The sequence below is a fragment of the Enterobacter cloacae complex sp. ECNIH7 genome (genome assembly GCF_002208095.1).
Lineage (GTDB): Bacteria > Pseudomonadota > Gammaproteobacteria > Enterobacterales > Enterobacteriaceae > Enterobacter > Enterobacter cloacae_M.
This window is the reverse complement of record NZ_CP017990.1, coordinates 2,809,068-3,731,813: the sequence shown is the minus strand read 5'-3', so window position 1 is coordinate 3,731,813 and position 922,746 is coordinate 2,809,068. Positions and strand designations below refer to the sequence as shown.

856 protein-coding genes, 15 tRNA genes, 17 pseudogenes, 1 riboswitch and 1 other annotated feature (2 of these 890 running past the window's edge) are annotated in these 922,746 nt (G+C 55.6%); of the genes and pseudogenes, 554 read left to right on the top strand and 334 right to left on the bottom strand.

The features are described from left to right. Positions 1 to 261: the start of an L-aspartate oxidase gene (nadB, locus tag WM95_RS18295; protein ID WP_047173867.1), read on the bottom strand. It extends 1,359 nt beyond the left edge of the window; the window shows 261 of its 1,620 coding nt (coding positions 1-261); the start codon lies at positions 259 to 261; the stop codon falls past the left edge of the window. Between the two features lie 344 nt (positions 262 to 605). Here nadB and rseD point away from each other — a divergent pair, with 344 nt between their 5' ends. The 12 genes from rseD to acpS all read left to right on the top strand — a co-directional run bounded on the left by rseD (position 606) and on the right by acpS (position 10,061). After that, entirely contained in the window at positions 606 to 689 is an 84-nt protein-coding gene (rseD, locus tag WM95_RS27905) for a rpoE leader peptide RseD (RefSeq protein WP_223605340.1), read from the top strand. Continuing rightward, positions 686 to 1,261, top strand: a complete 576-nt coding sequence (gene rpoE / locus WM95_RS18290) for an RNA polymerase sigma factor RpoE (protein WP_006176728.1) — start codon at positions 686 to 688, stop codon at positions 1,259 to 1,261. Before rseD ends, rpoE begins: the two co-directional genes overlap by 4 nt. Before the next feature lie 31 nt (positions 1,262 to 1,292). Beyond that, a complete protein-coding gene (gene rseA, locus WM95_RS18285) occupies positions 1,293 to 1,943 on the top strand; it encodes an anti-sigma-E factor RseA (protein WP_008502186.1) in 651 nt (216 codons plus the stop codon). Beyond that, positions 1,943 to 2,896 carry a sigma-E factor regulatory protein RseB gene (rseB, locus tag WM95_RS18280; RefSeq protein ID WP_023308851.1) on the top strand — a complete coding sequence of 318 codons (954 nt, stop codon included), beginning with the start codon at positions 1,943 to 1,945 and terminating at the stop codon, positions 2,894 to 2,896. Before rseA ends, rseB begins: the two co-directional genes overlap by 1 nt. Continuing rightward, positions 2,893 to 3,369 (top strand): SoxR-reducing system protein RseC, encoded by a 477-nt coding sequence (gene rseC, locus WM95_RS18275; protein WP_045399436.1) that lies wholly within the window; start codon positions 2,893 to 2,895, stop codon positions 3,367 to 3,369. The genes rseB and rseC overlap by 4 nt, the downstream gene beginning before the upstream one ends. Positions 3,370 to 3,554: 185 nt before the next feature. Beyond that, on the top strand, positions 3,555 to 5,354 hold the full coding sequence (gene lepA / locus WM95_RS18270) for a translation elongation factor 4 (RefSeq protein ID WP_023308849.1): 1,800 nt from the start codon (positions 3,555 to 3,557) through the stop codon (positions 5,352 to 5,354). Between the two features lie 15 nt (positions 5,355 to 5,369). Next, complete coding sequence (lepB, locus tag WM95_RS18265; protein ID WP_063408956.1) at positions 5,370 to 6,344, top strand: signal peptidase I; 975 nt, start codon at positions 5,370 to 5,372, stop codon at positions 6,342 to 6,344. Positions 6,345 to 6,566: 222 nt separating this feature from the next. Continuing rightward, positions 6,567 to 7,247 (top strand): ribonuclease III, encoded by a 681-nt coding sequence (gene rnc / locus WM95_RS18255; protein WP_003860711.1) that lies wholly within the window; start codon positions 6,567 to 6,569, stop codon positions 7,245 to 7,247. Then, positions 7,244 to 8,149 (top strand): GTPase Era, encoded by a 906-nt coding sequence (gene era, locus WM95_RS18250; RefSeq protein WP_023308847.1) that lies wholly within the window; start codon positions 7,244 to 7,246, stop codon positions 8,147 to 8,149. The genes rnc and era overlap by 4 nt, the downstream gene beginning before the upstream one ends. Before the next feature lie 17 nt (positions 8,150 to 8,166). After that, on the top strand, positions 8,167 to 8,874 hold the full coding sequence (recO, locus tag WM95_RS18245; RefSeq protein WP_023308846.1) for a DNA repair protein RecO: 708 nt from the start codon (positions 8,167 to 8,169) through the stop codon (positions 8,872 to 8,874). A gap of 75 nt (positions 8,875 to 8,949) precedes the next feature. Further along, positions 8,950 to 9,681 carry a pyridoxine 5'-phosphate synthase gene (pdxJ, locus tag WM95_RS18240; RefSeq protein ID WP_032659491.1) on the top strand — a complete coding sequence of 244 codons (732 nt, stop codon included), beginning with the start codon at positions 8,950 to 8,952 and terminating at the stop codon, positions 9,679 to 9,681. Beyond that, on the top strand, positions 9,681 to 10,061 hold the full coding sequence (acpS, locus tag WM95_RS18235) for a holo-ACP synthase (protein ID WP_023294331.1): 381 nt from the start codon (positions 9,681 to 9,683) through the stop codon (positions 10,059 to 10,061). The genes pdxJ and acpS overlap by 1 nt, the downstream gene beginning before the upstream one ends. Here the strand turns inward: acpS and WM95_RS18230 are convergent. Both WM95_RS18230 and WM95_RS18225 read right to left on the bottom strand, forming a co-directional pair. Continuing rightward, positions 10,058 to 10,318 carry a YfhL family 4Fe-4S dicluster ferredoxin gene (locus WM95_RS18230; RefSeq protein ID WP_008502177.1) on the bottom strand — a complete coding sequence of 87 codons (261 nt, stop codon included), beginning with the start codon at positions 10,316 to 10,318 and terminating at the stop codon, positions 10,058 to 10,060. The genes acpS and WM95_RS18230 overlap by 4 nt on opposite strands. 46 nt (positions 10,319 to 10,364) lie before the next feature. Next, positions 10,365 to 11,213 (bottom strand): MurR/RpiR family transcriptional regulator, encoded by an 849-nt coding sequence (locus WM95_RS18225; RefSeq protein WP_023308844.1) that lies wholly within the window; start codon positions 11,211 to 11,213, stop codon positions 10,365 to 10,367. Between the two features lie 117 nt (positions 11,214 to 11,330). Here WM95_RS18225 and murQ point away from each other — a divergent pair, with 117 nt between their 5' ends. Genes murQ through tadA form a run of 4 tightly spaced genes read left to right on the top strand, consistent with a single transcriptional unit; the run spans position 11,331 to position 14,799 of the window. Beyond that, a complete protein-coding gene (gene murQ, locus WM95_RS18220) occupies positions 11,331 to 12,224 on the top strand; it encodes an N-acetylmuramic acid 6-phosphate etherase (RefSeq protein ID WP_063408955.1) in 894 nt (297 codons plus the stop codon). A gap of 11 nt (positions 12,225 to 12,235) precedes the next feature. Further along, complete coding sequence (locus tag WM95_RS18215; protein ID WP_023308842.1) at positions 12,236 to 13,597, top strand: PTS transporter subunit EIIC; 1,362 nt, start codon at positions 12,236 to 12,238, stop codon at positions 13,595 to 13,597. 3 nt (positions 13,598 to 13,600) lie between these two features. Beyond that, positions 13,601 to 14,236, top strand: coding sequence for a phosphatidylglycerophosphatase C (gene yfhb / locus WM95_RS18210; RefSeq protein WP_023308841.1), 636 nt, complete (start codon positions 13,601 to 13,603; stop codon positions 14,234 to 14,236). A 56-nt stretch (positions 14,237 to 14,292) separates the two neighbouring features. Continuing rightward, entirely contained in the window at positions 14,293 to 14,799 is a 507-nt protein-coding gene (gene tadA / locus WM95_RS18205) for a tRNA adenosine(34) deaminase TadA (RefSeq protein WP_063408954.1), read from the top strand. Here tadA and mltF read toward each other — a convergent pair. Then, positions 14,687 to 16,237, bottom strand: coding sequence for a membrane-bound lytic murein transglycosylase MltF (mltF, locus tag WM95_RS18200; protein WP_063408953.1), 1,551 nt, complete (start codon positions 16,235 to 16,237; stop codon positions 14,687 to 14,689). The genes tadA and mltF overlap by 113 nt on opposite strands. Positions 16,238 to 16,504: 267 nt before the next feature. On the opposite strand from mltF, the gene purL reads away from it, so the two are divergent. The 5 genes from purL (at position 16,505) to glnB (ending at position 24,821) form a co-directional block, all read left to right on the top strand. Next, positions 16,505 to 20,392, top strand: coding sequence for a phosphoribosylformylglycinamidine synthase (gene purL / locus WM95_RS18190; RefSeq protein ID WP_063408952.1), 3,888 nt, complete (start codon positions 16,505 to 16,507; stop codon positions 20,390 to 20,392). A 534-nt stretch (positions 20,393 to 20,926) separates the two neighbouring features. Beyond that, a complete protein-coding gene (gene qseE, locus WM95_RS18185; RefSeq protein WP_045355302.1) occupies positions 20,927 to 22,354 on the top strand; it encodes a two component system sensor histidine kinase QseE/GlrK in 1,428 nt (475 codons plus the stop codon). A 1-nt stretch (position 22,355) separates the two neighbouring features. Then, on the top strand, positions 22,356 to 23,093 hold the full coding sequence (qseG, locus tag WM95_RS18180) for a two-component system QseEF-associated lipoprotein QseG (protein ID WP_023308836.1): 738 nt from the start codon (positions 22,356 to 22,358) through the stop codon (positions 23,091 to 23,093). Next, positions 23,080 to 24,417 carry a two-component system response regulator GlrR gene (gene glrR / locus WM95_RS18175; protein WP_023308835.1) on the top strand — a complete coding sequence of 446 codons (1,338 nt, stop codon included), beginning with the start codon at positions 23,080 to 23,082 and terminating at the stop codon, positions 24,415 to 24,417. Before qseG ends, glrR begins: the two co-directional genes overlap by 14 nt. 65 nt (positions 24,418 to 24,482) lie before the next feature. Further along, positions 24,483 to 24,821, top strand: coding sequence for a nitrogen regulatory protein P-II (gene glnB, locus WM95_RS18170; protein ID WP_088544914.1), 339 nt, complete (start codon positions 24,483 to 24,485; stop codon positions 24,819 to 24,821). An 80-nt stretch (positions 24,822 to 24,901) separates the two neighbouring features. On the opposite strand, the gene hmpA is transcribed toward glnB, so the two are convergent. Further along, on the bottom strand, positions 24,902 to 26,092 hold the full coding sequence (gene hmpA / locus WM95_RS18165; RefSeq protein WP_063408951.1) for an NO-inducible flavohemoprotein: 1,191 nt from the start codon (positions 26,090 to 26,092) through the stop codon (positions 24,902 to 24,904). Positions 26,093 to 26,396: 304 nt separating this feature from the next. Here hmpA and glyA point away from each other — a divergent pair, with 304 nt between their 5' ends. After that, complete coding sequence (gene glyA / locus WM95_RS18160) at positions 26,397 to 27,650, top strand: serine hydroxymethyltransferase (protein ID WP_063408950.1); 1,254 nt, start codon at positions 26,397 to 26,399, stop codon at positions 27,648 to 27,650. Between the two features lie 54 nt (positions 27,651 to 27,704). Here glyA and WM95_RS18155 read toward each other — a convergent pair whose 3' ends face one another. Continuing rightward, a complete protein-coding gene (locus tag WM95_RS18155; protein WP_032667909.1) occupies positions 27,705 to 28,127 on the bottom strand; it encodes a DoxX family protein in 423 nt (140 codons plus the stop codon). A 149-nt stretch (positions 28,128 to 28,276) separates the two neighbouring features. On the opposite strand from WM95_RS18155, the gene WM95_RS18150 reads away from it, so the two are divergent. Both WM95_RS18150 and WM95_RS18145 read left to right on the top strand, forming a co-directional pair. Next, positions 28,277 to 28,768: a DUF2569 domain-containing protein gene (locus WM95_RS18150; protein WP_045355304.1), complete on the top strand. Its 492-nt coding sequence runs from the start codon at positions 28,277 to 28,279 to the stop codon at positions 28,766 to 28,768. A 116-nt stretch (positions 28,769 to 28,884) separates the two neighbouring features. After that, positions 28,885 to 30,030 carry a 3-phenylpropionate MFS transporter gene (locus WM95_RS18145; protein WP_008502163.1) on the top strand — a complete coding sequence of 382 codons (1,146 nt, stop codon included), beginning with the start codon at positions 28,885 to 28,887 and terminating at the stop codon, positions 30,028 to 30,030. Here the strand turns inward: WM95_RS18145 and csiE are convergent. Next, positions 30,025 to 31,302 (bottom strand): stationary phase inducible protein CsiE, encoded by a 1,278-nt coding sequence (csiE, locus tag WM95_RS18140; RefSeq protein ID WP_063408949.1) that lies wholly within the window; start codon positions 31,300 to 31,302, stop codon positions 30,025 to 30,027. The genes WM95_RS18145 and csiE overlap by 6 nt on opposite strands. A 125-nt stretch (positions 31,303 to 31,427) precedes the next feature. On the opposite strand from csiE, the gene WM95_RS18135 reads away from it, so the two are divergent. Together WM95_RS18135 and WM95_RS18130 are read left to right on the top strand one after the other, a co-directional pair. Further along, a complete protein-coding gene (locus tag WM95_RS18135; RefSeq protein WP_045399603.1) occupies positions 31,428 to 32,066 on the top strand; it encodes a DUF1007 family protein in 639 nt (212 codons plus the stop codon). Further along, a complete protein-coding gene (locus tag WM95_RS18130) occupies positions 32,057 to 33,037 on the top strand; it encodes a nickel/cobalt transporter (RefSeq protein ID WP_059446148.1) in 981 nt (326 codons plus the stop codon). Before WM95_RS18135 ends, WM95_RS18130 begins: the two co-directional genes overlap by 10 nt. A gap of 59 nt (positions 33,038 to 33,096) precedes the next feature. Here WM95_RS18130 and suhB read toward each other — a convergent pair whose 3' ends face one another. Next, entirely contained in the window at positions 33,097 to 33,900 is an 804-nt protein-coding gene (suhB, locus tag WM95_RS18125; RefSeq protein WP_023308828.1) for an inositol-1-monophosphatase, read from the bottom strand. A gap of 131 nt (positions 33,901 to 34,031) precedes the next feature. Here suhB and trmJ point away from each other — a divergent pair, with 131 nt between their 5' ends. From trmJ to sseB, 11 genes are all read left to right on the top strand, one after another. Continuing rightward, positions 34,032 to 34,757, top strand: a complete 726-nt coding sequence (gene trmJ, locus WM95_RS18120) for a tRNA (cytosine(32)/uridine(32)-2'-O)-methyltransferase TrmJ (RefSeq protein ID WP_029741152.1) — start codon at positions 34,032 to 34,034, stop codon at positions 34,755 to 34,757. A 216-nt stretch (positions 34,758 to 34,973) separates the two neighbouring features. Next, positions 34,974 to 35,465, top strand: a complete 492-nt coding sequence (gene iscR, locus WM95_RS18115) for a Fe-S cluster assembly transcriptional regulator IscR (RefSeq protein ID WP_023308826.1) — start codon at positions 34,974 to 34,976, stop codon at positions 35,463 to 35,465. A 117-nt stretch (positions 35,466 to 35,582) separates the two neighbouring features. After that, a complete protein-coding gene (gene iscS / locus WM95_RS18110) occupies positions 35,583 to 36,797 on the top strand; it encodes a cysteine desulfurase (RefSeq protein ID WP_008502157.1) in 1,215 nt (404 codons plus the stop codon). A gap of 24 nt (positions 36,798 to 36,821) precedes the next feature. After that, positions 36,822 to 37,208, top strand: a complete 387-nt coding sequence (iscU, locus tag WM95_RS18105; protein ID WP_003860661.1) for a Fe-S cluster assembly scaffold IscU — start codon at positions 36,822 to 36,824, stop codon at positions 37,206 to 37,208. Between the two features lie 13 nt (positions 37,209 to 37,221). After that, on the top strand, positions 37,222 to 37,545 hold the full coding sequence (gene iscA, locus WM95_RS18100; protein WP_003860659.1) for an iron-sulfur cluster assembly protein IscA: 324 nt from the start codon (positions 37,222 to 37,224) through the stop codon (positions 37,543 to 37,545). A gap of 79 nt (positions 37,546 to 37,624) precedes the next feature. After that, positions 37,625 to 38,140 carry a co-chaperone HscB gene (hscB, locus tag WM95_RS18095; protein WP_023308825.1) on the top strand — a complete coding sequence of 172 codons (516 nt, stop codon included), beginning with the start codon at positions 37,625 to 37,627 and terminating at the stop codon, positions 38,138 to 38,140. Between the two features lie 14 nt (positions 38,141 to 38,154). Next, entirely contained in the window at positions 38,155 to 40,005 is a 1,851-nt protein-coding gene (gene hscA, locus WM95_RS18090) for a Fe-S protein assembly chaperone HscA (RefSeq protein WP_023333038.1), read from the top strand. Position 40,006: 1 nt separating this feature from the next. Further along, positions 40,007 to 40,342: an ISC system 2Fe-2S type ferredoxin gene (gene fdx, locus WM95_RS18085; protein ID WP_003860652.1), complete on the top strand. Its 336-nt coding sequence runs from the start codon at positions 40,007 to 40,009 to the stop codon at positions 40,340 to 40,342. Position 40,343: 1 nt separating this feature from the next. Next, the gene (gene iscX / locus WM95_RS18080; protein WP_003860650.1) at positions 40,344 to 40,544 is read left to right on the top strand and encodes a Fe-S cluster assembly protein IscX; all 201 of its coding nucleotides are present in this window, start codon (positions 40,344 to 40,346) and stop codon (positions 40,542 to 40,544) included. Between the two features lie 180 nt (positions 40,545 to 40,724). Continuing rightward, a complete protein-coding gene (gene pepB / locus WM95_RS18075; protein ID WP_023308823.1) occupies positions 40,725 to 42,011 on the top strand; it encodes an aminopeptidase PepB in 1,287 nt (428 codons plus the stop codon). 110 nt (positions 42,012 to 42,121) lie between these two features. Continuing rightward, complete coding sequence (gene sseB / locus WM95_RS18070; RefSeq protein ID WP_023308822.1) at positions 42,122 to 42,898, top strand: enhanced serine sensitivity protein SseB; 777 nt, start codon at positions 42,122 to 42,124, stop codon at positions 42,896 to 42,898. Between the two features lie 17 nt (positions 42,899 to 42,915). Here sseB and WM95_RS18065 read toward each other — a convergent pair whose 3' ends face one another. The 4 genes from WM95_RS18065 to WM95_RS18050 all read right to left on the bottom strand — a co-directional run bounded on the left by WM95_RS18065 (position 42,916) and on the right by WM95_RS18050 (position 47,549). Next, a complete protein-coding gene (locus WM95_RS18065; protein ID WP_045399628.1) occupies positions 42,916 to 43,686 on the bottom strand; it encodes a MurR/RpiR family transcriptional regulator in 771 nt (256 codons plus the stop codon). Further along, positions 43,686 to 44,534 carry a 3-mercaptopyruvate sulfurtransferase gene (gene sseA, locus WM95_RS18060; RefSeq protein ID WP_063408277.1) on the bottom strand — a complete coding sequence of 283 codons (849 nt, stop codon included), beginning with the start codon at positions 44,532 to 44,534 and terminating at the stop codon, positions 43,686 to 43,688. The genes WM95_RS18065 and sseA overlap by 1 nt, the downstream gene beginning before the upstream one ends. Positions 44,535 to 44,624: 90 nt before the next feature. After that, complete coding sequence (locus WM95_RS18055; protein WP_088544913.1) at positions 44,625 to 45,992, bottom strand: 6-phospho-alpha-glucosidase; 1,368 nt, start codon at positions 45,990 to 45,992, stop codon at positions 44,625 to 44,627. Between the two features lie 12 nt (positions 45,993 to 46,004). Beyond that, a complete protein-coding gene (locus WM95_RS18050) occupies positions 46,005 to 47,549 on the bottom strand; it encodes a PTS transporter subunit EIIC (protein ID WP_063408279.1) in 1,545 nt (514 codons plus the stop codon). 286 nt (positions 47,550 to 47,835) lie between these two features. On the opposite strand from WM95_RS18050, the gene WM95_RS18045 reads away from it, so the two are divergent. The 12 genes from WM95_RS18045 to WM95_RS17990 all read left to right on the top strand — a co-directional run bounded on the left by WM95_RS18045 (position 47,836) and on the right by WM95_RS17990 (position 66,375). Further along, on the top strand, positions 47,836 to 52,788 hold the full coding sequence (locus WM95_RS18045) for an alpha-2-macroglobulin family protein (RefSeq protein ID WP_088544912.1): 4,953 nt from the start codon (positions 47,836 to 47,838) through the stop codon (positions 52,786 to 52,788). A 1-nt stretch (position 52,789) separates the two neighbouring features. Then, positions 52,790 to 55,114 carry a peptidoglycan glycosyltransferase PbpC gene (gene pbpC / locus WM95_RS18040; protein WP_063408281.1) on the top strand — a complete coding sequence of 775 codons (2,325 nt, stop codon included), beginning with the start codon at positions 52,790 to 52,792 and terminating at the stop codon, positions 55,112 to 55,114. Between the two features lie 156 nt (positions 55,115 to 55,270). Further along, the gene (gene ndk / locus WM95_RS18035; RefSeq protein WP_003860625.1) at positions 55,271 to 55,702 is read left to right on the top strand and encodes a nucleoside-diphosphate kinase; all 432 of its coding nucleotides are present in this window, start codon (positions 55,271 to 55,273) and stop codon (positions 55,700 to 55,702) included. Positions 55,703 to 55,871: 169 nt separating this feature from the next. Beyond that, positions 55,872 to 57,038, top strand: a complete 1,167-nt coding sequence (locus WM95_RS18030) for a bifunctional tRNA (adenosine(37)-C2)-methyltransferase TrmG/ribosomal RNA large subunit methyltransferase RlmN (RefSeq protein ID WP_014171168.1) — start codon at positions 55,872 to 55,874, stop codon at positions 57,036 to 57,038. Between the two features lie 293 nt (positions 57,039 to 57,331). Beyond that, on the top strand, positions 57,332 to 58,345 hold the full coding sequence (rodZ, locus tag WM95_RS18025; RefSeq protein ID WP_063408282.1) for a cytoskeleton protein RodZ: 1,014 nt from the start codon (positions 57,332 to 57,334) through the stop codon (positions 58,343 to 58,345). A gap of 26 nt (positions 58,346 to 58,371) precedes the next feature. Continuing rightward, positions 58,372 to 59,490, top strand: coding sequence for a flavodoxin-dependent (E)-4-hydroxy-3-methylbut-2-enyl-diphosphate synthase (ispG, locus tag WM95_RS18020; protein ID WP_063408283.1), 1,119 nt, complete (start codon positions 58,372 to 58,374; stop codon positions 59,488 to 59,490). Positions 59,491 to 59,570: 80 nt separating this feature from the next. After that, entirely contained in the window at positions 59,571 to 60,845 is a 1,275-nt protein-coding gene (hisS, locus tag WM95_RS18015; protein WP_045355313.1) for a histidine--tRNA ligase, read from the top strand. A 13-nt stretch (positions 60,846 to 60,858) separates the two neighbouring features. Next, complete coding sequence (locus WM95_RS18010) at positions 60,859 to 61,479, top strand: YfgM family protein (RefSeq protein ID WP_023308812.1); 621 nt, start codon at positions 60,859 to 60,861, stop codon at positions 61,477 to 61,479. 10 nt (positions 61,480 to 61,489) lie between these two features. Next, complete coding sequence (gene bamB / locus WM95_RS18005) at positions 61,490 to 62,668, top strand: outer membrane protein assembly factor BamB (protein WP_008502135.1); 1,179 nt, start codon at positions 61,490 to 61,492, stop codon at positions 62,666 to 62,668. A 112-nt stretch (positions 62,669 to 62,780) separates the two neighbouring features. Next, a complete protein-coding gene (gene der / locus WM95_RS18000) occupies positions 62,781 to 64,253 on the top strand; it encodes a ribosome biogenesis GTPase Der (protein ID WP_023308811.1) in 1,473 nt (490 codons plus the stop codon). Positions 64,254 to 64,553: 300 nt separating this feature from the next. Beyond that, positions 64,554 to 66,095: a peptide MFS transporter gene (locus WM95_RS17995; protein WP_023308797.1), complete on the top strand. Its 1,542-nt coding sequence runs from the start codon at positions 64,554 to 64,556 to the stop codon at positions 66,093 to 66,095. A gap of 58 nt (positions 66,096 to 66,153) precedes the next feature. Next, on the top strand, positions 66,154 to 66,375 hold the full coding sequence (locus WM95_RS17990) for a zinc ribbon domain-containing protein (RefSeq protein ID WP_063408284.1): 222 nt from the start codon (positions 66,154 to 66,156) through the stop codon (positions 66,373 to 66,375). Here WM95_RS17990 and WM95_RS17985 read toward each other — a convergent pair. The 3 genes from WM95_RS17985 to xseA are packed head-to-tail and all read right to left on the bottom strand — an operon-like array spanning position 66,372 to position 69,174. Next, positions 66,372 to 66,722 (bottom strand): protealysin inhibitor emfourin, encoded by a 351-nt coding sequence (locus tag WM95_RS17985; protein WP_023308795.1) that lies wholly within the window; start codon positions 66,720 to 66,722, stop codon positions 66,372 to 66,374. The two genes, WM95_RS17990 and WM95_RS17985, sit on opposite strands and share 4 nt — an antisense overlap. Further along, a complete protein-coding gene (locus WM95_RS17980) occupies positions 66,723 to 67,742 on the bottom strand; it encodes a M4 family metallopeptidase (protein ID WP_063408285.1) in 1,020 nt (339 codons plus the stop codon). A gap of 58 nt (positions 67,743 to 67,800) precedes the next feature. After that, positions 67,801 to 69,174 (bottom strand): exodeoxyribonuclease VII large subunit, encoded by a 1,374-nt coding sequence (xseA, locus tag WM95_RS17975; protein WP_063408286.1) that lies wholly within the window; start codon positions 69,172 to 69,174, stop codon positions 67,801 to 67,803. A 158-nt stretch (positions 69,175 to 69,332) separates the two neighbouring features. Here xseA and guaB point away from each other — a divergent pair, with 158 nt between their 5' ends. After that, positions 69,333 to 70,799 (top strand): IMP dehydrogenase, encoded by a 1,467-nt coding sequence (gene guaB, locus WM95_RS17970; protein WP_023333022.1) that lies wholly within the window; start codon positions 69,333 to 69,335, stop codon positions 70,797 to 70,799. A gap of 67 nt (positions 70,800 to 70,866) precedes the next feature. Next, positions 70,867 to 72,444, top strand: a complete 1,578-nt coding sequence (gene guaA / locus WM95_RS17965) for a glutamine-hydrolyzing GMP synthase (protein ID WP_006811514.1) — start codon at positions 70,867 to 70,869, stop codon at positions 72,442 to 72,444. A gap of 56 nt (positions 72,445 to 72,500) precedes the next feature. Here guaA and WM95_RS17960 read toward each other — a convergent pair whose 3' ends face one another. Continuing rightward, complete coding sequence (locus WM95_RS17960; RefSeq protein WP_063408287.1) at positions 72,501 to 73,331, bottom strand: MurR/RpiR family transcriptional regulator; 831 nt, start codon at positions 73,329 to 73,331, stop codon at positions 72,501 to 72,503. Between the two features lie 291 nt (positions 73,332 to 73,622). Between WM95_RS17960 and WM95_RS17955 the strand changes: the two genes are divergently transcribed. From WM95_RS17955 to iolB, 10 genes are all read left to right on the top strand, one after another. Next, complete coding sequence (locus WM95_RS17955) at positions 73,623 to 75,128, top strand: CoA-acylating methylmalonate-semialdehyde dehydrogenase (RefSeq protein WP_063408288.1); 1,506 nt, start codon at positions 73,623 to 73,625, stop codon at positions 75,126 to 75,128. An 11-nt stretch (positions 75,129 to 75,139) separates the two neighbouring features. Beyond that, positions 75,140 to 77,065, top strand: a complete 1,926-nt coding sequence (gene iolD / locus WM95_RS17950; RefSeq protein WP_088544911.1) for a 3D-(3,5/4)-trihydroxycyclohexane-1,2-dione acylhydrolase (decyclizing) — start codon at positions 75,140 to 75,142, stop codon at positions 77,063 to 77,065. A gap of 301 nt (positions 77,066 to 77,366) precedes the next feature. After that, on the top strand, positions 77,367 to 78,353 hold the full coding sequence (gene iolG / locus WM95_RS17945) for an inositol 2-dehydrogenase (protein ID WP_063408290.1): 987 nt from the start codon (positions 77,367 to 77,369) through the stop codon (positions 78,351 to 78,353). Between the two features lie 31 nt (positions 78,354 to 78,384). Beyond that, complete coding sequence (locus WM95_RS17940) at positions 78,385 to 79,314, top strand: sugar ABC transporter substrate-binding protein (RefSeq protein ID WP_023308788.1); 930 nt, start codon at positions 78,385 to 78,387, stop codon at positions 79,312 to 79,314. Between the two features lie 54 nt (positions 79,315 to 79,368). Next, positions 79,369 to 80,916 (top strand): sugar ABC transporter ATP-binding protein, encoded by a 1,548-nt coding sequence (locus WM95_RS17935; RefSeq protein WP_088544910.1) that lies wholly within the window; start codon positions 79,369 to 79,371, stop codon positions 80,914 to 80,916. An 11-nt stretch (positions 80,917 to 80,927) separates the two neighbouring features. Then, positions 80,928 to 81,956, top strand: a complete 1,029-nt coding sequence (locus tag WM95_RS17930) for an ABC transporter permease (RefSeq protein ID WP_008502116.1) — start codon at positions 80,928 to 80,930, stop codon at positions 81,954 to 81,956. An 8-nt stretch (positions 81,957 to 81,964) separates the two neighbouring features. Beyond that, entirely contained in the window at positions 81,965 to 83,098 is a 1,134-nt protein-coding gene (locus WM95_RS17925; protein WP_063408292.1) for a Gfo/Idh/MocA family protein, read from the top strand. A 12-nt stretch (positions 83,099 to 83,110) separates the two neighbouring features. Continuing rightward, positions 83,111 to 85,015, top strand: coding sequence for a bifunctional 5-dehydro-2-deoxygluconokinase/5-dehydro-2-deoxyphosphogluconate aldolase (locus WM95_RS17920; RefSeq protein ID WP_063408293.1), 1,905 nt, complete (start codon positions 83,111 to 83,113; stop codon positions 85,013 to 85,015). Between the two features lie 11 nt (positions 85,016 to 85,026). After that, positions 85,027 to 85,917 carry a myo-inosose-2 dehydratase gene (iolE, locus tag WM95_RS17915; RefSeq protein WP_063408294.1) on the top strand — a complete coding sequence of 297 codons (891 nt, stop codon included), beginning with the start codon at positions 85,027 to 85,029 and terminating at the stop codon, positions 85,915 to 85,917. A 9-nt stretch (positions 85,918 to 85,926) separates the two neighbouring features. Beyond that, the gene (gene iolB / locus WM95_RS17910) at positions 85,927 to 86,751 is read left to right on the top strand and encodes a 5-deoxy-glucuronate isomerase (RefSeq protein ID WP_023308782.1); all 825 of its coding nucleotides are present in this window, start codon (positions 85,927 to 85,929) and stop codon (positions 86,749 to 86,751) included. Here the strand turns inward: iolB and WM95_RS17905 are convergent. Beyond that, positions 86,717 to 87,931 (bottom strand): MFS transporter, encoded by a 1,215-nt coding sequence (locus WM95_RS17905; protein WP_063408295.1) that lies wholly within the window; start codon positions 87,929 to 87,931, stop codon positions 86,717 to 86,719. The two genes, iolB and WM95_RS17905, sit on opposite strands and share 35 nt — an antisense overlap. 115 nt (positions 87,932 to 88,046) lie before the next feature. Here WM95_RS17905 and WM95_RS17900 point away from each other — a divergent pair, with 115 nt between their 5' ends. Then, on the top strand, positions 88,047 to 88,490 hold the full coding sequence (locus tag WM95_RS17900; RefSeq protein ID WP_023308780.1) for a winged helix-turn-helix transcriptional regulator: 444 nt from the start codon (positions 88,047 to 88,049) through the stop codon (positions 88,488 to 88,490). Positions 88,491 to 88,500: 10 nt separating this feature from the next. Here WM95_RS17900 and WM95_RS17895 read toward each other — a convergent pair whose 3' ends face one another. From WM95_RS17895 to WM95_RS17885, 3 genes are read right to left on the bottom strand one after another with little or no spacing between them, the layout of a single operon-like run. Beyond that, positions 88,501 to 89,244, bottom strand: coding sequence for an alpha/beta fold hydrolase (locus WM95_RS17895; protein ID WP_063408296.1), 744 nt, complete (start codon positions 89,242 to 89,244; stop codon positions 88,501 to 88,503). 11 nt (positions 89,245 to 89,255) lie between these two features. Then, positions 89,256 to 89,723 carry a DUF6130 family protein gene (locus tag WM95_RS17890; protein WP_023308778.1) on the bottom strand — a complete coding sequence of 156 codons (468 nt, stop codon included), beginning with the start codon at positions 89,721 to 89,723 and terminating at the stop codon, positions 89,256 to 89,258. Positions 89,724 to 89,773: 50 nt separating this feature from the next. Beyond that, positions 89,774 to 91,003, bottom strand: a complete 1,230-nt coding sequence (locus WM95_RS17885) for an MFS transporter (RefSeq protein WP_063408297.1) — start codon at positions 91,001 to 91,003, stop codon at positions 89,774 to 89,776. A gap of 97 nt (positions 91,004 to 91,100) precedes the next feature. On the opposite strand from WM95_RS17885, the gene WM95_RS17880 reads away from it, so the two are divergent. Next, positions 91,101 to 91,991, top strand: coding sequence for a LysR family transcriptional regulator (locus tag WM95_RS17880; protein WP_063408298.1), 891 nt, complete (start codon positions 91,101 to 91,103; stop codon positions 91,989 to 91,991). On the opposite strand, the gene WM95_RS17875 is transcribed toward WM95_RS17880, so the two are convergent. After that, entirely contained in the window at positions 91,988 to 92,176 is a 189-nt protein-coding gene (locus WM95_RS17875) for a YfgG family protein (RefSeq protein WP_063408299.1), read from the bottom strand. The genes WM95_RS17880 and WM95_RS17875 overlap by 4 nt on opposite strands. 352 nt (positions 92,177 to 92,528) lie before the next feature. Between WM95_RS17875 and WM95_RS17870 the strand changes: the two genes are divergently transcribed. Beyond that, positions 92,529 to 94,769 carry a sensor domain-containing phosphodiesterase gene (locus WM95_RS17870; protein WP_063408300.1) on the top strand — a complete coding sequence of 747 codons (2,241 nt, stop codon included), beginning with the start codon at positions 92,529 to 92,531 and terminating at the stop codon, positions 94,767 to 94,769. 4 nt (positions 94,770 to 94,773) lie between these two features. Here WM95_RS17870 and ppx read toward each other — a convergent pair whose 3' ends face one another. The 4 genes from ppx to purM form a co-directional block, all read right to left on the bottom strand. Further along, positions 94,774 to 96,312, bottom strand: coding sequence for an exopolyphosphatase (gene ppx, locus WM95_RS17865; RefSeq protein ID WP_023308773.1), 1,539 nt, complete (start codon positions 96,310 to 96,312; stop codon positions 94,774 to 94,776). A gap of 3 nt (positions 96,313 to 96,315) precedes the next feature. Further along, complete coding sequence (gene ppk1 / locus WM95_RS17860) at positions 96,316 to 98,376, bottom strand: polyphosphate kinase 1 (protein ID WP_032643595.1); 2,061 nt, start codon at positions 98,374 to 98,376, stop codon at positions 96,316 to 96,318. Between the two features lie 207 nt (positions 98,377 to 98,583). Further along, the gene (gene purN / locus WM95_RS17855; protein ID WP_023308771.1) at positions 98,584 to 99,225 is read right to left on the bottom strand and encodes a phosphoribosylglycinamide formyltransferase; all 642 of its coding nucleotides are present in this window, start codon (positions 99,223 to 99,225) and stop codon (positions 98,584 to 98,586) included. Further along, positions 99,222 to 100,259, bottom strand: a complete 1,038-nt coding sequence (gene purM / locus WM95_RS17850; protein ID WP_008501643.1) for a phosphoribosylformylglycinamidine cyclo-ligase — start codon at positions 100,257 to 100,259, stop codon at positions 99,222 to 99,224. The genes purN and purM overlap by 4 nt, the downstream gene beginning before the upstream one ends. Before the next feature lie 266 nt (positions 100,260 to 100,525). On the opposite strand from purM, the gene WM95_RS17845 reads away from it, so the two are divergent. The 4 genes from WM95_RS17845 (at position 100,526) to WM95_RS17830 (ending at position 104,979) form a co-directional block, all read left to right on the top strand. Then, positions 100,526 to 101,956: a 6-phospho-beta-glucosidase gene (locus tag WM95_RS17845; RefSeq protein WP_058841786.1), complete on the top strand. Its 1,431-nt coding sequence runs from the start codon at positions 100,526 to 100,528 to the stop codon at positions 101,954 to 101,956. Between the two features lie 226 nt (positions 101,957 to 102,182). Next, positions 102,183 to 102,809 carry a uracil phosphoribosyltransferase gene (gene upp / locus WM95_RS17840; protein ID WP_023308769.1) on the top strand — a complete coding sequence of 209 codons (627 nt, stop codon included), beginning with the start codon at positions 102,183 to 102,185 and terminating at the stop codon, positions 102,807 to 102,809. Positions 102,810 to 102,892: 83 nt separating this feature from the next. Further along, complete coding sequence (gene uraA / locus WM95_RS17835) at positions 102,893 to 104,182, top strand: uracil permease (RefSeq protein ID WP_059446276.1); 1,290 nt, start codon at positions 102,893 to 102,895, stop codon at positions 104,180 to 104,182. Positions 104,183 to 104,277: 95 nt separating this feature from the next. Then, complete coding sequence (locus WM95_RS17830; protein WP_211438414.1) at positions 104,278 to 104,979, top strand: DnaA inactivator Hda; 702 nt, start codon at positions 104,278 to 104,280, stop codon at positions 104,977 to 104,979. Positions 104,980 to 105,024: 45 nt separating this feature from the next. Here the strand turns inward: WM95_RS17830 and WM95_RS17825 are convergent, their stop codons facing one another. The 3 genes from WM95_RS17825 to celB are packed head-to-tail and all read right to left on the bottom strand — an operon-like array spanning position 105,025 to position 108,725. Next, positions 105,025 to 106,446 carry a leucyl aminopeptidase family protein gene (locus WM95_RS17825; RefSeq protein ID WP_063408301.1) on the bottom strand — a complete coding sequence of 474 codons (1,422 nt, stop codon included), beginning with the start codon at positions 106,444 to 106,446 and terminating at the stop codon, positions 105,025 to 105,027. Then, positions 106,446 to 107,402, bottom strand: coding sequence for a N(4)-(beta-N-acetylglucosaminyl)-L-asparaginase (locus WM95_RS17820; RefSeq protein WP_045355334.1), 957 nt, complete (start codon positions 107,400 to 107,402; stop codon positions 106,446 to 106,448). Before WM95_RS17820 ends, WM95_RS17825 begins: the two co-directional genes overlap by 1 nt. A gap of 3 nt (positions 107,403 to 107,405) precedes the next feature. Continuing rightward, positions 107,406 to 108,725 (bottom strand): PTS cellobiose transporter subunit IIC, encoded by a 1,320-nt coding sequence (celB, locus tag WM95_RS17815; protein ID WP_063408302.1) that lies wholly within the window; start codon positions 108,723 to 108,725, stop codon positions 107,406 to 107,408. Between the two features lie 146 nt (positions 108,726 to 108,871). Between celB and WM95_RS17810 the strand changes: the two genes are divergently transcribed. Continuing rightward, positions 108,872 to 109,696 carry a helix-turn-helix domain-containing protein gene (locus WM95_RS17810; protein ID WP_088544909.1) on the top strand — a complete coding sequence of 275 codons (825 nt, stop codon included), beginning with the start codon at positions 108,872 to 108,874 and terminating at the stop codon, positions 109,694 to 109,696. Here the strand turns inward: WM95_RS17810 and arsC are convergent. Continuing rightward, positions 109,693 to 110,049 (bottom strand): arsenate reductase (glutaredoxin), encoded by a 357-nt coding sequence (gene arsC, locus WM95_RS17805; RefSeq protein WP_023308762.1) that lies wholly within the window; start codon positions 110,047 to 110,049, stop codon positions 109,693 to 109,695. The genes WM95_RS17810 and arsC overlap by 4 nt on opposite strands. Positions 110,050 to 110,067: 18 nt before the next feature. Beyond that, the gene (gene bepA, locus WM95_RS17800) at positions 110,068 to 111,531 is read right to left on the bottom strand and encodes a beta-barrel assembly-enhancing protease (RefSeq protein WP_059446270.1); all 1,464 of its coding nucleotides are present in this window, start codon (positions 111,529 to 111,531) and stop codon (positions 110,068 to 110,070) included. Positions 111,532 to 111,752: 221 nt separating this feature from the next. Here bepA and WM95_RS17795 point away from each other — a divergent pair, with 221 nt between their 5' ends. Continuing rightward, positions 111,753 to 112,817 (top strand): AI-2E family transporter, encoded by a 1,065-nt coding sequence (locus tag WM95_RS17795; protein ID WP_033146172.1) that lies wholly within the window; start codon positions 111,753 to 111,755, stop codon positions 112,815 to 112,817. Positions 112,818 to 112,912: 95 nt separating this feature from the next. Here the strand turns inward: WM95_RS17795 and bcp are convergent, their stop codons facing one another. Next, positions 112,913 to 113,383 carry a thioredoxin-dependent thiol peroxidase gene (gene bcp / locus WM95_RS17790; protein ID WP_023308759.1) on the bottom strand — a complete coding sequence of 157 codons (471 nt, stop codon included), beginning with the start codon at positions 113,381 to 113,383 and terminating at the stop codon, positions 112,913 to 112,915. Then, complete coding sequence (locus tag WM95_RS17785; protein WP_023308758.1) at positions 113,383 to 113,952, bottom strand: glycine cleavage system transcriptional repressor; 570 nt, start codon at positions 113,950 to 113,952, stop codon at positions 113,383 to 113,385. Before WM95_RS17785 ends, bcp begins: the two co-directional genes overlap by 1 nt. 145 nt (positions 113,953 to 114,097) lie before the next feature. Between WM95_RS17785 and dapA the strand changes: the two genes are divergently transcribed. The 6 genes from dapA (at position 114,098) to ypfH (ending at position 120,555) form a co-directional block, all read left to right on the top strand. Next, a complete protein-coding gene (dapA, locus tag WM95_RS17780; RefSeq protein WP_023308757.1) occupies positions 114,098 to 114,976 on the top strand; it encodes a 4-hydroxy-tetrahydrodipicolinate synthase in 879 nt (292 codons plus the stop codon). Positions 114,977 to 114,992: 16 nt separating this feature from the next. Then, complete coding sequence (bamC, locus tag WM95_RS17775; protein ID WP_045399727.1) at positions 114,993 to 116,027, top strand: outer membrane protein assembly factor BamC; 1,035 nt, start codon at positions 114,993 to 114,995, stop codon at positions 116,025 to 116,027. A gap of 109 nt (positions 116,028 to 116,136) precedes the next feature. After that, on the top strand, positions 116,137 to 116,850 hold the full coding sequence (gene purC, locus WM95_RS17770) for a phosphoribosylaminoimidazolesuccinocarboxamide synthase (protein ID WP_032659350.1): 714 nt from the start codon (positions 116,137 to 116,139) through the stop codon (positions 116,848 to 116,850). A 120-nt stretch (positions 116,851 to 116,970) separates the two neighbouring features. Continuing rightward, entirely contained in the window at positions 116,971 to 117,840 is an 870-nt protein-coding gene (gene ypfJ / locus WM95_RS17765; RefSeq protein ID WP_023308754.1) for a KPN_02809 family neutral zinc metallopeptidase, read from the top strand. Beyond that, positions 117,840 to 119,786: a tRNA(Met) cytidine acetyltransferase TmcA gene (locus WM95_RS17760; RefSeq protein WP_088544908.1), complete on the top strand. Its 1,947-nt coding sequence runs from the start codon at positions 117,840 to 117,842 to the stop codon at positions 119,784 to 119,786. The genes ypfJ and WM95_RS17760 overlap by 1 nt, the downstream gene beginning before the upstream one ends. A gap of 73 nt (positions 119,787 to 119,859) precedes the next feature. Further along, positions 119,860 to 120,555: an esterase gene (ypfH, locus tag WM95_RS17755; protein WP_023308752.1), complete on the top strand. Its 696-nt coding sequence runs from the start codon at positions 119,860 to 119,862 to the stop codon at positions 120,553 to 120,555. Positions 120,556 to 120,593: 38 nt separating this feature from the next. Here ypfH and WM95_RS17750 read toward each other — a convergent pair whose 3' ends face one another. The 3 genes from WM95_RS17750 to WM95_RS17740 are packed head-to-tail and all read right to left on the bottom strand — an operon-like array spanning position 120,594 to position 122,304. Further along, positions 120,594 to 120,791, bottom strand: a complete 198-nt coding sequence (locus tag WM95_RS17750) for a hypothetical protein (protein WP_023308751.1) — start codon at positions 120,789 to 120,791, stop codon at positions 120,594 to 120,596. A 24-nt stretch (positions 120,792 to 120,815) separates the two neighbouring features. Continuing rightward, on the bottom strand, positions 120,816 to 121,943 hold the full coding sequence (dapE, locus tag WM95_RS17745) for a succinyl-diaminopimelate desuccinylase (protein ID WP_045355343.1): 1,128 nt from the start codon (positions 121,941 to 121,943) through the stop codon (positions 120,816 to 120,818). Between the two features lie 10 nt (positions 121,944 to 121,953). Next, positions 121,954 to 122,304, bottom strand: coding sequence for an ArsC family reductase (locus WM95_RS17740; protein ID WP_023308749.1), 351 nt, complete (start codon positions 122,302 to 122,304; stop codon positions 121,954 to 121,956). Between the two features lie 387 nt (positions 122,305 to 122,691). On the opposite strand from WM95_RS17740, the gene ypfM reads away from it, so the two are divergent. Beyond that, on the top strand, positions 122,692 to 122,751 hold the full coding sequence (ypfM, locus tag WM95_RS27240; RefSeq protein WP_015572204.1) for a protein YpfM: 60 nt from the start codon (positions 122,692 to 122,694) through the stop codon (positions 122,749 to 122,751). A gap of 109 nt (positions 122,752 to 122,860) precedes the next feature. Here the strand turns inward: ypfM and acrD are convergent, their stop codons facing one another. Both acrD and narQ read right to left on the bottom strand, forming a co-directional pair. Further along, positions 122,861 to 125,974 carry a multidrug efflux RND transporter permease AcrD gene (gene acrD / locus WM95_RS17735; protein ID WP_059446266.1) on the bottom strand — a complete coding sequence of 1,038 codons (3,114 nt, stop codon included), beginning with the start codon at positions 125,972 to 125,974 and terminating at the stop codon, positions 122,861 to 122,863. Positions 125,975 to 126,116: 142 nt separating this feature from the next. Continuing rightward, positions 126,117 to 127,811 (bottom strand): nitrate/nitrite two-component system sensor histidine kinase NarQ, encoded by a 1,695-nt coding sequence (gene narQ / locus WM95_RS17730; RefSeq protein WP_063408114.1) that lies wholly within the window; start codon positions 127,809 to 127,811, stop codon positions 126,117 to 126,119. 152 nt (positions 127,812 to 127,963) lie between these two features. Between narQ and aegA the strand changes: the two genes are divergently transcribed. The 3 genes from aegA to WM95_RS17710 all read left to right on the top strand — a co-directional run bounded on the left by aegA (position 127,964) and on the right by WM95_RS17710 (position 131,745). Beyond that, entirely contained in the window at positions 127,964 to 129,940 is a 1,977-nt protein-coding gene (gene aegA / locus WM95_RS17720; RefSeq protein WP_088544907.1) for a formate-dependent uric acid utilization protein AegA, read from the top strand. Positions 129,941 to 130,006: 66 nt separating this feature from the next. Then, a complete protein-coding gene (gene nudK, locus WM95_RS17715) occupies positions 130,007 to 130,600 on the top strand; it encodes a GDP-mannose pyrophosphatase NudK (protein WP_023308745.1) in 594 nt (197 codons plus the stop codon). A gap of 101 nt (positions 130,601 to 130,701) precedes the next feature. Beyond that, entirely contained in the window at positions 130,702 to 131,745 is a 1,044-nt protein-coding gene (locus tag WM95_RS17710) for a DUF1176 domain-containing protein (protein ID WP_023308744.1), read from the top strand. Between the two features lie 96 nt (positions 131,746 to 131,841). On the opposite strand, the gene tkt is transcribed toward WM95_RS17710, so the two are convergent. Both tkt and tal read right to left on the bottom strand, forming a co-directional pair. Continuing rightward, positions 131,842 to 133,830, bottom strand: a complete 1,989-nt coding sequence (gene tkt, locus WM95_RS17705) for a transketolase (protein WP_045399745.1) — start codon at positions 133,828 to 133,830, stop codon at positions 131,842 to 131,844. A gap of 19 nt (positions 133,831 to 133,849) precedes the next feature. Then, on the bottom strand, positions 133,850 to 134,800 hold the full coding sequence (gene tal / locus WM95_RS17700; RefSeq protein WP_063408678.1) for a transaldolase: 951 nt from the start codon (positions 134,798 to 134,800) through the stop codon (positions 133,850 to 133,852). A gap of 289 nt (positions 134,801 to 135,089) precedes the next feature. On the opposite strand from tal, the gene maeB reads away from it, so the two are divergent. Next, a complete protein-coding gene (gene maeB, locus WM95_RS17695; protein ID WP_023308741.1) occupies positions 135,090 to 137,369 on the top strand; it encodes an NADP-dependent oxaloacetate-decarboxylating malate dehydrogenase in 2,280 nt (759 codons plus the stop codon). Positions 137,370 to 137,416: 47 nt separating this feature from the next. On the opposite strand, the gene hemF is transcribed toward maeB, so the two are convergent. Both hemF and amiA read right to left on the bottom strand, forming a co-directional pair. After that, the gene (hemF, locus tag WM95_RS17690; RefSeq protein ID WP_023308740.1) at positions 137,417 to 138,316 is read right to left on the bottom strand and encodes an oxygen-dependent coproporphyrinogen oxidase; all 900 of its coding nucleotides are present in this window, start codon (positions 138,314 to 138,316) and stop codon (positions 137,417 to 137,419) included. Then, entirely contained in the window at positions 138,316 to 139,191 is an 876-nt protein-coding gene (gene amiA, locus WM95_RS17685; RefSeq protein ID WP_047652635.1) for an N-acetylmuramoyl-L-alanine amidase AmiA, read from the bottom strand. Before amiA ends, hemF begins: the two co-directional genes overlap by 1 nt. Positions 139,192 to 139,403: 212 nt before the next feature. Here amiA and WM95_RS17680 point away from each other — a divergent pair, with 212 nt between their 5' ends. The 10 genes from WM95_RS17680 (at position 139,404) to pdxK (ending at position 147,695) form a co-directional block, all read left to right on the top strand. Further along, complete coding sequence (locus WM95_RS17680; RefSeq protein ID WP_023308738.1) at positions 139,404 to 139,829, top strand: GNAT family acetyltransferase; 426 nt, start codon at positions 139,404 to 139,406, stop codon at positions 139,827 to 139,829. After that, complete coding sequence (locus WM95_RS17675; protein ID WP_023308737.1) at positions 139,816 to 140,265, top strand: DUF2919 domain-containing protein; 450 nt, start codon at positions 139,816 to 139,818, stop codon at positions 140,263 to 140,265. The genes WM95_RS17680 and WM95_RS17675 overlap by 14 nt, the downstream gene beginning before the upstream one ends. A gap of 63 nt (positions 140,266 to 140,328) precedes the next feature. Beyond that, positions 140,329 to 140,904 (top strand): RpoE-regulated lipoprotein, encoded by a 576-nt coding sequence (locus WM95_RS17670; RefSeq protein ID WP_023308736.1) that lies wholly within the window; start codon positions 140,329 to 140,331, stop codon positions 140,902 to 140,904. Positions 140,905 to 140,996: 92 nt separating this feature from the next. After that, on the top strand, positions 140,997 to 141,896 hold the full coding sequence (locus WM95_RS17665; protein ID WP_045355354.1) for a Dyp-type peroxidase: 900 nt from the start codon (positions 140,997 to 140,999) through the stop codon (positions 141,894 to 141,896). A gap of 172 nt (positions 141,897 to 142,068) precedes the next feature. After that, positions 142,069 to 143,082: a sulfate ABC transporter substrate-binding protein gene (locus WM95_RS17660; protein ID WP_023308734.1), complete on the top strand. Its 1,014-nt coding sequence runs from the start codon at positions 142,069 to 142,071 to the stop codon at positions 143,080 to 143,082. Further along, positions 143,082 to 143,915, top strand: coding sequence for a sulfate/thiosulfate ABC transporter permease CysT (cysT, locus tag WM95_RS17655; RefSeq protein ID WP_004123378.1), 834 nt, complete (start codon positions 143,082 to 143,084; stop codon positions 143,913 to 143,915). The genes WM95_RS17660 and cysT overlap by 1 nt, the downstream gene beginning before the upstream one ends. After that, positions 143,915 to 144,790: a sulfate/thiosulfate ABC transporter permease CysW gene (gene cysW / locus WM95_RS17650; RefSeq protein WP_063408677.1), complete on the top strand. Its 876-nt coding sequence runs from the start codon at positions 143,915 to 143,917 to the stop codon at positions 144,788 to 144,790. Before cysT ends, cysW begins: the two co-directional genes overlap by 1 nt. Beyond that, positions 144,780 to 145,874: a sulfate/thiosulfate ABC transporter ATP-binding protein CysA gene (gene cysA, locus WM95_RS17645; protein WP_023308732.1), complete on the top strand. Its 1,095-nt coding sequence runs from the start codon at positions 144,780 to 144,782 to the stop codon at positions 145,872 to 145,874. The genes cysW and cysA overlap by 11 nt, the downstream gene beginning before the upstream one ends. A 67-nt stretch (positions 145,875 to 145,941) precedes the next feature. Continuing rightward, complete coding sequence (gene cysM, locus WM95_RS17640; RefSeq protein ID WP_032643539.1) at positions 145,942 to 146,853, top strand: cysteine synthase CysM; 912 nt, start codon at positions 145,942 to 145,944, stop codon at positions 146,851 to 146,853. A gap of 5 nt (positions 146,854 to 146,858) precedes the next feature. After that, the gene (gene pdxK, locus WM95_RS17635) at positions 146,859 to 147,695 is read left to right on the top strand and encodes a pyridoxine/pyridoxal/pyridoxamine kinase (protein WP_063408676.1); all 837 of its coding nucleotides are present in this window, start codon (positions 146,859 to 146,861) and stop codon (positions 147,693 to 147,695) included. Between the two features lie 44 nt (positions 147,696 to 147,739). On the opposite strand, the gene crr is transcribed toward pdxK, so the two are convergent. The 5 genes from crr to cysZ all read right to left on the bottom strand — a co-directional run bounded on the left by crr (position 147,740) and on the right by cysZ (position 152,533). Beyond that, entirely contained in the window at positions 147,740 to 148,249 is a 510-nt protein-coding gene (gene crr, locus WM95_RS17630; protein WP_003861316.1) for a PTS glucose transporter subunit IIA, read from the bottom strand. A gap of 40 nt (positions 148,250 to 148,289) precedes the next feature. Continuing rightward, positions 148,290 to 150,017, bottom strand: a complete 1,728-nt coding sequence (gene ptsI / locus WM95_RS17625) for a phosphoenolpyruvate-protein phosphotransferase PtsI (RefSeq protein ID WP_023332954.1) — start codon at positions 150,015 to 150,017, stop codon at positions 148,290 to 148,292. Between the two features lie 44 nt (positions 150,018 to 150,061). Further along, positions 150,062 to 150,319 (bottom strand): phosphocarrier protein Hpr, encoded by a 258-nt coding sequence (gene ptsH, locus WM95_RS17620; protein ID WP_000487600.1) that lies wholly within the window; start codon positions 150,317 to 150,319, stop codon positions 150,062 to 150,064. 317 nt (positions 150,320 to 150,636) lie between these two features. Then, positions 150,637 to 151,608: a cysteine synthase A gene (gene cysK / locus WM95_RS17610; protein ID WP_014884739.1), complete on the bottom strand. Its 972-nt coding sequence runs from the start codon at positions 151,606 to 151,608 to the stop codon at positions 150,637 to 150,639. Between the two features lie 163 nt (positions 151,609 to 151,771). Further along, complete coding sequence (gene cysZ, locus WM95_RS17605; RefSeq protein ID WP_063408675.1) at positions 151,772 to 152,533, bottom strand: sulfate transporter CysZ; 762 nt, start codon at positions 152,531 to 152,533, stop codon at positions 151,772 to 151,774. A gap of 230 nt (positions 152,534 to 152,763) precedes the next feature. Here cysZ and zipA point away from each other — a divergent pair, with 230 nt between their 5' ends. The 3 genes from zipA (at position 152,764) to WM95_RS17590 (ending at position 156,049) form a co-directional block, all read left to right on the top strand. Next, on the top strand, positions 152,764 to 153,747 hold the full coding sequence (gene zipA / locus WM95_RS17600) for a cell division protein ZipA (protein ID WP_023308727.1): 984 nt from the start codon (positions 152,764 to 152,766) through the stop codon (positions 153,745 to 153,747). 69 nt (positions 153,748 to 153,816) lie between these two features. After that, positions 153,817 to 155,832, top strand: a complete 2,016-nt coding sequence (ligA, locus tag WM95_RS17595) for an NAD-dependent DNA ligase LigA (RefSeq protein ID WP_059446258.1) — start codon at positions 153,817 to 153,819, stop codon at positions 155,830 to 155,832. A gap of 1 nt (position 155,833) precedes the next feature. Then, on the top strand, positions 155,834 to 156,049 hold the full coding sequence (locus WM95_RS17590; protein ID WP_045894690.1) for a DUF3820 family protein: 216 nt from the start codon (positions 155,834 to 155,836) through the stop codon (positions 156,047 to 156,049). Here WM95_RS17590 and WM95_RS17585 read toward each other — a convergent pair. Then, positions 156,046 to 157,041, bottom strand: a complete 996-nt coding sequence (locus WM95_RS17585) for a bile acid:sodium symporter family protein (RefSeq protein ID WP_023308725.1) — start codon at positions 157,039 to 157,041, stop codon at positions 156,046 to 156,048. The genes WM95_RS17590 and WM95_RS17585 overlap by 4 nt on opposite strands. Before the next feature lie 89 nt (positions 157,042 to 157,130). Between WM95_RS17585 and WM95_RS17580 the strand changes: the two genes are divergently transcribed. Further along, positions 157,131 to 158,066, top strand: coding sequence for a LysR family transcriptional regulator (locus WM95_RS17580; protein ID WP_063408674.1), 936 nt, complete (start codon positions 157,131 to 157,133; stop codon positions 158,064 to 158,066). Here the strand turns inward: WM95_RS17580 and WM95_RS17575 are convergent. From WM95_RS17575 to WM95_RS17555, 5 genes are all read right to left on the bottom strand, one after another. Then, positions 158,063 to 158,404 carry a FlxA-like family protein gene (locus WM95_RS17575; protein ID WP_045355365.1) on the bottom strand — a complete coding sequence of 114 codons (342 nt, stop codon included), beginning with the start codon at positions 158,402 to 158,404 and terminating at the stop codon, positions 158,063 to 158,065. The two genes, WM95_RS17580 and WM95_RS17575, sit on opposite strands and share 4 nt — an antisense overlap. A 180-nt stretch (positions 158,405 to 158,584) precedes the next feature. Further along, positions 158,585 to 158,660: transfer RNA gene (locus tag WM95_RS17570), tRNA-Lys, on the bottom strand. A gap of 4 nt (positions 158,661 to 158,664) precedes the next feature. Then, positions 158,665 to 158,740 (bottom strand) — tRNA-Val (locus WM95_RS17565). 29 nt (positions 158,741 to 158,769) lie between these two features. Continuing rightward, a tRNA-Val gene (locus tag WM95_RS17560) sits at positions 158,770 to 158,845 on the bottom strand. A gap of 41 nt (positions 158,846 to 158,886) precedes the next feature. After that, a tRNA-Val gene (locus WM95_RS17555) sits at positions 158,887 to 158,962 on the bottom strand. A 258-nt stretch (positions 158,963 to 159,220) separates the two neighbouring features. Here WM95_RS17555 and gltX point away from each other — a divergent pair. Further along, positions 159,221 to 160,636: a glutamate--tRNA ligase gene (gltX, locus tag WM95_RS17550; RefSeq protein ID WP_047744140.1), complete on the top strand. Its 1,416-nt coding sequence runs from the start codon at positions 159,221 to 159,223 to the stop codon at positions 160,634 to 160,636. Between the two features lie 43 nt (positions 160,637 to 160,679). Here the strand turns inward: gltX and WM95_RS17545 are convergent, their stop codons facing one another. Together WM95_RS17545 and WM95_RS17540 are read right to left on the bottom strand one after the other, a co-directional pair. After that, on the bottom strand, positions 160,680 to 161,072 hold the full coding sequence (locus tag WM95_RS17545; protein ID WP_023308721.1) for a YfeC-like transcriptional regulator: 393 nt from the start codon (positions 161,070 to 161,072) through the stop codon (positions 160,680 to 160,682). Position 161,073: 1 nt separating this feature from the next. After that, entirely contained in the window at positions 161,074 to 161,436 is a 363-nt protein-coding gene (locus WM95_RS17540; protein ID WP_063408673.1) for a YfeC-like transcriptional regulator, read from the bottom strand. Between the two features lie 217 nt (positions 161,437 to 161,653). On the opposite strand from WM95_RS17540, the gene WM95_RS17535 reads away from it, so the two are divergent. The 3 genes from WM95_RS17535 to WM95_RS17525 all read left to right on the top strand — a co-directional run bounded on the left by WM95_RS17535 (position 161,654) and on the right by WM95_RS17525 (position 164,252). Next, positions 161,654 to 161,729 (top strand) — tRNA-Ala (locus WM95_RS17535). Between the two features lie 41 nt (positions 161,730 to 161,770). Next, a tRNA-Ala gene (locus tag WM95_RS17530) sits at positions 161,771 to 161,846 on the top strand. A 213-nt stretch (positions 161,847 to 162,059) separates the two neighbouring features. Beyond that, on the top strand, positions 162,060 to 164,252 hold the full coding sequence (locus tag WM95_RS17525) for a sensor domain-containing phosphodiesterase (protein ID WP_063408672.1): 2,193 nt from the start codon (positions 162,060 to 162,062) through the stop codon (positions 164,250 to 164,252). A gap of 44 nt (positions 164,253 to 164,296) precedes the next feature. Here the strand turns inward: WM95_RS17525 and WM95_RS17520 are convergent, their stop codons facing one another. Then, entirely contained in the window at positions 164,297 to 165,484 is a 1,188-nt protein-coding gene (locus WM95_RS17520; RefSeq protein ID WP_008501591.1) for a NupC/NupG family nucleoside CNT transporter, read from the bottom strand. Positions 165,485 to 165,832: 348 nt separating this feature from the next. Between WM95_RS17520 and WM95_RS17515 the strand changes: the two genes are divergently transcribed. After that, positions 165,833 to 167,071 carry an Nramp family divalent metal transporter gene (locus tag WM95_RS17515; protein ID WP_023308718.1) on the top strand — a complete coding sequence of 413 codons (1,239 nt, stop codon included), beginning with the start codon at positions 165,833 to 165,835 and terminating at the stop codon, positions 167,069 to 167,071. Positions 167,072 to 167,103: 32 nt separating this feature from the next. On the opposite strand, the gene WM95_RS17510 is transcribed toward WM95_RS17515, so the two are convergent. Next, positions 167,104 to 167,457 carry a DUF2502 domain-containing protein gene (locus WM95_RS17510; RefSeq protein ID WP_023308717.1) on the bottom strand — a complete coding sequence of 118 codons (354 nt, stop codon included), beginning with the start codon at positions 167,455 to 167,457 and terminating at the stop codon, positions 167,104 to 167,106. A gap of 127 nt (positions 167,458 to 167,584) precedes the next feature. Next, complete coding sequence (mgrA, locus tag WM95_RS17505; protein ID WP_045354374.1) at positions 167,585 to 168,583, bottom strand: L-glyceraldehyde 3-phosphate reductase; 999 nt, start codon at positions 168,581 to 168,583, stop codon at positions 167,585 to 167,587. 184 nt (positions 168,584 to 168,767) lie between these two features. Here mgrA and ipdC point away from each other — a divergent pair, with 184 nt between their 5' ends. Next, positions 168,768 to 170,426 carry an indolepyruvate decarboxylase gene (gene ipdC, locus WM95_RS17500; RefSeq protein WP_063408671.1) on the top strand — a complete coding sequence of 553 codons (1,659 nt, stop codon included), beginning with the start codon at positions 168,768 to 168,770 and terminating at the stop codon, positions 170,424 to 170,426. Here ipdC and WM95_RS17495 read toward each other — a convergent pair whose 3' ends face one another. Further along, complete coding sequence (locus tag WM95_RS17495; protein WP_063408670.1) at positions 170,427 to 171,662, bottom strand: ion channel protein; 1,236 nt, start codon at positions 171,660 to 171,662, stop codon at positions 170,427 to 170,429. A 205-nt stretch (positions 171,663 to 171,867) separates the two neighbouring features. Here WM95_RS17495 and glk point away from each other — a divergent pair, with 205 nt between their 5' ends. Then, complete coding sequence (glk, locus tag WM95_RS17490; protein WP_063408669.1) at positions 171,868 to 172,833, top strand: glucokinase; 966 nt, start codon at positions 171,868 to 171,870, stop codon at positions 172,831 to 172,833. Positions 172,834 to 172,868: 35 nt separating this feature from the next. Here the strand turns inward: glk and WM95_RS17485 are convergent, their stop codons facing one another. Then, entirely contained in the window at positions 172,869 to 173,594 is a 726-nt protein-coding gene (locus WM95_RS17485; RefSeq protein ID WP_023308712.1) for a LytR/AlgR family response regulator transcription factor, read from the bottom strand. Between the two features lie 3 nt (positions 173,595 to 173,597). Next, a complete protein-coding gene (locus WM95_RS17480) occupies positions 173,598 to 175,304 on the bottom strand; it encodes a sensor histidine kinase (RefSeq protein ID WP_088544906.1) in 1,707 nt (568 codons plus the stop codon). A gap of 119 nt (positions 175,305 to 175,423) precedes the next feature. On the opposite strand from WM95_RS17480, the gene WM95_RS27235 reads away from it, so the two are divergent. Together WM95_RS27235 and alaC are read left to right on the top strand one after the other, a co-directional pair. Further along, positions 175,424 to 175,672, top strand: coding sequence for a hypothetical protein (locus WM95_RS27235; RefSeq protein ID WP_103791512.1), 249 nt, complete (start codon positions 175,424 to 175,426; stop codon positions 175,670 to 175,672). Between the two features lie 18 nt (positions 175,673 to 175,690). Next, the gene (gene alaC, locus WM95_RS17475) at positions 175,691 to 176,929 is read left to right on the top strand and encodes an alanine transaminase (protein ID WP_063408667.1); all 1,239 of its coding nucleotides are present in this window, start codon (positions 175,691 to 175,693) and stop codon (positions 176,927 to 176,929) included. Between the two features lie 52 nt (positions 176,930 to 176,981). On the opposite strand, the gene ypdK is transcribed toward alaC, so the two are convergent. Together ypdK and lpxP are read right to left on the bottom strand one after the other, a co-directional pair. Beyond that, complete coding sequence (ypdK, locus tag WM95_RS17470; protein WP_099458937.1) at positions 176,982 to 177,053, bottom strand: membrane protein YpdK; 72 nt, start codon at positions 177,051 to 177,053, stop codon at positions 176,982 to 176,984. A gap of 356 nt (positions 177,054 to 177,409) precedes the next feature. Continuing rightward, positions 177,410 to 178,330 carry a kdo(2)-lipid IV(A) palmitoleoyltransferase gene (lpxP, locus tag WM95_RS17465; protein ID WP_024907634.1) on the bottom strand — a complete coding sequence of 307 codons (921 nt, stop codon included), beginning with the start codon at positions 178,328 to 178,330 and terminating at the stop codon, positions 177,410 to 177,412. 12 nt (positions 178,331 to 178,342) lie between these two features. Between lpxP and WM95_RS27435 the strand changes: the two genes are divergently transcribed. The 25 genes from WM95_RS27435 (at position 178,343) to WM95_RS17345 (ending at position 207,172) form a co-directional block, all read left to right on the top strand. Beyond that, on the top strand, positions 178,343 to 178,480 hold the full coding sequence (locus tag WM95_RS27435) for a hypothetical protein (protein ID WP_162184392.1): 138 nt from the start codon (positions 178,343 to 178,345) through the stop codon (positions 178,478 to 178,480). Between the two features lie 633 nt (positions 178,481 to 179,113). Continuing rightward, a complete protein-coding gene (tssB, locus tag WM95_RS17460) occupies positions 179,114 to 179,611 on the top strand; it encodes a type VI secretion system contractile sheath small subunit (protein WP_023308708.1) in 498 nt (165 codons plus the stop codon). A gap of 32 nt (positions 179,612 to 179,643) precedes the next feature. After that, the gene (tssC, locus tag WM95_RS17455; protein ID WP_032667902.1) at positions 179,644 to 181,188 is read left to right on the top strand and encodes a type VI secretion system contractile sheath large subunit; all 1,545 of its coding nucleotides are present in this window, start codon (positions 179,644 to 179,646) and stop codon (positions 181,186 to 181,188) included. Between the two features lie 18 nt (positions 181,189 to 181,206). Beyond that, positions 181,207 to 182,544 (top strand): type VI secretion system baseplate subunit TssK, encoded by a 1,338-nt coding sequence (gene tssK, locus WM95_RS17450; RefSeq protein WP_063408665.1) that lies wholly within the window; start codon positions 181,207 to 181,209, stop codon positions 182,542 to 182,544. After that, positions 182,541 to 183,194, top strand: coding sequence for a type VI secretion system protein TssL, short form (tssL, locus tag WM95_RS17445; RefSeq protein ID WP_063408664.1), 654 nt, complete (start codon positions 182,541 to 182,543; stop codon positions 183,192 to 183,194). Before tssK ends, tssL begins: the two co-directional genes overlap by 4 nt. Before the next feature lie 3 nt (positions 183,195 to 183,197). Continuing rightward, positions 183,198 to 184,919, top strand: coding sequence for an OmpA family protein (locus WM95_RS17440; protein ID WP_063408663.1), 1,722 nt, complete (start codon positions 183,198 to 183,200; stop codon positions 184,917 to 184,919). A 5-nt stretch (positions 184,920 to 184,924) separates the two neighbouring features. After that, the gene (hcp, locus tag WM95_RS17435) at positions 184,925 to 185,416 is read left to right on the top strand and encodes a type VI secretion system effector Hcp (RefSeq protein WP_001007319.1); all 492 of its coding nucleotides are present in this window, start codon (positions 184,925 to 184,927) and stop codon (positions 185,414 to 185,416) included. 169 nt (positions 185,417 to 185,585) lie between these two features. Beyond that, positions 185,586 to 188,234, top strand: a complete 2,649-nt coding sequence (gene tssH / locus WM95_RS17430) for a type VI secretion system ATPase TssH (RefSeq protein WP_063408662.1) — start codon at positions 185,586 to 185,588, stop codon at positions 188,232 to 188,234. Between the two features lie 14 nt (positions 188,235 to 188,248). Beyond that, on the top strand, positions 188,249 to 188,815 hold the full coding sequence (locus WM95_RS17425) for a hypothetical protein (protein WP_063408661.1): 567 nt from the start codon (positions 188,249 to 188,251) through the stop codon (positions 188,813 to 188,815). Further along, on the top strand, positions 188,809 to 189,276 hold the full coding sequence (locus WM95_RS17420; RefSeq protein ID WP_331245028.1) for a putative T6SS immunity periplasmic lipoprotein: 468 nt from the start codon (positions 188,809 to 188,811) through the stop codon (positions 189,274 to 189,276). The genes WM95_RS17425 and WM95_RS17420 overlap by 7 nt, the downstream gene beginning before the upstream one ends. A gap of 17 nt (positions 189,277 to 189,293) precedes the next feature. After that, positions 189,294 to 189,503, top strand: coding sequence for a hypothetical protein (locus WM95_RS17415; RefSeq protein WP_047174218.1), 210 nt, complete (start codon positions 189,294 to 189,296; stop codon positions 189,501 to 189,503). Positions 189,504 to 189,580: 77 nt separating this feature from the next. Further along, entirely contained in the window at positions 189,581 to 192,127 is a 2,547-nt protein-coding gene (locus tag WM95_RS17410; protein ID WP_088544905.1) for a type VI secretion system Vgr family protein, read from the top strand. Then, on the top strand, positions 192,124 to 193,692 hold the full coding sequence (locus WM95_RS17405; RefSeq protein ID WP_088544904.1) for a T6SS phospholipase effector Tle1-like catalytic domain-containing protein: 1,569 nt from the start codon (positions 192,124 to 192,126) through the stop codon (positions 193,690 to 193,692). The genes WM95_RS17410 and WM95_RS17405 overlap by 4 nt, the downstream gene beginning before the upstream one ends. Positions 193,693 to 193,727: 35 nt before the next feature. Continuing rightward, positions 193,728 to 194,336 (top strand): DUF2931 family protein, encoded by a 609-nt coding sequence (locus WM95_RS17400; protein ID WP_236901065.1) that lies wholly within the window; start codon positions 193,728 to 193,730, stop codon positions 194,334 to 194,336. A 66-nt stretch (positions 194,337 to 194,402) separates the two neighbouring features. Continuing rightward, a complete protein-coding gene (locus WM95_RS17395) occupies positions 194,403 to 194,969 on the top strand; it encodes a tetratricopeptide repeat protein (protein WP_088544902.1) in 567 nt (188 codons plus the stop codon). Positions 194,970 to 195,022: 53 nt separating this feature from the next. Continuing rightward, positions 195,023 to 195,289: a PAAR domain-containing protein gene (locus WM95_RS17390; protein WP_072263142.1), complete on the top strand. Its 267-nt coding sequence runs from the start codon at positions 195,023 to 195,025 to the stop codon at positions 195,287 to 195,289. Positions 195,290 to 195,292: 3 nt separating this feature from the next. Then, on the top strand, positions 195,293 to 196,447 hold the full coding sequence (locus WM95_RS17385; RefSeq protein ID WP_088544901.1) for a hypothetical protein: 1,155 nt from the start codon (positions 195,293 to 195,295) through the stop codon (positions 196,445 to 196,447). Next, positions 196,434 to 199,853, top strand: coding sequence for an ImcF-related family protein (locus WM95_RS17380; RefSeq protein ID WP_088544900.1), 3,420 nt, complete (start codon positions 196,434 to 196,436; stop codon positions 199,851 to 199,853). Before WM95_RS17385 ends, WM95_RS17380 begins: the two co-directional genes overlap by 14 nt. Further along, positions 199,853 to 201,448, top strand: coding sequence for a type VI secretion system protein TssA (gene tssA, locus WM95_RS17375; RefSeq protein WP_088544899.1), 1,596 nt, complete (start codon positions 199,853 to 199,855; stop codon positions 201,446 to 201,448). The genes WM95_RS17380 and tssA overlap by 1 nt, the downstream gene beginning before the upstream one ends. Positions 201,449 to 201,468: 20 nt before the next feature. Next, a complete protein-coding gene (gene tssF / locus WM95_RS17370; RefSeq protein ID WP_088544898.1) occupies positions 201,469 to 203,232 on the top strand; it encodes a type VI secretion system baseplate subunit TssF in 1,764 nt (587 codons plus the stop codon). Continuing rightward, positions 203,187 to 204,290 (top strand): type VI secretion system baseplate subunit TssG, encoded by a 1,104-nt coding sequence (gene tssG, locus WM95_RS17365; protein ID WP_088544897.1) that lies wholly within the window; start codon positions 203,187 to 203,189, stop codon positions 204,288 to 204,290. Before tssF ends, tssG begins: the two co-directional genes overlap by 46 nt. Continuing rightward, a complete protein-coding gene (tssJ, locus tag WM95_RS17360) occupies positions 204,271 to 204,807 on the top strand; it encodes a type VI secretion system lipoprotein TssJ (protein ID WP_176600592.1) in 537 nt (178 codons plus the stop codon). The genes tssG and tssJ overlap by 20 nt, the downstream gene beginning before the upstream one ends. Then, positions 204,800 to 205,252: a type VI secretion system baseplate subunit TssE gene (gene tssE, locus WM95_RS17355; protein ID WP_023308683.1), complete on the top strand. Its 453-nt coding sequence runs from the start codon at positions 204,800 to 204,802 to the stop codon at positions 205,250 to 205,252. The genes tssJ and tssE overlap by 8 nt, the downstream gene beginning before the upstream one ends. A gap of 14 nt (positions 205,253 to 205,266) precedes the next feature. After that, a complete protein-coding gene (locus WM95_RS17350) occupies positions 205,267 to 205,737 on the top strand; it encodes a hypothetical protein (RefSeq protein WP_023308682.1) in 471 nt (156 codons plus the stop codon). A gap of 103 nt (positions 205,738 to 205,840) precedes the next feature. Further along, positions 205,841 to 207,172, top strand: a complete 1,332-nt coding sequence (locus WM95_RS17345) for a VasL domain-containing protein (protein ID WP_088544895.1) — start codon at positions 205,841 to 205,843, stop codon at positions 207,170 to 207,172. Positions 207,173 to 207,220: 48 nt separating this feature from the next. Here WM95_RS17345 and WM95_RS17340 read toward each other — a convergent pair. Both WM95_RS17340 and WM95_RS17335 read right to left on the bottom strand, forming a co-directional pair. After that, a tRNA-Arg gene (locus WM95_RS17340) sits at positions 207,221 to 207,292 on the bottom strand. Between the two features lie 75 nt (positions 207,293 to 207,367). Then, a complete protein-coding gene (locus WM95_RS17335) occupies positions 207,368 to 208,297 on the bottom strand; it encodes a formate/nitrite transporter family protein (RefSeq protein ID WP_029740160.1) in 930 nt (309 codons plus the stop codon). 315 nt (positions 208,298 to 208,612) lie between these two features. On the opposite strand from WM95_RS17335, the gene mlaA reads away from it, so the two are divergent. Beyond that, positions 208,613 to 209,365, top strand: a complete 753-nt coding sequence (gene mlaA, locus WM95_RS17330; RefSeq protein ID WP_023312585.1) for a phospholipid-binding lipoprotein MlaA — start codon at positions 208,613 to 208,615, stop codon at positions 209,363 to 209,365. Positions 209,366 to 209,409: 44 nt separating this feature from the next. Here mlaA and fadL read toward each other — a convergent pair whose 3' ends face one another. Further along, positions 209,410 to 210,732 carry a long-chain fatty acid transporter FadL gene (gene fadL / locus WM95_RS17325; RefSeq protein WP_023312584.1) on the bottom strand — a complete coding sequence of 441 codons (1,323 nt, stop codon included), beginning with the start codon at positions 210,730 to 210,732 and terminating at the stop codon, positions 209,410 to 209,412. Positions 210,733 to 211,104: 372 nt separating this feature from the next. Here fadL and WM95_RS17320 point away from each other — a divergent pair, with 372 nt between their 5' ends. The 4 genes from WM95_RS17320 to sixA all read left to right on the top strand — a co-directional run bounded on the left by WM95_RS17320 (position 211,105) and on the right by sixA (position 215,778). Next, complete coding sequence (locus tag WM95_RS17320) at positions 211,105 to 211,389, top strand: YfcZ/YiiS family protein (protein WP_023312583.1); 285 nt, start codon at positions 211,105 to 211,107, stop codon at positions 211,387 to 211,389. Between the two features lie 236 nt (positions 211,390 to 211,625). Beyond that, a complete protein-coding gene (gene fadI / locus WM95_RS17315) occupies positions 211,626 to 212,936 on the top strand; it encodes an acetyl-CoA C-acyltransferase FadI (protein WP_032666638.1) in 1,311 nt (436 codons plus the stop codon). After that, positions 212,936 to 215,083, top strand: coding sequence for a fatty acid oxidation complex subunit alpha FadJ (gene fadJ / locus WM95_RS17310; RefSeq protein ID WP_063409166.1), 2,148 nt, complete (start codon positions 212,936 to 212,938; stop codon positions 215,081 to 215,083). Before fadI ends, fadJ begins: the two co-directional genes overlap by 1 nt. A gap of 209 nt (positions 215,084 to 215,292) precedes the next feature. Continuing rightward, positions 215,293 to 215,778 (top strand): phosphohistidine phosphatase SixA, encoded by a 486-nt coding sequence (gene sixA / locus WM95_RS17305; RefSeq protein ID WP_023312580.1) that lies wholly within the window; start codon positions 215,293 to 215,295, stop codon positions 215,776 to 215,778. A gap of 45 nt (positions 215,779 to 215,823) precedes the next feature. Here sixA and smrB read toward each other — a convergent pair whose 3' ends face one another. Next, positions 215,824 to 216,375 (bottom strand): endonuclease SmrB, encoded by a 552-nt coding sequence (gene smrB / locus WM95_RS17300; protein ID WP_023312579.1) that lies wholly within the window; start codon positions 216,373 to 216,375, stop codon positions 215,824 to 215,826. Between the two features lie 145 nt (positions 216,376 to 216,520). On the opposite strand from smrB, the gene prmB reads away from it, so the two are divergent. From prmB to WM95_RS17270, 6 genes are read left to right on the top strand one after another with little or no spacing between them, the layout of a single operon-like run. Further along, positions 216,521 to 217,453, top strand: a complete 933-nt coding sequence (prmB, locus tag WM95_RS17295) for a 50S ribosomal protein L3 N(5)-glutamine methyltransferase (RefSeq protein WP_023312578.1) — start codon at positions 216,521 to 216,523, stop codon at positions 217,451 to 217,453. 60 nt (positions 217,454 to 217,513) lie between these two features. Continuing rightward, complete coding sequence (gene aroC / locus WM95_RS17290) at positions 217,514 to 218,599, top strand: chorismate synthase (RefSeq protein WP_063409165.1); 1,086 nt, start codon at positions 217,514 to 217,516, stop codon at positions 218,597 to 218,599. 2 nt (positions 218,600 to 218,601) lie between these two features. After that, entirely contained in the window at positions 218,602 to 219,426 is an 825-nt protein-coding gene (gene mepA, locus WM95_RS17285; protein ID WP_063409164.1) for a penicillin-insensitive murein endopeptidase, read from the top strand. Further along, on the top strand, positions 219,426 to 220,235 hold the full coding sequence (locus tag WM95_RS17280; protein ID WP_023312575.1) for a sulfite exporter TauE/SafE family protein: 810 nt from the start codon (positions 219,426 to 219,428) through the stop codon (positions 220,233 to 220,235). The genes mepA and WM95_RS17280 overlap by 1 nt, the downstream gene beginning before the upstream one ends. Beyond that, positions 220,235 to 220,780, top strand: a complete 546-nt coding sequence (locus WM95_RS17275; protein WP_033146101.1) for an elongation factor P hydroxylase — start codon at positions 220,235 to 220,237, stop codon at positions 220,778 to 220,780. Before WM95_RS17280 ends, WM95_RS17275 begins: the two co-directional genes overlap by 1 nt. Positions 220,781 to 220,793: 13 nt before the next feature. After that, complete coding sequence (locus WM95_RS17270) at positions 220,794 to 221,072, top strand: YfcL family protein (protein WP_023312573.1); 279 nt, start codon at positions 220,794 to 220,796, stop codon at positions 221,070 to 221,072. A gap of 58 nt (positions 221,073 to 221,130) precedes the next feature. Here WM95_RS17270 and mnmC read toward each other — a convergent pair whose 3' ends face one another. Continuing rightward, positions 221,131 to 223,128, bottom strand: coding sequence for a bifunctional tRNA (5-methylaminomethyl-2-thiouridine)(34)-methyltransferase MnmD/FAD-dependent 5-carboxymethylaminomethyl-2-thiouridine(34) oxidoreductase MnmC (gene mnmC / locus WM95_RS17265; RefSeq protein WP_063409163.1), 1,998 nt, complete (start codon positions 223,126 to 223,128; stop codon positions 221,131 to 221,133). A gap of 158 nt (positions 223,129 to 223,286) precedes the next feature. On the opposite strand from mnmC, the gene fabB reads away from it, so the two are divergent. Together fabB and WM95_RS17255 are read left to right on the top strand one after the other, a co-directional pair. Next, a complete protein-coding gene (gene fabB / locus WM95_RS17260) occupies positions 223,287 to 224,504 on the top strand; it encodes a beta-ketoacyl-ACP synthase I (RefSeq protein WP_045402666.1) in 1,218 nt (405 codons plus the stop codon). Between the two features lie 207 nt (positions 224,505 to 224,711). After that, positions 224,712 to 225,890, top strand: coding sequence for an MFS transporter (locus WM95_RS17255; RefSeq protein WP_063409162.1), 1,179 nt, complete (start codon positions 224,712 to 224,714; stop codon positions 225,888 to 225,890). 90 nt (positions 225,891 to 225,980) lie between these two features. Here WM95_RS17255 and flk read toward each other — a convergent pair whose 3' ends face one another. Beyond that, positions 225,981 to 226,985: a flagella biosynthesis regulator Flk gene (gene flk / locus WM95_RS17250; RefSeq protein ID WP_063409161.1), complete on the bottom strand. Its 1,005-nt coding sequence runs from the start codon at positions 226,983 to 226,985 to the stop codon at positions 225,981 to 225,983. Positions 226,986 to 227,098: 113 nt separating this feature from the next. Here flk and pdxB point away from each other — a divergent pair, with 113 nt between their 5' ends. The 15 genes from pdxB (at position 227,099) to hisP (ending at position 241,203) form a co-directional block, all read left to right on the top strand. Next, entirely contained in the window at positions 227,099 to 228,235 is a 1,137-nt protein-coding gene (gene pdxB, locus WM95_RS17245) for a 4-phosphoerythronate dehydrogenase PdxB (RefSeq protein WP_047174237.1), read from the top strand. Between the two features lie 67 nt (positions 228,236 to 228,302). Beyond that, the gene (locus WM95_RS17240) at positions 228,303 to 229,316 is read left to right on the top strand and encodes an aspartate-semialdehyde dehydrogenase (RefSeq protein ID WP_039263237.1); all 1,014 of its coding nucleotides are present in this window, start codon (positions 228,303 to 228,305) and stop codon (positions 229,314 to 229,316) included. Further along, positions 229,316 to 230,128: a tRNA pseudouridine(38-40) synthase TruA gene (truA, locus tag WM95_RS17235; RefSeq protein ID WP_023312566.1), complete on the top strand. Its 813-nt coding sequence runs from the start codon at positions 229,316 to 229,318 to the stop codon at positions 230,126 to 230,128. Before WM95_RS17240 ends, truA begins: the two co-directional genes overlap by 1 nt. A gap of 28 nt (positions 230,129 to 230,156) precedes the next feature. Next, on the top strand, positions 230,157 to 230,816 hold the full coding sequence (locus WM95_RS17230; protein WP_023312565.1) for a DedA family protein: 660 nt from the start codon (positions 230,157 to 230,159) through the stop codon (positions 230,814 to 230,816). Positions 230,817 to 230,970: 154 nt separating this feature from the next. Continuing rightward, entirely contained in the window at positions 230,971 to 231,876 is a 906-nt protein-coding gene (accD, locus tag WM95_RS17225) for an acetyl-CoA carboxylase, carboxyltransferase subunit beta (RefSeq protein ID WP_023312564.1), read from the top strand. A 70-nt stretch (positions 231,877 to 231,946) separates the two neighbouring features. Beyond that, positions 231,947 to 233,215 carry a bifunctional tetrahydrofolate synthase/dihydrofolate synthase gene (folC, locus tag WM95_RS17220; RefSeq protein WP_063409615.1) on the top strand — a complete coding sequence of 423 codons (1,269 nt, stop codon included), beginning with the start codon at positions 231,947 to 231,949 and terminating at the stop codon, positions 233,213 to 233,215. Further along, positions 233,205 to 233,897: a cell division protein DedD gene (dedD, locus tag WM95_RS17215; protein ID WP_059446231.1), complete on the top strand. Its 693-nt coding sequence runs from the start codon at positions 233,205 to 233,207 to the stop codon at positions 233,895 to 233,897. The genes folC and dedD overlap by 11 nt, the downstream gene beginning before the upstream one ends. 254 nt (positions 233,898 to 234,151) lie before the next feature. Next, a complete protein-coding gene (gene cvpA, locus WM95_RS17210; protein WP_000262116.1) occupies positions 234,152 to 234,640 on the top strand; it encodes a colicin V production protein in 489 nt (162 codons plus the stop codon). A 33-nt stretch (positions 234,641 to 234,673) separates the two neighbouring features. Beyond that, entirely contained in the window at positions 234,674 to 236,191 is a 1,518-nt protein-coding gene (purF, locus tag WM95_RS17205) for an amidophosphoribosyltransferase (RefSeq protein WP_021241570.1), read from the top strand. 89 nt (positions 236,192 to 236,280) lie between these two features. Further along, a complete protein-coding gene (locus WM95_RS17200) occupies positions 236,281 to 236,850 on the top strand; it encodes a UbiX family flavin prenyltransferase (protein ID WP_045354327.1) in 570 nt (189 codons plus the stop codon). Between the two features lie 291 nt (positions 236,851 to 237,141). Next, positions 237,142 to 237,924 carry a lysine/arginine/ornithine ABC transporter substrate-binding protein ArgT gene (gene argT / locus WM95_RS17195; protein ID WP_032642008.1) on the top strand — a complete coding sequence of 261 codons (783 nt, stop codon included), beginning with the start codon at positions 237,142 to 237,144 and terminating at the stop codon, positions 237,922 to 237,924. Positions 237,925 to 238,150: 226 nt separating this feature from the next. Next, complete coding sequence (gene hisJ, locus WM95_RS17190) at positions 238,151 to 238,933, top strand: histidine ABC transporter substrate-binding protein HisJ (protein WP_023336423.1); 783 nt, start codon at positions 238,151 to 238,153, stop codon at positions 238,931 to 238,933. 88 nt (positions 238,934 to 239,021) lie between these two features. Continuing rightward, positions 239,022 to 239,708, top strand: coding sequence for a histidine ABC transporter permease HisQ (locus WM95_RS17185; RefSeq protein WP_063409616.1), 687 nt, complete (start codon positions 239,022 to 239,024; stop codon positions 239,706 to 239,708). Continuing rightward, entirely contained in the window at positions 239,705 to 240,421 is a 717-nt protein-coding gene (locus WM95_RS17180; protein ID WP_008502590.1) for an ABC transporter permease, read from the top strand. The genes WM95_RS17185 and WM95_RS17180 overlap by 4 nt, the downstream gene beginning before the upstream one ends. An 8-nt stretch (positions 240,422 to 240,429) precedes the next feature. Then, positions 240,430 to 241,203, top strand: a complete 774-nt coding sequence (gene hisP / locus WM95_RS17175) for a histidine ABC transporter ATP-binding protein HisP (protein WP_045354320.1) — start codon at positions 240,430 to 240,432, stop codon at positions 241,201 to 241,203. Between the two features lie 110 nt (positions 241,204 to 241,313). Here hisP and WM95_RS17170 read toward each other — a convergent pair whose 3' ends face one another. The 4 genes from WM95_RS17170 to yfcG form a co-directional block, all read right to left on the bottom strand. Then, the gene (locus tag WM95_RS17170) at positions 241,314 to 241,823 is read right to left on the bottom strand and encodes a GNAT family N-acetyltransferase (protein ID WP_023312557.1); all 510 of its coding nucleotides are present in this window, start codon (positions 241,821 to 241,823) and stop codon (positions 241,314 to 241,316) included. 44 nt (positions 241,824 to 241,867) lie between these two features. Next, on the bottom strand, positions 241,868 to 242,761 hold the full coding sequence (locus WM95_RS17165; protein ID WP_059446227.1) for a TIGR01777 family oxidoreductase: 894 nt from the start codon (positions 242,759 to 242,761) through the stop codon (positions 241,868 to 241,870). Positions 242,762 to 242,774: 13 nt separating this feature from the next. Then, positions 242,775 to 243,143 carry a dihydroneopterin triphosphate 2'-epimerase gene (folX, locus tag WM95_RS17160; RefSeq protein ID WP_063409617.1) on the bottom strand — a complete coding sequence of 123 codons (369 nt, stop codon included), beginning with the start codon at positions 243,141 to 243,143 and terminating at the stop codon, positions 242,775 to 242,777. 75 nt (positions 243,144 to 243,218) lie between these two features. Then, on the bottom strand, positions 243,219 to 243,848 hold the full coding sequence (gene yfcG, locus WM95_RS17155; protein WP_023312554.1) for a GSH-dependent disulfide bond oxidoreductase: 630 nt from the start codon (positions 243,846 to 243,848) through the stop codon (positions 243,219 to 243,221). A gap of 141 nt (positions 243,849 to 243,989) precedes the next feature. Between yfcG and yfcF the strand changes: the two genes are divergently transcribed. Genes yfcF through yfcD form a run of 3 tightly spaced genes read left to right on the top strand, consistent with a single transcriptional unit; the run spans position 243,990 to position 245,852 of the window. Next, on the top strand, positions 243,990 to 244,634 hold the full coding sequence (gene yfcF / locus WM95_RS17150; protein WP_023312553.1) for a glutathione transferase: 645 nt from the start codon (positions 243,990 to 243,992) through the stop codon (positions 244,632 to 244,634). Positions 244,635 to 244,690: 56 nt separating this feature from the next. After that, positions 244,691 to 245,242 carry a phosphodiesterase gene (gene yfcE / locus WM95_RS17145; RefSeq protein ID WP_045354313.1) on the top strand — a complete coding sequence of 184 codons (552 nt, stop codon included), beginning with the start codon at positions 244,691 to 244,693 and terminating at the stop codon, positions 245,240 to 245,242. Positions 245,243 to 245,297: 55 nt separating this feature from the next. Next, positions 245,298 to 245,852 carry an NUDIX hydrolase YfcD gene (gene yfcD / locus WM95_RS17140; RefSeq protein ID WP_023312551.1) on the top strand — a complete coding sequence of 185 codons (555 nt, stop codon included), beginning with the start codon at positions 245,298 to 245,300 and terminating at the stop codon, positions 245,850 to 245,852. A gap of 3 nt (positions 245,853 to 245,855) precedes the next feature. Here the strand turns inward: yfcD and WM95_RS17135 are convergent, their stop codons facing one another. Next, positions 245,856 to 246,875: a LacI family DNA-binding transcriptional regulator gene (locus WM95_RS17135; RefSeq protein WP_023312550.1), complete on the bottom strand. Its 1,020-nt coding sequence runs from the start codon at positions 246,873 to 246,875 to the stop codon at positions 245,856 to 245,858. Positions 246,876 to 247,109: 234 nt separating this feature from the next. Here WM95_RS17135 and WM95_RS17125 point away from each other — a divergent pair, with 234 nt between their 5' ends. From WM95_RS17125 to WM95_RS17105, 5 genes are all read left to right on the top strand, one after another. After that, positions 247,110 to 247,553, top strand: coding sequence for a PTS sugar transporter subunit IIA (locus WM95_RS17125; RefSeq protein WP_063409618.1), 444 nt, complete (start codon positions 247,110 to 247,112; stop codon positions 247,551 to 247,553). A gap of 80 nt (positions 247,554 to 247,633) precedes the next feature. Continuing rightward, on the top strand, positions 247,634 to 247,906 hold the full coding sequence (locus tag WM95_RS17120; protein ID WP_003861447.1) for a PTS sugar transporter subunit IIB: 273 nt from the start codon (positions 247,634 to 247,636) through the stop codon (positions 247,904 to 247,906). A gap of 21 nt (positions 247,907 to 247,927) precedes the next feature. After that, positions 247,928 to 249,319, top strand: coding sequence for a PTS ascorbate transporter subunit IIC (locus WM95_RS17115; protein WP_063409619.1), 1,392 nt, complete (start codon positions 247,928 to 247,930; stop codon positions 249,317 to 249,319). Then, the gene (locus WM95_RS17110; RefSeq protein ID WP_063409620.1) at positions 249,316 to 250,146 is read left to right on the top strand and encodes a transketolase; all 831 of its coding nucleotides are present in this window, start codon (positions 249,316 to 249,318) and stop codon (positions 250,144 to 250,146) included. The genes WM95_RS17115 and WM95_RS17110 overlap by 4 nt, the downstream gene beginning before the upstream one ends. Next, positions 250,139 to 251,092: a transketolase family protein gene (locus tag WM95_RS17105; protein WP_023312546.1), complete on the top strand. Its 954-nt coding sequence runs from the start codon at positions 250,139 to 250,141 to the stop codon at positions 251,090 to 251,092. The genes WM95_RS17110 and WM95_RS17105 overlap by 8 nt, the downstream gene beginning before the upstream one ends. A gap of 74 nt (positions 251,093 to 251,166) precedes the next feature. Here WM95_RS17105 and pta read toward each other — a convergent pair whose 3' ends face one another. Together pta and ackA are read right to left on the bottom strand one after the other, a co-directional pair. Further along, positions 251,167 to 253,308: a phosphate acetyltransferase gene (gene pta / locus WM95_RS17100; RefSeq protein WP_088544893.1), complete on the bottom strand. Its 2,142-nt coding sequence runs from the start codon at positions 253,306 to 253,308 to the stop codon at positions 251,167 to 251,169. Positions 253,309 to 253,384: 76 nt separating this feature from the next. Continuing rightward, complete coding sequence (gene ackA / locus WM95_RS17095) at positions 253,385 to 254,587, bottom strand: acetate kinase (protein ID WP_023312544.1); 1,203 nt, start codon at positions 254,585 to 254,587, stop codon at positions 253,385 to 253,387. Between the two features lie 337 nt (positions 254,588 to 254,924). Between ackA and yfbV the strand changes: the two genes are divergently transcribed. From yfbV to WM95_RS17075, 4 genes are all read left to right on the top strand, one after another. Beyond that, positions 254,925 to 255,380, top strand: coding sequence for a terminus macrodomain insulation protein YfbV (gene yfbV / locus WM95_RS17090; protein WP_023312543.1), 456 nt, complete (start codon positions 254,925 to 254,927; stop codon positions 255,378 to 255,380). 92 nt (positions 255,381 to 255,472) lie between these two features. After that, positions 255,473 to 255,967, top strand: coding sequence for a YfbU family protein (locus WM95_RS17085; protein WP_023312542.1), 495 nt, complete (start codon positions 255,473 to 255,475; stop codon positions 255,965 to 255,967). Between the two features lie 11 nt (positions 255,968 to 255,978). After that, positions 255,979 to 256,638, top strand: a complete 660-nt coding sequence (locus WM95_RS17080) for a sugar phosphatase (protein WP_045402709.1) — start codon at positions 255,979 to 255,981, stop codon at positions 256,636 to 256,638. Positions 256,639 to 256,713: 75 nt separating this feature from the next. Further along, the gene (locus WM95_RS17075; RefSeq protein WP_063409252.1) at positions 256,714 to 258,546 is read left to right on the top strand and encodes an SLC13 family permease; all 1,833 of its coding nucleotides are present in this window, start codon (positions 256,714 to 256,716) and stop codon (positions 258,544 to 258,546) included. 81 nt (positions 258,547 to 258,627) lie between these two features. Here the strand turns inward: WM95_RS17075 and yfbR are convergent, their stop codons facing one another. Further along, entirely contained in the window at positions 258,628 to 259,227 is a 600-nt protein-coding gene (gene yfbR / locus WM95_RS17070; protein ID WP_023312539.1) for a 5'-deoxynucleotidase, read from the bottom strand. Between the two features lie 94 nt (positions 259,228 to 259,321). Continuing rightward, complete coding sequence (alaA, locus tag WM95_RS17065; protein ID WP_008500204.1) at positions 259,322 to 260,536, bottom strand: alanine transaminase AlaA; 1,215 nt, start codon at positions 260,534 to 260,536, stop codon at positions 259,322 to 259,324. Positions 260,537 to 261,473: 937 nt separating this feature from the next. Here alaA and lrhA point away from each other — a divergent pair. From lrhA to nuoN, 14 genes are all read left to right on the top strand, one after another. Next, positions 261,474 to 262,412: a transcriptional regulator LrhA gene (gene lrhA / locus WM95_RS17060; protein ID WP_063409251.1), complete on the top strand. Its 939-nt coding sequence runs from the start codon at positions 261,474 to 261,476 to the stop codon at positions 262,410 to 262,412. A gap of 631 nt (positions 262,413 to 263,043) precedes the next feature. Beyond that, on the top strand, positions 263,044 to 263,484 hold the full coding sequence (gene nuoA / locus WM95_RS17055) for an NADH-quinone oxidoreductase subunit NuoA (protein ID WP_014171000.1): 441 nt from the start codon (positions 263,044 to 263,046) through the stop codon (positions 263,482 to 263,484). 15 nt (positions 263,485 to 263,499) lie between these two features. Beyond that, complete coding sequence (gene nuoB, locus WM95_RS17050; RefSeq protein ID WP_003861482.1) at positions 263,500 to 264,174, top strand: NADH-quinone oxidoreductase subunit NuoB; 675 nt, start codon at positions 263,500 to 263,502, stop codon at positions 264,172 to 264,174. Positions 264,175 to 264,263: 89 nt separating this feature from the next. Beyond that, the gene (gene nuoC, locus WM95_RS17045; RefSeq protein ID WP_023312537.1) at positions 264,264 to 266,066 is read left to right on the top strand and encodes an NADH-quinone oxidoreductase subunit C/D; all 1,803 of its coding nucleotides are present in this window, start codon (positions 264,264 to 264,266) and stop codon (positions 266,064 to 266,066) included. Between the two features lie 2 nt (positions 266,067 to 266,068). Then, positions 266,069 to 266,569, top strand: coding sequence for an NADH-quinone oxidoreductase subunit NuoE (nuoE, locus tag WM95_RS17040; RefSeq protein ID WP_006176513.1), 501 nt, complete (start codon positions 266,069 to 266,071; stop codon positions 266,567 to 266,569). Continuing rightward, entirely contained in the window at positions 266,566 to 267,903 is a 1,338-nt protein-coding gene (nuoF, locus tag WM95_RS17035) for an NADH-quinone oxidoreductase subunit NuoF (protein WP_023312536.1), read from the top strand. Before nuoE ends, nuoF begins: the two co-directional genes overlap by 4 nt. A 55-nt stretch (positions 267,904 to 267,958) precedes the next feature. Continuing rightward, positions 267,959 to 270,682 (top strand): NADH-quinone oxidoreductase subunit NuoG, encoded by a 2,724-nt coding sequence (nuoG, locus tag WM95_RS17030; RefSeq protein ID WP_023312535.1) that lies wholly within the window; start codon positions 267,959 to 267,961, stop codon positions 270,680 to 270,682. After that, a complete protein-coding gene (gene nuoH / locus WM95_RS17025) occupies positions 270,679 to 271,656 on the top strand; it encodes an NADH-quinone oxidoreductase subunit NuoH (RefSeq protein ID WP_063409250.1) in 978 nt (325 codons plus the stop codon). Before nuoG ends, nuoH begins: the two co-directional genes overlap by 4 nt. Before the next feature lie 13 nt (positions 271,657 to 271,669). Continuing rightward, positions 271,670 to 272,212, top strand: coding sequence for an NADH-quinone oxidoreductase subunit NuoI (nuoI, locus tag WM95_RS17020; RefSeq protein ID WP_003861491.1), 543 nt, complete (start codon positions 271,670 to 271,672; stop codon positions 272,210 to 272,212). Positions 272,213 to 272,222: 10 nt separating this feature from the next. Beyond that, on the top strand, positions 272,223 to 272,777 hold the full coding sequence (nuoJ, locus tag WM95_RS17015; RefSeq protein ID WP_023312534.1) for an NADH-quinone oxidoreductase subunit J: 555 nt from the start codon (positions 272,223 to 272,225) through the stop codon (positions 272,775 to 272,777). Further along, positions 272,774 to 273,076: an NADH-quinone oxidoreductase subunit NuoK gene (gene nuoK / locus WM95_RS17010; RefSeq protein ID WP_003861496.1), complete on the top strand. Its 303-nt coding sequence runs from the start codon at positions 272,774 to 272,776 to the stop codon at positions 273,074 to 273,076. Before nuoJ ends, nuoK begins: the two co-directional genes overlap by 4 nt. Continuing rightward, positions 273,073 to 274,914 (top strand): NADH-quinone oxidoreductase subunit L, encoded by a 1,842-nt coding sequence (gene nuoL, locus WM95_RS17005; RefSeq protein WP_088544891.1) that lies wholly within the window; start codon positions 273,073 to 273,075, stop codon positions 274,912 to 274,914. The genes nuoK and nuoL overlap by 4 nt, the downstream gene beginning before the upstream one ends. Positions 274,915 to 274,990: 76 nt before the next feature. Then, positions 274,991 to 276,520 carry an NADH-quinone oxidoreductase subunit M gene (nuoM, locus tag WM95_RS17000; protein ID WP_023312532.1) on the top strand — a complete coding sequence of 510 codons (1,530 nt, stop codon included), beginning with the start codon at positions 274,991 to 274,993 and terminating at the stop codon, positions 276,518 to 276,520. Positions 276,521 to 276,526: 6 nt separating this feature from the next. Continuing rightward, positions 276,527 to 277,984 carry an NADH-quinone oxidoreductase subunit NuoN gene (nuoN, locus tag WM95_RS16995; protein ID WP_023312531.1) on the top strand — a complete coding sequence of 486 codons (1,458 nt, stop codon included), beginning with the start codon at positions 276,527 to 276,529 and terminating at the stop codon, positions 277,982 to 277,984. Between the two features lie 92 nt (positions 277,985 to 278,076). Here nuoN and WM95_RS16990 read toward each other — a convergent pair whose 3' ends face one another. Both WM95_RS16990 and rbn read right to left on the bottom strand, forming a co-directional pair. Next, the gene (locus tag WM95_RS16990) at positions 278,077 to 279,081 is read right to left on the bottom strand and encodes a chemotaxis protein (protein ID WP_023312530.1); all 1,005 of its coding nucleotides are present in this window, start codon (positions 279,079 to 279,081) and stop codon (positions 278,077 to 278,079) included. Between the two features lie 64 nt (positions 279,082 to 279,145). After that, positions 279,146 to 280,063, bottom strand: a complete 918-nt coding sequence (gene rbn / locus WM95_RS16985; protein ID WP_063409248.1) for a ribonuclease BN — start codon at positions 280,061 to 280,063, stop codon at positions 279,146 to 279,148. A 71-nt stretch (positions 280,064 to 280,134) separates the two neighbouring features. Here rbn and WM95_RS16980 point away from each other — a divergent pair, with 71 nt between their 5' ends. From WM95_RS16980 to WM95_RS16935, 10 genes are all read left to right on the top strand, one after another. Then, positions 280,135 to 280,596, top strand: a complete 462-nt coding sequence (locus WM95_RS16980) for a GNAT family N-acetyltransferase (RefSeq protein ID WP_063409247.1) — start codon at positions 280,135 to 280,137, stop codon at positions 280,594 to 280,596. Positions 280,597 to 280,649: 53 nt separating this feature from the next. Next, positions 280,650 to 280,955, top strand: coding sequence for a stress response protein ElaB (gene elaB / locus WM95_RS16975; RefSeq protein WP_008500219.1), 306 nt, complete (start codon positions 280,650 to 280,652; stop codon positions 280,953 to 280,955). An 86-nt stretch (positions 280,956 to 281,041) separates the two neighbouring features. Beyond that, positions 281,042 to 282,337 carry an isochorismate synthase MenF gene (gene menF, locus WM95_RS16970; protein WP_063409246.1) on the top strand — a complete coding sequence of 432 codons (1,296 nt, stop codon included), beginning with the start codon at positions 281,042 to 281,044 and terminating at the stop codon, positions 282,335 to 282,337. Between the two features lie 88 nt (positions 282,338 to 282,425). Beyond that, positions 282,426 to 284,096: a 2-succinyl-5-enolpyruvyl-6-hydroxy-3-cyclohexene-1-carboxylic-acid synthase gene (gene menD, locus WM95_RS16965; RefSeq protein WP_063409245.1), complete on the top strand. Its 1,671-nt coding sequence runs from the start codon at positions 282,426 to 282,428 to the stop codon at positions 284,094 to 284,096. Continuing rightward, the gene (menH, locus tag WM95_RS16960) at positions 284,093 to 284,869 is read left to right on the top strand and encodes a 2-succinyl-6-hydroxy-2,4-cyclohexadiene-1-carboxylate synthase (RefSeq protein WP_063409244.1); all 777 of its coding nucleotides are present in this window, start codon (positions 284,093 to 284,095) and stop codon (positions 284,867 to 284,869) included. Before menD ends, menH begins: the two co-directional genes overlap by 4 nt. Next, a complete protein-coding gene (gene menB, locus WM95_RS16955) occupies positions 284,866 to 285,723 on the top strand; it encodes a 1,4-dihydroxy-2-naphthoyl-CoA synthase (protein ID WP_045402731.1) in 858 nt (285 codons plus the stop codon). The genes menH and menB overlap by 4 nt, the downstream gene beginning before the upstream one ends. After that, positions 285,723 to 286,688, top strand: coding sequence for an o-succinylbenzoate synthase (gene menC / locus WM95_RS16950; RefSeq protein ID WP_063409243.1), 966 nt, complete (start codon positions 285,723 to 285,725; stop codon positions 286,686 to 286,688). The genes menB and menC overlap by 1 nt, the downstream gene beginning before the upstream one ends. Beyond that, positions 286,685 to 288,046, top strand: coding sequence for an o-succinylbenzoate--CoA ligase (menE, locus tag WM95_RS16945; protein WP_063409242.1), 1,362 nt, complete (start codon positions 286,685 to 286,687; stop codon positions 288,044 to 288,046). Before menC ends, menE begins: the two co-directional genes overlap by 4 nt. Before the next feature lie 124 nt (positions 288,047 to 288,170). Then, on the top strand, positions 288,171 to 288,710 hold the full coding sequence (locus WM95_RS16940; protein ID WP_029740927.1) for a YfaZ family outer membrane protein: 540 nt from the start codon (positions 288,171 to 288,173) through the stop codon (positions 288,708 to 288,710). Between the two features lie 93 nt (positions 288,711 to 288,803). Next, on the top strand, positions 288,804 to 290,003 hold the full coding sequence (locus WM95_RS16935) for a nicotinamide mononucleotide deamidase-related protein YfaY (RefSeq protein ID WP_063409241.1): 1,200 nt from the start codon (positions 288,804 to 288,806) through the stop codon (positions 290,001 to 290,003). Between the two features lie 33 nt (positions 290,004 to 290,036). On the opposite strand, the gene glpC is transcribed toward WM95_RS16935, so the two are convergent. The 3 genes from glpC to glpA are packed head-to-tail and all read right to left on the bottom strand — an operon-like array spanning position 290,037 to position 294,059. Further along, positions 290,037 to 291,227 (bottom strand): anaerobic glycerol-3-phosphate dehydrogenase subunit GlpC, encoded by a 1,191-nt coding sequence (glpC, locus tag WM95_RS16930; protein WP_063409240.1) that lies wholly within the window; start codon positions 291,225 to 291,227, stop codon positions 290,037 to 290,039. Then, the gene (gene glpB / locus WM95_RS16925; RefSeq protein ID WP_088544890.1) at positions 291,224 to 292,441 is read right to left on the bottom strand and encodes a glycerol-3-phosphate dehydrogenase subunit GlpB; all 1,218 of its coding nucleotides are present in this window, start codon (positions 292,439 to 292,441) and stop codon (positions 291,224 to 291,226) included. The genes glpC and glpB overlap by 4 nt, the downstream gene beginning before the upstream one ends. Next, positions 292,431 to 294,059 (bottom strand): anaerobic glycerol-3-phosphate dehydrogenase subunit A, encoded by a 1,629-nt coding sequence (gene glpA / locus WM95_RS16920; protein ID WP_063409741.1) that lies wholly within the window; start codon positions 294,057 to 294,059, stop codon positions 292,431 to 292,433. The genes glpB and glpA overlap by 11 nt, the downstream gene beginning before the upstream one ends. A gap of 252 nt (positions 294,060 to 294,311) precedes the next feature. On the opposite strand from glpA, the gene glpT reads away from it, so the two are divergent. Continuing rightward, positions 294,312 to 295,664 (top strand): glycerol-3-phosphate transporter, encoded by a 1,353-nt coding sequence (glpT, locus tag WM95_RS16915; RefSeq protein ID WP_088544889.1) that lies wholly within the window; start codon positions 294,312 to 294,314, stop codon positions 295,662 to 295,664. A gap of 11 nt (positions 295,665 to 295,675) precedes the next feature. Beyond that, the gene (glpQ, locus tag WM95_RS16910) at positions 295,676 to 296,734 is read left to right on the top strand and encodes a glycerophosphodiester phosphodiesterase (protein ID WP_063409743.1); all 1,059 of its coding nucleotides are present in this window, start codon (positions 295,676 to 295,678) and stop codon (positions 296,732 to 296,734) included. 105 nt (positions 296,735 to 296,839) lie between these two features. Here glpQ and yfaE read toward each other — a convergent pair whose 3' ends face one another. The 4 genes from yfaE to ubiG form a co-directional block, all read right to left on the bottom strand. Beyond that, positions 296,840 to 297,094: a class I ribonucleotide reductase maintenance protein YfaE gene (yfaE, locus tag WM95_RS16905; protein ID WP_008500234.1), complete on the bottom strand. Its 255-nt coding sequence runs from the start codon at positions 297,092 to 297,094 to the stop codon at positions 296,840 to 296,842. Beyond that, the gene (gene nrdB, locus WM95_RS16900; protein ID WP_023312514.1) at positions 297,094 to 298,224 is read right to left on the bottom strand and encodes a class Ia ribonucleoside-diphosphate reductase subunit beta; all 1,131 of its coding nucleotides are present in this window, start codon (positions 298,222 to 298,224) and stop codon (positions 297,094 to 297,096) included. Before nrdB ends, yfaE begins: the two co-directional genes overlap by 1 nt. Positions 298,225 to 298,273: 49 nt before the next feature. After that, positions 298,274 to 300,559, bottom strand: a complete 2,286-nt coding sequence (gene nrdA / locus WM95_RS16895) for a class 1a ribonucleoside-diphosphate reductase subunit alpha (RefSeq protein ID WP_023312513.1) — start codon at positions 300,557 to 300,559, stop codon at positions 298,274 to 298,276. Positions 300,560 to 300,906: 347 nt separating this feature from the next. Next, positions 300,907 to 301,635, bottom strand: coding sequence for a bifunctional 2-polyprenyl-6-hydroxyphenol methylase/3-demethylubiquinol 3-O-methyltransferase UbiG (gene ubiG / locus WM95_RS16890; protein WP_023312512.1), 729 nt, complete (start codon positions 301,633 to 301,635; stop codon positions 300,907 to 300,909). Between the two features lie 146 nt (positions 301,636 to 301,781). Here ubiG and gyrA point away from each other — a divergent pair, with 146 nt between their 5' ends. After that, complete coding sequence (gyrA, locus tag WM95_RS16885) at positions 301,782 to 304,418, top strand: DNA topoisomerase (ATP-hydrolyzing) subunit A (RefSeq protein WP_088544888.1); 2,637 nt, start codon at positions 301,782 to 301,784, stop codon at positions 304,416 to 304,418. Positions 304,419 to 304,553: 135 nt separating this feature from the next. Continuing rightward, positions 304,554 to 307,400, top strand: coding sequence for a two-component system sensor histidine kinase RcsC (gene rcsC, locus WM95_RS16880; RefSeq protein WP_047174147.1), 2,847 nt, complete (start codon positions 304,554 to 304,556; stop codon positions 307,398 to 307,400). A 90-nt stretch (positions 307,401 to 307,490) separates the two neighbouring features. Here rcsC and rcsB read toward each other — a convergent pair whose 3' ends face one another. Together rcsB and rcsD are read right to left on the bottom strand one after the other, a co-directional pair. Next, positions 307,491 to 308,141, bottom strand: a complete 651-nt coding sequence (gene rcsB / locus WM95_RS16875) for a response regulator transcription factor RcsB (protein ID WP_006176468.1) — start codon at positions 308,139 to 308,141, stop codon at positions 307,491 to 307,493. A gap of 16 nt (positions 308,142 to 308,157) precedes the next feature. Then, positions 308,158 to 310,830, bottom strand: a complete 2,673-nt coding sequence (gene rcsD / locus WM95_RS16870; protein ID WP_023312509.1) for a phosphotransferase RcsD — start codon at positions 310,828 to 310,830, stop codon at positions 308,158 to 308,160. Positions 310,831 to 311,574: 744 nt separating this feature from the next. On the opposite strand from rcsD, the pseudogene WM95_RS27230 reads away from it, so the two are divergent. Next, positions 311,575 to 311,730, top strand: a pseudogene (locus tag WM95_RS27230) (porin OmpC); the annotation flags it as partial. Positions 311,731 to 311,758: 28 nt separating this feature from the next. Here the strand turns inward: WM95_RS27230 and WM95_RS16865 are convergent. Further along, positions 311,759 to 312,964 carry an IS256 family transposase gene (locus WM95_RS16865; RefSeq protein WP_088544805.1) on the bottom strand — a complete coding sequence of 402 codons (1,206 nt, stop codon included), beginning with the start codon at positions 312,962 to 312,964 and terminating at the stop codon, positions 311,759 to 311,761. 59 nt (positions 312,965 to 313,023) lie between these two features. On the opposite strand from WM95_RS16865, the pseudogene ompC (WM95_RS16860) reads away from it, so the two are divergent. The 6 genes and pseudogenes from ompC (WM95_RS16860) to mgtE all read left to right on the top strand — a co-directional run. Continuing rightward, positions 313,024 to 313,989, top strand: a pseudogene (gene ompC / locus WM95_RS16860) (porin OmpC); the annotation flags it as partial. Between the two features lie 114 nt (positions 313,990 to 314,103). Further along, positions 314,104 to 315,159 (top strand): FAD:protein FMN transferase ApbE, encoded by a 1,056-nt coding sequence (apbE, locus tag WM95_RS16855; RefSeq protein ID WP_023312507.1) that lies wholly within the window; start codon positions 314,104 to 314,106, stop codon positions 315,157 to 315,159. Positions 315,160 to 315,231: 72 nt separating this feature from the next. Continuing rightward, positions 315,232 to 316,290, top strand: a complete 1,059-nt coding sequence (gene ada / locus WM95_RS16850) for a bifunctional DNA-binding transcriptional regulator/O6-methylguanine-DNA methyltransferase Ada (protein WP_063409145.1) — start codon at positions 315,232 to 315,234, stop codon at positions 316,288 to 316,290. Beyond that, the gene (gene alkB, locus WM95_RS16845; RefSeq protein ID WP_023312505.1) at positions 316,290 to 316,946 is read left to right on the top strand and encodes a DNA oxidative demethylase AlkB; all 657 of its coding nucleotides are present in this window, start codon (positions 316,290 to 316,292) and stop codon (positions 316,944 to 316,946) included. Before ada ends, alkB begins: the two co-directional genes overlap by 1 nt. Before the next feature lie 69 nt (positions 316,947 to 317,015). After that, positions 317,016 to 318,659, top strand: coding sequence for a multidrug ABC transporter permease/ATP-binding protein (locus WM95_RS16840; protein WP_063409160.1), 1,644 nt, complete (start codon positions 317,016 to 317,018; stop codon positions 318,657 to 318,659). Between the two features lie 148 nt (positions 318,660 to 318,807). Further along, positions 318,808 to 320,244, top strand: coding sequence for a magnesium transporter (gene mgtE / locus WM95_RS16835; RefSeq protein ID WP_047647232.1), 1,437 nt, complete (start codon positions 318,808 to 318,810; stop codon positions 320,242 to 320,244). Here the strand turns inward: mgtE and WM95_RS16830 are convergent. Further along, entirely contained in the window at positions 320,207 to 321,496 is a 1,290-nt protein-coding gene (locus tag WM95_RS16830) for a SulP family inorganic anion transporter (protein ID WP_047744219.1), read from the bottom strand. The two genes, mgtE and WM95_RS16830, sit on opposite strands and share 38 nt — an antisense overlap. Positions 321,497 to 321,683: 187 nt before the next feature. On the opposite strand from WM95_RS16830, the gene mqo reads away from it, so the two are divergent. Further along, on the top strand, positions 321,684 to 323,333 hold the full coding sequence (gene mqo / locus WM95_RS16825; protein ID WP_063409147.1) for a malate dehydrogenase (quinone): 1,650 nt from the start codon (positions 321,684 to 321,686) through the stop codon (positions 323,331 to 323,333). 80 nt (positions 323,334 to 323,413) lie between these two features. Here the strand turns inward: mqo and eco are convergent, their stop codons facing one another. Continuing rightward, positions 323,414 to 323,917 carry a serine protease inhibitor ecotin gene (eco, locus tag WM95_RS16820; protein ID WP_028013891.1) on the bottom strand — a complete coding sequence of 168 codons (504 nt, stop codon included), beginning with the start codon at positions 323,915 to 323,917 and terminating at the stop codon, positions 323,414 to 323,416. A 209-nt stretch (positions 323,918 to 324,126) separates the two neighbouring features. On the opposite strand from eco, the gene WM95_RS16815 reads away from it, so the two are divergent. Beyond that, positions 324,127 to 324,387, top strand: a complete 261-nt coding sequence (locus tag WM95_RS16815) for a DUF2534 family protein (protein ID WP_008500962.1) — start codon at positions 324,127 to 324,129, stop codon at positions 324,385 to 324,387. Positions 324,388 to 324,524: 137 nt separating this feature from the next. Then, positions 324,525 to 325,712 carry an MFS transporter gene (locus tag WM95_RS16810; protein ID WP_063409148.1) on the top strand — a complete coding sequence of 396 codons (1,188 nt, stop codon included), beginning with the start codon at positions 324,525 to 324,527 and terminating at the stop codon, positions 325,710 to 325,712. Positions 325,713 to 325,929: 217 nt separating this feature from the next. Here WM95_RS16810 and WM95_RS16800 read toward each other — a convergent pair whose 3' ends face one another. The 15 genes and pseudogenes from WM95_RS16800 to WM95_RS16730 form a co-directional block, all read right to left on the bottom strand. Beyond that, a complete protein-coding gene (locus tag WM95_RS16800) occupies positions 325,930 to 327,117 on the bottom strand; it encodes a phage integrase Arm DNA-binding domain-containing protein (RefSeq protein ID WP_088544887.1) in 1,188 nt (395 codons plus the stop codon). A 2-nt stretch (positions 327,118 to 327,119) separates the two neighbouring features. Further along, positions 327,120 to 327,329 carry a hypothetical protein gene (locus tag WM95_RS16795; RefSeq protein WP_001515618.1) on the bottom strand — a complete coding sequence of 70 codons (210 nt, stop codon included), beginning with the start codon at positions 327,327 to 327,329 and terminating at the stop codon, positions 327,120 to 327,122. A 44-nt stretch (positions 327,330 to 327,373) separates the two neighbouring features. Then, positions 327,374 to 327,946: a 3'-5' exonuclease gene (locus tag WM95_RS16790; RefSeq protein WP_016240149.1), complete on the bottom strand. Its 573-nt coding sequence runs from the start codon at positions 327,944 to 327,946 to the stop codon at positions 327,374 to 327,376. Continuing rightward, positions 327,927 to 328,148: a hypothetical protein gene (locus WM95_RS16785; RefSeq protein WP_023294090.1), complete on the bottom strand. Its 222-nt coding sequence runs from the start codon at positions 328,146 to 328,148 to the stop codon at positions 327,927 to 327,929. The genes WM95_RS16790 and WM95_RS16785 overlap by 20 nt, the downstream gene beginning before the upstream one ends. Next, complete coding sequence (locus WM95_RS16780; protein ID WP_088544886.1) at positions 328,148 to 328,681, bottom strand: ead/Ea22-like family protein; 534 nt, start codon at positions 328,679 to 328,681, stop codon at positions 328,148 to 328,150. Before WM95_RS16780 ends, WM95_RS16785 begins: the two co-directional genes overlap by 1 nt. Further along, entirely contained in the window at positions 328,678 to 328,890 is a 213-nt protein-coding gene (locus tag WM95_RS16775) for a hypothetical protein (protein ID WP_088544885.1), read from the bottom strand. Before WM95_RS16775 ends, WM95_RS16780 begins: the two co-directional genes overlap by 4 nt. A 6-nt stretch (positions 328,891 to 328,896) precedes the next feature. Next, positions 328,897 to 329,118 (bottom strand): TraR/DksA family transcriptional regulator, encoded by a 222-nt coding sequence (locus WM95_RS16770; protein ID WP_016247402.1) that lies wholly within the window; start codon positions 329,116 to 329,118, stop codon positions 328,897 to 328,899. Further along, positions 329,115 to 329,618: a hypothetical protein gene (locus WM95_RS16765; RefSeq protein WP_088544884.1), complete on the bottom strand. Its 504-nt coding sequence runs from the start codon at positions 329,616 to 329,618 to the stop codon at positions 329,115 to 329,117. The genes WM95_RS16770 and WM95_RS16765 overlap by 4 nt, the downstream gene beginning before the upstream one ends. Next, entirely contained in the window at positions 329,615 to 329,812 is a 198-nt protein-coding gene (locus tag WM95_RS27630; protein ID WP_016247400.1) for a hypothetical protein, read from the bottom strand. Before WM95_RS27630 ends, WM95_RS16765 begins: the two co-directional genes overlap by 4 nt. Beyond that, positions 329,800 to 330,340: pseudogene (locus WM95_RS16755) on the bottom strand (HD family hydrolase). Before WM95_RS16755 ends, WM95_RS27630 begins: the two are co-directional and overlap by 13 nt. Positions 330,341 to 330,475: 135 nt before the next feature. Beyond that, positions 330,476 to 331,306 carry a YfdQ family protein gene (locus WM95_RS16750; RefSeq protein WP_088544883.1) on the bottom strand — a complete coding sequence of 277 codons (831 nt, stop codon included), beginning with the start codon at positions 331,304 to 331,306 and terminating at the stop codon, positions 330,476 to 330,478. A gap of 53 nt (positions 331,307 to 331,359) precedes the next feature. Further along, positions 331,360 to 331,731, bottom strand: a complete 372-nt coding sequence (locus WM95_RS16745) for a hypothetical protein (protein WP_016247397.1) — start codon at positions 331,729 to 331,731, stop codon at positions 331,360 to 331,362. Positions 331,732 to 332,767: 1,036 nt separating this feature from the next. Further along, complete coding sequence (locus WM95_RS16735) at positions 332,768 to 333,073, bottom strand: hypothetical protein (RefSeq protein ID WP_233154433.1); 306 nt, start codon at positions 333,071 to 333,073, stop codon at positions 332,768 to 332,770. Further along, positions 333,074 to 333,184: pseudogene (locus tag WM95_RS27900) on the bottom strand (ClpX C4-type zinc finger protein); the annotation flags it as partial. A 144-nt stretch (positions 333,185 to 333,328) separates the two neighbouring features. Continuing rightward, entirely contained in the window at positions 333,329 to 333,985 is a 657-nt protein-coding gene (locus WM95_RS16730; protein ID WP_074172948.1) for a LexA family protein, read from the bottom strand. Positions 333,986 to 334,084: 99 nt separating this feature from the next. On the opposite strand from WM95_RS16730, the gene WM95_RS16725 reads away from it, so the two are divergent. Beyond that, the gene (locus WM95_RS16725; protein WP_063927643.1) at positions 334,085 to 334,282 is read left to right on the top strand and encodes a Cro/CI family transcriptional regulator; all 198 of its coding nucleotides are present in this window, start codon (positions 334,085 to 334,087) and stop codon (positions 334,280 to 334,282) included. Between the two features lie 28 nt (positions 334,283 to 334,310). Continuing rightward, a complete protein-coding gene (locus WM95_RS16720; RefSeq protein ID WP_063927642.1) occupies positions 334,311 to 334,580 on the top strand; it encodes a hypothetical protein in 270 nt (89 codons plus the stop codon). Positions 334,581 to 334,584: 4 nt separating this feature from the next. Here the strand turns inward: WM95_RS16720 and WM95_RS16715 are convergent, their stop codons facing one another. Continuing rightward, positions 334,585 to 335,019 carry a hypothetical protein gene (locus tag WM95_RS16715; protein ID WP_088544882.1) on the bottom strand — a complete coding sequence of 145 codons (435 nt, stop codon included), beginning with the start codon at positions 335,017 to 335,019 and terminating at the stop codon, positions 334,585 to 334,587. 79 nt (positions 335,020 to 335,098) lie between these two features. Here WM95_RS16715 and WM95_RS16710 point away from each other — a divergent pair, with 79 nt between their 5' ends. From WM95_RS16710 to WM95_RS16515, 42 genes are all read left to right on the top strand, one after another. Then, positions 335,099 to 335,647 carry a YmfL family putative regulatory protein gene (locus WM95_RS16710; protein WP_088545048.1) on the top strand — a complete coding sequence of 183 codons (549 nt, stop codon included), beginning with the start codon at positions 335,099 to 335,101 and terminating at the stop codon, positions 335,645 to 335,647. 172 nt (positions 335,648 to 335,819) lie between these two features. After that, positions 335,820 to 335,999 carry a DUF4222 domain-containing protein gene (locus tag WM95_RS16705; RefSeq protein ID WP_088544881.1) on the top strand — a complete coding sequence of 60 codons (180 nt, stop codon included), beginning with the start codon at positions 335,820 to 335,822 and terminating at the stop codon, positions 335,997 to 335,999. After that, positions 335,989 to 336,846, top strand: a complete 858-nt coding sequence (locus WM95_RS16700; protein WP_088544880.1) for a conserved phage C-terminal domain-containing protein — start codon at positions 335,989 to 335,991, stop codon at positions 336,844 to 336,846. Before WM95_RS16705 ends, WM95_RS16700 begins: the two co-directional genes overlap by 11 nt. Further along, on the top strand, positions 336,843 to 338,177 hold the full coding sequence (locus tag WM95_RS16695; protein WP_088544879.1) for a phage N-6-adenine-methyltransferase: 1,335 nt from the start codon (positions 336,843 to 336,845) through the stop codon (positions 338,175 to 338,177). The genes WM95_RS16700 and WM95_RS16695 overlap by 4 nt, the downstream gene beginning before the upstream one ends. Further along, positions 338,170 to 340,107, top strand: coding sequence for a DNA cytosine methyltransferase (locus WM95_RS16690; RefSeq protein ID WP_088544878.1), 1,938 nt, complete (start codon positions 338,170 to 338,172; stop codon positions 340,105 to 340,107). The genes WM95_RS16695 and WM95_RS16690 overlap by 8 nt, the downstream gene beginning before the upstream one ends. A 14-nt stretch (positions 340,108 to 340,121) precedes the next feature. Further along, a complete protein-coding gene (locus WM95_RS16685; RefSeq protein WP_088544877.1) occupies positions 340,122 to 340,814 on the top strand; it encodes a phage antirepressor KilAC domain-containing protein in 693 nt (230 codons plus the stop codon). Then, on the top strand, positions 340,811 to 341,872 hold the full coding sequence (locus WM95_RS16680) for a DUF968 domain-containing protein (protein ID WP_088544876.1): 1,062 nt from the start codon (positions 340,811 to 340,813) through the stop codon (positions 341,870 to 341,872). The genes WM95_RS16685 and WM95_RS16680 overlap by 4 nt, the downstream gene beginning before the upstream one ends. Before the next feature lie 21 nt (positions 341,873 to 341,893). Next, the gene (locus tag WM95_RS16675; protein ID WP_063928731.1) at positions 341,894 to 342,586 is read left to right on the top strand and encodes a bacteriophage antitermination protein Q; all 693 of its coding nucleotides are present in this window, start codon (positions 341,894 to 341,896) and stop codon (positions 342,584 to 342,586) included. A gap of 428 nt (positions 342,587 to 343,014) precedes the next feature. Then, the gene (locus WM95_RS27225; RefSeq protein WP_001515597.1) at positions 343,015 to 343,224 is read left to right on the top strand and encodes a hypothetical protein; all 210 of its coding nucleotides are present in this window, start codon (positions 343,015 to 343,017) and stop codon (positions 343,222 to 343,224) included. A gap of 35 nt (positions 343,225 to 343,259) precedes the next feature. Further along, on the top strand, positions 343,260 to 344,138 hold the full coding sequence (locus WM95_RS16670; RefSeq protein ID WP_001515596.1) for an SDH family Clp fold serine proteinase: 879 nt from the start codon (positions 343,260 to 343,262) through the stop codon (positions 344,136 to 344,138). Positions 344,139 to 344,356: 218 nt separating this feature from the next. Next, positions 344,357 to 345,409 carry a DNA methyltransferase gene (locus tag WM95_RS16665; protein WP_088544875.1) on the top strand — a complete coding sequence of 351 codons (1,053 nt, stop codon included), beginning with the start codon at positions 344,357 to 344,359 and terminating at the stop codon, positions 345,407 to 345,409. A 68-nt stretch (positions 345,410 to 345,477) separates the two neighbouring features. Continuing rightward, a complete protein-coding gene (locus tag WM95_RS16660) occupies positions 345,478 to 345,819 on the top strand; it encodes a phage holin, lambda family (RefSeq protein ID WP_023311421.1) in 342 nt (113 codons plus the stop codon). Then, positions 345,803 to 346,246: a lysozyme gene (locus tag WM95_RS16655; protein WP_088545047.1), complete on the top strand. Its 444-nt coding sequence runs from the start codon at positions 345,803 to 345,805 to the stop codon at positions 346,244 to 346,246. The genes WM95_RS16660 and WM95_RS16655 overlap by 17 nt, the downstream gene beginning before the upstream one ends. Next, a complete protein-coding gene (locus WM95_RS16650; protein ID WP_016236999.1) occupies positions 346,243 to 346,713 on the top strand; it encodes a lysis protein in 471 nt (156 codons plus the stop codon). The genes WM95_RS16655 and WM95_RS16650 overlap by 4 nt, the downstream gene beginning before the upstream one ends. A 32-nt stretch (positions 346,714 to 346,745) precedes the next feature. Next, the gene (locus tag WM95_RS16645) at positions 346,746 to 347,150 is read left to right on the top strand and encodes a DUF2513 domain-containing protein (RefSeq protein WP_001165319.1); all 405 of its coding nucleotides are present in this window, start codon (positions 346,746 to 346,748) and stop codon (positions 347,148 to 347,150) included. A gap of 76 nt (positions 347,151 to 347,226) precedes the next feature. Continuing rightward, a complete protein-coding gene (locus WM95_RS16640) occupies positions 347,227 to 347,868 on the top strand; it encodes a hypothetical protein (RefSeq protein ID WP_088544874.1) in 642 nt (213 codons plus the stop codon). Between the two features lie 238 nt (positions 347,869 to 348,106). Further along, complete coding sequence (locus tag WM95_RS16635) at positions 348,107 to 348,676, top strand: hypothetical protein (protein ID WP_000210383.1); 570 nt, start codon at positions 348,107 to 348,109, stop codon at positions 348,674 to 348,676. Next, on the top strand, positions 348,618 to 350,741 hold the full coding sequence (locus WM95_RS16630; RefSeq protein WP_069598582.1) for a phage terminase large subunit family protein: 2,124 nt from the start codon (positions 348,618 to 348,620) through the stop codon (positions 350,739 to 350,741). The genes WM95_RS16635 and WM95_RS16630 overlap by 59 nt, the downstream gene beginning before the upstream one ends. Before the next feature lie 8 nt (positions 350,742 to 350,749). Further along, positions 350,750 to 351,013 (top strand): gpW family head-tail joining protein, encoded by a 264-nt coding sequence (gene gpW, locus WM95_RS16625; RefSeq protein ID WP_000483309.1) that lies wholly within the window; start codon positions 350,750 to 350,752, stop codon positions 351,011 to 351,013. Next, positions 351,013 to 352,650 (top strand): phage portal protein, encoded by a 1,638-nt coding sequence (locus WM95_RS16620; RefSeq protein ID WP_001045359.1) that lies wholly within the window; start codon positions 351,013 to 351,015, stop codon positions 352,648 to 352,650. Before gpW ends, WM95_RS16620 begins: the two co-directional genes overlap by 1 nt. Next, entirely contained in the window at positions 352,647 to 353,513 is an 867-nt protein-coding gene (locus WM95_RS16615) for a S49 family peptidase (RefSeq protein ID WP_001052909.1), read from the top strand. The genes WM95_RS16620 and WM95_RS16615 overlap by 4 nt, the downstream gene beginning before the upstream one ends. A gap of 1 nt (position 353,514) precedes the next feature. Further along, positions 353,515 to 354,105 (top strand): hypothetical protein, encoded by a 591-nt coding sequence (locus WM95_RS16610; protein ID WP_088544873.1) that lies wholly within the window; start codon positions 353,515 to 353,517, stop codon positions 354,103 to 354,105. Continuing rightward, positions 354,105 to 354,509 (top strand): head decoration protein, encoded by a 405-nt coding sequence (locus WM95_RS16605; RefSeq protein ID WP_023294067.1) that lies wholly within the window; start codon positions 354,105 to 354,107, stop codon positions 354,507 to 354,509. The genes WM95_RS16610 and WM95_RS16605 overlap by 1 nt, the downstream gene beginning before the upstream one ends. A 97-nt stretch (positions 354,510 to 354,606) precedes the next feature. Next, entirely contained in the window at positions 354,607 to 355,656 is a 1,050-nt protein-coding gene (locus WM95_RS16600; RefSeq protein WP_088544872.1) for a major capsid protein, read from the top strand. 1 nt (position 355,657) lies between these two features. Further along, positions 355,658 to 356,038, top strand: a complete 381-nt coding sequence (locus WM95_RS16595; protein WP_223825720.1) for a hypothetical protein — start codon at positions 355,658 to 355,660, stop codon at positions 356,036 to 356,038. A gap of 4 nt (positions 356,039 to 356,042) precedes the next feature. Further along, the gene (locus tag WM95_RS16590; protein WP_000537794.1) at positions 356,043 to 356,402 is read left to right on the top strand and encodes a head-tail joining protein; all 360 of its coding nucleotides are present in this window, start codon (positions 356,043 to 356,045) and stop codon (positions 356,400 to 356,402) included. Further along, positions 356,399 to 356,944 (top strand): ATP-binding protein, encoded by a 546-nt coding sequence (locus WM95_RS16585; RefSeq protein ID WP_088544871.1) that lies wholly within the window; start codon positions 356,399 to 356,401, stop codon positions 356,942 to 356,944. The genes WM95_RS16590 and WM95_RS16585 overlap by 4 nt, the downstream gene beginning before the upstream one ends. 3 nt (positions 356,945 to 356,947) lie before the next feature. Further along, complete coding sequence (locus WM95_RS16580) at positions 356,948 to 357,145, top strand: DUF2635 domain-containing protein (RefSeq protein ID WP_049015412.1); 198 nt, start codon at positions 356,948 to 356,950, stop codon at positions 357,143 to 357,145. Then, positions 357,142 to 358,644, top strand: a complete 1,503-nt coding sequence (locus WM95_RS16575) for a phage tail sheath subtilisin-like domain-containing protein (protein ID WP_088544870.1) — start codon at positions 357,142 to 357,144, stop codon at positions 358,642 to 358,644. Before WM95_RS16580 ends, WM95_RS16575 begins: the two co-directional genes overlap by 4 nt. 3 nt (positions 358,645 to 358,647) lie before the next feature. Further along, on the top strand, positions 358,648 to 359,019 hold the full coding sequence (locus tag WM95_RS16570; protein ID WP_000896638.1) for a phage tail tube protein: 372 nt from the start codon (positions 358,648 to 358,650) through the stop codon (positions 359,017 to 359,019). A gap of 1 nt (position 359,020) precedes the next feature. Beyond that, positions 359,021 to 359,299 (top strand): phage tail assembly protein, encoded by a 279-nt coding sequence (locus tag WM95_RS16565; protein WP_023294065.1) that lies wholly within the window; start codon positions 359,021 to 359,023, stop codon positions 359,297 to 359,299. 14 nt (positions 359,300 to 359,313) lie between these two features. Continuing rightward, positions 359,314 to 359,448 (top strand): hypothetical protein, encoded by a 135-nt coding sequence (locus tag WM95_RS27725; RefSeq protein WP_000718562.1) that lies wholly within the window; start codon positions 359,314 to 359,316, stop codon positions 359,446 to 359,448. Then, complete coding sequence (locus WM95_RS16560; protein ID WP_088544869.1) at positions 359,441 to 361,369, top strand: hypothetical protein; 1,929 nt, start codon at positions 359,441 to 359,443, stop codon at positions 361,367 to 361,369. The genes WM95_RS27725 and WM95_RS16560 overlap by 8 nt, the downstream gene beginning before the upstream one ends. 31 nt (positions 361,370 to 361,400) lie before the next feature. Then, on the top strand, positions 361,401 to 361,649 hold the full coding sequence (locus tag WM95_RS16555) for a hypothetical protein (RefSeq protein ID WP_088544868.1): 249 nt from the start codon (positions 361,401 to 361,403) through the stop codon (positions 361,647 to 361,649). Between the two features lie 63 nt (positions 361,650 to 361,712). Then, positions 361,713 to 363,116, top strand: a complete 1,404-nt coding sequence (locus tag WM95_RS16550; protein ID WP_088544867.1) for a DNA circularization protein — start codon at positions 361,713 to 361,715, stop codon at positions 363,114 to 363,116. Continuing rightward, positions 363,113 to 364,198 (top strand): phage baseplate assembly protein, encoded by a 1,086-nt coding sequence (locus WM95_RS16545; RefSeq protein ID WP_088544866.1) that lies wholly within the window; start codon positions 363,113 to 363,115, stop codon positions 364,196 to 364,198. The genes WM95_RS16550 and WM95_RS16545 overlap by 4 nt, the downstream gene beginning before the upstream one ends. Continuing rightward, positions 364,195 to 364,779, top strand: coding sequence for a phage baseplate assembly protein domain-containing protein (locus WM95_RS16540; RefSeq protein WP_023568807.1), 585 nt, complete (start codon positions 364,195 to 364,197; stop codon positions 364,777 to 364,779). Before WM95_RS16545 ends, WM95_RS16540 begins: the two co-directional genes overlap by 4 nt. Beyond that, positions 364,776 to 365,213, top strand: a complete 438-nt coding sequence (locus WM95_RS16535) for a phage GP46 family protein (protein ID WP_088544865.1) — start codon at positions 364,776 to 364,778, stop codon at positions 365,211 to 365,213. Before WM95_RS16540 ends, WM95_RS16535 begins: the two co-directional genes overlap by 4 nt. Before the next feature lies 1 nt (position 365,214). Then, positions 365,215 to 366,357 (top strand): baseplate J/gp47 family protein, encoded by a 1,143-nt coding sequence (locus WM95_RS16530; protein ID WP_001116110.1) that lies wholly within the window; start codon positions 365,215 to 365,217, stop codon positions 366,355 to 366,357. After that, positions 366,354 to 366,947 (top strand): YmfQ family protein, encoded by a 594-nt coding sequence (locus WM95_RS16525; RefSeq protein ID WP_000051911.1) that lies wholly within the window; start codon positions 366,354 to 366,356, stop codon positions 366,945 to 366,947. Before WM95_RS16530 ends, WM95_RS16525 begins: the two co-directional genes overlap by 4 nt. A gap of 51 nt (positions 366,948 to 366,998) precedes the next feature. Continuing rightward, positions 366,999 to 367,754 carry a phage tail protein gene (locus tag WM95_RS16520; protein ID WP_088544864.1) on the top strand — a complete coding sequence of 252 codons (756 nt, stop codon included), beginning with the start codon at positions 366,999 to 367,001 and terminating at the stop codon, positions 367,752 to 367,754. Further along, entirely contained in the window at positions 367,754 to 368,344 is a 591-nt protein-coding gene (locus WM95_RS16515) for a tail fiber assembly protein (protein ID WP_088544863.1), read from the top strand. The genes WM95_RS16520 and WM95_RS16515 overlap by 1 nt, the downstream gene beginning before the upstream one ends. Positions 368,345 to 368,471: 127 nt before the next feature. Here WM95_RS16515 and WM95_RS16510 read toward each other — a convergent pair whose 3' ends face one another. Continuing rightward, a complete protein-coding gene (locus WM95_RS16510; RefSeq protein WP_088544862.1) occupies positions 368,472 to 368,738 on the bottom strand; it encodes a DinI family protein in 267 nt (88 codons plus the stop codon). Positions 368,739 to 368,837: 99 nt separating this feature from the next. Between WM95_RS16510 and WM95_RS16505 the strand changes: the two genes are divergently transcribed. Both WM95_RS16505 and WM95_RS16500 read left to right on the top strand, forming a co-directional pair. Continuing rightward, on the top strand, positions 368,838 to 369,077 hold the full coding sequence (locus WM95_RS16505; RefSeq protein ID WP_023325685.1) for a hypothetical protein: 240 nt from the start codon (positions 368,838 to 368,840) through the stop codon (positions 369,075 to 369,077). Next, positions 369,077 to 369,397, top strand: coding sequence for a hypothetical protein (locus WM95_RS16500; protein WP_049015053.1), 321 nt, complete (start codon positions 369,077 to 369,079; stop codon positions 369,395 to 369,397). The genes WM95_RS16505 and WM95_RS16500 overlap by 1 nt, the downstream gene beginning before the upstream one ends. Before the next feature lie 105 nt (positions 369,398 to 369,502). Here the strand turns inward: WM95_RS16500 and WM95_RS16495 are convergent. From WM95_RS16495 to WM95_RS16485, 3 genes are all read right to left on the bottom strand, one after another. Next, positions 369,503 to 369,579: transfer RNA gene (locus tag WM95_RS16495), tRNA-Pro, on the bottom strand. 72 nt (positions 369,580 to 369,651) lie between these two features. After that, entirely contained in the window at positions 369,652 to 371,412 is a 1,761-nt protein-coding gene (gene yejM / locus WM95_RS16490) for an LPS biosynthesis-modulating metalloenzyme YejM (RefSeq protein ID WP_023312498.1), read from the bottom strand. A 19-nt stretch (positions 371,413 to 371,431) separates the two neighbouring features. Further along, complete coding sequence (locus WM95_RS16485; protein ID WP_008500958.1) at positions 371,432 to 371,659, bottom strand: YejL family protein; 228 nt, start codon at positions 371,657 to 371,659, stop codon at positions 371,432 to 371,434. Between the two features lie 134 nt (positions 371,660 to 371,793). Between WM95_RS16485 and yejK the strand changes: the two genes are divergently transcribed. Then, positions 371,794 to 372,801, top strand: coding sequence for a nucleoid-associated protein YejK (yejK, locus tag WM95_RS16480; protein WP_021241524.1), 1,008 nt, complete (start codon positions 371,794 to 371,796; stop codon positions 372,799 to 372,801). Between the two features lie 50 nt (positions 372,802 to 372,851). Here yejK and rplY read toward each other — a convergent pair whose 3' ends face one another. Together rplY and WM95_RS16470 are read right to left on the bottom strand one after the other, a co-directional pair. Further along, positions 372,852 to 373,136: a 50S ribosomal protein L25 gene (gene rplY / locus WM95_RS16475; protein WP_008500956.1), complete on the bottom strand. Its 285-nt coding sequence runs from the start codon at positions 373,134 to 373,136 to the stop codon at positions 372,852 to 372,854. Positions 373,137 to 373,261: 125 nt separating this feature from the next. Continuing rightward, on the bottom strand, positions 373,262 to 375,022 hold the full coding sequence (locus WM95_RS16470; protein ID WP_063409149.1) for a DEAD/DEAH box helicase: 1,761 nt from the start codon (positions 375,020 to 375,022) through the stop codon (positions 373,262 to 373,264). Positions 375,023 to 375,174: 152 nt separating this feature from the next. Here WM95_RS16470 and rsuA point away from each other — a divergent pair, with 152 nt between their 5' ends. The 3 genes from rsuA (at position 375,175) to WM95_RS16455 (ending at position 377,718) form a co-directional block, all read left to right on the top strand. After that, positions 375,175 to 375,882, top strand: coding sequence for a 16S rRNA pseudouridine(516) synthase RsuA (rsuA, locus tag WM95_RS16465; protein ID WP_045354252.1), 708 nt, complete (start codon positions 375,175 to 375,177; stop codon positions 375,880 to 375,882). A 15-nt stretch (positions 375,883 to 375,897) separates the two neighbouring features. Then, complete coding sequence (locus WM95_RS16460) at positions 375,898 to 377,094, top strand: Bcr/CflA family multidrug efflux MFS transporter (RefSeq protein WP_008500953.1); 1,197 nt, start codon at positions 375,898 to 375,900, stop codon at positions 377,092 to 377,094. Positions 377,095 to 377,373: 279 nt separating this feature from the next. After that, positions 377,374 to 377,718: a YejG family protein gene (locus WM95_RS16455; RefSeq protein WP_023312494.1), complete on the top strand. Its 345-nt coding sequence runs from the start codon at positions 377,374 to 377,376 to the stop codon at positions 377,716 to 377,718. Positions 377,719 to 377,721: 3 nt separating this feature from the next. Here the strand turns inward: WM95_RS16455 and yejF are convergent, their stop codons facing one another. The 9 genes from yejF to WM95_RS16410 all read right to left on the bottom strand — a co-directional run bounded on the left by yejF (position 377,722) and on the right by WM95_RS16410 (position 389,315). Beyond that, the gene (gene yejF, locus WM95_RS16450; protein WP_063409150.1) at positions 377,722 to 379,311 is read right to left on the bottom strand and encodes a microcin C ABC transporter ATP-binding protein YejF; all 1,590 of its coding nucleotides are present in this window, start codon (positions 379,309 to 379,311) and stop codon (positions 377,722 to 377,724) included. Position 379,312: 1 nt separating this feature from the next. Further along, a complete protein-coding gene (locus WM95_RS16445; protein WP_023312492.1) occupies positions 379,313 to 380,338 on the bottom strand; it encodes an ABC transporter permease in 1,026 nt (341 codons plus the stop codon). Then, the gene (locus WM95_RS16440) at positions 380,338 to 381,432 is read right to left on the bottom strand and encodes a microcin C ABC transporter permease YejB (RefSeq protein WP_063409151.1); all 1,095 of its coding nucleotides are present in this window, start codon (positions 381,430 to 381,432) and stop codon (positions 380,338 to 380,340) included. Before WM95_RS16440 ends, WM95_RS16445 begins: the two co-directional genes overlap by 1 nt. 9 nt (positions 381,433 to 381,441) lie before the next feature. Further along, positions 381,442 to 383,247, bottom strand: a complete 1,806-nt coding sequence (locus WM95_RS16435) for an extracellular solute-binding protein (RefSeq protein WP_063409152.1) — start codon at positions 383,245 to 383,247, stop codon at positions 381,442 to 381,444. Between the two features lie 74 nt (positions 383,248 to 383,321). Next, entirely contained in the window at positions 383,322 to 384,878 is a 1,557-nt protein-coding gene (locus tag WM95_RS16430) for a cyclic di-GMP phosphodiesterase (protein WP_045354243.1), read from the bottom strand. Between the two features lie 127 nt (positions 384,879 to 385,005). Continuing rightward, a complete protein-coding gene (mepS, locus tag WM95_RS16425) occupies positions 385,006 to 385,575 on the bottom strand; it encodes a bifunctional murein DD-endopeptidase/murein LD-carboxypeptidase (RefSeq protein WP_008500946.1) in 570 nt (189 codons plus the stop codon). 427 nt (positions 385,576 to 386,002) lie between these two features. Next, complete coding sequence (locus tag WM95_RS16420) at positions 386,003 to 386,704, bottom strand: phosphatase PAP2 family protein (protein ID WP_169815238.1); 702 nt, start codon at positions 386,702 to 386,704, stop codon at positions 386,003 to 386,005. A gap of 33 nt (positions 386,705 to 386,737) precedes the next feature. Next, positions 386,738 to 387,724, bottom strand: coding sequence for a CobW family GTP-binding protein (locus tag WM95_RS16415; RefSeq protein ID WP_063409154.1), 987 nt, complete (start codon positions 387,722 to 387,724; stop codon positions 386,738 to 386,740). 124 nt (positions 387,725 to 387,848) lie between these two features. Next, the gene (locus WM95_RS16410) at positions 387,849 to 389,315 is read right to left on the bottom strand and encodes a mannitol dehydrogenase family protein (protein WP_063409155.1); all 1,467 of its coding nucleotides are present in this window, start codon (positions 389,313 to 389,315) and stop codon (positions 387,849 to 387,851) included. Positions 389,316 to 389,520: 205 nt separating this feature from the next. Here WM95_RS16410 and uxuA point away from each other — a divergent pair, with 205 nt between their 5' ends. Beyond that, positions 389,521 to 390,711: a mannonate dehydratase gene (gene uxuA / locus WM95_RS16405; protein WP_063409156.1), complete on the top strand. Its 1,191-nt coding sequence runs from the start codon at positions 389,521 to 389,523 to the stop codon at positions 390,709 to 390,711. Positions 390,712 to 390,830: 119 nt separating this feature from the next. Here the strand turns inward: uxuA and yeiP are convergent, their stop codons facing one another. After that, positions 390,831 to 391,403, bottom strand: a complete 573-nt coding sequence (gene yeiP / locus WM95_RS16400; RefSeq protein ID WP_088544861.1) for an elongation factor P-like protein YeiP — start codon at positions 391,401 to 391,403, stop codon at positions 390,831 to 390,833. 164 nt (positions 391,404 to 391,567) lie between these two features. Between yeiP and WM95_RS16395 the strand changes: the two genes are divergently transcribed. Beyond that, positions 391,568 to 391,822, top strand: a complete 255-nt coding sequence (locus WM95_RS16395; protein ID WP_045908692.1) for a YkgJ family cysteine cluster protein — start codon at positions 391,568 to 391,570, stop codon at positions 391,820 to 391,822. Here the strand turns inward: WM95_RS16395 and setB are convergent. Further along, the gene (gene setB, locus WM95_RS16390; protein ID WP_063409157.1) at positions 391,819 to 393,000 is read right to left on the bottom strand and encodes a sugar efflux transporter SetB; all 1,182 of its coding nucleotides are present in this window, start codon (positions 392,998 to 393,000) and stop codon (positions 391,819 to 391,821) included. The genes WM95_RS16395 and setB overlap by 4 nt on opposite strands. 361 nt (positions 393,001 to 393,361) lie before the next feature. On the opposite strand from setB, the gene fruB reads away from it, so the two are divergent. From fruB to fruA, 3 genes are read left to right on the top strand one after another with little or no spacing between them, the layout of a single operon-like run. Next, entirely contained in the window at positions 393,362 to 394,492 is a 1,131-nt protein-coding gene (gene fruB / locus WM95_RS16385; protein WP_088544860.1) for a fused PTS fructose transporter subunit IIA/HPr protein, read from the top strand. Then, entirely contained in the window at positions 394,492 to 395,430 is a 939-nt protein-coding gene (gene fruK, locus WM95_RS16380) for a 1-phosphofructokinase (RefSeq protein WP_023312480.1), read from the top strand. Before fruB ends, fruK begins: the two co-directional genes overlap by 1 nt. A 16-nt stretch (positions 395,431 to 395,446) precedes the next feature. After that, the gene (gene fruA / locus WM95_RS16375) at positions 395,447 to 397,132 is read left to right on the top strand and encodes a PTS fructose transporter subunit IIBC (protein WP_063409158.1); all 1,686 of its coding nucleotides are present in this window, start codon (positions 395,447 to 395,449) and stop codon (positions 397,130 to 397,132) included. Positions 397,133 to 397,207: 75 nt separating this feature from the next. Here fruA and nfo read toward each other — a convergent pair whose 3' ends face one another. Then, positions 397,208 to 398,065, bottom strand: a complete 858-nt coding sequence (nfo, locus tag WM95_RS16370; RefSeq protein WP_063409159.1) for a deoxyribonuclease IV — start codon at positions 398,063 to 398,065, stop codon at positions 397,208 to 397,210. Between the two features lie 63 nt (positions 398,066 to 398,128). Beyond that, positions 398,129 to 399,175, bottom strand: coding sequence for a YeiH family protein (locus WM95_RS16365; RefSeq protein ID WP_088544859.1), 1,047 nt, complete (start codon positions 399,173 to 399,175; stop codon positions 398,129 to 398,131). Between the two features lie 97 nt (positions 399,176 to 399,272). On the opposite strand from WM95_RS16365, the gene yieE reads away from it, so the two are divergent. From yieE to cirA, 3 genes are all read left to right on the top strand, one after another. Continuing rightward, a complete protein-coding gene (gene yieE, locus WM95_RS16360; RefSeq protein WP_023312476.1) occupies positions 399,273 to 400,139 on the top strand; it encodes a DNA-binding transcriptional regulator YeiE in 867 nt (288 codons plus the stop codon). 180 nt (positions 400,140 to 400,319) lie between these two features. Continuing rightward, the gene (locus WM95_RS16350; RefSeq protein ID WP_023312475.1) at positions 400,320 to 401,789 is read left to right on the top strand and encodes an amino acid permease; all 1,470 of its coding nucleotides are present in this window, start codon (positions 400,320 to 400,322) and stop codon (positions 401,787 to 401,789) included. Between the two features lie 224 nt (positions 401,790 to 402,013). Next, positions 402,014 to 403,984 carry a catecholate siderophore receptor CirA gene (gene cirA, locus WM95_RS16340; RefSeq protein WP_047174134.1) on the top strand — a complete coding sequence of 657 codons (1,971 nt, stop codon included), beginning with the start codon at positions 402,014 to 402,016 and terminating at the stop codon, positions 403,982 to 403,984. 111 nt (positions 403,985 to 404,095) lie between these two features. Here cirA and fghA read toward each other — a convergent pair whose 3' ends face one another. After that, positions 404,096 to 404,923, bottom strand: coding sequence for an S-formylglutathione hydrolase (gene fghA, locus WM95_RS16335; RefSeq protein ID WP_063408475.1), 828 nt, complete (start codon positions 404,921 to 404,923; stop codon positions 404,096 to 404,098). A 138-nt stretch (positions 404,924 to 405,061) separates the two neighbouring features. Here fghA and WM95_RS16330 point away from each other — a divergent pair, with 138 nt between their 5' ends. The 7 genes from WM95_RS16330 (at position 405,062) to mglC (ending at position 413,254) form a co-directional block, all read left to right on the top strand. After that, positions 405,062 to 406,210 (top strand): YbfB/YjiJ family MFS transporter, encoded by a 1,149-nt coding sequence (locus tag WM95_RS16330; protein ID WP_039263162.1) that lies wholly within the window; start codon positions 405,062 to 405,064, stop codon positions 406,208 to 406,210. Positions 406,211 to 406,312: 102 nt separating this feature from the next. Next, the gene (folE, locus tag WM95_RS16325) at positions 406,313 to 406,981 is read left to right on the top strand and encodes a GTP cyclohydrolase I FolE (RefSeq protein WP_063408474.1); all 669 of its coding nucleotides are present in this window, start codon (positions 406,313 to 406,315) and stop codon (positions 406,979 to 406,981) included. A gap of 19 nt (positions 406,982 to 407,000) precedes the next feature. After that, entirely contained in the window at positions 407,001 to 408,158 is a 1,158-nt protein-coding gene (gene yeiB / locus WM95_RS16320) for a DUF418 domain-containing protein YeiB (protein WP_063408473.1), read from the top strand. 155 nt (positions 408,159 to 408,313) lie between these two features. Continuing rightward, positions 408,314 to 409,336 (top strand): HTH-type transcriptional regulator GalS, encoded by a 1,023-nt coding sequence (galS, locus tag WM95_RS16310; RefSeq protein WP_045402849.1) that lies wholly within the window; start codon positions 408,314 to 408,316, stop codon positions 409,334 to 409,336. 293 nt (positions 409,337 to 409,629) lie between these two features. Next, positions 409,630 to 410,628: a galactose/glucose ABC transporter substrate-binding protein MglB gene (mglB, locus tag WM95_RS16305; RefSeq protein WP_023312468.1), complete on the top strand. Its 999-nt coding sequence runs from the start codon at positions 409,630 to 409,632 to the stop codon at positions 410,626 to 410,628. 79 nt (positions 410,629 to 410,707) lie between these two features. Further along, a complete protein-coding gene (gene mglA, locus WM95_RS16300; RefSeq protein WP_023312467.1) occupies positions 410,708 to 412,228 on the top strand; it encodes a galactose/methyl galactoside ABC transporter ATP-binding protein MglA in 1,521 nt (506 codons plus the stop codon). Positions 412,229 to 412,243: 15 nt separating this feature from the next. Then, complete coding sequence (gene mglC / locus WM95_RS16295; RefSeq protein ID WP_008500921.1) at positions 412,244 to 413,254, top strand: galactose/methyl galactoside ABC transporter permease MglC; 1,011 nt, start codon at positions 412,244 to 412,246, stop codon at positions 413,252 to 413,254. A gap of 49 nt (positions 413,255 to 413,303) precedes the next feature. Here mglC and WM95_RS16290 read toward each other — a convergent pair whose 3' ends face one another. The 5 genes from WM95_RS16290 to WM95_RS16270 all read right to left on the bottom strand — a co-directional run bounded on the left by WM95_RS16290 (position 413,304) and on the right by WM95_RS16270 (position 417,761). After that, the gene (locus WM95_RS16290) at positions 413,304 to 414,692 is read right to left on the bottom strand and encodes a glutamine synthetase family protein (protein WP_063408478.1); all 1,389 of its coding nucleotides are present in this window, start codon (positions 414,690 to 414,692) and stop codon (positions 413,304 to 413,306) included. Positions 414,693 to 414,816: 124 nt separating this feature from the next. Beyond that, on the bottom strand, positions 414,817 to 415,533 hold the full coding sequence (gene sanA / locus WM95_RS16285) for an outer membrane permeability protein SanA (RefSeq protein ID WP_008500918.1): 717 nt from the start codon (positions 415,531 to 415,533) through the stop codon (positions 414,817 to 414,819). A gap of 126 nt (positions 415,534 to 415,659) precedes the next feature. Beyond that, a complete protein-coding gene (gene cdd / locus WM95_RS16280) occupies positions 415,660 to 416,544 on the bottom strand; it encodes a cytidine deaminase (RefSeq protein ID WP_063408472.1) in 885 nt (294 codons plus the stop codon). A gap of 129 nt (positions 416,545 to 416,673) precedes the next feature. Further along, positions 416,674 to 417,369: a CidB/LrgB family autolysis modulator gene (locus WM95_RS16275; protein WP_063408471.1), complete on the bottom strand. Its 696-nt coding sequence runs from the start codon at positions 417,367 to 417,369 to the stop codon at positions 416,674 to 416,676. Further along, positions 417,366 to 417,761, bottom strand: coding sequence for a CidA/LrgA family protein (locus WM95_RS16270; RefSeq protein WP_023312463.1), 396 nt, complete (start codon positions 417,759 to 417,761; stop codon positions 417,366 to 417,368). The genes WM95_RS16275 and WM95_RS16270 overlap by 4 nt, the downstream gene beginning before the upstream one ends. 167 nt (positions 417,762 to 417,928) lie before the next feature. Here WM95_RS16270 and dusC point away from each other — a divergent pair, with 167 nt between their 5' ends. The 5 genes and pseudogenes from dusC to WM95_RS16245 all read left to right on the top strand — a co-directional run bounded on the left by dusC (position 417,929) and on the right by WM95_RS16245 (position 424,897). After that, the gene (dusC, locus tag WM95_RS16265) at positions 417,929 to 418,861 is read left to right on the top strand and encodes a tRNA dihydrouridine(16) synthase DusC (RefSeq protein WP_045402866.1); all 933 of its coding nucleotides are present in this window, start codon (positions 417,929 to 417,931) and stop codon (positions 418,859 to 418,861) included. 302 nt (positions 418,862 to 419,163) lie between these two features. Next, positions 419,164 to 420,510 carry a carbohydrate porin gene (locus WM95_RS16260; protein ID WP_063408470.1) on the top strand — a complete coding sequence of 449 codons (1,347 nt, stop codon included), beginning with the start codon at positions 419,164 to 419,166 and terminating at the stop codon, positions 420,508 to 420,510. 155 nt (positions 420,511 to 420,665) lie between these two features. Then, positions 420,666 to 421,499: a BglG family transcription antiterminator LicT gene (gene licT / locus WM95_RS16255; RefSeq protein ID WP_032658940.1), complete on the top strand. Its 834-nt coding sequence runs from the start codon at positions 420,666 to 420,668 to the stop codon at positions 421,497 to 421,499. 24 nt (positions 421,500 to 421,523) lie between these two features. Further along, positions 421,524 to 423,490: pseudogene (gene bglF, locus WM95_RS16250) on the top strand (PTS beta-glucoside transporter subunit IIABC). A gap of 12 nt (positions 423,491 to 423,502) precedes the next feature. Then, the gene (locus WM95_RS16245) at positions 423,503 to 424,897 is read left to right on the top strand and encodes a glycoside hydrolase family 1 protein (RefSeq protein WP_023312458.1); all 1,395 of its coding nucleotides are present in this window, start codon (positions 423,503 to 423,505) and stop codon (positions 424,895 to 424,897) included. Between the two features lie 39 nt (positions 424,898 to 424,936). Here the strand turns inward: WM95_RS16245 and yohP are convergent, their stop codons facing one another. Then, complete coding sequence (yohP, locus tag WM95_RS27895) at positions 424,937 to 425,020, bottom strand: small membrane protein YohP (RefSeq protein ID WP_015572324.1); 84 nt, start codon at positions 425,018 to 425,020, stop codon at positions 424,937 to 424,939. 203 nt (positions 425,021 to 425,223) lie between these two features. Here yohP and mdtQ point away from each other — a divergent pair, with 203 nt between their 5' ends. After that, positions 425,224 to 426,642, top strand: coding sequence for a multidrug resistance outer membrane protein MdtQ (gene mdtQ, locus WM95_RS16235; protein WP_074166091.1), 1,419 nt, complete (start codon positions 425,224 to 425,226; stop codon positions 426,640 to 426,642). Positions 426,643 to 426,692: 50 nt separating this feature from the next. Continuing rightward, the gene (locus WM95_RS16230) at positions 426,693 to 427,457 is read left to right on the top strand and encodes an SDR family oxidoreductase (protein WP_023312456.1); all 765 of its coding nucleotides are present in this window, start codon (positions 426,693 to 426,695) and stop codon (positions 427,455 to 427,457) included. Between the two features lie 81 nt (positions 427,458 to 427,538). On the opposite strand, the gene WM95_RS16225 is transcribed toward WM95_RS16230, so the two are convergent. Further along, a complete protein-coding gene (locus tag WM95_RS16225; protein WP_023312455.1) occupies positions 427,539 to 428,111 on the bottom strand; it encodes a DedA family protein in 573 nt (190 codons plus the stop codon). A gap of 157 nt (positions 428,112 to 428,268) precedes the next feature. Here WM95_RS16225 and WM95_RS16220 point away from each other — a divergent pair, with 157 nt between their 5' ends. Next, positions 428,269 to 428,856: a Yip1 family protein gene (locus WM95_RS16220; RefSeq protein ID WP_023312454.1), complete on the top strand. Its 588-nt coding sequence runs from the start codon at positions 428,269 to 428,271 to the stop codon at positions 428,854 to 428,856. A 167-nt stretch (positions 428,857 to 429,023) separates the two neighbouring features. Further along, entirely contained in the window at positions 429,024 to 429,947 is a 924-nt protein-coding gene (gene pbpG, locus WM95_RS16215; protein ID WP_023312453.1) for a D-alanyl-D-alanine endopeptidase, read from the top strand. A 147-nt stretch (positions 429,948 to 430,094) separates the two neighbouring features. Here the strand turns inward: pbpG and WM95_RS16210 are convergent, their stop codons facing one another. After that, the gene (locus WM95_RS16210) at positions 430,095 to 430,649 is read right to left on the bottom strand and encodes a GNAT family N-acetyltransferase (protein WP_059444967.1); all 555 of its coding nucleotides are present in this window, start codon (positions 430,647 to 430,649) and stop codon (positions 430,095 to 430,097) included. A gap of 112 nt (positions 430,650 to 430,761) precedes the next feature. Next, the gene (gene dld / locus WM95_RS16205; RefSeq protein ID WP_063408467.1) at positions 430,762 to 432,510 is read right to left on the bottom strand and encodes a D-lactate dehydrogenase; all 1,749 of its coding nucleotides are present in this window, start codon (positions 432,508 to 432,510) and stop codon (positions 430,762 to 430,764) included. A 189-nt stretch (positions 432,511 to 432,699) separates the two neighbouring features. Between dld and bglX the strand changes: the two genes are divergently transcribed. From bglX to WM95_RS16180, 5 genes are all read left to right on the top strand, one after another. Beyond that, positions 432,700 to 434,997, top strand: a complete 2,298-nt coding sequence (bglX, locus tag WM95_RS16200; RefSeq protein WP_045355465.1) for a beta-glucosidase BglX — start codon at positions 432,700 to 432,702, stop codon at positions 434,995 to 434,997. 145 nt (positions 434,998 to 435,142) lie between these two features. Next, entirely contained in the window at positions 435,143 to 436,060 is a 918-nt protein-coding gene (gene osmF, locus WM95_RS16195; RefSeq protein ID WP_063408466.1) for a glycine betaine ABC transporter substrate-binding protein OsmF, read from the top strand. Positions 436,061 to 436,072: 12 nt separating this feature from the next. Next, positions 436,073 to 437,230, top strand: coding sequence for an ABC transporter permease (locus WM95_RS16190; RefSeq protein ID WP_063408465.1), 1,158 nt, complete (start codon positions 436,073 to 436,075; stop codon positions 437,228 to 437,230). Then, on the top strand, positions 437,223 to 438,173 hold the full coding sequence (locus tag WM95_RS16185; RefSeq protein ID WP_045355466.1) for an ABC transporter ATP-binding protein: 951 nt from the start codon (positions 437,223 to 437,225) through the stop codon (positions 438,171 to 438,173). Before WM95_RS16190 ends, WM95_RS16185 begins: the two co-directional genes overlap by 8 nt. Continuing rightward, positions 438,157 to 438,894: an ABC transporter permease gene (locus WM95_RS16180; protein WP_047741587.1), complete on the top strand. Its 738-nt coding sequence runs from the start codon at positions 438,157 to 438,159 to the stop codon at positions 438,892 to 438,894. The genes WM95_RS16185 and WM95_RS16180 overlap by 17 nt, the downstream gene beginning before the upstream one ends. Here WM95_RS16180 and WM95_RS16175 read toward each other — a convergent pair. Both WM95_RS16175 and mlrA read right to left on the bottom strand, forming a co-directional pair. Further along, positions 438,869 to 438,982 (bottom strand): protein YohO, encoded by a 114-nt coding sequence (locus tag WM95_RS16175; protein WP_008500895.1) that lies wholly within the window; start codon positions 438,980 to 438,982, stop codon positions 438,869 to 438,871. The genes WM95_RS16180 and WM95_RS16175 overlap by 26 nt on opposite strands. Before the next feature lie 69 nt (positions 438,983 to 439,051). After that, positions 439,052 to 439,792: an HTH-type transcriptional regulator MlrA gene (gene mlrA, locus WM95_RS16170; protein WP_045355468.1), complete on the bottom strand. Its 741-nt coding sequence runs from the start codon at positions 439,790 to 439,792 to the stop codon at positions 439,052 to 439,054. A gap of 217 nt (positions 439,793 to 440,009) precedes the next feature. On the opposite strand from mlrA, the gene WM95_RS16165 reads away from it, so the two are divergent. Genes WM95_RS16165 through WM95_RS16155 form a run of 3 tightly spaced genes read left to right on the top strand, consistent with a single transcriptional unit; the run spans position 440,010 to position 442,925 of the window. Next, positions 440,010 to 441,695, top strand: coding sequence for a sensor histidine kinase (locus tag WM95_RS16165; RefSeq protein ID WP_063408464.1), 1,686 nt, complete (start codon positions 440,010 to 440,012; stop codon positions 441,693 to 441,695). Continuing rightward, on the top strand, positions 441,689 to 442,408 hold the full coding sequence (btsR, locus tag WM95_RS16160; RefSeq protein ID WP_023312443.1) for a two-component system response regulator BtsR: 720 nt from the start codon (positions 441,689 to 441,691) through the stop codon (positions 442,406 to 442,408). The genes WM95_RS16165 and btsR overlap by 7 nt, the downstream gene beginning before the upstream one ends. A gap of 46 nt (positions 442,409 to 442,454) precedes the next feature. After that, positions 442,455 to 442,925 (top strand): DUF1456 family protein, encoded by a 471-nt coding sequence (locus WM95_RS16155; protein WP_063408463.1) that lies wholly within the window; start codon positions 442,455 to 442,457, stop codon positions 442,923 to 442,925. A 106-nt stretch (positions 442,926 to 443,031) separates the two neighbouring features. On the opposite strand, the gene metG is transcribed toward WM95_RS16155, so the two are convergent. Further along, positions 443,032 to 445,065, bottom strand: a complete 2,034-nt coding sequence (gene metG / locus WM95_RS16150) for a methionine--tRNA ligase (RefSeq protein WP_045355471.1) — start codon at positions 445,063 to 445,065, stop codon at positions 443,032 to 443,034. 166 nt (positions 445,066 to 445,231) lie between these two features. Between metG and apbC the strand changes: the two genes are divergently transcribed. Next, positions 445,232 to 446,341, top strand: a complete 1,110-nt coding sequence (gene apbC, locus WM95_RS16145; RefSeq protein ID WP_023312440.1) for an iron-sulfur cluster carrier protein ApbC — start codon at positions 445,232 to 445,234, stop codon at positions 446,339 to 446,341. A gap of 95 nt (positions 446,342 to 446,436) precedes the next feature. Here the strand turns inward: apbC and WM95_RS16140 are convergent, their stop codons facing one another. Continuing rightward, positions 446,437 to 446,892, bottom strand: coding sequence for a GNAT family N-acetyltransferase (locus WM95_RS16140; protein ID WP_223826010.1), 456 nt, complete (start codon positions 446,890 to 446,892; stop codon positions 446,437 to 446,439). After that, positions 446,867 to 447,199, bottom strand: a complete 333-nt coding sequence (locus tag WM95_RS16135; RefSeq protein ID WP_023336316.1) for an RcnB family protein — start codon at positions 447,197 to 447,199, stop codon at positions 446,867 to 446,869. The genes WM95_RS16140 and WM95_RS16135 overlap by 26 nt, the downstream gene beginning before the upstream one ends. A 488-nt stretch (positions 447,200 to 447,687) precedes the next feature. Between WM95_RS16135 and WM95_RS16130 the strand changes: the two genes are divergently transcribed. From WM95_RS16130 to WM95_RS16115, 4 genes and pseudogenes are all read left to right on the top strand, one after another. Continuing rightward, positions 447,688 to 448,827, top strand: coding sequence for a polysaccharide export protein (locus WM95_RS16130; protein WP_088544857.1), 1,140 nt, complete (start codon positions 447,688 to 447,690; stop codon positions 448,825 to 448,827). Then, positions 448,827 to 449,276 carry an arsenate reductase/protein-tyrosine-phosphatase family protein gene (locus tag WM95_RS16125; protein ID WP_023312436.1) on the top strand — a complete coding sequence of 150 codons (450 nt, stop codon included), beginning with the start codon at positions 448,827 to 448,829 and terminating at the stop codon, positions 449,274 to 449,276. The genes WM95_RS16130 and WM95_RS16125 overlap by 1 nt, the downstream gene beginning before the upstream one ends. Beyond that, positions 449,276 to 451,455, top strand: a pseudogene (locus WM95_RS16120) (polysaccharide biosynthesis tyrosine autokinase). Before WM95_RS16125 ends, WM95_RS16120 begins: the two are co-directional and overlap by 1 nt. A 76-nt stretch (positions 451,456 to 451,531) precedes the next feature. After that, positions 451,532 to 452,047, top strand: a complete 516-nt coding sequence (locus tag WM95_RS16115; RefSeq protein WP_063408460.1) for a protein disulfide oxidoreductase — start codon at positions 451,532 to 451,534, stop codon at positions 452,045 to 452,047. A 36-nt stretch (positions 452,048 to 452,083) separates the two neighbouring features. Here the strand turns inward: WM95_RS16115 and WM95_RS16110 are convergent, their stop codons facing one another. The 3 genes from WM95_RS16110 to WM95_RS16100 all read right to left on the bottom strand — a co-directional run bounded on the left by WM95_RS16110 (position 452,084) and on the right by WM95_RS16100 (position 456,285). Beyond that, on the bottom strand, positions 452,084 to 453,550 hold the full coding sequence (locus WM95_RS16110; protein WP_023312433.1) for a pyridoxal phosphate-dependent decarboxylase family protein: 1,467 nt from the start codon (positions 453,548 to 453,550) through the stop codon (positions 452,084 to 452,086). 18 nt (positions 453,551 to 453,568) lie between these two features. Then, positions 453,569 to 454,945, bottom strand: coding sequence for a diaminobutyrate--2-oxoglutarate transaminase (locus WM95_RS16105; protein ID WP_014884533.1), 1,377 nt, complete (start codon positions 454,943 to 454,945; stop codon positions 453,569 to 453,571). A gap of 332 nt (positions 454,946 to 455,277) precedes the next feature. Continuing rightward, positions 455,278 to 456,285 (bottom strand): LacI family DNA-binding transcriptional regulator, encoded by a 1,008-nt coding sequence (locus WM95_RS16100; RefSeq protein WP_063408459.1) that lies wholly within the window; start codon positions 456,283 to 456,285, stop codon positions 455,278 to 455,280. Between the two features lie 238 nt (positions 456,286 to 456,523). Between WM95_RS16100 and WM95_RS16095 the strand changes: the two genes are divergently transcribed. Together WM95_RS16095 and WM95_RS16090 are read left to right on the top strand one after the other, a co-directional pair. Then, positions 456,524 to 457,765 (top strand): MFS transporter, encoded by a 1,242-nt coding sequence (locus WM95_RS16095; protein ID WP_063408458.1) that lies wholly within the window; start codon positions 456,524 to 456,526, stop codon positions 457,763 to 457,765. Between the two features lie 17 nt (positions 457,766 to 457,782). Further along, positions 457,783 to 459,216, top strand: coding sequence for a glycoside hydrolase family 32 protein (locus tag WM95_RS16090; RefSeq protein WP_063408457.1), 1,434 nt, complete (start codon positions 457,783 to 457,785; stop codon positions 459,214 to 459,216). An 84-nt stretch (positions 459,217 to 459,300) separates the two neighbouring features. On the opposite strand, the gene WM95_RS16085 is transcribed toward WM95_RS16090, so the two are convergent. Together WM95_RS16085 and WM95_RS16080 are read right to left on the bottom strand one after the other, a co-directional pair. Continuing rightward, positions 459,301 to 459,762: a hypothetical protein gene (locus WM95_RS16085; RefSeq protein ID WP_063408456.1), complete on the bottom strand. Its 462-nt coding sequence runs from the start codon at positions 459,760 to 459,762 to the stop codon at positions 459,301 to 459,303. Positions 459,763 to 459,975: 213 nt separating this feature from the next. Next, positions 459,976 to 461,049 carry a YadA C-terminal domain-containing protein gene (locus tag WM95_RS16080; RefSeq protein WP_063408455.1) on the bottom strand — a complete coding sequence of 358 codons (1,074 nt, stop codon included), beginning with the start codon at positions 461,047 to 461,049 and terminating at the stop codon, positions 459,976 to 459,978. A gap of 614 nt (positions 461,050 to 461,663) precedes the next feature. After that, a riboswitch (TPP riboswitch) is annotated at positions 461,664 to 461,760 on the top strand. A gap of 35 nt (positions 461,761 to 461,795) precedes the next feature. On the opposite strand from WM95_RS16080, the gene thiM reads away from it, so the two are divergent. The 3 genes from thiM to WM95_RS16065 are packed head-to-tail and all read left to right on the top strand — an operon-like array spanning position 461,796 to position 464,152. Beyond that, on the top strand, positions 461,796 to 462,566 hold the full coding sequence (gene thiM, locus WM95_RS16075) for a hydroxyethylthiazole kinase (RefSeq protein ID WP_063408454.1): 771 nt from the start codon (positions 461,796 to 461,798) through the stop codon (positions 462,564 to 462,566). Further along, positions 462,563 to 463,363 carry a bifunctional hydroxymethylpyrimidine kinase/phosphomethylpyrimidine kinase gene (thiD, locus tag WM95_RS16070; RefSeq protein WP_063408453.1) on the top strand — a complete coding sequence of 267 codons (801 nt, stop codon included), beginning with the start codon at positions 462,563 to 462,565 and terminating at the stop codon, positions 463,361 to 463,363. The genes thiM and thiD overlap by 4 nt, the downstream gene beginning before the upstream one ends. A gap of 42 nt (positions 463,364 to 463,405) precedes the next feature. Further along, positions 463,406 to 464,152, top strand: a complete 747-nt coding sequence (locus WM95_RS16065; protein ID WP_023312428.1) for a GntR family transcriptional regulator — start codon at positions 463,406 to 463,408, stop codon at positions 464,150 to 464,152. Here WM95_RS16065 and WM95_RS16060 read toward each other — a convergent pair. From WM95_RS16060 to WM95_RS16050, 3 genes are read right to left on the bottom strand one after another with little or no spacing between them, the layout of a single operon-like run. Continuing rightward, positions 464,126 to 465,079: a PfkB family carbohydrate kinase gene (locus WM95_RS16060; protein ID WP_063408452.1), complete on the bottom strand. Its 954-nt coding sequence runs from the start codon at positions 465,077 to 465,079 to the stop codon at positions 464,126 to 464,128. The two genes, WM95_RS16065 and WM95_RS16060, sit on opposite strands and share 27 nt — an antisense overlap. After that, a complete protein-coding gene (locus WM95_RS16055) occupies positions 465,076 to 466,080 on the bottom strand; it encodes an ADP-ribosylglycohydrolase family protein (protein WP_023312426.1) in 1,005 nt (334 codons plus the stop codon). Before WM95_RS16055 ends, WM95_RS16060 begins: the two co-directional genes overlap by 4 nt. Beyond that, on the bottom strand, positions 466,077 to 467,354 hold the full coding sequence (locus WM95_RS16050; protein ID WP_063408451.1) for a nucleoside permease: 1,278 nt from the start codon (positions 467,352 to 467,354) through the stop codon (positions 466,077 to 466,079). Before WM95_RS16050 ends, WM95_RS16055 begins: the two co-directional genes overlap by 4 nt. 250 nt (positions 467,355 to 467,604) lie before the next feature. Between WM95_RS16050 and fbaB the strand changes: the two genes are divergently transcribed. Then, positions 467,605 to 468,657, top strand: coding sequence for a class I fructose-bisphosphate aldolase (gene fbaB, locus WM95_RS16045; RefSeq protein ID WP_023312424.1), 1,053 nt, complete (start codon positions 467,605 to 467,607; stop codon positions 468,655 to 468,657). A gap of 56 nt (positions 468,658 to 468,713) precedes the next feature. Here the strand turns inward: fbaB and yegS are convergent, their stop codons facing one another. The 11 genes from yegS to yegD all read right to left on the bottom strand — a co-directional run bounded on the left by yegS (position 468,714) and on the right by yegD (position 485,816). Continuing rightward, positions 468,714 to 469,613: a lipid kinase YegS gene (yegS, locus tag WM95_RS16040; RefSeq protein WP_063408450.1), complete on the bottom strand. Its 900-nt coding sequence runs from the start codon at positions 469,611 to 469,613 to the stop codon at positions 468,714 to 468,716. Positions 469,614 to 469,788: 175 nt separating this feature from the next. Beyond that, positions 469,789 to 470,394, bottom strand: a complete 606-nt coding sequence (locus tag WM95_RS16035; RefSeq protein WP_081247931.1) for a hypothetical protein — start codon at positions 470,392 to 470,394, stop codon at positions 469,789 to 469,791. A 7-nt stretch (positions 470,395 to 470,401) separates the two neighbouring features. Next, positions 470,402 to 471,367: a hypothetical protein gene (locus tag WM95_RS27430; RefSeq protein ID WP_063408449.1), complete on the bottom strand. Its 966-nt coding sequence runs from the start codon at positions 471,365 to 471,367 to the stop codon at positions 470,402 to 470,404. A gap of 416 nt (positions 471,368 to 471,783) precedes the next feature. Further along, entirely contained in the window at positions 471,784 to 473,145 is a 1,362-nt protein-coding gene (gene trhP / locus WM95_RS16025; RefSeq protein WP_088544856.1) for a prephenate-dependent tRNA uridine(34) hydroxylase TrhP, read from the bottom strand. Positions 473,146 to 473,313: 168 nt separating this feature from the next. Then, positions 473,314 to 474,036, bottom strand: coding sequence for a two-component system response regulator BaeR (gene baeR, locus WM95_RS16020; protein ID WP_032642850.1), 723 nt, complete (start codon positions 474,034 to 474,036; stop codon positions 473,314 to 473,316). Continuing rightward, positions 474,033 to 475,436, bottom strand: a complete 1,404-nt coding sequence (baeS, locus tag WM95_RS16015) for a two-component system sensor histidine kinase BaeS (RefSeq protein WP_023312417.1) — start codon at positions 475,434 to 475,436, stop codon at positions 474,033 to 474,035. The genes baeR and baeS overlap by 4 nt, the downstream gene beginning before the upstream one ends. Further along, a complete protein-coding gene (locus WM95_RS16010; protein ID WP_063408448.1) occupies positions 475,433 to 476,848 on the bottom strand; it encodes an MFS transporter in 1,416 nt (471 codons plus the stop codon). The genes baeS and WM95_RS16010 overlap by 4 nt, the downstream gene beginning before the upstream one ends. Continuing rightward, positions 476,849 to 479,926, bottom strand: coding sequence for a multidrug efflux RND transporter permease subunit MdtC (gene mdtC, locus WM95_RS16005; protein ID WP_063408447.1), 3,078 nt, complete (start codon positions 479,924 to 479,926; stop codon positions 476,849 to 476,851). Further along, positions 479,927 to 483,049, bottom strand: coding sequence for an MdtB/MuxB family multidrug efflux RND transporter permease subunit (locus WM95_RS16000; RefSeq protein ID WP_063408446.1), 3,123 nt, complete (start codon positions 483,047 to 483,049; stop codon positions 479,927 to 479,929). Next, positions 483,049 to 484,251 (bottom strand): MdtA/MuxA family multidrug efflux RND transporter periplasmic adaptor subunit, encoded by a 1,203-nt coding sequence (locus WM95_RS15995; RefSeq protein WP_023312413.1) that lies wholly within the window; start codon positions 484,249 to 484,251, stop codon positions 483,049 to 483,051. The genes WM95_RS16000 and WM95_RS15995 overlap by 1 nt, the downstream gene beginning before the upstream one ends. 212 nt (positions 484,252 to 484,463) lie before the next feature. After that, entirely contained in the window at positions 484,464 to 485,816 is a 1,353-nt protein-coding gene (yegD, locus tag WM95_RS15990) for a molecular chaperone (RefSeq protein WP_063408445.1), read from the bottom strand. 130 nt (positions 485,817 to 485,946) lie between these two features. Here yegD and alkA point away from each other — a divergent pair, with 130 nt between their 5' ends. Beyond that, on the top strand, positions 485,947 to 486,819 hold the full coding sequence (gene alkA, locus WM95_RS15985; protein WP_063408444.1) for a DNA-3-methyladenine glycosylase 2: 873 nt from the start codon (positions 485,947 to 485,949) through the stop codon (positions 486,817 to 486,819). On the opposite strand, the gene WM95_RS15980 is transcribed toward alkA, so the two are convergent. Beyond that, the gene (locus WM95_RS15980) at positions 486,784 to 490,113 is read right to left on the bottom strand and encodes a diguanylate cyclase (RefSeq protein WP_063408443.1); all 3,330 of its coding nucleotides are present in this window, start codon (positions 490,111 to 490,113) and stop codon (positions 486,784 to 486,786) included. The two genes, alkA and WM95_RS15980, sit on opposite strands and share 36 nt — an antisense overlap. 343 nt (positions 490,114 to 490,456) lie before the next feature. On the opposite strand from WM95_RS15980, the gene udk reads away from it, so the two are divergent. From udk to asmA, 3 genes are all read left to right on the top strand, one after another. Further along, positions 490,457 to 491,098 carry a uridine kinase gene (gene udk, locus WM95_RS15975; protein WP_008500855.1) on the top strand — a complete coding sequence of 214 codons (642 nt, stop codon included), beginning with the start codon at positions 490,457 to 490,459 and terminating at the stop codon, positions 491,096 to 491,098. A 90-nt stretch (positions 491,099 to 491,188) separates the two neighbouring features. Continuing rightward, positions 491,189 to 491,770 (top strand): dCTP deaminase, encoded by a 582-nt coding sequence (gene dcd, locus WM95_RS15970; RefSeq protein ID WP_023312408.1) that lies wholly within the window; start codon positions 491,189 to 491,191, stop codon positions 491,768 to 491,770. 22 nt (positions 491,771 to 491,792) lie between these two features. Next, a complete protein-coding gene (gene asmA / locus WM95_RS15965; RefSeq protein WP_063408442.1) occupies positions 491,793 to 493,643 on the top strand; it encodes an outer membrane assembly protein AsmA in 1,851 nt (616 codons plus the stop codon). 109 nt (positions 493,644 to 493,752) lie between these two features. Here asmA and WM95_RS15960 read toward each other — a convergent pair whose 3' ends face one another. After that, entirely contained in the window at positions 493,753 to 495,336 is a 1,584-nt protein-coding gene (locus WM95_RS15960) for a TerC family protein (RefSeq protein ID WP_063408441.1), read from the bottom strand. A gap of 692 nt (positions 495,337 to 496,028) precedes the next feature. On the opposite strand from WM95_RS15960, the gene WM95_RS15955 reads away from it, so the two are divergent. The 34 genes from WM95_RS15955 (at position 496,029) to gndA (ending at position 533,243) form a co-directional block, all read left to right on the top strand. Next, positions 496,029 to 497,168 carry a polysaccharide export protein gene (locus tag WM95_RS15955; protein WP_014170829.1) on the top strand — a complete coding sequence of 380 codons (1,140 nt, stop codon included), beginning with the start codon at positions 496,029 to 496,031 and terminating at the stop codon, positions 497,166 to 497,168. 6 nt (positions 497,169 to 497,174) lie between these two features. Further along, complete coding sequence (wzb, locus tag WM95_RS15950) at positions 497,175 to 497,618, top strand: low molecular weight protein-tyrosine-phosphatase Wzb (RefSeq protein WP_023312405.1); 444 nt, start codon at positions 497,175 to 497,177, stop codon at positions 497,616 to 497,618. 2 nt (positions 497,619 to 497,620) lie between these two features. Continuing rightward, positions 497,621 to 499,783, top strand: a complete 2,163-nt coding sequence (gene wzc / locus WM95_RS15945) for a tyrosine-protein kinase Wzc (protein WP_063408439.1) — start codon at positions 497,621 to 497,623, stop codon at positions 499,781 to 499,783. 150 nt (positions 499,784 to 499,933) lie between these two features. Beyond that, on the top strand, positions 499,934 to 500,776 hold the full coding sequence (gene wcaA / locus WM95_RS15940; protein ID WP_023312403.1) for a colanic acid biosynthesis glycosyltransferase WcaA: 843 nt from the start codon (positions 499,934 to 499,936) through the stop codon (positions 500,774 to 500,776). Next, the gene (gene wcaB / locus WM95_RS15935; protein ID WP_023312402.1) at positions 500,776 to 501,267 is read left to right on the top strand and encodes a colanic acid biosynthesis acetyltransferase WcaB; all 492 of its coding nucleotides are present in this window, start codon (positions 500,776 to 500,778) and stop codon (positions 501,265 to 501,267) included. Before wcaA ends, wcaB begins: the two co-directional genes overlap by 1 nt. Next, a complete protein-coding gene (wcaC, locus tag WM95_RS15930) occupies positions 501,264 to 502,481 on the top strand; it encodes a colanic acid biosynthesis glycosyltransferase WcaC (protein ID WP_032658829.1) in 1,218 nt (405 codons plus the stop codon). The genes wcaB and wcaC overlap by 4 nt, the downstream gene beginning before the upstream one ends. Beyond that, positions 502,456 to 503,676: a colanic acid polymerase WcaD gene (gene wcaD, locus WM95_RS15925; protein WP_088544855.1), complete on the top strand. Its 1,221-nt coding sequence runs from the start codon at positions 502,456 to 502,458 to the stop codon at positions 503,674 to 503,676. The genes wcaC and wcaD overlap by 26 nt, the downstream gene beginning before the upstream one ends. 16 nt (positions 503,677 to 503,692) lie before the next feature. Next, positions 503,693 to 504,439 (top strand): colanic acid biosynthesis glycosyltransferase WcaE, encoded by a 747-nt coding sequence (gene wcaE / locus WM95_RS15920; protein ID WP_023312400.1) that lies wholly within the window; start codon positions 503,693 to 503,695, stop codon positions 504,437 to 504,439. A 15-nt stretch (positions 504,440 to 504,454) separates the two neighbouring features. Further along, positions 504,455 to 505,003: a colanic acid biosynthesis acetyltransferase WcaF gene (gene wcaF / locus WM95_RS15915; protein ID WP_063408437.1), complete on the top strand. Its 549-nt coding sequence runs from the start codon at positions 504,455 to 504,457 to the stop codon at positions 505,001 to 505,003. A 24-nt stretch (positions 505,004 to 505,027) separates the two neighbouring features. Next, a complete protein-coding gene (gene gmd / locus WM95_RS15910) occupies positions 505,028 to 506,149 on the top strand; it encodes a GDP-mannose 4,6-dehydratase (protein ID WP_014884502.1) in 1,122 nt (373 codons plus the stop codon). Positions 506,150 to 506,151: 2 nt separating this feature from the next. Continuing rightward, complete coding sequence (gene fcl, locus WM95_RS15905; RefSeq protein ID WP_013097874.1) at positions 506,152 to 507,117, top strand: GDP-L-fucose synthase; 966 nt, start codon at positions 506,152 to 506,154, stop codon at positions 507,115 to 507,117. A 2-nt stretch (positions 507,118 to 507,119) separates the two neighbouring features. Beyond that, on the top strand, positions 507,120 to 507,599 hold the full coding sequence (locus tag WM95_RS15900) for a GDP-mannose mannosyl hydrolase (protein WP_029742031.1): 480 nt from the start codon (positions 507,120 to 507,122) through the stop codon (positions 507,597 to 507,599). Continuing rightward, a complete protein-coding gene (gene wcaI, locus WM95_RS15895) occupies positions 507,596 to 508,819 on the top strand; it encodes a colanic acid biosynthesis fucosyltransferase WcaI (protein WP_023312397.1) in 1,224 nt (407 codons plus the stop codon). The genes WM95_RS15900 and wcaI overlap by 4 nt, the downstream gene beginning before the upstream one ends. Before the next feature lie 3 nt (positions 508,820 to 508,822). Then, on the top strand, positions 508,823 to 510,259 hold the full coding sequence (gene cpsB, locus WM95_RS15890) for a mannose-1-phosphate guanyltransferase (protein WP_033145975.1): 1,437 nt from the start codon (positions 508,823 to 508,825) through the stop codon (positions 510,257 to 510,259). Between the two features lie 108 nt (positions 510,260 to 510,367). Continuing rightward, entirely contained in the window at positions 510,368 to 511,738 is a 1,371-nt protein-coding gene (gene cpsG, locus WM95_RS15885; protein WP_063408436.1) for a colanic acid biosynthesis phosphomannomutase CpsG, read from the top strand. A 46-nt stretch (positions 511,739 to 511,784) separates the two neighbouring features. Further along, entirely contained in the window at positions 511,785 to 513,179 is a 1,395-nt protein-coding gene (gene wcaJ / locus WM95_RS15880) for an undecaprenyl-phosphate glucose phosphotransferase (protein ID WP_063408435.1), read from the top strand. A gap of 1 nt (position 513,180) precedes the next feature. After that, positions 513,181 to 514,659, top strand: a complete 1,479-nt coding sequence (wzxC, locus tag WM95_RS15875) for a colanic acid undecaprenyl disphosphate flippase WzxC (protein ID WP_063408434.1) — start codon at positions 513,181 to 513,183, stop codon at positions 514,657 to 514,659. A 17-nt stretch (positions 514,660 to 514,676) separates the two neighbouring features. Further along, positions 514,677 to 515,957: a colanic acid biosynthesis pyruvyl transferase WcaK gene (gene wcaK / locus WM95_RS15870; RefSeq protein ID WP_063408433.1), complete on the top strand. Its 1,281-nt coding sequence runs from the start codon at positions 514,677 to 514,679 to the stop codon at positions 515,955 to 515,957. Next, positions 515,954 to 517,174: a colanic acid biosynthesis glycosyltransferase WcaL gene (wcaL, locus tag WM95_RS15865; protein WP_063408432.1), complete on the top strand. Its 1,221-nt coding sequence runs from the start codon at positions 515,954 to 515,956 to the stop codon at positions 517,172 to 517,174. Before wcaK ends, wcaL begins: the two co-directional genes overlap by 4 nt. A gap of 12 nt (positions 517,175 to 517,186) precedes the next feature. After that, positions 517,187 to 518,584: a colanic acid biosynthesis protein WcaM gene (gene wcaM, locus WM95_RS15860; protein ID WP_063408431.1), complete on the top strand. Its 1,398-nt coding sequence runs from the start codon at positions 517,187 to 517,189 to the stop codon at positions 518,582 to 518,584. Between the two features lie 180 nt (positions 518,585 to 518,764). Beyond that, positions 518,765 to 519,760 carry an NAD-dependent epimerase/dehydratase family protein gene (locus tag WM95_RS15855; protein ID WP_063408430.1) on the top strand — a complete coding sequence of 332 codons (996 nt, stop codon included), beginning with the start codon at positions 518,765 to 518,767 and terminating at the stop codon, positions 519,758 to 519,760. A gap of 215 nt (positions 519,761 to 519,975) precedes the next feature. After that, complete coding sequence (galF, locus tag WM95_RS15850) at positions 519,976 to 520,872, top strand: GalU regulator GalF (protein WP_063408429.1); 897 nt, start codon at positions 519,976 to 519,978, stop codon at positions 520,870 to 520,872. A gap of 350 nt (positions 520,873 to 521,222) precedes the next feature. Continuing rightward, positions 521,223 to 522,308 (top strand): dTDP-glucose 4,6-dehydratase, encoded by a 1,086-nt coding sequence (gene rfbB, locus WM95_RS15845; protein ID WP_063408428.1) that lies wholly within the window; start codon positions 521,223 to 521,225, stop codon positions 522,306 to 522,308. Then, positions 522,308 to 523,177, top strand: a complete 870-nt coding sequence (rfbA, locus tag WM95_RS15840; RefSeq protein ID WP_063408427.1) for a glucose-1-phosphate thymidylyltransferase RfbA — start codon at positions 522,308 to 522,310, stop codon at positions 523,175 to 523,177. Before rfbB ends, rfbA begins: the two co-directional genes overlap by 1 nt. Then, complete coding sequence (locus WM95_RS15835) at positions 523,174 to 523,581, top strand: sugar 3,4-ketoisomerase (protein WP_046092810.1); 408 nt, start codon at positions 523,174 to 523,176, stop codon at positions 523,579 to 523,581. Before rfbA ends, WM95_RS15835 begins: the two co-directional genes overlap by 4 nt. Positions 523,582 to 523,661: 80 nt before the next feature. Next, a complete protein-coding gene (locus WM95_RS15830; protein ID WP_088544854.1) occupies positions 523,662 to 524,765 on the top strand; it encodes a DegT/DnrJ/EryC1/StrS family aminotransferase in 1,104 nt (367 codons plus the stop codon). Continuing rightward, a complete protein-coding gene (locus WM95_RS15825) occupies positions 524,762 to 526,012 on the top strand; it encodes an O-antigen translocase (RefSeq protein ID WP_063408425.1) in 1,251 nt (416 codons plus the stop codon). Before WM95_RS15830 ends, WM95_RS15825 begins: the two co-directional genes overlap by 4 nt. A gap of 10 nt (positions 526,013 to 526,022) precedes the next feature. Next, the gene (locus WM95_RS15820; protein ID WP_161495985.1) at positions 526,023 to 526,562 is read left to right on the top strand and encodes an acyltransferase; all 540 of its coding nucleotides are present in this window, start codon (positions 526,023 to 526,025) and stop codon (positions 526,560 to 526,562) included. A 13-nt stretch (positions 526,563 to 526,575) separates the two neighbouring features. Further along, entirely contained in the window at positions 526,576 to 527,511 is a 936-nt protein-coding gene (locus WM95_RS15815) for a glycosyltransferase (RefSeq protein WP_063408424.1), read from the top strand. A gap of 10 nt (positions 527,512 to 527,521) precedes the next feature. Then, positions 527,522 to 528,814: a hypothetical protein gene (locus WM95_RS15810; RefSeq protein ID WP_063408423.1), complete on the top strand. Its 1,293-nt coding sequence runs from the start codon at positions 527,522 to 527,524 to the stop codon at positions 528,812 to 528,814. 44 nt (positions 528,815 to 528,858) lie between these two features. Beyond that, positions 528,859 to 529,938 (top strand): glycosyltransferase, encoded by a 1,080-nt coding sequence (locus WM95_RS15805; protein WP_088544852.1) that lies wholly within the window; start codon positions 528,859 to 528,861, stop codon positions 529,936 to 529,938. Further along, positions 529,935 to 530,852, top strand: coding sequence for an NAD-dependent epimerase/dehydratase family protein (locus WM95_RS15800; protein ID WP_074166088.1), 918 nt, complete (start codon positions 529,935 to 529,937; stop codon positions 530,850 to 530,852). Before WM95_RS15805 ends, WM95_RS15800 begins: the two co-directional genes overlap by 4 nt. A gap of 22 nt (positions 530,853 to 530,874) precedes the next feature. After that, complete coding sequence (locus WM95_RS15795; RefSeq protein ID WP_063408421.1) at positions 530,875 to 531,684, top strand: glycosyltransferase; 810 nt, start codon at positions 530,875 to 530,877, stop codon at positions 531,682 to 531,684. A gap of 152 nt (positions 531,685 to 531,836) precedes the next feature. After that, positions 531,837 to 533,243: an NADP-dependent phosphogluconate dehydrogenase gene (gndA, locus tag WM95_RS15790; RefSeq protein WP_063408420.1), complete on the top strand. Its 1,407-nt coding sequence runs from the start codon at positions 531,837 to 531,839 to the stop codon at positions 533,241 to 533,243. 345 nt (positions 533,244 to 533,588) lie between these two features. Here the strand turns inward: gndA and WM95_RS15785 are convergent, their stop codons facing one another. Further along, positions 533,589 to 534,053 carry an acyltransferase gene (locus WM95_RS15785; RefSeq protein WP_074166087.1) on the bottom strand — a complete coding sequence of 155 codons (465 nt, stop codon included), beginning with the start codon at positions 534,051 to 534,053 and terminating at the stop codon, positions 533,589 to 533,591. 424 nt (positions 534,054 to 534,477) lie between these two features. On the opposite strand from WM95_RS15785, the gene ugd reads away from it, so the two are divergent. Beyond that, positions 534,478 to 535,644, top strand: a complete 1,167-nt coding sequence (gene ugd / locus WM95_RS15780; protein ID WP_063409310.1) for a UDP-glucose 6-dehydrogenase — start codon at positions 534,478 to 534,480, stop codon at positions 535,642 to 535,644. Positions 535,645 to 535,693: 49 nt separating this feature from the next. Here ugd and WM95_RS15775 read toward each other — a convergent pair whose 3' ends face one another. After that, positions 535,694 to 536,698, bottom strand: coding sequence for an NAD-dependent epimerase (locus WM95_RS15775; RefSeq protein WP_063409311.1), 1,005 nt, complete (start codon positions 536,696 to 536,698; stop codon positions 535,694 to 535,696). Positions 536,699 to 536,892: 194 nt separating this feature from the next. On the opposite strand from WM95_RS15775, the gene wzzB reads away from it, so the two are divergent. Further along, the gene (wzzB, locus tag WM95_RS15770; RefSeq protein ID WP_063409312.1) at positions 536,893 to 537,873 is read left to right on the top strand and encodes an LPS O-antigen chain length determinant protein WzzB; all 981 of its coding nucleotides are present in this window, start codon (positions 536,893 to 536,895) and stop codon (positions 537,871 to 537,873) included. Between the two features lie 39 nt (positions 537,874 to 537,912). Here the strand turns inward: wzzB and hisIE are convergent, their stop codons facing one another. The 9 genes from hisIE to hisL all read right to left on the bottom strand — a co-directional run bounded on the left by hisIE (position 537,913) and on the right by hisL (position 545,129). Next, positions 537,913 to 538,524: a bifunctional phosphoribosyl-AMP cyclohydrolase/phosphoribosyl-ATP diphosphatase HisIE gene (hisIE, locus tag WM95_RS15765; RefSeq protein WP_063409313.1), complete on the bottom strand. Its 612-nt coding sequence runs from the start codon at positions 538,522 to 538,524 to the stop codon at positions 537,913 to 537,915. Continuing rightward, positions 538,518 to 539,294: an imidazole glycerol phosphate synthase subunit HisF gene (hisF, locus tag WM95_RS15760; RefSeq protein ID WP_063409314.1), complete on the bottom strand. Its 777-nt coding sequence runs from the start codon at positions 539,292 to 539,294 to the stop codon at positions 538,518 to 538,520. Before hisF ends, hisIE begins: the two co-directional genes overlap by 7 nt. Further along, complete coding sequence (gene hisA / locus WM95_RS15755; RefSeq protein WP_063409315.1) at positions 539,276 to 540,013, bottom strand: 1-(5-phosphoribosyl)-5-[(5-phosphoribosylamino)methylideneamino]imidazole-4-carboxamide isomerase; 738 nt, start codon at positions 540,011 to 540,013, stop codon at positions 539,276 to 539,278. The genes hisF and hisA overlap by 19 nt, the downstream gene beginning before the upstream one ends. Beyond that, positions 540,013 to 540,603, bottom strand: a complete 591-nt coding sequence (hisH, locus tag WM95_RS15750) for an imidazole glycerol phosphate synthase subunit HisH (protein WP_063409316.1) — start codon at positions 540,601 to 540,603, stop codon at positions 540,013 to 540,015. Before hisH ends, hisA begins: the two co-directional genes overlap by 1 nt. Continuing rightward, positions 540,603 to 541,670 carry a bifunctional histidinol-phosphatase/imidazoleglycerol-phosphate dehydratase HisB gene (gene hisB / locus WM95_RS15745; RefSeq protein ID WP_032636078.1) on the bottom strand — a complete coding sequence of 356 codons (1,068 nt, stop codon included), beginning with the start codon at positions 541,668 to 541,670 and terminating at the stop codon, positions 540,603 to 540,605. Before hisB ends, hisH begins: the two co-directional genes overlap by 1 nt. Further along, positions 541,667 to 542,728, bottom strand: a complete 1,062-nt coding sequence (hisC, locus tag WM95_RS15740) for a histidinol-phosphate transaminase (protein WP_063409317.1) — start codon at positions 542,726 to 542,728, stop codon at positions 541,667 to 541,669. Before hisC ends, hisB begins: the two co-directional genes overlap by 4 nt. Then, positions 542,725 to 544,029, bottom strand: a complete 1,305-nt coding sequence (hisD, locus tag WM95_RS15735; protein WP_063409326.1) for a histidinol dehydrogenase — start codon at positions 544,027 to 544,029, stop codon at positions 542,725 to 542,727. Before hisD ends, hisC begins: the two co-directional genes overlap by 4 nt. A gap of 5 nt (positions 544,030 to 544,034) precedes the next feature. Then, positions 544,035 to 544,934 (bottom strand): ATP phosphoribosyltransferase, encoded by a 900-nt coding sequence (gene hisG / locus WM95_RS15730; protein WP_063151869.1) that lies wholly within the window; start codon positions 544,932 to 544,934, stop codon positions 544,035 to 544,037. Between the two features lie 45 nt (positions 544,935 to 544,979). Then, positions 544,980 to 545,103: a sequence feature (His leader region), on the bottom strand. Continuing rightward, positions 545,079 to 545,129 carry a his operon leader peptide gene (gene hisL, locus WM95_RS27220; RefSeq protein ID WP_001364200.1) on the bottom strand — a complete coding sequence of 17 codons (51 nt, stop codon included), beginning with the start codon at positions 545,127 to 545,129 and terminating at the stop codon, positions 545,079 to 545,081. Its footprint overlaps the feature before it by 25 nt. A gap of 175 nt (positions 545,130 to 545,304) precedes the next feature. Between hisL and WM95_RS15725 the strand changes: the two genes are divergently transcribed. The 4 genes from WM95_RS15725 (at position 545,305) to plaP (ending at position 548,730) form a co-directional block, all read left to right on the top strand. Further along, positions 545,305 to 546,129, top strand: coding sequence for an SDR family oxidoreductase (locus WM95_RS15725; RefSeq protein WP_023312364.1), 825 nt, complete (start codon positions 545,305 to 545,307; stop codon positions 546,127 to 546,129). A 41-nt stretch (positions 546,130 to 546,170) separates the two neighbouring features. After that, entirely contained in the window at positions 546,171 to 547,100 is a 930-nt protein-coding gene (locus tag WM95_RS15720; RefSeq protein WP_063409318.1) for a LysR substrate-binding domain-containing protein, read from the top strand. A gap of 219 nt (positions 547,101 to 547,319) precedes the next feature. Further along, positions 547,320 to 547,382 (top strand): membrane protein YoeI, encoded by a 63-nt coding sequence (yoeI, locus tag WM95_RS27890; RefSeq protein WP_103791507.1) that lies wholly within the window; start codon positions 547,320 to 547,322, stop codon positions 547,380 to 547,382. After that, positions 547,372 to 548,730, top strand: coding sequence for a putrescine/proton symporter PlaP (gene plaP / locus WM95_RS15715; protein ID WP_023312362.1), 1,359 nt, complete (start codon positions 547,372 to 547,374; stop codon positions 548,728 to 548,730). Before yoeI ends, plaP begins: the two co-directional genes overlap by 11 nt. Positions 548,731 to 548,848: 118 nt before the next feature. Here the strand turns inward: plaP and sbcB are convergent, their stop codons facing one another. Further along, positions 548,849 to 550,285 carry an exodeoxyribonuclease I gene (gene sbcB / locus WM95_RS15710; RefSeq protein WP_369880866.1) on the bottom strand — a complete coding sequence of 479 codons (1,437 nt, stop codon included), beginning with the start codon at positions 550,283 to 550,285 and terminating at the stop codon, positions 548,849 to 548,851. A gap of 198 nt (positions 550,286 to 550,483) precedes the next feature. Here sbcB and dacD point away from each other — a divergent pair, with 198 nt between their 5' ends. The 4 genes from dacD to WM95_RS15690 all read left to right on the top strand — a co-directional run bounded on the left by dacD (position 550,484) and on the right by WM95_RS15690 (position 553,888). Beyond that, positions 550,484 to 551,650, top strand: coding sequence for a serine-type D-Ala-D-Ala carboxypeptidase DacD (gene dacD / locus WM95_RS15705; protein WP_063409320.1), 1,167 nt, complete (start codon positions 550,484 to 550,486; stop codon positions 551,648 to 551,650). A gap of 119 nt (positions 551,651 to 551,769) precedes the next feature. Then, on the top strand, positions 551,770 to 552,243 hold the full coding sequence (gene sbmC, locus WM95_RS15700; protein WP_023312359.1) for a DNA gyrase inhibitor SbmC: 474 nt from the start codon (positions 551,770 to 551,772) through the stop codon (positions 552,241 to 552,243). Between the two features lie 92 nt (positions 552,244 to 552,335). Further along, positions 552,336 to 553,394 carry an FUSC family protein gene (locus WM95_RS15695; protein ID WP_023312358.1) on the top strand — a complete coding sequence of 353 codons (1,059 nt, stop codon included), beginning with the start codon at positions 552,336 to 552,338 and terminating at the stop codon, positions 553,392 to 553,394. A gap of 158 nt (positions 553,395 to 553,552) precedes the next feature. Next, positions 553,553 to 553,888 (top strand): DUF496 family protein, encoded by a 336-nt coding sequence (locus tag WM95_RS15690; RefSeq protein WP_008499467.1) that lies wholly within the window; start codon positions 553,553 to 553,555, stop codon positions 553,886 to 553,888. A gap of 47 nt (positions 553,889 to 553,935) precedes the next feature. On the opposite strand, the gene WM95_RS15685 is transcribed toward WM95_RS15690, so the two are convergent. Then, positions 553,936 to 554,271 carry a gamma-glutamylcyclotransferase family protein gene (locus tag WM95_RS15685; RefSeq protein ID WP_063409321.1) on the bottom strand — a complete coding sequence of 112 codons (336 nt, stop codon included), beginning with the start codon at positions 554,269 to 554,271 and terminating at the stop codon, positions 553,936 to 553,938. 53 nt (positions 554,272 to 554,324) lie between these two features. Next, positions 554,325 to 554,400: transfer RNA gene (locus tag WM95_RS15680), tRNA-Asn, on the bottom strand. A 161-nt stretch (positions 554,401 to 554,561) separates the two neighbouring features. Here WM95_RS15680 and emmdR point away from each other — a divergent pair. Next, positions 554,562 to 556,015: pseudogene (gene emmdR, locus WM95_RS15675) on the top strand (multidrug efflux MATE transporter EmmdR). 103 nt (positions 556,016 to 556,118) lie between these two features. Further along, positions 556,119 to 556,194 (top strand) — tRNA-Asn (locus tag WM95_RS15670). A gap of 142 nt (positions 556,195 to 556,336) precedes the next feature. Here the strand turns inward: WM95_RS15670 and WM95_RS15665 are convergent. From WM95_RS15665 to shiA, 3 genes are all read right to left on the bottom strand, one after another. After that, positions 556,337 to 558,103 (bottom strand): aminopeptidase P family protein, encoded by a 1,767-nt coding sequence (locus tag WM95_RS15665; protein WP_063409322.1) that lies wholly within the window; start codon positions 558,101 to 558,103, stop codon positions 556,337 to 556,339. Positions 558,104 to 558,121: 18 nt separating this feature from the next. Further along, the gene (locus WM95_RS15660) at positions 558,122 to 559,576 is read right to left on the bottom strand and encodes an AMP nucleosidase (RefSeq protein ID WP_023312354.1); all 1,455 of its coding nucleotides are present in this window, start codon (positions 559,574 to 559,576) and stop codon (positions 558,122 to 558,124) included. Between the two features lie 73 nt (positions 559,577 to 559,649). After that, positions 559,650 to 560,966 carry a shikimate transporter gene (gene shiA, locus WM95_RS15655; protein WP_047741632.1) on the bottom strand — a complete coding sequence of 439 codons (1,317 nt, stop codon included), beginning with the start codon at positions 560,964 to 560,966 and terminating at the stop codon, positions 559,650 to 559,652. Positions 560,967 to 561,221: 255 nt separating this feature from the next. Between shiA and pagP the strand changes: the two genes are divergently transcribed. Then, on the top strand, positions 561,222 to 561,797 hold the full coding sequence (gene pagP, locus WM95_RS15650; protein WP_063409323.1) for a lipid IV(A) palmitoyltransferase PagP: 576 nt from the start codon (positions 561,222 to 561,224) through the stop codon (positions 561,795 to 561,797). Here pagP and WM95_RS15645 read toward each other — a convergent pair. The 3 genes from WM95_RS15645 to WM95_RS15635 are packed head-to-tail and all read right to left on the bottom strand — an operon-like array spanning position 561,794 to position 566,903. Then, complete coding sequence (locus WM95_RS15645) at positions 561,794 to 562,759, bottom strand: acyltransferase (RefSeq protein WP_059445024.1); 966 nt, start codon at positions 562,757 to 562,759, stop codon at positions 561,794 to 561,796. The two genes, pagP and WM95_RS15645, sit on opposite strands and share 4 nt — an antisense overlap. Continuing rightward, positions 562,756 to 565,818, bottom strand: coding sequence for an efflux RND transporter permease subunit (locus WM95_RS15640; RefSeq protein WP_063409324.1), 3,063 nt, complete (start codon positions 565,816 to 565,818; stop codon positions 562,756 to 562,758). The genes WM95_RS15645 and WM95_RS15640 overlap by 4 nt, the downstream gene beginning before the upstream one ends. Continuing rightward, positions 565,818 to 566,903 (bottom strand): efflux RND transporter periplasmic adaptor subunit, encoded by a 1,086-nt coding sequence (locus tag WM95_RS15635; protein WP_063409325.1) that lies wholly within the window; start codon positions 566,901 to 566,903, stop codon positions 565,818 to 565,820. The genes WM95_RS15640 and WM95_RS15635 overlap by 1 nt, the downstream gene beginning before the upstream one ends. Before the next feature lie 395 nt (positions 566,904 to 567,298). Between WM95_RS15635 and WM95_RS15630 the strand changes: the two genes are divergently transcribed. From WM95_RS15630 to ldtA, 3 genes are all read left to right on the top strand, one after another. Then, positions 567,299 to 567,730 carry a universal stress protein gene (locus WM95_RS15630; protein ID WP_023312348.1) on the top strand — a complete coding sequence of 144 codons (432 nt, stop codon included), beginning with the start codon at positions 567,299 to 567,301 and terminating at the stop codon, positions 567,728 to 567,730. Positions 567,731 to 567,777: 47 nt separating this feature from the next. After that, complete coding sequence (locus WM95_RS15625; protein WP_088544851.1) at positions 567,778 to 570,471, top strand: cation-transporting P-type ATPase; 2,694 nt, start codon at positions 567,778 to 567,780, stop codon at positions 570,469 to 570,471. A 61-nt stretch (positions 570,472 to 570,532) separates the two neighbouring features. Further along, entirely contained in the window at positions 570,533 to 571,429 is an 897-nt protein-coding gene (gene ldtA, locus WM95_RS15620; protein ID WP_023312346.1) for a L,D-transpeptidase, read from the top strand. Between the two features lie 156 nt (positions 571,430 to 571,585). Here the strand turns inward: ldtA and WM95_RS15615 are convergent. Then, positions 571,586 to 571,661: transfer RNA gene (locus tag WM95_RS15615), tRNA-Asn, on the bottom strand. A 320-nt stretch (positions 571,662 to 571,981) separates the two neighbouring features. On the opposite strand from WM95_RS15615, the gene nac reads away from it, so the two are divergent. Next, entirely contained in the window at positions 571,982 to 572,899 is a 918-nt protein-coding gene (gene nac, locus WM95_RS15610; protein ID WP_008499475.1) for a nitrogen assimilation transcriptional regulator NAC, read from the top strand. A gap of 96 nt (positions 572,900 to 572,995) precedes the next feature. Continuing rightward, positions 572,996 to 573,946: an HTH-type transcriptional regulator Cbl gene (cbl, locus tag WM95_RS15605; protein ID WP_010432106.1), complete on the top strand. Its 951-nt coding sequence runs from the start codon at positions 572,996 to 572,998 to the stop codon at positions 573,944 to 573,946. Positions 573,947 to 573,989: 43 nt separating this feature from the next. Here the strand turns inward: cbl and WM95_RS15600 are convergent, their stop codons facing one another. Next, positions 573,990 to 574,598, bottom strand: coding sequence for a glutathione S-transferase family protein (locus WM95_RS15600; RefSeq protein ID WP_081247954.1), 609 nt, complete (start codon positions 574,596 to 574,598; stop codon positions 573,990 to 573,992). Positions 574,599 to 574,768: 170 nt separating this feature from the next. Here WM95_RS15600 and WM95_RS15595 point away from each other — a divergent pair, with 170 nt between their 5' ends. The 3 genes and pseudogenes from WM95_RS15595 to WM95_RS15585 all read left to right on the top strand — a co-directional run bounded on the left by WM95_RS15595 (position 574,769) and on the right by WM95_RS15585 (position 576,490). Continuing rightward, positions 574,769 to 575,662: a LysR substrate-binding domain-containing protein gene (locus WM95_RS15595; protein WP_063409397.1), complete on the top strand. Its 894-nt coding sequence runs from the start codon at positions 574,769 to 574,771 to the stop codon at positions 575,660 to 575,662. 177 nt (positions 575,663 to 575,839) lie between these two features. Then, positions 575,840 to 576,183 (top strand): annotated as a pseudogene (locus WM95_RS15590) (type II toxin-antitoxin system RelE/ParE family toxin). Positions 576,184 to 576,187: 4 nt separating this feature from the next. Further along, the gene (locus WM95_RS15585) at positions 576,188 to 576,490 is read left to right on the top strand and encodes an XRE family transcriptional regulator (RefSeq protein WP_029741460.1); all 303 of its coding nucleotides are present in this window, start codon (positions 576,188 to 576,190) and stop codon (positions 576,488 to 576,490) included. 75 nt (positions 576,491 to 576,565) lie between these two features. On the opposite strand, the gene WM95_RS15580 is transcribed toward WM95_RS15585, so the two are convergent. Next, positions 576,566 to 577,486, bottom strand: coding sequence for a LysR family transcriptional regulator (locus tag WM95_RS15580; RefSeq protein WP_063409396.1), 921 nt, complete (start codon positions 577,484 to 577,486; stop codon positions 576,566 to 576,568). 141 nt (positions 577,487 to 577,627) lie between these two features. On the opposite strand from WM95_RS15580, the gene WM95_RS15575 reads away from it, so the two are divergent. Beyond that, on the top strand, positions 577,628 to 578,017 hold the full coding sequence (locus WM95_RS15575) for a RidA family protein (protein ID WP_059445031.1): 390 nt from the start codon (positions 577,628 to 577,630) through the stop codon (positions 578,015 to 578,017). A gap of 83 nt (positions 578,018 to 578,100) precedes the next feature. Here the strand turns inward: WM95_RS15575 and WM95_RS15570 are convergent. The 6 genes from WM95_RS15570 to WM95_RS15545 form a co-directional block, all read right to left on the bottom strand. Then, positions 578,101 to 578,176 (bottom strand) — tRNA-Asn (locus tag WM95_RS15570). A gap of 164 nt (positions 578,177 to 578,340) precedes the next feature. Further along, on the bottom strand, positions 578,341 to 580,530 hold the full coding sequence (locus WM95_RS15565; RefSeq protein ID WP_045356712.1) for a TonB-dependent siderophore receptor: 2,190 nt from the start codon (positions 580,528 to 580,530) through the stop codon (positions 578,341 to 578,343). A gap of 26 nt (positions 580,531 to 580,556) precedes the next feature. Further along, positions 580,557 to 581,882: a lysine N(6)-hydroxylase/L-ornithine N(5)-oxygenase family protein gene (locus tag WM95_RS15560; RefSeq protein ID WP_063409395.1), complete on the bottom strand. Its 1,326-nt coding sequence runs from the start codon at positions 581,880 to 581,882 to the stop codon at positions 580,557 to 580,559. Further along, a complete protein-coding gene (gene iucC, locus WM95_RS15555) occupies positions 581,879 to 583,621 on the bottom strand; it encodes an IucA/IucC family protein (protein ID WP_074166170.1) in 1,743 nt (580 codons plus the stop codon). The genes WM95_RS15560 and iucC overlap by 4 nt, the downstream gene beginning before the upstream one ends. Beyond that, on the bottom strand, positions 583,618 to 584,565 hold the full coding sequence (locus WM95_RS15550) for a GNAT family N-acetyltransferase (protein WP_063409394.1): 948 nt from the start codon (positions 584,563 to 584,565) through the stop codon (positions 583,618 to 583,620). Before WM95_RS15550 ends, iucC begins: the two co-directional genes overlap by 4 nt. Next, positions 584,565 to 586,307: an IucA/IucC family protein gene (locus WM95_RS15545; RefSeq protein ID WP_088544850.1), complete on the bottom strand. Its 1,743-nt coding sequence runs from the start codon at positions 586,305 to 586,307 to the stop codon at positions 584,565 to 584,567. The genes WM95_RS15550 and WM95_RS15545 overlap by 1 nt, the downstream gene beginning before the upstream one ends. A 138-nt stretch (positions 586,308 to 586,445) precedes the next feature. On the opposite strand from WM95_RS15545, the gene WM95_RS15540 reads away from it, so the two are divergent. After that, on the top strand, positions 586,446 to 587,657 hold the full coding sequence (locus WM95_RS15540) for an MFS transporter (protein WP_047741642.1): 1,212 nt from the start codon (positions 586,446 to 586,448) through the stop codon (positions 587,655 to 587,657). On the opposite strand, the gene mtfA is transcribed toward WM95_RS15540, so the two are convergent. Next, positions 587,654 to 588,451, bottom strand: coding sequence for a DgsA anti-repressor MtfA (mtfA, locus tag WM95_RS15535; protein WP_023312333.1), 798 nt, complete (start codon positions 588,449 to 588,451; stop codon positions 587,654 to 587,656). The two genes, WM95_RS15540 and mtfA, sit on opposite strands and share 4 nt — an antisense overlap. 215 nt (positions 588,452 to 588,666) lie before the next feature. On the opposite strand from mtfA, the gene WM95_RS15530 reads away from it, so the two are divergent. From WM95_RS15530 to WM95_RS15520, 3 genes are all read left to right on the top strand, one after another. Then, positions 588,667 to 588,813 carry a DUF2256 domain-containing protein gene (locus WM95_RS15530; protein ID WP_074166169.1) on the top strand — a complete coding sequence of 49 codons (147 nt, stop codon included), beginning with the start codon at positions 588,667 to 588,669 and terminating at the stop codon, positions 588,811 to 588,813. Continuing rightward, positions 588,810 to 590,339 carry a cryptochrome/photolyase family protein gene (locus WM95_RS15525; protein ID WP_088544849.1) on the top strand — a complete coding sequence of 510 codons (1,530 nt, stop codon included), beginning with the start codon at positions 588,810 to 588,812 and terminating at the stop codon, positions 590,337 to 590,339. The genes WM95_RS15530 and WM95_RS15525 overlap by 4 nt, the downstream gene beginning before the upstream one ends. 92 nt (positions 590,340 to 590,431) lie before the next feature. Beyond that, the gene (locus WM95_RS15520; protein WP_023312331.1) at positions 590,432 to 591,331 is read left to right on the top strand and encodes a LysR family transcriptional regulator; all 900 of its coding nucleotides are present in this window, start codon (positions 590,432 to 590,434) and stop codon (positions 591,329 to 591,331) included. On the opposite strand, the gene WM95_RS15515 is transcribed toward WM95_RS15520, so the two are convergent. The 4 genes from WM95_RS15515 to WM95_RS15500 all read right to left on the bottom strand — a co-directional run bounded on the left by WM95_RS15515 (position 591,306) and on the right by WM95_RS15500 (position 596,898). Then, positions 591,306 to 592,094 carry a substrate-binding domain-containing protein gene (locus tag WM95_RS15515; protein WP_063409391.1) on the bottom strand — a complete coding sequence of 263 codons (789 nt, stop codon included), beginning with the start codon at positions 592,092 to 592,094 and terminating at the stop codon, positions 591,306 to 591,308. The two genes, WM95_RS15520 and WM95_RS15515, sit on opposite strands and share 26 nt — an antisense overlap. Further along, the gene (locus WM95_RS15510; protein WP_045356692.1) at positions 592,091 to 593,404 is read right to left on the bottom strand and encodes an MFS transporter; all 1,314 of its coding nucleotides are present in this window, start codon (positions 593,402 to 593,404) and stop codon (positions 592,091 to 592,093) included. The genes WM95_RS15515 and WM95_RS15510 overlap by 4 nt, the downstream gene beginning before the upstream one ends. A 282-nt stretch (positions 593,405 to 593,686) precedes the next feature. Continuing rightward, positions 593,687 to 595,336 carry a class I fumarate hydratase FumA gene (gene fumA / locus WM95_RS15505; RefSeq protein WP_045356690.1) on the bottom strand — a complete coding sequence of 550 codons (1,650 nt, stop codon included), beginning with the start codon at positions 595,334 to 595,336 and terminating at the stop codon, positions 593,687 to 593,689. Between the two features lie 53 nt (positions 595,337 to 595,389). After that, a complete protein-coding gene (locus WM95_RS15500) occupies positions 595,390 to 596,898 on the bottom strand; it encodes an anion permease (RefSeq protein ID WP_219811192.1) in 1,509 nt (502 codons plus the stop codon). A 604-nt stretch (positions 596,899 to 597,502) separates the two neighbouring features. Between WM95_RS15500 and WM95_RS15495 the strand changes: the two genes are divergently transcribed. Together WM95_RS15495 and WM95_RS15490 are read left to right on the top strand one after the other, a co-directional pair. Further along, a complete protein-coding gene (locus WM95_RS15495; protein WP_045356684.1) occupies positions 597,503 to 600,283 on the top strand; it encodes a flavocytochrome c in 2,781 nt (926 codons plus the stop codon). Between the two features lie 94 nt (positions 600,284 to 600,377). Next, on the top strand, positions 600,378 to 601,340 hold the full coding sequence (locus tag WM95_RS15490; protein WP_063409390.1) for an FAD:protein FMN transferase: 963 nt from the start codon (positions 600,378 to 600,380) through the stop codon (positions 601,338 to 601,340). On the opposite strand, the gene dcuR is transcribed toward WM95_RS15490, so the two are convergent. Together dcuR and WM95_RS15480 are read right to left on the bottom strand one after the other, a co-directional pair. Then, positions 601,321 to 602,040, bottom strand: a complete 720-nt coding sequence (gene dcuR, locus WM95_RS15485) for a two-component system response regulator DcuR (protein ID WP_023312324.1) — start codon at positions 602,038 to 602,040, stop codon at positions 601,321 to 601,323. The genes WM95_RS15490 and dcuR overlap by 20 nt on opposite strands. Next, on the bottom strand, positions 602,037 to 603,653 hold the full coding sequence (locus WM95_RS15480; protein WP_045403177.1) for a sensor histidine kinase: 1,617 nt from the start codon (positions 603,651 to 603,653) through the stop codon (positions 602,037 to 602,039). The genes dcuR and WM95_RS15480 overlap by 4 nt, the downstream gene beginning before the upstream one ends. A 164-nt stretch (positions 603,654 to 603,817) precedes the next feature. Between WM95_RS15480 and WM95_RS15475 the strand changes: the two genes are divergently transcribed. Next, on the top strand, positions 603,818 to 604,681 hold the full coding sequence (locus tag WM95_RS15475) for an N-acetylmuramic acid 6-phosphate etherase (RefSeq protein ID WP_063409484.1): 864 nt from the start codon (positions 603,818 to 603,820) through the stop codon (positions 604,679 to 604,681). A 55-nt stretch (positions 604,682 to 604,736) separates the two neighbouring features. On the opposite strand, the gene ompC (WM95_RS15470) is transcribed toward WM95_RS15475, so the two are convergent. Next, positions 604,737 to 605,912: a porin OmpC gene (ompC, locus tag WM95_RS15470; protein ID WP_063409483.1), complete on the bottom strand. Its 1,176-nt coding sequence runs from the start codon at positions 605,910 to 605,912 to the stop codon at positions 604,737 to 604,739. A gap of 284 nt (positions 605,913 to 606,196) precedes the next feature. Between ompC (WM95_RS15470) and WM95_RS15465 the strand changes: the two genes are divergently transcribed. The 3 genes from WM95_RS15465 (at position 606,197) to WM95_RS15455 (ending at position 608,847) form a co-directional block, all read left to right on the top strand. After that, complete coding sequence (locus WM95_RS15465) at positions 606,197 to 606,898, top strand: phosphohydrolase (protein ID WP_063409482.1); 702 nt, start codon at positions 606,197 to 606,199, stop codon at positions 606,896 to 606,898. Between the two features lie 61 nt (positions 606,899 to 606,959). After that, on the top strand, positions 606,960 to 608,375 hold the full coding sequence (locus tag WM95_RS15460; RefSeq protein WP_059445043.1) for a DNA cytosine methyltransferase: 1,416 nt from the start codon (positions 606,960 to 606,962) through the stop codon (positions 608,373 to 608,375). Further along, positions 608,356 to 608,847: a very short patch repair endonuclease gene (locus WM95_RS15455; protein WP_063409481.1), complete on the top strand. Its 492-nt coding sequence runs from the start codon at positions 608,356 to 608,358 to the stop codon at positions 608,845 to 608,847. Before WM95_RS15460 ends, WM95_RS15455 begins: the two co-directional genes overlap by 20 nt. On the opposite strand, the gene yedA is transcribed toward WM95_RS15455, so the two are convergent. Next, positions 608,819 to 609,733: a drug/metabolite exporter YedA gene (yedA, locus tag WM95_RS15450; protein ID WP_023312317.1), complete on the bottom strand. Its 915-nt coding sequence runs from the start codon at positions 609,731 to 609,733 to the stop codon at positions 608,819 to 608,821. The two genes, WM95_RS15455 and yedA, sit on opposite strands and share 29 nt — an antisense overlap. Positions 609,734 to 609,911: 178 nt before the next feature. On the opposite strand from yedA, the gene WM95_RS15445 reads away from it, so the two are divergent. The 3 genes and pseudogenes from WM95_RS15445 to dgcQ (WM95_RS15435) form a co-directional block, all read left to right on the top strand. Further along, complete coding sequence (locus WM95_RS15445; RefSeq protein WP_063409480.1) at positions 609,912 to 610,823, top strand: DUF808 domain-containing protein; 912 nt, start codon at positions 609,912 to 609,914, stop codon at positions 610,821 to 610,823. Between the two features lie 78 nt (positions 610,824 to 610,901). Then, positions 610,902 to 611,084, top strand: a complete 183-nt coding sequence (locus WM95_RS15440; RefSeq protein WP_023312315.1) for a YodC family protein — start codon at positions 610,902 to 610,904, stop codon at positions 611,082 to 611,084. Between the two features lie 73 nt (positions 611,085 to 611,157). Beyond that, positions 611,158 to 611,991, top strand: a pseudogene (dgcQ, locus tag WM95_RS15435) (cellulose biosynthesis regulator diguanylate cyclase DgcQ); the annotation flags it as partial. A gap of 285 nt (positions 611,992 to 612,276) precedes the next feature. Here dgcQ (WM95_RS15435) and WM95_RS15430 read toward each other — a convergent pair. Continuing rightward, entirely contained in the window at positions 612,277 to 612,768 is a 492-nt protein-coding gene (locus WM95_RS15430) for a DNA-binding protein (RefSeq protein WP_088544847.1), read from the bottom strand. Between the two features lie 231 nt (positions 612,769 to 612,999). Here WM95_RS15430 and WM95_RS15425 point away from each other — a divergent pair, with 231 nt between their 5' ends. The 42 genes from WM95_RS15425 to WM95_RS15215 all read left to right on the top strand — a co-directional run bounded on the left by WM95_RS15425 (position 613,000) and on the right by WM95_RS15215 (position 642,600). Further along, positions 613,000 to 613,236, top strand: coding sequence for a helix-turn-helix domain-containing protein (locus WM95_RS15425; RefSeq protein WP_023277393.1), 237 nt, complete (start codon positions 613,000 to 613,002; stop codon positions 613,234 to 613,236). Further along, the gene (locus WM95_RS15420) at positions 613,233 to 615,218 is read left to right on the top strand and encodes a transposase domain-containing protein (protein ID WP_227009981.1); all 1,986 of its coding nucleotides are present in this window, start codon (positions 613,233 to 613,235) and stop codon (positions 615,216 to 615,218) included. Before WM95_RS15425 ends, WM95_RS15420 begins: the two co-directional genes overlap by 4 nt. A 94-nt stretch (positions 615,219 to 615,312) precedes the next feature. Further along, positions 615,313 to 616,251 (top strand): AAA family ATPase, encoded by a 939-nt coding sequence (locus WM95_RS15415; RefSeq protein ID WP_071445087.1) that lies wholly within the window; start codon positions 615,313 to 615,315, stop codon positions 616,249 to 616,251. 4 nt (positions 616,252 to 616,255) lie between these two features. After that, the gene (locus WM95_RS15410) at positions 616,256 to 616,495 is read left to right on the top strand and encodes a hypothetical protein (RefSeq protein ID WP_057063588.1); all 240 of its coding nucleotides are present in this window, start codon (positions 616,256 to 616,258) and stop codon (positions 616,493 to 616,495) included. 305 nt (positions 616,496 to 616,800) lie between these two features. Continuing rightward, on the top strand, positions 616,801 to 617,052 hold the full coding sequence (locus WM95_RS15400) for a hypothetical protein (RefSeq protein WP_061068288.1): 252 nt from the start codon (positions 616,801 to 616,803) through the stop codon (positions 617,050 to 617,052). 7 nt (positions 617,053 to 617,059) lie between these two features. Beyond that, entirely contained in the window at positions 617,060 to 617,587 is a 528-nt protein-coding gene (locus tag WM95_RS15395; RefSeq protein WP_023277387.1) for a host-nuclease inhibitor Gam family protein, read from the top strand. Between the two features lie 89 nt (positions 617,588 to 617,676). Beyond that, positions 617,677 to 618,333, top strand: coding sequence for a hypothetical protein (locus tag WM95_RS15390; protein WP_088545045.1), 657 nt, complete (start codon positions 617,677 to 617,679; stop codon positions 618,331 to 618,333). Further along, the gene (locus WM95_RS15385; protein WP_088544845.1) at positions 618,311 to 618,838 is read left to right on the top strand and encodes a gp16 family protein; all 528 of its coding nucleotides are present in this window, start codon (positions 618,311 to 618,313) and stop codon (positions 618,836 to 618,838) included. Before WM95_RS15390 ends, WM95_RS15385 begins: the two co-directional genes overlap by 23 nt. Continuing rightward, positions 618,835 to 619,242, top strand: a complete 408-nt coding sequence (locus WM95_RS15380) for a Mor transcription activator family protein (protein ID WP_071445098.1) — start codon at positions 618,835 to 618,837, stop codon at positions 619,240 to 619,242. Before WM95_RS15385 ends, WM95_RS15380 begins: the two co-directional genes overlap by 4 nt. 4 nt (positions 619,243 to 619,246) lie before the next feature. Beyond that, positions 619,247 to 619,570 (top strand): hypothetical protein, encoded by a 324-nt coding sequence (locus tag WM95_RS15375; RefSeq protein WP_071445100.1) that lies wholly within the window; start codon positions 619,247 to 619,249, stop codon positions 619,568 to 619,570. A 95-nt stretch (positions 619,571 to 619,665) separates the two neighbouring features. After that, entirely contained in the window at positions 619,666 to 620,256 is a 591-nt protein-coding gene (locus tag WM95_RS15370) for a glycoside hydrolase family 108 protein (protein WP_057063581.1), read from the top strand. 1 nt (position 620,257) lies between these two features. After that, entirely contained in the window at positions 620,258 to 620,476 is a 219-nt protein-coding gene (locus WM95_RS15365; protein ID WP_023277381.1) for a hypothetical protein, read from the top strand. Then, positions 620,469 to 620,876 (top strand): hypothetical protein, encoded by a 408-nt coding sequence (locus WM95_RS15360; RefSeq protein WP_061549878.1) that lies wholly within the window; start codon positions 620,469 to 620,471, stop codon positions 620,874 to 620,876. Before WM95_RS15365 ends, WM95_RS15360 begins: the two co-directional genes overlap by 8 nt. After that, positions 620,864 to 621,472 (top strand): hypothetical protein, encoded by a 609-nt coding sequence (locus tag WM95_RS15355; protein ID WP_023277379.1) that lies wholly within the window; start codon positions 620,864 to 620,866, stop codon positions 621,470 to 621,472. Before WM95_RS15360 ends, WM95_RS15355 begins: the two co-directional genes overlap by 13 nt. Continuing rightward, positions 621,469 to 621,675: a TraR/DksA C4-type zinc finger protein gene (locus WM95_RS15350; protein ID WP_061549877.1), complete on the top strand. Its 207-nt coding sequence runs from the start codon at positions 621,469 to 621,471 to the stop codon at positions 621,673 to 621,675. The genes WM95_RS15355 and WM95_RS15350 overlap by 4 nt, the downstream gene beginning before the upstream one ends. Then, complete coding sequence (locus WM95_RS15345) at positions 621,676 to 621,981, top strand: DUF2730 family protein (RefSeq protein ID WP_016239613.1); 306 nt, start codon at positions 621,676 to 621,678, stop codon at positions 621,979 to 621,981. A 12-nt stretch (positions 621,982 to 621,993) separates the two neighbouring features. Then, on the top strand, positions 621,994 to 622,281 hold the full coding sequence (locus WM95_RS15340; RefSeq protein WP_016239612.1) for a VpaChn25_0724 family phage protein: 288 nt from the start codon (positions 621,994 to 621,996) through the stop codon (positions 622,279 to 622,281). 2 nt (positions 622,282 to 622,283) lie between these two features. After that, a complete protein-coding gene (locus WM95_RS15335; RefSeq protein WP_088544844.1) occupies positions 622,284 to 622,658 on the top strand; it encodes a hypothetical protein in 375 nt (124 codons plus the stop codon). Then, positions 622,651 to 622,929 carry a hypothetical protein gene (locus WM95_RS15330; RefSeq protein ID WP_088544843.1) on the top strand — a complete coding sequence of 93 codons (279 nt, stop codon included), beginning with the start codon at positions 622,651 to 622,653 and terminating at the stop codon, positions 622,927 to 622,929. The genes WM95_RS15335 and WM95_RS15330 overlap by 8 nt, the downstream gene beginning before the upstream one ends. Continuing rightward, a complete protein-coding gene (locus tag WM95_RS15325; protein WP_023277375.1) occupies positions 622,919 to 623,497 on the top strand; it encodes a DUF3486 family protein in 579 nt (192 codons plus the stop codon). Before WM95_RS15330 ends, WM95_RS15325 begins: the two co-directional genes overlap by 11 nt. After that, the gene (locus tag WM95_RS15320; protein WP_088544842.1) at positions 623,494 to 625,077 is read left to right on the top strand and encodes a terminase large subunit domain-containing protein; all 1,584 of its coding nucleotides are present in this window, start codon (positions 623,494 to 623,496) and stop codon (positions 625,075 to 625,077) included. Before WM95_RS15325 ends, WM95_RS15320 begins: the two co-directional genes overlap by 4 nt. Continuing rightward, the gene (locus WM95_RS15315; RefSeq protein ID WP_088544841.1) at positions 625,077 to 626,645 is read left to right on the top strand and encodes a DUF935 domain-containing protein; all 1,569 of its coding nucleotides are present in this window, start codon (positions 625,077 to 625,079) and stop codon (positions 626,643 to 626,645) included. Before WM95_RS15320 ends, WM95_RS15315 begins: the two co-directional genes overlap by 1 nt. Then, positions 626,638 to 627,426: a phage head morphogenesis protein gene (locus WM95_RS15310; RefSeq protein ID WP_088544840.1), complete on the top strand. Its 789-nt coding sequence runs from the start codon at positions 626,638 to 626,640 to the stop codon at positions 627,424 to 627,426. Before WM95_RS15315 ends, WM95_RS15310 begins: the two co-directional genes overlap by 8 nt. A gap of 209 nt (positions 627,427 to 627,635) precedes the next feature. After that, positions 627,636 to 628,592, top strand: a complete 957-nt coding sequence (locus tag WM95_RS15305; protein ID WP_088544839.1) for a phage protease — start codon at positions 627,636 to 627,638, stop codon at positions 628,590 to 628,592. A gap of 3 nt (positions 628,593 to 628,595) precedes the next feature. Continuing rightward, positions 628,596 to 629,489 (top strand): Mu-like prophage major head subunit gpT family protein, encoded by an 894-nt coding sequence (locus WM95_RS15300; RefSeq protein ID WP_016239604.1) that lies wholly within the window; start codon positions 628,596 to 628,598, stop codon positions 629,487 to 629,489. Positions 629,490 to 629,572: 83 nt separating this feature from the next. Continuing rightward, positions 629,573 to 630,166, top strand: a complete 594-nt coding sequence (locus WM95_RS15295; protein WP_088544838.1) for a hypothetical protein — start codon at positions 629,573 to 629,575, stop codon at positions 630,164 to 630,166. Then, on the top strand, positions 630,166 to 630,606 hold the full coding sequence (locus WM95_RS15290; RefSeq protein WP_016239602.1) for a gp436 family protein: 441 nt from the start codon (positions 630,166 to 630,168) through the stop codon (positions 630,604 to 630,606). Before WM95_RS15295 ends, WM95_RS15290 begins: the two co-directional genes overlap by 1 nt. Further along, positions 630,606 to 631,148 (top strand): phage virion morphogenesis protein, encoded by a 543-nt coding sequence (locus tag WM95_RS15285; RefSeq protein WP_057063569.1) that lies wholly within the window; start codon positions 630,606 to 630,608, stop codon positions 631,146 to 631,148. Before WM95_RS15290 ends, WM95_RS15285 begins: the two co-directional genes overlap by 1 nt. Then, the gene (locus WM95_RS15280) at positions 631,145 to 631,768 is read left to right on the top strand and encodes a hypothetical protein (RefSeq protein ID WP_016239600.1); all 624 of its coding nucleotides are present in this window, start codon (positions 631,145 to 631,147) and stop codon (positions 631,766 to 631,768) included. Before WM95_RS15285 ends, WM95_RS15280 begins: the two co-directional genes overlap by 4 nt. Then, on the top strand, positions 631,749 to 631,937 hold the full coding sequence (locus tag WM95_RS15275; RefSeq protein WP_016239599.1) for a DUF2635 domain-containing protein: 189 nt from the start codon (positions 631,749 to 631,751) through the stop codon (positions 631,935 to 631,937). Before WM95_RS15280 ends, WM95_RS15275 begins: the two co-directional genes overlap by 20 nt. Beyond that, on the top strand, positions 631,937 to 633,415 hold the full coding sequence (locus WM95_RS15270; protein WP_088544837.1) for a phage tail sheath subtilisin-like domain-containing protein: 1,479 nt from the start codon (positions 631,937 to 631,939) through the stop codon (positions 633,413 to 633,415). Before WM95_RS15275 ends, WM95_RS15270 begins: the two co-directional genes overlap by 1 nt. 9 nt (positions 633,416 to 633,424) lie before the next feature. After that, entirely contained in the window at positions 633,425 to 633,781 is a 357-nt protein-coding gene (locus tag WM95_RS15265) for a phage tail tube protein (RefSeq protein ID WP_016239597.1), read from the top strand. Between the two features lie 3 nt (positions 633,782 to 633,784). Beyond that, positions 633,785 to 634,180, top strand: coding sequence for a phage tail assembly protein (locus tag WM95_RS15260; protein ID WP_088544836.1), 396 nt, complete (start codon positions 633,785 to 633,787; stop codon positions 634,178 to 634,180). An 86-nt stretch (positions 634,181 to 634,266) separates the two neighbouring features. Further along, a complete protein-coding gene (locus WM95_RS15255) occupies positions 634,267 to 636,198 on the top strand; it encodes a phage tail protein (protein WP_071445131.1) in 1,932 nt (643 codons plus the stop codon). Continuing rightward, positions 636,198 to 637,529 carry a DNA circularization protein gene (locus WM95_RS15250; RefSeq protein WP_088544835.1) on the top strand — a complete coding sequence of 444 codons (1,332 nt, stop codon included), beginning with the start codon at positions 636,198 to 636,200 and terminating at the stop codon, positions 637,527 to 637,529. The genes WM95_RS15255 and WM95_RS15250 overlap by 1 nt, the downstream gene beginning before the upstream one ends. Further along, on the top strand, positions 637,529 to 638,620 hold the full coding sequence (locus WM95_RS15245; protein ID WP_088544834.1) for a phage baseplate assembly protein: 1,092 nt from the start codon (positions 637,529 to 637,531) through the stop codon (positions 638,618 to 638,620). Before WM95_RS15250 ends, WM95_RS15245 begins: the two co-directional genes overlap by 1 nt. After that, positions 638,611 to 639,153 (top strand): phage baseplate assembly protein V, encoded by a 543-nt coding sequence (locus WM95_RS15240; protein WP_088544833.1) that lies wholly within the window; start codon positions 638,611 to 638,613, stop codon positions 639,151 to 639,153. The genes WM95_RS15245 and WM95_RS15240 overlap by 10 nt, the downstream gene beginning before the upstream one ends. After that, a complete protein-coding gene (locus WM95_RS15235; RefSeq protein WP_088544832.1) occupies positions 639,150 to 639,602 on the top strand; it encodes a phage GP46 family protein in 453 nt (150 codons plus the stop codon). The genes WM95_RS15240 and WM95_RS15235 overlap by 4 nt, the downstream gene beginning before the upstream one ends. Then, complete coding sequence (locus WM95_RS15230; protein WP_088544831.1) at positions 639,592 to 640,668, top strand: baseplate J/gp47 family protein; 1,077 nt, start codon at positions 639,592 to 639,594, stop codon at positions 640,666 to 640,668. Before WM95_RS15235 ends, WM95_RS15230 begins: the two co-directional genes overlap by 11 nt. After that, positions 640,653 to 641,243, top strand: coding sequence for a YmfQ family protein (locus WM95_RS15225; protein WP_088544830.1), 591 nt, complete (start codon positions 640,653 to 640,655; stop codon positions 641,241 to 641,243). The genes WM95_RS15230 and WM95_RS15225 overlap by 16 nt, the downstream gene beginning before the upstream one ends. Further along, positions 641,243 to 642,007: an integrase gene (locus WM95_RS15220; protein WP_236901064.1), complete on the top strand. Its 765-nt coding sequence runs from the start codon at positions 641,243 to 641,245 to the stop codon at positions 642,005 to 642,007. The genes WM95_RS15225 and WM95_RS15220 overlap by 1 nt, the downstream gene beginning before the upstream one ends. After that, positions 642,007 to 642,600, top strand: coding sequence for a tail fiber assembly protein (locus WM95_RS15215; RefSeq protein WP_086529774.1), 594 nt, complete (start codon positions 642,007 to 642,009; stop codon positions 642,598 to 642,600). Before WM95_RS15220 ends, WM95_RS15215 begins: the two co-directional genes overlap by 1 nt. On the opposite strand, the gene WM95_RS15210 is transcribed toward WM95_RS15215, so the two are convergent. Together WM95_RS15210 and WM95_RS15205 are read right to left on the bottom strand one after the other, a co-directional pair. After that, complete coding sequence (locus WM95_RS15210) at positions 642,572 to 642,997, bottom strand: tail fiber assembly protein (protein ID WP_086529775.1); 426 nt, start codon at positions 642,995 to 642,997, stop codon at positions 642,572 to 642,574. The two genes, WM95_RS15215 and WM95_RS15210, sit on opposite strands and share 29 nt — an antisense overlap. Before the next feature lies 1 nt (position 642,998). Next, complete coding sequence (locus WM95_RS15205) at positions 642,999 to 643,394, bottom strand: gp53-like domain-containing protein (protein WP_088544829.1); 396 nt, start codon at positions 643,392 to 643,394, stop codon at positions 642,999 to 643,001. 29 nt (positions 643,395 to 643,423) lie between these two features. On the opposite strand from WM95_RS15205, the gene WM95_RS15200 reads away from it, so the two are divergent. Together WM95_RS15200 and dgcQ (WM95_RS15195) are read left to right on the top strand one after the other, a co-directional pair. Then, positions 643,424 to 643,978, top strand: a complete 555-nt coding sequence (locus WM95_RS15200) for a recombinase family protein (protein WP_016239587.1) — start codon at positions 643,424 to 643,426, stop codon at positions 643,976 to 643,978. Between the two features lie 65 nt (positions 643,979 to 644,043). Then, a pseudogene (gene dgcQ, locus WM95_RS15195) lies at positions 644,044 to 644,907 on the top strand (cellulose biosynthesis regulator diguanylate cyclase DgcQ); the annotation flags it as partial. On the opposite strand, the gene WM95_RS15190 reads toward dgcQ (WM95_RS15195), so the two are convergent. Then, entirely contained in the window at positions 644,904 to 645,704 is an 801-nt protein-coding gene (locus WM95_RS15190; protein ID WP_023312313.1) for a mannosyl-3-phosphoglycerate phosphatase-related protein, read from the bottom strand. The pseudogene dgcQ (WM95_RS15195) and the gene WM95_RS15190 sit on opposite strands and share 4 nt — an antisense overlap. A gap of 301 nt (positions 645,705 to 646,005) precedes the next feature. Beyond that, complete coding sequence (yodD, locus tag WM95_RS15185) at positions 646,006 to 646,233, bottom strand: YodD family peroxide/acid resistance protein (protein WP_008500310.1); 228 nt, start codon at positions 646,231 to 646,233, stop codon at positions 646,006 to 646,008. Between the two features lie 129 nt (positions 646,234 to 646,362). On the opposite strand from yodD, the gene dsrB reads away from it, so the two are divergent. Next, on the top strand, positions 646,363 to 646,551 hold the full coding sequence (dsrB, locus tag WM95_RS27425) for a protein DsrB (RefSeq protein WP_063409478.1): 189 nt from the start codon (positions 646,363 to 646,365) through the stop codon (positions 646,549 to 646,551). 101 nt (positions 646,552 to 646,652) lie between these two features. Here dsrB and rcsA read toward each other — a convergent pair whose 3' ends face one another. From rcsA to fliF, 14 genes and pseudogenes are all read right to left on the bottom strand, one after another. Then, positions 646,653 to 647,276, bottom strand: a complete 624-nt coding sequence (gene rcsA, locus WM95_RS15175) for a transcriptional regulator RcsA (RefSeq protein ID WP_008500313.1) — start codon at positions 647,274 to 647,276, stop codon at positions 646,653 to 646,655. 287 nt (positions 647,277 to 647,563) lie between these two features. After that, positions 647,564 to 648,356 (bottom strand): annotated as a pseudogene (gene fliR, locus WM95_RS15170) (flagellar biosynthetic protein FliR); the annotation flags it as partial. A gap of 7 nt (positions 648,357 to 648,363) precedes the next feature. Beyond that, positions 648,364 to 648,633: a flagellar biosynthesis protein FliQ gene (gene fliQ / locus WM95_RS15165; protein ID WP_008500315.1), complete on the bottom strand. Its 270-nt coding sequence runs from the start codon at positions 648,631 to 648,633 to the stop codon at positions 648,364 to 648,366. Positions 648,634 to 648,642: 9 nt separating this feature from the next. Continuing rightward, on the bottom strand, positions 648,643 to 649,380 hold the full coding sequence (fliP, locus tag WM95_RS15160) for a flagellar type III secretion system pore protein FliP (RefSeq protein WP_008500316.1): 738 nt from the start codon (positions 649,378 to 649,380) through the stop codon (positions 648,643 to 648,645). Further along, a complete protein-coding gene (fliO, locus tag WM95_RS15155; protein WP_063409477.1) occupies positions 649,380 to 649,754 on the bottom strand; it encodes a flagellar biosynthetic protein FliO in 375 nt (124 codons plus the stop codon). Before fliO ends, fliP begins: the two co-directional genes overlap by 1 nt. Before the next feature lie 2 nt (positions 649,755 to 649,756). Beyond that, the gene (gene fliN, locus WM95_RS15150) at positions 649,757 to 650,170 is read right to left on the bottom strand and encodes a flagellar motor switch protein FliN (RefSeq protein WP_023312308.1); all 414 of its coding nucleotides are present in this window, start codon (positions 650,168 to 650,170) and stop codon (positions 649,757 to 649,759) included. Beyond that, entirely contained in the window at positions 650,167 to 651,171 is a 1,005-nt protein-coding gene (gene fliM / locus WM95_RS15145; protein ID WP_023312307.1) for a flagellar motor switch protein FliM, read from the bottom strand. The genes fliN and fliM overlap by 4 nt, the downstream gene beginning before the upstream one ends. A gap of 4 nt (positions 651,172 to 651,175) precedes the next feature. Next, the gene (gene fliL / locus WM95_RS15140; RefSeq protein WP_023312306.1) at positions 651,176 to 651,646 is read right to left on the bottom strand and encodes a flagellar basal body-associated protein FliL; all 471 of its coding nucleotides are present in this window, start codon (positions 651,644 to 651,646) and stop codon (positions 651,176 to 651,178) included. A gap of 106 nt (positions 651,647 to 651,752) precedes the next feature. Further along, positions 651,753 to 652,985: a flagellar hook length control protein FliK gene (gene fliK / locus WM95_RS15135; protein ID WP_063409476.1), complete on the bottom strand. Its 1,233-nt coding sequence runs from the start codon at positions 652,983 to 652,985 to the stop codon at positions 651,753 to 651,755. After that, a complete protein-coding gene (gene fliJ / locus WM95_RS15130) occupies positions 652,982 to 653,425 on the bottom strand; it encodes a flagellar export protein FliJ (protein ID WP_023312304.1) in 444 nt (147 codons plus the stop codon). The genes fliK and fliJ overlap by 4 nt, the downstream gene beginning before the upstream one ends. 21 nt (positions 653,426 to 653,446) lie before the next feature. Further along, positions 653,447 to 654,817 carry a flagellar protein export ATPase FliI gene (gene fliI, locus WM95_RS15125; protein WP_047749082.1) on the bottom strand — a complete coding sequence of 457 codons (1,371 nt, stop codon included), beginning with the start codon at positions 654,815 to 654,817 and terminating at the stop codon, positions 653,447 to 653,449. Then, complete coding sequence (gene fliH / locus WM95_RS15120; RefSeq protein ID WP_023312302.1) at positions 654,817 to 655,524, bottom strand: flagellar assembly protein FliH; 708 nt, start codon at positions 655,522 to 655,524, stop codon at positions 654,817 to 654,819. The genes fliI and fliH overlap by 1 nt, the downstream gene beginning before the upstream one ends. Next, entirely contained in the window at positions 655,517 to 656,515 is a 999-nt protein-coding gene (gene fliG / locus WM95_RS15115) for a flagellar motor switch protein FliG (protein ID WP_059346984.1), read from the bottom strand. Before fliG ends, fliH begins: the two co-directional genes overlap by 8 nt. Further along, a complete protein-coding gene (gene fliF / locus WM95_RS15110; RefSeq protein ID WP_063409475.1) occupies positions 656,508 to 658,187 on the bottom strand; it encodes a flagellar basal-body MS-ring/collar protein FliF in 1,680 nt (559 codons plus the stop codon). Before fliF ends, fliG begins: the two co-directional genes overlap by 8 nt. 228 nt (positions 658,188 to 658,415) lie before the next feature. Between fliF and fliE the strand changes: the two genes are divergently transcribed. Both fliE and yedD read left to right on the top strand, forming a co-directional pair. After that, positions 658,416 to 658,730, top strand: a complete 315-nt coding sequence (gene fliE, locus WM95_RS15105) for a flagellar hook-basal body complex protein FliE (RefSeq protein WP_008500329.1) — start codon at positions 658,416 to 658,418, stop codon at positions 658,728 to 658,730. Positions 658,731 to 658,804: 74 nt separating this feature from the next. Next, a complete protein-coding gene (gene yedD / locus WM95_RS15100) occupies positions 658,805 to 659,218 on the top strand; it encodes a lipoprotein YedD (protein WP_063409474.1) in 414 nt (137 codons plus the stop codon). Between the two features lie 102 nt (positions 659,219 to 659,320). Here the strand turns inward: yedD and amyA are convergent, their stop codons facing one another. The 4 genes from amyA to fliD are packed head-to-tail and all read right to left on the bottom strand — an operon-like array spanning position 659,321 to position 663,090. Further along, on the bottom strand, positions 659,321 to 660,808 hold the full coding sequence (gene amyA, locus WM95_RS15095) for an alpha-amylase (protein ID WP_063409485.1): 1,488 nt from the start codon (positions 660,806 to 660,808) through the stop codon (positions 659,321 to 659,323). A gap of 51 nt (positions 660,809 to 660,859) precedes the next feature. Beyond that, positions 660,860 to 661,234, bottom strand: a complete 375-nt coding sequence (gene fliT / locus WM95_RS15090) for a flagella biosynthesis regulatory protein FliT (RefSeq protein ID WP_033145899.1) — start codon at positions 661,232 to 661,234, stop codon at positions 660,860 to 660,862. 5 nt (positions 661,235 to 661,239) lie between these two features. Continuing rightward, positions 661,240 to 661,644 (bottom strand): flagellar export chaperone FliS, encoded by a 405-nt coding sequence (gene fliS, locus WM95_RS15085; protein ID WP_033145898.1) that lies wholly within the window; start codon positions 661,642 to 661,644, stop codon positions 661,240 to 661,242. Between the two features lie 21 nt (positions 661,645 to 661,665). Further along, on the bottom strand, positions 661,666 to 663,090 hold the full coding sequence (gene fliD, locus WM95_RS15080; RefSeq protein WP_063409473.1) for a flagellar filament capping protein FliD: 1,425 nt from the start codon (positions 663,088 to 663,090) through the stop codon (positions 661,666 to 661,668). Between the two features lie 401 nt (positions 663,091 to 663,491). On the opposite strand from fliD, the gene WM95_RS15075 reads away from it, so the two are divergent. The 9 genes from WM95_RS15075 to sdiA all read left to right on the top strand — a co-directional run bounded on the left by WM95_RS15075 (position 663,492) and on the right by sdiA (position 671,402). Further along, positions 663,492 to 664,316: a flagellin N-terminal helical domain-containing protein gene (locus tag WM95_RS15075; RefSeq protein ID WP_088544828.1), complete on the top strand. Its 825-nt coding sequence runs from the start codon at positions 663,492 to 663,494 to the stop codon at positions 664,314 to 664,316. A 62-nt stretch (positions 664,317 to 664,378) separates the two neighbouring features. Further along, positions 664,379 to 665,584 carry a flagellin lysine-N-methylase gene (gene fliB / locus WM95_RS15070; RefSeq protein ID WP_063408390.1) on the top strand — a complete coding sequence of 402 codons (1,206 nt, stop codon included), beginning with the start codon at positions 664,379 to 664,381 and terminating at the stop codon, positions 665,582 to 665,584. Positions 665,585 to 665,713: 129 nt separating this feature from the next. Continuing rightward, a complete protein-coding gene (locus WM95_RS15065) occupies positions 665,714 to 666,433 on the top strand; it encodes an RNA polymerase sigma factor FliA (protein ID WP_014170714.1) in 720 nt (239 codons plus the stop codon). Between the two features lie 54 nt (positions 666,434 to 666,487). Continuing rightward, on the top strand, positions 666,488 to 667,039 hold the full coding sequence (gene fliZ, locus WM95_RS15060) for a flagella biosynthesis regulatory protein FliZ (protein WP_008500339.1): 552 nt from the start codon (positions 666,488 to 666,490) through the stop codon (positions 667,037 to 667,039). Between the two features lie 86 nt (positions 667,040 to 667,125). Continuing rightward, positions 667,126 to 667,926: a cystine ABC transporter substrate-binding protein gene (gene tcyJ, locus WM95_RS15055; protein ID WP_023336163.1), complete on the top strand. Its 801-nt coding sequence runs from the start codon at positions 667,126 to 667,128 to the stop codon at positions 667,924 to 667,926. Positions 667,927 to 668,032: 106 nt separating this feature from the next. Beyond that, positions 668,033 to 669,019, top strand: a complete 987-nt coding sequence (gene dcyD, locus WM95_RS15050; RefSeq protein ID WP_063408389.1) for a D-cysteine desulfhydrase — start codon at positions 668,033 to 668,035, stop codon at positions 669,017 to 669,019. Positions 669,020 to 669,040: 21 nt separating this feature from the next. Beyond that, positions 669,041 to 669,709: a cystine ABC transporter permease gene (tcyL, locus tag WM95_RS15045; RefSeq protein WP_023312289.1), complete on the top strand. Its 669-nt coding sequence runs from the start codon at positions 669,041 to 669,043 to the stop codon at positions 669,707 to 669,709. Then, a complete protein-coding gene (gene tcyN / locus WM95_RS15040; RefSeq protein WP_063408388.1) occupies positions 669,706 to 670,458 on the top strand; it encodes an L-cystine ABC transporter ATP-binding protein TcyN in 753 nt (250 codons plus the stop codon). The genes tcyL and tcyN overlap by 4 nt, the downstream gene beginning before the upstream one ends. Positions 670,459 to 670,679: 221 nt before the next feature. Further along, complete coding sequence (gene sdiA, locus WM95_RS15035; protein WP_045356857.1) at positions 670,680 to 671,402, top strand: transcriptional regulator SdiA; 723 nt, start codon at positions 670,680 to 670,682, stop codon at positions 671,400 to 671,402. Positions 671,403 to 671,468: 66 nt separating this feature from the next. Here sdiA and WM95_RS15030 read toward each other — a convergent pair whose 3' ends face one another. Next, entirely contained in the window at positions 671,469 to 671,693 is a 225-nt protein-coding gene (locus tag WM95_RS15030; protein WP_008500345.1) for a DUF2594 family protein, read from the bottom strand. A gap of 25 nt (positions 671,694 to 671,718) precedes the next feature. After that, positions 671,719 to 671,787, bottom strand: a pseudogene (locus WM95_RS27885) (hypothetical protein); the annotation flags it as partial. Positions 671,788 to 672,159: 372 nt separating this feature from the next. Here WM95_RS27885 and uvrY point away from each other — a divergent pair. The 6 genes from uvrY to WM95_RS15000 all read left to right on the top strand — a co-directional run bounded on the left by uvrY (position 672,160) and on the right by WM95_RS15000 (position 675,697). Next, positions 672,160 to 672,816 carry a UvrY/SirA/GacA family response regulator transcription factor gene (gene uvrY / locus WM95_RS15025; RefSeq protein WP_013096026.1) on the top strand — a complete coding sequence of 219 codons (657 nt, stop codon included), beginning with the start codon at positions 672,160 to 672,162 and terminating at the stop codon, positions 672,814 to 672,816. Further along, a complete protein-coding gene (uvrC, locus tag WM95_RS15020) occupies positions 672,813 to 674,645 on the top strand; it encodes an excinuclease ABC subunit UvrC (RefSeq protein WP_063408387.1) in 1,833 nt (610 codons plus the stop codon). The genes uvrY and uvrC overlap by 4 nt, the downstream gene beginning before the upstream one ends. A gap of 56 nt (positions 674,646 to 674,701) precedes the next feature. Next, positions 674,702 to 675,250, top strand: a complete 549-nt coding sequence (pgsA, locus tag WM95_RS15015) for a CDP-diacylglycerol--glycerol-3-phosphate 3-phosphatidyltransferase (RefSeq protein WP_023312285.1) — start codon at positions 674,702 to 674,704, stop codon at positions 675,248 to 675,250. 152 nt (positions 675,251 to 675,402) lie between these two features. Further along, positions 675,403 to 675,478 (top strand) — tRNA-Gly (locus WM95_RS15010). A gap of 46 nt (positions 675,479 to 675,524) precedes the next feature. Next, positions 675,525 to 675,598: transfer RNA gene (locus WM95_RS15005), tRNA-Cys, on the top strand. A 12-nt stretch (positions 675,599 to 675,610) separates the two neighbouring features. Beyond that, a tRNA-Leu gene (locus WM95_RS15000) sits at positions 675,611 to 675,697 on the top strand. A gap of 513 nt (positions 675,698 to 676,210) precedes the next feature. Here the strand turns inward: WM95_RS15000 and WM95_RS14990 are convergent. Then, positions 676,211 to 676,852, bottom strand: coding sequence for a hypothetical protein (locus WM95_RS14990; protein WP_063408356.1), 642 nt, complete (start codon positions 676,850 to 676,852; stop codon positions 676,211 to 676,213). A 680-nt stretch (positions 676,853 to 677,532) separates the two neighbouring features. On the opposite strand from WM95_RS14990, the gene WM95_RS14985 reads away from it, so the two are divergent. Continuing rightward, positions 677,533 to 678,204, top strand: coding sequence for a DUF2076 domain-containing protein (locus WM95_RS14985; protein ID WP_023312282.1), 672 nt, complete (start codon positions 677,533 to 677,535; stop codon positions 678,202 to 678,204). Positions 678,205 to 678,482: 278 nt separating this feature from the next. Here the strand turns inward: WM95_RS14985 and WM95_RS14980 are convergent, their stop codons facing one another. From WM95_RS14980 to WM95_RS14960, 5 genes are all read right to left on the bottom strand, one after another. Next, the gene (locus WM95_RS14980; RefSeq protein WP_023312281.1) at positions 678,483 to 679,199 is read right to left on the bottom strand and encodes an ABC transporter ATP-binding protein; all 717 of its coding nucleotides are present in this window, start codon (positions 679,197 to 679,199) and stop codon (positions 678,483 to 678,485) included. Beyond that, a complete protein-coding gene (locus WM95_RS14975) occupies positions 679,196 to 680,071 on the bottom strand; it encodes an ATP-binding cassette domain-containing protein (RefSeq protein WP_059445060.1) in 876 nt (291 codons plus the stop codon). Before WM95_RS14975 ends, WM95_RS14980 begins: the two co-directional genes overlap by 4 nt. Further along, positions 680,068 to 681,342 (bottom strand): high-affinity branched-chain amino acid ABC transporter permease LivM, encoded by a 1,275-nt coding sequence (livM, locus tag WM95_RS14970; protein WP_063408355.1) that lies wholly within the window; start codon positions 681,340 to 681,342, stop codon positions 680,068 to 680,070. The genes WM95_RS14975 and livM overlap by 4 nt, the downstream gene beginning before the upstream one ends. A gap of 11 nt (positions 681,343 to 681,353) precedes the next feature. Then, a complete protein-coding gene (locus WM95_RS14965) occupies positions 681,354 to 682,268 on the bottom strand; it encodes an ABC transporter permease subunit (protein WP_023312278.1) in 915 nt (304 codons plus the stop codon). Between the two features lie 97 nt (positions 682,269 to 682,365). Then, positions 682,366 to 683,487 carry a branched-chain amino acid ABC transporter substrate-binding protein gene (locus WM95_RS14960; protein WP_059445062.1) on the bottom strand — a complete coding sequence of 374 codons (1,122 nt, stop codon included), beginning with the start codon at positions 683,485 to 683,487 and terminating at the stop codon, positions 682,366 to 682,368. Positions 683,488 to 683,908: 421 nt separating this feature from the next. Here WM95_RS14960 and WM95_RS14955 point away from each other — a divergent pair, with 421 nt between their 5' ends. Then, a complete protein-coding gene (locus WM95_RS14955; RefSeq protein WP_047741686.1) occupies positions 683,909 to 684,577 on the top strand; it encodes a YecA/YgfB family protein in 669 nt (222 codons plus the stop codon). A 34-nt stretch (positions 684,578 to 684,611) separates the two neighbouring features. Here the strand turns inward: WM95_RS14955 and tyrP are convergent, their stop codons facing one another. Next, positions 684,612 to 685,823 (bottom strand): tyrosine transporter TyrP, encoded by a 1,212-nt coding sequence (tyrP, locus tag WM95_RS14950; protein ID WP_063408354.1) that lies wholly within the window; start codon positions 685,821 to 685,823, stop codon positions 684,612 to 684,614. A 229-nt stretch (positions 685,824 to 686,052) separates the two neighbouring features. Between tyrP and WM95_RS14945 the strand changes: the two genes are divergently transcribed. Further along, entirely contained in the window at positions 686,053 to 686,394 is a 342-nt protein-coding gene (locus WM95_RS14945; protein ID WP_045404419.1) for a hypothetical protein, read from the top strand. Positions 686,395 to 686,430: 36 nt separating this feature from the next. Here WM95_RS14945 and ftnA read toward each other — a convergent pair whose 3' ends face one another. Beyond that, a complete protein-coding gene (gene ftnA, locus WM95_RS14940) occupies positions 686,431 to 686,928 on the bottom strand; it encodes a non-heme ferritin (protein ID WP_014884366.1) in 498 nt (165 codons plus the stop codon). Between the two features lie 204 nt (positions 686,929 to 687,132). Further along, positions 687,133 to 687,471 carry a YecR family lipoprotein gene (gene yecR, locus WM95_RS14935; protein WP_063408353.1) on the bottom strand — a complete coding sequence of 113 codons (339 nt, stop codon included), beginning with the start codon at positions 687,469 to 687,471 and terminating at the stop codon, positions 687,133 to 687,135. Between the two features lie 234 nt (positions 687,472 to 687,705). Between yecR and azuC the strand changes: the two genes are divergently transcribed. Further along, entirely contained in the window at positions 687,706 to 687,789 is an 84-nt protein-coding gene (azuC, locus tag WM95_RS14930; RefSeq protein WP_014884364.1) for a stress response protein AzuC, read from the top strand. Between the two features lie 107 nt (positions 687,790 to 687,896). After that, the gene (locus WM95_RS14925) at positions 687,897 to 688,148 is read left to right on the top strand and encodes a DUF2766 family protein (RefSeq protein WP_008500405.1); all 252 of its coding nucleotides are present in this window, start codon (positions 687,897 to 687,899) and stop codon (positions 688,146 to 688,148) included. 42 nt (positions 688,149 to 688,190) lie between these two features. Here WM95_RS14925 and WM95_RS14920 read toward each other — a convergent pair whose 3' ends face one another. Together WM95_RS14920 and WM95_RS14915 are read right to left on the bottom strand one after the other, a co-directional pair. After that, complete coding sequence (locus tag WM95_RS14920) at positions 688,191 to 689,534, bottom strand: anaerobic C4-dicarboxylate transporter (RefSeq protein ID WP_023312271.1); 1,344 nt, start codon at positions 689,532 to 689,534, stop codon at positions 688,191 to 688,193. Positions 689,535 to 689,691: 157 nt separating this feature from the next. Next, the gene (locus WM95_RS14915) at positions 689,692 to 690,195 is read right to left on the bottom strand and encodes a non-heme ferritin-like protein (RefSeq protein ID WP_088544827.1); all 504 of its coding nucleotides are present in this window, start codon (positions 690,193 to 690,195) and stop codon (positions 689,692 to 689,694) included. A 787-nt stretch (positions 690,196 to 690,982) separates the two neighbouring features. On the opposite strand from WM95_RS14915, the gene araF reads away from it, so the two are divergent. The 5 genes from araF (at position 690,983) to otsA (ending at position 696,938) form a co-directional block, all read left to right on the top strand. Continuing rightward, positions 690,983 to 691,972 carry an arabinose ABC transporter substrate-binding protein AraF gene (araF, locus tag WM95_RS14905; protein WP_003859687.1) on the top strand — a complete coding sequence of 330 codons (990 nt, stop codon included), beginning with the start codon at positions 690,983 to 690,985 and terminating at the stop codon, positions 691,970 to 691,972. Positions 691,973 to 692,043: 71 nt separating this feature from the next. Further along, positions 692,044 to 693,558 (top strand): L-arabinose ABC transporter ATP-binding protein AraG, encoded by a 1,515-nt coding sequence (araG, locus tag WM95_RS14900; protein ID WP_047173093.1) that lies wholly within the window; start codon positions 692,044 to 692,046, stop codon positions 693,556 to 693,558. A gap of 14 nt (positions 693,559 to 693,572) precedes the next feature. Then, positions 693,573 to 694,559 (top strand): L-arabinose ABC transporter permease AraH, encoded by a 987-nt coding sequence (gene araH / locus WM95_RS14895; protein ID WP_023312268.1) that lies wholly within the window; start codon positions 693,573 to 693,575, stop codon positions 694,557 to 694,559. A 176-nt stretch (positions 694,560 to 694,735) separates the two neighbouring features. Next, a complete protein-coding gene (gene otsB, locus WM95_RS14890) occupies positions 694,736 to 695,539 on the top strand; it encodes a trehalose-phosphatase (RefSeq protein ID WP_047173092.1) in 804 nt (267 codons plus the stop codon). Next, positions 695,514 to 696,938 carry an alpha,alpha-trehalose-phosphate synthase gene (gene otsA / locus WM95_RS14885; protein WP_088544826.1) on the top strand — a complete coding sequence of 475 codons (1,425 nt, stop codon included), beginning with the start codon at positions 695,514 to 695,516 and terminating at the stop codon, positions 696,936 to 696,938. The genes otsB and otsA overlap by 26 nt, the downstream gene beginning before the upstream one ends. Positions 696,939 to 696,953: 15 nt before the next feature. Here the strand turns inward: otsA and uspC are convergent, their stop codons facing one another. Beyond that, positions 696,954 to 697,382, bottom strand: a complete 429-nt coding sequence (gene uspC / locus WM95_RS14880; protein WP_063408351.1) for a universal stress protein UspC — start codon at positions 697,380 to 697,382, stop codon at positions 696,954 to 696,956. A 794-nt stretch (positions 697,383 to 698,176) separates the two neighbouring features. On the opposite strand from uspC, the gene flhD reads away from it, so the two are divergent. The 6 genes from flhD to cheW all read left to right on the top strand — a co-directional run bounded on the left by flhD (position 698,177) and on the right by cheW (position 703,615). Further along, entirely contained in the window at positions 698,177 to 698,527 is a 351-nt protein-coding gene (flhD, locus tag WM95_RS14875) for a flagellar transcriptional regulator FlhD (protein ID WP_023312264.1), read from the top strand. Between the two features lie 2 nt (positions 698,528 to 698,529). Next, positions 698,530 to 699,108 (top strand): flagellar transcriptional regulator FlhC, encoded by a 579-nt coding sequence (gene flhC / locus WM95_RS14870; protein ID WP_013096051.1) that lies wholly within the window; start codon positions 698,530 to 698,532, stop codon positions 699,106 to 699,108. Between the two features lie 123 nt (positions 699,109 to 699,231). Further along, complete coding sequence (gene motA / locus WM95_RS14865; RefSeq protein ID WP_008500417.1) at positions 699,232 to 700,119, top strand: flagellar motor stator protein MotA; 888 nt, start codon at positions 699,232 to 699,234, stop codon at positions 700,117 to 700,119. Beyond that, positions 700,116 to 701,045, top strand: a complete 930-nt coding sequence (gene motB, locus WM95_RS14860; RefSeq protein ID WP_008500418.1) for a flagellar motor protein MotB — start codon at positions 700,116 to 700,118, stop codon at positions 701,043 to 701,045. The genes motA and motB overlap by 4 nt, the downstream gene beginning before the upstream one ends. A 4-nt stretch (positions 701,046 to 701,049) precedes the next feature. Beyond that, entirely contained in the window at positions 701,050 to 703,092 is a 2,043-nt protein-coding gene (cheA, locus tag WM95_RS14855; RefSeq protein ID WP_088544825.1) for a chemotaxis protein CheA, read from the top strand. Positions 703,093 to 703,111: 19 nt separating this feature from the next. Further along, positions 703,112 to 703,615, top strand: coding sequence for a chemotaxis protein CheW (gene cheW / locus WM95_RS14850; RefSeq protein ID WP_023312262.1), 504 nt, complete (start codon positions 703,112 to 703,114; stop codon positions 703,613 to 703,615). Between the two features lie 104 nt (positions 703,616 to 703,719). Here the strand turns inward: cheW and WM95_RS14845 are convergent, their stop codons facing one another. After that, positions 703,720 to 704,979, bottom strand: a complete 1,260-nt coding sequence (locus WM95_RS14845) for a dicarboxylate/amino acid:cation symporter (RefSeq protein ID WP_023312261.1) — start codon at positions 704,977 to 704,979, stop codon at positions 703,720 to 703,722. 429 nt (positions 704,980 to 705,408) lie between these two features. Here WM95_RS14845 and WM95_RS14840 point away from each other — a divergent pair, with 429 nt between their 5' ends. The 16 genes from WM95_RS14840 to bglB all read left to right on the top strand — a co-directional run bounded on the left by WM95_RS14840 (position 705,409) and on the right by bglB (position 723,774). Further along, positions 705,409 to 705,981, top strand: a complete 573-nt coding sequence (locus tag WM95_RS14840; RefSeq protein WP_088544824.1) for a Csu type fimbrial protein — start codon at positions 705,409 to 705,411, stop codon at positions 705,979 to 705,981. Between the two features lie 12 nt (positions 705,982 to 705,993). Next, positions 705,994 to 706,542: a Csu type fimbrial protein gene (locus WM95_RS14835; protein WP_032668483.1), complete on the top strand. Its 549-nt coding sequence runs from the start codon at positions 705,994 to 705,996 to the stop codon at positions 706,540 to 706,542. 16 nt (positions 706,543 to 706,558) lie between these two features. Next, on the top strand, positions 706,559 to 707,314 hold the full coding sequence (locus WM95_RS14830) for a fimbrial biogenesis chaperone (protein ID WP_045356792.1): 756 nt from the start codon (positions 706,559 to 706,561) through the stop codon (positions 707,312 to 707,314). Beyond that, positions 707,290 to 709,674, top strand: coding sequence for a fimbria/pilus outer membrane usher protein (locus WM95_RS14825; protein WP_063409026.1), 2,385 nt, complete (start codon positions 707,290 to 707,292; stop codon positions 709,672 to 709,674). Before WM95_RS14830 ends, WM95_RS14825 begins: the two co-directional genes overlap by 25 nt. Next, complete coding sequence (locus tag WM95_RS14820; RefSeq protein WP_063409027.1) at positions 709,671 to 710,633, top strand: Csu type fimbrial protein; 963 nt, start codon at positions 709,671 to 709,673, stop codon at positions 710,631 to 710,633. Before WM95_RS14825 ends, WM95_RS14820 begins: the two co-directional genes overlap by 4 nt. Positions 710,634 to 710,718: 85 nt before the next feature. Further along, positions 710,719 to 712,386 (top strand): methyl-accepting chemotaxis protein II, encoded by a 1,668-nt coding sequence (gene tar / locus WM95_RS14815; RefSeq protein ID WP_063409028.1) that lies wholly within the window; start codon positions 710,719 to 710,721, stop codon positions 712,384 to 712,386. Positions 712,387 to 712,430: 44 nt separating this feature from the next. Beyond that, positions 712,431 to 714,032, top strand: a complete 1,602-nt coding sequence (gene tap, locus WM95_RS14810) for a methyl-accepting chemotaxis protein IV (protein ID WP_063409029.1) — start codon at positions 712,431 to 712,433, stop codon at positions 714,030 to 714,032. Between the two features lie 19 nt (positions 714,033 to 714,051). Then, positions 714,052 to 714,918 carry a protein-glutamate O-methyltransferase CheR gene (cheR, locus tag WM95_RS14805; protein WP_023312253.1) on the top strand — a complete coding sequence of 289 codons (867 nt, stop codon included), beginning with the start codon at positions 714,052 to 714,054 and terminating at the stop codon, positions 714,916 to 714,918. Further along, positions 714,915 to 715,964, top strand: a complete 1,050-nt coding sequence (locus WM95_RS14800; RefSeq protein ID WP_023312252.1) for a protein-glutamate methylesterase/protein-glutamine glutaminase — start codon at positions 714,915 to 714,917, stop codon at positions 715,962 to 715,964. Before cheR ends, WM95_RS14800 begins: the two co-directional genes overlap by 4 nt. 17 nt (positions 715,965 to 715,981) lie before the next feature. Next, positions 715,982 to 716,371 (top strand): chemotaxis response regulator CheY, encoded by a 390-nt coding sequence (gene cheY / locus WM95_RS14795; RefSeq protein ID WP_008500431.1) that lies wholly within the window; start codon positions 715,982 to 715,984, stop codon positions 716,369 to 716,371. A 10-nt stretch (positions 716,372 to 716,381) separates the two neighbouring features. Next, positions 716,382 to 717,026: a protein phosphatase CheZ gene (gene cheZ, locus WM95_RS14790; protein ID WP_023312251.1), complete on the top strand. Its 645-nt coding sequence runs from the start codon at positions 716,382 to 716,384 to the stop codon at positions 717,024 to 717,026. A 146-nt stretch (positions 717,027 to 717,172) separates the two neighbouring features. Beyond that, complete coding sequence (gene flhB / locus WM95_RS14785; RefSeq protein ID WP_045355960.1) at positions 717,173 to 718,321, top strand: flagellar biosynthesis protein FlhB; 1,149 nt, start codon at positions 717,173 to 717,175, stop codon at positions 718,319 to 718,321. Then, positions 718,314 to 720,392, top strand: coding sequence for a flagellar biosynthesis protein FlhA (flhA, locus tag WM95_RS14780; protein ID WP_023312249.1), 2,079 nt, complete (start codon positions 718,314 to 718,316; stop codon positions 720,390 to 720,392). The genes flhB and flhA overlap by 8 nt, the downstream gene beginning before the upstream one ends. Then, positions 720,392 to 720,784 carry a flagellar protein FlhE gene (gene flhE / locus WM95_RS14775; protein WP_063409030.1) on the top strand — a complete coding sequence of 131 codons (393 nt, stop codon included), beginning with the start codon at positions 720,392 to 720,394 and terminating at the stop codon, positions 720,782 to 720,784. Before flhA ends, flhE begins: the two co-directional genes overlap by 1 nt. 262 nt (positions 720,785 to 721,046) lie before the next feature. Beyond that, positions 721,047 to 722,630 (top strand): MFS transporter, encoded by a 1,584-nt coding sequence (locus tag WM95_RS14770; protein WP_063409031.1) that lies wholly within the window; start codon positions 721,047 to 721,049, stop codon positions 722,628 to 722,630. Between the two features lie 4 nt (positions 722,631 to 722,634). Beyond that, complete coding sequence (bglB, locus tag WM95_RS14765) at positions 722,635 to 723,774, top strand: beta-galactosidase BglB (RefSeq protein WP_063409044.1); 1,140 nt, start codon at positions 722,635 to 722,637, stop codon at positions 723,772 to 723,774. 35 nt (positions 723,775 to 723,809) lie between these two features. On the opposite strand, the gene argS is transcribed toward bglB, so the two are convergent. Beyond that, a complete protein-coding gene (gene argS / locus WM95_RS14760; protein WP_045404452.1) occupies positions 723,810 to 725,543 on the bottom strand; it encodes an arginine--tRNA ligase in 1,734 nt (577 codons plus the stop codon). Between the two features lie 239 nt (positions 725,544 to 725,782). Between argS and WM95_RS14755 the strand changes: the two genes are divergently transcribed. Both WM95_RS14755 and cutC read left to right on the top strand, forming a co-directional pair. Then, positions 725,783 to 726,343, top strand: coding sequence for a VOC family protein (locus tag WM95_RS14755; RefSeq protein ID WP_063409032.1), 561 nt, complete (start codon positions 725,783 to 725,785; stop codon positions 726,341 to 726,343). A gap of 78 nt (positions 726,344 to 726,421) precedes the next feature. Further along, the gene (gene cutC / locus WM95_RS14750) at positions 726,422 to 727,165 is read left to right on the top strand and encodes a copper homeostasis protein CutC (RefSeq protein WP_045355966.1); all 744 of its coding nucleotides are present in this window, start codon (positions 726,422 to 726,424) and stop codon (positions 727,163 to 727,165) included. Between the two features lie 262 nt (positions 727,166 to 727,427). On the opposite strand, the gene cmoB is transcribed toward cutC, so the two are convergent. From cmoB to WM95_RS14725, 5 genes are read right to left on the bottom strand one after another with little or no spacing between them, the layout of a single operon-like run. Beyond that, on the bottom strand, positions 727,428 to 728,399 hold the full coding sequence (gene cmoB / locus WM95_RS14745; protein ID WP_024909685.1) for a tRNA 5-methoxyuridine(34)/uridine 5-oxyacetic acid(34) synthase CmoB: 972 nt from the start codon (positions 728,397 to 728,399) through the stop codon (positions 727,428 to 727,430). After that, positions 728,396 to 729,139 (bottom strand): carboxy-S-adenosyl-L-methionine synthase CmoA, encoded by a 744-nt coding sequence (gene cmoA, locus WM95_RS14740; protein WP_063409033.1) that lies wholly within the window; start codon positions 729,137 to 729,139, stop codon positions 728,396 to 728,398. Before cmoA ends, cmoB begins: the two co-directional genes overlap by 4 nt. A 40-nt stretch (positions 729,140 to 729,179) precedes the next feature. Beyond that, a complete protein-coding gene (locus WM95_RS14735; RefSeq protein WP_021240443.1) occupies positions 729,180 to 729,575 on the bottom strand; it encodes an MAPEG family protein in 396 nt (131 codons plus the stop codon). Positions 729,576 to 729,626: 51 nt separating this feature from the next. Then, on the bottom strand, positions 729,627 to 730,445 hold the full coding sequence (locus tag WM95_RS14730; RefSeq protein WP_063409034.1) for a DUF72 domain-containing protein: 819 nt from the start codon (positions 730,443 to 730,445) through the stop codon (positions 729,627 to 729,629). Beyond that, positions 730,442 to 731,008: a hydrolase gene (locus tag WM95_RS14725; protein ID WP_063409035.1), complete on the bottom strand. Its 567-nt coding sequence runs from the start codon at positions 731,006 to 731,008 to the stop codon at positions 730,442 to 730,444. The genes WM95_RS14730 and WM95_RS14725 overlap by 4 nt, the downstream gene beginning before the upstream one ends. Before the next feature lie 263 nt (positions 731,009 to 731,271). Between WM95_RS14725 and aspS the strand changes: the two genes are divergently transcribed. The 6 genes from aspS (at position 731,272) to ruvB (ending at position 736,527) form a co-directional block, all read left to right on the top strand. Further along, positions 731,272 to 733,044, top strand: a complete 1,773-nt coding sequence (gene aspS, locus WM95_RS14715) for an aspartate--tRNA ligase (RefSeq protein ID WP_045355970.1) — start codon at positions 731,272 to 731,274, stop codon at positions 733,042 to 733,044. A 1-nt stretch (position 733,045) separates the two neighbouring features. Next, the gene (nudB, locus tag WM95_RS14710) at positions 733,046 to 733,489 is read left to right on the top strand and encodes a dihydroneopterin triphosphate diphosphatase (protein ID WP_008500446.1); all 444 of its coding nucleotides are present in this window, start codon (positions 733,046 to 733,048) and stop codon (positions 733,487 to 733,489) included. Positions 733,490 to 733,516: 27 nt separating this feature from the next. Then, on the top strand, positions 733,517 to 734,257 hold the full coding sequence (locus tag WM95_RS14705) for a YebC/PmpR family DNA-binding transcriptional regulator (RefSeq protein ID WP_008500447.1): 741 nt from the start codon (positions 733,517 to 733,519) through the stop codon (positions 734,255 to 734,257). Positions 734,258 to 734,291: 34 nt separating this feature from the next. After that, on the top strand, positions 734,292 to 734,813 hold the full coding sequence (gene ruvC, locus WM95_RS14700) for a crossover junction endodeoxyribonuclease RuvC (RefSeq protein ID WP_003859749.1): 522 nt from the start codon (positions 734,292 to 734,294) through the stop codon (positions 734,811 to 734,813). Between the two features lie 80 nt (positions 734,814 to 734,893). Beyond that, positions 734,894 to 735,508: a Holliday junction branch migration protein RuvA gene (gene ruvA, locus WM95_RS14695; protein WP_045355971.1), complete on the top strand. Its 615-nt coding sequence runs from the start codon at positions 734,894 to 734,896 to the stop codon at positions 735,506 to 735,508. Between the two features lie 8 nt (positions 735,509 to 735,516). Beyond that, a complete protein-coding gene (gene ruvB / locus WM95_RS14690) occupies positions 735,517 to 736,527 on the top strand; it encodes a Holliday junction branch migration DNA helicase RuvB (RefSeq protein WP_023312235.1) in 1,011 nt (336 codons plus the stop codon). Between the two features lie 52 nt (positions 736,528 to 736,579). On the opposite strand, the gene znuB is transcribed toward ruvB, so the two are convergent. Then, a complete protein-coding gene (gene znuB / locus WM95_RS14685) occupies positions 736,580 to 737,365 on the bottom strand; it encodes a zinc ABC transporter permease subunit ZnuB (protein ID WP_063409036.1) in 786 nt (261 codons plus the stop codon). Further along, positions 737,362 to 738,117, bottom strand: coding sequence for a zinc ABC transporter ATP-binding protein ZnuC (znuC, locus tag WM95_RS14680; protein ID WP_023312233.1), 756 nt, complete (start codon positions 738,115 to 738,117; stop codon positions 737,362 to 737,364). Before znuC ends, znuB begins: the two co-directional genes overlap by 4 nt. A 77-nt stretch (positions 738,118 to 738,194) precedes the next feature. On the opposite strand from znuC, the gene znuA reads away from it, so the two are divergent. The 3 genes from znuA (at position 738,195) to lpxM (ending at position 741,567) form a co-directional block, all read left to right on the top strand. After that, on the top strand, positions 738,195 to 739,139 hold the full coding sequence (gene znuA / locus WM95_RS14675) for a zinc ABC transporter substrate-binding protein ZnuA (protein WP_045404493.1): 945 nt from the start codon (positions 738,195 to 738,197) through the stop codon (positions 739,137 to 739,139). A 15-nt stretch (positions 739,140 to 739,154) separates the two neighbouring features. Beyond that, positions 739,155 to 740,474 carry a murein DD-endopeptidase MepM gene (gene mepM / locus WM95_RS14670; RefSeq protein WP_023312231.1) on the top strand — a complete coding sequence of 440 codons (1,320 nt, stop codon included), beginning with the start codon at positions 739,155 to 739,157 and terminating at the stop codon, positions 740,472 to 740,474. 121 nt (positions 740,475 to 740,595) lie between these two features. Then, complete coding sequence (gene lpxM / locus WM95_RS14665) at positions 740,596 to 741,567, top strand: lauroyl-Kdo(2)-lipid IV(A) myristoyltransferase (protein WP_063409037.1); 972 nt, start codon at positions 740,596 to 740,598, stop codon at positions 741,565 to 741,567. 45 nt (positions 741,568 to 741,612) lie between these two features. Here the strand turns inward: lpxM and pyk are convergent, their stop codons facing one another. Both pyk and WM95_RS14655 read right to left on the bottom strand, forming a co-directional pair. Beyond that, on the bottom strand, positions 741,613 to 743,055 hold the full coding sequence (gene pyk, locus WM95_RS14660; protein WP_008500455.1) for a pyruvate kinase: 1,443 nt from the start codon (positions 743,053 to 743,055) through the stop codon (positions 741,613 to 741,615). A gap of 140 nt (positions 743,056 to 743,195) precedes the next feature. Continuing rightward, complete coding sequence (locus WM95_RS14655) at positions 743,196 to 744,065, bottom strand: MurR/RpiR family transcriptional regulator (RefSeq protein WP_023312229.1); 870 nt, start codon at positions 744,063 to 744,065, stop codon at positions 743,196 to 743,198. A gap of 356 nt (positions 744,066 to 744,421) precedes the next feature. On the opposite strand from WM95_RS14655, the gene zwf reads away from it, so the two are divergent. The 3 genes from zwf to kdgA all read left to right on the top strand — a co-directional run bounded on the left by zwf (position 744,422) and on the right by kdgA (position 748,623). Continuing rightward, on the top strand, positions 744,422 to 745,897 hold the full coding sequence (gene zwf, locus WM95_RS14650; protein WP_023312228.1) for a glucose-6-phosphate dehydrogenase: 1,476 nt from the start codon (positions 744,422 to 744,424) through the stop codon (positions 745,895 to 745,897). Between the two features lie 233 nt (positions 745,898 to 746,130). Further along, the gene (gene edd / locus WM95_RS14645; protein WP_063409038.1) at positions 746,131 to 747,942 is read left to right on the top strand and encodes a phosphogluconate dehydratase; all 1,812 of its coding nucleotides are present in this window, start codon (positions 746,131 to 746,133) and stop codon (positions 747,940 to 747,942) included. A 39-nt stretch (positions 747,943 to 747,981) separates the two neighbouring features. Continuing rightward, entirely contained in the window at positions 747,982 to 748,623 is a 642-nt protein-coding gene (kdgA, locus tag WM95_RS14640; protein ID WP_063409039.1) for a bifunctional 4-hydroxy-2-oxoglutarate aldolase/2-dehydro-3-deoxy-phosphogluconate aldolase, read from the top strand. A gap of 41 nt (positions 748,624 to 748,664) precedes the next feature. Here kdgA and purT read toward each other — a convergent pair whose 3' ends face one another. Beyond that, a complete protein-coding gene (gene purT / locus WM95_RS14635) occupies positions 748,665 to 749,843 on the bottom strand; it encodes a formate-dependent phosphoribosylglycinamide formyltransferase (protein ID WP_063409040.1) in 1,179 nt (392 codons plus the stop codon). A gap of 170 nt (positions 749,844 to 750,013) precedes the next feature. Here purT and WM95_RS14630 point away from each other — a divergent pair, with 170 nt between their 5' ends. Further along, positions 750,014 to 750,661, top strand: coding sequence for a tellurite resistance TerB family protein (locus WM95_RS14630; RefSeq protein ID WP_063409041.1), 648 nt, complete (start codon positions 750,014 to 750,016; stop codon positions 750,659 to 750,661). A gap of 85 nt (positions 750,662 to 750,746) precedes the next feature. Beyond that, entirely contained in the window at positions 750,747 to 752,807 is a 2,061-nt protein-coding gene (gene ptrB, locus WM95_RS14625; protein ID WP_088544823.1) for an oligopeptidase B, read from the top strand. Here ptrB and exoX read toward each other — a convergent pair. The 3 genes from exoX to WM95_RS14610 form a co-directional block, all read right to left on the bottom strand. After that, positions 752,804 to 753,466 (bottom strand): exodeoxyribonuclease X, encoded by a 663-nt coding sequence (gene exoX / locus WM95_RS14620; RefSeq protein ID WP_010432611.1) that lies wholly within the window; start codon positions 753,464 to 753,466, stop codon positions 752,804 to 752,806. The two genes, ptrB and exoX, sit on opposite strands and share 4 nt — an antisense overlap. 24 nt (positions 753,467 to 753,490) lie before the next feature. Next, positions 753,491 to 754,141: a carbon-nitrogen hydrolase family protein gene (locus WM95_RS14615; RefSeq protein ID WP_088544822.1), complete on the bottom strand. Its 651-nt coding sequence runs from the start codon at positions 754,139 to 754,141 to the stop codon at positions 753,491 to 753,493. A gap of 110 nt (positions 754,142 to 754,251) precedes the next feature. Next, complete coding sequence (locus tag WM95_RS14610; protein ID WP_013096102.1) at positions 754,252 to 754,482, bottom strand: DNA polymerase III subunit theta; 231 nt, start codon at positions 754,480 to 754,482, stop codon at positions 754,252 to 754,254. Between the two features lie 136 nt (positions 754,483 to 754,618). On the opposite strand from WM95_RS14610, the gene yobA reads away from it, so the two are divergent. Genes yobA through WM95_RS14595 form a run of 3 tightly spaced genes read left to right on the top strand, consistent with a single transcriptional unit; the run spans position 754,619 to position 756,216 of the window. Next, positions 754,619 to 754,990, top strand: coding sequence for a CopC domain-containing protein YobA (yobA, locus tag WM95_RS14605; protein ID WP_063408160.1), 372 nt, complete (start codon positions 754,619 to 754,621; stop codon positions 754,988 to 754,990). 1 nt (position 754,991) lies between these two features. Then, entirely contained in the window at positions 754,992 to 755,861 is an 870-nt protein-coding gene (copD, locus tag WM95_RS14600; protein ID WP_088544821.1) for a copper homeostasis membrane protein CopD, read from the top strand. Between the two features lie 16 nt (positions 755,862 to 755,877). Continuing rightward, positions 755,878 to 756,216: a YebY family protein gene (locus WM95_RS14595; RefSeq protein ID WP_045355981.1), complete on the top strand. Its 339-nt coding sequence runs from the start codon at positions 755,878 to 755,880 to the stop codon at positions 756,214 to 756,216. Positions 756,217 to 756,623: 407 nt separating this feature from the next. On the opposite strand, the gene WM95_RS14590 is transcribed toward WM95_RS14595, so the two are convergent. After that, positions 756,624 to 757,565: a VirK/YbjX family protein gene (locus tag WM95_RS14590; RefSeq protein WP_045355982.1), complete on the bottom strand. Its 942-nt coding sequence runs from the start codon at positions 757,563 to 757,565 to the stop codon at positions 756,624 to 756,626. A 165-nt stretch (positions 757,566 to 757,730) separates the two neighbouring features. On the opposite strand from WM95_RS14590, the gene pphA reads away from it, so the two are divergent. Further along, positions 757,731 to 758,375, top strand: a complete 645-nt coding sequence (gene pphA, locus WM95_RS14585; protein WP_047173214.1) for a protein-serine/threonine phosphatase — start codon at positions 757,731 to 757,733, stop codon at positions 758,373 to 758,375. 34 nt (positions 758,376 to 758,409) lie between these two features. Here the strand turns inward: pphA and WM95_RS14580 are convergent, their stop codons facing one another. The 4 genes from WM95_RS14580 to yebS form a co-directional block, all read right to left on the bottom strand. Then, positions 758,410 to 758,649: a YebV family protein gene (locus WM95_RS14580; RefSeq protein ID WP_008500472.1), complete on the bottom strand. Its 240-nt coding sequence runs from the start codon at positions 758,647 to 758,649 to the stop codon at positions 758,410 to 758,412. 106 nt (positions 758,650 to 758,755) lie between these two features. After that, positions 758,756 to 760,198: a 16S rRNA (cytosine(1407)-C(5))-methyltransferase RsmF gene (gene rsmF, locus WM95_RS14575; protein ID WP_063408606.1), complete on the bottom strand. Its 1,443-nt coding sequence runs from the start codon at positions 760,196 to 760,198 to the stop codon at positions 758,756 to 758,758. A gap of 77 nt (positions 760,199 to 760,275) precedes the next feature. Continuing rightward, positions 760,276 to 762,909 (bottom strand): PqiB family protein, encoded by a 2,634-nt coding sequence (locus tag WM95_RS14570; protein WP_063408605.1) that lies wholly within the window; start codon positions 762,907 to 762,909, stop codon positions 760,276 to 760,278. Then, complete coding sequence (gene yebS / locus WM95_RS14565; protein WP_023312213.1) at positions 762,878 to 764,161, bottom strand: membrane integrity lipid transport subunit YebS; 1,284 nt, start codon at positions 764,159 to 764,161, stop codon at positions 762,878 to 762,880. The genes WM95_RS14570 and yebS overlap by 32 nt, the downstream gene beginning before the upstream one ends. Positions 764,162 to 764,293: 132 nt before the next feature. Here yebS and WM95_RS14560 point away from each other — a divergent pair, with 132 nt between their 5' ends. From WM95_RS14560 to htpX, 4 genes are all read left to right on the top strand, one after another. Further along, the gene (locus tag WM95_RS14560) at positions 764,294 to 764,791 is read left to right on the top strand and encodes a GAF domain-containing protein (RefSeq protein ID WP_008500476.1); all 498 of its coding nucleotides are present in this window, start codon (positions 764,294 to 764,296) and stop codon (positions 764,789 to 764,791) included. A 96-nt stretch (positions 764,792 to 764,887) separates the two neighbouring features. Then, on the top strand, positions 764,888 to 765,574 hold the full coding sequence (gene proQ, locus WM95_RS14555) for an RNA chaperone ProQ (protein WP_014884292.1): 687 nt from the start codon (positions 764,888 to 764,890) through the stop codon (positions 765,572 to 765,574). A 19-nt stretch (positions 765,575 to 765,593) separates the two neighbouring features. Beyond that, entirely contained in the window at positions 765,594 to 767,642 is a 2,049-nt protein-coding gene (gene prc / locus WM95_RS14550) for a carboxy terminal-processing peptidase (RefSeq protein ID WP_088544820.1), read from the top strand. A gap of 193 nt (positions 767,643 to 767,835) precedes the next feature. Further along, positions 767,836 to 768,717: a protease HtpX gene (gene htpX / locus WM95_RS14545; RefSeq protein ID WP_014884290.1), complete on the top strand. Its 882-nt coding sequence runs from the start codon at positions 767,836 to 767,838 to the stop codon at positions 768,715 to 768,717. 50 nt (positions 768,718 to 768,767) lie between these two features. Here the strand turns inward: htpX and WM95_RS14540 are convergent, their stop codons facing one another. Continuing rightward, on the bottom strand, positions 768,768 to 770,141 hold the full coding sequence (locus WM95_RS14540; RefSeq protein WP_063408604.1) for an MFS transporter: 1,374 nt from the start codon (positions 770,139 to 770,141) through the stop codon (positions 768,768 to 768,770). A 179-nt stretch (positions 770,142 to 770,320) separates the two neighbouring features. On the opposite strand from WM95_RS14540, the gene kdgR reads away from it, so the two are divergent. Beyond that, positions 770,321 to 771,112, top strand: coding sequence for a DNA-binding transcriptional regulator KdgR (gene kdgR / locus WM95_RS14535; protein ID WP_088544819.1), 792 nt, complete (start codon positions 770,321 to 770,323; stop codon positions 771,110 to 771,112). A 68-nt stretch (positions 771,113 to 771,180) separates the two neighbouring features. Here kdgR and WM95_RS14530 read toward each other — a convergent pair whose 3' ends face one another. Then, positions 771,181 to 771,420, bottom strand: coding sequence for a YobH family protein (locus WM95_RS14530; RefSeq protein WP_063408602.1), 240 nt, complete (start codon positions 771,418 to 771,420; stop codon positions 771,181 to 771,183). 161 nt (positions 771,421 to 771,581) lie between these two features. On the opposite strand from WM95_RS14530, the gene mgrB reads away from it, so the two are divergent. From mgrB to WM95_RS14510, 4 genes are all read left to right on the top strand, one after another. Beyond that, complete coding sequence (gene mgrB, locus WM95_RS14525; protein ID WP_006175995.1) at positions 771,582 to 771,725, top strand: PhoP/PhoQ regulator MgrB; 144 nt, start codon at positions 771,582 to 771,584, stop codon at positions 771,723 to 771,725. 74 nt (positions 771,726 to 771,799) lie between these two features. Continuing rightward, entirely contained in the window at positions 771,800 to 772,090 is a 291-nt protein-coding gene (locus tag WM95_RS14520) for a YebO family protein (RefSeq protein WP_023312206.1), read from the top strand. Positions 772,091 to 772,113: 23 nt separating this feature from the next. Next, the gene (locus tag WM95_RS14515; RefSeq protein ID WP_063408601.1) at positions 772,114 to 773,103 is read left to right on the top strand and encodes an MBL fold metallo-hydrolase; all 990 of its coding nucleotides are present in this window, start codon (positions 772,114 to 772,116) and stop codon (positions 773,101 to 773,103) included. A gap of 406 nt (positions 773,104 to 773,509) precedes the next feature. Beyond that, positions 773,510 to 774,142, top strand: a complete 633-nt coding sequence (locus WM95_RS14510; protein ID WP_001567369.1) for a DUF6904 family protein — start codon at positions 773,510 to 773,512, stop codon at positions 774,140 to 774,142. Positions 774,143 to 774,170: 28 nt separating this feature from the next. On the opposite strand, the gene WM95_RS14505 is transcribed toward WM95_RS14510, so the two are convergent. Next, complete coding sequence (locus WM95_RS14505) at positions 774,171 to 775,574, bottom strand: ISNCY-like element ISKpn21 family transposase (protein ID WP_001567368.1); 1,404 nt, start codon at positions 775,572 to 775,574, stop codon at positions 774,171 to 774,173. Positions 775,575 to 775,824: 250 nt separating this feature from the next. Further along, positions 775,825 to 776,925 (bottom strand): alpha/beta hydrolase, encoded by a 1,101-nt coding sequence (locus tag WM95_RS14500; protein ID WP_063409661.1) that lies wholly within the window; start codon positions 776,923 to 776,925, stop codon positions 775,825 to 775,827. Positions 776,926 to 777,076: 151 nt separating this feature from the next. On the opposite strand from WM95_RS14500, the pseudogene WM95_RS14495 reads away from it, so the two are divergent. The 3 genes and pseudogenes from WM95_RS14495 to WM95_RS14485 form a co-directional block, all read left to right on the top strand. Continuing rightward, positions 777,077 to 777,430, top strand: a pseudogene (locus WM95_RS14495) (helix-turn-helix domain-containing protein); the annotation flags it as partial. Between the two features lie 154 nt (positions 777,431 to 777,584). Beyond that, a pseudogene (locus tag WM95_RS14490) lies at positions 777,585 to 778,549 on the top strand (hypothetical protein). A gap of 15 nt (positions 778,550 to 778,564) precedes the next feature. Continuing rightward, positions 778,565 to 779,149 (top strand): hypothetical protein, encoded by a 585-nt coding sequence (locus tag WM95_RS14485; RefSeq protein WP_063409662.1) that lies wholly within the window; start codon positions 778,565 to 778,567, stop codon positions 779,147 to 779,149. Positions 779,150 to 779,191: 42 nt separating this feature from the next. Here the strand turns inward: WM95_RS14485 and silA are convergent, their stop codons facing one another. The 4 genes from silA to WM95_RS14465 are packed head-to-tail and all read right to left on the bottom strand — an operon-like array spanning position 779,192 to position 785,360. Then, positions 779,192 to 782,332 carry a Cu(+)/Ag(+) efflux RND transporter permease subunit SilA gene (gene silA, locus WM95_RS14480; RefSeq protein WP_063409663.1) on the bottom strand — a complete coding sequence of 1,047 codons (3,141 nt, stop codon included), beginning with the start codon at positions 782,330 to 782,332 and terminating at the stop codon, positions 779,192 to 779,194. Positions 782,333 to 782,342: 10 nt separating this feature from the next. Continuing rightward, the gene (locus WM95_RS14475) at positions 782,343 to 783,593 is read right to left on the bottom strand and encodes an efflux RND transporter periplasmic adaptor subunit (protein WP_063409664.1); all 1,251 of its coding nucleotides are present in this window, start codon (positions 783,591 to 783,593) and stop codon (positions 782,343 to 782,345) included. Positions 783,594 to 783,604: 11 nt separating this feature from the next. Then, positions 783,605 to 783,946, bottom strand: a complete 342-nt coding sequence (gene cusF / locus WM95_RS14470; RefSeq protein ID WP_045399352.1) for a cation efflux system protein CusF — start codon at positions 783,944 to 783,946, stop codon at positions 783,605 to 783,607. Positions 783,947 to 783,974: 28 nt separating this feature from the next. Beyond that, on the bottom strand, positions 783,975 to 785,360 hold the full coding sequence (locus tag WM95_RS14465; protein WP_063409665.1) for an efflux transporter outer membrane subunit: 1,386 nt from the start codon (positions 785,358 to 785,360) through the stop codon (positions 783,975 to 783,977). 162 nt (positions 785,361 to 785,522) lie between these two features. Between WM95_RS14465 and WM95_RS14460 the strand changes: the two genes are divergently transcribed. Continuing rightward, positions 785,523 to 786,206: a copper/silver response regulator transcription factor gene (locus WM95_RS14460; protein WP_023311824.1), complete on the top strand. Its 684-nt coding sequence runs from the start codon at positions 785,523 to 785,525 to the stop codon at positions 786,204 to 786,206. Then, on the top strand, positions 786,196 to 787,671 hold the full coding sequence (locus WM95_RS14455) for a Cu(+)/Ag(+) sensor histidine kinase (RefSeq protein ID WP_088544818.1): 1,476 nt from the start codon (positions 786,196 to 786,198) through the stop codon (positions 787,669 to 787,671). Before WM95_RS14460 ends, WM95_RS14455 begins: the two co-directional genes overlap by 11 nt. A 171-nt stretch (positions 787,672 to 787,842) precedes the next feature. Here the strand turns inward: WM95_RS14455 and WM95_RS14450 are convergent, their stop codons facing one another. From WM95_RS14450 to WM95_RS14405, 11 genes are all read right to left on the bottom strand, one after another. Continuing rightward, complete coding sequence (locus WM95_RS14450; protein WP_081247960.1) at positions 787,843 to 789,510, bottom strand: PglL family O-oligosaccharyltransferase; 1,668 nt, start codon at positions 789,508 to 789,510, stop codon at positions 787,843 to 787,845. A 69-nt stretch (positions 789,511 to 789,579) separates the two neighbouring features. After that, a complete protein-coding gene (locus WM95_RS14445; RefSeq protein WP_074166193.1) occupies positions 789,580 to 790,320 on the bottom strand; it encodes a fimbrial protein in 741 nt (246 codons plus the stop codon). Positions 790,321 to 790,500: 180 nt separating this feature from the next. Continuing rightward, the gene (locus WM95_RS14440) at positions 790,501 to 791,046 is read right to left on the bottom strand and encodes a fimbrial protein (protein WP_023311829.1); all 546 of its coding nucleotides are present in this window, start codon (positions 791,044 to 791,046) and stop codon (positions 790,501 to 790,503) included. Between the two features lie 9 nt (positions 791,047 to 791,055). Next, positions 791,056 to 791,556: a fimbrial protein gene (locus tag WM95_RS14435; protein ID WP_063409667.1), complete on the bottom strand. Its 501-nt coding sequence runs from the start codon at positions 791,554 to 791,556 to the stop codon at positions 791,056 to 791,058. A 10-nt stretch (positions 791,557 to 791,566) separates the two neighbouring features. Continuing rightward, positions 791,567 to 792,130 (bottom strand): fimbrial protein, encoded by a 564-nt coding sequence (locus WM95_RS14430; RefSeq protein WP_231106846.1) that lies wholly within the window; start codon positions 792,128 to 792,130, stop codon positions 791,567 to 791,569. Then, positions 792,123 to 792,725 carry a fimbrial protein gene (locus WM95_RS14425; protein WP_023311832.1) on the bottom strand — a complete coding sequence of 201 codons (603 nt, stop codon included), beginning with the start codon at positions 792,723 to 792,725 and terminating at the stop codon, positions 792,123 to 792,125. The genes WM95_RS14430 and WM95_RS14425 overlap by 8 nt, the downstream gene beginning before the upstream one ends. Before the next feature lie 12 nt (positions 792,726 to 792,737). After that, the gene (locus WM95_RS14420) at positions 792,738 to 793,487 is read right to left on the bottom strand and encodes a fimbria/pilus periplasmic chaperone (protein WP_047741876.1); all 750 of its coding nucleotides are present in this window, start codon (positions 793,485 to 793,487) and stop codon (positions 792,738 to 792,740) included. Between the two features lie 59 nt (positions 793,488 to 793,546). Next, positions 793,547 to 796,051, bottom strand: coding sequence for an outer membrane usher protein (locus WM95_RS14415; RefSeq protein ID WP_063409668.1), 2,505 nt, complete (start codon positions 796,049 to 796,051; stop codon positions 793,547 to 793,549). A 181-nt stretch (positions 796,052 to 796,232) separates the two neighbouring features. Then, a complete protein-coding gene (locus tag WM95_RS27205; protein ID WP_127851114.1) occupies positions 796,233 to 796,547 on the bottom strand; it encodes a fimbrial protein in 315 nt (104 codons plus the stop codon). Positions 796,548 to 796,711: 164 nt separating this feature from the next. Beyond that, on the bottom strand, positions 796,712 to 797,239 hold the full coding sequence (locus WM95_RS14410; protein ID WP_063409699.1) for a fimbrial protein: 528 nt from the start codon (positions 797,237 to 797,239) through the stop codon (positions 796,712 to 796,714). Between the two features lie 382 nt (positions 797,240 to 797,621). After that, the gene (locus tag WM95_RS14405; protein WP_063409669.1) at positions 797,622 to 798,527 is read right to left on the bottom strand and encodes a LysR family transcriptional regulator; all 906 of its coding nucleotides are present in this window, start codon (positions 798,525 to 798,527) and stop codon (positions 797,622 to 797,624) included. Between the two features lie 117 nt (positions 798,528 to 798,644). On the opposite strand from WM95_RS14405, the gene WM95_RS14400 reads away from it, so the two are divergent. Continuing rightward, positions 798,645 to 800,060: an MFS transporter gene (locus WM95_RS14400; protein ID WP_063409670.1), complete on the top strand. Its 1,416-nt coding sequence runs from the start codon at positions 798,645 to 798,647 to the stop codon at positions 800,058 to 800,060. Positions 800,061 to 800,090: 30 nt separating this feature from the next. On the opposite strand, the gene WM95_RS14395 is transcribed toward WM95_RS14400, so the two are convergent. From WM95_RS14395 to WM95_RS14385, 3 genes are read right to left on the bottom strand one after another with little or no spacing between them, the layout of a single operon-like run. Beyond that, positions 800,091 to 801,086, bottom strand: coding sequence for a DUF2891 domain-containing protein (locus tag WM95_RS14395; protein ID WP_063409671.1), 996 nt, complete (start codon positions 801,084 to 801,086; stop codon positions 800,091 to 800,093). Positions 801,087 to 801,095: 9 nt separating this feature from the next. Further along, positions 801,096 to 802,082 carry a DUF979 domain-containing protein gene (locus tag WM95_RS14390; protein WP_047653330.1) on the bottom strand — a complete coding sequence of 329 codons (987 nt, stop codon included), beginning with the start codon at positions 802,080 to 802,082 and terminating at the stop codon, positions 801,096 to 801,098. Beyond that, positions 802,079 to 802,801 (bottom strand): DUF969 domain-containing protein, encoded by a 723-nt coding sequence (locus WM95_RS14385; RefSeq protein ID WP_063409672.1) that lies wholly within the window; start codon positions 802,799 to 802,801, stop codon positions 802,079 to 802,081. Before WM95_RS14385 ends, WM95_RS14390 begins: the two co-directional genes overlap by 4 nt. A 200-nt stretch (positions 802,802 to 803,001) precedes the next feature. On the opposite strand from WM95_RS14385, the gene WM95_RS14380 reads away from it, so the two are divergent. Next, positions 803,002 to 803,547, top strand: coding sequence for a winged helix DNA-binding protein (locus WM95_RS14380; RefSeq protein ID WP_023311843.1), 546 nt, complete (start codon positions 803,002 to 803,004; stop codon positions 803,545 to 803,547). Between the two features lie 2 nt (positions 803,548 to 803,549). Here the strand turns inward: WM95_RS14380 and glgX are convergent, their stop codons facing one another. From glgX to treZ, 3 genes are read right to left on the bottom strand one after another with little or no spacing between them, the layout of a single operon-like run. Next, the gene (gene glgX / locus WM95_RS14375) at positions 803,550 to 805,625 is read right to left on the bottom strand and encodes a glycogen debranching protein GlgX (RefSeq protein WP_063409673.1); all 2,076 of its coding nucleotides are present in this window, start codon (positions 805,623 to 805,625) and stop codon (positions 803,550 to 803,552) included. A gap of 15 nt (positions 805,626 to 805,640) precedes the next feature. Further along, positions 805,641 to 808,109, bottom strand: a complete 2,469-nt coding sequence (gene treY, locus WM95_RS14370; protein ID WP_063409674.1) for a malto-oligosyltrehalose synthase — start codon at positions 808,107 to 808,109, stop codon at positions 805,641 to 805,643. Next, positions 808,106 to 809,893 carry a malto-oligosyltrehalose trehalohydrolase gene (gene treZ, locus WM95_RS14365; RefSeq protein ID WP_063409675.1) on the bottom strand — a complete coding sequence of 596 codons (1,788 nt, stop codon included), beginning with the start codon at positions 809,891 to 809,893 and terminating at the stop codon, positions 808,106 to 808,108. Before treZ ends, treY begins: the two co-directional genes overlap by 4 nt. Positions 809,894 to 810,025: 132 nt before the next feature. Between treZ and WM95_RS14360 the strand changes: the two genes are divergently transcribed. The 4 genes from WM95_RS14360 to WM95_RS14345 all read left to right on the top strand — a co-directional run bounded on the left by WM95_RS14360 (position 810,026) and on the right by WM95_RS14345 (position 813,436). Continuing rightward, entirely contained in the window at positions 810,026 to 810,553 is a 528-nt protein-coding gene (locus tag WM95_RS14360) for a GNAT family N-acetyltransferase (RefSeq protein ID WP_047741887.1), read from the top strand. 86 nt (positions 810,554 to 810,639) lie between these two features. Further along, the gene (locus WM95_RS14355; RefSeq protein WP_233101353.1) at positions 810,640 to 811,395 is read left to right on the top strand and encodes a 5'-nucleotidase, lipoprotein e(P4) family; all 756 of its coding nucleotides are present in this window, start codon (positions 810,640 to 810,642) and stop codon (positions 811,393 to 811,395) included. A gap of 141 nt (positions 811,396 to 811,536) precedes the next feature. Beyond that, positions 811,537 to 812,523, top strand: a complete 987-nt coding sequence (locus tag WM95_RS14350; RefSeq protein ID WP_063409677.1) for an MBL fold metallo-hydrolase — start codon at positions 811,537 to 811,539, stop codon at positions 812,521 to 812,523. 1 nt (position 812,524) lies between these two features. Next, positions 812,525 to 813,436: a LysR family transcriptional regulator gene (locus WM95_RS14345; protein ID WP_088544816.1), complete on the top strand. Its 912-nt coding sequence runs from the start codon at positions 812,525 to 812,527 to the stop codon at positions 813,434 to 813,436. Here the strand turns inward: WM95_RS14345 and WM95_RS14340 are convergent. Beyond that, positions 813,427 to 814,311: a LysR substrate-binding domain-containing protein gene (locus WM95_RS14340; protein ID WP_063409679.1), complete on the bottom strand. Its 885-nt coding sequence runs from the start codon at positions 814,309 to 814,311 to the stop codon at positions 813,427 to 813,429. The two genes, WM95_RS14345 and WM95_RS14340, sit on opposite strands and share 10 nt — an antisense overlap. A gap of 112 nt (positions 814,312 to 814,423) precedes the next feature. Between WM95_RS14340 and WM95_RS14335 the strand changes: the two genes are divergently transcribed. Beyond that, positions 814,424 to 815,911: a UbiD family decarboxylase gene (locus tag WM95_RS14335; protein WP_063409680.1), complete on the top strand. Its 1,488-nt coding sequence runs from the start codon at positions 814,424 to 814,426 to the stop codon at positions 815,909 to 815,911. Between the two features lie 62 nt (positions 815,912 to 815,973). Here WM95_RS14335 and WM95_RS14330 read toward each other — a convergent pair whose 3' ends face one another. Continuing rightward, entirely contained in the window at positions 815,974 to 817,395 is a 1,422-nt protein-coding gene (locus tag WM95_RS14330) for a hypothetical protein (protein ID WP_103791520.1), read from the bottom strand. A 221-nt stretch (positions 817,396 to 817,616) separates the two neighbouring features. Here WM95_RS14330 and WM95_RS14325 point away from each other — a divergent pair, with 221 nt between their 5' ends. Beyond that, positions 817,617 to 817,904, top strand: a complete 288-nt coding sequence (locus WM95_RS14325) for a VF530 family DNA-binding protein (RefSeq protein ID WP_045399853.1) — start codon at positions 817,617 to 817,619, stop codon at positions 817,902 to 817,904. Between the two features lie 7 nt (positions 817,905 to 817,911). Beyond that, complete coding sequence (locus tag WM95_RS14320; RefSeq protein WP_063409682.1) at positions 817,912 to 819,204, top strand: glycoside hydrolase family 10 protein; 1,293 nt, start codon at positions 817,912 to 817,914, stop codon at positions 819,202 to 819,204. Between the two features lie 41 nt (positions 819,205 to 819,245). Here the strand turns inward: WM95_RS14320 and dsbG are convergent, their stop codons facing one another. The 7 genes from dsbG to WM95_RS14285 all read right to left on the bottom strand — a co-directional run bounded on the left by dsbG (position 819,246) and on the right by WM95_RS14285 (position 824,574). Beyond that, on the bottom strand, positions 819,246 to 820,004 hold the full coding sequence (gene dsbG, locus WM95_RS14315) for a thiol:disulfide interchange protein DsbG (RefSeq protein WP_063409683.1): 759 nt from the start codon (positions 820,002 to 820,004) through the stop codon (positions 819,246 to 819,248). 41 nt (positions 820,005 to 820,045) lie between these two features. Beyond that, positions 820,046 to 820,657 carry a DsbA family protein gene (locus WM95_RS14310; protein ID WP_063409684.1) on the bottom strand — a complete coding sequence of 204 codons (612 nt, stop codon included), beginning with the start codon at positions 820,655 to 820,657 and terminating at the stop codon, positions 820,046 to 820,048. Between the two features lie 7 nt (positions 820,658 to 820,664). Next, positions 820,665 to 822,689 carry a protein-disulfide reductase DsbD family protein gene (locus WM95_RS14305; RefSeq protein WP_063409685.1) on the bottom strand — a complete coding sequence of 675 codons (2,025 nt, stop codon included), beginning with the start codon at positions 822,687 to 822,689 and terminating at the stop codon, positions 820,665 to 820,667. Between the two features lie 47 nt (positions 822,690 to 822,736). Next, entirely contained in the window at positions 822,737 to 823,105 is a 369-nt protein-coding gene (locus tag WM95_RS14300) for a hypothetical protein (protein ID WP_063409686.1), read from the bottom strand. Positions 823,106 to 823,192: 87 nt separating this feature from the next. After that, positions 823,193 to 823,753, bottom strand: coding sequence for an RNA polymerase sigma factor (locus WM95_RS14295; RefSeq protein WP_081247961.1), 561 nt, complete (start codon positions 823,751 to 823,753; stop codon positions 823,193 to 823,195). A 5-nt stretch (positions 823,754 to 823,758) separates the two neighbouring features. Next, the gene (locus WM95_RS14290; RefSeq protein ID WP_023311873.1) at positions 823,759 to 824,178 is read right to left on the bottom strand and encodes a hypothetical protein; all 420 of its coding nucleotides are present in this window, start codon (positions 824,176 to 824,178) and stop codon (positions 823,759 to 823,761) included. 156 nt (positions 824,179 to 824,334) lie between these two features. Then, positions 824,335 to 824,574: a hypothetical protein gene (locus WM95_RS14285; RefSeq protein ID WP_032668446.1), complete on the bottom strand. Its 240-nt coding sequence runs from the start codon at positions 824,572 to 824,574 to the stop codon at positions 824,335 to 824,337. A gap of 155 nt (positions 824,575 to 824,729) precedes the next feature. Here WM95_RS14285 and WM95_RS14280 point away from each other — a divergent pair, with 155 nt between their 5' ends. Beyond that, entirely contained in the window at positions 824,730 to 825,281 is a 552-nt protein-coding gene (locus WM95_RS14280) for a hypothetical protein (protein ID WP_088544815.1), read from the top strand. Positions 825,282 to 825,688: 407 nt separating this feature from the next. On the opposite strand, the gene WM95_RS14275 is transcribed toward WM95_RS14280, so the two are convergent. From WM95_RS14275 to WM95_RS14240, 8 genes are all read right to left on the bottom strand, one after another. Next, positions 825,689 to 827,239 (bottom strand): methyl-accepting chemotaxis protein, encoded by a 1,551-nt coding sequence (locus WM95_RS14275; protein ID WP_063409689.1) that lies wholly within the window; start codon positions 827,237 to 827,239, stop codon positions 825,689 to 825,691. An 89-nt stretch (positions 827,240 to 827,328) separates the two neighbouring features. After that, complete coding sequence (locus WM95_RS14270; protein ID WP_088544814.1) at positions 827,329 to 828,345, bottom strand: LacI family DNA-binding transcriptional regulator; 1,017 nt, start codon at positions 828,343 to 828,345, stop codon at positions 827,329 to 827,331. A 28-nt stretch (positions 828,346 to 828,373) separates the two neighbouring features. Then, positions 828,374 to 829,780 carry a sucrose-6-phosphate hydrolase gene (locus WM95_RS14265; protein WP_063409691.1) on the bottom strand — a complete coding sequence of 469 codons (1,407 nt, stop codon included), beginning with the start codon at positions 829,778 to 829,780 and terminating at the stop codon, positions 828,374 to 828,376. Further along, positions 829,780 to 831,150 carry a sucrose-specific PTS transporter subunit IIBC gene (locus WM95_RS14260; protein WP_032656958.1) on the bottom strand — a complete coding sequence of 457 codons (1,371 nt, stop codon included), beginning with the start codon at positions 831,148 to 831,150 and terminating at the stop codon, positions 829,780 to 829,782. The genes WM95_RS14265 and WM95_RS14260 overlap by 1 nt, the downstream gene beginning before the upstream one ends. A 66-nt stretch (positions 831,151 to 831,216) precedes the next feature. Continuing rightward, positions 831,217 to 832,734, bottom strand: a complete 1,518-nt coding sequence (locus WM95_RS14255) for a carbohydrate porin (RefSeq protein WP_063409692.1) — start codon at positions 832,732 to 832,734, stop codon at positions 831,217 to 831,219. A 173-nt stretch (positions 832,735 to 832,907) separates the two neighbouring features. Then, on the bottom strand, positions 832,908 to 833,798 hold the full coding sequence (locus WM95_RS14250; protein ID WP_063409693.1) for an aminoimidazole riboside kinase: 891 nt from the start codon (positions 833,796 to 833,798) through the stop codon (positions 832,908 to 832,910). An 88-nt stretch (positions 833,799 to 833,886) separates the two neighbouring features. Further along, positions 833,887 to 835,098: a diguanylate phosphodiesterase gene (locus WM95_RS14245; protein ID WP_047174375.1), complete on the bottom strand. Its 1,212-nt coding sequence runs from the start codon at positions 835,096 to 835,098 to the stop codon at positions 833,887 to 833,889. 95 nt (positions 835,099 to 835,193) lie between these two features. Then, complete coding sequence (locus WM95_RS14240) at positions 835,194 to 836,675, bottom strand: alpha/beta hydrolase (RefSeq protein ID WP_063409694.1); 1,482 nt, start codon at positions 836,673 to 836,675, stop codon at positions 835,194 to 835,196. A 266-nt stretch (positions 836,676 to 836,941) separates the two neighbouring features. Between WM95_RS14240 and WM95_RS14235 the strand changes: the two genes are divergently transcribed. Genes WM95_RS14235 through WM95_RS14205 form a run of 7 tightly spaced genes read left to right on the top strand, consistent with a single transcriptional unit; the run spans position 836,942 to position 843,776 of the window. Continuing rightward, a complete protein-coding gene (locus tag WM95_RS14235) occupies positions 836,942 to 837,796 on the top strand; it encodes a MurR/RpiR family transcriptional regulator (RefSeq protein WP_063409695.1) in 855 nt (284 codons plus the stop codon). 12 nt (positions 837,797 to 837,808) lie between these two features. Further along, complete coding sequence (ddpX, locus tag WM95_RS14230; protein ID WP_023311885.1) at positions 837,809 to 838,384, top strand: D-alanyl-D-alanine dipeptidase; 576 nt, start codon at positions 837,809 to 837,811, stop codon at positions 838,382 to 838,384. 15 nt (positions 838,385 to 838,399) lie between these two features. Further along, complete coding sequence (locus tag WM95_RS14225) at positions 838,400 to 839,932, top strand: ABC transporter substrate-binding protein (protein ID WP_088544813.1); 1,533 nt, start codon at positions 838,400 to 838,402, stop codon at positions 839,930 to 839,932. Positions 839,933 to 839,955: 23 nt separating this feature from the next. Further along, on the top strand, positions 839,956 to 840,978 hold the full coding sequence (locus WM95_RS14220; protein WP_033145620.1) for an ABC transporter permease: 1,023 nt from the start codon (positions 839,956 to 839,958) through the stop codon (positions 840,976 to 840,978). Then, entirely contained in the window at positions 840,975 to 841,868 is an 894-nt protein-coding gene (ddpC, locus tag WM95_RS14215; RefSeq protein ID WP_063409237.1) for a D,D-dipeptide ABC transporter permease, read from the top strand. Before WM95_RS14220 ends, ddpC begins: the two co-directional genes overlap by 4 nt. Then, on the top strand, positions 841,868 to 842,854 hold the full coding sequence (locus tag WM95_RS14210; RefSeq protein WP_063409236.1) for an ABC transporter ATP-binding protein: 987 nt from the start codon (positions 841,868 to 841,870) through the stop codon (positions 842,852 to 842,854). Before ddpC ends, WM95_RS14210 begins: the two co-directional genes overlap by 1 nt. Further along, complete coding sequence (locus WM95_RS14205; protein ID WP_088544812.1) at positions 842,847 to 843,776, top strand: oligopeptide/dipeptide ABC transporter ATP-binding protein; 930 nt, start codon at positions 842,847 to 842,849, stop codon at positions 843,774 to 843,776. The genes WM95_RS14210 and WM95_RS14205 overlap by 8 nt, the downstream gene beginning before the upstream one ends. On the opposite strand, the gene WM95_RS14200 is transcribed toward WM95_RS14205, so the two are convergent. Further along, positions 843,773 to 844,522, bottom strand: coding sequence for an SDR family NAD(P)-dependent oxidoreductase (locus WM95_RS14200; protein ID WP_023311891.1), 750 nt, complete (start codon positions 844,520 to 844,522; stop codon positions 843,773 to 843,775). The genes WM95_RS14205 and WM95_RS14200 overlap by 4 nt on opposite strands. Positions 844,523 to 844,655: 133 nt before the next feature. Between WM95_RS14200 and WM95_RS14195 the strand changes: the two genes are divergently transcribed. After that, positions 844,656 to 845,561: a LysR family transcriptional regulator gene (locus WM95_RS14195; RefSeq protein ID WP_063409234.1), complete on the top strand. Its 906-nt coding sequence runs from the start codon at positions 844,656 to 844,658 to the stop codon at positions 845,559 to 845,561. 23 nt (positions 845,562 to 845,584) lie between these two features. On the opposite strand, the gene WM95_RS14190 is transcribed toward WM95_RS14195, so the two are convergent. After that, the gene (locus tag WM95_RS14190; protein ID WP_023311893.1) at positions 845,585 to 846,013 is read right to left on the bottom strand and encodes an OsmC family protein; all 429 of its coding nucleotides are present in this window, start codon (positions 846,011 to 846,013) and stop codon (positions 845,585 to 845,587) included. 115 nt (positions 846,014 to 846,128) lie between these two features. Between WM95_RS14190 and WM95_RS14185 the strand changes: the two genes are divergently transcribed. Beyond that, positions 846,129 to 847,088 carry a hypothetical protein gene (locus WM95_RS14185; protein ID WP_063409233.1) on the top strand — a complete coding sequence of 320 codons (960 nt, stop codon included), beginning with the start codon at positions 846,129 to 846,131 and terminating at the stop codon, positions 847,086 to 847,088. 7 nt (positions 847,089 to 847,095) lie between these two features. Here WM95_RS14185 and WM95_RS14180 read toward each other — a convergent pair whose 3' ends face one another. After that, positions 847,096 to 847,971 carry a LysR family transcriptional regulator gene (locus tag WM95_RS14180; RefSeq protein WP_063409232.1) on the bottom strand — a complete coding sequence of 292 codons (876 nt, stop codon included), beginning with the start codon at positions 847,969 to 847,971 and terminating at the stop codon, positions 847,096 to 847,098. A 110-nt stretch (positions 847,972 to 848,081) separates the two neighbouring features. On the opposite strand from WM95_RS14180, the gene WM95_RS14175 reads away from it, so the two are divergent. From WM95_RS14175 to WM95_RS14115, 12 genes are all read left to right on the top strand, one after another. Then, on the top strand, positions 848,082 to 848,933 hold the full coding sequence (locus WM95_RS14175) for a Vmh family MBL fold metallo-hydrolase (RefSeq protein WP_063409231.1): 852 nt from the start codon (positions 848,082 to 848,084) through the stop codon (positions 848,931 to 848,933). Between the two features lie 232 nt (positions 848,934 to 849,165). After that, the gene (bdm, locus tag WM95_RS14170; protein ID WP_013096534.1) at positions 849,166 to 849,381 is read left to right on the top strand and encodes a biofilm-dependent modulation protein; all 216 of its coding nucleotides are present in this window, start codon (positions 849,166 to 849,168) and stop codon (positions 849,379 to 849,381) included. Between the two features lie 95 nt (positions 849,382 to 849,476). After that, positions 849,477 to 849,614, top strand: coding sequence for a stationary-phase-induced ribosome-associated protein (sra, locus tag WM95_RS14165; protein ID WP_008501714.1), 138 nt, complete (start codon positions 849,477 to 849,479; stop codon positions 849,612 to 849,614). Positions 849,615 to 849,790: 176 nt separating this feature from the next. After that, the gene (locus WM95_RS14160) at positions 849,791 to 851,488 is read left to right on the top strand and encodes an NAD-dependent malic enzyme (RefSeq protein ID WP_023311897.1); all 1,698 of its coding nucleotides are present in this window, start codon (positions 849,791 to 849,793) and stop codon (positions 851,486 to 851,488) included. A 707-nt stretch (positions 851,489 to 852,195) separates the two neighbouring features. Next, a complete protein-coding gene (locus tag WM95_RS14150) occupies positions 852,196 to 853,908 on the top strand; it encodes an ABC-F family ATP-binding cassette domain-containing protein (protein WP_063409230.1) in 1,713 nt (570 codons plus the stop codon). Between the two features lie 196 nt (positions 853,909 to 854,104). After that, positions 854,105 to 855,115, top strand: a complete 1,011-nt coding sequence (adhP, locus tag WM95_RS14145; protein WP_063409229.1) for an alcohol dehydrogenase AdhP — start codon at positions 854,105 to 854,107, stop codon at positions 855,113 to 855,115. Between the two features lie 149 nt (positions 855,116 to 855,264). Beyond that, a complete protein-coding gene (locus WM95_RS14140; RefSeq protein ID WP_063409228.1) occupies positions 855,265 to 856,884 on the top strand; it encodes a TIGR04028 family ABC transporter substrate-binding protein in 1,620 nt (539 codons plus the stop codon). Between the two features lie 10 nt (positions 856,885 to 856,894). Then, positions 856,895 to 857,839: an ABC transporter permease gene (locus tag WM95_RS14135; protein ID WP_063409227.1), complete on the top strand. Its 945-nt coding sequence runs from the start codon at positions 856,895 to 856,897 to the stop codon at positions 857,837 to 857,839. Further along, the gene (locus WM95_RS14130; RefSeq protein ID WP_063409226.1) at positions 857,836 to 858,684 is read left to right on the top strand and encodes an ABC transporter permease; all 849 of its coding nucleotides are present in this window, start codon (positions 857,836 to 857,838) and stop codon (positions 858,682 to 858,684) included. The genes WM95_RS14135 and WM95_RS14130 overlap by 4 nt, the downstream gene beginning before the upstream one ends. After that, the gene (locus WM95_RS14125; protein ID WP_063409225.1) at positions 858,684 to 860,291 is read left to right on the top strand and encodes a dipeptide ABC transporter ATP-binding protein; all 1,608 of its coding nucleotides are present in this window, start codon (positions 858,684 to 858,686) and stop codon (positions 860,289 to 860,291) included. The genes WM95_RS14130 and WM95_RS14125 overlap by 1 nt, the downstream gene beginning before the upstream one ends. Continuing rightward, positions 860,288 to 861,277 (top strand): putative FMN-dependent luciferase-like monooxygenase, encoded by a 990-nt coding sequence (locus tag WM95_RS14120; RefSeq protein ID WP_063409224.1) that lies wholly within the window; start codon positions 860,288 to 860,290, stop codon positions 861,275 to 861,277. Before WM95_RS14125 ends, WM95_RS14120 begins: the two co-directional genes overlap by 4 nt. A gap of 10 nt (positions 861,278 to 861,287) precedes the next feature. Further along, positions 861,288 to 862,379, top strand: a complete 1,092-nt coding sequence (locus WM95_RS14115) for an alkylhydroperoxidase domain protein (RefSeq protein WP_063409223.1) — start codon at positions 861,288 to 861,290, stop codon at positions 862,377 to 862,379. Positions 862,380 to 862,385: 6 nt separating this feature from the next. On the opposite strand, the gene araJ is transcribed toward WM95_RS14115, so the two are convergent. Continuing rightward, positions 862,386 to 863,561, bottom strand: coding sequence for an MFS transporter AraJ (gene araJ / locus WM95_RS14110; RefSeq protein WP_063409222.1), 1,176 nt, complete (start codon positions 863,559 to 863,561; stop codon positions 862,386 to 862,388). 165 nt (positions 863,562 to 863,726) lie between these two features. Here araJ and ppk2 point away from each other — a divergent pair, with 165 nt between their 5' ends. Next, positions 863,727 to 864,545: a polyphosphate kinase 2 gene (gene ppk2 / locus WM95_RS14105; protein ID WP_063409221.1), complete on the top strand. Its 819-nt coding sequence runs from the start codon at positions 863,727 to 863,729 to the stop codon at positions 864,543 to 864,545. Between the two features lie 58 nt (positions 864,546 to 864,603). Here the strand turns inward: ppk2 and fdnI are convergent, their stop codons facing one another. Genes fdnI through fdnG form a run of 3 tightly spaced genes read right to left on the bottom strand, consistent with a single transcriptional unit; the run spans position 864,604 to position 869,196 of the window. After that, positions 864,604 to 865,260 carry a formate dehydrogenase-N subunit gamma gene (gene fdnI, locus WM95_RS14100; RefSeq protein WP_023311936.1) on the bottom strand — a complete coding sequence of 219 codons (657 nt, stop codon included), beginning with the start codon at positions 865,258 to 865,260 and terminating at the stop codon, positions 864,604 to 864,606. Continuing rightward, positions 865,253 to 866,137, bottom strand: a complete 885-nt coding sequence (gene fdxH / locus WM95_RS14095) for a formate dehydrogenase subunit beta (RefSeq protein ID WP_063409220.1) — start codon at positions 866,135 to 866,137, stop codon at positions 865,253 to 865,255. The genes fdnI and fdxH overlap by 8 nt, the downstream gene beginning before the upstream one ends. Before the next feature lie 11 nt (positions 866,138 to 866,148). After that, a complete protein-coding gene (fdnG, locus tag WM95_RS14090; protein ID WP_127882353.1) occupies positions 866,149 to 869,196 on the bottom strand; it encodes a formate dehydrogenase-N subunit alpha in 3,048 nt (1,015 codons plus the stop codon). Between the two features lie 221 nt (positions 869,197 to 869,417). On the opposite strand from fdnG, the gene yddG reads away from it, so the two are divergent. Both yddG and WM95_RS14075 read left to right on the top strand, forming a co-directional pair. After that, the gene (gene yddG, locus WM95_RS14080) at positions 869,418 to 870,296 is read left to right on the top strand and encodes an aromatic amino acid DMT transporter YddG (protein WP_063409218.1); all 879 of its coding nucleotides are present in this window, start codon (positions 869,418 to 869,420) and stop codon (positions 870,294 to 870,296) included. Between the two features lie 620 nt (positions 870,297 to 870,916). Continuing rightward, a pseudogene (locus WM95_RS14075) lies at positions 870,917 to 871,264 on the top strand (porin); the annotation flags it as partial. 55 nt (positions 871,265 to 871,319) lie between these two features. On the opposite strand, the gene WM95_RS14070 reads toward WM95_RS14075, so the two are convergent. From WM95_RS14070 to WM95_RS14060, 3 genes are read right to left on the bottom strand one after another with little or no spacing between them, the layout of a single operon-like run. Then, on the bottom strand, positions 871,320 to 874,400 hold the full coding sequence (locus WM95_RS14070; RefSeq protein WP_011787830.1) for a Tn3 family transposase: 3,081 nt from the start codon (positions 874,398 to 874,400) through the stop codon (positions 871,320 to 871,322). A 23-nt stretch (positions 874,401 to 874,423) separates the two neighbouring features. Further along, positions 874,424 to 874,735, bottom strand: a complete 312-nt coding sequence (locus tag WM95_RS14065; RefSeq protein WP_011918375.1) for a type II toxin-antitoxin system RelE/ParE family toxin — start codon at positions 874,733 to 874,735, stop codon at positions 874,424 to 874,426. Then, positions 874,735 to 874,995, bottom strand: coding sequence for a type II toxin-antitoxin system Phd/YefM family antitoxin (locus tag WM95_RS14060; RefSeq protein ID WP_011787805.1), 261 nt, complete (start codon positions 874,993 to 874,995; stop codon positions 874,735 to 874,737). Before WM95_RS14060 ends, WM95_RS14065 begins: the two co-directional genes overlap by 1 nt. 169 nt (positions 874,996 to 875,164) lie before the next feature. Between WM95_RS14060 and WM95_RS14055 the strand changes: the two genes are divergently transcribed. Continuing rightward, entirely contained in the window at positions 875,165 to 875,785 is a 621-nt protein-coding gene (locus WM95_RS14055; protein ID WP_011787804.1) for a recombinase family protein, read from the top strand. A 117-nt stretch (positions 875,786 to 875,902) separates the two neighbouring features. Here the strand turns inward: WM95_RS14055 and WM95_RS14050 are convergent, their stop codons facing one another. From WM95_RS14050 to WM95_RS14040, 3 genes are all read right to left on the bottom strand, one after another. After that, on the bottom strand, positions 875,903 to 876,235 hold the full coding sequence (locus WM95_RS14050; RefSeq protein ID WP_011787803.1) for a TraR/DksA family transcriptional regulator: 333 nt from the start codon (positions 876,233 to 876,235) through the stop codon (positions 875,903 to 875,905). Positions 876,236 to 876,325: 90 nt separating this feature from the next. Continuing rightward, complete coding sequence (locus WM95_RS14045) at positions 876,326 to 877,180, bottom strand: universal stress protein (RefSeq protein ID WP_011787802.1); 855 nt, start codon at positions 877,178 to 877,180, stop codon at positions 876,326 to 876,328. A gap of 34 nt (positions 877,181 to 877,214) precedes the next feature. Continuing rightward, on the bottom strand, positions 877,215 to 878,705 hold the full coding sequence (locus WM95_RS14040) for a SulP family inorganic anion transporter (protein ID WP_011787801.1): 1,491 nt from the start codon (positions 878,703 to 878,705) through the stop codon (positions 877,215 to 877,217). A 497-nt stretch (positions 878,706 to 879,202) separates the two neighbouring features. Between WM95_RS14040 and WM95_RS14035 the strand changes: the two are divergent. After that, positions 879,203 to 879,940, top strand: a pseudogene (locus WM95_RS14035) (porin); the annotation flags it as partial. A 77-nt stretch (positions 879,941 to 880,017) separates the two neighbouring features. Next, positions 880,018 to 880,458 (top strand): GFA family protein, encoded by a 441-nt coding sequence (locus WM95_RS14030; protein ID WP_063409217.1) that lies wholly within the window; start codon positions 880,018 to 880,020, stop codon positions 880,456 to 880,458. Here the strand turns inward: WM95_RS14030 and WM95_RS14025 are convergent. Beyond that, positions 880,448 to 881,392: a LysR substrate-binding domain-containing protein gene (locus WM95_RS14025; protein WP_045399962.1), complete on the bottom strand. Its 945-nt coding sequence runs from the start codon at positions 881,390 to 881,392 to the stop codon at positions 880,448 to 880,450. The genes WM95_RS14030 and WM95_RS14025 overlap by 11 nt on opposite strands. Before the next feature lie 170 nt (positions 881,393 to 881,562). On the opposite strand from WM95_RS14025, the gene WM95_RS14020 reads away from it, so the two are divergent. From WM95_RS14020 to WM95_RS13990, 7 genes are read left to right on the top strand one after another with little or no spacing between them, the layout of a single operon-like run. Beyond that, positions 881,563 to 882,513: a branched-chain amino acid ABC transporter permease gene (locus WM95_RS14020; RefSeq protein ID WP_063409216.1), complete on the top strand. Its 951-nt coding sequence runs from the start codon at positions 881,563 to 881,565 to the stop codon at positions 882,511 to 882,513. Between the two features lie 8 nt (positions 882,514 to 882,521). Continuing rightward, positions 882,522 to 883,628 carry a branched-chain amino acid ABC transporter permease gene (locus tag WM95_RS14015; protein WP_063409215.1) on the top strand — a complete coding sequence of 369 codons (1,107 nt, stop codon included), beginning with the start codon at positions 882,522 to 882,524 and terminating at the stop codon, positions 883,626 to 883,628. Then, on the top strand, positions 883,625 to 884,392 hold the full coding sequence (locus WM95_RS14010) for an ABC transporter ATP-binding protein (protein ID WP_039262838.1): 768 nt from the start codon (positions 883,625 to 883,627) through the stop codon (positions 884,390 to 884,392). The genes WM95_RS14015 and WM95_RS14010 overlap by 4 nt, the downstream gene beginning before the upstream one ends. Next, positions 884,385 to 885,104, top strand: a complete 720-nt coding sequence (locus tag WM95_RS14005) for an ABC transporter ATP-binding protein (protein WP_063409214.1) — start codon at positions 884,385 to 884,387, stop codon at positions 885,102 to 885,104. The genes WM95_RS14010 and WM95_RS14005 overlap by 8 nt, the downstream gene beginning before the upstream one ends. A 28-nt stretch (positions 885,105 to 885,132) precedes the next feature. Further along, positions 885,133 to 886,290, top strand: coding sequence for a branched-chain amino acid ABC transporter substrate-binding protein (locus tag WM95_RS14000; RefSeq protein ID WP_088544810.1), 1,158 nt, complete (start codon positions 885,133 to 885,135; stop codon positions 886,288 to 886,290). 18 nt (positions 886,291 to 886,308) lie between these two features. Beyond that, the gene (locus tag WM95_RS13995; RefSeq protein WP_063409402.1) at positions 886,309 to 886,791 is read left to right on the top strand and encodes an L-2-amino-thiazoline-4-carboxylic acid hydrolase; all 483 of its coding nucleotides are present in this window, start codon (positions 886,309 to 886,311) and stop codon (positions 886,789 to 886,791) included. Continuing rightward, positions 886,788 to 888,014, top strand: a complete 1,227-nt coding sequence (locus WM95_RS13990) for a Zn-dependent hydrolase (protein ID WP_063409403.1) — start codon at positions 886,788 to 886,790, stop codon at positions 888,012 to 888,014. Before WM95_RS13995 ends, WM95_RS13990 begins: the two co-directional genes overlap by 4 nt. A 39-nt stretch (positions 888,015 to 888,053) precedes the next feature. Here the strand turns inward: WM95_RS13990 and WM95_RS13985 are convergent, their stop codons facing one another. Further along, on the bottom strand, positions 888,054 to 889,937 hold the full coding sequence (locus WM95_RS13985) for a potassium transporter Kup (protein WP_063409416.1): 1,884 nt from the start codon (positions 889,935 to 889,937) through the stop codon (positions 888,054 to 888,056). Positions 889,938 to 890,014: 77 nt separating this feature from the next. After that, a complete protein-coding gene (locus tag WM95_RS13980) occupies positions 890,015 to 891,502 on the bottom strand; it encodes an MFS transporter (protein ID WP_063409404.1) in 1,488 nt (495 codons plus the stop codon). Positions 891,503 to 891,618: 116 nt separating this feature from the next. Between WM95_RS13980 and WM95_RS13975 the strand changes: the two genes are divergently transcribed. After that, positions 891,619 to 892,212, top strand: a complete 594-nt coding sequence (locus WM95_RS13975) for a TetR family transcriptional regulator (protein WP_063409405.1) — start codon at positions 891,619 to 891,621, stop codon at positions 892,210 to 892,212. Positions 892,213 to 892,270: 58 nt separating this feature from the next. On the opposite strand, the gene nhoA is transcribed toward WM95_RS13975, so the two are convergent. Next, positions 892,271 to 893,116, bottom strand: a complete 846-nt coding sequence (nhoA, locus tag WM95_RS13970; RefSeq protein WP_088544809.1) for an N-hydroxyarylamine O-acetyltransferase — start codon at positions 893,114 to 893,116, stop codon at positions 892,271 to 892,273. A gap of 108 nt (positions 893,117 to 893,224) precedes the next feature. Here nhoA and WM95_RS13965 point away from each other — a divergent pair, with 108 nt between their 5' ends. Next, positions 893,225 to 893,797 carry a flavin reductase family protein gene (locus WM95_RS13965; RefSeq protein WP_047741939.1) on the top strand — a complete coding sequence of 191 codons (573 nt, stop codon included), beginning with the start codon at positions 893,225 to 893,227 and terminating at the stop codon, positions 893,795 to 893,797. Between the two features lie 35 nt (positions 893,798 to 893,832). Here the strand turns inward: WM95_RS13965 and fusA are convergent, their stop codons facing one another. Beyond that, positions 893,833 to 895,932 carry an elongation factor G gene (gene fusA, locus WM95_RS13960; RefSeq protein ID WP_023311955.1) on the bottom strand — a complete coding sequence of 700 codons (2,100 nt, stop codon included), beginning with the start codon at positions 895,930 to 895,932 and terminating at the stop codon, positions 893,833 to 893,835. A 160-nt stretch (positions 895,933 to 896,092) separates the two neighbouring features. On the opposite strand from fusA, the gene WM95_RS13955 reads away from it, so the two are divergent. Next, positions 896,093 to 896,395 (top strand): ArsR/SmtB family transcription factor, encoded by a 303-nt coding sequence (locus WM95_RS13955; RefSeq protein ID WP_045354132.1) that lies wholly within the window; start codon positions 896,093 to 896,095, stop codon positions 896,393 to 896,395. A 69-nt stretch (positions 896,396 to 896,464) separates the two neighbouring features. Here the strand turns inward: WM95_RS13955 and WM95_RS13950 are convergent, their stop codons facing one another. Beyond that, positions 896,465 to 896,920 (bottom strand): GNAT family N-acetyltransferase, encoded by a 456-nt coding sequence (locus tag WM95_RS13950; RefSeq protein ID WP_023311957.1) that lies wholly within the window; start codon positions 896,918 to 896,920, stop codon positions 896,465 to 896,467. 164 nt (positions 896,921 to 897,084) lie between these two features. Here WM95_RS13950 and pdxR point away from each other — a divergent pair, with 164 nt between their 5' ends. After that, complete coding sequence (pdxR, locus tag WM95_RS13945) at positions 897,085 to 898,563, top strand: MocR-like pyridoxine biosynthesis transcription factor PdxR (protein WP_063409407.1); 1,479 nt, start codon at positions 897,085 to 897,087, stop codon at positions 898,561 to 898,563. 27 nt (positions 898,564 to 898,590) lie between these two features. Here pdxR and WM95_RS13940 read toward each other — a convergent pair whose 3' ends face one another. Continuing rightward, a complete protein-coding gene (locus WM95_RS13940; protein ID WP_063409408.1) occupies positions 898,591 to 899,226 on the bottom strand; it encodes a helix-turn-helix domain-containing protein in 636 nt (211 codons plus the stop codon). A 121-nt stretch (positions 899,227 to 899,347) separates the two neighbouring features. Next, on the bottom strand, positions 899,348 to 900,679 hold the full coding sequence (locus WM95_RS13935; protein ID WP_033145663.1) for a 2-hydroxycarboxylate transporter family protein: 1,332 nt from the start codon (positions 900,677 to 900,679) through the stop codon (positions 899,348 to 899,350). Positions 900,680 to 901,083: 404 nt separating this feature from the next. On the opposite strand from WM95_RS13935, the gene WM95_RS13930 reads away from it, so the two are divergent. Together WM95_RS13930 and WM95_RS13925 are read left to right on the top strand one after the other, a co-directional pair. Further along, on the top strand, positions 901,084 to 902,031 hold the full coding sequence (locus WM95_RS13930; RefSeq protein WP_059446784.1) for an AEC family transporter: 948 nt from the start codon (positions 901,084 to 901,086) through the stop codon (positions 902,029 to 902,031). Positions 902,032 to 902,062: 31 nt separating this feature from the next. Then, positions 902,063 to 903,748: an NAD-dependent malic enzyme gene (locus WM95_RS13925; RefSeq protein ID WP_059446783.1), complete on the top strand. Its 1,686-nt coding sequence runs from the start codon at positions 902,063 to 902,065 to the stop codon at positions 903,746 to 903,748. Between the two features lie 44 nt (positions 903,749 to 903,792). Here the strand turns inward: WM95_RS13925 and WM95_RS13920 are convergent, their stop codons facing one another. The 11 genes and pseudogenes from WM95_RS13920 to WM95_RS13865 all read right to left on the bottom strand — a co-directional run bounded on the left by WM95_RS13920 (position 903,793) and on the right by WM95_RS13865 (position 914,196). Further along, positions 903,793 to 904,794, bottom strand: coding sequence for a Kdo(2)-lipid IV(A) acyltransferase (locus WM95_RS13920; protein ID WP_063409409.1), 1,002 nt, complete (start codon positions 904,792 to 904,794; stop codon positions 903,793 to 903,795). A 191-nt stretch (positions 904,795 to 904,985) separates the two neighbouring features. Next, positions 904,986 to 905,216, bottom strand: a complete 231-nt coding sequence (pptA, locus tag WM95_RS13915; RefSeq protein ID WP_023311964.1) for a tautomerase PptA — start codon at positions 905,214 to 905,216, stop codon at positions 904,986 to 904,988. A 37-nt stretch (positions 905,217 to 905,253) separates the two neighbouring features. Next, positions 905,254 to 905,871: a glutathione S-transferase family protein gene (locus WM95_RS13910; protein WP_023311965.1), complete on the bottom strand. Its 618-nt coding sequence runs from the start codon at positions 905,869 to 905,871 to the stop codon at positions 905,254 to 905,256. A 166-nt stretch (positions 905,872 to 906,037) separates the two neighbouring features. Further along, positions 906,038 to 906,925 (bottom strand): transporter substrate-binding domain-containing protein, encoded by an 888-nt coding sequence (locus WM95_RS13905; protein WP_063409410.1) that lies wholly within the window; start codon positions 906,923 to 906,925, stop codon positions 906,038 to 906,040. 9 nt (positions 906,926 to 906,934) lie between these two features. Continuing rightward, positions 906,935 to 907,708 carry an amino acid ABC transporter ATP-binding protein gene (locus WM95_RS13900; RefSeq protein ID WP_024909602.1) on the bottom strand — a complete coding sequence of 258 codons (774 nt, stop codon included), beginning with the start codon at positions 907,706 to 907,708 and terminating at the stop codon, positions 906,935 to 906,937. Continuing rightward, positions 907,692 to 908,618, bottom strand: a complete 927-nt coding sequence (locus WM95_RS13895; RefSeq protein ID WP_088544808.1) for an amino acid ABC transporter permease — start codon at positions 908,616 to 908,618, stop codon at positions 907,692 to 907,694. Before WM95_RS13895 ends, WM95_RS13900 begins: the two co-directional genes overlap by 17 nt. A gap of 9 nt (positions 908,619 to 908,627) precedes the next feature. Next, positions 908,628 to 909,137 (bottom strand): GNAT family N-acetyltransferase, encoded by a 510-nt coding sequence (locus WM95_RS13890; RefSeq protein WP_032656866.1) that lies wholly within the window; start codon positions 909,135 to 909,137, stop codon positions 908,628 to 908,630. Between the two features lie 9 nt (positions 909,138 to 909,146). Continuing rightward, a pseudogene (locus WM95_RS27625) lies at positions 909,147 to 911,410 on the bottom strand (NtaA/DmoA family FMN-dependent monooxygenase). Positions 911,411 to 911,426: 16 nt separating this feature from the next. After that, entirely contained in the window at positions 911,427 to 912,548 is a 1,122-nt protein-coding gene (locus tag WM95_RS13875) for an amidohydrolase (protein WP_063409412.1), read from the bottom strand. Next, positions 912,545 to 913,546 (bottom strand): LLM class flavin-dependent oxidoreductase, encoded by a 1,002-nt coding sequence (locus WM95_RS13870; protein ID WP_063409413.1) that lies wholly within the window; start codon positions 913,544 to 913,546, stop codon positions 912,545 to 912,547. Before WM95_RS13870 ends, WM95_RS13875 begins: the two co-directional genes overlap by 4 nt. A gap of 110 nt (positions 913,547 to 913,656) precedes the next feature. Beyond that, positions 913,657 to 914,196, bottom strand: a complete 540-nt coding sequence (locus tag WM95_RS13865; RefSeq protein ID WP_063409414.1) for an AAA family ATPase — start codon at positions 914,194 to 914,196, stop codon at positions 913,657 to 913,659. Positions 914,197 to 914,541: 345 nt separating this feature from the next. Here WM95_RS13865 and WM95_RS13860 point away from each other — a divergent pair, with 345 nt between their 5' ends. After that, positions 914,542 to 916,077 carry a methyl-accepting chemotaxis protein gene (locus WM95_RS13860; RefSeq protein WP_063409415.1) on the top strand — a complete coding sequence of 512 codons (1,536 nt, stop codon included), beginning with the start codon at positions 914,542 to 914,544 and terminating at the stop codon, positions 916,075 to 916,077. Positions 916,078 to 916,512: 435 nt separating this feature from the next. Then, on the top strand, positions 916,513 to 918,009 hold the full coding sequence (ansP, locus tag WM95_RS13855) for an L-asparagine permease (protein ID WP_023311978.1): 1,497 nt from the start codon (positions 916,513 to 916,515) through the stop codon (positions 918,007 to 918,009). A gap of 51 nt (positions 918,010 to 918,060) precedes the next feature. Here the strand turns inward: ansP and yncE are convergent, their stop codons facing one another. Further along, positions 918,061 to 919,122: a 7-bladed beta-propeller protein YncE gene (gene yncE / locus WM95_RS13850; RefSeq protein ID WP_063408835.1), complete on the bottom strand. Its 1,062-nt coding sequence runs from the start codon at positions 919,120 to 919,122 to the stop codon at positions 918,061 to 918,063. A gap of 242 nt (positions 919,123 to 919,364) precedes the next feature. Here yncE and pqqU point away from each other — a divergent pair, with 242 nt between their 5' ends. Next, the gene (gene pqqU, locus WM95_RS13845) at positions 919,365 to 921,479 is read left to right on the top strand and encodes a TonB-dependent receptor PqqU (protein WP_063408836.1); all 2,115 of its coding nucleotides are present in this window, start codon (positions 919,365 to 919,367) and stop codon (positions 921,477 to 921,479) included. 119 nt (positions 921,480 to 921,598) lie between these two features. Here pqqU and WM95_RS13840 read toward each other — a convergent pair whose 3' ends face one another. Both WM95_RS13840 and WM95_RS13835 read right to left on the bottom strand, forming a co-directional pair. Further along, positions 921,599 to 922,267: a GntR family transcriptional regulator gene (locus WM95_RS13840; RefSeq protein ID WP_023311981.1), complete on the bottom strand. Its 669-nt coding sequence runs from the start codon at positions 922,265 to 922,267 to the stop codon at positions 921,599 to 921,601. Positions 922,268 to 922,521: 254 nt separating this feature from the next. Then, on the bottom strand, positions 922,522 to 922,746 hold the 3' portion of the coding sequence (locus WM95_RS13835) for an NADP-dependent oxidoreductase (RefSeq protein WP_063408837.1). Its footprint extends 816 nt past the window's final position; the window shows 225 of its 1,041 coding nt (coding positions 817-1,041); the start codon falls outside the window, past its right edge; it ends in the stop codon at positions 922,522 to 922,524.

The following is a 922,746-nucleotide window of genomic DNA, read 5'->3' as shown; positions in this document are numbered from 1 at the left end:
GGCGACAAACTCTGCGGCGTGTGCATCCACGATCCCTGCTCCGGCAATGAGCGTATCTTCGACGTGAGACGCAATGCTGTCTGTCTCATCAAACACGGCGGCAATGCCACCCTGGGCATAAAACGTGGAACCTTCACTTATCGGTCCTTTACTCAGAACGATTACGTTTTGATGCTCGGCCAGGCGCAGCGCCAGAGAGAGACCGGCAGCACCGCTGCCGATGATCAGTACATCACAATGGAGTTCAGGTGTTGTGTTCATGATTGTTGTTTAATTTACTAAACAGTGTTGGGGCAGAATAGCACCTGAATGCGATATATCGCACGTATTTTTTTAGATTCTGTCGCAATGGCTAAACGCGTAAGCGGAGGTAAACGGAGGGTAAATGAGTGAAATTATTTTGCGAAGCAGATCGTTAGCGTCAGATTTTGTGGTGAAATAAAGCCTGTGTTGCGTTACTCTTCTGGCGGGAAAAAGATGTTTCTTGTCAGAAAGTGGTGCGTATCGTGAACAGACTTATAATGAGAGAAAATGAACGGTCTGCGGCGCGATGAACAAAAACAAAGGCGTTACGGAACTTATTGAAGATCAGACACTCTAATTCGGTGCTTGCTCAAAGTGCGGTATTTTTAGAGTGGCGTTTCGATAACGCGTGGAATTTAGGTTTGGGGAGACATTACCTCGGATGAGCGAGCAGTTAACGGACCAGGTCCTGGTTGAACGGGTCCAGAAGGGAGATCAGAAAGCCTTTAACCTACTGGTGGTGCGCTACCAGCATAAGGTGGCGAGCCTGGTTTCCCGCTATGTACCGTCAGGCGATGTGCCTGATGTGGTGCAAGAGTCTTTTATTAAGGCCTATCGCGCGCTGGATTCTTTCCGGGGAGATAGTGCTTTTTATACCTGGCTGTACCGTATTGCGGTCAATACGGCAAAGAATTATCTGGTCGCTCAGGGCCGTCGTCCGCCTTCAAGTGATGTGGACGCAATCGACGCCGAAAACTTCGAAAGTGGCGGCGCATTGAAAGAAATTTCGAACCCTGAGAACTTAATGTTGTCAGAAGAACTGAGACAAATCGTTTTTCGCACGATCGAGTCGCTCCCGGAAGATTTACGTATGGCAATTACGTTACGGGAGCTGGATGGTCTGAGCTATGAAGAGATAGCCGCTATCATGGATTGTCCGGTCGGCACGGTACGTTCACGAATTTTCCGTGCGCGAGAAGCTATTGATAATAAAGTTCAACCGCTTATCAGGCGTTGACGATAGCGGGATACTGGAAAAGGTATTAGGCATGCAGAAAGAAAAACTTTCCGCTTTAATGGATGGTGAAACGGTGGATAGTGAGCTGCTCAACGAGCTGTCTCATTCACCCGAAATGCAAGAGACCTGGGAGAGTTACCATCTCATCCGTGACACCCTTCGCGGTGACACCGGCGAGGTTCTCCATTTCGATATCTCAGCCCGCGTCATGGCGGCTATTGAGAATGAGCCTGTTCATCAGACCACCCCGCTGATTCCTGAAGCTCAACCCGCGCCTCACCAGTGGCAGAAAATGCCGTTCTGGCAAAAGGTGCGCCCGTGGGCCAGCCAGCTTACCCAAATGGGTGTGGCTGCATGCGTATCGCTTGCAGTTATTGTTGGCGTCCAGCACTATAATACTCAGTCTGAAACTAATCAGCAGCCAGAAGCGCCAGTGTTTAACACGCTGCCGATGATGGGCAAAGCCAGCCCGGTAAGCCTGGGCGTACCGGCTGATGCTTCCGCCAGCGGCGGCCAGCAACAGCAGGTTCAGGAGCAGCGCCGTCGCATTAATGCGATGTTGCAGGATTATGAGTTGCAGCGTCGCCTGCACTCTGAACAGCTTCAGTTTGAGCAGGCGCAGACACAGCAAGCTGCTGTGCAGGTGCCCGGAAACCAAACTTTAGGAACGCAATCGCAGTAATGAAGCAACTTTGGTTCGCCATGTCTCTGATGGCGGGTAGCCTGTTCTTCTCTGCCAACGCCTCGGCTGATGTATCATCCGGGGCGTTGTTGCAGCAAATGAATCTGGCCAGCCAGTCACTCAATTACGAGTTGGCATTTATCAGCATCAACAAGCAGGGCGTCGAGTCGTTACGCTATCGTCATGCCCGTCTTGATAACCAGCCGCTCGCCCAGCTTTTACAGATGGATGGCCCGCGTCGGGAAGTTGTCCAGCGTGGTAACGAAATCAGCTATTTTGAGCCAGGCCTGGAGCCTTTCACGCTGAATGGCGACTATATCGTTGATTCCCTGCCGTCACTCATTTACACCGACTTTAAACGGCTTGCCCCTTACTACGATTTTATTTCGGTAGGGCGTACCCGCATCGCGGACAGACTGTGCGAGGTAATTCGCGTTGTTGCCCGGGACGGAACGCGCTACAGCTATATCGTCTGGATTGATGCCGAAACCAAACTCCCCATGCGTGTTGACCTGCTCGATCGTGACGGTGAAACGCTGGAACAGTTCCGGGTTATCTCCTTCAGCGTGAACAATCAGGTTGGCAACAGCATGCAGAATCTGGCTAAGGCCAGCCTGCCGCCGCTGCTTTCTGTTCCTGCCGGGGATTCCGTTAATTTCAACTGGGTACCTGCCTGGATCCCGCAAGGGTTTAGCGAAGTGTCCAGCAGCCGACGTCAGCTGCCAACGATTGAAACGCCGGTAGAATCGCGCCTCTATTCGGATGGTTTGTTCAGCTTCTCGGTGAATATTAATCGCGCAACGGCAAATAGCGCTGAACAAATGCTGCGTACCGGGCGCCGTACGGTGAGTACAACGGTACGCGATAACGCAGAGATCACCATTGTGGGAGAACTCCCTCCGCAGACGGCGAAGCGCATCTCCGACAGCATTAAATTCAGGGCTGCACAATGATCAAAGAGTGGGCGACGGTTGTCTCATGGCAGAACGGCATTGCGCTGGTGAGCTGCGATGTTAAAGCCTCCTGTAATAGCTGCGCATCCCGCGCCGGCTGCGGCAGCCGCGTGCTGAATAAGCTCGGGCCGCAAACATCGCACACGATTTCTGTACCAAGCGAACAGCCGCTGATGGCGGGGCAGAAGGTGGAACTGGGCATCGCGGAAGGCAGCCTGCTCGGCTCCGCTATGCTTGTGTATCTCTCTCCGCTGGTCGGCCTGTTTATCATGGGCGGCCTGTTTCAGATGCTGTTTGGTACCGATGTGGCCGCTATGTGTGGTGCCGCATTGGGTGGCGTGGGGGGATTCTGGCTTGCCAAAGGGCTCTCACCGACGCTCGCCGCACGCGAAGAGTGGCAGCCTGTCATTCTCAGCGTTGGGCTGGCGCCAGACCAGCTTCGTGTTGAAACGCTCTCTTCTGAGGCCCGGTGATCCATCGGGCTTTATCTTTTTTTACACCCTAAAACAGAAAACGTCCTTTCTTCACGCTATACCAGTCTCTAAGTGCATTTCCAGGTAGCGAGGATGTAGTGTAGAATGCTGCGTTTTCGCACTGAAAAACGTCAGGCTAAGAACAGCGGCCTCCAGGAATTCGTAAGGCATAATTATTTAACTATATGAAGAACATACGTAATTTTTCGATCATTGCTCACATTGACCACGGTAAGTCGACGCTGTCTGACCGTATTATCCAGATTTGCGGTGGCCTGTCTGATCGTGAAATGGAAGCCCAGGTTCTGGACTCCATGGACCTGGAACGCGAACGCGGTATCACCATTAAAGCGCAGAGCGTTACGCTTGATTACAAAGCGGCTGATGGTGAAACCTATCAACTGAACTTTATCGACACCCCAGGCCACGTTGACTTCTCCTATGAAGTTTCACGCTCGCTCGCGGCCTGTGAAGGCGCGCTGCTGGTGGTGGATGCCGGGCAGGGCGTTGAAGCCCAGACCCTGGCAAACTGCTACACCGCGATGGAAATGGATCTCGAAGTTGTGCCGGTTCTGAACAAGATCGACCTGCCAGCCGCCGATCCTGAGCGCGTAGCGGAAGAGATTGAAGATATTGTCGGCATTGACGCGACCGATGCCGTGCGCTGCTCCGCGAAAACCGGTGTCGGCGTCACCGACGTGCTGGAACGTCTGGTTCGTGATATTCCGGCCCCGGAAGGCGATCCGGATGCCCCGCTGCAGGCGCTGATTATCGACTCCTGGTTCGATAACTATCTGGGCGTTGTCTCCCTGGTGCGTATTAAAAACGGCACCATGCGCAAAGGCGACAAAATCAAGGTAATGAGTACCGGACAGGTCTACAACGCCGACCGTCTGGGTATCTTCACGCCAAAACAGGTTGACCGCACCGAGCTGACATGCGGCGAGGTAGGCTGGCTGGTCTGCGCCATTAAAGACATCCTTGGCGCGCCGGTGGGCGATACCCTGACCGGCGCACGTAACCCGGCGGACAAAGCGCTGCCAGGCTTTAAAAAGGTGAAACCGCAGGTTTACGCGGGTCTGTTCCCGGTCAGCTCTGACGACTACGAAAACTTCCGTGACGCGCTCGGTAAACTGAGCCTGAACGATGCTTCACTGTTCTACGAGCCAGAAAGCTCAACGGCGCTGGGCTTCGGCTTCCGCTGCGGCTTCCTCGGCCTGCTGCACATGGAGATCATTCAGGAACGTCTGGAGCGTGAATACGATCTGGACCTCATCACCACCGCGCCGACCGTAGTCTATGAAGTTGAAACCACCTCGAAAGAAGTGATCTACGTCGATAGCCCGTCCAAGCTGCCGCCGCTGAACAATATTCACGAGCTGCGTGAGCCGATTGCCGAATGTCACATGCTGCTGCCGCAGGAGTTCCTGGGCAACGTCATTACGCTGTGTATTGAGAAGCGCGGCGTGCAGACCAACATGGTTTACCACGGTAACCAGGTGGCGCTGACCTACGAAATCCCGATGGCGGAAGTGGTACTCGACTTCTTCGACCGTCTGAAGTCGACCTCCCGTGGCTATGCGTCACTGGATTACAACTTCAAACGCTTCCAGGCTTCCAACATGGTGCGTGTGGACGTGCTGATCAACGGCGAGCGCGTGGATGCGCTGGCGCTGATCACCCACAACGACAATGCGCCATACCGTGGCCGCGAGCTGGTTGAGAAGATGAAAGATCTGATCCCGCGTCAGCAGTTCGATATCGCGATTCAGGCGGCAATTGGCAACCACATTATCGCGCGTTCAACCGTGAAACAGCTGCGTAAAAACGTTCTGGCGAAGTGCTATGGCGGTGACGTCAGCCGTAAGAAAAAGCTGCTGCAGAAGCAGAAAGAAGGTAAGAAGCGTATGAAGCAGGTCGGTAACGTCGAGCTGCCGCAGGAAGCATTCCTTGCCATCCTTCATGTTGGTAAAGACGGCAAATAACCCTAAGGAGTTGGCATGGCGAACATGTTTGCCCTGATCCTGGTCATTGCTACCCTGGTGACAGGTCTGCTGTGGTGTCTGGATAAGTTTATCTTCGCCCCAAAACGTCGTGAACGTCAGGCTGCCGCACAGGCAGCCACTGGAGATGGGATTGACGTGAAAACCCTGAAGAAAGTCGGCCCGAAACCGGGCTGGCTGGAAACGGGCGCCTCGGTATTTCCGGTGCTGGCAATTGTTCTGGTGGTACGTTCGTTTATTTATGAGCCGTTCCAAATCCCATCAGGTTCAATGATGCCAACGCTGCTGATTGGTGATTTTATTCTGGTAGAGAAGTTTGCCTACGGCATTAAAGATCCTATCTACCAGAAAACGCTGATCGAAACCGGTCATCCGAAACGTGGCGACATCGTGGTGTTTAAATATCCGGAAGATCCGCGCCTGGACTACATCAAGCGCGCGGTAGGTCTGCCGGGTGATAAAGTGACTTACGATCCGGTTGCGAAAGAAGTCACCGTTCAGCCGGGCTGCAGCTCCGGTACCGCATGTGAAAACGCGCTGCCAATCACCTACTCAAACGTTGAGCCAAGTGATTTTGTGCAGACCTTTGCCCGTCGTAACGGCGGCGAAGCGACCAGCGGATTCTTCCAGGTACCGAAAGGTGAAACAAAAGAGGACGGCATCCGTCTGGTTGAGCGCAAAGAGACGCTGGGCGATGTGACGCACCGAATCCTCACCGTGCCAATCGCGCAGGATCAGCTGGGTATGTACTATCGCCAGCCGGGCCAGCAGCTGGCGAGCTGGATTGTACCGCCGGGACATTACTTCATGATGGGTGACAACCGCGATAACTCTGCGGACAGCCGTTACTGGGGCTTTGTGCCGGAAGCGAATCTGGTCGGCAAAGCCACCGCCATCTGGATGAGTTTTGAGAAGCAGGAAGGCGAATGGCCGACCGGTGTACGCCTGAATCGTATCGGCGGAATCCATTAATTCTCAATAAATGAACGCGTAGCCGCTTTTATTAGCGGCTACGTGAATTATTTCCACGATAAATCTCTTCGAACTAACGACATCCCCTGTCGTTGTGTATAGAATATTCCCCCGAAGTTTAAGGTTGGCCCTGCAAGGGTGCCACGGCACACGAAACCGCGTTGGTTTTCTCAGGTCGGTTTCGTGTGCTGCATTTTTGACGCATTCATTTATTGGTATCGCATGAACCCCATCGTAATTAATCGGCTTCAACGGAAGCTGGGCTACACTTTTCATCATCAGGAGTTGTTGCAACAGGCATTAACCCACCGCAGTGCCAGCAGCAAACATAATGAGCGTCTCGAGTTTTTAGGCGACTCTATTTTAAGTTTCGTGATTGCGAATGCGCTTTATCATCGTTTCCCGCGTGTGGACGAGGGTGATATGAGCCGCATGCGTGCCACGCTGGTTCGGGGTAATACCCTTGCGGAAATCGCGCGCGAGTTTGAACTGGGCGAATGTCTGCGTCTTGGACCGGGTGAACTGAAAAGCGGCGGCTTCCGTCGTGAATCTATTCTTGCCGATACGGTCGAAGCATTAATTGGTGGTGTGTTCCTGGACAGCGATATCCAGACCGTAGAAAAGCTGATCCTGAACTGGTATCAGACCCGTCTGGACGAAATCAGCCCGGGCGATAAACAAAAAGATCCGAAAACGCGTCTGCAGGAATATTTGCAGGGTCGTCATCTGCCGCTGCCGTCTTATCTGGTGGTACAGGTGCGTGGCGAAGCGCACGATCAGGAATTTACCATCCATTGCCAGGTCAGTGGCCTGAGTGAACCGGTGGTGGGCACAGGTTCAAGCCGTCGTAAGGCTGAACAGGCTGCCGCCGAACAGGCGTTAAAAATGCTGGAGCTGGAATGAGCGAAGATAAAACCTATTGCGGATTTATTGCCATCGTCGGACGTCCGAACGTTGGCAAATCCACCCTGCTGAATAATCTGCTTGGGCAGAAGATTTCTATCACTTCGCGTAAGGCGCAGACCACGCGTCACCGCATCGTCGGCATCCATACTGAAGGCGCGTATCAGGCGATCTACGTCGATACCCCTGGCCTGCACATGGAAGAGAAGCGTGCCATCAACCGCCTGATGAACAAGGCGGCGAGCAGCTCGATCGGCGATGTAGAGCTGGTGATTTTCGTTGTGGAAGGCACCCGCTGGACGCCGGACGACGAGATGGTGCTGAACAAGCTGCGTGACGGCAAAACGCCTGTCATCCTCGCGGTCAACAAAGTTGATAACGTGCAGGAAAAGGCCGACCTGCTGCCGCATCTGCAGTGGCTCGGTAGCCAGATGAACTTTCTCGACATCGTTCCGCTGTCTGCTGAGACCGGCCTGAACGTTGATACCATCGCGGGCATCGTGCGTAAGCACCTTCCGGAAGCGATTCATCACTTCCCGGAAGACTACATCACCGATCGCTCTCAGCGCTTTATGGCGTCTGAAATCATCCGTGAAAAGCTGATGCGTTTCCTGGGTGCTGAACTGCCTTACTCCGTAACGGTGGAGATCGAGCGTTTCCAGACCAACGAGCGCGGTGGCTACGATATCAACGGCCTGATCCTCGTTGAGCGCGAAGGGCAGAAGAAGATGGTGATCGGCAACAAAGGGGCCAAGATCAAAACCATCGGCATTGAAGCCCGTAAGGACATGATGGAGATGTTCGAAGCGCCGGTTCACCTCGAACTGTGGGTGAAAGTGAAATCTGGCTGGGCCGATGATGAGCGTGCTCTGCGCAGCCTCGGTTACGGCGAAGACCAGTAACTTAAGACGACGAGCATATGGATGGATGGCAGCGCGCCTTTGTCCTGCATAGTCGTCCCTGGAGCGAAACCAGCCTTATGCTGGACGTCTTCACGGAAGAGTCGGGCCGCGTGCGCCTTGTTGCGAAAGGCGCACGTTCCAAACGTTCTAACCTGAAAGGTGCCCTACAGCCTTTCACGCCGCTGCTGGTACGCTTCGGTGGGCGAGGGGAAGTGAAAACCCTGCGCAGCGCTGAAGCCGTCTCCCTGGCGCTTCCTCTTTCCGGCATCACGCTCTATAGCGGTCTGTATGTCAACGAACTCATCTCACGCGTTCTTGAACATGAGACCCGCTTCTCTGAACTTTTCTTCGATTATCTGCACTGTATCCAGGCGCTGGCTGGCGGAACCGGCACGCCCGAACCCGCCTTGCGTCGTTTTGAACTGGCGCTGCTGGGCCACCTCGGATACGGCGTAGATTTTCTGCACTGCGCGGGCAGCGGTGACGAGATAGAAGACACCATGACCTACCGCTACCGCGAAGAAAAAGGCTTCATTGCCAGTATCGTGATAGACAACAGCACCTTTACCGGGCGCCAGCTCCGGGCGCTGTATGAGCGCGAGTTTCCCGATCTGGACACCCTGCGCGCAGCAAAACGCTTTACCCGGATTGCCCTCAAGCCTTATCTTGGCGGCAAGCCCTTAAAGAGCCGCGAATTATTCAGGCAGTTTGTGCCGAAACGTTAATGTTTTACCCCTCACCCCAGCCCTCTCCCGGAGGGAAGAGGGGAAGAGAAATGAACCAAAATACCGAGGATTGTCATGGCTGAATTACTGTTAGGCGTCAACATCGACCACATCGCCACGCTGCGTAATGCGCGCGGCACGGCGTATCCCGATCCGGTTCAGGCGGCGTTTATCGCTGAACAGGCTGGCGCTGACGGCATTACCGTTCACCTGCGTGAAGACCGTCGCCATATCACCGATCGCGACGTGCGCATTCTGCGTCAGACTCTGGACACCCGTATGAATCTGGAGATGGCGGTCACCGAAGAGATGCTGGCGATTGCCTGCGAGACCCAGCCGCATTTCTGCTGCCTGGTGCCGGAAAAACGCCAGGAAGTAACCACCGAAGGCGGTCTGGATGTGGCCGGTCAGCTCGACAAAATGCGCGATGCCTGCAAGCGCCTGGCGGATGCCGGTATCCTGGTTTCTCTGTTTATCGACGCCGATTTCGCCCAGATTAAAGCGGCGGCCGACGTGGGCGCACCGTATATCGAAATCCACACCGGCTGCTATGCCGATGCCAAAAACGACGCCGAGCAGGCCAAAGAGCTGGAGCGTATTGCCAAAGCGGCCACGTACGCCTCAAGCCTGGGCCTGAAGGTTAACGCCGGTCACGGCCTGACCTACCATAACGTGAAGGCCATTGCCGCGCTGCCGGAAATGCACGAGCTGAACATCGGCCACGCTATCATTGGCCGCGCGGTGATGAGCGGCCTGAAAGAGGCGGTTTCAGAAATGAAACGCCTGATGCAGGAAGCGCGTCAGTAATGGCCATTCTGGGCTTAGGCACCGATATCGTTGAAATAGCCCGTATTGAAGCGGTGATCGCCCGTAGCGGCGATCGCCTCGCAAGACGCGTTCTGAGCGATAACGAGTGGGCCATCTGGGAAGCGCATCAGCAGCCGGTGCGCTTTCTGGCAAAGCGATTTGCGGTAAAAGAGGCGGCGGCCAAAGCCTTCGGGACCGGCATTCGTAACGGCCTGGCGTTTAATCAGTTCGAAGTGTTTAACGATGAGCTGGGCAAACCGAGCCTGCGTCTGTGGGGAGAAGCGCAAAAGCTGGCGGAAAAGCTGGGGGTGAATCACATGCACGTGACGATCGCGGATGAACGCCACTATGCCAGCGCGACGGTGATCATCGAAAGTTAAAGTTTGTCCGCGTGGTGCATCAGGACAAACTTATCCCATAGCTGCTCTTCGCTCTCAACGTGGGCCGGATCCTTCAGGATGGTATTCGGGATCGGGCACACTTTCTGACAGGTCGGCGTTTCATAGTGGCCGATGCATTCCGTGCAGCGGTCGCTGTTAATCTCATAAATGCTGTCGCCCATCGAAATCGCCTGGTTCGGGCATTCGGGCTCGCACATATCGCAATTAATGCATTTTTTGGTAATTAACAGCGCCATCAGGAAATTCTCAGAAACAACACAAACCGGGCGGGCATTATAAGCGTCAAACCAGTTTCTTTACCAGTTCTTCGCTGTGACGAATGCGTTCGGGCGCGCGCTCCAGATCCTGCTGCACCAGCGCCATAAACAGCAGGTCCGTCAGCATCATTTGCGCGCTGGTGGACGAGATAGCCGCGCTGCGCGTGGCCTGCTCTTCGGCAATGGTATATAAACAGCGCGTGGCCCGCTGCTGCAGGGCATTCGGGGTAAAACCGGTGATCGCCAGAATTTTACCGCCGACGCGCAGCGCTTCATCGGTTGCCATGTTGATCTCTCGACGCTCGCCGGAGTAGGAGATAGCCAGCAGCAGATCGTCAGGATCCATCGCCTGTACGGTCGCCAGCAGGGCGTGCATATCCTGCTCGACGATGGCGTTAAGCCCAATTTTCGTCAGCTTCCAGCCAAAGTTACGCGCCACAAGTCCGGACGCCCCGATACCGGTCAGGATGATGCGCCGCGCGCCGCGCAGCATCGCTACGCTCTCCAGCAGCTTCTCTTCCGTATTCACGTCAAGCGTCGCGTGCATAGCCGCCACGTTCTCTTTGATCAGCTTTTCGCCAACCAGCCGCATCGGGTCATCGCCGCGGATCTGATTATGCACCGGCATTGACTGCGGGTTGGGGTTGCTCACCAGCGCTTCGCTGATCGCCAGCTTGAGGGCGGGGAACCCCTTAAAGCCAATCTTCTGGGCAAACTTCACCACGCTGGACTGGCTCACGCCGGCTTCACTCGCCAGCTGCTGCGAGCTGAGGTGGCGTGCATGATCGGGTTGAGAAAGCAGAAAATCCGCCAGCTTCTTGTCGCTTTGGGCAAAGCCTGCATAACGCTGGCGAATGCGAATTAAACAGTTCATAGGGTCTCCTGGCGAAAATGTGATTATCTGCGCAAATACGAATTTTGCTCGCCTGAATGAATTTTATATTCCATTATAGTGTGATTATTATGAATTAAAAATTCTTGAGGTACAAAAATGAATCTTGGCTCACTTGTTTCTGAAACGCGTAACCCACAAACCATGGATCTGGATGCGCTCTCCACCCTGGAGCTGGTTAACCGCTTTAATCAACAGGATACGCTGGTCGCGCAGGCAGTGAAAGAGACTTTACCCGAGGTGGCGAAAGCGGTCGATGCGGCGGCGGAAGCCCTCAAGGCCGGCGGTCGAATTATCTACATGGGGGCGGGCACCAGCGGGCGTCTTGGGGTTCTGGATGCGTCAGAATGTCCGCCCACCTTTGGGGTGCCGCACGGTCTGGTCGTTGGGCTGATTGCCGGTGGACCCGGCGCGCTGCTGAAAGCCGTTGAAGGAGCGGAAGACAATAAACAGCTGGGCGAGGATGACCTGAAGGATCTGAATCTGACCGCGAAGGATCTGGTGGTCGGGCTGGCGGCATCCGGGCGCACCCCGTACGTCATTGGCGGGCTGGAATACGCCAACCGGACGGGCTGCACGACGGTCGCCATCTCCTGTAATCCGGGTTCCCCGATTGCGCAGGTGGCCGCTATCGCTATCTCTCCGGTAGTCGGGCCGGAAGCGCTCACCGGCTCCACGCGTCTGAAATCCGGGACCGCGCAAAAGCTGGTGCTCAATATGATCTCCACCGGCGCGATGGTGAAGTTCGGCAAGGTTTATCAGAACCTGATGGTGGATATGCAGGCCACCAACGTCAAGCTGGTGGACAGAGCCTGCCGCATGGTGATGGAGGCGACAGGCGCAGGCCGTGAAGAGGCAGAGGCGGTGCTCAAGCAGACCGCTCACGATGTTAAACCGGCCATTCTGATGATCCTGAGCGGGCTGGATGCGGCGGCCGCGAGGGCCAAACTCGCTGCGCATAACGGCTTCTTACGGGCGGCATTAGAAAACTAACAGAGGCGTCTATGGACAAAACAGCAGCGCTCGCCAGCGATATCCTGCAGGGGATCGGTGGGGAAAAAAATATTCAGCGTCTCGAAAACTGCATGACGCGCGTGCGCGTCGAGGTACATAACGACGACCAGCTTGACGTGCCGCGCCTTAAGCAGCTGTCCGGCGTCAGCGGCTACGTGAAACAAGGGCAGCAGCATCAGCTGATCGTCGGGCCGGGGAAAGCGGCGCAGGTTGTCGATGCCATGCGCGCGCTGATGGGCGTTAGCGCGAGCGCGTCGATGGACGATGCGGAGCGCACCAGGGCGCAGGCAAAGGCCAAATACAAAGCCCCCATGAGCGATGCGCTGCGTCAGCTGGCAAACGTCTTTATTCCGCTAATCCCGGCGTTTATTGCCTCAGGCCTGATCACCGGGATCATCAACATCCTCAAGCGACCGGATATTGTGGGGGATTTCGCCACGCAGTATCCGAACCTGCTGGGGATTCTCGGGATCTTCGGCAGCGCTGTTTTCGCCATCATGAACATTCTGGTCGGGGTGAATACCGCGAAGGTGTTTGGCGGATCGCTGGCGATGGGCGGGGTGATGGCGGGCATCTTGTCCAGCCCGCAGCTGGCGCAGATCACGCTGTTTGGCGAGGCGCTCCAGCCGGGCCGCGGTGGGGTAATCGCCGTGCTGCTGGTTGTCATCCTGATGTGCTGGATCGAGAAAAGGCTGCGCGCGGTTCTGCCTGGCTCGATCGAGCTGATTCTCAACCCGCTGTTGACCACGCTGATTACCGGTAGCGTAGCGATTGTGGCCCTCCAGCCGCTAGGCGGATGGATCTCTGAAGCCATCGCTCACGGTGCGTCTCTGGCTATCGACCGAGGCGGGCTGCTGGTTGGCGCTGTGCTTTCCGGTACCTTCCTGCCGCTGGTGCTGACCGGCCTGCACCAGGGGCTGGTGCCGATCCACGTCGAGCTTGTACAGGCGCACGGCTATAACGCGCTGCTGCCTATCCTGTCGATGGCGGGGGTGGGGCAGGTCGGCGCGGCAATTGCCGTACTGATGAAAACCCGCAACGCGCGTCTGAAAAAAATGATTAAAGGCGCGCTCCCGGTCGGACTGCTCGGCATTGGCGAGCCGCTGATTTTCGGCGTTACGCTGCCGCTGGGTAAACCGTTCCTCGCCGCCTGTCTGGGGGGCGCGGTAGGCGGGGCGCTGATCAGCTACTGGAAAGTCGCTACCGTTATCACCTTTGGGCTTTCCGGTTTACCGCTGGCATTAACCATCGTGACCGGAAAAGTGATGCTCTATCTGTTAGGCTATTTAGTAGCGGTGATCGCCGGGTTCCTGTTTACCTGGCTGTTAGGTTTCAACGATCCAGAGGAGTAAGGTTTGGCAAATCACGCGCGTCGCGTTGTCTTTTTCGACCTGGATGGAACGCTGCATCAGCAGGATATGTTTGGTACGTTTATGCGTTACCTGCTGCGGCGTCAGCCTTTGAATGCGCTGCTCGTGCTGCCGCTCTTACCGGTTATCGGGATCGCGCTGCTGGTGAAAGGCCGTGCGGCGCGATGGCCGATGAGTTTGCTGCTGTGGGGATGTACCTTTGGGCACAGCGAAGCGCGGCTCAAGCAGCTCGAAAAGGATTTTGCGCACTGGTTTCGCGGCCACGTCGCCGCCTTTCCGGTGGTGCAGGCGCGCCTGACCAGCTACCTCGACGCTAACGATGCCGACATCTGGCTGATTACGGGCTCCCCGCAGACGCTGGTGGAGCAGGTCTATTTTGATACCCCCTGGCTTCCGCGCGTGAATCTTATCGCCACGCAAATTAGCCGCGGCTACGGCGGCTGGGTGCTGACCCTGCGCTGCCTGGGGCATGAAAAAGTGGTTCAGCTGGAAAAACGCATCGGTACACCGCTGCGCCTGTACAGCGGCTACAGCGACAGCAAGCAGGACAACCCGCTGCTCTATTTTTGCCAGCACCGCTGGCGCGTCACGCCATCAGGCGAACTTCAGCAACTCGAATAGTCTTCTCTAAAACTGGCGTGTATAATGCCGCCCGCTTTTCGACTGGAGTATCGCCTTTGTTCAACCCTGTACACAATCATGAATACTGGATGCGCCACGCGCTGACGCTGGCTCAACGCGCCTGGGACGAGGGCGAAGTGCCCGTGGGCGCGGTGCTGGTTCATAACAATCAGGTGATTGGCGAAGGGTGGAACCGTCCCATCGGCCGCCACGATCCTACTGCGCATGCCGAAATCATGGCGCTTCGCCAGGGCGGTCTGGTGCTGCAAAACTATCGTCTGCTTGATACCACGCTGTATGTGACGCTGGAGCCGTGCGTGATGTGCTCCGGCGCGATGGTGCACAGCCGGATCGGGACGTTGGTTTTCGGGGCGCGGGATGAAAAAACCGGTGCGGCCGGTTCGCTGATGGACGTGCTGGGTCACCCGGGCATGAACCACCAGGTGAAGACTATCGGTGGGGTGCTTGCACCAGAGTGTTCGGGGCTATTAAGCGATTTCTTTCGAATGCGCCGTCAGCAGAAAAAGCAGCAAAAGGCAGAATTGAAGCTGTCGGACGATTAAGCTCGTCCGGCGCCACGACCGGGTAGCTTTGAGCCAGCTGTTTGGCCTCCGTCGCCTCTTTCTCTTTCTCCAGCAGATACCCGACCAGGCTAATCTGATATTTACGGATATTTTCCACGTAGGCGTAGGCTTCATGCCCGCGCGCGTAGCCGTATGTCAGCTTGTTATACCATGGCTTTTGGCTCAGCAGCGGCAGGCGCTGCTTAACGTCTGACCAGCTGTCCGGGTTACCTTTCGTTTTGGCCGTCAACGCTCGCGCATCAAGCATATGCGCGTAGCCCATATTGTAGGCCGCCAGCGCAAACCAGATCCGCTCTTCTTCCGGCACCGTTTCCGGTACTTTGGCCATCATATCCTGCAGGTAGCGCGCGCCGCCGCTGATGCTCTGTTCGGCATCGGTACGGTCATTGACGCCCAGGCTCAGCGCGGTATTTTTGGTTAACATCATCAAACCGCGTACGCCCGTGGGCGACGTGGCCTGGGTGTCCCAGTGGGATTCCTGATACGAAATAGCCGCCAGCAGCTTCCAGTCAATCTCCTGGGCGTATTTTTCGAACAACGGCTGCAGGTCCGGCAGGACGCTGTCTACCGCGCGCAGGAAGCTGCGGGTATCAACGTAGTCAAAGTCATCGCCGTGCCCGAGGTACTTCTCCTCCAGACGCGCCAGGGTACCGTCTTCATTGATGGTGTTGAAGAAATCAAGCATCGCGGCAGAGAAGGTCTGATCGTCATCAAGCTGGCTAAACCAGGTCACGGGCTGCTCGTCGGTGACGTCCAGCGCCACGGCGATTTCAGGATGCACCCGCTGGAACAGGCTGATCGCGACCGAATCGGCGATGGTGTAGGGCACCTTCTGATCTTTTACCTGCTCCAGCAGCTCCGTCGTGCCGAGTTTCGGATCCACCGTCCAGCTCAGGTCGGGATATTTCTTCTCCTTGAGCTCCCGCAGATCGTCAATCACCACGTGGCCGGGCGCAATCGTCAGCTGCCGATCGTTAATTGAAGCCAGCGAGCGCGGGCGCAGGCTCCCGACGCGGTAAACCAGCTGCTGAGAAACGGAGTAGTAGGTCGGGCCTGGCTGGTAGTTCTTGCTGCGCTCGCTGTTATACACCAGCCCGGCGGCGAGCATATCGGCATCGTCGTTATCGAGGTCGTCAAACAGCTCGTTGATATTCTGGCGGACGGTGATTTTAAGCTTCACGCCAAGATAGTCGGCGAACTGTTGTGCAAGTTCATAATCCAGACCAATGATTTTGCCGTTGACGTCGCTGTAAATCAGCGGGGAGTTGAGGGTACTGACGCGCAATTCCCCCCGCTTCTGAATGGCGGCGATACGGTTTTCGGCTTTGCCGAACCAGGGGATGGAAGGCCAGAGGGCCACTGCCAGCAGCAACGTTACAATGCCGATGAGCAGATAATTAATCTTTAATTTTTTCAATTAGTTAATTCTCTGCGACGCCGGTTGCCTCAGTTTGCTGTAGCCATGTTAATCATAAGGTTTGCCATTGAATGAGCGGCATTTTGCGTAAACTTGCGCCACTTGGCAACCAATTAGAGAGACAGGTCACATCTATTGTTAAATCTCTGTGCAAATTTTATTTCGACGCAAACGGTTTCGTCGGCGCTCAGGATTCTCTATAATGACGCCCGTTTTCCCCCCTTGCGCACACTGTAAGCGCCCCGGCGCTTCGAAGACGAGAGACTTATGATGGAAATTCTGCGTGGTTCGCCTGCACTGTCTGCCTTCCGTATCACTAAACTGCTGGCACGTTTTCAGGCGGCCGACCTTCCGGTAAGCAATATTTACGCTGAGTATGTCCATTTTGCTGACCTGAATGCCCCCCTGAATGCAGAGGAGCGCGTACAGCTGGAACGCCTGCTCAAGTATGGTCCAAGCCTGAGCAGCCATACGCCAACCGGCAAACTGATCCTTGCGACGCCTCGTCCGGGCACCATCTCCCCCTGGTCTTCCAAAGCCACCGACATCGCCCACAACTGTGGCCTGAGCCAGATTAACCGTCTGGAACGCGGCGTGGCGTACTACGTGGAAGCCTCTACCCTGAGCGACGCGCAGTGGCAGGCGGTTGCGGCTGAACTGCACGATCGCATGATGGAGAGCGTATTTGCCTCTCTCGATGACGCGCAGAAGCTTTTCTCTCACCATCAGCCTGCGCCGGTACAGAGCGTAGACCTGCTGGGGCAGGGCCGTCAGGCGCTGATTGACGCCAACCTGCGTCTCGGCCTGGCGCTGGCTGAAGACGAAATTGATTACCTGCAGGATGCGTTTGTTAAGCTCAACCGTAACCCGAACGACATCGAACTCTACATGTTCGCGCAGGCTAACTCTGAGCACTGCCGCCACAAGATTTTCAACGCCGACTGGATTATTGACGGCGAACAGCAGCCGAAGTCGCTGTTCAAAATGATCAAAAACACCATGGAGCAAACCCCTGACCACGTGCTGTCTGCCTATAAGGACAACGCCGCGGTAATGGAAGGTTCCGAGGTGGGCCGCTTCTTCGCCGATCGCGAAGCAGGGCGCTATGACTTCCATCAGGAGCCCGCGCATATCCTGATGAAAGTGGAAACCCACAACCACCCGACGGCGATCTCCCCGTGGCCGGGCGCGGCGACCGGCTCCGGCGGTGAAATCCGTGATGAAGGTGCGACCGGTCGTGGCGCTAAACCCAAAGCGGGTCTGGTCGGTTTCTCCGTCTCTAACCTGCGTATCCCGGGCTTTGAACAGCCGTGGGAAGAAGATTTCGGCAAGCCAGAGCGTATCGTGACCGCTCTGGATATCATGACCGAAGGCCCGCTGGGCGGCGCGGCGTTTAACAACGAATTTGGTCGTCCGGCGCTGAACGGTTACTTCCGCACCTATGAAGAGAAAGTGGACAGCCACAACGGCGAAGAGCTGCGCGGCTACCACAAACCGATCATGCTGGCGGGCGGGATCGGCAACATCCGTGCCGATCACGTGCAGAAAGGCGAGATCGTCGTCGGCGCGAAGCTGATCGTACTGGGCGGCCCGGCGATGAACATCGGTCTGGGCGGCGGGGCGGCCTCTTCTATGGCCTCCGGCCAGTCTGATGCGGATCTCGACTTCGCCTCCGTGCAGCGCGACAACCCTGAGATGGAGCGCCGCTGCCAGGAAGTGATCGACCGCTGCTGGCAGCTGGGCGACGCTAACCCGATCCTCTTCATTCACGACGTGGGCGCGGGCGGTTTGTCCAACGCCATGCCGGAGCTGGTAAGCGACGGCGGCCGCGGCGGGCGTTTCAACCTGCGCGATATCCTGAGCGATGAGCCAGGCATGAGCCCGCTGGAAATCTGGTGTAACGAATCCCAGGAGCGCTACGTGCTGGCGGTTGCTGCCGACCAGCTGCCGCTGTTTGACGAGCTGTGCCGCCGCGAGCGCGCGCCGTATGCCGTCATCGGTGAAGCGACCGAAGAGCAGCACCTTTCCTTAAGCGACACCCACTTTGACAACCAGCCAATCGATCTGCCGCTCGACGTTCTGCTCGGTAAAACGCCGAAGATGACCCGCGACGTAACCACCCGTAAAGCGGCGGGCAAAGCGCTGGATCGCCAGGGCATCACCGTGGCAGAAGCGGTCAACCGCGTGCTGCACCTGCCTGCTGTGGCAGAGAAAACCTTCCTGGTGACCATCGGCGACCGCACCGTGACCGGTATGGTATCGCGCGATCAGATGGTCGGCCCGTGGCAGATCCCTGTCGCTAACTGCGCCGTGACCACCGCGAGCCTCGACAGCTACTACGGCGAAGCGATGGCTCTCGGCGAACGTACCCCGGTGGCGCTGCTGGACTTCGCTGCTTCTGCCCGTCTGGCGGTCGGTGAAGCGCTGACCAACATCGCCGCGACGCAGATTGGCGATATTAAACGTATCAAGCTCTCCGCCAACTGGATGGCCGCTGCCGGCCACCCTGGCGAAGATGCTGGCCTGTATGAAGCCGTGAAAGCGGTGGGCGAGGAGCTGTGTCCTGCCCTCGGCCTGACCATTCCGGTGGGCAAAGACTCCATGTCGATGAAAACCCGCTGGCAGGAAGGCAGCGAGCAGCGCGAGATGACCTCTCCGCTGTCGCTGGTGATCACCGCGTTTGCCCGCGTGGAAGACGTGCGTCACACCGTTACGCCGCAGCTTGCGACCGAAGACAACGCCCTGCTGCTGATTGACCTGGGTAAAGGCCACAACGCGCTGGGTGCTACCGCGCTGGCGCAGGTTTACCGCCAGCTCGGCGATAAGCCAGCCGACGTGCGTGACGTGGCCCAGCTGAAAGGCTTCTACGACGGGATTCAGGCGCTGGTGGCGCAGCGTAAGCTGCTGGCCTACCACGACCGTTCCGACGGCGGCCTGCTGGTGACCCTGGCAGAGATGGCCTTCACCGGCCACTGTGGCGTGGAAGCGAACATTGCGACGCTGGGCGAAGACCGTCTGGCGGCGCTGTTCAACGAAGAGCTGGGCGCCGTGATTCAGGTGCGCGCGGCGGATCGCGACGCGGTTGAAGCGATTCTGGCGAAGCACGGTCTGGCAGACTGCGTGCACTATCTGGGTAAAGCCGTTCAGGGCGACCGCTTCGTGATTGAAGCAGACGGTCACGCGGTGTTCAGCGAAAGCCGCACCACGCTGCGCATGTGGTGGGCGGAAACCACCTGGCAGATGCAGCGCCTGCGTGATAACCCGGAATGTGCCGATCAGGAGCATAACGCGAAAGCGAATGACCAGGATCCAGGGCTGAACGTGAAGCTCTCCTTCGACATTAACGAAGATATCGCTGCGCCGTACATTGCGACCGGCGCGCGTCCAAAAGTGGCTGTGCTGCGCGAGCAGGGCGTCAACTCCCACGTTGAGATGGCGGCTGCCTTCCACCGCGCGGGCTTTGACGCTATCGACGTCCACATGAGCGACCTGCTGGCCGGACGTACCGGTCTGCAAGATTTCCAGGCGCTGGTGGCGTGCGGCGGCTTCTCCTACGGCGACGTGCTGGGCGCGGGCGAAGGCTGGGCGAAGTCCATCCTGTTCAACAGCCGCGTGCGCGACGAGTTCGAAACCTTCTTCCACCGTCCGCAGACCCTGGCGCTGGGCGTGTGTAACGGCTGCCAGATGATGTCTAACCTGCGCGAGCTGATCCCGGGCAGCGAAGCCTGGCCGCGCTTTGTGCGCAACCAGTCTGACCGCTTCGAGGCGCGCTTCAGCCTGGTGGAAGTGAGCCAAAGCCCGTCTCTGCTGCTGCAGGGAATGGTCGGTTCTCAGATGCCAATCGCCGTTTCCCACGGTGAAGGTCAGGTAGAAGTACGTGATGCTGCGCATCTGGCTCAGCTGGAGAGCAAAGGCCTGGTGGCGCTGCGCTTTGTCGATAACTTCGGCAAGGTGACTGAAACTTACCCGGCTAACCCGAACGGCTCCGCCAACGGTATTACGGCGGTGACCAGCGAAAGCGGTCGGGCGACCATCATGATGCCGCACCCGGAACGCGTATTCCGTACCGTGAGCAATTCCTGGCACCCGGACAACTGGGGCGAGGACAGCCCGTGGATGCGTATCTTCCGCAACGCGCGTAAGCAGTTGGGTTAAGTTTTAGCCCCACACCCTTCCAGGCCCGGTAAGCGAAAGCTCCACCGGGCTTTTTTATTTGTGTCGCAATTACGCGACAGACCCGTAATCCAACTGTCTCCAAAAGGCGACATTTAACTCATTGATTTATATATGGCAGTAAAGGTTCCCGTTAAGGTGTTGCTTAATAGCGACACTTAGCCTGGAAATCATTCAACCGATAATTAACAGGCTAAACGAGTAAAACTCATATATTTCAAAATGTTAATATTTTGTTTTGCATTCTGGCACGGGTGTTGCATAATATTAAGCAGTGGCTCATTCACCTTCTTATGTCAGCCCCTTCGGGACGCGCTACATAAATTTCGAATGACGCACAAAAAGGTGCCTGCCGTCCAACTACTGATCATAGCGATGCTTTATCAGGCCAGGGCGAAACGTCGAGTTAGGCACCGCCTCATTCCATGACAAAGCCGGGTTTTTACCCGGCTTTGTTGTATCTGAAGGGCAGACTCAGTTACGCTCTGCGTAAATCCCCATTAAGAGAGTAATGCGTTGAAACGCTGGCCCGTTTTCCCCCGCTCCCTGCGGCAGCTCGTCATGATGGCCTTCTTGCTGATCCTGCTGCCGCTGCTGATCCTTGCCTGGCAGGCGTGGCAAAGCCTGAACGCGCTGAGCGCGCAGGCGGCTTTGACCAACCGCACGACGCTCATCGACGCCAGACGCAGTGAAGCAATGACCAACGCCGCGCTGGAGATGGAGCGTAGCTATCGTCAGTATTGCGTGCTTGACGATCGGACGCTGGAAAAGGTTTATCAGAGTCAGCGTAAACGCTACAGCGAAATGCTGGACGCTCACGCGGGGGTCTTGCCTGATGACAAGCTGTATCAGGCGTTACGTCAGGATTTGAACGATCTCGCGCAGCTGCAGTGCAGCAACAGCGGCCCGGATGCCGCCGCCGCCGCGCGCCTCGAAGCTTTTGCCAGCGCCAACACCGAGATGGTGCAGTCAACGCGCGCGGTGATTTTCTCTCGCGGCCAGCAGCTCCAGCAGGAGATTGCCGAGCGCGGCCAGTTCTTCGGCTGGCAGGCGCTAGTGCTGTTCCTGGTGAGCCTGGGGCTGGTTCTGCTTTTTACCCGCATGATCATCGGCCCGGTGAAGGGCATTCAGCGTATGATCAACCGTCTGGGGGAGGGGAAATCGCTCGGGGATACGGTCGCCTTTAAAGGTCCGCGCGAGCTGCGATCCGTAGGTCAGCGCATTATCTGGCTGTCCGAGCGCCTGGCGTGGCTCGAATCACAGCGCCATCAGTTCCTGCGCCATATCTCCCATGAGCTTAAAACGCCGCTGGCCAGCATGCGCGAAGGGACGGAGCTGCTGGCGGACGAAGTGGCCGGGCCCCTTACGCCAGAACAGAAAGAAATTGTCGAGATCCTGGATAACAGCAGCCGCAATCTGCAAAAGCTGATTGAGCAACTGCTGGATTACAACCGCAAGCTGGCTGACGGGGCGGTCGTACTGGAAAACGTTGAAATTGAGCCGCTGGTGGATATGGTGATCTCCGCCCACAGCTTGCCAGCAAGAGCTAAAATGATGCATACCGGCGTTGAGCTGAATGCGCCTGCGTGCCTGGCTGAACCCATGCTGCTGATGAGCGTTCTGGATAATCTTTACTCCAATGCGGTGCACTATGGTACTGAATCCGGTAACATTTATATCCGAAGTAATACGAATGGTTCACGGGTGTTTATTGACGTCGCAAACACCGGCACCCCGATCCCCGATGACGAAAAAACCATGATCTTCGAACCCTTTTTCCAGGGGAGTCATCAGCGGAAAGGCGCGGTTAAAGGAAGCGGGCTGGGCTTGAGCATCGCCCGGGACTGCATACGACGCATGCAGGGTGAGCTAAACATTGCCGCGGACGAACGTTCAGACGTTTGCTTCCGTATCGAACTGCCCGTGAGCCGGAAAAATCAATAAAATGAATCTATGTCTGGTGAGTATGTCACACGTCTTTTTCCGCGCCGTACGCGCGGTGTTTTCCTGCAACACGCTTCGCCTGAGCCTGCCCTGTTTGTTTCTGGCAGGGTGTGTTTCCCATGCGCCACAAAGTGCAATTAGCGATAAACAAGAAGATAAATGGCCCGATAACCAGCTGGCAGATTTCCTCTCAACCCGCTGCGACGACATCTGGAACCTGTCAGGACATGACGTTGAAAGCAACCCGCTGTTCTGGCTGCGAGGAATAGATTGCGCCCAGCGTCTTGCGCCGGTAGACGCCCGCTCGAAGGCGGCGATGCTGGATGACGACACCTGGCAGGACGCTTTCAAGCGCGGGATTTTACTCGCAGATGCGAAAATCACCCCCGTTGAACGCCGCGTCAATGTCACCCGGCTGGACACGTTTGTAGTCAATCTTCCTGTGCAGGTACGCCCGGTGTACCAGCTCTGGCGCGATGGGCAGACATTACAGCTTCAGCTGTCTGAAGAGCGCTCCCGCTACAGCAAGCTGCAGCAGTCAACCGACAGCGAGCTTGATACGCTGCGTCAACAGCAGCAACATTTACGTACGCAGCTGGATACCACGACGCGCAAACTGGAAAACCTGACGGATATCGAAAGGCAGCTCTCGTCGCGTAAATATCAGCCGGGGAGTTCATCCGCTGCACCGGACAGCGATACGCCGAAACAAGAGGATGTGAAGCATGACGAGCCGTAAACCTGCCCATCTTTTACTGGTGGATGACGATCCCGGCCTGTTAAAGCTGCTGGGGATGCGTCTGGTGAGTGAAGGCTACAGCGTCGTGACCGCTGAAAGCGGGCTGGAAGGACTGAAGATCCTCAGCCGCGAGAAAATCGATCTGGTGATAAGCGACCTGCGGATGGACGAAATGGATGGTCTGCAGCTGTTCGCGGAGATCCAGAAGCAGCAGCCGGGTATGCCCGTGATTATCCTGACGGCGCACGGGTCGATCCCGGATGCGGTTGCCGCGACGCAGCAGGGGGTCTTCAGCTTCCTGACCAAGCCGGTGGACAAAGACGCGCTTTATAAGGCTATCGACAGCGCGCTGGAACACGCCGCCCCGGCGGGGGATGAAGCGTGGCGGGAGTCCATCGTCACCCGCAGCCCCATTATGCTGCGTCTGCTTGAACAGGCCCGGATGGTGGCGCAGTCCGACGTCAGCGTGCTCATCAACGGCCAGAGCGGAACCGGGAAAGAGATCCTGGCGCAGGCGATCCATAACGCCAGCCCGCGCAGTAAAAACGCCTTTATCGCCATTAACTGCGGCGCGCTTCCAGAACAGCTGCTCGAATCTGAACTGTTTGGTCACGCCCGCGGCGCATTCACCGGCGCGGTGAGCAGCCGGGAAGGGCTGTTCCAGGCCGCGGAAGGGGGCACGCTGTTCCTGGACGAGATTGGCGACATGCCCGCGCCGCTGCAGGTCAAACTGCTGCGCGTATTGCAGGAGCGAAAAGTTCGCCCGCTGGGCAGCAATCGCGACATTGATATTAACGTACGCATTATTTCCGCTACCCACCGCGACTTGCCAAAAGTGATGGCCCGCAACGAGTTTCGCGAAGATCTCTACTACCGTCTGAACGTAGTGAATCTGAAGATCCCGGCGCTGGCGGAGCGTGCGGAAGACATTCCGCTGCTGGCGAACCATCTTTTGCGCCAGGCGGCCGATCGCCATAAACCATTCGTGCGCGCGTTTTCCACCGACGCGATGAAGCGGCTGATGGCCGCAGGCTGGCCGGGTAACGTGCGCCAGCTGGTGAACGTGATTGAGCAGTGCGTGGCGCTGACCTCCTCACCGGTGATCAGCGATGCGCTGGTGGAGCAGGCGCTGGAAGGGGAAAACACGGCCCTGCCGACGTTTGCGGAAGCGCGGAATCAGTTTGAGCTGAACTATCTGCGCAAGCTATTGCAGATCACCAAAGGCAACGTGACCCACGCGGCGCGCATGGCCGGACGCAACCGCACCGAGTTCTACAAGCTGCTGTCGCGCCACGAGCTGGAAGCAAACGATTTTAAAGAGTAATGCCGTATGGTACTGTGAGCAATCGATTACGAGGCAGCTTACAGGCAAGAGTTTAAGGACCCACCATGAAAAAGATTGATACGATTATTAAACCTTTCAAACTGGATGACGTGCGTGAAGCGCTGGCGGAAGTCGGCATCACCGGGATGACCGTGACGGAAGTGAAAGGTTTTGGTCGTCAGAAGGGCCACACCGAGCTTTACCGTGGCGCAGAGTACATGGTCGACTTTCTGCCGAAAGTAAAAATTGAAATCGTGGTCAGCGACGATATCGTCGATACCTGCGTGGATACCATTATCCGCACGGCGCAGACGGGCAAAATCGGCGACGGTAAAATCTTCGTCTTTGACGTGGCGCGCGTGATCCGTATCCGTACCGGCGAAGAAGACGACGCCGCGATTTAACAATGCCAACGGTTTTGTAGGCCGGGTAAGGTGCAACCACCCGGCGAAAAAAAAAGCCCCTCGAACGAGGGGCTTTTTCATTACAGCACCTTATGGGGCCCGAAACATTCATAATGAATGTTGTCTTTGTTCACACCCAGCTCCACCAGCTGCTTCGCGGCATACTGCATAAACGTCACCGGCCCGCAGACGTAGAACTGCATGTCCGGCGCGCTAAACGCCCCTTCCATCAGGCTTAAATCCATCAGACCTTCGCTGTCAAATCGTGCGACCGCGCGGTCTGCATCCGTCGGCAGGCGATACCAGGTGTGCGCGGTGAAGCGCGGCAGGGACGCCCCGAGCGTTTTCACTTCATCAGCAAAGGCGTGCACGTCACCGTTTTCCGCAGCGTGGAACCAGTTGACCTGCGCACCGTGGTTGGCTTTCGCCAGCGTATCAAGCATCGCCAGCATTGGCGTTTGGCCGACGCCCGCAGAGATCAGCGTAACCGGGGTATTCGCTTCAACGGCCATGAAGAAATCGCCCGCCGGCGCGGCCAGATGAACCACGTCGCCCACGTTAGCTTCGCTGTGAAGCCAGTTGGATACCTGACCGCCGTCCTCACGCTTCACCGCAATGCGGTAGCCTTTGCCGTTTGGCTTGCGGGTAAGAGAATACTGGCGGATCTCCTGATGCGGGAAACCTTCAGGCTTCAGCCACACGCCCAGATACTGGCCTGGCTGGTAATCGGCAACCGGCTGTCCGTCCACTGGCTCAAATTCAAAGCTGGTAATCAGCGCGCTGCGCGGCGTTTTCTCAATGATGCGGAAGGCGCGCGTGCCTTCCCAGCCGCCGTTCTTGCTGGCATTTTCGCTGTAGATCTGCGCTTCGCGGTTGATAAACACGTTTGCCAGCACGCCGTAGGCTTTTCTCCACGCGTGCAGCACCTCCTGGCCCGGGCTGAACATCTCGTCCAGCGTTGCCAGCAGGTGGCCACCCACAATGTTGTACTGCTCGGGCTGGATCTGGAAGCTGGAGTGCTTCTGCGCGATTTTTTCCACCGCGGGCAGCAGTGCCGCCAGGTTTTCAATATTGCTGGCGTAGGCCGCGATGGCGTTGAAAAGCGCTTCGCGCTGATCGCCGTTACGCTGGTTGCTCATGTTGAAAATTTCCTTGAGCTCCGGGTTGTGCGTGAACATGCGATCGTAGAAATGGGCGGTGAGTTTAGGGCCGGTTTCCACCAGCAGGGGAATGGTGGCTTTAACGGTAGCGATGGTTTGAGCGTCGAGCATGAGCGCATCCTTCTGATGTGACTTTAATGATGTATTTTAAATGCATCTTATAAAAAATACCCCTGCGTTGTAAATGGTTCTTTGCAAGATGAAAAATATGCATCACAAACCTGAAAAGAAATCCGCTGGAAAGAGCGAGAGCTTTATTCCTCAAACCCTTGCGTGGCGGGTAGGAAAACGTTTGCGTAAAATCGTTTGTCAAGACCTGTTATCACAGAACTAATCAGTTATACTGTTGCCCGTCGTCCAACAGGACTGCCTTTTCAGGCCAAAATTTACTTGTTAGCTGAGTCAGGAGATGCGGATGTTAAAGCGTGAAATGAACATTGCCGATTATGATGCCGAACTGTGGCAGGCTATGGAGCAGGAAAAAGTACGTCAGGAAGAGCACATCGAACTGATCGCCTCCGAAAACTACACCAGCCCGCGCGTTATGCAGGCGCAGGGTTCTCAGCTGACCAACAAATACGCTGAAGGTTACCCGGGCAAACGCTATTACGGCGGTTGCGAGTACGTTGATATCGTTGAGCAGCTGGCTATCGACCGTGCGAAAGAACTCTTTGGCGCTGACTACGCAAACGTGCAGCCGCACTCTGGCTCTCAGGCTAACTTCGCTGTCTACACCGCGCTGCTGCAGCCGGGCGATACCGTTCTGGGTATGAACCTGGCACAGGGCGGTCACCTGACTCACGGCTCCCCGGTTAACTTCTCCGGCAAACTGTACAACATCATCCCTTACGGTATTGATGAGTCCGGTAAAATTGACTACGAAGACATGGCGAAGCAGGCTAAAGAGCACAAACCGAAGATGATCATCGGTGGCTTCTCTGCTTACTCCGGTATCGTTGACTGGGCAAAAATGCGTGAAATCGCGGACAGCATCGGTGCATACCTGTTCGTCGACATGGCGCACGTTGCGGGCCTGATTGCCGCTGGCGTTTACCCGAACCCGGTTCCACACGCTCACGTTGTGACCACCACCACCCACAAAACCCTGGCGGGTCCACGCGGTGGCCTGATCCTGGCGAAAGGCGGTGACGAAGAGCTGTACAAAAAACTGAACTCCGCTGTATTCCCAAGCGCGCAGGGCGGCCCGCTGATGCACGTTATCGCGGCAAAAGCGGTCGCGCTGAAAGAAGCGATGGAGCCTGAGTTCAAGGTTTATCAGCAGCAGGTTGCTAAGAATGCCAAAGCGATGGTGGAAGTGTTCCTGAACCGTGGCTACAAAGTGGTATCCGGCGGTACTGAAAACCACCTGTTCCTGCTGGATCTGGTTGATAAGAAACTGACCGGTAAAGAAGCTGACGCAGCCCTGGGCCGCGCCAACATCACCGTGAACAAAAACAGCGTGCCAAACGATCCGAAGAGCCCGTTCGTGACCTCCGGTATCCGTATCGGTTCTCCGGCCGTAACTCGCCGCGGCTTTAAAGAAGCGGAAGTGAAAGAGTTGGCTGGCTGGATGTGTGACGTTCTGGACAACATCAATGACGAAGCGGTTATCGAGCGCGTCAAAGGTAAAGTTCTGGATATCTGCGCACGCTTCCCGGTTTACGCATAATTCCTCTGCCTGGCAGAAATAAAAAAGGCCGCGCTTGCGGCCTTTTTTTATGGCTTAACGCCGGTCGAGGGAAATGGCTCCAGGTCCGACAATCGCCAGCAAAATAAAGGCGCCAGCAATACTGACGTTCTTATAGAAGTTAATCATATTCGGCACGACCGCATCACCTGTCATATCCCAGTAGTGGTGCCCAATCACCGCGGTTCCGAGGGTATAGAATACGAACAGTACCGCGAGAGGACGGGTGAAAAAGCCCAGGACGATCAGGATAGCGGCAGGCACTTCCATTACCACCGCAATAATGGCCGCCAGCATGGGCATCGGCGCACCCAGCGAGGTCATATATTGTACGGTGCCGCTAAACCCCGTCAGTTTTGGATAACCAAAGATAATAAACAGCACGACAAGCGCGATGCGGCCAATCAGCAGCAGCAGGTGACGTGACTGACCGAAATCTAAATAACGTAGAGTGTTCATAGCTGGCTCATTTTTCAGGGGACCCAATCTAAAATTAATACACAAATCCATAGTCTTCCATTCAGCTTTTCTTCATAAATCAGGCGTTCGCGTGATGTTAAATTCAGACTTCGTGTAAAATTGTCTCTTTTCTTTGGCAAGGGAAATTTATGCAGTGCATATCATGTCAGCAAGAAGAGGCAAATAAAGAATCCGGGCTGTGCAATCAGTGTGAGCGTGCAGACGAAAAGAAAATTAACGGGCTGCTTTATCTCCCGGCGGCGGGCCTGGTGATTAACCTCATCATGACGCCTATTGGAGCATGGAATTACTTTGCGGCGATGTTCCACTTTTTCCAGTCAGGGGGAATTAACCTGTTTGGGGCCGTGGGTATCGCGGTAATGATAATTGATGTGGCACTGACCGCGGCCGCAGGCTGGTATTTCTTTAAAAGAAAGTCGGGTATCCGTAAGATCATCATTCCCTACTATTTAATGGGCGTTGTCTTTATGCTCTATTTTGTGGGCATACCTGCCTGGCTCTTCGACGCAAGGCTGGATACGGCTGATATTCGCAATGCGCTTTCCTCCATTGTTGGCGCATCGATCTGGATCCCCTACTTCCTGGTTTCCAAACGCATTAATCAGGTCTTTGTACGCTAGACGTTTCGCGGGGCCGCCATGGCCCTGTAAAATGTGCGTGTTATTCACTTGTTAATAGTTGCTTGCGCAGGCTTTGATTTAACGCCAGACTATGGCCTCGATTTCGGGAGGGATTCATGGTCTTGCATTCCACGCGCTGGCTGGCGCTCAGTTATTTCACCTATTTCTTTAGCTACGGTATTTTTCTGCCCTTCTGGAGCGTCTGGCTCAAGGGTATCGGCCTGACTCCTGAGACTATCGGTGTCCTGCTGGGGGCAGGGCTGGTAGCGCGTTTCCTCGGCAGCCTGCTAATTGCCCCGCGCGTCAGCGATCCCTCCTTGCTGATCAAGGCCGTGCGTATTCTTGCTCTGCTGACGCTGGTCTTTGTTGCCTGCTTCTGGGTCAGCCATCAGTTTGCCTGGCTGATGGTGGTGATGGTCGGCTTTAACCTGTTCTTCTCACCGCTGGTACCGCTAACGGATGCCCTGGCGAACACCTGGCAAAAGCAGATCACCATGGACTATGGCCGCGTGCGCCTGTGGGGGTCTATTGCCTTTGTGATAGGTTCCGCGCTGGTGGGCAAACTGGTCAGCCTTTACGATTACCGCGCCATTCTCGCCCTGCTGAGTATCGGTATTGCCTCAATGCTGCTGGGCATGCTGCTGCGTCCGTCGGTGATGCCGCAAGGGGAAAGCCGCCATCAGGAGAGCGCAGGCTGGCCCGCCTGGCGGAGCCTGGTGGCCCAGAGCTGGCGTTTTCTGGCGTGTGTCTGTCTGCTTCAGGGGGCGCATGCGGCGTACTATGGCTTCAGCGCCATCTACTGGCAGGGGGCGGGATACTCTGCTTCCGCAGTGGGCTATCTGTGGTCGCTGGGGGTAGTGGCCGAAGTCATTATCTTCGCCCTGAGTAAGAAGCTGTTCCGCCGCTTTGGCGCGCGAGACCTGCTGCTGCTTTCCGCCGTGTGCGGCGTGGCGCGCTGGGGGATTATGGGCTGGACGACCGATCTGCCATGGCTGATAGTGGCGCAAATCCTTCACTGCGGCACCTTTACCGTGTGCCATCTGGCGGCCATGCGCTATATCGCAGCGCGCGAGGGCGGAGACGTTATTCGCCTGCAGGCCGTCTATTCGGCGGTCGCGATGGGGGGCAGTATCGCGATCATGACGGTCTTTGCGGGGTTCCTCTACCAGCATCTGGGGCATGGGGTCTTCTGGGTGATGGCGCTGGTCGCCTTACCCGCCATCGTTGTTCGTCCTAAAGTGGCCGCTCGCGCCTCGCTATGATTCCAGCATGGCGCGAATATGTTCTTGCTGCTGCGCGTTCAATGTCTCAACGGCATGTATCAGCGGCGGCGAGAACAGCGGCAGGACGGTAGGGTAGGGGGTGATAACCAGCGCGGCTTCGCGCGGTGCCCCCTCTTTCTGGAAAGCCTGCAGCGTCAGATAGCGAATGTTGAGCGGCAGCAGCGTCAGCTCGCGAAGCTGCTGTTCAATCAGGTCCTCGGTGGCTTTATCGTCTCCCGTCAGCAGGATCACCTGTTTTTCGTGCAGATCGGTCTCCTGCATCAGCCAGGCACCGAAAATCACCGCGACAAGACTCATCTCTTCATCTGAAAAACGTAGCCCAAACTCCGACTCCAGCTCAAACAGCGCTTCCTTTGTGGTGCGTAACAGCCGGGGATAGAGGCGATGGATCTCCTCCGGCAGGCTATTGTCGATGCCGATCTCAAACAGCGAGCGGTCCAGCGCCTGAGCCAGATGGATATATAGCTGATCGGTCAGCCCTTGTTCATCGCTGAAGTTCATCCCGGTCTGCGAGCGAAAACGGGCGACCATGCGCACGATGGCCCGACGCAAGCGCTGATCCTGCTGGTGTTTATCGAGCACCGGATCGGGCGTGCGGAGCATCATAAACAGCAGCGCCAGAAATAGCTGTTCATCCCCGTGCGCACCCTGCGGCACGCGACGTCTCCAGTGACGCACGATCTCCTGGGCCGTAAAATACTCCCCTCTCGACTGGGTCCAGCTGCGCTGAACGTGAGAAAACTGCGGCGTATTCCCGAGCTGGTGCTGAATAAGACAGTATTGCAGATAGAGCTGTAAAAACTGGACGTCGCGGCATTCAAACTGGCGCTGCAGCTTGCGGGAGCAGAAGCCGATCAGCGCCCGCAGGTTCGCATCATCGTAAAGCGGCCGCGCAATGCCGTGTTGTTTAAGCGCGGTTTTTAATGCGGGGGTAAACTGGTGCGAGACAAACTGCGGACAAAGCCGCAGCGCCCGGCGCAGCCAGTGCAGCAGGCATAAACGCTGATTCAGGGCTGTGCCTTCAATCCGGTAGCTGCCGTCGTGGTGCGTGACGATGTCCAGCCGGTGATAGCGCTGGATTTCATCGCGCGTCTCGGCTATATCTTGCCGTGCCATCGCGTCGTCCACCCCGTTGGCAGCAATTATGCTCTGTGCGGTGACGGCAGCATCGGGCAGGTAAAGCATCAAAAGCACCTGGCAGCGGCGCTGCGAACTGGAAAGCACAGATGGAATTTCAAGCGTCGTCATCATCTGTCGGGTATCCAGTGTGAATGTTTGATAAGAATAGCTAAAGGATGAGCGCTGAAAAGCGCGCCGGCAGGCCTTTCACTCAGGATTGCTGGGGAACATCACAGAATTTTTGACGTGAGGAATTGATGCAAACAGTTAAACAAAGTGCGATGGCGTTATTTTTGGCGGTTATCAGCTTCACCGCCAGCGCACATCCTCACAGTTTTATTGACCTCCAGACCGAGCTGGTTACCGACGGCACGCAGCTGAGCGGCCTGAAGATGCGCTGGACGATGGATGAAATCACCTCGGCCGATCTGCTCTATGATGCGGGAAACGCTAAGCCTGGCGATGAAATCTGGAAAAAGCTGGCGGCGGAAGTGATGGCTAACGTGCTCGGCCAGCACTACTTCACGGAATTCTGGCACAACGGGCAGAAGGTCAAATTTCTGAACCGGCCAACGGAATACGGTATGACGCGTGACGGGCATCAGGCGGTGCTGACGTTTGTGCTTCCGCTGGCGCATCCGCAGCCGCTGGCGGGGCAAACGTACCGCTTTTCTACCTTTGATCCTACCTACTATGTCGACATGCGCTATGACAAAGACGGCGACGTACGGCTGCCGGACGCTCTGCAAAAAAACTGCAAAATTGGCGTGCACACCCCGAAACCCAGCGAAGAGACGCTGAACTTTGCGATCTCGCTTGATAAAGAAGATGCACCCCCTGAGGACATGGAGTTGGGTAAACAGTTCGCGCAGGAGGTGACGTTACAATGTCAGTGATCTCTTCTCCGGTTCGTAAACCGCGCCGCTGGCTGCACCTCTGGCCGCTGGCGCTCTTTCTCCTGCTAGCCGTTTGCGGTTCGCTCTGGCTATGGCAGGCCTGGCCGCAGGTCATGATGAAAAGCATCGTCTGGCAGCGTGAGGTCAACCAGCAGATGAGCGGCCTGCTGAAGGCGGTGGCGGAGAACCCGACCAAAGCGGGCGGATCCCTGCTGGCGTTCAGCTTTATCTATGGCGTTCTGCATGCGCTGGGGCCGGGGCACGGCAAAATCGTGATAACGACCTGGCTCGCCACCCATCCGTCGAAGCTGAAATCGAGCATCGGCCTGACGCTGGCCTCCTCGCTGCTTCAGGGCAGCGTGGCGATTGCGCTCGTCGTGGTCGTGCTTTCGCTGTTGCAGCTTCCCGCGCGCCAGCTGCACATGAGCAGTTTCTGGCTGGAGAAGGGGAGCTACGCGCTGGTGGGCGTGCTGGGGGTGATCATCTGCTGGCGGGCGCTGAAAAAGCTGCGCGCGCTGCTGCGAAAACCGAAATTCAAAACCTTTACGCCGCACCACGTTCATGATGAACACTGCGGCTGCGGGCATCAGCATTTGCCCACGCAGGAACAGTTGCAGAACGGCGACGACTGGCGCGCGCGGCTGATGATTGTTCTCTCGATGGGCATGCGCCCGTGCTCGGGGGCCATCATGGTGCTGCTGTTCAGTAAGGTGATTGGCGTGTTTGGCTGGGGAATGCTCTCTGCGCTGGCGATGGCGGCAGGAACGTCTCTCACCATTTCGTCTTTAGCGCTGCTGGTTCACAGCTTCCGTCAGCTGGCGGTCAAACTGAGCGGCAATAAAACGCCGGTGCTGTGGCGACAGGTAGGGTGGACAACGCTTGCGCTGGCGGGCGGAGTGATTCTGCTGGTGGCGGCAGTGACGATGTGGATGAGCGCGGTGCCGGTGGGAAGGGGATTGCGGCCTTTCTAGCGTACTGAGGGATTTTGTAGGCCCGGTAAGCGTAGCGCCACCGGGCTTAACTAACTGGATTAACGCTTCAGCGCATCGCTCAGTTCATCACGCATGTTTGCCAGCATGGCTTTAACAACGCGTGGATTACCCGCAACGACGTTACCGGTAGACATATAGTTATGGCCACCGGTGAAATCACACACGATGGCGCCTGCTTCACGTGCGATCAGCTCGCCCGCAGCAAAGTCCCACGGCTTCAGAGACAGCTCGAAGTAACCGTCAACGCGGCCGGTCGCCACGTAGGCCAGATCCAGCGCGGCAGAACCGGTGCGGCGGAAGTCAGCGCATTCGGTAAACAGTTTGCCCAGGATATTCATATAGGTGGTCGCGTGCTGTTTCGCCTTGAACGGGAAACCGGTCGCCAGGATGGTGCCGTCCAGATCGCGTGCGTTGCTGCAGCGCAGACGGTAGCCGTTCAGCTGTGCGCCCTGACCGCGGGTAGCGGTGAACAGTTCATTACGCATTGGATCGTAAACAACGGCGACTTCAGTACGGCCTTTAATGCGTACTGCGATAGACACAGAGAAGTGTGGCAGGCGTTTAACAAAGTTGGTGGTGCCATCCAGTGGATCGATAACCCATTGAACATCCTGATCGGTACCTTCATGTTCACCGCTTTCTTCGGTGATGATGGTGTGCTGCGGGTAAGATTTGCGGATCGTTTCGATAATAATCGCTTCTGCGGCTTTATCGACGTTAGTCACGAAATCATTGCTGCCTTTCTGGCTGGTTTCTACGGAGTCTGGCGTTTCGTAGTGTTTGGCAATTACATTACCCGCCTTGCGCGCTGCGCGCACGGCGATGGTCAGCATCGGATGCATCGGTCTCTCTCACTGGATGTTAAAGAACAGGAAAATCGGCGCAGAGTATAGCAGTGGGATCGGATTATGTCTCCCGTTTATGATAATATGCCGGAATATTCTTCAGACGCTGAATTCAGACATTAAAAATTATGCTGCAAAACATTCGAATCGTGCTGGTCGAAACATCGCACACCGGCAACATGGGCTCCGTTGCCCGCGCTATGAAAACCATGGGCTTAACGAACCTGTGGCTGGTTAATCCGCTGGTGAAACCTGACTCGCAGGCTATCGCCCTGGCGGCCGGTGCCAGCGACGTGATCGGCAACGCCCAGATCGTCGATACTCTTGACGAAGCGCTGGCCGGCTGCAGCCTCGTTGTCGGGACCAGCGCGCGTTCACGCACGCTGCCGTGGCCGATGCTGGATCCGCGCGAATGCGGCCTGAAAAGCGTCTCAGAAGCGGAGCAGGCACCGGTTGCGCTGGTGTTTGGCCGCGAGCGCGTTGGCCTGACCAACGACGAGCTGCAGAAGTGCCACTATCACGTCGCCATCGCGGCGAACCCGGAATACAGCTCGCTGAACCTGGCGATGGCGGTGCAGGTTATCGCCTATGAGGTGCGTATGGCGTGGCTGGCGACGCAGGAGAAACCGGTCGAACAGAAAGAAGAGACGGCCTACCCGCTGGTGGACGATCTTGAGCGCTTCTATGGTCATCTGGAGCAGACGCTGCTCTCAACCGGCTTTATTCGTGAAGGCCACCCGGGCCAGGTGATGAACAAGCTGCGCCGTATGTTTACCCGCGCTCGCCCGGAAAGCCAGGAGCTGAACATCCTGCGCGGGATTCTGGCGTCGATTGAGCAGAAGAATAAAGAGTAGTGTCGATTTTCCCCTCTCCCCATGGGAGAGGGCAGGGGTGAGGACATCAGGCCGCACCTGGGTTATGAAGGCACGGAACGTTAAATACCTGACTAAAACAGTCAAGTAAATAGTTGACCATTTTAGTCAGGAATGTCAGACTTGACCCTGCTATGCAATACCCCCATTTTACAATAAAAAACCCCGGGCAGGGGCGAGTTTGAGGTTAAGTAAGACATGAGACTGACATCTAAAGGGCGTTATGCCGTGACCGCGATGCTGGACGTTGCGCTCAACTCCGAAGCGGGCCCGGTTCCGTTGGCTGATATTTCTGAACGACAAGGGATCTCCCTCTCTTATCTGGAACAGCTGTTCTCCAGACTGCGTAAAAATGGACTGGTTTCCAGCGTTCGTGGCCCAGGCGGCGGTTATCTGCTGGGTAAAGACGCGGGCAGTATTGCAGTTGGTGAAGTGATTAGCGCAGTTGACGAATCCGTTGACGCGACCCGTTGCCAGGGTAAAGGCGGCTGCCAGGGCGGCGATAAATGCCTGACCCACGCGCTGTGGCGCGATCTGAGCGACCGTCTCACCGGCTTCCTGAACAACATCACCCTGGGTGAACTGGTCAACAACCAGGAAGTTCTGGATGTCTCTGGTCGTCAGCACGGTCAGGATTCCCAACGCAGCACCCGCGCGCAGGACGCTATCGACGTCAAACTGCGCGCGTAATAAAACGATAAAGATTTCAGAATCAGGCCGGGGCGGTCACGCCCCGCGTACTCGGTCGTACATCCAGCCGGTTGCCTGATTCCTTGCATTGAAGCGATGTACGGAGTTTAAAGAGCAATGAAATTACCGATTTATCTCGATTACTCCGCAACCACGCCGGTGGACCCGCGTGTTGCCGAGAAAATGATGCAGTGTCTGACCCTGGACGGAAACTTTGGTAACCCAGCTTCCCGTTCACACCGTTTTGGCTGGCATGCTGAAGAGGCGGTTGATATCGCCCGTAATCAGATTGCCGACCTGGTGGGTGCCGACCCGCGTGAGATTGTATTCACCTCCGGTGCGACCGAATCCGACAACCTGGCGATCAAAGGTGCAGCCAACTTTTATCAGAAAAAAGGCAAGCACATCATCACCAGCAAAACCGAACACAAAGCCGTGCTGGATACCTGCCGCCAGCTGGAGCGTGAAGGGTACGAAGTGACTTACCTGGCGCCACAGAGCAACGGGATCATCGACCTGAAAGAGCTCGAAGCGGCCATGCGTGATGACACCATTCTGGTTTCCATCATGCACGTTAACAACGAAATCGGCGTCGTTCAGGACATCGCAACCATCGGCGAAATGTGCCGCGCGCGCGGTATCATCTATCACGTTGACGCAACCCAGAGCGTGGGCAAACTGCCTATCGATCTGAGCCAGCTGAAAGTGGACCTGATGTCCTTCTCCGGCCACAAAATTTATGGCCCGAAAGGGATCGGCGCGCTGTACGTTCGTCGTAAACCGCGTATCCGCATCGAAGCACAGATGCACGGCGGCGGTCACGAGCGCGGCATGCGTTCCGGCACTCTGCCTGTTCACCAGATCGTGGGCATGGGCGAAGCGTACCGCATTGCAAAAGAAGAGATGGAAACCGAGATGGCGCGCCTGCGCACGCTGCGTAACCGTCTGTGGGACGGCGTGAAAGATATGGAAGAAGTGTATCTGAACGGCGATCTCGAGCAGGGCGCACCGAACATCCTCAACGTCAGCTTCAACTATGTTGAAGGCGAATCGCTGATCATGGCGCTGAAAGACCTGGCCGTTTCTTCCGGTTCCGCCTGTACGTCTGCAAGCCTGGAGCCATCCTACGTGCTGCGCGCGCTGGGCATGACCGACGAGCTGGCACACAGCTCTATCCGTTTCTCTTTAGGTCGTTTCACTACCGAAGAAGAGATTGACTACACCATCAAGCTGGTTCGCAACTCCATCGGCCGTCTGCGCGACCTTTCTCCACTGTGGGAAATGTTCAAGCAGGGCGTGGATCTGAACAGCATTGAATGGTCACATCACTAATCGGTACATAAGGAGAATTCAATCATGGCATACAGCGAAAAAGTCATCGATCATTACGAAAACCCGCGCAACGTTGGCTCTTTTGACAACAGCGACGAATCTGTCGGTAGCGGCATGGTTGGCGCACCGGCGTGTGGCGACGTGATGAAGTTGCAGATTAAAGTCAACAATGAAGGTATCATTGAAGACGCGCGCTTCAAGACCTACGGCTGCGGTTCTGCTATCGCGTCCAGCTCCCTGGTCACCGAATGGGTGAAGGGCAAGTCCCTGGACGAAGCACAGGCAATCAAGAACACCGATATTGCTGAAGAACTCGAACTGCCACCGGTGAAAATTCACTGTTCAATTCTGGCAGAAGACGCGATCAAAGCCGCCATTGCGGACTATAAAAGCAAACGTGAAGCAAAATAATTGAGGTTTGAGTATGTCGATTACCCTTAGCGACAGCGCTGCCGCGCGAGTAAGCTCTTTTCTGGCGAACCGTGGTAAAGGCTTTGGCCTGCGACTGGGCGTACGTACCTCCGGCTGTTCTGGTATGGCTTACGTACTGGAGTTTGTTGACGAGCCGGCGTCTGACGACACCGTGTTTGAAGACAAGGGCGTGAAGGTGGTGGTCGATGGCAAAAGCCTGCAATTCCTCAACGGCACTCAGCTGGACTTCGTTAAAGAAGGCCTGAACGAAGGGTTCAAATTCACGAACCCGAACGTCAAAGACGAGTGTGGTTGCGGCGAAAGCTTCCACGTTTAACCGCGCGTCATCCGAAACCCCACCGTGGCTTACCCGCTGCGCGTGGGGTTTGTTCTAACAGGCTACCCCTGAGATTGTTATGGATTATTTCACTCTCTTCGGACTACCCGTTCAATACCCGATTGATCTCCAGGCGCTGACGATCCGTTTTCAGGATCTTCAGCGTCAGTATCATCCGGATAAATTCGCCAGTGGTACTCAGGCAGAACAGCTGGCTGCGGTATCGCACTCTGCGACCATCAACCAGGCCTGGCAGACGCTGCGCCATCCGCTGGCGCGTGCAGAATATCTGCTCTCGCTCCACGGTTTCGATCTGGCGAGCGAACAGCATACCGTGCGCGACACCGCGTTTCTGATGGAACAGCTGGAGCTTCGCGAAGAGCTGGATGAGATTGAACAGGCCAAAGACGAAGCGCGTCTGGAAAGCTTCATCACGCGCGTGAAGGGCATGTTCGATACCCGCCATCAGCAGATGGTGGAGCAACTGAACAACGAGACCTGGGACGCGGCGGCAGACACTGTGCGCAAACTCCGTTTTCTCGATAAACTGCGAAGCAGTGCTGAACAACTCGAAGAAAAGCTGCTCGATTTTTAATTTCGGAAGCAATTATGGCCTTATTACAAATTAGTGAGCCTGGCTTAAGTGCCGCACCGCACCAGCGTCGTCTGGCGGTGGGTATCGATCTGGGCACCACCAATTCCCTCGTGGCGACCGTGCGCAGCGGCCAGGCGGAAACGCTGGCCGACGAGCAGGGCCGCCATCTGCTGCCTTCCGTGGTCCACTACCAGCAGCAGGGTCACGCGGTCGGCTATGACGCCCGCGCCAACGCCGCGCGCGATCCGGCCAACACCATCAGCTCCGTAAAGCGCATGATGGGCCGCTCGCTGGCCGATATTCAGACCCGCTATCCGCATCTGCCGTATCAGCTGCAGGCCAGTGAAAACGGCCTGCCGATGATTGCGACCGCGGCCGGTCTGCTGAACCCGATTCGCGTTTCCTCCGACATCCTCAAAGCGCTGGCCGCGCGCGCTACGGCGACGCTCGGCGGCGATCTGGACGGCGTAGTCATCACCGTTCCGGCCTATTTTGACGATGCACAGCGCCAGGGCACCAAAGACGCTGCGCGTCTGGCGGGCCTGCACGTGCTGCGCCTGCTGAACGAACCGACGGCGGCGGCGATTGCCTACGGCCTCGACTCCGGTCAGGAAGGGGTCATTGCGGTTTACGATCTCGGCGGCGGTACCTTTGATATCTCGATCCTGCGCTTAAGCCGCGGGGTATTTGAAGTGCTGGCGACCGGCGGGGATTCCGCACTGGGCGGCGATGACTTCGACCATCTGCTGGCGGATTACATTCGCGAGCAGGCAGGCATCAGCGATCGCAGCGATGCGCGCGTGCAGCGTGAACTGCTGGATGCGGCCATCGACGCTAAAATCGCCCTTAGCGATGCGCAGACGGTTACCGTAAATGTTGCGGGCTGGCAGGGAGAGATCGCCCGCGACCAGTTCAGCGATCTGATTGCCCCGCTGGTGAAACGCACCCTGCTGGCCTGCCGTCGCGCACTGAAAGATGCGGGCGTTGAGGCGAACGAGGTGCTGGAAGTGGTCATGGTGGGCGGTTCGACCCGCGTGCCGCTGGTGCGCGAGCGCGTGGGCGAATTCTTTGGCCGCACGCCGCTGACCTCCATCGATCCGGACAAAGTGGTTGCCGTGGGCGCCGCAATCCAGGCCGATATTCTGGTCGGCAACAAGCCGGACAGCGAAATGCTGCTGCTGGACGTCATCCCGCTGTCGCTCGGGTTAGAAACCATGGGCGGCCTGGTAGAGAAAGTGATCCCGCGTAACACCACTATTCCGGTGGCGCGCGCGCAGGAGTTCACGACCTTCAAAGACGGTCAGACCGCGATGTCCATCCACGTAATGCAGGGCGAGCGCGAGCTGGTGCAGGACTGCCGCTCTCTGGCGCGCTTTGCGCTGCGCGGCATCCCGGCGCTGCCTGCGGGCGGGGCGCATATTCGCGTTACCTTCCAGGTGGATGCCGACGGTCTGCTGAGCGTCACGGCGATGGAAAAATCCACCGGCGTGGAATCGTCCATCCAGGTGAAGCCGTCCTACGGCCTGACCGATGGCGAAATCGCCTCCATGATTCAGGACTCAATGAGCTACGCCGAGCAGGATGTGAAGGCGCGTATGCTGGCTGAACAGAAAGTTGAAGCCGCCCGCGTGCTGGAGAGCCTGAACGGCGCGCTCGCTGCCGATGCCGCGCTGTTAAGCGCCGCTGAGCGCCAGGTGATTGACGACGCTGCCGCGCGCTTAAGCGCAGTAGCAGAAGGCAATGACGCTGACGCAATAGAAGAAGCCATTAAAAACGTTGATAAACAAACCCAGGACTTTGCTGCTCGCCGCATGGACAAATCTGTCCGCGTCGCGCTGAAAGGCCAGTCCGTGGACGAGGTTTAATATGCCAAAGATTGTTATTTTGCCTCATGCGGACCTCTGTCCGGATGGCGCTGTTCTGGAAGCGAAGACCGGTGAAACCATTCTCGATGTTGCCCTGCGTGCAGGTATCGAAGTGGAACACGCCTGTGAAAAATCCTGTGCCTGCACCACCTGCCACTGCATCGTGCGTGAAGGTTTTGACTCTCTCGCCGAGAGCACCGAAGACGAAGACGACATGCTGGATAAAGCATGGGGTCTGGAGCCTGACAGCCGCCTGAGCTGCCAGGCCGCGGTGACCGATGAAGATCTGGTCGTGGAATTCCCACGCTACACCATCAACCACGCACGCGAGCATTGATATGGGACTTAAGTGGACAGACAGCCGTGAAATCGGCGAAGCGCTCTACGATGCGAACCCGGATCTCGATCCTAAGACCGTACGATTCACCGACATGCATCAGTGGATCTGCGATTTAGAGGATTTCGACGACGATCCAAACGCATCCAATGAAAAAATTCTGGAGGCGATTCTGTTAGTCTGGTTAGATGAAGCAGAATAATTTCCACGTCATGCTTCACGTTGCCGATGCGTTGGCTGCGCTTGTTCACCCCGGTCACAGAGTTATCTCTGCTCCCGGGGATTCACTCGCTTACCGCCTTCCTGCAACGCGAATCATTTAGTGGAAAGAGACTCTATGGGCTGCCTTCAGGCGGCCCGTTTGCTAATAAGGATAAATAAAATGACCGAAGCGATGAAGATTACGCTCTCTACGCAGCCAGCCGATGCGCGCTGGGGCGAGAAAGCCACCTACAGCATCAACAACGACGGCATTACCCTGCACCTGACGGGCAACGATGATTTGGGCCTGATCCAGCGCGCCGCGCGTAAAATTGACGGCCTGGGGATTAAGCATGTGTCCCTGGAAGGCGAAGGCTGGGACACCGACCGCAGCTGGGCATTCTGGGCTGGCTACAAAGGGCCGAAAGGCACCCGCAAAATTGAGTGGGCAAACCTTGACGCTGCCGGTCAAAAAGAGCTGGAAAGCCGCCTGCAAATCATCGACTGGGTGCGTGACACCATCAACGCCCCGGCGGAAGAGCTTGGTCCTGAGCAGCTGGCGCAGCGCGCGGTTGACCTGCTGTGCGGCGTGGCGGGCGACAAGATGTCCTACCGCATTACCAAAGGTGAAGATCTGCGCGAGCAGAATTACATGGGCATCCACACCGTGGGTCGTGGTTCTGAGCGTCCTCCGGTCCTGCTGGCGCTGGATTACAACCCAACCGGCGATAAAGCGGCGCCGGTCTTTGCCTGCCTGGTGGGTAAAGGTATCACCTTCGATACCGGCGGCTACAGCCTGAAGCAGAGCGCGTTCATGGACTCCATGAAGTCCGACATGGGCGGCGCGGCAACTATCACCGGCGCGCTGGCGTTCGCCATCACCCGCGGTCTGAACAAGCGCGTGAAGCTGTATCTGTGCTGCGCGGACAACATGGTGAGCGGTAACGCCTTCAAGCTGGGCGACATTATTCGCTATCGCAACGGCAAAAACGTCGAAGTGATGAACACCGACGCCGAAGGCCGCCTGGTGCTGGCCGATGGCCTGATCGACGCGTCTGCGCAGAAGCCAGAGCTGATTATTGACATGGCGACCCTGACCGGCGCGGCAAAAACCGCCCTGGGCAACGACTACCACGCGCTGTTCAGCTTTGACGACAAGCTGGCCGCTCGCCTGCTGGCAAGCGCCGCTGCCGAAAACGAACCGTTCTGGCGTCTGCCGCTGGCCGAGTTCCACCGCAGCCAGCTGCCGTCCAACTTTGCCGAGCTGAACAACACCGCGAGCGCGGCGTACCCTGCGGGTGCAAGCACGGCGGCAGGCTTCCTGTCCCACTTCGTTGAGAATTATCACGAAGGCTGGCTGCACATCGACTGCTCCGCAACCTACCGTAAAGCGGCGGTTGAGCAGTGGTCCGCTGGCGCGACCGGTCTGGGCGTGCGTACCGTGGCGAACCTGCTGACGGCTGAGTAATCTTTATTGCCCTCACCCTAACCCTCTCCCAAGGGGAGAGGGGATGGTTTGCTCACTATCCCTTGAGGAAGAGGGCCGGGGAGAGGGGAAATGCATCATCTGGAATTGTTATGTCCGAAACCAAAAACGAATTAGAAACCCTGCTGGAGCAGGCGGCGACCGAGCCCGCCCACCGTCCGGCATTTTTCCGCACGCTGCTGGAATCCACCGTCTGGGTGCCGGGAACCGCGGCGGAAGGTGAGCAGGTTGTAGAAGACAGCGCGCTGGATTTGCTGCACTGGGAGAAAGACGACGGCACGTCGGTGATCCCGTTCTTTACCTCGCTGGAAGCTCTGCAGGAAGCGGTAGAAGACGAACAGGCGTTCGTGGTGATGCCGGTGCGTACCCTGTTTGAAATGACGCTGGGCCAGACGCTGTTCCTTAACGCGAAGCTGCCGACCGGGAAAGAGTTTACGCCGCGTGAAATCAGCCATCTGATAGGCGAAGAGGGCAACCCGCTCAGCACCCAGGAAGTGCTGGAAGGGGGCGAAACGCTGCTGCTGTCTGAAGTGGCCGAGCCGCCCGCGCAGATGATTGATTCCCTGACGACGCTGTTCAAAACCCTGAAACCGGTTAGACGCGCGTTTCTCTGCTCCATTAAAGAGCGTGCGGACGAGCAGCCGGTGCTGCTGATTGGTATTGAGGCGGACGGCGATATCGACGACATCATTCAGGCGGCGGGAAGCGTGGCGACCGACACGCTGCCGGGCGACGAGCCGATTGATATCTGCCAGGTGAAGAACGGTGAAAAGGGCATCAGCCACTTTATTACCGAGCACATCACCCCGTTCTACGAGCGTCGCTGGGGCGGCTTCCTGCGCGATCTCAAAACCAACCGCATCATCTGATTACGGCGGGGTGAATATCACCCCGTTGCTTCCAGCAGCAGTAAATCCATCAGCAGCACCAGATTCGACTCAAACGACGTCACCCCCGCGGCTTCGGCGGCGAAGTGTACCGCTTCGTCATAGAGGGCAAAATGCACGTCCGCCATCCCCGCCAGCGTATTGGCCGAGGCGCGGGTAAACGCGACAATAGTCATACCGACGTTTTTGGCAATCCGCGCTTTATCCAGCACCTGCTCCGTTTCGCCGCTGCGCGAGACGGCAATAAACACCTGATAGCGTGAGGCGTTGCTGAGGAAAATATTCCGGCTGTCTCCCGGCCCGGAGATAAACGCCGTTTTGCCCAGCACCTGCAGCTTCTTGGTCAGGTACTCCGCAAACAGATAGGAAAAACCGGCCCCGTAGAGAAAGAAGCTCTCTTTCTGGCGCAGCAGGTCGGCAAATTGCTGGCGCTTCTCCTGCGTGACCCACTGGAAGGTGTGCTGATAGTTGGCGATAAACTGATTAAACAGCACCGGGAGTTCTGGAAGGGAGGGCGCCTGGGCGGCAATATGCGGCGTGTCGGAGAGCAATTGCTTGCAGTGCCAGATAAACTCGCTAAAGCCGCTAAACCCCAGCTTCTGACACAGCCGCATGATGGTGGCGGTGGAAACAAATGTCGCCTGCGCCAGCTCTCGCACCGTGATGTTGCCCACCAGCATCGGGTGCTCCGTGAGGTGGGCGAGGACGCGATACTCCGCGCGGGTCAGCGACGCACCGCGCGTTAACAGCGTGGCCAGGCGGTTATCCATTATTTCGCGGGTTCGACAGGAAGATCGTCCCGCGCACCCCATTCGCTCCAGGCACCGTCGTAAAGCGTGACGTCGTTTACGCCAAGCGTGGCGAGCGCCAGGATCACCACGCAGGCCGTTACGCCGGAGCCGCAGCTGGCAATAATCGGACGGTGTAAATCAACGCCGGCACGGTCAAAAATGGCGCGCAGCTCGTCGGTGGTTTTCAGCTCTCCCTCAAACACCAGATCGCCCCACTGCACGTTCAGCGCCCCCGGAATATGTCCGCGCTTCAGCCCCGGACGCGGTTCATCCGCTTCGGCATTGAAGCGCGGAGCAGGACGGGCATCGACGATTTGCGCCGTTTTTTCATGGCTCACGACCAGCACGTCGGTCAGGCGTTTTACCACGTGCGCGTCGAACGTGGCGTCGAACTCGCCTTCCGGAAGCGTCACGTCACCCTGCTGGAGCGGCAGCTCGTCGCGCTTCCAGCCCGCCAGCCCGCCCGCCAGAATAGAGACTTTTTCCACGCCGAAGTTCTTCAGCATCCACCACGCGCGCGGGGCGGAGAAGAGGTTACCTTCATCATAGACAACAAGGTGTTTGTCTTTGCTGACGCCCAGCTCGCGCATCGCCACGGAAAACGCTTCCGGGCGCGGCAGCATGTGCGGCAGGGGAGAGTTGCGATCGGAGAGGGCTTCGATATCAAAAAATACCGCGCCAGGAAGATGTCCGGCACGGTATTCCGCGACCATATCGCGAAGGTGTTCCTGCCCGGCCGGGGCCATACGCGCGTCAATAATCTGAACTTCCGGATCGTCACCGTGCTCAATCAGCCAGTCGGCGGCGACAAAATATGAGGTGGACATGGGTTGCCTCCATTCTTTTCCGTAAAAAAGGATTGTCGGTGTTTTTTCTGACACCGACAAGCAAACCACGTTCAACTCGCGAGCAAGCCCCTATTTTTTCACCGGTTCGCCATCCTGCCAGGCTTTTTGCAGCGCAGGCCAGTAGTCGCGGTTGGCCTCGATCATCTCATCCAGAATCGCCTTCGCGTGTTCCATGGTCGGCACGGTGCGGTTGAGGGTGAACGCCTGCAGGGCTTTCTCATAGCTTCCTTCGATTGTCGCCTCAACCAGCAGCTGTTCAGAGGCGAGCTGCTGTTGCAAAAGGGTCTGATGGAACAGCGGCACCTGACCGACGCGAATCGGTTCCGGGCCTTCGGAGGTGATATAAGCGGGCACTTCCACCACCGCATCGTAAGGCAGGTTGGTAATCGCCCCGCGGTTTTCCACCATCACCAGATGGCGGCTTCGCAGGTTAAAGGCCAGCGAGCAGGCGACATCGACGATAAACTCGCCGTGCACGCCCACGTGGAAGGCGTCCGGCAGGATCCCGGTGCGCTTATATTCTTCGGCTGCGGCGAATAGCTTTTTCTCGCGCCCGTCCATGACTTCATTGGCGCGGGTATAGTCCGGGTTCTGATGCTCCACAATCTGGTTCGGCATCAGGTAGTACTGCAGGTACGGGTTCGGCAGATACTCCGGGAAGTTGTCCATGATTGGCTTAATGTTGCGCCAGGTTTTTACCCACGAAGGATCCGAGTGCTGCGGGTCGGTTTTGGCCGCGTCTTCCGTCAGCAGGCCAAACTTCGCGATATGTTTACGCAGCTCGGGAAGCTTGTCTTCGCCGTCCACCAGCACGCGGGTAAACCAGCCGAAGTGGTTCAGGCCGAAGTAGTCCACCTCCAGCCTGCGGCGATCGACACCCAGAATCGCCCCCATATTGCGCATTGCAGCCACAGGCATATCGCAGATGTTAAGAACCCGCGCGTCCGGACGCAGCCGGCGCACGCCCTCCGCGACGATCGCCGCCGGGTTGGAGTAGTTCACGATCCAGGCTTTTTCGTGCGCGTAGCGATCGACCAGATCGATAAGCTCCACCATTGGCAGGATCGTGCGCAGCCCGTACGCCAGGCCGCCGGGCCCGCACGTTTCCTGCCCGACCACGCCGTGGCGCAGCGGGATCTTCTCATCCTGTTCGCGCATCTTGTACTGGCCGACGCGCATCTGGGCGAAGACGAAATGCGCGCCGCTGAACGCCACTTCCGGGTCACTGGTAACGGTGAACTTGATGCTCTGGCTGTGGTCGCGAATGACCTTTTCGACGACGGGCGCAATGGTGTTCTGGCGCGCCTCGTCGATGTCATAAAGGCGGATTTCAGCCAGCGGGAAATCCTGCAGGCGCACCATCAGGCTTTTCACAATGCCCGGCGTGTAGGTGCTACCGCCGCCGGCAATCGACAGAATGAATGGGGGTGTAAACATCTTTAGCTCCTTTCAGAGAAACGTCTCAACGGCTTCTCGCATTTTTTTGACGTGCAGCCCGTAGACCACCTGAACGTTGTTACCTTGTTTGATAATCCCTTTCGCGCCGGTCGCCTTGAGCCGCGGCTCGTCGATAATGGCGACGTCCTTCACCGTGACGCGTAAGCGGGTGTAGCAGTTGTCCACCACCTCAATGTTTTCCCTGCCGCCCAGACCCGTCACGATGGATTCGCCCAGCCCGTCGTTATTGCCCTTCGCCTGGTACTCCTGCTTGCTGTAGAGGCGCGTCTCCCGATCGTCATCCTCACGGCCCGGCGTTTTCATGTTGAAGCGCAGGATCAGGAAGCGGAACACCACGAAGTAGAGGGCAAACATGATCAGCCCGACCACGAGGTACATCGGCCAGTTGGACTTCTCCGTGCCGAGGGGCAGGTTATAGAGGATAAAGTCGATAATCCCGTTGGCGCCGATGGCGTGAACGCCCAGCAGCGAGAACAGCATCATGCCGATGCCGGTCAGCACCGCGTGCACCACGAACAGCAGCGGGGCGACGAACAGGAAGGAGAACTCAATCGGCTCGGTTACGCCGACCAGCAGCGAGGTCAGCGCCGCCGGGATCAGAATGGCTTTCGCAATGGCTTTACGCTCCGGCTTTGCGGTCATATACATCGCCAGGGCTGCGGCAGGCAGGCCGAACATCTTGCTGATGCCGCGGGCGTCCCACACCACGGTGCTGCTGAGCTGCTTCACGTCCGGGCAGGCCATCTCGGCGAAATAGATATTGCGCGCGCCCTGATAGCTTGCGCCGCACACCTCCTGCGTGCCGCCCAGCTCGGTATAGAGGAATGGGGTATAAACCAGACGGTGCAGGCCGGTGGGGACCAGAATACGTTCCAGGAAACCGTAGATTGCCACGCCAAACGGCCCGGAACCTTTGATGGCCAGCGCCAGGGCGCTAATGCCGTGCTGGGCAAAGGGCCATAGTTCACTCATCACCACGCCGAGCAGCATGGAGACCGGAAGCATGACGATGGCGACAAAACAGTGGCCGGAGTAAATCGCCATCGCGCCGTTAAACTGTACGCCGGAGTATTTGTTGTACAGATATCCGGAGAGCGCACCGGTCAGGATCCCGGCAAAAACGCCCATCTCCAGCACCTGCACGCCCAGCACCATGGTCTGTCCGGCCGCTTTCATCTGGGCCGCTGGCGCCAGCGCGCCCTGCAGCTGTAGCGTGACGTTCATGGCGTTGATGAACACGATAAAGGTGACCAGGCCAATCAGCGCGGCATAGCCTTTATCACGCGTCGCCAGACCAATCGGGATACCGACGGCAAACACCAGCGCGAGGTTGACCAGTACCGACACGGCAGATTTCGCGATAAGCTGACCAATATGCTGAATCAGCGGATGGCCCAGAAACGGCAGGTATTCAGCGAGACTACCGTTACCCAGCACGTTACCAAAGGCGATAAACAGACCGACGATCGGTAAGATAAGTACCGGTCCGTACAATGATTTTCCGAAATTTTGTAGGGCGTTCACGGCTCGTTTCATGGCTTTCTCTCTTTTTGAACCGCGCACTCGGGGTGCGTCATGGTCATAAAACTAGCAGCCTTCAGGCGAGCTTAGCCAGCTATCTTCTTGTTTTAAAAACAAATGACTTGAAAGGTAACATGTGACGTTATGTGCTGTGATCGCGGTTCCATCACGGCGTAGCGACGTGATGCCATTCTGCGAGACGTTTTCCAGTTTTTAAAATTGGCCTTTTTGAATTAATGAAACTTGCGGATAATACTTATCCGGACGACGACCAACAGGCTCCATGGGCCAGGGATAAAGGATGAAACCGTTTCGCTTAGCCGCGCTCTCTCTTGCGCTGCTTACCACGTTTACGCTTGTCGGCTGTGATAACAGCGACGATAAACCCCAGGCTGCGGCTCCCGCGGCATCCACCGCATCGACACCGAAAGCCGCGGAAAAGCCCAATGCTGACACGCTGGCTAAACTGGCTGCCCAGAGTCAGGGAAAAGCGCTGACGTTGCTGGATACCTCTGAAGTTCAGCTCGACGGTGCCGCCACGCTGGTGCTGACCTTTTCTGTTCCGCTAAATCCCGATCAGGATTTCACCAAAACGGTGCATGTCGTGGATAAGAAAAGCGGCAAGGTTGACGGGGCGTGGGAACTTGCGCCTAACCTGAAAGAGCTTCGCCTGCGCCATCTGGAGCCTAACCGTAACCTGGTCGTCACCGTTGAACGTGACCTGCAGGCGCTGAACAAGGCGACGTTTGGCATTGATTATGAAAAAGCCCTGACCACCCGGGACATTGAACCCACCGTTGGTTTTGCCAGCCGCGGCTCGCTGCTGCCGGGTAAGGTGGTGGAAGGTCTGCCGGTGATGGCGCTCAACGTCAACAATGTCGATGTCAACTTTTACCGCGTGAAGCCGGAATCGCTGGCCTCCCTTGTCAGCCAGTGGGAGTACCGTAACTCGCTGACCAACTGGGAATCCAATAACCTGCTGAAGATGGCGGAGCTGGTTTACACCGGTCGATTCGATCTTAATCCGGCACGCAATACGCGCGAAAAATTGCTGCTGCCCCTGAAGGATATTAAACCGCTCCAGCAGTCTGGCGTTTACATCGCGGTCATGAACCAGGCAGGGCACTACAACTACAGCAACGCCGCAACGCTCTTTACCTTAAGCGATATTGGTCTGTCCGCTCACCGTTACCATAACCGCCTGGATATTTTCACTCAGAGTCTGGAAAACGGTGCGGCGCAGTCCGGCGTGACCGTCACGCTGCTGAACGACAAAGGCCAGACTCTCGCTGAGGCGAAGAGCGACGCTGACGGTCATGCGAAGCTTGAAACGGACAAAGAAGCCGCGCTGATTCTGGCGAGCAAAGACGGCCAGACCACGCTGCTTGACCTCAAGCTTCCGGCGCTGGATCTGGCGGAGTTCGATATTGCCGGTAGCCCCGGCTACAGCAAGCAATTCTTCATGTTTGGCCCGCGCGATCTCTATCGTCCGGGTGAAACAGTGATCCTCAACGGCCTGCTGCGCGACAGTGACGGTAAGCCGCTTCCCGATCAGCCCGTGAAGCTTGACGTGCTGCGCCCGGATGGACAGGTCGCGCGTACGATTGTCGTCAAGCCAGAGAATGGGCTCTATCGCTTTAACTATCCGCTGGACAGCGGGGCGCAGACCGGTATGTGGCATATCCGCGCCAACACGGGCGATAACCTGCAGCGCCTGTGGGACTTCCACGTCGAAGACTTCATGCCCGAGCGTATGGCGCTGAACCTGAGCGGACAAAAATCGCCGGTTTCACCGCAGGATAACGTGGACTTTAACGTGGTGGGCTATTACCTGTATGGCGCACCGGCCAACGGTAATTCCCTGCAGGGCCAGCTTTTCCTGCGTCCGCTGCGTGACGCGGTGGCTGCGCTGCCGGGCTTCCAGTTTGGCGATATCGCCGAGGAGAACCTGAGCCGCAGCCTGGATGAAGTTCAGCTTACGCTTGATGAGCAGGGGCGTGGGCAGGTTTCTACCGAAAGCCAGTGGAAAGAGGTGCACTCTCCGCTGCAGCTGATCCTGCAGGCCAGCCTGCTGGAGTCGGGCGGTCGTCCGGTGACGCGTCGCACCGAGCAGGCCATCTGGCCAGCGGCTGAGCTGCCGGGTATTCGCCCTCAGTTCGCCAGTAAAGCCGTTTACGACTACCGCACCGATACCACCGTCAACCAGCCGATTGTTGACGAGAACGGTAACGCCAGCTTCGACATTGTTTACGCCGATGCCAGCGGAGCGAAAAAGGCCGTTTCCGGGTTACAGGTTCGCCTGATTCGCGAGCGTCGGGACTACTTCTGGAACTGGTCAGAGAGCGAAGGCTGGCAGTCTCAGTTCGATCAGAAAGATCTGGTTGAAGGCGAGCAGGAGCTGACGCTCAAGGCCGACGAGACGGGTAAAGTCACCTTCCCGGTGGAGTGGGGCTCTTATCGTCTGGAGGTGAAAGCGCCTGATGAGATGGTCAGCAGCGTACGCTTCTGGGCGGGATACAGCTGGCAGGATAACAGCGACGGCACAGGGGCTGCACGCCCTGACCGCGTGACGCTGAAGCTGGATAAGCCAGCCTATCAGCCAGGCGATACCATCAACCTGCACATTGCCGCGCCGGCAGCAGGTAAGGGCTATGCGATGATTGAGTCCAGCGAAGGGCCGCTGTGGTGGAAAGAGATCGACGTACCGGCAAACGGGCTTGATCTCGCTATCCCGGTCGACAAAGCCTGGAAACGTCACGATCTTTACCTCAGCACGCTGGTGGTACGTCCGGGTGATAAATCCAAATCCGCCACGCCGAAACGCGCGGTCGGCCTGCTGCATCTGCCGATGGGCGACGAAAATCGCCGTCTGAACATTGCGCTTGATAACCCACAGAAGATGCGTCCAAATCAGACGCTCTCGGTGAAGGTGAAAGCCAGCGTGAAAGAGGGTGCCGTGCCGCAGAAGGTTAACGTACTGGTCTCGGCGGTAGACAGCGGCGTGTTGAATATTACCGATTACGTCACGCCGGATCCGTGGCAGGCTTTCTTTGGTCAGAAGCGCTACGGCGCGGATATCTACGATATTTACGGCCAGGTCATCGAAGGGCAGGGCCGCCTTGCCGCGCTGCGCTTTGGTGGTGACGGTGATGAACTTAAGCGCGGCGGTAAACCGCCGGTGAACCACGTCACCATTATTGCCCAGCAGGCACAGCCGGTCACGCTGGATACCAACGGAGAAGGCACGGTTGCGCTGCCGATAGGAGACTTCAACGGTGAGCTGCGTCTGATGGCGCAGGCCTGGACGGAGGACGATTTCGGCAGCAGTGAAAGCAAGGTTGTGGTGGCCGCGCCGGTCATTGCCGAGCTTAATACGCCGCGATTCCTGGCAAGCGGGGATACCTCGCGGCTGACGCTGGATATCACTAACCTCACCGACCAGCCGCAAACGCTGAACGTCGCCCTGACCGCGACAGGAAAACTGTCGCTGGAAGGCGGGCAGCCGCAGCCGATTCAGCTGTCTCCTGGCGCACGCAACACCCTGTTTATTCCGGTGCGTGCGCTGGACGGTTATGGTGACGGTGAAGTGATCGCTCAGGTGACTGGCCTGCAGCTCCCGGGTGAGACCTTCGCCCCGCAGCAGAAGAGCTGGAAAATCGGCGTGCGTCCGGCATTCCCGGCGCAGACGGTGAATACCGGTGCCATGCTGAATCCCGGCGAGTCCTGGACCGCACCGGCGCAGCACAGTAACGGTTTCTCTCCTGCTACCCTGCAGGGACAGCTGCTGCTGAGCGGCAAACCACCGCTTAACCTGGCGCGCTATATTCGCGAACTGCAGGCGTATCCGTATGGCTGCCTGGAACAGACCACCAGTGGCCTGTTCCCGTCGCTCTACACCAACGCGGCGCAGCTGACTGCACTTGGCATCAAAGGCGACACCGATGATAAGCGCCGTGCGGCGATTGATATTGGCATCTCTCGCCTGCTGCAGATGCAGCGTGAGGACGGTGGTTTTGCGCTGTGGGATAAAAACGGCCCGGAAGAGTACTGGCTGACGGCCTACGTGACCGACTTCCTGGTGCGCGCGGGCGAGCAGGGTTACAGCGTACCTGCCGATGCGGTGAATAACGCCAATAACCGCCTGCTGCGCTACCTGCAGGATCCGGGAATGATGTCCATTCGCTACAGCGATGATACTCAGGCCAGCAAGTTCGCCGTGCAGGCCTATGCCGCGCTGGTGCTGGCACGTCAGCAAAAAGCGCCGCTGGGCGCGCTGCGTGAAATCTGGGATCGCCACGAGCAGGCGGCTTCCGGGTTGCCGCTGATGCAGCTGGGTATGGCGCTCAAACTGATGGGCGATGCACCGCGCAGCCAGCAGGCGCTGGACCTGGCACTCAAAACGCCGCGTAACGACAGCAAAACCTGGATGGCCGATTACGGCAGCCAGCTTCGTGATAACGCTCTGATGCTCTCCCTGCTGGAGGAGTACAAGCTGCTGCCGGATGCGCAGAATACGCTGCTGAATGCTCTGTCTGAACAGGCCTTCAGCCAGCGCTGGCTGTCAACGCAGGAGAGCAATGCGCTGTTCCTGGCCGGACGTTCGCTGCAAACCTTGTCCGGTACATGGCAGGCGAAAACCTCTCTGTCTGAGACCGCATCTGGCGGCGATAAGTCACTGGTACAAAACGTGAGCGGCGACCAGCTTGGCGCGCTGCAGGTGACCAATACTGGCACGACTCCGCTGTGGGTGCGTCTGGGCAGCACCGGCTATCCGGAATACGCGCCTCAGCCGAGCGCGAACGTGCTGCAGGTTGAACGTCATATCCTGGCAACCGACGGCAGCACTAAATCACTCTCTTCCCTGAAGAGCGGTGAGCTGGTGCTGGTGTGGCTGGAAGTTAAAGCCAGCCAGAACGTGCCGGATGCGCTGGTGGTGGATCTCCTCCCTGCGGGTCTGGAGCTGGAAAACCAGAACCTGGCAAGCAGCAGCGCCAGCCTGCAGGACAGCGGTAGCGAAGTACAGAACCTGCTCAGCCAGATGCAGCAGGCGGACATTCAGCATATGGAATTCCGCGACGACCGCTTTGTGGCCGCCGTGCCGGTAAATGAAGGTCAGCCAGTCACGCTGGTCTATCTGGCGCGCGCCGTGACGCCGGGAACCTATCAGGTGCCGGTCCCGATGGTGGAGTCTATGTACGTTCCGCAGTGGCGGGCAACGGGGGCGGCCAGCGGCCCGCTGATTGTTGTTCCGTAATATGCGAATGGCACGTCTGACACGCTCCCGCTGGCTATGGCTGGCGGGAGCGCTTCTCGTTTTATGGGGGCTGATTGTCGCCGCCGACCGCCTGTGGCCGTTGCCTCTGAAAGAGGTTAACCCCGCCCGGGTGGTGGTGGATGAGAAGGGCACGCCGCTCTGGCGTTTTGCCGATAGCGACGGTATCTGGCGCTACCCGGTTACCATTGAAGAGGTCTCTCCCCGCTACCTTGAGGCGCTGATCCAGTATGAAGATCGCTGGTTCTGGGATCACCCTGGCGTAAACCCGCTTTCTGTCCTGCGCGCTGCCTGGCAGGATCTCAGTTCTGGCAAAGTTGTCTCTGGCGGAAGCACGCTCACAATGCAGGTGGCACGCCTGCTGGACCCACATCCGCGCACCTTTGGCGGCAAAGTTCGTCAGCTCTGGCGGGCGATGCAGCTGGAGTGGCATCTTTCCAAGCGAGACATTCTCACGCTCTATCTCAACCGCGCTCCGTTTGGCGGCACGCTGCAGGGCGTCGGAGCGGCAAGCTGGACCTATCTCGGCAAACCGCCGTCGCAGCTCAGCTATTCCGAAGCGGCGCTGCTGGCGGTACTGCCGCAGGCACCCAGCCGCTTGCGTCCGGACCGATGGCCTGAACGGGCAGAAGCGGCGCGCAACAAAGTGCTCGACCGCATGGTCACGCAGGGCGTCTGGTCTGCGAAGCAGGTCAAAGAATCACGGGAGGAATCGGTATGGCTGGCGCCCCGGCAGATGCCGCAGCTGGCACCGCTCTTTGCGCGCATGATGCTAGGCAAAAGCCGCGACACTAAAATTGTCACCACGCTGGATGCCGGGCTACAGCGGCAGCTGGAAGAGCTGGCGATGAACTGGAAATCTCGCCTGCCGGCACGCAGCTCGCTGGCGATGATCGTCGTGGATCATACGGATATGAAAGTGCGCGGCTGGGTCGGCTCGGTGGATATTAACGATGACACGCGTTTCAGCCACGTGGATATGGTCAATGCGATCCGATCCCCGGGATCGGTGTTAAAGCCCTTTATTTACGGTATGGCGCTGGACGATGGCCTGATCCATCCCGCCTCGCTGCTCCAGGACGTTCCCAGAAAAACCGGTGATTATCGCCCCGGGAATTTTGACAGTGGGTTCCACGGACCGGTCAGCATGAGTGAAGCGCTGGTGCGCTCCCTCAACCTGCCCGCGGTACAGGTACTGGAAGCCTACGGGCCAAAACGTTTTGCCGGGATGCTGAACAACGCGGGATTGCCGCTGATCCTGCCCGCGGGGGCGCAGCCGAATCTGTCCCTGATCCTCGGCGGGGCAGGCGCCCGGCTGGCGGATATCACAGCGGCCTACAGCGCCTTTGCCCGACACGGTAAGGCGGGAAGGCTGCGATTACAGCCGGGCGATCCGCTCATTGACCGTCCGCTGCTGTCGCAAGGCTCGGCGTGGATTATTCGCCGTATTCTGGCGAACGAGGCGCAGCCGCTGCCGGATAATGCGCTACCGCAAATCGCGCCGCTGGCGTGGAAAACCGGCACCAGCTACGGCTACCGTGATGCCTGGGCGATTGGTCTTAATGCCCGCTACGTAATAGGCATCTGGACAGGACGACCGGACGGCACGCCCGTAGCGGGGCAGTTTGGTTTCGCCAGCGCGGTTCCGCTATTAAACCAGGTGAATAACCTGCTTCAGTCACGCTCATCGGTAGACGAGGCCCGCCTGCCGCGCGACCCGCGTCCGGAGAGCGTCGGGCGGGGCGTGATCTGCTGGCCGGGCGGCCAGTCGCTGCCGGAAGGGAGTGAAAACTGTCGGCGTCGCCTGTCGACCTGGTTGCTGGAAGGGAGTGAACCGCCCACGCTGCTATTGCCCGAACAGGAAGGGATACGCGGCATTCGTTTCCCGGTCTGGCTGGATACAACGGGTAAACGCGTGGCGGCAGATTGCCCTGATGCAACTGAAAAAGTCCTGGATGTCTGGCCGCTGCCGCTGGAGCCGTGGCTGCCGGCGACCGAGCGTCGCGCGGTACGGGTCCCTCCTTCATCAACCACCTGTCCTCCGCTGTCGCAGGACGCACCTGCGCCACTCATCCTGACAGGCGTGCGTGAAGGGGCCGTCATCAAACGTCTGCCGGGGGAATCCCGCGTTTCGCTGCCGCTTCAGGCGACCGGCAATAGCGGTGAGCGCTGGTGGTTTTTGAACGGTGAACCGCTGAATGTGAAGGGAAGAGTTTACACATTACAGCTTGATAAATCTGGCGATTATCAGTTATTCGTTATGGATGAGACCGGGCAGGTCGCGACGGTGAATTTTTCGCTGCAGTAATCTGAAAACAGCTTTCAGATGTGAGCTGTTGCTAAAACTCGTCTTATTTTAAAAAAATGTTACCTGAATCCATAGGCAATGGCGCTATTGCTCATTATAATCCGCGCCACACCATACTCAGGTATGAAAAACAACAGAACATTGACAGAGGTTATCATGGCTATTGAACGTACTTTTTCCATCATCAAACCAAACGCGGTGGCAAAAAACGTTATTGGCAGCATCTTCGCTCGCTTTGAATCTGCAGGTTTCAAAATTGTTGGCACCAAAATGCTGCACCTGACCGTTGAGCAGGCTCGCGGTTTCTACGCTGAGCACGAAGGTCGCCCATTCTTTGACGGCCTGGTTGAGTTCATGACCTCCGGTCCAATTGTGGTATCCGTGCTGGAAGGCGAAAACGCAGTACAGCGTCACCGTGACCTGCTGGGCGCAACCAACCCGGACAACGCGCTGGCGGGTACTCTGCGCGCTGACTATGCAGACAGCTTCACCGAGAACGGTACCCACGGTTCTGACTCTGTTGAATCTGCTGCACGCGAAATCGCTTTCTTCTTCGCTGAAGGCGAAGTGTGTCCACGCACCCGTTAATTTAACGGTTTCGTTTACACATTATTTTCGTAAATGCCGCGTCCAGACGTGGCATCCCTGCGCCAGACTTTGTACAATGCAACGCCCCGGATGAGCAGACTGCTTTCCGGGGCGTTTCTATTCAACCCTCCATGGGCCATAACGTGTAACAACGAGGCCGGAAAATATTATGTCTGAATTAGTGAATACCTCCGAAGTCGCCATTCCTGCGGTTCCCAATAAAAATGGAAAAATCAACCTGCTGGATCTGAACCGTCAGCAGATGCGCGAGTTCTTTAAAGAGATGGGCGAAAAGCCGTTTCGTGCCGATCAGGTCATGAAGTGGATGTATCATTACTGCAGCGACAATTTTGATGACATGACTGACATCAACAAGGTCCTGCGCAACAAGCTTAAGGAAGTGGCTGAAATCCGCGCACCGGAAGTGGTAGAAGAACAGCGCTCAGCGGATGGCACCATCAAATGGGCGATTGCGGTAGGCGATCAGCGCGTTGAGACCGTCTACATCCCGGAAGAAGACCGCGCCACGCTGTGTGTCTCCTCTCAGGTAGGCTGTGCGCTGGAGTGCAAATTCTGCTCTACCGCGCAGCAAGGCTTTAACCGTAACCTGCGGGTGTCAGAAATTATCGGCCAGGTCTGGCGTGCCGCGAAAATCGTCGGTGCGGCAAAAGTAACCGGTACGCGTCCTATCACCAACGTGGTGATGATGGGGATGGGGGAGCCGCTGCTGAACCTGACCAACGTCGTTCCGGCGATGGAAATCATGCTGGATGACTTCGGTTTTGGTCTGTCCAAGCGTCGCGTCACGCTGTCTACCTCTGGCGTTGTGCCTGCGCTGGACAAGCTGGGCGATATGATTGACGTTGCGCTGGCGATCTCCCTGCATGCACCAAACGACGAAATTCGTGACGAAATTGTGCCGATCAACAAAAAGTACAATATCGAAACCTTCCTCGCTGCGGTGCGTCGCTATCTGGAGAAATCCAACGCCAACCAGGGCCGCGTCACCATCGAGTACGTGATGCTTGACCACGTCAACGACGGTACCGAACATGCACATCAGCTGGCTGAACTGCTGAAAGATACGCCATGTAAAATCAACCTGATCCCATGGAACCCGTTCCCGGGCGCGCCATATGGCCGTAGCTCGAACAGCCGTATCGACCGCTTCTCCAAGGTGCTGATGGAGTATGGTTTCACCACCATCGTGCGTAAAACCCGTGGTGATGACATTGATGCAGCATGCGGACAGCTGGCTGGTGACGTTATTGACCGTACCAAACGTACCCTGCGTAAACGCATGCAGGGCGAGACGATCGCGGTTAAAGCTGTTTGATTATTATGCACTCACGGCGCATTATCTGCGCCGTGAAGCATACTCTTACTGAATAATCAGTCAGATTCGTGATGACTGAACAATAATTACGGTGCGTTTCATCCGACTTTCGGGCAGTATGTAACGACGTAACAACAGTTTAGCCGTACGGGCAGGGCTGTACTGTCATCTCCGGGCTGACAGTCTTATACTCTCTGTTCAAGGTTAACTGACCAGAAGTTTCGCGGTGCGGGTGGCATTGTGACTCACCGGCACCTGAACCCTTATTTTTCACGTACCAGTAGTTGTAGCGAATGAATACTGAAGCCACTCACGACCAACATGAAGCACTCTCCACTGGCGTTCGTCTTCGCAACGCCCGTGAACAACTCGGACTCAGCCAGCAAGCCGTTGCGGAACGCTTGTGCCTGAAGGTTTCCACGGTTCGCGATATTGAAGAAGATAAGGCACCTGCCGATCTGGCTTCAACGTTCTTGCGCGGTTATATCCGCTCTTACGCAAAACTGGTGCATATCCCCGAAAACGAATTACTGCCAATGATGGAGAAGCAGGCACCGGTCCGTGCAGCAAAAGTTGCGCCGATGCAGACTTTCTCCCTGGGGAAACGTCGTAAAAAACGCGATGGCTGGCTGATGAGCTTTACCTGGCTGGTGCTGTTTGTGGTGATCGGTCTGACCGGCGCATGGTGGTGGCAAAACCACAAGGCCCAGCAGGAAGAGATCACCACCATGGCCGATCAATCTTCCGCCGAACTCAACCAGGCCGGAAGTGAGAATGCCCAGAACGTGCCGCTGAATACCGACGGCGCAGCTTCCTCAAGCGAGCCACAGACCGCAGCGCCAGACGCGTCGGCGACCGATGCTGTACAGGCTCCGGCAGCAACGGCTAACACCGCTGCGCCGCAGGCTCAGGATCAAAACGCAGTGGTTTCCCCTTCTCAGGCAAATGTTGACACTGCGGCAAACGCGCCTGCGGCCACTCAGCCTGCGGACAATACCGCTGCGTCTCTGCCAACCAGCCCGGCGGGTACGGCCACAGCAGCCGATCCTAATGCGCTGGTAATGAACTTCAGCGCTGACTGCTGGCTGGAAGTGACTGATGCGACAGGTAAAAAACTGTTCAGCGGCCTGCAGCGTAAAGATGGCACGTTAAACCTAACCGGCCAGGCTCCCTATAAACTTAAAATCGGCGCTCCGGCAGCGGTACAGATCCAGTATCAAGGAAAACCTGTCGACCTGAGCCGCTTTATCAGAACTAACCAGGTTGCACGTCTTACCGTTAATGCCGAACAATCAGCAGCACAGTAACAGACGGGCAACGCGGGAGATTTTTCATGCATAACCAGGCTCCGATTCAACGTAGAAAATCGAAACGGATTTACGTTGGGAATGTGCCAATCGGCGATGGGGCACCTATCGCCGTTCAGTCGATGACCAACACGCGCACCACCGATGTGGAAGCGACGGTTAATCAAATCAAAGCATTAGAGCGTGTAGGCGCAGACATTGTTCGCGTCTCCGTCCCGACCATGGATGCAGCTGAGGCGTTCAAACTGATCAAACAGCAGGTCAGCGTTCCGCTGGTGGCTGATATTCACTTCGACTACCGCATCGCGCTGAAAGTGGCCGAATACGGCGTCGATTGCCTGCGCATTAACCCGGGCAACATCGGTAACGAAGAGCGTATCCGCATGGTCGTGGACTGCGCCCGCGATAAAAATATTCCTATCCGTATCGGCGTTAACGCCGGTTCCCTGGAAAAAGACCTGCAGGAAAAATACGGCGAGCCGACGCCACAGGCGCTGCTCGAATCCGCGATGCGTCATGTCGATCATCTCGATCGTCTTAACTTCGATCAGTTCAAAGTCAGCGTAAAAGCGTCGGACGTGTTCCTGGCGGTAGAGTCTTATCGTCTGCTGGCAAAACAGATCGACCAGCCTCTGCACCTCGGGATCACCGAAGCGGGCGGCCTGCGCAGCGGCTCTGTAAAATCTGCGATCGGTCTGGGGCTGCTGCTCTCCGAAGGGATCGGTGACACCCTGCGCGTCTCGCTGGCGGCCGATCCGGTCGAAGAGATCAAAGTCGGTTTCGATATCCTGAAGTCACTGCGCATTCGCGCGCGTGGGATCAACTTCATTGCCTGCCCAACCTGCTCACGTCAGGAGTTTGATGTGATCGGGACGGTGAATGCCCTGGAGCAGCGTCTGGAAGACATTATCACCCCGATGGACGTCTCCATCATCGGCTGTGTGGTAAACGGTCCGGGTGAAGCGCTGGTGTCAACTCTGGGCGTGACCGGCGGTAACAAGAAAAGTGGTCTCTATGAAGATGGCATTCGTAAAGATCGTCTGGATAATAGCGACATGATCGACCAGCTTGAAGCCCGCATCCGCGCCAAAGCCGCCATGATGGACGAAACACAGCGTATCAGCGTTCAGCAGGTTGAAAAATAACGTGATGGGAAGCGTGCCGCTTCCCATGTATGATTGAACCCATTCTTTGGGTTTTTTTTGTATATAGAAAGAGAATAAACGTGGCAAAAAACATTCAAGCCATCCGCGGCATGAACGATTATCTGCCTGGCGAAACCGCCATCTGGCAGCGCATTGAAGGCACACTGAAGCAGGTGCTCGGCAGCTACGGTTACAGCGAAATCCGTTTGCCGATTGTAGAGCAGACCCCGTTATTCAAACGCGCGATCGGTGAAGTCACCGACGTGGTTGAAAAAGAGATGTACACCTTTGAGGACCGCAACGGCGACAGCCTGACCCTGCGTCCGGAAGGTACGGCGGGCTGCGTACGCGCCGGCATCGAACATGGTCTTCTGTACAATCAGGAGCAGCGCCTGTGGTATATCGGCCCGATGTTCCGCCACGAACGTCCTCAGAAAGGTCGTTATCGTCAGTTCAATCAGCTGGGTGTGGAAGTCTTTGGCCTGCAGGGTCCGGACATTGACGCCGAACTGATTATGTTGACCGCCCGCTGGTGGCGCGCCCTCGGTATCGCCGATCACGTTTCCCTTGAGCTGAACTCTATCGGTTCTCTGGAAGCTCGCGCTAACTACCGCGATGCGCTGGTAGCGTTCCTGGAACAGCATAAAGAGAAGCTGGACGAAGACTGCAAACGTCGCATGTACAGCAACCCGCTGCGCGTACTGGATTCCAAAAACGCGGATGTTCAGGCACTGCTGAACGATGCGCCTGCTCTGGGTGACTACCTGGATGAAGAATCTCGCGAACACTTCGCGGGCCTGTGCAAACTGCTTGAGGCGGCAGGCATCGCCTATACCGTGAATCAGCGCCTGGTGCGCGGTCTGGACTACTACAACCGTACCGTGTTTGAGTGGGTGACCACCAGCCTCGGTTCTCAGGGTACCGTATGTGCGGGCGGCCGTTATGACGGTCTGGTTGAGCAACTTGGCGGTCGCGCAGCCCCTGCTGTTGGCTTCGCGATGGGCCTTGAGCGACTTGTTTTGCTGGTTCAGGCAGTTAATCCGGAATTTAAAGCAGATTCTGTTGTCGATATATACCTGGTGGCTTCAGGCGCGGAAACGCAGTCTGCGGCGATGCAGCTTGCCGAACGCGTGCGCGATGCGCTCCCGGACGTTAAGCTGATGACCAACCATGGCGGCGGCAACTTCAAAAAACAGTTTGCTCGTGCCGATAAGTGGGGCGCAAGTATTGCACTGGTGCTGGGCGAGTCCGAAGTGGCTAACGGCGAAGTGGTGGTGAAGGACCTGCGCTCTGGTGAGCAGACAACGGTAACGCAGGACGGCGTTGCGGCGCACTTGCGCACTCTATTGGGCTAAGGAGAAGGACTGCGTGGAAATTTACGAGAACGAACACGATCAGGTCGACGCGATTAAGCGCTTCTTTGTTGAAAACGGCAAAGCGCTGGTTGTTGGGGTTATTTTAGGTATCGGTGCGCTGGTGGGGTGGCGTTACTGGAACAATCATCAGGCAGATTCCGCGCGTGGCGCGTCGCTGTCCTATGAAAATACCGTGAGCGCAATTCGTGCCGATCAGCCGCAAACGCTGGCTGCGGCAGAAAAATTTGCGGCTGACAACAAAAACACCTACGGTGCACTGGCTGCGCTGGAAGTGGCTCAGCAGTACGTTGATAAGAACGAACTGGATAAAGCCGCTGCACAGCTCTCGCAGAGCCTTGCTGCGGCCAGCGATGAGAACCTGAAAGCGGTGATCAATCTGCGCCTGGCACGTATTCAGGTTCAGCAGAAAAAAGCTGACGATGCGCTGAAAACGCTCGATACCATCAAAGGCGAAGGTTTTGCTGCCATCGTTGCCGATCTGCGCGGTGAAGCACTGCTGAGCAAAGGTGACAAAGCGGGCGCGCGTAAAGCGTGGCAAGCTGGCGTAGAGAGCAATGCTTCACCTGCGCTGAGCGAAATGATGCAGATGAAAATAAATAATTTGTCCGTCTGAGAGGGACCCGATGCAATTGCGTAAATTACTTCTGCCAGGACTGCTTTCTGTTACGTTATTGAGTGGTTGTTCACTGTTCAGTGGCGAAGAAGACGTTGTGAAAATGTCCCCACTGCCGACGGTTGAAAACCAGTTTACTCCATCCACCGCGTGGGATGTCTCCGTGGGCAATGGGATTGGTGATTTCTATTCCAACCTTCATCCTGCGTATGCAGACAGCGTTGTCTATGCCGCTGACCGCAAAGGTACCGTGAAAGCGGTGAACGCCGATGACGGGAAAGAAGTATGGTCCGTTAACCTGGCGGAAAAAGACGGCTGGTTCTCCCGTAAACCTGCACTGCTGTCTGGCGGTCTGACCGTTGCCGGTGGTCATGTCTACGTGGGCAGCGAAAAAGCGCAGGTTTATGCGCTGAACAGCAGCGACGGCTCCATTGCCTGGCAAACAACCGTAGCGGGTGAATCCCTGTCTCGTCCGGTAGTAAGCGACGGTCTGGTGCTGATTCATACCAGCAACGGCCAGCTGCAGGCGCTGAACGAAGCGGATGGTCTGGTGAAATGGACCGTTAACCTGGATATGCCTGCGCTCTCTCTGCGCGGCGAATCCGCGCCGGCTACCGCATTTGGTGCTGCCATTGTGGGCGGTGACAACGGTCGCGTGAGCGCAGTGCTGATGCAGCAGGGCCAGATGATCTGGCAGCAGCGTATCTCTCAGGCTACTGGCTCAACGGAAATTGACCGTCTGAGCGACGTAGACACAACGCCAGTCATCGTTAACGGTGTGGTTTACGCGCTGGCCTATAACGGCAACCTGACCGCGCTGGATCTGCGCAGCGGCCAGATCATGTGGAAACGTGAGCTGGGCTCTGTGAACGATTTCATCGTTGAGGGCAACCGCATCTATATGGTCGATCAGAACGACCGTCTGCTGGCTCTGAGCACTGAAGGCGGCGTGACGCTGTGGACGCAAAGCGATCTGCTGCACCGTCTGCTGACTGCTCCGGCACTGTACAACGGTAGCCTGGTGGTTGGCGACAGCGAAGGGTATATGCACTGGATCGATCCGGATAACGGCCGCTTTGTTGCACAGCAAAAAGTCGACAGCTCTGGTTTCCTGACCGATCCGGTTGTGGCCGACGGCAAACTGCTGATTCAGGCAAAAGACGGCACGCTGTACGCGATCACGCGTTAATTACCCGGCGGTTGTAGTATACTAAACGGCTCCTGTTCACTCAGGAGCCGTTTTGACATTTTTAAAAACGCCGCAAAAGCGACGTTATTTTGAATTTTATGAGGCTTCAAACATGGTACCTGTGGTCGCGCTTGTCGGGCGCCCTAACGTTGGAAAATCCACTCTTTTTAACCGTTTAACACGCACCCGTGATGCGCTGGTTGCGGATTTCCCGGGGCTGACGCGTGACCGTAAGTACGGTCGTGCAGAGGTGGAAGGACGTGAGTTCATCTGTATTGATACCGGTGGTATTGACGGCACAGAAGACGGCGTTGAAACCCGCATGGCGGAACAGTCGCTGCTGGCGATTGAAGAAGCGGATGTGGTGCTGTTTATGGTGGATGCGCGCGCTGGCCTGATGCCGGCGGACTCCGCTATTGCCAAACACCTGCGTTCACGCGAAAAGCCGACCTTCCTGGTGGCGAACAAAACTGACGGCATCGATGCCGATCAGGCCGTCGCGGATTTCTGGTCTCTGGGCCTGGGTGAGATCTACCCGATTGCGGCATCGCATGGCCGTGGCGTCACCAGCCTGCTGGAAACCGTTCTGCTACCGTGGGTTGATGAAGTGAACCCGCCGGAAGAGGTGGACGAAGACGCTGAATACTGGGCGCAGTTCGAAGACGGAGAAGAGGGCGAAGAAGAGCCTGAAGACGACTTCAACCCGCAGGACCTGCCGATCAAGCTGGCCATCGTGGGTCGTCCAAACGTAGGTAAGTCTACGCTTACTAACCGTATTCTGGGTGAAGAGCGCGTGGTCGTTTACGACATGCCGGGCACCACCCGTGACAGTATCTACATTCCTATGCAGCGCGATGAGCGTGAGTATGTCCTCATCGACACCGCCGGGGTGCGTAAGCGCGGGAAAATCACCGATGTAGTGGAAAAATTCTCCGTTATCAAAACCCTGCAGGCGATCGAAGATGCTAACGTAGTGCTGCTGGTCATCGACGCACGCGAAGGTATCTCCGATCAGGACCTCTCTCTGCTCGGCTTTATCCTCAATAGTGGGCGCTCACTGGTTATCGTGGTCAACAAGTGGGATGGCCTGAGCAATGAAGTGCGCGAGCAGGTGAAAGAGACCCTCGACTTCCGTCTGGGCTTTATCGACTTTGCACGCGTGCACTTCATCTCTGCGCTGCACGGCAGCGGCGTGGGTAACCTGTTCGAATCCGTGCGTGAAGCGTACGACAGCTCCACCCGTCGTCAGAGCACCGCGATGCTGACCCGCATCATGAATATGGCTGCAGAAGACCATCAGCCGCCGCTGGTGCGCGGCCGTCGCGTGAAGCTGAAATATGCTCACGCCGGTGGTTACAACCCGCCAATCGTAGTAATTCACGGCAACCAGGTGAAAGACCTGCCGGATTCCTACAAGCGCTATCTGATGAACTATTTCCGTAAATCGCTGGACGTGATGGGCACGCCTATCCGTATCCAGTTCAAGGAAGGGGAAAACCCGTTTGCCAACAAGCGCAACACCCTGACGCCAAACCAGATGCGTAAGCGTAAGCGCTTGATTAAGCACATTAAGAAAAGCAAATAAGCTTTACGTGCTTCACGAAAGCCCGCGTTTATCGCGGGTTTTTTTTTGCCCAATCATACCGCCGGTTTTCTCTGTGTGAAGTCAATCACTATTCACTTTTAACCAAGTTTAAATCTAAGAAAGTAGACAATCGTCGAATTTTCATCTTAAAGTCCAGGGTCCGGTACTAGACAAAACTAGCGCCTGGTTATCAAATGGTTAACTAACTTTTCGCCGCATGTAAAAAATCGGCCAGATACGTAACTGGCCGGCGTACCTGCTGGTGTTTACAAGCACGACGACATACCTTTCGGGAGAATTATGCAATCCACTGTTAATCAAAAAGAGAGCCGAACGTTCTTCGGCCATCCGTATCCGCTCGGTTCCCTGTTCTTCACCGAGATGTGGGAGCGTTTCTCATTTTACGGCATTCGTCCGTTACTGATCCTGTTTATGGCCGCCACCGTCTATGACGGCGGGATGGGCCTGGCGCGTGAAAACGCCTCGGCGATTGTCGGTATCTTTGCCGGTACTATGTACCTGGCCGCGCTGCCGGGCGGCTGGCTGGCTGATAACTGGCTCGGTCAGCAGAGAGCTGTCTGGTACGGTTCGATCCTGATTGCGCTCGGCCACCTGTCGATCGCGCTCTCAGCGGTGATGGGGAACAACCTGTTCTTTATCGGCCTGATGTTCATCGTGCTTGGCTCCGGGCTGTTCAAAACCTGTATCTCGGTGATGGTCGGCACCCTGTATAAAAAAGGCGACGCGCGTCGTGACGGCGGTTTCTCGCTGTTCTATATGGGCATCAACATGGGCTCGTTCATCGCGCCGCTGATTTCCGGCTGGCTGATTAAAACCCACGGCTGGCACTGGGGCTTTGGTATTGGCGGCATCGGGATGCTGGTGGCGCTGATTATCTTCCGCGTGTTTGCCGTTCCGGCGATGAAACGCTATGACGGCGAAGTCGGCCTCGACTCCACCTGGAACAGCCCGGTGGTGAAGCGTAACGGCGTGGGCGTTTGGCTGCTGGCGCTGGCGGCAGGCGTGGCAACGATCGTGACGCTGATTGCGCAGGGCGTGATTGTGATTAACCCGGTCGCGGTAGCCAGCGTGCTGGTCTACGTGATTGCGGCATCCGTTGCCCTCTACTTTATTTATCTGTTTGTTTTTGCGGGCCTGAATCGTAAAGAGCGCGCCAGACTGTTGGTCTGCTTTATTCTGCTGATCTCCGCGGCGTTCTTCTGGTCCGCGTTTGAGCAGAAGCCAACTTCATTCAACCTGTTTGCCAACGACTACACTAACCGCATGATTGGTGATTTTGAAATCCCGGCGGTGTGGTTCCAGTCAATTAACGCCCTGTTCATCATTCTGCTGGCTCCGGTGTTTAGCTGGGCATGGCCGAAGCTCGCGAGCAAAAACATTCGTCCGAGCAGCATCACCAAGTTTGTTATTGGTATTCTGTGCGCGGCGGCGGGCTTTGGCCTGATGATGCTGGCGGCACAGAACGTGCTGAGCAGCGGTGGAGCGGGCGTGTCGCCGTTCTGGCTGGTGGGCAGCATCCTGATGCTGACGCTCGGCGAACTGTGCCTGAGTCCGATTGGCCTGGCGACCATGACGCTGCTTGCGCCGGAAAGAATGCGCGGCCAGATGATGGGGCTGTGGTTCTGCGCCAGCGCGCTCGGTAACCTGGCGGCGGGCCTGATTGGCGGCCACGTGAAGGCCGATCAGCTGGATATGCTGCCGGATCTCTTTGCTCGCTGCTCCATCGCGCTGCTGATCTGTGCCGCGGTACTGATCGTCCTTATTGTTCCGGTGCGCCGCATGCTGGAAAATGCGCAGACTAAACCGGCAGCTGAAGCCTGATAATGTTCAGCCTACCGGGGCAGTTATCCTGTCCCGGTAAAACCCAACAGGAGAGAATATGTCGATTACCTGCCCGGAATGCCAGGCACCGCTGGAGCCCCAGAACGGCGTAGCGCACTGCGACAGCTGCAATAAAGATATTGCGCTTGAAGCCCGCTGCCCGGAGTGCCATCAGCCGCTCCAGGTATTAAGAGCCTGCGGCGCGGTGGACTATTTCTGCCAGAACGGCCACGGCCTTATCTCTAAAAAACGCGTGGAGTTTGTTCGGGCCGAAGGTTAATCGCAGACGCAGCCTTCGCCTTTCTTCCAAAGCTCAACCAGCGACTCTGGCGCTTCCTGCTCCGGCACCAGCACGACGATATCGGCGTAGTGCGCCTGATTTTGCCCGGTCCAGATAATCTGGATGCGGAAATAGCGCTGGTCGCCGCTGCCGGGTGAAGAGGCTTGCCCCGGCGGCTGACCGCGCGGAAAAGCCTGCTCCAGGATGCTCACCAGGCGCTGGCGCTGGGCTTCATTGAGCGAGGAGAGCGCGATGGTGCGCTGTCCGCTCAGCCTGGGGATAAAAGCGACGCCGCCTTCCCGGGCCAGCTCAACCACGGCGTCATCCGTCAGTTCCGGAACCTGCATTTACAACACTCCCACCTGTTCCCAGGCTTGTTTAATGGCCGCTCCAACGTCGCCGCCGGAGCGTTTCTCTCCGTGCGCGATCGTCAGTTTTGCGAAGGCCTCAAAATCCGCATCCTGCGCCAGATTGCGATCGCAAACCGTGTCGTACCAGGCATAACCTGCTTTTTCCCAGGCGTAGCCGCCGATCGCCGTCGCGGCCAGATAAAATGCCCGGTTGGGGATGCCGGAGTTCAGATGCACGCCGCCGTTATCCTCGCGCGTTTTAATGAAATCTTTCATGTGCGCAGGCTGCGGATCTTTGCCGAGCAGGGGATCGTCATAGGCGGTGCCGGGTTCAGACATTGAGCGCAGCCCTTTGCCGTTAATCCCTTTCGCCAGCAGCCCTTCACCAATGAGCCAGTCTGCTTTATCGGCGGTTTGCTTCAGATGGTACTGTTTGACCAGCGAGCCAAACACGTCCGACAGAGACTCGTTCAGCGCGCCCGACTGCTCAAAATAGATAAGCCCGGCTTCGGTCTCGGTTACGCCGTGGCTCAACTCGTGCGCCACCACGTCGATGGCGATGGTAAAGCGGTTAAATATTTCCCCGTCGCCGTCGCCAAATACCATCTGCTGCCCGTTCCAGAAGGCGTTCTGATATTCCCGGCCGTAATGCACGGTGCCGGTCAAAATAAGCCCTTTATTATCGAGCGAATCGCGCTGATATTCTTTCCAGAAGAAGTCATGGGTAATACCTAAATAATTATAGGCTTCATCCACCGCCACATCGCCGTTCGACGGCTGACCTTCGTAACGCACCTGCGTACCCGGCAGCTCCTGGGTTTGCTTCGCGTCGTAAATATCGCGCTCCAGCTGCCCGGCTTTATTCACGTGCGGCGCGGCGGGTTTGCCCGGCATGTGGGCCATCAGCGTCTGGACATGGGTTAAGGTCTGACGGGCGCAGCGCTGCTGCGGCTCGGAACCGCTTTCGATAATACGACGAAGAATATAAGGGGGAATAACGCTATGAAGATGGGGCATGCTGCTCTCCTTATTAAAAAAGGGAATAGCAGCAGTATAGTAAGTAACCGGCGAAGAATTATCCGGTTTTACGCTGACGCGTCTTTTTCACCGGTTTAATTGATTTCACTTCGCTTTCTACCCAGCCGTCGGAAAGACGCGTCGTCAGGACATCACCGGCGTTCACCTGTTTGGTCTGCTTCAGCACTTTGCCGTCCGTCGCCGTCGTCACGCTATAGCCGCGCGCCAGCGTGGAGAGGGGGCTGACGGCTTCAAGGTGGGTCACCGCATTGCCAAAACGCTCGCGGGTGGTGCTCAGGCGCGCCCGGACGCTCTCCGCCAGACGATACTCCAGCTGCTGGATCCGCGTTTGCGCGCGATAGATTTTCGGCTGCGGGTTCTGCTGGTTCAGGCGCTGCGTCACGCGCTGCTGGCGCGATACTGCGCGCTTAAGCTGCGCGTCCACCGCAACGTTCATGCGCTGACGCAGACGATCCAGCACGGTCTGCTGGCGCGCCAGACGCAGCTGCGGATGCTGCTGCTGAAGACGATGATGAAGCTGGGTGAAGCGGCGGGTACGGTTGGCAAGGAAGTAGTCCATCGCCATCTCAAGACGCTGCTGTACGTTCTGAATCTGACGCAGCAGCTCCAGCTGGTTGCGGCTGACCACTTCCGCCGCCGCGGACGGCGTAGGCGCGCGCAGATCCGCGACGAAATCCGCAATTGTTACGTCCGTTTCGTGGCCGACGGCGCTTACCACGGGGATAAGGCTGGCAAAGATTGCCCGCGCCACGCGCTCGTCGTTAAAGCTCCACAAGTCTTCCAGCGAACCGCCGCCGCGCCCGACGATTAAGACGTCACACTCCTGACGCACGTTCGCCAGCTCAATGGCGCGAACTATCTGGCCCGGCGCATCGTCACCCTGAACGGCGGTCGGGTAGATGATGACGGGCAGGGAAGGGTCGCGACGCTTCAGCACGTGCAAAATATCGTGCAGTGCCGCACCGGTTTTCGAGGTGATGACCCCAACGCAGTGGGCGGGGGAGGGCAGCGTCTTTTTGTACTGCTGGTCGAACAGCCCCTCGGCAGAGAGCCGGGCTTTTAGCTGTTCATACTTCTGCTGCAGCAGGCCTTCGCCCGCGGGCTGCATGCTCTCGACGATAATCTGATAATCGCCGCGCGGCTCATACAGGGTGATATTGGCGCGAACCAGAACCTGCTGGCCGTGCTGAGGACGAAACGTCACGCGACGGTTGCTGTTGCGGAACATCGCACAGCGCACCTGGGCGGTGTCGTCTTTTAGGGTAAAGTACCAGTGACCGGAGGACGGCTGCGTGAAGTTAGAGATCTCACCGCTGATCCAGACCTGCCCCATTTCCTGCTCAAGCAGCAAACGCACCGTCTGATTCAGGCGGCTGACGGTATAAATTGAGGGGGATTGAGAGGATAACATGTGAGCGGGATCAAATTCTAAATCAGCAAGTTATTCAGTCGATAGTAACCTGCTGAGAGGCAATCGCAAGCTTTTTTATAAAAAAGTGTAGATGCAATCGGTTACGCTCTGTATAATGCCACGGCAATATTTAACCACCCAGGTCAGAGATATTGCCCATGCTACGTATCGCTAAAGAAGCACTGACGTTTGACGACGTCCTCCTCGTTCCCGCTCACTCCACTGTTCTGCCGAATACTGCCGATCTCAGCACGCAGTTGACTAAAACCATTCGCCTGAACATTCCTATGCTCTCTGCGGCAATGGACACCGTGACTGAAGCGCGCCTGGCTATCGCCCTGGCACAGGAAGGTGGCATTGGCTTTATTCACAAAAACATGTCTATCGAACGTCAGGCCGAAGAAGTTCGCCGCGTGAAGAAACATGAATCCGGCATCGTGTCTGACCCACAGACCGTTCTGCCAACCACCACGCTGCACGAAGTGAAGGCCCTGACCGAACGTAACGGTTTCGCCGGTTACCCGGTTGTGACCGAAGAGAACGAACTGGTTGGCATCATCACCGGTCGTGACGTGCGTTTCGTGACTGACCTGAACCAGCCTGTTAGCGTCTACATGACGCCAAAAGAGCGTCTGGTCACCGTTCGCGAAGGTGAAACCCGTGACGTGGTGCTGGCCAAAATGCACGAAAAACGCGTTGAAAAAGCGCTGGTTGTTGACAGCAGCTTCCACCTGCGCGGCATGATCACCGTTAAAGATTTCCAGAAAGCAGAACGTAAGCCTAACGCCTGTAAAGACGAGCATGGCCGTCTGCGCGTCGGCGCTGCGGTTGGCGCTGGCGCCGGTAACGAAGAGCGCGTTGACGCGCTGGTTGCTGCGGGCGTTGACGTCCTGCTGATTGACTCCTCTCACGGCCACTCCGAAGGCGTTCTGCAACGTATTCGCGATACCCGCGCCAAATACCCTGATCTGCAGATCATTGGCGGTAACGTGGCCACCGGCGCAGGCGCTCGCGCGCTGGCTGACGCTGGCTGCAGCGCGGTGAAAGTGGGTATCGGCCCTGGCTCCATCTGTACTACCCGTATCGTCACCGGCGTGGGCGTTCCGCAGATCACCGCGGTGTCTGACGCTGTTGAAGCGCTGGAAGGCACCGGTATTCCGGTTATCGCTGACGGCGGTATCCGCTTCTCTGGCGACATCGCCAAAGCGATCGCCGCGGGCGCAGCTGCCGTAATGGTAGGCTCAATGCTGGCCGGTACCGAAGAATCCCCGGGTGAAATCGAACTCTACCAGGGCCGTTCTTACAAATCTTACCGCGGTATGGGCTCCCTGGGCGCGATGTCCAAAGGCTCCTCTGACCGTTACTTCCAGACCGATAACGCCGCTGACAAACTGGTGCCGGAAGGTATCGAAGGTCGCGTTGCCTATAAAGGCCGTCTGAAAGAGATCATTCACCAGCAGATGGGCGGCCTGCGCTCCTGTATGGGTCTGACCGGCTGTGGTACCATTGACCTGCTGCGTACTAAAGCGGAATTCGTACGCATCAGCGGTGCGGGTATCCAGGAGAGCCACGTTCACGACGTGACGATCACCAAAGAGTCCCCGAACTATCGTCTGGGCTCCTGATAAGTTTCCGCGCCCGGCTTCTGCCGGGCGCTCTGTTTTTGTTTCACTTGCCTCGGAATTAGCGTCAATGACGGAAAACATTCATAAACATCGCATTCTCATCCTGGACTTCGGTTCTCAGTACACTCAGCTGGTGGCGCGTCGCGTACGTGAACTGGGCGTTTACTGTGAGCTGTGGGCGTGGGATGTCACGGAAGCACAGATTCGCGAATTCAATCCAAGCGGCATCATCCTGTCCGGCGGCCCGGAAAGCACCACCGAAGAGAACAGCCCGCGCGCGCCGCAGTACGTGTTTGAAGCTGGCGTGCCGGTATTCGGCGTTTGCTACGGCATGCAGACCATGGCAATGCAGCTGGGCGGCCACGTAGAAGGCTCTAACGAGCGCGAGTTTGGCTACGCGCAGGTAGAAGTCGTCACCGACAGCGCGCTGGTGCGCGGTATCGAAGACTCCCTGACCGCAGACGGCAAACCGCTGCTGGACGTGTGGATGAGCCACGGCGACAAAGTTACCGCCATCCCGTCTGACTTCGTGACCGTTGCCAGCACCGAAAGCTGTCCGTTCGCCATCATGGCGAACGAAGAAAAACGCTTCTACGGCGTGCAGTTCCACCCGGAAGTGACCCACACCCGTCAGGGTATGCGCATGCTGGAGCGCTTCGTGCGTGACATCTGCCAGTGTGAAGCCCTGTGGACCCCGGCAAAAATCATCGACGACGCCGTTGAGCGTATCCGCCAGCAGGTTGGCGATGACAAGGTAATTCTCGGCCTCTCAGGCGGCGTGGACTCCTCCGTGACCGCGATGCTGCTGCACCGCGCCATCGGCAAAAACCTGACCTGCGTATTCGTGGACAACGGTCTGCTGCGTCTGAACGAAGCCCAGCAGGTCATGGACATGTTCGGCGACCACTTCGGTCTGAACATCGTTCACGTGGAAGGCGAGCAGCGCTTCCTGGACGCGCTGAAAGGCGAGAACGATCCGGAAGCCAAACGTAAAATCATCGGCCGCGTGTTCGTGGAAGTGTTCGACGAAGAGGCGCTGAAGCTGGAAGACGTGAAGTGGCTGGCGCAGGGCACCATCTACCCTGACGTGATCGAATCCGCGGCCTCTGCAACCGGTAAAGCACACGTCATCAAATCTCACCACAACGTGGGTGGCCTGCCGAAAGAGATGAAGATGGGCCTGGTTGAACCGCTGCGCGAGCTGTTCAAAGACGAAGTGCGTAAGATCGGTCTGGAACTGGGTCTGCCGTACGATATGCTCTACCGTCACCCGTTCCCGGGTCCGGGTCTGGGCGTGCGCGTGCTGGGCGAAGTGAAGAAAGAGTACTGCGACCTGCTGCGTCGCGCGGACGCGATCTTCATCGAAGAGCTGCACAAAGCTGACCTGTACAACAAGGTAAGCCAGGCGTTCACCGTGTTCCTGCCGGTTCGCTCCGTTGGTGTGATGGGCGATGGCCGCAAGTACGACTGGGTGGTTTCCCTGCGTGCGGTGGAAACCATCGACTTCATGACCGCGCACTGGGCACATCTGCCTTATGACTTCTTAGGCCGCGTGTCTAACAGAATAATCAATGAAGTCAATGGGATATCGCGAGTCGTATATGACATCAGCGGTAAGCCACCGGCTACGATTGAATGGGAATAATTCCCCGCTGAATTAACAACCAAACCCTCTGCCTGTGCAGGGGGTTTTTTATTGCCTTACTTCCCCTCTCCCAGCCGATACGCCAGAGCCACCACCAGCGACTGCACCAGGCACAGCGTCGCCGACTGCGAGCGAAACGCATCCACCTGCGCCTCCTTCACCACAAAGCAGAGATCGCTGAACGTCGCCAGCGGGCTAATCTGGCTGTCCGTAATCACGATCTGCCGCGCGCCGACGCTGGCGGCGGTTTCGCTGACCATCACCGTCTCTTCCGCGTACGGCGAGAAGCTGATCGACACCACGATGTCGCGCGCCTTAATGCGGCTGATCTGCTCGCGCAGCATGCCGCCCATGCCGTCGAGCAGGATAGGGCGGCACTCGAGGTGGCTCAGGGCGTAGGTGAGGTAGGCCGCGACGCTGAAGGAGCGGCGCAGTCCGGCGATGTAGATGGTGTCGGCGTCGACCAATAGCTGCACCGCGCGCTCCAGCATTTCCGGTTCGGCGCGGGCGGCCAGCTGCTGCAGCGCCTGCGCGTTCGAGCGGGCGAACTCCTGCAGGATATCGAGCGGCGTTTCCGGCACGGCCTCGCTCTCCATCTCGCGGAACAGCCGGGCGCGGTCGCTGTAGCTGGCGGTCTCCTCCACCAGGTTCATGCGAAACAGCTGTTTCATTTCGTTGAAGCCGGTGAAGTCAAAGGCGTTGGCAAAGCGGATCAGCGTCGAGGGCGGCACGTCGGCACGCTCGGCAATGACGGCAACCGTATCAAAGGCCACGCTGTTGGTGTTATCCAGCACGTAGCGGGAGACCTGCTGCAGCCTCTTGCTCAGGCTATCGTAGCGATCGCGGATTTGCTGCTGCAGTTCGTTCAGGCTGGTTGCTGTCGTCATCTTATCCCCCAAATACAGTCTTATGATTCTAAACGCAAAACCGCGTCTTTTAAATGTCGGCCATCCATCTGGCAGCAAAAATGAAACAGAAACTTCAGTCATTTCCTCGCCCGAAATCCTTAATAGCGCACGCTGCACCAGTGTTGTTGGCTGTTAACATAAAAATCCATCCTTGATCACAATAATCATCATTTATTTTATTTCAACTTAAAATGGAATGTTTGTTTCATATATAGTGTTCAGTACACAGTGTTCAGGTAACAGTCACGTATCAACAGCGAGAGGTTAAGGATGGAGACGGTAGCGAATTTTATTCACGGCGAATGTGTCACCGGTTCAGGCCAGCGCGTTCAGGCGATCTTCAACCCGGCCACCGGCGAGCAGATCCGCCAGGTGGTGATGAGTACGGCGCAGGAAACGGAGCAGGCGATTGCCGCCGCGCAGCAGGCGTTTCCGGCGTGGGCGCGCCATGCTCCGCTGAAGCGCGCGCGCGTGATGTTTCGCTTCAAGGCGCTGCTGGAGGAGAACATGGAGCGCCTGGCCCGCATCATCAGCGAAGAGCACGGCAAGGTCTTCTCCGACGCGGTGGGCGAACTGACCCGCGGCCTGGAAGTGGTGGAGTTTGCCTGCGGCATCCCGCATCTGCAAAAGGGTGAACACTCTGCGAACGTCGGCACGGGCGTCGACAGCCACTCGCTGATGCAGCCGCTCGGCGTCTGCGCCGGGATCACCCCGTTTAACTTCCCGGCGATGGTGCCGATGTGGATGTTCCCGATTGCGCTGGCGACCGGCAACACCTTCGTGCTGAAGCCGTCGGAAAAAGACCCTTCGCTGGCGCTCGCGCTGGCGCAGCTGCTGAAAGAGGCCGGCCTGCCGGACGGCGTGTTCAACGTGGTGCAGGGCGATAAGGAGTCCGTTGACGTGCTCCTGACCGACCCGCGCGTGCAGGCGGTGAGCTTTGTCGGCTCCACGCCGATTGCTGAATACATTTACCAGACCGCGTCCGCCCATGGTAAGCGCTGTCAGGCGCTGGGCGGCGCGAAAAACCACTGCATTTTAATGCCGGATGCCGACATGGAGATGGCGACCAACGCCATCATGGGCGCGGCCTACGGCGCGGCGGGCGAGCGCTGCATGGCGCTCTCGGTAGTGCTGGCGGTGGGAGATAAAACCGCCGATGACCTCTGCGCCCGGCTCGAAAAACAGATTGCCGCGCTGCGCGTCGGGCCGGGCCTGGACCAGTCGCCGGAAAACGAAATGGGGCCGCTCATCTCCTCCGCGCACCGCAGCAAGGTGCTGGGCTACATTGACAGCGGGGAAGCGCAGGGGGCGAAGCTTCGCGTGGACGGTCGCGGCTTCAGCGTGAAGGGCCACGAGCAGGGCTACTTCGTCGGGCCGACGCTGTTCGATAGCGTCACCCCTGAGATGACCATCTATAAAGAAGAGATTTTTGGCCCGGTGCTTTCTGTGGTGCGCGTAGCAGATTACGCCAGCGCGGTGGATCTGATTAACCGCCATGAATATGGTAATGGTTCAGCGATCTTCACCCGCGACGGCGGCTGCGCGCGCCGCTTCTGCGAAGAGGTGCAGGCGGGCATGGTGGGCGTCAACGTGCCGATCCCGGTGCCGATGGCATTCCACAGCTTCGGCGGCTGGAAGCGTTCTATCTTTGGCGCGCTCAACGTTCACGGCAGCGACGGCGTGCGCTTCTACACCCGAATGAAAACCATCACCGCGCGCTGGCCGGAAATGCAGCAGGAGACAGGCGCTGCGTTCTCTATGCCAACGCTGGGCTGACAGGAGGTTTTATGCAAACCGAACGTATGACCATGGCCCAGGCGCTGGTCCGGTTCCTTAATCAACAGTACGTCAGCGTGGACGGCAACGAAACGCCCTTCGTAGAGGGCGTCGCCACCATCTTTGGTCACGGCAACGTGCTGGGTATCGGCCAGGCGCTGGAGCAGGACCCCGGTCATCTGCAGATCATGCAGGGCTGCAACGAGCAGGGCATTGCCCATATGGCGACGGGATTCGCCAAACAGCACCGCCGTCAGCGCATTTTTGCCGTCACCTCCTCCGTCGGGCCGGGCGCCGCCAATATGGTCACGGCGGCGGCCACCGCCACGGCGAACCGCATCCCGCTGCTGCTGCTGCCGGGCGATATCTACGCCAGTCGCCAGCCGGACCCAGTGCTGCAGCAGATCGAGCAGTATCACGATCTCAGCATCAGTACCAACGACTGCTTCCGTCCGGTCTCCCGCTACTGGGACCGGATTAACCGCCCTGAGCAGCTGATGAGCGCCATGCTAAGCGCGATGCGAACGCTTACTGACCCCGCCAATACCGGCGCGGTGACCATCTGCCTGCCGCAGGACGTGCAGGGGGAGGCCTGGGACTACCCGCTGAGCTTCTTCGCGCGGCGCGTGCATCACATCGAACGCCGTCCGCCCGATCCGCAGCGTCTGGCGCAGGCGCGGGCGCTGATCGCCCGCAAGCGTCGTCCGCTGGTGGTGTGTGGCGGCGGCGTGCGCTATTCCGGCGCGCATGAAGCGTTTCGCGAATTTGTCGAGACGCTGCGGCTGCCGTTTGCCGAAACCCAGGCCGGAAAGGGGGCGCTGGTAAGTGACCACCCACTTAACCTGGGCGGCGTAGGAGTGACGGGGGGAATGGCCGCCAACCAGCTCGCACCGCAGGCGGATTTAGTGATTGGCGTCGGCACGCGCCTGACCGACTTTACCACCGGCTCCAAGGCGCTCTTTTCCCACCCGGACGTCGAATTCCTGCTGCTGAACGTGGCCGAGTTTGACGCCCTGAAGCTGGACGCCACCGCGCTAGTTGCCGATGCCCAAACCGGGCTCCAGGCATTGACCCACGCGCTTGGGGATTACCGCAGCGGCTGGGGAGAGGCGATAGCCGAGGTGAAGTCCGCCTGGCGCGACGAGTGCCGCCGCCTGTGGGATCGCCAGTGGCGCCCTGACGACGCGCCCGAAGTGGCGGGGCATCTGGACGCGCAGCTGGCGGAATACGGCGAGACGCTCAACACCCGCCTGACCCAGACGCGGGTGCTGGGGCTGATCAACCAGCATATTGAAGATAGCGCCGTTGTGGTGGGCGCGGCCGGTTCGCTGCCGGGGGATTTACAGCGCCTCTGGCAGGTCAAAACGCCGGACAGCTATCACCTGGAGTACGGCTACTCCTGCATGGGCTACGAGATTGCGGCGCCCATCGGCGCGAAGCTCGCCAGACCCGAACTGCCGGTGTACGCCATGGTGGGGGATGGCTCCTACATGATGCTGCACTCCGAGCTGCAAACCGCCGTTCAGGAGGGCATTAAGATCACCGTTCTGCTGTTTGATAACGCCAGCTTCGGCTGCATTAACAACCTGCAGATGGGGCACGGCATGGGCAGCTTTGGCACGGAAAACCGCCATCGCAACCCGGAAACCGGGCGGCTTGACGGGCCGCTGGTGAAGGTCGACTTTGCGCAAAACGCGGAGAGCTACGGCTGCCGAGCGTGGCGGGTGAACGATGAGCAAAGCCTGCTGGCGGCGCTTGAGGCGTCGCGGGCGCATCCGGGCCCGACGCTGCTGGACATCAAGGTATTGCCGAAGACCATGACCCACGATTACGCCTCCTGGTGGCGAACCGGTGATGCGCAGGTGGCGGCGTCGTCTGCCGTGCGTGAAGCCGCCGAGCAAACGCAGGCCCAGGTGAAAAAAGCCCGTCAGTATTAAGTTATTCCGTCGTAACGAAATTTTCATTTCATTTTCCCCTCATCCTAACCCTCTCCCCAAAGGGGAGAGGGGATGGTGTGGTGCACTCTTTTCTCCCTCGCCCCTTTGGGGAGAGGGCCGGGGTGAGGGGAGCTGCTGTATGTCCTCCCATGTTGTGAGATTGATAACAAAATTTATCTCATTCATCTCAAAAGTGTTAACCTGCACTCAAAAATATAATTTTCACTACTTATAAAAATGAAATAAATGTTTTATTTATAGGGTCGTTAGTTCACAGCATTCACCAACACCGGGAGCCGTTATGTTTAACATTGCTTTACTGGGCGCTGGCCGAATTGGCCAGGTACATGCAGCTAACATCGCCAGCCACGGCGCGACCACGCTCTGGTCCGTAGTTGACCCGAATCAGGAATTTGCCACCCGCCTCGCCACGCACTATCAGGCCCGCCAGCAGAGCCTGGATGAGGCGATGACCGACCCTAACGTTCACGCCGTGCTGATCGCCTCCGCGACCGATACCCACGCGGACCTGATTGAAATGGCCGCCCGCCACGGCAAGGCCATCTTCTGTGAAAAGCCGGTCCACCTCGACCTCGCCCGCGTGCGCGACTGCCTGAAGGTGGTCAAAGAGTACGATGTGCCGCTGTTTATCGGCTTTAACCGCCGCTTTGACCCGCAGTTCCGCCGCGTGAAAACCGACGCGCAGGCCGGGCGCATCGGCAAGCCGGAATCGCTGCTGATCGTTTCCCGCGACCCGTCCCCGCCGCCTGCGGAGTACGTGCGCGTCTCCGGCGGCATGTTCCGCGATATGACCATTCACGATTTTGACATGGCCCGCTTCATCATGGGCGAAGAGCCGGTGTCGGTGTATGCCCAGGGCAGCAACCTGGTGGATCCGGCGATTGGCGAGGCAGGCGACATCGATACCGCGTTTATCGTCCTGAAATACGCTTCCGGCGCGATGGCGACCATCGTCAACAGCCGCCGCTCCTCGTATGGCTACGACCAGCGCCTGGAGCTGCACGGCTCCGAAGGGCTGCTGTGCGCGGGCAACATTCTGGAAAACCAGGTGCAGCACTACGGCAAACAGGGCTGCACCAGCGCGCTGCCGGAACACTTCTTCCTGCAGCGCTACAAATCCGCTTACGCCGCGGAATGGGAACACTTTGTCGCGGTCCTGCGCGGCGAAGCGGTGCCTGACTGCAGCGGCGATGATGGTGAACGTGCGCTGTACCTTGCGGATAAAGCGCTGGAGTCGCTGCGCAGCCAGCGCGAGATCGTCCTCTAAACACCACAACCCTACACAGAGAGACATAATAATGAAAAAACTGATCGTAGCCGCCCTCATCGCCATGACGTCCGGGGCCGCCCTCGCCGAAAACGAGCAAATTGTTTTCAGTACGCCAAACCTGGCCATGCCGTTTGAAGTTCACATGCAGCGCACGGCGGTGAAAGCCGCAAAAGAGATGGGCGTGAAGCTTCAGGTGCTGGACGGGCAGGGCAGCTCGCCGAAGCAGGTAGCTGACCTGGAAAACGCTATCACACGCGGGGCCCAGGGCTTTATCGTCTCCCCGAACGACGTCAACGCGGTCTCCAGCGCGGTGGATGAAATTCAGGATGCGAAGCTGCCGGTGGTCACCCTTGACCGATCCGTCGACAGCCAGAAAAAAGTGCCGCACTTTGGCGCCAACAACTACAAGGGCGGCCAGGCGATTGGCGACTTCGTTAAAACCAAATTCCCTAACGGCGCGGACATCATTCTCCTCACCGGCCAGCCGGGCTCCTCCTCCAACATCGAACGTACCAAAGGGATCCGCGACAGCCTGAAGGCGGGCGGGGATAAATACAAGATCGTCGCCGATCAGACCGGCAACTGGATGCGTTCTGAAGGGATGCGCATTGTTGAAAGCGTTCTGCCTTCGCTGCCGAAACGCCCGCAGGTGATCCTCTCCGCCAACGACGATATGGCGCTGGGCGCGATTGAAGCGCTGCAGAGCCAGGGCGTGAAGCCGGGCGAAATCCTCGTGACCGGGTTTGATGCGGTGCCGGAAGCGCTGGCCCGCGTGCGCGACGGCTGGCTGGCGGTGACGGCGGATCAGCGTCCGGGCTTTGCGGTGCAGACGGCAATGAGCCAGCTGGTGGCCAACGTGCGCGAGAAGAAAGCCATCACCGGGGCCGACTACCCGCCGACGCTGATCACCAAAGAGAACCTGCAGCAGGCTGAGCGTATCGGTGAGGCCGGTAACTGATTTATCCGCAGCCGCCGCTGGCGCGGCGGCTCACTCTAAAGGAGGAGCAGACCGATGTCGCAACCCTTACTGAAAGTGACCGACCTGGCAAAAAGCTTTTCCGGCGTCTGGGCGCTGAGCAGCGCTCAGCTAACCGTCGGCAGCGGCGAAATTCACGCTCTGCTGGGGGAAAACGGGGCGGGTAAATCCACGCTGCTGAAGGCGCTCGCGGGGGCGCAGCCGCAAACCCGCGGGGAGATCTGGTTCAACGGCGAAACGCTGCCGGTGGACGACTCCCCGGTGGAGCGCCAGAACAAGGGCATTATCACCATCTATCAGGAATTCAACCTGCTGCCCAACATGACCGTCGCGGAAAACATGTTTCTCGGGCGCGAGCCGCGTAAACGTAACCTGATCGTCGACGAAAAGGCGGTAAACCAGGAGGCGCAGGTCATTCTCGACTATCTGCAGCTGAACGTTGCGCCGACCACCGCGGTCGCCCGCCTGAGCGTGGCCCAGCAGCAGATGGTGGAGATCGCCCGGGCGCTGACCCTCAACGCCAGGCTCATCATTATGGACGAACCTTCCGCCGCGCTGAGCGACAGCGAGGTGGAAAGCCTGCACCGCGTGGTGCGCGAGCTTAAAAACCGCGGCGTGAGCATTATCTATGTCACCCACCGCCTGCACGAGGTTTTCCAGCTCTGCGACCGCTTCACCGTTTTCCAGGACGGCCGTTTCACCGGCACCGGCGCGGTGGCGGAGACCAACGTCGAACAGCTGATCCGCCTGATGGTCGGGCGCGACGTGGCCTTTAATCGCCGTCCCGCCAGCGAAACGCATCATGAGGACAAACCCGTCCGCCTGGCGGTGAAGGGGCTGAGCCGCGAAAAGCCGCCGCTGGATCCGCACGGCATCGCCCTGCACGACATCAGCTTCCACGTCCACGCCGGGGAGGTCTTAGGCATTGCCGGACTGGTAGGCGCCGGGCGCACCGAGGTGGCCCGCTGCCTCTTTGGCGCAGACGCGTTTACCTCGGGCAGCTTTGAGCTGGACGGCGTGCCCTACCAGCCGCGCGACCCGCTGTATGCCCTTGACCAGGGCGTGGCGCTGGTGCCGGAAGACCGCAAAAAAGAGGGGGCGGTGCTGGGGCTGTCCATTCGCGACAACCTGTCGCTCTCCTGCCTCTCCTCGCTGCTGCAGTGGCGCTGGTTCGTGAATACCCGCAAAGAGGACGATCTGATCGAGTCCTACCGCAAGGCGCTGCAGATCAAAATGGTCAACAGCGCGCAGGAGGTGCGCAAGCTCTCCGGTGGTAACCAGCAGAAGGTGATCCTCGCGCGCTGCATGGCGCTCAACCCGCGGGTGCTGATCGTTGATGAGCCGACGCGCGGCATCGACGTGGGGACCAAATCAGAAGTGCACCAGGTGCTGTTTGACATGGCGAAAAAGGGCGTGGCGGTGATCGTGATCTCCTCCGATCTGCCTGAAGTGATGGCGGTGTCAGACCGGATCATCACCCTGAGCGAAGGGCGGGTGACCGGCGAGATCCACGGTGACGACGCTAACGAAGAACGGCTGATGACGATGATGGCCATCAACCACAACGCCCTGAACGCGGCATAACGGAGTTTCTCATGACGCAGATGATTTCTAAAACGCAGGCCCCGGTCAAACGCGCCGGACGCATCGATCCCATCGCCTTCTTCGAGCGCTTCGGGGTGCTGATTTTCATGATCCTGCTGCTGATCTTCTTCCAGTCGCAGAACAGCAACTTTTTCTCTGAACGCAATATTTTCAACATCCTGACCGAAGTCTCCATCTACGGGATCATGGCCGTGGGGATGACCTTCGTCATCCTGACCGCCGGGATTGACCTCTCCGTGGGCTCCATTCTGGCGGTCTGCGCCATGACCGCGGCGTACGTGATCAAGGGCGACAACTTCACCACCGTCGATCCGAACGCCTGGGGCGGCATGAGCTGGCTGATTGGTCTGGGGATTTGTCTGGCCATGGGCACGGCGATCGGCTTCCTGCACGGCCTGGGCGTGACCCGTCTGCGCCTGCCTCCGTTCATCGTCACCCTCGGCGGGATGACCATCTGGCGCGGCCTGACGCTGGTGATCAACGACGGCGCGCCCATCGCCGGTTTCGATCAGGGCTACCGCTGGTGGGGTCGCGGGGAGCTGCTCGGCATCTCCATTCCGATCTGGATCTTCGCCATCGTCGCCCTCGGCGGCTATCTGGCGCTGCACAAAACCCGCTGGGGCCGCTTCGTCTACGCCATCGGCGGTAACCCAGAGGCGGCGCGCCTGGCGGGGGTGAACGTCAAGCGCGTGCTGGTCAGCGTCTACGTGCTGATTGGCTGTCTGGCGGGGCTGGCGGGCTTCATCCTGAGCGCGCGTCTGGGGAGCGCCGAGGCGGTGGCCGGGATCTCCTTTGAGCTGCGCGTCATCGCCTCGGTGGTGATCGGCGGCACCTCGCTGATGGGCGGCTACGGGCGCATCGGCGGCACCATTATCGGCTCCATCATCATGGGGATTCTGATTAACGGCCTGGTGCTGATGAACGTCTCGGCCTACTACCAGCAGATTATCACCGGATTAATTATCGTTCTGGCGGTGGCATTCGATACCTATGCCAAAAGCCGTCGCGGCGCACTGTGAGGATCACGATGAAAGAGGTTCGTATTGGATTAATTGGCACCGGGTATATCGGCAAGGCGCACGCTATCGCCTACGCCCAGGCCCCGACGGTGTTCAACCTGCGCGGCAGGCTGGTGCGCGAGATGGTGGCGGAAGTCACGCCGGAGCTGGCGGCAGAGCGCGCGCGGGCGTTTGGCTTCAACCGCTCCACCGGCGACTGGCGGGCGCTGGTGGCCGACCCTGCTATTGACGTGGTGGATATTTGTTCACCCAACCACCTGCATAAGGAGATGGCGCTGGAGGCGATCCGCCACGGCAAGCACGTCTACTCGGAGAAGCCGCTGGCGCTTAACGCCCACGACGCGCGGGAGATGGTCGACGCCGCGAAGCGGGCCGGGGTGAAAACGCTGGTGGGGTTCAACTACATGAAAAACCCGACGGCGCAGCTGGCGAAGGAGATTATCGCCCGCGGCGAGATTGGCGAGGTGATCCACTTCTACGGCACCCACAACGAAGACTATATGGCCGACCCGCTCTCGCCCATTCACTGGCACTGCTTTAAAGAGACCGCCGGGCTGGGCGCGCTGGGCGACCTCGCGGCGCATATCGTCAATATGGCCCAGTACCTAGTCGGGGAGATCGAGCAGGTCTGCGGCGACCTGAAGATCGTGGTTCCGGCGCGCCCGGCGAAGGCCGGATCGTCAGAGATGATTGCCGTCGAAAACGAGGATCAGGCCCACGCGATGGTGCGCTTTGCGGGCGGCGCGCAAGGGGTTATTGAAACCTCCCGCGTTGCCTGCGGCCGCAAGATGGGGCTGTCGTACGTCATCACCGGGACGAAAGGCGCCATCAGCTTCACCCAGGAGCGCATGGCCGAGCTGAAGCTCTATCTGCATGACGAGCCGGTGAATCGTCAGGGGTTCCGGACTCTTCTCGTCGGCCCGGCGCACCCGGACTACGCCGCGTTCTGCATGGGCGCGGGCCACGGGATTGGCTTTAACGATCAAAAAACGGTGGAGGTGCGCGACCTGGTGGACGGGATTGCCGCCGACGCGCCGATGTGGCCGGACTTCGAAGAGGGCTGGAAGGTGTCGCGCGTGCTGGACGCGATCGCGCTCTCTCACCAGGAAGGCCGCTGGCTGAACGTGAACGACATTGTCTGATGAGGTATCAACGTGGAAAAGCAGTTTGATGTGATATGCATGGGCCGCGTGGCGGTAGACCTCTACAGTCAGCAGATTGGTGCCCGCCTGGAGGACGCGTCGAGCTTCGCCAAATATCTCGGCGGGTCGTCGGGCAACGTGGCGTACGGCACCGCGCGCCAGGGTTTACGTTCGTCGATGCTGGCGCGCGTCGGCGATGAACATATGGGCCGCTTCCTGCGGGAAGAGCTCAACCAGGTGGGCTGCGATACCAGCCATCTGATTACCGATAAACAACGCCTCACGGCGCTGGTGCTGCTCGGCATTAAAGACCGGGACACCTTTCCACTGATTTTTTATCGCGATAACTGCGCGGATATGGCGATTACCGCCAGCGATGTGGACGAAAGCTACATTGCCTCCGCACGTTGTCTTGCCATCACCGGGACTCACCTTTCTCATCCGCAGACCCGCGAGGCGGTGCTGACGGCGCTGGGCTACGCCCGCCGTCACGGCGTGCGCACGGTGCTGGACATCGACTACCGTCCGGTGCTATGGGGGCTCACCGCCTTAGGCGACGGGGAAACGCGCTTTATCGCCGCCGATAAGGTCACCCGCGAGCTGCAGGAGGTGCTGCACCTCTTCGACGTCATTGTCGGCACCGAAGAGGAGTTTCACATTGCGGGCGGCAGCACGGATACCCTGCAGGCGCTGGAGCAGGTGCGCGCCGTCAGTGACGCTGCGCTGGTCTGCAAACGCGGCGCACTCGGCTGCTCGGTCTATACCGACGCCATTCCGTCCCGGCTGGACGACGGCCTGACGGTGACCGGCGTGCGCGTGGAGGTGCTGAACGTTCTTGGGGCGGGGGACGCGTTTATGTCCGGCCTGCTGCGCGGCTACCTGAACGACGAGGGCTGGGAGCAGGCGTGCCGCTACGCCAACGCCTGCGGCGCGCTGGTGGTCTCGCGTCACGGCTGCGCCCCGGCGATGCCGAGCAAAATCGAGCTGGATGACTATCTTTCACGCGCCGCGATGGTGCCGCGCCCGGATCTTGACCCGCGTCTTAACCATCTCCACCGGGTGACCACCCGACGCCGCGAGTGGCCGGAGCTGTGCGTGATGGCCTTCGACCACCGCAGCCAGCTTGAGGATATGGCGATGCAGTGCGGCGCGTCGCTTAAGCGCATTCCCGCGCTGAAGCAGCTGATCCTGCAGGCCAGCCGCGAGGCGGCGAGCCGCGCCGGGCTGGAGGGCAAAGCCGGTCTGCTGTGCGACGGCACCTTTGGTCAGGACGCGCTGAACGCGATCACCGGGGAAGGGTGGTGGATTGGGCGTCCCATCGAGCTGCCGGGCTCCCGGCCGCTGGAGATGGAGCACGGCAACATCGGCACCCAGCTTATCAGCTGGCCGCAGGAGCACGTGGTGAAGTGCCTGGTCTTCTTCCACCCGGAAGATGCCCACGGCCTGCGCCTGGAGCAGGAGCAGAAAATCGCCGAGGTGTACCACGCCTGCTGCCGGTCCGGGCACGAGCTGCTGCTGGAGGTGATCCTGCCCGCCAGCATGCCGCGCAGCGACGAGCTCTACCTGCGCGCCATCTCCCGCTTCTACAACCTGGGCATTTACCCGGACTGGTGGAAGCTGCCGCCGCTCTCGGCTGACGGCTGGACGGCGCTGAGCGAGATTATCGAACGCCGCGATCCGCACTGCCGCGGGGTGGTGATCCTCGGCCTGGACGCCCCGGCGGAACAGCTGCGCGCGGACTTCAAAGCCGCAGCGGGGCAGACGCTGGTAAAAGGCTTCGCCGTGGGGCGCACGCTGTTTGGCGATGCCTCCCGCGCGTGGCTGAAGCACGATATTGACGATGCGCAGCTGGTGACGCGCATCCGGGACAACTACTTGCAGCTTATCGCCTGGTGGCGCGAGCGCGGACACGCATAATGGAGACGACAATGAGTGTGCAATTAGGCATTAACCCGCTGACCTGGACGAACGACGATCTGCCTTCTCTCGGCGCGGAAACCTCGCTGGAGACCTGTCTGAGCGAAGGGAAAGAGGCCGGTTTTGCCGGCTTCGAGCTGGGCAATAAATTCCCGCGCGAAGCGCGGCTGCTTGGCCCCATCCTGCAGCGCCATGGCCTGCAGCTGGTCTCCGGCTGGTACTCCGGTCGCCTGCTGGAGCGCAGCGTGGAGGAGGAGATAGCCGCCGTGCAGTCCCACCTGACGCTGCTGCGCGAGCTGGGGGCGAAGGTGCTGGTGTTTGCGGAAGTGAGCGGCTGCATTCACGGCGAGCAGCAGACCCCGGTGCATCTGCGCCCGCGCTTCCCGCAGGAACGCTGGAAAGAATACGGTGAAAAGCTTACCGAATTTGCCCGCTATACGCAGCAGCAGGGCGTGCAGATTGCCTACCATCACCATATGGGCACGGTGATTGAGTCCGCCGAGGACGTGGACAACCTGATGATCCACACCGGGGAGGCGGTCGGACTGCTGCTGGATACCGGCCATCTCACCTTTGCCGGGGCCGATCCGCTGGCGGTGGCGCAGCGCTGGGCGTCGCGCATCAACCACGTTCACTGTAAAGACGTGCGCGCCGACGTGCTGGCGGACGTGAAAAACCGCAAAACCAGCTTCCTCGATGCGGTGCTGAGCGGCGTGTTTACCGTGCCGGGCGACGGCTGCGTCGATTACCCGCCGATTATGCGGCTGTTGAAGGCGCAGGATTATCACGGCTGGCTGGTGGTCGAGGCCGAGCAGGATCCGGCGATTGCCCATCCGCTGACCTACGCCCGTCTGGGGTATAACAACCTGAGCTGTCTGGCCCGCGACGCCGGACTGATTTAAGGAGGGAACATGTCACGTCTGTTATCACGCTGGCAGCAGCCGAACGCGGAGGGGCGCACCCAGTCTGTTACGCCGGAAAGCGCGGGGTGGGGCTACGTCGGCTTTGAGGCGTATGAGCTGCAGGAGGGGCAGACGCTGACGCTGCCCGCCGTCAGCGAAGAGCGCTGCCTGGTGCTGGTTGCCGGGCGGGCCTCCATCAGCACGCCTTCCGCGCAGTTTAACGATATCGGCGAGCGGATGAGCCCGTTCGAGCGCATCAAGCCCTGGGCGGTGTACGTCACCCCGCAGGAGACGGTGCAGGTGAAGGCGCTGACGACGCTGGAGCTGGCGGTCTGCGCCGCGCCGGGCAAGGGCACCTATCCGACGCGGCTGATTGCCCCGCAGGATATCGACGGTGAAGCGCGCGGCAAAGGCCACAACCAGCGCTACGTGCACAACATTTTGCCGGAAGACAGGCCCGCCGATAGCCTGCTGGTGGTGGAGGTGTGGACCAACGAGGGCTGCACCAGCTCGTACCCGAGCCACAAGCATGACACGGATAACCCGCCTCAGGAGACCTACCTGGAGGAGACCTACTATCATCGCCTTAACCCGGAGCAGGGGTTCTGCATGCAGCGCGTCTACACCGATGACAGAACGCTGGATGAGTGTATGGCGGTCTATAACCGTGACGTGGTGATGGTGCCGAAGGGCTACCACCCGGTGGCGACGATGGCCGGGTATGACAGCTACTATCTCAACGTGATGGCCGGCCCGGTGCGCAAATGGATGTTCACCTGGGAAGAGGACCACGCGTGGATTAATCGGGATTATCCCGCGGACAGCGGTGGCTAGCGCGGGTTAGCCACCAGAACACCAGCGCCAGCAGGCTGACCGAGGCGCCAAGCAGGCAGACGCCCGGCCAGCCGGCACAGGCATACGCCATCGTTGTGCCGAGCGCGCCGAGTCCGCTGCCGACGGCATAAAACAGCATGTAAAGCCCGACCAGCCGGCTGTGCGCCTCGGGACGGGTGCGGAAAATCATGCTCTGATTAGTGACGTGCAGCGCCTGACCGCCCAAATCGAGCAGTATGATGCCGATAAGCAAGATCCCGAGTGAACGGTCCATCAGCGACAAGGGCCACCAGGCTAACAGTAAGATACTCAGCGCCGCCGCGCTGGTGCGTTGGGCATATCCCCGATCGGCCCAGCGTCCTGCCCGGCCAGCCGCCAGCGCGCCCACCGCGCCAGCCAGCCCAAACGCGCCAATCGCTGTATGCGAAAAGTTAAACGGCGGTGCGCTCAGCGGCAGCACCAGCGCGCTCCAGAAAATGTTGAACGATGCAAACATCAGCAGCGCCAGCACGCCGCGTATCTGCAGCACTTTTTCCTGCCGCAGCAGCGTGAGCATTGAGCCAATCAGGCGCGGATAGCTCATCGTGGCAGTGACGGCTGGCAGGGCGGGGAGTCGCCACCACAGAGGTAACGCAATCATAAGCATCAGCGCGGCAGCACAAAGATAAACCCCGCGCCAGCCCGCGATATCGCTGATGCCACCGGCAAAGACGCGAGCGAGCAGCAAACCTGTGAACACGCCGCCCTGTGCCGCGCCGACAACGCGCCCCTGTTCATGGGGCGACGCGGCGCTGGCGGCGTAGGCGATCAGCCCCTGCGTCATGGCCGTGCCCAGCATACCGGTCGCAAGCATACCGATAAGCAGCGCTGAAGAGGACTGTGCCATGCTGACGGAAACCAGCGCCACCACCAGAGCAATCAGCTGTACTGCCATGAGTCGTCGACGATCCACTTTGTCACCCAGAGGAACGACAAGCAAAAGAGCCAGCGCGCAGCCAATTTGTGTCGCGGTCACCACGCCACCCACGGCCGCATGGCTGATGCCGAAATCGTTCGCCAGCGCGTCAAGCAAAGGCTGGGCGTAATAGACGTTTGCCACGCTTAGGCCGCTGGCGGTGGCGAACAGCCAGACCATGCTGCGCGGCATGTCGGCTGAAGGAAGGGCTGACGTCAGTGACATATTCAAAATCCTCGCCTGTGATAACCTGGTTTTAAAATGAAACTGGTTGAATGCTAGGCTAAGCAGTTTTAAAATGCAACTAGTTATAGGTTGGCCTTTGCGAGGAAAACAGGTGATGTCCCGAAATACGGTAAAAGAGGAATATTGTCCCGTTGCCCGCAGCGTTGACCTTCTCGGGGATCGCTGGTCGCTTCTTATTGTGCGTAATGCGTTTGACGGCATGACGCGCTTTGGGGATTTTCAGCGCAGCCTTGGGGTGGCGCGCAACATCCTTTCTGACCGGCTTCGCAAGCTGGTTGAGGCGGAAATCCTGACGTTACAGGGAGCATCGGACGGCACGGCTTATCAGGAATATGTTCTGACCGACAAAGGCGAACGTCTTTTCCCCGTGATCGTGGCGCTGCGTCAGTGGGGAGAGCAAAATCTGTTTGCGCAGGGCGAGCGTCACTCGCTGCTGGTCGACAGGCGGACGGGCAGGCCGGTTCCCTTTATGGCGCCAGCAGCGCATGACGGCACTGCGCTGCTGCCGGTGGATACGGAAGTGCAGAAGATCGAATGAGTCACTCCGGTTAATTACCGCCTATCGCCTGCTCAATCGTCCGGGCAACGATCTGCGGCTGGCTGACCATCGACACGTGGCTTGCCGCCACCTCGGCGGTTTTCGCATGGATCGTCTTCGCCATTGCCCGTTCAAGATCGGGGTTGATCATACGGTCATTCTTGCTGACCACATACCAGCTCGGTTTATCATGCCACGCCGCGTGGGCGACCTTTTCACCAAACGCCTCGGCCTTAATCGGCCCCTGCGTGGCTGCAATCGTATCTTGAATGGCTGGCTTCACGTCAGGCGCGAAGTCCTTTCTGACGGCTCCTGTCGGCAGGTATAAATAGCCGTCCGCCGATTTAGCAATGCCCGCGCTGCCCGGCGGTGCAGGGTAGCTTCCTGCCAGATCCGCCGTCGACTGGCCGGAATCCGGCGCGAACGCCGCCACGTACACCAGCGATTTTACCCGCGCATCGTTGCCCGCCTCGCTAATCACGGTACCTCCCCAGGAGTGGCCCACCAGCACCACGTCACCCTCGGCGCGGGCGATGGCCCGCCGCGTGGCCGCAACGTCATCCTTAAGCGACGTGAGCGGGAGCTGGACGGCAATGACCTCGGCGTGCTGTTTCTGCAGCAGGGTAATCACCTTATTCCAGCTGCTGCCGTCGGCAAACGCGCCGTGGACCAGCACCACGCTGGTTTTACTCTGTGCAAAGGCGCTGGCGGAAAGCGCCAGCAGGCCTGCCGTCACTACAGACAGTGCTTTCATCTTCAGACTCCTTAAAAATGGTGGACCGCCGCGTGGGGCGGGACGGTGAATTCAACGGTTTTGTGGTCGAGCGGCTTGTGCGTCGGGTCGGCCAGAATAATTGTCACCTTGTGTTTACCGGCGGGCAGCCCCACCAGGATCACCGGCTCTCCGCTGGCGTCAGCCCAGTGCCACGGCGCGTCATCCACCACCACGTGAATGTGCCCGATGCGCGGGGTAACCTTGAGCGCTTCGGGGCCGAATACCGGCTCGATGCGCAGGTTTTCGGCACGGTACTGAATAAAAACCGCGCCTTTGCTCAGCGGCCCGGCAAGCGGGGGATCGACTATCAGCTTTGCGGGCGGCTGCGGCTGCGCCAGCGGCGCAACGGCGGCGGGGCCGTTCACGTCCGCGGCGCTCAGGCTGTCCAGCGGTGTGGCCCGGGCATGGGCTACAGATGCCAGGACAAGCAGGGGGATAAGTGCATAACGACGAATCATGGGTTCTCTCCTCATCGGTTCTGAATGGCGACAGGGAAAGAAAACCATTTTTATGTATCGGAGATATTTGCCGGAGGCGGCGTTTTGTACCCGTTTGTCAGCGTGGCGCTCTGGATACAGTGCGATACAGTTTGCCTGCCTGGACGGCGCACAATCGCTATCGCCAGCCCGGCAATCACCAGCGTCAGCCCCGTTGAAACCCACATTGCACCCGCGATCCCCAGGGTTTTATTCAGCCACGCATAGGCAAACGGTGAGGCTGCCGCCATTAGCTGGCCTGGGATCAGCAGCATCCCCGTGCGGCGGGCATAGCTTTCGGTGCTAAACAGCTCCAGCGGCAGGGTGGCTTTTACGATGGTGACCAGCCCGTTGATGGCGCCGTAGCCCAGCACAAAACCGGCTGCACACCACGCAAACAGGGCGCTGCTCATCCCCAGAAGAAAGCAGAGCGGCATGGCGAGCGCGGTAAAAAGCGTCAGTTTGAAGGGGGTTAAGCGGGCACCCGCCAGCACTTCCAGCGAGCGGGCGCCCGTCTGGCCGATCCCCCACAGCATGCCGATGGCGACCGGCAGGCCAAAGTGGGCAATAAACTCCGGCAGATGGGTGGATGTGCCGTTAGAGACAAAGGTGATGAGGGCAATGAAGGCGGCATAAAGCCAGGCGTTATGCCGCTCGTTGTTCAGCGGCGGCGCAGTGACCTTTGTCGTCACCGTCAGCCTTTGCCGGGGAAGCGTTCGAATCAGCATCGCGCTCAGCAGGCCGAAAAGAGCATAGACGCGCAGCGCCTCCTGCCAGCTCATGACCTGAAGCAGGGCATCACCCAGCGGCCAGAAAACGGCGGAGGCCAGCCCGCCCGCCAGCGTGACGCGTGAGATCGTTCTTCGCGCCTGCTGCCCGTAGAGGTTTACCAGAGCGGCGAACAGCGCGTCGTACAGCGACAGGCGCATCCCTGTGCCGCCGATAAGCCAGGCGCAGTACCAGCCAAAAAGCGTCTGGGTATACGCCATCCCTGCGCAGCCTGCGGCGATCAGCAACGTGCCGCTCATCACCACTTTCTGACCGCCAAAGCGTGCCAGCAGGCGGGCGACAAACGGAGAAACCGCCGCCATCACCAGCATCGCCAGCGTCAGGCCGAGGTAAATCTGCGGTGATGACCATCCCCGGTCGGCTGAAATCGCCATTGCAAAGGTGCCGGGCATATAAAACGAGATCCCCCAGTTGATAAGCTGATTACATCCCGCCGTGAGGGCGAGGCGGCGTGGCAGGGCGGGTGTTTCCATTGTTTTTCATTCCGTTATGCAGTTGTCCTGAGCATAACTCGCGCGCTATTGTGCTGGCAGGGCAGCAACCTTATGCGCGGTATAAGAGAAACTTTGAATGACAACGCTTAATCTGGGCTATCTCGCCACGTTCCGTCTGGTGATCCAGCGCGGCAGCTTTTCAGCGGCAGCGGATGTGCTGGGTATTTCCCAGCCCGCCGTCAGCCTGCAAATACGCCAGCTGGAGCAATTTCTGCAAACGCGGCTGGTGGAGCGTACCGGGCGAGGGATTAAGGCTACGGCTGCCGGGGAAGCGTTGCTGGCGCATGGGGAGCGTATTCAGCAGGCGGTGGATGACGCCATTCGGTCCGTGAGCGCATTCAGCCACGATGTGAGCGGCACCATTACGCTTGGCACGGGGGCAACGGCCTGCATCCATCTTCTGCCGCCGCTGCTGGAGAAGCTGCGCCAGGACTATCCGCTCCTGAGCGTGGGGGTGACGACGGGCAACACCCTCGACATCGTCAGGGCCATCGAAGAGAACCGGCTCGATATGGGGCTGGTGACGCTGCCGGTGAGCGGCAGAGCGCTGGACGTCATGCCAGTGATGGACGAAGAGTTTGTCTTTATCGCGTCGCGGGAGCAGCAGGATGCTTTCAGGGACTTTACCCCGGAGGCGCTGCACGCTCAGCCGCTGATTGCCTTTGAATCAGGCAGCGGTACCCGGGCGCTGATCGATGGCTGGTTTGCGGCTAATGGATTAGCGATCGCACCGGTGATGCAGTTTGGCAGCATCGAGGCGATCAAACGCATGGTTCGCGCGGGGCTGGGCTACAGTATTGTGCCGCGAATGGCGGTCGAACAGGATGCCGATCGCGAGGGGCTATGCGTGATGTCGCTTACGCCCATGCTCCAGCGGCAGCTGGCGGTGGTAATGCGACAGGATAAAATCCTCAGCAAAGGGATCGCGGCCATTATTCGGCTCGTGCAACATCCTGCGGCTGTTTAGCGAGCGGTGGTGTCGACGGTCAGGCTGGATTGCTGCGACTGGGTTTTGTCCTGATGGTGGTACCAGGCGCCAATTGAAGAGTAAACGAAGCGGCCAAAGAAAAACAGGAAGCTGATGAGCAGTATGATGCGGGTCATTCGGGTATTAAATTGATGTCGTTTTCGCATACGCGTGACCTGACTCACTCTGTTTTTCCTGGATAAGCCCTTTTGGGCGACAAGGATATTAAGGCACAGCGGGAAGATGGGGTCAATTCTGAAGTGTGTAAATAACCGTCAATGTTTACATTGATTAATGTTATTGAAATTAATTAATGCATTTACCATATTGATAATATGAAGAAAATAATTTCAAAAAAATGCCGCAAAAAGTTATTGGCGTAAAGTAGTTTGATTTAAGTCAACGGCTTCCCGGCCCTGATATTTAAAATCCTTCCTCCATACTGTTCGCCCCGCACGCCGCCGGGCGGCGCGTACGTCAGGTTGGATGCCTGTCTTTATTTTCCCTCTGGAGCGAAAGGGGTTTAACCGGGCATCTATGAACATTCTGGCTTTCCTGAAAAAAAATGAAAACCGCTGGTGGGCATTACCGCTTATTTTGCCTGTGGTTTTACTTCCCGTGCTGAGCATCGCGAATACATTCACGCAGCTGGGCGACGGCATTGCGGCACTCTATTATTTACCCCTCTCATTTTTGCTTTCGCTGATGATGTTCTTTGGTTTGGAAGCGCTGCCCGGGATCGTATTGTCGCTGTTTATCCGCTATTACCCGTCGGTCGGGATGTTTGAAACCGTCGCGGGGATCCTCCATTTTGTCGTCCCTTTAGTGCTCAGCTGGGGTGGCTACCGGGTGTTTGCGCCCAGACGGAATATGACCGCGTACGGCGACGTGCGGCTGATGGCGCAGCGCATCTTCTGGCAGGCGTTCTGCCCCGCGACGCTATTTCTGGTGCTGTTTCAGTTTGCGGTGTATTTAGGCGTGTATGAGAGCCGTCAGAGCCTTGCGGGATTAAATCCCCTCAATATTCGCACGCTCATCAACTATCAGACGCTGCTGGTCAGCGGGCTAACGGGCGTGCCGCTGAGCTATCTGCTGATCCGCCTGCTTCGACATCCGCGCTATATCAAAAGCCTTCTCTCGCAGATCCGTTCCGAGATAGACAAAAAGGTGACGGTCGTTGAGTTGCTGGTGTGGGCTATCGCGCTTGGCGTGCTGCTTTCGCTGCTGCTGATTCCGATGAATGAGAACAGCTCCATTTTCACCACCAACTACACTCTTTCCCTGCTGATGCCGGTGATGCTCTGGGGCGCGATGCGTTTTGGCTATAAGCTGATTTCGCTTATCTGGACGCCGATACTGCTGGTGTCTATTCACTATTTTTATCGCTATATCCCGGTAAATCCGGGGTATGACATTCAGCTGGCGATCACCTCTTCCAGTTACCTGGTCTTCTCCTTCGTGGTGATTTATATGTCGATGCTGGCAACACGGCAGCGCGCGGCGAACAAACGCTCCCGCAGGCTGGCGCTGCTCGACCCGGTCGTCCATATGCCTAACCTGCGGGCGCTGTCGCGCGATCTGGCGAAAAACCCGTGGTCGGCGCTCTGCCTGCTGCGCATTCCGGAGCTGGAAATTCTGGGCCGAAATTACGGCGTGTTGCTGCGGATTCAGTACAAGCAGCAGCTGGCGCAGTGGGTGAATGGCATTCTCCAGCCCAATGAGCTGGTGTATCACCTGACCGGGTATGACCTGGCGGTACGGCTCAACGCGGAATCGCACCAGCAGCGGATTGAAGCCCTGGACGAGCATATCAAGCAGTTCCGCTTTGTCTGGGACGGCATGCCGCTGCAGCCGCAGGTGGGCGTGAGCTATTGCTATGTCCGGTCCCCGGTTAACCATCTTTATCTGGTGCTGGGCGAGCTGGGCGTGGTTGCCGACCTGTCGCTCTCCTCCAACCATCCGGAAAATCTTCAGCAGCGGGGTGCCGTCCATTTGCAGCGCAACCTGAAGGATAAGGTCGCGATGATGGGCCGCCTGCAACAGGCGCTTGATAACGACGAATTCACCCTGCTGGTTCAACCCGTTCGCGGCCTGCGTGGCGATTGCTATCACGAAGTCCTGCTCCGGATGCCGGATGTAAACGGGCTATTGATCTCCCCCGACCAGTTCCTGCCCGTCGCGCAGGAGTTTGGTCTGTCCTCGCGGGTAGATTTGTGGGTGCTGGAGCATACCTTACGCTTCCTGTCTGCGCATCGCGAAAGACTGCCCGGCCAGCGCTTTGCCATTAATCTGGCCCCGTCGACCGTGTGTCGGGTGCAGTTTCCGCTTGAGGTGAGCCGCCTGCTGGCGAAATACGCCATTGAGCCGTGGCAGCTAATCTTTGAAGTGACGGAGTGCAGCACCTTTTGCAATGCGGAGCAGGCGCAACACATCCTCCGGCAGCTGCAGAAAATGGGGGTACGTATTGCGATTGATGATTTTGGCACCGGCTATGCGAGCTATGCGCGGCTGAAAAGCGTGGATGCGGATATTCTCAAGATTGACGGCAGCTTTATTCGCAATATCGTCAATAACAGTCTGGATTATCAGATTGTGGCGTCTATCTGCCATCTGGCGCGCATGAAAAAGATGCTGGTGGTGGCGGAGTATGTTGAAAGCGAAGAGATACGTAGCGCGGTTCACGCGCTAGGCATCGATTATGTGCAGGGCTATCTGATTGGCAGACCGGTGCCGCTTGAGTCACTGCCGGAAGCAGAGGCGTCCTGCGCGGACGCCTGAACCGTTACGCGGCGACGTCAGCGCTCTCTTCTTCAATCTTAAGCAGCCAGCCGGTGACCGCTTCCCAGTACTGCTGCTCTTTTTCCAGATCCAGCAGGACCAGCGCGTTCTGGCTGAACCAGTCGTGCGGGAAGCTCAGCGTCCAGTGATGGTCGTCGGTTTTAAGCTTCAGCGTGGGCGGTGTGGTTGTCGCCTGACGCTGGTTATTGAGCAATACGCCAAGGCGCAGGAGCTGAATAAGCGGCAGGAACTGTTTTTTCTTGAACAGCGTAAAGCGCGGCAGGTCGTCGAGCTTGATGGCTTTGCGGTGATAACGCACCAGGGTCGCCATCATGGTTTGCTGCTCCTGGTTGAAGCCAGGCAGATCGCTGTTTTGCAGAATATAGGCCGAATGGCGGTGCATCCCGCTGTGGTTGATGTTCAGCCCCACCTCGTGCAGCATCGCGGCCCATTTCAACAGCGCGGCAAGCTGCGGGTGCGCCAGCTTAGGATTTTGCTCCTGCCACTGTTCATACATCTGTACCGTGGTGTCCAGCACGCGCTTCGCCTGTTCACGGTCGATGTTGTACTGGTTGGCCAGGCTTTGCGCGGTGCGGCTGCGAATATCCTGATGGCGGAAGCGGCCTTCCATCTCATACAGCACGCCTTCACGCAGCGCGCCGTCCGACAGACGCAGCTCTTTTATGGCGAGGGCATCAAACACGCCGCAGAGAATAGCCAGCCCCGGCACGAAGACCGCCTTGCGCTCGTCGGAAAGACCCGGCAGGCTTAAGGCGTCAAAACTTTTATGCTTCAGCACCTCTTCGGTCAGCAACGTCAGGCGTTCGGGCGTGATAAACCCGTCTTTTTCACCCATCGCCAGCAGCACTTCATGCGCCGCCTTGATGGTGCCCGACGCGCCCAGCGCCACGTTCCAGCCCTGAATACGGTACTGCCAGGCCAGGTTTTCCAGCTTCTGGACAGCCGCCATACGCGCGCGCTGGAAGTTCTCGCGGGTGATGGTGCCGCCCGGGAAATACATCTGCGCGAAGCTGACGCAGCCCATACGGCGGCTTTCCACCAGGCGCGGCTCAAAGTCTTCGCCGATCACCAGCTCCGTTGAGCCACCGCCGATATCGATAACCAGCTTGCGGCCTTTTTCCGGCTGGGTGTGCTCAACGCCCATGAAAATCAGACGCGCTTCCTCGTTGCCGGAGATGATCTCAATCGGGTAGGGGATCACTTTTTCTGCCCGCTTAAGGAACTCCGGGGCGTTCAGGGCCTGGCGCAGGGTATGAGTGCCCACGATGCACACGCTGGAGGGCGAGAAGCCCTGCAGGCGTTCAGCAAACAGCGACAGGCAGTTTAACCCGCGCTCCATCGCCTCTTCGCTGAGCATGCTGCGTTCATCAAGACCATCCGCCAGGTGTACGCGCTGCTTCAGACGACCGATGATCTGCAGCGCGCCATCCACCTCACGGGCGATGACCATGTGGAAACTGTTAGAGCCAAGATCGACCGCGGCGAATTCCTGCGGGCGTGGGGTCTTATCATTTATCGGCATAGGTTAATCGGGTTGCTCGAGTGATTTGATATAGTCGTAAATCGCCAGTTGCGACCGCACTTTACGGCGGTTGCCGCGCGGTACATAGCGGTTACTGAGTTCTTTGTCGATATAGCGTGCTTTCACGGTATCGCTGAACAGAATCTCGATGATGTCGAGGATCTGCTGCTTCAGACGCGGATCCAGCAGCGGTGCCGCGACTTCAATACGGTAGTCAATATTGCGCGTCATCCAGTCTGCCGAAGAGAGATAGACCTGTTTATCACCCGCATTATCAAAAATATAGATCCGATCGTGTTCCAGGTAACGGTCAACAATGCTGATCACACGAATATTGTCGCTGATGCCTTCCAGTTCCGGGATCAGCGAGCACATGCCGCGGATCAGCAGGTTAACCGGCACGCCTGAGCTGGACGCCGCGTACAGCCTGTCCACCAGCCCTTTGTCGACCAGGTTGTTAAGCTTCAGCGTGATGCCGGACGACAGCCCTTTCTGGGCATTGGCGATCTCTTTATCGATCATATCGTACAGCAGGCGGCGCGAGTTCTGCGGCGAGACCAGCAGATAGTCAAAGCTCACCGGACGGTACGGGTTTTCGATAAAGTTAAAGACCCGGCGCACTTCGTTAGTAATGCGGGCGTCGGCGGTTAAGAGCGAGTAGTCGGTATAAATTCGCGCCGTTTTCTCGTTAAAGTTCCCGGTACCGATGTGGGCATAGCGCACCACATCGTCACCCTCTTTACGGGAAATCAGGAACAGCTTGGCGTGAATTTTCAGCCCCGGCGCGGAGAAGATTACGTGCACACCGGCTTCCGTCAGACGGCGCGCCCAGTGAATGTTGGCCTCTTCGTCGAAGCGCGCCTGCAGCTCAACCACCACGGTGACTTTTTTGGCGTTGTGCGCCGCGTGGATCATCGCGTCGATGATGCGGGAATCTTTTGCCACGCGGTAGATGTTGATTTTGATCGCCAGCACGCTCGGATCGAACGAGGCCTGACGCAGCAGTTCGAGCACGTGCTCAAACGTGTGATACGGATAGTAAAGCAGCACGTCGCGTTCGCGAATGGCGTCGAATCCGTTGCGGAATTTATCGAACCACAGATGGCGCAGGCGCGGCAGCGGCTTGTTCACCAGATTGGCTTTGCCGACGTTCGGGAAGCCAATAAAGTCTTTAAAGTTGTGGTAACGACCGCCCGGCACGATGGAGTCATAGCGCGAAATGGTCAGTTTATCGCGCAGCATCTCCACCATGGCGTCCGGCATATCGCGCTGATAGACAAAGCGCACCGGCTCGGCCGTCAGGCGCTGTTTCAGGCTGGAGGACATCAGCTCCATCAGGCTGGCCTCCATCTCGTGTACCAGGTCATATTCGGCGTCACGGGTCATCTTCATCGAATAGGCGTTTAACGCATCGTAATCGAAGAAGCCTTTGAAGATGTCGTCCAGACAGTAGCGCAGGATGTTGTCCAGCAGGATCATCGGCTTGCGTCTGCGCGGGGTTTCCGGCGGCAGGTTCACAAAGCGCGGCACCTTGTCGGACGGGATCTCCAGCAGCGCGTAACGGATAGACTCACCGCGAATAATTTCCACCGCCAGGTAGGTGTAATCATCTTTCAGGAACTGAACCAGATCGGTTTCGCGGTTGATGAGAATCGGGGTAATGTGCTGGCGCAGGTAGTGTTTGAAGTAGTGGCGCAGCCAGTTTTGTTGGTTAACGGAAAGCTGGCGTTCGTTAATCAGGAAGATTTGATTGCGCGCCATCTCCAGCAGCAGTTCGTTATACAGGCCGTCAAATTCCTGATCGGCTTTCAGCACGCGGGACTGGATTTTGCCCAGCAGATGCCGCGAGTGCGAGTTTAAGCCCTGTTCTTCGCTGATGATGATGCGTCTTTTCAGCTCGGCAAAGCGAACCTTGTAGAACTCATCCAGGTTGTTGGAATAAATGCCCAAAAAACGCATGCGCTCGATAAGCGGGTTACTTTTGTCTGCCGCTTCCTGGAGTACACGTTCGTTGAATGCTAACCAGCTTAGCTCTTTCTCGATATATAACTTTTCCTGACCCATTACAGCTCACACTCCAGTTCAATCACAGGACGTGGTAAATCCGTCTCGTCCTTATTATGGCGAGCAATTCCACGATATGTCCAACAGTGCCAGAAAAGTATGACAGTTATTTTTTTTGTTGGGGATTTTAGAAGGTTGGAGAAGGGGATATCGGGTAATGCAATGTACAGGTCGGGTAAGCACAGCAGCGCCACCCGACATAACAAACTACTCTTCGGCCGCATAACCCTGCGGGGGTAACTTCACGCCGTCCAGCCAGGCTGCACCGTCGCGCATCTCGAGACGCCCGTCGACAAACCAGCTGACCACCAGCGGGTAAATGGCGTGTTCCTGGGTCTGCACACGTTCGGTCACGTCTTCTTCGCTGTCGCCGTCAAAGACCGGAACTTTCGCCTGCAGGATCACCGGACCGCCGTCCAGCTCGTCGGTAACGAAATGCACGGAGGTACCGTGCTCCTCATCGCCGTTTTCCAGAACCTGACGATGGGTATGCAGGCCGGGATATTTTGGCAGCAGGGAAGGGTGGATATTCAGCAGACGACCGGCGAAGTGTTCGACGAAGGCCGGGCTCAGAATACGCATATAGCCCGCCAGCACGACCACGTCCGGCGCGTAGGCATCAATCTCATGCACCAGCTCGCGGTCAAAGGCTTCACGCCCGGCGAACTGGCTGGCTTCCAGCGCGTGCGCGGGAATGTTCGCTTCCCGCGCGCGCTCAAGGCCGAACGCGTCGGCCTTGTTGCTGAAAACTGCCCGAATGGTGCCATTGATTTTCTTCTGCTTGCAGGCGTCTATGATGGCCTGCAAATTGCTTCCGTTGCCGGAAATGAGCACCACGATGTTTTTCATTCAATGACCACACGCTGTTCGGAATCGGAAGCTTTAATCGTACCGATTTTCCACGCGTTTTCACCTTTTTCAGTCAGCAGCTTAACCGCTTTATCCGCTTCGCTCGCGGGCAGGGCGATAACCATCCCCACGCCGCAGTTAAAGGTGCGGTACATTTCGTGAGAGCTCACGTTGCCCGCGGTCTGCAGCCAGTTAAACACGGCTGGCCACTGCCATGACGATTCGTCGATCACCGCCTGGGTGTTGTCCGGCAGGACGCGCGGGATGTTTTCCCAGAAGCCGCCGCCGGTCAGGTGAGCGATAGCGTGAACGTCGACGTTCTCGATAAGCTCAAGCACGTTTTTCACGTAGATGCGGGTCGGCGCCAGCAGATGGTCAGCCAGCGGTTTGCCGTCAAGCTCGGTCGTCAGCGGGTCACAGCCGCTCACTTCGAGGATTTTACGCACCAGGGAGTAGCCGTTGGAGTGCGGGCCGCTGGAGGCCAGCGCGATCAGCACATCGCCATCGGCCACTTTGCTGCCGTCGATAATTTCTGATTTTTCTACTACGCCGACGCAGAAGCCCGCGACGTCATAATCTTCGCCGTGATACATGCCCGGCATTTCCGCGGTTTCACCACCGACAAGCGCACAGCCGGACTGCAGACAGCCTTCGGCGATACCGTTAATCACGCTGGCAGCGGTATCCACGTCCAGTTTGCCGGTCGCGTAGTAATCGAGGAAGAACAGCGGCTCTGCGCCCTGTACCACCAGGTCATTCACGCACATCGCGACCAGATCGATACCGATCGTGTCGTGACGTTTTAAATCCATCGCCAGGCGCAGTTTGGTGCCTACACCGTCAGTACCCGAGACCAGAACAGGTTCACGATATTTTTGCGGCAGCGCGCACAGTGCGCCGAATCCACCCAGACCACCCATCACTTCCGGGCGGCGGGTTTTTTTCACCACACCTTTGATTCGGTCAACCAGCGCATTACCTGCGTCAATATCAACACCGGCATCTTTGTAGCTGAGAGAAGTTTTGTTGGTCACGGCTTAAATCCCCACGCGATTGCATAGCTAGTAAGAAAAATCGGCGCAATTCTAACAGTCCAGGCAAACGTTTGCGAGCCTATTCTGGAGGTGGGGATCTTTTTTTCTGTGTGCCTTATGAATGCAGCCAAACTTGACTCTGTTCACGAAAATGAAACCGGTTTCTGAGAACTGCTTGCAACAGCTATGCCCTTTGCACATCATCGAACTGAAACCGGTTTCTGTAATTGTTTTTGCAGAAAATAACGCAGAATGAGGGAAAGCGAATGTCAGGATTTAAAGCAGATTTTCTGTGGGGCGGGGCCGTTGCGGCGCACCAGCTGGAAGGCGGCTGGAAAGAGGGCGGCAAGGGCGTGAGCGTTGCCGATGTCATGACCGCGGGGGCGCACGGCGTGCCGCGTGAAATCACCAACGGCGTGCTGGAGGGGAAAAATTATCCTAACCATGAAGCCATCGATTTCTACCACCGCTATAAAGAAGACATCAGACTCTTTGCCGAGATGGGGTTCAAATGCTTCCGCACCTCTATTGCCTGGACGCGGATCTTCCCGAAAGGCGACGAGCTTGAGCCTAACGAGGCTGGCCTGAAATTCTATGACGATCTGTTCGACGAATGCCTGAAGTACGGCATCGAACCGGTTATCACCCTGTCTCACTTCGAGATGCCTTTCCATCTGGTCACCGAATACGGTGGCTGGCGCAACCGTAAGCTGATCGACTTCTTCGTTCGTTTTGCAAAAGTGGTGTTCCAGCGCTACCAGCATAAGGTGAAGTACTGGATGACCTTCAACGAGATCAACAACCAGGCTAACTTCCACGAAGACTTTGCGCCGTTTACGAACTCCGGGCTGAAGTACGCGCCGGGTGAAGACCGTGAACCGGTGATGTTCCAGGCGGCGCACTATGAGCTGGTGGCCAGCGCCCTGGCGGTGAAGGCGGGGCGCGAGATTAACCCGTCGCTGCAGATTGGCTGCATGATTGCCATGTGTCCTATCTACCCGCTGACCTGTGCGCCGGACGATATGATGATGGCGATGAACGCCATGCATCGCCGCTACTGGTTCACCGACGTGCACGTGCGCGGCAGGTACCCGCAGCACCTGCTCAACTACTTCGAACGTCGCGGCTTCGCGCTGGATATAACCGAAGAGGATAAAGCCGCGCTGAAGCAGGGCTGCGTCGATTACATCGGCTTCAGCTACTACATGTCCTTCGCCACCAAGGCGACGGCGGACAACCCGCAGCTGGATTACGACGAAAGCAAGAGCCTGGTCTCTAACCCGTACGTCCAGAAATCCGACTGGGGCTGGCAGATTGACCCGGTCGGGCTGCGCTACTCCCTGAACTGGTTCTGGGATCACTACCAGCTGCCGCTGTTTATCGTTGAGAACGGCTTTGGCGCGATCGACGTGCAGGAGAGCGACGGCACGGTGAACGACCAGTACCGTATTGATTATCTGGCCGCCCACATCCGCGAGATGAAAAAAGCGGTGGTGGAAGATGGCGTGGATCTGATGGGCTACACCCCCTGGGGCTGTATCGACCTGGTGTCTGCCGGCACGGGCGAAATGAAAAAGCGCTACGGCTTTATCTTTGTGGATAAAGATAATGAAGGGAACGGCACGCTGAACCGCAGTAAGAAAAAATCGTTCGACTGGTATAAGCAGGTTATTGCGAGCAACGGCGAGAACCTGTAATTGTCGGGTGGCGCTAACGCTTACCCGACCTACACTACACGTAGGCCCGCGTAAGCGCAGCGCCACCGGGCAGAACCCCGCCCCCAGGCCGGAGTCTCGCCTCCGGTTTTTTTGTCTCTAATCACTTTGCTTGATATACGTCAAGCAACATGGGTATGGCCTAATCCGAAAAAAGCGGTATAATCCCGCGATTTTTTTGCGGACGCCACCTCAGAGGAGAAAGAGAATGAAGATTGTGGAAGTGAAACACCCACTCGTTAAACACAAGTTGGGCCTGATGCGTGAGCATGACATCAGCACGAAGCGTTTTCGCGAACTGGCATCTGAAGTCGGCAGCCTGCTGACCTACGAAGCGACCTCTGATCTGGAAACAGAAAAAGTCACCATCGAAGGCTGGAACGGCCCGGTGCAGGTTGAGCAGATCAAAGGTAAGAAAATTACCGTGGTGCCAATCCTGCGTGCCGGTCTCGGCATGATGGAAGGCGTGCTGGAGCACGTGCCAAGCGCGCGTATCAGCGTGGTGGGTATCTACCGTAACGAAGAAACCCTTGAGCCTGTTCCTTACTTCCAGAAGCTGGTGTCTAACATCGACGAGCGTATGGCGCTGGTGGTTGACCCAATGCTCGCGACCGGTGGCTCTATGATCGCCACCATCGACCTGCTGAAAAACGCGGGCTGTAACAGCATTAAGGTGCTGGTATTGGTTGCTGCTCCGGAAGGGATCGCGGCGCTGGAAAAAGCGCACCCGGACGTTGAGCTGTATACCGCCTCTATCGACCAGGGGCTGAACGAGCACGGGTACATCATCCCGGGGCTCGGCGATGCCGGCGATAAGATCTTTGGTACGAAATAATCGAATAACGATAAATAAGCCGACTTTGATAGTCGGCTTTTTTTTGAATAAAACACCAACAATACTACACAGAGGAAAACACTATGACGCGCCGTGCTATCGGGGTGAGTGAAAGACCGCCGCTTTTACAGACTATCCCGCTTAGTTTGCAGCACCTGTTCGCCATGTTTGGCGCAACCGTGCTGGTGCCAATCCTGTTCCACATTAACCCAGCCACCGTGCTGCTGTTCAACGGCATTGGTACGCTGCTGTACCTCTTTATCTGTAAAGGCAAAATCCCGGCGTATCTCGGGTCGAGCTTCGCCTTTATCTCGCCGGTGTTGCTGCTGCTGCCGCTGGGTTATGAAGTCGCGCTGGGCGGCTTTATCATGTGTGGCGTCCTGTTCTGCGTGGTGTCCTTCATTGTGAAGAAAGCCGGTACCGGCTGGCTGGACGTGATGTTCCCCCCTGCGGCGATGGGCGCCATCGTTGCGGTCATCGGTCTTGAGCTGGCGGGCGTCGCGGCGAATATGGCCGGTCTGCTGCCTGCTGACGGTCAGTCACCGGATTCCAAAACCATTATCATCTCGCTGGTAACGCTGGGCGTAACGGTGTTTGGCTCCGTGCTGTTCCGCGGCTTCATGGCGATTATCCCGATCCTGATCGGCGTGCTGGCGGGCTATGCGCTCTCCTTCGCGATGGGCGTGGTGGATACCACCCCGATCGCTCAGGCCCACTGGTTCGCGCTGCCAACCTTCTATACGCCACGCTTTGAATGGTTTGCTATTTTCACCATTCTGCCTGCGGCGCTGGTGGTGATTGCGGAGCACGTCGGCCACCTGGTGGTGACGGCGAACATCGTTAAGCGCGATTTAATCCGCGACCCGGGTCTGCACCGCTCCATGTTTGCGAACGGTTTCTCCACCATCATCTCCGGTTTCTTCGGCTCGACGCCAAACACCACCTACGGTGAGAACATCGGCGTGATGGCGATTACCCGCGTCTACAGTACCTGGGTTATCGGCGGCGCGGCGATTATCGCCATTCTGCTCTCCTGCGTCGGTAAACTGGCGGCAGCGATTCAGATCATTCCGGTACCGGTAATGGGCGGCGTTTCTCTGCTGCTGTACGGCGTGATCGGCGCCTCCGGTATTCGCGTGCTGATTGAATCCAAAGTGGATTACAGCAAGGCGCAAAACCTGATCCTGACCTCCGTTATCCTGATTATCGGCGTGAGCGGCGCGAAGGTGCACATCGGCGCGGCTGAGCTGAAAGGCATGGCGCTGGCAACCATCGTCGGCGTGGGCCTGAGCCTGATTTTCAAGCTGATCTCCGTGATCCGTCCGGAAGAGGTGGTGCTGGACGCTGACGAAAGCGAAAAAGCGTCACACTGATCCTATAACCGGGCGGACGATCCGCCCGGTTCTCTCCTTGCAGGTTCCGTGTTAAACTCCATGCCGATTTTATGTCAGATCTGGTTGAGGTACTTCTGAACGGACCGGCACAGCTCTCTCTGCCACTCTATCTCCCTGACGACGAAACGTTTGCGAGTTTCTGGCCGGGTGATAACCCCTCTTTACTGGCTGCACTGCAAAACGTGCTGCGCCAGGATCACAGCGGATACATCTATATCTGGTCACGCGAAGGCGCGGGGCGCAGCCACCTGCTGCATGCCGCCTGCGCGGAGCTTTCCGCGCGCGGAGATGCGGTAGGCTACGTGCCGCTGGATAAACGCACCTGGTTCGTACCTGAGGTGCTGGAGGGAATGGAACATCTCTCGCTGGTCTGCATCGATAATATCGAATGCGTGGCGGGGGACGAGCCGTGGGAAATGGCGATCTTTAACCTCTACAACCGCATTCTGGAGTCGGGCAAAACCCGGCTGCTGATCACCGGCGATCGTCCGCCGAGACAGCTCAATCTGGGGCTGCCGGACCTGGCGTCTCGTCTGGACTGGGGGCAAATCTACAAGCTCCAGCCGCTGTCGGATGAAGATAAGCTTCAGGCGTTACAGCTGCGCGCAAAGCAGCGCGGGTTTGAGCTGCCGGAGGACGTGGGGCGCTTCCTGCTCAAGCGGCTGGATCGCGAAATGCGCACGCTGTTTGACACGCTCGATCAGCTCGATCGCGCCTCCATTACCGCCCAGCGCAAGCTGACCATTCCGTTTGTGAAAGATATTCTCAAGCTTTGAGTTTGTTCGCCCGGTGGCGGCTACGCCTTACCGGGCCTACGAAAATTAGACATCCCCCAGCAAGTGCTCAACCAAAAGCGGAATTGGTCTCCCCGACGCCACGCTCCGTCCGTTTTCGCGCCACAGCGCCGTACCGCTGATATCCAGATGCGCCCACGGGATCGTCGGCGGGCAAAAGTGGTGCAGCAGCCACGCCGCCGAGGCGCTGATCGCCGCATTGTTGGTCGGCGTGTTGCACAGATCGGCGATGGCGCTGTCGGTCTGTTTTTTCAGCCGCGCATCCAGCGGCAGGGACCACACTTCATCGCCGCTCTGCTTGCCCGCCAGCGTCAGCGCCGCGCGCAGCGGTTCATCCTGCGTCATTAATCCGCTCAATTCATACCCCAGCGCCTTCACGACCGCGCCGGTTAAGGTCGCCATATCAATAATATAGCGCGCCTGCGGATGGCGCTGGCTGGCCCAGGCGATGGCGTCCGCCAGCACCAGTCGGCCTTCGGCATCGGTGTTGTTGATTTCAACCGTGGTGCCGTTGCAGGCCGTCGCTACCGTGCCGGGCTGCATGGCGTCCGGGCCGATGGCGTTTTCCGCCAGCGCCAGCACGCCCATGATGCGCACGGGCAGCGCCAGCTCTGCGACGGTCAGCATCAGGCCCAGCACGTTAGCCGCACCGCACATGTCGTATTTCATGGTGTACATGCCCGCGCCTTCCTTCAGCCACAGGCCTCCGGTATCGAAGGTAATGCCTTTACCCACATAGCAGCGCACCGGGCCGTCGTTGACGCCGTCATAATGAATAGCCAGCAGGCGCGGCGGACAGGTCGCCCCTTTGCCAACGGCCTGCAGCAGCCCCAGACCCTGCTCAGCAATAGCCTTTTCGTTCAGCACTTCGCAGCGCAGGGCGGGGAAGGCGGCACAGTGCCTTTGCGCCTCTTCCACCACAAACTGCGGCGTGCATTGGTCCGACGGGATATCCGCCAGCCGTCGCGCCGCGATCATGCCCTGGGCGATGGCCTGCTGCTGGCGGAAGACCCCCTCCAGTTTTGCCTGCTGTTCCGGCAGGCAGAGGGCGGTGATGTGCGTAAGGCGCACCGTCGATTCATCCGTTTTCTTTAGCTTGAGGTCGCTCAGCCTGTGCGCCTGATTAAAGAGAAAGCGCAGCACCTGCGCCAGCACCACATCGTCGATAGCAGTAACGTCCAGTATCAGCTCGGGGCTGACGGGCGAGGCCAGCAGCGGGCGCAGCGCCGTCAGCAATCCTTCGGTCAGGCTATCCTGCCAGTGGGCATCCGGCAGCAGGGTGATCCGGGCAAACGGGGCGCAGCCAAAGCGGGTGTCAGCGATGCTGGCAGACTCGCGCATTTCCGCGACAAGCGCCGTTTCGGGTAAATGCGAACAGGAGGTGGACGCAATAAAATGGCTTTGCGGAGCCGCGTCAGAAAGCGCGTTGATAAACTGATATGTAATCATCATGATTCCTCAATCGGCGCGCGGATCCGCGCGGCATAGGCCTGCATCCACTCATCGTCTACGGCGTAATAATGCGTTTTCTCCCGCAGGCGTTCGGTACGAAAAACGGTGAGGGGCTGGCGAGCCGTCGCCACCACAAACGAGAACGTTTTGATGTTGGTGGCGGCCCCGAACTCGCCTCTCTTGTTCATGCACACCACGGAAAGATCGCCCGCACGGCCAAAGCGCGACATCAGCTTGTCCTCCAGCTCGAACACCACTGAATCCGCCGCCTGCTGCGGCGTCATACCCTGCGCCATTCGGCGGACAATTTCGTAGCTGGTGCAGCCTTTCATCAGATCTTCACCGACGCCCGTGGCGGTGGCGGCGCCGGTTTCACTGTCGCAGTAAAATCCGGAACCAATAATGGGCGAATCCCCGAGTCGACCACGTTTCTTCATGAACAGGCCGCTGGTGGAGGTGGCGACGCTCATTGACCCTTGTTTATCGAGTCCGATAATGCCGACGGTGTCATGCCCGTCGTAAGGGCTTAAGCCCTTATCCAGCGTCTCGCGGCAGCGTTTGCGGTAGTGCTGCATGGCGCGCTCGGTGAGCATGGTTTTGTCGGCGAAGCCCTGGCTCAGCGCCCATTCCCGCGCGCCCTGGCCGACAAGCAGGCTGTTGTAGCGCTGACGGCTTAACGCATGCGCCACGCGCACCGGGTTGGCGATATCCACCAGGTTGCCCACGGCGCCAAACGCCAGCGTATCGCCGTCCATGTAGGCGGCGTCCAGCTCCACTTCGCCATTTTCGGTGGGCAGCCCGCCGTAGCCGACGGATTTATAAAACGGAAAGTCTTCGACGGCGGCGACGGCATCCACCACCGCTGCAGAGACCGGTTTACCCGCAGCCAGCGCTGACGCAGATTCCGTAACGCCTTCAAGCGCCATTCTCCAGGTCGCGATAATTCCCCACATGCTTTACTCCTGTTTTGCAAGGGTGGTGTCGGTTTGCGTAACGGTGGCCATTTCCGCCGCGCGGTACTGTTTGTCCACGATACGCATAAAAGGCAGATACAGCATGGCGCCAATCAGCAGGTTGATAAGCTGCATGACGCTGCCGCTCAGGTGTCCGGTAACGATAAAACCGCTGATGACCGGCGGCAGCGTCCAGGGAATAAACACCCCGGTGGTGACGGCAACCGCGCCAATCTTCATCGCCGCATACTGCACGGTGACCAGCACCAGCGGCACCAGGTTGAACGGGATGAGCATGATCGGGTTCATGATCACCGGCAGGCCAAACAGGATCGGTTCGTTGATGTTAAACACCGATGCCCCGGCGCCGAGGCGCGCCACTTCACGCATGTTTTTGCTGCGGGCGAAAATCAGCATCGCAATCACCAGCGACAGCGTGGCCCCCGCGCCGCCCATCCAGATCATGTCAAAAAACTGTTCAGTAATAATGTGCGGCGGCGTCGCGCCTGCCTGAATCGCGGCGATGTTGTCGGTCTGGTTCTCCATCCACAGTGGGCGAATGATGCCGTTGATCATCGAGCCGGAGTTAATGCCCACTGACCACAGAATGGTGATGCTGAACACCGTCATCAGCGCGCCAAAGTAAGAGGTGCCGTAGTGGCGCACCGGCGTGGCAACCACTTCGTAAATAAACTGGTGGATGGTGTTGTAGTGGGTGTTTTCAAACACGATGCGGATACCCAGCACCAGAATCATTACCAGCAGGGCCGGGATCAGCGCGGCGAACGACTCCTGCACCGCCGGAGGCACGCCGTCCGGCATTTTGATCACCAGCTTTTTGCGCTTGAGCCAGCAGAACAGCTCCGTCCACAGCAGGGAACCGATCATCGCCACGAACAGCCCTTTGCTGCCAATCCACTCCACCGGAATGACGGTGATACCGCCGTTTTCCGCCACTTTGATAAAGGGTGTCAGGATGAGAAAGGCGACCAGCGCCAGGATGCCGCAGGAGATGCGATCCTCGTCATAGTGTTCCGCCAGGCGGAAGGCGACCAGGAAGCTGATGAACAGCGACATGGTGGAGAACACCGCGTTGAACGGGATTTCAATAATGGCGCTCCAGCTCTCACCAAAGGCCTGAGACATAAACTGCTGATAGGCTTGATTCGGGAACGAAGAGATCACCAGCAGAATAGAGCCGACGATGATAAACGGCATGAATGACACGTAGGCGCCGCGAATGGCCCCGAGATGGCGCTGCTGGGCCGTTTTGGCCGCCAGCGGCATCAGTTTTGCTTCAAGAAATCCCAGAACATTGTTCATTGTGAACTCCGTACAAGATTGAGGGGTGTTGTTTGTGTTATGTCTGGGGATTATCAGTGAAGCGTGGCGAGCGAAAGGTGAAATCGGTCACAAAGCAATCGCTGTTGTAGTATAAATCTCACAAGATTGGTTCTGAGGATCCTGCGATGGAAATTAAACTGCATGCTAATGCAACCACGACGCCGCGCATCCGTCGCTATCTTCAGCAGTCAGATAAAAGCGACAGAGAGCTTGCTACCGAGCTGGGTATTTCGGTCACTACCGTCAGGCGCTGGCGCAACCGCGAGCAGGTTTCGGATAACCATACGACGCCAAAAGTGATACACAAAGCATTGAGACAGGAGCAGGTTGCGCTGGTCAATGCCCTGCGGGATATCACTGGCGCCCCGCTGGACGAACTGCTGCAGATGGTCAATAGCGGACTCGGGATCGCCGTGTCCCGCGCGACCCTGAATCGCTATCTCAAACCGGCTTCGGTAAAGCAGAAGGGCGCGACGTTGCAGGGAAAAAAGGCGCTGAAGGCAGGCATCGTGCCGCAAAAACTCCTGTTACATCATCAGCCTCTGTCGCTGCATATGGACGATGGCGGGGAACAGCATCTGCTGTGGGCGCGTGAACCCGTGAGCGGCTGGTGCTACGCCCGGCTGTACGCGGGCATTTCTCCGCAGCTGCTGGCCCACTGGGCGAACGACGCGCTGGCAGCCTGTCCGGCTGATATCCAATCTGTTGAGACTTTTGGTTTTGAGGTGAAGCTTGAGGAGCGTAATACCACCGTGACAGCGCATCCGCAGCAGTACCGCGCCGTTCAGGTTGCTCTGCCGCTATGTGAAATCATCCCACGTCTGAACAGTGAACCGGCAGGCGAACTGTTGATCCAGCTGTGCGAATTTTACAACCGGGGAAAAGCGCAGAAAAAGCTGGGAGAGAGTACGCCGCAGGCCTTTCTGGAAGCGCTGCGGCATAAGAACTAGAGGATCTCGAGCACGTCTTCCGGCGGGCGTCCAATGCGCGCCTGGCCGTTCGCCACCACAATCGGGCGCTCAATCAGCTTTGGATTTTCAACCATCGCCTGGATCAGCTCAGCCTCGGTGAGGCGGCTGTCATCCAGGTTAAGCGACTTATACAGATCTTCTTTCTGGCGCATCAGCTCTCTTGCACTGCCCATTCCCAGCATGTGCAGCAGCTGGCGGAGGGTTTGCGCGTCAGGTGGGGTGTCGAGGTACAGCACCACTTCCGGCTCAACGCCGTTAGACTTCAGCAGGCTCAGGGTATCGCGGCTCTTGGAGCAGCGAGGGTTGTGATAAATTTTTACGGCGTCTGTCATGACGTGAATTCTCCTTTATTACATCTTCTCGTACGGCTTAAAGCGCTGCTGCAGGCCGCGCAGCTGATCGATACGCGCGTCGTAACGGGCCTGCTGGAGGCTGCCGAGCTTGACCTGCGAGCTGGCGCTGCTGAGCGCGGAAATCGCCTGATCGAGGCGGCCCACCAGGGCAAAACCTTCGGCACGCGCCGCCAGCTCCTGATCGCGGTTGCCGAGCTGGGCTTGCGCCTGAGCGAGCAAATCCCAGCCGTTTTGATCGTCTTTATTGTTAAAGGTATAGCGGTTCAGAATGGTCACCGCTTCGCCAGGCTGGCCGCCCTGTAAGTAAGCGTTCGCCAGGTTAAGCTGCAGCACCGGGTTGGTACGGACGTCTTTCGCCCCCTTCAGACGGTTAATCGCATCGGCCGTTTTCTTCTGGCCCAGATCGATATCCGTCGACAGATCGAGGTACCACGGGTTGTTCGGGTCGGCAGCCAGAAGCGGTTGCAGCGCTTTGCGCGCCTCGTCGTATTTGCTGGCTTCCATCGCCTGGAGCGCCTGACCATACTGCGCGGCGTTTTTCTCACGCACGTTGCCTTTCGCCAGGGTATCCAGCAGGTCGCTGGTGAGCTGGTTACGCCCGGAATTGTACATCCCAAGCGTTCTCACCTTCGCCATGTAGAAATCCTGCGAAGACTGGACCACGACCGGACGCATCTGGTTGGCACGGTTACGGGCGTCCGACAGGCGGCTTTCCGGCAGCGGGTGGGTCAACAGAATTTCCGGCGGACGGGAAGAGTAACGCGCCTGATCGAGCAGTTTTTCGAGGAAACTCGGCATGGCCTGCGGGTCAAAGCCCGAGCGCTGCAGCACCTGAATCCCGATGCGGTCAGCTTCCTGTTCGTTTTGCTGGGTAAAACTGATCATCCCCTGGCGCGTTCCCGCCAGCGTACCGGTCAGGGCCGCCATCCCGGCCTGCGGGCTGGCCATCGCCAGCAGAATAGAGCCCAGCGCGCCCACCCAGGTGAGGGGGGCGTTACGTTTCTGGTCTTCCATCGCACGCGCCAGGTGGCGCTGGGTGACGTGCGAAATTTCGTGCGCCATTACCGAGGCCAGCTGGCTTTCGTTGTCAGAGTAACGGAATAACGCCGAATGCAGCACCACGTTACCGCCAAAGAAGGCGAAGGCGTTGATTTCGTCATTATTGATTAAATAGAAGTGGAAGGGCGTTTTTACCGAGTCGGCGTGCGAAACCAGACGCATCCCCAGCCCGTTAATGTACTGTACCAGCAAAGGGTCGTTAATCAGCGGGGCGCTGCCGCGCAGCTGGCGAACATAGTAATCCCCCATTTGCATCTCTTGCCCAATAGAGAGCGTGCTTCCTGCTGTGGTGCCCATGTCCGGCAATGAATCGGACGAGTCAGCAAAAGCGGGCAACACCTGACCGACCGTCACCGCGGCAATCAGTGTTGCAACCAGTGTTTTTCTCAACTGCCTGAACATAACCACTGTCCTGTATGTTGGATGTGCTAATTTGACCGATGAACCGGCATAACGTTCATCTCTGCTGCTCTGCGAGTGTAGCCGTGTTACAGCATGAAGAAAATCCCATTCATCAGGCTTTTGCGGATTGCGATCGGGATACAAAAAGCGAAAGTCTTTTTTGTGACAGTTAGATACAATTCACCGTCTCACTCCCGCCATTCGATTCAGGGAAGGGTTGTATGCTCGAAATGTTAATGCAGTGGTACCGGCGTCGGTTCAGCGACCCGGAAGCCATTGCTTTGTTGGTTATTCTGGTTGCCGGGTTCGGTATTCTGTTCTTCTTCAGCGGCCTGCTCGCTCCCCTGCTGGTGGCGATTGTGCTGGCGTACCTGCTGGAGTGGCCCACGGCGCGCCTGGAACATATCGGCTGTTCCCGGCGCTGGGCGACCAGCATCGTGCTGGTGCTGTTTGTCGGCATCCTGCTGTTGATGGCCTTTGTGGTGATGCCGGTTGCCTGGCAGCAGGGAATTAACCTGATCCGCGACATGCCAGGTATGCTGAACAAGCTGTCTGATTTCGCCGCCACGCTGCCGCGCCGTTACCCGGCCCTGATGGATGCCGGGATTATCGACGCGATGGCTGAAAATATGCGCGCCCGCATCATGACGATGGGCGATTCGGTGGTGAAGTACTCTCTGGCCTCGCTGGTCGGTCTGCTCACGCTCGCGGTTTACCTTGTGCTCGTGCCGCTGATGGTCTTCTTCCTCGTGAAGGATAAAGATCAGATGCTCAATGCCGTACGCCGTATTCTGCCGCGTAACCGCGGGCTGGCAGGGCAGGTCTGGGAAGAGATGAACCAGCAGATCACCAACTACATTCGCGGCAAGGTGCTGGAGATGATTGTCGTGGGGGTAGCCACCTGGATTGGCTTCCTTATTTTCGGGCTGAACTACTCGCTGCTGCTGGCGGTGCTGGTGGGGCTGTCGGTCCTGATTCCGTACATCGGCGCGTTTGTGGTGACCATTCCGGTTGTTGGGGTCGCGCTGTTCCAGTTTGGGCTGGGGACAGAGTTCTGGAGCTGCTTTGCGGTGTACCTGATTATTCAGGGCCTGGACGGTAACCTGCTGGTGCCGGTGCTGTTCTCCGAAGCGGTGAACCTGCATCCGCTCGTGATTATCTTATCCGTGGTGATTTTCGGCGGGCTGTGGGGATTCTGGGGCGTGTTCTTTGCGATTCCGCTGGCGACGCTGATTAAAGCCGTGGTGCACGCGTGGCCGGATGTGCCGGCGGTGGAAGAGAAGTAGTTTTTGTGCGGCCCGATGCTCTCACTCCGACCCTCTCCTATGGAAGAGGGGGAAAACACTAAAAACGGCAACCTGGGTTGCCGTTTTGCTGTTTATCAGGCGTTCTCTTTCAGCCAGTTCAACACCACGTCGTGGTGGTTGCTGGTTTTAAAGTCGTCAAACACATGTTCAACTTTACCGTCGGCGTCAATCAGGAAGCTGATACGGTGAATGCCGTCGTAGGTTTTACCCATAAACGTCTTCTCGCCCCAGACGCCGAACTGCTCGCATACCTGATGGTCTTCATCAGAAAGCAGCGTGAAGTTCAGCAGCTCTTTTTCAGCAAATCGTGACAGCTTTTCTGGTTTATCCGTGCTGATACCCAGCACTTCCACGCCGACTTTTTTCAAGTCGTCCATGTTGTCGCGTAAGCCGCAGGCCTGTACGGTGCAGCCGGGGGTCATGGCTTTCGGGTAGAAATAGACCAGAACACGCTGTCCCTGGAAGTCGGTCAAATTTACTTGCTCGCCGTCTTGATCCGGTAAGCTAAATTTCGGTGCGATGTCACCGGCTTTCAGTGGGTTCATTACTCAACTCCATCCTGTTCGTGCTGCGAATAATTGACGACGCTTATACTGCCCTGCGCGTTTAATTCTGTACAGAGGGCTTTGAACGCTTGCTCGATATTTGACGCATCCTGTGAGGCAGGGCTGTGCGCGGTAATTTGAATAAACAGCACCGGAAGACCATGGTCATCGCTTGTCTGCGTACGGGATACCAGTTCGGCAATATTCATCTGATGGCTGTCAAAAAGCGCCGTGAAACGCTCAATCAGATGCGGAGAATCAGGCACTTCAACCTGTACCCAGACGGTAGAAGGCAGTGCCGGACGCGGACGCGCGGTGGTGCGCTTCATGACAATCAGCAAATCCAGTTCGGCCCCTTTCAGCGGCAGGGTCGATTCAATCAACGTAATGGCGTTCCATGTCCCGGAAAGCAACATAATAAATGTGAACTCTTCGCCAAGCATCGCCAGACGGCTGTCTTCGATATTACAGCCGCAGCTGCTTACGTGACGGGTGATGGTGTTCACGATACCCGGCCTGTCGGCACCCAGCGCAGTGATAACCAGGTAATGTTGTGATGAGGTTGTCAAACCTGTTCTTCCTTTGCATGGTTAAGTCTTCCTAAGGAAAGCATAAAAAAAACATGCATACAACCGCCTGAGAGCCTCAGGTCGCTTGCTTTTATTACAGTTCCAAACGTAACATTGAGGCTCTTGTTCGCACAGAGGATGGCTCATGTTCACGGGAAGTATTGTCGCGCTTGTTACACCGATGGATGAAAAAGGTAATGTCTGCCGGTCAAGCATGAAGAAGCTCATTGATTACCATGTCGCCAACGGAACCTCGGCGATCGTTTCGGTAGGGACTACCGGTGAATCCGCAACGCTGAGCCACGACGAGCACGGCGATGTGGTGATGCTGACCCTGGAACTGGCTGACGGACGTATTCCGGTCATCGCGGGCACAGGGGCTAATGCAACCGCAGAAGCTATCAGCCTGACCAAACGTTTTAACGACAGCGGCATCGTTGGCTGTCTGACGGTGACTCCTTACTACAACCGTCCTACTCAGGAAGGTTTGTTCCAGCACTTCAAAGCCATCGCTGAACATACTGACTTGCCACAAATTCTGTATAATGTGCCGTCCCGTACCGGTTGCGATATGCTGCCGGAAACCGTTGGTCGTCTCTCGGAAGTAAAAAATATTATCGGTATTAAAGAGGCGACAGGGAACTTAAGCCGCGTTCATCAGATCAAAGAGCTGGTTTCAGACGACTTTATCCTGTTGAGTGGTGATGATGCGACCGCGCTGGACTTTATGCAGCTCGGTGGTCATGGCGTGATCTCCGTAACGGCAAACGTTGCGGCGCGCGATATGGCAGAAATGTGCAAACTGGCCGCAGCCGGTCACTTTGATGAAGCGCGTGTCATTAATCAGCGTCTGATGCCGCTGCACAATAAATTATTTGTCGAACCCAATCCGATCCCAGTGAAATGGGCATGTAAGGAGTTGGGACTTGTAGCATCCGACACGCTGCGTCTGCCAATGACACCGATTACCGACCACGGTCGTGACATCGTCAGGGCGGCGCTGAAGCATGCCGGTTTGCTGTAGAGTTTAGGGAGATTTGATGGCTTATTCAGTACAGAAGTCGCGCCTGGCGAAGGTTGCGAGTGTTTCGCTTGTTATGCTGCTCGCTGCCTGTAGTTCAGATTCGCGCTACAAGCGCCAGGTGAGCGGTGATGAATCCTATCTGGATGCGACCCCGCTTGCTGAACTTCACGCACCGGCTGGTATGATCCTGCCGATTCAGAACGGCGATTATAATATTCCCGTGACCAACGGCAGCGGCCTGGTCGGTAAAGCGCTTGATATTCGTCCGCCAGCACAACCTCTGGCGCTGGTCAGCGGGGCGCGTACCCAGTTCACCGGTGATACGGCGTCTCTGATGGTTGAGAGCGCGCGCGGTAGCTCGCTGTGGCCGCAGGTTGTCAGCGTCATTCAGTCGAAGAACTACACTATCGATAAACGCGATGACGCCAGCCAGACGTTAACCACCGACTGGGTCGAATGGAACCGTCTGGATGAAGACCAGCAGTACCGCGGTCGCTATCAAGTCTCCGTAAAACCACAGGGTTACCAGCAGGCGGTTAACGTTAAGCTGTTGAACCTGGAGCAGGCGGGTAAACCGGTTGCGGATGCCGCGTCCCTGCAGCGTTACAGCACCGAAATGCTGAACGTGATTGCCGCGGGTCTGGATAAGACCGCTACCGATGCCGCCAACGCCGCGCAGAGCCGCAACGGCGCGACCTTCGATGTACAAAGCGGTGCGGATGATACCGGCCTGCCAATGCTGGTGGTGCGTGCACCGTTTAACCAGACCTGGCAGCGTCTGCCAGCGACGCTGGAAAAAGTGGGCATGAAAGTGACCGACAGCACGCGTTCAACCGGCAGCATGACGGCAACGTATAAGCCGCTCTCCGACAGCGCATGGCAGGAACTGGGCGCGAAAGATCCTCAGCTTGCCTCCGGTGACTACAAGATTCAGGTAGGCGACCTTGATAACCGCAGCAGTCTGCAGTTTATCGATCCAAAAGGTCACACGCTGACCCAGTCGCAGAACGATGCGCTGGTCGCTGTCTTCCAGGCAGCATTCAGCAAATAAATACGAGGGCTGGTGAATCCAGCCCTTTTTATTTTAGTGCTACGCAAACGTGTGCGTGGCATAATATCCCCAGTTTTGAACACAAATCATCACACCAGGAGTAATGAAGATGCAGAAGCAAGCTGAGTTGTATCGTGGCAAAGCGAAGACCGTATACAGCACGGAAAACCCGGATCTGTTGGTGCTCGAGTTCCGCAATGATACGTCAGCAGGGGATGGCGCACGCATTGAGCAGTTCGATCGTAAAGGCATGGTGAACAACAAGTTTAACCACTTCATTATGACCAAACTGGCCGAAGCGGGCATCCCGACCCAGATGGAAGCGTTGCTGTCCGATACGGAATGTCTGGTGAAAAAACTGGATATGGTTCCGGTTGAGTGCGTTATTCGTAACCGTGCGGCGGGCTCCCTGGTGAAGCGTCTCGGCATTGAAGAAGGTATCGAACTGAATCCACCGCTGTTCGACCTGTTCCTGAAAAACGATGCCATGCACGACCCGATGGTCAACGAATCCTACTGCGAAACCTTCGGCTGGGTGAATCAGGAGAACCTGGCACGCATGAAAGAGCTGACCTACAAAGCCAACGACGTGTTGAAAAAACTGTTTGATGACGCGGGCCTGATCCTCGTCGACTTCAAGCTGGAGTTTGGTCTGTTCAAAGGTGAAGTGGTGCTGGGCGATGAGTTCTCACCGGACGGTAGCCGCCTGTGGGATAAAGAAACCCTGGATAAAATGGACAAAGACCGTTTCCGTCAGAGCCTGGGTGGTCTGATTGAAGCGTACGAAGCGGTTGCTCACCGTTTAGGCGTTAAGCTCGACTAACTTCCTCACTTGCCAAAGGATGTTTGCATCCTTTGGCGTCTTACCTTTGTTTCCTATGGTAATCTTGCCGTTAACCGCCTACGATCATAGCTATTATAAATGGAATAGTTCGAGGTGGTTATGCGCTGGCAAGGGCGTCGTGAAAGTGACAATGTAGAAGACAGACGCAGTGATGGCGGCGGCGGTCCTTCAATGGGTGGGCCAGGCTTCCGGTTACCCAGCGGCAAGGGCGGGATAATCCTGCTGATTGTGGTTTTAGTCGCGGGGTACTACGGCGTCGATCTCACCGGTTTAATGACCGGTCAGCCGCTGCAACAGCAGCAGCATTCTCAGCGCTCCATCAGCCCGAATGAAGATGAAGCGGCCAAATTTACCTCCGTTATTCTCGCCACAACAGAAGACACCTGGAGTCAGCTGTTTGAGAAGATGGGGCGTACCTACCAGCAGCCGAAGCTGGTGATGTACCGGGGGGCAACCCGCACCGGATGCGGTACCGGGCAATCTGTGATGGGGCCGTTCTACTGCCCGGCAGACGGCACCGTCTATATCGATCTCTCTTTTTACGATGACATGAAACGCAAGCTTGGCGCCGACGGTGATTTTGCCCAGGGCTACGTGATCGCGCATGAAGTCGGTCATCACGTGCAAAAGCTGCTGGGGATTGAGCCAAAAGTGCGCCAGCTCCAGCAAAATGCGTCTCAGGCGGAAGTGAACCGCCTTTCCGTTAAAATGGAGCTGCAGGCGGACTGCTTCGCGGGCGTCTGGGGCCACAGCATGCAGCAGCAGGGCGTGCTGGAATCCGGCGATCTTGAAGAGGCGTTAAATGCCGCTCAGGCTATCGGTGACGACCGCCTTCAGCAGCAAAGCCAGGGGCGCGTCGTGCCGGACAGCTTCACTCACGGTACCTCACAGCAGCGCTATAGCTGGTTTAAACGCGGCTTCGACAGCGGCGATCCGGCGCAGTGTAATACCTTCGGCAAAGCGATGTAATGCTGCAGTTTGAACAGCTGATAAGCGAGCTTGAGCGCACCGGCCATCGTCGGCTGGTGGTGCTCAGCGGCGAGGCGCAGTGGACGTTAACCCAGGCGCTTGCCCTGCGTGACGCCTTGCCCGGAGACTGGGTAAGGCTTGACGAACATCCTTCAAAAGCCATCAGCGGTCTGCTGGGACGCGAGTTCCGGCATGCCGTTTTTGACGCCAGCGCCGGGTTTGATGTCGCCGCGTTTGCCGCCCTGAGCGGAACGCTAAGCGCCGGAAGCCTTCTGGTGCTGCGGGTTCCGCCGCTCGACGCGTGGTCCGGGTTGCCAGACAGCGATTCACTGCGCTGGAGCGACAGCGCAGAAGCGATAGCCACGCCGCATTTTGTCCACCATTTCTGCCGGACGATTGCCGTCGATCCCGACGCGATTGTCTGGCTTCAGGGCCGCGCGTTTTCCCTTCCGCCTTTACCCGACGCGCCAGACTGGCAGCCTGCCAGCGGCGCACCGCAGCGCGAGCAGGCTGAGATCCTGGACGTGCTGCAGGGGATGGCGGAGGGCATCGTGGCCGTTACCGCCGCGCGCGGGCGCGGAAAATCAGCCCTGGCAGGCATGTTGCTGAACCGCATTGCGGGCAGCGCCGTGGTTACCGCGCCGTCGAAAGGGGCGACGGATATCATCGCCCGCTTCGCCGGAGAGCGTTTTCATTTTATGGCCCCGGACGCGCTGCTTGCCTCTTCACGCGGGGCTGACTGGCTGATTGTTGATGAAGCCGCTGCTATCCCCGGACCTCTGCTGGAAAAGCTGGCTGTCCGTTTCCCTCGCGTGTTGTTGACCACCACGGTGCAGGGCTATGAAGGGACGGGCCGGGGATTCCTGCTTAAATTCTGCGGTCGGTTTACCGGGCTGCAGCGCTACAGCTTATCTACACCGGTACGCTGGGCGGCGAGCTGCCCGCTTGAGCGGGTTGTCGCCAGCGCGCTGCTGTTTGACGATACGCTGATCGACCGCCGCCCGGAGGGAGAGGTGCGTTTAACCTCCCTGACCCCGGAGGCCTGGGAACGCCGCCCGGCGCTTGCAGCGAGCGTATACGAACTCCTCTGCGCGGCGCATTATCGCACCTCGCCGCTCGATTTACGCCGCATGATGGACGCGCCCGGGCAGCGGTTTGCCGTTGCCGAAACGGACCCGGATATCGCCGGGGCGCTCTGGCTGGTGGAGGAGGGCGGGCTCTCCCCTGAGCTTAGCCGCGCCGTGTGGGCAGGATACCGGCGTCCGCGCGGTAACCTGGTGGCGCAGTCCCTGGCGGCGCACGGCGGCTCTCCGCTGGCGGCGACGCTCAGAGGACGACGGGTCACCCGCATTGCCGTACATCCTCACCGTCAGCGGGAAGGGATTGGCCAGGCGCTTGTTCGCAGCGCCAGCGGCGAAGATTATCTGTCGGTGAGCTTCGGCTATACCGATGAGCTTTGGCGTTTCTGGCAGCAGTGCGGCTTTGTGCTGGTGCGGATGGGCAGCCATCGTGAAGCCAGCAGCGGCTGCTACACCGCGATGGCGTTGCTGCCGCAGAGCGAGGCTGGGCGTCAGCTGTGCGAGCAGGCGCAGCGGCGTCTGAAGCGCGATGCGCGGGTGCTATCGGCCTGGAACGGTGAAAAGATCCCCGTGGAAGACGGCTGGGAAGCTACCCTTAATAATGACGACTGGCTGGAGCTGGCGGGGTTTGCTTTTGCGCATCGGGCGTTTTCAACCTCGGTTGCCGCACTGACGCGGCTGTTGTTAACCGTGGACATGCCGCTTCCGGCCCTGCGAGGGAAAATGGAAGGGAAAGTTGAAGACGTCGGGCGAAAAGCGTTGCTGGCAACGTTGCGGAGTGAAACTGCGCAAGCGATTGAAAGCCTTGACTATCCGCGCTGCCAGCAGTTGAAAGAAGACATTTTGCAATGGCAATTTTTTCAATGACTTCATCAGTAAAGTGGCATGGTCATTCACGTCGGGAGGCGTAGAATCCAGGTCATCTATTAAGGAGACCACCATGAAACACGACCATTTTGTTGTTCAAAGCCCTGACAAACCGGCTAAACAGTTACTGCTTCTGTTTCATGGCGTAGGCGATAATGCCGTCAATATGGGTCAGATTGGCAGCTGGTTTGCGCCCGTTTTTCCGGAGGCATTGATTGTCAGCATCGGTGGCGTAGAGCCATGCGGTCCGAACGGACGCCAGTGGTTCTCTGTTCAGGGCGTGACGGAAGAGAATCGTCAGGCTCGCATCGACGCCATCATGCCCACCTTTATCGACATCGTCCGCTACTGGCAGCAGCAGAGCGGCGTGGGTGCCGACGCGACCGCGCTGATTGGCTTCTCGCAGGGGTCAATCATGTCGCTGGAAAGCGTAAAAGCGAAGCCGGGTCTGGCGTCACGCGTCATTGCGTTTAACGGCCGCTTTGCGACGTTACCGACAAGCGCGACCACGCAGACCACGATCCACCTGATCCACGGTGGTGAAGACCGGGTGATTGAGCTCTCGCATGCGGTTGCCGCCCAGGAAGCGCTGATTCGCGAAGGTGGGGACGTGACGCTGGATATCGTGGACGATCTGGGCCACGCGATTGACGACCGTAGCATGCAGTTCGCGCTCGATCGTTTGCGCTATACCGTACCGAAGCACTACTTTGATGAAGCGCTCAGCGGCGGTAAGCCGGATAACGATGATATTGTAGAGTTTATGTGAGGTTTCCCCCTCTCCCGGGGAGAGGGGAAACTTAACGATTACTTCTTTTGGTCCTTGTTCGGCCAGTCGTCGTCATCGTCCCACTTGTCGTTAAAATCACGGTGCGGGGGAAGATCCGGTTTGTTGGCGAGAAATTTTTTATGGTCAACGCGCTTAAGATCTTTAATCACGTTCAGCAGTACGCCAACCAGAAAAACTAACACCAGAATCCACCAGTACTTTGAAAGCCAATCCATTCGCTATTCCTCTCAGAGCGTTCGTCAGGCGACGAGTTGCTCCATAATACGTTGATACATACGGGCCAGCAGTTGCAAATCTGCCGCATTGACACACTCATTGATTTTATGAATGGTTGCGTTCACTGGACCCAGTTCGACAACCTGGGCGCCCATACGGGCGATAAAGCGTCCGTCTGAGGTGCCACCCGTTGTCAGCAGCTGTGGCTTAATTTCATTATAGTGCTCGATGGCGTTCACCACCGCATCCACCAGTTTGCCACGCTGCGTCAGGAACGGCTGGCCGGAAAGCCACCACTCCACGGTGTAGCGCAGATGATATTTTTCCAGCAGGGCGACGACGCGCGCCTTGATCGTCTCATCGGTCAGTTCGGTGCTGAAGCGGAAGTTAAACTGGACGAAGTAATCACCCGGGATCACGTTGTTGCTGCCGGTCCCGGCCTTGACGTTCGCGATCTGCATGCTGGTCGGCGGGAAGAATTCGTTGCCTTTATCCCACTCGATGCCCACCAGCTCGCTCAGCATCGGCGCAGCGCGATGAACCGGGTTATCGGCCAGATGCGGATAAGCAACGTGCCCCTGAACGCCGTGAATGGTCAGGTTACAGGTCAGCGAGCCGCGGCGCCCGTTTTTGACGACATCGCCCACCACTTCGGTACTGGACGGCTCACCAACCAGACAGTAGTCGAGACGCTCGTTACGCGCCATCAGCGCTTCAACGACCTTCACGGTACCGTTATGGGCGCTGGCTTCTTCGTCGGAGGTGATTAAAAACGCCAGACGGTTTTTGTGGTTTGGATGCTGAGCCACAAAGCGTTCTGCCGCCACGACCATCGCCGCCAGCGAGCCTTTCATGTCTGCCGCGCCGCGACCAAACAGCATGCCGTCGCGGATAGTCGGCTCAAACGGCGGGTTGATCCAGCGATCCGCGTCACCGGCGGGAACGACGTCAGTATGCCCGGCAAAGGCCAGCGTTTCACCCTGGCCGCGCCACGCCCAGAAGTTCTGGGTATCGCCAAAATCCATGCGTTCAACGGTAAAACCGATGGCACGCAGGCGCTCAATCATAAGTGCCTGACAACCTGCGTCGTCCGGGCTAAGGGAAGGACGGCGAATAAGCTGCTGAGTCAGCTCAATGACCGGGCATGACATAAACTACACCTCAACGAAAAAAGTCGGAATAAAGGGTTTCACTGAAACCCAGCAGCATAGGCTGCCCTGGCGCGCAGAGCAATGGGCGTTTGATAATTGCCGGCATCTCGAGCATCAGTTTTGCCGCGCTGTCGGCGTCGTTGATGCTGGCGCGCAGAGATTCGTCCAGCTTACGCCAGGTGGTGCCGCGCGTGTTCAGCAGTGCTTCCCACCCCAGTTCGCCGATCGCGCTATGCAGAAATTCTGCATCAAGCCCGTCGGCACGGTAATCGTGGAAGCGATACTCCACGCCGTTTGCTTCCAGCCAGCGGCGGGCTTTTTTGATGGTGTCGCAATTTTTAATGCCGTACATCACAATCATGGTGAATCCTTTTGACCTAATGATGATTAAATGTTCAGTAAATTCGAAGATATATCCTTAAGTGGAATATAACACATTCAGGAATCGTCTGGATTTACACTTCTTATTAATTCAACTCACATCTGTACGCTGAATATTCTTTCATCATTTAAGCATAGATGTCCATAAAGTTTAAATTTCGAATAAACTCAGCGGGTAAAATAATACTCACCCGTTTGGAGGGTTATTTCAAAATATTGCCAGCCGTCACAAAAAATTGAGGCCTCTCCGTTCATATTTATCATAAATCCCCGCAGGACGTGGGGTACAATCACAGCAATTGGTTAAATAGTCTTCACAATGATGGTCCGTTTTTGTAGAATGCGCATAATAATAAGAGAGGTTGTTATGATTGAACGTGAACTGGGGAACTGGAAAGATTTTATCGAAGGCATGCTTCGTAAATGACATTCAGTAAGAATTGCAAGAGCACTAAAATAAGTAAAATAACCATAGTGTGAATTAATCACACAATAAAAAGGCGGCCGATAATGCCGCCTTTTTTTATTTCAATCACTTACTCAGCGCGTTCCTTTAGCGGGAAGCGACGACGCACCAGCACAAAGAACAACGGCACGAAGTAAATGGCCAGAATGGTGGCCGAAATCATGCCGCCCATCACCCCCGTCCCGACGGCATGCTGGCTGCTGGAGCCTGCGCCCGTACTGGTTGCCATCGGCAGTACGCCAAAGATGAACGCCAGCGACGTCATCAGGATCGGGCGTAAGCGCTGACGGCAGGCGTGCAGCGTGGCGGCCATCAGCTCGTGGCCTTTGGCATTCATCTCGTTGGCAAATTCAACGATCAGAATGGCGTTTTTCGCCGATAGCCCAATTACGGTGAGCAGACCCACCTGGAAATAAACGTCGTTCTCGAGGCCGCGCATCCAGGTCGCCAGCAGCGCACCGATAACCCCAAGCGGCACGACCAGCATGACGGAGAACGGGACTGACCAGCTCTCATACAGTGCGGCAAGGCAGAGGAAGACCACCAGCAGAGAGAGCGCGTAAAGTGCGGGAGCCTGTGCTCCGGAGAGACGCTCCTGGTAGGACATGGCCGTCCACTCCAGACCAAAACCGGCGGGCAGCTGCTGCACCAGTTTTTCCATGGTATCCATGGCGGTACCGGTACTGACGCCCGGCGCGGCTTCCCCGACGATTTCAACCGCAGAGTAGCCGTTATAGCGCTCCAGACGCGGCGAACCGCTCTCCCAGTGCGAGGTCGCAAAGGCAGAGAACGGCACCATGCCGCCAGCGTTATTCCTGACAAACCAGCGGTTAATATCGTCCGGCAGCATGCGGAACGGCGCGGCGGACTGGACATACACTTTTTTCACGCGGCCGCGATCCATAAAGTCATTCACATAGCTCGAGCCCCACGCCGTTTGCAGGGTGTCGTTGATATCGTTGATCGAGACGCCCAGCGCCTGCGCCTTACGCTGATCGATATCCACCTGCAGCTGCGGGCTGTCGTCAAGACCGTTGTGGCGAACGCGGGTCAGGTCAGGATCGTTGCCCGCCAGCGCTAACAGCTTATCGCGTGCCGCCATCAGCGCCGTGTGGCCCGCACCAGCGTGATCCTGCAGCTCCATATCAAACCCGGCAGAACTGCCCAGACCGCTTATCGCCGGCGGGCTGCTGGCGAAGACGCGCGCCTCTTTAATATGCGCAAAGGCTTTTGTCGCACGTTCAATGATGGCGAATGACGTTCCGGTTTTGGTATCGCGCTCGTCCCAGTCCTTCAGACGAACAAACATGCGGGCGACGTTCTGCCCGTTTCCGCCAGGGCCGGAACCGACGGTGGAGAAGACCGATACAACGTTATCCTTCTCTTTCGTGAAGAAATACTGCTCTACTTTCTGAACCACTTTCAGCGTCTGCTGTTGCGTTGCGCCGCTCGGAAGCTGCACCGAGGTGGTGAACATGCCCCGGTCTTCCATCGGCAGGAACGAGGTGGGGAGATGCATAAACAGCCAGACCATGCCGCCCAGCAGCACAACGTAAATCATCATCCAGCGCAGGCTGCGGTGAAGCACTCGCCCGACGGCAGATTCATATCGCGCGGCATTGCGGTTGAACATCCGGTTAAACCAGCCGAAGAACCCTTTTTGGCCGTGATGCTCCCCTTTGTGCAGCGGCTTCAGGATTGTGGCGCAGAGCGCGGGGGTGAGGATCAATGCGACCAGCACGGAGAGCACCATTGCCGAGACGATGGTTATCGAGAACTGGCGGTAGATCGCCCCGGTTGTGCCGCCAAAGAAGGCCATCGGGATAAAGACCGCCGACAGCACCATCGCAATACCGACTAACGCCCCCTGAATTTGTCCCATGGATTTGCGCGTCGCCTGGCGCGGCGAGAGTCCTTCTTCGCTCATGATGCGCTCGACGTTTTCAACCACCACGATGGCATCATCCACCAGAAGGCCAATCGCCAGCACCATCGCAAACATCGTCAGGGTGTTAATGCTGTACCCGAACGCGTAAAGCACCGCAAAAGTCCCCAGCAGCACCACGGGGACGGCAATGGTTGGGATCAGCGTCGCACGGAAATTTTGCAGGAACAGGTACATCACCAGGAACACCAGCGCGATGGCTTCCAGCAGGGTCTTCACCACGTCCTCGATCGACGCTTTAACGAAGGAGGTGGTTTCATAGGCGACTTTATACTCCAGCCCGTGCGGGAAATACTGTGAAAGCTCGTCCAGACGGTCCAGCACCAGTTTCGCCGTGGCCATTTCGTTCGCGCCGGAGGCAAGCTTTATCCCCAGACCGGAGGCCTGATTGCCGTTAAAGCGGCTCAGGTAGTCGTATTTCTCCGCACCCATTTCCACCGTGGCGACATCGCCCAGACGCACTTCCGATCCGTCCTGATTCACGCGCAGGGTGATGTTGCGGAACTGGTCCGGCGTCTGCAGCAGGGATTGCGAATTAATGGTGGCGTTCAGGGCCTGCTTATCGACGGAAGGCGTTCCCCCCAGTTGCCCCACGGCAATCTGGGCGTTCTGGGCCTTTATGGCATCCGTCACGTCGGTTGCCGTCATCTGGTAGCTGTTGAGCTTGTTGGGATCGAGCCAGATGCGCATGGAGTATTGTGAGCCGTAGGCGTCGATATCCCCGACGCCGTTAATCCGGCTGATGGGATCCTGAATATTACTGGCGACGTAGTCCGCGATGTCCTGTTTATCCATCGAGCCATCCGTCGAGACAAACGCGATGGTCAAAATGTTGGTATCGCCGGTTTTACGCACGGTCACGCCCTGATTCTGCACCGCCTGGGGTAGCTTGCGCATGGCCGACTGCAGCTGGTTTTGCACCTGCTGTACCGCTTCGTCCGGGTCGGTGCCCGCCTTAAAGCTCAGGGTCACCGTCGCCTGACCCGTGGCGCTACTTTGCGAGGACATGTACATCAGGTTATCCAGACCCGTCATGTTCTGCTCGATAACCTGCGTCACGGTGTTTTCCAGCGTTTGTGCGGAAGCGCCGGGGTAGTTTGCTGTTACGCGCACGTTAGGCGGTGCCAGATCGGGGTATTGCTCAACAGGAAGTGAAGTAATCGCCAGGACACCTGTAAGACACAACAGGATGGCAAGCACCCAGGCAAAAATGGGGCGATCGATGAAAAAATTCGCCATGAAAGAGTGACCTCGTTTTGCTGCACGTCATTATTGTTTATTGCCCGCATAACTTTAGCGGTAAGGCCCAGGTCAAACGTGGAGAAATAAAGGAGATAATGTAAATTATCATGCGCTTTTTCCTGCGCGTCCTCCTTTACCGTTATTTACCCGTTAACGGCGCGTGCGCCGGGAACGTCACGCTGACCAGCGTGCCGCCGTTTTGCGGCTGCGAGAAGTGCAGCATCCCGCCGAGCCGTTGCGCGCGTTCGCGCATAATGTTCAGCCCATAGTGTCCCGGCGGCTCGCTGGCTTCGCCAATCCCGATGCCGTTGTCACGAATGCTGACGCTGTGCGTACCGTCCATGGCGGTCACGCAGCTGACGGTGATCTCGCTGGCCTGCGCGTGCTTAATGGCGTTCAGCACGGCCTCACGCACGATCTGCAGCAAATGCACCTGCTTTTGCGCGTCCAGCGCCAGCGAGGAGAGACGGCAGTCGAGATGCAGCTTCGCCTGCGTCTGGCTCTTAAGGACGTCGAGAGACTCCTGCAGCGCCGCGGGTAAGTTCGCGTGGTTCAGCGTCAGGCGGAAGGTGGTGAGCAGCTCGCGAAGCTGCTGCCAGGCATTGTTCAGCTCGCGGGAGAAGTCGGTGATGATGGTCTGCGCCGGGATATTTTCCTCGGGCACTGCGCGTTTGAGCAGCGCAAGCTGAATGCGCAGATATGACAGGACCTGCGCCAGCGAATCGTGCAGCTCGCGGGCAATAGTGGCGCGCTCTTCCATCAGCAGCAGCTGCTGGTAATGTTTTTGCGCCTGGTTAAAGTACAGCCCGCGCCCGAGCATGGTCGCCACGCTTCTCATCAGCGGAAGGGGAACGCTGTCCGTCTCGCTTTGCCAGCGCAGCTCGCCATAAAGGGTGTCCTGCATCAGTACCGGCAGGTGCTGCAGAGGAATGCCATGTGACTCCGTCCCTTCAGACAGCCGCCAGTCGTCGCTGGTGCGCAGTTCGAGATAATTCATCTGCGTATAGTCATGGACAATCTGCAGGATATGCCGGAAGCAGTGGCTGTCTATCTGGCCGGTATTCAGCGCCTGAGAGCATTTGAACAGCATGTCGAGCTGCTGGTGGGCTTCATGCAAATGCCGCGTCTTTTCCGCGACCGAGGCTTCGAGCGAACGGTAGAGCGTAGCCAGTTCGGCGGACATGTGGTTGAAGGAGCGGGAGAGTTGGCCCAGCTCGTTCGGCAGGGCGGTATCCGGCGCCGGGGTTGTAAATTCGCCACGCTCAACCCGTTCGCTGGCCGCAACCAGATTGTTAAGCGGCAACACCACCTGGCGACGGATGCGTCGCAGGGTAAACAGCGTCAGCAGCAGGATCCCGAGAGCGCCCGCCAGCGAGAGCAGGGTCACCGTCTGAATTTTATGTTCGGTGTAGTGCTGAAGGGCGAGCACAAAGGCATCAATGCGGCCGACAAAATCCTCAATATGGGTTTGATACCACGCGCTGTCGCCGCGGGCGATGCGAGCATCCATTTCCAGCCACGCCACGTGCAGCTGCTGGTAGCGCGCTTTTACATCGTCCGGGACGTACCAGCGGTTCAGCTTCTGCAGGGCAGGCGCGTTCAGCGTCCGTTGCCAGCTGTCGCGATGCGCGGCAAGGGAAGGGCTGTTGCGCTGCATCTCGTAGCCCAGACGATAGCTCTGCATGCGCAGCGAACCCGCGATATTAATGGCTTCGGCGTCACGCTGGCTGCTGGCAAGCGTCAGCAGCGCGACGGTGCTGGTCAGCACGGATAAGGCAATTATCGAAAAGAAAGCCCAGGCAAGGCTTCCGGAAACGGGTCGTTTGACGGTCACAGAACGGCTCTCTGAATAAAATTGATCTGCTACAGGTTCACTGTAAATAATTCGGCATTCCGGGCATTTGAACATTGCCCGATCGCGCCGTGATGCGTAAATACCATATTCATATAAAGAATAAGGTTATTGAACCAAAAACAGGTGTGGTTATGAATCGTTTTATTATGGCTAACAGCCAGCAGTGCATCGGGTGTCGCGCCTGCGAAGTGGCCTGCGTGATGGCGCACAACGATGAGCAGCACGTCCTGAGCGAGCGCCATTTTCATCCCCGTATTACGGTCCTGCGAGCCGGCGAGAAGAGTAGCCCCGTCACCTGCCATCAATGTGAAAAGGCGCCCTGCGCGCAAAGCTGCCCGAACGGCGCCATCAGCAAATGCGATGACAGCGTACAGGTGAATCAACAAAAATGCATCGGCTGTAAAGCCTGCGCGGTGGCCTGCCCGTTTGGCACGATGGAGATTATCGTCACCCCGCTCGACAGCGGCGGCGTGAAGGCCTCGGCGAATAAATGCGATCTCTGTCTGACGCGGCCACGCGGCCCGGCCTGTATCGTAAATTGCCCTGCAGACGTTCTCTCCCTGGCGACGCCTGCTGTCCTTGATAATCTGGCAAAATCGCGCCGCCAGCGCACGGCCTGCCTGGAAGCGCAGCCCTGGCATGCGGAGGCCGTCAGAGAAGACGCTTCGCGCACCAAACTGCAGCAGATGCAAACAACCCCGCCACGCGGCGAGCCCGATAAACTCTCTGCCGCAGAGCGCGTGGGCCATTTTAACGAAATTTACCTGCCGTTTCGGGCCGAACAGGCCGCCCGCGAGGCGTCGCGCTGCCTGAAATGCGGCGAGCACAGCATTTGCGAATGGACCTGCCCGCTGCATAACCACATCCCGCAGTGGATCGAGCGCCTCAACGCGGGGGATATCGCCGGCGCGGTCGAGCTTTCTCATCAGACCAACTGTTTACCTGAAATTACCGGTCGCGTCTGTCCGCAGGACCGATTATGCGAGGGCGCTTGTACAATACGTGACGAGGCGGGGTCCGTGACCATCGGTAACATCGAGCGCTATATCTCCGATCGCGCGCTGGCGATGGGCTGGCGGCCGGATATGTCCGCCGTCACGCCGACAGGTAAACGTGTCGCGATCGTCGGCGCCGGGCCCGCCGGGCTGGCGTGCGCCGACGTGCTGGCGCGCCGCGGAGCGAGCGTGACGGTCTATGACCGGCATCCGGAAATTGGCGGATTGCTGACCTTTGGCATCCCGGCATTCAAGCTGGACAAATCGCTGCTCGCGAGGCGCAGAGAGATATTTACCGCGATGGGGATCCGCTTCGAGCTGAACTGCGAGGTGGGTCAGGACGTGTCGATGTCTCAGTTAAAGCAGGATTACGACGCCCTGTTTATTGGCGTGGGAACCTATCGCTCGATGAAGGCAGGTATCCCGCACGAGGACGCGCCTGGGGTCTATGACGCGCTGCCTTTCCTGGTGGGCAACACGCGACACGTTATGGGGCTGGAGGCGACGGCCAGCGAACCGTTCATCGACACCCATGGCTTAAACGTGGTGGTGCTTGGCGGCGGCGATACCGCGATGGACTGCGTCCGCACCGCGTTACGCCACGGCGCGGCGAAGGTAACCTGCGCCTATCGTCGGGATGAGGCCAACATGCCGGGCTCGAAGAAAGAGGTGAAGAACGCCCGAGAAGAGGGCGCGGCGTTTGAATTTAACGTTCAGCCGGTTGAGCTGACGCTGGATCCGAACGGTAAGGTCAACGGTATCCGGATGCTGCGTACCGAGCTCGGTGAACCGGACGCGCAGGGACGGCGTCGGCCCGTTCCGGTAGCGGGCAGCGAGTTCGTGATGGCGGCAGATGCGGTCATCATGGCGTTTGGTTTTAACCCGCACGCGATGCCGTGGCTGCAGGCGCAGGGTGTCGAAACGGATGACCGGGGGCGGATCGTTGCTTCGGTTGAGAGCCGCTACCGTTATCAGACGACTAACCCACAGATCTTCGCCGGAGGCGATGCGGTACGCGGTGCGGATCTTGTGGTGACCGCAATGGCGGAAGGACGTCATGCGGCGCAGGGGATACTCGACTGGCTTGGAGTTAACGCGCCAAAACATCATTAAACCGGCGGGCGACAAAGCGGGATTCACGGCGTAGTATAGGACGACTCATTGTGTTGTGGAGCCCGTATGACCCTGAAAATTGACGTTATCAAAGACAAAATTCTTTCTGAAAACTACTTTGTCCTGCGTAACATCACCTATGACCTTACGCGTAACAACGGTGAGGTGATCCGCCACAAACGCGAGGTCTACGACCGCGGCAACGGGGCAACCATTCTGCTCTATAACCGTGAAAAGCAGAGCGTGGTGCTGATCCGTCAGTTCAGGGTGGCGACATGGGTTAATGGCAACCCTGACGGACGTCTGATTGAAACCTGCGCGGGCCTCCTCGATGATGATGAGCCGGAAGTTTGTATCCGCAAAGAGGCCGTGGAAGAAACCGGCTTCGAAGTGGGCGAGGTCAAAAAGGTCTTCGAGCTGTTTATGTCGCCGGGCGGCGTAACGGAAATTGTGCATTTCTTCATCGCGGAATACAGCGACGCGCAGCGCACTCACCGCGGCGGTGGCGTGGAGGATGAAGATATCGAAGTGCTGGAGCTTCCTTTTGCCCGGGCGCTGGAGATGATGCGTTCAGGCGAAATCAGGGATGGTAAAGCGGTGATATTACTGCAGTATTTACAGACAACCGGGCTGATGAACACCACTTTCGAACGGATATAGCCTGTTTTTCGGGTATATCTGATAAATCCGATTGAGCAGCCCCGTCGGGAACACGAAGATACTGCCCAGTTAAGCGTTTTCGTTCCGGGATTGTGTCATTCATGCGCTACAGCGTCTTTTTGTTTTACCTGTTTTGTGTGCTCCTCGCGCCGCAGGTGCGGGCTGCACCTGCCCAGCAAGCCTTCTCCGACTGGCAGGTAACCTGCAATAACCAGAATTTTTGCCTCGCACGCAATACCGGTGAACACCGTGGTCTGGTCATGACGCTCACCCGTAGCGCCGGGGCGAAAACGGACGCCACGCTGCGTATCGATCTCGGCGGTCTTGATGCGCCCTCGGTCAAAGAGCCAGAGATTGCCCCCCGACTGCTGCTGGATAACGTTCCCCTGAAGCTGGACAAACAGCGCTGGCAGCTCACGCCCTGGCATCTGAAAACGGACGATGCGGCCACCATCACCGCCTTTCTGAAAAACATCCAGGAAGGGAAGGCCCTGACCCTGCGCGACGGTAAGCAGGTTATTTCACTGAGCGGTCTGAAAGCCGCGCTGCTGTTCATTGATGCGCAGCAAAAGCGCGTCGGTAGCGAAACCGCGTGGATCAAGAAAGGTGACGATCCGCCGTTAAGCGTTCCGCCTGCTCCCGCCCTTAAAAAGGTGGCGGTCGTCAACCCGACCCCGACGCCGCTCTCCCACGCCGAACTGAACGACCTGCTGGACTATGGCACCGGGCGGATGAACGCCAGCCAGTGCTCGCTGGATCCTAACCGTCGGGAAGTACGCGTCACCGCGTTAACCGATGACAAAGCGCTGCTGATCGTCAGCTGCGAGGCGGGGGCCTATAACACGGTCGATCTGGCGTGGCTGGTATCGCGTAAAAAACCGTTCACCGCACGCAGCGTCAGGCTGCGTCTGCCGTTTACGCCGTCAGGCGACGGGAGCGAAATGGAGTTGATGAACGCCAGCTTCGATGAAAAGACGCGCGAGCTGACAACGCTCGCGCTGGGGCGCGGTTTGGGCGATTGCGGGATCCAGACGCGCTGGCGTTTTGACGGCCAGCGTTTCCGCCTGGTGCGGTACGCCGAGGAGCCCAGCTGCGACAACTGGAACGGGCCAGATGCCTGGCCCACGCTATGGATCACGCGGTAGTTTTATGCCGGGTGGCGCTGTTGCTTACCCGGCCTACGGTTTGGCGGTTTTGTAGGCCGGGTAAGGCGTAGCCGCCACCCGGCAACGCACACCGCACTAAATCACGCTCAGCGCCTTCTCCACCACGTTCTCAACGGTAAAGCCGAAGTACGGGAACAGCTTATCGGCAGGGGCGGATTCACCGTAGCCCCGCATGCCGACAATCGCCCCTTTGAGCCCGACATACTTGTACCAGTAGTCGGCAATACCGGCTTCCACCGCTACGCGAGCCGCGACGCTGGACGGCAGGACCGATTCACGATACGCCTCGTCCTGGGCATCAAAAATATCCGTTGAGGGCAGGGACACCACGCGCACCGCGTGTCCTTCGGCAGTCAGTTTCTCCGCCGCTTTCACCGTAATTTCCACCTCGGAGCCGGTCGCAATCAGGATCACGTCCGGCTTGCCGCCGCTGTCCTTCAGGATGTAGCCGCCGCGGGCGATGTTCTTCACCTGCTCCGGGGTTCGCTCAATCTGCGCCAGGTTCTGGCGTGACAGAATCAGTGCCGTTGGGCCATTGTGGCGTTCTACCGCCAGCTTCCAGCCCACCGCCGCTTCGACCTGATCGCACGGACGCCAGGTGCTGAAGTTCGGCGTCAGACGCAGGCTTGCCAGCTGTTCAACCGCCTGGTGCGTAGGCCCGTCTTCCCCCAGCCCGATGGAGTCATGGGTGTAGACCATAATCTGCCGCGCCTTCATCAGTGCCGCCATGCGCGCCGCGTTGCGGGCGTACTCGACGAACATCAGGAAGGTGGCGGTATACGGCACAAACCCGCCGTGATGGGCGATGCCGTTGGCAATGGCGGTCATCCCGAACTCGCGCACGCCGTAGTGGATGTAGTTCCCGGCAATGTCCTCTTTAAGCGATTTTGAGCCCGACCAGATGGTCAGGTTACTCGGTGCCAGGTCCGCCGAGCCGCCGAGCAGTTCGGGCAGAAGAGGGCCGATTGCGTTGAGGGTATTTTGCGACGCCTTGCGGGTGGCGATTTTCGCCGGGTTGGACTGCAGGTTTTCAATCAGCGCCTGGGTTTTATCGTCCCAGTCCTCCGGCAGGCCGCCGCTCATGCGGCGGGAGAACTCGGCGGCGAGATCCGGGTGCGCTTTTTTGTAGGCGGCAAACTTCTCGTTCCAGGACTGCTGGGCCTTTTCACCCGCCTCACGGGCATCCCAGGCTCTGTAGATCTCTTTGGGGATCTCAAACGGCGGATATTTCCAGCCCAGCTTTTGCCGGGTCAGCGCGACTTCCTCCTCGCCCAGCGCCGCGCCGTGCGCCTCCTCTTTGCCCGCCTTGTTCGGCGAGCCGAAGCCGATGACCGTGCGGCAGATAATCAGGGACGGTTTGTCCTTCACGCTCTGCGCTTCCTGAATCGCTTTTTTCACCGCCTCAGGGTCGTGGCCATCGATCTCGTGCACCACGTGCCAGTGATAGGCTTCAAAGCGTTTTGCCGTGTCGTCGGTAAACCAGCCTTCGGTCTCCCCGTCGATGGAGATGCCGTTGTGATCGTAGAAGCCAATCAGCTTGCCGAGCCCCAGCGTGCCCGCCAGGGAGCAGACCTCATGGGAAATCCCCTCCATCAGGCAGCCGTCACCCATAAACACGTAGGTATAGTGGTCGACAATTTCGTGGTCCGGCTGGTTAAACTGCGCCGCCAGCGTGCGTTCGGCAATTGCCAGCCCAACCGCATTGGCCAGCCCCTGACCGAGCGGCCCGGTGGTGGTCTCCACCCCTGGCGTATAGCCAATCTCAGGGTGCCCCGGCGTTTTGGAGTGCAGCTGGCGGAAGTTTTTCAGCTCCTCAAGCGGCAGATCGTAGCCGGAAAGGTGCAGCAGGCTGTAGAGCAGCATTGAGGCGTGACCGTTGGAGAGAATAAAGCGGTCGCGATCGTACCAGGTCGGGTCATTGGGGTTGTGCTTCAGAAAGTCGTTCCACAGCACTTCGGCAATATCAGCCATGCCCATCGGCGCGCCGGGGTGGCCGGAATTGGCTTTTTGCACGGCATCCATGCTGAGGGCGCGAATGGCATTGGCTAGCTCTTTACGGGACATAGTTCACTCCGTGGCAAGGTTAAAGTTTGGCGGCGAGAAGATCTTCAAGTTTGCGCTGGTCGACGGCGAACTGGCGGATGCCGTCCGCCAGTTTTTCCACGGCCATGGCGTCCTGATTGTGCTCCCAGCGGAACTCCGCTTCGGTCATGGATTTTGGTTTTGGCAGAACGGTGGAGGTCGGCACCAGCTTGCGTATCACCGTTTCTTCTTTGTCCTGTAGCTCCTGAAGCAGGTTAGGGGAGATGGTCAGACGGTCGCAGCCTGCCAGGGCGAGGATCTGCTCGGTACGGCGGAAGCTGGCCCCCATCACGATGGTTTCGTAGCGGTGCTGTTTGTAGTAGTCGTAGATATTACGGACCGATTTCACGCCCGGATCCTCTTCCACCACGTATGGATCCATCGGCTGTTTCGCCTGATACCAGTCGTAGATGCGCCCGACAAACGGCGAGACGAGGAACACACCCGCCTCAGCGCAGGCGCGCGCCTGGGCAAACGAGAACAGCAGCGTCAGGTTGCAGTGGATGCCTTCTTTCTCCAGCACCTCTGCCGCGCGGATGCCTTCCCAGGTGGAGGCCAGCTTGATCAGAATGCGTGATTTATCGATCCCCTGCTCCTCGTACAGTTCCACCAGGCGGCGGGCTTTGTTAATGCTTTTTTCTTTATCAAACGAGAGGCGGGCGTCGACTTCGGTCGAGACGCGGCCCGGGATGCTTTTAAGAATTTCCGCACCAAAATTAACCGCCAGCTTGTCGCTGGCTTCGGCGACCTGCTGCTCCTGCGTTTTCCCGCGCTGTTTACCGTAGGCAATGGCGTCATCAATCAGATGGCTAAAATGGGCAAGCCCGGCCGCTTTGAGCAGTAGCGAAGGGTTGGTGGTCGCGTCCTCCGGCTGATAGTGGCGAATCGACTCGATATCGCCGCTGTCTGCAACCACGGTGGTGAATTTTTTGATGCCGTCTAGCTGGTTCATAAATGATTACTCCTTGGAAATAAAAGAGTTAGATGAGTGCGTTAGTTCACACTTCTGAAAAAATCATGATGGACTTAACAAAAAAGCATAGCAGACGGGGGAGGCATTGCTTTTGAGACGGGTAACATGGCTGTTATAAATTGATAACAATTTTTAATGTGTGATGGTGAGAGTTTGGCTGCCTTCAAAGTTTAGGAGGCGGCCTGAGGCGATACTAGGCGGCACACCAGGGTGTGCATCAGGATCGCTTACGTCACCCTTTTGACCGATACGTGAAAGGAAAAATAAGATGGATGAGCAGTTGAAACAGAGTGCCCTCGATTTTCACGAGTTTCCTGTCCCGGGGAAAATCCAGGTCTCCCCAACCAAGCCGCTGGCAACCCAGCGCGATCTGGCGCTGGCCTATTCGCCGGGCGTGGCTGCACCGTGTCTGGAAATCGAAAAAGACCCGCTGGCGGCCTACAAATACACCGCGCGTGGCAACCTTGTCGCCGTGATCTCTAACGGCACGGCGGTGCTGGGGCTGGGCAACATCGGCGCGCTGGCTGGTAAGCCGGTGATGGAAGGGAAGGGGGTACTGTTCAAGAAATTCGCCGGTATCGACGTGTTCGATATCGAGGTGGACGAACTCGATCCTGACAAATTCATCAACGTGGTGGCCGCGCTGGAGCCGACCTTCGGCGGGATCAACCTGGAAGACATCAAAGCGCCGGAATGTTTCTATATCGAGCAGAAGCTGCGCGAGCGTATGAACATTCCCGTGTTCCACGATGACCAGCACGGGACCGCGATTATCAGCACCGCCGCGATTCTGAATGGCCTGCGCGTGGTAGAGAAAAATCTCTCCGACGTGCGCATGGTGGTCTCTGGCGCAGGCGCCGCGGCCATCGCCTGTATGAACCTGCTGGTGGCGCTGGGTATGCAGAAACACAACATTGTGGTCTGCGACTCCAAAGGCGTTATCTATAAAGACCGCGAGCCGAACATGGCGGAAACCAAAGCGGCGTACGCGGTCGACGACGACGGTAAACGCACCCTGGACGACGTGATTGACGGCGCGGATATCTTCCTCGGCTGCTCCGGTCCGAAAGTACTGACCCAGGAGATGGTGAAGAAGATGGCGCGTGCGCCAATGATCCTGGCCCTGGCGAACCCTGAGCCGGAAATCCTGCCGCCGCTGGCGAAAGCGGTGCGTGAAGACGCCATCATTTGTACCGGCCGTTCGGACTACCCGAACCAGGTCAACAACGTGCTCTGCTTCCCGTTCATCTTCCGCGGTGCGCTGGACGTCGGCGCAACGGCGATCAACGAAGAGATGAAGCTCGCCGCCGTTCACGCAATCGCGGAGCTGGCGCACGCCGAGCAGAGCGAAGTGGTTGCCTCTGCCTACGGCGATCAGGATCTGAGCTTCGGCCCGGACTACATCATTCCAAAACCGTTCGACCCGCGTCTGATTGTTAAAATTGCGCCAGCCGTTGCCAAAGCGGCGATGGACTCCGGCGTGGCGACGCGTCCGATCCACGATTTCGACGCGTACGTCGATAAGCTCACCGAGTTCGTCTATAAAACGAACCTGTTCATGAAGCCGATCTTCTCCCAGGCGCGCGCCGACGCGAAGCGCGTGGTGCTGGCGGAAGGGGAAGAGGCGCGCGTGCTGCACGCCACCCAGGAGCTGATCACCTTAGGCCTGGCGAAGCCGATCCTGATTGGTCGTCCGAGCGTGATTGAAATGCGTATCCAGAAGCTGGGCCTGCAGATTAAGCCGGGCGTCGACTTCGAGATCGTGAACAACGAATCCGATCCGCGCTTCAAAGAGTACTGGAGCGAATACTACGCGATCATGAAGCGCCGGGGGATCACCCAGGAGCAGGCGCAGAAAGCGGTGATCAGCAACACGACGGTGATCGGCGCGATCATGGTGCATCGCGGCGAGGCGGACGCGCTGATCTGCGGCACAATCGGCGATTACCACGAGCACTTTAGCGTGGTGCAGGAGATCTTCGGCTATCGCGACGGCGTCCATACCGCCGGGGCGATGAACGCGCTGCTGCTGCCAAGCGGCAACACCTTTATTGCGGATACTTACGTTAACGACGATCCGACCCCGGACGAGCTGGCGGAAATCACGGTGATGGCCGCCGAGACCGTGCGTCGCTTTGGTATCGAGCCGAAGGTGGCGCTGCTGTCGCACTCTAACTTTGGTTCGTCTAAATCCGCGGCGGCCTGCAAAATGCGTCAGACGCTGGAGCTGGTGCGCGAGCGTGCGCCGGAGCTGATGATTGACGGGGAAATGCACGGCGATGCCGCGCTGGTGGAAAGCATCCGTAACGAACGTATGCCGGACAGCCCGCTGAAGGGATCGGCCAATATACTGATTATGCCGAACGTGGAAGCGGCGCGTATCAGCTATAACCTGCTGCGCGTCTCCAGCTCTGAAGGGGTGACCGTAGGACCGGTACTGATGGGCGTAGCGAAACCGGTGCATGTGTTAACGCCGATTGCCTCCGTGCGCCGTATCGTGAATATGGTGGCGCTGGCGGTGGTTGAGGCGCAGACGCAGCCGCTGTAATTTTTACCCTCACCCTAACCCTCCCCCAAAGGGAGAGGGGATAAGGGCTACACCCAATCCCGAACCTGAATAAACTCACGCAAGGCAGCCTCCGGGCTGCCTTCTTTTGGTTCGTAACAGTACTCCCAGCGCACCAGCGGCGGCATCGACATCAGAATCGACTCCGTGCGCCCGCCGGTCTGCAGGCCGAACAGCGTCCCGCGATCCCATACCAGGTTGAACTCCACGTAGCGCCCGCGGCGGTAAAGCTGGAACTCGCGCTCGCGCACGCCGTAATCGGTATTTTTACGACGCTCGACAATCGGCAGATAGGCGTCGGTGTAGCCTTCGCCTACCGCGCGCATAAAGCTGAACGCGGTATCAAAATCAGGCGCGTTGAGATCGTCAAAGAACAGCCCGCCGATGCCGCGCTGCTCGTCGCGGTGCTTCAGGTAAAAGTAGTCATCGCACCACTTTTTGAATTTCGGGTAGACGTCTTCGCCAAACGGCAGGCAAAGGTCCCGCGCGGTGGTGTGCCAGTGCACGGCATCCTCTTCGAAGCCGTAGTAGGGCGTTAAATCGAAACCGCCGCCGAACCACCAGACCGGGTCGGCGCCCGGTTTTTCCGCAATGAAAAAGCGCACGTTGGCATGGCTGGTGGGCACGAACGGGTTGTGCGGGTGCACTACGAGCGAGACGCCCATCGCCTCGAAGCTGCGGCCCGCGAGTTCAGGACGATGCGCCGTCGCAGACGCGGGCATGGCGTCGCCGTGAACGTGGGAAAAATTCACGCCCGCCTGTTCGAAGATGCCGCCGTTACGCAGCACCCGGCTGCGCCCGCCGCCACCGGCCTCGCGCTGCCAGGTATCTTCCTGAAATTCACCGCCGTCTGCGGCGGCCAGTTTCTGGCAGATTTCATCCTGCAGCTGAAGCAGGAAGGTTTTGACCAGTTGAGCATCGGGTTTCATCAACGTTTCCTGGAGTGCGCTTTTTGGTTATCGAACCAGTTGAAGTAACTGATAATGCCGGAGGCGATGGCGTTGGCGATCTTCTGACGAAACGCCGTGGTGCCGAGGAGCCGCTCTTCTTCCGGGTTGGTAATAAAGGACGTTTCCACCAGCACGGACGGGATGGACGGCGATTTCAGCACCACGAACGCCGCCTGCTCGGTGCTTTTGCTGTGCAGGCGGTGCACCGGCTTAATCCGCTTGAGGATATGCGAGCCGAGCGTCAGGCTGTTTTTAATCGTATCCGTCTGCACGAGGTCGAACAGCACCTGCTGTAGAAGATGATCTTTGTCAGTGGCTTTCTTCCCGGCGACTTCATCCGCCCGGTTTTCGCGGTCGGAGAGGTATTTTGCCATGGCGCTACTGGCGCCACGGTTGGAAAGCGCAAACACCGAGGCGCCGGCCGCGGAAGGGTTGGTAAAGCCGTCGGCGTGGATCGACATAAACAGATCCGCACCGTGCTGGTGGGCGATCTCAACGCGGTCATACAGCGGAATAAAGGTGTCGCCAGAGCGCGTCAGACGGGCGTCAATGCCGTTGCTGCGTAAAATTGCGCGCACGTTTTTTGCAATTGCCAGCACGACGTGTTTTTCTTTCGACCCGTTTTTGCCGATGGCGCCGGTATCAATACCGCCGTGGCCCGGGTCGAGCATCACCAGGCGCTTCGCGCCCGGCTTTTTGGTTTTCGGTTTGCTGTGTCCGTTACTGGTTTTGAGCGTGCTCTCGTCTTTTGCCTGAGCCTGCTTTGCGATGCCCGTTAACGTTAAGGCCGCCAGCCCCGCTTTGAGAACCTGACGACGCGATGTGAGTGCTTTTAATGGTTTGAATGTGCTCATGCGGCCTGAATACTAAAAAATGGGGTCCTGGTGTTATATCGTATCGTGTTTCCCGTTACGACAGTCCATATTGATAATTGTTTTACTTTTCATTTCAATACGTGACAAAGTGACATTATGCCAAATTTTGGCGAGATTTTCCCCGGTTATTGGCGAAAGGCAAGCTTCGCGCCATAATCACTGTTTTTAAACCCGAAAAGGCGGTTAATACCATGGAGATACGCGTTTTTCGCCAGGAAGATTTCGAAGAGGTGATCACCCTTTGGGAGCGCTGCGATCTGCTGCGTCCGTGGAACGATCCGGAAATGGATATCGAACGTAAGGTGAATCACGACGTCAGTCTGTTTTTGGTCGCGGAAGTCAACGGCGAGGTTGTGGGAACGGTCATGGGCGGTTATGACGGTCACCGCGGCTCGGCCTATTATCTGGGCGTCCACCCCGAATACCGTGGCCGCGGCATCGCCAATGCGCTGCTGAACCGGCTCGAGAAGAAGCTGATCGCCCGTGGCTGCCCGAAAATCCAGATCATGGTGCGGGAAGATAACGACGTGGTGCTGGGCATGTATGAGCGCCTGGGCTACGAGCACTCCGACGTGCTGAGTTTAGGAAAGCGTCTGATCGAAGATGAAGAGTACTGAGATCCACCCGGCAGACTATGACGCGCAGGGCCGCGTCAGGCTGCCCTTTTTATTCTGGTGCGTTCTGCTGCTCCAGGCCCGGACCTGGGTGCTGTTTGTGATGGCTGCCGCGTCGCGCGGGCAGGGCGACACGCTGCTGAATCTCTTTTATCCCGATCATGACGCCTTCTGGCTCGGCTTGCTGCCGGGCGTACCGGCGGTGGTCGCTTTTTTATGCAGCGGACGACGGCATGCGATCCCCCGTTTTTGGGGCGCGCTTCGCTGGCTGCTGGTCCTCGCCCAGGTTGCGCTGCTCTTCTGGCAGCCGGTACTCTGGTGGTACGGTGAACCGCTGACGGGCACCGGCGTTGCGCTGGTGGTTGCCGATATTGTGGCCCTGCTGTGGCTGCTGACCAACCCGCGTCTTCGCGCCTGTTTTGCGCATCAGGATGATTAATCCGGCACTTTTTGCCGATGTCGCACTCCAACAAGCGTTGATTTAACAAGAAAGGACGTTTCAATGAAATCGCTGCGTTTATTTTTATGCGCTCTCCCGCTGGCGTTGACCGGCTGTTCGACGCTCTCCTCCATTAACTGGTCCGCCGCGTATCCGTGGAACTGGTTTGGCTCATCAACGGAAGTGACCGAGCAGGGCGTGGGGAAAATTACCGCCGCGACGGCGCTGGATCAGGACGCTATTCAGGATGCGCTCAGCGGCGATTACCGCCTGCGCAGCGGCATGAAAACGGAGAATGGCAATATTGTTCGCTATTACGAAGCGCTGAAGGGTGACAAGCTTGCGCTGGTGATCAACGGTGACAAAGGCACCGTAAACCGTATCGCTGTGATGGATGAAGATATTCCGACGGCGAGCGGTGTAAAAGTGGGTACGCCGTTCAGCGAACTTTATAAGCAGGCTTTTGGCAACTGCACCAGCCTGCCGTCTGACGACAAAGTCGCGGTGGAATGTAAGGCTGAAGGCAGCCAGCACATCAGCTATGTCTTCACCGGAACCTGGAGCGGTCCGGAAGGACTGATGCCGTCTGACGACACGCTCAAGAGCTGGAAAGTGAGCAAAATACTCTGGAAGCAGTAATTTGCGCCTGAACAAACCGCCTCGCTGAAATCCGGGTATAATAGCCGCCATCAATGCCACGCTGACGTGGCATCTTTATTTCAGGAGGAGCGATGTCTCAGGTTCAGAGTGGCATTTTGCCAGAACATTGCCGCGCGGCGATTTGGATTGAAGCCAATGTTAAAGGGGACGTGGATGCCCTGCGTGCGGCCAGTAAAGCGTTTGTTGATAAGCTGGCAACCTTCCAGGCCAAATTCCCGGAAGCCCACCTCGGCGCCGTTGTTGCCTTTGGCAATAACGTCTGGCGTCAGCTGAGCGGTGGCGAAGGGGCGGAAGAGCTGAAAGACTTCATCCCTTACGGCAAAGGTCTGGCTCCGGCAACTCAGTACGACGTGCTGATCCATATTCTCTCCCTGCGTCACGACGTGAATTTCTCCGTTGCCCAGGCGGCAGTAGCGGCTTTTGGCGACAGCATTGAGGTGCAGGAAGAGGTTCACGGCTTCCGCTGGGTGGAAGAGCGCGATCTGAGCGGCTTCGTCGACGGCACCGAAAACCCGGCGGGTGAAGAGACGCGTCGCGACGTGGCGGTGATCAAAGACGGCGTGGACGCGGGCGGCAGCTACGTGTTCGTGCAGCGCTGGGAGCACAACCTCAAGCAGCTTAACCGCATGAGCGTGCACGATCAGGAGATGATGATTGGCCGCACTAAAGAAGCCAACGAAGAGATCGACGGCGACGACCGTCCAGTAACCTCTCACCTGACCCGCGTTGACCTCAAAGAAGACGGCAAAGGGCTGAAGATTGTCCGCCAGAGCCTGCCGTACGGCACGGCAAGCGGCACGCACGGCCTCTACTTCTGCGCCTACTGCGCGCGCCTGTATAACATCGAGCAGCAGCTGCTGAGCATGTTCGGCGATACCGACGGCAAGCGCGACGCCATGCTGCGCTTCACCAAACCGGTGACCGGCGGCTATTACTTTGCGCCGTCCGTTGAGCGTCTGCTGGCGCTGTAATGTCCTTTCTCCCTCTCCCTGCGGGAGAGGGCTGGGGTGAAGGCATCAGGCCTCACCCTTATTCCCTTTTCTGCTTCTAAATCACCAAACGGTATATAAAACCGTTACTCCTTTCATCCCCGTTATAAATATTATGACTATAAGATAGTCATCACATTTATAAGGGTGCGCAATGGCCGTTACTGTACTGAAAAAAGGAACTCTGGCGCTGGCAGGTTTACTGCTGGTGGCACAGGCGCAGGCGACTGAACTGTTAAACAGTTCGTATGACGTCTCCCGCGAGCTGTTTGCCGCCCTTAATCCCCCGTTTGAACAGCAGTGGGCGAAAGACAATAACGGCGACAAGCTTACCATCAAGCAGTCCCACGCCGGATCGTCCAAGCAGGCGCTGGCGATTTTGCAGGGCCTGAAAGCGGATGTGGTGACCTACAACCAGGTGACTGACGTGCAGATCCTGCATGACAAAGGCAAGCTCATCCCGGCGGACTGGCAGAGTCGTCTGCCGAACAACAGCTCCCCGTTCTATTCCACCATGGGCTTCCTGGTGCGTAAGGGCAACCCGAAGAATATCCACGACTGGAGCGACCTGGTGCGTTCCGACGTGAAGCTGATTTTCCCGAACCCAAAAACCTCCGGTAACGCTCGCTACACCTATTTAGCCGCGTGGGGCGCGGCCGACAAGGCTGACGGTAATGATAAAGCCAAAACCGAGCAGTTCATGACCCAGTTCCTGAAAAACGTCGAAGTGTTTGATACCGGCGGCCGCGGGGCGACCACGACCTTCGCGGAGCGTGGTCTCGGCGACGTGCTGATCAGCTTTGAATCGGAAGTGAATAACATCCGCAAACAGTACGAAGCGCAGGGCTTCGAGGTCGTTATCCCGAAAACCAACATCCTGGCCGAGTTCCCGGTGGCGTGGGTGGATAAAAACGTGCAGGCAAACGGTACCGAGAAAGCGGCAAAAGCCTATCTCAACTACCTGTACAGCCCGCAGGCGCAGACCATCATTACCGATTACTACTACCGCGTGAACAACCCGGACGTAATGAACAAGCTGAAAGATAAGTTCCCGCAGACCGATTTGTTCCGCGTGGAAGATCATTTCGGCTCCTGGCCTGATGTGATGAAAACGCATTTTGCCAGCGGCGGTGAGTTAGACAAACTGCTGGCGGCGGGGCATAAGTAATGTTTGCAGTTTCGACAAAACGCGTGCTGCCGGGCTTTACCTTGAGCCTCGGGACAAGCCTGCTGTTCGTCTGCCTGATCCTGCTGTTGCCGCTCAGCGCGCTGGTGATGCAGCTTGCTCAGATGAGCTGGGCGCAGTACTGGGACGTGGTCACCAACCCGCAGGTGGTGGCGGCCTACAAGGTGACGCTGCTGTCGGCGTTTGTTGCCTCCATTTTTAACGGCGTGTTTGGCCTGCTGATGGCGTGGATCTTAACCCGCTATCGCTTCCCGGGCCGCACGCTGCTTGACGCCCTGATGGATCTGCCGTTTGCGCTGCCGACGGCGGTGGCAGGCTTAACCCTCGCGTCGCTCTTCTCTGTGAACGGGCTGTACGGCGAGTGGCTGGCGAAATTTGATATCAAAGTGACCTACACCTGGCTCGGTATCGCGGTGGCGATGGCCTTTACCAGCATCCCGTTTGTGGTTCGTACCGTGCAGCCGGTGCTGGAAGAGTTGGGTCCGGAATACGAAGAAGCGGCGGAAACGCTGGGTGCCACGCGCTGGCAGAGCTTCCGCAAGGTGGTTCTGCCGGAACTCTCTCCGGCGCTGATGGCGGGCGTTGCGCTGTCGTTTACCCGCAGCCTCGGTGAGTTCGGCGCGGTGATTTTTATCGCCGGGAACATCGCCTGGAAAACGGAAGTCACCTCGCTGATGATTTTCATCCGTTTGCAGGAGTTTGATTATCCGGCGGCGAGCGCGATTGCCTCGGTGATCCTGGCGGCCTCGCTGCTGCTGCTGTACTCGATTAACACTCTGCAAAGTCGCTTTGGTCGACGTGTGGTAGGTCACTGATGGCGGAAGTTACGCAATTGAAGCGATACGATGCACCCCGCATCAACTGGGGCAAATGGTTTCTGATTGGCGTGGGCGTGCTGGTTTCCGCCCTCATTCTCGTCGTGCCGACGGTTTATATCTTCGTCCAGGCGTTCAGCAAAGGGCTGATGCCCGCGCTGGAAAATCTGGCGAACCCGGATATGCTGCATGCCATCTGGCTGACGGTGCTGATTGCGCTGATCACCGTGCCGGTGAACCTCGTGTTCGGGACCCTGCTGGCCTGGCTGGTAACCCGCTTTAACTTCCCGGGACGTCAGCTGCTGCTGACCCTGCTGGACATTCCTTTCGCCGTATCGCCGGTGGTGGCGGGTCTGGTGTACCTGCTCTTTTACGGCTCCAACGGTCCGTTGGGCGGCTGGCTGGACGAGCATAACCTGCAGATCATGTTCGCCTGGCCGGGCATGGTGCTGGTCACCATCTTCGTGACCTGTCCGTTTGTGGTGCGTGAGCTGGTGCCGGTGATGTTAAGCCAGGGGAGCAACGAAGACGAAGCGGCGGTGCTGCTGGGCGCTTCCGGCTGGCAGATGTTCCGCCGCGTGACGCTGCCGAACATTCGCTGGGCGCTGCTTTACGGCGTGGTGCTGACCAACGCCCGTGCGATCGGTGAGTTTGGTGCCGTGTCCGTCGTCTCCGGCTCCATCCGGGGTGAAACCCTGTCGCTGCCGCTCCAGATTGAGCTGCTGCAGCAGGACTACAACACCATCGGCTCGTTTACTGCCGCAGCGTTGCTGACGCTGATGGCCATTTTGACCCTGTTTTTGAAGAGTGTGGTGCAGTGGCGTTTAGAAAATCAGGAAAAACGTCAGCATCAGGAGGGAAATCATGAGCATTGAGATTGCCAATATTAAGAAGTCTTTTGGTCGCACCCAGGTGCTGAATGATATCTCGCTGGATATCCCTTCCGGACAAATGGTGGCGCTGCTGGGGCCGTCCGGCTCGGGCAAAACCACGCTGCTGCGTATTATCGCCGGGCTTGAGCATCAGACCAGCGGGCACATCCGCTTTCACGGCACCGACGTGAGCCGCCTGCACGCCCGCGATCGTAAAGTAGGATTTGTATTCCAGCATTACGCGCTGTTCCGCCACATGACCGTGTTCGACAACATCGCGTTTGGCCTGACCGTGCTGCCGCGTCGCGAACGTCCGGATACGGCAACCATTAAGGCCAAAGTGACCAAACTGCTGGAGATGGTGCAGCTGGCGCATCTGGCGGACCGTTTCCCGGCCCAGCTTTCCGGCGGGCAGAAACAGCGCGTGGCGCTGGCGCGCGCGCTGGCCGTTGAGCCGCAAATTCTGCTGCTGGATGAACCCTTCGGCGCGCTGGATGCGCAGGTGCGTAAAGAGCTGCGCCGCTGGCTGCGTCAGCTGCATGAAGAGCTGAAATTCACCAGCGTCTTCGTGACCCACGATCAGGAAGAGGCGATGGAAGTTGCGGATCGCGTGGTGGTCATGAGTCAGGGCAACATTGAGCAGGTTGACGAGCCAGAGCAGCTCTGGCGTGAACCGGCGACCCGCTTCGTGCTGGAGTTTATGGGCGAGGTAAACCGTCTTCAGGGTACTATTCGCGGTGGACAGTTCCACGTGGGCGCGCACCGCTGGCCGCTGGGCTATACCTCCGCGCATCAGGGGCCGGTCGATCTGTTCCTGCGTCCGTGGGAAGTGGACGTGAGCCGCCGAACCAGCCTGGATTCACCGCTGCCGGTGCAGGTGCTGGAAGCTAGCCCTAAAGGTCACTACACCCAATTGGTGGTACAGCCGCTGGGCTGGTATACCGAGCCGCTGACCGTGGTCATGCGCGACGACGTGCCGCCGCACCGTGGCGAGCGCCTGTTTGTCGGGCTGCAGCACGCCCGTATTTATCACGGGAAGGAGCGCATCGAGACGCGCGAGGATATTGCTCTGGCGGAGTCAGCCTGATAGGTTAATGCGTATGTTTTTCGCCCGGTGGCGTAATGCTTACCGGGCTTTTTATTGAGCAAAAATCGTGAATACACTCGAACACACCATCGGCAACACTCCTCTGGTCAAGCTTCAGCGCATGGGGCCAGACAACGGCAGTGAAATCTGGGTCAAACTCGAAGGCAATAACCCAGCGGGGTCGGTGAAAGACCGCGCGGCGCTGTCGATGATTGTCCAGGCCGAAAAACGCGGAGAAATTAAGCCTGGCGACGTGCTCATAGAGGCCACCAGCGGCAACACCGGTATCGCCCTGGCGATGATTGCGGCGCTGAAAGGCTACCGCATGAAGCTACTGATGCCGGACAATATGAGCCAGGAGCGCCGCGCCGCGATGCGTGCCTACGGGGCCGAGCTGATTCTGGTGACCAAAGAGCAGGGAATGGAAGGTGCGCGCGACCTGGCGTTAGAAATGGCCGAGCGCGGCGAAGGTAAACTGCTGGATCAGTTCAACAACCCGGACAACCCGTACGCGCACTACACCACCACCGGCCCGGAAATCTGGCAGCAAACCGACGGGCGTATCACCCATTTTGTCTCCAGCATGGGCACCACCGGCACCATTACCGGGGTATCACGTTTTCTGCGCGAGCAGGAAAAAGCCGTCACCATCGTTGGCCTCCAGCCGGAAGAGGGGAGCAGCATTCCGGGCATTCGCCGCTGGCCGGCGGAGTATATGCCCGGCATCTTTAATGCGCAGCTGGTGGATCAGGTGCTGGATCTTCACCAGCGCGAGGCGGAAAATACCATGCGTGAGCTGGCCGTGCGCGAAGGTATCTTCTGCGGCGTCAGCTCGGGCGGCGCGGTAGCGGGTGCGATTCGGGTAGCGCAGGCAAACCCGGGTGCCGTAGTGGTGGCGATTATTTGCGATCGCGGCGATCGCTATCTGTCTACCGGCGTCTTTGGTGAAGAGAGTTATTCGCAGGGGGCGGGGATTTAAGCGTCATGGAGATGATTCTATTCCGGGATAACACCCGGGCGCAGCAAACCGACATTGTCGCCGTGCAGTCGCAGGTGGTTTACGGCAGCGTGGGGAACAGCATTGCGGTACCGAATATTCGTACCCACAGGCTGAACGTTACCGCCGTGCCGACGGTACTGTTTAGCAACACGCCGCACTACGACACGTTTTATGGTGGGGTGATCCCCGACGAGTGGTTCAGCGGCTATCTTAAGGCACTGGAAGAGCGCGACATCCTGCGCGAGCTTAAAGCGGTCACCACCGGCTATATGGGCAGCGCCAGCCAGATCGTCCTGCTGGCTCAATGGCTGAAGGCGGTCAAAGCGCAGCATCCTGACCTGCTGGTGCTGGTCGACCCGGTTATCGGCGATATCGACAGCGGTATGTACGTGAAGCCTGAGATCCCGCAGGCGTATCGGGAACACCTGCTGCCGCTGGCGCAGGGGATCACGCCAAACGTCTATGAGCTGGAAGTGTTAAGCGGCAAACCGTGCCGTACGCCTGAGAGCGCCATCTCTGCGGCGCAGGGACTGCTCTCCGACAGCCTGAAATGGGTGGCGATCACCAGCGCGCCGGTGGCCGATGACCCGGAAAACATCCACGTAGTGCTGGTGACGAATGAAGGCGTGACCGTCAGCGCGCATCCGCGCGTAGAAACCGATCTGAAAGGGACGGGCGACCTGTTCTGTTCAGAGCTGGTGAGCGGAATTGTTGAGGGGAAAACCGTTGCCGACGCCATTCGCATGGCCGGCGATCGGGTGACTGATGTGATGCTCTATACCCAGTCGAAAGGCTACGACGAGCTTATCCTACCGGCATAAACAAAAATGGCGCCCGAAGGCGCCATTTTTCTGTGCGGCAAGAATTACTTCTTGATGCGGATAACCGGGGTTTCACCCACGGTGACGCTGCCAGACAGTTTGATCAGTTCTTTGATTTCGTCCATGTTGGAGATAACAACCGGCGTCAGGGTAGACTTGGCTTTTTCTTCCAGCAGTGGCAGATCGAATTCAATTACCGGGTCGCCAACTTTAACACGCTGGCCTTCTTCCGCGATACGTTTGAAGCCTTCGCCTTTCAGTTCAACGGTGTCGATACCGAAGTGAACGAACAGTTCGATACCGCTATCAGATTCGATAGAGAACGCATGGTTGGTTTCAAAAATTTTACCGATGGTGCCGTCAACTGGAGCAACCATTTTGTTGCCAGTTGGTTTGATAGCAATGCCATCACCAACGATTTTCTCAGCAAACACTACATCCGGCACGTCTTCGATGTTGACGATCTCGCCGGAGAGCGGAGCAACAATCTCAATAGTTCCGGAGTCTTTCTTATCATCAGAAACCAGAGATTTCAGTTTATCGAACAAACCCATGATCTTCTCCTAAGCAGTAATTTGGGCCGCATCTCGTGGATTAGCAGATTGTTTTTTCTTCAATGAACTTGTTAACCAGCGTCATTAACTCGTCCGTTGTCGGTTGAGCAAGAGCCTGCTCTGCTAACACCTTCGCATCTTCGAAGTTCGTGTTACGGATAATCTTCTTAATGCGCGGGATGGAAATGGCGCTCATAGAGAATTCGTCCAGACCCATACCCAGCAACAGAAGTGTAGCACGTTCGTCGCCTGCAAGCTCACCACACATGCCAGTCCATTTACCTTCTGCATGAGAAGCATCAATAACTTGCTTGATCAAGTTCAGTACGGACGGTGACATTGGCTGGTAGAGATGTGAAATCATATCATTACCACGGTCAACTGCCAGGGTGTACTGCGTTAAATCATTGGTGCCGATACTAAAGAAATCAACTTCTTTGGCTAAATGACGCGCAATGGTCGCCGCCGCAGGTGTTTCCACCATCACGCCGATCTCGATTGACTCGTCAAACGCTTTACCTTCGTCGCGCAGTTCCTGTTTGTAGATTTCGATCTCTTTCTTCAGTGCACGCACTTCTTCAACAGAGATGATCATCGGGAACATGATGCGCAGTTTACCGAAAGCAGACGCACGCAGGATCGCGCGAACCTGGTCACGCAGGATCTCTTTACGATCCATCGCGATACGGATTGCACGCCAGCCCAGGAACGGGTTCTCTTCTTTCGGGAAGTTCATGTACGGCAGCTCTTTGTCGCCACCGATGTCCATGGTACGGACGATAACCGCCTGAGAGCCGCAGGCTTCAGCCACGGCTTTGTAGGCAGCAAACTGCTCTTCTTCCGTTGGCAGCGCGTCGCGGTCCATGAACAGGAATTCTGTACGATAGAGACCGACGCCTTCCGCACCGTTGCGCTCAGCGCCATCAACGTCGCGGACGGTACCGATGTTTGCGCACACTTCTACCTGATGGCCGTCCAGGGTGATGGCTGGCAGGTCTTTCAGCTTAGCGAGTTCCGCTTTTTCAGTCGCAACCTGCTCCTGAACCGCGCGCAGTTTATCGATCTCTTCATTAGTTGGGTTGACGTAAACCAGATTGTTTACGGCATCCAGAATCAGATAGTCGCCGTTTTTCACCTGAGAGGTGACGCTACCGGTACCCACGATGGCAGGCAGTTCCAGAGAGCGCGCCATGATAGAGGTGTGGGAAGTACGGCCACCCGCGTCGGTGATGAAACCGAGGACCTTTTTCAGGTTCAGCTGTGCGGTTTCAGACGGAGTGAGGTCAGCGGCAACCAGGATGACTTCATCCTGAATCGCGCTCAGGTCGATGATGGCCAGACCCAGGATGTTGCGCAGCAGGCGCTTACCGATGTCACGTACGTCAGCCGCACGCTCTTTCAGGTATTCATCATCCAGTTCTTCCAGGGCAGTTGCCTGACCTTCGATAACTTCATGCGCAGCCGCGTCGGCCGTCATGCCTTTATCTTTAATCAGGGCTATGATTTCCTGCTCCAGCTCCTCATCTTCGAGCAGCATGATGTGCCCTTCGAAGATGGCTTCTTTTTCTTCACCGAAAGTTTCGCCAGCTTTAGTTTTGATTGCTTCCAGTTGCGCAGATGCCTTGGCACGACCGCTCAGAAAACGTTCAACTTCCTGATCAACCTTGTCGGCAGAAATTTTTTTCCGGTCGATGACGATCTCGTCTTCTTTCAGCAGCAGTGCTTTGCCGAAAGCGATACCCGGGGATGCTAAAATGCCTGAAATCATAACCCTACCTTACTTGTGACTGATATTTAAAAGAACCCGGAAACTTACTCGAGCTCAGCCATCAGTTTTACCAGATGCTCAACTGCTTTCTGCTCGTCTTCACCTTCTGCAGAGATGGTGACAACGGTGCCCTGAGTCAGGCCCAGAGTCTGCAGTTTGAACAGGCTTTTTGCGCTCGCGCTTTTGCCGTTGGAAGTCACAGTGATTTCAGAAGTGAAGCCTTTTGCTTCTTTAACAAACTGAGCAGCAGGGCGGGTGTGCAGACCGTTCGGAGCGGTAATGGTAACTTCTTGCTGGAACATTGTATTTCCCCAACTTATAGGTTTAGTGTTGTGGAACTAAAGTCTAGCCTGGCGACTGAACTTTAGCCTGTATTGTTAGCGCTGACGTTTCGATCGTCATTAAACATTATGCAGCGAAAGCAAGACTTGAACCAAATCATAAAATCGATTCAGCAAGGCTATTTCATTCACCGATTAATTTCACGCATCAAAATAATTGCTGGTTTAAATACCAGACCCAACGGGGTGAAGCAATGCCAGGAGGGGCAAAAGTTTGAAGCAGGCCACAAAAAAGCACCTGAAAAGGTGCTTTTTTACGCGTTATTAACATGCTGGCACTACTGTTGCAGTTCTTTTTCGGTAAATAGATCGGCAAACAGTGCGGTGCTCAGATAACGCTCGCCTGAAGAAGGAAGGATAACCACAATGTTCTTGTTGGTAAAGGCTTCATCTTCCTGAAGCTTGAGTGCTGCCGCAACGGCTGCACCGGAAGAGATACCCGCCAGAATGCCTTCTTCATCCATCAGGCGACGCGCGGTAGAAATGGCTTCTTCGTTAGTGATGGTCACCACTTTATCGATCAGCTTCAGATCCAGGTTGCCCGGAATGAAGCCTGCGCCAATACCCTGAATTTTATGCGGGCCTGGTTTAAGCTCTTCACCCGCCAGTGCCTGGGTGATAACCGGTGAGTCAGTTGGCTCAACGGCAACGGTGATCAGGTCTTTTTTACCCTTTGTGCCTTTAATATAGCGTGACACGCCGGTCAGCGTACCGCCGGTACCCACGCCGGAGATAAATACGTCAACCTGGCCGTCGGTATCTTCCCAGATTTCCGGACCGGTGGTCTTCTCGTGAATTTCCGGGTTAGCCGGGTTGCTGAACTGCTGCAGCAGCAGATATTTCGCCGGATCGCTGGCCACAATCTCTTCAGCTTTCTGAATGGCGCCCTTCATGCCCTTCGCGCCTTCGGTCAGCACCAGGTTCGCGCCCAGCGCTTTAAGCAGCTTACGACGCTCGATGCTCATGGTTTCTGGCATAGTCAGCGTCAGCTTGTAGCCGCGTGCGGCAGCCACATAGGCCAGAGCGATACCGGTGTTACCGCTTGTCGGTTCCACCAGCTCAACGCCAGGCTTCAGTACGCCACGTTTTTCAGCATCCCAAATCATGTTTGCACCGATACGGCATTTTACGCTGAAGCTCGGGTTACGTGATTCGACCTTCGCCAGAATGCGTCCATTACCGATACGGTTCAGTCGAACCAGGGGCGTATGACCGATAGTCAGCGAGTTGTCTTCATAAATCTTACTCATGGCCTGTCCTTAACTGTATGAAATTGGGATACCGACCCAGCATACCTGTTGAGCAGGTAGGGGGAAGTAAGGAATTCGCATATCTATATACTGCAAGGAAATAATGGGGATCAGTATGGAATAAGGGGCGGCATAAGCCACCCCTGCTTTACACATTTTTGCATTATTTCCATAACGCGTGCTTAGCACGGTAGCAGTCGACCCACATCGCCGTCGCGCCGCAGACGGCGACGGGCATGATGAACAGATTCAGGAAGGGAATCATGGTGAACAGGCTGGTCAGCGCGCCAAACTGCATATTGGCGACCTTCTGGCTGCGCAGGGCAGTGCGCATCTCTTTAAACGGCACCTTGTGGTTATCGAACGGATAGTCGCAGTACTGGATGGCCAGCATCCAGGCGCTGAACAGAAACCACAGCACCGGCGCCACCGTCTGGCCAATGCCTGGCACAAAGTAGAGGATAAGCAGCACAATCGCGCGGGGCAGGTACCAGGCAAACTTCTCCCACTCGCGCTTCATGATGCGTGGCAGGTCTTTCATGATCCCCAGTACGCCCGTGTCCGGCGGCGTCGCGCCGGTAAGCCGCGCTTCAAGCTGTTCCGCCAGCAGACCGTTAAACGGTGCGGCTATCCAGTTGGCAATCGTCGAAAAGAAGTACCCAAACACCAGCAGCACGGAAATTACCGCCACCGGCCAGAGCAGGTAGTTAAGCCACTGCAGCCAGTCCGGAACGTAACTCATCAGCGACGGGATCCAGCTCTCCAGCTTTGTGAACAGCCACCAGAACGCGCCGCCCATCAGAATAATGTTGATCAACAGCGGCAGAATCACGAAGCGTCGAATCCCCGGCAGGGAGACCAGTTTCCAGCCCTGAGAAAAATACCAGACGCCGCTGCGCGGGGGAGAAGAAGATGTTGAAACCATAGCCAGGCTGTACTCCTTTTTACACAACCAGTGGAATTGCCCGCCTATATTATCCACTTACGGAGCAATGACCAGTTCGGAAATGTTCGAAAAACCAGCAAAAAGCACGATTTCCTTCATCTTTATGCTGTGAATGCTCTGCACACACTTGCACTTGACGTAAACGGCAAATACTCTTAGTGAGTAAATGTTTGCCGTGGTGGCAAGGTGTTAGAACAACAGAGAATATAATGATGCAGGATTTGCGTCTGATATTAATCATTGTTGGCGCGATCGCCATAATCGCTTTACTGGTACATGGTTTCTGGACCAGCCGTAAAGAGCGTTCCTCGATGTTCCGCGATCGCCCACTGAAGCGCATGAAGTCCAGTCGTGACGACGATGACAGTGAAGATGACATCGACGGCAGCGATGACGACGGCGTGGGTGAAGTTCGTGTTCATCGGGTCAATACTGCGCCCGGCGCAGGCCATGGGGAGCATGAAGCGCCTCGTCCTTCGCAGCACCAGTATCAACCGCCGTATGCTTCTGCACAGCCGCGCCAGCCAGCGCCGCAGCCTGTGGAAGAACCGGTGCGCCAGCCGCCGCAACAGCCTGTTTATCAGCAGCCTGCTGCGCCACAGCCGGTTCAACAGCAGCCGGTGCAGCAGCCCGTGCAGCAACAGCCTGCTCAGCCGGTACAACAACCGCAGCAGCCTGTTCACGTACAGCCTGCGCCTCAGCCTGCTCCGGCCCCGCACGTTGAGCCTGAGCCCGTTGTAGAGCCAGAGCCGGTTGTTGAAAAACCACAGCGTAAAGAAGCGGTGATCATCATGAACGTGGCCGCGCATCACGGCAGCCATCTCAACGGTGACGTGCTGCTCAACAGTATTCAACAGGCAGGATTCAAGTTTGGCGATATGAACATTTTCCATCGCCATCTGAGCCCTGACGGTAGCGGTCCGGCGCTGTTCAGCCTGGCCAACATGGTTAACCCTGGTACCTTTGATCCGGAAATGACCGGTGATTTCGTGACCCCGGGCGTCACTATCTTTATGCAGGTGCCTTCTTACGGCGACGAACTGCAAAACTTTAAGCTGATGCTGCAGTCCGCTCAACACATCGCTGACGAAGTCGGTGGCGTGGTGCTTGACGATCAGCGTCGAATGATGACCCCGCAGAAGCTGCGCGAGTATCAGGACCGCATCCGCGAAGTTAAGGAAGCTAACGCGTAATCGTCGCGTTTACTTCAACTCCTCCTCAACCCCCGCCTGTCGGGGGTTTTTTCTCATTGATGGTGCGATATGGACTCAATCGAACAACAACTCACTGAACTGCGAACCACGCTTCGCCATCATGAATACCTCTATCATGTTATGGACGCGCCGGAAGTCCCGGATGCGGAATATGACCGCCTGATGCGCGAGCTGCGCGAGTTAGAGGCGCAGCATCCAGAGCTCATCACGCCGGATTCCCCCACCCAGCGCGTCGGCGCTGAGCCGCTCGGCGCTTTCAGCCAGGTGCGCCATGAGGTGCCGATGCTGTCGCTGGATAACGTATTTGATGAAGAGAGCTTCCTCGCGTTTAACAAACGCGTGCAGGATCGCCTTAAAAGCAGCGACTCCCTCACCTGGTGCTGCGAGCTCAAGCTGGATGGCCTGGCGGTCAGTCTTCTCTACGAAAACGGCGTGCTGGTGCGTGCCGCAACGCGTGGCGACGGTACGACGGGCGAAGACATCACCACCAACGTGCGTACCATCCGCGCGATCCCGCTGAAGCTGCAGGGTGACAACATTCCCGCACGTCTGGAAGTGCGCGGCGAGGTGTTCCTGCCCCAGGCGGGCTTCGAGAAAATTAACGAAGAGGCGCGTCGCACCGGCGGAAAGGTGTTTGCTAACCCGCGTAATGCGGCGGCAGGCTCTCTGCGCCAGCTTGATCCACGTATCACCGCGAAGCGACCGCTTACTTTCTTCTGCTACGGCGTCGGTATTCTGGAGGGCGGCGAGCTGCCGGATACGCACCTCGGACGTCTGCTGCAGTTTAAAGCGTGGGGTCTGCCGGTGAGCAACCGCGTTCAGCTCTGCGACTCGCCGGAAGCGGTGCTGGCGTTCTACCACAAGGTGGAAGAGGACCGCCCGACGCTCGGTTTTGATATTGATGGCGTCGTCATCAAGGTGAATTCACTGGCGCTGCAGGAGCAGCTGGGCTTTGTGGCGCGCGCGCCGCGCTGGGCGGTGGCGTTTAAATTCCCTGCTCAGGAGCAGATGACCTTCGTTCGCGACGTGGAGTTCCAGGTTGGCCGTACGGGGGCGATTACCCCGGTCGCACGTCTGGAGCCCGTACAGGTCGCGGGCGTGCTGGTGAGTAATGCCACGTTGCATAACGCCGATGAAATCGAACGCCTCGGCCTGCGCATTGGTGACAAAGTGGTGATTCGCCGCGCGGGCGACGTTATCCCACAGGTGGTTAACGTCGTCGAGTCAGAACGTCCTGCCGATACGCGCGAGATCGTCTTCCCGACCCACTGCCCGGTGTGCGGCTCCGACGTTGAGCGTGTGGAAGGCGAAGCGGTGGCCCGCTGTACGGGCGGCTTAATCTGTGGTGCGCAGCGTAAAGAGTCGCTGAAGCACTTCGTCTCCCGTCGGGCGATGGACGTCGACGGCATGGGCGACAAGATTATCGATCAGCTGGTCGAGAAAGAGTATGTCCACACGCCAGCGGACCTCTTCAGGTTGACCGCTGGTAAACTGACCGGTCTCGACCGCATGGGACCAAAGTCTGCCCAGAATGTGGTTAACGCGCTGGAAGCCGCAAAAGAAACGACCTTTGCCCGCTTCCTTTACGCGCTGGGCATTCGTGAAGTGGGTGAGGCGACGGCGGCGGGTCTGGCGGCGTACTTTGGTACGCTGGAGGCGCTGGAAAAGGCTAGCATCGACGAGCTGCAGAAAGTCCCTGACGTTGGCATTGTGGTCGCCACGCACGTCTTTAACTTCTTCGCCGAAGAGAGCAACCGTGAAGTTATCGGCAAGCTGCTGGAAGAGGGCATCAAGTGGCCCGCGCCGGTAGTGGTTAACGCCGAAGAGATCGACAGCCCGTTCGCCGGTAAAACGGTAGTCCTGACCGGCAGCCTGAGCCAGCTTTCACGCGACGATGCGAAAGCGCGCCTGGTGGCGCTGGGGGCCAAAGTGGCGGGCAGCGTGTCGAAGAAAACCGACCTGGTGATCGCCGGGGAAGCGGCAGGCTCGAAGCTGGCGAAAGCCCAGGAGCTCGGCATTGAGGTTATCGACGAAGCGGAAATGATGCGTCTGTTAGGAGAGTAACGTGGAGAAAGAACAGCTCGTTGAAATAGCCAATACGGAGATGCCGTTCGGTAAATACAAGGGCCGCAGGCTGATTGATTTGCCGGAGGAGTATCTGCTGTGGTTTGCCCGTAAGGATGAATTCCCGACAGGGCGACTGGGCGAGCTGATGGCTATCACGTTACTGATCAAAACCGAGGGGCTGACCCAGCTGGTTCAGCCCCTGAAACGTCCTTAAGCCTTCGCGGCGCGGGTCTCTTTCTGCGCCAGCTTTTCAGTCTGGCGCTTGTAGCGACGCGCCAGCACCGCGCAGACCATCAGCTGGATCTGGTGGAAAATCATCAGCGGCAGCACCATCATCCCAATCACCGAGGTCGGGAACAGAATATTGGCCATCGGGATACCGTTCGCCAGGCTCTTTTTGGAACCGCAGAAGACAATGGTGATTTCATCCGCTTTGCTGAAGCCGCACCTGCGTGCCACAAATACGTTTACCGCAATCACAATCGCCAGCAGAACGAGGCTGACCACCACGATAAACAGCAGCGAGCCTGCGCCCACCTTATGCCAGATCCCGTTAACCACCGCTTCGCTGAAGGCGGAATAGACCACCAGCAGAATCGACGACTGGTCGGTTTTTGAGATCCATTTCTTGTGCTTTGCCACGAACGCCCCGGTCCATGGACGGGATAAATGTCCCAGGACAAACGGCAGCAGCAGCTGCAGGCAAATTTTTCCAACCTGCTCGAGATTGCCTTCCGCGCCGTGCATGTTCATCAGCAGGCCCACCAGCAGCGGGGAAACGAAAATCCCAAGCAGGCTGGATGCTGAGGCCGAGCAGACCGCGGCCGCAACGTTCCCTCCGGCGAGAGAGGTAAAGGCAATGGCGGACTGCACGGTAGCCGGCAGAATACAGAGATACAGGAAACCGGTGTAGAGCGCCGGGTCGACGTTAACCGGCGCCCACCAGGCAAACAGCACTCCGAGGATTGGGAACAGAATGAACGTGCTGCACATCACCCAGAGATGCAGCCGCCAGTGGCTACCGCCGGCAATAATGGCTTCGCGGGAGAGTTTTGCACCGTGCATAAAGAACAGCAGCGCGATGGCGGCCGTCGTCAGCCCTTCAAAAAACGGGACGAAGCCCCCGCGGGCGGGGAAAAACGAGGCCAGTAAAACGGTAACCACCAGGGTAAGCGTGAACGGATCAAGAATACGAAATAGTTTCATAATGACTCCTGAAATCAGATGTCGCTATTGTGCTTTTTTCTATTTGAGAAATAAAATTGATTTATTGCATCCATTCATGAATGAAACAGATGAATTATTCCTTACGTCAGCTTCGTATTTTCGTCACCGTCGCTCACGCCCGCAGCTTTAGCCGGGCAGGCGAGAAGATTGGGCTGAGCCAGTCGGCGGTCAGCCACAGCGTGAAAGAGCTGGAGAATCAGACCGGGGTGAAGTTGCTTGACCGCACCACGCGCGAAGTGGTGCTGACCGAAGCGGGGCAGCAGCTGGCCCTGCGCCTCGAACGGCTGCTTGATGAGCTAAACAGCACGCTCAGAGACGTGGGGAGGCTGGGGCAGCAGCTTTCGGGGACCGTGCGCGTCGCGGCCAGTCAGACAATCTCTGCACACCTTATCCCGCAGTGTATTGCCGAGGGAAGCCACCGCTATCCGGATATTGATTTTGTCCTGCATGACAGGCCGCAGCAGTGGGTGCTGGAGAGCATCCGCCAGGGCGATGTGGATTTTGGTATTGTGATCGATCCCGGCCAGGCGAGCGATCTGGCGTGTGAAAGCGTACTTTCCGAGCCATTCTTGCTGCTCTGCCGTGACGACGACCCGCTGGCCACGTTGCCGGAAGTCAGCTGGCAGTGTCTGACGGACGCGAACCTGGTTTTACAGGATTATGCCTCGGGCAGTCGTCCGCTGATTGATTCCGCGCTGGTGAATCAGGGCGTAAAAGCAACGATCGTGCAGGAGATTGGTCACCCGGCGACGCTGTTTCCCATGGTGGAAGCCGGCATTGGCATCAGCGTGTTGCCCGCCCTGGCGCTTCCCCTGCCGCAGGGAAGCCGGCTGGCCGTCAGGCGATTAGCGCCCGTTGTTGAGCGAAAGCTGATGCTGGTGCGGCGAAAAAATCGCTCACTCTCGGGGGCGGCGCAGGCTATCTGGGAAGTGGTGCGTATCCAGGCACAACGATTAACCGAAGCCCGCATACGCGACCCACTGTTTAACGCATCAGAAGATTAGATGTAGATATCAATCTGATTATTGTCTGAAGGGTTATTCACACCTTCCACTTTGCCCAGCTTTTGATCCTGCTTCTTTTGGGCCTCTTCTGCCTGCTGGCGCTGCAGTGAGGCGAGCTGCGCCTGAAGCACTTTGATCTGGGTCTGAATAAGTTCCTGCTGCTTCTTCTTCTCATCAGCGCTGCCGGTGCTGTTCGCCAGCTCTTTTAACTGCTGAGTCAGCTTTTTGATCTTGTCAATAATACTGCTGATCTGGGAAGCGATGTCGTTACTGCCAGAAGCACCACTCCCACCGCTGCTGGTTTGAATCATCTGGGTTGAAGCCTGAATGGTCGTCATAGTCTTTCCTCGCGTTATAAAACAGAGGTATCGGCACCAACGGGATTAGCTTGAGCAAAACTGCCATATCTGGCGGGGAGTAACATCGATACGCAATCAGTATTAATGATGCGTTACTGGAGGTCGAAAGTAGACAAACTGCGGATAGCAAAAAAGCGCCTTTAGGGCGCTTTTTTACACTGGTGGGTCGTGCAGGATTCGAACCTGCGACCAATTGATTAAAAGTCAACTGCTCTACCAACTGAGCTAACGACCCGAAATGGTGGGCGATGACGGGCTCGAACCGCCGACCCCCTCCGTGTAAAGGAGATGCTCTACCAACTGAGCTAATCGCCCATTTCGGAACTACTGCGATAAGGTGAGAATGGTGGGCGATGACGGGCTCGAACCGCCGACCCCCTCCGTGTAAAGGAGATGCTCTACCAACTGAGCTAATCGCCCAATCTCAATTCTTATCTACACTGCGAGTCTACCGAAGTAGATGGTGGGTGATGACGGGCTCGAACCGCCGACCCCCTCCGTGTAAAGGAGATGCTCTACCAACTGAGCTAATCACCCCCGCTGTGTGGAGTCGCATTATAGGGAGAGTTGAAAATGAGTCAACGCATTTTCTAAAGTTTTTATTCGTTCGTCGTAAAATTAAACAAAACGATCGCGAAACGGGCAATGGCGCATGATTTCTAAACAAAAATCGCAAACTCGGTCACGATAAAGGGATCAACATTGAGGAATCCCCCCACAGTGATAGAATATTGCCCATCGTTTTTTCCCCAGGATTTGCCGATTGCCGGCATCTTTATAACGTAAGGCCATTTCATGAAAATCAAAACTCGCTTCGCGCCGAGCCCGACAGGCTATCTGCACGTCGGTGGTGCACGTACCGCTCTCTATTCCTGGCTTTTCGCACGCCACAACAAAGGTGAGTTCGTGCTGCGTATTGAAGACACCGATCTTGAGCGCTCCACGCCAGAAGCAATTGAAGCCATTATGGATGGGATGAACTGGCTGAATCTGGAATGGGATGAAGGTCCTTACTTCCAGACCAAACGCTTTGACCGCTATAACGCTGTCATTGATGAGATGCTGGTCGCGGGCACGGCGTATAAATGCTACTGCTCTAAAGAGCGTCTGGATGAACTGCGTGAAGCGCAGATGGCTAACGGTGAAAAGCCGCGTTATGACGGCCGCTGCCGCCACGACCATAGCGAGCATGCTGCTGACGAGCCTTGCGTGGTGCGTTTCGCTAACCCGCAAGAGGGCTCGGTGATCTTTGACGACCAGATCCGTGGCCCCATTGAATTCAGCAACCAGGAGCTGGACGATCTGATCATCCGTCGTACCGACGGTTCTCCAACCTACAACTTCTGCGTTGTGGTTGACGACTGGGATATGGAAATTACCCACGTTGTCCGCGGTGAAGACCATATCAACAATACGCCACGTCAGATCAACATCCTGAAAGCGCTGAACGCCCCTGTGCCTGTCTATGCGCACGTCTCCATGATCAACGGTGATGACGGGAAAAAACTGTCTAAACGTCACGGCGCGGTAAGCGTTATGCAGTATCGCGACGATGGCTATCTGCCGGAAGCGCTGCTGAACTATCTGGTGCGTCTGGGCTGGGCCCACGGTGACCAGGAGATCTTCAGCCGCGAAGAGATGATCGAACTGTTCTCTCTGAGCTCTGTAAGCAAATCAGCGAGCGCATTTAATACCGACAAGCTCCTGTGGCTGAACCATCACTATATCAATACCATGCAGCCTGAATATGTGGCGACTTACCTGCAGTGGCACATTGAGCAGGCAAATATTGATACCCGCACTGGCCCTGAGCTGGCTGACCTGGTGAAACTCCTCGGCGAGCGCTGCAAAACGCTGAAAGAGATTGCCGAAAGCTGCCGCTACTTCTATGAAGAGTTTGATGAGTTCGACGCGGACGCCGCGAAGAAGCACCTCCGTCCGGTTGCGCGTCAGCCGCTGGAAGTGGTGCGTGACAAGCTGGCGGCCATTACCGAATGGACCGCTGAAAATGTGCATCACGCCATTCAGGCGACGGCAGACGAGCTGGAAGTCGGTATGGGTAAAGTCGGCATGCCACTGCGCGTTGCGGTGACAGGTGCGGGTCAGTCTCCGGCACTGGATGTAACGGTTCATGCCATCGGCAAATCACGCAGCGTGGCGCGTATTAACAAGGCGCTGGACTTCATCGCTGAACGAGAAAATCAGCAGTAATAACGTCTCAGATAAAAAAACGGCAGGGGAACCTGCCGTTTTTTTATGCATCTTCTTCGGCAATGCCCAAACGCTTAAGAAATCCATGTATCCCTTCGCGCTTCAATAACGCATCCAGACGCTTCTGCTCTGGCTTAGTCATACTCTCCAGCGTCTCAATAATGCCCGGACACAGGTTTGAAGAGGGGGCAGTATAGGAAGACGTGGCCTCCGCGAGATGGTACACCGCCTGACGGTTGCGGATCGCCGGGAGGCTCATAATATGTTCTTTCACGCGCGCATCAACATGAATGAGCCTTGCGCGACCGCCTTTCACGCCGTTGAGTCCTTCGGTTTTCCACCTTTTCTGGCGTATCCAGCGATTAACCGTTTGCCTGGCAACACCCAAACTCTCTGCCAGCTCTTCCGTGGTCATTTTGCTCCGTAATTTTTTCATATCAGTCCCGATCGCGAATCCCTAAACGTTGCAACAAACCGGTAATCCCTTCCCGCAGTAGCAGCGATGTCATCTGCTTCTGCTCTTCCGGCGTCATTTCATTGGCCAGCGTCAGGAGCAGCGTGTGAAGCGAACTATCATGACTGCTGCCTCCAGGCAGTTCGGATGTTTCGCTTGCCCGACGTGCGCTGCGAATAAAGTCACGGACTTTGTCATTCACATATACCAGGCGAGCTTTCCCGCCCTGGACGCCTGGTTTTGGTGACGTAATCCAACCCTCTTTGCGTACCCATTTATTGATGGTCTGGCGGCTATAGCCAGTGAGAAGGGCTAACTCTTCTGGCGTCATTCGTTCCTTGATCATGCAATTTCCTGAATATCAGTAGGGTTAATTAACGGCTCATTTTATAGCACCGTTTTACGTGAAAACGTGACAGGCTTAACTCCTGGCTGCGAGCAGGCTCGCAAAGTGATTCATTTGCATGATTTTTCGGCGATTGAATGGCTGGAATTGATTTTGCCGTTGACACCCCGCGGCGGAATTCATATTATGCCGCCCGTCAACATGACAGCTTTACGATGGGGCTATAGCTCAGCTGGGAGAGCGCTTGCATGGCATGCAAGAGGTCAGCGGTTCGATCCCGCTTAGCTCCACCAAACTCTGAACCCAACAGAGTGCGGTCAGTAAAGTAACATGTGGGGCTATAGCTCAGCTGGGAGAGCGCTTGCATGGCATGCAAGAGGTCAGCGGTTCGATCCCGCTTAGCTCCACCAAAATTGTAAACCCTCGTCAAAAGACGAGGGTTTTTTTTATGTGTTTGTAACACACTCTCCCGCATTTTGTTATCAAAAAGAAGGTATTCCCATACCTCACCTCAATCGGCATCAATTAACCAGTCTAAAAATAGACTTGAACTTGATTCGCGCAATTAATAAACCTATTATCCATCCGGTCAATAATTCTCTCGGAAAATAACGCCCCGGTTAATGAATAGAAAAGCTTACAATAATGTAAAGATATTTATGATTGCTCTGGCTTTATGCCTGATTGCGGTGCCTGTCTCCCGTTATCTTTCTCCCCGCGCAATTGTTAATGGTCACGACGTTTATTTAGCATGGTTACCTTTAAGCGTGATGTTGGCGGTAATCCTGCTATTTGGGCGCAGGGCTATTCTTCCCATTTTGTTAGGTTTTACTGTCACTAATTTATTCTATGTAAATTTAGCACCGCTACAATATTTAGTATTACTGTTCTGTCAGACCTTTGCGTTGTTCGCGGCGTGCGGCCTTCTGCGTATCATGCTGGGTAAGCGTTGGCGTTACTGCATCCCTAACAAGCACATCGGATTACGGATATTCTGGCTCGGTTTTATGGTGCCAATAGGGATTAAGCTGTCAATGTATTTGGCAGGCTATTTGTTTGATTTTCCGGTGACAATTTCGACCTTTTTCGGCGAAGGAACGGTAATTTATAACGTTGTGGATATACAAAGCCTGATATGTGCGGCATTGATTTTTACCATGATGTTCTATTACCCGTTAAGAATGATAATTAATCCTCGTTATGCAATGAGTTTCTGGCGACGAAGCGTGAAGCCCGTGTTTTTTCACAAGAATTCATTATATATTTTTGTCTGGCTGGTACTTTTAAGTTTCATTCTCATCATTTTATGTGGTCCTTTTGAATCTCCCGTCATTGCGGGCTATTTGATGCCGCTGATTTTTATTCTTTTTACCTTAGCGATAAGCCGACTGACCTATGCGTTGATTTCTCTGCTCTGGGCTGTATCTGCGCTCCTGCTGTTGACCTACAACTACAACTTCCTTAACGGGGTGGAATCGGGCCATTCGCTCTCTTTTATTCTGTCCGTGCTTATCTCGTTCGCGATCTGCCTGCTCTATATGTCGCGTATTTACCAGCGTAGCGAGTGGCTTAAGCGGGGCTGGCAGGGGAGGGCGCTCACCGATCCGCTGACCGGATTGCCCAATATTCGTGCGCTGGAGGATTATCTTGAGATTCACCCGGATGCAAAAGTGAGCATTCTGCGTATGGATAACCTGGAATTTTTGAGTCGCCACTATGGGATCCTGATGCGGGTCCACTGCAAACGCACGATCGCCACGTCGCTGCAGCCTCTCCTGCAAAAAGATGAGACGCTCTTCCAGCTCCCCGGAAGCGAGCTTGTGCTGGTATTACTGGGCCCGGGAACCGCTGAGCGCTTACAGCATATGGTTGATCGGCTGAACAGCCGTAAGATTTTCTGGAACAACACCGGGCTGGATATTGAATTTGGCGCGTCCTGGGGAATGGTGGAAAACGGCGAAAAGTTGCACCACACCCTGGGGCAACTGAGCTGGCTGGCCGAGCAATCCTGCGGAACAACAAACAACGTGCTTGCGCTCACGAATAGCCTCGAGGCGGCATCAGGGCAAACGACAGAGCGAGTCCTGATGCTTGCGCGGATTAAGCATGCCCTGGAGGCGGGCCAGTTCCATTTGTACGCGCAACCGATCCAGAAGGCGGACGGGAGCGGCTACTACGAAATTCTGGCGCGTATGGAGAGCGAGGGAGAGATCTTCACTCCTGACCGCTTTATTCCGTTGATTGCCCAGTTCAACCTCAGCCACCGGTTTGATATGTGCGTCATGGAGAAATTACTGCTGTGGCTGCGCGATCACCCTTCAACGCAGGCTGGCGCCCGTTTCTCCGTTAATCTGATGCCGCTCACGCTGATGCAAAAAGAGGTGGCGACCGAGATTTGCGCGCTCTTTGAACGCTACGGCGTTGCGCCTCAGTCTGTCGTGATTGAGATTACCGAAGAGCAGGCCTTCTCAAATTCAGGCTGCAGCATCCACAATATTCAGCAGCTGCGGGATTACGGTTTCAGGATTGCCATTGATGATTTTGGTACCGGCTACGCCAACTACGAGCGCCTCAGGCGCCTGCAGGCGGACATCATTAAAATTGATGGCTGCTTTATTAAAGACATTTGTACTGATGATATGGATGCGATGATCGTGCAGTCGATGTGTAATCTGGCGAAGACGAAATCGCTGTGCGTCGTAGCGGAATACGTCGAAACACCGGCGCAGCGGGAGATGCTGCTTCGTTTCGGCGTGGATTATCTGCAGGGCTACCTGATAGGCAAACCCAAGCCGCTGGAAGAATTGCGGGCATAAAAAAACCGGGAGCCAGGCTCCCGGTTTTTGTTTAACGCTAAAGGTTAGAGCACCAGTGCCGCGATAGAAGCAGACAGGACGCTCACCAGCGTAGATCCGTAAACCAGCTTCAGGCCAAAGCGAGAAACCACGTTGCCCTGTTCTTCGTTCAGACCTTTAATCGCGCCCGCGATAATCCCGATGGACGAGAAGTTCGCGAAGGAGACCAGGAACACGGACAGAATGCCTTCCGCGCGCGGAGAAAGCGTGCTGGCAATTTTCTGCAGATCCATCATCGCAACGAATTCGTTAGAAACCAGTTTGGTTGCCATGATACTGCCCACCTGCAGCGCTTCGTGAGCTGGCACACCCATCACCCATGCAACCGGGTAGAAGATGTAGCCCAGAATACCCTGGAAGGAGATACCCAGCACCGCTGCGAACAGGGCGTTCAGCGCAGAAATCAGCGCAATGAAGCCGATCAGCATGGCGGCAACGATAATCGCCACTTTGAAGCCCGCCAGAATGTACTCACCCAGCATTTCGAAGAAGCTCTGGCCTTCGTGCAGGTTAGACATCTGGATGTTCTCTTCGCTGGCATCAACGCGGTACGGGTTGATCAGCGACAGAACGATAAAGGTGCTGAACATGTTCAGAACCAGCGCCGCAACAACATACTTTGGCTCCAGCATGGTCATATACGCGCCCACGATAGACATGGAAACGGTAGACATTGCGGTTGCCGCCATGGTGTACATGCGGTTGCGGGACATTTTGCCGAGAATATCTTTATACGCGATGAAGTTCTCAGACTGACCGAGGATCAGGGAACTGACGGCGTTGAAGGATTCCAGCTTGCCCATGCCGTTCACTTTGGACAACAGGAAACCAATTCCACGAATAACGAACGGCAGAACGCGGATGTGCTGCAGAATACCGATCAGCGCGGAGATGAAGACGATAGGACAGAGAACCTTCAGGAAGAAGAACGCCAGGCCTTCGTCGTTCATTTTACCGAAGACAAAGTTGGTCCCTTCATTGGCGAATCCGAGCAGTTTTTCAAACATTTCGGAGAAGCCTTTCACGAAGCCGAGGCCTACGTTGGAGTTCAGGAAGAACCACGCAAGTAAAACTTCAATGACCAGCAGCTGGACAACATAACGGATACGAATTTTTTTGCGGTCTGTGCTGACCAGCAATGCAAGTGCAGTAACGACAACAAGTGCCAGGACAAAATGAAGGACGCGGTCCATATTTGCTCCAAATATGAGGCAGGTTTAATTTTCGTGCACATTCTATGTAACAAGCGAAAAGAAAACGAGATCGAGGACACACTATAGTTACATCCTGTGACGAGTCTCAAAAATAGTGATCCACAATACATTTTTGTTATGTTAGGTAAATGAGTGAAAAGTTAAGTTTGTGTGCTAGTCTTCACAAAAGCGCGCGCGATTTCAGTTTCTGTTAGATCGCCCCACTTACCCGCCCGTCTATCGTTCAAAGCTATCAGAGAAATCACTGCAAACAGCATAAATGATCTTGATAATCATTCTCATTTTGATAGGATTAAACATAGCAAAGGCTATATTTCAGAGGCAGAAATGACAAACAGTCGCGTAGAGGGTAGCAGTGGCAGAGCCGCGCGCAAGTTGCGGTTCGCATTAATGGGACCTGCGTTCATCGCTGCCATTGGCTATATCGATCCAGGTAACTTTGCGACCAATATTCAGGCCGGGGCCAGCTTCGGCTATAAGCTGCTGTGGGTGGTCGTCTGGGCAAACCTGATGGCGATGCTGATTCAGATGCTCTCCGCAAAGCTGGGGATTGCCACAGGTAAAAACCTGGCAGAGCAAATTCGCGACCATTATCCGCGTCCGGCCGTCTGGCTCTATTGGGTTCAGGCGGAAATCATAGCCATGGCCACTGACCTCGCTGAATTTATTGGTGCAGCGATCGGGTTTAAACTGATTCTGGGCGTGTCGCTGTTGCAGGGGGCGGTACTGACCGGGATTGCCACTTTCCTGATCCTGATGCTGCAGCGTCGAGGTCAAAAGCCGCTGGAGAAGGTTATCGGCGGTCTGCTGCTGTTTGTCGCGGCGGCCTATATTGTGGAGCTGATTTTCTCACAGCCGAATTTGGTGCAGCTCGGTAAAGGTATGGCAATCCCAAGCCTGCCAACCTCGGAAGCGGTGTTCCTGGCTGCCGGGGTATTGGGGGCGACTATCATGCCGCATGTGATTTACCTGCACTCCTCGCTGACTCAGCATCTCCACGGTGGGACGCGCAAAGAGCGTTACTCCGCCACCAAATGGGACGTGGCGATTGCCATGACCATCGCGGGGTTTGTCAATCTGGCGATGATGGCTACCGCTGCCGCCGCTTTCCACTTTAACGGCCACACCGGTATTGCCGATCTCGACCAGGCTTATCTCACGCTGGAACCCTTACTGAGCCATGCTGCCGCCACGATATTTGGTCTCAGCTTGGTGGCTGCCGGTCTCTCTTCTACGGTGGTGGGCACGCTGGCAGGCCAGGTGGTGATGCAGGGGTTTGTCCGCTTCCATATTCCGCTGTGGGTTCGTCGCTCCGTCACCATGCTACCGTCATTTATCGTGATCCTGATGGGGCTCGATCCTACGCGAATTCTGGTCATGAGCCAGGTGCTGCTGAGTTTTGGTATCGCGCTGGCGCTGGTGCCGCTGCTGATCTTTACCAGCAACAAAAACCTGATGGGCGAACTGGTCAACTCGACCCTGGTGAAACGGACCGGGTGGGCCATCGTGGTGGTGGTAGTGGCGCTGAACCTGTGGCTGCTGGTTGGCACCGCGTTGGGTCTCTAAAAGAAAAAGGAGCCGGGAGGCTCCTTTTTGCATTAATGGTGACCGTGGCCATGACCGTGGCCGCGTCCTTTCCCGCCGCGATCCCAGCCGCCGCGACGGTCGTCACGATCGTTCCAGCCTTCGCGGTAGCCGCGCTCATACGCGTTGTCTTTATACCAGCCGCGGTGTCTGCCGTTATCATGTTTCCACCAGCGGTCTCCGCGCCACTCATAGTGACGGTTCCAGTAGTCACGGTCGCGCCAGTAGCCACCGTCCCAGTATCTGCCGTAGTCGTCACGATCGCCAATTTGTAATTTTACTGATGGCAACAGGGTGATTTCGCCCGCATTGGCGATCAGCGGGGCTGAAGCCAGTAATACCGCTGCAAGAATCAGTGACCTGAACATACTCTTTCTCCTTCACGATCGGGGCCCTTGTGGGGCCTGTTAACGCAATATTACGAGTTGGTAAAGCCTCGTTTCATCGCCTCAACTCCGAATTGCTGAATGAGAGCACTTTTTGCTAAAAGTGATTTTATTTTGAGCTGTTCAGGATTGTATCAATACGGACCAGTTCTTCAGCAGAGAAATGGCGGTTTTCCAGCATCCCCACGGCGTCATCAATCTGAGCCGTTTTACTTGCTCCAATCAGCACTGACGTCACGTTCTCATGGCGTAATACCCAGGCCAGAGCCATCTGGGACAACTTCTGACCGCGCTCTTCCGCCATGGCGTTCAGCTTTCTTACCTTCTCCAGCTTCTCTTCGGTGATCTGGTCAGGATTCAGGAACTGACTGCCGCTTGCCGCGCGTGAGTCTGCCGGAATGCCGTTCAGATAGCGGTTTGTCAATTGTCCACCGGCCAGCGGCGAGAAGGGAATGCAGCCGACCCCTTTTTCCTGCAACACGTTCAGCAGTTCCTCTTCCGGCGCACGTTCAAAAAGAGAGTATTTCGGCTGGTGGATCAGGCAGGGCGTACCGAGATCGTCAAGGATATCAATCGCCTTGCGGGCCAGTTCTGCAGGGTAGTTGGATAACCCGACATACAGGGCTTTTCCCTGGCGCACCGCATGGTCAAGCGCTTTCATGGTTTCCAGCAGCGGCGTTTGTGGGTCAGGACGGTGATGATAGAAGATATCCACATACTCCAGCCCCATGCGCTTCAGGCTTTGATCGAGGCTTGCCAGCAGATATTTGCGTGACCCCCAGTCGCCGTAAGGGCCATCCCACATGGTATAACCTGCTTTGGTAGAGACGATCAGCTCGTCTCGCCAGGGCAGGAAATCCTCCTGCAAAATACGGCCGAAATTACGTTCGGCCGATCCCGGCGGCGGGCCATAGTTGTTGGCAAGGTCGAAATGCGTAATGCCCAGATCGAACGCGCGCTGTAAAAGTTGACGGCTGTTTTCGATAAGCGTGGTGTCGCCAAAGTTATGCCACAGCCCAAGCGAGATGGCGGGCAACCTGAGTCCGCTTTGCCCGCAGCGGCGATATTCCATTGTCCGATAACGATTTTTGTCCGGCTGATAACCCATTCTCATGACCTCTGGCGCAGAAGAAAAAATCAGTGTATGCGTTTACATTAACGCGAAAAAAAGCAGCATAGCGCAGCCTTTTTTGTAAAGCATTCTTTCCATGCTCTTCTTATCGCCAATTCTGGACAGTCATCACGCTTATTTAATACTCAAGGTGAGGTCAACATTAGAAGGATACCTGTTCATGCGTACCCCATACTGCGTCGCCGATTACCTGCTGGACCGTCTTACAGATTGTGGAGCCGATCATCTGTTTGGCGTGCCGGGCGACTATAACCTGCAGTTTCTCGACCATGTGATAGACAGCCCGGATATCTGTTGGGTGGGCTGTGCCAACGAGTTAAACGCCTCTTATGCCGCGGACGGATACGCCCGATGTAAGGGTTTTGCCGCGCTGCTGACGACATTTGGTGTAGGAGAGTTAAGCGCCATGAACGGCATTGCGGGCAGCTACGCCGAGCACGTTCCGGTGCTGCATATTGTGGGCGCGCCGGGTACGGCGTCACAGCAAAGAGGAGAGTTGCTGCACCATACGCTGGGCGACGGTGAGTTTCGTCATTTTTACCATATGAGCGAACCGATCACCGTTGCACAGGCGATTCTGACCGAACAAAACGCCTGTTACGAGATTGACCGGGTATTGACTACCATGCTCCGGGAGCGTCGTCCCGGCTATCTGATGCTGCCTGCGGATGTGGCAAAAAAAGCCGCCACGCCTCCTGTAAACGCTCTCACTCTCAGGCACGCGCATGCCGATAGCGCCTGCCTGAAAGCGTTTCGGGATGCCGCTGAGAACAAGCTGGCCATGAGCAAGCGTACGGCGCTGCTGGCCGATTTCCTTGTCCTGCGCCACGGCCTGAAGCATGCCCTACAGAAATGGGTCAAGGACGTGCCGATGGCACACGCCACTATGCTGATGGGTAAAGGGATATTTGACGAGCGTCACGCTGGGTTTTACGGCACGTATAGCGGTTCGGCAAGCGCCGGGGCGGTAAAAGAGGCGATTGAAGGGGCAGACACGGTGCTGTGCATCGGGACGCGATTTACCGATACCCTGACCGCCGGCTTCACGCATCAGCTAACCCCGTCACAAACAATTGAAGTTCAGCCTCATGCATCACGCGTTGGTGACGTCTGGTTTACCGGCATCCCCATGCTTCAGGCAATCGAAACGCTGGTGGAGCTGTGTAAACAGCACGTGCACGATGCGCCGGCACCGTCGTCTCAAAGCGCTATGGCCTATCCGCAGCCGGATGGCTCGCTGACGCAGGACAATTTCTGGAAAACGTTGCAGACGTTTATCCGCCCGGGAGACATCATCCTTGCGGATCAGGGCACCTCGGCCTTCGGCGCGATCGACCTTCGTCTTCCGGCTGATGTGAATTTTATCGTCCAGCCGCTGTGGGGATCGATCGGCTACACCCTGGCCGCAGCGTTTGGCGCGCAAACCGCCTGCCCAAACCGGCGCGTGATTGTGCTGACGGGGGATGGTGCGGCGCAGCTCACCATACAGGAGCTTGGCTCGATGCTGCGGGATAAACAACACCCCATCATTCTGGTCCTTAACAACGAAGGGTACACGGTGGAAAGAGCGATCCACGGGCCGGAACAGCGGTATAACGATATTGCGCTATGGAACTGGACGCAAATCCCGCAGGCTCTGAGCCTTGATCCTCAGGCCCAGTGCTGGCGGGTCAGTGAAGCGGAGCAGCTGGCGGACGTCCTTGAAAAAGTGGCGCACCACGAGCGGCTCTCGTTGATTGAGGTGATGCTGCCGAAAGCGGATATCCCGCCGCTGTTGGGGGCGATCACCAAAGCGCTGGAAGCGCGCAATAGCGCCTGATTATTTGTCGTTTCGCCAGGCCATCATCATCGGTTTGCCCGCCAGCAGGAGCCAGGCGGGCAACATCACGATACAAAGCAGGGGGAAAAGCGTTGAATCGGGTACCACTACCGCCGCCATAAACAGGCTGAGCCACGCGTCGCGCGTAACCACCAGAACCAGCCCCAGAATAGAGCAGGAGACGGTAATGGCCGCAGGCACAGCATCGACGTGTTCGTGCAGCATCAGCCCCAGCGCGACGCCGACAAAGACCACCGGGAAGATGCGTCCACCGCGGAAACCGCAGGCTGCAGCCACCACCAGCGCGGCCAGCTTAATCACGGCAAACAGCAGATAGTCGGAGACGCTAAACACCTGGCTGAAGGCCAGCTGCTGCATCTCGTCCAGACCTTTAAACAGCGTCACCGGCCCGCCAATTACCCCTAAAATACCGAGAATCAAACCGCCGGACCCCAGAATCAACACCGGGTGTTTGAGCTTATGCATCAGCCTGTGCAGGCGAGGAAGACACCATACCGCCACCATTCCCAGCGCAATGGCGATGGCGACGACGATGGCGCCGCTGAAAATATCCGCTATCTGCATTTGGCCGTAGTGGGGGAGGGAGAGTGAGAAGTGGGGATGGAAAAACAGGCTGGTCGTGAGCGCCCCGGCGGCTGCGGCCATCAGCGGGGCAAACAGCTTATCCCACAGCGGGACGTCGTTATTGCTGCTGAGCGTCTGCGAAAAGATCAGTGCGGCAGCGACGGGCGTGCCGAAAAGCGCCCCGATGGTGCCTGCGGAGGCGAGGATGGTCCAGTCCAGCGCGCCGACGCGGGGCAAAATGCGTGAACCGAGGAAAACCGCCAGGCCAATATTCACCGCCATAATTGGATGCTCAGGCCCCAGGCTGACGCCGCCGGCCAGACCGATAATCAACGCAATGAGCAGCCCGGGCAGTGCCGAAGGGGGTACCGGGGCGCCAATCAGCGGTTCCTGCGCCGGATCGGGGCCGGCATGGCCAGGACTGAAGCGGATCGTCAGGCCTACCGCAATACCGGTCAACGTCAGCATCACAACGATCCAGGCTGGAGAATCAGCGCTGACGCCCAGTTTTGTCGGAAGCGCCGTCCATAACATGGCTTGCAGCACCGACGCGACTTTCATCACGACAATGAGCACCAGACTTGAGGCCACGCCAATAATTAGCGCCGGAATTGCCAGCAACAGCATGGTTCTGGCTCGCGGGTGGAGCATGATGATTTCCTTGTACAAAACGGCATTACGTTACTTTGCACATTAAGCTTTATGGCAATAGTGCAAAAGGTGCTGAAACGGTAAAGTTATTCTGTGACGAAGATCGATAATCCATGGGCATTCACCTTATGGCCGTTGTTGTTATCACGCCTTGAATTTACAGTGTCCCAAAGATTTATTCTGACTTTAGCGGAGCAGTAGAAGAATGACAAAGTATGCTTTGGTAGGTGATGTGGGCGGCACGAACGCGCGCCTCGCATTGTGCGATGTTAGTAGCGGTGAGATTTCCCGGGCGAAAACCTATTCCGGGCTGGATTATCCAAGCCTTGAAGCCGTTGTCCGCTTCTATCTGGAAGAGCATCAGGTTAGCGTTGAAGACGGCTGCATCGCGATAGCCTGCCCGATAACCGGCGACTGGGTCGCAATGACCAACCATACCTGGGCATTCTCCATCGCCGAGATGAAAAAAAACCTCGGGTTTTCACATCTTGAAATCATCAATGACTTCACCGCGGTGTCTATGGCGATCCCGATGCTGAAGCCAGAGCATCTGATCCAGTTTGGCGGCGCTGAACCGGTCGAGGGTAAGCCGATTGCGGTTTACGGAGCCGGTACCGGCCTCGGCGTGTCGCATCTTGTGCATGTTGCTCAGCGCTGGGTAAGCCTGCCGGGTGAAGGCGGCCACGTTGACTTTGCGCCTAACAGCGAAGAAGAGGGCATTATCCTCGAAGAGTTACGTGCTGAGATCGGCCACGTCTCCGCCGAGCGCGTTCTTTCAGGTCCGGGGCTGGTGAATCTGTACCGCGCGATTGTGAAATCAGACGGTCGTCTGCCGGAAAACCTGCAGCCAAAAGACGTCACTGAACGCGCGCTGGCGGACAGCTGCATTGACTGTCGTCGTGCCCTGTCGCTGTTTTGCGTGATCATGGGACGTTTCGGCGGCAACCTGGCGCTGACGCTGGGCACCTTCGGTGGGGTCTATATCGCGGGCGGGATCGTACCGCGCTTCCTCGACTTCTTTAAAGCCTCGGGCTTCCGCGGCGGGTTTGAAGATAAAGGGCGCTTCAGAAGCTACGTGCAGGACATTCCGGTTTATCTGATCGTGCATGATAACCCAGGCCTGCTGGGCTCGGGTGCTCACTTGCGTCAGGTTCTCGGTCAAATCCTCTGACGCAGAGCCCTCTCCCGCGGGAGAGGGCCTTTTCTTTACAGGTGCATCAGCTGACGAAACTCTTTCACCTTGCTGCGGCTTACCGGCACCTGAAAATCCAGATCTTTCAGACGCAAAATGTAGGTGTTGTTAAACCACGGTTCGATCTCGCGGATCTTATTTAAATTTACGCAAAACGACCGGTGGCAGCGGAAAAAGTGGGCAGCCGGGAGCTTGCTGCAGAATTCGGTAATGTTCATCGCCATCACGTACGATTCCCGCCGGGTATAGACAAACGTCATTTTTTCGTGCGCTTCGGCGTAGTAGATATCGTTGACCGGGGTCACGATGATGCGCTCGTCTTTGACCAGATTTATGGTGTCGTTTTCGCGTACCGTCGGGCTGGCGGGGGCGGTTTGCTGCTGCCAGGCGGCCTCCAGCTTTTGCAGCATGCTGACAATACGCGACTCCTGATAAGGCTTAAGAATATAGTCAAAAGCCTCCAGCTCGAAGGCCTCTACGGCGTGCTCTTTCCAGGCGGTAACGAAAACGATAAATGGCTTATGGGCAAACTGATTGATGTTTTGCGCCAGCAATACGCCATCCAGCGACGGGATATTGATATCCAGGAAAATGGCGTCTACCCGGTTATGCTGCAAAAATTTCAGCACGTCCAGACCATCATCAAACGTACCCACAATCTCCATCTGGCTGTGGGTTTTGATAAGCCAGGTGAGCTCCTGCTGAGCCAGGAATTCATCTTCTACAATGATAACTTTCATGGGTTACTCCACCTGGGGCAATAGTGATGTCGTCGTATGCGCGCGAGAGCGCTCATTCGGGACGTAAAAAGCAATTTCGGTGCCCTGCTCAAGACGTTGAATATGCAGCCCGTCGCCGTAAAGCAGCTTGACCCGATGGTGCACGTTCAGCAGACCGATTTTATTCCCCGGCATCTCGTTAGACTCCACCCGCTCAATGACTTTAGGATCAATTCCGTGGCCCGTATCGCGCACCGCAATACGCACCCGGTTGCCGCTTTCGGTAACGCTGATGGTGACGACGCCTTTGCCTTTACAGGGCTGAATACCGTGAACAATTGCGTTTTCGACCAGCGGCTGGATAAGCAGGCTTGGGATCACGCAGTTGACCTCTTCATCAATATCGTAAATGACCGTGAGCTTGTCGCCAAAGCGGGCCTGCTCGATCGCGATGTAGTCCTTGATCTGATAAAGCTCTTTTTTGATGTCGATCTGCTCGTCATCTTTCAGTTCGATGTTGTAGCGCAGATAGCGCGACAGGTTAAAAATCAGCTGGCGCGCGGTGTCCGGATTTAGGCGAATGGACGAGGAGATAGCGTTCAGCGCGTTAAACAGGAAATGGGGATTGATTTTACTCTGCAGCGCGCGCAGTTCTGCCTTATTTGCCATCTCGCGCAGCTGTTCCGCCCGCGAAACCTCAAGCTGGGTGGAGATAATCTGCGACAGGCCGATGGCCATCTCCTGCAGCGTTGAGGTGATCTGATGCGCGTGGCAGTAATAAATTTTCAGCGTGCCCGTCACGACGCCTTTCTCCCACAGCGGGATGACCAGCATCGAGTGAATTTCCGGCGTTCGGTGGGCTTCATCATTGTTTTTAATAATGATTTTACCGTAGTTAATCGCCTGTCTGGTGGTCGGGCTTATGGTGTCATCGTTGTCGCGATAGTTGTGCTCCCCGACGCCAACGTAGGCCAGCACGTGATCAATATTGGTGATGGCGACGGCGTCAGCGTGGATGTCGTGGCGGATAATTTCGCAGACCTGACGCAACGATTCCGCGTTCACGTGGCGGAAAAGCGGCAGCGTTTTGTTGGCGATATCCAGCGCCAGCTTGGCCTGACGGGCGGCACTGGCCTCTTTTTCCCCTTCAACGCTTTGCACTAGCAGCACGATAAAGCCGATGCACACGCTGCCCAGGATCATCGGAATACCGATTTTCGAAACGATATCCAGCCCCAGCTCGGTGGTGGGGGCCCAGACGACGACCAGGATCATGGTCAGCGTTTCGCACACCATGCCGGCGACGATCCCGGCGCGCCAGCGCTGTTTTTTCGGTATTTTGCGGCTGATCCAGCCGGAAAGCACCCCGGCGATAATGCTGGTGATAAAGCACGGCACCGCCGTTACGCCACCGATATCAATCAGATAGCGGTGCGTCCCGGCAATCAGGCCGGTGATGACGCCGACCCACGGACCAAACAAAATTCCGCCGGACATGACGGCGATAATGCGCACGTTTACCAGCGAACCCTCTACCGGCACGCCTGACCAGGTGCTGAACAGTGCGAACAGCGAAAAGATGGCGGTAACGGCCAGCAGCTCTTTTGGCGAGTGGGCCGATTTGTGCAACAGCTCGCGAAACAGGCGAATGCGAATCAGGAAGAACAGGCAAATCAGCATTAATGCCGCACGATCAAAAACCGCCAGCAGCATAGTGAATATTTCGTGCACGAGTAGACCTGGGAAAACGGTAAAGAACCATGATAAAAAACCTGACGCGTATTGACCAGCTATCCGTCAGGTTTATCAAATGAGGAAAAACCATAATTTACAAAGGGGATTATCTGGCGATGACCGAGGCGTCCTGTTTTTTTCTGAACGGCGCATTATCAGGTAACTGGTTTGATATCATCCTGTTAAATAACAGCTATCAAACAGCCGATCCCGAAACAGGGGCTTCCGCTTTTAGGCGCAGCCGGGTTCCGGTTTTTAGTCGAGCGCTTTTTTTTCATTTCCCTCTCGACAGCATGATTTTTTTCAGGTTATTTTCTAAACATGCCACATCGGTGGCGGCGTCGCTCGGACGGTCCGGGCGCTAACGTTAATCTGAGGAATCTATGGCTGAATTCAGTCCTGAACGCCGTTTTACGCGTATCGATCGTCTCCCCCCTTATGTTTTCAATATCACTGCTGAACTGAAAATGGCTGCGCGTCGGCGTGGCGAAGATATTATCGATTTCAGCATGGGTAACCCAGATGGCCCAACGCCACCGCATATCGTTGAAAAGCTCTGCACGGTTGCCCAGCGCCCGGATACGCACGGCTACTCGACCTCTCGCGGTATTCCCAGGTTACGTCGCGCGATCTCGCGCTGGTATCAGGATCGCTATCAGGTTGATATCGATCCGGAAAGTGAAGCGATTGTCACCATCGGCTCGAAAGAGGGGCTGGCGCACCTGATGCTGGCCACGCTGGATCATGGCGATACGGTTCTGGTACCTAATCCAAGCTACCCGATCCATATCTACGGCGCGGTGATTGCTGGTGCGCAGGTCCGTTCTGTGCCGCTGGTGGAAGGTGTCGATTTCTTTAACGAACTGGAACGTGCGATTCGTGAAAGCTATCCGAAACCCAAGATGATGATCCTCGGTTTCCCGTCGAACCCAACGGCGCAGTGCGTGGAACTCGATTTCTTCGAGAAAGTTGTTGCGCTGGCTAAGCGTTATGACGTGCTGGTGGTTCACGATTTAGCCTATGCAGATATCGTCTATGACGGCTGGAAAGCCCCGTCGATTATGCAGGTCCCGGGCGCGCGTGACGTGGCGGTAGAGTTCTTTACCCTGTCGAAAAGCTACAACATGGCGGGCTGGCGTATTGGCTTTATGGTGGGTAACAAAACGCTGGTGAGTGCCCTGGCGCGCATTAAGAGTTACCACGACTATGGTACCTTCACGCCGCTGCAGGTCGCGGCTATCGCTGCCCTGGAAGGCGACCAGCAGTGCGTTCACGAGATTGCCGCCCAGTATAAGCGCCGCCGCGACGTGCTGGTAATAGGGTTGCATGAAGCGGGCTGGATGGTGGAAATGCCGAAAGCGTCCATGTACGTCTGGGCGAAAATTCCGGAGCCGTATGCGGCGATGGGATCGCTGGAGTTTGCCAAAAAACTGCTGCAGGATGCGAAGGTGTGTGTGTCGCCGGGCATTGGCTTTGGTGATTATGGCGACACCCATGTGCGATTTGCCCTGATTGAAAACAGCGACCGTATTCGTCAGGCGGTGAGGGGCATCAAGAGCATGTTCCGGGCCGACGGTCTTCTCACCTCAAAGAGCGTCGCTGAACACCCCGCGTCGTCATGACATAAAAAAACAGGAGCCGATGGCTCCTGTTTTTTTGACAGCATGTTCTTCACTAGATCATCAGGGCAAAGGTTCCGGCCCAGACTAAAACAATCACCGAAATGCCCATAAAGAAATATTTCACGTTTCATCGCTCCGCGTATCTTGTGGTACGCATTTAAAAACAGAGTCCACCTGATTATAGAGAACTGAAATCCGGTTAAAACGGAAATGAGAATTTTCCCGTTACGCCGTTAACTCCAGCTCAGAATTCTGTGCTTTCCTGTTGCCAGACGGCGCTAATGTACGCTTAAAAATGAGAGGTGACAAGAGGGATTTTTTTAAATAATTTCCGTCACTTACGGGTGTCGTGGAACGGCGACAGTTTGATTTCACTTCGCAATAAATTCACTTTGGGCGACGCATTGAAAGACAGTTACTCAGCGGGAAGACAGGTCATTGAAAAGGTTAGTTTCTTAGCGAAACTAACCTGATGAAGGGCTAAATATAGAGCGAGGCTTCGCCAAGAGGGCGGGTTTTGAAACGACGGTGCATCCACAGATACTGCTCGGGCGCACGCATGATTTCAGTTTCGATAACTTTATTGATAAACGCCGCGGCTTCGCACTCATTTTCCGGATAGTTAGCCATTTCAGGAGAGATGTGCAGACGATAGCCTGACTTATCTGCTTTTCTCACCATCGTCACGGTCAGCATGGAGGCGCCCGATAAACGAGAAATGACAAAGGTGCCGTTAGTCGTCGCAACATCTTTCACCGCAAAGAAGGGGGCAAAGCTGCTGCCTTTACGTCCATAATCCTGATCGGGCGCAAACCAGACGGCCTCACCTTTCTTCAGGGCACCGACCATGCCGCGCAGGTTATTACGGCTGATCATCGCCTTATTGGAACGCATGCGGCCTCGCGTCTGCACCCACTCCATCAACGCACTGTTGTGCGGTCTGTAGGTCGCCATCATTGGCTGACAAAGCCCCATCACCCGGCCGCCCAGCTCCAGCGACATAAAGTGAACGCCGACGACCATCACGCCGCGTTTTTGCATCTGCGCGCGTTTAAGGTTATCCAGTCCTTCCACGTCAAACCATTTGCGGACACGCTCATCCGGCCAGAACCAGGCCATTCCGGTTTCAAGCAGCGCCATGCCGATAGACTTGAAGTTTTCCGCGATGAGTTTCTCGCGCTCTTCGGCATTGTACTGCGGAAAACAAAGCTCAATATTTTTACGCGCGATCGATTCGCGACGTTTCAGAAAAACGCGGGAAGCGCTGCCCAGTTTTGACCCCAGCAAGCGCAGGACAGGGTATGGAAGTTGAACCAGCAGCCAGAGCACGCCAAGACCAAACCATGTAAACCAGTAACGTGGGTGTAAAAACGCACGCTGAAATTTGGATTGAGACAAAATAGTAGAACCTATGTGAAGCCTGTAAAGGTAGCGCAGAGTTTGCGATACGACGTGCCGATAAGACCGTTCTTCAAGGTGATGGTTGCAGGCTTTACCGAACTTTACGGCGTTGCCTGGCCACTGCTGATTTGGGTGGGCGGCGTAATGTAGCACCGTTATACGATATGTGCTATTACTCGTTTTTGATTAAAAAAGCGGCGATTCTGGAGGTGTTTGATTTTACACTGTATAAGCTCAAGAAGTGAGAGCGATTTTCATGCCTGAGGGGAGAACTGAAGCCTTTGCGTAAGCAGGAGTGAGCCGAAAAAAGAGCAGCAGTGTTTATTTTCGGACCTTAATATACGTTTTATTTTCCCTTCGAATAATAGATAAGAATTTTCTTTGTGAAAATTCTTATCTATTATTCATGCCATAAATCAATTCGTCGCTTGTATTTATTCATTAACCTCTGTCTTTTATCTGCTCGCAATAACCTGTCGCTGTTCATTCATCTTTTTTTGATATCATGCCGTGATGTAAATCAAAACAAAATGGTTTTATTAGCATCTCTCTGTTTGTGATCCTTTTTACGATACAAATATTCGCTTTGCATGAAGAAGGCAGTGTCTTTTACTAAGGCTAAAGGATAATTCGCATTAATGTCTTAGTGGAAAATTCTTAAGAAATTTCTTATTGCGGGTAAATGATCTGTATATTTGATTTTACGTCGATCATTATTCTAATATTGCGCATCAAGAACGATACCGTGAAGTTGGCGTAGCAAAAACACAGAGGGATGATGAAATGGCTGACAGTTTTCAAAATGAGGTGCCTAAGGCACGTATAAACCTGAAGCTTGACCTGCATACGGGCGGGGCAAGTAAGAAAATGGAGTTACCGTTGAAATTACTGGTTGCGGGTGATTTCAGTAATGGTCAGGAGTCTGCTCAAATATCTGAGCGTGAGAAGGTTAACATCACGAAAAATAATTTCGACAGCGTTCTTTCTGAATATTCACCAAAACTTAATCTAACCGTTAAAAATACGCTGTCCGAGGATGGTGGTGAGGACTCTATTCAGCTGACTTTTCAGAGCATGAAAGATTTCACGCCAGAGCAGGTGGCTGCTCAGATACCGCAGCTGAAAGCAATGCTGGCGATGCGCAACTTGCTGCGCGACCTGAAGGCTAACTTGTTGGATAACCAGACCTTCCGAAAGGAGCTGGAAAAAATCGTTCTGGACCAGTCGCTTAGCGCTGAGTTGCGAAATGAACTATCCGCGCTGGCATCAAGAAAATCGTAACCATCACGCTGTTTTAACGGATTTATCAAGGAATGCTCATGTCTGTACAAAATAATACTGCCGGGAGTGAAAGCGTGGTGCTGGAACGTCCTGCTGCGGGTGGGGTTTACGCCTCCCTGTTTGAGAAAATCAATCTGAGTCCTGTCTCCGAGTTGAGCGCGTTAGACCTCTGGCAAGATGCGCAGGCGATGTCAGATGCGACCGCTGATGAGCGTCTGACTGCAGGTATGCAGGTCTTTCTGGAATGTCTGACCAAAGCAGGCGCGAAGGTCGAAAAACTGGATAAAAGCCTGATCGATCATCACATCGCGGAGCTCGATTACCAGATCAGCCGCCAGCTGGACGCGGTTATGCACCACGATGAGTTTCAGGCGGTCGAAAGCCTGTGGCGTGGGGTGAAATCGCTGGTTGATAAAACAGATTTTCGCCAGAACGTGAAAATTGAGCTTCTGAGTATGTCCAAAGAAGATCTGCGCCAGGACTTTGAAGACAGCCCGGAAATCATCCAGAGTGGTCTGTATAAACACACCTACATTGATGAATATGATACTCCAGGCGGCGAGCCGATTGCGGCACTGATTTCCGCTTACGAGTTTGATGCTTCAGCGCAGGATGTCGCTCTGCTTCGCAACATCTCCAAAGTATCCGCTGCTGCACATATGCCGTTTATCGGCTCTGCAGGCCCGAAATTCTTCCTTAAGGAGTCAATGGAAGACGTCGCGGCGATTAAAGATATTGGTAACTATTTTGACCGCGCAGAGTACATCAAGTGGAAATCGTTCCGCGATACTGACGACGCCCGCTACATCGGCCTGGTCATGCCGCGCGTATTGGGACGTTTACCGTATGGCCCTGACACCGTTCCGGTTCGCAGCTTCAACTATGTCGAAGAAGTCAAAGGTCCGGATCACGACAAATACCTGTGGACTAATGCATCATTTGCCTTCGCGTCAAACATGGTACGCAGCTTTATCAATAATGGCTGGTGTGTACAAATCCGCGGCCCGCAGGCTGGTGGTGCGGTTCAGGACCTGCCTATTCATCTGTACGATCTCGGTACCGGAAATCAGGTAAAAATCCCGAGCGAAGTGATGATTCCTGAAACCCGCGAATTCGAATTCGCGAATCTGGGCTTCATTCCTTTGTCCTACTATAAAAACCGCGACTACGCGTGCTTCTTCTCAGCCAACTCCACTCAGAAACCGGCGCTGTATGACACCGCTGATGCGACGGCGAATAGCCGCATCAACGCCCGTCTTCCGTACATCTTCCTGCTGTCGCGTATCGCCCACTACCTGAAGCTGATTCAGCGCGAGAACATTGGTACCACTAAGGATCGCCGACTGCTGGAACTGGAGCTGAACACGTGGGTCCGCAGTCTGGTTACCGAAATGACCGATCCGGGCGACGAGTTGCAGGCTTCTCACCCGCTGCGCGACGCGAAGGTGGTAGTGGAAGACATCGAAGACAATCCGGGCTTCTTCCGCGTGAAGCTTTACGCCGTGCCGCATTTCCAGGTGGAAGGCATGGACGTCAATCTGTCGCTGGTTTCCCAAATGCCGAAAGCCAAATCCTAAGGCGAGAGGAAATCAGGGATGAAAATTTACCGCCCGCTTTGGGAGGATGGGGCCGCTCTGGCCCCGCAACAGTTCCAGCAGCAGGTTCGCTGGAATGAGCACGTTGCCGACATGGTCGCCCGGATGGGTATTTCACATCCCTGGGGCGTGGTTGTGGCTGAATTTGATGATGCTGCGCTGGCGCTCTCTCGCCTGAATGCCATCCGTCTGGTGGTACGCTTTCAGGATGGAACTCTTGTGGATACCGACCTGGCAGATACGCTTCCTCCGGTCTGTGACTTGTCTGTTGCAGCCGGCAGTGAATCTGTTGATGTGGTTGTCGCACTACCGCTGCTGAGTGCCAGTGGTGGCAACCTCGATAACGGCCAGGACAGTGAGCGTCCGCGTCGCTGGAAAGCGGAGCGTGTGGTAGTGCAGGAACTGGCCGGGTATGAAAGCGGGGAGTTGGCCATTCTGCGTCATGCGTTGACCCTGCGTTTGTCCAGCCAGGAAAATACGGCATACCTGACCTGTCCAGTGGCCCGTCTGGTGCGTAATGCTCAGGGGCAATGGAGCCGGGACCCTGCATTCATTCCGACGATGCTTTCCCTTTCTGCAAGCCCGCTTCTGACCACCGAACTGGGTGACCTGCTGATTCGTTTACAGGCCCGCCGCCGTCGCCTGATGGCCATGCGCCGTGAAAGCAATGAGAGGATGGCCGACTTTGCAGTCGCGGATGTCTCCCTGTTCTGGCTACTCAATGCTCTGAACAGCGCCGAGCCGGTGCTGACGGAACTGCTGCAGACACCGGATCGGCACCCGGAGTTGCTGTACCGCGAACTAACACGTCTGGCTGGCAGCCTGTTGACCTTCTCGCTTGAGCACGACGCCGGGGACATTCCTGCTTATCAGCATGATGCACCGGAACGGGTATTCCCACCGCTGCTGACACTGCTCGATAAACTGCTGGAAGCGAGTCTGCCGTCGCGGGTGGTGAGTATCCACCTGGAGCATCAGGACCAGATCTGGAAAGGCGCCCTGCACGATGCTCGCCTGCGTGAAGGGGCGGATTTTTACCTTTCCGTACGTGCCTCCATGCCGAACCATGAACTTCAGACGAAATTCCCGCAGCTGTGTAAAGCGGGCAGCTTTGAAGATGTGTCGGATGTGGTGAATGTGGCTCTGAGCGGGATGGTTATCAAGCCGCTGACCCATGTGCCGGCCGCTATCCCGTTACGCCTTGAGAACCAGTATTTCTCGCTGGATCTGAGTAGTGAGGCAGCGCGGGCGATGCTGGAAGCGGGAAGCTGCACCTTCTACACCCCGCGCTCATTGGGAGATGTGAAACTTGAACTCTTTGCGGTGCTGCGCACATGAATAAATCCGATCTCACCCAGTTAGAAAGTATCTTCTACCCGGGCTGGCTGATGGTCAGTCAGCTGCGGGGCGGTCAGGAAGTTCGTGATGGTGAAGGGCTCTATCGCCGGGCCTGTCGTCTGGTGCAGGAGGCAAAAGGGGCGCTCACGGAGGCAGGTTACAGCGACATCAGTCGTGACCATATGGTGTATGCCCTGTGTGCACTGCTTGATGAAAGCGTGATGAACCGGGGAACCACCGATGATGGTTACCTGACCTGGCGGCGTGACCCGCTGCAGGCACACTTCTTTGGCACTCTCAATGCTGGTGAGGAGTTGTGGGAAAGAATCCGAGACCTGCTGAAAGAAACTGCCCCTGACGCCGCCGTCCTGACCTGTATGTACAGGACCTTGCAACTGGGATTCGTGGGTCAGTATCGCGCTCAGGATGACGAGCGTCGGGAAGACATTATTCGCGCTCTCGCAGAACGGGTGCCCGCTTTTTCGCTGGCCCAGGATGCCCCCATTGTTGCCCGAGTATCACGTCTGCGCAGCGGTTGTCGCTGGTACTGGCTGACCTGGGCTGTGGCTATTGTCGCCCTGGCAGCGCTCTGGTTCTTCCTTTCGTCTTCGCTTACCGAACTGGTAAGCCAGATCGTCAGGCCGGGGTAAGCGATGCGGGATGCGTACCGAAGTCTGTTAACTGCCCTGGGTGCCGTACTGGCGCTGTGGCTCATTCTGGGATTCTGGGCACTGTCGACGGGAAGCCGTGTAGTGCTCAGTCTGCTGGTTGTTGTGGTGTCCGGGCTGATGCTCTGGCGTCAACGCCAGGCTTCTCAGGCGCGGGCAACCGCTGTTCGTGAAATTGTGGATGAAAACCTGCCGCCGGAAGATTTTCAGGGGGCGGTGATCCTCGCCTGTGGCGACAACGCTCCGCTGTTTGCATCCGGCTTCCATCACCGGGAAACCCGGCAGGGCTGGTATCTGCGGGTGAAAGATGCGGAACAGCTTCCCCTCTTTGCGCAGCACATGAGTTTGATGCGTCCAGCCCTGGTGTCGCAAATCTCCGTAATGCTGGCGGTGGTGCCTGAACAGCACACCTCCCGTGATGATTTTACCCAGTCTCTGCGGGGCTGGCAGCGGGCTGTCGTCCAGTGCCGCGCGGCATTTGGCACTTTGCCACAGTTGTGGACCGTGACCTGGGTATCGCCCCCTGTGGCCTGCGCAGAGGAAGAGCCTGTCTGGTTTACCACGGTAAGTCAGCGGGGCGGTATTCATGTGTATCAGCCCGGTCAGGGCAGTATGTCACTGACGGAATGGACCCGAGATACTGGGGGAGAAGGGCGTCTTTCTCGTCTGAGTCAGGGCCTGTGGCTGGACAGTCTGCTTGCCTGGCAGAACAGCGCGTTGAATGACCTGTTGTCGGTACGGCGGGGAGAGTTGCCTGTGATGAAGCCCTGCGTACAGGGTATGTGCATAGTTCCGGTGAGCGGTATCGATGGCAATCTCTGGCAACAGCACATTACTTCCGTGACGGCGCTGCCACCGGATGCCGTTGTAACGACAGAGCCACTGCCGCTGCCTGAGTTGCTGCTGCCAGCTTTACGCCGACGTGGCGTCAGCCGCAGAATGGTGTTCTGGCGCTACGCCGGATTTCTGGGCGGGATTTTCCTCGCGCTTGCCATGCTGGCGTCCTGGATGAACAACCAGCGCCTCATACGGAATGTTGGCGATCATCTTGCGTTATATCACCAGCTGACGGGGCAGCCTGCTGCTCCGAAACTGCGTGCGCAGCAGCGACTGAGAGCAGATGGCGCATTGCTAGACGACTGGCAGCGCCGCGGGGAGCCACTGCGCTATCGCCTTGGGTTGTATCAGGGGCTGCGCCTGATTCCGGTCATTGAGGCTGCTCTCAGCGACTGGGCACCTCCGCCACCGCCTCCACCGGTCATTAAGAAAATCATTCAGGGTCCGAAAACACTTCGCCTCGACAGCATGTCGCTGTTCGATTCCGGCAAGTTCGAGCTGAAGGCGGGCTCCACCAAAATGCTGGTGAATTCACTGGTTGGCATCAAAGCGAAGCCCGGCTGGCTGATTGTCGTGTCCGGCCATACCGATAACACCGGCAATCCGCAACTAAACCAGACGTTGTCTCTGAAACGTGCCGAAGCGGTGCGCAGCTGGATGCGTGACACCGGCGACGTGCCCGAAAGCTGTTTTGCGGTGCAGGGCTATGGCGAAAGCCGCCCTGTCGCAACCAACGACACCCCGGAAGGGCGTGCGCTTAACCGCCGTGTCGAAATCAGTCTGGTACCGCAGGCAAGTGCCTGTCAGATACCCGGCAAACACCTGGCGCCATCGCAGGATGATGGCGTCTCAGAAAATAAAACGGAGTAATTAACATGGCAATTCCTGTTTATCTTTGGCTGAAGGACGACGGCGGCGCGGACATCAAAGGGTCTGTTGACGTTCAGGATCGTGAAGGCAGCATTGAAGTGGTGGCGCAGGAGCATAACCTGTACATCCCGACCGATAACAACACCGGCAAGCTGACCGGTACCCGTATCCACACCCCATTCCTGTTCACCAAGGAAATCGACTCCTCCAGCCCGTACCTCTACAAGGCTGTGACCACCGGTCAGACCCTGAAGTCTGCGGAATTTAAGTGGTACAAGATCAACGACGCGGGCCAGGAAGTTGAATACTTCAACACTAAACTGGAAAACGTAAAAGTGGTGAAAGTGAATCCGGTGATGCACGACATCAAGGATCCTTCTTTCGAGAAGCACAACCACCTCGAGCAGATCGAACTGCGTTACGAAAAAATCACCTGGACCTACAAAGACGGCAACATCATTCATTCCGATTCCTGGAACGAACGCGCCACCGCGTAAGTCACGAGCGGGCAGAGTTTCTCTGTCCGCTTTTTTTGTTTTGCTGAACGTCTGCCTGTACGGGCGTTGAGCAAAAAACATCACATTTCGGAAATCAGACCTTATGGGCCTCGGTAACGGCCAGGGGCGGTAGCGTGCCTGAACGGTCCTCAACAGTGAGCAAGCAAACATGGAAAACCCGGCAATTCTTCTTCGACGTCTGAACCCTTACTGCGCCCGCGCGATGGAAGGGGCGGCCTCTCTGTGTCAGACCCGCGCCCATGCGGAAATTCTGCCGGAGCACTGGCTGCTGAAACTGCTGGAGCAGGGAGAAGGTGACCTGACCGTGCTGGCCCGCCGTTACGAGTGGGACATGGACGCCATCTGGCAGGATTTGCTGGGCTGGCTGGACAAGCAGCCGCGCTCGGTACGCCACCGTCCGCAGTTGTCTGATGCCATTCAGACCCTGATGCAGGAAGCCTGGCTGATTGCCTCGCTGAACGGTGAAGAACACATCAGAAGCCAGCACCTGTTGATGGCCCTGGTGGAAAAACAGAACCTGGTGCGCAGCGATGGTCTGTGGCCGCTGCTGACGCTTGGTCAGAGCCAGCTGGAGCGCCTGCGTTCTTTGCTGGACGCACAGTCCGACGAACGCCCTGACGTGCAGCAGGAAGCAGAGCTGGCCCAGAGCCACGGCGGTGAAGTGGAATTTGTGGGCCGTCCGGTCGGTGCAGAGCTGAAAGAAGGCGAACTGAATCCGGCGCTGCAGAACGCACTGGATAAGTTCACCCTCGACGTCACCGTCAAAGCCAGAGAGGGCAAAATCGACCCGGTGTTTGGTCGCGACACGGAAATCCGCCAGATGGTGGATATTCTCTCCCGTCGTCGTAAAAACAACCCGATTCTGGTCGGTGAACCGGGTGTCGGTAAAACCGCGCTGGTCGAAGGCCTGGCGCTACGTATTGCCGAAGGCAACGTTCCTGAATCCCTCAAACCTGTCATCCTGCGTACTCTCGACCTCGGTCTGCTGCAGGCGGGCGCCGGTGTCAAAGGCGAATTTGAACAGCGCCTGAAAAACGTCATCGATGCGGTGCAGCAGTCCCCGGTGCCGATTTTGCTGTTTATCGACGAAGCGCACACCATCATCGGCGCAGGCAATCAGGCGGGGGGCGCGGATGCGGCCAACCTGCTGAAACCTGCCCTGGCACGTGGTGAGCTGCGTACAATTGCCGCCACGACCTGGTCCGAATACAAACAGTACTTCGAGCGCGATGCCGCACTCGAGCGTCGCTTCCAGATGGTGAAGGTGGACGAGCCGGATGACGACACGGCGTGTCTGATGCTCAGGGGCCTTAAATCCCGCTACGCGGAACACCATAACGTCCATATCACCGATGATGCGGTCCGTGCCGCAGTCACCCTGTCGCGTCGCTACCTGACTGGCCGCCAGCTGCCGGACAAGGCCGTGGACCTGCTGGACACCGCCGCCGCGCGCGTGCGCATGAGCATCGATACAGTGCCGGAACAAATTGTGCGTCTGAAAGCACAGCTGACCGCACTGGAACTGGAAGAGCAGGCGCTGCTAGAAGACATTGCCGCGGGTTGCACCGGACACAGCGATCGTCTGAGCGTCATTGAACAGCAGCGCAATACACTGGAAGCTATCCTGCAGCAGCAGGAAAGCCGTTTCAGCGCTGAAAAAGAGATTGCACAGCAACTGATGGCCAGCCGCCAGGATATCAGCCAGCAGGCTGAGATTTCCGACCTGCAGCAGCAGCTCGAACAGGCACAGCAGGGCGACGTGCTGGTTCAGGTGGATGTCGACACCCGCACGGTTGCCAACGTGATTGCCGACTGGACCGGCGTACCGCTCTCTTCCCTGATGAAAGACGAACAGACCGAACTGCTGACGCTGGAAAATGAAATCGGCAAACGCGTGGTCGGGCAGGATGTGGCACTCGTTGCCATCGCTCAGCGCCTGCGTGCCGCGAAGACCGGGCTGACATCAGAGAACGGCCCACAGGGCGTGTTCCTGCTGGTTGGCCCAAGCGGCGTGGGGAAAACCGAAACCGCGCTGGCGCTGGCCGATGTGATGTACGGCGGCGAAAAATCGCTGATCACCATCAACCTGTCCGAATACCAGGAGCCGCACACCGTGTCGCAGCTGAAAGGCTCGCCTCCGGGCTACGTCGGTTACGGCCAGGGCGGCATTCTCACCGAAGCCGTGCGCAAGCGTCCGTACAGCGTGGTGCTGCTGGATGAGGTGGAAAAAGCCCACCGCGACGTCATGAATCTGTTTTATCAGGTCTTTGACCGCGGCTTTATGCGCGACGGAGAAGGGCGTGAGATCGACTTCCGTAACACGGTCATCCTGATGACCTCGAACCTCGGCAGTGACCATCTGATGCAGCTACTGGATGAACAGCCGGAAGCAACCGAAGGCGACCTGCAGGAACTGCTGCGCCCGATTTTACGTGACCACTTCCAGCCCGCGCTGCTGGCACGCTTCCAGACCGTGATTTACCGCCCGCTGGCCGAGGCGGCCATGCGCACCATCGTGGAAATGAAGCTCGCACAGGTCAGTAAACGTCTGAACCGCCACTACGGCCTGACCACGCAGATTGACGAGAGCCTCTACGACGCGCTGACCACCGCCTGCCTGCTGCCGGATACCGGCGCGCGCAACGTTGACAGCCTGCTCAATCAACAAATTCTGCCGGTGCTGAGTCAGCAGCTGCTGACCCACATGGCCGCGAAACAGAAACCACACTCCCTGACGCTCGGCTGGAGCGATGAGGAAGGGATTGGGCTTGAATTTTCAGACGCGGCTGAACGCTAATCCGGAGGCAGGGAATGACCATTCATGATGCCGGGAAGAAGAAAAAGAAGGACGACAAGAAGCAGGACGATGATTCCGTCAGAAAACTGACTACCGGGGAAATCGCCTTAGCCAGAACGGTATTCGGCAACCGGATCGATTACGAGAAGGTGAAAATTCATCATGGCAGTTATCTGCCGTTTAATGCACAGGATGCCAATACGGCAATGACGCCAAATGGTGAAATATATTTCATTAATCAGTACCGGGATGATTTTTCACAGTCGACGTATTCGCTTCAACATATGTTTATTCACGAAATGAGTCATGTCTGGCAGCGTGAAAAGAATGTTATTGGAAGAGGGCTTGTGAGCTGGCTTGTCAGCTATCGCTATACGCTTGATGGCCGCCTGGTGAGTGACTATCCGATGGAGCAGCAGGCACAGATTATTGCCGATAATTTTGTTTTACAGACATTTGGCTATGAAATCTGGTGGCACCTTGAAAATAAAAAATATCCCGATATTACGCTTGATGGTGACACGTCTGAGGCAGTAATACGCGAAGGGTATAAAAATTCTCTGAGAGGTTTTCCATGGTAAGCGTGAGCCATTTTCGAAAAATTATCTTTATCGTTTCATTAGGCATGTCTTCGGTAGTCCTGACAGGGTGCCCGGGGCCTGGCGACAGAATGAGCCTGGATGAAACTGCGCAGGTGAGCAGGCAGGGTAATGACGTCTGCATGAGTATTAATGATGCGCGAGATTATCAGCCTGCAGACATGGGGATCAATCTTCGGGGAACGCTGCCTAAAGAGAAAAAATTCAACTTCTCGCCAGGACTTAAGATTGTTGATGGTGCATTGTGCATTCCTCCGTCTTACCACTGTTTCATGGATGGTAATAAATATATTGTTGAATTCGTGCTTCATTCAGCAAGTAACAAAGATGAACCCCGGAATTTTGTTGTTGGAATAGGTGTTAATAAAACCCAGGTATATAACTTTCCTTTGACCGATCGCGAAATATCAAGGCCTTATGGTTCAATTGAAATTTCTGAATAGTATCCCGGAATAACGTCATGAAGGTTTTTATCTTTTTAACTTTAATGATTGTGGGAATTCTGTTTCTTCCGGATACGTATTTTTACACATTTGTTAAGCGCTTTATTTCCATCAGCGGTGACGGTGAATACGGCATGAACAATTTTGAAATGACCGTATTGCTGGTTAAAACCCTTGCCTGCGCCCTTGGGGCAGGAGCTGCAATCACTCTTTTTCGTACTCGCTGAGTACCCCTGATTAAACCTGTTACTTGCCCGTCGGCAAGAAAGTCATGGACTGCAGGTTATCCCATGGAGTCAATATCATGAGTCTGACAGATACGCTGAAGAATACCCTGTCTGCGCTAACTGAAGGCGGGCTGAACCGCTACCGCCTGGATATTCCGTCCTGCACAGCTTCACTGGACGTGGAAGAGTTTAACGGTAAGGAGTTCATGAGTGAGCTCTACTACTACGAAGTTATCTTTACCAGCAGCGATCAGAATATCAGTTCGGCGCAACTGTTGACCAAACCTGCCACGCTGACAATGGGAACCGGGCCTCTGATGGGGTTGACCGGGCAGAAAGTGGTGCATGGTGTGGTGACGCATTTTAAGCGTATCAGTGGCTCACGTGACCAGGCGATGTACCAGATTATTATTGAGCCGTTCCTGTCTTTGCTGCGCAAGCAATTCCGTACCCACCGTTTTTTCGTCAATAAGTCGGTACCGGAAGTCGTCACTGAAGTATTGCAGGAGCATGGCCTGAAAGGCTGGGAGTATGAGTTCACTCTCAAAGCCGACTATCCAAAACGCGAGCAGATCAACCAGTACAAGGAAAGTGACCTCGCGTTCATTGAGCGTTTGCTGGCCGAAGTGGGGATTTTCTACTTCTTCACCCTGCAACCTGACACCCAGACTGAAGTGGTGCATTTCGCAGACAAGCAGAGCGCATGGACGTTCGGTAAGTCTCTGCCGCTCAGCAGCCCGTCAGGGATGAGTGATAATGCTGCTGACTCGGTCTGGGGGGTTAACGTCCGACAGAACGTGGTTGAGCGTAATGTTACCGCCAGTGATTACAATCACCGTGAAGCCCAGAATGTCCTGGCCTCTGTACCGGCGGATATGACCCGTGGAGAGGGTGACGGTGTTACCTACGGTGAGGTTTATCACTATCTGCCGCGTCATCTTGAACGTGGCGATAAAATCACACCTTCAGCAGAAACTGGCAACTTCTGGGCTCGTCTTGAACACGAGCGTTTTCTGTCAGGACAGACGACTATCAGCGGCTGCAGTAATGATGCCCTGCTTTCTCCGGCCCAGGTGCTGACCATCAGTGAACGTGTAGTGCCGCCGACACTGCCATCAGAAACGGACAACGGCATTATCGTTACCCGCACGGGCTATATAGCGAGTCGCAAAGATGCCTTGATCGTAATGTGGGAGGGGATGCCGTACTACGAGAACCGCTGCTGGCGTCCTTCCGCCAAAAAGCGCCCGGTGGTCAGCGGTACGCTGATGGCGCGTGTGACCAGTGCCAAAGATAACGACATTTACGCCTGGCAGGATGCATCCGGCATGTACCGGGTGAAGTTTGATGCCGACCGTGATGACAAAAAACAGGGCATGGAAAGCATGCCAGTGCGTTTTGCCAAACCTTATGGGGGTGACAAATACGGTTTTCACTTTCCGCTGATACAGGGTACTGAAGTCGCCATTGCCTTCCATGAAGGCGATCCGGATCGTCCGTATATTGCTCATGCACTCCACGACTCCCGCCACGTTGACCACGTCACTGAGGCCAACAGCACGCGTAACGTAGTCAGGACCGCGGGCCTGAACAAGCTGCGGATGGAGGACAAGCGCGGCGAAGAGCACGTCAAGATCAGCACGGAGTATGGCGGCAAAACCCAACTCAATTTAGGTCACAACGTGGATGCTTCCCGCGAACTACGCGGTGAAGGTGCGGAGTTGCGTACCGATCGGTATGTTTCCATTCGGGGCGGAGCCGGGGTGTTTATCACTGCAGATAAACAACCGTTTGCCGGGGACAAGATGCTATCCATGCAGGAGGCGATTGCCCAGCTTGAGAATGCCCTGAGTATTGCCCGAAGCATGTCAGATGCCGCTGAAACCGCACAGGCGCTACCCGCTGATATTCAGAGCCAGGTGAAGTTGACTGATGCCCTCAAAGATCTTGCGCAGCCAGGGATGGTGTTAAATGCACCTGAAGGGGTGAGCATCACCAGTCCACAGGCAGTGCGTATCGCCTCGGGAAGCGCCAGTGTCGGGATTATGTCACAACAAAACACTGACATCAGTGCACTTAAGCGTTTTACCGTGGCAGCGGGCGAAGCCGTGAGTATGCTGGCCCGTAAGGCTGGGATGAAACTCTTTGCGGCTAAGGGAAAGGTAGAAATTCAGGCTCAGGATGATGCGCTTGATGCGATAGCCAAAAAGGATGTGAACGTAACCAGCACCGATGGAGGGGTAGAAATCACGGCTGCGAAAGATGTCGTGCTGAAAAATCTGGATGGGTCGTTCATCCAGTTGCAGGGTAAGAATATTATTCTAGGCTGTGGAGGCAATATCCTGTTGAAATGTGCCAATGTGCAGAAAATGGGACCAGCAACTGTAAGTTCACCTCCACATGAATTCCCTAAAGGTTATGGCGGTGTTTATGCTCTCAATGATGAGAGTGGGAGCATTATTCCTAAGACCGAATACAAGGTTACTACAGCCGAGGGCAAGGTATTTTCAGGTATCTCGGATGAAAATGGCAAAACAATGCCTATCTACACTTCAATGCCGGGTAAGTTAAATATTGAAATACTAGGAACCGGTAACTCAACTGCAGGGAGCAAAAAATCATGACTAATTACCATGCATGGGAAGCCAGCGACTGTGAACACTTTACTAATGTAAACATTTCGGAAAAAACAATTGTTTGTAAACGAAAGCCTGTTCCAGGCATTACCATCACGATCGGGATGTTCTTTGATGGTACAGGGAACAATGTTTTCAATACAGATGAACGTTTGTTAAAAAGTTGCACTCACCTTGATGTTGGCCTCAAAAAAGAAGATCTTGAACTTTGTACCAAAAAACTGGGAATGAGTACTGATGGTTCCAACAGCTATATGGGGTACTATTCAAACATTCATTGGCTGAACACTCTTTATTCCATTGATGATGAAATCGTTGAAGATAAATATCAATTTCAGCGGGCAGTTTATGTTCAGGGTATTGGCACTCAAAAAGGGAAAGAAGACAGCCTGGTTGCGATGGGGACAGGGACTTTATCAGAAGGTGTAGTTGATAAAACCGATGAAGGTGTTTCTCAAATTACAAATGAAATTCGAACGCTGCTGGGTGAAGGAAATGGCATAACAAACGCAATAGAGAAAATCCAGTTCGATATATTCGGTTTCAGTCGGGGGGCAGCAGCAGCCCGTCATTTTGCAAATCGCATCAGAAATAATGATAAAGCGATACAGCAGGCAATCACTAAGGGGCTTGATGGCCGAAATCAGCATGGTAAGCCTGCTGGTGAAGTGAGGTTTATTGGTTTGTTTGACACCGTTTGTGCCGTTGGGCTTGACCCGCATGATGCCATAAACCCGGGAGTGGATCTGGATTTACCCCCCGATATTGCACAGAAGGTTTTCCAGATTGCAGCAATGCACGAGTGTCGATATAACTTTAGCCTGAATAGTATAAAAGAATCCTGGCCAGAGTTGACCCTCCCAGGAGTGCATTCCGATATTGGTGGTGGTTATAATCCCAAAGAGCAGGAATATTATTTTTTAACTAAGCCGAAAAATGAAACAGTCAGGGACAGTGTTCCTTCAGAAATTACGGACGTTTATCGACAAACTGCAGCTGAAACACCTGATTTGAGGACATTTCCTAACCTAAGCCCAGTAATGGCGAGTGGAGAAGTAAAAACTGAAACTTGGTATGACTATCTGGTTAACCATGAGAAGCGGCGCCAGGAGATCACAGAAAAGCGTGTCGGCGCGGCTGTAACGCTTAAACGAGTCGTTCCCAATGACTGGAGTAAGGTCAGCTTAAGGGTAATGCTTGATTCTGCTCTTGAGGCGGGGGTTGACATGAAAGAAATTGAACCGACAAATGAAAAACTCCGTTTGCCTCCAGAGCTCGAAGAATTGAGTCAAAAGGCAATAGATCAAGGAAAAGCTGTCAGAAGTGGCAGTGTTCCAGCATCTTATACTTCATCGGAAATTCAAGTTATTGGAAAATACATACACTGCTCAGCAAACTGGAATCCCGTTGAGTTTAAAACGGTATGGCTTGATGGCAAGCATGTTGAAAAAATATATGGAGCAGTAAAAGCGACAGAAGTGTTTGGCTTTATTAATCGACCAAACTTCGGTTGGACCCGTGCTGTATGGAATATGAAAGGAGAAAAAGCATGAGATAAATTACGATACTCTTATCATTTTCTTTTTTGGTGAGCTGCAATATCAGTTCGGCTAATGACCAGCAAGGGAAGATTAAAGCCCCTTTTGATGAGTGGTACTTTACCTTTTCGACACCTAAAGCACTACCTGCTCAGGTGACACTTGTAAAGCTTATTGATGTCAACGGGTATGGAAAGGTTTTTAGAACAATAGACCAGCCACAAGGGCAAAGTGTGGGGACATGGAGCCAGCATGCCGGAAAGGGAACTTCGCCTTTTAATAAAGCATCCTCCCCCCCGCAAGTTATACAATTTTGCTGGGATTCAATTATTGACAAAATGGTTTATGAAACCACATTAGTGTTCTCATCTGAAACTAAGAATAAAATGCTTACTACGGAACCCAGTAACTACAGTCCTCAGGAAACTTATTATTTTCAATATATGGTGATTGGTCTGGCACCTGAAGGAAAAGTCAGGGTTTGGTTAAAAAACAATGGTAGACCTAATCTTGAACAAACAGGTACAGAAATCACAACTGTTTCCGGTAATGAGCTGAGTATGTGCAAAGGCGTTACGGAAAGTGATTTTTCCTATGGATATAGCAATGCAACTAAAGAGTTTATAAAAGGCAAAGAATATCCCTATGGGAAGTGGTAATTTAATAACTGATGAATTTCAATATGAGTTATTGATTCTTTGAATTAAAAAATTGAAGGTTTTTGTATGAAACTAGCTTCCTACTTGTTGTTGTTTTTTATCTCCCTCCCATGTTTTTCTGAAACTGTCAATTTAGACCCAACATCATCGACTAAAGCAGACGATGCAAACTCAATGGCCAATATGTATCGTCTGGGCATGGGTGTTCCGAAGGATATGAAAAAAGCATTTGAACTCTATCAGATCGCTGCTGAACTCGGAAACACGGATGCTCAGGTCGATTTAGGTGATATGTATTATTCTGGCGAAGAAACTTCTCAGAGTTACGAAAAGGCCAATTATTGGTATGAGAAGGCTGCGAAGAACAACAGTGCTAAAGCTCAGATGTATTTAGGTTACGCATACCTTAGTGGTAAGGGCGTCGCTGTAGATTATGATAAAGCCAAAATTTTTCTTGAGCTTGCAGTTAAACAAGGCGATCCTTCAGCCATGAATCATTTGGGCACGATGTATTTTGATGGTAAAGGAGTAACCAAAAATAAAAATAAGGCTATCACGCTATTCCAAAAAAGCTGCTCGGAAGGTGATTCGAATGCGTGTGATAAGTTAAAAGAAATTAAAGCCGAGAAATAATGTTTTACCTGCATAAAAAATAAATATGCGGAAATCAAAAAATGGAGTTTCGGATGTCTAAAGGTTTTGTATTGATTGGTGATAAAACCACGCATGGCGGACAGGTTATTTCTGCCTCATCAACAATGGTAGTAAATGGCAAGAAGGTTGCCCTCGTAGGCGATAAAGTCAGCTGCCCAAAAGAGGGGCATGGCATTAATGCCATTATTGAAGGATCGCCTGAATGGACCTCTGACGGCAAAGCCGTGGTTGTGGATGGTTGCCACTGTGAGTGTGGTTGTCAGGTGATCTCCAGTGCACCGGATTGTGTAATAGGATAAGTAATGAGCTGGGAGCGTCAGAAATCAACAATATCGACTAGGCCTGAAGAACCTTCATTCCTCCTGTGGATGATGTTGGGGATTTTCGCGCTTGTCGGTTGTGTACTGCTGTTTGTCCTGCATGCCAATAAACTGGCAGGCCCATTTCAAACATTTAATCTTTGGGTTGTCACTGCGTGCCCTGCAGTTGTCTGGTTTTTCTTTCTGTGTCTGCGTGGCTGGCTCTATAACAATGCATTTGACAGACACGAATTTGAAACCAATGAGGCAGAGTATGCGCAACAACAGTGGATGGAGTGGTCTGGACGCAATATCGCAGTATTACATAGTGGTGTAATGCTGCCTGCAAATCTGACACCTCAAAATTTTATTGCAGCCCCGTCTACGCTTGAGCAGAGCACATCTCTGACCCAACGAATTTGTCTGCAAGATCATGAGACACATTTTTCAGTTCTGTTGGCCGGGTTAAGTCATGTACTGGCAAATTTGCCTTTAGATTTAGTACCAGCTGTCACGCTACTGACAGATTCTCACGATGACATACTGGTATTGCAGGATGCATTTGCTCAGGCCTGGCAGACAGCCATTCTGGATCGCCCTGTTCCACAGTTGACGATACTTACGTCAAAGACCTTCCTCTCACTGGATGCGCGAATTAAATCACCGACGCTGGATGTGGATTTGATCCTGATTCACCAGACACAGGGGCGGGATACGTACAGTGATGTGCTGGCAGCCCTGTTGCTGACCTCCGATGATGTCGCCACAAAATATAATCTCTCCTTTCACGCCCGTATTTTGCGTCCAATGGCACTTGACATGGCGATTTCAGAAAAGTCACTGGATACATTTTTCTCGACCCAGACTCAGGCTTGTGCCACCGCCAGTATTGTCGGCGACAGCGTGGAGTGGGGTGATGCATTTTCTGATTTACTTGCAGCGGCACAAGATTATGACGGTTACTGGAAACCTGAACAACTCCACTGGCTGGAAAAATATGCCGGGCTCAGCGGCCCCTTTTCTCCATGGATAATGGCCGCAGTCGCCAGCGATATCGTGAACATACAAAAAGCAGACTGTCTGATGCTTTCTACAGATGGTGAGCAGAAATTTATTAATACAGTGCAAACAGGGAACCGAAACGATGACCACGGATGATTCAGCATGGCGCGGAGGATGGGGAAAACTGGGGTTCTCCGCGCTTTTAGCGGGCGGGATTGCCTGGGGCATCTGGCACTATGGTGATCAGATGGGGCTGCATACCCCGTTACTTAAAGGGCTGGTCATTGCCGGAGCCCTGATTTTATTGATGCTGTTCCGCCACGGCAAAACCATTACGCTCGCCATTAAACAGGGCTGGCATCGTTTCCAGTCTAAGCGAAAGAATGTTCTGCCAGCCGATGAAGGCCGCGTTGAACAGACCGAGCCGCGTAATGTCACCGTCAATACCCTCCGTGAAGCCATGCGTAACCTCTACGGTCGTCGCTGGGGGCGTAAAACACGCATTCTGCTGATAACCGGTACCGCCGAAGAGGTGGAAAAACTGACCCCAGGGCTCACGACTCAGCTCTGGCAGGAAGACCGCGGCACGTTGTTACTGTGGGGCGGTGACCTCAATACCCTGGCAGACAGTGCCTGGCTGACCGCGCTGCGTAAGCTGCGTCGCCGTCCGGTGGATGGCCTGGTGTGGGTCACTTCGGCCTTTGACCAGCTCTCAGCACCAGGGCTGGAGCCGCCATTGCTGGTGCCGTCTGAAAGCACCATGGATGCCCTGTCTCACGCCATCAGTGTGCGTATGGAAACGCTTGGCTGGAAACTCCCGCTGTATGTCTGGTCCCTGCACCCGCGCGCCGGTCAGCCGGAGGGACGCATTACGCAGGCGACCGGCTGCCTGTTACCTGTCGGGTGTCGCACCGAAGGGCTGGCAGAACAACTCTCTGCCCTGACGCTGGATTTGATCTCGCAGGGTCTGCAGCAGACCTGCGGCGAGGTGAAACATAACTTCCTGCTGACGCTTGCCGACCAGCTTATTCGTGAGCCACAAAGCGTGACCGCACCACTGTCGGTGATGCTCAATCCCTACCGCCCGCTGCCGCTGGCCGGTGTGGTGTTCAGTCAGCCCTCTGCCGGTGCCGAACGTGCCGTGCCGCACCACTGGGGCATGGATAAGCGCTGGGATGTACTGCCGGACTCGATCCGGGCGCTCCCGGCGGCTCTGCGTCCGCGCAAGCCAGGCATCCCGTGGCGTAAAGCGATGACCTCTGTTGTCGCCCTGGCGATGGTGGGCTGGGCTGCGTGGATGAGCATTGCCTATGTCACCAACCGCAGCCAGATTGACGGCGCGAATGCCCAGGCAGCACTTGCCGCCCGACAGAACCAGCCGCTGGAGCAGCGCCTGCACACGCTGTCTGAACTCCAGAAAACGCTGGCCCGTCTGCAGTACCGTGCTGAGCACGGCGTGCCATGGTATGAGCAGGTCGGGCTGAGTCAGAATAATGCCCTGCTGACCGCACTTTGGCCATGTTACCGCGACAGCGCACTGCCATTGTTGCGGGATGCGGCCGCAGACCACCTGCAGAAGCAGATCAGTGCGTTTAACGCGCTGCCGCCGGGCAGCCCGCTGCGTGAGCAGATGGCTAAAGCTACCTATGACCAGCTCAAACTCTACCTGATGCTTACCCGTCCGGAACATATGGATGCGGCCTGGTTCAGCTCGGTGCTGCTGCACGACTGGCCAAAACGTGATGGTGTGAAAGACGGTGTCTGGCAGGGTGTGGCGCCTTCACTGCTGTCGTTCTATGGCGCACAGCTGGTTGCGCATCCAGAGTGGAAGCTCCGTGCTGATGAAAGCATGGTCAGCCAGGCGCGTTCCCTGTTGGTTCGTCTGATGGGCGTACGTAACAGTGAATCGACCCTGTACCAGAAGATGCTCTCCCAGGTGGCACATCTGTATGTGGATATGCGTCTGGAGGACATGACCGGGGATACCGATGCATCCCGTCTGTTCAGCACCACGGAAGTCGTGCCCGGCATGTTCACCCGCCAGGCCTGGGAGCAGGCCGTGCAACCTGCTATAGAAAAGGTGATGAAGGCACGCCGGGACGAGCTCGACTGGGTGCTGACTGACAGCAGGCGTCAGGTGAATAAACAGGACGAGACCTCGCCGGAAGCGCTGAAAAAACGCCTGACGGAACGCTACTTCGCTGACTTTGGCGGGGCCTGGCTGGAGTTTCTTAACAGCCTGCGGCTTCGCCGGGCCATGACGCTGTCGGATTCGATTGACCAACTGACCCTGATGGCCGACGTGCGCCAGTCACCTCTGGTGGCTCTGATGAACACCCTGAATGTGCAGGGCCGCACCGCTCAGACCGGGGAAGCGATTTCAGACTCGCTGGTGAAATCGGCCAAAAACCTGCTCGGGGGTGATAACAAAGATGCCATTGACCAGAGTGCCGGGGTTCATGGCCCGCTGGATGCGACCTTTGGTCCGGTGCTGGCGCTGATGGACAAGAACCGCACGGGTGCACAGGAGTTGAGTCTGCAGTCGTTCCTGACCCGCGTAACCCAGGTGCGTCTGCGCCTGCAGCAGGTGACCAATGCTGCTGACCCGCAGGCCATGACCCAGACCATTGCCCAGACCGTATTCCAGGGCAAGGCCGTTGATCTGACCGAAACCCGCGACTACGGCAGCCTGATTGCTGCAGGGCTCGGGCAGGAGTGGAGCGGCTTTGGGCGCACGGTGTTTGTGAATCCGATGGAGCAGGCCTGGCAGCAGGTGCTGACCCCGGCGGCCGACAGCCTTAATGCCCAGTGGCAGCAGGCGGTGGTCGCTGAGTGGAACAGTGCTTTTGGTGGCCGCTATCCTTTCAGTAATTCCAGCAGTGATGTCTCCCTGCCGCTGCTCGCCAAATACCTCAACGCAGATTCCGGGCGTATCGCCCAGTTCCTGCAGACCCGCCTCAAAGGCGTGCTGCACAAAGAGGGCAATCACTGGGTACCGGACAGCATCAACTCGCAGGGCCTGGTGTTTAATCCTGCCTTCCTCAATGCTATCAACACCCTGAGTTATATCTCGGATGTGGCCTTCACCGAAGGCAACGCCGGCATGAACTTCGAACTGCGTCCGGGCACTGCCGATGGCGTAATGCAGACCGACATGATTATCGACAGCCAGAAGCTGACCTATGTGAACCAGCTGCCGGCGTGGAAGCGCTTCACCTGGCCTGCAGATACTGAGGCTCCGGGTGCGAACCTGAGCTGGATTAGCACACAGGCCGGAACCCGTCAGTACACCGATATCCCAGGTGCCTGGGGCTGGATCCGCCTGCTCGATAAAGCCGCGGTCAGTGCTTACCCGGGTGTCAGCAGCAGCTTCAGCCTGAGCTGGAAGGCACAGGACGGTCGCACGCTTAATTACACCCTGCGAACCGAAGCAGGCGAAGGCCCGCTGGCTCTGCTGAAGCTGCGTAACTTCCGTCTCCCGGAAACCATCTTCAGCACCACCGGTATCGCACCCTCAGACCTAGCTACAGATACGGCCAGTGACAATGGGGAGGCGTACTGATGAGCACGCTCAATACCTTACTCAGCGCCTGCCAGACAGAGCAGGCGCCCTTGCTTGCCGCCACCCGTGAGCGTGTGGCGCAGTGGGACAGCTGGCTGCAGCCGCTGTCCGAGCAATCGTCCGCTGGCGAAGACCCGGGCTATGACGATGACTTCCAGCAGATTCGCGAGGAAATTAATAAGCTCTCTGGTGCTAACACCGAGCTTATTTGCCTGCATGCAGAAAAGATTTTAACCACCGTTGCGAAAGATATCCGTGTGGCCACCTGGTACTGCTGGGCGAAGCTACACCGGGAAGGCGAGCAGGGGCTGGCCGAAGGACTTGAACTACTGGCCGGTCTGCTGGAGCGCTTTGGGTCACAGTTGCACCCGCAACGTGACCGCAGCCGAAAGGCGGCGCTGGAATGGCTGGCAGGATCGCGCATGACCGACTCGCTTTCCCTGTACCCGGAAGTGGTCAGGATCGATGCGATGCGAACCACCGGTGCACTGCTGCTGATAGCACGGCTTATTGAGAATGAGCCGGATGAAACCCGTCCGGAACTCAATGCGCTTTACGGTGCGCTTGAAAGTCGCCTGCAGAAAGCGGGGGGCGTGGATGCGGTAGTACCGCAAAACGCCAGCACCAGTGAAACCCCGTCGTTTGCCAGTCACAGCGATGCCCCGGTCATCGGGCGGATTTCGTCCGGTCAGGATTTGCTGACCCAGGCCCGCACCCTTACCGAATACCTGCGCGAGCAGCCAGATGGCTGGCTGTCAGCACACCATCTGATGAAGAGCCTGCGTCATGACACCCTGCGGGCCATCCCGGCCCCGGATGCGCAGGGGCGTACACGCATCGAGCCGCCAAGGGCGGATCAGCGCGCGTTACTCAAACGTCTCTACCTGCAGCAGAGCTGGGCTGAAATGCTGGAAACGGCCGACAGCACCTTTTCCCGCGGAGCCAATCACCTGTGGCTGGATTTGCAGTGGTACATCCACCAGGCGTTGACGAAATCCGGTCAGGAGACGCTAGCCGACATTGTCTTGGCCGATCTGAAAGGGCTGCTGTCTCGCCTGTCCGGGCTGGAGACACTGGCGTTCAGTGACGGTACACCGTTTGCGGACGAAGTGACGCTGAACTGGATCCAGAATAGCGTGATTGATACCACTGGTGGGTGGGACAACGATACGCCATTAGCCCCGGCCACCGCCGGTAACGATGACATTCTGGCGCTGGAGCCGGAAGCCGTGGCGCTGGCCGACAGTGAAGGCCCGGATGCCGCGCTGGGCTGGTTGCAGACCCGGCCGGGCATGATCACCGATCGTCAGAAGTGGCTGTTGCGTCTGCTGATGGGGCGCATTGCTGAGCAGTACGGTAAAAATGACCTGGCGGTACACCTGTTTGCTGAGCTGGGTGAACGTGCAAGAGAAGTGACCCTCAGTAACTGGGAGCCTGAGCTGATGTTTGAGGTGCAGGCCCGCCATCTGAAACTCCTGCGTCTGAAAGCCGGTCGCAGCGAGGCTGAAAAGGCCCGCCTTACACCGGTAATGGACCAGTTACTTGCCGGACTGATCGCCGTCGATCCAGCCCGTGCCGCCGTGCTTTGCGGTTAAATCCACAGGAACAGAAATAAATGGAAGATTTGACCCTGCGTTATTACGACGCGGAAATGCGCTACCTGCGTGAAGCCGCGAAAGAGTTCGCGCAAACCCATCCCGATCGCGCAGCAATGCTCGACCTGGATAAGGCCGGCACACCCGATCCGTATGTTGAACGGCTGCTCGAAGGCTTTGCTTTCTCAATGGGACGGCTGCGGGAGAAGATCGACGACGACCTGCCGGAACTGACCGAAGGGCTGGTCAGTATGCTCTGGCCACACTACCTGCGAACCATTCCGTCACTCTCGGTGGTTGCGTTCACGCCTGCGCTTCAGACTGTTAAGATGGGGGAATTGATGCCCGCGGGTCTGGAAGTATACTCCCGCCCGGTGGGTCCGAAAAACACGGTCTGTCGCTACCGTACCACCCGTGATGTAATGCTCAACCCGCTGAATATCTCTGGGGTGACCATGACCACTGAGCCGGACGGGCGCTCGCTGCTGCGGATGCGTTTTGTCTGCAGCACGCAGGCGGACTGGTCCCATGCGGACCTCAGCCACCTGAGCCTCTATCTCGGCGCAGATGCGCCAGTCAGCAGCCAGCTACACCTGATGCTGACCAGGCGGCAAGCCGCCTTGTATATGCGTCTGCCCGGGCAGACTGACCGTATTCGCCTGGACGGGTACTTTTCGCCGGGAGGATTTGCGGAGGAAGATGGGCTGTGGCCGAAGGGGGATACTGCCTTCAGCGGCTACCAACTGCTACTGGAGTACTTTACTTTCCGCGACAAGTTTATGTTCGTCCACCTCAACGGTCTGGACGGGATTACGCCGCCTGCGGGAGCAGAGTACTTCGACATCGAAGTCGTGTTCAGTACGCTGTGGCCATCAGACCTACCGGTCACCAATGACGCGGTTCGTCTGCACTGTGTGCCGGTGATTAACCTGTTCACACTGGAGGCTGACCCCCTCACCATTACCGGGCTTGAGAGTGAGTACCTGCTGCGCCCCAAACGGCTGCAGGACGGACACACCGAGATTTATTCGGTGGATTCGGTGACAGGCTCAAACCGGACCAGTGACGCAGAGTATGTGCCGTTCAGCAGCTTCAGGCACAAGGGCGGGATGATGCGCCGTCATGCACCCCCCCGTTACTACCACACCCGCGTGAAGCGCAGCGTGACCGGGCTGCATGACACCTTGCTTATCCTTGGGGGGCACCAGTGGGAGGAGGACCGCCTGTTTGAGCGTGAAGCCGTATCGCTGCAAATCACCGGCACCAACGGCCAGCTGCCGCGCCGTGCACTACAGAGTACGCTGCTTGACCGCTGTGAGCAGGTGGTCAGTACACAACTTTCAGTGCGCAATCTCTGCAAACCGACGCTGCCAGTCTATCCGCCTTCCGAAGACCGTTTTCACTGGCGGGTTCTGAGCCATCTGGGATCCGGTTTCCTGAACATGATGAGCACCGCCGAAGTGCTGCGCGGCACGCTGGCACTCTATAACTGGCAGGAAGATGAATTGAACACCCGCCGTCTGGAGGCGATTCAGCATGTGGAGCACCACCGCCTGCAGCGTTTTGAGCAGGGTTACCTGCTGCGGGGGCTGGATATCGAAGTGACCCTCGACAGCAATGGCTTCACCGGTGAGGGCGATATTCACCTCTTTGGTGAAATGCTTAACCGGTTCTTTGCGCTGTATGCCGATATGAACCAGTTTAACCAGCTCACCCTCATTGTTCAGCCAGAAGGAAAATGCATCCGGTGGAAAGAGAATCACAGTCCGCGTCTGCCAGGCTGATAGCGCAACTGGGGGACCGGCTGCCATATATCAACTTTTACCGCTTCTGCCAGCTGCTGGAGCAGAGCCAGCCGGACAAACCGGTTACGGGCAGTATCTGGCAGGTACGTCATGAACCGGTACGTTTTCGGCCACACCCAGGAATGGGCTTTCCGGCATCTGAAGTCAAAGGGATTGAGCCGTCTGAGCATTCGCATCTGCCGCCGACGGTACGCATCACCTTTATGGGGCTCTACGGCGTGGAGTCCCCGCTGCCAACGCACTATATTGATGACATCACCCAGCGCCGGGAAGGGTATGAGGCCACCGCGGATTTCCTCGATATCTTCAACCACCGGCTGATTGCTCAGTACTACCGTATCTGGCGTAAATATTCATACCCGGCGACTTTCGAAGAAGGCGGTAAGGACAAAACCTCGCAGTACCTGCTGGGACTGGCCGGGCTCGGGATTAACGGCTGCACGGACTGTATCGCGACCCCGGCTTCGCGCTTTCTGGCACTGCTGCCGGTCATGTTACTGCCGGGGCGTACCGCAGAAGGCATGGCCTCGCTAGTGCGCCTGCTGGCACCCAACACGCAGGCGAAAATCTGGCACCATGACAAACGCCGCGTGCCTCTGAAGAAACCTTTGATCATGAGCGTCAGCCAGCCAGTCACCCTGACAAACCTTCCGGTGATGGGTAACTATGCCACCGACGTAAACAGCCAGGTACTGATGCGCCTGACAACCACTGACTCAACTGAAGTGCTGAGCTGGTTACCGGGCGGGGAGCTCCATACGGACCTGATGACGCTGCTGCATGTCTATCTTGGCTCCCGCCTCGATGTCCGCCTGCAGCTGTGTGTCGACCGTAGCCTGCTGCCGGACGCGACAATGAGAAGTAAACCCAACGCTGGCGCAGTGCAACTGGGCCGCACCGCAGTGATGCGGCCGCTGAATGCAGCGAACACCGTCACGCACTCCAAAACCATAACCATCAATCTTGGCCGCTATGAGCGGGTACAGGAAAATATTCACCGCAGGGAGACCGATGAAGATGGCGATTACCGCTGGTAAATTTCCTCTGGCTGCGCTGGCCGCTGGTATCACCTTGATGCTGGCTGGCTGTGGGCTGACTCAAAAAGTAACAGATGGCACCGTTGCTGTGACCAAATCGATTTTTTATAAGCAGATAAAGACCCTGCATCTGGATATTCGAGCCCGTGAGGCCGTTAACAGCAATGCTGGCGGCGTGGCACTGTCGACGGTGGTGCGCATCTACCAGCTTAAGAATCGCAAAACGTTCGACAGTACTGACTATCCGTCACTGTTTAAAGAGGACAGTCAGGTCATCAAAGCAGACCTGCTGGTGGAGAAAGATATCCTCCTGCAGCCGGGCGGGGCGGTCACGGTCGATATGCCAATGGAGGAAAATGCGCAGTACGTGGCGGTGGCCGGGATGTTTATGTCACCGGACCAGGAGAACAATACCTGGCGTGTAGTAATGAGTCGGGATGACCTTGAGCCGGATAAGGCACGCGTCATTGAGGCGGGGAACAACCAGCTGACCATGCAGGCACTGAAAGATGAATGAGACGCCCCGTTCCTCGCTGTACGAGACGCTATTTGGCAATTTTACCGGTGGGTTCGATCTGCATCAGGTCAGTGAAGAAAATCAGGTCATCCTTTCGGTTCTGGACAATATGCAGCGCGTTCTCAACTGTCGCGCCGGCACGCTGGCGCATCTGCCTGATTACGGGCTGCCCGACATGACGAAAATCCTGCAGGGCATGCCCGGAACGGCTCATGAGCTCATGGGCACATTGTCTGCCGTTCTGCTCAAATATGAGCCACGCCTGAAAAAAATAGACGTTGTTCTGCTGGATCAGAACATTCCCGGCGAGCTGCGCTATGCCATTGACGCTGAACTTAAAGGGATTGGCCTGGTGCGCTACGGGACTGAGTTTATGCCCGAAGGACGGGTCCTGTTGCGGCATCTCAGGCAACAGCAGTATCTCGACACAACACCCCGTATATAAGGTCAGATAACACCATGTCAGTAAAATCACAGTTCCTGAAGAAGCTGCAGGCGCGACAACCTTCACCTGTTCCCGCAGTTAGCAAGAGTCAGGCAGATATTGCAGCGTTTCGCCAGCGAATGGCTCAGCTTCAGGATCAAATGGACGCGTGGCTGACAGATACCGGACTGAATGCAGAGGCACTGGCGGTATATGTTCCGGACCTGCTGGTGGAGGGTGGGGCTTTTGATATTTCCGGTATCGTCCTGCGTTATGGTAACCGGGCGGTTAAGTTTATGCCGATATTCCTGTATGGACAGGGAGTTGCAGGCTGTGTCGAGGTGACTTTTTTTTCCGGGTACAGCTCGATTTCTCAAGGACGCCTGTTCATGCGGGTGGGGAGTGTATATGACTGGATCTTTACTCCCCCTGATACATCACCTCAGTCAGGACAACTATTTGATGAAGGTGTTTTTTTCGGTCTGATTTTAGCGCTGTTGCCCTAGCAATAACATTCATTCCTTTATTAGTCATTGCGTTTCTACACGCAAAATTGCTTTACACATCAACTGACGATATTAACCGACACGGATATGCAGGCCCTGCAGAATGACCAAACATATAACGTTAAAAACCGGCGGCGACCCGCGTACGCTGCCAGATTATGCCGCCCTTCGCGATGAACTCAGTAAGCTTACACATCCTGCTCGCCCTGATGTGAACTGGCAATATGTCCAAAGACTCTGTCTCTCAATGTTTGAACAGAACGGTGTGGAGTTGCAGACAGCAGCCCGGTACACCCTTGCCCGTACTCACCTGTCTGGATTAGCTGGCCTGAATGAAGGGCTGGCGATTCTGGATGCCCTGATTAGCCGCCAGTGGGAAACTTTATGGCCGAAGACACAACACGCTCGTATGGAAATCCTTAGCGGCCTGAGCCAGCGCCTGCAGCAGCGCATGCGTATGCATCCATTTAGCAGCAGCCATCTTAGTGAGCTTTATCGTGCTGAAGCGTTACTTACCAGCCTGAGCGCGGTGCTCCAGCGCCTTGAGCTTAAACACCTTAGCCAGCTCGATACGTTACGAACGTTGATACGTTCAAATGCTGAACGGCTGGAAAGCAGTAATGAGACGTCCGATTTGAATGTGAACATGAAGCCCGATAGCGAATCGCCTCTGGATAAAGCCGAACCGTTCGAAGAGGTGAAGTGGGTATATGTTGTGCATCAGGAAAATCAGCCGAATGGAGAGGATCGCACGACAGCCCCCGTGTCTGTCAGACAGTGGAAGCCCTTTTTTGCCGGGATGTGTTCCACGCTGGTGGTTTGTATCGCTGTGGCGTGGGGATGGGTTTCTTTGTCCAGACCCGACCCCCTAGTGACTCAGGCTTTTGCCTCTCTGGCTCCGTTACCTGAAGTGCTCACGCCTGTGCAGCAAAACGCGTTAACACTGCGTGGTAGTTTACCGTCCACGTTTATCACAGACACTCAGCAGCAGCTTGCCCGCCTGGATAAACTGCTTCCTGACTGGAATATTTCCTACAGCCTTCAGCTGTTAAAGCAGCTCCAGACATTATGGCCGGAGGAGGCGAAACCGCTCACAATGCAGTGGCAGCAAAAATTTAACGCGGCAGCGTTACCTGTCGACGCAATGAACAGCTGGTATCAGGGAATGATGACGCTTCAGCAACTGAGTTATCGGCTGAGTAGCCTGGAAGAGCAAAAAGGAAAATACATCACGGTAAGCGAGCTTAAATCCGTAGTTTTTTCGACTATACAGTCATTCAACCAGACGATACCGGCTGAAGAACAACTCAGGCGCCTGTCGCAGCACCCAGCAGGAGATGCGCTTCCTGAAGCTGAAAAGACTCAACTGGAGTTGCGTCTTAAGCAGCTGGCAACGCGTTACGCTCAAATAAAACAGGATTCTTCTGCTCAATGAATTCTGGCGGTGGACAAATGAATGTACTGGAAAAAGCGGGGGGTAAAGTGTCCCCTGCAGGAATCGAACCTGCAACTAGCCCTTAGGAGGGGCTCGTTATATCCATTTAACTAAGGGGACGAGGCGGCACGAGTATAGCCTTATTTACACTTTGCGTTAAGCGCATCGCCGCCTGACTGCTCAAAGAGTCACCATTCAGGTCGATTTTTTTGTCGATTTATCATCATTTTCCCGTGCCTTTAGCTCAGCTTTGCGTTTGTTCGACATGTCGTTACGAATTTGGGCATGGCTTAACAGCGCGAAGATAAACGTTCCGCCGCAAATGTTTCCCGCCAGCGTCGGAAGGGCAAACGGCCAGAAAAAATCGCTCCAGTGAAGCGTACCGTTAAAGACCAGATAGAGGATTTCAACGGTACCGACCACAATATGCGTGGTGTCCGCCAGCGCAATTAGCCAGGTCATCAATATGATCACCACAATTTTGGCGCTTCCCGCGGAAGGAAACATCCAGACCATCGTGGCGATAATCCAGCCAGAAATGATGGCGTTTGAGAACATCTCGACCGGCGTGTTTTTCATTACGTCCATGCCGATTTTCACAAACGCATCCCGGGTGGGTTCATCAAAGATCGGCATATATTCAAACGCCCATGCCGCGATGCCCGTGCCGATAATATTACCCAGCAGGACCACGCTCCAGAGCCGCATCAATAAGCCGAAATTACCGAGTGTGGGGTTTTGCATCACCGGCAGGACGGCGGTCACCGTGTTTTCGGTAAACAGCTGCTGGCGGGCCATGATGACAATAATAAAGCCGAAGGTATAGCCGAGGTTTTCCAGTAAAAATCCACCGGGCACGCCTTCCAGCTGCACATGAAATATCCCTTTCGCAAGAAGAGATGCGCCCATTGATAGCCCGGCAGCGATGGCTGACCAGAAGAGGGCCATCGCGTCGCGCTCCATCTCTTTTTCACCATCCTGGCGTATATGCTCGTGGATGGCCATTGCGCGGGAGGGGAGGCGATCTTCATCAATTTCTATCTTCTCGCCGCGCGCCTTCTCCTCGCTTTCAATTTCAAGCTCCTCAGTGCTCTCGCCAATTTTTTCTTCGCCTACATCTTTCATATCTGCTCCCGGAGGTTGATCTTTCTGTTAAGCGTAGCGGCTTTTGTCGGGATGCCTGTGGGGATGCTCTTAATTTGGCTGCAATGACAACAAAGGTGATACATCTCTTTCAAAGACATTATAAAATTGCCAGCGAAACGAATTCCAAAAGCCAGGCTATGCTGAGATCAGAGTCACGGTGGTTACTGCCCGTAATTGTGCTCATAGACATCGGTAAACGTGCTGTTACAATCACTTGCACGTTTACAGACGGAGCGTCAACGGCTCCGTTACGGATGGCAATCAACGATAGCCATACTGAACAGGGAGATATTTATGAAACTTCGGCTGTCGGCGCTTGCGCTTGGCGCGACGATGCTTGTGGGCTGCGCCAGCTCCGGTGAGCAAACGGGACGCTCCGATCCTCTCGAAGGATTTAACCGCTCAATGTATAGCTTCAACTACAACGTACTGGACCCGTATGTGGTTCGTCCGGTGGCAGTAGCATGGCGCGATTATGTTCCACAACCCGCGCGTAACGGGTTAAGTAACTTTACCAGCAACCTCGAAGAGCCTGCGGTCATGGTGAACTACTTCCTGCAGGGCGACCCGTATCAGGGGATGGTCCACTTTACCCGCTTCTTCCTGAACTCCATTCTGGGGATGGGTGGCTTTATTGATGTTGCAGGTATGGCTAACCAGAAGCTGCAGCGTGAACAGCCGCACCGTTTCGGCAGTACGATGGGACACTATGGCGTCGGGTATGGTCCGTACGTGCATTTACCGTTCTACGGTAGTTTCACCCTCCGTGATGATGGCGGCGATATGGTGGATACGCTGTATCCGGTCCTGTCGTGGCTGACCTGGCCGCTGTCGGTGGGTAAATGGACGGTAGAAGGGATTGAAACCCGCGCGCAACTGCTCGACTCTGATGGTCTGCTGCGCCAGTCTTCTGATCCGTACATTATGGTGCGCGAAGCGTACTTCCAGAATCATGACTTTATTGCCAACGGCGGCAAGCTGAAGCCGGAAGAGAATCCAAACGCGAAAGCGATCGAAAACGAACTAAAAGATATCGATTCGGAATAAATAAAAAAGGTGAGCAATGCTCACCTTTTTTGATTCCAGCGCGATTAGAACGCGTAGTTGAAGTTCATGCCGTACAGCCAGGCTTTACCTTCGGAAGAGAACTCATACGGACCTTCCTTGAAGTTAACTTTTTGACCGTGCATATAAGATATGCCCGCATCAATAGAAGCATCCTTGTTGAATGCATAGGTCGCACCAGCGCTCAGCCAGAAGCGGTCCTGATCCGGAATCGAGATAGAGCGTTTGTCTGCTGGTACCGGACTATCATCGAAGGCAATACCGGTGCGGAATGTCCAGTTGTCATCCATATAGTAGGTTGTCCCCAGCGCGATGCGGTAAGCATCACGGAAGCTCTCATCTTTATAGAAGAGCGTGTCGCCGTTGCTATTGGTCGCCTTCAGCTCCTGGAACTGGCTCCAGCTGGTGTAGGTCAGGCTATAGTGAACTGCCCACTGTGGCGCCACTTTGTTATAACCTGACAATTCCCACATTTCTGGTAAGTGCAGGCTCAGAGAGCCGCCAGTGGTTTGTCCATTGGTTCCCATCGGAAGACCGAAGTTGCCGAGGATCTGGTTATAAGCAGAAGGGAGGCTGCTTTTGTAATCTCCATCAAAGTCGATTTTTACTTCGGAACGGTAGGTTAAGCCGTAACGGTTGTTTTTATCGAGTTCATAAAGGATACCGGCGTTCCAGCCAAAGCCCCACTCATCGCCCTTCAGATAAGCGATCTGAGTGTCTGCTGGTATACCAGCCACTCGCTGTGCCAGGGCTGGAGGAAGTGCGCCTGAGCCAGCGACGACTTTACCCAGGTCGCCCGCGTAACGTTCGATCTTCGCTTTAGCATACACAGCGTCAAAGCCAACGCCGAAACTCCAGTGATTATCCAGACGGTAAGCACCGCTCAGGTTCAGGTTCAGGGTTTCGAGGTCGGTTTTACCGCCAAACGCCCCAGCTGCATAGTCGTTATTGAACTCGGTTGCTAAACCGTAGTTAGAGGTCACGGATGCGCCCCAGCCGAACTGGTCGTTAATCGGCGCCACGAAGTGCATGTTTGGAACCCATGCCGTTGGGGCAATGTTATCCGATTTCAGATCGGCACCTGTCGGAGAACGGCCCGAGATATCAACACCTGGATCGACAAAAATTGCTCCGGCAGAGAAGGTCGGACGATCGAACATCATGATCAACGCGGGGTTACGACTCGCGTTACCCGCATCATCAGCAATGGCGCCTTCCCCTGAATACGCGCGGCCAAGGCCAGAGGAAGAAAATTCGTTTAACTGAAAGCCCGCTGACCAGGCGGAAGTGGAGACGAGTGCCACTGCGACTGCCAGCGCAGTCTTGTTGAACAGGGTTTTCTGGCTCATGACCATAACCTCATTGAGTTATTTTTATTCAATAATTGTTACATACCGTAACAGGAGCGCGAAGTGTAGGGTCTGAGGTATGACAGACAAATCAGACCAGTGGCCAGAGTATAGGTCCGACCAGCCTGAATGTTGCAAGTTTGTTTATTAATATTTTCAAACATGTTTCGTGAAACGAGATCTGCTTGGCAAAATTGTGACCATCGCGACTCACCCAAAAGGGTGGTTTTTGTTTTAGATCATTTTTTAGTGTGATATTGGTCACTTAACCGGTTTTGCGCCATTAACGGCTGGAGAGAGCCCGCGCCGGGGCGTAAAATATCAGCATCGTGTTTATCTCGCGCTCTGCGCGAATACAGAGGAAATTGAGCTATGAGTAAATGCAGTGCTGATGAAACCCCGGTTTGCTGCTGTATGGATGTTGGGACCATCATGGACAACTCCGATTGCACCGCGTCTTACAGCCGCGTGTTCACTACCCGCGCTGAAGCGGAAGAGACCCTGACCGCGCTGAGCAAGCGTGCGCGTGACGTTGAATCCGATCCGTGTGAAATCAAGTCAACCTTTACCGAAGTGGAAGGCGGCGTGAAGCTGGACATCGACTTTGTTTTCGCCTGCGAAGCGGAAACGCTGATTTTCCAGCTGGGCCTGCGTTAATTTCTGCGGTCGGATCCCTCTCCCTAACACTCTGCCACGGGAGAGGGCTCAAACATTAAAAACGGTAACCTCAGGGTTACCGTTTTGCTTTTATCACGCCGGCATTTTCTTTTTCTTCTCTGTGTTTTAGCTCGCACTTTTTCGTTTCCCCGATTGGCTGAATGTAAAAAAATGGTTAAGACTATTATCAGGTCAGACCACTTTATGTTGGCGAAAATTTTTTACAGGGGAGTGTTATGAGTCAGGCATTACCGCTTATTACCCGTCAGGGCGATCGCATTGCCATAGTCAGTGGATTGCGCACGCCGTTTGCGCGGCAGGCAACGGCGTTTCATGGCATACCGGCCGTTGACCTGGGCAAAATGGTAGTGGGGGAGATGCTGGCTCGCAGCGAAATTCCGCCGGAGGTTATCGAACAGCTGGTCTTCGGCCAGGTCGTGCAGATGCCTGAAGCTCCCAACATTGCGCGTGAAATCGTCCTGGGTACCGGGATGAACGTCCATACCGATGCCTACAGCGTCAGTCGCGCCTGCGCGACCAGCTTCCAGGCCGTGGCAAACGTCGCTGAAAGCCTGATGGCGGGTACGATTCGCGCCGGGATTGCGGGTGGGGCGGATTCCTCTTCGGTGCTGCCGATTGGAGTCAGTAAAAAACTGGCGCGCATCCTGGTAGATGCCAATAAAGCCCGCACGACGGGTCAGAAACTCAAACTCTTCTCGCGTTTACGCCTGCGCGACCTCATGCCCGTGCCGCCTGCCGTAGCGGAATATTCTACTGGCCTGCGCATGGGCGATACCGCCGAGCAGATGGCAAAAACGTACGGCATTACCCGCGAGCAGCAGGATGCCCTGGCGCATCGCTCGCACCAGCTTGCGGCAAAAGCCTGGTCGGAAGGCAAGCTGACCGACGAGGTCATGACCGCCTATATCCCCCCTTACCGTGAACCGCTCGCGGAGGACAACAATATTCGCGGCACCTCAACGCTGGCGGATTACGCAAAACTCCGCCCGGCGTTTGACCGCAAACACGGTACGGTGACGGCGGCGAACAGCACGCCGCTGACGGATGGCGCCGCCGCCGTGATCCTGATGACCGAATCCCGCGCGAAGGAGCTGGGCATCACTCCCCTGGGCTATTTACGCAGCTATGCCTTCACCGCCATTGATGTCTGGCAGGACATGCTGTTAGGTCCGGCGTGGTCCACGCCGCTGGCGCTGGAGCGCGCGGGGCTGACGCTGGCTGATTTAACCCTGATTGATATGCACGAAGCGTTTGCCGCGCAAACCCTGGCAAACGTACAGCTGCTGGCAAGCGAGCGTTTCGCGCGCGATGTGCTGGGCCGCGCCCATGCCACGGGCGAAGTGGATCAGAGTAAATTCAACGTGCTGGGCGGCTCTATCGCCTACGGTCATCCGTTTGCCGCCACAGGGGCGAGGATGATCACGCAAACATTACATGAACTCCGTCGCCGCGGCGGCGGGTTTGGCCTCGTTACCGCCTGTGCGGCGGGTGGCCTTGGCGCAGCAATGGTTCTGGAGGCTGAATAATGGATCTGCCATCTGCATTTAATCTAACGGTTCGCCTCGATAACGTGGCCGTTATCACTATTGATGTGCCTGATGAAAAGATGAATACCCTGAAGGCCGAATTTGGTGTTCAGGTGCGCGCGATGCTAAAGCAGATCCGCGACAACAAAGCGATTCGTGGTCTGGTCTTTATCTCTGCCAAGCCGGATAACTTTATCGCCGGCGCGGATATCAACATGATCGCCCGGGCGCAAAGCGCTCTGGAAGCCGAAGAGCTGGCGCGTCAGGGCCAGCAGGTGATGGCGGAGATCGGCGGCCTGCCGATCCCGGTCATTGCCGCAATCCACGGCGCCTGTCTGGGCGGTGGGCTTGAGCTGGCGCTGGCCTGCCACAGCCGGATTTGCACCGACGATGCGAAAACGATTCTGGGCCTGCCGGAAGTGCAGCTGGGCCTGCTGCCTGGCTCCGGCGGAACGCAACGGTTGCCGCGTCTGGTGGGCGTTAGCACGGCACTGGAGATGATCTTAACCGGTAAACAGCTGCGTGCCCGTCAGGCGCTGAAAGCCGGTCTGGTCGATGACGTCGTGCCGCAGTCCATTTTGCTGGAGGCCGCCGTTGAGCTTGCGCTGAAAGGTCGTCAGGCAAAACGTCCTCTGCCGGTACGCGAGCGCGTGCTGGCCGGTCCGCTGGGAAGAACGCTCCTGTTCAACATGGTGGGCAAAAAGACCGAACAAAAAACCAAAGGCAATTACCCGGCGGCAAAGCGGATCCTGGAAGTGATCGAAACCGGGCTGTCGCAGGGCAGCAGCAGCGGCTATGCAGCGGAGGCCAAAGCCTTTGGCGAACTGGCGATGACGCCGCAGTCACAGGCGCTGCGCAGCATCTTCTTCGCCAGCACGGACGTGAAAAAAGATCCGGGCAGCGAGGCGCAGCCTGCGCCGCTGCGTGCCATTGGCGTACTGGGTGGGGGGCTCATGGGTGGCGGAATCTCTTTTGTTACCGCCAGCAAAGGCAAATTGCCTGTACGCATCAAAGATATTAATCCTAAGGGGATCAACCACGCGCTGCAGTACAGCTGGCAGAACCTTGATCAAAAGGTCAAGCGCCGCCATATCAAGGCAAGCGAGCGTGATAAAACCCTGGCGATGATCTCCGGTACGACGGATTACAGCGGTTTTGCGCACCGCGATCTGGTGATTGAAGCCGTGTTTGAAGATCTGGCGCTTAAGCAGCAGATGGTGGCAGACGTTGAGCAACATTGCGCCCCGCATACCATTTTTGCCTCCAATACGTCGTCATTGCCGATTGGCGATATCGCGGCGAAAGCCGCGCGTCCTGAGCAGGTGATTGGGCTGCACTTCTTTAGCCCGGTCGAAAAAATGCCGCTGGTGGAAGTTATTCCGCACGCGACTACCAGTCCGCAAACTGTTGCCACCGTGGTGAAGCTGGCGAAAAAACAGGGCAAAACCCCGATTGTGGTAGCGGACAAAGCTGGCTTCTACGTCAACCGCATTCTGGCTCCCTACATTAATGAAGCCATGCGGCTGCTGACGGAAGGGGAGAAGATTGAGCACGTCGACGAGGCGCTGGTAAAGTTTGGTTTCCCCGTTGGCCCAATCCAACTTTTGGATGAGGTGGGAATAGACACCGGCACTAAAATTATACCAGTGCTTGAAGCCGCATATGGCGATCGTTTTAGCCCACCTGCAAACATTGTTTCTGCGATTTTGAAGGACGATCGCAAAGGCAGAAAAAATGAACGCGGTTTCTATCTTTACGGCGCGAAAGGGCGTAAAAGCAGGAAACAGGTCGACCCTTCGGTATATGGACTCATTTCGACTACGGGTCAGGGAAAACTCTCTGCCGTTCAGTGCGCTGAGCGCTGCGTGATGATGATGCTCAATGAAGCGGCGCGCTGTTTTGATGAGCAGGTAATCAAGAGCGCGCGCGATGGCGACATTGGCGCGGTATTTGGCATTGGCTTCCCGCCGTTCCTTGGCGGCCCGTTCCGTTACATGGATACGCTCGGCGCGGGTGAAGTGGTTGCTATCCTGCAACGTCTGGCTTCGCAATATGGTCCACGGTTTACACCGTGTGACGAATTATTGCAGATGGCGGAACGCGGCCAGACATTTTGGCCTGCAAGGGAAACTGTCCTCGTAAGCTGAGGTCAAAGAAGGGTAAATCCTGAAGTGAATGACCCTGTTCTGGCGATTTTGTAAACAGAGATTGACTATACTTACGCCATTGAGGTAAAAAACAGCGTTTCATTCACCGAATGGATCAGGCACAATGCCCGGCCATCGGGTTTTCTACCTCTCAGCATTTATCGCGGGTAGTTAACGCCGGTGCTTCTGGTTAACAAAAGCGGTGCAATATGCAAGTTTTTATCATGCGTCACGGCGACGCGGCACTCGATGCCGCCAGTGACTCAGTACGTCCTTTGACCGTCTGCGGCTGCGACGAATCTCGTCTGATGGCGACCTGGCTTAACGGTCAAAAAGTGGACATTGAACGCGTTCTGGTGAGTCCGTTCCTGCGTGCAGAACAGACGCTGGAGGTGGTAGGGGAGTGTATGAACCTGCCGACCAGTGTGGATGTTCTGCCTGAACTCACCCCGTGTGGCGATGTAGGCCTTGTCAGCGCTTATCTTCAGGCGCTGTGCAATGAAGGTGTCGCTTCCGCGCTGGTCATTTCCCACCTGCCACTGGTTGGCTATCTGGTATCTGAGCTGTGCCCGGGCGAGACCCCGCCGATGTTCACGACATCCGCCATTGCCAATGTTTCTCTCGACGAAACGGGCAAAGGCGTCTTCAACTGGCAAATGAGTCCGTGCAACCTGAAGATGGCAAAAGCGATCTGACGTGACGTGCGATATGGCGGGGGCAATGTGCTTCCCGCCAGTCTGTCAGGGCAACTCTGGCGGCTGCCACTCTTCCACTTCAATCAACACCAGCAATGCGGCATCTCCGCCGTACTCTTTCGGTGCCTGATGAAACGCCATCACGTGTGGGTGCTGAGCCAGCCACAGTGGCGTCTGTTGCTTCAGAATATGTTTACCGTGGCCGTGCATCACGCAGGCGCAAAAAACGTGTTCGCGGCGACAGGCCGCGATCAACGCGCCCAGCTCCTGTTTCGCCTGCATCTGGGTTAAGCCGTGGAGATCGAGAAACAGCTCCGGCGAGTAATCTCCGCGGCGTAACTTTTTCAGCTCAAAATGGCTGACGTCTTCGCGCACGTACTTCACGGCCCCCTGCGTATTGAGCAGCGGCTGAAATTCATCTGAAAAATAGTGGCTGTTATCCGCCTGCTCCTGCAGAAGACGCTTGACCGGGACTTCGCTGATTTTTTTGCGCTGCGGGCGATGGACAATCGTGTCCTGCATGATTTTCCGCGTCCCGGTCATTAGCTGGCGGAAGAGCGCCTGATCCTCCTCGCTGAGCGATGTTTTCTTTTTCATTCGTCATTCTCATCTCGTATTTCCGATAGTGTACCCGACTAAACGCATTTTTTAACCTCAAGCGGTACGCGTCATTGCTGATTTATCGCCGTCTTCATGGCAAACTAGCCGCCGAAAATTATGCGAGCATGCCCTGGAGGAAAGAGTGGATAAAATATTTGTCGATGAAGCAGTAAACGAGCTGCATACCATACAGGACATGTTGCGCTGGTCGGTTAGCCGCTTCAGCGCCGCCAATATCTGGTACGGACACGGTACCGATAACCCGTGGGATGAGGCCGTGCAGCTGGTGCTGCCGTCTCTCTATCTGCCGCTGGATATTCCTGAAGACATGCGCACCGCGCGCCTGACCTCCAGCGAAAAACACCGCATCGTTGAGCGTGTGATCCGCCGCGTGAACGAACGCATTCCGGTCGCCTACTTGACCAACAAAGCCTGGTTCTGCGGTCACGAGTTCTATGTCGATGAGCGCGTGCTGGTGCCGCGCTCGCCGATTGGCGAGCTGATCAACAACCATTTCGAAGGTCTGATTAACCATCAGCCGCAGCATATTCTGGATATGTGTACCGGTAGCGGCTGTATCGCCATCGCCTGTGCTTACGCCTTCCCGGAAGCGGAAGTTGACGCCGTCGATATCTCCACCGACGCGCTGGCCGTGACCGAGCACAACATTGAAGAGCACGGCCTGATCCATCACGTTACGCCAATTCGCTCCGACCTGTTCCGCGATCTGCCGACGCTGCAGTACGATCTGATCGTGACCAACCCGCCGTACGTCGATGCGGAAGACATGTCCGATCTGCCGAACGAATACCGTCACGAGCCGGAGCTCGGTCTGGCGTCAGGCTCTGACGGCCTGAAGCTGACGCGCCGCATTCTGGCCTGCGCGCCGGATTACCTGACCGACGACGGCGTTCTGATTTGTGAAGTGGGCAACAGCATGGTACATCTGATAGAGCAGTACCCGGATGTGCCGTTCACCTGGCTTGAGTTCGACAACGGCGGTGACGGCGTCTTTATGCTGACCAAAGCGCAGCTGCTCGACGCGCGCGAACACTTCAGCATCTATAAAGATTAATCCAGCGGGCTTCGGCCCGTTTCACAACGCTCAAACACAAACAACAACATCGGAGCCGTGATGGCAGGAAACAGTATTGGACAGGTATTCCGCGTGACCACCTTTGGCGAGTCACACGGGCTGGCGCTGGGCTGTATCGTTGATGGCGTACCGCCAGGCATCGAACTGACCGAAGCCGATTTACAGCACGACCTCGACCGTCGTCGTCCGGGCACCTCTCGCTACACCACGCAGCGTCGCGAGCCGGACCAGGTCAAAATTCTCTCCGGCGTCTTTGAAGGCCGCACCACCGGCACCAGCATTGGTCTGCTGATTGAAAACACCGATCAGCGCTCCCAGGACTACGGCGCCATCAAAGACGTGTTCCGTCCGGGCCACGCCGACTATACCTACGAACAAAAGTACGGGTTCCGCGACTATCGCGGCGGCGGACGCTCTTCCGCCCGTGAAACCGCAATGCGCGTGGCGGCTGGCGCCATTGCCAAAAAATACCTGCAGCAGAAATTTGGCATCGTTATCCGCGGCTGTCTGACCCAGATGGGCGACATTCCGCTGGCGATCAAAGACTGGGATCTGGTCGAGCAAAACCCGTTCTTCTGTGCCGATGCCGACAAGCTGGACGCGCTGGACGAACTGATGCGCGGCCTGAAAAAAGAGGGCGACTCCATCGGGGCGAAAGTGACCGTGGTGGCCGATGGCGTCCCGCCAGGCTGGGGCGAGCCGGTATTTGACCGTCTCGACGCCGACATCGCCCACGCGCTGATGAGCATCAACGCGGTGAAGGGCGTTGAGATTGGCGACGGTTTTGACGTGGTATCCCTGCGCGGCAGCCAGAACCGCGACGAAATCACGAAAGCGGGCTTCCAGAGCAACCACGCGGGCGGCATCCTGGGTGGGATCAGCAGCGGGCAGCAGATTGTTGCCAACATCGCGCTGAAGCCAACCTCCAGCATTACCGTGCCGGGCCACACGATTAACCGCGATGGCGAAGAAGTTGAGATGATCACCAAAGGACGTCACGATCCGTGCGTGGGGATCCGCGCGGTGCCGATCGCAGAGGCGATGCTGGCGATCGTGCTGATGGATCACTTCCTGCGCCAGCGCGCGCAGAATGCGGATGTGACGACCACCATTCCACGCTGGTAAACATGAAAAAAACCGCAATTGCTCTGCTGGCGCTGCTGGCCAGTGGAGCCAGTCTGGCCGCCACACCGTGGCAAAAAATCACCCATCCGGTGGCGGGGAGCGCGCAGTCGATCGGCGCTTTTTCCAACGGCTGTATCGTGGGCGCGCAGGAACTTCCGCTGCAATCGGAGACCTATCAGGTGATGCGTACCGACCAGCGTCGTTACTTCGGCCACCCGGATCTGGTGCTGTTCATTCAGCGACTGGGAAACCAGGTTCATAACCTGGGGCTGGGCACGATGCTGATCGGCGATATGGGGATGCCTGCCGGCGGTCGTTTTAACGGTGGACACGCCAGTCACCAGACCGGACTGGATGTGGATATCTTCCTGCAGCTGCCGAAAGCCCGCTGGACCGCCGCCCAACTGCTGAAACCGCAGGCGCTGGATCTGGTGGCGAGCGACGGTAAGCGCGTTGTGCCGTCCCTGTGGACGCGGGATGTTTCCAGCATGATCAAGCTGGCGGCAGAAGATAACGACGTCACGCGGATTTTCGTTAATCCGGCCATCAAGCAGCAGCTCTGTCTGGATGCCGGAACCGATCGCGACTGGCTGCGCAAAGTGCGCCCGTGGTTCCAGCATCGTGCGCACATGCACGTTCGTCTGCGCTGCCCGGCGAACAGCCTGGAATGTGAGGATCAGCCGCTGCCACCGCCTGGCGATGGTTGTGGTTACGAACTGCAAAGCTGGTTTGAACCGGCAAAACCTGGAACCTCTAAGCCTGAGAAGAAGACACCGCCTCCGTTGCCGCCTTCCTGCCAGGCGCTACTGGATGAGCATGTACTTTAATGGATAATTTCGTCGATCTGTTTATGGTGTCACCGCTGCTGCTGGTGGTGCTGTTCTTTGTGGCCATGCTGGCCGGTTTTATCGACGCGCTCGCGGGCGGCGGCGGGCTGTTAACCGTGCCCGCGCTGCTGGCGGCGGGCATGAGCCCGGCGCAGGCGCTTGCCACCAACAAGCTGCAGGCCTGCGGCGGCTCGCTCTCGGCGTCGCTCTATTTTATCCGCCGTAAGGTGGTGAGCCTGGCCGATCAGAAGCTCAATATCCTGATGACCTTTATCGGCTCCACGTCGGGCGCGCTGCTGGTTCAACACGTGCAGTCGGATGTTTTGCGCCAGATCCTGCCGGTTCTGGTCATCTGCATCGGGCTTTACTTCCTGCTGATGCCAAAGCTCGGTGAAGAAGACCGCCAGCGTCGCCTGTACGGCCTGCCGTTTGCCCTGATTGCCGGGGGCTGCGTCGGTTTTTACGACGGTTTCTTCGGCCCGGGGGCAGGCTCGTTTTACGCGCTGGCGTTCGTGACGCTGGCCGGGTTTAACCTCGCCAAATCCACCGCCCATGCCAAAGTACTCAACGCCACCTCGAACGTCGGCGGCCTGCTGCTGTTTATCATTGGCGGCAAGGTTATCTGGGCAACCGGGTTTGTGATGATGGCAGGGCAGTTTCTGGGCGCGCGCGCGGGCTCGCGTCTGGTGTTAAGCAAAGGACAAAAGCTGATTCGCCCGATGATCGTCATCGTCTCGGCCGTAATGAGCGCCAAACTTCTTTATGACAGCCATGGACAGGAGATCCTCACCTGGTTGGGGATGCACTAATGAACAGTACGCATAAATACGAACAGCTGATTGAGATTTTCGACGGCTGTTTTGCTGACGATTTTAATACCCGTCTGATTAAAGGCGACGACGAACCGATCTATCTTCCTGCTGATGCAGAGGTTCCGTATAACCGCATCGTCTTTGCCCACGGCTTTTATGCCAGCGGCTTGCACGAGATTTCGCACTGGTGCATCGCGGGGAAAGCGCGGCGCGAGCTGGTGGACTTCGGTTACTGGTACTGCCCGGACGGACGTGATGCCGCAACGCAGGGCCAGTTTGAAGATGTGGAAGTGAAGCCGCAGGCGCTGGAATGGCTATTCTGCGTCGCGGCGGGTTTCCCGTTCAACGTCAGCTGCGACAACCTCGAAGGCGACTTCGAGCCAGACCGTATCGTCTTCCAGCGCCGCGTTCATGCGCAGGTGATGGAATATCTTGAGAAAGGCATCCCCGAACGTCCGGCACGCCTGATCGAGGCCTTACAGAATTATTACCACACGCCGGTTATCACGGCGGAATGCTTCCCTTGGCCGGAAGATCTTTAACAGAGGAAAGAAGATGATCGCAGAATTTGAATCACGCATTCTGGCGTTAATTGATGACATGGTGGAACACGCCAGTGATGATGAGCTGTTCGCCAGCGGTTATCTGCGTGGTCACCTGACGCTCGCGGTAGCCGAGCTGGAAGCGGGGGACGATCACTCTGCCGACGCCGTTCACGCCGAAGTGGCCCGCAGTCTGGAGAAAGCCATTCAGGCCGGAGAACTCTCGCCGCGCGATCAGTCTCTGGTGTTAGGCATGTGGGACACTTTGTTCCAGCAGGCGAAAGCGAAGTAAGTGTTTCACCTCCCTCTCCCTGTGGGAGAGGGACGGGGTGAGGGCACCAGACCGCACCCTACTTAACCTTCTTCCCCTTCAGCAGTTTCCGTACCCACAATCGATTCGGATTTAGCCCCGCAAGAGTAATCCTGTCCAGCGGAATCGGCTCGCCGCTCATTTGCGCGGCTAACACTTCTGCCAGCAGCGGTGCGGAACAGAGCCCGCGAGATCCTAATCCACCCAGCATAAACAGCTCCGGATACACCGGCGAGGCCGCCGCCGTTTCCTTGCGTTCAGCAAGATCCTGATAGGCCTCAAGCGTCGCATCATAGTCCGGCACATTTCCCGCCATCGGCAGATGATCGCGGGTGGCGCAGCGCACGCCGCAGCGCGCGTCACCCTCGCTGACGTCAACCTCTTTCGCCCACGCCGCATCCGGGAAACAGTCAATCAGGCGCTGGCGGTTCTGGGCCTGATCCGCTTCGCTGTAGCGCATATCCGTTTCGCCACGATGATAGCTGGCCCCGATGCAGTGGTGGCCGTTAGACGGATTTTGCGGCGTCAGATAGCCGTCATAGCACAGCACCTGACGCAGTTTGCTCAGTTCAGGCGCGGAAGGAATATGGCTTACCTGGCCGCCGACCGGATAAACCGGCAATGACTCTGTCTGGATAAACTGGCTGATGTTATGCCCGTTTGCCAGCACAACGCTGGCATGACTCGCCTCTTTGCCATCGGCAAAACGCAGATTCCAGCGTTCTGTCCGGCTCAACGATTCAACCTTGCGAGCATAATGCGCCGTCAGCCCGCGCGACTGCGCCAGGGCAATGGCTGCCGCGGTCAGTTCAGCCGGGCACAGCCAGCCGCCGAGCGGATACTGAATGCCTCCACACCCGGTTTCCACGCCAGCGGTCTCTGCCACCTCTTGCGCACTTACCGCACGGGCAATCTCGTCAGGCAGACCCAGCGACAGCATCTGCGTGATTTTTTGCTGGCTCTTTTCATCCCAGCCGAGCTGCGTCACGCCGCACCAGTCATGGTCAAACGCCACCGGCAGGGCATCGTACAGGCGACGAGCGAAGGTAAATGCCGCCGGGAAAAACCGGAACAGGGCCGGGTCGTGCGCGCTTAAAAGCGGATAGAGCGCCCCCTGGCGGTTGCCGGACGCGCCGCTTGCTGGCGCGTCGTCAGCACAGTAGAGCGTGACCTGCCAGCCGCGGTGGAGAAGCGCGAGAGACAGCAGGGCGCTGGCGATCCCCCCGCCGACTATCGCCACCTCACGGGATGCGCTGGCGCGGCGCGCAAACCAGGGTGCCTGTGCGGGAATATCCAGCGTCTGCTCCATTCTGCCGACCAGCATGTCGCGCTTGCGGCCAAAACCTTTGGTTTTCTGCATGGTAAAGCCCGCCTCCTGCAGTCCGCGGCGGACAAAGCCTGCCGAGGTGAAGGTGGCAAGCGTTGCGCCCGGGCGCGCCAGCCGCGCCATCGCGCTAAACAGATGCTGGCTCCACATGTCCGGGTTTTTGGCGGGGGCAAAGCCGTCAAGGAACCAGGCGTCCACCGTCTGATTCATCGAATCATCGAGCGTATCGGTCAGGTCATTGATGTCGCCAAGCCATAAATCCAGCGTCACGCGTCCGCTGTCCAGAATCAGACGGTGGCAGCCGCCGATGTGGGGCGGCCACTGCGCCTGAAGCTGCTCCGCCCAGGCTGCAAGCTCTGGCCAGCGCTGATGAGCGAGCCGCAGATCGTGCGCGGTGAGCGGGAATTTTTCGAAACTGATGAAATGTAATCTTTGTAGCGTAGCCTCAGGGTGGGCAGCGTGAAACTGGTCAAACGCCTGCCAGAGGGTCAGAAAATTGAGCCCGGTGCCGAATCCGCTTTCCGCGACCACAAACAGGCTCCGCGGATGCTCCGGGAAGCGGGTGCTGAGCTGGTTTCCGTCGAGGAAAACATAGCGAGTTTCTTCGAGTCCGTTATCATTAGAAAAATAGACGTCATCAAAATCTCGGGAAACAGGTGTACCCTCAGCGTTGAATTCGAGGTTGGCGGGTTGTATAGCGTTTTGTTTCACGTAAGTTACTCGTCTGACAGGCAGTGGCACGATCTTAACGATGTGAGTCCATCGGTGCAAATTTCCGCAGAAAATGTCTGATCGGACTTGTTCGGCGTACAAGTGTACGCTATTGTGCGACTCGAAACTTACTATAGTGCGACTTACAGAGGTATTGAATGAAACGTGCAGTGATTACTGGCCTGGGCATTGTTTCCAGCATCGGTAATAACCAGCAGGAAGTCCTGGCATCTCTGCGTGAAGGACGCTCCGGGATCACTTTCTCTGAAGAGTTTAAAGATTCAGGTATGCGTAGCCACGTATGGGGTAACGTCAAACTGGACACCACCGGTTTGATTGACCGCAAAGTGGTTCGTTTCATGAACGATGCCTCTATTTATGCTTATCTCTCCATGCAGGAAGCGATCAAAGATTCCGGCCTGAGCGAAGAGGTTTATCAGAACAACCCGCGCGTGGGTCTGATCGCCGGTTCCGGCGGCTCATCAAAAGCGCAGGTATTCGGCGCTGACGCAATGCGTAGCCCGCGTGGTCTGAAAGCAGTAGGTCCGTACGTGGTAACCAAAGCCATGGGCTCTGCGGTTTCCGCGTGCCTGGCGACCCCATTCAAAATCCACGGTGTGAACTACTCCATCAGCTCCGCGTGTGCGACCTCCGCGCACTGCATCGGTAATGCTGTTGAGCAGATCCAGCTGGGTAAACAGGACATCGTATTTGCTGGCGGCGGCGAAGAGCTGGGCTGGGAAATGGCCTGTGAATTCGACGCGATGGGCGCACTGTCCACCAGGTACAATGAAACCCCGGATAAAGCCTCCCGTACCTATGATGCGCACCGTGACGGTTTCGTTATCGCGGGCGGCGGCGGTATGGTTGTGGTTGAAGAGCTGGAGCATGCTCTGGCACGTGGCGCGCATATCTACGCTGAAATCGTGGGCTACGGTGCGACGTCTGACGGCGCCGACATGGTTGCGCCATCCGGCGAAGGCGCGGTGCGCTGCATGAAGATGGCGATGCACGGCGTTGACACCCCAATCGACTACCTGAACTCCCACGGTACCTCTACTCCGGTAGGCGACGTGAAAGAGCTGGGTGCGATCCGTGAAGTCTTCGGCGACAACAGCCCGGCAATCTCTGCGACCAAAGCCATGACCGGCCACTCGCTGGGTGCGGCTGGCGTGCAGGAAGCGATCTACTCTCTGCTGATGCTGGAAAACGGCTTTATCGCGCCAAGCATCAACATTGATGAGATGGACGAGCAGGCTGCTGGCCTGAACATCGTGACCAAACCAATGGACGCGACGCTGACCACCGTCATGTCAAACAGCTTCGGCTTTGGTGGCACCAACGCCACGCTGGTTATGCGTAAGCTGAAAGCATAAGTTTTACGTTTGAATCCGGAAGGGAGCCATAAGGCTCCCTTTTTTATGCATTGACAAGCGGCTGATCTCACAGGCAAACTTCACCCCTCAACATTATCCTCACGATAATGCGTAAGCGTTTAACGTCAACCAACGCACCTTAATCCTGATTATCAGGTAGAGGGGGCGTGGCATTTCCCCGCCTTACTCTTCATTTCGGAGTAAAGCATGACTGCAGTAACTCAAACAGAAACAACCTCTTCAGCGAACGTCTCGCTGTTCCGTATCGCTTTCGCGGTATTTCTGACCTATATGACCGTTGGCCTGCCGCTGCCGGTGATCCCGCTGTTCGTTCATCAGGAGCTGGGCTATGGCAACACCATGGTCGGCATTGCCGTTGGCATTCAGTTTTTAGCCACGGTATTGACCCGCGGCTACGCCGGACGGCTGGCGGATCAGCACGGTGCAAAACGCTCGGCGTTACAGGGAATGTTTGCCTGTGGGCTGGCGGGCGGCGCATGGCTGCTGGCTGCTCTCCTGCCGGTAGATGCCGCGTATAAGTTTGCGCTGCTGGTGCTGGGCCGTTTAATCCTTGGCTTTGGTGAAAGCCAGCTGCTGACCGGCACCCTGACCTGGGGAATGGGGCTGGTGGGTCCTGCACGCTCCGGCAAGGTGATGTCCTGGAACGGTATGGCCATCTATGGCGCGCTGGCCGCAGGAGCACCGCTTGGGTTGCTGATCAATAGCCAGTTTGGGTTTGCGGTGCTGGCTGCCACCACGATGGCTTTACCCCTGCTGGCGTGGGCGTTTAACGGTTCGGTGCGTAAGGTGCCCGCGCACAAAGGCGAGCGACCTTCCCTGTGGAGCGTGGTCGGCCAAATCTGGCAGCCGGGTCTTGGCCTGGCGCTGCAGGGCGTGGGTTTTGCGGTGATTGGTACCTTCGTCTCGCTCTATTTTATGAGCCGCGGCTGGGCGATGGCCGGTTTTACGCTTACCGCGTTTGGCGGCGCGTTTGTGCTGATGCGTGTCTTCTTCGGCTGGATGCCGGATCGCTTCGGCGGCGTGAAGGTGGCGGTGGCGTCGCTGGTGATTGAGACTATCGGTCTGCTGCTGCTGTGGAATGCTCCCGTGGCATCCGTTGCGCTGCTCGGCGCGGCGCTAACCGGCTGCGGCTGTTCACTGATCTTCCCGGCGCTGGGCGTTGAAGTGGTGAAGCGCGTGGCCCCGCAGGTGCGCGGTACGGCGCTGGGCGGCTATGCGGCGTTTCAGGATATCTCATACGGAGTAACCGGACCGCTGGCCGGGGTGTTAGCCACCTCGTTTGGTTATCCGTCCGTCTTTCTGGCCGGTGCGGTTTCTGCGGTGGTTGGGATCGTGGTCACGCTGGTGGCGTTTCGCAGGACTTAAGCCGCTGTTGCCGGGTAGCGGCTGTGCCTTACCCGGCCTACGGTTCGAGCCGTTGTAGGCCCGGTAAGCGCAGCGCCGCCGGGCAAAACCTCAGGCAACCAGCCAGAAAATCGCCAGCGCAATCAGTAGCGCAATAAACATCAACCCCGGACGCGCAGAGAGCGTTCTGAACGTCTCGACGACCGGCGCAAACAGCGGGCTGTAGATCGGCTGAATGTTTCTCACCTCCGGCACGCCGCCCTCGCGCTCGGCGCGGCGAACGAAGATTTTATTGAGCAGATCCTGCACCTGCGCGGTGGTCAGTACCGTTTGCGGCGTGGCTTGCCAGTTTTGCTGGGCGTAATCCCGGATGACTTCAAATTCGTGCGGCTCAAGCGGCTGCTTCAGTGCCGCCTGGACGGTATGCAGGGTAGGGGTATTCTGGGTGCTGAGCGTCTGGCGCGCCTGGAGCCAGGTCACCAGATGAGTAAACTGTCTGGCCGGGATTAACTCACCCGCCTTCACGCCGGACAGCTCCAGCATGGATTGCCAGATAAGCTTCGTCGGTTCGCCGGTGGCCGCAGCCAGCTTCGTCACCATCTGCTTGAGCGTGTTGTGCTCGGCTGGCAGCAGCGGACGCTCGGTTGCCGGGCGCACCTGAGGCTGCGGGATTGACAGCTCGTTGTTCTGCAGCAGGGTCAGCACGGTTTTGAGCTGGTCGGGCGTCAGCTGGCCCAGCGCGGTCTGACCATACTGCTGGCGAATAAAATCGCTCACCGCCTGGCGGTTATTACCCTGGCCCAGCAGCTCCGTCAGCTGAGCAACAATCTGGCGCGTGGTGTGGTTCTGCTGCGCGGTATTAATACGCTGGTTCAGGTTTTGCTCGGCCGCAGGGAAATGGCGCGACTGCAGAGGTGCGTCGTTCCTCACGCCTAAATCATGCTTTACCCCGGCCCAGACTTCCGCGTTTTGCTGTGAAGTCAGCGCAATCAGGCGCGTGATCAGTCGCTCCAGCACGGTGCGCTGTTGCGTGGATAGCGGTTGTTCACCGGCAACGTTTGGCGTGACAGGGCCTTCACCCGGAGGGCGTGGCGGCGTACCTGAAATGGGCTGCATCGTCAAAAATCCTTAAAGTCAAAACTCAGCGTAAACCAGGCATACATATATGCCTGGCGGCGAGATTATGGCACACTTGGCAGGTTTTCTTCCTCTCAAACAGGTACTCAGACGTGAAAATCCTCGTTGATGAAAATATGCCTTACGCCCGTGAGCTGTTTAGCCGCCTGGGTAACGTTAAGGCTGTCCCTGGTCGCCCGATCCCGGTCAACGAACTGGATGACGCAGACGCGCTGATGGTGCGCTCGGTGACTAAAGTAAATGAGGCGTTGCTCGCCGGTAAAGCGATTAAGTTTGTCGGAACCGCAACGGCAGGGACCGATCATGTGGATGATAAATGGCTGAAGCAGGCCGGAATCGGTTTTTCCGCAGCGCCGGGCTGTAACGCCATCGCCGTTGTGGAATACGTTTTCTCCTCCCTGCTGATGCTGGCCGAGCGCGACGGTTTTGCGCTGAAGGACCGCACGGTGGGGATTGTCGGCGTGGGTAACGTCGGCGGGCGCCTGCAAAAGCGCCTGGAAGCGTTAGGGATCCGCACGCTGCTGTGCGATCCGCCGCGTAAAGACAACGGCGATGACGGGGATTTCCGCTCGCTGGATGAGCTGGTTGAACAGTGTGACGTGCTGACTTTCCACACGCCGCTGTTTAAAGAGGGGCCGTATAAGTCGCTGCATCTTGCTGACGAGGCGCTGATCCGTCGTCTGAAGGCTGGCACTATTCTGATAAATGCCTGCCGTGGCCCGGTCGTAGATAACGCTGCGCTGCTGACATGCCTGAACGAAGGACAAGACCTCAGCGTGGTGCTGGACGTCTGGGAGCCGGAGCCGGATCTCAACGTTGAGCTGCTTAGCAAGGTGGACGTGGGCACGGCGCATATCGCCGGTTATACCCTGGAAGGCAAAGCACGCGGTACCACGCAGGTCTTCGAGGCCTACAGCGCTTTTATCGGCCATCCGCAGCAGGTGGCGCTGGATACCTTACTCCCCGCGCCTGAATTTGGCCGCATTACCCTGCACGGCCCGCTCGATCAGGCAACGCTGAAAAGGCTGGTGCATTTGGTGTATGATGTGCGCCGCGATGATGCGCTGCTGCGTAAAGTGGCGGGGATCCCGGGTGAGTTTGATAAGCTGCGCAAGAACTACGTTGAGCGCCGCGAGTGGTCTTCCCTGTATGTAATGTGCGACGACGCGTCGGCGGCGACGCTGCTGCATAAGCTGGGATTTAACGCCGTTCATCACCCGGCGCATTAATGTCTTCTTAATGCTCCCTGTCGGATACTCCGACAGGGACGCTTTTTTATTTCTGGAGTAAACCACCATGTCTGAAGGCTGGAACATTGCCATTTTAGGTGCCACGGGTGCCGTGGGCGAAGCCCTGCTCGAAACCCTTGCTGAGCGTCAGTTCCCGGTGGGCGATATCTATGCGCTGGCCCGTACCGACAGCGCAGGTGAGCATCTGCGTTTTAACGGTAAATCCGTCATGGTCCAGGATGCGGCCGCGTTCGACTGGACGCAGGCGCAGCTGGCGTTTTTCGCCGCGGGCGCTGAAGCAACTGCTGCGTACGTTGAAGAGGCGACCAACGCAGGCTGCCTGGTGATCGACCTGAGCGGCCTGTTCTCAATGGAGCCGGATGTGCCGCTGGTGGTGCCGGACGTGAACCCGTTTGTGCTGGCTGACTACCGCAACCGTAACGTTATTGCGGTTCCGAACAGCCTCACCAGCCAGCTGCTGACCGCGCTGAAACCGCTGATCGACGACGGCGGCCTGTCGCGCATTACCGTCACCAGCCTGCTGTCCGCTTCCGCGAACGGCAAAAAGGCCGTTGACGCGCTGGCCGGGCAGAGCGCGAAGCTGCTGAACGGTATCCCGATTGACGAAGATGATTTCTTTGGTCGCCAACTGGCGTTCAACATGCTGCCGCTGCTGCCGGACCGCGAGGGCTCCGTGCGCGAAGAGCGTCGTATCGTCGATGAAGTGCGTAAAATTCTGCAGGACGATGGCCTGATGATCTCCGCGAACGTCGTGCAGTCCCCGGTCTTCTACGGCCACGCGCAGATGGTCGGCTTTGAAGCCCTTCGTCCGCTGGCGGCAGAAGAGGCGCGCGACGCGTTTGGCCGCGGTGAAGACATCGTGCTCTCTGAAGAGAGCGAGTTCCCGACCCAGGTGGGTGATGCCACCGGCAGCGCGCATCTTTCCGTTGGCTGCGTGCGTAACGACTACGGCATGCCGGAGCAGGTTCAGTTCTGGTCCGTTGCCGATAACGTTCGCTTCGGCGGCGCGCTGATGGCGGTCAAAATCGCTGAAAAACTGGTGCAGGAGTACCTGTACTGATGTCAGACGTGGAACAAAAGCCGGTCCATAGAATTGCCCTCGGAATTGAGTACGATGGCAGTAAATATTATGGCTGGCAGCGTCAGAACGAGGTGCGCAGCGTCCAGGAGAAGCTGGAAAAAGCGCTCTCTCAGGTGGCAAACGAGCCGATCAACGTCCTGTGCGCGGGACGTACGGACGCGGGTGTTCACGGTACGGGGCAGGTGGTTCACTTTGAAACCACCGCCGTGCGTAAGGATGCCGCCTGGACGCTGGGTGTAAATGCGAATTTGCCTGGTGACATTGCGGTGCGTTGGGTAAAAGCTGTGCCGGATGATTTTCACGCGCGCTTCAGCGCCACGGCTCGTCGCTACCGTTATGTCATCTACAACCAGCGCCTGCGTCCGGCGGTGTTAAGCCAGGGCGTGACGCATTTTTATGAACCGCTTGATGCGGAACGTATGCATCGCGCGGCGCAGTGTCTGATTGGTGAAAATGACTTTACGTCGTTTCGTGCGGTGCAGTGTCAGTCCCGCACGCCGTGGCGCAACGTCATGCACATAAACGTCAGCCGTTTTGGCGCGTATGTGGTGGTGGATATCAAAGCCAATGCCTTTGTACATCATATGGTTAGGAATATTGTGGGCAGCCTGATGGAAGTGGGTGCCGGACACCAGCCGGAGAGCTGGATTGCAGACCTGCTGGCAGCGAAGGACAGAACGCTTGCGGCAGCCACGGCGAAAGCGGAAGGATTGTATCTGGTCTCAGTAGACTATCCGGATCGATTTGACCTGCCGAAACCGCCAATGGGCCCGCTGTTTTTAGCGGACTAAACAAAGGTGCAATTAGGGCTTAGACAATATGGACGTAATACGTTTTCTGATTGATTTCATCCTGCATATTGATGTTCACCTGGCGGAGCTGGTCGCGCAGTATGGCGTCTGGGTCTACGCCATTCTGTTCCTCATTCTGTTTTGTGAAACCGGACTGGTCGTTACCCCATTCCTGCCGGGGGATTCACTGCTGTTCGTTGCCGGGGCGCTCTCGGCGTTGCCCACTAACGATCTGAACGTGCATCTTATGGTTGTGCTGATGGTGATTGCCGCCATTATCGGTGATGCGGTCAACTATACGATTGGACGGGTATTCGGTGAGCGGCTGTTCAGCAATCCTGATTCGAAAATTTTCCGCCGCAGCTATTTAGACAAAACCCATGCGTTTTATGAACGCCATGGCGGGAAAACCATTATCCTTGCGCGTTTTGTGCCTATTGTGCGTACATTTGCACCGTTTGTGGCGGGAATGGGGCATATGTCCTATCGTCATTTTGCGGCATACAACGTGGTTGGCGCGCTGCTGTGGGTACTGCTGTTTACCTACGCAGGCTATCTGTTTGGCGATCTCCCGGTGGTGCAGGAAAACCTTAAGCTATTGATTGTAGCGATTATTGTGCTTTCCGTACTGCCGGGCGTTATCGAAATCATTCGTCACAAACGTGCGGCGGCAAAACAAGCGAAGTAAATGCACGCTGGCGGTTCGACCACTTTTTTATCCAAAGTTTCGGGCTGTTATGTTTTAATGTGCAACATTCATGGTCTGTTGGAGGCAAAAATGGCATTATTCGCCTCTTATAGCAAAACTGGCATACGACCAGGTTCAGGCAGAAAGGTTATCAATGAGCTGGATTGAACGAATTAAAAGCAACATTACCCCAACGCGCAAAGCGAGCATTCCTGAAGGGGTATGGACGAAGTGTGATAGCTGCGGTCAGGTTCTGTACCGCGCAGAGCTGGAGCGCAACCTTGAGGTGTGTCCGAAGTGTGACCACCATATGCGTATGTCGGCGCGCAACCGCCTGCATAGCCTGCTGGACGAAGGCTCTCTGGTAGAGCTGGGTAGCGAACTTGAGCCAAAAGATGTGCTGAAGTTCCGCGATTCCAAAAAATACAAAGATCGTCTGGCCTCGGCACAGAAAGAGACCGGCGAGAAAGATGCGCTGGTCGTTATGAAAGGCACCCTGCATGGGATGCCGGCTGTTGCCGCTGCGTTTGAGTTCTCCTTTATGGGCGGCTCGATGGGCTCCGTGGTCGGTGCGCGCTTCGTGCGTGCCGTTGAGCAGGCGCTGGAAGACAACTGTCCGCTGATCTGCTTCTCTGCCTCCGGCGGTGCGCGTATGCAGGAAGCGCTGATGTCGCTGATGCAGATGGCGAAAACCTCTGCTGCGCTGGCGAAGATGCAGGAGCGCGGTCTGCCGTACATCTCCGTGCTGACCGACCCAACCATGGGCGGCGTCTCCGCGAGCTTCGCGATGCTGGGCGATCTGAACATCGCTGAGCCAAAAGCGCTGATCGGCTTTGCCGGTCCTCGCGTTATCGAGCAAACCGTTCGCGAAAAGCTGCCGCCTGGCTTCCAGCGCAGTGAGTTCCTCATTGAGAAAGGCGCTATCGATATGATCGTCCGCCGTCCGGAAATGCGCCTGAAGCTGGCGAGCATCCTGGCGAAGCTGATGAATCTGCCAGCGCCGAACCCGGATGAGCCGCGCGAAGGCGTGGTGGTACCGGATCAGGAACCCGAGGCCTGATAACTGAAAAGGGCAGGGCCGGTTGGCGCTGCCCTTTTGCTTTCTAATCTGTTAATGACAACCGGGCATTATGGAAAATAAAAGCATTCCCCAAGCCACGTCGCCCCTGGCCGCGTGGCTTTCTTATCTGGAAAACCTGCACAGTAAAACCATCGATATGGGGCTTGAGCGCGTAAGCCAGGTCGCCGCGCGTCTTGATGTGCTCAAACCGGCACCTTTCGTGTTCACCGTCGCGGGTACCAACGGTAAAGGCACGACCTGCCGCACGCTGGAATCTGTCCTGATGGCCGCGGGTTACAAAGTTGGCGTGTACAGCTCTCCACACCTGGTCCGCTACACCGAGCGCGTTCGCGTGCAGAACAGCGAGCTGCCGGAATCGGCGCATACGGCGTCGTTCGCGGAAATTGAAGCCGCACGCGGTGAGATCTCATTAACCTATTTTGAATACGGCACCCTGTCGGCGCTGTGGCTGTTCAAACAGGCGCAGCTGGATGTCGTGATCCTTGAGGTCGGCCTCGGCGGACGTCTTGATGCGACCAATATGGTGGATGCGGACGTGGCGGTGGTCACCAGCATCGCGCTGGACCATATCGACTGGCTGGGACCGGATCGTGAAAGCATTGGCCGCGAGAAGGCAGGTATTTTCCGGGCGAATAAACCCGCCGTGGTCGGCGAGCCGGACATGCCGTACACCATTGCTGACGTGGCAAACGAGAAGGGCGCGCGTCTGCTGCGCCGCGGCGTTGACTGGCAGTATGAGGTTCAGGATAACGGCTGGCGTTTCAGCGATGCTCAGGGCGCGCTGGACAACCTGCCGCTGCCGCAGGTGCCGCAGCCGAACGCGGCAACCGCGCTGGCGGCACTGCGCGCCAGCGGCCTCGTGGTCAGCGAGCGGGCGATCCGCGACGGTATTCAGAGCGCAATTCTGCCCGGGCGTTTTCAGATTGTCAGCGAGTCACCGCGCCTGATTCTGGACGTGGCGCATAACCCGCATGCGGCGGCTTATCTCGCGGGACGTCTCAAATCGTTACCAAAAACCGGGCGCGTGCTGGCGGTTATCGGTATGCTTCATGATAAAGATATCGGCGGGACGCTGGCCTGCATGGAGAGTGTGGTCGATAGCTGGTATTGTGCTCCTCTGGAGGGGCCGCGCGGCGCGACGGCTGAGCAGCTGATGGAACATCTCGGCAAAGGCGCAATCTATAGTAGCGTGGCTCAGGCCTGGCATGCCGCGATGGCGGATGCTAAACCAGAAGATACCGTGCTGGTGTGTGGTTCATTCCACACGGTGGCACATGTCATGGAAGTGATGGACGCGGGGAGAACCGGTGGCGAGTAAGTTTCAGAACCGTTTAACAGGAACCATTGTGCTGGTCGCGCTCGGGGTGATTATTCTCCCGGGTCTGCTCGACGGGCAGAAAAAGCATTATCAGGATGAGTTTGCCGCTATTCCGCTGGTGCCGAAACCGGGTGACCGCGATGAGCCTGATATGCTGCCAGCGGCGACGCAGGCGCTGCCTGCTCAGCCTCCGGAAGGGGCGGCGGAAGAGGTGCGTGCAGGCGATGCCGCCGCACCGTCGCTCGATCCGTCACGCCTGGCGGCAGCGAGCAGCAGCGATATCGATCCGGTGCCGGTAGAGCAGCCTAAACCTGTTGAAAAACCGAAGCCGGTTGAGAAGCCGCAGCCGCAGTCGAAACCGCAGCGGGATAAAGCCGCAGAGCAGCTGGCTGCCGCGTCAGAAACCCCGCCGCCGGCAAAACAAGACGCGGCGCCGACCGGAAAAGCGTACGTTGTGCAGCTCGGCGCGCTGAAAAACGCCGATAAGGTCAACGAGGTCGTGAGCAAACTGCGCAGTGCGGGATATCGTGTTTACACTTCACCTTCCACGCCGGTGCAGGGTAAAATTACCCGTATCCTCGTGGGGCCAGAAGCGTCCAAAGATAAGCTTAAAGGTTCGCTCGGTGAGCTGAAGCAGATCTCCGGCCTGAGCGGTGTGGTGATGGGCTACAGCGCGAACTGATAAGATCTACCCCTCACCCTAACCCTCTCCCCAGAGGGGCGAGGGGATGGTTTGCTCCCTCTCCCTTGAGGGAGAGGGCTGGGGTGAGGGGGAATGGCAGACGTCCAAAGAGACGTAATGAGCCAACGGCGTTGAACATTTTTTCAGCGCCTTTTTTATTTACGCGCGGGAAGGAAATCCCTACGCAAACGTTTTCTTTTTCTGTTAGAATTCGCCCCGAACTGGATGACAGGGCGTTAAATCGTGGGACACATATGGTCTGGATTGATTACGCCATCATTGCGGTGATTGGTTTTTCCTGTCTGGTTAGCCTGATCCGTGGCTTTGTTCGTGAAGCGTTATCGCTGGTAACCTGGGGTTGTGCTTTCTTTGTTGCCAGTCATTACTACACTTACCTGTCTGTCTGGTTCACGGGCTTTGAAGATGAACTGGTCCGAAACGGAATTGCAATCGCGGTGCTGTTTATCGCAACGCTGATTGTCGGCGCTATCGTGAATTACGTGATAGGTCAGCTGGTCGAGAAAACCGGTCTGTCAGGAACGGACAGGGTGCTCGGGATCTGTTTCGGGGCGTTACGAGGCGTGCTGATTGTGGCCGCGATCCTGTTCTTCCTGGATACCTTCACCGGGTTCTCCAAAAGCGAAGACTGGCAGAAATCGCAGCTCATTCCAGAGTTCAGCTTCATCATCAGATGGTTCTTTGACTATCTGCAAAGCTCGTCGAGTTTTTTGCCCAGGGCATAAACCCTGAGATGTGGCTTAACGAGGAAAAGACGAATGTGCGGTATTGTCGGTATCGCCGGTTTCATGCCGGTAAACCAGTCGATTTATGACGCGTTAACGGTGCTTCAGCACCGTGGGCAGGATGCTGCGGGTATCATCACCATTGATGCAAACAACTGCTTCCGTTTACGCAAGGCCAATGGCCTGGTAAACGATGTGTTTGAAGCCCGCCATATGCAGCGTCTGCAAGGTAATATGGGGATCGGTCACGTTCGTTATCCTACTGCTGGCAGTTCCAGCGCCTCTGAGGCACAGCCTTTCTACGTCAACTCACCGTATGGCATCACCCTTGCTCATAACGGCAACCTGACCAACGCGCATGAGCTGCGTAAAAAGCTGTTCGAAGAGAAACGTCGCCACATTAACACCACCTCTGATTCTGAAATCCTGCTCAATGTGTTCGCCAGCGAGCTGGATAACTTCCGTCACTACCCGCTGGAAGCAGACAACATCTTTGCTGCCATTGCCGCGACCAACCGCCAGATCCGCGGCGCGTACGCCTGCGTGGCGATGATTATCGGTCACGGAATGGTAGCCTTCCGCGATCCAAACGGCATTCGTCCCCTGGTGCTCGGTAAGCGCGACCTTGGCGATGGCCGTACCGAATACATGGTTGCCTCTGAGAGCGTGGCGCTGGATACCCTGGGCTTCGAGTTCCTGCGTGACGTTGCGCCGGGCGAAGCGGTCTATATCACCGAGAAGGGCCAGCTGTTTACCCGCCAGTGTGCCGATAATCCGGTCAGCAACCCGTGCCTGTTTGAATACGTTTACTTCGCCCGCCCGGATTCCTTCATCGACAAGATTTCCGTCTACAGCGCGCGCGTCAACATGGGCACCAAGCTGGGCGAGAAAATTGCCCGCGAGTGGGACGATCTCGACATCGACGTGGTTATTCCTATCCCGGAAACCTCCTGCGATATCGCGCTGGAGATCGCCCGCATTCTGGATAAGCCATACCGTCAGGGCTTCGTGAAGAACCGCTACGTTGGCCGCACCTTTATCATGCCGGGCCAGCACCTGCGCCGTAAGTCCGTGCGCCGCAAGCTGAATGCCAACCGCGCGGAATTCCGCGACAAGAACGTTCTGCTGGTGGATGACTCCATCGTTCGCGGCACCACCTCTGAGCAGATTATCGAGATGGCGCGCGAAGCGGGTGCGAAGAAAGTCTACCTGGCCTCTGCCGCGCCGGAGATTCGCTTCCCGAACGTGTACGGCATCGATATGCCAACCGCCAACGAGCTGATCGCTCACGGCCGTGAAGTGGATGAAATTCGCCAGATCATCGGTGCCGACGGCCTGATTTTCCAGGATCTGAACGATCTCATCGACGCGGTGCGTGCCGAGAACCCGGAAATTCAGCAGTTTGAATGCTCCGTGTTCAACGGTATTTACGTGACCAAAGACGTTGACCAGCAGTACCTCGACTATCTTGATTCTCTGCGCAACGACGATGCGAAAGCCGTCCAGCTGCAGAACGATCTCGAAAGCTTAGAGATGCACAACGAAGGTTGATGCTCCGGCAGGTGAGGGTGAATGCCCTCACTTGCAACTCCCCGCAAAATCCTGCACAGTCTGCCCTGAAATCAGTAAGGGCGAAAATCATGAAACGACTCATTGTTGGGCTCAGCGGCGCCAGCGGCGCGATTTACGGCGTACGTTTGTTACAGGTTCTGCGTAGCGTGGCGGAAGTCGAGACCCATCTGGTGATGAGCCAGGCGGCGCGGCAGACCCTCTCTCTGGAAACCGATCTCTCCCTGCGCGATGTCCAGGCACTGGCGGACGTGGTTCACGATGCCCGTGATATCGCCGCCAGCATCTCCTCAGGCTCGTTTAAAACAGCCGGCATGGTTATCCTGCCCTGTTCAATTAAAACGCTCTCCGGCATTGTGAACAGCTATACCGACACCCTGGTGACGCGCGCGGCGGATGTGGTGCTGAAGGAGCGTCGTCCTCTTGTGCTCTGCGTGCGGGAAACGCCGCTGCATCTCGGTCATCTGCGTTTAATGACCCAGGCCGCCGAACTTGGGGCCATCATCATGCCGCCGGTTCCGGCGTTTTATCATCGCCCGACCTCGCTGGATGACGTGATTAATCAGACCGTTAACCGCGTGCTGGATCAGTTTGACATCGACCTGCCCGAAGATCTCTTCACCCGCTGGCAAGGGGCCTGATTCTGTGCACAAACAGAGTGCATGAAAAGAGACGTTGCCCTGTTTCAGGGCAATTATGCAACGGCGATCATATCCTCGACATTTAATTCGTTTTTTCCCTTTTTCTCTTTCCGGTTCGTTCGGCAGACCTGCTATCTTTCACCATTAAGGCAATATCGCAACGTTTTATTAACATATTTAACGTCGAAGTTTTGACCAGACGGCAATGTGGCATAAGACCTGCAAGATGAAGCCTGCAACACAACACACAACACAATACATAATAAAATCACGGTACTTGAGGGTAAATGTATGAAGAAGACGGTTCTGGCTCTGTCTTTGCTCGTGGGGTTAAGTGCGGCGGCAGGTAGCTACGCAGCGCTTCCACAGACGGTTCGTATCGGTACAGACGCAACCTACGCGCCATTCTCTTCCAAGGATGCGAAAGGCGATTTCGTGGGGTTTGATATCGATCTGGGAAATGAAATGTGCAAACGCATTGCGGTGAAATGCACATGGGTGGGCAGCGACTTTGACGCGTTAATCCCGTCGCTGAAAGCCAAGAAAATCGACGCCATTATCTCTTCTCTCTCCATCACCGAAAAACGCCAGCAGGAGATTGCCTTTTCTGACAAGCTCTACGCCGCGGATTCTCGCCTGATTGCGCCGAAAGGCTCCCCGATTAAGCCAACCATCGACTCGCTGAAAGGCAAGCATGTTGGCGTTCTTCAGGGATCGACGCAGGAAGGTTACGCTAACGCGAACTGGCGCGAGAAGGGCGTCGACGTGGTGGCTTATCAGAACCAGGATCTGATTTACTCTGACCTGGCCGCAGGCCGTCTGGATGCCGCATTCCAGGATGAAGTCGCCGCGAGCGAAGGCTTCCTGAAACAGCCTGCGGGTAAAGACTTTGCGTTTGCGGGCCCGTCGGTAAAAGACAAAAAATACTTTGGTGACGGCACCGGTATTGGCCTGCGCAAGGATGATACCGAGCTGAAAGCCGCCTTCGACAAAGCCTTTGCAGAGCTGCGTAAAGACGGGACTTACGACAAACTGGCGAAGAAATACTTCGACTTCAACGTATACGGTGAATAATACCTGACGCTAACGCACCGCAAAGGTGCGTTACGGGAGCGGTTGACCCAGTACGGTGCATGTGTTGCACCGTATTGGATCGCTTTGTGCATACTTACGCATTTATAATGCAAAAATTCCCGCCTGAAAGGCATTAATCTTTGCCTGACTGAGGGGATTAATGGCACATTAGCACCACCCCGTCGTCGTAAAAATCCCGTATGAAGACAGTTTGTTGAGGATAAATATGAAAAAACTCGTGTTGTCACTATCTCTGGTACTGGCCTTTTCCAGCGCCACCGCGGCATTCGCAGCCATTCCGCAGAAAATCCGAATTGGTACCGATCCAACCTATGCGCCGTTCGAATCGAAGAATTCAAAGGGTGAACTGGTCGGTTTTGACATCGATCTGGCCAATGAGCTGTGCAAACGCATCAAAGCACAGTGTACCTACGTTGAGAACCCGCTGGATGCGCTGATCCCATCCCTGAAAGCGAAAAAAATCGACGTGATCATGTCCTCGCTCTCCATCACCGAAAAACGCCAGCAGGAGATTGCCTTCACCGACAAACTCTACGCGGCCGATTCTCGTCTGGTGGTGGCTAAAGCTTCTGATATTCAGCCAACGCTGGAGTCGCTGAAAGGCAAACGCGTCGGCGTGCTGCAGGGCACCACGCAGGAAACCTACGGCAACGAACACTGGGCGCCGAAGGGGATTGAAATCGTCTCCTATCAGGGTCAGGAAAATATCTACGCTGACCTGACGGCAGGCCGTATTGATGCGGCCTTCCAGGATGAAGTTGCGGCAAGCGAAGGCTTCCTGAAAACGCCGGTGGGTAAAGATTACAAGTTTGGCGGCCCGTCTATTAAGGACGTGAAGTTGTTTGGTGTGGGCACCGGTATGGGCCTGCGCAAAGAAGACAACGAGCTGCGTGAGGCGCTGAACAAAGCGTTTGCTGAAATGCGCGCTGACGGCACCTACGACAAGCTGGCGAAAAAGTACTTTGATTTTAATGTTTACGGCGGCTAATCGCTCCGTCAAATAACGTGCGGCCCCTCCCGATGTGGGAGGGGAAAAGACACGGTTCCACCACTCACGATACGACAGGGCTCGCGGTATGCTGTACGGATTTTCTGGCGTTATTTTACAGGGCGCGCTTGTCACCCTTGAGCTGGCTATCAGCTCCGTGGTGCTGGCGGTGCTGATAGGTCTGGCGGGCGCAGGGGCGAAGCTTTCGGCTAACAAACCGCTGGCGCTCATATTTGAAGGCTACACCACGCTTATTCGCGGCGTTCCCGATCTGGTGCTGATGCTGCTTATCTTTTACGGTCTGCAGATTGCGCTTAACAGCGTAACGGACGCGATGGGCATGGGACAAATTGATATCGACCCGATGGTGGCCGGTATTATTACCCTCGGTTTTATCTACGGTGCCTACTTCACCGAAACCTTCCGTGGTGCCTACATGGCCGTGCCGAAAGGCCATATTGAGGCGGCAACCGCATTTGGTTTTACCTCTTCACAAACGTTTCGTCGGATTATGTTCCCGGCCATGATGCGTTATGCGCTCCCGGGCATCGGCAACAACTGGCAGGTTATCCTCAAAGCGACAGCGCTGGTCTCGCTGCTCGGTCTGGAAGACGTCGTGAAAGCGACTCAGCTGGCGGGCAAGAGCACCTGGGAGCCGTTCTACTTTGCGGTGGTCTGCGGCGTGATTTATCTGGTCTTTACGACCGTCTCCAATAGTGTGCTGCTTCTGCTCGAGCGTCGCTACTCCGTGGGTGTGAAGAGGGCTGACCTGTGATTGAGATTATTCAGGAATACTGGAAGTCGCTGCTGTGGACGGATGGCTACCGCTTTACCGGCGTGGCGATTACGCTCTGGCTGCTGATCTCCTCCGTGGTGATGGGCGGCATTCTGGCGGTGTTTCTTGCCATTGGCCGCGTATCGAACAATAAATTTATCCAGTTCCCGATCTGGCTGTTTACCTACGTGTTTCGCGGTACGCCGCTGTACGTGCAGCTGCTGGTGTTCTATTCGGGGATGTACACGCTTGAGATCGTAAAAGGCACTGAGATGCTGAATGCGTTCTTCCGCAGCGGCCTGAACTGTACGGTGCTGGCATTGACGCTCAACACCTGCGCCTACACCACCGAGATTTTCGCCGGAGCAATTCGCTCTGTCCCTTACGGTGAGATTGAAGCGGCGCGCGCGTACGGCTTTTCCTCAGTGAAGCTTTATCGCTGCATTATTCTGCCGTCGGCGCTGCGTATCGCACTACCGGCGTACAGTAACGAAGTGATTTTGATGCTGCACTCCACCGCGCTCGCCTTTACCGCGACGGTGCCGGATCTGCTTAAAATCGCGCGCGATATTAACTCCGCGACCTATCAGCCGTTTACCGCATTTGGCATTGCGGCGGTGCTCTATTTAATTATCTCTTATGTTCTGATTAGCCTGTTCCGTAAGGCTGAAAAACGCTGGTTGCAGCATATAAAACCTTCTTCGACGCACTGAGAAAGATGATGGCTGAGAACAAATTAAACGTTATTGATTTGCACAAACGCTACGGCGAACATGAAGTGCTGAAAGGGGTGTCGCTGCAGGCGAATGCGGGCGACGTGATCAGTATCATCGGCTCATCCGGCTCGGGTAAAAGCACCTTCCTGCGCTGCATTAACTTCCTCGAAAAGCCGAGCGAAGGCTCGATTGTGGTGAGCGGGCAGAATATCAATCTGGTACGTGATAAAGACGGCCAGCTGAAGGTTGCAGATAAGAACCAGCTGCGACTGCTGCGTACGCGTCTGACGATGGTGTTCCAGCACTTCAACCTCTGGAGCCACATGACGGTGCTGGAGAACGTGATGGAAGCGCCGATCCAGGTGCTGGGCCTGAGCAAGCAGGAAGCCCGCGAGCGCGCGGTGAAATACCTTGCGAAAGTGGGTATCGACGAGCGCCAGCAGATGAAATACCCGGTGCATCTCTCCGGCGGTCAGCAGCAGCGTGTCTCTATCGCGCGCGCGCTGGCGATGGAGCCCGAAGTGCTGCTGTTTGACGAACCGACCTCCGCGCTGGACCCTGAACTCGTTGGCGAAGTGCTGCGCATCATGCAGAAGCTGGCCGAAGAGGGCAAAACGATGGTGGTGGTGACGCACGAGATGGGCTTCGCCCGAAACGTCTCGAACCACGTCATCTTCCTGCATCAGGGGAAAATTGAAGAGCAGGGGCACCCGGACGAAGTGCTGGCGAACCCGCAAAGCCCGCGTTTGCAGCAGTTCCTCAAAGGATCTCTGAAGTAAAGAGGGCATCAGCCCGCAGTGCAGCCCAATCGCCCGGTGGCGCTTCGCTTACCGAGCCTGCGGGCTGGATGTTCTCCCTCTCCCTGTGGGAGAGGGCTGGGGTGAGGGTATCAGACCGCACCGCACTCCAGCCGATACACCCAGTCGTCATAGCGCACGCCGTCAATTTCATACGCCTTTTCCAGCACCTGCGTACGCACAAACCCTGCTTTCTCCAGCACCCGAACCGACCCGCCGTTGTCCGCCAGGACGTACGCGTTAATCGCCTTTACGCCGGTCTGGTTGAACGCATAATCACACACCGCGCGCAGCGCCTCGCTGGCAATCCCTTTTCCCTGCGCGGCAGGCACAACCGTATAGCCGATATCGGCCTCCTCACTATTCTCAGGGCTGATTTGCAGGCCAATATCGCCCAGCGGCGTATCGTCCTCGAGAGAGCGGATCACGAAGACATGCTCCGCCATCAGCCGCGCGGCAAACACGCGGCGGGTCTCTTTTTCCGGCGCGATGGCGGCCATGTAGCGCATGATGCTGCGATCTTCACGCAGCGAGCGGAAGAAAGCCCAGTCAGTGGGTTCGAAAGGAGTGAGGTGAAGCCGGGGTGTGGTGATCGTTGCCATTGTTACGCCATATCTTCGGAACATGGCCCGTCACTGTAACATATTCACCGCACAACATCCCCCAGCGCCTCTTCTAATTCATACCAGCGGAACGCAAACCCGGCCGCTTCCAGCCGTTTTGGCAGCGCCCGCTGCCCGCCTAATACCAGCACAGACGCTTCACCCATCATCAGGCGAATGACCGTGGCAGGCACACGCAATATCGCCGGGCGGTGCAGGGCATGCCCTAGCGCGTGGGCAAACTGTTCGTTACGTACCGGATACGGCGCAACCATGTTAAACGGCCCGCGCAGATCGTTATCCAGCAGCCAGAGAATCCCGTTGACCATATCGTCGATATGGATCCACGCCAGGTACTGACGGCCATTGCCGATGGGGCCGCCGAGCCCGAGTCTGAAAGGGGGAAGCATCTTCGCCAGAATGCCGCCTTTCGGCGCAAGCACGACGCCGGTCCGCAGCAGGCAGACGCGGGTGCGATCGCTCTGCGCCGCGCAGGCGATACGCTCCCACTGGGCGCAAAGCTTGTGGGTAAACTCGTTATGCGGCGGCTCTTCCTCGGTCACCACCACCTCACCAAGATCGCCGTAATAGCCTACCGCTGAACCTGAAATCAGCACCTGAGGCGGCGTGTGGCTATTGCGGATCAGCTCGACCAGCTTTTCGGTAATGTTCCACCGGCTGCTGCATAACAGCTGTTTTTGCTCTTCCGTCCAGCGCTTATCGGCGATGGGTTCACCCGCGAGGTTAATGACGGCGTCGAAGCCGTCCAGATTTTGCTGCTCGGCCAGATTTTTCCAGATATCTATACCCGCCCCCAGCACCTGACGCGCTTTCTCAGGGCTGCGCGTGACCACGGTAATGTCGTGATGCAAGGCCTGCAGACGCGCAATGAGATGACGACCAATCAGGCCCGTGCCGCCGGTCAGCAAAATCTTCATACAACCTCCAGGGTTACGCCTGGCGTCGCCAGCTTAGCGTCATGGAGACGGAATCGGCGTAGCGCAGGGCGTGAAGTTTATCAATCTCAACTTCAGCATAAGTGACCCAGTGATGTTCGCGTGCGATATCGAGCACATCCTGAGTTAATTTTTCCAGCAGAGAGAAGCGGTTAGTCTCCACGTACTGAATGATGTTTTTGGTAATTGTGCGGTAGTTCAGCGCGTCGTTGATGTCTTCGCTGGCCCGCGCTTTGTCTGCGGGATAGTGAATTACCACGTTAATGACAATATCCTGACGGTTGGCGATCTCTTCCTCTTTGATACCAATGAAGGTGCGCAAGCGTAAATTTTTTATGCGAATAATAGCGTCTGGCTGTGACATTGCAGGTCTTCTCCGTGTCAGTATTTCACGCTCATCATACATGAGAGGCTCGCGGGCACCCAGCCTCATAGAGGGTTAAATCTGCTGGATTTTTTGCATCGCCCGCTCGGTGGCCGGGCGGGTCCGAATGCGCTCAAACCAGTTATTCACCGCCGGGTAAGCGGCCAGGTCAATTCGGTGTTTTTCATGCGTATTCACCCACGGCCAGCAGGCGATATCGGCAATACTGTAATGATCGCCCCCGAGCCACGGCGTTTTCTTCAGCCGACGGTTCAGAACGTCATACAGCCGTTGAGTCTCAACCTGATAGCGTTCGATCGCGTAGGGAATGGGCTGCGGGGCGTAAGCGGTAAAATGATGATTTTGCCCCAGCATGGGCCCCAGCCCGCTCGCCTGCCAGAAGAGCCATTGCAGGGTATGATGACGCTCGCGCAGTTCGCCGCTCAGCAGTTTGCCGGTTTTCTCCGCCAGGTAGAGCAAAATTTCACCGGATTCAAACAGGCTCAGCGGCCTGCCCCCGTCCGCCGGCTGGTTATCAATAATGGCCGGGATTTTATTATTCGGCGAGATAGCCAGAAAGAGAGGGCTGAACTGTTCGCCTTTGCTGATATCCACGCGAATGATCCTGTAATCCAGCTCGGCTTCTTCAAGAAAGAGGGTGATCTTATGGCCGTTTGGGGTAGGGGCGTAATAAAGGTCGATCATTCTCAACTCCTGTCCATGCGAATAGTGGTGCCATGACAAATGAGTATAGGTGGTTGTTGTAAATCGTGAGTTTTCATCAAGTGACAGCGAGGCAAAGAGATTATATGTTGAGTAAAAACCCGATCAGCCGATGAGGATGTTATGAACCAGCCCGTAATCACGTTGTGGTCCGATGCGAATTTCTTTTCTCCCTATGTTATGAGCGTATACGTTGCGCTGGCCGAAAAAGGACTCACTTTTACGCTGAAGACCGTTGATCTCGACGGCGGTGAGCATCTCAAGCCACAGTGGCAGGGTTACGACCTGACCCGACGCGTGCCGGTGCTGGAGATTGACGGTTTTGCCCTGAGCGAATCGTCGGCGATTGATGAATATCTGGAAGATCGGTTCGCGCCGCCCGAGTGGGAGCGCATCTATCCTCACGACCTGCAAAAACGCGCGCGGGCGCGGCAGATCCAGGCGTGGCTGCGAAGCGATCTGGTGCCAATTCGCGTGGAACGCTCAACGGACGTCGTGTTCGCCGGGGTGAAAAAGCCAGCGCTCAGCGCTGAAGGTCGTGAAAGCGCGCAAAAACTCATTGAAACCGCCACCTCGCTCCTCGCACACGGCAACCCGAACCTGTTCGGCGAGTGGTGCATTGCCGACGCCGATCTTGCGTTGATGCTAAACCGCCTGATCCTCAACGGCGATGAGGTGCCGCAGCTGCTGGTGGATTATGCCGCGTTTCAGTGGCAGCGTGCCTCCGTGCAGCGCTATGTGGCACTATCTGCCAGGCGCGCGGGCTGATAAGCCCGGACGCTTCAGGTATGATGGGGGCAGTCTGTTTTCCCGAGGAGTGACTGATGAAACTGATGTTTGCGTCGGATATCCATGGATCGCTGCCCGCTACCGAGCGTGTCCTTTCCCTGTTTGCACAAAGCGGCGCGCAGTGGCTGATTATTCTGGGGGATGTGCTCAACCACGGCCCGCGCAACGCGCTGCCGGAGGGCTACGCTCCGGCGCAGGTCGCGGAAAAGCTCAACCCGTACGCCTCACGAATCATCGCCGTTCGCGGCAACTGCGACAGCGAAGTGGACCAGATGCTGCTGCATTTTCCCCTTACCGCGCCATGGCAGCAGGTGCTGCTGGAACAAAGCCGCCTGTTCCTGACGCACGGGCATCTTTTTAGCCCGGATAATCTCCCGGCGCTCGCGGCTGGCGATGTCCTGGTTTACGGTCATACTCATATTCCGGTTGCTGAAAAGCGCGGTGAGATTTATCACTTCAACCCGGGATCGGTCAGCATACCGAAAGGCGGTTATCCAGCGAGCTATGGCATGCTGGATGGAAATACCCTGCGCGTTATCGCACTTAATGATCAGCAAGTTATTGCGCAGGTAGCGATTAATCCGTAAGTTACACCTCAACTGCAAACGCGCCGAAAGAGCGCTTAGAAGAGAAGGTTTCCCGATGGTGGAGCAGAGTCATTTGGCAAGTACAGAGTGGGTTGACATTGTCAGCGAAGAGAATGAAGTGATCGCGCAGGCCAGCCGCGAACAAATGCGTGCGGAGCGTCTGCGCCACCGCGCAACGTACATCGTTGTGCATGACGGTATGGGCAAAATTCTGGTCCAGCGCCGCACGGACACCAAAGATTTTCTCCCGGGTATGCTGGATGCCACCGCAGGCGGTGTTGTCCAGGCAGATGAAGTGCTGCTGGATTCCGCGCGTCGAGAAGCAGAAGAAGAGTTAGGTATCGCCGGCGTGCCGTTTGCCGAGCACGGCCAGTTCTATTTCGAAGACGAAAACTGCCGCGTCTGGGGCGGGCTGTTTAGCTGCGTCTCCCACGGGCCGTTCGCTCTGCAGGAAGAAGAGGTGAGTGAAGTCAGCTGGATGACGCCGGAAGAGATCACCGCGCGCTGCGACGAGTTCACGCCGGATTCGTTAAAAGCGCTGGCGCTGTGGATGACCCGCAACGCCAAAAACGAATCGACCAAATCAGAGAAAGAGGAAGAGGCTGAGTAATATTCAGCAACTCTCTCTCAGACACAGACTGGACGCGATGGGCTTTTGATCGCGCCAGTCACCGTCATTCAGACGCTCCAGCAACGCTTTCCCGGCTTCAATTCCAATCTTACGATGCGGCACCGCCATCGTCGTGAGCGGCGGCTGACAGACGCGGCTCACGTCGCTATCGCCAAAACCTACCACCGCCAGGTCGTCCGGCACCTTGATTCGCCTGCGCTGGCACTCGTACAGCGCCCCGCAGGCCAGCTCGTCTGAGACGCATACCAGCGCATCCAGCTCCGGCCACGCCAGCAGGAATTCAGGCAGCTGTGCCGCGCCTGTCGAGAAGCTTGGCGGCATCGCCGCGTTAATCACCCGGGTCGGCGACATATGGTGGCGAAGCATGGCTTTGTACCAGCCCTGCAAATGCTGCTGGAAAATCCACTGCTCCTGGTTGGCGCACAGCAGGCCAATATTTTGGTAGCCGCGCTTAATCACCATTTCCGTGAGTTCATACATGGCCGCTACGTTATCAATCCCGATATTCATATCAATCGGGTCGGCGCGCATGGCGCCCATCTCCATCACCGGAATGGAGGCGTTTTTCAGCCAGTGGCGAACGGTATCGGTATGTTCAACGCTGAGCAGGATAGCGGCGGCAATATTCGACGCCAGCAGCGTCTCCAGCAACTTCTCCTCCTGCTCAAGACGATGCTGGGACTCTGCCAGCATGATCTGATACCCGGCAGGCTGTAGCACCTGCTGTAGCCCGGCGAACATCTCCGAGCAGCCGGCTTCGGAGAGGTTAGGCACCACCATGGCTATCGTCCACGACGACGCCGAGGCAAGCGCGCTGGCGGCAAGATTCGGCATATAACCCAGCTCCTGCACGGCAGCTTCAATTTTTTCTCGTAGTTTATCGGAAACCTGTTCGGGCGTGCGGAGTGCACGGGACACGGTCATCGTGCCCACACCGGCAAGCTGTGCGACATCGGCGAGTGTCACTTTACCAGTACTGCGCCGTTTTCGGGTTAGAGACATACACCTTCCTGCTGACCAGACGCGTTCTTCATTTCCTTCGCTTCACGTGACAGGCAGTATACGCCTTAAATCCCTTTTTTTGCTGTGATTTAGCGCCGTGATTGCAATTTGATAGCGCTATCACATTTCTGCATGTTAAGTATTGGTAGCGCTATCTTTGTGATCGCGATCGCAGTCATCCAGCGATGTGTTGAATAAAGTTTGCTCATCTTTAGCGTGTAGCGGGAGTGAAAAGTGCTCAAAAAATGGATATATGATACAACCATCACGCTGCAGGATAGCGTGGAAAACTGGCCGCAGGCGCTGGAGCTGTGCGCGAAGCCGCTTCTGGATTTGCAGGTGATTGAGCCTGAATACGTCACGGCCATCATCCAGCAGCACCACGCGTTAGGACCCTATTATGTGCTGGCACCAGGGCTGGCGATGCCGCATGCGCGGCCGGAGGAAGGCACCAAAGGACTGGGGTTGTCTTTATTAAAACTAAAACAGGGCGTCTCGTTTGGTGCCGGTGAGTTTGACCCTGTCGATGTGATTATTATGCTCGCGGCACCGGATAAACATAGCCATATCGAAATGATATCCGCACTCGCAGAATTATTTTCCAGCGACGAGGATATGGAGAAACTGCATCAGGCGAATACCCTGGAGGAAATTAAAACGATTATTGACCGCTTCTGATTTAATTCTTTAATCCGATTATTCACAACATTACGCGACAGCGTGATGGGGCGTGCTCTACTCAAAATAAGGGGACAACAATGAAAATCATGGCTATTTGCGGCTCCGGCCTGGGCAGCAGTTTTATGGTCGAAATGAATATTAAAAAGGTGCTTAAAAAACTGGAGATTGAGGCTGAGGTTGAACATTCCGATCTCTCCTCGGCCACACCGGGCGCGGCCGATCTGTTCGTGATGGCAAAAGACATTGCGGCCAGCGCCAGCGTGCCGGAAAGCCAGCTGGTGGTGATTAACAACATCATCGACATCAACGAACTTGAAGCGCAGCTGCGCGCCTGGTTCGAAAGACAATAACCCTGATAAGGCGAGGTGGATATGTTTATCCTTGAAACGCTGAATTTCGTTGTTGATATTTTAAAAGTCCCTTCGGTGCTGGTCGGCTTAATTGCGCTTATTGGTCTGGTTGCGCAGAAAAAAGCGTTTTCGGACGTGGTGAAAGGGACGATTAAAACCATTCTCGGCTTTATTGTGCTGGGCGGCGGCGCTACGGTGCTGGTGGGGTCATTAAATCCTTTGGGCGGTATGTTTGAGCACGCCTTTACGATTCAGGGCATTATTCCAAACAATGAAGCGATTGTGTCAATTGCGCTGGAGAAATACGGTGCAGCGACCGCGCTGATTATGGCCTTCGGCATGGTGGCGAATATTATCGTCGCGCGCTTTACCCGCCTGAAGTACATCTTCCTGACCGGACACCACACGTTTTACATGGCGTGCATGATTGGCGTGATCCTGACGGTAGCGGGCTTTGAAGGCGTAGGGCTGGTCTTTACCGGCTCGCTGATCCTTGGTCTGGTAATGGCCTTCTTCCCGGCCATCGCGCAGCGTTGTATGAAGCGTATCACCGGTAACGACGATATCGCCTTTGGTCACTTCGGCACGCTGGGCTATGTACTTTCCGGCTGGATTGGCAGCAAGGTTGGCAAAGGCTCCCGCTCAACCGAAGAGATGAACCTGCCGAAGAACCTGAGCTTCCTTCGCGACAGTTCTATCTCCATCTCGCTGACCATGATGATTATCTACCTGATCATGGCGGTGAGCGCCGGACGTGAATACGTGGAGGCCACCTTCAGCGGCGGTCAGAACTACCTGGTCTACGCCATCATCATGGCGATCACCTTCGCGGCGGGCGTGTTCATCATCCTGCAGGGCGTACGCCTGATTCTGGCGGAGATCGTTCCGGCCTTTACCGGCTTCTCGGAGAAACTGGTGCCGAACGCGCGTCCTGCGCTGGACTGCCCGGTGGTGTATCCGTATGCGCCAAACGCGGTGCTGATTGGCTTCCTGTTCAGCTTCCTCGGCGGGATTGTAGGGTTGTTCATCTGCGGTCAGTTTAGCTGGGTGCTGATCCTCCCGGGCGTCGTGCCGCACTTCTTCACCGGCGCAACGGCGGGCGTGTTCGGTAACGCCACCGGCGGACGCCGCGGGGCAATGATTGGCGCCTTTGCTAACGGCCTGTTGATCACCTTCCTGCCGGTCCTGCTGCTGCCGGTGCTGGGCGCCATTGGCTTTGCCAACACCACCTTCTCGGACGCCGACTTCGGCGCGGTCGGGATTGTCCTCGGCAACCTGGCGCGCTTCCTGTCGCCGCTTGCCATCACCGGACTGGTTGTGGCGTTGTTCGCGCTGCTGGTGGCGTACAACGTCTTAGCGAAAAACAAACCTGCGGGCGGTAACGCGCAGGAAAACACCGGAGCCAAATCATGAATGAGAAAGAGATAACCGAACTCGCGCGTCAGATCCGTCTTGAGACGCTGAAATCCCTGACGCAGCTGGGCTTTGGGCACTATGGCGGCTGCATGTCGGTGGTCGAAACCCTGGCCGTGCTGTACGGCGCGGTGATGAAAATCGACCCGGCGGATCCGGACTGGCCGGAGCGAGACTATTTTGTCCTGTCGAAAGGCCATGCGGGACCGGCGCTCTACAGCACGCTGGCGATCAAGGGCTACTTCCCGGTGGAAGAGCTGAGCACCCTGAACCAGAACGGCACGCGCCTGCCAAGCCACCCGGACCGTCTGAAAACGCGCGGCGTGGACGCCACCACCGGTTCGCTGGGGCAGGGGATCTCCATTGCCGGCGGTATGGCGCTTTCGCACAGGCTGGCGGGGCGACCGAACCGCGTCTTCTGCATCGTCGGTGACGGCGAGCTGAACGAGGGGCAGTGCTGGGAAGCCTTCCAGTTTATTGCCCACCATCGCCTGAACAACCTGACGGTGTTCGTGGACTGGAACAAACAGCAGCTCGACGGCGAGCTGGACGAGATCATCAGCGCGTTCGACCTGGAGGGGAAATTCCGCGCCTTTGGCTTTGACGTGGCGACGGTGAAGGGCGACGACATCCCGGGCCTGCTGGCGGTGACGTCGCGGGTCCCGGCTGCCGACGCGCGTCCGTTAGTCGTCATCCTCGACAGCATCAAAGGGCAGGGGGTGCCGTACCTGGAACAGCTCAGCAACTCGCACCACCTGCGGTTGACCACGGAGAGCAAAGCGGCCCTCAACGAGACGATTCGCCAACTGGAGGCTTCACATGATTAAGGTTGCACCGGCAGGAGAGAAAGACGCCGTTGAGATGCGTAAGGTCTACGCGGGCTTTGTGGCAAAGCAGATTGAGGCGGGAAGCGAGATTATCGCCCTGGAAGCGGATCTGATGAGCTCGATGGCGATGGACGGCGTGGCGCGCGATTATCCGCAGCACGTGATTAACTGCGGCATTATGGAGGCCAACGTCATCGGCACGGCGGCGGGGCTGTCGCTTACCGGGCGTAAACCGTTCGTTCATACCTTCACCGCGTTTGCCAGCCGTCGCTGCTTCGACCAGCTGTTTATGTCCCTGGACTATCAGCGCAACAACGTGAAGGTGATTGCCTCGGATGCGGGCGTGACGGCCTGCCATAACGGCGGAACACATATGTCGTTTGAGGATATGGGCATCGTACGCGGTCTGGCGCATTCGGTGGTGCTGGAGGTGACCGACGCGGTGATGTTTGAGGACGTGCTGCGCCAGCTTATCGACCTCGAAGGCTTTTACTGGGTACGCACCATCCGCAAGCAGGCGCCGAGCGTGTACGCCCCGGGCTCAACCTTCACCATCGGCAAAGGTAACGTGCTGCGCGAAGGAACCGATATTACCCTGATTGCCAACGGCATCATGGTGGCGGAAGCGCTGGAGGCGGCGCGCCAGCTTGAGCAGGAGGGGGTAAGCGCGGCGGTCATCGACATGTTTACCCTGAAGCCCATCGACCGGATGCTGGTGAAAAACTACGCCGAGAAAACCGGGCGCATCGTCACCTGTGAAAACCACAGTATTCACAACGGGCTGGGATCGGCGGTGGCGGAAGTCCTGGTGGAAACCTGCCCGGTACCGATGCGGCGGGTGGGCGTCAAGGAGCGTTACGGACAGGTGGGGACGCAGGATTTCCTGCAGAAGGAGTATGGCCTGACGGCACATGACATTGTATCGGCGGCGCGAGAGCTGCTGTAAATAAAAAAGGCGACCCGTTAAGTGGTCGCCTTTTTGTTGCCCGGTAAGCGCTAGCGCCACCGGGCTTTTTAACATTACTGCTGCTGCGAAGACTGGATCGCGGTCAGAGCGATGGTATAGACGATATCGTCTACCAGCGCGCCACGAGACAGGTCGTTCACAGGTTTGCGCATGCCCTGCAGCATTGGCCCGATGGAGATCAGGTCTGCTGAACGCTGCACCGCTTTATAGGTGGTGTTACCGGTGTTCAGATCCGGGAAGATGAACACGGTAGCGCGACCTGCAACCGGCGAGTTCGGCGCTTTGGATTTCGCAACGTCGGCCATCACGGCGGCGTCGTACTGCAGCGGACCGTCGATCATCAGGTCAGGGCGTTTTTCCTGCGCCAGACGGGTCGCTTCACGCACTTTCTCTACGTCGCTACCAGCACCAGAGGTACCGGTGGAGTAGGAGAGCATCGCTACGCGCGGTTCGATACCGAAGGCAATCGCGGAGTCCGCGGACTGGATAGCGATTTCTGCCAGCTGCTCTGCGGTTGGATCCGGGTTGATCGCGCAGTCACCATAAACGTAAACCTGTTCAGGCAGCAGCATGAAGAACACGGAAGAAACCAGAGAGCTGCCCGGTGCAGTTTTGATCAGCTGCAGCGGTGGGCGGATGGTGTTCGCCGTGGTGTGAACCGCACCGGAAACCAGACCGTCAACTTCGTCCTGCTCCAGCATCAGCGTGCCCAGCACCACGTTGTCTTCCAGCTGTTCGCGCGCAACGGCTTCGGTCATGCCCTTGCTCTTACGCAGCTCAACCAGACGGGCAACGTAGCTTTCGCGAACCACTTCCGGGTCAACGATTTCGATGCCAGCGCCCAGCTCAACGCCCTGAGAGGCCGCTACGCGGGTGATCTCATCCGGGTTACCCAGCAGAACGCAGGTCGCGATGCCGCGCTCTGCACAGATAGCAGCTGCTTTAACGGTACGTGGTTCGTCGCCTTCTGGCAGAACAACGCGTTTGCCCGCTTTACGCGCCAGCTCGGTCAGCTGATAACGGAATGCTGGAGGAGACAGGCGGCGGCTGCGCTCGGAGGTTGCAGTCAGGGATTCGATCCAGTCTGCGTTGATGTAGCCCGCAACGTATTCCTGAACTTTCTCGATACGCTCGTGGTCATCAACCGGCACTTCCAGGTTGAAGCTCTGCAGGCTCAGGGAGGTCTGCCAGGTGTTGGTGTTCACCATGAAGACCGGCAGGCCGGTAGCGAACGCGCGTTCGCACAGCTTGCTGACGCGTGGGTCCATCTCGTAGGCACCGGTCAGCAGGATCGCACCGATTTCCACGCCGTTCATCGCTGCCAGGCAGGCGGCAACCAGCACGTCAGGACGATCTGCGGAGGTCACCAGCAGGGAACCAGCGCGGAAGTGTTCCAGCATGTGCGGAATGCTGCGCGCACAGAAGGTTACGGACTTCACGCGGCGGGTGTTGATGTCGCCTTCGTTAACGATAGTGGCGTTCAGGTGACGCGCCATATCGATTGCACGAGTGGCAATCAGATCGAAGCTCCATGGCACCGCGCCCAGAACCGGAAGCGGGCTGGATTCCTGCAGCTTAGCCGGGTCAACTTTGATGACTTTCGCTTTGGAAGAGTCATCGAAGATCTCGGACAGGTCAGGGCGAGTACGGCCCTGCTCATCCACCGGTGCGTTCAGCTTGTTCACGATCACGCCGGTGATGTTAGTGTTTTTCGCGCCGCCGAAGCTGCTGCGCGTCAGTTCGATACGCTCGTTCAGCTGCTCTGGGGTGTCGGTGCCCTGAGACATCACGAAAACGATCTCTGCGTTCAGGGTTTTCGCGATTTCAAAGTTCAGAGACTGGGCAAACTGGTGTTTGCGCGTCGGGACCAGACCTTCAACCATCACCACTTCCGCGTCTTGCGCGTTAGCATGGTAGTTGGCGATGATCTCTTCCATCAGCACGTCTTTCTGGTTGCTGGACAGCAGAGATTCAACGTGGCTCATCTTCAGCGGTTCAGCCGCTGGCAGATTGGAGTTCTTGCGAACGATGGTGGTGGTCTGGTCTGGCGCATCGCCACCGGCACGTGGCTGGGCAATTGGCTTAAAGACGCTCAGACGAACGCCTTTGCGTTCCATAGCACGGATAACGCCAAGGCTGACGCTGGTCAGGCCGACGCTGGTTCCGGTAGGGATCAGCATAATAGTACGGGACACGGTTTATCCTCTTTCGTTACCGCCGCAATTGGGCGGGTTACAAAACAGCACCGCCAGCATTGCTGGCGGTGTGGAATCAGGCAGTCAGGCGGTGCGCGTCTTGCGCAATGACCAGTTCTTCGTTAGTTGGGATAACGAGAGCAGGGCGGGTGCCTTCTTTGTTGATGAAGCCAGACTTGCCGAAGCGGGCAGCCAGGTTACGCTCGTGATCAACGTCGAAGCCCAGAACGCCCAGTTTGCCCAGGGACAGTTCACGAACCATTGCCGCGTTCTCACCGATACCACCGGTGAAGATAACCGCGTCCAGACGGCCTTCCATCAGCGCAGTGTAAGAGCCGATGTACTTCGCCAGACGGTGGCAGTAAACGTCCATTGCACGTTTAGCGTCTTCTTTCTCTGCGTAGTTGTCTTCAACGTAACGGCAGTCGCTGGTGACTTCGGTCAGACCCAGCAGGCCAGACTCTTTAGTCAGCATTTTGTTGATCTGGTCAACGCTCATGCCCAGGGTGTCGTGCAGGTGGAAGATGATCGCCGGGTCGATGTCACCGGAACGAGTACCCATCACCAGACCTTCCAGCGGGGTCAGACCCATGGAAGTATCAACACATTTACCGTTGCGGATAGCGGAAACAGAACCACCGTTGCCCAGGTGGCAGGTGATGATGTTCAGTTCTTCAACCGGCTTGTTCAGAACTTTTGCGGCTTCCTGAGTCACATAGAAGTGGCTGGTGCCGTGCGCGCCGTAGCGACGTACGCCGTGTTCTTTGTACAGGCTGTATGGCAGGGCATAGAGGTAAGACTCTTCCGGCATGGTCTGATGGAACGCGGTGTCGAATACGGCCACGTTTTTGTCTTTCAGATTCGGGAAGGATTTCAGCGCTTCAGCGATACCGATCAGGTGAGCCGGGTTGTGCAGCGGTGCGAAGGACGCAGAGTCCTTGATGCCCTGGATCACAGATTCGTCGATGACGACGGAGCTGGTGTATTTTTCGCCGCCGTGGACGATACGGTGACCAATCGCAGTCAGCTGAGCAGACAGTTCTGGTTTTTGTGCCAGAATAGTGTTAACGATAAAGTTCAGCGCTTCACTGTGAGCGGCGCCTGCACCTAAAGCCGCTTCTTGTTTGCTGCCGTCCATCTTCCACTTGATACGTGCTTCAGGCAGATGGAAACATTCGGCCAAACCAGAGAGGTATTCGTCACCGTTGAGCGCATCGATGATGGCGAATTTCAGTGAGGAGCTACCGCAGTTCAGAACCAGTACTAACTTACTCGACATGGAAGTACCTATTATTGATACGTGGCTAAAAAAACGTCAGTGAGTCTAACAGCGTAACGCATGATGACTCAGACATTTATGATTAACATCATGCCAAACGAACATTGTGGCATGATGGAAGAAATAACTATGATTTTATGCCATTTTGCACAATTTTCAGCCAATGGCATAATGTGCAATAATTTGACGAGTTAATGATTCTCGTCTAAGGCCCTATCAGGCTGGCACAGGATACCCGATACGGGGTAGAGATGACAAAATATTTTGAACGTTGTCATAGCTTGTTGTGGTTTTGCACGAAAATTTTAATTTTTATATGTGAAGTTGAGGTACAGCCATGTCGACACCAGAGAACCCGTCCGTAAATTTCTTTAGTCTGTTTCGTCGGGGACAGCATTACGCAAAGACGTGGCCGATGGAAAAGCGCCTTGCGCCGATGTTCATTGAGAATCGCACCATTCGCGCCACGCGCTATGCGATTCGCTTTATGCCGCCAGTCGCTGTCTTTACGCTGTGCTGGCAGATTGCGTTGGGCGGCCAGCTTGGCCCTGCCGTCGCGACGGCGCTCTTCGCATTAAGCCTGCCGATGCAGGGCCTGTGGTGGTTAGGTAAACGCTCCATCACGCCACTTCCCCCATCTATTTTACACTGGTTTTATGAAGTGCGCGGAAAACTGGAGGAGGCCGGGCAGGCGCTCGCCCCGGTTGAAGGCAAGCCGGACTACCAGGCGCTGGCGGACACCTTAAAGCGCGCTTTTAAGCAACTGGATAAAACATTCCTCGATGACTTGTGATTGATCATCGAAACGACGACGAAAAGAAGGCACAGTAACAATCAGTTACCGTGTCTTTTTTTTAAAGTGCAATGCGCTACAGGAGTCGAAAGATGGAAATGACCCATGCTCAACGTCTGATTTTGTCTAACCAGTACAAGATGATGACTATGCTTGATCCCGATAACGCTGCGCGCTACAGCCGCCTGCAAACCATCGTCGAACGCGGTTTTGGTTTGCAAATGCGCGAACTGGACCGCGAGTTTGGCGAGCTGAAAGAAGAAACCTGTCGCATCGTGATCGACATTATGGAGATGTATCACGCTCTGCACGTCTCCTGGACGAATCTCAAAGATCAGCAGTCCATTGACGAGCGCCGCGTGACTTTCTTAGGCTTTGATGCCGCAACGGAAGCGCGTTATCTGAGCTATGTTCGCTTTATGGTGAATACAGAAGGGCGTTATACCCACTTTGACGCGGGCACCCACGGCTTCAACGCGCAGACCCCAATGTGGGAAAAATATCAGCGTATGCTAAGCGCGTGGCACGCCTGCCCGCGTCAGTACCATTTAAGCAGCAACGAAATTCAACAAATCATTAACGCCTGACGGAGGTGCGTGTGCAGTGTAGAGGTTTTCTGTTTGATCTGGACGGTACGCTGGTGGATTCGCTGCCGGTTGTGGAGCGTTCGTGGTGCCATTGGGCTGACCGACATGGCATCGACCATCAGGACGTGCTGAATTTTATCCATGGCAAACAGGCCATCACCTCGCTACGGCACTTCCTGGCCGGACGCTCTGAGGACGAAATTCAGGCGGAGTTCAAATACCTGGAACACATTGAAGCCACGGATACGGACGGCATCACAGCCTTACCGGGCGCGCGCGAATTGCTTGAGCATCTGAACGAGGCGCAGATCCCGTGGGCTATCGTCACCTCTGGCTCCATTCCCGTCGCCCACGCCCGTCATAAGGCGGCAGGTTTACCGAAGCCGGAAGTGTTTATCACTGCGGAGCGCGTAAAGCGCGGTAAACCGGAGCCCGACGCGTTTTTACTGGGCGCTGAACTGCTGGGCCTAGCGCCCGCAGAGTGCGTGGTGGTGGAAGATGCGGCCGCTGGCGTACTGGCCGGGCTGAACGCCGGAAGCCACGTTATCGCCGTTAACGTTCCGGCGGGATCTCCCCGCCTGGAGGAGGCAGACTTTGTGCTGGATTCACTGACGGCGCTGGCTGTTTCGAAAGCCTCTGACGGGGTTGTAACCGTCTCGCTAAAAATGTAATCACATGATATAGCCCCACATTGCTGGGGCTTTTTTATGGCAAAATTCCTCATCTCCCACTGACAAGGACATGTTGTGAACGGTGAACTGATTTGGGTCCTGAGCCTGCTTTTAATCGCCATCCTTCTTTTTGCAACGGGCAAGGCACGCATGGACGCCGTCGCCTTGTTTGTCATCGTCGCGTTTGTGCTGAGCGGTACGCTCACGCTGCCGGAAGCCTTCTCCGGGTTTAGCGATCCCAACGTTATCCTGATTGCCGCCCTGTTTATTATCGGTGATGGGCTGGTGCGTACCGGCGTGGCAACCATCATGGGGTCGTGGCTGGTCAAGGTGGCGGGCAGCAGCGAAACCAAAATGCTGATCTACCTTATGGTGACAGTCGCCGGGCTGGGGGCGTTTATGAGCTCAACGGGCGTGGTCGCCATCTTTATCCCGGTGGTGCTGAGCGTCTCCATGCGGATGCAGATCTCGCCGTCGCGTCTGATGATGCCCCTGAGTTTTGCCGGTTTGATCAGCGGCATGATGACGCTGGTGGCAACGCCGCCGAACCTGGTCGTCAACAGCGAGCTTATCCGGGAAGGATTCCAGGGCTTCAGTTTTTTCAGCGTCACCCCGCTCGGGCTGGTCATTCTGGTGTTGGGCGTGGTCTACATGCTGCTGACCCGGTTTGCCCTGAAAGGTGAAAAACAGGACAAAAATAAAGAAGGGTGGAAGCGACGCACCTTCCGCGATCTGATTAAAGAGTATCGTCTCACCGGGCGCGCGCGCCGTCTGGCTATTCGCCCCGGCTCGCCGATGGTGGGACAGCGTCTTGACGACCTGAAGCTGCGTGAGCGCTATGGCGCGAACGTGATCGGCGTAGAGCGCTGGCGTCGTTTTCGCCGGGTGATTGTCAACGTTAACGGGGTGTCGGAATTCCGCGCGCGGGACGTCCTGCTGATTGATATGTCGACCGCTGACGTGGATCTGCGCGAGTTTTGCAGCGAACAGCTGCTGGAACCGATGGTGCTGCGCGGGGAGTATTTCTCCGATCAGGCGCTGGATGTCGGCATGGCCGAAGTATCGCTGATCCCGGAGTCGGAACTGCTGGGCAAAACCGTGCGGGAAATGGGATTCCGAACCCGCTATGGCCTGAATGTCGTGGGGCTGAAGCGCGATGGCGTGGCGATGGAAGGGGCTGTGGTGGATGAGCCGATCCTGCTGGGCGATATCTTCCTGGTTGTCGGTAACTGGAAGCTGATAAGCCAGCTCGGGCAAAAAGGGCGCGATTTTGTGGTGCTCAACATGCCTGTCGAGGAGAGCGACGCCTCCCCGGCGCACAGCCAGGCGCCCCACGCGATTTTTTGTCTGGTGCTGATGGTGGCGCTGATGCTGACCGATGAAATTCCCAATCCGGTCGCGGCAATTATCGCCTGCCTGTTGATGGGGAAATTCCGCTGCATTGACGCCGAAAGCGCGTATAAAGCTATTCACTGGCCGAGCATTATCCTCATTGTCGGGATGATGCCTTTTGCCCTGGCGCTGCAAAAAACCGGCGGGGTGGATCTGATCGTTAGAGGCTTAATGGATGTTGGGGGCGGGTATGGGCCGTACATGATGCTGGTCTGTCTGTTTATCATGTGCGCCACCATCGGTCTGTTTATCTCCAACACCGCGACGGCGGTGCTGATGGCGCCGATTGCGCTGGCGATGGCCAAATCCATGGGCGTGTCGCCGTATCCCTTTGCGATGATGGTCGCAATGGCGGCCTCCGCGGCGTTTATGACGCCAGTTTCTTCACCGGTGAATACGCTGGTGCTGGGGCCCGGGAATTATAGGTTCAGTGATTTCGTGAAGCTGGGCGTGCCGTTCACCGTGCTGGTGATGGTGGTGTGCGTGGTATTGATACCGGTTCTGTTCCCGTTCTGATAATTTTGCCGGGCGGCGGCTGCGCCTTACCCGGCCAACAACCCGTAGGCCCTGCAAGCGCAGCGCTGCGGGGCAAACAGATTACAACGGTGAATCCTGGCTGATCTCATCCAGAGACAGATGGAAGCTCGGCACAAACACCTGCATAAAATAGTCCATCTCTTCGCTGCGGCGGGATTCCAGCGTTTTTTCCAGACGCGTTTTCGCCAGTAAAAATTCGTTATTCCCTGCAGACAGCTCTTCCAGGCACTTCAGGTAGGCGCAGAGCGCGTCGGCCTGTTTGACCAGCGACTTTTCATCTTCCGTGTACTGATGCTCATCGATGAGTGGCTCAAAGATGTCGCGCAACTCGTCCGGCACCATGTCAATCAGCTTCTGCTGGGCAATCTTTTCGATGGCCTTGTATTCCTGCGCAATCTGCGAGTTGAAATATTTCACCGGCGTAGGCAGGTCGCCGGTCAGCACTTCTGACGCATCGTGGTACATCGCCAGCAGGGCAATGCGCTCTGGATTGACCTGACCGTTGAATTTGCGGTTTTTAATGGCGGCCAGCGCGTGAGCGACCATCGCAACCTGCAGACTGTGCTCTGAGACATTTTCCGTGCGGACATTGCGCATCAGCGGCCAGCGGTTGATGAGTTTCAGGCGGGAGAGGTGGGCAAAGAAATGACTCTGACTCATAGGTTACCTTTTGTCTTCACTGCGACAGGCGTTCATTGTGCGGGGAGGGGAGGGAAGATGCAAATCAGGCTACCGAAGTAGCCTGATTTTAAGATTACTGATGGTATCCGGAGAGGAAGCGCCCGAAGCGGCTGATGGCCATTTCGAGATCGTCTTCGCGCGGCAGCGTCACGATGCGCACGTGATCAGGCCACGGCCAGTTAAACGCCGTACCCTGAACCAGCAGCACTTTTTCCTGCAGCAGGAAATCGAGCACCATTTTCTGGTCGTCGTGAATATTAAAGCGCTTCGCGTCAATTTTCGGGAACATATAGAGCGCGCCATTCGGCTTCACGCAGGAGACGCCCGGGATATCGTTGATCAGCTCCCACGCGCGGTTGCGCTGTTCATACAGGCGACCACCGGGAACGATGAACTCGCTAATGCTCTGATAGCCGCCGAGCGCCGTCTGGATCGCGTGCTGCGCCGGAACGTTGGCACATAAACGCATGGAAGCCAGCATCTCCAGCCCTTCAATATAGCCTTTGGCGTGCTTTTTCGGACCGTTCAGTACCATCCAGCCCTGGCGGAAACCGGCCACGCGGTAGGTTTTAGACAGGCCGTTAAAGGTGACGGTCAGCAGGTCCGGAGCCAGCGCAGCGATTGAGTGGTGCTGTGCCGCGTCGTACAGGATCTTGTCGTAGATTTCGTCGGCAAAGATGATCAGGTTGTGCTGGCGGGCGAGCTCGACGATCTCCATCAGCAGCTCTTTTGAGTACACTGCGCCCGTTGGGTTGTTCGGGTTAATGATCACGATGCCGCGCGTGCGGGGCGTAATTTTCGCGCGAATATCATCGAGGTCCGGGAACCAGTCGGAGGACTCGTCGCACAGATAGTGCACGGCTTTACCGCTCGACAGTGATACGGCAGCCGTCCACAGCGGATAGTCCGGCGCGGGCACCAGCATTTCGTCCCCGCTGTTCAGCAGCGCCTGCATCGCCTGCACGATCAGTTCGGAAACGCCGTTGCCGATATAGATATCTTCAACGGTAACATCACGCATACCGCGTGCCTGGTAATGCTGCATGATGGCTTTACGTGCGGAGTAAAGTCCTTTTGAATCGCAATAGCCTTGTGCAGTAGGAAGGTTGCGGATCACATCAACCAGAATTTCATCCGGCGCTTCAAAACCAAATGGCGCAGGGTTACCAATGTTGAGTTTCAGAACCTTGTTGCCTTCCTCTTCAAGGCGTTTTGCCTCTTTCAGAACCGGGCCGCGGATGTCATAACAGACGTTATCTAGCTTGCTGGATTTTTCGATAGGGGACATGAACCTTTAACCTTTTCGCTATTATTGCCGCTCCCTGCCGTGGAAGTCAGCACGGAATAATGTACTCCCCCCTCGCTTCGTTTTGAAGGGTGTGCAGTAGAAGATTTTGTGCCGGAAGCAAAATTTTGATAAATCTTTTTCGCTGTGCGTTAGCTTTTTTACTGTCTTAAAGTTGTGCGCATAGCACGATGACAGGTTAAACGTGCTATTCATTTGTCAAAATTCTGTATATTGTGCTGGGAAAAATAAGTGGTGAACCTGACAAGGGTAGCAATCACCCTGCGTGACTTTTCGTAAAACCTGAATGCTTGATACATGTTCCTGTAAAAGCATAATGTGGCTAAAAGTTACTCATGTGAAATTAATGTTAAGTGCCATTAATGAATGGTCTTAATCTAAATTAAAATTTATTTATTATTAACCTATAAAATGCAACTTTAGTTAATTTTAATAAAATTAGTTTAGAAGCTTAACATTCTTCTTTAATCCTCAATATTGCAATAAGACTTATAAATAAAGTGGATTTGGGTTAAGATGTCTTTCAGGAAAGCAGAGGACAGATGCAAGAATTTTGTATATCTGGCACTGACTTTTCGAATTAATTGATTGTTATTGTTGGAGTTATCTCTGGCTGGAATGTGTCGCACATCTCCTGCTACGTTGACAGCGCTGCGATAAAGATGGCAGAAAAGGTGTTATACCTTTAATGTAATTTACATAAACCTGCGAACATCTAAATATCCTGAACGTTTAAGAGAATAAAAATAACGTCATGAAACGTGCTTTCTGACTGTTGATATAAAGCAGCACAATAACTATCTGTCAGGCAGTCTGCCGGGCCGGGATGCGAGGGAAAACCTTCAGAGGGAATTGCTTAACTGTTACACACAGCTTCAACCCGGGCAGCTCCGCACGAGCAACCTGAAAGTGAATAGATATGATAAATGCAAATCGTCCGATAATGAATCTCGACCTCGATCTGCTGAGAACGTTTGTTGCGGTCGCCGATCTCAACACTTTTGCAGCAGCTGCTGCCGCCGTTTGCCGAACTCAGTCCGCCGTTAGCCAGCAAATGCAGCGGCTGGAGCAGCTGGTCGGTAAAGAGCTTTTTGCACGTCACGGACGTAATAAGCTCTTAACGGAACACGGTATTCAGCTACTGGGTTATGCCAGGAAAATTCTTCGCTTTAATGATGAAGCATGTATGTCATTAATGTTTAGCAACCTTCAAGGAGTGCTAACGTTAGGCGCATCTGATGAGTCAGCGGATACTATATTGCCGTTTCTTCTCAATCGTATTAGTTCGGTTTATCCGAAGCTTGCGCTTGACGTTAGCGTAAAACGTAACGCCTTTATGATTGAGATGTTAAATGAGCATAAAGTCGACCTGGTGGTGACGACGCATCGTCCCGGGCAGTTTGATTGCCTGACGCTGCGCACATCGCCTACGCACTGGTATTGTGCAGCCGAGTATGTGCTGCAAAAAGGGGAGCCGGTTCCGCTGGTCTTGCTTGATGACCCGAGCCCGTTCCGCGATATGGTGCTCACGGCGCTGAATGAGGCCAACATTCCGTGGCGTCTGGCGTATGTGGCTTCCACGCTGCCAGCGGTTCGTGCCGCCGTGAAGGCCGGTCTGGGCGTAACGGCCCGTCCGGTAGAGATGATGAGCCCCGATCTGCGCGTCCTGGGGAAATCCGATGGTCTTCCTGCGCTGCCGGATACGGAGTATCTGCTCTGCCACAATTCGTCCAGCCATAATGAGTTGGCCAAAGTGGTGTTCGAGGCGATGGAAAATTACCATAACCCGTGGCAGTTCGAGCGCGTTACCTCCGAAGGGGGGGATGACTCCCTGATCGTCGAAGGGGATTTTGAGTGATCGATAGCTCAATATTCTGGTAACAAAATGTAAGTGTAAAAAACAGCCACTCGTGTGATTTTCACATGCAGTGGCTTTTTTTACGCAATAATACCCGCTTATGGCGCAAGGGTTTTCAGGGGACTCTCTTATTTATCAATAAGCTGAATGCTTTTGCTTAAAACTTGTCCGTTTTCCGTTCTAACTTCGCCCATATCCCTCTCATGTTAAAAAAACAGGAAATATGTTGCCGTTTTCTATGTTGAATTAACAAAAGCGTGTCGCAGATCAAGAAAATACTCCTATTTGGGGGGAGGAATCGTTGGCAAATCCTGTCAAAATAGGAGGGTTATTTTTTTTACTTCCGAAACGGACACGATTCAACAACATACATTTGACGGAAAGTCATGCACCCACCAGGGTTAAAGGGCACCAAATGTTAATGAGAATCGCTCGATGTAATTTAATGTGAAGAAACCTTTGTTAAAGTTGACAATAGGTTATAGAAAGGAGTAAAAAACCCCATCATTTTGCTGTCTACGTCTCATTTCTGACAGTTAGTGTAAGGTTATTTGTTCCTCCCCATGAATCGATGTGATGCCCATCTGCCAGCAAGAGCAGTGTCGTTGGTATCACTTTTGATGAGTAAGCAATGAGTATGTCAACATCCACAGAAGTCATCGCTCATCACTGGGCATTCGCAATCTTTCTTATTGTAGCCATTGGCCTGTGCTGCCTGATGTTAGTCGGCGGCTGGTTCCTGGGCGGTCGCGCCCGTGCAAGGCACAAAAACACACCTTTCGAATCAGGTATTGATTCAGTAGGTTCCGCTCGCTTACGCCTGTCTGCCAAGTTCTATCTGGTAGCCATGTTCTTCGTCATCTTCGACGTGGAAGCGCTTTACCTTTTCGCATGGTCAACGTCCATCCGCGAAAGTGGTTGGGTGGGCTTTGTCGAGGCCGCAATTTTCATTTTAGTGCTACTGGCCGGTCTGGTTTATCTGGTGCGTATTGGCGCGCTTGACTGGACGCCTGCGCGTTCACGTCGTGAACACATCAACCCGGAAAACAGTATCTCTAATCGTCAGCAGTAACAGCGAGGCAATAAGATGGATTATACGCTCACCCGCATAGATCCTAACGGTGAGAATGACCGTTACCCCCTGCAAAAACAGGAGATCGTAACCGACCCCCTGGAGCAAGAAGTCAATAAAAGCGTGTACATGGGCAAGCTCGAACATGCCATGCACGATATGGTCAACTGGGGTCGTAAGAACTCCATCTGGCCTTACAACTTTGGCCTTTCTTGCTGCTACGTTGAAATGGTGACGTCATTCACTGCGGTGCATGACGTTGCGCGTTTTGGGGCCGAGGTACTCCGTGCTTCCCCGCGTCAGGCTGACCTGATGGTGGTAGCCGGTACGTGCTTTACCAAGATGGCACCTGTTATTCAGCGTCTTTATGACCAGATGCTGGAGCCAAAATGGGTTATCTCCATGGGCGCATGTGCAAACTCTGGCGGTATGTACGACATTTATTCCGTCGTGCAGGGCGTAGATAAATTTATCCCAGTGGATGTGTACATCCCGGGTTGTCCGCCACGTCCGGAAGCTTACATGCAGGCGCTGATGCTGCTGCAGGAATCTATCGGTAAAGAACGTCGCCCACTGTCGTGGGTTGTTGGCGATCAGGGTGTGTATCGCGCGAACATGCAGTCTGAGCGCGAGCGTAAACGTGGTGAACGTATTGCCGTCACCAACCTGCGTACGCCTGACGAAATTTAATTTGCGCCTGTAGGCCTGGAGAACACCTTCGCATATCACTACTCAAATAGCGCGAAGCCAGGCTCAACAGTCACCACGGACCATTTGCAATGGTGAACAATATGACCGACTTAACCGCGCAAGAAGCCGCCTGGCAGACCCGGGATCATCTGGATGACCCAGTCATTGGCGAACTGCGCAACCGTTTTGGGCCGGATGCCTTTACTGTTCAGGCTACCCGCACCGGGGTACCCGTTGTTTGGGTGAAGCGTGAGCAATTGCTGGAAGTTGTCGATTTCCTCAAGAAATTGCCAAAACCGTACGTCATGCTGTTTGACTTACACGGCATGGATGAACGTCTGCGTACCCACCGCCAGGGTCTCCCTGCTGCGGATTTTTCCGTTTTCTACCACCTGATCTCAATAGACCGTAATACGGATATCATGCTCAAGGTGGCATTGTCTGAAAACGACATGCATCTGCCGACAATCACCAAACTTTTCCCGAACGCGAACTGGTATGAGCGTGAAACCTGGGAAATGTTCGGCATGACCTTCGACGGCCACCCGCATCTGACGCGCATCATGATGCCGCAGACCTGGACCGGCCACCCGCTGCGTAAAGACTACCCGGCACGTGCAACCGAATTCGATCCGTTTGAGCTGACCAAAGCCAAACAGGATCTGGAAATGGAAGCGCTGACCTTCAAACCGGAAGACTGGGGCATGAAGCGCGGTACCGACAACGAGGACTTCATGTTCCTCAACCTCGGTCCAAACCACCCGTCTGCGCACGGTGCATTCCGTATTATTCTTCAGCTTGATGGCGAAGAGATTGTCGACTGCGTTCCGGACATCGGCTACCACCACCGTGGTGCTGAGAAGATGGGCGAGCGTCAGTCCTGGCACAGCTACATTCCGTATACCGACCGTATCGAGTACCTCGGCGGCTGCGTCAACGAAATGCCATACGTGCTGGCCGTTGAGAAACTGGCGGGTATCGTTACGCCGGATCGCGTTAACGTGATTCGCGTTATGCTGTCAGAACTGTTCCGTATCAACAGCCACCTGCTGTACATCTCCACGTTCATTCAGGACGTCGGCGCGATGACCCCGGTCTTCTTCGCCTTTACCGACCGTCAGAAAATCTACGATCTGGTGGAAGCGATTACCGGTTTCCGTATGCACCCGGCCTGGTTCCGTATCGGCGGTGTGGCACACGATCTGCCGCGCGGCTGGGACCGTCTGCTGCGTGAGTTCCTCGACTGGATGCCAAAACGTCTGGCCTCTTACGAGAAAGCCGCGCTGCGTAACACCATCCTGAAAGGCCGTTCCCAGGGCGTTGCTGCCTACGGCGCGAAAGAAGCGCTGGAGTGGGGTACGACAGGTGCAGGTCTGCGTGCGACCGGTATTGATTTCGACGTGCGTAAAGCGCGCCCTTACTCTGGCTACGAGAACTTCGACTTTGAAGTCCCGGTGGGCGGCGGTGTTTCCGACTGCTACACCCGCGTGATGCTGAAAGTGGAAGAGCTGCGCCAGAGTCTGCGCATCCTTGAGCAGTGCCTCAACAACATGCCGGAAGGCCCGTTCAAGGCGGATCACCCGCTGACGACGCCGCCACCGAAAGAGCGCACGCTGCAACATATCGAAACCCTGATCACCCACTTCCTGCAGGTTTCATGGGGTCCGGTCATGCCGGCGCAAGAATCCTTCCAGATGATTGAAGCGACCAAGGGTATTAACAGTTACTACCTGACCAGTGACGGCAGCACCATGAGCTACCGTACCCGCGTACGTACGCCGAGCTTTGCGCACCTGCAGCAGATCCCGTCCGCCATCCGCGGCAGTCTGGTCTCCGACCTGATTGTGTATCTGGGTAGTATCGATTTTGTTATGTCAGATGTGGACCGCTAATTATGCACGAGAATCAACAACCACAAACCGAGGCTTTTGAGCTGAGTGAAGCAGAACGTGCCGCTATTGAGCACGAGATGCACCACTACGAAGACCCGCGTGCGGCGTCCATTGAAGCGCTGAAAATCGTACAGAAACAGCGTGGTTGGGTGCCGGATGGGGCGATCTATGAGATCGCGAAAGTGCTGGGTATTCCGGCAAGTGACGTAGAGGGCGTAGCCACGTTCTACAGCCAGATCTTCCGTCAGCCGGTAGGCCGCCATGTGATCCGCTACTGTGACAGCGTTGTCTGCCACATCACCGGTTATCAGGGCATTCAGGCTGCGATTGAGAAAAAACTCAATATCAAGCCGGGCCAGACCACGTTCGATGGACGCTTTACCCTGCTGCCAACCTGCTGCCTGGGTAACTGCGACAAGGGGCCGACCATGATGATTGATGAGGACACTCACAGCCATCTGACGCCGGAAGCGATTCCTGACCTGCTGGAGCAGTACAAATGAAAACTGTAATTCGTACTGCTGAGACGCATCCGCTGACCTGGCGTCTGCGCGATGACAAACAGCCGGTATGGCTCGATGAATACCAGAGCAAAAACGGCTATGCCGGCGCGCGTAAAGCCCTTGGCGGCATGGCGCCGGACGACATCGTTAACGCGGTGAAAGACTCCGGCCTGAAAGGGCGCGGCGGTGCGGGCTTCTCCACCGGTCTGAAGTGGAGCCTGATGCCGAAAGACGAATCCATGAACATCCGTTACCTGCTGTGTAACGCCGATGAAATGGAGCCGGGCACCTATAAAGACCGCCTGCTGATGGAACAGCTGCCGCACCTGCTGGTGGAAGGCATGCTGATCTCCGCGTTTGCGCTGAAAGCCTACCGTGGCTACATCTTCCTGCGCGGTGAGTACATCGAAGCGGCGGAAAACCTGCGTCGCGCGATTGCCGAAGCCACCGAAGCGGGCCTGCTGGGTAAAAACATTCTGGGTACCGGCTTTGACTTTGAACTGTTCGTGCACACCGGCGCAGGACGTTATATCTGCGGTGAAGAAACCGCGCTGATTAACTCCCTGGAAGGCCGCCGCGCGAACCCGCGTTCCAAGCCACCGTTCCCGGCAAGCTCCGGCGTATGGGGTAAACCGACCTGCGTAAACAACGTTGAAACCCTGTGTAACGTTCCGGCTATCCTCGCCAACGGCGTGGAGTGGTATCAGGGCATCTCCTCAAGCAAAGATGCTGGTACCAAGCTGATGGGCTTCTCTGGTCGCGTTAAAAATCCTGGCGTCTGGGAACTGCCGTTCGGTACCACCGCACGTGAAATTCTTGAGGACTACGCTGGCGGCATGCGCGATGGCCTGAAATTCAAAGCCTGGCAGCCGGGTGGGGCAGGGACAGACTTCCTGACCGAAGCCCACCTTGATCTGCCAATGGAATTCGAAAGCATTGGTAAAGCAGGCAGCCGTCTGGGTACGGCGCTGGCGATGGCCGTCGACCACGAGATCGGCATGGTCTCGCTGGTGCGTAACCTGGAAGAGTTCTTCGCCCGCGAGTCCTGCGGCTGGTGTACACCGTGCCGTGATGGTCTGCCGTGGAGCGTGAAGATCCTGCGTGCAATCGAACGTGGCGAAGGCCAGCCTGGGGATATCGAGACGCTTGAGCAACTGTGTCGATTCTTAGGCCCGGGTAAAACCTTCTGTGCCCACGCACCGGGTGCCGTCGAACCTCTGCAGAGCGCGATCAAATATTTCCGCGACGAGTTCGAAGCAGGTATCAAGCAGCCGTTCAGTAATACCCATGCGATTAATGGGATTCAGCCGAACCTGCTTAAAGCGCGCTGGTAACGACAAGAATTTTGATTAACGCTCGGTTTCGACCGAGCCAACTGGAAGCATGCTAATGGCTACGATTCATGTAGACGGCAAAGAATACGAAGTCAACGGGGCGGACAACCTGCTGGAAGCTTGTCTGTCTCTTGGCCTCGATATTCCGTACTTTTGCTGGCATCCGGCGCTGGGCAGCGTCGGTGCTTGCCGCCAGTGTGCGGTGAAGCAATATCAAAACGCGGAAGACACGCGTGGTCGCCTGGTGATGTCCTGTATGACGCCAGCCACCGAAGGCACTTTTATTTCGATTGATGACGAAGAAGCCAAACAGTTCCGCGAAAGCGTTGTGGAATGGTTGATGACCAACCACCCGCACGACTGTCCGGTCTGTGAAGAGGGCGGTAACTGCCACCTTCAGGATATGACCGTGATGACCGGCCACAGCTTCCGTCGCTATCGCTTTACCAAGCGTACCCACCGTAACCAGGACCTGGGGCCGTTCATCTCTCACGAAATGAACCGCTGCATCGCCTGCTACCGCTGCGTGCGTTACTACAAAGACTACGCAGACGGTCAGGATCTGGGCGTATATGGCGCGCACGATAACGTCTACTTCGGTCGTCCGGAAGACGGTACGCTGGAAAGCGAATTCTCTGGTAACCTGGTAGAAATCTGCCCGACAGGCGTATTCACGGATAAAACTCACTCCGAGCGTTACAACCGTAAATGGGACATGCAGTTTGCGCCAAGCATCTGCCAGCAGTGTTCCCTCGGCTGTAACACCAGCCCGGGTGAGCGTTACGGCGAGCTGCGTCGTATCGAAAACCGTTACAACGGCACCGTTAACCACTACTTCCTGTGCGACCGCGGTCGTTTCGGCTATGGCTATGTGAACCTGAAAGACCGTCCGCGTCAGCCGGTTCAGCGCCGTGGCGACGACTTCATTACCCTGAACGCTGAGCAGGCGATGCAGGGCGCGGCAGATATTCTGCGTCAGTCGAAGAAAGTGATCGGTATCGGCTCCCCGCGCGCCAGCATCGAAAGCAACTTCGCGCTGCGCGAGCTGGTTGGAGCGGAAAACTTCTATACCGGTATCGCTCAGGGCGAGCAGGAACGTCTGCAGCTGGTACTGAAAGTGCTGCGTGAAGGCGGTATTCATACCCCTGCGCTGCGCGAAATCGAATCTTATGATGCGGTCCTGGTGCTGGGTGAAGACCTGACGCAGACGGGCGCACGCGCGGCTCTGGCGGTTCGTCAGGCGGTGAAGGGTAAAGCACGTGAAATGGCAGCGGCGCAGAAAGTGGCTGACTGGCAGATTGCGGCGATCCTGAACATCGGCCAGCGCGCGAAGCATCCTCTGTTTGTGACCAACGTCGATAACACCCGTCTGGACGATATCGCTGCGTGGACCTACTGCGCGCCGGTTGAAGATCAGGCTCGTCTTGGCTTTGCGATTGCCCACGCGCTGGATAGCAGCTCGCCGGCCGTTGAGCTGGATCGCGACCTGCAGAACAAGGTCGACGTGATTGTTCAGGCACTGGCGGGTGCGAAAAAACCGCTGATTATTTCCGGTACCAACGCCGGTAGCGCCGAGATCATTCAGGCGGCAGCCAACGTTGCCAAAGCCCTGAAAGGCCGCGGTGCGGACGTCGGTGTGACCATGATTGCCCGTGCGGTGAACAGCATTGGTCTGGGCATGATCGGCGGCGGCTCGCTGGAAGAAGCGTTAAGCGAACTGGAATCCGGTGCCGCTGACGCCGTTGTGGTGCTCGAAAACGACCTGCATCGCCACGCCTCTGCCGCTCGCGTTGACGCCGCGCTCTCCAAAGCGCCGCTGGTGATGGTCATTGACCATCAGCGAACCGCGATCATGGACAAAGCGCACCTGGTGCTTTCTGCGGCAAGCTTCGCAGAAAGCGACGGTACCGTTATCAACAACGAAGGTCGCGCGCAGCGTTTCTTCCAGGTTTACGACCCGGCGTACTACGACAGCAACACCGTGATGCTGGAAAGCTGGCGCTGGCTGCACTCCCTGCACAGCACCGTGCAGAGCCGTGAAGTGGACTGGACGCAGCTCGACCATGTTATCGACGCGGTAGTGGAAAAACTGCCTCAGCTGGCAGGCATTAAAGATGCCGCACCTGAAGCAAGCTTCCGCATTCGCGGCCAGAAACTGGCGCGTGAACCGCACCGCTACAGCGGCCGTACCGCGATGCGCGCCAACATCAGCGTGCACGAACCGCGCCAGCCGCAGGATAAAGACACCATGTTCGCCTTCTCCATGGAAGGGAACAACCAGCCGTCTGCGCCGCGTTCGCAAATCCCGTTCGCATGGGCGCCAGGCTGGAACTCCCCGCAGGCATGGAACAAGTTCCAGGCTGAAGTGGGTGGCTCCCTGCGCCACGGCGATCCGGGCGTGCGTCTGATTGAAGCCTCCGAAACCGGTCTGGACTTCTTCACCACCGTGCCAGCGAGCTTCCAGGCGCAGGATGGCAGCTGGCGTATCGCGCCGTACTACCATCTGTTCGGTAGCGACGAGCTGTCCCAGCGTTCACCTGTCTTCCAGACTCGTATGCCGCAGCCGTACATCAAGCTCAACCCGGCGGATGCCGCGAAGCTTGGCGTTAACGCGGGCGCAAACATTGCCTTTAGCTATGACGGCCAGACAATCAGCCTGCCGCTGATTATCTCCGAAGGTCTGACAGCAGGGCAGGTGGGTCTGCCGATGGGTATGCCTGGCATCGCGCCGGTTCTGGCGGGTGCGCGTCTTGATAATCTGCAGGAGGCAAAAGCATGAGTTGGTTAACGCCGGATCTTATCGACATCCTGCTGAGCATTCTGAAAGCAATTGTTATTCTGCTGGTGGTGGTCACCTGCGGCGCGTTCATGAGCTTTGGTGAACGTCGTCTGCTCGGTCTGTTCCAGAACCGTTACGGACCGAACCGCGTGGGCTGGGGTGGTTCACTCCAGCTGGTCGCGGACATGATCAAGATGTTCTTTAAAGAGGACTGGATCCCGCGCTTCTCTGACCGCGTGATCTTTACTCTGGCACCGATGATCGCCTTCACCTCGCTGCTGCTGGCGTTTGCTATCGTTCCGGTCAGCCCGACCTGGGTGGTCGCTGACCTGAACATCGGCATTCTGTTCTTCCTGATGATGGCAGGCCTCGCGGTTTACGCGGTGCTGTTCGCAGGCTGGTCCAGTAACAACAAATACTCGCTGCTGGGTGCGATGCGTGCTTCCGCGCAGACGCTGAGCTACGAAGTGTTCCTGGGTCTCTCCCTGATGGGCGTGGTGGCGCAGGCCGGTTCATTCAACATGACCGACATCGTCAACAACCAGGCCGGCATCTGGAACGTTATCCCGCAGTTCTTTGGGTTTATTACCTTTGCTATCGCGGGCGTGGCGGTGTGTCACCGTCACCCGTTTGACCAGCCAGAAGCCGAACAGGAACTGGCGGACGGTTACCACATCGAATATTCCGGTATGAAATTCGGTCTGTTCTTCGTGGGCGAGTACATCGGTATCGTCACCATTTCCGCGTTGATGGTAACGCTGTTCTTCGGTGGCTGGCATGGCCCGTTCTTACCGCCGTTCATCTGGTTCGCGCTGAAAACCGCGTTCTTCATGATGATGTTCATTTTGATTCGCGCAGCGTTACCGCGTCCGCGTTACGACCAGGTAATGTCCTTCGGCTGGAAAGTGTGCCTGCCGCTGACGCTCGTCAACTTGTTGGTAACGGCCGCTGTCATTCTCTGGCAGCAGCCATAAGGGGCTATAGACCATGACCTTAAAAGAATTACTGGTAGGCTTCGGTACCCAGGTACGCAGTATCTGGATGATCGGCCTGCACGCGTTTGCCAAACGCGAAACCCGGATGTACCCGGAAGAGCCGGTATATCTGCCGCCGCGCTACCGTGGCCGTATCGTGCTGACGCGCGACCCGGACGGTTCCGAGCGCTGCGTTGCCTGTAACCTGTGTGCGGTAGCGTGTCCGGTAGGCTGTATCTCTCTGCAGAAAGCAGAGACGGTAGACGGCCGCTGGTACCCTGAGTTCTTCCGCATCAACTTCTCACGCTGCATCTTCTGCGGTCTGTGTGAAGAAGCGTGCCCAACCACGGCGATTCAGCTGACTCCAGACTTCGAGCTGGGTGAGTACAAGCGTCAGGACCTGGTGTACGAGAAAGAGGATCTGCTGATTTCCGGTCCGGGCAAATACCCGGAATATAACTTCTACCGGATGGCGGGTATGGCAATCGACGGCAAAGATAAGGGCGAAGCAGAGAACGAAGCTAAGCCTATCGACGTCAAGAGCCTGTTACCGTAAGGAGAGGGCAATGGAATTCGCTTTTTATATCTGTGGCCTTATCGCCATCCTGGCTACGCTGCGAGTGATTACGCACACCAATCCGGTGCATGCGCTGCTGTACTTAATCATCTCGCTGCTGGCCATTTCCGGGGTGTTCTTTGCGCTGGGCGCGCACTTCGCCGGTGCGCTGGAAATCATCGTCTACGCCGGGGCCATCATGGTGCTGTTCGTGTTCGTGGTGATGATGCTGAACCTGGGCGGCTCTGAAATAGAGCAGGAACGTCAGTGGTTAAAACCGCAGGTGTGGATTGGTCCGGCAATTTTGTCGGCCATCATGCTGGCGGTGATTGTTTACGCCATTCTGGGCGTCAACGATCAGGGCATCGACGGCACGCCGATTGGCGCTAAAGAGGTCGGTATCACGCTCTTTGGCCCATACGTTCTGGCGGTTGAACTGGCCTCAATGCTGCTGCTGGCAGGTCTGGTTGTTGCTTTCCACGTTGGCCGCGAAGAGCGTGCTGGTGAGGTGCTGAGCAACCGCACTGACGACCGCGCGAAAAGAAAAACGGAGGAGCGCGCATGATCCCCTTAACACATGGACTGATCCTCGCTGCGATTTTATTCGTTCTGGGTTTGACCGGTCTGGTTATCCGCCGCAATCTGCTGTTTATGCTGATCGGTCTGGAAATCATGATTAACGCCTCCGCGCTGGCCTTCGTGGTCGCCGGAAGCTACTGGGGCCAGACCGATGGTCAGGTGATGTACATTCTCGCCATCAGCCTTGCGGCTGCCGAAGCGAGTATTGGCCTGGCGCTGTTGCTGCAGCTCCATCGTCGCCGCCAGAACCTGAACATCGATTCAGTAAGTGAGTTGCGTGGATGAACATGCTTGCCTTAACCATTATTTTTCCGCTGATTGGCTTCGTGCTGCTGGCGTTTTCTCGCGGCCGCTGGTCTGAGAATCTGTCTGCGACCGTGGGCATTGGCTCCATCGGTCTGGCTGCGCTGGTGACGGCGTATGCGGGTATCGATTTCTTTAACAACGGGCGTCAGCCTTTCAGCGTGCCGCTGTGGACCTGGATGTCGGTCGGTGATTTCAACATCGGCTTCAACCTGGTGCTGGATGGCCTCTCGCTGACCATGCTTTCCGTGGTCACCGGCGTTGGCTTCCTGATCCACATGTTTGCCTCCTGGTATATGCGCGGTGAAGAGGGTTACTCCCGCTTCTTCGCCTACACCAACCTGTTTATCGCCAGCATGGTGGTTCTGGTGCTGGCCGATAACCTGCTGCTGATGTATCTGGGCTGGGAAGGCGTAGGTCTGTGTTCTTACCTGCTGATCGGTTTCTACTACACCGATCCGAAGAATGGCGCAGCGGCCATGAAAGCGTTCGTCGTGACCCGCGTGGGTGACGTCTTCCTCGCTTTCGCGCTGTTCATTCTTTACAACGAACTGGGCACGCTGAACTTCCGCGAAATGGTGGAACTGGCGCCGGCGCACTTCGCTGCAGGCAACAACATGCTGTGGTGGGCAACGCTGATGCTGCTGGGTGGCGCCGTGGGTAAATCCGCGCAGCTGCCGTTGCAGACATGGCTGGCCGACGCGATGGCGGGTCCAACCCCTGTCTCCGCGCTGATCCACGCCGCGACCATGGTAACCGCCGGTGTCTACCTGATTGCGCGTACCCATGGCCTGTTCCTGATGACCCCGGAAATTCTGCATCTGGTGGGTATCGTCGGTGCGGTCACGCTGGTGCTGGCAGGCTTTGCCGCGCTGGTGCAGACCGACATCAAACGCGTTCTCGCGTATTCCACCATGAGCCAGATCGGTTACATGTTCCTGGCGCTGGGTGTTCAGGCGTGGGACGCAGCCATTTTCCACCTGATGACGCACGCGTTCTTTAAAGCGCTGCTGTTCCTGTCATCTGGTTCCGTGATCCTGGCCTGCCACCACGAGCAGAACATCTTCAAGATGGGCGGACTGCGTAAGTCTATTCCACTGGTTTATGTCTGCTTCCTGGTAGGCGGCGCGGCGCTGGCGGCACTGCCGCTGATCACCGCGGGCTTCTTCAGTAAGGACGAAATCCTTGCGGGTGCCATGGCGAATGGTCATATCAATCTGATGGTTGCGGGTCTGGTCGGTGCGTTCATGACCTCCCTGTATACCTTCCGTATGATTTTCATCGTATTCCACGGTAAAGAACAAATTCACGCTCACGCAGGGAAGGGGATTACCCACCACCTGCCGCTGATTGTGCTGCTGGTACTGTCCACCTTCGTTGGCGCGATGATTGTGCCACCGCTGCAGGGCGTACTGCCAGACACCACCGAGCTTGAGCACGGTCGCGTTCTGACGCTTGAAATCACCTCCGGTGTGGTCGCTATCGCGGGCATCCTGATCGCTGCATGGCTGTGGCTGGGCAAACGTACGCTGGTGACTGCCGTTGCCAACAGTGCGCCGGGCCGCCTGCTGGGCACCTGGTGGTACAACGCGTGGGGCTTCGACTGGCTGTACGACATGATCTTCGTTAAGCCGTTCCTGGGCATTGCGTGGCTGCTGAAGCGCGACCAGCTGAACAGCCTGATGAATATCCCGGCGATCCTTTCCCGCTTTGCAGGTAAAGGCCTGCTGTACAGCGAGAACGGTTACCTGCGCTGGTATGTGGCGTCCATGAGCATCGGTGCGGTTGTCGTGCTGGCGCTGCTGATGGTGTTGCGTTGATCGTTAAGTGAATTTTATTCGAATTCGTTGAAAATCAGGCCCCTGCTGGGGGCCTTAAAAAGGAATGTAAATCGCCATGTTACTACCCTGGCTAATATTAATTCCCTTCATCGGCGGCTTCCTGTGCTGGCAGACTGAACGCTTTGGCGTGAAGATGCCGCGCTGGATCGCGCTGATCACCATGGGATTGACGCTCGCGCTTGGCCTGCAACTGTGGTTGCAGGGCGGTTACTCACTGACCCAGTCTGCGGGCATTCCGCAGTGGCAGTCTGAGTTCATCCTGCCGTGGATCCCGCGTTTCGGCATTACGATCCACCTGGCGATTGACGGTCTGTCGCTGCTGATGGTGGTGCTGACTGGTCTGCTCGGCGTTCTGGCGGTACTTTGCTCCTGGCGAGAAATCGAAAAATACCAGGGCTTCTTCCACCTGAACCTGATGTGGATCCTGGGCGGCGTGATCGGCGTGTTCCTTGCCATCGACATGTTCCTGTTCTTCTTCTTCTGGGAGATGATGCTGGTGCCGATGTACTTCCTGATCGCGCTGTGGGGCCACAAGGCGTCCGACGGTAAAACGCGTATCACGGCGGCAACCAAGTTCTTCATCTATACCCAGGCGAGTGGTCTGGTGATGCTGATTGCTATTCTGGCGCTGGTGTTTGTTCACCACAACGCGACCGGTACCTGGACCTTCAACTACGAAGATCTGCTGAAGACGCCAATGTCCCACGGCGTTGAATACCTGCTGATGCTGGGCTTCTTCATCGCGTTCGCGGTGAAAATGCCGGTCGTTCCGCTGCACGGCTGGCTGCCAGACGCGCACTCTCAGGCACCAACGGCGGGTTCCGTTGACCTGGCGGGCATCTTGCTGAAAACGGCCGCCTATGGTCTGCTGCGTTTCGCACTGCCGCTGTTCCCGAATGCCTCCGCAGAGTTCGCACCGATTGCCATGTGGCTGGGTGTGATCGGTATCTTCTACGGTGCCTGGATGGCCTTCACGCAGTACGACATCAAGCGTTTGATTGCCTACACCTCCGTTTCCCACATGGGCTTCGTGCTGATTGCTATCTACACCGGCAGCCAGCTGGCGTACCAGGGCGCAGTGATCCAGATGATTGCGCACGGTCTGTCCGCAGCCGGCCTCTTCATCCTGTGCGGTCAGCTGTACGAGCGTCTGCATACCCGCGACATGCGCATGATGGGCGGCCTGTGGAGCAAAATTAAATGGCTGCCAGCGCTGTCCATGTTCTTCGCGGTGGCTACCCTGGGGATGCCGGGTACCGGTAACTTCGTCGGCGAATTTATGATTCTGTTCGGCAGCTTCAAAGTGGTACCGGTGATTACCGTGATCTCCACCTTTGGTCTGGTGTTCGCTTCCGTGTACTCGCTGGCGATGCTGCACCGCGCCTACTTCGGTAAAGCGAAGAGCGAAATTGCTGCACAAGAACTGCCGGGGATGTCGCTGCGTGAGCTGTTCATCATCCTGCTGCTGGTCGTACTGCTGGTGCTGCTGGGCTTCTTCCCGCAGCCGATTCTGGATACCTCGCATAGCGCGATGGGCAACATCCAGCAGTGGTTTGTTAATTCTGCTTCTACTACAAGGCCGTAATTCGCCATGACAATAACTCCACAACAACTGATCGCGCTGCTACCGCTGCTGATCGTCGGATTGACGGTGGTGGTTGTGATGCTCTCCATTGCGTGGCGACGCAATCACTTCCTGAATGCCACGCTGTCGGTCATCGGCCTGAACGCCGCGTTAGTCTCTCTCTGGTTTGTTGGCCAGGGTGGGGCGATGGACGTCACCCCGCTGATGCGCGTTGACGGTTACGCCATGCTGTATACCGGTCTGGTGCTGCTGGCGAGCCTGGCAACCTGTACCTTTGCGTACCCGTGGCTCGAAGGCTACAACGACAACAAAGAAGAGTTTTACCTGCTGGTTCTGATTGCCGCGCTGGGCGGCATTCTGCTGGCGAATGCGAACCACCTGGCCGCGCTGTTCCTCGGTATTGAGCTGATCTCTCTGCCGCTGTTCGGCCTGATTGGTTACGCCTTCCGTCAGAAGCGCTCCCTGGAAGCAAGCATCAAGTACACCATTCTGTCTGCTGCTGCGTCCTCGTTCCTGCTGTTTGGTATTGCGCTGCTGTACGCACAGTCCGGTAACCTCTCCTTTATGGCGCTCGGCAAGAGCCTCGGTGACGGCATGCTGCATGAGCCGCTGCTGCTGGCAGGTCTGGGTATGATGATTGTTGGCCTCGGCTTCAAACTCTCTCTGGTGCCGTTCCACCTGTGGACGCCAGACGTATACCAGGGCGCCCCGGCTCCGGTGTCGACCTTCCTGGCGACGGCGAGCAAGATCGCTATCTTCGGTGTGGTCATGCGTCTGTTCCTGTACGCGCCTGTGGGTGACAGCGAAGCGGTTCGCGTGGTGCTGGGCATTATCGCGTTCGTCTCCATCATCTTCGGTAACCTGATGGCGCTGAGCCAGACCAACATCAAGCGTCTGCTGGGCTACTCGTCTATCTCTCATCTGGGCTACCTCATGGTGGCGCTGATTGCGCTGCAGAGCGGCGAGATGTCGATGGAAACCGTAGGCGTGTATCTGGCCGGTTACCTGTTCAGCAGTCTCGGCGCCTTCGGCGTGGTGAGCCTGATGTCCAGCCCGTACCGTGGCCCGGATGCCGATTCACTGTTCTCCTACCGTGGTCTGTTCTGGCACCGTCCGATCCTGTCCGCGGTAATGACCGTGATGATGCTCTCTCTGGCAGGTATCCCGATGACGCTCGGCTTCATCGGTAAGTTCTACGTGCTGGCTGTGGGTGTGCAGGCGCACCTGTGGTGGCTGACCGCGGGCGTGGTTATCGGCTCCGCGATTGGTCTCTACTACTACCTGCGCGTGGCCGTGAGCCTGTACCTGAGCGCGCCTCAGCAGCTCAACCGTGATGCCCCAACCAACTGGCAGTACAGCGCCGGTGGTATCGTCGTGCTTATCTCCGCACTGCTGGTGCTGATCTTCGGTATCTATCCGCAGCCGCTGATTGATATCGTGCAGCGAGCGATGCCGCTGATGTAAAAACAAAAAACCCGCCTCGGCGGGTTTTTTTATGGTTTTCTCCCTCTCCCCATGGGAGAGGGCCGGGGTGAGGGCATCAGCCCGCACCATGCTTAAGCCAGCTGCTTGCGGCTAATCAACGGCCCGTCAATCTTCTTCATCGAGCGGTCCAGCACTTCCTCAATCACCGACGACAGCTCGTTCAGCTCAAACTTCGCGACGTACCCGTCGGCCTTCACCTTGCGAATATGGTCTTCGTTGGCGTTGCCGGAAAGGGAAGAGTGGATCACTACCGGAATGTCCTTCAATACCGGGTCGGTTTTGATTTTGCGCGTGAGCGTAAAACCGTCCATCTCAGGCATTTCGAGGTCGGTCAGCACCAGAGCGATCTTATCGGTGATGGGAACTCCTTCAGCCTGCGCCTGTGCGGCCAGCACGCCAATTTTCTCCCACGCGTCTTTGCCGGTGATATGCAGCTGCGCGGGGATCTCCATCGCCTGCAGACCTTTCTCCAGCATCGAGCGCGCCACCTTAGAATCTTCTGCAACGATAGCGACAGCGCCTGGCTTGATATGGAATTTGGTGGTCTTTAGATTCGTGGCGTGCAGATCGTGATTGGCCGGGGTGATGTCATACAGGATCTGCTCAACGTCCAGCACCATCGCCAGATCGTTGGTATCGGTCTTCTCGTCAAGACACGCGATGCTGGTGATGTAGCGACCGCTGACGGCGGTTTCCGCCGCATGCACCTGCTTCCAGTCCAGACGCATGATGTTCTCAACCGATTCCACGGCAAACGCCTGCACGCTGCGCGCATATTCGGTGATCAGCAGGATGTTCAGCCCGGTGGTGGGCTTGCAGCCCGCCACGGCGGCCAGGTCAATCACCGGGATCACCTGATCGCGAATATTCACCATTCCCATCAGCGGCGATTTCATCCCGGCGGGTTTCGTGAACTCCGGCATCGGAACAATTTCACGCAGCTTAAAGACGTTAATGCCAAACAGCTCAGATTTATTTTCGTTCAGAGAGGTGCCAAGACGGAACAGCAACAGTTCAAAACGGTTCGACAGGGTCAGATTCGCCCTGTCATCAATATCTTTCTGGAAATTATCCATTCTACCCTCGAGAGAAATGCTGACCTTTTAATCGTTATCGGCATCCTGAGGGAAAAATGAAGGACTAAACGCTAACCTGAGCGAAATCTTCGGCCAGCTCACATTCCGGGAACAGCGCGCGGCACTCTGCCAGCAGCTTTTCGCAGCCCCGCGCGTCGTAGCGCGAGCTGACATGAGTGACGATGAGCCGCCCGACGCCCGCGTCACGGGCAAGCTGTGCCGCCTGTCGCGTGGAGCTATGGCCCCGGCCGTTGGCTTTCTCTTCCATCGCCGTTTCAAGCGTCGCTTCATGCACCATCACGTCCACGCCCTGAGCCAGCGTGAGCGCTGCCGGGCATGGGGCCGTATCGCCAAAAATCGCCAGTTTTTTGCCGGGCTGCGGTGCGGCGAGATAATCCTGGCCGTTAATGACGCGTCCGTCCTCCAGCGTGACGGTCTCTCCGTGCTTAAGACGCTGGAACAGCGGCCCGGGTTTTACGCCGCCGGCCATCAGCGCGGCGGCATCCAGCGCGCCGGGTTTATCATGCGCATCAATACGGTAGCCATAGCACTCCACAGGATGATTGAGCGGTTGAGCAGTAACCCGATAATCCTCGTCATCGAATACCAGCCCTTCGGCAATCTCAACGACCTCCAGCGGATAATCGGTCCATGACCCGCTCAGGCGTAGCGTAGTTGCAACAAATTCACGAATACCCGCTGGCCCGTAAATCGTCAGCGGGTTGGCGTTACCGGCCATCGAGCGGCTGCACAGAAGGCCGGGAAGGCCAAACAGGTGGTCGCCATGCAGATGGGTGATAAAAATTTTATCCAGCTTGCCGGGGTGGTAAGCGGTGTGTAACAGCTGATGCTGCGTCCCTTCACCGCAGTCAAACAGCCACAGCCCGCCGCGGGTGGGATGCTTAAGATCCAGCAGGATCGCCGTCACGTTTCGTGAGCGGGTTGGCACGCCAGCGGACGTACCCAGAAAAATCAGTTCCATAACGCAATCAGCCCTTTGCCGAACGGGGAGGGGTTTAGTATAACGTGATGAACCCCAGGAAGGAGACTGACATGATCCAGTGGCAAGATTTACATCATAGCGAACTCACCGTTCATTCACTTTATGCCCTGCTGAAGCTGCGCTGTGAAGTGTTTGTTGTGGAACAGACCTGCCCGTATCAGGACATCGACGGCGATGACCTCGTTGGTGAGAACCGCCATATCCTCGGCTGGCGGGATAACGAGCTGGTGGCGTATGCGAGGATTCTGAAAAGCGAAGACGATTTTGAGCCTGTCGTCATTGGCCGCGTCATCATCAGCGGCAAGGCACGCGGTGAAAAGCTGGGCTATCAGCTGATGGAAAAAACGCTGGAGGCGTGCCGGAAACAGTGGCCGGACAAGGCGTTATACCTGGGCGCGCAGGCGCACCTGCAGTCGTTCTATGCCCACTTTGGCTTCACGCCGGTAACGGAAGTGTATGACGAAGATGGTATTCCGCATATCGGCATGGCGCGGGAAACGAAGCAGGCGTAATGGCGAGTCGTTGGCTATAGTTAGCGGACTGGTGTACTAACATGGAGAAAAATATGTCATTTCAATCCTGGGATACCCGTATCGACGACGACCTGGCCTTGCTGAGCGAAACGCTGGAAGAGGTGTTACGTTCCTCGGGCGACCCTGCCGATCAGAAATATATTGAGCTAAAAGCCCGCGCCGAGCAGGCGCTGCATGAAGTGAAAAACCGCGTCAGCCATGCGTCAGATACTTACTACTACCGTGCCAAAAAAGCGGTATATCGTGCCGATGATTACGTGCATGAAAAACCGTGGCAGGGTATTGGGGTGGGTGCTGCCGTGGGGCTGGTGCTGGGGCTGCTGTTAGCCCGTCGTTAAGCCGCTTAACCACTCCCTATACGTGGGTACTGCTATTTATGGCCAGTACCCCGTATAATATGACGTTTTAACAGGGAGAGGTTCGCGTGAATTCGATTTTCCTCGCGCTGGAGCAGCTGCGTTCCCAGCTGTCGCAAGCGTTACCCGCAGCACCCGGCATACGTCATTTCGACGTCTCTTTCCCGTTAAACGACGCCTTCGATCCCCTCGCCTGGCTGGGCGAGCAGCAGTGTTATCCGCAGTTTTACTGGCAGCAGCGTAACGGCGATGAAGAGCTGGCCGCGCTGGGGGCGGTCACCCAATTTTCCTCTCTGGCATTAGCCTCGCAGTTTTTGCGCGCGCAAAACGCGGCAGGTGATACCCGCATCTGCGGCCTGAACGCCTTTAATCCCGAACAGGGCAGCCTCTTTTTACCGCGACTGCTCTGGCGACGCACCGCCGGCACCGCTACGCTGCGACTGCAGCTGTGGAGCGACCGCTCGCTTGTCGAGGATGCCCGCGTCGCGCAGGATTTTTTACAGCAGCTCCGTCCTGCGAGATCTATCCGTCCGCTCTCCGTGCAGGTTGAGCACGAAACCCATCAGCCGCAGCAGGCCGAATGGCTGAAGCTTATACGCAGGGCGACGGAGACCATCGCGCGCGGTGATTTTGAAAAAGTGGTGCTCGCCCGGGCAACCGATCTGCAGTTCACGCAGCGCGTTAACCCTGTCGCGCTGATGGCCGCCAGCCGCGCCCTCAATTTACATTGCTATCATTTCTGCATGGTATTCGACGCCAGCAACGCTTTTCTCGGCTCGACCCCCGAGCGTCTCTGGCGGCGGCGCGGCAAGCTGCTGCGCACGGAAGCGCTCGCGGGAACCGTCGCCAGCCATACCGATGATAGCCAGGCGCAGCGTCTCGGCGAGTGGCTGCTGAACGATGATAAAAACCAGCGCGAAAATATGCTGGTGGTGGAAGATATCTGCCAGCGTCTTCAGCACTCTACGCAGACGCTTGAGGTACTGCCCCCCCAGGTGGTACGCCTGCGTAAAGTGCAGCATTTGCGCCGCTGTATCTGGACCGAGCTCAAACAGGCCGACGACGAGCAGTGTCTGCTCATGTTACAGCCGACCGCGGCCGTTGCCGGATTACCCCGACAGCCCGCGCGCGAGTTTATCCAGAAGGTTGAACCCTTTAACCGCGAGTGGTACGCCGGTTCGGCCGGGTATTTATCCCCCGAACAGAGTGAGTTCTGCGTGGCGCTGCGCTCCGCGCGCGTTCAGGAGGACTCCCTGCGGCTCTACGCCGGCGCCGGTATTGTCAGCGGATCTGACCCGGAGCAGGAGTGGCAGGAGATCGAAAACAAAGCCGCCGGATTGCGCTCTCTGCTCCTAAGGGATTAATACAGATTCGCGCAATCCCGATTCATATCAAAATTCCAATTTTTTCTATTATTTATACTGTGTCGCATTCTTGATACCGGACAATCTCATGTCAGTAAGTTCTTTTAACCGACGCTGGGCGGCGGTGATCCTTGAAGCCCTGACGCGCCATGGCGTCAGGCACGTGTGTATTGCACCGGGTTCGCGCTCAACGCCGCTGACGCTGGCGGCTGCCGAAAACCGGGCGTTAATTCACCACACCCACTTTGATGAACGCGGCCTCGGGCATCTTGCGCTGGGTCTGGCGAAAGTCAGCAAAGAACCTGTGGCGGTGATCGTCACCTCCGGTACCGCCGTGGCGAACCTCTATCCGGCCCTGATTGAAGCCGGGTTAACGGGTGAAAGACTGATCTTACTGACGGCCGATCGTCCCCCTGAGCTTATCGACTGCGGCGCCAATCAGGCCATTCGCCAGCCGGGACTCTTTTCTTCGCATCCTTCGCAGACGATTTCGTTACCGCGTCCCACCCAGGATATTCCGGCAAGCTGGCTGGTCTCCACCGTCGATCACGCCATGGAGACGATGCGCAGCGGGGCGTTGCATATCAACTGCCCGTTTGCCGAGCCGCTGTACGGCGAGCTGGACGACACGGGTCTTGACTGGCAGCAGTCCCTCGGCGACTGGTGGCAGAGTGAAAAACCGTGGCTGCGCGAGCAGATGCATCTTGAGAGCGCGAAACAGCGCGACTGGTTCTTCTGGCGGCAGAAGCGCGGCGTGGTGATTGCCGGGCGCATGAGCGCCGCTGAAGGCAAACTGGTTGCCGAATGGGCGCAAACCCTTGGCTGGCCGCTGATTGGCGACGTGCTTTCGCAGACCGGTCAGCCGCTGCCGTGCGCCGATCTCTGGCTGGGTAACGCGAAAGCGGTCACCGAGCTTGCGCAGGCGCAGATTGTGGTCCAGCTTGGATCGAGTTTAACCGGCAAACGGTTACTGCAGTGGCAGGCCACCTGCACGCCGGAAGAGTACTGGCTGGTGGATTCGCTGGAAGGACGGCTTGACCCGGCGCACCACCGCGGCCGTCGTCTGGTCAGCAGCATCGACGCCTGGCTGACGCTTCATCCGGCTGAAAAACGCAAGCCCTGGGCGGTGGCTATACCGGACCTTTCGCGCCAGGCGTGGGAACTGACCAAAGCGCACTGCGACGCGTTTAGCGAGGCCGGGCTGGCGCACCGCATTCGTCAGTACCTGCCTGAACAGGGGCAGCTGTTTGTCGGCAATAGCCTGGTGGTGCGCCTGATTGACGCTTTTTCGAAGCTGCCCGCGGGCTACTCGGTGTACAGTAACCGCGGCGCCAGCGGCATCGACGGGCTGATCTCGACGGCGGCGGGCGTGCAGCGCGCCAGCGCGAAATCGACGCTGGCGATCGTGGGCGATCTCTCCGCGCTCTACGATCTCAACGCGCTGGCGCTGCTGCGTCAGGCGTCAGCCCCGTTTGTGCTGATTGTGGTCAACAACAACGGCGGGCAGATTTTCTCCCTGTTGCCAACGCCCCAGAGCGAGCGCGAGCGCTTCTATCTGATGCCGCAGAATGTGCAGTTCGAACACGCCGCGGCGATGTTTAGCCTGAAATACCATCGCCCGGAAAGCTGGGAACAGCTGGAGGCGGCGTTAAGCAGCGCCTGGAAACAGCCGGGCGCGACGCTGATTGAGCTGGTGGTGAACGAGGCTGACGGTGCGCAGGCCCTGCAAAGCCTGCTGGCGCAGGTGAGCCAGCTGTGATCCTCTCTGGCGTGCGGCAGGCTGGCAAACCCGGCTATCCCTGGCTGATCTTTTTGCACGGTTTTTCTGGAGATTGCCGCGAGTGGCAGAGGGTCGGTGAAGGGCTCGACGATTATCCCCGGCTCTATCTGGATCTGCCGGGTCACGGTGGATCCCGGAATCTGGGCGTGACGGGGTTTGACGAGATGAGCACGTTGCTCACTCAAACTCTGCTTAGTTACAACATACTTAAATTCTGGCTCATCGGGTACTCCCTCGGCGGCCGCATTGCGATGTTCCATGCCTGCCAGCAGCCGAAGGGGCTGCTCGGGGTGATTGTTGAAGGTGGGCATCCGGGCCTGCAGGATGCCGAGGCGCGAAGTGCGCGGCTGGCGTCCGACCGCCGCTGGGCAACGCGTTTTCGCACCGAACCGCTGGAGAAGGTGTTCGCTGACTGGTACCAACAGCCCGTGTTCGCCTCCCTCACGGACGCCCAGCGCGAGGCGCTGATTACCCTGCGCAGCCAGAACAGCGGCGCGACGCTGGCGATGATGCTCGAGGCGACCTCGCTGGCCGTGCAGCCAGATTTGCGTGCCGCGCTTAGCGCACGTGATTTCTCTTTTGACTATCTCTATGGCGAACGGGATGAGAAGTTCGCGGCCCTTGCCGCGGAAGTGAACGCCGTTCGCCATGCCATTCCAGACGCCGGACACAATGCCCACCGGGAAAACCCCGATGCGGTTATCGCGAGTCTGGCTCAGATACTGTGTTATCGAATAAAGGACACTCTATGATCTACCCTGATGAAAACATGCTTTACGCCCCGGTTGAATGGCAGGACTGCTCCGAAGGCTACACCGACATTCGTTACCACAAATCCACCGACGGCATTGCCAAAATCACCATCAATCGTCCGCAGGTGCGTAACGCCTTCCGTCCGCTGACCGTGAAAGAGATGATTCAGGCCCTGGCGGATGCGCGCTACGACGACAACATCGGCGTGATTGTCCTGACCGGCGAAGGCGATAAGGCGTTCTGCTCCGGCGGCGATCAGAAAGTGCGCGGCGACTACGGCGGATACCAGGACGATGCGGGTACCCACCACCTGAACGTCCTCGATTTCCAGCGCCAGATCCGCACCTGTCCAAAACCGGTGGTGGCGATGGTGGCGGGCTACTCCATCGGCGGTGGTCACGTGCTGCACATGATGTGCGATCTGACCATTGCTGCCGAGAACGCCATCTTCGGCCAGACCGGCCCGAAAGTGGGCTCCTTCGACGGCGGCTGGGGTGCCTCCTATATGGCGCGCATCGTCGGGCAGAAAAAAGCCCGCGAAATTTGGTTCCTTTGCCGTCAGTACAACGCCCAGGAAGCGCTGGATATGGGCCTGGTGAATACCGTGGTGCCGCTTGCCGATCTCGAAAAAGAGACCGTGCGCTGGTGCCGCGAAATGCTGCAAAACAGCCCAATGGCGCTGCGCTGCCTGAAAGCGGCACTCAATGCCGACTGTGACGGTCAGGCGGGTCTGCAGGAGCTGGCGGGTAACGCCACCATGCTGTTCTACATGACCGAAGAGGGTCAGGAAGGGCGCAACGCGTTTAACGAAAAACGCCAGCCGGACTTCAGCAAATACAAACGGAATCCGTAATGCGTCGCGCGCAGGTTTACCGCTGGCAGATACCGATGGACGCGGGCGTGGTGCTGCGTGAACGGCGGTTAAAAACCCGTGACGGTTTCTTCGTGCATCTGCAGCAGGACGAGCGGGAAGGCTGGGGCGAGATTTCGCCTCTGCCGGGCTTTAGCCTGGAGTCGCTGGATGACGCGCAGTCAGCATTGCTGGCGTGGGCAGACGCGTGGCGTGAGGGCGCGGATCCGGCGCTGCCGGACGTACCTTCCGCGGCTTTTGGCATCAGCTGCGCGCTGGCGGAGCTGGACGACAGCCTGCCTGAAGAGGCTAACTACCGCGCGGCACCGCTCTGTACGGGCGATCCTGACGAGCTGTTCGCGCTGCTCTCCGCCATGCCGGGCGAGAAAGTGGCGAAAATTAAAGTCGGTCTCTACGAAGCGGTGCGCGACGGCATGGTCGCTAACCTGCTGCTGGAGGCGATCCCCGACCTTCATCTGCGTCTGGATGCTAACCGCGCCTGGACGCCGCTCAAGGCGCAGCAGTTTGCAAAGTACGTCAACCCGGCGTACCGCCGCCGCATTGCCTTCCTGGAAGAGCCGTGCAAAACCCGCGATGACTCGCGCGCGTTTGCCCGCGAAACGGGGATTGCCATCGCCTGGGATGAAAGCCTGCGTGAGGACGATTTTGAATTTATCGCCGAGCCCGGCGTCAGCGCGGTGGTGATTAAGCCGACGCTGACCGGCAGCCTGGCGAAGGTGCGCGAGCAGGTCGCGGCGGCGCACGCCTCGGGGCTGACGGCGGTCATCAGCTCGTCGATTGAGTCCAGCCTTGGGCTGACCCAGCTGGCGCGCATTGCCGCCTGGCTAACGCCGGATACGATCCCCGGCCTCGACACGCTGAACCTGATGCAGGCCCAGCTTATCCGCACGTGGCCGGACAGCGCGCTGCCGTGCCTCGACGTCACGGCGCTGGAGCCGTTGTTATGAGTTTTACCGACTGGCCGTGGCGGCACTGGCGCGCGCAGTTTGCTGATAAACCGGCCCTGAAGCTGAACGACGAGGTGCTCAGCTGGCAACAGCTGTGCGCCCGCGTCGACCGCCTTGCGGCAGAGTTTCATCTGCAGGGCGTGGAGGAGGGCGACGGCGTTCTGCTGCTGGCCCATAACCACCCGCAAACTCTGCTTGCGTGGCTGGCCCTGCTCCAGTGCGGGGCGCGTATCCTTCCCGTTAATCCGCAGCTGCCGCGCCCGCTGCTGGACGTGTTGCTTCCCCAGATGACGCTGCGCTTTGCGCTGGTGCTGGATGGTCTCTACGACGGTCTTCCAGCCCTGAACATGCGCGAGCGCGCGGGTGAATATCGCGCCGCGTGGCAGCCTGCGCGGCTGGCGTCCATGACGCTGACCTCCGGCTCTACCGGTCTGCCGAAAGCGACGGTGCATACCTGCGAGGCCCATCTGGCCAGCGCGCGCGGCGTGCTGGCGCTGATGCCCTACGGCGAAGACGACGACTGGCTGCTTTCGCTGCCGCTGTTTCACGTTTCCGGCCAGGGGATTTTATGGCGCTGGCTGCTGGCCGGCGCACGGTTAACCGTGCGCGAGAAACAGCCTCTGGAGCAGGCGCTGTGCGACTGTACCCACGCCTCGCTGGTGCCGACCCAGCTCTGGCGTCTGCTTAATACCCGTCAGCCTGTCACACTGAAAGCGGTGCTGCTGGGCGGTGCCGCCATCCCTGTGGAATTGACGCAGCAGGCGCGCGAGCAGGGAATTCGCACCTTCTGCGGCTACGGCCTGACCGAGTTTGCCTCTACCGTCTGCGCAAAAGCGGCGGACGGCGAGCCGGACGTAGGCTATGCGCTGCCGGGCAGAGAGGTGCAGGTAGTTAACGGTGAGGTCTGGATCCGGGCAGAGAGTATGGCCTCAGGCTACTGGCGGGACGGCGAATTGGTTCCGCTGACCAACGCGCAGGGATGGTTCGCCACCCGCGATCGCGGTGAATGGCATGACGGCCGCCTGACGATCCTCGGCCGCATGGACAACCTCTTTTTTAGCGGCGGAGAAGGGATCCAGCCGGAGAGCCTTGAGCGTGTTATCGCCCGCCATCCGCAGATTAACCAGGTGTTTATCGTCCCGCTGGACGACGCCGAGTTTGGACAGCGTCCGGTGGCGGTGGTGGAGTGCGAGCCGGGAACGGATATCAGCTGTTTACCTGACTGGGTCAGGGATAAGGTGGCGCGTTTTGAGCAACCCGTCCGCTGGCTGCTGTTGCCGACCGAACTCAAAAATGGCGGCATTAAAGTCTCGCGCCGCGCGTTGCAGCAGTGGGTGAACGCCTCGCTGAAGGGATAATAGCCGTTTCAAATAATTACAATCTACTGACCTGCCGCACGCAGAGTGCTTGATCCCCGGGAGACTCCGGTTAAAATCTCGCGGTTTTGGGACTTCTTTATAATAATTGTGCGGGATCACGACAATGAAAAAAGTGGCATTAGTGGGCTTCGGCCTGATGGTTGTATCTGCGGCGGCTAACGCCATCAGCATTAACGGCTCGGCGGGTCAGGATTATACCCACCTGGGCTTTGGCATGGGTACCGAGACTTCCGGTCTGGCGATGACCGGCGGCTGGACGCATAACGATGACGACGGCGACGCGGCGAGCCTCGGCCTGGGTCTGAACGTTCCTCTTGGCCCGTTCCTGGCCACCGTCGGCGGTAAAGGTATCTATACCAACCCAAATGACGGTGACGAAGGGTACGCGGCGGCAGTGGGCGGCGGCCTGCAGTGGAAAATTGGCGACAGCTTCGGCCTGTTTGGTGAGTACTACTATTCGCCGGACTCCCTCTCAAGCGGTATCGAAAGCTATGAAGAGGCCAACGCCGGCGCACGCTGGACCATCATGCGTCCGATTACCATCGAAGCGGGCTATCGCTATCTGAACCTGGCCGGCAAAGACGGCAACCGCGACAACGCGCTGGCCGACGGCCCGTACGTGGGCGTCAGCGCAGGCTTCTAATCACTCCGGCGCGGCGTTCTGTCGCGCCAGTTTCTCTCTTCTCCACCCCGCGTTTGCGCTATAGTGTTTTGACCAAATAAGCGGGAGAACATAATGATTAACGTGGAGATGTTATCCACCGGCGACGAAGTGCTGCATGGACAAATTATTGATACCAATGCTGCCTGGCTTGCCGATCTTTTCTTTGAGCAAGGATTACCGTTAACGCGCCGCAATACGGTGGGCGACAATCTTGAGTCGCTGGTCGCTATTCTGCGCGAGCGCAGCGAACACTGCGACGTGCTGATTGTGAATGGCGGACTCGGCCCCACCGGTGACGATCTCAGCGCGCTGGCCGCCGCGACCGCAAAAGGCGAAGGGCTGGTGCTGCACGAGGCGTGGCTTTCGCAGATGGAGCGCTTTTTCTCCGAACGTGGCCGCGTCATGGCCCCCAGCAACCGCAAACAGGCTGAAATTCCCGCCAGCGCCGAGCTGGTCGATAACCCGGTGGGTACCGCGTGCGGGTTTGCCATGCAGCTGAACCGCTGCCTGATGTTCTTTACGCCGGGCGTGCCCTCAGAATTTAAAGTGATGGTCGAGCAACAGATCCTGCCGCGCCTTCGCGATCGTTTTACCCTGCCTGAACCGCCGCTGTGCCTGCGTCTGACCACCTTTGGCCGCTCGGAAAGCGATCTGGCCCAGAGCCTTGACCCTCTCCCGCTGCCGCCGGGCGTCTCCATGGGCTACCGCTCCTCCATGCCGATTATTGAACTCAAACTGACAGGCCCGGCCGAGCAGAAAGAGGCGATGCTGGCCCTGTGGCCCGAGGTGCAGCGCGTGGCGGGCGAAAGCCTGATCTTTGAAGGGACGGAAGGGCTGCCCGCGCAGATTGCGACGCATCTGCAGTCGCGTCAGCTGAGCGTGACCTTAAGCGAGCAGTTCACCGGTGGCCTGCTGGCGCTGCAGCTGTCGCGCGTCAACGCGCCGCTGCTGGCCAGCGAAGTGGTGCCTTTCCAGCAGGAGACCCTGGCGCAAACCGCCCGCTGGGCTTCCGAGAGAAGGGTGAAGCATTTTGCCGGTCTGGCGCTGTTCGTCGGGGGGCTGGACGAGGAATACCTTAACTTCGCGCTGGCGACGCCGGAAGGCACCTGGGCCCTGCGGGTAAAAATGAGTATCACCCGCCACAGCCTGGCGGTGCGTCAGGAGGTTTGCGCTATGATGGCGCTGAACATGCTGCGCCGCTGGCTGAATGGCAAAGAGGTTGCCAGCGAGCACGGCTGGATTAACGTGGTTGAGTCGCTGTTCGTGGAGTAACGCCTGTGCCGGGGCCTTTTGCCCCGGCCATATTCAGCCCAGCGCCTTCGCCAGCAGGGTGATAGGATGTTCGCAGCGCTTGCTGGTGGACATCTCAATCTGCCACTTGCAGGTCTCGCAGTCCGTTACCACGATATCCGCGCCGCTCTCTTCAATCTGACGGAACAGCGGAGCGCCAATCGCCTGCGACGTTTCGTAGTTTTCACGCTTAAAGCCGTAGGTTCCCGCAATCCCGCAGCAGCGCGAGTCCAGCACCGTCAGCTCCAGCCCCGGGATTAACCGCAGCAGCTCCAGCGTATAGAGCGACCAGCCCATCTTCTCCATATGACACGGCGTGTGGTACACCACTTTCAGCGGCAATTTCCCCAGCGGCAACGTCTGCCCGCTGTCCAGCTTGCGCCACAGGAAGCGTGTTGCCAGCTCGATGTGCTCTCGCAGGCCGGTGTTATCTACGTCCAGCAGATGCGGATACTCATCGCGCAGGGTGAAGGTACAGGTGGACGAGGTCGCCAGCACCGGTATGCCTTTATCAACAATCGCTTCGCGCAGTGATGTGACATTGCTCTGAGCCTGCCTGCGCGCTTTATCGGTAAACCCGTTGGCGATCAGCGGTACGCCGCAGCACTTCTCCTTGCTAAGCAGCTGTACGCCGGTTCCCATGGCGTTCAGCACCTTCAGCAGATCTTTACCCAACTGCGGGTGGTTGTAGTTCACATAGCAGCCGTGGAAAAAGGCCACCTGCTCGGCGTACTGCGCCTGCTCCGCCGCCACGGATTTATACCAGCGGCGGAAGGTGCCGTGAGAATATTTCGGCAGGCTGCGGTGATGGTCTATTTTCAGCGTGGCATCCAGCAGCTGGCGCACCGGTTTGAGGGCGGTCGCGGCATTCACCAGCGGGGCAAACGGCGTAGAGACGCTGCCCATCAGATCGGTGTGGCTCAGAATAGCGTCACGCAGCGTCGGCTTTTGCGTGCTGTAGCGCGCCCGGGCGCGCTGGATGATATCGCCGATTTTCACATCCGACGGGCAGGCGACTTCGCAGCGTTTGCAGTTGATGCAGTATTTCAGCGCCTCGTCGTACAGCTTGCCGTCCTTCAGACGCAGACGCTCGCCGTCCGGTCCGGCCTGCTTTGGCCCGGGATAGCGTGGGTTCACGCCGCTCACCGGGCAGACGGTGGTACACAGCGTGCATTTAATGCAGCTTTCAAAACGGGTGTCGTTCATTGTTCAGCCTCCGTGCGCTGGCTAATCTGCTCTGCCACATACAGCGCCGTGACGGCGCAGACTCCGCCACCGCATCCCTGGGCAATGGGATCGTACCCGCCCAGCAGCGAGCCGATGGCAAAGAGATTACTGACGGGCTTACCGGAAAGTTGCGGATGCAGCTGGCTATCGACAATCACGCCGAACTGCTGCCAGGGCTGCGGCGAGAAGAAATCGCTCTGATACCAGTCCGCGCGGGAGGCTCGCTGACGAACATCCAGCCCCATGATGGCTTCCCGGATGCCCTCCCGGCTGCTCAGCAGCCCGTTGCTGAAGAAACTGCCGCTTGCCAGCACCGTATAGCGGGCACGAAGCGGAATATCGTCGTGGTTGCGCGTCCAGATTTCGCTCACCGCGCCGTCGGTCAGGGTGATTTTTTTCACCTCATCACCCGCCATCCACACGCCGCCCTGCGCGACAAACTGGCGCTGGAGCTGGGTATGCAGGCGAATGCCGGGTACGGAAGGGGGCAGGGTTGGCAGCAGGCCGAGCGTGCAGGGCAGACGATCCGAGAGCCAGCGCCAGAGCCGGTTGTCGCGTAAACCGAAGCAGGCGGGCATCAGCAGGGCATCACAGCTATCGCTGAGCGGTCTGAGCGCGTCATACAGCAGCGGCCATTTGTCCTCGTTATCCAGAAAACGGGCGATATTCACCGCGCGAAACTCGCTCGGGTTGTCGCGCAGGACATCAAGCTCAGGCAGCTCTATCTCTGCCGTTTCGGCATTGACGCCCTGGCGACAGAGCGACGCGGCCGCGAGATGGGGCTGAAAATCCAGAAAGCCGCTAATGCCCACGACCCGGACGCGTGCGGCATTGAAGGGAGCAACGGGCACTTCTTCCGGGCTGAGCCAGGCAGAGCGCAGGGTGCCGAGCGGCGTGACGCGCTGGTGATTGAGCCGGGCGCTTCCCCTCAGACGCGCGCCGCAGTCCGCCAGCAGCGCTTCGGTCTCCAGCGCAAAGCGGTCAATATGCTGGGCGCCAATCAGGTGATACGGGTGCTCCGGCGGCAGCTTGTCGCGGTACGCTTCGTCCACCAGATCCAGAGAGCCCGACGAGAAGTGCAGGGCGCTCTGGCCCCGGGTGATAATGGCGCAGCGAAGACCCTGCTTCGAGAGCTTGATGCCGCAGAGCAGGCCTGCCAGCCCGCCGCCGACGATTACGGTATCAAATTTCATCGCGTTGCTCCTTCTCAAGACCGCAAAGCCCCTGGTAGACCCAGCGGGTAAATTCGCTTTCGCGCAGGGCATCGCCCCAGGCGACAGGCTGAATGCCTTTCCAGCGCTCGTTTAAAAACGCGCTGAGCTGATCGAGCGACTGGGTGGCGGTGGTGGTATGAAAACGCTGCAGCAGCCCGGCGGCACGACAGGCGCACAGCTCGCCCTGACAGGTACCCATTCCCACGCGGGTGCGGCGACGAAGATCGAGCAGGCTTGTGACCGTCAGGTTCTCCACCGCGTACTGCACCTCACCGGCGGTGACGGCTTCGCACTCGCACACCAGGCTGCGGCTCAGGCGTCCTTCACCGAGCCACTGCGGCGTTCTGTCGCCGTGGCGGTAAATCGCGGACCCGCGCAGCGGCGCGGGCAGGGAGATAATTTTTTGCAGCGTTTTTTCGGTGGACTGCCGCGAGCCGGGCAGGGGTTGTTCTGCCGTCACGCATGTTTCGGTATTCCCCAGCTTGCGGCAGACGGCATCGGTCGCCCACTCGGCCATCAGGCGGTAGGTCATCAGCTTGCCGCCGGTGATGGTGATAAACCCGTCCATGCCGTCGCGCTCGGCGTGATCGAGCAGCACGATTCCCCGGCTGACGTTACGTCCGCTCGGGTCGTTGTCGCTGGCAACCAGCGGACGCACGCCCGCGTAGGCGCGCAGAATACGCGTCTGCGCCATCACCGGGGCCAGTTTTTCCCCTTCCCGCAGCAGGATATCCACCTCTTCAGCGGTGACGCGGTTGTAATCAATCTCGCTGTAATTCACGTGGGTTGAGGTGGTACCGATTAACGAAATGGTGTCGCCCGGCACCAGGATATCGGCATCGGACGGCTTGCGGCAGCGGTTAATCACGTGATTATTAATGCGGTGGTCGAGGATCAGCAGCGAGCCTTTTGCCGGGAACATGCGCACCGACAGGTCCGCGTATTCCGCGATGCGCTGCCCCCAGATCCCCGCCGCGTTGACCACCACGGCGGCATACAGCTCGCTGTGTTCGTTGTACTGCGTATCAAGGATCCGCACGCCGCAGATGCGGTGACCTTCGCGGATAAGGCCGGTCACTTCGTGTCCGGTCAGAATGTTCGCGCCATGCTCGCGGGCGTCCAGCATATTGGCGGCCGTCAGGCGGAAGGGGTCAACGGTGCCGTCAGGCACTTTCACCGCGCCGATAAGCGCCGGGTTAACCGACGGTTCCAGCCGCCGCGCCAGCACCGGGTCCATGGCCTCAGCCTGAATGCCCGCCGCAGTGCAGGCGGTAATAAAGGTGTCCTGAAAGGCGAGATCATCTTCGGGAAGAGTAATAAAGAGGCCGTTGGTTGGCTCAATGCAGTGGCGGGCGATACGCTTGAGGATCTGGTTTTCAGCAATACATTCGCGTGCGGACTCACCGTCGGTAACCGCATACCGCGCTCCGCTGTGCAGCAGGCCGTGGTTACGCCCGGTTGCGCCCGTGGCGATATCGTGGCGCTCCAGCAGCGTAACGCTTAAGCCGCGAAGGGCGCAGTCGCGTGCGATCCCGGCGCCGGTTGCGCCACCGCCAATGATTATCACATCGCTGTAGCGAGGATCGTGAATGGTCATTGTTTACCCTCTATGTTCGTTTTTTTATCATTTAGCCATATCAATAGTGTGGTTTGTTTGATTTCGAACATAAACGCGCGAAATTCGAAAATGGAACGTGATTTCATGCGCTTTTTTGCGCATTCTGTCATATTTCTGTAACAATCTGTGCGTTGATTCACAGTAACAATCACCGTGATTTCTTAACATCCCCGCCTCTGGAATTCAGGTGCGAGCCACCTGCCCATTCAATTCAAGGCCACGGAGGCTGTTATGCTCAGTATCTTCAAACCTGCGCCGCACAGGGCGCGTCTGCCAGAGGCAGAAATTGATCCGCTATACCGCCGTCTGCGCTGGCAAATTTTCCTGGGAATTTTCTTCGGGTACGCGGCGTACTACCTTGTACGTAAAAACTTCGCGCTCGCCATGCCGTATCTGGTGGAGCAGGGCTTCTCCCGCGGCGATCTGGGGTTCGCGCTGTCGGGGATCTCAATCGCCTACGGTTTTTCCAAATTCATCATGGGTTCCGTGTCGGATCGCTCGAATCCGCGCGTGTTCCTGCCCGCCGGCCTGATCCTGGCGGCCGCGGTCATGCTGTTCATGGGCTTTGTGCCGTGGGCGACGTCCAGTATTGCGATTATGTTCGTGCTGCTGTTCCTCTGCGGCTGGTTCCAGGGGATGGGGTGGCCGCCGTGCGGACGTACCATGGTGCACTGGTGGTCGCAGAAGGAACGCGGCGGCATCGTGTCGGTGTGGAACTGCGCGCATAACGTGGGCGGCGGTATTCCGCCGCTGCTGTTCCTGCTGGGGATGGCCTGGTTCAACGACTGGCACGCGGCGCTCTATATGCCTGCCTTTGGCGCCATTCTGGTGGCGATTATTGCCTTCGCCCTGATGCGCGATACGCCGCAGTCCTGCGGCCTGCCGCCGATTGAAGAGTACAAAAACGATTATCCGGATGATTACAGCAAGGAGCACGAAGAAGAGCTGACCGCCAAACAGATCTTCATGAAGTACGTGCTGCCGAACAAGCTGCTGTGGTATATCGCGGTGGCAAACGTGTTCGTTTACCTGCTGCGCTACGGCATCCTCGACTGGTCGCCAACCTACCTGAAAGAGGTGAAGCACTTCGCGCTGGATAAATCGTCTTGGGCCTATTTCCTGTATGAATATGCCGGGATCCCGGGCACGCTGCTTTGCGGCTGGATGTCGGACAAGGTGTTTAAAGGCAACCGCGGGGCGACGGGAGTGTTCTTTATGACCCTGGTCACCATCGCGACCGTCGTTTACTGGCTCAACCCGCCGGGTAACCCATCAGTAGACATGGCCTGCATGATTGTTATCGGCTTCCTGATTTACGGTCCGGTGATGCTGATCGGCCTGCACGCGCTGGAGCTGGCGCCGAAAAAAGCGGCGGGCACGGCGGCAGGCTTTACCGGTCTGTTCGGCTACCTGGGCGGTTCGGTCGCGGCGAGCGCTATCGTGGGCTACACCGTTGACTTCTTCGGCTGGGACGGCGGCTTTATGGTGATGATCGGCGGCAGCGTGCTGGCGGTACTGCTGCTCATGGTGGTCATGATCGGTGAGAAACGTCACCACGCGGAAGTGCTGGCGCGTCGTCAATAAGGAGCATTGCGATGAAATTATCTTACGTAACAACCGGCCTGCTGCTGGCGGGCCTGATGACAGGCTCCGCGCTGGCGGCGGATAAAATCGTTATCGCCCACCGCGGCGCCAGCGGCTATCTGCCGGAGCATACGCTCCCGGCGAAAGCGATGGCCTATGCCCAGGGCGCGGATTATCTGGAGCAGGATCTGGTGATGACCAAGGACGACCAGCTGGTCGTACTGCATGACCACTACCTGGACCGCGTGACGGACGTGGCGGAGCGTTTCCCGGACCGCGCGCGAAAAGATGGCCGCTACTATGCCATTGATTTCACCCTGGCGGAGATCCGTTCCCTGAAGTTTACCGAAGGCTTCGAGATCGAAAACGGCAAGAAGGTGCAGGTCTATCCGGGACGTTTCCCGATGGGCAAATCTGACTTCCGGATCCATACCTTCCAGGAAGAGATTGAGTTTGTTCAGGGGCTGAACCACTCAACCGGTAAAAATATCGGCATCTACCCGGAGATCAAAGCGCCGTGGTTCCACCATCAGGAAGGCAAAGACATTGCCGCGAAGACGCTGGAGGTAATGAAACAGTACGGCTACACCAGCAAGAAGGACAAAGTCTACCTGCAGTGTTTTGACGCCGCCGAGCTGAAGCGCATCAAAACCGAGCTGGAGCCGAAGATGGGGATGAACCTCAATCTGGTGCAGCTGATTGCCTATACCGACTGGAATGAAACCCAGGAGAAGCAGCCGGACGGCAAGTGGGTGAACTATAACTACGACTGGATGTTTAAGCCGGGCGCGATGAAGCAGATTGCGCAGTACGCCGACGGCATCGGGCCGGATTACCACATGCTGGTGGCGGAAGGCTCAGCGCCGGGCCACGTGAAGCTGACGGCGATGGTGAAAGAGGCGCACGCCAGCAGGATGCAGGTACATCCGTATACCGTGCGTGCAGACCAGCTGCCGCCGTATGCCACGGACGTGAATCAGCTTTATGAGGTGTTGTATAACCAGGCGGGCGTGGACGGACTGTTTACGGATTTCCCGGATAAAGCGGTCGAATTCATTCACCGGAAGTAGGTTTGGCAGGTCGGGTAAGGCGAAGCCGCCACCCGACAATCTGGCTCTGCGGCCTGATGCCCTCACCCTAACCCTCTCCCACCGGGAGAGGGGATAAGGACAACATCACATCTCGATCTCTATATCGCCTTTTGCCCGGCAGCAGCAGGGCAAAATTTCCCCTTCGTTGATAAAGGCCAGCGGCTCGGTCAGCCAGTCCACCTGGCCGGCGACCAGGCGGCATCGGCAGGAGCCACAGTAGCCGGAACGACACTGGTACTCTACTTCTACCTGATGCGCCTCAAGCGCCACCAGCAGAGAAGGGTGCTCCTCCCGACACAGCACCTCAGTGCCGGAAAGACTTAACGTGACGCGTGACATCAGAGCTGGAAGTTGCTCAGGTCGTCGGTGTTGACTTCAGAATCAATCTGACCGACCAGATAAGAGCTGACTTCCACTTCCTGCGGCGCAACCTGCACGTTATCGGACACCAGCCAGGTGTTGATCCACGGAATCGGGTTAGAGCGCGTCTGGAACGGCAGATCGAGACCGACGGCCTGCATGCGGATGTTGGTGATGTACTCAACGTACTGGCACAGGATGTCTTTGTTCAGGCCGATCATGGAGCCGTCGCGGAACAGGTAGTCTGCCCACTCTTTCTCCTGCTGAGCCGCCAGCACGAACAGGTCGTAGCACTCCTGCTTGCACTCTTCGGCGATTTCCGCCATCTCCGGATCGTCCGTACCGCTGCGCAGCAGGTTCAGCATGTGCTGGGTACCGGTCAGGTGCAGGGCTTCATCGCGGGCGATCAGACGGATGATTTTGGCGTTGCCTTCCATCAGCTTGCGCTCGGCAAAGGCGAAGGAGCAGGCGAAGCTCACGTAGAAGCGGATCGCTTCCAGCGCGTTGACGCTCATCAGGCACAGGTACAGCTGTTTTTTCAGCGCGCGCAGGTTCACGGTGATGGTTTTACCGTTCACGTTGTGCGTACCTTCGCCCAGCAGATGCCAGTAGCTGGTCATCTCGATCAGCTCGTCGTAGTAATGGGCAATGCCTTCCGCGCGCTTCTGGATCTGCTCGTTGGTGACGATATCGTCAAACACCACCGCCGGATCGTTCACGATGTTGCGGATGATGTGGGTGTAAGAGCGGGAGTGGATAGTCTCGGAGAACGCCCAGGTTTCCACCCAGGTTTCCAGCTCCGGAATGGAGATCAGCGGCAGCAGCGCCACGTTCGGGCTACGACCCTGAATGGAGTCCAGCAGCGTCTGGTACTTCAGGTTGCTGATGAAGATATGTTTTTCGTGATCCGGCAGCGACTGGTAATCAATACGGTCGCGGGAGACGTCCACTTCTTCCGGGCGCCAGAAGAAGGAGAGTTGCTTTTCAATCAGCTTTTCGAAGATGTCATATTTTTGCTGATCGTAGCGTGCCACGTTGACCGGCTGGCCGAAGAACATCGGCTCTTTGAGCTGGTCGTTTTTCGTCTGTGAAAAGGTGGTATATGCCATGAGTGTGTCCTGTCTTACGAAATAAAGGCGGGGATATCCCCGCCCTTCATTAGATCTTACATGCGCCGCTTTCGCAGCCATCGTCCTGAATTGACGGTACCATGTCGTCCTGCGCGTCTTCCGCACCGTCACGGGTGTTGTGATAGTACAGGGTTTTCACGCCAAATTTGTAGGCGGTGAGCAGGTCTTTCAGCAATTGCTGCATCGGTACCTTGCCGGACGGGAAGCGCGTCGGGTCATAGTTGGTATTGGCAGAGATCGACTGGTCGATAAACTTCTGCATGATACCCACCAGCTGCAGGTAGCCGTCGTTGTTTGGCATTTCCCACAGCAGCTCGTAGTTGTTGCCCAGCGTTTCGTAGTCCGGTACCACCTGACGCAGCACGCCGTCTTTCGACGCTTTGATGCTGACGTGGCCGCGCGGCGGTTCAATACCGTTGGTGGCGTTAGAGATCTGCGAAGAGGTCTCGGACGGCATCAGGGCAGAGAGCGTAGAGTTACGCAAGCCGTGGGTCTTGATGGACTCGCGCAGGCCTTCCCAGTCGAGATGCAGCGGCTCGCTGACGATCGCATCCAGGTCTTTCTTGTAGGTGTCTATTGGCAGAATGCCTTTCGCGTAGGTGGTTTCGTTGAACCACGGGCACGCGCCTTGCTCTTTCGCCAGCTCGTTAGAGGCTTTCATCAGGTAGTACTGAATCGCTTCGAACGTCTGGTGCGTCAGATTATTAGCGCTGCCGTCGGAGTAACGCTTGCCGTTTTTCGCCAGCCAGTAGGCGAAGTTGATCACGCCGATACCCAGGGTACGGCGGCCCATCGCACCGCGTTTAGCGGCCGGGATTGGGTAATCCTGGTAGTCCAGCAGGGCGTCGAGCGCGCGAACCGCCAGCACGGCCAGCTCTTCCAGCTCGTCCAGGCTCTTAATCGCGCCCAGGTTGAACGCGGACAGCGTACACAGCGCGATTTCGCCGTTTTCGTCGTTCACGTCTTCCAGCGGTTTGGTCGGCAGGGCGATCTCCAGGCACAGGTTAGACTGGCGCACTGGCGCAACTACTGGATCAAACGGGCTGTGGGTGTTGCAGTGGTCCACGTTCTGGATGTAGATACGGCCGGTAGAGGCACGTTCCTGCATCATCAGAGAGAACAGGTCTACCGCCTTCACGCGCTGCTTGCGGATGCTGTCGTCTTTTTCGTATTTGGTGTACAGACGTTCGAACTCGTCCTGATCGGCAAAGAACGCGTCGTACAGGCCCGGAACGTCGGACGGGCTGAACAGCGTAATGTCTTCGCCTTTCAGCAGACGGGTGTACATCAGCTTGTTGATCTGCACGCCGTAGTCCATGTGACGCACGCGGTTGCCTTCCACGCCGCGGTTGTTTTTCAGGACCAGCAGGCTTTCCACTTCCAGGTGCCACATCGGGTAGAACAGGGTCGCAGCACCGCCGCGCACGCCGCCCTGAGAGCAGGATTTTACGGCCGTCTGGAAGTGTTTATAGAACGGGATACAGCCGGTGTGGAACGCTTCACCGCCGCGAATCGGGCTGCCCAGCGCACGGATGCGACCGGCGTTGATGCCGATACCGGCACGCTGGGAGACGTATTTCACGATGGCGCTGGAGGTGGCGTTGATGGAATCCAGGCTGTCCCCACACTCGATCAGTACGCAGGAGCTGAACTGACGGGTTGGAGTACGCACGCCAGACATGATTGGCGTCGGCAGAGAAATCTTGAACGTGGATACCGCATCGTAGAAACGCTTCACGTATTCCAGACGGGTGTCACGCGGGTAGTTAGAGAACAGGCAGGCGGCCACCAGAATATAGAGGAACTGGGCGCTTTCGTAGATCTCACCGGTTACACGGTTCTGAACCAGGTATTTGCCTTCGAGCTGCTTCACCGCCGCGTAGGAGAAGTTCATGTCGCGCCAGTGATCGATAAACCCGTTCATCTGCTCGAACTCTTCTTCCGTATAGTCTTCCAGCAGATGCGTGTCGTATTTGCCCAGCTCAACCATTTTCACCACGTGATCGTAAAGCTTCGGCGGCTCAAACTGACCGTAGGCTTTTTTACGCAGGTGGAAAATCGCCAGACGTGCAGCGAGGTACTGATAATCCGGTGCTTCGCGGGAGATGAGGTCTGCCGCTGCTTTAATGATCGTTTCGTGGATATCAGACGTTTTGATGCCGTCGTAGAACTGAATGTGAGAACGCAGTTCAACCTGGGAGATAGATACGTTGTTCAGTCCTTCTGCTGCCCAGTCGAGAACTCGATGGATTTTGTCCAGATTGATACGCTCGGTAGTACCGTCGCGCTTTGTCACCAGCAGACTCTGATTCATGTGGGTTTTACCTGTCCGTGAAATAAAAAATATCCCCCGTTTATCCACAGATCCGTCTTGTGACTAACTCTGTGGATAAATACTACATGTAGGGGGTTTGCGATAAGAAAAACGCTATATGGTGAGTATTCTAGTATCGAATCTTTTCAGCACAAGGGTTGATTTTGGCGTTAAATTGAGGTTGTGAAAGGGTAAAAAAGGCTAAGTCCTCGTACCGTAAGGCCTGGAAGACATGTCAATAATTAAGAAAAAAAATTCAAAATTTGATCGAGTGCTGATTTCTTCAACGGGAGGTCAGAATTGCGCAACATGATGTCGCGCAATCTTTATAAGAATAACGAATGACGTTAGTCGTTTTTGGCGGTTGTGTGCAACATATAGTTAACATCAACGCCCGGTGCGAGTTTGAATTTATTGGTTAGCGGATTGTAGTGCAGGCCGGTGATGTGCTGCTCTTTGAGCCACGTCTGGTCAACCCAGCTTAACAGCTCCGCAGGCTTGATGAATTTCTTCACGTCGTGCGTCCCTTTCGGCACCATGCGCAGTACATACTCCGCGCCAACGACGGCCATCAGCCAGGCTTTACCGTTACGGTTGATGGTTGAGAAGAAGACCTGGCCGCCCGGCTTCACCAGTTTTGCACAGGCATGTACCACCGACTGCGGATCGGGTACGTGCTCCAGCATCTCCATGCAGGTCACCACATCGTACTGATGGGCGTGTTTTGCCGCGTGCTCTTCCACGGTTTCCTGCACGTATTCCACCTGTATGCCGGACTCCAGCGCGTGAAGGCGGGCAACCTGGAGCGGTTCAAAGCCCATATCCAGGCCCGTAACATTCGCCCCTTCGCGCGCCATGCTCTCAGCCAGGATGCCGCCGCCGCAGCCGACGTCGAGCACTTTCTTACCGAACAGACCGCCGGAACGCTCCGCGATATAGCCCAGACGCAGCGGGTTAATGCGATGCAGCGGTTTGAACTCACCTTCGAGATCCCACCAGCGGGACGCCACCGCTTCAAATTTGGCAATCTCTTCGTGGTCAACGTTGTGAGCCACCGGGGATTTTTCGGCATTCATGGGCGCTTTTACTCCTTATTTAGCAAGACAAAGGAGTATATCAGGCAATCCCCGTGAATAAAGCGTATAGGTTTACCTCAATCACCTCGGCTGTGTTATAATTTGCGACCTTTGAATCCGGGATACAGTAGAGGGATAGCGGTTAGATGAGCGACCTTGCGAGAGAAATTACACCGGTTAACATCGAGGAAGAGCTGAAGAGCTCCTATCTGGACTATGCGATGTCGGTCATTGTTGGCCGTGCGCTGCCGGACGTCCGCGATGGCCTTAAGCCGGTACACCGTCGCGTACTATACGCCATGAACGTATTGGGCAATGACTGGAATAAAGCCTATAAAAAATCTGCCCGCGTCGTCGGTGACGTCATCGGTAAATATCACCCGCATGGTGATACCGCCGTTTATAACACCATCGTTCGTATGGCGCAGCCATTCTCCTTGCGTTACATGCTGGTAGATGGTCAGGGTAACTTTGGTTCAGTCGACGGCGACTCCGCTGCGGCGATGCGTTATACGGAAATCCGTATGTCGAAAATCGCTCATGAGCTGATGGCCGACCTGGAAAAAGAGACCGTTGATTTCGTCGATAACTACGACGGCACCGAGCGCATCCCAGATGTGATGCCAACCAAGATCCCGAACCTGTTGGTTAACGGTTCCTCCGGTATCGCGGTCGGTATGGCAACCAACATTCCGCCGCACAATATCACCGAGGTGATCAACGGCTGCCTGGCCTATATCGACGATGAAGACATCAGCATTGAAGGGCTGATGGAACACATTCCGGGCCCGGACTTCCCAACGGCGGCGATCATCAACGGTCGTCGCGGTATTGAAGAAGCGTACCGCACCGGCCGCGGCAAGATTTACATCCGTGCCCGCGCCGAAGTGGAAGCGGACACTAAAACCGGCCGTGAGACCATCATTGTTCACGAGATCCCGTATCAGGTGAACAAAGCGCGTCTGATTGAAAAAATCGCCGAGCTGGTAAAAGAAAAACGTGTTGAAGGCATCAGCGCGCTGCGTGACGAGTCTGACAAAGACGGTATGCGCATCGTGATTGAGATCAAACGCGACGCGGTGGGTGAGGTTGTGCTGAACAACCTGTACTCCCAGACTCAGCTTCAGGTCTCCTTCGGTATCAACATGGTTGCGCTGCACCATGGTCAGCCGAAGATCATGAACCTGAAAGAGATCCTGAGCGCGTTCGTGCGTCACCGCCGTGAAGTGGTGACCCGTCGTACCATCTTCGAACTGCGCAAAGCGCGCGACCGTGCGCACATCCTTGAAGCGCTGGCGGTTGCGCTGGCCAACATCGACCCGATCATCGAACTGATCCGTCGTGCGCCAACCCCGGCGGAAGCGAAAGCAGCCCTGGTTTCCCGTCCGTGGGATCTGGGTAACGTTGCCGCGATGCTGGAACGTGCGGGCGATGACGCAGCGCGTCCAGAGTGGCTGGAACCTGAATTCGGCGTGCGTGACGGTCAGTATTACCTGACTGAACAGCAGGCTCAGGCGATTCTGGATCTGCGTCTGCAGAAACTGACCGGCCTTGAGCACGAAAAACTGCTCGACGAATACAAAGAGCTGCTGGAACAGATTGCTGAACTGCTGCATATCCTGGGCAGCGCAGAGCGTCTGATGGAAGTGATCCGTGAAGAGCTGGAGCTGGTCCGCGATCAGTTCGGCGATGCGCGCCGCACCGAAATCACCGCGAACAGCTCTGATATCAACATTGAAGATCTGATCAACCGCGAAGACGTGGTGGTCACCCTGTCTCACCAGGGCTATGTGAAGTATCAGCCGCTGACCGACTACGAAGCACAGCGTCGTGGCGGTAAAGGCAAGTCTGCAGCGCGTATTAAAGAAGAAGACTTCATTGACCGCCTGCTGGTGGCGAACACCCATGACACGATCCTCTGCTTCTCCAGCCGCGGTCGTCTGTACTGGATGAAAGTTTATCAGCTGCCGGAAGCGAGCCGCGGCGCGCGTGGCCGTCCAATCGTCAACCTGCTGCCGCTGGAAGCGAACGAACGTATCACCGCCATCCTGCCGGTACGCGAGTACGAAGAGGGCGTGAACGTCTTTATGGCGACCGCCAGCGGTACCGTGAAGAAAACCGCGCTGACCGAGTTCAGCCGCCCACGTTCCGCCGGGATCATCGCGGTGAACCTGAACGAAGGCGACGAGCTGATCGGTGTGGATCTGACCTCCGGTTCTGATGAAGTGATGCTGTTCTCTGCGGCCGGTAAAGTGGTGCGCTTTAAAGAGAACGCCGTCCGTGCAATGGGTCGTACCGCTACGGGCGTTCGTGGTATCAAACTGGCTGGCGAAGACAGCGTTGTTTCTCTGATTATTCCGCGCGGTGAAGGGGCTATCCTGACCGTGACGCAGAATGGTTACGGTAAACGTACGGCGGAAGGGGAATACCCAACCAAGTCTCGCGGCACGCAGGGCGTTATCTCTATCAAAGTGACCGAGCGCAACGGTTCCGTTGTGGGCGCGGTGCAGGTAGACGATGCCGACCAGATCATGATGATCACTGATGCCGGTACGCTGGTGCGTACCCGCGTGTCTGAGATCAGCGTGGTGGGGCGTAACACCCAGGGCGTGATTCTCATCCGTACAGCGGAAGATGAAAACGTGGTGGGTCTGCAGCGCGTTGCTGAGCCGGTGGATGACGAAGAGCTCGATTCCATCGACGGTAGCGTTGCGGAAGGCGATGATGATATCGCGCCGGAAGCCGACACCGACGATGACGTAGCGGATGACGCTGACGAGTAATGTCTCCTGATGCAAAAAAGGGCCGGATTCCGGCCCTTTTCTTTTGCACAAGCAGATAAGTCAACGTTGCGACCAGGCGCGTTTACCGCTACCTTAACCACATTCTTTTGACCCCGACGGCGGAGCCTCGCCCCCTTGAAATACCTCGTCTCCTTTCGTACTACGCTGAAAGTTTCTCGCTATCTGTTTCGGGCGCTGGCGCTCTTGCTCTGGCTGCTGGTGGCCTTGTTCTCGGTGTTTTACATCGTTAACGCGCTGCACCAGAAAGAAGCGGAGATCCGCCAGGAGTTTAACTTAAGCTCCGACCAGGCCCAGCGCTACATTCAGCGAACGTCTGACGTGATGAAGGAGCTGAAGTATATTGCCGAAAATCGTCTGACGGCGGAAAACGGCATCCTTGCGCTTCGCGGGCGGAATGACAATACCGAAGTCCCGGACTTCCAGCCGCTGTTCCCGGACTCCGATTGCTCCACCATGAGCAATACCTGGCGCGGGTCGCTGGAATCCCTTGCCTGGTTTATGCGCTACTGGCGCGACAATTTCTCCGCCGCCTATGACCTGAACCGCGTATTCCTGATTGGCAGTGAAAATCTCTGCATGGCTGACTTTGGCCTGCGCGACGTGCCCGTTGAGCGTGACGATGCGCTGAAAAGCCTGCATGAACGTATTGTGAAATACCGCAATGCGCCGCAGGACGAGCGCGGGAATAACATCTTCTGGGTTAGCCAGGGCCCGCGCCCGGGCGTGGGCTATTTCTACGCCCTGACGCCGGTGTATCTGGGCAATCGCCTGCAGGCGCTGCTGGGGATTGAGCAGACCATTCGTATGGAAAACTTTTTCACCCCGGGCAGCCTGCCTATGGGGGTGACCATTCTGGATGAAAACGGTCATCAGCTGATCTCACTCGCCGGGCCGGATAACCGGTTAAACGTCGAACCGCACTGGATGCAGGAGCGGTCGTGGTTTGGCTATACCTCCGGCTTCCGCGAACTGGTGCTGAAGAAGAGCCTGCCGCCTTCGTCGCTGAGCATTGTCTACTCGGTGCCAGTGGACATGGTGCTTGAGCGGATACGCATTCTCATCATGAATGCCATTCTGCTGAACCTGATCGCGGGTGGTGCGCTGTTCACCCTGGCGCGCATGTATGAGCGGAAAATCTTTATTCCGGCCGAAAGCGACGCCCAGCGGCTGGAGGAACACGAGCAGTTTAACCGGAAGATTGTCGCGTCGGCGCCGGTGGGGATCTGCATTCTGCGTACCCAGGACGGAACCAACATCCTGAGTAACGAGCTGGCGCATAACTACCTGAACATGCTGACGCACGAAGACCGCCAGAGGCTGACGCAAATTATCTGCGGTCAGCAGGTTAACTTTGTCGACGTGCTCACCAGCACGCACACCAACCTGCAGATCAGCTTTGTGCATTCCCGCTATCGCAATGAAAACGTGGCGATTTGCGTGCTGGTGGATGTCTCCGCGCGCGTGAAGATGGAAGAGTCGCTGCAGGAGATGGCCCAGGCGGCGGAGCAGGCCAGCCAGTCGAAATCCATGTTCCTTGCCACCGTCAGCCACGAGCTGCGAACGCCGCTGTACGGGATCATCGGTAACCTCGACCTGCTGCAGACCAAAGAGTTGCCGAAAGGGGTCGACAGGCTGGTGACGGCGATGAACAACTCCTCCAGCCTGCTGCTGAAAATCATCAGCGATATTCTCGATTTCTCTAAAATTGAGTCTGAGCAGCTGAAAATCGAACCGCGGGAGTTCTCGCCGCGCGAGGTGATGAACCACATCAGCGCCAACTATCTGCCGCTGGTGGTGCGTAAACAGCTGGGGCTCTACTGCTTTATTGAACCTGACGTGCCGCTGACGCTGCACGGCGATCCGATGCGCCTGCAGCAGGTCATCTCAAACCTGCTCAGCAACGCCATCAAATTCACCGACGTTGGCTGTATCGTGTTGCACGTCTGCCGGGCGGGGGATTACCTGAGCATTCGCGTGCGCGACACGGGCGTCGGCATCCCGGCGAAGGAAGTGGTCCGCCTGTTCGACCCGTTCTTCCAGGTCGGGACCGGCGTGCAGCGTAACTTCCAGGGCACCGGACTGGGGCTGGCGATTTGTGAGAAGCTCGTCAGCATGATGGACGGTGATATTTCCGTGGATACCGAGCCCGGCATGGGCAGCCAGTTCACCATCCGTATTCCGCTCTATTCGGCGCAGTATCCGGCAAAAGCGACGGTGGACGGGCTGAGCGACAAGCGCTGCTGGCTGGCGGTGCATAACGCCTCGCTGAATGATTACCTGACGGCGCTGCTTGCCCACAGTGGAGTCAGGGTGTGTCTCTATGAAGGTCAAACGCCGGACGTGGACGATGTGCTGATCGCCGACGAGATGCCGGAGCAACCGTGGCAGGGGAGAGGGTCGGTGCTCTTCTGCCGTCGCCACATCGGCATTCCTGTCGAGCGTGCGCCCGGGGAATGGGTGCACAGTGTTGCAACGCCGCACGAGCTGTTGAGCCTGCTGGCGCGCATCTACAAAGTGGAGCTGGAAGAGCGTGACGGCGCGGGCGGATTGCCGTCACCGGAGTCTCTGGCGTCGGTAAATGACGATATGATGATTCTGGTGGTGGATGACCATCCGATTAACCGTCGCCTGCTGGCTGACCAGCTGGGATCGCTGGGCTACCAGTGCAAAACCGCCAATGACGGCGTGGATGCGCTGAATGTGCTGAGTAAAAATCATATTGATATCGTGCTTAGCGACGTCAACATGCCAAACATGGACGGCTACCGTCTGACGCAGCGCATCCGACAGCTGGGCCTGACGCTGCCGGTGGTGGGCGTAACGGCGAACGCGCTGGCGGAAGAGAAACAGCGTTGTCTGGAGTCAGGCATGGACAGCTGTCTGTCGAAGCCGGTGACGCTGGACGTGCTGAAGCAGACGTTGTCGATTTACGCGGATCGCGTGAGAAAAACCAGAATATAAAAAAGGCCCGTAAGGGCCTTTTCGCTTTTCAACCCTCTCACCGTGGGAGAGGGACGGGGTGAGGGCCTCAGGCCGCACACCCGTCCGGGATCAATCCTTGTCCGATGCGCTCAGCGTAACGGAGGAGAGATAGTTCAGCAGAGCAATATCGTTGTCCACGCCCAGCTTCATCATCGCTGATTTCTTCTGGCTGCTGATGGTTTTAATGCTGCGGTTCAGCTTCTTGGCAATCTCGGTCACCAGGAAACCTTCTGCGAACAGGCGCAGAACTTCACTCTCTTTCGGGGACAGGCGTTTGTCACCGTAGCCACCCGCGCTGATTTTTTCCAGCAGACGAGAGACGCTTTCAGGCGTGAACTTCTTGCCTTTCTGCAGCGCAGCGAGCGCTTTTGGCAGATCGGTCGGGGCGCCCTGTTTCAGCACAATCCCTTCAATGTCCAGATCCAACACCGCGCTCAGGATCGCCGGGTTGTTGTTCATGGTCAGAACAATGATCGAGATATCCGGGAAGTGACGTTTAATGTATTTGATGAGCGTGATCCCATCACCGTATTTGTCTCCAGGCATGGAGAGATCGGTAATGAGCACGTGTGCATCAAGCTTTGGGAGGTTATTGATCAGTGCTGTAGAGTCTTCAAATTCACCGACTACATTCACCCACTCGATCTGTTCAAGTGATTTGCGAATACCGAACAGTACAATCGGATGGTCATCGGCAATAATTACGTTCATATTGTTCATGTATAAGGCTACCTTGCTACAGCAAGCTTTTGACGTAGGCGTCAATGTCGCTGATGTATTTTTCAATGCCAGAGGCATCTTTCTCACGAATTAGATGTTCCAGCGTTTCACATAACTGCTTGCCGGGAACCAGATTAAGCATGGCAAACACCCCTTTAAGCCGGTGTGCTGTCTGTGCCAGCGCTGCAAAATCATTCGCAGCGGACTCAGTATACAACCGCTTAACATCATCTGGTACTGTATCAACAAAGAGTGAATAGTATCCGCTGGCGTGAAGCTCGGCATTTTCATTGCCGCCTAACGGTGACTCCGTTATCTCTTCCTGCGCCAGCTGCTCTTCTATTAGTTGTAGTACAGCTTCCTGCATCGCATTGCTTATATTAAAGTTGACGCGCAGCTGGCCAGGGCCGATTTTCCGCACGCCTGACTCATCATCGCTTAAAAGCAAGCCGGAGGCAGTAAGATTAGACGGATTATCAGTTAAAAACAGATCAAATTCTTGACTTGCAAGTCTTTCATCCGGCGTGATGCAGGCCGCTCCCCAGTTTTCTAACTGACGAACGACAATATTGCGGATCTCGTTCGAGGTCACATCGACCATCACCACGACGTCATCCAGCAGACGTTCTTCATCCTCTTCCTGCGGATTGGCCGCCATTTTCACATGCAGAGAATAGCGGGTGCCGAGGGATTCACGGGCTTTGATATTCAGGTGGCCGCCAAGCTTACGCGCCAGCTGATCGCACAGCCAGAAGGTCAGGGCATTGGCCTTGCCGTAGCGATCGCTCTGCGTGTCATTCAGGAACGGGAAGTGCAGATTATCAATTTCACTTGTTGTGACGCCTTCCCCGGTATCCAGGATGCGGAACGTCAGACGGTCTTCTGCCGACTCCTCGGTGCTGACCTCAAGGGTGATCTTGCCGATCTGCGTGGTGGTCACGGCGTACTGAATAATCATCAGCAGAATGCGGCGCAGCGCTTCGCGATCGCCGTGGCGTTCGTCATTCGCAGGGAGATTGTTATTGATCAGCAGCTGCAGCCCTTTGCGCTTAATGACGGGCAGCACTTCCGGCACCACTTCATCGATCAGATCCTGGATGGAGAAGAGGGCTGGTGTTCCCTTCCAGAAATCATTTTCCAGCATGTTCGCCAGCTGGATCTCATCAACCATTCTGACAAGCGAATCGGCCTGGCAGGCAAGCTGGTGGCTTTCAGAGGTGTTTAACGCCGCCGCCTGGGTCGCCAGCGTTTTTAACGGCTGCTTGAAGGCATCGCCAATGTTCTGCATAAATGCGGCGCGCCCCTGCTGGTTTTTCTCATACAGCCTTTGCGCCTGCTTGAGCTTTTTATTGACCAGCACTTCGCGATCCTGGTCGCGAATAATGAAGATTTGCGTGCGGGGAGCCACCTGGCTGCGGAACTGACGGATCTCGTACAGTTCATTGTTGATGGTGGCCTGAATCACCCCCTGGTGCTGATCCGCCATGGTGGTGATGTTCTGCAGGTTAAGATGCGGCAGCAGATGGTCGGCAATTTTGTTGCTCATCACCGTACGATTCGCCTCCTGGTCATGAACCAAGACCCCAAGCGGCAGCACGGAAACAATCTCTTCATTCAGTGCACGCAATACGCGCAGCTCATTGTTGGTACCGGCCGGAACCGCAGAGGCGTCGCTCTGACGACCCGTCTGGAAACGGAAGGTGCTGTAGCCAAACAGGGCCAGCGCCAGCAGACCGATATTCAGCAGCAGAGGCAGCAGAATATTTTGCAGGGTGTCGAGCAACAGCGTGCCAAACGGCACCTGCCACACGAGACGCATGCCGGTCGAGTTCAGCGATGAGGCAATTTCGATTTTCGAGCCGTTAAAGGAGATCGATACGCTCTCTGCGGCCTCTTTGTCGGACGCCGCACGCATGTTCTGGGTGCTGCTGTCTGGCTCCAGGCGGAAGCTGTCGAGCGGCATATCCGGCGGGATTAAATCATTAATCGGTAAATCGAAGGCCACCACCGTCGCCAGATGCCCTGGCTGGTTGAACGTGGTGCGCAGGGTAAAATAATGACCGTTTTGCCAGGCCAGACGACGCAGGGAAGAGAAGCTCTCACGCTCATCAAGGGCGTTCGCCTGCTGCAGCATCTCTGCCCGGCGGGAATCGACGATGCTGCCCACGGTTGTCTCTTTAAAGCCGGACGAGAGATCTTTTAACGGCAGCGTAGAGATCAGGATCATGCTGTTGTCCTGACCGTTCAGATAGTACATCGACCAAGGTACCGTTTCGGCACCCCAGAGGGTATCCAGATAGGTCGAAATACGCTGCGTCATCTCAAGCGTCGCGCTGTCGTGAGAGCCAAAAATAAGGGCCTCGGTCTTACGCTGCGGTTTTTCGAGATAATAGACATCCTGCTTAAGTCGCGTCTCCTGAAGTCCATCCCCGGACGAGGAGGTCGGGGCAGCAGCGATATTGTCGTAAATCTGCCAGGTGGCGTAGCGCCAGGTGTCTATGCGCTTGTGCACGGCGTGGGTGATATCCACGACCTGATAGCTCTTATCCTTCAGCCAGGCGTTAACCGCGCTTTGTACCATCACCCCCATGGTGACTAACAGCACAACGATCAAAAGAAGAAAGAAACGGGTGATGCTCCCGGGGAGAAGGGAGAATTTGCTCGGGGCGGTAGTTTCAGTCTGACTCATTGATATCTTTAACCCGTTATGGTCGTGCTCTGTGGCGATAGGGCAGTATAAAGGGTAATAACTGAATTTCCAGCGCGACTGTCCGGGAAGAGGCGACTTTTTCTCCGGACAATATCGGCGGCGGGGAGTGCAGAAAACATGTACAAACTCGCCATGCGCGTACAAATAATCGACCCACGCCGTCAATAAATAGCACGAATTAACAAGAAATTAAGTCTTGTAGCAATTTATGAACTTCGAAGAATACCCGAAGAGAATTTAGTTAATAGTCGTTACAATTACGGTGCGGTAGCACAAAAAAAAGAGGAGTTACGTAAAGAAAGGTAAAAAAAAACCGAATGCGGAGCATCCGGTTCAATTAGGGATAAACAGACATTCAAAACTGAATGACGGTAATAAATAAAGTTAATGATGATAGCGAGAGTTATTTTAGAGATTAGGTGCGATCTTGTTTTGTCATTCAGTGCTGTAACGGATTTTATTGTAACTCTTTGATGTGTATGTGGTGATTTTCCTGTTTGATTATAAGTGCTAATTTTCTAAGCTATTTGTGCTTTGTAAAAGTTCCTTGATATTTACATTTTGAAACATGTTGATGGGTAAATGAAACATCTTCAAAGTTTTCGTATCATATTCGCATTGGATTATTCTGTAATTTTGCGGAGAATGAAATTGCCGACTGGTTAATGAGGGTTAACCAGTAAGCAGTGGCAATTATAAGGCATATAACAGAGGGTTAATAAAATGAAAGTTAAAGTACTGTCCCTCCTGGTACCAGCACTCCTGGTGGCAGGCGCAGCAAATGCGGCCGAAATTTATAACAAAGATGGCAACAAATTAGATCTGTACGGTAAAGTCGATGGTCTGCACTATTTCTCTGACGACAAGAGTGCCGACGGGAGGGTGTTCAATATTCTGTGTCAGCCGATCATAGGTCAATATGATCATCCAATCTGCCGGGGAAATGGATCGATAGCTGCGACAGCGTCAGATTCCAATTCTGGATGGGGAGCGTCCAGCGTTCTGATGCCTGCAACATACCGGCGTATAACAGCTTGAGCAAACTGTTTTCATTGGCGAAACCGCCTTTGGTTTTCGTCAGTTTGCGGAACTGCCGGTGTACCGCCTCGACCGCATTGGTCGTGTAGATGGCGGTTCTGACGTATTCCGGGTATTTAAAATAGGCCGACAGCGTCTCCCATTTATTGCGCCAGGATTTAATGACGACTGGGTATTTCTCGCCCCACTTGGCCTCCAACTCATCCAGCGCCGATTCAGCCGCACTCAGGGTAGCCGCTTTGTACACGCACTTCAGATCCACCATGAAGGCTTTCTGGTTCTTGCTGGCAACATATTTCAATGAGTTGCGGATCTGGTGGATGACGCAGTGCTGAACTTCCGTTCGAGGATAGATACTTGCGATGGCCTCAGGGAAGCCCTTCAAGCCATCCACACAGGCAATCAGTATGTCTTTGACACCCCGGTTATGCAGATCGGTCAGCACGCTTAACCAGTGATGGGCCCCTTCATGCTCTGACAGATAAAGACCGAGCAGCTCTTTTTTACCTTCGACATTCAGGCCCAGAATGGTGTAAACAGCTTTGGTGATATAGCGGCCATTTTCCTTGATCTTGTAGTGAATGGCATCGAGCCACATCACCGGATAAATCGCATCCAGCTCACGGTCACGCCAGGCTTGTAACTCAGGCAGCAGCTTGTCAGTCACGGCGTTGAGCGTACCGTTGGACAGATGGATGCCGTACAACTCTTCGATATGCGCCCGGATATCCTGGTAGCTAGTTCCAAGCGCAAACAGGGCGATGATTTTGCGCTCCAGCTCGTCAGTCAACTGGGTCTGGTGTTTTTTGATGATTTGCGGCTCAAAGGTACCGGCCCGATCACGAGGCGTATTGAGTTCAAAGCGCCCAGCGATGCTTTTGATGGTCTTGGATGTTGAGCCGTTTTTGCGATTGGGCGTTTCATCTTGGGCGAGGTGCTGCTCAAGTTCGGCCTGCATGGCCGCTTCGGTCAATTGCTTGATAAGCGGGGTAAGAATGCCGTCTTTGCCAGTCAGGTCTTTACCGTCACGCAAGGCTTGCAATGCAGCTTCGATATCGAAGGATGGTTTGGTCATGTGTCATCTCTTTTTGTCGTAGTTTAATGAAATGACACAGAATTCTGAACACTACCGCCGACGGCGACCAGACTTACATGCGTCTTGGCTTCAAAGGCGAAACTCAGGTTAACGATCAGCTGACCGGTTACGGCCAGTGGGAATACCAGATCCAGGGCAACACCTCTGAAAGCGACAACCAGGCCTGGACGCGTGTGGCGTTCGCGGGTCTGAAATTCGCTGACGCGGGTTCTTTCGATTACGGTCGTAACTACGGCGTAATCTACGATGTAACCTCCTGGACCGACGTTCTGCCAGAATTTGGCGGCGATACTTACGGTGCGGACAACTTCCTGCAGTCCCGTGCTAACGGCGTGGCGACCTACCGCAACCAGGACTTCTTTGGTCTGGTGGATGGCCTGAACTTTGCCCTGCAGTATCAGGGTAAAAACGGCAGCGTAAGCGGTGAAAACGACACCGGTCGTAGCACCCTGAAACAGAACGGCGACGGCTACGGTGCATCCGTTACCTATAACCTGGGTGAAGGCTTCAGCATCGGTGGTGCAATGTCTTCTTCCAAACGTACCGCTGACCAGAACAACACCGCTAACCTGGCGCTGAAGGGCGAAGGCGATCGTGCTGAAGTTTATTCTGGTGGTCTGAAATACGACGCCAACAACATCTACCTTGCGGCGCAGTACTCCCAGACCTACAACGCAACCCGTTTCGGCAATTCTCAGAGCAGCAGCGACATTTACGGCTTTGCTAACAAAGCGCAGAACTTCGAAGTGGTTGCTCAGTACCAGTTCGACTTCGGCCTGCGTCCGTCCGTGGCTTACCTGCAGTCTAAAGGGAAAGACATCGAAAATTACGGCGATCAGGATCTGCTGAAATATGTTGACGTTGGTGCGACTTACTACTTCAACAAAAACATGTCCACCTACGTGGATTACAAAATCAACCTGGTTGATGAAAATGAATTCACCCGTCAGGCGGGTATCGGTACTGACGATATCGTAGCGCTGGGTCTGGTTTACCAGTTCTAATCGCTTCATCGTGTGACGTAAGGGGCCTGCTGGCCCCTTTTTTGTGTCTCGCAGATTCGAACAACTCACCCGTTTTGGTGTACTCTTGCCGCCCTGGCATGAGGATAATAATGAATGGACATGACTTTTTTACGCGCCAGCTTTCTGGCTATGCTTTTTTTCCTGACCGCGTGTGACGATTCCGCGCCCGTGGCGAAAGCCGACGCACCCGCCGCGACGGTGCTCGAAGGCAAAACGATGGGCACCTTCTGGCGCGTCAGCGTGATGAACCTCGATAAAACACGCACAGATGAGCTACGCGGCAAAATCCAGTCTCAGCTGGATGCCGACGATCAGCTGCTCTCAACCTATAAAAATGACTCGGCGCTGATGCGCTTTAACCTCTCCACCAGCACCTCCCTGTGGCCGGTGAGCGAGGCGATGGCCGATATCGTGACCGAATCTATACGCGTGGGTTATAAAACCAACGGCGCGATGGATGTGACCGTCGGACCCCTGGTAAACCTCTGGGGATTTGGCCCTAACAAACAGCCGGTGACCACGCCCGAACAGGCGGCCATTGATGACGCCCGCGCCCGGACAGGGCTGCAGCATCTGACGGTGATCAATCAGTACGGACAACAGTACCTGCAAAAGGATATCCCCGATCTGTTTGTCGATCTGTCGACGGTAGGGGAAGGCTATGCGGCGGATCATCTTGCAGCGCTGATGGCCCAGGAAGGCATTTCCCGCTATCTGGTCTCCGTGGGCGGCGCGCTAGTCAGCCGGGGGATGAACGCCAGCGATAAGCCGTGGCGCGTAGCGATTCAAAAGCCGACCGATCGGCAAAATGCCGTACAGGCGATAGTGGATATCAACGGACATGGCATCAGTACCTCCGGGAGCTATCGTAACTATTACGAGCTTGACGGGAAGCGTATTTCGCATGTTATCGATCCGCAGACCGGCCGTCCCATCACGCATAACCTGGTCTCGGTGACGGTCATCGCCCCAACGGCGCTGGAAGCGGATGCCTGGGATACTGGCTTAATGGTTCTCGGCCCGGAAAAAGCCAAAGAGGTGGTTCGCCAGGAAGGGCTGGCGGTTTATATGATCACCAAAGAGGGCGACGGGTTCAAAACCTGGAGCTCGCCGCAGTTCAATAGCTTCCTGGTGCGCGACAAAAATTAAAAAGCAAGGTTGCGGGTTTTTTATCAGTGGCACTCAGGCAGGCTCTATGTATGCTTACAAGAGGAGCCGATAATGAGAAACTCAACCTTTATTACCGATGAGGATCGCTGGCAGGCCGTGCTGGCCCGCGATCCGCTCGCTGACGAACAGTTTGTCTTCGCCGTGCAGACGACGGGTATTTTCTGCCGCCCGTCATGCCGCGCCCGCCACGCGCTGCGTAAAAACGTCCGCTTTTATCCCGATGCCCAACATGCCGTTCAGGCAGGGTTTCGCCCGTGCAAGCGCTGCATGCCGGACAAACGCGATCCGCAGGCGCAGAAGCTGGCAAAAGTGGAACACGCCTGCCGTCTTCTGGAGCAGGATCCCACGCTAACCCTGGAGGGGCTGGCGCAGCAGGTCGCCATGAGTCCTTTCCATTTCCACCGTCTGTTTAAGTCCGTGACCGGCATGACGCCAAAGGCCTGGCAGCAGGCGGCGCGAGGCCAGCGCCTGCGCACCGCGCTTGCACAGGGAGACAAAGTTACCAACGCCGTGCTGGCGGCGGGGTTTCCCGACAGCAGCAGCTATTATCGTAAAGCCAACGATGCGCTGGGCATGACGGCGAAGCAGTACCGCAAAGGGGATGCGGCAGTGCGTTATGCCATCAGCGACTGCTCGTTAGGACGCTGTCTGGTTGCGGAAAGCGAGCGGGGGATCTGCGCGATCCTGCTGGGTGACAGCGATGAAGAATTAGCCGAAGAGCTTGCCGCGCATTTTCCAAAAGCAGCGCATGCGCCGCTGGAAGAGGATTTCGCACAGCGGATCCAGCAGGTGATTGCCAGTATTGATAACCGCGATGTACCACTTGCGCTGCCGCTGGATATTCGCGGAACCGCGTTCCAGCAGCGCGTCTGGCAGGCCCTTCGCAACATTCCCTGCGGCGAAACGGCAAGTTACCGGCAGGTGGCGCAGGCGATTGGCCAGTCCAGTGCGGTACGCGCCGTTGCCGGAGCCTGTGCGGCAAACAGGCTGGCGATTGTGATCCCCTGTCATCGCGTGGTTCGGAACGACGGCGCGCTGTCGGGTTACCGTTGGGGCTCGGCGCGAAAGGCGCTATTACTGAAACGTGAGGCGAAACGCCAGGAGGGATAATGCTCGATCTTTTTGCGGATGCTGAACCCTGGCAGGAGCCGCTTGCTCCGGGAGCGGTGATCCTGCGCCGTTTTGCACTCTCCCGTGCGGCGGCGCTTCTTGCCGGTATCGACGAGGTGACGGCGGTTTCGCCATTTCGCCATATGGTGACGCCGGGCGGCTACACCATGTCGGTGGCCATGGCCAACTGCGGCGAACTGGGCTGGGCGACGAACGAGCGGGGCTATCTGTATGCTCCGAACGATCCCGCTACCGGCCAGCCGTGGCCCCCGATGCCCGCGATTTTTCAGTCTCTCTGCCACGAGGCCGCCGTGGCAGCGCAGTATCCTGACTTCCGGCCAGATGCCTGCCTGATCAACCGCTACGCCGTTGGCGCGAAGCTCTCGCTGCATCAGGACAAGGATGAACCCGATCTTCGCGCGCCTATCGTCTCGGTATCGTTAGGTTTGCCTGCCGTCTTCCAGTTTGGGGGATTACGCCGCAACGACCCGCTCAAGCGCATTATGCTGGAACATGGCGATGTGGTGGTGTGGGGCAGGGAGTCGCGGCTTTATTATCACGGCATTCAGCCGCTGAAGCCCGGGATCCACCCGCTCACGGGCGAGTACCGTTTTAACCTGACCTTCCGCCAGGCGGGGCACAGTAAACTAAAATAAGAATTATTCTTGATGTACACGCAGGGCAGTTTACACTGCTGGCTGATTTTTATTGTCCGGATTGCCTGCATGCAACTACTTCTCCTCGTCTGGCGTCAGTATTGCTGGCCCTTCATCGCAGTAATGGCGTTAAGCCTTGCCAGCGCCGCGCTGGGGATTGGCCTGATCGCGTTTATTAACGTGCGGTTGATTGAAATGACCGACACTTCGCTCTCCGTTCTGCCGGAGTTTCTCGGCCTGCTGCTCCTGCTGATGGCGGTTACGCTCGGTTCCCAGCTGGCGCTGACCACGCTCGGGCACCATTTCGTTTTCCGTTTGCGCAGTGAGTTTATCAAGCGGATCCTCGATACTCAGGTAGAGCGCGTTGAGCAGCTCGGCAGCGCTTCCCTGCTGGCGGGGCTGACCAGCGACGTGCGCGCCATTACCATCGCGTTCGTTCGTCTGCCGGAGCTGGTGCAGGGGATCATTCTGACCTTTGGCTCGGCTGCCTATCTCGCCTGGCTCTCCAGCAAAATGCTGGCGGTGACCGCGCTGTGGATTGTCATTACCATCTGGGGCGGCTTTATGCTGGTGTCGCGCGTCTATAAACACATGGCGGTACTGCGCGAAACCGAAGATAAGCTTTATAACGATTACCAGACGGTGCTGGAAGGGCGCAAAGAGCTCACCCTGAACCGCGAGCGCGCCGAGCATATCTTTAATCATCTCTATATCCCGGACGCGCGCGAATACCGTCATCATATTATTCGCGCCGACACCTTCCACCTGAGCGCGGTGAACTGGTCAAACATCATGATGCTGGGCGCCATTGGCCTGGTGTTCTGGATGGCGAACGGCCTGGGCTGGGCCGACACCAACGTCGCGGCAACCTACTCGCTGACGCTGCTGTTTTTGCGCACGCCGCTGCTCTCAGCGGTCGGTGCGCTGCCCACCCTGCTGAGTGCGCAGGTGGCTTTTAATAAGCTCAAAAAATTCGATCTCGCGCCGTTCAAGGCCGAATTCCCACGCCCGCAGGCCTTCCCGAACTGGCAGACGCTGGAGCTGCGTAACGTCAAGTTCCGCTATCAGGACAGCGCTTTCTCCGTGGGACCGGTCAACCTGACGATCCGCCGCGGTGAACTGCTGTTCCTCATCGGCGGTAACGGCAGCGGTAAATCTACGCTGGCGATGTTGCTAACCGGACTCTATCAGCCGCAGTCGGGCGAGATTTTGCTGGACGGCAAGGCGCTAAGCGCGGAGAAGCCCGAGGATTACCGCAAGCTTTTCTCGGCGGTGTTCACCGACGTCTGGCTGTTCGATCGGCTGCTGGGGCCGGAAGGGCAACAGGCCAATCCGGCGCTGGTGGAAAAATGGCTGGCGCAGCTGCAGATGTCGCACAAGCTGGAACTTCAGGACGGTAAAATTCTCAATCTGAAGCTTTCCAAAGGGCAGAAAAAGCGCGTGGCGCTGCTGCTGGCGCTGGCGGAAGAGCGTGACATCATCCTGCTGGACGAGTGGGCTGCGGATCAGGATCCGCATTTCCGCCGCGAGTTTTATCAGGTGCTGCTGCCGCTGATGCAGGAGATGGGCAAAACCATTTTCGCCATCAGCCACGACGATCACTACTTCATTCATGCTGACCGCCTGCTGGAGATGCGCGACGGCAAGCTGAGCGAGCTGACCGGTGAAGAGCGCGATGCGGCCTCGCGTGACGCGGTGGCGCGTACGGCCTGATGCCCTCACCCTAACCCTCTCCCACAGGGAGAGGGGATAGATCGTGGCCGTAATGCCGCTTTTTTCTCCATCCCGTCCCGTTGTTTATTCTTATTTACATATCCCCGCGCTATGCTTAACCCCAACTCATTTAATGGATTTATGATTGATGTCGGTATTAAAGAAAAACAGCGCCAGACAGCGTGACCAGGAGCGCGCGCGACTCATCTGGCTTCTCACGACCGATAAAGCGGTCACTTCTACGCTTTTAGGCAAACTCACCCTGGCTGAGCAATATGATGTCGGCACCCTGGCCGACGATATTGCTGAGGTAGGTGCGCTGGTTGCTCATTTACCCCCGCCGGATCTGGCGGATACCCTTGAAGCGCTTCCCTCGGAAGAGCGTCACGCCCTGTGGCGTCTGGTGCAGGATCACGAGCGCGGGCAGGTGCTGCTTGAGGCCTCCGAAAACGTCTGGGACGACCTGATCGACGAGATGAGCGACCGGGATATTCTCGACGCGGTGCAAACCCTGGATATCGACGAGCAGATTTACCTCGTTCAGCACCTGCCGCGAAACCTGACCGGCCGCCTGCTGGCGTCACTGCCTGCCGATGAACGCGCGCGCGTGCGTCAGGTGATGCATTACGAGAAAAACAGCGTCGGCGCGATCATGGAGTTCGGCGTTATCACGGTGCGACCGGACGTGACGCTCGGTACCGTGCAGCGCTATCTGCGTCGCCTGGGCAAAATGCCGGACAACACCGATAAACTGTTTGTCACCTCCCGGGATAAAACCCTGCTTGGCGAACTTGAGCTGAAAACCATCCTGCTCAACAGCACCCAGCGGAAGGTGAGCGAGGTGATGGAAAACGAGCCGATGGTCTTCTCCCCGGAAGACGATGCGGAGAAAGCGGCGCGTACCTTCGAGCGTGACGACCTGGTGAGTGCCGCCGTCGTGGATTCCGTCGGCAAACTGATGGGGCGTCTGACCATCGATGAGATCGTTGACGTGGTCTATGAAGAAACCGACAACGACCTGCGCGCGCTCGGCGGGATTAGCGCCGAAGATGACGTCCATGCCTCCGTCGGCAAGGCGGTAAAAACGCGCTGGGCGTGGCTGGCCATTAACCTGTGTACCGCGTTTATCGCCTCCCGGGTGATTGACGGGTTTGAACACACCATTTCTCAGCTGGTGGCGCTGGCCTCGCTGATGCCGATTGTGGCCGGAATCGGCGGCAACACCGGAAACCAGACTATAACCATGATCGTTCGCGCGCTGGCGCTGGAAAACATTCAGCCAGGTAACTTTTCGTGGCTCATTTTTAGAGAGATGGGCGTCGCGCTAATTAACGGCCTGGTGTGGGGCGGGATTATGGGCGGCATCACCTGGTGGCTGTACGACGATATGGCCCTGGGCGGCGTGATGATGCTGGCGATGGTGCTGAACCTGCTGGTGGCGTCGATAATGGGCGTGATTATCCCGCTGACGATGACCAAACTGGGCCGCGACCCCGCGGTGGGGTCGAGCGTGATGATCACCGCCATCACCGATACCGGCGGTTTCTTTATTTTTCTTGGGCTGGCGACGATTTTTCTGCTTTAAGCCGACGCTTAATGCGGGCGGGGAGGAGTGCCATGACGATAATCCCGCCCAGCACGCCAATCGCCAGATTGCCGGTTGATACCGTGGCGGCTACGGTGACCAGCATGACGACCGTTTCTGCAATCGGGGCCGTTTTCACCGTGGCTGGCTGAAGGCTGTGCCAGCTGAAGGTTTTGACGGCGACAATCGCCATAATACCCGCCAGCACCGCCATCGGGATTTTGGCCATCACGTCGCTGAGCGCCGTCACCAGGATCAGCAGCACGATGCCCGCCGCAAAGGTTGAAATGCGGCTTCGACCTTTCCCCATCTCCACGTTGACGATGGTTTGTCCGATCATCGCGCAGCCTGCAATTCCGCCATAAAATCCGGCCAGAATATTACCCACGCCCAGCCCGATGCTCTCACGGCGCTTGCTCGACGGCGTTGCGGTCAGCTCATCCACCAGCTTTGCCGTCAGCAGGGATTCCAGCAGGCCGACAAACGCGATGCTCAGCGCGCACGGCCAGATAATGCTCAGCGTCTGCACATTGAGCGGGACCAGCAGCTCGGTAAGACCCGGCAAACCGCCGCTCATGGAGCCTTCATCGCCCACGGTCGGCAGGATTTGACCGGTTGAAACGGTAAACAAGGTAAGCACAACAATCGCAATCAGCGGGGAAGGGATGCTTTTGATATAGCGCGGCACCCACAGCACGATCAGCAGCGTCAGGACGAACAGGCCCACAATCAGAGGGCTTCGGCTCCAGAAATGCGGTACCTGAGCGAAGAAGATCAAAATGCCCAGGGCGTTAACAAACCCGGTCATGACCGACTGGGGGATAAAGCGCATCAGCCTTGCCATGCCCAGCACGCCAAACAGAATCTGAATCACGCCAGCCATCAGCACGGCGGGAAGAATGTACTGTACGCCGTGCTGATGCACCATCGGACCAATGACCAGCGCCACGGAACCGGCCGCTGCCGTGACCATCGCCGGGCGGCCACCCAGTACCGACAGGGTAAGACACAGCACCACGGAGGCGATCAGGCTGACCTTTGGGTCAACGCCCGCCACCACCGAAAAAGAGATAACCTCGGGGATCAGCGCCAGGGCGGTAATCACGCCTGCCAGCGTTTCACGCGTTAGCCGCTTTGGGGAACGCAGCACGTTGGCTACGCGGTCTTCGGGGGATACAGCAGAATGGGGTAAGGACATAACAGTTCGCTGGTTAGGGCAGGCTTCCGTGCGCGCGATCACAAAACGCAACATACTAGCCAGTAAAACCGCGCTTTACCAGACGCATCGATAATTCCTCACAAACAATCCATCATTAAATTTCACAATTACAATAATTTCGTAACCTTTAAACAATATTTAAAAGTTGTTACCGTGCCCCCGCAGCTTTTTTCACCTGCAATTTCCACGCATCAAGCACTTTTACACTAAGGCATAAATTATGAAAAAAATGACTGCCATGCTCTTTTCTCTGGCCGTGGGGCTTAACACCGTCTCCATGGCGGCGAAAGCTGACGCACCAAAAGAGCAGGAAACGGACGTCCTTTTAATTGGTGGCGGTATCATGAGCGCCACGCTGGGAACCTATCTGCAAGAACTGCAGCCTGACTGGTCTATGACCATGGTCGAGCGCCTTGATGGCGTGGCGCAGGAGAGTTCGAACGGATGGAATAACGCCGGTACCGGACATTCGGCACTCATGGAACTGAACTATACGCCGCAGAAAAAGGACGGTTCCATTAGTATCGAGAAGGCGGTAGAGATCAACGAAGCATTCCAGGTTTCTCGCCAGTTCTGGTCTCATCAGGTCAACAGCGGCGTGATGCACGACCCGCACTCTTTCATCAACACCGTGCCGCACATGAGCTTTGTGTGGGGAGAGCAGAACGTCAACTTCCTGCGCGCGCGCTACGCCGCTCTGCAGCAGAGCACGCTGTTCCGCGGGATGAAATACTCTGAAGACCACGCGCAGATTAAAGAGTGGGCTCCGCTGGTCATGGAAGGTCGTGACCCGAACCAGAAAGTGGCGGCGACCCGTACCGAAATTGGTACCGACGTTAACTACGGTGAAATTACCCGTCAGCTGGTGACGTCTCTGAAGAAAAAAGAGAACTTCAACCTGCAGCTCAGCACCGAAGTGCGCGGTTTCAAGCGCAACGCGGATAACAGCTGGAGCGTGACCGTTGCCGATCTGAAAAACAACGAAGCCGAGCACGTCATCAAGGCGAAGTTTGTCTTTATCGGTGCGGGCGGCGCGGCGCTGAAGCTGCTGCAGGAGTCCGGTATTCCGGAAGCTGACGACTACGCGGGCTTCCCGGTGGGCGGCCAGTTCCTGGTGTCAGAAAACCCGGAAGTGGTGAACCGTCATCTGGCAAAAGTGTACGGCCAGGCTTCCGTTGGCGCACCGCCGATGTCTGTTCCGCACATCGACACCCGTATGCTTGACGGCAAACGCGTGGTGCTGTTTGGGCCGTTCGCGACCTTCTCCACGAAGTTCCTGAAAAATGGCTCCCTGTGGGATCTGCTCAGCGCCACGACCACCTCTAACGTCAAGCCGATGATGGACGTGGGTCTGGATAACTTCGACCTGGTGAAATACCTGATCAGCCAGGTGATGCTCTCTGACGACGACCGCTTCGAGGCGCTGAAAGAGTACTATCCGCAGGCGAAGAAAGAAGACTGGCGTCTGTGGCAGGCGGGTCAGCGCGTACAGATCATCAAGCGCGATCCGAAAGAGGGCGGCGTGCTGCGTCTGGGTACCGAAGTGGTGAGCGATAAGGATGGCACGATTGCCGCGCTGCTGGGTGCGTCGCCGGGCGCGTCTACCGCTGCGCCAATCATGCTGCACCTGATGGAAAAAGTGTTTAAAGACAAAGTTGCCAGCCCGGAATGGCAGGCGAAGCTGAAACCCATTATTCCATCCTACGGCACGAAGCTGAACGGTAACGTGGATGCGACGGAACAAGAGCTGGAGTACACCAGCCGCGTGCTGCAGCTGCAGTACGTGAAGCCGCAGGCTGCGGATGCTGCGCCGAAGGCGGAGCTGAAGCCTCAGCCGGAAAACAAGCCGGTTGCGGATATCGCGCTGTAAGGTAAAAGCAAAACGGTAACATCTGTTACCGTTTTTAGTTTAGCAGGTCGGGTAAGGCGAAGCCGCCACCCGACTTGTTTTTAACGTACTACCGCTTGTCCGACCGTCTCTTCTGCCTTCCACACGCGATATTTTACTTCCACGTTTTCAGGCGTATATACCACGATCGGCAACTTGCTGTTGTAGCGCAGCAGGCTGTTGTCGCCCAGATAGGCCGTCACAAATTTCTTCTCTTTCTTGCCGTCCGGGCAGGCCATCATGGTAGAGACCGGAGAGGTCACTTTATCAAAGACGTAATAGTCATAACCCCAGCCTTCCAGGGTTTTGCTTTCCAGCTGGCCGCCCAGACGATGCTGATTGCAGTCCACTTCCAGCGTCTTGCCAATTAACAGTTCGACTTTGTAATTCGCTTCGTCCTGCTGAACCGGCAGTTGAATCACCTGACGCTTCATGCCTTTTTCCGCTTGCGGATAGGGTGCAACTTTTTCCAGCGGCTGCGCTTTTTGGGCGTCGCTGGCGAAAGCGCTGGTGCTGACGCACGCGGCGGCGAGAAGCGCGATGGCAAATTTAGGTGCGTTTTTCATTGTCATTCCTTTATGTCAAAACGATCCTGCGCAGGTTAACATAACAACGATGAATGAACGGTGTTATTTACTTACATTTTCACTATGGGTAGCGTTATGCGCTTTTAATTTGCCTGTTTGGTGGTTGTTTATGCTGGTGTGGAGTCGGGTGTCAGTTCGTGTTATTTTAGCCCCTATATATTGTTATTCATCTGTAAAAGGGAAGAGAGATGGTTCGTGCAAAACTGAAAACACCTGAAGGCCGCAAGTTCCTCCTGGCGCTACTCGTCGTGTTTATGATTGCTGCCGCGTGCGTCGGGCGGGCCACCATTGTTGGCGTCATTGAACAGTACAACATTCCTCTCTCCGCCTGGACTACCAGCATGTATGTGCTGCAGTCGGCGATGATCTTCGTTTACAGCCTTGTCTTCACCGTTCTGCTGGCCATTCCGCTGGGCATTTTCTTCCTGGGCGGACGTGAGAAGCATTAAGCGCTGACTCGCAATAGCTAAGCCATCCTGCCGGATGGCTTTTTTATGGTCTCATCCCACTCTCCTCAGGTTTTTTTAATCCGCGATATCCTATCCTGTAAGCATTCAGGCAACTGTTTTTAAAGCAGGAGCGGTAGATGCGTTCCAGATTTCCAGTGCTCAGCCAGATCCCCAAAGGCGTCTGGGTTGTGGGGGGCGTCAGTATGCTGATGGATATCTCGTCAGAGAGTATTCACAGCCTGCTGCCACTTTTTATGATGACCACCCTCGGTACGAGCGTGCTGTTAATCGGCCTGATTGAAGGGCTGGCGGAGGCCACTGCGCTTTTTATTAAGGTCTTTTCGGGGGCGATCAGCGACTACCTGGGTCAACGTAAGGGGCTGGCCCTGTTAGGGTATGGCCTGGGGGCCCTAAGCAAACCCCTTTTCGCATTAGCGTCCTCTTCCGGGATGGTTTTAGGCGCACGTCTCATGGACCGTACGGGGAAGGGAATACGGGGCGCCCCGCGGGATGCGCTGGTTGCAGACGTCACGCCGCCGGAAATGCGTGGTGCGGCATATGGTCTGCGTCAGTCAATGGATACCACAGGCGCATTTCTTGGCCCATTACTGGCCGTAAGCTTAATGCTGTTGCTGGACAATGATTTTCGCACTGTTTTCTGGATAGCTCTTATCCCCGGTCTGCTTTCAGTTGCCTTGCTCTATTTCGGCCTTCAGGAGCCGAAAACTCCCCTCGAACATAAACGTACTAATCCCATTAAACGAGAGAATTTAAGGCGGCTGGGTAAAGCGTGCTGGTGGGTGATTGGCCTTGGTGCGGTGTTCACGCTTGCCCGGTTTAGCGAGGCTTTTCTCGTCCTTCGTGCGCAGCAGTCGGGCGTTCCTCTGGCCCTTATTCCGCTGGTGATGGTGGTCATGAACGTACTCTATTCCCTTTCGGCTTACCCTTTTGGCAAACTTTCTGATGGCATGAGCCACACCCGACTTCTGCAGTGGGGGCTAATGGTGCTGATTGGCGCAGATGTTGTTCTGGCGCTGAGCAGCCACTGGATGGGAGTCATTTTAGGCGTTGCGCTTTGGGGAATACATATGGGTATGACCCAGGGATTACTGGCGGCAATGATCGCTAAAACCGCACCGCCCGATCTGCGCGGCACGGCTTTCGGTATTTTTAGTCTGGTAAGCGGCGTGGGATTATTAATCGCCAGCGTGGGAGCCGGCGCGATATGGGAAACGTTTGGCGCGGAATATACGTTTTATGCCGGAGCGGTGATTTGTCTGGCTACGCTTGTGTATCTGCGCAAAACGCCGGACGAGGCGAAATAAAAAACCAGCCATCAGGCTGGTTTTCAGTGTGTTTTTGGTCGGCACGAGAGGATTTGAACCTCCGACCCCCGACACCCCATGTCACTGCGTTAAAGCCGCTGCAACCCTTGTAAATACTGGTGCTACGGCATGTTTGACTGTATATGCAAACAGTGCATTTTTTGCAAAATCCGCACTATATACATCAATGAGTTACGTGTAGGTTTTTCCCCATACATCACCCGGCTTTAAAGACAATTTCAGCATGAGGAACTTCTACCCATTCAACATGGTTCTGGGTATAAATTTTTGTCGATTTTGCATCACTATGGGCCATCCTTGCCTGCGGATCGATACCTTGTCTTTCGAAAATATGAGCCGCCAGCGCTCTAATCTCGTGGAAAGTTGGCCTTTCTTTGATAGGTAATTCTGCCGCTACACCTATCCGGTCCCGCAGCTCTGAAAATGCCCTGCTCAAATAATCAGGGGCCACCTGTGTTGGGTGGTTAACTTCCTTGCTTATCGGATTGCTTCTCTTTTCCAGAAGCCGGTGAACAACATAAGGACTGGCCACATTGTCTCTGCTGTTGTCGATGATCTCTTTCAGGGCCCTGCCGATCGGAATAGCGACGTGTGAAGCCTCTTTGTGCTGCACTTTTTGCCGGTGAATGTAAAGCGTTCCGAATATGCCAGCCTCCTCCTGATCGAACCATACACAGCCGCAAACCCCTTCTTGAGGTTCCTTGATCGAGTACCGGATCCGGGAAACTTCCAGGCGCGCTTGCGTAGTTTGTATGGCAAGGTCCATTGCAGTCTTCAGCCAAGGTTCAGCAGCTGCATGTATGGCAAGGAACTGTTCCAAAGTAAGTCGCCGGCGGACCTTTTTATCGACACGCCGCATTTTTTTCCGTGTTGCAGGGTTATCCATCATTAGCGATTCATCAACAGCATAAGAGAATAGCTTTTTCAGGAAGCTAACTTTTCGGTTCTGAACATTGGCCGACGATTCAGAATGGTAATTTCGTATGTAGGCATTTACGTGCTCAAGCTCAATATCGCATGCGGGTATGTTATTAAAAAATTCTTTAACCCTGATGGCATCATTATTCCAATCGTCAAGTGTGCTTTTAGACGGCTGCTCATCTTTAATCGCTCTCTCCATAATGCGATCAACATGTTCAGAAAACGGGTGGGCTTCACCATTCAGCCCTCCCGATTCCCGAATTAATGAATCTATCGATGGTGTATTTTCAGGGCGCATCCTCAGGTTATATTCTCGGGCGATGGCGATAGCCATTACTCGATCCGAACCGAGAGTTTTCTTTTTCCCAGTTACAAGCGTGAACTTATACACGCCACGATCTTTATCAAAAAAAAGATAATCAGGAAGGTGGCGGTATTCTTTTTTTCGTGGCCTTGCTGCCATGGTCAACCCTCAATTATTAACTGACGTACCGCCTGATTAACAATTGAGTCAACTCCCCACTTTTCGGTTTCATAGACAAAAACTGAACCATCTACAATCCTTCCCATGAGTAATCCGTTTTCGACCCAACGTTTAATTGTACGGTTGTCAGGAATGGAGTCTTTGGTAAATTCGCGCTTACTCCAGAGACTCGCTTTCATTAGCTTTGCCATGGTTTCCTTCTCCATAAAGCCCGGCTGCACCCGGGCTGAGTGGTTTACTCGTTGGTGCTGGTGGCAGGGATAATTTTCTGCCAAATTGCTGACACATATTTTGCCTGATGGCGCGCATCAGCCAGGGCGTTGTGAACATCGCCAATGAATGGCATGTCACGCTTCGGATCGAAACCAACACTGCGACCGAGGGTAACAATCGTGCGTACATCATGATCGTTCCAAAATTCCCACGGGCAAATGCGTCCGGCGCGTTCGTAAGCTCCGCGCAGAATCACATTGTCAAAGGTGGCCCCGTTACCCCAGACCTTCATGTATTTGAGATTATATGCATGCCGGTGAATGAAATGGCTTAGTTCCGACAGTGCATCAGTGATAGGCATCGCATCATCAACGCAAATAGCTGAGCGCGCTTCCGGGCTTTGTTTTAGCCACCAAAGAATTGTATCTCCATCCGGTACCGCGCCTTGAGCCATCGCGCTTTCAAGCGAGACGGCCGTGTAAAATTCTTGGCCAAGTTCACCTGTTTGAGGGTTAAAAAAGACGGCACCAATTGAAACGATCGGCGCGTTTGGCTTTTTCCCCATTGATTCGAGGTCAATCATTAAGTCGTTCAACTGCTTTCTCCATTGCTAATTCTGCGATTAAAACCGAGGGGACAACCACCGGCATTGGTACTCTGACGATCTGTGCTCGTACTCTATCTATTTCCCCTGCCAGCTCCAGCAAGCGGGAGCGGCAATCCTCTGCCTCTTCTCGCCACCAGGCCAGGTCGGCCTTAAGGCGGCGCAGGCGCCGCTGTTTCAGTTTGCTGGGCATCAGGCCTCCGGTTTGGGTGCTGCTGCGAGCATTGCCGACCAGCATAGCTTTGCTCGGTGCGCCGCTTGCTGGCATCCACTCATGGCTTCGTATGCTTCCCAAACATCTGCATCGCTAAAGCTTTCATCTGGTTCAGACTCGAAACCTTCGACGATCATGTTTTCTGTCGGCTCAACCGGCACCATCACCCACCCATTCGGTACTACCGGCGCTGGCAGGGAGGTCCGCATCTCATCACGCATAGCCAGTGTTACAGCTTCCATGGCGACTCGGTCGCGCCCCAGCTCAGCAATCCGCTTCTCTGCTGCGTCCAGATCTGAACCAAGTTTTTTCGCCATCTGAAACCAGTTAGCACGTTGCTCTTCTTTGCGCTCCAGCTCAGCCAGCAGCGACAGCACGGTGGCGGGAGTGCACTGCTTCATAAAGTCGTTCAACGCAGTGATTCGCTGGTCGAACGGCATAACCGGTGCCTCTCCAGCGATTTTTGCGGTGGCTGCCGCTTCACGCAGCGCCTGTTTGTCGATGTTACTCATGCTTCACCACCTTCGATCGGCTTAATGCTGCTCAGAATCAAACGGCGTGATGTCAGCGGCGCACCGCTGCGGCGACCATCTTCTTTCCGGTAGGTTTCAGTGCGGCCAACACACCAGGTCGTTGGAGTCTCGCGCAACTGCACTGTTTTCTCGCCATCTTTGGTGATGATGGTTCCGGTATGGGTTTTTATTTTCTGGTTTATTGCCATTGTCGATTACCCCTTACGCTGCTTTATCATGAGCTCTAAAACTTCCTGGCAACTGGCGCATGTTTTGCAGCCAGGCATTGCAACCCGGCGCGCCTCAGGAATGTCCTCTTCGCATTCAGAACAGTGCTCTGCAGAGACTGCATTCTGATCAATACGGTGTTTTTGTATGGCCAGCTGCAGGCGGTGCTCTACCAGCTCGTTTGCCTGATCGATGATGTCTGAACTCATACGGCACGCTCCTGGCGAAGTAACGCATCGTGCAGCGCCATAGCACCCGCTTCACGGAGTGCAGCATCTTCATAACTGATGCCGTTCGAATCCATGATGCAGTCCCTATCGAGGCACTCCGAACAATCGTTGAGGGCAGATTTGATAGCCTGGGCACGCACTTCATCCAGTACAGCGTCGGTCACATTGCCTGAATGGTCTGGGTCGGTGAACTCGATAAGGACTTCATTTCCTCTCTGAAGAAGTTCTTCATCAGATGCATAGGGGAGTTCATCAGCGGTATTAAGGTGCCCATGATTATACCCAGCTGAATAGACCTGCCCGGCAGCCCATCGCACCGCCTGAACTTCCGCAGCCAGCGCAGCTACCTGCTTCTCAGCGTTTGACAGTTGAAGGAGGAGTTCTTCAACTAACGTCACACGCATCACTACCTTCTGGCAGTCGTTGCGTTTAGCTCTGGCGATTGTGCCGCGCAGAGTCGCGTATTTGTTGGTGGTCATTGGACGGACTCCTGACGAAGATGATTAATTTCGGCGTCAAGGCTCATTCGTTGGTCCATCGATTCCGTCAAGGCGGCAAATGTAACGTCCAGGCGAGTGGCTACCTCACGCATTAGAGAGGCTTCTGCTGGTGGCAGTTTCCCCGCCGCAGCATGGGCTGCGGCTACAAGTTCTTTTATCTTCATGCGAGGCATGTGCGTGATTCCGTAAGCTCATTGAAACGGTTAATGAACAAGCCATATGCCTGGCCTGAACGAAGAGGAACGATCTGGATAATGTCGCTGGCCGGAATACCTTCGAGGCAAGGCCAGAGTGAGCCGTCGTCGATATCCAGATCGCGGCGTTCCGTGGCAAGCATCACCAGATCGGCGTATTTCACTACCGCTGACATATCAGGGGTGATGCTGAATTTGGTCCGGATCAGCTGTTCTACCCGTTCTTCAATGCGACGGTAATCTGGAAGCAATGCTTTCAGGGGGGGCAGGGATGTCCTGGCAATAGGCTTCAGCTGCGTCATGCATCAGGGCTTCAAAGGCAAACTCTGGCGGCACAATTTGGCTGCACAGTACCGAGTGCTGGGCCACGCTGTAAAATTCCGGCAGATGACCACTGAAGCGGCAGATGTGGGAAAGTGCGGTCGCAATATCCTCGATCTCTACGTCGTCAGTGGTTGAATTGAGGTAATCGAATTTCTTACCTGAAAGTGTCTGGATATAACTCATCGTATTTTCTTCTCCATATTTGGCAGCTGCACCTGCGCCAGTTTTTGGTTGTACGAATCCATCGCCATTGGCGATTAATAAAGGGAATTACGCTTCAATAAATCCCCGCGGCGCCGGGGATTTAATGCAGAGAAATTACGCTTTAAAGTTACCGATAAAGGTTTCAACCGGCTTGTCGGTGAATTTCTCGATCAGCAGGTCTCGGAACTCGTTGGCGATAGCTTCTTCCTGGGCTTCCAGTTGAACGATGCGGAGTACAAACACCGGTTCCCCGCTTTTAAGCAGACTATTGCGCAGGCTAAAGCGGCGTTCGCCCAGGCCTTCATATGGTACGCATTTGAACTCAAAGGCCACCGGCATGACGTCTTTACTGCTGGCTTCAACGCTCTGCATCAGGGACTTTTTGCCGCCAAAGTCTTCGTCTTCATGAGCTGATTCTGAGACTTGTTTAATGTTGACGCGGCGAACAGCACCAGCTGCCTGCGCGATGGACAACACATTCCCGTCGGCATCAAATGCGGTCAGGAAGTCGGCCCAGTCCTCCAGCCATTCAGCAATTTCTTTCTGGCCCAGACGATCGCCATTTACCTGAAGCAGGGCTCGGAATGGCGCGGTCTTTTTGAGGGTGATCGAGGCGACGTTATCAGCATGGCCAGGGTTAGCCAGCGTACCGATGTTGAAGACAGAGCGTGCGGTCATGTTGTCAGCATCGATAAAGCAGCGCGCTGGTTCGGCTTCGTTGGCGTAGCCCGCGGCGTAACGCACAAAATCATGAATACTGGTTGTGGTCATGGCGCCACGGAAGCGAAAACGCTCCAGATCGAAACGCTCGAGGCTTTCTACGTGAACCCCTTCAGGAAGCAGGGCAGTCGGGCATGCCGTAATTTTTGCTGCTTCCAGGTGGTAACCGGAAAGAACCAGGTCTTTCACCTGCTGCAGGGCATTGCCGTCTAAAATCTGGGACATAAAATTTCCTTAATATGTGGTCAATGGGATGTCAGTGATTTGTCTGCTGCGGATCACTGTGCCGCTTTAAGCTTTCCGTCAACGCCGCCGTTGATCCCGAACAGCTGCCCCTGATCTTCCTGCAGGATGGTCAGCTTGCCGCCTTTGTTAACCCACATTGGTGTTTCGGTGGTGTCTTCTTCGGAGGCTTTACCGCGCGGGGTTGGGGTGACGTAGTTCAGCTTGTGCTTGATCTTGACGCGCTTCTCTTCGACGGAGTTACCCATACGCTCAATATCAAAGGTGAGGACTACTTTGCCTTTGGTACCGTTGTTCAGAACGCCAAGCGCGGTAGTGTTTAAAGCTGCCGCGATCTTGTTCATGAACACGCCGGCATCCAGTTCGCCTAGGAAATCGGGCACTACGGTCATGCGGTCATTACTCATGGTTTAACCCTCTGTGAGGCGGCTGCCACCGCCAGTGGAACTTCTCCATACACAACAGAAAAGGGCACCTGCGCAGCACTGACGGCTGCAAACACCATTTCTGCGCCCGGGTGGATTGGGGAATGAGCCCGTCGCCCGGTGATGCCCTTGTCTCTTGTGTAAAAAAGGTGCCCACCGATGTGATGGGCAAAGACTACACACAGCAATGATTTTGTTGTGGAGGTGGTGCCTCCACCTGCCGGACCGGCCAGAACCGGCGACGCTACACCTCAAGAAACGTATTCATTTCAAAAGTTGAAATAAAAACTTGTTGGCCTCGTCACGTGCGCAGAGCCGCATTACCACAACTGGAAGCGCACTCCGCCAGGTAACAAACCGATCCCCATCAGTGAAAAGAGGAATGCGCTTTCATGTTGTGTTGCGATTCACCAGCCCCGGTCCGGCGGCGCCACCTCGCCGGGGCTGATGTAAAGGGCAGTTACGCTGCCAGACGGCTTATTGGTCTGTGAGGTATTTCAAGTCCTACATCGCGGGGTTTGCTCTCCGCCCCAGGTTCACCCGCTATTCTTTAGCGCGCAACCTGAGAAAACCGCCTTCAAGTCTTTCGGCTTTCGCCATGTTCAATAGTGCTGTGACGCCAGGTGCTTATCTTCTGGTTGCCTCAAAGGGCTGCAATTCATCACAACTGGAAGCGCACTCCGCCTGTTTACTTACCTGTCATCCACAACCGATAGTTGATGGAGTGCGCTTTCACGTTGTGCCCTTAAAAAGCTGGCTGTCACCCTCAGGGGAAAGTGAACAGCCAGAACAGGGATCACTTCATATTGCTTTGGCCTGCTTTTAACCACATCAGGCGCGGTGGTATCCTTTAAGTTCTTACAGCTTGAGGATATTTTTATGCACGATGAGCACCTAATTACAGTCGGTGAGTTGCTTGACCGTTTACAGCACTACCCGCGCGATACCAAAATTTCGTTCAGTGGGTTAGATTTCTATCGCCTAAAACAACGAGCAGAAAATCTAATCCAGGTCGAATTCAACCAGGTTGTTTATCGCAACTCCGAAGGTCGCGTGGTGGTTGAAAACCTTGAATAATTGCAGCTGCGAATACTGCAGCTTGTGCTTTGCATACGGGGGCATAATTTTCGTCAACGCTCCCGTTGATTTCTTTTAGGAACGTGTAACGTCCTTCAGAAATTTCAATAACCCATCTTTCTTTTTGCTTATCGAGCATTGCCTCTACTACCGGGTAAGGCGGTTTAGTGACGGTTTCTTTGCCTATACGAGGTCCGTCCTTTTGTCCATTTATGCTAGGCACTGACTGCTCAATGACGATTCGCATACACTCTGCGGAGCAGTCAGAGCAAATAGCTGTGTTTGATTCCCGCTGAAGGATCATCAGTGGGACTTCCCGCTGATTTTTTCCGCAGAATGCACATCGAATGAGTTCCATAACGTTGCCCTGTGGTTTGTTCGCTGCTGATGGGATTAATGTAGGATATCTTACCTTTTGGTGTCAATGCTAAAAGTAGGAAAACTTACATTGAAAGGTAAAAAAAAACCGCACAAGGCGGTTTTTTATCTTGGGGAGGGGGAGTTAAAGGTCGGTGACAACTTGTTTGACTACTCCAACAATACGGCAATTTCCGTTAACTTCTAGAACCCTATAATTTGGATTCAAAGGTACTAGATACCTCATAGGGCCATCGATAACGAATTTTTTTAGCGTGGCTTCTGTTGAACCATCAAGCTGCGCAACAACTATACGGCCATTAACCTCATACGGACTTCCATAGTCCGGATCCACAATAACGAGAGAACCTTCTGGAATGCTCGGTGCTCCGTTTGGATTAGTCATTGAATCCCCACGAACTCGTAAGGCAAATCCACTATCAGAGAGATTTGCTGTGGAGTAGATCCACTCTGATACATCATTGCTGGTGATAGGCGTACCGGATTCTGTCCATTCACCAGCTTGAACCCAAGTTAAAACAGGGATTTGCTTAACACCAAACTTTTCAGTAGGAACTAATGACGGGCCATCTGAGTCAGGCTCGCCAATACCATCAATTAGCCATTGGGGGTTACATTCAAGAGCAGCAGAAAGCGCCTGGAGGTTTGAGCCACCAGGTGCGTAATCACCGGACTCCCATCCTGTGACCGTTACTCTATTAACGCCAACTAACTTCCCCAATACAGCTTGGGTGAGTTTTAACTCTTTTCGGCGTGCACGAATGCGATCGTTCATTTTCATGTAGGTAATCCTACCATGTTTCAAGGTAGGAGTCCTTGACCTCTATATGTAAGATATCCTACTATTCTGATGTTCCCATTAACTACATGAGAGGGTTTTATGAACAAAGACGAAGTGCTTTCTTACTTCGGTGGTGTGAGCAATTTAGCGAAGATTCTGGGCATATCCCATGCATCGGTTTCTGGTTGGGGAAATGTAATTCCCAAAGGCCGCGCCTTCGAAATTCAAACCATCACCAACAATGCGCTGGTAGTGGATCCGTCGCTGTACGTAAAGCCTAACGAAGCGGCCGCTTAATAGAAACCACAGGAGTAAGGGGGGAACCGTGGGTAACAACAATACGCAACGAGCAATTATCAAGTATGACGGGGAGACATTAACTGTATCGCCGCTAACGTTGAAGGCGGCCGAATATCTTGTGAAGGAGATATCTCCCTACGACCGAAAACCCATTATTGCTATAGACAACCAGGGTACTGGCAGTGTGGCATCGGTGACCATCGGTGTGCGCTACGATTCGCCGTGGATGAATTTTGTTATGCCTAAATTCATTGCGATGACCGTGGTCAGTAATGAGGACCACGGATATGCATGAGCATTCATCGGCCATCGAATGGAGCTGGTTCTCCATGTTCTCGCCTGAACTTAGCAAGCGCTTCTTGGGTGCTGTGATAAAGCTCAACGGTTTGGCGCTGTATGACGGACATAGCATTCGTATCAAGAGTGCCGTTTTCCATGTGGCTAAGGATCTGGTGGTAACGAAATACAAAGGAATCAGGGCTGACAACAGCAACTTTTCCAGACTCTGCGACTTTGCGGTGATGGTTCCATTCCTCAAGTGCAAGAGTGAGCGCCAATTCCCGCGTTTTCGCCTCTATCCCGGCGATACGGTCTTTTTCCGCCCTGATCCGGTCGGCTTCGCGTTGTTTATTACCGTTTATCAGGTTGAACCATCCGGCGATACCAGCACTAAGAACACCGCTGGATACCACGCTAATTCCGATCGTGATCCAGTCTGACTGATGTAGTGACATGACGAATCTCCTTCGATTCTTAGTTGTGGAAAACAAAGAATATCACTGGGGGAAGGTTTGGTACCAATTGAGGAAGGCAATTATGAATGAACCTGAATGGAAAGTAGATAAGCAACCAGCCTGGCTGGTGGCCGCAATCAAAAAAACGATCACCGAGCTTCCTGGCGGTTATTCCGAAGCTGCTGAGTGGTTGGGGGTGACCGAGAACGCGCTGTTTAACCGACTGCGTACCGAAGGTGATCAGATCTTCCCGCTCGGTTGGGCGATGGTGCTTCAGCGTGCTGGTGGTTCAAACCACATAGCGAACGCTATTGCACGTCACTCGAACGGTGTTTTTGTGCCATTGGCTGAAGTTGAAGAGATTGAGAACGGCGATATCAACCAGCGTCTCATGGAGTCAGTTGAGTGGATCGGCAGGCATTCGCAATACGTTCGTAAAGCTACCGCTGACGGCGTTATTGATGCTCAGGAGCGCGCCCAGATCGAAGAGAACAGCTATCAGGTGATGGCTAAGTGGCAGGAACATTTGACGCTGCTTTTCCGTGTGTTTTGCGCGCCGGAAAAGAGTGACGCCCGCGAGTGTGCAGCTCCGGGCGTCGTGGCAGACAAATCTTGTATGGAGAAGTAATCCGCATGACCAGTTTAACGGCTTTTAACCGTTTACCGCAACTCAGGATGATCCCGGTACCGGGCGCTCCGTTGTTTCGGTATGAACGCAGAATAGCAAACCGCTGGGTGCCATGTAACCACAGTCGGGCGGTCGCAATTGTGGGGGTTTACTACAGGAAGGCGAAACGCTTATGCGCGAAGTTAACCGAAGGTTCAAAGACCACAGAGGTATCCCTGTTCGGGTTATCCGATGGGAGCCAGAAACACGGCGAGTTATCTACCTGCGGGATGGTTATAACCACGAATGTTTCAGCCCGCTCGAACAATTCAAGCGCAAGTTTACAGAGTTAAAGGACGACCATGAGCACTAAATTAACGGGTTACGTATGGGACGCTTGTGCTGCTTCTGGCATGAAGCTGTCCAGCGTTGCCATCATGGCGCGTCTGGCAGACTTCAGCAGTGATGAAGGGGTTAGCTGGCCCTCTATCGCTACCATCGCGCGCCAGATCGGTGCTGGTGAGAGCACGGTTCGAACAGCCATATCTCAGCTGGAGAAAGACGGTTGGTTATCCCGCCAGCAGCGCCGTAAAGGCAACCGCAATGCATCGAACGTTTACCAGCTCAATGTTGCGAAATTACAGGCTGCTGCCTTTTCTCACCTGTCAGATTCTGACGCATCAAAATCTGATGCCTCAAAAACCGACGCGTCAAAATCTGAGGCATCAAAAAACGATGAAAAAGGCGGTTTTCACCCGTCAGAATCTGGGGTGGATCCGTCAGTAAATACAACTACTGATCCATCAGATAAAAAACCTTCTTGTCCGGTTGCTGCGCAACCCGACCCTGCCGTGGTGATCACCGATCAGGCGAAACAGGTTTTATCACACCTGAACAAGACCACCGGATCACGATATCAGGTCTGTAAGTCGTCGCTGGAAAACATCCGTGCTCGCCTGGCGGAAGGGTTTACGCCTGACGAGCTGATGCTGGTGGTTGATTACAGCGTTGAGAAGTGGGCCGAGGATCTGAAAATGTCAGAGTATCTGCGCCCCGCGACGCTGTTTATTCCCTCCAAGTTCCCTGGGTATCTTCAGTCTGCAACTCGCTGGGACGCTGCCGGGCGTCCGAATCGCAAGGAATGGGGAAGAAAGAGACAACATGACCCGATGAAGTTCGGCCCGGTAGATACCAAAATTCCAGAGGGGTTCAGAGGATGATTGAAAGTAAATACTGCCGCGCGCTGGTTGAACTGCGTTCAAAACCAACCCACGAGTTGAAAGAGGTCGGCGATCAATGGCGAACTCCGGATCTGTTGTTTTGGGGTATCAATGCGATGTTCGGCCCTCTGGTGTTGGACCTTTTTGCCGACGACAGCAACGCGAAGTGCCCAGCCTGGTACACGGCTGAAGATAATGCCCTGACGCAGGATTGGTCAGAGCGTCTGGCAGAACTCGGTGGTGCCGGGTTTGGCAACCCGCCTTACAGCCGCTCTCAGTACCACGACAAGCAGGCGGTTACCGGAATGACCCACATCATTAACCACGCTATGGCAATGCGAGAAAAGGGTGGTCGGTACGTTTTTCTCATTAAGTCTGCGACGAGTGAGACGTGGTGGCCGGAAGAGGCAGATCACGTCACATTCATCCGTGGACGAATTGGTTTCGATCTTCCTAAATGGTTCGTGCCGAAAGACGAAAAGCAGCAGCCCACCAGCGCATTTTTTGCTGGCGCCATCGTTGTCTTCGACAAAACATGGCGGGGTGAACGTTTCAGTTACATCAACCGCACCGATCTGGAGGCGAAAGGCCGTGCTTCGATGTCGCTGGCCCAGTTTGCAGTGGGAAGAACGCAAACTGATGCGGCGCCGGAGCTGGACGCTGAGGCAGTGCCGGAGAAATCAGAGGCAGAACTGCCCTTAACCCAAAAAGCCATTCTGGAAACCAGTGGTGTAGAGGCTTGGGCCTGTGTTGTCGCGGCGTTCGGCGAGAAAGATGAGTACACCTTCAGCGAGTCAAAGTTTGGTCATACCTGGGCTGCCGACTCTCTGGAAAACCCTGAATTTACCAATGTTTCACCGCTGACGATCGACAGAGCGAAAAAGCTGATCAGCGAGAGCATCCTGGTGGGTGTTAATGCATGGCTGGAAACATTGCCCTTTGATAGCGATGACGTGAAACAAGACATGTCAGAGCGGCTTCGCACGGTTGCCGTTGAATCTGCGAAAGAATACGGCATCAACCACAGTGAATTCATCGCGACCATGGAAAGCCTGGATAAAGCCAAATGGTCAAATATTCGGGGGATCCGCGCCCATGTCCGTGAGACGCAGGAATCAAAGGACAAGGCGTTAAACGAATCGCGCGTTTGGCCTCTTGAGGTCGGCCTGGTGTTTAACCAGATTGAAGGGGCTGACGCTCTATCTGTTTCACAACAGAACAAGCTGAAAGCCAATATCAACCAGCTGTGGCTCGAACGTATGCCGACGAGTGAAATTATCACGACCGCTGGTGGTCTCTTCAACAGCATGCAGGGGGCCGTCAATGCGTGAAATTATCGTTGATAACTTTGCTGGTGGTGGCGGGGCGAGTACAGGCATTGAACTGGCGATCGGGCGTAGCGTGGATATCGCTATCAACCACGACGAAAACGCTATTGCGATGCATAAGACGAATCACCCGGACACGCTGCATTATTGCGAGTCGGTGTTTGACGTTGACCCAAGCGCAGCCACCAGCGGTAAACCTGTCGGTCTGGCCTGGTTTAGCCCTGACTGCCGCCACTTTTCCAAAGCGAAGGGCGCTAAGCCGGTTAAGAAAGAGATTCGCGGGCTGGCGTGGATTGTCCTGCGCTGGGCGCTGGCTGTACGTCCCCGCGTCATGATGCTGGAGAACGTCGAAGAATTTAAGACATGGGGCCCGCTACTGGAGGAAGAATTACGCCCGGATCCTGAGCGTGCAGGTGAAACATTCGAGGCATTTGTCGGCATGCTGTCGACTGGTATCGCGGCGAATCACCCAGCACTGGCTGAGGTTTGTGAATTTCTTGCCATTGAGCCGCACGGCCAGCAGGCGCAACAGCTGATCGCCGGGCTTGGCTATGAGGTCGATTATCGTGAGCTGCGCGCTTGTGACTACGGCGCGCCGACGATCAGAAAGCGTTTCTTCATGGTCATGCGCTGTGACGGCCGCAAGATTCATTGGCCTGAAGCGACTCATGGGGATCCAAAATCACTGGAAGTACAAAGCGGCAAGCTGGCGCCATGGCGTACCGCGGCGGAGTGCATTGACTGGAACATTCCGGCCCGTTCCATCTTCGACCGCAAAAAGCCGCTGGCGGAAAATACGCTCAAACGTATCGCGCGCGGCATCCAGCGCTTTGTTATCGAAAGCGCATCACCTTTCATCGTGAAGTGTAACCACACCACGACGAAAGGAGGTTATGACTGTTTCCGCGGGCAATCGTTGTTAGAGCCATTGCAGACCATCACTAAAAAGCATGGCTACGCGCTGGCGGTACCGCATCTTACTAAATTCCGCACCGGGGCCACCGGGCAGCCAGTGACCGAGCCGGTTCCAACTGTCACCGCTGGTACGTCGGCGCGCCCGGGCGGGAATGGGCATGCGCTTGGCGTAGTTGAGGCCGCCCTGACACCGTTCCTGGCTGGCAATGGCGGCAGTGAGTACCAGGCAAAGCCGCGCCCGCTGGATAAACCCGCTCATACAATCCTCAAGCAGTCCCGCGCGTGCGTGGTTGCGCCGGTCATCGCCCGCCAGTTTGGTGCCAGTGTTGGGCACAGGGCTGACGAACCGAGCGCGACGATTACTGCAGGTGGTGGCGGTAAGTCGCAGCTGGTAACTCCAACACTGATCCAGATGGGGTACGGCGAACGCCCAGGGCAAGAACCGCGTGTTCTTCAACTGAATAACCCGCTCGGCACGGTCACTGCTGGTGGTAATAAGTTTGCAACGGTGAGTGCGTTCCTGGCGAAGCACTATGGTGGGAATTACACGGGCCCAGGTGTTGGTCTGGATGAACCCGCGCATTCCGTTACCACTGTTGATCACCATGCGGTAGTTGCGTCGCACCTGGTGAAGCTGCGCGGAACCTGCCGCGACGGTCAGACGATGGATACTCCTATGCCGACGATTACCGCTGGTGGCCAGCACGTTGGCGAGGTCCGGACATTCCTCGAAACCTACTGCGGTGAAAGCGAGGATGAATGGCTGGTGACGATCGAGGGGGTTAAGTACCAGATCGTCGATATCGGAATGCGCATGCTGCAACCGCATGAGCTTTATAAGGCGCAGGGCTTCCCTGACGGCTACGTTATCGATCAGGACTATCGCGGCAATCGTTATGCCAAAGACAAGCAGGTAGCGCGCTGCGGTAACGCAGTACCGCCGCCGTTCGCTCGTGCGCTGGTAGAAGCAAATCTTCCTGAATTATGTGCAAATCAAAAGGCGGGTGCAGCCGCCTGATATGGAGAAATAGCATGAATCAGTTAACCGCAAAGGGTGTTGTGACAATGTCCAGCCGTGAAATTGCCAGGCTGGTCCAGAGCAAACATGGTGATGTGAAGCGCTCAGCTGAGCGCCTTGCATCTGCAGGTATTTTAACCGCGCCGTTGGCGCACACCCCCTATACACACCCGCAAAACGGGCAAACCTACGAGGAGTATTGGTTCAACAAACGTGATTCTCTGGTGATCGTCGCCAGGCTGTCGCCAGAATTTACCGCCGCTGTTGTCGATCGCTGGCAAGAGCTGGAGAACAGCCAGGCCGTAAGTGTCCCGCAAACATTGCCGGAGGCATTACGTCTCGCCGCGGATCTGGCCGAGCAGACAGAACAACTCAGCCAGCAGTTAGCCGCTGCCGCGCCGAAAATTGAGTTTGTCGATCGGTATTGTACTGCCAAAGGCTCAATGTCTTTCCGCCAGGTGGCAAAGCTGTTGCAGGCCAAAGAGACCGATTTCCGCTTGTTCCTCATTGAGAGCGACATTATGTACCGGCTCGGCGGAGTGCTGACACCGCGGCACCAGCACATTGCAGCCGGGCGGTTTGAAGTTAAAACTGGCACTTCGAGCGAAACAAACTACGCCTTTAGCCAGGCTCGTTTCACACCCAAAGGCATCGAGTGGATCGGTGGCCTGTGGACGGCACACATCGCTAAGGGGCATGCCGCGTGAGAGGACTGTTTACAGCCGAGACTGTTCCGCGCCTGGGGCTTGTGGTGTTAAAGCCGGGTAGCGAACTGATGTCTCTGTTTCAACAGGGGCGTGTGCTGGTGGAGCCTCAGCCAAAAAGCATGGCTGGACTTCCGTCGGGGCTCGTCCCTGATGCCAGGCAGCCGCTGGCAGAAGATAAGTCCCTCGAGGAATTCTTTACCGACGAGAGAGTAATCCGTGCAGCAGGCGGTTTGAGCGCGTTGGAATCCTGGTTAGAGCGTAACGTGAAGGAATGCCAGTACCCGCACACTGATTATCACCATCATGAGCTGGTAACGATGCGACATCCCCCTGGATCAATGTTGCTCTGTTGGCATTGCGATAACCAGCTGCGCGATCAAACCACCGCGGCGCTGGCAGAACTGGCCCGGCGTAATCTCATTAACTGGCTGATCAGTTCCATCCTGTCATCGCTTGGCTATAACAACGAGCGTGAATTATCCCTCGGTGAATTGTGCTGGTGGGCCGTTTATTCAGGCATTGCTGATGCAATCACGGAAAGGATGGCCCAGCGTGCGCTTCGCTTACCGGACGAGCCGTTTTTATCCGTATATCGAGAAAGTGACATTGTGCCGATGCCCCCCGCAAAAAGCATTTTGCAGAAGAAGGTCACCCCTGCGGTCACGGCTGCGAAATTAAAGCATGGAGCAAATCAGGAAGTAGCCTATGAACAGCCAAAGGTTCTGGCTCTGCATGCGGATCCAGAATCCCCTGAATCATTCATGTTACGTCCGAAACATCGTCGGTGGGTGAATGAGGATTATACCCAGTGGGTTAAAACCCAGCCGTGTGAAGGTTGCCGGCGGCCAGCGGATGATCCACACCATGTCATTGGTCAAGGGATGGGCGGTACCGCCACAAAAGCACATGATTTGTTCGTGTTCCCTCTGTGCAGAGAGTGTCACGACAAACTACATGCCGATTTAGCAGCGTTTGAGAAAAAACACGGTACTCAGCTGGAGCTGCTGTTCCGGTTTATGAATCGTGCGCTGGCGATCGGCGTAATAACGAAAGCGTAATTGTATGGAGCGCTGAGCATTATGAATTTACAAGAACTCGAATATACCCGTATTGAATTACGCCGCGCGCTGGCCGATTTCTCAGGATCGACGAAGGGACAGCTGCAGGCGTTCAGTGAGCATCCACCAGCAGATAAAAATAAGTATCCCCGGCACCATCCAGAAATCGTCATGGAGGGTGGGGAAGGTTGTGGATCGAATGTTGTAAAAACTCTGGCCACTCCGCTTTATGTTCTGGAGACAAGAAGCCGTCGACGCCCATTACCACCTATGAAGGATGCCGAGTTTGCGAGTTCTGCGTGGCGCCGCTCGGTAAATGGCCTTGGAGAGCATCTGCAGGCGTGGGTTCGGTATTGCTATGGATATGATCTGTCTTTCCGGTACCAGACATTAATGTGCCAGTACGTTTGGGCACAGTTTCAGCATCAGCAGGGGAGTAAGAAGCTCCAGGACAGAGTAACAAAAAAATTAGTGGGGCTTGTCTGGCTCGCGGCCCAGGAAGTTGCCGCATCACGCAATAACGATACGTACCAGGAATATGCGGGGGCGGCACTGGCCCGCATGGTGAGCGTGGAGCGTTCAACCTGGCTCAGGGTATACGCTGCTCACTGGGCAGCATTTAAAGCAGCTTTCGTGGAAATGGACAGCCTGGCGTTACGTGAAAGCCTGGCGCGGTACGAAGAGTACGAAGAAGTGAAAGTGGTAGAAATGTGAAGTAAATTTCACTAACGTCTTCAATCAGGCTTGCAAAATGCAACAAAATAAGCGATATTTGAAGCTAATTTGATATGTTGCCATGAGTATATAAACCCGCCAGCGAGCGGGTTTTTCATTTTCACGTACTAAGTGGATGGGATTACCCGGCGACCATAACAACATAAAAAGATACTGTTTATACATTCATAGGAATTTGTTGTTAAGCTGCACTTACAACAAAAAAAGTCAAGAAATCTCCGAGAAACACCACTAATCTGTGCAAAAAAGATTGCATATAACGTATGTTCAGACCATATTTAGCGCATAACTAAAGCAATCTTGACCTCCACTTGGGAGGTTTTTTCGTATCTATCCCTTAGTGAAATCTACATGTTGTGTGCCGAAGTTGTTTTTTTACTACATGTAGTTTGTTGGAGAGCGCAGCCATGAACATAAACCAGCTTTATGACGATTTTGGTATCACCCCCGCAGAATTTTTGCCAAACGAAACAGCAACTGATTTTGGTCGCAGAGTAATGAGTACCTCATCAGTTGGTTCTGGGCAAAAAGGTGTGATTTATTCGACAGGTTCTCACCTGGAAAATGTTGATTACAATCAACAAGGAAATGCATCGTACCAACTGTATTCATACTAACAATAAGATGAACAATGCCTAATTGGAATCATGTTATGGGCGAGGTTGCAGTCCTCGCCCAAAAAAGCCCCCTAGACACAGTAAGAAGCAAATATATCAAAGAGATGTCGCAGATGACCGGACGTAACGTCATTGCGTACTACTCGGGGTTCCTTCAGAATAGCTCGCATTTATGTACTATGTCTGATGATGATAAAAATGGATTCATGACAGCGGTTCATGGGCTCGATGCCACGAAGGGGCTTGATCTCATTTTGCATACACCTGGTGGGGATATCGCCGCCTTAGAATCGATAGGTTATTACTTGAGAGCTAAGTTCGGTAACGATATCCGTGCTTTTGTCCCCATGATATCTATGTCAGCAGGGACTATGTTGGCTTGTTGTGCAAAAGAAATCATCATGGGGAAACAATCAAATATCGGTCCTTTCGATCCCCAAATCGGTGGCGTGCCAGCACATGGCGTGATTGAAGAAGCGCAGAAGGCTATGCAAGATATTATTAAAAACCCTGCGACTGCTGCGTATTGGCAATTTACACTGTCTAAACTCAATCCGACGTTCATTGGTGAGTGTGAAAAGGCAATCCAATGGGCAACAACAATTGTCAGTGAATGGCTAATTACTGGTATGTTTGATGGGGATCCAGATGCCCAGCAAAAGGCTGAAGCTATTTGTTCAAGCCTGAATAACCACAGTTCAACTTTTGCTCATGCACGTCATATTCACAGTGATAAAGCTAGCCAAATTGGTTTGAAAATCATACCGATGGAAGCAGATCAGGCATTACAAGATATAGTGTTAACGATACATCATAGCTATATGCACACTTTTGGTGGCAGTACAGCAGCCAAGATTATCGAGAACCATGAGGATGGCCGAAGAGTCTGGCATGTCCCTCCTGGAAACGCGTAAATTTCAGATTTTATTAAAAATGCCCTGACCTGAAAATCAGGGCTTTTTTACGCCTTCGTTCCTTCAATATGGAGGAGTTTTGCTGTGGAATGGGCGGCTGGTGGGTGTTGTAGCACCCGACCAACCATCAGCTCATGCTTACAGGTCACAAGCTAACCAAGGCCCACCGCTTTAGCGCAAAAGCATAGTGAGCCTATCAGAGTTACGCTTACTGATCTATGAAAAATACTGTAATTATAAACAGTGTTGAGTTAGTCAACGCTGATAGCCTGCAATACATCGTAACTCTCCCTGATAACTCCATTGACCTTATAGTCACGGATCCGCCGTACTTCAAAGTGAAACCCAACGGCTGGGACAATCAATGGAAAGGGGATGAGGATTATCTTCGCTGGCTTGATATGTGCCTCGCACAATTCTGGCGAGTGCTTAAACCTGCTGGCAGTCTTTATCTGTTCTCCGGTCACCGCCTGGCGGCAGACATTGAAATCATGATGCGTGAGCGGTTCAACGTCCTGAACCACATCATCTGGGCTAAACCGTCGGGCCGCTGGAATGGCTGTAATAAAGAGAGCCTGCGCTCTTACTTCCCTGCAACAGAGCGCATCCTCTTCGCTGAGCATTACCAAGGGCCGTATAAACCAAAGAGCGACGGTTACGCGGAGAAGGGAAGCGAGCTGAAGCAGCATGTAATGACTCCCCTAATTTCTTATTTCCGGGATGCACGTGAAGCGCTTGGCATATCCTCAAAACAAATAGCCGATGCGACTGGAAAGAAGAACATGGTGTCTCACTGGTTCAGCGGAAGCCAGTGGCAGTTGCCGAATGAATCTGACTACCGGAAACTTCAGTCCCTTTTCACGCAGGTAGCCATCGAAAAGCACCAGAACGGCGAACTGGCAACACCACACCACCAGCTGGTGGCTCTGTGGCAATCGTTGAATCGCAAATATTCAGAGCTGCTCGAAGAGTACAAATCACTTCGGCGGCATTTCTCTGTTTCTGTATCCGTTCCTTATACCGACGTCTGGACACATAAACCCGTTCAGTTTTACCCAGGTAAACACCCATGCGAAAAACCCGCAGACATGTTGCGGCAGATCATCAACGCCAGCAGTAAGCCTGGTGATGTGGTGGCTGATTTCTTTATGGGGTCCGGTTCGACCGTGAAAGTCGCGCTGGAACTTGGCCGCCATGCTATCGGCGTTGAACTCGAAAAGGACAGGTTTAGCCAGACGGTGGAGGAAATAAGGGCGTTAACAGGGGAATAAACGTGAGGTCGCACAAGCGGCCTTTTTTATTACCTCAATAACACCCGCACACAGCGAGGTGAGAGACTATGAAAATGCATAACGATCCCCACTCCTGGACGGAGTTTATCGAACTACTCCACAGCTGGTGGCGTGGCGAAACGCCGATGGGAGCAGTATTGCTGTCGGTTGCAATGGCCGCATTGCGAATCGCTTACGGCGGTGGCGGCTGGAAGAAAATGCTCCTTGAGGGGGCAATCTGTGGAGCCCTGACCCTTACCGCTGTGTCAGCTCTTGATTACTTCAACCTCCCACAGTCCCTGTCGATCGCTATCGGTGGCGCGCTCGGGTTTGTTGGCGTAGAGCAAGTGAAGGTTATGGCTTCCCGGGTGTTTAATTCTCGGTTTGGAGGCGGTGATGCAAATCAGTGATAAAGGCATTGCCCTGATCAAGCAGTTCGAAGGCTGCAAACTCACCGCCTACCAGGACAGCGTCGGCGTATGGACGATCGGCTATGGATGGACTCAGCCTGTCGACGGAAAACCAATCCGCGCCGGGATGACCATTAAGCAGGAAACTGCAGAACGCCTGCTGAAGACTGGGCTGGTCAGCTACGAAAGCGACGTGTCCCGCCTGGTTAAAGTGGGTCTGACTCAAGGGCAGTTCGATGCTCTGGTGTCGTTCACGTATAACCTTGGTGCTCGCTCCCTGTCGACATCGACACTGCTGCGAAAACTCAACTCCGGTGATTACGCTGGCGCTGCCGATGAGTTCCTGCGCTGGAATAAAGCTGGTGGGAAGGTGCTGAATGGGCTGACACGTCGGCGGGAGGCAGAGCGAGCTCTGTTCCTGTCATGATTAGCGCACTGGTTAAGCGTTACTGGCTGCAGTTGCTGGTGCTGGCGTTAATCGGCGCACTGGCTTTCTTCGTGAACCACTACCGCGACAACGCCATCACTTACAGAGACCAGCGCGATAAGGCCACTGAGAAACTCCTCCTGGCGACCGCCACCATTAAAGACATGCAGACCCGCCAGCGTGATGTCGCTGCACTGGATGCCAAATACACCGGAGAACTGGCTGATGCGAAAGAAACCATTGAGCGTCTGCATAGCGATGTCATTGCTGGCCGTAAGCGGCTGCAGCTCAACGCAAACTGTCCCGCGAACGGAACGACCAGCACCGGCGGCCTGGGCGATGTTACCGGCCCCCGACTTACTGACTCCGCTGAACGGGATTATTTCACCCTCAGAGAGCGAATCGTCACAGTGACGAAACAGGTTGGATATTTGCAGGAATACATCAAAGAGCAGTGCTTAAATTGATGTTAAATTAACCTTTTACATACGGAGGGGTTATGCAAATAGATCAAGAATACCTTAAAGGTTTGCTCGAGGCTTTCGAGGCATCGGATTCACCTGATACCGATATTATTCGATTAAATGATTTAGGGTTCAATTGTGAAACTGACACATTTGTGTTTCATATGCGTTTGCTTGAGGATAGAGGGCTGATTATCAGGAGTGATGGAGAGCCCGGCTTTGGTGCTATTCAGTCTTTAGACGGAATGACTCACTGGGCTGTAATGCCCTTGCGATTGACCGCGATGGGGCATGACTTCTTGGATGCTCTCCGTAACAAAGAGGTTTGGGCAACATTAAAAACCGGATTCAAAGATGCCAGTATGGGCACGCTGATGACAGTTTCGAAGGAGCTGTTTAACCGAGCTCTAGCTAAGCAACTTGATAAAATGTTCGACTAACCGCCTACGGGCGGTTTTTTATTGTCAACTTTATGAGCAAACTGATCTTAATTACTGTAACTAGGTGGTCAATGATATGGCAACGCTTAAGGACCTTTCCAGTCAGTTAAGACAGCTGCAGAAGCAAATACCGTTTGCGACTGCCCAGGCTATGACTAAAGTGGTTCGCCAGATAGAAGCGGCCCAAAAAACAGCATTTGAGCGGAATCTGGATAATCCAACACCTTTTACAGTTAAATCGGTTGGGTCAGTTGGTGCCAGGAAAAACAGCCTTCGTGCGAAGGTGTTTGTTCGTGATACTGCTGCTGGTTACCTTGAACCCTTCGAGTTCGGCGGAGAGCACAAGCTTAATGGTAGTGCTTTGCTTAACCCGAAAGACATAAAGCTCAATAAATACGGCAATCTACCGCGTAATAAGCTCTCTCAGCTTAAAGCAAAGCCAAACGTATTTATTGGTGACGTTGGCGGCGTGAATGCCGTGTGGCAGCGAAAAAAGCCCAAAACCAAAAAAGCGAAGAAGCGGGCAAAGCGTTCTCCGAACGGCACGCGCAGGGATAAGATTAAGCAACCTGCACCAAAATTGCTCATTCGGTTTGGTGACGCTCTTCCGGTTAAACCAACGCTCGGCTATATGGACAGAGCAAACACCATGGCCAACGCATTATTACCCTCAGCGCTGCACCAGGCGATTGCTGAGGCGATTAGCTCGGCCAGATAGCCCCCCAGGGGTTTTGGGTCCTTCCTGAGCCTTTTGTAAGGCACGGGCATTGCGCGCCGCGGTGTTTTCCTAGCTACAACTTTCAGATTTGTGTCCCATGTCCCACCTCTGGCGATCATTACGGACACCGTGCCAGCTCTGGCTATTCCAGTTTATTCCAGTGGGACATTCTGGTGGGACATCGCAAAAATGTCCCAGGCGAATGTCCCACCCCAGAAAATGTCCCAGGTGATGTCCCATGACAACGATGAACCAGAGTCAGTACGCACAACATTCAGGTGTGGATCGCAAAACAATTGGCCGGTGGATTAAAGCTGGGCGCTTCATTGTGATGGACGGAGACCTGATTGACGTAGAGGCCAGCGATGCGGCATTGAAGAAAAACCGCGATGGCAAAGACCCGCGCGCCTCGAACGCGAAGAAAAAGAAAACTCCCGTCGTTAGCGATAACGATGATGACGGTGATGAAATCAATAAAACTGTCCGCCAGATAATGCTCACTGAAGGGGCAGATCTTTCGAGAGAGGAAGCGGGACGTATCCGCGAGAATTACATGGCCCTGCAGGCAAAGCTGCAGTATGAAAAAGACAGCGGCCAGCTTATTGAGCTGACAGCAGCCGAGGAGGTTTTATTCAACGCCTTTCGCCAACAGCGTGATGCCTGGCTTAACTGGCCGTCCAGGGTGGCGCCGCTAATGGCTGCTGATCTGGATGTACCGGCGGACAGGATGACAGAGGTGCTGATTGAACATGTCCACAAACACATCTCAGTCCTCGGAGAGCCAGAGTTTAACCCGGCAGAAGATTGAGCGTCTTGAATTAAGCGTCCGCAAAGGCTGGACACCCCCGCCGCGTATCAGTGTGCCGCAGTGGGCAGATGACTATCGTAAGCTGGCAAAAGAGGCTGGGAGCACTTCGGGAAACTGGGAAACATCGACGGTAGAAATTGCCCGCGGACCGATGCTTGCCGCGACGGAGTCCGGGGTTCATATCATCACTGTAATGTGCTGTACCCAGTTGATGAAGACAGCACTGCTGGAAAACCTTTTTGGCTATTTTGCCCACCTCGATCCTTGTCCGATACTGCTGCTGCAGCCGAAAGAAGAAGCCGCTGAACAGTTTTCGAAAGAGCGTATTAGCCCGCTGGTAAGGGTGACGCCGGTACTGCGTAAAATCATCGGTGATTCGAAACAGAAAAGCTCGAAAGAAACCATTCTTTACAAGGCATTCACTGGCGGATTTCTGGCGCTGGCGGGTGCTGGTAGCCCTGATAACCTTGCGCGTCGTCCGATTCGTGTCCTGCTGGCGGATGAAGTGGACAAGTACCCGATAACCCGCGAAGGCGATCCAATTGCGCTGGCCGAAGAGCGTACAGCGACATTTGGCCTGACCTGGCTGTCTGTGCGCGCCTGTTCGCCGACGGTGGAGGATGAGAGCCGCATTGCTGACAGCTACGCCGACTCCGATCAGCGCCGGGCATCTGTGGCTTGCCCGCACTGTGGCCACCGCCAGTTCCCCGACTTTTTCAAACACGTTCAGTGGCCGAAAGAGGGGGATAAACACCTGACTAAATCGGCGATGCTCTATTGCGAATGCTGTGGTAGTGGCTGGTCCGAAGGACAGCGCCTCAGAGCTCTGCACACTATCCGATGGCATCAGACGCGCCCATTTGAGTGCTGCGGGGAGCGACATTCACCGCTGATGGATTATGACCTTGCCTGGCGGGCGGCAGACGAGGGCAGCGTTGAAAAGGTCTGGCAATGGTCAGAGTCGGAGCGGCATGCGGTATACCGGGCAATCTGCCCCTCCTGTGGAAAGGAGGCGGTCGATAACCACCACGCCGGGTACCAGGCATCCAAGCTTTTCAGCCCCTGGCAAAAAGATAAGCCGTCGGATATTGCGAAAAAATATATCGATGCGAAGGGCGATCCGGATAAGGAACAGGCGTGGTGGAATACCCAGATGGGGCTTCCGCACCGACCTAACCATGGGAAACAGCTCCCTGTTGATGTTCTGCTGGCGCGCCGGGAAATATTTCCGGCCGTCGTTCCGGACGGCGTGGCATTGTTAACAGCTGGCGTTGATACCCAGGACGATCGCTTCGAAATCACGATCACCGGCTGGGGTAGGGATGAAGAATCGTGGTCGGTCGCGCATGACGTTATTTATGGTGACCTTGAGACGGAAGAACCCTGGAAGCGACTGGATGCATACCTGAAACAGATCTGGCGACGTGGTGACGGGCGCGGCCTGAATATCATGGCAACGTGCATGGACTCCGGCGGCCACCATACGCAGAAGGTATACGAATTCGCCAAAGAGCGTCTTGGCCGTCGTGTCTGGGCAATTAAGGGGGAGTCTGCACAGGGAGGCAAACGCAATCCTGTCTGGCCGACCAAACGACCATCATCGAAAAGCAAAGCCAGTTTCCGCCCTGTCATTCTGGGGGTTAACTCAGCGAAAGACGTGATACGCGGTCGCCTGCATCTTGAGCCACCCAAACCTGGCGCCGCCGCTGCGGGTTATATGCATTTTCCTGACGATCGCGATCTCGGGTACTTCAATCAGCTGCTGGCGGAGCGACTGGTTTACAAAGTCATTTCCGGGCAGCGGTACAGTATCTGGGAAGCAATACCAGGACGAGCTAACGAAGCGCTTGACTGCCTCGTTTACAGCTATGCCGCGCTGTGCGGTCTCAAACATATGGGGTTAAAACTCAACGTCCGGGCCGCCAACCTCGAAGCCGATCCGGATAAGTTCCTGCCAGCGCCAGTTGGACAGGAAGAAAAAATCAATTACGAGCTGCCGGGTGCGGTTATTGAAGAACCAGCGCCGGTCAAACGTAAGCGAATATCGCAACTCCTGCCGAAATAAGGAAAATCATGTTCAACCGGAACACCAGCCTGCTTGCCGGCGCAATGACTGACGATCAGCTCAGGGATGCGCTTGCGAAAGCTCAGCAGGCGTACATTGATTTAGCAACCGGGAGCCACGGTGTTTCGTTTTCCTATACGCAGGGAGACGGGACGCGATCAGTGTCCTATCAGCAAAGCACCCTGGCTGATCTGCTGGCCCTGATTCAACTTCTGCAGGCGCAACTGGGGATTATCTCTCGTCCCCGGAAACCAGCGAGGTTTAGATTCTGATGAATAAAGTACAGATACTGGGCTCTGATGGGCAGCCGTTGCGACAGCAGCGTCCCTCTATGCTGGTGGGGGGGAGCCGCGTACCTTATGACGCAGCTGACTCTTTCAGCGATCAACTGGCGAACTGGCAACCCGCGCTGTGGTCCCCGGACAATGAAATTAACATTTACCGGGATCGCATCGTGTCCCGCGCACGCGATCTGGTCCGTAATGACGGCTGGGCAAACGGTGCGGTCACACGTCTGCTGGATAATGCGGTTGGTGCCAACTTCCGCCCCATCATGAAACCCGATTACCGTGTTCTCAGAATGATCACCGGAAACAAGGCGTTTGATGCGTCCTGGGCGGAAGAGTACGGAAAAGCACTGGACGGGCACTGGCGGACCTGGAGTAACGATCCTGGCCGGTATTGTGATGTTGAACGAAAACTCACCGTGTCGCAGATGTTACGCCTGGGATTTCGTCACAAGCTTATTGACGGGGATGCTCTGGCCATTCTCCAGTACAGAACTGACAGGCTTGGTCCCGGAAGAGGGCGTTACGCCACCACGGTACAGATTGTCGATCCTGACCGCCTCAGTAATCCTCAGCAGAATTTCGATATGCCAAATGTCCGTGGTGGCGTTGAAATTGATGCGGACGGTGCACCGGTTGCTTACCACATCAGGGAGGCCCATATCGGTGACTGGTGGAGCGGGGCTAAAACCATGACGTGGCAGCGTATCCCGCGTGAAACTGACTGGGGCCGCCCGCATGTGGTTCACGATTTTGATCATGAGCGTGGCGCGCAGCACCGCGGTAACGGCATCCTGACTCCGGTTATTCAGCGTCTGAAAATGCTGGTGAAGTATGACCAGAGTGAGCTTGAGGCAGCAATTCTTAATGCCATATTCGCCGCTTACATTGAGTCACCCTATGACCCTGCGATGGTTCAGTCTGCCCTGGGCGAGACCTATGACGAGTCGGAGTTAGGCACTTATCAGGACGGGCGTGTTGAGTTCCATAACGATCGGCGTCTGACACTTCAGAATGGTGCCCGAATGCCCATTCTTTATCCTGGTGAGAAAATCACGACGGTTAACGCGGCGCGGCCCTACAGCAATTTTGAAGTCTTCGAATCTGCTGTTCTCCGTAATTTTTCTTCAGGAACAGGGTTGTCCCCACAGCAGGTCACCCAGGACTGGTCTGACGTTAACTACAGTTCTGCACGCTCCTCGTTGCTGGAGGCATGGAAAACACTGACTCGCCGCCGGGACGATTTTTCTACCGGCTTCGCTCAGCCCATTCTCACCGCCTTTGTTGAAGAAGTTCACGACAATGAGGATTTACCCCTGCCCGCAGGCGCACCTGATTTTGTTGACGCCAGAGCCGCGTATTCCCGCGCGCGCTGGATGGGGCCAGGGCGCGGCTGGGTGGATCCGGTTGCAGAGAAAAAAGGCGCCATTCTTGGTCTGGATGCCGGACTTTCCACCCTCGAGATTGAGGTGGGTGAAAACGTCGGTGAAGACTGGGAAGAAGTGCTTGATCAGCGCCAGAGAGAAATTGAGTCATGTCTTAAACGTGGATTACCGCTTCCGAGCTGGGCACAGGCTGACCAGTTTGCGAGCCAGACCATTACCGATCCGGAGGAAAAGTGAATCTACCCCATCTGGCCCAGCGATTATTTAACACCCCGCTGGCGCTGCACCCGAGTAAAGCCGAAGTCATCATGGCATCCGTAATGGACCGATTTGGTATCAGTAAAATCGAATCTTCTCTTGCCATGGAGGATGACTGGTACGGATATGACGATAACCGGGGACGTGAATCCCGTAGTGATCCGGGTTATGACAATGTGCTTGGTGTCGCCGTCATCCCGATATGCGGAACGCTGGTGCAAAAACTGGGCAGTCTGCGTCCGTACAGTGGAATGACAGGGTATGACGGCATTCGTCAGGCGTTTCTTACTGCGATGGAAGATCCCGACATTTCGGGCATTTGCCTGGATATCGACTCACCCGGCGGCGAAGTCGCTGGATGCTTCGATCTGGTTGATGTCATTTACGGCTCCCGGGGGAAAAAGCCTATCCATGCCATTCTGACGGAAAGCGCCTATTCCGCTGCGTATGCCATTGCCAGTGCAGCGGACCGGATTTCTGTTCCGCGCACCGGCGGAGTGGGTTCTGTGGGTGTGATCACCATGCACCTTGACTGGACGCAGCGGATTAAAGATGACGGTCTTAAAGTTACGATCATCACCTATGGATCCCGCAAGGCTGAAGGTTCGCCGCTGAGAGAGTTGTCAGATGAAGCGCTGGCCGCCATCCAGCAGGACATTAACACCATGGGCGAATTGTTTGTGAACACCGTTGCCAGAAACCGGGGGATTAGCGCAAAGGTTATAAAAAGTACCCAGGCCGCCTGTTTTATGGCTGCTGATGGCGTTGAAATTGGACTGGCTGATGAGGTGTGTCCTCCTGACGCTGCGTTCAAAAACTTACTTGAAAAAACAGGAGCCTGAAATGGCAAAGAAAAAAACGTTTAGTTTTGCTCACCTCATTGGTCTTGGCCCTTCCGCTTCTGAGGAAGAAGAGGATAAAAAAGCCAAAAAAGCGAAAGCCCGTCGCGCGGAAGAGGACGAGCGTGAAGATGATGCCGATGATGATGAGCGCGACGACGACGCGGAAGAAGACGAACGCGACGATGATGCTGAAGATGACGGCGATGATCCGGATGCGTCAGAAGATGATGATTCTGAAGACGACGGCGACGACGATCGCAAAGAGAGTAAGGCGGTAAAAAATGCACGCGCTGCTGAGCGTAAGCGCTGCGCCCGTATTTTCGGCAGTAAGCATGCAGCTGCGAATCCTTCACTGGCCGCGTCACTGGCGTTCAATACCGGGATGAGTTCTGCAGCAGCAATTAACGTCCTGGCCTCTTCGGCTCCGGCAGCAGCATCAGCGCAGCCACCCCGCAAACGCTCTCTCGATCAGCGTATGCAGGAAAGCCACCAGGTTCGGCTTAACCCGGATAGTGGACGGAAAGAGACCGGAAAGTCTGCGCTGGTAAGTAAAATGACCGGCCTCTACAACTCCACAAGAGGAGAGAAATAATGGATCAGTTTGGTCAGAATGCGTTTGCGCCTGGCATGAAGAGCGCGCTGTTTATTCCGGATCAGCTTGTCGCTGGCACGCTCCAACTGGTGACTGACACCGGGATCATTACGGGCGGTGCCTTTAAGCGTGGTACGGTCCTGGGCCTGGTGGCTGCCAGCGGGAAATACACGCAATGTGTGAAAACGGCTGAAGATGGCAGTCAGGTACCCGTTGCTATTCTGGTTGATGATGTTGATGCATCGTCTTCCGATCAGAACGGCGGCCTGTATCTGATGGGGGAATTCAACCAGCACCGAATTATTTTTGATAACTCCTGGACGACAGCTGACCTGAAAAAAGCGCTCCGACCGCTGGCTATCTTCCTGAAAGACAGTGACCAGGCTCCTGTAACCACTTCCTGATTTCCCCCACGGCTCTCCTGACGAATGCTTTAACCGGCAGGGGCTGGCTCGTTTAAAATTTTTGCCAGCTACGGCTGGCACTATCAAGAGACTGAATATGGAAAATATTTTTGATACCAGCGTGCTGGTGCAGGTTGTTCCTAACCTGAAAACCAGCCAGAACTGGCTGCTCGATCGCTTCTTCCCGAATGTCGTGACTTACGAGACTGAAGAAGTGGCGATTGATGTTGATGTCGGACTGCGTCGTATGGCGCCGTTCGTCTCCCCGCTGGTGGAAGGTAAGCTGGTCGAATCCCGTAAATACCAGACCAATACCTTTAAACCGGCATACATCAAAGATAAGCGCGCGCCGGACCTGCGCAAACCTATCCGTCGCCAGATTGGTGAGCGTATTGGCGGGGAATATAGCGCTGCCGAGCGCGAAATGCTGAACCTTCAGTTTGAAATGGCTGACCAGATTGACATGATCAACCGTCGTCTGGAATGGATGGCGGCCAGTGCGCTGGTGTCCGGGACCGTAACCGTCGCCGGGGAGGGTTATGAAACTAAGGTGGTGGATTTCGGTCGTGCTTCGGATCTGACCATCACTCTTAGCGGATCGGATAAATGGCCACTGACCGTTGCAGCTGGCGCTACCAATACCCAGCCATCAGATGACATTGAAATCTGGCAGACTACTTTCCTGAAAGAGTCCGGCTCTGTCGCCACGGATCTGGTCTTTACGAATAAGTCATGGCGTGCATTCCGACTGGATACCACCATCAAGGATAACGCCATTACATTCCCGGCGCTGAGCCCGTTTGGTAACCAAATTAACGCCGGCCCACAGGCGATGAAGGGCGCAATTTATAAAGGGCGTTGGGGTAACTTTGACCTCTGGTTATATAACGACTGGTTTATTGACCCGCTGGACAACGTCGAGAAGCCTATGATCCCCGATGGCGCTGTCATTATGAGTGGGGCCGATCTGATGGGGACCCGCGCATTTGGCGTTATCCTGGACCCGGCTTTCAACTACGGTCCGCTGGCCTATGCACCAAAATCCTGGGTGAAAGAAGATCCAGCCCAGCGTCTTATCCTGATGCAATCCTCCCCGCTGGTTATTCCGAGCCGGGTAAATGCATCCCTCTGCGCAACGGTGGTCTGATATGGCAAAACAACCTAATACCGGGCTGGCTGATGATCTGAATGCAGAAGGATCTGCCAAAGATGGCCTGAGTGTTGACGACCTGAATGCGGGCGATAACACCCAGGTAAAACAGCCTTTGAGCAAAACAGATGATGCCGAATCGTCTGTTGATGACGATGGTGGTGACGAAAAATCCGAAGACACTGAATCGCAGGAGTATGTGGTGTTGAAAGGGAATTGCATTCGTCATGACGGGGAGATGTACCGCGAAAATATGCGCATCCCTGTAACCGGCAAAGATGCTGAGCGTCTTCTGCAGTCCGGCGTTATTGCTGATGTTGATGTGCTTCGTAAGCGAGTTCTTGCTTCTCAGCCATCAGTTTCAGTTACGACAGGGTAATGACATGGGCGTGGACTGGGATTCTCATCTTCTGAGTCCGCTGCATGATGTCTTTGGCGATGAGCACGAGTACCGTCCACGTAACGGTACTCCTTTTACAATTAACGGGATTTTTGACCGTGGTTATGCACAGGTTGCTGAAAACCTTGATGGCGATTCAGAAATTAACACCTCCAGCCCGATGCTGGGTGTGCGCGATGCTGAATTTCGCAAGCTGGGTAAATCGCAACCTGCTGTATCTGACCGGGTATTTATAAAGACGGTCGGTGGTCACATCATCAATCAGTTATTTGTTGTGTCAAACGTTGAACCCGACAGTCATGGCGGATCTCGTCTTGTCCTCAATGTGGTAAAACCGCGATGAATGCAGCAACGATACGGCAAATGGTTGTCACTGCACTAACCGGGACAACCAGCGCGGGCGACCGCGTATTCTCACCACGCGACTGGTCAACTTCACCTGATATGTATCCTGTGTTGTTGGTTCAGACGCCTTTTGAACAGAAAAAATCACAGGGGCGTAATACCCCTGCTTTTACTACCCTCACCACTGTCAGGATCACTGGGCGCGTTCAGGAGTATGACGGCGATACAGTGGATGATGGAGCCATGCGGGCAGAGCTGGCGCTTGAAAGCCTTCGCGAGCAGGTGGAGCGCGCGGTGATCAACAGCTACGAACTGACGCGGAACATTCAGAAATACGCGGAAGTTCGTTCAACCATCAATGTTGATTCAGACGGAGAGGCCCATATGGGGCAGCTTCTTTTTGAGATCGACATAGAGCATTACCAGGGGCCGGAAGATTTTTATCCTGTCCAGTCGGTTCCCCTTGAGGGCATGGATATTGCGGTCGACATGCCAGACGGCACAGTTAAACCGGGTATCAGCCTCAATCTTCAGGAGTAATCAATGTTTGTAAAGCCGAACAACGGGCTCAGCGTTCGCTGCCCCGTCAAGGGCACCCCATTGCCTAAAGAGGGTGCTGAAGTACCTGACAATATTTTCTGGCGTCGACGTCTGAGCGATGGGGACGTGATCCTCTCTAAAAAGGATGAGGGCGCGCCAGAGAAACAATCCTTACCTAAAAAAGCGGGAGAAAATGAATGACCGTACCTTTCGCTCGTGTTCCCGATAACCTGCGGGTAGGGCTTTTCTTCGTTGAGTTTGATAACTCAATGGCGAATAACGCCACAGCCACGCAGCGCACTCTGCTTATCGGTGGGATGCTCAGTACCGGCTCAACCCCCCCAGGTATTCCGCAGCGAGTTTCCTCTTCGGATACCGTCGGTGAGCTGACCGGAAAAGGGGGAATTCTGCAGGCCATGATGGCGGCGTATCAGAAAAATGATACCGCAGCCGAAGTCTGGATCCTGCCGCTGGAGGAAGACTCCGATTCCATGGTGGCTGCAACCGGCACCATTAAAGTGAGCAGCGCACCGACGGCAACCGGAGTGATCTCCCTTTATATTGCTGGTGAGCGCATTCAGTTGACCGTTGTAGCAACAGATACGGTGACGGCGATCGCCACCTCTCTGGCCGCGGCGATTAACGCAAAAACCACGCTACCTGTAACCGCCAGCGCGGCTACGGATACCGTAACCCTGACCGCGAAGAACCTTGGTGCTACGGGTAACGGGATCGACATTCGCCTGAACTTCCTCGGCTTACCGGGAGGCGAGTCGACACCTGCAGGCCTGGAACTGACGATTACTGCTATGTCTAACGGAGCCGGGGCTCCGGATATTACCGGCGCGCTGGCTAACCTGCAGGATCGGACATTCGATTTCATCATCAACCCTTACGACGATACAACCTCGTTGAATGTGATGAAGGAGTTCCTGTCAGACACTGGCGGTCGCTGGGCATGGGACAAGCAGCTTTATGGCCATTCCTTTGGTACCACCACCGGGACTTACGCCCAGCTCGGTACTAAAGGTGAGCTGCGCAATAACCAGCATGAGACTCTGCTGGGCGTAAATAAATCGCCGTCTCCTTCCTGGGCATGGTCTGCAGCTTACACCGGCGCAGCTGCGGTGAGTCTGCGTAATGACCCCGGCCGCCCGCTACAGTCGCTCGCTGTTCAGGGGGTACTTGCGCCAGAACTGCAGGATCGCTTTGAGCTGACCGAGCGTAACAATCTGCTGTACAGCGGCATTTCGACATTTACGGTCGATGACGATGGCACGGTGCGCATTGAAAACCTGATCACCACCTATCAGAAAAACAGCTATGGCGATGCAGATGACAGTTATCTGGAAGTGGAGACGCTGTTCAGCCTGATGTTTGTGACCCGCTACCTGCGCACGGCGGTGACCAGCAAGTTTGGCCGCATGAAGCTTGCTGCGGACGGGACCCGATTTGCACCTGGCGCGGCGATCGTCACGCCAAACATCATCAAGGCCGATCAGATTGCTGAGTACCAGACTCTGGTATGGAACGGTTACGCGCAGGATGCGGAGGCATTCGCAAAAAACATCATCGTCGAGCAGAACGCCAAAAATCCGAACCGCGTCGATGTGCTGTGGCCGGGAACTCTCATGAACCAGTTGCGCATTTTCGCGCTGCTCAATCAGTTCCGCACGCGGGCTGAATCAACAGGAGCTTAAACGATGGCAGGTGATACTACTAACCGCCTGGCGGGAACCGCCTATGTCACTGTTAACGGTGTGACGGTAATGGTGGAGGGCTCGTTTAAATACCAGGCTGCCACCGTAAACCGTACCACCCTGACAGGGATGGATGGTGTGCACGGATATAAGGAAAAACCTGTGGCGCCATACATTTCTGCCCGACTGCGTGACAGTGGCGGAACGAATGTGCAGGGCTTTAACCAGCAGACGAACGTCAACGTGATCGCCGAGCTGGCTAACGGGAAAACTATCATTGGCCGTTCACTCTGGACGGTCAACGTCCAGGAAGTGGAAAGCGAAGATGCAGTATTTGATGTTCGCTGGGAAGGCCGCGACGTAACGGAGAACTAAGATGGCTGAGATTGAACGCGTCAAAATTATTCCCTTAACCGTAGCGCTGGATGATGCTGCGGAGAAGACCACTTATACGCAGCTGGAGCTGAAAGCACCCACGCTAAGCCAGGCTGAGCAGTTTTATGAGAAACAGGCTGCGTCAACGTCGCTCGCGGCGATGCGCCTGCTTATTGCGCTGGTTTCCGGTACGCGTGAAAGCGTGCTGCAGCCGATGGATTTTCTCGACTTCCGTAAGTGTGAGGAGTATCTGCTCAGTTTTTTGACCTGGAAGCCCTGACAACCTGGCAGGAAATGGCCGCTGACGTCACCTTCTATTTCCGCTGGTCTGAGGACAGGGCGTGGGGAATGACCCGCGCCCGGCTGAAATGGTGGGTGGCGCAGGCATCCCGGATAAACAAGCTTAGGAAACCTGAAGACGATGAGTAATTCTTTTGATTTTGAGCTGGTGGCCAGCGACCAGGTTAGCGAGGCTATTGACCGCATTAATGAGGCTGTCCGTGACCTGGAGCCGAAGCTAGATAAAACCAAAGAAGGGCTCAAGTTAGGCGGCCAGGAAACAGCCGACGGGCTGAATGGTTTTATTTCGCGTCTTGAGAATATGTCGAAGAGCGCGCGGGATAACGTGCAGTACATCGGCGATATGGTTCCCCCGCTGAAAATGGTGGGGGAGCTCACTGGTAAGATGGGGGCGTTGGGGGTAATTGGTGCTGCCGGCTACGGGCTGAAACAGGTCGCTTATGGTTTTCGGGAGGCATCACGAGAGGCCTACAATCTTGATGTCTCGGCAAAAAATGCAGGAATGCGAGTTGCAGAGTTTTCAAGACTGGCAGGGGCTATGCAGATCAATGGAGCAGATAGTGAGAGCGCCAGGGCTTCAATTGAGGGATTCGCAAAGGCGTTGAAGGAAGCAAATAGCGGCAGTAATCAAGGAATGATGGGGGCTTTTGCGATGATTGGCGTGGAGATACAGAAAAATAAGGATGGTTCTGTTGATACGCTTAAAACACTGCAGGAAATTGCGAAGATATTCCCGACTCTGCGACCAGAACAACAAAAGTCCTTTGCTGATGCGGTGGGTTTTACTCCTGAAATGCTGGCATTAATGCGCGAAGGGGGCAGACTCACTGAACTTCTGACAAAATCCGATAAATTTGGTTTGACCGTAGATCCGGCACTGAACCAGCAGTTGAGTGAAGTGAACGTCACGATGAATGAGCTTAGCGCATCCTGGGATGGGCTGTGGCAACGTTCAAAAAACAAGGCACTCAAGACCATTCTGTCGGATGGTTCAGTCAAAGACGGTCTCGAAGGTGTTACCGATCTGTTCACCAACGGTGACTTTACCGGGCTGTCTCATGCTCTCGGTTTTATCAACAGCAATGACGCTCAGAAACTACGGCGCATTCAGAACGATAAGGCACTTTATGACAGTTTACCCCGCAGTGAACGTGGACAGGTTGACGCGGGGTTCATGACTGATGCTGTAAGAAAGCGGTACGATGCAAATTACCGCGCGACCGATTCTGCGCTTCAGTTGCAGAATGACTTATCCGCTATCAGCCAGCCACAATCCAACGTTGCACGCGGCAATGTTCCTTACGGGGAAACAAGGAATAACGCAATTGGCTTCAGAAATAATAATCCCGGTAATTTGAGGGTTGCAGCAAACGCAACGGGTAAAAATGGCGGATTTTCTACCTTTGCGAATGATGCCGACGGAAGAGCTGCAATGGCGAGACAGCTGATGTTGTACGGTGACAGGGGGAATAATACTCTGGATGGGATTATTCATACCTATGCTCCGCAATCAGAGAATAATACTCGTGCATATATTGATTCCGTATCAAAAAGTACTGGGTTTGGAGCGCAGCAGCGTATTAATCTCCACGATCCTGATGTGTTAAAAACACTGATGGCAGCAATGATTAAACATGAAAGCGGAGCACAGCCGTATACCGAAAATGAACTGAGCGATTCTGTCCGGACGGCCATCATTGACGATCGGTGGAAGGGTTTACGTAGCCCGGAAGTTCTGGCTCAACAGCGATATGATATTATCTCAGGTTCGCAAACTGGAAATCGTGACTCCAGCAGTCTTAGTAACCCGAGTGATGAAACTGATATTCTCTCAGGCTCGCAGAACAGAAATCGGGAATCCATCATTCTGAGTGATACGGGTAAGAAAAGTGATGAAAGTGTACTCGGCGACAATCTGGCTAAGTCTCTTAAAGAGGCAATGTCAGAACAACCACTTAAGCTCGAAATCACAATGGTTAATGATAAGGGTGAGCGAAAAACCTATAATGCGGAAAATAATGGCAGAATAACAACGGCCATGAATTACTGATCACTGTCGTCATTTCGTTAAGGAAGAAGTTATGAATGAAAAAGTTTTTGGAGCAAAAGCCATTTGGACTCCAAAGGTTTTTGCGCTTGTTTACCTGGTAATTGGCATTTTCCTCGTTTTTTCTGTTGTCTCAATGAATTTCACGGCGATTACGATATCGGTGGTAAGTGCATTGCTTTTACGTGTGCTTTATGAGTTCCTAATGACCTCATTCAAGGCGACTGAGCATCTTTACAGGATCGCCGAATCTCTTGACCGTAATGGACCCAGCGATAAATAGATAAGTCATTTCAGTGCATATGTAAACCGCCGACATGGCGGTTTTTTTATTTCCGGAGGCGTGATGCCGTCAATTATCCAGAATGCAATAACATCCCTGATGGGCGGTGATGCCAGCGATGACTGGCAGGGGCAGTTAAGGCCCAGCTCATTCAGAGGAGTGCCATTTGCAATTGTTGCTGAGGAAGGAAGCCACGGCCGACGCCAGGCGGTACATGAATATCCCTACCGTGATACAGCCTGGATAGAGGATATCGGTCGAGCAACAAGGCGATTTGTTATTCGCGGTTTTTTGATTCAGAACAGCCAGGTTTATGGTGGCGGCGATGCCATCACACAGCGCCAGTCATTAATTGAAGCCTGTGAACAAAAAGGTAGCGGTACGCTCGTCCATCCGACACTGGGCGAATTAACGGTTTCCATCCCTGAGAATGGTTTGCGTATTTCCGGTTCGATGGAGAACGGGCGAGTATTTGAATTTACCCTGATGGCAATTGAATCAGGGCTTAAAGTGTTTGCTGTCACGGGCAGTACCGTTGCAGGCGCCACGGTGAAAACCAACTATCTGAAACTGGTCAGCACTGCTGTGCTGAGCACGATTGCCAGAGTTAAGAGTGAAATCCGCGGTGTCACACAGGCTATAAACACCATCAGAGGCACGGTCACGTTCTGGACTAACATGGTTGACAGCACCATCAGTCAGGTCACGAATCTCAGCAATGTCCTGAACTCCACGTTCGGGAATACCCGGTACGGACGTTACAGTAAAGGCTCTGTGGGCGGTAGTTCCTCTGCTGTTGCTGGCAAATCGTCAGTTGCTGATGTGGATGATGAGAGAGCACTGGCTGACAAGGTAACAGCCCAGTCGGTAATGGACCGGAAAAATGTTACCGACAGGTCGAGCCAGCTTAGCAGCTCCAACACACCTGATGAGTTTGTCCAGGGCGTCGCCGACGTGGTAAACGCAATTCTTAACAGCGCCGGCAGCGTTAATGACCGAATCACAGCGCTGGAAAAACTGGCTAATTCAATCAGCACGGAGTACCAGCAGTCCGACAGCAGCAAAGCGATTTCGGCGACCATGAACACGCTGATTGTTGTGCTATGTACTGGTGCCATGACCAGTGCCGCTGCGGACTCCAGACCAGCCAGTACAGACGAGGCAGAAGAGTTAACTCAACGAGTTTCTGTGCAACTTGATACGGCGCTGGTTCTGGCTGGAGACCGCGCGGACGATGATATGTATAACGCGCTTCTCGCCGTCAGATCGGCATTCCTTTCTACGATGAGTGAGCGTGCTTCTGGTCTGAGCGAGCTTCTGCAGGTTACTACCGCTCAGCCGCTTCCGGCGCTGACGCTGGCAAACCGATTATACCAGGATGCCACCCGTGCAGATGAACTGGTACAGGAAGCGCGCGTACCGCATCCGGCGTTTATGCCGACAACCATGAAGGTACTGAGGCAATGAATGCAGACAGCGATCTGGATGTTGTTTCTTTGACGGTCGACGGCAAAATCATCGAGGGGTGGGATTCTGTCCGGGTAACGCGGGGTATTGAGCGTTTTCCCTCTGATTTCGATCTTGGGCTAATGGATTACTTCCCTGGCAACGAAGATCGTCAACTCGTTGAAGAGGGAATGCCCTGTGAGGTTCGTATCGGAGATGATCTGACACTGACGGGATATGTTGATGACTGGGAACCCGCACTATCGCGCTCCCGCCATGAGGTCCGCGCCACGGGCAGGAGCAAATGTCAGGACCTGGTGGATTGCTCAGCCGAGTGGCCTAACAACGTCATCAATGCCAGTAATGCGCTTGAAATTGCTTCTCGCCTGGCATCCTACTACGGCATCACCGTAACCACGGATGTTGATGAACTTGTGAAGGTACCCAAGTTCACTCTGAACTGGGGTGAGTCTCCGCAAGAAGTCATCGATCGGGTGGCCAGATGGTCTGCTCTGCTTTACTACGATCAGCCCGATGGAAACCTGTTACTGACCCGGGTGGGAACACGTCGTGCGGCAAGTGGGATAGCCGAAGGGGTAAATGTCGAGCAGGCATACTACCGCAAATCGATGGCTGACAGGTTTTCAGATTATGTCGGTGTATCAATGAGCGTTTCTCCAATTGCAGGGTATTCGCCTGATACGGCCTATGACGCTGTGACTCTGGCAACGGCGAGAGATCCGGAGGCCGCCCGCATGCGGTACCGAAAACATATATCGATTGTGGAAAGTACCCTGATGGCTACTCAACAGGCACAAAGTGCGATCGACTGGGAAATGAACCGGCGGTACGGACGTTCAAAACAGCTCTCGGTAACCATCGATTCCTGGCGGGATAAAGACGGGAAACTGTGGGAACCAAACACATTGATCCCCGTTGATCTTCCCACCTTACGGTTGCCGAAGACTGAATTGCTACTGGCAGAAGTCACCTATATGCGCGATGACTACGGCACCCATGCACGCATGACGCTGATGCCGCCTGAAGCATTCTCCGTTCAGCCATATGCCTTCTACCAGAACCTGGCGGGATTCAATACATGAAGCAACTTTTTAAACATGCAGCGACCAGGATCGCCGGCATGCTGGGGATTGGCCGGATCACGGCTATGAAAGATGGTGGGGTGGTGCAGTCAATCCAGTACCAGACTCCGCTGGAGGTGGCCAGCGCACCGCGGATGGCAGAATTTGGCTTTTCATCCGGCCTGCCGTCAGGGACTGACGTGGTTCTGGCTTTTATTGGCGGTGATCGTTCCAGCGCGGTGGTAATTGCGTCCAACCATCAGGGGTTCCGTCATACAGGCCTGAAAGCGGGCGAAACGGTCATGTATAACCAGTGGGGCCTTAATATTCTCCTGACGGAGAAGGGGATCTTCCTGGATGCAAAGGGCCAGAATGTTGAGGTCAATAACGCCACTAACGTGACCATCAATGCCAGCCAGGGGATCCTTGCAAATACCCCGATCCTGAGGTGCACGGGTGACATTGTTGATAACTGTGAAACCAATACCCGAACACTGAAAGAGCTGCGGGATGCACATAATGACCATGATCATGTGGTTAAAAATGCCCAGAGTGGCAATGACAATATCCGCAGCCAAAAAACAGAGGATCAGGTGACATGAGTGACATCGCTTCATTCTGGAATGTGGATGAGATGTTTGCTGACTGGCAGAAAGGGCTGGGTGAACTCACCACGGGGAACGATTTACAGACTGCAATACTGGTCAGCCTGTTTACTGACAGGCTGGCGCGCGCTGACGATGATTATGAGGATAGCGATCGCCGCGGCTGGTGGGGGGATTCCGGGGAGGAGTCGCAACTGGGATCCCGGTTGTGGCTGCTACGGCGGAAAAAACTGACCCCGGATGTAGCAAAAAAAGCGGAGGAATACTCGAGTGAAGCGCTCAACTGGTTAAAGGTTGATGGCGTTGTCAGCGAGGTTATTCCTGTTGCAAGGATCGTCCTGCCTGACCGGCTCAATCTCATTATCCGCTATCAGGCACCGGGGAAGGACTGGCAGGAATTCAGGTTTTACTGGATATGGGAGCAACGTTAATATGCCGTTTAAACGACCGACGCTGAGCGAACTCCGCGACGGAAACCGGAAATTTATGCAGGCGGAGCTTGAGGATGTTGGTGCGCTCCTGCGCTTCGCGAACCTGAAGGTACTGGCTGACATGGATGCGGGGATGGGGCATCTGCATTACGCCTACCTTGACTATATTGCCCTGCAGACAAACCCGTTTACCTCTACCGATGAGTATCTCGCCGGGTGGATGGCCCTTAAGCAGGTATTCAGAAAACCAGCTGCAGCGGCGAAGTCGCCTGCGGTACAGGCTAGTGGCAGTGTTGACTGTATTATCCCTGTTGGCTCGATCATTAACCGCGGGGACGGATACCAGTACCGGACGGATGCAGATCTTAAAATTCAGGCAGATGGATTTGGTATCGTCGCGGTGACGGCCATACTGCCGGATATTACCAGTGATGTAACGGGTGGAGGCGCGCGCGGTAACGCTGATGCCGGGACCATAATGACCCTGGACGCGAATATTGCTGGCGTGGATCCACAGGTAACGTTACTGTCCGCTGCGACCGGCGGAGCCGATATTGAAACGGAAGAGGATTTTCGCAGTCGTGGCTTGCTGGCATGGCAGAATCCGCCTCAGGGTGGAAGCGACGCCGATTATAAAAAATGGGCGCTTGAGGTTTCGGGCGTCACCCGCGCGTGGGTAAAGCGGCGTCTGAACGGGGCCGGGACCGTTGGCGTGTATATCATGTGTGATCGGAATGACAATGGTGGGTTTCCGGTCGGTACCGACGGAATATCCCAACTTGAGGACTGGGGGGCTGTTAAAGCCACCGGAGACCAGCTCGCTGTCGCCGACCACATCTATCCGCAGCAGACAGACACTGCCATTGTTTTCGTATGTTCCCCGATCAAGAAAGTCATCAATATTGAAATCTCTGGGATCAAAAATGCCGACAGCACCACAGTTCAGGGGATAAAAGACGCGCTGACGGCGCTGTTTTTTGATGAAGCTAACCCTGATGGTTCCGGGAAAGTTTACCTCTCTGATATTAACGGGAGTATCGGCGGTGTTAGCGGCACGACGGGCTATATTCTTAACTCTCCGACGGCCAATATCACCTTTGCTGTTGGCGAAATTCCGGTGCTTGGCGGGGTGAATTTTGTATGAGCCTCTTTTCAAAAAATGATTATGCCGGTGCGCTTGGTGCGCTGCTACCGACGGGCAGGGCGTGGCCCCGGTCGCAAAGAACGGTACAGGCTGCGGTATTACGGGCACTGGGCAGCGCGTTTCAGCGTTCTGACAACGATGCGCAAAGCCTGATTACTGGTGCTTTTCCCCCTACAGCGACGGTAATGTTGTCAGAATGGGAAAGCTCTCTGGGGTTACCAGATGATTGTGCGATTGGTGAATCCGGTGGCGTCAGCGATCGCCAGCGCGCCGTGGTGGCAAAGTTAATCAGCACCGGCGGCCTGAACCGCGATTATTACATCCGGGTGGCTGCAGCTCTTGGTTATACCATCACTATCACACAGTTCCGGCCCGCTATGAGTGGCATGTCAGTATGCGGTGATGCGCTCAACGGTGACGAGTGGCCATTTACCTGGCGGATAAATGCGCCACAAACAACGATCAAGTATTCGCTTGCTGGCGCGTCCTACTGCGGAGATCCGCTCGCATCGTGGGGCAATAAACAACTGGAGTGTTCAATCAACAAAATTGCCCCATCCCATCTGAACATCATTTTCAATTATTCATAACTGATATTTCCCCCTCTGATTTTATCGCTTAACACTAAGTGAGGATTAACTATGCTCCGAATCGGGCAAGTCGAAGCCACTGCAACGCAGGATGGCAAATATACTGATGGAAGTGTTGCTGGTGGTATTGCCGCAACGAGGCTGCGGGCAGCAGCGTTTAACGCCATGCAGGAAGAATTAGCGCATATCGTAGAGTCAGCAGGTTTGGCGCTCGACATTAACGATATGACTCAGGTTTTAAAAGCCATTCAAAAACTGACACTGAGCCGTGCAAACCCATTTGCCGATATCAAATCAGATGGTGCGGCTGCTATTGCGACCGCTCTCTCAAACCTTGGTTTGGGAGCGGGTGCGCCAGCTATCGGTATCCCGTTCTTCTGGCCGTCCTCGGCAATGCCAAATACGGTAATGCCAGAATGGTCTAACATGGTGTTTCTGAAGTTCAACGGCGCGACGTTCTCGGCGGCTACTTATCCTAAACTTGCTCTTGTTTTCCCTGGCCTGGTTCTTACTGAATCACGGGGTGAATTTCTTCGTATCTGGGATGATGGGCGCGGAGTTGATGCAGGCCGCGGCCTGTTAAGCGCTCAGGGTCATGCCTATCAAAGCCACTCGCACCGATTGCTCATGAGCGCAGGTAGCGCAGGGAGCGGCAATGTTATTGGTATTGATAGTAGTTTAAATGGAACGCTCACTTACAACATTAACCAACCAGGCGGCGGGCAAATTCAGGCGATTGAAAATGCAGGCGACACCGAAACACGCCCACGTAACATTGCATTCAACTTTTTAGTAAGGGCTAAATAATGAAACCTGTTTTCGATGAAAATGGACTGGCAACAGAACCGGGTGAAATCCGGTGCTATTACTACGACGCGGTGACGTTTGAATACATGGGATGGTCTGACGAATATATTAATCTTGGTGTGAGCATGCCAGGCCATTCGACTGATATTGAGCCAGGTGATGAAGTGGCTGGGAAGGTTGCTGTATTCCAGAACGGCGGATGGGTGCTTAATGAAGACCATCGTGGTGAAACGGTATATTCAACCGCTGACGCCTCGGCCTCAACGGTAGATTATATCGGTCCAGTTAAGGATGGTTACACCAGTCTTGCCCCTTCAGGTCCTTACCAGAAATGGGATGGGAAAAAGTGGATAACAGATACAGATGCTCAGCATGCTGCTGATGTAAAAGCGGCGGATAAGCAGAAAACCGCGTTACTGGTTGAAGCGCAGGAAACAATCAGTTTCTGGCAAACTGAGCTGCAACTGGGCATCATCAGCGACGAAGACAAAGCCAGTCTGATTGCCTGGATGCAGTACATTAAAACAGTGCAGGCAGTGGACACGTCGAATGCTCCGGATATCACCTGGCCTACTCAGCCGGAGGTGTAGGCCAGTCGATATTAGGTGCGCTGCAGGTATCAACGGCCTCCAGCTCATTTACCGGAAATTCCCGGTAGGCAGTAGTTAGAACTGATGCAGGCCGTCGGTGAATGTTTAGGCTAGCAGCCTGCACAATTTACAGCCCAACCTGGCGAACTGTCGGGAACTCAGATACCAGCCACATATCGGCCTCTTCAAACATTTCCTCCAGCATGCGATTCAACTTTTCCCGATCGCTTTTGCTGGCATCACTATTCAAGCCGTTCGCCTGCATCGGCTTTACCTTCACTTCGGCATCAGGAAAAATTTTGTGCACCCGCTTTGTTAGTTCAGCCAGGATGATCTCTCCGGCCCCCTGGAGCCCCTCAACATTTCGCTTGTCATAAACCAGTTCAACAAACATAACGATCCTCTTAAAAGTGAAAATTGCCTGTGCTTGATCTGTTTTTATAAAAATACTACTGTATATGCATACAGTCAATGAGCGAGTGAGGGTGCGTTTATGCCTCGTCAACCGGATATTCGTGCTGCTTTTATTGCGGCCATACAGCAAAACCCGAAGGGCTATCTCTGCCTGCATACAGACAAATTCATCGCTGAACTGCAGGAAAGGAACTGGCATTTCAGCCAGGCAGATGCAAATTCATGGATCGAGCGATACCAGCCGGACTTCGCCGATAAGACGACAAACGGAAGCGAGAACCGATACTGGATCCTGCGTAACATGGGGAGGGTTTTCTAATGGGATTTCCATCGCCAGCCATGGATTACCAAGAGCAGCGCATGACGATAGATGTTATCTGTGGTGTAGATAACAACTGCCGGGTTATTGAAACTTCATGCGGCTGGGCCGTTATTAACGTCAGTCTGAAGCCAGAAGGAGGGGATACGTTGCTGGTTAGCATGGACGGGAGAAACCAGTTTGTGAAGCTAATGGGTCAGGCACTGATAACGGAAGAGGGTGAGGCGATCGAAGGAGAAGCCTTGAATGATGTTACGGTGCACGGCGTTCTTACACATACACTTAACCAAGTTAAAGACGATAAATCGCCTGTAATGTAGCGTGTAAATGTCGGGGGTTATTCCCCCATTTTTCCCCAATGATTCCCCGCACAAATTTTAAACATGAAAAAACCAACCATAAGAGGCTGGTTTTCAATGTGTTTTTGGTCGGCACGAGAGGATTTGAACCTCCGACCCCCGACACCCCATGACGGTGCGCTACCAGGCTGCGCTACGTGCCGACGCATAAAAAGAATACTACTCGATTCCGTTTTGAATGCAAGGGAATCTGTCGCTAACTGGTTTATTATTAATCAGTTAGCGATGAAGCGCTTCTCATCCGTCAGGACCTGAAGCAGCAGGCTCAGCTGCGGTTTCTGATCTTTCAGCCGTTCACCCTGCAGATTATACGTCTGATAATTCCCGTTGCTGTTCAGCACCAGCGTCAGCTTCGGCGTGGTCACCACCAGCGTATTATTCCCCGCTGCCGTCACCCAGCTATGGCGGCGCGCGGCGCTGAAGAGATCCTGCCCCTGCGAATACTCGTTTGCTGGCGTGCTGACGTGCAGCAGACGTTGCATCAGGGTTGTCATCACATCTTTATGCTCGGTGAGCATATTGATGCGCTGCGCCGGGGTGCCTGGCCAGTGGATCACCAGCGGAACCTGCAGATTCGGGCGAGACCAGCTCATACTCTTCGTCTCGTCACCTAAAGGCACGCCATGGCCCGCGGTCACGATCACCACGGTATTGTCCAGCTTGCCCGACTCGCGAAGCGCATCAAGCACGCGGCCTATCTGAGCATCAACATCGCCAGCCGCGCGACCGTAGCGGCGCGCAAAGTCACTCTTATTGCTGTCAGCAAGCGTTGTGCCGTTAAAGGCAACCCATGAGAACCAGCGGTTATCTTCCTGGGCGTAGCGCTGCAACCAGTTTATCCATTGGCTGGCGGTCTGCGCATCGGACTGTTTTTGCGCCGTCGGCAGTGAGAAATCGGACAGCAGCGCCTGGCGGTAGAGCGGGCTGTTAAAGCCATCGGAGGAGAACAACCCTAACTGATAGCCTTGCTGATTCAGCCCGGTGATCAGCGCCGCAGGCGTGCGGGTAGACAGTACGCCGTCCATGTAGCCAGCTGAAATGCCATAGAAGAGGCCAAAGATGCCCGCATCGGCGGTGTTACCGGAGCTCATATGCTGAGTAAACGAGACGTTCTGACTCGCGAAAGCGGCCAGCGCAGGCATCTGCTTCTCGAAACGGGAATAGTTCAGGCCATCGACGGTGATCAGCAGGACGTTTTGTCCGCGCCCCATATCGCGGTAGTTCAGGTCGCTCAGAGGATACTGAACGCTGACGGCTTCCGGGTTACCCTGCTCGATAAGACGGCGCTGGTACTCCTGCGCATCAAGCAGGCCGTGTTTCTCGAGGAAGCGACGGGCCGTCATCGGGTACGAGAGCGGCAGGTTCGCGCGCTGCATGGTAATAGGGCGATAGAAGTTCGCATCCGCCCAGATATACATGATGTGCGAACTGATAAAGGAGACGAAAAAGAGCGCGGCGACGGGCTTCGCATAATGGCGTCGCCGGGTCAGGCTGCGGAGCTTTTGCCAGCTCCAGGTAGCGAACAGCATCTCAATCAACAGGATCACCGGGACGCTGATAAACATCAGCTGCCAGTCACGGGCCGTTTCGTTCTGGTCGGGGTTAATCACCAGTTCCCAGACGATGGGGTTGAGGTGCAGGTGGAAGCGGGTGAACACTTCACTGTCGATAAGCAGCAGCGTCATCCCGACCGTCGCAAGGATGGCGGACAAGAACCTCATCAGACGCTGCGACATGACGATAAACGTCAGGGGAAACAGGATCAGCAGATAGGTGGCGAAAACCAAAAAGCTAAAGTGACCCACAACGCTCATCCAGGAGTAGATACGCCCGGTTAGCGTTGTTGGCCAGTCTGCGACAAACAGATAACGACAGCCAATGACCGTCGCCAGCAGAATGTTGAACAGGGCAAACCAGTGCCCCCAGCTGACCATCTGGGAGACTTTTTCACGGTAGCGCTGACGATTCGTCACCATAAACTGTTGTTCGTATCCCTTAATGGGCCGGGTCGTTGCTGACGGACGACTGTAAAGCCTGGGCGAACGATTTTGCGATCGCCTGACGCTGAGCCGGAGCAACGCTGGTGTTAATCAGGTTGGTGACCATATTTCCCAAAACCATCAGGGAGAGATCGGTCGGCGTTTTATGTTTTTCCAGTACGTTGACCAGCTCACTGAGCAGTTGTTCAACGTGTTCATCACTGTAGCGGGAATGTTGTGGCATAAATCAAAATCAGTTTGTTGATGAAAGGGCAACATATTACCGTAGCAACAGCTTTTTTTCCCCTTTTTTATCTGTTGTTGCACACATGTCCTGGTGGTGGTTGAATACCGCCCGGTCTAAAAGGAGAGTTTATCATGAGTCTGGAAATCAACCAGATTGCCTTGCACCAGCTTATCAAGCGTGATGAGCAAACCCTTGAAGTGGTGCTGCGCGATTCGTTACTGGAACCCACGGCGACCGTGGTGGAGATGATGGCAGAGCTGCATCGCGTCTATAGCGCCAAAAATAAAGCCTATGGCCTGTTCAACGAAGAGAGTGAACTGGCCGATAGCCTGCGCCTGCAGCGTCAGGGCGAAGAGGATTTCCTGGCGTTTAGCCGCGCCGCAACCGGGCGTCTGCGCGACGAACTGGCGAAATATCCGTTCGCCGACGGCGGGATCGTGCTGTTCTGCCACTATCGCTACCTGGCGGTCGAGTATCTGCTGGTTACCGTGCTGAATAACTTAAGCAGCATGCGCGTGAACGAGCAGCTGGATATCAGCTCAACGCATTATCTGGATATCAACCATGCGGATATCGTGGCGCGTATTGATTTGACCGAATGGGAAACCAACCCGGAGTCGACCCGCTACCTGACATTCCTGAAGGGGCGCGTGGGCCGCAAAGTGGCGGATTTCTTTATGGATTTCCTCGGTGCCAGCGAAGGTCTTAACGCCAAGGCGCAGAACAAAGGGCTGCTCCAGGCGGTTGACGACTTCACGGCTGAAGCGCAGCTCGATAAATCTGAGCGCCAGACCGTGCGTCAGCAGGTCTACAGCTACTGCAACGAACAGCTGCAGGCAGGGGAGGAGATCGAGCTGGAGTCCCTGTCAAAAGAGCTGGCGGGCGTCAGCGAAGTCAGCTTCCAGGAATTTACCGCAGAGAAGGGCTATGAGCTTGAAGAGAGCTTCCCGGCGGATCGCAGCACGCTGCGTCAGTTAACCAAGTTTGCGGGTAGCGGCGGCGGGTTAACCATCAACTTTGATGCGATGCTGCTGGGGGAACGTATTTTCTGGGATCCGGCCACCGATACGCTGACCATTAAAGGTACGCCGCCGAATCTGCGCGATCAGCTTCAGCGCCGCACCTCGGGCGGTAAATAGCAGGCACAAAAAACCCCGCAGAAGCGGGGTTTTTTTCGACAAGTTTGCGATTACGCGCGAACGAAGTCGATGTGAGTCAGTTTTGGCTTGAACGCGTGACGCTGAACAGCCTGAACTTTCACTTTTTCTTCTTTACCGCCAACAACGATGGTCAGAACTTCGCTGTAGAATTCAGCTTTGGTCTGCAGGTTCCACAGTTTGTCGTGATCCAGTTCGATTGCAACTGGAGCAGCTTCGCCACCGTAAACGATAGCCGGGAACTTGTTAGCGGTACGCAGGCGGCGGCTCGCACCCTTACCCTGCACGTTACGTACTTCTGCTTCGATAGTGAACATTGATTTCTCTCTGTATTTAAAACCCTACTACAGGCGACCCAGCAGCAGGTGAGTGTTCTGCCTCACGGATGTGAAGCGGGCGGCATTTTATACTCAAATGCCCCTCACATCAATGAAAAGTCCCGCTAACCGCGCAATTCGTTGGCGCGACGGAAGCGACCTTCGTAGTCAAAGAGCTTCTCGCGCACCTGCCAGAACTGGCCTTTCTTACGGGCGACGACAAAATCCGGATGGCGCAACAACACCTGCTGGCGCACGATATCGGCCACGGTTATCCAGCGCAGGGGCACGCCCGGCGTGCGGGTATGCGGGCGGATAAACAGCTGTTCGAAGGCCATTCGCTGGGCAGGCGTCTGAACCCGGAAGCGCTCGCTGACGTCCGCCCCGTCTTCGTCGTAATAGGTGATTTTCAACCACTCGCCTTTTTCATCGGCGCCGGGCTGCAGCGCCATGCCGGAACAGCGCAGCACCAGGGCATCTTTCAGCTTTAGCGCCGCTTTCAGCATGTCGTCCGGGTCAACCAGCACCGCGTCGCATTCCCGGCAGCGGCGGGCGGCAATGTCGTTTTCGGCGTTGCACTGCGGGCAGTTTTTGAACCGGAAGCGGAAATCGCACTGCTCGCGATGCCCGTCATCATCTTCAAACCAGCCCTGACAGCGGCGGCCAAAGTGTTCGATCAGCGTACCGTCGGCGGTGGTTTTTCCCCAGAAGGTGTTGGCAAACCCGCAGGCAGGGCAAAAGACCTGCACGGGCACGTTGTCGCTTTTCCCTTTTGGCGCGCCGACCTCAGGCGTATAGAGATCGTGGGGGTTACCGGCATAATCCAGAATCAGGCAGTCGGTTTTTCCCGGCGCCAGACGCAGGCCGCGGCCAACAATTTGCTGATACAGACTGACCGATTCGGTCGGGCGCAAAATGGCGATCAGGTCGACATGCGGGGCGTCAAAGCCGGTGGTCAATACCGACACGTTTACCAGATAGCGGAACCGCTGGGCTTTAAAGGCGTCAATCAGGCCGTCGCGCTCCGGGCCGGGCGTTTCGCCGGTGATTAACGCCGCGTCGCCGGCGGGCAGTAATCCGGTGATTTCACGCGCGTGCTCAACGGTGGCGGCAAAGATCATTACCCCCTTGCGCGTCGCGGCGAACTCCTCAATCTGGCTGATAATATGCGGCGTAATACGCTTCTGCTTTTTCAGCTCCTGATTGAGATCCGCTTCGCTGAATAAGCCGTTGCTCTGTGCCTGCAAACGGCTGAAATCGTACTGCACCACCGGCATATCCAGCCGTTCAGGCGGCGTCAGGTAGCCATGTTTAATCATGTAGCGCAGCGGAAGTTCGTAAATGCAGTCGCTAAACAGGGCCTTGTCATCACCGCGCACCATGCCGTGATAATGATAGCGATAGATCCAGCCTTTCCCCAGGCGAAACGGGGTCGCCGTCAGGCCCAGCAGGCGCAGGTGAGGATTCACCGCTTTCAGGTGAGCCAGGATTTGCTGGTACTGGCTGTCGTCGTCATCGCTGATGCGGTGACACTCGTCGACGATCAGCAGCGAAAATTCGTTGCGAAACAGGTCCAGATTGCGCGCCACCGACTGCACGCTGCCAAAAACCACTTTGCCGTGGCTCTCTTTGCGCTTCAGCCCGGCGGCGAAAATATCGGCTTCCAGCCCAAGCGCACAATACTTGGCGTGGTTTTGCGCGACGAGCTCTTTAACGTGCGCCAGCACCAGCACGCGACCACGGGCCAGACGCGCCAGTTCGGCGATGACCAGGCTTTTGCCTGCGCCGGTCGGGAGCACAATCGCCGCCGGCTCGCGATGTTTACGGAACCAGGCGAGGGTGGCGTCAACGGCTTCCTGCTGATAGGGACGAAGTGTAAAAGTCATGGGGTCTCGGTTTCGTTATTCCGCACATAGTATGCCACGAAACTTTTTCCCTTGAGTGGCGCAACCAGACCATTATACTGAACCGTTCCAGACTGCTTCTTTTTTCGGACCTGTTGTCCGACTTCCAGCACCATTAAGGCTAAAAAGATTTCATGCGACTTGATAAGTTTATCGCTCAGCAACTCGGCGTAAGCCGCGCTATTGCCGGGCGTGAAATTCGCGCCAGCCGCGTTACCGTGGATGGCGATATTGTGAGAGACAGCGCGTTCAAACTGCAACCTGACCATCAGGTGGAGTATGACGGCAATCCGCTGACCCAGCAGCACGGTCCGCGCTACTTCATGCTCAATAAGCCGGAAGGCTACGTCTGCTCAACGGACGATCCCGATCACCCGACGGTGCTCTATTTCCTCGACGAGCCGGTGGCGCACAAGCTGCACGCCGCAGGCCGCCTCGACATCGATACCACCGGTCTGGTGCTGATGACCGACGACGGGCAGTGGTCGCATCGCATTACTTCCCCGCGTCACCACTGCGAGAAAACCTATCTGGTCACGCTGGAGTCGCCGGTATCGGATGACACGGCAGAGCAATTCACGAAAGGCGTTCAGCTGCATAATGAAAAAGATCTGACCAAACCCGCCGTGCTTGAGGTGATCGCGCCGACGGAGGTCCGTCTGACCATCAGCGAAGGGCGTTACCATCAGGTGAAACGTATGTTTGCCGCGGTGGGGAACCACGTTGTTGGCCTGCATCGTGAGCGGATTGGTGCGATCGAACTCGATCCCGACCTGGCGCCAGGCGAATATCGCCCGTTAACGGAAGAAGAGATCGCCAGCGTCGGTCTGCCTTCGCACTAATTTCAGGAGAGCTCTGTGACCACCAGGCCACACTCGTCGTTCAAAATCGTCTTCATTCTTGGCCTGCTGGCCATGCTGATGCCGCTGTCTATTGATATGTACCTGCCCGCGCTGCCGGTCATTTCCGCGCAGTTTGGCGTTCCGGCGGGCAGCGCGCAGATGACGCTCAGCACCTATATTCTCGGCTTTGCCCTTGGCCAGCTGTTTTATGGCCCGATGGCGGACAGCCTTGGACGCAAGCCCGTTATTCTGGGCGGGACGCTGGTCTTTGCAGCCGCAGCGGTGGCCTGTGCGCTGGCGCAGACCATCGATCATCTGATTATCATGCGCTTCTTCCACGGTCTGGCGGCGGCAGCAGCAAGCGTGGTGATTAACGCCTTGATGCGCGATATCTACCCGAAAGAAGAGTTCTCCCGCATGATGTCGTTTGTCATGCTGGTGACGACGATTGCGCCGCTGGTGGCCCCGATGGCCGGTGGTGCGGTGCTGGTGTGGTTTAGCTGGCATGTGATTTTCTGGATCCTGGCCCTGGCCGCGCTGCTGGCCTCGGCGATGATCTTCTTCTTTATTGATGAAACGCTTCCCGTCGAGCGCCGTCAGAAATTCCACATCCGTACCACCATCGGCAACTTTGCCTCGCTGTTTCGCCATAAGCGCGTGCTCAGCTATATGCTGGCAAGCGGGTTCAGCTTCGCCGGGATGTTCTCCTTCCTGAGCGCCGGGCCGTTTGTCTACATCGAGCTGAACCACGTTTCGCCGCAGCACTTCGGCTATTACTTTGCGCTTAACATCGTCTTCCTGTTCATCATGACCATCATCAACAGCCGTTTTGTCCGGCGGGTGGGGGCGCTGAACATGTTCCGCGCCGGGCTGTGGATCCAGTTTGTGATGGCTATCTGGCTGGTGGTGAGCGCGTTTCTGGGCGTGGGCTTCTGGGCGCTGGTGGTCGGCGTAGCGGCCTTTGTCGGCTGCGTGTCGATGGTGTCATCTAATGCGATGGCGGTGATCCTGGATGAGTTTCCGCATATGGCGGGCACCGCCTCTTCCCTGGCGGGGACGTTCCGCTTCGGCATCGGCGCTATTGTTGGCGCGTTGCTTTCGATGGCTACCTTTACGACGGCATGGCCCATGCTGTGGGCGATGGCTTTTTGCGCAACCAGCTCGATACTCTTCTATCTTTACGCCAGCCGACCGCGAAAAGCGGCCCACTAAAACACAGAGAAGGCCCGGCAGGGCCTTTTTTGTTGATGCATATCAACCAAACCCCCGTTCGTTTATTCCGTGTTTGTTTATTTTATGTAAAATCTATTTGTGTAAAAAGTCACATCATTGTATTCAAAAAGGTTGAGTTAGATCGCAGAAACGGGTACATATAGCGCCGACGCGAGCCAGGAAACGGATAAAAAAGCGCTGAATAGTGCAGGCTGGCGATGATGTGTTACTATAAATGTAAATAAATTGTGAAGTAAATTTTGCTTCCGGGGAACGAACGTGAATACATTACAACTCTCCATTGTCCATCGCTTGCCCCAGAGCTATCGCTGGTCGACGGGTTTTGCAGGTTCGAAAGTTGAACCGATTCCGCAAAACGTCACGGGCTGTGAAAACTGCCTGGTAGCACTCAAGCTGTTGAGCCCGAGCGACGAAAATGCATGGCGGGTGATGGAGCGTCTCAGTCAGGCCCTGACGGATATCGAAGTGGATAGCTCCGTGCTGGAGTGTGAAGGTGAGCCGTGCCTGTTTGTGAAGAGCCAGGACGAGTTTGCCGCCACCTGCCGTCTGAAGAATTTTGGCGTTGCCATCGCGGAGCCTTTCTCCGGCCAGTACCCGTTCTGACCGCTAGTCTGCCGACAACAGCTGGCGCGTGTAGCGCTGCGTTGGCGCGCTAAATACGCGCTGGCACTCACCCTGCTCGACCACTTCTCCCTGTCGCAACACAATCACCTGATGGCATAGCGCTCGTACCACCTGAAGATCGTGGCTGATAAATATATAGGCCAGCCTGTGCTTTTCCTGAAGCCCTTTCAGCAGGGCCAGGATCTGCGCCTGAACGGTTCTGTCCAGCGACGACGTTGGTTCATCCAGAATGATCAGCTCCGGCTTCAGGATCAGCGCGCGGGCAATGGCGATACGCTGGCGCTGCCCGCCGGAGAATTCAGCCGGATAGCGGTGGCGCGTCCCGGCATCTAAGCTCACTTCGGCCATCACCCGCATAACTTCCTGCTCTCGCTGCTGAGCGTTCAGGCCGGGCTGATGTACGCGCAGACCCTCTTCGATAATCTGTAACACGCTGAGCCGTGGATTAAGCGAGGAGTTGGGATCCTGAAACACCACCTGCATGCGGGGCCGCACGGGCAGCATCTGGCGGCGGTTCCAGCGGTGCAGCGGCATATCGTCAAAGAAGATCTCGCCCTGCGAGGTAATTAAGCGCAGCAGCGCCAGACCGGTGGTGCTTTTGCCGGAACCGGATTCGCCCACCAGCCCCAGGGATTCTCCCGGGCGCAGCGAGAAGCGGATGTGTTTCAGCACCGGATTCTGGTCGACGATGCGTCGCAAAATACCTTTGCGGATCGGGAACGAGACGGACAGATCCTCAACGCGCAGCAGCGGTGTGCTGTCCGCCTTGAGGGGAACCGGGTCGCCGGAGGGTTCGCTGTCGAGCAAACGCTGCGTATAGGGGTGCTGCGGCGCGCTCAGCAGCGTGGACGCGGTATCCTGTTCAACGCATCGTCCGTTTTGCATCACCGCGACGCTGTCGGCCAGCTTTCTCACAATGCTCAGGTTGTGCGTGATAAACAGCAGGCTCATGTTCAGCTCGTCACGCAGCTCCCGCAGCAGCGTCAATATTTGCGCCTGTACCGTCACGTCCAGCGCCGTTGTGGGCTCGTCGGCAATCAACAGCTCGGGGCGAGTGAGCAGGGCCATGGCGATCATCACCCGCTGGCGTTCGCCGCCGGAAAGCTGATGCGGAAAATCATTCAGCCGTTTGGCCGCATTGCGTATGCCTGTTCGCTCCAGACAGTCCAGAATTTCTCCCCGCGCGGCCTCTTTGCGCATCCCCCGGTGCAGGGAGAGCACTTCATAGAGCTGTTTCTCCAGGCTGTGCAGCGGGTTGAGGGAAACCATCGGCTCCTGGAAGATCATGGCGATTTTGTTGCCGCGAATACCGCGCAGGGTATGTTCGTCGGCATGCAGCAGCGAGCTGCCGTGAAACAGAATATCCCCTTGCGGGTAGCTCACCGGCGGGGACGGCAACAGGCGCAGGATAGAGAGTGCCGAAACGCTCTTGCCTGAACCCGACTCGCCCACCAGGGCCAGCGTTTCCCCGGTCTGGATCTGCAGCGACAGGTCGGTGACCACGGTGCGCGTCTCGCCCTGCTTTGAAAAAGCAATCGACAGGTTATCAATACTAAGAAGAGGCTGGGTCATTTTATACCGCCTTGTTCGGATCGAAGGCATCGCGCACGGCTTCGCCAATAAAAATCAGCAGCGACAGCAGCACGGCCACGGAAAGAAAGGCGGCGATGCCTAACCACGGCGCCTGCAGGTTGTTTTTACCCTGCAGCAGCAGTTCGCCGAGCGACGGGGAACCCAGCGGTAGCCCGAAACCAAGAAAATCCAGCGAGGTGAGGGTGGTGATCGAGCTGCACAGAATAAACGGCAGGAAGGTGAGCGTTGCCACTACCGCGTTGGGCAGCATGTGGCGGAAGATAATCCCCCGGTCGCTCACGCCAAGCGCCTGCGCGGCGCGAATGTAGTCGAAATTGCGGGTACGCAGGAACTCCGCGCGCACCACGCCCACCAGCGCCATCCAGCCGAACAGGACGGTGATACCTAACAGCCACCAGAAGCCAGGCTGCACCACGCTGGAAAGCAGGATGATCAGGAACAGCGTTGGCATGCCTGACCAGACTTCAATCACCCGCTGGCCCCACAGATCAATTTTCCCGCCGTAGTAGCCCTGAACGGCGCCCGCCACGACGCCCATTACGCTGGAGAATATTGTCAGCATCAGCCCAAAGAGAAGCGAGATTCGCGTGCCGTACAGGATGCGCGCCAGCACGTCGCCGCCGTTAGCATCGGTTCCCAGCCAGTTTTGCGCGGAGGGCGGGGAAGGGAACGGAGTCGTGGTGGCGAAGTTAATGCTGTTGGCGCCAAAGCGCACCGGCGCCCAGAGCGCCCAGCCGTGCTGTTCGATCTGCTGGCGAAGCCACGGATCCTGATACTCCGCCGGTGTTGCAAACGGGCCGCCGAAGTCGCTTTCGCTGTAGTTGGCGATAACCGGCACGTACCAGCGGTCGTTAAAATGCACCAGCAACGGCTTGTCGTTGGCGATCAGTTCCGAACACATGCTTAAGGCAAACAGCACGGCAAAAATCCACAGCGACCAGTAGCCGCGGCGGTTGTGGCGAAAACGGGCCCAGCGGGCCTGGTTGACGGGGCTTAAACGCGGCATCAGCGGCCCTCAAAATCGATTCGGGGATCGACCAGCGTATAGCTGATATCACTGATGATATTCAGCAGCAGGCCAATCAGGGTGAAAATATAGAGTGTGCCGAACATCACCGGATAGTCGCGCGACACGGTAGCCTCATAGCCCAGCAGCCCCAGGCCGTTGAGTGAGAACATGACCTCTATCAGCAGCGAGCCGGTAAAAAACATGCCGATGAACGTGGCCGGAAACCCGGCGATCACCAGCAGCATGGCGTTACGGAACACGTGTTTCCACATGATCTGCTTCTCGCTCACGCCCTTGGCGCGGGCCGTGACAACGTACTGCTTACGAATTTCATCGAGAAAGGCGTTTTTGGTCAACATGGTCAGGGCCGCGAACCCGCCGATGACCGTGGCCAGCACCGGCAGCGTGATATGCCAGAGATAGTCAGTGATTTTCTGATACCACGGCAGGGAGCTGAAATCGGCGGAGACCAGCCCCCGCAGCGGGAAGAGGTCGAAATAACTTCCCCCGGCAAAAAAGACAATCAGCAGGATGGCAAACAGAAACGCCGGGATGGCGTAGCCGATAATGATGAACGTGCTGCTCCAGATATCAAACCGGCTGCCGTTATACACCGCTTTGCGGATCCCGAGCGGTATAGAGACCAGATAGATAATCAGCGTTCCCCACAGCCCCAGCGTTATCGAAACCGGCAGGCTTTGCTTGATCAACGTTAATACTGACGCACTGCGAAACAGGCTGTCGCCAAAATCAAAGCGGATGTAATCCCAAAGCATCTTGAAATAGCGCTCGTGAATCGGTTTGTCAAAGCCGTAGCGGTGGGTGATCTCGGCGATCACCTCCGGATCCAGCCCGCGTCCGCCGCGATAATGGCTTTCGCTGATATTCCCTACGCCGGTTCGCGCATGGCTCGCGCCCATCCCTTCACTGCCGACGCCGGGCATGCCGCCGCTGTTGCCAAATTCAATGGCGGCAATCGCCTGATCGACCGGGCCGCCGGGGGCGATTTGCACGATAAAAAAGTTAATCGTGATGATGGCCCACAGGGTGGGGATAATCAGCAGGAGACGACGGAGAAGATAGGCACCCATGATGATTCCTTATCGCCGCTCAGCGGGAAGTCTGGCGGCTTTGTTAACGTCATACCACCAGGTATCAAAGCCCAGGGAGTAGACAGGGCGCACGGCAGGCACGGAGAACTTGTCCCAGCGCGCAAGGCGATCTTCGCCCATATACCACATCGGCAGCATGTAGTAGTTCCAGGTTAAGACCCTGTCGAGGGCGCGCCCGAGAGGCAGGAGCTTTTCTTTATCCCCCTGCGCCGCCACTATTTTGGCAATTAGCGCATCAATCGCCGGGCTTTTTACCCCCGGCGCATTGTATGAGGAGTCGATGTAGCTGGAGGCCCAGGAGATTTGCAGGTCCGAGCTGGGCCACGGCTGGGCGGGCCACAGGCGCAGCATCATGTCGTAATCACGGCTGCGCATGCGGCTGGTGATCTGCGCGTTATCAACCTGGCGAATGTTCATGGTCACGCCCAGCCGCTCAAGGTTGTGCTTAAACGGCAGTACCCACTGATCGTTGCCCCCGGACGAGAGCAGCAGCTCAAAGCTGAGAGGCTTGCCCGTTTTGGCATCCACACGCTTTTGATTTTTCAGGTGCCAGCCCGCGTCATCCAGCAGTTTGCTGGCTTTCAGCAAGTTGTCGCGGTCGTAACCGTCACCGTTTGACGCGGGCGACTGAAACACGGTGGTGAAAACCTCCGGCGGTAGCTCCGCTTTCAGCGGGGCCAGCAGGACCAGCTCGTCGGCTTTCGGGTAATCGCGCGCGGCATATTCGGTGTTCTGGAAATAGCTGTTGGCGCGGCTGTAAGCCCCGTAAAACAGCGCTTTGTTCATCCACTCAAAATCAAAGGCCAGGGAAATGGCTTCGCGCACCCGGCGGTCATTAAATACCGGACGCTGAATATTAAACGCCAGCCAGCGGGTGTCCTGGGCAGACTCATTTTTGTGCTCGTCTTTGACGATATAGCCTTTTGCGAAATTTTTGCCGATATAGCGGGTCGCCCAGTTTTTGGCGCTGCTTTCTACGCGTAAATCGAAGGCACCGGCTTTGAACGCTTCAAACGCCACGTTATCGTCGAGGTAGTAATCATAGCGAAGGGTGTCGAAATTCCAGCGCCCGCGGTTTACCGGCAGGTCTGCTGCCCAGTAGTCTTTCACGCGAGAGTAAACGACATATTGCCCCATGCGCCAGTCGGTGATGCGGTATGGGCCGCCTGCCAGCGGCGGCGTGGAAAGCGGGTCGCTTAGCTTATGATTTTTCCAGAACGATTCAGGCATCACCGGCAGCGAGAACAGGCTAAGCATGTTCTCTTTGTTCGGTTCGCTCAGCTCGATGCGCACGGTGAGCGGCGCGATGGCTCTAACGGATGCGCCTTTATACACGATGCGGAACTGGGGGACGCCTTCGGTCATGAATTTATGGAAGGTGAACGCCACGTCGCTGGCCTTCACCGGCGTACCGTCGTGAAAACGTGCTCGCGGATTCAGCGAGATTTCCGCCCAGGCGAAGTTATCGGCGTAACGCACGTTCTCGGCAATCAGCGGATAATAGCTGCCGGGCTCATCATCCGACGTGACGAAGAGCGTATCGTAAAGCGATTCCGTTCGCGCGGCCGCCACGCCGCGCAGGGCGAAGCGGTTGAAGTTGTCGAATGTTCCCGTGGCGGAAAGCGTGACCTTTCCGCCCTTCGGCGCGGCAGGGTTAACGTAATCGAAGTGCGTAAAATTGACCGCATATTTCGGCTCGCCAATCACCGCGAAGGCGATATTCTCTTTGATGGCTTGCGCCTGGCTGGACAGGCTCGTTAGTGCCAACATCAGCAACATGAAGCGCATAAGCATCTCGCGGCGGCTCCCTCTTTTACAGTCCGACTCGGTTAAGCTGAATAATAAGTGACGTCACGGGCAATGTGAAATTAATCACCCCCGGGCGAAATATCAGGCCGCCATTCGCGGAACTGCGCCAGCGGCATCGGGCGGCTAATCCAGTATCCCTGCAGGAAATTAACGCCGTGTTCGCGTAGCCAGGCGGCCTGTTCCGGCGTTTCCACCCCTTCAGCGACGGTCGACATATTCAGTCGTCTTGCCAGCGTCAGGACGGCATCCAGCACCGGCGACGTCACGGTCTCAGTGCCAATTGCATTAACAAAGCCGCGGTCGATCTTGAGATAGTCCATGGTGAAATGCTCAAGATAAATCAGCGCGCTGTGGCCGGTGCCAAAATCATCAATGGCTATCTCAAACCCTTCGTTGTGTAGCCATTCGAAGAGGCTGTTGGCTTCCCGATGATTGAGCATGTCGCGTTCGGTAATTTCCAGCACGATCTGGAAGTAATCCTGCGGCAGTAGCGCTTTGAAGGTGCGCATATCGTCTTTGAAGCTTTCTGCATGCAGATGCCCCGGCGCAATGTTGATGCCCACCTTTGCTCCCGGAGGTAACAGGGTTTGTAACACGGGCGCATCGTGAATGATAAGGTCAAAGAGATGCAGCGTCAGCGGGACAATCAGCTTCTGCGCTTCGGCAAAGTTGATAAACGCGTCCGGCGGAATTTCCCCCATCGTCGGGTGTTTCCAGCGCATCAGCACTTCAAGCCCGGTCATCTGGAGCGATTTAGCATCGACGACGGGCTGATAAACCACATAAAACTGACCGCGCTTAATCGCGCTTAAAATCTCTTTACCCGGATTGAGGCGAATGCTGAGGATATAGTAGTTGAGCGATCCGGCACAAATGCCGCATACCAGCCCAAAGAACAGGGCATAGAGAATTTCATCGCTGGTCCATGCGTCCGCATACAGGTTTATGGTCAGGGGGACGTCTTTCAGCGTCGCGGTTCGGGTCGGCGTTTCGTGCAGATCTTGCGCGTTGACCAGCGTGCCGGACTGCGTTGACAGCGCGTGATCGCCAATGATGATGGCGATGCCGGCAAATTCGTCCTGGCGAGCGGTGTAGAGCAGGTAAGGCGTCAGATTGAGATTCACCGAGGTGAACACGCCGCCGTCCTTCACCAGCGGATTACGGTACCAGATGGCAATCGCGGGCTTGTTGGGCAACATGGGGGTGCCAGGAAGCAACGCCATATCAATCTGTTTGTCGATGTGCAGCTCGGGGATCAGCTCCTCCATCGGGGAATTCATCGGCCCCGTGGCAGAAGAGCAGAACGCCATTTTGTCTCTGACCAGCAGGAATGCGCGAACGTTAACGCTAAAGGCAGCGCGCGAGGTAAGCTCCTGATTGACGTCGTGACAGCTGTTTAACGTGAGCGGCTGGAGCACATCGATAGAATTTTTTAACTCATCGAAGTAGCTCTCCATATAGATGCTCACATCGTGGATCAGGGTGTCGAATTTGACTTCCCGCTTGTGGTAGCTCCAGAAAAATTGCAACGAACCCAGGAGCAGGGCGGCGATCAGGCCTGTGATGATGCTGAGGATCAGTATTTTTCGATTGCTGGAGAAATAGCGGGTGAACATAGACGTCGTGATTCCTGAAATGCCGCTGGATGTATTCAGTGTAACGGGCAAAAAAAAACACTGCCGAAGCAGTGCTTTTTTTCATCATATCGTCAGCCAAGGGATAACCAACGATACGATAGTCATATTAACTGCGGGTCAGTACGCGGCGTGCTTCGTTGTAGCGCTTCTTCCAGTACGGTTCATTCATGCTGGAAATGGTCACACCGCTACTGGTGGAGGCATGTACAAACTGGTCATTACCAATGTAGATGCCAACATGTCGACCTGTAGAACCGGCACGGAACAGGACTAAATCACCGGTGCGCAGTTTAGTACGTGAAATCGACTTGCCCATCTCCTGCTGTTCATAGGTTGAACGCGGAAGATCTAACCCAAACTGCTCACGGAACGTACGCTGTACAAAACCGGAACAATCAATACCTGTTTTTGTGCTGCCGCCAAGACGATAGCGCACGCCTTTCCAGTCAGCATACTGGTCCATAATGCGGGACTTCACGTCCAGATTACGTACCATATTTTCAAATTCATCCTGAGAGGCTTGCAGTGACGAGGAATCTTCCATTCCCACAACACGCGTCTCAGGATGCATATTCTTTGCGGTGTTAGATGTACTACATGCAGACAACAGTACCGCGACTGCTATCGCCGGGATCCCCCGTAAGATATATCTCAGAAACGGTTGAGATTTGACCATTTTGTTTATTATCCCTTGAAGTCCTTAACGACAAATATCGTTATAAAAATGCCAAACGTGACGAGACTAATTATCTGTTCACATTGAGACAATTCTTTCTGGTCACATTTGTGGCTCAGCGCACAAAATTATTCGCCATTGAAATAATTATCTCTATGGGGCAAAACGAGTTCGAGATTAACCGATTGCCTGGGGTAATGCGAGTAAAAAAAGCCTTTTTTTTATAAGAAAATGTGATACAGAAAGTAAAAACATGGAAATGCTCAAAATACCGGCAGATCCGCCGCGTAATCGCGTAATTGATTCATTTTTATCATGAATATGATGACGAGAATATGACAGTGGGGAAAGATCGCGGCGAGAACGCTATCAGGGATCATGTCGATCCCTGATAGCTCACGTTAATTTAGGTTAGTTATTTGTTTAATTATTGTTGCGCCCTGCCGGGAAGATAGCGATCGAACAGCGCTATTATCCTGTCGCTCAGTGGGGTCATTAAACACCACGGCAGCGCAATCAGCGCCACGGAGAGCGAACCGACGGCAATATCGGTAAACCAGTGAGCGCCAATCATTACGCGCGGGAAGGCAAAAACCACAAAAATAATCAGGGCTATGGCAAAGGCTTTTCTGCCAAAATAGCGAAGCATAATGGCGGAAAAAATAAGCAGCATCATACCGTGATCGCCGGGGAAGCTGTCCTTCGACGCATCTTTTGTTGGAATATGCAGCAGTTCGCTGACGCGATAAATATCGGTGAAGAATAGCGTTGGGCTTGAGCGCTTAACTGGAATAATCGCGGTTGCCAGCTGGTTAATGGCGACGGCAAACAGCAGCATTACCAGACCGATAATGAGAATACGCCGACGCCCGGCTTTATCCTCTTTCAGCCAGAAAGAGAGCATCAGGCAGCCCATGGCCAGCAGCGAGAAGCCGTCGAAGGCGCGATTGTTGGTAATTGCCACCAGCCACAGGAACGCGTTGCTCTTCACCAGCTCCTGGTTAAAGAAGTGAAAAATGGCAGAATCCAGCGGGAACCAGAAACCATGATCCGCCGGGATATACCAGGAGAAGAAAAGCGCCAGACCGGCGACATTAAGCAGTAATATCAGGGGAAATCGAGTTGTCATAACGTTCTGCATAGAGTGAAAACTGGGGCAACGTTAGCCGCCCGAACTTAAACGAATCCTCAACAGGCTGGACTGGAGGGCATTCCAGTCGGCGTTAACCGCACTAATTAACTCTATTCGGCTGTCAGGCGGCGCTACATTCTGCGTTTCAATAAAGAAATCGTCACCCTGACGGTTGATCCTTACCAGCCCGTCTGGGGTGCGCATGATCCCTTTCACGCGATCGACGGGAGCAAGTCGGGCCCACTCCAGGATCCCAATGGTGTCAAAAACGGTTTCAGCATCAAATATCCATCCGCAGGCCTGATATCCCTGGCCGCTGTTCAGGTTACGACGCCAGCGCTGATGTTCCGGCAGGCTGAGAGCGGCTAAACCCTGCTTAACCGGATGACTGTGCGAATGAGCCGCACTGGCAGGCAGCTCGGTGAGGTTCAGACGAGGAAGGTCAAGCAGGGCGCTATCAATATTCCCCTGTGTGGCCTGCACCCGCGTGCGGTTGCCGCCGAAATGCTGCCACCATGCGTCCAGCGCGGCCTGGCTTTCAGGCGTGGCGCGATCTGCTTTATTCGCGACAATAACGTCAGCCGAGGCGAGCTGATCGCGGAAATTCTCATTGGCCACCGTCTTGTCATCCAGAAGCTGACGCGGATCGAGCAGGCACAGGGTGGCGCGCAGATCGATCCACGGCTCGTAAACCGGGGCGGTCAGTAAATCGAGGATCTGCTTGGGGTGACCCAGCCCGGTGGGTTCAATCAGCAGGCGGTCAGGTTTGCCCTGACGCAGCAGGGTATTAAGCCCGACCTGCATCGGCAGGCCATTGACGCAGCACATGCATCCGCCGGGGATCTCTTTAATCATCGCGCCGCTGGATGACAGCAACGCGCCGTCAATGCCCACCTCGCCAAATTCATTGACCAGCACGGCCCATTTCTCGGCCGGATCTTTATTTGCCAGCAGGTGGAGAATTGAGGTGGTTTTACCGCTGCCGAGAAAACCGGTGATGAGGTTGGTTTTGGTCACATGCGCTCCAGATGAGAATGGTGATGCTATAACACTATTCTCTCTATCCTGGCGAAAAACGTGACCGGTGAGAAGGGGAAGGGCGAACGGAGATCTCATCCGTTCGCGTTAAGCGCAATAATCGTTAAACATTTAACGTTTCGATAACAGCCTGACGCGCGCCGTGGCGGGTGATGCGCTGGTATGCCTGGCTGACAGCCTCCACAAAGACGCTGTTTTGTGCGAGATCGTGACCAAAGACCTCGCTGAGCCCCAGCAGCGCGTTAACGCGGTCGGTATCGCTGCTGGCGTCAACGATGGCGCGGATTTTATCGCTGAGGGGATCGCGAACGTCAATCGCGTTGCCATGGTCGTCGGTACCGCTGACGTAGCGTATCCAGCCGGCCACGCCCAGGGCCAGCAGCGACCACGGTGTTTTTCGCTCAAGATGAACGCGGATCCCGTCCAGCATTCTTTGCGGAAGCTTCTGGCTACCGTCCATCGCGATTTGCCAGGTCCGATGCTGGAGTGCCGGGTTGGCAAAGCGCTCCAGCAGGCTATCTGCGTAGGCGGTGAGGTCGACATCCTTAATGCGTAACGTCGGCGCCTGTTCGTCCAGCATCAGCCGACGGGCGGCTTCGCGGAACGCAGCGTCCTCCATGCATTCATTAATATGGGCGTAGCCCGCGAGGTACCCCAGATACGCCAGGAAAGAGTGGCTGCCGTTGAGCATGCGCAATTTCATCTGCTCCCAGGGCAGAACATCCTGCACCATCTGAACGCCCGCTACTTCCCACTCCGGACGGCCGGCGACAAAATTATCTTCCACCACCCACTGAATAAATGGTTCACAGCTGATGGCGCACGGATCTTCAACGCCGAGCGCATCGGTGATTTCCGCCAGTGAAGCGTCCGTCGCGGCGGGAACAATTCTGTCGACCATCGTTCCCGGGAAGCTCACGTGGCTGTCAATCCATTCAGACAGCGCTGCAGAACGCTTTTGCGCCATGCCCAGCACCGCGTTTTTCACCACGTGCCCGTTATCAGGGATATTGTCGCAGGAGAGCACGGTAAACGCAGGCAAGCCGCGCTCGCGGCGGCGGTGGAGCGCTTCGACCAGGATCCCGGGGGCGGAATGTGGCTCTGAGGGATTCTCAAGATCGTGGATTATCCGGGCGTTGTGCAGATCGAGTTTCCCGGTCGCGGGATCGATGCAATAGCCTTTCTCCGTGATGGTGAGCGACACAATCGCAACCTGAGGTTCGCAAAATTTCTCAATAATGGCGGGCAGAGAGTCCAGCTTTGCGTTCAGGCATTCATGGACGGCACCGACGATAATCGCCTCATTGCCTTCTGCCCCTTTCTCCAGCACGGTGAACAGGTGATCCTGCGCGCGCAGCTGGCTCATCAGCACGTCGCCGCTGAAGAGGCTAATCTCACAAATACCCCAGTCGCCGCCTTTTTCATTCAGCACCCGATTTGTTAACAATGCCTGGTGCGCACGGTGGAACGCGCCAAAGCCAAAATGGACGATGCGTGAGCGTAATTGCGCGCGATCGTAGCGAGGTTGCTGAACACGGGCAGGAAGGGCGGTGGAGGCAATTGTCTTCATGAGATACACACCTGATTAACCATTAATTAACAATGCCAGTGTAAAGTTATATGACAGCAAATAAAATTGGTGAGCCGTAAATATCCCCGTTCTGTGAGTTTGATCAATCAATGTGAGGCGGTATATTGACCCCTGGCGGCAAACATGTATGGTAGTCGTCATTGCAGTAACGCATATTGGTATAACAACTTTAGAGGGTGAGGCAATGGAACAAACCTGGCGTTGGTACGGGCCGAACGATCCGGTTTCTCTTGATGATGTGCGCCAGGCTGGCGCAACGGGTGTCGTCACGGCGCTGCATCATATTCCTAACGGTCAGGTATGGCCGGTTGAAGAAATTCAACAGCGTCAGGCGCTGCTGGCGGAGAAGGGGTTAACCTGGTCTGTGGTAGAGAGCATCCCGGTTCACGAAGACATCAAAACCCATTCCGGGGAGTACCAGACCTGGATTGCTAACTATCAGCAGAGCATTCGCAACCTGGCGGCCTGCGGCATTGATACGGTTTGCTATAACTTCATGCCCATCCTCGACTGGACGCGTACCGATCTTGAATATCAGATGCCGGACGGCTCGAAAGCGCTGCGTTTCGACCAGATCGCCTTCGCGGCGTTTGAGCTGCACATTCTGAAACGTCCCGGTGCCGAAGCGGATTACACCGCGGAAGAGCAGCAGCAGGCGCTCGAATGGTTCAATGCAGCCAGCGACGCGGACATCGAAAAGCTGACCCGTAATATTATTGCGGGCCTGCCGGGAGCTGAAGAGGGGTATACCCTGGATCAGTTCCGCGCGCGCCTGGCGGAATACGGCGATATTGATAAGCAGCAGCTGCGTGAAAACATGGCGTACTTCCTGCGCGCTATCGTGCCGGTTGCTGAAGAGGCAGGGGTACGCCTCGCCGTGCACCCGGACGATCCGCCGCGTCCTATCCTCGGCCTGCCGCGCATTGTTTCCACAATTGAAGATATGCAGTGGCTGAAAGAGACGGTAAACAGCATCTATAACGGCTTCACCATGTGTACCGGCTCCTACGGCGTGCGGGCGGATAACGATCTGGTGCGGATGATTGAAACCTTTGGCGATCGTATCCACTTCACGCATCTGCGCGCGACCTGCCGCGAGGACAACCCAAAAACCTTCCACGAGGCGGCGCACCTGGGCGGCGATGTGAATATGGTGGCGGTGGTAGACGCTATTCTGGCGGAAGAGGCGCGTCGCAAGCAGGCGGGCGATGTGCGTCCTATCCCGTTCCGTCCGGATCACGGCCACCAGATGCTGGACGATCTGCGTAAGAAAACCAACCCAGGCTATTCGGCGATTGGCCGTCTTAAAGGGATGGCGGAAGTGCGCGGCGTCGAGCTGGCGCTGAAGATGACGAAGTATCCGGAGCTTCTGTAAGCTCTGTTGCCCGGTGGCGCTAAGCTTACCGGGCCTACAAAAAAAAACCGGCCTGAAAGCCGGTTTTTGTGTTTTTGTTGGTCGGGTAAGGCGAAGCCGCCACCCGACAAATGCCGCAATCAGTCGGCGCGGCCCATATAGCGTTTTTCTTCGATATGGATGCGGATCTTCTCGCCAGCGGAGAGGTATTCCGGCACCTGCACAACCAGGCCGGTGGTCAGGGTAGCCGGTTTGTTGCGCGCACTTGCTGATGCGCCTTTGATACCTGGTGCGGTTTCCACGATTTCCAGATCGACGGTCTGAGGCAGCTCCAGCGCCAGCAGCACGCCGTCCCAGGTCAGGACCTGCATGTCAGGCATGCCGCCTTCAGGGATGAACAGCAGCTCTTCTTCAATCTGATCTTTGGTGAAGATGTACGGGGTGTAATCTTCTTTATCCATGAACACGTATTCGTTGCCGTCGATGTAGGAGAAATCAACGTAGCGACGGGTCAGGGTCACGGTATCGACGATATCGTCACCTTTAAAGCGCTCTTCCACCTTCAGGCCGGTACGCACATCGGCGAAACGCATTTTGTACAGCGTTGCTGCACCACGGGCGCTGGGTGCCTGAATATCGATATCTTTCACAATCAGCAGTTTGCCGTTGTAATTCAGCACTATACCTTTCTTTATTTCGTTCGCTCTTGGCATTGCAGTAATCCTGTTTACGGGAGGTAAAAAATATCGCGCCAAATTACTCGCGCGCGGCCTTTCAGGCAAGAGGAATTCGTGGCTTTTGCTATCAATACGCAAAAGGTGTTACTGTGCGCGCGATGCCCGACTGCGCGGGCGATCGTCAGCGAAAGAGAGCATTTATGGATTGCCGTCCCGATTGTGGCGCGTGCTGTACTGCACCGTCCATTTCAAGCCCCATTCCAGGAATGCCGGAGGGCAAGCCTGCCAATACCCGCTGCGTTCAGCTCTCGGAAACGAACCTGTGCATGATCTTTGGCTCACCGCTGCGTCCGAAGGTCTGCTCCGGGCTTCAGCCCACGGCCGAAATGTGTGGCAGCACGCGCGAGCAGGCGATGACGTACCTTCTTGAGCTTGAATCGCTCACCGCACCTTAAACGTCTTTAATCTTCGCCAGACAGCCCATCGTCAGCGTACACATCACCAGCGCAATCCAGAACACCGTGTGATAGTTCCAGATTTCGGCCACAACACCGGCCATTGAGCCGGCAATAATCCAGCCCACGCGGGTGGTATTAGTATAAAGGGTGGTGGCAGAGCCTGCCTGGCCCGGCATCAGGTCCTGGAAATAGAGCATGCCTATCCCGGCGAGAATGCCAATATAGATGGCGTTCAGCAGCTGTAACGCCAGCAATAGCTCATGCGTATGTACCGTTAGCATGCCGAGATAGAACAGCAGACCGGCGACGGCGGCGATGCGCATTAAAAAACGTTTCCCGAAGCGCTTTGCGTAATAGCCTGCGATAAGCATGGTCGGGATCTCAAGCCCGGCCGCGGTGCCCATCATGATGCCCGCCAGCTTCTCCGACAGGTGCAGTTCATTGATAATAAACAGCGGCATATTGATGATATAGAGGCTATTGGTGCCCCACATCAGCGTGCAGATCGCGAACAGGAGCAGGGCATCGCGGCGGTTACGGCGCGGCGCTTCCAGCACGCCCGTTGCTACTTTGGGCTCTTTGCGCATGGACGGCAGGAAGAACCACACCAGCGCGCCGCACGCCACAAACGCGACCGCCGCGCTCAGGTACATCACCGTAAAGCCAAAACCCATCGCCAGCGCGTAAGCCAGCGGCGGGCCAATCACCCACGCCAGCGACACCTGTGCACGCAGGACAGAGCTGAACATCACCGCTTCACGTCCGGTATGGTCGGCGTGTTCGCGGGCAAGCGCGAACAGCTGTGGGTTCGCCGTCGAACCAAAGCTGCTCAGGAATACCCCGACGAAAAGCAGAATGAAGTAGTTGCGGTTCCAGGCAAACAGAACGCAGGCCAAAACCCCCAGCAGGCAGCAGAAAACGATCAGGCTTTTACGATCGCCTTTTCTGTCGGACCGCCCCGCCAGGAACTGACTGACCAGGATGCCGATGATGGCGCTTCCGGTAAAAAAGAAGCCAACCAGCGCCGGACGAACATGAACCTCATTGGTCAAAAATAAGCTCAGCGTCGGCGTCTGTAACGCACCGGCAATGCCCGTGAAGAAGGCAACAATCAGGAAGGCCGCTGAGGTCAAATCAAAGGGCTTCTGCGAGGCAGCCGCAGGGATGTTATGCATGTTTTATAATTAGCGAGTAGCAGAGAGGGGCGGAGTGTACGCCGTCAGCTAAAAAATAAACAGTGGGTGCGGTCAATGATGCCACGAAAAATCAAAATGGCATTTCATCTTGCATTCACATCGGCTGACCTTAGCTGAAACTGACTTGCTGAACTTCAGCAAAATTCAGCTGAACGAAGAAGAAATGTGCTGTATCTCTAAATTCTGCAATCTGAAATACGAGTTTTCTTGCAAGGCATTGCAGAAAGCGCAAGACTTTTTGAAACGTTTCAGCGCTATCTTGTTTTAACAAACGGAGCAGGCTAGCGCATTTTTTCTCATTAAAGCTGAAACGATTCAAGTTCAGCAGGAGTGGAGAACCATGTTCCAGTTATCTGTTCAGGATATCCACCCGGGCGCTCAGGCCGGGGATAAAGAAGAGGCTATTCGCCAGGTTGCCGCTGCGCTTGTGCAGGCGGGTAACGTCGCGGACGGCTATGTAAACGGCATGCTGGCCCGCGAGCAGCAGACCTCAACCTTCCTCGGCAATGGCATTGCCATTCCGCACGGTACAACCGACACCCGCGATCAGGTGCTGAAAACCGGCGTTCAGGTTTATCAATTCCCGCAGGGCGTGCTCTGGGGCGACGGTCAGGTGGCGTATGTGGCTATCGGTATCGCGGCCAGCAGCGACGAACACTTAGGCCTGCTGCGTCAGCTGACGCATGTCCTGAGCGATGACGACGTGGCTGAGCAGCTCAAGTCCGCTACCACAGCTGAAAAGCTGCGCGCCCTGCTGATGGGCGAAAAACAGAGCGAAGCGCTGAAACTGGATAATGAAACGCTGACGCTGGACGTGATTGCCTCCGATCTGGTCACGCTGCAGGCGCTGAACGCGGGTCGTCTGAAAGAAGCCGGCGCGGCGGATGCCACGTTTGTGACGCGCGTAATTAACGATAAGCCGTTGAACCTGGGTCAGGGTATCTGGCTGAACGACAGTGCTGAAGGCAACCTGCGCAGCGCTATCGCCGTGAGCCGCGCGGCCAATGCGTTTGACGTGGAAGGCGAGCGTGCGGCCATGCTGGTGACCGTGGCGATGAACGACGATCAGCCGGTTTCCGTGCTGAAGCGTCTGGGCGATCTGCTGCTGAACAACAAAGCTGAAAAACTGCTGAACGCTGATGCCTCCACCGTGCTGGCACTTCTTACCAGTGATGATGCGCCGACTGAAGACGTGCAGACAGCTGAGTTCGTGGTACGCAACGAGCACGGCCTGCATGCCCGTCCGGGCACCATGCTGGTGAATACCATTAAACAATTCGAGAGTGAGATTACCGTGGCGAATCTTGACGGCACGGGCAAACCGGCCAACGGCCGTAGTCTGATGAAAGTGGTCGCGCTGGGCGTGAAGAAAGGTCACCGTCTGCGTTTCACCGCGCAGGGGGCTGATGCTGAACAGGCGCTGAAAGCGATTGGCGACGCCATCGCGGCGGGTCTGGGGGAGGGCGCATAATGAGCAGACGTGTTGCGACTATTACGCTGAACCCGGCTTATGACCTGGTAGGATTTTGCCCGGAAATTGAGCGCGGCGAAGTCAACCTCGTGCGTACCACTGGCCTGCATGCTGCGGGTAAAGGGATTAACGTCGCGAAAGTGCTCAAGGATCTCGGTATCGACGTCACCGTGGGTGGATTCCTCGGTAAAGATAACCAGGATGGTTTTCAGCAACTGTTCAGCGAGCTGGGCATTGCCAACCGTTTTCAGATTGTTCAGGGCCGTACCCGCATCAACGTCAAGCTGACGGAGAAAGACGGTGAAGTGACCGATCTGAACTTCTCTGGCTTCGAAGTGACGCCGTCTGACTGGGAGCGTTTTGTTAACGACTCTCTGACCTGGCTCGGTCAGTTTGACATGGTCTGCGTCAGCGGCAGCCTGCCGTCCGGCGTCAGCCCGGAAGCGTTTACCGACTGGATGACGCGCCTGCGCAGCCAGTGCCCGTGCATCATTTTTGACAGCAGCCGCGACGCGCTGGTTGCGGGTCTGAAAGCCTCTCCGTGGCTGGTGAAGCCGAATCGCCGCGAGCTGGAGATCTGGGCGGGTCGTAAGCTGCCAGAATTAAAAGATGTGATTGACGCTGCCCATGCGCTGCGCGAGCAGGGTATCGCTCACGTGGTGATCTCTCTTGGTGCAGAAGGCGCGCTGTGGGTTAACGCGTCTGGCGAATGGATCGCCAAACCGCCGTCAATGGAAGTTGTCAGCACCGTTGGCGCAGGGGATTCCATGGTTGGCGGCCTGATTTATGGTCTGCTGATGCGTGAATCCAGTGAACATACTTTACGTCTTGCCACCGCCGTTGCTGCCCTGGCCGTAAGCCAGAGCAATGTCGGCATTACCGATCGTACCCAGTTAGCCGCGATGATGGCGCGCGTTGACTTAAAACCTTTTAACTAACAGCAGGAGAGGAATAATGAAAACGCTGCTGATCATTGACTCCGGTCTCGGACAGGCTCGCGCCTATATGGCGAAGACCTTGCTGGGAGCGGCGGCGAACAAAGCACATCTCGAGATCATTGATAACCCGGGCGATGCAGAACTGGTCATTGTCCTGGGCGATAAGATCCCGGCTGACAGTGCGCTGAACGGCAAAAAAGTGTGGCTGGGCGATATTAATCGCGCGGTGGCACATCCGGAACTGTTCCTGAGCGAAGCGAAAGGGCACGCGTCTGTCTACAGCGCGCCTGTCGCGACGGCACCGGCTGCGGCCACGGGTCCGAAACGCGTTGTTGCGGTGACGGCCTGCCCGACGGGCGTGGCTCACACCTTTATGGCGGCTGAAGCCATTGAAACCGAAGCGAAAAAACGCGGCTGGTGGGTAAAAGTTGAAACGCGCGGCTCCGTCGGCGCCGGCAACGCTATCACCCCTGAAGAAGTGGCTGAAGCCGATCTGGTTATCGTGGCGGCGGATATCGAAGTGGACCTGGCAAAATTTGCCGGTAAGCCAATGTACCGCACGTCTACCGGCCTGGCGCTGAAAAAGACCGCGCAGGAGTTTGATAAAGCGCTGGTGGAAGCGAAGCCGTATCAGGCAACCGGCGCGCGTCAAACCGCGACGGAAGGTAAGAAAGAGTCTGCAGGCGCCTATCGCCATCTGTTGACCGGTGTGTCTTACATGCTGCCGATGGTGGTTGCGGGTGGTCTGTGTATCGCCCTTTCGTTCGCATTTGGTATTACCGCGTTTAAAGAGCAAGGCACGCTGGCCGCTGCGTTAATGCAGATTGGCGGCGGCTCCGCGTTCGCATTGATGGTACCGGTACTGGCAGGCTTTATTGCCTTCTCCATTGCTGACCGTCCTGGCCTGACGCCGGGCCTTATCGGCGGTATGCTGGCCGTGAGCACCGGTTCTGGCTTTATCGGCGGTATTATCGCGGGCTTCCTGGCCGGTTACGTCGCGAAGCTCATCAGCTCGAAGCTCAAGCTGCCTCAGAGTATGGAAGCGCTGAAACCTATTCTGATTATCCCGCTGATTTCCAGCCTGGTGGTCGGTCTGGCGATGATTTACCTGATTGGTAAGCCGGTTGCGGGCATTCTGGCGGGTCTGACCCACTGGCTGCAAACCATGGGTACCGCGAACGCGGTTCTGCTGGGTGCAATCCTCGGCGGCATGATGTGTACCGACATGGGTGGTCCGGTGAACAAAGCGGCGTACGCCTTTGGTGTTGGCCTGCTGAGTACCCAGACCTACGCGCCAATGGCAGCCATCATGGCGGCAGGTATGGTGCCTCCTCTGGCGCTCGGCCTGGCGACGATTATTGCCCGTCGTAAGTTCGATAAAGCGCAGCAGGAAGGCGGCAAAGCGGCGCTGGTTCTGGGCTTGTGCTTCATTACCGAAGGGGCGATTCCATTCGCGGCTCGTGACCCAATGCGTGTACTGCCGTGCTGTATCGTGGGTGGTGCAGTGACCGGGGCAATCTCCATGGCGATTGGCGCGAAGCTGATGGCACCACACGGCGGTCTGTTTGTCCTGCTGATCCCGGGCGCGATCACGCCGGTACTCGGCTATCTGCTGGCCATCGTTGCCGGTACGCTGGTGGCGGGTCTGTCATACGCAGTACTGAAACGTCCGGAAGCGGAAGTTGTGGCGAAAGCAGCGTAAACAAGGTGTCGGGTGGCGGCTTCGCCTTACCCGACCTACAAAAAAAGCCGGGTTGCATTATGCACCCGGCTTTTTTTATGCCGCCTGTTCAGCGGTTTGCTGTGCCTTCAGCCAGGCTATCTCTTCTGCCCAGATATCCGGATTGATGGTTTCCAGCACCATCGGAATACCGTCGAAGCGGGCGTCCTGCATAATAAACCGAAACGCATCGTGGCCGATGTTGCCTTCGCCCAGGCTGTGGTGGCGGTCAACGCGGCTGCCGAACGCGCTTTTCGCATCGTTCAGGTGCATTCCGCGCAGGTACTGAAAGCCCACTATGCGCTCGAACTCATCGAACGTGTTTTTCGTTGCTTCGGTGGTGCGCAGGTCATATCCGGCGGCAAACGCGTGGCAGGTATCAATGCATACGCCAACGCGGGATTTATCCTCCACGCCGTCGATGATCGCCGCCAGATGTTCAAACCTAAAGCCGAGGTTGCTGCCCTGACCGGCGGTGTTTTCTATTACCGCGGTGACGCCTTTGGTCTTGTCCAGCGTGATGTTGATGGATTCGGCAATGCGAGCCAGGCAGGCATCTTCATCGATTTGCATCAGATGGCTGCCCGGATGGAAGTTCAGCAGCGTCAGCCCCAGCTGTTCGCAGCGCTGTACTTCATCAAGAAACGCCTCGCGGGATTTTTCCAGCGCCTCTTCAACCGGGTGACCGAGGTTGATCAGGTAGCTGTCGTGGGGAAGGATCTGGCCTGGCCCATAGTGATACTTCTCACAGGCGGCTTTAAAATCATCAATCACGTCAGCGGTGAGCGGCGCGGCGCGCCACTGGCGCTGGTTTTTGGTGAACAGGGCGAAAGCGGTCGCCTCGATTTCGGCGGCGCGAATGGCGGCATTCGCAAGGCCGCCTGCAGCGCTGACGTGCGCTCCAACATATTTCATAAAAAACTCCTGCTAACCCGAAACGCTTATGATAGCGGGTTAGCAGGAGAAGGACGAGATGGTTTATGCCATCAGGCTATGGACCGCGAGGTTAATCGCGCCGCCGCCGACAATCAGCCAGATGAAGAGTACCAGCGCCATCAGCAGCGGCTTCGCACCGGCTTTTTTCAGCGCGCTGACGTGTGTAGTCACCCCCAGGGCCGCCATGGCCATCGCCAGCAGTACGGTATCCAGCGTCACCAGCATATCCACTACCGATTTGGGCAGCAGGTGGAAGGAGTTAAAGATAGCGACCACGATAAACAGGATCGCAAACCATGGAATGGTGATTTTACTTTTCTGATTACTGTCCGCCGGTGCAAGCTGTTTAACCCGCGCAGCAAGGAAAATCAGGAACGGCGCCAGCATCATCACGCGCAGCATTTTGGCAATCACCGCCGCGTTTTCGGCTTCAGGGTTAATGGCATGTCCTGCCGCCACCACCTGGGCCACTTCGTGCATGGTCGAACCGATATAGATGCCGTAGGTTTCCGGGCTAAACCAGTGGGCAACCAGCGGATACATGGCCGGGTAGAGGAAGATCGCCAGCGTACCGAAGATCACCACCGTTGCCACCGCCACGGTTACCTTGCTGGCTTCGGCTTTAACGACGGGCTCTGTTGCCAGCACCGCCGCGGCCCCACAGATACTGCTCCCGGCACCGATCAGCCAGCTGGTTTGCTTATCCAGGCCAAAGACTTTCTGGCCGATAAAGCAGGCCAGCAAAAAGGTGCTGGTCAGGGTCAGGACGTCGATAGCGATTCCGCTCACGCCCACGTCCGCAATCTGCGAAAAGGTGAGACGGAAGCCGTAAAGGATGATCCCGAGACGCAGCAGGTGCTGTTTGGCAAAGATCACGCCGCCGTCGCAGGATTTCCAGATGTGTGGGTAAACGGTATTTCCCACGACCATGCCCAGCAAAATAGCCAGCGTCAACGCGCTAAAACCTGCGCCTGCGATAGCCGGGATGCTGCCGCCCCATAATGCTACGGTGGTCACTGCTGCGCTAAGCGCGAGGCCCGGCACGAAGTGCCACACTGTACGATGATGTTGTAGGGTGATTTCTGACATAACCTTCTCCTTTGTCTGGCTAAAGGTTACGGCGCTCTGGCTTAAAAATAAAATTGATTATATACTTATAATCAATCTATATAAGTGGTAAGCAACCATGCACATTACATTGCGTCAGCTGGAAGTGTTTGCCGAGGTGCTGAAAAGCGGCTCGACGACCCAGGCGTCACAAATGCTGGCGCTCTCGCAGTCTGCGGTCAGCGCGGCGTTGACCGATCTTGAAGGACAGCTGGGCGTGCAGCTGTTCGACAGGGTAGGGAAGCGTCTGGTAGTCAACGAGCACGGTCGTCTTCTTTATCCACGCGCGCTGGCGCTGCTGGAGCAGGCTATCGAAATCGAACAGCTGTTCCGCGAAGACAACGGCGCGATCCGCGTCTATGCCAGCAGCACCATTGGGAACTACATCCTGCCGGAAGTGATTGCCCGCTACCGCCGGGATTTCCCGACCCTGCCGCTGGAGATGAGCGTGGGCAATAGTCAGGACGTTATCAACGCGGTGATCGATTTCCGGGTGGATATCGGCCTCATCGAAGGGCCCTGCCATAACGTCGATATCATTGCCGAGCCCTGGCTGGAGGATGAGCTGGTGGTGTTTGCGTCCCCGGCCTCATCGTTATTGCAGGGCGAGGTGACGCTGGAGCGCCTGGCGCAGGCGCAGTGGATCCTGCGCGAGCAGGGCTCCGGCACGCGTGAAATTGTCGATTATCTGCTGCTTTCCCATCTGCCGCATTTCCAGCTAGGGATGGAGCTGGGGAACTCTGAGGCCATCAAGCACGCGGTGCGTCACGGCCTGGGGATCAGCTGTCTTTCCCGGCGCGTCATTGCCGAACAGCTTGAGACGGGGTCGCTGGTTGAAATCCCGGTTCCGTTGCCGAAACTGGTGCGCACGCTATGGTGCATCCATCATCGTCAGAAACACCTTTCCAGCTCTCTGCAGCGTTTTCTGCGCTACTGCGCCATTTAACGTTCCCCGGTGGCGCTTCGCTTACCGGGGCTACGCGCGCCTGTCACCCCACATTTTTATGCTTTACTTATAATCCTGGCCGAGTCATGAAGCTCTCTTATAACTGAGTATTTCTGCCGGAAGGAACGCGGATCGTCTGCTACAATCGCGCCTCATTTATTAAATGGACAGCATTTTCATATGGTTTCAGAAATTAAAACCACAGAAGCGCCCACGCTACGTCGTGAACTCAAGGCGCGTCACCTGACGATGATCGCCATTGGCGGCTCAATCGGTACAGGTCTTTTCGTTGCCTCTGGCGCAACGATTTCGGCAGCAGGCCCGGGGGGGGCGCTCTTCTCTTATATCCTGATTGGCTTGATGGTGTACTTCCTGATGACCAGTCTCGGCGAACTGGCCGCGTACATGCCGGTATCCGGTTCGTTCTCGACCTACGGTCAAAAATACGTTGAAGAAGGCTTCGGCTTCGCGCTGGGCTGGAACTACTGGTACAACTGGGCGGTCACCATCGCCGTTGACCTTGTCGCCGCACAGCTGGTGATGAACTGGTGGTTCCCGGATACGCCGGGCTGGATCTGGAGCGCCCTGTTCCTGGCCGTCATCTTCCTGCTGAACTACATCTCCGTGCGCGGTTTCGGCGAGGCGGAATACTGGTTCTCTTTGATCAAAGTGGCAACCGTCATCATCTTTATCGTCGTCGGTGTGGCGATGATCGTTGGTATTTTCAAAGGTGCAGAACCTGCGGGCTGGAGTAACTGGGCGATAGGCGATGCGCCGTTTGCCGGTGGCCTTTCGGCGATGATTGGCGTGGCGATGATTGTCGGCTTCTCCTTCCAGGGGACTGAGCTGATTGGTATCGCCGCCGGTGAGTCAGAGAACCCGGAGAAAAATATTCCGCGTGCGGTCCGTCAGGTATTCTGGCGTATCCTGCTGTTCTATGTGTTCGCGATCCTGATTATCAGCCTGATCATCCCGTACACCGATCCAAGCCTGCTGCGTAATGACGTAAAAGACATTAGCGTCAGCCCGTTCACGCTGGTCTTCCAGCACGCCGGTCTGCTTTCAGCTGCGGCAGTGATGAACGCCGTTATCCTGACCGCTGTGCTTTCAGCCGGTAACTCCGGGATGTACGCGTCCACCCGTATGCTCTACACGCTGGCATGCGACGGTAAAGCCCCGCGTATCTTCGCGAAGCTGTCCCGTGGCGGCGTACCGCGTAACGCGCTGTATGCCACAACGGTGATTGCCGGTCTGTGCTTCCTGACCTCTATGTTTGGCAACCAGACGGTGTACCTGTGGCTGCTTAACACGTCCGGGATGACGGGCTTTATTGCCTGGCTGGGGATTGCTATTAGCCACTACCGTTTCCGCCGCGGCTTCGTCAAGCAGGGTCACGATGTTAACTCGCTGCCGTATCGCTCCGGCTTCTTCCCGCTGGGTCCTATTTTCGCCTTCATTCTGTGCCTGATCATTACGCTGGGACAGAACTATGAAGCGTTCCTGGCGGACACCATTGACTGGGGCGCCGTGACGGCGACCTACATTGGTATTCCGCTTTTCCTCGTCATCTGGTTTGGCTACAAGCTGACGAAAGGAACAAAATTCGTTCGCTACAGTGAAATGGAATTCCCGGAACGATTTAAACAATAATCGCACTTCCTCTCTTTTAACCCGCTCATTCGAGCGGGTTTTTTTATGCCCGCATCCTGAAACAAAGTTATATTTCTTAACAATTTAATTGATAATAATTATCGTTTGCTTTATCGTTATCAAAAATAAGCGTGTCACTGACCCACCGCAGACGTGGGCGGAAAGGAAGACGCTGTGAGCAATGATGATTTGATTTAGTTGTATTTACCTCATGGAGATATGGAATGTTTAGGTTGAATCCCTTCGTCAGGGGAGGACTTTGTGCGTCCGCAATGTCCCTGGCCCTGCCTGTTATCGCAGCGGAATCCGGCGACACAATGGTTGTAACGGCCTCCGCGACCGAGCAAAACCTGAAAGACGCGCCGGCAAGCATCAGCGTAATTACCCAGGAAGATTTGCAGCGCAAACCCGTTCAGAATCTGAAAGATGTGTTACGGGAGGTGCCGGGCGTTCAGCTCACGAGCGAAGGGGACAACCGTAAAGGGGTAAGTATTCGTGGACTGGACAGCAGCTATACGCTGATCCTGATCGACGGCAAGCGCGTTAACTCGCGTAACGCGGTATTCCGCCATAATGATTTCGACCTCAACTGGGTGCCGGTTGACGCCATCGAACGCATCGAAGTGGTGCGCGGACCGATGTCTTCTCTGTACGGTTCCGATGCGCTGGGCGGGGTGGTGAACATTATCACCAAAAAAATCGGCCAGAAATGGACGGGCACCCTGAGCGCCGATTCCACGATTCAGGAACACCGCGACCGTGGAGACACGTACAACGGCCAGTTCTATACCAGCGGTCCGCTGGTTGACGGCCTGCTGGGGCTGAAAGCCTACGGTAGCCTCGCGAAGCGTGAGAAAGACGGTCAGCAGAAGTCCTCCACCACGGCGAGCGGTGAAACGCCGCGCATTGAAGGCTTCACCAGCCGCGATGCGAATGTGGAGTTCGCCTGGACACCGTCTGAAAATCACGACTTTACGGCGGGCTACGGTTTCGACCGTCAGGATCGCGACTCGGATTCCCTCGACAAAAACCGCCTTGAGCGTCAGAACTACTCTCTCAGCCACAACGGTCGTTGGGGCGTCGGCAACAGCGAGCTGAAGGTTTACGGCGAAAAGGTGGATAACAAAAACCCCGGCAACAGCAATCCTATAACCTCCGAGAGCAACGCGGTGGACGGAAAATACGTGCTGCCGCTGGGCGAAATCAACCAGCTGATGACCTTCGGCGGCGAATGGCGTCACGATAAGCTGAAGGATCCTGTCAACCTGACGGGCGGTTCCAGCAGCAGTACGTCGACAAGCCAGTATGCCCTGTTCCTTGAAGATGAGTGGCGTATCTTTGAACCTCTGGCGCTGACCACCGGCATCCGTATGGATGACCATGATACCTACGGCGATCACTGGAGCCCGCGCGCCTATCTGGTTTACAACGCGACCGATACCGTAACGGTGAAAGGGGGCTGGGCCACCGCGTTTAAAGCGCCGTCGCTGCTCCAGCTTAGCCCGGACTGGGTCACCGGCTCGTGTCGCGGTGCCTGTGAGATAGTCGGTAACCCGGATCTGAAACCGGAAACCAGCGAGAGCTTCGAATTCGGACTGTACTATAGCGGGGAAGAGGGCTGGTTAGAGGGCGTGCAGGCCAGCGTCACCACCTTCCAGAATAACGTGGATGACCGCATCAGCATCAGCCGTACGGCCAATGCAAAACAGGCCCAGGGCTACCCTAACTACGTTGGACTGAATGCGGACGGAGAACCAATTTTCCGCTACTACAACGTTAACAAGGCGCGCATCCGCGGGGTGGAAACCGAGCTGAAATTCCCGCTGGCGGACGACTGGAAACTGACCCTTAACTATACCTATAACGACGGTCGTGATATCAGCAACGGCGGCAACAAGCCGTTGTCGGATCTGCCGTTCCACACCGCCAACGGTACCGTTGACTGGAAGGCAACGCAGGACTGGTCGTTCTACGTTCAGGGCAACTACACCGGTGAGAAACGCGCGCTGACCAGCAGTGCACCAACGCCGGGTGGCTATGTCATCTGGAATACCGGCGCCGCGTGGCAGGCGACGAAAAGCGTGAAGCTGCGTGCGGGCGTGCAGAACCTGCTGGATAAAGATCTGAGCCGCGACGATTACAGCTATACGGAAGACGGCCGTCGCTACTTTGTGGGCGTGGATTATAAGTTCTGATGCGGCCAGGGTAAAAGCAAAACGGCAACGTAAGTTGCCGTTTTTAGTGTTTGTTCCCTCTCCCTTTGGGAGAGGGTCAGGGTGAGGGCATCAGAGCGCACGCAGCCGCATTTACCCAAACAAATGCTCCGCATGAAAGCGGAGATGATCCTCAATAAAGGATGCGATGAAGTAATAGCTGTGGTCATACCCCGGCTGAATGCGCAGCGTCAGCGGCCAGTCCTTCTGGCGTGCCGCTTCTGCCAGCACCGCAGGCTGCAGCTGTCCGGCGAGGAACTGGTCCGCATCGCCCTGATCGATAAGCATCGGGATCGCATTTGCCGAACTGCTGGCCAACATCAGCGCACAGCTGTCCCATTCCTGCCATTTTGCTTCATCTTCACCCAGATAGTTCGTGAAGGCTTTTTGCCCCCACGACACCTGCGTTGGGTTCACAATTGGCGAAAATGCCGACACGCTGACGTATTTTCCCGGATTTTTTAACGCCATGATCAGCGCCCCGTGACCGCCCATAGAATGTCCGCTGATGGCACAGCGGTCGCTTACCGCAAACCCGGACTGAATCAGCGCGGGCAGCTCGTCGCGAATGTAGTCATACATGCGGTAATGGTGCGCCCAGGGCTGCTCGGTCGCATTGAGATAAAACCCGGCGCCTTTACCCAGGTCGTATCCTGCATCGTCGGCTACATCATCGCCACGCGGGCTGGTATCAGGCATCACCAGCGCAATACCCAGCTCGGCGGCAATACGCTGCGCGCCCGCTTTGGTGGTGAAGTTTTCGTCGTTGCAGGTCAGGCCTGAAAGCCAGAACAGAACCGGCGGATTTTCCGTCGGCGGCAGGAAAATGCTGAACGTCATCGCACAGTTCAGGACGGTGGAGTCATGCCGCCAGCGCTGCTGTCGACCTTCAAAACAACGGTGCTCTTCGAGCAGTTCCATGCAGGGCTCCTTAATGAGAATGCGTATTCATAAAAACCATAATACAGCCTTTTCATTGACCTGTGAGCAACTTTCACTTTCGCCTGACGCCCAGATACTGCATCATAAATTTACTTTTCTTTAACAATTGGAGCGGTCATGGCGCTGCGTATTGCGCTTAGTGGGTTTGTCGTTCTGGTGGTGGCGATGGGGATAGGGCGCTTTGCCTTTACGCCTCAGGTACCGCTCATGATTGCTGCCGGACAGCTTACGCTGACCAGCGCGGGTCTGGTGGCGGCGATGAACTATCTGGGCTATCTGGTGGGGGCGTGGGATGCGATGCGCGCGCACCGCTTTGTGGAAACGCGCCTCTGGCTTGGCATCACCGGCGCGGTTGCGCTGACGCTGCTCTCCGCGGCGGCGGATAACGCCGTTGTGCACGGCCTGCTGCGCTTCGTGATTGGCTGCATGAGCGGCTGGTCGATGGTACTCATTGCCGCCTGGACCAACGAGCGGCTGGGGCAGCTGGGTAAACCGGGCCTGAGCGCCGCCGTGTTTGCCGGACCGGGAGCAGGCATTGCTCTGAGCGGGCTTCTCGCCGTCTATATCCAGGCGAAATCCCTGTCGGCCGGGGCGGCATGGCAAATCTACGGCGTGCTGGCGCTGGTGCTGATTGCGCTGGTGGCGCGCTACCTGCCGCGATCCGGGCAGCTCCATCGCCCCGGCACCGCGCCGGAGCCGCTGGTGCTGACGGCGGATTTAAAGCGCCTGGTCTGGAGCTACAGCCTGGCCGGGTTTGGCTATATCCTCCCGGCGACATTCCTGTCACAAATGGCGGCGGTGCGTTTTCCCGGCAGCCTGTTTGCCCAGTTTGTCTGGCCGATTTTTGGTATCGCCGCCGTGGTGGGCATTGCGCTCAGCATTCTTCTACGCCACACCTCAACGGCTAACCGCAGGCTGGCTATCGTGCTGTGGTTACAGGGGGCTGGCGTGCTGGCGGCCTGGCTGCTGCCGGGGATTGGCGGTTTGCTGACGGGCGGGCTGCTGGTGGGCGGCGGTTTTTTGTGTGCCGTGCAGCTCTCTCTTTTATACGGCCGCGAGCTGGCGCCAAACCATACGCGCTATATGGCAGGCCTGCTCACCACCGGGTATGCGATTGGTCAATTGATTGGCCCGATGACCTCGGCGTTATCAACCTGGCTTACCCACCGGCTGGAGCCCGCGCTGGGGCTGGCAGGTGTTGCGCTGTTCGTCGGCGGAGCGCTGGTCTGGAATCGTCACGCTGAAAGGCAACAGCAATTGCAATAATTATCGTCGTGAATACTGGATTATGTGCGCCGCCTCACGCACAATGAGCGCATACTTTTGCCACAACGAGGGCAAAAGACGCCACACCTGCAGGAGAACAAAATGTCATCACTCAGTAAAGAAGCTGCCCTGGTCCACGAAGCCCTGGTTGCGCGCGGTCTTGAAACGCCACTGCGTCCGCCCGTACAGGATTTGGACAATGAAACCCGCAAGCGTCTGATTGCCGATCATATGACCGAGATCATGGAGCTGCTGAATCTCGATCTGAGTGACGACAGTCTGATGGAGACGCCGCACCGCATCGCGAAAATGTACGTCGACGAAATTTTCTCCGGGCTGGATTACGCCAACTTCCCGAAAATCACCGTCATTGAAAACAAGATGAAAGTGGACGAGATGGTGACGGTACGCGATATCACGCTGACCAGCACCTGCGAACACCACTTCGTGACCATCGACGGTAAAGCGACCGTGGCGTATATCCCAAAAGATACGGTGATTGGCCTGTCGAAGATCAACCGCATCGTGCAGTTCTTTGCCCAGCGTCCGCAGGTGCAGGAGCGTCTGACGCAGCAGATCCTGACCGCGCTGCAAACGCTGCTGGGCACCAATAACGTGGCCGTTTCTATCGATGCGGTTCACTACTGCGTGAAGGCGCGCGGCGTGCGTGATGCGACCAGTGCAACGACCACGACGTCGCTGGGCGGCCTGTTTAAATCTAGCCAGAATACCCGCCAGGAGTTCCTGCGCGCCGTACGTCACCACAACTAAGTCTTACAGGGCAGGAACCATGGAGCGAAACGTCACGCTCGATTTTGTTCGCGGCGTCGCCATTCTCGGTATCCTGCTGCTTAATATCAGCGCCTTCGGCCTGCCGAAGGCGGCTTACCTCAATCCTGCCTGGTATGGCGACATCACGCGCAGCGATGCCTGGACCTGGGCTGTCCTCGATCTCTTCGCGCAGGTTAAATTCCTCACGCTGTTTGCCCTGCTGTTTGGTGCAGGTCTGCAACTCCTCCTCAAACGCGGTACGCGCTGGATCCAGTCGCGCCTGACGCTGCTGGTTCTCCTCGGCTTTATCCACGGCCTGTTCTTTTGGGACGGCGATATTCTTCTCGCGTATGGGTTAGTCGGGCTCATCTGCTGGCGTCTGATTCGCGATGCGCACAGCGTAAAAAGCCTGTTTAACACCGGCGTGATGCTCTACGTCATGGGGCTTGGGGTCCTGCTGCTGCTGGGGACGATCTCCGGCGAAGCGACGAACCGTTCCTGGATCCCGGATGCCGCTAACCTGCAGTACGAACAGTACTGGAAGCTGAAGGGCGGTACGGAAGCGATAAGCAACCGCGCGGATATGCTGGGGGATAACCTCCTTGCGCTGGGGGCGCAATACGGCTGGCAGCTGGCGGGCATGATGCTGATGGGCGCGTCACTGATGCGCACCGGCTGGCTGAAAGGGGAGTTCAGCCTGCGTCACTATCGGCGAACGGGTGTCGGGCTGGTGCTGATCGGCGTGCTGATTAACCTCCCGGCGATAATCACGCAGTGGCACATCCACTGGGATTACCGCTGGTGCGCGTTCCTGCTCCAGGTGCCGCGCGAACTGAGCGCGCCGTTCCAGACCATCGGCTACGCGGCGCTGATCTATGGCTTCTGGCCAACGCTTTCCCGCCTGTGGATCGTCAGCGCTATTGCCTGCGTGGGCCGCATGGCGTTGAGCAATTACCTCCTGCAAACGCTTCTCTGCACCACGCTTTTCTATCGATTTGGCCTGTTTATGAAATTCGACCGCCTCACGCTGCTGGCGTTTGTTATTCCGGTCTGGGTGATTAACCTGGCGTTTTCTGTTCTCTGGCTACGCTATTTCCGCCAGGGACCGCTGGAGTGGGTGTGGCGTCAGTTAACCGCACATGCTTCAGGGGTATCATTGAGGAACATATCCAGATAACGATCTGGATCACAATCATTAACAAAACGGATGTAAGCGTTTTCATGAGTGTGAGCTTCTTCACGTAGTCCCCTCTCTCTCGCTGCCAAAATAGCCACCTTGCTAAACACAGGGGGTGTCTGTGAGTTGCTGCAATCCTTTGAAGGATGGTGAATATGATCACCATTCGTGACGTCGCCCGTCAGGCGGGCGTTTCTGTGGCTACCGTCTCACGCGTGCTGAACAATAGCGCGCTGGTCAGCCCTGAAACCCGTGAAATCGTAATGAAAGCCGTGACCCAGCTCGGGTACCGGCCAAATGCCAATGCCCAGGCGCTTGCGACGCAGGTCAGCGACACCATCGGCGTGGTGGTGATGGATGTATCAGACGCTTTTTTCGGCGCGCTGGTCAAAGCGGTCGACGTGGTCGCCCAGCAGCATCAGAAATATGTCCTGATCGGCAATAGCTATCATGAGGCGGAAAAGGAGCGACATGCCATTGAAGTGCTGATCCGCCAGCGCTGTAACGCCTTGATTGTCCACTCAAAAGCTTTGAGCGATGAAGAGCTAACCGGCTTTATGGATCAGATCCCGGGCATGGTGCTGATCAACCGCATCGTCCCCGGCTATGCCCACCGCTGCGTCGGGCTGGATAACGTCAGCGGCGCCATGATGGCGACGAAAATGCTCATCAACAACGGGCATCAGCGGATCGGTTATCTGGCCTCCAGCCATCATATTGAAGATGACGACCTGCGGCGCGAGGGGTGGCAAAACGCCCTGAAAGAGCACGGCATTACGCCGTCAGAAAGCTGGACGGGCACCGGTACGCCGGACATGCAGGGCGGCGAGGCGGCAATGGTGGAGCTGCTGGGCCGCAATCTGCAGCTTACTGCGGTGTTTGCCTATAACGACAGCATGGCGGCAGGCGCCCTGGCGGCGCTGAAAGATAACGGCATTGCGGTGCCACAGCATTTATCACTCATTGGTTTTGATGATATTCCGATTGCCCGTTACACCGACCCGCAGCTGACAACGGTGCGTTACCCCATTGCCTCTATGGCGAAACTGGCGACTGAGCTGGCGTTACAGGGGGCGGCAGGGCTGCTGGATCCGGGCGCAACGCACTGTTTCATGCCGACTTTAGTGCGTCGGCACTCCGTCGCGGCCCGGCAAATTGTGGTTCCGATCACTAACTGATTACATGAGCTGATGTAACCGTTTTCAATCTGTGAGTAAATTCACAGTATCTTAACAAGGCGCTGACTATGATGTCAGCGTTTTAGGGGCTGAAACGCTATGTAACGGTGATTATTCACTTTCACTATAGCGAATGTGCCGCAAACAACGAATAAAACGCATTTCTGGAGCGTTACCGAACACGGAAGATAGAAATTTTATAAGTGAACTTCGGCTGTCAGTAACGTTTTATTAACACCTGCCCGCCGATCGTTATTCACAAGAACTACCCTGCATAAAAAACCGGAGATACCATGAATAAGAAGGTGTTGACCCTGTCTGCCGTAATGGCAAGCATGCTTTTTGGTGCAGCAGCGCACGCTGCGGATACCCGTATTGGTGTGACCATCTATAAATACGACGACAACTTCATGTCTGTTGTGCGTAAAGCGATTGAGAAAGATGCGAAAGCAGCGCCAGACGTTCAGCTGCTGATGAACGACTCCCAGAACGACCAGTCCAAACAGAACGACCAGATCGACGTTCTGCTGGCGAAAGGCGTGAAAGCCCTGGCCATCAACCTGGTTGACCCGGCTGCAGCAGGCACGGTTATTGAAAAAGCGCGCGGCCAGAACGTGCCAATCGTCTTCTTCAACAAAGAACCTTCCCGTAAAGCGCTGGATAGCTACGACAAAGCGTATTACGTCGGTACCGACTCCAAAGAGTCCGGTATTATTCAGGGCGATCTGATCGCGAAACACTGGGCGGCGAACCCGAACTGGGACCTGAATAAAGACGGTCAGATTCAGTTCGTGCTGCTGAAAGGCGAACCAGGCCACCCGGATGCTGAAGCCCGTACCACTTACGTTATCAAAGAGCTGAACGACAAGGGTCTGAAAACCCAGCAGCTGGCGTTAGATACCGCGATGTGGGATACCGCTCAGGCGAAAGATAAGATGGACGCGTGGCTGTCCGGCCCTAACGCGAACAAAATCGAAGTGGTTATCGCGAACAACGATGCGATGGCAATGGGTGCGGTAGAAGCGCTGAAAGCACACAACAAATCCTCCATCCCGGTATTCGGCGTAGATGCACTGCCAGAAGCGCTGGCGCTGGTTAAATCCGGTGCGATGGCCGGTACCGTTCTGAACGATGCCAACAACCAGGCGAAAGCGACCTTCGATCTGGCGAAAAACCTGGCCGATGGCAAAGGCGCGGCTGATGGCACCAGCTGGAAAATTGAAAACAAAATCGTTCGCGTACCTTACGTGGGCGTAGACCAGTCCAACCTGGCTGAGTTTATCGGTAAATAAGTTAGCGGTACTGTCTCCACTGGGCGCAATTCGTTGCGCCCTTTTATAACGCGATATGCGAGGCCAACAAGGTATAATTATGGTCAGCACAAATACTCAGTCATCCGGTGAATACCTGTTGGAAATGAGCGGTATCAACAAGTCATTTCCCGGCGTTAAGGCACTCGATAATGTTAATTTAAAAGTTCGCCCTCACTCTATTCATGCCCTGATGGGGGAGAACGGTGCGGGTAAATCAACATTATTAAAATGTCTTTTTGGGATCTATCAAAAAGATTCTGGCAGCATTCTTTTTCAGGGGAAAGAGATCGATTTCCATTCAGCGAAAGAAGCACTGGAAAACGGTATCTCGATGGTTCACCAGGAATTAAACCTGGTGCTGCAGCGTTCAGTCATGGATAACATGTGGTTGGGGCGTTATCCAACCAAGGGTGTCTTTGTCGATCAGGACAAAATGTATCGCGACACCAAAGCGATTTTTGACGAGCTGGATATTGATATCGATCCGCGCGCCCGCGTGGGAACATTATCCGTCTCCCAGATGCAGATGATCGAAATCGCCAAAGCGTTTTCCTATGATGCGAAAATCGTCATCATGGACGAACCGACATCGTCATTAACGGAAAAAGAGGTTAATCACCTTTTTACCATTATTCGTAAGCTAAAAGATCGCGGCTGCGGCATTGTGTATATCTCCCACAAAATGGAAGAGATCTTCCAGCTGTGCGATGAGATTACCATCCTGCGCGACGGTCAGTGGATTGCCACGCAGCCGCTGGAAGGGCTGGACATGGACAAGATCATCGCCATGATGGTCGGCCGTTCCCTGAACCAGCGCTTCCCGGACAAAGAAAACAAGCCGGGCGAAGTGATCCTGGAAGTGCGTAATCTGACCTCGTTACGTCAGCCGTCTATTCGCGATGTCTCCTTCGACCTGCATAAGGGCGAAATCCTGGGGATTGCCGGTCTGGTCGGGGCAAAACGTACCGACATCGTGGAAACCCTGTTCGGTATCCGTGAAAAAGCCGAAGGCACTATTACGCTGCACGGTAAGAAAATTAACAACCACAACGCCAACGAAGCCATTAATAATGGTTTTGCGCTGGTGACGGAAGAGCGTCGTTCGACCGGTATTTATGCCTATCTGGATATTAACTTTAACTCGTTAATTTCTAACATTCGCAATTACAAAAACAAAGTCGGACTGCTGGATAACTCTCGCATGAAGAGCGATACCCAATGGGTTATTGACTCCATGCGCGTGAAAACGCCAGGACACCGCACCCAAATTGGTTCGCTGTCAGGCGGTAACCAGCAGAAAGTCATTATCGGCCGCTGGTTATTAACCCAGCCAGAAATTCTGATGCTGGATGAACCGACCCGCGGTATTGACGTCGGCGCGAAGTTTGAAATTTATCAGCTGATTGCCGAGCTGGCGAAAAAGAATAAAGGGATCATTATTATTTCTTCCGAAATGCCGGAATTGTTAGGGATCACGGATCGTATTCTGGTTATGAGCAATGGTCTCGTTGCCGGTATTGTTGACACCAAAACGACAACGCAAAACGAAATTTTGCGTCTTGCGTCTTTGCACCTTTAAGATCAGGGGCTCCTCATGAGTGCGTTAAATAAAAAAAGTTTTCTCACTTACCTGAAAGAAGGCGGTATTTACGTTGTTCTTTTAGTACTGCTGGCTATCATCATTTTCCAGGACCCTACGTTCTTAAGCCTGCTGAACCTGAGTAACATTCTGACCCAGTCCTCCGTGCGTATTATCATTGCGCTGGGCGTGGCGGGCCTGATCGTAACCCAGGGGACGGACCTTTCTGCCGGTCGTCAGGTGGGGCTGGCGGCGGTTATCGCGGCAACCCTGCTGCAGTCGATGGAAAACGCCAACAAGGTCTTCCCGGAAATGGCCACCATGCCGATTTTCGTGGTGATCCTGATTGTCTGCGCCATCGGTGCGGTGATTGGTCTGATCAACGGTATTATCATCGCCTACCTGAACGTGACGCCGTTTATCACCACGCTGGGTACGATGATCATCGTTTACGGTATCAACTCCCTGTACTACGACTTTGTCGGTGCTTCCCCAATCTCGGGTTTTGACAGCGGCTTCTCGACCTTTACGCAAGGGTTCATCGCGCTGGGCAGCTTCCGCCTGTCGTATATCACCTTCTATGCGCTGATTGCGGTGGCCTTCGTCTGGATCCTGTGGAACAAAACGCGCTTCGGTAAAAACATCTTCGCAATCGGCGGTAACCCGGAAGCGGCGAAAGTCTCCGGCGTGAACGTTGCCCTGAACCTGCTCATCATTTATGCCCTGTCCGGCGTGTTCTACGCCTTCGGCGGGATGCTGGAAGCGGGTCGTATCGGCTCTGCAACCAACAACCTTGGCTTCATGTACGAGCTGGATGCGATCGCAGCCTGCGTGGTGGGCGGCGTCTCCTTCAGCGGCGGCGTGGGTACGGTACTGGGCGTGGTGACCGGTGTGATCATCTTCACCGTCATCAACTACGGCTTGACCTATATCGGCGTGAACCCGTACTGGCAGTACATCATCAAAGGCGCCATCATTATCTTCGCGGTTGCGCTGGATTCACTGAAGTACGCGCGTAAGAAATAATTGCTCCTCGCGTTATCCGGCCCGCTCACCGAGCGGGCTTTTTTATGCCTTATGCCAGCTGTGACTCCTCTCGGGTCACAATGCGCTCAAACCAGTCGAGTTCAGAGAGTTTGCAGGCGACCCACTGTTCAGAAAAGGCGTCGCCCAGGCTGTCGGTGAGGTACTGACAGCGGGCAAAGGTCTCAATCGCCTCCTGCTGAAACAGCGGCAGCTCGGGACGATCGTGCTGCGGTTCTGGCAAATCCTCGTCGTCGGTGTTTTCCAGCCCGTACAGCATACCGGTCAGGATAGTGGCTGCCACCAGATACGGATTGGCATCGGCCCCGGCCAGCCGGTACTCGATACGACGGTTGTGGTCATCCGAGCAGGGAATACGCAGGGCGGCGGAGCGGGTGTTATAGCCCCAGGAGTTAAATACGGGCTCCGTCAGGTTTTTACGCAGGCGACGAAACGCGTTAACGCCAGGCGCAAGAATGGCGACAGAGGCGGGCATCAGCGCCAGCTGCCCCGCGATGCACAAACGCATCATGCTGTTAAGCGCGTTCACCGGGGAAGCAAAGACGTTTTCGCCGTGACGATTGTTCAGGCTGAAATGGAAGTGCAAACCGCTGCCGGACAGCTGGCTGAAAGGTTTAGCCATAAAGTTGGCCTGCAGGCCGTGCTTTTCGGCAACGTAACGGGTCAGGCGACGAAGCGCCAGCACGTTATCGCAGACCTCAACCACGCGATGGCTGTGCTTCAGGTTTAATTCGTACTGACCGGACTCGGCTTCTGCCACGATCCCGGACAGCGGGATGCGCTGCAGGTGCGCCAGCTGTTCCACCTCGTCAAACAGTGCCGCATGGGCCGTCGTAGTATCCATATGAAAACAGCCCTGATTTTGCGGATCCCGATCGTCATGCCCCGTCAGATAGAACTCGATTTCCGGGGCAATCACCGGGAAGAGGCCGTGCTGGTGGAAGCGGGCCAGCACCTTCTGCAGTATCACGCGCGGCTCAAGCGGGCAGGGGGTATCGTCGCTGTCTTTCATCGTCAGCAGGATCTGCGCGTTGTGCTGCGGATCCTGCGGGCAGGGGCGCAGGGAGCCGGCGACAGGAACGCAGAGTCGGTCCGGCTCATCATGAAGCGGGGCGGCGATTTTTCCTTTCTGATCCATCGAGTAGACCGAAAGGGGAAAATAACAGCCTTTTTCCAGGCTCAGCATGCTCTCCACCGACAGACGCTTGCCGCGCATCGTGCCGTTGATATCGTTCAGGTAAACGTCTACATGTTTCGTCTGCGGGTAACGTTCCAGATAATCTGCCACTTCCACTGAAAGGTTGTGCTGCAGGGCATCAATTTTTTCATCAAGCCAGAGACCGGAATTGAGTGCGCCAGGAAGTGATAAACCGGGAAAGTTAAAATACGGGCGGAGACTTTTGAGGAAAAACGCATTCATTATTGAGTTCATAGTCATTCTTCAATGAAGCCGTAGCGGCAGTGAACTCAGCTTAAAAGAGCCGACGTAAAGGTGGGATAAAAAGCGTCAGGCCCGACGTAAAGAAAGTATAAAGGCGGCCCTGTTATTTCTCTTTTTTCTGCATATCCAGCAGCTGCTCGGGCGTGACGGCCGGGTAACCCTGCGCGTCTTCCGGCACTTCGTGCATCGCCGGAATCGGCACCAGCGGGCCTAAAAAGCGCGGTTCGCGTTTGAAGATATACAGATCGGCCAGGGCGCCAAAGCGCGCGCCGAACTCACGGACGCGCACGCTCAGCATGTCCTTTGGCGACGGCACCGCGTAACACTGCGCCTGAATGCCCATATGCAGCGCGATAAACAGCGCGCGCTCGCAGTGGAAGCGCTGGGTGATGATGATGAAGTCGTTGGTGTCGAAGACTTTACGCGTGCGCACGATGGAGTCCAGGGTGCGGAATCCGGCGTAGTCGAGCACGATATCGGCAGGGTCCACGCCCGCGGCAATCAGGTCCTTACGCATCGTCACCGGTTCATTGTAGCTTTGAAGAGCGTTATCGCCGCTCAGCAGCAGGTAGTTCACCTTGCCGCTGTTGTAGGCGTTCAGCGCGCCCTGAATGCGGTAACGGTAATACTGGTTGATCACGCCGGTGCGGTAATACTTGGCGGTGCCGAGCACCACGCCAACCTGACGATAGGGCAGGTCCTGCAGGTCATCAAAGATGTAGGGGGCGGTTTTCCAGCTCATCCAGCGGTCAAGACCCAGCACGATCAACAGCAGTATGCCGACCAGGACAGACAGGCTGTAAAAAACGCGCTTTAACATGGAGATGGCTCGTTCGTGGATGAAATTTAACTCAGGCTACTTTACCCGCCTGGTTAGCGCAAGAAACAGCGACTCAACTGAGGGGTTTTTCAGCAAACTGGCGGGCATTTCTGCCCGCCGGAAGGATTACGCAAGCAGTACGCGGTCAATCGTCGTGCAGCCCAGCGCTTTAAGCGTCGCGGCGGTCGCATCCCACTGAATCAGCGGCGCATCGGCAATTTCTGCCAGAATAGCGCGCTGAATGTCCGGATAGTCATAGCCGTTCAGGCTCAGCAGGTTAAGCGCGCCCTGCAGCGGTGGCAGGGTTGGGTTAAACGCGGCGTTTTCCGCGTAGCTGCCGCTAAAGATCCGGCCATCGCGGCACTGCAGCGCCACGCCGCTCGGGGACTTGCTGTACGGCGTGTGGCTTTTGTTCGCCGCGCGAATGGCCGCCTGGCTCAGGTCATCGCCGGACAGGGCGTAACCGTGGTCCTGATCGTCCATCAGCAGCGTTTTGATCTCCAGATCTTTCGGGCCAAACGCGTCAGGCAGATAGTCCCCCAGCTTATGCGGCGCGCGGCCTGGCAGATTGATGCGCAGCTGCAGCCCGCTGTTCAGCTCGTTCATAAACTGACGGCAGTGGCCGCAGGGGGTGTAGTTAACGGTAATGGCGCTCAGGGCTTTTTCACCGCGCAGCCAGGCGTGGCTGATGGCGCTCTGCTCGGCGTGAACCGTTTGCTGCATGGTCGCGCCCAGGAACTCCATATTGCCACCGAAGTACCAGGTTCCGCTGACGCCGCGCGCAATGGCCCCGACGTTAAAGTGGGAGAGATCGGCCCGCGCGCAGGCGGCAGCCAGGGGAAGCAGTGCGAAAGCCAGCGCGTCTTCGTCCAGTCCCGTTGCTTGTTTCAGCATCGTGACCTGCTCCGCGGTCAGCAGGGCGGGGAAGTGTGCATCTGCCAGAACGGGAGCCAGGGCTGACTGCAAATTCTCTGCAAGCTGGGCGAAAGCAGCTTGAAAACGTGGGTGCATGGCGTTTGCCTCATAAAGGTTAATGGATCGGTAGTTTACGGAGCCGCCAGGGCTTTATATGTGATCCACTTCTCATTATGTATGCAACTTATGAAATCAAAATGAAATTTGCGCGACGCATCGCAAATTTTAGCCCATCACCGCCAGAATCAGCGGGAAAATGAACGGGGCCAGCAGGGAGGTGATAATCCCGCAGATCACCAGCGCCAGGGAGCTAAACGCCCCTTCCTGATAATCCAGCTCCGCACAGCGGGCGGTGCCCAGGGCGTGGGAGGCGGTCCCCATCGACAGCCCCCGTGCCGCTTTAGTATGAATACGCATCCCGTTCAGCAATGTGTGACCAAACACCGCCCCGAGAATACCGACGAAAATGACGCACATCGCGCTGATGGCCGGGATCCCGCCGAGGCTGCCACCGACCGCCATCGCGATAGGCGTGGTTACCGATTTAGGCAGGATCGACGCCGCAATCTGCGGAGAGGCCCCCATCAACAGCGCTACCGACGTGCCGGTGATCATCGCTACCAGGCTGCCCACAAAACAGATGGTAATGATGGATTTCCAGCGGGCGCGGATCTGGTGGAGCTGTTCATATAAAGGAAAGGCGAGCGCCACAACGGCAGGCTGCAGCAGGTCGTTTAAAATTTTGCTGCCGGCAAAGTAGCGTTCGTAGGGAATGCCGGTGAGCAGCAGGAACGGAATAATCACCACCATTGCCACCAGCAGCGGGTTCAGCAATGGCATTTTAAAACGTGCGGCAAGCTTGCGCACGGCGAAGAACACCGCCAGGGTTAACGGCAGCGACCACCAGATATTGGCCATCATTTTTTTGTTTTCTCCCCGACCACGTTACGTTCGCCATGCACCAGATGCGAACTCCAGCTCACAACCAGGAAAACCACCAGCGTACTGACCGCGCAGGAGACCACAATCGGGCCGAACTGGGCCTTGAGCAAATCAAAATACTGCATGACCCCGACGCCGATAGGCACGAAAAGCAGCGCCATATAGCGAATAAGGACGAAGCAGCCGGGATTGACCCATTTTGCGGGCAGGATTTGCAGCGCCAGCAAAACAAAGAGGATCAGCATACCGATAATGCTGCCGGGAATGACGATCGGCAGCAGCGACGCGATGAAAATCCCGGCATACAGGCAGGCGTAAATCAGGACGAATGCGCGCAGATATTGCCAGATAATGTTCAATGATTTGCTCATGGTGATAGTCCTTGCTGAAACGCATTCATCATACAATTAAACTCAAAAATGTGCCACGGATCACATCATGAAATTTGAGCATACCAGACATTCCAGAATGGAAAGTCGCGCTTTCCACATACATACAGAGCAGATACTATAGCGCGTCTTTTTCCACAGGTACTGCTATGCGTGTTTTACTGGCCCCAATGGAAGGCGTGCTCGACTCCCTCGTGCGCGAGCTTCTGACCGAGGTGAACGATTACGATCTCTGCGTGACGGAATTTCTGCGCGTGGTCGATATGTTGTTGCCGGTAAAATCCTTCTTCCGCCTGTGCCCCGAGCTGCACAACCAGAGCCGGACCTCTTCCGGTACGCTGGTGCGTATTCAGCTGCTCGGCCAGTATCCCGAATGGCTGGCGGAGAACGCCGCCCGCGCGGTTGAGCTGGGCTCTTACGGGGTGGATCTCAACTGCGGCTGTCCGTCGAAGCTGGTTAACGGCAGCGGCGGCGGGGCGACCCTGTTGAAAGATCCTGAGCTGATTTACCGCGGCGCGAAGGCCATGCGTGAGGCCGTGCCTTCGCATTTGCCGGTGACGGTGAAGGTGCGCCTGGGGTGGGACAGCGACGCGCGGCAGTTTGAAATCGCCGATGCGGTGCAGCAGGCCGGGGCCACCGAGCTGGTGGTGCATGGCCGCACCAAAGAAGATGGCTACAAGGCCGAGCGCATTAACTGGCAGGCGATCGGCGAGATCCGCAAGCGCCTCTCCATTCCGGTGATCGCCAACGGTGAAATCTGGGACTACGCGAGCGCGCAGGCCTGTCTGCAGGCCACCGGCTGCGATGCGGTGATGATCGGTCGCGGCGCCCTGAATGTGCCGAACCTCAGCCGGGTGGTGAAATATAACGAGCCGCGAATGCCGTGGGCAGACGTCGTTACGCTGCTGCAAAAATACAGCCGACTGGAAAAGCAGGGCGATACCGGTTTGTATCACGTCGCGCGAATTAAACAGTGGCTGAGTTATTTACGCAAAGAGTACGATGAAGCGCTGGGATTATTTCAGGAGATTCGGACATTACAGACTTCGTCTGATATTGCCCGGGTGATTCAGTCAAAATAATAAGCGTTAAATTGCTCACACTTTTTTAAAGCAGAAAACAGTTCTGGTTTTCAACGTGGCGCGACGGTGTTAAGGTGCCACTGTTTTCAACGCAGGATTGTTACTGGCTAACAGGCAAAACCTAAGCGTTTCACAGCATTTTCGCTGTGGAGCGCTTAGGTTTTTTTTTGCCTCTCGTTTACTCAGGAGAGAAATTTGGCTTAGCGCTTTTTACTGATTTTAAAAAAATGAAATATCGACAGGAAATAGAAAAATTTCCTGCGGCCGGTTACGCACAAAATACTCAATCACAGGTTGTTATCATGGCATATAAAAATAAACTCTATGCGCTCGCCTTATCGACGATATCCCCGCTGTCGGTGGCGCAGGACTGGAACGGAACGGTATTAGGCTTTGAAGCTCCTCCGGAGCCTGTTCTGGGCGAAATGCTCGGCATACGTAAAATCCTCAACGATAACGGTTTTACCTGGAATCTCGGATATCTGAATGAAATTGGCTGGAACGGAGGCGGTGGCTATAACCACGACTCGCACGTGGCCTATATTGACCAGTTTGCGCTGACCTTCAACCAGGATCTTGAGCGCTGGACCGGTATCCCGGACGCGCGTATCGAGGGGAACATCGTCAACCGCAACCACAATGACGACCTCACCACCAAACGCGTGCAGGACCCGCGCGTGAACTTCAACGATTTGACCCAGGAGAGCTGGGGCGGACAGTCCATTACCCGCCTGGGCTGGCTGACCTTTGCCCGCAGCTTTGACGACCGGCGTCTGACCTGGCGCATCGGGATGATGAACAAGGTGCAGACCTTCGATCAAATCATCCCCTGTGATTTCCAGCTCCTGTCGCAGTGCGGCGGGAAGTCAGCCAACTCGCTGACGTGGAACAACTGGAACGTTCACACCTGGGGCACCACGCTTGCGTATAAATTAACGCCGACGCTGACGTTAAAAGGTGGCGTGATGGAGCAAAATCCCGAGGCCTCCAGCCGCAGCCACGCCTGGAGCTGGTCGACGAAGGGCAGCAAAGGGGTCTTACTGCCGGTTGAAATCGAAGCGCGCCCGCTGATTAACGGCCTGCCGGGCGCGTACAACCTGGGCGTGGTGTTTACCAACGCGCCGCAAACCGATCTCTATCGCGGCAAATCCGGCGGTGCGGGCGCGACGGACCCGAACGGCTTTGATACCCACAGCCGGACCTGGTTCATGTACGCCGGGCTGAACCAGCAGCTTACGCAGCATCAGGATGATCCGAATCGTGGGTTGAGCACCTCTTTCAGCATGAGCCTTGCGGATCAGAGTACCAACTACATGCACCAGGTTTACGCCGCCTCGCTGCGCTACCGCGGGCTGTTTGACGCGCGACCGGAAGACTGGATTGGCTTTGGCTTGACCTGGATTGATATGAGCAGCCAGTACGCCCGCAATCAGCGTTACCTGAACAGCCTGAGCGGCGTTAGCGATTACACCAATCCGGCGTATCATCCGGTGCCGGGCCATTCCCTGAACGGCGAGTTTTACTACCGTTTTCGTCCCGTGCCGTGGCTTGAACTGCAGCCGGGCATTCAGTACTGGCACCATCCCGGCGGGGTATCCCGGACGCAGGATGCCTGGGTGACGGAGCTGAAAACTGTCGTGACGTTCTAGCAATGTCGATCCGCGTCACGTTTCTGATGCGTGATGCATTGAGGCTATGAATGAAACTGATAGAGTGCCAGAACTGGATTGTTACTGCTTAGGCAGGCAAAACCTGATTTTCTGGCATCTGCCGGAGGTCAGGTTTTTTTGTTTCTGGGGTTCAGATGAAAATCGCCAAGATACTCAATAATAACGTGGTGGTTGTTCAGGATGAGCGCGGGCGCGAACAGGTGGTGATGGGCCGTGGGCTGGCCTTTCAGAAGCGCGTCGGTGAAGCGCTGGATACCGCGTTGGTTGAAAAGGTGTTTGCGTTACAAAGCGATGAACTGGTGCGTCGACTCGGGGAGTTGCTGAGTCAAATTCCGCTGGAGGTAATGACCACCTGCGACCGCATCATCGGGCTGGCGGCGCAGCGGCTGGGCAAGCTGCAGGAGAGTTTGTATATCACCCTCACCGACCACTGCTACTTTGCGATTGAGCGGCAGAAGAACGGGCTGGCCATCAAAAACGTGTTGCTGTGGGATATTAAACGGCTGTATCCGAAGGAGTTCGAATTAGGGCAGGAGGCGCGGGCCATTATCGCCAGACGCCTGAACGTCGAGCTGGAGGAGGATGAGGCCGGGTTTATCGCGCTGCATCTGGTCACCGCGCAGCTGAACAGCGAAATGCCGGAAGTGATGCACGTTACGCGGGTGATGCAGGAGATCCTGCAGCTGGTGAAGTATCAGCTGCAGCTTGAGTACGATGAAGACTCGCTCAGCTATCAGCGTTTCGTCACCCACCTGAAGTTTTTTGCCCAGCGGATGCTCACCCGCACCGTGGTGGAAGATGACGACGTCTCGCTGCATACGGCGGTAAAAGACAACTACGCGAAGGCGTGGAAATGCGCTGAGAAAATCGCTCAGCACCTGAACAAAAGCTATCAGCGTGAGCTGACAACCGAAGAAATTATGTTCCTCGCCATTCATATCGAGCGGGTGAGAAAAGAGGGGCGTTAAGCCTCAAAACAGGATTGTTACTGCATCACGCAGGCAAAACCTGAGCGCGGCCTTCGTAAGAAGGACGTTCTCGGGTTTTTTTATTTTTTGTACTCAGTCAACAGGTGCCTGCAGGCATCGGATGTAAGGAAATCGAGATGGAATACCAGGCTTTAGCGAAGGATATTCTCGGCCACGTTGGCGGAAAAGAGAACATCGTCAGTCTTGTGCACTGCGCCACCCGGCTTCGCTTCAAACTAAAAGAGAATCAACGGGCGGATGCGGAAGGGCTCAAGAAAAACCCGGGCGTGATCATGGTGGTGGAAAGCGGCGGTCAGTTTCAGGTAGTGATTGGCAACCACGTCCACGACGTCTGGCAGGCGGTGCGCAATGAGGCAGGCCTTACCGATGACGCGCCCGTCGTGGAAGAGAAGGGAGAAAAAGGGAATCTGCTGGGCCGCCTGATTGACATCGTCTCCGGGATCTTCACCCCGTTTATCGGCATTCTCGCGGCCTCCGGTATTCTGAAAGGGCTGCTGGCGCTGGCGGTGGTATGCGGCTGGCTCACCACCGAAAGCGGCACCTATAAAATCTGGTTCGCCGCCAGCGACGCGCTGTTCTTCTTCTTCCCGCTGGTGCTGGGCTATACCGCCGGGAAAAAATTCGGCGGCAACCCGTTTATTACCATGGTGATCGGCGGGGCGCTCACTCATCCGATGATGATTGCGGCGTTTAACGCCAGCCAGCAGCCGGGCGCGGTATCGGACGCCTTTTTGGGCATTCCTGTCACCTGGTTTAACTACAGCTCGTCGGTGATCCCGATTATTCTCGCCTCGTGGGTGAGCTGCTGGCTGGAAAAACAGAGCACCAGGCTGCTGCCGTCCTCGATGAAAAACTTCTTCGCGCCGCTGATCTGTCTGGGCGTGACCGTGCCGCTGACTTTCCTCGTTATCGGGCCGCTGGCGACCTGGCTGAGCCAGATGCTGGCGAACGGCTATCAGAGTATTTACGTTCTGGCACCGTGGCTGGCGGGCGCGGCGATGGGCGCGCTGTGGCAGGTCTGCGTTATTTTTGGCCTGCACTGGGGGCTGGTGCCGCTGATGATTAACAACCTGGCGGTGCTGGGGCATGACTCCATGCTGCCGATGCTGTTGCCCGCGGTGTTTGGTCAGGTGGGGGCGGCGCTGGGGATCTTCCTGCGTACCCGCGATGCACGTCAGAAAATGCTGGCGGGTTCATCGGTAACGGCAGGGATATTTGGTATTACCGAGCCGGCCGTTTATGGGGTAAACCTGCCGCTGCGCCGCCCGTTTATCTTTGGCTGCGTGGCGGGAGCTATCGGCGGCGCGATTGTCGGCTTCAGCGATACTCACGTTTACTCCTTCGGCTTCGCCAATATCTTTACCATCGCCCAGATGATTCCGCCGGGCGGGGTAAACGCCACGCTGTGGGGCGGCGTGATCGGCACCGCGGTAGCGCTGGTGCTGAGCTGCGGCCTGACGCTGGTGGCGGGCATGCCGGGACGCGCAGCGCCCGAGGCGGTTTTGCTAGCGGGTGAAAACGATGTGCTGGCACCGATGACCGGCACCGTTCTGGCGCTCGACCAGGTGCCGGATACCACGTTTGCCAGCGGCCTGCTTGGCAGCGGTGCCGCGATTATTCCCTCCGATAACAAAGTGGTGGCCCCGTTTGCCGGCGTGGTGGCCTCGCTGTTTCAGACCAAACACGCCATCGGCCTGCTCAGCGACAGCGGTATTGAAGTGTTAATTCACGTGGGGATCGACACCGTGAAGCTCGACGGCAAGCCGTTTACCGCCCACGTGAAGGTGGGCGACAGGGTGCAGCCCGGCGATCTGCTGCTGGAATTTGACCGACAGGCGATTATCGATGCCGGATACGACCTGGCGACCCCGATCATTATCAGTAACAGCGATGAGTATCGTGACGTGGTGACCGTGGCGGCAACGTCCGTCAGTGCCGGTGCGCCGTTACTCAGCGTAAGCCATCAATAACAGGAGAACGTGATGAAAACTTTCCCGGACGATTTTTTATGGGGCGGCGCGGTTGCCGCGAATCAGGTAGAAGGCGCGTATCTGGAGGAGGGGAAAGGGCTGTCCACCTCAGACGTTCAGCCGCAGGGGGTCTTCGGCCCGGTGGTTGAGCGCGTGGCGGGCGACAGCGGCATCAAGGACGTCGCCATCGACTTCTATCACCGCTACCCGGAAGACATCAAACTGTTCGCTGAGATGGGCTTTAGCTGCCTGCGCGTCTCCATTGCCTGGACCCGTATTTTTCCGAACGGCGACGAGCAGCAGCCTAACGAGGCGGGGCTGGCGTTTTACGACCGGCTGTTTGACGAGCTGGCCGCGCACAACATTACCCCGCTGGTGACGCTCTCGCATTACGAAATGCCGTGGGGGCTGGTGAAGCAGTACGGCGGGTGGGGCAGCCGCCAGACCATTGGGTTCTTCGAGCGCTACGCCCGCACCGTGTTTGCGCGCTACAAGGAGAAGGTGAAGCTCTGGCTGACCTTCAACGAGATCAATATGTCTCTGCACGCGCCGATGACCGGCGTGGGCCTGCCGGAAACCAGCAGCAAAGGGGAGGTGTACCAGGCGATCCACCACCAGCTGGTGGCCAGCGCGCTGGCCGTGAAGGCCTGCCACGAGATTATTCCGGATGCCAGAATCGGCAACATGCTGCTGGGCGGCCTGATGTACCCGCTGACCTGCAAACCGGAAGATGTTCTGGAGACGCTGCAGGAAAACCGCGCGTGGCAATTCTTTGGCGACGTGCAGTGCCGTGGCGCCTATCCGGGCTATATGCAGCGCTTCTTCCGCGACAACGGTATTCAGCTTGAGGTAACGGATGCCGACCGCGAGGCGCTGAAATCGACCGTCGATTTTATCTCCTTCAGCTACTACATGACGGGCTGCGTCACCGCGGATGAGGCCCTCAACCAGCAGGCGCGCGGCAACATCCTGAGCATGGTGCCTAACCCGCATCTGGCAAGTTCCGAATGGGGCTGGCAGATTGACCCCATCGGCCTGCGTACCCTGTTAAACGTGCTCTGGGATCGCTATCAGAAGCCGTTGTTTATCGTGGAAAATGGCCTGGGGGCGAAGGATAAACCGGATGCGAACGGCGTGGTGCAGGATGACTATCGCATCAGCTACCTTAACGACCACCTTGTGCAGGTGCGTGAAGCGATTGAAGACGGCGTTGAGGTGATGGGCTATACCAGCTGGGGGCCAATCGATCTGGTGAGCGCGTCTAAAGCTGAACTCTCTAAGCGCTACGGCTTTATTTACGTCGATCGCGATGACAGCGGAAAGGGCACGCTGGCGCGCAGCCGTAAGAAAAGTTTCTACTGGTATAAAGAGGTTATTGCTACGAAAGGGGCTTCGCTGAAAGTCTGATATCGGGAACGTTGCCCGGCGCAGAGCCGGGCAAATAGATCAGAAAATCATCTTGAATACGCCGGTGACCACTAAGAGCCCTATCAGAAATATAATTAAAATAACCCACAGTAATATTTTCATTCCTTTCTCCCGCTCATGTATGTCCTGAATAAGTGTAGCAGCGTATTTATATTTGGCGTGAATGCATTGGATTTAATCATTCTCTTTGGGAATAAATTTCCGGGTATTAAAATGTATGACAATTTGCGGATTGCCACGCGTTACTAAAAAAATGAACGATATCGAGCGTAACGTGCGCCTTTATTTTTTGAGTGTATGGCGTAATGAAACGTTCTCTTATTTTATCTCTGAGTGCTCCCTTCGCTTTTATTCTGGCAGCCTGTGCGCCTGAACATGCCACGGTATCTCCCCTTAAAACGCAAACCGCTGCGGCGTCGGTGAATACGGTTCTGAATCATCAGGACTGGCCGAAAAATGAGTGGTGGAAAGCGTATAACGATCCCCAGCTTAATGGGCTGATTGCGAAAGCGTTGAGCGATGCACCGGATATGCAGATTGCCCGTCAGCGCATTACGCTTGCCGAAGCACAGGCCAAAGCCGCAATGGCCGCTGACGGCCCGCAGATTGATTTTTCCGCCGATGCGGAACGCCAGAAAATGTCCGCCGAAGGGCTGATGGGGCCTTTTGCCCTTACCGACCCGGCGGCAGGCACCACCGGGCCGTGGTACACCAACGGCACCTTTGGCCTGACCGCAGGCTGGGAACTCGATCTGTGGGGAAAAAATCGCGCCCGGGTCGAGGCCCGGATTGGCAAAGTGAATGCGCAAAAAGCGGAGCTGGAGCAAACCCGCCAGCTGCTGGCCAGCAGCGTGGCGCGGCTCTACTGGGAGTGGCAAACTCAGGCCGCCGCGGGGGAGGTTCTTGCGCAGATCAAACATGAGCAGGACAACATCATTGGTGCCGATCGCGAACTGTATCAGCATGGGATCACCTCCTCCGTGGAGGGGGTGGAAACCGATATCAACGCCAACAAAACCGAAGAGCAGCTTGCAGAAGTCAACGGGAAGATGAAAGCCGTCGAGGCGCGTCTGGTCGCGCTGACGAATTCTTCCTCCGTAACGCTTACGCGGCATGCGCTGCCGACGGTCGACGCCGCGCTACCGTCGACGCTCGGTTATGAACTGCTGGCACGCCGTCCGGATCTTCAGGAGGCACACTGGTATATCGAAGCCTCTATGAGCGAGGTGGAGGCCGCGAGAGCGGCTTTCTATCCTGACGTGAACCTGATGGCGTTCCTACAGCAGGATGCCCTCCATCTGAGCGATCTGTTTCGTGCTTCAGCGCAGCAGATGGGCGTGACCGCCGGGCTAACGCTGCCGATCTTCGACAGCGGCAGGCTGAACGCCAGTCTGGATATCGCCCAGGCGCAAAATAATCTCTCGGTGGCAAACTACAACAAAGCGGTGGTCGAAGCGGTCAATCAGGTGGCGCGCACGGCCAGTGAAGTCGAAACGCTGACGGCAAAGAACCGCCATCAGCAGCAGGTTGAAAAAGATGCGGCGCGGGTTGTGGCGCTGGCGCAGGCGCGTTTCAGCGCGGGGATCGTTGCGGGCTCGCGGGTCAGTGAAGCCAGGATCCCGGCCCTCAGGGAAGACCTCGCCGGATTGAAGCTGAAAGGCCAGTATGTCGACGCCACGCTGCAGCTCACCTCGGCGCTGGGCGGCGGTTATCATCACGGCTAAAAAAGGTCATTATCTATACTTACCTCTTTGCAGTTTTTCAGGAGGTGAGTATGACCAGAGTAGCGATAGTGACCGCATCGGATTCCGGGATTGGTAAAACCACGGCGCTGATGCTTGCAGAGCGCGGGTTTGATATTGGCGTCACCTGGCACTCGGATGAAAAAGGGGCGCTGGAAACCTGCCGCGAAGTTGAAGCGCAGGGGCAGCGCGCAGAGGCTATCCATCTTGATTTAAGCACGCTGCCGGAAGGCGCAGAGGGTATTGAAACGCTGATTGCGCGTTTTGGTCGGCTGGACGTGCTGGTCAACAATGCGGGTGCGATGACCAAAGCGCCGTTCCTTGAGATGCCGTTTGACGACTGGCGGAACATTTTCACCGTCGACGTGGACGGCGCGTTTCTCTGTTCACAAATTGCCGCCCGCCAGATGGTGAAGCAAGGGGAAGGGGGGCGGATTGTGAACATTACCTCGGTGCATGAGCACACGCCGCTGCCGGAGGCGAGCGCCTACACGGCGGCAAAACACGCGCTCGGCGGGTTAACCAAATCCATGGCGATGGAACTGGTTAAGCACAACATTCTGGTGAACGCCGTCGCGCCGGGCGCCATTGCCACACCGATGAACGACATGGACGACAGCGAAGTGAAGGAGGGTTCAATGCCGGAAATCCCGCTGGCGCGGCCGGGCCACACCAAAGAGATAGCCAGCCTGGTGGCATGGCTTTGCGACAGCGACGCCAGCTACACGACGGGGCAATCGTTTATTGTTGACGGGGGCTTTATGCTGGCGAACCCGCAGTTTAAGCCGGAGGGGTAGTTTTCCCCTCTCCCTGTGAGAGAGGGTGTTTTTAGTTCCCTCTCCCTGTGGGAGAGGGTGAGGGCATCAGGCCGCACCCGGCTACTCCTCATCCCGCGTCTTTTCCCGATGCTTCAGCCACAGCCTGACCCCAATCACCGCCACCACCACCAGAATCAGCCACGCCCAGTGCTTCAGATGCTGGTCGAGATTATGCAGCCACGGGCCAATCACTTCGCCCCCTACGTAGCCGAGCGTCGTAAAGATCATCGCCCAGGCAATCGCACCAAGAACATTGAGCGGCAGGAAAATTTTTGGCGGCAGATGGCTGGCGCCAATCAGTATCGGCCCGATAATGCGAAAGCCATACATAAAGCGCGTGCCGATGACGAACAGATAGGGATGACGTTGAATGAGCCGTTGAGCGCGGCGGATTTTCTTCTGATGCTTTGCGAAACGCTTAAGCAGCGTGGGCCCGAAGCGCAGCCCGAGAAAGTAGAGCAGCTGATCGCCAATCATTCCGCCGAGCGCGACCGCTGCGACGACCAGCGGGAATTTCAGCAATCCCTGATGCGCGGCGACGCCGCCTAACAGCGTGATGGTTTCACCTTCTGCCACGCTACCGACGACCAGCGCGGCATATCCATATTGTTCAATAAGTGCGTTAATATCCATTACGTAAATGTTATCTCCCTCTGCTTACCTCGTTTAATCATATACCTCATGAATCAACAGCGGGGAAATCAACGGAAATTTCCCACTGTACAGAAAATAATCTAAAGCCTGCATTATACTTAAGGTATCGCTGACGGGCCGACAACAAGGGGGCGCTATGAACCATGTCTGGGGACTTTTCTCCCATCCCGATCGTGAGATGCATGTCATTAAAAGTGAGAACGAAACGGTCTCGCATCATTACACGCACCACGTGCTGCTGATGGCTGCGGTGCCGGTAATATGCGCCTTTATCGGAACAACACAAATCGGCTGGAACTTCGGTGACGGCACCGTTGTTCAGCTTTCCTGGTTTACCGGGCTCTATCTGGCCATCGTTTTTTATGGCCTGATGCTGGCGGGTGTGGCGGTAATGGGGCGCGTCATTCACTGGATGGCGCGTAACTACCCGCAACGTCCATCGCTGGCGCACTGTATGGTCTTTGCCGGATATGTCGCGACCCCGCTGTTCTTAAGCGGTATTGTTGCGCTCTATCCACTGGTCTGGCTGTGCGCGCTGATCGGTACTATTGCCCTCTTTTACACCGGGTATCTGCTGTATCTGGGGGTTCCAACCTTCCTGAATATCAATAAAGAAGAAGGCCTGAGTTTTTCCAGTTCAACACTCGCTATTGGGGTGCTGGTGCTGGAGGCGCTACTGGCGCTGACGGTTATTCTTTGGGGTTACGGATACCGTCTCTTCTGAGTTCACTGCATTGCTGGCGTAAATGCCAGCAATGCAGCATCTGTTCACGATTATCCGCTGGCGACAACGCCCGGTGACCGCTATGATGCCGAAGCCAGCCTGTGTTTATCCGTTGATACAGGCGGTGTACGTCATGACGTGCGTGAATAATTATCAGAAGTCTCACCATGCTGAAATTCCGAGTCTCTTTACTTAGCCTGGCGCTGCTGCTGGGCGCGTCCGCTGCCGTGCCGGCCGTCGCTAAAACGCCTGCGGTGACCGCCGCTGCTGCTCAGCCGCAAATTGCGTCCGGCAGCGCGATGATTGTCGATCTCAACACCAATAAGGTGATCTACGCCAGCCATCCGGACCTGGTGCGCCCGATCGCCTCGATTACCAAATTAATGACCGCGATGGTGGTGCTTGATGCACATCTGCCGCTGGACGAAAAATTGAAAGTGGATATCAGCCACACGCCGGAGATGAAGGGGATTTACTCCCGCGTGCGTCTGAACAGTGAAATCAGCCGTAAAAATATGCTGCTGCTGGCGCTGATGTCGTCTGAAAACCGTGCGGCGGCGAGCCTGGCGCACCACTATCCGGGCGGCTACGACGCCTTTATCCGCGCGATGAACGCAAAAGCCAAAGCGCTGGGAATGACCAATACGCATTATGTTGAACCGACGGGACTGTCGATCAACAACGTCTCCACGGCCCGCGATCTGACGAAACTGTTGATTGCCAGCAAACAGTATCCGCTGATTGGTCAGCTCAGCACCACCCGTGAAGAGATGGCGACCTTTGCGAACCCGGCCTATACGCTGCCGTTCCGCAACACTAACCATCTGGTATACCGCGATAACTGGAATATTCAGTTAACCAAAACCGGCTTTACCAACGCGGCAGGACACTGCCTGGTGATGCGCACCGTGTTTAACGGTAAACCGGTGGCGCTGGTGGTGATGGATGCCTTCGGCAAATATACCCACTTCGCGGACGCGAGCCGCCTGCGTACCTGGATTGAAACCGGGAAAGTGCAGCCCGTTCCGGCCGCAGCATTGACGTATAAAAAGCAGAAAGCGGAACAGATGGCGACGGCGCAGAACGACTGAGCCGTCCGTCAACGCCGGGTGGCGGCTTCGCCTTACCCGGCCTACGAGATAACGAAAAACGGTAACTTATGTTACCGTTTTTTGTTTTCTCCCTCTCCCTGTGGGAGAGGGTCGGGGTGAGGGTGAGGGCACCAGACTGCACGGTCTTTATTCCGGCAGCGTCCAGTCCCCATCGTTGAGCGAGCGCTGCATAATCACCGTATCCCGCCAGTCACCTTTTTTATAGCCTACGCTGCGCAGCTGACCGACAATCACGAAACCATGTTTTTTATGCAGCCGCAGCGAGCCGGAATTATTGTTGCCATCTCCCACAACGGCAATCATCTGCCGCCACGGGCCTTGCTCGCATCGTTCAATTAGCGCATCCATCAGTGCCGAACCAAAACCGCGCCCGGTGATGCTGGCATCCACGTAAATCGACTCTTCCAGGGTATAGCGGTAGGCGTGTCGCGGGCGGTAAGGCGTGGCGTAGCAGTAGCCCACCACGATGCCGCGATACAGCGCGATAAGCCACGGCAAACCGCTCTCAGCCACGCTTTTCATACGCTGACGCATTTCGTCGATGGTAGGGGGGACTTCTTCAAATGACGCGCGCCCGTGCAGCACATGCCAGGCATAGATGGCGGCGATGGCATGCACATCATCGGGAAGGGCATCGCGCACTTCCAGTTCGGTCTCGGATAAAACATCAATAGCCGACATGATGTGCCTGCTCCTCGTTATAGAATGCCGGAGAAACGTTCCTCCGGCGTCAGAGCGTCACTCTATTACGATTAAGGCACGCTAAACAATCTCTCAAATTTGGCTGTAGGAATTAATCAGACGCTTGCGTTACGCGCTGCTCCGCATCTGCCTCTTCTTTCCAGTATTTCTTCCGCGTTGTTTTACCAATGCCGGGGTTCATGCTGTTTGTAGGGTCATTCTCGCGATAAAACTGCTTAAGTGCGTCAGGGGCTTTATAAAGATGCCCGACGTTATGTTCCGCAGGATATTGTGCGCCGCGTTCACGCAGCAGGGCGAGCATCTGCTCCTTCAGTTCGTGCGCATCGACCCCTTTTTTGACGATGTAATCCTGATGGAAGACATAACACATAAAGTGGCCGTAATAGAGCTTATGCACCAGCTTGCTGTCGATTTCCGGCGGGAGGTGCTCAAACCACTCGGTGTCGTTACGTCGCAGGGCGATATCCAGCGCCAGAATATCTTCCACCTCTTCGGAATGCACCGCCTGATAACGAATGGCGGCGCCTGCGGCGGCAAAACGGTGCAGGAACGCTTTGCTGCCCTCTTCAGGCGTACAGGCAAAGAAATCCCCTTCGGCGGTTTTGAAGAATTCGGTCAGCCAGGACTGCGCTTCGGCAATTCCGTCCCCGGCCATTTTCAGCAGCAGGTGATGCTCGTACTTATCGCGCCAGGTTTTCATTCGCTCCGGCAGATGCGCCGGGAAAACGTTGCCCAGCTTCTGCATAAAGCGGTCGGTGAAGTGGGGTTTGAACAGCGACACTTTCTCCAGCATCGCGTCGGTGCGTCCCTTCATGGTGAAGAAGAACGGCATTTTGTCGGTGCCGAGCTTGTCGATCATCAGGAACGTATCTTTGCCGTAACGCTCGGCGATGTCGTAAATGTCCCGGTGCATGTACTCGCCCGCCACCGGCAGATGGGTAAATTCGCCCAGAATATGACGACGAATTTCGGTCAGAACCTCAGGCTGATTGGTACCGATGTAGAACACCTGCTGCTTTTTCTCCGCCGGGAAGGTATCCAGACGCACGGCAAACACGGCCAGCTTCCCGGCGCAGCCGGAGGATTCAAACAGGCGGTCCGGGTCGGCGTTGTAGCGCGCCGGCGTATCGGCGTCGATATCCCGCACGCGGGTCACGTAGTCGTGATCGTGCGCGTGGCGGCCGTCGTGCTGCACGTCTTCGTCCTTCACGCGATCGTCGTCAAGCTTGCTGAGGATCTGCTCTGGCGTCACGCCGAGATCGATTCCCAGATGGTTCACCAGCGTCAGCTTGCCGTTTTCGTCAATACGGGCAAACAGCGACATCTCGGTGTAGGCCGGGCCGCGCTGCACCAGCGAGCCGCCGGAGTTGTTGCAAATCCCGCCAACCACTGAGGCGCCAATACAGGAGGAGCCAATCACCGAGTGCGGCTCACGGCCCAGCGGCTTAAGCGCTTTTTCCAGGGAGTAGAGCGTCGTGCCGGGGAATGCGAGCACCTGCTCGCCTTTATCCAGCAGGTGCAGCTTGTCGAGGCGCAGGGTGCTGATAATCACGATGTCGCGATCGTAATCGTTGCCGTTCGGCGTGGAGCCTTCGGTCAGGCCGGTATTGGCGGCCTGCATTAAAATAATCTTGTCGGCGGCGACGCAGGCGCTCAGCACGCGCCACAGCTCCAGCAGCGTGCCGGGGAAGACCACCGCCAGCGCCTCACCCTGACCGGAGCGGAAACCTTTGCGGTAGCGGGCGGTTTTGGCCGGGTCGGTAAGCAGGTGAGAGGAGCCAACCAGGCGCGACAGTTCGTTAATAAATGTTTTGTTATCGTCAGTTCGAACAGAAGACATCTTCCACTCCTTGTGGTGGGGCAAATTTCTCGCTGTAAAGCATAGCGCGATTAACTGTTAAGCGGTCGAGTATTCACGAGAAAAATCAGAGAATAACCCTGCAACGTTTCGAGGGTTTGTGGCACACTGCGCTTTTCGCACGGTATGGCCGAGATCGTCCGGCGGTTATTGATGAGAGAGTAAAACGACATGAAATGGCTATGTTCTGTAGGTGTCGCCGTCAGCCTGGCGCTGCAACCTGCGCTGGCAGAGGATTTGTTTGGTAATCACCCGCTCACGCCTGAAGCACGGGACGCGTTTGTCACGGAATTGCTCAAGAAAATGACGGTTGATGAGAAAATCGGCCAGCTGCGTCTTATCAGCGTCGGTCCGGATAACCCGAAAGAGGCCATCCGCGAGATGATCAAAGACGGGCAGGTAGGGGCCATCTTTAATACCGTCACCCGCCAGGATATCCGCAAGATGCAGGATCAGGTGATGGATCTCAGCCGCCTGAAAATTCCTCTGTTCTTTGCCTATGACGTGGTGCACGGCCAGCGTACCGTTTTCCCGATTAGCCTCGGTTTAGCTTCTTCCTTTAACCTCGACGCGGTGAAAACCGTTGGGCGCGTGTCGGCTTATGAAGCGGCGGACGACGGCCTGAACATGACCTGGGCGCCAATGGTGGACGTTTCGCGCGATCCGCGCTGGGGCCGCGGCTCGGAAGGCTTTGGTGAAGATACGTATTTAACCTCCACGATGGGTAAAACCATGGTGGAAGCGATGCAGGGCAAAAGCCCGGCGGACCGCTACTCGGTGATGACCAGCGTCAAACACTTCGCGGCCTATGGCGCGGTTGAAGGCGGGAAAGAGTACAACACCGTCGACATGAGCCCGCAGCGCCTGTTCAACGACTACATGCCGCCGTACAAGGCGGGGCTGGATGCGGGCAGCGGCGCGGTGATGGTCGCGCTGAACTCGCTGAACGGCACGCCTGCGACCTCTGACTCCTGGCTGCTGAAAGACGTGCTGCGCGACCAGTGGGGCTTTAAGGGCATCACCGTTTCTGACCACGGCGCGATTAAAGAGCTGATTAAACACGGTACCGCCTCCGATCCGGAAGACGCGGTGCGCGTGGCGCTCAAGTCCGGCATCAACATGAGCATGAGCGACGAGTACTACAGCAAATACCTGCCGGGGCTGGTGAAGAGCGGCAAGGTAACGATGGCGGAGCTGGACGATGCCGCGCGCCACGTGCTGAACGTGAAATACGACATGGGGCTATTTAACGATCCGTACAGCCACCTGGGGCCGAAGGATTCTGACCCGGCAGATACCAACGCCGAAAGCCGTCTGCACCGCAAAGAAGCGCGTGACGTGGCGCGCGAAAGCCTGGTGCTGCTGAAAAACCGCCTCGACACGCTGCCGCTGAAAAAATCCGGCACCATTGCCGTAGTGGGCCCGCTGGCCGACAGCAAGCGCGACGTGATGGGCAGCTGGTCTGCGGCAGGCGTGGCCGATCAGTCCGTGACCGTGCTGACCGGGATTAAGAGTGCCGTGGGTGATAACGCGAAAGTGGTGTACGCCAAAGGGGCGAACGTCACCAACGACAAAGACATCGTCACCTTCCTCAACCAGTATGAGGAAGCGGTGAAGGTCGATCCGCGCACGCCGAAGGAGATGATCGACGAGGCGGTGAATACCGCGAAACAGTCTGACGTCGTTGTCGCAGTTGTGGGCGAAGCGCAGGGTATGGCGCACGAGGCCTCCAGCCGTACCGACATCACCATCCCGCAGAGCCAGCGCGATCTGATCGCCGCCCTGAAAGCCACCGGCAAGCCGCTGGTGCTGGTGCTGATGAACGGTCGTCCGCTGGCGCTGGTGAAAGAGGACCAGCAGGCTGACGCCATTCTGGAAACCTGGTTTGCCGGTACCGAAGGCGGTAACGCCATCGCCGACGTGCTGTTTGGTGATTACAACCCGTCGGGCAAGCTGCCGATGTCCTTCCCGCGCTCCGTCGGGCAGATCCCGGTCTACTACAGCCACCTGAACACCGGTCGCCCGTATAACGCCGATAAGCCGAACAAGTACACGTCCCGTTACTTCGACGAAGCTAACGGCCCGCTGTATCCGTTTGGTTACGGCCTGAGCTACACCACCTTCAAGGTTTCTGACGTGAAAATGTCGGCGCCGACCCTGAAGCGTGACGGCAAAGTTACCGCCAGCGTTGAGGTGACCAACACCGGCAAGCGCGAAGGGGCAACGGTAATTCAGATGTACGTCCAGGATGTCACCGCCTCGATGAGCCGTCCTGTTAAGCAGCTGCGCGGCTTCGAGAAGGTCAATCTGAAGCCTGGCGAAACCCAAACCATCAGCTTCCCGATTGACGTGGAGGCGCTGAAGTTCTGGAACCAGCAGATGAAATACGATGCGGAGCCAGGCAAGTTTAACGTCTTTATCGGGGTGGATTCCGCCCGCGTGAATAAAGGCGAGTTCGAGCTGCTGTAACCTTCCCTCCTTTGCATCCCCCGACTTCCGGGGGATGCGTCTTACGTTATGCTAAAAAGGCATTTTGCCGGGTAAATCCGCTGTTTTAAGCTACGCTTTTCTCTCAAGCCTCTGAAAAAGGCGATAAAAAAATGAGGATAGCGTAATGACGATTGCAAAGGGGATGTTGGGATCTGCGGTGCTGCTGGCGGCACTGAGTCTGCCGTTACAGGCGGCGGAGCCGGTAAAAGTGGGCTCAAAGATCGATACCGAAGGCGCGCTGCTCGGCAATATTATTTTGCAGGTGCTGGAAAGCCACGGCGTGAAAACCGTCAATAAAGTTCAGCTCGGCACCACGCCCGTCGTGCGCGGGGCGATCACCTCCGGCGAGCTGGATATCTATCCGGAATACACCGGCAACGGGGCATTCTTCTTCAAAGATGAAAACGATCCGGCATGGAAAAACGCCAAAGCCGGGTATGAGAAAGTCAAAAAACTCGACGCGGAACAGAACAAGCTGGTCTGGCTGACGCCGGCCCCGGCCAACAACACCTGGACTATCGCCGTGCGCAAGGACGTGGCGGAGAAAGGTAAGCTGACGTCTCTGGCGGATCTCAGCCGCTATCTGAAAGAGAAGGGCGACTTTAAGCTGGCTGCGTCCGCGGAGTTTATCGAGCGTCCTGACGCGCTCCCGGCGTTCGAAAAAGCCTACGACTTCAAGCTCGACCAGGCGCAGCTGCTCTCGCTGGCGGGCGGGGATACGGCGGTAACCATCAAGGCGGCGGCGCAGCAAACTTCCGGCGTTAACGCGGCAATGGCCTACGGCACCGACGGCCCGGTTGCGGCGCTCGGCCTGCAAACCCTGACCGATCCAAAAGGCGTACAGCCGATTTACGCTCCGACCCCGGTCGTACGTGAGTCGGTGCTGAAAGCCTATCCGGAGATTGCAGAATGGCTCAAACCGGTCTTCGAAAAGCTGGATGAAAAAACGCTGCAGCAGCTGAATGCCAGCATTGCCGTCGAGGGGCTGGATGCCAAAAAAGTGGCCGCCGACTTCCTGAAACAACAAGGGCTTGTGAAGTAACGGGAAAGGGCTGTGCCAATAAAATGTCATAACCGCGTACTGCTGCTGCTGGCCTGCGTGGCCATCGCGGCGGTCGCGCTGCCGTTTGTGAATGTCGCACCTAACCGTCTGATGTCAGGGGAAGGGCGCTATCTCTGGGAAGTATGGGCGTTCACGCCGTGGTGGCTGGCCGCGGCGCTGGGCGCGTGGGTTGCGCTATCGCTCTGGCAAGGCCGCACGGCGCAGTGGCTGACGCTGCTCCTTGCTGAAGGGCTGTTTATCCTCCTCTTCTGGGGAGCCGGGCAGGCGGCGACGCATATGGCTTCGGCGGAAAGCCCGCTGGCGAGAACCACGGTGGGCAGCGGCCTCTGGCTGTGGCTGGCGCTGTGTCTGCTGGCCAGCAGCGACGCCATTCGTCGACTCATCTCCAGCGCCGTCTGGCGCTGGGTGCTCAACGCGCAGATATGGTGCATTCCCTTGTTCCTGCTGTTCAGCGGTGAGCTGAACAATCTCTCTCTGCTGAAAGAGTACGCCAACCGTCAGGAGGTGTTTGATGATGCCCTTGCGCAACACCTGACGATCCTTTTTGGCACGCTGATCCCGGCTCTGCTGATCGGGATACCGCTCGGCATGTGGTGCTATCGTCATCCTTCACGCCAGGGCGGGATCTTTACCGTACTCAACGTGATCCAGACCATACCTTCCGTCGCGCTGTTTGGCCTGCTGATTGCCCCGCTGGCCGGGCTGGTTAAGTCATTTCCGGTGCTGGGAACGCTCGGCATAGCCGGAACGGGGTTAACGCCCGCGCTTATCGCGCTGGTGCTGTATGCGCTGCTGCCGCTGGTGCGCGGCGTGGTCGCGGGCCTGGGCCAGGTCGCGCCGGATGTGCTTGAAAGCGCCCATGCAATGGGGATGAGCGCGCGGCAGTGTTTCTGGAAAATTCAGCTCCCCCTGGCGCTGCCCCTGCTGCTGCGCAGCCTGCGGGTGGTGGCGGTACAAACCGTCGGCATGGCGGTGATAGCGGCGCTGATTGGTGCGGGCGGCTTTGGCGCGCTGGTGTTCCAGGGGCTGCTCAGCAGTGCCCTCGATCTGGTGTTGCTGGGCGTGGTGCCCACGATTGCGCTGGCGGTTGTCGTCGACGCGCTGTTTGCCTTATGGCTCGCGCTGCTCAGGAGAAGAGCCAATGATTGAATTTCATGATGTCAGTAAAACCTTTGCCGGTCGCCCGGCGGCGAGCCATCTGAACCTGAACTTTGCCGAGGGGGCGTTTTCCGTGCTGATTGGCACCTCGGGCTCGGGAAAATCCACCACCCTGAAGATGATCAACCGCCTGGTTGAGCATGACAGCGGGGTGATCCGCTTTGCCGGAGAAGAGATCCGCAGCCTGCCGGTGCTGGAGCTGCGTCGCCGGATGGGCTATGCCATTCAGTCTATCGGCCTGTTTCCGCACTGGACGGTGGCGCAGAACATCGCCACCGTGCTGCAGCTGGAGAAATGGTCGCGGGCAAAAATCGCTGACCGGGTGGATGAACTCATGTCGCTCCTGGGGCTGGAGCCCGCGCTGCGCGATCGCTATCCGCACCAGCTTTCCGGAGGCCAGCAGCAGCGCGTGGGCGTGGCGCGCGCGCTGGCGGCTAACCCGCAGGTGCTGCTGATGGATGAACCCTTCGGCGCGCTGGATCCGGTCACGCGCGGCGCGCTGCAGGCGGAGATGACCCGCATTCACCGCATTCTCGGACGCACGATCGTTCTCGTGACGCACGATATAGATGAAGCTCTGCGCCTGGCCGACCATCTGGTGCTGATGGATCATGGCGAAGTGGTGCAGCAGGGCTCGCCGCTTGAGCTATTAACATGGCCGAAGAACGACTTTGTGCGCGAGTTTTTTGGACGCAGCGAGCTGGGCGTGAGGCTGCTCTCCCTGCGGACGGTCAGCGACTATATGCGTCGGGAGAAGGTGTCGGTCAGCGGCGAACCGCTGCAGGCGCAGATGAGCCTGCGGGATGCCCTCTCGGCGTTTGTCGCGCGCCAGTGCGAGGTATTGCCCGTCTCGGACGCGCGTGGTACGCCATGCGGAACCTTACATTTTCGCGATCTGCTAGCCGGGGAGGTGACGCGTGAAGGCACTGCGTGATCCGCTCCTCTGGCTGGTAGCGCTCTTTGTCGCCTTACTGTTTCTGATGCCCCACAGCGCGGCGCTGTTTAACACCCTTTTTCCGGGGCTGCCGCGGCCGGTTTATCAGCAGGAGAGCTTTATTAATCTCGCCCTGGCGCATCTCTGGCTGGTGGCGCTCTCAAGCGCCATCGCGGTTGTGTTGGGGGTTGGGGCAGGTATCGCGGTTACGCGGCCTGCGGGCAAGGAGTTTCGTCCGCTGGTGGAGACGATAGCGGCGATTGGCCAGACGTTTCCCCCGGTGGCGGTGCTGGCGATAGCGGTTCCGGTGATGGGCTTTGGTCAGCAGCCCGCCATTATTGCGCTGATTTTATACGGCGTATTGCCGGTGCTGCAGGGCACGCTGGCGGGCCTCGCGGCGGTACCGGCGTCAGTGCTGAGCGTGGCAGAAGGGATGGGGATGAGTCGCGGTCAGCGGCTGCGCAAGGTTGAACTGCCGCTTGCGGCGCCGGTTATCATTGCCGGGATCCGCACGTCGGTGATTATTAACATCGGGACGGCGACCATTGCGTCTACGGTCGGTGCCAATACGCTGGGAACGCCGATTATTATCGGCCTGAGCGGGTTTAATACGGCTTATATCGTGCAGGGGGCGGTGCTGGTCGCGCTGGCGGCAATCGTCGTCGATCGCCTTTTTGAGAGGCTGGCTCTGTACCTCAGCCGACACCGCCGCGAACAATAAACGAGTATCCTGCCAGCATCACGCCGCCAATACCGCTCACGGCCATCAGGACAAAAAGGGTAATAATGGCCAGTTTGGTTGCCTTCATCATGTGCTCCTGTTGTTAACGGAACAATTATACGGTGAAGCGCAGCTGTTAATGAACCATTAAATGCCGTTATGGCTCATCCGGGCCAAGGGAATAGACCGGGTAACCATTCTCACGCCATTCCGTCAGCAGCTGCTGCTGCGAGGCGGAGGGCACTTCTCCACACCAGACCAGCAGGGTCTGGCCGTCGAAAAACTCAGGTTTGAGCTGCGCCAGCGAGTGCGCCAGAACATCCACGCGCCAGCCCTTCTGGGTCGCAATCCACGCTTCCAGCCACAGGCGGGTGGTATCGTGCACGTTCCAGCCGACAACCAGCGCATCTTTTCCGGCCTTGTTCTTCGCTGAGGCAAGGCAGACGGCAATGTAGTTGATCAGCACGCCGTCGAGCATGCTGAGCAGCGCCTGCAGGGTGGACTGCTGGCACTGCAGGCGTCGCCGGAGCGGAATGAAAAGATGGGAGATCAGCGTCTGCGCCGGATAATCGCGACCCTGCTCTTTTATCCATCCGCGCAGGCGCTGCAGGTTGCCCGCCTGCAGGAGCCGCAGCAGGGTTTCCTGTTGTTCGCGCCAGAGGTGTTGCGTGTCCGGGTCATCATGGCTCAGCAGGGACTTCACTTTGCCGACCTGCACTCCGTTGTCGATCCAGCTTTTAATTTCGCGGATGCGGTCGATATCGGCCTCATTGAAAAGGCGATGCCCACCGTCGGTCCTCTGCGGTTTAAGCAATCCATACCGTCGCTGCCACGCCCGTAGGGTAACGGGATTGATATCACAAAGGAGTGCCACTTCACCTATCGTGTAAAGCGCCATATTCGCCCCCTGGCTTACGCGTTCCCAGCTTAACTGTAGACCCACTTTGACGAACCAGGAAGAATTGATTGATTTTTGAACAAACAATGCGAAGCATGCGCGATATTCAGAAAAAGGTGTGATAACGGACACGATTTTGCGCTTTTTTGGGATGCTTCAAAGAAAGTAAACCCGCATCAGTGTATGTTACGCGTTTTTAGCGTGTGCGGTTTTGAGTATGTACGAGTTTAATCTGGTGCTGCTGTTGCTTCAGCAGATGTGCGTGTTTCTGGTCATAGCCTGGCTGATGAGCAAAACGCGCCTGTTTATCCCGCTGATGCAGGTTACCGTACGCCTGCCGCATAAGCTGCTCTGCTACGTTACCTTCTCTATTTTCTGCATTATGGGGACCTATTTTGGTCTCCATATCGAAGACTCTATTGCCAACACGCGCGCTATCGGCGCGGTGATGGGCGGGCTGCTGGGCGGTCCCGTCGTCGGTGGGCTTGTCGGCTTAACCGGGGGGCTGCATCGCTATTCCATGGGCGGGATGACGGCGCTCAGCTGCATGATCTCGACGATCGTGGAAGGGCTGCTCGGCGGGCTGGTGCACAGCTACATGATCAAACGCGGCCGCCCGGATAGAGTCTTTAGCCCGCTTACCGCCGGTGCCATTACCTTTGTGGCCGAAGTGGCGCAGATGGCGATCATTCTGCTCATTGCCCGTCCGTTTGAGGATGCGCTGCACCTGGTCAGCAGTATTGCCGCCCCGATGATGGTCACCAACACCGTGGGCGCGGCGCTGTTTATGCGCATTCTGCTCGACAAGCGCGCCATGTTTGAGAAGTACACCTCGGCGTTTTCCGCCACGGCGCTGAAGGTCGCCGCCTCGACCGAAGGGATCCTGCGCCAGGGGTTTAACGAAGAGAACAGCATGAAGGTCGCACAGGTGCTTTACAAGGAGCTGGATATCGGCGCGGTGGCCATAACCGACCGCGAGCGGCTGCTGGCCTTTACCGGCACCGGGGACGATCACCATCTGCCGGGTAAACCGATCTCCTCAGCCTATACGCTGCGCGCCATCGAAACCGGTGAGGTGGTGTATGCCGACGGTAACGAAGTGCCTTACCGCTGTTCGCTGCATCCGCAGTGCAAGCTGGGTTCCACGCTGGTAATTCCGCTGCGCGGGGAAAATCAGCGGGTGATGGGGACTATTAAGCTGTATGAGGCCAAAAACCGTCTCTTCAGCTCCATCAACCGCACGCTGGGGGAGGGGATAGCCCAGCTGCTGTCCGCGCAAATCCTCGCCGGGCAGTATGAACGGCAGAAAGCCCTGCTGACGCAGTCCGAAATTAAGCTGCTGCATGCTCAGGTCAACCCGCATTTCCTGTTTAATGCCCTCAACACGCTCAAAGCGGTGATCCGCCGCGACAGCGATCAGGCCGCGCAGCTGGTGCAGTTTCTGTCGACCTTTTTCCGTAAGAACCTGAAACGGCCGTCCGAGATCGTGACCCTCGCCGATGAGATTGAGCATGTGAATGCCTATCTGCAGATCGAGCAGGCGCGTTTCCAGTCGCGCCTGCAGGTGTCGCTCTCCGTTCCGGACGAGCTGGCGTATCAGCATCTCCCTGCCTTTACCCTGCAGCCTATAGTCGAAAACGCCATTAAACACGGCACGTCACAGCTTCTGGGAACGGGGGAGATAACCATTGCCGCCAGCCGTTTCAACCACCATCTGGTGCTGGATATTGAAGATAATGCCGGGCTTTATCAGCCTTCCGCCTCCGGCGGTTTGGGGATGAGCCTGGTGGATAAACGCCTGCGCGCCCATTTTGGCGACGACTGTGGGATTAGCGTCGCCTGTGAGCCAGACCGATTTACCCGTATTACCGTACGACTGCCGCTGGAGGAAAACGCATGTTAAGAGTGCTGATCGTGGATGACGAGCCGCTGGCACGAGAAAACCTGCGCGTTCTGCTGCAGGAGCAGCCAGATATTGAGATTGTGGGTGAGTGCGCGAACGCCATTGAGGCCATCGGCGCGGTGCACAAGCTGCGCCCGGACGTGCTGTTCCTCGATATTCAGATGCCCCGCATTAGCGGGCTGGAGATGGTCGGCATGCTCGACCCGGCGCATCGCCCCTACATCGTGTTTCTGACGGCGTTCGACGAATATGCCGTTAAGGCCTTTGAGGAGCACGCGTTTGACTATTTACTCAAGCCGATTGAAGAGAAGCGTCTGGAAAAAACGCTCACCCGTTTACGCCAGGAGCGAACCGTACAGGACGTCACGCTGCTGCCGGAAAACCAGCAGCCGCTGAAGTTTATCCCCTGCACCGGGCACAGCCGGATTTATCTTCTGCAGATGGATGATGTGGCGTTTGTCAGCAGCCGCCTGAGCGGGGTGTTTGTCACCAGCGCGGAAGGGAACGAAGGGTTTACCGAGCTGACCCTGCGCACGCTGGAGAGCCGCACGCCGCTGATCCGCTGCCATCGCCAGTATCTGGTGAACATGGCGCACCTGAAAGAGATTCGCCTGGAAGATAACGGCCAGGCCGAGCTGGTGCTGCGTGCCGGGCAAACGGTACCCGTCAGCCGTCGCTATCTCAAGAGTTTGAAAGAGGCGATTGGCCTGTAAAACTGGTACACTGCGCGCCATTGCATCATCGACATTCGAAGGCTCTATGCTAAGTAACGACATTCTTCGTAGCCTGCGCTACACCCTGAAAGCGAACAATAACGACATGGTGCGCATTCTTGCGCTGTCCGATATGGAATCCACGTCTGCGAGTTTTGACACGTGGATGACCAAAGAAGACGAAGAGGGCTTTGTCCGCTGCCCTGACATCATTCTGTCGGGTTTCCTGAACGGCCTGATTTACGATAAGCGTGGCAAAGATCCGGCCGCACCAGAGCTGGCGCTGGAGCGTCGGGTGAACAACAACACGGTGCTGAAAAAGCTGCGTATCGCGTTCTCGCTGAAAACGGACGATATCGTGGCGATCATGACGGAGCAAAAATACCGCGTATCCGTGCCGGAAGTGACCGCCATGATGCGCGCGCCGGATCATAAAAATTACCGCGAGTGCGGCGACCAGTTTCTGCGAAATTTCCTGCGCGGGCTGACCCACCGGGTGCATCACCCCAAGGCGTAAAGGCGGTAGGGTGCGGCCTGATGCCCTCACCCCGACCCCCTCCCACGTGGAGAGGGAGAAAACAAAACGCCATAAAAAAAGCCGGAGAGAATCTCCGGCTTTTTTGTTATTTCACCTGCTGGCCAGGCTTCGCGCCTTCGTCAGGGCTTAACAGGAAGATATCTTTCCCGCCAGGGCCTGCGGCCATCACCATCCCTTCAGAGATGCCGAAGCGCATTTTGCGCGGCGCCAGGTTCGCCACCATCACGGTTTGACGACCGATCAGCACCTGCGGGTCCGGGTAGGCTGAACGGATGCCGGAGAAGACGTTACGCTTCTCGCCGCCCAGATCCAGCGTCAGGCGCAGCAGCTTGTCAGATCCTTCCACGAATTCCGCGTTTTCGATCAGCGCCACGCGCAGGTCAACTTTGGCGAAATCGTCAAAGGTAATGGTCTCCTGAATCGGATCGTCTGCCAGCGGGCCGGTGACCGGTGCCGAAGCCGCCTTCACCTCTTCTTTAGACGCTTCCACCAGGGCTTCAACCTGCTTCATCTCGATGCGGTTGTACAGCGCTTTAAAGGTGTTCACCTTGTGGCCGAGCAGCGGCTGCGCCATGGCATCCCAGGCCAGTTCGGTGTTCAGGAACGCTTCAGCGCGGGCTGCCAGCTGCGGCAGAACCGGCTTCAGGTACGTCATCAGCACGCGGAACAGGTTGATGCCCATGGAGCAGATGGCCTGCAGGTCAGCATCGCGACCTTCCTGTTTTGCGACAACCCACGGTGCCTGCTCGTCCACATAGCGGTTTGCCAGGTCAGCCAGGGCCATGATTTCGCGCACGGCTTTACCGAACTCACGGGTTTCCCACGCGTCGCCAATGGTGGCTGCCGCGTCGGTAAAGGTTTTGTACAGGTCAGGATCGGCCAGTTCAGCCGCCATCACGCCGTCAAAACGCTTGGCGATAAAGCCCGCGTTACGGGAGGCCAGGTTCACCACCTTGTTGACGATGTCCGCGTTCACGCGCTGCACGAAATCTTCCAGGTTCAGGTCGATGTCGTCGATGCGGGAAGAGAGCTTCGCGGTGTAGTAGTAGCGCAGGCTGTCCGCGTCGAAGTGGTTCAGCCAGGTGCTGGCCTTAATGAACGTCCCGCGAGACTTGGACATCTTCGCGCCGTTCACCGTCACGTAGCCGTGTACGAACAGGTTAGTTGGCTTGCGGAAGTTGCTGCCTTCCAGCATCGCCGGCCAGAACAGGCTGTGGAAATAAACGATGTCTTTACCGATAAAGTGATACAGCTCTGCCGTGGAATCTTTCTTCCAGTATTCGTCGAAGCTGACGGTGTCGCCACGCTTGTCGCACAGGTTCTTGAAGGAGCCCATGTAGCCGATTGGCGCGTCCAGCCAGACGTAGAAGTATTTGCCCGGCGCGTTCGGGATTTCAAAGCCGAAGTACGGCGCATCGCGGGAGATATCCCACTGCTGCAGGCCGGATTCGAACCACTCCTGCATTTTGTTCGCCACCTGCTCCTGCAGCGCGCCGCTGCGGGTCCACGCCTGCAGCATTTCGCTGAAGGACGGCAGGTCGAAGAAGAAGTGCTCGGAGTCACGCATGACGGGCGTGGCGCCGGAAACCACGGATTTCGGCTCGATAAGCTCGGTCGGGCTGTAGGTTGCGCCGCACACTTCGCAGTTATCGCCGTACTGGTCCGGGGATTTACATTTCGGACAGGTGCCTTTGACGAAACGGTCCGGCAGGAACATGCCTTTTTCCGGATCGTAAAGCTGAGAGATGGTGCGGTTTTTGATAAAACCGTTCTCTTTCAGGCGGGTGTAGATCAGCTCCGACAGCTCGCGGTTTTCGTCGCTGTGCGTGGAGTGATAGTTGTCATAGCTGATGTCAAAGCCAGCAAAATCGGTCTGATGCTCCTGACTCATTTCGGCAATCATCTGCTCGGGGGAGATCCCCAGCTGCTGCGCTTTCAGCATGATCGGCGTGCCGTGAGCATCGTCCGCACAGATGAAGTTAACCTCGTGGCCGCGCATTCGCTGGTAACGGACCCAGACATCAGCCTGGATATGCTCCAGCATGTGGCCGAGGTGGATTGAGCCGTTGGCGTACGGCAGTGCGCACGTTACCAGAATTTTCTTCGCGACTTGAGTCATAGTAGGCATTACTTCTTTTAACTGTGAAAAGGGTTTTTGATGTTACCCGAAAGGTAATAACTACGCCAAGTGATAAGGGCATTAATCCATAAATGAATAATTGTTACCTCTGGGGTAAACTTGGTAATTACACGTCTTTTTTCAGAACAACTACAAAGGAGTCGGGATGAGTTCTCTATCCCAGGCCAAATCACCGGAAGCCTTACGAGCAATGGTCGCCGGGACGCTGGCTAACTTTCAGCATCCAACCCTGAAGCACAATCTCACTACGCTGAAAGCGTTACACCACGTTGCCTGGCTGGACGATACCCTGCACATTGAGCTGCAGATGCCGTTCGTCTGGACCAGCGCCTTTGATGCGCTGAAAGAGCAGACCAGCTCTGAGCTGCTGCGCATTACCGGTGCGAAGGCGATCGACTGGAAGCTGAGCCACAGCATCGCCACGCTGAAGCGCGTGAAAAACCAGCCTGGCGTAAACGGCGTGAAAAATATCATTGCCGTCAGCTCGGGCAAGGGCGGAGTAGGGAAATCCTCTACCGCCGTTAACCTGGCGCTCGCGCTGGCAGCGGAAGGGGCAAAGGTCGGTATTCTGGATGCCGATATCTACGGTCCGTCTATTCCGAACATGCTGGGCGCGGAAAACCAGCGCCCCACCTCGCCGGACGGGACCCACATGGCGCCAATTATGGCCCACGGTCTGGCGACCAACTCGATCGGTTACCTGGTGACCGACGATAACGCCATGGTCTGGCGCGGCCCGATGGCCAGCAAAGCGCTGCTGCAGATGCTGCAAGAGACGATGTGGCCGGATCTGGATTATCTGGTGCTGGACATGCCGCCGGGCACCGGTGACATTCAGCTGACGCTGGCGCAGAACATTCCGGTCACGGGGGCGGTCGTCGTGACTACGCCGCAGGATATTGCGCTGATCGACGCCAAAAAAGGCATCGTGATGTTCGAGAAGGTGGAAGTGCCGGTGCTCGGTATCGTCGAGAACATGAGCGTGCACATCTGCAGCAACTGCGGTCACCACGAACCTATCTTCGGTACGGGTGGTGCAGAAAAACTGGCTGCGAAGTATCACACTCAGCTGCTGGGGCAGATGCCGCTGCACATTACCCTCCGTGAAGATCTGGACAGCGGAAAGCCGACAGTGGTCAGCCGTCCGGACAGCGAATTCGCGGAAATGTATCGCCAGCTGGCGGGTCGCGTTGCGGCGCAGCTTTACTGGCAGGGCGAAGTTATCCCGGGCGAAATCGCGTTCCGCGCGGTTTAACGCCTTCGCGTTGAATTGCCGGGTGGCGCTTCGCTTACCTGGCCTACAACTGGCACTATCACGTAGGTCGGGTAAGGCGAAGCCGCCACCCGACTTTAACCCAACCGATAGTGCATCAAATAATACTCTCCGTCCGGAGAATCACCCGTCGCCTCAATGTGCCAGCCGTGTCGCTGGTAAAACGCAATAGCCCGCGCATTCTTCACCAGGCACTTAAGCGAACCCGTACTGGTAAACGTTTCCTGTACGTGTTCAAGTAACTTATGCCCGACGCCCATGCTCTGATACTGCGGATCGACAAACAGGTTGTGCAGGAAATTATCGTTCGTCCAGACGGAGGCAAAACCCAGGCGATGACCGTTCTGTGCAGCAACCCAAATCACTTCGTCACGGGTTGCCGCGTCAAAGTCTTCAAGCTGCCAGTCTGCACTGTCCAGCCATGGCCAGGCTTCACGCCGGGCATGGAGGTAGAGCGTGCGCAGGAAAGGGCGGTCACTTTCCTGCCAGGGGCGAATCACAATTGCGTTAGCGGTGATAGAAAATATCTCCATTGTAGGCTTTGTAGATCTTGCCATCAGCATCGCCGATCAGCACGTAATTCTCACCCATATAGGTCCAGTGGGTTCCGGCATCCGGAGCCGGCAGGTTACGTAACTGGTACTGTTTGATGGTGTACTCTGGCGTTTGATACTGCGCCGGCGCCGTGTCGCCAATCTTGAATTTCGTAAAGTCAGCGATGAACTCTTGTTCTTCATAGGCCTTGATGCCGGATGGCGCAGCGGCCGTTTGCGGGGCAGCGAATGCGGATCCCGCCAGAGACAGTAATACACCCAGAAGCAGCAATTTACGCTTAGCCATTTTTTCTCCAGTGATATCGTTACAGATACTTTTCGTCTGCAGGTCGTGCAAAGCGGAGCAGACAGTCCATTTTAAGTATCAACGCAGGGTATGTTTGAAAAAAAATGTAACAAAAGTGGACGGTTTTGTGTAGTCGAATGGGATGATGTTTATCACTGTGGTGAATATTGCCTGCTCCTTATATTTTTAAAATTTATTATTTCACTAATTAATTCTGAAAATGGTTTTTAACGTCAAAATTGGACTGTTGTATGAATGCTTTCCTGCCGAAGAAGATTTAATATTGCCTTCGGGCGAAACAATCTTACTTCTCTTTTTTTTTACAGGGATGAGTATCAATTTTGTTTTTTAGAGAGCAGTTTTGCCACGTTTTATAATGTCAGAATTTCATGTATCATGAAAATAATCAATTAAATTTCATGGCGTTAGATTTGATCTCTTTGCAAGATTAACGATAAGCGCAACGTTAAAAAGAAATATTTATACAAATGAAAAGTACAACTGCATTTTCGCTGTTATTTCTCACCGTTAGTCAGTTAACGGGGTGTATATTTGCCCCCGGCCAGAACTTAAGTGTGTCCGGGAAAAAGGTCATTGCGGCGGAAGACGTTAATTATAATCTTGATAAGCGCGTGGAAATTTTCCCATTAACGCCGGGATTGATTGAAAAGCTGCGTCCGACCGTATCGAAATCTCAGGCAAATCCTAATCTGGATGAGCAGATCAAAAACTGGGAATACCGTATTGGCGCAGGCGACATCCTGACGGTCACCGTCTGGGATCACCCTGAATTAACGACGCCCGCGGGACAATATCGTAGCGCAAGCGATGCAGGCAACTGGGTCAACGCCGATGGTACTCTCTTTTATCCCTATGTCGGTAAGCTGCGGGTGGCGGGAAAAACGGTTTCACAGGTACGTGAAGAGATTACAGCGCGACTGGATAAAGTCATTGAGAGCCCGCAGGTGGACGTCAGCATTGCCGCCTTCCGTTCGCAAAAAGCCTATGTCACCGGAGAGGTCGAAAAATCGGGCCAACAACCCATAACGAATATTCCACTGACGGTGATGGATGCGGTTAACGCCGCTGGCGGTCTTTCTGCGGATGCCGACTGGCGTAACGTCGTGCTCACGCATGATGGCAAGGACGCCCGCCTTTCGCTCTATGCGCTGATGCAGCATGGCGATTTGACTCAAAATAAGCTGCTTTATCCGGGCGATATCCTGTTTATTCCCCGGAACGACGAGCTGAAAGTGTTCGTGATGGGCGAAGTGGTCAAGCAGAGTACGCTTAAGATGGATCGTAGCGGCATGACGCTGGCCGAAGCCCTGGGAAATGCTGGTGGACTTAACCAAAATATGGCCGATGCAACCGGCATTTTTGTTATTCGGCAGGTATCCAAAAAAGGCGACACGGACAAAATTGCCAATATCTATCAACTGAATGCGGAAGATGCGTCAGCCATGGTGCTGGGTACGGAATTCCAGCTGGAGCCGTATGACATCGTTTACGTCACTACGGCACCATTATCACGCTGGAATCGCGTGATCGCCCAGCTGGTGCCTACCATCAGCGGCGTCCATGACCTGACCGAAACCGTTCGTTACATCAGATCGTGGCCGCAGTAATGTTTCAGTCAATCTTAGTTGTCTGCACCGGCAATATTTGCCGTTCACCGATTGGTGAGCGGCTGTTGCGTCAGCAATTACCCGGCAAGCAGGTGACCTCAGCAGGTATTTTTGGACTTGAAGGACGCCCGGCGGATGCGGCTGCGCAGGCTGTCGCCTGGCGTCATGGCGTTTCGCTGGAAGGGCATGTTGCCCGAAAGGTGACGCGCAGCCTGCTGCAACAATCCGATTTGATTCTGGTAATGGAGCCGAAACACCTCCGTTTTATTGCCGCAATGACTCCGGAGAACCGGGGAAAATCGCTGCTCTTTGGACAATGGCTGGAAACCAGGGACATTCCCGACCCGTATCACAAAAGTCGCGAAGTTTATGAATATGTTTTCGAGCAATTGGGTAAAGCCAGTCAGGAATGGACTCGTCGTTTGAGTCAACAAGGAATGAAGCCGTAATGTCGTCTTCTAAATCAGACAAATATAGTGCTGCGACACCGCAGAATAATGAAATCGATCTTCTTCAGTTGCTTGCTGAGATGTTTGACAACCGGGTGACGATTGCGTGTGTCACGCCCTGTTCACGGTATGCGCGGGTATCTACGCGTTCAGCGCCACGCCAGTTTATCAGGCTGATGCCCTGGTACAGGTAGAGGCGAAGCAGAATAACTCGCTGCTCAAGAACCTGACCCCGTTCGGGTCCGAACTCTCGCCAGATGTCGCGCCGGAAATTTTACTCCTCAGATCACGGATGATTCTGGGAGAGACCGTTGATCAATTAGGGCTGACGTACAACGCCAGGCGACGCGTTTTTCCTGTCATTGGGTCTTTGTGGGAACACGTGCGGGGACGTAAATCCGATGAAATAACGATCGGCGCGCTGACTATTCCCCTTCTGGAAGGTAAGCCACAAACGCTTTTACTCACCGTACAGGGAAAAGGGCGGTATCGTCTTGAGGGAAAAACGCTTCAAGCAGAAGGCATCGTGGGGAAAACGCTGGTTAAAGACGGAATGTCGCTTCTGGTGACATCCCTCAGCGCGGAACCAGGCACCCAGTTTACCCTCGAAGCAGTTACAAGGCTTGACGCGATCGACGCCATTCAGAACAGGCTTACGGTTGTTGAGTCGGCGAAACAGAGCGGTATGATCGCACTAACGTTAACGGGTGAAGACCCCGCCAGAATCGCTACGGTACTTAATACCATCGCTGAAAATTTTCTCAGCCAGAATATTGCGCGCCAGGAAGCGAAAGATTCCCGTAGCCTCACGTTCTTACAGGAGCAATTACCTAAGATCAGCCGGGAGCTGGATGAAGCTGAAGCGCGTCTGAATGCCTACAGAGAGCAACGCGATTCTGTCGACTTATCTCTGGAAGCAAAGTCAGTCCTTGATCAGGTTGTTAACGTGGAAAACCAGCTTAACGAGCTGACTTTCCGCGAAGCAGAGGTTTCACAACTTTTTAAAAAGGACCATCCCACCTACCGTGCCCTGCTGGAGAAAAAACAAACGCTTGAACGCGAGCGTGCGCGACTGAATAATCGCGTCTCAACCATGCCTTCCACGCAGCAGGAAATCTTACGGCTGAGTCGTGACGTTGAATCCGGGCGTGCCATATACCTGCAGTTGCTGACGCGTCAGCAAGAGTTGAGTATTTCGCGTTCCAGCACTATCGGGAACGTGCGGATAATTGACCCGGCCGTTGCGAAGCCAGATCCGATCAAACCGCACAAAGCGCTCATTATCGTACTGGGTATGCTGATGGGGTTGATGCTCTCTGCCGGAATGGTTTTAGCACGCTCAGCCTTTAAGCGGGGCATTACCTCGTCTGAACAACTGGAAGTGCAGGGGATACCGCTTCTGGCGACGCTTCCGCGCTCGGTATGGCTCTGGAAAAAAACGCACCTGCGCAGGAGAACCCTGTTTGCGTCCCATTGGAAGCACAGGACGTTGAACGTCCCTTTTCTGCCCGTTGACCGTCCGGCAGATAGGTTTGTCGAGGCGGTTCGCGGGCTGCGCACCAGTCTGCATTTTACCATGATGGATGCCGCAAACCGGGTCGTCGTGATGACTGGCCCCACGCAGGACTGCGGAAAGACGCTGGTCAGCACTTCACTGGCGTCGATTGCCGCTCAGGCCGGACAGCGAGTGCTGTTTATTGATGCGGATATGCGCAAGGGGTATGTCCACAATGTTTTCAAACTGAGCAATCATCGGGGATTATCCTGCGTGCTCGCAGGAGCTGTCGAATGGCAGGACGCGGTTCAGCGCGTTGAGAAAGGCGGTTTTGATGTATTGACATGCGGACCCCAACCTTCGCATCCCGTTGAACTGCTCATGAGCGAACGCTTCCAGGCCGTGATGTCGCAGATAGACAAAGTGTATGACATCGTAATTGTCGACACTCCGCCAATGCTTGCCGTAACGGATGCCTTGCTGATAGCCAAAGCGGCGGCGACCACGCTGCTGGTCGCCCGCTTTGGTAAAACCAGCGTCAAGGAGATCGAGAACTGCCTGAAGCGTCTGCAGCAAATGGGCGTGCAGGTGAATGGCGCGATCCTCAATGATATCGTGAAATCTGCCGTGCTTTATTACAACTCGGGATATAGCCATTACGACTACGGTTATACCCAGGAATAAACCTGACGCGACACTTCTTTACAGCGTGATGGCGTATTGCCCGTTAAGATGACCTTCGTTCAAACATGAGGTCATAATGGATAACCGCAAATTCAGTCGACTGCGCCGCTGGGCGCGGGAAGGAATCGTACTCGTTCTGCTGACGCTGGTCGTGGTGTGGGGCGTTGATCAGTATCGAAAACCGACACTCCCCGCCAGTTTTAGCGCAACACCAATGCAGAGCATCGACGGTAACATTCACGATATCTCGGCCCTGAGCCAGGAACGCCCGCTGCTGATTTACGTCTGGGCCACCTGGTGCAGCATATGCCGTTACACGACGCCTTCCGTTAATCAGCTGGCAGAAGAGGGGGGGAACGTGGTGAGCATTGCCATGCGTTCCGGTGATAACACAAAGCTTGAGCGCTGGGTTGAAAAGAAACAGCTGAAAATGCCGGTGATAAACGATGAAAACGGTGCGTTGTCGCAGCAGTGGCAGGTGAGCGTAACGCCGACGCTGGTCATTGTGTCGAAGGGGAATGTGGTCAGCACCACGACGGGCTGGACGAGCTACTGGGGATTAAAATTAAGGATGTGGTGGGCAGGCGTATAAAAATAACCCCTCTCCCGGCGGAAGAGGGGTGCTGTATTACTTAGCCAGAACTTCCTGCGCGGTGCGCTCAACCAGAGACAGCAGGATTTTAATATCTTCCAGCGTCACGGTTGGGTTCAGCAGCGTCAGCTTCAGGCAGGTGACGCCGTTGTGCTCGGTCACACCAACGTTCGCACGGCCGGATTCCAGCAGCGCATCACCAATTTTCTGGTTCAGCAGGGCGATGCCCGCGTCATCCATCTGAACCTGTCCGCGGAAGCGGAACAGAACGCTTGCCAGCTGTGGCTGCATAACCAGTTCCAGAGCAGGCTGCTCTTTCACGTAGGCCGCAACCTGCTGCGCCAGGGTCACGCCGTGATCGATGATCGCCGCGTATTGCTCCTGACCCAGCGCTTCCAGGCTCATCCACAGCTTCAGCGCGTCAAAACGACGGGTGGTCTGCAGAGATTTGGACACCAGGTTAGGCACACCCGCTTCTTCGTCGAACTCAGAGTTCAGGTAGGCCGCCTGATAGCGCATCAGCTCGTAGTGACGCGCTTCTTTCAGCAGGAACGCGCCGCAGCTGATGGTCTGGAAGAACTGCTTGTGGAAGTCCAGGGTGACGGAATCCACCAGCTCGATGCCGTCCAGGTAGTGACGATACTGCTCAGACATCAGCAGCGCGCCGCCCCAGGCCGCATCAACGTGTACCCAGATGTTCTGCTTAGCGGCCAGCTCTGCAATTGCACGCAGCGGGTCAATAGCACCGGCATCGGTTGTACCTGCCGTTGCGACGATCGCCAGAATCTGCTCGCCGTTCGCGTTGCACTGCTCAATTTTCGCCGCCAGATCGGTCAGATCCATGCGGGAGAATTCGTCCGTTTTCACCTGCACCACAGACTGGTAGCCCAGACCCATCAGCGCCATGTTTTTCTGCACGGAGAAGTGTGCGTTTTCGGAGCACAGTACGCGAATTTTGCGCAGATCTCCCACCAGACCGTCCTGCTGAACGGAGTGACCCTGACGCGCGAAGAACGCATCGCGAGCCAGCATCAGGCCCATCAGGTTGCTCTGGGTACCGCCGCTGGTGAAGACACCTGCGTCGCCGGCCTGATAACCCACGCGGGTACGCAGCCACTCGATCAGCTTGATCTCAATAATGGTTGCGGACGGGCTTTGATCCCAGGAGTCCATACTCTGGTTAGTGGCGTTGATCAGCACTTCCGCTGCCTGGCTTACCACCAGGCTTGGGCAGTGCAGGTGCGCCACACACTGCGGGTGATGAACGGACAGGCTGTCTTTCAGGAAGAACTCCACGGCGCGTTCAATCGCCGCTTCGTTGCCCAGCCCTTTCGGGTTGAAATCCAGCTTAATACGGTCGCGCAGTTCTGCGACCGTTTTGCCCTGGTACATCTCAGGCTGTTTCAGCCACTGCATCACAGCCTGAGTGCTTTGTTCGATCGCCTGCTGATAAGCTTCAATGCTCTGCGCAGAGGAGAACAAAATTGGGTTTGAATCAGACATCGTAATCAATAACTCCGGTTACGCCGGGCGAACGCCCGCAGCAAGCAGTGCCTGCTCAAATTTATCCAGGAAGATTTTCAGCTCTTCGTCGCTGATCAGCAGAGACGGCAGCAGACGCAGAACGATACCGTTACGGCCACCGCGCTCCAGAATCAGACCGGCTTCGAAGCACTTCTTCTGAATCAGTGCAGACAGCTCGCCGTCGCCCGGGAAGCAGCCCATGTGGTCAGCGGCTTCGTGTGGCTTAACGATCTCAATACCGATCATCATGCCCAGGCCGCGCACGTGGCCGATAACAGGATAGCGTTTTGCCATCTCTTTCAGCTGGCCTTTCAGCCATTCGCCCTGTGCAGCCACTTTGCCTGCGATGTTCTGGTCTTTCAGGATTTTCAGCGTCGTCAGACCGGTTGCCATCGCCAGCTGGTTGCCGCGGAAGGTACCGGTGTGGTGACCTGGCGCCCATGCGTCGAACTGCTTTTTGATACCGAGCACGGCCAGCGGCAGACCGCCACCTACGGCTTTAGACATCACGATGATGTCTGGCTCAATGCCCGCGTGTTCGAAGGCGAAGAATTTACCGGTACGGGCAAAGCCAGCCTGAACTTCGTCGAGGATCAGCAGAATGCCGTGTTCCTGAGTCACTTTACGGATGCGCTGCAGCCACTCAGCCGGAGCCGGGTTCACGCCGCCTTCGCCCTGAACGGCTTCCAGAATCACCGCAGCAGGTTTACGCACGCCGCTTTCAACGTCGTTGATCAGGTTATCGAAGTAGTAAGTCAGCGCTTTCACGCCCGCTTCACCACCGATACCCAGCGGGCAGCGGTATTCGTGCGGGTAAGGCATGAACTGCACTTCTGGCATCATACCGTCAACCGCTTCTTTCGGAGACAGGTTGCCGGTCACGGACAGCGCGCCGTGGGTCATACCGTGGTAACCACCAGAGAAGCTGATGATACCGCTACGACCGGTCACTTTTTTCGCCAGCTTCAGCGCCGCTTCAACGGCGTCAGCACCGGATGGACCGGTGAACTGCAGGCAGTACTCTTTGCCCTGACCAGGCAGCAGAGAGAGCAGGTATTCAGAAAACGCGTCTTTCAGAGGCGTAGTCAGATCCAGGGTATGTAACGGTAAGCCGCTGGTAATGACATTTTGGATGCTTTTCAGCACATCAGGATGGTTATGGCCAAGCGCAAGGGTCCCCGCGCCTGCTAAACAGTCAAGGTATTCTTTATTATCTGCATCGGTGATCCACACGCCTTCTGCTTTAGTGATGGCTAAAGGCAGTTTGCGCGGATAACTCCTGACGTTAGATTCAAACTCGGCCTGACGGGCCAGATAGGTTTCGTTGCTTTTGTGGGCATCTACGGTGTCAATACGGACTTTATCCGTCATCATATCACTCCTACAACCGCCGCTTCGTTATGAGCCACGATTGAATAAAAAGTTAAAAAACAGATGGGGGCCTGAAAAAAACGCCGCCAATATAGAGCCTTTTGCCACGGGGCTCAATGGTTAATTTGTTTACTGTTTTGTGACACGGGGCCGTAACGAGGAAATATCCCCATTTCTAAAATGAAAATTGCATTTTATGCCAAATAAAATCAGCGCGTTACAGGCCCTTTATCCGGTGTGTAAAGTCACAGAAAAGAGTGTGACAAATCGTGCCATCGAACGGCATAAAAGGGGGGAGTTCTGCTTGTTTCTGCGTCATGGACATAAAGCGGTGCTCATGATGTATGCACAATGGAATTACGCAGTAAAAAAGGACTTTCTACACGCGTGGTGTTCTGATGCTCTTCACCGTTAATAATATGCAAGGCGCTCAGACGACCAATTTCATAGTGTGGCAGTTGAACCGTAGTGAGAGGAGGCAGGAACAACTCCCCAATACCCACCATATTGTCATAGCCGATAACGGCGACATCTTCTGGTATGCGAAGCCCTTGCGCCAGCAGCGTCTGGTAGACCATAAACGCGATACGGTCGTTGCCGCAGATAACGGAGTCGAACCCGGGAATGCCATTCTGCACGTGCGCCAGCAGCACTGACGGGATATCACGATAGTGCTCGTCCCCTAACGTCATATAGCTGTGCGCCAGGCTGTCCGGATCGAGCCCCGCTTCTCGGCATGCACGTTCCAGCCCCTGACGGCGCCGGGTTGTGGCCAGATGTCCCTCAGGCAAATGCAGACAGAGAGGGCGTCGATAACCCTCCGTGAGTAACGCCCGCACGGCGGTATATTGGCCCTGTTCATCATCGGGAATATAGCTGGCGACCTTTTCGCCGTCACTTTCGCAGTTGGCCAGCACGCAGGGAAGGGTGAGTAATTTAGCCGGGAGAGGGACACGACGTAACCCCATGGTGGTGTAGATAATCCCGTCAGGCCGATGAGAGAGGAGAAGGTCGACGATGGCGTCCGGGTTGTCATCGGTAAACATATTCATCACGAAGCTATTCCAGCCGTGCATTCTGGCCGTCTCTTCAATAGACAGCGCGATCTCCACTGAGAAAGGTGTCGTCACCGTATCGAGCGCCAGTACGCCTATGGTTTTCGGCGAGGCATGCGCGCCGCGGATTTTCTTGGCGGACAGATCCGGCACATAGCTGGTCTGCTCGATAGCCAAATGAACGCGTGCCAGCGTTTCCGGTTTAAGGCGCTCCGGGCTGTTCAGTGCGCGGGAGACCGTCATCAGCGATACGTTAGCCAGCTTTGCGACGTCCTTCAGGGAAGCCATCTTGTTACTCCGTTAGTGCTCTGTGTGAGAGGGTATACAACTAAGTCGCTGATGTAAAAAGAAGGCTGCTGCACAGGCCAGGCCATTCTTACCTGAGTGATGAAAATTTGATCGCGATCTCACTCTCTTAATGTTAACGTTAACTTTCGTGATTAACATCTTAATTTTTTACCAAATAGCATGAGAGAACTTAAATGTTAACGTTACCATCCTGTCATTACTCCAACATGAGAATGTCATGATGAAAACGCATCACTCTCACAGCTACCCTTTATTAAGCGCATTACTGTTTTTCTTTTTTGTCACGTGGTCCTCTTCCGGCTCGTTGCTTTCTATCTGGCTCCACCAGGAGGTGGGGTTAAAGGCAGGGGATACGGGAGTCATCTATGCCGTACTGTCTGTCTCCGCGCTGTGCGCGCAAATCTGCTACGGCTTCATTCAGGATAAACTCGGCCTGCGAAAAAACCTGCTCTGGTTTCTGACCAGCCTGCTCATTCTTTCCGGTCCGGCCTTCCTGCTGTTTGGTTATCTGCTGCACATTAACGTGATACTCGGCAGTATTTTCGGCGGGATTTATATCGGACTAACGTTTAACGGCGGGATTGGAGTACTGGAATCCTATACCGAGCGCGTGGCCCGCCAGAGTCAGTTTGAGTTTGGTAAGGCAAGGATGTGGGGATCGCTTGGCTGGGCGGTGGCAACCTTTTTTGCGGGACTCCTGTTTAACATTAATCCGAAGCTGAACTTCGCGGTGGCGAGCTGCGCCGGGCTGGTGTTTTTTGTGCTGCTGGCGCGCCTCAGGGTCTCTTCCGCCCCGCACGCCATGCAGGAGGCGGTGTCCGGCGGTAAGGTCACGCTGGAGGATGCATTGCGCCTGCTGACGCTGCCGCGCTTCTGGGCGCTGGTGTTTTTCGTTATCGGCACCTGTATTTATGGCGTTTATGACCAGCAGTTCCCGGTCTATTTCTCCTCCCAGTTCCCGACGTTACAGGAAGGGAACGCCATGTACGGCTATCTCAACTCATTCCAGGTTTTCCTGGAGGCGGCGGGTATGTTTTGCGCCCCGTGGCTGGTGAATCGTCTCGGTGCGAAAAACGGCCTGATTTTCGCCGGAATGGTGATGGCGATGCGTATGGTGGCATCGGGTCTGGTTGAGGGACCGGTACTGATCTCCATTACCAAGCTATTGCATGCGGTTGAGCTGCCCGTTTTGCTGGTCTCCATCTTTAAATACAACAGCCTGCATTTTGATAAGCGCCTCTCTTCCACCCTCTATCTGGTGGGCTTTGCCTGTACAAGCTCTGTGATTGCCTCGGTCCTGTCGCCGCTGGCAGGTTACAGCTATGAGAAATACGGCTTTGCTCAGTCCTATCTCATCATGGGGCTACTGGTATTCAGCACCACGTTTATCTCCATCTTCCTGTTGCGCTCGGGTAAGTCCTCTTCTGACCCGCTTATGCCGCAACCTTCCACTATCTGACTGAAAAGAGTAGACAAATGACGTATTCCATTGCCAAAGCTGAACAGGAACTGCAGGCCAGACAAGGCAGTCTTAACCTGCGCTGGTATCCCCGTTACCACCTCGCCGCACGTGCTGGCTGGATGAACGACCCGAATGGCCTGGTCTGGTTTGACGGCTGGTATCACGCCTTTTATCAGCATCATCCATATTCGACCCAGTGGGGGCCGATGCACTGGGGCAATGCGCGAAGCAAAGATTTAGTTAACTGGGAGCACCTCCCGGTTGCGCTGGCACCGGAGGGACCAGACGACAAGGACGGCTGTTTTTCTGGCTCAGCGGTGGTCGATGGCGACACGCTGGCGCTGATCTACACCGGCCACAAATTCCACGGCGATCCCGGCGATGAGGCGAATCTCTACCAGGTTCAGTGCCTGGCAACCAGCCGAGACGGCATCCAGTTTGTGCGGCACGGGACCGTCATTGACACACCGCCCGGACTGCATCACTTCCGCGATCCGAAAGTATGGCGTGAAGGGGAGTGGTGGTACATGGTCGTTGGTGCGCGGGAGGGTGATACGGGCCAGGTGCGTGCGTACCGGTCTGCCGATCTGCGCGAGTGGCAGGACATGGGCGTGCTCGCGGTGGCTGAAAAAGAGATGGGCTATATGTGGGAATGTCCGGACTTTTTCACCCTCAATGGTAAACGCGTGCTGATGTTTTCGCCTCAGGGGCTGGAGGCAGAGGGATTCAAAAATCGTAATCTTTTCCAGAGCGGCTACCTGCTGGGCGAGTGGCAGCCCGGCAAACCTTTCGTGCGTGAAGGAGAATTTGTGGAGATGGATCGCGGACATGATTTCTATGCGCCACAAAGCTTCCTGACTCCTGACGGCCGCCGCATCGTTATCGGCTGGCTGGACATGTGGGAATCGCCCCTGCCGGAACAGCAGGATGGCTGGGCAGGCATGCTCTCCTTACCGCGCGAGCTGACGCTTAGTGTGGATAACCGCCTGCAAATGCGGCCGGCCAGAGAAGTTGAAACCCTGCGCGGAGCATGGTTCCCCTGGCCGGTAAGTACGCTTAATAACCAGCAGATGACTCTGGTTGAACACTGCGATGCGATGGAGGTCATTCTGCAATGGGATTGCGCGAATAGCAGCGCGGAGCAATACGGCATTCGTCTCGGCGACGGGTTACGCGTCTATGTTGATGCGCAAATGCAGCGCCTTGTGCTGGAGCGACACTATCCACAGTATGGCCTGTGCGGCACCAGAAGCGTCGCGCTTAACCTGAACGGCGTGCTCAGTCTGCGCTTGTTTTTTGACTACTCTTCCGTGGAAGTGTTTGTTAACGAGGGTGAGGCGTGCCTCAGCAGCCGTATTTATCCTGATGCAGACTGCCGCGAGCTGGCGTTGTTTGCCTGGACGGGGGGAGCGTCGCTTATTCATGGCGGGGCGTGGCAGTTAGAGTAAATCTGTATTTAGTCATGAGCTAAAATAAAGCCCCATACAAATGGGGCTATGTAAATCTTATCAGGAGGGAGCGTAGTCCTAAGATCACATTTTTGATAATTGTGCGTTTACGACTCTCTCTTTTTCGACAACCAGCTGCATAATATAGCTATCCTTGTGCCATAAACCCTTATTTGGCTTCCAGCCTTTCGAAAGCAGATATTCAGCAGCATCAGATATTGGCTTATTCATAACGCGATCCGCTTCACCTGAAAACTGTTTAACATCGCCGCTTGCTTTGGCAGGCTTGCTGTCACAACGACCCGCAGCATCCATAACCTGAGTGCAGCCTTCAGGAAAATGCTTATGTGCTGATTGTGCAAGTTGAGCAGCATTCTCCAAAGCCTGTTTTTCTGCAGCAGCGTTAATGGCTGATGTGCGGTTTTGCTCTGCAATATAACAAGCGTCTTTACTCACCCCCTTGCTTTGACAATCCGCCATCCGTTGCGCTGGTGAGGAACACGCAGCAAGAGATAATACAGCCGCTATCATCATTAACTTTTTCATTATTGCCTCAGTAATTGCAATTATAAATATAGGTGCCTAACATCAAGCCGATCCATATCCCTAATAAAATAAAAGTGAGATACAAAACAGCGGAGATAAAAATGTACTTTGTCATTTTATTTGCGAGCAGCAATGTATTGAGTTATAGCCAGCTGATTAAAACTCATGGGCGATTTTTTTAGCTCACTGGCATTTTGTTTTAATATTGTAACATCACCATCCGTAAGATGCGGATGCCGCAACAATTTCATCACCGTTGGATGTACCTGATGTAGAGAGAGTAGCAGCTACATTCTCAGCGAACTTATGACGGTAGCCGATTGCATAACCTTGCGCATCTTTGAAGTTGGCAGCACCGACGGCAACCGCGTTATCTGTATCAACGTAATGCAAACCAGCAAGAGAAGCAGCGCCAGCGATACCAGCACGATATTCCTTGCGATCCTCATTCTGCTGATTCTCCAGAGAAGAGAACTTAGCGTTATTTTGACTCTCTAACGCAGTAATACGTGATTCATGATTCGCTAATTGTGCGCTGTGATTCTGAATCGTCGCTTCCTGTGTTTGCTGGCGTGACTGAACGGTAGCAACAGCAGCTTTATTCGCTGCGGCTACCGTTTGTGCATCGACAGCTAAAGATTGCGCATAAGCGCCCGTATTAAATGCCTGAGTCGCTTTGCCAGAGGCATCCTGAAGTGCTTGATCTTGTCTATCCTGATCGGCGTTGAAAATGCTTTTATCGACCTTACTTGCTAGCGCTTGAGTGTTGGCGTCTGCTTTGTTGTTCGCATTGGTCGCGGTGATGTCAGTTTTATCTACTCTCGTGTTTGTATCAATGATTGCTTGACCGTTAGTAATAACGCCTTGTAAAGCCGCATCTGCTTTATTATTAGTGTTATCAATCAATATATTCTGTTTGTTATCAGTGATTGTCTGATCTGCTTTGTAATCGTCGATTTTCTGATTAAGGATAGCGTTAGCTTGAGTGTTAGCATTTACGCCATCTTGAGCAGTGTTAGCTGTATCTTGTGCTTTATTAATAGCTGTATTTGCTCTGTCAATATCGCCCTGAAGGTTATAGATTTGCCCGTCTTGCTTAATGTTACTCCCCTCGATGTTATCAAGGTTATAGGCGGTTTTATCGGTACCCTGAATTTGAATGTGAGCACCTGGATTGTTGACGTTATCGTCAAGGTTTATGTTTACTTCCGCAGCATTTGCAGTATTCATTGAACCAGCAAACACAAAACCAAAAACAGCGATAGCTGTTGTATTTAAATAGTTCATTTTAAAGCTCTCATCATCACTACAAGAAAAAATAAAGTAAGGGCGCTATCCTGGCGGGAAGATACAACGTCTTGTTATATCTGAAATAATTCACAATTAACGTTGAAAATTTTTGTTTGATAACTTATTTCGTAACGTGCAGTAACTATCTATGAATGTGTAATTTTGATTATTGATCTAAATCATAAATAGCAGGAATAGCTAAACGAGTCATTCCAGAAAAGCTCGGCTTAATAATCTTATAATACAATAAGATAGCGATTCATGATGGATGAGAGCCAAATTAGATATAAAACACCAATACATTAAATGTATTTAAGTGTTTTGATTAAAATTGGTTAATAATACACATAACAGTTTATGTAAATTTATGGGTTTTTGCCGATTATTTATTATCGAATCTTTCGCTAGCTTCGAATGAAATGAAATCAGCTCATTTTTGTTACGGGATATACCAGGAAAAAATATTTATGTTGAAGATGCTAGCGAAAAAGTGTTTAGGGAGATTCATAACGCGATCGCTGCCGTGATAAATCAAAACCCCTTGCGCCTGACCTGTGGCCACGGTTACACTGATTGAGAACATTGATTTCAATAAATCATTGTTTTAAAAGTATTTTGACTCGGGGTGCCCTTCCTTGTGAAGGCTGAGAAATACCCGTATTACCTGATCTGGATAATGCCAGCGTAGGGAAGTCAGATGCCTTCCCGGTCATCGCTTCTTCACGCAAGGCAGGAGCGAAACCATGCAGCCTGACCTGCTCGATTTACGCGTTTTACACCACTTCCGAACCCGTTCTCCGCTGACCCACTGTATGACCAACGATGTCGTACAGACCTTCACGGCCAACGTTTTGCTGGCGCTTGGCGCATCACCCGCGATGGTGATTGAGGCCGAAGAGGCTGAACAGTTTGCCGGCATCGCCGATGCGCTGCTGATTAACGTTGGTACGCTGACCTCGCCGCGTGCCCAGGCGATGCGTCGGGCAATAGAAAGCGCGGTGGCTGCAGGCAAGCCCTGGACGCTGGACCCGGTTGCCGCGGGCGCCCTGACGTTCCGCACCCGTTTTTGCCATCAAATCCTTGCCCTGAAACCGGCTGCCATTCGCGGCAATGCCTCCGAAATTCTGGCCCTTGCCGGAATGAGCGCGGGCGGGCGCGGCGTTGATACAACCGATACCGCAGCCAGCGCGGTGCCCGCCGCACAGGCGCTGGCTCGCCAGACCAATGCCGTTGTGGTCGTCACCGGCGAGGTGGATTACATCACTGACGGGCAACGCACCCGCACGATAACGGGCGGCGATCCGTTGATGACGCGCGTAGTGGGAACCGGATGCGCGCTTTCTGCCGTTGTGGCGGCGAGCTGCTCGCTGCCTGGCGACCGGATGGATAACGTCGCTGCCGCCTGCGGATGGATGAAGCGAGCCGGAACGGTGGCCGTTGCGCAGTCACGTGGGCCTGGCAGTTTTGCCAGCGCGTTTCTGGATGCGCTCTATACGCTGGAGGAGCAGGCATGAAACGGATTAACGCCCTGACCATTGCCGGCACCGATCCCAGCGGCGGCGCGGGTATCCAGGCCGATCTCAAAACCTTCTCGGCCCTTGGCGCGTACGGCTGCTCGGTCATTACCGCGCTGGTGGCGCAAAACACGCGCGGCGTGCAGTCGGTCTATCGTATCGAGCCGGATTTTGTTGCCGCGCAGCTGGATTCTGTGTTCAGCGACGTGCGCATCGATACCACCAAGATCGGCATGCTGGCCGAGACGGATATTGTGGAAGCGGTGGCCGAGCGGCTTAAACGCTATCAGGTGCAAAACGTGGTGCTGGATACCGTCATGCTGGCGAAAAGCGGCGACCCGCTGCTCTCCGCCTCCGCCGTGGAGACGCTGCGTACAAAGCTACTGCCGCAGGTGGCGCTTATCACGCCCAATCTGCCGGAAGCCGCCGCGCTGTTAGGCACATCGCATGCGCAAACTGAACGCGAGATGAAAGCGCAGGGAAACGCGCTGTTGGCAATGGGCTGCGGCGCGGTGCTGATGAAAGGCGGGCACCTGGATGATGCCGAAAGCCCGGACTGGCTCTTTACCCGCGACGGCGAAGTACGCTTTACCGCGCCGCGCGTGCAGACCAAAAACACCCACGGCACGGGCTGCACGCTCTCCGCCGCGCTGGCGGCGCTGCGCCCGCGGCATGGCGGCTGGGCCGATACGGTGCGCGAAGCGAAAACCTGGCTCTCGGCGGCGCTGGCAAAAGCCGATACTCTGGAAGTGGGTCACGGTATTGGGCCGGTTCATCATTTTCATGCATGGTGGTAACCCAGTATACTGGCAGGAAACACCACGCCTGAGAAAACAGAGATGGAACAAGCGCATACCCGGTTAATCGCTCAACTGAATGAACGGATCGCCGCGCCTGACAACACGCCGCTGTACCTGAAATTTGCCGAAACGGTAAAAAACGCGGTGCGCAGCGGGGTGCTGGAGCACGGGAATATTTTGCCCGGCGAGCGCGATCTGAGCCAGTTAACCGGGGTGTCGCGCATCACTGTGCGAAAGGCGATGCAGGCGCTGGAGGAAGAGGGCGTGGTGACGCGCTCCCGTGGCTATGGCACGCAAATCAACAATATCTTTGAATATTCGCTGAAAGAGGCGCGCGGTTTTTCCCAGCAGGTAGTGCTGCGCGGCCAAAAGCCTAATACGCTGTGGGTCAACAAGCGGGTGGTGAAGTGCCCGGAAGAGGTCGCAAACCACCTGTCGATTCCTCCGGACAGCGAGGTCTTTTTGCTCAAGCGCATTCGCTATGTGGATGACGATGCGGTGTCGATTGAAGAGTCCTGGGTGCCGGTTGGCCTCATTCCCGATCCGGATGCGATTGGCATTTCGCTGTACGACTACTTCCGCAGCCAGAATATCTTCCCGCAGCGCACCCGTTCACGGGTTAGCGCCCGCATGCCGGACAGCGAGTTTCAGGCGCACATTAAGATGGACGAAAAAATACCGGTGCTGGTGATCAAGCAGGTTGCGCTTGACCAACAGCACCGGCCGATTGAGTACAGCATCAGCTACTGTCGCAGCGATCTATACGTCTTTGTGTGCGAGGAATAATTCGTCGCGAGTCGGGGCGCAGTCCCCGCCGCGGTGGCTGACTACCCAGGACGCCACGGCATTCCCCAACAGAACGGCGTCTGCCAGTGACCATCCCGCCGCCAGCCCGGCAAGCGTGCCGCCCGCGTGGCTGTCGCCTGCGCCAATGGTGTCCACAACCGTCGCTGGGAACGTCGGAACAACGCCCGAGACGTCACCGTCATACCATGTGGCGCCGTCTTTATCATGCCGCACAATCAGCGCGGCGCCGAAGCGCTGCTGCCACTCCGCACCCAGGTTTTCAGCCGCTACGCCCAGTCGTTCGGCTGCGATCTCCGCTTCCTGACGATTGAGCGACACGATCGGCCTGCAGGCCATAATCCGCGCCATCAGCGCGTCGGGGATATCCGCGATGCGAGGGCCGAAATCGATAAACGCCGTCACGTCCCGCAACCCCTCCAGCCAGCGTGTCAGCAGCTCGCCGCACGGCGAGGCCAGCTGGTAGCCGGATAAGTAGACCAGGCTCTTCGACGGGATGTTAAGCACATCAAGCCAGCGCTGCTGCCACTGGTTCTCCACGCCGCTAAAGGACATAAAGGTGCGCTCGCCGTCTGGCTCCACCAGCGCCAGGCACCAGCCGTTATCGCCGGTTTCGGCCTCGATGGCGCTGTGCAGATCCTGCTTCGCCATGGCGTTGCGGATGATGTCCGCCCATACCCCGTGACCCACGGGCAGGGCGTTTTGCGCTGTAATGCCGAGCCGCTTCAGGGCGATGGCGATATTCAGCGCGCAGCCGCCAATATTCACGCCCTGCTGTTTGAGCTCGATATCGCACCCGCGCCAGGGCAGGGCGTAGGCGTCGGCGATGACGTCTATCACCGCCGCGCCCAGCACCGTCACCGGGCGCGTGGCGTGCAGGGTGTCGAGACGTTGGGCAAATGAACTCATACGCCCTCCCTTTGCTCCCGGTAGTGCAGCAGTTTCTCGCTATAGTGGCCGAAATCGAGCCGGTTGACGGCGTCGAGTTCGGCTTTGAGCGCCGGGTCAATCGCCTGCACGCCATGGAGCGCGCCGCAGATGGCCGTCGCCATCGCGCCAATAGTGTCGGTATCGCCGCCCAGGTTGGCGCATAAAATGGCGCAGCGGTTTGGGTCGGTTCCCGCCAGTTCGACCATCGCAATGGCCGCCGGAACGGACTCAATGGTGCTGGTTCCGGCCCCCACAAGCTGGTAAACCTGCTCGCTGGCGGACTCAACCCCGTTGGCTTCCCGTACGGTCTTAAGCGCCAGCTCAATACGTGCCGCCAGCGACGCGCTGAAGGTGGTGGTTTTCGCCTCCTGCGCGTAGCGGGCGATACCCGGCAGCGCATCGACGATGTTCTGCCAGCTTTCGCCGTCGACGGCGCGGGAAATCGCCCAGGCAATCACCACCGCGCCGGCAATAGCGAGGTCGGATTTATGGGTCGGGCTGGAGGCCAGCGCCACCTGCTCAACAAAGTGTTCCAGACGCGTGGCCGGGAGCAGGCAGCCCAGCGGGGAGGCGCGCATCGCCGCCCCGTTGGTTACGCCGTTGTTGTCCAGTTCGCTAACCGGCTTGCCGTCGCGAATCGCATTAAGCGCGATTTTGGAGGTCGGGCCGAGCACGTTCTTATTAAACGCGTCGAAATCGAGCGCCCAGCGCAGAATATGCTTGCCGATAACGTCCGCGTTAATCTCCCCGTCGCACTCGATGAGCGCGTCCGCCAGGCACAGCGCCATTGAGGTATCGTCGGTGAACTCTGCCTGTTTGAAATAGCAGGCCGCATTATTCTCTGCCGGGCCGGGTAAAAAGCGGTCGATCCAGCCGAAGTGCGCCTTGACGCGCTTTCTCGGCCACAGCTCCGACGGCATGCCCATCGCATCCCCTAACGCCTGCCCGTAAAGGGCACCGAGAACACGTTCTTGTTTCATTTAACTTCCCCTTGTGTCAGCGCGGCATCGCTATCAACCACCTCAATTGCGGCGATCTCTTTATCCGATTCGCGGAAAAACAGCATAAACAGCACGGCAATCACGGCAATCATGATTGCACCAAACGTCCACATTCCGGCCCAGTTGAAGGTCAGCCCATTCACCGGCTCTTTGTATGCGAACATTTTTTCCATCATCACGCCGCCCAGGCGGTAACCCAGCAGGCTACCAAAGCCCTGGCAGCACAGCGTAATCAGGCCCTGCGCGGCGGTGCGCATGTGCACCGGCGCTTTTTTGTCCACGTAGATGTACGCGGTGACGTAATAGAAGTCGTAGCTTACGCCGTGCAGCAGAATGCCGAGGAACAGCAGGGCGTAGGTGAAGTACTGTTCCGCTCCGCCGTAAACGAAGAACCCGTAGCGGATGGCGGCGGTAATCAGGCCCAGCAGTAAGACCTTCTTAATACCAAAGCGTTTGGTAAAGAACGGCAGGGCGAGCATAAAGAAAATTTCGGAGAACTGGCCGAGCGTCATCCAGCCGGTGGCGTTTTTCATCCCCACTTCGGTGAGATAGCCGTTGGCGAAGATGTAATAGAAGGCCAGCGGCATGGCGAACAGGAACGAGCAGAAGAAGAACACCAGGAAGTTTCTGTCGCGCAGCAGGATCAGCGCGTCCAGCCCGAGCATCACTTTGAAATCCAGCTTGCCGGTACTTTTCGGCGGCGTATTCGGCAGGAACAGGGCAAAGACGCCGAGCAGGGCGGAGCTGGCTGCCGTCATCAGCAGCGGGATGTTGGTGTCGGAAATATCGCTGTAGCCCAGCATCTGCGGCAGGAACCCGCACGCCAGCCCGGAGGCGATCCAGCCGATGGTGCCCATCACGCGGATGCGCGGGAAATCGGCCTCGACGTCGTCCACGTTGGCAAAGGCGATACTGTTGGTCAGCGCGATGGTTGGCATATAGGTCAGGGAGTAAACCAGCAGCAGCGGGAAGAAGGTGCTGAACTGGGTTTGCTGTGCGGCGAAGTACATCAGAATCGCACCGGCGAACATCAGCGCTGACAGCACTTTCTGCGCGGCGAAGAAGCGGTCCGTCAGCGAGCCGACCAGAATCGGGGAGAGGATCGCGGCAATGGCGGTACAGGCGTAAGACCAGCCGATTTCCCCGGCGGTAAAACCGCTTTTGCTCAGCCACAGCCACAGCGGCACAAACCACGCGCCCCAGATAAACCATTCAACAAACATCATGAATGACAGTTGGACTTTCGTTTTCATTTTTTAATCCTGCATGTCAGAGAGGGTACGCCTTTAACATACCACTCAATAATACCTTTTAAATACCTTTGTGGCGATTGTTTGATCAATGTAACAGTTTTGTTGTACACGAATCGAGCCAGCAGATTGTGCTGAAAAAAAATGCAAAAGGTGGAAAATCTGTTAAGTCGGTACCAGGCTTAGTCTGCCCATAAAAGATGGGACTGGATAAACACACACCGACACGACGTCGGACTTACGGGAGTATCACATGACTGATATTGCGCAGTTGCTTGGCAAAGACGCCGACAGCCTTTTACAGCATCGTTGTATGACCATTCCAGCCGACCAGCTGTATCTGCCTGGTCACGACTACGTTGACCGCGTGATGATCGATAACAACCGTCCGCCTGCGGTCCTGCGAAATATGCAGACGCTCTACAACACCGGGCGGCTCGGCGGCACCGGGTATCTCTCAATCCTGCCGGTGGACCAGGGCGTTGAGCACTCTGCGGGCGCCTCTTTTGCGGCGAATCCTCTCTACTTCGATCCGAAGAACATTGTTGAGCTGGCGATTGAGGCGGGCTGTAACTGCGTGGCGTCGACCTACGGCGTGCTGGCCTCGGTTTCGCGTCGCTATGCCCACCGCATTCCATTCCTCGTGAAGCTGAACCACAACGAAACCCTTAGCTACCCAACCGAGTATGACCAGACCCTTTACGCCAGCGTCGAGCAGGCGTTCAACATGGGCGCGGTGGCGGTAGGGGCGACGATTTACTTCGGCTCCGAACAGTCCCGTCGTCAGATTGAAGAGATCTCCGCGGCGTTTGAGCGTGCGCACGAGCTGGGCATGGTCACCGTACTGTGGGCATATCTGCGCAACAACGCGTTCAAGAAAGACGGCGTGGATTACCATGTATCCGCCGACCTGACCGGGCAGGCGAACCACCTGGCGGCGACCATCGGCGCGGATATCGTGAAGCAGAAAATGGCCGAGAATAACGGCGGCTATAAAGCGGTGAACTTTGGCTACACCGACGATCGCGTTTACAGCAAGCTGACCAGCGATAACCCGATCGACCTGGTGCGCTACCAGCTGGCGAACTGCTACATGGGCCGCGCGGGGCTGATTAACTCAGGCGGCGCGGCGGGTGGTGATACCGACCTGTCAGACGCGGTGCGTACGGCGGTTATTAACAAACGCGCGGGCGGCATGGGGTTGATCCTTGGCCGCAAGGCGTTCAAGAAATCGATGGCCGACGGCGTGAAGCTGATCAATGCGGTTCAGGACGTCTATCTCGACAGCAAAGTCACGATTGCCTGACGGCTCCATCTCCCTCTCCCGGTGGGAGAGGGCATCATCGCGCACCGTGCGAAACATCAGCGCAAAAGCACGCAGTCCGGCGGCAGCCGACACTGTAGCGCTCCGGGCAACACCTCAATGCGGAACTGCGTCCCGCTCAGCGGCTCTCCGTCGAGGTTAAAGGTCATCCCGTGCGGAGCATTCACTTCAAACCACGCCGATTTCCCTGCGATGATATTTGGACTCTCTTCCGGCTGCGTCAGCGTGGTAAACAGCGCGGGCAGCAGGCCGTCGCCCGTGAAAATACGCAGCTGAAGCTGTCCGTCATTAATCAGCGCCTCCGGGCAGAGCTGCTGTCCGCCGCCCGCCTGACGTCCGTTGCCAATCCCAATCACCAGCGCGTCACCCTGCCACTGAAAATCCTCGCCGCGAATTTCGCAGCGGTCAGGCTTGAGGGTGTCCATGCGCATCAGGCCGTGGATCAGGTACGACACGCCGCCCAGCGCCGCCTTCAGTTTTTCCGGCGTTTCGCTGGTGATACGCGTGCCAAACCCGCCCGTCGCCATATTGATAAAGCAGGTTTTATCATTCACCTGTGCGATATCCACAGCGGTGGCTTTGCCGAGGATCGCCAGCTGGAGCGCCTTCTCCAGCTCTTCCGGGATCCCTGCGCTGGTAGCAAAATCATTGGCGGTGCCGAGCGGTAATATACCCATCACCGGCCGGTCTGCCGGGGGCAGGTCGATAAGCGCTGACGCAATCTCATTGATGGTGCCGTCGCCGCCCCCGGAAATGATGGTGCTGACGCCTAGCCCGAGAGCTTCATTGATATAGCGTGCCGCGTCGCCTTTTTCCCACGTCACCCGAACGTGAATGCGCGCGCCGTCGTCACGCAAACCCTGAATTGCCTGACGCAGCAGATCGTTGCCCGCACTTTTGCCATTGAGAATCAATAAACTGTCTGAATAGGTTGCCATCCGCGCTGCTCCCTTTTTTAGCGTTAGTAAGAGTGTATAGCAGAGAGGAAAAAAGCGGGTAAGAACAGGATGAAAGGGAGAAATAATCCCGCGTAAAAAGGGGCTCCTTTACAACGAAAGATGTGCCCCGTGTTGTTAACTCTTTAAACGGCTTTCGCTCAAAAGATTCTTACCGTCAGCGTTTGAGCCCTGCCATTTGCCTGTTCTCAATTTTCAACTGTTTACGCCACACCCGATTATGTAGCGTTAGCGCAATTGAACGGTAAAAGACTGACGTATTCATCCACACGATATTCAGGCCGAAAAATCCCAATCCTGATAGTGAGGTTATTTGCGGTGTGTAATTCTCTACAGAGCCGAATAAAAGCGAAATCCAAGTCCAGATAAAATAAACTATGCTCATCAAGCCAGTCAGTGTAATGACAGAAATATGCAGTTTATATCCCGTTAAGGACCCTCTGGCAGTTAAAAACATCGTGCTCATTACAATCATGCAATACACCACTGCTGCAAGGAATACACCCATCATTACCTTAAATTCAGGTAAGCCGAGCAGGCGAAATAGCAGCATCCAGACAGAAACCTGTAGCATAGCGTAACAAAAAATAGTGAGTAAGGTACTTATTGCTAAGGGTATGCCAGTCATATGTACACCCACAGGAACACCGAACTGACCTTTTAAGCGATCTTTCAATGATTCAAGCCGTTGGAGATCGTCAGTCGCCATTTCACCTGTTATCACAGCACTTAATGCAAGGCTCTTCTTGATGTAATTTGTCATGTCCGGGTCAATAACTTCCTGTAAATGAAAAAGACTGAATCAAACCAAAAACGTATTTACCAGATTGTGTAATATTCTGAGGATTCCGAATTGTACCTGAGACAGCACTTCCAACAAATGCAGAAGAGTTTGAAATAGCATTCAACAGCTCTCGCTGTAAGAGCAGCTGCAGCGCTTCCGAGGGGTAACGTTTAGGGTAAACCCCAGCTTTCATCGCTGCTTTAACCCCTGAATTAGAGATCCCGGGATTTCGGATACGAATGATTTCCTCCGTTAACCGCGTGCGGTCCGCTCGGCTCATTTTTTGTAATAACGAGAGTAAACTTTCAGACGTCGAGCGATTAAGAAGGCGGTAGGTTAATACAGCGCTTTTTAGACCTGCAGCTGCCCCGGCAAGAGAAATCGCATCCAGAGCAGTATTGGTTGCGGTATACCACTCCTGGGAGTCCATCCACGCAACATAGTCATTATGATTCATGGCAATAAGTGACAAGCGGCCAAGCCCGTTTGCACACTGAATACCTGTTGCTACACCACCAGCGACAATCACAGCGGCAACAGCACCGGAAGAACCTGCGGTGAGTGGAATGGCCATACCTGCACCTGCAGCAAGGACGACAGTAAGAATGGCAGCTCCGCAAGAAATCGCCGTAGAACCTATTTCAGTCGCTAATGACGGTGACTGAATCGTCGTCGTCGTTGCCTGGATGGGATTATTTGATGAGGCATTTACTTTCGTAATGATGACATGACTTACCGAGCTTTCGTTTGGCGTCGCAATCCGCCTTGAGGGCCTTACTAACCACTGACGCGCACCGTCTGAGTAGATGATCCCAACCTGACTAAAGTTTCGGCTACAGTCCAACTGACTGGCAAGGGCGGTGAAATTTATATCCCCGCCGGAGGCAAGACCCAGACTGCGTGCAAGTTCGTAATCCGGAATATCCTTTGAAATCTGACCAGGAAATGTCATGTCGTCTCTCCGTCCGTGTGAAATCGTATATCGCTAAGAAATCAAGAGTAAAGGGCATGTTGTGGACGGGAATTAGGAATGATCCTAATAACGCTCCATCCTGCCTGATCCAATGAAAATTGTGATGGATATCATATACCCGCCCGATTTTCGTAAAAGATATTCCAGCAGACGCTGTCGCGAATCAACACCCTTCATTTGGTGGGGCTACGCAATTTGATTTTTAATAAGTGGACTGAATGGGGCAAAAAATAAGCCCGCGTAAGGGAGATTACGCAGGCTAAGGAGGTGGTTCCTGGTACAGCTAGCATTTATGGGTTATGTTTTTCAGCGGGGGGATAATACCCGTATTGAACGAAGCGGTATGTGATCCGATTCTAAGAATTATCCCAGCGCGAAAAAATTTCCCTGATTAACTATTTGCCGTGTGGGTTTCGGGTGCTTTCACCGTTGAAGTTACGCATCAGCAGCGCGAACTTCAGCTCCACCTCTTCCGGAACCGGCAGCCAGACGGTATGACCGTCACCCGGCGCCACGTCAATCGCTTCGCCTTTGCCGTTTTCCAGATGCTCCAGCGTAAAGTTCATGTTGCCCTGCGGGGTCATCAGTTCCAGGCTGTCGCCTTTGGTGAATTTGTTTTTCACCGCCACGGCCGCCAGCGCGCCTTTGCGCTCGCCGGTGAAGTCGCCGACAAACTGCTGGCGCTCGGAAACGGAGTAGCCATGCTCGTAGTTCTGGTAGTCGTCATGGGTATGACGACGCAGGAAGCCTTCGGTATAGCCGCGGTGCGCCAGGCCTTCCAGAGTTTCCAGCAGGCTGGTATCGAATGGTTTACCGGCCGCCGCATCGTCGATGGCTTTGCGGTACACCTGCGCGGTACGCGCGCAGTAGTAATAGGATTTGGTGCGGCCTTCGATCTTCAGAGAGTGCACGCCCATCTGGGTCAGACGCTCGACGTGGGCGATGGCGCGCAGATCTTTCGAGTTCATGATGTAGGTGCCGTGCTCGTCTTCAAAGGCGGTCATGTACTCGCCCGGGCGTTTGGCTTCTTCAATCATAAACACGCTGTCGGTTGGCGCGCCGATGCCCAGCGTAGGCTCGACGTTGGTCACCGGGATCGGCTCGTGCTTATGCACGATGTTGCCGACGTCATCCTCTTTGCCTTCCTGGACGTTATATTCCCAGCGGCAGGCGTTGGTGCAGGTGCCCTGGTTCGGGTCGCGCTTGTTGATATAGCCGGAGAGCAGGCAGCGGCCGGAGTAGGCCATGCACAGCGCGCCGTGAACGAAGATTTCGATTTCCATATCCGGCACCTGGGTGCGGATTTCTTCGATCTCTTCCAGCGAAAGCTCTCGGGACAGAATGACGCGGGTCAGCCCCATCTGCTTCCAGAACTTCACCGTCGCCCAGTTGACGGCGTTAGCCTGGACGGAGAGGTGAATATCCATCTCCGGGAAGTTCTCCCGAACCAGCATGATTAAACCCGGGTCCGACATGATCAGCGCGTCCGGCCCCATACCCACCACCGGCTTCAGGTCGCGGATGAACGTTTTCAGCTTGGCGTTGTGCGGCGCGATGTTCACGACCACGTAGAATTTCTTGCCCAGGGCATGCGCTTCGTTGATGCCGAGCTGCAGGTTCTCGTGGTTGAATTCGTTGTTACGCACGCGCAGCGAGTAGCGCGGCTGGCCCGCGTAAACGGCGTCGGCACCATAGGCGAAAGCGTAACGCATATTTTGCAGCGTTCCCGCCGGGGAAAGGAGTTCCGGTTTAAACATGTTTGTTCTCGTTCTGATGACAGGTCAGATCCGCGTGCACCAGGTGCAGCGGTAAGGGGAGATCCCCCACTTTAAGGGCGGGCATTGTAGCGCTGCGGGGCAGGGAGGTAAAGTTATTGTGCCGGGTGACGGCTTCGCCTTACCCGGCCTGCATTGACCCGCGGATGACTAGGCAATCCTGCATGCATCCGCTTCCCAGCGATACCCCACGCCATACACCGCGCGAATAAACGACTGCTCGGCGTCCAGCGCCTCCAGCTTGCGGCGCAGGTTTTTGATATGGCTGTCGATGGTGCGGTCGGTGACGACGCGGTAATCGTCATACAGGTGGTTCAGCAGCTGTTCGCGGGAGAAGACTTTTCCCGGCTCGTGGGAGAGGGTTTTCAGCAGGCGGAACTCGGCAGGCGTCAGGTCCAGCAGCTTGCTGCGCCAGCTCGCCTGGAAGCGGCTTTCGTCGACAATCAGCGGGCTTTCGGCGTCCAGCACCTGAAGCTCGCGCTGCGGCCTGCAGCGGCGGAGAATGGTTTTCACGCGGGCGACTACTTCACGCGGGCTGTAGGGCTTGCAGATGTAATCGTCCGCGCCAATTTCGAGCCCCAGCAGGCGGTCAATCTCTTCAATTTTGGCGGTGACCATGACGATCGGCACGTCGGAGAAGCGACGAATTTCCCGGCACAGGGTCAGCCCGTCAACGCCCGGCAGCATTAAATCAAGCAGGATCAGATCCGGCGGGGTCTGGCGCACGTATGGCAGCACCTGGTCGCCGTGGCTGATTAGCGATGGAGCGTAGCTGGCCGCACGTAAATAGTCGATCAGCAGCTGTCCCAGCTTGGGTTCGTCTTCGACGATCAAAATGCGCGGCGTGTTTTCGTCAATCGGTAACTCGGTCATACTTCTCTCGATAAATCCCGTTCCAGAGGTAACTCTACTGTAATGCTAACCCCGCCAAAAGGCGAATGGGCGGCGCGGATCGTGCCATTATGCGCCTCGACGATGTTAACGCAAATCGCCAGCCCCAGGCCGGAGCCGCCGCTGGCGCGGTTGCGGGAGCCTTCGGTACGGTAGAAACGTTCAAACAGTTTTTCCAGCTGCGCGTCCTGCACGCCTGGGGCGGAATCCGCGAAGGTGAGGGCAAAGCGCCCGTTTTCCTGCCTGCCGGAGATATGTAGCCCGCCGCCGCTGTCGGTGTAGCGCAGGCTGTTTTCCAGCAGGTTATTGAACAGCTGCATCAGCCGGTCTTTGTCGCCGAATACCACCGCGCTGTCCGGCAGGGAAAGGTCGATTTTCAGGTTGCGGCTGGCAAACCGCTCGCGGAACGCGCCGCTGATCACTTCCAGAATGTTAATCACGTCTACCGGCGCCTTCTGGTAGGCCAGCGCGCCTTCGTCGGACATGGAGAGCTGGTGGAGATCGTCCACCAGCTTGGTGAGCGTGCCCACCTCCGCCTGCAGAGAGGCCACCGATTCGGGCGTAAACTGGCGCACGCCGTCCTGTATGGCCTCCAGCTCGCCGCGCAGCACCGCCAGCGGCGTGCGCAGCTCGTGGGAGATATCGGCCATAAAGTCGCGGCGCATCTGCTGGTTCTTCTCCAGCGTGCTGGCGAGCTGGTTAAAATCCTGCGCCAGCTTGCCCAGTTCGTCCTGGCTGCGGGTATCGACGCGGGTGGTGAAATCCCCGGCGGCCAGCTTGTGCGTGCCTTCCACCAGCCGTTTCACCGGGGCGAGCAGGCCGCGCGCCAGCGGGAAGGTAGCGAGCGCGGCGAGCAGCGTGGAGAGGGCGACAATCAGCCAGCTTGTCCGGCGCTGCTGGCGGTCAAAGTTGATGTCGGTGTTGCGCGTCAGGCGCTCCACCGGAGAGGCGATAACCCAGCCGACTGTCGCATTGTTGACTTTAATCGCACGACGGGTGCCGTCCGGCGGTATCGGCGCACGCGGACCCACCAGCGTGCGCATGTCCTGATCAATCACCCAGAACTGGGTGCGCCAGCCGTGCGGCGGCATGCCCGGCCCCGGGCGATCGTCACCGGTATCGTGCTCCAGCGAGCGCAGGATCTGGAAAATAAAGCGGTCGTTATTGCGCAGAAAACGCCAGTTGCCGTGCTGGGCGTACTGTTCACTCAGCGCATCGCTTAAGCCCTGTAAACGCTGTTCATTGCCATGCTTGATGTAATCAATAAAACCGCGCTCGAAGCTGATCCGCACCGCCCAGTGCATGGTGATCAGCAGGACAATACAGGTGGCAAATATCGCCACGAAGAGCTTGCCGGTAATGCCCGGACGCCAGAATTTCATGAACCACTCCTTTTGCCGCGCCTAATCACGACGTTCTTGCTGGTATCATCCGGCACTCTGGCGAAGATGAAAGCGGGCAGGGCGATGATGACCGCCATGCTGAGATAGGTATACAAAAAGACCTGATGCGCCACCGGCGTGTCGACGCTGAGGTGGTGCTGGCCGTACATGCCGAGCAGTAAACCCGCGATGGTCACCCCGACGCTCATCGAAAGCTGCATGATCATCGACAGCAGGCTGTTGCCGCTGCTTGCCAGATCGTCCGGCAGGTCCTTCAGCGTCAGGGTATTCATCGACGAGAAGCGCATGGAGTTGACGATCCCCTGGCAGAACAGCACCAGCGGCAGAACGTAGTACCAGCCCATCAGCGCCACGGCCATAAACAGCAGACTCACCAGCGCCAGCCCCAGCGTGGCGGTCACCAGCACGCGACGATAGCCAAAGCGGTTCACCACCTGCACCACGATGCGCTTCATTCCCATGCTGCCGAGCACCATCGGGATCATCATCAGGCCCGCGTGGAACGGCGAAAATCCCATTCCGATTTGCAGGAAAACGGGCGTCATAAACGGCAGCATGCCGCTGCCGACGCGCCCGGCGAAGCTGCCGAACAGGCCAAGGCGATAGGTAGGGTTTTTAAACAAGTTCAGGCTGAACAGCGCCTTATCGTTACCTCTGGCATGCCGCAGATACCACAGAATGGCGGTGATGCCGATAACGACCAGCATCCCCAGCGTCAGGGGCGAAATCCCCAGCCCTTTTTGCCCTTCGAGCGCCAGGGTAAGCGTGGCCATGCCCGCCGCCAGCAGGATAAAGCCAAAGAAATCAAAGCGCCGCGTCTGCATTTTGTAGTTCGGCATCAGCGTCAGGGTGGCGATGGCGCCGATGATGCCAACAGGAAGATTGATTAAGAAGATCCAGTGCCAGGAGGCGTACTCCACCAGAATGCCGCCGAGCGCCGGGCCCAGGAGCGGCCCCACCTGACCGGGCAGGGTCACAAAGGTCATCGCCGCCATGTACTGCTCGCGCGGCACGATCTTCATCACCGTTAGCCGCCCGACAGGGACCATCATCGCCCCGCCGACGCCCTGCAGAACGCGCGCCATCACCAGCTGGTCGAGGGTGTTGGCCTGGGCGCAAAACAGCGAGCCGGTGGTAAACAGCACGATGGCGGTAAAGAAGATATTCCGCACGCCCACTTTGTCCGCCAGCCAGCCGCTGGCTGGCAGCATGACGGCTACCGTCAGCACGTAGGAGACAATCACCATATGCATATGCAGCGGGCTCTCCCCCAGGCTTTTCGCCATGGAGGGGAGGGCGGTGTTGACGATGGTCGTATCCAGCGACTGCATAAAGAAGCCGAAAGCGACTATCCATAGCTGCCAGCGAACGTTAGCGGGGAGATCGGTCATTTAATCGGTCACCGTGGTTCTGTTTTTACGCGAGAAGCGCAGCCGCAGGCGGTCGAAGAACAGATAGACCACCGGCGTGGTGTACAGCGTCAGCAGCTGGCTCATGACCAGGCCGCCGACAATGGTGATCCCCAGCGGCTGGCGCAGCTCGGAGCCGTCGCCGCCCGAGATAACCAGCGGCAGCGTGCCAAACAGCGCCGCCAGGGTGGTCATCATGATCGGACGAAAACGCAGCAGGCAGGCCTGGAAGATCGCCTCTTCCGGCGATAGATTGCCGTTGCGCTGGGCGTCCAGCGCGAAGTCGACCATCATGATCGCGTTTTTCTTCACGATGCCGATCAACAGCATGATTCCGATGAGCGCGATCAGGCTGAACGGCGCGCCGAACAGCTCCAGCGCCAGCAGCGCCCCAACGCCCGCCGACGGCAGCGTCGAGAGAATGGTCAGCGGGTGAACGTAGCTCTCGTACAGCACGCCCAGCACAATATAAACCGTGGCGATGGCGGCCAGAATCAAAATCACCTGCGAATTCATCGTCTCCTGAAACACCTGCGCGGTGCCGGCAAAGCTACCGCGCACGGTGGACGGCACGCCAAGCTGCGTCATCGCGCGGTTAATTGCGTCGCTGGCTTCAGAAAGCGACGAACCGGCGGGCAGGTTAAAGGAGATAGTCGACGCCGCCGATAGCCCCTGGTGGTTCACCGACAGCGGCGCGTTGGCCGGCTGCCAGCTGGCAAAGTAGGAGAGCGGAATCGCCTTGCCGTCGTTGTTAATCACAAACATTTTGTCCAGGGCGCTGATGTCCTGGGTGTAGCGCGGATCGACCTCCATCACCACCTTATACTGGTTCATCGGCTGGTAGATGGTGGAGATCTCGCGCTGGCCGAAGGCGTTGTTCAGCAGGCTGTTGGCGGCTTCAACGTTAATGCCCAGCCGCGACATGGTTTCGCGGTCGTAGGTCAGGGCCATCTCGGCGCCGTTATCCTGCTGATCGGAGTTGACGTCCGCCAGCTGCGGCAGGGCGGCCAGCGCCTTGCGGATCTTCGGCTCCCACTCCCGCAGGGCGGCTAAATCGTCCGAGAGCAACGTGTACTGATAGCTGGCGTTCGCCTGACGGCCGCCGACGCGGATATCCTGAACGGCCATCAAAAACAGGTTTGCCCCCGGCTCTTTGGCGAGCTTCACCCGCAGGCGGTCAATCACCTGCTGGGCGGTTTCGTTGCGCTCGCCGCGCGGTTTCAGGGTAATAAACATCATCCCGCTGTTGACGCGTGACCCGCCGGTAAAGCCGGTGACGTTATCCACGGCTTTGTCTTCACGAATGATCTTCATGAAGTCCTGCAGCTTGCCGCGCATCGCCTGGAACGAAATGCTCTGGTCCGCCTGAATCCCCCCCATCAGTACGCCGGTGTCCTGCTCCGGGAAGAACGTTTTCGGGATGGTGATGTACATCCAGACGTTGAGCACGATGGTGCCGATCAGCACCAGGCCAACCAGCCGCGTATGGTTCAGCACCCACTTCAGCGATTTGCCGTAGCCTTCCTGCATCGCCATCAGGAAACGGCCAAAGCCTTTGCGGCGCGGCTGCGAATGGGGTTTGCTGCGCTTGAGCATCCAGCCGCACATCATCGGCGTCAGCGTTAGGGAGATAACCAGCGAAATCCCGATGGCGACGGAGAGGGTGACGGCAAACTCGCGCAGCAGCCTGCCCGGCAGCCCGCCCATCAGCAGCAGCGGCAGGAATACCGCCACCAGCGACAGGCTCATGGAGAGCACCGTAAAGCCCACCTCGCGCGTGCCCTGCAGCGCGGCCTGAAGCGGCTTCACGCCCGCTTCCAGGTGGCGGGAAATGTTTTCCAGCACCACGATGGCGTCATCCACCACGAAGCCCGTCGCTATCGTCAGGGCCATCAGCGACAGGTTGTTGAGGCTAAATCCGCACAGGTACATGGCGGCAAAGGTACCGATCAGCGAGACCGGCACGGCCACCGCCGGAATAAGCGTCGCGCGGCCGGATCGCAGGAACAGGAAGACCACCAGGATCACCAGGGCGACGGAGATAATCAGCGTTTGCTCCACCTCTTCAAGCGAGGCGCGAATGGTCGGGGAGCGATCCTGGGCAATTTGCAGATCGATTGCTGCCGGGATGGTCTCCTGCAGGTCCGGAAGACGGGCGCGAATGCTGTTCACCGTCTCAATAATGTTCGCTTCCGGCAGCTTGCGGATCATCAGCAGAATGGCCGGTTTCGCGTTGGTCATCCCGGCGTTGCGCACGTCCTGCACCGAGTCGGTAACGCTGGCAACGTCGCTCAAGCGCACCGCCGCGCCGTTGTTGTAGTGAATAATGAGCGGCTGATATTCCGCGGCGGTTTTCAGCTCGTCGTTAGTGTGGATCTGCCAGCGGTGGCTGCCGTCCTCAATCGCCCCCTGCGGTTTGCGGACGTTGGCCGTGCTGATGGCGGAGCGCACGTCATCCAGCGACACGCCCTGGTTGAACAGCGCCTGCGGGTTTAGGCCCACGCGCACGGCGGGCAGGGAGCTCCCGCCGACGCTCACGTCACCGACGCCGTTAATTTGTGAGATGGTCTGCGCCAGCTGGGTAGACGCAAAGTCGTAAAGCTGCCCCTGCGAGTACGTATCCGAGGTCAGCGTCAGGATCATGATCGGCGCATCGGACGGGTTGGCCTTGCGGTAGGTTGGGCGGCTCGGCATCCCGCTCGGCAGCAGGCTTTGTGCGGCGTTGATGGCCGCCTGCACGTCGCGCGCCGCGCCGTTGATATCCCGGTCGAAGCTGAACTCCAGAATGATGCGCGTGCTGCCCAGCGAGCTGCTGGAGGTCATCTCGTTGACCCCCGCAATCCGCCCGAGCGAACGCTCCAGCGGCGTGGCAACCGACGAGGCCATGGTCTCCGGTGACGCGCCCGGCAGCGAGGCGCTGACCATGATCACCGGGAAATCCACCTGCGGCAGGGGGGCCACCGGCAGCAGCCGGAAGCCCAGCACGCCGCAGAGTGTAATGGCGAGCGAGATTAATATCGTCGCCACCGGGCGATAAATGAAGAGGGCGAAAAACTTCACTTATGCCTCCTCTTCACGTTTCGGGAAACGGCTTTTGGTCCACAGCGCCAGACGGTCAAACAGCAGGTAGATCACCGGCGTAGTGAAGAGGGTCAGCACCTGGCTCACCAGCAGACCGCCGACCATGCCGATACCCAGCGGACGGCGCAGCTCCGCGCCGACGCCCGTGCTGAGCATCAGCGGCAGCGCGCCCAGCAGGGCGGCCAGCGTGGTCATCAGGATCGGACGGAAACGCAGCAGACAGGCCTGGAAGATGGCGTCGCGCGGCGACATGCCCTGCTCGCGCTCGGCGGCCAGGGCGAAGTCGATCATCATGATGGCGTTTTTCTTCACGATCCCGATAAGCAGGATAATGCCGATGATGGCAATGACGTCCAGCTCGCTGCCCGCCAGCATCAGTGCCAGCAGCGCCCCCACGCCCGCCGTCGGCAGGGTAGAGAGGATGGTGATCGGGTGGATAAAGCTTTCGTACAGCACCCCGAGCACGATGTACATCGCCACGACCGCCGCGACGATAAGCCAGATGGTGTTACCCAGCGCGGCCTGAAACGCCAGCGTGCTGCCCTGGAACTGGGTCTGAATATCGGACGGGAAGCTGAGCTCTTTTTCAGCAGCCTGAATGGCCTCCACCGCTTCGCCGAGAGAATAATTGTCCGGCACGTTGAAGGAGATGGTGGTGGACGGGAACTGATCCAGATGGTTGATCGACAGCGGGGTATAGCGTTCTTCCACCGTGGCGATAGCGCTCAGCGGCACAATGCCGCCGTCTTTGCTGGTCAGGCGCACCGAGTCCAGCCCCGCCAGGCCGGGCGTATTCTCCGTATTATGCTCCAGCACCACGCGATACTGGTTGGCCTGGGTGTAGATGGTGGAGATCAGGCGCTGACCGAAGGCGTTGTAAAGGGCGTTGTCCACGTCTGACATGGTAATGCCCAGACGGCTGGCGGTATCGCGGTTGACGTTCACGTACGCCGCCAGCCCTTTGTCCTGCCAGTCGCTGCTGACGTCGGCGAGCTGCGGCAGGGTGTTAAGCTTATTTACCAGCTGCGGCACCCAGGTGCTGAGCGCGTCCAGCGAGGTGGCCTGCAGCGTGAACTGGTACTGCGTGCGGCTGACCTGAGTATCAATGGTCAAATCCTGAATCGGCTGCAGGTAAAGCTCAACGCCCGGCACCCGCGCGACGGCGTTTTGCAGACGCTCAATGACGGCGTTGACGCGATCGTCGCGTTCATCCAGCGGCTTAAGGTTGATCTGCAGACGCGCGCTGTTGAGCGACGGGTTGGTGCCGTCGACGCCCACGTAGGAGGTCAGGCTCTCGACCGCCGGATCTTTCATAACGATCTCAGACACCTGCTGCTGGCGCTGGGCCATACTGGCGAAGGAGACCGACTGCGGGGCCTGAAGCGTGCCCTGAATAATGCCGTTGTCCTGGATCGGGAAGAAGCCTTTCGGAATGAAAATCCACAGCATCACGCTGAGCGCCAGGGTTCCCAGCGCCACGCCGAGCGTGGCCCACGGATGGTTCAGGACTTTCGCCAGCACGCGTCCGTAGGCGGTAATAATCCGCTCGAACATGCGCTCGGAGGCGCGCGAGAAGCGGTTTTGCTTGCGCAGCGACTCGTGGCTCAGCATGCGGGCGCACATCATCGGCGTCAGGGTCAGCGACACCACGGCGGAGATCAGAATGGCGACCGCCAGCGTGACGGCAAACTCGCGGAACAGCCGCCCGACAATATCGCCCATAAACAGCAGCGGGATCAGCACCGCAATCAATGAGAAGGTCAGCGAGATAATGGTAAAGCCGATTTCCCCTGCGCCCTTCAGCGCGGCGGCCAGCGGTTTTTCGCCTTTCTCGATATAGCGCGAGATGTTCTCGATGACGACTATAGCGTCATCCACCACGAACCCGGTGGCGATGGTGAGCGCCATCAGCGTCAGGTTGTTAATCGAAAAATCGAGGAACACCATCACCGCAAAGGTGCCGACCAGCGAGAGCGGTACGGCGACGGCGGGAATAATGGTCGCCGGAACGTTGCGCAGGAACAGATAAATGATCATGACCACCAGCGCAATCGCCAGCATCAGCTCGAACTGAGTGTCTGTGACCGACGCGCGAATATTCGTGGTGCGGTCGGAAAGCACCTTCACGCTGACCGATTTCGGCAGACTTTCGATCAGCTGCGGCAGCATGGTGCGAATACTGTCGGCGGTTTCAATGATGTTTGCGCCCGGCTGGCGCTGGACGTTCATCACGATCGCCTGCTGCTTGTTGGCCCAGGCCCCTAGCCAGCTGTTTTCCGCGCCTTGCTCCACGGTCGCCACGTCGCCAAGACGCACCGGCGCGCCGTTCTGGTAGGCGATAATCAGCTGACGATATTCGTCGGCGGACTGCATCTGGTCGTTCGCCGAGAGCGTCACGGCGCGGGTGGGGCCGTCCAGCGAGCCTTTTGCCGAGTTAACGTTGGCGCTGCTGATGGCGGTGCGGATGGTTTCGCTGGTCAGGCCCAGCGCGGCAATCGCCTGCGCGTTAAGCTTCACGCGAACGGCGGGGCGCTGGCCGCCCGCCAGCGTGACGAGGCCGACGCCGGAGACCTGTGAAATTTTCTGCGCCACGCGCGTTTCGACCATGTCTTCGACCTGGGTCATCGGCATGGCGGAGGAGGTGACGGCAAGCGTCATGATTGGCGGATCGGCCGGGTTCACCTTGCTGTAGACCGGCGGGTTGGGCAGGTCTGACGGCAGCAGGTTGGTGGCGGCGTTGATGGCGGCCTGCACCTCCTGCTCGGCGACGTCCAGCGACAGCGTCAGCTGGAACTGCAGCGTCACGACGGATGCCCCGCCGGAACTCTGGGAGGACATCTGTTTTAGCCCGGACATCTGGCCGAACTGGCGCTCCAGCGGAGCGGTAATGGCGGACGTCACCACGTCCGGGCTGGCTCCGGGATAGAGAGTGACAACCTGAATCGTTGGGTAATCCACCTCCGGCAGCGCCGACACGGGCAGGAAGCGATAGCCGATAATCCCGGCGAGCAGGATCGCCACCATCAGCAGCGTGGTGGCGACAGGACGGAGGATAAACAGGCGTGACGGCCCGCCTGTAGAGCCTGGGGGCATAACCTGCATTAGGATTTCTCTCCCTGTTTCGCAGGTTCAACCACTTCCACCTTGGCCCCTTCGGTCAGACGGTCAATGCCGTCGGTGACCACGCGGTCGCCTGCGGAAAGGCCGGCGGCGATGACCACCGTCTGGCTGTCCTGGATACCGGTTTTCACCAGGTGCTTGCTGACCTTATTGTCGCTGTTAAGTACCCAGACGAAATTACCTTCGTTACCCATCTGCAGCGCAGCGGTGGGGATCACTACCGCGTTCTCTTCGGTCGCGACCAGCATACGCGCGTTGACGAACTGGTTCGGGAAGAGGGCATCGTCCTGATTGTTAAAGCGCGCCTTCAGCTTGATGGTGCCGGTGGTGGTGTCGATCTGGTTATCCAGGCTGAGCAGGGAACCTTCGCTCAGCTTCTGCTTGTTGCTGCGGTCCCAGGCTTCCACCACCAGCCCCTTCCCGGATTTTTGCGCCTGCACCACGGTCGCAATGTCGCTTTCCGGTAGGGTAAAGACTAAATCAATCGGGTGGGTCTGGGTGATGACCACGATGCCCGTGGTGTCGCCGCTGGAGATCTGGTTGCCGATATCGACCTGCTTCAGGCCCACGCGTCCGTCAATCGGCGCGGTGATGCGGCTCCAGTCCAGCTGCAGCTGGGCGCTGGCCACGGCGGCCTCGTCGGCTTTGATGGTGCCCTGCGTTTCGCTGACCAGCGACTGCTGGGTGTCCAGCTCCTGACGAGATACGAGGTTGGTTTTCACAAGCTGCTGGTAGCGGGCCAGATCGCGGCGGGCGTTGGCGAGAGTGGCTTTGTCTTTCGCGAGCTGCCCCTGCGCCTGGGCGAGGGCGACCTTAAACTGGCTCGGGTCTATTTCGGCCAGCAGATCGCCCGCTTTAACCTGCTGACCTTCCTGGAAGTGAATGGCCATCAGCTGGCCGTCGACGCGGCTGCGCACCGTCACGGTGTTGGCGGCGGTAATGGTCCCAAGGCCAGTAAGATAGCGAGGAACGGCTTTATTCACTGCCGTCGCCGCCTGTACCGGCGCCAGCGCGCCGCCGCGCATGCCGTGACGCCCTCCGCCTGCCGGGCGCTGTGCCTGACTATTTGCACCCGCGGGGGCTGCGGAGTTCGCGGATTGACTGTGCCAGTACCAGGCGGCGGCAAGGACCACCACAATGATGCCAGCGGCGATTGCCCAGCGGGATTTGTTACTGCCTTTCATCGTTATACGTTCTCATCCTGAAGACTTCGGGGAATGATACTAGTTTAGTCAGCTAACACAGCGGAAAAATGGAGGAAATATGGAAGACTGTCAGGAATGGTCTGAATGGAGGTAAACGCAAAACGGCAACATCCGTTGCCGTTTTTGGTGTTTTCGCCCTCTGCCTGTGGGAGAGGGCCGGGGTGAGGGCACCAGACCGCACCGCAACAATGCTAGCTAAACATCACCTGCGCCCAGCGTGCCAGGCCTGCGGTGACGGAGCCAAAGTCATCCCCACCGGCAATGGGAATGCCCGGCAGCTGTTCCGCCAGCGCTTTCTTGATCAGGGGCGAGCGGGCGCTTCCCCCGGTCAGGTAAATCACGTCCGGCTTCTCTTTGCCGTTCTCCAGCGCCAGCTGCACCTGCTCAAGAATACGCTGTAGCGGCTGCGCGAGCGCCGTCTCCAGCCCGTCCTGCGAAATCGCGGTGGCCAGATCGTCGCTGATAAACGGCAAGGAGACCGCATGCTCAGCACGGTCGGAAAGGGCTATTTTGCTCTCTTCGGCAGTGCGCACCACGCGGTAGCTCAGACGCTGACGCCACACTTTATACAGCAGGGCGACTTTTTCGGCGTCCTGCGCGTCGCGCACCAGATCGTTAAGGAAGCGGCCGTTGGCGGTGCTGTAAAAATCACTCTGCGCAGGCACGTCGTTAATGGCAATCGCGTTCCACCACGGCAGGATCGGCAGGGCGATGCCTTTTTCCGTCTGACCGCCCATGCCGAGCAGCGGCATCAGGCTTTTGAATGCCAGCGCGATATCGAGATCGTTACCGCCTACGCGACAGCCGCTGTGCCCGAGCAGGCTGTTTTCACGATCGCGACGATTATGCCATTCGGGGCCCATCAGCAGCAGCGAGCAGTCCGTCGTGCCCCCGCCGATATCCACGACTAATACGCGCTTCTCTTCCGTCAGCGTGGCTTCAAAGTCCAGCCCCGCGGCAACCGGCTCGTACTGGAATACCACATCTCGGAAGCCTGCGCGGTGCGCCGCGCGTTCAAGGATCCCCTGCGCCTGCTGGTTGGCCTCGTCGCCGCCCAGCCCCTGGAAGTTGATCGGGCGGCCAATGACCGCCTGGGTAATCGCATCGGAGACCTGCGTCTGCGCCTGATTGCGAATATGCAGCATCATCGCGCACACCAGGTCTTCGAACATCGCCACCTGCTGCGGCTTAAGTCCGCTGGCGCCGAGGAAGGATTTTGGCGACTTAACGAAGTAAACCTCTTCAGGATCTTCAATGTAGTGCCCGAGCGAAGAGAGGCCGAACTGCACGCTGGACGGCGAAACGTCGATGTCTTCCTCACGGTTAAAGCTGACCGCCCGGCGCAGCAGCGCCTGGGTCTCCGCCGCCGTGGCCGGAACCTGATGGTGGCGGAACAGCCATTCGCTTACCGCTTCACGCGTCGGCGCGCAGAGCATTGACGGCAGCAGCGTGCTCTCTTTTTCCATTTTCAGAAGCTGTGGTTGTCCGTTTTGCATAATCGCAACCGAGCAGTTTGCCGTACCGTAGTCGAATCCAATAAACACGATGAATCCCCATGCCAGTGAGAAGGGGCGAGACTTTAACGAAATGTCTTCATGGCGACAACAGGAATATGAAAGCAAGGCGAAACAGGACCTTTCCGTTTATGCTGTGGAGAACCCAAAAGGAGAGACGATGTACACCCTGAACTGGCAACCCCCTTACGACTGGCAGTGGATGTTTGGCTTTCTCGGCGCGCGTGCTGTGACGGGCATTGAAACCGTCACACGCGACTACTACGAGCGCAGTTTTGCCTGTGAAGGGCATCAGGGGATATTTCGCGTAACGCCGGATATCGCCACCCATACGCTGACCGTGACGCTCAGTCCGGGGTTAGTTCCGGTTGCGCAGACGTGCCTTGAACGCATCGAGCGCCTGTTCGATCTCGCCTGCAACCCGCAGCACATCGCGGATACGCTGGGCGATCTCGGTGCTGCCCGGCCTGGCTTGCGTTTGCCGGGGGCGATGGACGCGTACGAGCAGGGCGTCCGGGCGATCCTCGGGCAGCTGGTGAGCGTGGCGATGGCGGCGAAACTGACGTCGCGCGTGGTGGCGCTGTGCGGTGAGCCGATCGCGGATTGTCCGGGGTATCTCTGTTTCCCCACGCCGGACGCGCTGGCGGAAGCGGACCCGCTGGCGCTGAAGGCGTTGGGCATGCCGGTAAAACGCGCGGAGTCGTTAATTCATCTGGCACAGTCGGTCATCGACGGGACGTTTCCGCTTTTCCCGCCCGAGAATATTGAGGCCGGGATGAAGGCGCTACAGCAGCGGCCGGGGATAGGGCGCTGGACGGCAAACTACCTGGCCCTGCGCGGCTGGCAGGCGAAAGATGTCTTTCTGCCTGATGATTATCTGATTAAGCAACGCTTTGCCGGGATGACGCCCGCGCAAATTCGTCGTTATGCCGAGCGCTGGCAGCCGTGGCGCTCTTACGCGCTGCTGCACATCTGGTACACCGACGGCTGGGCACCGTCAGTTGATGGCGAAATAGCTGGTGTTGAGCAGTAGATCCAGCGGCTGCGGCTCGGCGATGGTGTCGCCATAGATAAAATCAATGCCGATGCCGGAGAGCGTATCCATCATGATGGGCTGGTTGCACGGGCCCGCGATGGTTTTCATCCCCAGACGCTGGGCGTGGCCCTGCACAATGGTCACCATCATCTCGTCCATCAGGTTGCCATACACGTTGCTTACCACCTCCGCGTCCAGCATCAGATAGTCGGCCATATTGGCGGTCAGGTGGGTGAAGACGTTCATGTCACGACCCACCTGGCTGAAGATCACGCGGCAGCCCGCCTGGCGAAGCTTTTGCAGACTCCGCTGCAGGTTTTTATCCGGGCTGCACACCACGTCGGCAGAGATAACCAGATGCAGGAGACGGCCCGGCATCGGGCTTTTATCCAGCAGGTCGAGAAGTTCATCGACCAGCGTTACGCTGGCTAAACCGGCCTCAGAAAGCGGCAGCGCCACTCCCATGCCTTTACTGGCGATCTGGGCGGCTGAGGTGCGGAAAAACTCGCTAAAGATCCGTCTGTCGAGGGCATGTAAAAGCTCAGGCTCGGCCAGACCCGAGCGGAAGGCATGCTCCTCCTGGACTTCGCCCTGGCTGGTCCACAGGCGTAACGAGAGCAGCCAGAAATTACTGCTTTCCGGGATGCGCGGGGAGGCGACGCTGCGGGCAATCATCATCAGGTGATTGTCTTTAATCATGTGCCACTGTTCATCAAGCGACATCATGCTGCGCGTGTTGTGATCCCGCTCCTGCTGGGGTTCGTAAACCGTCACCATGCCGCGCCCGCTGTTTTTCGAGGCATAACAGGCTATATCCGCCTGCGACATCACCTCCGACGCCTGATGGTTATTTTCATCAATCAGCGTGATGCCTGCGCTGGCGCCGATCCGGTGCAGGCGGCCTTCCCACATAAAGTGATAGTCATTGATCGTGTGGATCAGGCGCCCGGCGATATAGCGCGCGCTTTCAATATTGCAGTCCGGCAGCAGTAATCCGAACTCATCCCCACCCAGACGCGCCAGCACGTCGCTGGAGCGAAGCATGGTCAACATCACGGACGAGAGTTCCCGCAGCAGGGCATCGCCCGCCGCATGGCCAGCCGTATCGTTGACGGCTTTGAAGCGATCGAGATCGATAAAGACCAGGGCATGACGCTGGCGCGTTTCGCGAACGGTCTGCAGGAGGCGTTTGAGATGATTTTCGAAGCTGACCCGGTTTGCCAGATGGGTCAGGGCGTCGTGGGAGGCGCTGTAGCTCAGCTGACGCAGCATTTTGCGCGACTCGGTCACGTCCTGAATCACGATAACCGAGCCAATATTCTGCCCGTCCAGCGTGCTGAGCGGCGTAATGCTGTAGTGAATATCAAAATTACCGCCGGTACGGCAGTTCAGCACCACGTCCTGATCGATATCGGAGCGGGACATATCGCCGCTGTGAATATTTTCCATCAGCGGCCCTTTTTCACCAAAGGTGATGTGCAACACCTTCAGGATCGGCTGGCCGATAGCCTCGGTCTGCAGCCAGCCGCTCATTTTCTCGGCCACCGGGTTCATAAAGGTGACGTTCATGTTGATATCGGTACACAGTACCGCTTCACCGATGGAGTCGAGGGTGATGTGCAGACGCTCTTTTTCCTGGAAGAGGGCCTCGTTGAGCTGCTTCACCTCGGTCATATCCATGTTGATCCCGAGCAGCCGTTCGACTTCACCCTGCTTATTGAGCACCCGGTTTGCCAGGGAGCGAATATGGCGCACGCCTTCCTTCACGCGGATGCGGAATTCCAGCTTAAACGGCAGGCGGGAAATCAGCGAGTCCCGCAGCACCTGCTCGGCGTGGGCACGATCTTCCGGCAGCATCGTGTCGTGCCAGAGCTGCCAGGTAGGCTTGATGTGCGGCGGGATTTCATATAGCTCAAACATCCGCTTGTCCCAGCTGATAATGTCTGGCTCCAGATCCCACTCCCAGATGCCGATGCCGCCCGCTTCGTTAGCTAGCGTAATGCGCTCCATCAGGCGTTTGTTGACCCACTCGGTCTGCTTCAGGTCGTTAATGTCTTCAATCTGGGCGATAAAATAGAGCGGCGAGCCGTCGGCATGACGCACGACGGAGACGGCAAGCAGCGCCCAGACCACTTCCCCGTTGCGGGTGTAATAGCGCTTCTCGAGGGTATAGGTATTGATGTCGCCGTTGACCAGCTGTTCGAGCTGTTCCAGGTCGGTGTGCAGATCTTCCGGCCAGGTGAGCTGCTGGAAGGTCAGCGACTGGAGCTCCGTCTGGCTGTAGCCGAGGAAATTGCAGAGCGCCTTGTTAGCCTGCAGCCATTTGCCCTCAATGCTGACCAGCGCCATACCGATGGCGGAATACTCCATCGCATTGCGGAAACGCTCCTCGCTTTCGGTGATGTGCTTGCGCTCTGCGCGGAAGGCGTACATCACCATGGTCATCACGTTGGCAGGCAGGAGCAGCATCAGGAACGGCAGCCAGGGGGCGTTTAGCATCGCCCCGACGTGCTGGGTTGTCAGCGCCACCGGGTTTTGGGCAATCATCAGCGACACAACCATCACGGTGACCAGAAACACCAGGAACGCTTCCATTCGCGGCAGGCGCACGGCGCTCCACATAAGCAAAACGATAACGCAGGTGAAAGGCCACGGCAGCCAGGTGATGGCTGCCCAGCTGAGGGCCAGCGTTACGGCCAGCGTGGTCAGGGTTTCCAGCAGCAGTCTCGGGTCACGGTGGCGCAGCAGATAATGCGGTTTAAATAACAGCCCCAACGGAACCACCGCCAGTGCGCCAATCGCTTCAGACAACACCCAGACGAAGAAATTACGCAGGGGTTCAGGGCCGGGCGCCAGCAGAGACACCAGGACGCCGCCCACCAGCGGCGGTATCACTGCGCTGCCGATGGCCACGCGGATCCAGTCATTCAGATTCTGCAGCGGGTTGTACCACGGGAGCAATTTGCGAAGTAATAGCGCACCGGTAAAAGCTTCAACCACGTTAATTGAGGTGTAGGTGAGGCTTATCGATCCCCACGAAAACAGCATCCAGGTGGCCAGAATATTGCCAAACGAACAGGCCAGGGCGATTCCCGGCCACATTTTTCCTGCATGGCGATAAAACGCCACCATCATAATGGCGGTGGGGAACCAGAGCGGGGCCAGCAGGGTGCCGAACCGGGTGAGCTCCAGGGAAAATAAGGTAAAGATAAAGGTGACCAGGCCCAGACAGACAAGTCGTATTAAAGGATGTGGGGTGGTAACCAAAACCCGCTGGTATTGTTTATTCATTACCGCTTTATCCAGAGACGCCATGCCGTCAGGGAAGATGTCCGAACGCGTGAATTAGATAATTTGGTTTATGCTAGTACAAACAATTTACAATTCATATGGTGACCGCTCAGAATTTGACACCACAGACTTATTAAATAGAGGCTCCGTGAAAAAAAACGGTTAAACGCTGAAAAAACGTTCATTTAAATTTCACTCAGGGAATAAAGCGCCACTTTTCGGCCAGTCTCGCAGAACCTGTGCTTTCGACTGGTATCACGCCCGCGAAATCCCTATAATTGCCGCGTTTGACGCTCCGGCGTCGTCCTTCCTTAACATCCAGGTTAATCAGGTCGCTAAATTTATGACTGATAAGTCTCATCAGTGCGTCATTATAGGCATCGCCGGCGCATCGGCTTCAGGTAAAAGTCTAATTGCCAGTACGCTTTATCGCGAACTGCGTGAACAAGTAGGTGATGAGCATATCGGCGTCATTCCCGAAGACAGCTATTACAAAGATCAATCCCATCTGTCGATGGAAGAGCGCGTCAAAACCAACTATGACCACCCAAATGCAATGGATCACAGCTTGCTGTTCCAGCATTTAGAAGCGCTCAAGAGCGGCCAGGCGATTGAGCTGCCCGTTTACAGTTACGTAGAACACACCCGCACCCAGGAAACCATCCGCATCGAGCCGAAAAAGGTCATTATCCTTGAAGGCATTCTGCTGCTGACCGACGCCCGCCTGCGCGAATCCATGAACTTCTCGATTTTCGTTGATACCCCGCTGGATATCTGCCTGATGCGCCGCATCAAGCGTGACGTGAATGAACGCGGCCGTTCGATGGACTCCGTCATGGCGCAATACCAGAAAACGGTCCGCCCGATGTTCCTGCAGTTTATTGAGCCATCCAAACAATACGCCGATATCATCGTGCCGCGCGGGGGTAAAAACCGCATTGCTATTGATATCTTAAAAGCGAAAATCAGCCAGTTTTTTGAATAAGCCGCGCGAATTGTGTACCGTTCAGAGATACCTGGTTTTACCCTGAGCGCTTAACACCTCAGGGTACGATGCATGAAAGGAGAAAGTGCCATGCGTCTTTGTGATCGCGATATAGAAGCCTGGCTGGATGAAGGCCGTTTGTCTATTACCCCGCGTCCACCCGTTGAGCGTATCAATGGCGTGACCGTTGATGTGCGGTTAGGCAATAAATTCCGCACCTTTAGCGGCCATACAGCACCGTTCATTGACCTTAGCGGGCCGAAGGACGAAGTCAGCGCCGCGCTCGATCGCGTCATGAGTGACGAAATCGTAATCGATGAAGGCGAAGCTTTTTATCTGCATCCAGGTGAACTGGCCCTGGCGGTGACGTTTGAATCCGTCACCCTGCCTCCGGATCTGGTTGGCTGGCTTGATGGCCGTTCTTCGCTGGCGCGACTGGGGCTGATGGTTCACGTGACCGCGCACCGTATCGATCCTGGCTGGTCGGGGCGTATCGTGCTGGAATTCTTCAATGCCGGTAAATTGCCGCTGGCGCTGCGCCCGGGCATGATGATCGGCGCGTTGAGTTTTGAACCGCTGTCGGGCCCGGCAGATCGTCCTTACAACCGTCGGCAGGACGCAAAATATCGCGACCAGCAGGGCGCGGTTGCCAGCCGTATTGATAAAGACTGATCGTTAGCCCATTGAGGATGCCATGAGAAGAGTTCTGACAACGCTGATGATTTTGCTGGTGGTGCTGGTGGCTGGCCTTTCGGCGTTGGTTCTGCTGGTTAACCCCAACGATTTCCGCGCTTACATGGTGCGGCAGGTCGAGGCACGCAGTGGTTATCAACTGAAGCTTGACGGGCCGCTGCGCTGGCACGTCTGGCCGCAGCTCAGCATTCTCTCTGGCCGCATGTCGCTCACGGCGCCGGGGGCGGCCCAGCCGCTGGTGTCCGCAGACAACATGCGCCTTGATGTGGCGCTGTTCCCGCTCATTTCCCATCAGCTGCAGGTTAAGCAGGTGATGCTGAAAGGCGCGGTGATCCAGCTCACCCCGCAAACCGAAGCCGTGCGTGATGCCAGTGCGCCGGTTGCGCCGCGCGAAAATACTCTGCCTGATGATCCGTCCGATACCGGCTGGTCCTTTGATATCGGCAAGCTGAAAGTTGTCGATAGCGTGTTGGTTTTCCAGCATGAGCACCAGGAACAGGTGACCATTCGCAACATTAACCTGCAGATGGAACAGGATGCTCATCATCTTGCGTCGCTGGAATTTAGCGGGCGCGTGAACCGCGATCAGCGCGATTTGTCCCTGTCGCTGAATGCTAATGTGAACGCCTCAGACTATCCGCACCAGCTTACAGCCGACATCCAGCAGCTGAACTGGCAGCTGACGGGTGCCGATCTTCCCACCCAGGGGGTCACCGGGCAGGGAACGCTGCAGGCCGTGTGGCGCGAAGAGCAAAAGCAGCTGGAGCTGGATAATCTCAACCTGCAGGCAAATGACAGTAGCCTGAAGGGGCAGGCGAGCGTCACGCTCGAAGAGAAGCCGAAGTGGGTGCTGAATCTGCAGTTTGACAAGCTCAACCTGGAAAATCTGCTGCCGCCTCTGCCCGCCAGCGCCACGGACAGCGATGCCACGCAGACGGGGCAAAGCCAGGCACCGGTATCACGTCCGGTAATCTCGTCTAATCTCGATCAGCCTGACTATAACGCCCTGCGCGGGTTCACGGCGGATATTCTGCTGAAAGCCAATAGCCTGCGCTGGCGCGGCATTGATTTTAGCGACGTGAGCAGCCAGATGTTTAACCATAACGGTTTGCTGGTGATCTCCGAGCTGAGCGGAAAGATGGGCGCAGGGAGCCTCTCGCTGCCCGGCACGCTGGACGTCCGTAAAGACGAAGCCAGCGCCGAATTCCAGCCGCGTCTCGACAACGTTGAGATAGGCACCATCCTGAACGCGTTTAACTATCCGATATCCCTGACGGGGCAGTTGACGCTCGCGGGTGACTTCTCAGGCACGAAAATTGATGCCGATGCTTTCCGCCGCGAGTGGCAGGGGCAGGCGCATCTTGATCTGAAAAATTCCCGTATGGAAGGGCTTAACTTCCAGCAGCTGGTGCAGCAGGCGGTCGAGCGCAGCAGCGATGTGAAGGCCCAGGATAACTACGACAGCGCCACGCGCCTCGACAGCTTCACCACTGACCTGACGCTGGACAACGGACAACTTACTCTTGACGGAATGCAGGGTACTTCTTCACTCTTATCAATGACCGGTGAAGGTAAGCTGGATCTGGTGAAAGAAACCGCGGACACGCGCTTTAACGTGCGCGTACTTTCCGGCTGGCAGGGTGAAAGCAAGCTCATCGACTTCCTGAAAGAGACGCCGGTCCCGCTGACCGTATACGGCAAATGGCAGGCCCTGAATTACCGTCTGGAGGTGGATCAGATCCTGCGTAAGCATCTGCAGGATGAAGCGAAACGTCGGCTTAGCGGCTGGGCGGAACGCAATAAAGATTCACAGGACGGTAAGGACGTTAAGAAGCTGCTGGATAAGCTTTGATGTCCGTTGCGCCGGGTGGCGTTGCGGCCTGATGCCCTCACCCCGGTCCTCTCCCACGGGAGAGGGAGCAAACACTAAAAACGGCAACCGGGTTGCCGTTTTGTTTTACCTAAACCTCAAAATCCAGTTCTTCCTCATCCCGCAGCGGAATGAGCTGAACCTTCTGCACGCGATGGTTTTCAATCTGCAGCGTTTTGAGCAGATAGTCGCCCACCTGAACTTCTTCCCCCGGCTGCGGGATACGCTGCAAATATTCCATCAGCAGGCCGGCAATAGTGTGATACTCCCGTTTTTCATCCAGCGGCAGCGGCACGTATTGCACCAGGTCTTCCAGCGGCATATGGCCGTTAGCGGTCCACGAGCCGTCTGCGTTTTTCTGAATATCATGGCGGGCGTCAATCTCATCCACCTCGTTAGGCAGATTACCGGCGATGGTTTCCATTACGTCGCTGAGCGTGACCAGCCCTTCCACCGAACCAAACTCATCCACCACAAAGGCAAAGTGCGTGCGCGCGTTACGGAATTGCTCAAGGGCGGAAAGCAGCGGTAGCCCCTCAGGGAAGACCAGCGGCTGGCGTACCAGTACGCGCAGGTTGAGCGCCTCGCCGTGAAGCTGCTGCTGGAGCAGGTCAATCACGTGCACCACGCCCAGCAGCTCCTCTTCCTCTTCACCGCCGGTCACCACCACGCGGGTGTGTTGGTTTTTATTCAGCAGGGCGCGAATGTGCTCTTCCGGTGCCGTCAGGTCGATATGCTCAATATCGTGCCGCGAGGTCATGATGCTGCTGACCGTCCGCTGATTCAGATTAAGCACCCGCTCGATCATCCGTCGTTCCTGCGGGTCGAAGATCAGCCCGTCGCTGTGATCGGCCAGCATGGCGGAGGATTCGGCATCCAGCTCCGCATCCTCTTTCTTACCGCTTAGCAGGCGCATAACCGTGTCGGCAGTACGCTGACGCAGGGTCTGATTCGCGGACAGGAAGCGGCGGCGGTTAAATATCGCCAGCTGGTTGAGCGCTTCAATCATGACGGAGAAGCCGATGGCGGCGTACAGGTAGCCTTTCGGAATATGGAAGCCAAAACCGTCGGCCACCAGGCTAAAGCCAATCATCAGCAGGAAGCTCAGGCAGAGGATCACGATGGTCGGGTGACTGTTCACAAAGCGGGTCAGCGCCTTGCTGGCCATGACCATCAGCGTGATGGCAATAATCACCGCGGCCATCATCACCGCAAGGTGGTCCACCATCCCGACGGCGGTGATCACCGAGTCGAGAGAAAAGACCGCATCCAGCACCACGATTTGCGCCACGACCGGCCAGAATTTCGCCCCGCGGCGCTGGGTTGGATTCTCGCTGTCTTTGCCCTCCAGCCGCTCGTTGAGCTCCACCGTGGCTTTGAACAGCAGGAACAACCCGCCGAAAAGCATGATCAGATCGCGGGCGCTAAAACTCAGACCGTGGATGGAGAACAGAGGCTGTGTGAGCGTCACCAGCCAGGAGATAGAGGCCAGCAGCAGTAACCGCATCACCATCGCCAGCAGCAGGCCCGTCACGCGCGCGCGGTCGCGCTGGGAAGGGGGAAGTTTTTCAGCGAGGATGGCGATAAAGACCAGATTATCAATCCCGAGCACGAGCTCGATGACGACTAGCGTAACCAGCCCGGCCCAGATTGAGGGATCGGCAATCCATTCCATAGTAATAGCAATACCTTCTGTTATATGACGAATGTCACACTTCGATCATGGATAAAGCTGGGGGAAATTGCAATGCCGGGCTGAGATTTCTCTTAATAGGACGGGTAAAAAAGAGAGCATTCTCAATAGGGTGTAAATAAGCGAAATACGTATATTTAATTACAAGAAATGCATTTTAGGATATATCGCAGGGAATGATTTTTACTCTTATTTTGTCAATATAAAGAAAATCCTAAAAGTTCAAAAATTTGCTCTTAATATTAATCTTAAAAACCAATATTAGGACAGTTGTCTCCTTGCCTGCTATTAGGTTAGCTGCAACAATTCTCCCAGCATCAAATGTTAAATCTCAGTGTTGCTATTAATGTTCGGTCTTCAGGGATGGTTATTCATTATCCGTCGGGTTTCTCAAGCGACTGATATATTTCCAGAAGACCTTGCTCAAGAGGGTGTCTATCCATAACACATTGTTTAGTCAGTGGATTGGTAACTGAAAGCCAAGGGCGGTAGCGTGCCTGAAAGCGTGTGAATCAGCCTCGATTATTCTGTCAATAGCCAATGGATGAATAAGCTTTTTTTAGGACTGATGCCAGTTATATTTCTATTTGATTAACTGCATGCTGAAACCCAATACGACTCGAGCTTATTTAAATTGCACAGGATAATTACTCTGCCAAAGTGATAAATAATCAATGATGAAATCCAAAATGAAATTGATGCCATTATTGGTGTCTGTGACCTTGATGAGTGGTTGCACGGTCTTTCCCGGCAGCAATATGTCAACAATGGGTAAGGATGTGATCAAGCAACAGGATGCCGATTTTGATCTCGACAAAATGGTGAATGTTTATCCACTTACGCCTCGTCTGGTGGAACAATTACGTCCACGTCCGAATGTTGCCCAGCCGAATATGTCGCTGGACCAGGAAATTGCGTCCTACCAGTACCGCGTGGGGCCGGGTGACGTGATCAACGTGACCGTCTGGGACCACCCTGAACTGACCACGCCAGCGGGCCAGTACCGTAGCTCAAGCGACACCGGTAACTGGGTGCAGTCAGATGGCACCATGTTCTATCCCTACATTGGTAAAGTCCATGTTGCAGGGAAAACGCTTGCCGAGATACGTAGTGATATTACCGGCCGCTTAGCGCAGTACATCGCCGATCCGCAGGTGGACGTTAATATCGCCGCATTCCGCTCGCAAAAAGCCTATATCTCCGGCCAGGTGAACAAATCCGGCCAGCAGGCCATCACCAACGTTCCTCTTACCGTACTGGATGCCATCAACGCCGCGGGCGGGTTAACCGACGGCGCCGACTGGCGCAACGTCGTGCTCACCCACAACGGGAAGGAGCAGCGCATTTCGCTGCAGGCGCTGATGCAAAACGGCGATCTGACCCAGAACCGCCTGCTCTATCCGGGCGACATTCTCTACGTGCCGCGCAATGACGATCTGAAAGTCTTCGTGATGGGTGAAGTGAAAAAACAGAGCACCCTCAAAATGGACTTCAGCGGTATGACGCTGACCGAAGCGCTGGGCAATGCTGAGGGTATCGATCTGACGACCTCTAACGCGACCGGTATCTTCGTTATCCGTCCGCTGAAAGGTGAGGGCAGTGCGAAAGGCAAGATTGCCAACATCTACCAGCTGGATATGTCCGATGCGACCTCTCTGGTGATGGCAACGGAGTTCCGTCTCCAGCCATACGATGTGGTGTATGTCACCACCGCGCCGGTTGCCCGCTGGAACCGTCTGATCAACCAGTTGCTGCCAACCATCAGTGGCGTTCGCTACATGACGGATACGGCGCGCGACATTCATACCTGGTAATCCGCGATGTTTAACAAAATTCTGGTGGTATGCGTGGGGAACATTTGCCGTTCTCCTACGGCTGAACGGTTGTTGAAACACTACCAGCCCGAACTGACCGTTGATTCGGCAGGGCTGGGTGCACTGGTCGGTAAAGGTGCCGATGAGCGCGCAACGAGCGTGGCGCGGGATCATCACCTCTCTCTCGACGGCCACGTGGCCCGCCAGGTCACTGGCCGCATGTGCCGGGAGTATGACCTGATCCTGACGATGGAAAAACGCCATATTCATGCGCTTTGCGATATCGCTCCGGAGATGCGCGGCAAGGTGATGCTGTTTGGTCACTGGGACAATGAACGTGAAATCCCCGATCCGTATCGCAAAAGCCATGAGGCCTTTGAGGCGGTTTACACCTTACTTGACCAGTCTGCCCAACAGTGGGCGCAGGCACTGAAAGTTCAGCAGGGATAACAATGACAGAAAAAACGAGAGCTTCTGCCGCCCCGACTTCGGGCAGTGATGAAATTGATATTGGGCGCCTGGTCGGCACTGTTGTAGAGGCAAAGTGGTGGGTGCTGGGCATTACCGCCGTGTTCGCCGCGGCGGCCGTCGTCTATACGCTGTTCGCCACCCCTATCTACAGCGCCGACGCGCTGGTGCAGATCGAACAGAATACCGGCAACTCGCTGGTGCAGGACATTGGTTCCGCGCTGGCGAACAAACCGCCGGCATCCGACGCCGAAATTCAGCTCATCCAGTCACGCCTGGTGCTGGGTAAAACGGTTCACGACCTCGGGCTCGATATCTCCGTCACCAAAAATACCTTCCCGGTCTTTGGTGCCGGCTGGGATCGTCTGATGGGGCGAAACAACGACACGGTAAAAGTCACTGACTTCGTGCTGCCGAAAGGGGCAGGCGATCAGACGTTTACCCTGAAGGTGCTTGGCCCGAAACAGTACCAGCTAACCAGCGACGCAGGTTTTAGCGCGCGCGGCGAAGTGGGGCAGATGCTGACCAAAGACGGCGTCAGCATGATGGTTAGCGCCATCAACGCCCAGGAGGGCGGCGAATTCACCGTCACTAAATTCTCCACCCTGGGGATGATCAACAATCTGCAAAACAACCTGACCGTCACCGAAAACGGTAAGGACACCGGCGTGCTGAGCATGACCTTTACCGGTGAAGATAAGGATCAAATCCGCGACATCCTGAACAGCATTACCCGCAACTATCTTGAGCAGAACGTTGAGCGTAAGTCGGCAGAAGCGGCGAAAAGCCTGGCCTTCCTCGCGAAACAGCTCCCGGAAGTGCGCGCCCATCTGGATGATGCCGAGAACAAGCTGAACGCCTATCGTCAGGATAAAGACTCCGTTGACCTGCCGCTGGAGGCGAAATCGGTTCTTGATTCGATGGTCAACATTGATGCGCAGCTCAACGAGCTGACCTTCAAAGAGGCGGAGATTTCCAAGCTTTATACCAAACGTCACCCGGCCTACCGCACGCTGCTGGAGAAACGCCGCACGCTGGAAGAGGAGAAGGCGAAGCTCAATGACCGCGTGACCGCGATGCCGAAAACGCAGCAGGAGATCGTGCGTCTGACCCGCGACGTGGAGTCCGGACAGCAGGTTTACATGCAGCTGCTGAACAAGCAGCAGGAGCTGAAAATCACCGAAGCCAGTACCGTCGGTGACGTGCGCATCGTCGACCCGGCCATTACCCAGCCTGGCGTGCTGAAGCCGAAGAAAGCGCTGATTATTCTCGGCAGCATTATTCTCGGCCTGATGCTCTCCATCGTGGGCGTGCTGCTGCGTTCGCTGTTCAACCGCGGTATCGAAAGCCCGCAGGTGCTGGAAGAGAGCGGTATCAACGTCTATGCCAGCATTCCGCTGTCCGAGTGGCAAAAATCCCGCGACAGCGTCAAAACCATCAAGGGCGTCAAGCGTTACAAACAGAGCCAGCTTCTGGCGGTGGGTAACCCGACCGACCTCGCCATCGAAGCGATCCGTAGCCTGCGTACCAGCCTGCACTTCGCCATGATGCAGGCCAAAAACAACGTCCTGATGTTAACCGGCGTCAGCCCGTCGATTGGTAAAACCTTCGTCTGCGCCAACCTGGCGGCGGTGGTCAGCCAGACCAACAAGCGCGTGCTGCTGATCGACTGCGATATGCGTAAGGGCTACACCCACGAGCTGCTGGGCACCAACAACGTTAACGGTCTGTCGGAAATTCTGCTCGGTAAAGGTGAAATCAGCCAGAGCGCGAAACCTACAACGGTGCCGAAATTTGACCTGATCCCTCGCGGTCAGGTGCCGCCTAACCCGTCCGAGCTGCTGATGAGCGAACGTTTCACCCAGTTGATTGAGTGGGCGAGCAAAAATTACGACCTGGTGCTGATCGATACGCCGCCAATTCTGGCGGTGACCGACGCGGCCGTCGTTGGCCGCCACGCGGGCACCACGCTGATGGTAGCGCGTTACGCGGTGAACACCCTGAAAGAGGTGGAAACCAGCCTGAGCCGCTTCGAGCAGAACGGGATTGAGGTGAAAGGGGTGATCCTGAACTCCATCTTCCGCCGCGCGACCGGGTACCAGGATTACGGCTATTACGAGTACGAATATAAATCTGACAGTAAATAACAAAACACACCCCACCCCCTCACCCTAACCCTCTCCCCAAAGGGGAGAGGGGACAGTTCGGTGCGGGATTTGGGGGACGAACGTAATGATAACCACTGGCTGCCTTTCACCCTCTCCCCTGTGGGGAGAGGGCCGGGGTGAGGGGAAAAGATGACCACACAACGCCCTTTAGTTTCAATCTATATGCCGACATGGAATCGTCAGCAGCTGGCGATCCGCGCCATCAAATCCGTCCTGCGACAGGATTACGATAACTGGGAGCTGATCATCGTGGATGACTGCTCTTCCTCGTATGAACAGCTGCAAAAGTTTGTAACTGACCTCAACGACCCGCGGGTGGTCTATACGCATAACGCCATTAACTCCGGCGCGTGCGCGGTGCGTAATCAGGCGATTATGCAGGCCAAAGGGCAGTATCTGACCGGGATCGATGACGATGACGAATGGACGCCGAACCGCCTGTCTATCTTCCTGTCGCATAAAGAGCAGCTGGTCACGCACGCTTTCCTGTATGCCAACGACTATGTCTGCCAGGGCGAGGTTTACTCGCAGCCCGCCAGCCTGCCGCTGTACCCGAAATCGCCGTATTCTCGCCGCCTGTTCTACAAGCGCAACATTATTGGTAACCAGGTCTTCACCTGGGCGTGGCGTTTCAAAGAGTGCCTGTTCGATACCGAACTCAAGGCCGCGCAGGATTACGATATCTTCCTGCGCATGGTGGTGGAATACGGCGAGCCGTGGAAAGTGGAAGAGGCCACGCAGATCCTGCATATCAACCACGGGGAGATGCAAATCACCTCCTCGCCGAAGAAGTTCTCCGGCTACTTCCATTTTTACCGCAAGCACAAGGACAAATTTGACCGTGCCAGCCGTAAATATCAGCTCTTCACCCTCTATCAGATCCGCAATAAGCGCATGAACTGGCGCACGCTGCTGACGCTGCTGTCCGTGCGTAACGGCAAACGCCTGGCTGATGGACTTCGGGGGAAATAATGTTTCTGGAAGATTGCCGCGCTAACAGCTGGAGCCTGCGTCCGTGCTGCATGGTTCTGGCGTACCGCATCGCGCACTTTTGCTCGGTGTGGCGTAAGAAAAACGTGCTGAACAATATCTGGGCGGCGCCCGTGCTGGTGCTGTACCGCATCATTACAGAATGCTTTTTTGGCTATGAAATTCAGGCCGCTGCCACCATTGGCCGCCGCTTTACCATCCATCACGGCTATGCGGTGGTGATCAACAAGTTTGTGGTCGCCGGGGATGATTTCACCATTCGTCATGCGGTCACCATTGGCAACCGCGGGCCTGACAGCCTGGCCTGCCCGGTCATCGGCAATAACGTCGAGCTGGGGGCGAACGTGGTAATCATCGGTGACATTACGATTGGTAATAACGTCACGATTGGTGCTGGCAGCGTGGTGCTGGACAGCATTCCGGATAACGCGCTGGTGGTGGGAGAAAAAGCCCGCGTGAAGGTGATTAAATGAACATTCTGCAATTTAACGTACGCCTCGCAGAAGGCGGAGCGGCTGGCGTGGCCCTGGATCTGCACCAGCGCGCGCTGCAAAAAGGACTTCAGTCTCGTTTTATTTACGGCTACGGCAAAGGCGGCAAGAAAAGCGTTAGCCACGATAATTTCCCGCAGGTGCACAAGCACACGCCGCGTTTGACCTCCATTGCCAACATTGCGCTGTTCCGTCTGTTTAACCGCGATCTGTTTGGCAACCTGAACAACCTTTACCGCACCGTGACGCGCACGACCGGCCCGGTTGTGCTGCATTTTCACGTGCTGCACAGCTACTGGCTGAATCTGGAAGAGGTGGTGGCGTTTTGTCAGAAGGTGCAAGCCCACAAGCCCGACACCCGCTTTGTCTGGACGCTGCACGATCACTGGAGCGTGACCGGACGCTGCGCGTTTACCGACGGCTGCGAAGGCTGGAAAGATAACTGCCAGAAGTGCCCGACGTTAAGCAACTACCCGCCGGTAAAGGTGGATCGCGCGCATCAGCTGGTGGCCGGAAAGCGTCAGCTGTTCCGCGACATGCTCTCGCTCGGCTGTACGTTTATCTCCCCGAGCCAGCACGTGGCCGATGCCTTCAACAGCCTGTACGGGGCAGGGCGCTGTCAGATTATCAACAACGGCATCGACGTAGCGACGGAAGCCATTCTTGCCGAGCTGACCCCGGTGGCCGAAACCGCGGGCAAACCGAAAATTGCTATCGTTGCGCATGACCTGCGTTACGACGGTAAAACCAACCAGCAGCTGGTGCGCGACATGATGGCGCTGGGTGACAAGATAGAGCTTCACACTTTCGGCAAGTTTTCACCGTTCGAAGGGGCCAACGTGGTGAACCACGGGTTTGAGACCGACAAGCGCAAGCTGATGAGCGCGCTGAATGAAATGGACGCGCTGGTGTTCAGCTCCCGTGTAGATAACTACCCGCTGATCCTCTGCGAAGCGCTCTCTATCGGCGTGCCGGTGATCGCCACCCACAGCGATGCGGCGCGCGAAGTGCTGGAAAAGTCCGGCGGGAAAACCTTCACGGAGCAGGAGGTCCTGCCGCTGGTACAGCTGCCGAAGGCGCAGATTGCTGAGATCGTTTTTGGCACAGACCTGGAATCGTTCCGCAACCGCAGCCGCAAGGCCTACAGTGGACAACAGATGCTGGAGGAATATGTCTCGTTCTATCAGAATCTGTAGTTATCTGCTGCTGCCGCTGATCTACCTGCTGGTCAACGTCAAAATTGCCCAGCTCGGCGAAAGCTTCCCGATAACCATCGTAACCTTCCTGCCCGTTCTGCTTCTGTTGTATGTCGATAAAATCAACCTCAAGAAGCTGATGATTGCCTTAGGTCTGGGCACGGGCCTGACGCTGTTTAACTACATCTTTGGCCAGTCGCTGGATGCAAGTAAATACGTCACGTCGACCATGCTGTTTGTTTATATTGTTATTATTATCGGAATGGTCTGGAGTATTCGGTTTAAAACTATTTCTCCGCACAATTATCGGAAAATCCTTAGGTTCTTTTATATTGCCGTTGCGTTAATTGTTATGCTTGCCGCACTGGAGATGGCGCAAATTATTCTCACCGGCGGCAGCAGCCTGATGGAGATAATTTCGAAATATCTCATTTACAGTAACAGCTATGTATTGAACTTCATCAAGTATGGCGGGAAGCGTACTACGGCCCTCTATTTTGAACCGGCGTTTTTCGCTCTGGCGTTAATCTCAATTTGGCTCAGCATTAAACAGTTTGGTATCAAAACGCCTAAGACCGATGCTATGATTCTTGCAGGAATTGTTCTGTCTGGATCGTTCTCAGGGGTAATGACATTTATCCTGTTTTACCTGCTGGAGTGGGCGTTCCAGTACCTGAACAAAGATGCGATTAAGAAAAAACTGCCGCTGGCGATTATCTCCCTGACGGTATTTTTGGTAGGCGTGATATTTGCCTTCCCGTACATCTCAGAACGTCTGGGTGATTTGGGAACGGAAGGGTCTTCGTCCTATTATCGCATCATTGGGCCACTGGTGATGGTGAGTTATTCCTTAACCCATATTGATGGGGTAGTAAGATTCGGCTCACTTTACGAATATGTTGCATCATTCGGAATCTTTAACGGTGCGGATGTCGGTAAAACCATAGACAATGGTCTGTATCTGTTAATTATTTATTTTTCGTGGTTCGCCGTACTGTTGACCCTGTGGTATCTGTTTAAAGTTTTCAAAATGATGATTAACGCGTTTGGTGATAACCAGAACTTTCGCGTTCAGCTTTATCTGTTTACTCCGGTGTCGCTGTTTTTTACCGGGTCAATATTTAGCCCGGAATATGCTTTCTTGATTGTCTGTCCGTTTATTCTGCGCAAGGCGCTTAATATTACGAACGTATGACGAAATGAGGTGATTTATGTTTCTTAGCGTCATTACTGTCGCTTTTCGTAATTACGAAGGGGTGGTAAAAACCTGGCGCTCGCTGCGCAACCTGGCGCGCGATCCAAGCCTCACCTTTGAGTGGATTGTGGTCGACGGCGGCTCGAACGATGGCACGGCGGAGTTTCTGGAAAAACTCAACGGTGAGTTCAACTTACGCTACATCAGCGAGAAAGATAAAGGCATCTATGATGCGATGAATAAAGGCATCAGCATGGCGCAAGGCCGTTATGCCATCTTCCTGAACTCGGGCGATATTTTCCATGAAGACGTGGCGCTGTTTGCCCGTCAGCTGGCTCGCCAGAAAGAGGACGCCATGTATATTGGCGATGCGCTGCTCGATTTTGGCGACGGACATAAAGTGTGCCGCAGCGCGAAGCCAGGCTGGTATATCTACCACAGCTTGCCGGCCAGCCATCAGGCCATTTTCTTCCCGGTAAAGGGTCTGAAAAAACAGCCTTACGATTTACAGTATAAAGTGTCTTCCGATTATGCGCTGGCAGCCAGCCTGTATAAATCAGGTTACCCGTTCCGTCGAATTAAAGGGCTGGTGTCTGAATTCTCAATGGGCGGCGTGTCAACGTCTAATAATCTGGAATTATGCCAGGACGCCAAAAACGTACAGCGTAAAATATTACGCGTGCCGGGGTTCTGGGCGGAATTGTCTTATTTATTACGCCTGCGCACCACAGGCAAAACGAAAACCTTATATAACAAAGCCTGAATATAAGGAAACGCAATGCAGGATTTAAAAGGTTTTTCCGTGCCGAAAGGTTTTCGGGGCGGGAACGGTATTAAGGTACAGTTGTGGTGGGCCGTTCAGGCAACGTTATTTGCCTGGTCGCCGCAAATAATGTATCGCTGGCGAGCTTTTTTATTGCGCCTGTTTGGCGCAAAAATCGGAAAAAACGTAGTCATCCGACCTTCTGTGAAAATTACCTATCCGTGGAAATTAACGCTTGGGGATTACGCATGGGTTGGGGATGACGCGGTGTTATATACCCTGGGCGAAATAACGATTGGCGCAAATTCGGTGGTTTCACAGAAATGTTATTTGTGTACCGGCAGCCACGACTTTATGAGTCAGCATTTTGATATTACCGCTTCGCCTGTTTCGATAGGTGAAAAATGCTGGCTGGCAACGGATGTTTTTGTTGCACCGGGTGTTTCTGTTGGCGATGGCACGGTAGTCGGTGCCCGCAGCAGCGTTTTTAAATCGCTACCGGCAAATAAAATTTGCCGTGGCAACCCCGCAGTGGTGATACGCGAACGCGTTGAAACTGATTAAATTCATAAGTAGAGGAATATAAACATGTCTAAAGTCGCTCTCATCACCGGCGTTACCGGGCAGGATGGTTCTTACCTGGCAGAGTTCCTGCTGGAAAAAGGGTATGAAGTACACGGTATTAAACGTCGTGCGTCTTCTTTCAACACCGAACGTGTGGATCATATTTATCAGGATCCTCACGCGGCGAACCCGAAATTCCACCTGCACTACGGCGACCTGACCGATACCTCCAACCTGACCCGTATCCTGCAGGAAGTACAGCCGGATGAAGTCTACAACCTGGGCGCGATGAGCCACGTAGCGGTCTCCTTCGAATCCCCGGAATACACCGCCGACGTTGATGCCATGGGTACGCTGCGTCTGCTGGAAGCGATTCGCTTCCTCGGCCTTGAGAAGAAAACTCGCTTCTACCAGGCATCTACCTCCGAGCTGTACGGCCTGGTGCAGGAAATCCCACAGAAAGAGACCACGCCGTTCTACCCGCGCTCTCCGTATGCGGTAGCAAAACTGTACGCCTACTGGATCACCGTGAACTACCGTGAATCCTACGGCATGTACGCCTGTAACGGCATCCTGTTCAACCACGAATCTCCGCGTCGCGGCGAAACCTTCGTGACCCGCAAAATCACCCGCGCCATCGCCAACATCGCGCAGGGTCTGGAATCTTGCCTGCACCTCGGCAACATGGATTCCCTGCGTGACTGGGGCCATGCCAAAGACTACGTGAAAATGCAGTGGATGATGCTGCAGCAGGAACAGCCAGAAGACTTCGTCATCGCGACCGGCGTGCAGTACTCCGTACGTCAGTTCGTTGAAATGGCCGCGGCACAGCTGGGCATCAAACTGCGCTTCGAAGGTACCGGCGTGGAAGAGAAAGGTATCGTTGTTTCCGTGACCGGCCACGACGCACCGGGCGTGAAGCCAGGCGACGTGATTGTGCAGGTTGACCCGCGCTACTTCCGTCCTGCTGAAGTGGAAACCCTGCTGGGCGACCCAACCAAAGCGCACGAGAAGCTGGGCTGGAAACCAGAAATCACTCTGCAGGAGATGGTTTCCGAGATGGTAGCCAAAGATCTTGAAGCAGCGAAAAAACACTCCCTGCTCAAGTCTCATGGCTACGAGGTTGCCATCGCGCTGGAGTCCTGAGAATGACAAAACAACGTATTTTTGTCGCCGGTCATCGCGGAATGGTGGGTTCCGCGATTGTTCGCCAGCTCGAACAGCGCGGTGACGTCGAAGTGGTTGTCCGCACGCGTGACGAGCTGAACCTGCTCGACAGCCGAGCGGTACAGGACTTCTTTGCTAATGAACGCATTGACCAGGTGTATCTGGCGGCGGCGAAGGTGGGCGGCATTGTCGCTAACAACACCTACCCGGCGGATTTCATCTACGAAAACATGATGATCGAGAGCAACATCATTCACGCCGCGCATCTGCACAACGTGAATAAGCTGCTGTTCCTCGGGTCGTCCTGTATTTACCCGAAAATGGCGAAACAGCCGATCGCCGAGAGCGAACTGCTGCAGGGCACGCTTGAAGCGACCAATGAGCCGTACGCGATTGCCAAGATTGCCGGGATCAAGCTGTGCGAGTCCTACAACCGCCAGTACAACCGCGACTATCGTTCGGTGATGCCGACCAACCTGTACGGACCGCACGACAACTTCCACCCGAGCAACTCGCACGTGATCCCGGCGCTGCTGCGCCGCTTCCACGAGGCGACCGCCGAGAACGCGCCGGACGTGGTGGTGTGGGGCAGCGGTACGCCGATGCGCGAATTCCTGCACGTGGACGACATGGCTGCCGCCAGCATTCACGTGATGGAGCTGGATCGCGAGGTGTGGCAGGAGAACACCGAGCCGATGCTGTCGCACATCAACGTCGGCACCGGCGTGGACTGCACCATTCGCGAGCTAGCGCAAACCATCGCGCAGGTGGTGGGCTACAAGGGCCGCGTGGTGTTTGACGCGACGAAACCGGACGGCACGCCGCGCAAGCTGCTGGACGTGACCCGTCTGCATCAGCTGGGCTGGTATCACGAGGTGTCACTGGAGCAGGGGCTGGCCAGTACCTACCAGTGGTTCCTGGAAAACCAGCACCGCTTCCGGGGGTAACGATGTTTTTAAGTCAGGAAGATTTTGCCACGGTAGTGCGTTCCACTCCGCTCATCTCAATTGATTTGATCGTGGAGAACGAACGCGGCGAGTTCTTGCTGGGGAAACGAACCAACCGTCCTGCACAGGGCTTCTGGTTCGTGCCCGGCGGGCGCGTGCAGAAGGATGAGACGCTGAGCGATGCGTTTGAGCGTCTCACTCTGGCGGAACTGGGCCTGCAGCTGCCGATGGCAGCGGGCCAGTTTTACGGGGTCTGGCAGCACTTCTATGACGATAACTTTTCAGGCACCGGGTTCACCACGCACTACATCGTGCTGGGGTTCCGCCTGAAGGTGAGTGAGGCAGACCTGCGTCTGCCTGATTCTCAGCATGACGACTACCGCTGGCAGACGCCAGAGGCGCTGCTTGCCAGCGACAATGTGCATGACAACAGTCGTGCCTATTTCCTGGCTGAACGTCAGGCCGAGGTGCCGGGCATATGAAGATCCTCGTATACGGAATCAACTACTCGCCGGAATTAACCGGCATCGGGAAATACACCGGCGAGATGGTCGAGTGGATGGCGAGCCAGGGACATGACGTGCGGGTCATTACCGCGCCGCCGTACTACCCGGAGTGGAAAGTCGGGGAGCGCTACTCAAGCTGGCGCTACCGTCGCGAAGAGGGCGCAGCGACCGTCTGGCGCTGCCCGCTGTATGTGCCTAAGCAGCCCTCAACGCTGAAACGGTTACTTCATCTGGGCAGCTTTGCCCTGAGCAGCTTCTTCCCGCTGATGGCGCAGCGTCGCTGGAAGCCGGATCGCATCATCGGCGTGGTGCCAACGCTGTTTTGCACGCCGGGCATGCGCCTGCTGGGCAAACTCTCCGGCGCGCGCACTCTGCTGCACATACAGGATTACGAAGTTGACGCCATGCTGGGCCTGGGGATGGCAGGCAAGAGTAAAGGCGGCAAGGTCGCGAAGCTCGCCAGCGCGTTTGAGCGCAGCGGCCTGCACAACGTTGATTACGTCTCGACTATCTCGCGCTCGATGATGAACAAGGCGCAGGAGAAGGGCGTCCCGGCGGAGAAAGTCATTTTCTTCCCGAACTGGTCAGAAGTGGCGCGTTTTCGCGATGTAACTGAGCAGGATGCTCATGCCCTGCGCGCGCAGCTCGGTTTGCCTGAAGATCAAAAAATCATTCTTTACTCAGGCAACATCGGCGAAAAGCAGGGGCTGGAAAGCGTGATTGAAGCGGCCCAGCTGCTGAGTGAACATCCGTGGACGTTTGTGATTGTCGGGCAGGGCGGTGGAAAGGCGCGGCTGGAAAAAATGGCCGGTGAACGCGGCCTGACCAACGTGAAATTTTTCCCGCTTCAGTCTTACGAGGCACTGCCTGCGCTGCTGAAGATGGGCGACTGCCATCTGGTGGTGCAAAAACGCGGCGCCGCGGACGCGGTGCTGCCGTCCAAGCTGACCAACATTCTGGCAGTGGGCGGTAACGCGGTGATCACGGCAGAAGCCGAAACAGAATTAGGCCAGCTGTGTGACAGCTATCCGGGGATTGCCGTGTGCGTGGAGCCGGAATCGGTCCCGGCGCTGGTAACCGGAATTGAGCAAGCGCTTGCCATGCCAAAAGTGAACACGGTGGCACGTGAATATGCCGAACGCACGCTCGAAAAAGAGAACGTGCTGAGCCAATTTATTACAGATATACGGGGATAAATCATGAGTCAAACCACTTTGTATCCGGTTGTGATGGCTGGTGGCTCTGGTAGCCGGTTGTGGCCGCTGTCCCGCGTGCTCTATCCAAAACAGTTCCTCTGCCTGAAAGGGGATCTCACCATGCTGCAGACGACGGTAAACCGTCTGCACGGCGTGGAGTGTGAAAGCCCGGTGGTGATTTGTAACGAACAGCACCGTTTTATTGTTGCCGAGCAGCTGCGCCAGCTGAATAAGCTCACCGAAAACATCATCCTTGAGCCTGCCGGACGCAATACCGCGCCCGCGATCGCCCTGGCGGCGCTGGCGGCAAAACGCAGCAGCCCGGACTGTGACCCGCTGATGCTGGTCCTGGCGGCAGACCACGTTATCCAGCAGGAAGACGCCTTCCGCGACGCGGTGCGTGCGGCGATCCCTTACGCCGAGAGCGGCAAGCTGGTGACCTTCGGCATCGTGCCGGATCTGCCGGAAACCGGATATGGCTATATTCGTCGCGGCAGCGTGACGCCGGGGGAAGGCGACAGCGTGGCGTTTGACGTGGCGCAGTTTGTTGAAAAACCGAATCTGGAAACCGCGCAGGCGTATGTCGCCAGCGGTGAGTATTACTGGAACAGCGGGATGTTCCTGTTCCGCGCCGGACGCTATCTGGAAGAGCTGCGCAAATACCGCCCGGATATTCTGGACGCCTGCGAGAAAGCGATGGCGGTGGTGGACCCGGATCTCGACTTCATCCGCGTGGATGAAGAGGCGTTCCTCGCCTGCCCGGAAGAGTCCATTGACTATGCGGTGATGGAACGTACGGCGGACGCCGTCGTGGTACCGATGGATGCGGGCTGGAGCGATGTCGGCTCCTGGTCCTCCCTGTGGGAGATCAGCGCCCATACCCCGGAGGGTAACGTCCACCACGGCGATGTTATTAGCCACAAAACGGAAAACAGCTACGTCTACGCCGAATCCGGCCTGGTGACCACGGTCGGGGTGAAGGATCTGGTGGTTGTCCAGACCAAGGACGCCGTGCTGATTGCCGACCGTAACGCCGTGCAGGACGTTAAAAAAGTGGTTGAACAAATTAAGGCCGATGGCCGTCACGAGCACCATATTCACCGCGAAGTCTACCGTCCGTGGGGGAAATATGACTCCATTGACTCCGGTGATCGCTACCAGGTGAAACGCATCACCGTGAAGCCGGGCGAGGGGCTGTCGGTGCAGATGCACCATCACCGCGCCGAGCACTGGGTGGTGGTTGCGGGTACCGCTAAAGTCACTATCGACGGTGAAGTCAAACTGCTGGGTGAAAACGAGTCCATTTATATTCCGCTGGGGGCGACGCACTGTCTGGAGAACCCGGGGAAAATTCCTCTCGACTTAATTGAGGTGCGCTCCGGCTCGTATCTGGAAGAGGACGATATCGTGCGCTTCCAGGACCGCTACGGGCGGGTGTAGCATGCATTATGCCCGGTGGCGCTGCGCTTACCGGGCCTGCGAATGACAAAAAAATCAATTTGGCCATTAAGTGGTCAGGGCCGACTGTTGCCTAAAAAAGGGGTCATCATGGAAAAATTAACCTGTTTTAAAGCCTACGATATTCGCGGCAAGCTGGGCGAAGAGCTGAATGAAGACATTGCGTGGCGCATTGGCCGCGCGTACGGCGAATATTTAAAACCGCAGACCATCGTGCTGGGCGGCGACGTGCGTCTGACCAGTGAATCCCTGAAGCTGGCCCTGGCGAAAGGGCTGCAGGACGCGGGCGTGGACGTGCTGGATATCGGCCTTTCCGGGACCGAGGAGATTTACTTTGCCACCTTCCACCTGGGCGTGGACGGCGGTATCGAAGTGACGGCCAGCCACAACCCGATGGACTACAACGGGATGAAGCTGGTGCGCAAGGGCGCGCGCCCTATCAGCGGCGACACCGGCCTGCGCGACGTGCAGCGCCTGGCGGAAGCCAACGATTTCCCACCGGTGAACGAGGCTAAGCGCGGCAGCTACAAAAAAATCAACCTGCAGAAAGAGTACATCGACCACCTGCTGGGCTACATCAACGTGGCGAACCTCAAGCCGCTGAAGCTGGTCATCAACTCCGGTAACGGCGCGGCCGGCCCGGTGGTGGACGCGCTGGAAGCCCGCTTTAAGGCGCTGAACGTGCCGGTAACCTTCGTCAAGGTGCACAACACCCCGGACGGCAACTTCCCGAACGGTATTCCTAACCCGCTGCTGCCGGAGTGCCGCGACGACACCCGCAACGCGGTGATTGAGCACGGCGCGGACATGGGCATCGCCTTTGACGGTGACTTCGACCGCTGCTTCCTGTTCGACGAGAAAGGGCAGTTCATCGAGGGCTACTACATTGTCGGCCTGCTGGCAGAAGCGTTCCTCGAGAAAAACCCGGGCGCGAAAATCATTCATGACCCGCGCCTTTCCTGGAACACCGTCGACGTGGTCTCCGCGGCGGGCGGCACGCCGGTGATGTCCAAAACCGGCCACGCCTTCATCAAAGAGCGCATGCGCGAAGAAGACGCCATCTACGGCGGCGAGATGAGCGCCCACCACTACTTCCGTGATTTTGCCTACTGCGACAGCGGGATGATCCCGTGGCTGCTGGTCACCGAGCTGCTGTGCCTGAAGGGGCAGACGCTGGGCGAGCTGGTGCGCGACCGCATGGCGTTGTTCCCGGCGAGCGGGGAGATCAACAGCAAGCTGGCGCAGCCTGCCGATGCCATTGCCCGCGTGGAGCAGCACTTTGCGATCCACGCGCTGGAAATTGACCGTACGGACGGCATCAGCATGGCGTTCCCGCAGTGGCGCTTCAACCTGCGCTCGTCCAACACCGAGCCGGTGGTGCGTCTGAACGTGGAGTCCCGTGCTGACACGGCGCTGATGGAAGCCCGAACGAAGGACATTCTGGCGCTGTTGAATCAGTAATACTTGCCCCTCCCGGCGGGAGGGGGAACCGAATACAGGAACAACGATGACGAATCTAAAAAAACGCGAGCGAGCGAGAACGAATGCATCGTTAATCTCTATGGTGCAGCGTTTTTCTGATATCACCATCATGGTCGGTGGATTGTGGGCGGTGTGTCGGCTCGGCGGGCTGCCGTTCTTATATATGCATCTGCTGATGGCCCTGATTGCGCTGGTCGTGTTTCAGATGATCGGCGGAATGACCGATTTCTACCGCTCGTGGCGCGGCGTCAAAATGACCACTGAACTGATGCTGCTGCTGCAGAACTGGACCCTGAGCCTGATCTTCAGCGCGGGCCTGGTGGCCTTCAGTCATGATTTTGATAATCGCCTCGTGACCTATCTGAGCTGGTATCTGTTAACCAGCGTCGGCATGGTGGTGTGCCGTTCCCTGATCCGCTTTGGGGCGGGCTGGCTGCGCAACCGGGGCTATAACCGTCGCTTCGTTGCCGTAGCGGGCGATCTGCCGGTTGGTAAGGTCCTGCTCGACAGCTTCCGCAAAGAGCCGTGGTTAGGGTTTGAAGTGGTCGGGATTTATCACGACGCGAAGCCGGGCGGCGTGCCTGCGGACTGGGCGGGCAATTACGAACAGCTTATTGAAGACGCGAAAGCCGGCAAAATTCATAACGTCTACATCGCCATGCAGATGAAAGACGAATCCCGCATCAAGCAGCTGATGCGCGAGCTGGCGGACACCACCTGTTCGGTGATCCTGATCCCGGACGTCTTTACCTTTAACATCCTCCATTCACGCATTGAAGAAGTGAACGGCGTGCCGGTGGTACCGCTGTACGACACCCCGCTGTCGGGCATTAACCGCGTGCTGAAGCGCGCGGAAGATATAGTGCTCTCTTCGCTGATTTTACTGCTCATCTCCCCGGTGCTGTGCTGCATTGCCCTCGCGGTGAAGCTGAGCTCTCCCGGCCCGGTTATCTTCCGCCAGACCCGCTACGGTATGGACGGTAAGCCGATTATGGTGTGGAAATTCCGCTCCATGAAGGTGATGGAAAACGACAAGGTGGTGACCCAGGCAACGCAGAACGATCCGCGCGTCACCCGCGTGGGGAACTTCCTGCGCCGCACCTCTCTGGACGAGCTGCCGCAGTTTATCAACGTCTTCACCGGCGGGATGTCGATTGTTGGCCCGCGTCCGCACGCGGTGGCGCACAACGAGCAGTACCGCGCGCTGATTGAAGGCTACATGCTGCGCCATAAGGTGAAGCCGGGCATTACCGGCTGGGCGCAGATTAACGGCTGGCGCGGCGAAACCGACACGCTGGAAAAAATGGAAAAACGTATCGAATTCGATCTGGAGTACATCCGTGAATGGAGTATCTGGTTCGATATCAAGATTGTTTTTCTGACCATCTTCAAAGGTTTCGTGAACAAAGCGGCGTACTAAGATGAGCTTACGTGAAAAAACCATCAGCGGGGCGAAGTGGTCAGCGATGGCGACCATCGTCATCATTGGCCTCGGTCTGGTGCAGATGACCGTGCTGGCGCGCATTATTGATAATCACCAGTTCGGCCTTTTGACCGTCTCGCTGGTGATTATCGCGCTGGCCGATACGCTGTCTGATTTTGGTATCGCCAATTCGATTATCCAGCGCAAAGAGATCAGCCATCTGGAGCTAACCACGCTCTACTGGCTGAACGTGGGGCTGGGGATTTTCGTGTTCGTGCTGGTGTTCCTGCTGAGCGATATCATCGCCAGCGTGCTGCACAACCCGGATCTGGCTCCGCTGATGCGCACGCTGTCGTTTGCTTTCGTGGTGATCCCGCACGGGCAGCAGTTCCGCGCGCTGATGCAGAAAGAGCTGGAGTTCAACAAGATCGGCATGATCGAGACCAGTGCCGTGCTGGCGGGCTTTACCTTCACCGTGGTGAGCGCCCATTTCTGGCCGCTGGCGATGACCGCTATCCTCGGATACCTGGTTAACTCTGCCGTGCGTACGCTGCTGTTCGGCTACTTTGGCCGCAAGATCTACCGTCCCGGGCTGCATTTCTCTCTCGCATCCGTCTCGTCCAACCTGCGCTTTGGCGCGTGGCTGACGGCGGACAGCATTATCAACTATGTGAATACCAACCTGTCGACGCTGGTGCTGGCGCGTATTCTTGGCGCGAGCGTGGCGGGGGGCTACAACCTGGCCTACAACGTCGCGGTGGTGCCGCCGATGAAGCTGAACCCGATCATCACCCGCGTCCTGTTCCCGGCCTTCGCCAAGATCCAGGACGACACCGAGAAGCTGCGCGTTAACTTCTACAAGCTGCTTTCCGTGGTGGGGATTATCAACTTCCCGGTGCTGCTGGGGCTGATGGTGGTTTCCAGCAACTTCGTGCCGCTGGTGTTTGGCGAGAAGTGGAACGGCATCATCCCGATCCTGCAGCTGCTGTGCGTGGTGGGGCTCCTGCGCTCCGTGGGGAATCCGATTGGTTCCCTGCTGATGGCAAAAGCGCGCGTCGATATTAGCTTTAAGTTCAACGTGTTCAAAACCTTCCTGTTTATTCCGGCAATTATCGTCGGCGGGCATATGGCGGGCGCCATCGGCGTCACGCTGGGCTTCCTGCTGGTGCAGGTAGTCAATACCGTTCTGAGCTACTTCATCATGATCAAGCCGGTGCTGGGCTCCAGCTACCGTCAGTACATCCTGAGCCTGTGGCTGCCGTTCTATCTCTCGTTGCCGACCCTAGCGGTGAGCTACGGCCTGGGCATCATCCTCAGCGGTCACCTGCCGCTGGCCGCGCTGCTGGCGGTGCAGGTTGCCGCGGGCGCGCTGGCATTTGGCGTGATGATTGTGCTGTCACGCAATGCGCTGGTGGTGGAGATGAAGCGCCAGTTTTGCCGTAACGAAAAAATGAAAACGCTGCTTCGCGCAGGCTAGTTATTTAAGAGGCCATTATGAAATTATTAATTCTTGGCAACCATACCTGCGGCAACCGTGGCGACAGCGCCATCCTGCGCGGTTTACTGGATGCAATTAACACCCTTAAGCCTGAGACCGAAGTGGACGTGATGAGCCGTTATCCGGTTAGCTCATCCTGGTTACTGAACCGCCCCGTGATGGGCGACCCGCTCTACAGCCAGATGAAACAGCACAATAACGCCGCGGGCGTGATGGGCCGCGTAAAGAAAGTGCTGCGCCGTCGCTATCAGCACCAGGTGCTGCTTTCCCGCGTGACCGATACCGGCAAGCTGCGCAACATCGCGATCGCGCAGGGCTTTACCGATTTTGTCCGTCTGCTGTCCGGCTACGACGCCATTATTCAGGTCGGCGGATCGTTCTTCGTCGATCTCTACGGCGTGCCGCAGTTTGAGCATGCGCTCTGTACCTTTATGGCGAAAAAGCCGCTGTTTATGATCGGCCACAGCGTCGGGCCATTCCAGGATCCGCAGTTTAACCAGCTCGCAAACTACGTCTTCGGCCATTGCGACGCGCTGATCCTGCGCGAGTCGGTCAGCCTCGACATGATGAAGCGCAGCGAAATTGACACCTCAAAAGTTGAGCACGGCGTGGACACCGCGTGGCTGGTGGATCACCAGGACGACAGCTTCCAGCCGAGCTACGCGGTGCAGCACTGGCTCGACGTGACGTCGAAACAGAAAACCGTCGCAATAACCCTGCGCGAGCTGGCGCCCTTCGATAAACGTTTAGGTACGACCCAGGCGGCGTATGAGAAAGCCTTCGCCGACGTGGTGAACCGCGTGCTGGACAGCGGGTACCAGGTGCTCGCGCTCTCAACCTGCACCGGCATCGACAGCTACAACAAAGACGACCGCATGGTGGCGCTGAACCTGCGCAATCTGGTTAACGATCCGTCCCGCTATCATGTGGTGATGGACGAACTGAACGATCTGGAGATGGGCAAGCTGCTCTCCGCCTGCGACCTGACCGTCGGCACGCGGCTGCACTCCGCCATTATCTCCCTGAACTTTGGCACGCCGGCCATTGCCATCAACTACGAACACAAATCAGCAGGCATCATGCAGCAGCTCGGTATGCCGGAAATGGCCGTGGATATCCGTCATCTGCTGGATGGTTCGCTGGGTGCGATGGTGGGGGACACCCTGGGTCAACTGCCCGCCATCAACGAACGCCTGGCCGTGGCGGTGAAAGCCGAGCGCGAGAAGGGCATTGGGATGGTGAAATCGGTACTTGACCGCGTGCGGGAGGGGAAATGAAGGTTGGTTTCTTCTTACTGAAATTTCCGCTGTCGTCTGAAACGTTTGTCCTGAACCAAATCACCGCGTTTATCGATATGGGATATGACGTGGAGATTATCGCCCTGCAAAAGGGCGATACCCAAAACACCCATGCGGCCTATACCCAGTATGGGCTGGAGGCGAAAACCCGCTGGCTGCAGGATGAGCCGTCCGGGAGGCTGAGCAAGCTGCGCCACCGGGCCAGCCAGACCTTGCGCGGGATCCACCGCGCGTCGACGTGGCGGGCGCTGAATGTTTCCCGCTATGGGGCGGAATCCCGCAATCTGATCCTGTCGGCCATCTGCGGGCAAACCGCGCAGCCGTATCGTGCCGACGTGTTTATCGCCCACTTTGGCCCGGCGGGCGTCATCGCCGCGAAGCTGCGCGAGCTGGGCGTGATTGACGGCAAAATTGCGACCATCTTCCACGGTATCGATATCTCCAGCCGCGAAGTGCTGAACCACTACACGCCGGAGTATCAGCAGCTGTTCAGGCGCGGCGACATGATGCTGCCTATCAGCGACCTGTGGGCCGGGCGCCTGAAAAACATGGGCTGCCCGGGAGAGAAAATTGCCGTTTCGCGTATGGGCGTGGATTTAACGCGCTTCACACGCCGTCCTGTCAAGGTGCCGGGAAAACCACTGCAGATCATCTCCGTTGCTCGCCTGACCGAGAAGAAAGGCCTCCATGTAGCCATTGAAGCCTGCCGCCAGCTGAAAGCGCGCGGGGTAGATTTCCACTATCGCATTCTCGGCATTGGGCCGTGGGAGCGTCGTCTGCGCACGCTTATCGAACAGTATCAGCTGGAAGATGTCGTAGAGATGCCGGGTTTCAAGCCGAGCCACGAGGTCAAGGCCATGCTCGACGAGGCGGATGTCTTTCTGTTGCCTTCCGTAACGGGCGCCGATGGCGATATGGAAGGCATTCCGGTGGCGCTGATGGAGGCGATGGCCGTAGGTATTCCGGTGGTATCAACCCTGCACAGCGGGATCCCGGAGCTGATTAAGTCTGACCATTCCGGCTGGCTGGTGCCGGAGAATAACGCGATGGCCCTTGCGGACCGATTAGCTGCCTTCAGCGATATTGACCAGCAGGCGCTGGAGCCCGTGCTCCATAACGCCCGACAAAAAGTGGAAACCGATTTTAACCAGCAGGTGATTAACCGCCAGTTAGCGAGCCTGCTGCAAACGCTGTAACGCCGAGGATGTATGCTGAAAAAGATTACCCGACGCACTTTTGTCTCTTCTCTCTCCGTTCTGGCGGCCACGCCGCTGCTGTCGTCACGCATCGCGCGGGCGGCAAGCGGCAGAACGGTCTCTGTTAATCAGTACAATAACAACGACTGGATCGCCGCCTTTAAGCAGGCGTTCAATGATGGCGACACCGTCGTGGTACCGGCCGGGCTCACCTGCGAAAACATCAATACGGGCATTTTCATTCCCGACGGTAAAACGCTGCTGATCCGCGGGGCGTTAACCGGCAACGGGCGCGGCCGCTTTGTTCTGCAGGAAGGCAGCAAAGTGATAGGCGAAGGTGCCGGTCGCACGGAGAACATTACGCTCGACGTTCGCGGCTCTGACTGCGTCATCAAAGGGCTGGCCATGAGCGGTTTTGGCCCGGTGACGCAGATCTACATCGGCGGCAAGAAACCGAGCGTGATGCGCAATTTGCTGATTGATAACATCAGCGTGAGTCAGGCTAACTACGCCATCCTGCGCCAGGGGTTCCACAACCAGGTGGACGGTGCCCGCATCACCAACAGTAAATTTAGCCATCTTCAGGGCGATGCGATCGAGTGGAACGTCGCCATCAACGATCGCAATATCCTGATCTCCGATCATGTCATCGACAACATCAACTGCACCAACGGCAAGATCAACTGGGGCATCGGCATTGGCCTCGCCGGCAGTACCTACGATAACGACTATCCGGAGAAGCAAACCGTCAAGAACTTCGTGGTGGCCAACATCACCGGCAGCAACTGTCGCCAGCTGGTGCACGTTGAAAACGGTAAGCATTTTGTTATCCGCAATATCAAAGCCAAAAATATTACCCCCGATTTCAGTAAAAAGGCGGGAATAGACAACGCCACGGTGGCCATTTATGGCTGTGATAATTTCATTATTGATAATGTCGATATGGTGAACAGCGCCGGAATGTTAATCGGCTATGGGGTAATAAAAGGCGATTATTTGTCCATCCCGCAGAATTTCAAGCTCAATAATATTCACCTCGATAATCGACAGCTTGCGTATAAATTGCGCGGAATACAGATTTCATCCGGTAATGCCACCTCGTTTGTGGCGATAACCAACGTGGAAATGCAGCGTGCTACGCTTGAACTGCACAACAAGCCGCAGCATCTTTTCTTACGCAACATCAATGTGATGCAGGAAGCCGCTGTGGGTCCCGCCCTGAAGATTAACTTCGACCTGCGCAAGGATGTTCGGGGTAAATTTATGGCTAAAGATGAGACCTTGCTGTCGCTGGCGAACATTAAAGCGGTGAATGAGAAGGGGCAAAGCTCGGTGGATATTGACCGGGTGGATCAGCAGGTTGTGAATGTGGAAAGGCTGAATTTTGCGCTTCCATCAATGCGAAAGTGAATTTTTAAGAGGCATAGCACGCACTCATCGTAAACACCTAAAATTTGTTACTGAACTCAGCGATTTTAGGGTTTATAATCCGTGCCACAATCTCCAGATTTGTCTTGTCATTAGCGATACCTCACGGAATATCATGACTACCGGAGGTTTGCCAAACACACATAACGCATTGAGTGGTTTATGAACGATAAAGTTTTGTTTATTGGCGCGTCCGGTTTCGTTGGGACTCGTTTGATCGAGATCTCTAAGTCCGAGTTTGATGTTACCAACTTCGACAAACAGCAGAGTCATTTCTACCCTGAGATTACTGTTTCAGGTGATGTACGCAATCAGGAGCAACTCGATCACGCTCTTGCCGGTTTCGACACGGTGGTATTACTCGCTGCCGAGCATCGTGATGATGTCAGCCCAACGTCGCTCTACTATGATGTCAACGTTCAGGGTACACGTAATGTACTGGCAGCTATGGAAAAAAATAATGTTAAGAATATTATTTTTACCAGTTCAGTTGCTGTTTATGGTCTTAATAAAGTCAATCCTGACGAATCTCATCCGCACGATCCTTTCAACCACTACGGTAAAAGTAAGTGGCAGGCGGAAGAGGTTCTGAGAGAATGGTTCAACAAAGCGCCTGAAGAACGATCTCTGACCATTATTCGCCCAACGGTCATTTTTGGTGAACGCAATCGTGGCAATGTCTACAATCTTCTGAAGCAAATCGCGGGTGGAAAATTCGCAATGGTGGGCGCCGGAACCAACTATAAGTCTATGGCTTATGTGGGTAATATTGTTGAGTTTATCAAATTCAGATTGAGCAACGTAAAACCGGGTTATGACGTATTTAACTATGTTGATAAACCCGATCTGAATATGAATCAGTTGGTTGCCGAGGTAGAAAAGAGCCTTAGCAAAAAAATCCCATCCGTGCATCTCCCTTATCCTTTAGGGATGCTTGGCGGTTTTTGCTTTGATATTCTTAGCAAAGTTACGGGTAAGAAGTATGCGATTAGTTCCGTTCGTGTAAAAAAATTCTGTGCCACCACTCAATTTGATGCGACGAAAGTGCATACCTCTGGTTTTAAAGCGCCTTATACCTTATCTCAAGGCCTGGACCGTACGTTGAAGTATGAGTTCGTGCACGAGAAGAAAGATGACATCACGTTTGTTTCTGAGTAGTAACGGATGATCTGGGATTTGTCGGAAACACGCTCTTCCTCTTCTTTATTGATAGGGTTTCCGACGATTCTGGGTCACACTTATAGCGTAATGAGCTTAAGTAATCAGAGTTCTGAGCTAAACGTGATTTGCATTCGACGGAGTAGACATTCTATCTCAGGCATTTTTCCTGACACGGTTTATACTTCGTCAACCATACTAAGGTGGAAGAGATAATGATCAATTTGAAAGCAGTCATTCCGGTAGCAGGTTTGGGCATGCATATGCTGCCCGCCACAAAAGCCATCCCTAAAGAGATGCTGCCGATTGTCGATAAACCAATGATTCAGTACATTGTCGACGAGATTGTTGCTGCAGGGATCAAAGAAATCGTCCTGGTTACCCATTCATCCAAGAATGCAGTTGAGAACCATTTCGACACCTCTTACGAACTCGAAGCGTTGCTTGAGCAGCGCGTTAAACGCCAACTGCTGGCGGAAGTGCAGTCTATCTGTCCGCCAGGCGTAACCATTATGAACGTGCGTCAGGCGCAGCCGCTGGGTTTGGGTCACTCAATTTTGTGTGCCCGTCCAGTAGTGGGTGATAACCCATTCATCGTTGTACTTCCTGACATCATCATCGATACCGCTTCTGCCGATCCGCTGCGTTACAACCTGGCGGCAATGGTGGCACGCTTTAATGAAACCGGTCGTAGCCAGGTGTTGGCAAAACGCATGAAGGGCGATCTCTCTGAATACTCCGTTATCCAGACTAAAGAACCACTTGAGACGGAAGGGCAGGTGAGCCGCATCGTTGAGTTCATCGAAAAACCGGATCAGCCGCAGACGCTGGATTCTGATCTGATGGCGGTTGGCCGTTATGTTCTGAACGCCGATATCTGGGCGGAGCTGGAAAAAACTGAACCGGGTGCCTGGGATCGTATCCAGTTGACCGATGCAATAGCATCGCTGGCGAAAAAGCAGTCTGTTGATGCGATGCTGATGACCGGTGATAGCTATGACTGCGGTAAGAAGCTGGGGTATATGCAGGCGTTTGTGAATTACGGCTTGCGTAACCTGAAGGAAGGGGCGAAGTTCAGAAACCGGATTGAGAAGCTGTTGGGCAACGACTGATATTCCTTCTACGACCAGAACAAACGGCAGTTATCATTTTGGTGTTGAGACATAACCAAAATGATAACTGCCGTTTTTTTGTTATTAACTTCAATGATTACATAGGGTTATCTGATTCAAATCTCAGCAGCTTTGTAGCGATTTGTGCTTGTTTCTGAGGTCGTTTAGGACGACAATTAACGCCAGTTTTTGTCTGTAACCAGACAAGTAAAATCATTTAATCAAACATCGCTCAGTGCACTGGTAGCTGTTAAGCCAGGGGCGGTAGCGTGCTAATTTCTGAAACCGTCAAAAACGATTGGGTTCAGAGCGTAAGTATCCAGACATTTCCAACAGATGGAACAGATAACGTGAAAATTCTTGTGACGGGCGGAGCCGGATTTATCGGCTCAGCGGTAGTACGACATATTATTAAAAATACCAAGGACGATGTCGTCAACGTGGATAAACTGACGTATGCCGGTAATCTTGAGTCGCTTACTGAAGTCAGTGATAGCGACCGATATGTCTTTGAGTATGCGGATATTTGTGACAAAGATGCTATGGATCACATCTTCGCCACGCATAAACCCGATGCTGTTATGCATCTGGCCGCTGAAAGCCACGTTGACCGTTCTATTACGGGCCCGGCAGCGTTTATCGAAACCAACATCGTCGGCACTTATGTGCTGCTGGAAGCCGCCCGTGCGTACTGGTCCACGCTGGATGAGGAGGCGAAGAAAGCGTTTCGCTTCCATCACATCTCTACCGACGAAGTGTATGGTGATTTGCCGCATCCTGATGAGCATCCTGAATCAGCTGAGCTGCCACTCTTCACTGAAACCACAGCGTATGCGCCTAGCAGCCCATATTCAGCGTCGAAAGCCTCCAGCGATCACCTCGTTCGTGCCTGGCTTCGTACCTACGGTTTCCCGACCATCGTCACCAACTGTTCAAATAATTACGGCCCGTACCATTTCCCGGAAAAACTGATCCCGTTGGTTATCCTGAATGCGCTGGAAGGTAAAGCGCTGCCAATTTACGGTAAAGGCGATCAGATCCGTGACTGGTTGTATGTCGAAGATCATGCGCGTGCGCTGTATACCGTTGTCACTCAAGGGAAACCGGGTGAGACGTACAATATTGGCGGTCATAACGAGAAGCAGAACCTGGAGGTGGTACATACAATTTGCGACCTGCTGGATGAAATTGTGCCGAAAGAAGGTTCTTACCGCGATCAGATCACTTATGTTAAGGATCGGCCTGGGCACGATCGTCGTTATGCAATTGATGCAACTAAAATTGGTAATGCGCTAGGTTGGCATCCTCAAGAAACTTTCGAGAGTGGTATTCGTAAAACAGTTATGTGGTATTTATCTAATGAATCGTGGGTAAATAATGTAAAAAGTGGAGCATATGCTTCATGGCTTTCAAAACAATATGGAGAAAATAACTGATGAAAGGCATTATTCTCGCGGGTGGTTCTGGAACAAGACTTTATCCGATAACTATGGGTGTTTCTAAGCAATTGCTGCCTATTTATGATAAACCTATGATTTATTATCCGTTATCTGTGTTATTGCTGGCTGGTATACAGGATATTCTGATCATTACAACGCCTGAGGACCAGGCTGGATTTATCAGATTATTAGGTGATGGTAGTCAATTTGGAATCAATTTAAGTTATGCGATTCAGCCAAGTCCTGATGGTCTTGCGCAGGCTTTTATAATTGGTGAGGATTTCATTGGTAATGAATCGGTTTGTCTTGTGTTAGGAGATAATATTTTCTTCGGACAAGGATTTACACCAAAACTGCAAATGGCAAGTAATAGAACCAGCGGAGCAACTGTCTTTGGTTACCAGGTGATGGACCCCGAACGTTTTGGTGTTGTTGAGTTTGATGACAAGTTTAAAGCATTGAGTATTGAAGAAAAACCTAAAAATCCTAAATCAAACTGGGCAGTAACAGGCCTTTATTTTTATGATAACGATGTGATCAATATCGCAAAAAATATAAAGCCTTCATCAAGAGGTGAATTAGAAATAACTACAGTCAACGAAGTATACCTTAATAATAATAATTTGAACGTTGAGCTGTTAGGACGAGGTTTTGCCTGGCTCGATACGGGAACTCATGATAGTTTAATTGAAGCTGGTAGTTTTGTTGAGACTGTTCAAAAGCGCCAAGGCATGATGGTTGCATGTCCTGAAGAGATCGCGTGGCGTAATGGATGGTTAAGCAAAGATGATTTATTTAAATTAGGAAGTATTTTAAGCAAAAATCATTATGGGCAATATTTGATGAAGTTGGCTAATCATATATGAAAATAGATTTTATTCCTCTTCAGGTTCACGGCGATGAAAGAGGCGCATTAGTATCTCTGGAAAGAGAAAATAATATCCCCTTTGATATAAGGAGAGTGTATTATATTTTTGATACAAAGGAAGGTGTAACTCGGGGTTTTCATGCGCATCGGAAGCTAAAGCAAGTTGCAATTGCAGTCAAGGGAAGTTGTCGTTTTATACTTGATGATGGCACCGAGCGTGTCAGTATTGTATTAGATAATCCGACGCAGGGCCTTCTTATCGACTCATTTATTTGGCGAGAAATGACCGATTTTACGGAAGATTGTGTTCTGATGGTAATCGCAGATATGGAATATGAAGAATCAGACTACATCAGAGATTATTCTGCATTTAAAAATTTAGCACAACAACAGCAGGAATGACTTGTCCAGTGGCAAGTAAATAATCATCTTCGATTCAAATTACCTAATACTTCATAATCTACGGAAAATAAAGGTGCAAAATGGTTGACTTCTTAAATCTCAAAAAAATAAATAATCGTCAAAAGAATGAACTACTTAGTGCTATCGAGAAAGTAATTGATTCCGGCTGGTACATTATGGGTGAGGAACTTAAGGCTTTCGAGGAAGAGTTTTCAGAATATTGTCAAACTAACTATGCACTTGGTGTTGCGAATGGTCTGGATGCTCTCACTTTAGTTCTTAGAGCATGGAAAGAGATGGGGAAATTAAAAAGTGGCGATGAGGTTATTGTTCAAGGTAACACTTATATTGCCTCTGTATTGGCTATTACAGAAAATGATCTCATTCCTGTTTTAGTTGAGCCAGATGAACATACTTTCAATTTAAGCGCAAAAGATATTCGCGCAGCAATTTCAGATAAAACAAGGGCCATTTTGCCTGTGCATCTCTATGGCCAAATCTCTCCAATGAAAGAAATTATGGAGATTGCTCGCGAAAACAATCTACTCGTGCTTGAGGACTGTGCTCAGGCTCACGGCGCTCAAATTGATGGGAAACGAGCTGGGAGCTGGGGAGATGCTGCTGGTTTCAGTTTTTATCCGGGCAAAAATCTTGGAGCTCTGGGGGATGCAGGCGCTATCACAACAAATGACTCAGAATTATATAATGTTTTAAAAGCATTAAGGAATTATGGTTCTGAGCAGAAATATTTGAATATATACCAAGGTGTTAATAGTCGTCTTGATGAAATACAAGCTGCTATCTTACGTGTAAAATTGAAAACGTTGGATAATGATGTAAAAATTCGACAGGGAATTGCGCAACGTTACCTTTCAGAAATAAAAAACCCATTGGTTGAGTTACCGTATATTGGAAATATGGAAAACCACGTATGGCATTTATTTGTTCTGAAAACTAATCAGCGAGAAGAATTACAACGCTGGCTTAATAAACATAATATTCAATCACTCATCCATTATCCGATACCACCTCATAAACAAAATGCTTATAATGACATGAAGGAACTTTCCTTACCGTTAACAGAAAGTTTACATGCTAAAGTGTTATCTATTCCCATGGACCCGACGATGTCAGATGAAGACATTAATAGCGTAATTAATGCCTTAAATGGTTTTGTCGGATGAAAAAACTATTAAAAGTAACTGCCTCAACAGGTGTATTAACCCTGGCCAAAATGGCTATGGGATTTGCTATTGCGAAGGTAGTTGCAATTTATACAGGGCCGTCTGGGATGGCCCTTCTTGGTCAGATTCAAGGATTCGTAACGGTATTAAATGGAGTCATCAATGCTCCAGTCAGTAACGGTGTAGTAAGGTATACTTCCGAATACAGCAAGAGTGGTTATAATGAATGCTCGCCTTGGTGGCGAGCTTCATTAATTTGGGTAGTAGCTATATTTTTAATATTATTGCCTGTTTCTCTATTAGCCTCGGATAAACTATCTGAGTATTTTTTTGGTGATATCCAATTCAATTGGATTATTACATTAACAGTACTATTATTACCACTTTCGGCGCTGGGTACCCTGTTTTTATCTATAATCAATGGCTTTCAAAATCATAGACGTTTCATTGCTATAAATTTTTTATCTGTGACATGTTCTAGTGTCGTCATGATTTTATTGATTGTTCGTTATAATATTCAAGGAGCAATCTTAGCAGCAGCAATTCAAACAGCTTTGATTGGTTTAGTTATATTGCTTGTTAATATAAACCAAAAATGGATGCAGATAAAAAACTTTATCGGAAGTATTAAATTATCAGCATTCAACGGTATTGGTAAATATGTGCTTATGGCGATGACGAGCGCTCTAGTCATGCCTGTAGCATTACTGATTACCCGAAATATTATGGTGCAATATACAGGCTGGCAGGGAACTGGTCTCTGGCAGTCAGTATGGAAAATTTCCGAGGTTTACTTAGGTGTGATTACTATAGCACTGAGTACCTATTATTTGCCTAAGTTGTCTCAATTAAATGACGCAGACAGCATTATGCACGAAGTTACGTCTACTGCAAAAATAATTGTCCCGATTATATCTTTAATTGCAGTTATGGTCTATGCATGTAGAGACTTCTTAATTCATATATTATTCACAAGTGAATTTAGTGGGGCAAGAGATCTCTTTTCGGTTCAGTTATGTGGGGACGTGATAAAAATAGTTGCATGGCTATATGCCTTTCCAATGCTTTCACGATGTGCAGTGAAATGGTACTTATTCACTGAAGTATTCTTTGGTATAATTTTTGTTGTTTTGTCATATATATTGATCCCAATTTTTTTACTGCATGGTGCTAATTATGCTTATCTGATAAGCTATATAGTATATGCTGTCGTTATAATTACTAATGTTAGAAGAATCTTAGCATAGGAAAATCAATGTGAGCTTCATTATTAAAGCATACCATGCTACGCTTAATATAATATATCTCTTTTTATTGAAAGTATTCACCAGCAATACAATCAAATTTAATTCTCCGAAGTTGGGTAAAGGTTTAAGTATTACAGCCGTTAATAATGCTGTTCTAGATATCAATAATTTATCGGCCAGAAACAATTTAAACGTTTTTGTTAGTAAAGGCATATTGGTTTTCAAGAAGAATTGTTTTGTCAATAATAATTGTTCATTTAATTGCTTGCATCATATCCAGGTAGGAAAAAATACCATTTTTGGTGAGAGTGTTAAAGTTTACGATCATGACCATTCAATAGATGAGAATTACAATGTTAGCAAAAACGATTTTGTCACTTCACCAGTAATAATTGGTGCTAACTGTTGGATTGGTTCCAATACTATCATTTTAAAAGGTGTAAATATCGTAGATAATGTCGTTATTGGTGCTAATTCGCTTGTGAATAAATCTGTTTTAGCACCAGGTATATACGTTAATAAAAATGGTTTATTGACTAAAATTAAATAAAAACAGGCTCTACATGGTCGATTTAGACGTCAAGAAAATTATCACAATAGCAGTTATTTCTTATAATTCAGGTGATACTATTGCTGATACTTTGAATAGTATTATTCTTCAGACATATAATAAAAAATTGATTGAAGTTATCATTTCAGATGATGGGTCGAGCGATCATACGCTTTCTATTGCCCAGCACTGGAAAGAGCAAAATAAACATCTTTTTAAAGATATTGTTATTATTTCTCATGAGAAAAATAAAGGTGTTGCAGCTAACTGTAATCAAGCATGGAAGTTGGCATCAGGTTCATGGATAAAAACAATTGCAGCCGATGATTTGTTATTACCTAATTGTATTGAATTAAACGTCAAATATGTTAATCATCACTCTACGGCCAAGATCGTCTTTTCGGATATGATACCTTTTACAATTGATGGTAATGGTGAGCCGATTAAACATGATAAAATTAAAATATGTGCTAAGCAGCCTTCGCAACTAAAAAATATTCTTTGTGAGTGTTACCTGCTTGCACCGACAGGGTTCATCAGAAAAGAAGTGTTGGAATATGTTGGTTATGCTGATGAATCGTATCCAATGATCGAAGATTATCCGCTTTGGCTTAAATGTTCAAGAAGTGGTATTATGTTTTCTTATATGGAAGAGTGTACTGTGCTTTATCGCAAGGGTGACTCCCTGTCTCAACAAGGAAGCAGAATAGGCAATGTTTTATATCTCCAGTCTTTATACTGTTTTCAGAGAGAAAAAATTTGGCCATTGTTGCCTTCGAGAATGATACTAAAAAAATGGGATGATTTTTTGCTCTTTAAACAAAAATTCCTATGGATAAAGTTCTTTGGCAATAAAGTAACTGTGCCATATCTTGTTGTGCAAAAGCTAACATTACTAATAAGGCCTTATAAATTATTTAATGTAGCGAAAAAAATTCTAATGAAGTAGAGAGATACAGATGGCTATTAATGTGATGTTGTTGCTATTTTTTGCGATAATTACTTTATTTGCAAATTTCCGGTTACGTATTTTTAGCTTCAGGCCAACTGTGTTGGGGGCGATTTTCCTTTTGGCCCTGTTTGTAGAGATCGTTCCTGGTACAATATTAGTGGCCTTTTTAAATTATCCAATGTCGTTCGGTGTTGATGCACTTATAACAGATGAAAAAAAAATAGAAACATTTAGATATACGTTTCTGTCAATATCAATTCTTCTTCTTATGATTTCTCTTGCATCTTATATTTGTCGATTTGATGTTGATATTTCAAAATTAAATACAACACATCTGCGTGTAAAGCTAATTACATTTTTTTCCTTTGCGGTAATATTTATAAAAATATTTTCAGTTGGTGATATTCCTTTTATAATGGCAATGAAAGGAGATTTTGATGGGGCAGCTTTAGCGAAAGCTCAAATACTCAAGAATGAAGTTGGATTTGGTGGTTTGTTTATTGGTTATATATTTGTCTATTTTCCTTATATATCACTTGTATATTCATACTGCCATAAAAAGAAATTTTTGTATGGCAGGTTACTTTTTCGTATTAATCTTCTATTAATAATAATATATAGCATGTACGACATGCAAAAATCTAAACTTATCGTTGTACTGTTTATTCTTTTTATTCTATATTTAAAATCAACAAGACGTATTAATTACATAATTATATCTATTATTCCTGCAATGAGTCTAATGCTCTTATGTGCATTCTTTATACTTTTGCACAATATACCATTTGGAGAAGTATTTGATTCAGTTTTAGCTAGGTTGTTCATAGGTCAGACTGAAGGGTCCTTTATGATTTATCAGGCACTGACTCCGGATCTTTCTCGTATTGCTTACGGGATGCCATTAGGAGGGCTTTTTGGCATATATGCAGTAGATCCGGCAGCTGAAATTATCACTATATTCTTTCCAACCGCTGGTGACGCATGGGTCAATTCCAATAGCTATTTCCAGGCACACGCTTGGTCGATTTTTGGTGATGCTTCTTTAATACTTGGCCCATTTTTTGTGGCCCTAAATATAATTGGTTTATATTTTCTTAAAGAAATTTTCAGCAAGATAGATAGGGCTTATGCTAGTAGTGTTTACATCGTATCTATTTTGACTTTACCTATCGTAAATGACTTTTCATATTTTCTTTTCTTCAAGTCTTGGTTTTGTATGATCGTATTAATGATATTTTACCTCGCAACGATAAAGATCATTGAATTATCCTGTAAAATAAAAAACAATGATTTATGCTGATTTTTTGTTTTAATAAATGAGATATAAATTATCTTGGTGAATATATGAAAGTATTACATATCGTTGGGAATAAAATTGAAGCATCAAATGGTATTGGCCGTTTGCTACCTGAAATGATAGAAATGCAAAATAAATACAGTAAAAAAATGGAAAGCGCACTCTACTGTGTTAATGATGTATATAATTCATCTGAGTTTGAAGTTATTAATAAATATGATGTTAATGATAAAATTCTTGATGATTATGATTTATTTATTTTCCATGGGTTGTATTTTTACAACTATATTAATTTGGCGAAAAAAATATTGTCTCGAGGAAAAAAATATTTTGTTAAACCTCATTCCAGTCTAACTGTCAGTGCGCAGAAAAAATCAATTATAAAAAAAACATTGGCTAATTTTCTTTTCTTTAAGCGTTTTGTAAATAATGCGAGTGCTGTCATTTTTACAAATGAAGATGAAGCTAAAAACTCAGTTCAGTGGAATTCTGATTTCTTTTATGAAGGTAACGGACTTTCAAGTATTCAGACAAAAGGCAAAATATTCAGAAATAAATGTCAACCATATAAATTTGTTTATCTTTCGAGAATAGATTTCTCACATAAAGGTACCGACATTCTCCTGGATGCTTTGGAGATATTGAAAGATAAATATGATATGAAAAATTTAGATCTTTCTATATATGGTAAAGGGAATAACAAAGAGGAGAGTGAGCTTAATGGTCGTATCCAAAAACTCAATTTTCCAGGTGTGACTTTCAATGGCCCAATATATGGAAAAGATAAAAACTCTATGCTACATGACAAGGATGTTTTTATTTTGACTTCAAGATATGAAGGGTTTCCAATGGCTATACTTGAAGCTTTGGACGCTGGTTTACCGTGCCTTGTAACTCGAGGGGTAAATATGACGAGTATTATTAAAAAATACCAAATTGGATGGGAGTGCGAGACAACGGCTAATGACGTTGCTGAGTTAATCTTATCTGTACTCAATATGGATAGTAGTTCAATAGATAATATGACCATGCGCGCTCGAGAATATATTATGAAAGAACATAATTGGCCCTCGCTTGTTAATTACTCCGAATCAATTTATACAGAAATATATAAGAGGGATATGTGAAAAAAAAGATTCTTATATTAGGAGGTTCAGGATTTATTGGGGTTAACCTCATTGAACATTTTTTACAACATAATTATGACGTGATCATTTATGGAAGAAGTATACCCTTAGGTTTTGAAGAGAAAATTACCTTTGTTGAAGCTGATTTAACGGGTATTAATGCTAAGAAAGAATATCTCAAGAGTCTTGAAATTGACACGGCATTATATCTAATAAACACTTTCTCTGTGAATTCAAAAGTCAGAAATTATCAGTCCTTGCTTGAAGAAAACAAATATCTGATAAATGAAATTTTCGACATTGTTAAACGTTTTATTTTTTTCTCTTCTGGAGGAAGAGTATATAAGAGCAGTGAACGCCCCCATCATGAAAACGAACATCTTGAAGCTGTTTGTGACTATGGGAAAAGTAAAATCGATCTTGAAGCTTATGTAAAGTCATGTGGTGCTCAAAAGAAAAAACAATTTCTGATAATTAGACCTTCAAATCCTTATGGGCCGCATCAAACAGTAACAGGAAATCAAGGGTTGATTGCAGTCATTACTGGTCGCATAATTTCTGGTCAGGTTGTTGATGTTTGGGGTAGTGGAAATGAGGTAAGAGATTATATATATATAAAAGATTTCGTTAATATGTTTTATTCGCTATTTTGCATAGAAAACCCACGGCATAATATATACAATATAGGTTCATGTACTGGCGAATCAACTTTATCAATTTTAACAGCTGTCCGTCAACACTTACCAAATTACAATATACAAGTTAAATATACTCCTAACGATAATATTATTAAGTCTAATATTCTCTGTAACAAGCGAATATTAGATGAAATTGGTAATTACAACTACACGGATATCAACTCTGGAATAGCTCAGTTCCTCGAGTGGTTACAGACAGTATCAAGAAATAAATGACGGTTTTTATTTGGGATTATTCATGAAAATAAGTGTCTTACTATCTCTCTATATAAAAGAGTCCCCAGATTTTCTACATTCATGTCTTGCCAGTTTGTGTAACCAAACTTACTTCCCTGATGAAATCGTCATTGTTTTCGATGGTCCAGTCACTACTGAATTGAATGAATGTATAATCAAATGGTCAGAAAAATTACCCGTTAAAATCGTAAAAATTGAAAACAACGTGGGTTTAGGTGAAGCGTTAAATATTGGGTTGAGGTCTTGCAGTAATAATATTGTTTTTAGAATGGATACTGATGATATATGTCACAAAGACCGTTTCATGAAACAAGTAGAATACTTTGAGGATAATCCTGATGTAGGTTTGTTGAGTTCAACTGTTGGTGAGTTCAGGGAGTCTGTTGATGATGTTTATGCCTATCGCAAACTGCCGTTGACGCATTCAAAAATTTTACAATTTTCCAAAAAAAGAAATCCATTCAATCATATGGCTGTAGCCTTCAAAAAGGACTTGGTATTAGCCGCTGGTGGTTACCAACGTGAATATTTGTATGAAGACTATGCGCTATGGGTCAGAATGATTCAAAATGGTGTTATTACTGCTAATTTGCCTGAGACGCTAGTATATGCCAGAGCTGGAAATGGAATGGCTGCTAGACGCTCTGGTCTAAAATATGCGAAATCAGAGTTCGCTGCACAGGTCAATTTTTATAGAACAGGTTATCTTAGTTTTTTTGAATTGATTAGAAACCTGTCAATCAGAATACCCTTAAGACTTATTCCTGTCTCATTTTTATCTTTGTTATATTCAACTGTTCTTCGCAAGTGAGTTATAACAACAGGATGCCTTTTCCAAAGGTGCTTTTAAGAAATAAAAAGTTTAGATAAACGTTTATCGCAAGACATCTATCCGCTAAGATACTAAGAATATTGAAATACTCAGCCGTACGTGCTGAGAACCACACCTGACAGGAGTATGTAATGTCCAAACAACAGATCGGCGTCGTCGGTATGGCAGTGATGGGGCGCAACCTGGCGCTCAACATCGAGAGCCGTGGTTATACCGTCTCCGTTTTCAACCGCTCCCGTGATAAGACCGAAGAAGTGATTGCCGAAAATCCAGGCAAGAAACTGGTTCCCTTCTATACGGTTAAAGAATTCGTTGAGTCTCTGGAAACCCCGCGTCGTATCCTGTTAATGGTGAAAGCAGGCGCAGGTACCGATGCAGCTATCGACTCCCTGAAGCCTTACCTCAATAAAGGTGACATCATCATTGATGGGGGTAACACCTTCTTCCTGGACACTATTCGTCGTAACCGTGAGCTGTCTGCAGAAGGTTTCAACTTCATCGGTACCGGGGTTTCCGGTGGTGAAGAGGGCGCGCTGAAAGGGCCATCTATCATGCCTGGCGGTCAAAAAGAAGCGTATGAACTGGTTGCGCCAATCCTGACCAAAATCGCAGCCGTTGCGGAAGATGGCGAGCCGTGTGTGACCTATATCGGTCCGGACGGTGCAGGCCATTATGTTAAGATGGTTCACAACGGCATCGAATACGGTGACATGCAGCTGATTGCTGAAGCATACTCCCTGCTGAAAGGCGGCCTGAACCTCTCCAACGAAGAGCTGGCTGAAACCTTTACGGAGTGGAATAAAGGCGAGCTGAACAGCTACCTGATCGACATCACCAAAGATATCTTCACGAAAAAAGATGAAGAGGGTAAATACCTGGTTGATGTGATTCTGGATGAAGCTGCGAACAAAGGTACCGGTAAATGGACCAGCCAGAGCTCTCTGGATCTGGGCGAACCGCTGTCTCTTATCACCGAATCCGTCTTCGCGCGTTACATCTCTTCCCTGAAAGAGCAGCGCGTCGCGGCATCTAAAGTATTGTCTGGCCCTCAGGCTAAACCAGCGGGTGATAAAGCTGAATTTGTTGAGAAAGTGCGTCGTGCCCTGTACCTGGGTAAAATCGTTTCTTACGCGCAGGGCTTCTCTCAGCTGCGTGCGGCGTCAGACGAGAACAACTGGGATCTGAACTACGGTGAAATCGCGAAGATCTTCCGCGCGGGTTGCATCATTCGTGCGCAGTTCCTGCAGAAAATCACCGATGCCTATGCTGAAAACGCCGGTATCGCCAACCTTCTGCTGGCACCATACTTCAAGAAGATTGCGGACGAATACCAGCAGGCGCTGCGTGACGTGGTTGCTTACGCGGTACAGAACGGTATTCCGGTTCCAACCTTCTCCGCTGCGGTGGCTTACTATGACAGCTATCGTGCTGAAGTTCTGCCTGCCAACCTGATCCAGGCGCAGCGTGACTACTTCGGCGCGCACACCTATAAACGTACTGATAAGGAAGGTGTGTTCCACACCGAGTGGTTAGGTTGATCTCTCAATACTTTTGGTTGCATGCGAGACTTGTAATGAAAAGTTAAAGCTTGTTAGTTCAATCTGAAAAACTTTAGAGCCTGAGCCCATTACTTATGGGCTCAGGCTTTTTTATATAAAGCTTAGATTGCTGTTCGTCAATGTCCTTAATCAAAGTCTTTAAATTACGTTCTGAAAGAATGTTAATTAGATTTTTATAGAATTGCATTTAGCAATTATACATTTATCGCATCAGCAATTGATATGTATTTAAAACCGATATTGAACCGGCTGTGTTCGCCAGTATAATAGCCAAATCCTCACGGCGACACTGTAAATTCAACAAGTACGAGTATTGTAAGTGTGTTATTTATCAGAAATTTGACGTATTATCTTAGCCGGGTTGCCAGCAACGATAACATTATCGGGAATATCTTTTGTTACAACAGAACCAGCACCAACAATGCTATTGTAACCTATTGTAATGCCTGGTAAAATTGTTGCATTGGCACCAACGGATGCGCCTTTTTTTATAAGTGTCTTAGGATATTCTGAGGAGTATTGTTTTGACCTCGGATACATATCGTTGGTAAATGCAGCGCAGGGGCCAATAAATACATTATCTTCTAAGGTAATGCCATCCCATAAGTACACACCTGATTTTATAGTTACATTATCGCCAATAAGTACTTTATTTTCGATAAGAGTGTGTGCACAAATATTGCAATTTTCACCTATTACCGCATGTTCGAATATCACTGCGTATTGCCAAACAGTCGTGCCTGCTCCAATGTTCTTCGATTTTACATCACTTAATGGATGAATTTTCATATTATCCCCGATCAGATTAGTTTAATGTTATAACATTTTAGCAAAAGATTATTTAAGTGGGAAGCTTTGTAGAAGTAATGGCCATAAGTTTTAAAAATAACGTTACCTACCATAAAATTCGCGAACCTCTATTCTGGATTAGCTATCTATATGCTAACTTAGGGGGGATTAATCTGAATTAATTTAGCCATATGAAGAAAACCTATCTCTCGCTCAGTTTTTTTCCAGCCACGATGTCCGCACGCTACCTTGCCTGAACCATCCTGCAGATTTAAAAGCAGTATAAAATACTGCAATATTTAATTTTTCCGGTCGTTTATACGCCTTGACATTAACTCTCCACACGAGGTAAAAACCTCAAAAGTTGCCTATTGCGGTGGGGCGATAGTCGCTCCCGGACACTTAATCTAAAGAAGTTAAATCAATGAAAATAACAATTTCCGGAACAGGGTATGTCGGTCTTTCTAACGGCATTCTGATTGCTCAGAACCATGAAGTGGTTGCGCTGGATATCGTACAGGCCAAAGTGGATATGCTCAATCAGAAGAAATCGCCGATTGTCGACAAAGAAATCCAGGACTATCTCAGCAATAAACCGCTGAATTTCCGCGCCACGACAGATAAAGAAGATGCATACCGCGATGCGGATTACGTCATCATTGCGACGCCTACTGACTACGATCCAAAAACCAACTATTTCAACACCTCAACCGTAGAAGCGGTTATCAAAGATGTTATTGCGATTAATCCTGATGCGGTGATGGTTATTAAATCGACCATTCCTGTCGGCTTTACCAAATCCATCAAAGAAAAGTTTGGTATTGATAATATCTTCTTCTCGCCAGAGTTCCTGCGTGAGGGGAGAGCGCTTTACGATAACCTGCATCCTTCCCGTATCGTTATTGGCGAACGCTCTGAGCGTGCTGAACGTTTCGCCGCGCTGCTTCAGGAAGGCGCAGTGAAGAAAGATATTCCGGTGCTGTTCACGGACTCCACCGAAGCGGAGGCGATTAAGCTTTTCGCAAACACCTATCTGGCAATGCGAGTCGCGTACTTCAATGAGCTCGACAGCTATGCAGAAAGTCTTGGGCTGAACACCCGCCAAATTATTGAAGGGGTTTGCCTCGACCCGCGTATTGGCAACCACTATAACAACCCGTCATTTGGCTACGGTGGTTATTGCCTGCCAAAAGATACCAAGCAGCTGCTGGCAAACTACCAGGCCGTGCCGAATAACCTGATATCGGCGATTGTTGACGCTAACCGTACGCGTAAAGATTTCATCTCCGATTCCATCCTTGCGCGCCAGCCGAAAGTGGTGGGCGTGTACCGTCTGATCATGAAGAGCGGTTCCGATAATTTCCGCGCCTCTTCCATTCAGGGGATTATGAAGCGCATCAAGGCGAAAGGCGTTGAGGTCATTATCTATGAGCCTGCCATGCAGGAAGATCAGTTCTTCAATTCCCGTGTGATCCGCGATCTGGATGCCTTCAAAAAAGAAGCGGATGTCATTATCTCGAACCGCATGGCGGAAGAGCTGGCTGACGTCGCAGACAAAGTCTATACCCGCGATCTCTTCGGTAGCGACTAAATCTCTTTCATGATGAAAAAACCCGGCTGATTTGCCGGGTTTTTTATTTTCAGACTTTGTAAAACTCGCGGTACCAGTCAACGAAGTTCTTCACGCCGTCTTTGACTGAGGTTTGCGGTTTAAAACCGATCACCTCATAGAGCGCTTTCGTGTCGGCGCTGGTTTCCAGTACGTCGCCCGGCTGGAGTGGCAGCATATTTTTCTCGGCTTTCTTGCCCAGCGCGTCTTCCAGCGCGGTGATGTAATCCATCAGTTCAACTGGCGAGCTATTACCGATGTTGTAAACGCGGTAAGGTGCTGAGCTGGTTGCCGGGGAGCCGGTCTCAACGGTCCAGCCTGCGTCAGGCTGCGGGATGACATCCTGCAGGAGAATAATCGCTTCAGCAATATCATCGATGTAGGTGAAATCGCGCTTCATCTTACCGTAGTTATAGACATCGATGCTTTTGCCTTCAATCATCGCCTTAGTAAATTTAAACAGCGCCATGTCCGGGCGTCCCCACGGACCGTATACGGTAAAGAAGCGCAACCCGGTGGTCGGCAGGTTGTAGAGATGCGAATAGGTGTGCGACATAAGCTCATTGGCTTTTTTGGTCGCGGCATAAAGTGAAACCGGGTGATCCACGGAATCGTCAGTGGAGAAGGGCATTTTGCGGTTGAGGCCATATACGGAGCTGGATGAAGCATACAGCAAATGTTGAACGCTGTTGTGGCGGCACCCTTCCAGCACGTTAAGATGACCAATTAAGTTCGCATCCGCATACGCGTGCGGATTTTCCAGGGAGTAACGTACGCCTGCCTGTGCGGCCAGATGAATGACCCGATCAAACTTCTCATCGGCGAAAAGCGCTGCCATCCCTTCCCGGTCAGCTAATTCCATCTTGTGGAAGGTGAAACGCTCAGACTGTAGCCGTTCCAGACGCGCCAGCTTCAAATTGACATCGTAGTAGTCATTCAGGTTATCAATACCGACAACCTGATGACCGGCCTCAAGTAGGCGTTTACTGACATTCGAACCGATAAAACCAGCTGTGCCCGTTACCAGAAATTTCATATCTTCCCTCATAAACCCAGATTCTTGCAGATGCGATAACGCATCACATGGTGTCTATGATAGCGCGAAGGGGGGCGAGTTACATAACGCATCTTTCCGATATAACTCATCGGATTCTTATAGAAAAATCCACAGCAATAGATAAACTATACGAACATAATTATGTTTCCCATTTTTCATCAGTTAGGGATTGTATGACGCAAAACAACAATAGCCAGGTCAGCCGAAGCAATGAGCCTGAGCAAATTGATTTACTCGATTTAGTGGTACAGCTGTGGCGTGGGAAGTGGATGATAGCAACGTTTGTTGTTGTTTTTATTGCCCTGGCTATTGGTTATCTGTCTGTTGCGAAAGAGAAGTGGACCTCAAGTGCAATTATTGCCCAGCCTGATGCTGCCCAAATAGCGACCTATTCAAACGCATTGAACATTCTCTATGGCAGTGCTGCCCCTTCAATGCTGGATATTCAAACGCGTGCGATTGGCCGTTTCAACTCCTCTTTCTCGGCGTTATCGCAGGCGCTGGATAATCAGGAAGATCCAGAAAAACTGACTATTGAGCCTGCTGTGAAAGGGCAAACGCTGCCGTTAAGCGTCTCCTACACCAGTACATCTGCAGAAGCGGCTCAAAAGCAGTTAGCGCAGTACATTCAGCAAGTTGATGAGCAAACGGCAAAAGAACTTGCCCTTGACCTTAAGGACAATATTAAGGAGCAGGTTAAAACCCTGAACGATTCCCTGGTAAACCAGGAGAAGGTCGCTCAGGAGCAGAAAGATCTGCGTATCAAACAGATCGTTGAGGCGCTGAAAAATGCTGAAGCGGCGAAAATCTCCTCGCCGCAGCTCCAGCAAACCCAGGATGTAACTCAGGAGACGATGTTCCTGCTGGGAAGCGAGGGGCTGAAGTCGATGATTCAAAACGAAGCCTCTCGTCCGCTGGTCTTTTCTACGGCTTACTATCAGACCCGGCAAAACTTGCTGGACATTCAAAATCTGAACGTAAACCCGGACACTATCCACGTCTACCGTTACGTCATGAAGCCGGATCTGCCCGTTCGTCGCGATAGCCCGAAAAAAGCCATTGTTCTGATCCTTGCCGTGCTGCTGGGCGGAATGATTGGTTCTGGTGTGGTATTGGGGCGTAACGCATTACGCAACTATAAGCCAAAAGCCTGATTTGCAGATTTAAAAAACCGGGGGAAATCCCCGGTTTTTTTATTTATGACGCTTTCGAAGATTCTCAATCACCGCCGTCAAATCCAGCTCCTGATCCTGCAGCAGAACCAGTAGGTGATACATCAAATCAGACGCTTCATTCGTCAGCTCCTCGCGGTCATGCACGGTCGCGGCCAGCGCGGTTTCAACGCCTTCTTCACCCACCTTCTGTGCAATACGCTTGGTTCCGCTGGCGTACAGCTTCGCGGTGTAGGAACTTTCAGGATCCGCCGTTTTACGCTCTGCCAGCAGCTGTTCCAGTTGATACAGGAACAACCACTGGTGGCTCGCCTCGCCGAAGCAACTGCTGGTGCCCTTATGGCAGGTTGGGCCGATTGGGTTTGCCAGCACCAGCAGACTGTCGTTGTCGCAGTCAGGCGCCATGCTGACCACGTTCAGGAAATGACCCGAGGTTTCCCCTTTGGTCCACAGGCGCTGTTTCGTGCGCGAGTAAAAGGTCACTTTACCGCTGTCGATCGTTTTCGCCAGCGCGTCCTGGTTCATATATCCCAGCATCAGCACTTCGCCTGAGACGGCATGCTGGACAACCACCGGCAGTAATCCGTCCGTTTTTTCCCAGTCCAGCTGCGCCTGTTGTTGCTCTGTTAACATACCCTGATCTCCACGCCCTGGCCGGCCAGGTACGTTTTTAACTCACCAATATTAATAATCTGTTTGTGGAACACGGACGCGGCCAGCGCGCCGTCCACGTTCGCATCGCGGAAGGCTTCAAGGAAGTGTTCCATGGTGCCCGCGCCGCCGGAGGCAATCAGCGGAACGTGGCAGACCGCACGGACTTTTTTCAGCTGCTCGAGGTCATACCCGTTACGCACGCCGTCCTGGTTCATCATGTTGAGGACAATCTCGCCCGCGCCACGCTTCTGCACTTCCTGCACCCAGTCGAGCGCTTCCCACTGCGTCACGCGCGTGCGGCTTTCATCCCCGGTGTACTGGTTCACGTGGTACTTGCCCGTTGCGGCGTCATACCAAGTGTCGATCCCAACCACAATACACTGCACGCCAAAACGATCTGCAAGGCGGGTAATAAGCTCCGGGTCGGCCAGGGCAGGGGAGTTGATAGAAATCTTATCGGCGCCAAAGGAGAGAATTTTGGCGGCGTCGTCAGCGGACTTAATCCCGCCCGCCACGCAGAATGGAATGTCGATCACTTCCGCCACGCGTGCCACCCAGCTTTTGTCGACCACGCGGCCATCGCTTGAAGCGGTAATATCATAAAAAACCAGCTCGTCGGCGCCTTCATCGGCATAGCGTTTTGCCAGCGGGACGATGTCGCCAATGATCTCGTGGTTGCGGAACTGCACGCCTTTCACGACCTGACCATCGCGTACGTCCAGGCAAGGGATTATCCGTTTTGCCAGCATTGAATCGCCTCCGTCACAGTAAATTTACCTTCCAGCAGGGCCCGGCCCACAATCACACCCTGAACACCGGTACCGCGCAGCGCGGCCACGTCCTCTATATTACCGATACCGCCAGAAGACTGGAACGCTACCTGCGGATAACGCGCGCAGACCTCTTCATACAGCGAGACGTTGGAGCCCGCGAGCGTTCCGTCCCGGGAGATGTCCGTGCACAACACGTGCTTCAGACCAACGGGAAGATAGATATCGACCAGCTCTTCCAGCGTCACGCCGGAGTTTTCCTGCCAGCCGCTAACGGCCACCTGCTTATTACCCTGTTCATCAATACGCACGTCCAGCGCCAGGACCAGGGCATCTGCACCAAAGCGGCGGAACCAGCCTTTCACGGTCTCAGGATCTTTCACGGCGGTTGAACCCACCACCACGCGGGCCACGCCAGCGTCCAGCAGTGCCGCAACGTCATCTTCCGTACGCACGCCGCCGCCGACCTGGACGGGCACATCAACACCCGCAACAAGTTGTTTAAGCAGCGGGATCTGGCGTTTCGCCGGGTCTTTCGCGCCCGTTAAATCCACCAGATGCAGTACCTGCGCACCCTGGGCGGCATAATCCTGCAGACGCGGCAGCGGGTCATTTCCGTAGTCGCGCTGCTGGCCGTAATCGCCCTGATGCAGACGGACAACCGTGCCGTCAATTAAATCTAAAGCGGGAATAATCATCACATCTCCAGGAAGTTTTTCAGCAGCTGCGCACCCGCGGCGCCAGAGCGCTCCGGGTGAAACTGCACGCCGAAGAAATTGTCTTTCTGTACGGCCGCCGTGAACGCCTCACCGTAGGTGCACTGGGCGATCGTATTTACGTTCACCGGCATGGCGTAGCTGTGCACGAAGTAAAAATACGCGCCGTCTTCGATGCCGCGAAACAGCCTGTCGCCCGCTTTGGCGTAGACGCGGTTCCAGCCCATATGCGGCAGAGGCAGGCCGCGATCGGACATTTTCGGCACGTCTTCGTCAATAATGCCCAGCAGGTCAACGCCGTTGCTCTCTTCGCTGCGGCGGCCCAGGATCTGCATGCCCAGACAAATGCCCAGTACCGGTTGGGTACAGGCTTTGATCAGGTCGACCAGCTCGCGTTCGCGAATCTGATCCATCGCCGCCTGCGCGGTGCCCACGCCCGGTAAAAAGAGTTTGTCGGCGCGCAGCACCACGTCCGGGTCACGGCTCACCGCCGGCTCATAGCCGTGGCGCGCAATCGCCGATTTCACGGAGTTCAGGTTGGCGCATCCGGTATCCAGAATGACCACATTCATTACAGCACTCCTTTCGATGAAGGCAGGGCGTCACCTTCTACGCGAATTGCCTGACGAAGGGTACGGCCAAAGGCTTTGAAGAGGCTCTCCACGCGGTGGTGGTCATTCTTGCCCTTGGTCTTCAGGTGCAGCGTCAGGCCCATGGTGTAGGACAGTGAGCGGAAGAAGTGCTCCACCATTTCGGTGCTCAGATCGCCCACGCGCTGGTAGGTGAAATCGGCTTTATACTCCAGGTGCGGACGACCGGAGATGTCCATCGCGCAGCGCGCCAGACACTCATCCATCGGCAGGACAAAGCCGAAACGGTTAATGCCGCGCTTGTCGCCGAGCGCCAGCTTCAGGGCTTCACCCAGCGCCAGGCCGGTATCTTCTACGGTGTGGTGATCGTCTATATAGAGATCGCCTTTTACCGTAATTTCCATGCGGAAACCGCCGTGGGTGGCAATCTGGTCCAGCATGTGATCGAAGAAACCGACGCCGGTGTGGATCTTGCTGCCGCCTTCACGGTCCAGCCAGACCTTCACATCAATCTGCGTCTCTTTGGTGTTGCGCTCAACGTGGGAATAGCGGTCGCGTTTTGTCAGCTGCTCGCCAATCTTCGCCCAGTTAAGGTTGTTACGGTCGTAGCGCAGCCCCGCGATGCCCATGTTTTCCGCCAGCGTAATATCGGTGATGCGATCGCCGATAACATAGCTGTTGGTTTTATCCAGCGCATCTTCAGCCAGATAGCGCTCTACCAGCTTCACCTTTGGCTTACGGCAGTCGCACTCGTCGGCCGGCATGTGCGGGCAAATCAGCACTTCATCAAATACCACGCCCTGAGAGGTCAGCACCTGCATCATCAGATTATGCGGGCCGTCAAAGTCCGCCTGCGGGAAGCTGTCGGTACCCAGACCGTCCTGGTTGGTGATCATCACCAGCTTAAAGCCTGCTTTTTGAAGCTTGAGCAGCACCGGGATCACGTCCGGTTCAAAAGCCAGCTTGTCGAATCGGTCGACCTGAAAATCGGCTGGTGGCTCCGAAATAAGGGTGCCGTCACGATCGATGAAAAGGATCTTCTGGGTCATACTTTCTCCGCTTTCAGGGCGTCAATCACGCGCTGGCTCTCTGCACGGGTGCCTACGGTAATGCGCAGGCACCCGCTCAGAGAAGGTTGTTTATTCTGGTCTCGTAAGATAATGCCCTGATCCCATAAAGATTTAAATACGGCACTCGATGCGGTGAAGCGCACCAGGATGTAGTTAGTTTCCGAGTCGAATACCTGCTCCACGCAAGGGATATCCTTCAGGGCGGTCACCAGATACTGACGTTCCTCCAGGATTTGCGCCACGCGCTCGCGCATCGCGTTGATCCCCTGTGGCGTCAGCGCCTGTGCCGCAATATCGGCAACCGGCGTTGAGAGCGGGTACGGGGCGATCACTTTCAGCAGCAGGTCGATGACCTCTTTATTCGCCAGGGTGAATCCGCAGCGCAGGCCCGCGAGGGCAAAGGCTTTTGACAGCGTACGCAGCACCACCAGGTGCGGATATTCTTCCAGCCAGCCAGCCAGCGTCGCCTGCGGGCAGAACTCGATGTAGGCTTCGTCGGCAACCACCAGCGCTTTACCGCGCGTCATCTCCAGCAGGGTGCGAATATCCTGCGGGTTGATAATCTGTCCGGTCGGGTTGTTCGGGCTACAGACAAAGACAACTTTTACGCCATCGAGATTGTCGGCAATGCCCTGCAGATCCAGCTGCCAGTTCTCCAGCGCCTGCACGTTGCGGCACGCTACGCCGAAGGTTTCCGCGCTGACGCTGTACATGCCGTAGGTCGGTTGGCAGTACATCATCGCGTCTTTGCCCGGTTCGCAGAAGGCGCGGATCAGTAGTTCAATGCCCTCATCAGCGCCGCGGCTGACCAGCACCTGCTCCGGCTTCACTCCCGCATAGTGCGCGTAGTTTTCAATCACGGCCTTCGGCTGACACTCCGGATAGCGGTTCAGCGTTTGCTGCGACAGCTCAAACTGCACCGCCGTCGGGAATTCGTTGGCGTTCAGCCAGACATCTCCTTTGCCTCCGAGACGACGCGCGGACTGATAAGGCGTCAGGCGACGGACATTTTCGCGGGCTAATTCTTCAATGTTCATGCTTGCTCCTTCAGGGCTGCAACGCGCAGCGTAACGGCATTTTTGTGGGCGGTCAGCCGCTCGGCGGCGGCCAGGGTTTCAATAGTAGACGCCAGTGACGCAAAACCTTCGCGGGAGAGCTCCTGCACGGTCATGCGTTTCTGGAAATCCGCCAGGCCAAGGCTCGAACAGGTAGAGGTGTAGCCATACGTGGGCAGCACGTGGTTGGTGCCGGAGGCGTAATCGCCCGCGGACTCCGGTGACCAGTCGCCGAGGAACACCGAGCCCGCGCTGGTAATGCTGTCAACCAGATCGCGCGCGTTGCGGGTCTGAATAATCAGGTGCTCCGGGCCGTACTGGTTAGAAATGGCAATGCACTGGTCCAGATCGCGCGCCACAATCAGGCGGCTGGCCGCTAACGCCTGGCGTGCCGTGTCGGCGCGGGGCAGGTCGGCAAGCTGACGCTCCACGGCTTCGCCCACGCGTTTCGCCATATCGGCATCCGGCGTCAGCAGGATGACCTGCGAGTCCGGGCCGTGTTCCGCCTGAGAAAGCAGGTCGGAGGCGACGAAGTCCGGCGTTGCGCCGCTGTCAGCAATCACCAGCACCTCAGACGGACCGGCAGGCATATCGATGGCCGCGCCGTCCAGACGCTGGCTGACCTGGCGCTTGGCTTCGGTCACATACGCATTGCCCGGACCAAAAATTTTGTCGACCTTCGGAATGGATTCCGTGCCGAACGCCAGGGCCGAAATCGCCTGCGCGCCGCCCACTTTATAGACCGCCTGCACGCCGCACAGCTTCGCCGCGTAGAGGATCTCGTCGGCAATCGGTGGCGGCGAGCACAGCACCACTTTCTGACACCCGGCAATCCGCGCGGGAGTCGCCAGCATCAGTACGGTGGAGAACAGCGGGGCAGAGCCGCCGGGAATATAGAGGCCGACTGACGCAACCGGGCGCGTGACCTGCTGGCATCGCACGCCGGGCAGGGTTTCAACATCCACGGTCTGCAGCTTTTGCGCTGTGTGGAAGGTATCAATGTTTTTCACCGCGACGGCCATCGCCTGTTTGATGTCGTCACCCAGACGATTGCTGGCATCAATGATTTCCTGCTCGGTAACCTTTAATGCGCCGACTTCCGTCTTATCAAACTTTGCGCTGTATTCACGCAGCGCGTCATCGCCGCGGGCTTTGACGTTATCCAGGATCTCCGCCACGGTGCGTGAGATGCTTTCTGAGGCGGAAATCGCCGGGCGCATCAGCAGCTCGCGCTTCTGTGCGTCGCTACAGTTATTCCAGTCGATGATTGTGTTAAAGCTCATGGCCATTACTCCATCATCTTCTCAATAGGCAGCACCAGGATGGAGCTTGCGCCCAGCGCTTTCAGTTTTTCCATGGTTTCCCAGAACAGGGTTTCGCTGCTCACCATGTGCATCGCCACGCGCTGCTGATCGCCCGCCAGCGGCAGGATGGTTGGGCGCTCAGCGCCCGGCAGGAGGGCAATCACTTCATCCAGACGCTCGGTTGGGGCGTGCATCATGATGTATTTAGACTCACGCGCCTGAATCACGCCCTGAATACGGGTCAGCAGCTTGTCGATCAGCTGCTGCTTGGCATCGGCCATCTCGCCGTCGCGCTGAATCAGGCACGCTTTAGAGCGGTAGATCACTTCCACTTCGCGCAGACCGTTGGCTTCCAGCGTCGCGCCGGTAGAGACGAGGTCACAGATGGCGTCCGCCAGACCCGCACGCGGCGCCACTTCAACGGAGCCGTTCAGCAGGCAGGATTTAAACTGCACGCCTTTCTGGTCGAGATAACGCTTTAACAGGTGAGGGTAAGAGGTGGCAATACGTTTGCCGTTCAGCGCGGCCGGGCCTTCCCACGCTTCGTCAACCGGCGTAGCCAGGGACAGGCGGCAGCCGCCGAAGTCCAGACGACGCAGTGTGAAGTAACGCGGATCTTCGCCCTGCGCGCGGCGGGTCAGCAGCTCTTCTTCCAGCACGTTTTCCCCGATAATGCCGAGGTCAACGACGCCATCCATGACCAGGCCGGGAATATCGTCATCACGAACGCGCAGAATGTCGATGGGCATGTTTTCAGCCAGAGCAATCAGGCGCTGGGTGTGCAGGTTAATTTTAATCCCGCAGCGGGCCAGCAGTTCGCGTGAATCGTCGCTCAAACGGCCTGATTTTTGAATAGCTATGCGTAAGCGTGAGTTATCTAACATTCTTTATTCCTCGTTAACCTGTTTTAACCTGTCTGAATTCGGTCCAAAAAAAAGCCCCCGGAAGAAGATCTTCCGGGGGCTTTTTCATGCGTTCATGCACCACTGGAAGATCCAAACGTCTTCCAGCACACATCGCCTGAAAGACTAGTCAGGATGATGGTGATGATGGTGGTGTTTAAATTGAACGCGTGTCATATAAATTCTCGATGAATGCTTATTCATTTGATGTCTTTTAACCTAAACCAGTTGTACGACATATTGCAAGGGCTTTTTTTGATCATTAATTCATTTCATATTGATGCTATGAATTGTGTGTTCTGCCGGGCTGGCGTAGCCTGATAAAAGACGAGTGAGAGTCAGGAGAATTCGCATGAAAAAGGTCGCGATTGTCGGTTTAGGATGGCTGGGAATGCCGCTGGCGATGTCATTAGCCGCGAAAGGCTGGCAGGTGACCGGGAGCAAAACCACGGCGGATGGGGTAGAGGCAGCGCGCATGTGCGGTATTGACGGCGTTGAACTGCGCCTTGAACCGGAGCTGGTGTGTGATGCTGACGATCTGGACACGCTGATGAACGTCGATGCGCTGGTGATCACGCTCCCCGCGCGGCGCAGTGGCCCGGGCGAGTCGTTTTATCTGCAGGCGATGCAGGAGATCGTCGACAGCGCGCTGGCGCACCATGTTCCGCGTATCATTTTTACCAGCTCGACGTCGGTGTATGGCGAAGTTGAGGGCGTGGTGAAAGAGAGTTCCGAGCGCCGTCCAGTGACGGCGAGCGGTCAGGTTCTGAAAGAGCTGGAAGACTGGCTGCATAATCTTCCCGGCACGCAGGTCGATATTGTACGTCTGGCGGGGCTGGTGGGTCCAGGCCGCCATCCGGGACGCTTTTTTGCCGGTAAGTCTGCGCCAGACGGCCAGCATGTCGTCAATCTTGTGCATCTTGACGATGTTGTAGGCGCGATTGAGCTACTCTTACAGGCTCCGAAAGGTGGACACATCTATAATATATGTGCACCTTCTCATCCGGCGCGCAGCACGTTTTACCCGCTAATGGCACGTCAGCTGGGCCTGGCGGCGCCGGTTTTCGGTGAGGCAAAGGATGACAGTAAAGGCAAAATTGTTGATGGCAATCGCATTTGTCATGAGCTGGGGTTTGAGTATCAGTATCCCGATCCGCTGGTGATGCCAATGGAATAAGACCCGCAGCGGAGACGATCGCGCACCAGAAGGGGGCGAGCATGAAACCGCTGCTGGATGTTCTTATTATTCTGGATGCTCTGGAAAAAGAGGGGAGCTTTGCCGCTGCGTCAGCAAAGCTCTACAAAACCCCATCTGCGCTGAGCTATACCGTTCAAAAACTGGAAAGCGACCTCAATATCCAGATCCTCGATCGCTCCGGACACCGCGCACGTTTCACCCGTACCGGACAGATGCTGCTGGAAAAAGGCCGTGAAGTCCTCCATACCGTTCGTGAGCTCGAAAAACAGGCCGTAAAACTCCATCAGGGTTGGGAAAACGAGCTGGTTATTGGCGTGGATGATACCTTTCCGTTTTCTCTCCTGACGCCGCTGATTGAAGCCTTCTATCAACACCACAGCGTGACCCGGCTTATCTTTATCAACGGTGTGCTGGGTGGCTCCTGGGATGCCTTAACGCAGGGCAGGGCGGACATTTTCGTCGGTGCACTCCATGAGCCTCCCCAGCTGAGTGATTTTGGTTTTGCCCGGCTGGGCGTGCTCGAGCAGGTATTTGCCGTGGCGCCCCATCACCCGCTGGCTCAGGAACCCGAGCCGCTTAACCGTCGCGTGATTAAAGGCTACCGCGCCATCGTGGTCGGGGACAGCTCTCGTCCGGAATGCTCGGTCTCCTCGCAGCTGCTTGATGAGCAGGAAGCTATTACCGTTTTCGACTTTAAAACCAAGCTGGAACTGCAAATAAGCGGCCTGGGCTGCGGCTATTTACCTCGCTATCTGGCGCAGCGGTTTATTGACAGCGGCGCGCTTGTTGAAAAACAGGTACTTGCTCAAAGCAGTAATGAATCGGTGTGGGTAGGCTGGAATGAACAAACTGCCGGGCTTGCAAGCGCCTGGTGGCGAGACGAGATTTTAGCAAATAGTGCTATCGCCGCCGTTTACTCTCAGCCCGGCGTCCAGAAATCAGCCAGTTAGTAAAAAGAAAATTGTCCCATGCTTTGCAAAGTATTGCCTTTTGTATCCGATGTGGGGCAAAATGCGGCCGCTGCAACCAAATGAATAATCGACGATATAAAAGGCGTCGGTTATTTTTTTTTGCATGTACGAAACGAAACTAAAAACCAAGAGGCCGGGCTTCGTACCGGATAGATATTTACTAAAATCCGACAGTTGTTGTCGCTGAGGAAGAAAGAAATGGGGCACTTTTTCGCTTACGTGGCGGTTATCACCGTAAAGGAGAATAACTATGTCGCATAACGCAACTCCAAACACCTCTCGCGTGGAATTACGTAAAACGCTTACGTTGATTCCGGTTGTTATGATGGGCCTTGCCTATATGCAACCGATGACGCTGTTCGATACATTCGGTATCGTATCAGGCCTCACAGACGGTCATGTGCCGACGGCTTATGGCTTCGCGCTGATTGCGATCCTCTTTACCGCGCTGAGCTACGGTAAACTGGTGCGTCGCTATCCGTCTGCCGGTTCCGCCTACACCTATGCCCAGAAATCCATCAGCCCGACAGTTGGCTTTATGGTGGGCTGGTCTTCGCTGCTCGACTATCTGTTCGCGCCGATGATCAACATTCTGCTGGCAAAAATTTATTTTGAAGCGCTGGTGCCGTCGATTCCATCCTGGATGTTCGTCGTGGCGCTGGTGGCCTTTATGACTGCCTTTAACCTGCGCAGCATTAAGTCCGTTGCCAACTTTAACTCCGTGATCGTCGTCCTTCAGGTTGTCCTGATTGCCGTTATTCTTGGCATGGTGATTTACGGTGTGTTCCACGGTGAAGGTGCCGGCACTCTGGCGAGCAGCAAGCCGTTCTGGTCTGGTGATGCCCATGTGATCCCGATGATTACCGGGGCAACCATTCTGTGCTTCTCCTTTACCGGTTTTGACGGCATCAGCAACCTGTCTGAAGAAACGAAAGATGCAGAGCGCGTGATCCCTCGTGCAATCTTCCTGACAGCGCTGATTGGTGGTCTGATCTTTATTTTCTCGACCTATTTCCTGCAGCTGTACTTCCCGGATATCTCCCGCTTCAAGGATCCGGATGCATCTCAGCCGGAAATCATGCTCTATGTGGCGGGTAAAGCGTTCCAGGTTGGCGCGCTGATCTTCTCCACTATTACCGTACTGGCGTCCGGTATGGCCGCGCATGCAGGCGTTGCGCGTCTGATGTACGTGATGGGCCGCGATGGCGTATTCCCGAAAAGCTTCTTCGGCTACGTGCATCCAACCTGGCGTACCCCGGCGATGAACATCATCCTGGTCGGTGCCATTGCGCTGCTGGCGATTAACTTTGACCTGGTGATGGCAACGGCGCTGATTAACTTCGGTGCGCTGGTGGCGTTCACCTTTGTTAACCTGTCGGTTATCTCTCAGTTCTGGATCCGTGAAAAGCGTAACAAGACGCTGAAAGATCACTTCCAGTATCTGTTCCTGCCGATGTGCGGTGCCCTGACCGTGGGCGCGCTGTGGGTTAACCTGGAAGAGAGCTCTATGGTGCTTGGCCTGATTTGGGCGGGTATCGGCCTGATTTACCTGGCCTGCGTCACGAAGAGCTTCCGTAACCCGGTTCCACAGTACGAAGACGTCGCGTAATGACTCGCCGGGTGGCGCTAGCGCTTGCCCGGCCTACAAAACGACACACCCGTAGGCCTGTGCCAGCGGGCAAAAAAAAGCCGGAGACATCGCCTCCGGCTTTTTTTATACCCCTCGCTCAGACAATCTCTTGAGCGTACTGGAACAGGGATTTCAACAGCGCCTGTTTCTCAGCATTTCCTTCATACTGGCCATAAAGCATTTCCAGCTCCTGGGCATAGCTGTTAAGAAACTCCTGGGTAAAGACATTGCGACGATGCTGCAGCCAGCGATCCTGCTCTGCCTCGTCCAGCGTGCCGGGGAAGTTACGCGCGCGGTAGTTAAACATCAGCTTTTCGATGCGTTTATCGGCGAAAGTAATATCCAGCGCCGGTAAGTTACGCGGCTCGGTTTGCAGAACGATATTCATCGCCGCGCGGTCGGCATCGCTGAAGAAGCCGTTGTAGAGCTGGGCATCCACGTTTTCAGACGGCACGAACGGCTCCGCCTCGGCAAAGATAGCAACCACTTTCTCGCGCACCTGCGGGTTTTCGCGCAGCACTTTCAGGTTATCGAGGCAGTGCTGCCGGTTAATGCCCAGTCTGTCCGCATCTTCCGGGCGCAGCGTATTCGCCTGCGCGAGTACCGGACATTTATTGATATGCACCAGTTTGACCGGCACCGCAGGCAGATCGCCGAGCTCATTTTTCGGGGTGTAAAGCCGTTCGCGCAGGCTGTCGCTGTCGAGCTCGAGCAGCGGCGAAATATCGCCGGCTAAATCCACCATGATGACCGCATTACGATTGTCCGGATGCCAGGCCAGCGGGGCAACCCAGCTGGTATTACCGCGCCAGGCGCCAAACATGCCGGAAATATGCACCAGGGGTTTCATCTGCGGCACGTCGATAAGGGTCATGAGCTTCTGCTTGCTGCGGTGGCTCAGCAGATACTCAAACAGCCGGGGCTGCGCGTTTTTCACCAGTTTCGCCATGGCAATGGTGGCATAGACGTCCGCCATCGCGTCGTGGGCATTGCTGTGCTCGATGCCGTTGGCGCGCGTCAGGTGTTCCAGCCGGAAGCTGGTCAGCCCTTCCTCATTTTCAGGCCAGTTAATGCCCTCAGGACGCAGGGCATAACAGGCGCGCATGATGTCGAGCAAATCCCAGCGTGAATTGCGGTTCTGCCAGCTCCAGGCATAGGGATCGTAGAAGTTGCGATAAAAGATGTTGCGCGTCACTTCGTCATCGAAGCGGATGTTGTTGTAACCGACCACGCAGGTATTGGGGACGGTAAACAGATCGTGGATGCGTCGGGCGAATTCTGCCTCGTTAACGCCTTTCTCGCGCGCTTCCTGAGGCGTGATCCCGGTGACCATGACCGCCCCGGGCTGCGGCAGGTAGTCATCAGCCGGTTTGCAGTAAAAGACCTCAGGCTCGCCAATAATGTTGAATTCGTCGTCGGTACGAATGGCGGCAAACTGCGCCGGTCGGTCCAGCGCCGGGTGCGTGCCAAAGGTTTCGTAGTCATGAAATAAAAAAGTCGGGCGAGCGGCAGAGTCAGACACCAGTAATACCATCCTGTTAAAAAATGACGTCACTATGGTAAACGATCGTGCGGTTCAGACCGAATAAAAAGCACCGCCGTGACGCAAATTTGCGCGCCAGCTTCAGAGAAAAATCTGCGTTCTGTCACATTTTTTTGCAATTAAGCCAGGTAACGACATCAGAACTCCCGTAAAAAGGTCATCGATTTTTAATGACCTGAGGATATACCGTTGAAACGCCGTCTGTTTATTGCTGTTTCTTTACTCGCTTCGAGTGTCTCATCTGCTTTTGCGGCCGAACCACTGGATTTTTCGCCGCAGGCTCCGGCCATTCAGGCTGGCTCCTGGGTGCTGATGGACTACACGACTGGTCAGATCTTAACGGCGGGCAACGAACATCAACAACGCAATCCGGCGAGCCTGACCAAGCTGATGACGGGGTATGTGGTTGATCGGGCCATTGATAGCCATCGCATTACGCCGGACGACATTGTCACCGTCGGGCGTGACGCGTGGGCAAAAGGCAACCCGGTTTTTGACGGCTCGTCGCTGATGTTCCTGAAAGAGGGCGATCGCGTCTCGGTGCGTGATTTAAGCCGCGGTCTGATCGTCGATTCCGGCAACGACGCCTGCGTGGCGCTGGCCGATCACGTGGCGGGCGGTCAGCCGCAGTTTGTGAAGATGATGAACGACTACGTGCAGAAGCTGAACCTGCGCGATACGCACTTTGAAACCGTCCACGGGCTGGACGCGCCGGGCCAGCACAGCTCGGCCTATGACCTGGCCGTACTTTCCCGGGCCATCATTCACGGCGAGCCTGAGTTTTACCATATGTACAGCGAAAAGAGCCTGACCTGGAACGGGATCACCCAGCAAAACCGTAACGGCCTGCTGTGGGATAAAACCATGAACGTGGACGGGCTTAAAACGGGGCACACCTCGGGAGCGGGCTTTAACCTGATTGCCTCCGCTGTTGACGGGGAGCGTCGTTTAATCGCGGTGGTGATGGGGGCGGACAGCCCGAAAGGACGTGAGGACCAGGCCCGGAAACTGCTGCACTGGGGGCAGCAGAACTTCGATACGGTGCAAATCCTGCACAACGGTAAAAAAGTGGGGACAGAGCGTATCTGGTACGGTGATAAGGAGCAGGTGAAACTGGGCACCGACCAGGACTTCTGGCTGGCCCTGCCGAAAGCGGAAGTGCCGAACATCAAAGCCAAATACGTGCTGGATAAAAAAGAGCTGGAAGCGCCGATTGCTGCGCATCAGCGGGTCGGGGAGATCCAGCTCTATGACCGCGACAAGGTGGTGGCGCACTGGCCGCTGGTGACGCTGGAAGCCGTTGATAAAGGTGGACTGTTCTCTCGCATGAGCGATTATCTCCACCACACGCTTTAACCGCTGATGGGCAGACTGGCAGGGTTGCGAGTCTGCTCACATAATAAACACTCCTCGTTTGCCGATAATAGTAATCCAGCCTTATAGTGTATAAATATACAGTAATAAATGGAGGCAGCATGGACTACAGCATCAAGCAGCAACATAAACGTAAGATTGCCGGTTTTCATTTGGTCGGACCGTGGGAACAAACGGTAAAACAGGGCTTTGAACAGCTGGTGATGTGGGTGGACGGGCGCCACATTGAGCCGCTGGAGTGGGTTGCGGTCTATTACGATAACCCCGACGAGGTCCCGGCAGAAAAACTGCGCTGCGATACGGCCGTTACGGTGCCGGACGATTTCGTTATTCCGGAAAACAGCGAGGGCGTCATGATGACGGAAATCGCGGCTGGGGATTATGCCGTGGCGACGGCGCGTGTGGAAAACTATGACTTCGCCACGCCGTGGTATCAGTTCTTTAATTCCCTGCTGCAGGACAATAAGTACCAGATGGCGCTCAAACCCTGCTTCGAGCGCTATCTTAATGACGGCAATGCAGACGGCTACTGGGATATCGAAATGTATATCGCGGTAGAGCATAAAACGGCTTAAGCCTGCTAAATGAAGGGTTTTTCAGCCGGGAGCGATCCGCCCGGCTGAAAACACAGTACAATTGTGATTTGCCGTGTAGCTGGAGAGCGGGTGTGCGTCCCGACAAATCATTAACCCCTTTTGAAATTCGGTTGTACAAACATTACCGCGTGGTGCACGGGTGTCGCATCGCGCTGGCTTTCGTATTGACGTTTGTGCTGGTCCGTTTGCTGGATGTTCCGGAAGGGACGTGGCCGCTGATCACCCTGGTAGTGGTAATGGGGCCCATCTCGTTTTGGGGGAACGTTGTTCCGCGCGCCTTCGAGCGAATTGGCGGGACGGTTTTAGGCTCGGCCCTTGGGCTTATTGCCCTTAAGCTGGAGCTTATCTCGTTTCCGGTGATGCTGGCATGGTGCGGTGCCGCCATGTTCCTGTGCGGCTGGCTGGCGTTGGGCAAAAGACCGTATCAGGCCTTGCTGATTGGGATTACTCTCGCGGTGGTTGTCGGTGCGCCCGCCGGGGATATGACCACGGCGCTGTGGCGAAGCGGGGATGTCATCCTGGGGTCATTGCTGGCAATGCTTTTCACCGGTATCTGGCCGCAGCGGGCTTTTCTGCACTGGCGTATTCAGATGGCGAACTACGTCACCGCCTTTAACCGCGTCTATCAGGCCGGTTTTTCCCCGAATCTGGTCGAACGTCCCCGGCTGGAAAAGCATCTGCAAACGATCCTCAACGATGTGGTCAAAATGCGCGGCCTGATCACGCCTGCCAGCAAAGAAACCCATATTCAGAAATCGATTTTCGAAGCCATCCAGACGGTAAGCCGCAATCTGGTCTGCATGCTTGAACTGCAGATCAACGCGCACTGGGCCTCGCGTCCCAGCCATCTGTTAATGCTGAACGCGCAAACCCTCAAAGAGACCCAGCAGATGACGCAGCAAACGCTGTTGACCATTGCCCATGCGCTCTATGAAGGGAACCCGCAGCCGATACTGGCCAACAGCGAGCGGCTGAATGAGATCGTCGCGGAGCTGAAGCAGTTAATCAATGAACGCCAGAGCGATAACGTGGCGGAAACGCCTATTCATGGCTACGTCTGGCTGAGCATGGAACTGGCGCGGCAGCTTGAGCTGTTATCGCACCTTATTTGCCGGGCGCTGCGCAAATAAAAGGCTTATGTGACGCCTGCTGCTTCGATTCAGCAGCAATTGGGGTTATGATAGCTTTAAACGATATACTCATTGTCATTCGCAGCCGCTGTCAGTAAGGTTATTGTTACAACGGTTGCCTTAACGAATCCGAATCTCACATTATCAGGGGTGTAAAAATGGAAACTACCAAGCCTTCGTTCCAGGATGTTCTGGAATTCGTCCGCCTGTTCCGCCGCAAAAACAAGCTGCAGCGTGAAATCCAGGACGTTGAGAAGAAGATCCGTGACAACCAGAAACGTGTTCTGCTGCTCGACAACCTGAGCGACTACATCAAGCCAGGTATGAGCGTTGAAGCTATTCAGGGCATCATCGCCAGCATGAAGAGCGACTATGAAGACCGCGTTGATGACTACATCATCAAAAATGCTGAGCTGTCCAAAGAGCGTCGTGACATCTCTAAAAAGCTGAAAGTGATGGGCGAAATCAAAAACGGCGAAGCAAAAAGCGAGTAATCGCAGCGAATAGTGAAAAAGGCTCTCTGGTGACAGAGAGCCTTTTTTTATGATTCAGAACGCGGCTGTAGCTGATAAATCCAGGCCTGAACCTGCTTGCCTTCAAGGGTGGTCACCGTGACCTCAACCCGATCGTAGCCGTCTTCAAATTCGTCCAGCATTTGCCAGTGTGCGGCAAGGTTATCCGAGATAAACAGATAGCCTTCGACGCGGGGGCCGTCAGGGTGGAGCACAATTCCCGGGAAGTCCGCCGCGGCGCCCCAGCCGCGTTCGTAAAACGTGCCGGATACGGAACCGGCCAGCCATTCGCCGCCGATGTTTTCAAGAATATGCGCATTAGAGTGGCCCGGGCGCAGCGTGCCGTAGACAAACAGAGCGTTCATTTTCCCTCATCCGCAAAGCAAAAAGCCTGCTTTAAAAGCAGGCTTTTTAAATTTGGCTCCTCTGACTGGACTCGAACCAGTGACATACGGATTAACAGTCCGCCGTTCTACCGACTGAACTACAGAGGAATCGTTGTGGAGGCTTATCTTAGCGGCGAAAAAAGTTTTGTCAAACCTGATCTTAGGGAAAATCGACTGATTGCTGATTCTGTCGTCAGTTTGTTGTAAATCCACACATCTTTTTCTGGAAAATACTTTGCAGGATTAGCATTTGTCCCCCATCATTTGAAATGGAGTTTCAACTTTTCTCGCTAAGGTCCATTTTGAACGTCACTGCCTCCTTACGCCAGGCGATAACTCGCACGCCATGGTATGCAAAACGTAAAAGCTATCGTGTCCTGTTCTGGCGTGAAATCACCCCTCTTGCCGTGCCTATCTTCCTGGAAAATACCTGCGTTCTGCTGATGGGGGTTTTGAGCACTTTCCTGGTGAGCTGGCTGGGAAAAGAGGCGATGGCTGGGGTTGGGCTAGCGGACAGCTTTAACATGGTGGTGATCTCGTTCTTTGCCGCCATAGACCTGGGGACGACGGTGGTGGTGGCCTTTAGCCTCGGCAAGCTTGATCCCAAACGTGCACGCGAGGCGGCCCGCCAGTCGCTGATGATCATGACCATTTTTTCGATCGTTCTGGCGGCGGTGATCCACTATTTCGGTAAAGAGATTATCGATTTTGTCGCCGGGGAGGCCACGAACGAGGTTAAAGACCTGGCGCTGACCTACCTGGAAATGACCGTCTTAAGCTATCCGGCGGCGGCCATTGCGCTGATTGGCAGCGGCGCGCTGCGCGGGGCGGGCAACACCAAAATTCCGCTGCTGATCAACGGCGGGATGAATATCCTGAATATCATTATCAGCAGCGTGCTGATCTATGGCGTGTTCTCGTGGGAGGGGCTGGGGTTCGTCGGTGCCGGACTGGGATTAACCATTTCACGCTATATCGGTGCGGCAGCCATCATCGGGGTACTGATGGCGGGGATTACCCCCTCCCTTCGTCTGACGCTAAAAAGCTATTTCCGCCCTTTTAATTCGCCATTATCTGGGAAGTGATGGGGATCGGCATTCCCGCCAGCATTGAATCGGTGTTATTCAACGGCGGGAAGCTGCTCACGCAGATGTTTGTCGCTGGGATGGGCACCGACGTTATCGCCGGTAACTTTATAGCCTTCTCTATTGCCTCGCTGATTAACCTGCCGGGTAACGCGCTGGGTTCGGCATCGACCATTATTACGGGTAAGCGGCTCGGGAAAGGGCAGATAGGCCAGGCGGAGCGGCAGCTGCGGCACGTGTTCTGGCTGTCGACCATTGGACTGACGCTGATCGCCTGGGGAACCGCGCCGTTTGCCGGGCTGATGGCCTCGTTCTATACCCACGAAGACGACGTTAAAGAGGTTGTTAAGATCCTCATCTGGCTCAACGCGGCCTTTATGCCCATCTGGGCGGCCTCATGGGTATTGCCCGCCGGGCTGAAAGGAGCGCGCGACGCCCGCTTTGCGATGTGGGTATCGATGCTCGGCATGTGGGGATGTCGCGTTGTCGCGGGGTATACGCTCGGGGTGATGCTCGGATGGGGGGTGGTCGGCGTCTGGCTGGGGATGTTCCTCGACTGGGCCGTGCGGGGCGCGCTGTTCTACTGGCGGATGGTCAGCGGGCGCTGGCTGTGGAAATATCCGCGAAAAAATGCCTGACAATTGCGCGAAGTGGAGAATAATTCGGCAAACGATCGGAAATATGCATTCTGCCTTTGACATCATGGGGGAGCATCGATAATATGCGCCCCGTTCACACGATTCCTCTGTAGTTCAGTCGGTAGAACGGCGGACTGTTAATCCGTATGTCACTGGTTCGAGTCCAGTCAGAGGAGCCAAATTTAAAAAGCCTGCTTTTAAAGCAGGCTTTTTGCTTTTCTGCGCAAGGTAAATGCAAAACGGCAACCTCGTTGCCGTTTTTAGTGTTTGCACCCTCTCCCGTGGGAGAGGGTTGGGGTGAGGGCACCAGACCGCACGAAATTACACACCAATCGGCGCCGTCGCTTCCTCCAGCCACGGACGCGCATCGCTATTCACCAGAGGTGAAAGCACCTCGCGTACCTGCCGGTGATACGCATCCAGCCACTGCTTTTCCTGCTCGCTCAGCAGATGCAGCTCAACCTGACTTAAGTCGATCGGGATCAGCGTCAGCGAGGCAAATTTGCAGAACCCCGGACGGCTCTCCACAATCTCAACCTGGTTTTCAATACGAATACCGTGGCTGTCGCCCAGATAGTAGCCCGGCTCGATAGTCATGATATTGCCCGCCACCAGCGGCCATGGATTGAACTTTTTGGCGATGCGATGCGGGTTCTCGTGGATCAGCAGCTGGTGCCCCACGCCGTGTCCCGTACCGTGATCGTAATCCAGCCCCATCTCCCACAGCGGGCGACGCGCAAACGCATCCAGCTGATGCCCCTGAGTCCCGGAAGGGAACTGCAGGGTAATGAGCGACAGAAAGCCTCTCAGCACGGCAGTGTAGTGCAGGCGCTGCTGCGGATCGACTTTCCCCCACGCCAGCGTACGCGTGGCGTCGGTGGTGCCGTTAACATACTGGCCGCCGGAATCGTTCAGGTAAAAATGGTCATGGCCGATGGGCTTATTGCTGGCCTCGCTCGAGTGATAGTGGCACATCGCCGCATTGCTCGAAGAGGCGGAGATGGTTGCAAAACTCTGCTCGATGAACCCGGGCTGCTGTTGACGAAACGCAAGCTGCTGCGCCTGCGCGTCCAGCTCGGTGAGCGGTTTTCCTGCCGCCTCGCGCCGCGGCACTTCACGGCTCAGCCAGGCGAGGAAGTTGACCCACGCGGCCCCGTCCTGGTGATGGCACTCGCGATAGCCTGCCAGCTCGACCGGATTTTTAGTCGCTTTCATCAGGGTGATGGGGTCAGTCCGCCAGACAATTTCTCCCCGTGGCTCAACGGCGAAGCGCAGGGCCACCGGCGCGGAATCGGCATCAATCATCACCCGTTTGCCTTCAGCAATCTGCTGGCAGCGTTCAATAAAGGTATCCTGCGGGGCAACGGTGAACGCACTGCGCACACCGTCAGGCAGGGCGCTGAGCTTATTGTCGTTAACAAACCACTCAACGCTACCATCACGGCTGAGCAGGGCGAAGGAAAGAGGAACCGGGCTAAAGGGGATATCTGATCCACGCACGTTTAGCAGCCAGGCGATGTTATCCGGCAGCGTCACGGCGAGGAAATCAGCATTGTGTTCTGCCAGCACGGCGGCGACGCGCTGGCGTTTGTCCGCGCTGCGTTCACCGCTGTGTTCAACCGGCATTTCACGGATAAGCCCCGCCGGTGCGGCAGGGCGATCGGTCCATAGCGTGTCAAACGGCGAGGCCTTCAGAGGCACCAGCTCGCACGGCGTGGCTGACAGCTGCTCAAACTCTGAATTGATCATCAGCAGCGCGTCAAAACCGATGCGGGTTCCTGCCTCAACGTTTTCTGCCAGCCATTCTGCCAGCGGCTCGTTGTGAAGGTGGTGGATCTCAACCTCATCCGTATTGACCTGAACGCGTGCCTGAACCTGATAGCGCCCGTCGACGAACAGCAGCGCTTTGTTTTTCAGCACCAGCGCCACGCCGGCCGAGCCGTCAAAGCCCGTCAGCCAGGCCAGCTTTTCGTCGTAAGGCGCGCAGTATTCGCTCTGCCAGGCATCCGCCCGCGGGACGATCATCCCGTCGAGATGGCTGGCCTCAAGCCAGTGGCGCAGGGCAGAGAGCGGTGATGTGCTGGACATTGTTTTTCCTTATCGTTATTAGCGGAACGGCGGCTCGTTGAAGGTGCGCAGCTTGCGCGAATGCAGCTTGTCGCCCTCCGCGCGAAGTAAATCAATCGCACGAATACCAATCTGCAGATGCTCTGAGATAGCCCCTTCATAGAAACGGTTGGCCTGGCCCGGAAGCTTAATTTCGCCGTGCAGCGGCTTATCGGAGACGCACAGCAGCGTGCCGTAAGGAACGCGGAAGCGATATCCCTGGGCGGCAATGGTGGCGCTCTCCATATCGATCGCTACCGCGCGGCTCAGGTTGAACCGCAGCGCGGAGGCGGAGTAGCGCAGCTCCCAGTTGCGGTCATCCGTTGTGACGACCGTGCCGGTGCGCAGGCGCTGTTTAACCTCTTCGCCCGGCATGCCGCTGACCTCTTTGGTAGCGTCATACAGCGCGCGCTGTACTTCGGCGATGCTCGGGATTGGGATATCCGGCGGCAGGACCGCATCAAGCACGTGGTCATCGCGCAGATAGGCGTGGGCCAGCACGTAGTCGCCAATCAGCTGGCTTTCGCGCAGGCCGCCGCAGTGGCCAATCATCAGCCATACGTCCGGGCGCAGTACCGCCAGATGGTCGCAGATGGTCTTGGCATTTGACGGGCCAACGCCGATGTTAATCAGCGTGATGCCCTGACCGTCGGCGGTGATCAGGTGCCAGGCGGGCATCTGGTGTTTTTTCCACGCCAGGTCGGAGATCGCCTGCTCGGGGGCTTCGGTTTCAGCGGTGATCCAGATCCCACCCGCGCAGGACAGCGCGATATACGGGCTTTCCGGGTCGAGGATCTGGCTGCAGCCCCAGCGGACAAACTCGTCGACGTAACGGGTGTAGTTGGTAAAGAGCACGAACGGCTGGAAATGTTCGACTGGCGTACCGGTGTAGTGGCGCAGGCGCGCCAGGGAGAAATCGACCCGGCGGGCATCAAAATGCGACAGGGGAGAAAATTCTGCCGGATGATAAATCCCGTCGGCCGTCTCATCGCCAATCTGGGAAAGCTCGGTGGTCGGGAAGTGGCGGGTCAGCCCCGCGCTCATGGAGCGGTCAAGGGTTAACGCCGAACCGTCAATCACGTAGGGATAGGGGATCTCATGCTGGGAGGGCTCAACGGCAATGTGCGCGCCGTAATCCTGGTACAGCAGCGTGAGTTGTTCTTCAAGATACGGGCGGAACAGCGCAGGGCGGGTGACGGTGGTGCTGTAGCAGCCGGAGTGGGTAAAACGGGCGTAGGCGCGGGTTTTGGGATTACTGCTGGCGCTGCCGTCCCAGGTCACAGAGAGCGATGGATAAACAAAAAGGCCCTCGGTTCTGGCCTTTTGGTCGGGAAGTTTCCCTGTTTCGATATATTCGCTGATGGCGCCGCGCAGCGCGTTGACGGACTGTTCATACAGCGCGTCGAGTTTTTCCAGCGCCTGAGCCGGGGTCAGGCTGGAGCCCTTATTATTCATCTCTGTCTCCTTGTTCCACAGGTGTGCGACTCTACCCGATAGTATGTCACACGCCCGTGAAACAAAAGGGAGATCAGCCGTGGCTCGTCTCTTTCATCAGCAGCGCCGTTGCCGCCGACAGCAGGCAGCCGGCGAGCAGATAAATCGCCACGCTGTGCCAGTTGCCGCCGGAGAAGGTCACCAGCGCGGCGGCAATAAACGGCGTAAATCCGCCACCGACCACGCTTGCGACCTGGTAGCCCACGCCCGCGCCGCTGTAGCGGTAGCTTGCGCCAAACAGCTCGGTGAACATCGGCTGCTGCACGCACACCACCATGTCGTGAGCGATGTTGGCGAGCATGATGGCGAAGAAGACAATCCAGAAGATCGACTGCGCCTCCAGCGCCATAAAGAATGGCCAGGCGCTGAGGGTGCCAATCAGCGCCCCGGTGATGTAAACGCGACGGCGGCCAAACCTGTCCGCCAGCCACGCGAAGCAGGGGATTGTCAGGCAGCTGATCCCGCCGACCAGCAGGCCAATATTCAGGAACAGCTCGCGCGGCAGACCGAGATTCTGCGTCGAGTAGTTCAGGGCAAACGCGGTGACGATATACATCGTCAGCAGCTCGCACAGGCGCAGGGCGATAATTTTCAGAAAAGCGCCAGGGTGCTGAACCAGCGCTTCCATCACAGGCAGACGCTTTTTGGCGAGCGGTTTTTCCCGCTGCTGCTGTTCGAATTCCGCGGACTCTTCCATCCCGTTGCGGATCCACAGCGCGGCGATGACCAGCACGATGCTGAAGATGAACGGAATGCGCCAGCCCCAGCTCAGGAACTGCTCGTCGGTAGTAAGCTGGCTGATTAGCGATACCAGCCCGGTGGAAAGCAGAAGGCCTACGCCGTACCCGACCTGTACGCCGCTGCTGTAAAACGCTTTTCTGTGCTTCGGCGCGCTCTCAACGGACAGCAGCGCCGCGCCGCCCCATTCGCCGCCTACGGCGAAGCCCTGGATGGCGCGCAGGGTGACCAGCAGTACCGGTGCCCACCAGCCGATAGAGGCAAACGAGGGGAGAATACCGATAAGCGCGGTGGCGATCCCCATCATCCAGACGGTGAGCATCAGCATGCGCTTGCGGCCCAGGCGGTCGCCGAAGTGGCCGAAGATCACCCCGCCCAGCGGGCGAAACAGAAAGCCGACGCCGAAGGTGGCAAACGCGGCAAGTGTACCCATCGCGGGGCTGACCTGAGGAAAAAACTCGCGGTTAAACACCAGGGCGGCAGTGATGCCGTAAAGCAGAAAATCATACCAGTCGACGACGGCACCCGCGAAGCTGCCTAAGGCTGCGCGGCGGGCACGATTGAGCGAAGGTGTCTCCTCGTTGGGACGATCGGAGATGAGGGTGGAGTCCATAGTTGTCCTGTCCGTACTGATTTTTAATTATTGGTATAAGAAAAGGTCACTCACAAAGCAGCCGTCATATAAACGGAACCTATGAGACTACCGCGACAAAACGCCTGAGAAAACGTTTTTATCTTTCCGGAAGGCGCTGAATAAATAAATTTCATCTACACCTGCGCCGTATAATTATGTCTTCCCGGCTCCGTTAAGTGCTGAATGGTTTACAGTAATAGTGACCGCCGCGTGAGTTAAGCTGAGGGAATAATGATGCAACGCACCTTTTCGGCATTCTGGATGATTCTGTTTTTATTCGTCGCACCGCTTCATGCGGAGCCCAACGTCTATGGTGAACAGCGTATCAGCGGCTGGTGGAATGCGCTGACGGATGATATTTCACAAACCTGGGAAGAGCCCCAACGTTACGACCTGTACCTGCCGTTTCTGAGCTGGCACGCTCGCTTTATGTACGACAAGGAAAAAACGGACAATTACAATGAAATGCCGTGGGGCGGTGGTCTGGGCGTTTCCCGCTATAACGAAGAGGGCAACTGGAGCGCGCTTTTCGCGATGATGTTCAAGGACTCGCACAACGAATGGCAGCCCGCGATGGGCTATGGCTGGGAGAAGGGCTGGTATCTGGATAATGCCAAAGATTTCCGCCTCGGGCTCGGTGCCGCAGCGGGCATCACGGCGCGAGATGATTTTGCAAACTATGTCCCGCTACCGTTCATCTTCCCGCTGTTTTCGGCCGGGTATAAGTGCGTTACCGTCCAGTTCACCTACATTCCCGGGACGTATAACAACGGCAACGTGCTCTTTGCCTGGCTGCGCTTAGGCTTTTAAAGGGTGATCACCTTTTTTGCCACGGCGTTAGACAATATCAGCATGGAGAAGAGAACAGAGGTAATGAAAGTGAGCACAATCAGCGCCAGCTTCATACCGAGAGAGGTCACCGGTATCAGCGCCGTCAGGAGATGAAACACCGAGTAGTGCACAATGTACACGCCTGTCATCGTTTTGCTGATAGCGGCCAGAATGGACTCTTTAAATTCAGCATTGCGGCGAAAGCGCACGCCGTTTGCCGCAATCACCAGCGCGATGATCAAAATGTAAATTTGAGAGCCGGTGAGAATAAAGGCGTTTCTGTCCGCCTTGAACAGCGCGAAGAAGAAGTGGCGCTCGTAAAACCAGGTGAAGAGGTAGATAAACGGGATGGCGACAACCGCCGCCCTGACCACATTTTTGCGGCTAATCCACTCGGCGACTTTCGGGTCGCAGAAGAGTTGCCCCGTCAGATAAAACAGCAGCCACGTCCACAGCCGATACTGTGGTGAAAGAGAAAGGGCGTGCGCCTCAGGATAGAGCGCCGATAGCAGATCGTATCCGTAGGAAAAGAGCAGCAGGGCGGCAATCGCGCCGCAGAACAGCGCTCGCCGCTGGCTGAGCCACTCCACCGCCGGGTGGAAGGTGTAAATCACCACAAACGCAAACACGAACCAGGGCTGGATTAAATAGCCGCGCTGATAGGGCTCCCACAGGTAGTAGATCGTTATCCAGAACAGAAAAACAATCACCAGGCTTTTAATTTTACCCAGCTGCCAGCGGGTGCCGTGCCGGGATTGTCCGTCGAGATAGCCCGCAACCACAAAAAACAGCGGCGTGGCAATCGTCGAGATAAAGGTTAAAAACCCCAGGATCCAGTGATAGTCATAATCATAATGATCCCAGGTATTATAGATGGTGAAGAAGGTGACCGCCGTCATACAGCCCAGCGTTTTGATAATGTTCAGCCCTGTCGCATTCATTGTTGTTTGGCTTCGTCCTTACGATGGAAACACGCATAAATCACGGGGAGTACCAGCAGCGTCAGGATTGTAGCAAATCCCAGTCCAAACATAATGACAACGGCCATGCTCTGGAAGAAAACGTCCAGCAGCAGCGGAGCCAGGCCCAGTACGGTCGTGAACGCGGTGAGCAGGATAGGGCGCAGGCGCGAGGTGGCGGCGTACACGATCGCCTCGTGCTGGTCCTTTTGCGTTTTCTGCTGTTCGATCTCTTCCACCAGCACGATGCCGTTACGGATGAGCATGCCGCTCAGGCTCAGCAGGCCAATCAGCGCCATAAAGCCGAACGGGATACCGGTAATCAAGAATCCAGGCGTGACGCCAATCAACGCCAGCGGCACGGTCAGCCAGATGGCGACGGCATTTTTTACCGAGCTGAACATCAGTACGGTGATAACAAACATCACCAGATACCCGAGAGGTAGCGTAGTGAATAGCCCCTGCTGCGCTTCGCTGGAGTTTTCCGCGTCGCCCCCCCACTCGATGCTGTAGCCGTGTGGCAGGCTAAGGGCATCAATCTGCGGCTTCACGCGGGCGAGAATGTCCCCGGAGGTATGCTGGCTCAGCGGGTCCGGGTCCGTCTGCACCGTCAGCACCCGCGAGCGGTCGCGGCGAAGGATGAGCGGATCTTCCCACTCCAGCGAGAAGCGGCTGACGACGTTACTCAGCGGGATATACTGCTGCCGCGTCTGGCTCCACACCAGCACGTTGTTCAGGTGATTGGCGTCCAGCCGTTCGCTCTCAGGCGGGCGCACCACGACCGGGAGCAGGTCACTGCCTTCCCGGTACAGCCCCGCCCGGCTGCCGGAGAAGTTCATCTCCAGCGCGTTATCAACGTCCTGCTTATCTACGCCAAGCTCGCGGCCCAGGGCGGCAACGTACTGTGGGCGGATCACCTTGCTGCGGTTTTGCCAGTCGTTCCTGACGCTGCCCGTGGCCGGGTCGAGGGTGAGGATGTCGTCCACCTGGCTGGCAATCAGGCGCAGCCTGTCAGGGTCGGGGCCTTTAATGCGCACCTCAATGGCGCTGTCGCCGGAGGGGCCAAACATGACGCGTTTGGTACTGGCGTTGACCTGCGGATAGTTTCGCGCGATGTACTCGTCAACGTGGCGCGTCAGGGCGGAGATGTTGCGCTGGTCGTCCATGCGCACCATGATCTGCGCATAGTTGCTGTACTGGCGCTGTCCGCTGTAGGTCAGAATGAAGCGCATACTTCCCTGACCAATGGTTGAGACGGTGGTCTCCACGCCCGTCTGGCCATTGATCGTCTTTTCAATATCGCTGGTCATTTTCTCAGTCCACTTGATATCGGTACCGTAGGGTAGCCACAGGTCGACAAAGAAAATCGGCGTATTAGACGACGGGAAAAAGTTTTGCCGCACGGCGCCGAAGCCCCAGACAGAGGCTGCCAGCAGCGCAGCCATCACAATGAGCGTCGGTGCCTTATGGTGCAGCAGCGCGTTAAGCAGGCGCTGGTAGGCGCGGTAGAGTCGTTTATCGTAAGGATCTGACTCGTCGGTTTTATCGGGCGCGCTGTTGTTTTTAAACAACCACCACTTAATCAGTACCGGGGTGAGGGTGAGCGCCGAGAACCAGCTCAGCATCAGGGAAATCAGCAGCACCTGGAACAGGGATTTACAGTATTCCCCGGTAGAATCCTGCGACAGGCCGATGGGTGCAAACGCCAGGATGGCTATCACCGTCGCCCCCAGCAGCGGCAGGGCGGAGCGGCGGATGATGTAGTTCACGGCGGTCAGCAGTGGCGAGCCCTGCTGTCGGGCAATCAACACCCCTTCGACAATCACGATGGCGTTATCCACCAGCATGCTGAGGGCGATAATCAGCGCCCCGAGCGAGATGCGCTGTAGCTCAATGCCACACAGATACATAATCAGCAGCGTGCCCAGCACGTTAAGGGCGAGAGAAACCGCGATGATGATCCCGCTGCGTACGCCCATAAAGATCAGCAGCACGCCGATAACAATCGCCAGCGCCATCAGGAAGTTAATAATAAAACCGTTAACGGAGTGGCCCACTTCGGCTGCCTGATCGTAGAACAGATCTATCTGTATGCCTGCCGGTTTTTCCGCCGACATCTGGCTTAGCTTCGCCTCCAGCGCGTGGCCCACGTCTATAACGTTCACGCCGGGAATAAACGAGACGCCCATGGTGACGGCTTTTTTACCGTTGGCATGGTAGATACTGGCCGGCGATTCGTTCAGCCCGCGCGACAGCGTGGCGATATCCCGCAGACGCGTCGCCGCCCCGGTGCCGGAAGGCGTGATGATGATATCCGCCAGTTCATCAAGATTCTCGAACTCACCGGTCGGGTGCAGGCGAATGGATTCCGTGCCGGAGGTGATTTCTCCGGCGCTGGAAACGACGTTAAGTCTGCTGAGCAGGGCGGAAAGCTGGTTCAGCGTAATGCCGCGCGCGGCCATTTTGGTCAGGGAGATATCGATGTTGACCTGTTGGCTAATCGCCCCGCCGATGGCGACCTTCGCGACGCCGGGTATCAGAATTAACTCCCGGCGCAGCTGCTCCGCATATCTCACCAGTTCAGGATTACTGAATTCATCTCCGGAAATGGCGAAGAAGAAGCCGAACACGTCGCCGAAATCGTCATTCACAAAGGGCGTGACGACGCCGGGCGGGAACTGACGCGAGGCATCGCCCACGCGGCGGCGCAGTTCATCCCAAATCTGCGGCAGCTCGTTCGAATGATAGCGTGAAGCGATGTTAACGGTGATTTGCGACAGACCGTTTGAAGAGATGGAGCTCACGTTGTCCAGATAAGGCAGCTGCTGAAGGGCATTCTCCAGCGGAAGCGTCACCTCCTCTTCAACCTGCTGAGCGGATGCGCCGGGGTAGTGGGTGACCACCACTGCGGTTTTGATGGTAAAGGCGGGATCTTCCAGCCTGCCGATATTCAACAGGGCGAAAATACCCCCGATGCCCAGCAGCAGGATCGTTAGCCAGACGCGAACAGGATTATTGATAAATTGACGAGAGATATCCATTACAGTCCCCGTTCACGCGTCCAGACACGTACCGGCTGGTTAGCATGGAGCTCCCCAACGCCCGCGGCCACCACGCGTTCGCCCGCCTTAAGCCCGCTGGTAATCACCACCCCTTCGGTGCTCACTTGCCCCACGCTGACCTTGCGGTCTTCGAGATGGAGCGCGTCACCTTCGCCCGTTACGACCCAGACGTGCGGCTCGTTGCGCGGGCTGTTGTTCGGGTTAAAGACTGCCTCAACCGGTACGACCAGCGCCTGAGCGTCCGCGCCCGCCGGAAGGTTGGTTAAATTGATGGTCACCGTACCGCTTACGCCACCGACGGCGGGAAAATCATCCGGGCGCGGCATGGTCAGTATCACCTGCCAGGTCAGGGTATTACTGTCGCTGCTGCCCGAGTGCTCTTTGTAGACGGCGGTAAATTCCCGGTCCGGCATGGCGTTAATTTTCACCACGGGGCGATACTGCGCGTTGCGGATATCAAAGGCCTTAAACAGGTTTTCAGGGATACTGAACACCACGTCCAGCAGATCGGTACGGGTTAACGTGGCAATGGGCTGACCGGGGGACACCACCTGATGGTTTCGGACATGTACGCTGGCCACCGTCCCGCTAAAGGGGGCGACGAGCGTCATCTGATTCAGCTCTTCTCGGGCAATCTGCAGCGCCGCATTCGCCGAATCACGGTTCGCACGCTGCACGTCCATTTCCGCTTTCGAAATCGCCTGGCGGCCTGCCAGCGTCTGGAAGCGATCGAACTGCCTCTGGGCCAGCGTCGCCGCCGTTTGTCTGTCGTTAACCCGCTGCTGGGCTTCACGGGCGTTCAGTCTGGCCAGCTGTTGCCCCTGTTTGATGGCTGCGCCCTGACGCACATCGAGCGCTTCAATTTGACCTGCGCGCTTGAAGGAAAGGTCTGTGGCATCGCCCGATTCAATGCGGGCGGGAAAAACGCGCTGCCGGGCGTGACCGGGAACCGTCACCTCCGCCACTTTTACCATCCTGGGAAGGGGAGCGGCTTGCTTCGGTTTTGGGTCGCACGCCGTGAGCGTTAACAAAACGAACGGTAAAAGAGAGAGGTAGCGGTTCACTGTATTCCCCTAATAAATAACTGTTTTATTTATTCCATCACCTGGACAGGGGTGACACTATTCTGCCAGAACAGTGACGACCATATAGGTAAATAAACCAATCGCCGTGCTGGCGATAATGGCAAGTGCAATGAACATACCCAGACGGATCAGGCTTAAACCATACATACATTCCTCCATGAGCCGGAAGCGGTGGCTGACTATGAGCATAGTCGGCGAAAAGATAAATGTTAAATAACCATTATCAGTGGGGAAGCGCTAAACCTGATATTCCTGTGCTACGTTTAATATTATCCATCTTTTTTACCGTAGCTGGCATTAAGGGCAACCCCCTGCATTTAATGCGTTTTTTTGCTTCATTCACTCTCGTGTTGGTTATAAAAAGGATGCTCGATATGTATAAAAACATTCTCGTTCCGGTGGATGTCTACGAGACAAGCCTGGCGGATAAGGCGTTGCAGCATGCACAGTTTCTCGCGCAAAGCGCATCGGGTGACATTCATTTGCTGCACGTCATGCCCAAGTTTTCAGCCGAACTGACGCGTGGTTTTATTTCAGATGCGCGCAAAATGGATGAATATATGATTAATAATTCGAAAGAAAAGCTGTCTGACCTGGTCAAAAAAGTAAATCTGCCAGAAGAGCGTGTTCATCTCCACGTCCGTAGCGGGAATGTTCGTGATGAGGTTATTAAGCTGGCGGATGAACTTACCGTCGGCGCGATTATTGTCGGCTCGCGAAATCCAAATATTCAAACCCATTTGTTAGGATCGGAGGCGGCAAGTATTGTTCGTTACGCACATGTTCCTGTTTTCGTTATTCGTTAATTACAGAGAAGCAAGGTGATTTCTGAATAGAACCTGAGGAAGGAACGATGAAAACAGGAAAACCTGAACGTCCGTATTATCAACAAACCGTTGACGAAACCCTGTCTAATATCCACTCCACCCTGGAAGGCCTTAGCGGCACTGAGGCATCAACCCGACTTCAGCAGCACGGTGAGAATGCGTTACCGCAAAAAAAGGGCAAACCCGCCTGGCTGCGCTTCCTGGCGCATTTTAACGACGTATTGATTTACGTGCTGCTGGTGGCCGCGTTGCTTAAGCTCTTTATGGGCCACTGGGTAGACATGTTTGTGATCCTTGGGGTTGCCATCATTAACGCGCTGATTGGCCATATCCAGGAGAGCAATGCTGAAAAATCGTTGCAGAGCATTCGCAATATGCTCTCCAGCGAAGCCGTAGTGGTACGACAGGGGAATCATGAAACGATCCCCACCACGGCGCTGGTACCGGGAGATATCGTGGTGATCCGCGCCGGAGATCGTATCCCTGCGGACCTGCGCGTGATTGAAGCGCATAACCTTCGCGTGGAGGAGGCCATCCTGACCGGCGAATCCACCGTTGTTGAGAAAAACAGCGATGCGTTAAGCGGGGAACTGCCCTTAGGTGACCGGTATAATCTGCTCTACTCGGGCACCACCGTCAGCTCCGGCGGCGGTAAAGGCGTGGTGGTGGCAACCGGGGGTGAGACCGAGCTGGGCCACATCAATCAGATGATGTCCGACATTGAAAAGCACCGCACGCCGCTGATGGTGCAGATGGACAAGCTCGGTAAGACCATCTTCATCACTATCCTGGTGATGATGGTGGCGCTGTTTGTCTTTAGCCTCCTGTTCCGGGATATGCCGGTTTCTGAACTGGTGCTGTCGCTTATCAGCCTCGCCGTTGCCGCCGTACCTGAAGGCCTGCCGGCCATCATTTCCATCATCCTTTCGCTTGGCGTACAGGCCATGGCGCGTCGCAAGGCCATCATTCGCAAGCTGCCTACGGTTGAAACGCTGGGGGCGATGACGGTCATCTGCTCGGATAAAACCGGCACCCTGACGATGAATGAAATGACGGTCAAAGCGGTGATTACCGCTGACACGACCTATCGCGTGGAGGGCGACAGCTACGAACCGGTGGGGAATATTCACCCCGTAGATGACCCAACGCCCGTCAGCGTGACGCAGGGTTCCCTGCTGGAACGCTACCTGCGCACCATTGACCTTTGTAATGACAGCCAGCTGATCAAAGACGAGCAGGGGCTGTGGAAAATCACCGGGGGCCCAACCGAGGGCGCGCTGAAGGTGCTGGCGGCGAAAATCCCGCTCCCACCGCTCGATACCGAAATGCGCAGCAAAATCCCGTTTGATTCACAGTATAAATACATGTCCACGCTGTACCGGCTGGGCGATGAAGAGGTGATTTTAATCACCGGCGCGCCGGACGTCCTGTTCCGCCTCTGCCAGTACCAGCAGACGAATGACGGGCTGCAGCCGTTCGATCAGCCTTACTGGGAAGGGAAGATTGAAGAGTATGCCCGGGAAGGTCTGCGCATGGTGGCCGCGGCCTGGAAACCTGCCCGCGAGGGGCAACGCGAGCTGGATCACCCGGACCTGCATGATGGCGTGATCCTGCTGGGTATTGCTGGAATGATGGATCCGCCGCGTCCGGAGGCCATTACCGCCATTGCCGACTGTCTGCAGGCCGGGATCCGCGTGAAAATGATCACCGGCGACCACCCGCAAACGGCCATGAGCATTGGGCAAATGTTGGGGATTGGTAACGCCGCAAGCGCTATCACCGGACGTGAGCTGGAAGCGATGGACGATCGTCAGCTGAGCGACGCCGCGCAGCAGTACGATATTTTCGCCCGAACCAGCCCGGAGGATAAATTCCGCCTTGTGCAGGCCCTGCAAAGTAAGCAGGAAGTTGTGGGCATGACCGGGGATGGCGTAAATGATGCCCCGGCGCTCAAGCGGGCGGATGTGGGTATCGCCATGGGGATCAAGGGAACCGAAGTAACCAAGGAAGCCGCCGACATGGTGTTAACGGACGACAACTTTGCCACCATTGCCAGCGCGGTGCACGAGGGACGCCGGGTTTACGACAACCTGAAAAAGACCATTCTGTTCGTTATCCCCAGCAACATCGCGCAGGCTCTGCTGATCATCATCGCGCTGCTGGCGGGGAACCTGATCCCGCTGACGCCGGTCCTGATCCTGTGGATGAACATGGCCACGTCAGCAACGCTGTCGTTTGGCCTGGCGTTTGAAGCGGGTGAGAAGGACATCATGAACCGGCCACCGCGCAAGGCTAATCTCCATGTGATGGACGGCTATGCCATCTGGCGCGTGGTGTTTGTCGGTCTGATGATTGCCATTAGCGCCTTCGTGCTGGAAGCCTGGCTACAGCCGCGCGGCTATTCGGCGGAATTTATCCGCACCGTGCTGCTGCAAACCCTGGTGACCGCGCAGTGGTTCTACATGCTTAACTGCCGCGTGAATGACGGCTTCTCGCTGAGCAAAGGCCTGCTGGCGAATAAAGGGATTTGGATCGTGAGCGGCGTACTGCTGGCGCTACAGCTTCTTATCATTTACGCACCGTTCATGCAGATGCTGTTTGGCACCGAAGCGCTGCCGTTCCGCTACTGGGTCATCACCTTCCTGATTGGTTTTGTGATGTTCCTTATTGTCGAGGCGGAGAAAGTGCTGACGCGCAGGTGGCGTAAAACCGAAGCGTAATAGCGTAAACTGAGAAAGCCTGCCTGAGCCCGGGCTTTCTCTTTTTTGAGCGCAGAAAACTATGATTCGACTTACCTGGTTCGTCCTTACGCTGTGTGCCGCTGTACCCGGTGCGTTTGCCGTAACCTATACGCTTCCGCCGGAAGGCAGTCGTCTGGTGGGAACCCCGATTATCATCACCGTTCCTGAAGGTAACACGCTGCCTCTGGAAGCCTTTGCCGCGCAGTACGGGCAGGGGCTGAGCAATCTGCTGGAAGCGAACCCGGGCGTAGATCCTTTTTTGCCTAAATCCGGCACCCGGCTGGTGATCCCTCAGCAGCTGATTTTGCCCGACACCGTCCGCGAGGGCATTATCGTGAATGCTGCGGAAATGCGTCTCTACTATTATCCGCCTGGCGGTAATACCGTTGAAGTTCTGCCCATCGGCATAGGTCAGGCCGGACGCGAAACCCCGCGTAACTGGGTGACGGCCGTTGAGCGTAAGCAGGAGGGGCCAACCTGGTCTCCGACGCCGAACACGCGCCGTGCCTATGCGGCGGAAGGGAAAACGCTGCCGGCATTCGTGCCCGCCGGGCCGGATAACCCGATGGGCCTGTATGCGATTTATATCGGAAGGCTGTATGCCATTCACGGCACCAACTCGAATTTCGGCATCGGACTGCGGGTGAGCCAGGGCTGTATCCGTCTGCGCAATAACGACATCAAGTATCTTTTCGATAACGTTCCCGTAGGCACCCGCGTGCAGCTTATCGACAGGCCGGTTAAAGTCACCACCGAGCCGGACGGCAGCCGCTGGGTGGAAGTTCACGAGCCATTATCACGTAACCGCGCGGAGTTTGAGTCAACCCGGAAAGTGCCGCTGCCTATTTCAGCCGCGCAGCGAACGCAGCTGATAAACGAGGGCGCGGGCGCTGAGCTGGAACGGCGGTCGGGGATGCCGGTGAAGCTTGGCATGTAGAGGCATAGTGCGGGCTGGTTCCCTCACCCCAACCCTCTCCCACGGGAGAGGGGGCACACGCGAGCCCCGGAGGTCGGGTAAGGCGAAGCCGCCACCCGACAATTTTCGAGATGCAGAAAAGCAAAAAGCCTGCTTTAAAAGCAGGCTTTTCAAATTTGGCTCCTCTGACTGGACTCGAACCAGTGACATACGGATTAACAGTCCGCCGTTCTACCGACTGAACTACAGAGGAATCGTGTGAACGGGGCGCATATTATCGACCTGCGTTCGCCTTGTCAAAGGGTGGATCAACGCCTTTTGATCGTTTGCTGACAAAATCGGCAAAGTGATGTTTTTGGCAGCGGAATGCACCGTCATGGTGCGGGTATACCCCTAATGGGGCAGATCATAAACTGCTGTTTCGGTAATAAAACCCCCCTCTGTAATTAGGTTTCCTTATTTTCAGGCGCTTAGCGAGCAATTTAGACCGCCTGGTAAAAGTGGCATTCATATTGCAAAACCTGTTCAACAACGACAGCCGGTTCCGGCACAGCATTTCGAACAGGGGGCAAAATGAACTTAAGACGACTGAAATACTTCGTAAAAATCGTCGATATCGGCAGCCTGACTCAAGCGGCAGAAGTGCTGCATATCGCGCAGCCTGCGCTGAGCCAGCAGGTGGCTACTCTGGAAGGCGAGATGGATCAGCAGCTGTTGATCCGCACCAAACGCGGCGTCACGCCAACGGAAGCAGGCAAGATCCTGTATACCCATGCGCGCACCATCCTTCGCCAGTGTGAACAGGCGCAGCTGGCGGTGAATAACGTGGGCCAGACCCTGAGCGGGCACGTGTCTATCGGCCTGGCGCCGGGAACTGCCGCGTCCTCTATTACCATGCCGCTGCTGCAGGCCGTTCGCGCCGAGCTGCCTGAGGTGCTGGTCTACCTGCACGAAAACAGCGGCTCCGTGCTAAATGACAAACTGCTCAACGGCCAGCTGGATATGGCGGTCCTTTACGATCGCTCCCCGGTCGCCGGCATCACCAGCCAGCCGCTGCTGAAAGAAGATCTCTACCTCGTGGGGACACGAGACTGTCCGGGCCAGAGCGTAGACCTTACCGCCGTGGCAGAGATGAACCTTTATCTGCCGCGCGACTACAGCGCCGTGCGCGTGCGCGTGGACGAAGCGTTCTCCCTGCGCCGCCTGACGGCCAAAATCATCGGTGAAATTGACTCAATCTCCACGCTCACCGCGGCCATTGCCAGCGGAATGGGTGTGACGGTTCTGCCGGAATCCGCAGCCCGCTCGCTGTGCAGCGCGGCGAACGGCTGGATGGCGCGCATCACCACGCCTTCGATGAGCCTGCCGCTGTCGCTGAACATGTCTGCTCGCGGTTCGCTGTCGCCGCAGGCGCAGGCGGTAAAAGAGATTTTGATGTCGCTGGTCAGCAAGCCGTCGCTTGAGAACCGTGAACTCCAGCTCGTGAGCTGATATTCCATAAAAGCATAAGATGCTGGTTTTTATTATTTGTTCTGCAGCGCGGCTGACTCTAACAATAGAGCTATGTCAGATGCGCCGGAGTGAATCGTGAATTTCCAGCAACTTAAAATTATCCGTGAGGCGGCCAGGCGGGACTACAACCTGACCGAGGTCGCCAATATGCTTTATACCTCTCAGTCCGGCGTCAGCCGCCATATCCGCGAGCTGGAAGAGGAGCTGGGCATCGAGATCTTTATCCGTCGCGGCAAGCGGCTGCTCGGCATGACGGAGCCGGGTAAGGCTTTGCTCACCATCGCAGAGCGGATCCTCAACGAGGCCAGCAACGTGCGTCGTCTGGCGGATCTCTTTACCAATGACGCCTCGGGCGTACTCACCATCGCTACCACCCACACCCAGGCGCGCTACAGCCTGCCGCCGGTGATTAAAGCGTTCCGCGAACTTTTCCCCGACGTCCGTCTGGAGCTTATCCAGGGCACGCCGCAGGAAATTGAAGTGCTGCTGCAAAACGGTGGGGCGGATATCGGCATAGCCAGCGAACGCCTGAGCAACGACCCGCTGCTGGTGGCGTTCCCCTGGTTCCGCTGGTACCACAGCTTATTACTCCCGGTCGATCATCCGCTCAATCAGGTCTCTCCCCTGACGCTGGAAGACATTGCGAAATGGCCGCTCATTACCTACCGCCAGGGGATCACCGGACGCTCGCGCATAGACGAGGCCTTCAACCGCAAAGGGTTAACGCCGGACGTGGTGCTGAGCGCGCAGGATTCTGACGTGATCAAAACCTACGTCGAGCTGGGTCTGGGCATTGGCCTGGTGGCGGAACAGTCCAGCGGAGAACGCGAGGACGGGAACCTGGTGCGTCTTGATACGCGTCACCTGTTTGACGCCAACACCGTATGGCTTGGCCTGAAGCGCGGGCAGCTGCAGCGCAACTACGTGTGGCGCTTTATCGAGCTCTGCAACGCCGGGCTGTCGGTGGATGAGATTAAACGCCAGGTGATGGAACCGGAAGAAGTGGCGATTGATTATCAGATTTAGGCGCTGGTTTGCCCGGTAGCGCTGCGCTGACCGGGCTCATCGCTTAGTTGAACGGATATTTTTTAAAGACCGCCTGTGATTCAAATGATTCGGCAGCCGCCTGAATCTCTCTAAAATCCGCTGCGTTAACGACGTGCGGAATCATCGACTGAATAAACGTCCAGACAACCGTGCTCGTGACGGCAACCTGATCGGGATCGGCGGAGGCCGGACGCGTCTTCAGCAAGGCATTCCATTCCCTGCAGGCCGCCAGCAGCTGGGTTGTAATGCGTTCGACCCATAAAGCGTGCTGCTTTTCCACCGGGCGCTGGTGGTGTTCATACACATTTTGCACGGCTTTCTCCGCGGCGGCGAGGATAAAGCCCAGCGTCTGAAGATCGTTTGCCTGCGCATCCGGCGCGACGGGCAGGAGCCTCCGCTCGGGTGCGGCCTGAGCCTCGAAATAATTCAGTATCAGCGACGAATCCATCAAACGTATTCCGTTATCCAGAATCAGCGTGGGCGCTTTTACCGCGGGGTTGATTCGGGAAAACGCTTCGAAAGTGCTAAAGACCGACAGCGGCTGGCTTTCAAACTCAACGCCATAAAGCTCAAGGGAGATCGCCACGCGCCGTACATAAGGTGAATCCATCATGCCAACAAGCTTAATCATCGTTCCCGTTTTCCTGTCTCTGTGAAATAACGCGTCATTGAAGAGGATGAACAGACAGTACAATATAAACTTCCTGGCGAATATCTTCCGTATCTTACCGTAAAGGTTAGTATTACTGACATGTGGGCAAGTTGCCGTTATACATCCAGCGCGGATAAGGGAGAGCTTTCATGTCGGATTTTCCACCCATTGCCAGTTTGCGAAGCTTTGAAGCCGTCGCCCGTCTTGGCAGCGTGACGCTGGCGGCGAAAGAACTCCACGTTACCCATTCCGCAATCAGCCAGCAGATCAAACTGCTGGAGGAGATGGTGGGCGTTAAGCTCTTTATCCGTCAGGGACGCGGGGTGCAGATCAACGAAGAAGGGCGGCTATATGCCTTACAGGTACGCGAGGCGTTGAACCATATTGCGGATGCCACCCGGCTCGTACAGGTGAAGCCGAGAAAGCAGGAGCTGACGCTGGCGATGGTGCCGTCTTTTGGATGCCACTGGCTGTTGCCGCGTCTGGAACGCTTTCGGGCGAAATATCCGCTTATCACCCTTCGGATCCAGGCCAGCCTGACGGTCACCAGCCTGCAGCAGGAGGGGATAGACATCTCGATACGGATGGGGAAAGGAAACTGGGAAGGGAGTGAAAGCCAGTACCTTTTTTCCGATGAACTCATTGTGGTGGCCGCGCCTGGCTATAACGACGGTGTGTTGCCCGCTACGCCGGCTGAGATTGCAAAAAGTCATATTATTTTTTCCATGGAGTCGTGGAAAACGTGGTGCGTGAATGCGGGGCTGGAGAAAGAGATCGTGCCTGGCGGTTTATGCATTAACGACTCCAATATCATTATCGAAGCTGTTCGGCTCGGGAAAGGGATCGCGCTGGAGCGCCGCTCTCTGGTTCAGGATGCCATCACCCGGGGTGAACTGGTCCAGCTAACCTCCATTACCGCGCCGTATCCCTGGCCTTACTGGCTGGTGACAGCGCGGTCAACGGAGACGAAGCCGGAGGTGGCTCTTTTTGTCGCATGGCTGGATGAGGAGGTGGCAGCCTGGCGGCAGTTGACGGGCTGCTGAACTTTTTTCGATGCTGCTCGTAACAAAATGAATATCCAACAAGGGATACACAGAATTACTCCGGCACGCGTTCAGTCTTTCCGTAACCCCACAAGGTTCTGCTTTTCCATCTCTGCATAATCATCGCTATAGCTTTGCATGTATATAGCTTTTGATCTATATTGGATGGGAGGCCTTGTGTGGGCAATTAACACGACGGACAGGTTTGATCGCTGGTTCACTTCGCTTGACGATACCGAACGCGCCAGCGTACTTGCAGCACTGCTTGTTTTGCGAGAGAAGGGGCCGGGTTTATCGAGACCCTACGCTGATACGCTTAAAGGCTCTCGTCACAGCAACATGAAAGTCAGAGTAAGGGCGATCCCTTGCGGGCGTTTTTCGCCTTTGATCCAAACCGCACGGGTATCGTGCTTTGTGCGGGCAATAAGGTCGGCAATGAAAGGCGATTCTACGATGAGATGCTTCTCGTTGCTGACCGGGAATTCACTCACTGGCTGAATACATTAAAAGAGAGGGAATAGCGCGATGGGAAGAACCCTTGAGCAGCTTATAGCGGATGAAAAGCCGGAGGTTGTCGCCAGCGCTCAGGCGATAGCAACGGATATTTTGCTCAACATTCATCTTGCTGAGTTACGCGAGAAAGTACAAAAAACGCAGGTAGAAATGGCGCAGGCGTTGGGTATCAGGCAACCTACCGTTGCGGTAATGGAAAAGCCCGGGCGCGATTTGAAACTCTCTTCTCTCAAGCGCTACGTTGAGGCGGCGGGCGGAAAGCTGCGGCTTGATGTGGAACTGCCGGATGGCTCGCACTATGAGTTCGTGCTGTAGGGCAGAAAAGCAAAAAAACCTGCTTCAAAACCGCCAGCATGACCGTCACTCGCGGTGATGAACGAATAGATGCAGTTACTTATGGGTAGAAGTGGGGACATGCTGCTGCATCAATTCAACGATCCAATCGATAAAAACGCGCAGTTTGGCGTTAACGTGGCGGTTCGGCGGAAAGGCCAGATACAGGGGCATTGGATCAATACGCCAGTCTTCAAATAGCGGAATCAAGGAACCACATGCCTGATGCGCTGCCGCCATATAGACGGGTAGCGCAATCACGCCTAATCCCGCGAGCCCGGCTTCGAGGTAGGCGTTGCCATCATCCACTGCAAGCACATAGCTTCCCGTGATTTCAATACGTACACTCTCACCGTTCAGTACCAGAGGATCAATCTTACCTGTGCGTGAGGACAAGAATCCCACTATGCGATGGTCCGTGTTTTCCAGCTCTCGCGGGTGCGCAGGGGCGCCGAGGCGTTCCACGTAGCTCGGTGCGACGTAAACACCGATTTGCAAATCGCCAACATGGCGTGCGATCAGGGACTGGTCATTGATTCCCCCGCCGCGCACGACGCAATCCACGTTGTCGCCGATCAGATCCACCACCCGGTCACTCACGCCCATGTCGAACTGGATATCAGGGTAGCGCGCGTGAAAAGCCGGTAGCGAGGGCACCAGCACCAGGCGGGCGAGAGGAGTGGGCACATCTACCCGTAGCCGTCCTCCGGGCGTAATTGCCGCACTGGACAGGCTGTTTTCAGCATCTTCCATGTCCGCCAGCAGGCGGATGACGCGCTCGTAGTAGACCGCGCCATCAGGAGTCACACCGAGCCTGCGGGTGGTGCGATGGAGCAGCTTTACGCGCAGGCGAGCTTCGAGCTGCTGAATAAGCTGCGTCACCGTGGTTTTGCTCATATGAAGCGTTTGGGCAGCCCTAGTGAAACTGCCAGCCTCCACCACGCGAGCAAAGGCGCGCATCGCATCGAAACGATCCATCCCAGGTCCTCTCTTTTCGCAGATTGTTTGGATATTACAAACAATGATGAACAAAGTCGCTTGTTTATCCGCCCGATCTGGCACCTGTAAAGTGTCTTTATGTTCACCGGGCAGATTTCGCCCCATTACAGAGGCACAAACATGACAACACGCGAAGCCGTTTTTCCATTTGGACGGCAGGCGCTCTACGAGCGTAATCGCTATTCACCCGCCATCAAATCTAACGGCTTCCTGTTTGTTTCGGGACAGGTAGGTAGCCGGGAGGATGGTTCGCCTGAAGAGGATCTCAACGCGCAGATCCGGCTGGCATTCGATAACCTTAATGCTGTTCTCGCAGCTGCGGGCTGCACGTTCGATGACGTGGTTGACGTTACCCTCTTTGTCGTCGATCCCGAGTCAAACCTCGACGCAATCTGGAGTATCCTGCCAGAATATTGGGGGGAAGCGCCTTACCCTACGTTGACTGGGATCGGCGTGACGTGGCTGTACGGATTCCAGTTTGAGATTAAGGTGATTGCCAGGCTGCCCTAAGCGACAGGAGCTTTTTGCCATACGGCAAATTATCCGAACGCAGAAAAGCAAAAAGCCTGCTTTAAAAGCAGGCTTTTCAAATCTGGCTCCTCTGACTGGACTCGAACCAGTGACATACGGATTAACAGTCCGCCGTTCTACCGACTGAACTACAGAGGAATCGTGTGAACGAGGCGCATAGTAGCGACCTCGGTACGCCTTGTCAAAGGGTGAAAACGCACTTTTCGTTTGTTTGCCGACAATTTCAGCAAATCGCTGATTTTATAGCAAATTCGCGTTGAAATTACACAGCAAAATGCGCCGCCCGCAGGCGGCGCTCAGGATCAGAACAGTACGGAGTAGTTCAGACCAAAGGTACGTCCGCGGCCTTTATAGGTATACAGCCCCGGCGCACCGTAGGTTGGGCTATACAGCCCCGGTGCGCGCTGGCCCCAGGCTGTGGTGTAGTCTTTGTCCAGCAGGTTTTCCACGCTGAAGCTGACCTTACCCACCGGCAGGGCGTAGCTGCCCAGGAAGTCGACCGTGTTATAGCCATCGATCTTCTTGCCGTCGGAGTCTGACACGTCAAAGGTCTGCGTGCTCTGTACGCGCAGGGTCCAGTCGCCCGGCGCCCAGTTGACCCATGCGCTGGCTTTCGACGGGCTGGCGCTGTCGACCGTCAGCTTCTCCCATTTGCCGTTTTCGCGCGTTTCAGACTTGATAGCGTTAAAGTTCGCACCGGTGCTCCAGTCGCTGTCGGTGAAGAAATAGTCCACCTGACCTTCCACCCCGTAGATACGACGCTTGTCGTCTTCCAGGTTGATGGTCATATCCGTCTTGTTGATGGTGATGGTTTTATCCGAGAGCGAGTAATACGCCGCGACCTGCGTGCGCAGGTTATCGCCGGTGTAGCGCCAGCCCAGCTCATAAGCGTTAACCTTGATACCGTCCAGCGTCGAATCGTTCACGTTGACGCTGTTCAGCAGGCGATAGTGACCGTTGCTGAGCTGATAGGTGCCGGAGCCGTAGTACTTCGCCAGGTCCGGAATTTCGAAGCCCTGGGAGAAGTTAAACCACAGCTGCTGCTGTTCGGTCAGGCGACCGAGGATCCCGGCGTTAAACAGGAAGTTATTGTAATCGGTTTTCCCACCCGGCACCGCATCGGCGGAGGTGGCTTTCCCGGTGGCGATGGCCTGCTGCTGGGTGTAACCGACAAAGTCGTCTACCTTGTTCTCGGTGTACTGATAACGCACGCCGCCGCTCAGGGTGATGGCGTCAATGTCGTAGCTGGCCTGCAGGAACGGGGCGAGGTTGGTGATGCTGTAGCCCGGGTAACGGCCCACGTTGTAGGCGTTATCCAGCTCCATGCCGCCGCTCGCCGCAGCCTTGCTCAGGTTAAAGAACTGCTGGTTGGCATCGAAGGTTTCGTGGTCGGCATCCACACCCCAGGTCAGCGTCAAATCGTCCACCGGCTTGCTGTTCAGCGTCAGCTTGCCGCCGTAAAAATCGGTTTTCTGCTGGGACGCGCCGATGCTGCTCACCACGCCTTTGGTCAGGGTCGGGAACGGATAATAGGTCAGGCTCTCGTCGCGATAGTAAATCTGCGCGACCAGATCCTGGCCCCAGAAGTCGGTATTGGAATACTGCAGGTTAATCAGATGGCGCTCGGTACCCGGTACGCGGTCAGAATCGAGATTATCTTTGTTGTACGCGGTCGCATCGCCCGTTACCGCCGAGAAGTTCTTCCCGAGATACAGCCCATGCTTGCCGTCGGACTCGCTCTTGTAGTACTGCGTCGTCAGCTGCAGCTGCTGACGATCGTCAATGTTGATGGTGCCTGTGCCCATCACATCAATACGGTCGGAATACTGGAGGCCGGTCTGGGTGTTATCGATAATCACCTCGTTGCCTTTGCCGTCATACCAGCCGCCGTAGCGCTGATACGACACCGACAGACGACCGGAGGCGTTGTCGTTGCCGCCGCTTACGGCTGCCGACACGTTCTCATCGTGATCGTTGTGGCTATTAAACCCGCTTTTTGCCCCGGTCTGGAACTCAACCTCGGTATCCGGCTGGCCCTTTTTGGTGACGATGTTCACCAGGCCGCCGGTGCTGCCGCCGCCGTAGAGTGACGTGGCGCCGGAGATCACTTCGATACGGTCAATGTTGAACGGATCGATAGAGTCCAGCTGGCGGCTGTCGCTGCGGGACGAGTTCAGGCGAACGCCGTCCACCATCACCATCATGGAGCGGCCGCGCAGGTTCATGCCGTAGTTGGTACGGCCCTGGCTGCTGACGTCCATGCCCGGGATCAGCTGTGCCAGCACTTCTTTAATCTCTTTCCCGCCCTGAACCTGCTGCTCAATTTCAGCTCGCTCGATGACCCAGGTGGTCTGCGCCATCTCGGCCACGCTGCGGTGCGCGCGGCTGGCGGAGACAACGATATTTTCTTCCTTTTGTTCTTCCGCCCACGCAGAGGTAGAAAGCATTGCAAGCAAGCAAGGATTTAAAACCCAAAGATGAGAACGTTTCATTGTTATGTTGATCCTGATTGTGTGTGTCAGTACTCGGTGGTTTTTGCTAATGATTTAAAAACCGGGCTGCTGTCCGGGCTGGTGGTGGTGCGCCAGTGGATAACGCCGGGTGTGGTGGCCAGCTCAAACGGCTCGTCCGCGTGTGCGCGATTAAGAATTCGCGCCGCGCGCCAGGCCATCAGGCTGAGCTGGGGTTCGGCAATGCCGAGACGGTGCATCCCGGCGTTCACGGCGAACAGGCGGTTGCTCTGCGGACCGTCCCATTCGAGAGTGAAATCATTGTTAATGCAGAAGGCTTCGTCCGTGTCCAGATGCAGGCGGTGAGACAGCGGCGCGAGGAACGCGGGCTGCACGGCGCGGTAGCCGGTGGCGAAAATCACCACGTCGCTATCCAGCTGCTCGCGGCCGCCGTCGAGGTGATGCTGAATGCTCAGGCGATGTCTGTTTTCCTGGCGCGTCAGGGCCGTCACCGAGCGGGACGGCATCAGGTGCGCCCAGGGTTTTTCACGCAGCACTTCGAAGCGGTGGTACATGGCGCGGTAAATCGCCAGCAGGGACTCGGTGGTGATGCCGTCGGATGTCATCTTCTGCTCGTGCAGCATCTGACGTCGGGCCTCTTCGCCCAGCGTAGAGAAGCTGTCCACGTACTCCGGCGTGAAATACTCGTTGGCAAAGGCGGCTTCATCCAGCGCGTTGTAGTTATTGCGGCGCGATACCCAGTTCAGGCTCAGCGGCTGGCCCCATTCGCCGCGGAAGATATTCAGGAACAGGTCGGCCCCGCTCTGGCCGCCGCCGACGACGGTGACGCGCTTGCCGGTGAGATCCGGCGTGCGCAGCATCATCTCGCTGGCGTGGAAACAGGTATCGTCCTGCGTCGTAACGCAGTCAGGCAGGTTGATCTGTTTGCCAATCCCCACGCAGACGTGGCGCGCCAGGAAGCGGTCGCGCTGGGTCACCACCTCAAACAGGCCGCTTTTCTCATCAAAGCTCACCTGCTGGACCTGCTGGCTGAAGGACAGATTGGTTAGGTTTTCCGCCGCCCAGCACAGGTAGTCCGCAAACTCTTCGCGGGAGACGGTGCGCTGCTCGGTAGTCAGGAAGCGATAGAACTTTTTGCGCTGCACCAGGTAGTTCAGGAAGCTGTGGCGGTTGGTCGGCTCCACGGCGCTGACCAGATCCTTCAGGAAGCTGGTTTGCATGTGGCAGTCCGGCACCATCATTCCCGGGTGCCAGGAGAAGTGCGGTTTACGCTCGAGGAACAGCGAGCTAAAGCCGTCCAGCTCTTCGGCCAGAGCGGCGATGCTAAGGTTAAACGGGCCAATACCAATGCCGATGAAATCATAGGTTTTCATTGCGCTGACTCCCGGGAGGCGAGAAAAAGAGGGTTATCAAGGTCGGTGACGTAGTTCGGCAGCATGCGGCTGCCGCCGTCGTGTTCGGAGAAGGTCAGTTTGACCGGGTTGAGGATCACGCGAATAATCTGCGGCTTGAAGAGATCGAATTTGGCGAAGCGCTCTGCCAGATCCGGGTGCGCCGCCATATAACCCCGTAATACCCCGGCCAGAATCTGGTAGAAGCGCGTTTCGCTCACGCCGCATTGCAGGGTGAGGCGCGAGATAAAGCGCAGCACCGTAACAAAGTTGCCGGTTTGCAGGTCGTGAATGATGTAATCCGCGCTCAGGCGCGCCGTGACGGCCTTCACCTGCTCCGGCAGGCTCTGGGCCTGCGGGAAATCCTCATCCACCAGGCGCATATCGCCCTGGAAATCCTTCAGCAGGATGCGCTGCGGGACGTAATCCTTCATCACCAGCGTCACGTTCTGGCCGTGGGCGATCAGCGCCACGCCGTAGCGGCAGAGCAGGTGATAGAACGGGATCACCGTTGCCTCAAACAGCTTTTCCAGCCATTCGTCGGCGCTTAGCCCCGAGCGTTTAATCCACGCGTCGATCAGCGGGCGCCCGGCATTGTCGGTTTCCATCAGCGCTGCCATCAGCACCGCCTGTTCACCGTCTTCTAAATAACAGGACGGATTCTCGCGCCAGATCACCCCCAGCATCTCCTGATAGCGGTAGGGCGCTTTCGGCAATGCGGCATAGCCCGGATGCGACAGATAGCCGGCAGCGGGTTCGCCAAGCACCTGCGCACCGGAGCGGATCAGCGTGGCGTCGGTGGAAAACTGCTGCTGAAGCCAGCGCGAGGCCAGCGGCCCGGCGGCAATGTATTTGCCCGGGATGCCGCGATAGCAGGAGGTGTTGTAGATGGTCAGCGGAAGCTTGATGTCATACGGCGCGCGACGGCTGGCGTTGGTGAGCGTGCGCAGGGACTGCTGTGCAAGATACTCGTCGCCAAATTCGCCCAGCTCAATCATCTCTCCGCGCGCCAGCTGGGCCAGGAAATGAACGGCGATCTTCTGCTGCCACTGCCACGGGTGCAGCGGCAGTGGCAGCCAGCCGTCGTTGAGACCCAGCGCCTGCCAGCGGGCGTCAAAGCGGGCGCGCTCGGCGTTGTCCATGGCGCTCGCCAGCAGAGCGTTGATCTCGCAATCGGCGTCGCTGCTCCAGACCAGATGCTCGCGCTGAACGGCGACCCAGTGCAGGCGAAAACGTCCGCGATACTCGGGCGCGTACTGACGCAGCGCGTCCAGGCCCCAGCCGCGGCGACCTTTGTTGAAAATAAACTTCGGGTGACCGCTCATCAGACACTGTAATTCGTCCGGGTCGAGGTGGATCAGCGCGTCCGCGTCCAGCGCTTCACGCGCCTGCAGCAGCTGCATGTCGCCGCGCAGCGTGGCGTAGAGATCTTCCATATGCTCTGCCGTTTGCGCGTCGCTCATCTCCAGCACCGTCGCCAGCTGCAGCAGCGCGCGTTCCGCTTCGACGGCTTCGCCGCTGGCGGCGATCAGGCTGTCCGGGTCGATATGCAGCCAGCCCCAGATCCCGCGCGCGGCGCGAAACTGCCAGGACTCGGTGCCCATAGTGATGCGCCAGCCGTCCGACGAAACCGGCTCAGCGCGCAGGGTGCGTTCGTACTCCAGCTCGGCGAGGATCTTCGCCACCATCTCGCGGTTCACTTTCTGCCAGAGCGCGTTCACAGTTCCACCTCGCTGAAGAAGCGGTGGCGCTGGCTCATGATGAGGCGCGAGCGCTTGTGCGGGAAGTCGAACTCTTTCACCGTCTCGAAACCGGCGGAGGCCAGATGGCGGAACAGGCGCTGGTTGTCAAAGCGCGGCTCGGCTACGATGCGCGCGGTGCGCGGTTCATCGAGATACAGATAGTGGCTCAGGCCGCGCAGCCAGCTGCGGATGTACTGCGCGCCGCGCCAGTTCTCTTCGCCCACCAGCATGTGCAGGCCGCGGTCAAACGGCTGCCAGCGGTAGTGGCGGCCAATGCGGTCTTCCGCCGCCCAGTAGAGCTCAAAATAGCCGAACGGCTGGTCATCGAAGCAGCCGATAACCGGGTAGCAGTAGGTCGAGTCAAGCTGACGGCGCAGGTAGCTTTCCTGCTCCGCCTGCGGGCCCGCCATCTCCCAGAAGGCGTTCACGCGCGGGTTATTCATCCATTGGGTAAAGCGCTCGCCGTCCAGCGCCACGTCGACCACGCGGAAGCTGAGGGTGCGCTTAATTTGCGGATCGTAGCGACGGTACACTTCGCGCTGCGGGCGGTGAGGACGCAGCGGGAAATACAGCTGACGGCTCTCATCAAACTGCATCCCGCCGCTGGCCTGCGGCCGTTCGCCTTTCAGCCACAGCGGCAGCTGCCAGAAGGTTTCGCGTGCCAGATAGTCCCCGTGGGCCAGGCTAAACAGAGCCTGCGCCTGGGGGGCATCCTGCCAGGTCGCCCAGGGCAGGGTAATGCCGGTCAGCGCGGGTGCGGCAACAAACAGCTGATCCAGGGCTTCGACCAGCCAGCCGTCCGGGAGCCCATTCAGACGCTCCAGCACCGCGCTGCCGTCGAGACCCAACGTCAGCGGCAGCGCGCGATCCGTTGCGGTGCAGCGAAAGCCGTAGCCGGAATGGACGATATTCGCGATTGCCATTACGCCTTCTCCTTGTAAAACGGGTTGCTAAAGTCGAAATAGATCACCGCCGGATCGGCGATGGTGTTTTCATTGCGATCGTGCAGGTAGCAGAAGAAGTTGCCTTTGCAGTTCCAGGTCGGGCTGTCGAGCACGTAGTCGAGGCATCGGGTCTGCTTCGCCGTGCGGCGCAGTTCGGCCAGCGCGTCGCGCACGCGTGACATCAGGTTCTCCTCGCTGTCGAAACCGGCGGCGGCGAGGGCGGCGGTGACGGCAAGGGTAGAGTTCAGCAGCAGGTAATAAGGGAAGTAGCGCAGCAGCTGGCTCTCACCGAAGCGGTTTTCCACCTCCGTTTCGCCCGCTGAATTCAGCCAGGCGTCGGCCCCTTCGGTCCACGCGCTGCCCTGGCAGTCGCGGTAGATCAGCCCGACGGGGAAATCCTGCTGCATCTCAACGAGGATATTTTGCTGGTGCGCCAGCAGGACCAGACCGTAGTCCGCCTCGGCGCTGAACAGCGGGAGCAACACGCGGTCGCAATAGGCGTCCAGCCAGCAGCGGGCGGCCTGGGCGAGCGGTAAATCCAGACGCTGGCTCAGACGGCGCACCGCGGAAGCCAGCAGGCTGTCGCCGCCGTCCGGCGCGGCCTGGGTCAGGCTCACCAGCACGTTGGTCTGGGTGTCTGGCGTATCGAACAGCAGATTGACGCGCAGGGCCATCAGGCTCTCTTCCTGAATAACGCCGCTTTCGTCACGCAGCCCCGCCCAGCCGTCCTCCTGCATCACGCGCATGGTCGGGTAGCGTGCCTGTAAATCTTGCCAGCGTTCCGTTTTCGCCAGGCGCGCCAGGCGCATTCCGCGCTTAACCTCTTTGACCGACAGCGTGCGCACGGAGTTGGTCAGGCGCACGCTGAGGGAGAACTTAATCATGTCGCTGTTGGTTTCGCTGTACAGCGAGCGGGAGGAGCTGGTAGGCAGCCACTGCGCGCCCGCTTCGCCCAGATCCTGCAATGAACCGTTTTCCGCCAGACGCTGACACCAGTCCTGCTCCAGCAGATAGTCGGCCTGCCATGGATGCATCGGCAGCAGCCAGCGGGTGTCGGTGAAGTGGCCGAGCAGCTCAGGCGCGCTCTGGGCCGCGAAGCGCAGCAGACGCTCGCGCAGGGAGACGTTCAGGCTGTCGCCGGCAACGAGCGTGCTCTCAACGGCAAACCAGCGCAGCGGGAAGCGGGAGGCGAAATCGGGCAGATAGCGACGCGCCTCGGTTTCGTTGAACGGCTCGTGCGACTTCGGTGCAGGGTGAAACGCGTGGCCGACCAGCAGCGCCTGTTCCGCGTCGGCAAACGTCAGCGGCTTATCGCGCAGGTTTGCCCAGCTGTTGCGCAGATCGATCGCCTGCCAGGTGTGCGCATGGCTTTCCAGAACGCGCTGCTTAAAACGCGCCAGCGTATCGGCATCCAGCGAGCCTTTAACTGATGGTTTTTCAAGAATTAAATCAACCAGTTGGTCAAATGTGACGGCGTCACCGTCATCACTGTTGCTCTGAATAAGCGTTGCCGGGAAACGGTACTGATGATGCTGGGTGGGAGAGAAATAGCGTACCGGAACCCGAAGCGCCTGGGTTTGGGACAGCGGGATATGAATGTTCGGTAACGCATCCGCAGCGGTAGCGGGGAGATAGCGCCAGTCCTTCGTTTCGCGCAACAGGGCGTTTAAAAAACACTGGGCTGCAACGTCTGTACCGGCAGAGCGGGGCAGAGCACGCATAGATGTACCTCATTCCATGATTGATAATAATTCTCGTTATGATATTCATTCTGTTTACAGTCGCAACCATTTTTGCAATATTTGTTTTCATAAACTTCATGATTTCCACACATTTATTGACACTATGTTCACATTCTCATGCGCGCTGACTCAGAAACATTGACCGAAAACGTCACCTCAAAAGCCAACTGGCCCCTGGCGTTATGTGCGGGTTTATTAGGTATCGGGCAAAACGGTCTGCTGGTGATGCTCCCGCAGCTGGTGACCCTGACCGGGTTGTCGCTCTCCGTCTGGGCCGGGCTGTTGATGTTCGGATCCATGCTCTTTTTACCGGCCTCGCCCTGGTGGGGGCGCCAGAGCGAGCGGCGGGGGTGTAAGGCTGTGATGCTGGCCTCGCTGAGCGGCTATCTGGCCAGTTTCGCCGTCATGGCGCTGGTGGTCTGGGCGATGGCGGCCGGAAGGCTGGATACCGTCTGGGGACTGGCGGGACTGATTCTTTCGCGTCTGCTTTACGGACTGACGGTGTCGGGGCTGGTGCCTGCGGCCCAGACGTGGGCTATTCAGCGTGCGGGGCTGGAGAAAAGAATGGCGGCGCTGGCGACGATAAGCTCCGGCCTCAGCTGCGGACGTCTGCTCGGCCCGCCGCTGGCGGCGCTAATGCTCAGCGTCAGCCCGGTGGCGCCGCTCTGGCTAATGGCGATCGCGCCGTTAATCGCGCTGCTGCTGGTGCTTCGCGAAGCCGCAGACCCGCCGCTGCCGCCGGTGGCGCACCAGGCGACCCGCCTGCAGGCCTCGATGCTGCCGTTCCTGCTGCTGGCGCTGCTGCTGGCGGCGCTGGTGAGCCTGATGCAGCTTGGCCTGTCACCGCATCTTAGCCCCTTGCTGGAGGGCAACGCCCGGGAGATCAGCCATCATGTTGCGCTTCTGCTGAGCCTGGCCGCGCTGGCCACGCTCGCGGCGCAGTTTCTGGTGGTCCGCCCGCAGCATTTCACCCCGGTGACGTTGCTCTGCATCGCGGCGGTGCTGATGGTGGCCGGGCTTGGGCTGATGACCGTCGCGGGTTTAACGCTGTTCTACGTGGGGATTGTTATCACGTCACTCGGGGCGGCGATGGCCACGCCGGGCTACCAGCTTCTGCTGAACGACAGGCTGACCACCGGGAAAGGGGCGGGCGTCATCGCCACCAGCCACACGTTAGGCTACGGCGTCAGCGCGCTGCTGGTGCCCGTGGTGACGCGCTTTTACGGCGAGCAGTCTTTGACGGTGGCCGCGTGGGGAATGGCAGTGCTGTTTTTAGCGTTGAGCATAGGGGTACGCTCAACCGAGCGGACCCCTTCTGAAAAGCCTTAATGGATCTGGCGGGAGGAATGGCCGCCAGACTCCTCATTTTGCCGCAGACGCTGGAGCGGATCCTGCTGATAAAACTGGCAGAAACGCTGCCACAGTGCCGGGAAACGGGGCGCGAAGAGCTCGGGCGCGCTAAAGAAATATTCCGACAGCACCGCAAAGCACTCGGCCGGGTCGGTTGCCGCATAGGCGTCAATGCTGGCCGCGCTTTCGCCCACCAGGTCTATTTCATCCTGAATGTTATCCATCGCCGCGTGCAGATCGTGCTCCCAGCCCGCCACCTCGCGAAGCGGGATCAGCGGTACTCCGCTGGCGCGATCGCCGTTGCGGGTATCGAGCTTATGCGCCACTTCATGGATAACCAGATTAAAACCGGACGCATCGAACGAGTCCTGAATGTCGAGCCAGTTCAGGATAATCGGCCCCTGCTGCCAGCTTTGTCCGGACTGCACCACGCGCTGGTTGTGCACCAGCCCGATATCGTCCTGCCATTCGTCATCCACCACGAACGGCGCGGGATAGATAAGCACCTCGTGGAAACCGTCCAGCCACTCAATGCCGAGCTCAAGCACCGGCAGGCAGAAAAGCAGGGCGATACGCGCGTTTTTCAGGGGATCGAGTTCGAAACCCTGCAGTGGAACCAGACGTTTTTGCTGTAAAAAACGATCCGCCAGCTGAACCAGTTTCGCTTGTTCATCCGGCTTAAGATTAGCCAGAACAGGGATCGTCAGCGCGTCATCCCATGGTAGCGCCATATCCCGGCCAGCTTCATTCGTTTTCCAGGGCCACTTTATCATCGCTTTGCTCGCAAACTCTTCACTTGAACAAAAATGGGAAAGTCAGGTTTGGTTAAGATGCCAGAAAATCGCTCACTGCGACAATTCCAGCCTGAATAAACTATCATTCGTACGTAGCGGTGGGTAGCGGTTTACGGGCATCACCTTCATTTTGTGAAGTCTGTCGTAGCCTTAACCCACAGGTTCAGTGAAGAAATCAGTACGGTATTGAAAAGATGAGCGATTTCAAAGGTAACAAGCAGAGCCTGCCCAGCCGTGAGTGCGCGCACTGCCAGCGGCCTATGACGTGGCGCAAGAAATGGGCGAAATGCTGGGATGAGGTCAAATACTGTTCCGAGCGCTGTCGCAGGAGCCACCGTTGACCGAACTGCGCCTGATCCTCGGCGATCAGCTTAATCCGCACCACAGCTGGTTTGATGCCTGCAATCCAAATGTCATTTACGTGATGCTGGAGCTGCGGGCAGAAACCGCGTACGTGCTTCATCACGCTCAGAAAGTGATCGCCATTTTTGCGGCCATGCGCGCGTTTGCCACTGCGTTAAAGGAGAAGGGGCATCGGGTGAGGTATGTCCGGCTCTCTGACGACTCAAACCGCGGCGCGCTGGAAGACAATCTCAACGCGCTGGTCGCGCATTACGGCGCCGACAGGGTGATATGGCAGGAGCCCGACGAATGGCGCCTGGATACGCAGCTCCAGGCGTGGGCGAAAGCGGCGTCCGTCGAAACGGCCTGCGTCAGCAGCGAGCATTTCTTCACTACCCGTGAACAGGTGAGCGCGTTCTTTGCGACGCGCAAAAGCTGGCGAATGGAGTACTTTTACCGGGAAATGCGTCGTCAGCACGGCGTACTGTTGACTTCTGAAGGCGAGCCGGAAGGGGGGAAATGGAATTATGATGCCGAAAACCGCAAACGCTGGTCCGGCGAGCCGCCCGCACCGGAGGATTCGCGTCCGCGCCACGATTATTCAGCCTTATGGGCGGAGATCCAGCGCTGCGGCGTAAAGACCTTCGGCGAACCGCAGGCCGGGAATTTTCGCTGGCCGCTCAACCGTTCGGAAGCCAAAGCCAGGCTGGATGAATTTATCGCTCACGTGCTCCCCCAGTTCGGCGCCTGGCAGGACGCGATGAACGCTGAGGAACCTTTTCTTTTCCACTCGTTAATTTCATTCGCGCTGAACACCAAAATGCTTAATCCGCGGGAAGTGGTGGCTGCCGCCCAGCAGGCATGGCGTTCGGGCCATGCGCCGCTGCCTGCCGTTGAAGGGTTTATCCGACAAATTCTCGGCTGGCGGGAGTACGTGCGTGGGATCTACTGGTCGCAGATGCCGGGCTATCGGGAGCTGAATGCCTTAGACCAGCACGCCCCGCTGCCGGACTGGTTCTGGACCGGCAGGACGCAGATGCGCTGCCTGGCGCATGCCGTTGGACAGTCGCTCACCGAGGCTTACGCCCACCATATCCAGCGCCTGATGGTCATCGGGAACTTTAGCCTGCTCAGCGGCCTGTCGCCGCAGGCGGTTCATGAATGGTATCTGGGGGTCTACATTGATGCCTTTGAATGGGTAGAGCTGCCCAATACCCTCGGGATGAGCCAGTTTGGCGATGGCGGATTGCTGGCCAGTAAGCCCTACGTTTCGAGCGCGTCGTACATTCACAAGATGAGTAATTACTGTCAGGGGTGCCGGTATCAGCACACCCAGCGTACCGGAGAGCTGGCGTGCCCCTTCAATGCCCTTTACTGGGATTTCTTTGCGCGCAACCAGGCGCGTCTGGGTAACAATCCCCGCCTGGGCATCGTCTTTAAACAGCTTGTGGACATGAAGGAAGAGGAGCGGCAGGCCATTGCCGATCGCGCCGGGTATGTTCGCCTGCATCTCAACGAGCTCTGACGTATTTCAACACCGCGCCGGTTGCGGTGGGTCAATAAGACGCTATTATTTTTGACTTTGCTGCGTATTCCCCGACAGGACATCCAGACGCTATGCCCGTGAATTTTGACCTTAACGATCTTTATGCTTTCAGAGCGTTAGTGGAATACGGTAACTTCCGTGTCGCCGCTGAATCTATCTGCTTATCCCAGTCGGCGCTGAGCCGCAGGATTGAAAAACTGGAAGCCGCGCTGGGAAACCGGCTGTTCGATCGTACCACCCGCCGCGTGGCCTTAACGTTATACGGGCAAAACTTTGCTGAACGCTCCGCGCAGCTGCTCGACAACGTTGAGTCAATGCTGGCGGATGTCGATAAGGTCAGCGAAGAGCGGACGGGGCTGATCACGGTTGCCACGGTACCGTCCGCGGCCTGTTACTTTATGCCCGATGTGATCCGTCGTTTTCAGTCTCGCTATCCGCGCGTTCGCATTAAGCTCATCGACAGCAGCGCGGGGAATGTGATTGACGCCGTGGCCCGAAGCCAGGCGGATTTTGGTATCAGCTTCGCAGGAAACCTGCCGTCTGACATCGAATTTTTCCCGCTGGTGGAGGATGTTTATGTTGCGGCGTGCCGAAAGGATCACCCGCTGGCGCAGAAGAGTCATCTGACGTGGCAGGCCTTTTACCAGCAGGATTATATCTCCCTCGATAAAACGTCAGGTAACCGTAACCTGCTCGATCGGATGCTGGGGGATATCGTTCCCGAACGCCCCAGCGTCTGCGAAACGCGCCACGTTACCACGATGCTCGGTATGGTAGAGGCGGGGATCGGCATTGCTGCCGTTCCCGCCATGTCGATGCCGACGTCAGAGCACACGCTGCTGACGCATCTGCCGCTGGTGGCGCCGGAAGTGAAACGCACCGTGGGGCTTATCCGGCGCCGGGGGCGCATCCAGTCCTACATTGCGGCTGAACTGGAAAAACAGATCACCGAGCAGTATCGCCGGACGTAACGGGTATCATCCCCGTCTCCTTGATGACGGCCCTTGAGGGCGGTGAGGCGAGATAGGTCAGCAGCGCTTTCCCCTCCGCGGGATATTCTGCGTGACGGGTGACCGCACCCGCGAAGCGCGTGATGTACTGCAGATTATCCGGGATTTTCCCGATAAAGGTGACGCCCTGAACCGGCAGCAGCTCGCTCACCTGCTGGAAACCGACGGCGTATTTTCCTTTCGCCACTTCTGAGGCGACCGGGATACGCTCGACCATTGTCGCTTTATCCGCCACTTCCTTTTCAATCCCCAGCTTTTTGAACAACGTCTGGCTGACGTACCTGCCGCTGGCGCTGTCAGAGTAGGCGATGGAGCTGGCCTGCAGCAGCGTTTTACGCAGAGCCGCCTCGCTGCTGATATCAGGGACATCCGCCCCTTTTTTCACCACCATGCCAACGGGGGAGTCCGCGAGTTCCGTTCGCGAACCCGGCTGGGTCTGGCCGGCTTTTTCGAGCTTCTCCAGCGCATCGCCCACCATAATCACCACGTCGGCTTTCTCGCCGCGCGCCAGTCGGTTTGGGATCGCCTGCGGCGTAGCGCCCATTGAGGGTCCGGGGATAATCACGATTTTATCCCCGGTCCGGCGTTCATAGTCCGGGGCCAGCTTTTCCAGGGCGGCCTTGAAGCCGCCTGAAATCATGACCTTCACGTCCTGGGCACAGGCATTAACGCTCAGAAGCGCCAGCACCAGCGCGCTGGCGGTAAAGCGATAGGTGCGTTTCATACTGCCCCCTGTGACTTGACGGTGTTTTGCAGCGATACCGCGCGGCGGCGGTAGAGGTAGAGCGTGGCCAGCAGGGCACACACGGCGGCGAAACTCATCCAGTAGCCAGGCGAGGCTTTGTCACCGGTGTATTCAATCAGCGCGGTGGACATGACCGGGGTAAAGCCGCCAAAGACCGCCGTTGCCAGGCTGTAAGCCAGAGAGAACCCCGCCACGCGCACTTCAGCAGGCATAATCTCCGTCAGGGCCGGGATCATCGCGCCGTTGTACAGGCCGTAGAGGAAGGAGAGCCACAGCAGCACGATCAGCATCATGGAGAAGCTGGGCGCGCTCGCCAGCAGCGTCAGGGCAGGGTAGCTGGTCGCCAGCGCAAGCAGGGCCATGGCAATCAGTACCGGCTTGCGCCCGAAGCGATCCGACAGCGCGCCGCCCACCGGCAGCCAGATGAAGTTAGAAATCGCCACCAGGAGCGTGACCAGCAGACTGTCCGAGGCGCTGAGCATCAGCACCTTTTTGCCAAAGGTGGGGGCGTAGACGGTGATCAGGTAGAACGCGGTGGTGGTCATCGCCACCATCAGCATGCCTGCGACCACCACCTGCCAGTTGCCGAGCAGCGTTTTAAAGACCTGACGCATCTCCAGATGCTGGCGGCGCGCGCTGAACTCTTCCGTCTCCTCCAGCTTGCGGCGCAGGAAAAAGATAAACGGCACGATTAAGCAGCCGAACAGGAACGGGATGCGCCAGCCCCATTCGCGAATGGCGCTCTCCTCCATCAGGGCATTCAGGGCAAAGCCCATCGCCGCAGCGACCATAATGGCGACCTGCTGGCTACCGGACTGCCAGCTGGTGTAAAACCCTTTGCGCCCCGGCGTGGCGATTTCAGCCAGATAAACCGAGACGCCTCCAAGCTCCGCACCGGCGGAAAAGCCCTGCAGCAGACGGCCCGTCAGCACCAGCAGCGGCGCCCACAGACCGATGCTTTGATAAGAGGGGATAAGCACGATCAGGAACGTCCCCGCCGCCATGATGGAAAGCGTGACGATTAGCCCCTTTCTGCGCCCCACCTTGTCGATATATGCGCCAAGCACGATGGCGCCTATTGGACGCATCAAAAAGCCCGCGCCGAAGACGGCGAAGGTCATCATCAGCGACGCAAATTCACTGCTTGCCGGGAAGAACGTGTGGGCGATGTAGGTGGCATAGAAGCCGAAAAGAAAGAAATCGAACTGCTCAAGAAAGTTGCCGGACGTCACGCGAAGTATGGCGCCCGCTTTCGAGCGTACGGTTGCAGGTGAGGTTGAGGAAAACATGGTTATCTCCAGTTTATTGTTGACGTTTTACGCGTCTGTTTTTGAAAACTGGATCAGGATGAGGAAATAGATAAGCGCAAATGCCGCATCGGCTGATGCACTTTTTGCATGAATAGCCTTCGCGGGATAAATACAATTAATGACAACAATAACTTAACAATTAATTGATTTTTTATTCACCACGTTTTGCTAAGTGGCTGATATCACGGTTTTGTGACATGACGCAGGCGCATTTCTTTCTGCGACTGCCGGGCAGCGTTGCGCCACCCGGCCTGTCTCAACCTAGCGCTGTGAACAACCCGCGCACTGTTTGTTCTGGATCTGCTGGAAGAAATCGTTGCCTTTGTCATCCACCAGGATAAACGCCGGGAAGTTCTCGACTTCAATTTTCCAGATGGCTTCCATTCCCAGCTCCGGATATGCGACGCATTCCAGGCTCTTAATGCTGTTTTGCGCCAGCACCGCCGCCGGGCCGCCAATGCTGCCCAGGTAGAATCCGCCGTGCTTATGGCAGGCGTCGGTTACCTGCTGGCTGCGGTTGCCTTTCGCCAGCATGATCATGCTCGCGCCGTGGGATTGCAGTAAGTCCACATACGAGTCCATACGGCCAGCCGTGGTCGGGCCGAGTGAGCCGGACGCGTAGCCTTCCGGCGTTTTGGCCGGGCCTGCGTAGTAAATCGGATGATCTTTAACGTACTGCGGCAGTTCTTCACCGTTGTCGAGCAGCTCTTTCAGCTTCGCGTGGGCAATATCGCGCGCCACGATGATGGTACCGTTCAGCGACAGGCGGGTAGAGACCGGGTGCGCGGAAAGCTGCGCCAGGATCTCATTCATCGGCTTGTCCAGATTGATGCTCACCACGTCGCCTTCGCCCTGCTGGCGCAGTGATTCAGGAATATACTGGCCCGGGTTGTGTTCCAGCTTCTCAATCCAGATCCCGTCGCGGTTGATCTTCGCTTTAATGTTGCGGTCTGCGGAGCAGGAGACGCCCATGCCGATTGGGCAGGAGGCGCCGTGGCGCGGCAGGCGGATCACGCGGATATCGTGGGCGAAGTATTTACCGCCGAACTGCGCGCCGAGGCCGAGGTTCTGCGCTTCCTGGAGCAGTTCCTGTTCGAGCTGAACATCGCGGAACGCCTGGCCGTGTTCATTACCTTCCGTCGGCAGCGCGTCGTAGTAGCGCGTGGAAGCGAGCTTCACGGTTTTCAGCGTGGCTTCCGCTGACGTACCGCCAATCACAAACGCGATATGGTAAGGCGGACAGGCCGCAGTGCCCAGGGTACGCATCTTCTCAACCAGGTAGTTTTTCAGCTTCGCCGGGGTGATCAGCGCTTTGGTTTCCTGATAGAGGTAGGTTTTGTTGGCAGAACCGCCGCCTTTTGCCATGCACAGGAATTTGTATTCGTCCCCGTCCACGCTGTAGAGATCGATCTGCGCGGGCAGGTTGGTGCCGGTATTCACCTCTTTATACATGTCCAGCGCCGCATTTTGCGAGTAGCGCAGGTTATCTTCAATGTAGGTGTTATACACGCCCTGGCTCAGCGCGGCTTCGTCACCGCCGCCGGTCCAGACGCGCTGGCCTTTTTTACCCATGATGATCGCGGTGCCGGTATCCTGGCAGGTTGGCAGTACGCCTTTTGCGGCAATTTCAGAGTTACGCAGGAACTGCAGGGCAACGTATTTGTCGTTCTGGCTGGCTTCCGGGTCGTTGAGAATGGCGGCAACCTGCTTCTGATGGGAAGGACGCAGCATAAACGCGGCATCGTGGAAGGCCTGCTGCGCCAGCAGGGTCAGGGCTTCCGGCTCCACTTTCAGCACTTCCTGACCGTCGAATTCGGCAACGGAGACGTGCTCTTTGGTCAGCAGGTAGTATTCGGTGTCGTCATGGGAAAGAGGGAAGGGGTTCTGATAAAAAAACGGTTTATTCGACATAGTATTGCTCCACAAAAATAAAACCGCCGGAGGAAACGTCCGGCGGTCAGGAATCAAAACATCATGGACATCCACGGATAACCAATCAGCAGCAGGGTCGCCAGGAAGATGGCACCGAAGATGGTGCCGAGGCGCCAGTAGTCTTTGGTTGGCAGGTAGCCGCTACCGTAGTAAATCGGGCTTGGGCCAGTACCGTATGGGGTGATGATCCCCATCACGCCCAGCGAAGTCACCATCAGCAGAACGAACACTTCCATATTCATGCCAGGGATGGTGGAGGCGATGGTCAGCATCGCTGGCAGCAGCGCCGTGGTGTGCGCGGTGGTGCTGGCAAACAGGTAGTGCAGCAGGTAGAACGCCAGCAGCAGAACGATGGTCGCCACGCCCGGAGAGATACCGCTCATCAGCAGACCGCCTTCTTTACCTAACCAGCTGATAAAGCCGGTAGAGGAGAGGCCATCCGCCAGCGCAACCAGGGTGGCGAACCAGACGAAGGTGTTCCATGCGGCCTTGTTACCAGTGATATCGTTCCACTCCAGCACGCCGGTCCACAGCATCAGACCGACGATGAGCAGGGCCGCCATGGCAGGCTCAATCCACGCGGCGGCGAAGATCCACATCAGCAGAGCACAGCACACGAACACCAGCAGCAGAATTTCGTTGCGGGACAGTTTGCCCAGTTTTTCCAGCTCGCGGGTCGCCCACAGCGGCACTTCGTTATTCACTTTGACTTCTGGCGGGTAGAACCAGTAGGCCAGCAGCGGCATGGTCAGAATCAGCAGGATACCCAGCGGCAGGAAGGCGAGGAACCAGGTGCCCCAGGAGATATCAATCCCAACCGTACTTTTCACCAGCGCCAGGGCCAGCAGGTTTGGCGCGAGGGCGGAGAGGAACATTGAGCTGGTGATACAGGCGGCGGTGATCGCCACCCACATCAGGTATGAACCAATCTTACGCGCGCTTGGGTCATTCGGTTTTGAACCGTACAGCGGCGGCAGGTTAGCGATAATCGGGTAGATGGTCCCGCCGCTGCGCGCGGTGTTGGACGGGGTGAACGGTGCCAGCAGCAGGTCCGCAAACGTAATGGCGTAACCGAGCGTCAGGCTGCGACGGCCGAGGTACTTCACCAGAATGAGCGCCAGACGGCGGCCGAAGAGGGTTTTGTCATAGCCTGCGGCGAACATAAAGGCACCGAAAATCAGCCAGACGGTAGAGTTACCAAACCCGCTCACCGCCCATTTAAAGGAGGCGCCCGCCAGTTTGAATTTCGGGTCAGCCAGCTGATCGGGGCTGAACAGCACCCACTGGCTGCACAGGGCGATGGCGACCACGCCGGTCAGGCCGATCACCGCACCCGGCAGCGGTTCGAAGATCAGACCGACGATCACGCCGACAAAGATGGCGAAGTAGTGCCATGCGTAAGGCGGCAAGCCTTCAGGAACGGGAACAAACAGCAGCAGTACGGCGACGATGACGGGTAGCGCCATCATCAGCAATCGTTTTGCGTTTCCATTTGATGCCTGATTCGCCACAGGGGGCGTTACAGCAGTTTTTGTATTCATAGTTTCACGTCTTAAGTTGTCAAAAATTCGGTCACAATGAAAAAGCACTTTATTTAGTTTCTTTGCTTTTTTTAGTTATTAAAGGTGCTTTCTTGTATTTTCAGTAATAGCGATTTAACGCGTTTTCGTGTGCGCTAAATTAAAAAATGATGATGTTTTTATATTGCGCTTTTGAATGCCATAACTATTGATCGCGATCAAAAAAATAGAATTGCAGCGTTATTTTTATGCTTTTATTAATAACCACTCTGGCGTATGTGGTTATTGCCTGTTTTTGGCATATTTTTTATCATTTTTTTAACAGGTAAGATTGTTGTGTGTTTTTATCGCATTGTTTTTATTGATCTTAAATATGTTTTGGTGAATTGGTTTTACCATTAATCATTTAACGAATTTTAAATTATTGTGAATGGCTGAATTACAATCGCTAACACCAATGTGTTATTTGTGTTATCGAAGGGATTAAATAGTTTTTTAACTAACGTAATAACTTTAGAAACTAAAAAAATCATTATATTAATATCATGACATCGGCAAATAACGACGAAATAAAAAATCAATCCGATAACGAATTCTTAATTTTTAAAAGTTTGGAGTTTCTATTATGAGCACTAACGAACGCATTCTTAGCCCTTTCACATTACCGAATGGTACTGAACTGAAAAACCGTTTGTTAATGGCCCCTATGACAACCTGTACCGGCTATTTTGACGGCACCGTCACCAGCGAGCTGGTGGAGTACTATCGTGCCCGTTCCGGCAGCATTGGCACCATCATTGTGGAATGCTGCTTCGTCGACGATCTCGGTCTCGCCTTCCCGGGTGCCATCGGTATTGATAATGACGAGAAAATCGCCGGGCTGGCGAAAATCGCAGAGGCCATTAAATCCAAAGGATCTAAGGCGCTGCTGCAAATCTACCACGGCGGCCGCATGGTCGACCCAAAACTGATTGGTGGCCGCACCCCGGTTGGCCCGAGCGCCGTAGCCGCGCCGCGTGAAGGTGCCGCAACGCCGGTAGCCCTGACCGCAGAAGAAGTGGAAGGCATGATCGGCAAATTTGGTGAGGCCGTGCGCCGCGCCATCCAGGCCGGTTTCGACGGCGTGGAAATCCACGGGGCGAACACCTATCTGATTCAGCAGTTCTACTCACCGAATTCAAACCAGCGCGATGACGAGTGGGGCGGCAGCCGCGATAACCGCGCGAAGTTCCCGCTGGCCGTGCTGGACATTACCCACAAAATGGTGCGCCAGTACGCGGACGACGCGTTTATTATTGGCTACCGCTTCTCCCCTGAAGAGATGGAAGTCCCGGGCATCCGCTTTGACGACACCATGTACCTGCTGGAAAAACTGGCGGCGCGCGGCGTGGACTATCTGCACTTCTCCGTCGGCGCGACCCTGCGTCCTTCCATTGTTGACACTCAGGATCCAACTCCGCTTATCGAAAAATACTGCGCGATGCGTTCTGAAACGCTGGCGCAGGTTCCGGTCATGGGCGTGGGCGGCGTGGTGAATGCTTCCGATGTGAATGAAGCGCTGGATCACGGTTACGACCTGATTGCCGTTGGCCGCGCCACCATCGCTTATCCGGACTGGACAGACCGCATTGCGGCCGGGGAAAGCCTGGAGCTGTTTATGGACAGCACCAAACGCGAAGAGCTCAGCATTCCTGAACCGCTGTGGCGCTTCTCGCTGGTAGAAGCGATGATCCGCGACATGAGCATGGGCGAATCCAAATTCAAACCGGGTACCTTTGCTGAGAAAGTGCAGGATGACGCTAACGAACTGGTGATTAACGTCAGTCTGGAAACCGACCGCATTGCGGACATTGAGCTGGCCTCCGGCCCGAGCGAAGACGTTGAGTTTGTGACCAGCTTTGAAGAGATCCGTACCCGCATTCTGGATGCCAACACCCCGCACGTGGATGCTATCACCGGCGCAACCAGCCAGAGTGAAGCGGTGAAGAAAGCGGTCTCTAAAGCGATGCTGAAATCCAGCAAAGCGCTGGCCGCGGAAGAGGGCGTCGACCCGAACGAAACCCGCAGCGTGGACGTGGTCGTTGTCGGCAGCGGCGGCGCCGGTCTGGCGGCAGCGATCCAGGCTCACGACGAAGGCGCGAGCGTGCTGATTGTCGAGAAAATGCCGACCATCGGCGGGAACACCATTAAAGCCTCTGCCGGTATGAACGCCGCCGAAACCCGCTTCCAGCGCGTGAAGGGCATTCAGGACAGCAAGGAGCTGTTCTATCAGGAAAGCCTGAAAGGCGGCGGCAACAAGAACAACCCGGAACTGCTGCGTCGCTTCGTCGAAAACGCGCCGCAGGCAATTGAGTGGCTGGCAACGCGCGGCATCATGCTGAACGACATCACCACCACCGGCGGGATGAGCATCGACCGTACTCACCGTCCAAAAGACGGTTCTGCGGTGGGCGGCTACCTGATCAGCGGCCTGGTGCGTAACGTCAACAAACGCAACATCGAGGTGATGCTGGATACCTCCGTCAGCGACATCATCTTCGAGAACGGCGAAGTGACCGGCGTACGTCTGACCACCGAAGAGAACGAAACCGTCACCGTGGCAACCAAAAGCGTGATTGTTGCCACCGGCGGCTTCAGCGCCAACAGCCAGATGGTGGTGAAATATCGTCCGGATCTGGAAGGGTTCGTCACCACCAACCACAAAGGGGCAACCGGCGGCGGCATCGCGCTGCTGGAGCGCATCGGGGCGGGTACCGTGGATATGGGCGAAATTCAAATTCACCCAACCGTTGAGCAAAACACCTCGTACCTGATTTCCGAATCCATTCGCGGCGGCGGGGCGATTCTGGTCAATCAGAAAGGGGAGCGCTTCTACAACGAAATGTCGACCCGCGATAAGGTCTCGGCGTCAATCATCGCGCTGCCGGAGAAATACGCATACATCGTCTTTGACGAGCACGTACGTGCCAAAAACAAAGCCGCGGATGAGTACATCGCAAAAGGTTTCGTGACCAGCGCCAGCTCGCCAAAAGCCCTGGCAGAAGCGCTGGGTATGGATTACCACGCTTTCCTCGCGACGCTGGAACGTTACAACGGCTTCGTTGAAAAACAGCATGATGACGATTTTGGTCGTACCACCGCGCTGCGTGCGCCTATCAACGAAGGGCCATTCTACGCCATTCAGATTGCGCCGGGCGTGCACCACACCATGGGCGGCGTGACCATCAACACCGAAACCTGCGTGCTGGACAGCAACCACAACGTGCTGCCAGGCGCGTTTGCGGCCGGTGAAGTGGTCGGCGGGATCCACGGCGGTAACCGTATCGGCGGTAACGCAGTGGCAGATATCATTATTTTTGGTACGCTTGCAGGACATCAGGCGGCTATGCGTTCGAAAAAGCAGTAAGGCCCCTGTGTTGTAGGCCGGATACGCCCAGTGCTATCCGGCATTTTCCCCGGCGGCGCGGTGCCTGCCGGGGCTACATCTGAGGACTCCAGTCATGCCTGATGACCATCGCGTTTACAGCTACTCCGCCGTCCTGATGGGCTCACCCATTCTCCTGAAACTCTTCTCCCACGATGAAGCCCTCGCGTCCCGCGTGTTTCGCCTGATCAAACAGTACGAAGATCTGCTCACCGTTAACCGCGCGCACTCGCAGGTGATGGACATTAACCATGCGGCTGGTCAGCATCCGGTTACCGTCAGCCGGCCGGTGTTTGAGCTGATCCGCTGTGCAAAAGCGGCAAGCCTGTTCAGGGACAGCGCCTTTAACCTGGCGATAGGTCCGCTGGTGAAGCGCTGGAAAATTGGCTTTCAGGGGGACAGCGTTCCGCCGGCGGAGGAAATCGCGTCGCTGCTGGCGATAACCCGTCCTGAAGATGTCCTTCTTGATGAGGCCAGCAGCAGCGTGTTTCTGACCAGAGCGGGGATGGAGATCGATCTGGGGGCCATTGCCAAAGGCTATATCGCCGACAGGGTGCGTGATTACCTGCATAAAGAGGGCGCTGAGCTGGGGCTGATCAACCTCGGTGGAAACATTCAGACGTTAGGCTCGCCGGAAGGGAGCTGGAGCGTGGGGCTGAAAAAACCGTTCGCCGGTGACGCGCTGATCGGCACGATGACCGTAGAGAACCTGTCCGTCGTGACGTCTGGAACCTACGAGCGCTACTTTGAGCAAAACGGCAAGCGCTATCACCATATTCTCGATCCGCGCACCGGGTATCCGCTGGACAACGAGCTGGACAGCGTGACGATTGTTTCGAAAGACTCTATCGACGGCGATATCTGGACCACGCTGATGTACGGCATGGGGGTAGAGAAGGGCTGCGCTGTGCTGCGCTCTCGTCCTGATATCGAAGCGATTTTTGTGACCAAAACAAAAGAAGTGGTGATCTCATCGATGCACCACTTCCGTTTTACCCTGCTGGATAATGACTACCGCGTTACTGACAGTATTGCTTGAGCAGGCCGGTCTGCTCCGGCTGGAGACGATAGCGATACACCGGACGCCCGGTGGCACCATAATGAATGCTGGTGAACAGAATGTTGATTTGCGCGAGCCAAATCAGGTATTTACGGCAGGATACGCGGGAGATATTGACGGCGTTAGCCAGGTCATCGGTAGAAAATTCCGTCTCCGGGTGAGCGTCAATCCACTGGCAAATCGTGCGCAGCGTTTGCGGCGTTAACCCCTTCGGCAGCTTTTTACTGTCCGCCAGTTCCGGCGCCCCACCGTGGATCAGCCGGTCGACGTCGGCCTGCTCATAATACTGGTGCGAACCCATCAGGCTGTGCTTTGCCTTCCAGCCGTTCAGCGCCTCTTCAAAGCGCGGGAACTGGAACGGCTTGATCAGATAATCCACCACCCCGTAATGGATAGAGGTCTGGATCGTGGCGGCGTCGGCAGCCGACGAGATCATAATCACATCGATTGGGCGCCCGGATGCGCGAATAACGGGCAGCAGATCCAGCCCGTTATCCTGCTGCATATAGACATCCAGCAGCACCAGATCGACAGGGTGCCCGGGGTTATTAATGATGGCCTCGGCCTGGTTTAGCGTGGAGGCGACGCCGCAGCAGCTAAAACCTTCAACACGGTTGACATACAGACGGTTGAGGTCGGCTACCATGGCGTCATCATCGACAATTAATACATTTATCACGCGATATTCCTCTCGCTATCCCAGGGGATGTGAACAAAAAATTGGGTAAAAACGCCGGGCTCAGACTCGACGGTGATATCACCGCCGAGGTTCTGGATTTGCTGGCGCGCAAGGAACAGCCCAACGCCGCGGTTTTCACCTTTTGTTGAGAAGCCCTTTGTAAAAATAGCCTCCAGCTGAGCGGGATCAATGCCGGGGCCATCGTCGCTCACTTCGCAGCTGAGCCAGCCGTTCTGATAATGCAGCAGCAGGCCGATCTCACCTTCCTGCTGTCCTTCCATCGCGTCGAGCGCGTTTTCAATGAGGTTACCCAGCACGGTGATCAGCACCGCGACCTGCTCTTCGCTCGCGGTATCCGGTATCTGGCATTCATCCGCCAGCGTCAGGGTGACGCCCGCTTCTTTCGCCCGATTGATTTTACCCAGCAGGAATCCGGCAATAACCGGGGATTTTACCTTGCTCTGTATCGTACCGATATCCGTCTGGTAATTATGTGCCGTCTGGATGATGTACTCTTCCAGCTTGTCGTAGCGCTTCATGTGCAGCAGGCCCAGGATCACATGCAGTTTATTCATAAACTCGTGCGTATGGCTGCGCAGGGCATCGACGTAGTTAACCATGCCATCAATACGCTGCATCAGCTGGCTGATTTCCGTTTTATCACGGAAGGTGGTGATGGCGCCGATCACCCGATCCTGGCTTTTAACGGGCACCATATTGCACAGCAATAGACGCCCGTTACAGCTGATCTCCTGATCCTGGCGCGCGGCGCCCGTCTTTGATACTTCGCGCAGGCTGGCCAGCAGGGGGGCGCTGGCGTTTTCGGTCTGCTTGCCGGAAGGGAGAAGCAATATTTCTCTGGCGGTCTGGTTGATCATCGTCACGCGCCCGTGAATATCGACGGCCAGCACCCCCTCGCGAAGCGACTGCAGCATCGCCTGACGCTGTTCGAACAAGGCGGAAATTTCGTAAGGTTCGAGCCCGAACAGGATGCGTTTCAGGACCCGCACCAGACCCCAAATCGCCATGGAGCTCATAAATATACTGAACAAAATGGTCCAGACGGCGTTTAGACGCCCGCGGGCAATCTGATCTTCCACTTTTTTGAGGGAGATACCGACCACCACGACGCCGATCTGGTCGTGCTGGCTGTCGTAAACGGGGGTGAAGACGCGAAGCGCTTCGGCGAGGGCGCCACGGTTTACGGAGACATTCTCTTTACCTTCCAGCGCAGGTTCCAGGTCGTTGCCAATAAAGTGCAGGCCGATGAGGGCTTCGTTCGGGTGCGAATAGCGAATTCCCCGCATGTCGGTCACCACGGTGAGCAGCAGATCGTTGCGTTGGGTGACGGCTTTGGCGATGGGCTGAATGATGTCCGCCTGGGGTGGCTGCATCAGGCCGCGCTGGATCTCCGGGCTGTTGGCCAGCGTTCTGGCGATACCCAGAGCCGTATCTTTAACATCATCGCGGGTCGCCCGGGTGATTTGCACGGAGTAGAGCGCAAAAACCACCAGCAGCACAGAGGCAATAATCGCGCACACCATCAGCGTGACCAGGGTGTTCAGCTTCATGGGGCGCTTGCGCGTCGTAAGGAAAGGCTGCAAATCGCTCATCAACACTCCGCGATAATTAAGAAAGGGGTAATTATCGCCGATGACGCGCTTTTCTTAAAGCCATGTAAAGGCGTGGATTTGGTCCCCTTTTCGTGACCCTCCTCGCAGGCCGTCTATATAAAACACTTTATAGTGTGTGGGTACTCATAATAAGGAGGCTGTTTATGAGCGTTATGCTTACCGGTTCGGTCAAGGAAAGACGGCACGCCAGCACGATGAATATTGATAGATTGTCCACGCTGGACATGCTGAAAGTCATTCACCAGGATGATGCACTCATTTCTGCTGCTATTACCCCCTGTCTAGATGCTATTGCCCGCGTGGTGGACAACGCCGCAGCGACGCTCAGCCACGGCGGTCGCCTGATTGTTGTTGGCGCGGGGCCATCAGGGCGCGTAGCGCAACAGGTTGCCGATGAATATGCGCCGGGCAAAACTCCTGTTATGGCCGTTACAGCACAAGAAGGGGAAGGGAGCTACGAGCGCGGCGTTGCCGATCTGCAGGCCATCAAGTTTGGTGAACGCGATATGATGCTGGCCGTGACCGTCAGCGGAAAAACGCCGTGGGTCTGGGGGGCAATGCGCCATGCGTGGTCGCTGGGTTCACCGGTCGCCATTGTTACCGGTGATGCGCAAAGCGAAGCCGCGCAGCTGGCAAGCATGGTTATCGCTCCGGAGCTGGGGGCCGATGTCGTCGCAGGCTATATCAACACTAAAGCGGGGATCGCGCAAAAAATGATCCTCTCGATGATCGCCACCGGGCTGGCCGTCCGCACCGGACGGGTTTACAGCAACCTGCGCGTGGATCTTGAGGCAGGCACAACCAAATGGGCTGAACGGCAAATTGCGATTGTAATGGAAGCGGGGGGATGCACTCGGGCCGAGGCAAAAGCCGCGCTGGCGAGCTGTAATCATAACTGTAAAACGGCGGTATTGATGGTGCTGACAGGGCTGGATGCATGGAAAGCCCATGAGCTGCTGGCGCAGAATAACGGGTTTATTCGCGTGGCGCTGCAGGAAGCGCCGTAGTACAAATAGTGAAGAAATAAAAAGGCCGCAATTGCGGCCTTTGGTATTTTGGGGATTAGAACTGGTAGGTCATGCCTACGCCAACGATGTCATCAGTTGAGATGCCATTGGCTTCGTAGAAGCGATCGTCGTTGTCCAGCAGGTTGATTTTATAATCAACGTAAGTCGAGAAGTTTTTGTTGAAGCTGTAGGTCATACCGAGATCGATATAGTTCACCAGATCCTGATCAACGTAGTTGTATGTATTACCTGGGTTGTAATCATTGCCGCCAATGTCTTTACCTTTGGAGTAAACCCATGCCAGAGACGGACGCAGGCCGAAGTCGAACTGGTACTGCGCTACGGCTTCAAAGTTCTGCGTTTTGTTGGCGATACCAACCGTCTCACCGCTACCAAATGGCGTCATATTGCGGGTTTCCGCATACATCATGGCCAGGTAAACACCTTGCGCATCATATTTTGCGCCAATGGTCCAGGCTTCAGCGCGTTCGCCTCCTGCATATGGGCTGTAGCGGTTGTCGTTACCTGCACCGTATGCAACCTGTGTGTTCGTGCGGTCGGAAGATGAATATGCCGCACCCAGGCTCAGACCGAAGTCAAAATCATAGGTGGTAGACATGCCGAAACCGTCGCCGTTCTGGAAACGAACATCGTCATGGCCGTTTTTCGTGCCTTCCTGATCTTCTGTTGCATCCTGGCCTTCGTTCGTACCCTGATACTGCAGCGCGAAATTCAGACCCTCAACCAGACCGAAGAAATCCTGGTTACGGTAGGTGGCCAGACCGTTAGCACGACCGTTCATAAAGTTATCGGTCCAGGTGTAAGAGTCACCGCCAAATACAGGCAGCATATCGGTCCAGGCTTCAACGTCGTACACGACGCCGTAATTACGACCATAATCAAATGAGCCGTATTCGCCATATTTCAGGCCAGCATACGCCAGGCGGTTGAACGATTTGTTACCCGCGCCTTCGGTATCGTTAGCGAAGGTTTTGTATTCCCACTGACCGTAACCGATCAGGTCGTTAGCGATCCGGGTTTCGCCTTTGAAGCCAACCTGCACATAGGTTTCGTCGCCGTCGTCGCCGGGGTTGTCAGAGAAGGTATGACGCGCGTCGACTTTGCCGTACAGGTCAACTTTGTTGCCGTTTTTGTTGTACATTTCAGCCGCATTGGCTGCGCCTGCCATTAATAACGCGGGTACCAGAATTGCCAGAACTTTTCTTTTCATTATATATTCCCTTTAAATATAATTTACATGAATATATGTAATCACCCTCCGTAATTACAGGCTTGATACTATTCCAGGGAATGTTATTTAGTTTCGAAAATAAATGTAATTAAATTCTAATAAATATTTCCAAATATTTCTATTAATCTCTTTATTTTTCGTGTGAATTAATTCATTGAATTTATATGGTGTAATTATTATTAAGTATTTCGTGATTCTATTTTTAAATTGATTTAATTCGTCTATGTTATAATTCATGCACTTTTGAACAACAGGATATGACGATGGAACTTGTCCGGTGGCAGCAGCGATTTGAGCGCTGGCTCGAGGAAAACCACAGCACCGACGATACCGCACATGATATTTCGCATTTTCGTCGGGTCTGGATGACGGCGCAAAAAATCATGGCTGACCAGGCGGTGGAGCCGCTGGTGATCCTGACCGCATGCTATTTCCACGATATTGTCAGCCTGCCGAAAAACCATCCCGAACGCGGCCGGTCATCCCAGATGGCAGCGCGCAGGACGTGTGACATTCTGCGCCGCGACTTCCCTGATTTTCCGCCAGAGCACGCAGCCAGCGTCGCGCACGCGATTGAGGCGCACAGCTTCAGCGCCGGGATTGCGCCGCAGAGCCTGGAAGCCAAAATTGTGCAGGACGCAGACCGGCTGGAAGCGTTAGGCGCTATCGGTCTGGCGCGCGTCTTTGCCGTCTCGGGCGCGCTGGGCGTGCCGCTTTTTGATGCTGACGATCCCTTTGCCGATGCGCGTATCCTTGACGATCGTGCGTTTGCCCTGGACCATTTTCAGACCAAGCTGCTGCGATTGCCTGATACAATGCAAACGGAAATGGGCCGCGAGCTGGCACGTCACAATACCGATTTCCTGATCCAGTTTATGGCGAAACTCAGTGCCGAATTACACGGTGACTGCATCGGGCTGGATAGCCAGGTGTTGAGCCGCTTCCGTCGCAGTTTGCGCAACTGAACTGTGGTAATCTGTTCCCAGTCTTTACTCTCCGGTTAAAAGAATGCAGGAAAATCTATCAGTGACAGAGCCCGCGCCCGAGCAGGCTGAGAAATCAACGGCAACGGTGCAGGCGTTGCTGCACCAGCTGTTGGATATCTATGATGCTAAAACGCTGGCCAATATGCTGGTGGCGCACGGCGAGAGCCACTGGAGCCCGGCGATCCTTAAGCGTCTGCTGACCAGCGAACGCGCAGGGCGTCGCCTGAGTGAAGGCGAGTTTCGTTATCTGCAAAACCTGCTTCCGCGTCCTCCTGTCGCGCATCCGAACTATGCCTTCCGCTTTATCGATCTGTTTGCCGGTATCGGCGGTATCCGACACGGTTTTGAAGCTATCGGCGGACAGTGCGTGTTTACCAGCGAGTGGAACAAGCATGCCGTCCGGACCTACAAGGCCAACTGGTACTGCGATCCGCACGAGCATCATTTCAACGCGGATATCCGCGATGTGACCCTGAGCCATAAAAGCGGCGTGAGCGATGAACAGGCCGCCGAGCACATTCGCCAGACGATCCCGGCGCATGACGTGCTGCTGGCCGGCTTCCCTTGTCAGCCCTTCTCGCTGGCCGGTGTCTCCAAAAAGAATGCACTCGGACGCGCCCACGGTTTTGCCTGCGATACCCAGGGAACGCTGTTTTTTGATGTGGCGCGCATCATCGATGCCTGCCGCCCGGCCATCTTTGTGCTGGAAAACGTCAAAAATCTAAAGAGCCACGACGGCGGAAAAACCTTCCGCATTATCATGCAGACCCTGGATGAGCTGGGTTATGACGTGGCCGACTCGCAGGACATGGGCGCGGACGATCCCAAAATCATTGATGGGAAACATTTTCTGCCCCAGCATCGCGAACGTATCGTGCTGGTGGGTTTCCGCCGCGATCTCAATCTCAAGGGGGATTTCACCCTGCGGGATATCCCGTCTCTGTATCCCGAGCGTCGTCCTACCGTGGCCGATCTGCTGGAACCTGTCGTTGACGCGAAATTTATTCTTACCCCGGTGCTGTGGAAATACCTCTACCGCTATGCCAAGAAACATCAGGCGAAGGGCAACGGCTTCGGTTTTGGAATGGTAAACCCCAACGATCCGCACAGCGTGACCCGCACGTTGTCCGCTCGATACTATAAGGACGGGGCAGAGATCCTGATCGACCGAGGCTGGGACAAGGCGCTGGGTGAAAAAGATTTCGACGATCCGCACAACCAGCGTCACCGTCCGCGACGCTTAACGCCGCGGGAATGCGCCCGGTTAATGGGATTTGAGACCCCGCAGGGCTACCGCTTCCGCATTCCGGTTTCGGATACTCAGGCGTACCGCCAGTTTGGTAATTCGGTGGTGGTTCCCGCGTTCGCGGCCGTGGCAAAACTGCTGGCCTCGCGCATCAGACAGGCGGTGGCACTCCGTCAGGGTGAGGCCGTCAATGACGGATGTGCACGATAAGGCCACGCGCAGCAAAAATATGCGTGCCATCGGCACGCGTGACACCGCCATCGAAAAGCGCCTGGCCGGGCTGCTGACGCAGGCGGGGTTTGATTACCGCGTGCAGGATCCCGCGCTTGCGGGTCGCCCGGATTTCGTCATCGACGCCTGGCAGTGCATCATCTTTACCCACGGCTGTTTCTGGCATCACCACGACTGCTACCTGTTTAAGGTCCCCGCGACGCGCACCGATTTCTGGCTGGATAAAATTGGCAAGAACGTCGAGCGCGACAGCCGGGATCTCAGCGCGCTGATTGCGCAGGGCTGGCGGGTGCTGATCGTCTGGGAGTGCGCGCTGAGAGGCAGATTAAAACTGAACGATACCGATCTGACCGAACGGCTGGAAGAGTGGATCTGCGGCGGCGGCCAGACCGCGCAGATCGACACGCAGGGTATTCACCTGCTTAAGGTTTCTCCACCTCGCAAGGCGTGACCACAGGTTTTGCGGGCAGTAAATATTTGCCCAGGGTGACCAGCACGACGGCAAACACGATGATCCCTAAAGCAATCCATTCCACAGGTGAGAGCGTTTCTCCCCCCAATCCCGTTCCGAGCAGCACGGCCACGACCGGGTTGACGTAGGCATAGCTGGTCGCGACAGCCGGGGAGACGTTGCGGATCAGGAACATATAGGCGTTAATGGCGATGATGGAACCAAACAGCGCCAGGTAGCCTACCGCCAGAAAGCCCGACAGAGGCGGCAGGGTCGTCAGCTTTTCTCCCGTCAGCGTGGAGGCGAGCAGCAGCACAATTCCGGCGGCAAGCATTTCAATCGCCCCCGCCATCATGCCGGTCGGCAGTTCGATACGCGAACCGTAGACGGAACCAAACGCCCAGCTCATCGAGCCAATCAGGATGATGATTGCGCCCCACGGATTCCCGCTCAGGTTACCGCCGCTGTTCAGCAGAATGATGCCGGCAAGGCCAATACCAATCCCCAGCCATTCCAGCTTGCGGGTGCGGATACCAAAAAGGCGGCTAAAGCAGAGGGTAAATAGCGGTACGGTGGCAACGACCACGGCGGCGATCCCGGACGGTACGTTCTGGTGCTCGGCAATCGTTACAAACCCATTTCCCACCGCCAGCAGCAGCAGGCCGATCAGGGCGGCATTCATCATCGGGCGCAGCGGGGGAAGTTTATGCCCGCGCAGCAGCAGGAAGGCCAGCAGCAGCACGCCAGCCGAGAGAAAGCGGATGCCAGCCATCATCAGTGGCGGCCAGCTTTCCACGCCGATGCGAATGACAAAGTAGGTTGAGCCCCAGATGATGTACAGCGAAAAGAGTGCCCCAATGAGCGGTAGCAATTGCCGGAAACGCATAATCCCTCACGACGAAATAAAAAGGTCGCTGATAGTAAACGCGAAAACTATCGCGCTGGCGAGCCCTTTAATTGTGTAGCTGATGTGAATTTTTTGTTGACGTGAGGTGGGTGTTTCCGGGTTTGCGCTTTTGCTCCATACTATTCACTTAATTACCAAAAAATGAAGGATTACGATTTTGGCAGGAAGTAGCTTATTAACATTGCTGGATGATATTGCGACCTTACTGGATGACATTTCAGTGATGGGGAAACTGGCGGCGAAAAAAACCGCAGGCGTGCTGGGAGATGATTTATCGCTTAACGCCCAACAGGTTAGTGGGGTGAGGGCTAACCGTGAACTGCCGGTGGTGTGGGGCGTGGCGAAAGGCTCCTTCCTGAACAAGGTGATTCTGGTGCCGCTGGCGCTGTTGATCAGCGCGTTTATTCCCTGGGCCATCACGCCGCTGCTGATGATTGGCGGGGCGTTTCTCTGCTTCGAGGGTGTGGAGAAGGTGCTGCACTCCTTTAGCGCGCGCAAGCAGAGCGATACACCGGAGGTGCGCCGGCAGCGTCTTGAAGCGCTGGCCGCGCAGGATCCGAAAACCTTCGAGCGCGATAAGGTCAAAGGCGCTATTCGGACCGACTTTATCCTGTCTGCGGAGATTGTTGCCATCACGCTGGGCATCGTGTCTGACGCGCCGCTCCTGAATCAGGTCCTGATCCTCTCCGGCATCGCCATTCTGGTCACCGTCGGCGTCTACGGCCTGGTGGGACTGATCGTCAAGCTGGACGATATCGGCTACTGGCTGGAAGAGAAATCGATCGCGGTGGCAAGAGGCATCGGCAAAAGCCTGCTGGTGCTGGCCCCGTGGCTGATGAAGAGTTTGTCGGTGGTAGGCACGCTGGCGATGTTCCTCGTGGGCGGCGGGATCGTGGTTCACGGTATCGCGCCGCTGCACCATGCTATCGAACATTTCTCCTCGGCGCAGGGGGCTCTTGTCGCCGCAATTCTGCCCACGCTGCTGAATCTGGTGCTGGGCTTTATCATTGGCGCTATCGTGGTTGCGGCAGTGAAGCTGGTTGAAAAAATACGCGGCACGTCGCACTAATTGTTACCCGTTGTGGGATGCAAAAAGACCATTCCTCGTCTAAATTGAAACAGTTTCACCCTGATACAGGAGGCAGGTATGGTCTTTTTGGTCAGTGATGAAGTTAAGCCTAAGAAGGGCGGCCCACGTATGATTGTGACCGGGTATTCCAGCGGAATGGTGGAATGTCGGTGGCACGATGGCTATGGCATCAAGCGGGAAGCATTTCGTGAAGATGAGCTTCAGCCGGGGGACGGGCAGCACCAGCGGGACAAGGCTTAATCACATAACGCCCGGCTTTGCCGGGCGTTTTTATCTCCAGTACCGGGTGTAAGGCAGCGATCAGGGAGTGTGTGTGCAGCGCGATACCTTTGTTGTAAGAGAATCCTTTTTGCAATGGCTGCATAAGCGTAGCAATCCGGGGTTGATTGTTAATCTCTGTTTTCTGGTCGTTCTGGTATTTTCGACTCTACTGACCTGGCGCGAGGTGGTGGTACTGGAAGAAGCGTACATCTCCAGCCAGCGTAACCATCTGGATACGGTGGCCAGTTCGCTGGACAGGCAGCTGCAGAACAGCGTGGACAGGATGCTGCTGTTTCGTCAGGGCATGCGCGATGCAATCCAAACGCCGCTGGCATTTGATGTACTCCAGAACGCGGTATCACGCTTTAGCTCACTCCGCATGCTACCTACCTGGCAGCTTGCCGTTGATAAAAAACGCACCCTTCCCATTAACGGTGTCTCGGATGCATTCGTCGAGAAAACCACGTTTCTGAATCGTGACGCTGAGCGCCTCAGCCACGAGATTTCTGCCGCGCTCGAAGTGGGGTATCTGCTCAGGCTGGCGTCGTCGAGAGCGCAAACGGAAGCGCGCGTGATCTACGTCTCCCGCGCGGGATTTTTCATTTCCACGGATACGCCGGACCAGGCGGGCGATATTACCTCCCGCTATTACCATCTTGTCACGCAGTCCTGGTTTACCCAGCAGTCAGAGCGGAACAATCGCGCGCGCGCGGTGCGCTGGTTTATCTCTACCCCGTCATCCTGGACCAATGATGAACGTACGATTACCGCCAGCGTCCCCATCTATTTCGATCGTTACTGGTATGGCGTCGTGGCGATGGATTTTACGCTTAGCACGATGCAGCGCCTGCTGGCCGATGCGACGGAAGACCGAACGGAAGGTGAGTAGTGACAGTGATGTGTGGATCAAACTGAGTAACCGGAAACAACCGGGAGTTCGAGGGAACAAACGGGAGGAAACCTTGAGTGGCAAGGCTTAACGGTAGGTAAAGCTAGTCAACTGGTAGAAAACCACCCAATATGACATTTTTAGATCGTTCGACAACAAAGTTAAAAAGGTGTCATATATAGTTAGATCGTACCGCCGACTGTTTAATGGGATTTAAATTCGGTTTAAAACGTTATCACATGGAGGTTCAAAACAAAGCCAGCCAATTGGACATTTCTGTAATCAGCCAGCCTTGTTTTGCGTGCTTACGTTCGACGCTGGGCTATCCTTTTCAACGGAATCACATTGTCCGAAAATCTCTTTCTGTCGGACCGGATTTGAATCAGATAACTCAAGCACCGCAGGCATAAGCATCTTTAAGCCACCAGTGATAAATATCTCCATAACAGCTTCACGTTGGGCTTCAGTCATCCCCTGATAAATCATCATCCAGAGTGCTTGCTTCTCATCATTTGCTAAGCCACTTTTTGTCTTGAAATCCTCAACTCCCATAGATGGCTGTCCTTTGTTGCTATACCCAAGATAATTTTGGGTCCGTGCAGGCAATATCGATATATGGTATTCCGTGGCTTTAGTCCCTCCTCGTTTCCGCCGCACTCCGTCCAGCCCCTCAGCGAGTTTTTCTAACTGCTTACGGACATTGGATACTCCACTTGGAAATCCGGGCATCCCCGCACACTCTTGAGCCGTAAACCAAGTTTGCACATTCATCATTACCTCCTGCCTCCGATTTTTTCTAGCTCACAAAAAATTCGATTCGATTTTTTAAGGTGTGAAAACATGCTTTCACCAAAATCAAAGACTTATATTTGATTTATCAAGGTTTGATAAAATCAACAAAAGACCGATAAAAAGATTGAATTCGATTTTTTGTGTGTTATATTTTTACACGTAAAGGTGAACAGTTTAGTTCACCGCAACGAGTAAATATTTAAGGATCGCAGAATGATGACCAAAAGCCAAGACTGGCACCCGGAAGACATCAAAGCAGCGATTAGAAAACGCGGAATGACAACCAGTCAGTTATCCCGTTGTCATGGGTTAGCGGAATCAACATTACGTAACGTATTCCGTCACCACTGGCCCAAAGGGGAGAAAATTATCGCTGACTTTCTCAACATGGAGCCATCAGAGATATGGCCTTCGCGTTATCAGAATCTGACTGTTAAAGAGGTTGCATGATGGAGTTTTGGGTATCAGTGAAAGAATGTGTTGGCGTCTGTGGTTTCCCACAGGCTGAATCTAATGCGCGGAAAAAACTTGAGGATCTGGTTTGCGGTCGCAGTGAGCTACGCCGCAAACGTGCCGGCACCAAAGCATTTGAATACCACATATCAGTATTGCCACCAGAAGTTCGTGCTGAATTGCTGGCTGGCCGTGGGCTGATTGAAACCTCATCCGGCCTCATTACTCTGCCGAGAGAGCCGGAACGTGTGGCTGCTGATGATCTTGATCGTCAGCGTCTCTGGTCAGCCTGGGAGAAAGCGACTGGCGAACAGCGACTGCATGCAGAGCGTCGCACGAAAGCTGCTGCGCTGGTGGCTGAGCTGATGGCATCAGGTGTTGGTAATCGCAAGGCGATTACTCTGGCCGCAAAGCAATTACAAATTAGTGAAGGGACGCTGCGCAATCTGTACTACAAAGTGAAGGACTTCAGCCCTGACCTCTGGGGACCGGTACTGCTCGATCGCCGCGTCCGCGAAAAACGCGTGACAGGACGTTCGGCTGAAATCTCTGATGATGCATGGCAATTCTTCCTGGGCGATTATCTGCGCAACGAAGCACCGTTTTTCTCCAAATGCTATGAACGGCTGGAAATCGCCGCAGAAACACATGGCTGGACCATACCGGCTGAACGTACCCTGCGTCGTAAGCTGGAACGTGAAGTTGATCCGCGCATTGTCGTTGCCACCCGTGAAGGTGAAAACGCGCTGGCGCAGATGCACCCATCTCAACAGCGCACCGTCGCGCAATTGCATGCGATGGAATGGATTAACGGTGACGGTTATCAGCACAACGTGTTTGTCCGCTGGTTTAACGGTGAAATCATCCGTCCCAAAACATGGTTCTGGCAGGACGTCCACAGCCGCAAAATTGTCGGCTGGCGGGCTGATGTATCAGAAAACAGCGACAGTATCCGCCTGTCACTCATGGATACGCTGAAAACCTACGGGAAACCCCAACACATCACGATAGACAACACCCGTGCTGCGGCGAACAAATGGCTGTCTGGTGGCGTTCCTAACCGCTACCGGTTCAAAGTCCGTGAGGATGATCCGATGGGGATTATCCCGCTGCTGGGTATCAAGCTGCACTGGACCGGTGTTATTGGTGGTAAAGGCTGGGGCCAGGCTAAACCCGTAGAACGTGCCTTTGGTGTGGGTGGTCTGGGTGAATACATTGATAAACACCCGGCACTGGCTGGCGCATTTGCCGGTGAAAATGTCAGTTCCAAACCAGAGAACTACGGCAGCCGCGCTGTTGATGTTGAGACCTTTATGGAAATTATCAGTGAAGGTGTCGCCATGTTTAACAGGAAAACCCAGCGTAAAACGGAAATGTGCCGGGGTGAACTGTCCTTCGATCAGGCTTTTGAACAAAGCTACAGCCAGGCTGTGATCACCCGTTTAACTGAAGAACAAATCCGCCAGTTCATGCTGCCGGCAGAGTCGGTTCGCGTGAAACCCACCGGAGAATTCACGATGGAAAGCGGCGGCTCCCTGTTTGGCCGCAAGAACACTTACTGGAGTGAGCAGCTTGTCAGCCACCGCTCCCGCAAAATTACAGTCCGTTTTGACCCGCGTAACCTTCACAGTGAAGTGGCCTGTTACGACCTTGATGGCCGCTTCCTCTGTATGGCGGAATGCCGCGCCGCAGTGGCGTTTGGTGATACCGAAGCTGGTCGTGAACACAACCGCGCCCGCCGTGAAATGATGCGCAGCACCAAAAAAGCAGCGAAGGCGCTGAACCGTATGACAGCGATAGAAGTTAACGACCTGCTACCGAAGACAGAGCATGCGGAGTTGCCGGAACGTCATGTTGTTGAGCGTGTATTCAATATGGGTAATACCGTCAGACGTGTGGAGGAAATACAGGACACGCAAACCGAGAATGATGTGATTTTTCAGACATTCGTTAATAAAGCGAAACAGTCGCAGAAATAAAAAAGCGACGTTGCGAGCGCCGCTTTGAACTAAGTGAATCAGTTTTAACACCTGATTAAGTACAGGCCATTTGAAAAATACAGGATTAATAATCATGACGCAAATTAACCATGATGTTGTGCGTAGTGCCATTCGTGAATTAATTGACAGCAAGGCGATTTCAGGCGCAGCTCTGGCACGTGAAACCGGCACCTCAACGGCTACGGTTTCTCAGTTTCTGAACGGGAAATATAAGGGCGATAACGATACGGTTGCCGCCAGCCTGAATACCTGGCTGGAAAGCCACACCGCCGCGAAAACCTCGCTGCCAGTGGCTCCGGATTTCGTTGAAACACCGACCTCACAAAAAATTCTCGCCACCCTGACGTGGGCGCAACTGGCCGGAACGATTGTGCTGGTTTACGGCAATCCGGGCGTCGGTAAAACAAAAGCCATCAGACAGTATGCAGCGACAGGCAACAACGTCTGGCATATCACCGCCAGTAAGTCCCGCAGCAACGAACTGGAAACGCTGTACGAACTGGCGCTGAAGATGGGGATTGCTGATGCACCATACCGTCGTGGCGCATTGTCCCGTCTGTTACGCCAGCGCCTGCCGGATACGCGTGGTCTGATTGTCGTGGATGAAGCTGACTGGCTGAGTCTGGATGCTGTTGAAGAATTGCGAATTCTCCAGGAGGAATGCGGCGTTGGTCTGGCGCTGGTCGGAAACCATAAAGTCTACGACCGCCTGACAGGAGGACAACGCAGTGTGGATTTCGCCCGTCTGTTTTCCCGCGTATCTAAAAAATACGTCATCAATACCGTCTCAGCCGGTGATGTGGACAGTTTTTGCGATGCCTGGCAGGTCAGTGGACAGGAGGAACGGAAACTGTTGAAGATGATCGCCCGTCGTCCCGGTGCTCTCCGTTCTCTGTCTCACATCCTCCCGCTGGCGGGGATTTACGCACAGGGCAAGGGTGAGACCATCGGCACGTCACACATCCAGTCCGCGATGCTGGAACTGGGTCACAGTAATCTGAACGAGGAATAACGCCATGATTACTGAACGTATTGCAGAACACATCAGCATGGCTGAAGCGGCGCAGGACTGGCTTCGCTCCCGTGGTAGCCGTGTCACTGACGTTCGGGTTTTCATGCGTCGTCCGTTGCTGGAGATTGCCTGCCCGCCATCAGAGCTGGTGCGTAGTGCATCCCGTATATCGGAAACACACAACGGCGGCACCCGCTCCGTCTGGGTAGCCAGTCTGGAAGGATGCAGGATTATCTGGAGGTAAGTATGTGCTGGAGTACGGGGAGAGCATGGTCACGCGAAGAACTCCTTATTCTGGAACAGAACGCGGGAAAGGTAAGTGTAAGCGGTCTGGCGCTGCAACTGGGGCGCTCTAAACAGTCAGTGCAGAATTGCGCCATTCGGCAGGGTCTTTCACTGCGCATCAGAGCGGGAAATGAAGACGACGCATATTTGTGTCGTGAGCTTTACAGGGAGGGACTGACCATCTCGGTTATCGCCGAAAAAATGGAAATGTCCCGTAGTCAGGTATTTAACATTATTTATAGAGGCAGTTAACGGAGGTATGAAATGGCTAAACAGGTAATCACCATTATCCTCGAAGATGATGCGGTAATTAAGGACGGGGAAATGGTTAAAACCAGTGAGAACTCAGGAAAACTCGCTATCAGTTTTCACCTTAACAACGCCAATGATGATGGTTCATTTTCGTATCTGGTTGCGGAAGGACTGTCAGCTATTTTTCCAATGGCTATCCAGCAGGTCACTGAATTTGCAAAACAGAAAGTTGATCTGGATAACCGTAAAATTATTAAACACTGAGGTTTATATGAAAGCACCCAAAAAGCCCCGTGCAAAATCAGCCGCTGCTGTCGCCGTTCCTCAATGCCGCGATGACGTAATCAGCGACATCCGCAAGATTGGCGATATTACCCGTGTCATTCTGCGTCGTGAAACTGAACTGAATGACAAAATAGCGGCCCTGACAAATGATGTTGCGCCCGGCATTGAAGCGCTTAAAAAAGAGCTTGGTCGTTTGCAGGCTGGCGTTCAGACATGGTGTGAAGCCAACCGTGCAGAGCTGACGAAAGACGGCAAGACCAAGACTGCTAACCTGACAACGGGTGAGGTCCGCTGGCGTAAACGACCACCCAGCGTCACCATTCGCAAAGTTGAAGATGTTATTGCGTTACTCAAGAAATTCAGCCTGGGAAAATTTCTTCGCAATAAAGAGGAAATTAATAAAGAGGCAATTCTGGCATCACCAAATGAAGTTAAGGGAATTGCAGGAATATCCATTAAATCAGATGTCGAGGATTTTGAAATAATCCCATTTGAACAAACTGTAACTGATTAATTAACTTTCTTTGATTCTCAGAATTTTAATACGGCATGCCTGCCGGGGCTTCGTGCACCCGCAGGCAACTAAAGATGGAGTTTAAGCGAATGACCAGGCATACGATTATCAATATCCAGCAGATACGTGACGATATCTGCAAACGTAAAGCAATGCCGCCATTTGGCCCCGATACCAGTATTAATCGTCTTAAAACTATCAATGAGACTCAGCGCAGTTTTACTCCTGAAGTCGTGGAATCGTTGCTGGGTGAAATAGACGTCCTGTCAAAATCAGAATGGACACTGGCGGATGAACTGGTCAAGGCCCAAAAACGCATAGCAGAACAGGAACGCATTAACACCGCTCAGGATGATCACATCAATCAGCAGGCAGACCGTATCGAATGTCTGGAAAAGAAAAACAACGATCTGGGCAAAGCTATTGGGGCCGCACCGCCATCGCTTTCACTGTCACCAGCAACAACTGATGTTCTGGCCGAGCGCCAGCGGCAGACATCGGTTAAGGGATACACTACACAGCAGGACGACACATATATTGAAGGTGAGCTGGCCGCAGCGGCTATTAGTTACATAGAGCCTTTGGCGGCTGAAGAATACTGGCCTGCTGACTGGCATGATGACAGTTTCAAACCATCAGACTATCGTCGAAATTTAGTGAAAGCATGTGCGCTTTTGATTGCAGAAATTGAGCGCATTGACCGTCAGTCGGAGGGAAATCACGATGAGCCGCGCATCCCTGATTAAGTTAATCCATGTTGCCCGCCGCAATCTACAGCTGGACGATGACACCTACCGTTCTGTACTGATGCGAGTGACGGGAAAGCAAAGCTGTCGTGACCTGAGAGTCGGCCAACTGGAGGATGTGCTGAAGACTCTGGAGGACAAGGGGTTTAGACGCACCCGACCCCGTTCTCCGGCTCGCCGTCATCGTGAGACAGATATTACCGCAAAGGTCCGCAGCATCTGGCGACAGATGCATCTTGATGGGTTTATCCGTGATGGCAGCGATACCGCACTGGATACGTTCGTCGCGAAGATGACTGTCAGAACCAACAAAGGTAAAGGTATCGCCAGCCTGGCATGGTGCCGTGGCGATAATCTTCTGATGGTGCTGGAAAGCCTCAAGCAATGGCATCTGAGAGAAATGACAGAGGCGCTGAGTCCGCGAGACCTGGCATTTCAGGATAATCGGGGTTATGACGCCATCAACAGCCTGTATTCCAGTAAAGTAAGAAAGGTGCGCACATGAGCGAAAAGCAGAATGACCTGTTTGGTGATATCCAGGATGACAGCATTCTGGAGCACCTGGACGATGACAGTTCGGCGGAAACTGTGCGTTTCCCTGCACTGCTGACAGAACTGAATACGCTGCTGCGTGGCGAACTGACAAAGCATGGCGTTGACCCACGTATCTCTCTGGAGCTGGTTTACGCGATTAGCTGTCAGATTGGCGGTATGCAGATTTATTTCCCACGCGGCCAGACTCTTGAGTCATTGATTCGTGATATGAAAATCTGGCGAGATTTCAATGGCAGAAACATCACAGAGTTGGTTGAGCGTTACCGTGTTACCTATAAAACGGTGTATAAAGCAATCCGGAGAATGCGAAAATTAGAGCAAGGTAAGAGACAACTTTCATTGAATATGGAGTGATGAAATGGATGCAGGGGTTATCATCGATATAATTTTTGTCGTATGTGTATTTTGGGTGTTCTTCGATGCGGCTAACAACCATATCGGTAGCTATGTGGTTGGTGAGGGCATCGAGAAGGGACGTCGGAAAGGGTTCCATCCCGTTGTTTGGGCTGCTTTGAGCATGTTTATATTCCCTTTTTTTTGGTATTTGATTACAAGAAAATCTTTGTTGGCTACAGCGAAGGAATATCCTGCAACGACCGATAAAAGTATAAGTTTTATTATTCTCTTTTTATTGGTATCAGGATTGTTTATCTATACCTATAAAGATTATTTATTCTATTAAGTCATACCAATACAATGAAGCCGGTTAATCCGGCTTTTTTTTCGTCCGGCACATGATGGAAGGGAAATCTAACCCACTTCCAAAGGTGCCGTTTTATGAGCAACACCCCCGATTCTCCCGCATTTCGCAATGCTCTTGCTTTCGTGCTCAGCGCAGAACGCGGATATGTCAATGACCCCACTGACCGTGGCGGTGAAACCAACTTCGGTATATCAGATAAACGCGACGGTGTTGCCGATGGCATGACCGACGTTAATGGCGATGGCAAGCCTGATACCCGTATTCGTGATTTAACGGTTGAACAGGCCGGACAGATTTACTTCCGTGACTACTGGTATCCCGCGTATTGCCAGTTTTGGCCGGATGATATCGCCCTGTTTGTCTTTGACTCGGCCGTCCAGCATGGCGTCAAAAAGGCTGTCCAGTTGCTTCAGGAAGCTGCCGGTTTCACCGGCAAAAGCGTTGACGGTATCGCCGGTAAAAACACCCGCGCAGCCGTTGAGCGTGCTGACCCTGACTGGCTGCTGAACCGGCTGCTTCTGCGTCGTTCCCGCTATTACGCCGACATCATCAAATCAAACCCTTCACAGGGCAAATTCCTCAACGGCTGGTTTAACCGCCTGGACAACCTCGCTGACGCCTGTCGTGAGATTTCCGGTGTCCGCTATTCGGTAGCCCGGAGCTGATATGGGCAAGGGATGGGACGCTTCGCTGAAACAGGGACGACGTGACCGGCTGCGGCAGGAAGTGCTTCACCGAATGGCAGGCGGCCCCGTCCCTGTTCCGACAAGTTATGCAGGTCATGACGGTACACACGCCAGTTACTACATGCGCGGCTGGTCATCCGTCGATATCAGAGACATCGTCTGGCAATGCCAGCGATACAAGGAAAAACATAATGTTTAAATCGTTTAGCTGCGACTGGTTAAAGCTGGCGCTGGTACAGGTTTTGCGCTCCGGATGGAGCATTGTCATTCTCGTCGGCCTGTCGCTGTTCATCTGTAGTTTCACAGGCCGCCAGGCATTTATGGTCTGGTGGCTGGCGCTCTCTGGTGTGGTCCTGGTCGGGTTCAGCATCTTTCTTGGCAATCTGCCGTACAGGCTTCTTAAACCTGAAATGCATATCAGCCGGCATGCCTGTTTCTGGTCATGGGTTGTCTGGGGCGTTGGGTTCGTTCTTATCTGCCTGAGTCCACTTTATGCCAGCCCGCTGTACCTGCTTTTCCTGGAACCACTCGGCGCAGCCACTGGATTTCTGTTCTGTCAGTGGGTTTCACGTAAGGGGCTGCTTGTATGGATCCAGTAACTCTCACCACCATTGCCTCCGTTCTGATGAAGGCCGGGCCGTCTTTGCTGCGTACCGTGGGCGGCTGGTTCGGTGGCGACACGGCCAGAACGGCAGATTCTGTGGCGGGGATCGTTGAGAACGTCAACAGCGTCATTAACCCGCAGGACCAGCAGCGAGTGCTTGAGCAGAAACTGGCGGCGCTGCCGCCGGAACAGTTCGTCCAGCTCCAGTCACTGAAAGTCCAGATTGAGCAATTCCAGCTCGAGCGGGACAAAGCCGTACTGGCTGACCGTCAGGCTGCTCACCATGAACAGCAGGAAACCATCCGTAACGGGGACAACGCCACGGATGAATATGTCCGTCAGACCAGACCGCTGATGGCGAGGCTGTCGCTCTACAGCAGCATTGCGTATGTGATGCTGATGTCAGTGGGTCAGCAGGCTGGCGCGGTATCCGGTGCTTTTGGTCATGCCTTCTCCATGCCATCACCGGACTGGGATATCGCACTCATGCTGGCGACACCGGCGCTCGGGTATCTCGGTTTTCGTACCCTTGACGGGTTCGCCCGGTACAGCAAATCCAGCAAACACAAAACGATGGCGGCGGGTAAATGACGGATGAACTGGACAAGGCCAGCGGCCTTGAGATGGCAGACCGTGAACGGGCATTAAATGCCCTGTTAAACAGGGTTAAAGAATCTCCTGATACTCCAGGTCACTGCAACGACTGTGGTGACGAAATTGACCCGAAACGACTGGCGGCCATGCCGGATGCCGTGACCTGCATTGACTGCCAGACAATCAGGGAGACGGCATAAATGGAATGGGAAACCGTAAGAAGTAACTGGGCTGTCATCTGGGCCGGACTGATGTCCGGTATCAATATTATCCACCTGCTGCTGGTGAAAACCTATGCCCGCCGGGAAGAGATGGAGAAAGTTAACAGCCGGATGAGTGCACTTGAAAAGGCCATCGACGGAATGCCGTCGCGACAGGAACTCCACCAGTTGCAACTGGATATGAGCAACCTGCGCGGCGAAATACGGGAGTTCTCCGGAATGCTCCGGCAGGCCACACGTATCAGCGATCTGTTGCTGGAAAACGAACTGAAGGAAAAAAATTAAGAGGCTATGAGCATGCAAGAAATCCTCAACAGCGACCAGCGTCTGGTCATTCTGCGCTCACTGGTGGAGTGCGGAGACAGTGCAAACGAGTCCATTCTACAGACCTGCCTTCAGACTTACGGCCACCGGGTTTCCCGTGACACCGTCCGTACCCTCCTTGCGTGGCTACGTGAACAGGGACTCGTCACCCTGTCAGATGTCTCCGGGTGTTACGTCGCCGGCATAACAGGACGCGGTGAAGATGTGGCCTTCGGGCTGGCGACGGTCCCCGGCGTCAAAAAACCACGTGCGCGGGAGTGACGATGGAACGGGCCAGAATACTTCAAATGTTAATGACTTGCCGCCAGCAGGCGGAACAGTTGCGCCGCCTGTCAGGTCTGGCAGGACTTCGGGAGTCCGGTGAAATAGGCATGTCAGCAAATGCGCTTTTTCAGGTCGCTGTGATCATTGAATCCCTTATCAGTGCAAATGAAAAAGCACTGGAAGGCATTGCCCGGCTGGACCGCTCTGAAACCCAGCTTATCGGAGAGCGCGATCAGGTCATCGCCGCACTGGACAGCATGTATGAGGCTGTAACCGGTGCGCCCCCGGAGTGGAGCAACGCATTTGGTTTTACGGATGCGATTAACGATGTGACAGAGCGTATTTTTGAACTGGAGAACATCAGCCATGACTAAAGCCCTTAAGCCACTGAGCAGCAGCCAGCACGACATTATCCGGAAAATGGCCGCCATTCTCGTCTGTGCGGAAATTGAAGTCAGAGCCATTGCGCCGCAGTTTGAAAAATCGACGGGTAAAAAATACAACTCCGAATCCGCTGATTCGTATCTGAACACATTCCTCAACAGCAATCCGGAATACAAACGCGTCTGGAAGTTGCTGCTGAAAGACAAATCCAGCGTTGAACGTGACTTCCTGGAACGGATGAGGAGGGAGAATGGCAAGTGAACGCCAGACGCGCGGACGACCTTCAAAGATTGATTTGCTCCCGGATGCGGTCCGGGAGCAACTGCATCAGATGCTGCGCGATAAACGACATACCCAGGAAGAAATCCGCGAAGCTATTAACGAGCTGATCAACGAATATAACCTCCCGGAGGACATGCAAATCAGTCGTACCGGTCTGAACCGCTACGCAAGCCGCATGGAAACGATGGGGTCAAAGATTCGCGCTTCACGCGAGATGGCTGAAATATGGGCCTCAAAACTTGGCTCTGCGCCGACGTCAGATGTCGGGAAGTTACTGCTGGAGTTTGTCAAAACACTGGCCTTTGAAACCTCAATGGACATGGCTGACAGCGGTAAGAGCGTTGAGCCAAAAGCGCTGGGTCAGCTTGCACTTGTCGCCCAGCGACTGGAAGCCGCAGCGATGGCAAGCCACAAACGCGAGAAAGAGATCCAGCAGGAGTTTGCGAAAAAAGCCGCTGCGGCCGCAGAGACCATCACCCGTTCTGCCGGACTGTCTGCTGAGACAGCGGCTGATATCAAACGCCAGATTCTGGGGATTGCAGAATGACGACGATGACGCCGGACAGAACACTCACCAGTCAGTCCGCTGCGGCTATCCTGTCGGGCGAGTTCGACAAAAGCCAGCTACTGCTTCCCTACCAGAAACGGTGGATTGCTGACTCCTCTCAACTGAAGATTGCTGAGAAGTCGCGTCGTACCGGTCTGACATGGGCGGAAGCGGCTGACGCGGCCTTGAACGGCTCAATGTCGGTGGAGGCCGGCGGGTGCGACACGTTCTACGTCGGTACGACGAAAGACATGGCCCGTGAGTTTATTGATGCCTGTGCCATGTGGGCGAAAGCCTATGACCGCGCCGCGTCCGGCATTGGTGAAGAAGTGCTGAAGGATGAAGACAAAGATATCCTGGTCTATGTCATCCAGTTCGCCAGTGGCTATAAAATCAAGGCGCTGTCGTCTAACCCGTCGAACCTGCGTGGTATGCAGGGTAACGTCATCATTGATGAGGCCGCATTCCAGGCTGACCTTGCAGCGGTACTCAAGGCAGCACTGGCGCTGACAATGTGGGGGAATAATGTTCGCCTAATCTCCACCCACAACGGTATTGATAATCTGTTTAACACCATCATCACCGACAGCCGGGCCGGGAAAAAACGCTACTCTGTCCATCACGTTGATATTGAAACGGCCATTGCTGAGGGGCTGTATCAGCGCATCTGTCAGGTCACAAAAAAAGTCTGGTCTGTGGAGGCCGAAGCGGAATGGCTGACTAACCTGCTGAGCGACACGGCCACAGAGGAAGATGCCCGCGAGGAATACTACTGCGAGCCGAAGAACGGCGGTGGCGTCTATATCGCACGTTCCCTGCGCGAACGCGCGGCCAGAGGTCCGACCGTTGTCCTGCGCTTCACCGGTACGGCTGATTTTAACGCGATGCCGGACGGACTGCGCCGTGTGGACATGCAGGAATGGCTGGAGACGGTCGTACTTCCCGAACTGGAGAAACTGCCGCAGAACCTGCGCCACTGTCTGGGGGAGGACTTTGCGCGTAACGGTGACCTGACCGTGTTTGCGCCTGTGACAGTCAACGATGACACGACGCGCAACGTCCCGTTCCTGGTGGAACTCAGCAATGTGCCATTTAAACAGCAGGAACAGGCGCTGTTTTATATCTGTGATCGTCTTCCCCGCCGCGACGGCATCAAGCTCGATGCACGGGGTAACGGTCAGTATCTGGCAGAACAGGCGGCGGAAAAATACGGTGATGAAGTTGAGCAGGTGCAGCTTTCCGTCAAATATTACCGGGAAAACATGCCCCGGTTCCGTGCGGCATTCGAAGACAATGAACTGGTACTGCCAAAGCATGAAGATGTGATCACCGATCTCGGCGCTATTCAGCTTTATCGCGGCGTACCTGGCATTGATGATGCACGCACTACCGGCACCGATGGCCGCAAGCGTCACGGTGACTCCGCTATCGCTATTTTTCTCGGTTTCCTCGCCAGTCGCGAGGACTGCCGGCGTTATGAAGTCCACAAGTTAAAGAAACCTTCCCGACCCGATGAGCGTAATGAACACCGTCAGGTCCGCATCACACGGGGTCTTAAAAATCAGCGGGGATTACTCTGATGTTTAAACAACTAACCGGAGCCGTTCGCCGGCTGTTCAGTCCTGCCACGGGGGAAGTTGTCACCGTGAACAAGGACGAGCTGAAGCAGACGCAATCCGCAGCGGCGGTAATGAGTGTACGTTCCCCCTCGGCAGGCATCAGCGTTGCCAGTACGCTGAGTCCCGGCAGGCTTGCTGGGATCTTACGTAATGCAGCCGATGGTCATGCGCGTGATTTCTTCATCATGGCGGAAGAACTGGAGGAGCGTGACCTCCACTACGCCAGCGTTTTACGTACCCGCAAGCTGACGGTTTCCGGGATTGAACCTTCGGTGGAAGCCGGGAGCGATTCCCCTCGTGATGTGGAAATCGCAGATGATATCCGTAATCTCATGGCGCAACCGCAGGTTCCTGAACTGCTGTTCGATCTGCTGGACGGGCTTGGTAAAGGGGTTGGCGTCTGCGAAATCCTCTGGAATACCAGCACCACACTCTGGAAACCCCGCGATTATGAATGGGTTGATCCGCGCTTCCTGAAACCTGACCGGGAAACTCTGCGTGATTTCAGGCTACTGACGGACAGGAACCCCATTGATGGTGAACCATTGTCACCGGGGAAATTTATCGTCCATAAACCCCGCCTGAAATCTGGTCTGCCCTTGCGTAACGGTCTGGCGCGTCTGGTGGCCGTTATGTATATGCTCAAGTCCTACACCGTCCGGGATTGGTGGGCGTTTGCTGAAAAATTTGGTATCCCGATTGTGGTGGGTAAATACGGCAACAATGCCAGCCCGGAACAAATCCAGACATTGCTGGATGCGATTGCATCACTGGCATCAGATGCCGGCTGCGCAATCCCCGATTCGATGAAACTGGAGATGCAGGAAGCGGCGAGCCGTAACAGCGGTGGCACTCTCTTTAAAGAGATGGCCGAATGGTGTGACGCGCAGATTAGTAAGGCCGTACTGGGGCAGACCATGACCACCGATGACGGCAGTTCACGTGCTCAGGCGGAAGTCCACAATGGTGTGCGTATGGACATCGCCAAATGGGATGCCTGGCAGTTATCCAACACGCTGTCTGAATTCCTTGTCCGTCCCTATGTGGATATGAATTACGGGCCACAGGAGCATTACCCCCGCGTCGTTCTGCGCATCAGCAAACCGGAAGACCTTAAGGTACTGGTGGATGCACTGTCGCCACTGATTGACCGGGGTATGGAAGTTCAGATGTCAGAGATCCGTGACAAATTCGGGCTGTCTGAACCTGAGAAAGGCGCAAAAATTCTGACACCAACGGCGCAAATGGCTAACCCACTACCGGCCATGAACCGTGAGCAGACTGCACTTAACCGCAGCCAGCCTGACGCCCTTGATATGATGGTGGATGACGCCATGAAAGACTGGCAGCGTACCGGCGATGCGTTCACCAGTCCGGTGCTTGAGCTGGCAAAGAACTCTGACAGTTTTGAATCCTTTCTTGCTGGCCTGCCGGCGCTTCAGAAAGAACTTGATGCTGATGAGTTTGCGACGCAGCTGGCGATGCTCTGTTTTAAAGCCCGAACGCTGGGAGATGTAAACGATGGCTAAGCCGGTCAGCGATAAATACAACATTATTCCCCAGGAAGCACTGACCTGGCTGAAGGCGAAAAAGCTGAAGCCGGGATTTGATTATCGTGATGTCTGGATGGAAGAACACAGCATCGGCTTTACTGTGGCGAAAATGACGCAGCTTGATTTGCTGGCGGATGTCCGTCAGCTCGTGGAGGACGCGCTGGAGAGCGGCCAGACCTTTGAGCAGTTTCGCGAAGTTCTTAAACCTCTGCTCGTCAAACGTGGATGGTGGGGACAGCAACTGATGGATGACCCACTGACCGGTGAAACCCGTACTGTTCAGCTCGGCAGTGACCGCCGGATGCGCGTTATCTACGACACCAATATGCGGACAGCCCGCGCGGCGGGACAATGGCAGCGTATTGAACGGACCCAACGGGCAATGCCTTATCTTGTCTACACCGTCGGCCCCTCACGTGAGCACCGTGCAGAGCATCTTCGCTGGAAGGATGTCTGCCTGCCGGTGGATCATCCGTTCTGGCGAACACACATGGGGCCGAACGGCTGGGGCTGCAAATGCGGTACGCGGCAAATCAGCCGGTATGAGTATGAGCAGATGAAGGCCAACGGCACTATCAACACGGAAGCCCCTGAAGTCCGCACGGTCAGGTGGGTTAACAAACGCACTGGCGAAGAAGAGACCATTCCGGAGGGGATTGATCCCGGCTGGGCGTACAACCCCGGAATCTCCCGCAGTCGCGAGCTGGATGAACAGCTACGCAGAAAACAGGAAGCGTTTGACAGTCATTCGCCATAAAGATAAAAACCATCCCACAACGCGCGTGGCGGCATTAACGATTATAACGTCATGATGACACGTGAAAAAATCGTTAAACGCGCCACAGCGTTTTTAAACGTGTTTTAAACGCGGTTTCATGCCGCGTTTACAGTGAAGCCGGTTAATCCACCTGAGTCCCCGTTTCCCCCCACACTGTCCGGAAGTAAACAACGTGACCGGACAACACCATGAACCCGAACAATACGGAACTGCTGGCGCTCTGCTTTCAGCTTCCTGACCTTACCGATGATGCATTGCCGGAATGGCTGCCGATGATACCGGCGGGAACCTTTACAGGGCGTGATGGGCGTTCGTGGGTGAACAACAATCCTGAAGCCATCATTCGTGCCTCGATGGCTTATCCAAAGCTCCCCTTTGATATCGAGCACTCCACCGAACTGAAAGGCCCGAAAGGCGATGAAGCCCCGGCTTATGGCTGGATTGACGGCTATCGCGTCAGTGATGGCGTGGTGGAGGCGCACGTTGAATGGACTGATGACGGCGTGGCGCAGCTGCGCGGCAAGAAGTACCGCTATTACAGTCCGGCCTTTCGGTTCACAGCGGATGGTCAGGTTACCCGCCTGTCCAGCGCCGCGCTGACCAACAAACCCAACCTTGATTTACCCGCACTCAACTCCGAGGAAAACACGATGACCGTACCTGTCCAGATTGTGACAGTGCTTGGCCTCGCGGCCACTGCCACAGCAGACGACGCAGTAAAAGCCATTCAGCAGATTAAGACCGCCGAGCAGGTGGCGCTTAACCGTGCTGAGAATCCCGACCTGACGAAGTTCATTCCGGTTGAGACTCACCAGTTAGCACTTAACCGTGCGGAAAGCGCTGAAAGCAAACTCAATGATATTGCCATCAAAGAATCAGAAGCACTGGTGGACAGCGCCATCGAGGCGGGGAAAGTCGCACCGGCCAACCGCGAAATGTATCTCGCCACCTGCCGCTCTGAAGAAGGCCGCAAGTATTTTGCTGAATTCGTGAAAGCGGCCCCGGTCATTGTCAGCAAGACCACGACGACCAAAAAAGAAAGCACCGAAGGTCACGGCTCGCTTTCTGACGAAGACCTCGCGATGTGTCGCCATATGGGCATCAGCGAAGAAGAATTCCTTTCCGTTCGTAAGCAGGAGAAATAACTCATGCAGGTATCCGCAGAAGTATTGCATGCCCTGACCACCGCACTGAGCGCCGCCTTTACCAAAGGTGTTGGTCGGGTCAATCCGCAGTATCGATCCATCGCCACAGTCATCCCCAGTTCCGGCGCGTCTAACACTTATGGCTGGGTTGAAGACTTTCCGACCATCAAAGAATGGATCGGGGCGCGTCAACTAAAAGAGCTGGCTCAGGCCGGGTATGTCATTACCAACAAGACCTGGGAAAACTCGGTCAAGGTCAAGCGCGAAAAAATCGAGGACGATCAGATTGGTCAGTATTCCGTGATTGCTGAGCAGCTTGGCCGCGACACCACGATTTTCCCGGACAAACTGTCGTTTGAGTTGCTGTGCAAAGGCTTCGATACGCTGTGCTGGGACGGTCAGTATTTCTTTGATACCGATCATCCTGTTGGTACATCCACCAAATCGAACGTTGTGGGCGACCCGGCGACCGATACGGGTGAGCCGTGGTTTCTGATTGATGCGACGCATGCGCTGCTGCCCATCATTTACCAGGAACGCCGTCCGTTTAACTTCATCGCCCTTGATGATCTCACCAGTGAGCGTGTTTTCCTTCAGAACGAATTCGCCTACGGGACCGATGGCCGCAGCAACGTTGGCTTTGGTTTCTGGCAGACCTGTGTGGGGTCAAAAGCCGCACTGAACAAAGCGAACTATGAAGCCGCTGTCTCCGCAATGATGGGTATCACGGACTCTAACGGCGAACCACTGGGCATGAATCCGACATTGCTGGTCGTCGGTAAGAATAACCGTGGTGCGGCCAAAGCGCTGATTGAAGCGGTTACGGCTGATGGTGGCGGTTCAAACATCTATTACAAGGATGTTGATCTGCTGGTCTCACCTTACGTCAAAGCATGACGTCATTACGTAAAAAATCACGTAATGCCGGATTAAGGAGGGGTTAACCCTCCTTTAAACCCAACCTGAATGAGGTTTAAAAAGTGAGTGGAAAAGTTAATAAGTCAGCCGCTGGTAAGACCGGAACCACTTCGGAAAAGAAAGACGACAAAGCAACGAAGGATACGCCTGTCCCGACGAAACCGGCACCGGTGGCACCAGTTATTACTGATGACAGTCAGGCATCACAACCGGCGGTTGCAGCTTCAGATGTCGCATCTGACCCGGAACCTGTATCCGGTGACAATGGAATAACGGTTATCCCGGCCACAGTCAGTCTTGTCACCATACCGGGTGAGAACACGGGTGACGACCTGAGAAAACATCTCTGGCAGGAGACGCTGACACATGACCATTCAGAGGCTGTTCGCATTGCTGAAAATGTCGTGGTGCTGGAGGTCCGCGCCATTCCGGAAAACGGTTTTCACCGGGCTGGCCGATTCTGGCCGCACGATACGGTGCATGTGTTTGTCAGCGATAACCCGGATGAACAGATTCTGGAAGATGCCGGTGGTAAGCCGCTGCAGGGGTGCGTGATCAGTACCGACACAGCCCTGCGTTTGAAAGCGGAAAAGATGCTGATTGTGACCGAACTGGCGACCGTTGCCGGGACTGAAGCCGACGTGGAGAGCAAATAATGGGCATCTACGTAACGCGTGAGGACCTGCTGGCAACCGATGGTGACCGCGTCTGGAACATGGCAATCAACAAAGAGACGCAGCAGCTCGATGAAGAAAAGATCCAGCGTGCGATTGATGACACTGATGCAGAAATTAATTCCTTTCTGGCAAAGCGTTATCAGTTGCCGCTGAACCTTCCGAGCCTGCCGAGTCCGTTGCGCCGGGCGGCAGTTTCCATCGCGTTCTACTGGCTGTCTGAACGGGACCATCAGATCACCGATGAAATCCAGAAGCGTTACGACGAAGCCCTCCGCACCCTGCGTGAAATCGCCAACGGCACCCGTGACCTCGGTGTGCCGTCTGACACCCCGGTCCCTGAGACCGACACCGGAAAGCTGATCATCGTCAGTGAAAACCGTCGTCTGTTCACCCGTAACAACCTGAAAGGGGTGCTGTGATGGGAATTACTGTCGAGGTCAGAGGAGACCAGAAGTTTCAGGACATTCGCCGTGCGATTGAGCGACTGGCTGACCAGTCGCTGCAACAGGAGCTACTGGAGAGTATTGGCGCTGTGGTGGAGTCACAGACCCGCCGGCGCATCTCCAGCGAGAAATCCAGCCCTGCCGGTGAGAAGTGGCAGGACTGGTCTGACAGCTACGCGAAAACCCGACACAGCAACCAGAGTCTGTTACAGGGCAACGGCGATCTGCTCGACAGTATCCAGTATTTGGTCAGCGGATCTGTCGTTCGAGTGGGTACGCCACTTGATTATGGCCGGACGCACAACGAGGGGTTTTCCGGCTCGGTGTCTGTGTCAGCCCATAAGCGACTCATCTCACAGGCATTTGGTCGGGCGCTTAAACACGGGGTATGGCAAACCGTGGGGGCGCATAAACGTATGTTGAACATCCCGCAGCGTGAGTTCCTCGGCCTGTCCTCCGGGAACAGTCAGGAACTGCTGCACGTCATCGGGGATTTCTGGAATGAGGTTCTGCAATGAATGAACGTCCGGCGTTCGTCACCCTGGGCAGTACGGTCAGTGCCGCCGAGAATATTGTTAACTGGCTGAAAGCTGAACTGGAGGGTGAAAAGCAACCTGACCGGGTTGAAAAGGTGGAGCGTCACATCGGTCAGTTTAACACCCCGGATCAGGTCAAAAGCTATATGTCCGGGCGCGGCGGCAGTATCCGTATTGCGGCCTTACGGGTCAGGAATATCCAGAACCGTCGCGGCATGACCGGCCTTGTGACCTGGGCGGCCTACATCATGATGGCTGATTTCTGGGGATACCCGCGCGATGCCCGCTGTGAGGTTATTGCCGGACGCCTTGCCCGTCGTATCAGTTGTCGTGAAGCGGCTGCGGGCATGAAGGCTGAGCGTATGGCTGAGAACATCGCCGCTGAAAACCTCTGGTCGGGTGGCCTGGACAATCTCGGGATCACCATGTGGGCCGTTACATGGGAACAGGAATTCCGTCTTGATGATGAGATAGACCTGTCCACGTTGCCGGAATTCCTGCGACTGGGGGCAACCATTGTGGTGAACGGACAGCCGGTAAGCGATGAGCCGCAAATCATAAACGTAAGAGAAGGACAGACTGATGACAAAGAAAATGATTAAGCCATCACGGGCGGGCCTGCTCGTTCGTAAGGCTGATGGCAGTCACCTTGCCGCTGATGGCGAGACGCTGCCGGTCAATGCGTACTGGCTGCGCCGTGAAAAAGAAGGCGATGTGAATATCACTGAGCCACCAAAGTCCCGCACACCTAAAACCGATAAGGAGGCATGATGTCCATCGGTAATATTCCTGATGATATTCGTGTCCCGCTGGTCTGGATCGATATCGATAACTCTATGGCGATGAGTGCCGCGCCGGCACAGTCCCGAAAAATTCTGGTTGTGGGTCAGCAGCTCGCCAGCGCGACTGCTTTACCGTTGACGCTCAACCGTATTACTGGCGACAGCATGGCTGATGAACTCTATGGCCGTGGCTCCATGCTGGGTGAAATGGCAAAGATGGTCCGCAAGGCCAACAGCTACACCGAGATGTATGCGATGGGACTGGAAGATATTGACCAGGGTGCTGCGGCGAGTGCCACAGTCACGATGCTCGGCACCGCCACTCAGGCTGGTACGCTGGCACTGATGATCAATGGCGTATCTGTCCAGGTCGGGGTCAGCATCGGTGATGAAGCGGCAACCATTGCCGGCAATATCATCGCTGCAATTACCGCAAAGCCTGCCACTCAGGTTACTGCCACAGCAAAAGCTGAAGCTGCTGCAACGGTAGTGCTGACCGTGAAGTGGAAAGGCGTCACGGGAAATGACAGTGATGTGCGCCTGAACTATTACGCCGGAGAAAAAACACCTGCCGGCATCAGTGCAACACTGACCGCATTTTCGGGTGGTACGGGGACGCCGGATATTCAGTCTGTTGTCGCGGCGCTGGGAGATGACTGGTACACGGATATCATCTTCCCGTACCTCGATGCCCAGAGCCTGAACACCATTCGTGACGAACTGCTGGAACGCTGGGGGCCGCTCAAGATGATGGAGGCGCTGTTGTGGTCTGCTTATCGCGGAACACATGCCCAGAGCGGAACATTCGGACATACCCGCAATGACTGGCTGATTTCCTGTATCGGCACCAACATCGCACCTGAACCGTCATGGATGTGGGCCGCCAGCTACGGTGCAACGGCGGCATACCAGCTTGCCATAGATCCGGCCCGTCCTCTCCAGACTCTGATCCTGACAGGCATCAAGCCCCCCACTCGCGGTATCCGCTGGGATATGCCAGAGCGTAACCTGCTGCTGCATGACGGTATCGCCACGCACTTTGTTGATGCCGGAGATAACGTCTGTATTGAGCGCGAAATCACCATGTACCGCGTAAACCGCTATGGCGATACGGACATTTCATACCTCGATGTGCAGTCGCCGGCAACGCTTGGCCGTATCCGTTATGTCATCAAAAACCGTTTCACCAGTCGCTACCCACGCCACAAGCTGGCAGGTGATGACGTGCTTGATTTGCTCGATGCCGGTCAGCCAGTCATGACGCCAAAAATCTGTCGGGCTGAGTTACTGGATATTGCGCTGACTGAGCTTATCCCGGCAGGTCTGGTGGAGGATTTCGAAGATTATAAAGACACGCTTGATGTCACCATCGACAGCAAAGACCCAAACCGTCTGAACTTTATCTGCCACCCGAATCTGGTGAATCAGTTGCGCGTTCTGGCCGGTCTCATCCAGTTCAAACTTTAAGGAACCAGCATGGCAAATATTCTGGGTATGGCGGCGATTCGTATTAATGGCCGTGAAATCAAAACTGAAGGCAAGTCCACCCTGAATCCGGGTGGCTATGCCCGCCAGCAACACATGGGCGGCGGTAAGGTCTGGGGGAATTCCCGCAAGATGGCTGCCCCCTCCATCAAACTGACCATTGCAGCGGATCGTGATGTTGATGTGATTGAAATCAGTAACTGGGAGGACGTGACCGTCATGTTCTACGGTGACAACGGCCTCAACTACATGATGACCGGCGCAGCCACCGATAACCCGGCTGAACTGGACGAAGACGCGGGTACGGTTTCGGCCAACTTCATCGGCGTCAAGTGTGTGAAGGTGTAAGACATGGCTGAACTGACATTCACTCTGAAACACGGTCTGCGTACCGGCAAAGGCACCGTCGATGAAATGCTTCACAAGGATGTGACGCTACGCGAACTGACATCCCGGGATGTTATCGAATCGCAACTGGCCTCTGAGCGCGTTGTTATCGGTGATCACGGCAAGGCTGTCGCGTACTGCTCTGAGGTGATGATGGGGCTGGAGATGATGCGCCGGCAGATTAAGAAGATTGGAGAAATCCCCGGCCCGCTGGACATGAATCAAATTTATGCCCTGCATCCGGAAGATTTGAAGTTGCTGACAGAAAAGGGTCAGGCGATGGATGACATGCTGGGGGAGACTGCCGAACGGGGGCGACATGATGCCGATGGCAGCGGCGCTCAATCTACTGCTGATTAACCTCTCTCAGCGTTTCGATGTTAACCGGCTTGAGCAACTGCCCCTGCGGCAGTTGCTTATTCAGGTCAGGCAACTGAGGAAGCAATATGACAAACCGCCTAAGCACTGAAATTCTGATTAACCTTGCCGGGAACCTGACGGCCAAAGCCCGCCAGTACGGCGCTAACATGAGCGAGTTTGCCAGCCGTAACCAGAAAGCAATGTCTGTTGTTAAGGCCGCGTCTGAATCTGCCGGACGTGGTCTGGATATGCTTGGAAGCCGCTACACCGCCATGATTGCGGGTATAGGCAGCAGTTTAACCGTCAAACAAGTTGCGGATTTTGATGCCCAAATGCGCAGGATGGGAACTGATGCCCAGTTGAGCGTAAAAGAAGTGGATGAATTGCGAACACAAATCAGGGATGTTTCTAACATGGCTGATATTCGCATTGAATCCTCTGTTCTTGGTCAGGGTGTGGGTGAGCTATTAGGTAAAACGGGTGATTACGAATTTACCCAAAAAAACCTGCGTAATATGGGGTTACTCATGCAGGCTTTTGGTGTTGATGGTCAGACCGCTGCCGGCCTTTTAGCACAGTTCTGGGAAAAGGGAATTCGCGGTGCAGACGAAGTTAGCAAAACTCTGGACAACCTTTATGCCCAGTTTGCTGTTGGTTCCGTAAGCGTTGCTGATGTAGCAAAAGTGGCACCTAAATTGTTCTCAACAATTGCAGATCAAGGTCCGGTTGCTATCGCCCAAATGGGCGCATTTCTCCAGATTTTTGCAAAAAACAAAGGAAGTGCAGAGGAAACTACAACCAGTATTCAGGCCATGTATGCGGCGCTATCAAACAAAAAAAATATCGATTTTTTAAGGTCAAACGGAATTGATGTTTTTAAAAAGGGGACAAAAGAGTTAAAGCTACCGTTTGAATTGATGCAGGAAATTATCAAACGGGCAAAAAGAGATCCTATTAAACTCCAGGACGTGTTTGATCAAACAGGTATGCAAGGGATTACAGCCCTTTTGCGACCTGAAAATATTCGAATGATGGAGGAGATGATATACGGTACTGTTGAGCTAGGATCAACTCAAAAGGCAGCGCAGAGAAATGCTGAAGGTTTTAACTCCGCAATACAGTCCATCAACAATGAATGGCAGCGTTTTGCTGAGAATCAACTTGCTGAACCTATTCAGGATTTAGCTGACGCACTGAATTCTGTTGATAAAGAAACGGCTCAGAACTGGCTTGAGGTTGGTAAAAACATAGGTATTGCTGTCGGTGGCCTTATCGCCGCTCGTAAAGCTTTTAAAATCGGCAAAGGTGCATGGGATTTTCTTAAGCAGGAAAGTGGCGGCAAAGGCATCCCTAAAGGTGTCTCCGATGTTTTTGGTTCCGGTGTTATGCCCGTTTATGTCGTGAACATGGGCAAAGGTGGTATGGGTGAAGGTGGCATGGGGGACAACTCTGCCTCAACATCATCAGACCCACGTAATACAAGACGAAATCTGACCCGCAACAATGTCGGCAATGCTTTTTCCTTTGGATTGTCATTATTGGATAGCTTTCCCTCTTCGCCTGAAGAAACGCAGGAACTTATCCGAAAAGTTCAGAAGAATAACAACAAACCAACCCGCTGGAATGACATTAAAAGCTGGTTCTCTCCAAGGAGTAAAAACGCTACAGAGTCACAGATTATTGACCCGCGCCCGTGGGCATCAATGACACCGGCAACGCCGTTTATCCCTGCGTTAAACAATCACCAAGCAGAAACGCCACGCCCTGAAACAAATGACCATTCTTTGTTTGGTGTCATCGTTGATTTTCTGCGTGGCACCAACGCCGCAATTGAAAACAAAAACGCGTTTGATAAGCCTGTTCAGCCACCTGCATTACCCACAACCCTACAGAAAATGCAGGGTGAAATCCGCGTGATCCTTGAGGGTGGCGGTGGCCGTGTTAAAAGCGTCACCATGAACCAGCCGGGTATCAAACTTAGTGCATCTGCTGGCGTGTCCAGCGTGGAGCAAGGCTGATGGCTGCTACCCGATGGGAAGACCTGCGCGATGCTTCGTTCCGGGGCGTCTCCTTCTATCTGGTCGATAACGAAGGCACCAGTGGCCGTCGGGCAATTCCCCGTGCTTACCCCAAAAAAGAAGTGGGCTGGACCGAGGATAACGGTGCCGTTCTGACCCAACAGCAAATCAACGGCAAACTGATTGGAAAGAACTACCAGAGCCAACTGGAGGCACTTCTCCGGGCACTGAACACACCGGGACCCGGTGAACTTATCCATCCGTGGTTCGGCATTCAGAAGGTTCAGATTGGCAAGGTGACTCACCGTCTGAGCACTGAGGAAGGCGGCATTGCCTACATCTCTTTTGAGGTTTCTGAGGCGGGCGAACGCCTGTTTCCTGCGCCGGCAGAAAATACCAGCCTGACGGTACTCAGCGCGGCGGATAAGGTTAAAGCAGCCCTTGCGAACGGTGATGTCTTTGCCCTGCTTGATGGTCTTGGTGAGATGGCCGATACGTGGATGGACGACATGGAAAATCTGGTGGTGGGTGTGCTGACGTTGCCCTCCGCGATTACTGAATGGACTGACCGTTTAGGGCGTTTTCGTGGGTTGATTGAGCTGGCCGTCGCGAAACCAGCCGGATTTATCAATGATGTTCTGAACCTTGTCAGCGGTGTACGCGACACCGTGACCGAACCTCTCTGGTCAATGCGGGTTTATGATCAGCTCCGCAACCGGTGGCAGGGAGATCAGTTTTCCGGTTCTTCATCTTCGCCGTGGTCGTCGCCGGCTTCGCCAACAAATACAAGTGACCGCGCGACAGCCGCTGCACTTCACCAGTTGCCCAAATACATGTCAGTCACACCAGGTTCAGTGACTGACGGAAAGTATGGTTTTGCCAGCAGCCTTCCGGACGTTGTCCCTGAACTGACCGATGCCATGCAGGCCAACATCACTCATTTTCGTCAGCTGATTGTCGTTGCCAGCCTAACTGGACAGGCAGAGACCGTTGCCAGCACCGAGTTCAGAAGTAGTGAAGAAGCCATAAGTGCGGGTGACACGCTGGCTGAGCAACTGAATGAACAGGCTGTGTATGCCGTAGAAAACGGTCAGCGGGATTTGTGGCATGCCCTGCGCGAGCTGCGCTTTGCCGTCGTCAATGACGTACGGGTCAGGAGCGCTCAGCTACCACAGACACGAACGGTCATCCTGACCACAACGTCCCCGGTATCCCTTATTGCATGGCGTGAAACCGGTAATACCGAGAACCGTGACGCCATCGCCTCAAGGAACCGATTGAAAGACCCGGCCTTCATTCTTCCGGGTAAACCTGTCGAGGTAACAGATTGATGGAAATGGTTGTACTTGAGGTCGACGGACAGCAGTGGGACGGATGGACCGAGATGTCTGTCACTTCCTCACTGGAGGCTGTTGCCGGGGAATTTGATCTGACTGTCACCACGCAATGGTCAGAAGCTTCACCGCGCGTTATTAAGCAGGGCATGCCCTGCATCGTCAGGCTGGGAAAAGATACGGTTCTGACGGGGTATATCGATGATTTCATTCCCAGCTATGACGCAGAAAACATGAGTATTCGCGTTATGGGGCGGGATAAAACCGGGGATCTTGTTGACAGCTCCGTGGTGCATAAATCCGGCCAGTGGAAAGGTGTTCGGCTGGAACAACTGGCAACTGAAATCTGCAAACCCTATGGAATTAGGGTCATCAGTGAAACTGATACTGGCGAAATCTTTGCCAGCGTGGTCCTTGAACAGGGAGAGACAGCCTTCGATCTGCTGGACCGCCTGGCTAAACAACGCGGCGTTCTGCTGACTGCTGATGGTCTGGGTAATCTGGTCATCACACGGGCATCAACAAAACGTGCCGGCGTTCCTCTGATATTCGGAACCAATATTCTTGCAGCCCGTGGTCGGTTCAGCTGGCGTGAACGAAACAGCCAGTACATCGTGAAAGGCACCTCCAGTGCGGGTGGGAGTACGTGGGATGATCAGCCTGTCAAAGTGATTGGAGGACGTCAGACCATCGTTGATGACGGTGATATCAACCGTTACCGCCCGAAAATCCTGGTCAATGAAGACAGCCTGACCGTCGGCGGCGCAAGTACACGCGGTGAATGGTACAAAGCGCGGATGATGGGCGAAGCCAACAGCACCGAAATTACACTGGCAGGATGGCGCGAGAATGGCGATGAAGGTCCGTTATGGCAGAAAAACAGGCTCGTTGATATTGATGATCCGATACAGAACCTGAAGGACTCATGGCTGATTAAAACCGTCACGTTTACTGAAGGTGATAACGGACGTCTCTGCGTTCTGACGCTGGTTCCCCCTGAGTCGATGGACATGCCTGAAACCAGTACGAAAAAAGCAGGCAAGAAAGGCAATAAATCAAAGGCAAAAACGGTGGCAACATGGGACTGAATCCGGCAAATATCGGTCGCACACTTGAAGGTATTGGACGCCGGCTACGGCTGCTCGTTGACAGGGCCGTTGTTCGTATCGTTACAGACAGTCTCGGGCGTCAGAACCTCCAGATCCAGTCACTGGCGGATTCCACCAATGATGATATTGAACGTTTCCAGAATTACGGCCTGACGTCTGTGCCGCCAGTCGGTTCAGAAGCACTCATTCTGGCTGTGGGGGGACGCCGGGAAGGTCTGGTGGCAATCGCTGTAGAAGACAAGCGCTGCCGTCCAAAAGGTCTGGAGGATGGAGAGGTCAGGTTATATCACGGCGATGGTCAGTCTTATATCACCCTGAAAAAAGGTGGTCTTATCGAAGTTAAAGGGAAATCGGTTAATTACGATGCCCGCGAATTGTTTGCGATAAATACAAAATTATTAAAAGTTAACGGCCCATCTGTATTTTCAAAGGATATTCAGGTCGCCGGTAAATCTGTTCTTGAGCATTTCCATATTGACGGGGATGGCAAAAAAACATCGGAGATGAAATGACAATTGGTATCAGCTGGAATAATCAGCTATCCAGAGGTGAACTGGCAATTAACCATGATGGTTTATCGCGTGATGAAGGACTGGTCACTTTGGTTCTGATTTGTCTTTTCACCGACGTCCGTGCTGATACTGATGACATTATTCCTGATAACTCATCGGACCCGAGAGGCTGGCCCGGCGACACATTTAGTGATTATCCGTGGGGATCGAAACTCTGGTTGCTGGATCGCGAGAAGCTGACGGAATCCGTCAGAATGCGGGTGGAAGATTATGCGCTGCTTTCTATGCAACCGCTTTTACGGTCTGGTTATGCGCGTAATGCAGCAGTCACAGCCACTATAAGCGGCAATGACCGAATTAATTTTATTGTCATTTTAACCCGCCCGGATAAAACGACGCTCCGGATTGAAATAAGTAAACGCTGGGAGTCCACTGCTAATGCCTTATAACGTTCCCGCGCTGCGCAAGCTTATTACTGACGGCGAAAAAGATATTGCCTTTGAACTTGGTCTGCAAAAACTTCCGCCAGTAGGCGTTGAGAAAGCTCTAAATACCTCATTCAGCAATCAGGTTCGTGATTTATACGACCATCAGAGCTGGATTAAAGACCAGATTATTCCGTCTGTTAAATCTGATGATGAAACCATCATTGAGACTGCGGCCAGCGAAGGTGTCATCAGAAAACAGGCCACGTTTGCTACGGGGCCGGCGGTATTTAAAGGGAATACACCGCTGCCGGAAGATATGGAGATGCAAACCGCTACCGGTATTGTTTATGCCGTGACGACTTCCGGCGTTCCTGTAGATGGGGTCATGACTGTAACCATTCAGGCCAGCGATGCCGGCGCGTCAGGAAACCTTCCGGAAGGTGAAAGCCTGACCCTGCTGTCCCCCGTTCCCGGCGTGGAAAGTATTGGTTTAACGGGTACGGGGGGCATCATCGGTGGTGCGGATATTGAGCCAGTTCCTGAATTGCTTGACCGGCTTTTATTCCGTAAACGCAATCCCCCCGTTGGTGGGGCTGTGCATGACTATGTCATCTGGGCGCGAGAAATGGCGGGGGTTAGTCGGGCGTGGGCATTCGATGCCTGGCATGGCCCTTGCACAGTCGGACTGGCGTGGGTTTATGACGATCGTTCAGTGATTACCCCCGGATATCAGGACCGGAAAAATATGGAAGATTACCTTTTCCGTCATACCGACCCGGCGACTGGCGTATGGGTTGGTAAACCGGGAGGAATAGAAGTCTGGCCCGTGGAACTGGTGTTACGTCCCGTCAATATGATTATTGGCATAACACCGGATACGCCTGCCACGCGTAAAGCTGTTCAGTCCCGCCTGTTGACGCTTCAGAAGACGCTGCAACCAGGACAAACGCTACCCATTTCAGCGATTCGTACTGCTATCGGCACCGCATCTGGCGTGACGGATTACTCGCTGAATCTGACCGCTGACATTCCCTGCGCTCAGAATGAACTTATCACTATCGGAGTGCTGACATGGCCCACAGTGTAGATGAATGGCTGGGCGCTTTATGGCAGGTCATGCCACGTGGCAAAGCGTGGTCACGCGATGAGGATGGTGATTTAAACAGTTTTTTACGGGCGTTAGCCAGGCGTTTAAGTCAGACGGAATTTGATGCAGAAAACCTGCTACCGGAGATGCGGCCAGAAACAACATTTATGCTGCTGGAAGAATGGGAGAAATACCTGGAATTGCCGGAGTGTGGGCAGTTAAGCGGAACGGTTGATAACCGACGTCGTGCTGTTGTGGAGAAGTATCACCGCAAAGGTGGCCTTTCCCCGTGGCAGATTGAAGCGGTGGCTGCTGCGCTTGGATTTACTATCCGGGTTACAGTCATTCTCCCTCACCATTGCATGCGTAGCTGCATGTATCCCCTTTATTCAGCCCGTTACCGCTGGACGTTACAGATTGAGGTGATCGGTATCAGCGGCGGACGTTTTACCTGTATCGATAACGTCATGACACCGCTCCTGAGCGAACGAGCCAAAGAACTGGAGTGTGTACTGACGAAATATCGTCTCGGCGGCACAGCATACGACTATTTTTATTCTTCAGGAGATAACTGATGTATCACGTAGATAATTCGACCGGTGTTCCGGTTATGCCACAACCGTCTCCTGTTACCAGTGAGACAGAGCTTTTCTTTACTGAAGGTGGTAATGGCGTTCCTCCGACGTATCCCGGCCCGGACTGGTTTAATATCATCCAAAGTGAGTTGCTTAATATTCTCATATCAGCAGATCTGAAGCCTGACAAAATGACCAATACTCAGATTCTGACTGCGCTCAAAAAACTGTTTCTGAGTCGCTCCAATCCATTTGGCGACATTAAAAATGATGGCGCAGAGGCAATCGCGACGGCTCTCTCAAACCTTCGTTTAGGAGCAGGCGCTCCACCGATAGGAATTCCGTTCTTCTGGCCGTCGACTGCAATGCCTAATACGGTTATGGATGAGTGGTCGGATATGGTCTTTTTGAAATGGAATGGCGCAACCTTCTCAGCGACTGAATACCCTAAACTGGCAAGGATTATTCCAGGACTGAAATTAAATGATGTGCGAGGCGAGTTCCTGCGTATTTGGGATGATGGAAGGGGCGTAGATAACGGAAGGGGGTTACTCAGCTTTCAGGCAGCAACATCTTTCACACAGTATGCTGGTAACTATGACGTAGGCTCCGGTCATGCAATAGGTAATCATGATGGTGTAGTCGATTACAGTCCTGGATTTTCCAGATTTCCTTATCCCGGCCCAGCTATTGGTGATGGTGTTAACCATGTAACCGTAAGACCACGTAACATCGCATTTAATTTCTTAGTAAGGGCTAAATAATGACAGTCATTTTCGATAAGGACGGGCTGGCTGTTGAAGCCGGAAGTATTCGTGTTTATTACTTTCATCCTGTGACAAAGGAATATGTAGGCTGGTCTGACGAATTCATTAATATCGGAGTGAGTATGCCTGGTAACTCTACTAATATTGCTCCGGGGAATGAAGTGGCAGGAGAGGTTATGGTATTTACAGGAAAAGACTGGAAGCGACAAAAAGACCACAGGGGGGAGACGGTCTGGTCTACTGATGATGGTAGCGCCATCACCGTGGACTACATTGGCTCTGTTCATGATGGATACACTAATATTGCGCCATCCACCCCCTACGATAAGTGGGACGGGGAAAAGTGGATAACGGATATCAAAGCCCAGCACGCGGCAGATAAAGAAGTAGCAAAACAACAACAGCAATCTCTGATAGATTCAGCAATGGCATCAATCGGCATGATACAGCTTAAATTACAGGCAGGGCGTAAATTAACCACTGCTGAAACTGCGAGGCTAAATTCTGTTCTGGACTACATTGACGCGGTGGAGGCAACTGATACCAGCACCGCGCCAGATATTAACTGGACTCTTCCCCCGGAGTGGTAGGCCAAACGGGTTTTTCGGTATCGACTCGCATCAGTAACACCCTGTATCTTTTCCATTCTGACAAAGCGGCGGTTTCTTCTTCCGTCGCTACTCCGGCATCAACAGCATCCTGACGCCAGTTAATCTCTGAGTCAGCCCGCATACGTAAGTTGGCCTTTTTTAATTCAGCGACAGCGCTAAGTTCTTCCTGAGTTGGTGGTGGAATATCTACCCATGCAGGCATTCCTGCTATTACATTTCTGTATTTACCTTCGGGTGGCTCCTGCATGAATTCAGTTGCAACAGAGTCTTCTATTTCTATTCCATCGTTTGGCCACTCTCCTGCCTTTTGATAGGACGACTTCAGCTCTACAGGAAAGAAAGCATTTTTCTTGGCACTGAATACATATTTTTGCATGTTAACGTCCTATAGAAATATAACTAAATCGGTATTGCTGAGAATTGTCACTCGTTGATACACGCCATGACGAATTGCTGATATGTTCAAAATTTACAGAAAGTACAGGCATAATCGGTCCAGAAGGATTTGACTGGACGGCATCAGACATGACGCTGATAGAAATCAAGGGTTGAGTCGGAAACGGTATAGGGAAGTTACCGCTGATAAAACGAGTCGTGTTTCCTGAATATGTACCAAACTGCACAATGTGCCCGCTTGGTAATTTGAACCACCCTGTGCCAGATGCAAAAGCGCCCATATCCGGTATCTGATTTGTACCTGTCCCAACCTCTCTTTTTGCCGCTTCTTTCAAACCAACGTTTCGGATAATGATCGTTAATCGCTTAAATGGCATTATTCCCGCCATTTAAAGTGAGTTTAACCATGCTTATTGGCTATGTACGTGTATCAACTAATGACCAGAACACGGCATTACAGCGTAATGCGCTGGAATGTGCAGGATGTGAACTGATTTTTGAAGACAAGATAAGCGGCAGAACCTCAGACAGACCTGGGCTTAAACGGGTACTCAGAACGCTATCTGAAGGTGACACACTCGTGGTCTGGAAACTTGATCGCCTTGGGCGCAGCATGCGTCATCTGGTTGGGCTAGTGGAAGAACTACGCGAGCGAGGCATCAACTTTAAAAGCCTGACTGACAGCATAGATACTTCATCGCCAATGGGGCGCTTTTTCTTTCATGTGATGGGAGCATTGGCCGAGATGGAACGTGAGTTGATTGTTGAACGTACCCGTGCAGGTCTGGCTGCTGCGCGAGCTGAGGGGCGCGTGGGAGGCCGAAGACCTAAGTTAACACCTGAACAGTGGGCGCAGGCTGGAAGATTGTTAGCGGCTGGTGAAACTCGTCAGAGGGTGGCCCTAATTTATGACGTCGGAATCTCAACCCTGTACAAACGATTCCCAGCATCTGACATATAAATCACGATCACAAACGCGATCCAATGTTAGTTGTCAATGTGTCGCGTTTTGATTGGCGCGCGGCAGAAGGGGAGTATCAGCTGTACGATACCCGGCTCAATATGATTGCCACCTCTGCCCGTACGGGAAACGTGGTTAACCATTTTGACGAACGCGAAACGGCGCAGATTGCGCAGGCGATTGAGCACGCTACCGGCGGCGGGATCCGCCTCGGAAGCCGTTTTGTGAGCTGGGAGCGGCTCGATCACTTCGACGGCGTTGTCCTGCGGATCCACACCCTGCACGAAGGGGTACAGGACGACTTCGGCAGCATCAGCATCGTGCTGGCGCTGATGTGGGCGCTCTTTACCGCCATGCTATTGATCTCGTGGCTGGTGATCCGCCGCATGGTAAGTAACATGTACACGCTTCAGCACTCGCTCCAGTGGCAGGCCTGGCATGATCCGCTTACGCGGCTGAATAATCGCGGCGCGCTGTTCGACCGGGCAAAATTGCTGGCGGAAACCTGTCGCCAGCAGTCGCTGCCGTTCTCTGTGATTCAGATCGATCTCGACTGTTTTAAAAACATCAACGACCGCTTCGGCCATCAGGCCGGGGATAAGGTGCTCTCCCACACGGCAGGGCTGATTGCCAGCGCGTTACGCAAGAATGATGTGGCAGGGCGCGTAGGCGGGGAAGAGTTTTGCGTCGTCCTGCCGGGGATCGGCCTGGAGGAGGCGAGAAGCGTCGCGGACCGTATTCGCTGCCGCATCAACAGTAAGGAGATCCTGGTGAAGAAGAGCACGACCCTGCGCGTCAGCGCGTCGCTGGGGGTCAGCAGCGCGGATGAAGCGGGAAACTACGAGTTTGAACAGCTGCAGTCCGTGGCGGACGTCCGGCTGTATCAGGCCAAACAGAGCGGGCGTAACCGGGTCGTCTGGCGCGATTAAGAGAGAAAGTGATCCAGCCCCTCCTGCCAGCCCTCCGGGCCGGGCTGTCGGGTGTGATAAACCCGGGCGGGGTTATCGTCCCGTAGCGTGATGCCCTCACGGTTAATGCCCTTAATCACTACCGCGAAGTCAACGCTGTCGAGCAGCGGCGCATCATTCGGACCGTCGCCGAGTCCCAGCGTGGTGGGTTCAATCTCTTCCAGCTCGCGGTATTGCTCAATTAGCCAGTTTACCGCAACGTCTTTGCCGCAGCGGGCGTCCAGCACATGCCAGAAGCGCGCGCCCTGCAGGCATTTCAGTCCGACATTCGCCAGCTCCTCTTCAAACTGAACCATTTTCTCGTCGGTATCGCGCCAGATGAGCGTGACGGACGCTTCATGCTTGCGGGCAAGCGCCGAACGGTAGCGCGTCAGTCCGGTCCACTCGCTGATAACGTGCTCATCCACGTCGTCAAAGGTAGTGAATTTATAGCCCGTCTGCAGGCGAATTTGCTCGATTCGCGGGCGAATATCCCGGTGCGTCATCCCCCTGATCTGGCGCTGAATCTTATCCCAGCGCACGTCAGGCTGAATCACCGCGCCGTTCTCGGCAATAAAAGGCAAGCCTTCAAGCCCCAGATCCAGCTGGAGATCCAGCATCTCTGCCGCGGTCTTGCTGCTGCAAAGAATGACCGGAACCTGATTATCCAGCAGCCTGTCCAGCCAGGGCATGGCGGGTTGCCACTCATAGGTGTGAATATCCAGCAGTGAACCATCCAGGTCAGAGAAAATCAGCAATGTATCCCGCAGTGAAGGCATAGCGACTCCTGGTAATAGATGCGTTTCGCCCTAAGAAAATTCCTAAAAAATGATTGAGGCGAAAACCGCAGATAAGAGGGATTCCCCTGGCAAACCCGCATTCGGCGTGTGTTATTGCTCATAACTAAAAGCATTATGTTAAAAATATTATATTCATCGTAAGAATATATGCTTGTCAGCCAAATTCGTTGGGGATAGTGTGGCATGTACATCAGATTTCCTGGTGTAACGAATTTTCAAGTGCTTCTTGCATAAGCAAGTTTTGATCCCGGTCATCCCCATGACCGGGATTTTTTTCGCCCTACCGATTGGCTTCAGACACGCTAAAGTCGTGAATATCAAGCTCGAAGGCCTCCGCCAGCTCGCGATAGGTGTGATAATCCCTTCCGTTGACAATGACGCGGTCCGAATTGTCGTCCGACCGGCGGACTTCTGACTCACTGATCTCATTGATGGCGGCCAGCAGGGCATCGACATCCACCTCGACTTCGCGCTTGATGGTGTCGCTGTACTCTTTATCGGTCTTCATTACGGGGTTCCTCATTCAACCGTGTCCAACGGTAAGTATAGACTGTGCATAAAAACGCCATTCACACCGGGCGGCGATGTGCGTTTTTGCGTTTTGTTCTACACTGGCTCAAAACCAGAGGAGGAAAGTATGAAGGTCAACGATCGGGTAACCGTTAAAACGGACGGTGGGCCGCGCCGCCCGGGTGTGGTGCTGGCAATTGAAGAGTTTAGCGAAGGCACAATGTACCTGGTATCGCTTGAAGACTACCCGCTCGGCATCTGGTTTTTTAACGAACTGGGGCATCCGGACGGTATTTTTGTCGAGAATGCGGAGTAACACGGCGTCGGGTAGCACATCGCGTGCCCGACAACCTCTCCAGAAGCAAAAATCTCTGGCCAGGCCAGAGATCAAAGGTAGGGTGCACAGGTCTTAAGCGACTAACGCATGTTAACGAAAATCCCGTTCGTCACATTATCGGTCAGGCGTACCACGTGGTAAATCACTTGCTTATTATGCGTTTTAATTTTCCTTTTAATATTTCCTTTGTGTGACGAAACGGTTTTCGCTTTAATATTCATCTGGTCAGAGATCTGAATAGTTCCTTGTCCCGCCATCCACATTCGCAGCATACTTGATTCAGTCCTGCTTAATGAAAGGGTGGGTAAGTTAACCGCTCCTACATTTTTAACTTCTTTATTCAAATAATCACCCAGAATGTCATCCAGCGACTCGGGTTTAATCGATTTAGAACTGATCAATAAATTTTTACGGACCAACAAATACTCATCGAAATGGATATTCGCGATCGCCATAAAAACAATAAACAGGGTTTTTGGATGCTGATTAATGATTTGCTTAATGTGCTGACTGTTGGCTGGATCGTGAATGAAACAGTCCTCATTAATAAACACCACGCCTGGTTTTAGTTCGTCACAAGCGGCTGCGAGTTCGTCAACGGTGTGTGCATCGTTGATGTCTCTCTTTCTTACCCCTCTGCTTGCCAGGTACCCGGTTAACCCTAGCCGGGTGTAGCTGCATAAATCCATAATGATCGTTGACATGGCATACCCTCACTCAATGCGTAACGATAATTCACCATCTGCCTGAGAGCTCAAAACAGCCATACGGGATGGAAAAAAATAATAAACCTGTGAGCATGACAAAGACTTTCAGGCGGACTCACTATCCCGTAAAGTTACGTATAATTTGCCAGGAATCTTCTTAAAGTAAAGTAAATATTAAGTATTGTGAGATGGTTAGAAACAATTAAACCGCGTCAGATATATCCTGGAAGATGTTTTACGCGTTTTATTTTAGGAATATCCTCAGAAAGACAATAGCAACAGTGAGGGCTATTATTTACGTGGCAGCTCGCTGACAATATCCGCTAACAGGTTGAATATCTCGCCGAATAAATGTTCACAGAAGGGAGCGATAAGTGGCATCAGTAATGACATTAATAAAATCCCAACCGTCAGCGTCAGCGGAAAACCAATGACAAACACTGAAAGCTGCGGCGCCATTCGGTTGAGTAAACCTAACGCCAGGTTGACGGTCAGCAGCAGGGTGATGATCGGCAGCGCCAGCATCAGCCCGTTGAGGAAAATCAGCCCCGCAGCGCGAGTAAGCGCGAGAAAAGCGTTGCTGTTCACCGGATTTTCGCCAATCGGTAGCGTATGGAACGTATCTACCAGCATGGAGATAAGCCACAGATGGCCGTTGAACGACAGGAACAGCAGCATGGCGAGCAGATCGATAATGCGCGCCAGCACGGGCATGTTGAGATGACTGCCGGGATCGACAAACGTGGCGAACGATAGCCCCATCTGCAGGCCGATCAGTTCCCCAGCGGTACGCACCGCGGCAAAGGCGAGCTGCATGGTAAAGCCGACGGCGACGCCAATCATCACCTGCTGCAGGGCCACCCATACCGCATTCGCCGAGAAGATCGGAATATCCACGGGGGGAAGAGAGGGCGCAACGATAATGGAGATGATGATGCCCAGCCCCACCTTGACCCGCTTGGGTATCGATTTCTCACTGAGAATGGGGGCGGTGGATATCAGCGCCATGATGCGCAGCATCGGCCAGAAATAGACGCCGAGCCACTGAACCCACTGGTCGCTGGTGAAGTGCAGCATCGTCAGGTCAGCCGATGATGTACGGCAGATTGGTAAACAGGTTGCGCATATAGTCCAGCAACAGGTTCAGCATCCACGGCCCGGCCACGATAATCGCCACGAACACGGCGATGATTTTCGGGATGAACGACAGCGTCATTTCGTTAATCTGCGTGGCGGCCTGCAGGATACTGATAATCAGACCGGTAACCAGCGCAACAAGCAGCAGGGGCGCGGCAACGGCAATCGCGATTTTCATCGCTTCCGTGCCCATCATCATGACCGATTCGGGTGTCATTGCCGTTCCTTAACTGTAGAAACTCTGCGCCAGCGAACTGACCAGCAGCTGCCAGCCGTCGACCAGTACAAAGAGCATGATCTTAAAGGGCAGGGCAATGGTTGCGGGCGGCACCATCATCATCCCGAGCGCCATCAGGACGCTGGCGATCACCAGGTCGATAATCAGGAACGGAATAAAGATGGTAAAGCCGATCTGGAACGCGGTTTTCAGCTCGCTGGTGACATAGGCAGGCAGAAGAATACGCATTGGCACCGCTTCCGGTCCCTGCAGCTCGCCGGTGTTGGACAGGCGGGCAAAGAGGGCCAGGTCGGCTTCTCGCGTCTGGCGCAGCATAAACTCTCGCAGCGGCTGGGCGCCTTTATCCAGCGCCTCCTGCATGGAGATTTTGTCTTCGCTGAACGGCTGATAGGCGTCGGTATAAATCTTGTCGATAACTGGCGACATAATGAAAAAGGTCAAAAACAGCGCCAGCCCCAGCAGAACCTGGTTTGGCGGGGCGGAAGGGGTTCCCAGCGCGTTTCGCAGCAGACCAAAGACGATGATGATGCGGGTGAAGCTGGTCATCATCAGCAGGATGGCCGGAATAAACGTCAGCGAGGTGATGAACACCAGCGTCTGCACCGGAAGCGACCAGCTTTGTCCGCCGCCCGCGAGAGGGGTGGAGACCAGGCCGGGCAGCTGTGCATAAACCGCGGGAGCAAACAGGCCAACGCCCGCAAGCGTCAGGGATAACAAACGGCGCATCAGGATCTCCCGGAACGCTTAAGCAAACTCTTCATGACGGACTGAAAATCCGCAGGGACGTCTGCGCGCTCGTCCACCACAACAGGGGCGGGCGGCAGCTTGTGTAATACGCTGATGTTTGAGGCCGTGACGCCCAGGACCAGGCGCGCATCGTCTACCTCGACGATGACCACGCGCTCGCGTGGACCCAGCGTGGTGCTGGCGCTGACCTTCAGGCCGCGGGCACCGGCGGTTTTACCCGCCAGGCCAAAGCGCTTCGCCAGCCAGGCGGCGATAAGAATAAAGGCAATAATACCGAACAATGCCCCGCTCACCTGGAGCAGAGGCGAGCCGGGAACGGCAGAAGGCTGTGATATTGTTGCCTGGGTTTTCATGCTTAACGGCTCAGACGACGCATACGTTCAGACGGGGTAATGATGTCGGTGATGCGTACACCGTATTTATCGGCAACCACCACCACTTCACCCTGGGCAATCAGATAACCGTTGATCAGAATATCAAGTGGCTCGCCGGCCAGACCGTCAAGGGCCACCACGGAACCCTGCGTCAGGCGCAGCAGCTCTTTAATGGTCATGCGGGTGCGTCCCAGCTCAACGGTCAGCTTAACCGGGATATCCATAATCAGGTCGATATCCTGCAGCGTGCCGCTGACGTCACCGCCGCCGAGCTGCTGGAATACGGCATCCGCTGCACTTTTGGCCGGGGGTGCTTTTTGCTCGTTTAACGCGTCAGCCCACAGATCGTCCAGTGCTCCGCTGTTCTCATCGGACGGATTGTTCATGTCACTCATTTGGGCTGTTCCTCATTCAGCGAATTCAAAATCGGGTTGATCAAGTGCTCAACGCGTAACGCATACTGACCGTTAATCGTGCCGTACTGGCTTGTCAGCACGGGGACACCATCCACATGGGCAATAATGCGGTCGGGTTTTTCTATCGGCAAAACATCACCGGGTTGTAATTTCAGGATCTGAGATAACCGCAGCGGGATATCGGCGAAGCTCGCTACCAGCTCAAGCTGCGAATGCTGGACCTGGCGGACCAGGTTTTCACGCCAGTTCTGGTCTTCGTTGCGGGAGTTCTCCAGCGGCGGGTTCACCAGCAGCTCGCGCAGCGGTTCGATCATGCTGAACGGCAGGCAGATGTTGAACTCGCCGGTCAGGTTACCGATCTCCACGTGGAACGGCGTGTTAACGACGATATCGTTCGGGGAGGTGGTGATATTGGTAAATTTCACCTGCATCTCAGAACGGACGTACTCCACTTCCAGCGGGTTAATCGCTTTCCACGCGTCGCTGTATGATTCCAGCGCCAGCTTCAGCATGCGGTTAATGACGCGCTGTTCGGTGTGGGTGAATTCGCGACCTTCTACTTTGGTCGGGAAACGCCCGTCGCCGCCGAACAGGTTATCCACCGCGATGAACACCAGGCTTGGCGAAAACACCACCAGGCCGGTGCCGCGCAGCGGCTTCAGATGAATCAGGTTAAGGTTGGTCGGCACCGGCAGGTTGCGGGCAAACTCATGATACGGCTGAATGCGGATCGCACCGACCGTAATATCCGGGCTACGACGCAGCAGGTTAAACAGCCCCATACGGAACTGACGTGCAAAACGTTCGTTAATGATCTCCAGCGCCTGCAGACGTTCACGTACCACGCGACGCTGGGTATTCGGGTCATAGGGACGAATATCGCTATCGCCGCCAATACCCGGTTGCGGATCATCATTGTTATCGCTGTCGCCGTTGAGCAGCGCATCGATTTCTGCCTGAGAAAGAATACTGTCGCCCATGTCGTTACCGCAGAATGAATGCTGTATACAGAACGTCAGTGACTTCCTGCTTAGGTTGGCCGTTTACCAGCGGGGTCGCCAGCGTTTGTTTAATGGCGTCGACCAGCTTTTGCTTACCCACATCGGTAGCCAGCGCCGAAGCGTCCTGACGAGAGAACAGCAGCAGAAGGCGGCTACGCACTTCAGGAAGGTAATCGTTCAGACGTGAACGGGTGGCTTCATCTTTCAGGCGCAGCGTAATGCCAACGTAAAGCACGCGATCCGCATCACCCAGATTGACGGTGAAGGTATCCAGCGGGAAGAACACTGGAGCCGGCGGAGGAGGTGCTTCAGCTTTGGCTGCAGCGGTGGTCGGTTCCTGCTGCATACGCCAGTAACTATAGCCCGCGGTAGCGCAGGCGGCGAGCGTGATCAACACCAGCAGCGGGATCCAGATGGAACGCTTACTTTTTTTGGTGATAGCGGAGTCAGTCATCTGATACGAGCTTCCTGTTTCGGTACAGCTTAATAAGGTGATTATCCCGTGTCCTGCTGTCGTCAAAGCGTGGAAAAGACGGGGATAATCACGCTACCTCTGGCGTTTAGGCGAAGATGTCTACGGCACTGTTACCGCGCGCTGCGGACTGCAGGGCGGCAGGAACAGGCAGTAACTCATCGCTCTCTTCATTAAAACCGCCGGTGTTGCCGGAACGCGAAGCCTGGTGCTGCTGCTGGGATGAGGACTGCTGCTGCCCGGCGAAGCTCTCGCTGCTGACGCTGCTCTGCGCAAGCTGAATGCCGTTTTCCGCCAGCGAGGTCCGCAGTACCGGCAGCGCGGCTTCCAGCGCCGCACGAACATGGCTGTGTGCAGAGACCATCTGCAGCTGGGCCTGATTGTCATCCAGCTTAAGCGAAATTTGCACCTGACCCAGATCTTCCGGGTGCAGGCGCAGCTCTGCCGTCTGCTGGCCCTGCTTAGTGAACAGGGTGATGTGTTGGCTCAGGGACTGCTGCCATTCGTGGGTCCCCAGAGGCTGGCTTAACACCGGCGCGGGGGCGACGATGGCGGCCGTCTGACTGGTCGCATGGCTGGACATAATCGGTGCCAGGGTAGCCGTTGGTGATGATGAAGAGGACGAACTGGCGAGCTCCTGCTTCTCTGCCGCCGCGGCCACGGCCGGTGTAGCAGGCGCGTTGCCCTGCAGGGCCGGCTCGTTATTTTTCACCTGGCTCTGATAAGGCGTAGAACTCTGCGCTTTATCATGGCTACCCGGAGGCGCGTTCAGGGACGGTTGGCCCGCGCCGTTTTGCGAAAGCGTTGCTGAACCCAGGGTTGAGTTGGCGGAAACGCCGTCGCTGCCTGCCTGGTGAGAGGCGGTCGTTTGCTGGTGCGGCAGCATCGCCATCAGCGCGCTTAATCCGGCCAGCTCTTCTTCGCTCAACTCGCTTTTAGTGTCATCTTTGCCGTTTGCCGCATTGAGCGTCTTCAGCGCGTCGCCCTTAGACAGCGGCACCAGCCCGGAAACCAGCGTATCAAGCGACGCGATCGGCGACGTTTCATCGCCTTTCAGCGCGGGCTGGCGCGAGAGCAGGTCGGCAATTTTTGCCTGCAGGGTGGTATCCCCTTTGGCATCCTGTGCCACTTTTGACAGCTTACTGCCGGCGGCTTTCAGATCGGCCAGGGTCAGCGGCGCATCTTTGCCCTTGCCCGTTGCGTCCGTGAGGGCGCCCGCCAGCAGAGAGAGAAAGTCCTGTGCACCGTCGGCGCCTTTCCCCGTTTGCGTGCCGCCTGACAGGTCGCTGTCGCTCATCAGCAGTTGTTGCAGTGTGATCATTCCGGTTTCCTCATTGATGCGCGCTGGGCAAACTCATCCATTTTCTTCTGATCCAGACGGTTTTCCGCCAGGGTCGTTGCCGCGATCTGTCGGTCCTGTAAAGTCTGCCAGGCCTGCAGCCGCTGCTTCTTCTCGCGCCAGAAATTGAGCGCGGTATCGACTTTCTGGGTCCACTGGTTAAGCTGCTGGCGATGCTGATCTATCGCCTTCTCCAGCGTCTGGATAAACTGCTGATAGTTAATCCAGCGCTGGCTGCCAATGCCCTGTGTCATATCGGTATTGAGGTTGGTGCGATATTCATGCTGATAGTCGATCAACATCTTCAACTGTTCTTCAGCCTGCTGGCACCCGCGTCGCATTGCGCCTAGCTGCAATGCGGCATCATCAACTTCTTTTTCAGCCAGATCTTTCAGCGTTGATAACGCGCTGTTTTGCGCCATGACCTTCGCCCTCCACCTGTGTTACACCTGCGGGAAAATCAGCTCCAGTGCCTGAATTGAATCTTCCCAGTCGGCGCGTTCAAAAATGCCTTGTTGCAAAAATGCCTCCAGCTGTGGCCACAGGCTAATCGCCTTGTCGAGCATCGGGTCGCTGCCTTTGGCATACGCCCCCACGCTGACCAGATCGCGGTTGCGCTGGAAGCTGGAAAGCAGTTGTTTGAAGTTACGCACGCGGGCGTAGTGCTTCTCGGTTATCAGCGCCGTCATTGCGCGGCTGATAGAGGCTTCAATATCGATGGCCGGATAGTGTCCGGCTTCGGCCAGACGACGCGACAGCACAATATGACCGTCAAGGATCGCGCGCGCGGAGTCGGCAATCGGGTCCTGCTGGTCATCGCCTTCCGTCAGTACCGTATAGAACGCGGTGATGGAGCCGCCGCCGCTGATGCCGTTCCCCGCGCGTTCCACCAGCGCAGGGAGTTTGGCGAAGACCGAAGGCGGGTAGCCTTTGGTCGCCGGTGGCTCACCGATGGCCAGCGCGATTTCACGCTGCGCCATCGCGTAACGGGTCAGGGAATCCATGATTAGCAGCACGTGCTTGCCGCGGTCTCGAAAATCTTCGGCGATACGGGTGGCATACGCGGCACCCTGCATGCGCAGCAGCGGCGACACGTCTGCCGGTGCGGCGATCACCACCGAGCGGGCGCGGCCTTCCGCACCCAGAATGTTTTCAATAAAGTCTTTTACTTCACGACCACGTTCGCCGATCAGCCCCACGACGATCACGTCGGCCTGGGTATAGCGCGCCATCATGCCGAGCAGGACGGATTTGCCTACGCCTGAGCCGGCGAACAGGCCCATACGCTGTCCACGTCCCACGGTCAGCAGGGCGTTAATCGGGCGCACGCCGGTGTCCAGCACATGCTCGATAGGGGTACGCTGCAGGGGGTTGAACGGCTGGGTGATCAGCGCGCCGGTTTCGGTGGTGTCCGGGGAGGGCAGTCCGTCGAGCGGTTTCCCGCTGCCGTCCAGCACGCGGCCCAGCAGGGCAGGGCCAAGCGGCAGCTGTTTCCCGCTTTGCAGCCCGTCGCCAGAAATATTTTTGGCATACACGCGCGCGCCGGGCAGAATGCCTTCCACCTCTTCAAGCGGCATCAGGAACAGGCGCTGGCCGTTAAATCCGACCACTTCGCTTTCGACTTCACGCGTTTCCTGACCATCCTGACGCTCAATGACGCAGGTCGCGCCCAGAGGAAGCTGCAGGCCGGTGGCTTCTAGAACCAGGCCGGTGGCGCGCGTCAGTCGCCCATAACGACGAACGGATGGCAGTAGCGCCATCTTCGTCTCAAAGTTGTCGAGCGTGGTGAGCCAGCGGGTGAGGCGCGCGGTCATCAGACGACTCCCGGTGCCGCCAGGCGGCACAGTTCCTGCCAGCGGGTGGCGACGCTGGCATCCAGATCGCCTTCATCGGCAGAGACTTTGCAGCCGCCGTGATGTAGCGACGGGTCGCCGCGCAGACGCCAGCCGTGCAGGTTAAGCGTCGCGCCCAGGCTTTCTTCAACGCGCTGCAGGTCGTCCGGATGGACGCGCAGCTGAGGTTTCCCGCTGAACAGCGGCTCCTGCTGAAGCAGACCCTGAATTTGTTTGATAAGCGCGGTGTTATCCACCACGGGCGTCTGGCCGATGACCTGACGCGCGGCTTCCAGCGCCATCTGCATCAGTCGCGAGGCAATCACGCTGTCCAGCGCGTCCAGGGTGTGCTGAAACTCGCTGACCAGCTGCTGCATGCGGGCATGGATCGGCGCCTGCTGCTGGCGCGCCTGATCGATACCGTGCTCTAACCCTTTCGCCAGACCTTCCTGATACCCCTGCTCGTGGCCTTTCTGGCGGCCTTCGTTCAGACCGGCGTTATAGCCCTGCTCGTGCGCCTGCATTTGCAGCTGCGCCAGCATCTGGGCCTGCTGCTCCTCTTCGGTCAGCTCGGGCTGCTCGACGTCCGGGTCAAGCTCTTCGGTTGCGATGACGGCCGGCGTGAACTCGGAGAGGGGAGGCGCCAGATCGTCCGGCGTCCAGCGCTTCCAGGGCAGCTCATTAGACATAGGTGTCGTCTCCGCTGCCAATCACCATCTCGCCGGTTTCCGCCAGACGACGAACAATAAGCAGAATGGCTTTCTGTTCGTTTTCCACCTGAGACAGACGAACCGGGCCGCGGTTGGCAAGGTCGTCGCGCAGGATATCGGCCGCACGCTGAGACATGTTGCGCAGGAACTTCTCGCGCAGCGGCTGCTCGGCGCCTTTGAGGGCGATAAGCAGCGACTCGGAATCCACTTCCTGGAGCAGGCGCTGGATGCTGCGGTCGTCCACTTCGACAAGGTTTTCGAACAGGAACATCTCGTCGATGATTTTCTGTGCCAGCTCTCCGTCGAATTCGCGAACCGCCGTAATGACGGCCTCTTCCTGCTGCGTTTTCATCAGGTTGATGATTTCCGCCGCCGTTCTCACGCCGCCCATTTTGCTGCGCTTGAGGTTCTGACCGTCGAGCAGGTTGTTCAGCACTTCGGTCAGCTCCGCCAGCGCGGCCGGCTGGACGCCGCCGAAGGTCGCGATACGCAGCATCACATCGTGACGCAGGCGTTCTTCGAACAGCGCCAGAATATCTGCCGCCTGACCGCGTTTGAGGTGGACAAGGATGGTGGCGATAATCTGCGGGTGCTCGTCGCGGATAAGGTCGGCGGCACTCTGCGGCTCCATAAAGTTGAGCGTTTCGATACCGCTGGCGGTATCGCGCGTTTCCAGAATGTCTTCCAGCAGGCTGGAGGCTCGCTCTTCGCCCAGCGCCTTGACCAGCACGGAGCGCAGGTAGTCGTTGGCGTTGACGTTCAGCGCGGCAAACTGTTCGGCTTCCTGTTCAAACTCTGCCAGCACTTCGGTCAGCTGCTTGTTGGAGATCTGACGCACGTTGGCCATGGCCGCACTGAGAATTTGCACTTCTCGCTGGGAGAGGTGTTTAAACACCTCTGCCGCACGATCTTCGCCAATGGTCATCAGCAGGATGACGCTTTTATCGGTGCCCGTAAGCGTATTACTCATGTTCGTTACCCATCCACTGGCGGATGACCAGCGCTACGACGCGCGGATCGTTATCTGACATTTCGCGAATGCGCTGGCTCATCACCTCAGCGCCCATGCGCTGGTTAGCACGACGCTGCTGCAACTGTTCATCTTTGCTGAGGCGCACTTCAACCGCTTCTTCCGTTTCCTGGCGCGCATTCATCTGCTCGCGAGCCGCTTTTTCGGCTTCAGCACGGCGCTGGAGCTGCGGACGAACGCCCTTACGCCACAGCAGCCACGCGACAATCAGCACCAGCAGCCAGCGTCCTGCGGACATCAGCTGGTCGATAAACGCCTGCTGTTGCCAGAACGGCAGTTCACCGCCGGTCTCATCAACCGAGTTGAACGGTGAGTTCACCACGTTGAGGGTATCGCCGCGCTTCTCGGAGTAACCCATCGCTTCACGGGTCAGGTTTTCAATCTGCTTCATCTGCTCGGCGGTCAACGGCAGCGGTTTGCCGTCAGCCAGCGTTTTGTAGTTCACCACTACCGCAACGGAAAGACGCTGAATATCACCCACGTTCAGTTTAGTGTGGCGAATCGTCCGATCCACTTCGTAGTTCGTGGTTTCGTTACGGCTGCTGGTGCGCGGACCGGCGTTACTGGTCGTTGAGGTAGTCTGCTGATTATTTTGCTGACCGTTCTGCTGATTGGCCGGCGGCGTAGAGATCGGTGCCGCGTTAGCCGGGGCAGGCTGGTTAGACAGCGCGCCCGGCACGCCGCCCGGGTAGGCACCGCCGATCTGTTCGTTCGAATTGATCTGGCGTGAACGCATCACCGCCTGAGCCGGATCGCCGTTCGGGCTGTACTGCTCTTCAGTTTGTTCTTTATTCGCGAAGTCGATCTGCGCGGTAACCTGCGCGTGCACGTTGCTGTTACCCACCACCGGGCCGAGGATGGCTTCAATACGGCGCTGGAGACGGCTTTCGACATCGGCGGCATACTTCAGCTGCGCGTCATTCAGATCGCGACCGGCGGTATTGGACTGCGTCAGCAGGTGACCGCTTTGGTCGACCAGCGTCACGTTACCCGGCGGCAGACCGGCGACGGCGCTGGAGACGAGGTGCGTCACCGCGCTGATTTGCCCTTCGTCCAGCGCGCGGCCGGGTTCAAGGTTCACGGTAACGGAAGCTGAAGGTGATTTCTGTTCGCGGACAAATAAAGAAGGTTTAGGCATCGCCAGGTGCACGCGGGCACTCTTCACCGGGCCTAATGTTTCAATGGTGCGGGCCAGTTCACCTTCCAGCGCACGCTGGTAGTTCACCTGCTCGCTGAACTGGCTGATACCGAATTTTTCCTGATCCAGCAGCTCAAAGCCAACCGCACCGCCTTTCGGCAGCCCCTGCTGAGCCAGACGCAGACGCAGCTCGTGCACCTTATCAGCCGGGACCTCAAGCGCACCGCCATTATCGGCAAAGCGATAAGGAATGTTCATCTGGGTAAGCTGGGTGACGATGGCGCCGCCATCCTGATCGGAAAGGTTGCTGTAGAGCGTCCGGTAATCAGGGCTTTTCGCCCACAGGACCATCGCTACAAGGATCGCAATTGCGGCAGCGCCTGCCACGATCAACGGGATTTTAGGATTCGCGCGAAGGCGGTTCATCCACTCGAGTGATTTATTCTGCGGCGCTGTCGATGCTGTTGCACTCATTGCGCACCTCTTAAATCCTGGTGGTTTACGTTATTCGTGTAGAGAAACAAAACTGACTCCCGGGTCGGCAAACACGACAAAAGTTCCATATTGATGGCCCTGCCATTATTTGATGATTCGTGATTTTCTATGCGTCAAATAACCTGGTTTTTTCATGCTATTTACCGCCATTATCTTATTGACAAGCTGTTAGTCTTGACCGCGTAAAAAACCATCCAGGGGAGAGTCATGGCTATACAGGGCATTGAAGGGGTAATCAGTCAGTTGCAGGCAACGGCGATGACGGCCCGTAATCAGAATGTGGCAGATCAGCAGCCGAGCATCAGCTTCGCGGGGCAACTGCATGCCGCTCTTGACCGTATCAGTGATACCCAGACCGCCGCGCGCACTCAGGCCGAAAAGTTCACCCTCGGTGAGCCGGGCGTGGCGCTGAATGATGTGATGACCGATTTGCAAAAAGCCTCGGTTTCCCTGCAGATGGGGATCCAGGTGCGTAACAAGCTGGTGTCTGCGTATCAGGAAGTCATGGGGATGCAGGTTTAAGACCTGTCGATCTTCGCTGGCAGCCGCAGCGCTTTAATGCCACAATATTTTTTTCTTCGAATGCAGGAAAGATGATGAAAAAAATAGCAATTGCTGGCGCGTTGCTGGCACTGACCGGGTGCGTTCAGGTCGATAACTATAACGACGTGATCAAGCATCCTGTCCCGGCGCAGCTGGCGGGATACTGGCAATCGAAAGGGCCGCAAAGCAACATGGTCAGCCCGAAGGCGATTGCCACGCTGGTGGTGACGGAAGAGGGCGATACGCTGGACTGCCGTCAGTGGCAGCGCGTGATTGCCGTGCCGGGTAAAATCATGCTGCGTTCAGACAGTTATTACAACGTGACGCGTAAGCTGGATATCTATCCGCTCGAGCGCGATGGCTCTACGCTTGAGTACGACGGGCTGGAGCTGCAGAAGGTCGATCGCCCAACGGTTGAGTGTGCCGATTACCTGAGCAAGAATCCGCTCGAGAGTAAGCTGCCCTGAGGGTAAACGCAAAACGGCAACCTCGTTGCCGTTTTTGGTGTTTGCGCCCTCTCCCCGTGGGAGAGGGACGGGGTGAGGGCATCAGGCCGCACTTTGCCAGTACTACAACGCATCCTCTATCACCCAAACGCTGACGCTTCCCCCATTACAGGTAAACGTCCCTTCGCCATCCGCCGCCGTGGTGATGGTTTCTTCGCGATTGCCGAGAAAATCCCGCCACGTTTTGTTGCCGTAGTTTTCCCCAAGACAAATCACTTTTTCACCATCATCCCCGTTCGACATCACCACCACGCAGCCGGGATCGTCTTCCGTACCGCTGCGGCTGAAGGCGATGCAGTTTGGATGGTCGAAAAACAGCGTCTGCACGCCGTGGGCAAAACGCTGGCGCGCGAGGATCAGCTCGTGAAGCTGCTCAATCACCGGCATATCAATATGGTACGTTTCACCGTCTCCTCCCGCGTCGTCATAGCTGGCGCCGAAGAGATCCGGATAAAAGACGCTCGGCACGCCATTTTCCCGCAGCAGGATCAGCGCGTAGGCCAGCGGCTTGAACCAGGCTTCGACCGGTGCTTCAAGCGCCTGCAAAGGCTGGGTGTCATGGTTCGCGACGAGGGTGACCGCATGAAACGGATCGGCTTCTACCAGGGTGCCGGTGAAGATTTGGCTCATGTCGTAATCCCGGCCCTGACGTGACGCCTCGTGGAATTTCATCTGCAGAGGGGCATCAAACAGCATAGTTTTGCCTTCGACCTGGTCAATATAGGCCTGAAGTTTATCCACCTCATGGGACCAGTATTCCGCCACGATAAACAGCGGCTGGTCGGCGACTTCCTGGACGTGCTCAATCCACTCTTTGTAAAACCAGGCGGGAATATGCTTGACGGCGTCCAGACGAAAACCGTCGCAGCCCGTCTGTTCCATGACCCAGCGTGCCCAGTATTTGATCTCCTCGGTCACGGCGTGATTGCGAAAGTCGATATTTTCGCCCATCAGGTAATCGAAGTTGCCCATCTCATCATCAACCTGATCGTTCCAGCCTTCGCCGGTGTAGTCGTTGACAATTTTAAAGATGCCGTCTTCATCGGGGTTTTCAATATGGTCGACGCCGCTGAAGCATTTGTAGTCCCAGATAAACTGTGAGTACTGCCCGGCCCGGACAGGGAAGGTGTAGCGAGTCCAGGCTTCGCATTCAATGACCTCGTCATCGATTTGCGTGCGGTCCTGTTCGTTCACGCGCTGAACGCGCACGGGCTCTTTTTCATCGGCGCCCATTTTGTGGTTGACCACCACGTCCAGCAGTACGGCAATGTCGTTACTTTTGAGGGCATCAATGGCCTCCAGCAGCTGCGCCTTGTCGCCGTATTTCGTGGCGATACTGCCTTTCTGGTCAAACTCGCCAAGATCGAACAGGTCATAGGTGTCATAGCCGACAGAATACCCGCCGGATGCCCCTTTACAGGCGGGCGGCAGCCAGATCATGTTGATGCCGATTTCGTTAAGATTGGGAGCTAACGCCGTGACCTCTCGCCACAATTCACCGCCAGCAGGGTAGTACCAGTGAAAACATTGTAACAGGGTGGGGTTTTTCATCATCCTTGCTCCAGAAGCCATTGGCAGACTTCTGGAGTATGGATGAAGAAATCATAGTTGTGTGTCGCGGGTCAAACTTTCTGGATAAAGAATATTCCCGGACAGCTTTCCATAGGTAGACGTGATGGATTGCTGTTTACCGGTTTGATCAATCAGATTGCGCAGTTCGTCCATGCGGACCTTCAGCAGTGCCTTTAGCGCATTCTCATTTTCAAGGATCATTTCCAGCAGCGCACGCGCTTGCTCAACCTGAGCCGGAGGGCATGACATGATGGGCGTTTGAGAAATCTTTTCCACCAGTTGAACGTAATGCATTTCCTGCTCGATAAGCGCATCCCATTGACCAGAATGTGCGAGATTTAGCATAGCAATGCTCTGAGCATGTAGCGCCTGCCAGTGGCTAAGCGCTGCGCTGGGATTATTCATCAAAATTATCCTGAAATAGAGGACGCATTGGGGCCGATTTGCTTCCACGCATCCGCAATGTTGTTTAATAAACCCTCGACTTCAACAATTGCGTCTACGTCGTTACTGACATTCGCCAGCAACAAACGTCGAACCATATATTCGTACAAGGAGGCAAGATTACCGGACAACTCGCTCTCAACCTCCATGTTCAGTCCTGCTTTCAAACCGTTGTCGATGATATTGATGGCTTTCGTTAACGCTTCGCCTTTCTCACGAATTTGTCCGGCTTCCATGAACAAACGCGCGCGAACAAGGGCGCTATGCGCCCCGTCGAATAACATGACAATCAGCTGGTGTGGACTGGCATTCATGACTGCGCTTTCTACTCCTATCTGCTGATAGGATTGAACACCAGAGGTCTTATACATATCCACTCCTGAAGGCTACGACTATTTTTGTGAGAACTGTTGGGTCAGGTAGTTGGCTGTATTGGTCATTTTGGTGACTAATACGTCCAGACTGGTGAACTGGGTTTTGTAACGCGCCATGGTGGCATCAATAGTGGCTTCCATAGCATCGTAACGCTCACCCAGAGTTTTTAGCGTTTTGTTGATCCCGTCTTTCGCGTTCTGGATCACCCCGGCGCTGCCGGTACTGGTGCTGAGCATGGTGGTCAGCGTGTTGTTCATCTGAGTGGCCATACCGGTTTTCTTTCCGTCACCGACAAAATACTGCTGTACGGCGTTCGGGTTATCGGTCAGCGCTTTTTTCAGCTTATCGGTATCGACTTTCAGGTTACCGACGGTACCGTCAGAACCTTTTACCGGGTCTTGGGTAATTCCCAGCTGGGCCATGATCTGTACCGAGCCGCTCTGCACTTCGGTCAGCAGGCCGCGCAGCTGAGATTGGATCCCGCGCACGTTTGCATCACCAACAAGTGCCCCGTTGCTGGCTGACTGGCTGCCGGCGCCTGCATCAACCGGAACATACTTCGTCAGGCTGTTAATGGTGGACTGCAGCGAGTTATACGCAGTGACCCAGTCGGTGATCGCTTTCTGGTTAGCATCCGTTGCGCGAGTCACCTCTAATGTTTCATCTGCCTTGCTTTCTGCTTTCAGCGAGAAAGTCACGCCAGGCAGGGCATCGGTAATGGTATTCGACTGGCGCTCGATGGAGATGTTGTTCACTACCACAATCGCGTTCTGCGCGTCGGTGTTCACCGTCAGCGCGCCCGTTTTGGTAGCGGAATCGTAGCCAATTGCGCTTTGCAGCTTGGCGTCGCCGGTGACGCTTACCGTCATCGCACCATCCGTACCGGTGGTTTTTGATGACAGCATCAGGCGGTAATCACCGTCTTTCGCTTTAATGACGCTGGCGGTGACGTTGCCGTTCGCTTTATTAATGGCGCTCGCGATCCCGGCCAGAGACGTATCGCCATCCGCCAGGGTGACCTCTAAAGGCGTTTTCGTGCCCGGCTGGGTGATGGTGATTTTACGCGTCGTACCTGTCGTATCGCCCAGCAGATCCGTGTTGTTTGCATAGGAGCCGGTAGTCAGTGCCTGTGCCTTGGCAACCTGGTTGACGTTGACAACAAAGGAACCCACGGACGCATCAGCCGTTGTCGTGGCGGTAAAGGCCGTGTTGGTACTGCTAACGGACGTTGAGTTCCAGGTGGTTGCTTTACCCAGCGCAGCGGTCGCAGTCTGCAGCGATGTCATGGCGCTCTGCAGTTTGCCGTAAGCGCTTAACTGTGCGTTATACGTTGATTGCTGGGAAGTAATCGTCGTCAGCTTGGTTCTTTCTGCTGCATCCAACTGATTATATAAATCCCCGAGTCCTGCAGAACCTATCCCGAGGTTACTGATAGTAGCCATGCATATTTTCCTTAAAATACGAAAGTAGTTCAGGACTCTTATCGGCCTCTTAACGTAAAAGTTTACGATGGTGAGAAAAAAATAATCCAAAGAATAGGCACGTCCTGGCGGGGTAAATGAAAGGATTGCACTTTAGGGTCATTATCCGCGCATTGAAAACACGAATAAGTGTGTGCCTTTTTTGTCATCTCTTTGAGCGTTAAAAAAGCGTAAATAATAAGCCTCTGCCAGACCTTAATTGATTTTTTAAAAATAAAATTATTAATAATCAGTATCTTGTAATTTTTTCAAAATTGATTCTAAAGTCTTTTGGGGACCCGTCGATAACCTTGTTGACGGTGAGAGACGCTGTGAGTGTTAGGCACCGGACCTAAAACCCAATTTTTGAAGGAAACAAAATTATGGCAGTTATCAATACTAACCTGTTGTCCCTGACCACTCAGAACAACCTGAACAAATCTCAGTCTTCTCTGGGCACTGCTATCGAGCGTCTGTCCTCCGGTCTGCGTATTAACAGCGCGAAAGACGATGCTGCTGGCCAGGCGATTGCAAACCGCATGACCGCTCAGATTAAAGGCATGAACCAGGCTGCGCGTAACGCCAACGACGGTATCTCCATGGCGCAGACTGCTGAAGGTTCTCTGAACGAAATCAACAACAACTTGCAGCGCGTTCGTGAACTGGCTGTTCAGGCAAGCAACGGCACCAACAGCACCTCTGACCTGGCTTCTCTGCAGGATGAAGTTACCGCTCGTCTGGCTGAAATCAACCGCGTTGCGGGCAAAACTGATTTCAACGGCATCAAACTGCTGGACGGTTCTGCTGGTGCCGCTGGCGTGGTTAAAATTCAGGTTGGCGTTAACGATGGCGACACCATCGATCTGGACCTGAGCGGTGCTAAAGCTGACACCACTACCCTGGGCGTGAACGCAATCGACCTGAAAACGATGACCGCTACCGACCTGAGCACCATCGACGCAGCTATCGCTAAAGTTGATAAAGCACGTTCAGGTCTGGGTGCTGTGCAGAACCGCTTCACTTCTGCAATCAACAACCTGAACAACACCTCTAACAACCTGTCTGCTGCTCAGTCCCGTATCCAGGACGCTGACTACGCAACTGAAGTTTCCAACATGTCCCGCGCGCAGATCCTGCAGCAGGCTGGTACTTCTGTTCTGTCTCAGGCAAACCAGGTTCCACAGACCGTTCTGTCTCTGCTGCGTTAATTTTACGCGTGAAACCCCGCTTCGGCGGGGTTTTTTTATCTCTGCTATTTGAGAATCCGCCTGTGAAACAAATCAGTGTCACTCAACCAAAGCTGGTCGCAGATTTTTCATGTGTCGGTGGGGAATGCCGTGAACATTGTTGCCAGGGCTGGACCATCGCGTTTGATAAATCCTCCGTTAATCGCTATCTGAACAGTAAAAATGCCGCGATTCGTCAGACGGCGAAAACGGCGATAAAAGTTACCAAAAAAAACTATGACCACTGGGGGGAAGTGATTTTCCATACGGAAAGTAAAAACTGTCCGTTTATGGATACGGAAAAACTCTGTTCTGTTCATGGCGCCATGGGCGTCCAGGCCTTAAGCCCAACCTGTTCGACATTTCCACGGACAAGCCGGGTCTATAAAAATGAAATCGAAAAATCGCTGAACCTCTCGTGTCCGGAAGTGACCCGACTTCTGTTGAACGATCGGGAGTCTATGTCGTTGATGGAATCTGTCATTGTTCAGCGGGACGTGAATAATGCGCCGATGATTGATTTGAAGGCCAAGGTCATCAATCTCTTCTGCCAGAATATTTTCAGCGTTGAGGGCGTCAGCGTTGAAGAACAGGTTTACGCCGTAGTGAAATTCCTGATGGTGGCTGAAAAGCTCGATAATATCGCAGAGAATATCGGCACGCTCGAAACGGTCTATTTCTCGCTGGTTAACGAGCTGGTGAGCGGTAAAATCAAAACGGAATTAGGCGGATTTAATCAGAACTACAGCCTGAAATTTGCGTTAATTTCGCTCATCCAGAGCTACTTCACGAAGAAAGTGACAGCCCGCGGCGGTGCGGTATTAAACCGTTATTTTACCCAGCTTTATCAACAATTTGAGTCTGCGGGCGACACCGTCCCGGCAGAGAAGGTCATGGAGAACATCGAGTCCGTCTGGCGCGATGTGGCGGGCAGTTACCTGGCGACCAATGACCATTTATTTAAGAACTTTTTTAAATACAAACTCTGGGAGCAGGGCTTCCCGCAGAACAATGGCCGCAGCATGTTGAATAATCTTTATTTAATCGTCGCGGAGTTCTATTTCCTTAAAACGTTACTTGCCGGTCAGGCGATCGTGGCGGGGAAAATTGAACAAGATAATATTATTGATGTTATTTACAGCTTTCACTCCCTTAGCCAGCATAATCAGGAAGCGGGAAAGCTCTTTCATCAACATATAGATAGCGTCAAACTGGGCGACGATCTTTCATTGTTACAACTGTTAATTTAGCCAGAAAAGTTGCCCCTGTTGTGGGCAACCTCAGAATAACCTCACTTTATCCCCCTTTTTCATCCAATTGAACGCCCTGCAGAATCGGATAATCATGCCGATAACTCAACTAACGCAGGGCTGTTTATCGTGAATTCACTCTATACCGCTGAAGGTGTAATGGATAAACACTCGCTGTGGCAGCGTTATGTCCCGCTGGTGCGTCACGAAGCATTGCGCCTCCAGGTGCGCTTGCCGGCGAGCGTGGAACTCGACGATCTGCTACAGGCGGGCGGTATCGGGTTATTGAATGCAGTTGACCGATACGACGCTCTGCAAGGAACGGCATTTACGACTTACGCAGTTCAGCGTATTCGTGGTGCGATGCTGGACGAGCTGCGCAGCCGAGACTGGGTGCCGCGCAGCGTTCGCCGCAACGCGCGCGAAGTGGCGCATGCGATGGGGCAGCTGGAACAGGAGCTGGGACGTAACGCAACGGAAACCGAAGTGGCGGAACGTCTTGGCATTGCTGTTGAAGAGTATCGTCAGATGTTGCTCGATACCAATAATAGCCAACTCTTCTCTTATGACGAGTGGCGCGAAGAGCATGGCGATAGCATCGAGCTGGTGACGGACGAGCACCAGCAGGAGAACCCGTTACACCATTTAATGGAAGGGAATTTACGCCAGCGCGTCATGGAGGCTATTGAAGCTCTGCCTGAACGCGAACAGCTGGTATTGACCCTTTATTACCAGGAAGAGCTTAACCTCAAAGAGATTGGCGCTGTTCTGGAGGTGGGAGAGTCGCGGGTGAGCCAGCTGCACAGCCAGGCCATTAAACGCTTACGAACCAAGCTGGGTAAGTTATAGGTGATTGATTCACCTTAAAAATGCCGCACAACGTATTGACAACCAGGAGTTATCATGACGGTGCAGCAATCTAAAAGACGGCCTTTAAGCCGCTACCTGAAAGACTTTAAACACAGCCAGACGCATTGCGCCCACTGTAACAAGTTACTCGATCGTATCACGCTGGTTCGCCGGGGCGAAATCGTCAATAAGATTGCGATTTCGCGTCTCGACACGTTGATGGACGAAGCAGCATGGCTCGAAGAGCAAAAAGAGTGGGTGGCGCTTTGCCGTTTCTGTGGGGATCTCCACTGCAAAGAGCAAAGCGACTTCTTCGATATTATCGGCTTCAAGCAGTTCCTGTTTGAACAAACGGAGATGAGCCACGGCACCGTTCGCGAATATGTCGTTCGCCTGCGCCGCCTTGGGCAACATCTGACCGTAAACAATATTTCTCGCGATCTGCTGAAAACCGGTTATCTGGATGAAAATCTGGAGCCGTGGCTGCCTGCGACCAGCACCAATAACTACCGAATTGCGCTGCGCAAGTATGCGCAATACAAGGTGCAAATGCCGGGTGCCATAAAGCAGAAAGCCCACGCCGGAACAACTTCTGATATATATTAAAAAAGAATAAGATGTAGCGCAGTCGCCTTTGACGTGGCAGGCGATTTCTCTACACTACGTAAAAATTCCACTATATCGGGGTATTTATGAAATTTGCACTTCTGGGTCGTCAGGCGCTGATGGGTGTTATGGCCGTTGCGCTGGTTGCGGGCATGAGCGTGAAAACGTTCGCCGCAGAAAACCTGCTGAATAAAGTAAAAGAGCGCGGTACGCTGCTGGTCGGGCTGGAAGGAACCTATCCTCCGTTCAGCTTCCAGGGCGATGACGGTAAGCTGACCGGTTTTGAAGTGGAGTTTGCTGAAGAGCTGGCGAAGCACCTTGGCGTTAAAGCGTCACTGAAACCGACCAAATGGGACGGTATGCTGGCGTCGCTGGATTCCAAACGTATTGATGTGGTGATTAATCAGGTGACCATTTCTGACGAGCGTAAGAAGAAATATGACTTCTCTACGCCGTACACCGTGTCCGGTATTCAGGCGCTGGTGAAGAAAGGCAACGAAGGCGGAATTAAAACTGCCGCGGACCTGAAAGGGAAGAAAGTCGGTGTCGGTCTGGGTACCAACTACGAAGAGTGGCTGCGCCAGAACGTGCAGGGCGTGGATATCCGCACTTATGATGATGATCCAACGAAATACCAGGATCTGCGCGTGGGCCGTATCGACGCCATTCTGGTTGACCGCCTGGCTGCGCTGGATCTGGTGAAGAAAACCAACAATACCCTGGCGGTAGCGGGTGATGCGTTCTCTCGTCAGGAATCAGGCGTTGCCGTTCGTAAAGGTAACGAAGACCTGGTCAAAGCGATTGATTCCGCGATTGCTGACATGCAAAAAGACGGCAGCCTGAAGGCGCTCTCCGAGAAGTGGTTCGGTGCAGACGTCACGAAATAAGCTTCTGCCGTAAAAAAAGGCGCTTTTAAAAGCGCCTTTTTTATTTCTTTCGCGTCTGCGTGCATAATGAAAAATATCACATTTTGTCTGAGTTACCGGAGAACCCATGTCACTACAGAATTTAACGCGCTTTCCCCGCCTGGAGTTCATCGGCGCGCCGACGCCGCTGGAGTACCTGCCGCGATTTTCTGATTATTTAGGGCGCGATATTTTTATCAAGCGTGACGACGTGACGCCGATGGCGATGGGGGGCAATAAGCTGCGCAAGCTGGAGTTTCTGGCGGCTGATGCACTGCGCGAAGGCGCGGATACGCTCATTACCGCCGGGGCTATCCAGTCCAACCACGTTCGTCAGACGGCGGCAGTGGCGGCAAAGCTCGGGCTCCACTGCGTGGCATTGCTGGAAAACCCGATTGGCACGCGGGCAGAAAACTATCTCACCAACGGCAACCGTCTGCTGCTGGACCTGTTTAACGTGCAGGTCGAAATGGTGGATGCGTTGACCGATCCGGCCGCCCAGCTCGACGAGCTGGCGACGCGCCTGGAAGCGCAGGGTTTCCGCCCCTACGTTATCCCCGTCGGCGGTTCGAACGCGCTGGGCGCGCTGGGGTATGTGGAAAGTGCGCTGGAAATCGCGCAGCAGTGCGAAGGCGCGGTAAGCCTCTCCTCCGTGGTTGTCGCGTCCGGAAGCGCGGGCACGCATGCCGGGCTGGCGGTGGGGCTGGAACAACTGCTGCCGGACGTCGAGCTGATTGGCGTGACGGTGTCCCGCAGCGTCGCGGATCAGAAGCCGAAAGTGGTCACCTTACAGCAGGCGGTAGCCGAGCAGCTGGAGCTGAAGGCCAGGGCCGACATTCTGCTCTGGGACGACTATTTTGCGCCGGGTTACGGCACGCCTAACGAAGAGGGCATGGAGGCGGTGAAGCTGCTGGCGCGCCTCGAGGGGATACTGCTCGATCCGGTCTATACCGGCAAAGCGATGGCCGGACTGATTGACGGCATTGCGCAGAAACGCTTTAAGGATGAAGGGCCGATTTTATTTGTCCATACCGGCGGGGCGCCTGCGCTGTTTGCCTACCATCCTCATGTCTAAAAATCAGGTCGAAAAATAATAATGCAAGAAAGTATTCAACTGGTTATTGATTCTCTGCCGTATCTGCTGAAAGGTGCGGTATTTACGTTACAGCTCAGTATCGGCGGGATGTTCTTCGGGCTGGTGCTGGGATTTGTGCTGGCATTAATGCGCATGTCATCCATCCTGCCGGTGCGCTGGCTGGCGCGCTTTTATATTTCCGTATTTCGCGGCACGCCGCTTATCGCCCAGCTCTTTATGATCTACTACGGCTTGCCGCAGTTCGGCATCGAGCTGGATCCGATCCCCGCAGCGATGATTGGTCTGTCGCTCAATACCGCGGCGTACACGTCAGAAACCCTGCGAGCGGCGATCTCCTCCATTGACAAAGGGCAGTGGGAGGCAGCTGCCAGTATCGGGATGACGCCATGGCAGACGCTGCGCAGAGCCATTCTGCCGCAGGCGGCGCGCGTGGCGCTTCCGCCACTCAGCAACAGCTTCATCAGTCTGGTGAAAGATACCTCCCTGGCGGCAACGATTCAGGTTCCGGAGCTTTTCCGTCAGGCACAGCTCATCACCTCCCGTACGCTTGAAGTCTTTACCATGTATCTGGCCGCCTCGCTGATTTACTGGGTGATGGCGACGGTGCTTTCTGCTCTGCAAAACTACTTCGAAAACCAGCTTAACCGCCAGGAGCGTGATCCAAAATGAGTGCTATCGACGTCAAAAACCTGGTGAAAAAATTCCACGGTCAAACGGTGCTCCACGGGATCGATCTTGAAGTAGAGCAGGGTGAAGTGGTGGCGATTATCGGACCAAGCGGTTCGGGAAAAACGACGCTGCTGCGCAGCATTAACCTGCTTGAACAGCCGGAAGGCGGCACCATTCGGGTAGGGGAGATAACGATTGATACCGGAAAATCCATTAGCCAGCAGAAGGGGTTAATTCGCCGCCTGCGCCAGCATGTCGGCTTTGTATTCCAGAACTTCAATCTCTTCCCTCACCGTACGGTTCTGGAGAACATTATTGAAGGGCCGGTGATTGTAAAAGGTGAATCGAAAGAGGAAGCGACGGTACGCGCGCGTGAACTGCTCGCTAAAGTCGGGCTGGCGGGGAAAGAGACCAGCTATCCTCGCCGTCTGTCGGGAGGGCAGCAGCAGCGCGTAGCGATAGCGCGCGCGCTGGCGATGCGCCCTGATGTGATCCTTTTTGATGAACCGACCTCTGCGCTCGATCCGGAACTGGTGGGTGAGGTGCTGAACACCATTCGCCAGCTGGCTCAGGAGAAACGGACGATGGTGATTGTGACACATGAGATGAGCTTTGCGCGCGATGTTGCTGACAGAGCCATTTTCATGGATCAGGGGCGGATCGTGGAGCAGGGGCCAGCGAAAAGCCTGTTCGCTAACCCTCAACAGCCCCGAACCCGTCAGTTCCTTGAAAAATTCCTTATGCAGTAGAATTTTTGCACTAATTTGCTCCAGAAAGTTAGGCTGGAGCAAATTATTCTCCCTTCGGGGGCAGTCGTTTGTTTTTTTATTCCATCCGGCCCGGATAAACCTTATCAATAGTAAAGTTAATTGTGCTAATGCCGATATTTTGTAGTTAGAAAAAAGATTTATGTGTTAGGTTATATTCACCATAATAATGATTATCTTTTCAGAGGCTTCATTTAGTAAGTATGAAGGATTCAGACTTTTTCACCTGGCGACGGGATTGCTCCCTCCGGTTTCAGGAATTGACGAATACCGATGAGGTATATCGGGAGCTAGAGCGGCAAACTCAGGCGCTGGAATTCGATTATTACGCGCTCTGCGTGCGGCATCCCGTGCCCTTTACGCGCCCTAAAATCTCTTTGCAGACCACTTATCCAAAGCCGTGGATGGCGCAATATCAATCCGCGAACTATTTCGCTATCGATCCTGTTTTAAAAGCGGAAAATTTCATCCAGGGTCATTTGCCCTGGACAGACGCATTATTTGCCGAGGCGCAGGAATTATGGCATAGCGCCCAGGACCACGGTTTACGCGCGGGAATAACGCAGTGCCTGATGCTGCCTAATCATGCGCTTGGCTTCCTGTCTGTTTCTCGTACTAGTGTACAGGAAGGGCCTTTTGCCCGTGAGGAAATAGAACTACGGCTGCAAATGCTGGTGCAAATGGCCTTAACTTCTCTGATGCGTTTCGAAGATGGGATGGTAATGCCACCCGAAATGAAATTCAGCAAACGCGAGCGCGAAATTCTGAAATGGACTGCGGAAGGGAAGACGTCAGCGGAAATAGCGATCATTCTCTCTATCTCTGAGAATACCGTTAACTTCCATCAGAAAAATATGCAGAAGAAATTCAACGCGCCCAACAAAACCCAGATTGCGTGCTACGCGGCGGCAACGGGACTGATCTGACAGCATACTACGTTCTGCGTGACAGACGAACAAACGGCTGAATGCACTGCATCCAGCCGTTTTTTGTTACTGGCGGTAGGCTTGTTTGATTTGCTTAACGGTGTTAGCAAATACCGCAGATTCAGCCTGGTCTTCCATCTCCGCGATTTGTTTTTCCATTTTAATGATCACACGACCGGCATCCGCCTGGCCCATCGCCTGCAGCATCAGCGTCAGCAGTGCTTTCAGGCAGTTTACTTCCTGTGCCAGTTCCTGGTTATTCTCCGCAGTGGCAAATTCAGGTGTGCTCATTTATTTTCCTCATTATTTAACGGCGCTAAAGCGCGACGACGAAAGTCAAGGCGGCGGAGTATACCACAAGCTGAAGCAAAAAATGCAGCGGTTGTTTTTTGTACTTTTACGTGGATGTTTAATTGCGTAAACAGAACGTACCGGTAAACTGTACCGTCGTCAAAGGCTATTAATTGTTTATGCCCGGTTCGCTTGCCGTTAATTATTGTTACAAAAATTTGAGATCTGTTTTTTTGCAGGAAAAGCCTGCAAGTTTTTTGTAACTTTTTGAATACAGATGCTTAAAAAAAGCTGCAAAAGCCCTGAATGCATGGTCTCTCTTTCCAAGGACTGTACAGCCTAATTTCCAAAAACGAGAGCAAAATCGAATAGCCGGTTTTTTAACGTTTTAATCTTGTGAGGAAAACCGTTAATATAAACCAAATTATCACTCAGTAGCGTTATCCCTATTCTGGAGACATTTCCTTTGATCAACGTCCTTCTTGTTGATGACCACGAACTGGTGCGCGCAGGGATACGACGCATTCTTGAAGATATTAAAGGTATTAAAGTTGCCGGTGAGGCGTGCTGCGGCGAAGATGCGGTAAAATGGTGCCGCACAAACTCGGCCGATGTGGTATTGATGGATATGAATATGCCCGGTATCGGTGGTCTTGAAGCAACACGCAAAATCGCGCGTACCTTTGTTGATACCAAAGTCATCATGCTGACCGTGCATACCGAAAACCCACTGCCCGCGAAAGTGATGCAGGCGGGCGCAGCGGGCTACCTGAGTAAAGGTGCTGCGCCGCAGGAAGTCGTCAATGCAATCCGTTCCGTGTTTGCCGGACAGCGCTACATTGCTTCCGACATTGCCCAGCAGATGGCGCTGAGTCAGATCGAGCCCGAGAAAACCGAATCACCGTTTGCCAGTTTGTCCGAGCGTGAATTGCAGATTATGCTGATGATCACCAAAGGTCAGAAGGTGAATGAGATCTCGGAACAGCTGAATCTCAGCCCGAAAACGGTGAACAGCTATCGTTACCGGATGTTCAGTAAACTGAACATTCATGGTGACGTCGAACTGACGCACCTGGCCATCCGGCACGGTTTGTGTAATGCGGAGACGTTGTTAAGTCAGTGAGTGATGTGTTCGATTCAAAAGCATTTCTGAAAACCGTTACCAGCCAGCCTGGCGTCTATCGCATGTATGACGCTGGCGGTACGGTTATCTACGTGGGGAAGGCAAAAGATCTAAAAAAACGCCTCTCCAGCTATTTTCGCAGTAACCTGGCCTCCCGTAAGACCGAAGCGCTGGTCTCACTCATTCAGAATATTGATGTCACCGTCACGCACACCGAGACAGAAGCGCTGCTGCTAGAGCACAACTATATTAAGCTCTACCAGCCGCGCTATAACGTCCTGCTGCGTGATGATAAATCCTACCCGTTTATTTTTCTGAGCGGCGACACCCATCCGCGCCTCGCCATGCACCGCGGTGCGAAACACGCGAAGGGCGAATATTTCGGGCCGTTCCCTAATGGCTATGCCGTGCGAGAAACGCTGGCGCTGCTGCAAAAAATCTTCCCGATCCGCCAGTGTGAAAACAGCGTTTACCGTAACCGCTCGCGCCCGTGCCTGCAGTACCAGATTGGGCGCTGCCTGGGGCCGTGTGTGGCCGGGCTGGTGAGTGAAGAAGAGTATGCCCAGCAGGTGGAGTATGTGCGCCTGTTCTTAGCCGGAAAAGACGATCAGGTCTTAACGCAGCTGATCGCGCGCATGGAAAAAGCCAGCGCCGCACTCCAGTTCGAAGAGGCCGCGCGGATCCGCGACCAAATTCAGGCGGTGCGCAGAGTCACTGAGAAACAGTTTGTCTCGAATACCGGTGACGATCTCGACGTCATCGGCGTAGCCTTTGACGCCGGAATGGCCTGCGTGCACGTGCTGTTTATTCGCCAGGGCAAAGTGCTCGGCAGCCGCAGCTATTTCCCGAAAGTGCCTGGCGGTACCGAACTGGGTGAAGTGGTGGAAACCTTTGTCGGCCAGTTCTATCTGCAGGGGAGCCAGATGCGCACGCTGCCTTCTGAGATCCTGCTCGATTTTAATCTTGACGATAAAACCCTGCTGGGCGAGTCGCTCTCTGAACTGGCGGGGCGTCGGGTCAATGTACAAACCAAACCGCGCGGCGATCGCGCGCGTTATCTGAAGCTGGCGCGAACCAACGCGGCGACGGCGCTCACCACTAAGCTGTCGCAGCAGTCAACGGTCAACCAGCGTTTAACGGCTCTGGCGACGCTGCTGAAGCTGCCGGAAGTGAAACGGATGGAGTGTTTCGACATCAGCCATACGATGGGGGAACAGACGGTGGCGTCGTGCGTGGTATTTGATGCGAATGGCCCACTGCGCGCCGAGTATCGCCGCTATAACATTACCGGGATCACGCCGGGCGATGACTATGCGGCCATGAATCAGGTGCTGCGGCGTCGCTACGGCAAAGCCATTGAAGAGAGCAAGATCCCGGATGTGATCCTGATTGACGGCGGGAAAGGGCAGCTCGGCCAGGCGAAAGCGGTATTTGAATCGCTTGATGTCAGCTGGGACAAAAACCATCCGCTGCTGCTGGGTGTTGCAAAAGGGGCCGATCGTAAGGCCGGTCTGGAGACATTGTTCTTCGAGCCGGAAGGCGAGGGCTTCAGCCTGCCGCCGGACTCCCCGGCGCTGCACGTCATCCAGCACATTCGCGATGAATCACACGATCATGCCATCAGCGGTCACCGTAAAAAACGGGCGAAGGTGAAAAACACCAGTTCACTGGAGACGATCGAAGGCGTTGGGCCAAAACGTCGCCAGATGCTGCTGAAATATATGGGCGGATTGCAAGGATTACTCAACGCCAGCATCGAGGAAATTGCAAAAGTGCCGGGTATTTCGCAAGGGCTGGCAGAAAAGATCTACTACTCGTTGAAACATTGAGGGCTCTGTAGCAACATAGAGCTAAATTTTACTGACAACAAACAGTTACCGTCATTATGCAATTTAATATCCCTACGTTGCTCACTCTCTTTCGTGTTGTACTCATCCCGTTCTTTGTACTGGCGTTTTACCTGCCGGTCGTCTGGGCACCTTTCGCCTGCGCATTGCTCTTTCTGATCGCGGCGGTCACCGACTGGTTTGATGGCTATCTGGCCCGTCGCTGGAATCAAAGCACCCGTTTCGGTGCCTTCCTCGATCCGGTGGCAGACAAAGTGATGGTCGCTATCGCCATGGTGCTGGTGGCCGAGCACTATCACACCTGGTGGGTAACGCTGCCGGCGGCAACCATGATCGGCCGCGAGATCATTATCTCTGCGCTGCGCGAGTGGATGGCGGAACTGGGTAAACGCAGCAGCGTGGCGGTCTCGTGGATTGGTAAAGTCAAAACGACGGCGCAGATGGCGGCGCTGGTCTGGATGCTCTGGCGTCCGAACGCCTGGGTTGAATGGGCGGGAATTGGTCTGCTGTGGGTGGCGGCAGTGCTGACGCTGTGGTCCATGCTGCAATATTTGAACGCTGCGCGCGGGGATTTGCTTGATCAGTGATCGTTTCGCCGTAATTTTCAGCAAACGATCCGGGGATGCAAAAAATAACGTTGACTCATAACGTCATATCAGTAGAATGCAACGCATCGAACGGCGGCACAGTCAGCTGGACGATAATGAAATCAAGTGGTTAGATGTTTACTTGATGTTCTGCGGGAATAGCTCAGTTGGTAGAGCACGACCTTGCCAAGGTCGGGGTCGCGAGTTCGAGTCTCGTTTCCCGCTCCAGATTAAAGACATGCGCAGTAGCGGGTGTCACTTTAAAAAGTTTTACGGCGCGTTAGCAAAGCGGTTATGTAGCGGATTGCAAATCCGTCTAGTCCGGTTCGACTCCGGAACGCGCCTCCACTTTCTTCCCGAGCCCGGATGGTGGAATCGGTAGACACAAGGGATTTAAAATCCCTCGGCGTTCGCGCTGTGTGGGTTCAAGTCCCACTCCGGGTACCATGGGAAAACTAGAATAAAATCAATGATAAGCAGTGTCGTATAAACCACCGAAAGGTGGTTTTTTATTATCTGTTTTTAGCCATTGCCATTGTTTCGCCATTCGGCTTCGCCAGAGAAAGAGGGTATTACTGCCCCTCGAACACCAACCAAACGCGTACCACGCTATAGGTTACCAGCTGATTTCATCCCATCCGATGCTTTTCCATGATCTAATTATGGCAGGAAGCAGTCAAGCCTGACCCTCTAACGCCAGGCCCACCAATCGGTGGGCTTTTTGCTGGAGTAAGAGCAATTGAGGTCTTCAACGTTCGTCAAAAACCTTGAGTATCGCAATTCGGTATATAAAGTAACCAAGTACAATGAGAGCACCAGACGCTGCGCCCCAGATAAAACGGGATTCGTCTTTTGAAAATGAAAAGAAATAAATACAGGACAATAGGCCCGCAGAAGCAATTCCCATCCCCAACCCGCGCAGAATTCTGGATGCTATTAGTTTGATAATGTCCTGAGTGTTCATAATCCACCAAAAAAGTATTTACATACTTCGTTAAATTCATGCTTGTTTACATCTGCTACGCTGCATGCGTCAAGAAAAGGTTTCAATTTATCTTCAACAAGAAAATACAGAAGATCCAAATCACCCATACTCTTAAGTCGGTAGTAGAGTGCAGGGTTTTGGTTTTCAAGCTTTCTGGCCGTATAGATAGCTCTCGATGTTTCTGCGCCAATCGTCAGAGCACTTCCGATGACTACGCCAGCGGCGAACGAGGTCATAATACGTGTCGATACGGCAGCACCTAGCTTTACTCCGGTTAGCTCAGCGAATATGAATTTACCAGCCATTACGCCTGTAAAATTTTGTGCCATACCCTGAATACTGTCTATGTTAACTTTTGACATGAACTCTCTGATTACGGCATTAACTATTTTTTGAGCTTCCTGATGAACCGATATCCCTCGTTTGAGCATGTTAGCCATCCTCACTCGATCATCAAAATTAGAATGACGATGAGTCGTGTCCATGAAGTCATATCCGAGGTAATACATACTGACCGGGAAAGAGAGCATTCCTTGGGCTACAGAAGCCAGGAAACCGGAATCGCCAACATCCAGACTTTTCAGCATCCTTTTTGCCAGAGATTTCGCGCTGTCCAATTCAAACCTTCCTTATGGTTTTGCTTGTGAAACAGACAGAATGAAAATGAGGATACTACGAAAAAGAAAATGCAAAAGCCCCACCGAGTTGATGGTGAATTGTAGAGTTACACTTTTGTCGAAGCGTCGACGCCATGTAGACGCTGATTTTGAAGCAGCCATTCAAACGCTTGATCTTCCGCTGGATTGTGAGAAAAACTGGATTTAGCTCTCCGAAAATAGTGTCAGCAGAAGTGCAACCATCACCAGTGATTACCTGCGATTACCATATAAAAGAGTCTTACGTATCATAAGCTTATGATGCGTAAGGCTCTCTTGTAGTTTTTAAAATCCCTCGGCGTTCGCGCTGTGTGGGTTCAGGTCCCACTCCGGGTACCATGGGAAACAAAGAATAATCAAAGCAATAAGCAGTGTCGTGAAACCACCGAAAGGTGGTTTTTTTGTGCCTTTGGCTTAGGGCGAAGTGATCGTATCTCATCATCGTCCCGATCCTGCTGCGCCCGAGAATTTGCTGTTATACCAGAAGGTTAAGCCTGACTCTCTAATAACAAGCCCAGAAAGCAGGGCAATTTTCAGCTAACCTGCAACCAATCTTAAACAAACATTTCACTCGCCAGACACAGGTTGCCGCCGCTGATAAACTGGTTGGTATCCACCCTGGAGAGCGGAAGGTTATTGTCATGCAATATGAAGAACAGCAGCTTATCAACGGCCTTTTCGAGCGTCTAAAACAGACCGGACAACAAAACAGCCAACGGGATGCAGATGCAGAGCGTCAGATCGCTGAATTTGTCAGACAGCAGCCTGCGGCCCCCTACTATATGGCGCAGTCGATTTTGATTCAGGAAGCGGCGCTGAAACGCCTACAGGCCCGGGTTCAGGAGCTTGAAAGCGAATTAGCCGCGCAAAAAAGCAAACCCTCGACGGGCGGCAGTTTCCTCGGCGGCCTGTTTGGTGGCGGGAAAAGTAACCCGCAGCCTGACAACAGCTGGAATGCCCAGCCGCAACAGCCACCGGCGCAGGATTACTCTCGGGCGCCAGCTACTCGCGGCGGCGGTTTTATGGCTGGCGCGCTCCAGACAGCCGCTGGCGTGGCCGGTGGCATAGCGCTTGCCGAGATGCTTACCAGCATGTTCCATCAGTCGCGGCCGGAAGAGATCGTGAACATCATCGAAGAACCGACAATGCCCGTCGGTGGCGAACCGTTTGTCGGTAATCAATACGGCGACGTTAATAACATCTCTGACACCCGTTTCCTCAACCAGAACGATCCGTTCGGCAGTAATAACGACGTCTGGCAGAATGACGATGTAGATGACGACTACAGCAATGACGACGATAGTTTTATTTAACGACGTTATCGTATAACCACCGAAATGAAGTGAACCCCGAAAGTCAGGTATCCAACTTTCGGGGTTTTGCGTTTCCGGGTCAAAAAAGCCTTCGCGGCTAAGTCTGAAGGCTCATAAATCACATTCTTTTTACTACGTTTCTTACTAACAAACCTGTAAGAATTGCCGGAAGCAATCCAAACAAAGAGGCGATATCGACTAACGTATACTCCAGTTCTTCTATCCCATATGTGCCGAAATGATCCATCACGGAATCAGCCCATTTGGCAGATATCAAATCACACCCCACCTAAATACGCCTTCCTCACCTCCTGATTTCCCAGCAGCTCCTCGCCGCTGCCGCTCAACCGGATCTGCCCGTTAACCATCACATACCCGCGGTCGGAAAGCTTCAGCGCGTGATGCGCATTCTGCTCCACCAGAAAGATGGTCATGCCGTTGCGGGCCAGCTCGCGCAGCGTCTGGAAGATCTGTTTCACCACAATCGGGGCTAAGCCCAGGCTGGGCTCATCCAGCAGCAGCAGCTTCGGACGGCTCATCAGCGCCCGGGCGATCGCCAGCATCTGCTGCTCCCCGCCGGACATGGTCATCGCGCGCTGCTTGCGTCGCTCCTTGAGGCGCGGGAAGAGGTCGAACATGGTTTGCATATCCTCAGCGGCAAACTGGCTGCCGAGGGGGATGGTCCCCATCAGCAGATTCTCTTCAACGGTCATATCCGGGAAGATTCGTCTGCCTTCCGGCGCCTGCGCAATGCCTCCGGACGCGACGTAGTGGGTGGATTTATGGCTGATATCTTCGCCGCTGAAAAGGATCTGTCCGCTGCGAATACGGGGCTGGCCAAAGATGGACATCAGCAATGTCGATTTACCCGCGCCGTTTGCGCCAATCAGCGCCACGGTTTCACCCTTATTGACCTCTAGGGAAACCTGCTTCAGCGCCTGAATGACGCCGTAGAACACGTCCACCTCGCGAAATGCCAGCAGCGGTTCGCTCATAGGGTGACCTCGCTTTCATCCGTACCCAGGTAGGCGGCAATAACCTTTTCATCATGCTGGATCTGCTCGGGTTTTCCCCTGGCAATAACATCCCCGTGGTCGAGCACGATAATGTCGTCCGAAATCTCCATCACCATCCCCATATCATGCTCAATCAGTAGTACCGTGATGTCATGATGATCCCGCAGAAAGCGAATAATGCTGCTGAGCTTATGTGTTTCAACCGGGTTAAGCCCGGCGGCGGGTTCATCCAGACAGATCATTTCCGGCCCGGTGCACATTGCTCGGGCGATTTCCAGTCGCCGCTGCTGGCCGTACGACATCTCTCCCGCCAGGCGATTGGCACACTCCACCAGATCCACCACTTCCAGCCAGTAGAAGGCCCTGTCCAGGGCGTCGCTTTCCGCCCGCCGGTATGCCGGCGTATTTAAGATCCCGGCAAGCAGATTGCGGTTAACGCGCATATGCTGCGCAACCAGCAGGTTTTCTACGACAGACATCTCGCGAAAAAGACGGATATTTTGAAACGTGCGCGCCAGCCCTGCGCGGTTGACCAGATGCGTTCCGCCGAACATTTTGTAGAACAGACGCTGCCCGAACTGCGCGGGGTTAATCCAGTCTCCCGGCTGGAATTTTTGTCCGAGCACCTGAATAACGTTGGTCGTTTTATGGCTGGTATTAAATAAAATGTTGCCGCCGGAGGCCCTGTAGAAGCCCGTCAGGCAGTTAAACACGGTTGTTTTCCCCGCCCCGTTTGGCCCAATCAGGGCGGTAATTGAGCCACGCTGCACGTCCAGGCTGACGTCGTTTAGCGCCTTAATCCCGCCGAAGTGCATCATCAGATGTTCAACGCGTAATATCGTTCCGTTCATGGCGCGACGCCCTTACGCACGGCAAACCCGCTGCGGTTAATGCGGATCAAACCGCGCGGACGCCAGATCATCATCACCACCATGAGCATGCCAAACAGCAGGACGCGGTACTCGGCAAAACTGCGCAGCAGTTCCGGCGTGACCGTGAGCACAAAGGCGGCAAGCACCACGCCAAGCGTCGAGCCCATACCGCCCAGCACCACAATGGCGAGGATCAGCGCCGATTCAAAGAAGGTAAAGGAGGTGGGATTCACGAACCCCTGATAGGTGGCGAAGAACACTCCGGCAATGCCCGCGGTCGAGGCGCCCAGCGTAAAGGCCGACAGCTTAACCAGAACATGATTTAACCCCATCGAGCGGCACGCAATTTCGTCTTCACGCAGCGCTTCCCACGCCCGACCAATCGGCATCCGCGTCAGGCGGTGCTTGATATAGAGCACCAGCATCACCACCAGGAACAGCACCGCGTAGATAAAAATAAACTTCATGTTCGGGTTGTAGGTCAGGTGGAAAAATTCGTGGAAGGGCACGCCGCCTTCTTTCGCGCGTCGTCCAAATTCCAGGCCGAAAAAGGTGGGGGGAGGGGCCGAGACGCCGTTTGGGCCGCCGGTGAAGTTCAGCCAGTTGTTCAGTATCAGGCGAATGATCTCCCCGAACCCGAGGGTGACGATGGCCAGATAGTCACCGTGCATGCGCAGTACCGGGAAACCGAGCAGGGCGCCTGCGGCGGCGGCCATGATTGCCGCCAGCGGCAGCATGCTCCAGAAGCCTAAGCCGAGATACTGGTATCCCAGCGCCAGACCGTACGCCCCAATTGCGTAGAACGCGACATATCCCAGATCCAGCAGGCCGGCCAGACCCACGACGATATTCAGCCCCAGACCGAGAAGCACGTAGATCAGCCCGAGAATGGCGACGGTCAGCACATATTTAGTGGCGACAAACGGAAAGCAAATCGCAAGGGCAATTACCAAAGGAATAATCCAGCGCATGCGGCTTTTATATTCCGGTGGCCGGACATATACGCCCGCGCTATCGGCTTCGAAGCGCCCCTGGAAACGGGCGCCCGCGGCGGTACCTAAAAAGACGCTCAACAGAAAACGCCCGAACATGACGATGCCAACCATCCAGGCCAGCCGTCGCCCGGCGAAGTTAAAGCTGTACCCGTCCAGCACCACGCCCGCAATGGGGCCGAAAATAATCAGCGCAATCAGTCCGGAAAAAATCGCGTCCAGCATGCAGCGTTTAAGTGAAAAACCGTGTGATGTCATCATTCTCTCCCTCACACTTTGGCCACAATCGGGCGCCCAAGCAGGCCCTGGGGACGGAAAATAAGGATCATGACCAGCAGGCCGAACGAAAAGACATCTTTATAGTCTGAGTTTACCATGCCCGAGAACTGGGCCTCCGCCACGCCCAGGATAAGGCCGCCGAGCATCGCGCCGGGCAGAGAACCGATACCGCCCAGCACCGCTGCAGTAAAGGCTTTAATGCCGATCACGAACCCGACGTAGAAATCAAAGGTGCCGTAATTCATGGTGATCAACACCCCCGCCAGACCGGCCATCGCCGCGCCGATCACAAAGACCAGCGAAATGATCCGGTCGGTGTTAATGCCCAGAATGGAGGCCATCTTACGATCCTGCTGTACCGCGCGGCACATCCGGCCCAGCCGGGTATGGTTGATAATCCAGGTGAGCACCAGCATGCCGGCAAACGAGGCAACCAGAATAAACACTTTGGTGTAGGTTATCTGTACGAACCCGTCGCCCAGATGCAGGCGAATCACGCCGTCCAGCATTGTCGGCACTCCTTGCTGACGCGGACCCTGGCTCAGCTGAGCGTAGTTTTGCAGGATAAGCGACATGCCGATGGCGGAGATCAGCGGCGCCAGGCGCGTGGAGTTGCGCAGCGGCTTGTAGGCGATACGCTCGATGGTCCAGCCGTACACCCCGGTTACTACAATGGTGAACACCAGCGTCCCGAGGATCAGCAGTGGGAACGACTGCAGACCGAAGAACGAGAGCAGCGCCAGGCCAATGGCGCAGAGATACGCGGAAATCATATACACTTCGCCGTGGGCGAAATTGATCATCCCGATAATGCCGTACACCATGGTGTAGCCGATGGCGATTAAACCGTAGACGGAGCCCAGCGTTAAGCCATTGATTAACTGTTGCAGGAAGAATGTACTCATCTTAGCGCGCTCGTTTTATAGGCTGCGCGATGCGCAGCCGGATGTTTATTACGCGCCGACGGGCAGGCCCGCCGACGTTGAGCATGACTCCGTCCCGTTACTGCACTTCCTTATATTTTCCTTTGTCGTCCCACTGATAAACCACGTAGTCAGACACTTTCAGATCGCCTTTGCTGTCCCAGGCTTTTTTGCCCATCACCGTGTCGACGGAATTGGCTTTCAGCCACTCGCTGGCTTTGGCGGAGTCCTTGCCGCCGGTGGCCTTGAAGGCTGCGGCAATAGCCTGTACGGAGGCATAGGAGTAAAGGGTGTAACCTTCTGGTTCGAATTTACCTGCGCGGAATTTCTCGATAACCGCTTTACCGTCGGGGATAAGACGCGGATCTTTACCGAAGGTCATGTAAATACCGTTGGTGTATTGCGGGCCCCCCGCGGCGGTCACCATCTCTTCGTTGACAATACAGTCGCCGGAGAAGAATTTCGCCTGCACGCCCTGTTCGCGCATCTGGCGAACCAGCGGACCGGCTTCCGGGTGACAGCCACCGAAGAACACGACGTCCGGTTTTTGCGCGCCGATCTTCGTCACCAGCGCGTTAAAGTCTTTTTCACCGCGGGATAACCCCTCATACATCACATCCTGAACGCCGCGTTTCGCCAGCGCCGCTTTGGTGGCGTCAGCCAGACCCTGACCATAGGTGTCTTTATCGTGAATAATCACCACGCGCTTGGCTTTCAGCTTGTCGATGATGAAGTCGCTGGCAACCTGACCCTGCTGATCGTCGCGTCCGCACATGCGGAACATGTCGCTCATGCCGCGTTCGGTGATCAGCGGGTTAGTTGAGCCGGGGGTAATCGAAATAATGCCCGCGTCGCTATACACCTCGGAGGCGGGCATTGTGGAAGAGGAGCAGAAATGGCCGACCACGGCGTTGACCTTATCCTGGTCAACTAAACGGTTGGCCACGGCCACGGCCTGCTTGGGCTCGCAGGCGTCATCCCCCTGAACCAGTTTGATCTTCTCGCCGTTAATGCCGCCTGCGGCATTAATGTCTTCAGCGGCCTGCGTTGCGCCGTGCCAGTATTGATCGCCATAGGTGGCATTGGGACCCGTGAACGGCCCGGCCACGCCAATCACAATATCTGCCCGGGCGGAAAACGCCGTCACCAGGCAACCGGCCAACACAAGAGAAAGAGGAGTTCTGATAAATTTCAGCGACATTATTATGTTCCTTAGCAAAGAGGTTTTTGCACCACGGCGTAAACCCGAACGCCGACGGCGCAGCCAATCCGAAACACGAGCAAGAACAAAATGCACTAAACGAACAAGATACAGACGGCATCCTGCATGTACGGCGAGGTATCCCTGCGCAGCGTCGCGCGAAGAACATTAAGCAAAAACGTTGCCAGAATGGTTAACCCTTTGACGGGCTTGTGACATGTCTGAGTATAGAGCGCCGCGATATGCCGCCTTGCGGGAGGAGAAGAAATTACAGCGGAGATCACATATCGTTAACAATAAAGCCCATAAGTTGTGCAAAGGTCACGCTTTGCACGTTTTTGCAGCAATAAAGACCTAAACTTCAGCCCGGAGAGGCGTGAGATATGTGTTAGGATCGTTTCCTTTTGCAGGAGTGTCAGCGATGACTGAAGGCCCATTGAATGAAAGCGAAATGGCGTGGCTTGAAGAGACGTTAATGTCTTACGGTCATGATGATGCGTCCGTGATTGACGTGTCCGAACTGGACGGCATGCTAACCGCGGTGCTTTCCGGTCCTGTTGTCGTTGAGCCAGATGCCTGGCTGGTGGCGGTGTGGGGCGGCGAGAAATATATCCCGCGCTGGAAAAACGATCGGGAAATGAACCGTTTTATCGATCTCTGCTTTAAGCACATGAACGATATTGCCGAGCGCCTGAGCGAGTACCCGGATCAGTTTGAACCTATGTTCGGCTATAACGACGTGGACGGTGAGAGCTATACCGTGGTGGAAGAGTGGTGTTATGGCTACATGCGCGGCGTGGCGCTGACGGACTGGTCAGCCTTGCCGGAAGCCCTCAAGGCCGATCTTGAGGTGATAGCCCTGCACGGGACGGAAGAGAACAGCGAAAAGCTGGATGAACTGTCCGAAGAGGAATATATCGCCAGCATAGAGCGTATCCAGCCTGCGGCACTGCGTTTATATCAATACTGGGTAAACAATCCGCAGCAGCCGGAAGTGAAGAAGCCGACGGTGAACGGCACGAAGGTCGGACGTAACGATCCGTGTCCTTGCGGCAGCGGGAAGAAGTTTAAGAGCTGCTGTTTGCACTGATAAAAAAAGGGGCTGATGATAGCCCCTTTTTTATTTAACCCACTTCCGGGAGCATCCCGGTTGCAATCAACACCTGCACCAGAATAATCACCACACCACAGCAAAACACCACGCACAGCAGCGGTTTTCCTCCCGCCACGCGATACCCTTGCTGAGGATGCTGCTGGCGGCTTTTCCACGCCAGCAGGGAAGGGAGCAGCAGGGCCAGGATAGAGAGCGCTACCCCCGCATACCCCAGCGCCATCACAAACCCGCGCGGGTAAAACAGCGCAAAACCCAGCGGCGGCAGGAAGGTGATCGCCCCCGTCTGTAACCGTCCGGCTACGGTATTGCGACGCTGGAACAGGTCGGCGAGGTAATCAAACAGGCCGAGCGCCACGCCCAGGAACGAGGTTGCCAGCGCCAGGTCGGCAAACAGGTGTACCGCCAGCTCCACGTGCGGGGAGGTAACAACCTCGCGCAGCGCCAGCAGAAAACCGTTCAGGCCAGCGTGTTGCGCCATCAGCCCAATAAAGGTCGAAGAGTCAATGCTGCCCAGCGTCACCAGCTGCCAGAAAATATAGGCGATCAGCGGGATCGCGCTGCCGATAACAAAGACGCGGCGCAGCTTGCGGATATCGCCGTTCATATAGCTGACGATGCTCGGCACGCTGCCGTGGAAGCCAAACGAGGTGAAAATGACCGGGATCGCGGAAAGCGCCAGCCCTTTTTCCAGCGGCAGCGTCAGCAGGTTGACCTTGTGCACGTGCGGGGCCAGCAGCACCAGCATGATAATCAGGAAGAGAATTTTGGCGCTGAACAGAAAGCGGTTAAACAGATCGACCAGCGATGTACCCACGCAGACCACGCCGCCGCCGATGAGCGCAAAGAAGATAGCGCCCGTCGCCGGGGTAATGTCAGAGCCAAACCAGTCGTTGACGCTGGAGGCGATGAGTTCCCCGGCGCCGCTGATATAGGCGGCGGTCAGGGCGTACATCAGGAACATCATGCTAAAGCCGGTTATCCACTGGCCGTAGCGTCCCAGATAGCGCGCCGCAAGCGAACCCAGACCGGTATCGGCGGGGACGTGCTGGTAAACCTCAAGCAGCAGCAGGGCGGTGTAACACATCAGCGCCCAGAGCGTCCCCAGCAGTACCAGGGTCATGCCAAATCCTACGCCCGCGGCCGCCAGGGGCATGGCCAGCATTCCTGCGCCAATTGTCGTTCCGGCGACGATAAAAATACTTCCCAGGGTTCTGTTTTTCACGCTTTCCTCTACAACGATGCTTAACCGCGACAAAATCTGCGGCGCAGAGTAAGGGAAAAGCCGTAATTCGTCAAATCACCGTTACAAGTAGTGTAATGAATAATTTACGGATTATTGGTGCTCTGATCCTTTTTAGGCGGATGCCTACTTCATAAGGGCACTATTGCTGGGCGATATTCCGGCGTAACGTAAACAATAAATATAAATTATCAAATTAAGTGAGGGTTTTATGGCTGGAGAGAATCCCTTCACCGCGGCATGGAGTCGGGGAGGTAACCTGTTGTGCCATGGGCACTGGATAATCAGCTGGCAGAACCAACCCCTGATACTTCCCGAGTCCCGCCGCGAAAAGGATATGGGCACCTGGGCAATCTATTCGGTTATCGATCCTGAAGATGAAACCTTTGCACAAGGCTTACAGGAAGATGAGTGGATCGTTGAGAATGTCGACTGGTTAACGGATATGTTCTTCGAGGTGGGTATTCCGCTGGAGACGTCCAGCTACCGCTATTTTTACCAGGCGGTGAATCCTCATGACTGGCGCTGCACCAGCTGTGCGGGGTGTATGTAAATTAGCGCGGTGCCGGTTTTCGGCACCGCGCTGAAATTAATTCTGCGTATCGAGGGTGGAAAGTTCTTTATCAATAAAGTAAAGACCTTCGCCGGATTTCCCCACCAGAGACAATTTATCCAGTACGGATTTAAACAGCTTCTCTTCTTCGTGTTGTTCAGCGACATACCACTGCAGGAAATTAAAGGTTGGATAATCCTGGCTGGTCATCGCGGCGTGGACCAGTTCGTTAATTTTCTGCGTGATCAGCTGCTCGTGCTCGTAGGTGGCGCGGAAGAGTTCATCGAGAGAATTATACTCAGCAAAAGGTGAAGCCACGGTTTCAATGCGCGGCAGGCTGCCCGTATCCGTAAGATAATCAAACAGACGCTGCATGTGGGTCATCTCTTCCTGAGCGTGACGACGCAAAAACGCGGCCGCACCTTCGAAGCTGTGATAGCTGCACCAGGCGCTCATCTGCTGGTAGAGCAGGGATGAAAAAAGCTCAAGGTTCATTTGTGCGTTGAGCTTGTCGATCATTTCAGTTTTCAGCATGGTGACGCTCCGGATTATTATTTCTGGTTCACAATGAGCGACACTATAATTTGTTATTTAATTATTTGCAAAACGTAAATTTTTTATTTTATTTATTTAAAATACGAATGGGAATAAAACGCATTGGCGATTTTTATAATTTATTAATGAGAATTGTTTTTGTTCGTAATGAAATAAACTGCCAGCAAACGCTGGCAGCGTTGATTAATACCAGGGATTATTTGTCTTAGGGTTAACGGCGTAACCCATACATTTATACTGGATAGTCACGCTCTCGTTCAGGCACAAAGAGCCGCTCGTCAGGGTGCAGGTTTTAATGGGCTGACCATAGGCTGAGGCAGTGGCATACCCCATGCTCTGACACGCTTTTGCTGCCGTGCCGTTATTCACATACTCATCGGAATACGCATTTTGCAGCATTGCCTGGCCGTAATCGAGGCGGACGATGCCGTTCGGCGCGTCGAGGCTGCTGACTTCAGCCTGGCGGTTAATACTACACCCCGCGAGCAGCAGGATTGTGCCGGCTACAATGACTCTTTTCATGGTTCGCTCTGAGTGGATGGAAATACCTTATCGTACCCGCAGATGCCCGCTGCAATGCCTGGAATAGCCGGACAATCTGCCCTCACTCTTCGCAACGGGTGAGAGGGGAGCGCTATCAGGCCAAATCCTGATAAGAATGTGATGAGTATCACAAAAGGATTGATTTTTGTGATGGTGGTCATATTATAAGCACGTTGACAATAAAGTTGTATAACAAGTTAATGGAGCATCATCGTGAAACTGCGCAAAATCCTGAAAAGCATGTGGGCCAATTACTGCCGCACGTTCAAAGACGTGCCGCCAGGCGCCATGTTCTGATAAAAAAACCTGCTTCGGCGGGTTTTTTTGTACCTGCAGGCGATGAAGGGAAGATGACAGGGGGCGTGTTTTGCTACTATGGCGGCCTTTAAATAAGGAGAAAACCCATGTCACAAAACCTGAGCGCCGATCAGGAACTGGTCTCTGACGTTGTCGCCTGTCAGCTGGTTATCAAACAAATCCTTGATGTTCTGGACGTGATTGCGCCGGTTGAAGTGCGCGAGAAGATGTCTACGCAGCTGAAAAACATCGATTTCGCCAGCCATCCTGCTGCCGCTGACCCGGTTACGCTTCGTGCGATCCAGAAAGCCATCGCGCTGATTGAGCTGCGATTCACGCCGCAGGGTGAGTCCCACTAAAGCAGGGAAAGGGGCGACGGCACGTGTCGCCCTTTGATGCTGTTAAAAGAACGTCTGGACCAGCAGGTAGCTCGCCGCGCACGCGCAGCTTACTCCAATCAGCCCAGGCAGAATAAAGCTGTGGTTGATGATAAATTTGCCGATGCGGGTGGTGCCTGAACGGTCAAAGCCGATGCAGGCCAAATCACTGGGATAGGTCGGCAGGACAAAATAGCCGTAGGACGCCGGGAAAAAGGCGATCAGCATTTTCGGGTCGATGCCCAGCATGAGGCCCATTGGCGCAACGGCCGTCAGCGCAGCCGCCTGGCTGTTCACCAGTTTTGACACCAGAAACAGCACAATGGCATACGTCCACGGGTGGCTCTTCACCACGCCTTCCAGCGCCAGCTTTAACTCGTCGAGATGCGCCTGGAAAAAGGTATCGCTCATCCACGCCACGCCGAACACCGAGAAGATCGCGACCATACCGGCCTTGAACACCGCGCCGTTGGAAATAGCCGACGCGTTGACCTTACAGGCCATCAGCATCACGGCGCCCGCAATTAGCATCATCATCTGAATGACAAGGTTCATCGACAGCGCCGTCATTTTGCCTTTCACTTCAAAGGCGGGGCGCAGTTCCGGGAATGCCCCCAGCAAAACGACCACGGCAATACCGGCAAAGAAAATCCACGTGGACCAGTAGGCCTGTTTAGGGAAACGCTGATTCATTAACGTCTCCGTACCGCCGTAGATAAACTCGCGCTGCTTAGGATCTTTCAGCTTTTCCTGAAACTCTATGTCGTCAGCCAGATCTTTCCCACGGCGTAAGCTCCACAGGGCCGCAATGGCTACGCCGAAAAGCGAAGCGGGAACCGACACGGCGAGAATTTCCAGGATCCCCCACGCGTGGCCGATCCCATGCTGGGCCGCCAGGATGGACACCAGCGACACAACGGCAACGGAAACGGGGGATGCCGTAATCGCCATCTGTGATGCCACCGAGGCCACGGCCATGGGGCGCTCCGGGCGGATCCCTTTTTTCAGGGCGATATCCGCAATGATGGGGAACATGGTGTAGACCACATGGCCGGTGCCGCACAGAAAGGTCAGCATCCAGGTGGTGAAAGGGGCGAGCAGGGTGATGTGCTGCGGATGTTTGCGCAGCAGGCGTTCAGCAAACTGCATCATGACGTTGAGGCCGCCCGCAGTCTGCAGCGTAGCCGCACAGCCAATCACCGCAAGGATGGTCAGCATAACGTCAACCGGCGGTTTACCCGGTTGCAGACCAAAGACAAAACATAAAATAAAAAGACCAATGCCGCTGATTAACCCCAGCCCCATACCGCCGAAACGCGTACCCGTCAGCAGGCAGAGGAGAATGACAACAAACTCAATGGTGATCATGATGCTCCCTCGTCAATGATTATGTAACTAAATAAATCATCACACGTTGTGTGGTTAATCATTGGGAGCCAGATCAGATTTGTTAAATGTCAGCAAAAGCAGATGGTTGGAGATGTGAAGGGGGCCAGCTCCCGTCCGGGGGAGCCGGCTAAAAACATCAGTGTTGCTGCACCGCCACAATGTCGAGCAGATGACGGTCGGTCTGCTCAGGACATAAACCCGCCTGCTGCGCCTGATGGATCTCATCCGCCAGCGTCTTCAGCAGCATGCCATCCTGCTGCTGTTCTTTGTCCATATCGCGTAAGAATTTGAGCGTCGTAATGTCCTGCTGCGCTTTGGCTTCATCGGCCAGTTTGCTGAGCGTGCTGCAGCGTTGCTCATACTCTTCAAGCGTTTTCTGAAACAGTTCTTCCAGGCAGGAGTAGTTTTCGTTGATCCCATCAAGGGCTTTAACGACAGGATTTGCCCCTGCGGCTTTCAGAAAATTGAAGACACGCATCATATGGGTGACGTTACTTTGCGCCTGCGAGCGAAAGAATGTAGCAGACCCCGTAAGACTATTCTCGGCACACCACGCACTTAAGTGAAGGTGCAGGTTCGAGGCGTAGAACTCAAGGTTCATCTGCGCGTTAAGTTTTTGCATCATCGTTTGGGTAGCCATACTCATATCCTTATTGACTGTGGGACGTGATGTCCGTTGCTTAACCTGAGCGCCAGGCAAATACGAAGAAAAGAGCAGAAATAGACATTCTGCCGTGACCGAAGTCGACCGAAATTCACTTCCTGTGTTCGATATAAATAAGCATACCCTTGTCTTTGGTCTAAGAAAACTCTTAATTAGGCTGTGTTTACCATACATTACAAAGTTTAATATAGTACAGAAATAAAATTAGCTCGCCATGAATGGAATTTTATTTAAAGCTCTAATAATTAAGGTTTTTTACCGTTGGAGTGCACTGTTACTCTTTCGGGAATATTAAGTTGGAATATTACTCCGAGAAAAAGAGAAATACGGTTTAATCGTTTCGAATATATGATGTGCCAATAAAATTGCGCTAAATCAAATTCTGCGAAATAACGTTTTTACAGGTGCGTTGTACATCCTTGATGAAAAACATGTTGAACCCCTTTAACGCCAGTTGCGTTTTGCCCGCTGAGGGGCATCAGGGATATCTTGGCTAATCTTATGGATAATTCTGCTTAATCCCTTTCTATTTGTCTGACAAATCCCGCCTTTTTTATGTCATTTTTCGCTGAATTTATGTACGCAATTACTGTAATTCTGCGGTGTGATGGGGCTCTCTTATGGATGATTAATTTCCCGCTAAAACTATCACCAGCAATAACGCTTATGACGAGGTAAGCGCTAATGCCTTGTTTTAAGTCCGATTAAATAAGAAGCACGCACTTATTCCCTACAGAAAAGAATGCTAAAGCTGGAGTTTACCATGCACAAATTTACTAAAGCGCTGGCGGCCATCGGTCTGGCTGCCGTTATGTCACAATCCGCTATCGCTGAGAATTTAAAACTCGGTTTTTTGGTAAAACAGCCCGAAGAGCCCTGGTTCCAGACTGAGTGGAAATTCGCAGATAAAGCCGGGAAAGATTTAGGTTTTGAAGTCATTAAAATCGCCGTGCCTGACGGCGAAAAAACCCTGAACGCCATCGACAGCCTGGCGGCCAGCGGTGCAAAAGGTTTCGTTATCTGTACCCCGGATCCAAAGCTGGGGTCGGCAATCGCGGCGAAAGCGCGCGGTTACGATATGAAGGTCATCGCGGTTGACGATCAGTTCGTTAACGCCAAAGGCAAGCCGATGGACACCGTCCCGCTGGTCATGATGGCGGCGACCAAAATCGGCGAACGCCAGGGCCAGGAACTCTATAAAGAGATGCAAAAGCGCGGCTGGGATGTCAAAGAGACCGCGGTAATGGCAATCACGGCTGACGAGCTGGACACCGCCCGTCGTCGTACCACCGGTTCAATGGATGCGCTGAAAGCGGCCGGCTTCCCGGAAAAACAGATCTATAAAGTCCCAACCAAATCCAACGATATCCCGGGCGCTTTCGACGCCGCGAACTCTATGCTGGTCCAGCATCCGGAGGTCAAACACTGGCTGGTGGTCGGCATGAACGACAACACCGTGCTGGGCGGGGTACGCGCGACGGAAGGCCAGGGCTTCAAAGCGCCTGACGTGATCGGGATTGGCATCAACGGCGTTGACGCCGTCAGCGAGCTGTCCAAAGCGCAAGCGACCGGCTTCTACGGTTCTCTGCTGCCGAGCCCGGACGTTCACGGCTACAAATCCAGTGAGATGCTCTACAACTGGGTAACCAAAGGGGCCGAACCGCCGAAATTTACCGAAGTGACCGACGTGGTGCTGATTACCCGCGACAACTTCAAAGAGGAGCTGGCGAAAAAAGGGCTGGGCGGTAAGTAATACGCGGTGATTGTGCCCCTCATGCTTCGTGAGGGGCCAGACGTACACACTACAGGAATCACGGAGACGTTATGCGACAGTCTGATCCGTATCTCTCTTTTCGCGGCATCGGGAAAACTTTCCCCGGTGTTAACGCGCTGACCGATATCAGCTTCGACTGCTATGCCGGCCAGGTTCACGCCCTGATGGGGGAAAACGGCGCGGGGAAATCCACGCTGTTGAAGATCCTCAGCGGCAACTATGCGCCTACGACCGGCACGCTGGCCATTCGCGGCGAAGAGGTGGCGTTTGCCGATACCACGGCGGCGCTCAATGCCGGGGTTGCGATCATCTATCAGGAGCTGCACCTCATTCCTGAGATGACCGTGGCGGAAAACATCTATTTAGGACAGCTCCCGCACAAAGGCGGCGTGGTAAATCGTTCGCTACTTAATTATGAAGCGGGGCTGCAGCTTAAACATCTTGGTCTGGACGTCGATCCCCAGACGCCGCTGAAATATCTCTCCATCGGCCAGTGGCAGATGGTTGAAATTGCCAAGGCGCTGGCGCGTAACGCCAGAATTATCGCCTTCGATGAGCCCACCAGTTCGCTCTCTGCGCGTGAAATAGAAAATCTGTTCCGCGTGATCCGCGAATTGCGTCAGGAAGGCCGTACGATTTTGTATGTCTCGCACCGCATGGAAGAGATATTTGCCCTGAGCGACGCCATCACCGTCTTTAAAGATGGGCGCTATGTGCGCACCTTTACCGACATGCAGCAGGTTAACCATGACCAGCTTGTTCAGGCGATGGTCGGACGCGAGCTGGGTGATATTTATCACTGGCAGCCGCGTCAGTATGGCCCTGAACGCCTGCGCCTGGACAGCGTCAAAGCGCCGGGCGTGCGCACGCCGATTTCGTTATCCGTTCGCAGCGGCGAAATTGTCGGCCTGTTTGGTCTGGTGGGGGCGGGGCGCAGTGAATTAATGAAAGGCCTGTTCGGTGGAACCCGTATTACCGAAGGGCAGGTTTCTATTGATGGTGAACGGGTCGATATCCAGAAACCGGCCCACGCGATCGGGGCGGGCATGATGCTCTGCCCGGAAGACCGTAAAGCCGAGGGGATTATTCCGGTGCATTCGGTACGCGACAACATCAATATTTCCGCTCGCCGCAAGTTTATTCGCGCAGGCTGCCTGATAAACGATGGCTGGGAGTCGAGCAATGCCGACCACCATATTCGCTCTCTGAATATTAAAACGCCGGGTCCGGAACAGCTGATCATGAATCTGTCAGGCGGAAACCAGCAGAAGGCGATTTTAGGCCGCTGGCTGTCCGAAGATATGAAGGTCATTTTGCTGGATGAGCCGACGCGCGGTATCGATGTGGGGGCAAAACACGAGATTTATAACGTGATCTATGAGCTGGCAAAACGCGGCGTGGCGGTGCTCTTCGCCTCCAGCGATCTGCCGGAGGTGCTTGGCGTGGCCGACCGCATTGTGGTGATGCGTGAAGGCGAAATTGCCGGTGAATTACTTCATGAACAGGCGAATGAACAACAGGCGTTGAACCTCGCCATGCCTAAAGTCAGCCAGGCTGTCGCCTGAGTAAGGAGTTAATGATGTCCTCTGTTACTACATCCGGAGCGCCGAAGTCGAAGTCGGCGCTGAGTTTTGGACGTATCTGGGATCAGTACGGCATGCTTGTGGTCTTTGCCGCGCTGTTCCTCGCCTGCGCGATCTTTGTTCCTAACTTTGCCACCTTCATTAATATGAAGGGGCTGGGGCTGGCCATTTCCATGTCCGGGATGGTGGCCTGCGGGATGCTGTTCTGTCTGGCCTCCGGCGATTTTGACCTGTCGGTAGCGTCGGTGATTGCCTGTGCGGGCGTCACGACGGCAGTGGTGATCAACATGACGGAGAGCCTGTGGATTGGCGTTCTGGCCGGTCTGCTACTCGGCGTCATCAGCGGTCTGGTGAACGGGTTTGTTATCGCACGCCTGAAGATTAACGCCCTGATCACCACGCTTGCGACAATGCAAATTGTCCGCGGGCTGGCCTATATCATCTCCGACGGTAAAGCGGTGGGGATTGAAGACGAGCGCTTCTTTACCCTGGGTTACGCCAACTGGCTGGGTCTGCCTGCGCCAATCTGGCTGACCGTGGCCTGCCTGATCCTGTTCGGCTTCCTGCTCAACCGGACCACCTTTGGCCGCAATACGCTGGCGATTGGCGGTAACGAAGAGGCCGCTCGTCTGGCCGGGGTGCCGGTAGTGCGAACCAAGATTATTATCTTTGTGCTCTCAGGGCTGGTTTCTGCCGCCGCGGGAATTATTCTTGCGTCGCGCATGACCAGCGGCCAGCCGATGACCTCTATTGGTTACGAGCTGATCGTCATTTCGGCCTGCGTTTTAGGGGGAGTTTCCCTCAAGGGCGGCATCGGAAAAATCTCATATGTGGTGGCCGGTATCCTGATTTTAGGCACGGTAGAGAACGCCATGAACCTGCTGAATATTTCGCCATTCTCGCAGTACGTGGTGCGTGGCCTGATCCTGCTGGCAGCGGTGATTTTCGACCGTTACAAGCAAAAAGCGAAGCGTACCGTTTAGTCCTTTTTCCCACCTTTTATTGCTCAACTTATAACCATAGTTGACCCCTTAACCGCCTCGCCAGTAATACTGGCGGGGCGGTTGTCAAATGGCGAGCCACGTCACACTGTCTATACTTACATGGCTATGAAAGAGGTAAAGGCGTTTACCTCTCGTAAACCGTAAGGAGGAAAAGGGTGGCTGACTTGTTAACCGCACCGCCTGTACTGCCCGGAAAATATGCTTTCTTTTTTGACCTCGACGGGACGCTCGCCGGGATCCAGCCGCATCCTGACGACGTGGTCGTCCCGGATACGGTGCTAGAGAATTTGCAGCAGCTCTCAAGACTGAACGAGGGCGCATTGGCATTGATTTCAGGGCGCTCAATGGCCGAGCTGGACGTGCTCGCCAGTCCTTACCACTTTCCGCTAGCCGGTGTACACGGAGCGGAGCGCCGCGATATCCATGATCAACTGCACGTTGTATCACTTCCTGAGACCTTAATTAAGGCGCTACACACTCAACTCTCCTCGGCGCTTGAGTCGCTTCCGGGCACTGAACTGGAAGCGAAGGGCATGGCTTTCGCTTTGCACTATCGGCAGGCACCGCATCACGAGGCGGCGGTCTTTGCGATTGCTCGCAGCGTGGCCGATGCACACCCGCAGCTCGCGCTGCAGCCGGGGAAGTGCGTCGTTGAGATAAAACCTGAGGGGATTAATAAAGGTGCTGCTATTGCGGCGTTTATGGCGGAACCGCCATTTAAGGGACGTACACCGGTATTTATTGGCGATGACCTGACCGACGAGGCCGGGTTTCGCGTGGTGAATCAGGCCGAAGGGATCGCCGTCAAGGTGGGGCCTGGTGACACCGTTGCCGAATGGCGACTGGCGGATGTCGCCAGCGTCTGGCAGTGGATATCTGACATCGCTAACCAGCAACAACAACAAATAGCGCAAAGCAAAGGGGGAAACCATTATGGGTCGCTTAGTCGTCGTCTCTAACCGAATCGCACCGCCTGACGATAAAAAAGCCAGTGCAGGTGGCCTGGCGGTAGGGGTGTTAGGTGCCTTAAAAGCCGCTGGCGGGCTGTGGTTTGGCTGGAGTGGAGAAATCAGTGAAGAAGAGAAACCGCTCAAAAAGGTGACGCGCGGAAACATTACGTGGGCTTCATTTGCATTGAAAGAGAAAGACTATGACGAGTATTACTCGCAGTTCTCAAATGCCGTCCTGTGGCCTGCGTTTCACTATCGTCTTGACCTGGTCAAATTCCAGCGTGAATCCTTCGAAGGCTACTCGCGCGTGAATGCGCTCCTGGCGGATAAACTGCTGCCATTAATCGAAGAAGACGATATTTTATGGATCCACGATTATCACCTGCTGCCCTTCGCGCGCGAGCTGCGAAAGAGGGGGGTAAATAACCGCATTGGCTTCTTCCTGCACATCCCGTTCCCTACGCCGGAAATTTTTACCGCGCTGCCGCCGCATGAAGAGCTACTGGAGGCGCTGTGTGATTACGATTTGCTTGGGTTCCAGACCGAAAATGACCGCCTCGCGTTCCTTGACTCCGTGTCTGGCAAAGCGCGTCTGGTGACCAAAGGCGGGAAAACCCATACGGCGTGGGGGAAAACCTTCCACACCGAGGTCTATCCAATAGGGATTGAACCTGACGAAATCGCGGAGCAGGCTTCCGGCCCGCTGCCGCCGAAGCTGGCGCAGCTTAAGAATGAACTCAAGCACGTGAAAAATATCTTCTCGGTTGAGCGTCTTGATTATTCCAAAGGGCTACCGGAACGCTTCCTGGCGTATGAAACGCTGCTGGATAAATACCCGCAGCATCACGGGAAAATCCGCTATACCCAGATCGCGCCGACGTCGCGCGGTGAGGTTCAGGCCTATCAGGATATTCGCCATCAGCTGGAGACAGAAGCAGGGCGCATTAATGGCCGCTACGGCCAGCTGGACTGGACGCCGCTGTTTTACCTGAATCAACACTTTGACCGTAAGATCCTGATGAAGGTCTTCCGCTATGCGGACGTTGGGCTTGTCACGCCGCTGCGCGACGGGATGAACCTGGTGGCGAAAGAGTATGTGGCGGCCCAGGACCCTGCCGACCCGGGTGTTCTGGTGCTTTCCCAGTTTGCCGGGGCCGCAAATGAGCTCACGTCGGCGCTCATCGTTAATCCTTACGACAGGGATGACGTGGCTAACGCGCTGAATCGCGCCCTGACAATGCCGCTCACGGAACGTATTTCCCGCCATGCTGACATGATGGAAACAATCCGGAAGAACGATATTAACCACTGGCAGGCGCGTTTCATTCAGGATCTCCGGGATATCGCTCCGCAGAGTCATGAAGGCGATCTGCAAAAAAAGATCGCGACCTTCCCTAAACTCGCCTGATTTACTGCTGGGGGGTTAATGCCCCCCAAGCGGCACTAATAGCACATCGACCTGGCTCGACGCGACAATAGTTTTCGCCGCGCAGGCTGCCCGCGATAAAAAGCTGTGGTTATGGTTCCCGCAAATCACTAAATCAATATTTTGTTTACGACACATATCGAGAATATGGGCGTTAAGTTCCCCTGTCGCAATAACGGTCTCATAAACAGGATATTGTGCCTTTTCCACTAATTCGCGCAGAAATTGCTGCGTTTCTTCCTGCAGAACCTCGCGAATATCCTCCAGCATGGGGGCGGCCAGCTGATTATACATCTCCGGCTCGGCAGCGAGCGTGATGAGGCTGATGCGGGCATTGTGGGGTCTGGCAATGGAAACTGCCCGGGCGACGAGTTGATGGCTTTCGGGAGAAACTGCAACGGAAACAAGAAGATGGGAGTAACTCATGGCGCACTCCTTGGATGTCTGAAAGACAGCGTTTAACCACCTTTACCGCGAAATCTCCGGTTCTGCAAGAGCAGATTACGACATTAGTGTGAAGCTTATCATAATTATTCATTAATTATTCTTATAAGAAGAATAACTGAAAAATGCGCCTAAATGAAAAAAATTAACAACTTAACGTAAATCACACAAATCCACGCTTTGACTGTTAAATCGTTTTGATGCGTTACAAACTCATTTCGAATGATAACGTTCTGAAACAACTTTTTTGTACTAGCTGCATAACTATATGTTTTTTCACGGTAAGAAAAATGTTTCCAGGAGAGGGGCCTGATGTAAATGTTTCCGCGCGGCGCTTACGGCAGGAAAAGCACGTTGTATGCCAGTTTGGATCACCCTTCTGCATGAGTATTCGTCAATTAAGAATACAAAACAGTACTGATTGTATAAATATTGAACAAATTACAAGTCATACTGATGGATTTATGGGTCATATTCACTTAAATTGTGTGACGTGGATCACATTTTTTTTAAATTTGAGGGTGGCTGGATTGTATGTGTCAAAACTGACGAGTAGAGTTTGCGTCGAATTAGGAAAAATCTTAGTTATTTGTAAGAAATGATAAATCATGTAAGAGACGCATTCGCGGTTTCTCTCTTACGGTTTCAGTGAATACAAACCTAAATTCAACTATGCATTTAGCCTTTTCTTTTTTATACCGGGTGATTTCCCGGCGACATCACGGGGTGCGGTCTTTCCGCATAAAAATAATAGTTGGTTATTCGGGATGGGAACAATGCATACATCCGAGTTGCTAAAACATATCTATGACATCAATTTGTCGTATTTACTGCTCGCGCAGCGTTTGATTAGTCAGGACAAGGCGTCCGCGATGTTTCGTCTGGGTATTAACGAAGAAATGGCAACCATGCTGGGCGGCTTAACCCTCCCGCAGATGGTTAAACTGGCTGAAACGAATCAACTGGTTTGCCAGTTCCGTTTCGATGATTCGCAGACAATAACGCGTCTGACGCAGGAATCCCGTGTGGACGATCTCCAACAGATCCATACCGGTATTCTTCTTTCCACTCGCTTGCTTAACGAAATCAGCCAGCCTGATGACGCAGCCCGTAAGAAAAGGGCCTAGCAATGAGCGAGAAAAGCATTGTTCAGGAAGCGCGTGACATACAGTTGGCCATGGAGCTGATTACGCTGGGTGCTCGTTTACAAATGCTGGAAAGCGAGACTCAGCTGAGCCGTGGTCGTCTCATCAAGCTGTACAAAGAGTTACGTGGTAGTCCCCCGCCGAAAGGCATGCTGCCGTTTTCTACCGACTGGTTTATGACGTGGGAGCAGAATATTCATGCTTCCATGTTCTGTAATGCCTGGCAGTATCTTCTCAAAACCGGTTTGTGCAGCGGCGTTGACGCCGTGATCAAAGCGTACAAACTTTACCTTGAACAATGCCCACAGCAGGAAGAAGGCCCTCTGCTGGCGCTGACCCGCGCATGGACGCTGGTGCGTTTTGTTGAGAGCGGAATGCTTGAACTGTCGCGCTGCAACTGCTGCGACGGCAATTTTATTACCCATGCTCATCAGCCTGCAGGCAGCTTCGCCTGTAGTTTATGTCAGCCTCCATCCCGCGCAGTAAAAAGACGTAAACTTTCCCGGGATGCTGCCGATATTATTCCACAACTGCTGGATGAACAGATCGAACAAGCTGTTTAACCCGAACGTGTGGGAAAGATTCCAGCAGCGGTAAGCAATTACCGCTGCTTTTTTTTACCCCGCAAACGGTAAACGCTGCGAGCTGGACGTCCTTGCCATAGTCACTAGCGGAAGGATGATGTCGTGCTTATCTTATTAGGTTACCTGGTAGTTCTCGGTACAGTTTTCGGCGGTTACATGATGACCGGCGGGCACCTTGGAGCACTCTATCAACCGGCTGAACTTATTATCATCGGCGGCGCAGGGGTAGGGGCTTTTATCGTTGGTAACAACGGTAAATCGATCAAGGGCACGCTGAAAGCGATTCCGTTGCTGTTCCGTCGCTCGAAATACACCAAAAGTATGTATATGGATCTGCTGGCACTGCTCTATCGCCTGATGGCGAAGTCGCGTCAGCAGGGCATGTTCTCGCTTGAACGGGATATTGAAAACCCGAAAGAAAGCGAAATTTTTGCCAGCTATCCGCGAATTCTTGCTGACGCCATGATGCTGGATTTCATCGTCGACTATCTGCGACTCATCATCAGCGGCAACATGAATACCTTCGAAATCGAAGCGCTGATGGACGAAGAGATTGAAACCCACGAAAGCGAATCTGAAGTGCCGGCCAACAGCCTGGCGCTGGTCGGCGACTCGCTTCCGGCATTCGGTATCGTTGCCGCGGTAATGGGCGTGGTTCACGCCCTGGCCTCGGCGGACCGTCCGGCAGCCGAGCTGGGCGCGCTGATTGCCCACGCGATGGTGGGGACTTTCCTCGGTATTTTGCTGGCGTACGGCTTCATCTCGCCGCTGGCGAGCGTTCTGCGCCAGAAGAGCGCGGAAACCACCAAAATGATGCAGTGCGTGAAGATCACGCTGCTCTCTAACCTCAACGGTTACGCGCCACCGATCGCGGTTGAGTTTGGCCGTAAAACGCTTTACTCCAGCGAGCGTCCGTCGTTTATCGAGCTTGAAGAACACGTGCGTGCGGTGAAAAACCCAAACCAACAGACGACAACTGAGGACGCATGAAAAACCAGTCCCATCCGATCGTCATCGTAAAAAAACGCAAGCACAAGGGCGGCGGGCATGGCGCGCACGGCTCGTGGAAAATTGCGTACGCCGACTTTATGACCGCAATGATGGCGTTCTTTCTGGTGATGTGGCTGATCTCCATCTCCAGCCCAAAAGAACTGATCCAGATTGCCGAATATTTCCGTACGCCGCTGGCAACGGCGGTGGCCGGTGGGCCGCGTATCTCTAACAGCGAAAGCCCGATCCCGGGTGGCGGCGATGATTACACCCAGCAGAAGGGTGAGGTGAAAAAAGAGCCGAACATCGACGAGCTGAAAAGAAAGATGGAGCAGGCGCGTCTGAAGAAACTGCGTGGCGATCTCGATCAGCTGATTGAGGCGGATCCGAAGCTGCGCGCGCTGCGCCCGCATCTGAAGATCGACCTGGTGCAGGAAGGGCTGCGTATTCAGATTATCGACAGCCAGAACCGCCCAATGTTTAAAACCGGGAGTGCGGAAGTCGAACCGTACATGCGCGACATTCTGCGTGCCATTGCACCGGTGCTGAACGGCATTCCTAACCGAATCAGCCTGTCAGGACACACGGATGATTTCCCGTACGCCAGTGGGGAGAAAGGATACAGCAACTGGGAGCTTTCTGCCGATCGTGCCAACGCCTCGCGTCGCGAGCTGGTGGCAGGTGGGCTTGATGATGGCAAGGTACTGCGCGTAGTCGGCATGGCCGCAACCATGCGCGTTTCCGACCGCGGGCCGGATGATGCCATCAACCGTCGTATCAGTCTTTTAGTGCTGAACCAGCAGGCGGAGCAGGCCATCCTGCATGAAAACGCCGAAAGTCAGAATGAGTCACTGGACGATTTAAAACAGCCTGGGGCCGTTCCTTCGGCTGCCGTTCCAACATCGCCACCAGCCAATCCGAGGTGATAGCGTGAGCATGGATATTAGCGATTTTTACCAGACATTCTTTGATGAAGCCGACGAATTGTTGGCCGATATGGAGCAACACTTGCTCGATTTGGTGCCCGAAGCACCGGACTCCGAGCAGCTCAATGCCATCTTCCGCGCGGCGCACTCTATTAAAGGCGGAGCCGGAACCTTTGGATTTACCATCCTGCAGGAAACGACCCATTTAATGGAAAACCTGCTTGATGAAGCACGACGCGGTGAGATGCAGCTCAATACCGACATTATCAACCTGTTTTTGGAAACCAAAGATATTATGCAGGAACAGCTCGACGCCTATAAAAGTTCGGCAGAGCCTGATGCCGCCAGCTTTGAATACATCTGTAACGCGCTGCGCCAGCTCGCCCTGGAAGCAAAAGGTGAGGTCGCAGCAGCCGTTGTCCCTGCGGCGAAACTGAGCGTTGTCGATGCGGTTGCTGCCGACGAGGCCGCGCCAGCCGCTGCACAAGCGGGCAAACTGCGCGTTGTGCTGTCACGTCTCAAAGAGAATGAAGTTAACCTGCTGGAAGAAGAGCTGGGTAACCTGGCGAGATTAAGCAACGTGGTAAAAGGCAAAGACAGCCTTGCCGCGACGCTTGATGACGGTATTGGCCAGGACGATATCGTGGCGGTACTGTGCTTTGTGATCGAAGCTGACCAGATCGCCTTCGAAACCGAAACCGAAACGGCTGCGGTTGACGTCCCTGCCGCTGCGGAAGAGGTGGCCTCTGTCGCTCAGGCCGCCGCACCGGCTGTGGCTCCTGCGGCTCCGGCGCTGAAGGCCGTGCCAAAAGAGGCCGCGGCACCTGGCCGTGGTGAAAAGCCTGCCGCGCGCTCCAGCGAGTCAACCAGTATCCGCGTTGCCGTTGAGAAGGTCGACCAGCTGATTAACCTGGTGGGTGAACTGGTGATCACCCAGTCGATGCTGGCCCAGCGTTCTAACGAACTGGACCCGGTCACGCACGGCGATCTGATCACCAGCATGGGCCAGCTGCAGCGTAACGCCCGCGACCTGCAGGAATCGGTCATGTCCATCCGTATGATGCCGATGGAATATGTCTTCAGCCGCTTCCCGCGTCTGGTCCGCGACCTTGCCAGCAAGCTGAATAAACAGATTGAACTGACCCTGATGGGCAGCTCAACCGAACTGGATAAGAGCCTGATCGAGCGCATTATCGACCCGTTAACGCACCTGGTGCGTAACAGCCTCGACCACGGTATCGAACTGCCGGAAAACCGCATTGCCGCCGGTAAATCCCCGGTCGGTAACCTGATCCTCTCTGCGGAACACCAGGGCGGGAACATCTGCATCGAAGTAACCGACGACGGCGCGGGTCTTAACCGCGAGCGCATCCTTGCAAAAGCGATTTCGCAGGGGATGGCGGTCAATGAAAACATGACCGATGAAGAAGTGGGCATGCTCATCTTCGCGCCGGGCTTCTCTACCGCAGAGCAGGTGACCGACGTCTCCGGGCGCGGCGTAGGCATGGACGTGGTGAAACGTAACATCCAGGAGATGGGCGGCCACGTTGAGATCCAGTCTAAACAGGGTTCCGGCACCACCATTCGCATCCTGCTGCCGCTGACGCTGGCGATCCTCGACGGCATGTCTGTCAAAGTGGCGGACGAAGTCTTTATCCTGCCGCTGAACGCCGTGATGGAATCCCTGCAGCCGCGTGAAGAAGATCTGCATCCGCTGGCGGGCGGCGAGCGCGTGCTCGAAGTGCGCGGTGAGTACCTGCCGCTGGTGGAACTGTGGAAAGTGTTCGAAGTGGACGGGGCGAAGACAGAGGCCACGCAGGGCATCGTTGTGATCCTGCAAAGCGCGGGCCGTCGCTACGCGCTGCTGGTCGATCAGCTGATTGGCCAGCACCAGGTGGTAGTGAAGAACCTCGAAAGTAACTACCGCAAAGTGCCGGGTATTTCTGCCGCCACCATTCTGGGTGATGGTAGCGTGGCGCTGATCGTCGATGTGTCGGCGCTTCAGGGATTAAATCGTGAACAACGTGTGGCGTACACAGCCGCCTGATTAAGTAGAAGGTAATAACATGACCGGTATGAGTAATGTAACGAAACTGGCGGGCGAGCCATCAGGGCAGGAATTCCTGGTATTCACTTTAGGCGATGAGGAGTACGGCATCGATATCCTGAAAGTGCAGGAAATCCGTGGTTACGACCAGGTTACCCGCATCGCTAACACGCCTGCTTTTATTAAAGGTGTCACCAACCTGCGTGGCGTCATTGTGCCAATCGTGGACCTGCGCGTGAAGTTCAGCCAGGGCGACGTTGACTACGACGACAACACCGTGGTGATCGTTCTGAATCTGGGGCAGCGCGTGGTAGGTATCGTGGTGGATGGCGTATCTGATGTGCTTTCCCTGACCTCTGACCAAATTCGTCCTGCGCCGGAGTTTGCGGTCACGCTGTCGACCGAATACCTGACTGGCCTGGGCGCGCTCGGCGAGCGTATGCTGATCCTGGTGAACATTGAGAAGCTGCTGAACAGCGATGAGATGGCGCTGCTGGATATCGCCGCGAGTCACGTAGCGTAGGTAAATGCAAAACGGCAACCCAGGTTGCCGTTTTTTGTGTTTGCACCCTCTCCCTGTGGAAGAGGGCTGGGGTGAGGGCATCAGGCCTCACCCTTTTTTTCACCTTACGCTTCCTGCTTTACCAGTTCAGCTTCAGCTTCCCGCGCGCCTTCATTCTGGGACAGCATCGCGGTCGCGATCCCATTCCCCAGCACGTTAATTGCGGAACGGCCCATATCCAGGAAGTGGTCGATCCCCATCAGCAGCAGAATACCCGCCACCGGAATGTTAAAGCTTGGAATGGTTGCTGCCAGCACCACCAGGGATGAACGCGGTACGCCCGCAATCCCTTTCGACGCCAGCATCAGAGTCAGCATCAGCACCGTCACTTCAGAGAAGCTCAGGTGAATGTTGTACGCCTGAGCGATAAACATCGAGGCGAAAGAGCAGTACACCATCGAACCCACCAGGTTGAAGGAGTAGCCAATCGGCAGAACGAAAGAGGCGATGTTGCGCGAGCAGCCAAAGCGCTCCAGCTGCTCCAGCGTTTTCGGGTAGGCGGCTTCAGAGCTGCTGGTGGTAAACGCCACCAGGACCGGGTCTTTCAGCATGCTGACCAGGCGAAACACCTCTTTTTTCAGCACCATGTAGCCCACGGCCAGCAGCACCATGCAGGTGAGAAGAATGGCAACATAGTAGCCGCCAATAAAGGAGGCGTAGTTCAGCAGAATGCCCAGACCCTGCGTGGCAATGACGGATGAAATCGCCGCGAAAATGGCCAGCGGAGCAACGTACATTACGTAACCCGTTACCTTCAGCATGATATGGGAAACCACATCCAGCGCGGCCACCAGCGGCGCGTTGAATTTTTGCCCCAGCGACGCGCCGCCGATGCCGAAGAACATCGAGAACACCACAATCTGCAGGATCTCATTGTTCGACATCGCCCCCGCGATACTGGTCGGAATGGTGTGCGACAGGAACGCTTTCAGCGTCATGCCGCCAACGGCCAGGCCGGTATCTACCGCTTCTGTCGGAACCGTCAGGTTCAGACCGCTTCCCGGATGCTCCAGCGTGACGATGAACAGGCCAACCAGAATTGAGAGCACGGATGAGCTGATAAACCACACCATCGCTTTGCCGCCAACGCGGCCAATGGTGGAGGTTTCGCCCAGCTTCATAATGCCGACGGTGAGCGTGCTGAAGACCAACGGAGCTATGACCATTTTGATTAGACGGAGGAAAATATCGGTCAGAAGGGTAATATTATCCGACCAGGCTGTGATGGCATCCGCAGATGCATACTCATGAATTGCTGCCCCTGAAAGAATACCCGCCAGCATGAATATCACGATGAAGAGTGTGAGTTTGTTTGCACTTGCCACGAAAAAAGACCCTCTATGCGCTTCAGATGTAGCCCGCATCGATACATATAAATTTTTTATTACGATGCGGGAAATTATTCGGCACATAAATTGACGCAAAGTGTAGGGGGATACAACTCCTTTTTAAGTTTTATTAATTTTGTTGTTAATGCGTCGACGATATATTGTGATCGATGTCACACTTTAATGGATATATTCTGCCCGGATAGAATAAAATTGCCCGCCGAATTAATTTAACTTTCTGTTATTTATAAGAAAAATGAGTCAATAAGACATATGCCTTATGCGTTAAGGGTCAGGTGGTCGAAGCGATATCCGTAAACTAAATTCTCAATAACCCCCTCAGAGGAACGTTAAGCGGGGCTAACATCTTGAACGACAAAAATAAAATGTGGCAAGGGAACGGAGACGTCTTCTGGAGGGTGGTAAATGAAAAGAAAACTTCTTTTGATCTGCGCAGGCACCTTACTGGCTGCGACAACGGCTCATCAGGCGCTGGTCGTCACCAGCAGCGGCACCATCGGTGCAACGCTGACGCTGACAAACGGGTGTCTGATAAACGGCTCGCCCGCACAAAGTGGCATTAACTTCGGTACGCTCGATTTCGGTACCCATCCGGCAACCTTTTCCACGCTTACGACGCAGCTGAGCGGCGCCAGCGGCGGAAACACCTTCACCATTCAATGTACGACCGCCAGCTATACGGTCGCGATCACCGGTAATACCCACTCCACCGCGCCCGGCTCGGTTGTCGGTTCGCCGGGTACGCCTGAACGCTATCTGGTGAATACGGCCAACGCGGCACAGGGCGTGGCCTACAGCCTGTACAGCGACAGCGGGTTTAACACCGTGATTGCCAATAACGCCGCGCTGCCGATCGCGTCCACGGCAGGCGGGGTGGACAGTTACACCCTGTACGGACGGATTACCGGCGGCGGTAACAGCGTGACGGTCGTCCCGGGGACCTACACCGACACGATTAACGTCAGCGTCACCTACTAGTCCCGAACCGCCATGAAGGCATCTCTCACAGGTCTGCGCAAACGCGCAGAGGGACGCGTGCAGCCTTTTTTCGCGATGATCGTCGGATTGCTCATGATGCCCACGGCGGATGCGGTGACATCCCAGTCCTTTAAGGTCAGCGCGACGATTGTCCCGGGATGCGCGGTGGCCACCGGTAGCGGAGGGCTTCTCGGTACGCTGGATTTTGGCAGCCATAACGGCGTCGAGAGCGCGCCGGTCAGCACCAGCTTTGTGCCAAACGGGGCGTTGTCTATTGCCTGTACGCCAGGCGTGGCGCTGAGCATGAGCATTAATGGCGGTCAAAATTATTCATCCGTTCGTCGCATGAAGCGCGCGAACGGCGTCGATATGGTGCCATACCGGCTCTACAGCAGCAGCTCGCTGGCCGCGAACAGCGAAATTGGCGTCAACCAGGCGATAGCGGTGACCTATACCAACAGCAATAACATCGCGCTGCCGCTTTTTGGCGTGGCGCTACTGACCGGGTTTAGCCCGGCGGGAACCTATTCCGATCAGCTCACCGTGACCTTGTCATGGTAATAAAGGGAGAGTGTTGATGAAGCCATTTTTCAGACCGGTTTGTCTGGCGGGCGCGTTGGGTATGGCGGTTGCTGGCCAGGCGCAGGCGGCTGCCACCATCCTGCTCTGGCCCATCGATCCCTGGCTTGCGGCGGACGCCAACGCCACGGAACTGTGGATCCAGAACCAGGGAAACAGCGCCACGACGATGCAGGTCCGCATCGTGCGCTGGAAGCAGGAGGACGGACACGAGCGCTATACCGCGCAGCAGGACGTGGTCGCCAGCCCGCCCATCGTCACGATTGGCACAGGCAGCAAGCAGCTCATTCGCCTTATCAAACAGGCTACGGTTCCTGCAGGGGTCGAACAGGCCTATCGCATTATCGTCGATGAAATCCCCCAGCCAGATGCCAAAGCTGAACCCGCCATTGGCCTGAAATTGCAGATGCGTTACTCCATCCCTCTGTTCGTATATGGGCAGGGGATCCCGACCATCAAAGAGGGGGCGCATCACGCGCTGGCGGAGACCCAAAACCTGAGCTGGCGGGTGACGCAGGCGGAGGGTAAGCCTGCGCTGGAGGTCAAAAATCGGGGTGATGTCCACGTCAGGCTGAGCCAGGTGGCGCTGGAGCAGGGAGGTCAGAAACGCACGGTGGCGGAGGGATTGCTGGGTTACGTCCTGCCGGGCAGCACCCGCAGCTGGCCTATACCCGCTGGCGTTCGTCAGCCAGAGCGGATGAGCGCGCAGATTAATGCCAGGGACGAACAATGGCAGTCGACGCCCGTCAACTGAAGCCGGCGATGATGATACTGCTATGCGTCAGTTCCGCGACTCTGGCCGGGCCCGGCGACGACAGTTTACCGCCGCCTCCCCAGGCACAGGCGATAAATAATGAAGCGGTTTTCCAGCTGGCCATCGTGGTCAATCACTACGACACCGGCCTGGTCGTGCCCGTGACGCAGCGTAAAGGCGCTTTCTTTATCTCCAGCGCCGATTTGCTGCGCGCGGGGCTGCCCCCGGCGCACGTTCCCACCGGCGAGGTAAATCTCTCCTCGCTTGCTCAGGTTCGGGTGGAGTACGACAGCGCCGCGCAGCGCCTGCTGCTGACCGTTCCTCGCGACTGGGTGACGGCCCGCGTGACGCCTTTCAGCGCGCAAGCGGCGCAGGCCAAACCTCACTATGGGCGCGGGGCGCTGCTGAATTACGATCTCTACACCAACCACACGGAACATATCGGCGGCCAGGCGTCGATCTGGCATGAGTTCCGCTACTTCAACGAGAACGGCTCGTTTTCCTCGACCGGTTACGCGCGGGAAAATTTCACCGGTAACCACGGCCAGCAGGAAGGGTATGTCCGCTATGACACGACCCTGCTGTTCACCAACGAAGATGACGCGATGAGCTGGACCGCCGGGGACGTGATCAGCGATGCCCTGAGCTGGAGCTCCAGCGTGCGAATGGGGGGGATAAGCGTCGGGCGGGATTTCTCCCTGCGTCCTGACCTGGTGACATGGCCGCTGCCCGAGTTCGCGGGGGAAGCCGCGGTACCCACTTCGGTCGATCTCTTTATCAACGGCTATCGCTCCGGTTCAACCCAGCTTCAGCCGGGGCCTTTCACCCTGACCAATCTGCCCTATATCAACGGGGCCGGGGATGCGGTGCTGGTCACGACGGATGCGCTGGGGCGCCAGGTAAGCACCACGCTACCGTTTTACGTCACCAGCGACCTGCTTAAGCAAGGGCTGAGCGACGGCGCCGTGACGCTCGGCAGCCTGCGGCGTAATTACGGTATCAAGAATTTTGACTACGGTCCGGCAGCCGGCAGCGGCTCGTATCGCTACGGAATGACGGACTGGCTAACCCTCGAGGGCCACGCGGAAGCGGCGCAGGAGCTGGCGCTGGGCGGCGCGGGGACGGTGATAAAACTCGGCCAGTTTGGCGTGGTGAATACCTCTTACTCGCAAAGCCGCATGCGCGGTGATGCGGGCGGGCAAATCAACTGGGGTTACCAGTACAGTACCAGCGAGTTTAGCGTCGCCACCCAGCACACGCGTCGCGACCGCGGCTTTGGCAATCTCGCCCTTTACGACCAGCCGACGGTGTATGACGAAAACGATAAGCCCATCGCCAGCTTTAGCCGTAATACGGACCAGTATTCGCTGACCTTCAATCTGGGACGGTACGGCAACATCGGTGCAGCCTGGATCGGCGTGGAGAGTTTTGACAGCCAAAAAACCGAGCTGCTTAATCTCTCCTGGAGCCGCAACCTGTGGGGAGCGAGCAGTATTTACCTGGCCGGCAGCCGGGATCGGCAGCGGGGAGACTGGACGGTCGCGCTGTCGCTGCAGGTGCCGCTGGGGGCGCGCGACAGCGCTGCCGTCACCGTCGAAAACACTCCGGATGCAGGCAGTACCCAGCGCATTAACTACAACCACTCCATGCCTTCTGACGGTGGGTTCAGCTGGAACATGGCCTGGGCCAACCAGTCGAGATCCAGTGATTATCAACAGGGTACGCTGGGCTGGCGCAATAACAATATCGAGCTGCAGGGCGGCGGCTATGGCGAAAGGGATACCATGACCTGGTGGGGCGAGGCGATGGGCGCCGTTGTGCTTATGGACGGCGAGCTGTTCGCGGCGAATAAGATCAACGATGCGTTTGTGGTCATCAGTACCGACGGCCACCCTGACGTGCCCGTCAGCTATGAGAACCAGCCCGTCGGTAAAACCAATAACAACGGCTACCTGCTGGTGAGCGGGGTGTCGGCGTATTACCCGGCAAGCTACCGGATTGATACTCTGAATCTGCCGGCGGATACCCGTCTGAAAGAGACCGAACGCCGGATCGCGATTCGGCGTCACAGCGGCTATCTGGTCGATTTCCCGATGGAGCAGGAGCGGGTGGCAAGCGTTATTCTGCATGATACGAACGGGAAGGCGTTGCCGGTGGGAAGTCAGGTTCGACGCGCCTCGCGCAGCAATGCGGTGGTGGGGTATGACGGCATCGCCTGGCTGGAAAATCTCAGCGATGTGAACCCGCTGGAGGTGATCGCACCAGACGGGAGGCGCTGTAAGACTACTCTGACCGTGGAGGCCAATCCGGAGCATAAGCTGAAAACCTACGGGCCGCTGATTTGCCGGGAGGCGCCATGACGCGCCTGCTGCTGTTGATCCTGCTGCTGTTTTCCGGCGGCGGCTGGGCGGCGTGTACTGTCAGCACGGTTAATGCGTCGTTTGGCAGCGTCACCTCGTTCGCGCTCAGCGGAACCGGGGAAGTTCAAACCACCGGCACGCTGGTGGTGGCCTGCGATGCCGTGCTGAATCTGCTGACCAGCGACTCGGTAACGCTGACCTACACTGCGGCATCGGTCTCGGGCAGCAGCCGGGCCACGATGAAACGCACGGATAATGCGGCCATCACCGACGTCATCCCCACCCGGCTGTGCGGGTTATCGGGATGCGCGAGCAGCAGCGAGGTACAGATAAGTAAATCGTATACCTGGAGCGGGAGTACCCTGCTGGGGTTGCTGGGGTCAAAGCAGTACAACATTCCGCTCTATTTCCGCACCGTCGCCGGGCAAAACGTCACTGCCGGGCCATATCAGGTGCAGTTAACCTTCAGCATTAACTACAGCGTGTGCTCCGTGGGAGCGCTTGGCGTTTGCACAATCAATCAGACGGGAACCGCGACAACCACCATCCTGCTCGATATGACCGTCACCAACGACTGCAGCGCCATGACCACGCCAGATGTGAACTTCAACAGCGCGCCGCTGGTGCAAAGTTTCCCCACCGTCTCGCAGGCGATTGCCGTCACCTGTACCAAAGGAAGTTCGTATACCATCGGCATTAATAACGGCGCCAACGCGCTGAACAACGTGCGGCGGATGGTGAGCGGCAGCAATACCATGAGCTACGACATCTATAAGGAAGCCACCGGTAACCGCTGGGGCAGCAGCGGCAGCGAGCGCTGGTCCAGCGCGGTATCGTCCCAGGTCAGTACCGACGGTTTACTGCGCACCTACAACTACACCGCTAAAGTCCTGACCAATCAGGCCACGCCGCCCGCCGGAACCTACACCGACACGCTGATTGTCGACGTGGCGTTTTAACCCCCGCGCTTTTCCCTTTCGCAAATGTAAAGTTCCTGTGGGCTGTGCCGATAACACCGTTAATAAATCTATGAGAAGGTGTTGTATGTTGAACCGTATCCGCGTTGTCACAATGCTCATGATGGTGCTGGTCATTTTCGCACTTCTTCAGCTCATCTCCGGCGGGCTTTTTTTCTCGTCATTAAAACAGAACCAGGACAGCTTCGCGGCCTCGAACGATCTCCGCCTGCAGCAGAGTGAGCTCACGTCGACGTGGGATCTGATGCTGCAAACGCGTATCAACCTGAGCCGCTCGTCCGCGCGCATGATGATGGACCCGAACAATCAGCAGAGCAGCGCGAAAACCGATCTGTTGAAAAATGCCCGTGCGACCCTCGCTGATGCCGCTAAACATTACGACGCCTTTAAAAAGATTACCCCACAGCCTGCAATGGAGCAGGTGAGCCAGAACATTGACGAAAAATACAACGCCTATCATGCCGGTCTGGCAGAGCTGATTCAGTTCCTGGAGAGCGGCAATATGGACGCCTATTTCGCGCAGCCGACGCAGGGGATGCAAAACGCACTCGGCGCGGCGCTGGGGGAATACGCGAAGGCCAGCGACGATCTCTATCACTCAGCCTTTACGGAAAGCCAGAATGACTACCGCTTTGCGAAATGGCAGATGGCGGTGATGGCGCTGGCGCTGGTTATTGTGCTGGTTGCGGTCTGGTACGGCATTCGCCATATCCTGCTGAACCCTCTCGGCCGCGTTATTGCCCATATTCGTGAAATTGCTGGCGGTGACCTGACCAAAACGCTGACCGTCTCCGGGCGCAATGAGATCACCGAGCTGGCAAACAGCGTTGACCATATGCAGCGTTCGTTAATCGAAACCGTCGCCAACGTGCGCAACGGGTCGGAGGCTATCTATACCGGCACCAGCGAAATTGCGATGGGGAATAACGATCTCTCATCCCGAACCGAGCAGCAGGCTTCCGCCCTGGAAGAGACGGCCGCAAGCATGGAGCAGCTCACCGCGACCGTGAAGCAGAACGCCGATAACGCCCGCCAGGCGTCTCAGCTGGCAGAAAGCGCCTCCGAGACGGCGCAGCGCGGCGGACGCGTGGTGGATGGCGTGGTGAAAACCATGCACGAAATCGCCGACAGCTCGAAGAAAATCGCCGACATCATCAGCGTCATCGACGGCATTGCCTTCCAGACCAACATTCTGGCGCTGAACGCCGCCGTGGAAGCGGCGCGCGCGGGCGAACAGGGGCGCGGGTTTGCCGTGGTGGCCGGGGAAGTACGCAACCTGGCCAGCCGCAGCGCCAACGCGGCAAAAGAGATCAAGTCCCTGATTGAAGATTCCGTCTCCCGCGTGGATACCGGCTCCGTGCTGGTGGAAAGCGCCGGGGAGACCATGAATGACATCGTGAATGCCGTTACCCGCGTGACGGACATCATGGGTGAAATCGCCTCTGCGTCCGATGAGCAGAGTCGTGGTATCGACCAGGTTGCCCTGGCGGTATCGGAAATGGATCGCGTGACACAGCAAAACGCCGCGCTGGTGCAGGAGTCCGCTGCGGCGGCCGCTGCTCTGGAAGACCAGGCGAGCCGTCTGAAGATGGCCGTCTCGGCGTTTCGTCTCGCTTCACTCGCTGGAAACTCGGTCACCCCGCAGGCGACGTATCGCGCGCCAGCCGCTGAATCGGCTGCAAACCGTACGCGCACCGCGACGACCGGACAAGATGAAAACTGGGAAACATTTTGACTGACAATTAAACCGCGGCTGCTTGCCGCTTGATGGGAGCGTGGATGTTAAATCGTATTCGTATCTCGACCACACTGTTTTTGATTCTGATCCTTTGCGGTGTGTTGCAGGTTGGCAGTAACGGGTTGTCTTTTTGGGCGTTTCGCGATGGCTATCAGAATTTGCAGGAAGTTGAGGCGAGTAATCAGCAGCGCTCCGCACTGGCACAAACGCGTGCCGTGCTGTTGCAGGCAAGCACTGCGCTGAACAAGGCGGGAACCTTAACCGCGCTGAGTTATCCGCCGGATGACATTAAAGCGCTGATGGCGACCGCGCGCGACAGCCTGAAGCAGGCTGACGCACAGTTTAAAGCCTTTACGGCGCAGGCCGCCGACAGCGAGAAAGAGAAAGCGCTGAAGGCCGCCATGAAGACGAACTTTGAACAGTGGTATAGCGATCTGGACCACCAGGCGACGTGGCTTGAGAACAACCAGCTTTCGGACTTTATGACCGCACCGGTTCAGGCGTCTCAGGCGGCGTTTGACGGCAGCTTTAACGCGTGGCAGCAGGATATTAACCAGTCTGTTCAGCGTGCCGGTGACCAGAGCCGTCAAAGCTATCACATGTCGGGCGTCATCTTTGCGGTGGTGGTGATTCTGGCAGGGCTGCTGACCGGCGGGGCGCTGCTCTGGTCGCGCAGAATGATCGTGCAGCCGCTGGCGATTATCAGCAGCCACTTCGACAGTATTGCGAAAGGGGACCTGGCGCGTCCGGTGGCGGTGTTCGGCAAGAATGAAATTTCGGCGATCTTTGCCAGCCTGAAGGCGATGCAGGGATCGCTGCGGGAAACGGTGAGCGACGTGCGGCAGGGCAGCTATGCCATGCACACCGGGATCTCTGAGATTGCGGCGGGGAACAACGATCTCTCGTCCCGCACCGAGCAGCAGGCGGCCTCGCTGGCGCAGACGGCGGCCAGCATGGAGCAGTTGACCGCGACGGTAGGCCAGAACGCCGATAACGCGCGTCAGGCGTCTGACCTGTCAAAACAGGCGGCGATGACGGCAAAGAAAGGCGGGGACCAGGCGTCCCATGTCGCCAGCACCATGCAGGAGATTGCCTCCAGTTCGCAGAAAATTGGCGACATCATCAGCGTGATTGACGGTATCGCGTTCCAGACCAACATTCTGGCGCTGAATGCCGCCGTGGAAGCGGCGCGCGCCGGTGAGCAAGGGCGCGGGTTTGCGGTGGTGGCGGGTGAAGTGCGTAACCTGGCGAGCCGCAGCGCCAACGCGGCGAAAGAAATTAAGGTCCTGATCGAAGAGTCGGTCTCGCGCGTTCAGCAGGGCTCAACGCTGGTGGATACGGCGGCGAAAACCATGCATGAGATCGTCACCTCCGTGACGCGGGTGAACGACATCATGGGCGAGATTGCCTCGGCGTCGGACGAACAGCGCCGCGGCATTGAGCAGGTTGCCCAGGCCGTCAGCCAGATGGATCAGGTGACGCAACAGAACGCCTCGTTAGTTGAGGAAGCGGCAGCGGCAACCGATCAGCTGGCCAGCCAGGCGGATCGTCTTACCGGACTGGTCGCGGTATTTAATGTGAAAGAGCACGTTGAAGCAGTAACAGAAGTCGGGCGGTCGCAGGCCGTGCCAGTTGTATCCTGAATGTAATTAAGAAGGCGCTATGACATCACCAATGCCCCCTGGGCAAACGTCATTATTGTTGCAGATGACACAGCGCCTCGCGCTGTCCGACGCGCATTTTCGTCGGATATGTCAGTTAATCTACCAGCGTGCGGGGATCGTGCTTGCGGATCATAAGCGGGACATGGTCTACAACCGTCTGGTGCGGCGCTTGCGTACGCTGGGGCTGGATGATTTTGGCCGCTATCTGAGCATGCTCGAGGCGAACCAGAACAGCGCCGAGTGGCAGGCTTTTATTAACTCGTTAACCACCAACCTGACGGCGTTTTTCCGTGAAGCTCACCACTTCCCGGTTCTGGCCGAGCACGCCCGCCGTCGCACCGGGGAGTATCGCGTGTGGAGTGCGGCCGCCTCGACGGGTGAAGAGCCGTACTCCCTGGCGATCACCCTTGCCGACACCCTGGGCATGACGCCCGGACGCTGGAAAGTCTACGCCAGCGATATTGATACCGAGGTGCTGGAGAAGGCGCGTAACGGCGTATATCGCCAGGATGAACTGAAAACGCTGTCGCCGCAGCAGCTGCAGCGTTATTTCATGCGCGGCACGGGCCCGCATGAAGGCCTGGTGCGCGTACGCCAGGAGCTGGCGAACTGCGTCGAATTCGCGCCCGTTAACCTGCTGGATAAGCAGTACAACGTGCCGGGGCCGTTCGACGCCATTTTTTGCCGTAACGTTATGATCTATTTTGATAAAACGACGCAACAGGACATTCTGCGTCGGTTTGTTCCGTTGCTCAAGCCTGACGGTTTACTGTTTGCCGGGCACTCGGAAAACTTCAGCAACCTCGCGCGTGAGTTTAGCCTGCGTGGGCAAACGGTATATGCGCTGAGTAAGGAAAAAGCATGAGTAAAATCAGGGTGTTGTCTGTCGATGATTCAGCGCTGATGCGTCAGATCATGACTGAAATTATCAATAGCCACAGCGACATGGAGATGGTGGCCACTGCGCCCGATCCTCTGGTAGCGCGGGATTTAATTAAAAAATATAACCCCGACGTGCTAACGCTGGATGTCGAGATGCCGCGCATGGATGGCATAGATTTCCTCGAAAAATTAATGCGGCTTCGGCCCATGCCGGTGGTGATGGTCTCCTCCCTGACAGGAAAAGGATCGGAAATCACCCTGCGCGCGCTGGAGCTGGGGGCGGTGGATTTTGTCACCAAACCGCAGCTCGGCATACGCGAAGGGATGCTGGCCTATAGCGAAATGATCGCGGAGAAGATCCGCACCGCGTCGCGTGCGAAGCTTGCTGCCCATACGCCATTGGCCGCGCCTGCGACCCTGAAGGCCGGTCCCTTACTCAGCTCGGAAAAACTGCTGGTCATTGGGGCGTCAACCGGAGGAACAGAGGCAATTCGTCATGTACTCCAGCCATTGCCGCTTTCAAGTCCGGGTATTCTGATCACTCAGCATATGCCGCCAGGCTTTACCCGTTCGTTTGCCGAACGCCTGAACAAGCTGTGCCAGATCAGCGTGAAGGAGGCGGAAGACGGCGAGCGCGTGCTCCCGGGACATGCCTATATCGCCCCGGGCGACAAGCATATGGAGCTGGCGCGCAGCGGCGCTAACTATCAAATCAAAATTCATGACGGACCGCCGGTCAACCGGCACCGTCCGTCGGTGGATGTGCTGTTTCATTCGGTGGCGAAACATGCGGGGCGCAACGCCGTTGGGGTGATCCTGACGGGGATGGGCAACGATGGTGCCGCCGGAATGCTTGCAATGCACCAGGCTGGCGCCTGGACGATTGCGCAGAATGAAGCAAGTTGTGTGGTGTTCGGCATGCCGCGCGAGGCCATCAATATGGGTGGCGTGAGCGAAGTGGTCGATCTTAGCCAGGTAAGCCAGCAGATGCTGGCGAAAATCAGTGCCGGACAGGCAATACGTATTTGACTCAGGAGTATTATTTTATGGCGGATAAAGAGCTTAAGTTTTTGGTTGTGGATGACTTTTCCACCATGCGTCGCATCGTGCGCAACCTGCTGAAAGAGCTGGGCTTCAACAACGTTGAAGAAGCAGAAGACGGCGTTGATGCGCTGAACAAACTGCAGGCTGGCGGGTTTGGTTTTGTTATCTCCGACTGGAACATGCCTAACATGGACGGTCTGGAACTGCTGAAAACCATTCGTGCCGATGCGGGAATGGCGTCTATGCCGGTTCTGATGGTTACTGCAGAAGCGAAAAAAGAGAACATCATTGCCGCTGCACAGGCGGGCGCAAGCGGCTATGTGGTGAAGCCATTCACCGCGGCAACCCTGGAAGAGAAGCTCGGTAAGATCTTCGAGAAACTCGGCATGTGAGGTGATGGAAATGTTGCAACCTGCTATGAAACCCGTTGAAGAACACTCGCCGAGCGATATTATCGTCCGCATCGGCAGCCTGACGCGCATGCTGCGTGACAGCCTGCGCGAGCTGGGTCTGGATCAGGCGATTGCCGAAGCGGCGGAAGCCATTCCTGATGCCCGCGATCGTCTGGACTATGTTGTGCAGATGACCGCTCAGGCCGCGGAACGTGCGCTGAACAGCGTTGAAGCGTCACAGCCGCACCAGGATGCGATGGAAAAGGGGGCGAAAGCGCTGAGCAAACGCTGGGACGAGTGGTTTGAGAATCCTATCGAGCTGGCGGATGCCCGCGAGCTGGTGACGGATACCCGTCAGTACCTGGGTGATGTGCCGGGCCACACCAGCTTCACCAACGCCCAGCTGCTGGACATCATGATGGCGCAGGATTTCCAGGACCTCACCGGTCAGGTGATCAAGCGCATGATGGATGTTATCCAGGAGATTGAGCGTCAGCTGCTGATGGTTCTGCTGGAGAACATTCCGGAACCGGCAGCCCGTCCAAAACGCGAGAACGAAAGCCTGCTCAATGGTCCACAGCTCGACGCCAGCAAGGCGGGAGTTGTGGCAAGCCAGGATCAGGTCGACGATCTGCTGGACAGCCTCGGCTTCTGATTGTTCATTCCGCCTCAGGGGGACGCTCCCCTGAGGCAGGTTACGACAAAATCATCGAAAAGAGCCCGAATAATCGGGCTTTTCCCGCCATTGGATTTCCGCTGCGCTGGCATGATACCCGTGACGTAATGGGCTGAGCATGCACTGTGGCAGAAGAGAACGACGACAAAACGGAAGCCCCCACACCCCACCGACTAGAAAAAGCGCGTGAGGAAGGGCAGATCCCCCGATCCCGAGAATTAACTTCCCTGCTGATCCTTATCGTAGGGGTGTGCATTATCTGGTGGGGCGGGGAGTCGCTCGCCCGCAGGCTAGCGGGAATGTTGTCCACCGGCTTACGTTTTGACCACAGCATGGTCAACGATCCGAATCTGATCCTCAGCCAGATTATTCAGCTTATTAAGGGGGCCATGGTCGCGCTGTTGCCCCTGATTACCGGGGTCGTGCTGGTCGCGCTGGTCTCTCCGGTGATGCTCGGCGGTCTGGTTTTCAGTGCCAAATCGCTGCAACCGAAATTTTCCAAACTGAACCCGCTGCCGGGTATTGCGAAAATGTTCTCTGCGCAGACCGGGGCTGAGCTGCTCAAAGCCGTCCTCAAATCGGTGCTGATGGGCAGTTCCGCAGGCTTTTACCTCTGGTACCACTGGCCAGAAATGATGCGTCTTATCAGCGAATCGCCTCTCACCGCGATGAGCAACGCGCTGAATCTGGTCGGGCTCTGCGCGCTGCTTGTGGTGCTCAGCATTATCCCGATGGTGGGTTTTGACGTGATCTTCCAGCTTTATACCCACTTCAAAAAGCTGCGCATGTCGCGTCAGGATATCCGTGACGAATATAAGCAGATGGAAGGTGACCCGCACGTAAAAGGGCGTATCCGCCAGATGCAGCGTGCCGCCGCCCGTCGCCGCATGATGGACGATGTGCCGAAGGCCGACGTCATTGTTACCAACCCAACGCACTATTCCGTTGCGCTGCGCTATGACGAAAACAAAATGAGTGCGCCGAAAGTCGTTGCGAAAGGGGCGGGGCTGATCGCACTCCGTATCAGGGAAATTGGCACAGAACACCGCGTGCCGATCCTGGAAGCCCCTCCGCTGGCGCGTGCCCTGTACCGCCATGCGGATATCGGACAACAGATCCCGGGACAACTCTACGCCGCCGTGGCGGAAGTGCTGGCCTGGGTGTGGCAGTTGAAGCGCTGGCGTCTGGCTGGCGGTCAGCGGCCTGTAAAACCTGAAAACCTTCCGGTGCCTGCCGCGCTGGATTTTATGAACGAGAAGGACACTGATGGCTAATCTGGTGGCAATGTTGCGCCTGCCCGGCAACCTGAAATCGACCCAATGGCAAATCCTTGCCGGGCCGATTCTGATCCTGCTAATTCTTTCGATGATGGTACTGCCGCTCCCGGCGTTCATCCTCGATCTGCTTTTCACTTTCAATATTGCGCTGTCCATTATGGTGCTGCTGGTGGCGATGTTCACCCAGCGTACCCTGGAGTTTGCCGCGTTCCCGACCATTCTGCTGTTTACCACCTTGCTCCGACTGGCGCTGAACGTCGCGTCCACGCGTATCATCCTGATGGAAGGTCACACTGGTGCGGCAGCGGCAGGTAAAGTGGTTGAAGCGTTCGGCCACTTCCTGGTGGGCGGCAATTTCGCTATCGGTATCGTGGTGTTCGTTATCCTCGTTATTATCAACTTTATGGTTATCACCAAAGGTGCAGGGCGTATTGCGGAAGTGGGCGCGCGTTTTGTGCTGGACGGGATGCCGGGCAAACAGATGGCGATCGATGCCGACCTGAATGCCGGTCTTATCGCCGAAGATGAAGCCAAAAAACGCCGTTCGGAAGTGACGCAGGAAGCGGACTTCTACGGCTCCATGGACGGTGCGAGCAAGTTTGTGCGCGGTGACGCCATCGCGGGCATTCTGATCATGGTGATTAACGTGGTCGGCGGCCTGCTGGTGGGGGTATTGCAGCACGGGATGGACATGGGCCACGCGGCGGAAAGCTATACGCTGCTGACCATTGGTGACGGTCTGGTTGCGCAGATCCCGGCGCTGGTTATCTCTACTGCGGCGGGTGTGATTGTGACCCGCGTGAGTACCGATCAGGACGTTGGCGAGCAGATGGTGGGCCAGCTGTTCAGCAACCCGCGCGTGATGCTGCTGGCCGCTGCCGTTCTGGGTTTGCTCGGTCTGGTGCCGGGAATGCCAAACCTCGTTTTCCTGCTGTTTACGGCGGGTCTGCTGGGGCTTGCCTGGTGGATGCGCGGTCGTGAAACCAAACCGGCAGCGGAGCCTGTTCAGGTAAAAATGCCGGAGAATACCCAGGCCGTCGAAGCGACCTGGAACGACGTTCAGCTGGAAGATTCCCTGGGAATGGAAGTGGGCTATCGCCTGATTCCGATGGTCGATTTCCAGCAGGATGGCGAGCTGCTTGGCCGTATCCGCAGTATCCGTAAAAAATTCGCCCAGGATATGGGCTTCCTGCCGCCGGTTGTTCACATCCGCGACAATATGGACCTGCCGCCCGCGCGCTATCGCATTCTGATGAAAGGTGTCGAAATTGGCAGCGGTGATGCCTATCCGGGCCGCTGGCTGGCGATTAACCCGGGCACCGCCGCAGGCACGCTTCCGGGCGAGCAAACTATCGACCCGGCCTTTGGCCTGGCCGCTATCTGGATTGAAAGTGCCCTGAAAGAGCAGGCGCAAATCCAGGGGTATACGGTTGTTGAAGCCAGTACCGTGGTGGCGACCCATCTTAATCACCTGATTGGGCAATTCTCGGCAGAGCTGTTTGGCCGTCAGGAGGCGCAGCAGCTGCTGGACCGCGTCACGCAGGAGATGCCGAAGCTGACGGAAGATCTGGTCCCGGGCGTGGTGACCTTAACCACGCTGCACAAGGTGCTGCAAAACCTGCTTGAAGAGAAAGTGCCGATCCGCGATATGCGCACTATTCTGGAAACCCTTGCCGAGCATGCGCCGATACAAAACGATCCGCACGAGCTGACGGCGGTGGTACGCGTGGCGCTGGGTCGTGCGATCACCCAGCAGTGGTTCCCGGGAACCGGAGAAGTGCAGGTGATCGGCCTCGATACGCCGCTTGAACGTCTGCTGCTGCAGGCCCTGCAGGGCGGGGGCGGCCTGGAGCCGGGGCTGGCGGACCGTCTGCTGGCGCAAACGCAGGAGGCGCTGGCGCGCCAGGAGATGCTGGGCGCACCGCCGGTGCTGCTGGTTAATCATGCGCTGCGTCCGCTGCTGTCGCGTTTCCTGCGTCGTAGCCTGAATCAGCTGGTCGTGCTGTCGAATATGGAGCTGTCGGATAACCGTCATATCCGCATGACCGCGACGATTGGAGGAAAATAATGCGTAAATGGCTCTGGATTTTGCTCTTCCCGCTGGCGGCGCACGCTGCCGGGGAGGGCACCTGGCAGGCAAGCAGCATGGGGGTGACCCTCAGCAACCGGGGTGTTGCCATGTCATCTAACCCGCTGGCGCCTGCTGAAGAGGTTTCCGGTCTGATGGGCCTTGTGGTCTGGAATTACCGGCTGATTGGCCCAACGCCCTCAGGGCTGCGGGTGCGCCTTTGTTCTCAGACTCGCTGCACGGAAATCGACGGCGAAAATGGCACGACGCAGGCGTTCAACGGCGTACCGGCCATTGAACCTTTGCGTTTCATCTGGGAAGTGCCGGGCGGGGGGCGCTTAATCCCGGCGCTGAAGGTACAGAGTAATTCCGTCATCGTGAACTATCGCTAACACCCTGCCTTTTCACCAGCCATCAGGCCATTCTGATGGCTGGCTCTCAAAACTGACCTCTCCTTTTGATCAAATAGAAACACTGTTTTATAAATCAGTGACGCGCGTGACCCTACTCTTTGTATTTTTGCCATGCACCCTCTCAGGAGTGGCAGAAACAGAAAGGTATCAACAGGTCGATGCATTTACTGTAGCCGTATAAAAGCTCCCGGACGAAGCGTGCTTGCAGGGAGTCTCCTGAAACTGATTAGGGTTGACGGCAATGAAAACACGTAAAATTGGACTCGCGAATTATCTTGCTTACGGGTCAGGTGATTTTCTCGGGGCGGGTACCACCGCCCTGACGGCGGCCTGGCTTTTATATTTTTATACCACCTTCTGCGGGCTTTCACCGATCGAAGCAACGTTCATCTTTGCCGCGGCAAGGGTGCTGGATGCCCTCGTTAGCCCGTTGATGGGCTTTTTAACCGATAACTTTGGTACGACCTGGCTCGGTAAGCGCTTTGGCCGCCGTAAGTTCTTTATTCTGCTGGGGATCCCGTGCGTGTTCAGCTACTCGCTGATGTGGGTTGGGGACATGAGCTTCGGGTACTACCTGCTGACCTATCTGCTGTTTGATATTGTTTACACCATGATTCTGGTGCCGTACGAAACGCTGGTGCCGGAAATGACCGATGACTTTAAACAGAAAACCAAGTTCTCCGGGGCGCGTATCGCTATGGCCCAGATGTCCGCCATTCTGGCTTCCTTCCTGCCGGGGATCCTGTTGACCTGGTTCGGGAAAGAAAACGCGGTTTCCTTCTTCTACGCAAGCCTGGTTTTCTCTGTGCTCTGCGCGCTGATGCTGACCTTCGTCTGGTTCTTCACCTGGGAACGTCCGCGCGAAGAGTGGTCTGAAGCGGCGCTGCGTGCTGAAGAAGAGAAGAAGAAGCTGACGCTGTGGCAGAGCCTCAACCGCCTGATCGTTGAGCTCAGCTCCACGCTGCGCATCAAGATTTTCCGTCAGCATCTGGGCATGTACCTTGGCGGCTATATCGCGCAGGACGTGTTTAATGCGGTATTCACCTACTACGTAGTGTTCGTGCTGATGCAGGAAGCGTCAGTGGCGTCCAGTCTGCTGGGCACGATGGCCATCTTCCAGTTCCTTGCAGTTATCGCCATGATCCCGCTGTGTATCCGCTTCGGGCCTGCGCCGTCCTACCGCATGGTGGTGGTGCTGTTTGGCCTGGCGTCTCTCTCTTACGCCATGCTTTATTACGCGGGCATGAGCGACGTCTACGCTCTGCTGTTGCTGATCTCTGCGGTGGCTGGGCTGGGGCGCGGCGGGATCAACTATGTGCCATGGAATACCTACACCTACATTGCTGACGTGGATGAAGCGATCACCGGCCAGCGCCGCGAAGGGATCTTCGCGGGCATCATGACCCTGACCCGTAAGGCGTCACAGGCCGGTGCGGTGATGCTGGTGGGCATTGTGATGCAGATGTCCGGCTTTGTCAGCGGTCAGAAAGTACAGCCTGCGGAAGTGAGCCACACCATTTTGACGATCCTGAGCGTGGGCACCATCCTGGTGCTGTTCTGCGGCTTCCTCGTTTCCCTGCGCTTCAGGCTCAATTTGCAGACCCACAGCACGCTGCGCGAGGAGACCGCGAAAATGCGTGAGTGTGGTCATGCGATGCCTGAGTCAGCGACGCCACACGCCCGCGCCACCGTCGAGATGCTGGCCGGTATGCCTTATGAGTCACTGTGGGGCAATAACAACATCGGTTATCTGAATCGCAACAAGCCAGCGGCACCCTCTCTGAAAGAACGCGCGGTACTGAATTCGACATACAACAGAGGTTAAGATGATGAAAGTTTGGCCTGTCAAACATAGCCCGTTACTGCGTCAGCCAGAGCGCTTTATCGCCCGGGACGAGCTGAAATCGCTGATTCAAAAGGTGACGCATAGCCTGGTCAATATCCACGACAAAACGGGTGAATTTTTGCTGCGGCTGGACGACGGGCGCGTGATCGACACCAAAGGCTGGGCCGGATGGGAGTGGACGCACGGCGTTGGCCTGTACGGTATCTGGCAGTATTACTGCCAGACCGGCGATGAAGGTATGCGAGACATTATCGACAGCTGGTTTGCCGACCGCTTTGCGGAAGGTGCGACCACCAAAAACGTGAATACCATGTCGCCGTTTCTGACGCTGGCTTATCGCTACGAAGAGACCCAAAATCAGGCCTGGCGGCCGTGGCTGGAAAGCTGGGCGGAATGGGCGATGGCAGAGATGCCGCGCACGGAACACGGCGGGATGCAGCACATCACCCTGGCGGAAGAAAACCATCAACAGATGTGGGATGACACGCTGATGATGACGGTGCTGCCGCTGGCGAAAATCGGCAAGCTGCTCAATAAGCCGGAGTACGTTGAAGAGGCGGTCTATCAGTTCCTGCTGCACGTGCAGAACTTGATGGACCGGGAGACCGGGCTGTGGTTCCACGGCTGGAGCTATGACGGTAATCATAACTTTGCCCGTGCCCGCTGGGCGCGCGGCAACAGCTGGCTCACCATCGTCATCCCGGACTTCCTTGAGCTGGTGGATCTGCCGGAAAGCAACGCGGTGCGCCGCTACCTGGCGCAGGTATTGAATGCGCAGATTGCCGCGCTGGCGAAATATCAGGACGACAGCGGGCTATGGCATACGCTGCTCGACGATCCACATTCTTATCTTGAGGCGTCCGCCACGGCAGGGTTTGCCTACGGCATTCTGAAAGCCGTGCGCAAGCGCTACGTTGGCGCGGAGTATGCCGAAGTGGCAGAAAAAGCGATTCGCGGTATCGTCAAACATATTTCGCCGGAAGGCGAGCTGTTGCAAACGTCGTTCGGCACGGGCATGGGCAGCGATCTTGAGTTTTATCGCCAGATCCCGCTGACGTCGATGCCGTACGGACAGGCGATGGCGATTCTCTGTTTGACGGAATATTTACGGAAGTATTTCTGATAAGAAAAAACCCGGCGCTTGCCGGGTTTTTTGTCTTACATGCGTTCTACGGTTTCGATACCCAGGGTATCCAGACCCAGCTTCAGGGTCTTCGCCGTGAGCTGCGCCAGCTTCAGGCGGCTGTTGCGGACCGATTCGTTTTCCGCAGACAGAATAGGGCAGTGTTCGTAGAAGCCGGAGAACAGACCCGCCAGATCGTACAGGTAAGCACACATCACGTGCGGCGTACCGTCACGCGCGACAACCGTCAGCGTCTCTTCAAACTGCAGCAGGCGCGCCGCCAGCTGTGCTTCACGATCTTCCGTTATGGTCACCGTTGCATTCGCCAGTACGTTTTCATCAATGTTCGCCTTACGGAACACCGAGAGCACGCGGGTGTAGGCATACTGCATGTAAGGCGCCGTGTTGCCTTCAAACGCCAGCATGTTATCCCAGTCGAAGATATAGTCGGTGGTACGGTTCTTGGAGAGATCCGCGTATTTCACCGCACCGATACCCACGGCGTTGGCCAGTTTTTCCAGCTCGTCGGCAGGCATGTCCGGGTTCTTCTCGGCCACCAGACGGCGGGCGCGCTCCAGCGCTTCGTCCAGCAGGTCGGACAGCTTCACGGTACCGCCCGCACGGGTTTTGAACGGCTTGCCGTCTTTACCCAGCATCATGCCGAACATGTGGTGTTCCAGCGGAACGCAATCCGGCACGTAACCGGCTTTACGCACGATGGTCCACGCCTGCATCAGGTGCTGGTGCTGACGGGAGTCGATGTAGTACAGCACGCGGTCAGCATGCAGCGTCTCGTAACGGTATTTCGCACAGGCGATATCGGTAGTGGTGTAGAGGTAGCCGCCATCCTTTTTCTGGATGATCACGCCCATCGGTTCGCCTTCCTTGTTTTTGTACTCATCAAGGAACACCACCGTTGCGCCTTCGCTCTCTACCGCCAGGTTTTTCGCTTTCAGGTCAGCCACAATGCCGGGCAGCATTGGGTTATAGAGGCTTTCACCCATCACGTCGTCACGGGTCAGGGTAACGTTCAGACGGTTATAGGTCAGCTGGTTCTGAGACATGGTGATATCAACCAGCTTGCGCCACATCTCGAGGAAGTATTGGTCGCCGCCCTGCAGTTTTACCACATAGCTGCGCGCGCGCTCGGCAAAGGCTTCATCTTCGTCGTAGTGCTTTTTGGCTTCGCGGTAGAACCCTTCCAGATCCGCCAGCGCCATTTCACCTGCGTTTTCCTGCTGCTGTTTTTCCAGGTAAGCAATCAGCATGCCGAACTGGGTACCCCAGTCGCCCACGTGGTTCGCGCGGATCACCTTGTGACCGAGGAATTCTAGCGTGCGCACCGCGGCATCACCGATGATGGTGGAGCGCAGGTGGCCAACGTGCATCTCTTTCGCCACGTTCGGGGCAGAGTAGTCGATCACGACGGTCTGCGCCTCCGGCTGGGAAACGCCCAGACGGTCAGATTTCAGCGCCGCGTCAACGTGGCTTGCCAGGAATGCAGGCTCAAGGAAGATGTTGATAAAGCCCGGACCGGCGATTTCGGTTTTGCTGGCAATGCCGGAAAGATCCAGATGCGTCAGTACCTGCTCAGCGAGCTGTCGCGGCGGCATGCCCAGTTTTTTAGCCACTGCCATCACGCCATTAGCCTGATAGTCGCCAAACTGTACTTTTGCTGACTGACGAACCTGCGGTTCGCAATCCGCAGGCGCGCCTGCGGCAATCAGTGCCTGACTGACTTTTTCGGAGAGAAGAGCCTGAATATTCACCTGGATACCTTACGTTTTTGATGCGGGCTTACAACCGCCCGCGCCAGTTAAAGAATTTAGGGCGGGAGTATACTGCAAATGCCCTCTGGCGTCAGCATTGCGGGGACTGAAGATTGCTCAGAATCCAGGCGGTGAAGGTGTGCATAATCATGCAGTCATAAAAAGCTGGATTCTGCGGTTGGTCAAAACAGGGCAACAGAGTAAATTAGCGGCTTTGCGACATGAAAAGAGAGTGACTTATGGCGAACTGGCAATCCATTGACGAACTGCATGATATTTCCGCAGATTTACCGCGCTTCACCCAGGCGTTCACAGATCTTGCCACCCGTCTCGGTCTGGATATCGCGCCGCTTGAGGCCGATCACATCTCTTTGCGCTGTCATCAGAATGCCACGGCCGAGCGCTGGCGTCGCGGGTTCGAACGGTGCGGCGAGTTGCTCTCCGAGAACATCATCAATGGTCGCCCCATTTGCCTGTTCAAACTGCATGAACCGGTGAACGTGGCGCACTGGCAATTCAGCGTGGTTGAACTGCCGTGGCCGGGAGAGAAACGCTATCCGCACGAAGGCTGGGAGCATATCGAAATTGTCCTGCCGGGTGAGCCGGAAACGTTGAACGCGCGCGCGCTGGCCCTCCTTTCCGACGAAGGCTTAAGCAAGCCGGGAATTTTTGTGAAGACGAGTTCACCCAAAGGCGAGCGCGAGCGGTTACCTAACCCGACGCTGGCCGTCACTGACGGACAGGTCACGGTGAAGTTTCATCCGTGGACCATTGAGCAGATCGTTGCCAGCGAAGCGTAAGAGATGTGAGTTCACGCCGGGACTGAAAACGGACGGCGTGTCATGATATTTCGTTTAGTGGAATTTCAGGAGGATTAAATGGCGCTGCTGGAGATTTGTTGTTACAGCGTGGAGTGTGCCGTGACCGCGCAAAAGCACGGGGCTGACCGCATTGAACTGTGCGCGGCACCCAAAGAGGGCGGGCTGACGCCGTCTTACGGCGTGTTGAAGTCTGCTCGTCAGGCCGTCACCATTCCCGTTCACCCGATTATTCGTCCGCGCGGCGGTGATTTTTGTTACACGGCGGGCGAGTTCAGTGCCATGCTTGATGATATCGCGCTCGTTCGGGACCTCGGGTTTCCAGGGCTGGTGACCGGCCTGCTGGATGAAGATGGCAATATCGATATACCGCGCATGCGTCAGATTATGAGCGCCGCGCAGGGGCTGGCCGTCACTTTTCATCGCGCATTTGATATGTGTAAAGATCCGCTTCAGGCCTTTGAAACGCTTGGAGAACTTGGCGTGGCGCGCATCCTGACATCGGGTCAGCAGGCGTCAGCTGAAAAAGGACTGCAATTAATTACGGAACTAAAAGCACATTCCGGTGTTCCAATAATAATGGCGGGTGCGGGAGTCCGCGCCAGCAATCTGGAACGGTTTTTAAACGCAGGGGTAGAAGAGCTGCACAGCTCCGCGGGTAAATGGATACCTTCGCCCATGCGTTATCGCAATACAGGATTGTCAATGTCGACGGATGCTGAAGCGGATGAGTATTCACGCTATGGCGTAGAGGGAGAGTCGGTTGCGGAAATGAAGTCGCTGATTGAGCGCCATCACGTGTAGCAACGTACCGATTTTTACCGCGCATCATGTCGCCCAATATGATGCTTGCTTGTACCAGGCCCCTGCAATTTCAACAGGGGCCTTTTTTTGTCTTTCATGTTTCAAGCCGCAGCTGCGTTGGCCGCCTCGCTCACCCCGGTCACTTACTGATGTAAGCTCCCGGGGATTCGCTGCGTAGCCGCCTTGCTGCAACCTGAACTATTTCGGAGAAAACGTGCTACGAGTAGGCCGGGTAAGGCGTAGCCGCCACCCGGCTAAAAGGCTACGGCTTGGTCGCAATCAACACCGCACGCATCGGAGCCGGATAGCCTTCGATGGTTTTGCTGTGGTCGGCCGGGTCGAGGAACTGCTCCAGCGATTCGGTGATCATCCAGTCGGTGCGGCGCTGTTCCTCGAGCGAAGTCACGCTGACGTCGGCAATCCGCACATCCACAAACCCGCACTTCTCCAGCCAGTTCTTCAGCGCCAGCGCGGAAGGGATGAAGTAAACGTTGCGCATCTGCGCGTAGCGATCGCCCGGCACAAGAACGGCATGTTCATCGCCTTCAATTACCAGCGTTTCCAGCACCAGCTCGCCGCCGCTGACCAGCTGATCCTTCAATTGCCACAGGTGTTCAAGCGGGGAACGACGGTGGTACAGCACGCCCATGGAGAAGACGGTATCAAAGGCTTTCAGGGCAGGGAGTTGTTCAATGCCCAGCGGCAGCAGGTGCGCGCGCTGGTCGTTACCCAGCAGCTTGCGCACCGCTTCAAACTGGCACAGGAACAGCTGCATCGGGTCAATACCGACCGCCAGATGCGCGCCCGCGCCAATCATGCGCCACATGTGGTAACCGCTGCCGCAGCCCACGTCCAGTATGGTACGTCCGGTCAGGTCGGAAAGGTGAGGCAGAACGCGATCCCATTTCCAGTCCGAGCGCCATTCGGTATTGATGTTCACGCCGTAAAGTGAAAACGGCCCTTTGCGCCACGGCATCAGGTTACGCATCAGCGTTTCGATGCGGTTGATCTGCCCGGCCGGAAGCGGCTCTTCGCTCTCGGCGGTTACGCTGTGCAGAAGATCCAGACGATGCGGGGTCAGTTCGGGCAGAAACTCCACCGCATTTGACCACTGCTTTAACAGGCCGTGCTGCTGATCGCGCTGCCAGGCGGCAATCTGCGCGGGCAAGGTTTCCAGCCAGTGGGAGAGCTGGTTTTTGGCAATTAGCTGATAGAAGTTACTGAATTCGATCATGCGGATTCTCCCGCTTTCAACGCCACCAGAGAGCCGAAGTTAAAGCACTGGAACCACAGTTCGCTGTGCTCAAATCCGGCTTTGCGCAGGCGCGCTTTGTGGGTTTCTACGGAATCCGTCAGCATCACGTTTTCGAGCATGCTGCGCTTCTGGCTGATCTCCAGCTCGCTGTAGCCGTTCGCCCGTTTGAAATCGTGGTGCATATTGAACAGCAGTTCGCCAACCTCGGCATCTTTGAAGCTGAATTTCTCCGAGAGCACCAGCGCGCCGCCGGGATTCAGCCCCTGATAAATTTTGTCCAGCAGCAGCTGACGGTCTTCAGGCACCAGGAACTGCAGGGTGAAATTCAGCACCACCATCGAGGCGTTATCGATCTCAATCTCGCGGATATCGCCTTCCACCACGTCTACCGGAACAGGGGCTTTGTAAGCGTCAATGTGGCGACGGCAGCGCTCAACCATAGCCGGGGAGTTATCGACGGCAATGATTCGGCAGCCTTCGTGGTGAACGTTACGACGAACCGACAGCGTTGCCGCGCCGAGCGAGCAGCCCAGGTCATAGACCTGCGTGCCGGGTTGAACGAAGCGCTCAGCCAGCATGCCGATCATAGAGATAATATTGGAATAACCGGGAACAGAGCGCTGGATCATATCCGGGAAGACTTCGGCTACCCGTTCATCGAAGGTCCAGTCGCCCAGGCTGGCGATAGGCGCGGAAAAAAGCGTGTCGCGATCTGACATAACGTAAAAATCCGGGAAAAATAAAGTGGCGTATTGTGCGCTAATGGAGGGAGAAAACCAACTCCCACGGCATATACCACAGGTTAGCCAGCACCATCAGCAAAAGCGAACACCAGGTCGCACTCATGCCGGAACGACGCCAGCGGATTAAGCGGTGGTGAAAACCGTAATAGTGCATCAGGCGGCCAGCAATAAGAAGCAGGCCACAGATGTGCACCATCCAGGTTTCTGCGCCATTCATCTCCATAAAAAGCAGCAGGATTAAGGCTGCGGGGATGTATTCGACCGCGTTGCCATGAATGCGGATAGCGCTTTGTAGCTCGGAAAATCCGCCGTCACCGTAAGAGACGCGGTACAGCGTTCTGAGGCGCACAACATCAAATGAAAACTTAATCAGCAGTAATGCACCTAACACCGCATACAGCGCGCTGACCATACAAACTCCCTGTTTTTGGCAGATGGCACTTCACTATGATAGGGGGTGATATCAGAAAAGAGAAGATTGTTGTGGGATGGAAGGGGCGCTGCCCACGGACGGCACCGCAGCCTGCAAGGCCTGCCAAAGAGCATCGACCAGTTCGGGGGCCTGGGCGATATCCGGCGTGTGCAAAAAGAGATACGGCGTGGTGGCGTGTTCCCACGAGGCCAGTTTTTCCAGCCAGACGGCGAACATCGCCTGGTTTTGCTGCATGTTGTCGCTGCCGATAAATCTGACCATTGGGTTATGCGCGGTCACGATGGCGTGGACCGGCACTTTCGGTTTTTTACGCTGAGCTTCAACGATGGCTTCGCTATGGGGCACAGCGCTGTGCACCGGGCGGCTATCGAGGATCACCCGGTTAACGGAACGCTCGAGCAGACCGCGATTGAGCGCTTTTTCTGCTTCGCCCTTCGCAAAAAATTCAGGATGCCTGACTTCAACGCCGTAGGTGAATTCGCGGGGCAGGGCATCCAGGAACTGCCAGAGCGCAGGCAAATCGCGCGGGCCAAACGTGGCGGGTAGCTGGATCCAGTACTGACCGATGCGGTTCGCGAGCGGCGACATGCGCGTAAAAAACTCTTCGGTCAAATCACCGCAGTTGCGCAGCGCGGCCTGGTGGGAAATGGTGGCCGGAAACTTAAAGCAGAAGCGGAAGTCGTCGCTCGTTTGTTCCCGCCAGCGCGCAACAATCTCGGCTTTGGGGAGCGCATACAGGGTGGTGTTACCCTCGACACAGTTGAAGTGCCGGGCATACTCCTCAAGGCTGGTGATGCCAAGGCGCACCCATTTCGGGTGCGACCACTGGGGCAGGCCCACGTACATCATAGCGCGCTGACAATCTCATCCGTGCTGCGCACGCGGCCGATGCGCGGGAAGATATGGGTCATGCTGCCCTGGTGCTGTTCCGCGGAGGCCGCGCTGCAGGCATCTTCGGCAATCACCAGGTTAAAGCCCAGCTCCCACGCGTTGCGGGCGGTAGACTCCACGCCGATGTTGGTGGAAATGCCGCACAGGATGATGGTGTCGATGCCGCGACGGCGGAGCTGCAGCTCGAGATCGGTACCGTAAAATGCGCCCCACAGGCGTTTGGTCACTTCAATATCGCTGTCGCGTTTGCCGAGTGCGGCCGGGTACGTCCACCAGTTTTCCGGCAGGGCGCGTGCAGGAACCTGGGCATCAACGGGCTGTTTTAACGCTTCGGCGTAATCAGCGGACCAGCCGACGCGCACCATGACAACAGGCGCACCGCTGGCACGACATGTTTCCGCCAGGCGAGCAGCGCGGTTGACCACATCATCCGCGGTATGCGGGCCACCGGCGAAGGGCAGAATGCCTTCCTGTAAATCAATCACAACAAGTGCGGTTTTACTGGCATCAAGTGTTAACATCGTTACTCCCGTTAAATGAATCACTTCCAGACACCATACGACGTGATGGCCTGTTCCTGGGCGGATAATTTTGTTAATTTTTGTGAGAATGCGCAATAAGAGTGCAGCAAACGACCGCCTGGCCGTGGTTCGCTCTTATCGTCCGGCGGAATTTCCAGTATAATAGCCGCCTTTTTTCATCCAGTTGTGACATACAGAAAGCTGCGACATAGTAGCCTGCATACCAGGCGACATTTAGCCTGCGGCTAATTAAGGGATATCTCATGCGTACAGAATATTGCGGGCAGCTGCGTCAGTCCCACGTTGGACAGCAGGTAACCCTGTGTGGTTGGGTCAATCGTCGTCGTGATCTTGGTAGCCTTATCTTCATCGATATGCGCGACCGCGAAGGTATCGTTCAGGTGTTCTTCGATCCGGATCGCGCAGATGCGTTGAAGCTGGCCTCTGAGCTGCGTAATGAGTTCTGCATTCAGGTTACCGGCACAGTGCGCGCGCGTGACGAGAAAAACGTCAACGCCGACATGGCGACGGGTGCCATCGAAGTGCTGGCGTCCGATCTGGTGATCATCAACCGTGCAGAAGCGCTGCCGCTGGACTCCAACCACGTCAACACTGAAGAAGCGCGTCTGAAATACCGCTACCTGGACCTGCGTCGTCCGGAAATGGCTCAGCGCCTGAAAACCCGTGCGAAAATCACCAGCCTGGTGCGCCGCTTTATGGATGACCACGGTTTCCTCGACATCGAAACCCCGATGCTGACCAAAGCCACGCCGGAAGGCGCGCGCGATTACCTGGTCCCATCCCGCGTACATAAAGGCAAATTCTACGCGCTGCCGCAGTCTCCACAGCTGTTCAAACAGCTGCTGATGATGTCCGGCTTCGATCGCTACTATCAGATTGTTAAATGCTTCCGCGACGAAGACCTGCGCGCTGACCGCCAGCCAGAATTTACCCAGATCGATGTGGAAACCTCCTTCATGACCGCCGAGCAGGTGCGTGAAGTGATGGAAGCTCTGGTGCGTAGCCTGTGGAACGACGTGAAAGGCGTTGAGCTGGGCGATTTCCCTATCATGACCTTCGCTGAAGCCGAGCGTCGTTACGGCTCTGACAAACCAGACCTGCGTAACCCGATGGAGCTGGTGGACGTAGCAGACCTGGTGAAAGGCGTTGAGTTTGCCGTATTCGCTGGCCCGGCTAACGATCCTAAAGGCCGCGTAGCAGCGCTGCGTGTACCGGGTGGTGCTGCCCTGAGCCGCAAGCAGATCGACGACTACGGCAACTTCATCAAGATCTACGGCGCGAAAGGTCTGGCCTATATTAAAGTGACCGAGCGTGCGAAAGGTCTGGAAGGCATCACCAGCCCGGTAGCGAAATTCCTGAACGCGGACATCGTGGAAGCGATCCTTGAGCGCACCGGCGCGCAGGACGGCGACATGATCTTCTTCGGCGCAGACAATAAGAAAGTCGTGGCGGATGCGATGGGCGCGCTGCGTCTGAAGCTCGGCAAAGACCTGAGCCTGACCGACGAAAACAAATGGGCGCCGCTGTGGGTTATCGACTTCCCAATGTTTGAAGACGACGGTGAAGGTGGCCTGACCGCAATGCACCACCCGTTCACCTCGCCAAAAGAGATGACGGCGGCAGAGCTGAAAGCGGCACCGGAAGAGGCGGTCGCGAACGCTTATGACATGGTTATCAACGGCTACGAAGTGGGCGGTGGTTCCGTGCGTATTCACAGCGGCGAAATGCAGCAGACCGTGTTCGGCATTCTGGGCATCAACGAGCAGGAGCAGCGCGAGAAGTTTGGCTTCCTGCTGGACGCCCTGAAATACGGTACGCCGCCGCACGCGGGTCTGGCCTTCGGTCTTGACCGTCTGACCATGCTGCTGACCGGCACCGATAACATCCGTGATGTTATCGCCTTCCCGAAAACCACTGCCGCAGCGTGTCTGATGACCGAAGCGCCAAGCTTTGCCAACCCGGCCGCACTGGCCGAACTGGGCATTGATGTGGTGAAGAAGGAAGAGAAAAACTGATATGACATATAAGCTCCCCGTTTCGGTCCTGGTGGTCATTTATGCAGAAGACACGAAGCGGGTGCTGATGTTGCAGCGGCGCGATGACCCTGAATTCTGGCAGTCGGTTACCGGCAGTCTGGAAGAGGGGGAGACCGCGCCGCAGGCCGCCGCGCGTGAAGTAAAGGAAGAGGTCGCCATTGACGTTGCCCGCGAGCAACTGACCCTGAAGGACTGTCAGCGCACGGTGGAGTTCGAAATTTTTAGCCATTTACGTCATCGCTACGCGCCGGGTACCGAGCGCAATACGGAGTCGTGGTTCTGTCTCGCGCTCCCCCATGAACGGGAGATCGTGTTTACCGAACACCTGACCTACCGCTGGGTGAATGCGGCGGATGCCGCCGCACTGACCAAGTCGTGGAGCAACCGGCAGGCGATTGAAGAATTTGTAATTAACGCAGCCTGAGAAGGCGCGATTTTTGGAGAACTTTTTATGGCAGGTCATAGTAAGTGGGCCAACACCAAACACCGCAAAGCGGCACAGGATGCCAAGCGCGGTAAGATCTTTACCAAAATCATTCGCGAGCTGGTGACAGCAGCGCGTCTGGGCGGCGGCGACCCGGCTTCTAACCCGCGTCTGCGCGCGGCGGTGGATAAAGCGCTTTCTAACAACATGACGCGTGACACCCTGAACCGTGCTATCGCACGTGGCGTGGGCGGTGATGAAGACGCGAACATGGAAACCATCATTTATGAAGGTTACGGTCCTGGCGGTACGGCGGTGATGGTTGAGTGCCTGTCCGACAACCGTAACCGTACCGTTGCGGAAGTGCGCCACGCGTTCACCAAAACCGGTGGCAACCTGGGCACCGACGGTTCCGTGGCTTACCTGTTCAGCAAAAAAGGCGTCATCTCCTTCGAGAAAGGCGACGAAGATGCGATCATGGAAGCGGCGCTGGAAGCCGGTGCGGAAGACGTAGTGACCTTCGATGACGGCGCTATCGACGTTTATACCGCGTGGGAAGAGATGGGTGCCGTGCGCGACGCGCTGGAAGCGGCTGGCCTGAAAGCGGACAACGCTGAAGTGTCCATGATCCCGTCCACCAAAGCGGACATGGATGCGGAAACGGCACCAAAACTGCTGCGTCTGATCGACATGCTCGAAGACTGCGACGACGTGCAGGAAGTGTACCATAACGGTGAAATCTCTGATGAGGTTGCAGCGACTCTCTGATGAGAGCCTGTAAACCCTTTACGGGAGACGCGTGATGTCGATTATTCTCGGGATTGACCCAGGCTCACGCGTCACCGGCTATGGCGTTATCCGTCAGGTGGGACGCCAGTTAACCTACCTGGGCAGCGGCTGTATTCGCACCAAAGTGGACGATCTTCCTTCGCGCCTGAAGCTCATTTATGCGGGCGTGTCGGAAATCATCACCCAGTTTCAGCCGGACTATTTCGCCATCGAGCAGGTCTTTATGGCGAAAAACGCCGATTCAGCGCTAAAGCTCGGTCAGGCGCGCGGTGTCGCCATCGTCGCTGCCGTGAACCAGGATTTGCCGGTATTCGAATACGCGGCCCGTCAGGTCAAGCAGACGGTAGTGGGGATTGGTAGCGCGGAGAAAAGCCAGGTACAGCATATGGTGCGTACCCTGCTGAAGCTTCCCGCGAACCCGCAGGCCGACGCCGCCGATGCGCTGGCTATTGCGATTACCCACTGTCACGTCAGCCAGAATGCGATGCAAATGAGCGAGTCGCGGCTCAATCTGGCGCGAGGCAGGTTACGATAATGAGAAATCAGGCTGGATAAACATCCAGCCTTTTTTTATTATGTCGACAGTTAATTTCTCCCAGAACGCAGGAGCGTCACGTGATAGGCAGACTCAGAGGCATCATCATTGAAAAACAACCCCCGTTAGTGCTGCTGGAAGTGGGTGGCGTGGGCTATGAAGTCCATATGCCGATGACCTGCTTCTACGAGCTGCCGGACGCGGGCAAAGAGGCGATTGTCTTTACCCAGTTTGTGGTGCGTGAAGATGCCCAGCTGCTGTACGGCTTCAATAACAAGCAGGAACGGATCCTGTTCCGCGAGCTGATTAAAACCAACGGCGTTGGGCCGAAGCTGGCGCTGGCGATTTTGTCCGGCATGTCGGCACCACAGTTTGTAAATGCCGTTGAGCGCGAAGATCCTGCGGCGCTGATTAAGCTCCCGGGCATTGGTAAGAAAACCGCCGAGCGCCTGATTGTCGAAATGAAAGACCGCTTTAAAGGTCTGCATGGCGATCTGTTCACTCCGGCTGCCGATTTGGTACTGACCTCTCCTGGCGGCCCTGCGACGGATGATGACGCCGAGCAGGAAGCGGTTGCCGCGCTGGTGGCGCTGGGCTATAAACCTCAGGAGGCCAGCCGTATGGTGAGCAAAATTGCCAAACCGGACGCCAGCAGTGAAACCCTGATTCGTGAAGCGCTGCGCGCTGCATTGTGAGGTAAAGGATGATTGAAGCAGACCGCCTGGTGTCGGCAGGCACTATTCAGGCAGATGACGTGGTGGACCGCGCGATCCGCCCAAAACTGCTTGATGAGTATATCGGCCAGCCGCAGGTTCGTTCCCAGATGGAGATTTTCATCCAGGCGGCAAAGCTGCGCGGCGATGCGCTCGATCACCTGCTCATTTTTGGCCCTCCCGGTTTAGGCAAAACCACGCTGGCGAATATCGTTGCCAATGAAATGGGCGTCAACCTGCGCACCACCTCCGGCCCCGTGCTGGAGAAGGCGGGCGATCTCGCCGCGATGCTGACCAACCTCGAACCGCATGACGTGCTGTTTATCGATGAGATCCACCGCCTGTCGCCGGTGGTGGAGGAAGTGCTCTATCCGGCGATGGAAGATTACCAGCTGGATATCATGATCGGTGAAGGCCCGGCCGCGCGCTCCATCAAAATCGATCTGCCGCCGTTTACCCTGATTGGCGCCACCACCCGCGCCGGGTCGTTGACCTCTCCGCTGCGCGACCGTTTCGGCATCGTGCAGCGTCTTGAGTTTTACCAGGTGGCGGATCTCCAGCACATCGTTGGCCGTAGCGCCCGCTATATGGGGCTCGAAATGAGCGAAGAGGGCGCGTTTGAAGTGGCGAAGCGTTCCCGCGGTACGCCGCGTATCGCCAACCGTCTGCTGCGCCGCGTGCGTGACTTTGCCGAGGTGAAGCACGATGGCTCGATTTCCGCGGAGATCGCCGCTCAGGCGCTGGATATGCTGAACGTCGATGCCGAAGGCTTTGACTATATGGACCGTAAACTGCTGCTGGCGGTGCTGGATAAGTTCTTTGGCGGCCCGGTCGGGCTGGATAACCTGGCTGCGGCTATTGGGGAAGAGCGTGAGACGATTGAAGATGTGCTGGAGCCGTATCTGATTCAGCAGGGCTTCCTGCAGCGCACCCCGCGTGGACGTATGGCAACGGTGCGGGCGTGGAATCATTTCGGCATTACGCCACCGGCAATGCCGTAAGCAGCGATAATTTGTAGCCCCGGTAAGCGAAGCGCCACCGGGGACATACCCACTACTGTGCGGTCTTCTTCATCATACTGAGGATAAACAGCACCGCAGCACTCAGCACCACGGACGGCCCCGCAGGCGTGTCATAGAACGCCGAGAAGGTGAGTCCACCCGTTACCGCAATCATCCCGACGATCACGGCTACGCCGGCCATCTGCTCAGGCGTACGGGCAAAACGACGCGCCGTAGCGGCAGGGATGATCAGCAGGGACGTAATAATCAGCGCGCCGACAAACTTCATCGCTACGCCAATGGTTAACGCCGTCACCAGCATCAGCAGCAGCTTAACGCGCTGCAGCTTCACGCCGTCGACAAACGCCAGGTCCGGGCTGACGGTCATGGCCAGTAAATTCCGCCACTGCCAGAACAGAATAGCGAGCACCACCAGCACGCCAATGGCTATAGCGATGAGATCCTCCGGCGTCACGGCCAGCAGGTCACCGAAGAGGTAGGCCATCAGATCCACGCGGATGTTCGACATCAGGCTGACCACCACCAGGCCCAGCGACAGGGCACTGTGCGCCATGATGCCAAGCAGGGTATCGATGGCGAGGTGAGGGCGCTTCTCCAGCCAGACCAGACCGGCCGCCAGCAGCAGCGTGACCACAATCACCGCGTAGAACGGGTTGACGTTCAGCAGCAGGCCAAAAGCCACGCCCTGCAGGGACGCATGCGCCAGGGTATCACCGAAGTAAGACATTCTGCGCCATACCACAAACGAGCCGAGCGGGCCCGCGGCGCAGGCAAGCATAATCCCGGCTAGCCAGCCGGGCAGTAACAGTTCAATCATGAGTGTCCATTTCCCCGACGCAGTACGATTCGTCCCTGTAAATCATGGCGATGATTATGATGATGACGATAAATGCCAAGCTGCTCGGCGCCGCGAGGGCCGAACATGGAGATAAACTCCGGATGCATGGAGACGACTTCAGGTGTACCTGAGCAGCAGATATGATGGTTGAGGCACAGCACTTCGTCGGTTTTTGCCATTACCAGATGGAGATCATGGGAGACCATCAGCACTGCGCAATCGAGCTCTCGACGTAGCTGGTCGATCAAATCATAAAGCGCAACCTGACCATTCACATCCACACCCTGAGTCGGCTCATCCAGTACCAGCAGCTGCGGGCTGCTCAGCAGCGCGCGGGCAAGTAAAACACGCTGAGTTTCACCGCCGGACAGTTTTTGCAGCGGCGCATCGACAAGATGGCCCGCCTGCACGCGTTTCAGCGCCGGGAGAATATCGGCTTTACGGGTGCCGGGGCGCAGACGCAGGAAACGGCTGACCGTCAGCGGCAGCGTGGCGTCGAGATGAAGTTTTTGCGGCACATAGCCAATACGCAATTTTTCCTCGCGCTTAATCACGCCTTCATCGGGTGCGACCAGACCCAGCACCACGCGCACCAGGGTGGATTTGCCTGCGCCATTGGGGCCGAGCAGCGTCAGAATTTTGCCGGGCTTCAGATCGAGCGACACGTCAGAGAGGACGCGGCGCTGGCCGAATGAGACCGAGATATTTTCAAGAGAAACCAATGTCGTCATGTCATTTTAAGCTTGAAGAAGTCAACGAATGTTATAATATCACATTACACGCATTCACTACGATGATTAGTCGCATTATGTTACATAAAAATACGCTTCTTTTCGCAGCATTATCCGCTGCCCTTTGGGGTACAACCGCACAAGATGTTAACGCTGCGGTTGTCGCTTCGCTTAAACCACTCGGTTTCATCGCGTCCGCCATTGCAGACGGGGTAACGGAAACCCAGGTTCTGCTCCCTGATGGTGCATCCGAGCATGACTATTCCCTGCGCCCGTCGGATGTAAAACGCTTACAAAACGCGGACTTAGTTGTCTGGATTGGTCCTGAAATGGAAGCGTTTATGCAAAAGTCAGCAAAACAGGTTGCTGGCGAAAAACAGGTCGCGATTGCCGAACTCTCCGGCGTGAAACCGTTGCTCATGAAAGGGGCGGATGACGACGGCGACGAACATGACCATCATGCCGCAGACGGCGAAAAAGGTGATGGAGATCACCATCACGGCGAGTACAACATGCATCTTTGGTTATCCCCAGAGATAGCGCGGCTTTCAGCGGTTGCAATCCATGACAAATTAGTGGAACTTATGCCGCAAAGTCGAGCCAAACTAGACGCCAACCTGAAGGATTTTGAGGCACAATTAGCCGCAACCGATAAGCAGGTTGGTAATGAGCTCGCACCGTTGAAAGGTAAAGGGTATTTCGTTTTTCATGACGCCTACGGCTATTACGAAAAACACTACGGTTTGACCCCACTGGGCCACTTCACCGTCAACCCTGAAATTCAGCCTGGTGCGCAGCGTTTACATGAAATCAGAACACAGTTGGTTGAGCAAAAAGCGACATGCGTTTTTGCTGAGCCACAGTTCAGGCCAGCGGTCGTAGAAGCCGTGGCCAGGGGAACATCCGTGCGCATGGGAACCCTTGACCCGCTAGGTACGAATATCCAGTTGAGCAAAGCGAGCTATTCGCAGTTCCTCAGCCAACTGGCGAACCAGTATGCGAGCTGCCTGAAAGGAGATTAACGAGGAAGTGAATACGTGCAACAGATAGCCCGCTCTGTCGCCCTGGCATTTAACAATCTGCCACGACCCCACCGCGTTATGCTGGGGTCGCTTACAGTTCTCACCTTAGCGGTCGCCGTCTGGCGGCCCTATGTTTACCACCCGAGTTCTGCCCCTATCATTAAAACCATTGAGCTTGAAAAGAGCGAAATCCGTTCTTTGCTGCCTGAAGCCAGTGAGCCTATCGACCAGGCGGCTCAGGAAGATGAAGCTATCCCGCAGGATGAACTGGACGATAAAACCGAGAACGAGGCGGGTATCCACGAATATGTTGTCTCTACCGGGGATACGCTGAGCAGCGTGCTGAACCAGTACGGCATCGACATGGGCAATATCAGCCAGCTGGCGGCTGCGGATAAAGATCTTCGCAACCTGAAAATCGGACAACAGCTCTCCTGGACTTTAACGGCGGATGGCGATCTCCAGCGTCTGACCTGGGAAATGTCCCGCCGCGAAACCCGCACCTACGATCGCACTGCAAACGGTTTCAAGATGACCAGCGAAATGCAGAAGGGTGACTGGGTTAACAGCGTTCTGAAAGGCACCGTGGGCGCGAGCTTTGTCTCCAGCGCGCGCGATGCAGGCCTGACCAGCGCTGAAATCAGCTCGGTGATCAAAGCCATGCAGTGGCAGATGGATTTCCGCAAGCTGAAGAAGGGCGATGAGTTCTCCGTCCTGATGTCCCGCGAAATGCTGGACGGCAAGCGCGAGCAAAGCCAGCTGCTGGGCGTACGTCTGCGCTCCGAGGGCAAAGATTACTACGCGATTCGTGCCGAAGACGGTAAGTTCTATGACCGTACCGGTACGGGCCTTGCAAAAGGCTTCCTGCGCTTCCCGACGGCAAAACAGTTCCGCGTCTCCTCTAACTTTAACCCGCGTCGTCTGAACCCGGTAACCGGGCGCGTCGCGCCGCACCGTGGCGTTGACTTTGCCATGCCGCAGGGCACGCCGGTACTGGCGGTTGGAGATGGTGAAGTGGTGGTGGCCAAGCGTAGCGGTGCCGCCGGATATTATGTCGCGGTACGTCATGGCCGCACTTATACGACCCGCTACATGCACCTGCGTAAGCTGCTGGTCAAACCGGGCCAGAAGGTGAAGCGTGGTGACCGTATCGCGATCTCCGGCAATACCGGACGCTCTACCGGCCCGCACCTGCACTATGAAGTGTGGATCAACCAACAGGCCGTGAACCCGCTGACGGCGAAACTGCCGCGTACCGAAGGCCTGACAGGTAAAGATCGTACTGATTATCTGGCGCAGGTGAAAGAGGTGATGCCGCAGCTGAGCTTAAACTAAGCCCTCTGTTTTTGTTAAAAAAGCCGGCGCACACTGACGCCGGCTTTTTCTTTTGTGCGTGGACGACTGCCTCGCTACACTATCTGAATAAAATTTTGCGTCATCAGACCCTGGATCCAGCATGGAAACCAAAAAAAACAATATTGAATACATTCCTGAGTTTGAAAAATCCTTCCGCCATCCGCGCAACTGGGGCGCCTGGCTTGGTGTTTACGCCTTTGCGGGGATGGCGATGCTGCCTGCCTCTGTTCGCGATCCCGTTCTGGGGAAAATTGGCCGTCTGGCCGGGCGTTTGGGCAAGAGCGCCCGCCGCCGCGCGCAGATCAACCTTTACTACTGTTTTCCTGAGAAAAGCGACGCCGAGCGCGAGGCAATCATTGATGAGATGTATACCACCGCCCCGCAGGCAATGGCGATGATGGCTGAACTGGCGCTGAAAGGGCCGGATAAAATCGTCGATCGCGTTGACTGGAAAGGGCTGGACATCATCGAGGAGATGCGCCGCAACGACGAGAAAGTCATTTTCCTTGTCCCCCACGGCTGGGGTGTTGATATTCCGGCGATGCTGATGGCGTCTCAGGGCCAGAAAATGGCGGCGATGTTCCATAACCAGGGAAATAAAATCTACGATTTTGTCTGGAATACGGTGCGCCGTCGTTTTGGCGGACGTTTGCATGCGCGTAACGATGGCATTAAGCCCTTCATTCAGTCGGTGCGTCAGGGGTACTGGGGCTATTATTTGCCGGATCAGGACCACGGCCCCGAGCACAGCGAGTTTGTCGATTTCTTTGCGACCTATAAAGCGACGCTCCCCGCGATTGGCCGCCTGATGAAAGTCTGTCGTGCCCGCGTGATCCCGCTGTTCCCGATCTATGACGGCAAAACGCATCGCCTGAGTATTGAGGTTCGTCCGCCGATGGATGATCTGCTGACCGCAGACGACCACACGATCGCGCGTCGAATGAACGAAGAGGTGGAGATACTGGTGGGGCCGCATGCCGAACAGTATACGTGGATACTGAAGCTGCTTAAAACGCGGAAACCGGGTGAAACAGAGCCCTATAAACGTAAAGAGCTTTATCCGAGGAAATAAAAAAAGCCCTCTCCATCTGGAGAGGGCTTTTTAACACAGACGTTATTACTCGACGGTCATAACGCGCGTGGTGTTGGTTGAGCCGATGGTGCTCATCACGTCGCCCTGGGTCACAATGACGATATCACCGGACACCAGATAGCCTTTGTCGCGCAGCAGGTTTACGGCATCGTGCGCCGCAGCTACGCCGTCATTGGTGCTGTCGAAGTGAACCGGCGTCACGCCGCGGTACAGCGCGGTCAGGTTCAGCGTACGTTCGTGACGGGACATGGCGAAGATCGGCAGACCAGAGCTGATACGAGAGGTCATCAGCGCGGTGCGGCCAGATTCGGTCATGGTGATGATCGCGGTAACGCCCTTCAGATGGTTTGCCGCGTACATCGCAGACATCGCTATCGCTTCTTCCACGTTGTCGAACTGCACGTCCAGACGGTGTTTAGAAACGTTAATGCTTGGGATCTTTTCAGCGCCCAGGCAGACGCGCGCCATGGCGGCCACGGTTTCTGCCGGATACTGGCCTGCAGCGGTTTCCGCAGAGAGCATCACCGCATCGGTACCGTCCAGCACGGCGTTAGCCACGTCCATAACTTCTGCACGGGTTGGCATTGGGTTGGTGATCATCGATTCCATCATCTGAGTGGCGGTGATCACCGCGCGGTTCAGCTGACGTGCGCGACGAATCAGCGCTTTCTGGATCCCTACCAGCTCAGGGTCGCCAATTTCCACGCCCAGGTCTCCACGCGCAACCATCACCACGTCGGATGCGAGGATCACATCGTCCATGGCATCCTGATCGCAAACGGCTTCCGCGCGTTCAACTTTCGCGACGATTTTAGCATCGCAGCCTGCATCACGAGCCAGGCGACGCGCATAGTTCAGATCTTCGCCGCAGCGCGGGAAGGAGACCGCCAGGTAGTCAACGCCGATCAGCGCGGCAGTGACGATGTCCGCTTTGTCTTTGTCGGTAAGCGCTTCTGCAGAGAGGCCGCCGCCCAGTTTGTTGATGCCTTTATTGTTGGAGAGCGGGCCGCCGACGGTGACTTCGGTGAACACTTTCATGCCCTGAACTTCCAGCACCTTCAGCTGTACGCGACCGTCGTCGAGCAGCAGGATATCGCCTGGCACAACGTCAGCCGGCAGGCCTTTATAGTCGATACCGACTTTCTCTTTATCGCCTTCGCCTTTGCCCAGGTTGGCATCCAGCAGGAATTTGTCGCCGATATTGAGGAAAACCTTACCCTCTTTAAAGGTCGATACGCGGATTTTTGGACCCTGCAAATCGCCGAGGATAGCAACGTGGCGGCCCAGTTTGGCTGCGATTTCACGCACTTTATCGGCACGTAACTTATGGTCTTCTGGCGTACCGTGAGAGAAGTTCATACGCACCACGTTGGCGCCGGCAGCGATAATTTTCTCAAGATTATTATCGCGATCGGTGGCCGGGCCTAAGGTGGTTACGATCTTGGTTCTGCGAAGCCTTCTGGACATGTAATACTCCGTTGACTGAAACAACTTTGGTGTTGCGTGAACATTGAATCGGCCTTCATCTGCTGCAAGGCAGCGGAGAGTGGACCGAATGCCGTAAATCGTTACATCGTAATTATTGGTTACGTCTTCGTTATCAACTATCAGGGAACATCGCTCTTTATAAGCAATTCTTTATCAAAACGCGATTCCTTCAGCGCTTCCTTGACCCGCTTCAAGTTATCCCGGAATTTTGCGCCCCGACGTAAGGTAAAACCGGTTGCCAGCACGTCAATCACGGTAAGCTGCGCCAGTCGGGAAACCATCGGCATATAAATGTCGGTGTCTTCCGGCACGTCGAGGGTGATCGCCAGCGTCGCCTCACGCGCCAGCGGCGTGCCTGCCGTGGTGAGGGCAATCACCATGGCATCGTTTTCACGGGCCAGCTGTGCCAGCTCTACCTGACTCTTGGTGCGGCCGGTGTGCGAAATCAGTACCACGACGTCATCTTCACTGCAATTCATACAGCTCATGCGTTGCAGCACAATGTCATCGGAATAAATAACCGGGACGTTAAAGCGGAAAAATTTGTTCATGGCGTCATGCGCCACGGCTGCCGACGACCCGAGACCAAAGAACGCAATCCGCTTGGCCTGGGTGAGCAAATCCACCGCGCGATTCACGGAACTCATGTCCAGAGACTGGCGCACGTGGTCAAGCGAAGCCATGGCCGATTCAAAAATTTTCGCGGTATAGGCATCAACGCTGTCGTCTTCATCCACATTACGATTAACATATGGGGTGCCGTTAGCCAGACTTTGTGCCAGATGCAGTTTAAAATCAGGAAAGCCGCGCGTTTCCAGGCTACGGCAAAAGCGATTGACCGTGGGTTCGCTAACACCCGCTTCCTGTGCCAGAGCGGCGATGCTTGAATGAATCGCCTGAGCGGGAGAGGCGAGAATGACCTCGGCCACTTTTCGCTCGGATTTGCTAAGGTGTTCCAGTTGAAACTGGATTTTTTCCAGCATGTTCATGTTAACAGGATGCTCATGGGTGTAAACGATTTCATAAATTGATGAAATCGTGATTCGATTTAGCCGATATTACCCCTGTGGCTTCCATTAAGGGTAACAATCGACAAGATAATGTTGTTGTTTTTTTTCATTACTTGATCGGTGTCGGGTTTTGCTGTGACCCTGTTGCGCAAAGAAACGACGGTTGTTGCGTCATTACGCCGTCGTAATCACCCAGATGGTGAAAAATCGCGGTATCGCACGCGACGATAAGCGCTAATGGTTTCGGGAATGACGTAAAAGCAGTACAGTGCATTGTAATAAAATTACAACGATACCTGGCAGAAGTACCAGGTGATCCAACTGAGGAGAATGACATGGCGGTAACGCAAACAGCCCAGGCATGTGACCTGGTCATTTTCGGCGCGAAAGGCGACCTTGCACGCCGAAAATTGCTGCCTTCCCTGTATCAACTGGAGAAAGCGGGCCAAATTCATCCGGATACCCGTATCCTGGGTGTCGGGCGCGCTGACTGGGACAAGGACGCTTATACCAAAGTCGTCCGCGAGGCGCTCGAAACTTTCATGAAAGAAAAAATTGATGAAAGTTTGTGGGATACCCTGAGTGGACGCCTCGATTTCTGCAACCTGGACGTCAACGACGTCAGCGCGTTTACCCGCTTAGGCGCGATGCTGGATCAGAAAAACCGTGTCACCATTAACTATTTCGCCATGCCGCCAAGCACCTTCGGCGCCATTTGCAAAGGTCTGGGCGAAGCCAAACTGAACGCCAAACCGGCGCGCGTCGTGATGGAGAAGCCGCTGGGTACGTCGCTGGCAACCTCGCGCGAAATCAACGACCAGGTGGGCGAGTTCTTTGAAGAATGCCAGGTCTACCGTATCGACCACTACCTCGGTAAAGAGACGGTTCTGAACCTGCTGGCGCTGCGTTTCGCTAACTCCCTGTTTGTGAATAACTGGGACAACCGCACTATCGACCACGTGGAAATCACCGTGGCGGAAGAGGTGGGGATTGAAGGCCGCTGGGGTTACTTTGACCAGGCCGGTCAGATGCGCGACATGATCCAGAACCACCTGCTGCAGATTCTGTGCATGATTGCCATGTCTCCTCCGTCTGACCTGACGGCTGACAGCATCCGCGACGCCAAAGTGAAAGTGCTGAAGTCGCTGCGCCGCATCGACCGCTCCAACGTGCGCGAGAAGACCGTTCGCGGCCAGTACACCGCCGGGTTTGCGCAAGGCAAAAAAGTGCCAGGCTACCTGGAAGAAGAGGGCGCGAACAAGTCCAGCAACACCGAGACGTTCGTGGCGATCCGCGTGGATATCGACGACTGGCGCTGGGCGGGTGTTCCGTTCTACCTGCGCACCGGTAAGCGTCTGCCGGCCAAATGTTCCGAAGTGGTTGTCTACTTTAAGAACCCGGAATTGAACCTGTTCAAAGAGTCCTGGCAGGAACTGCCGCAAAATAAACTGACCATTCGTCTGCAGCCGGACGAGGGCGTGGATATCCAGATCCTGAACAAAGTGCCGGGCCTGGATCATAAACACAACCTGCAGACCACCAAGCTGGATCTGAGCTATTCCGAAACTTTCAACCAGACGCACCTGGCCGATGCTTACGAGCGTCTGCTGCTGGAAACCATGCGCGGTATTCAGGCGCTGTTCGTGCGCCGCGATGAAGTGGAAGAAGCATGGAAATGGGTCGACTCCATCACCGAAGCCTGGGCTGCCGATCAGGATGCGCCAAAACCGTATCAGGCGGGCACCTGGGGACCTGTCGCGTCGGTGGCGATGATCACCCGCGATGGCCGCTCCTGGAACGAGTTTGAGTAAGATAATCCGCTAGCCCGAAAGTGTTATTTTACCGGTAACATGATCTAACACAGCTAGTGGCACAATTTTCAACTTTTAAGCTCCGTGTGGATTCACCCGCGGAGCTTTTTTTATTACACTGCCGGAAGTGATTTTGCCCCTGAGCTCCGGACAGCAAGCGTTTCAGCGTTGTTAACAACTGCCAGCGACTTTGTAAACTCCCGAGCCCGGACAGATAAATGAGAGGAGCTTTTATGAATCCGACATTGTTACGCGTAACACAGCGCATTATTGAGCGCTCGAAAGAGACCCGTTCGGCCTACCTCGCCCGGATTGAGCAGGCAAAGAGCAACACCGTCCACCGATCTCAGCTGGCCTGCGGTAACCTGGCGCACGGCTTCGCCGCCTGCCAGCCTGACGATAAAGCGTCGCTGAAAAGCATGTTGCGTAACAATATCGCCATCATTACCGCTTATAACGATATGCTCTCCGCGCACCAGCCCTATGAGGTTTACCCGGATATCATCCGTAAAGCGCTGCACAGCGTGAATGCGGTGGGCCAGGTCGCGGGTGGGGTACCCGCCATGTGCGACGGCGTAACGCAGGGTCAGGACGGTATGGAGCTCTCCCTGCTGAGCCGCGAAGTGATTGCCATGTCCGCGGCGGTGGGTCTTTCACACAACATGTTTGATGGCGCGCTCTATCTCGGCGTGTGCGACAAGATTGTCCCGGGTCTGGTGATGGCGGCGCTGTCGTTTGGGCATCTGCCTGCTATCTTCGTGCCGTCCGGTCCAATGGCAAGCGGCCTGCCGAACAAAGAAAAAGTGCGTATCCGCCAGCTGTACGCGGAAGGGAAAGCAGACCGTCAGGCGCTGCTGGAGGCGGAAGCCGCGTCCTATCATGCGCCGGGGACCTGTACGTTCTACGGTACGGCTAACACTAACCAGATGGTGGTGGAGTTTATGGGGATGCAGCTTCCGGGCTCGTCCTTTATCCAGCCGGATGCGCCGCTGCGCAAGGCGCTGACCGAGGCCGCGGCCCGTCAGGTTACGCGTCTGACCGGAAACGGCAACGAATGGATGCCGATGGGTAAAATGGTCGATGAAAAAGTCATCGTCAACGGGATTGTCGCGCTGCTGGCAACCGGGGGGTCAACCAACCACACCATGCACCTGGTGGCCATGGCGCGTGCGGCGGGCATTCTGATTAACTGGGATGACTTCTCCGAGATCTCTTCTGTAGTGCCGCTGATGGCGCGCCTGTACCCGAACGGTCCGGCGGACATCAACCACTTCCAGGCCGCTGGCGGCGTACCGCTGCTGATGCGCGAGCTGCTGAAAGGCGGACTGCTGCATGAAGACGTAAATACCGTGGCGGGCTTTGGCCTTCAGCGCTACACCCAGGAGCCGTGGCTGAACAACGGCGAGCTGGACTGGCGTGAAGGGGCGAGCGCGTCCCTTGATGCGCAGGTGATTGCCACGATCGACAAACCGTTCTCTCCTCATGGCGGCACCAAAGTGCTGAGCGGCAACCTCGGTCGTGCGGTAATGAAGACCTCTGCCGTACCGGAAGAGAACCAGGTTATCGAAGCGCCGGCGGTGGTGTTTGAAAGCCAGCACGACGTATTACCCGCCTTTGACGCCGGTCTGCTTGATAAAGACTGCGTAGTGGTGGTGCGTCACCAGGGGCCTAAAGCTAACGGGATGCCAGAATTACATAAACTTATGCCACCACTTGGTGTATTATTGGACCGCCGTTTCAAAATTGCGTTAGTAACCGATGGACGCCTCTCAGGGGCATCCGGTAAAGTGCCTTCAGCCATCCACGTGACGCCTGAAGCTTACGACGGCGGTTTACTGGCGAAAGTGCGTGACGGTGACACGATCCGCGTGAACGGTCAGACAGGTGAGTTAACCCTGCTGGTCGATGACGCCGAGCTGGCGGCACGTCAGCCCCATATTCCTGACCTGAGCGCATCGCGCGTGGGGACCGGACGCGAAATGTTCAGCGCGCTGCGTGAGAAACTCTCCGGTGCGGAGCAGGGCGCTACCTGTATTACGTTTTAAGACGACTTGATTTTAACGATCTGGCGAGAGAAAACTCTGATGAAAAACTGGAAAACAAGTGCAGAATCAATCCTGACCACTGGCCCTGTCGTGCCGGTTATCGTGGTAAACAAGCTGGAGCACGCTGTACCGATGGCGAAAGCGCTGGTTGCGGGTGGCGTTCGCGTTCTGGAAGTGACCCTGCGCACTGCCTGCGCGATGGATGCCATTCGCGCGATTGCCAAAGAAGTGCCGGACGCCATCATCGGTGCGGGTACCGTGACGAACGCAAAACAGCTGGCTGAAGTGACCGAAGCGGGCGCACAGTTTGCCATTAGCCCGGGGCTGACCGAGTCGCTGCTGAAAGCCGCGACCGAAGGCACTATTCCACTGATCCCGGGTATCAGCACCGTCTCCGAACTGATGCTGGGCATGGACTACGGTCTGAAAGAGTTTAAATTCTTCCCGGCTGAAGCGAACGGCGGCACCAAAGCGCTGCAGGCGATTGCGGGTCCATTCTCTCAGGTACGCTTCTGCCCGACGGGCGGCATCTCTCCTGCCAACTACCGTGACTACCTGGCACTGAAAAGCGTCCTGTGCATCGGTGGCTCATGGCTGGTTCCGGCGGATGCGCTGGAAGCGGGCGACTGGGATCGCATCACCAAACTGGCTCGCGAAGCGGTAGAAGGCGCGAAGCAGTAAGTCTCTCGTCGCATGAAAAACGGGCCTTTCGGCCCGTTTTTTTATCCCGTTACCTTAACGCTTGCTGCGGCCGCTTTGGCTCTCGCCACGGCGTCGTCAACGTTATCCCCGGTGGCTAACGCCACGCCAAGACGCCGGGTTCCGTCGATCTCAGGCTTGCCGAACAAACGTACCTGCAACCCGGCACCCACCGCCCCGTCGACATTATCAAACGTGACGTTCTGGCTGGTTAACTGCGGCAGGATCACCGCCGAGGCGGCCGGGCCGTACTGACGGATACCGCCGACGGGCAGGCCGAGGAAGGCGCGCACGTGCAGAGCGAACTCGGAGAGATCCTGCGAAATGAGCGTGACCATGCCGGTGTCATGCGGGCGAGGGGAAACTTCGCTGAAAATCACCTCGTCGCCGCACACAAACAGCTCCACGCCGAACAGGCCATAGCCTCCCAGCGCCAGGACGGTTTTACGGGCGATCTCCTGAGCACGTTCCAGCGCCAGGGCGCTCATCTGCTGCGGCTGCCAGGATTCGCGATAATCGCCATCCTCCTGACGGTGGCCAATCGGGTCGCAGAAATGGACGCCGTCAACGGCGCTGACGGTCAGCAGGGTGATCTCGAAATCAAACTTCACGACGCCTTCGACGATGACGCGACCGGCGCCGGCGCGGCCGCCCTGCTGGGCGTACTCCCACGCCTTTTCCAGCGTGCTGCTGTCGCGAATAAAGCTCTGTCCTTTACCGGAGGAGCTCATCACCGGCTTAACGATGCACGGGTAACCAATCTCCTCAACGGCCTGCAGGAATGCCGCCTTATCGCCAGCAAAACGATAGCTCGACGTGGGCAATCCCAGCTCTTCTGCCGCCAGGCGACGAATGCCTTCGCGGTTCATGGTCAGCTTTGCGGCTTTCGCGCAGGGCACCACGCGCTGGCCTTCCTGCTCAAGCGCGATCAGCGTATCGGTGGCAATGGCCTCAATTTCCGGCACGACAAAATCGGGTTTTTCGCGCGTAATCAGCTCACGAAGGGCATCGCCATCCAGCATGTTAATCACATAAGAACGATGGGCGACGTGCATGGCGGGTGCGTCGGCGTAACGGTCTACGGCAATGACTTCCACACCTAAACGCTGGCACTCAATGGCGACCTCTTTTCCCAGCTCGCCCGATCCCAACAGCATCACTCGCGTCGCCGCAGGTCGCAGCGCAGTTCCTAAACGAATCATAACAATCCCCCTGAAAAAGTTGCGCGCAGTATAAACGAAAACGTTTGCGTCTGTCTTGCGCAGGGATAAACGCGAGGGCAGAAATTTGCGCTTCTTTAGCCCGACCAGACATTTCCTGACGCCCGCTCGCTTACGCTGTGGAACATGTTCACCGTTAAGTGAGGGAAACCATGTCTGGCTGGTTAAATCAAGTGCAATCCCTGTTAGGGCAGAAAACATCGTCTGGCGAACGGGACTTCAGCAAACTGCTGGTACCCGGGGCGCTCGGCGGGCTGGCAGGCCTGCTGGTCGCGAATAAATCCTCACGCAAGCTGCTGGCAAAGTATGGTACAGGCGCGCTGCTGGCCGGCGGCGGCGCCATCGCGGGCACCGTGCTGTGGAATAAATACAAGGACAGGGTACGGACCGCGCACAGCGATGAACCGCATTACGGCGAGCACACCTCGCCGCTGGATCTGCGTACCGAACGGCTCATTCTTGCGCTAGTCTTTGCCGCGAAAAGCGACGGGCATATTGACGATAAGGAACGATCGGCGATCGAGCAGCAGCTGCGCGAGGCCGGTGTTGAAGAGAAGGGAAGAGTGCTGGTGGCGCAGGCGATAGAACAGCCGCTCGAGCCGCAGCGTCTTGCGCAAAGTGTGAAAAATGAGGAAGAGGCGCTGGAGCTTTATTTCCTCAGCTGCGCCGCCATCGATATCGATCATTTTATGGAGCGAAGCTACCTTAACGCTCTGGGCGATGCGTTAAAGATCCCTCAGGACGTGCGCGAGGGTATTGAGCGGGATATCCGGGAGCAAAAACAGGCGTTACAGGGATAGCCGTTGCCGTCGCGACGCTGTTTCGCTTGCATCATGCGTGGGTTTTGCCAACCTTATAGGGTGTAAAACTTAAAAGAATGATGACATGCCACCGAAAGCCCGACGTACTCCTTATGCGATCACCACGCATGGCGATACGCGTATAGACAACTATTACTGGCTGCGGGACGATTCTCGCTCCCGACCAGAGGTACTCGACTACCTGCACGAGGAAAACGACTATGGCCGCAAGGTCATGTCCAGCCAGCAGACGCTTCAGGACCAGCTGCTGAATGAAATGGTGCAGCGTATTCCCCAGCGCGATATCTCCGCGCCCTGGACCAAAAACGGCTATCGCTATCGCCATATTTACGAGCCCGGCAATGAGTATCCCATCTACCAGCGTCAGTCGGTGTTAAGCGCCGAATGGGATGAGTGGGATATTCTGCTCGATGCCAACCAGCGGGCCGCCCATAGCGAGTTTTATACCCTGGGCGGCATGTCCATTTCCCCTGACAACGCGGTGATGGCGCTGGCGGAGGATTATCTCTCCCGCCGCCAGTACGGCCTGCGGTTTCGCAATCTGGAGACCGGCAACTGGTATCCGGAAATGCTGGAAAACGTCTCCCCGGATTTTGTCTGGGCGAATGATTCCGAGACGGTCTACTACGTCAAAAAGCACGCGTCGACGCTGCTGCCTTACCAGGTGTGGCGACATACCGTGGGAACAGACTCCGCTGACGACGAGCTGGTTTATGAAGAGAAAGACGAAACGTTCTATGTCAGCCTGCATAAAACCTCCTCACGCCACTATGTGATTATCTTCCTTGCCAGCGCGACGACGTCGGAAGTTCTGCTGCTGGATGCCGAACTGCCGGACGCCCAGCCGCTCTGTTTCCTGCCGCGCCGCAAGGATCACGAGTACAGCCTGGATCACTTCCAGCACAGCTTTTATCTGCGCTCCAATCGCGAGGGCAAAAACTTTGGTCTCTATAGAACCAAAGTGCGCGATGAGCGCAAGTGGGAAGTGCTTATCCCCGCGCGGGATCAGGTGATGCTGGAAGGGTTCACCCTGTTTACCGACTGGCTGGTGGTGGAAGAGCGTCAGCGCGGGCTGACCAGTATCCGGCAAATCAACCGTAAAACCCGGGAAGTGGTGGGGATTGCGTTTGATGACCCGGCCTACGTGACGTGGATTGGGTTCAATCCTGAACCCGAATCGTCGCGGTTGCGCTACGGCTACTCCTCCATGACCACGCCGGACACCCTGTTTGAGCTGGATATGGATACCGGGCAGCGCCAGGTGATTAAACAGACCGAGGTAAAAGGTTTTGAGTCCGAAAACTACCGCAGCGAGCACCTGTGGGTTACCGCCCGCGATAGCGTTGAGGTCCCGGTCTCGCTGGTCTATCACAAAGGCCATTTCCAGAAAGGCAAAAACCCGATCCTGGTGTACGGCTACGGCTCGTATGGCTCAAGCATGGATGCCGATTTCAGCAGCAGCCGGTTAAGCCTGCTCGATCGCGGCTTTGTTTTCGCCATCGCCCATATTCGCGGCGGCGGTGAGCTGGGCCAGAACTGGTATGAAGACGGGAAATTCCTGAAAAAGAAAAACACCTTCAATGACTACCTCGACGTCTGTGATGCGCTGATTGAGCAGGGCTACGGCGCTCCGCAGCTCTGCTTTGGCATGGGGGGCAGCGCGGGCGGCATGCTGATGGGGGCGGCGATCAACCAGCGTCCCGACCGCTTTAAGGGGATTGTCGCGCAGGTACCGTTTGTCGATGTGGTCACGACCATGCTCGATGAATCCATTCCTCTTACCACCGGGGAGTTTGAGGAGTGGGGGAATCCGCAGGATGAGATGTACTACCGCTATATGAAAGAGTACAGCCCGTACGATAACGTTGAGGCGAAAGCCTACCCGCATATGCTGGTCACCACCGGTTTGCATGATTCTCAGGTGCAATACTGGGAGCCGGCAAAATGGGTGGCAAAACTGCGGGAGCTGAAAACCGATGACAATCTGCTGCTGCTGTGTACCGATATGGATTCCGGACACGGAGGGAAATCGGGGCGATTTAAATCGTACGAAGGCGTTGCCCTGGAATATGCCTTTTTAATAGGCCTGGCGCAGGAAACGCTGCCAGGCCGTGCGGAGCGTTAAGCGTCGCCCAGATAATGTTTTAGCGTTAAGCGCAGTTCCGGGCTCATTCTGTCGAGGTTGTTATACAGCCAGCGCAAATAGCCCGGGTCTTTATCCGCCACCTCGGACACCGGCTTCCCGCGATATTTACCAAAGGTAAACGTGGTCAGCAGCGCGGGACGTCCGGTGATCGTCGCCATGTCATCCGGCGTCCAGCCAGAGATATTCATAATATCAATCAGCAGCGCGGCGGTGATATAGCAGTCATACAGGGCGCGGTGATGGTGAAGCCCCTCAGGGGTACGAACGCTGAGCTTGCGTGACTTGTACAGCGCCATATTGCTGTATTTAATCCCCGGCCACAGACGACGCGCCAGCTTCATGGTGCAAATCCATTCCCCCGGCATTTCAGGCAACACCCGGCGGTCAAAGCTGGCGTTATGCGCGACGTACCACGGGCTACCGTAGTAGTGAGGGATGATCTCTTCGATCCACGGCTTATCCGCCACCATCGATTCGGTAATGCGATGGATAGCCATTGCCTGAGGGCTGATGGGGCGATCGGGACGCACCAGATGGCTCATGGGGTTGACGATTTTACCATCAACCACGTCGACAGAGGCCACTTCCACTATTCCGCCCTGAAGATCGCAAGTTTCGGTATCGATGACGCGCAGCATTGAAAACTCCTGAGCTTAAAACGCCTAGCCTAAAGGAATGATATCGGCTTGCCAACCCTCTCTGCCGAGCGTGCCGGTCACCAGAAGCTCGCCCTTATCCGCGCGCACGACCAGCTGGCCTTTTTCATCCCACAGCGCGCTGCCGCCGCAGGCGTTCGCCATCAGCACCGCAATGGCATATTTATGCGCGAAGCGCTGCAGGTTACTGATGGACTGCCGCCAGCGATTATCCCCCACCGACTGGCAGCTGGTAACAAGCGTTGCCCGGGGATCGAGATTGGGCGAATCGGGATGTGCATCAAGGATGCTAAGGTGTCTATCCCCCGGCACCAGGCTCGCTCCGCGCCCTTGCGGATAGCGCAAAATGCGATGGCGAGCGGGCGAAAACAGCACAAGGCCTTTCTGGCGCTGGCCATTCTGTTCCAGGGGGAGCCCGGCAATAACGGTAATCTGGTGTAGATGTGCCGCGTTGAGCAGCGGCTCCAGCTGCGCGTCATCGGGCGGGGGAGGTAACGTCGGCGCGCCAGAGCCCGTTAATGAGAGTTCAGGGAAAACCAGCAGTTCGCACCGCTGCCGCGCTGCTTCGGCGATGAAGCGCAGGTGGTGCGTAACATGGTCATCTACGGTCTGATGCAGCCCGCCATACTGGGCTGCCGCTATATTCCAATGTGACATCGTGACTTCCTTATACACTGAGTCGCAGAGATTTAAGAATAGACCCAAATTTATCAGGGTTTTCTTATCCTGCCAGATTACGCGTAAGGAAGTGTAACGACTCGTTAAGCTTATTTAACTTTAGGCTCGTACGGTAAACGGGAGAGATTGACCGAGGCAAGACGGTGGGCGATGAGTCTTTCGCGGAACCAGTCGCGCAGATGGGCGGGCTGTTCCCGTTCCACGACTTCAGCCACGATGGGCATGTTGTAACGCTCTTTGAACGCGACCCCAGCGGCAGCGAGATCGACATTCACTTTATCCATCTCGTCCTGCGGAAGGGCGGCCAGATTGATCTTCATTACCTTCTCCTTTTTATGCGGCGGCAACGTTACCGCGATTGCACGATGATGACAAGCGGAGGCAGGATGATCCTCGACTCGTTTATTATACAGCGTTATTCTTTAGCATACAGACATAACAAAAAGGAATGATTGGATGGGTTTCTCCGCTTCCCGCGCAGTATGCGCACTGATTTTTGTGGCCTCGACAATGATGACGCCCTCCGTGCTTGCACATGCGCATCTTAACCAGCAGGTCCCGGCAGCAGACAGCGTGGTGACCGCACCTCAGGCACTTATGCTGAATTTTTCGGAAGGTATCGAACCTGGTTTTAGCGGTGTGGTGGTAACGGATGCGCAAAAGCAGGTCATCAAAACGGGAACCGTTACGCGCGACGAAAAGAACAAAGCTCAGCTTACCGTGCCGCTGGAACAAACGCTGGCAGCAGGAACTTACCAGGTGGACTGGCACGTGGTCTCCGTAGACGGCCATAAAACCAAAGGCAGCTATCACTTTAGCGTGAAATAGCATGCTGGCGCTGTGTTATGTCGGGTTACGCTTTATCCATTTCGGGGCGCTGATGCTGGTGTTTGGCAATGCGCTTTATAGCGTCTGGTTTGCGCCTTCCTCTCTCCACCGTCTGCTGTCCCGGCGTTTTCAGTCTCAGCAGAAAGTGGCGGCCCTAGTGAGCCTGGCGGCTGCGGTCCTGATGTTTATGCTGCAGGGCGGATTGATGGGCAACGGCTGGGGAGATGTGTTTGCGCCACAGGTCTGGTTCAGCGTGATGGGAACCCGGTTTGGCGGCGTCTGGCTGTGGCAAATAATCCTCGCTGCGATAACGGTCAGTGCCGCATGGCTCGCGCCGCTGAAAGGTTCGCGTCTGCTGCTGCTCGCAATGGGCCAGCTTATCCTGCTGGCTGGGGTAGGGCACGCGGCGATGAACGACGGTCCGATGGGGGCGCTGCAGCGTCTTAATTATGCTTTTCACCTGATCTGTGCCGCCACCTGGCTTGGCGGATTACTGCCCCTGCTGTTCTGCATGCGACTGGCGAAAGGGCGCTGGCAGAATGCCGCCATCTTTACCATGATGCGCTTCTCGCGCGTGGGGCATTACGCCGTTGCTGGCGTGCTGCTCTCCGGGGTGATAAATGCACTCATGATACGGGGCCTCGATATTCCCTGGCAGGCTGGCTACGTGCAGTATTTGTTGTTCAAATGTGCGCTGGTGGCGTTGATGGTGGTAATTGCGCTGGCAAATCGGTATTTTCTGGTGCCACGGTTTCGTCCGGAGACCGGGCGAGCAAAGCAGATTTTTATCAGGATGACACAGGCAGAAGTGGTGCTGGGAGCGCTGGTGCTGGCAACGGTCAGTCTGTTTGCCACCTGGGAACCCTTCTGACAAGGTTAAATATCATATGAAAAAGACAGTACTTTCTCTCTTATTGCTGACCTGTACGGGGAGCGCGTTTGCCGCACCGCAGGTCATCACCGTGAGCCGTTTCGAAGTGGGTAAGGACAAATGGGCGTTCAATCGCGAAGAGGTGATGCTGACCTGCCGTCCAGGCCATGCGCTGTATGCCATCAATCCGAGCACGCTGGTGCAATACCCCCTGAATGATACCGCAGAGCAGCAGGTAGCCAGCGGCAAGAGCAGCGGCCAGCCGATTAGCATCATTCAAATCGATGACCCGTCGCATCCGGGACAAAAAATGAGTCTGGCACCGTTTATCGAGCGCGCCGACAAGCTCTGCTAACGTTCGGGTTTCCAATAAAAAACCGCAGATGCTTGCGAAAGCACTGCGGTTTTTCACTTTTAATGATGCTCTGGCGCTTTTTTTCCGACCGCTTTAGCTGTGGACTGGAAAACCTGGCGTCGTCATCTATTCTTAAAAGGCAAGGCGACTTAGCCTGCATTAATGCCAACTTTTAGCGCACGGCTCTCTCCCAAGAGCCATTTCCCTGGACCGAATACAGGAATCGTATTCGGTCTCTTTTTATCTGTATGAAAGTAAACGCGTAATCCCAACGCAATCTTTCTCATACAGTGCGTACATCCTGTACGTCCTGCTAAAACATAACACAACACAGCATGCCGAAGTCCAGCCCTTTTTGCCTGTTTTGTTAAATTTTCGTGTGCAGTCGGATAAAGCAAGAGTCATCGTTAAAAGCGGGACTTCACGGATGTCTCTATTTCATCAAGCAGCTCAAAGCGACGGCGGTATTCGGCACGTTTTTTACTGGCAATCTCTTCAAGGGATTTACGCTCCATTTGCAGCGGCAGCTGCCAGCAGAAGGCCGAAAGCTTTTTACCGTCCAGAGATGCCCAAAATTCATCGTAGCTGGCGTGGAAATGGCGGCCTTTGCTCAGGCGATATCGCAACGCGCGGAAAACGTGCCCCTCGTCGCTGACGGCAAAAATCGCCCGGACAGATGACTGCGCAGCCAGCTGAAAAAGAACTTCCATCAACACGCGCTTAGGGAACAGGCCGTGACAGGCGCGGGTGGCCTGTTTAATGACGTCTCGCGATACGCAGCGACGGGGCCCCTGAAGCCCGCCAATGACCATGACTTGCTGACCATTGCTGCGCGCGACGCTAAAGGTCAGGCTGGCCAGCAGCGTATCCTCGTTGTCGTGTAGCCACAGCGTGCTTTCTCCTTCGCGCTCGGCTTTTCCCGCAGAGGAAGCATTGACCGTATAGGTTACGCCGTCTTTAGCATGGAACTGCACAACGGTTTGCTCCTGCTGGCTCGTCAGGGCCTGAGCGAGACCGCTCTCTTTCAGGCTATCAATCCAGTAGTAATGGTTGACGATAGCGTCGGCGCGATCGTTAGCCGTCAGGCCGCGCATCAGATATTGTCGGTGGGTCTTGCTGGGCAACGTAATTTGAGAGGCCAGCAGCCTGTCGAAATCGTCGCGACCCGAAAGGGCTTCCAGCATGCGATGGGTGGAGGACCAGAACAGAAGCGAGCGTAAAAGGAACTTCAGACGATATTCGCGTTTGCGCCAGATCGGACCCGGCACGCGTTTGCCGTTCACCAGCTCGGAAATAATATTTGTGCGATGCGGATAAAAAACATCGTTATGCAGGTGCGTATTAGACACGTGAAGACCCTCTTTTTTTATACCCTTATTCTAAAGAGCCAATAAAAAGGGATTAATAGCGCGAGGATCTTTATTTCTGTTTGGTTTACCGTTTGTTTGACTTCGTGATGACCGCGCCTGTCTGTTGCCTTTTCTGCGGCGGCTATACTGTTTAAAGGAGGTCCTATGTATCAGCGAATTGAAGGTGGGATGTGGCGTCACGTCTGGGTTGTCAGCGATATACACGGTTGTTACCAGTGGCTTATGGATGAGCTTAAACGCCGTCATTTTAACCCATATGAGGATTTACTTATTTCAGTCGGGGATGTGATCGATCGTGGCCCTGATAGCGTTAAATGCCTGCAGTTAATTCATGAAAAATGGTTTCGTGCCGTGCGTGGAAACCATGAGCAAATGGCTCTCGACAGTCTGGATAATAACGATTTTTCTCTCTGGACGATGAATGGTGGAATATGGTTTTCGCATCTTGAACGCGACCAGCAACAGCTTGCCCTGTCGTTGCTCGACGCCTGTCGCGATTTACCGCATATCATCGAGATAACCTGTGCGAACGGTCTGAATGTGATTGCCCATGCTGATTATCCGGCCGCGGAATACTGTTGGCAAAAACCGGTTAGCGCCCAGCGCGTCTTATGGAACCGCGACAGGCTGATGGGATTTATGGTGGGCAAAGGAGAGGGCATCAGCGGCGCGGATCATTTCTGGTTTGGGCATACGCCCCTCGACAGAAGATACGATTTTAATAATCTTCACTACATTGATACGGGGGCTGTGTTCGACGGTTACTTCACGCTGGCGCAGCTGCAGTAATAAATAACCCGCCTTCGGGCGGGTTCTCTTTAGGTCAGGCAAGACGCATGACCCAGGCATCGGTTTTACTATCGTAATGCTCACGGTAAAGGACAGAATGTTCGCCATCAAGTATTGCCGGGACGCTGGTGTCTGCGTCCCATGCATCGAGCTGCATGCACAAATCCGGGTCGGATTTGCAGGGAATACTTAACGTTCGATCGCCTTGTGCTTCGCCGCGCAGCTCTGCGTCGTCGATCTCAAAAGCGCCAATACGCACGCTGGTTTTCGTCATAGTGCTCTCCGGGTCGGTTGTCAAAATCTGGTATGACCAGTGCGATCACCCATTTTTGATCGTAGACAAGGAGAGCAAAATCGCCAGTAAAAAAATGCGCTTTTTTTCAGGCTGTGCGATCGTTACCGGTAAACAGACGGCCATCCCGAACCAGCTCGCGCGGATAGCTGTTTTTCAGCCTTGAACCGACTTTTTTTGCCAGCCCCAGCGGATATCCCTGATACGTTACGATCACTTCATCGCCTGACGGCGTGCTGTCCGGATAGACATCGCGACCACGGTACCACTCTTCGGCTTCCTGATGCGTCAGGGCAAAGGTATTCTCGCATCCGGCAAGGGCGATAACGGCCTCATGCTGCCAGCGATAGCCTTTGTTATGCACTTCAGCCAGGCGGATCCCGATTCGCGAAAAACGGACCTTTCCGATGAGCGGCTCGATCTGTGCCGGGAACAGCCATATCTCTTTATCACGCATCCAGGGGTGCAGACTCTCATCCCAGACCAGCCCAACCTTTTTGGCGGCGGCTTCAAGCTGTGCTGCATCGCGACCTTTAAGGGGAGCAAACGGGAAGTTGCCGACCTTAAATTTAGGCGCGGGCAGGGGCTCAACGGCCTGCGTTTTACGCAGACGCGCCACAAAGAACCCTTCACAGTCGTAAATCTGCGGGAACACGTGGAGGAAACCCTCCGGCGTGACCGCCTCCTGTGCCGAGGCAAACAGGTCGTTAAGCGGCAGAAACTCCACGGCATCCGGGTAGTTCGCTTTCAGCCACAGGCAGACGTCTTCGTTTTCATCGCGGTTTAAGGTGCACGTTGAATAGACCAGCGTACCGCCTGGACGCAGGGCATGGAATGCGCTCTCAATCAGCTCGCGCTGCGTGGCGGCGATCTCCAGGTTGCTCTCCACGGACCAGTTCTTTAACGCATCGGGATCTTTACGCACCACCCCTTCACCGGAGCAGGGGGCGTCCAGCAGAATGGCATCGAAGGCTTCCGGTAAGGCGGCGCCAAACACGCGTCCGTCAAAGTGCGTCAGGGCAACATTATGAATACCGCAGCGGCTGATGTTGGCATGCAGCACCTTCACGCGGCTGGCGGAAAACTCGTTGGCGAGGATCGCCCCGTGGTTACCCATCCGGGCGGCAATTTGCGTGGTTTTTGAGCCGGGCGCCGCGGCAACATCCATCACGCGTTCAGGCGCATTGCCATCGGCGAACAGGGCGGCCACCGGCAGCATCGAGCTGGCTTCCTGAATATAGAACAGACCGCTCAGATGTTCAGCGGTACTGCCCAGCGGCAGCGAGGCTTCGTCATCGCGTTCGATCCAGAAACCCTCGGCGCACCACGGGACCGGCGTAAGCTGCCAGCCGTACGGCGAGACCAGCGCCAGAAAATCATCGACGCTGATTTTCAGCGTGTTGACGCGAATACTTCGGCGTAACGGACGCTGGCAGGCGGCGATAAAATCGGCTAACGACAGGTGAGAGGGAAGCGCCTCGCGCATCTGCGCCAGGAATTGTTCAGGAAGAAATACGGAGTTTTGAGCCACGGGCACACCACAGGGAAAAGTTCAGGTGCGCAGTGTAACATAAAGGCTCCGGTGCGTTGACACCGGAGCCTGTCAGATTAACGCGGCAGGGCGGTTCCCCATTCACGCCACTCTTTCGGTTCGCTTTCGAGCAGCAGGAAGTGTTTACCCGGCTGCGCTTTTGGTGCCAGCGGCGTGCCCGGCGGCGTGGCAAACGCGATACCGCCGCGAATGAACTGGTTGAAGGTGCCGGTTTTCACCACGCCTCCCGTCAGGCCAAAGTCCAGCGAATAGCCGGACGCCAGCCAGAATACCGAGTTATTGCGGACCAGGTGCTGGTAGCGTTCGCTGATGCGTAACGCCACCATTACGCGGTCGGAGAGCGTACCGAGCGTCAGGCCCGTGACCGTACCCACCTCAATGCCGCGGAACAGTACCGGGGTGCCGATGCTCAGCGAGCCCGCTTCCGGCACTTCCACCACGATGCTCAGGCCGCCAAGGTAGCGCGAGTCGGTGATCGTGGCTTCCTGCAGCTCGAAATCACGACGGGCATTGCCCTGGCCCGGCTCAACGTTGATGTACGGCTGCAGGATGGTGTCGAGATGCTCAACGCCCGCGGCCGAGATCTGCGGCGTGACCACCGAGAAGCGCGAACCCGTCCGGGCGAAGGTCTGCACATATTCCGGGTACAGCACGGCGGTGGCCTGCACCTCGTTGCGCGAGGTAATCAGCGTCAGCTTCTGGATCTGCCCGATATCAATGCCGAGATAGCGAATTGGCATGCCTTCCGCCAGCTTGCCGGCATCGAACGCGTGCAGGGTAATCTGTCCACCCACGGCGCGTGCGGCGGTTTCGGACGGGAAGAGAATACGCTTATCGCCTTTACGCAGATTCGCGCCCGCGCCGCTGAGGTTATCGAAGCTAATCGCTCCGCGCAGCGCGCGTGAGAGCGGGGAGGCCTGCACGGTCAGCCCGTTACCGTTAAGCTGAACTTTCGCGCCGCCTTCGGCCCAGAAGACGCTGTTTGGCGTCAGCAGCTTGCGGTACTCCGGCTTGATATGCAGTTCGATATCAAACGCATCCGCACGCGGGCGAACGGTGATAACTTCCCCGACCTCAAACTTGCGGTAGAGCACCACGGAGCCCGCCTGTACGTCCGGCAGCGTCTCGGCGCTTAGCGTCAGCGTGGTGGTAGGGAGATCGCTCAGGCTGTTTTCAACCGCTTTCTCCAGGTTGGCATACAGCGGATAGCTGTCGCGAACGGGGCCTTTATCGCCGGGCAGAATGCGGATGCCGCCGTTAACCCATTCGCTGGCGCTGGCGCCGAGGAACTCCACGCCGTCCAGTCCCACCTTCACATCGACGCGACTGTTCACCACGAATTTGCTGTCACCGTGCACCAGGTCGCTGTACTGCGGATCGATGGCGACCGAGAAGGTCACGCCATTCGCGGAGAGCTTACGCTCCAGCACCTGACCGACCTGCACGCCGTGTAAAATTAACGGCTGACCGGCTTCGATTCCGTAACTTTCTGGCGCATTCAGGGTGACGGTCACTACGCCCGGCTTTTGCAGCAGGGATTTATCCGCCGGGGCAATCACGAAGCTATTGCTGGGTTCACCTTCGCCGGGGATGAGCTCAAACGTATTGCCGGTCAACAGCGTGCTGAGGCTGGCATCGTTCAGAGAGAGCTTTGGACTGCGCATTTCGATACGCGTTTTCTCGCGCAGGAGATCGACCACGCTCGGGTCGACAGTCATTTCGCCGGTGACCGAGCCGCCCGGGTTGAGCGTCATTTTGGTGAGCTGACCAACCTGCAACCCCTGATACATCAGCGGCGTCGAACCCGCTTTTAGCCCCTTAGCATCGGGCAGGGCGAGTTTAACGAGCACGCCGCGCTGGCTGTGCGCCAGGTCAGCGTACAATCCAAATGAGTCATCCGCGGTGGCGGGGCTTGAGTTTTCCGGGGAGTCAAAGGCAATGGCACCATTCACCAGCGCGGCCAGACTTTCCAGCTTCACTTTCGCACCGCTCAGGCTGACGTCCGCATCCACGCCGGAGACGTTCCAGAAGCGGCTGCCTTTTTTCACCAGATTGGTGAAGCGACGCTCGATCAGCACGTCGATGGTGACGCCCTGTTTATTCGGGTTGATCGCGTAATCGTACACGCGACCAACCGGGATTTTGCGGAAATAGACCAGCGAACCGCTGTTCAGAGAACCGAGGTCCGGCGCCTGCAGATGGATCATTAAATCGCCGTTGTTGAGGCGGTACTTGGGCTGTGTATCCAGGGCAACAAAGTGATCCTGCGGCTCACCTTTACCCGGCATCATGCCGATATAGTTACCGCCCACGAGCGCATCCAGCCCGGACACGCCGGCCAGAGAGGCTTTTGGCGTCACCAGCCAGAACTGCGTTTCGCTGCGCAGGGCATCCTGCATGTCAGATTTAATACTGACCCGCACCTGAATCTTGTTCAGCCCTTTTCCAAGGGAGATATCCTGAACCGTACCCACTTCAACCCCCTGGAAGCGAACGGGCGTTCGCCCGGCGACGATGCCGTCGGCGGTCTGAAAATCAATGGTGACGGTACTCCCGCGATCTTCATAGCTCGTCCAGATAAGCCAGCCTGCAATCATCAGGGCGATGACGGGCAGCAACCAGAATGGCGAAATGCGGCGTTTTGTTTTAATTCTCGCTTCAGTCGGCGAAGCGGGGGTTTCCTGACTCATGTGCATCCCAAAGTAAGCGGCTATCCAGCCATTCCACAGCAAGAATAGTCAATATCACCGCAGAGCCGAAATAAAAAGCCGCGGGTCCCATTGTAAAAGCAAGTAGCTGGTCGCGATTGATGAGCGACATCATCAGTGAAATCACGAACAGATCTAACATTGACCAGCGGCCAATCCAGGTGACGAACCGCAGCAGCAGAATGCGGGTCCGTAAGCCTTGTTCACATTTAAAGTGAATGCTGATGAGCAGGGTAAACATCACCACCACTTTGGTAAAGGGAACCAGGATACTGGCAATGAAGACGATCGCCGCCACCCCGACGTTGCTGTGCGCAAGGGAGATTATCCCGGAGAGGATAGTATCCTCCTGACGCCCGCCATTCACGTAAATGATGGAAATCGGCAACATATTGGCTGGGATTAGAAACACCAGGGAGGCGATCAGCGCGGCCCAGCATTTTTGCAGGCTGTTGTTGCGCCGCAGCCTCAACGGAATGTGGCACCGCGGGCAGCGACCACGCGCGTCGGGCAAGCCGGTATAGTGACATCCCAGACAGACGCGCAGATTTTCATCAGGACGCGTGGCGGGGCGCTGAGGGTAAAATCGCTCCCAGAGCTGTTCAACGTTCAGGTGGATAAGCGTCAGTATGCTCAGCAATACCAGGCTGATGAAAGCAAAGAGTCCGATGCCGGGCTGCAAAAAGGCGTAGTCCTGTACCTTTATTGACGCAACGCCCACGCCCACCAGATAAATATCCAGCATCACCCATTCTTTGAGCTTATCCAGCATCAGCAGAACCGGGCGAAGGTTCATACCGAGAATATTGCCAAACCACAGATACGCAATGGCGGCGACCAGCACCAGCGGCGCGCCAACGGTGCAGAACAGCACCATGGCAGCGGTGATGGGATCCCCCTGACGGGTCATCTGCCAGATACCCTGCAGTACGTTGGCGTCAATGCGCACGCCAAGCAGGTAGAGTTTCAGCAGCGGTTCGCTCCAGGCGAAGGGCATCAGCAGCAGCATGGTGACGGCCATGGCGGCGAGGCGGGTGAGCGACCAGTCGCGGCCATCGCGAATTTTGGCGTCGCAGCGGGGACAAAAGGCACTTTGGTGCGATTTCATCTTCGGCAACATAAAAAGCGTATCGCACTGGGGGCAACGCTGATAATGTGCACGTGGCAAAGCTTCGCTTACCGTATGGACAGTTATCTTTCTTGTCGGCGTAATTTTGGTTGTTTTTAAGGCCATCAGTTGCGCACAAATTAGTATTGTTGAAAGTTATAATAACTCATGAACGGATTCATCTTGAGCATGAGCGCATTTAATGCTTATTTTAATAGGCTATGCGGTAAATTTGTAAGACAACTAAGTGATTGGATAATGAACAAAACAGAATTCTACGCGGATCTGAACCGCGATTTTAAGGCATTGATGGCGGGTGAGACCAGCTTCTTAGCTACTCTGGCAAATACTAGCGCATTGCTGTTTGAACGTCTCTCTGACGTGAACTGGGCCGGCTTTTACCTCCTGGAAGGTGAAACGCTGGTGCTTGGCCCGTTCCAGGGCAAACTGGCCTGCGTGCGTATTCCGGTAGGGCGTGGCGTATGCGGCACTGCGGTGGCCGAAAATCAGGTCCAGCGTGTGGAAGATGTTCATGCGTTTGACGGGCATATTGCCTGTGATGCTGCCAGTAATTCTGAAATCGTTCTGCCGCTGGTGGTAAAAAATCAGATTATTGGCGTTCTGGATATCGACAGTACGGTCTTCAGTCGCTTTACAACCGAGGACGAACAGGGGCTACGCGAGCTGGTGGCGAATCTGGAAAACGTACTCGCTGCAACCGATTATCAAAAATTCTTTGCGAGCGTCGCAGGATAATCAACGGATAACGTAGCATTTACTGATAGCGTCATTATAATGACGCCTGTTCATGCCTGCGCTTGTTGGCAACGTCCGTTGTAATCAGGAAATTTCATGGAAAATCAACCTAAGTTGAATAGCAGTAAAGAAGTTATCGCATTTCTGGCCGAGCGTTTCCCGCAGTGCTTCAGCGCGGAAGGTGAAGCTCGTCCCCTGAAAGTCGGTATTTTTCAGGATCTGGTGGCGCGTGTTGAAGGGGAAATGAACCTCAGCAAAACTCAGCTGCGTTCCGCCTTACGTCTTTATACTTCGAGCTGGCGTTACCTGTACGGTATCAAACCAGGCGCGACCCGCGTGGACCTCGACGGCAACCCTTGCGGTGAGCTGGACGAGCAGCACGTTGAGCACGCGCGCAAGCAGCTTGAAGAAGCCAAAGCACGCGTTCAGGCACAACGTGCAGAACAGCAGGCGAAAAAACGCGAAGCCGCAGCTGCAAACGGCCAGGAAGAAGCGCCTCGTCGTGAGCGTAAACCACGCCCTGCGCCGCGCCGTCACGATAATAACGATCGCAAACCGCGTGCAGACAAACCAGCAGCAAAAGCCCCGCGTGCCCCTCGTGAAGAGCCGCGCCATACGCCGGTTTCTGACATTAACGCCCTGAGCGTAGGTCAGGCACTGAAGGTAAAAGCGGGTAACAATGCTATGGACGCCACCGTACTGGAAATCACCAAAGATGGCGTTCGTGTACAGCTGACTTCTGGTATGTCAATGATTGTACGCGCAGAACACTTGTTGTTCTGAAACGGAGGCCAAGCCTGGCATGAACACTTTTTTTAAGCTCACCGCGCTGGCGGGCCTGTTTGCCATAACAGGTCACGCTTTTGCAGTGGACGATATCACGCGTGTTGATCAAATTCCGGTACTCAAGGAAGAGACGCAACATGCGACGGTGAGCGAGCGCGTGACCTCACGTTTTACCCGCTCGCACTATCGTCAGTTCGATCTCGATCAGGCCTTTTCGGCCAAAATCTTTGACCGCTATCTGAACTTGCTGGATTACAGCCATAACGTTTTGCTCGCCAGCGATGTCGAGCAGTTCGCTAAGCGCAAATCCGAGGTGGGTGATGAGTTGCGTTCAGGCAAGCTGGATCTGTTTTACGATCTCTACAACCTGTCGCAAAAGCGCCGCTTTGAACGCTATCAGTACGCGCTGAAAGTGCTGGAACGTCCGATGGACTTCACCGGCACTGACACCTTTAACCTGGATCGCAGTAAAGCACCCTGGCCGAAAGATGAAGCCGAGTTGAATGCGCTGTGGGACGGTAAAGTTAAATACGACGAACTGAGCCTTAAGCTGACCGGCAAAGACGAAAAAGAGATCCGTGATACGCTGACGCGTCGTTACAAATTTGCCATTCGTCGTCTGGCGCAGACCAACAGTGAGGATGTTTTCTCACTCGCGATGACCGCCTTTGCGCACGAAATTGATCCGCACACCAACTATCTCTCTCCACGCAACACCGAACAGTTCAATACCGAGATGAGCCTGTCTCTGGAAGGTATCGGCGCGGTGCTGCAGATGGACGATGATTACACGGTGATCAATTCCATGGTCGCGGGTGGCCCGGCGTCCAAAAGCAAAGCGATTAGCGTAGGCGATCGCATTGTGGGTGTAGGACAAACAGGCCAGAACATGGTCGACGTGATCGGCTGGCGTCTCGATGACGTGGTTGCGCTGATCAAAGGTCCGAAAGGCAGCAAGGTTCGTCTGGAAATTCTGCCTGCCGGTAAAGGCACTAAAACCCGTATCGTTACCCTGACCCGCGAGCGTATCCGTCTGGAAGACCGCGCGGTGAAAATGTCGGTGAAAACCGTGGGTAAAGAGAAGGTCGGTGTCCTGGATATTCCTGGCTTCTACGTAGGGCTGACTGACGATGTGAAAGTTCAGCTGCAGAAGCTTGAGAAGCAGAACGTCAGCAGCATTATCATCGACCTGCGCAGTAACGGCGGCGGGGCGCTGACAGAAGCGGTTTCACTCTCCGGTCTGTTCATTCCATCTGGCCCGGTGGTTCAGGTGCGCGATAACAACGGTAAAGTGCGTGAAGATGCCGACAACGACGGTGTGGTCTACTACAAAGGCCCGCTGGTGGTCCTGGTTGACCGCTTCAGTGCTTCCGCGTCTGAAATCTTTGCCGCTGCAATGCAGGACTATGGCCGCGCGCTGATCGTCGGTGAGCCAACCTTCGGGAAAGGTACAGTACAGCAGTATCGCTCTCTGAATCGTATTTACGATCAGATGCTGCGTCCGGAATGGCCTGCGCTGGGCTCGGTTCAGTACACCATTCAGAAATTCTACCGCGTGAACGGCGGCAGTACGCAGCGTAAGGGCGTAACGCCGGACATCATGATGCCGACAGGCACGGAAGAGACGGAAACCGGCGAGAAGTTTGAAGATAACGCCTTGCCGTGGGACAGCATCAATGCCGCGACCTACGTGAAAGCGGGTGATATGACGCAATTTGGCCCAGAACTGCTGAAAGCGCATAACGACCGCATCGCGAAAGATCCGGAGTTCCAGTACATCATGAAGGACATTGCACGATTCAATGCCCTGAAAGATAAGCGGAATATCGTTTCTCTGAACTACGCACAGCGTGAGAAAGAGAACAACGAGGACGATGCAACCCGCCTGGCGCGTATCAACGATCGCTTCAAGCGCGAATGCAAGCCTCTGCTCAAGAAACTGGACGATCTGCCAAAAGATTACCAGGAGCCGGATCCGTATCTGGACGAGACGGTGCATATCGCTCTCGACCTGGCGAATCAGGAAAAAGAGAAACCAGCCGTACAGCCCGCTCCGGCAAAATAACCTCCCAACAGGCACAAGAAATTGTGCCTGTTTCTTTTTGTTCTGCATCCTTCCGTCAGTCAGATTTCCAATTGTGTAAAGTTGTGTCTTTCTGGTGACTTACGCCCGCCGGATGCTTGAAAATAGCCGCAATACCCATACGATGTGGGTAATCGCATAGTGCGTTTTGTTAAACTGAGGTAAAAAGAAAATTATGATGCGAATCGCGCTCTTCCTGCTCACCAACCTGGCGGTCATGGTGGTTTTCGGGCTCGTGCTAAGCCTGACAGGAATTCAGTCGAGCAGCGTTCAGGGTCTGTTGATTATGGCGCTGCTGTTTGGTTTTGGTGGCTCGTTCATCTCCCTGCTGATGTCGAAGTGGATGGCACTGAAATCGGTGGGTGGTGAGGTTATTGAACAGCCGCGTAACGATATGGAACAGTGGCTGATGAACACGGTGGCTCAGCAATCCCGTCAGGCCGGGATCGCCATGCCGCAGGTGGCGATTTACCATGCCCCGGACATCAACGCTTTCGCCACGGGTGCCCGTCGCGATGCGTCACTGGTTGCCGTCAGCACCGGATTGCTGCAGAACATGAGCCGTGACGAAGCCGAAGCGGTTATTGCCCACGAAATCAGCCATATCGCCAACGGTGACATGGTGACCATGACCCTGATTCAGGGCGTGGTGAACACCTTCGTGATCTTCATCTCCCGTATTCTGGCGCAGATCGCGGCAGGCTTTATGGGCGGAAACCGTGATGAAGGTGAAGAGAGCAACGGCAACCCGCTGATCTACTTCGCCGTTTCGATGGTACTGGAACTGGTATTCGGTATTCTGGCCAGCATCATCACCATGTGGTTCTCCCGCCACCGTGAATTCCACGCGGATGCCGGCTCGGCGAAGCTGGTTGGTCGTGAGAAGATGATTGCCGCGCTGCAGCGTCTGAAAACCAGCTACGAGCCGCAGGAAGCGAACAGCATGATGGCCTTCTGCATTAACGGTAAATCCAAATCGCTGAGCGAGCTGTTTATGTCTCACCCGCCGCTGGATAAACGTATCGAAGCGTTGCGCAGTGGGGAATATCTGAAGTAACGCTAAGAACTCTAATAAGCCGGGCAGGAGAACACTCCGCCCGGCTTTTTTTATGCCTGAACCCTGGGCTGGGTCACGCGCAGGCCGCTGACGACCGCCGCGAGCGAGGCAAGGGCTCCCGCGGTGAGAAGCGCAACATGGTTGCCGTTTTGCCCGGCGAGGTTAAACATCAGGGCGACCAGGGCTGCGCCGCTGCTTTGTCCCAGAAGGCGCGCGGTCCCCAGCATGCCGCTGGCACCACCGCTGCGATGGCGCGGCGCGGAGGTGATGATGGTGTGATTGTTAGGGGACTGGAACAGGCCAAACCCAGCGCCGCACAGGATCATGCGCCAGATGATGTCCAGATCGGTTGGCGAGGACGGTAGCAGCGCCAGCGCGAATAGGCCTGTCGCCATCACCGCAAGCCCCAATGCTCCCAGTAAACCGGCATGGACGCGTTCAATTAAGTAACCTGCCAGCGGCGCCATCACCATGGTAGCTAGTGGCCAGGGGGTTAACAGCAGGCCGGTCTCCACTTCTGAACGGCCGACCACGCTCTGCAGAAAGAAGGGCAGAGAAACCAGAGCCAGCATTTGGGCGCAGAACGAGCAGACAGACGTGCAAATGGAGAGGGAAAAAAGGGGAATACGCAGCAGATCCACCGGCAGTAAAGGCACGGGGAGAGTGAGCTGGCGGCGAACAAAGAAGAAGCCGATCGCCAGCAGGGAAATGAGCTCCGCGCCGGTAAGCATCAGAGACTGTCCCTGCGCAAAGCCGCTCAGCGCCGTAATCAGCAGGCCAAAGGTCAGGGCATTCATCACTGCACTCGCCACATCGAAGCGCGGCATGGTGCTTTTAGGGCCGTTAGCGGGAAGAAAGCGCAGGGCAAAGAATATAGCGACAATGCCCAGCGGCACGTTAATAGCAAACAGCCATTGCCATGACGCAACGGAAAGGATCGCCGCCGCAATAGTTGGCCCGGCGGCGGAAGAGACAGCGACAATAAACGAGTTTATCCCCATGCCGCGCCCCAGATGACGTTGGGGATAAATTAAGCGGATCAACGCCGTGTTTACGCTCATGAGCGCCGCGCCGCCAAAACCCTGCGCGATGCGGGCAAGCGTCAGGGTATGCAGCGAATCTGAAAGGGCGCATAGCAAGGACGTGAAGGTGAAAACCACCAGACCGCACTGATACACCCGACGGTAACCGAACATATCGCCCAGGAAAGAGAACGAGAGCAGGGAAACCACAATCGCAATCTGATATGCGTTAACGATCCATATCGAACTGGCGGGAGAGGCATGCAGGTCGCTGGCGATGGTTGGCAGGGCAACGTTCGCGATTGCGCCGTCAAGGACGGCCATTGAGATACCGATAATGATGGTCGCTATAGCGCCATACCGCTGGGGTAAAGGCAGGCCATCGGAAAGGGTCTTTTCCATTAGGATTAAAAAAGCTCAGCGTGAAATTATTCTCAGGATAACTATTTTAGCATTGTTACAGCCGCGATATGTCGCAGATTTGTAACGAAGTAAACGCGGATTGATTGCAGGTGACATGACGGGAACTTATAATAAAAACCGGTTCTGATTTTTATAAAACACTCTCTATGAGGTGGTAAATGGCTATTGCGGATTTGGATAAACAGCCAGATTCTGTTTCTTCCGTGCTGAAGGTGTTTGGCATCTTACAGGCGCTGGGGGAAGAGCGTGAAATAGGTATTACAGAGTTGTCGCAGCGCGTGATGATGTCTAAAAGCACCGTATATCGCTTTTTACAAACCATGAAGTCGCTGGGCTACGTTGCCCAGGAGGGCGAATCTGAAAAATACTCTCTGACGCTTAAGCTGTTTGAGCTGGGCGCTCGTGCGCTACAAAATGTTGACCTGATCCGCAGCGCTGATATCCAGATGCGTGAAATCTCTCGCCTGACCAAAGAGACCATCCATCTCGGTGCGCTGGATGAAGACAGCATTGTTTACATCCATAAAATCGACTCCATGTACAATTTGCGCATGTACTCGCGCATTGGTCGTCGCAACCCGCTCTACAGCACCGCGATTGGTAAGGTTCTGCTGGCCTGGCGCGATCGTGAGGAAGTGAAACAGATCCTCGAAGGCGTGGAATACAAGCAAAGTACCTCGCGAACCATTACCAGCACAGACGCGCTGTTAACGGTGCTCGATCGCGTACGCGAGCAGGGGTATGGCGAAGATAACGAAGAGCAGGAAGAAGGGCTGCGCTGTATCGGCGTTCCGGTTTTTGACCGCTTTGGCGTAGTAATCGCGGGCTTAAGTATCTCCTTCCCAACCTTACGCTTCTCCGAAGAGCGCCTGCATGAGTATGTGGCTATTCTGCACACTGCCGCACGTAAGATTTCTGAACAAATGGGTTATCACAACTACCCGTTTTAATCTCTGCTCGCATAAAAAAACGCCGCATCTGTTGCGGCGTTTTTTATATCAGTCATGTCACCGGCTGATTAGCCATTATCAATCACGACGGATGTCTTTCGCAGGACCGGACAGTTGGTCAAGCCAACGATCCCGCTGTCAGTATGCAGATATTGCGCAGTGCTCACGCCCTGTGCTGTTAAATATTTACATTGAATCCCTAACCCGGCTGCGTTTTCGGTGCTTCCAACAAGCACGCCATAACCCGTGAGCAGAAGGCCAATCCAGACGAAAGCCAGTGCAATAATTGTTCGAATAATGAAGCGCATCATTAACCTCTTTTGTCGTTGTTATCATAAAGCTAGCGTAAACGGTTTACACGATGAAACAAGTGCAGGATTCTGAAAAAAGTGCGATGGCGGTACAGTTAGTCCTTGTTTAAGATAAGCGTGTTAACCTCGTTACATCAGGTTTTTAGACGGAGTGTGGAGTGAAAAAAATACGCTGGGTAATTCTGATTATCGTGCTGATAGCGTGCGTGGTGTTATGGACGCAGACGATCAATGTGATGTGCGATCAGGATGTACAGTTTTTTAGCGGCGTTTGCGCAATCAATAAGTTTATTCCGTGGTAATACGCATTTTTTCTCAAGGTGATTTCCTTCCTTCGCGCCAGTGGTAAAATAGACGTTTTTATTGAGGTGGTGAAATGGGTGAGTTACTGAATTCAGGGCTGCTGAATATGGCATCCCTGATGATTTCTTTGGTTGTTCTGCTTGTGGGCCTGGTCATTTGGTTTTTTGTGAACCGCGCCAGCTCCCGTACTAACGAGCAGATTGAACTGCTGGAAGCGCTGCTCGATCAGCAAAAACGTCAGAATGCGCTGCTACGCCGTCTGTGTGAGGCTAACGAACCGGAAGAGAAAGACGCGCCGAAAGACGCGGTCGCTGAAGAAAGCAAAGACGAAGACGACTTTATCCGCCTGGTGGCTGAGCGTTAATCTTTTTATGCTGGGAGGTGGCTGTGGTCTGGAAAAATCCCTGGTATGACCCCTCCCTGAAACATCACACCCCGAACGGTTTTCGTAATACCGATCCTGTCGGACATCAACCCGGCGATCTTGACCGTTGGCGCAAAGCGCGTAAAGAGGCCGGTTTACCGAAGCCACCCGCGCTGGGCTATGAAGACTTTATCCAACAGTGGTGGCAACCGGTTGAGCTTACGCAACCTCATGAAGATGGGGTATGGTGGCTGGGACACGCGAGCGTAATGCTGCAGCTGGACGGCAATATCATCCTTACCGATCCGGTTTTATCACAGCGCGCTTCTCCACTCCCTTTCCTGGGACCCCAGCGCAAAACGCCTCCCGCGCTGTCAGTCTGTCAACTCAATCAGCTTGATGCGGTCGTCATCTCCCATAATCATTACGATCATCTTGATGATGCGACCATTCGCCGTATTCTCAAGCGCTTCCCCGAGGTCAGTTTTTTTGTTCCGCTGGGCCTGGCCGACTGGTTTCGCCGCCGGGGGGCAAAACGCGTGGTTGAGCTCGACTGGTGGCAGAGCTTCACCTGGCAGGGGATGACGCTGACCGCCGTACCGGCACAGCACTGGAGTATGCGCACGCCATGGAACCGCAATCGCTCATTATGGTGCGGCTGGGTTATGGAAGGTCGACATCATCGTTTCTGGTTCAGCGGAGATACGGGGTATTCGCCTGAACTGCTATTGATACCTGAACGCCTTGGCCATATTGATGCTGCCGCGTTACCAATAGGTGCCTATGCCCCACGATGGTTCATGGCTGTCCATCATATGGATCCGCAATCTGCGGTGGCATTGTGGCAGCAGCTGGGTTGTCCTCTGGCGTTTCCCATTCACTGGGGCGTGTTTGAACTGGCAGATGAAGCCCTCGATGAACCTGTGCGGGAGTTAACTGACGCGCTAGATAATTTAGCGCCAGTTAATCATTCTTTCAGGGTACTGAAAGTTGGTGAATATTTATCCTTATAAGCGAAGCGACAACGTAGTGCATATATTCTGTATGTAAACGCATGCAGGAATGTTTTATTTTTATCGAAACGTTTTGCTTGCCTTCTTTTGATGCAGAGTCATAAAAATTTCATTATTTTGGTGCATAACACTGTTTATTGGTTGGTGCATTTTAATACAGTTCGGCGCGGGTTATTAACAGTGTTTTTTCTCTGAAACAATTTGGTCGCGTTACAATGATTTAAGCATAAGTTTTCACAAATTGTTCTAACTCAATCAGGACGTAAGATTTCTTTTCCCGTTTGCTGGACTGTCAAGGCTCAATTGAAATGTCCGTTATCCAGCTCAATTAAAATGACCACTTTGATCTCTCATTCTCTTTACTGATAGACTTTCCTCCGACTGAAACAACAGGATGATTGAGCCCATGCTTCGATACGAGTTAACGCCGAACAATGCAGGTTTTATACTGTGGGGAGATTCAGAAGCCCTGAATGAATTACATGAACTCATTCATTACATCGTGGATGAAAGCCCACTGATTAAAGTTAAAGACGGATTTATGTTATCCCTTGCCTATGATATTCGTAAAGCACGGGAAGGTAATCGTCGTGTTGAGCAACATCAGTATGATCAACATGATACATATAAGCTTTATGGTGTTGAGCTTTTATGGCCTCTGGTCCTGGTACAGTCCTCAATACTCAGAAACTCAATGGGTTATATTCAGACAGACAAAAACCAGCTGTCTGTCATGTATGCCTTTGAATACCTGATAGAATCAGCATTAACAGAGTCTGAGAGAACAACGTCGAATGATATTATGCTAACAGTAAAATATGCATCAGACTCTGATTTTAATTTCATTGAGGATAATATTGACAGCAGGTGCTGCTATTTTATCAGCCTATCTCCGGAGCAAAGAAAAAAGCAGTTAATCAGTATTGTTCGTTCTTTTCATTCATTATGGGGTAAGTATGCCCGTGAAAAGCAGGACATAAAGATGCTGAACGAAATGAATAATACATCATGGGTCTGGCCGGACAATATCAACTGGTGAGCAACCACTGTCCGGCCAGTGAGTACCATCAGCGGGCTCTTTTACCAAAAATGTCCTCTGAACGTGACTGAAGCTGTTTGAGTGCTTCGAGCATGTCATCATTATCCAGTGAGCGCTGGGATTTCTTCCCTTCCTGCTTTGGCCGTCGTCGGGAAGGGCCATCTCCAGCGGGAATTGACTGAGAGCGCGTGTTATCCCGCTTGCTCTGCACCAGACTGATAAACTCCAGGGTTCGGCCAAGACGCTTGTTATCGACAATCGCGCCCTGGTCGATTTCTGACAGTCGGTCGTAGGTAGAGTAGGGAAGTAGCGTACCGTTCAGGCGCAGCTCTTTTCTGCCATCAGGATAGTGATACACATCGATATATTTACCTATTGCACGGCGACTCAGTTCGCTGTCTTCAATCAGGTACAACATTTTATCATATTGTATCGTCAACGATTTTGAGACTTTACGTTTTTCACGAACAGTGAAAATAAGCCCCAGGTCCTCATCATGTTCTACAGCACGGTGTACGTCAAAATCATGTCGCGGTACTTTGCCAAAACGGCGGTTATAGTCAGCCATATAGGCCTCAGCGAAGTCATTTGCAGCCTCCATTGAACAAATGCCCTGTAACCGCAGCTCTTTGACCAGACGATCCTGTAAAGTGAGGTGAGCTCGTTCTACACGCCCTTTGGCGGGACTGGTTTCTGCACAGATAGTCTGGATGTTCAGTTCATGCATGGCTCGCCCAAACTGAGTATGCCCGTCTCCGCCTGTGGCGTGTTTATTGTTAACACGAAAAACACCGGCTTTATCGCTGTACAGTGCCAGCGGTTTACCATGCTTATCGATATAGCGCCGCGTGGCTTCGAAGTAAGAAAACGTGGACTCCGATTTAACAAACAACAGTTCCATCAGTTTGCTGGTTGCATCATCAACATAGACCAGCGCGGTGCAGGCCGGGCCACGGCCTTCAAACCAGTCGTGATCACAGCCATCTATTTGTATCAGCTCACCAGTACACGGACGCCGGTACCGTGGTTGAGGGATCCTTGCGGCACGTTGTTTACGGGGAACCCATAAGCCAGCCCGCACCATGATGCGCCGGACAGTTTCTTTGCCAAGAAACAGTCCGTGGAGTTCTTCGAGCTTTTCACGCGCCAGAGTCGGACCGAAATCAGCATAACGCGTCTTGATCAGTTCCAGAGCCTGATCTGCGAGCCCGGGTGGCAACTGGCGGTTACCACGCATGCCACATCGTCTGCTGGCCATACCAAGCGGTCCGCCTTCACGGTAACGGGCAAGAAGTCTGCGGCATTGCCTGTCGCTGATACCGAGGTGCTCGGCCGCACGGCGCGTTGTGATGCGACGTTCAATGACGTCCTGTATAATCTTGATCCGGTTGATCTCTTTCAAAGTAAACACTCCTGAGCTTTCTGCGCTCATGATATGCCTCCCGGTAGTTTAAACGGACCAGTGAAGCTTACCATAGCGCGGACATCTGAATTGAGCCACAGGCGGACATTACTATTGAGCCATTACAATATTGGTGCGCATAATGTATATTATGTTAAATTAAATATGGGCATCAGAGAATAAGCCATAAACCGTTCAGTTCAGTCAAAACCCTCATAGCTGCCTTCCCTCTCACATCAATACAGTGGCCTTTTGGCCACTGTATCGGTTACTGAGGAAGTTATCTTTTATTCAGATATTTATTGAAAAATGCCGTGATGTTATCGAACGGGATCTTATCCATACGATCATATAAATCGACATGCGTGGCATCTTTAACAATCAGAAGCTCTTTTGGCTGATTTGCCGCTTCATAAGCCGTTCTGGAGAAGTAAAGCGAATGCGCTTTTTCGCCATGAATGAACAGGATTGGACGCGGAGAAATTTCCTTAATGTAAGTCATCAGCGGGAAATTCATGAAGGACATTGGCGTTGTCACGGACCATGAATTGCCAGAGTTGACGGCTCGTGGATGATATCCGCGCTTAGTCATGTAGTAGTCTGCATAGTCCACGAGGAACTGTACTTCACCGCCCTTCAGCTTATTGTAGGCTGGCTGGTAGGCCGGTTTGCCGTTTGCCGCATCTTCCCAGCGCTGTAAGCTCATCTTCTCCAGGGCCTGCTCGCGTTGCTCCGGTGTTACGCTGTCATTATAACCTTTCGACATCACGCGGCTCATATCGTACATGGTGCTTGCAACCAGTGCTTTTACGCGTTTATCCACGGCAACAGCATTCAGGGCAATCCCCCCCATACCACAGATACCTATGACACCGATACGTTCACGATCCACATAAGATTGCAGTCCAATAAAATCGACTGCTGCCATAAAGTCTTCGGTATTAATATCAGGTGAAGCAATATTGCGGGGTTCCCCACTACTTTCACCGGAATAAGACGGATCAAATGCCAGCGTCACGAATCCGCGCTCGGCTAAGGTTTGCGCATAGAGACCAGAGGCCTGCTCTTTTACCGCGCCAAAAGGCCCGGAAATAACAAGTGCAGCAAGCTTCTTATTTCCGCGATCTTTTGGGAGATACACATCAGCAGCCAGCGTAATGCCGTAACGGTTTTTAAAAGTCACTTTTTGATGATCCACTTTGTCGCTCCTTGGGAAGGTTTTATCCCACGTCTGAACCAGACGCGTTGAAGAGTCTGTTGCGCCTGGTGCAGGCTGGGCGAACGCAGCTTCTGTTGAAATCAGAGCCATCGCTCCGGCAAGGAGTGCGCCATTTAAGAATCGCGTTGAAGATTTTGTCGTCATGCTATTAAAACCTTTCATTCAGTGAATTCAGGGTTGTTATTTTGGGAGTCTTTAACGAAAGGTGTTATTAAAATACTCTGCATTATTTGCCCGATCCTCTAAACCTTATGCCAAAGCGTATATTTCAGTTTTCATAACTGCTACGTTGATTACGTTGTAAAATGTGAGGCATTACAGAATGATTTCAGACAAGTCGGTTGAGAAACTACTCGGTAAGCTTTCCCGGGATATCGCGTCACCTTTACGTGTCGAGGAGTTGGCAAGCCGCGTGCAAATGAGCACGCCCTCTTTCCACCAACACTTCAGGCAGCTTGCGGGAATGAGCCCGCTACGGTATCAGAAATGGCTGCGCCTCAATGAAGCCAGGCGACTGATGCTGAATGAACATTACGATGTCACCACAGCAGCCTATGCTGTCGGTTACGAAAGCCTGTCCCATTTCAGCCGGGAGTATACGCGGATGTTCGGTCAATCGCCTAAAAGGGATATTACAGAATTAAGAGAGTCTGCGGGTAAGGTTTAATACCCCCTGGTATCGTTTACATTTTAGTCAAGCAATATCATTTGCTCACCGAGTTAACGCTGCTATTATCTAAGTCTTAGTGTTCGAATCATAAATTTCTTCAATAAATTACCCTGCTAATTAATTGTCCTCACGGAATGAAGGAGCTTCCCCGATGAACTTACCAGGTCAGCAGTCGCCTGACAGCACCCTTCCCTCTTATGACCTCTCGCGTAGCTTAGGCCTTCAAGCGGGTACTGATATCGATTTTAAAAAGCTGGCCGCCCAACTCGACTGCACGCGTAATTTTTACAATGTCGGCATCATTTTTGATGATGGAAAACAACGCTGGCTGGTACGCCCTTCACGCCGCATTGCAGATGTGAATCAGAGCACCGTCAGCCATGTGGTAATCAGTAAAATTCCGGATGCTAAGGAAATCAGTGCAGAAAAAGCTGTGGTGGCGACGCTAACGACTCCCTCACTTGCTACGGAAATTACTTCAACCGGTTTTGCCTGTGGCGCGATGCTTGTTACGCTTGTCATGGCGTTTGGTGCCGGTGCGGCAGTGCCTTTTACCGCTGGCGGGTCCGGTGTGATTGCCGCGATTAGCCTGTCCGGTACGCTGGCAACTGGCGCACAATGCATGATTGGCGCGGGCCGTCTGCTGGCAATCCATAACGATCATGGTTCTGATGTTGCCTGGCTCGACAGCAGGACTGGTATGTAGCTACCACGACAGTTCTGGATGTCATTTCGCTGGCTGCGGCAGGAACCGCACTGCGAAGTACTTTAGAAACGTACAAGCTGATGAAAGCGGCATCCTCAAGTAAAGTTACCGCCTGGTTCCAAAGCCTCAGTCGTGCTGAGCGTAAGCGCATCACGGAAGAGATCATCAAAGCGCAAAATCCAGGTATTTCCAGCGCCGGCGTGAAGGCAGCGATCCGCGCAGGCGTCTACCCGAAACGTTTCCCCAGCGAATCATTACAAAAATCACTGCAACGTGAGCTGATGAGTGCCGTGAACAACGCATCGGCCTTTGTGGGCAGTTCACTCACGGGGACGATCCGCAATCCTCAAAACACCGTCCAGTCCGGGCGCTATGTAGTCGGTCTGTTGCAGTCATTTTCGCCTAACTAAACGCTGAGTATTCAAATGGTTAAAGTTTTTTCCCGCCGCCTGCAACACTGTAACGAGGTGGCTACCAGCATAAGCAATGCCTCCCCGACACAGCTGCAACAGCTAAAAACTGTGTTGGCTGACGAAATGGGCAAACCTGTAGGTCTACACGCCATGGGTATTCCAGCGGCGATCAGTACCCTCGGGGTAATTGTCAGTTTCGCTATTCCTCAGCTGTGGCTGGGGTATGGCGTACTAGCCGGACTCGACCAGCCAGCGGAACACGTATTCGTCTGGGTTGTCCTGATCGCCCTTCTGTTCGCTGGCCTTAACGGCGTGACGATGTTTATGATTGGCAAAGGCAGCATGCGCGCCGTGCGGTTACACCTTACGCTGGCGGTGATAAGCCTGGTATTAACGGCAGCCTATCTGCTGGTCGCGCTGAGCGGTAGCGCTGCTCCTGGCGTCAGTCTGACCGCGGCGCTAGTGAGTATCGTCATGCTAATGCTTAGCGGCAGCTGTATCCTTTCCACCCCCTTCTATAAGATGCTGCTGTTTACTCTACATAATCGTGCCTGGCGCAAGCTTCTCAGCCAGACGCGTGCTAAAACAGCGCGCTAAGCGTTCATCTCGTAAAAAACCCGCCGCTACCGGCGGGTTTTTTTATGGCTTTTTATGCCTGCGCAGCCAAATTAACTTATACGCCGCAGGAATAATAAACAGCGATAGCAGCGGCGCCGTGATCATCCCGCCAATCATAGGTGCCGCTATCCGACTCATGACTTCTGACCCTGCGCCCGTCCCCCACAGAATGGGCAGCAGACCGGCAATGATCACCGCGACGGTCATTGCCTTTGGTCGCACGCGCAGTACGGCGCCATGGTAAAGGGCGTCATCCAGCGCCTGTTCTGTGAACGTGTCCCGATGGGACAACGCCGGCTGAGCCTCAACGGCATGACGCAAATACATCAGCATGACCACCCCAAATTCTGCTGCCACCCCGGCCAGAGCGATAAAACCGGTGCCGGTTGCCACAGACATATGGAAGCCCTGCCAGTAAAGGAACCAAATTCCCCCGACCAGGGCGAACGGCAGACTCATCAGGATCAGCAGCGCTTCATCCACGCGACGGAACGCCAGATACAGCAGAATGAAGATGATCATCACCGTCATCGGCACCATCAGCTTCAGTTTCTTGTTGGCGTGTTCGAGCAGCTCAAACTGCCCGGAGAATGAGACGCTGGTGCCCGGCCTCAGCTTTACGTTCTGACTAATAGCCGTCTTAATGTCGTTCACCACCGACACCATATCCCTGCCGCGGGCATCGATATAAATCCAGCTTGCAGGCCGGGCATTCTCCGTTTTCAGCATCGTGGGGCCGGAAACCACGTTGATATCCGCCACATCGCCCAGCGTGATCTGCTGTTTCATCGGCGTCAGGATCGGCATCTGCTTTAACGTGCTCGGGCTGTTCCGGTAGTCCTGAGGATAGCGGATATTAATCGGGTACCGGGCGACGCCTTCCACCGTTTCCCCTACCGTCGCGCCGCCGATGGCCGAGGAGACAAAGAGCTGCACATCGCCCACCGTCATCCCATAGCGCGAGGCTTTTTCCCGGTTGATATCGACGTCAATGTAGCGCCCGCCCTCCAGACGTTCAGCCAGGGCAGACACCACGCCCGGCACCGTTTTGGCTACCGTCTCGATGTTCTGCGCCGTGGCGTCAATATCCGACAGAACGGTACCCGACACCTTGATACCAATCGGGCTTTTGATCCCGGTCGAAAGCATATCGATGCGGTTACGAATGGGCGGAACCCAGAGGTTCGCCAGGCCGGGCAACCGAACGGTCTTATCGAGCTCGTCAATAATCTTGTCAATCGTCATGCCGGACCGCCACTCATTCTCAGGCTTGAGCTGAATGGTGGTTTCCACCATTTCGAGCGGCGCGGAATCCGTTGCCGTTTCGGCCTTGCCGGTTTTGCCAAACACCGAGGCCACTTCAGGTACGGTTTTGATGAGTTTGTCCGTGGTCTGTAACAGCGCGGCCGCTTCTGCCGGAGAAACGCCCGGCAACGTTGACGGCATATACAGCAGATCGCCTTCGTTGATCTTCGGCAGGAACTCGCCGCCCACGTGGCTGAGAGGCCAGATCACCGTGAAGATGGACAAGGCCGCAACCAGCAGGGTTGTTTTTGGCCAGCGGAGCACCTTAATCAGTAGCGGGTGATAGGCTTTAATCAGTAGCCTGTTCAACGGGTTACTGGTCTCAGCGGGAATCTTACCCCGGATCCAGAACCCCATCAGGATGGGGATAACGATGATGGCCAGCGCAGCCGCACCCGCCATGGAGTACGTTTTGGTGAAAGCCAGCGGACCAAACAGCCGCCCTTCCTGCCCCTCAAGAGTAAAGATGGGAATGAAGGATAAGGTGATGATCAGCAGGCTGATAAACAGCGCCGGGCCAACCTCGACAGAGGCATTGGTGATCACCTTCCAGCGGGTGGCGTTATCAATCTGCTCTCCCGGATGCTGGTGATCCCACTCTTCCAGCCGTTTGTGCGCGTTTTCAATCATGACGATGGCGGCATCCACCATCGCGCCGACGGCAATGGCAATGCCTCCCAGCGACATAATGTTGGCGTTCAGCCCCTGGAAATGCATGACGATAAAGGCAATACACAGGCCAAGCGGCAGAGAGATAATCGCGACCAGCGCAGATCGAACGTGCCACAGGAACAGGGCGCAGACGATGGCCACCACGATAAACTCTTCAAGCAGTTTGGAACTCAGGTTGTCGATTGCCCGATCGATGAGCTGGCTGCGATCGTAGGTGGTCACAATCTCAACCCCTTCCGGCAGGCTGGCCTTCAGCGTCTCCAGCTTATCTCTCACCGCCGTGATGACTTCACGCGCATTTTTGCCCGAACGCAGGATCACCACGCCACCCGCAACTTCCCCCTGCCCGTTCAGCTCGGCAATACCGCGGCGCATTTCCGGACCCGTTTGTACGCGGGCGACATCCCGAAGGTAAATCGGTACCCCGTTCTCGCCGGTTTTCAGGACGATGTTATTGAAATCGTCCATCGTCTGCAGATAGCCGCTGGCGCGGACCATATACTCCGCTTCCGCCATTTCAACTGACGATCCCCCCGCCTCCTGGTTAGACGACTCAAGGGCCTGCTTAACCTCCGGCAGGCTAATGCCGTACTGAGCCAGTTTTAACGGATTAACCTGGATCTGATACTGCTTCACCACGCCGCCGACGGAGGCCACTTCGGCCACGTTCGGGATAGTTTTCAATTCAAATTTCAGGAACCAGTCCTGCAATGAGCGCAACTCAGCGAGATCGTGTTTTCCGCTGCGATCCACCAGCGCATACTCAAATATCCAGCCCACGCCCGTGGCATCTGGACCAATTTCAGAGCTCACGCCGGCAGGCAGCTTGCCCTGAACCTGGTTCAGATACTCCAGCACGCGCGAACGGGCCCAGTACAAATCGGTGCCGTCTTCAAAAATGACGTACACGTACGAATCGCCAAACTGCGAAAAACCGCGCACGGTCTTTGCGCCGGGAACCGACAGCATGGTGGTCGTGAGTGGATAGGTGACCTGGTTTTCAACAATCTGCGGGGCCTGGCCGGGATAGCTGGTTTTGATAATCACCTGAACGTCAGAGAGATCGGGCAAGGCATCGACTGGCGTGTTAATAATCGTCCAGGTGCCCCAGACGCTGAGGAACAGCGCCCCCATCATGACCAGGAAACGGTTGGCGACCGACCGCCGGATAATCCATTCAATCATCATCGTCTCCTTAATGGCCAGAGTGCGCGTCGTCAGCGGCTTCAGCGTGACGCATGCGCTCCAGCGCGCCGGTAATATTGGCCTCCGAGTCAATCAGGAACAGACCGCTGACCACTACCGACTCCCCCTCTTCCAGTCCGCTACCAATGCCGGACTGCTGCTGAGATTCATGCAGAACGTGGATCCTTTTCGGGACAAAATTCCCGTCCGCATCAATCGTAATAACGCGCTGTTCTTTGCCGGTATCGATAACGGCCTGGGAGGGGATCAGCAGCATTTCCTGGCTTTGGGTGTTCAGCTTCAGGTAGGCATTCATGCCCGGTTTAAGCAGCTCATCCTTGTTATCGACCTGCAGGCGCACCTGCAGCGTACGGGTGGTTGGATCCACGCTCGGCAGAAGACTCCATTTTTCAACCGGGAAGGATTTATCCGGATAAGCCGGTATCGAAACAGCAAACTGCGAGGTCTCTTTCAGCAGATAAGCAATGGATTCAGGCACTGCCGCGCCGATCCAGACCGGATCCATCCCCTGAATTTGCGCCACCACCTTATCTTTGGAAATATTCATGCCGGTACGCAGGTCAAAGGCCGTGATCGCTCCGTCGATCGGCGCCCTGATGGTAAACCGGGTCTGGATAGTGCGGGTCGCACGCAGTCTCTGAATATCCTCATCCGGCATACCCGCCAGCCGAAGCCGTTCGAGAACCCCTTTGATTTGCGTCGGCGTTCCGCCGGTACCGGATAACAGCAGAAACTCGCTCTGCGCCTCTACCCAGTCAGGAATGGTTATATCAACGAGCGGCGTGCCTTTCTTCACCTTATCGCCCGTCGTCAGCGGGTACACTTTCTCCACGAAGCCTTCCGCGCGCGCCTGCACAATGACAAACTGATAGTCGTTGTAGCTGACGTTGGCCGGGATGGTCTGGGCATAGTTCAGCGTTCCGCGCGTCACCTTTTGCGTTTTTAATCCCAGGTTCTGAACCTGTGTCGGATCAATACGGATACCGGCACTGCTTTTATTGTCGTTTTCATCCGCATATTTCGGTACCAGATCCATATCCATAAACGGCGATTTACCGGGCTTATCGAATTTTACGTCTGGCTTCATCGGGTCATACCAGAAAAGCACCTTTCTTTCAGAAACGCTATTTTCTGTTTTTTCAGATGAATGAAAAACCTGCCATGCCGTCACCGATATCAGCCCTCCCGCAATAAGGCTGCTGACTATCACGGCAGCATATTTTATTTTTAATGAGGCCATGCCGCGTCTCGCTATTTAATGCTCTTGAGTAAAGAGAGATTGCCCTGCTGAACAAACGAGAAATTCACGTGACTGCCGACTTTTAAGGCATTGATACTCTCGTCAGCCTGAATAAAGGTAAAACGCATGGTCATCGCGGGCCAGCCAATTTCCGGGATCGCTTCATGGGAAATCGTGACTTTTTTATTCGTGAGATCAATGTCCTTCACGATGCCGGTTCCCGTGATGACCTGCTCTGAGGTCCCTTCGCTGGCAGCACTCATCATCTCGTGCTGATGAACCTCAGCCTGGAGGCTGGCAGAAAACACAATGGAGATCGCACCAAATACAACGGCCTTAAGTGAATTGCGCATGGTTATTTTCCTGTTTAATTAAATAAGGTTATTCGACCCAACCGCCGCCGAGCGCGGTGAAGAGATTAATTTCATTAACCTGCCGGGCATAAATAAGGTCGAGAATATTTTGCTGGGTAGAGAAAAGAGAACGCTCCGCGTCAAGCACTTCGATATAGCTGACCGCGCCGCTGGAATATAGCCCTCTGGCACGTTGAAGCGTGATGCGGAGCGAATCCAGATACCGCTGTTGTGCAGCAAGCTGCTGGTTAATGCTGTCCCGCAGCGCGAGCGCGTCGGCAACCTGTTTGAAGGCGGACTGAATTTTTTGTTCGTAATTAACCACCGACTGCTGCTGGCGAATTTCGGCCAGCTTCAGGTTGGCCTTATTTCTGCCCGCATTAAAAATGGGAATTTCGATTTTAGGAATAAAATTCCACATCCCGCTCCCTGACGTGAACAGGCTGGACAACTCCGTGCTTCCGGTTGATAGCCCGCTGGTGAGAGATATGGACGGGAAAAAGGCGGCGCGCGCCGCGCCGATATTCGCATCGGCCGCTTTAAGCTGATACTCCGCCTCCATAATATCCGGGCGCTGCAGCAGTATCGCGGAGGAAAGATGAGGAGGCAGTTTTACCGGGGCGACATCGCTGGCGTTCATGCCGCCGTCGCCCGGGAGCGCGCGATACGTGCCGAGGATCAGCTGCAGGGCATTATTGGCCTGCGCCAGCTCCCCCTCTCTTTTGGCAATCTCTGCCTGCGTGCTTTCGATCTGTCCCCGGGCCTGTTCCAGCGCCAGGACGTTCGTACTGCCCGTCACCAGCTGCTGCTCAACGAAAGCATAAGACTGCTGGTAATTTGTCAGCGTATCCTGCGCGATGCGCAGCTGTTTATACGCCAGCTGCTGGTTAAAATAGCTCTGCGACACGTTAGAGACGAGCAGGATATGCACCGCGCGACGGGCCTCTTCGCTGGCGAAAAAGTTTTGTCGGTCGGCATCGCTCATGTTCTTCAGCTTGCCGAAGAAATCGAGTTCATAGCTAAGCGCGAGGCCCGCGTCGTACTGCTGCGCGGTGGGTTTGTCACTTTTCAGCCCGCCGCTGTACGTGATGCCCGAGGAGGCATTCAGCTGAGGGTAGCGATCCGCATCCGTCACGTTGAACTGCGCCCGGGCCTCTTCGACCTTCAGGACGGCCATTTTCAGATCGCGATTGTTCTTCAGGGCCTCCGTAATCAGCCCCGCAACCTGAGGATCGACGAAAAAGTTGCGCCAGCCGGTGTCCTGATACCCAGCCGCCGCGGGCGTCAGGCCGTTACGGGAGAGCGAAAACTGCCGGGGGACAGGTGCTTCCGGCCGCTGGTACTCCGGGGCCAGCGAGACGCAGCCTGCCAGAATAAATACCGTACTGATGCTTAGTCGTTTTAACAGGAACATAACGGTTCAAATAAAGTCCAGAGTAGTTTTAGGGCTACTCTACGGAACGCATCCTGTTTGACGGGTGACAGGATAATGACAATGTTGTCATTTTTAACGTAAGTCATTGTTAACGGCGGTACGCTCACTAGAATGTCATCAGCAGCCAGTCAGGGGAGCACGATGAAAATACTGATCGTCGAAGACGAAATGAAAACCGGTGAGTACCTGAGTAAGGGGCTGACGGAAGCGGGGTTTGTTGTAGACCACGCGGATAACGGCCTGAACGGCTACCATCTCGCTATGACCGCGGAATACGATCTGCTGATTCTGGATATCATGCTGCCCGATGTGAACGGCTGGGATATTGTCCGCATGCTCCGCTCGGCCGGTAAAGGGATGCCCATCCTGTTACTCACGGCCCTCGGGACGATTGAACACCGGGTTAAAGGACTTGAGCTGGGCGCGGATGATTATCTGATTAAGCCTTTCGCCTTTGCGGAGCTGCTTGCCCGGGTAAGGACGCTGTTGAGGCGCGGAAATACGGTTATTGCGGAAAGCCAGCTTCAGGTGGCTGACCTGACGGTTGACCTCGTGTCGAGAAAAGTCAGCCGGGCCGGGAGCCGCATCCTGTTAACCAGCAAAGAGTTCAGCCTGCTGGAGTTTTTCATGCGTCATCAGGGTGAGGTGCTTCCCCGCTCCCTGATTGCCTCCCAGGTGTGGGACATGAATTTTGACAGCGACACTAACGCGATTGATGTGGCGGTAAAGCGGCTGCGCGCGAAAATCGATAACGATTTTGAACCGAAGCTGATCCAGACGGTGCGCGGCGTGGGCTATATGCTGGAGGTACCGGATGCGCGTTAAGCTTGCCAGGCGCCCTTTCTCACTTGCCCTGCGGCTGACCTTCTTCATCAGCCTCTCCACGATACTGGCCTTTTTCGCCTTTACCTGGTTTATGCTGCATTCCGTTGAAAAGCATTTCGCCGAGCAGGATGTCAGCGATCTGCAGCAAATCAGCACCGCGATGCACCGCATCCTGCAGTCTCCGGGCGATCCTGACCAAAAGAAAATCAGTAAAATCAAAGAGTCGATGGCCAGCTACCGCAACGTGGCCGTCCTGCTCCTGGATCCGCAGGGAAATACCCTGTTCAGCTCGGCGCAAGGGGCGACACTGCGCCCTGCGATGAACACGGCGGATTTTAGCGAACACCGCCGCGCGCAGGATGTGTTTCTCTGGACGGTTGAAGACCCTGTCGAAAACATGCACGCCGGGTCCAACATCAAAATGGAAACGTACCGGATTATCGCCTCCTCAGGCACGGCGACGCTTCAGGGTAAACCCCAGAACTACGTTATGCTGATCGGGCTCTCCATTAATTTTCATCTCCACTACCTTGAGGCGCTGAAAAAAAACCTTCTGGCGATTGCCGCCGTTATCAGCCTGCTGATTATTCTTGTTATCCGCATCGCGGTGCGCCAGGGACATTTGCCCCTGCGTAACGTCAGCAACGCCATTAAAAACATCACCTCCGAAAATCTGGATGCACGACTGGAGCCGACACGCGTTCCGATTGAGCTGGAACAGCTGGTCATCTCCTTCAACCATATGATCGAAAAGATTGAAGATGTCTTTACCCGCCAGGCCAATTTCTCTGCCGATATCGCGCACGAGATCAGAACGCCTATCACCAATCTGGTGACGCAGACTGAAATCGCACTGAGTCAGGATCGAACACAAAAGGAACTTGAGGATGTCCTCTATTCCAGTCTTGAAGAGTATAACCGGATGACCAAAATGGTCAGCGATATGTTGTTCCTGGCACAGGCTGATAATAATCAGCTGATACCTGACAGGGTCATGTTTGACCTCAGAGCGGAAGTCATAAAAGTTTTCGAGTTTTTCGAAGCCTGGGCCGAAGAACGCAATATTGCGCTCAAATTTAACGGAATGCCCTGTCTGGTTGAAGGAGATCCGCAAATGTTCAGAAGAGCGATCAATAATCTTTTATCCAACGCCCTGCGTTATACCCCTGAGGGACAGGCAATCACCGTTTCAATAAGAAATCAGGGAAGCTTTTTTGACCTTGTGATTGAAAATCCGGGGAAACCAATCCCTGAAGATCATTTATCAAAGTTGTTTGACCGTTTTTATCGGGTGGATCCGTCCAGACAACGAAAAGGAGAAGGCAGCGGCATCGGTCTTGCCATTGTGAAGTCAATCGTGGAAGCACATCACGGAAGAGTGCATGTGGAATCGGATGTACGCTCGACGCGATTTATTTTATCCCTACCCAGACTGGAGAAAATAATTCAGGATCCCCAACACTGAGAATAAATATTTAAATGACAGAGATGTCATTAGCCTGTCATGCTGCAAACAGAAGCCATTCGATAAAATCAGTGCGACTTATCAGGAAGATCGGCCGAAGCGCACCGCCGCATTTTCAGTGCAGGCTGAATGCGATTGTTGTATCCGTGCTTTTACCCTTTCATTGCGACGCTATAACTTCACGCACGTAAAGCGGATATCCTCTGGCCACAGTGCGTTGCTTTGCATACATATCTCTTTAGCGTTTTCGCTGTTCTGCGCCCTGTAGATCATCATCAGGCTGAAGTTGACATCAGGGCTATTGTGAACCTTCCTATAATGCTCGGCCCAGGACTGGAAGCGAGTTAATAAATCAGGATCTCTGGTCAAATTGAACCGCAGCAGCAGAGCTACGTGGCGGTCAAAATCCAGCCTGTCATGTTGACTCCAGGGATTGAGTAATGTTCCAACAGCCATGCTTTCATCCCTGGCCAGCGGTGCAAGCCCATGTTGCTCAATAGTGGTCATTTGCACTTCGGTTACGACACCGGTTGCCATAAATATCAAAACGGCACTCGCGGCCAAAACGCGTAATATTCTGTTGGCCCTCATCATGTTGCCCTGGCCGACATTTTTAACCGGCATCGCTGTTGGGCCGTTAATTCCCAGCAGGATGACAAGAGCCAGACCATGCGTCACTGATTGATAGAGCGGATACTCCAGATTCATGTGTAGCGCAATGGGTAATAACATCGCCAGACCAATCCATCGACGCCCTCCCCGACTCCACAGCCTTTTCAGCATGCCGCCGATCATCAGAATCACACCCGCGACGGCAACGAGCCCCCCTTCCATCCATGTATAGAAAAATTCATTGTGTGGATAGAGAATCGTCTTGCTTTCCAGTCCTCGAGTCGCCTGTTGCGCCAATTGGGCGAGTAATGCTTCAAAACTGCCGTAGCCATTGCCGATGACAGGATGGTTCTGGATTAGCTGCCAGGTCAATTGCAATATATACCAGCGTTGACTATCGGAATCACCTTTATCAACCACGCCAGGCGCAAAACCAGGAAATAACCGTGGACCAACGTGAAGCGCGACAAGACCCAGAACGATACCCGCTAACATCAGCAACAGAGAAACATAACCGTGGCGACGGCGCTTTTTGTTTGCTGCTACCAGCACGAGCAGGCAGCCCAGGATAGCGCCAAGATAACCTGCCCGGCTTTGCAACAACACCAGCATGGCCGGTAGCATAACCAGTGACAGGGAACAGAAACGCGTTACCCACTTCTGGCGCGCCGTTGTATTAAGCCAAAGGGCACAAACCGTGCCGGTGGCTAAAAAAGAAGCCAGAACGTTTACCTGCTGGAAGATGCCGTACGGGCGTCCGCCGGGCAGTGTCGCCATATCAGTCAATTGATACAGACAGAAAATGGTCTGTAAAAAGGCCGATATCACCATAATCAGCAGCCAGTGACGTCTGATAATGGGCGTTATGGGGCTTTTAAGCAGTTCCAGCCAGACGATGAGCAGCCCCCACAGCGCCATCACTTTCGTCGCGGCGTTCCACTGCCAGGCGGAAGACGGCGACCATAGCAGCGGCAGTGACCAGAGAATGGCTCCCGTTATAATCAGTTGGGTGCCAGCAGGATAAATAAATTTCACCCTTCGTTCGGTGAGTGAACCCCACAGCACCATGAGCGCCATCGCGCACCAGGCCAGTAGATTTTGGGGTAACGCCAGTCCGGAGCCCCCCTGATTCGGTAATAGCCAGAGCAGACCACCGCATAACCAGACGCCAGCGATAAAAAGTAGACCGCGGCGCGGTGAATGATAATTACAGTTTATATTTAACATGACTATTTTCATAAAAATCGGGGCGGAAATATTTCCGCCCCGTAAAAGGAAAGCAGGATTATTTGGGCATTACTGTTGGGTCATGACCATGACCGCGCTGGCGGTGAACGCGCCGGTGGGAATATCTTTCACCGCCACCGCTGAATCACGAATAGCCTGAAAACCGAGGTCGACCGTATTCGATCCGCTTTTCAGGTTAATTGTGGCTTTGCTGGTTGGGGAAACGGCGGCGTTGTTATAAATAATCGCCGTGCCTACCCCATTTGCTGAGGTTTTTACTGCCTGCGTGCTGCCAATGGTAATCGCCGTATAGGTGATATTCATTGAGACGGTGACGTCGCCACCTGTGCAACTCACCGGGATATTAATATGTTTGGCGGTGCTGGAACTGGGTATTGTTGGTAGCGTGGAGCGATCCAGTGAACCCAACGAGACACTTAAGGCGTTACCGCTGTTAATGGTACAGGAGGTATTTACTACGGGCGTTGGCGGGAGTTTTTGACCGGTACATTTTCCGTAAGTATTCAGAAAGTAGATTTGTCCATCCGGGCCTTTTAAGGTATCGCAGGCATCAAAAGAGGTAGTACCCTCAGATTGCCAACTACCTGATGTTCCGGGATTTACATCCTGATTATTTAACGGTTTAGAGGCGTCAATATATCGAGCTTGTGACGCATAACCTACAAGTGTTTTGCCATCACTGGTAACGCCTCTTACACCAACGGTGTAATATCCAGAAACCGGGACGTAATAGGTACCCTGTAGACTAACACTACATCTTCCTTGTTGATAAGTATGATAGTTGGTCATACTGCCTCTTGATGCAACATGGCGTGGCAATCCGCAGGCGTTATCAACGGAATACCCCATGACTGTCGCTGTCGCACTACCCTGACACATTAACATCACGATGATAGAAGCAAAAACATTAATTATCACCGTAATAGAATGATGAAATTGTTTATATATATTCACTCTATTATCTCTTAATTAAGGATAGGCCAGCATAAAGGTAGACACCGCGGTAAAATTCCCCGGTGTAATGGTTTCCTGCCGCAGATGGGTCGGTTCCCCCTGAATATAGGCCATGAGGGTAAAGGTATTGTCACCGCTGTTCAGTACATGTTCCGGTGTCGGTTTATTAAACGGTACCGCGATGCCGTCTTCGGTCTCCACACCAATTGCGATCCCCGCCGCTTCCCCTGTCACCGCTAACAGCCCGGGCAGTTCAGTGCTCTCTGTGCCTTTAAATGTGATCGAGGCTTTACTGGCTATCGATAAATCACAGTCCGTCAGGGTAATGGTGAACGGTACGCCTTTGGTACGGGCATAGGCATACAAATCCGGTTCCATGATCATGTCAAAATCGACGCTCAGATCGGTGGTCAGTGGGTCCAGCCCGCAGGGCGCGCTGGTCAATGTCCCGCTAAAGTGCAGGTTATCCTCAATCGCCAGAGCGGGCGTGATGGTCAGGCCGGATGCGACAAGTAATGCCGCTATTCCCCGGCTTGTCGCCTTCACGAGTCGTATGTTCATGGTTGTGCCTCAGAAATAATCCGCGGTTAATGTCGCAACGGCCGTAAACGTCTGTTCGCTCAGCACTTTATTCGGATCTTTAACCGGTACAGCGCTCAGCACCAGGGATTGCAGGCCGCCAAGCGTTGTTTTCAGCGGCTGGTTGAGCTTCATCGGCACGCCGTTAGCCTGAATCTGGATACCCAGCCCGTCAGCAGATGTCGTAACGGCGGCGTCATCGAAAATTTCGGCCACCCCGCTCACCTGAATATTGAGTGCGGAATCATCCGGCGCGCCGTGGCAGTCAACGGTATAGGGGATGTCCTGTTTATTGTCGATGCCGTTCACTTTACCCACGCTGATGCTGCCAAACGACACATCGATCACCTCATCGCCTGAAACGGTACAGGGCGTGGTAATGATAAATGTGCCTTTAAAATTGACAGACATCTGATCGCCAACCTGCGCGGCATGCGGCGTCCCGGTCAGCAGCAAACCAGATAAGGTGACAATGTGGAGTATTCTCTTCATAACCGTCTGTTCAATTAAACGAAAGTTGCAATGTGGCAGAAGCCGTGAACGTATCGCCATTTGTCACCTGTTTACTGTTTGTGGTGCTGACTTGCACCAGCTGCGCCTCAAGCGTGGGTGGCTTGCTTTGGTCGATGGTGAACCACTTCCCGGAAGCTTGCGGGGCGCCATTGACTAACAGTTCGACGCCAAGCATCCCTTTGTCTATCTCAATCACGTCGGTTCCGTTGTAAGCTTTATAGCTGCCCGATAGACTGGCCAATTGCATTTGAAGAAGCCCCGCGGTATCACCGGTACAGGTAAAATCGCTGGTAATCGATTTACGGTAATTCCCATCCAGCGTCATGGTGTCCGTCCCCTGCGGGAGCAATTTCACATCACCAAAGTCGACCGTCAGGCTGTCGCCCTGATTAAACTGACAAGAACCGTTTGCCACCAGAGTGCCATCGATATTGATGTTTAATGAGTAGGTGTCGCCTTTATTTGCCTGGCTTACCGTCGGGACCAGCAGCACCAGTGCGAGGAGCGGTGTACGGGCAAGGCGAATAAACGACATCACGCGTGAACTAGTCATAACTGATTCCGAAATCAACTGAGGCGCGAAATTCTCCCGCAATCAGCGGGGCGATGGTACGAACAGGGATAACGGTATAGGTCAGCTCATCACTGCCCGTCGTCACAAACTGCGGCTTGCCCCGCATCCCGGGAATAACGATTCTGCCGTTGTTATCCAGAATGCGAAGGCCGACGCCAGACATTCCGGCGATCAGTAATAACGTGGGATCGTCAGGATCCGTCGCGCCCATGAAGCTTACGGTGACCACCGGTTGGGTTTCATCCCATGTCGATGGCCCTATTCGACCGCGACGTTGCAGGCCACCGGTGCTTTCGCAACCCAGAAGACGAAAAACGATTTGTGTCGGATTGCCGGTATCGCCCGGACGTTTCATCGCCCCCAGCGCCGAGTTATCCATTACCACATCCTGCAGCTTTGAACGCATGCTGATCAGGCAACTTCCGTTACGCAGAACGCCATGAACGTGCAATTGACCATTCTCACCCTGGACATTCCAGTCATCGACAGCCAGAGCATTATTCGCCAAGCTGCCGCTCAGAAGCAGACTCAACGCACACGTGCGCGAGTAACGGTAAATTGCTTTTCCGTTCACAGGTTGCTCTCCTTAACCCGCGTTAACATGGTCCACTGCACAGGTATTCCCCGCACAGTTAAAAACAAGTTTCGGCCGGCCACCGTAATCATTTACGGAAGTCAGTACCGGGTGTGCGCCCAGTGAAGCCGCGGTTGCGCCCAGCGCAATGCTTTCTTTAGGCGCGACCATTACAGGTTTAAAACTCTCGATATCACCGCCCTTCTCTGACGTCGCTGCCGCGACAATCGTCAGGTAGTAAGGCGTGGGATTGCTTAACCGGAATCCTTCACCCTGACGAGTTAAGGTGAGTTTTTTCGCGGCCTCGTTCTCCATCCCGTTTTGTAACTGCAACGCTTCCGGGCGGTAAAAGAGTTTGACGCGGGTTTGCAGCGCAAGCTGAAGCGTATTGGGTTTAGAACTCTTCGGTGGAATTTCGCGTACGTTAAAATAAAACAACGATTCTCTGTCCTGCGGCAACGCCTGAGCGTTATTACCCTGAATTTTCACCTGACCTTTAGCGCCTGGCTCAACGCGTTGCACCGGCGGTAATGCCATAAACGGCGTCTCGGTTTTATTGCCGTTACTGTCCTCAATCCAGGACTGGGCCAGATAAGGCAAGGATTTATTTTGATTCGTTACGGTCACACTCATTGATTTCTGATTGCCGCTATAAATCACCCGGGTGCGATCCAGCGCAATGGCTGCATTTACCTGCTGCGCGACCAATGCCAGTGCGAGTACACCCAGCGTTAGACCGATCTTTTTCTGCACAAAACACATAACTCACTCTCTTTATTACAAAATGATAATGACGGTTTTGCCTGATCCCATCACCACGATCAGCGTGAGAGGCAAGGCAACAACAGATTTTTGATTGTTTCCGGCAGCGATGGCGGCAACTCGATGTAACATTGCACGTCGTTGCCCCAGTACACGTCCATGCGCTCTCCAGGACGTATACCTGAAAGCCAGACGCTGCCGTTTTCGGCGACAATCCCTGTTGTCATGTTGTCTCCATTGCGTACTTCTGCGCCAAACGGCGGTTCGCTGCCGTCAGCCAGTTTGATCACCGCCATGCCCTTCTGCCCGGCGAGAATGCCAAAGGCACGGTAGCCAATCGCGCCTTCCGTTAACGTGTCCTGCACAACTGAACGTGTGGCATCGACGTTTTCCGGCAGGCTGTCCAGATCAATGCTCACGCTGCTCCGGTAGTAGCTGCTAACATCCGCAACGACCGCCTTACCGAAGGCATTGGTACGAACGATCCCCGCCATGCCCTGCACGGGAACGCCTTCCACTCCTGCCGTATCGACGAGCATTCGGGTTCCTCCCGTTGCATTGGTTCTGTGTAGCGCCGCCCCCCTGGCGGTAGCGGTAACGCCTCCTTGTAGCGACAGACTTGCGGCGCTGGTTTTGCTGCCGGTATAGCTGGCATTGGCGGTCACACTTGCGCTATCGCCATCATGAGTAAAGTACCCGCTCCCGGTACCTCGGCCGTCAGTCGTGCTGCCGGCATTAACCTGGTAATAATTGTTGGCGTCAATGCGCTGGTAATAACCCACCGTATTGCTACTGCTGTCTCCGCTGTACTGGCCGTTGTAGCTCACTGTTGCGCCGTTGGACCACGGCACAGACAAGCTCAGATAGACGCCATCATCTTTAGAGTCGTCATATTCTGTTCTGTAGGCAGACAGTGTCAGGCTAATGTTCTTAAACCGACTGACGTCAAAAAAGTTCGATAGCGAAACGTTCCAGGTGTTCGTCGCTTCCCTGTCCCAGTATGTCTGGTGGCTATAGTTCAGAAACGCGCTCATGTTCTGTTCGCGGAACTGTTTATTCATGGTGATGGTGTACAGTTCTTTGTCGCGCCCACCGTTATCGCCGTTGTGATAGCGGCGGTCCAGATACTGAGACATGCTCATAAAGTCACGTTCTGAGAAACGGTAACCCGCAAAGGTCACCTGACTATCAAACTCATCAAAGCGTTTCGAATAGCTGACGCGAAATGATTTACCGCTTAATGTGTCCTGATTCGGAATCGCGGCCCGGGACTGAGTGACGTCAAAGGAAATTGCCCCAAACATCAACAGATCGCGCCCGACCCCCAGGGAGAGCGCGTTATAGTCCCCTGCGAGTAGCGTTCCGCCATATAATGACCAGCCGCTATTCACGCCCCATGATGCTTCGCCAGTGGCAAAATTTGGCCCCTGAGAATGGTGGTCATAATCAGAGGGTTTCCCCATAGCGACCCGGTAACGTACCAGGCCTGGCCGCGTCAGATAAGGAATGGAGGCGGTATCGACCTGAAAGGTTTGGGTTGCGCCATCCTGCTCTTCCACTTTGACATCCAGTTTTCCGGATACGGCCGAGTTGAGATCCTGAATACGAAACGGACCTGGCGCGACAGTGGTTTCATAAATTACGCGGCCCTGCTGGCTGATAGTCACTTTGGCGTTCGTCTTCGCGACACCTACCACTTCCGGTGCATATCCGCGAAGATTGGGCGGCAGCTGGTTATCGTCAGTAGACAGGCTGGCGCCGGTAAAACGGAAACTGTCAAACAGTGAGGAATTTAAATAGTCTTCTCCCAGCACCAATTTTGCCCGCAGTGCGGTGATGGCCCGATAGGTATAAACCCGGCTCCAGTCCCAGCTTTGCTGTTTTTGACTCTCATTTCCTGTGTTGCGTATGTATTGCGCTTGCCAGTCACCCCGAAGGCGCCAGGCACCCAGATTCGCGCCAGTCGTGCCGTTACCCGTGACGGAATTGGAACGTTGTTCCTGTTGTTTCGACGACGTTGCATTGACGGTGTAATCAAACAGTACGCCCGGAATTCCCTCATCCCAGCGAGAAGGCGGATCCCAGTTTTCGGCCGTATACTCCAGGTATGCCTGAGGAATGCTGAGATAGAGTGTACTTGTCCCCAGATCGGCTCTGGCTACCATTCCTTCCAGAGAATGAAGATTCAGACACTGTCCGTTATGCCACCATGAAACACCTTTAACGATGGACTCTTTCAGGCCAATTTGTAAGACATGCTCGGCTGTGAGGCAAACTTCGCTCCCTTTCGGATCATCTTCAGGCGGGAAATACTCTACCGTCTGATCCGGTATGTCGGTTTTATTGACCTTTAGCGTAAGCTGATACTTGCCGGGCATTAAATAACCCGCCCGGGAAAACTGGCTTAAATCAACATTATTCCGCTCTTTAATGTCGAGTACATCAGTATTAAATTCGACATTACCTTCAGCGTGAACGCCTTTTACTGCCAGAAACGCAAGAATTACACCAACCGCTACAGGGTGTAACTTGCCCAGAAAGATGGTTTTATTGACTTTTTTCATTTTCAAAAGTAATCAACTTTGAAACGTATCGTGGCCGTATACTCACCCGCTTTCAGGCGGTCGCGATTACCCATAAGACGCAACTGGTATTTAAGAATTTGTGAACCGTTGCTCAATGTACCCGGAGGGAGCGCTTTCCCTGGTTGCGCCACATTTCCGGCGTCATCCGTAATTTCAAGCCCTACGCCTGATGCGCCGTCAACGGAAAAAAGTCCATCTGAAGATGGACCATCAAACGTCGTCTGGAAATGGGATGACAGGGTTTGCGCATCCTTATTATATGCAGATTGCAATTGACCAGCGTTAACGAAAAGGGATTTTTATTTCCACGACCGTTGTGAATAATTTCACCCACGGTCGTGGTCATCATTTCAATGCTTTGCTCACGATCGACGGTGGCGATAGCGCATGGTGTATCAATTATACTTCCCTGCATATTGACAATGCCGTGGCCTTGATCGGCCTGTGCATGGCGAGGGTTATGTGCCGCCGCCACGCACGGTATCAATATACAGGGAAATATAATCACTCGAAGTCCAGATAATAATATCATTAAAATACACTCTGGTTTCATGAAAAAAAGTGCCAGTGATTAAGACAATTAACTAATCACCGGCACAATAACAGGGTTAATTACTTGCGTAATAAGTCATGCCGGGATTATGGGTAATCCAGTGCGAAGCTGGCAATAGCCTGGAATTTACCCGGGACGATTGTCGCAGACGCGCCATCACCCTTAAGGAAAGCAGCAAACGTCAGGTCGTTATCACCATTCAGCAGTGATTGCGCCGGAGAAGCCTGGCCCAGTTTAATCGGAGTACCGGTGTCCGTCGTAATTGCAACAGAAGCACCTTTTGCGGTGCCCTGAATACCGAGCAGATCCGGGTTAGCCGCAGATGCGGTGCCAGAGAACGTGGTGGTCACTGTCTTTTTGGTTGTCGTATCACACTGTTGCAGTTTGATAGCGAAAACCTGTGGAATAGATGTGCCGCCATCTTCCAGCGCCAGGTTAGAGATCTGACCCAAATCAACGGTTTGGTCAGCACTGTCTGGTGTAATGGAGCAAGGCGCATCAATAATAGAACCCGTAAACGTAACGGTACCATGTCCCTGATCTTTTGCATTCGCATTTGCGATTATAGCACCAGCTATCATCGCAATCGCGAGAGCGATTTTCTTTGCCTTCATATAATAACTCTCTTCAATAAGATATTGCCCATTTGGGTTCATTGCTTTCTCAGTTTTCTGACAAGAGCAATGTGTATATATTCTTTCCTTTCGATGGGGTCGCTTCAACAACAACACAGTGTCAAATGAGACTCAAAAAAGATTATATAATGGCAAGATATGCAGACTTGAGGGTTTCAATCCATCTCTGTTCTCGGGCCGCTTATTTCAGAAGAACAAAAAGAATTGACGTTATTTTAGTTACAGGGGAATTGATATGGCTTATTTATATTAGTGGTTAATTTAATAAGACGCAATACGCAGGCGTGCTGGCTAACCGCCGAATAATCCCACCATCACGCGGGGGAAAGCACGATTGGGCTTGCCATCGTGAACCCCATCGTCAGCGCACAGCGCGGCACACCTCCAGTACCTTCTCCCTGAGCCATCGATGTCCCGGATCCCTTTCCATGCGCGGATGCCACATTTGTGACACCGTAATGCTCCGGGTTTTAAACGGCAGTTCAAAGACGTGCACGCGCTCGTTCATCGGCTGATTGAGCAGGTATAACGCCGGCACCATGGCAATCAGATCGGAGGCCAGCGCCACGGATAACGCCGTCGGAAACCCGGGCACCACGCTGGCGATCTTGCGCTTTATCCCCCGTTCCGCCAGCGCGTCATCGACAAACCCGTGCAGCGATCCGTCCGGTGAGGCCACCACGTGGCCCCACGCGACATAATCGTCAAGGCTGACGTCAGGCTGTAATGACAGCGGATGTCCCTTGCGCACCGCGCCAACAAACCGATCCTGAAAGAGCCGTTGCAGCCGTATTTCCGGCCCCATATTGCTCTGCACGCCGATCTCCAGGTCGACCAGCCCCTCACGCAAATAGCGCGAGGTTTTTTCAGGTTTCGGCGAGAAGCGGATGCACACCCCGGGCGCAACGCTCGCCACCGCCGCAATCAGCAGTGGCCCAAACGCCACCACAAAACCGTCGTTGGCTCTGATGGTGAACAGCCGCTCGAGACTTTCCACCTTCAGCGCGTCGGTGGAGGGCTGCAGCACAGCCTTCGCCTCATGCACGGCGCTTCTGGCGCGGTCCCGCGTGGCTTCGGCCCAGGGCGTCAGCACCATATGACGACCGGCCCGTACCAGGATCGGATCGCCGGTCACCTCCCGCAGCCTGCTCAGGGTGCGGCTCATGGCGGAGGTACTGAGGTTCAAACGTCGCGCCGCGCCCGCCACGCTGGCTTCGGCAAGCAAAACGTCGAGCGCAACCAGAAGGTTAAAATCAGGATCGGACACGGTAGCTCCTCAGATATGGCGTTACATGCAATGATTAAGTGCAAATGCTGCGTCTTCCGCCCTGTATACCGCATGATTATAGTTTCGTCATCACGATTCTTATTCGGAGTAACGACGATGACGCTATTTTCAAACCTGCCCGGCGATGAAGGCTTACCCGGGCATGAACGCGCCCGGGTCCTGGCCGCCGTTATGACCACCACGCTGATGGGCGTCTTTGACGGCACCATGATCAACATCGCGCTGCCCTCCATGGCAAGGGCGATGCAGGTGCCCGCGAACGTGGCGGTCTGGTTCGCCAACGGTTATCTGCTGTCAGCGGCGATGACGCTGGCCATTTTCGCCGCGCTGGCGGCGCGCGTGGGCTATCGCCGGGTATTTCTTGCCGGGCTTGCCACCTTTACGCTCACCTCGCTGGGCTGCGCGCTGGCAACAACGCCGGAAATGTTAACCGGGATGCGAATTCTGCAGGGCATAGGCGGCGCGGCGACCCTGAGTATCGCTCCGGCGATCCTGCGGTCCGTTTTTCCGGGGCGACTGCTGGGCCGTATTCTGGGGCTGCACGCCCTGCTTATCGCCTCCAGCACGGCAGTTGCCCCCGTGCTGGGCGGAACCATACTGGACGCGCTGAGCTGGCAGTGGCTGTTCGCCATTAACCTTATTCCGGGCAGCATCGCCCTGCTGTTGGCATGGCGGGCCTTGCCGCGGGAATCGGCCGTTGACCGCACCCCCTTTGACGCGCCGGGCGCCGTGCTCTCCGCCGTCCTGTTAGGTTCGGCGATCATGATGGCCGACAGCCTTCAGCACGTGACGCAACACATTAACCGGCAGGCCGTCTTCTGGGGCGTTCTCGCGCTGGTCAGCGCCTTCGCCTTTACCTGGCGTATCCGGCGCGTGCAACATCCGTTACTGCCCCCGGTGATATTCAGCAACGGGCGCTTCACCCTCGCCGCGCTGACCTCGCTGGCCTCGTTTGTCAGTCAGGGCATCACATTTGTCGCGCTGCCTTTCCTGTTTCAGAGCGTGTATGGCTACAGCCCGGTGGTGTCAGCGCTGCTGTTTACCCCGTGGCCGATTGGCATCGTGCTGATCGCGCCGCACGCGGGTCGCTGGGCGGATACGATCTCCGCGCCGCTGATCTCGACCCTCGGGCTGATGGTATTTGTCGGTGGGCTGGTCCTGCTGGCCACCCTGCCGGACAATCCTTCCGCGTGGAACATCTGCCTGCGCAGCCTGGTTTGCGGGATTGGCTTCGGCTGCTTCCAGAGCCCCAATAACCGGGAAATGCTCTCTAACGTGGCGCGGGAACATGCCAGCTATGCTTCCGGCGTGTTGTCTATCGTCAGGACGTTTGGGCAGTGTCTCGGCGCCGCAGTGGTGGGCGTGCTGCTGGCCGCCACTGCCGGGGCAGACCATCAAACGCTTGACGACCGGGCCGTGCATCTGGCGCTGTGGATAGCCGTCATCGCCTCAACGGGATCGGTGATATTTAGCCTGAGCAGGCTGCGCCCTGCGGTTCGGGCATCCGCCTGATTCACCCGGAAAGAAAGACGGCGCGTTTTTTTACTCCAGCGCCAGCAGCGCAAAGCTCGCCAGCCAGTGCCCGCCGCTGTAGTGGCTGCCGACCACATGCTCTACGCTAGCCGTCAGGTGTTTCGCTACCGCCTCGCGCAGCGCCTGCTGCGCCGGATGGTTGGCGGGAAGCGCTCTGGCAATATGCTTCATGCACCAGGCGCGGCTGAGGTTTAATCCGTCCAGATGGGCAATTTTCGGGTCGGTACGGTCGCTCACTTCCGCCGGATTCATCAGTGCCGTAACGGCGCCCACCTCCGGCAGAAACGCGTCAAACCAGGCCGGGAAGTCTTCAGATACCTTGCTCATCAGCAGCGCCTCCGTCAGCGCCCCGGAAATATACTCATCTCCGCCGGGCTCGTAGTGGGCCGGATAACGCGTGTCGGCGAGATAAAACCGCTCCGCCGCCGTCACAATCGCCTGTTCGAGCCCGCTGTCTTCCACGGCTCGCGCGTAATCGAGCGCCAGCGCCAGGGCAAACGCCGTGTTGTAGTGCGTCCCGACGCGGATCGGGTAGGTGAGCTTGCCGAGATAATCCACCAGCCTGTCGCGAATATCCTGGGTCAAAGGCTCCAGCGTTTGATACCAGACCGCGGCCTGCGGCAGCGACGACTGCTTTAGCTCCTGGGCCAGCGCCAGCAGCCAGCCGTAGCCATACGGACGCTCAAACGAGGCGCGGAACGGCGCGGTAAAATAGGCCAGCTCCTTCGCCACGTTCTCTTCGGTCAGATGCTCGTCGACAAGCGCGACGATCGCGTCCCGGCACGGCAGCGCCGGGTAGAGGCGCAGGCAGCGCAGCAGCAGCCAGTAGCCGTGTACCGCCGAGTGCCAGTCGAAACAGCCATAGAAAACCGGGTGCAGCTCGCGCGGCGGCAGTACGTCGCCATCATCATTCAGCAGGTGCATGATGTGGTTCGGATATTCCTGTCGCAAATAGGTTAAAGGCATGCGGGCAAACGCGTCGGCCTGATGTTGCGTTAATTCCATAACAGCTCCTTAGCGAAACACGAGGAAATACATGAGGAACACGTTCACCACCAGCAGGGTTAACGCGGTCGGGATCTGGATCTTGATCACCTGATATTTGTCTTTCAGCTCCAGCAGCGCGGCGGGAACGATGTTGAAGTTAGCGGCCATCGGCGTCATCAGCGTGCCGCAGTAGCCCGCGTACATGCCAATCGCCAGCAGCGGCGCCGGGTTGCCGTGATGCACGTTAATCAGGAACGGCAAGGCGATCCCCGCGCTCAGCACCGGGAAGGCCGCAAACGCATTTCCCATGATCATGGTAAACAGCGCCATCCCCACGCAGTAAATCACCACCAGCATAAAGCGGTTATCCGGGTTAACGAACAGGCTCACCACCTTCTGCACCGAATCACCGGTGTTGGCCGCCACGAACACGCCGCCGAGCATGGCGAGCATTTGCGGCAGGATCACCGCCCAGCCGATGGTATCGACAAGACGACGAGACTGGCGAATGGCGTGCAGCGGCGTGCCTTTGGTCAGCCACCAGCCGGTGAGGATCGCCGCGACGCAGGCCACGCACAGCGCCGCAAGGGTGAGCTGTTTCTGATCGAGCAGGAACACGCCGCCAATCGACACGCCCTTCAGGAACAGCGTCCCGATAACCGTCACCACCGGGATCATCAGTGCGGGCAGGAATAGCCAGTTTTTAAGGCGGTTTGACGACGCGAGACGTTCGTCTTCGGTGGACATTTTATAGTGCCCTTTCCCGACAAGACCAAAACCCGCCAGCAGCGCGATAGCGATAACGCCCCCGCCGATTATTCGGTACGCCAGCGATTTGCCCAGCTCCTGCACCATCAGGTCACCGAACAGGAAGATCCCGCCGAATAAAAACCAGAACAGCGCCGTGGTAAAACGCTTCGGATTGGCGCGATCGCGAAGGGTCATCACAACCAGCAGCATCACGACAAAGCCGATCAGGTAGTACACGCGGTTAATGGTGATAAGCGTCATCATTGCGCGGCCTCCTGCGAGCTCTGCTCTGCACGCCAGGCCATGACGTCGCGACGGATGCTGGCATCCAGGCGCAGCAGGCGCGTCATATGAATAACCAATGCCGCGATGGCGGTTGGGATGGCCCACAGGCCGATATGCAGCGGTTCGATGCCCGCAATACCGTTTTCTTTCAGGAACGCGTCGATCAGCAGCACCGCGCCAAAGGCAATAAAGATATCTTCCCCAAAGAAGACCGCAATGTTGTCGCACGCGGCGGCATGGGCTTTGATTTTGTCACGGATGTGCTGCGGCAGCTCGCCGTATTCGTTCAGCGCCGCCCCTTCGGCCATCGGCGCCAGCAGCGGGCGCACCGTCTGGGCATGACCGCCCAGCGACATCAGCCCCAGCGCGGCGGTGCCTTCACGGGCGACAAAATAGAGCATCAGAATACGCGCCGAGGTGGCGCTGGCGATCTTCGCCACCCAGGCCTGGGCGCGCTCCTTGAGACCGTAATATTCCAGCAGACCAATCACGGGCAGGATCAGAATGAAGGTCGCCAGCGATCGGCTATTCACGAACTTTTCGCCAAAGGTCTCCAGCAGCATCCCGAAATCCATACCGACCAGCAGACCCGTTGCCAGCCCCGACACCACGACCACCAGCAGCGGGTTGAAGCGCAGTGCAAAACCAATAACCACGATCGGTATCCCGATCAGCGGCAGCAGCGTAGTACCGTCCATAACGTTTACCCTATCGAAAGTGAGCGTTGCGCGCCGACGGCTATTTTTTTAATTTGCGGCGAGCGATGTTGTGTTTTGTTGGCAGGCTTCGCAAAACCTGCGCTAAAAAGCTATATCTGAACCTCAAAAACATGTAAACAAATTATCAATAAAATGTTCTTATTTTATCGATGAGTTTACATTTCTGGCTAAGGAACGTTATGACCTCGAAAAAGAGTGCTTCACCCGATCGCGACGATATCAACGATGGCCGGATCGTCTCTTCCCGCCATCTGGTGTCCGAGCGCTGCGCGGAGCTGTCAGAGCTGGAGTACGCGCTGATCATGACCAGCAACGCGTTCAATAAATGGATGGTGCGCTGCATGACAGCAGCCGGCGAACCCGATATGGGCGCATTTGACGTCTCGCTGCTGCATCATGTGAACCACCGCGACCGCAAGAAAAAGCTGGCCGATATCTGCTTCGTCCTCAACGTGGAAGATACCCACGTGGTGACCTATGCCCTGAAAAAGCTGGTCAAAGCGGGGTACGTGACGAGCGAGAAAGCGGGCAAAGAGCTCTTTTTCTCGACTACCGAGGAAGGAAAAGCGCTGTGCATGAAGTACCGGGACGTGCGGGAGGCGTGTCTGATTGCGATCCACGCGGAGAGCGGCATAGCCGGGAAGTCGATTGGCGAAACCGCGCAGCTGTTACGCACGATCTCCTCCCTGTATGACACCGCCGCCCGCGCGGCGGCATCACTCTAGGGCTAAGGACGTCTGAACAGCGTAATACTGCGTCCGGCCAGTTCGTACTCTACGGTTTCGGTGAACGCTGTCCCGGCGGCAGCGCCATCTGCCGTAGACAACTCCAGCACCCATCCCACTTCGCCAAACTGCGGGATCTGGAAAGGCACGGTGCCTTCAAACGGGTTGAACAGCATCAGCACGTCGTGCCAGATACCGTCCTCCTGCCGCAGATCCGGCCTGCTGATGGAGACCCCAAGCGTCGAGCCTTCGTCCCACTGCTCGGCCTGCTGCGGACCGCCTCCGGCATTGAACCAGCGGATCTCCAGCCCGTCGCGCCAGCTCTCACGGCGCAGCAGCGGCTGCTGAGCGCGCAGGGCAATCAACCGCCGGGTAAACTCGCGCAGCGCGGCGTCGTTTTCGGTTATTCCGTTCCAGTCGATCCACGAAATTTCGCTGTCCTGACAGTAGCCGTTGTTGTTGCCCTTCTGCGTGCGGCCAAACTCGTCCCCCGCCAGCAGCATCGGCGTGCCGTGGGAAAACAGCAGCGTGGTCAGGAAATTACGCTTCTGTCGTTCGCGGGTAGCAATAATATCCGGGTTCTCCGTCGGCCCTTCTTCGCCATAGTTGTACGAGCGATTGTCATTATGCCCGTCGTTATTGTCCTCACCGTTGTCGGCGTTGTGCTTCTCGTTGTACGACACCAGGTCATTCAGCGTAAAGCCGTCGTGAGCGGTGATGAAGTTAACGCTGGCCCACGGACGACGCCCGCGCAGATCGTACAGATCCCCGGAGCCCAGCAGGCGTGCGGCAAAGTCGGTGGAGACGTTATCGCCCTTCCAGTACTCGCGTACGGTATCGCGGTATTTGTCGTTCCATTCACCCCAGCCCGGCGGGAAACCGCCGACCTGATACCCGCCGGGACCGATATCCCAGGGTTCACCAATCAGCTTGAGTCTCGATAACACCGGATCCTGCGATATGGCGTCGAAGAAACCGCCGCGCGGGTCAAACCCTTCCGGCTCGCGGCCCAGTATCGTCCCCAGGTCGAAACGAAAACCGTCAATATGCATCGATTCCGCCCAGTAGCGCAGCGAATCCATCACCATCTGCAGCACGCGCGGGTGCGAGGTATTGACCGTATTTCCCGTCCCGGTGTCGTTGATGTAGTACCGATGCTGGTCCGGCAGGGTGCGGTAATAGCTGTAGTTATCAATCCCCTTAAACGAGAGCGTGGGGCCAAGCTCGTTCCCTTCCGCCGTGTGGTTGTACACCACGTCCAGAATGACCTCAATGCCCGCGTCATGATACGCGCGTACCATGTCGCGAAAGCCCTGGATCCCCGCCGGGCCGTAATAGCGCGACGCCGGGGCAAAAAAGCCGAGCGTGTTATAGCCCCAGAAGTTCTTCAGGCCGCGGTCGAGCAGGTGCTGGTCGTCGGGGAACCAGTGAACCGGCAGCAGCTCCACCGAGGTGATGCCAAGACTCTTGACGTAGTCGACCGAGGCTTTGTGTCCCATCCCCTCAAACGTCCCGCGCAGCTCGGGCGGGATGGCCGGGTTCATCTGGGTAAAGCCCTTCACGTGACTCTCATAGACGACGGTATGCGGCCAGGGCACGTTTGGCCGGCTGTTGTCCTGCCAGTCGAAAGCGTTCGGGTCGATGACCTTGCACTTCGGCGTGAACGGCGCGCTGTCGCGCGTATCAAAGCTCAAATCTAACTCGTCATGCCCCAGCTCATAGCCGAAATGGGCGTCGTTCCAGTCGATATCGCCCACCAGTTCTCGGGCGTAGGGGTCGATAAGCAGCTTGTGCGGGTTAAAGCGGTGACCGTTTTCCGGATCGTAGGGCCCATAGACGCGATAGCCGTACAGCGCCCCCGGTTTCAGGTCAGGTACATAGCCGTGCCAAACCTCATGGGTATATTCCGGCAGCTCCAGCCGGGCGATTTCCGTTTTTCCGGACGGGTCAAAAAGACAGAGCTCTACACGCTCGGCGTGAGCAGAGAACAGCGCGAAGTTAACCCCTTTTCCGTCATAATTCGCTCCCAACTGCTGACCATGACCGGCCCGAATTTCAAACGTTATATCCTTTGCCATTTTCGTTCTCCACGATTATTCGCAGGTAAGCAGAACCAGTACACATCCCTTTTCTGACGTTAAATCCAGCGTCTCTTGCAGAATGCGGCTTTCACCGCTGAACAGGTCCCGATAGCGCTTCCCGACCAGTTCGTCGGGTATCGCTACCGCGGTATTGACCCACAGCTGATGGTTATCGGTGACATCAAAAACCAGACGCGGCACGGCGACAATCAGCGCCTCCTCGTCCTTAACGCGCGCATAGACAATCAGATTCTCCTCGCGCTCGCCGGAGACCTTAAGCGGCAGCCAGTCGCCGTAGCGGAATAGCGCGTCGTAGTGTGGTCGAAGCCGCAGCAGCGTGGCGGTAACGAACTGCTTAACGCGCCCGTCTCGCCAGCAGGCCGGGTTGTCAAACACCGAGGCATCCGCCGCGCTGAGGTTGTGCACCAGCGCGTTGAAATCCGGCTCCCGTCGGTTATCCGGGTCGACGAGGCTAAAGTTAAGCGCCTCGCTGCCCTGATAGATATCCGGCACGCCGGGAGCCGTTAGCTTGATCACCGTCTGGCTGAGGCTGTTCATCAGCCCGGCCCGAATAAAGGGCTGCATCGCCTCGCTAAAATCCTGCAGGAACAGCGCGTTGTCCGGCGAAAGCAGGTGCCGCGCGTAGCTCAGCACCACGCTCTCATAGCTCTCGTTGCTGTCGATCCAGTCGGTGCGCTGTTTTGCCTCGCGCAGCGCTTTCTCGAGGAAGCCGTTAAAACGCGCTTCCAGTGATGCAAGCCCTTCAGCGTCGTCCGGAGACAGCGTGGCGGGCCAGACGCCCGCCAGCGCCTGATAGATCATCCAGGTATCGGCGGCGTTCGGCGCGGTGCCGTCATTGAGAAAACGTACCTGGGTCTGGTTCATCTGTCGCCAGCGGGCCAGGTTCTCACCCCAGCGTTCCGGCGCTTCCGTCAGGGTGTAGAGTCGCGCCCGGGCGTCTTCTCCGCGTTTGGTATCGTGCGTGGAGGTGCCCAGCAGCGCGTCGGGCTGTCGGGCCAGACGAATGCGCATCTCCTGGTGGAAGCGGGATAATGAAAACGCGCGCGGCGTCGGGTCGGCGCCCACTTCATTGAGCGCCAGCTCGAGGTTGTGGCGGAAGAACAGCGTATCTTCAACGGACTTCGCCATCAGCGGCCCGGTAAGCTGCTGGAAGCGGGTTCTGAAAAGCGCGGCGGACTCGCGACAATCTTCCGGCAGGTCGCCGGTAAGAATGCGCACAAGCAGGCTCAGCGCCGCTTCAGACGTCTCCACGTTGGCGACCACGCGGTTAAGCAGCACCACGTCAGGCGGGGTTAATCCCTCCCGGGTGCCGTAGGTGCGGTAGACCGGAAAGGCGATAAGCAGCTCGCGCAGCGCGTGGCGGATCTCCTCGCGCGGCAGCGCAACCTCATTGCGGCGGGCCAGATCGTCAGCAAGGTTAAGCAGCGTGGTGAACTCACCCTCAAAATTGCGATCGGTCATCAGACCCTTGGCATCGCGCAGTTCCGCGTGGCGATCGACCGTTATCCCCAGCGTTTCGTCGTGGATGGTCTCCAGGCGCGACAGGTTATCATCGTCGACCAGCACTTCCGCCAGCGAGGCGATAAACTCGTAGCCGGTGGTGCCGGATACCGGCCAGTCGGCGGGGAGCTGTTCTCCCTTCGCGAGAATTTTTTCAACCGTGATATAGCAGTCGGGCCCGGTTTTCTGCCGCAGGCGCTGCAGATAGCCCAGCGGATCGGCCAGGCCGTCGACGTGGTCAATGCGCAGACCGTCCACCACGCCGGCGTGAACCAGCTCCAGGATCAGCCGGTGCGTATCGTCGAATACCGCGTCATCTTCAACCCGAACGCCGACCAGCCCGGTGATCTCGAAGAAGCGCCGCCACGACAGCTGCTTCGGCGCTTCCCGCCAGGACATCAGCCGCCAGCTTTGCGCTTCATGTAGCTCAGCAATACTTTTCTCCTCGCTGTACGTGCCGGGGTTGAGCGGATACTCGGCGTCATAGTAAACCAGCGCGGCCTTGTTCGTGACAGGGTCACGTTTTAGGGCGATCGCCCCCTTCTCCAGCTCGGCCTCAAAGGTGTCGCCGAGAAACGGCAGCGTCAGCGGTCGCGACCGGTCGATATCGAAATAGCGGAAATAGCGGCTCTGCTGGCCGTATTCAATTACGTCCCGCCACCAGGCGTTTTCCAGCGAGGTGGACATATGGTTCGGGACAATATCCAGAATCAGCCCCATGCCGGCCTGCTTAAGCGCCGCGGCCATGCGGTCGAAACCGTCTCGTCCGCCGATCGCCGGGTCGATTTCATTCGGGTTGGTCACGTCATAGCCGTGGGTGGAACCCGCGGTGGCGGTAAACACGGGCGACGCGTAGAGGTGGCTGATGCCGAGATCTTTCAGGTAAGGCACCAGCGCCGCAGCGCGGTCGAAGGTCATGCCGTTACGAAACTGGATGCGGTACGTGGCGGAAGGGATCATAACGATGCTTCTCCATCAGCAAAGCGAACGACAATACCGTTCGGGGGTAACACGTCAGTGGCTTCAGGCCAGGCAAAGCGCGTCTCACCCGCGAGATCGGGCAGCGCGGCGGGCTTATTACCGATATTCAGCGCCAGAGAGAGCGTTCCCGACGGGAAATGCCAGCTCACTGCCACCATGCCGGGCGCGGTCTTGATTACCTTGCCCTCAACGGCGCCGCCATGACGCAGAAGCGGAACGATATGGCGATGGCGCAGCGTCAGCAGGTGGCGCGTGAAGCGCAGCCACGTTTTACCCTCGTCGGTGGCAATCTTATTCCAGTCGAGTTTTGAACGGATAAACGTGTTCAGGTCGTTCGGGTCCGGGACGGTTTCATCGTGCCCGGCATGGCCCGTAAACTCTTTCGCGCGCCCTTCCCGCACCGCCTTTGCCAGATCGCCGTGAAAATCGGTGAAGAACAGGAACGGATGCGTTTCCCCAAACTCCTCGCCCATAAACAGCAGCGGGATATGGGGAGAAAGCAGCAGCGCGGCAAGCAGCACCCGCGTCTTGTCGGCACCGGCCAGGGCGATCAGCCGCTCGCCCTGGGCGCGATTCCCGGTCTGATCGTGGTTCTGAATAAAATCGACGAAGAACTGCGGCGGCTGCGTCTGACACTCCACTCCGCGGGATTCGCCGGTTTGCAGCGAAATCTCGCCCTGGTAGACAAAGCCTTCCGCCAGCGCCCGGGCGAACTTTTTCTCCGGCTCAAAGGCAAAATCCTGGTAATACGCGTGGGTCTCGCCGGTAGCAAACACGTGGGCAGCGTTGTGGAAGTCATCATTCCACTCGGCGGTGAACAGCGGCGTGTTGCCCTGTTCATCGCGCGGATGCAGGAAAATCACGTTGCGGCTGTCTTCCGTGGTCAGGTGAACGTGGCGGTGCGGGATCGCCTCGCGGATTTTAGCGGCAATCTCCTCCAGAATGTGCGTCTCAGCGCTGTCTTTAATCTGGTCGATGGCGTCAAAGCGCAGGCCGTCCAGACGATACTCCGTCAGCCAGTATAGCGGCGCATCGGTGATGTACTGCCTCACCGGCTCGCGTTCGTAAGCGATGCCGTTGCCCCACGGCGTCATCCGATCTGCATCAAAGAACGCGGGCGACAGCAGAGGCAGATAGTTCCCCTCGGGGCCGAAGTGGTTAAGCACGATATCCAGCACCACGGAAAGCCCCAGCCCGTGCGCGGCGTCGATAAACGCGTGGAAATCCTCCGGCGTACCGTAGGCTGAGTGCGGGGCGTACAGCAGCACGCCGTCATACCCCCAGCCGCGGGTACCGCCAAACTGAGAGACGGGCATCACTTCAAGCTGGGTAATACCGAGCTCTGCCAGATACGGCAGCTTGTCGATTGCGGCCCGGAAGGTGCCCTCCGGGGTAAACGTGCCGATGTGCAGCTCGTAGATAACCGTGTCTTCCCACGGCCGCCCTGCCCAGTCCCGGTTGACCGGCTGATAGCGTTGGGGATCGATAACGATGGAGGGGCCGTTAACGTCGCCCTTTTGCGCGCGCGAGGCGGGATCGGGCACCGTCATGCCGTCCTGCAGAATAAATTGATATTCTGCACCGTGCGTGACGCCGGATATGTCTGCCTGAAACCAGCCGTCGCCAGCTGCCGTCATCGGCACGTCGGCGGCGGCCAGACGTAGCGTAAGTTCTTTCTGTCCTTCTGCCCAGACGCGAAAACGCACAACGTCATCGGAAATAAACTCAGCACCCCACTGCTTTTGAAATGTCCTGAATTCCATTCATTGTCCTCGAATGACCCACATTTTACGCGGAACGAAGTACAAGCTTAGTTCAGGATTAAAAGTGCGTGAGCCCAGCGGATTTAACCGCTTCGTCTATTCTTTATTAAATAACTCACTACCGGGAATACTATGCAGATTCGAAAAGGACTCAGTACCGACCTCACGCGCCTTGAATGCTGTGACTTTTCTTTCACCATTAGCCACATTGCGCGAGAGCCCTTTATCCACTGCGATTTGCATATCGAAGCCGTCGCCGTGCCCTGGATTAAAACCTACGAGCTCGATATCCAAACCCTTGAAAACCACTGCGTTAATCCGGACGCCATATTTCTTATTGCCGAAACGGAAGACGGGGAAATTGCGGGATTTATTACCGCGTCGATCGGCTGGAATAAGTTTATCTCGGTGGATTACATTGCTGTAGAGCGCACGAAACGCAGAACCGGCGCCGCGCAAAAATTAATGGCCGCCGCGCACGTGTGGGCCCGCAGCGTAAACGCGCCGGGATTACGGCTTGAAACACAAAATGTGAACGTTTCTGCCTGTCTGTTTTACCGCAACTACGGGTTTACCCTGGGCGGATACGATCGTTATCTCTACAACGCCTTACCGGAAAAGGACGAGATCGCCCTGTTCTGGTATTACATGCTGGTCTAACGGCGCGGCCTTCATATTTCTGTCATTGAATTTCATTACGCTTTCGGGATTTTAACCACGGTGTTGAGGAAAGAAGTGTGAATTCAATGGCTAAGGCATTACTGCTGGCATTACCTGTTTTGAGTGCAACGGCAACGGCAGCGGCGACGGCTGCCGGGCACGACCTGTGTGAACCGAAAGCGTACGAAATGGCGCTGCGCTACCAGCAGAAATCGGCAGAGATTATGGCCCTTCAGCTGCAAACCTATCGGTTTGCCACCGAGCGTTTCAACGAAAAGTTAAAGGATCTGAAAACGCCCGAAAACTACGCTGTGGTGATGGATCTCGATGAAACTGTGCTGGATAACACCCCTCTATTGGTGCGCGACGTGGAGCAGTGCCACGACTATACAAAATGGGACACCTGGAGCGACTGGGAAAAACAGGGAAAACCCGGCTTAATTCCGGGCGTGAAGGCGTTTCTTGACCATGTGAATCAAAGCAAGGTCCGGATCTACTACGTCTCGGACCGCATGCAGGAAAATAAAGCCGATACGCTCAGGACGTTAGAAGCTCTGGGACTTCCGCAGGTGTCCGATGAAAGCGTGCTTCTGGACACGGTCAGCAAGGAAGAGCGTCGCCAGAGCATCCTCAAAAAGCAGCAGATCGTCATGCTGTTCGGCGACAGCCTGCCGGATTTCGCCGTGCAGTTTAAAAATAAAAAGCCGAGCGAGCAGCAGCGTGAGCTGGTTGAGGCCAGCGCGGAACACTTCGGTAACGACTGGATTGTGCTGCCAAATGCCGCTTATGGCTCCTGGTCCAAAGCCACGCCGGACAGCTGGAACGCACCTCTGAAAAAATAACGTGTTACGAGCCGGGAAAGGCAGCATCGCCACCCGGCTTCTGCGCTGTGCTATCCACTGCGTTTATAGGTCCTATCATTTCTGGGCAGGTTCTTATAATTTTACGAAGAAGTAAGATGAGCGCTTTCAAAGGAGACTCGTATGCTTACCGTGAAAAAACTTGCTCTTTCTACGCTGATTTCCAGTTCATTGCTTTTCTACCCTGCGCTGCAGGCGGCGGCAGAGACGCCCCAGCACGTCGTTAAACAACCCGCGGGCGGATACAGCGTTCAGGTCGGCGACGTTCTGGTCACCTCGTTTACGGACGGGACCGTCGCGCAGGATCTGCACAAGCTGCTGCGCCGGACAACGCCGCAAAAAATCGATGCGCTGCTCGCGAAAAATTTCCAGACCAACCCGCCTGAAGTGTCCATTAACGCGTTCCTGATTGCGATGCCCGGGCATAAAATTCTGGTAGATACGGGCTCAGGCCAGCTCTTTGGCCCCGGCAACGGCGGACGTCTGATTGAGAGCCTCGCCACCCAGGGGGTTAAACCCGAGGACATTACTGAAGTCCTGCTGACCCACGCCCACTCCGATCACGCGGGCGGCCTGGTGAAAGACGGCAAGGTGGTGTTCAGCAACGCGCGCGTTTTCGTTGGTAAACCGGACGTCGACTTTTTCTTTAACGACGAGAATCAGAAAAAAACCGGCTACGGCAGGAACTACTTTGACGTCGCGCAGAAGACCTTAAAACCCTATCTTGACGCCGGTAAAGTGGTGCCTTTTAGCGGCACATCGGAGATTCTCCCGGGGCTGACCGGCACGGTTCATCCCGGCCATACGCCCGGCTCAGCCTTCTACACGCTGACGAGCAAAGGCGAGAAGATCACCTTTGTAGGCTACATCATTCATGCCGCGGCGGTACAGTTCCCGCAGCCTGACGTGACCATTACCTACGATGAAGATCAGAACAAAGCCGCAAGCGTGCGCGAACATGCGTTTGCCGACTTTGTGAAAAATAAAGACCTGGTCGCCGCGCCCCATCTGCCTTTCCCGGGTATCGGGTATGTCACCAAAGGCGAAAACGGCGGCTATGCCTGGGTCCCTGTGACCTATACCAACCGGGACGCCGGCAGCGCGAAATAAGATGACGCCCAGCTTTGACATGGACATCGACCTGATCCTGACCCTGGACGCCCTGCTTCAGGACAGGAATATCACCCATGCGGCCGCGCGGCTGGGCATCAGCCAGCCCGCGCTGTCCGCTCGTCTCGCGCGTCTGCGAACGCTGTTTGGCGAACCGCTGTTTATTCCTTCCCCACATGGACGTGGGATGCTGCCCACGCCGCGAGCGGAAGCGCTTAAGCCTCAGGTGGAGAGCGTGCTGCGCGGCATCAGCGCGCTGTTTGCCCCCACCACGTTTGATGCCCAGACCAGTACCCGGACCTTTGTTATCGCCCTGCACGAAAACCCGGCGCTAATGCTGGGCACCGGGCTGCTTAACCAGGTGGGTACCGAAGCTCCCGGTATCCGTATGCGCTTCGCCCTGCCACAGATGTCCGAACTGGCGCAGCAGCTGGAAAACGGAGATGTGGATATCTACATCGGCGTAAGCGCGGGCGCCCATGACGGCTGGGTGAGGCGCAAACTGCTCGACGATACGTTTGCCACCGCCCAGCGCAAAGGCCATCCGCGCGGGACCGGAGCGTTAGACCTGGAAAGCTACTGCGCGCTTTCTCATCTGGTGGTGTCATCGGCGGGAGATCCATTTACCGGCTTTGTCGATCAAACCCTGGCCGGGCTGGGCTACCAGCGGCACGTCGCGATGTCCACGCAGAGCTACGCCGTGGCGCCTGCGCTTGTCGCCGGTACCGACCTGGTGTGCACCCTGCCGGAACGGATGCTGAAACAGTTTGCCAGCACGCTGGATCTCTTTGCGCCGCCGCTGCCGCTCCAGCCGATTACCATCTACATGTACTGGCACCCGAAAAACAGCCAGGATCCGGCGAATGCCTGGCTGCGCGAGCAGCTGCTGCAGGCCGCCGGGCGTCAGGTCTGATCGAGGGTAATCAGGAATTTTTTAAGCACTTCTGAGCGAATAATCCGGTGGCAAACCAGCGTCAGCTCGCTTTCCCGGAGCCGGTCGAGGATGTCCACGTAAACCACGTTCTCTACGCTCACCGCCTTTGCCGACGCGGGCAGCAGCGCCAGCCCAAACCCCGCCGAGACCAGGCTTATCACCGTGGGCACGTCGGTCGCGTTTTGTACCACGTCCGGCTGAAAGCCCGCCCCGCTGCAGGCGTCATAAAAATACTGTTCCAGCCCCATTCCCTCCGGGTCGCGCAGGGAGATCCATTTTTCGTCCTTCACCGACGAAAGCGTCAGCGCGGAAGATCCCGCCAGCGGATGATGACGATAGAGCGCCAGCACCGTTTTCTCTGACGTGAACGGGCGGCTTTGCAGATCGTCAGGCAGCGACGGCAGCGGCGCCCGGATAATAGCCACATCGAGCTGGTTGCTCAGCACGGCCGCGTAGAGGGTCTGCACGTTTCCCGTCACCAGCGACATGGTAATGGCCGGCCAGCGCGTATGCATCTGGCGCAGCGCGGCGGGCAACCTGCCGTCAAACATCGCGCTCGACACGCACCCCAGGTTTAATACCCCCTGCTCGCCCCTTGCCGTTTGCCTGGCGTCCAGAACCGCCTGCTCGGTGAGGGAAATGGCGAGCCTGGCTTTCACCAGAAACGCTTCACCCGCGGGCGTCAGGGTTAAGCGGCGGTTCGCCCGGCTGAAAAGCGTGACGCCTAAACGTTCTTCCAGCGCCTTTATCTGCTGGCTCAGGGCCGGTTGCGCCATGTTCAGACGCTCAGCGGCCCGGTGCATGTGGAGCTCTTCGGCCACCACGATGAAATGGCGCATCTGACGAAACTGCACGGAACGCTTCCTTTTTTGATATGAATTTACTTATCAATTTAGCAGTAATGATGCAATTGATGCTATTGGTCATTGCCATAAAAATGGAGGTATTCAACCGAGGGAGGAAAATATGAAAAACCCGATCAACGATCTCCGCAGCGCCATCGCCCTGCTGCAGCGCCACGAAGGGCAATATATCGAAACCGATCGTCCGGTCGATCCCAACGCGGAGCTGGCGGGAGTCTACCGCCATATCGGCGCGGGCGGCACGGTAAAACGTCCCACCCGTACGGGCCCGGCCATGATGTTTAACAGCGTGAAGGGCTATCCGGGATCCCGCATCCTGGTGGGCATGCACGCCAGCCGCGAGCGCGCGGCGCTGCTTCTGGGCTGCGAGCCCTCTGAGCTGGCAAAACACGTCGGCCAGGCGGTGAAAAAGCCGGTTGCGCCGGTTGTCGTTCCAGCCTCGCAGGCGCCCTGCCAGGAACAGGTTTTCTACGCAAACGATCCTGACTTCGACCTGCGCAAGCTGCTTCCGGCACCGACAAACACGCCGATTGATGCCGGCCCGTTCTTCTGTCTGGGGCTGGTGCTGGCAAGCGATCCGGAAGACAGCTCGCTGACGGATGTCACCATTCACCGCCTCTGCGTCCAGGAGCGCGACGAGCTTTCCATGTTCCTTGCCGCCGGTCGCCACATTGAAGTCTTCCGCAAAAAGGCGGAAGAGGCCGGAAAACCGCTGCCGGTGACGATCAATATGGGTCTCGATCCCGCCATCTATATCGGCGCGTGCTTTGAGGCGCCGACCACGCCGTTTGGCTACAACGAGCTGGGCGTCGCCGGGGCGCTGCGCCAGCAGCCGGTCGAACTGGTGCAGGGCGTGGCGGTAAAAGAGAAAGCGATCGCGCGGGCGGAAATCATCATCGAGGGCGAACTGCTTCCGGGCGTGCGCGTAAGAGAAGATCAGCACACCAATACCGGCCACGCGATGCCGGAGTTCCCGGGCTACTGCGGCGAGGCGAACCCGTCCCTGCCCGTGATCAAAGTGAAAGCGGTGACCATGCGAAACCACGCGATCCTGCAAACGCTGGTGGGACCGGGAGAAGAGCATACCACCCTGGCCGGTTTACCGACGGAAGCCAGCATCCGCAATGCCGTTGAAGAGGCGATTCCGGGCTTCCTGCAAAACGTCTATGCGCATACCGCAGGTGGCGGTAAATTCCTCGGGATCCTGCAGGTGAAAAAGCGCCAGCCGTCAGACGAAGGACGTCAGGGCCAGGCGGCGCTGATTGCCTTAGCCACCTATTCGGAGCTGAAGAACATCATTCTTGTCGACGAAGACGTGGATATTTTCGACAGCGACGATATCCTGTGGGCGATGACCACCCGCATGCAGGGCGATGTCAGCATCACCAATATTCCGGGGATCCGCGGCCACCAGCTGGATCCGTCCCAGTCGCCGGATTACAGCACTTCGATTCGCGGAAACGGCATTTCCTGCAAAACTATCTTTGACTGCACGGTGCCGTGGGCGCTGAAGGAACGCTTCGAGCGCGCGCCGTTTATGGAAGTGGATCCGCGTCCGTGGGCGCCGGAGCTTTTTACCCAGACAAAATAACCGCTTGATAGCTTAAGGCCGCGCATCAGCGCGGCCTTTCTGTCCCATTACTGCTGTTCAGGTCAGGGCTTCATTTTATTCTTTCTTTGTTTTTTCTCCCAAGGGTCATCATGACCGGGTGCTGGCGCTTCACGCACCAGGCCGCCCCATGGAGATCGATGCTTTCTTACTGATTCGGATAATGCTTTTTCTAACCGTTCATCTTCCTGACAAAAATCATTAGCCATTTTCGGCAACCCGAGATACTCAGAGAAGAGATGTAAGGTTTCTTCATAAGGAAGTTTCTTCTTCAGCAAAGGTGTTAAAAACGAAATAATCTTGCGCGATGAGTTAGAACGCTTTAACAAATAAGATAATTCCTTTTCAATTTTCTCAACCGCGGGAAGCTCATTATTTTCCATTAGCGCACTGTCAATTATCTCTTTCAGAGCCAAGTACTCCCCAACACTCCTCACTGAACTTTTATTTAAGTTAAAGTACTTTTCCGGAATACCGAGTTGAACACCATCAAAATGATGGGTGCTGATAAAAATCCATTCTTCCATGCCAGCGACTTTAAATACCCCCGCAGGATTGTCCTCTACGAGGGTTTCAAAAAGATTGATTAATGCTATTTTAGTGAGAAGAACACATACAGCATGATTTAGTATAATTGACCGGGGGTGCACTGGGTCAGGATCCACAACGTTCACCGAAATTTCTTTTCCTGTATCCATAGACGCATGCGTACAGACGAAGGTACTGACAGGGATGGGTTGTTTACCTTTCCAGCCAACCGCAGTCACGCTTTCTAGCTGTGCAATGCCCTCTTCTATCCTTTGCCATCTGCTGGAGCTTTCACCTCCTTTGCTTTCAAAAGTATGCCACTCACCCTGAGTTGTCTCGATGAAGTAATCAGGGGTGGTCTTTATGTCCTTTTTTCGCATAAAGCTCAGTGAAGCTTTTTCCGCAAGTCCTGCATGAATAAAATGTTTTATTTTTTCATGTCTGGAGCTTAACCAGAAAGTTGCAGACTGATAACAAAAAAATCCGCCAATGATAAAGGAAATAGTAGATTTTTCTGAACTTTCTACACACTGAAAGAAATTCTTAACTTTAAACGAACGACTATTACTAATACCAATACAAGCACTGGCCAGTTTCAACCTCGCAATCGTATATCGCCCAATACCTCTTCGGATTTGCGCATTTAATACACTTTCTGCAGTCCAGTTTATACATTGCGCATATCCACATTCTAACGCGCCAGGAATAGCATACAGATGAGTTTTGGCGACAAGAGTATCTACAGGTGTCGACATGTTCTTTGGCGGGACATAATCAATACAGACATCACTGTATGACGGGTTATTTTTCTTTTTTGTATAACCTTTATGCTGACAGAGTGAATTATACAACTTAATTTTTTCTATATTGACGTTCCTGATCTGGACAAGCTGAGGCGAAACCTTCAGATACGTAAATTTATTGCCGTTGTTGCTCATAATCATTTTTCTCGTGAAAGGTTAGAATCTTAGAACGTTTAGCTCCGGACGCTATTATACGTACATGCACAACACGCTTAACGCATAAATAAGGTGGGTTTACTTCTTCACAGTCACCCTGGATGCATATCCCATCTGGATTGCATTGCCGCTTCCCCTGCTTTCTTGTACCCTTTCACCGGAAACCCTGCCCCCACTAACATTGAGACATCCGGACACCTATGACTGCACATATTTCCAAAGATCCTTTGCATGGCGTAACGCTGGAGATGATGGTCAATGCCCTGGTGGCAAAATATGGCTGGAGCGAACTGGGCGACCGAATCAAAATTAACTGTTTCAGAAAAGATCCCAGCGTTAAATCGAGCCTGAAATTTCTGCGCCGCACCCCGTGGGCGCGCGCGGAAGTGGAAGCCCTGTATCTGGACTCCCTCAACGATGAGGTAAGCACAGAACAGGCGGAGCCCGCCTTTAATCCCTGGGCCAACAGTCGGATTATCAAGAGCTAATACGCAAATGACGCGACACGTAAAACGGATTGGTGCGCTGGCTGCCTGCGCGCTTTTACTTGTGAGCTGCTCCTCAAAACCACCCAAATCACTGGTTACCCCTCTCCCCAACGTCAGTAAACCGACGCAGCAGGCAAACGAGCCGATGCGCGGGATCTGGCTGGCAACCGTCTCTCGTCTCGACTGGCCTCCAGTAGCCTCGGTGAACGGCCGCAGCGCTGAACAGCGCATCGCGATGCAGAAGCAGGCGCTGATCGGCAAGCTCGACAATCTTAAGCACCTCGGTATTAACACGGTGTTTTTCCAGGTGAAGCCGGACAGCACGGCCCTCTGGTCATCAAAAATTTTGCCGTGGTCGGATATGCTGACGGGCAACATCGGCGAATATCCGGGATACGATCCGCTGCAGTTTATGCTGGATGAAGCGCACAAGCGCGGCATGAAGGTCCATGCCTGGTTCAACCCGTACCGCGTGTCGACCAACACCAAACCGTCAACCATCGCCGCCCTGAACCGGACTTCCTATCAGACCCCGTCCAGCGTCTATGTCCAGCACCCTGAGTGGGTGCGCATCTCGGGTGACCGCTTTGTTCTCGACCCCGGCATTCCGGAAGTGCGCGACTGGATAACCAAAGTGGTGACCGAAGTGGTGGCGAATTACGCGGTAGACGGCGTGCAGTTCGATGATTACTTTTACGCCGAATCGCCGGGGTCCGCGCTGAATGACGCACAGACCTGGCGGCAGTACGGTCAGGGATTTGCCTCAAAGGCCGACTGGCGTAGACACAACACGCAGCAGCTGATCGTGCAGGTTTCCCGCGCGATTAAACAGACTAAGCCCGAGGTTGAGTTTGGCGTCAGCCCGGCGGGCGTGTGGCGTAACCGCTCCTTTGACCCGGCAGGCTCGGACACCCGCGGCGCCGCGGCCTACGATGAATCCTACGCCGATACGCGTCAGTGGGTTCAGCAGGGCCTGCTCGACTACATCGCTCCGCAGATTTACTGGCCCTTCTCCCGGGACGCCGCGCGCTACGACGTGCTGACCAAATGGTGGGCCGACGTCGTTAAGCCGACCCACACTCGCCTGTATATCGGCATTGCGTTCTACAAGGTGGGCGAGCCGTCGAGAAACGAACCGGACTGGACGGTTCAGGGCGGCGTGCCGGAGCTGAAAAAACAGCTCGATCTCAACGATTCGCTGCCCAACGTGAACGGCACCATCCTGTTCCGGGAAGATTACCTGAACCAGCCGCAGACCCAGCAGGCGGTAAACTACCTCCGAGGACGCTGGGGTAGCTGATTGATGACCAGGCAGAAACATCCCGTTTCTGCCTGTTTTTTTTACGGCTTCGGCCCGAACATCGCCTCAAGCTGCTGCGCATCCGGCATACCGACCACCTGCTGCAGCTCATTTTCCGCACTCAGATAGTAAATGGCCGGCGTGGCGTTAGCGCCCAGGCTGTCCATCAGCGTCTGGTGCTTCTGCAGGATCTCAACCGTCTCACGGGAAGCCTCGCCCTCTGGCTTCGGTAATTTTTTCCCACCGGAAAGCTCGTATTCGCGCCACGCCGAAACCGGATCTTTCGCATTCAGAATCGCCGAGGCGTTACGCCCGCTGTTGGGGTTGAGAAACGCCACCAGCAGCGTGTTGAGCTGCACCTTGCCCGCCTTCACCCACGGCTGCGCTTCGGCCCAGAACTGCTTGCAGTACGGACAGAACGGATCGGCGAAAACAAAGACTTTACGCGGGGCGTTATCCGCCCCTTCCTTCAGGGGATGCGCCGCGTTGAGGTTCTTCCACATTTCGCGTCCCATCGGGGCGTAGATCTCTTTCTGGAAATAGCCTTCGCTGAGGTTTTTTCCTTTGTCATCGTACAGATAGCCTGAAATGACGTGCTTGCCGTCCGGGGTTAAAAAGAGCGTCACGCCCATGTCCTGATACTGCCCCAGCCAGGCGGGCGCGCCGCCGGGCGCATCCAGCTTCTTGATGATTTTAATGTTCTGCTGCTCGCCGAAGTGCTTCACCACGTCCGGTATGGCTTCAGCGGCCTGCACCAGCCCTGACGTCGCCAGCGCTGAAAGTAACAGTAATTTTTTCATTTCCCTCTCCGGTTTGTCGGGGGCATTCAGCCCCCTTCAGGTTAGCGCTTTTTCAGTGCGTCACTGACCATTTCGTCGAACTGTTCAAACGGCACCCAGCCGGGCAGCAGTCCCTCGCCGATGAGCGTGGCGGGCGTGCCTTGGATCCCCATTTTTTCCGCGACGATCAGGCTGCGCTTGATCGTCATCAGGCTCTCGTCATCCGGCGCGGTGACGCTCACGCCCGCCCGCTTCTGCGCCTCCTGAATGCTGTCGTCATCGTGGTAGCCCTTCTTCGCCATCAGAGTGTGGTTAAGCTTCATAAACTGCCCCGGATCCTGACGCCAGAGCGTTAACGCATCGCGCGCCGCGGTTAGCGAACTTTCCGAGCGGAAAGGTAAAAATTTAAAGACCACCGCGACGTCCGGATGCTTTTCGACGATCTTCTCCAGGTACGGATCGAATTTTTTACAGTACGGGCAGTTGTAGTCGGTAAACACCACCAGGGTGAGCTTTGGGTTTTTCGCGCCGATGCGCGGGGAGTTCGGATCGTTAAACAGGAAATCAGCGATCATCTTCTGCGCACGCTGCTCCTGGTCCGGCGTCAGCGGCTGGGCAGCGAACACCTGAACCGGGGCCAGCAGGAGCAGAAGCGTAATAAGGATTTTTTTCATAACACAGTTAGCCTTTTGCGTTGTTCAGGGTGGTGATGAGGGTGCGCTTGTCCAGCAGCGGCGAGAGGATTTCGCCGTCAGACAGGCCGGGGCCATACACCGCGTTAAACGGAATAGCGTAACGGTTTCGCTTCGCCAGAAAATCCGCGATAAACGCGGACGGCTGGCTCCAGTCTCCGCGCAGGGCCACCACGTCCGGCTGGCGCAGCGCGGCAATGACGTCCGGCTGATTCAGCACCCGATGCTCGTTAACTTTGCAGGTCACGCACCAGTCCGCCGAGATATCCACAAACACCCGCTTCCCCTGCGCCAGCGCCTGCTGGATGGCCTCCTCGCTGAGCGGCTGCCACGGGATGGACTGAGCGGCATTCTGCGCCGGAGCGTCAGGCGGCGCGTTAAGCAGGCCGCGCGCCTGATACCCGCCGAGCGCCGACAGCGAGATAATCACGAGCCAGAACAGCGGTGAGGTTTTTTGCCCCTTCAGGGCTAACAGCGCGAGCGCGACGGCGATGAGCACCAGCATCACAATCTGGCTGACCGCCTCGCCCAGATGCACGCTTAACAATGTCGCCAGCCACAGGCTGGAGGCGAGCATCATCAGGCCCAGAACGACTTTTAGCGTATTCATCCAGCGGCCGGGTTTCGGCAGCAGCATGGCCGTTTTCGGCACCAGAGCGACAAACAGCCACGGCAGGCTCATGCCCACGCCGAGCATCAGGAAGATCAGCCACAGGGAGTGCAGCGGTGCGCCAAGGGCAAAGGCGACCGCCGTACCGAGGAACGGCGCGGAGCACGGCGTCGCCAGCAGCGTGGCGAACATCCCTTCGCAGAAGCTGCCGCCAATCCCCGCGCCACCTGCCGTAGCCAACCGTCCCGTAGCGGCGGAAGGCAACAGCATCTCAAACACGCCAAACAGGTTCAGCGCAAACAGGAAGGTGACGGCGACCATCAGGCCGATAAACCACGGGTTCTGGAACTGAATACCCCACCCCAGCGACGCCCCGGCCAGCTTCAGCGCGGTCACCATTCCCGCCAGCAGCATAAAGGAGGTGAGGATCCCGGCGCTGGTGGCCAGAAAGCGCAGCCTGATGGCGCGCCTGTCCGATCCCGCCTGCAGGATGCTGTTAAGCTTCATCCCCATGACCGGCAGCACGCAGGGCATCAGGTTGAGGATCAGCCCGCCCAGCAGCGCAAAGAGCACCATTTTGCCCGTCCCTTCAGGCGCAGAGGGCGCTACGGGCGTCGCGCCAACGCTCATGGTGGTTTGCTGCGCGTGACCACCACTGGTCAGCACAAACGACAGCCTCTTGCCCTCCAGCGAGGCGGGCTTGTCTCCCCATTCGTCGGTCACGGGTACCGTCACCCGAAGCGTATTGCCGTCGTGTTTGATGACCGGCTCGCCGGGAAGAATGTCATCCTCCAGCGGGTCAAAGTAGATCCCCGGGTTATCCCACTTCCCGTCCGTCGTGCCGGTAATCACCAGCTTGTCGCCAGCGAGCCAGGCGGAGAGATCCGCGGATACGCCTGACGTACCGGGCACGGCACGCATCGCCTGCTCGAACTCGCTGCGGAAGCCTTCGTCCACCGGCTGTGTAAAATCGAGATGCAGCGGGTAGTCCGTCAGCAGGCAGACGTTACTGCACGTCGAGAGCGTGAGCGTCCCGTCGAGCGTGTCGCCCTTCACCCCGTCGAGCGTAATCGGGATAGTGACCTTATCGTGATAGCCCTGCGTGGTCATGCCGGAGATATCGAAGCGCGACGGGACCGGCCAGGACCAGCTATCCGTTACGCCTTCCGGCCAGCTGATTTTTGGCGCGACGCCGCCCTCGCCCGGCGATCGCCAGTAGGTTTTCCAGCCGGGCTTTAGCTCAACGGTGAGCAGGCCTTTAACGTGCGTTTGCTCCCTCTCCGCCTGAAAGCGGATGCGGGCGTGATCGTTTTGTGGGGAAACCTGCCAGCCGGTGTCTGCCGCATGGACAATGCCGATGCAGGATAGCCACAGGAAGACGAATCCCCTGAAGAGGTTAACCATGTTTTACTCCGTGAACAGTGAAAATTATCGTGTGAGGACGATGATTTTCATTCACGGAAAACGCAGTTTTTCAGGTGTATTCGGGGAGGCGGTGCCTGAACGGGCTGTTCTGCGGGAGCCAATGCCCGCCCTTGCGTAAACAGCTGCAGCAGCGCGAAGAAGATAATAATGGCCGGTAGCGCGCCGTCGAAGAACAGCGGCTGGGCGCAGAGAAGCGAGTGAGCGCCTAGCTGACAGGGCGATGGCCCGGACTGCTCGGTGCTGGTTTGCGTTGGGGCATCAGCACTCAGAGAAATCTGCGGATCCAGTCCCTGTAAAAAATGGTTGAGCATCACCGCACGCTGCACGAGGCAAAGCGCCATCGCGAGACAGGTGACGATCAAAAGCCATTTTCCGAGGAGCTGACGGTTGCGCATAACGTTCCAGAGTGACAAGATGCCCCGATCATAAACGATAGTGATGAATCTACAAGTGCCGGAAGTGTAAGGTTTTGTCTGTCGCCGCTATTCGCCCGTCAGCGCGTCATAGACGTCCCGCAGCCGCGTGCGCAGAAACAGCACCGCCTTGTGCTTGCGGGATAACAGCGCCTGTTCGCTGGCGCCCGTCTCCTCTGCCAGCATTTTAATGCTGTAGCCGTGGAGCTCGGTCTTTTCAAACGCCTCCCGCTGCGGCGGCGGCAGTTCAGACAGCGCCTGCCCCAGCTCTTCCCACAGCAGCGTCTTGAGGTACTCCTCTTCTGGCGTGTGCGGTACGCCAAACAGGGTTTCGGCCAGCTCGTCTTCCGGGAAACCGTCGTCGTCTTCGCCCGTAAAATAACCGGAGAGCGACACCTCGCGCTTCTTACGCGCCCGGTCGGTCATCTCGTTACGCGCCGCGCGGAACAGCCAGGCGGCGACGTTTTCGACCGGCTGCTCCACTTTCATCAGCTGATAGGTGACTTCCTGCAAAATGTCGTCGGCATCATCGCGAACGGACGTCCGTCCGCGAATGAAGGCTTTCAGCCGGGCGCGGCAGGCATTGAGCGCCGACATCAGCATGGATCCACCCGCCAGCCCGGCTTTCATCTCGCTCACTCTGCTTCCGGCGCTTTTGGCGTGGCGTCGTCGCGCTTATCGTCACGATGACCGTGCCAGCCGCAGTGGCCGCGACCGTGGCGACCAAACCCTTCGCGGCGCTGCTGAATAAACGCCTCGCGCTGTTCGGGCGTCATGTTCATCCAGCGCTCGTGCATGCGGCGGTGCGCGCCAAACATCCCCGGGCGGAAACCTAACCCGCCAAACAGAATGCGGCTCAGCACCAGAATGCCCAGCGCCTGCCAGAAGCCAATAGCCTTAACGCCGAGAATGGCCGGGAGCAAGGCGTTCCACAGGGTCATCACCACCAGGCCGAGCACGATGAAAATCACCGCGCCGATGACTAAACCCTTACCCATACGGTGGCGACCGAATCCGCGCCCGTGACCTCTGCCGTGCAGTTCAAAATCTCTCATTGTGTTTACCTCGTTTACAGTAACTGATTATGGCTTGTGATGAAGTAGACGGATGAGGAAGGGAAATATTGCTGGGGTGAATAAAATTTTTTGGGCTGACGATTTAGACTCATAGCGGTAACGGCTGACGGGTGCTATGAGTCGCTCGAAAGCAAATCATCGCGTACGAAGAAGTCGCTTAACCAATGCGATAGCAATAATGGCCAGTATGATTGACACTAGTGCCAGGAAGATAAGCAAGGATAATAGTGGATTTAACAAGCCACCTAAACTGGTGAAGTCGCTGATACGGCCAAGTTGCTCGGACGTGCATACACGCAAAATGATCTCAGGAATAATAAGCAAAAATATAATGACGGTCAGGACATAAACCAGAGCACCCTTGCGCTTTCCCATTTTCGATGTTGCTCCTTTCTCAAGATAATAAAGTAATGATAATGCAAGGTTGTATAAAATGTCACAAAATTAATTAATTGCAGACCGCCCGAGGCATTAAAGTTTTGCTAACAACTGCCGATTTATGAATTACCACCTAATATTGAGGCGCCAAAATGTTCTTTGAAAACTTTAAAAATAAGGATTTTATAATTTACTTTATCTATGTCGCTGTATTTATCGTGATTGTGAATAGAGCATATGGAATGTCTAACTTACTAAGATTTGTCTTTCGCTATCTGGCAATTGGTTACTCAGATGCAAGAATGAAAAAACTTGATGACAAATGGTTTGATATCCAACTATTCAAAATAACCAATGGAATTAACACCACCAATTTAAACGACGCAAGACTAATACAAAGAGGGTTAAATGAGGGGGTACTAAAACCATCATGGTTTTTATTTACCAGTTCATGGGGAGACATCACCATAAAGATGTCGAAAAAGAAATTAATCTTATCCTATCTAATGGGACTGGTTATATTTATCATGGGGAATTATGCATGGATTGAGCAAACCCAAATTGTTGATGGATTCGTCAAGATCGATCACAAGGAATTTAGTTATTATCTTTCTAAAGAAAAACTGATTATAACATCATTTAACAGATCTATTGATAATGCCACCGTCCATAGTAAAGAGGATTGCAAGACTATTACAGGTTAAATTCCTAAGGACTCAATGTTCTCTATAGCATGCACGAAGCTACTTGATGATAGACTGTCGTATAAATGGTGGCTTGAAAAAGAAATCCAGTCCGTAAATAGCAGGAAAAATACGCTAAGGCTTATTTCTTACATTTATTGTATCACTAGCGTTTTGTGGGGATTTTCATTATACCAATTCAATCGCGCCAGCACTCATGTCGTAAATTATAAATTATCGATGCAAAATCAAAGTTCATAGATAAAAGTATAAAGCCGCCTTTCACAGAAAGGTAGCTTTCGATAATGGCTCTGTAAGGGGGTATTGCGACTGTAAGTGTACCCGTTATAACTCCATGCATTTTTTGAGATGTCCATTAGTGAAGGTAGTAAACGGCGAGGCTCCAGAGGGAGCCTCGCCTGATACCATCAAGCCTGCACCGGCAACCTAAAACTCGAAATACTCCGTGAAAGCTGCTGCGCCTGCTCTTCCAGCGATGCCGCTGCCGCAGCGGACTGCTGCACCAGCGCGGCGTTCTGCTGGGTGACGCCGTCCATCTCGGTCACCGCCTGGCCGACCTGGCCGATCCCGCGGCTCTGCTCTTCGGAGGCGACGGAGATCTGCTCCATCAGCGTATTCACTTTATTCACTGACGAAATAATCGAGTCAATCACCTCGCCCGAGCGGCTCACCAGCTCCGCGCCGTTTTTCACGCTGGAAACCGACTGCGCAATCAGGCTCTCGATGTCCTTAGCCGCCACCGCGCTTTTCTGCGCCAGGGTGCGTACCTCGCTGGCCACGACCGCAAAGCCGCGACCCTGCGTGCCGGCGCGCGCCGCTTCAACCGCCGCGTTCAGCGCCAGAATGTTGGTCTGGAAGGCGATGCTGTTAATCACGCTGGTAATGTCTTCGATGCGCTTCGAGTTCGCCGCGATGGTATTCATCGTGTCAATGACTTCACGGGTCACCGCTTCACCGGTGTGGGCATTTTTCACCGCGTCCTGCACCAGCTTTCCGGCCTGATAAACGTTGTCGGTATTGTTCGCCACCGTCGCGCTCAGCTCTTCCATGCTGGCCGCCGTCTGGGTCAACGCGGAAGCCTGCTGTTCGGTACGTGACGCCAGGTCGATATTTCCGGAGGCAATCTCCTGCGCCGCGTGCGTTACGGTATGGCTCGCATCGCGCACCTGGGCGATGGTCGCCAGCAGCGCCTGACGCATCTGCTCCATTGAGCTCATAAGATGATCGATTTCGTTATGTGCGCTCCCCTTGACCGGTACCGGAACGTCCAGCTTGCCCGCCGCAATCTGGCTGCAGTGCTCGCGCGCCAGGTTTACCGGCGCAAAGACAAAGCGCTTCATCAGCAGGCTGACGGCGACAATCACCACCACAAACAGGCTGGCGATAGCGGCAATGATCGCCAGGCCGGAGACGAAATTGCTGCTCGCATCCTCGTTCAGGCTTTTGGCGTATTTCTGGTGGACGGAAAGGACCTGGTCGAGAACGATCTCGTACTGGCGGTCAAGACGGGAGACTTCCGGGATCAGCGCGTTGAATTTGGCGATATCGTGCGCCTCGGCGGCGTCGATCAGCGGCGCCAGCCCCTGGTTGCGGTAGTTTTGCCAGGCGTCCTGATAGGCAGTCACCAGCGGCGCTTCATCCGTCAGACGCGGTGAAGCCATAAAGGCCGCAAAGGCGTGGTCCGCTTTGGTCAGCGCCTCTTTCACGGCGGTAAGCTTAGCAGCGCCGTCCGCCGAGTTGCCCGCTTCCACCATCTTCACATACTCCATCACCCGCACGCGCAGCGTACGGCTGTGGTTGATGGGGTCAATAATAGACAGCACAACCTGGATCTCTTTGTTAACGTTATCCAGGGAATTATTACTTTTTATGATGAGGCCAACGCTGGTGACAATGCTCACAACAAAGAAGAAAAGCAGCGAGAACAGGACGATCAGGGACGACTTTTTCAACGACATAAACCAATACCTCAAGGAGAATTATTCCTTATGGTTATCGGCCATTCCAAAACTTAAATTAATTAAAGTTATTGAAGTATCGAACCGGGCTATTTCGCTGGCTTATAGCGTCGCTGCAGGGTGGCATTGAGCTTGCGCTGCAACGGCTGCGGCGTCTCCCCTTCGATCAATTTGCTAATCAAATCAAAGCAGTGCCACGCCAGCTGGCGGTTATCCTGACGAATAGTATTCACCGGGATCGTCAGCGAATCGTAGAGATAGTGATCGTCAAAGCTGGCTAACCTGATATCGCTTTGCAGCAGGTTGTGCTGGCCCATATAGCGCAGCACCCCTTCCAGCAGCCCGCATGCGGCGGCGAACAGCGCTTTTGGCGGACGCCCCAGACGGGCGCAGAGTTCAGCAAACATCTCGTAACCGGAGCTCGGGTGATAGTTGCCGTGAATGATCCACTCCGGGCGCAGCTCCACGCCAGCCTCTCGCAGACCTTGTTTAAACCCTTCCAGACGATCGCGCGTCGGAGAAAGGCGCGGCTGGCCGCCGAGGAAGTAGAATTCATCAGGATGCTGGCGCGCAATGTCGGCCACCAGTTCCGCCGTCGGGGTAATGGAGTCGGTGATGACCAGCGGCAGCGCGCTGTCGTTGATGTGGCGGTCAAACAGGACAACGGGCAGCTGCTCGCTCAGCTTGTGGTAGTCCGCATCGTTAAGCATGCTGGAGGCCACAATCAGTCCGTCAACCTGACGCGCCACCATGTTGTTCACCACCACCGTCTCCTGCCCCGGGTTTTCACCGCTGCAGGAGATCAGCAGCTGAACCCCCGCCTCGCGGCACAGCGTTTCCAGCTCGTGAGAAAACACGGCAAAACCGTAGTTGGTGATCTCCGGGACCACCAGACCAATGGTGTGGCTGCGGTTATCGCGCAGCGACCGGGCGTGAATGCTGGGCTGATAGTGGTGCTCTTTTGCAATCGCCAGCACGCGCTCGCGCGTCTCTTCCGCCACGCGAAGCTCTTTGCTGCGCCCGTTCAGGACCAGGCTGGCGGTGGCTTTTGACACGCCCGCCAGCTCCGCGATGTCTTTAATGGTGACGCGTTTTGTTTTTCTCACAACGACTTAGATCCGGCTGCCAAAACCCTCATTCTATCATGCAGGCGCGCAGCGACCAGTAGCGTAATGTGATATCGGACGCACCTTCGAATCGCACCCGGGCCGGATGGACAGGAAAATAGCGGCTGCTCATCACCCCTTCACCGTGATTGATGAAGATTTCAACGCTGGAGCGGTCGCAGAGAACGCGCAAATGACTGACGTCGCCCTGCCAGTAGCGGGTCAGCGTTTCGCCGGTTTTCAGGCTCGCGCGTTCCAGGCGTATACCCTGCTCATCGACCCTGAGGCGCAGCGCACCGGCAAAATCGACGCTCACCTGCGATGCGCTCAGCTCAAACTCCAGGCGCGTCGCGTCCAGGTCCGGCGCCTCGCTGGCGCGCCCCTGCCAGCGCTGTTCATCTTCACGCAGCGCCGCCAGCTCGCGAGCCGGGGTCTGCCAGAGCCTGCCGTCGCGATAGCGTAATTCGCGCGGGCAGGTCATCTGGTGCATCCAGCCGTGTGTCCGGGTTGGCTGAAGCATCTCTTCCCCGTCCGGTACGCCCATCCAGCCGATCAGAATGCGTCGTCCGTCATCCGCCAGGGTCGTTTGGGGTGCGTAAAACTCAAAGCCCGCGTCCAGCTCGTGCAGCTCGCCGTGATCGAATGCGGCGTTTTCATAGTCAAACGCCCCGCTCATCCAGGTAGCCGGATAGGTGTTAAGATAGCGATGCGGCTCGCGCGCCAGCCCCTGCGGACAGCCGATCAGGACGTGCGTTCCGTCGAGCGCGAACAGGTCCGGACACTCCCACATATACCCCGCATCCGTCAGGCCGTTGACCCCGTGACCGGCGATTTCCCCGCAGGACGCCCAGGCGTGCAAATCGGCTGATTTAAACAGCAGCACCTTGCCGCGCTTTTGCACATCCTGCGCGCCGAGCACCATGTACCACTCCCCGTCGTGCTGCCACACCTTCGGGTCGCGCACGTGGCCGGTGTAGCCTTCCGGCAGCGCCAGCACCGGCCCCAGCTTCTTAAAGGTCCCGTCCGGCTGTTCCACGGCGAGGCACTGCCAGGCCGTGCGGCTGCCGTCATCGAACTTGACGTTGCCGGTGTAGCACAGGGTCAGAACGCCGTGATTGTCCACGGCGCTACCGGAGTAGCAGCCGTTGCGGTCATACTCTTCATCCGGCATCAGCGCCAGCGGCTCATGCTGCCAGTGCACCAGGTCCGCAGAGCTCCAGTGCCCCCAGCATTTAAACCGATGCTCGCAGTCCAGCGGGTTCCACTGATAGAACAGGTGGTAGCGGCCGGCAAACCAGATGAACCCGTTGGGATCGTTCATCAGCCCCGTCACCGGCGCGGGGTGCCACTGCGGATAGTGGCTGTCCGCCAGCGCCCGCGGCTGACCTTTCATAACGGCCTGCAGGATCGCAGGCCAGCGGGAAGGTAACGTCATTATTCAGAGTCCGTTTTATATTTCAGCAGCAGTGAGACGGTAAACGCCACGCCGAAGGCAATCACCATACCGATAATATAGTTGAGCAGCGAGCTGGCCTGCACGATGGCCATGCCCGGAATAGCGGTCAACCCAACGGCGGTCATGTAAACATGAACAGATACCACCCAGGCCCCGCCCACCGCGCCGCCGATCAGCGCGGCGATAAACGGTTTCACGAAGCGCAGGTTGATACCAAAAATAGCCGCTTCGGTGATGCCCAGCATCGCAGAAAACGCCGACGGTAAGGTAATGGCTTTGATTTTGGCATCTTTGGTTTTGAACCACACCGCCAGACAGGCGCCGCCCTGCGCCACGTTCGCCATGGCCCAGATCGGCAGCAGGAAGTTCACGCCAATCGACGGGTTGCCCAGCAGACCGGCTTCAATCGCGTGGAAGCTGTGGTGAATACCGGTGATCACAATCACCGAGTAAAGCCCACCGAACAGCAGCCCGGCCAGCCAGCCCGCGTGTTCAATTAACGTGCTCAGGATAAAGGAGATGCCGTCGCCCAGGGCGCGCCCCGCCGGGCCGATAATCAGCAAGGCGATAAAGCCGGAGATAACGACGGTGAGGAACGGCGTCAGGATCAGATCTAACGCGTCCGGGATCGCGCGGCGCAGATTTTTCTCCACGATGCTCATAAACCAGACGGCCAGCAGCACCGGGAACACCGTGCCCTGATAGCCAATCATCGCGATCTCAAGGCCGAAGAAGTTCATGGTGTGGAATCCGGAGGCCACGCCCCAGGCGTTGGTCAGCGCCGGGTGGGTCAGAATGCCGCCCAGCGTCGCGCCGAGATACGGGTTGCCGCCAAATTCCCGCGCGGCGGTAAAGCCGATCAGAATAGGCAGAATGATAAACGCCGCAGAGCTGCACATGTCCAGCATGATGTAGAGAGCGTTATCCGCATTGACCCAGCCGTAGGTTTTCACCATGCCGAGCAGGCCCATCAGCAGGCCGGAGGCCACAATCGCGGGAATGATCGGGACAAAGATGTTGGAGAGCAGACGGGCAATGCGCTGGAACGGGTTCAGCTTGCGCGCCGCCAGATCCGCGGCCTCAGATTTACTGGATTCGCTAATCCCCGCAGCCTGAATAAACGCGGCGTAGACCTTGTTGACCACGCCCGTGCCAAAAATCACCTGCATCTGCCCGGCGTTACGAAAACAGCCTTTTACGCCGTCGACCTTGCCGATCGCCTGCTGATCGGCAAGCGCGTCATCGACCAGCACCAGACGAAGACGCGTTGCGCAGTGCGCCGCGCTGGCGATATTTTCCTTGCCACCGAGCAGCGGAATAAGCTCGCGGGCGATTTGATTAAAATCCATAGATACCTCTGCCTGACTTCTTTTTATGATGTGCGAAACGCTCCCGCCTGGCGGGAGCGTGATGGGTTAAAACCAGGTTTCCATCTGGACCCCAAAGTTCCATTCCCCGCCGGCGTTGAAGCCGCTGCTGCCAAAGGCATCATCGCTGGCGTAATGATCCAGTTTGCTGCTCCAGTCCATCCAGGTGGCAAACAGACGCAGCTCCGGACGGCTGAAGAAATCGCCGATTTTGCTCGCTTTTAACGTCGGCGCAAAGGTCAGCTTGTAGAAACTGCCGTTGACGGCGTTGCGGTCCTTATAGCCTTCCGGATTTAAATCCATGTACTGATAGCTTCCCTCAAACGCCAGGGCGAAGTTCTGCGTCACCTCTTTAATCAGGCGGGTGTTGAGCGTCACCCACTCATAGCTGTCGCCCTTGACGTAGCGATCTTTACTGCTCTGCGCCAGCACCGCGGGCGCAACGCTCCAGCCGCCGCCGACAGGCGTGACACCGTAACTTGCGAAGCGCCAGGTATCCGCCTCAGACAGCAGCGCGCCGTCGGAACCGATGCTTTTCACTTCCGCACCCAGCCCGTGACCGTACAGCAGCGCCGTTTTGGCTGTCCCTTCCCGCAGGCCGTAGAAGCTCTCATTATGCAAGCCGACCAGGGCATGAACGCCGGTATTGGCGGCGTCGGTTTTGATGAGATCGCCGTTGGTGTCTTTACGGTCGTCGTTATCCTTCGCCCGCAGGCCGCTCACCATCAGCTGGAACGGTCCGGCGAAGTGGTTCATGCTGAGGATATAGTTCTGAACGTTATTGTCGGTCTGCTCCACGCTGCCGAAGTTGCGGCCGTAGATGGAGAAGTTGCTGCGCAGCGAATCGTTCCATTTCACGTCGTAGACGCCGCCGCCGGTACCGGCGAGGAACACCACGTCGGAGTCCAGCCAGTGAATATCAAAGTTGTCGCGGTCGAAGCGTTTACCCGCCCAGAAGGTGCTGCCCTTCAGCGCGCCGGTAAAATCAGGCAGGTTGCCCAGCTCCGCGAAGGCCTGGCGAATATTGAGATCGCTGGTATCGGCTGACCAGTCGTTATAGGTTCTCTGACCGTCGGCCAGCATCGCTTTGAAGCGCGTGGTGGCCCCGTTATCCAGAGTTTGCTTGTGCTCCAGGTTCAGCTCGACGTAGGTGTCGGCTTCGTTACCCAGACGCCCTACCGCGCCGCCGGTTTCTCCGGCCGGGGTCAGATAAGGACCGCTTTTGCTGCTGGAGGCCGCATCGTTCATCAGCAGGCCCGAACGGGCGTAGCCGTGGAACTCAAACCCGCTGCTTTGATCCGCCTTCTTCTCCAGCGCGGTGGTGCGCTGCGCCACCGCCTGGGTGGTCGTTTGCGTCTGCTGCTGCGCGGCAACCAGCTGCTGCGTTTTTTGTTCTGCATCCGTGGCGCGTTTCTCAGCCACCTGCGCACGCGTTTCCGCCGCCTGGAGGCGCTGCTCCATCGCGGCAAGACGCGCTTCGATACTTGTCATATCCGTTTGGGCAAAAACAGAGGTACTTCCGGCCAGCATGCCTATCATCACGGCAAGTCTGCGTTTTTTATACATTTTGTCGCATCCCTAAAAGAAGTCATTAAAAGTGCTAAATTGCTAAACCGGTTTAGGTTGCTGATACTAAACCTCTGAATTTTGGATCGGCAATCTTTTTTGCTAAACCGTTTTAGTAAGTGTGATCGAGGCAACAATTCAGGCCGCCGGATGGCGGCCAGTGGAGGAAGGAATTACAGATCGTGCTGCCAGGGCAATGCGGTCATCGCCCCTTTGGCCGTGGTGGCTAATGCGCCGCAGCGCTGGGCAAGCGCGATGACCGGCGTCAGGTCCTGCCCGGCAGCCAGCCCGTAGAGCAGCCCCGCCACGAAAGCATCGCCCGCGCCGGTGGTATCGACACACTCAACGGGCGTTGCCGGATAGTGCTCCACGGCGCCGTCATGCCAGGCGATCACCCCCTCTTTTCCCTGGGTGACCAGCACCAGACGCGCCAGGCAGCGCGCCATCAGCGCGTCCAGACCGACGTTTACCTCGACATCTCCGGTTAGAAACGCCAGCTCTTCGACGGAGAGTTTCACCACGTCAGCGCTCTGCAGGGCCAGCTCCAGGCAGCGGCGCAGCGCGTTCTCATCCGGCCAGAGATCCGGGCGAATATTGGGGTCGAAGCTGACGTAGCCGCCCGCCTCGCGAACGGCGGCCATCGCCTCAAACGTCGCAGAACGGCTCGGCTCTGCGCTTAACGCGATGGAACAGACGTGCAGCCACTCCCCGGCGCTGAACGTCGGCAGATCGGCGGATTCGAGAAACAGATCGGCGCTCGGGCGCACCATAAAGGTAAACGAGCGTTCGCCGTGGTCGTCGAGATCGACCACCACCGTTGAGGTGCGGTGCGCCGGGTCAAGGCGCATAGACTTCACGTCGACCTTTTCGTCAGCGAGCGTTTTCGCCATAAAGCGCCCGAAGGGATCGTCGCCAACCCTGCCGATAAAGGCGCTCTGGCCGCCCAGCCGGGCAATACCGACCGCAACGTTTGCCGGTGCGCCGCCGGGACACTGCAGCAATCTGCCTTCTCCATCGGGCAGCAAATCCACTACCGCATCGCCAAGTACCCAGATTTTTTTCATGCTTTCCTCGCAGCTAAACAATGTTAAACCGTTTTAGCTATTTAAGCACAGGCAGTGCGAAGGGGAAATAACGCGGGAGGAAAATTGGCTAACGCACCAGATGCGGCCAGTGAATATCACCGACGCCATTAAGCTGCGGGCGGGCAAACAGAAAGCCCTGGAAGCGGCGGATCCCGGCAGACTCGAGCCAGCACCACTCCTCTATCTTCTCGATCCCTTCCGCCACCAGGGTAATTTCGAGATCGGAGCAACAGCTGACGATGGAGCGCACAATCGCCTGCTTCGGGCCGCTGAGGTGGATATCGCTGACTATCTCCCGGTCGATCTTAATTTTATCCGGCTGGAAGCGGGTCAGCAGCGAAAGACCGGCATAGCCGGAGCCGAAATCATCGATCGCCAGGCCAATCCCCTCACCGCGAAGCTGCTTGATGGCGCTATTAAACTGGTTGAAGCCGGAGATCATCTCGTTTTCCGTCACTTCAATGACCACCTGCTCCGGCTGAAGGCCATGTTTTTTTATCTCGCTGACCAAAAATTCCACGGCGTTGGGGACATTCACCAGCGACATCGGCAGCAGGTTTACCGCAATCTTATGGCTGCCAATGCCCAGTTTTTCCGCGAGAGCAAAGGCATACGCTTTCGTCTGGAGATCGACTTCGTAGATTTTGTCCGGGTCGAGGGCGCTGAAGAAATGCTCCGGGCTACCGCCTTCGTTGCCGCGAATAAGGGCTTCAAGCGAACTGATCTTCCCTTCCGAGGGCTCAACGATGGGCTGGAGCGCAAACTGACAGGTTTGGTTGGCCATCAGCCCCAGGTGTTCGCCAAAGGGCAACGCCTCGGGTGAAAGCGTCCATTTTTCAGGTACGTAGCGTGCACCCGACAGGGCCGGACGTTTGCCTGTGATAAACGTCTGAATAAATTTGAACACCCGGTCATCGGATGTGAGATAGCTTTCCAGCTTGCTGTAATTCAGAACCGACTGCAGCACCTCTTTCGGTGACTGCGTCTGCAGATCGAAGAGCAGCATACCGACGTTTTCGAAGCGCCTGCGCGGGCCATAGTCCCGCATCAGCTCAACCACTCCACTGTGCCGCTTGTCGTCACGGATTTTATGGAACAGCTTGAGCACGCTCTCTTCCGACCCTTCGAGTATTTGCAGCACATCGCTGCCTTTTGCGAGCAGAACCCCGGTGATATTCAGACTGGCATTGCGGATCCGGGCGCGCTCCACCAGTTCCCGCAGCTCGGTGGAGGGGCGGGATAAATTCAACTGGCTTCGGTAAATCAGAGTCGTCAGCACAAAAATGGGTTCCGATGAGAAAGTGAGGTGCCTTGAAGCTACTATTTAACATACATAATCAATGCGACCTAACATATTCACACCACAGGGGAACGTTACTTTTCCCCGTTGCCAATTCGGCTGTCGATCCTCTCCTGCATATAGTCGTAGAACGGATTCGAGGTGACCCGCATCAGCGCCTCTTTTCCGACGCTCAACACGGAGGTTTCGCCCCAGAGCGCAATCGTCCCCAGGCTGATGCCGTAGCGGTTTTTCACCCCAGGCTCACTGCCATAGAGATCGTCATCCGGCGGGAACGGCACCGCAATATGCGACAGGGAATAGACATCCTGCGGCCAGGCCTGCGCCAGCGGCACGACCGTCTCCCGGGTGCTGCCTGCCGGAGTGATTTTCGCCACAGTCGAGAAACTGTGCTCGCTGGCATTGGTAATAATCGTGACACCGTAACGCCTCTGCGCAACCGGCAGCAGCGTCGAAGTTGCCGTCCACGACGACGGTTTGAACAGCGGACGGAAGCTCGCCGCCTGGTTGATGTCAAACACCACCAGCTCGCTGCCGTTTGCCGGAAGCTGGTCAAACAGGCCGGTCGCCACCGCGCGGGTGCTGACCGTGGAATCCATGACCGACTGGAACGCCAGGATCGGCGGCAAATTCGCCAGCCTGTTCTCCCGCGCCTCGCGGCCGATTTGCTCCTGCAGAGCCTTCGTCAGAAGCCATGACTGGCGGGCGGCGTTCACCGGGAACGAGTTATATTTGTACGGGTTATATTCCGGAGAGATATTCAGCCACGCCGCTTTGGCAAACGCCGGCAGCAGCGCCGGTAACCCGGCGAAACCGGCAAACCGCGCAAAGGCCGTCACGCCAATCATAGGTGAGAGGAGTATCACCTGCTGCGGTTTACGCAGCGAAGGCGCGTCCAGCGCATCGAGGGCATATTTCATCGCCAGCGCCCCGCCGTTGGAGTAACCCACCAGGTGCAAAGGCGCAGCCTCGCCCGCCAGACGCGTGGCCTCCCGCACCGCAAGACGCGTTGCCGCGAGCCACATTTCCCAGTCGACGTCGGTCAGCGCGCCGGGCGCGGTGCCGTGCCCGGGCAGGCGCGGGACCACGGCCACAAAGCCGTGCTGTTGATAGTTCACCGCAAGCCGCCGGACGCTGTAGGGCGAGTCCGTCAGACCGTGCAGCAGCACCACCGCGCCGCGCGGCTTTCCGGCAGGCATCAGCACAAAGGAGCGGTTGGCATCGGGCGTAAACTGTCCCGGCCACACCAGGCTCTGGCGATAATAGCGGTTTAACGGCGTGCGTTCCTCGCCCTCTGTTTTCGCCGTCACCGCATTATCAAGATCGGCGAAAATGGCATTTTCCCGGGCGATATACCGGGCAAAATCGGCGTTATCCATCTCGCGCACGGACATCTCATCGGCCCGCCAGGTATGCCAGAGGTGCAGTTCCGGTCCCTGCTGCGAGAGATAGACCCGAACCGCCAGCAGGACGACCAGTACGATCCCAACGACCATCCCTATTTTCTTTGCAAGCGCCATCAGGCGCACGCTGACTCGCCAGGGCAAATTTGCCATGCCGGGATCCCTTTTATATTCACAGTACATCTATCTTATCAAAAATGTGAACGGACTGACGTATTCACCAAATTCATATCTGCCGCGTCAGACAGTGCACCAAAAGTGAACTACGCTGCACAAATGTTGATCATTGGTTAAACAAATATTGCATGAAGTTTACTGCACAGCGGGTTTCACCCGCCCTGTGAACCTGGCACGCGTCATGCATTGTTAACCCGGTAACAAAAATTCGGCCTTTGACAGCCTGTTAACAGCGAGGCGGTATGACGACGAAACCTGAGATGTTGAGCCGTATCGAAGCGACATTCAGCCAGCTCACGCCCAGCGAAAAGCGGGTCGGAAGCTGGCTGCTGGCGCACGCCGCGCAAATCCCGTTTGAAACGGCGGAGAGCATCGGTCAGGCAAGCGGGACCAGCGGAATTACCGTCGGACGCTTCCTGCGCAAGCTGGGGTATCGCAACCTGGAGGATGCCAAAAAGAGCCTGCGCGATCCGTATCAGCCCTGGGGCATGAACGAGCGGCTGGACTCCTGGCAGCAGCAGCGCCCCCTTTCCAGCCGCCGTCAGCACGCCCTGTCGCTGGAAGTGGATGCCATCACGCAGGTGTACCAGATGGCGCAAACGGACGCCTTTCGTCAGGTGGTGCACAACCTCGCCCACGCCGACGCGGTGTTTGTGCTGGGGATCCAGTCCACGCGCGGGATTGCCAACGCCTTCTTTAGCCACCTTGAGTACCTCCGCCCGCGCGTGAGCTATTCAGAAGGCGCTTCCGGCAGCTGGGTGGAATCCCTCAACTCGGGGTTTTCGCACCCGTACGTCGTGCTGACCGATACGCGCACCTACTCCTCGATGGCCCGCCAGTACTGCCGCGTCGCCAGCGAGAAAGGCATTCCGCTGGCCTTAATCACCGACATCTGGTGCCCGTGGGCGCGGGATTACCCGATTGATTTACTGCAGGTGAAAACCGATACCGGTCACTTCTGGGATTCGCTTGCCCCCGTGAGCTGTCTGTTCAACCTGCTGCTGTCGGGCGTGGTGGAAGCGCTGGGTGATGCGCTCCCGGCGCGTCTGGCGGTAAACCGGCAATTACAACAAGAGTTTGGTCAATTCGAACGCTAAAGGAGCGGAGCTATGCCCGAAGAGAGTGAACTGATTGATGTGGCGAAGACGTTTCCCACGCTGCATATCGATCTGAAGTACGCCACCGCCGACAACATCACCGGCCGTCCGATCTATCAGGAGGCGCTGTGCCTGCTGCATACCGACGCGGCCACCGCGCTGGCAAAAGCCATCAGCATTGCCTCGCTGGCCGGGCTGAAGCTGGTGGTCTACGACGCCTATCGGCCGCAGCAGGCGCAGGCCCAGCTGTGGGATGCCTGCCCGAACCCGGAATACGTGGTCGACGTGGCGATTGGCTCCAATCACAGCCGCGGTACGGCCATCGACGTCACCCTGATGGATGAACATAACGCCGTGCTGGATATGGGTGCCGGTTTTGACGAAATGCACGACCGCTCGCATCCGTATCACCCTTCCGTGCCGCCGCACGCCCAGCGCAACCGTCTGCTGTTGAACGCCATCATGTTCGGCGGTGGTTTTGTCGGTATCAGCAGCGAATGGTGGCACTTCGAACTGCCGAACGCCGCCAGCTACCCGCTGCTTGACGACCGTTTTGCCTGTTTTCCCCTGACGCACACTTCTCTTTAAACCTGGAGCACTGCCATGAAAACATCGCTTGTTTCGACCCTGATCGCCGCCACGCTGGCCCTGAGCGCCCCGCTGGCGCTGGCTGCCGTTCCGAAAGACATGCTGGCGATCGGTAAAGCCGCCGCCCCGCAAACGCTCGATCCTGCCATCACCATTGATAACAACGACTGGACCGTCACCTATCCGTCCTACCAGCGTCTGGTCAAGTACAAGCCGGGCTCTACCGAGGTGGAAGGCGATCTGTCGACGGGCTGGAAAGCTTCCGACGACCAGAAAGAGTGGACCTTTACCCTGGCGGATAACGCCAAATTTTCCGACGGCACGCCGGTCACCGCCGAGGCGGTCAAACTCTCCTTTGAGCGCCTGCTGAAGCTCGGCCAGGGGCCGTCTGAAGCCTTCCCGAAAGACCTGAAAATTGATGCCGTCGATGACCATACGGTGAAGTTCACCCTCAGCCAGCCCTTCGCGCCTTTCCTCTACACGCTGGCAAACGACGGGGCGTCCATCATTAACCCGGCGGTGCTGAAGGCCAATGCCGCAGACGATGCGCGCGGTTTTCTGGCGCAAAACACCGCCGGTTCCGGGCCGTTTATGCTGAAAAGCTGGCAGAAAGGCCAGCAGCTGATCCTGATCCCTAACCCTCACTGGCAGGGTGAAAAGCCGCACTTTAAGCGCGTTTCGGTGAAAATTATCGGTGAGAGCGCCTCGCGCCGACTGCAGCTTTCCCGCGGCGATCTGGACATTGCCGACTCCCTGCCGGTCGATCAGCTCGCAGCGCTGAAGCAGGAAGGCAAAGTCGCCGTCGCGGAATACCCGTCCCTGCGCGTGACTTACCTCTATCTCAACAACGGTAAAGCGCCGCTCAATCAGGTGGATTTACGCCGGGCCATCTCCTGGGCGACGGATTACCAGGGGATGGTGAAAGGCATTCTGAGCGGCAACGGCAAGCAGATGCGCGGCCCGATCCCGGAAGGCATGTGGGGCTTTGACGCCACGGCAATGCAGTACAGCTTTGACGAGGCCAAAGCCAAAGCGGCGCTGGAGAAGGTCAAAGACAAACCCGCCAGCCTGACCTTCCTCTACTCGGACAACGATCCGAACTGGGAGCCTATCACCCTCTCCACTCAGGCCAGCCTCGGCAAGATCGGTATTAACGTCAAGCTGGAAAAACTGGCCAATGCGACCATGCGCGACCGCGTCGGAAAAGGCGATTACGACATTGCCATCGGCAACTGGAGCCCGGACTTTGCTGACCCGTACATGTTCATGAACTACTGGTTCGAATCGGACAAAAAAGGGCTGCCGGGCAACCGTTCGTTCTATGAGAACAAAGAGGTCGATTCCCTGCTGCAGGCCGCGCTGAAAACCACCGACCAGGCAGAACGCACCAAAGATTACCAGCAGGCACAGAAGGTGGTTATCGACGAGGCGGCCTACGTTTATCTGTTCCAGAAAAACTACCAGCTGGCGATGAACAAAGAGGTCAAAGGCTTCACCTTTAATCCGATGCTCGAGCAGGTGTTCAACATCGCCACCATGAGCAAATAACGGTTCTCGCCGGGGGAAAGCGTATGACGTTCTGGAGCATAGTGCGCCAGCGCTGCTGGGGGTTAATCCTGGTGGTGGCCGGTGTCTGTATTATCACCTTTATTATTTCACACCTGATCCCCGGCGATCCGGCCCGTCTGCTGGCCGGCGACCGCGCCAGCGACGAAATCGTGCAGAACATCCGCCAGCAGCTAGGGCTGGACCAGCCCCTGTATGTTCAGTTTGGCCGCTACGTGGACGCTCTGGCCCATGGTGATTTAGGCACGTCCATCCGTACCGGACGCCCGGTCGCGGAAGACCTGAAGGCCTTTTTCCCTGCCACGCTGGAGCTGGCCTTTTGTTCTCTGCTGCTGGCGCTCGTCATCGGCGTGCCTCTGGGGATTTTGTCCGCGGTGTACCGCAACCGCTGGCTGGATCACCTGGTGCGTTTAATGGCGATGACCGGGATCTCCACGCCGGCCTTCTGGCTTGGGCTGGGCGTCATCGTGCTGTTCTACGGGCACCTGCAGATCCTCCCGGGCGGCGGCAGGCTGGACGACTGGCTCGATCCGCCGACGCACGTCACCGGCTTTTATCTGCTGGACGCGCTGCTGGAGGGCAACGGTGAGGTCTTTTTCAACGCGCTTCAGCACCTGATTTTACCCTCGCTGACGCTGGCGTTTGTTCACCTGGGGATCGTGGCGCGCCAGGTCCGTTCGGCGATGCTGGAGCAGCTCAGCGAGGACTACATCCGCACCGCGCGCGCCAGCGGACTGCCCGGCTGGTACATCGTCCTGCGCTACGCTCTGCCGAATGCGATGATCCCGTCCATTACCGTGCTCGGGCTGGCGCTGGGCGATCTGCTTTACGGCGCCGTGCTGACCGAAACCGTCTTTGCCTGGCCGGGCATGGGCGCCTGGGTGGTGACGTCCATTCAGGCGCTCGATTTCCCTGCCGTGATGGGCTTTGCCGTCGTCGTTTCGCTGGCCTACGTGCTGGTTAATCTGGTGGTCGATCTGCTTTACCTGTGGATTGACCCGCGAATCGGGCGCGGAGGTGCCGAATGATGTTAACGCAGGAAACGCCCGCCCCGGCTAAAACCGCCGGACAACGCATCAACTGGGCAAAGCTGTTCTGGATGCTGCGTCAAAGCCCGCTCACGATCGTTGGCGGCGTCATTATGATTGCGATGCTCTTTCTGATGGTGGCTTCGCCGTGGATCGTGCCGCATGACCCGAACGCGCTGGATCTGACTGCCCGCCTGCAGGCGCCGTCTGCACAACACTGGTTTGGTACCGATGAGGTGGGACGCGACCTGTTCAGCCGCGTGCTGACGGGCAGCCAGCAGTCGATTACCGCCGGGCTGGCGGTGGTGGCGATTGCGGGCGGCATTGGCTCACTGCTGGGCTGTTTTTCCGGCGTGCTGGGCGGGCGCGGCGACGCCATCATCATGCGGGTGATGGATATCATGCTCTCCATTCCCTCCCTGGTGCTGACCATGGCGCTGGCCGCCGCGCTCGGGCCGAGCCTGTTCAACGCCATGCTGGCGATTGCGATTGTCCGCATCCCGTTTTACGTCCGCCTGGCGCGCGGGCAAACCCTGGTGGTGCGCCAGTTTACCTACGTTCAGGCCGCCCGCACGTTTGGCGCGTCCCGCTGGCATTTGATCCGCTGGCATATCCTGCGCAACGCCCTTCCGCCGCTGATTGTGCAGGCTTCGCTGGACATCGGCAGCGCCATTCTGATGGCCGCCACGCTGGGGTTTATCGGCCTGGGCGCGCAGCAGCCGACCGCCGAATGGGGCGCGATGGTGGCCGTTGGCCGTAACTACGTCCTGGACCAGTGGTGGTACTGCGCCTTTCCCGGTGCAGCAATTTTGATTACCGCCGTAGGCTTTAACCTGTTTGGCGACGGTATCCGCGATCTGCTGGATCCGAAATCGGGAGGAAAACAGTGATGACCGAACCGGTATTACGTATTGAGGACCTGCACCTGAGCTTCCCGATTTTTCGCGGTGAGGTCCACGCGCTGAACCACGTCTCGCTGGAGATCGGCAGGGGCGAAATCGTCGGCGTGGTGGGCGAGTCGGGATCGGGTAAATCCGTGACCGCCATGCTCGCCATGCGGCTGTTGCCGGAAGGGAGCTACCGCATTCATAACGGACAGGTGAAGTTACTCGGCGAAAACGTCCTGACGGCGTCCGAGAAACAGCTTCGCCAGTGGCGCGGTGCACGAGTGGCGATGATTTTTCAGGAGCCGATGACCGCCCTCAACCCGACGCGGCGGATTGGCAAACAGATGGTGGAGGTGATCCGCCAGCATCAGCCGCTTTCGCGGCGCGAGGCGCAGCAGAAGGCGATTGCCCTGCTGGAAGAGATGCAAATCCCGGACGCGAAGCAGGTCATGGAGCGTTATCCGTTTGAACTCTCCGGCGGCATGCGCCAGCGGGTGATGATCGCCCTTGCCTTCTCCTGCGAGCCGGAGCTGATCATCGCCGACGAGCCGACCACCGCGCTGGACGTTACCGTCCAGCTCCAGGTGCTGCGCCTGCTGAAGCACAAGGCGCGGGCCAGCGGGACCTCGGTGTTGTTTATCAGCCACGATATGGCCGTGGTGTCGCAGCTCTGCGACAGGATGTACGTGATGTATGCCGGGAGCGTGATCGAGAGCGGTGCCACGCAAACGCTGATCCACCGACCCGTGCATCCCTACTCCATCGGCCTTCTGCGGTGCGCGCCGGAAAACGGCCAGCCGCGCGACCTGCTTCCCGCCATCCCCGGCACGGTGCCCAACCTCAGCCAGCTTCCGCCGGGATGCGCTTTCCGCGAGCGCTGCTTTGCCGCCGGGGCGAAATGCAGCGAAACGCCGCGCTTACAGCCCAACGGTGCAGAGGGCCAACAGGCTGCCTGCTGGTATCCACAACGGGAGAAACACCATGTCTGATGTACTGCTGGAACTGGATAGCGTGCACGTGAACTTTGCGGCGCGCAAAAACTGGCTGGGCCGCGTGACGGAACAGGTCCATGCCCTCAATGGGCTCGATCTGCAGATCCGCCGGGGGGAAACGCTGGGCATTGTCGGTGAATCCGGCTGCGGGAAAAGCACGCTGGCCCAGCTGCTGATGGGCATGCTTACGCCCAGCACCGGCGCCTGCCAGCGGGCGCACCACGCGGGCGGCATGCAGATGGTGTTTCAGGATCCGCTCTCGTCGCTCGACCCGCGATTGCCGGTCTGGCGCATCATCACCGAGCCGGTGTGGGTGCAAAAACGCAGCAGCGAGCGCGAGCGCCGTCAGCTGGCGGAGGATCTGGCGCTGCAGGTGGGCATTCGCCCGGAATACCTCGACAGGCTTCCGCACGCCTTCTCCGGCGGGCAGCGCCAGCGCATCGCCATCGCCCGGGCGCTCTCGTCCGATCCCGATATTATCGTGCTTGATGAACCCACCAGCGCGCTGGATATCTCCGTGCAGGCGCAAATCCTCAACCTGCTGGTGAACCTGCAACAGCAGCGTAATCTGACCTACGTGTTAATCTCGCATAACGTCTCGGTGGTCAGGCACATGAGCGACCGGGTGGCGGTGATGTACCTCGGGCAGATTGTGGAGCTGGGCAGCGCCGCGCAGGTGCTTGGCGAGCCGCGCCATCCCTATACCCGTCTGCTGCTCGACTCGGTTCCCCGCACCGGTGAACCGCTGGATGAAAATCTGGCGTTACGCAAAACGGAGCTTCCCGGCAACCGTCACATGCCCGAGGGCTGTTTTTTCCGCGACCGTTGTCCGATAGCAACGCAGGGGTGTGAACGTCCCCAGCCGCTACAGCCCTCACGCGAGGGCCGTAACGTCCGCTGCTGGCGCAGTCTGGATTAGATTTGCGCCATTCCGCCGTCCACAAACAGCTCGATGGCGTTAATAAAGCTGGCCGCGTCGGAGGCCAGAAACGCCACCGCTTTACCCACCTCGCCCGGCGCGCCTAAACGCCCCAGCGGTACCTGGGCGGCCAGCGCGTCGTACAGCCCCTGACGGTGTTCTTCCGGCACCAGATCGCCGAGACCTGGCGTTTTGATCGGGCCCGGGCTCACCACGTTGACGCGGATCCCGCGGCCCTGCAAATCCAGCGCCCAGGAGCGGGCAAAGTTGCGCACGGCGGCCTTGCTGGCGCTGTAGACGCTGAAGTTGGCCGTCCCTTTAACGGAGACCGTCGAGCCGGTCAGAATAATCGACGATCCGGCGGAGAGCAGCGGCAGCGCCTTCTGCACCGTGAACAGCACTCCGCGGACGTTGGTGCCGAAAATCCGGTCAAACTGCTCTTCGGTGATCGCGCCCAGCGGCAGCATATCGCCGCCACCGGCATTGGCGAACAGGATATCAAGACGGCCTTCATCTTTGGCTATCCGGGCATAAACCTCATCCAGATCGGCAAGCTTTGAAACGTCCGCGCGAATGCCCACGGCGTCAGAAGCAATCTCTGCTACCGCGGCGTCCAGTTCGGCCTGACGACGACCGGTGATGTACACCTTCGCGCCCTGCGCCGCCAGCTCCTGCGCCGTGGCAAGACCAATACCGGTGCTGCCGCCGGTGACCAGTGCGATTTTTCCTGAGAGAGTCGTGTTCATGTCATTTACCTTTTGTTGGGTTTGTGGTGCGCGCTTTCGCTCGCGTTGGACAAACTTTAGCCCTTGCGGCATTAGTGAAAAATGGGCAAAAATGAAAATGACTATTCACATACAGAAATAATTCGAGGTCATCATGGACCAGCTCATGGCGATGCGCGCCTTTACGCGGGTCGTGGAGTCCGGCAGCTTTACCCGCGCGGCGGACTCGCTGAATATGCCGATCGCCACGCTGAGCAAGCTGGTCAAATCGCTTGAGTCGCACCTGGAGATACGCCTTCTGCACCGGACCACTCGCCGGGTGGTCGCGACGCCTGAAGGGATGGAATACTATGAAAAAGCGCTCAGGGTGCTGATTGATATCGAAGATATCGACACCTCGTTTCGCGTTTCCCGCGCGACGCCAAAAGGGCATTTGCGGGTTGACGTGGGCGGCTCCACCGCCCGGGACGTGCTCATTCCCCTGCTTCCGGAATTTATGCAGCGCTACCCTGAGATCCGCATCGACCTTGGCGTGGCCGACCGGCCGGTCGATCTCATCAGCGGTAACGTAGACTGCGTGATTCGCGGCGGTCCGCTGGACGACTCAACTCTCATCGCCCGTCATCTCGGTAACGCCGAAATGGTCACCTGCGCGACGCCGGGTTACCTGAAAAATCACGGCGTCCCGGCCTATCCGCAGGAGCTGTGCAACGGCCACAAGCTGATTAGCTATCTCTCGCCCGTAACCGGACGGCCGTTTCCGTTTCGCTTCCGGCAGAACGGCGAGGCGCTGGAAATCAACATTCCGCACTATCTCGGCGTCAATGAAAGTAATGCCCATCTGGCGGCTGCCGCGGCGGGGCTGGGGATCGTTCAAACCTTTGAGTATTCGGCAAAGGCGTATTTGCAGGCGGGAACTCTGGCGGCTATCCTGGGCGGCTGGCGCCCTGCCGCCTATCCGTTTCATGTGGTTTACCCGCAGAACCGGCATTTGACGCACAGGCTGAAGGTATTTATCGCCTGGCTGGCGGAGGTGTTCCCCGCCGCGCTGAAGGGATAGCCGGGCGCAAACCCGGCTGCGGTTTAATTAAGCTTATAGTCCAGCGTAATCTCAGCTTTCAGGAGCTGCGAGACCGGACAGCCCGCTTTTGCTTTCTGAATAATGCCGTCGAACTGCTGCGGGGCGATGCCTGGAACGGTCACCTTGCTTTTCAGGGCAACCTTAGTGATGGCAAAGCCGCCGTCGGTTTTATCCAGAGAGACGTCCGCCGTGGTATCAATGGAATCGGCGGTATAACCCGCTTCGCCGAGCATCAGCGACAGCGCCATTGAGAAGCAGGCCGCATGTGCCGCGCCAATCAGCTCTTCGGGGTTGGTCCCCTTTTCGCCCTCAAAGCGGGTATTGAAACCATAAGGCTGCTGATTGAGAACGCCGCTCTCGGTGGAAACCGTTCCTTTTCCGCGCTTAATGTCGCCAGACCAGTGTGCCGAACCGTGCTTATGAATAGTCATTCTTGCTCTCCTTTTGGCTTACAAAGGGTTAAGTATAGACTACGCATCTGCCCCACCCTGGAACACAGACAATTCCGGGACTTTCACCTGCTGTACCGACAAAAAGGATAATGATATGGCGCTAAAAATCAGGATGGCCGTTGCCGTCACCACGCTGGCTCTGTCGCTCTCTTCACTGGCGAAAACGCCGGAGAACTTTATCTATACCAGCTCTGGCGATCTCGACGCGGCGTTTCCGCTCGTTGCGCGAAACGATATCGGCGGCGTGCAGATCGTTTACAACTGGCGCCTGCTGGAACCCGAGAAGGACAGCTATGACTTCTCGCGGATTGAACAGGATCTGGCGCGCGTTGAGGCCGCCGGAAAAAAGCTCTTTATTCAAATCCAGGATCGTTTCTTTGAGCCGGACGCCCGCTACGTTCCGGACTATCTGATGCACGACACGCAGTACGGTGGCGGGATTGCGCCGCAGTTCGATAACCCCGGCGAAGGCAAGCCGGTCGGTTCAGGGTGGGTGGCGCGTCAGTGGGATCCTGCCGTGCGCCAGCGCTACCAGGCGCTGCTGGCCGCCCTCGCGAAACGCTTTGATGGAAAGGTGTATGGGGTAAATCTGCCCGAAACCGCCATTGATATCGACGAAAAAAATCCGCCCGCCGGATTTACCTGCGACAGCTATTTCGCGGGTGAAATGGAAAACCTGGCCTTTGCGCGAAAGGCTTTTCAGAAATCACGCGTGGTGCAGTACGTGAACTTCTGGCCGTGCGAATGGGATAATGACCACAACTACATGGGGCGACTGTTTGCGTATGCCGGCGCCAACAATATCGGCCTGGGTGGGCCGGACATTGTTCCCAACCGCAAGGCACACATGAAGAATGCCTATCCCTTCTTCCATAAAAATAAACAGACGCTGCCGCTCATCGCCATGGCGGTTCAGGAACCGACCCTGACCTATAAGAATCCTCAGACCGGAAAACCGTTCACCAAAGCGGAATTTGTCCGCTTCGGCGAAAGTTATCTCGGTGCCGATATTATTTTCTGGAGCACGACGTCTCCCTGGCTAAAGGCGAAGTAATACCTTCTTATGCCAGGTAGCGCGACAGTTCGTCAAGGAACACGCGCAGCGCGGCAGGCTGGTATTCCCGGGACTGATAAATGCCATGGATGGCAAGCGGTTTCGGCTCAAGCGCCTCCAGCACCGGCACCAGCAACCCCTGTTCCAGCGCGGCAGACGCTTCGCGCTCCGGCAGCATGGCAATACCGCAGTGCTTGATCGCCGCGTCCATCAACAGTGAAGAGATGCTGGCGCTCAGGTTGCCGCTGACGGCCACGCTCAGGCTTTCCCCTTCCGGCGTCAGGAAGTGCCAGGACTGCCCGGCAAAAAAGCTGTAGTGCAGACAGTTGTGCTGCGCTAATTCTTCAGGGCTGACGGGGATACCGTGCTGTGCCAGATACGCCGGCGAGGCGCAGAGCACCGAGCGACATTCCCCCAGCCGGCGGGCAATCATGCCGGGTTCGGGGTTGTCGGTAATGCGCACGGCGACATCAATGCGCTCTCCCACCAGGCTGACCGGGTGGTTGTTCACGTCCAGCTCAATGCGCAGCTGCGGGTAGCGCGAGAGCAGCTCAGGCAGGACCGGCGCAATCAGGTGCATGGCGGTAAAATGGGCGCAGGCCACCCGCAGCGTGCCGGACGGCAGATCTTTCTCCGACTGGCCCTCGATTTCCTGCGAAATCTGCGAGAGCGTCCGCGTTTTTTGCAGCACCTTTTCCCCTGCCGCGGTCAGCGTCAGCTTGCGCGTGGAGCGGTTTACCAGCCGCGTCCCCGCCCACTTCTCCATTTGTTCAAGGTAGCGGCTCACCATCGGTCGGGAAATGCCCAACGCGCGGGCCGCCGCGCTCAAACTGCCCAGCTCGCATATCCGGTTGTAGACCTGAGCGGCGATAACGCGATCCATAAAAGCTCCATTTGCTCGATTTATGAAACTAAGCATGTCTTGTTTCAGGAATTCTGGCAAATGCGAATATCCGTACAATAGACACATTCCTGAACAACAGAGACAACAGCATGAAATTCACTCATCTTGCCCTGCTTTCCACCCTTTTCACTCCAGCTGTTTTTGCCGCGCCGTTAACCATTGATACCTGGAACCCGCAGGAAAAAGGCATTTTCCCGGTCTCCTCCACGCTGGTTTCCGGTCCGAAAGAGGCGGTGCTGTTTGACGCGCAGTTCAGCGTGAAGGATGGCGAAGCGCTGGTAGAAAAAATCCGCCGCAGCGGTAAAACCCTGAATAAGATTGTGATCACCTCCGGCGATCCGGATTTCTATTTTGGCCTGCAGCCGCTGGTCAAAGCCTTCCCGAATGCCAAAGTGGTGGCCACGCAGCATGTGGTTGACCATATTAAAGCCACCAAAGATGCCAAGCTCGCCTTCTGGGGGCCGCAGATGAAGGACGGCGCGCCAACGGAGCTGGTTGTCCCGCAGGTTCTTGCCTCCACCACGTTCATGGTTGACGGGGAAAAGGTCGATATCGAGCAGTCAGACAGCTACGCGGCCTATGTGTGGATCCCCTCAGCAAAAACGATCCTCGGCGGCACCGGGGTAGCCTGGGGCATTCACGTCTGGACGGCAGACACCCAGACGCCGGAAAGCCGCAAGCAGTGGCAGGAAACGCTGGAGCATATGGCCGCGCACAAACCCGAGCGCGTGATCCCGGGCCACTACCTGGGCACCCCACCAGCGGGCACTGGCGCGATTGATTTTACCCGCGACTATCTGCAGCGCTTTGAAAAGGCTTTAGCCGCGCATAAAGATTCCGCAGGCGTTATCAATACCCTGAAAAAACAGTATCCGGGCCTGGCTGATGAAAGCTCGCTGGAATTAAGCGCCAAAGTGAATACTGGCGAAATGAAGTGGTAATTTAAAAACGGCTCCTGCTATATTTCCGCGATAGCAGGAGCCCCGCCAAAATATCCCCGCCGTTACCCGTCGATATAGCCACACCTTTTAAAAGTGCATAAAAGCATGCACTTATGTCATTTTTATTTCTAAGATGAATCTGAACCACAACCGGGAAAATATTTGCCATTCTGTTTATGAATTAAATTTTTTGCGAGCCGTACCATTAAACAGACAACGACACGGAGGCAGCATGTTTACTTATTACCCGGCAAATACCGCAGCAGCACAACCTGAACTCGTTAACGCGATTGCGCAGGGTCTTCACGCCGAGCACGGTGCTGTGACTGAAGATGACATTTTGATGGAACTAACCAAATGGGTGGAATCCACGGATAATGACATCCTCAGTGACATCTACCAGCAGACTATTAACTACGTCGTCAGCGGGCAAAACGCACCCTTGTAAAAACCTGCTAAGCTGGATCTGCAACCTAAGGGGTTACATTTCGTTTGCGTAAGCAAACTGGTCCTTAAAACTATCAACAGGATTGAGGAGTTAACATGAAATCGAACCGTCAGGCACGCCATATTCTGGGACTGAACTACAAGCTTTCAAATCAGCGTAAAGTGGTGATTGAAGGCGACCACGAAACGCAGGTCACGCACGCCACCGGCAGAAAACGCCACGCCGGCAAGTAAGTTCCAGACTGAGATCCAGAACACCATCGGTAATCCCGATGGTGTTTTTGTTTATGTGTTGCGGTAATTAATATTTAGCTCCTTTATAATACCGCCTGACCGCACCCCATCGCACAGGCCAGAAAGATGACAAACAGCAGTGTCAGGGACGGATCTTCATAAAAAGAGTGAGTGACATGGACAACAAACTGAAAAAACATCGTTCCTTATACATCCCATACGCCGGACCGGTTTTACTCGAATTCCCCCTGCTCAACAAAGGCAGTGCCTTCAGCATGGAAGAGCGCAGCAGCTTTAACCTGCTGGGTTTACTGCCCGAAGTGGTTGAAACCATTGAAGAACAGGCGGAGCGCGCGTGGATCCAGTATCAGGGTTTCAAAACCGAAATCGACAAGCACATCTACCTGCGCAACATTCAGGACACCAATGAAACCCTCTTCTATCGCCTGGTGCAGAACCATCTCGAAGAGATGATGCCGGTGATCTACACCCCGACGGTGGGTGCGGCCTGCGAGCGTTTCTCAGAGATCTACCGTCGTTCACGCGGAGTTTTCATCTCCTATCAGAACCGCCACAACATGGACGATATTCTGCAGAACGTGCCGAACCACAATATCAAAGTGATTGTGGTGACCGACGGCGAACGTATTCTCGGCCTCGGCGACCAGGGCATTGGCGGGATGGGGATCCCAATCGGTAAGCTCTCTCTCTACACCGCCTGCGGCGGCATCAGCCCGGCGTATACCCTGCCGGTGGTGCTGGACGTCGGGACCAACAACCAGCAGCTGCTCAACGATCCGCTCTATATGGGCTGGCGCCATCCGCGCATTACCGACGACGAGTACTATCAGTTTGTCGACGACTTCATCCAGGCCGTGAAGCACCGCTGGCCGGACGTTCTGCTGCAGTTTGAAGACTTCGCGCAGAAAAACGCGATGCCGCTGCTGAACCGCTATCGCGATGAGATCTGCTCTTTTAACGACGACATCCAGGGCACCGCAGCCGTGACCGTGGGTACGCTTATCGCCGCCAGCCGCGCAGCCGGCAGCCAGCTGAGCTACCAGAAAATCGTCTTCCTGGGCGCAGGCTCTGCGGGCTGTGGCATCGCCGAGCAGATCATCGCCCAGACGCAGCGCGAAGGCTTAAGCGAAGAGCTGGCCCGCTCCCGCGTCTTTATGGTTGACCGTTTCGGCCTGCTGACCGACGCTATGCCGAACCTGCTGCCGTTCCAGAACAAGCTGGTGCAGAAGCGCGAGAACCTGAAAAACTGGGATACCGACAACGAAGTCCTTTCCCTGCTGGACGTGGTGCGCAACGTGAAGCCGGATATTCTGATCGGCGTTTCCGGGCAAACCGGCCTCTTCACCGAAGAGATCATTCGCGAGATGCACAAGCACTGCGAACGCCCTATCGTGATGCCGCTTTCCAACCCGACCTCCCGCGTGGAAGCGACGCCGCAGGACATCATCGCCTGGACCGAAGGTAACGCGCTGGTCGCCACCGGCAGCCCGTTCGACCCGGTGGTATGGAAGGATAAAACCTATCCGATCGCCCAGTGCAACAACTCTTACATCTTCCCGGGCATTGGTCTGGGCGTGATCGCCTCCGGCGCGTCCCGCATTACCGATGAGATGCTGATGTCGGCGAGCGAAACACTCGCGGGCTACTCGCCGCTGGTCAACAACGGTGAAGGGCTGGTGCTGCCGGAGCTGAAGGACATTCACAAGGTGTCGCGCGCTATCGCGTTTGCGGTGGGTAAAATGGCGCAGCAGCAGGGCGTGGCGGTGAAAACCTCTGCCGACGCGCTGCAGCAGGCCATCGACGACAACTTCTGGAAGCCTGAATACCGCAGCTATCGCCGTACCTCGATTTAATTCTGCCTTCCGACCATTCCCTCTCCCTTTGGGAGAGGGAACCACAGTAATTTCTCTACCCGAAGCGATGGATCTTGCTTCCGGAAAATAGATGACTTACAGCGATACCCTGGTCCGGCTGTAAATCGCTGAGGCGTTTCCTGCAGGCCGGGGCGAGGCGCAGGGATGCGCCGAGAGGGCGGGCTTTACATGGACGTTGCCTCCGCCCGTCCCCGATAAGCCGGAAGGAATAAGCCGAGGGCACCGCGAAGCGGCGATTTACCGCCGGGAGCACGGGTCGCCAGGGTGGTGGCGACTGAGCCACCCTGGCACGTTCACAGGTCATGTCGTTACAGAGTAGCAAGGAACATAAAGTGAACGGAATGACCACTACAGCCGTATGTTCCCCTCACCCTAACCCTCTCCCAAAGGGAGAGGGAATTAGATTCGCCCCCCACTAGCCAAACCCCTTTTCCCCCGCTACACTCCCTTCATCCATTAACCTACTGAATATATAAGGAGGCCAATTATGCTGTACTGTGAAATTTTCAATGTTTCACATACATTTGGTGATCGCACCAGCTCAAGCGTTATCGGTATCGTGCTGCGATAACTTCTGCTTGAGCGAAGACACCAACCCCTGAAATCCCTTCTCTCGGGCTTACTGAGTTATCGTCAGCGATGTTTGACGAGGCATAAACATGCCTGTAACTCTTGGGTAAGCAACAATGAGCACTTTACTCACTGCACAATCTTTACGCGTTGATACGGCGTTTGGCACGCTCTTCGACTCACTCTCCTTTACGCTGAAAAAAGGCGACCGCATTGGCCTGCTGGGCGACAACGGCTGCGGCAAAAGCACGCTGCTGAAGGTGCTGGACGGCACTGACTCCCCCGCCGCCGGCACGGTCGCGCTGGCCGGGCACTGCCTGATGGCGCGCGTGGAGCAACATCTCCCGGACGCCATTTTCCCGCTGACCATGCTGGATGCCGTGCTCGCACAGCTGCCTTTAGCCGAGCGCGACAGCCTGCGCTGGAAAGCCGAAACGCTGCTGGCAGGCATGGGCTTCACGCCTCAGGATATGGCGCTGCAATCCGCCACGCTGAGCGGCGGGCAGCACACCCGCCTGCTGCTGGCGCGGGCGCTGATTCACGACCCGGATCTGCTCCTGCTCGATGAACCCAGCAACCACCTTGATTTGCCGACCATGCTCTGGCTGGAACACTTTCTGCAGAACTGGTCAGGCAGCTTCGTGCTGGTCTCCCATGACCGACAGCTGCTGGATGCCGTCACCAACGGCAGCTGGATCCTGCGCGATAAAACGCTGCACTACTTCGCCCTTCCCTGCACGGCCGCCCGCAAGGCGCTTGAAGCGAAGGATGAAAGCGACGCGCAGCGCCACAAGGCGGAGCAAAAGGAGATCGACCGCGTGACCGCCAGCGCGAAGCGGCTGGCGACCTGGGGCAAGGTTTACGACAACGAAGACCTGGCCCGCAAAGCCAAACAGATGGAAAAACAGGTCGAACGGCTGAAGGAGAGCCAGACGTCGCTCACGGCAGGCAGGCAGTGGACGTTAACCCTGCGCGGCGACGCGCTGCGGGCCGACCGTCTGCTGGAGATGGAAAACCTCAGCGTCCCGCCTGCGCCCGGGCTACCGCCGCTGTTTAACATCGAAATGGCGCGGCTAAAAAGCGGCGATCGCGTGGCGATTGTCGGTCGTAACGGCTGCGGCAAATCGTCGCTGATGAGGCTTATCTGGCAACAGTTTGCCGATGAGTCCGCAGACAGCGGGTTGAAAATCCATCCGCGCGTGTCGCCAGGCTATTACGACCAGACGCTTCATCAGCTGCCGGACAACGCCACGCTGCTCGACGCGCTGGAGCCTTTCGCACCGGATCCGCAGAACCGCAAAATGGCGCTGATAGGCGCGGGTTTCCCGTGGTCGCGTCACGGGCAAACGGTCAGCACGCTCAGCGGTGGCGAACGCTCGCGCCTGCTGTTCGTTGGCCTGACGCTTGCCCGCTATAGCCTGCTGATGCTGGATGAGCCGACCAACCACCTCGACATGGAAGGCAAAGAGGCGCTGGCGCAAACCCTTCAGCAGTTTGAAGGCGGCGTGCTGCTGGTCAGCCACGACCGTCAGTTAATTAGCCAAAGCTGCAACCGTTTCTGGCTGATTGAAGAGGGAAAGCTGAGCGAGTGGCACGATGCAGAAGCGGTGTTTGAGCGCCTGCGTGAAAGCGCGGGGCTGGCGACATCCACCGCGCCCGTCATCGATACTGCGGCGGTTCAACCCTCGCCGTATGACGATCTGCTCGAACGGCTGGTCGCGCTGGAAACGCTGCTGGAAGACGATCTGGCGCGTAAGCCGAAGCATCAAAAGCCGCATCTGCAGGCGCAATGGCGTAAAGAGATAGAGGAGATAGAGGCACAGCTGTAAGTCTGCGCCCGGCGAGTCTCTCGTCGGGCCAGTATTTTCCCCCTAAATTATTAGAGGAACGCCGTATTCTTATTCTGAAAATGGATTAAATAATGACATTATGTTGCCGTTGCCTTGCATTACAGCGCCAAACCACTAATCCTTGAGGAGTATTACACCTGCTATGCAGATACTCATCATGAACAAGGAGATACACATGAAGGCTGCTGTTGTCACTCAGGATCATCAGGTCAATGTCACCGAAAAAACCTTACGCCCGCTAAAGCACGGGGAGGCCCTGCTGAAGATGGAATGCTGTGGCGTATGCCATACCGACCTCCACGTGAAGAACGGTGATTTTGGCGATAAAACCGGGGTTATCCTGGGCCACGAAGGGATTGGTATCGTAAAAGAAGTCGGCCCCGGCGTGAAGTCGCTGAAAGTCGGCGATCGCGCAAGCGTGGCCTGGTTTTTTGAAGGCTGCGGCCACTGCGAATACTGTAATACCGGCAACGAAACCCTGTGCCGCGACGTGAAAAACGCCGGTTACTCCGTTGACGGCGGCATGGCGGAAGAGTGCATCGTCACCGCGGATTACGCCGTAAAAGTGCCAGACGGTCTGGAATCCGCTGCGGCCAGCAGCATCACCTGCGCCGGCGTCACCACCTATAAAGCGGTGAAGGTGTCGGGTATTAAACCGGGCCAGTGGATCGCAATCTATGGTCTGGGCGGTCTGGGCAACCTTGCGCTGCAGTACGCCAAAAACGTCTTTAACGCCAAAGTCATCGCTCTCGACGTTAACGACGAACAGCTGAAGCTGGCGGCCAGCATGGGTGCGGATTTAACCATCAACTCCCGCAGCGAAGACGCCGCGAAAATTGTGCAGGAGAAAACCGGCGGCGCGCATGCAGCAGTCGTTACTGCCGTCGCAAAAGCCGCATTCAACTCAGCCGTTGACGCCGTGCGTGCCGGTGGCCGCGTGGTCGCGGTTGGCCTGCCGCCGGAAGCGATGAGCCTCGACATTCCGCGTCTGGTGCTGGACGGCATCCAGGTGGTAGGTTCCCTGGTCGGCACCCGTCAGGATCTGCTGGAAGCCTTCCAGTTCGCCGCAGAAGGTAAGGTGGTGCCGAAAGTCACGATGCGTCCAATCGAGGACATCAACGCCATCTTTAAAGAGATGGAACAGGGCCAGATCCGCGGCCGTATGGTGATCGACCTACGTTCATAATCGTTCATTTTTCATTACCGCTCCTCGCTGGGGCGGTTTTTTTATAGCCATTTTCCGGCAATCCTTATCTTAATTCCTTTGTTCCCTTGTTTTCCCCCGCGCCCGATGATGAATCCGACGCTAACAAGAAGATAACAAAGGAATTCACCATGCAAACCCCATTTCGTCTGCCGCTGCTGACGGCGCTGATTCTGGCGACAACCGCAGCCTGGGCAGCAGATGCGCCCGTCAAAGGCGGCACGCTGATTTATCTGGAGCAACAGGCGCACACCAACCTCTATCCGCCTGCCGGTGGCTTTTACCCGAACGGCGGCATTCTGAATCAAATCACCGACAAACTGACATGGCAGAACCCAAAGACGCTGCAGGTCGAACCCTGGGTGGCCGAAAGCTGGACCACCAACGCCGATAAAACCGAATACACCTTTAAGCTTCGTCCCGGCATCACCTTCTCCGACGGCACGCCGCTGGACGCGAACGCCGTGGCGAAAAACTTTGATACCTACGGTTCAGGCAATAAGGCGCAGCGCCTGCCGGTGTCAGAAGTGATTAATAACTACGATCGCAGCGAAGTCATCGACCCGCTGACCGTGAAGTTCTACTTCAAAAAACCGTCGCCGGGGTTCCTGCAGGGCACCGCCACCATTGGCTCGGGTCTGGTCTCGCTCAGCACGCTGAAGCGCAACTTCGAAGAGCTGGGAGATGCCCGCCACATCATCGGTTCCGGCCCGTTTGTGGTGAAGGACGAGAAGCTGGGTCGTGAAGTGACGCTCGAAGCCCGCAAAGACTACCAGTGGGGACCGAAAAACCTGGAGCAGCAGGGGCCCGCTAATCTCGACGGCATCAAGTTTATCGTGACCCAGGAAGACAGCGTGCGCGTCGGCGCCCTGCTGGCGGGTCAGGCCGACTTTATTCGCCAGGTGCAGGCGTATGACGAAAAGCAGGCGACAGATCAGGGCTATAAGATCTACGCCGCCCCGACCCGCGGGGTGAACGACAGCATCAGCTTCCGCCCGGATAACCCGCTGGTCGCCGACGTTCGCGTTCGCCAGGCGCTGCTGCATGCCACCAATGCAAAACAGGTGGTCGAGACCCTCTTCTCGGCCAACTATCCGCAGGCGAAGTCCGTGATTGCCGGTTCCGCCGCAGGCTTTGTCGATCTCAGCGACAAATTGACCTTTGACCCGGCAAAAGCCAACCAGCTGCTGGACGAGGCGGGCTGGAAAGCAGGCGGCGACGGGATCCGCGCCAAAGACGGCCAGCGTCTGGCGCTGACGGTGTATGAATCCCTGCCGCAGCCGCAGAACAAAGAGGTTCTGCAGCTGGTTGCCCAGCAGTGGCGACAGGTGGGCGTGGCGCTGAGCGTCAAAGCCGGAGACGCAGGCAGCCGCACGCTGGATAACCTTGATCCGCTGAAAACCCCGTTAACCGTCTCCGAAGTGGGCCGCGCCGATCCGGACGTGGTGAAAAGCATGTTCTACCCGGCTAACCGCGACGCGCTGCTGCAAAAAGGCGGATCCAGCGACAAGGTCAAAAACTTCCGTGACGACAGGCTGAATGAACTGCTGGTGAACATTTCGGCTGAGGTCGACCCGCAAAAACGCCTGCAGCTGGCGGGGGACGCGCAGCGCTACCTGCTGGATAACGCCTACGTCATTCCGATTTTCGAGGAGCCGCAGGTCTTTGCCGGTGCGCCATGGCTGAAAGGCGTGAATTTCGAAGCGGTTGGCCGCCCGTCGTTCTACGGCGCGTGGATTGAGAAACACTGAGGAGCTGACGATGCGCCACGCACTTCTTCAACGTTTAGGGCACGGGCTGCTGGTACTGTGGGCCGCCTTTACCCTCTCGTTCGTGTTGCTCCAGGTGCTGCCGGGCGACGCGGTGCTGATTAAATTTCAGAACCCGGACCTGGGCTTAAGCCCGGCGCAAATCGAGGAGATGCGCGTGGCCTACGGCGCGGACAGCCCGCTGTGGCAGCAATATGGCCACACGCTGCTGGCGATGCTGCGCGGGGATTTCGGCTATTCGCTACAGGCCGGCGTGCCGGTCAGCGAGCTGATTGCCAGCAATCTGCCGGATACCCTGAGCCTCGCCCTGCCCGCGTTTGTGCTCGCGGTCCTGCTGGCCTTTGCGCTGGCCTTTGCATCACGTCTGCCGGGTCTGCGCTGGCTGAGCAATACCCTTCAGTCTCTGCCGGTCCTGTTTATCTCCTTACCGACGTTCTGGCTGGGGATTGCCCTCATCCAGCTTTTTTCTTTTCAGCTGCGGCTGATCCCGGTGATTAACCCGACGCCGCTGCAGGGGCTGCTCCTGCCGATCGTGACCGTCGCGATCCCGATCTCCGCCCCGCTGGCGCAAATTCTGATGCGCAGCCTGGACCAGGTGGCGACGCAGCCATTTGTCGCCGTCGCCCGTGCCAAAGGGCTGAGTGAAACCGCCGTCCTGTGGCGTCACGTGACCGGCAACGCCCTGCTGCCGGTCCTGAACATTGCCGGGCTGCTGCTGGGCGAGCTGATTGCCGGGGCGCTGATCACCGAAACCGTTTTTGGCCGCAGCGGGCTCGGGCAGCTGACCCAGCAGGCGGTGAATAATCAGGACATCGCCGTGCTTCAGGCGGTGGTTATGATTTCCGCCCTCGGTTTTGTCCTGATCAATCTGCTGGTGGATCTGCTGATGCCGCTGCTGGATCCCCGTCTGCAAACCGTTACCGGAGGTGCATCATGAGTCTGGTCGATTACGCGGCCGCCGCGCGAAAACGCGTTCCAGCGTGGCAGGGAGTGGAATGGCAGCCGGGGCTATGGCTGGCATGGGCGGTGATTATTTTAGCCGCTTTTGCCGCCGTGGCACCCGGCCTGTTAACCCACTTCAGCCCGATTGAGGGCATCGCCGGGGCACAGCGCCTGGCACCGCAGGCGGGACACTGGCTCGGGACCGATCAGCTTGGCCGGGATGTTTATACGCGTATTGTTTATGGCGCGTCACACTCCCTGAGCGCGGCGCTGGCCGCCGTGACGATGGGTCTGCTGGTGGGTACCGGCTTAGGGGTGATTGCCGGGGCGTTCGCCGGACGCGTCGAGTCTCTGCTGATGCGCTTCGTCGACGTGCTGCTGTCCATCCCGTCTCTGCTGCTCTCGCTGACGGTGATTATTCTGCTCGGGTTTGGCACCGTTAACGCCGCGATTGCCGTAGGCGTTGCCTCCATTGCCAGCTTCGCCCGCCTCGCGCGCGGTGAAGTGGTGCGCATCCGCCACACGGATTACGTCGAGGCGGCGTTCGGCAGCGGCGGGACGTTTTTCGCCGTGCTGTGGCGACACATCCTGCCCAACGCGTTAACCGCCGTCCTCGCCTTTGCCACGCTGCAGTTTGGTCAGGCCATCCTGGCGCTCTCCACGCTGAGCTTTCTCGGCTACGGCACCCCGCCGCCGGTGCCGGAATGGGGCTTACTGATTGCCGAAGGCCGTAACTATCTCTCTACCGCCTGGTGGCTCACCACCTTCCCCGGCGTCGTCGTCATCGCCGTGGTGCTGGCCACCAACCGCATCAGCCAACAGTTCAGCGGAGGTCGCTAATGACCGTGCTCTCAGTGGAAAATTTGACGATCAGCTACCGTACCGCGCGCCAGTGGCGAGAGGTGGTGCATAACGTCAGCTTCACGCTCGGACGAGGGGAAATGCTGGCGTTTGTCGGCGAATCCGGGTCCGGCAAGACGACCACGGCGCAGGCGATCATTGGCCTGCTGGCCGATAACGCCCGGCGCGATGCGGGAAAGATATCGCTCAACGGCGAGGAGATTAGCCGATGGTCCGCAAAGCGTCTCGATACCCTTCGCGGGGCGCGAATTAGCCTGGTGCCGCAGGATCCGGGTAATTCGCTCAACCCGGTGAAAACCATCGGTGTGCAGGTCGGAGAAATTATTCAGCTACACCAGAAGGTGACCCGCGCCGAGCGCGACGAGCAGGTGCTCGCCCTGCTGACAAAGGTCGGCCTGAGCCACCCCGAACAGCGCATGACGCAGTATCCCCATCAGCTCTCCGGCGGGATGAAACAGCGCGTGCTGATTGCCATCGCCATTGCCCTGCGTCCGGACGTGATCGTTGCCGATGAGCCCACCAGCGCGCTGGATGTGACGGTGCAAAAACGTATTCTCGATCTGCTGGATATCCTGCGCCGGGAATCGGGTACCGCCGTTCTGTTTGTCACCCACGATCTGGCGCTGGCCGCACAGCGCGCGGACAGGCTGCTGGTGTTTCGCGATGGCGAGGTTCAGGAACAGGGTAACACCGCCGATATCGTCCGCACGCCGCAGCACGCCTACACCCGTCAGCTGTTGAGCGATCTCCAGGGCCAGCGCCTGACCATCGCCCCGGTGGCCGGTCGCCCGCTCGCGTCCCCGGCCATTCGCGCCCGCGGCATCAGCAAGCAATTCTCCCTGGGCAAAGGTCATCAGTTTCAGGCGCTGGATCGGGTAACGTTTGACGTCAGGCGCGGCAGCACGCATGCGCTGGTCGGTGAATCCGGCTCCGGGAAAACCACCCTCGCCCGTATTTTGCTGGGTTTTGAACAGGCCGACAGCGGACAGGTCATCATTGATGATATTGATGCCACCGCGCTCAGCCGCGAGGCACGCCGTCAGCTGCGCCAGAAGATCCAGTTTGTCTACCAGAACCCGTTTGCCTCTCTCGACCCGCGTCAGACGCTGTTTGACATCATCGAGGAGCCCCTGAAGAACTTTTCTCGCCTCGGTAAGGCGCAGCGAAAGCTCCGGGTGGAGACGGTGGCTCAGCGGGTTGCCCTGCCCGTCGAACTCCTGAGCCGCACCGCCCGGGAGCTTTCAGGCGGACAGCGGCAGCGCGTTGCCATCGCCCGGGCGCTGATCCTGGAACCGACCATTCTGGTGCTGGACGAAGCCACCTCCGCGCTGGACGTCACCGTGCAGGCGCAGATTCTGGCTCTGCTTCAGCAGCTGCAGCAGCAGCTGGGATTGACCTACCTCTTTATCACGCACGATCTGTCTACCGTCCGCCGGCTCGCCCACAGCGTCACGGTGCTGCGCAGCGGTCAGGTGGTCGAACAGGGCGATGTCGGAACCTTATTCGCCTCGCCGCAGAACGACTATACCCGCGAGCTGATTGACGCCATTCCCCATTTTTCACCCGCCACGGAGGAGTTCGCATGACGCGAAAACGCCTGGGATTTTTCACCCGCCTGCTTGACGACGCTACGCCGAAGGAGCGCTATCGTCTGGCAACTGAACAGATCCGCCACGCCGAACGCCACGGTTTTGACAGCGCCTGGATTGCCCAGCACCACTTCCACGAAAGTGAAGGCGGCCTGCCGTCGCCGCTGCTGTTTCTGGCGCACGTAGCCGCGCATACCGAAACCATCCGACTGGGCACGGCCATCATCACCCTGCCGATGGAAAACCCGCTGCGCGTCGCGGAAGATGCCGCCGTGCTCGATTTACTCGCCGATGGCCGTCTTGAGGTCGGCTTTGGTTCGGGCGGCACACCGACCTCATTTCTGCCGTTCGGCCTGACGTTTGAGGAGCGCGGCGCGGCCTTTGCTGACCATTTGCATGTGATCCAGAGCGCCTGGCGCGGGGATTCGCTCACCCATCCGGATAACCACCTTTACCCGCCTGCGCCGCAGCTTGCCGACCGTATCTGGATTGCCACCTTCTCTGTTGACGGTGCCGTTCGCGCCGCCCGGGTCGGACACGGTTTAATGCTCTCCCGCACGCAGCCGCGCCCGGCAGATCGGCTGGATTTAACGCTCGACGAGATCCAGAACCCGATTGTGGATGCCTACCTCGATGCGCTGCCTGAGGGCATCGCACCGCGCATTCTGGCCTCCCGTACGGCGTTCGTCGCCGACAGCGACGACTATGCGCTCAGGGTCGCGACGCCGGGCCTCACGAAACAGGCCCAGCAGCATCGCGCTGCCGGGCACGTGGTTAAAGGTGACAACGTCACCGATTATCGCCGCCAGTTTGACGCCCATATTGGTTCGCCCGATACGGTGCTGAATTCTCTGAATGCTGACTCCATTCTCAGGCGCGCCACGGATATCTCATTCCAGGTCCATTCGGTCGAACCCACGCATCGCGACACGCTGCGGTCCATCGAACTGATCGCCGAACGTATTGCCCCCCACATCCTTTGAGGAGACACCTATGTCGTTAAGTCAGGACATTCTCGCCGAGCTGGCGGAAATTAAACCCGGTTCCCCTCTGGCAGAGGCGCGCGCCACGCGTGATGCCGCCACGCGCCACGCGCAGGGCAGCTACGAAATTCTCTTTAGCCAGCAGGATGCTGATTTTGCACTGGACGAGCGCTTCGCCGTAGCGGCAAAAGTCGCCAGGTGGCACAGCGCGGAGGCGCTGGCCGCGCACTATGCGGGGTTTGGCCTGGCCGATCCCACCTCAGAACGCCTGACCCCGGCGCTGAACTTCGCGCGCCTGCTGACGTTCTCCCCCGTCGAAGCGACGCCCGCAGCGTTAAAAGCGCTGACCCAGGCGGGATGGAGCAAGGAAGGCATTGTTACCCTGGCGCAGCTTATTGCGTTTGTGAGCTTCCAGAGCCGACTCATCACCGGGCTGCGGCTGCTGAACGACAGGCCCGTCGCCAAAAGCGATGCGCCGGTGGCGGCAGGCGTCTGGCACACGACCGCCACCACGGCCACCGGAAAGGCGGCTCCCGTCGCCTTCACCCAGCAGGAACTGGGCTGGGAGCCGTGGATCGCCGCCAAACCGCTGGCGGATTTTCGTGATGACGAGGTTGCTATACTGGCGAAGTTTGGCCACACCGATTCCGACTATTTCCGCCTGCTGGGGCGCAACCTGCCGGTGCTTGAACAGCGCACGTTAACGGATAAAGGAATTTTTTATACATCGGGGGGATTGCCGCGCGCCGAGCGCGAGCTGGCCGCAACGGTCGCCAGTAAAATCAATGGCTGCATTTACTGCGCATCTGTCCATGCGCGTAAAGCCAGCCAGCTGTCAAAGGATGACGCGGCGGTAGAAGCCCTGCTGGCCGTGAGGCCGGGGCAATCCCTGAGCGAGGGGCAATCTGCGCGCTGGCAGGCGGAAATCGATTTTGCGGCGGCGCTGTCGGTCACGCCCCCTGCCGCCACGCCGCTGCACCTTGCCGCGCTGGAAAAAGAGGGGCTGGATACCTTAGCGCAGCTTGATCTGGTGCAGTCCGCCGCGTTCTTCGCCTGGGCCAACCGCCTGATGCTGACCCTGGGTGAGCCCTGGCTTGCGTGAAGCCTGTCAGGCTAGCGCGCGAGCGTTAGCCTGAGCCCGTCTGGCCCGCAGGTGACCGTAGATCAGCAGTGCGCTCATGGCCGAGAAAGAGAGTATTGCCGCCGGCAGCGTGACGTAACGCCAGCTAAAGCCGAGTACGATCATCATCCCGCCAAAGTACGCCCCAATCGCACTGCCGAGATTAAACGCCATCTGTCCCCCTGCCGCCCCCAGCATCTCACCGTCCTTCGCATTTTGCAGAAGCAGAATTTGTAGCGGCGCAGAGAGCGCGAACAGTCCGGCACAGCAGATAAAGCCCATGACCAGCGAGGCCGTTTTCAGTTCACCAAAGGCGAAAAGCAGCAGCAGCGAGGCGACAATCACCATGTCGGTGGTGGCCGCAATGCGCAGCGGGCTAAAACGCCCCGAGAGCTTACCGCTCAGCAGATTGCCCAACACCATGCCAAGCCCCATCAGCATCATGATGGCCGTCATCATCCCTGCTGAATAACCGGAGACGTTAACCATAAACGGCTTAACGAAGCTGAACCATGCGAACACCCCGGCATTGCCAAACATGGTGGCGGCAAAAATCAGCCAGGGTTCTGGTTTTTTCAGAAAATGGAACTGCTCGGTCAATTTGATTTCTGAAGTGTCGCGGATGTCCGGCACCCAGAGCAGAACCGAGAGGATCACCAGCGCATCGAACACGGCAATCAGAAAAAAGGTATAACGCCAGCTGAACTGATGTCCGAGCCAGGTCCCCAGCGGAACGCCCATCAGGTTGGCCACGGTCATACCGGCGATCATTCCCGCCACCGCGACCGTCACCTTCCCCGGTGGCGCAATTTTAGACAGGATAATCGCCCCGACGCCAAAAATAGCCCCGTGCGGAAAGCCGGAAATCAGCCGCCCCAGCGCCAGCCAGAAATAGGACGTGGAAAACGTGAACAGGGCATTGCCGACAGCGGACATCGCCACCAGAAACAGCAGCGTGGTTTTTAACGAGAACTTGCCGGAGAAGAGCGCCACAATCGGGGCGCCAATTACCACGCCGAACGCATAAAACGAGATCATATTCCCGGCGGAGGGAATCGAAATACCGGTGTCATGTGCCAGCTCGGTTAACACGCCCATAATGCCAAATTCGGCCATTCCCAGGCCAAATGTGCCAAGCGCCAACGAAAAAATTGTCTTTTTCATACTTCAACCACTGGTTAATCACACGCGACGGACATTATTGAATAATCTTGTATGGTGAGCCAGTTCAAATCAGCTGGCTGACAGGTTAATCCATTAATTCAGGTGGATTACACTTCATAGTGCGGCCTCGCTTTTTCCGCACCGGACAACCTGAGGATGACAATCATGGGAAGCAAAAAGAAAACCCCTGTCGCTGTTGATGTCGTAACGAATGCACCGCTTAAGACCAAAGAGTATGAGAAAGAGCTCCGCCGCCTGCACGTCGAACTGGTTAAGCTCCAGCAATGGGTCGTCGCCAAAGGGTTAAAAGTGTGTATTGTTTTTGAAGGACGCGACGGTGCCGGCAAAGGCGGCACCATTAAAGCGATCACCGAGCGCGTCAGCCCGCGCGTGTTTCGCGTTGTTGCGCTCCCTGCTCCGACTGAAAAGGAAAAAAGCCAGCTTTACTTCCAGCGCTATGTGCCCCACCTGCCTTCGGCGGGTGAAATCGTGATCTTCGATCGCAGCTGGTATAACCGCGCGGGCGTGGAGCGAGTGATGGGGTTCTGCACGGAGGAACAGGCGGAGAAATTTTTAGACGGCGCGCCGGTTATGGAAAAAGCGATGGTCGATGCCGGGATTATCTTCCTGAAGTACTGGCTGGAGGTGACGCCGAAAGAGCAGGAGCGACGCCTGCGCGACCGTATTAACGATGGGCGTAAGATCTGGAAGCTGTCGCCGATGGATATTAAATCCTTTAACCTGTGGGACGAGTACACCCGCGCCCGCGACGCCATGTTTGAAGCCACCGATACCGCCTGGGCGCCGTGGTTTGTGGCGCGTTCAGAGGATAAAAAACGCGTGCGACTGAACATTATTTCGCATTTGCTTTCGCAGATCCCGTATAAAGAAATACATGTTGAGAAAGTGGATTTACCGAAACGCAAAATCGGCAAAGTCAAACCCACAAAATATCCGTTCCGGTATGTGGAGGAGCGGTTCTGATTTGAAGAGTAGGCCAGCGCAAGCGCAGCGCCGCCGGGCAAAGCCGACGGCGCAGGTCTTACTTCATTCCTTCCGTACTTTCCTGTTTCGCTTCCAGTCGCTCCACATCACGATACCAGCGCGGGTGGTGTTTCTGCGCCCAGCGGCGGCTCACCTTCCCTTCAATCATCCCTTTAATCGATCCTTTTACCCAGAACGCCATATACATATGGATCAGGATGGCGTGGATAAGAATGATGGCCGACGTGGCGTGGATCAGCAGCGCGTAGCGAATCACCTGAATCGGGAAATAGTGCGCAAAATACGGACGCCAGATAATCACGCCGGTCACCAGCAGCACAAAAATCATGCTCATGATGGTCCAGAACATCATCTTCTGTCCGGCGTTGTATTTCCCCACCTTCGCGACCTTATGTTCGTTGCCCTTCAGGACTTCGACGATCCCTTTCAGCCACGGGATATCCTGCTTGTCCGGGATGTTATGGTGGACAAAGCGCACGAACATAAACATCAGCACCACGAAAATCAGCACGCCGAAGAACGGATGCAGAATGCGCCCCATCTGCGGCGTGCCGAAGGTTTCGGTCAGCCACTGCAGCGTCGGGAAGAAGAACGAAATCCCCGACACCGCCACCAGGAAGAAGCAGATCACCACCGTCCAGTGACAGGCGCGGTCGACAAACTTCGTGCGCACTATCATTTTCGATTTACTCATGATGATCCTCCTCGTCGTCATCCACCTCTTTGTTTGGCCCGATACCGATGTAGTGATAAATCAGCCCGGCAAAGGTGGCGATAAAGCCCGCCGCCGAAAGCGGCTTAAGCGCACCTTTCCAGAGGTTGATGGAGGTATCGATCGCCGGATCCTTCGGCAGGTTGTGGTACAGCTCCGGCTGGTCGTTATGGTGCAGCACATACATCACGTGCGTACCGCCCACGCCCTGCGGGTTATAAATGCCCGCATGCTCGTAGCCGCGCGCTTTCAGCTTGTCCACGCGCGCCTGCGCCACGTCCAGCATCTCTTTTTTGGTGCCGAAGTGGATAGCCCCGGTCGGACAGGTTTTCACACAGGCAGGCTCCTGCCCGACGCTGACGCGGTCAACGCACAGGGTGCATTTGTATACCCGGTTATCCTCTTTATTGAGGCGCGGGATATTAAACGGGCAGCCCGCGATGCAGTACCCGCAGCCGATGCAGTTGTCCTGCTGGAAGTCGACAATCCCGTTGGCGTACTGAATAATCGCGCCGGCAGACGGGCACGCCTTCAGGCAGCCCGGATCTTCACAGTGCATGCAGCCGTCTTTACGGATGAGCCATTCCAGCCTGCCGTTCTGCTCGGTTTCGCTAAAGCGCATTACCGTCCAGGATTTGGCGCTCAGATCCGCCGGATTGTCGTAGACCCCCACGCAGTGCCCCACCTCGTCGCGGATATCGTTCCACTCCGAGCAGGCCACCTGGCAGGCCTTACAGCCTACGCAGGAGGAGACGTCGATAAGCTTAGCGACCTCTGCCTTGTAGTCCCGCGCGCGGGGCGCGGGGGTAATCGGGTTGGTCGCGGAGCGTTTGATAATGTCTTGTGTTTCCATCGCCATTTAATCGCTCCTTACGCTTTCTCGATGTTGACCAGAAACGCCTTGTACTCCGGCGTTTGCGAGTTGGAATCGCCGACGTTTGGCGTCAGGGTGTTGGCGATGTAGCCTTTCTGCGCCACGCCCTCAAAGCCCCAGTGCAGCGGGATCCCGACGGTTTCCACCTGCTGGCCGTGCACGTTCAGGCTTTGGAGACGACGCGTCACCACCGCCACCGCGCGAATAAAGCCGCGCTTGCTGCTCACCTTCACGCGGTCGCCGTTGGTGATGCCTTTCGCCTTCGCCAGCGTCTCGCTGATCTCCACAAACTGTTCCGGCTGCGCGATAGCGTTAAGCCGCGCGTGCTTGGTCCAGGTGTGGAAATGCTCGGTCAGGCGGTAGGTCGTCCCCACGTACGGGAACTTGTCCTTTTTACCCAGCCGCAGCACGTCCTCTTCGTAGATGCGCACCACCGGGCTGGAGATGACGTTTGGATGCAGCGGGTTGGTGCCGAGCGGCGTTTCCATCGGCTCGTAGTGTTCCGGGAACGGCCCTTCCGCCAGCTTGTTGAGGGCAAACAGGCGTCCCAGCCCTTCCGGCTGCATGATGAACGGCCCGGTGTTGCTGCCCGGCTGGGCGGTGTTGTAGTCCGGGATATCGTTCCCCGTCCACTTCGCCCCGTTCCACTGGATCAGCATGCGTTTGGGATCCCACGGCCTGCCGTTTACGTCTGCAGACGCGCGGTTGTAAAGCACGCGACGGTTCAGCGGCCACGCCCATGCCCAGCCCAGCGTATTGCCCAGCCCGGACGGGTCGGCGTTATCGCGGTTGGCCATCTGGTTACCCTGCTCCGTCCAGCTGCCGGTATAGATCCAGCAGGACGACGCCGTCGTGCCGTCGTCGCGCAGCAGCGCGAAGCTGTTCAGCAGCTGGCCTTTCTTCGCCACCAGGTTGCCGCTGGCGTCATAGAGATCCGCCAGCGCCACGCCGTTGTTCTCCTTCGCGACTTCCTCTGACTCAGGACGATCCGGCTGCTTGTAGTGCCAGCCCATTTTCAGCAGCGGCTCAGCGCCTTTGCCGCCTTCGGTGCGGTACATCTCGCGCAGGCGGTGGTAAATCCCGGCGAGGATCTCACCGTCATTACGCGCTTCGCCCGGCGCATCCTGACCTTTCCAGTGCCACTGCAGCCAGCGGCCGGAGTTTGCGATGGAACCGTCCTCTTCCGCAAAGCAGGTGGACGGCAGGCGGAACACTTCGGTCTGAATCGACGCCGGATCGACATCGTTCGATTCCCCGTGGTTCTGCCAGAAGGTGGACGTTTCGGTCACCAGCGGATCGATAACCACCATGTACTTCAGCTTGCTCAGGCTGCGAACGACTTTGTTCTTGTCCGGGAAGGAGGCCACCGGGTTAAAGCCCTGGCAGATATACCCCGTGACGCTGCCCTTATCCATCATGTTGAAGTACTTGATGACGTCGTAGGCCTGGTCCCACTTCGGCAGCCACTCAAAGCCCCAGTCGTTCTCCTTCTGCGCCGCGTCGCCGTAGAAGGATTTCATCAGGCTGACGTAGAACTTCGGATAGTTGCTCCAGTAGTTCACCTGGTCCGGCAGCGTCGCTTTCGGCGTATTGGCCTCAAGATACGTTTGCAGATCCGCCTGCTTTTCAGACGGCAGCGTCAGGTAGCCCGGCAGGCTGGTTGACAGCAGGCCAAGGTCGGTGAGCCCCTGAATATTTGAGTGACCGCGCAGCGCGTTCACGCCGCCTCCCGCCATCCCCATGTTGCCGAGCAGCAGCTGGATCATCGCCATGGTGCGGATGTTCTGCGCGCCGACGGTGTGCTGCGTCCAGCCCAGCGCGTAGAGGAATGTTGTGGTTCTGTCGGCGGCGCTGGTGGAGGCCAGCACTTCACACACCTTCAGGAAGTCCGCTTTCGGCGTGCCGCAGATGTTTTCCACCACCTCCGGCGTATAGCGGGAAACGTGCTGCTTCAGCAGGTTCCATACGCAGCGCGGGTGCGTCAGGGTTTCATCACGCAGCGCGTAGCCGTTTTCATCGAACTGATAGTTCCAGGACGTTTTATCGTACTGGCGTTTTTCGGCGTCATAGCCGCTAAACAGCCCGTCATCAAAGGCAAAATCATCCCGCACCAGCAGGTTCGCGTTGGTGTAGTGCTTAACGTATTCCGCGTTAATTTTATTATTTTCGATCAGGTACAGCAGCACGCCGGACAGGAACGTAATGTCCGTACCGGAACGGATTGGCGCATAGATATCGGCCACCGATGCCGTGCGCGTAAAGCGCGGATCGACGACGATAAGCGTCGCATCGTTGTTGTTTTTCGCCTCCATCGCCCAGCGGAACCCCACCGGATGGGCTTCCGCGGCGTTTCCGCCCATCACCACCACGACGTTAGCGTTTTTGATATCAACCCAGTGGTTGGTCATCGCACCGCGACCAAATGTTGGAGCAAGACTTGCTACCGTTGGTCCGTGTCAGACGCGCGCCTGGTTGTCTACCGCCAGCATGCCGAGAGAGCGCACAAATTTTTGCGTCAGCATGCCGGTTTCATTACTCGCCGCCGAGGCGCACAGCATGCCGGTGGATAACCAGCGGTTAACCGTTACGCCCTGGGCGTTCTTTTCAATAAAGTTAGCGTCGCGGTCGGCTTTCATTAATTTGGCAATACGGGAGAAGGCCTCATCCCAGGAGATACGCTGCCATTTATCAGAACCCGGTGCGCGGTATTCCGGGTAGCGCAGGCGGTTTTCGCTGTGTACATAGTCCAGCAGCCCCGCCCCTTTCGGGCAAAGTGCGCCGCGGCTTACCGGATGATCCGGATCCCCTTCAATATGGTAAATCGCTTCTCTGGCGTTCTTCGCGCCATCGCCCAGGCTATACATTAAAAGCCCACAACCTACGGAGCAGTATGTGCAGGTGTTACGGATCTCTTTTGCGCGCAGCAGCTTATAGTTGCGTGCCTGAGCCAGCGCCATTTTGGGAGCAAATCCCAGCATGGCTGCCGTTGTTCCGGCCATACCGCCCGCGCAGATTTTGAAAAATTGTCTGCGGCTGACGTCCATTGTTGTCCTCGTTATCTGAAAAGACTTCGCGCCGCAAACTAACAGCAAAGCCCCTAATTTTTTTGCGTCAAATCAAGGTCATCTGCCTTCCCCCCCTTAATAGTCACCCCCGGAACCTTTAAATACTCCTTTTTGATTAACGGTTTAAGAGAATAATTGGCGACAGCGTCAGGATGAATGCGATACATTTTTCCTTTGATTGTTATTACAATGGCGAAGTAATGGACAGAAAAAGAGCAACGCTTATTGGGCTGGCGGCAATACTGTTATGGAGCACCATGGTCGGCCTTATTCGCAGCGTGAGTGAGGGACTGGGCCCGGTAGGCGGTGCGGCGATGATTTACACCCTCAGCGGATTACTGTGTCTGGTGACGGTAGGATTTCCTGATATCAGGCGGTTTTCACCCCGCTATCTTATTGCCGGCAGCGTTTTATTTGTCAGCTACGAAATATGCCTGGCGCTGTCGCTGGGCTATGCCGCAACGCGATCGCAGGCGATTGAAGTGGGCATGGTCAATTACCTTTGGCCAAGCCTGACCATTGTGTTTGCCATCTTGTTCAACGGGCAGAAATCGACCCTGTTGGTGATCCCCGGCTTAGCCGTCTCATTGCTGGGCGTCTGCTGGGTATTGGGCGGTGAACAGGGTTTACATCTTGATGAAATAACCCGCAATATCGTTTCCAGCCCGCTGAGCTACGCGCTGGCGTTTGCCGGGGCATTTATCTGGGCCGCCTACTGCACGGTCACCAGCAAATTTGCGAAAGGACAAAACGGCATCACGCTGTTTGTTTTGCTGACCGCGCTGAGCCTGTGGGTGAAATATTTCCTGAGCGATCAGCCTGAGATGGTGTTTACGCTTCCGGTGATAGTGAAACTCGTCATGTGCGGTATTGCGCTTGGGTTTGGTTACGCCGCATGGAATATTGGCATCCTTCACGGTAACGTCACGGTACTCGCTGCCGTATCCTATTTTACCCCTGTCCTCTCCGCCGCGCTTGCCGCCGCAGTGCTGAGTTCGCCCCTCTCATTCTCGTTCTGGCAAGGCGCGCTGATGGTCTGCGCCGGGTCGTTGCTCTGCTGGTACGCAACAAGACAATAATGTCGGTTTTGCTGTCGAGAAATATTTATCCCGACAGCAAATAATTAACATAAATTTAATATGTGAGCGCACGCCAAAATATTCATATGAACAGTAGAGCACGTGTTTAGATTCTGTTTATATTCCACCTCCTTTCGTAAATTCCGGCCCTCCCGCATTGACATAAATTGACACCGGCGGGTGATTAATACTGTCCAAATACTCACAGGATTAATAGCACAAAGTGCAATAGTATGTTTCTGTTTATTTCATCCTTCAGAACGGAAATTCCGTGCATTAAAGCTATAAAACAAGGCATTACGGCTATAAAGACCATTCGCCCCTCAAAAATGAACGGAAATACCGATAATTACCACTTTTTATAAAACCATAAAGAAACTATATCCACAGCAATCAACCCGGCAATTAATTGATTAAATGCTAATCATTTGACGCTATTTCATCGTCATTTACCCGATCTCGATCACACTAAATGAAATTATTGCTAATAATTTGAAACTTATTATTGAAATAGGACTACAAGATTTTTAAAAATAGCATGCCATTGACGATCGGCCTCGTTTAGAAATCGTTCAAAGTGGCTCAGGAAATACCAAAGAAAATTATAAGGAACATTTAAGATGAAACTTAAATTAGTTGCAGTGGCAGTGACTTCCATGTTGGCAGCAGGCGTTGTAAACGCGGCTGAAATTTATAACAAAGACGGTAACAAGCTGGATCTGTACGGTAAAGTAACAGGTCTGCACTATTTCTCTGATGATACTGATAACGACGGCGATAAAACTTACGTTCGTCTGGGCTTCAAAGGCGAAACCCAGATCAACGATCAGCTTTCCGGTTACGGCCAGTGGGAATATGAGTTCAAAGGCAACCGTTCTGAATCACAGGGCTCTGACGGCAACAAAACCCGTCTGGCCTTCGCGGGTCTGAAATTCAACGAATTCGGTTCATTCGACTACGGTCGTAACTAGGCTAAATTTGCCCAACGCGCCAAAAATGTAAAGTTAGCTTTAAATTCTAAAATCACTCACTTGAATTCTCGTTCTCAATCAGCGCTTGCTTCCAATATTCTGGTTCAGCATATCGAGCAACCAATGCATCGATATCTATTTTTGAGGTTGATGGACTAAACTCAAAATTGCCATACATATTGATGTGCTGCCATGCAACGGGCGAAATACTGTGAAGCTGAGCCAGTGCATTTTGATCTCCTACTGTTTGCTTCTGTTCATAGACACGAGATAGCAGCACTGTGTTGTAGTAAATGACCGCGTTGGTGATGAGCCGAGAGCATTCATTCCATATTTGCTGCTCCTCTTCTGTTTTTACTCTGAATTTTCCACCGTTAACAAATGCAACTGCTCGTCTAAGACGATGATAGGCTTCGCCACGATTTAATGCTTTTTGTACACATTGACGTAAGCCAACATCGTCGACAAAGTCGAGAATGTATAGCGTTCGGCATATGTTTTCCAACTCCCATAATGCTTTCTTGGTCTGATTCTGACGCGAATAGCTCGAGAGTTTGCGAACAATCGTGGCTTGAGTAACATCTTTTTGAGCTAGCGATGCCATGATCCGTTGAATATTGGGCCATTCACGTTCAATCAATTCATCGTTGGTTTTTCGGGCAGGCTTTATTAGCCAGTCACCACACTCATTGGGATGTTGTGAGCCGACTAACGTATCCATTTTCTTATGCAAATCACGATAACGAGGTGCAAAATGATATCCAAATGCATGCAAAATCCAAAAATTAACCTGATTGGTGCCATGGGTGTCAGTGGAATGCCGTTCTGGCTTTATATCAGAGGTATTGTTATGCAATAAATCGAAAACGTAATGGCTTTCATGTTCGTGAGTCCCAATAATCTTTGCATTTATAGGAACATGATTTGCAACCAACGTGTAGGCGCTGACACCTTTCTGTAAACCAAAATACTTGGGAGAATATCGAGCGTTAAGGGTGTTAATTTGCGTTTCTATCCGCTGACCATCGCTACTTGAATGAAGTGTGTCCTGAATATCATAGAGATGAAATGCGGGTAGCTGGCTGGTCGCATTACTAATCGCATCATTAGCCGCTCGTAATGTCTCCAAGCGTAGATAATTTCTTGATGTCCCCGCCATTGATGCTGAGCTAAGGCCTGAAACCTCAGCCATTTTTGCTAACCCCATGTTTGTTCCCATCGCAACAATACAGGCGAAAATTTCACGGGGATCAGCTTCATGCTTTACATAACGATCTAATACATGGGTAAATGCATTTAAAAATCCAGTATTACCCGCAACAAACCACAGTAGATCCGCAATACCAATTCCTGGTAACTGGCTGTAAAAATCGCTATTAACGGATTCATCACTGCTCGGATAAAGCAGCTTCCAACGACGCTTTTCGGCAGCCCCAATTACTTTAATATGTTTGTTGACCCCATCAGAAATATGTTGGTTAATCGCACTATAACGTGCTGCTAGCATAGTATGAAATACAGCCAGAGTATCTTGGATAGGGGCCAATAAAATGGGTGCACCAATATCTTGCAATACTCGTTCTTTATCCTGCCATCTAAGATCGCTTATTAAGTCATCTTCAAAGCGGCGAAATTCATTACTATGTTTAACGTACACATCACCCGCTTCCAGTGAGTTGCGTAGTAGGCGATAGACCAAAAACTCATAGCGATCTACATCAAGCGTTTTAAATGTTTTGCCCTCTTTACTAAACAAATATCGGCGTAAACCTTTAGGAATAATCTCAGTCGGAAATGAATTAGGGTCAGTTTGCCTTGGTGATTTTTCTGTGCGCAATAAGTTTTGTAAAAACGCGATAGCTTCAAGCAAAGGAGAGTCTTCTACACGTCCGGCAAAATCCAGATCAGTAAAAAGTTGCCTTAAGTTACGTTTGAATGTGGCGGATAATTTTGTGTAATGTGACCATTCAAATGCCGTTTTGTCGAAAGCAATATTGCGTAAGTAATCAGCAACTAATGGGAATCTCTCTTGTTCAAGCAATGCATAGGCTTTTTCTTTAATAATGGAAAAAGGTGTGTCATCGGTGATGGTGTCATCCGTAAACAGGCTCAATACATGACCCGCAGCCTGTAAATTTTTCGCTGCATTGGTAACCGCATTATTCATTGCTTCTTCAGCGGCACGCTTGGCCTGTTTCTCGTATTGATCGACCCAATGGAGCAATGCTTCAATTAAGTTGTCATTAATTTGCTGAAACCGATGAAAAGCAAAAAACAGCAGATATAACTGTGCAGTCTCTTTTTTCATGCGTTGAAGTTTATAAGTGGTATAAAACTTAACCATAGAAGCATAATACTTGCCGCTTTCATTGGAGATCCCCGCTGTTATGAGGAACTGCTTGGCAAACTCATGTAGAGGCTGGAAAAACTGCCGCCGTGCGACTTCATGTCGCAATTCTTTATAACTGAAATCTTTAGCTTCATGTTTTAATGCGCTGACGCGAAATACTCCTGACTCAGCCCGAAGCAAAGCCGCTAATTGCTGATCGATAAGTGAAGTCATGCAAGTGCTAAGTAATCGAGCAATACGGGTGCGTTCATAAGCCACCACTCTACCAATCATCTCTTGCATATACCGATAACTGGGCATGACAATACGGTGTAATGCTAAGTATTGGGTTAATTCACGAAAGATAAAGATAGGTTGTGTCGATAACATCGCAACCCGCTGTGCTTTATCTTCCAAATCAACTTTTACCTCATTATCACATTGTTTATACTGGAATAAATCAAGAATTGCTCGTTGTTGTTCAGCCCTAATCGGTCTTGAGGGACTTTTCAGTCTTGAAAGCGTTTTGGTGGGAAAGTACAGCGCGGCAATGTAATCCAAGTCATTTAGTACTGACGATTCTTGTTCATAACTGAAAAACTGCCGTTTGGCTTTGAAATAGCCCAGTTGCAATACTAAATGGGCTGCCACAGAAAACGTTCGGGTATTGTCGAATAGCTCGCGCTCTTTAGCACTTAAGTCAAAATATAATCGACGATCATCATCTGAGAAATGAGGTAATCCAAACAGTTCATCTATTTCATCAGTTGACAAAATAGATAGCCGCCGAACATCATTTTTCATGGTGCCCTCCCTATTTCACTACATCAAATAATTTCCCGCTCCGCGAGATGTGCAAGTGGAACCATACTTTTATGTAAGATCCCAAATACAACGAATTGATGCTCATGTTGGATGTAATAGATGACATGACTTGAATAAGGGAAGCTAAACACATTCATGCGTACCTCGGGTCTATTTTTCCCAAGGGTGGGTGTTTCAGCCAGCAGTTGAATCGTTTGTCTAAGTCCTGATAAATAGGTCTTCGACTGAGTCGTTCCCCATTGGGCTAACGTAAAGCGGTGAATACCTATCAGATCAGATTGTGCATCGGGCGTTAAATGATAAGTTACCGGCATTAGTCATACTGCCCTGCGGCCAGCTCATCAAAAAAGGTATTACCATCAACCAAATTGCCCATTTTGATGTCAGTTATGGCTTTCACCGCTTTGGATTGAAGCAAATGTAATTTTAGTGTCTCGATACTTTGGTATGCATCAGCTGAAATAACAACGGCCACAGGCTTGCCATTTTTATTAATTTGGATTGGAGCTTGTTGAGCTTTGAGCAACAAATCTCCAAAGTGAATTTTTGCTTCATTGGCTGAAAGAGTGTTCATTTATCACCTTTAAACGAATCGTTCGATTCGCTCAATTTACACCAGTTGGGCGATAAAAGTCAAAAATGCACCCTATCAAAATGTATACTATTTGATAGCTCTGGTTATTACCTATCAAAACTACTATCATAAGTGCATTATCAAAACCTTTAAAGAGATATGGTGATTTATGTCCAAAGTTGGTTATGCTCGAGTGAGTTCCACGGGTCAAAGCTTAGAAGTGCAACTGGGCAAGTTACATCGAGCTGAGTGCAATAAGATATATCAAGAAAAACGCAGTGGGAGGACGGCTGAACGGTCTGAATTTCAATCTTGCATGAGTTATTTACGTGAAGGGGATACCCTAGTGGTAACCCGACTCGATCGTCTTGCTCGCTCAGTCGTCCACTTAGCCCAGATTGCTTCGCGTTTTCAAAGTGAAGGTATTGATTTGCTCGTTATCGATCAGAACATTGATACGAGCACTTCGACTGGGAGACTCATGTTCAATATGTTGGCTGCTATTGCTGAGTTTGAAAATGACTTGCGGACAGAGAGGCAAGCTGAAGGTATCGCAAAAGCACATGAAAATGGAGTTAAATTTGGTAGGCCTGTAAAACTTACGGACACCTTAAAACAAGCAATTTATGATAAAAGAGCTGAGGGGGCCACTATTGGTCAGCTTGCCAAGGAGTATCACCTTGGAGAAGCTTCTATTTATCGGGCAATAAATTCAGTTAAGCAATCAATTGTTTCCCCCTACTCGATAGATGTTAAAGAGCTGCGAGATTATGGAAAATATAAAACGTGATTGATACTGACTATTGTATGTATTGACGTTTAAAATTAGCCTTACTGTATTAACGTAACATCAATAGGTATGATAAATTTTCCTTATCTAAAGAGCCTTAGCCTAACATTAATATTTCTACGAACAGTTAATGCAGCGAGTCACGGTAGGATCAAACATAAGCCGATTCAAATCGATATCTTCACCACAGACAAAACAGCTGCCATATTCATCGCTATTTATGCGCAATAATGCACCTTCAATAACTTGTAACTGATGCTGCTTGCGTCTCGCAGTTTCTAATTCCATTTGCTGTCCTTGCAATGCATCTATACGTGAAAGACGTCCGAGTCGTGATTGGTCAAGTTCGACAACTTGCACATCACTCGTTTGTGCTGCAATCTGCGCTAACAAACTTTCCAGCATTTGCTGTAACTGTAAATGCAGTTGTTGCTTTAGCTGCTCGTTCATTTCACCTCCAAACTTAAGCGTCAGAACCTATCTCTATTACTATGCACTAACCAGCGTCTTGGATACTGATTAGTGCAATATCAATAGCTGTTAGCGCAATAATAATAATGGGATATGGCTTTTACTGATCATCTTTGTGGTATTGCTTCCCACAAAAAACTCTCTTATCCGCGAATGGCCGTAGGCCCCCATCACCATAAGATCGATGTGATGCTCAAGTTGATAGATCTCAAGAGCCGTTTGAACTTCTCCCTGACAAACAGCGGTAACCACATTGAAATTCGCCGCCATCAGAGATTCGGTCACCAACGCCAGTTCTGCTGTCGCCTGTGATTGAGCATCAGACACCATCACCAAATGACATTCAAGCCCTTTTAAGAGTGGACTTGTTAGCACTTGATTAAGGGCTTTTTTCGCAGTAATGCTGCCATCGTAGGCAATCATAAATCGTTTCGGTGCTTCAAACTCTGTCATCACCACTAAAATAGGCTGCTTAACTGTGCGAATGACGTTTTCTAGATGGCTGCCAATCGCCTGCGCTTGATCTTGATGTTGCTCCCCTTGACGCCCCATCACCACCAATCTGGCATGGGATTCTTGCTCTAACAGGGTTTCGACTAAATCGCCGTGACGCTGCAAGGTTTTAACCACGACTGCAGGTTGTGCCTCCACGATGCGCGTTTGCGCATCTTGCAACATATACTTACCCTGCTCGAGTGCCAGCTTGCCCCGGCGCGCTTCGAGCTCAACCATTTCATTGAGCAAGTGCTCCCGTGTACCTAGGCCAATATTTCCCGACAGATCTGACTCTATCGGATAGGCTGACTTATCCAATACATGTAATAGGATTACAGGGGCATTCAGTTGAAAGGCGGCCCAGCCACTGGCATCACATACAGCGGATGTCACATTTGAACCGTCAATACAAGCAATCACATTTGTCATCGTTTTATTCCTTTGTTGTTGTGTTGCTAATGGCTTAGTGACCAGACATCATTTTTTCAACTTCTTCTGGCTTATCGTGTACCCCAAATTTATCGACTATGGTGGCACTGGCTTCGTTAAGGCCAATCAACTCAACCTCAGTCCCCTCGCGGCGGAATTTAATCACTACCTTGTCGAGGGCCGATACCGCGGTAATATCCCAAAAATGTGCTTGAGATAAGTCGATAGTCACTTTATCAACCACTTCCCTAAAATCGAATGAATTACTGAACTTATCTGATGAAGCAAAAAAGACTTGTCCAATAACCTGATAATGGCGACCAGTGTCAGCAGCAGTCGTTGTACTCTTAACCACCATAAAACGTCCCACTTTATTAGCAAAAAATAGGGACGCGAGTAATACACCTACAAATACCCCAATTGCTAAGTTATGGGTAGCGACCACGACCACAACCGTCGCCACCATCACAAGGTTGGTTGACATAGGATGATGCTTAAGATTACGGATTGAATCCCAAGAGAATGTACCGATAGCCACCATGATCATCACGGCAACCAGTGCCGCCATAGGAATAAGCTTTAACCACTCTCCTAAAAACACCACCATCACAAGTAAAAAAACGCCTGCAGCGAAGGATGATAAACGTCCGCGACCACCCGATTTAACGTTGATGATCGACTGACCAATCATAGCGCAACCAGCCATACCGCCCATTAAACCCGCGCCGATATTGGCAATACCTTGGCCCTTACACTCGCGATTCTTATCGCTTTGGGTATCGGTTAAGTCATCAACTATGGTGGCGGTCATCATAGATTCCAGCAAGCCCACCACGGCAAGGCCGGCCGAGTAAGGGAAGATGATCATCAGAGTTTCAAGGGTCAAGGGCACTTCAGGCCAGAGGAAAATAGGTAAAGTATCAGGCAGTTGTCCCATGTCGCCGACAGTACGAATATCTAACCCCATATAAACCGCAAAAAGCGTTAATCCGACAATACACACGAGAGGCGAAGGTACGGATTTACCAATCACAGGGATGAGTGGGAATAGGTAAATGATACCGAGGCCAGCTACCGTCATCGCATATACGTGCCAAGTCACATTGGTCAGTTCGGGCAACTGGGCCATAAAGATCAGAATCGCCAGTGCATTCACAAAACCCGTCACCACAGAGCGGGAGACGAAACGCATCAAGCTACCGAGTTTTAAGTAACCCGCAGCAATTTGCAGCACACCGGTTAATAAGGTCGCCGCGAGTAAATACTCAAGGCCATGTTCCTTTACTAAGGTCACCATTAACAGTGCCATCGCGCCTGTTGCGGCAGAGATCATGCCAGGACGGCCACCAGTAAAGGCAATAACCACAGCGATACAGAATGAAGCATATAGGCCGACCTTAGGATCGACACCTGCAATAATAGAAAAGGCAATTGCCTCAGGGATTAACGCCAGCGCTACCACAATACCGGCTAACAGATCTCCGCGTATATTGGAGAACCACTCTTTTTTCATGGTTTGAATCATGTTACTCACTCTGATTAAAATTAAATCAATAACAAAAGCTAACGCTAGCCATATACACAGATGTGCAAAGACAAGAGCTTTTTCGTCAACGTGACGAATCAATATTAGATTTATGGAGGTACAACAAAAGCTACCGAAGGGTAGATACTACGAACGGATCTGAGCGATCCAAAATGAAGGGGGTTAAACTAATGCGGCTTAAAGCTCATTACAGAAATTATCCTTACAACAGGTAAAATGAGTAAAATTTTGATTTTTAGCTATATACAGAAACACAATATAGAGTTAGGTAAGGATACCGTTCAGGTCGTTGAAAGTCAAAGGACCAAAATCAGATTAACTATGATCCGGTAAGCTGTAACGACTTAAATTCAGTGTTAATGAGCGTAACCAGATAAATTCCACATTAAAAACAAAAAAAACAGTGGCTTAATTTAGCTCAAGAGCTTAGTTATAAAGCTAACTTTACATTTTCGGCGCGTTGGGCAAATTTAGCCAACTACGGTGTTGCTTACGACATCGGCGCGTGGACTGACGTTCTGCCAGAGTTCGGTGGTGATACCTGGACTCAGACCGATGGCTTTATGACTGGCCGTACGACTGGCGTTGCAACCTACCGTAACACCGACTTCTTCGGTCTGGTTGACGGTCTGAACGTTGCCGCTCAGTACCAGGGTAAAAACGACCGTAACGACATCACCGAAGCGAACGGTGACGGCTGGGGTCTGTCTTCTACCTATGAAATGGACGGTTTCGGTGTCGGTGCAACCTACGCGAAATCTGACCGTACTGACCGTCAGGTTGCTGCAGGTCGCGTCGCTAACACCGTTAATGCTGGCGGTGAGAACGCAGAAGTATGGGCTGCTGGCCTGAAATACGATGCGAACAACATCTATCTGGCAACCACCTACTCTGAAACCCGCAACATGACCAACTTCGGTGACGGTTATATCGCGAACAAAGCTCAGAACTTCGAAGTTGTTGCTCAGTACCAGTTCGACTTTGGCCTGCGTCCATCCATCGCTTACCTGAAATCCAAAGGTAAAGACCTGGGTTCATACGGCGACCAGGATCTGGTTGAATACGTTGACGTTGGCGCGAGCTACTACTTCAACAAAAACATGTCTACCTATGTTGATTACAAAATCAACCTGGTTGACGACAACAGCTTCACCAAAGCAACTGGCGTTGCTACCGACAACATCGTAGCTGTAGGCCTGACCTACCAGTTCTAAGATTTGTCACGATAAAAGGCCAGCCCATGCGGCTGGCTTTTTTTATACGGATTTCTGGCGTCAACAAGGAGTACGCCATGCACATATTCAAAGGACGCTGCTTGTGCGGAATGAGTCAGTTCAGCGTGAGCCTCAATAATTTTGACGTATACGCATGTCACTGCACCCAATGCCAGAAGTGGTCGGGCGGCATTGCCATGTATCTTGAGCCGCAGGGCGAACCGCTTCTTAAGCAAGACTCTATCGCCCCTTCTCATTTCGCGTCATCGGCGCGCGGTGAACGCTGGTTCTGTCCCGGCTGCGGCTGCCCGCTGTGGTTCAAACTGACCTCCACGTCGCGCTATTTCATTCCCTGGACGCTGCTTGAGATGGGCGAAGATGAGCGACGCCGGCTGGTGCTCGCCGCGGAAATCTACACCGAAACCCAGCCCGCTTTTTTTGGCCTGACCGGGCAATACGCGCGCTACAGCGGTTCGGAAATTGAAGCGCTGGATAAGCAGTGCCTGCTTACGCCGTAAGCGGTTCAACGCCTGCAGCCCGACGAAGCCAGTTTTGCAGCAGCTTACCGTCCTCGGTCATCTCTGAATCGGCACGCGTGCAAAGATAATAGTCGCGCCCGTCGTCAATGGGTAAGTCAAATATCTTAACCAGCTCGCCGCTCTCAAGATAAGGCGCGATCAGCGGCTCGCGCATCAGCGCGCAGCCCAGCCCGGCCTGTACGCCCGCCAGCGTCAACAGTCCGTCTTCAAACAAAGGGCCGCTGCGCCGCAGAGACCGTTTTACCCCCTGCAACTGAAACCACTGCGGCCAGCTGGTGCGCTCCTCATCATGCAGCAGTGGCATTTGCAGCAGTTGCTCAGGCGTGTCGATATGGCCATGAATGCGCAAAAACGCGCGGCTGCACACCGGCACCATCTGTCCGGAAATCAGCTTTTCGCTCTGATAGCCCGCCCACTGGCCGTTACCAAAACGAATCGACATATCCGACGCATCGCTCAGATAGTTACGATGGTTGGCATACACAACGTTGATCTCGGTCTGCGGGTTCGCACGCATAAAATCAGGCAGACGCGGGATAAACCACCCCATGCCAAAAAGCGGGATCAGGCTGATGGTGACCTGACGCGTTTGCGCCTGCTCGGCCAGATGCTCCGTTGCCTGGCGCAGCACGTTAAACGCCGCACGGATCGAGCGGTAATATTCACGTCCGTGCTGGCTCAGCACCAGCCTGCGCCCCTGACGTTCCGTCAGCGGCATTTGCAGATACCCTTCGAGGACCTTGAGCTGATGACTGACCGCCGACGGTGAGATATCCAGTTCCTGCGCGGCCAGCGTGACGCTGCCCAGCCGGGCGATGGCCTCAAAGGCCCGGACGGCCCGAAGCGGCGGGTCGTTTGCCAGACGGCTGTCTGCATACGCAGACAAAGCTGACGATTGTTCTGTTTTATTCATATGTTGATTTCTTTAGGCTTTTCACCTGCAAATAAGATTGAATTATATTTATATAAATCATAAAGATAATGCAATGCCGGTTTATCATAAGAAATAATATATGTGTATTTTACAATTTAATTCATTTATCGGATGGTAGCCGCAGAAAAAAGACTTTGCGGGAACAGACGTTGGATACACTCATACAACAACTGATCAACGGTGTGATGCTGGGCAGCATTTATGCGCTGATCGCGCTGGGCTATACCATGGTGTATGGCATCTTGCGCATTATTAACTTTGCTCACGGCGATATTCTGATGGTCGGTGCGCTCACCACCCTTTCCTCCATTAACGCCCTGAACGCCACTTTCCCTCACATGCCGCTGCTGTTACAGCTTGGCGTTGCCCTGGCGGTTGCCATGGCCGTTTGCGCCCTGCTGGCAATGGCCGTGGAGCGCTTTGCCTATCGTCGACTGCGCAACGCCCCGCGCCTGGCGCCGCTTATCTCCGGCATCGGCGTTTCGGTCCTGCTGCAAACCGTGGCGATGATCATCTGGACGCGCAACCCGCTGATGTTCCCGCAGATCCTGCCCATGGAACCGATCGCCGTGACGTCAGGAAGCGAACTGCATCCCCCCGCCATTGTGACCGTCACCGGCATTGTTACCGTGGCGCTGGCGCTTGCGGTGATGACCGGGCTATGGCTGCTGGTGGAATACACCCGCCTGGGCCGCGGCATGCGCGCCGTGGCGGAAAACCCGCGCGTTGCCACGCTGATGGGGGTTAACCCAAACGCCATTATTACCCTGACGTTTGCGATTGGCGGGGCGTTTGCCGCGCTGGCAGGCGTGATGATGGCCAGCAACTACGGCAACGCCAGCTTCTCGATGGGCTTTTTGCCCGGGATCAAAGCCTTTACCGCCGCCGTGCTGGGGGGCATCGGTAACATTCGTGGCGCCATGATCGGCGGGATACTGCTCGGCATTATCGAAGCGCTGGGCGCAGGTTACCTGGGTGAACTGACCCACGGCGTCTTCGGCAGCAACTATCAGGACGTCTTTGCCTTCATGGTTCTGATTCTGGTGCTGGTCTTCCGTCCGGCAGGCCTGCTGGGCGAGCGCGTAGCGCACAGGGCGTGAGGGAAACAATGACAACGCTTCAACTACAAACCCCGGCGGCGACGCGCAAATTCTGGTCAGGCATGGTCCTGTTCTGCCTCGCGCTGCTGGTTGCTCCCGTGGTGGCCACGCAGCTTGGCGGCAACTACTGGGTGCGAGTTATCGACTTCGCCCTGCTCTACATCATGCTGGCGCTGGGGCTCAATATTGTGGTGGGCTACACCGGCCTGCTGGATATGGGGTTTATCGCCTTTTACGCGGTCGGCGCCTACCTCGCGGCACTGATGGCCTCGCCGCACCTGCTGGAGGTGTTTCCGATCCTCAACGTCTGGTTCCCGGACGGGCTGCACACCTCATATCTGCTGATTATTCCGCTGGCGGCGCTCGTCGCTGCGGTCTGCGGCATTTTACTGGGCGCTCCCACGCTGAAGCTGCGCGGGGACTACCTGGCGATAGTGACCCTCGGCTTTGGCGAAATCATCCGCATCCTGATGCGCAACCTCGACCGTCCGGTGAACATCACCAACGGTGCGAAGGGCATTACCGGGGTGGATACGCTGAATCTGTTCGGCCTGAAGTTTAGCGGCGTATACCACTGGTTAGGTTTCAAAGTGCCCGCCCTGTGGCTGTGGTACTACCTGCTGATGCTGGTGATTGTGGCGATTATTTTTGTCTGCCTGCGCCTGCAGCATTCCCGTATTGGTCGCGCCTGGCACGCCATCCGTGAAGATGAGGATGTGGCCCGCGCGATGGGCATCAACGTGCGTAACTATAAGCTGCTGGCCTTTGCGATGGGCGCCTCTTTTGGCGGCGTGGCGGGTGCCCTGTTCGGCGCGTTTCAGGGCTTTGTCTCCCCGGAATCCTTCACGTTACAGGAATCCATTGCCGTGCTGGCGATGGTGGTGCTGGGCGGGATGGGACACATTCCGGGCGTGATCCTCGGTGCGGTACTGCTTACCGCCCTGCCGGAACTGCTGCGCAGTCAGGCAGCTCCGGTTCAGCAGGCGCTGTTCGGTACGGTACTGATTGACCCGGAAGTGCTGCGTCAGCTGTTCTACGGCCTGGCGCTGGTGCTGGTCATGCTGGTGCGTCCTGCCGGGATCTGGCCGGTACGCCACAAGGAGGTGAATACATGAGTCTGTTAACCGTACGCAATATGTCCAAACGCTTCGGCGGGCTTACCGCCGTGGATGACGTTTCGATCGCCGTGAACAAGGGCGAGATCTACGGCCTGATTGGTCCTAACGGGGCGGGAAAAACCACCTGTTTTAACCTGATCACCGGGCTTTATCCGGCGGACAGCGGTGAATTCTCAATTGCCGACAAGCCCTATTTCCCAAAGCACATTGAGAAAGTCACCGCCGCCGGGATCGCACGCACGTTTCAGAACGTCAGGCTGTTTAACGACATGTCGGTGCTGGAAAACGTGATGGTGGGCCGCCACGTGCGCACCCGCAACGGCCTGTGGGCCGCGCTGAGCCGTCACAAACGCGCTCGCGAAGAGGAGAAACAGACTCGGGAGCTGGCCTGGCACTGGCTGGAGTACACCGGCATTGCGAAGTTCGCCCACTACCGCGCCTGCGATCTGGCCTATGGTCATCAGCGCCGTCTGGAGATTGCCCGCGCGCTGGCAACAGATCCGCTGCTGCTGGCGCTGGACGAACCCGCCGCCGGGATGAACGCGGCGGAAAAAGTGGCGCTCGGCGAGCTGCTTATCCGACTGCGCGATGACGGCAAAACCCTGCTGATGATTGAACATGACGTCAAGCTGGTGATGGGCATCTGCGATCGCCTGACGGTGCTTGATTACGGCAAAACGCTCGCCAGCGGCACGCCGGAGAGCGTGCGTCGAGACCCGGCAGTGATCGCCGCCTGGCTTGGAGGCAACGCCCATGTCTGAATTACTGAAGGTGGAACGTGTGGACGTGCATTACGGCGGCATTCAGGCCGTACGCGATGTCTCCTTTACCCTGCGCGAGGGCGAACAGGCTACGCTGATCGGCGCGAACGGCGCGGGGAAAAGCTCCACCGTGCGCGCCATTACCGGGCTGGAAAACTTTAGCGGCAGTATTGAATTCCGCGGTAAAGACGTCCGCAGACACAGGCCCGAGGCGCTACTGCGCGACGGACTGGTGATGGTCCCGGAGGGCCGCGGGATCTTCTCCCGAATGACGGTGCTGGAAAACCTGCAGATGGGCGCCTGGCTCAGGCGTGACACTGTCACCGTTAATCGCGAAATGAACGAGATCTTCGAGCGCTTCCCGCGCCTGGGCGAGCGCCAGCATCAGCTCGCTGGCCTGCTTTCCGGCGGAGAACAACAGCTGCTGGCCCTTAACCGCGCCCTGCTCAGCCGCCCGCGCCTGCTGATCCTCGACGAACCCTCGATGGGCCTTGCCCCGAAGATGGTCGAGAACATTTTTGCCGTCATTGCCGGCCTGCGCGAGCGCGGCGTTGCCCTGCTGCTTATCGAACAAAACGCCCGTCTCGCGCTAGAAGTCACCGACAGCGCGTGGGTGATGGACAGCGGCAGCATCGTCCATCACGGCGAATCGAAAGCGCTGCTTGATGACGATCGGATTGCACAGATTTATTTGGGTGAAATGCCTGTTTAACAACACCAGCCAACATCAGGGAAAAACAATGAAAACAGTAAAAATCAGTGCGCTCAGCGCCGCTATCCTCCTCGGCAGTTTTGCCTCGACGGCCGCGTGGGCAGTCGACGGTGAAACCGTGGTTATCGGTCTGGCAGGCCCGCTCACCGGCCCGTCCGCCCGTATCGGTAAGGATCTGGAGAACGGCGCGCAGCTGGCCATTGACGACATTAACAAGCAGCACCCGACCATCGGCGGCAAAGCGGTGACCTTCAAACTGCAGTCCGAAGACGATCAGTCCGACCCGCGCACCGCCGTGGCCGTGGCGCAGCGTCTGGTGGATAGCGGCGTGGCGGGTGTTGTCGGCCACTGGAACACCGGTACCAGCATTCCTGCCGCACGTATCTATCACGATGCGGGCATCGCGCAGGTGGCACCGGTCGCGACCGGTCACGCCTATACCAAACAGGGTTTTGATACCAGCTTCCGCGTGATGGGCCACGACGACGACGGCGGTCAGCTAGCCGGTCAGTACGCGGTTAATACGCTGAAAGCCAAACGCATTGCGGTGATCGACGACCGTACCGCCTTTGGTCAGGGACTGGCGGACCAGTTTATTAAATCGCTTGAAGCGCAGGGCGTGAAGGTTGTCGATCGTCAGTACGTTGATGACAAAACGGTGGACTTCAGCGCCGTGCTGACCGCCATCCGCAGTAAAAACGCCGATCTGATCTTCTTCGGCGGCGTCGACAGCCAGGCAGCGCCGCTGGCTCGTCGTATCAAACAGCTGGGCATGAACGCTACGCTGATGGGCGCAGGCGGATTTGTCAGCCAGACGTTCCTGCAGCTGGCCCAGAAAGAAGGCGAAGGCGTGGTCGCGCTGGAGCCGGGTCTGCCCGTTGACCAGATGCCGGGTGGAAAGGCATTCGAACAGGCCTATCAGGCCCGCTACCACACCCATATCGAACTGCACGCCCCGTTCGCCTATGACGCCACCCGCGTGCTGGTTGCGGCGATGGAAAAAGCAGACTCCGTTGAGCCGTCCGACTATCTGCCCGCCCTGCACGCCATCAGCTACTCCGGCGTCACCGGACAGATCGCGTTTGATAAAGAAGGTAACCTGAAATCGCCGTCCTTCACCGTTTACAAAGTTGTCGACGGCAAATGGCAGCCGCAAACCGTGCTGGGTGGCGCAAAAGCGAAGTAACGCAGCGAGGGCAATGTGATGAGTGATAATAACGAGCTGGGCATTCTCGCCCGCCGCAAAATTGAAGCAGAAATTATCAAGCCAATTTATGAAATCCTGGTGCGCGAGATAGGGAAAACCCGCGCCCAGGCGGTCATTGGCGAGGCCATTGAGCAGGCCGCGATTGACGCAGGCAAAGCGTTTGCCAGCAAAGAACCCAACGGTACGGACGTCAAGAGCTTCATCGCCCTGCAGTATCTGTGGGAGAAAGATAACGCCCTGGACGTGAAGGTGATCGACGCCGACGACCAGCAGTACAACTACAACGTGACCCGCTGCCGCTACGCGGAGATGTATCACGAGATGGGGCTGGGCGAGATTGGTCATCTGCTCTCCTGCGCGCGCGATGAAAAATTCATCGTTGGCTTTGCGCCGGACGTGAAGCTGACCCGCACGACCACCATCATGCAGGGCGGCGCGTGCTGTGATTTTCGCTACCGCAGCAGTAAGGACAAGCCATGATCCGCGTTAACGCCGAACGGCTGTGGTCAACGCTTGAGATGATGGCGCAGATCGGCGGCACGCCCGCCGGCGGCGTGACCCGTCTGGCGCTGAGCGAGGAAGATCGTATTGCGCGTAACCTGCTGCGCGACTGGGCGCTGGTCGCGGGTTTCACCTGCGACGTCGACAGCATGGGCAATATGTTTATCCGTCGCGCGGGGAAAAACCCGCAGCTTGCCCCGGTCATGACGGGTTCACATGTGGATACCCAGCCGCTGGGCGGTAACTACGACGGGGTTTACGGCGTGCTGGCCGGGCTGGAGCTGCTGCGAACCCTTAACGACCATAACGTTGAAACTGAACGTGACGTTGTGCTGGTGAACTGGACTAACGAAGAAGGCGCGCGCTTTGCGCCGGCCATGCTCTCTTCAGGGGTCTGGACGGGACAGTTTAGCGAAGCGTACGCGCATGCCCGCGCGGATAACGAAGGCACTACCGTGGGCGAAGCGCTGGAGAGCATTGGCTACCGGGGTGAAACCCCTGCCCGTTCGTTTCCCGTTCACGCCTGCTACGAACTGCACATCGAACAGGGTCCGATCCTGGAAGATGAAGCCATTGATATCGGGTTAGTCCGCGCGGCAATGGGCCAGCGCTGGTTTACCCTGACGCTGGACGGATTTGCCGCCCACGCGGGCACGACGCCGATGCACAGCCGCCGCGACGCGCTGACTGCCTTCGCAGAGCTGGCGCTGAAGGTGGAAGAGATTGGCTACCGGCATGCGCCGGACGGACGCGCGACGATCGGTATGGCGAAGGTTACGCCAAACTCGCGCAACGTTGTGCCGTCCCGCGTGGAATGCAGCGTTGAGTTTCGCCACCCTATGCAGCAGGCGCTTGAATCCATGGAAGCGGCGCTGCATAAGGTTGCTGAAAGCCTCAGCCTGCGCGGCGTCGCTGCTGCCGTTGAGCGCATTTTTGACTACGCGCCCATCGCGTTTGATGCCGAATGCCTGGCGCGTTCGGAGAAGGCCGTGGCGGAACTGGGCTATTCGTCGAAACCGATGGTCTCCGGTGCGGGACACGACGCCTGCTATGTCAGCAAAATGGCGCCCGCCAGCATGATCTTTATCCCCTGCGTGAAAGGCATCAGCCATAACGAAGCGGAGAGGATCTTGCCAGAATGGTCGGAAAAAGGGGCGAACGTGTTATTGCATAGCGTTCTGTCCGCGGCCCTGGAGAGATAGAACGGTGCGAAAGCAGAGGAGCTCTGCTTTCGCCAGCGTCTACACGGCAACGCGTCGGCTGATTTCGACAACCCGATCGCTGGGAAGGTGATAGTGGTTGATGACGTGCGTGCAGTTGCGCTTCATGAACGCAAATATGTGCCGTTGCCAGGCCGCCATGCCTGCCTCACCCTCGCCTGCCACAATGGTTTCATGCCCGACATACCAGGTGGCGTCGTCCGTGGCAAAAAGTACGTTAATCTCGCTGACACCCTGCAGCAAACGCGGGATATCCGGGTGTTCCATAAAACCATACTGCGCCACGCCGTGCCAGTAGCCCGGCGCCCGCTGCTCTACCCTGATACGTTGCTCTTCCCCCACATAGGGCACATTCAGAATATCAATGGTAAGCGACAACACGTCCTGCTGTAGCGCCCGGTTTCGCGCGACGTGCCAGCGCATGACCGGCGGAATATTGTTCTGTGTCCGGGTCAAAAAGACGGCGGAGCCAGCCACTCTCGGCACCGTCTTTTGCTGAAGCTGGGCAAAGAACGCATCCACGCTGACGCCCTTCTCGCCCACCGATGCGGATACCGCCTTGACGCCGCGGTGCCAGATCAGCATCACCGTACAAATCGCTGCGGCCATCAGCAGCGGAATATAGCCGCCCTCCAGGACCTTAATCAGATTGGCAAATAAGAAGGTGGCATCAATCACCAGGAAGCAGAGGGCAATCACCGCGCTGCTGGCCAGGCTCCAGCGCCACACTTCGCGCATTGCCACAAACAGCAGCCCCGTGGTCATCAGCATGGTTAACGACACGGCAATGCCGTACGCGGCGGCGAGCTTATCGGAGGATTTAAAGAACACCACCAGCCCGATGGTTACCCCCATCAGCAGCCAGTTGATTATCCCGATATAAATCTGACCGTAGCTTTCCGCCGCCGTCTGCTTGATGCGTAATCGGGGTAACCAGCCAAGCTGTATGGCCTGGCGCGTCATGGAAAAAGCGCCGGTGATAATCGCCTGACTGGCGATTATCGTCGCCAGAGCGGCAAGAACGATGAGCGGAACCTGGAGCACAGGCGGACAGAGCGTGTAGAAAAGGTTTTGCTTGCTGTCGGCACCGGCCAGAATCAGCGCTGACTGGCCGGCATAGTTGAGCAGCAGCGAAGGAAAGACGATGCCGTACCAGGCAAGCCAGATCGGCTTTTTGCCAAAATGCCCCATGTCTGCATAGAGGGCCTCGGCACCCGTCACGCAGAGAAAGACGCCGCCCAGGACCAGAAAACTGGTGTACCCGTTCGAAAACAAAAACGCGATGCCGTACGCAGGGTTGAGGGCCAGCAATACCGACGGGTGTTGAACGATCCCCCGCACGCCCAGCGCAGCAATCGCCAAAAACCAAACCGCCATAACCGGGCCAAATATTTTCCCTATGCGAGCGGTACCAAAAGGCTGAAGAAGAAACAGCGCCAGCAGGACCGCCACCGTCAGGGGCAATATGTACGGCTGAGATTCAGGAATGACCATCTCCAGCCCTTCAAGAGCAGAAAGCACGGAGATAGCCGGGGTTATCGCGCCGTCACCGTAAATTAAAGCGGCGCCGATAAGGGCGGAAAAAATAACCCAGCGCCCGCCTTTGCCTTTCTCCACCAGAAGCGACATTAAGGCCATGATGCCGCCCTCGCCATGATTATCAATTCGCATGGCAAAGGCGGCATATTTTATGGACGTTACCAGGATGAGTGTCCAGGTAATCAGGGAGAGCAGGCCCAGGATGACGCCGGGCGTAGGGTCATGCTCAGAGAGCGACAGCACCGTGCGGAAGGTATAGAGCGGGCTGGTGCCGATATCACCAAAAACGACGCCCAGCGCGCCTCCTGCAAGCAGGGTTAACCGGGAGAGCGGTTGGGACGGTTCACTGCTGTGGCGAGGGCTCATATTTTCCAGCAAGAGTCAGATAATCCTTTAAAAAACATAGCCCATCTGCCCCACCCGCGCCAACCGCGCGCCCTGTATTACTGCGGCTTGGCCTTCGCCAGGCTAAACCAGATCCCCACTGCCAACAGCAGCAGCATTCCGCCCGCGCTGCCCAGCGCCACGCTGTGCGAAGTGATAAACGCGCTTTTCGCCGCCTCAATCACCGACTCCGCCAGCGTCGGGGTCAGATCCTGCGCCACCTTCATCGCCTCACCAATGGATGACGAGGCTTTATCTGCGAGCGAGGCGTTCAGCCCCTGCGGCAGGTCAATCGACGCCGAGAAGCTGCGGGTCAACAGCAGACCAAAGATGGCGATCCCCAGCCCGGCGCCCAGCTCATAGGACATGGTTTCAATCGCCCCTGCGGCGGCGGCCTTCTCTTTCGGCGCAGCGGCCATAATCGCCGAGGTCGAGGCCAGCAGCGCGCTGGCGGCGCTGAAGCCGAGCAGAACCATCAGGGCAGAAGCCAGCAGCTGCTGCGTGCTGAAGTCGAGCATCGACAGGCCGATAAAGCTGACGGCGCTGAGCCCCATTCCGCCAGCCGCCACAATGCGCAGACCGAGACGACCCACCAGCACACCCGCGATCGGTCCGCTAAACCCGCTCGCCACCATCAGCGGCAGCATGAACATTCCCGCTTCAAACGGCGTAAAGCCATGAACAAACTGCAGCTCCTGGGCCATCAGCAGCTCAAACCCGACCAGGGCTATCATGGCGGTCATCGCCATCACCACGCCGCTCAAAATGATGCGATGGCAGAACAGACGCATGTCGATCATCGGCACGCGGGCGCGGAGCTGAATACGCACGAAGATAAACAGCAGCACCGAGCCGATCACCAGCGCGGACGCGACCACCCACGGCGACAACGCGCCTTTTAACGCGGTTTTGGCGCTGTAGACCAGCAGCAAAACCGCCACAATCAGCATAATGGCATGGCTGATATTCAGCGGCTGCTCCGGACGCCCCTGCTGAGGAGGCACCAAACGCGCGGCCAGCGAAACCACCACCAGCACGATCGGCACGTTGATTAAAAAGACCGATCCCCAGTAAAAATGCTCGAGCAGCATACCGCCAATCAGCGGACCAAACGCCGCGCCACCGGAGCCCACCGCAGCCCAGACGCCGAGCGCAATATTCCGATCCCGCGCGTCGATAAACAGCGTGCGGATCCCAGCCAGCGTAGCCGGAATAATCATCGCCGCGCCGATTGCCAGCGAGGCGCGCGCCGCAATCAGCCACCCTGCTGAAGGGGCAAATGCTGCCGCCAGCGACGACAGGCCAAACAGCGTGCTGCCAATCATGAGCAGTCGTTTAAAACCGATGCGATCACCCAGGGCGCCCATCGGCAGCACCATTCCCGCCATCACCAGCGAGTAAATATCGATGATCCACAGCAATTCATTGCCGCTGGCGCCCAGCGTCATGCTCAATGTCGGCGCCGCCACGTGCAGCACCGTCGCGTCGATCGCCACCGGGATATACACCAGCACGATAATCACTAACGCTAACCACTGACGAAACATAAATTTCCTTTTCTTTTAAAACATGGACACATGTCCAGGATGCGATCCTACGTAAAGTTGAACGCATGTCCAGCTTTTTGTTACACTCGTTTCATTCCCATTGAGAGTGAGTAAACATGCGATATCTGAGCAAGGATGAACGGCGGGAAGCCATCTTACAGGCCGCCATGCGCGTGGCGCTGGCTGAAGGACTGGCTGCAATGACGGTACGCCGTATTGCCGCCGAGGCCGGAGTCGCCACCGGCCAGGTACATCATCATTTTACGTCCGGCGGCGAACTAAAATCGCTGGCCTTCGTACGGCTAATTCGCGAGCTGCTGGATGCGGATGTCGCGGGTAAACAGGCCGGCTGGCGGGAACAGCTTCATGCCATGCTCGGCAGCGATGACGGGAGGTTTGAGCCCTATATCCGCCTGTGGCGTGAGGCGCAGATCCTGGCCAGCCGCGATGCCGACATCAAAGGCGCCTATGTGATGACCATGGAGATGTGGCACCAGGAAACGGTGGCGCTTATCAAAGCGGGAACGGAGGCCGAGGCATTAAATCCGGGCGATCGGGCGGAAAATATTGCCTGGCGCTTGATTGGTCTGGTGTGCGGTCTTGACGGAATGTATATCTTAAACATGCCCGAAATGGACGAAGCCGCCTTTAACAACCATCTTGATAAATTAATCACGCTCGAGTTGTTTAATACGCCGTCTAAGCAGTGATATTGCCGGGTAGCGGCGACGCCTTACCCGGCCTGCGTATTATTTCCCGGCCTGCGTATTATTTCCCGGCCTGAGGATGTGTATCAAACCCTGCCATCACCGCCGTCAATTCTGACAGTGTAAAGCCATGCTTCGGATCGTCAACCCCAAGACCAAAGCGCTCCTGCATTAGCTGGTATAGCGCCGCAGCGTTGGGAAGATGGATCTGCTCCTCCACATGGCCGTTCCGCCAGTGGGTAAAGTTGAAGTTGGTCAGCGTCAGCTTGCCGCCGTCCGGCAGATGGCGACACATCAACAGATGATGGCGGAAATGCGAGTGCGGCCAGTGCGCCGACCAGAAATTCCCCATCACGTAATCGCTGAAATACTGCCTCGTCAGGTCAAACTGGTACATCGACTGCCAGTGCTCGTGGTGCCGGAACTGCAGCACCCAGTCGTTCCCCTCGCTCAGCAGACGATACAGCCCGTGCGGCGTCTCCTGTTCTTCATTAGCGAGCAAGCGAATCGGCGCCGTCAGCGTCTGGCCTCCAAAGCCGACGTCGGCAATCCAGCGCTCACCGTTAAGCTCAACCAGCAGCAGGCGGTGCGTGCGCGGCGGCATTTGCGGCGGATTCGCTAATACCACGCGCCCCAGCACGCTACGCACCGTAAACCCGACTTCACGCAGGACGCGCTCGAACAGGCCGTTTTGCTCAAAGCAGTACCCTCCGCGACGTGCGGTGACCAGCTTGTCGACCAGGCACCGATCGTCAAGCTGGATTTCGCGAGGCAGAACAACATCAATATTCTCAAAAGGGATCGCACAGTTGTGATGTAAATGCAGCGCGCGCAGGGTATCGATATCCACCCGCGTCGGTTGCGCCCAGCCGATGCGGGCAAAATAGGCGGTCAGAAATGGGGACATACATCAGTTTCCTTTGATTGAGATGTTCTGTTTATAAACTAATTTTACGCATCCACTTTGATTTACGTGCTTTTTCGTCATACTCATCGGTGTAGATGAGGAGATCCTATGAGCCACTTTCGCCCTGTTGAATTACGTCATGCCAGCCGTCTGCTGAACCACGGCCCTACTGTGCTTATCACCAGTCGGGATGAAAGCCTCGACAGACGCAATGTGATGGCCGCCGCATGGTCAATGCCCGTTGAGTTTGAACCGCCGCGCATCGCAATAGTCGTGGATAAAAGCACCTGGTCGCGCGAGCTGATTGAGCGCAGTGGAAAATTTGGCATCGTCATCCCCGGCGTGGCGGCGGCCAACTGGACTTACGCGGTCGGTAGCGTCAGCGGGCGCGATGAGGACAAATTCAACTGCTACGGGATCCCGGTGGTGAACGGTCCTGAACTTGGCCTGCCGGTGATAGAAGAAAAATGTCTGGCGTGGATGGAGTGTCGGTTATTACCCGTCACCTCAGCGGCAGAAAAATACGATACGCTGTTTGGTGAAGTGGTTTCAGCGGCAGCCGATGAACGCGCGTTTGTCGCCGGACGCTGGCAGTTTGACGGGGATAAGCTGAATACCCTGCATCATCTTGGGGCCGGAACGTTTGTCGCGAGCGGGAAGATGGTGAAGGCGCCGGATTGAGAAAACCCTCCCCCTACAGGGAGAGGGTAACCGTATTACTTCGCACGCCGCGCAATAATCTCATCCGCAACATTCCGCGGGGCTTCCGCAAAATGATGGAACTCCATCGTATACGTCGCGCGTCCCTGGGACATCGAGCGCAATGTCGTGGCATAACCAAACATCTCTGCCAGCGGCACGTCAGCGCGAATAATCTGGCTTCCGTACTGCTCCGCCATCCCCTGCACCATGCCGCGGCGGGAAGAGAGATCGCCCATGATGTTACCGGCGTACTCTTCCGGCGTTTCCACCTCCACGTGCATGATCGGTTCAAGGATCACCGGGTCCGCCCTGCGGGCGCCCTCTTTGAAGCCGAGGATCGCCGCCATGCGGAACGCCATCTCCGAGGAGTCAACGTCGTGATACGAGCCAAACGTCAGCGTCGCTTTGACATCGACAACCGGATAGCCCGCCAGCACGCCGCTGTTCATCGCTTCCCGCAGCCCTTTCTCAACGGACGGGATGTACTCGCGCGGCACCACGCCGCCCTTGGTGGCATCTTCAAATTTAAAGCCACTTCCGGGCTCCAGCGGTTCCAGGCTCAGCACCACATGGCCGTACTGCCCTTTACCGCCGGACTGACGAACAAATTTACCTTCGATATCCTTCACCGTTTTACGCAGGGTTTCACGGTAGGTTACCTGTGGGCGGCCAATATTGGCCTCGACGCCAAACTCACGCTTCATGCGGTCGACGATGATCTCAAGGTGTAGCTCACCCATCCCGGAGATAATGGTCTGGCCGGACTCTTCGTCAGTATGCAGGCGAAACGATGGATCTTCCGCCGCCAGACGCTGCAGCGCGATCCCCATTTTCTCCTGATCGGCCTTAGTTTTCGGCTCGATCGCCAGCGAGATAACCGGGTCCGGGAACTCCATGCGTTCAAGCGTGATCACTGCATTAGGATCGGTGAGCGTGTCGCCGGTAGTCACATCCTTCAGCCCAACGCAGGCCGCGATGTCTCCGGCGCGCAGTTCGTCCACCTCGTGACGATCGTTGGCATGCATCAGCACGATACGCCCGATGCGCTCTTTCTTCCCTTTCACCGGGTTATACACCGCGTCACCTTTGCGCAGCACGCCAGAGTACACGCGGATAAAGGTCAGTTGCCCTACGTACGGATCGCTCATCAGCTTGAACGCCAGGGCCGAGAACGGCTCATCATCGCTCGGATGACGCTCCGCGTGCTGCCCTTTTTCATCCACGCCATCAATCGCCGGCACGTCCAGCGGCGACGGCATGAGCTCAATGACCGCATCGAGCATGCGCTGCACGCCTTTATTTTTGAACGCGCTGCCGCACAGCATCGGCTGAATTTCACCCGAGATGGTGCGAATACGTAGCCCTTTGATAATTTCCGCTTCCGTCAGGTCGCCCGTTTCCAGGTACTTATCCATCAGTTCATCGCTGGCTTCCGCCGCCGCAGAGACCATTTTTTCCCGCCATTCCTGGGCGGTACTGACCAAATCGTCCGGCACGGGCGCATAGGTAAACACCATGCCCTGCGTCGCATCGTCCCACAGAATGGTGCGCATCTTGATGAGGTCCACCACGCCGGTGAAATGATCTTCTGCGCCCACCGGAATGACAATCGGCACCGGATTGGCCTTCAGGCGCTCCTGCATCATCCGCACGACGCGGAAGAAATCGGCACCCGCACGGTCCATTTTGTTGACGAAGGCCAGTCGCGGAACGTGATATTTATTGGCCTGACGCCAGACGGTTTCCGACTGCGGCTGCACGCCTCCCACGGAGTCATACACCATCACGGCGCCGTCGAGTACGCGCATGGAACGTTCCACCTCAATGGTGAAATCCACGTGCCCCGGGGTGTCGATGATGTTAATCCGGTGCGGCTCATAGCCTCTGTCCATGCCTGGCCAGAAGCAGCTAACCGCCGCGGACGTAATGGTGATCCCGCGCTCTTGCTCCTGCGCCATCCAGTCAGTGGTTGCCGCGCCATCGTGTACTTCACCCAGCTTGTGGCTCATCCCGGTATAAAACAGGATGCGCTCGGTGGTGGTGGTTTTACCGGCATCGATATGCGCGGAGATACCGATGTTGCGATAACGTTCGAGAGGGATGGGTCGGGGCATGATATTTCCTTAAGTCTTATGACTTGTCTGTGACGACCAGGATGGTCGTGCATTCGTTCGTTTGCTATAATAGTCCTATTGTACGAGTATTATCGAACTATTTTTTAACGGTTGACCTATTGTTGATATAGCTCAATCTGACGCCAAACGCAGGAAAACGATGATCCCAAACCACCCTGAAACTGAACAAATACTGCTGGAAAATGTGCTGTTTGCCCTCGGCAATCCGCTCCGGCTGTCGATTATTCGCCGGCTCGCCGATGGCAGCGAACTCAGCTGTAACGCGCTGCGCCCGGAGGATGTAGTAAAGTCGACAATGACGCACCACTGGCGCGTTCTGCGCGACAGCGGCGTGATCTGGCAGCGCCCGCAGGGGCGGGAGAACATGATTTCGTTGCGAAGAGAGGATCTGGATGCCCGTTTTCCAGGGCTGATGGAGATACTTTTACAGGCCAAATCATAAGGGCATGCCTGTTTTTTCCTGAAAAATGCCCCGTACATATTTGAGGGGGCATTACGTCAGCGAAGGGATTTATCTAACCTGCATACGATATTCAATCATTCCACTTTTCTTCGCAATCCAGTCGTACAATCGTTGCCCGCGATAGTTGGCTTCATGCGTATGCCAGTAAAGGTGGCTGGCGTGATGTTTTCTCGCTTCTCTCTGAACATATTCTATTAACTGTTTGCCAATATGTTTGCCCCTTACGGCTTCGCAGACGTATAAATCTTCGAGGTAGCAGTAATCGCTCTCAGCCCAGGTCGAACGATGAAAGAGATAATGCGCAAAACCCACTACGTCTCCATTACATCGTGCAACCACGCAGAATAGCGGCTCAACGGGGCTGAAAAATCGTTGCCAGGTTCGTTCAGTAATTGCCCCGGACAGATCGACGTTGTAAAACGCCTGATATTTTCCCCATAGTGGCATCCAGCTTTCAAAATCACGTTCTTTAACTGCCTCAATTATTACGCTCGTATTATTCATATTGCCTCTTTGGTCACCCGTTTATTCGTTTCAGGAAGAGTGTATTCGCTGAATGGCACGTTTTGCCCCGCCAATTCTCGCCATCAAGGCAGACCAATTTTTCATCCTTCTGCATGCAATATTGCTTTAGAATCAAAAGACACACAGGAAAAGTGGACAACGTAATGTTTAAGCACGCACAGCTTGAAACGGTTAAGGCATGGATTATCGACCCCGCTAACGGATCGCTACCGCTTCATGAAAGGATCCAGAGAGCAATACGGACGCTGATACTGGAAGGGGTATTATCTCACGGTAAGGCCCTTCCTGCCTCACGCGCTCTGGCAGCTTCTCTCTGCGTTTCCCGGGATACCATTGAAGCGGCCTACTCCAGCCTGCATGCCGAAGGTTTTATTGAGAGACAAACAGGCAGAGGGAGCTTCGTCTCTTCCAGCGCACGTTTTTTAAAACCCCGTCCTCGACAGCATCAGCCAACCGCTGAGATACGAAAAGCAAAACTCAGCGTCCGGGGAAAGATCGTTTATGAAAGCGGCGGGATCCGAGAATTTTCCTCCCCTCGCCCCCTTGCGCCCGGCATTCCTGAAACCCGCATGTTTCCCATTCCGATCTGGGAGCGTCTTCAGCGACAGGTCCTGAAGGAGTTTCAGCACCAGGCGTTAGAGCAAAGTCCCCCACAGGGTATAGAGCGCCTGCGACGGGCAATTGCGGAATACGTCAATCTTGAGCGCGGAACGCGTGCGAGGGCAGAACAGGTCATCGTTCTGACAAGTTCTCAACAGGCGCTTGCGCTCTGTTCCCACGTGCTGATGGACGCCGGTGATGGCATTGTCATTGAAGATCCCTCCTATCAAGGGGCGCACAAAGCGTTCAACGCTGCAGGGCTTCGCTGTATTCCGGTTCCTCTTGATGAAAAAGGCATCTCGGTTGACGGTCTTAATTCTCTGACCGAGCCTGCCAGGGCGATCTACCTGACGCCTTCTCATCAGTACCCTACCGGGGTGACGCTCTCTCTTGACCGACGACTGGCAGTTGTTAAATGGGCAAACCGTTACGGAGCCTGGATCATTGAGGACGACTATGACAGTGAGTTTCACTACGAAGGCAAGCCTATGGCCAGTCTTCAGGGGCTTGATACTTCCAACCGGACAATTTATATCGGCACGTTCACCAAGTCTCTGTTCCCTGGGCTACGTATTGCCTACACCATCGTTCCCTCAGAACTGATAGAGCCCTTTACCATGGCGAGGACATTAATGGATGGTCACACCGCCTCAATAACCCAGCTGACGCTGGCTAAATTTCTGGAGGGGGGCCATTTTGGCGCCTATGTTCGTAAGATGCGGAGTATTTATGTTGCTCGTCGCGACGCGCTGGCAAGCATGATGGACGAATATCTCTCCGAATATGTTACCTGTGAAACGCCTGCGGGGGGAATGCAAATGCCTTGTCACCTGAAGCACGGCATATCCGAGAAAGAAATAGCCACCGCCGCCCGCCGCGCGGGTGTTGATATACTTGGTCTTACCAATTTATATGCATGTCCTCCCGCGTCCACCGGTTTTTTGATGGGATTTGCTGCTTACACGGAAAGGGAGATAGAAGACGCTGTAAAAAAACTGGCCGCAATTTTCCGTCATGTTTGATGCCGTCGACCGGTCAGCGGCGAACACTCATTCCGGGCGAGCAAGGCTATAAACAGGGATCCGCCGGGTTGTTTTGGTGAGAGTATCAAACACCTCGGCGTCGGACGTCACGATCCTCATCCCCGTTTTGCGTAATCTCTGCACATCGGCCGCGATGCGCTGAATGCCAAACCAGAAAAGCCCGTCGAGTGCCGTTATCGCTAACCCATTTTCCAGCGCCAGCTTAAGTCGTTCGCGGGGGGCTTTAACCTGCTGGGCAATTTGCCGGTAAGGCGCTTCATTGCATCCTGTCGCGTCACTGCGCTGGATACGCGTTTTCAGCTGATAGGTAAATTCGTCAGGTATTCCGTCGAGATCCCTTTTCAGGCTATAGACGCAGCCAAAGCGCTTGCCGTTAAACAGAACATTTTTCTGACTGAGCTGAAGCTCTTTTCTGACAATGTCTATCAGCTGGGGCGCACGGGTAAGGAGCAACCTGAAGGGCAGCTCGAAGCTGGTGACGTAATCCACATTAAGCAACGCGAGGCGCAGTCGCTCCTCAGCACCGGACTTTTGCTCACGACACTCCTCCATCACCTCAGCCCACTGGCGCGTCAGGCGCTCCGGCTCGGCGGCTTCGGTAAGGAGGTATTTTTCAATCTGATAATCAACTCTTCCGGTCATCGTGTGGTATCCCGTCGCTGTGGATGCGGTAATTCTATACAGCACGGTGAGTTTTATAAAGGACTGAACCGCAGCGGCATCCTGAAAATGTCGTTGCGATTCAGCATCCTGACGTTTCGGATCAGTGCGCCATAATCCACCCCATCAGCAGCGTGGCGAAAATCACCGTCGACGCGCCGCCGATGCGGGTGGCAATCTGCGCGAACGGCATGAGCGACATCCGGTTAGACGCGGACAAAATGGCCACGTCCCCCGTTCCGCCCAGCCCGCTGTGGCAGCAGGTTACAATGGCCGCTTCCACAGGATACATATTCAGTCGCGACGCGATAAAGTAGCCGCTCAGCGCCATCGCAATCACAACCGAACCGCATACCACCACGTATCCCACCGAGAAGACCGACACCACGCTCTCAAGCGGCACGTATAACATCCCGAGGCCGATCATCAGCGGCCAGACCAGCGCAGCCGAGACGAATTTATAGCAGCTGTGCGCGCCCTGCTCCATTGAGGCCGGGATCACCCTGAAGTATTTACACAGAACGGCAATCAGGATCATCAGCACCGGGCCGGGAATGTGTACCAGTTTTTCAAACAATCCGCCGACGATGAAAAACGCGCACACCATCAGCAATCCGCCCCCCATCAGATGAAAATCCGTCTGCTGCGTGCTCTGCGCCCCGGCAAACAGGCTGGCGTCGTCTTTACTCCGCGTAAGCATGCCATTTCCCGAAAGCGCAGGACGTTTCGCGCCGAGACGCGCCAGCGATCCCGCACAAATAATGGCGAAGATATTCCCGACGACCGCAGCGGGTGCCAGCTGCGCAACGTAGACGTCCGGCGTCTGCCCCAGTATTGCCGAATAGGCCAGGGACAGCGGCAAAATCCCCTCGCCGATCCCGCCGCCGATAATAGGCACAATGATGAAGAAGAAGGTGTGGTAAGGCGTATAACCAAACAGTGAGCCCACAATGAGGCCGCTCAGCACGGCCATGCATGTTCCGGCCACCAGCGGAACAAACATGCGCATCATCCCCTGGATCAGCAGCACCCGGTTCATCCCCAGAATGCTGCCGACCACCAGGCAGGCGATGACGAAATAGAGCAGATTCGCCTCTTTCATCAGCAGATGCACGGTATCAAGGGTATGTTTCCCGAATACGCCAAAATAGACCAGCACGGAGGGGACCATCAGGCACAGGATCGCAGGGCCGCCGATATCCTTCAGCACCGGAATTTGACGCCCCACTTTGGCAAAGGCGAAACCGAGGGTCATGATGACCGCGAGTCCACCTATCATATTTTTCGGCAGCAGCCCTGCCCAGGCGGACGTCGCCACAATCGCGGCAATCCCGACGAACAGCATCAACGGGACCGTGCCCACCTCGGTATTGTTGAGCCCAAAGGCAAAACGCGAGGTCGACAGTTCTGAAGTCGGTACAGGATTATCTTTCATATAATCACCTGAATTTATGTTCGGATAAACAGAGAAAGGAATAACTGGAACTATTCCTGATACGAATAAATGTTCTTAAATATAAATAAAGACTTAGATGGCCTTTTCTAAAAACAGGCTCACGATGAAATTATCACGGGCCTGCGGGTAGAAATGTGAACAATCTGGCTCTTTGCTTTTAAATAACTTAATTCATCATTAAGTAACTAAAGTTATTTATAACAGCTAATGTTGCTTTCTTGCGTCTTATCAATATTTGACGAAAATATTAGTTATCCAACTAATGCAATCTTTTTGAAATTAATAAAACCAGAGAGAGTGTGACCCTTGTCACTCCTGCCCTGCTTTCTAAGCGCTAGATTAGCGCTGCAATAAAACACATAAAATACCCTACAGGAAATACTATGCCTTCATTACTATTACAGTCACTGTTTCCGCTCGTCTTTATAATGTTACTTGGATGGCTAAGTGGAAAGCTGGGATATTCCCGGCGTGAAGATGCAAACGTCATGGCAACCGTGGTGATTCGTTTCGCCCTTCCTTTCCATCTTTTTATCGGTGCATTGCATACCGATCCCAATAAAATTAAGAACCTGACCTTTATGACCGTTTTAGTTGTCGGTTTAATGGGGTCGTATTTACTGACGCTATTTATTTCGCGCTACGTTTTTCGCCACGATATCAAAACCAGCGCCATTCAGTCTCTGGTTTGCGCCTTTCCCGATATGGCCTACTTTGGCGCACCGGTCCTGGCGGTCTTGATTGGGCCGGAAGGATTTATCGGCGTGCTGATTGGCAATATTATTACCAGCGTTATCATGATCCCCCTGACTATCGTCCTGATTCGTATGGGTGATAAAAACGGTCAAGATGGCCTGGAGGCGCTGCACCCGGGCGCGATGATCGTGCAAAACCTCATCAAGGCGGCACGCAATCCTATCGTCTGGATCCCGGTCTCCGGCGTATTGCTCAGTCTGGCCGGCGTGCAAATCCCTTCTATTCTCAGCATGCCTATCGAAATGGTTGGCAAAGTTTCAGGCGGACTGTCCCTGTTTGCCCTCGGCCTGTTGTTTTACGGTGAACGTCCAAAACTGAACGTGCAGACGTTTACCAATATCAGTATCAAAAACCTTATTCAGCCGGCAATGATGGCCGCCGCGGGGATCGCCTTTGGCCTGAGCCATACCTTACTGCAGCAGGTCGTGATTATTGGCGCAACGCCTTCCGCTATTGCCGCGGGGATGTTTGCCTTACGCAGCGATACCTATATTGATACCGCATCCTCTTCCATATTAATTGGCACTGCCGTCGGGGTCGTGACCGAAGGCATTATGATCTATTTTATTTCTTAATCTGCTTTATATAAAAATTCAGGAGTTAACCATGTCCCGGAAAGAAGTTCTGTACACCCCCTATAACGGGGCCGTATTGCTGGAAAATCCGCTGCTAAATAAAGGGCTCGCATTTATTAAAGAAGAGCGTGACAATTTTAATCTTCATGGGTTATTGCCGCACAACGTTGAAACGATTGAGGAACAAACCGAGCGCGCCTGGGTGCAGTTCTGTCATTTTAAAAGCGATATTTCGCGTCATGTATACCTGCGAAATATTCAGGACACCAATGAAACTCTTTTTTATAACCTCCTGCGTTCGCACCTGAAAGAGACGTTACCGATTATCTATACCCCGACGGTCGGTGAAGCCTGCGAGCATTTCTCTACGATTTATCGACGCGCGCGCGGCCTGTTTATTTCATGGCCGAATCGCCATCGTATTGATGAGATGCTGCAAAGCTTTTCGCGCAACGACGTTCGCGTGATTGTGGTGACGGACGGGGAACGTATTTTAGGGCTTGGCGATCAGGGTATCGGCGGAATGGGCATCCCAATTGGCAAGCTGTCGCTGTATACCGCCTGTGGAGGGATCCATCCGGCCTCTACCCTGCCGATTATGCTGGATGTCGGCACCAATAATCAGCAACACCTCGACGACCCGATGTACATGGGCTGGCGCCACCCGCGCATCAGCGACGACCAGTACGCTGAGTTTATGGATATGTTTGTCAGCACCGTTAAAGCGCGCTGGCCCAATGTTCTCCTGCAGTTTGAAGACTTTGCGCAGAAAAACGCTACCAGGCTGCTCCAGCGCTACCGCGACCAGCTGTGCTGCTTCAATGATGATATCCAGGGCACGGCCGCCGTCACCGCCGGTACGCTGATGGCGGCGGCGCATGCGGCGGGCACGCGCATTCGCGACCAGCGCGTGGTCTTCCTGGGCAGCGGCTCTGCCGGATGCGGAATAGCTGAAAAAATTGTGGCGCTGATGGTGGATGACGGCCTGACCGAGTCCGAAGCCCGCAGTCGGATCTTTATGGTCGATCGTTTCGGCCTGCTGACCGACGACATGACCAACCTGCTCGATTTCCAGAAAAACCTGCTTACCGCGCGCGACGCCGTTTGCAGCTGGCAGGTAGACTCGCAAAATATTTCCCTGCTGGACGTGGTGAAAAACGCGCATCCCACGGTGATGATCGGCGTTTCAGGCCAGCCGGGGCTGTTCAGCGAAGAGATTGTCAAAGAGATGCATCGCCACTGTCCGCGCCCAATCATCATGCCGCTCTCGAATCCGACCTCGCGGGCGGAAGCCCAGCCGCAGGATCTTATTGCCTGGACCCAGGGTGCCGCGCTGGTGGCCACCGGCAGCCCGTTCGCCCCGGTATTCTGGGAGAATGAACACTACGAGATCGCCCAGTGTAACAACGCCTATATTTTCCCGGGCCTGGGGCTGGGCGTGCTGGCCTGCAACGCGCGCCGGGTGACGGAAGAGATGCTGATGGCAGCAAGCCGCAACCTGGCCGCGCAGTCTCCGCTGGTCACCACGGAAAAAGGCGGATTGCTGCCGCCGGTAGATCAGATTGAAACGGTTTCACGCCAGATTGCCGTCGCCGTCGCCCGGGCCGCGATTGAACAGGGCGTGGCTCCGTCGATAGATGATGAGACGCTGATGGCGCGTATTGAGAAGACCTGGTGGCAGGCGGACTATGCGCCGTACCGCCGGTCTGCGCTGTAGCGCTGGTCATGCCCTCACCGCAGGGTGAGGGCATTACTGAGGGTTTAGTGCCGTACGCCTGAGCGGTCAGAAAATTCGCTGGCGGAGAGACTATCACCCCGAGTTGCCGCCTGTTTCAGACGGGCATACCGGTCAGGGACACCTTCAGGTCGCGTTTTGAAGCGACGGTGCAGCCACATATACTGTTCTGGCGCCATCCGTACCGCCTGTTCAATCGCCCTGTTCATCTGCGTCGCCACGGCTTCTTTATCGCCGCCCTGCAACGCCTCACTGATATCTTCCAGAATGATCAGCTCGTAACCGGTGCCATCCGCCCTGCGCCGCGGCACAAAGGGAATGACGGCAGGCTTAGCGCTTTTGACCAGCATGTAGCTTCCAGCGGTCGTGGCGGCATTCGGAACTGCAAAGAACGGCACAAAGACGCTATTGGTTTTGCCGTAGTCATGATCCGGGGCATACCACAAAATCTCATTCTGCTTCAGCGAGCGGATCATGCCCTTTAAATCATGACGATCGAGCATGGTTTTATTGGAGCGCAGGCGTCCGCGCGTCTGAAGCCAGTCCAGCAGCGCGTTATTATTCGGACGATACACCCCAATGCCGGGATTAAGCATGCCAAAGATCCGCGCGCCCAGCTCAAGGGTGAGAAAATGCATGCCAACGAGCACCACGCCATTACCCTTTGCCCGCGCCTTTTCCATGTGCTCATACCCCTGCACGGTAAAGCATTTCTTCATCCGCCACGCGGGCCAGAACCATGCCATCCCGGTTTCGATTACTCCCATTCCTACCGATTCAAAATTACGCTGCAGCAGTGACTCGCGTTCATCCTTTTTCATCTCCGGAAAACAGAGCTCCAGGTTACGGCGGGCAATCTCAACGCGGCGCGGAAGCAGGCGCATCGCCAGCCGACCAAGGCCATGACCGATTCTGAACAGCAGCGGATAAGGGAGCAGCATGATGAGCCACAGTGCGGCAATGCCGGCCCAGCTTAGCCAGTAACGGGGATGAAGAAAGGCGAGTGAAAAGCGGGGTAATTTTGTCATGGGAAAATTATCCTTTAACGTGTCTGTCCTTAATTGATTCTGTTGAAGATCTTTCCTAAGGATTAATAATGTGTCAGTCAGAAACGTAAAGTGTAACGGATAAGATAAAACGCATTTTTATCGATTTTTGCGAAAAAGCGGGAAGACGAGACGGGAAAACCGGGGAGGAGAGTTCCCCCCGGCAAGTGCGCTTACATTGAATAGCCGGGCTTTTTAATTAACTCGTCCAGCTTCGGGCCTATTTCCGTATCCCAGACCTGCGCTTTCCAGTCCTCCTGGTTCACCTGATTCAACGCAACGGAGACAGAGCTGTCTTTGCTGTTGAAATGGCGAATAATGACCTCAGCAATATCCTCGGCCAGTGCGGCTTTTTGTTCGTCGTTCAAATCGCGGGGAAAACATTTGATATCTACGTGTGGCATATGCAGGCTTCCAGTTGTGAGTAAGGGCTCCACGTTATCAGATAATACCGTTGGCCTTTAACACCTTGTGCAGTTCCGGCAGCTGGCATACGGTGTCCGCAATAGCCGTAAACCTCGGCGTATTGGTCGCAAACCAGTCATGGCGTGGCCCCCAGGTTCGCGCCACCGCGATATACACATCCAGCAGCGTCAGCCGTTCCCCCAACGCAAACGGGGCGGCCTTGAGCTGAGTTTCGAACCACAAATAGAGGGACTTCCGGTATTCGATGCAGTTTTTCTGCAGCTGTTCAGGCGCATCCGGCGCCCAGCGTTCGGGATAGTCTGCATACGTAAACGTGGGATAGACGTTAGCCACAAACCAGATCAGCAAGCGCTGAAACTGCTGGCGTTCGGCCTGCCCCACGGGCGGCGCGAGATCGGGGCATCTGTCGAGCACCATCAGGGCAATCGCCGCCGTTTCGGTCATGATGGCGCCATTTTCCAGCTCCAGCGTGGGTACCTGACACAGCGGGTTGAGCTTTTGCAGCAGCTCGCGCTGCGGACCGGGCTGGTCAAACCCGTCCACGTTGATAAATTGATAGGGGATATCGGCCAGGGTTAGCATCACTTCACCGATCGCCGAGCCCCAGCCGGGTACGCCATAGAGTTTAATCATGTTGCCTCCTCAGGGATGAAAACCCTAAGTGTATACCCGTCATACTTCAAGTTGCAGGTGCGTTGGCTGCACTCACTCACCCCAGTCACGTACTAGTGTACGCTCCCGGGGATTCGTTCCCTTGCCGCCTTCCTGCAACTCGAATTATTTTGGGTATAGAGCACCATTAGTAGGTTATCCCTGGCGGGTTGACCTCCGACTGCGCCACCGCTTCGCCCTGCTCGCCCCAGCGCGCCAGCACCTTCTGATAATCACCTCGATTAATCGCGCCGTCCAGCGCGGCCTGCAGCGCGTACACCAGCTCATTGCCCTTTTTGGTGGTGGTCGCGACAAAGGCTTTTTTCGGCCCTAAACCGACGACGCGGGTTTTGCCCGTGAGCGCTGCCTTATAGGCCGATACCGACTGCGGACCAAAGAACACGTCCGCCCTGCCGGACTGAATATAGAGATTGCCCGAGGCATCGTCGTGGAGATAGACCGGCAGCGCAGGCGCCCTTCCCGCCTTTTTGTTCTCTTCGTTCCAGCCCAAAAGGATGCGTTCCTGATTGGTACCAGAGCCGACGATCACCTTTTTCCCGGCCAGATCTTCCGCGCTTTTGATTGACTGGATCTCGCTGGTGGATTTCACCGAAAACGCCAGCGAATCGACGCGGTAGGTCGCAAAATCAAACTTCTCTTTACGCTGTTCGGTCACCGCAATGTTCACCAGCGCCACGTCATAGCGCCCGGAGGCGATCCCCAGCGGCCAGTCCTCCCACGCCGTCGGCACCAGCTTTAGCTTCAGCCCCAGGCTGCCCGCCAGCAGGCGGGCAATATCCGGATCGCTGCCGATGCGCGTACGGTTATCGCTGGCGAGCAGCGCCAGCGGCGGAGAATTCAGCGCCGAAACGGCGACCGTGAGCGTACCCGGCTCAACGAATTTGTAATTGGCGGGGATCTTCGCCACGGCCTGCCGATCCACCGTCACCGGCAGCGGCTGCTCGTTGGCTTTCAAATCAATGCTGGCGTGGCTCGCCGTCGTGAAGACCAGCCCCGCCAGAAGTCCATATTTCATTGGCGCTCCTTACAGCACTTTTGACAAGAACTGGCGCGTTCGCGCATGTGACGGACGGTTTAATACCTCGTCACTGCTTCCCTGCTCGACAATTTTTCCGTCGACCATAAACACCACCTGATCCGCCACTTCCCGGGCAAAGCCGATCTCGTGGGTTACCACCACCAGCGTGGTGCCGGACCGGGCCAGCTTTTTGATCACGTCCAACACTTCTCCCACCAGCTCCGGATCCAGCGCCGAGGTGGGCTCATCAAACAGCATCACGCGGGGACGCAGCGCCAGCGCGCGGGCAATGGCGATACGCTGCTGCTGACCGCCGGAAAGATGGCGTGACCAGGCATCGGCTTTATCACGCAGCCCGACCACGTCCAGCAGGCTGTACGCCCTTTCCACCGCCTCTTTTTTGCTGAGCTTTTTATGAGCGATGGGCGCCTCGATCAGGTTTTCCAGCACCGTGAGATGGGGAAACAAATTGAAGTTCTGGAACACGTAGCCCACGTTGACGCGCTGTTTGAGGATCTCCTTCTCCTTCAGCTCATAGAGCCTGTCGCCCTGACGGCGATAGCCGATGTAGTCCCCGTCAATCTGGATAAAGCCTTCGTCAACGCGCTCCAGGTGGTTAATAGTGCGCAGCAGCGTCGATTTACCGGAGCCCGACGGCCCGAGGATCACCGTCACGGACCCGGGCGGGATCTCCAGCGAAACGTTGTCGAGCGCCTTATGGCGACCAAAAAACTTGCTGACGCCGGTAATCGAAATGTGTCCTTCAGGAGAGGCTTGCATGGACGGGCTCCTGTGCTGGCGTGGTGGTGACAGAACGGGTGCGACGGGCGGCACGGTTCTGGTTAACGGCAGAGCGGCGTTCGCTGCGGGCAAGCGCGCGTTCGACGCCATACTGGATAGCGGACAGGACGGTGGTGATCGCCAGGTACCACGCGGCACCGACCATCAGCAGCGGGATCACCTCCTGCGTGCGGTTGTAGATCATCTGGATGGTATAGAACAGCTCCGGCATCGCCAGGACGTACACCATCGCCGTGCCCTTGGCGAGGCTGATGATTTCATTGAACCCCGACGGCAGAATGGTGCGCAGCGCCTGAGGCAAAATGATGCGCACCGTGCGGCGCCAGGCCGGCAGACCGAGCGCGGCGGCGGCCTCATACTGGCCGTGATCGACCCCGAGGAAACCACCGCGAACGATCTCGGCGGTATAGGCGCTCTGCACCAGGGTGAGCCCCACCACGGCGGTAGAGAACTGCCCCAGCACGTTGATGGTTTCAAAACTGCCCCAGGTAACACCGGTAAACGGCACGCCGAGCGAGAGCGTGTCGTAGAGATAGGAAAAGTTGTACAGGATAATCAGCACCACGATCAGCGGCAGCGACCGAAACAGCCAGATATAGGCCCACGCCAGGCTGCTCAGCAGCCAGGATGAAGAGAGTCTCGCCAGCGCCAGCATGCCGCCAAACACCACGCTCAGCGCGGTGCCGATCAGCGTCAGCAGCAGGGTCTGCCCGACACCTTCAAGGATCACCGGGTCAAAGAACCAGCGGGCAAACACCGCCCACTCCCAGCGCGGGTTAAAGGCCACGGACTGAATCACGACCGCCAGGACAAACAGCGCCACCGCGGCGCCGACGGCCCGCAGCGGATAACGCGCCGGGACCACCTTAATGGTTTCAACGTTGCTCATCGTCGTTCCTCATGCGGTTTTACTGAACGCTTCGCGTACCAGCGTTTTGGTGAAGCGCAGCCGGCCGTCAAACGGCGGCTGGCTGTACTCTTCCGGATCGCGGTTCAGATCGAACTGCGCCTGATAGCCCTGGCTGAGATAGAGCCGTACCGCTTCCGGCTGGCGAAAGCCGGTTGTCAGATAAATTTGGCTGTATCCTGCCAGCACCGCCCTGCGCTCGAGCTCCTGCACCACGCGCCCGGCAAGCCCCTGCTGACGCAGGGTTTTGTCCGTCCAGATGCGTTTGATTTCCGCGGTGCGTTCGTCGAAAGGTTTGTACGCGCCGGTGGCGATAATCTTCCCGTCGCGCTCCAGAACGATAAACAGCCCCTGCGGCGCTAAATACCATTCGGTGAGCTCAACCTCCGCGTCTTTGGAGAAGTAGTCCCCGTAGCGGGCGGCATATTCACCGAACAGCCCTTCGATAATGGGCTGAAGCTCGGCGTCTTCCGGGGAAACATCACGAAATCGTTCGCTCATCACGCCTCCTTAATCGCCCAGGCCAGCCGGATTCACTTCTGACTGAGGAATACGCTCAACGCCTTCCCCCCAGCGGTTCAGCACTTTGTCGTAGTCGCCGTTTTTGATGACGCCGTTCAGCGCGGTTTGCACCGGCTCAACCAGCCCGCTGCCTTTCTTCAGCGTGACCGCAATGTGCGCCGCCTTCGGCCAGCCGCCGTCGACGCTACCCACCAGTTTGGTTTTCCCGTTCAGAGCCGCTTTCCAGGCGCCAATCACGTTCGGACCAAAGTAGGCATCCGCGCGCCCCGACTGCAGCGCCAGCGTTTGTGCCGCATCGTCTTTGGTGTAGATCGGGGTAAAGGGCTTCAGGCCCTTCTTCAGATTTTCGGCATTCCAGGCCAGCAGGATGGCCTCCTGGTTGGTGCCGGAGCCGACGATAATCCGCAGCCCGGCGATGTCCTCAGCCTTCTGCAGCGACTTGATCGGGCTGGTTGATTTCACGTAGAACCCGAGGGAGTCTTTGCGGTAGGTGGCAAAGTCAAATTTCTCTTTACGCTCTTTGGTGACGGTAATGTTGCTGATGGCGGCATCATATTTCCCGGAGGCCACGCCCAGCGGCCAGTCTTCCCAGGAGGTCGGCACTACGTTTAGCTCTAGCCCCAGGCTGTCAGCGACCAGACGGGCGACGTCCACTTCACTCCCTAACAGCGTTTTGTTGTCATCGGAAAACACCGTCAGCGGCGGTTGATTGAGGCCCGCCACCGCCACGGTAAATTTCCCCGGGACGGCAAAGCGATAGTCTTTCGGCAGCTGTGCCACCGCATCGTTGTTTTTAGCGGTATTAACAGGCGTTTTATTGGCCTCGATGCTCACGCCGGTGCCGTTAATATTCACATTCTCTGCCCAGACGGCAGGGGAAAAGGCCAGCGCGAGCGCCAGAATAAGCGTTGTTTTCTGCATAGCGGGGTTCTCTTTTATTGTTGTGTGTATTGGTTTCCAGGTTCGTCTAAACCCAAACTTTCGCGCAGCGTGGTGCCCGGGTAGTCGGTACGGAACAGGCCGCGCGCCTGTAAAACAGGCACCACCTGGTCAACAAAGCGCGGGAAGGTGTCCGGCGTGCCGCCCTGGATGATGAAGCCGTCTGCGGCATAGCCTTCAAACCAGGCCTGCAGGCCGTCGGCCACCTCTTCCGGCGTACCGGAAAAGCGCGGGCGAGGCGAAGCGGCTTCAAGCGCCACCTGACGCAGGGTTAAGCTGCGCTCGCGGGCGTTACGCTTAATTTCATCGGTGGTGCTGCGGAAGCTGTTTTTGCCTAAGTCGCCGATATCCGGGAACGGCTCGTCGAGCGGATACTGGCTGAAATCGTGATGCTCGAAATAGCGTCCGAGGTAGTTGAGGGCATCGTTAATCGACACCAGCGCCGCCGTGGTCTGATACTGGTTTTCCACGTTATCGGCGTCTTTACCCACAATCACGCTGACGCCCTGGAAAATATGTAAATCTGACGCGCGGCGTCCGTTACTTTCCAGCTGCTGCTTCACGTCGCGGTAAAAGGCTTTCGCTTCGTCGAGCGTTTCGTGATGGGTAAAAATGGCGTCGGCATGTTTCGCCGCCAGCTTTTTCCCGTCGTCCGACGCTCCCGCCTGAAAGACAATCGGCCGCCCCTGTGGCGTTCGACCAATATTCAGCGGGCCGGCAACCTGGAAGAAATCACCGCGGTGGTCCAGGGTATGCAATTTTGCCGGGTCAAAAAACTGACCGCTCTCTTTATTGCGCACAAAGGCGTCGCCTTCCCAGGAATCCCACAGCCCTTTCACCACGTCGAGATACTCATCCGCAATGCGATAGCGCAGCGCGTGCTCGGGGTGTTTTTCGCGAGAGAAGTTCTTTGCTGATCCTTCCAGCGGGGAAGTTACCACGTTCCAGCCCGCGCGCCCGTTGCTGAGGTGGTCGAGGCTGGCGAACTGGCGCGCCGTAGTGAAAGGCTCGCTGTAGGAGGTGGATAAGGTTCCCACCAGCCCCAGGCGCGAGGTGATGCTGGCGAGAGCGGATAACACCGTCAGCGGTTCAAAGCGATTTAAAAAATGCGGGATCGATTTCTCGTTGATATAGAGACCGTCGGCAACGAATAAAAAATCGAGTTTGCCCTCCTCCGCCTTTAACGCCGTCGCTTTGACGAAATCAAAATTGATGCTGGCATCGGCGACGGCCTCAGGGTGACGCCAGGCGGACATATTTCCGGATGCACCATGCAAAATGGTCCCGAGCCGCAGTTGACGATGTGCAGACATATTCACCTCTTAAGAATTAAACGTGTTGCAGGGCTTTTTCCGCAAGCTGTGCAAAATAGCGGGCAGCGGGCTCAATTAATGCTTCATCCGGATTGAATGCCGGATGGTGTAAACCGTACGGGCTGTTGCTGCCGATGCTGACAAATGCCCCCGGGATCTGCTGCAGATAGACCGCGAAATCTTCCCCGCCCATATGCAGCTCGGCGTGCCGGGTTTCGTAGCCTGCTTCTCTGGCGACCGAGGTGGCGAAATCGGCCCAGCGCTCGTCGTTCACCAGCGCGGTGGGCCCGGCATACCAGGTGATGTCAATCTGCGCGCTAAAGGCGCTGGCAAACCCGGCGGCCATTTCGCCCACGCGAGCCTTCACATTCTGCTGCACTTCCGTGCGGTGGGTGCGCAGCGTGCCTTCCAGCTCGACGCTTTCCGGCAACACGTTCCAGGTGTTACCGCCCGCGATGCGGGTCACGCTCAGCACCACCGAATCCAGCGTGTTGACGTTGCGGCTGGCGACGCTTTGCAGCGCCGTCACTAGCTGGCTTGCCAGCACAATGGCGTCGTTGCCTTCGTGAGGACGCGCGGCGTGCGCGCCCTTACCGGTAATGCGGATCACGAAGCGATCGACGTTGGCATAAAACGGCCCGCCGCGGGTAGCGAACTCACCGACCGGCAGGCCGGGCTCGTTATGCATGCCGAAGATGGCGCTGACGTCACGCAGGGCACCGGCCCGAACCATGCTCTTCGCACCGCCAAAGTTCTCTTCGGCAGGCTGAAACAGGATCCGCACCCGGCCGTTAAGCGACGCTTCCCGCTCTTTCAGCTTTAACGCGGCGCCGAGGATCACGCTGGTGTGGATATCGTGTCCGCAGGCATGCATTACGCCTGCACGCTGGGAGCTAAACGGTACGCCGCTGCGCTCTTCAATCGGCAGAGCGTCGATATCCGCGCGCAGCGCAATCAGTTTGTTGCCCGAGCCGATTTCCGCCACCAGCCCGGTCGACAGGTCGTAAGGCTGCAGGGTAATCCCGGCGTTCGTCAGCCACTGGCGCAGGCGCGTTGTGGTCTCCACTTCCTGGCCGGAGAGCTCCGGGTTCTGGTGCAGCTCGCGACGCCAGGCAATCAGCTGTTCGCCAAAGCTCATACGGTGACCTCCTTGTTAAGACGCGCCTCGGCAAGCAGGCGCAGCGACGCGAAGCGCGTTGCCCCCTCCGCTACCGGCGTGTCGATGATAAATTCGTCAATACCCCACTTTTCATGCAGGGCGTTAAGCTGTTCGAGCACCGACTCAGCCGTACCCGCCAGCAGCGACTGCGCCCGACGTGCAATGCGCACCGGCTCGCTGCCCGCCTGGCGCGCAAAGGCGTAGGCCTGCTCTTCGCTGGCCACGGTGACACGCTGGCCGTTTGCCAGCTCAACGCCCCACACTTCAACCTTCTGCGCCAGGGCTTCCGCCTCTGCCTGCGTCGGCGCGACAATCGCCTGTACCGCCACAATCACGTCCCGCGTGCTGTTCTTACGCCAGGTCGAGACCACCTCGCGCAGCAGCTCAGGGTCACCGTTCAGATGCGCGGCAAACACAAAGTGCCAGCCGAGCCCGGCGGCCAGCAGCGCGCTATCGATACTCGCGCCCAGCAGGAAACCCTCTGCAGGCAGCGGCGGCAGCGGCGTGGCGCGAACGGCCTCTTCATGAGACTGATACTCAGGACGGATCCAGCGATCGAGCTGGGCCAGCTGTTCGGCGAAGCTGCCCTTTTCCAGTTGATTCAGACCCTGCTGAAGCGCGCGGGTTGAGAGCGGCAGCCCGCCGGGGGCTTTTCCGACGCCGAGATCCACGCGGCCGGGCGCCAGCGCGGCCAGCACGTTAAAATTCTCGGCGACTTTATAAGGGCTGTAGTGCTGGAGCATCACGCCGCCGGATCCGACGCGGATGCGCGTTGTCTGCCCGAGGATCCAGGCAATCAGCAGCTCCGGCGAGGGGCTGGCAAGATGGGGAGTGTTGTGGTGTTCGGCAATCCAGAAGCGGTGATAGCCCAGATTTTCTGCCTGCTGCGCCAGCGCCAGCGTACGCGCCAGTGCATCGTCAGCCGTTTCGTTTTCAGCGATGGGGCTTTTATCCAGAATGCTGATTCGCCATGACATGTTGCGTTCTCGTTTGACTTAACATGTCGACATTATTAAAGGCGCATTTCACCACTGAGAAACAATTAATTTACATTTAGTTTGCCGGAAATCAGATATATAAAACCATGCTAAGAATAAGACTTTAAGTCGGCGATCAGCGTTTTCCCCTGCTCGCGCCGGGTAATGCGGACGAAGCGAATATGCCCATACTGCGGGTTTTGCAGATCGGCTTCATAGCGCGTGCGGTTGTTACGCCAGGTTTTCATCGTCCAGATGAGAATGGACTCTCTGCTAAAGAACGCGCGCCGGAAACTCTCTTTATTCCCGGTTCCGGGCCAGAGCTCTTGTTTATGCCAGGCGCGTTTGACTGCCCTGTTGACGGCCTGCCAGAGGGTGCGTGCAAAGCCATAATCGACCCATACCACAACGTCGACGTCACGCCATTTAACCGGGCGCGTGCGGTTATAGTTGCCGTCAAGCACCCAGTCTGGCGAAGCCAGCAGCGCCTGCTCCAGCTTTTCCTGAAACACATCGTCCGGCGTTCCCTGCCAGTCAGGCCGCCAGTAGAGTCTGTCCATCTCGATATAGGGAATAGCCAGTTCGGTCGCAATCTGCTTCGCCAGCGTGCTTTTTCCGCTCCCGCTGGTCCCGATGACGTTAATTTTCACCTCAACCTCACTGTGTTATCGAAAACAGCCCAAATCATAGCGTTTTCATCCTGTTAACGAAACGCTATTTCAGCATGGCAATTTTTCCTGAGAGACGATCTCCCTCTTTCAGTTTGGGTTATGTCGTTTATTTGCAGCGACGCCAGAATACGCCCCTGAAAATATTTTCATTTTTATTACATTCGCCAGCATTAACAGATTAAAAATAATGAACAACGGGTATTTCAGGCGGTCAGAATTTCAGAGAGAATATGCAGCAGAGCGTTATATAAAAATAATCACATTTATCTTGCCGGAGCATTTTCCGGACGTTTTTTATTCTTGCACATCATCATGGAGTTACTCATGAGGCGTAACAGTCCCGTTACACAAAACGAGTATTTACTTAACGATGGTTCGACGTTAATGTCGACCACCGATACCAAAAGTCATATTACCTATGCTAATTCCGCTTTTATTGAAGCCAGCGGATATAAAGAAGAACATCTTCTGGGTGAGCCGCATAACCTCATCCGCCATCCCGACATGCCTGCCGAAGCGTTTGGCGACATGTGGTATACCCTGCAGCAGGGTGAGACCTGGACGGGGCTGGTGAAGAATCGTCGTCATAATGGCGACCACTACTGGGTGCGGGCTAACGTAACGCCGGTCTGGCAGAGTGGATCCCTGACGGGCTATATTTCCGTGCGAAATATACCCGCACGGGAAGAGATTGCGGCCAGTGAAAAACTGTATGCAAAAGTGCGTAATAACGAATTAAAACATTACCGCTTTTATAAAGGGTTACTGGTTCGGCGCGGTTTATTTTCGTTTATGTCGCTCTTTAAATGTCTTAGCACCAGTAAACGCATCCATCTGGGTATTGCGACGACGGCGTTACTCTCCTGCCTGGCGGTGTATTTATTCCCTGATAAACTTGTGCAGTCGGGAAGTCTGGCGCTGCTGTTTATTGCCCTGACCTATTATCTTCATGCGCAGATCGCCCGTCCGGTAAAATCTATTGTGCAACAGATGCAGCGCGTGGTTTCAGGACGTAAAACGGACTATTACCATTTTGACAGGATCGACGACATCGGGCTAATGATGCGCCTGGTGAATCAATCAGGCTTGAACCTGAATTCGCTGGTTGACGATGTCGGGGCGCAAATCAGCGGGATTGGCACCATCAGCCAGCAGGTCGCGAAAGAAGGTGCGGCGCTGCAAACGCGTTCAGAAGAGACCGCAGACTTTCTGCAGCAAACCGCGTCAGCGGTGGAAGAGATCGCCAGCGCGGTGGAGCAGACGGCAGAAACGGCTAAAGAAGCCACGGAGATGGCGGATCGCACCCGCGACAGCGCCCACCGCGGTGAAGCGATGATGAAAGAGACCATCGGTATGATGCAATCCGTGTCGCAGGATAACAGCCAGATCGTCGATATTATCAGCGTTATCGATCGTATCGCCTTCCAGACCAACATTCTTGCGCTGAATGCGGCCGTGGAAGCGGCGCGTGCGGGTGAAGCCGGGCGCGGTTTTGCCGTGGTGGCGGCTGAGGTGCGCAATCTTGCGCAGCACTCCGCGACGGCGGCGAAAGAGATCAAAGCGCTGATTGAGAAAAACGTCGCCAGCGTCAACGCTGGCGTGGAGAAGGTAGAACAGACCGAAACGCAGCTGACGGTTATGATCGACAACGTGCTGCGGGTCTCCTCCCTGATTAAGGAGATCGGCCACGCCACGCAGGAGCAAACCCAGGCGCTGACGCTCATCAACGCATCCATCTCCCGTATCGGCGCAATGACCCACAACAATACGGGGATGGTGGATAACGTCACTCACGCCGCGAATCACCTGACGGAGCGCACGACGCGCCTTAAGCAGGCGATTGCCGTTTTTGGCGGTTAGCCGTTCGGGGTCTGTGAAGCCTGAGATTATTTTTGTGCGTTATCGCAGATCCGTCACCCGCCTGTTACCGTTTCATGTTAACGGCGGGTGCTCTGAGGTAACCCCAATTTATACCATCTGGTAATAATTAAGATATTCTGATGATTAAATAATCAACCTCGCGATTGTTTTGACTAAAAACTCATCACGATTCAGCGTGTTGTGATCGCCGTCTGCTCTGACCACACGATTTCCTTCGACGTGCATCACTTTCGGCACGGTTATATTTTGCGTCGCTTATGAATTGCAGGTAGGATGCCTCGCCATGTTTCGCCTTATCCATACGCAGAATGACTGGGAAGGCGACATGTGTTTGCGCAGAAGCAATCGTTTGTATTGCGCTCTGCCAGGCAGGACTATCACGATAATGGTTCAGACAGGCAAACAGGTAACTCAATGAAAACAAGCAATAAAAGCGCAGCCGATCATCATGCTGCTAAACGTCGCTGGTTGAACTCCCACGAAGAGGGCTACCACAAAGCGATGGGCAACCGTCAGGTTCAAATGATCGCCATCGGCGGCGCTATCGGAACGGGTCTGTTTTTAGGTGCGGGTGCGCGTCTGCAAATGGCTGGCCCTGCTCTCGCCCTGGTCTATCTGGTGTGCGGGATCTTCTCTTTCTTTATTCTTCGTGCGCTGGGCGAACTGGTACTGCATCGCCCTTCCAGCGGAAGCTTCGTCTCTTACGCCCGTGAATTCCTCGGTGAAAAAGCGGCCTACGTTGCGGGCTGGATGTACTTCGTCAACTGGGCGATGACCGGTATTGTCGATATCACCGCCGTTGCGCTGTATATGCACTACTGGGGCGCGTTTGGCGATGTGCCGCAGTGGGTCTTTGCGCTTGGCGCGCTGGCGATTGTCGGCACCATGAACATGATCGGCGTGAAGTGGTTCGCGGAGATGGAGTTCTGGTTTGCGCTGGTTAAAGTGCTGGCCATCGTGGTGTTCCTGGTCGTGGGTACCGTCTTCCTCGGCAGCGGCAAGCCGCTGGACGGCAATGCCACCGGCTTCCACCTGATAACCGATAACGGCGGGTTCTTCCCGCACGGTCTGCTGCCTGCGCTGGTCCTGGTTCAGGGCGTGGTGTTCGCCTTCGCCTCCATCGAACTGGTGGGTACCGCAGCAGGTGAATGTAAAGATCCGCAGACCATGGTGCCAAAAGCCATTAACAGCGTGATCTGGCGTATCGGTCTGTTCTACGTCGGTTCCGTGGTGCTGCTGGTTCTGCTGCTCCCGTGGACTGCCTATCAGGCCGGTCAGAGTCCGTTTGTGACCTTCTTCTCTAAGCTCGGCGTGCCTTACGTTGGCAGCATCATGAACATCGTGGTCCTGACCGCGGCGCTCTCCAGCCTGAACTCCGGTCTTTACTCTACCGGCCGTATCCTGCGCTCTATGTCGATGGGCGGTTCTGCGCCGAAGTTCATGTCGAAAATGAGCAAGCAGCAGGTTCCCTATGCGGGGATTCTGGCAACGCTGGTGGTTTACGTCTTTGGCGTGTTCCTGAACTATCTGGTGCCGTCCCGCGTATTTGAGATCGTTCTGAACGTGGCTGCACTGGGGATTATCGCCTCCTGGGCTTTCATTGTGGTCTGCCAGATGCGTCTGCGCAAAGCGATCAAAGAAGGCAAAGCGGCTGATGTGAGCTTCAAGATGCCGGGCGCACCTGTGACCTCCTGGCTCACCCTGCTGTTCCTGTTCAGCGTGCTGGTGCTGATGGCGTTCGACTACCCGAACGGTACCTACACCATCGCAACGATTCCGCTGCTGGCGGTACTGCTGATTGCCGGCTGGTTCGGCGTGCGTAAGCGCGTTCACGAGATCCACAGCACCGCGCCGGTTCATCACGACGATGAAAAACACGACGCACCGCTGGTGGAAGAAACCTCGCGTTAAGCATCTGGTAAGCATTAAAAAGGGAAGGCAAATGCCTTCCCTTTTTTTATCTTACAGCGCGATACGAATTACGTCGTCAGGCTGAGTGGCTTCCTGCTGGCGAGTGGATTTTTGTTTCACCGTCACGTACAGGGTTTTGCCATCCGCAGAGAGCGCCAGGCTGTTCGGGTAAACCGGCGTGTCGAAGGTTTTTGTGACCTTATACGTTTTCGCGTCAATCACGCTCACCTTACCCGCTTCACGGTGCGTCACGTAGACTTCATTGCGCGTTGGGTTAAACAGGACGGCCAGTGATTCAGGCGCGGCGATCTTCTCCATCACGCTGCCGTCTTTCAGGCTCACCACCAGCACTTCCGGCTGTTTTGAATCGGTCAGGAACGCGCGCTGGCCGGCGGTATCGAGGCTGAGGTTCAGGTAGAAGTGCTCTTTGCCGTCATCCTGCACTTTTTTGCGGCTCAGGATTTTATTGGTCGCCGTATCAATGGTTACCAGCTCGCCGTCCGCATTCGTGGTGTACAGACGTTTTGCCTGCGCATCCAGCGCCAGGCCGGTGCTGTACGTACCGGTATTGGCAATGGTCTCTTTCAGCTTCAGCGTTGCGCCATCCACCACCCAAATCACGCTCTCTTTGCCGACACCGGTGATGTAAATCGTGTTGCTCGCGTCATCCGCCACCAGCTGACGCGGCTGCAGCGGTTTGACGGTTTCACTGCGCTGGCGATTATCGAGCACCAGTCGCCCTTTCACGTCGCCCGTTTTCGCATCGATGGCCGTCACCGCGCCGTTGAGGGTGTTGCCAAACCACAGGGTTTGCGTCGCGCCGTCGAGCGTGGCGCCAAAGGGTTTGAGATCGCTGTGAATCGCCTGCGTCACGTCCAGCGTAACCGGATCAAGGCGATAGATCACTCCGCCCTTATCGGTTTTGCGGCTTTGCGAGGTCGCCACCCACAGCGCATTCTCCTGCTGGCTGACCGCCATTTCATACGCCCCTTTGCCCACCGCTTTACGCAGCACCTCTTCGGCGGCATGCACCTGGAACGTCCCGGCAAGCAGTAAAGTGGCAGACAGCAGTGACAGGCTCAGACGCGGCGAGCACAGATGACGTAAAGACATAACAATTCCTTTTCTGAAAAGAGGGGTTTCCGCTGACATCACTTCCGGCAGACAACGTCATGGCATTGTCTTTTGATAATGAGAATAGTAATCATTAATGGACTGAATGTGGAGTTTTTCTTTCGCGCTTCGCCTTTCATTAACGCAATGTGCGGTTATAGTTTTCAAAACATTTACAAAACCTTTAACATGTATGGACATGTTCCATTTGGTTCGTTTATACACCACAACCGGTTTTATTCATGAAAATCATTTCTGCCCGTAAGGCTTCTCTCCCGCTGCTGCTGGTTCCCGTTATTTTCGCGCCGCTAACTGCAATGAGCGCGGAAGAACAAACCATGATCGTCAGCGCCACGCCGCAAACCGTATCGGAGCTCGATACCCCGGCCGCTGTCAGCGTCGTTAACGGCGATGATATGCGCCAGGCCGCGCCGCGCATCAACCTGTCTGAATCTCTTGGCAGCGTCCCGGGACTGCAAATTCAGAACCGCCAGAACTATGCCCAGGATCTCCAGCTTTCAATGCGTGGGTTTGGTGCCCGCTCAACGTTTGGCGTGCGCGGTATCCGTATGTATGTCGACGGTATCCCTGCCACCATGCCGGACGGACAGGGCCAGACCTCCAACATCGATCTCTCCAGCGTTGAGAGCGTTGAAGTGCTGCGCGGCCCCTTCTCGGCCCTGTACGGCAACGCCTCCGGCGGCGTGATTAACATCAACACCCAGACCGGGCAGCAGCCGCCAACCATTGAAGCCAGCAGCTATTACGGCAGCTACGGTACGTGGCGCTACGGCATGAAAGCCACCGGCGCGATGGGTGACGGCACCCACGCCGGGGACGTGGATTACACCGTTTCCACCACCCGTTTCACCACCAAAGGCTACCGCGACCACAGCGGCGCGCGGAAGAACCTCGCTAACGCCAAGCTGGGCGTGCGCATTGACGACGTCAGCAAGCTGACGCTGATCTTCAACAGCGTGGACATGAAGGCCAACGATCCGGGCGGTCTGAGCTATCAGGAGTGGCAAAATAACCCGCGTCAATCTCCACGCGGCGATCAGTACAACACCCGCAAGACCATCAAGCAGACCCAGGCCGGCCTGCGCTACGACCGCCAGCTCAGCGCTCAGGACGACCTCAGCGTAATGATGTACGCCGGCGAACGTGAAATGACGCAGTACCAGTCGATTCCGTATCAGCCGCAGCTGAAAGCCTCCCACTCCGGCGGCGTGATTGATATGCAGCGTCATTATCAGGGTATCGATACCCGCTGGACGCACCGCGGCGAGCTGCTGGTGCCGGTGACCTTTACTACCGGCCTGAACTACGAAAACCTGAGCGAAGATCGTCGCGGATACGAGAACTTCGTGATGAACAACGGCGTGCCGGATTACGGCGTGAAGGGTGACAAGCGTCGAAACGAACGTAACCTGATGTGGAACGTTGACCCTTACCTGCAAACCAGCTGGCAGCTGACGCAGAAGCTGTCTGTGGATGCGGGGGTGCGCTACAGCTCGGTCTGGTTTGATTCCAACGACCATTACGTTACGCCGGGCAACGGTGATGACAGCGGTGACGCGAGCTATCACAAGTGGCTCCCGGCCGGTTCCGTGAAGTATGCGGTGACGGACGCATGGAACCTCTACGCTGCCGCAGGGCGTGGATTCGAAACGCCAACCATCAACGAGCTTTCCTATCGCGCCGATAACCAGGGCGGCCTGAACATCGGCCTGCAGCCGTCCACCAACAACACGTATGAAGTGGGCAGCAAAACCCGCATCGGCAATGGCCTGCTGACCGCGGCGCTGTTCCGCACCGATACGGATAATGAGATCGTGGTGGATGCCAGCTCTGGCGGGCGTACCAGCTATAAAAATGCCGGTAAAACCCGTCGTCAGGGGGTGGAAGTCTCCCTCGACCAGCAGTTTGCTGAGAACTGGAAGCTGAAGATGGCATGGACGTATCTGGATGCCACCTACCGGACTAACGTCTGCAGCGACGCAGACTGTAACGGTAACCGGATGCCGGGCATTGCCCGCAACATGGGTTACGCCTCGTTTGGCTGGCAGCCGGAAGAAGGCTGGTACGCGGGCTCTGACGTGCGCTACATGAGCGATATCATGGCCGACGACGAGAATACGGCGAAAGCGCCGTCGTATACTGTGGTCGGGCTGAACACCGGGTACAAATTCAACTACGGCAGCTGGGGCATGGATGTCTTTGGCCGCGTCGATAACCTGTTAGATAAAGAGTACGCGGGCTCGGTTATTGTTAACGAGTCTAACGGTCGTTATTACGAGCCTGCGCCAGGCCGTAACTACGGGGTCGGGCTGTCGGTCTCTTATCGCTTCGAGTAAGCGAAAAGAAAAGTTTATCTTATTAATGAAATAACGCTCCTGATGGCAATAAACCATCAGGAGTTATTCACCAGATAAATAATTAGGGGCGGAATATAGTCGCTCTGCTAAATAATCTCTTAGTTAAAATATTGTCGCTGTAAAAGCAAATTCGCTTCATCAATCACCTTATCAATCGCCTTCTGGCAGGCAACAACATCTCTTCGCTCAAGGGCGGAAAGCAGTTCGTCATAGTGATATGTCGAGGCTTTGATGTCGTTAAGCTCCTGATGCAGATAGTTCATACAGGGCCCGATGCGCACCCAGAGCTGCTCAATTAAGGCATTAAGCGTTGGCATTTCTGCGTACTGATAAAGCGTAAACCGGAAGACGCGATTCGCATGCAATGCCTGCTGGACGTTCCCGTTGCGCATGGCCTCATGAAAGGCATCCGACAATTTGCGCAACGCCTCCAGTTTGCTATCAGACATATTCTGACAGGCCGCGGCGACCGCCATCGGCTCAAGCTGCTTGCGGATGGCGTTAATCTCGTTATAGCGCTCCAGCGTGACCTCCGGAACCAGAAATGCCTGCGCCGGCGTGGCGTGTAACGCCCCTGAAGACACCAGGCGCAACAGCGCCTCGCGAACAGGGGTAATACTGGTTCCTAATTTATCGGCGATCTCTTTCGTAATCAGTCGTGCCCCAGGTTTGAGTGAGCCTGTAATTAACGCTCCTTTCAAACTGTGTTCAACTTGCATGGTAAGACTGACCCTTTGGGCTTTTTCTAAGTGGTCCAAATCAAGCATGTTCAATTCCTGTAGCTAAAACTTAATGCTATTTTTAAACGCCAGTTTTAATAAAACGACGCCGGTCCGATATATCCTGTATCGTCATGCCTGGTGGTGGGAAGTACGTAAAAACATCAAAAAAGCAAAATTTGTTTTTTTATTGGTTTCGGGCCCATCCGGGATGCGGACGCGAAATGCCATGTCCGTTAATTAAAGACAATATATCGTATCTTCACAAATAAATATGGCGGGAAACCCCGCCATAGTGCCGTTTATTTATTGTCACTCGCGACGCGAATCACGACTTTGCCGAAGTTACGCCCTTCAAGCAGGCCAATCAGCGCCTCGGGCGCTTTCTCCATCCCGTCCGTTACCTGTTCGCGATAGTGAATTTTGCCCTCCTGCACCCAGCGTCCCATCGCTTCCTGGAACTCCTTAATGCGGTGACCGTAATCCTGGCCGATGATAAAGCCCTGCATACGAATGCGTTTCTTCAG

Coding starts and splice junctions, on each gene's coding strand:
- rpoE (WP_006176728.1), top strand. CDS start 686: ATGAGCGAGCAGTTAACGGACCAGGTCCTGGTTGAACGGGTCCAGAAG.
- rseA (WP_008502186.1), top strand. CDS start 1,293: ATGCAGAAAGAAAAACTTTCCGCTTTAATGGATGGTGAAACGGTGGAT.
- rseB (WP_023308851.1), top strand. CDS start 1,943: ATGAAGCAACTTTGGTTCGCCATGTCTCTGATGGCGGGTAGCCTGTTC.
- rseC (WP_045399436.1), top strand. CDS start 2,893: ATGATCAAAGAGTGGGCGACGGTTGTCTCATGGCAGAACGGCATTGCG.
- lepA (WP_023308849.1), top strand. CDS start 3,555: ATGAAGAACATACGTAATTTTTCGATCATTGCTCACATTGACCACGGT.
- lepB (WP_063408956.1), top strand. CDS start 5,370: ATGGCGAACATGTTTGCCCTGATCCTGGTCATTGCTACCCTGGTGACA.
- rnc (WP_003860711.1), top strand. CDS start 6,567: ATGAACCCCATCGTAATTAATCGGCTTCAACGGAAGCTGGGCTACACT.
- era (WP_023308847.1), top strand. CDS start 7,244: ATGAGCGAAGATAAAACCTATTGCGGATTTATTGCCATCGTCGGACGT.
- recO (WP_023308846.1), top strand. CDS start 8,167: ATGGATGGATGGCAGCGCGCCTTTGTCCTGCATAGTCGTCCCTGGAGC.
- pdxJ (WP_032659491.1), top strand. CDS start 8,950: ATGGCTGAATTACTGTTAGGCGTCAACATCGACCACATCGCCACGCTG.
- acpS (WP_023294331.1), top strand. CDS start 9,681: ATGGCCATTCTGGGCTTAGGCACCGATATCGTTGAAATAGCCCGTATT.
- WM95_RS18230 (WP_008502177.1), bottom strand. CDS start 10,318: ATGGCGCTGTTAATTACCAAAAAATGCATTAATTGCGATATGTGCGAG.
- WM95_RS18225 (WP_023308844.1), bottom strand. CDS start 11,213: ATGAACTGTTTAATTCGCATTCGCCAGCGTTATGCAGGCTTTGCCCAA.
- murQ (WP_063408955.1), top strand. CDS start 11,331: ATGAATCTTGGCTCACTTGTTTCTGAAACGCGTAACCCACAAACCATG.
- WM95_RS18215 (WP_023308842.1), top strand. CDS start 12,236: ATGGACAAAACAGCAGCGCTCGCCAGCGATATCCTGCAGGGGATCGGT.
- purL (WP_063408952.1), top strand. CDS start 16,505: ATGATGGAAATTCTGCGTGGTTCGCCTGCACTGTCTGCCTTCCGTATC.
- qseG (WP_023308836.1), top strand. CDS start 22,356: ATGAATCTATGTCTGGTGAGTATGTCACACGTCTTTTTCCGCGCCGTA.
- glrR (WP_023308835.1), top strand. CDS start 23,080: ATGACGAGCCGTAAACCTGCCCATCTTTTACTGGTGGATGACGATCCC.
- glnB (WP_088544914.1), top strand. CDS start 24,483: ATGAAAAAGATTGATACGATTATTAAACCTTTCAAACTGGATGACGTG.
- hmpA (WP_063408951.1), bottom strand. CDS start 26,092: ATGCTCGACGCTCAAACCATCGCTACCGTTAAAGCCACCATTCCCCTG.
- glyA (WP_063408950.1), top strand. CDS start 26,397: ATGTTAAAGCGTGAAATGAACATTGCCGATTATGATGCCGAACTGTGG.
- WM95_RS18155 (WP_032667909.1), bottom strand. CDS start 28,127: ATGAACACTCTACGTTATTTAGATTTCGGTCAGTCACGTCACCTGCTG.
- WM95_RS18150 (WP_045355304.1), top strand. CDS start 28,277: ATGCAGTGCATATCATGTCAGCAAGAAGAGGCAAATAAAGAATCCGGG.
- WM95_RS18145 (WP_008502163.1), top strand. CDS start 28,885: ATGGTCTTGCATTCCACGCGCTGGCTGGCGCTCAGTTATTTCACCTAT.
- csiE (WP_063408949.1), bottom strand. CDS start 31,302: ATGATGACGACGCTTGAAATTCCATCTGTGCTTTCCAGTTCGCAGCGC.
- WM95_RS18135 (WP_045399603.1), top strand. CDS start 31,428: ATGCAAACAGTTAAACAAAGTGCGATGGCGTTATTTTTGGCGGTTATC.
- WM95_RS18130 (WP_059446148.1), top strand. CDS start 32,057: ATGTCAGTGATCTCTTCTCCGGTTCGTAAACCGCGCCGCTGGCTGCAC.
- suhB (WP_023308828.1), bottom strand. CDS start 33,900: ATGCATCCGATGCTGACCATCGCCGTGCGCGCAGCGCGCAAGGCGGGT.
- trmJ (WP_029741152.1), top strand. CDS start 34,032: ATGCTGCAAAACATTCGAATCGTGCTGGTCGAAACATCGCACACCGGC.
- iscR (WP_023308826.1), top strand. CDS start 34,974: ATGAGACTGACATCTAAAGGGCGTTATGCCGTGACCGCGATGCTGGAC.
- iscS (WP_008502157.1), top strand. CDS start 35,583: ATGAAATTACCGATTTATCTCGATTACTCCGCAACCACGCCGGTGGAC.
- iscU (WP_003860661.1), top strand. CDS start 36,822: ATGGCATACAGCGAAAAAGTCATCGATCATTACGAAAACCCGCGCAAC.
- iscA (WP_003860659.1), top strand. CDS start 37,222: ATGTCGATTACCCTTAGCGACAGCGCTGCCGCGCGAGTAAGCTCTTTT.
- hscB (WP_023308825.1), top strand. CDS start 37,625: ATGGATTATTTCACTCTCTTCGGACTACCCGTTCAATACCCGATTGAT.
- hscA (WP_023333038.1), top strand. CDS start 38,155: ATGGCCTTATTACAAATTAGTGAGCCTGGCTTAAGTGCCGCACCGCAC.
- fdx (WP_003860652.1), top strand. CDS start 40,007: ATGCCAAAGATTGTTATTTTGCCTCATGCGGACCTCTGTCCGGATGGC.
- iscX (WP_003860650.1), top strand. CDS start 40,344: ATGGGACTTAAGTGGACAGACAGCCGTGAAATCGGCGAAGCGCTCTAC.
- pepB (WP_023308823.1), top strand. CDS start 40,725: ATGACCGAAGCGATGAAGATTACGCTCTCTACGCAGCCAGCCGATGCG.
- sseB (WP_023308822.1), top strand. CDS start 42,122: ATGTCCGAAACCAAAAACGAATTAGAAACCCTGCTGGAGCAGGCGGCG.
- WM95_RS18065 (WP_045399628.1), bottom strand. CDS start 43,686: ATGGATAACCGCCTGGCCACGCTGTTAACGCGCGGTGCGTCGCTGACC.
- sseA (WP_063408277.1), bottom strand. CDS start 44,534: ATGTCCACCTCATATTTTGTCGCCGCCGACTGGCTGATTGAGCACGGT.
- WM95_RS18055 (WP_088544913.1), bottom strand. CDS start 45,992: ATGTTTACACCCCCATTCATTCTGTCGATTGCCGGCGGCGGTAGCACC.
- WM95_RS18050 (WP_063408279.1), bottom strand. CDS start 47,549: ATGAAACGAGCCGTGAACGCCCTACAAAATTTCGGAAAATCATTGTAC.
- WM95_RS18045 (WP_088544912.1), top strand. CDS start 47,836: ATGAAACCGTTTCGCTTAGCCGCGCTCTCTCTTGCGCTGCTTACCACG.
- pbpC (WP_063408281.1), top strand. CDS start 52,790: ATGCGAATGGCACGTCTGACACGCTCCCGCTGGCTATGGCTGGCGGGA.
- ndk (WP_003860625.1), top strand. CDS start 55,271: ATGGCTATTGAACGTACTTTTTCCATCATCAAACCAAACGCGGTGGCA.
- WM95_RS18030 (WP_014171168.1), top strand. CDS start 55,872: ATGTCTGAATTAGTGAATACCTCCGAAGTCGCCATTCCTGCGGTTCCC.
- rodZ (WP_063408282.1), top strand. CDS start 57,332: ATGAATACTGAAGCCACTCACGACCAACATGAAGCACTCTCCACTGGC.
- ispG (WP_063408283.1), top strand. CDS start 58,372: ATGCATAACCAGGCTCCGATTCAACGTAGAAAATCGAAACGGATTTAC.
- bamB (WP_008502135.1), top strand. CDS start 61,490: ATGCAATTGCGTAAATTACTTCTGCCAGGACTGCTTTCTGTTACGTTA.
- der (WP_023308811.1), top strand. CDS start 62,781: ATGGTACCTGTGGTCGCGCTTGTCGGGCGCCCTAACGTTGGAAAATCC.
- WM95_RS17995 (WP_023308797.1), top strand. CDS start 64,554: ATGCAATCCACTGTTAATCAAAAAGAGAGCCGAACGTTCTTCGGCCAT.
- WM95_RS17990 (WP_063408284.1), top strand. CDS start 66,154: ATGTCGATTACCTGCCCGGAATGCCAGGCACCGCTGGAGCCCCAGAAC.
- WM95_RS17985 (WP_023308795.1), bottom strand. CDS start 66,722: ATGCAGGTTCCGGAACTGACGGATGACGCCGTGGTTGAGCTGGCCCGG.
- WM95_RS17980 (WP_063408285.1), bottom strand. CDS start 67,742: ATGCCCCATCTTCATAGCGTTATTCCCCCTTATATTCTTCGTCGTATT.
- xseA (WP_063408286.1), bottom strand. CDS start 69,174: ATGTTATCCTCTCAATCCCCCTCAATTTATACCGTCAGCCGCCTGAAT.
- guaB (WP_023333022.1), top strand. CDS start 69,333: ATGCTACGTATCGCTAAAGAAGCACTGACGTTTGACGACGTCCTCCTC.
- guaA (WP_006811514.1), top strand. CDS start 70,867: ATGACGGAAAACATTCATAAACATCGCATTCTCATCCTGGACTTCGGT.
- WM95_RS17960 (WP_063408287.1), bottom strand. CDS start 73,331: ATGACGACAGCAACCAGCCTGAACGAACTGCAGCAGCAAATCCGCGAT.
- WM95_RS17955 (WP_063408288.1), top strand. CDS start 73,623: ATGGAGACGGTAGCGAATTTTATTCACGGCGAATGTGTCACCGGTTCA.
- iolD (WP_088544911.1), top strand. CDS start 75,140: ATGCAAACCGAACGTATGACCATGGCCCAGGCGCTGGTCCGGTTCCTT.
- iolG (WP_063408290.1), top strand. CDS start 77,367: ATGTTTAACATTGCTTTACTGGGCGCTGGCCGAATTGGCCAGGTACAT.
- WM95_RS17940 (WP_023308788.1), top strand. CDS start 78,385: ATGAAAAAACTGATCGTAGCCGCCCTCATCGCCATGACGTCCGGGGCC.
- WM95_RS17935 (WP_088544910.1), top strand. CDS start 79,369: ATGTCGCAACCCTTACTGAAAGTGACCGACCTGGCAAAAAGCTTTTCC.
- WM95_RS17930 (WP_008502116.1), top strand. CDS start 80,928: ATGACGCAGATGATTTCTAAAACGCAGGCCCCGGTCAAACGCGCCGGA.
- WM95_RS17925 (WP_063408292.1), top strand. CDS start 81,965: ATGAAAGAGGTTCGTATTGGATTAATTGGCACCGGGTATATCGGCAAG.
- iolE (WP_063408294.1), top strand. CDS start 85,027: ATGAGTGTGCAATTAGGCATTAACCCGCTGACCTGGACGAACGACGAT.
- iolB (WP_023308782.1), top strand. CDS start 85,927: ATGTCACGTCTGTTATCACGCTGGCAGCAGCCGAACGCGGAGGGGCGC.
- WM95_RS17905 (WP_063408295.1), bottom strand. CDS start 87,931: ATGTCACTGACGTCAGCCCTTCCTTCAGCCGACATGCCGCGCAGCATG.
- WM95_RS17900 (WP_023308780.1), top strand. CDS start 88,047: ATGTCCCGAAATACGGTAAAAGAGGAATATTGTCCCGTTGCCCGCAGC.
- WM95_RS17895 (WP_063408296.1), bottom strand. CDS start 89,244: ATGAAAGCACTGTCTGTAGTGACGGCAGGCCTGCTGGCGCTTTCCGCC.
- WM95_RS17890 (WP_023308778.1), bottom strand. CDS start 89,723: ATGATTCGTCGTTATGCACTTATCCCCCTGCTTGTCCTGGCATCTGTA.
- WM95_RS17885 (WP_063408297.1), bottom strand. CDS start 91,003: ATGGAAACACCCGCCCTGCCACGCCGCCTCGCCCTCACGGCGGGATGT.
- WM95_RS17880 (WP_063408298.1), top strand. CDS start 91,101: ATGACAACGCTTAATCTGGGCTATCTCGCCACGTTCCGTCTGGTGATC.
- WM95_RS17870 (WP_063408300.1), top strand. CDS start 92,529: ATGAACATTCTGGCTTTCCTGAAAAAAAATGAAAACCGCTGGTGGGCA.
- ppx (WP_023308773.1), bottom strand. CDS start 96,312: ATGCCGATAAATGATAAGACCCCACGCCCGCAGGAATTCGCCGCGGTC.
- ppk1 (WP_032643595.1), bottom strand. CDS start 98,376: ATGGGTCAGGAAAAGTTATATATCGAGAAAGAGCTAAGCTGGTTAGCA.
- purN (WP_023308771.1), bottom strand. CDS start 99,225: ATGAAAAACATCGTGGTGCTCATTTCCGGCAACGGAAGCAATTTGCAG.
- WM95_RS17845 (WP_058841786.1), top strand. CDS start 100,526: ATGTCAGGATTTAAAGCAGATTTTCTGTGGGGCGGGGCCGTTGCGGCG.
- upp (WP_023308769.1), top strand. CDS start 102,183: ATGAAGATTGTGGAAGTGAAACACCCACTCGTTAAACACAAGTTGGGC.
- uraA (WP_059446276.1), top strand. CDS start 102,893: ATGACGCGCCGTGCTATCGGGGTGAGTGAAAGACCGCCGCTTTTACAG.
- WM95_RS17825 (WP_063408301.1), bottom strand. CDS start 106,446: ATGATTACATATCAGTTTATCAACGCGCTTTCTGACGCGGCTCCGCAA.
- WM95_RS17820 (WP_045355334.1), bottom strand. CDS start 107,402: ATGTGGGGAATTATCGCGACCTGGAGAATGGCGCTTGAAGGCGTTACG.
- celB (WP_063408302.1), bottom strand. CDS start 108,725: ATGAACAATGTTCTGGGATTTCTTGAAGCAAAACTGATGCCGCTGGCG.
- WM95_RS17810 (WP_088544909.1), top strand. CDS start 108,872: ATGGAAATTAAACTGCATGCTAATGCAACCACGACGCCGCGCATCCGT.
- arsC (WP_023308762.1), bottom strand. CDS start 110,049: ATGACAGACGCCGTAAAAATTTATCACAACCCTCGCTGCTCCAAGAGC.
- bepA (WP_059446270.1), bottom strand. CDS start 111,531: ATGTTCAGGCAGTTGAGAAAAACACTGGTTGCAACACTGATTGCCGCG.
- WM95_RS17795 (WP_033146172.1), top strand. CDS start 111,753: ATGCTCGAAATGTTAATGCAGTGGTACCGGCGTCGGTTCAGCGACCCG.
- bcp (WP_023308759.1), bottom strand. CDS start 113,383: ATGAACCCACTGAAAGCCGGTGACATCGCACCGAAATTTAGCTTACCG.
- dapA (WP_023308757.1), top strand. CDS start 114,098: ATGTTCACGGGAAGTATTGTCGCGCTTGTTACACCGATGGATGAAAAA.
- bamC (WP_045399727.1), top strand. CDS start 114,993: ATGGCTTATTCAGTACAGAAGTCGCGCCTGGCGAAGGTTGCGAGTGTT.
- purC (WP_032659350.1), top strand. CDS start 116,137: ATGCAGAAGCAAGCTGAGTTGTATCGTGGCAAAGCGAAGACCGTATAC.
- ypfJ (WP_023308754.1), top strand. CDS start 116,971: ATGCGCTGGCAAGGGCGTCGTGAAAGTGACAATGTAGAAGACAGACGC.
- WM95_RS17760 (WP_088544908.1), top strand. CDS start 117,840: ATGCTGCAGTTTGAACAGCTGATAAGCGAGCTTGAGCGCACCGGCCAT.
- ypfH (WP_023308752.1), top strand. CDS start 119,860: ATGAAACACGACCATTTTGTTGTTCAAAGCCCTGACAAACCGGCTAAA.
- WM95_RS17750 (WP_023308751.1), bottom strand. CDS start 120,791: ATGGATTGGCTTTCAAAGTACTGGTGGATTCTGGTGTTAGTTTTTCTG.
- dapE (WP_045355343.1), bottom strand. CDS start 121,943: ATGTCATGCCCGGTCATTGAGCTGACTCAGCAGCTTATTCGCCGTCCT.
- WM95_RS17740 (WP_023308749.1), bottom strand. CDS start 122,304: ATGATTGTGATGTACGGCATTAAAAATTGCGACACCATCAAAAAAGCC.
- acrD (WP_059446266.1), bottom strand. CDS start 125,974: ATGGCGAATTTTTTCATCGATCGCCCCATTTTTGCCTGGGTGCTTGCC.
- aegA (WP_088544907.1), top strand. CDS start 127,964: ATGAATCGTTTTATTATGGCTAACAGCCAGCAGTGCATCGGGTGTCGC.
- nudK (WP_023308745.1), top strand. CDS start 130,007: ATGACCCTGAAAATTGACGTTATCAAAGACAAAATTCTTTCTGAAAAC.
- WM95_RS17710 (WP_023308744.1), top strand. CDS start 130,702: ATGCGCTACAGCGTCTTTTTGTTTTACCTGTTTTGTGTGCTCCTCGCG.
- tkt (WP_045399745.1), bottom strand. CDS start 133,830: ATGTCCCGTAAAGAGCTAGCCAATGCCATTCGCGCCCTCAGCATGGAT.
- tal (WP_063408678.1), bottom strand. CDS start 134,800: ATGAACCAGCTAGACGGCATCAAAAAATTCACCACCGTGGTTGCAGAC.
- maeB (WP_023308741.1), top strand. CDS start 135,090: ATGGATGAGCAGTTGAAACAGAGTGCCCTCGATTTTCACGAGTTTCCT.
- hemF (WP_023308740.1), bottom strand. CDS start 138,316: ATGAAACCCGATGCTCAACTGGTCAAAACCTTCCTGCTTCAGCTGCAG.
- amiA (WP_047652635.1), bottom strand. CDS start 139,191: ATGAGCACATTCAAACCATTAAAAGCACTCACATCGCGTCGTCAGGTT.
- WM95_RS17680 (WP_023308738.1), top strand. CDS start 139,404: ATGGAGATACGCGTTTTTCGCCAGGAAGATTTCGAAGAGGTGATCACC.
- WM95_RS17675 (WP_023308737.1), top strand. CDS start 139,816: ATGAAGAGTACTGAGATCCACCCGGCAGACTATGACGCGCAGGGCCGC.
- WM95_RS17670 (WP_023308736.1), top strand. CDS start 140,329: ATGAAATCGCTGCGTTTATTTTTATGCGCTCTCCCGCTGGCGTTGACC.
- WM95_RS17665 (WP_045355354.1), top strand. CDS start 140,997: ATGTCTCAGGTTCAGAGTGGCATTTTGCCAGAACATTGCCGCGCGGCG.
- WM95_RS17660 (WP_023308734.1), top strand. CDS start 142,069: ATGGCCGTTACTGTACTGAAAAAAGGAACTCTGGCGCTGGCAGGTTTA.
- cysT (WP_004123378.1), top strand. CDS start 143,082: ATGTTTGCAGTTTCGACAAAACGCGTGCTGCCGGGCTTTACCTTGAGC.
- cysW (WP_063408677.1), top strand. CDS start 143,915: ATGGCGGAAGTTACGCAATTGAAGCGATACGATGCACCCCGCATCAAC.
- cysA (WP_023308732.1), top strand. CDS start 144,780: ATGAGCATTGAGATTGCCAATATTAAGAAGTCTTTTGGTCGCACCCAG.
- pdxK (WP_063408676.1), top strand. CDS start 146,859: ATGGAGATGATTCTATTCCGGGATAACACCCGGGCGCAGCAAACCGAC.
- crr (WP_003861316.1), bottom strand. CDS start 148,249: ATGGGTTTGTTCGATAAACTGAAATCTCTGGTTTCTGATGATAAGAAA.
- ptsI (WP_023332954.1), bottom strand. CDS start 150,017: ATGATTTCAGGCATTTTAGCATCCCCGGGTATCGCTTTCGGCAAAGCA.
- ptsH (WP_000487600.1), bottom strand. CDS start 150,319: ATGTTCCAGCAAGAAGTTACCATTACCGCTCCGAACGGTCTGCACACC.
- cysK (WP_014884739.1), bottom strand. CDS start 151,608: ATGAGTAAGATTTATGAAGACAACTCGCTGACTATCGGTCATACGCCC.
- cysZ (WP_063408675.1), bottom strand. CDS start 152,533: ATGGTTTCAACATCTTCTTCTCCCCCGCGCAGCGGCGTCTGGTATTTT.
- zipA (WP_023308727.1), top strand. CDS start 152,764: ATGATGCAGGATTTGCGTCTGATATTAATCATTGTTGGCGCGATCGCC.
- ligA (WP_059446258.1), top strand. CDS start 153,817: ATGGACTCAATCGAACAACAACTCACTGAACTGCGAACCACGCTTCGC.
- WM95_RS17585 (WP_023308725.1), bottom strand. CDS start 157,041: ATGAAACTATTTCGTATTCTTGATCCGTTCACGCTTACCCTGGTGGTT.
- WM95_RS17580 (WP_063408674.1), top strand. CDS start 157,131: ATGAATTATTCCTTACGTCAGCTTCGTATTTTCGTCACCGTCGCTCAC.
- WM95_RS17575 (WP_045355365.1), bottom strand. CDS start 158,404: ATGACGACCATTCAGGCTTCAACCCAGATGATTCAAACCAGCAGCGGT.
- gltX (WP_047744140.1), top strand. CDS start 159,221: ATGAAAATCAAAACTCGCTTCGCGCCGAGCCCGACAGGCTATCTGCAC.
- WM95_RS17545 (WP_023308721.1), bottom strand. CDS start 161,072: ATGAAAAAATTACGGAGCAAAATGACCACGGAAGAGCTGGCAGAGAGT.
- WM95_RS17540 (WP_063408673.1), bottom strand. CDS start 161,436: ATGATCAAGGAACGAATGACGCCAGAAGAGTTAGCCCTTCTCACTGGC.
- WM95_RS17525 (WP_063408672.1), top strand. CDS start 162,060: ATGAATAGAAAAGCTTACAATAATGTAAAGATATTTATGATTGCTCTG.
- WM95_RS17520 (WP_008501591.1), bottom strand. CDS start 165,484: ATGGACCGCGTCCTTCATTTTGTCCTGGCACTTGTTGTCGTTACTGCA.
- WM95_RS17515 (WP_023308718.1), top strand. CDS start 165,833: ATGACAAACAGTCGCGTAGAGGGTAGCAGTGGCAGAGCCGCGCGCAAG.
- WM95_RS17510 (WP_023308717.1), bottom strand. CDS start 167,457: ATGTTCAGGTCACTGATTCTTGCAGCGGTATTACTGGCTTCAGCCCCG.
- mgrA (WP_045354374.1), bottom strand. CDS start 168,583: ATGGGTTATCAGCCGGACAAAAATCGTTATCGGACAATGGAATATCGC.
- ipdC (WP_063408671.1), top strand. CDS start 168,768: ATGCGTACCCCATACTGCGTCGCCGATTACCTGCTGGACCGTCTTACA.
- WM95_RS17495 (WP_063408670.1), bottom strand. CDS start 171,662: ATGCTCCACCCGCGAGCCAGAACCATGCTGTTGCTGGCAATTCCGGCG.
- glk (WP_063408669.1), top strand. CDS start 171,868: ATGACAAAGTATGCTTTGGTAGGTGATGTGGGCGGCACGAACGCGCGC.
- WM95_RS17485 (WP_023308712.1), bottom strand. CDS start 173,594: ATGAAAGTTATCATTGTAGAAGATGAATTCCTGGCTCAGCAGGAGCTC.
- WM95_RS27235 (WP_103791512.1), top strand. CDS start 175,424: ATGACCGAGGCGTCCTGTTTTTTTCTGAACGGCGCATTATCAGGTAAC.
- alaC (WP_063408667.1), top strand. CDS start 175,691: ATGGCTGAATTCAGTCCTGAACGCCGTTTTACGCGTATCGATCGTCTC.
- tssB (WP_023308708.1), top strand. CDS start 179,114: ATGGCTGACAGTTTTCAAAATGAGGTGCCTAAGGCACGTATAAACCTG.
- tssC (WP_032667902.1), top strand. CDS start 179,644: ATGCTCATGTCTGTACAAAATAATACTGCCGGGAGTGAAAGCGTGGTG.
- tssK (WP_063408665.1), top strand. CDS start 181,207: ATGAAAATTTACCGCCCGCTTTGGGAGGATGGGGCCGCTCTGGCCCCG.
- tssL (WP_063408664.1), top strand. CDS start 182,541: ATGAATAAATCCGATCTCACCCAGTTAGAAAGTATCTTCTACCCGGGC.
- WM95_RS17440 (WP_063408663.1), top strand. CDS start 183,198: ATGCGGGATGCGTACCGAAGTCTGTTAACTGCCCTGGGTGCCGTACTG.
- hcp (WP_001007319.1), top strand. CDS start 184,925: ATGGCAATTCCTGTTTATCTTTGGCTGAAGGACGACGGCGGCGCGGAC.
- tssH (WP_063408662.1), top strand. CDS start 185,586: ATGGAAAACCCGGCAATTCTTCTTCGACGTCTGAACCCTTACTGCGCC.
- WM95_RS17425 (WP_063408661.1), top strand. CDS start 188,249: ATGACCATTCATGATGCCGGGAAGAAGAAAAAGAAGGACGACAAGAAG.
- WM95_RS17420 (WP_331245028.1), top strand. CDS start 188,809: ATGGTAAGCGTGAGCCATTTTCGAAAAATTATCTTTATCGTTTCATTA.
- WM95_RS17415 (WP_047174218.1), top strand. CDS start 189,294: ATGAAGGTTTTTATCTTTTTAACTTTAATGATTGTGGGAATTCTGTTT.
- WM95_RS17410 (WP_088544905.1), top strand. CDS start 189,581: ATGAGTCTGACAGATACGCTGAAGAATACCCTGTCTGCGCTAACTGAA.
- WM95_RS17405 (WP_088544904.1), top strand. CDS start 192,124: ATGACTAATTACCATGCATGGGAAGCCAGCGACTGTGAACACTTTACT.
- WM95_RS17395 (WP_088544902.1), top strand. CDS start 194,403: ATGAAACTAGCTTCCTACTTGTTGTTGTTTTTTATCTCCCTCCCATGT.
- WM95_RS17390 (WP_072263142.1), top strand. CDS start 195,023: ATGTCTAAAGGTTTTGTATTGATTGGTGATAAAACCACGCATGGCGGA.
- WM95_RS17385 (WP_088544901.1), top strand. CDS start 195,293: ATGAGCTGGGAGCGTCAGAAATCAACAATATCGACTAGGCCTGAAGAA.
- WM95_RS17380 (WP_088544900.1), top strand. CDS start 196,434: ATGACCACGGATGATTCAGCATGGCGCGGAGGATGGGGAAAACTGGGG.
- tssA (WP_088544899.1), top strand. CDS start 199,853: ATGAGCACGCTCAATACCTTACTCAGCGCCTGCCAGACAGAGCAGGCG.
- tssF (WP_088544898.1), top strand. CDS start 201,469: ATGGAAGATTTGACCCTGCGTTATTACGACGCGGAAATGCGCTACCTG.
- tssG (WP_088544897.1), top strand. CDS start 203,187: ATGCATCCGGTGGAAAGAGAATCACAGTCCGCGTCTGCCAGGCTGATA.
- tssJ (WP_176600592.1), top strand. CDS start 204,271: ATGGCGATTACCGCTGGTAAATTTCCTCTGGCTGCGCTGGCCGCTGGT.
- tssE (WP_023308683.1), top strand. CDS start 204,800: ATGAATGAGACGCCCCGTTCCTCGCTGTACGAGACGCTATTTGGCAAT.
- WM95_RS17350 (WP_023308682.1), top strand. CDS start 205,267: ATGTCAGTAAAATCACAGTTCCTGAAGAAGCTGCAGGCGCGACAACCT.
- WM95_RS17345 (WP_088544895.1), top strand. CDS start 205,841: ATGACCAAACATATAACGTTAAAAACCGGCGGCGACCCGCGTACGCTG.
- WM95_RS17335 (WP_029740160.1), bottom strand. CDS start 208,297: ATGAAAGATGTAGGCGAAGAAAAAATTGGCGAGAGCACTGAGGAGCTT.
- mlaA (WP_023312585.1), top strand. CDS start 208,613: ATGAAACTTCGGCTGTCGGCGCTTGCGCTTGGCGCGACGATGCTTGTG.
- fadL (WP_023312584.1), bottom strand. CDS start 210,732: ATGAGCCAGAAAACCCTGTTCAACAAGACTGCGCTGGCAGTCGCAGTG.
- WM95_RS17320 (WP_023312583.1), top strand. CDS start 211,105: ATGAGTAAATGCAGTGCTGATGAAACCCCGGTTTGCTGCTGTATGGAT.
- fadI (WP_032666638.1), top strand. CDS start 211,626: ATGAGTCAGGCATTACCGCTTATTACCCGTCAGGGCGATCGCATTGCC.
- fadJ (WP_063409166.1), top strand. CDS start 212,936: ATGGATCTGCCATCTGCATTTAATCTAACGGTTCGCCTCGATAACGTG.
- sixA (WP_023312580.1), top strand. CDS start 215,293: ATGCAAGTTTTTATCATGCGTCACGGCGACGCGGCACTCGATGCCGCC.
- smrB (WP_023312579.1), bottom strand. CDS start 216,375: ATGAAAAAGAAAACATCGCTCAGCGAGGAGGATCAGGCGCTCTTCCGC.
- aroC (WP_063409165.1), top strand. CDS start 217,514: ATGGCAGGAAACAGTATTGGACAGGTATTCCGCGTGACCACCTTTGGC.
- mepA (WP_063409164.1), top strand. CDS start 218,602: ATGAAAAAAACCGCAATTGCTCTGCTGGCGCTGCTGGCCAGTGGAGCC.
- WM95_RS17280 (WP_023312575.1), top strand. CDS start 219,426: ATGGATAATTTCGTCGATCTGTTTATGGTGTCACCGCTGCTGCTGGTG.
- WM95_RS17275 (WP_033146101.1), top strand. CDS start 220,235: ATGAACAGTACGCATAAATACGAACAGCTGATTGAGATTTTCGACGGC.
- WM95_RS17270 (WP_023312573.1), top strand. CDS start 220,794: ATGATCGCAGAATTTGAATCACGCATTCTGGCGTTAATTGATGACATG.
- fabB (WP_045402666.1), top strand. CDS start 223,287: ATGAAACGTGCAGTGATTACTGGCCTGGGCATTGTTTCCAGCATCGGT.
- WM95_RS17255 (WP_063409162.1), top strand. CDS start 224,712: ATGACTGCAGTAACTCAAACAGAAACAACCTCTTCAGCGAACGTCTCG.
- flk (WP_063409161.1), bottom strand. CDS start 226,985: ATGCAGCCCATTTCAGGTACGCCGCCACGCCCTCCGGGTGAAGGCCCT.
- WM95_RS17240 (WP_039263237.1), top strand. CDS start 228,303: ATGTCTGAAGGCTGGAACATTGCCATTTTAGGTGCCACGGGTGCCGTG.
- truA (WP_023312566.1), top strand. CDS start 229,316: ATGTCAGACGTGGAACAAAAGCCGGTCCATAGAATTGCCCTCGGAATT.
- WM95_RS17230 (WP_023312565.1), top strand. CDS start 230,157: ATGGACGTAATACGTTTTCTGATTGATTTCATCCTGCATATTGATGTT.
- accD (WP_023312564.1), top strand. CDS start 230,971: ATGAGCTGGATTGAACGAATTAAAAGCAACATTACCCCAACGCGCAAA.
- folC (WP_063409615.1), top strand. CDS start 231,947: ATGGAAAATAAAAGCATTCCCCAAGCCACGTCGCCCCTGGCCGCGTGG.
- cvpA (WP_000262116.1), top strand. CDS start 234,152: ATGGTCTGGATTGATTACGCCATCATTGCGGTGATTGGTTTTTCCTGT.
- purF (WP_021241570.1), top strand. CDS start 234,674: ATGTGCGGTATTGTCGGTATCGCCGGTTTCATGCCGGTAAACCAGTCG.
- WM95_RS17200 (WP_045354327.1), top strand. CDS start 236,281: ATGAAACGACTCATTGTTGGGCTCAGCGGCGCCAGCGGCGCGATTTAC.
- argT (WP_032642008.1), top strand. CDS start 237,142: ATGAAGAAGACGGTTCTGGCTCTGTCTTTGCTCGTGGGGTTAAGTGCG.
- hisJ (WP_023336423.1), top strand. CDS start 238,151: ATGAAAAAACTCGTGTTGTCACTATCTCTGGTACTGGCCTTTTCCAGC.
- WM95_RS17185 (WP_063409616.1), top strand. CDS start 239,022: ATGCTGTACGGATTTTCTGGCGTTATTTTACAGGGCGCGCTTGTCACC.
- hisP (WP_045354320.1), top strand. CDS start 240,430: ATGGCTGAGAACAAATTAAACGTTATTGATTTGCACAAACGCTACGGC.
- WM95_RS17170 (WP_023312557.1), bottom strand. CDS start 241,823: ATGGCAACGATCACCACACCCCGGCTTCACCTCACTCCTTTCGAACCC.
- WM95_RS17165 (WP_059446227.1), bottom strand. CDS start 242,761: ATGAAGATTTTGCTGACCGGCGGCACGGGCCTGATTGGTCGTCATCTC.
- folX (WP_063409617.1), bottom strand. CDS start 243,143: ATGTCACAGCCAGACGCTATTATTCGCATAAAAAATTTACGCTTGCGC.
- yfcG (WP_023312554.1), bottom strand. CDS start 243,848: ATGATCGACCTTTATTACGCCCCTACCCCAAACGGCCATAAGATCACC.
- yfcF (WP_023312553.1), top strand. CDS start 243,990: ATGAACCAGCCCGTAATCACGTTGTGGTCCGATGCGAATTTCTTTTCT.
- yfcE (WP_045354313.1), top strand. CDS start 244,691: ATGAAACTGATGTTTGCGTCGGATATCCATGGATCGCTGCCCGCTACC.
- yfcD (WP_023312551.1), top strand. CDS start 245,298: ATGGTGGAGCAGAGTCATTTGGCAAGTACAGAGTGGGTTGACATTGTC.
- WM95_RS17135 (WP_023312550.1), bottom strand. CDS start 246,875: ATGTCTCTAACCCGAAAACGGCGCAGTACTGGTAAAGTGACACTCGCC.
- WM95_RS17120 (WP_003861447.1), top strand. CDS start 247,634: ATGAAAATCATGGCTATTTGCGGCTCCGGCCTGGGCAGCAGTTTTATG.
- WM95_RS17115 (WP_063409619.1), top strand. CDS start 247,928: ATGTTTATCCTTGAAACGCTGAATTTCGTTGTTGATATTTTAAAAGTC.
- WM95_RS17110 (WP_063409620.1), top strand. CDS start 249,316: ATGAATGAGAAAGAGATAACCGAACTCGCGCGTCAGATCCGTCTTGAG.
- WM95_RS17105 (WP_023312546.1), top strand. CDS start 250,139: ATGATTAAGGTTGCACCGGCAGGAGAGAAAGACGCCGTTGAGATGCGT.
- ackA (WP_023312544.1), bottom strand. CDS start 254,587: ATGTCGAGTAAGTTAGTACTGGTTCTGAACTGCGGTAGCTCCTCACTG.
- yfbV (WP_023312543.1), top strand. CDS start 254,925: ATGTCGACACCAGAGAACCCGTCCGTAAATTTCTTTAGTCTGTTTCGT.
- WM95_RS17085 (WP_023312542.1), top strand. CDS start 255,473: ATGGAAATGACCCATGCTCAACGTCTGATTTTGTCTAACCAGTACAAG.
- yfbR (WP_023312539.1), bottom strand. CDS start 259,227: ATGAGTCAGAGTCATTTCTTTGCCCACCTCTCCCGCCTGAAACTCATC.
- alaA (WP_008500204.1), bottom strand. CDS start 260,536: ATGTCCCCTATCGAAAAATCCAGCAAGCTAGATAACGTCTGTTATGAC.
- lrhA (WP_063409251.1), top strand. CDS start 261,474: ATGATAAATGCAAATCGTCCGATAATGAATCTCGACCTCGATCTGCTG.
- nuoA (WP_014171000.1), top strand. CDS start 263,044: ATGAGTATGTCAACATCCACAGAAGTCATCGCTCATCACTGGGCATTC.
- nuoB (WP_003861482.1), top strand. CDS start 263,500: ATGGATTATACGCTCACCCGCATAGATCCTAACGGTGAGAATGACCGT.
- nuoC (WP_023312537.1), top strand. CDS start 264,264: ATGGTGAACAATATGACCGACTTAACCGCGCAAGAAGCCGCCTGGCAG.
- nuoE (WP_006176513.1), top strand. CDS start 266,069: ATGCACGAGAATCAACAACCACAAACCGAGGCTTTTGAGCTGAGTGAA.
- nuoF (WP_023312536.1), top strand. CDS start 266,566: ATGAAAACTGTAATTCGTACTGCTGAGACGCATCCGCTGACCTGGCGT.
- nuoG (WP_023312535.1), top strand. CDS start 267,959: ATGGCTACGATTCATGTAGACGGCAAAGAATACGAAGTCAACGGGGCG.
- nuoH (WP_063409250.1), top strand. CDS start 270,679: ATGAGTTGGTTAACGCCGGATCTTATCGACATCCTGCTGAGCATTCTG.
- nuoI (WP_003861491.1), top strand. CDS start 271,670: ATGACCTTAAAAGAATTACTGGTAGGCTTCGGTACCCAGGTACGCAGT.
- nuoJ (WP_023312534.1), top strand. CDS start 272,223: ATGGAATTCGCTTTTTATATCTGTGGCCTTATCGCCATCCTGGCTACG.
- nuoK (WP_003861496.1), top strand. CDS start 272,774: ATGATCCCCTTAACACATGGACTGATCCTCGCTGCGATTTTATTCGTT.
- nuoL (WP_088544891.1), top strand. CDS start 273,073: ATGAACATGCTTGCCTTAACCATTATTTTTCCGCTGATTGGCTTCGTG.
- nuoM (WP_023312532.1), top strand. CDS start 274,991: ATGTTACTACCCTGGCTAATATTAATTCCCTTCATCGGCGGCTTCCTG.
- nuoN (WP_023312531.1), top strand. CDS start 276,527: ATGACAATAACTCCACAACAACTGATCGCGCTGCTACCGCTGCTGATC.
- WM95_RS16990 (WP_023312530.1), bottom strand. CDS start 279,081: ATGGATAATTTCCAGAAAGATATTGATGACAGGGCGAATCTGACCCTG.
- rbn (WP_063409248.1), bottom strand. CDS start 280,063: ATGGAACTGATTTTTCTGGGTACGTCCGCTGGCGTGCCAACCCGCTCA.
- WM95_RS16980 (WP_063409247.1), top strand. CDS start 280,135: ATGATCCAGTGGCAAGATTTACATCATAGCGAACTCACCGTTCATTCA.
- elaB (WP_008500219.1), top strand. CDS start 280,650: ATGTCATTTCAATCCTGGGATACCCGTATCGACGACGACCTGGCCTTG.
- menD (WP_063409245.1), top strand. CDS start 282,426: ATGTCAGTAAGTTCTTTTAACCGACGCTGGGCGGCGGTGATCCTTGAA.
- menB (WP_045402731.1), top strand. CDS start 284,866: ATGATCTACCCTGATGAAAACATGCTTTACGCCCCGGTTGAATGGCAG.
- menC (WP_063409243.1), top strand. CDS start 285,723: ATGCGTCGCGCGCAGGTTTACCGCTGGCAGATACCGATGGACGCGGGC.
- menE (WP_063409242.1), top strand. CDS start 286,685: ATGAGTTTTACCGACTGGCCGTGGCGGCACTGGCGCGCGCAGTTTGCT.
- WM95_RS16940 (WP_029740927.1), top strand. CDS start 288,171: ATGAAAAAAGTGGCATTAGTGGGCTTCGGCCTGATGGTTGTATCTGCG.
- WM95_RS16935 (WP_063409241.1), top strand. CDS start 288,804: ATGATTAACGTGGAGATGTTATCCACCGGCGACGAAGTGCTGCATGGA.
- glpC (WP_063409240.1), bottom strand. CDS start 291,227: ATGAACGACACCCGTTTTGAAAGCTGCATTAAATGCACGCTGTGTACC.
- glpB (WP_088544890.1), bottom strand. CDS start 292,441: ATGAAATTTGATACCGTAATCGTCGGCGGCGGGCTGGCAGGCCTGCTC.
- glpA (WP_063409741.1), bottom strand. CDS start 294,059: ATGACCATTCACGATCCTCGCTACAGCGATGTGATAATCATTGGCGGT.
- glpT (WP_088544889.1), top strand. CDS start 294,312: ATGCTCAGTATCTTCAAACCTGCGCCGCACAGGGCGCGTCTGCCAGAG.
- glpQ (WP_063409743.1), top strand. CDS start 295,676: ATGAAATTATCTTACGTAACAACCGGCCTGCTGCTGGCGGGCCTGATG.
- yfaE (WP_008500234.1), bottom strand. CDS start 297,094: ATGTCACGCGTCACGTTAAGTCTTTCCGGCACTGAGGTGCTGTGTCGG.
- nrdB (WP_023312514.1), bottom strand. CDS start 298,224: ATGGCATATACCACCTTTTCACAGACGAAAAACGACCAGCTCAAAGAG.
- nrdA (WP_023312513.1), bottom strand. CDS start 300,559: ATGAATCAGAGTCTGCTGGTGACAAAGCGCGACGGTACTACCGAGCGT.
- ubiG (WP_023312512.1), bottom strand. CDS start 301,635: ATGAATGCCGAAAAATCCCCGGTGGCTCACAACGTTGACCACGAAGAG.
- gyrA (WP_088544888.1), top strand. CDS start 301,782: ATGAGCGACCTTGCGAGAGAAATTACACCGGTTAACATCGAGGAAGAG.
- rcsB (WP_006176468.1), bottom strand. CDS start 308,141: ATGAACAATATGAACGTAATTATTGCCGATGACCATCCGATTGTACTG.
- rcsD (WP_023312509.1), bottom strand. CDS start 310,830: ATGAGTCAGACTGAAACTACCGCCCCGAGCAAATTCTCCCTTCTCCCC.
- WM95_RS16865 (WP_088544805.1), bottom strand. CDS start 312,964: ATGACCAAACCATCCTTCGATATCGAAGCTGCATTGCAAGCCTTGCGT.
- apbE (WP_023312507.1), top strand. CDS start 314,104: ATGGACATGACTTTTTTACGCGCCAGCTTTCTGGCTATGCTTTTTTTC.
- ada (WP_063409145.1), top strand. CDS start 315,232: ATGAGAAACTCAACCTTTATTACCGATGAGGATCGCTGGCAGGCCGTG.
- alkB (WP_023312505.1), top strand. CDS start 316,290: ATGCTCGATCTTTTTGCGGATGCTGAACCCTGGCAGGAGCCGCTTGCT.
- WM95_RS16840 (WP_063409160.1), top strand. CDS start 317,016: ATGCAACTACTTCTCCTCGTCTGGCGTCAGTATTGCTGGCCCTTCATC.
- mgtE (WP_047647232.1), top strand. CDS start 318,808: ATGTCGGTATTAAAGAAAAACAGCGCCAGACAGCGTGACCAGGAGCGC.
- WM95_RS16830 (WP_047744219.1), bottom strand. CDS start 321,496: ATGTTGCGTTTTGTGATCGCGCGCACGGAAGCCTGCCCTAACCAGCGA.
- mqo (WP_063409147.1), top strand. CDS start 321,684: ATGAAAAAAATGACTGCCATGCTCTTTTCTCTGGCCGTGGGGCTTAAC.
- eco (WP_028013891.1), bottom strand. CDS start 323,917: ATGAAAAACGCACCTAAATTTGCCATCGCGCTTCTCGCCGCCGCGTGC.
- WM95_RS16815 (WP_008500962.1), top strand. CDS start 324,127: ATGGTTCGTGCAAAACTGAAAACACCTGAAGGCCGCAAGTTCCTCCTG.
- WM95_RS16810 (WP_063409148.1), top strand. CDS start 324,525: ATGCGTTCCAGATTTCCAGTGCTCAGCCAGATCCCCAAAGGCGTCTGG.
- WM95_RS16800 (WP_088544887.1), bottom strand. CDS start 327,117: ATGGCAGCAAGGCCACGAAAAAAAGAATACCGCCACCTTCCTGATTAT.
- WM95_RS16795 (WP_001515618.1), bottom strand. CDS start 327,329: ATGGCAAAGCTAATGAAAGCGAGTCTCTGGAGTAAGCGCGAATTTACC.
- WM95_RS16785 (WP_023294090.1), bottom strand. CDS start 328,148: ATGCCCAGCAAACTGAAACAGCGGCGCCTGCGCCGCCTTAAGGCCGAC.
- WM95_RS16780 (WP_088544886.1), bottom strand. CDS start 328,681: ATGAGTAACATCGACAAACAGGCGCTGCGTGAAGCGGCAGCCACCGCA.
- WM95_RS16775 (WP_088544885.1), bottom strand. CDS start 328,890: ATGGCAATAAACCAGAAAATAAAAACCCATACCGGAACCATCATCACC.
- WM95_RS16770 (WP_016247402.1), bottom strand. CDS start 329,118: ATGAGTTCAGACATCATCGATCAGGCAAACGAGCTGGTAGAGCACCGC.
- WM95_RS16765 (WP_088544884.1), bottom strand. CDS start 329,618: ATGACCACCAACAAATACGCGACTCTGCGCGGCACAATCGCCAGAGCT.
- WM95_RS27630 (WP_016247400.1), bottom strand. CDS start 329,812: ATGCCTCGCATGAAGATAAAAGAACTTGTAGCCGCAGCCCATGCTGCG.
- WM95_RS16750 (WP_088544883.1), bottom strand. CDS start 331,306: ATGTCCCAGATTTTAGACGGCAATGCCCTGCAGCAGGTGAAAGACCTG.
- WM95_RS16745 (WP_016247397.1), bottom strand. CDS start 331,731: ATGAGTAATGACCGCATGACCGTAGTGCCCGATTTCCTAGGCGAACTG.
- WM95_RS16735 (WP_233154433.1), bottom strand. CDS start 333,073: ATGCGAATCGTCATTGAGCAGTCAGTGCCTAGCATAAATGGACAAAAG.
- WM95_RS16730 (WP_074172948.1), bottom strand. CDS start 333,985: ATGAAAATGAACGATCGCATTCGTGCACGCCGAAAAGAGTTAAAACTC.
- WM95_RS16725 (WP_063927643.1), top strand. CDS start 334,085: ATGAACAAAGACGAAGTGCTTTCTTACTTCGGTGGTGTGAGCAATTTA.
- WM95_RS16715 (WP_088544882.1), bottom strand. CDS start 335,019: ATGTCACTACATCAGTCAGACTGGATCACGATCGGAATTAGCGTGGTA.
- WM95_RS16705 (WP_088544881.1), top strand. CDS start 335,820: ATGCGCGAAGTTAACCGAAGGTTCAAAGACCACAGAGGTATCCCTGTT.
- WM95_RS16700 (WP_088544880.1), top strand. CDS start 335,989: ATGAGCACTAAATTAACGGGTTACGTATGGGACGCTTGTGCTGCTTCT.
- WM95_RS16695 (WP_088544879.1), top strand. CDS start 336,843: ATGATTGAAAGTAAATACTGCCGCGCGCTGGTTGAACTGCGTTCAAAA.
- WM95_RS16690 (WP_088544878.1), top strand. CDS start 338,170: ATGCGTGAAATTATCGTTGATAACTTTGCTGGTGGTGGCGGGGCGAGT.
- WM95_RS16685 (WP_088544877.1), top strand. CDS start 340,122: ATGAATCAGTTAACCGCAAAGGGTGTTGTGACAATGTCCAGCCGTGAA.
- WM95_RS16675 (WP_063928731.1), top strand. CDS start 341,894: ATGAATTTACAAGAACTCGAATATACCCGTATTGAATTACGCCGCGCG.
- WM95_RS27225 (WP_001515597.1), top strand. CDS start 343,015: ATGAACATAAACCAGCTTTATGACGATTTTGGTATCACCCCCGCAGAA.
- WM95_RS16670 (WP_001515596.1), top strand. CDS start 343,260: ATGGGCGAGGTTGCAGTCCTCGCCCAAAAAAGCCCCCTAGACACAGTA.
- WM95_RS16665 (WP_088544875.1), top strand. CDS start 344,357: ATGAAAAATACTGTAATTATAAACAGTGTTGAGTTAGTCAACGCTGAT.
- WM95_RS16660 (WP_023311421.1), top strand. CDS start 345,478: ATGAAAATGCATAACGATCCCCACTCCTGGACGGAGTTTATCGAACTA.
- WM95_RS16650 (WP_016236999.1), top strand. CDS start 346,243: ATGATTAGCGCACTGGTTAAGCGTTACTGGCTGCAGTTGCTGGTGCTG.
- WM95_RS16645 (WP_001165319.1), top strand. CDS start 346,746: ATGCAAATAGATCAAGAATACCTTAAAGGTTTGCTCGAGGCTTTCGAG.
- WM95_RS16640 (WP_088544874.1), top strand. CDS start 347,227: ATGGCAACGCTTAAGGACCTTTCCAGTCAGTTAAGACAGCTGCAGAAG.
- WM95_RS16635 (WP_000210383.1), top strand. CDS start 348,107: ATGACAACGATGAACCAGAGTCAGTACGCACAACATTCAGGTGTGGAT.
- WM95_RS16630 (WP_069598582.1), top strand. CDS start 348,618: ATGTCCACAAACACATCTCAGTCCTCGGAGAGCCAGAGTTTAACCCGG.
- gpW (WP_000483309.1), top strand. CDS start 350,750: ATGTTCAACCGGAACACCAGCCTGCTTGCCGGCGCAATGACTGACGAT.
- WM95_RS16620 (WP_001045359.1), top strand. CDS start 351,013: ATGAATAAAGTACAGATACTGGGCTCTGATGGGCAGCCGTTGCGACAG.
- WM95_RS16610 (WP_088544873.1), top strand. CDS start 353,515: ATGGCAAAGAAAAAAACGTTTAGTTTTGCTCACCTCATTGGTCTTGGC.
- WM95_RS16605 (WP_023294067.1), top strand. CDS start 354,105: ATGGATCAGTTTGGTCAGAATGCGTTTGCGCCTGGCATGAAGAGCGCG.
- WM95_RS16600 (WP_088544872.1), top strand. CDS start 354,607: ATGGAAAATATTTTTGATACCAGCGTGCTGGTGCAGGTTGTTCCTAAC.
- WM95_RS16595 (WP_223825720.1), top strand. CDS start 355,658: ATGGCAAAACAACCTAATACCGGGCTGGCTGATGATCTGAATGCAGAA.
- WM95_RS16590 (WP_000537794.1), top strand. CDS start 356,043: ATGGGCGTGGACTGGGATTCTCATCTTCTGAGTCCGCTGCATGATGTC.
- WM95_RS16585 (WP_088544871.1), top strand. CDS start 356,399: ATGAATGCAGCAACGATACGGCAAATGGTTGTCACTGCACTAACCGGG.
- WM95_RS16580 (WP_049015412.1), top strand. CDS start 356,948: ATGTTTGTAAAGCCGAACAACGGGCTCAGCGTTCGCTGCCCCGTCAAG.
- WM95_RS16575 (WP_088544870.1), top strand. CDS start 357,142: ATGACCGTACCTTTCGCTCGTGTTCCCGATAACCTGCGGGTAGGGCTT.
- WM95_RS16570 (WP_000896638.1), top strand. CDS start 358,648: ATGGCAGGTGATACTACTAACCGCCTGGCGGGAACCGCCTATGTCACT.
- WM95_RS16565 (WP_023294065.1), top strand. CDS start 359,021: ATGGCTGAGATTGAACGCGTCAAAATTATTCCCTTAACCGTAGCGCTG.
- WM95_RS27725 (WP_000718562.1), top strand. CDS start 359,314: ATGGCCGCTGACGTCACCTTCTATTTCCGCTGGTCTGAGGACAGGGCG.
- WM95_RS16560 (WP_088544869.1), top strand. CDS start 359,441: ATGAGTAATTCTTTTGATTTTGAGCTGGTGGCCAGCGACCAGGTTAGC.
- WM95_RS16555 (WP_088544868.1), top strand. CDS start 361,401: ATGAATGAAAAAGTTTTTGGAGCAAAAGCCATTTGGACTCCAAAGGTT.
- WM95_RS16550 (WP_088544867.1), top strand. CDS start 361,713: ATGCCGTCAATTATCCAGAATGCAATAACATCCCTGATGGGCGGTGAT.
- WM95_RS16545 (WP_088544866.1), top strand. CDS start 363,113: ATGAATGCAGACAGCGATCTGGATGTTGTTTCTTTGACGGTCGACGGC.
- WM95_RS16540 (WP_023568807.1), top strand. CDS start 364,195: ATGAAGCAACTTTTTAAACATGCAGCGACCAGGATCGCCGGCATGCTG.
- WM95_RS16535 (WP_088544865.1), top strand. CDS start 364,776: ATGAGTGACATCGCTTCATTCTGGAATGTGGATGAGATGTTTGCTGAC.
- WM95_RS16530 (WP_001116110.1), top strand. CDS start 365,215: ATGCCGTTTAAACGACCGACGCTGAGCGAACTCCGCGACGGAAACCGG.
- WM95_RS16525 (WP_000051911.1), top strand. CDS start 366,354: ATGAGCCTCTTTTCAAAAAATGATTATGCCGGTGCGCTTGGTGCGCTG.
- WM95_RS16520 (WP_088544864.1), top strand. CDS start 366,999: ATGCTCCGAATCGGGCAAGTCGAAGCCACTGCAACGCAGGATGGCAAA.
- WM95_RS16515 (WP_088544863.1), top strand. CDS start 367,754: ATGAAACCTGTTTTCGATGAAAATGGACTGGCAACAGAACCGGGTGAA.
- WM95_RS16510 (WP_088544862.1), bottom strand. CDS start 368,738: ATGTTTGTTGAACTGGTTTATGACAAGCGAAATGTTGAGGGGCTCCAG.
- WM95_RS16505 (WP_023325685.1), top strand. CDS start 368,838: ATGCCTCGTCAACCGGATATTCGTGCTGCTTTTATTGCGGCCATACAG.
- WM95_RS16500 (WP_049015053.1), top strand. CDS start 369,077: ATGGGATTTCCATCGCCAGCCATGGATTACCAAGAGCAGCGCATGACG.
- yejM (WP_023312498.1), bottom strand. CDS start 371,412: ATGGTGACGAATCGTCAGCGCTACCGTGAAAAAGTCTCCCAGATGGTC.
- WM95_RS16485 (WP_008500958.1), bottom strand. CDS start 371,659: ATGCCACAACATTCCCGCTACAGTGATGAACACGTTGAACAACTGCTC.
- yejK (WP_021241524.1), top strand. CDS start 371,794: ATGAGTCTGGAAATCAACCAGATTGCCTTGCACCAGCTTATCAAGCGT.
- rplY (WP_008500956.1), bottom strand. CDS start 373,136: ATGTTCACTATCGAAGCAGAAGTACGTAACGTGCAGGGTAAGGGTGCG.
- WM95_RS16470 (WP_063409149.1), bottom strand. CDS start 375,022: ATGACTTTTACACTTCGTCCCTATCAGCAGGAAGCCGTTGACGCCACC.
- rsuA (WP_045354252.1), top strand. CDS start 375,175: ATGCGACTTGATAAGTTTATCGCTCAGCAACTCGGCGTAAGCCGCGCT.
- yejF (WP_063409150.1), bottom strand. CDS start 379,311: ATGACCCAGCCTCTTCTTAGTATTGATAACCTGTCGATTGCTTTTTCA.
- WM95_RS16445 (WP_023312492.1), bottom strand. CDS start 380,338: ATGCCGCGTTTAAGCCCCGTCAACCAGGCCCGCTGGGCCCGTTTTCGC.
- WM95_RS16440 (WP_063409151.1), bottom strand. CDS start 381,432: ATGGGTGCCTATCTTCTCCGTCGTCTCCTGCTGATTATCCCCACCCTG.
- WM95_RS16435 (WP_063409152.1), bottom strand. CDS start 383,247: ATGCTTATGCGCTTCATGTTGCTGATGTTGGCACTAACGAGCCTGTCC.
- WM95_RS16430 (WP_045354243.1), bottom strand. CDS start 384,878: ATGTTCACCCGCTATTTCTCCAGCAATCGAAAAATACTGATCCTCAGC.
- mepS (WP_008500946.1), bottom strand. CDS start 385,575: ATGGTCAAATCTCAACCGTTTCTGAGATATATCTTACGGGGGATCCCG.
- WM95_RS16420 (WP_169815238.1), bottom strand. CDS start 386,704: ATGACAACTCGATTTCCCCTGATATTACTGCTTAATGTCGCCGGTCTG.
- WM95_RS16410 (WP_063409155.1), bottom strand. CDS start 389,315: ATGAAGACAATTGCCTCCACCGCCCTTCCTGCCCGTGTTCAGCAACCT.
- uxuA (WP_063409156.1), top strand. CDS start 389,521: ATGGAACAAACCTGGCGTTGGTACGGGCCGAACGATCCGGTTTCTCTT.
- yeiP (WP_088544861.1), bottom strand. CDS start 391,403: ATGCCAAGAGCGAACGAAATAAAGAAAGGTATAGTGCTGAATTACAAC.
- WM95_RS16395 (WP_045908692.1), top strand. CDS start 391,568: ATGGATTGCCGTCCCGATTGTGGCGCGTGCTGTACTGCACCGTCCATT.
- setB (WP_063409157.1), bottom strand. CDS start 393,000: ATGCATAACATCCCTGCGGCTGCCTCGCAGAAGCCCTTTGATTTGACC.
- fruB (WP_088544860.1), top strand. CDS start 393,362: ATGTTCCAGTTATCTGTTCAGGATATCCACCCGGGCGCTCAGGCCGGG.
- fruK (WP_023312480.1), top strand. CDS start 394,492: ATGAGCAGACGTGTTGCGACTATTACGCTGAACCCGGCTTATGACCTG.
- fruA (WP_063409158.1), top strand. CDS start 395,447: ATGAAAACGCTGCTGATCATTGACTCCGGTCTCGGACAGGCTCGCGCC.
- nfo (WP_063409159.1), bottom strand. CDS start 398,065: ATGAAATATGTTGGAGCGCACGTCAGCGCTGCAGGCGGCCTTGCGAAT.
- WM95_RS16365 (WP_088544859.1), bottom strand. CDS start 399,175: ATGTCAGAAATCACCCTACAACATCATCGTACAGTGTGGCACTTCGTG.
- yieE (WP_023312476.1), top strand. CDS start 399,273: ATGCACATTACATTGCGTCAGCTGGAAGTGTTTGCCGAGGTGCTGAAA.
- WM95_RS16350 (WP_023312475.1), top strand. CDS start 400,320: ATGGTTTCAGAAATTAAAACCACAGAAGCGCCCACGCTACGTCGTGAA.
- cirA (WP_047174134.1), top strand. CDS start 402,014: ATGTTTAGGTTGAATCCCTTCGTCAGGGGAGGACTTTGTGCGTCCGCA.
- fghA (WP_063408475.1), bottom strand. CDS start 404,923: ATGGAACTGCTCGAAGAGCACCGTTGTTTTGAAGGTCGACAGCAGCGC.
- WM95_RS16330 (WP_039263162.1), top strand. CDS start 405,062: ATGGCGCTGCGTATTGCGCTTAGTGGGTTTGTCGTTCTGGTGGTGGCG.
- folE (WP_063408474.1), top strand. CDS start 406,313: ATGTCATCACTCAGTAAAGAAGCTGCCCTGGTCCACGAAGCCCTGGTT.
- yeiB (WP_063408473.1), top strand. CDS start 407,001: ATGGAGCGAAACGTCACGCTCGATTTTGTTCGCGGCGTCGCCATTCTC.
- galS (WP_045402849.1), top strand. CDS start 408,314: ATGATCACCATTCGTGACGTCGCCCGTCAGGCGGGCGTTTCTGTGGCT.
- mglB (WP_023312468.1), top strand. CDS start 409,630: ATGAATAAGAAGGTGTTGACCCTGTCTGCCGTAATGGCAAGCATGCTT.
- mglA (WP_023312467.1), top strand. CDS start 410,708: ATGGTCAGCACAAATACTCAGTCATCCGGTGAATACCTGTTGGAAATG.
- mglC (WP_008500921.1), top strand. CDS start 412,244: ATGAGTGCGTTAAATAAAAAAAGTTTTCTCACTTACCTGAAAGAAGGC.
- WM95_RS16290 (WP_063408478.1), bottom strand. CDS start 414,692: ATGAATGCGTTTTTCCTCAAAAGTCTCCGCCCGTATTTTAACTTTCCC.
- sanA (WP_008500918.1), bottom strand. CDS start 415,533: ATGTTAAAGCGCGTTTTTTACAGCCTGTCTGTCCTGGTCGGCATACTG.
- cdd (WP_063408472.1), bottom strand. CDS start 416,544: ATGCACCCACGTTTTCAAGCTGCTTTCGCCCAGCTTGCAGAGAATTTG.
- WM95_RS16275 (WP_063408471.1), bottom strand. CDS start 417,369: ATGATGGCCAATATCTGGTGGTCGCTGCCGTTAACCCTGGCGGTGTTC.
- WM95_RS16270 (WP_023312463.1), bottom strand. CDS start 417,761: ATGAGCAAATCATTGAACATTATCTGGCAATATCTGCGCGCATTCGTC.
- dusC (WP_045402866.1), top strand. CDS start 417,929: ATGCGTGTTTTACTGGCCCCAATGGAAGGCGTGCTCGACTCCCTCGTG.
- WM95_RS16260 (WP_063408470.1), top strand. CDS start 419,164: ATGGCATATAAAAATAAACTCTATGCGCTCGCCTTATCGACGATATCC.
- licT (WP_032658940.1), top strand. CDS start 420,666: ATGAAAATCGCCAAGATACTCAATAATAACGTGGTGGTTGTTCAGGAT.
- WM95_RS16245 (WP_023312458.1), top strand. CDS start 423,503: ATGAAAACTTTCCCGGACGATTTTTTATGGGGCGGCGCGGTTGCCGCG.
- yohP (WP_015572324.1), bottom strand. CDS start 425,020: ATGAAAATATTACTGTGGGTTATTTTAATTATATTTCTGATAGGGCTC.
- mdtQ (WP_074166091.1), top strand. CDS start 425,224: ATGAAACGTTCTCTTATTTTATCTCTGAGTGCTCCCTTCGCTTTTATT.
- WM95_RS16230 (WP_023312456.1), top strand. CDS start 426,693: ATGACCAGAGTAGCGATAGTGACCGCATCGGATTCCGGGATTGGTAAA.
- WM95_RS16225 (WP_023312455.1), bottom strand. CDS start 428,111: ATGGATATTAACGCACTTATTGAACAATATGGATATGCCGCGCTGGTC.
- WM95_RS16220 (WP_023312454.1), top strand. CDS start 428,269: ATGAACCATGTCTGGGGACTTTTCTCCCATCCCGATCGTGAGATGCAT.
- pbpG (WP_023312453.1), top strand. CDS start 429,024: ATGCTGAAATTCCGAGTCTCTTTACTTAGCCTGGCGCTGCTGCTGGGC.
- WM95_RS16210 (WP_059444967.1), bottom strand. CDS start 430,649: ATGTCGGCTATTGATGTTTTATCCGAGACCGAACTGGAAGTGCGCGAT.
- dld (WP_063408467.1), bottom strand. CDS start 432,510: ATGTCTTCTGTTCGAACTGACGATAACAAAACATTTATTAACGAACTG.
- bglX (WP_045355465.1), top strand. CDS start 432,700: ATGAAATGGCTATGTTCTGTAGGTGTCGCCGTCAGCCTGGCGCTGCAA.
- osmF (WP_063408466.1), top strand. CDS start 435,143: ATGACGATTGCAAAGGGGATGTTGGGATCTGCGGTGCTGCTGGCGGCA.
- WM95_RS16185 (WP_045355466.1), top strand. CDS start 437,223: ATGATTGAATTTCATGATGTCAGTAAAACCTTTGCCGGTCGCCCGGCG.
- WM95_RS16175 (WP_008500895.1), bottom strand. CDS start 438,982: ATGAAGGCAACCAAACTGGCCATTATTACCCTTTTTGTCCTGATGGCC.
- mlrA (WP_045355468.1), bottom strand. CDS start 439,792: ATGGCGCTTTACACGATAGGTGAAGTGGCACTCCTTTGTGATATCAAT.
- WM95_RS16165 (WP_063408464.1), top strand. CDS start 440,010: ATGTACGAGTTTAATCTGGTGCTGCTGTTGCTTCAGCAGATGTGCGTG.
- btsR (WP_023312443.1), top strand. CDS start 441,689: ATGTTAAGAGTGCTGATCGTGGATGACGAGCCGCTGGCACGAGAAAAC.
- WM95_RS16155 (WP_063408463.1), top strand. CDS start 442,455: ATGCTAAGTAACGACATTCTTCGTAGCCTGCGCTACACCCTGAAAGCG.
- metG (WP_045355471.1), bottom strand. CDS start 445,065: ATGACTCAAGTCGCGAAGAAAATTCTGGTAACGTGCGCACTGCCGTAC.
- apbC (WP_023312440.1), top strand. CDS start 445,232: ATGAGTTCTCTATCCCAGGCCAAATCACCGGAAGCCTTACGAGCAATG.
- WM95_RS16140 (WP_223826010.1), bottom strand. CDS start 446,892: ATGGAGATATTTTCTATCACCGCTAACGCAATTGTGATTCGCCCCTGG.
- WM95_RS16135 (WP_023336316.1), bottom strand. CDS start 447,199: ATGGCTAAGCGTAAATTGCTGCTTCTGGGTGTATTACTGTCTCTGGCG.
- WM95_RS16130 (WP_088544857.1), top strand. CDS start 447,688: ATGAAAAGTACAACTGCATTTTCGCTGTTATTTCTCACCGTTAGTCAG.
- WM95_RS16125 (WP_023312436.1), top strand. CDS start 448,827: ATGTTTCAGTCAATCTTAGTTGTCTGCACCGGCAATATTTGCCGTTCA.
- WM95_RS16115 (WP_063408460.1), top strand. CDS start 451,532: ATGGATAACCGCAAATTCAGTCGACTGCGCCGCTGGGCGCGGGAAGGA.
- WM95_RS16110 (WP_023312433.1), bottom strand. CDS start 453,550: ATGTCTGATTCAAACCCAATTTTGTTCTCCTCTGCGCAGAGCATTGAA.
- WM95_RS16105 (WP_014884533.1), bottom strand. CDS start 454,945: ATGATGACGGATAAAGTCCGTATTGACACCGTAGATGCCCACAAAAGC.
- WM95_RS16100 (WP_063408459.1), bottom strand. CDS start 456,285: ATGGCTTCCCTGAAGGACGTCGCAAAGCTGGCTAACGTATCGCTGATG.
- WM95_RS16095 (WP_063408458.1), top strand. CDS start 456,524: ATGATGAAAACGCATCACTCTCACAGCTACCCTTTATTAAGCGCATTA.
- WM95_RS16090 (WP_063408457.1), top strand. CDS start 457,783: ATGACGTATTCCATTGCCAAAGCTGAACAGGAACTGCAGGCCAGACAA.
- WM95_RS16085 (WP_063408456.1), bottom strand. CDS start 459,762: ATGAAAAAGTTAATGATGATAGCGGCTGTATTATCTCTTGCTGCGTGT.
- WM95_RS16080 (WP_063408455.1), bottom strand. CDS start 461,049: ATGAACTATTTAAATACAACAGCTATCGCTGTTTTTGGTTTTGTGTTT.
- thiM (WP_063408454.1), top strand. CDS start 461,796: ATGCAGCCTGACCTGCTCGATTTACGCGTTTTACACCACTTCCGAACC.
- thiD (WP_063408453.1), top strand. CDS start 462,563: ATGAAACGGATTAACGCCCTGACCATTGCCGGCACCGATCCCAGCGGC.
- WM95_RS16065 (WP_023312428.1), top strand. CDS start 463,406: ATGGAACAAGCGCATACCCGGTTAATCGCTCAACTGAATGAACGGATC.
- WM95_RS16060 (WP_063408452.1), bottom strand. CDS start 465,079: ATGAGTTCATTTGCCCAACGTCTCGACACCCTGCACGCCACGCGCCCG.
- WM95_RS16055 (WP_023312426.1), bottom strand. CDS start 466,080: ATGAAACAAGAACGTGTTCTCGGTGCCCTTTACGGGCAGGCGTTAGGG.
- WM95_RS16050 (WP_063408451.1), bottom strand. CDS start 467,354: ATGAAAACGAAAGTCCAACTGTCATTCATGATGTTTGTTGAATGGTTT.
- fbaB (WP_023312424.1), top strand. CDS start 467,605: ATGACTGATATTGCGCAGTTGCTTGGCAAAGACGCCGACAGCCTTTTA.
- yegS (WP_063408450.1), bottom strand. CDS start 469,613: ATGGCAACCTATTCAGACAGTTTATTGATTCTCAATGGCAAAAGTGCG.
- WM95_RS16035 (WP_081247931.1), bottom strand. CDS start 470,394: ATGACAAATTACATCAAGAAGAGCCTTGCATTAAGTGCTGTGATAACA.
- WM95_RS27430 (WP_063408449.1), bottom strand. CDS start 471,367: ATGACATTTCCTGGTCAGATTTCAAAGGATATTCCGGATTACGAACTT.
- trhP (WP_088544856.1), bottom strand. CDS start 473,145: ATGTTTAAACCGGAACTCCTTTCCCCGGCGGGAACGCTGCAAAATATG.
- baeR (WP_032642850.1), bottom strand. CDS start 474,036: ATGACCGAGTTACCGATTGACGAAAACACGCCGCGCATTTTGATCGTC.
- baeS (WP_023312417.1), bottom strand. CDS start 475,436: ATGAAATTCTGGCGTCCGGGCATTACCGGCAAGCTCTTCGTGGCGATA.
- WM95_RS16010 (WP_063408448.1), bottom strand. CDS start 476,848: ATGACCGATCTCCCCGCTAACGTTCGCTGGCAGCTATGGATAGTCGCT.
- WM95_RS16000 (WP_063408446.1), bottom strand. CDS start 483,049: ATGCAGGTTATGCCCCCAGGCTCTACAGGCGGGCCGTCACGCCTGTTT.
- WM95_RS15995 (WP_023312413.1), bottom strand. CDS start 484,251: ATGAAAGGCAGTAACAAATCCCGCTGGGCAATCGCCGCTGGCATCATT.
- alkA (WP_063408444.1), top strand. CDS start 485,947: ATGTACACCCTGAACTGGCAACCCCCTTACGACTGGCAGTGGATGTTT.
- WM95_RS15980 (WP_063408443.1), bottom strand. CDS start 490,113: ATGAATAAACAATACCAGCGGGTTTTGGTTACCACCCCACATCCTTTA.
- udk (WP_008500855.1), top strand. CDS start 490,457: ATGACTGATAAGTCTCATCAGTGCGTCATTATAGGCATCGCCGGCGCA.
- dcd (WP_023312408.1), top strand. CDS start 491,189: ATGCGTCTTTGTGATCGCGATATAGAAGCCTGGCTGGATGAAGGCCGT.
- asmA (WP_063408442.1), top strand. CDS start 491,793: ATGAGAAGAGTTCTGACAACGCTGATGATTTTGCTGGTGGTGCTGGTG.
- WM95_RS15960 (WP_063408441.1), bottom strand. CDS start 495,336: ATGGAATGGATTGCCGATCCCTCAATCTGGGCCGGGCTGGTTACGCTA.
- WM95_RS15955 (WP_014170829.1), top strand. CDS start 496,029: ATGATGAAATCCAAAATGAAATTGATGCCATTATTGGTGTCTGTGACC.
- wzb (WP_023312405.1), top strand. CDS start 497,175: ATGTTTAACAAAATTCTGGTGGTATGCGTGGGGAACATTTGCCGTTCT.
- wzc (WP_063408439.1), top strand. CDS start 497,621: ATGACAGAAAAAACGAGAGCTTCTGCCGCCCCGACTTCGGGCAGTGAT.
- wcaA (WP_023312403.1), top strand. CDS start 499,934: ATGACCACACAACGCCCTTTAGTTTCAATCTATATGCCGACATGGAAT.
- wcaB (WP_023312402.1), top strand. CDS start 500,776: ATGTTTCTGGAAGATTGCCGCGCTAACAGCTGGAGCCTGCGTCCGTGC.
- wcaC (WP_032658829.1), top strand. CDS start 501,264: ATGAACATTCTGCAATTTAACGTACGCCTCGCAGAAGGCGGAGCGGCT.
- wcaD (WP_088544855.1), top strand. CDS start 502,456: ATGTCTCGTTCTATCAGAATCTGTAGTTATCTGCTGCTGCCGCTGATC.
- wcaE (WP_023312400.1), top strand. CDS start 503,693: ATGTTTCTTAGCGTCATTACTGTCGCTTTTCGTAATTACGAAGGGGTG.
- wcaF (WP_063408437.1), top strand. CDS start 504,455: ATGCAGGATTTAAAAGGTTTTTCCGTGCCGAAAGGTTTTCGGGGCGGG.
- gmd (WP_014884502.1), top strand. CDS start 505,028: ATGTCTAAAGTCGCTCTCATCACCGGCGTTACCGGGCAGGATGGTTCT.
- fcl (WP_013097874.1), top strand. CDS start 506,152: ATGACAAAACAACGTATTTTTGTCGCCGGTCATCGCGGAATGGTGGGT.
- WM95_RS15900 (WP_029742031.1), top strand. CDS start 507,120: ATGTTTTTAAGTCAGGAAGATTTTGCCACGGTAGTGCGTTCCACTCCG.
- wcaI (WP_023312397.1), top strand. CDS start 507,596: ATGAAGATCCTCGTATACGGAATCAACTACTCGCCGGAATTAACCGGC.
- cpsB (WP_033145975.1), top strand. CDS start 508,823: ATGAGTCAAACCACTTTGTATCCGGTTGTGATGGCTGGTGGCTCTGGT.
- cpsG (WP_063408436.1), top strand. CDS start 510,368: ATGGAAAAATTAACCTGTTTTAAAGCCTACGATATTCGCGGCAAGCTG.
- wcaJ (WP_063408435.1), top strand. CDS start 511,785: ATGACGAATCTAAAAAAACGCGAGCGAGCGAGAACGAATGCATCGTTA.
- wzxC (WP_063408434.1), top strand. CDS start 513,181: ATGAGCTTACGTGAAAAAACCATCAGCGGGGCGAAGTGGTCAGCGATG.
- wcaK (WP_063408433.1), top strand. CDS start 514,677: ATGAAATTATTAATTCTTGGCAACCATACCTGCGGCAACCGTGGCGAC.
- wcaL (WP_063408432.1), top strand. CDS start 515,954: ATGAAGGTTGGTTTCTTCTTACTGAAATTTCCGCTGTCGTCTGAAACG.
- wcaM (WP_063408431.1), top strand. CDS start 517,187: ATGCTGAAAAAGATTACCCGACGCACTTTTGTCTCTTCTCTCTCCGTT.
- WM95_RS15855 (WP_063408430.1), top strand. CDS start 518,765: ATGAACGATAAAGTTTTGTTTATTGGCGCGTCCGGTTTCGTTGGGACT.
- galF (WP_063408429.1), top strand. CDS start 519,976: ATGATCAATTTGAAAGCAGTCATTCCGGTAGCAGGTTTGGGCATGCAT.
- rfbA (WP_063408427.1), top strand. CDS start 522,308: ATGAAAGGCATTATTCTCGCGGGTGGTTCTGGAACAAGACTTTATCCG.
- WM95_RS15835 (WP_046092810.1), top strand. CDS start 523,174: ATGAAAATAGATTTTATTCCTCTTCAGGTTCACGGCGATGAAAGAGGC.
- WM95_RS15830 (WP_088544854.1), top strand. CDS start 523,662: ATGGTTGACTTCTTAAATCTCAAAAAAATAAATAATCGTCAAAAGAAT.
- WM95_RS15825 (WP_063408425.1), top strand. CDS start 524,762: ATGAAAAAACTATTAAAAGTAACTGCCTCAACAGGTGTATTAACCCTG.
- WM95_RS15815 (WP_063408424.1), top strand. CDS start 526,576: ATGGTCGATTTAGACGTCAAGAAAATTATCACAATAGCAGTTATTTCT.
- WM95_RS15810 (WP_063408423.1), top strand. CDS start 527,522: ATGGCTATTAATGTGATGTTGTTGCTATTTTTTGCGATAATTACTTTA.
- WM95_RS15805 (WP_088544852.1), top strand. CDS start 528,859: ATGAAAGTATTACATATCGTTGGGAATAAAATTGAAGCATCAAATGGT.
- WM95_RS15795 (WP_063408421.1), top strand. CDS start 530,875: ATGAAAATAAGTGTCTTACTATCTCTCTATATAAAAGAGTCCCCAGAT.
- gndA (WP_063408420.1), top strand. CDS start 531,837: ATGTCCAAACAACAGATCGGCGTCGTCGGTATGGCAGTGATGGGGCGC.
- WM95_RS15785 (WP_074166087.1), bottom strand. CDS start 534,053: ATGAAAATTCATCCATTAAGTGATGTAAAATCGAAGAACATTGGAGCA.
- ugd (WP_063409310.1), top strand. CDS start 534,478: ATGAAAATAACAATTTCCGGAACAGGGTATGTCGGTCTTTCTAACGGC.
- WM95_RS15775 (WP_063409311.1), bottom strand. CDS start 536,698: ATGAAATTTCTGGTAACGGGCACAGCTGGTTTTATCGGTTCGAATGTC.
- wzzB (WP_063409312.1), top strand. CDS start 536,893: ATGACGCAAAACAACAATAGCCAGGTCAGCCGAAGCAATGAGCCTGAG.
- hisIE (WP_063409313.1), bottom strand. CDS start 538,524: ATGTTAACAGAGCAACAACAGGCGCAGCTGGACTGGGAAAAAACGGAC.
- hisF (WP_063409314.1), bottom strand. CDS start 539,294: ATGCTGGCAAAACGGATAATCCCTTGCCTGGACGTACGCGATGGTCAG.
- hisA (WP_063409315.1), bottom strand. CDS start 540,013: ATGATTATTCCCGCTTTAGATTTAATTGACGGCACGGTTGTCCGTCTG.
- hisH (WP_063409316.1), bottom strand. CDS start 540,603: ATGAATGTGGTCATTCTGGATACCGGATGCGCCAACCTGAACTCCGTG.
- hisB (WP_032636078.1), bottom strand. CDS start 541,670: ATGACCCAGAAGATCCTTTTCATCGATCGTGACGGCACCCTTATTTCG.
- hisC (WP_063409317.1), bottom strand. CDS start 542,728: ATGAACATTGAAGAATTAGCCCGCGAAAATGTCCGTCGCCTGACGCCT.
- hisD (WP_063409326.1), bottom strand. CDS start 544,029: ATGAGCTTTAACACAATCATCGACTGGAATAACTGTAGCGACGCACAG.
- hisG (WP_063151869.1), bottom strand. CDS start 544,934: ATGTTAGATAACTCACGCTTACGCATAGCTATTCAAAAATCAGGCCGT.
- WM95_RS15725 (WP_023312364.1), top strand. CDS start 545,305: ATGAAAAAGGTCGCGATTGTCGGTTTAGGATGGCTGGGAATGCCGCTG.
- WM95_RS15720 (WP_063409318.1), top strand. CDS start 546,171: ATGAAACCGCTGCTGGATGTTCTTATTATTCTGGATGCTCTGGAAAAA.
- plaP (WP_023312362.1), top strand. CDS start 547,372: ATGTCGCATAACGCAACTCCAAACACCTCTCGCGTGGAATTACGTAAA.
- sbcB (WP_369880866.1), bottom strand. CDS start 550,285: ATGGTATTACTGGTGTCTGACTCTGCCGCTCGCCCGACTTTTTTATTT.
- sbmC (WP_023312359.1), top strand. CDS start 551,770: ATGGACTACAGCATCAAGCAGCAACATAAACGTAAGATTGCCGGTTTT.
- WM95_RS15690 (WP_008499467.1), top strand. CDS start 553,553: ATGGAAACTACCAAGCCTTCGTTCCAGGATGTTCTGGAATTCGTCCGC.
- WM95_RS15685 (WP_063409321.1), bottom strand. CDS start 554,271: ATGAACGCTCTGTTTGTCTACGGCACGCTGCGCCCGGGCCACTCTAAT.
- WM95_RS15665 (WP_063409322.1), bottom strand. CDS start 558,103: ATGTCCAGCACATCACCGCTCTCTGCCCTGCGCCACTGGCTTGAGGCC.
- WM95_RS15660 (WP_023312354.1), bottom strand. CDS start 559,576: ATGAATAATAAGGGCTCCAGCCTGACCCCGGCTCAGGCGCTGGAAAAA.
- shiA (WP_047741632.1), bottom strand. CDS start 560,966: ATGGACTCCACCCTCATCTCCGATCGTCCCAACGAGGAGACACCTTCG.
- pagP (WP_063409323.1), top strand. CDS start 561,222: ATGCAACGCACCTTTTCGGCATTCTGGATGATTCTGTTTTTATTCGTC.
- WM95_RS15645 (WP_059445024.1), bottom strand. CDS start 562,759: ATGAATGCGACAGGGCTGAACATTATCAAAACGCTGGGCTGTATGACG.
- WM95_RS15640 (WP_063409324.1), bottom strand. CDS start 565,818: ATGGATATCTCTCGTCAATTTATCAATAATCCTGTTCGCGTCTGGCTA.
- WM95_RS15630 (WP_023312348.1), top strand. CDS start 567,299: ATGTATAAAAACATTCTCGTTCCGGTGGATGTCTACGAGACAAGCCTG.
- WM95_RS15625 (WP_088544851.1), top strand. CDS start 567,778: ATGAAAACAGGAAAACCTGAACGTCCGTATTATCAACAAACCGTTGAC.
- ldtA (WP_023312346.1), top strand. CDS start 570,533: ATGATTCGACTTACCTGGTTCGTCCTTACGCTGTGTGCCGCTGTACCC.
- nac (WP_008499475.1), top strand. CDS start 571,982: ATGAACTTAAGACGACTGAAATACTTCGTAAAAATCGTCGATATCGGC.
- WM95_RS15600 (WP_081247954.1), bottom strand. CDS start 574,598: ATGATTAAGCTTGTTGGCATGATGGATTCACCTTATGTACGGCGCGTG.
- WM95_RS15595 (WP_063409397.1), top strand. CDS start 574,769: ATGTCGGATTTTCCACCCATTGCCAGTTTGCGAAGCTTTGAAGCCGTC.
- WM95_RS15585 (WP_029741460.1), top strand. CDS start 576,188: ATGGGAAGAACCCTTGAGCAGCTTATAGCGGATGAAAAGCCGGAGGTT.
- WM95_RS15580 (WP_063409396.1), bottom strand. CDS start 577,486: ATGGATCGTTTCGATGCGATGCGCGCCTTTGCTCGCGTGGTGGAGGCT.
- WM95_RS15575 (WP_059445031.1), top strand. CDS start 577,628: ATGACAACACGCGAAGCCGTTTTTCCATTTGGACGGCAGGCGCTCTAC.
- WM95_RS15565 (WP_045356712.1), bottom strand. CDS start 580,530: ATGAAACGTTCTCATCTTTGGGTTTTAAATCCTTGCTTGCTTGCAATG.
- WM95_RS15560 (WP_063409395.1), bottom strand. CDS start 581,882: ATGAAAACCTATGATTTCATCGGCATTGGTATTGGCCCGTTTAACCTT.
- WM95_RS15550 (WP_063409394.1), bottom strand. CDS start 584,565: ATGGCAATCGCGAATATCGTCCATTCCGGCTACGGCTTTCGCTGCACC.
- WM95_RS15545 (WP_088544850.1), bottom strand. CDS start 586,307: ATGCGTGCTCTGCCCCGCTCTGCCGGTACAGACGTTGCAGCCCAGTGT.
- WM95_RS15540 (WP_047741642.1), top strand. CDS start 586,446: ATGCGCGCTGACTCAGAAACATTGACCGAAAACGTCACCTCAAAAGCC.
- mtfA (WP_023312333.1), bottom strand. CDS start 588,451: ATGATAAAGTGGCCCTGGAAAACGAATGAAGCTGGCCGGGATATGGCG.
- WM95_RS15530 (WP_074166169.1), top strand. CDS start 588,667: ATGAGCGATTTCAAAGGTAACAAGCAGAGCCTGCCCAGCCGTGAGTGC.
- WM95_RS15520 (WP_023312331.1), top strand. CDS start 590,432: ATGCCCGTGAATTTTGACCTTAACGATCTTTATGCTTTCAGAGCGTTA.
- WM95_RS15515 (WP_063409391.1), bottom strand. CDS start 592,094: ATGAAACGCACCTATCGCTTTACCGCCAGCGCGCTGGTGCTGGCGCTT.
- WM95_RS15510 (WP_045356692.1), bottom strand. CDS start 593,404: ATGTTTTCCTCAACCTCACCTGCAACCGTACGCTCGAAAGCGGGCGCC.
- fumA (WP_045356690.1), bottom strand. CDS start 595,336: ATGTCGAATAAACCGTTTTTTTATCAGAACCCCTTCCCTCTTTCCCAT.
- WM95_RS15500 (WP_219811192.1), bottom strand. CDS start 596,898: ATGAATACAAAAACTGCTGTAACGCCCCCTGTGGCGAATCAGGCATCA.
- WM95_RS15495 (WP_045356684.1), top strand. CDS start 597,503: ATGAGCACTAACGAACGCATTCTTAGCCCTTTCACATTACCGAATGGT.
- WM95_RS15490 (WP_063409390.1), top strand. CDS start 600,378: ATGCCTGATGACCATCGCGTTTACAGCTACTCCGCCGTCCTGATGGGC.
- WM95_RS15480 (WP_045403177.1), bottom strand. CDS start 603,653: ATGAGCGATTTGCAGCCTTTCCTTACGACGCGCAAGCGCCCCATGAAG.
- WM95_RS15475 (WP_063409484.1), top strand. CDS start 603,818: ATGAGCGTTATGCTTACCGGTTCGGTCAAGGAAAGACGGCACGCCAGC.
- ompC (WP_063409483.1), bottom strand. CDS start 605,912: ATGAAAAGAAAAGTTCTGGCAATTCTGGTACCCGCGTTATTAATGGCA.
- WM95_RS15465 (WP_063409482.1), top strand. CDS start 606,197: ATGGAACTTGTCCGGTGGCAGCAGCGATTTGAGCGCTGGCTCGAGGAA.
- WM95_RS15455 (WP_063409481.1), top strand. CDS start 608,356: ATGACGGATGTGCACGATAAGGCCACGCGCAGCAAAAATATGCGTGCC.
- yedA (WP_023312317.1), bottom strand. CDS start 609,733: ATGCGTTTCCGGCAATTGCTACCGCTCATTGGGGCACTCTTTTCGCTG.
- WM95_RS15440 (WP_023312315.1), top strand. CDS start 610,902: ATGGTCTTTTTGGTCAGTGATGAAGTTAAGCCTAAGAAGGGCGGCCCA.
- WM95_RS15430 (WP_088544847.1), bottom strand. CDS start 612,768: ATGATGAATGTGCAAACTTGGTTTACGGCTCAAGAGTGTGCGGGGATG.
- WM95_RS15425 (WP_023277393.1), top strand. CDS start 613,000: ATGATGACCAAAAGCCAAGACTGGCACCCGGAAGACATCAAAGCAGCG.
- WM95_RS15420 (WP_227009981.1), top strand. CDS start 613,233: ATGATGGAGTTTTGGGTATCAGTGAAAGAATGTGTTGGCGTCTGTGGT.
- WM95_RS15415 (WP_071445087.1), top strand. CDS start 615,313: ATGACGCAAATTAACCATGATGTTGTGCGTAGTGCCATTCGTGAATTA.
- WM95_RS15410 (WP_057063588.1), top strand. CDS start 616,256: ATGATTACTGAACGTATTGCAGAACACATCAGCATGGCTGAAGCGGCG.
- WM95_RS15400 (WP_061068288.1), top strand. CDS start 616,801: ATGGCTAAACAGGTAATCACCATTATCCTCGAAGATGATGCGGTAATT.
- WM95_RS15395 (WP_023277387.1), top strand. CDS start 617,060: ATGAAAGCACCCAAAAAGCCCCGTGCAAAATCAGCCGCTGCTGTCGCC.
- WM95_RS15390 (WP_088545045.1), top strand. CDS start 617,677: ATGACCAGGCATACGATTATCAATATCCAGCAGATACGTGACGATATC.
- WM95_RS15385 (WP_088544845.1), top strand. CDS start 618,311: ATGAGCCGCGCATCCCTGATTAAGTTAATCCATGTTGCCCGCCGCAAT.
- WM95_RS15380 (WP_071445098.1), top strand. CDS start 618,835: ATGAGCGAAAAGCAGAATGACCTGTTTGGTGATATCCAGGATGACAGC.
- WM95_RS15375 (WP_071445100.1), top strand. CDS start 619,247: ATGGATGCAGGGGTTATCATCGATATAATTTTTGTCGTATGTGTATTT.
- WM95_RS15370 (WP_057063581.1), top strand. CDS start 619,666: ATGAGCAACACCCCCGATTCTCCCGCATTTCGCAATGCTCTTGCTTTC.
- WM95_RS15365 (WP_023277381.1), top strand. CDS start 620,258: ATGGGCAAGGGATGGGACGCTTCGCTGAAACAGGGACGACGTGACCGG.
- WM95_RS15360 (WP_061549878.1), top strand. CDS start 620,469: ATGTTTAAATCGTTTAGCTGCGACTGGTTAAAGCTGGCGCTGGTACAG.
- WM95_RS15355 (WP_023277379.1), top strand. CDS start 620,864: ATGGATCCAGTAACTCTCACCACCATTGCCTCCGTTCTGATGAAGGCC.
- WM95_RS15350 (WP_061549877.1), top strand. CDS start 621,469: ATGACGGATGAACTGGACAAGGCCAGCGGCCTTGAGATGGCAGACCGT.
- WM95_RS15345 (WP_016239613.1), top strand. CDS start 621,676: ATGGAATGGGAAACCGTAAGAAGTAACTGGGCTGTCATCTGGGCCGGA.
- WM95_RS15340 (WP_016239612.1), top strand. CDS start 621,994: ATGCAAGAAATCCTCAACAGCGACCAGCGTCTGGTCATTCTGCGCTCA.
- WM95_RS15335 (WP_088544844.1), top strand. CDS start 622,284: ATGGAACGGGCCAGAATACTTCAAATGTTAATGACTTGCCGCCAGCAG.
- WM95_RS15330 (WP_088544843.1), top strand. CDS start 622,651: ATGACTAAAGCCCTTAAGCCACTGAGCAGCAGCCAGCACGACATTATC.
- WM95_RS15325 (WP_023277375.1), top strand. CDS start 622,919: ATGGCAAGTGAACGCCAGACGCGCGGACGACCTTCAAAGATTGATTTG.
- WM95_RS15320 (WP_088544842.1), top strand. CDS start 623,494: ATGACGACGATGACGCCGGACAGAACACTCACCAGTCAGTCCGCTGCG.
- WM95_RS15315 (WP_088544841.1), top strand. CDS start 625,077: ATGTTTAAACAACTAACCGGAGCCGTTCGCCGGCTGTTCAGTCCTGCC.
- WM95_RS15310 (WP_088544840.1), top strand. CDS start 626,638: ATGGCTAAGCCGGTCAGCGATAAATACAACATTATTCCCCAGGAAGCA.
- WM95_RS15305 (WP_088544839.1), top strand. CDS start 627,636: ATGAACCCGAACAATACGGAACTGCTGGCGCTCTGCTTTCAGCTTCCT.
- WM95_RS15300 (WP_016239604.1), top strand. CDS start 628,596: ATGCAGGTATCCGCAGAAGTATTGCATGCCCTGACCACCGCACTGAGC.
- WM95_RS15290 (WP_016239602.1), top strand. CDS start 630,166: ATGGGCATCTACGTAACGCGTGAGGACCTGCTGGCAACCGATGGTGAC.
- WM95_RS15285 (WP_057063569.1), top strand. CDS start 630,606: ATGGGAATTACTGTCGAGGTCAGAGGAGACCAGAAGTTTCAGGACATT.
- WM95_RS15280 (WP_016239600.1), top strand. CDS start 631,145: ATGAATGAACGTCCGGCGTTCGTCACCCTGGGCAGTACGGTCAGTGCC.
- WM95_RS15275 (WP_016239599.1), top strand. CDS start 631,749: ATGACAAAGAAAATGATTAAGCCATCACGGGCGGGCCTGCTCGTTCGT.
- WM95_RS15270 (WP_088544837.1), top strand. CDS start 631,937: ATGTCCATCGGTAATATTCCTGATGATATTCGTGTCCCGCTGGTCTGG.
- WM95_RS15265 (WP_016239597.1), top strand. CDS start 633,425: ATGGCAAATATTCTGGGTATGGCGGCGATTCGTATTAATGGCCGTGAA.
- WM95_RS15260 (WP_088544836.1), top strand. CDS start 633,785: ATGGCTGAACTGACATTCACTCTGAAACACGGTCTGCGTACCGGCAAA.
- WM95_RS15255 (WP_071445131.1), top strand. CDS start 634,267: ATGACAAACCGCCTAAGCACTGAAATTCTGATTAACCTTGCCGGGAAC.
- WM95_RS15250 (WP_088544835.1), top strand. CDS start 636,198: ATGGCTGCTACCCGATGGGAAGACCTGCGCGATGCTTCGTTCCGGGGC.
- WM95_RS15245 (WP_088544834.1), top strand. CDS start 637,529: ATGGAAATGGTTGTACTTGAGGTCGACGGACAGCAGTGGGACGGATGG.
- WM95_RS15240 (WP_088544833.1), top strand. CDS start 638,611: ATGGGACTGAATCCGGCAAATATCGGTCGCACACTTGAAGGTATTGGA.
- WM95_RS15235 (WP_088544832.1), top strand. CDS start 639,150: ATGACAATTGGTATCAGCTGGAATAATCAGCTATCCAGAGGTGAACTG.
- WM95_RS15230 (WP_088544831.1), top strand. CDS start 639,592: ATGCCTTATAACGTTCCCGCGCTGCGCAAGCTTATTACTGACGGCGAA.
- WM95_RS15225 (WP_088544830.1), top strand. CDS start 640,653: ATGGCCCACAGTGTAGATGAATGGCTGGGCGCTTTATGGCAGGTCATG.
- WM95_RS15220 (WP_236901064.1), top strand. CDS start 641,243: ATGTATCACGTAGATAATTCGACCGGTGTTCCGGTTATGCCACAACCG.
- WM95_RS15215 (WP_086529774.1), top strand. CDS start 642,007: ATGACAGTCATTTTCGATAAGGACGGGCTGGCTGTTGAAGCCGGAAGT.
- WM95_RS15210 (WP_086529775.1), bottom strand. CDS start 642,997: ATGCAAAAATATGTATTCAGTGCCAAGAAAAATGCTTTCTTTCCTGTA.
- WM95_RS15205 (WP_088544829.1), bottom strand. CDS start 643,394: ATGCCATTTAAGCGATTAACGATCATTATCCGAAACGTTGGTTTGAAA.
- WM95_RS15200 (WP_016239587.1), top strand. CDS start 643,424: ATGCTTATTGGCTATGTACGTGTATCAACTAATGACCAGAACACGGCA.
- WM95_RS15190 (WP_023312313.1), bottom strand. CDS start 645,704: ATGCCTTCACTGCGGGATACATTGCTGATTTTCTCTGACCTGGATGGT.
- yodD (WP_008500310.1), bottom strand. CDS start 646,233: ATGAAGACCGATAAAGAGTACAGCGACACCATCAAGCGCGAAGTCGAG.
- dsrB (WP_063409478.1), top strand. CDS start 646,363: ATGAAGGTCAACGATCGGGTAACCGTTAAAACGGACGGTGGGCCGCGC.
- rcsA (WP_008500313.1), bottom strand. CDS start 647,276: ATGTCAACGATCATTATGGATTTATGCAGCTACACCCGGCTAGGGTTA.
- fliQ (WP_008500315.1), bottom strand. CDS start 648,633: ATGACACCCGAATCGGTCATGATGATGGGCACGGAAGCGATGAAAATC.
- fliP (WP_008500316.1), bottom strand. CDS start 649,380: ATGCGCCGTTTGTTATCCCTGACGCTTGCGGGCGTTGGCCTGTTTGCT.
- fliO (WP_063409477.1), bottom strand. CDS start 649,754: ATGAAAACCCAGGCAACAATATCACAGCCTTCTGCCGTTCCCGGCTCG.
- fliN (WP_023312308.1), bottom strand. CDS start 650,170: ATGAGTGACATGAACAATCCGTCCGATGAGAACAGCGGAGCACTGGAC.
- fliM (WP_023312307.1), bottom strand. CDS start 651,171: ATGGGCGACAGTATTCTTTCTCAGGCAGAAATCGATGCGCTGCTCAAC.
- fliL (WP_023312306.1), bottom strand. CDS start 651,646: ATGACTGACTCCGCTATCACCAAAAAAAGTAAGCGTTCCATCTGGATC.
- fliK (WP_063409476.1), bottom strand. CDS start 652,985: ATGATCACACTGCAACAACTGCTGATGAGCGACAGCGACCTGTCAGGC.
- fliJ (WP_023312304.1), bottom strand. CDS start 653,425: ATGGCGCAAAACAGCGCGTTATCAACGCTGAAAGATCTGGCTGAAAAA.
- fliI (WP_047749082.1), bottom strand. CDS start 654,817: ATGACCGCGCGCCTCACCCGCTGGCTCACCACGCTCGACAACTTTGAG.
- fliH (WP_023312302.1), bottom strand. CDS start 655,524: ATGTCTAATGAGCTGCCCTGGAAGCGCTGGACGCCGGACGATCTGGCG.
- fliG (WP_059346984.1), bottom strand. CDS start 656,515: ATGAGTAATACGCTTACGGGCACCGATAAAAGCGTCATCCTGCTGATG.
- fliF (WP_063409475.1), bottom strand. CDS start 658,187: ATGAGTGCAACAGCATCGACAGCGCCGCAGAATAAATCACTCGAGTGG.
- fliE (WP_008500329.1), top strand. CDS start 658,416: ATGGCTATACAGGGCATTGAAGGGGTAATCAGTCAGTTGCAGGCAACG.
- yedD (WP_063409474.1), top strand. CDS start 658,805: ATGAAAAAAATAGCAATTGCTGGCGCGTTGCTGGCACTGACCGGGTGC.
- amyA (WP_063409485.1), bottom strand. CDS start 660,808: ATGAAAAACCCCACCCTGTTACAATGTTTTCACTGGTACTACCCTGCT.
- fliT (WP_033145899.1), bottom strand. CDS start 661,234: ATGAATAATCCCAGCGCAGCGCTTAGCCACTGGCAGGCGCTACATGCT.
- fliS (WP_033145898.1), bottom strand. CDS start 661,644: ATGTATAAGACCTCTGGTGTTCAATCCTATCAGCAGATAGGAGTAGAA.
- fliD (WP_063409473.1), bottom strand. CDS start 663,090: ATGGCTACTATCAGTAACCTCGGGATAGGTTCTGCAGGACTCGGGGAT.
- WM95_RS15075 (WP_088544828.1), top strand. CDS start 663,492: ATGGCAGTTATCAATACTAACCTGTTGTCCCTGACCACTCAGAACAAC.
- fliZ (WP_008500339.1), top strand. CDS start 666,488: ATGACGGTGCAGCAATCTAAAAGACGGCCTTTAAGCCGCTACCTGAAA.
- tcyJ (WP_023336163.1), top strand. CDS start 667,126: ATGAAATTTGCACTTCTGGGTCGTCAGGCGCTGATGGGTGTTATGGCC.
- dcyD (WP_063408389.1), top strand. CDS start 668,033: ATGTCACTACAGAATTTAACGCGCTTTCCCCGCCTGGAGTTCATCGGC.
- tcyL (WP_023312289.1), top strand. CDS start 669,041: ATGCAAGAAAGTATTCAACTGGTTATTGATTCTCTGCCGTATCTGCTG.
- tcyN (WP_063408388.1), top strand. CDS start 669,706: ATGAGTGCTATCGACGTCAAAAACCTGGTGAAAAAATTCCACGGTCAA.
- sdiA (WP_045356857.1), top strand. CDS start 670,680: ATGAAGGATTCAGACTTTTTCACCTGGCGACGGGATTGCTCCCTCCGG.
- WM95_RS15030 (WP_008500345.1), bottom strand. CDS start 671,693: ATGAGCACACCTGAATTTGCCACTGCGGAGAATAACCAGGAACTGGCA.
- pgsA (WP_023312285.1), top strand. CDS start 674,702: ATGCAATTTAATATCCCTACGTTGCTCACTCTCTTTCGTGTTGTACTC.
- WM95_RS14985 (WP_023312282.1), top strand. CDS start 677,533: ATGCAATATGAAGAACAGCAGCTTATCAACGGCCTTTTCGAGCGTCTA.
- WM95_RS14980 (WP_023312281.1), bottom strand. CDS start 679,199: ATGAGCGAACCGCTGCTGGCATTTCGCGAGGTGGACGTGTTCTACGGC.
- WM95_RS14975 (WP_059445060.1), bottom strand. CDS start 680,071: ATGAACGGAACGATATTACGCGTTGAACATCTGATGATGCACTTCGGC.
- livM (WP_063408355.1), bottom strand. CDS start 681,342: ATGACATCACACGGTTTTTCACTTAAACGCTGCATGCTGGACGCGATT.
- WM95_RS14965 (WP_023312278.1), bottom strand. CDS start 682,268: ATGAGTACATTCTTCCTGCAACAGTTAATCAATGGCTTAACGCTGGGC.
- WM95_RS14960 (WP_059445062.1), bottom strand. CDS start 683,487: ATGTCGCTGAAATTTATCAGAACTCCTCTTTCTCTTGTGTTGGCCGGT.
- WM95_RS14955 (WP_047741686.1), top strand. CDS start 683,909: ATGACTGAAGGCCCATTGAATGAAAGCGAAATGGCGTGGCTTGAAGAG.
- WM95_RS14945 (WP_045404419.1), top strand. CDS start 686,053: ATGGCTGGAGAGAATCCCTTCACCGCGGCATGGAGTCGGGGAGGTAAC.
- ftnA (WP_014884366.1), bottom strand. CDS start 686,928: ATGCTGAAAACTGAAATGATCGACAAGCTCAACGCACAAATGAACCTT.
- yecR (WP_063408353.1), bottom strand. CDS start 687,471: ATGAAAAGAGTCATTGTAGCCGGCACAATCCTGCTGCTCGCGGGGTGT.
- WM95_RS14925 (WP_008500405.1), top strand. CDS start 687,897: ATGTCACAAAACCTGAGCGCCGATCAGGAACTGGTCTCTGACGTTGTC.
- WM95_RS14920 (WP_023312271.1), bottom strand. CDS start 689,534: ATGATCACCATTGAGTTTGTTGTCATTCTCCTCTGCCTGCTGACGGGT.
- WM95_RS14915 (WP_088544827.1), bottom strand. CDS start 690,195: ATGGCTACCCAAACGATGATGCAAAAACTTAACGCGCAGATGAACCTT.
- araF (WP_003859687.1), top strand. CDS start 690,983: ATGCACAAATTTACTAAAGCGCTGGCGGCCATCGGTCTGGCTGCCGTT.
- araG (WP_047173093.1), top strand. CDS start 692,044: ATGCGACAGTCTGATCCGTATCTCTCTTTTCGCGGCATCGGGAAAACT.
- araH (WP_023312268.1), top strand. CDS start 693,573: ATGTCCTCTGTTACTACATCCGGAGCGCCGAAGTCGAAGTCGGCGCTG.
- otsA (WP_088544826.1), top strand. CDS start 695,514: ATGGGTCGCTTAGTCGTCGTCTCTAACCGAATCGCACCGCCTGACGAT.
- uspC (WP_063408351.1), bottom strand. CDS start 697,382: ATGAGTTACTCCCATCTTCTTGTTTCCGTTGCAGTTTCTCCCGAAAGC.
- flhD (WP_023312264.1), top strand. CDS start 698,177: ATGCATACATCCGAGTTGCTAAAACATATCTATGACATCAATTTGTCG.
- flhC (WP_013096051.1), top strand. CDS start 698,530: ATGAGCGAGAAAAGCATTGTTCAGGAAGCGCGTGACATACAGTTGGCC.
- motB (WP_008500418.1), top strand. CDS start 700,116: ATGAAAAACCAGTCCCATCCGATCGTCATCGTAAAAAAACGCAAGCAC.
- cheW (WP_023312262.1), top strand. CDS start 703,112: ATGACCGGTATGAGTAATGTAACGAAACTGGCGGGCGAGCCATCAGGG.
- WM95_RS14840 (WP_088544824.1), top strand. CDS start 705,409: ATGAAAAGAAAACTTCTTTTGATCTGCGCAGGCACCTTACTGGCTGCG.
- WM95_RS14835 (WP_032668483.1), top strand. CDS start 705,994: ATGAAGGCATCTCTCACAGGTCTGCGCAAACGCGCAGAGGGACGCGTG.
- WM95_RS14830 (WP_045356792.1), top strand. CDS start 706,559: ATGAAGCCATTTTTCAGACCGGTTTGTCTGGCGGGCGCGTTGGGTATG.
- WM95_RS14825 (WP_063409026.1), top strand. CDS start 707,290: ATGGCAGTCGACGCCCGTCAACTGAAGCCGGCGATGATGATACTGCTA.
- WM95_RS14820 (WP_063409027.1), top strand. CDS start 709,671: ATGACGCGCCTGCTGCTGTTGATCCTGCTGCTGTTTTCCGGCGGCGGC.
- tar (WP_063409028.1), top strand. CDS start 710,719: ATGTTGAACCGTATCCGCGTTGTCACAATGCTCATGATGGTGCTGGTC.
- tap (WP_063409029.1), top strand. CDS start 712,431: ATGTTAAATCGTATTCGTATCTCGACCACACTGTTTTTGATTCTGATC.
- cheR (WP_023312253.1), top strand. CDS start 714,052: ATGACATCACCAATGCCCCCTGGGCAAACGTCATTATTGTTGCAGATG.
- WM95_RS14800 (WP_023312252.1), top strand. CDS start 714,915: ATGAGTAAAATCAGGGTGTTGTCTGTCGATGATTCAGCGCTGATGCGT.
- cheY (WP_008500431.1), top strand. CDS start 715,982: ATGGCGGATAAAGAGCTTAAGTTTTTGGTTGTGGATGACTTTTCCACC.
- cheZ (WP_023312251.1), top strand. CDS start 716,382: ATGTTGCAACCTGCTATGAAACCCGTTGAAGAACACTCGCCGAGCGAT.
- flhA (WP_023312249.1), top strand. CDS start 718,314: ATGGCTAATCTGGTGGCAATGTTGCGCCTGCCCGGCAACCTGAAATCG.
- flhE (WP_063409030.1), top strand. CDS start 720,392: ATGCGTAAATGGCTCTGGATTTTGCTCTTCCCGCTGGCGGCGCACGCT.
- WM95_RS14770 (WP_063409031.1), top strand. CDS start 721,047: ATGAAAACACGTAAAATTGGACTCGCGAATTATCTTGCTTACGGGTCA.
- bglB (WP_063409044.1), top strand. CDS start 722,635: ATGAAAGTTTGGCCTGTCAAACATAGCCCGTTACTGCGTCAGCCAGAG.
- WM95_RS14755 (WP_063409032.1), top strand. CDS start 725,783: ATGGCGAACTGGCAATCCATTGACGAACTGCATGATATTTCCGCAGAT.
- cutC (WP_045355966.1), top strand. CDS start 726,422: ATGGCGCTGCTGGAGATTTGTTGTTACAGCGTGGAGTGTGCCGTGACC.
- cmoB (WP_024909685.1), bottom strand. CDS start 728,399: ATGATCGAATTCAGTAACTTCTATCAGCTAATTGCCAAAAACCAGCTC.
- cmoA (WP_063409033.1), bottom strand. CDS start 729,139: ATGTCAGATCGCGACACGCTTTTTTCCGCGCCTATCGCCAGCCTGGGC.
- WM95_RS14735 (WP_021240443.1), bottom strand. CDS start 729,575: ATGGTCAGCGCGCTGTATGCGGTGTTAGGTGCATTACTGCTGATTAAG.
- WM95_RS14730 (WP_063409034.1), bottom strand. CDS start 730,445: ATGATGTACGTGGGCCTGCCCCAGTGGTCGCACCCGAAATGGGTGCGC.
- WM95_RS14725 (WP_063409035.1), bottom strand. CDS start 731,008: ATGTTAACACTTGATGCCAGTAAAACCGCACTTGTTGTGATTGATTTA.
- aspS (WP_045355970.1), top strand. CDS start 731,272: ATGCGTACAGAATATTGCGGGCAGCTGCGTCAGTCCCACGTTGGACAG.
- nudB (WP_008500446.1), top strand. CDS start 733,046: ATGACATATAAGCTCCCCGTTTCGGTCCTGGTGGTCATTTATGCAGAA.
- WM95_RS14705 (WP_008500447.1), top strand. CDS start 733,517: ATGGCAGGTCATAGTAAGTGGGCCAACACCAAACACCGCAAAGCGGCA.
- ruvC (WP_003859749.1), top strand. CDS start 734,292: ATGTCGATTATTCTCGGGATTGACCCAGGCTCACGCGTCACCGGCTAT.
- ruvB (WP_023312235.1), top strand. CDS start 735,517: ATGATTGAAGCAGACCGCCTGGTGTCGGCAGGCACTATTCAGGCAGAT.
- znuB (WP_063409036.1), bottom strand. CDS start 737,365: ATGATTGAACTGTTACTGCCCGGCTGGCTAGCCGGGATTATGCTTGCC.
- znuC (WP_023312233.1), bottom strand. CDS start 738,117: ATGACGACATTGGTTTCTCTTGAAAATATCTCGGTCTCATTCGGCCAG.
- znuA (WP_045404493.1), top strand. CDS start 738,195: ATGTTACATAAAAATACGCTTCTTTTCGCAGCATTATCCGCTGCCCTT.
- lpxM (WP_063409037.1), top strand. CDS start 740,596: ATGGAAACCAAAAAAAACAATATTGAATACATTCCTGAGTTTGAAAAA.
- pyk (WP_008500455.1), bottom strand. CDS start 743,055: ATGTCCAGAAGGCTTCGCAGAACCAAGATCGTAACCACCTTAGGCCCG.
- WM95_RS14655 (WP_023312229.1), bottom strand. CDS start 744,065: ATGAACATGCTGGAAAAAATCCAGTTTCAACTGGAACACCTTAGCAAA.
- zwf (WP_023312228.1), top strand. CDS start 744,422: ATGGCGGTAACGCAAACAGCCCAGGCATGTGACCTGGTCATTTTCGGC.
- edd (WP_063409038.1), top strand. CDS start 746,131: ATGAATCCGACATTGTTACGCGTAACACAGCGCATTATTGAGCGCTCG.
- kdgA (WP_063409039.1), top strand. CDS start 747,982: ATGAAAAACTGGAAAACAAGTGCAGAATCAATCCTGACCACTGGCCCT.
- purT (WP_063409040.1), bottom strand. CDS start 749,843: ATGATTCGTTTAGGAACTGCGCTGCGACCTGCGGCGACGCGAGTGATG.
- WM95_RS14630 (WP_063409041.1), top strand. CDS start 750,014: ATGTCTGGCTGGTTAAATCAAGTGCAATCCCTGTTAGGGCAGAAAACA.
- ptrB (WP_088544823.1), top strand. CDS start 750,747: ATGCCACCGAAAGCCCGACGTACTCCTTATGCGATCACCACGCATGGC.
- exoX (WP_010432611.1), bottom strand. CDS start 753,466: ATGCTGCGCGTCATCGATACCGAAACTTGCGATCTTCAGGGCGGAATA.
- WM95_RS14615 (WP_088544822.1), bottom strand. CDS start 754,141: ATGTCACATTGGAATATAGCGGCAGCCCAGTATGGCGGGCTGCATCAG.
- WM95_RS14610 (WP_013096102.1), bottom strand. CDS start 754,482: ATGAAGATCAATCTGGCCGCCCTTCCGCAGGACGAGATGGATAAAGTG.
- yobA (WP_063408160.1), top strand. CDS start 754,619: ATGGGTTTCTCCGCTTCCCGCGCAGTATGCGCACTGATTTTTGTGGCC.
- copD (WP_088544821.1), top strand. CDS start 754,992: ATGCTGGCGCTGTGTTATGTCGGGTTACGCTTTATCCATTTCGGGGCG.
- WM95_RS14595 (WP_045355981.1), top strand. CDS start 755,878: ATGAAAAAGACAGTACTTTCTCTCTTATTGCTGACCTGTACGGGGAGC.
- pphA (WP_047173214.1), top strand. CDS start 757,731: ATGTATCAGCGAATTGAAGGTGGGATGTGGCGTCACGTCTGGGTTGTC.
- WM95_RS14580 (WP_008500472.1), bottom strand. CDS start 758,649: ATGACGAAAACCAGCGTGCGTATTGGCGCTTTTGAGATCGACGACGCA.
- WM95_RS14570 (WP_063408605.1), bottom strand. CDS start 762,909: ATGAGTCAGGAAACCCCCGCTTCGCCGACTGAAGCGAGAATTAAAACA.
- yebS (WP_023312213.1), bottom strand. CDS start 764,161: ATGGCCTTAAAAACAACCAAAATTACGCCGACAAGAAAGATAACTGTC.
- WM95_RS14560 (WP_008500476.1), top strand. CDS start 764,294: ATGAACAAAACAGAATTCTACGCGGATCTGAACCGCGATTTTAAGGCA.
- proQ (WP_014884292.1), top strand. CDS start 764,888: ATGGAAAATCAACCTAAGTTGAATAGCAGTAAAGAAGTTATCGCATTT.
- prc (WP_088544820.1), top strand. CDS start 765,594: ATGAACACTTTTTTTAAGCTCACCGCGCTGGCGGGCCTGTTTGCCATA.
- htpX (WP_014884290.1), top strand. CDS start 767,836: ATGATGCGAATCGCGCTCTTCCTGCTCACCAACCTGGCGGTCATGGTG.
- WM95_RS14540 (WP_063408604.1), bottom strand. CDS start 770,141: ATGGAAAAGACCCTTTCCGATGGCCTGCCTTTACCCCAGCGGTATGGC.
- kdgR (WP_088544819.1), top strand. CDS start 770,321: ATGGCTATTGCGGATTTGGATAAACAGCCAGATTCTGTTTCTTCCGTG.
- WM95_RS14530 (WP_063408602.1), bottom strand. CDS start 771,420: ATGCGCTTCATTATTCGAACAATTATTGCACTGGCTTTCGTCTGGATT.
- WM95_RS14520 (WP_023312206.1), top strand. CDS start 771,800: ATGGGTGAGTTACTGAATTCAGGGCTGCTGAATATGGCATCCCTGATG.
- WM95_RS14510 (WP_001567369.1), top strand. CDS start 773,510: ATGCTTCGATACGAGTTAACGCCGAACAATGCAGGTTTTATACTGTGG.
- WM95_RS14505 (WP_001567368.1), bottom strand. CDS start 775,574: ATGAGCGCAGAAAGCTCAGGAGTGTTTACTTTGAAAGAGATCAACCGG.
- WM95_RS14500 (WP_063409661.1), bottom strand. CDS start 776,925: ATGAAAGGTTTTAATAGCATGACGACAAAATCTTCAACGCGATTCTTA.
- WM95_RS14485 (WP_063409662.1), top strand. CDS start 778,565: ATGGTTAAAGTTTTTTCCCGCCGCCTGCAACACTGTAACGAGGTGGCT.
- silA (WP_063409663.1), bottom strand. CDS start 782,332: ATGATTGAATGGATTATCCGGCGGTCGGTCGCCAACCGTTTCCTGGTC.
- WM95_RS14475 (WP_063409664.1), bottom strand. CDS start 783,593: ATGGCCTCATTAAAAATAAAATATGCTGCCGTGATAGTCAGCAGCCTT.
- cusF (WP_045399352.1), bottom strand. CDS start 783,946: ATGCGCAATTCACTTAAGGCCGTTGTATTTGGTGCGATCTCCATTGTG.
- WM95_RS14465 (WP_063409665.1), bottom strand. CDS start 785,360: ATGTTCCTGTTAAAACGACTAAGCATCAGTACGGTATTTATTCTGGCA.
- WM95_RS14460 (WP_023311824.1), top strand. CDS start 785,523: ATGAAAATACTGATCGTCGAAGACGAAATGAAAACCGGTGAGTACCTG.
- WM95_RS14455 (WP_088544818.1), top strand. CDS start 786,196: ATGCGCGTTAAGCTTGCCAGGCGCCCTTTCTCACTTGCCCTGCGGCTG.
- WM95_RS14450 (WP_081247960.1), bottom strand. CDS start 789,510: ATGTTAAATATAAACTGTAATTATCATTCACCGCGCCGCGGTCTACTT.
- WM95_RS14445 (WP_074166193.1), bottom strand. CDS start 790,320: ATGACCAACTATCATACTTATCAACAAGGAAGATGTAGTGTTAGTCTA.
- WM95_RS14440 (WP_023311829.1), bottom strand. CDS start 791,046: ATGAACATACGACTCGTGAAGGCGACAAGCCGGGGAATAGCGGCATTA.
- WM95_RS14435 (WP_063409667.1), bottom strand. CDS start 791,556: ATGAAGAGAATACTCCACATTGTCACCTTATCTGGTTTGCTGCTGACC.
- WM95_RS14430 (WP_231106846.1), bottom strand. CDS start 792,130: ATGACTAGTTCACGCGTGATGTCGTTTATTCGCCTTGCCCGTACACCG.
- WM95_RS14420 (WP_047741876.1), bottom strand. CDS start 793,487: ATGTGTTTTGTGCAGAAAAAGATCGGTCTAACGCTGGGTGTACTCGCA.
- WM95_RS14415 (WP_063409668.1), bottom strand. CDS start 796,051: ATGAAAAAAGTCAATAAAACCATCTTTCTGGGCAAGTTACACCCTGTA.
- WM95_RS14410 (WP_063409699.1), bottom strand. CDS start 797,239: ATGAAGGCAAAGAAAATCGCTCTCGCGATTGCGATGATAGCTGGTGCT.
- WM95_RS14400 (WP_063409670.1), top strand. CDS start 798,645: ATGACGCTATTTTCAAACCTGCCCGGCGATGAAGGCTTACCCGGGCAT.
- WM95_RS14395 (WP_063409671.1), bottom strand. CDS start 801,086: ATGGAATTAACGCAACATCAGGCCGACGCGTTTGCCCGCATGCCTTTA.
- WM95_RS14390 (WP_047653330.1), bottom strand. CDS start 802,082: ATGATGACGCTTATCACCATTAACCGCGTGTACTACCTGATCGGCTTT.
- WM95_RS14385 (WP_063409672.1), bottom strand. CDS start 802,801: ATGGACGGTACTACGCTGCTGCCGCTGATCGGGATACCGATCGTGGTT.
- WM95_RS14380 (WP_023311843.1), top strand. CDS start 803,002: ATGACCTCGAAAAAGAGTGCTTCACCCGATCGCGACGATATCAACGAT.
- glgX (WP_063409673.1), bottom strand. CDS start 805,625: ATGGCAAAGGATATAACGTTTGAAATTCGGGCCGGTCATGGTCAGCAG.
- treY (WP_063409674.1), bottom strand. CDS start 808,109: ATGATCCCTTCCGCCACGTACCGCATCCAGTTTCGTAACGGCATGACC.
- treZ (WP_063409675.1), bottom strand. CDS start 809,893: ATGGAATTCAGGACATTTCAAAAGCAGTGGGGTGCTGAGTTTATTTCC.
- WM95_RS14360 (WP_047741887.1), top strand. CDS start 810,026: ATGCAGATTCGAAAAGGACTCAGTACCGACCTCACGCGCCTTGAATGC.
- WM95_RS14355 (WP_233101353.1), top strand. CDS start 810,640: ATGGCTAAGGCATTACTGCTGGCATTACCTGTTTTGAGTGCAACGGCA.
- WM95_RS14350 (WP_063409677.1), top strand. CDS start 811,537: ATGCTTACCGTGAAAAAACTTGCTCTTTCTACGCTGATTTCCAGTTCA.
- WM95_RS14345 (WP_088544816.1), top strand. CDS start 812,525: ATGACGCCCAGCTTTGACATGGACATCGACCTGATCCTGACCCTGGAC.
- WM95_RS14335 (WP_063409680.1), top strand. CDS start 814,424: ATGAAAAACCCGATCAACGATCTCCGCAGCGCCATCGCCCTGCTGCAG.
- WM95_RS14330 (WP_103791520.1), bottom strand. CDS start 817,395: ATGAGCAACAACGGCAATAAATTTACGTATCTGAAGGTTTCGCCTCAG.
- WM95_RS14325 (WP_045399853.1), top strand. CDS start 817,617: ATGACTGCACATATTTCCAAAGATCCTTTGCATGGCGTAACGCTGGAG.
- WM95_RS14320 (WP_063409682.1), top strand. CDS start 817,912: ATGACGCGACACGTAAAACGGATTGGTGCGCTGGCTGCCTGCGCGCTT.
- dsbG (WP_063409683.1), bottom strand. CDS start 820,004: ATGAAAAAATTACTGTTACTTTCAGCGCTGGCGACGTCAGGGCTGGTG.
- WM95_RS14310 (WP_063409684.1), bottom strand. CDS start 820,657: ATGAAAAAAATCCTTATTACGCTTCTGCTCCTGCTGGCCCCGGTTCAG.
- WM95_RS14305 (WP_063409685.1), bottom strand. CDS start 822,689: ATGGTTAACCTCTTCAGGGGATTCGTCTTCCTGTGGCTATCCTGCATC.
- WM95_RS14300 (WP_063409686.1), bottom strand. CDS start 823,105: ATGCGCAACCGTCAGCTCCTCGGAAAATGGCTTTTGATCGTCACCTGT.
- WM95_RS14295 (WP_081247961.1), bottom strand. CDS start 823,753: ATGAAAGCCGGGCTGGCGGGTGGATCCATGCTGATGTCGGCGCTCAAT.
- WM95_RS14290 (WP_023311873.1), bottom strand. CDS start 824,178: ATGAGAGATTTTGAACTGCACGGCAGAGGTCACGGGCGCGGATTCGGT.
- WM95_RS14285 (WP_032668446.1), bottom strand. CDS start 824,574: ATGGGAAAGCGCAAGGGTGCTCTGGTTTATGTCCTGACCGTCATTATA.
- WM95_RS14280 (WP_088544815.1), top strand. CDS start 824,730: ATGTTCTTTGAAAACTTTAAAAATAAGGATTTTATAATTTACTTTATC.
- WM95_RS14275 (WP_063409689.1), bottom strand. CDS start 827,239: ATGTCGTTGAAAAAGTCGTCCCTGATCGTCCTGTTCTCGCTGCTTTTC.
- WM95_RS14265 (WP_063409691.1), bottom strand. CDS start 829,780: ATGACGTTACCTTCCCGCTGGCCTGCGATCCTGCAGGCCGTTATGAAA.
- WM95_RS14260 (WP_032656958.1), bottom strand. CDS start 831,150: ATGGATTTTAATCAAATCGCCCGCGAGCTTATTCCGCTGCTCGGTGGC.
- WM95_RS14255 (WP_063409692.1), bottom strand. CDS start 832,734: ATGTATAAAAAACGCAGACTTGCCGTGATGATAGGCATGCTGGCCGGA.
- WM95_RS14250 (WP_063409693.1), bottom strand. CDS start 833,798: ATGAAAAAAATCTGGGTACTTGGCGATGCGGTAGTGGATTTGCTGCCC.
- WM95_RS14240 (WP_063409694.1), bottom strand. CDS start 836,675: ATGGCAAATTTGCCCTGGCGAGTCAGCGTGCGCCTGATGGCGCTTGCA.
- WM95_RS14235 (WP_063409695.1), top strand. CDS start 836,942: ATGACGACGAAACCTGAGATGTTGAGCCGTATCGAAGCGACATTCAGC.
- ddpX (WP_023311885.1), top strand. CDS start 837,809: ATGCCCGAAGAGAGTGAACTGATTGATGTGGCGAAGACGTTTCCCACG.
- WM95_RS14225 (WP_088544813.1), top strand. CDS start 838,400: ATGAAAACATCGCTTGTTTCGACCCTGATCGCCGCCACGCTGGCCCTG.
- WM95_RS14220 (WP_033145620.1), top strand. CDS start 839,956: ATGACGTTCTGGAGCATAGTGCGCCAGCGCTGCTGGGGGTTAATCCTG.
- ddpC (WP_063409237.1), top strand. CDS start 840,975: ATGATGTTAACGCAGGAAACGCCCGCCCCGGCTAAAACCGCCGGACAA.
- WM95_RS14210 (WP_063409236.1), top strand. CDS start 841,868: ATGACCGAACCGGTATTACGTATTGAGGACCTGCACCTGAGCTTCCCG.
- WM95_RS14205 (WP_088544812.1), top strand. CDS start 842,847: ATGTCTGATGTACTGCTGGAACTGGATAGCGTGCACGTGAACTTTGCG.
- WM95_RS14200 (WP_023311891.1), bottom strand. CDS start 844,522: ATGAACACGACTCTCTCAGGAAAAATCGCACTGGTCACCGGCGGCAGC.
- WM95_RS14195 (WP_063409234.1), top strand. CDS start 844,656: ATGGACCAGCTCATGGCGATGCGCGCCTTTACGCGGGTCGTGGAGTCC.
- WM95_RS14190 (WP_023311893.1), bottom strand. CDS start 846,013: ATGACTATTCATAAGCACGGTTCGGCACACTGGTCTGGCGACATTAAG.
- WM95_RS14185 (WP_063409233.1), top strand. CDS start 846,129: ATGGCGCTAAAAATCAGGATGGCCGTTGCCGTCACCACGCTGGCTCTG.
- WM95_RS14180 (WP_063409232.1), bottom strand. CDS start 847,971: ATGGATCGCGTTATCGCCGCTCAGGTCTACAACCGGATATGCGAGCTG.
- WM95_RS14175 (WP_063409231.1), top strand. CDS start 848,082: ATGAAATTCACTCATCTTGCCCTGCTTTCCACCCTTTTCACTCCAGCT.
- bdm (WP_013096534.1), top strand. CDS start 849,166: ATGTTTACTTATTACCCGGCAAATACCGCAGCAGCACAACCTGAACTC.
- sra (WP_008501714.1), top strand. CDS start 849,477: ATGAAATCGAACCGTCAGGCACGCCATATTCTGGGACTGAACTACAAG.
- WM95_RS14160 (WP_023311897.1), top strand. CDS start 849,791: ATGGACAACAAACTGAAAAAACATCGTTCCTTATACATCCCATACGCC.
- WM95_RS14150 (WP_063409230.1), top strand. CDS start 852,196: ATGAGCACTTTACTCACTGCACAATCTTTACGCGTTGATACGGCGTTT.
- adhP (WP_063409229.1), top strand. CDS start 854,105: ATGAAGGCTGCTGTTGTCACTCAGGATCATCAGGTCAATGTCACCGAA.
- WM95_RS14140 (WP_063409228.1), top strand. CDS start 855,265: ATGCAAACCCCATTTCGTCTGCCGCTGCTGACGGCGCTGATTCTGGCG.
- WM95_RS14135 (WP_063409227.1), top strand. CDS start 856,895: ATGCGCCACGCACTTCTTCAACGTTTAGGGCACGGGCTGCTGGTACTG.
- WM95_RS14130 (WP_063409226.1), top strand. CDS start 857,836: ATGAGTCTGGTCGATTACGCGGCCGCCGCGCGAAAACGCGTTCCAGCG.
- WM95_RS14125 (WP_063409225.1), top strand. CDS start 858,684: ATGACCGTGCTCTCAGTGGAAAATTTGACGATCAGCTACCGTACCGCG.
- WM95_RS14120 (WP_063409224.1), top strand. CDS start 860,288: ATGACGCGAAAACGCCTGGGATTTTTCACCCGCCTGCTTGACGACGCT.
- WM95_RS14115 (WP_063409223.1), top strand. CDS start 861,288: ATGTCGTTAAGTCAGGACATTCTCGCCGAGCTGGCGGAAATTAAACCC.
- araJ (WP_063409222.1), bottom strand. CDS start 863,561: ATGAAAAAGACAATTTTTTCGTTGGCGCTTGGCACATTTGGCCTGGGA.
- ppk2 (WP_063409221.1), top strand. CDS start 863,727: ATGGGAAGCAAAAAGAAAACCCCTGTCGCTGTTGATGTCGTAACGAAT.
- fdnI (WP_023311936.1), bottom strand. CDS start 865,260: ATGAGTAAATCGAAAATGATAGTGCGCACGAAGTTTGTCGACCGCGCC.
- fdxH (WP_063409220.1), bottom strand. CDS start 866,137: ATGGCGATGGAAACACAAGACATTATCAAACGCTCCGCGACCAACCCG.
- yddG (WP_063409218.1), top strand. CDS start 869,418: ATGGACAGAAAAAGAGCAACGCTTATTGGGCTGGCGGCAATACTGTTA.
- WM95_RS14070 (WP_011787830.1), bottom strand. CDS start 874,400: ATGAAAAATGATGTTCGGCGGCTATCTATTTTGTCAACTGATGAAATA.
- WM95_RS14065 (WP_011918375.1), bottom strand. CDS start 874,735: ATGCCGGTAACTTATCATTTAACGCCCGATGCACAATCTGATCTGATA.
- WM95_RS14060 (WP_011787805.1), bottom strand. CDS start 874,995: ATGAACACTCTTTCAGCCAATGAAGCAAAAATTCACTTTGGAGATTTG.
- WM95_RS14055 (WP_011787804.1), top strand. CDS start 875,165: ATGTCCAAAGTTGGTTATGCTCGAGTGAGTTCCACGGGTCAAAGCTTA.
- WM95_RS14050 (WP_011787803.1), bottom strand. CDS start 876,235: ATGAACGAGCAGCTAAAGCAACAACTGCATTTACAGTTACAGCAAATG.
- WM95_RS14045 (WP_011787802.1), bottom strand. CDS start 877,180: ATGACAAATGTGATTGCTTGTATTGACGGTTCAAATGTGACATCCGCT.
- WM95_RS14040 (WP_011787801.1), bottom strand. CDS start 878,705: ATGATTCAAACCATGAAAAAAGAGTGGTTCTCCAATATACGCGGAGAT.
- WM95_RS14030 (WP_063409217.1), top strand. CDS start 880,018: ATGCACATATTCAAAGGACGCTGCTTGTGCGGAATGAGTCAGTTCAGC.
- WM95_RS14025 (WP_045399962.1), bottom strand. CDS start 881,392: ATGAATAAAACAGAACAATCGTCAGCTTTGTCTGCGTATGCAGACAGC.
- WM95_RS14015 (WP_063409215.1), top strand. CDS start 882,522: ATGACAACGCTTCAACTACAAACCCCGGCGGCGACGCGCAAATTCTGG.
- WM95_RS14010 (WP_039262838.1), top strand. CDS start 883,625: ATGAGTCTGTTAACCGTACGCAATATGTCCAAACGCTTCGGCGGGCTT.
- WM95_RS14005 (WP_063409214.1), top strand. CDS start 884,385: ATGTCTGAATTACTGAAGGTGGAACGTGTGGACGTGCATTACGGCGGC.
- WM95_RS14000 (WP_088544810.1), top strand. CDS start 885,133: ATGAAAACAGTAAAAATCAGTGCGCTCAGCGCCGCTATCCTCCTCGGC.
- WM95_RS13995 (WP_063409402.1), top strand. CDS start 886,309: ATGAGTGATAATAACGAGCTGGGCATTCTCGCCCGCCGCAAAATTGAA.
- WM95_RS13990 (WP_063409403.1), top strand. CDS start 886,788: ATGATCCGCGTTAACGCCGAACGGCTGTGGTCAACGCTTGAGATGATG.
- WM95_RS13985 (WP_063409416.1), bottom strand. CDS start 889,937: ATGAGCCCTCGCCACAGCAGTGAACCGTCCCAACCGCTCTCCCGGTTA.
- WM95_RS13980 (WP_063409404.1), bottom strand. CDS start 891,502: ATGTTTCGTCAGTGGTTAGCGTTAGTGATTATCGTGCTGGTGTATATC.
- WM95_RS13975 (WP_063409405.1), top strand. CDS start 891,619: ATGCGATATCTGAGCAAGGATGAACGGCGGGAAGCCATCTTACAGGCC.
- nhoA (WP_088544809.1), bottom strand. CDS start 893,116: ATGTCCCCATTTCTGACCGCCTATTTTGCCCGCATCGGCTGGGCGCAA.
- WM95_RS13965 (WP_047741939.1), top strand. CDS start 893,225: ATGAGCCACTTTCGCCCTGTTGAATTACGTCATGCCAGCCGTCTGCTG.
- fusA (WP_023311955.1), bottom strand. CDS start 895,932: ATGCCCCGACCCATCCCTCTCGAACGTTATCGCAACATCGGTATCTCC.
- WM95_RS13955 (WP_045354132.1), top strand. CDS start 896,093: ATGATCCCAAACCACCCTGAAACTGAACAAATACTGCTGGAAAATGTG.
- WM95_RS13950 (WP_023311957.1), bottom strand. CDS start 896,920: ATGAATAATACGAGCGTAATAATTGAGGCAGTTAAAGAACGTGATTTT.
- pdxR (WP_063409407.1), top strand. CDS start 897,085: ATGTTTAAGCACGCACAGCTTGAAACGGTTAAGGCATGGATTATCGAC.
- WM95_RS13940 (WP_063409408.1), bottom strand. CDS start 899,226: ATGACCGGAAGAGTTGATTATCAGATTGAAAAATACCTCCTTACCGAA.
- WM95_RS13935 (WP_033145663.1), bottom strand. CDS start 900,679: ATGAAAGATAATCCTGTACCGACTTCAGAACTGTCGACCTCGCGTTTT.
- WM95_RS13930 (WP_059446784.1), top strand. CDS start 901,084: ATGCCTTCATTACTATTACAGTCACTGTTTCCGCTCGTCTTTATAATG.
- WM95_RS13925 (WP_059446783.1), top strand. CDS start 902,063: ATGTCCCGGAAAGAAGTTCTGTACACCCCCTATAACGGGGCCGTATTG.
- WM95_RS13920 (WP_063409409.1), bottom strand. CDS start 904,794: ATGACAAAATTACCCCGCTTTTCACTCGCCTTTCTTCATCCCCGTTAC.
- pptA (WP_023311964.1), bottom strand. CDS start 905,216: ATGCCACACGTAGATATCAAATGTTTTCCCCGCGATTTGAACGACGAA.
- WM95_RS13910 (WP_023311965.1), bottom strand. CDS start 905,871: ATGATTAAACTCTATGGCGTACCCGGCTGGGGCTCGGCGATCGGTGAA.
- WM95_RS13905 (WP_063409410.1), bottom strand. CDS start 906,925: ATGAAATATGGACTTCTGGCGGGGCTGGTCTTCACGACGGCGAGCCAC.
- WM95_RS13900 (WP_024909602.1), bottom strand. CDS start 907,708: ATGCAAGCCTCTCCTGAAGGACACATTTCGATTACCGGCGTCAGCAAG.
- WM95_RS13895 (WP_088544808.1), bottom strand. CDS start 908,618: ATGAGCAACGTTGAAACCATTAAGGTGGTCCCGGCGCGTTATCCGCTG.
- WM95_RS13890 (WP_032656866.1), bottom strand. CDS start 909,137: ATGAGCGAACGATTTCGTGATGTTTCCCCGGAAGACGCCGAGCTTCAG.
- WM95_RS13875 (WP_063409412.1), bottom strand. CDS start 912,548: ATGAGCTTTGGCGAACAGCTGATTGCCTGGCGTCGCGAGCTGCACCAG.
- WM95_RS13870 (WP_063409413.1), bottom strand. CDS start 913,546: ATGTCATGGCGAATCAGCATTCTGGATAAAAGCCCCATCGCTGAAAAC.
- WM95_RS13860 (WP_063409415.1), top strand. CDS start 914,542: ATGAGGCGTAACAGTCCCGTTACACAAAACGAGTATTTACTTAACGAT.
- ansP (WP_023311978.1), top strand. CDS start 916,513: ATGAAAACAAGCAATAAAAGCGCAGCCGATCATCATGCTGCTAAACGT.
- yncE (WP_063408835.1), bottom strand. CDS start 919,122: ATGTCTTTACGTCATCTGTGCTCGCCGCGTCTGAGCCTGTCACTGCTG.
- pqqU (WP_063408836.1), top strand. CDS start 919,365: ATGAAAATCATTTCTGCCCGTAAGGCTTCTCTCCCGCTGCTGCTGGTT.
- WM95_RS13840 (WP_023311981.1), bottom strand. CDS start 922,267: ATGCTTGATTTGGACCACTTAGAAAAAGCCCAAAGGGTCAGTCTTACC.